The sequence below is a fragment of the Pseudomonas sp. FP2338 genome (genome assembly GCF_030687515.1).
In the GTDB taxonomy this organism is placed as follows: Bacteria; Pseudomonadota; Gammaproteobacteria; order Pseudomonadales; family Pseudomonadaceae; genus Aquipseudomonas; species Aquipseudomonas salomonii.
The window spans coordinates 3,504,525-4,424,948 of the sequence record NZ_CP117436.1 but is presented as its reverse complement, the minus strand read 5'-3'; the positions used below and the strand labels follow the sequence as shown (position 1 = coordinate 4,424,948).

813 protein-coding genes, 15 tRNA genes, 8 pseudogenes and 1 riboswitch (2 of these 837 running past the window's edge) are annotated in these 920,424 nt (G+C 60.3%); of the genes and pseudogenes, 462 read left to right on the top strand and 374 right to left on the bottom strand.

Annotated features, from left to right (window positions below; all coding sequences use genetic code 11):
* Positions 1-205, top strand: the final stretch of a protein-coding gene (locus PSH96_RS19955; protein WP_305454543.1) for an acyclic terpene utilization AtuA family protein. It extends 1,118 nt beyond the left edge of the window; only the last 205 of its 1,323 coding nucleotides appear in the window; the start codon falls outside the window, past its left edge; it ends in the stop codon at positions 203-205.
* Positions 202-522: a hypothetical protein gene (locus PSH96_RS19950; protein ID WP_305454541.1), complete on the top strand. Its 321-nt coding sequence runs from the start codon at positions 202-204 to the stop codon at positions 520-522. Before PSH96_RS19955 ends, PSH96_RS19950 begins: the two co-directional genes overlap by 4 nt.
* Before the next feature lie 106 nt (positions 523-628).
* On the opposite strand, the gene PSH96_RS19945 is transcribed toward PSH96_RS19950, so the two are convergent.
* The 5 genes from PSH96_RS19945 to PSH96_RS19925 form a co-directional block, all read right to left on the bottom strand.
* Entirely contained in the window at positions 629-1,000 is a 372-nt protein-coding gene (locus PSH96_RS19945; protein ID WP_305454538.1) for a glutathione S-transferase N-terminal domain-containing protein, read from the bottom strand.
* A gap of 101 nt (positions 1,001-1,101) precedes the next feature.
* Positions 1,102-1,647: a GTP cyclohydrolase I FolE gene (gene folE, locus PSH96_RS19940; protein ID WP_003442011.1), complete on the bottom strand. Its 546-nt coding sequence runs from the start codon at positions 1,645-1,647 to the stop codon at positions 1,102-1,104.
* A 78-nt stretch (positions 1,648-1,725) separates the two neighbouring features.
* Entirely contained in the window at positions 1,726-2,283 is a 558-nt protein-coding gene (locus PSH96_RS19935) for a Smr/MutS family protein (RefSeq protein WP_305454536.1), read from the bottom strand.
* 75 nt (positions 2,284-2,358) lie between these two features.
* Positions 2,359-2,679 carry a hypothetical protein gene (locus PSH96_RS19930; RefSeq protein ID WP_056861118.1) on the bottom strand — a complete coding sequence of 107 codons (321 nt, stop codon included), beginning with the start codon at positions 2,677-2,679 and terminating at the stop codon, positions 2,359-2,361.
* A 136-nt stretch (positions 2,680-2,815) separates the two neighbouring features.
* Positions 2,816-3,406: a cysteine hydrolase family protein gene (locus tag PSH96_RS19925; protein ID WP_305454533.1), complete on the bottom strand. Its 591-nt coding sequence runs from the start codon at positions 3,404-3,406 to the stop codon at positions 2,816-2,818.
* 240 nt (positions 3,407-3,646) lie between these two features.
* Here PSH96_RS19925 and prmB point away from each other — a divergent pair, with 240 nt between their 5' ends.
* Positions 3,647-4,555, top strand: coding sequence for a 50S ribosomal protein L3 N(5)-glutamine methyltransferase (gene prmB, locus PSH96_RS19920; RefSeq protein WP_058420625.1), 909 nt, complete (start codon positions 3,647-3,649; stop codon positions 4,553-4,555).
* A gap of 151 nt (positions 4,556-4,706) precedes the next feature.
* On the opposite strand, the gene PSH96_RS19915 is transcribed toward prmB, so the two are convergent.
* Together PSH96_RS19915 and PSH96_RS19910 are read right to left on the bottom strand one after the other, a co-directional pair.
* Positions 4,707-5,513, bottom strand: a complete 807-nt coding sequence (locus PSH96_RS19915; RefSeq protein ID WP_305454530.1) for a hypothetical protein — start codon at positions 5,511-5,513, stop codon at positions 4,707-4,709.
* A 99-nt stretch (positions 5,514-5,612) separates the two neighbouring features.
* Complete coding sequence (locus PSH96_RS19910; protein WP_305454527.1) at positions 5,613-6,575, bottom strand: alpha/beta hydrolase; 963 nt, start codon at positions 6,573-6,575, stop codon at positions 5,613-5,615.
* A gap of 143 nt (positions 6,576-6,718) precedes the next feature.
* On the opposite strand from PSH96_RS19910, the gene aroC reads away from it, so the two are divergent.
* The 4 genes from aroC (at position 6,719) to PSH96_RS19890 (ending at position 10,067) form a co-directional block, all read left to right on the top strand.
* Positions 6,719-7,810, top strand: coding sequence for a chorismate synthase (gene aroC / locus PSH96_RS19905; protein ID WP_305454526.1), 1,092 nt, complete (start codon positions 6,719-6,721; stop codon positions 7,808-7,810).
* A gap of 88 nt (positions 7,811-7,898) precedes the next feature.
* The gene (locus PSH96_RS19900) at positions 7,899-9,062 is read left to right on the top strand and encodes an MFS transporter (protein WP_305454524.1); all 1,164 of its coding nucleotides are present in this window, start codon (positions 7,899-7,901) and stop codon (positions 9,060-9,062) included.
* Positions 9,059-9,589 (top strand): acireductone dioxygenase, encoded by a 531-nt coding sequence (locus PSH96_RS19895; RefSeq protein WP_305454522.1) that lies wholly within the window; start codon positions 9,059-9,061, stop codon positions 9,587-9,589. Before PSH96_RS19900 ends, PSH96_RS19895 begins: the two co-directional genes overlap by 4 nt.
* A 208-nt stretch (positions 9,590-9,797) precedes the next feature.
* Positions 9,798-10,067 carry a response regulator transcription factor gene (locus tag PSH96_RS19890; RefSeq protein ID WP_017137824.1) on the top strand — a complete coding sequence of 90 codons (270 nt, stop codon included), beginning with the start codon at positions 9,798-9,800 and terminating at the stop codon, positions 10,065-10,067.
* 62 nt (positions 10,068-10,129) lie between these two features.
* Here the strand turns inward: PSH96_RS19890 and PSH96_RS19885 are convergent, their stop codons facing one another.
* Positions 10,130-10,408, bottom strand: a complete 279-nt coding sequence (locus PSH96_RS19885) for a DUF3509 domain-containing protein (RefSeq protein WP_016970113.1) — start codon at positions 10,406-10,408, stop codon at positions 10,130-10,132.
* 393 nt (positions 10,409-10,801) lie between these two features.
* Here PSH96_RS19885 and PSH96_RS19880 point away from each other — a divergent pair, with 393 nt between their 5' ends.
* From PSH96_RS19880 to PSH96_RS19860, 5 genes are all read left to right on the top strand, one after another.
* Complete coding sequence (locus tag PSH96_RS19880) at positions 10,802-12,628, top strand: long-chain-acyl-CoA synthetase (protein WP_305454521.1); 1,827 nt, start codon at positions 10,802-10,804, stop codon at positions 12,626-12,628.
* A gap of 100 nt (positions 12,629-12,728) precedes the next feature.
* A complete protein-coding gene (locus PSH96_RS19875; protein WP_305454519.1) occupies positions 12,729-13,244 on the top strand; it encodes an ankyrin repeat domain-containing protein in 516 nt (171 codons plus the stop codon).
* A 40-nt stretch (positions 13,245-13,284) separates the two neighbouring features.
* The gene (locus PSH96_RS19870) at positions 13,285-13,815 is read left to right on the top strand and encodes a hypothetical protein (protein WP_305454517.1); all 531 of its coding nucleotides are present in this window, start codon (positions 13,285-13,287) and stop codon (positions 13,813-13,815) included.
* 67 nt (positions 13,816-13,882) lie between these two features.
* Positions 13,883-14,074 carry a PLDc N-terminal domain-containing protein gene (locus PSH96_RS19865; protein ID WP_003172956.1) on the top strand — a complete coding sequence of 64 codons (192 nt, stop codon included), beginning with the start codon at positions 13,883-13,885 and terminating at the stop codon, positions 14,072-14,074.
* A gap of 408 nt (positions 14,075-14,482) precedes the next feature.
* A complete protein-coding gene (locus PSH96_RS19860) occupies positions 14,483-16,570 on the top strand; it encodes an LTA synthase family protein (RefSeq protein ID WP_305454515.1) in 2,088 nt (695 codons plus the stop codon).
* A gap of 55 nt (positions 16,571-16,625) precedes the next feature.
* On the opposite strand, the gene PSH96_RS19855 is transcribed toward PSH96_RS19860, so the two are convergent.
* Positions 16,626-16,778, bottom strand: a complete 153-nt coding sequence (locus PSH96_RS19855) for a DUF3309 family protein (RefSeq protein ID WP_003236711.1) — start codon at positions 16,776-16,778, stop codon at positions 16,626-16,628.
* Positions 16,779-17,106: 328 nt separating this feature from the next.
* Between PSH96_RS19855 and PSH96_RS19850 the strand changes: the two genes are divergently transcribed.
* Positions 17,107-17,922, top strand: a complete 816-nt coding sequence (locus tag PSH96_RS19850) for an SDR family oxidoreductase (RefSeq protein WP_305454512.1) — start codon at positions 17,107-17,109, stop codon at positions 17,920-17,922.
* A 148-nt stretch (positions 17,923-18,070) separates the two neighbouring features.
* On the top strand, positions 18,071-18,268 hold the full coding sequence (gene csrA, locus PSH96_RS19845; RefSeq protein WP_056861131.1) for a carbon storage regulator CsrA: 198 nt from the start codon (positions 18,071-18,073) through the stop codon (positions 18,266-18,268).
* A gap of 7 nt (positions 18,269-18,275) precedes the next feature.
* On the opposite strand, the gene PSH96_RS19840 is transcribed toward csrA (PSH96_RS19845), so the two are convergent.
* The 5 genes from PSH96_RS19840 to mnmC all read right to left on the bottom strand — a co-directional run bounded on the left by PSH96_RS19840 (position 18,276) and on the right by mnmC (position 25,620).
* On the bottom strand, positions 18,276-18,503 hold the full coding sequence (locus PSH96_RS19840) for a YheU family protein (protein WP_056861132.1): 228 nt from the start codon (positions 18,501-18,503) through the stop codon (positions 18,276-18,278).
* Positions 18,504-18,593: 90 nt separating this feature from the next.
* Positions 18,594-19,778 (bottom strand): osmoprotectant NAGGN system M42 family peptidase, encoded by a 1,185-nt coding sequence (locus tag PSH96_RS19835; protein ID WP_056861133.1) that lies wholly within the window; start codon positions 19,776-19,778, stop codon positions 18,594-18,596.
* A 167-nt stretch (positions 19,779-19,945) separates the two neighbouring features.
* Complete coding sequence (ngg, locus tag PSH96_RS19830; protein ID WP_305454506.1) at positions 19,946-21,691, bottom strand: N-acetylglutaminylglutamine synthetase; 1,746 nt, start codon at positions 21,689-21,691, stop codon at positions 19,946-19,948.
* A gap of 3 nt (positions 21,692-21,694) precedes the next feature.
* Entirely contained in the window at positions 21,695-23,467 is a 1,773-nt protein-coding gene (locus PSH96_RS19825; protein WP_305454503.1) for an N-acetylglutaminylglutamine amidotransferase, read from the bottom strand.
* 164 nt (positions 23,468-23,631) lie between these two features.
* Complete coding sequence (gene mnmC, locus PSH96_RS19820; protein WP_305454500.1) at positions 23,632-25,620, bottom strand: bifunctional tRNA (5-methylaminomethyl-2-thiouridine)(34)-methyltransferase MnmD/FAD-dependent 5-carboxymethylaminomethyl-2-thiouridine(34) oxidoreductase MnmC; 1,989 nt, start codon at positions 25,618-25,620, stop codon at positions 23,632-23,634.
* A gap of 210 nt (positions 25,621-25,830) precedes the next feature.
* On the opposite strand from mnmC, the gene PSH96_RS19815 reads away from it, so the two are divergent.
* The 14 genes from PSH96_RS19815 to PSH96_RS19750 all read left to right on the top strand — a co-directional run bounded on the left by PSH96_RS19815 (position 25,831) and on the right by PSH96_RS19750 (position 44,209).
* A complete protein-coding gene (locus PSH96_RS19815; RefSeq protein WP_305454498.1) occupies positions 25,831-30,675 on the top strand; it encodes an NEL-type E3 ubiquitin ligase domain-containing protein in 4,845 nt (1,614 codons plus the stop codon).
* A 102-nt stretch (positions 30,676-30,777) separates the two neighbouring features.
* Entirely contained in the window at positions 30,778-32,292 is a 1,515-nt protein-coding gene (gene pap, locus PSH96_RS19810) for a polyphosphate:AMP phosphotransferase (RefSeq protein WP_305454496.1), read from the top strand.
* A 461-nt stretch (positions 32,293-32,753) separates the two neighbouring features.
* Positions 32,754-33,938, top strand: a complete 1,185-nt coding sequence (locus tag PSH96_RS19805; protein ID WP_305454495.1) for a thiolase family protein — start codon at positions 32,754-32,756, stop codon at positions 33,936-33,938.
* Positions 33,939-34,432: 494 nt separating this feature from the next.
* Positions 34,433-34,954 (top strand): fimbrial protein, encoded by a 522-nt coding sequence (locus PSH96_RS19800; RefSeq protein WP_305454493.1) that lies wholly within the window; start codon positions 34,433-34,435, stop codon positions 34,952-34,954.
* Positions 34,955-35,006: 52 nt separating this feature from the next.
* Positions 35,007-35,567, top strand: coding sequence for a fimbrial protein (locus PSH96_RS19795; RefSeq protein WP_305454491.1), 561 nt, complete (start codon positions 35,007-35,009; stop codon positions 35,565-35,567).
* Positions 35,568-35,587: 20 nt separating this feature from the next.
* Positions 35,588-38,191 carry an outer membrane usher protein gene (locus tag PSH96_RS19790; RefSeq protein WP_305454488.1) on the top strand — a complete coding sequence of 868 codons (2,604 nt, stop codon included), beginning with the start codon at positions 35,588-35,590 and terminating at the stop codon, positions 38,189-38,191.
* Entirely contained in the window at positions 38,188-38,946 is a 759-nt protein-coding gene (locus PSH96_RS19785; protein ID WP_305454485.1) for a fimbria/pilus periplasmic chaperone, read from the top strand. Before PSH96_RS19790 ends, PSH96_RS19785 begins: the two co-directional genes overlap by 4 nt.
* A 25-nt stretch (positions 38,947-38,971) precedes the next feature.
* Positions 38,972-39,556, top strand: a complete 585-nt coding sequence (locus PSH96_RS19780) for a fimbrial protein (protein WP_305454483.1) — start codon at positions 38,972-38,974, stop codon at positions 39,554-39,556.
* A gap of 10 nt (positions 39,557-39,566) precedes the next feature.
* Complete coding sequence (locus PSH96_RS19775; protein ID WP_305454480.1) at positions 39,567-40,061, top strand: fimbrial protein; 495 nt, start codon at positions 39,567-39,569, stop codon at positions 40,059-40,061.
* 13 nt (positions 40,062-40,074) lie between these two features.
* Positions 40,075-40,554 (top strand): fimbrial protein, encoded by a 480-nt coding sequence (locus PSH96_RS19770; RefSeq protein ID WP_305454477.1) that lies wholly within the window; start codon positions 40,075-40,077, stop codon positions 40,552-40,554.
* Between the two features lie 11 nt (positions 40,555-40,565).
* Entirely contained in the window at positions 40,566-41,102 is a 537-nt protein-coding gene (locus tag PSH96_RS19765) for a fimbrial protein (RefSeq protein WP_305454475.1), read from the top strand.
* A 38-nt stretch (positions 41,103-41,140) separates the two neighbouring features.
* Positions 41,141-42,109, top strand: a complete 969-nt coding sequence (locus PSH96_RS19760; RefSeq protein WP_305454473.1) for a fimbrial protein — start codon at positions 41,141-41,143, stop codon at positions 42,107-42,109.
* Between the two features lie 92 nt (positions 42,110-42,201).
* A complete protein-coding gene (locus PSH96_RS19755; RefSeq protein ID WP_305454471.1) occupies positions 42,202-43,173 on the top strand; it encodes a fimbrial protein in 972 nt (323 codons plus the stop codon).
* Between the two features lie 79 nt (positions 43,174-43,252).
* The gene (locus PSH96_RS19750) at positions 43,253-44,209 is read left to right on the top strand and encodes a DMT family transporter (RefSeq protein ID WP_305454469.1); all 957 of its coding nucleotides are present in this window, start codon (positions 43,253-43,255) and stop codon (positions 44,207-44,209) included.
* A 66-nt stretch (positions 44,210-44,275) separates the two neighbouring features.
* On the opposite strand, the gene PSH96_RS19745 is transcribed toward PSH96_RS19750, so the two are convergent.
* Positions 44,276-45,664: a class II fumarate hydratase gene (locus tag PSH96_RS19745; protein WP_305454467.1), complete on the bottom strand. Its 1,389-nt coding sequence runs from the start codon at positions 45,662-45,664 to the stop codon at positions 44,276-44,278.
* Positions 45,665-45,856: 192 nt separating this feature from the next.
* Here PSH96_RS19745 and PSH96_RS19740 point away from each other — a divergent pair, with 192 nt between their 5' ends.
* The 3 genes from PSH96_RS19740 (at position 45,857) to PSH96_RS19730 (ending at position 49,803) form a co-directional block, all read left to right on the top strand.
* Positions 45,857-46,375 (top strand): DUF2059 domain-containing protein, encoded by a 519-nt coding sequence (locus tag PSH96_RS19740; protein ID WP_305454466.1) that lies wholly within the window; start codon positions 45,857-45,859, stop codon positions 46,373-46,375.
* A gap of 6 nt (positions 46,376-46,381) precedes the next feature.
* Positions 46,382-46,675 (top strand): BolA family transcriptional regulator, encoded by a 294-nt coding sequence (locus tag PSH96_RS19735; RefSeq protein WP_305454465.1) that lies wholly within the window; start codon positions 46,382-46,384, stop codon positions 46,673-46,675.
* 137 nt (positions 46,676-46,812) lie between these two features.
* Positions 46,813-49,803: an RHS repeat-associated core domain-containing protein gene (locus tag PSH96_RS19730; protein WP_305454464.1), complete on the top strand. Its 2,991-nt coding sequence runs from the start codon at positions 46,813-46,815 to the stop codon at positions 49,801-49,803.
* Between the two features lie 119 nt (positions 49,804-49,922).
* Here the strand turns inward: PSH96_RS19730 and PSH96_RS19725 are convergent.
* The 3 genes and pseudogenes from PSH96_RS19725 to PSH96_RS19715 all read right to left on the bottom strand — a co-directional run bounded on the left by PSH96_RS19725 (position 49,923) and on the right by PSH96_RS19715 (position 62,210).
* A pseudogene (locus tag PSH96_RS19725) lies at positions 49,923-54,574 on the bottom strand (SpvB/TcaC N-terminal domain-containing protein).
* A complete protein-coding gene (locus PSH96_RS19720; protein ID WP_305454463.1) occupies positions 54,571-59,397 on the bottom strand; it encodes a neuraminidase-like domain-containing protein in 4,827 nt (1,608 codons plus the stop codon). Before PSH96_RS19720 ends, PSH96_RS19725 begins: the two are co-directional and overlap by 4 nt.
* 44 nt (positions 59,398-59,441) lie before the next feature.
* Positions 59,442-62,210 (bottom strand): Tc toxin subunit A, encoded by a 2,769-nt coding sequence (locus PSH96_RS19715; RefSeq protein ID WP_305454461.1) that lies wholly within the window; start codon positions 62,208-62,210, stop codon positions 59,442-59,444.
* 398 nt (positions 62,211-62,608) lie between these two features.
* Between PSH96_RS19715 and PSH96_RS19710 the strand changes: the two genes are divergently transcribed.
* The 6 genes from PSH96_RS19710 to PSH96_RS19685 all read left to right on the top strand — a co-directional run bounded on the left by PSH96_RS19710 (position 62,609) and on the right by PSH96_RS19685 (position 72,213).
* Positions 62,609-65,314: an RHS repeat domain-containing protein gene (locus tag PSH96_RS19710; RefSeq protein WP_305454459.1), complete on the top strand. Its 2,706-nt coding sequence runs from the start codon at positions 62,609-62,611 to the stop codon at positions 65,312-65,314.
* 131 nt (positions 65,315-65,445) lie between these two features.
* Positions 65,446-66,387, top strand: coding sequence for a rhodanese-related sulfurtransferase (locus PSH96_RS19705; protein WP_305454458.1), 942 nt, complete (start codon positions 65,446-65,448; stop codon positions 66,385-66,387).
* 36 nt (positions 66,388-66,423) lie between these two features.
* Positions 66,424-67,029, top strand: a complete 606-nt coding sequence (locus tag PSH96_RS19700; RefSeq protein ID WP_177034541.1) for a DsbA family protein — start codon at positions 66,424-66,426, stop codon at positions 67,027-67,029.
* Positions 67,019-68,821, top strand: coding sequence for an ABC transporter ATP-binding protein (locus tag PSH96_RS19695; protein WP_305454457.1), 1,803 nt, complete (start codon positions 67,019-67,021; stop codon positions 68,819-68,821). The genes PSH96_RS19700 and PSH96_RS19695 overlap by 11 nt, the downstream gene beginning before the upstream one ends.
* A gap of 65 nt (positions 68,822-68,886) precedes the next feature.
* The gene (locus tag PSH96_RS19690) at positions 68,887-71,361 is read left to right on the top strand and encodes an EAL domain-containing protein (protein ID WP_305454455.1); all 2,475 of its coding nucleotides are present in this window, start codon (positions 68,887-68,889) and stop codon (positions 71,359-71,361) included.
* Positions 71,362-71,439: 78 nt separating this feature from the next.
* Positions 71,440-72,213: a TenA family transcriptional regulator gene (locus tag PSH96_RS19685; protein ID WP_370694373.1), complete on the top strand. Its 774-nt coding sequence runs from the start codon at positions 71,440-71,442 to the stop codon at positions 72,211-72,213.
* Between the two features lie 21 nt (positions 72,214-72,234).
* Here the strand turns inward: PSH96_RS19685 and PSH96_RS19680 are convergent, their stop codons facing one another.
* Both PSH96_RS19680 and lldD read right to left on the bottom strand, forming a co-directional pair.
* Positions 72,235-73,161, bottom strand: coding sequence for a GGDEF domain-containing protein (locus tag PSH96_RS19680; protein ID WP_305454453.1), 927 nt, complete (start codon positions 73,159-73,161; stop codon positions 72,235-72,237).
* A gap of 281 nt (positions 73,162-73,442) precedes the next feature.
* The gene (gene lldD, locus PSH96_RS19675; RefSeq protein ID WP_305454452.1) at positions 73,443-74,585 is read right to left on the bottom strand and encodes an FMN-dependent L-lactate dehydrogenase LldD; all 1,143 of its coding nucleotides are present in this window, start codon (positions 74,583-74,585) and stop codon (positions 73,443-73,445) included.
* Positions 74,586-74,686: 101 nt separating this feature from the next.
* Between lldD and PSH96_RS19670 the strand changes: the two genes are divergently transcribed.
* The 19 genes from PSH96_RS19670 to PSH96_RS19580 all read left to right on the top strand — a co-directional run bounded on the left by PSH96_RS19670 (position 74,687) and on the right by PSH96_RS19580 (position 95,773).
* Positions 74,687-75,571, top strand: coding sequence for a LysR family transcriptional regulator (locus PSH96_RS19670; protein WP_305454451.1), 885 nt, complete (start codon positions 74,687-74,689; stop codon positions 75,569-75,571).
* 85 nt (positions 75,572-75,656) lie between these two features.
* Positions 75,657-75,732, top strand: a tRNA-Asn gene (locus tag PSH96_RS19665).
* A 288-nt stretch (positions 75,733-76,020) separates the two neighbouring features.
* Positions 76,021-77,175 (top strand): efflux RND transporter periplasmic adaptor subunit, encoded by a 1,155-nt coding sequence (locus PSH96_RS19660; protein WP_305454450.1) that lies wholly within the window; start codon positions 76,021-76,023, stop codon positions 77,173-77,175.
* Positions 77,172-80,228 (top strand): multidrug efflux RND transporter permease subunit, encoded by a 3,057-nt coding sequence (locus PSH96_RS19655; RefSeq protein ID WP_305454449.1) that lies wholly within the window; start codon positions 77,172-77,174, stop codon positions 80,226-80,228. The genes PSH96_RS19660 and PSH96_RS19655 overlap by 4 nt, the downstream gene beginning before the upstream one ends.
* A 261-nt stretch (positions 80,229-80,489) precedes the next feature.
* On the top strand, positions 80,490-80,852 hold the full coding sequence (locus PSH96_RS19650) for a hypothetical protein (RefSeq protein WP_305454448.1): 363 nt from the start codon (positions 80,490-80,492) through the stop codon (positions 80,850-80,852).
* Positions 80,845-81,987: a hypothetical protein gene (locus tag PSH96_RS19645; RefSeq protein WP_305454446.1), complete on the top strand. Its 1,143-nt coding sequence runs from the start codon at positions 80,845-80,847 to the stop codon at positions 81,985-81,987. Before PSH96_RS19650 ends, PSH96_RS19645 begins: the two co-directional genes overlap by 8 nt.
* On the top strand, positions 81,984-83,246 hold the full coding sequence (locus PSH96_RS19640; RefSeq protein ID WP_305454444.1) for a beta-ketoacyl-[acyl-carrier-protein] synthase family protein: 1,263 nt from the start codon (positions 81,984-81,986) through the stop codon (positions 83,244-83,246). The genes PSH96_RS19645 and PSH96_RS19640 overlap by 4 nt, the downstream gene beginning before the upstream one ends.
* A gap of 16 nt (positions 83,247-83,262) precedes the next feature.
* Entirely contained in the window at positions 83,263-84,504 is a 1,242-nt protein-coding gene (locus PSH96_RS19635) for a hypothetical protein (RefSeq protein ID WP_305454443.1), read from the top strand.
* Between the two features lie 18 nt (positions 84,505-84,522).
* Complete coding sequence (locus PSH96_RS19630) at positions 84,523-85,284, top strand: class I SAM-dependent methyltransferase (protein ID WP_305454442.1); 762 nt, start codon at positions 84,523-84,525, stop codon at positions 85,282-85,284.
* A 9-nt stretch (positions 85,285-85,293) separates the two neighbouring features.
* Complete coding sequence (locus PSH96_RS19625) at positions 85,294-85,821, top strand: hypothetical protein (protein WP_305454441.1); 528 nt, start codon at positions 85,294-85,296, stop codon at positions 85,819-85,821.
* 55 nt (positions 85,822-85,876) lie between these two features.
* A complete protein-coding gene (locus tag PSH96_RS19620) occupies positions 85,877-86,242 on the top strand; it encodes a hypothetical protein (RefSeq protein WP_305454439.1) in 366 nt (121 codons plus the stop codon).
* Positions 86,243-86,295: 53 nt separating this feature from the next.
* On the top strand, positions 86,296-86,844 hold the full coding sequence (locus tag PSH96_RS19615) for a hypothetical protein (RefSeq protein ID WP_065931372.1): 549 nt from the start codon (positions 86,296-86,298) through the stop codon (positions 86,842-86,844).
* Positions 86,845-87,167: 323 nt separating this feature from the next.
* Complete coding sequence (locus PSH96_RS19610; protein ID WP_305454437.1) at positions 87,168-87,890, top strand: SDR family NAD(P)-dependent oxidoreductase; 723 nt, start codon at positions 87,168-87,170, stop codon at positions 87,888-87,890.
* Positions 87,880-88,737: an arylamine N-acetyltransferase gene (locus PSH96_RS19605; protein WP_305454436.1), complete on the top strand. Its 858-nt coding sequence runs from the start codon at positions 87,880-87,882 to the stop codon at positions 88,735-88,737. The genes PSH96_RS19610 and PSH96_RS19605 overlap by 11 nt, the downstream gene beginning before the upstream one ends.
* A gap of 4 nt (positions 88,738-88,741) precedes the next feature.
* Positions 88,742-90,049 carry an ATP-grasp domain-containing protein gene (locus tag PSH96_RS19600; RefSeq protein ID WP_305454435.1) on the top strand — a complete coding sequence of 436 codons (1,308 nt, stop codon included), beginning with the start codon at positions 88,742-88,744 and terminating at the stop codon, positions 90,047-90,049.
* Between the two features lie 28 nt (positions 90,050-90,077).
* The gene (locus tag PSH96_RS19595) at positions 90,078-91,295 is read left to right on the top strand and encodes a hypothetical protein (protein ID WP_305454434.1); all 1,218 of its coding nucleotides are present in this window, start codon (positions 90,078-90,080) and stop codon (positions 91,293-91,295) included.
* 78 nt (positions 91,296-91,373) lie between these two features.
* Positions 91,374-91,880, top strand: a complete 507-nt coding sequence (locus tag PSH96_RS19590) for a sigma-70 family RNA polymerase sigma factor (RefSeq protein ID WP_305454433.1) — start codon at positions 91,374-91,376, stop codon at positions 91,878-91,880.
* Positions 91,877-92,842 (top strand): FecR domain-containing protein, encoded by a 966-nt coding sequence (locus PSH96_RS19585; RefSeq protein ID WP_305454432.1) that lies wholly within the window; start codon positions 91,877-91,879, stop codon positions 92,840-92,842. The genes PSH96_RS19590 and PSH96_RS19585 overlap by 4 nt, the downstream gene beginning before the upstream one ends.
* 96 nt (positions 92,843-92,938) lie before the next feature.
* Positions 92,939-95,773, top strand: coding sequence for a TonB-dependent receptor (locus tag PSH96_RS19580; protein ID WP_305454431.1), 2,835 nt, complete (start codon positions 92,939-92,941; stop codon positions 95,771-95,773).
* A gap of 137 nt (positions 95,774-95,910) precedes the next feature.
* Here PSH96_RS19580 and PSH96_RS19575 read toward each other — a convergent pair whose 3' ends face one another.
* Complete coding sequence (locus PSH96_RS19575; RefSeq protein WP_017137007.1) at positions 95,911-96,063, bottom strand: hypothetical protein; 153 nt, start codon at positions 96,061-96,063, stop codon at positions 95,911-95,913.
* A gap of 170 nt (positions 96,064-96,233) precedes the next feature.
* Here PSH96_RS19575 and PSH96_RS19570 point away from each other — a divergent pair, with 170 nt between their 5' ends.
* Complete coding sequence (locus PSH96_RS19570) at positions 96,234-97,289, top strand: D-isomer specific 2-hydroxyacid dehydrogenase family protein (protein ID WP_305454430.1); 1,056 nt, start codon at positions 96,234-96,236, stop codon at positions 97,287-97,289.
* A gap of 108 nt (positions 97,290-97,397) precedes the next feature.
* Complete coding sequence (locus PSH96_RS19565) at positions 97,398-98,321, top strand: LysR family transcriptional regulator (protein ID WP_305454429.1); 924 nt, start codon at positions 97,398-97,400, stop codon at positions 98,319-98,321.
* On the opposite strand, the gene PSH96_RS19560 is transcribed toward PSH96_RS19565, so the two are convergent.
* The gene (locus tag PSH96_RS19560; protein WP_305454428.1) at positions 98,224-98,928 is read right to left on the bottom strand and encodes a TetR/AcrR family transcriptional regulator; all 705 of its coding nucleotides are present in this window, start codon (positions 98,926-98,928) and stop codon (positions 98,224-98,226) included. The genes PSH96_RS19565 and PSH96_RS19560 overlap by 98 nt on opposite strands.
* Before the next feature lie 121 nt (positions 98,929-99,049).
* On the opposite strand from PSH96_RS19560, the gene PSH96_RS19555 reads away from it, so the two are divergent.
* Entirely contained in the window at positions 99,050-100,267 is a 1,218-nt protein-coding gene (locus PSH96_RS19555) for an MFS transporter (RefSeq protein WP_305454426.1), read from the top strand.
* A gap of 3 nt (positions 100,268-100,270) precedes the next feature.
* On the opposite strand, the gene PSH96_RS19550 is transcribed toward PSH96_RS19555, so the two are convergent.
* Positions 100,271-100,711, bottom strand: coding sequence for a hotdog fold domain-containing protein (locus PSH96_RS19550; RefSeq protein ID WP_305454424.1), 441 nt, complete (start codon positions 100,709-100,711; stop codon positions 100,271-100,273).
* A gap of 134 nt (positions 100,712-100,845) precedes the next feature.
* Between PSH96_RS19550 and PSH96_RS19545 the strand changes: the two genes are divergently transcribed.
* A complete protein-coding gene (locus PSH96_RS19545) occupies positions 100,846-101,469 on the top strand; it encodes a TetR/AcrR family transcriptional regulator (RefSeq protein WP_305454423.1) in 624 nt (207 codons plus the stop codon).
* Positions 101,470-101,516: 47 nt separating this feature from the next.
* The gene (locus PSH96_RS19540) at positions 101,517-102,383 is read left to right on the top strand and encodes a DNA/RNA non-specific endonuclease (protein WP_305454422.1); all 867 of its coding nucleotides are present in this window, start codon (positions 101,517-101,519) and stop codon (positions 102,381-102,383) included.
* A gap of 83 nt (positions 102,384-102,466) precedes the next feature.
* Here PSH96_RS19540 and PSH96_RS19535 read toward each other — a convergent pair whose 3' ends face one another.
* From PSH96_RS19535 to PSH96_RS19515, 5 genes are read right to left on the bottom strand one after another with little or no spacing between them, the layout of a single operon-like run.
* Positions 102,467-103,486: a branched-chain amino acid aminotransferase gene (locus PSH96_RS19535; RefSeq protein WP_056861168.1), complete on the bottom strand. Its 1,020-nt coding sequence runs from the start codon at positions 103,484-103,486 to the stop codon at positions 102,467-102,469.
* A gap of 33 nt (positions 103,487-103,519) precedes the next feature.
* Complete coding sequence (locus PSH96_RS19530; RefSeq protein ID WP_305454421.1) at positions 103,520-104,770, bottom strand: ATP-grasp domain-containing protein; 1,251 nt, start codon at positions 104,768-104,770, stop codon at positions 103,520-103,522.
* Entirely contained in the window at positions 104,767-105,714 is a 948-nt protein-coding gene (locus PSH96_RS19525) for a DMT family transporter (RefSeq protein ID WP_305454420.1), read from the bottom strand. The genes PSH96_RS19530 and PSH96_RS19525 overlap by 4 nt, the downstream gene beginning before the upstream one ends.
* A complete protein-coding gene (locus PSH96_RS19520; protein WP_305454418.1) occupies positions 105,711-106,916 on the bottom strand; it encodes a DUF6421 family protein in 1,206 nt (401 codons plus the stop codon). Before PSH96_RS19520 ends, PSH96_RS19525 begins: the two co-directional genes overlap by 4 nt.
* On the bottom strand, positions 106,903-107,451 hold the full coding sequence (locus tag PSH96_RS19515; RefSeq protein WP_305454416.1) for a hypothetical protein: 549 nt from the start codon (positions 107,449-107,451) through the stop codon (positions 106,903-106,905). Before PSH96_RS19515 ends, PSH96_RS19520 begins: the two co-directional genes overlap by 14 nt.
* A gap of 236 nt (positions 107,452-107,687) precedes the next feature.
* Between PSH96_RS19515 and PSH96_RS19510 the strand changes: the two genes are divergently transcribed.
* The 5 genes from PSH96_RS19510 (at position 107,688) to PSH96_RS19490 (ending at position 112,028) form a co-directional block, all read left to right on the top strand.
* The gene (locus PSH96_RS19510; RefSeq protein WP_305454415.1) at positions 107,688-108,899 is read left to right on the top strand and encodes a YeeE/YedE family protein; all 1,212 of its coding nucleotides are present in this window, start codon (positions 107,688-107,690) and stop codon (positions 108,897-108,899) included.
* 26 nt (positions 108,900-108,925) lie between these two features.
* On the top strand, positions 108,926-109,801 hold the full coding sequence (locus PSH96_RS19505) for a LysR family transcriptional regulator (protein WP_305454414.1): 876 nt from the start codon (positions 108,926-108,928) through the stop codon (positions 109,799-109,801).
* Between the two features lie 111 nt (positions 109,802-109,912).
* Entirely contained in the window at positions 109,913-110,338 is a 426-nt protein-coding gene (locus PSH96_RS19500; protein WP_305454413.1) for a VOC family protein, read from the top strand.
* A gap of 159 nt (positions 110,339-110,497) precedes the next feature.
* Complete coding sequence (locus PSH96_RS19495; RefSeq protein ID WP_305454412.1) at positions 110,498-111,040, top strand: cysteine hydrolase family protein; 543 nt, start codon at positions 110,498-110,500, stop codon at positions 111,038-111,040.
* 4 nt (positions 111,041-111,044) lie between these two features.
* On the top strand, positions 111,045-112,028 hold the full coding sequence (locus tag PSH96_RS19490; RefSeq protein WP_305454410.1) for a GlxA family transcriptional regulator: 984 nt from the start codon (positions 111,045-111,047) through the stop codon (positions 112,026-112,028).
* On the opposite strand, the gene PSH96_RS19485 is transcribed toward PSH96_RS19490, so the two are convergent.
* Positions 111,999-112,166 carry a DUF2986 domain-containing protein gene (locus PSH96_RS19485; RefSeq protein WP_065931392.1) on the bottom strand — a complete coding sequence of 56 codons (168 nt, stop codon included), beginning with the start codon at positions 112,164-112,166 and terminating at the stop codon, positions 111,999-112,001. The two genes, PSH96_RS19490 and PSH96_RS19485, sit on opposite strands and share 30 nt — an antisense overlap.
* 141 nt (positions 112,167-112,307) lie before the next feature.
* On the opposite strand from PSH96_RS19485, the gene panB reads away from it, so the two are divergent.
* Positions 112,308-113,123: a 3-methyl-2-oxobutanoate hydroxymethyltransferase gene (gene panB, locus PSH96_RS19480; RefSeq protein ID WP_305454408.1), complete on the top strand. Its 816-nt coding sequence runs from the start codon at positions 112,308-112,310 to the stop codon at positions 113,121-113,123.
* On the opposite strand, the gene PSH96_RS19475 is transcribed toward panB, so the two are convergent.
* The 6 genes from PSH96_RS19475 to PSH96_RS19450 all read right to left on the bottom strand — a co-directional run bounded on the left by PSH96_RS19475 (position 113,111) and on the right by PSH96_RS19450 (position 118,601).
* Positions 113,111-114,490, bottom strand: a complete 1,380-nt coding sequence (locus PSH96_RS19475) for a PLP-dependent aminotransferase family protein (RefSeq protein WP_305454407.1) — start codon at positions 114,488-114,490, stop codon at positions 113,111-113,113. The genes panB and PSH96_RS19475 overlap by 13 nt on opposite strands.
* 108 nt (positions 114,491-114,598) lie before the next feature.
* Positions 114,599-115,375 carry a sulfotransferase gene (locus PSH96_RS19470; RefSeq protein WP_305454406.1) on the bottom strand — a complete coding sequence of 259 codons (777 nt, stop codon included), beginning with the start codon at positions 115,373-115,375 and terminating at the stop codon, positions 114,599-114,601.
* Positions 115,372-116,727: an MATE family efflux transporter gene (locus PSH96_RS19465; RefSeq protein WP_305454405.1), complete on the bottom strand. Its 1,356-nt coding sequence runs from the start codon at positions 116,725-116,727 to the stop codon at positions 115,372-115,374. Before PSH96_RS19465 ends, PSH96_RS19470 begins: the two co-directional genes overlap by 4 nt.
* On the bottom strand, positions 116,724-117,428 hold the full coding sequence (locus tag PSH96_RS19460) for a JmjC domain-containing protein (RefSeq protein ID WP_305454404.1): 705 nt from the start codon (positions 117,426-117,428) through the stop codon (positions 116,724-116,726). The genes PSH96_RS19465 and PSH96_RS19460 overlap by 4 nt, the downstream gene beginning before the upstream one ends.
* A 27-nt stretch (positions 117,429-117,455) precedes the next feature.
* The gene (locus tag PSH96_RS19455; RefSeq protein ID WP_305454403.1) at positions 117,456-118,346 is read right to left on the bottom strand and encodes a nucleotidyltransferase domain-containing protein; all 891 of its coding nucleotides are present in this window, start codon (positions 118,344-118,346) and stop codon (positions 117,456-117,458) included.
* Between the two features lie 72 nt (positions 118,347-118,418).
* On the bottom strand, positions 118,419-118,601 hold the full coding sequence (locus PSH96_RS19450; RefSeq protein WP_099487348.1) for a hypothetical protein: 183 nt from the start codon (positions 118,599-118,601) through the stop codon (positions 118,419-118,421).
* 453 nt (positions 118,602-119,054) lie between these two features.
* On the opposite strand from PSH96_RS19450, the gene PSH96_RS19445 reads away from it, so the two are divergent.
* The 3 genes and pseudogenes from PSH96_RS19445 to PSH96_RS19435 all read left to right on the top strand — a co-directional run.
* Complete coding sequence (locus PSH96_RS19445; RefSeq protein ID WP_305454402.1) at positions 119,055-120,038, top strand: DUF1852 domain-containing protein; 984 nt, start codon at positions 119,055-119,057, stop codon at positions 120,036-120,038.
* A gap of 27 nt (positions 120,039-120,065) precedes the next feature.
* Positions 120,066-121,100 carry a methionine synthase gene (locus PSH96_RS19440; protein ID WP_305454401.1) on the top strand — a complete coding sequence of 345 codons (1,035 nt, stop codon included), beginning with the start codon at positions 120,066-120,068 and terminating at the stop codon, positions 121,098-121,100.
* Between the two features lie 84 nt (positions 121,101-121,184).
* Positions 121,185-121,328, top strand: a pseudogene (locus PSH96_RS19435) (2,4-dienoyl-CoA reductase); the annotation flags it as partial.
* A 7-nt stretch (positions 121,329-121,335) separates the two neighbouring features.
* On the opposite strand, the gene PSH96_RS19430 reads toward PSH96_RS19435, so the two are convergent.
* Entirely contained in the window at positions 121,336-122,763 is a 1,428-nt protein-coding gene (locus PSH96_RS19430; protein WP_305454400.1) for an MFS transporter, read from the bottom strand.
* A 95-nt stretch (positions 122,764-122,858) separates the two neighbouring features.
* On the opposite strand from PSH96_RS19430, the gene PSH96_RS19425 reads away from it, so the two are divergent.
* Positions 122,859-123,488 carry a metalloregulator ArsR/SmtB family transcription factor gene (locus PSH96_RS19425; RefSeq protein WP_305454399.1) on the top strand — a complete coding sequence of 210 codons (630 nt, stop codon included), beginning with the start codon at positions 122,859-122,861 and terminating at the stop codon, positions 123,486-123,488.
* A gap of 291 nt (positions 123,489-123,779) precedes the next feature.
* On the opposite strand, the gene cynR is transcribed toward PSH96_RS19425, so the two are convergent.
* Positions 123,780-124,676, bottom strand: a complete 897-nt coding sequence (cynR, locus tag PSH96_RS19420) for a transcriptional regulator CynR (protein ID WP_305460117.1) — start codon at positions 124,674-124,676, stop codon at positions 123,780-123,782.
* Between the two features lie 111 nt (positions 124,677-124,787).
* Here cynR and PSH96_RS19415 point away from each other — a divergent pair, with 111 nt between their 5' ends.
* The 3 genes from PSH96_RS19415 (at position 124,788) to PSH96_RS19405 (ending at position 127,222) form a co-directional block, all read left to right on the top strand.
* Entirely contained in the window at positions 124,788-125,429 is a 642-nt protein-coding gene (locus PSH96_RS19415) for a carbonic anhydrase (RefSeq protein WP_305454398.1), read from the top strand.
* Positions 125,430-125,460: 31 nt separating this feature from the next.
* Entirely contained in the window at positions 125,461-125,931 is a 471-nt protein-coding gene (gene cynS, locus PSH96_RS19410) for a cyanase (RefSeq protein ID WP_017136972.1), read from the top strand.
* Positions 125,932-125,998: 67 nt separating this feature from the next.
* On the top strand, positions 125,999-127,222 hold the full coding sequence (locus tag PSH96_RS19405) for an amidohydrolase family protein (RefSeq protein ID WP_305454397.1): 1,224 nt from the start codon (positions 125,999-126,001) through the stop codon (positions 127,220-127,222).
* On the opposite strand, the gene PSH96_RS19400 is transcribed toward PSH96_RS19405, so the two are convergent.
* Positions 127,201-128,262 (bottom strand): alpha/beta fold hydrolase, encoded by a 1,062-nt coding sequence (locus PSH96_RS19400; RefSeq protein ID WP_305454396.1) that lies wholly within the window; start codon positions 128,260-128,262, stop codon positions 127,201-127,203. The genes PSH96_RS19405 and PSH96_RS19400 overlap by 22 nt on opposite strands.
* A gap of 211 nt (positions 128,263-128,473) precedes the next feature.
* Here PSH96_RS19400 and msrA point away from each other — a divergent pair, with 211 nt between their 5' ends.
* The gene (msrA, locus tag PSH96_RS19395) at positions 128,474-128,980 is read left to right on the top strand and encodes a peptide-methionine (S)-S-oxide reductase MsrA (protein WP_305454395.1); all 507 of its coding nucleotides are present in this window, start codon (positions 128,474-128,476) and stop codon (positions 128,978-128,980) included.
* A 164-nt stretch (positions 128,981-129,144) separates the two neighbouring features.
* On the opposite strand, the gene PSH96_RS19390 is transcribed toward msrA, so the two are convergent.
* Together PSH96_RS19390 and PSH96_RS19385 are read right to left on the bottom strand one after the other, a co-directional pair.
* Entirely contained in the window at positions 129,145-129,468 is a 324-nt protein-coding gene (locus tag PSH96_RS19390; RefSeq protein WP_305460115.1) for a DUF6124 family protein, read from the bottom strand.
* A gap of 478 nt (positions 129,469-129,946) precedes the next feature.
* Entirely contained in the window at positions 129,947-131,188 is a 1,242-nt protein-coding gene (locus PSH96_RS19385; protein WP_305454394.1) for an acyl-CoA dehydrogenase family protein, read from the bottom strand.
* 272 nt (positions 131,189-131,460) lie between these two features.
* Between PSH96_RS19385 and PSH96_RS19380 the strand changes: the two genes are divergently transcribed.
* The 4 genes from PSH96_RS19380 to PSH96_RS19365 all read left to right on the top strand — a co-directional run bounded on the left by PSH96_RS19380 (position 131,461) and on the right by PSH96_RS19365 (position 134,285).
* Entirely contained in the window at positions 131,461-132,384 is a 924-nt protein-coding gene (locus PSH96_RS19380) for an ABC transporter substrate-binding protein (RefSeq protein ID WP_305454392.1), read from the top strand.
* A gap of 138 nt (positions 132,385-132,522) precedes the next feature.
* Positions 132,523-132,825: a type II toxin-antitoxin system RelE/ParE family toxin gene (locus PSH96_RS19375; RefSeq protein WP_305454391.1), complete on the top strand. Its 303-nt coding sequence runs from the start codon at positions 132,523-132,525 to the stop codon at positions 132,823-132,825.
* Between the two features lies 1 nt (position 132,826).
* A complete protein-coding gene (locus tag PSH96_RS19370; RefSeq protein ID WP_305454389.1) occupies positions 132,827-133,201 on the top strand; it encodes an addiction module antidote protein in 375 nt (124 codons plus the stop codon).
* Positions 133,202-133,334: 133 nt separating this feature from the next.
* Entirely contained in the window at positions 133,335-134,285 is a 951-nt protein-coding gene (locus tag PSH96_RS19365) for a bifunctional oligoribonuclease/PAP phosphatase NrnA (protein ID WP_305454387.1), read from the top strand.
* Here the strand turns inward: PSH96_RS19365 and gudD are convergent.
* Both gudD and PSH96_RS19355 read right to left on the bottom strand, forming a co-directional pair.
* Entirely contained in the window at positions 134,254-135,579 is a 1,326-nt protein-coding gene (gudD, locus tag PSH96_RS19360) for a glucarate dehydratase (protein ID WP_305454386.1), read from the bottom strand. The two genes, PSH96_RS19365 and gudD, sit on opposite strands and share 32 nt — an antisense overlap.
* 18 nt (positions 135,580-135,597) lie before the next feature.
* Positions 135,598-136,959 (bottom strand): MFS transporter, encoded by a 1,362-nt coding sequence (locus tag PSH96_RS19355; protein ID WP_305454384.1) that lies wholly within the window; start codon positions 136,957-136,959, stop codon positions 135,598-135,600.
* Between the two features lie 350 nt (positions 136,960-137,309).
* On the opposite strand from PSH96_RS19355, the gene PSH96_RS19350 reads away from it, so the two are divergent.
* From PSH96_RS19350 to PSH96_RS19335, 4 genes are all read left to right on the top strand, one after another.
* Positions 137,310-138,020 (top strand): FadR/GntR family transcriptional regulator, encoded by a 711-nt coding sequence (locus tag PSH96_RS19350; protein ID WP_305454382.1) that lies wholly within the window; start codon positions 137,310-137,312, stop codon positions 138,018-138,020.
* Between the two features lie 13 nt (positions 138,021-138,033).
* Positions 138,034-138,729: a tRNA (adenine(22)-N(1))-methyltransferase TrmK gene (locus tag PSH96_RS19345; RefSeq protein WP_305454380.1), complete on the top strand. Its 696-nt coding sequence runs from the start codon at positions 138,034-138,036 to the stop codon at positions 138,727-138,729.
* Positions 138,730-139,054: 325 nt separating this feature from the next.
* Positions 139,055-139,567: an ATP phosphoribosyltransferase regulatory subunit gene (locus tag PSH96_RS19340; RefSeq protein ID WP_056861201.1), complete on the top strand. Its 513-nt coding sequence runs from the start codon at positions 139,055-139,057 to the stop codon at positions 139,565-139,567.
* Between the two features lie 93 nt (positions 139,568-139,660).
* Positions 139,661-139,951: a DUF3144 domain-containing protein gene (locus PSH96_RS19335; RefSeq protein ID WP_305454378.1), complete on the top strand. Its 291-nt coding sequence runs from the start codon at positions 139,661-139,663 to the stop codon at positions 139,949-139,951.
* A 16-nt stretch (positions 139,952-139,967) separates the two neighbouring features.
* Here PSH96_RS19335 and PSH96_RS19330 read toward each other — a convergent pair whose 3' ends face one another.
* Complete coding sequence (locus tag PSH96_RS19330; RefSeq protein WP_305454376.1) at positions 139,968-140,243, bottom strand: hypothetical protein; 276 nt, start codon at positions 140,241-140,243, stop codon at positions 139,968-139,970.
* A 119-nt stretch (positions 140,244-140,362) separates the two neighbouring features.
* Between PSH96_RS19330 and PSH96_RS19325 the strand changes: the two genes are divergently transcribed.
* Complete coding sequence (locus PSH96_RS19325; RefSeq protein ID WP_065931418.1) at positions 140,363-141,238, top strand: YafY family protein; 876 nt, start codon at positions 140,363-140,365, stop codon at positions 141,236-141,238.
* A gap of 42 nt (positions 141,239-141,280) precedes the next feature.
* Here the strand turns inward: PSH96_RS19325 and PSH96_RS19320 are convergent, their stop codons facing one another.
* The 4 genes from PSH96_RS19320 to PSH96_RS19305 all read right to left on the bottom strand — a co-directional run bounded on the left by PSH96_RS19320 (position 141,281) and on the right by PSH96_RS19305 (position 145,763).
* Entirely contained in the window at positions 141,281-142,627 is a 1,347-nt protein-coding gene (locus tag PSH96_RS19320; protein WP_305454373.1) for a hypothetical protein, read from the bottom strand.
* A 43-nt stretch (positions 142,628-142,670) separates the two neighbouring features.
* The gene (locus PSH96_RS19315) at positions 142,671-142,991 is read right to left on the bottom strand and encodes a YkgJ family cysteine cluster protein (protein WP_305454371.1); all 321 of its coding nucleotides are present in this window, start codon (positions 142,989-142,991) and stop codon (positions 142,671-142,673) included.
* Positions 142,970-144,595: a hypothetical protein gene (locus PSH96_RS19310; RefSeq protein WP_305454369.1), complete on the bottom strand. Its 1,626-nt coding sequence runs from the start codon at positions 144,593-144,595 to the stop codon at positions 142,970-142,972. The genes PSH96_RS19315 and PSH96_RS19310 overlap by 22 nt, the downstream gene beginning before the upstream one ends.
* 67 nt (positions 144,596-144,662) lie before the next feature.
* A complete protein-coding gene (locus PSH96_RS19305; RefSeq protein WP_305454367.1) occupies positions 144,663-145,763 on the bottom strand; it encodes a hypothetical protein in 1,101 nt (366 codons plus the stop codon).
* A 323-nt stretch (positions 145,764-146,086) separates the two neighbouring features.
* Here PSH96_RS19305 and PSH96_RS19300 point away from each other — a divergent pair, with 323 nt between their 5' ends.
* From PSH96_RS19300 to PSH96_RS19290, 3 genes are all read left to right on the top strand, one after another.
* Positions 146,087-148,144: a methyl-accepting chemotaxis protein gene (locus PSH96_RS19300; RefSeq protein WP_305454365.1), complete on the top strand. Its 2,058-nt coding sequence runs from the start codon at positions 146,087-146,089 to the stop codon at positions 148,142-148,144.
* 90 nt (positions 148,145-148,234) lie between these two features.
* Positions 148,235-154,195 carry a membrane-targeted effector domain-containing toxin gene (locus PSH96_RS19295; protein ID WP_305454363.1) on the top strand — a complete coding sequence of 1,987 codons (5,961 nt, stop codon included), beginning with the start codon at positions 148,235-148,237 and terminating at the stop codon, positions 154,193-154,195.
* A gap of 118 nt (positions 154,196-154,313) precedes the next feature.
* Positions 154,314-154,940, top strand: a complete 627-nt coding sequence (locus tag PSH96_RS19290; RefSeq protein ID WP_305454361.1) for a glutathione S-transferase family protein — start codon at positions 154,314-154,316, stop codon at positions 154,938-154,940.
* Positions 154,941-155,008: 68 nt separating this feature from the next.
* Here the strand turns inward: PSH96_RS19290 and solA are convergent, their stop codons facing one another.
* The gene (gene solA / locus PSH96_RS19285) at positions 155,009-156,178 is read right to left on the bottom strand and encodes an N-methyl-L-tryptophan oxidase (RefSeq protein WP_305454360.1); all 1,170 of its coding nucleotides are present in this window, start codon (positions 156,176-156,178) and stop codon (positions 155,009-155,011) included.
* Positions 156,179-156,366: 188 nt separating this feature from the next.
* Between solA and PSH96_RS19280 the strand changes: the two genes are divergently transcribed.
* The 9 genes from PSH96_RS19280 (at position 156,367) to PSH96_RS19240 (ending at position 171,039) form a co-directional block, all read left to right on the top strand.
* A complete protein-coding gene (locus PSH96_RS19280) occupies positions 156,367-157,419 on the top strand; it encodes a GIY-YIG nuclease family protein (protein ID WP_305454358.1) in 1,053 nt (350 codons plus the stop codon).
* Between the two features lie 270 nt (positions 157,420-157,689).
* Positions 157,690-158,202 (top strand): sigma-70 family RNA polymerase sigma factor, encoded by a 513-nt coding sequence (locus tag PSH96_RS19275; RefSeq protein WP_058420986.1) that lies wholly within the window; start codon positions 157,690-157,692, stop codon positions 158,200-158,202.
* Positions 158,199-159,152 (top strand): FecR domain-containing protein, encoded by a 954-nt coding sequence (locus PSH96_RS19270; RefSeq protein ID WP_305454357.1) that lies wholly within the window; start codon positions 158,199-158,201, stop codon positions 159,150-159,152. The genes PSH96_RS19275 and PSH96_RS19270 overlap by 4 nt, the downstream gene beginning before the upstream one ends.
* A gap of 192 nt (positions 159,153-159,344) precedes the next feature.
* A complete protein-coding gene (locus tag PSH96_RS19265; protein ID WP_305454356.1) occupies positions 159,345-162,296 on the top strand; it encodes a TonB-dependent receptor in 2,952 nt (983 codons plus the stop codon).
* A gap of 103 nt (positions 162,297-162,399) precedes the next feature.
* A complete protein-coding gene (locus tag PSH96_RS19260; protein ID WP_305454355.1) occupies positions 162,400-165,297 on the top strand; it encodes a TonB-dependent receptor in 2,898 nt (965 codons plus the stop codon).
* 216 nt (positions 165,298-165,513) lie between these two features.
* The gene (locus PSH96_RS19255; protein ID WP_370694307.1) at positions 165,514-167,370 is read left to right on the top strand and encodes an extracellular solute-binding protein; all 1,857 of its coding nucleotides are present in this window, start codon (positions 165,514-165,516) and stop codon (positions 167,368-167,370) included.
* Complete coding sequence (locus PSH96_RS19250; protein ID WP_305454354.1) at positions 167,357-168,421, top strand: microcin C ABC transporter permease YejB; 1,065 nt, start codon at positions 167,357-167,359, stop codon at positions 168,419-168,421. Before PSH96_RS19255 ends, PSH96_RS19250 begins: the two co-directional genes overlap by 14 nt.
* Entirely contained in the window at positions 168,421-169,443 is a 1,023-nt protein-coding gene (locus tag PSH96_RS19245; RefSeq protein ID WP_305454353.1) for an ABC transporter permease, read from the top strand. Before PSH96_RS19250 ends, PSH96_RS19245 begins: the two co-directional genes overlap by 1 nt.
* Positions 169,444-169,458: 15 nt before the next feature.
* On the top strand, positions 169,459-171,039 hold the full coding sequence (locus tag PSH96_RS19240; RefSeq protein WP_305454352.1) for an ABC transporter ATP-binding protein: 1,581 nt from the start codon (positions 169,459-169,461) through the stop codon (positions 171,037-171,039).
* Between the two features lie 161 nt (positions 171,040-171,200).
* Here PSH96_RS19240 and PSH96_RS19235 read toward each other — a convergent pair whose 3' ends face one another.
* The 4 genes from PSH96_RS19235 to PSH96_RS19220 form a co-directional block, all read right to left on the bottom strand.
* Positions 171,201-171,551, bottom strand: coding sequence for a hypothetical protein (locus tag PSH96_RS19235; RefSeq protein ID WP_305454351.1), 351 nt, complete (start codon positions 171,549-171,551; stop codon positions 171,201-171,203).
* A gap of 93 nt (positions 171,552-171,644) precedes the next feature.
* Entirely contained in the window at positions 171,645-172,055 is a 411-nt protein-coding gene (locus PSH96_RS19230; RefSeq protein WP_305454350.1) for a hypothetical protein, read from the bottom strand.
* A 9-nt stretch (positions 172,056-172,064) separates the two neighbouring features.
* On the bottom strand, positions 172,065-172,691 hold the full coding sequence (locus PSH96_RS19225; RefSeq protein WP_305454349.1) for a LysE family translocator: 627 nt from the start codon (positions 172,689-172,691) through the stop codon (positions 172,065-172,067).
* Between the two features lie 67 nt (positions 172,692-172,758).
* Positions 172,759-173,214, bottom strand: a complete 456-nt coding sequence (locus PSH96_RS19220) for a VOC family protein (protein ID WP_305454348.1) — start codon at positions 173,212-173,214, stop codon at positions 172,759-172,761.
* 126 nt (positions 173,215-173,340) lie between these two features.
* Between PSH96_RS19220 and PSH96_RS19215 the strand changes: the two genes are divergently transcribed.
* Positions 173,341-174,081, top strand: a complete 741-nt coding sequence (locus PSH96_RS19215; RefSeq protein WP_305454346.1) for a BPL-N domain-containing protein — start codon at positions 173,341-173,343, stop codon at positions 174,079-174,081.
* A 518-nt stretch (positions 174,082-174,599) separates the two neighbouring features.
* Positions 174,600-174,833, top strand: coding sequence for a hypothetical protein (locus PSH96_RS19210; RefSeq protein WP_305454345.1), 234 nt, complete (start codon positions 174,600-174,602; stop codon positions 174,831-174,833).
* Between the two features lie 57 nt (positions 174,834-174,890).
* On the opposite strand, the gene PSH96_RS19205 is transcribed toward PSH96_RS19210, so the two are convergent.
* Both PSH96_RS19205 and PSH96_RS19200 read right to left on the bottom strand, forming a co-directional pair.
* Positions 174,891-175,451: a hypothetical protein gene (locus tag PSH96_RS19205; RefSeq protein WP_305454344.1), complete on the bottom strand. Its 561-nt coding sequence runs from the start codon at positions 175,449-175,451 to the stop codon at positions 174,891-174,893.
* A 50-nt stretch (positions 175,452-175,501) separates the two neighbouring features.
* A complete protein-coding gene (locus PSH96_RS19200) occupies positions 175,502-175,942 on the bottom strand; it encodes a PACE efflux transporter (protein ID WP_305454343.1) in 441 nt (146 codons plus the stop codon).
* 115 nt (positions 175,943-176,057) lie between these two features.
* Here PSH96_RS19200 and PSH96_RS19195 point away from each other — a divergent pair, with 115 nt between their 5' ends.
* The 4 genes from PSH96_RS19195 to PSH96_RS19180 all read left to right on the top strand — a co-directional run bounded on the left by PSH96_RS19195 (position 176,058) and on the right by PSH96_RS19180 (position 178,585).
* Entirely contained in the window at positions 176,058-176,948 is an 891-nt protein-coding gene (locus PSH96_RS19195; RefSeq protein ID WP_305454342.1) for a LysR substrate-binding domain-containing protein, read from the top strand.
* A 191-nt stretch (positions 176,949-177,139) separates the two neighbouring features.
* Entirely contained in the window at positions 177,140-177,856 is a 717-nt protein-coding gene (locus PSH96_RS19190; protein WP_305454341.1) for a class I SAM-dependent methyltransferase, read from the top strand.
* 120 nt (positions 177,857-177,976) lie between these two features.
* Positions 177,977-178,210 carry a hypothetical protein gene (locus PSH96_RS19185; RefSeq protein ID WP_058422485.1) on the top strand — a complete coding sequence of 78 codons (234 nt, stop codon included), beginning with the start codon at positions 177,977-177,979 and terminating at the stop codon, positions 178,208-178,210.
* Between the two features lie 75 nt (positions 178,211-178,285).
* Positions 178,286-178,585, top strand: a complete 300-nt coding sequence (locus tag PSH96_RS19180; RefSeq protein WP_017136894.1) for a hypothetical protein — start codon at positions 178,286-178,288, stop codon at positions 178,583-178,585.
* Between the two features lie 37 nt (positions 178,586-178,622).
* Here the strand turns inward: PSH96_RS19180 and PSH96_RS19175 are convergent, their stop codons facing one another.
* Complete coding sequence (locus tag PSH96_RS19175) at positions 178,623-178,862, bottom strand: DUF6124 family protein (protein WP_305454340.1); 240 nt, start codon at positions 178,860-178,862, stop codon at positions 178,623-178,625.
* Between the two features lie 442 nt (positions 178,863-179,304).
* Positions 179,305-179,910 carry a hypothetical protein gene (locus PSH96_RS19170; RefSeq protein ID WP_305454339.1) on the bottom strand — a complete coding sequence of 202 codons (606 nt, stop codon included), beginning with the start codon at positions 179,908-179,910 and terminating at the stop codon, positions 179,305-179,307.
* A gap of 124 nt (positions 179,911-180,034) precedes the next feature.
* Here PSH96_RS19170 and PSH96_RS19165 point away from each other — a divergent pair, with 124 nt between their 5' ends.
* The 6 genes from PSH96_RS19165 (at position 180,035) to PSH96_RS19140 (ending at position 183,456) form a co-directional block, all read left to right on the top strand.
* Positions 180,035-180,604, top strand: a complete 570-nt coding sequence (locus PSH96_RS19165; RefSeq protein WP_305454338.1) for a nucleotidyltransferase family protein — start codon at positions 180,035-180,037, stop codon at positions 180,602-180,604.
* 58 nt (positions 180,605-180,662) lie between these two features.
* Positions 180,663-181,103 (top strand): TspO/MBR family protein, encoded by a 441-nt coding sequence (locus PSH96_RS19160; RefSeq protein ID WP_058422481.1) that lies wholly within the window; start codon positions 180,663-180,665, stop codon positions 181,101-181,103.
* Positions 181,103-182,047 (top strand): alpha/beta hydrolase, encoded by a 945-nt coding sequence (locus tag PSH96_RS19155; RefSeq protein WP_305454336.1) that lies wholly within the window; start codon positions 181,103-181,105, stop codon positions 182,045-182,047. The genes PSH96_RS19160 and PSH96_RS19155 overlap by 1 nt, the downstream gene beginning before the upstream one ends.
* Positions 182,048-182,112: 65 nt before the next feature.
* The gene (locus PSH96_RS19150) at positions 182,113-182,652 is read left to right on the top strand and encodes a hypothetical protein (protein WP_305454335.1); all 540 of its coding nucleotides are present in this window, start codon (positions 182,113-182,115) and stop codon (positions 182,650-182,652) included.
* A gap of 85 nt (positions 182,653-182,737) precedes the next feature.
* Positions 182,738-182,962 carry a hypothetical protein gene (locus PSH96_RS19145; RefSeq protein ID WP_305454333.1) on the top strand — a complete coding sequence of 75 codons (225 nt, stop codon included), beginning with the start codon at positions 182,738-182,740 and terminating at the stop codon, positions 182,960-182,962.
* Positions 182,959-183,456, top strand: a complete 498-nt coding sequence (locus PSH96_RS19140) for a GNAT family N-acetyltransferase (RefSeq protein ID WP_305454332.1) — start codon at positions 182,959-182,961, stop codon at positions 183,454-183,456. Before PSH96_RS19145 ends, PSH96_RS19140 begins: the two co-directional genes overlap by 4 nt.
* 113 nt (positions 183,457-183,569) lie before the next feature.
* Here the strand turns inward: PSH96_RS19140 and PSH96_RS19135 are convergent, their stop codons facing one another.
* Genes PSH96_RS19135 through PSH96_RS19125 form a run of 3 tightly spaced genes read right to left on the bottom strand, consistent with a single transcriptional unit; the run spans position 183,570 to position 186,342 of the window.
* The gene (locus tag PSH96_RS19135) at positions 183,570-184,334 is read right to left on the bottom strand and encodes an ABC transporter ATP-binding protein (RefSeq protein ID WP_305454330.1); all 765 of its coding nucleotides are present in this window, start codon (positions 184,332-184,334) and stop codon (positions 183,570-183,572) included.
* Positions 184,331-185,335, bottom strand: a complete 1,005-nt coding sequence (locus tag PSH96_RS19130) for an iron ABC transporter permease (protein WP_305454329.1) — start codon at positions 185,333-185,335, stop codon at positions 184,331-184,333. Before PSH96_RS19130 ends, PSH96_RS19135 begins: the two co-directional genes overlap by 4 nt.
* Positions 185,332-186,342: an ABC transporter substrate-binding protein gene (locus tag PSH96_RS19125; protein ID WP_305454327.1), complete on the bottom strand. Its 1,011-nt coding sequence runs from the start codon at positions 186,340-186,342 to the stop codon at positions 185,332-185,334. Before PSH96_RS19125 ends, PSH96_RS19130 begins: the two co-directional genes overlap by 4 nt.
* 115 nt (positions 186,343-186,457) lie before the next feature.
* Positions 186,458-186,652, bottom strand: a riboswitch (cobalamin riboswitch).
* Between the two features lie 60 nt (positions 186,653-186,712).
* Here PSH96_RS19125 and PSH96_RS19120 point away from each other — a divergent pair.
* Both PSH96_RS19120 and PSH96_RS19115 read left to right on the top strand, forming a co-directional pair.
* Complete coding sequence (locus PSH96_RS19120) at positions 186,713-187,576, top strand: M24 family metallopeptidase (RefSeq protein WP_305454325.1); 864 nt, start codon at positions 186,713-186,715, stop codon at positions 187,574-187,576.
* 108 nt (positions 187,577-187,684) lie between these two features.
* On the top strand, positions 187,685-188,314 hold the full coding sequence (locus PSH96_RS19115) for a hypothetical protein (protein WP_305454324.1): 630 nt from the start codon (positions 187,685-187,687) through the stop codon (positions 188,312-188,314).
* A gap of 181 nt (positions 188,315-188,495) precedes the next feature.
* On the opposite strand, the gene PSH96_RS19110 is transcribed toward PSH96_RS19115, so the two are convergent.
* Positions 188,496-189,887, bottom strand: coding sequence for an aldehyde dehydrogenase family protein (locus tag PSH96_RS19110; RefSeq protein ID WP_305454322.1), 1,392 nt, complete (start codon positions 189,885-189,887; stop codon positions 188,496-188,498).
* Between the two features lie 103 nt (positions 189,888-189,990).
* Here PSH96_RS19110 and PSH96_RS19105 point away from each other — a divergent pair, with 103 nt between their 5' ends.
* On the top strand, positions 189,991-190,863 hold the full coding sequence (locus PSH96_RS19105) for a LysR family transcriptional regulator (protein WP_305454321.1): 873 nt from the start codon (positions 189,991-189,993) through the stop codon (positions 190,861-190,863).
* A gap of 106 nt (positions 190,864-190,969) precedes the next feature.
* Here PSH96_RS19105 and PSH96_RS19100 read toward each other — a convergent pair whose 3' ends face one another.
* Together PSH96_RS19100 and PSH96_RS19095 are read right to left on the bottom strand one after the other, a co-directional pair.
* Positions 190,970-191,179 (bottom strand): hypothetical protein, encoded by a 210-nt coding sequence (locus tag PSH96_RS19100; RefSeq protein ID WP_005789784.1) that lies wholly within the window; start codon positions 191,177-191,179, stop codon positions 190,970-190,972.
* Between the two features lie 101 nt (positions 191,180-191,280).
* Entirely contained in the window at positions 191,281-192,477 is a 1,197-nt protein-coding gene (locus PSH96_RS19095; RefSeq protein WP_017138725.1) for an amino acid aminotransferase, read from the bottom strand.
* A gap of 343 nt (positions 192,478-192,820) precedes the next feature.
* Between PSH96_RS19095 and uvrB the strand changes: the two genes are divergently transcribed.
* A complete protein-coding gene (gene uvrB / locus PSH96_RS19090; RefSeq protein WP_056861227.1) occupies positions 192,821-194,836 on the top strand; it encodes an excinuclease ABC subunit UvrB in 2,016 nt (671 codons plus the stop codon).
* Positions 194,837-194,898: 62 nt separating this feature from the next.
* Here uvrB and PSH96_RS19085 read toward each other — a convergent pair whose 3' ends face one another.
* Positions 194,899-195,459 carry an ecotin family protein gene (locus tag PSH96_RS19085; RefSeq protein WP_305454319.1) on the bottom strand — a complete coding sequence of 187 codons (561 nt, stop codon included), beginning with the start codon at positions 195,457-195,459 and terminating at the stop codon, positions 194,899-194,901.
* A gap of 309 nt (positions 195,460-195,768) precedes the next feature.
* Between PSH96_RS19085 and gltX the strand changes: the two genes are divergently transcribed.
* The 12 genes from gltX (at position 195,769) to PSH96_RS19025 (ending at position 205,885) form a co-directional block, all read left to right on the top strand.
* Positions 195,769-197,250: a glutamate--tRNA ligase gene (gene gltX, locus PSH96_RS19080; RefSeq protein WP_305454317.1), complete on the top strand. Its 1,482-nt coding sequence runs from the start codon at positions 195,769-195,771 to the stop codon at positions 197,248-197,250.
* Positions 197,251-197,397: 147 nt separating this feature from the next.
* A tRNA-Ala gene (locus PSH96_RS19075) sits at positions 197,398-197,473 on the top strand.
* 78 nt (positions 197,474-197,551) lie between these two features.
* A tRNA-Glu gene (locus PSH96_RS19070) sits at positions 197,552-197,627 on the top strand.
* A 50-nt stretch (positions 197,628-197,677) separates the two neighbouring features.
* Positions 197,678-197,753 (top strand) — tRNA-Ala (locus PSH96_RS19065).
* A gap of 80 nt (positions 197,754-197,833) precedes the next feature.
* Positions 197,834-197,909: transfer RNA gene (locus PSH96_RS19060), tRNA-Glu, on the top strand.
* 184 nt (positions 197,910-198,093) lie between these two features.
* Positions 198,094-198,633, top strand: coding sequence for a TetR/AcrR family transcriptional regulator (locus PSH96_RS19055; RefSeq protein ID WP_017138728.1), 540 nt, complete (start codon positions 198,094-198,096; stop codon positions 198,631-198,633).
* A 13-nt stretch (positions 198,634-198,646) separates the two neighbouring features.
* Positions 198,647-199,480: an alpha/beta hydrolase gene (locus tag PSH96_RS19050; protein WP_305454315.1), complete on the top strand. Its 834-nt coding sequence runs from the start codon at positions 198,647-198,649 to the stop codon at positions 199,478-199,480.
* Between the two features lie 37 nt (positions 199,481-199,517).
* Positions 199,518-199,952 carry a thioesterase family protein gene (locus tag PSH96_RS19045; protein ID WP_305454314.1) on the top strand — a complete coding sequence of 145 codons (435 nt, stop codon included), beginning with the start codon at positions 199,518-199,520 and terminating at the stop codon, positions 199,950-199,952.
* A gap of 55 nt (positions 199,953-200,007) precedes the next feature.
* Positions 200,008-200,967 (top strand): tRNA-dihydrouridine synthase, encoded by a 960-nt coding sequence (locus PSH96_RS19040; RefSeq protein ID WP_305454313.1) that lies wholly within the window; start codon positions 200,008-200,010, stop codon positions 200,965-200,967.
* A gap of 575 nt (positions 200,968-201,542) precedes the next feature.
* The gene (locus tag PSH96_RS19035) at positions 201,543-202,739 is read left to right on the top strand and encodes a hypothetical protein (RefSeq protein ID WP_305454312.1); all 1,197 of its coding nucleotides are present in this window, start codon (positions 201,543-201,545) and stop codon (positions 202,737-202,739) included.
* Positions 202,740-203,299: 560 nt separating this feature from the next.
* Positions 203,300-203,839: a hypothetical protein gene (locus PSH96_RS29635; protein ID WP_370694306.1), complete on the top strand. Its 540-nt coding sequence runs from the start codon at positions 203,300-203,302 to the stop codon at positions 203,837-203,839.
* A gap of 96 nt (positions 203,840-203,935) precedes the next feature.
* Positions 203,936-205,885 carry a hypothetical protein gene (locus PSH96_RS19025; protein ID WP_305454311.1) on the top strand — a complete coding sequence of 650 codons (1,950 nt, stop codon included), beginning with the start codon at positions 203,936-203,938 and terminating at the stop codon, positions 205,883-205,885.
* On the opposite strand, the gene PSH96_RS19020 is transcribed toward PSH96_RS19025, so the two are convergent.
* Entirely contained in the window at positions 205,871-209,179 is a 3,309-nt protein-coding gene (locus PSH96_RS19020) for an EAL domain-containing protein (protein ID WP_305454309.1), read from the bottom strand. The two genes, PSH96_RS19025 and PSH96_RS19020, sit on opposite strands and share 15 nt — an antisense overlap.
* A 67-nt stretch (positions 209,180-209,246) precedes the next feature.
* Positions 209,247-210,137, bottom strand: coding sequence for a LysR family transcriptional regulator (locus PSH96_RS19015; protein WP_058419748.1), 891 nt, complete (start codon positions 210,135-210,137; stop codon positions 209,247-209,249).
* Between the two features lie 140 nt (positions 210,138-210,277).
* Here PSH96_RS19015 and leuC point away from each other — a divergent pair, with 140 nt between their 5' ends.
* The 19 genes from leuC (at position 210,278) to PSH96_RS18920 (ending at position 229,289) form a co-directional block, all read left to right on the top strand.
* Positions 210,278-211,696, top strand: a complete 1,419-nt coding sequence (gene leuC, locus PSH96_RS19010; RefSeq protein WP_305454308.1) for a 3-isopropylmalate dehydratase large subunit — start codon at positions 210,278-210,280, stop codon at positions 211,694-211,696.
* Between the two features lie 10 nt (positions 211,697-211,706).
* Positions 211,707-212,351: a 3-isopropylmalate dehydratase small subunit gene (gene leuD, locus PSH96_RS19005; RefSeq protein WP_003234333.1), complete on the top strand. Its 645-nt coding sequence runs from the start codon at positions 211,707-211,709 to the stop codon at positions 212,349-212,351.
* 145 nt (positions 212,352-212,496) lie between these two features.
* A complete protein-coding gene (locus PSH96_RS19000) occupies positions 212,497-213,261 on the top strand; it encodes a class I SAM-dependent methyltransferase (protein ID WP_305454307.1) in 765 nt (254 codons plus the stop codon).
* A 53-nt stretch (positions 213,262-213,314) separates the two neighbouring features.
* Positions 213,315-214,397 carry a 3-isopropylmalate dehydrogenase gene (gene leuB, locus PSH96_RS18995; RefSeq protein ID WP_056861237.1) on the top strand — a complete coding sequence of 361 codons (1,083 nt, stop codon included), beginning with the start codon at positions 213,315-213,317 and terminating at the stop codon, positions 214,395-214,397.
* A gap of 64 nt (positions 214,398-214,461) precedes the next feature.
* Positions 214,462-215,574, top strand: coding sequence for an aspartate-semialdehyde dehydrogenase (gene asd, locus PSH96_RS18990; RefSeq protein WP_005789767.1), 1,113 nt, complete (start codon positions 214,462-214,464; stop codon positions 215,572-215,574).
* 239 nt (positions 215,575-215,813) lie between these two features.
* Entirely contained in the window at positions 215,814-216,824 is a 1,011-nt protein-coding gene (locus tag PSH96_RS18985; RefSeq protein ID WP_305454306.1) for an aspartate-semialdehyde dehydrogenase, read from the top strand.
* A gap of 161 nt (positions 216,825-216,985) precedes the next feature.
* Positions 216,986-219,559: a FimV/HubP family polar landmark protein gene (locus tag PSH96_RS18980; RefSeq protein WP_305454304.1), complete on the top strand. Its 2,574-nt coding sequence runs from the start codon at positions 216,986-216,988 to the stop codon at positions 219,557-219,559.
* Positions 219,560-219,801: 242 nt separating this feature from the next.
* Positions 219,802-220,626 (top strand): tRNA pseudouridine(38-40) synthase TruA, encoded by an 825-nt coding sequence (gene truA, locus PSH96_RS18975; protein ID WP_056861241.1) that lies wholly within the window; start codon positions 219,802-219,804, stop codon positions 220,624-220,626.
* A 64-nt stretch (positions 220,627-220,690) separates the two neighbouring features.
* On the top strand, positions 220,691-221,323 hold the full coding sequence (locus tag PSH96_RS18970; RefSeq protein ID WP_058419753.1) for a phosphoribosylanthranilate isomerase: 633 nt from the start codon (positions 220,691-220,693) through the stop codon (positions 221,321-221,323).
* A gap of 245 nt (positions 221,324-221,568) precedes the next feature.
* Entirely contained in the window at positions 221,569-222,489 is a 921-nt protein-coding gene (gene accD / locus PSH96_RS18965; protein ID WP_003234319.1) for an acetyl-CoA carboxylase, carboxyltransferase subunit beta, read from the top strand.
* Positions 222,486-223,793, top strand: a complete 1,308-nt coding sequence (folC, locus tag PSH96_RS18960; RefSeq protein ID WP_305454303.1) for a bifunctional tetrahydrofolate synthase/dihydrofolate synthase — start codon at positions 222,486-222,488, stop codon at positions 223,791-223,793. Before accD ends, folC begins: the two co-directional genes overlap by 4 nt.
* Positions 223,777-224,451, top strand: coding sequence for an SPOR domain-containing protein (locus tag PSH96_RS18955; RefSeq protein WP_305454302.1), 675 nt, complete (start codon positions 223,777-223,779; stop codon positions 224,449-224,451). The genes folC and PSH96_RS18955 overlap by 17 nt, the downstream gene beginning before the upstream one ends.
* A 183-nt stretch (positions 224,452-224,634) precedes the next feature.
* Positions 224,635-225,192 (top strand): CvpA family protein, encoded by a 558-nt coding sequence (locus PSH96_RS18950; RefSeq protein WP_003212681.1) that lies wholly within the window; start codon positions 224,635-224,637, stop codon positions 225,190-225,192.
* Positions 225,193-225,233: 41 nt separating this feature from the next.
* Complete coding sequence (gene purF / locus PSH96_RS18945; RefSeq protein ID WP_017138746.1) at positions 225,234-226,739, top strand: amidophosphoribosyltransferase; 1,506 nt, start codon at positions 225,234-225,236, stop codon at positions 226,737-226,739.
* Between the two features lie 65 nt (positions 226,740-226,804).
* Entirely contained in the window at positions 226,805-228,016 is a 1,212-nt protein-coding gene (locus PSH96_RS18940) for an O-succinylhomoserine sulfhydrylase (RefSeq protein ID WP_017138747.1), read from the top strand.
* Positions 228,017-228,027: 11 nt separating this feature from the next.
* Positions 228,028-228,792 (top strand): SDR family oxidoreductase, encoded by a 765-nt coding sequence (locus tag PSH96_RS18935; protein ID WP_058419757.1) that lies wholly within the window; start codon positions 228,028-228,030, stop codon positions 228,790-228,792.
* 107 nt (positions 228,793-228,899) lie between these two features.
* Positions 228,900-228,975: transfer RNA gene (locus PSH96_RS18930), tRNA-Val, on the top strand.
* A 55-nt stretch (positions 228,976-229,030) separates the two neighbouring features.
* A tRNA-Asp gene (locus tag PSH96_RS18925) sits at positions 229,031-229,107 on the top strand.
* A 105-nt stretch (positions 229,108-229,212) separates the two neighbouring features.
* A tRNA-Asp gene (locus tag PSH96_RS18920) sits at positions 229,213-229,289 on the top strand.
* Positions 229,290-229,509: 220 nt separating this feature from the next.
* Here the strand turns inward: PSH96_RS18920 and PSH96_RS18915 are convergent.
* Positions 229,510-230,793, bottom strand: a complete 1,284-nt coding sequence (locus PSH96_RS18915) for an FAD-binding oxidoreductase (RefSeq protein WP_305454301.1) — start codon at positions 230,791-230,793, stop codon at positions 229,510-229,512.
* A 184-nt stretch (positions 230,794-230,977) separates the two neighbouring features.
* Between PSH96_RS18915 and PSH96_RS18910 the strand changes: the two genes are divergently transcribed.
* Positions 230,978-231,054, top strand: a tRNA-Val gene (locus PSH96_RS18910).
* Positions 231,055-231,182: 128 nt separating this feature from the next.
* Here PSH96_RS18910 and PSH96_RS18905 read toward each other — a convergent pair.
* Positions 231,183-231,587 (bottom strand): helix-turn-helix domain-containing protein, encoded by a 405-nt coding sequence (locus PSH96_RS18905; RefSeq protein WP_305454300.1) that lies wholly within the window; start codon positions 231,585-231,587, stop codon positions 231,183-231,185.
* Positions 231,588-231,687: 100 nt separating this feature from the next.
* Between PSH96_RS18905 and PSH96_RS18900 the strand changes: the two genes are divergently transcribed.
* From PSH96_RS18900 to pcp, 5 genes are all read left to right on the top strand, one after another.
* Positions 231,688-232,809 carry an NADH:flavin oxidoreductase gene (locus PSH96_RS18900; RefSeq protein WP_305460108.1) on the top strand — a complete coding sequence of 374 codons (1,122 nt, stop codon included), beginning with the start codon at positions 231,688-231,690 and terminating at the stop codon, positions 232,807-232,809.
* Positions 232,810-233,256: 447 nt separating this feature from the next.
* On the top strand, positions 233,257-233,682 hold the full coding sequence (locus tag PSH96_RS18895) for an N-acetyltransferase (protein WP_305454299.1): 426 nt from the start codon (positions 233,257-233,259) through the stop codon (positions 233,680-233,682).
* Between the two features lie 242 nt (positions 233,683-233,924).
* Positions 233,925-234,641 carry a DUF969 domain-containing protein gene (locus PSH96_RS18890; protein WP_305454298.1) on the top strand — a complete coding sequence of 239 codons (717 nt, stop codon included), beginning with the start codon at positions 233,925-233,927 and terminating at the stop codon, positions 234,639-234,641.
* On the top strand, positions 234,638-235,588 hold the full coding sequence (locus PSH96_RS18885; RefSeq protein WP_138451949.1) for a DUF979 domain-containing protein: 951 nt from the start codon (positions 234,638-234,640) through the stop codon (positions 235,586-235,588). Before PSH96_RS18890 ends, PSH96_RS18885 begins: the two co-directional genes overlap by 4 nt.
* A gap of 7 nt (positions 235,589-235,595) precedes the next feature.
* Positions 235,596-236,237 (top strand): pyroglutamyl-peptidase I, encoded by a 642-nt coding sequence (gene pcp / locus PSH96_RS18880; RefSeq protein WP_305454297.1) that lies wholly within the window; start codon positions 235,596-235,598, stop codon positions 236,235-236,237.
* A 15-nt stretch (positions 236,238-236,252) separates the two neighbouring features.
* Here the strand turns inward: pcp and PSH96_RS18875 are convergent, their stop codons facing one another.
* The 4 genes from PSH96_RS18875 to PSH96_RS18860 all read right to left on the bottom strand — a co-directional run bounded on the left by PSH96_RS18875 (position 236,253) and on the right by PSH96_RS18860 (position 239,505).
* Entirely contained in the window at positions 236,253-237,653 is a 1,401-nt protein-coding gene (locus tag PSH96_RS18875) for a heavy metal sensor histidine kinase (RefSeq protein ID WP_305454296.1), read from the bottom strand.
* The gene (locus tag PSH96_RS18870) at positions 237,650-238,321 is read right to left on the bottom strand and encodes a heavy metal response regulator transcription factor (RefSeq protein ID WP_065911817.1); all 672 of its coding nucleotides are present in this window, start codon (positions 238,319-238,321) and stop codon (positions 237,650-237,652) included. The genes PSH96_RS18875 and PSH96_RS18870 overlap by 4 nt, the downstream gene beginning before the upstream one ends.
* Before the next feature lie 42 nt (positions 238,322-238,363).
* Complete coding sequence (locus PSH96_RS18865) at positions 238,364-238,624, bottom strand: DUF2790 domain-containing protein (protein WP_305454295.1); 261 nt, start codon at positions 238,622-238,624, stop codon at positions 238,364-238,366.
* Positions 238,625-238,734: 110 nt separating this feature from the next.
* Positions 238,735-239,505 (bottom strand): alpha/beta fold hydrolase, encoded by a 771-nt coding sequence (locus PSH96_RS18860; RefSeq protein ID WP_138814692.1) that lies wholly within the window; start codon positions 239,503-239,505, stop codon positions 238,735-238,737.
* A gap of 221 nt (positions 239,506-239,726) precedes the next feature.
* Here PSH96_RS18860 and PSH96_RS18855 point away from each other — a divergent pair, with 221 nt between their 5' ends.
* Complete coding sequence (locus PSH96_RS18855; protein WP_305454294.1) at positions 239,727-240,404, top strand: HAD family hydrolase; 678 nt, start codon at positions 239,727-239,729, stop codon at positions 240,402-240,404.
* Between the two features lie 19 nt (positions 240,405-240,423).
* On the opposite strand, the gene PSH96_RS18850 is transcribed toward PSH96_RS18855, so the two are convergent.
* From PSH96_RS18850 to csrA (PSH96_RS18840), 3 genes are all read right to left on the bottom strand, one after another.
* Positions 240,424-240,720 carry a hypothetical protein gene (locus PSH96_RS18850; protein WP_305454293.1) on the bottom strand — a complete coding sequence of 99 codons (297 nt, stop codon included), beginning with the start codon at positions 240,718-240,720 and terminating at the stop codon, positions 240,424-240,426.
* 94 nt (positions 240,721-240,814) lie between these two features.
* Positions 240,815-241,078, bottom strand: a complete 264-nt coding sequence (locus tag PSH96_RS18845) for a hypothetical protein (RefSeq protein ID WP_305454292.1) — start codon at positions 241,076-241,078, stop codon at positions 240,815-240,817.
* Positions 241,079-241,287: 209 nt separating this feature from the next.
* The gene (gene csrA / locus PSH96_RS18840) at positions 241,288-241,482 is read right to left on the bottom strand and encodes a carbon storage regulator CsrA (RefSeq protein WP_003192511.1); all 195 of its coding nucleotides are present in this window, start codon (positions 241,480-241,482) and stop codon (positions 241,288-241,290) included.
* A 262-nt stretch (positions 241,483-241,744) separates the two neighbouring features.
* Here csrA (PSH96_RS18840) and PSH96_RS18835 point away from each other — a divergent pair, with 262 nt between their 5' ends.
* Complete coding sequence (locus PSH96_RS18835; RefSeq protein ID WP_069786629.1) at positions 241,745-242,110, top strand: SPOR domain-containing protein; 366 nt, start codon at positions 241,745-241,747, stop codon at positions 242,108-242,110.
* A 31-nt stretch (positions 242,111-242,141) separates the two neighbouring features.
* Here PSH96_RS18835 and PSH96_RS18830 read toward each other — a convergent pair whose 3' ends face one another.
* The 3 genes from PSH96_RS18830 to PSH96_RS18820 form a co-directional block, all read right to left on the bottom strand.
* Complete coding sequence (locus PSH96_RS18830) at positions 242,142-242,831, bottom strand: endonuclease (protein ID WP_200432885.1); 690 nt, start codon at positions 242,829-242,831, stop codon at positions 242,142-242,144.
* A 4-nt stretch (positions 242,832-242,835) separates the two neighbouring features.
* Complete coding sequence (locus PSH96_RS18825; protein ID WP_017138765.1) at positions 242,836-243,084, bottom strand: DUF1654 domain-containing protein; 249 nt, start codon at positions 243,082-243,084, stop codon at positions 242,836-242,838.
* A 186-nt stretch (positions 243,085-243,270) separates the two neighbouring features.
* Positions 243,271-244,359, bottom strand: coding sequence for an asparaginase (locus PSH96_RS18820; RefSeq protein WP_305454291.1), 1,089 nt, complete (start codon positions 244,357-244,359; stop codon positions 243,271-243,273).
* A gap of 494 nt (positions 244,360-244,853) precedes the next feature.
* Between PSH96_RS18820 and PSH96_RS18815 the strand changes: the two genes are divergently transcribed.
* Genes PSH96_RS18815 through PSH96_RS18785 form a run of 7 tightly spaced genes read left to right on the top strand, consistent with a single transcriptional unit; the run spans position 244,854 to position 251,821 of the window.
* Positions 244,854-245,813 (top strand): sugar ABC transporter substrate-binding protein, encoded by a 960-nt coding sequence (locus tag PSH96_RS18815; RefSeq protein ID WP_305454290.1) that lies wholly within the window; start codon positions 244,854-244,856, stop codon positions 245,811-245,813.
* A 57-nt stretch (positions 245,814-245,870) separates the two neighbouring features.
* Positions 245,871-247,424: a sugar ABC transporter ATP-binding protein gene (locus PSH96_RS18810; protein WP_065911833.1), complete on the top strand. Its 1,554-nt coding sequence runs from the start codon at positions 245,871-245,873 to the stop codon at positions 247,422-247,424.
* A complete protein-coding gene (locus tag PSH96_RS18805; RefSeq protein ID WP_017138769.1) occupies positions 247,421-248,398 on the top strand; it encodes an ABC transporter permease in 978 nt (325 codons plus the stop codon). The genes PSH96_RS18810 and PSH96_RS18805 overlap by 4 nt, the downstream gene beginning before the upstream one ends.
* A gap of 3 nt (positions 248,399-248,401) precedes the next feature.
* Positions 248,402-249,424 carry a LacI family DNA-binding transcriptional regulator gene (locus PSH96_RS18800; protein WP_099487414.1) on the top strand — a complete coding sequence of 341 codons (1,023 nt, stop codon included), beginning with the start codon at positions 248,402-248,404 and terminating at the stop codon, positions 249,422-249,424.
* A 23-nt stretch (positions 249,425-249,447) separates the two neighbouring features.
* A complete protein-coding gene (gene rbsK, locus PSH96_RS18795; protein WP_305454288.1) occupies positions 249,448-250,365 on the top strand; it encodes a ribokinase in 918 nt (305 codons plus the stop codon).
* On the top strand, positions 250,362-250,766 hold the full coding sequence (rbsD, locus tag PSH96_RS18790; RefSeq protein WP_056861276.1) for a D-ribose pyranase: 405 nt from the start codon (positions 250,362-250,364) through the stop codon (positions 250,764-250,766). The genes rbsK and rbsD overlap by 4 nt, the downstream gene beginning before the upstream one ends.
* Positions 250,767-250,792: 26 nt before the next feature.
* The gene (locus tag PSH96_RS18785) at positions 250,793-251,821 is read left to right on the top strand and encodes a nucleoside hydrolase (protein WP_305454287.1); all 1,029 of its coding nucleotides are present in this window, start codon (positions 250,793-250,795) and stop codon (positions 251,819-251,821) included.
* 33 nt (positions 251,822-251,854) lie between these two features.
* On the opposite strand, the gene PSH96_RS18780 is transcribed toward PSH96_RS18785, so the two are convergent.
* Complete coding sequence (locus PSH96_RS18780; RefSeq protein ID WP_056861277.1) at positions 251,855-252,067, bottom strand: hypothetical protein; 213 nt, start codon at positions 252,065-252,067, stop codon at positions 251,855-251,857.
* A gap of 172 nt (positions 252,068-252,239) precedes the next feature.
* Between PSH96_RS18780 and PSH96_RS18775 the strand changes: the two genes are divergently transcribed.
* Complete coding sequence (locus tag PSH96_RS18775) at positions 252,240-252,548, top strand: hypothetical protein (protein WP_305454286.1); 309 nt, start codon at positions 252,240-252,242, stop codon at positions 252,546-252,548.
* Positions 252,549-252,691: 143 nt separating this feature from the next.
* Entirely contained in the window at positions 252,692-253,012 is a 321-nt protein-coding gene (locus PSH96_RS18770; protein ID WP_017138776.1) for an I78 family peptidase inhibitor, read from the top strand.
* Positions 253,013-253,085: 73 nt separating this feature from the next.
* Here the strand turns inward: PSH96_RS18770 and PSH96_RS18765 are convergent, their stop codons facing one another.
* Positions 253,086-253,298 (bottom strand): cold-shock protein, encoded by a 213-nt coding sequence (locus tag PSH96_RS18765; RefSeq protein ID WP_003234260.1) that lies wholly within the window; start codon positions 253,296-253,298, stop codon positions 253,086-253,088.
* A 289-nt stretch (positions 253,299-253,587) separates the two neighbouring features.
* Positions 253,588-253,902, bottom strand: coding sequence for a hypothetical protein (locus PSH96_RS18760; protein WP_099487418.1), 315 nt, complete (start codon positions 253,900-253,902; stop codon positions 253,588-253,590).
* 365 nt (positions 253,903-254,267) lie between these two features.
* On the opposite strand from PSH96_RS18760, the gene thrS reads away from it, so the two are divergent.
* The 15 genes and pseudogenes from thrS to PSH96_RS18685 all read left to right on the top strand — a co-directional run.
* Entirely contained in the window at positions 254,268-256,190 is a 1,923-nt protein-coding gene (gene thrS, locus PSH96_RS18755; protein ID WP_056861278.1) for a threonine--tRNA ligase, read from the top strand.
* Entirely contained in the window at positions 256,190-256,741 is a 552-nt protein-coding gene (infC, locus tag PSH96_RS18750; protein ID WP_015884933.1) for a translation initiation factor IF-3, read from the top strand. The genes thrS and infC overlap by 1 nt, the downstream gene beginning before the upstream one ends.
* A 59-nt stretch (positions 256,742-256,800) precedes the next feature.
* Complete coding sequence (gene rpmI / locus PSH96_RS18745) at positions 256,801-256,995, top strand: 50S ribosomal protein L35 (RefSeq protein WP_002553160.1); 195 nt, start codon at positions 256,801-256,803, stop codon at positions 256,993-256,995.
* Between the two features lie 27 nt (positions 256,996-257,022).
* A complete protein-coding gene (rplT, locus tag PSH96_RS18740; RefSeq protein ID WP_003174975.1) occupies positions 257,023-257,379 on the top strand; it encodes a 50S ribosomal protein L20 in 357 nt (118 codons plus the stop codon).
* Positions 257,380-257,488: 109 nt separating this feature from the next.
* Positions 257,489-258,505, top strand: a complete 1,017-nt coding sequence (gene pheS, locus PSH96_RS18735) for a phenylalanine--tRNA ligase subunit alpha (RefSeq protein WP_034117607.1) — start codon at positions 257,489-257,491, stop codon at positions 258,503-258,505.
* A gap of 26 nt (positions 258,506-258,531) precedes the next feature.
* A complete protein-coding gene (gene pheT, locus PSH96_RS18730; RefSeq protein ID WP_305454283.1) occupies positions 258,532-260,910 on the top strand; it encodes a phenylalanine--tRNA ligase subunit beta in 2,379 nt (792 codons plus the stop codon).
* Between the two features lie 3 nt (positions 260,911-260,913).
* On the top strand, positions 260,914-261,216 hold the full coding sequence (gene ihfA / locus PSH96_RS18725) for an integration host factor subunit alpha (protein WP_002553164.1): 303 nt from the start codon (positions 260,914-260,916) through the stop codon (positions 261,214-261,216).
* Positions 261,197-261,553 carry a MerR family transcriptional regulator gene (locus PSH96_RS18720; protein WP_003174972.1) on the top strand — a complete coding sequence of 119 codons (357 nt, stop codon included), beginning with the start codon at positions 261,197-261,199 and terminating at the stop codon, positions 261,551-261,553. Before ihfA ends, PSH96_RS18720 begins: the two co-directional genes overlap by 20 nt.
* A 90-nt stretch (positions 261,554-261,643) precedes the next feature.
* Positions 261,644-261,720, top strand: a tRNA-Pro gene (locus PSH96_RS18715).
* Positions 261,721-262,159: 439 nt separating this feature from the next.
* Complete coding sequence (locus PSH96_RS18710) at positions 262,160-262,957, top strand: hypothetical protein (protein WP_305454282.1); 798 nt, start codon at positions 262,160-262,162, stop codon at positions 262,955-262,957.
* Complete coding sequence (locus PSH96_RS18705; RefSeq protein WP_305454281.1) at positions 262,950-266,249, top strand: DEAD/DEAH box helicase; 3,300 nt, start codon at positions 262,950-262,952, stop codon at positions 266,247-266,249. Before PSH96_RS18710 ends, PSH96_RS18705 begins: the two co-directional genes overlap by 8 nt.
* 319 nt (positions 266,250-266,568) lie before the next feature.
* Positions 266,569-267,750 (top strand): AVAST type 1 anti-phage system MBL fold metallo-hydrolase Avs1a, encoded by a 1,182-nt coding sequence (gene avs1a / locus PSH96_RS18700; RefSeq protein WP_305454279.1) that lies wholly within the window; start codon positions 266,569-266,571, stop codon positions 267,748-267,750.
* Positions 267,747-273,551, top strand: coding sequence for an AVAST type 1 anti-phage system protease Avs1b (gene avs1b, locus PSH96_RS18695; protein WP_305454278.1), 5,805 nt, complete (start codon positions 267,747-267,749; stop codon positions 273,549-273,551). Before avs1a ends, avs1b begins: the two co-directional genes overlap by 4 nt.
* Positions 273,552-273,557: 6 nt before the next feature.
* Complete coding sequence (avs1c, locus tag PSH96_RS18690) at positions 273,558-273,830, top strand: AVAST type 1 anti-phage system protein Avs1c (protein ID WP_305454277.1); 273 nt, start codon at positions 273,558-273,560, stop codon at positions 273,828-273,830.
* Between the two features lie 159 nt (positions 273,831-273,989).
* A pseudogene (locus tag PSH96_RS18685) lies at positions 273,990-274,144 on the top strand (hydrolase); the annotation flags it as partial.
* Between the two features lie 323 nt (positions 274,145-274,467).
* Here PSH96_RS18685 and PSH96_RS18680 read toward each other — a convergent pair.
* Positions 274,468-275,409, bottom strand: coding sequence for a hypothetical protein (locus PSH96_RS18680; RefSeq protein WP_305454276.1), 942 nt, complete (start codon positions 275,407-275,409; stop codon positions 274,468-274,470).
* A gap of 492 nt (positions 275,410-275,901) precedes the next feature.
* Between PSH96_RS18680 and PSH96_RS18675 the strand changes: the two genes are divergently transcribed.
* A complete protein-coding gene (locus PSH96_RS18675) occupies positions 275,902-277,689 on the top strand; it encodes an ATP-dependent endonuclease (protein ID WP_305454275.1) in 1,788 nt (595 codons plus the stop codon).
* Between the two features lie 245 nt (positions 277,690-277,934).
* Complete coding sequence (locus PSH96_RS18670) at positions 277,935-278,954, top strand: ATP-binding domain-containing protein (RefSeq protein WP_370694305.1); 1,020 nt, start codon at positions 277,935-277,937, stop codon at positions 278,952-278,954.
* Between the two features lie 637 nt (positions 278,955-279,591).
* On the opposite strand, the gene PSH96_RS18665 is transcribed toward PSH96_RS18670, so the two are convergent.
* From PSH96_RS18665 to PSH96_RS18655, 3 genes are all read right to left on the bottom strand, one after another.
* Positions 279,592-281,022, bottom strand: a complete 1,431-nt coding sequence (locus PSH96_RS18665) for a site-specific integrase (RefSeq protein ID WP_305454273.1) — start codon at positions 281,020-281,022, stop codon at positions 279,592-279,594.
* Between the two features lie 534 nt (positions 281,023-281,556).
* Positions 281,557-281,844 carry a type II toxin-antitoxin system RelE/ParE family toxin gene (locus PSH96_RS18660; RefSeq protein WP_370694304.1) on the bottom strand — a complete coding sequence of 96 codons (288 nt, stop codon included), beginning with the start codon at positions 281,842-281,844 and terminating at the stop codon, positions 281,557-281,559.
* The gene (locus PSH96_RS18655; protein ID WP_305454272.1) at positions 281,834-282,121 is read right to left on the bottom strand and encodes a type II toxin-antitoxin system Phd/YefM family antitoxin; all 288 of its coding nucleotides are present in this window, start codon (positions 282,119-282,121) and stop codon (positions 281,834-281,836) included. The genes PSH96_RS18660 and PSH96_RS18655 overlap by 11 nt, the downstream gene beginning before the upstream one ends.
* A gap of 315 nt (positions 282,122-282,436) precedes the next feature.
* Here PSH96_RS18655 and PSH96_RS18650 point away from each other — a divergent pair, with 315 nt between their 5' ends.
* Entirely contained in the window at positions 282,437-283,078 is a 642-nt protein-coding gene (locus PSH96_RS18650; protein ID WP_305454270.1) for a glycoside hydrolase family 25 protein, read from the top strand.
* 59 nt (positions 283,079-283,137) lie between these two features.
* Here the strand turns inward: PSH96_RS18650 and PSH96_RS18645 are convergent, their stop codons facing one another.
* Positions 283,138-283,767: a CatB-related O-acetyltransferase gene (locus PSH96_RS18645; RefSeq protein WP_305454269.1), complete on the bottom strand. Its 630-nt coding sequence runs from the start codon at positions 283,765-283,767 to the stop codon at positions 283,138-283,140.
* A 166-nt stretch (positions 283,768-283,933) separates the two neighbouring features.
* Here PSH96_RS18645 and PSH96_RS18640 point away from each other — a divergent pair, with 166 nt between their 5' ends.
* The 12 genes from PSH96_RS18640 (at position 283,934) to PSH96_RS18585 (ending at position 299,324) form a co-directional block, all read left to right on the top strand.
* Positions 283,934-286,339 (top strand): TonB-dependent receptor, encoded by a 2,406-nt coding sequence (locus PSH96_RS18640; RefSeq protein WP_305454268.1) that lies wholly within the window; start codon positions 283,934-283,936, stop codon positions 286,337-286,339.
* Positions 286,340-286,679: 340 nt separating this feature from the next.
* Positions 286,680-287,594 carry a Fe(3+) dicitrate ABC transporter substrate-binding protein gene (locus PSH96_RS18635; RefSeq protein WP_370694372.1) on the top strand — a complete coding sequence of 305 codons (915 nt, stop codon included), beginning with the start codon at positions 286,680-286,682 and terminating at the stop codon, positions 287,592-287,594.
* 2 nt (positions 287,595-287,596) lie between these two features.
* A complete protein-coding gene (gene fecC / locus PSH96_RS18630) occupies positions 287,597-288,586 on the top strand; it encodes an iron-dicitrate ABC transporter permease FecC (protein WP_305454266.1) in 990 nt (329 codons plus the stop codon).
* Positions 288,583-289,551 carry an iron ABC transporter permease gene (locus tag PSH96_RS18625; RefSeq protein ID WP_200432870.1) on the top strand — a complete coding sequence of 323 codons (969 nt, stop codon included), beginning with the start codon at positions 288,583-288,585 and terminating at the stop codon, positions 289,549-289,551. The genes fecC and PSH96_RS18625 overlap by 4 nt, the downstream gene beginning before the upstream one ends.
* A 4-nt stretch (positions 289,552-289,555) precedes the next feature.
* Entirely contained in the window at positions 289,556-290,347 is a 792-nt protein-coding gene (gene fecE, locus PSH96_RS18620; RefSeq protein WP_305454265.1) for a Fe(3+) dicitrate ABC transporter ATP-binding protein FecE, read from the top strand.
* A 351-nt stretch (positions 290,348-290,698) separates the two neighbouring features.
* Positions 290,699-293,092 carry a TonB-dependent siderophore receptor gene (locus tag PSH96_RS18615; RefSeq protein WP_305454264.1) on the top strand — a complete coding sequence of 798 codons (2,394 nt, stop codon included), beginning with the start codon at positions 290,699-290,701 and terminating at the stop codon, positions 293,090-293,092.
* 25 nt (positions 293,093-293,117) lie between these two features.
* Positions 293,118-294,083, top strand: coding sequence for an amino acid ABC transporter permease (locus tag PSH96_RS18610; protein ID WP_056861288.1), 966 nt, complete (start codon positions 293,118-293,120; stop codon positions 294,081-294,083).
* Positions 294,076-294,849: an amino acid ABC transporter ATP-binding protein gene (locus PSH96_RS18605; RefSeq protein ID WP_305454263.1), complete on the top strand. Its 774-nt coding sequence runs from the start codon at positions 294,076-294,078 to the stop codon at positions 294,847-294,849. The genes PSH96_RS18610 and PSH96_RS18605 overlap by 8 nt, the downstream gene beginning before the upstream one ends.
* Positions 294,850-294,867: 18 nt before the next feature.
* On the top strand, positions 294,868-295,791 hold the full coding sequence (locus PSH96_RS18600) for an ABC transporter substrate-binding protein (RefSeq protein ID WP_305454262.1): 924 nt from the start codon (positions 294,868-294,870) through the stop codon (positions 295,789-295,791).
* A gap of 10 nt (positions 295,792-295,801) precedes the next feature.
* The gene (locus PSH96_RS18595; protein ID WP_305454261.1) at positions 295,802-297,385 is read left to right on the top strand and encodes an FAD-dependent oxidoreductase; all 1,584 of its coding nucleotides are present in this window, start codon (positions 295,802-295,804) and stop codon (positions 297,383-297,385) included.
* Positions 297,386-297,396: 11 nt separating this feature from the next.
* Complete coding sequence (locus tag PSH96_RS18590; RefSeq protein ID WP_305454260.1) at positions 297,397-297,819, top strand: RidA family protein; 423 nt, start codon at positions 297,397-297,399, stop codon at positions 297,817-297,819.
* Positions 297,820-298,142: 323 nt separating this feature from the next.
* Positions 298,143-299,324 (top strand): EAL domain-containing protein, encoded by a 1,182-nt coding sequence (locus PSH96_RS18585; RefSeq protein ID WP_305454259.1) that lies wholly within the window; start codon positions 298,143-298,145, stop codon positions 299,322-299,324.
* A gap of 32 nt (positions 299,325-299,356) precedes the next feature.
* Here the strand turns inward: PSH96_RS18585 and PSH96_RS18580 are convergent, their stop codons facing one another.
* Complete coding sequence (locus tag PSH96_RS18580; protein WP_305454258.1) at positions 299,357-299,863, bottom strand: hypothetical protein; 507 nt, start codon at positions 299,861-299,863, stop codon at positions 299,357-299,359.
* A complete protein-coding gene (locus PSH96_RS18575) occupies positions 299,860-300,774 on the bottom strand; it encodes an NAD synthetase (protein ID WP_305454257.1) in 915 nt (304 codons plus the stop codon). The genes PSH96_RS18580 and PSH96_RS18575 overlap by 4 nt, the downstream gene beginning before the upstream one ends.
* A 186-nt stretch (positions 300,775-300,960) precedes the next feature.
* On the opposite strand from PSH96_RS18575, the gene PSH96_RS18570 reads away from it, so the two are divergent.
* A complete protein-coding gene (locus tag PSH96_RS18570; protein WP_305454256.1) occupies positions 300,961-301,449 on the top strand; it encodes a type VI secretion system tube protein Hcp in 489 nt (162 codons plus the stop codon).
* A 15-nt stretch (positions 301,450-301,464) separates the two neighbouring features.
* On the opposite strand, the gene PSH96_RS18565 is transcribed toward PSH96_RS18570, so the two are convergent.
* The 10 genes from PSH96_RS18565 to PSH96_RS18520 all read right to left on the bottom strand — a co-directional run bounded on the left by PSH96_RS18565 (position 301,465) and on the right by PSH96_RS18520 (position 316,754).
* Positions 301,465-302,355 carry a 5'-nucleotidase, lipoprotein e(P4) family gene (locus tag PSH96_RS18565; RefSeq protein WP_305454255.1) on the bottom strand — a complete coding sequence of 297 codons (891 nt, stop codon included), beginning with the start codon at positions 302,353-302,355 and terminating at the stop codon, positions 301,465-301,467.
* Positions 302,356-302,888: 533 nt separating this feature from the next.
* Positions 302,889-305,399 carry a fimbria/pilus outer membrane usher protein gene (locus tag PSH96_RS18560; RefSeq protein WP_305454254.1) on the bottom strand — a complete coding sequence of 837 codons (2,511 nt, stop codon included), beginning with the start codon at positions 305,397-305,399 and terminating at the stop codon, positions 302,889-302,891.
* Between the two features lie 85 nt (positions 305,400-305,484).
* Complete coding sequence (locus PSH96_RS18555) at positions 305,485-306,225, bottom strand: molecular chaperone (RefSeq protein WP_305454252.1); 741 nt, start codon at positions 306,223-306,225, stop codon at positions 305,485-305,487.
* A 75-nt stretch (positions 306,226-306,300) separates the two neighbouring features.
* On the bottom strand, positions 306,301-306,903 hold the full coding sequence (locus PSH96_RS18550; protein ID WP_138814730.1) for a fimbrial protein: 603 nt from the start codon (positions 306,901-306,903) through the stop codon (positions 306,301-306,303).
* Between the two features lie 194 nt (positions 306,904-307,097).
* Complete coding sequence (locus tag PSH96_RS18545; protein ID WP_056861299.1) at positions 307,098-307,745, bottom strand: response regulator; 648 nt, start codon at positions 307,743-307,745, stop codon at positions 307,098-307,100.
* A 23-nt stretch (positions 307,746-307,768) separates the two neighbouring features.
* On the bottom strand, positions 307,769-310,942 hold the full coding sequence (locus tag PSH96_RS18540; protein WP_305454249.1) for a hybrid sensor histidine kinase/response regulator: 3,174 nt from the start codon (positions 310,940-310,942) through the stop codon (positions 307,769-307,771).
* Between the two features lie 83 nt (positions 310,943-311,025).
* Complete coding sequence (locus tag PSH96_RS18535; protein ID WP_305454248.1) at positions 311,026-312,219, bottom strand: EAL domain-containing protein; 1,194 nt, start codon at positions 312,217-312,219, stop codon at positions 311,026-311,028.
* A complete protein-coding gene (locus PSH96_RS18530; protein WP_305460105.1) occupies positions 312,206-315,004 on the bottom strand; it encodes an ATP-binding protein in 2,799 nt (932 codons plus the stop codon). The genes PSH96_RS18535 and PSH96_RS18530 overlap by 14 nt, the downstream gene beginning before the upstream one ends.
* A gap of 59 nt (positions 315,005-315,063) precedes the next feature.
* Positions 315,064-316,047: a fimbrial protein gene (locus PSH96_RS18525; protein WP_305454247.1), complete on the bottom strand. Its 984-nt coding sequence runs from the start codon at positions 316,045-316,047 to the stop codon at positions 315,064-315,066.
* Positions 316,048-316,070: 23 nt separating this feature from the next.
* Positions 316,071-316,754, bottom strand: coding sequence for a molecular chaperone (locus PSH96_RS18520; RefSeq protein ID WP_305454246.1), 684 nt, complete (start codon positions 316,752-316,754; stop codon positions 316,071-316,073).
* Between the two features lie 194 nt (positions 316,755-316,948).
* Here PSH96_RS18520 and PSH96_RS18515 point away from each other — a divergent pair, with 194 nt between their 5' ends.
* Positions 316,949-317,470, top strand: coding sequence for a hypothetical protein (locus tag PSH96_RS18515; RefSeq protein WP_065911901.1), 522 nt, complete (start codon positions 316,949-316,951; stop codon positions 317,468-317,470).
* A gap of 7 nt (positions 317,471-317,477) precedes the next feature.
* On the opposite strand, the gene PSH96_RS18510 is transcribed toward PSH96_RS18515, so the two are convergent.
* Complete coding sequence (locus PSH96_RS18510) at positions 317,478-318,683, bottom strand: DUF1835 domain-containing protein (RefSeq protein WP_305454245.1); 1,206 nt, start codon at positions 318,681-318,683, stop codon at positions 317,478-317,480.
* A 174-nt stretch (positions 318,684-318,857) separates the two neighbouring features.
* Between PSH96_RS18510 and PSH96_RS18505 the strand changes: the two genes are divergently transcribed.
* On the top strand, positions 318,858-319,541 hold the full coding sequence (locus PSH96_RS18505; RefSeq protein ID WP_305460103.1) for an ATP-binding cassette domain-containing protein: 684 nt from the start codon (positions 318,858-318,860) through the stop codon (positions 319,539-319,541).
* Positions 319,538-320,332, top strand: coding sequence for an iron export ABC transporter permease subunit FetB (gene fetB, locus PSH96_RS18500; RefSeq protein WP_305454244.1), 795 nt, complete (start codon positions 319,538-319,540; stop codon positions 320,330-320,332). The genes PSH96_RS18505 and fetB overlap by 4 nt, the downstream gene beginning before the upstream one ends.
* Positions 320,333-320,335: 3 nt before the next feature.
* On the opposite strand, the pseudogene PSH96_RS18495 reads toward fetB, so the two are convergent.
* The 3 genes and pseudogenes from PSH96_RS18495 to PSH96_RS18485 all read right to left on the bottom strand — a co-directional run.
* A pseudogene (locus tag PSH96_RS18495) lies at positions 320,336-320,416 on the bottom strand (DUF2599 domain-containing protein); the annotation flags it as partial.
* 170 nt (positions 320,417-320,586) lie between these two features.
* Positions 320,587-321,444 (bottom strand): IS3 family transposase, encoded by an 858-nt coding sequence (locus tag PSH96_RS18490; RefSeq protein WP_305460074.1) that lies wholly within the window; start codon positions 321,442-321,444, stop codon positions 320,587-320,589.
* Entirely contained in the window at positions 321,441-321,734 is a 294-nt protein-coding gene (locus tag PSH96_RS18485) for a transposase (protein WP_305453582.1), read from the bottom strand. The genes PSH96_RS18490 and PSH96_RS18485 overlap by 4 nt, the downstream gene beginning before the upstream one ends.
* A gap of 170 nt (positions 321,735-321,904) precedes the next feature.
* Here PSH96_RS18485 and PSH96_RS18480 point away from each other — a divergent pair, with 170 nt between their 5' ends.
* Positions 321,905-323,083, top strand: coding sequence for an IS481 family transposase (locus PSH96_RS18480; RefSeq protein ID WP_305454243.1), 1,179 nt, complete (start codon positions 321,905-321,907; stop codon positions 323,081-323,083).
* Between the two features lie 508 nt (positions 323,084-323,591).
* Here PSH96_RS18480 and PSH96_RS18475 read toward each other — a convergent pair.
* Positions 323,592-324,638, bottom strand: coding sequence for an L-idonate 5-dehydrogenase (locus tag PSH96_RS18475; RefSeq protein WP_122528584.1), 1,047 nt, complete (start codon positions 324,636-324,638; stop codon positions 323,592-323,594).
* Positions 324,639-324,651: 13 nt separating this feature from the next.
* On the bottom strand, positions 324,652-325,425 hold the full coding sequence (locus tag PSH96_RS18470; RefSeq protein ID WP_305454242.1) for a glucose 1-dehydrogenase: 774 nt from the start codon (positions 325,423-325,425) through the stop codon (positions 324,652-324,654).
* 293 nt (positions 325,426-325,718) lie between these two features.
* Here PSH96_RS18470 and PSH96_RS18465 point away from each other — a divergent pair, with 293 nt between their 5' ends.
* From PSH96_RS18465 to PSH96_RS18425, 9 genes are all read left to right on the top strand, one after another.
* On the top strand, positions 325,719-326,591 hold the full coding sequence (locus tag PSH96_RS18465; protein WP_305454241.1) for a LysR family transcriptional regulator: 873 nt from the start codon (positions 325,719-325,721) through the stop codon (positions 326,589-326,591).
* A gap of 103 nt (positions 326,592-326,694) precedes the next feature.
* On the top strand, positions 326,695-327,327 hold the full coding sequence (locus PSH96_RS18460) for a glutathione S-transferase family protein (protein ID WP_305454240.1): 633 nt from the start codon (positions 326,695-326,697) through the stop codon (positions 327,325-327,327).
* Positions 327,328-327,505: 178 nt separating this feature from the next.
* Positions 327,506-328,426, top strand: coding sequence for a LysR family transcriptional regulator (locus tag PSH96_RS18455; protein WP_056861310.1), 921 nt, complete (start codon positions 327,506-327,508; stop codon positions 328,424-328,426).
* Complete coding sequence (locus PSH96_RS18450) at positions 328,426-329,313, top strand: LysR family transcriptional regulator (protein WP_305454239.1); 888 nt, start codon at positions 328,426-328,428, stop codon at positions 329,311-329,313. Before PSH96_RS18455 ends, PSH96_RS18450 begins: the two co-directional genes overlap by 1 nt.
* A 76-nt stretch (positions 329,314-329,389) precedes the next feature.
* Entirely contained in the window at positions 329,390-330,283 is an 894-nt protein-coding gene (locus PSH96_RS18445) for a pyridoxamine 5'-phosphate oxidase family protein (RefSeq protein WP_305454238.1), read from the top strand.
* A 119-nt stretch (positions 330,284-330,402) separates the two neighbouring features.
* Positions 330,403-330,798 (top strand): Rid family hydrolase, encoded by a 396-nt coding sequence (locus PSH96_RS18440; RefSeq protein ID WP_305454237.1) that lies wholly within the window; start codon positions 330,403-330,405, stop codon positions 330,796-330,798.
* Between the two features lie 208 nt (positions 330,799-331,006).
* Complete coding sequence (locus tag PSH96_RS18435) at positions 331,007-331,633, top strand: hypothetical protein (protein ID WP_305454236.1); 627 nt, start codon at positions 331,007-331,009, stop codon at positions 331,631-331,633.
* On the top strand, positions 331,630-332,148 hold the full coding sequence (locus PSH96_RS18430) for a hypothetical protein (RefSeq protein ID WP_305454235.1): 519 nt from the start codon (positions 331,630-331,632) through the stop codon (positions 332,146-332,148). Before PSH96_RS18435 ends, PSH96_RS18430 begins: the two co-directional genes overlap by 4 nt.
* On the top strand, positions 332,145-332,651 hold the full coding sequence (locus PSH96_RS18425) for a hypothetical protein (protein ID WP_305454234.1): 507 nt from the start codon (positions 332,145-332,147) through the stop codon (positions 332,649-332,651). Before PSH96_RS18430 ends, PSH96_RS18425 begins: the two co-directional genes overlap by 4 nt.
* Positions 332,652-332,694: 43 nt before the next feature.
* On the opposite strand, the gene adeC is transcribed toward PSH96_RS18425, so the two are convergent.
* Together adeC and PSH96_RS18415 are read right to left on the bottom strand one after the other, a co-directional pair.
* Complete coding sequence (adeC, locus tag PSH96_RS18420) at positions 332,695-334,164, bottom strand: AdeC/AdeK/OprM family multidrug efflux complex outer membrane factor (RefSeq protein ID WP_305454233.1); 1,470 nt, start codon at positions 334,162-334,164, stop codon at positions 332,695-332,697.
* On the bottom strand, positions 334,164-334,958 hold the full coding sequence (locus PSH96_RS18415; RefSeq protein ID WP_305454232.1) for a helix-turn-helix transcriptional regulator: 795 nt from the start codon (positions 334,956-334,958) through the stop codon (positions 334,164-334,166). Before PSH96_RS18415 ends, adeC begins: the two co-directional genes overlap by 1 nt.
* 504 nt (positions 334,959-335,462) lie before the next feature.
* Between PSH96_RS18415 and PSH96_RS18410 the strand changes: the two genes are divergently transcribed.
* Positions 335,463-341,720, top strand: coding sequence for a non-ribosomal peptide synthetase (locus tag PSH96_RS18410; RefSeq protein ID WP_305454231.1), 6,258 nt, complete (start codon positions 335,463-335,465; stop codon positions 341,718-341,720).
* 206 nt (positions 341,721-341,926) lie between these two features.
* Here the strand turns inward: PSH96_RS18410 and PSH96_RS18405 are convergent.
* Positions 341,927-342,230: pseudogene (locus tag PSH96_RS18405) on the bottom strand (hypothetical protein).
* A gap of 484 nt (positions 342,231-342,714) precedes the next feature.
* On the opposite strand from PSH96_RS18405, the gene PSH96_RS18400 reads away from it, so the two are divergent.
* Positions 342,715-343,566 (top strand): hypothetical protein, encoded by an 852-nt coding sequence (locus PSH96_RS18400; RefSeq protein ID WP_305454230.1) that lies wholly within the window; start codon positions 342,715-342,717, stop codon positions 343,564-343,566.
* Between the two features lie 34 nt (positions 343,567-343,600).
* On the opposite strand, the gene PSH96_RS18395 is transcribed toward PSH96_RS18400, so the two are convergent.
* The 3 genes from PSH96_RS18395 to PSH96_RS18385 form a co-directional block, all read right to left on the bottom strand.
* Positions 343,601-345,118, bottom strand: a complete 1,518-nt coding sequence (locus tag PSH96_RS18395; protein WP_305454229.1) for a glycosyltransferase family 39 protein — start codon at positions 345,116-345,118, stop codon at positions 343,601-343,603.
* Positions 345,119-345,144: 26 nt separating this feature from the next.
* Positions 345,145-346,803 carry a lipid IV(A) 4-amino-4-deoxy-L-arabinosyltransferase gene (gene arnT / locus PSH96_RS18390; RefSeq protein WP_305454228.1) on the bottom strand — a complete coding sequence of 553 codons (1,659 nt, stop codon included), beginning with the start codon at positions 346,801-346,803 and terminating at the stop codon, positions 345,145-345,147.
* 187 nt (positions 346,804-346,990) lie between these two features.
* Positions 346,991-347,665 (bottom strand): histidine phosphatase family protein, encoded by a 675-nt coding sequence (locus PSH96_RS18385; RefSeq protein ID WP_305454227.1) that lies wholly within the window; start codon positions 347,663-347,665, stop codon positions 346,991-346,993.
* 274 nt (positions 347,666-347,939) lie between these two features.
* Here PSH96_RS18385 and PSH96_RS18380 point away from each other — a divergent pair, with 274 nt between their 5' ends.
* The 4 genes from PSH96_RS18380 to PSH96_RS18365 all read left to right on the top strand — a co-directional run bounded on the left by PSH96_RS18380 (position 347,940) and on the right by PSH96_RS18365 (position 353,774).
* On the top strand, positions 347,940-348,596 hold the full coding sequence (locus tag PSH96_RS18380) for an ABC transporter ATP-binding protein (RefSeq protein WP_065931168.1): 657 nt from the start codon (positions 347,940-347,942) through the stop codon (positions 348,594-348,596).
* Between the two features lies 1 nt (position 348,597).
* The gene (locus PSH96_RS18375) at positions 348,598-351,060 is read left to right on the top strand and encodes an FtsX-like permease family protein (RefSeq protein ID WP_305460100.1); all 2,463 of its coding nucleotides are present in this window, start codon (positions 348,598-348,600) and stop codon (positions 351,058-351,060) included.
* Complete coding sequence (locus PSH96_RS18370) at positions 351,050-352,114, top strand: lipocalin-like domain-containing protein (RefSeq protein ID WP_305454226.1); 1,065 nt, start codon at positions 351,050-351,052, stop codon at positions 352,112-352,114. The genes PSH96_RS18375 and PSH96_RS18370 overlap by 11 nt, the downstream gene beginning before the upstream one ends.
* A gap of 217 nt (positions 352,115-352,331) precedes the next feature.
* Positions 352,332-353,774, top strand: a complete 1,443-nt coding sequence (locus PSH96_RS18365; protein WP_305454225.1) for a hypothetical protein — start codon at positions 352,332-352,334, stop codon at positions 353,772-353,774.
* Between the two features lie 50 nt (positions 353,775-353,824).
* Here the strand turns inward: PSH96_RS18365 and PSH96_RS18360 are convergent, their stop codons facing one another.
* Complete coding sequence (locus tag PSH96_RS18360; RefSeq protein ID WP_305454224.1) at positions 353,825-354,925, bottom strand: SMP-30/gluconolactonase/LRE family protein; 1,101 nt, start codon at positions 354,923-354,925, stop codon at positions 353,825-353,827.
* Between the two features lie 2 nt (positions 354,926-354,927).
* On the bottom strand, positions 354,928-355,599 hold the full coding sequence (locus PSH96_RS18355; protein WP_305454223.1) for a sterol desaturase family protein: 672 nt from the start codon (positions 355,597-355,599) through the stop codon (positions 354,928-354,930).
* A 950-nt stretch (positions 355,600-356,549) separates the two neighbouring features.
* Here PSH96_RS18355 and PSH96_RS18350 point away from each other — a divergent pair.
* The 6 genes from PSH96_RS18350 to PSH96_RS18325 all read left to right on the top strand — a co-directional run bounded on the left by PSH96_RS18350 (position 356,550) and on the right by PSH96_RS18325 (position 363,508).
* Positions 356,550-357,473 (top strand): substrate-binding domain-containing protein, encoded by a 924-nt coding sequence (locus PSH96_RS18350; RefSeq protein WP_099549975.1) that lies wholly within the window; start codon positions 356,550-356,552, stop codon positions 357,471-357,473.
* Positions 357,474-357,536: 63 nt separating this feature from the next.
* On the top strand, positions 357,537-359,045 hold the full coding sequence (locus PSH96_RS18345; RefSeq protein WP_305454222.1) for a sugar ABC transporter ATP-binding protein: 1,509 nt from the start codon (positions 357,537-357,539) through the stop codon (positions 359,043-359,045).
* Positions 359,011-360,003, top strand: coding sequence for an ABC transporter permease (locus PSH96_RS18340; protein ID WP_305454221.1), 993 nt, complete (start codon positions 359,011-359,013; stop codon positions 360,001-360,003). The genes PSH96_RS18345 and PSH96_RS18340 overlap by 35 nt, the downstream gene beginning before the upstream one ends.
* A 26-nt stretch (positions 360,004-360,029) precedes the next feature.
* Entirely contained in the window at positions 360,030-361,109 is a 1,080-nt protein-coding gene (locus tag PSH96_RS18335; RefSeq protein WP_056861332.1) for an alcohol dehydrogenase catalytic domain-containing protein, read from the top strand.
* 3 nt (positions 361,110-361,112) lie between these two features.
* On the top strand, positions 361,113-362,645 hold the full coding sequence (locus PSH96_RS18330) for an FGGY-family carbohydrate kinase (RefSeq protein ID WP_305454219.1): 1,533 nt from the start codon (positions 361,113-361,115) through the stop codon (positions 362,643-362,645).
* Positions 362,646-362,782: 137 nt separating this feature from the next.
* Positions 362,783-363,508 carry an SDR family oxidoreductase gene (locus PSH96_RS18325; RefSeq protein WP_305454218.1) on the top strand — a complete coding sequence of 242 codons (726 nt, stop codon included), beginning with the start codon at positions 362,783-362,785 and terminating at the stop codon, positions 363,506-363,508.
* On the opposite strand, the gene PSH96_RS18320 is transcribed toward PSH96_RS18325, so the two are convergent.
* A complete protein-coding gene (locus tag PSH96_RS18320; RefSeq protein WP_305454216.1) occupies positions 363,505-364,509 on the bottom strand; it encodes a LacI family DNA-binding transcriptional regulator in 1,005 nt (334 codons plus the stop codon). The two genes, PSH96_RS18325 and PSH96_RS18320, sit on opposite strands and share 4 nt — an antisense overlap.
* 58 nt (positions 364,510-364,567) lie before the next feature.
* The gene (locus PSH96_RS18315; RefSeq protein ID WP_305454215.1) at positions 364,568-365,431 is read right to left on the bottom strand and encodes a LysR family transcriptional regulator; all 864 of its coding nucleotides are present in this window, start codon (positions 365,429-365,431) and stop codon (positions 364,568-364,570) included.
* Between the two features lie 222 nt (positions 365,432-365,653).
* Between PSH96_RS18315 and PSH96_RS18310 the strand changes: the two genes are divergently transcribed.
* Both PSH96_RS18310 and PSH96_RS18305 read left to right on the top strand, forming a co-directional pair.
* Positions 365,654-365,947 carry a transposase gene (locus PSH96_RS18310; protein WP_305453582.1) on the top strand — a complete coding sequence of 98 codons (294 nt, stop codon included), beginning with the start codon at positions 365,654-365,656 and terminating at the stop codon, positions 365,945-365,947.
* Complete coding sequence (locus PSH96_RS18305) at positions 365,944-366,801, top strand: IS3 family transposase (RefSeq protein ID WP_305460074.1); 858 nt, start codon at positions 365,944-365,946, stop codon at positions 366,799-366,801. Before PSH96_RS18310 ends, PSH96_RS18305 begins: the two co-directional genes overlap by 4 nt.
* 1,048 nt (positions 366,802-367,849) lie before the next feature.
* Here the strand turns inward: PSH96_RS18305 and PSH96_RS18300 are convergent.
* The 13 genes from PSH96_RS18300 to PSH96_RS18240 form a co-directional block, all read right to left on the bottom strand.
* Positions 367,850-368,092 (bottom strand): hypothetical protein, encoded by a 243-nt coding sequence (locus PSH96_RS18300; RefSeq protein ID WP_305454213.1) that lies wholly within the window; start codon positions 368,090-368,092, stop codon positions 367,850-367,852.
* A gap of 101 nt (positions 368,093-368,193) precedes the next feature.
* Entirely contained in the window at positions 368,194-369,594 is a 1,401-nt protein-coding gene (locus PSH96_RS18295) for an amidase (protein ID WP_305454212.1), read from the bottom strand.
* A complete protein-coding gene (locus tag PSH96_RS18290) occupies positions 369,591-370,859 on the bottom strand; it encodes a Zn-dependent hydrolase (RefSeq protein WP_305454211.1) in 1,269 nt (422 codons plus the stop codon). The genes PSH96_RS18295 and PSH96_RS18290 overlap by 4 nt, the downstream gene beginning before the upstream one ends.
* Before the next feature lie 14 nt (positions 370,860-370,873).
* A complete protein-coding gene (locus PSH96_RS18285; protein ID WP_138814770.1) occupies positions 370,874-371,569 on the bottom strand; it encodes an ABC transporter ATP-binding protein in 696 nt (231 codons plus the stop codon).
* A complete protein-coding gene (locus tag PSH96_RS18280) occupies positions 371,569-372,318 on the bottom strand; it encodes an ABC transporter ATP-binding protein (protein ID WP_058422317.1) in 750 nt (249 codons plus the stop codon). The genes PSH96_RS18285 and PSH96_RS18280 overlap by 1 nt, the downstream gene beginning before the upstream one ends.
* A complete protein-coding gene (locus tag PSH96_RS18275; protein ID WP_305454209.1) occupies positions 372,315-373,325 on the bottom strand; it encodes a branched-chain amino acid ABC transporter permease in 1,011 nt (336 codons plus the stop codon). Before PSH96_RS18275 ends, PSH96_RS18280 begins: the two co-directional genes overlap by 4 nt.
* A gap of 1 nt (position 373,326) precedes the next feature.
* Positions 373,327-374,187 (bottom strand): branched-chain amino acid ABC transporter permease, encoded by an 861-nt coding sequence (locus tag PSH96_RS18270; protein ID WP_056861341.1) that lies wholly within the window; start codon positions 374,185-374,187, stop codon positions 373,327-373,329.
* Positions 374,188-374,244: 57 nt separating this feature from the next.
* Positions 374,245-375,447 carry an ABC transporter substrate-binding protein gene (locus PSH96_RS18265; protein WP_058422319.1) on the bottom strand — a complete coding sequence of 401 codons (1,203 nt, stop codon included), beginning with the start codon at positions 375,445-375,447 and terminating at the stop codon, positions 374,245-374,247.
* Positions 375,448-375,691: 244 nt separating this feature from the next.
* A complete protein-coding gene (locus PSH96_RS18260) occupies positions 375,692-376,459 on the bottom strand; it encodes a FadR/GntR family transcriptional regulator (protein WP_017136273.1) in 768 nt (255 codons plus the stop codon).
* Between the two features lie 109 nt (positions 376,460-376,568).
* The gene (locus tag PSH96_RS18255) at positions 376,569-377,327 is read right to left on the bottom strand and encodes an alpha/beta fold hydrolase (protein WP_305454208.1); all 759 of its coding nucleotides are present in this window, start codon (positions 377,325-377,327) and stop codon (positions 376,569-376,571) included.
* A 100-nt stretch (positions 377,328-377,427) separates the two neighbouring features.
* On the bottom strand, positions 377,428-378,831 hold the full coding sequence (locus PSH96_RS18250; RefSeq protein ID WP_305454206.1) for an efflux transporter outer membrane subunit: 1,404 nt from the start codon (positions 378,829-378,831) through the stop codon (positions 377,428-377,430).
* Complete coding sequence (locus tag PSH96_RS18245) at positions 378,824-380,815, bottom strand: MacB family efflux pump subunit (RefSeq protein WP_305454205.1); 1,992 nt, start codon at positions 380,813-380,815, stop codon at positions 378,824-378,826. The genes PSH96_RS18250 and PSH96_RS18245 overlap by 8 nt, the downstream gene beginning before the upstream one ends.
* Positions 380,799-381,971, bottom strand: coding sequence for an efflux RND transporter periplasmic adaptor subunit (locus PSH96_RS18240; protein WP_305454203.1), 1,173 nt, complete (start codon positions 381,969-381,971; stop codon positions 380,799-380,801). The genes PSH96_RS18245 and PSH96_RS18240 overlap by 17 nt, the downstream gene beginning before the upstream one ends.
* A 257-nt stretch (positions 381,972-382,228) precedes the next feature.
* On the opposite strand from PSH96_RS18240, the gene PSH96_RS18235 reads away from it, so the two are divergent.
* The 4 genes from PSH96_RS18235 (at position 382,229) to PSH96_RS18220 (ending at position 386,398) form a co-directional block, all read left to right on the top strand.
* Positions 382,229-382,711 carry a sigma-70 family RNA polymerase sigma factor gene (locus PSH96_RS18235; protein ID WP_056861347.1) on the top strand — a complete coding sequence of 161 codons (483 nt, stop codon included), beginning with the start codon at positions 382,229-382,231 and terminating at the stop codon, positions 382,709-382,711.
* 119 nt (positions 382,712-382,830) lie between these two features.
* Entirely contained in the window at positions 382,831-384,168 is a 1,338-nt protein-coding gene (locus PSH96_RS18230; RefSeq protein WP_305454202.1) for a lysine N(6)-hydroxylase/L-ornithine N(5)-oxygenase family protein, read from the top strand.
* A 179-nt stretch (positions 384,169-384,347) separates the two neighbouring features.
* On the top strand, positions 384,348-385,568 hold the full coding sequence (locus PSH96_RS18225) for a putative DNA modification/repair radical SAM protein (RefSeq protein WP_056861349.1): 1,221 nt from the start codon (positions 384,348-384,350) through the stop codon (positions 385,566-385,568).
* A complete protein-coding gene (locus PSH96_RS18220) occupies positions 385,565-386,398 on the top strand; it encodes a TIGR03915 family putative DNA repair protein (RefSeq protein WP_305454201.1) in 834 nt (277 codons plus the stop codon). Before PSH96_RS18225 ends, PSH96_RS18220 begins: the two co-directional genes overlap by 4 nt.
* A 123-nt stretch (positions 386,399-386,521) precedes the next feature.
* Here PSH96_RS18220 and PSH96_RS18215 read toward each other — a convergent pair whose 3' ends face one another.
* The 7 genes from PSH96_RS18215 to ctlX form a co-directional block, all read right to left on the bottom strand.
* On the bottom strand, positions 386,522-387,019 hold the full coding sequence (locus PSH96_RS18215; RefSeq protein WP_056861351.1) for an Lrp/AsnC family transcriptional regulator: 498 nt from the start codon (positions 387,017-387,019) through the stop codon (positions 386,522-386,524).
* Between the two features lie 4 nt (positions 387,020-387,023).
* Positions 387,024-387,854, bottom strand: a complete 831-nt coding sequence (locus tag PSH96_RS18210; protein WP_305454199.1) for an ABC transporter ATP-binding protein — start codon at positions 387,852-387,854, stop codon at positions 387,024-387,026.
* Positions 387,855-387,857: 3 nt separating this feature from the next.
* A complete protein-coding gene (locus PSH96_RS18205; protein WP_236371562.1) occupies positions 387,858-388,571 on the bottom strand; it encodes an ABC transporter permease in 714 nt (237 codons plus the stop codon).
* Positions 388,568-389,269: an ABC transporter permease gene (locus PSH96_RS18200; RefSeq protein ID WP_305454197.1), complete on the bottom strand. Its 702-nt coding sequence runs from the start codon at positions 389,267-389,269 to the stop codon at positions 388,568-388,570. Before PSH96_RS18200 ends, PSH96_RS18205 begins: the two co-directional genes overlap by 4 nt.
* Before the next feature lie 176 nt (positions 389,270-389,445).
* Positions 389,446-390,225, bottom strand: coding sequence for an ABC transporter substrate-binding protein (locus PSH96_RS18195; protein ID WP_305454196.1), 780 nt, complete (start codon positions 390,223-390,225; stop codon positions 389,446-389,448).
* Positions 390,226-390,451: 226 nt separating this feature from the next.
* Entirely contained in the window at positions 390,452-391,498 is a 1,047-nt protein-coding gene (locus PSH96_RS18190) for an ornithine cyclodeaminase (RefSeq protein ID WP_056861356.1), read from the bottom strand.
* Positions 391,499-391,509: 11 nt separating this feature from the next.
* Complete coding sequence (gene ctlX, locus PSH96_RS18185; RefSeq protein ID WP_305454194.1) at positions 391,510-392,436, bottom strand: citrulline utilization hydrolase CtlX; 927 nt, start codon at positions 392,434-392,436, stop codon at positions 391,510-391,512.
* Positions 392,437-392,720: 284 nt separating this feature from the next.
* Between ctlX and PSH96_RS18180 the strand changes: the two genes are divergently transcribed.
* A complete protein-coding gene (locus PSH96_RS18180; RefSeq protein WP_305454193.1) occupies positions 392,721-393,614 on the top strand; it encodes a GNAT family acetyltransferase in 894 nt (297 codons plus the stop codon).
* A gap of 140 nt (positions 393,615-393,754) precedes the next feature.
* Here the strand turns inward: PSH96_RS18180 and PSH96_RS18175 are convergent, their stop codons facing one another.
* The 5 genes from PSH96_RS18175 to PSH96_RS18155 form a co-directional block, all read right to left on the bottom strand.
* On the bottom strand, positions 393,755-394,774 hold the full coding sequence (locus PSH96_RS18175; RefSeq protein ID WP_200432463.1) for a branched-chain amino acid aminotransferase: 1,020 nt from the start codon (positions 394,772-394,774) through the stop codon (positions 393,755-393,757).
* A gap of 225 nt (positions 394,775-394,999) precedes the next feature.
* On the bottom strand, positions 395,000-396,379 hold the full coding sequence (lpdA, locus tag PSH96_RS18170; RefSeq protein ID WP_305454192.1) for a dihydrolipoyl dehydrogenase: 1,380 nt from the start codon (positions 396,377-396,379) through the stop codon (positions 395,000-395,002).
* Positions 396,380-396,382: 3 nt separating this feature from the next.
* Positions 396,383-397,648, bottom strand: a complete 1,266-nt coding sequence (locus PSH96_RS18165) for a dihydrolipoamide acetyltransferase family protein (protein ID WP_305454191.1) — start codon at positions 397,646-397,648, stop codon at positions 396,383-396,385.
* Positions 397,649-398,707, bottom strand: coding sequence for an alpha-ketoacid dehydrogenase subunit beta (locus PSH96_RS18160; protein WP_017136257.1), 1,059 nt, complete (start codon positions 398,705-398,707; stop codon positions 397,649-397,651).
* A gap of 1 nt (position 398,708) precedes the next feature.
* Positions 398,709-399,944, bottom strand: a complete 1,236-nt coding sequence (locus PSH96_RS18155; protein WP_017136256.1) for a 3-methyl-2-oxobutanoate dehydrogenase (2-methylpropanoyl-transferring) subunit alpha — start codon at positions 399,942-399,944, stop codon at positions 398,709-398,711.
* A 195-nt stretch (positions 399,945-400,139) separates the two neighbouring features.
* Here PSH96_RS18155 and bkdR point away from each other — a divergent pair, with 195 nt between their 5' ends.
* Positions 400,140-400,628: a Bkd operon transcriptional regulator BkdR gene (bkdR, locus tag PSH96_RS18150; protein WP_056861361.1), complete on the top strand. Its 489-nt coding sequence runs from the start codon at positions 400,140-400,142 to the stop codon at positions 400,626-400,628.
* A gap of 119 nt (positions 400,629-400,747) precedes the next feature.
* On the opposite strand, the gene PSH96_RS18145 is transcribed toward bkdR, so the two are convergent.
* Positions 400,748-401,611 carry an MBL fold metallo-hydrolase gene (locus PSH96_RS18145; protein WP_058422517.1) on the bottom strand — a complete coding sequence of 288 codons (864 nt, stop codon included), beginning with the start codon at positions 401,609-401,611 and terminating at the stop codon, positions 400,748-400,750.
* Positions 401,612-401,705: 94 nt separating this feature from the next.
* On the opposite strand from PSH96_RS18145, the gene PSH96_RS18140 reads away from it, so the two are divergent.
* From PSH96_RS18140 to PSH96_RS18120, 5 genes are all read left to right on the top strand, one after another.
* Entirely contained in the window at positions 401,706-402,041 is a 336-nt protein-coding gene (locus PSH96_RS18140; protein ID WP_017136253.1) for a helix-turn-helix transcriptional regulator, read from the top strand.
* Between the two features lie 51 nt (positions 402,042-402,092).
* On the top strand, positions 402,093-403,337 hold the full coding sequence (locus tag PSH96_RS18135; protein ID WP_305454190.1) for an FAD/NAD(P)-binding oxidoreductase: 1,245 nt from the start codon (positions 402,093-402,095) through the stop codon (positions 403,335-403,337).
* Complete coding sequence (locus PSH96_RS18130; protein WP_305454189.1) at positions 403,338-404,144, top strand: sulfite exporter TauE/SafE family protein; 807 nt, start codon at positions 403,338-403,340, stop codon at positions 404,142-404,144. It abuts the gene before it with no gap.
* Positions 404,145-404,665: 521 nt separating this feature from the next.
* A complete protein-coding gene (locus PSH96_RS18125; RefSeq protein ID WP_017136435.1) occupies positions 404,666-406,312 on the top strand; it encodes an MFS transporter in 1,647 nt (548 codons plus the stop codon).
* Positions 406,309-407,457 (top strand): HlyD family secretion protein, encoded by a 1,149-nt coding sequence (locus PSH96_RS18120; protein ID WP_305454188.1) that lies wholly within the window; start codon positions 406,309-406,311, stop codon positions 407,455-407,457. Before PSH96_RS18125 ends, PSH96_RS18120 begins: the two co-directional genes overlap by 4 nt.
* 122 nt (positions 407,458-407,579) lie before the next feature.
* On the opposite strand, the gene PSH96_RS18115 is transcribed toward PSH96_RS18120, so the two are convergent.
* From PSH96_RS18115 to PSH96_RS18065, 11 genes are all read right to left on the bottom strand, one after another.
* A complete protein-coding gene (locus tag PSH96_RS18115; protein ID WP_305454187.1) occupies positions 407,580-408,437 on the bottom strand; it encodes an aldose 1-epimerase in 858 nt (285 codons plus the stop codon).
* Positions 408,437-409,717 (bottom strand): TRAP transporter large permease, encoded by a 1,281-nt coding sequence (locus tag PSH96_RS18110; protein WP_305454186.1) that lies wholly within the window; start codon positions 409,715-409,717, stop codon positions 408,437-408,439. Before PSH96_RS18110 ends, PSH96_RS18115 begins: the two co-directional genes overlap by 1 nt.
* Complete coding sequence (locus tag PSH96_RS18105; protein ID WP_305454185.1) at positions 409,717-410,244, bottom strand: TRAP transporter small permease; 528 nt, start codon at positions 410,242-410,244, stop codon at positions 409,717-409,719. The genes PSH96_RS18110 and PSH96_RS18105 overlap by 1 nt, the downstream gene beginning before the upstream one ends.
* Positions 410,245-410,308: 64 nt before the next feature.
* Entirely contained in the window at positions 410,309-411,271 is a 963-nt protein-coding gene (locus PSH96_RS18100; protein ID WP_305454184.1) for a TRAP transporter substrate-binding protein, read from the bottom strand.
* Positions 411,272-411,322: 51 nt separating this feature from the next.
* Complete coding sequence (locus PSH96_RS18095; protein WP_305454183.1) at positions 411,323-412,198, bottom strand: SMP-30/gluconolactonase/LRE family protein; 876 nt, start codon at positions 412,196-412,198, stop codon at positions 411,323-411,325.
* 30 nt (positions 412,199-412,228) lie between these two features.
* On the bottom strand, positions 412,229-413,047 hold the full coding sequence (locus PSH96_RS18090; RefSeq protein ID WP_305454182.1) for an NAD(P)-dependent oxidoreductase: 819 nt from the start codon (positions 413,045-413,047) through the stop codon (positions 412,229-412,231).
* A 231-nt stretch (positions 413,048-413,278) separates the two neighbouring features.
* Complete coding sequence (locus PSH96_RS18085) at positions 413,279-414,541, bottom strand: OprD family porin (protein ID WP_305454181.1); 1,263 nt, start codon at positions 414,539-414,541, stop codon at positions 413,279-413,281.
* A 272-nt stretch (positions 414,542-414,813) separates the two neighbouring features.
* Positions 414,814-415,665, bottom strand: a complete 852-nt coding sequence (gene copD / locus PSH96_RS18080) for a copper homeostasis membrane protein CopD (protein WP_305454180.1) — start codon at positions 415,663-415,665, stop codon at positions 414,814-414,816.
* A gap of 3 nt (positions 415,666-415,668) precedes the next feature.
* On the bottom strand, positions 415,669-416,034 hold the full coding sequence (gene copC, locus PSH96_RS18075; RefSeq protein ID WP_305454179.1) for a copper homeostasis periplasmic binding protein CopC: 366 nt from the start codon (positions 416,032-416,034) through the stop codon (positions 415,669-415,671).
* Between the two features lie 17 nt (positions 416,035-416,051).
* Positions 416,052-416,495 (bottom strand): GNAT family N-acetyltransferase, encoded by a 444-nt coding sequence (locus PSH96_RS18070; protein ID WP_305454178.1) that lies wholly within the window; start codon positions 416,493-416,495, stop codon positions 416,052-416,054.
* A gap of 75 nt (positions 416,496-416,570) precedes the next feature.
* Entirely contained in the window at positions 416,571-417,434 is an 864-nt protein-coding gene (locus PSH96_RS18065; protein ID WP_305454176.1) for a sensor domain-containing diguanylate cyclase, read from the bottom strand.
* Between the two features lie 188 nt (positions 417,435-417,622).
* Here PSH96_RS18065 and PSH96_RS18060 point away from each other — a divergent pair, with 188 nt between their 5' ends.
* On the top strand, positions 417,623-418,243 hold the full coding sequence (locus PSH96_RS18060; RefSeq protein WP_065931121.1) for a TetR/AcrR family transcriptional regulator: 621 nt from the start codon (positions 417,623-417,625) through the stop codon (positions 418,241-418,243).
* A 157-nt stretch (positions 418,244-418,400) separates the two neighbouring features.
* Here the strand turns inward: PSH96_RS18060 and preA are convergent, their stop codons facing one another.
* From preA to hydA, 3 genes are all read right to left on the bottom strand, one after another.
* Positions 418,401-419,675 (bottom strand): NAD-dependent dihydropyrimidine dehydrogenase subunit PreA, encoded by a 1,275-nt coding sequence (gene preA / locus PSH96_RS18055; RefSeq protein ID WP_305454174.1) that lies wholly within the window; start codon positions 419,673-419,675, stop codon positions 418,401-418,403.
* The gene (locus tag PSH96_RS18050) at positions 419,675-421,042 is read right to left on the bottom strand and encodes an NAD(P)-dependent oxidoreductase (RefSeq protein WP_305454172.1); all 1,368 of its coding nucleotides are present in this window, start codon (positions 421,040-421,042) and stop codon (positions 419,675-419,677) included. The genes preA and PSH96_RS18050 overlap by 1 nt, the downstream gene beginning before the upstream one ends.
* Before the next feature lie 145 nt (positions 421,043-421,187).
* The gene (hydA, locus tag PSH96_RS18045) at positions 421,188-422,627 is read right to left on the bottom strand and encodes a dihydropyrimidinase (RefSeq protein WP_305454171.1); all 1,440 of its coding nucleotides are present in this window, start codon (positions 422,625-422,627) and stop codon (positions 421,188-421,190) included.
* Between the two features lie 592 nt (positions 422,628-423,219).
* On the opposite strand from hydA, the gene PSH96_RS18040 reads away from it, so the two are divergent.
* Together PSH96_RS18040 and PSH96_RS18035 are read left to right on the top strand one after the other, a co-directional pair.
* On the top strand, positions 423,220-424,707 hold the full coding sequence (locus PSH96_RS18040) for an NCS1 family nucleobase:cation symporter-1 (RefSeq protein ID WP_305454170.1): 1,488 nt from the start codon (positions 423,220-423,222) through the stop codon (positions 424,705-424,707).
* A gap of 157 nt (positions 424,708-424,864) precedes the next feature.
* Entirely contained in the window at positions 424,865-426,148 is a 1,284-nt protein-coding gene (locus tag PSH96_RS18035; protein ID WP_305454168.1) for a Zn-dependent hydrolase, read from the top strand.
* 103 nt (positions 426,149-426,251) lie between these two features.
* Here PSH96_RS18035 and PSH96_RS18030 read toward each other — a convergent pair whose 3' ends face one another.
* Genes PSH96_RS18030 through PSH96_RS18020 form a run of 3 tightly spaced genes read right to left on the bottom strand, consistent with a single transcriptional unit; the run spans position 426,252 to position 432,031 of the window.
* A complete protein-coding gene (locus PSH96_RS18030) occupies positions 426,252-427,670 on the bottom strand; it encodes an efflux transporter outer membrane subunit (RefSeq protein ID WP_305454167.1) in 1,419 nt (472 codons plus the stop codon).
* Positions 427,654-428,820, bottom strand: coding sequence for an efflux RND transporter periplasmic adaptor subunit (locus PSH96_RS18025; protein ID WP_305454166.1), 1,167 nt, complete (start codon positions 428,818-428,820; stop codon positions 427,654-427,656). The genes PSH96_RS18030 and PSH96_RS18025 overlap by 17 nt, the downstream gene beginning before the upstream one ends.
* The gene (locus tag PSH96_RS18020; protein WP_305454165.1) at positions 428,810-432,031 is read right to left on the bottom strand and encodes an efflux RND transporter permease subunit; all 3,222 of its coding nucleotides are present in this window, start codon (positions 432,029-432,031) and stop codon (positions 428,810-428,812) included. The genes PSH96_RS18025 and PSH96_RS18020 overlap by 11 nt, the downstream gene beginning before the upstream one ends.
* A gap of 225 nt (positions 432,032-432,256) precedes the next feature.
* Here PSH96_RS18020 and PSH96_RS18015 point away from each other — a divergent pair, with 225 nt between their 5' ends.
* Entirely contained in the window at positions 432,257-432,667 is a 411-nt protein-coding gene (locus tag PSH96_RS18015; RefSeq protein ID WP_305454164.1) for a hypothetical protein, read from the top strand.
* Here PSH96_RS18015 and PSH96_RS18010 read toward each other — a convergent pair.
* Positions 432,664-432,825, bottom strand: coding sequence for a hypothetical protein (locus tag PSH96_RS18010; protein ID WP_305454162.1), 162 nt, complete (start codon positions 432,823-432,825; stop codon positions 432,664-432,666). The two genes, PSH96_RS18015 and PSH96_RS18010, sit on opposite strands and share 4 nt — an antisense overlap.
* Before the next feature lie 197 nt (positions 432,826-433,022).
* Between PSH96_RS18010 and PSH96_RS18005 the strand changes: the two genes are divergently transcribed.
* Entirely contained in the window at positions 433,023-433,685 is a 663-nt protein-coding gene (locus PSH96_RS18005) for a peptidase C39 family protein (RefSeq protein ID WP_069788300.1), read from the top strand.
* 166 nt (positions 433,686-433,851) lie between these two features.
* Here the strand turns inward: PSH96_RS18005 and pbpG are convergent, their stop codons facing one another.
* The gene (pbpG, locus tag PSH96_RS18000) at positions 433,852-434,775 is read right to left on the bottom strand and encodes a D-alanyl-D-alanine endopeptidase (RefSeq protein ID WP_065931109.1); all 924 of its coding nucleotides are present in this window, start codon (positions 434,773-434,775) and stop codon (positions 433,852-433,854) included.
* 209 nt (positions 434,776-434,984) lie between these two features.
* A complete protein-coding gene (folD, locus tag PSH96_RS17995; protein ID WP_305454160.1) occupies positions 434,985-435,839 on the bottom strand; it encodes a bifunctional methylenetetrahydrofolate dehydrogenase/methenyltetrahydrofolate cyclohydrolase FolD in 855 nt (284 codons plus the stop codon).
* 276 nt (positions 435,840-436,115) lie between these two features.
* Here folD and PSH96_RS17990 point away from each other — a divergent pair.
* The 4 genes from PSH96_RS17990 to PSH96_RS17975 all read left to right on the top strand — a co-directional run bounded on the left by PSH96_RS17990 (position 436,116) and on the right by PSH96_RS17975 (position 436,592).
* A tRNA-Arg gene (locus tag PSH96_RS17990) sits at positions 436,116-436,192 on the top strand.
* 32 nt (positions 436,193-436,224) lie between these two features.
* Positions 436,225-436,300, top strand: a tRNA-His gene (locus tag PSH96_RS17985).
* A 55-nt stretch (positions 436,301-436,355) separates the two neighbouring features.
* Positions 436,356-436,440, top strand: a tRNA-Leu gene (locus PSH96_RS17980).
* 76 nt (positions 436,441-436,516) lie between these two features.
* Positions 436,517-436,592: transfer RNA gene (locus PSH96_RS17975), tRNA-His, on the top strand.
* Between the two features lie 227 nt (positions 436,593-436,819).
* Here the strand turns inward: PSH96_RS17975 and PSH96_RS17965 are convergent.
* On the bottom strand, positions 436,820-437,080 hold the full coding sequence (locus PSH96_RS17965; protein ID WP_305454159.1) for a hypothetical protein: 261 nt from the start codon (positions 437,078-437,080) through the stop codon (positions 436,820-436,822).
* A gap of 222 nt (positions 437,081-437,302) precedes the next feature.
* On the opposite strand from PSH96_RS17965, the gene tig reads away from it, so the two are divergent.
* From tig to PSH96_RS17935, 6 genes are all read left to right on the top strand, one after another.
* Positions 437,303-438,613 carry a trigger factor gene (gene tig, locus PSH96_RS17960; protein WP_056861394.1) on the top strand — a complete coding sequence of 437 codons (1,311 nt, stop codon included), beginning with the start codon at positions 437,303-437,305 and terminating at the stop codon, positions 438,611-438,613.
* A gap of 91 nt (positions 438,614-438,704) precedes the next feature.
* On the top strand, positions 438,705-439,340 hold the full coding sequence (clpP, locus tag PSH96_RS17955; RefSeq protein ID WP_003174822.1) for an ATP-dependent Clp endopeptidase proteolytic subunit ClpP: 636 nt from the start codon (positions 438,705-438,707) through the stop codon (positions 439,338-439,340).
* Between the two features lie 112 nt (positions 439,341-439,452).
* Positions 439,453-440,736, top strand: a complete 1,284-nt coding sequence (clpX, locus tag PSH96_RS17950) for an ATP-dependent Clp protease ATP-binding subunit ClpX (protein WP_017136464.1) — start codon at positions 439,453-439,455, stop codon at positions 440,734-440,736.
* A 199-nt stretch (positions 440,737-440,935) separates the two neighbouring features.
* The gene (gene lon / locus PSH96_RS17945; protein WP_017136465.1) at positions 440,936-443,332 is read left to right on the top strand and encodes an endopeptidase La; all 2,397 of its coding nucleotides are present in this window, start codon (positions 440,936-440,938) and stop codon (positions 443,330-443,332) included.
* A 148-nt stretch (positions 443,333-443,480) separates the two neighbouring features.
* Entirely contained in the window at positions 443,481-443,753 is a 273-nt protein-coding gene (locus PSH96_RS17940; protein WP_003174819.1) for an HU family DNA-binding protein, read from the top strand.
* 231 nt (positions 443,754-443,984) lie between these two features.
* Positions 443,985-445,859 carry a SurA N-terminal domain-containing protein gene (locus PSH96_RS17935; RefSeq protein WP_305454158.1) on the top strand — a complete coding sequence of 625 codons (1,875 nt, stop codon included), beginning with the start codon at positions 443,985-443,987 and terminating at the stop codon, positions 445,857-445,859.
* Between the two features lie 160 nt (positions 445,860-446,019).
* Here the strand turns inward: PSH96_RS17935 and nhaA are convergent, their stop codons facing one another.
* From nhaA to PSH96_RS17920, 3 genes and pseudogenes are all read right to left on the bottom strand, one after another.
* Complete coding sequence (gene nhaA / locus PSH96_RS17930) at positions 446,020-447,348, bottom strand: Na+/H+ antiporter NhaA (RefSeq protein ID WP_305454157.1); 1,329 nt, start codon at positions 447,346-447,348, stop codon at positions 446,020-446,022.
* A 116-nt stretch (positions 447,349-447,464) separates the two neighbouring features.
* Positions 447,465-447,669: pseudogene (locus PSH96_RS17925) on the bottom strand (chloride channel protein); the annotation flags it as partial.
* A gap of 139 nt (positions 447,670-447,808) precedes the next feature.
* Positions 447,809-449,023, bottom strand: coding sequence for an MFS transporter (locus tag PSH96_RS17920; protein WP_305454155.1), 1,215 nt, complete (start codon positions 449,021-449,023; stop codon positions 447,809-447,811).
* A gap of 116 nt (positions 449,024-449,139) precedes the next feature.
* Here PSH96_RS17920 and PSH96_RS17915 point away from each other — a divergent pair, with 116 nt between their 5' ends.
* Both PSH96_RS17915 and PSH96_RS17910 read left to right on the top strand, forming a co-directional pair.
* Positions 449,140-450,036 carry a LysR family transcriptional regulator gene (locus PSH96_RS17915; RefSeq protein WP_305454154.1) on the top strand — a complete coding sequence of 299 codons (897 nt, stop codon included), beginning with the start codon at positions 449,140-449,142 and terminating at the stop codon, positions 450,034-450,036.
* Positions 450,037-450,128: 92 nt separating this feature from the next.
* Complete coding sequence (locus PSH96_RS17910) at positions 450,129-451,007, top strand: DUF2242 domain-containing protein (RefSeq protein ID WP_305454153.1); 879 nt, start codon at positions 450,129-450,131, stop codon at positions 451,005-451,007.
* A gap of 1 nt (position 451,008) precedes the next feature.
* On the opposite strand, the gene aceE is transcribed toward PSH96_RS17910, so the two are convergent.
* On the bottom strand, positions 451,009-453,669 hold the full coding sequence (gene aceE / locus PSH96_RS17905; RefSeq protein WP_305454152.1) for a pyruvate dehydrogenase (acetyl-transferring), homodimeric type: 2,661 nt from the start codon (positions 453,667-453,669) through the stop codon (positions 451,009-451,011).
* A 145-nt stretch (positions 453,670-453,814) separates the two neighbouring features.
* On the opposite strand from aceE, the gene PSH96_RS17900 reads away from it, so the two are divergent.
* A complete protein-coding gene (locus PSH96_RS17900; RefSeq protein WP_305454151.1) occupies positions 453,815-454,285 on the top strand; it encodes a MarR family winged helix-turn-helix transcriptional regulator in 471 nt (156 codons plus the stop codon).
* Positions 454,286-454,414: 129 nt separating this feature from the next.
* On the opposite strand, the gene PSH96_RS17895 is transcribed toward PSH96_RS17900, so the two are convergent.
* The 3 genes from PSH96_RS17895 to PSH96_RS17885 all read right to left on the bottom strand — a co-directional run bounded on the left by PSH96_RS17895 (position 454,415) and on the right by PSH96_RS17885 (position 457,917).
* Positions 454,415-455,416 carry a pyruvate dehydrogenase gene (locus tag PSH96_RS17895; RefSeq protein ID WP_305454150.1) on the bottom strand — a complete coding sequence of 334 codons (1,002 nt, stop codon included), beginning with the start codon at positions 455,414-455,416 and terminating at the stop codon, positions 454,415-454,417.
* 331 nt (positions 455,417-455,747) lie between these two features.
* A complete protein-coding gene (locus PSH96_RS17890) occupies positions 455,748-456,782 on the bottom strand; it encodes an AraC family transcriptional regulator (protein ID WP_305454149.1) in 1,035 nt (344 codons plus the stop codon).
* Positions 456,783-456,786: 4 nt separating this feature from the next.
* Positions 456,787-457,917: a carbon-nitrogen hydrolase family protein gene (locus PSH96_RS17885; protein WP_305454148.1), complete on the bottom strand. Its 1,131-nt coding sequence runs from the start codon at positions 457,915-457,917 to the stop codon at positions 456,787-456,789.
* 211 nt (positions 457,918-458,128) lie between these two features.
* Here PSH96_RS17885 and PSH96_RS17880 point away from each other — a divergent pair, with 211 nt between their 5' ends.
* A complete protein-coding gene (locus PSH96_RS17880) occupies positions 458,129-460,168 on the top strand; it encodes an NADPH-dependent 2,4-dienoyl-CoA reductase (protein WP_305454147.1) in 2,040 nt (679 codons plus the stop codon).
* Between the two features lie 57 nt (positions 460,169-460,225).
* Positions 460,226-461,116, top strand: a complete 891-nt coding sequence (locus tag PSH96_RS17875; protein ID WP_305454146.1) for a 1-aminocyclopropane-1-carboxylate deaminase/D-cysteine desulfhydrase — start codon at positions 460,226-460,228, stop codon at positions 461,114-461,116.
* Here PSH96_RS17875 and PSH96_RS17870 read toward each other — a convergent pair.
* The 3 genes from PSH96_RS17870 to PSH96_RS17860 form a co-directional block, all read right to left on the bottom strand.
* The gene (locus PSH96_RS17870; protein WP_305454145.1) at positions 461,106-461,663 is read right to left on the bottom strand and encodes a cytochrome b; all 558 of its coding nucleotides are present in this window, start codon (positions 461,661-461,663) and stop codon (positions 461,106-461,108) included. The genes PSH96_RS17875 and PSH96_RS17870 overlap by 11 nt on opposite strands.
* 212 nt (positions 461,664-461,875) lie before the next feature.
* A complete protein-coding gene (gene phnX / locus PSH96_RS17865; RefSeq protein ID WP_305454143.1) occupies positions 461,876-462,703 on the bottom strand; it encodes a phosphonoacetaldehyde hydrolase in 828 nt (275 codons plus the stop codon).
* A gap of 29 nt (positions 462,704-462,732) precedes the next feature.
* On the bottom strand, positions 462,733-463,842 hold the full coding sequence (locus PSH96_RS17860) for a 2-aminoethylphosphonate--pyruvate transaminase (RefSeq protein WP_305454142.1): 1,110 nt from the start codon (positions 463,840-463,842) through the stop codon (positions 462,733-462,735).
* A gap of 114 nt (positions 463,843-463,956) precedes the next feature.
* On the opposite strand from PSH96_RS17860, the gene PSH96_RS17855 reads away from it, so the two are divergent.
* The gene (locus tag PSH96_RS17855; RefSeq protein WP_305454141.1) at positions 463,957-464,814 is read left to right on the top strand and encodes a LysR substrate-binding domain-containing protein; all 858 of its coding nucleotides are present in this window, start codon (positions 463,957-463,959) and stop codon (positions 464,812-464,814) included.
* A 41-nt stretch (positions 464,815-464,855) separates the two neighbouring features.
* On the opposite strand, the gene PSH96_RS17850 is transcribed toward PSH96_RS17855, so the two are convergent.
* Complete coding sequence (locus PSH96_RS17850; protein WP_305454140.1) at positions 464,856-465,728, bottom strand: LysR substrate-binding domain-containing protein; 873 nt, start codon at positions 465,726-465,728, stop codon at positions 464,856-464,858.
* Between the two features lie 257 nt (positions 465,729-465,985).
* Here PSH96_RS17850 and PSH96_RS17845 point away from each other — a divergent pair, with 257 nt between their 5' ends.
* The 5 genes from PSH96_RS17845 to PSH96_RS17830 all read left to right on the top strand — a co-directional run bounded on the left by PSH96_RS17845 (position 465,986) and on the right by PSH96_RS17830 (position 470,194).
* On the top strand, positions 465,986-467,299 hold the full coding sequence (locus tag PSH96_RS17845; RefSeq protein ID WP_058420915.1) for an MFS transporter: 1,314 nt from the start codon (positions 465,986-465,988) through the stop codon (positions 467,297-467,299).
* Between the two features lie 110 nt (positions 467,300-467,409).
* A complete protein-coding gene (locus tag PSH96_RS17840; protein WP_083357900.1) occupies positions 467,410-468,117 on the top strand; it encodes a YebC/PmpR family DNA-binding transcriptional regulator in 708 nt (235 codons plus the stop codon).
* Between the two features lie 931 nt (positions 468,118-469,048).
* Positions 469,049-469,342 (top strand): transposase, encoded by a 294-nt coding sequence (locus PSH96_RS17835; RefSeq protein WP_305453582.1) that lies wholly within the window; start codon positions 469,049-469,051, stop codon positions 469,340-469,342.
* Between the two features lie 59 nt (positions 469,343-469,401).
* Positions 469,402-469,860 carry an IS3 family transposase gene (locus tag PSH96_RS29630; protein WP_370694371.1) on the top strand — a complete coding sequence of 153 codons (459 nt, stop codon included), beginning with the start codon at positions 469,402-469,404 and terminating at the stop codon, positions 469,858-469,860.
* Positions 469,861-469,945: 85 nt separating this feature from the next.
* Complete coding sequence (locus PSH96_RS17830) at positions 469,946-470,194, top strand: integrase core domain-containing protein (RefSeq protein WP_305454139.1); 249 nt, start codon at positions 469,946-469,948, stop codon at positions 470,192-470,194.
* Positions 470,195-470,377: 183 nt separating this feature from the next.
* Here the strand turns inward: PSH96_RS17830 and PSH96_RS17825 are convergent, their stop codons facing one another.
* The gene (locus PSH96_RS17825; protein WP_305454138.1) at positions 470,378-471,682 is read right to left on the bottom strand and encodes a protein kinase; all 1,305 of its coding nucleotides are present in this window, start codon (positions 471,680-471,682) and stop codon (positions 470,378-470,380) included.
* Between the two features lie 40 nt (positions 471,683-471,722).
* Positions 471,723-472,817, bottom strand: coding sequence for a cell division protein ZapE (zapE, locus tag PSH96_RS17820; RefSeq protein ID WP_305454137.1), 1,095 nt, complete (start codon positions 472,815-472,817; stop codon positions 471,723-471,725).
* A 224-nt stretch (positions 472,818-473,041) separates the two neighbouring features.
* On the opposite strand from zapE (PSH96_RS17820), the gene PSH96_RS17815 reads away from it, so the two are divergent.
* The 7 genes from PSH96_RS17815 to PSH96_RS17785 are packed head-to-tail and all read left to right on the top strand — an operon-like array spanning position 473,042 to position 479,394.
* Positions 473,042-473,533 carry a spore coat U domain-containing protein gene (locus PSH96_RS17815; RefSeq protein ID WP_170875857.1) on the top strand — a complete coding sequence of 164 codons (492 nt, stop codon included), beginning with the start codon at positions 473,042-473,044 and terminating at the stop codon, positions 473,531-473,533.
* A complete protein-coding gene (locus tag PSH96_RS17810; RefSeq protein WP_305454136.1) occupies positions 473,527-474,069 on the top strand; it encodes a spore coat U domain-containing protein in 543 nt (180 codons plus the stop codon). The genes PSH96_RS17815 and PSH96_RS17810 overlap by 7 nt, the downstream gene beginning before the upstream one ends.
* A gap of 18 nt (positions 474,070-474,087) precedes the next feature.
* Positions 474,088-474,621 (top strand): spore coat U domain-containing protein, encoded by a 534-nt coding sequence (locus PSH96_RS17805; RefSeq protein ID WP_056858544.1) that lies wholly within the window; start codon positions 474,088-474,090, stop codon positions 474,619-474,621.
* 5 nt (positions 474,622-474,626) lie between these two features.
* Complete coding sequence (locus PSH96_RS17800; protein WP_065931087.1) at positions 474,627-475,127, top strand: spore coat U domain-containing protein; 501 nt, start codon at positions 474,627-474,629, stop codon at positions 475,125-475,127.
* A 26-nt stretch (positions 475,128-475,153) separates the two neighbouring features.
* Positions 475,154-475,939, top strand: coding sequence for a molecular chaperone (locus PSH96_RS17795; protein ID WP_305454134.1), 786 nt, complete (start codon positions 475,154-475,156; stop codon positions 475,937-475,939).
* Between the two features lie 43 nt (positions 475,940-475,982).
* A complete protein-coding gene (locus PSH96_RS17790; protein WP_305454133.1) occupies positions 475,983-478,388 on the top strand; it encodes a fimbria/pilus outer membrane usher protein in 2,406 nt (801 codons plus the stop codon).
* Between the two features lie 10 nt (positions 478,389-478,398).
* Entirely contained in the window at positions 478,399-479,394 is a 996-nt protein-coding gene (locus PSH96_RS17785) for a spore coat protein U domain-containing protein (RefSeq protein WP_370694303.1), read from the top strand.
* A gap of 140 nt (positions 479,395-479,534) precedes the next feature.
* Here PSH96_RS17785 and PSH96_RS17780 read toward each other — a convergent pair whose 3' ends face one another.
* A complete protein-coding gene (locus PSH96_RS17780; protein WP_305454131.1) occupies positions 479,535-480,272 on the bottom strand; it encodes an anti-sigma factor in 738 nt (245 codons plus the stop codon).
* Entirely contained in the window at positions 480,269-480,775 is a 507-nt protein-coding gene (locus PSH96_RS17775; RefSeq protein WP_058420922.1) for a sigma-70 family RNA polymerase sigma factor, read from the bottom strand. The genes PSH96_RS17780 and PSH96_RS17775 overlap by 4 nt, the downstream gene beginning before the upstream one ends.
* A gap of 401 nt (positions 480,776-481,176) precedes the next feature.
* Here PSH96_RS17775 and PSH96_RS17770 point away from each other — a divergent pair.
* The 3 genes and pseudogenes from PSH96_RS17770 to PSH96_RS17760 all read left to right on the top strand — a co-directional run.
* Positions 481,177-481,722, top strand: a pseudogene (locus tag PSH96_RS17770) (AMP-binding protein); the annotation flags it as partial.
* Between the two features lie 182 nt (positions 481,723-481,904).
* The gene (locus PSH96_RS17765; protein WP_305454129.1) at positions 481,905-482,987 is read left to right on the top strand and encodes a catalase family peroxidase; all 1,083 of its coding nucleotides are present in this window, start codon (positions 481,905-481,907) and stop codon (positions 482,985-482,987) included.
* Positions 482,984-483,523: a cytochrome b gene (locus PSH96_RS17760; RefSeq protein WP_065931077.1), complete on the top strand. Its 540-nt coding sequence runs from the start codon at positions 482,984-482,986 to the stop codon at positions 483,521-483,523. The genes PSH96_RS17765 and PSH96_RS17760 overlap by 4 nt, the downstream gene beginning before the upstream one ends.
* A gap of 18 nt (positions 483,524-483,541) precedes the next feature.
* On the opposite strand, the gene PSH96_RS17755 is transcribed toward PSH96_RS17760, so the two are convergent.
* Positions 483,542-484,693: a M14-type cytosolic carboxypeptidase gene (locus tag PSH96_RS17755; RefSeq protein ID WP_305454128.1), complete on the bottom strand. Its 1,152-nt coding sequence runs from the start codon at positions 484,691-484,693 to the stop codon at positions 483,542-483,544.
* Positions 484,694-485,160: 467 nt separating this feature from the next.
* The gene (locus PSH96_RS17750) at positions 485,161-485,511 is read right to left on the bottom strand and encodes a DUF3077 domain-containing protein (RefSeq protein WP_305454127.1); all 351 of its coding nucleotides are present in this window, start codon (positions 485,509-485,511) and stop codon (positions 485,161-485,163) included.
* A gap of 130 nt (positions 485,512-485,641) precedes the next feature.
* Here PSH96_RS17750 and PSH96_RS17745 point away from each other — a divergent pair, with 130 nt between their 5' ends.
* Positions 485,642-486,277, top strand: coding sequence for a LexA family transcriptional regulator (locus tag PSH96_RS17745; protein WP_305454125.1), 636 nt, complete (start codon positions 485,642-485,644; stop codon positions 486,275-486,277).
* On the opposite strand, the gene PSH96_RS17740 is transcribed toward PSH96_RS17745, so the two are convergent.
* From PSH96_RS17740 to PSH96_RS17725, 4 genes are read right to left on the bottom strand one after another with little or no spacing between them, the layout of a single operon-like run.
* Positions 486,274-488,199, bottom strand: a complete 1,926-nt coding sequence (locus PSH96_RS17740) for an acetyl/propionyl/methylcrotonyl-CoA carboxylase subunit alpha (RefSeq protein ID WP_305454124.1) — start codon at positions 488,197-488,199, stop codon at positions 486,274-486,276. The genes PSH96_RS17745 and PSH96_RS17740 overlap by 4 nt on opposite strands.
* Positions 488,196-489,002 (bottom strand): gamma-carboxygeranoyl-CoA hydratase, encoded by an 807-nt coding sequence (locus PSH96_RS17735; protein ID WP_305454123.1) that lies wholly within the window; start codon positions 489,000-489,002, stop codon positions 488,196-488,198. Before PSH96_RS17735 ends, PSH96_RS17740 begins: the two co-directional genes overlap by 4 nt.
* Before the next feature lie 15 nt (positions 489,003-489,017).
* A complete protein-coding gene (locus tag PSH96_RS17730) occupies positions 489,018-490,625 on the bottom strand; it encodes a carboxyl transferase domain-containing protein (protein WP_305454122.1) in 1,608 nt (535 codons plus the stop codon).
* 11 nt (positions 490,626-490,636) lie between these two features.
* Positions 490,637-491,800, bottom strand: coding sequence for an isovaleryl-CoA dehydrogenase (locus PSH96_RS17725; RefSeq protein WP_065931071.1), 1,164 nt, complete (start codon positions 491,798-491,800; stop codon positions 490,637-490,639).
* Between the two features lie 149 nt (positions 491,801-491,949).
* Here PSH96_RS17725 and PSH96_RS17720 point away from each other — a divergent pair, with 149 nt between their 5' ends.
* Positions 491,950-493,587, top strand: coding sequence for an AMP-binding protein (locus PSH96_RS17720; RefSeq protein WP_305454121.1), 1,638 nt, complete (start codon positions 491,950-491,952; stop codon positions 493,585-493,587).
* Between the two features lie 686 nt (positions 493,588-494,273).
* Here PSH96_RS17720 and PSH96_RS17715 read toward each other — a convergent pair.
* From PSH96_RS17715 to PSH96_RS17705, 3 genes are all read right to left on the bottom strand, one after another.
* On the bottom strand, positions 494,274-495,173 hold the full coding sequence (locus tag PSH96_RS17715) for a hydroxymethylglutaryl-CoA lyase (protein ID WP_305454120.1): 900 nt from the start codon (positions 495,171-495,173) through the stop codon (positions 494,274-494,276).
* A gap of 17 nt (positions 495,174-495,190) precedes the next feature.
* Complete coding sequence (locus PSH96_RS17710; protein ID WP_058420934.1) at positions 495,191-495,583, bottom strand: MerR family DNA-binding transcriptional regulator; 393 nt, start codon at positions 495,581-495,583, stop codon at positions 495,191-495,193.
* A gap of 184 nt (positions 495,584-495,767) precedes the next feature.
* A complete protein-coding gene (locus tag PSH96_RS17705; protein WP_017136514.1) occupies positions 495,768-496,703 on the bottom strand; it encodes a LysR family transcriptional regulator in 936 nt (311 codons plus the stop codon).
* 166 nt (positions 496,704-496,869) lie between these two features.
* Here PSH96_RS17705 and PSH96_RS17700 point away from each other — a divergent pair, with 166 nt between their 5' ends.
* Positions 496,870-498,099, top strand: a complete 1,230-nt coding sequence (locus PSH96_RS17700) for an acyl-CoA dehydrogenase (protein WP_285679391.1) — start codon at positions 496,870-496,872, stop codon at positions 498,097-498,099.
* A gap of 114 nt (positions 498,100-498,213) precedes the next feature.
* Here PSH96_RS17700 and PSH96_RS17695 read toward each other — a convergent pair whose 3' ends face one another.
* Positions 498,214-499,542: a phosphate ABC transporter substrate-binding/OmpA family protein gene (locus PSH96_RS17695; protein ID WP_305454119.1), complete on the bottom strand. Its 1,329-nt coding sequence runs from the start codon at positions 499,540-499,542 to the stop codon at positions 498,214-498,216.
* Between the two features lie 136 nt (positions 499,543-499,678).
* Positions 499,679-500,491, bottom strand: coding sequence for an exodeoxyribonuclease III (xthA, locus tag PSH96_RS17690; RefSeq protein WP_069788271.1), 813 nt, complete (start codon positions 500,489-500,491; stop codon positions 499,679-499,681).
* Between the two features lie 168 nt (positions 500,492-500,659).
* Here xthA and PSH96_RS17685 point away from each other — a divergent pair, with 168 nt between their 5' ends.
* The 7 genes from PSH96_RS17685 (at position 500,660) to PSH96_RS17655 (ending at position 512,552) form a co-directional block, all read left to right on the top strand.
* Complete coding sequence (locus tag PSH96_RS17685; RefSeq protein ID WP_138814865.1) at positions 500,660-501,310, top strand: N-acetyltransferase; 651 nt, start codon at positions 500,660-500,662, stop codon at positions 501,308-501,310.
* A 63-nt stretch (positions 501,311-501,373) separates the two neighbouring features.
* Complete coding sequence (locus tag PSH96_RS17680; RefSeq protein ID WP_305454115.1) at positions 501,374-503,101, top strand: autotransporter assembly complex family protein; 1,728 nt, start codon at positions 501,374-501,376, stop codon at positions 503,099-503,101.
* On the top strand, positions 503,101-506,784 hold the full coding sequence (locus PSH96_RS17675; protein WP_305454114.1) for a translocation/assembly module TamB domain-containing protein: 3,684 nt from the start codon (positions 503,101-503,103) through the stop codon (positions 506,782-506,784). The genes PSH96_RS17680 and PSH96_RS17675 overlap by 1 nt, the downstream gene beginning before the upstream one ends.
* Positions 506,785-507,877: 1,093 nt before the next feature.
* A complete protein-coding gene (locus tag PSH96_RS17670; RefSeq protein ID WP_058421761.1) occupies positions 507,878-508,351 on the top strand; it encodes a MarR family winged helix-turn-helix transcriptional regulator in 474 nt (157 codons plus the stop codon).
* A complete protein-coding gene (locus PSH96_RS17665; protein ID WP_305454113.1) occupies positions 508,348-509,805 on the top strand; it encodes an efflux transporter outer membrane subunit in 1,458 nt (485 codons plus the stop codon). The genes PSH96_RS17670 and PSH96_RS17665 overlap by 4 nt, the downstream gene beginning before the upstream one ends.
* 15 nt (positions 509,806-509,820) lie before the next feature.
* Positions 509,821-511,017: an HlyD family efflux transporter periplasmic adaptor subunit gene (locus PSH96_RS17660; RefSeq protein WP_305454112.1), complete on the top strand. Its 1,197-nt coding sequence runs from the start codon at positions 509,821-509,823 to the stop codon at positions 511,015-511,017.
* Positions 511,017-512,552: a DHA2 family efflux MFS transporter permease subunit gene (locus PSH96_RS17655; RefSeq protein ID WP_305454111.1), complete on the top strand. Its 1,536-nt coding sequence runs from the start codon at positions 511,017-511,019 to the stop codon at positions 512,550-512,552. Before PSH96_RS17660 ends, PSH96_RS17655 begins: the two co-directional genes overlap by 1 nt.
* A gap of 146 nt (positions 512,553-512,698) precedes the next feature.
* On the opposite strand, the gene lpxH is transcribed toward PSH96_RS17655, so the two are convergent.
* Together lpxH and PSH96_RS17645 are read right to left on the bottom strand one after the other, a co-directional pair.
* Positions 512,699-513,448 carry a UDP-2,3-diacylglucosamine diphosphatase gene (lpxH, locus tag PSH96_RS17650; protein ID WP_305454110.1) on the bottom strand — a complete coding sequence of 250 codons (750 nt, stop codon included), beginning with the start codon at positions 513,446-513,448 and terminating at the stop codon, positions 512,699-512,701.
* Entirely contained in the window at positions 513,445-513,948 is a 504-nt protein-coding gene (locus PSH96_RS17645; protein ID WP_305454109.1) for a peptidylprolyl isomerase, read from the bottom strand. Before PSH96_RS17645 ends, lpxH begins: the two co-directional genes overlap by 4 nt.
* A gap of 249 nt (positions 513,949-514,197) precedes the next feature.
* Here PSH96_RS17645 and PSH96_RS17640 point away from each other — a divergent pair, with 249 nt between their 5' ends.
* The 3 genes from PSH96_RS17640 to PSH96_RS17630 all read left to right on the top strand — a co-directional run bounded on the left by PSH96_RS17640 (position 514,198) and on the right by PSH96_RS17630 (position 518,776).
* Positions 514,198-515,898, top strand: coding sequence for a glutamine--tRNA ligase/YqeY domain fusion protein (locus PSH96_RS17640; protein ID WP_058421795.1), 1,701 nt, complete (start codon positions 514,198-514,200; stop codon positions 515,896-515,898).
* Between the two features lie 21 nt (positions 515,899-515,919).
* Complete coding sequence (gene cysS, locus PSH96_RS17635; protein WP_305454107.1) at positions 515,920-517,308, top strand: cysteine--tRNA ligase; 1,389 nt, start codon at positions 515,920-515,922, stop codon at positions 517,306-517,308.
* A 556-nt stretch (positions 517,309-517,864) separates the two neighbouring features.
* Complete coding sequence (locus PSH96_RS17630; RefSeq protein WP_305454105.1) at positions 517,865-518,776, top strand: hypothetical protein; 912 nt, start codon at positions 517,865-517,867, stop codon at positions 518,774-518,776.
* A gap of 60 nt (positions 518,777-518,836) precedes the next feature.
* Here the strand turns inward: PSH96_RS17630 and PSH96_RS17625 are convergent, their stop codons facing one another.
* Positions 518,837-519,388, bottom strand: a complete 552-nt coding sequence (locus PSH96_RS17625; protein WP_305454104.1) for a dihydrofolate reductase family protein — start codon at positions 519,386-519,388, stop codon at positions 518,837-518,839.
* A gap of 148 nt (positions 519,389-519,536) precedes the next feature.
* On the opposite strand from PSH96_RS17625, the gene lepB reads away from it, so the two are divergent.
* Complete coding sequence (lepB, locus tag PSH96_RS17620) at positions 519,537-520,205, top strand: signal peptidase I (RefSeq protein WP_305454103.1); 669 nt, start codon at positions 519,537-519,539, stop codon at positions 520,203-520,205.
* Here lepB and PSH96_RS17615 read toward each other — a convergent pair whose 3' ends face one another.
* Positions 520,206-520,355 (bottom strand): hypothetical protein, encoded by a 150-nt coding sequence (locus PSH96_RS17615; RefSeq protein ID WP_244160719.1) that lies wholly within the window; start codon positions 520,353-520,355, stop codon positions 520,206-520,208. It abuts the gene before it with no gap.
* A 534-nt stretch (positions 520,356-520,889) separates the two neighbouring features.
* Here PSH96_RS17615 and PSH96_RS17610 point away from each other — a divergent pair.
* On the top strand, positions 520,890-524,465 hold the full coding sequence (locus tag PSH96_RS17610; protein ID WP_305454101.1) for a hypothetical protein: 3,576 nt from the start codon (positions 520,890-520,892) through the stop codon (positions 524,463-524,465).
* 22 nt (positions 524,466-524,487) lie between these two features.
* Here the strand turns inward: PSH96_RS17610 and PSH96_RS17605 are convergent, their stop codons facing one another.
* The 7 genes from PSH96_RS17605 to PSH96_RS17575 form a co-directional block, all read right to left on the bottom strand.
* Entirely contained in the window at positions 524,488-524,850 is a 363-nt protein-coding gene (locus PSH96_RS17605) for a Na+/H+ antiporter subunit G (RefSeq protein ID WP_305454099.1), read from the bottom strand.
* Positions 524,847-525,125, bottom strand: coding sequence for a K+/H+ antiporter subunit F (locus PSH96_RS17600; RefSeq protein WP_056858502.1), 279 nt, complete (start codon positions 525,123-525,125; stop codon positions 524,847-524,849). Before PSH96_RS17600 ends, PSH96_RS17605 begins: the two co-directional genes overlap by 4 nt.
* Positions 525,122-525,610, bottom strand: coding sequence for a Na+/H+ antiporter subunit E (locus PSH96_RS17595; RefSeq protein WP_236373070.1), 489 nt, complete (start codon positions 525,608-525,610; stop codon positions 525,122-525,124). The genes PSH96_RS17600 and PSH96_RS17595 overlap by 4 nt, the downstream gene beginning before the upstream one ends.
* A complete protein-coding gene (locus PSH96_RS17590; protein ID WP_305454097.1) occupies positions 525,607-527,289 on the bottom strand; it encodes a monovalent cation/H+ antiporter subunit D in 1,683 nt (560 codons plus the stop codon). The genes PSH96_RS17595 and PSH96_RS17590 overlap by 4 nt, the downstream gene beginning before the upstream one ends.
* Positions 527,286-527,630 (bottom strand): Na+/H+ antiporter subunit C, encoded by a 345-nt coding sequence (locus tag PSH96_RS17585; RefSeq protein WP_003192163.1) that lies wholly within the window; start codon positions 527,628-527,630, stop codon positions 527,286-527,288. Before PSH96_RS17585 ends, PSH96_RS17590 begins: the two co-directional genes overlap by 4 nt.
* Positions 527,630-530,551, bottom strand: a complete 2,922-nt coding sequence (locus tag PSH96_RS17580) for a monovalent cation/H+ antiporter subunit A (RefSeq protein WP_305454096.1) — start codon at positions 530,549-530,551, stop codon at positions 527,630-527,632. The genes PSH96_RS17585 and PSH96_RS17580 overlap by 1 nt, the downstream gene beginning before the upstream one ends.
* Before the next feature lie 244 nt (positions 530,552-530,795).
* Entirely contained in the window at positions 530,796-531,725 is a 930-nt protein-coding gene (locus PSH96_RS17575) for a DMT family transporter (RefSeq protein WP_305454094.1), read from the bottom strand.
* A 92-nt stretch (positions 531,726-531,817) separates the two neighbouring features.
* Here PSH96_RS17575 and PSH96_RS17570 point away from each other — a divergent pair, with 92 nt between their 5' ends.
* From PSH96_RS17570 to PSH96_RS17520, 11 genes are all read left to right on the top strand, one after another.
* Positions 531,818-532,381 carry a helix-turn-helix domain-containing protein gene (locus PSH96_RS17570; RefSeq protein ID WP_017137542.1) on the top strand — a complete coding sequence of 188 codons (564 nt, stop codon included), beginning with the start codon at positions 531,818-531,820 and terminating at the stop codon, positions 532,379-532,381.
* Positions 532,382-532,535: 154 nt separating this feature from the next.
* Positions 532,536-533,732, top strand: a complete 1,197-nt coding sequence (locus PSH96_RS17565; protein WP_305454092.1) for an SfnB family sulfur acquisition oxidoreductase — start codon at positions 532,536-532,538, stop codon at positions 533,730-533,732.
* Between the two features lie 12 nt (positions 533,733-533,744).
* Positions 533,745-534,071, top strand: a complete 327-nt coding sequence (locus PSH96_RS17560; protein WP_305454091.1) for an acyl-CoA dehydrogenase — start codon at positions 533,745-533,747, stop codon at positions 534,069-534,071.
* Positions 534,071-535,450 carry an LLM class flavin-dependent oxidoreductase gene (locus PSH96_RS17555; protein WP_305454090.1) on the top strand — a complete coding sequence of 460 codons (1,380 nt, stop codon included), beginning with the start codon at positions 534,071-534,073 and terminating at the stop codon, positions 535,448-535,450. Before PSH96_RS17560 ends, PSH96_RS17555 begins: the two co-directional genes overlap by 1 nt.
* 340 nt (positions 535,451-535,790) lie before the next feature.
* Positions 535,791-536,702 (top strand): AMP-binding protein, encoded by a 912-nt coding sequence (locus PSH96_RS17550; protein WP_305454089.1) that lies wholly within the window; start codon positions 535,791-535,793, stop codon positions 536,700-536,702.
* Complete coding sequence (locus PSH96_RS17545; protein ID WP_305454088.1) at positions 536,699-537,469, top strand: ABC transporter ATP-binding protein; 771 nt, start codon at positions 536,699-536,701, stop codon at positions 537,467-537,469. The genes PSH96_RS17550 and PSH96_RS17545 overlap by 4 nt, the downstream gene beginning before the upstream one ends.
* Complete coding sequence (locus tag PSH96_RS17540) at positions 537,469-538,350, top strand: branched-chain amino acid ABC transporter permease (protein ID WP_058421775.1); 882 nt, start codon at positions 537,469-537,471, stop codon at positions 538,348-538,350. Before PSH96_RS17545 ends, PSH96_RS17540 begins: the two co-directional genes overlap by 1 nt.
* Before the next feature lie 4 nt (positions 538,351-538,354).
* Positions 538,355-539,404: a branched-chain amino acid ABC transporter permease gene (locus PSH96_RS17535; RefSeq protein ID WP_099550531.1), complete on the top strand. Its 1,050-nt coding sequence runs from the start codon at positions 538,355-538,357 to the stop codon at positions 539,402-539,404.
* Positions 539,405-539,426: 22 nt separating this feature from the next.
* Entirely contained in the window at positions 539,427-540,767 is a 1,341-nt protein-coding gene (locus PSH96_RS17530) for an ABC transporter substrate-binding protein (RefSeq protein ID WP_305454086.1), read from the top strand.
* A 3-nt stretch (positions 540,768-540,770) separates the two neighbouring features.
* Positions 540,771-541,538 (top strand): ABC transporter ATP-binding protein, encoded by a 768-nt coding sequence (locus PSH96_RS17525; RefSeq protein WP_305454084.1) that lies wholly within the window; start codon positions 540,771-540,773, stop codon positions 541,536-541,538.
* A gap of 12 nt (positions 541,539-541,550) precedes the next feature.
* Complete coding sequence (locus tag PSH96_RS17520; protein ID WP_305454082.1) at positions 541,551-542,945, top strand: FAD/NAD(P)-binding protein; 1,395 nt, start codon at positions 541,551-541,553, stop codon at positions 542,943-542,945.
* A gap of 103 nt (positions 542,946-543,048) precedes the next feature.
* Here the strand turns inward: PSH96_RS17520 and PSH96_RS17515 are convergent, their stop codons facing one another.
* Genes PSH96_RS17515 through PSH96_RS17500 form a run of 4 tightly spaced genes read right to left on the bottom strand, consistent with a single transcriptional unit; the run spans position 543,049 to position 547,663 of the window.
* Complete coding sequence (locus PSH96_RS17515; RefSeq protein ID WP_305454081.1) at positions 543,049-544,296, bottom strand: efflux RND transporter periplasmic adaptor subunit; 1,248 nt, start codon at positions 544,294-544,296, stop codon at positions 543,049-543,051.
* The gene (locus PSH96_RS17510) at positions 544,286-545,767 is read right to left on the bottom strand and encodes a TolC family protein (protein WP_305454080.1); all 1,482 of its coding nucleotides are present in this window, start codon (positions 545,765-545,767) and stop codon (positions 544,286-544,288) included. The genes PSH96_RS17515 and PSH96_RS17510 overlap by 11 nt, the downstream gene beginning before the upstream one ends.
* Positions 545,760-546,959 carry an ABC transporter permease gene (locus PSH96_RS17505; protein WP_305454078.1) on the bottom strand — a complete coding sequence of 400 codons (1,200 nt, stop codon included), beginning with the start codon at positions 546,957-546,959 and terminating at the stop codon, positions 545,760-545,762. The genes PSH96_RS17510 and PSH96_RS17505 overlap by 8 nt, the downstream gene beginning before the upstream one ends.
* Positions 546,956-547,663: an ABC transporter ATP-binding protein gene (locus PSH96_RS17500; protein ID WP_305454077.1), complete on the bottom strand. Its 708-nt coding sequence runs from the start codon at positions 547,661-547,663 to the stop codon at positions 546,956-546,958. Before PSH96_RS17500 ends, PSH96_RS17505 begins: the two co-directional genes overlap by 4 nt.
* 359 nt (positions 547,664-548,022) lie before the next feature.
* On the opposite strand from PSH96_RS17500, the gene PSH96_RS17495 reads away from it, so the two are divergent.
* The 3 genes from PSH96_RS17495 to PSH96_RS17485 all read left to right on the top strand — a co-directional run bounded on the left by PSH96_RS17495 (position 548,023) and on the right by PSH96_RS17485 (position 551,440).
* Positions 548,023-548,775: a TetR/AcrR family transcriptional regulator gene (locus tag PSH96_RS17495; RefSeq protein ID WP_099550527.1), complete on the top strand. Its 753-nt coding sequence runs from the start codon at positions 548,023-548,025 to the stop codon at positions 548,773-548,775.
* A 295-nt stretch (positions 548,776-549,070) separates the two neighbouring features.
* Positions 549,071-549,991: a hypothetical protein gene (locus PSH96_RS17490; protein WP_305454075.1), complete on the top strand. Its 921-nt coding sequence runs from the start codon at positions 549,071-549,073 to the stop codon at positions 549,989-549,991.
* A gap of 45 nt (positions 549,992-550,036) precedes the next feature.
* Positions 550,037-551,440, top strand: a complete 1,404-nt coding sequence (locus tag PSH96_RS17485; protein ID WP_305454074.1) for a YncE family protein — start codon at positions 550,037-550,039, stop codon at positions 551,438-551,440.
* An 818-nt stretch (positions 551,441-552,258) separates the two neighbouring features.
* Here PSH96_RS17485 and PSH96_RS17480 read toward each other — a convergent pair.
* The 3 genes from PSH96_RS17480 to PSH96_RS17470 all read right to left on the bottom strand — a co-directional run bounded on the left by PSH96_RS17480 (position 552,259) and on the right by PSH96_RS17470 (position 556,234).
* Positions 552,259-553,320 carry an FUSC family protein gene (locus PSH96_RS17480; RefSeq protein WP_305454073.1) on the bottom strand — a complete coding sequence of 354 codons (1,062 nt, stop codon included), beginning with the start codon at positions 553,318-553,320 and terminating at the stop codon, positions 552,259-552,261.
* A gap of 148 nt (positions 553,321-553,468) precedes the next feature.
* Entirely contained in the window at positions 553,469-555,085 is a 1,617-nt protein-coding gene (locus tag PSH96_RS17475) for an NADP-dependent glyceraldehyde-3-phosphate dehydrogenase (protein ID WP_305454072.1), read from the bottom strand.
* Positions 555,086-555,163: 78 nt separating this feature from the next.
* A complete protein-coding gene (locus PSH96_RS17470) occupies positions 555,164-556,234 on the bottom strand; it encodes an MFS transporter (protein WP_305454071.1) in 1,071 nt (356 codons plus the stop codon).
* A 128-nt stretch (positions 556,235-556,362) separates the two neighbouring features.
* Here PSH96_RS17470 and PSH96_RS17465 point away from each other — a divergent pair, with 128 nt between their 5' ends.
* Complete coding sequence (locus PSH96_RS17465; protein WP_305454070.1) at positions 556,363-557,121, top strand: helix-turn-helix transcriptional regulator; 759 nt, start codon at positions 556,363-556,365, stop codon at positions 557,119-557,121.
* Positions 557,118-557,978: a Dyp-type peroxidase gene (locus PSH96_RS17460; protein ID WP_305454069.1), complete on the top strand. Its 861-nt coding sequence runs from the start codon at positions 557,118-557,120 to the stop codon at positions 557,976-557,978. Before PSH96_RS17465 ends, PSH96_RS17460 begins: the two co-directional genes overlap by 4 nt.
* Before the next feature lie 162 nt (positions 557,979-558,140).
* Here the strand turns inward: PSH96_RS17460 and PSH96_RS17455 are convergent.
* Positions 558,141-558,236 (bottom strand): annotated as a pseudogene (locus PSH96_RS17455) (superoxide dismutase [Cu-Zn] SodC2); the annotation flags it as partial.
* 303 nt (positions 558,237-558,539) lie between these two features.
* On the opposite strand from PSH96_RS17455, the gene PSH96_RS17450 reads away from it, so the two are divergent.
* The 8 genes from PSH96_RS17450 (at position 558,540) to PSH96_RS17415 (ending at position 565,085) form a co-directional block, all read left to right on the top strand.
* Entirely contained in the window at positions 558,540-558,812 is a 273-nt protein-coding gene (locus PSH96_RS17450) for a DUF2282 domain-containing protein (protein ID WP_305454068.1), read from the top strand.
* Complete coding sequence (locus PSH96_RS17445) at positions 558,809-559,213, top strand: DoxX family protein (protein ID WP_305454067.1); 405 nt, start codon at positions 558,809-558,811, stop codon at positions 559,211-559,213. Before PSH96_RS17450 ends, PSH96_RS17445 begins: the two co-directional genes overlap by 4 nt.
* 21 nt (positions 559,214-559,234) lie before the next feature.
* On the top strand, positions 559,235-559,996 hold the full coding sequence (locus tag PSH96_RS17440) for an alpha/beta fold hydrolase (protein WP_305454065.1): 762 nt from the start codon (positions 559,235-559,237) through the stop codon (positions 559,994-559,996).
* Positions 559,997-560,035: 39 nt separating this feature from the next.
* Positions 560,036-560,308: a hypothetical protein gene (locus PSH96_RS17435; RefSeq protein ID WP_305454064.1), complete on the top strand. Its 273-nt coding sequence runs from the start codon at positions 560,036-560,038 to the stop codon at positions 560,306-560,308.
* A gap of 114 nt (positions 560,309-560,422) precedes the next feature.
* A complete protein-coding gene (locus tag PSH96_RS17430; RefSeq protein WP_305460096.1) occupies positions 560,423-561,247 on the top strand; it encodes a DUF692 domain-containing protein in 825 nt (274 codons plus the stop codon).
* A complete protein-coding gene (locus PSH96_RS17425; protein ID WP_305454062.1) occupies positions 561,244-561,996 on the top strand; it encodes a DNA-binding domain-containing protein in 753 nt (250 codons plus the stop codon). The genes PSH96_RS17430 and PSH96_RS17425 overlap by 4 nt, the downstream gene beginning before the upstream one ends.
* Positions 561,997-562,526: 530 nt before the next feature.
* Positions 562,527-563,891, top strand: coding sequence for an MFS transporter (locus PSH96_RS17420; RefSeq protein ID WP_305454060.1), 1,365 nt, complete (start codon positions 562,527-562,529; stop codon positions 563,889-563,891).
* A 66-nt stretch (positions 563,892-563,957) separates the two neighbouring features.
* Positions 563,958-565,085, top strand: coding sequence for an MFS transporter (locus PSH96_RS17415; protein ID WP_305454059.1), 1,128 nt, complete (start codon positions 563,958-563,960; stop codon positions 565,083-565,085).
* Here PSH96_RS17415 and PSH96_RS17410 read toward each other — a convergent pair whose 3' ends face one another.
* On the bottom strand, positions 565,086-565,607 hold the full coding sequence (locus tag PSH96_RS17410; protein WP_305454058.1) for a DUF3087 domain-containing protein: 522 nt from the start codon (positions 565,605-565,607) through the stop codon (positions 565,086-565,088).
* 117 nt (positions 565,608-565,724) lie between these two features.
* On the opposite strand from PSH96_RS17410, the gene PSH96_RS17405 reads away from it, so the two are divergent.
* Positions 565,725-565,901, top strand: coding sequence for a hypothetical protein (locus tag PSH96_RS17405; protein WP_305454057.1), 177 nt, complete (start codon positions 565,725-565,727; stop codon positions 565,899-565,901).
* Between the two features lie 15 nt (positions 565,902-565,916).
* Positions 565,917-566,117: a DUF6021 family protein gene (locus tag PSH96_RS17400; protein ID WP_305454056.1), complete on the top strand. Its 201-nt coding sequence runs from the start codon at positions 565,917-565,919 to the stop codon at positions 566,115-566,117.
* A gap of 1,104 nt (positions 566,118-567,221) precedes the next feature.
* Here the strand turns inward: PSH96_RS17400 and PSH96_RS17395 are convergent.
* Positions 567,222-567,458: a DUF6555 family protein gene (locus PSH96_RS17395; RefSeq protein WP_017137532.1), complete on the bottom strand. Its 237-nt coding sequence runs from the start codon at positions 567,456-567,458 to the stop codon at positions 567,222-567,224.
* Between the two features lie 120 nt (positions 567,459-567,578).
* Here PSH96_RS17395 and PSH96_RS17390 point away from each other — a divergent pair, with 120 nt between their 5' ends.
* Both PSH96_RS17390 and PSH96_RS17385 read left to right on the top strand, forming a co-directional pair.
* Positions 567,579-568,412 (top strand): arylamine N-acetyltransferase, encoded by an 834-nt coding sequence (locus tag PSH96_RS17390; protein WP_305454054.1) that lies wholly within the window; start codon positions 567,579-567,581, stop codon positions 568,410-568,412.
* A gap of 124 nt (positions 568,413-568,536) precedes the next feature.
* The gene (locus PSH96_RS17385; protein WP_056861692.1) at positions 568,537-569,289 is read left to right on the top strand and encodes an outer membrane beta-barrel protein; all 753 of its coding nucleotides are present in this window, start codon (positions 568,537-568,539) and stop codon (positions 569,287-569,289) included.
* Positions 569,290-569,624: 335 nt separating this feature from the next.
* Here the strand turns inward: PSH96_RS17385 and PSH96_RS17380 are convergent, their stop codons facing one another.
* From PSH96_RS17380 to PSH96_RS17260, 25 genes are all read right to left on the bottom strand, one after another.
* Positions 569,625-569,939 (bottom strand): DNA-binding transcriptional regulator, encoded by a 315-nt coding sequence (locus tag PSH96_RS17380; protein ID WP_017137525.1) that lies wholly within the window; start codon positions 569,937-569,939, stop codon positions 569,625-569,627.
* Positions 569,929-570,279: a toxin gene (locus PSH96_RS17375; protein WP_305454053.1), complete on the bottom strand. Its 351-nt coding sequence runs from the start codon at positions 570,277-570,279 to the stop codon at positions 569,929-569,931. The genes PSH96_RS17380 and PSH96_RS17375 overlap by 11 nt, the downstream gene beginning before the upstream one ends.
* Before the next feature lie 238 nt (positions 570,280-570,517).
* Complete coding sequence (gene nuoN / locus PSH96_RS17370; protein WP_017137523.1) at positions 570,518-571,981, bottom strand: NADH-quinone oxidoreductase subunit NuoN; 1,464 nt, start codon at positions 571,979-571,981, stop codon at positions 570,518-570,520.
* A 7-nt stretch (positions 571,982-571,988) separates the two neighbouring features.
* On the bottom strand, positions 571,989-573,521 hold the full coding sequence (gene nuoM, locus PSH96_RS17365) for an NADH-quinone oxidoreductase subunit M (protein WP_017137522.1): 1,533 nt from the start codon (positions 573,519-573,521) through the stop codon (positions 571,989-571,991).
* Between the two features lie 46 nt (positions 573,522-573,567).
* A complete protein-coding gene (gene nuoL / locus PSH96_RS17360) occupies positions 573,568-575,421 on the bottom strand; it encodes an NADH-quinone oxidoreductase subunit L (protein WP_305454052.1) in 1,854 nt (617 codons plus the stop codon).
* Positions 575,418-575,726: an NADH-quinone oxidoreductase subunit NuoK gene (nuoK, locus tag PSH96_RS17355; RefSeq protein WP_017137520.1), complete on the bottom strand. Its 309-nt coding sequence runs from the start codon at positions 575,724-575,726 to the stop codon at positions 575,418-575,420. The genes nuoL and nuoK overlap by 4 nt, the downstream gene beginning before the upstream one ends.
* Before the next feature lie 2 nt (positions 575,727-575,728).
* On the bottom strand, positions 575,729-576,232 hold the full coding sequence (nuoJ, locus tag PSH96_RS17350; RefSeq protein WP_017137519.1) for an NADH-quinone oxidoreductase subunit J: 504 nt from the start codon (positions 576,230-576,232) through the stop codon (positions 575,729-575,731).
* Between the two features lie 9 nt (positions 576,233-576,241).
* Positions 576,242-576,790 (bottom strand): NADH-quinone oxidoreductase subunit NuoI, encoded by a 549-nt coding sequence (nuoI, locus tag PSH96_RS17345; protein WP_003174725.1) that lies wholly within the window; start codon positions 576,788-576,790, stop codon positions 576,242-576,244.
* 11 nt (positions 576,791-576,801) lie between these two features.
* Positions 576,802-577,809 (bottom strand): NADH-quinone oxidoreductase subunit NuoH, encoded by a 1,008-nt coding sequence (gene nuoH, locus PSH96_RS17340; RefSeq protein WP_017137518.1) that lies wholly within the window; start codon positions 577,807-577,809, stop codon positions 576,802-576,804.
* Positions 577,806-580,520, bottom strand: coding sequence for an NADH-quinone oxidoreductase subunit NuoG (nuoG, locus tag PSH96_RS17335; protein ID WP_305454051.1), 2,715 nt, complete (start codon positions 580,518-580,520; stop codon positions 577,806-577,808). The genes nuoH and nuoG overlap by 4 nt, the downstream gene beginning before the upstream one ends.
* Positions 580,521-580,655: 135 nt before the next feature.
* A complete protein-coding gene (nuoF, locus tag PSH96_RS17330) occupies positions 580,656-582,011 on the bottom strand; it encodes an NADH-quinone oxidoreductase subunit NuoF (protein ID WP_305454050.1) in 1,356 nt (451 codons plus the stop codon).
* Entirely contained in the window at positions 582,008-582,505 is a 498-nt protein-coding gene (nuoE, locus tag PSH96_RS17325; RefSeq protein ID WP_305454049.1) for an NADH-quinone oxidoreductase subunit NuoE, read from the bottom strand. Before nuoE ends, nuoF begins: the two co-directional genes overlap by 4 nt.
* A gap of 2 nt (positions 582,506-582,507) precedes the next feature.
* A complete protein-coding gene (nuoC, locus tag PSH96_RS17320; RefSeq protein WP_017137515.1) occupies positions 582,508-584,292 on the bottom strand; it encodes an NADH-quinone oxidoreductase subunit C/D in 1,785 nt (594 codons plus the stop codon).
* A gap of 71 nt (positions 584,293-584,363) precedes the next feature.
* A complete protein-coding gene (locus tag PSH96_RS17315) occupies positions 584,364-585,038 on the bottom strand; it encodes an NADH-quinone oxidoreductase subunit B family protein (protein ID WP_012724951.1) in 675 nt (224 codons plus the stop codon).
* 10 nt (positions 585,039-585,048) lie between these two features.
* A complete protein-coding gene (locus PSH96_RS17310; protein WP_003219575.1) occupies positions 585,049-585,462 on the bottom strand; it encodes an NADH-quinone oxidoreductase subunit A in 414 nt (137 codons plus the stop codon).
* A gap of 226 nt (positions 585,463-585,688) precedes the next feature.
* A complete protein-coding gene (locus PSH96_RS17305) occupies positions 585,689-585,949 on the bottom strand; it encodes a hypothetical protein (protein WP_305454048.1) in 261 nt (86 codons plus the stop codon).
* Positions 585,950-586,102: 153 nt separating this feature from the next.
* Positions 586,103-587,428 carry an isocitrate lyase gene (aceA, locus tag PSH96_RS17300; protein ID WP_003219577.1) on the bottom strand — a complete coding sequence of 442 codons (1,326 nt, stop codon included), beginning with the start codon at positions 587,426-587,428 and terminating at the stop codon, positions 586,103-586,105.
* A gap of 495 nt (positions 587,429-587,923) precedes the next feature.
* Positions 587,924-588,661: a secretin N-terminal domain-containing protein gene (locus PSH96_RS17295; protein WP_305454047.1), complete on the bottom strand. Its 738-nt coding sequence runs from the start codon at positions 588,659-588,661 to the stop codon at positions 587,924-587,926.
* Between the two features lie 213 nt (positions 588,662-588,874).
* Positions 588,875-589,297 carry a GNAT family N-acetyltransferase gene (locus tag PSH96_RS17290; RefSeq protein ID WP_056861697.1) on the bottom strand — a complete coding sequence of 141 codons (423 nt, stop codon included), beginning with the start codon at positions 589,295-589,297 and terminating at the stop codon, positions 588,875-588,877.
* Positions 589,290-590,456, bottom strand: coding sequence for a cupin domain-containing protein (locus PSH96_RS17285; RefSeq protein ID WP_305454046.1), 1,167 nt, complete (start codon positions 590,454-590,456; stop codon positions 589,290-589,292). The genes PSH96_RS17290 and PSH96_RS17285 overlap by 8 nt, the downstream gene beginning before the upstream one ends.
* 84 nt (positions 590,457-590,540) lie before the next feature.
* Positions 590,541-591,911 (bottom strand): adenylosuccinate lyase, encoded by a 1,371-nt coding sequence (gene purB, locus PSH96_RS17280; RefSeq protein WP_017737156.1) that lies wholly within the window; start codon positions 591,909-591,911, stop codon positions 590,541-590,543.
* A gap of 125 nt (positions 591,912-592,036) precedes the next feature.
* Positions 592,037-592,660: a high frequency lysogenization protein HflD gene (gene hflD / locus PSH96_RS17275; protein WP_003192101.1), complete on the bottom strand. Its 624-nt coding sequence runs from the start codon at positions 592,658-592,660 to the stop codon at positions 592,037-592,039.
* Positions 592,657-593,781, bottom strand: coding sequence for a tRNA 2-thiouridine(34) synthase MnmA (gene mnmA / locus PSH96_RS17270; RefSeq protein WP_056861699.1), 1,125 nt, complete (start codon positions 593,779-593,781; stop codon positions 592,657-592,659). Before mnmA ends, hflD begins: the two co-directional genes overlap by 4 nt.
* 59 nt (positions 593,782-593,840) lie before the next feature.
* A complete protein-coding gene (locus PSH96_RS17265) occupies positions 593,841-594,287 on the bottom strand; it encodes an NUDIX hydrolase (RefSeq protein WP_056861700.1) in 447 nt (148 codons plus the stop codon).
* A 210-nt stretch (positions 594,288-594,497) separates the two neighbouring features.
* A complete protein-coding gene (locus tag PSH96_RS17260; protein WP_305454045.1) occupies positions 594,498-596,723 on the bottom strand; it encodes an NADP-dependent isocitrate dehydrogenase in 2,226 nt (741 codons plus the stop codon).
* A 508-nt stretch (positions 596,724-597,231) separates the two neighbouring features.
* Between PSH96_RS17260 and icd the strand changes: the two genes are divergently transcribed.
* Positions 597,232-598,488 carry an NADP-dependent isocitrate dehydrogenase gene (gene icd / locus PSH96_RS17255; RefSeq protein WP_056861702.1) on the top strand — a complete coding sequence of 419 codons (1,257 nt, stop codon included), beginning with the start codon at positions 597,232-597,234 and terminating at the stop codon, positions 598,486-598,488.
* Positions 598,489-598,566: 78 nt separating this feature from the next.
* On the opposite strand, the gene cspD is transcribed toward icd, so the two are convergent.
* Positions 598,567-598,878 (bottom strand): cold shock domain-containing protein CspD, encoded by a 312-nt coding sequence (cspD, locus tag PSH96_RS17250; protein WP_305454043.1) that lies wholly within the window; start codon positions 598,876-598,878, stop codon positions 598,567-598,569.
* A 225-nt stretch (positions 598,879-599,103) separates the two neighbouring features.
* On the opposite strand from cspD, the gene clpS reads away from it, so the two are divergent.
* Both clpS and clpA read left to right on the top strand, forming a co-directional pair.
* Positions 599,104-599,472 carry an ATP-dependent Clp protease adapter ClpS gene (clpS, locus tag PSH96_RS17245; RefSeq protein WP_005789091.1) on the top strand — a complete coding sequence of 123 codons (369 nt, stop codon included), beginning with the start codon at positions 599,104-599,106 and terminating at the stop codon, positions 599,470-599,472.
* Positions 599,473-599,501: 29 nt separating this feature from the next.
* On the top strand, positions 599,502-601,772 hold the full coding sequence (clpA, locus tag PSH96_RS17240) for an ATP-dependent Clp protease ATP-binding subunit ClpA (RefSeq protein WP_305454042.1): 2,271 nt from the start codon (positions 599,502-599,504) through the stop codon (positions 601,770-601,772).
* 136 nt (positions 601,773-601,908) lie between these two features.
* Here clpA and infA read toward each other — a convergent pair whose 3' ends face one another.
* From infA to aat, 3 genes are all read right to left on the bottom strand, one after another.
* The gene (gene infA, locus PSH96_RS17235) at positions 601,909-602,127 is read right to left on the bottom strand and encodes a translation initiation factor IF-1 (protein ID WP_002553999.1); all 219 of its coding nucleotides are present in this window, start codon (positions 602,125-602,127) and stop codon (positions 601,909-601,911) included.
* A gap of 100 nt (positions 602,128-602,227) precedes the next feature.
* Positions 602,228-602,935: an arginyltransferase gene (locus tag PSH96_RS17230; protein WP_305454041.1), complete on the bottom strand. Its 708-nt coding sequence runs from the start codon at positions 602,933-602,935 to the stop codon at positions 602,228-602,230.
* Positions 602,936-602,991: 56 nt separating this feature from the next.
* Positions 602,992-603,672, bottom strand: a complete 681-nt coding sequence (aat, locus tag PSH96_RS17225; protein WP_069788234.1) for a leucyl/phenylalanyl-tRNA--protein transferase — start codon at positions 603,670-603,672, stop codon at positions 602,992-602,994.
* Between the two features lie 495 nt (positions 603,673-604,167).
* Here aat and PSH96_RS17220 point away from each other — a divergent pair, with 495 nt between their 5' ends.
* From PSH96_RS17220 to cysG, 6 genes are read left to right on the top strand one after another with little or no spacing between them, the layout of a single operon-like run.
* Positions 604,168-606,573, top strand: coding sequence for a DNA translocase FtsK (locus tag PSH96_RS17220; protein WP_056861706.1), 2,406 nt, complete (start codon positions 604,168-604,170; stop codon positions 606,571-606,573).
* 54 nt (positions 606,574-606,627) lie between these two features.
* Positions 606,628-607,251 carry an outer membrane lipoprotein chaperone LolA gene (lolA, locus tag PSH96_RS17215; protein WP_017137501.1) on the top strand — a complete coding sequence of 208 codons (624 nt, stop codon included), beginning with the start codon at positions 606,628-606,630 and terminating at the stop codon, positions 607,249-607,251.
* A gap of 23 nt (positions 607,252-607,274) precedes the next feature.
* Entirely contained in the window at positions 607,275-608,597 is a 1,323-nt protein-coding gene (locus PSH96_RS17210; protein WP_305454040.1) for a replication-associated recombination protein A, read from the top strand.
* Positions 608,597-608,971, top strand: coding sequence for a fluoride efflux transporter CrcB (gene crcB / locus PSH96_RS17205; protein ID WP_305454039.1), 375 nt, complete (start codon positions 608,597-608,599; stop codon positions 608,969-608,971). The genes PSH96_RS17210 and crcB overlap by 1 nt, the downstream gene beginning before the upstream one ends.
* Before the next feature lie 16 nt (positions 608,972-608,987).
* Positions 608,988-610,268 carry a serine--tRNA ligase gene (gene serS / locus PSH96_RS17200; protein WP_236372606.1) on the top strand — a complete coding sequence of 427 codons (1,281 nt, stop codon included), beginning with the start codon at positions 608,988-608,990 and terminating at the stop codon, positions 610,266-610,268.
* Positions 610,269-611,663: a siroheme synthase CysG gene (gene cysG, locus PSH96_RS17195; RefSeq protein WP_017137497.1), complete on the top strand. Its 1,395-nt coding sequence runs from the start codon at positions 610,269-610,271 to the stop codon at positions 611,661-611,663. It begins immediately after the preceding gene.
* A 167-nt stretch (positions 611,664-611,830) separates the two neighbouring features.
* Here cysG and PSH96_RS17190 read toward each other — a convergent pair whose 3' ends face one another.
* The 6 genes from PSH96_RS17190 to tusD form a co-directional block, all read right to left on the bottom strand.
* Positions 611,831-612,826, bottom strand: a complete 996-nt coding sequence (locus PSH96_RS17190) for a glutathione S-transferase family protein (protein ID WP_305454038.1) — start codon at positions 612,824-612,826, stop codon at positions 611,831-611,833.
* 88 nt (positions 612,827-612,914) lie between these two features.
* The gene (locus PSH96_RS17185; RefSeq protein ID WP_305454037.1) at positions 612,915-613,916 is read right to left on the bottom strand and encodes a glycosyl transferase family protein; all 1,002 of its coding nucleotides are present in this window, start codon (positions 613,914-613,916) and stop codon (positions 612,915-612,917) included.
* Positions 613,913-614,248: a TusE/DsrC/DsvC family sulfur relay protein gene (locus PSH96_RS17180; RefSeq protein WP_305454036.1), complete on the bottom strand. Its 336-nt coding sequence runs from the start codon at positions 614,246-614,248 to the stop codon at positions 613,913-613,915. Before PSH96_RS17180 ends, PSH96_RS17185 begins: the two co-directional genes overlap by 4 nt.
* On the bottom strand, positions 614,245-614,523 hold the full coding sequence (tusB, locus tag PSH96_RS17175) for a sulfurtransferase complex subunit TusB (RefSeq protein ID WP_065931003.1): 279 nt from the start codon (positions 614,521-614,523) through the stop codon (positions 614,245-614,247). Before tusB ends, PSH96_RS17180 begins: the two co-directional genes overlap by 4 nt.
* Positions 614,523-614,873 carry a sulfurtransferase complex subunit TusC gene (gene tusC / locus PSH96_RS17170; protein WP_305454035.1) on the bottom strand — a complete coding sequence of 117 codons (351 nt, stop codon included), beginning with the start codon at positions 614,871-614,873 and terminating at the stop codon, positions 614,523-614,525. The genes tusB and tusC overlap by 1 nt, the downstream gene beginning before the upstream one ends.
* A gap of 1 nt (position 614,874) precedes the next feature.
* Complete coding sequence (gene tusD, locus PSH96_RS17165; RefSeq protein WP_305454034.1) at positions 614,875-615,267, bottom strand: sulfurtransferase complex subunit TusD; 393 nt, start codon at positions 615,265-615,267, stop codon at positions 614,875-614,877.
* 157 nt (positions 615,268-615,424) lie between these two features.
* Here tusD and PSH96_RS17160 point away from each other — a divergent pair, with 157 nt between their 5' ends.
* Positions 615,425-616,600 carry a CaiB/BaiF CoA-transferase family protein gene (locus tag PSH96_RS17160; protein WP_305454033.1) on the top strand — a complete coding sequence of 392 codons (1,176 nt, stop codon included), beginning with the start codon at positions 615,425-615,427 and terminating at the stop codon, positions 616,598-616,600.
* A gap of 100 nt (positions 616,601-616,700) precedes the next feature.
* On the opposite strand, the gene PSH96_RS17155 is transcribed toward PSH96_RS17160, so the two are convergent.
* Both PSH96_RS17155 and PSH96_RS17150 read right to left on the bottom strand, forming a co-directional pair.
* Positions 616,701-617,195: a SprT family zinc-dependent metalloprotease gene (locus tag PSH96_RS17155; RefSeq protein WP_056861886.1), complete on the bottom strand. Its 495-nt coding sequence runs from the start codon at positions 617,193-617,195 to the stop codon at positions 616,701-616,703.
* A gap of 127 nt (positions 617,196-617,322) precedes the next feature.
* Positions 617,323-617,925 (bottom strand): Yip1 family protein, encoded by a 603-nt coding sequence (locus PSH96_RS17150; protein ID WP_305454032.1) that lies wholly within the window; start codon positions 617,923-617,925, stop codon positions 617,323-617,325.
* 373 nt (positions 617,926-618,298) lie between these two features.
* Between PSH96_RS17150 and ttcA the strand changes: the two genes are divergently transcribed.
* Positions 618,299-619,123 carry a tRNA 2-thiocytidine(32) synthetase TtcA gene (gene ttcA, locus PSH96_RS17145; RefSeq protein WP_305454031.1) on the top strand — a complete coding sequence of 275 codons (825 nt, stop codon included), beginning with the start codon at positions 618,299-618,301 and terminating at the stop codon, positions 619,121-619,123.
* Between the two features lie 67 nt (positions 619,124-619,190).
* Entirely contained in the window at positions 619,191-619,862 is a 672-nt protein-coding gene (locus PSH96_RS17140) for a DNA-3-methyladenine glycosylase I (protein ID WP_305454029.1), read from the top strand.
* Between the two features lie 124 nt (positions 619,863-619,986).
* On the opposite strand, the gene PSH96_RS17135 is transcribed toward PSH96_RS17140, so the two are convergent.
* From PSH96_RS17135 to arsC, 3 genes are read right to left on the bottom strand one after another with little or no spacing between them, the layout of a single operon-like run.
* Positions 619,987-620,394, bottom strand: a complete 408-nt coding sequence (locus PSH96_RS17135) for a DUF2069 domain-containing protein (protein WP_169988276.1) — start codon at positions 620,392-620,394, stop codon at positions 619,987-619,989.
* On the bottom strand, positions 620,378-620,992 hold the full coding sequence (wrbA, locus tag PSH96_RS17130; protein ID WP_305454028.1) for an NAD(P)H:quinone oxidoreductase: 615 nt from the start codon (positions 620,990-620,992) through the stop codon (positions 620,378-620,380). The genes PSH96_RS17135 and wrbA overlap by 17 nt, the downstream gene beginning before the upstream one ends.
* The gene (gene arsC, locus PSH96_RS17125; RefSeq protein WP_305454027.1) at positions 620,989-621,342 is read right to left on the bottom strand and encodes an arsenate reductase (glutaredoxin); all 354 of its coding nucleotides are present in this window, start codon (positions 621,340-621,342) and stop codon (positions 620,989-620,991) included. The genes wrbA and arsC overlap by 4 nt, the downstream gene beginning before the upstream one ends.
* A gap of 116 nt (positions 621,343-621,458) precedes the next feature.
* Here arsC and PSH96_RS17120 point away from each other — a divergent pair, with 116 nt between their 5' ends.
* Positions 621,459-621,920 carry a TlpA disulfide reductase family protein gene (locus PSH96_RS17120; RefSeq protein ID WP_058419872.1) on the top strand — a complete coding sequence of 154 codons (462 nt, stop codon included), beginning with the start codon at positions 621,459-621,461 and terminating at the stop codon, positions 621,918-621,920.
* A gap of 141 nt (positions 621,921-622,061) precedes the next feature.
* Here PSH96_RS17120 and PSH96_RS17115 read toward each other — a convergent pair whose 3' ends face one another.
* The 4 genes from PSH96_RS17115 to PSH96_RS17100 form a co-directional block, all read right to left on the bottom strand.
* Positions 622,062-622,463, bottom strand: coding sequence for an META domain-containing protein (locus PSH96_RS17115; RefSeq protein WP_056861720.1), 402 nt, complete (start codon positions 622,461-622,463; stop codon positions 622,062-622,064).
* Complete coding sequence (locus PSH96_RS17110) at positions 622,460-622,900, bottom strand: hypothetical protein (protein ID WP_305454025.1); 441 nt, start codon at positions 622,898-622,900, stop codon at positions 622,460-622,462. The genes PSH96_RS17115 and PSH96_RS17110 overlap by 4 nt, the downstream gene beginning before the upstream one ends.
* Before the next feature lie 71 nt (positions 622,901-622,971).
* The gene (locus PSH96_RS17105) at positions 622,972-623,961 is read right to left on the bottom strand and encodes a 2-hydroxyacid dehydrogenase (RefSeq protein ID WP_305454024.1); all 990 of its coding nucleotides are present in this window, start codon (positions 623,959-623,961) and stop codon (positions 622,972-622,974) included.
* A gap of 176 nt (positions 623,962-624,137) precedes the next feature.
* The gene (locus PSH96_RS17100) at positions 624,138-626,891 is read right to left on the bottom strand and encodes a response regulator (RefSeq protein WP_138814974.1); all 2,754 of its coding nucleotides are present in this window, start codon (positions 626,889-626,891) and stop codon (positions 624,138-624,140) included.
* Positions 626,892-627,122: 231 nt separating this feature from the next.
* Between PSH96_RS17100 and PSH96_RS17095 the strand changes: the two genes are divergently transcribed.
* Both PSH96_RS17095 and PSH96_RS17090 read left to right on the top strand, forming a co-directional pair.
* Entirely contained in the window at positions 627,123-627,848 is a 726-nt protein-coding gene (locus tag PSH96_RS17095; RefSeq protein WP_305454023.1) for a response regulator transcription factor, read from the top strand.
* Positions 627,835-629,193, top strand: coding sequence for a sensor histidine kinase (locus PSH96_RS17090; RefSeq protein ID WP_305460094.1), 1,359 nt, complete (start codon positions 627,835-627,837; stop codon positions 629,191-629,193). Before PSH96_RS17095 ends, PSH96_RS17090 begins: the two co-directional genes overlap by 14 nt.
* A 3-nt stretch (positions 629,194-629,196) precedes the next feature.
* Here the strand turns inward: PSH96_RS17090 and PSH96_RS17085 are convergent, their stop codons facing one another.
* The gene (locus PSH96_RS17085; RefSeq protein ID WP_056861726.1) at positions 629,197-629,712 is read right to left on the bottom strand and encodes a DUF2062 domain-containing protein; all 516 of its coding nucleotides are present in this window, start codon (positions 629,710-629,712) and stop codon (positions 629,197-629,199) included.
* Positions 629,713-629,846: 134 nt separating this feature from the next.
* On the opposite strand from PSH96_RS17085, the gene PSH96_RS17080 reads away from it, so the two are divergent.
* From PSH96_RS17080 to murB, 8 genes are all read left to right on the top strand, one after another.
* The gene (locus PSH96_RS17080) at positions 629,847-632,072 is read left to right on the top strand and encodes a DNA internalization-related competence protein ComEC/Rec2 (RefSeq protein ID WP_305454022.1); all 2,226 of its coding nucleotides are present in this window, start codon (positions 629,847-629,849) and stop codon (positions 632,070-632,072) included.
* 109 nt (positions 632,073-632,181) lie between these two features.
* Positions 632,182-632,817, top strand: a complete 636-nt coding sequence (locus PSH96_RS17075) for a MotA/TolQ/ExbB proton channel family protein (protein WP_016969293.1) — start codon at positions 632,182-632,184, stop codon at positions 632,815-632,817.
* The gene (locus PSH96_RS17070; RefSeq protein ID WP_305454021.1) at positions 632,814-633,242 is read left to right on the top strand and encodes a biopolymer transporter ExbD; all 429 of its coding nucleotides are present in this window, start codon (positions 632,814-632,816) and stop codon (positions 633,240-633,242) included. Before PSH96_RS17075 ends, PSH96_RS17070 begins: the two co-directional genes overlap by 4 nt.
* On the top strand, positions 633,242-634,252 hold the full coding sequence (gene lpxK, locus PSH96_RS17065; protein WP_305454020.1) for a tetraacyldisaccharide 4'-kinase: 1,011 nt from the start codon (positions 633,242-633,244) through the stop codon (positions 634,250-634,252). Before PSH96_RS17070 ends, lpxK begins: the two co-directional genes overlap by 1 nt.
* A gap of 23 nt (positions 634,253-634,275) precedes the next feature.
* Positions 634,276-634,461, top strand: a complete 186-nt coding sequence (locus PSH96_RS17060; RefSeq protein ID WP_003174668.1) for a Trm112 family protein — start codon at positions 634,276-634,278, stop codon at positions 634,459-634,461.
* Positions 634,458-635,222 carry a 3-deoxy-manno-octulosonate cytidylyltransferase gene (gene kdsB, locus PSH96_RS17055; protein WP_058419882.1) on the top strand — a complete coding sequence of 255 codons (765 nt, stop codon included), beginning with the start codon at positions 634,458-634,460 and terminating at the stop codon, positions 635,220-635,222. Before PSH96_RS17060 ends, kdsB begins: the two co-directional genes overlap by 4 nt.
* Positions 635,222-635,686, top strand: coding sequence for a low molecular weight protein-tyrosine-phosphatase (locus PSH96_RS17050; RefSeq protein WP_305454019.1), 465 nt, complete (start codon positions 635,222-635,224; stop codon positions 635,684-635,686). The genes kdsB and PSH96_RS17050 overlap by 1 nt, the downstream gene beginning before the upstream one ends.
* On the top strand, positions 635,683-636,702 hold the full coding sequence (gene murB, locus PSH96_RS17045; RefSeq protein WP_305454018.1) for a UDP-N-acetylmuramate dehydrogenase: 1,020 nt from the start codon (positions 635,683-635,685) through the stop codon (positions 636,700-636,702). The genes PSH96_RS17050 and murB overlap by 4 nt, the downstream gene beginning before the upstream one ends.
* Positions 636,703-636,774: 72 nt before the next feature.
* On the opposite strand, the gene PSH96_RS17040 is transcribed toward murB, so the two are convergent.
* Positions 636,775-637,446 carry a Bax inhibitor-1/YccA family protein gene (locus tag PSH96_RS17040; protein ID WP_305454017.1) on the bottom strand — a complete coding sequence of 224 codons (672 nt, stop codon included), beginning with the start codon at positions 637,444-637,446 and terminating at the stop codon, positions 636,775-636,777.
* Between the two features lie 152 nt (positions 637,447-637,598).
* Here PSH96_RS17040 and PSH96_RS17035 point away from each other — a divergent pair.
* Positions 637,599-637,689 (top strand) — tRNA-Ser (locus PSH96_RS17035).
* A gap of 127 nt (positions 637,690-637,816) precedes the next feature.
* Here PSH96_RS17035 and PSH96_RS17030 read toward each other — a convergent pair.
* The 9 genes from PSH96_RS17030 to PSH96_RS16985 all read right to left on the bottom strand — a co-directional run bounded on the left by PSH96_RS17030 (position 637,817) and on the right by PSH96_RS16985 (position 644,013).
* Positions 637,817-638,881 carry a tyrosine-type recombinase/integrase gene (locus tag PSH96_RS17030; RefSeq protein ID WP_305454016.1) on the bottom strand — a complete coding sequence of 355 codons (1,065 nt, stop codon included), beginning with the start codon at positions 638,879-638,881 and terminating at the stop codon, positions 637,817-637,819.
* Positions 638,882-638,885: 4 nt separating this feature from the next.
* Complete coding sequence (locus PSH96_RS17025; protein ID WP_305454015.1) at positions 638,886-639,122, bottom strand: DUF4224 domain-containing protein; 237 nt, start codon at positions 639,120-639,122, stop codon at positions 638,886-638,888.
* Between the two features lie 11 nt (positions 639,123-639,133).
* Positions 639,134-639,364: a hypothetical protein gene (locus PSH96_RS17020; RefSeq protein ID WP_305454014.1), complete on the bottom strand. Its 231-nt coding sequence runs from the start codon at positions 639,362-639,364 to the stop codon at positions 639,134-639,136.
* 36 nt (positions 639,365-639,400) lie between these two features.
* Positions 639,401-640,126 carry a hypothetical protein gene (locus PSH96_RS17015; protein WP_305454012.1) on the bottom strand — a complete coding sequence of 242 codons (726 nt, stop codon included), beginning with the start codon at positions 640,124-640,126 and terminating at the stop codon, positions 639,401-639,403.
* Positions 640,123-640,374, bottom strand: a complete 252-nt coding sequence (locus PSH96_RS17010) for a hypothetical protein (RefSeq protein ID WP_305454011.1) — start codon at positions 640,372-640,374, stop codon at positions 640,123-640,125. The genes PSH96_RS17015 and PSH96_RS17010 overlap by 4 nt, the downstream gene beginning before the upstream one ends.
* 43 nt (positions 640,375-640,417) lie before the next feature.
* Positions 640,418-640,729 carry a hypothetical protein gene (locus tag PSH96_RS17005; protein ID WP_152609432.1) on the bottom strand — a complete coding sequence of 104 codons (312 nt, stop codon included), beginning with the start codon at positions 640,727-640,729 and terminating at the stop codon, positions 640,418-640,420.
* A gap of 52 nt (positions 640,730-640,781) precedes the next feature.
* Positions 640,782-641,228, bottom strand: a complete 447-nt coding sequence (locus tag PSH96_RS17000; protein ID WP_305454009.1) for a hypothetical protein — start codon at positions 641,226-641,228, stop codon at positions 640,782-640,784.
* 517 nt (positions 641,229-641,745) lie between these two features.
* Entirely contained in the window at positions 641,746-642,216 is a 471-nt protein-coding gene (locus tag PSH96_RS16990) for a hypothetical protein (protein WP_305454006.1), read from the bottom strand.
* A gap of 576 nt (positions 642,217-642,792) precedes the next feature.
* Positions 642,793-644,013, bottom strand: a complete 1,221-nt coding sequence (locus tag PSH96_RS16985; protein ID WP_305454005.1) for a DNA cytosine methyltransferase — start codon at positions 644,011-644,013, stop codon at positions 642,793-642,795.
* Positions 644,014-644,085: 72 nt separating this feature from the next.
* On the opposite strand from PSH96_RS16985, the gene PSH96_RS16980 reads away from it, so the two are divergent.
* On the top strand, positions 644,086-644,652 hold the full coding sequence (locus tag PSH96_RS16980) for a hypothetical protein (protein ID WP_305454004.1): 567 nt from the start codon (positions 644,086-644,088) through the stop codon (positions 644,650-644,652).
* Positions 644,653-644,663: 11 nt separating this feature from the next.
* On the opposite strand, the gene PSH96_RS16975 is transcribed toward PSH96_RS16980, so the two are convergent.
* Positions 644,664-645,065, bottom strand: coding sequence for a hypothetical protein (locus PSH96_RS16975; protein ID WP_305454003.1), 402 nt, complete (start codon positions 645,063-645,065; stop codon positions 644,664-644,666).
* Between the two features lie 166 nt (positions 645,066-645,231).
* On the opposite strand from PSH96_RS16975, the gene PSH96_RS16970 reads away from it, so the two are divergent.
* Complete coding sequence (locus tag PSH96_RS16970) at positions 645,232-645,591, top strand: hypothetical protein (protein WP_305454002.1); 360 nt, start codon at positions 645,232-645,234, stop codon at positions 645,589-645,591.
* Here the strand turns inward: PSH96_RS16970 and PSH96_RS16965 are convergent.
* The 4 genes from PSH96_RS16965 to bet form a co-directional block, all read right to left on the bottom strand.
* On the bottom strand, positions 645,588-646,079 hold the full coding sequence (locus tag PSH96_RS16965; protein WP_305454001.1) for a hypothetical protein: 492 nt from the start codon (positions 646,077-646,079) through the stop codon (positions 645,588-645,590). The two genes, PSH96_RS16970 and PSH96_RS16965, sit on opposite strands and share 4 nt — an antisense overlap.
* Before the next feature lie 69 nt (positions 646,080-646,148).
* Positions 646,149-646,742, bottom strand: coding sequence for a hypothetical protein (locus PSH96_RS16960; RefSeq protein ID WP_305454000.1), 594 nt, complete (start codon positions 646,740-646,742; stop codon positions 646,149-646,151).
* The gene (locus tag PSH96_RS16955; RefSeq protein ID WP_305453999.1) at positions 646,739-648,367 is read right to left on the bottom strand and encodes a YqaJ viral recombinase family protein; all 1,629 of its coding nucleotides are present in this window, start codon (positions 648,365-648,367) and stop codon (positions 646,739-646,741) included. The genes PSH96_RS16960 and PSH96_RS16955 overlap by 4 nt, the downstream gene beginning before the upstream one ends.
* Positions 648,364-649,170, bottom strand: a complete 807-nt coding sequence (bet, locus tag PSH96_RS16950) for a phage recombination protein Bet (protein WP_305460092.1) — start codon at positions 649,168-649,170, stop codon at positions 648,364-648,366. The genes PSH96_RS16955 and bet overlap by 4 nt, the downstream gene beginning before the upstream one ends.
* A gap of 135 nt (positions 649,171-649,305) precedes the next feature.
* Between bet and ykgO the strand changes: the two genes are divergently transcribed.
* Positions 649,306-649,461 (top strand): type B 50S ribosomal protein L36, encoded by a 156-nt coding sequence (gene ykgO, locus PSH96_RS16945; RefSeq protein ID WP_017255737.1) that lies wholly within the window; start codon positions 649,306-649,308, stop codon positions 649,459-649,461.
* On the opposite strand, the gene PSH96_RS16940 is transcribed toward ykgO, so the two are convergent.
* The 6 genes from PSH96_RS16940 to PSH96_RS16915 all read right to left on the bottom strand — a co-directional run bounded on the left by PSH96_RS16940 (position 649,462) and on the right by PSH96_RS16915 (position 652,650).
* Positions 649,462-649,653, bottom strand: coding sequence for a hypothetical protein (locus tag PSH96_RS16940; protein WP_305453998.1), 192 nt, complete (start codon positions 649,651-649,653; stop codon positions 649,462-649,464).
* A gap of 357 nt (positions 649,654-650,010) precedes the next feature.
* Complete coding sequence (locus PSH96_RS16935) at positions 650,011-650,226, bottom strand: hypothetical protein (RefSeq protein WP_305453997.1); 216 nt, start codon at positions 650,224-650,226, stop codon at positions 650,011-650,013.
* On the bottom strand, positions 650,223-650,660 hold the full coding sequence (locus tag PSH96_RS16930; RefSeq protein ID WP_305453996.1) for a hypothetical protein: 438 nt from the start codon (positions 650,658-650,660) through the stop codon (positions 650,223-650,225). Before PSH96_RS16930 ends, PSH96_RS16935 begins: the two co-directional genes overlap by 4 nt.
* Before the next feature lie 564 nt (positions 650,661-651,224).
* Positions 651,225-651,698 (bottom strand): methyltransferase, encoded by a 474-nt coding sequence (locus PSH96_RS16925; RefSeq protein ID WP_305453995.1) that lies wholly within the window; start codon positions 651,696-651,698, stop codon positions 651,225-651,227.
* A gap of 15 nt (positions 651,699-651,713) precedes the next feature.
* Entirely contained in the window at positions 651,714-651,986 is a 273-nt protein-coding gene (locus PSH96_RS16920; RefSeq protein ID WP_305453994.1) for a hypothetical protein, read from the bottom strand.
* A 412-nt stretch (positions 651,987-652,398) separates the two neighbouring features.
* The gene (locus PSH96_RS16915; protein ID WP_236375422.1) at positions 652,399-652,650 is read right to left on the bottom strand and encodes a DUF1654 domain-containing protein; all 252 of its coding nucleotides are present in this window, start codon (positions 652,648-652,650) and stop codon (positions 652,399-652,401) included.
* 294 nt (positions 652,651-652,944) lie between these two features.
* On the opposite strand from PSH96_RS16915, the gene PSH96_RS16910 reads away from it, so the two are divergent.
* Entirely contained in the window at positions 652,945-653,355 is a 411-nt protein-coding gene (locus PSH96_RS16910; RefSeq protein WP_236375420.1) for a hypothetical protein, read from the top strand.
* Between the two features lie 41 nt (positions 653,356-653,396).
* Here the strand turns inward: PSH96_RS16910 and PSH96_RS16905 are convergent, their stop codons facing one another.
* The 3 genes from PSH96_RS16905 to PSH96_RS16895 all read right to left on the bottom strand — a co-directional run bounded on the left by PSH96_RS16905 (position 653,397) and on the right by PSH96_RS16895 (position 655,563).
* On the bottom strand, positions 653,397-654,362 hold the full coding sequence (locus tag PSH96_RS16905) for a hypothetical protein (protein ID WP_236375417.1): 966 nt from the start codon (positions 654,360-654,362) through the stop codon (positions 653,397-653,399).
* On the bottom strand, positions 654,347-654,814 hold the full coding sequence (locus PSH96_RS16900; RefSeq protein ID WP_236375414.1) for a hypothetical protein: 468 nt from the start codon (positions 654,812-654,814) through the stop codon (positions 654,347-654,349). The genes PSH96_RS16905 and PSH96_RS16900 overlap by 16 nt, the downstream gene beginning before the upstream one ends.
* An 80-nt stretch (positions 654,815-654,894) precedes the next feature.
* Positions 654,895-655,563: a LexA family transcriptional regulator gene (locus PSH96_RS16895; RefSeq protein WP_305453992.1), complete on the bottom strand. Its 669-nt coding sequence runs from the start codon at positions 655,561-655,563 to the stop codon at positions 654,895-654,897.
* Positions 655,564-655,650: 87 nt separating this feature from the next.
* On the opposite strand from PSH96_RS16895, the gene PSH96_RS16890 reads away from it, so the two are divergent.
* The 14 genes from PSH96_RS16890 to PSH96_RS16825 all read left to right on the top strand — a co-directional run bounded on the left by PSH96_RS16890 (position 655,651) and on the right by PSH96_RS16825 (position 663,501).
* The gene (locus tag PSH96_RS16890; RefSeq protein WP_305453991.1) at positions 655,651-655,866 is read left to right on the top strand and encodes a YdaS family helix-turn-helix protein; all 216 of its coding nucleotides are present in this window, start codon (positions 655,651-655,653) and stop codon (positions 655,864-655,866) included.
* 54 nt (positions 655,867-655,920) lie between these two features.
* Entirely contained in the window at positions 655,921-656,535 is a 615-nt protein-coding gene (locus tag PSH96_RS16885) for a hypothetical protein (protein WP_305453990.1), read from the top strand.
* 110 nt (positions 656,536-656,645) lie between these two features.
* Positions 656,646-657,446 carry a replication protein gene (locus PSH96_RS16880; protein ID WP_305453989.1) on the top strand — a complete coding sequence of 267 codons (801 nt, stop codon included), beginning with the start codon at positions 656,646-656,648 and terminating at the stop codon, positions 657,444-657,446.
* Positions 657,436-658,242, top strand: coding sequence for an ATP-binding protein (locus PSH96_RS16875; protein WP_305453988.1), 807 nt, complete (start codon positions 657,436-657,438; stop codon positions 658,240-658,242). The genes PSH96_RS16880 and PSH96_RS16875 overlap by 11 nt, the downstream gene beginning before the upstream one ends.
* Positions 658,242-658,712 carry a hypothetical protein gene (locus PSH96_RS16870; RefSeq protein WP_056861768.1) on the top strand — a complete coding sequence of 157 codons (471 nt, stop codon included), beginning with the start codon at positions 658,242-658,244 and terminating at the stop codon, positions 658,710-658,712. The genes PSH96_RS16875 and PSH96_RS16870 overlap by 1 nt, the downstream gene beginning before the upstream one ends.
* Complete coding sequence (locus PSH96_RS16865; protein WP_305453987.1) at positions 658,709-659,314, top strand: recombination protein NinG; 606 nt, start codon at positions 658,709-658,711, stop codon at positions 659,312-659,314. Before PSH96_RS16870 ends, PSH96_RS16865 begins: the two co-directional genes overlap by 4 nt.
* 95 nt (positions 659,315-659,409) lie before the next feature.
* The gene (locus PSH96_RS16860; RefSeq protein WP_305453986.1) at positions 659,410-659,931 is read left to right on the top strand and encodes a hypothetical protein; all 522 of its coding nucleotides are present in this window, start codon (positions 659,410-659,412) and stop codon (positions 659,929-659,931) included.
* Positions 659,932-660,006: 75 nt separating this feature from the next.
* Positions 660,007-660,552 (top strand): hypothetical protein, encoded by a 546-nt coding sequence (locus PSH96_RS16855; protein WP_305453984.1) that lies wholly within the window; start codon positions 660,007-660,009, stop codon positions 660,550-660,552.
* Between the two features lie 170 nt (positions 660,553-660,722).
* Entirely contained in the window at positions 660,723-660,956 is a 234-nt protein-coding gene (locus tag PSH96_RS16850) for a hypothetical protein (protein ID WP_044288146.1), read from the top strand.
* A gap of 77 nt (positions 660,957-661,033) precedes the next feature.
* Positions 661,034-661,219, top strand: coding sequence for a Com family DNA-binding transcriptional regulator (locus tag PSH96_RS16845; RefSeq protein WP_081585403.1), 186 nt, complete (start codon positions 661,034-661,036; stop codon positions 661,217-661,219).
* Positions 661,220-661,230: 11 nt separating this feature from the next.
* Positions 661,231-662,193 carry a hypothetical protein gene (locus PSH96_RS16840; protein ID WP_305453982.1) on the top strand — a complete coding sequence of 321 codons (963 nt, stop codon included), beginning with the start codon at positions 661,231-661,233 and terminating at the stop codon, positions 662,191-662,193.
* Positions 662,194-662,330: 137 nt separating this feature from the next.
* Complete coding sequence (locus PSH96_RS16835; RefSeq protein ID WP_003218335.1) at positions 662,331-662,669, top strand: hypothetical protein; 339 nt, start codon at positions 662,331-662,333, stop codon at positions 662,667-662,669.
* The gene (locus PSH96_RS16830) at positions 662,666-663,010 is read left to right on the top strand and encodes a hypothetical protein (protein WP_305453981.1); all 345 of its coding nucleotides are present in this window, start codon (positions 662,666-662,668) and stop codon (positions 663,008-663,010) included. Before PSH96_RS16835 ends, PSH96_RS16830 begins: the two co-directional genes overlap by 4 nt.
* A gap of 56 nt (positions 663,011-663,066) precedes the next feature.
* A complete protein-coding gene (locus tag PSH96_RS16825) occupies positions 663,067-663,501 on the top strand; it encodes a proteasome subunit beta (protein WP_305453980.1) in 435 nt (144 codons plus the stop codon).
* A 33-nt stretch (positions 663,502-663,534) separates the two neighbouring features.
* Here PSH96_RS16825 and PSH96_RS16820 read toward each other — a convergent pair whose 3' ends face one another.
* A complete protein-coding gene (locus PSH96_RS16820) occupies positions 663,535-663,972 on the bottom strand; it encodes a hypothetical protein (protein ID WP_305453979.1) in 438 nt (145 codons plus the stop codon).
* 75 nt (positions 663,973-664,047) lie between these two features.
* Here PSH96_RS16820 and PSH96_RS16815 point away from each other — a divergent pair, with 75 nt between their 5' ends.
* Genes PSH96_RS16815 through PSH96_RS16790 form a run of 6 tightly spaced genes read left to right on the top strand, consistent with a single transcriptional unit; the run spans position 664,048 to position 669,461 of the window.
* Complete coding sequence (locus tag PSH96_RS16815) at positions 664,048-664,671, top strand: putative metallopeptidase (RefSeq protein WP_305453978.1); 624 nt, start codon at positions 664,048-664,050, stop codon at positions 664,669-664,671.
* A gap of 30 nt (positions 664,672-664,701) precedes the next feature.
* The gene (locus PSH96_RS16810; protein WP_305453977.1) at positions 664,702-665,178 is read left to right on the top strand and encodes a DUF2280 domain-containing protein; all 477 of its coding nucleotides are present in this window, start codon (positions 664,702-664,704) and stop codon (positions 665,176-665,178) included.
* Entirely contained in the window at positions 665,153-666,478 is a 1,326-nt protein-coding gene (locus tag PSH96_RS16805; RefSeq protein WP_305453976.1) for a terminase, read from the top strand. The genes PSH96_RS16810 and PSH96_RS16805 overlap by 26 nt, the downstream gene beginning before the upstream one ends.
* Positions 666,478-667,938: a DUF4055 domain-containing protein gene (locus PSH96_RS16800; protein WP_305453975.1), complete on the top strand. Its 1,461-nt coding sequence runs from the start codon at positions 666,478-666,480 to the stop codon at positions 667,936-667,938. The genes PSH96_RS16805 and PSH96_RS16800 overlap by 1 nt, the downstream gene beginning before the upstream one ends.
* The gene (locus PSH96_RS16795) at positions 667,856-668,968 is read left to right on the top strand and encodes a minor capsid protein (RefSeq protein ID WP_370694302.1); all 1,113 of its coding nucleotides are present in this window, start codon (positions 667,856-667,858) and stop codon (positions 668,966-668,968) included. The genes PSH96_RS16800 and PSH96_RS16795 overlap by 83 nt, the downstream gene beginning before the upstream one ends.
* Positions 668,969-668,975: 7 nt before the next feature.
* Entirely contained in the window at positions 668,976-669,461 is a 486-nt protein-coding gene (locus tag PSH96_RS16790; RefSeq protein ID WP_305453974.1) for a DnaT-like ssDNA-binding protein, read from the top strand.
* 4 nt (positions 669,462-669,465) lie between these two features.
* Here the strand turns inward: PSH96_RS16790 and PSH96_RS29625 are convergent, their stop codons facing one another.
* On the bottom strand, positions 669,466-669,759 hold the full coding sequence (locus tag PSH96_RS29625) for a helix-turn-helix domain-containing protein (protein WP_370694370.1): 294 nt from the start codon (positions 669,757-669,759) through the stop codon (positions 669,466-669,468).
* Between the two features lie 187 nt (positions 669,760-669,946).
* Between PSH96_RS29625 and PSH96_RS16785 the strand changes: the two genes are divergently transcribed.
* Genes PSH96_RS16785 through PSH96_RS16765 form a run of 5 tightly spaced genes read left to right on the top strand, consistent with a single transcriptional unit; the run spans position 669,947 to position 672,808 of the window.
* Positions 669,947-670,684 carry a hypothetical protein gene (locus PSH96_RS16785; RefSeq protein ID WP_178964912.1) on the top strand — a complete coding sequence of 246 codons (738 nt, stop codon included), beginning with the start codon at positions 669,947-669,949 and terminating at the stop codon, positions 670,682-670,684.
* A gap of 3 nt (positions 670,685-670,687) precedes the next feature.
* Positions 670,688-671,665 carry a major capsid protein gene (locus tag PSH96_RS16780; RefSeq protein ID WP_012724055.1) on the top strand — a complete coding sequence of 326 codons (978 nt, stop codon included), beginning with the start codon at positions 670,688-670,690 and terminating at the stop codon, positions 671,663-671,665.
* A 54-nt stretch (positions 671,666-671,719) separates the two neighbouring features.
* Positions 671,720-672,025 carry a HeH/LEM domain-containing protein gene (locus PSH96_RS16775; protein ID WP_305453973.1) on the top strand — a complete coding sequence of 102 codons (306 nt, stop codon included), beginning with the start codon at positions 671,720-671,722 and terminating at the stop codon, positions 672,023-672,025.
* Positions 672,026-672,035: 10 nt separating this feature from the next.
* Complete coding sequence (locus tag PSH96_RS16770) at positions 672,036-672,413, top strand: hypothetical protein (protein ID WP_305453972.1); 378 nt, start codon at positions 672,036-672,038, stop codon at positions 672,411-672,413.
* 2 nt (positions 672,414-672,415) lie between these two features.
* The gene (locus PSH96_RS16765; protein ID WP_305453971.1) at positions 672,416-672,808 is read left to right on the top strand and encodes a hypothetical protein; all 393 of its coding nucleotides are present in this window, start codon (positions 672,416-672,418) and stop codon (positions 672,806-672,808) included.
* A gap of 64 nt (positions 672,809-672,872) precedes the next feature.
* Here the strand turns inward: PSH96_RS16765 and PSH96_RS16760 are convergent, their stop codons facing one another.
* Positions 672,873-673,229, bottom strand: coding sequence for a hypothetical protein (locus tag PSH96_RS16760; RefSeq protein WP_305453970.1), 357 nt, complete (start codon positions 673,227-673,229; stop codon positions 672,873-672,875).
* Between the two features lie 129 nt (positions 673,230-673,358).
* Between PSH96_RS16760 and PSH96_RS16755 the strand changes: the two genes are divergently transcribed.
* The 18 genes from PSH96_RS16755 to PSH96_RS16670 all read left to right on the top strand — a co-directional run bounded on the left by PSH96_RS16755 (position 673,359) and on the right by PSH96_RS16670 (position 689,720).
* Positions 673,359-673,955: a hypothetical protein gene (locus PSH96_RS16755; protein ID WP_305453969.1), complete on the top strand. Its 597-nt coding sequence runs from the start codon at positions 673,359-673,361 to the stop codon at positions 673,953-673,955.
* Positions 673,952-674,368, top strand: coding sequence for a phage tail terminator-like protein (locus tag PSH96_RS16750; RefSeq protein WP_305453968.1), 417 nt, complete (start codon positions 673,952-673,954; stop codon positions 674,366-674,368). Before PSH96_RS16755 ends, PSH96_RS16750 begins: the two co-directional genes overlap by 4 nt.
* Before the next feature lie 70 nt (positions 674,369-674,438).
* Positions 674,439-675,086, top strand: coding sequence for a phage tail protein (locus PSH96_RS16745; protein WP_305453967.1), 648 nt, complete (start codon positions 674,439-674,441; stop codon positions 675,084-675,086).
* 9 nt (positions 675,087-675,095) lie between these two features.
* A complete protein-coding gene (locus PSH96_RS16740) occupies positions 675,096-675,479 on the top strand; it encodes a phage tail assembly chaperone (protein WP_305453966.1) in 384 nt (127 codons plus the stop codon).
* Positions 675,480-675,526: 47 nt separating this feature from the next.
* The gene (locus tag PSH96_RS16735; protein ID WP_305453965.1) at positions 675,527-675,799 is read left to right on the top strand and encodes a DUF1799 domain-containing protein; all 273 of its coding nucleotides are present in this window, start codon (positions 675,527-675,529) and stop codon (positions 675,797-675,799) included.
* A gap of 27 nt (positions 675,800-675,826) precedes the next feature.
* Entirely contained in the window at positions 675,827-678,880 is a 3,054-nt protein-coding gene (locus PSH96_RS16730; protein WP_305453964.1) for a phage tail tape measure protein, read from the top strand.
* Entirely contained in the window at positions 678,880-679,218 is a 339-nt protein-coding gene (locus PSH96_RS16725) for a phage tail protein (RefSeq protein WP_305453963.1), read from the top strand. Before PSH96_RS16730 ends, PSH96_RS16725 begins: the two co-directional genes overlap by 1 nt.
* Positions 679,219-679,229: 11 nt before the next feature.
* Entirely contained in the window at positions 679,230-679,982 is a 753-nt protein-coding gene (locus tag PSH96_RS16720; RefSeq protein ID WP_305453962.1) for a phage minor tail protein L, read from the top strand.
* 2 nt (positions 679,983-679,984) lie between these two features.
* Entirely contained in the window at positions 679,985-680,740 is a 756-nt protein-coding gene (locus tag PSH96_RS16715; RefSeq protein WP_305453961.1) for a C40 family peptidase, read from the top strand.
* 91 nt (positions 680,741-680,831) lie between these two features.
* Positions 680,832-681,638: a DUF6694 family lipoprotein gene (locus PSH96_RS16710; protein ID WP_305453960.1), complete on the top strand. Its 807-nt coding sequence runs from the start codon at positions 680,832-680,834 to the stop codon at positions 681,636-681,638.
* A 78-nt stretch (positions 681,639-681,716) separates the two neighbouring features.
* Positions 681,717-682,007, top strand: a complete 291-nt coding sequence (locus PSH96_RS16705) for a hypothetical protein (RefSeq protein WP_305453959.1) — start codon at positions 681,717-681,719, stop codon at positions 682,005-682,007.
* Positions 682,008-682,069: 62 nt separating this feature from the next.
* Positions 682,070-682,681, top strand: coding sequence for a tail assembly protein (locus PSH96_RS16700; RefSeq protein WP_305453958.1), 612 nt, complete (start codon positions 682,070-682,072; stop codon positions 682,679-682,681).
* Positions 682,682-682,741: 60 nt separating this feature from the next.
* Positions 682,742-686,671: a phage tail protein gene (locus PSH96_RS16695; protein WP_305453957.1), complete on the top strand. Its 3,930-nt coding sequence runs from the start codon at positions 682,742-682,744 to the stop codon at positions 686,669-686,671.
* A gap of 349 nt (positions 686,672-687,020) precedes the next feature.
* A complete protein-coding gene (locus tag PSH96_RS16690) occupies positions 687,021-687,659 on the top strand; it encodes a hypothetical protein (RefSeq protein ID WP_305453956.1) in 639 nt (212 codons plus the stop codon).
* Between the two features lie 79 nt (positions 687,660-687,738).
* Positions 687,739-688,224: a pyocin knob domain-containing protein gene (locus PSH96_RS16685; RefSeq protein WP_305453955.1), complete on the top strand. Its 486-nt coding sequence runs from the start codon at positions 687,739-687,741 to the stop codon at positions 688,222-688,224.
* Positions 688,225-688,226: 2 nt separating this feature from the next.
* Entirely contained in the window at positions 688,227-688,613 is a 387-nt protein-coding gene (locus tag PSH96_RS16680) for a phage tail protein (RefSeq protein WP_305453954.1), read from the top strand.
* Between the two features lie 58 nt (positions 688,614-688,671).
* Complete coding sequence (locus tag PSH96_RS16675; protein WP_305453953.1) at positions 688,672-689,205, top strand: glycoside hydrolase family 19 protein; 534 nt, start codon at positions 688,672-688,674, stop codon at positions 689,203-689,205.
* Positions 689,202-689,720: a lysis system i-spanin subunit Rz gene (locus tag PSH96_RS16670; protein WP_305453952.1), complete on the top strand. Its 519-nt coding sequence runs from the start codon at positions 689,202-689,204 to the stop codon at positions 689,718-689,720. The genes PSH96_RS16675 and PSH96_RS16670 overlap by 4 nt, the downstream gene beginning before the upstream one ends.
* An 89-nt stretch (positions 689,721-689,809) precedes the next feature.
* Here PSH96_RS16670 and PSH96_RS16665 read toward each other — a convergent pair whose 3' ends face one another.
* Positions 689,810-690,559 (bottom strand): SOS response-associated peptidase family protein, encoded by a 750-nt coding sequence (locus PSH96_RS16665; protein ID WP_305453951.1) that lies wholly within the window; start codon positions 690,557-690,559, stop codon positions 689,810-689,812.
* A 100-nt stretch (positions 690,560-690,659) separates the two neighbouring features.
* On the opposite strand from PSH96_RS16665, the gene PSH96_RS16660 reads away from it, so the two are divergent.
* Together PSH96_RS16660 and umuC are read left to right on the top strand one after the other, a co-directional pair.
* A complete protein-coding gene (locus tag PSH96_RS16660; protein ID WP_305453950.1) occupies positions 690,660-691,085 on the top strand; it encodes a LexA family transcriptional regulator in 426 nt (141 codons plus the stop codon).
* A complete protein-coding gene (gene umuC / locus PSH96_RS16655) occupies positions 691,078-692,352 on the top strand; it encodes a translesion error-prone DNA polymerase V subunit UmuC (RefSeq protein WP_305453949.1) in 1,275 nt (424 codons plus the stop codon). Before PSH96_RS16660 ends, umuC begins: the two co-directional genes overlap by 8 nt.
* A gap of 3 nt (positions 692,353-692,355) precedes the next feature.
* Here umuC and PSH96_RS16650 read toward each other — a convergent pair whose 3' ends face one another.
* The 7 genes from PSH96_RS16650 to PSH96_RS16620 form a co-directional block, all read right to left on the bottom strand.
* Positions 692,356-692,565, bottom strand: coding sequence for a hypothetical protein (locus PSH96_RS16650; protein ID WP_305453948.1), 210 nt, complete (start codon positions 692,563-692,565; stop codon positions 692,356-692,358).
* Positions 692,566-692,691: 126 nt separating this feature from the next.
* Positions 692,692-693,339, bottom strand: a complete 648-nt coding sequence (locus tag PSH96_RS16645; RefSeq protein ID WP_305453947.1) for a TetR/AcrR family transcriptional regulator — start codon at positions 693,337-693,339, stop codon at positions 692,692-692,694.
* Between the two features lie 17 nt (positions 693,340-693,356).
* The gene (locus PSH96_RS16640) at positions 693,357-694,883 is read right to left on the bottom strand and encodes an FAD-dependent oxidoreductase (protein ID WP_305453946.1); all 1,527 of its coding nucleotides are present in this window, start codon (positions 694,881-694,883) and stop codon (positions 693,357-693,359) included.
* Positions 694,884-695,650: 767 nt separating this feature from the next.
* Complete coding sequence (locus PSH96_RS16635; protein ID WP_305453945.1) at positions 695,651-696,061, bottom strand: VOC family protein; 411 nt, start codon at positions 696,059-696,061, stop codon at positions 695,651-695,653.
* A 214-nt stretch (positions 696,062-696,275) separates the two neighbouring features.
* Positions 696,276-696,602, bottom strand: coding sequence for a DUF2388 domain-containing protein (locus PSH96_RS16630; RefSeq protein ID WP_305453944.1), 327 nt, complete (start codon positions 696,600-696,602; stop codon positions 696,276-696,278).
* 110 nt (positions 696,603-696,712) lie between these two features.
* The gene (locus PSH96_RS16625) at positions 696,713-697,144 is read right to left on the bottom strand and encodes a hypothetical protein (RefSeq protein ID WP_305453943.1); all 432 of its coding nucleotides are present in this window, start codon (positions 697,142-697,144) and stop codon (positions 696,713-696,715) included.
* 144 nt (positions 697,145-697,288) lie between these two features.
* Positions 697,289-697,507 carry a hypothetical protein gene (locus PSH96_RS16620; RefSeq protein WP_305453942.1) on the bottom strand — a complete coding sequence of 73 codons (219 nt, stop codon included), beginning with the start codon at positions 697,505-697,507 and terminating at the stop codon, positions 697,289-697,291.
* 288 nt (positions 697,508-697,795) lie between these two features.
* Here PSH96_RS16620 and PSH96_RS16615 point away from each other — a divergent pair, with 288 nt between their 5' ends.
* The gene (locus PSH96_RS16615) at positions 697,796-698,128 is read left to right on the top strand and encodes an RDD family protein (protein ID WP_305453941.1); all 333 of its coding nucleotides are present in this window, start codon (positions 697,796-697,798) and stop codon (positions 698,126-698,128) included.
* A gap of 783 nt (positions 698,129-698,911) precedes the next feature.
* On the opposite strand, the gene PSH96_RS16610 is transcribed toward PSH96_RS16615, so the two are convergent.
* From PSH96_RS16610 to PSH96_RS16595, 4 genes are all read right to left on the bottom strand, one after another.
* The gene (locus tag PSH96_RS16610) at positions 698,912-700,357 is read right to left on the bottom strand and encodes a serralysin family metalloprotease (protein ID WP_305453940.1); all 1,446 of its coding nucleotides are present in this window, start codon (positions 700,355-700,357) and stop codon (positions 698,912-698,914) included.
* Between the two features lie 350 nt (positions 700,358-700,707).
* The gene (locus PSH96_RS16605; RefSeq protein WP_236372001.1) at positions 700,708-701,073 is read right to left on the bottom strand and encodes a hypothetical protein; all 366 of its coding nucleotides are present in this window, start codon (positions 701,071-701,073) and stop codon (positions 700,708-700,710) included.
* Positions 701,074-701,129: 56 nt separating this feature from the next.
* Positions 701,130-701,693: a hypothetical protein gene (locus tag PSH96_RS16600; RefSeq protein ID WP_305453939.1), complete on the bottom strand. Its 564-nt coding sequence runs from the start codon at positions 701,691-701,693 to the stop codon at positions 701,130-701,132.
* 135 nt (positions 701,694-701,828) lie between these two features.
* Positions 701,829-702,209, bottom strand: coding sequence for a DUF1090 family protein (locus PSH96_RS16595; RefSeq protein WP_017136550.1), 381 nt, complete (start codon positions 702,207-702,209; stop codon positions 701,829-701,831).
* Positions 702,210-702,611: 402 nt separating this feature from the next.
* On the opposite strand from PSH96_RS16595, the gene PSH96_RS16590 reads away from it, so the two are divergent.
* Positions 702,612-702,908, top strand: a complete 297-nt coding sequence (locus tag PSH96_RS16590; protein ID WP_305453938.1) for a putative quinol monooxygenase — start codon at positions 702,612-702,614, stop codon at positions 702,906-702,908.
* 8 nt (positions 702,909-702,916) lie between these two features.
* Here PSH96_RS16590 and PSH96_RS16585 read toward each other — a convergent pair whose 3' ends face one another.
* The 14 genes from PSH96_RS16585 to PSH96_RS16520 all read right to left on the bottom strand — a co-directional run bounded on the left by PSH96_RS16585 (position 702,917) and on the right by PSH96_RS16520 (position 720,824).
* Positions 702,917-703,966 (bottom strand): hypothetical protein, encoded by a 1,050-nt coding sequence (locus PSH96_RS16585; protein ID WP_305453937.1) that lies wholly within the window; start codon positions 703,964-703,966, stop codon positions 702,917-702,919.
* Positions 703,967-703,977: 11 nt separating this feature from the next.
* On the bottom strand, positions 703,978-705,786 hold the full coding sequence (locus PSH96_RS16580; protein ID WP_305453936.1) for a hypothetical protein: 1,809 nt from the start codon (positions 705,784-705,786) through the stop codon (positions 703,978-703,980).
* 3 nt (positions 705,787-705,789) lie between these two features.
* A complete protein-coding gene (locus PSH96_RS16575) occupies positions 705,790-707,076 on the bottom strand; it encodes a hypothetical protein (RefSeq protein WP_305453935.1) in 1,287 nt (428 codons plus the stop codon).
* 11 nt (positions 707,077-707,087) lie between these two features.
* On the bottom strand, positions 707,088-708,011 hold the full coding sequence (locus PSH96_RS16570; RefSeq protein ID WP_305453934.1) for a hypothetical protein: 924 nt from the start codon (positions 708,009-708,011) through the stop codon (positions 707,088-707,090).
* A gap of 59 nt (positions 708,012-708,070) precedes the next feature.
* Complete coding sequence (locus PSH96_RS16565; protein WP_305453933.1) at positions 708,071-710,434, bottom strand: hypothetical protein; 2,364 nt, start codon at positions 710,432-710,434, stop codon at positions 708,071-708,073.
* A gap of 10 nt (positions 710,435-710,444) precedes the next feature.
* Positions 710,445-711,584 (bottom strand): hypothetical protein, encoded by a 1,140-nt coding sequence (locus PSH96_RS16560; RefSeq protein WP_305453932.1) that lies wholly within the window; start codon positions 711,582-711,584, stop codon positions 710,445-710,447.
* Positions 711,563-712,999 (bottom strand): alkaline phosphatase family protein, encoded by a 1,437-nt coding sequence (locus tag PSH96_RS16555; protein ID WP_236372011.1) that lies wholly within the window; start codon positions 712,997-712,999, stop codon positions 711,563-711,565. The genes PSH96_RS16560 and PSH96_RS16555 overlap by 22 nt, the downstream gene beginning before the upstream one ends.
* Positions 712,989-714,209 carry a metabolite traffic protein EboE gene (eboE, locus tag PSH96_RS16550; RefSeq protein ID WP_305453931.1) on the bottom strand — a complete coding sequence of 407 codons (1,221 nt, stop codon included), beginning with the start codon at positions 714,207-714,209 and terminating at the stop codon, positions 712,989-712,991. Before eboE ends, PSH96_RS16555 begins: the two co-directional genes overlap by 11 nt.
* Positions 714,206-715,090, bottom strand: coding sequence for a TatD family hydrolase (locus PSH96_RS16545; RefSeq protein ID WP_305453930.1), 885 nt, complete (start codon positions 715,088-715,090; stop codon positions 714,206-714,208). The genes eboE and PSH96_RS16545 overlap by 4 nt, the downstream gene beginning before the upstream one ends.
* A 32-nt stretch (positions 715,091-715,122) precedes the next feature.
* Positions 715,123-715,806 carry an EboA domain-containing protein gene (locus tag PSH96_RS16540; protein WP_305453929.1) on the bottom strand — a complete coding sequence of 228 codons (684 nt, stop codon included), beginning with the start codon at positions 715,804-715,806 and terminating at the stop codon, positions 715,123-715,125.
* Positions 715,803-716,672: a UbiA family prenyltransferase gene (locus tag PSH96_RS16535; RefSeq protein WP_305460088.1), complete on the bottom strand. Its 870-nt coding sequence runs from the start codon at positions 716,670-716,672 to the stop codon at positions 715,803-715,805. The genes PSH96_RS16540 and PSH96_RS16535 overlap by 4 nt, the downstream gene beginning before the upstream one ends.
* Before the next feature lie 5 nt (positions 716,673-716,677).
* The gene (locus PSH96_RS16530; protein WP_305453928.1) at positions 716,678-718,543 is read right to left on the bottom strand and encodes a 3-dehydroquinate synthase; all 1,866 of its coding nucleotides are present in this window, start codon (positions 718,541-718,543) and stop codon (positions 716,678-716,680) included.
* 511 nt (positions 718,544-719,054) lie between these two features.
* Positions 719,055-719,363 carry a hypothetical protein gene (locus tag PSH96_RS16525; protein WP_305453927.1) on the bottom strand — a complete coding sequence of 103 codons (309 nt, stop codon included), beginning with the start codon at positions 719,361-719,363 and terminating at the stop codon, positions 719,055-719,057.
* A gap of 522 nt (positions 719,364-719,885) precedes the next feature.
* Positions 719,886-720,824 (bottom strand): LysR family transcriptional regulator, encoded by a 939-nt coding sequence (locus PSH96_RS16520; RefSeq protein WP_305453926.1) that lies wholly within the window; start codon positions 720,822-720,824, stop codon positions 719,886-719,888.
* A 109-nt stretch (positions 720,825-720,933) separates the two neighbouring features.
* On the opposite strand from PSH96_RS16520, the gene PSH96_RS16515 reads away from it, so the two are divergent.
* The gene (locus tag PSH96_RS16515; RefSeq protein WP_305453924.1) at positions 720,934-722,433 is read left to right on the top strand and encodes a CoA-acylating methylmalonate-semialdehyde dehydrogenase; all 1,500 of its coding nucleotides are present in this window, start codon (positions 720,934-720,936) and stop codon (positions 722,431-722,433) included.
* A 62-nt stretch (positions 722,434-722,495) separates the two neighbouring features.
* Here PSH96_RS16515 and PSH96_RS16510 read toward each other — a convergent pair whose 3' ends face one another.
* Complete coding sequence (locus PSH96_RS16510) at positions 722,496-724,040, bottom strand: hypothetical protein (protein WP_305453923.1); 1,545 nt, start codon at positions 724,038-724,040, stop codon at positions 722,496-722,498.
* Between the two features lie 246 nt (positions 724,041-724,286).
* Between PSH96_RS16510 and PSH96_RS16505 the strand changes: the two genes are divergently transcribed.
* Positions 724,287-726,362, top strand: coding sequence for a hypothetical protein (locus tag PSH96_RS16505; protein ID WP_305453922.1), 2,076 nt, complete (start codon positions 724,287-724,289; stop codon positions 726,360-726,362).
* 125 nt (positions 726,363-726,487) lie between these two features.
* Here the strand turns inward: PSH96_RS16505 and PSH96_RS16500 are convergent, their stop codons facing one another.
* The 4 genes from PSH96_RS16500 to xylA all read right to left on the bottom strand — a co-directional run bounded on the left by PSH96_RS16500 (position 726,488) and on the right by xylA (position 731,567).
* Positions 726,488-727,624, bottom strand: coding sequence for a sugar ABC transporter permease (locus PSH96_RS16500; RefSeq protein WP_305453921.1), 1,137 nt, complete (start codon positions 727,622-727,624; stop codon positions 726,488-726,490).
* Positions 727,625-729,169 (bottom strand): D-xylose ABC transporter ATP-binding protein, encoded by a 1,545-nt coding sequence (gene xylG, locus PSH96_RS16495; protein WP_305453920.1) that lies wholly within the window; start codon positions 729,167-729,169, stop codon positions 727,625-727,627. It abuts the gene before it with no gap.
* Between the two features lie 5 nt (positions 729,170-729,174).
* Positions 729,175-730,176, bottom strand: coding sequence for a D-xylose ABC transporter substrate-binding protein (gene xylF / locus PSH96_RS16490; protein WP_017136530.1), 1,002 nt, complete (start codon positions 730,174-730,176; stop codon positions 729,175-729,177).
* A gap of 74 nt (positions 730,177-730,250) precedes the next feature.
* Positions 730,251-731,567, bottom strand: a complete 1,317-nt coding sequence (gene xylA, locus PSH96_RS16485; protein ID WP_305453919.1) for a xylose isomerase — start codon at positions 731,565-731,567, stop codon at positions 730,251-730,253.
* A 139-nt stretch (positions 731,568-731,706) separates the two neighbouring features.
* On the opposite strand from xylA, the gene PSH96_RS16480 reads away from it, so the two are divergent.
* On the top strand, positions 731,707-732,888 hold the full coding sequence (locus PSH96_RS16480; protein ID WP_305453918.1) for a XylR family transcriptional regulator: 1,182 nt from the start codon (positions 731,707-731,709) through the stop codon (positions 732,886-732,888).
* A 116-nt stretch (positions 732,889-733,004) separates the two neighbouring features.
* On the opposite strand, the gene PSH96_RS16475 is transcribed toward PSH96_RS16480, so the two are convergent.
* The 4 genes from PSH96_RS16475 to PSH96_RS16460 all read right to left on the bottom strand — a co-directional run bounded on the left by PSH96_RS16475 (position 733,005) and on the right by PSH96_RS16460 (position 738,972).
* Positions 733,005-734,270, bottom strand: coding sequence for a carbohydrate porin (locus tag PSH96_RS16475; RefSeq protein WP_305453917.1), 1,266 nt, complete (start codon positions 734,268-734,270; stop codon positions 733,005-733,007).
* Positions 734,271-734,341: 71 nt separating this feature from the next.
* Positions 734,342-736,750, bottom strand: a complete 2,409-nt coding sequence (locus PSH96_RS16470) for a glucose/quinate/shikimate family membrane-bound PQQ-dependent dehydrogenase (protein WP_305453916.1) — start codon at positions 736,748-736,750, stop codon at positions 734,342-734,344.
* 354 nt (positions 736,751-737,104) lie between these two features.
* Complete coding sequence (locus PSH96_RS16465; protein WP_305453915.1) at positions 737,105-737,995, bottom strand: proline iminopeptidase-family hydrolase; 891 nt, start codon at positions 737,993-737,995, stop codon at positions 737,105-737,107.
* 101 nt (positions 737,996-738,096) lie between these two features.
* Positions 738,097-738,972, bottom strand: a complete 876-nt coding sequence (locus PSH96_RS16460) for a bestrophin family protein (protein WP_305453914.1) — start codon at positions 738,970-738,972, stop codon at positions 738,097-738,099.
* A gap of 351 nt (positions 738,973-739,323) precedes the next feature.
* Here PSH96_RS16460 and PSH96_RS16455 point away from each other — a divergent pair, with 351 nt between their 5' ends.
* Both PSH96_RS16455 and PSH96_RS16450 read left to right on the top strand, forming a co-directional pair.
* Positions 739,324-740,187 (top strand): hypothetical protein, encoded by an 864-nt coding sequence (locus PSH96_RS16455; protein WP_305453913.1) that lies wholly within the window; start codon positions 739,324-739,326, stop codon positions 740,185-740,187.
* A complete protein-coding gene (locus tag PSH96_RS16450) occupies positions 740,177-741,217 on the top strand; it encodes a GGDEF domain-containing protein (protein ID WP_305453912.1) in 1,041 nt (346 codons plus the stop codon). Before PSH96_RS16455 ends, PSH96_RS16450 begins: the two co-directional genes overlap by 11 nt.
* 4 nt (positions 741,218-741,221) lie before the next feature.
* On the opposite strand, the gene PSH96_RS16445 is transcribed toward PSH96_RS16450, so the two are convergent.
* From PSH96_RS16445 to PSH96_RS16435, 3 genes are read right to left on the bottom strand one after another with little or no spacing between them, the layout of a single operon-like run.
* Positions 741,222-741,899, bottom strand: a complete 678-nt coding sequence (locus PSH96_RS16445; protein WP_236373742.1) for an SOS response-associated peptidase family protein — start codon at positions 741,897-741,899, stop codon at positions 741,222-741,224.
* Positions 741,900-741,941: 42 nt separating this feature from the next.
* Positions 741,942-742,664 carry a FadR/GntR family transcriptional regulator gene (locus PSH96_RS16440; protein WP_065932152.1) on the bottom strand — a complete coding sequence of 241 codons (723 nt, stop codon included), beginning with the start codon at positions 742,662-742,664 and terminating at the stop codon, positions 741,942-741,944.
* A gap of 48 nt (positions 742,665-742,712) precedes the next feature.
* Entirely contained in the window at positions 742,713-744,449 is a 1,737-nt protein-coding gene (locus tag PSH96_RS16435) for an IlvD/Edd family dehydratase (protein WP_177023980.1), read from the bottom strand.
* A gap of 192 nt (positions 744,450-744,641) precedes the next feature.
* On the opposite strand from PSH96_RS16435, the gene PSH96_RS16430 reads away from it, so the two are divergent.
* The 5 genes from PSH96_RS16430 to PSH96_RS16410 are packed head-to-tail and all read left to right on the top strand — an operon-like array spanning position 744,642 to position 750,480.
* Positions 744,642-745,964 carry an MFS transporter gene (locus PSH96_RS16430; protein ID WP_305453911.1) on the top strand — a complete coding sequence of 441 codons (1,323 nt, stop codon included), beginning with the start codon at positions 744,642-744,644 and terminating at the stop codon, positions 745,962-745,964.
* Between the two features lie 15 nt (positions 745,965-745,979).
* Complete coding sequence (gene araD1, locus PSH96_RS16425) at positions 745,980-746,969, top strand: AraD1 family protein (RefSeq protein ID WP_305453910.1); 990 nt, start codon at positions 745,980-745,982, stop codon at positions 746,967-746,969.
* A gap of 10 nt (positions 746,970-746,979) precedes the next feature.
* A complete protein-coding gene (locus tag PSH96_RS16420; protein ID WP_305453909.1) occupies positions 746,980-748,560 on the top strand; it encodes an aldehyde dehydrogenase (NADP(+)) in 1,581 nt (526 codons plus the stop codon).
* Positions 748,561-748,574: 14 nt separating this feature from the next.
* The gene (locus PSH96_RS16415; RefSeq protein WP_305453908.1) at positions 748,575-749,438 is read left to right on the top strand and encodes an SMP-30/gluconolactonase/LRE family protein; all 864 of its coding nucleotides are present in this window, start codon (positions 748,575-748,577) and stop codon (positions 749,436-749,438) included.
* Between the two features lie 37 nt (positions 749,439-749,475).
* A complete protein-coding gene (locus tag PSH96_RS16410; protein ID WP_017136516.1) occupies positions 749,476-750,480 on the top strand; it encodes a substrate-binding domain-containing protein in 1,005 nt (334 codons plus the stop codon).
* A gap of 1,095 nt (positions 750,481-751,575) precedes the next feature.
* On the opposite strand, the gene PSH96_RS16405 is transcribed toward PSH96_RS16410, so the two are convergent.
* Positions 751,576-752,724 carry an aldose epimerase family protein gene (locus tag PSH96_RS16405; RefSeq protein ID WP_305453906.1) on the bottom strand — a complete coding sequence of 383 codons (1,149 nt, stop codon included), beginning with the start codon at positions 752,722-752,724 and terminating at the stop codon, positions 751,576-751,578.
* A gap of 139 nt (positions 752,725-752,863) precedes the next feature.
* Between PSH96_RS16405 and PSH96_RS16400 the strand changes: the two genes are divergently transcribed.
* Positions 752,864-753,631, top strand: a complete 768-nt coding sequence (locus tag PSH96_RS16400) for an SDR family NAD(P)-dependent oxidoreductase (protein WP_305453905.1) — start codon at positions 752,864-752,866, stop codon at positions 753,629-753,631.
* A gap of 5 nt (positions 753,632-753,636) precedes the next feature.
* On the opposite strand, the gene PSH96_RS16395 is transcribed toward PSH96_RS16400, so the two are convergent.
* The 3 genes from PSH96_RS16395 to PSH96_RS16385 form a co-directional block, all read right to left on the bottom strand.
* Positions 753,637-754,239 carry a glutathione S-transferase family protein gene (locus PSH96_RS16395; protein WP_305453904.1) on the bottom strand — a complete coding sequence of 201 codons (603 nt, stop codon included), beginning with the start codon at positions 754,237-754,239 and terminating at the stop codon, positions 753,637-753,639.
* 43 nt (positions 754,240-754,282) lie between these two features.
* Positions 754,283-754,816, bottom strand: coding sequence for a G/U mismatch-specific DNA glycosylase (gene mug, locus PSH96_RS16390; RefSeq protein WP_305453903.1), 534 nt, complete (start codon positions 754,814-754,816; stop codon positions 754,283-754,285).
* 83 nt (positions 754,817-754,899) lie between these two features.
* The gene (locus tag PSH96_RS16385; RefSeq protein ID WP_235593120.1) at positions 754,900-755,370 is read right to left on the bottom strand and encodes a MarR family winged helix-turn-helix transcriptional regulator; all 471 of its coding nucleotides are present in this window, start codon (positions 755,368-755,370) and stop codon (positions 754,900-754,902) included.
* Positions 755,371-755,645: 275 nt separating this feature from the next.
* Here PSH96_RS16385 and PSH96_RS16380 point away from each other — a divergent pair, with 275 nt between their 5' ends.
* The 4 genes from PSH96_RS16380 to yghU are packed head-to-tail and all read left to right on the top strand — an operon-like array spanning position 755,646 to position 762,273.
* A complete protein-coding gene (locus PSH96_RS16380; RefSeq protein WP_305453902.1) occupies positions 755,646-758,825 on the top strand; it encodes an efflux RND transporter permease subunit in 3,180 nt (1,059 codons plus the stop codon).
* A 1-nt stretch (position 758,826) separates the two neighbouring features.
* Positions 758,827-759,996: an efflux RND transporter periplasmic adaptor subunit gene (locus tag PSH96_RS16375; protein ID WP_305453900.1), complete on the top strand. Its 1,170-nt coding sequence runs from the start codon at positions 758,827-758,829 to the stop codon at positions 759,994-759,996.
* On the top strand, positions 759,989-761,434 hold the full coding sequence (locus tag PSH96_RS16370) for an efflux transporter outer membrane subunit (protein WP_305453899.1): 1,446 nt from the start codon (positions 759,989-759,991) through the stop codon (positions 761,432-761,434). Before PSH96_RS16375 ends, PSH96_RS16370 begins: the two co-directional genes overlap by 8 nt.
* A 2-nt stretch (positions 761,435-761,436) precedes the next feature.
* Complete coding sequence (gene yghU / locus PSH96_RS16365) at positions 761,437-762,273, top strand: glutathione-dependent disulfide-bond oxidoreductase (protein ID WP_305453898.1); 837 nt, start codon at positions 761,437-761,439, stop codon at positions 762,271-762,273.
* A gap of 297 nt (positions 762,274-762,570) precedes the next feature.
* On the opposite strand, the gene PSH96_RS16360 is transcribed toward yghU, so the two are convergent.
* Complete coding sequence (locus tag PSH96_RS16360; protein ID WP_305453897.1) at positions 762,571-763,620, bottom strand: LacI family DNA-binding transcriptional regulator; 1,050 nt, start codon at positions 763,618-763,620, stop codon at positions 762,571-762,573.
* A 161-nt stretch (positions 763,621-763,781) separates the two neighbouring features.
* Here PSH96_RS16360 and PSH96_RS16355 point away from each other — a divergent pair, with 161 nt between their 5' ends.
* The 5 genes from PSH96_RS16355 to PSH96_RS16335 all read left to right on the top strand — a co-directional run bounded on the left by PSH96_RS16355 (position 763,782) and on the right by PSH96_RS16335 (position 768,338).
* A complete protein-coding gene (locus tag PSH96_RS16355; RefSeq protein ID WP_305453896.1) occupies positions 763,782-764,867 on the top strand; it encodes a fatty acid desaturase family protein in 1,086 nt (361 codons plus the stop codon).
* 115 nt (positions 764,868-764,982) lie between these two features.
* Positions 764,983-765,303 (top strand): MocE family 2Fe-2S type ferredoxin, encoded by a 321-nt coding sequence (locus tag PSH96_RS16350; protein ID WP_305453895.1) that lies wholly within the window; start codon positions 764,983-764,985, stop codon positions 765,301-765,303.
* Between the two features lie 2 nt (positions 765,304-765,305).
* Entirely contained in the window at positions 765,306-766,505 is a 1,200-nt protein-coding gene (locus tag PSH96_RS16345; RefSeq protein ID WP_305453894.1) for an NAD(P)/FAD-dependent oxidoreductase, read from the top strand.
* A 1-nt stretch (position 766,506) separates the two neighbouring features.
* The gene (locus tag PSH96_RS16340; RefSeq protein WP_305453893.1) at positions 766,507-767,325 is read left to right on the top strand and encodes a sugar phosphate isomerase/epimerase; all 819 of its coding nucleotides are present in this window, start codon (positions 766,507-766,509) and stop codon (positions 767,323-767,325) included.
* 50 nt (positions 767,326-767,375) lie between these two features.
* Positions 767,376-768,338, top strand: a complete 963-nt coding sequence (locus tag PSH96_RS16335) for a Dyp-type peroxidase (RefSeq protein ID WP_305453892.1) — start codon at positions 767,376-767,378, stop codon at positions 768,336-768,338.
* On the opposite strand, the gene PSH96_RS16330 is transcribed toward PSH96_RS16335, so the two are convergent.
* Complete coding sequence (locus PSH96_RS16330) at positions 768,335-769,207, bottom strand: undecaprenyl-diphosphate phosphatase (protein ID WP_065932133.1); 873 nt, start codon at positions 769,205-769,207, stop codon at positions 768,335-768,337. The genes PSH96_RS16335 and PSH96_RS16330 overlap by 4 nt on opposite strands.
* A 179-nt stretch (positions 769,208-769,386) precedes the next feature.
* Here PSH96_RS16330 and PSH96_RS16325 point away from each other — a divergent pair, with 179 nt between their 5' ends.
* Entirely contained in the window at positions 769,387-769,893 is a 507-nt protein-coding gene (locus PSH96_RS16325; RefSeq protein WP_099549190.1) for a GNAT family N-acetyltransferase, read from the top strand.
* Here PSH96_RS16325 and PSH96_RS16320 read toward each other — a convergent pair.
* Entirely contained in the window at positions 769,871-770,815 is a 945-nt protein-coding gene (locus PSH96_RS16320) for a GlxA family transcriptional regulator (RefSeq protein WP_305453891.1), read from the bottom strand. The genes PSH96_RS16325 and PSH96_RS16320 overlap by 23 nt on opposite strands.
* Before the next feature lie 185 nt (positions 770,816-771,000).
* Between PSH96_RS16320 and PSH96_RS16315 the strand changes: the two genes are divergently transcribed.
* The 3 genes from PSH96_RS16315 (at position 771,001) to PSH96_RS16305 (ending at position 773,496) form a co-directional block, all read left to right on the top strand.
* Positions 771,001-771,609, top strand: coding sequence for a TetR/AcrR family transcriptional regulator (locus PSH96_RS16315; protein WP_305453890.1), 609 nt, complete (start codon positions 771,001-771,003; stop codon positions 771,607-771,609).
* Positions 771,606-772,283, top strand: coding sequence for a type 1 glutamine amidotransferase domain-containing protein (locus tag PSH96_RS16310; protein ID WP_305453889.1), 678 nt, complete (start codon positions 771,606-771,608; stop codon positions 772,281-772,283). The genes PSH96_RS16315 and PSH96_RS16310 overlap by 4 nt, the downstream gene beginning before the upstream one ends.
* A gap of 79 nt (positions 772,284-772,362) precedes the next feature.
* The gene (locus PSH96_RS16305) at positions 772,363-773,496 is read left to right on the top strand and encodes an alkene reductase (protein ID WP_305453888.1); all 1,134 of its coding nucleotides are present in this window, start codon (positions 772,363-772,365) and stop codon (positions 773,494-773,496) included.
* Between the two features lie 646 nt (positions 773,497-774,142).
* Here the strand turns inward: PSH96_RS16305 and PSH96_RS16300 are convergent.
* Positions 774,143-775,141: an NAD(P)H-quinone oxidoreductase gene (locus PSH96_RS16300; RefSeq protein ID WP_305453887.1), complete on the bottom strand. Its 999-nt coding sequence runs from the start codon at positions 775,139-775,141 to the stop codon at positions 774,143-774,145.
* Positions 775,142-775,327: 186 nt separating this feature from the next.
* On the opposite strand from PSH96_RS16300, the gene PSH96_RS16295 reads away from it, so the two are divergent.
* Positions 775,328-775,708, top strand: coding sequence for a DoxX family protein (locus PSH96_RS16295; RefSeq protein WP_056859411.1), 381 nt, complete (start codon positions 775,328-775,330; stop codon positions 775,706-775,708).
* 61 nt (positions 775,709-775,769) lie between these two features.
* On the opposite strand, the gene PSH96_RS16290 is transcribed toward PSH96_RS16295, so the two are convergent.
* From PSH96_RS16290 to PSH96_RS16275, 4 genes are all read right to left on the bottom strand, one after another.
* Positions 775,770-776,588 (bottom strand): alpha/beta fold hydrolase, encoded by an 819-nt coding sequence (locus tag PSH96_RS16290; protein WP_305453886.1) that lies wholly within the window; start codon positions 776,586-776,588, stop codon positions 775,770-775,772.
* A gap of 87 nt (positions 776,589-776,675) precedes the next feature.
* Positions 776,676-778,067 (bottom strand): alginate export family protein, encoded by a 1,392-nt coding sequence (locus tag PSH96_RS16285; protein WP_305453885.1) that lies wholly within the window; start codon positions 778,065-778,067, stop codon positions 776,676-776,678.
* Positions 778,064-778,957: a VOC family protein gene (locus PSH96_RS16280; protein ID WP_305453884.1), complete on the bottom strand. Its 894-nt coding sequence runs from the start codon at positions 778,955-778,957 to the stop codon at positions 778,064-778,066. Before PSH96_RS16280 ends, PSH96_RS16285 begins: the two co-directional genes overlap by 4 nt.
* Positions 778,958-779,142: 185 nt before the next feature.
* Positions 779,143-779,715 carry a LuxR C-terminal-related transcriptional regulator gene (locus PSH96_RS16275; protein WP_056859407.1) on the bottom strand — a complete coding sequence of 191 codons (573 nt, stop codon included), beginning with the start codon at positions 779,713-779,715 and terminating at the stop codon, positions 779,143-779,145.
* Between the two features lie 130 nt (positions 779,716-779,845).
* Here PSH96_RS16275 and PSH96_RS16270 point away from each other — a divergent pair, with 130 nt between their 5' ends.
* The 6 genes from PSH96_RS16270 (at position 779,846) to PSH96_RS16245 (ending at position 786,122) form a co-directional block, all read left to right on the top strand.
* Positions 779,846-781,024 (top strand): acetyl-CoA acetyltransferase, encoded by a 1,179-nt coding sequence (locus tag PSH96_RS16270; RefSeq protein WP_305453883.1) that lies wholly within the window; start codon positions 779,846-779,848, stop codon positions 781,022-781,024.
* Positions 781,025-781,027: 3 nt separating this feature from the next.
* Complete coding sequence (locus PSH96_RS16265) at positions 781,028-782,563, top strand: class I adenylate-forming enzyme family protein (RefSeq protein WP_305453882.1); 1,536 nt, start codon at positions 781,028-781,030, stop codon at positions 782,561-782,563.
* A gap of 38 nt (positions 782,564-782,601) precedes the next feature.
* On the top strand, positions 782,602-783,924 hold the full coding sequence (locus tag PSH96_RS16260; RefSeq protein ID WP_305453881.1) for an MFS transporter: 1,323 nt from the start codon (positions 782,602-782,604) through the stop codon (positions 783,922-783,924).
* A 111-nt stretch (positions 783,925-784,035) separates the two neighbouring features.
* Entirely contained in the window at positions 784,036-784,590 is a 555-nt protein-coding gene (locus PSH96_RS16255; RefSeq protein WP_305453880.1) for a histidine phosphatase family protein, read from the top strand.
* Between the two features lie 45 nt (positions 784,591-784,635).
* Positions 784,636-785,391 (top strand): precorrin-6A synthase (deacetylating), encoded by a 756-nt coding sequence (cobF, locus tag PSH96_RS16250; RefSeq protein WP_305453878.1) that lies wholly within the window; start codon positions 784,636-784,638, stop codon positions 785,389-785,391.
* Positions 785,392-785,402: 11 nt separating this feature from the next.
* On the top strand, positions 785,403-786,122 hold the full coding sequence (locus PSH96_RS16245; RefSeq protein ID WP_305453877.1) for an alpha/beta hydrolase: 720 nt from the start codon (positions 785,403-785,405) through the stop codon (positions 786,120-786,122).
* Between the two features lie 134 nt (positions 786,123-786,256).
* Here the strand turns inward: PSH96_RS16245 and PSH96_RS16240 are convergent, their stop codons facing one another.
* Complete coding sequence (locus PSH96_RS16240; RefSeq protein ID WP_056859400.1) at positions 786,257-786,814, bottom strand: hypothetical protein; 558 nt, start codon at positions 786,812-786,814, stop codon at positions 786,257-786,259.
* Between the two features lie 72 nt (positions 786,815-786,886).
* A complete protein-coding gene (locus PSH96_RS16235; protein WP_305453875.1) occupies positions 786,887-788,695 on the bottom strand; it encodes a monovalent cation:proton antiporter-2 (CPA2) family protein in 1,809 nt (602 codons plus the stop codon).
* Positions 788,696-788,998: 303 nt separating this feature from the next.
* On the opposite strand from PSH96_RS16235, the gene PSH96_RS16230 reads away from it, so the two are divergent.
* Positions 788,999-800,374 (top strand): autotransporter-associated beta strand repeat-containing protein, encoded by an 11,376-nt coding sequence (locus tag PSH96_RS16230; RefSeq protein WP_305453874.1) that lies wholly within the window; start codon positions 788,999-789,001, stop codon positions 800,372-800,374.
* A gap of 163 nt (positions 800,375-800,537) precedes the next feature.
* Positions 800,538-800,810 carry an XRE family transcriptional regulator gene (locus PSH96_RS16225; protein ID WP_305453873.1) on the top strand — a complete coding sequence of 91 codons (273 nt, stop codon included), beginning with the start codon at positions 800,538-800,540 and terminating at the stop codon, positions 800,808-800,810.
* Here the strand turns inward: PSH96_RS16225 and PSH96_RS16220 are convergent.
* A complete protein-coding gene (locus PSH96_RS16220; protein ID WP_305453872.1) occupies positions 800,785-801,681 on the bottom strand; it encodes an EamA family transporter in 897 nt (298 codons plus the stop codon). The two genes, PSH96_RS16225 and PSH96_RS16220, sit on opposite strands and share 26 nt — an antisense overlap.
* Before the next feature lie 99 nt (positions 801,682-801,780).
* On the opposite strand from PSH96_RS16220, the gene PSH96_RS16215 reads away from it, so the two are divergent.
* The 3 genes from PSH96_RS16215 to PSH96_RS16205 all read left to right on the top strand — a co-directional run bounded on the left by PSH96_RS16215 (position 801,781) and on the right by PSH96_RS16205 (position 805,565).
* Positions 801,781-802,563 carry a helix-turn-helix domain-containing protein gene (locus PSH96_RS16215; protein ID WP_305453870.1) on the top strand — a complete coding sequence of 261 codons (783 nt, stop codon included), beginning with the start codon at positions 801,781-801,783 and terminating at the stop codon, positions 802,561-802,563.
* Between the two features lie 87 nt (positions 802,564-802,650).
* Positions 802,651-804,204: a DUF726 domain-containing protein gene (locus tag PSH96_RS16210; RefSeq protein WP_305453868.1), complete on the top strand. Its 1,554-nt coding sequence runs from the start codon at positions 802,651-802,653 to the stop codon at positions 804,202-804,204.
* Between the two features lie 41 nt (positions 804,205-804,245).
* Entirely contained in the window at positions 804,246-805,565 is a 1,320-nt protein-coding gene (locus PSH96_RS16205) for an Nramp family divalent metal transporter (protein WP_017139624.1), read from the top strand.
* Between the two features lie 8 nt (positions 805,566-805,573).
* Here PSH96_RS16205 and PSH96_RS16200 read toward each other — a convergent pair whose 3' ends face one another.
* Entirely contained in the window at positions 805,574-805,831 is a 258-nt protein-coding gene (locus tag PSH96_RS16200; RefSeq protein WP_305453866.1) for a type II toxin-antitoxin system Phd/YefM family antitoxin, read from the bottom strand.
* Between the two features lie 142 nt (positions 805,832-805,973).
* The gene (locus PSH96_RS16195; protein WP_056859392.1) at positions 805,974-806,906 is read right to left on the bottom strand and encodes a LysR family transcriptional regulator; all 933 of its coding nucleotides are present in this window, start codon (positions 806,904-806,906) and stop codon (positions 805,974-805,976) included.
* A gap of 117 nt (positions 806,907-807,023) precedes the next feature.
* Between PSH96_RS16195 and PSH96_RS16190 the strand changes: the two genes are divergently transcribed.
* The 7 genes from PSH96_RS16190 to PSH96_RS16160 all read left to right on the top strand — a co-directional run bounded on the left by PSH96_RS16190 (position 807,024) and on the right by PSH96_RS16160 (position 811,092).
* Positions 807,024-807,512 carry a DMT family transporter gene (locus PSH96_RS16190; RefSeq protein WP_305453865.1) on the top strand — a complete coding sequence of 163 codons (489 nt, stop codon included), beginning with the start codon at positions 807,024-807,026 and terminating at the stop codon, positions 807,510-807,512.
* Positions 807,513-807,516: 4 nt separating this feature from the next.
* Positions 807,517-807,972 carry a DMT family transporter gene (locus PSH96_RS16185; RefSeq protein WP_305453864.1) on the top strand — a complete coding sequence of 152 codons (456 nt, stop codon included), beginning with the start codon at positions 807,517-807,519 and terminating at the stop codon, positions 807,970-807,972.
* Positions 807,973-808,061: 89 nt separating this feature from the next.
* The gene (locus PSH96_RS16180; protein ID WP_305453863.1) at positions 808,062-808,232 is read left to right on the top strand and encodes a metallothionein; all 171 of its coding nucleotides are present in this window, start codon (positions 808,062-808,064) and stop codon (positions 808,230-808,232) included.
* Positions 808,233-808,299: 67 nt separating this feature from the next.
* Entirely contained in the window at positions 808,300-809,064 is a 765-nt protein-coding gene (locus tag PSH96_RS16175) for a helix-turn-helix transcriptional regulator (protein ID WP_305460086.1), read from the top strand.
* A gap of 89 nt (positions 809,065-809,153) precedes the next feature.
* Positions 809,154-809,327 (top strand): DUF1427 family protein, encoded by a 174-nt coding sequence (locus PSH96_RS16170; RefSeq protein WP_074854484.1) that lies wholly within the window; start codon positions 809,154-809,156, stop codon positions 809,325-809,327.
* A gap of 30 nt (positions 809,328-809,357) precedes the next feature.
* Positions 809,358-810,317, top strand: a complete 960-nt coding sequence (locus PSH96_RS16165) for a zinc-binding alcohol dehydrogenase family protein (RefSeq protein WP_305453862.1) — start codon at positions 809,358-809,360, stop codon at positions 810,315-810,317.
* A gap of 439 nt (positions 810,318-810,756) precedes the next feature.
* Positions 810,757-811,092 carry a DUF6124 family protein gene (locus PSH96_RS16160; RefSeq protein ID WP_305453861.1) on the top strand — a complete coding sequence of 112 codons (336 nt, stop codon included), beginning with the start codon at positions 810,757-810,759 and terminating at the stop codon, positions 811,090-811,092.
* Between the two features lie 134 nt (positions 811,093-811,226).
* Here the strand turns inward: PSH96_RS16160 and PSH96_RS16155 are convergent, their stop codons facing one another.
* From PSH96_RS16155 to PSH96_RS16145, 3 genes are all read right to left on the bottom strand, one after another.
* Complete coding sequence (locus PSH96_RS16155; protein WP_017139613.1) at positions 811,227-812,255, bottom strand: purine nucleoside permease; 1,029 nt, start codon at positions 812,253-812,255, stop codon at positions 811,227-811,229.
* 14 nt (positions 812,256-812,269) lie between these two features.
* The gene (locus PSH96_RS16150; RefSeq protein WP_305453860.1) at positions 812,270-813,232 is read right to left on the bottom strand and encodes a nucleoside-specific channel-forming protein Tsx; all 963 of its coding nucleotides are present in this window, start codon (positions 813,230-813,232) and stop codon (positions 812,270-812,272) included.
* Positions 813,233-813,387: 155 nt separating this feature from the next.
* Complete coding sequence (locus PSH96_RS16145; protein ID WP_305453859.1) at positions 813,388-814,326, bottom strand: AraC family transcriptional regulator; 939 nt, start codon at positions 814,324-814,326, stop codon at positions 813,388-813,390.
* A 259-nt stretch (positions 814,327-814,585) separates the two neighbouring features.
* On the opposite strand from PSH96_RS16145, the gene PSH96_RS16140 reads away from it, so the two are divergent.
* The 4 genes from PSH96_RS16140 to PSH96_RS16125 all read left to right on the top strand — a co-directional run bounded on the left by PSH96_RS16140 (position 814,586) and on the right by PSH96_RS16125 (position 818,074).
* On the top strand, positions 814,586-815,845 hold the full coding sequence (locus tag PSH96_RS16140) for a sugar ABC transporter substrate-binding protein (RefSeq protein ID WP_370694369.1): 1,260 nt from the start codon (positions 814,586-814,588) through the stop codon (positions 815,843-815,845).
* A gap of 13 nt (positions 815,846-815,858) precedes the next feature.
* Positions 815,859-816,632 carry an L-iditol 2-dehydrogenase gene (locus PSH96_RS16135; protein ID WP_305453856.1) on the top strand — a complete coding sequence of 258 codons (774 nt, stop codon included), beginning with the start codon at positions 815,859-815,861 and terminating at the stop codon, positions 816,630-816,632.
* Between the two features lie 210 nt (positions 816,633-816,842).
* Positions 816,843-817,490: a nicotinamidase gene (locus PSH96_RS16130; protein ID WP_305453855.1), complete on the top strand. Its 648-nt coding sequence runs from the start codon at positions 816,843-816,845 to the stop codon at positions 817,488-817,490.
* 227 nt (positions 817,491-817,717) lie between these two features.
* Positions 817,718-818,074 carry a hypothetical protein gene (locus PSH96_RS16125; protein ID WP_305453854.1) on the top strand — a complete coding sequence of 119 codons (357 nt, stop codon included), beginning with the start codon at positions 817,718-817,720 and terminating at the stop codon, positions 818,072-818,074.
* A 39-nt stretch (positions 818,075-818,113) separates the two neighbouring features.
* On the opposite strand, the gene PSH96_RS16120 is transcribed toward PSH96_RS16125, so the two are convergent.
* Genes PSH96_RS16120 through PSH96_RS16090 form a run of 7 tightly spaced genes read right to left on the bottom strand, consistent with a single transcriptional unit; the run spans position 818,114 to position 824,553 of the window.
* The gene (locus tag PSH96_RS16120) at positions 818,114-819,145 is read right to left on the bottom strand and encodes an ABC transporter substrate-binding protein (RefSeq protein WP_305453853.1); all 1,032 of its coding nucleotides are present in this window, start codon (positions 819,143-819,145) and stop codon (positions 818,114-818,116) included.
* 14 nt (positions 819,146-819,159) lie between these two features.
* Entirely contained in the window at positions 819,160-820,257 is a 1,098-nt protein-coding gene (locus tag PSH96_RS16115) for an FAD-binding oxidoreductase (protein ID WP_305453852.1), read from the bottom strand.
* Entirely contained in the window at positions 820,254-821,597 is a 1,344-nt protein-coding gene (locus tag PSH96_RS16110) for an NAD(P)/FAD-dependent oxidoreductase (protein ID WP_305453850.1), read from the bottom strand. Before PSH96_RS16110 ends, PSH96_RS16115 begins: the two co-directional genes overlap by 4 nt.
* Positions 821,594-821,884, bottom strand: coding sequence for a (2Fe-2S)-binding protein (locus PSH96_RS16105; protein WP_305453849.1), 291 nt, complete (start codon positions 821,882-821,884; stop codon positions 821,594-821,596). The genes PSH96_RS16110 and PSH96_RS16105 overlap by 4 nt, the downstream gene beginning before the upstream one ends.
* A complete protein-coding gene (locus PSH96_RS16100) occupies positions 821,884-822,678 on the bottom strand; it encodes an ABC transporter permease (protein WP_305453848.1) in 795 nt (264 codons plus the stop codon). The genes PSH96_RS16105 and PSH96_RS16100 overlap by 1 nt, the downstream gene beginning before the upstream one ends.
* A 4-nt stretch (positions 822,679-822,682) precedes the next feature.
* Positions 822,683-823,528 carry an ABC transporter permease gene (locus PSH96_RS16095; RefSeq protein ID WP_305453847.1) on the bottom strand — a complete coding sequence of 282 codons (846 nt, stop codon included), beginning with the start codon at positions 823,526-823,528 and terminating at the stop codon, positions 822,683-822,685.
* On the bottom strand, positions 823,525-824,553 hold the full coding sequence (locus tag PSH96_RS16090; RefSeq protein WP_305453846.1) for an ABC transporter ATP-binding protein: 1,029 nt from the start codon (positions 824,551-824,553) through the stop codon (positions 823,525-823,527). Before PSH96_RS16090 ends, PSH96_RS16095 begins: the two co-directional genes overlap by 4 nt.
* Before the next feature lie 241 nt (positions 824,554-824,794).
* Here PSH96_RS16090 and PSH96_RS16085 point away from each other — a divergent pair, with 241 nt between their 5' ends.
* The 3 genes from PSH96_RS16085 (at position 824,795) to PSH96_RS16075 (ending at position 827,824) form a co-directional block, all read left to right on the top strand.
* A complete protein-coding gene (locus PSH96_RS16085) occupies positions 824,795-825,625 on the top strand; it encodes an IclR family transcriptional regulator (RefSeq protein ID WP_305453845.1) in 831 nt (276 codons plus the stop codon).
* A 245-nt stretch (positions 825,626-825,870) separates the two neighbouring features.
* Positions 825,871-826,443, top strand: a complete 573-nt coding sequence (locus PSH96_RS16080) for a DUF2239 family protein (protein WP_305453844.1) — start codon at positions 825,871-825,873, stop codon at positions 826,441-826,443.
* A gap of 25 nt (positions 826,444-826,468) precedes the next feature.
* Positions 826,469-827,824 (top strand): MATE family efflux transporter, encoded by a 1,356-nt coding sequence (locus PSH96_RS16075; protein WP_305453843.1) that lies wholly within the window; start codon positions 826,469-826,471, stop codon positions 827,822-827,824.
* Here PSH96_RS16075 and PSH96_RS16070 read toward each other — a convergent pair.
* Positions 827,808-828,401 (bottom strand): TetR/AcrR family transcriptional regulator, encoded by a 594-nt coding sequence (locus PSH96_RS16070; RefSeq protein WP_305453842.1) that lies wholly within the window; start codon positions 828,399-828,401, stop codon positions 827,808-827,810. The genes PSH96_RS16075 and PSH96_RS16070 overlap by 17 nt on opposite strands.
* Positions 828,402-828,542: 141 nt before the next feature.
* Here PSH96_RS16070 and PSH96_RS16065 point away from each other — a divergent pair, with 141 nt between their 5' ends.
* Complete coding sequence (locus PSH96_RS16065; protein WP_305453840.1) at positions 828,543-829,748, top strand: MFS transporter; 1,206 nt, start codon at positions 828,543-828,545, stop codon at positions 829,746-829,748.
* Here the strand turns inward: PSH96_RS16065 and PSH96_RS16060 are convergent.
* Positions 829,715-830,080, bottom strand: coding sequence for a type II toxin-antitoxin system HicB family antitoxin (locus PSH96_RS16060; RefSeq protein WP_056859316.1), 366 nt, complete (start codon positions 830,078-830,080; stop codon positions 829,715-829,717). The genes PSH96_RS16065 and PSH96_RS16060 overlap by 34 nt on opposite strands.
* Positions 830,065-830,328, bottom strand: a complete 264-nt coding sequence (locus PSH96_RS16055) for a type II toxin-antitoxin system HicA family toxin (protein ID WP_017139593.1) — start codon at positions 830,326-830,328, stop codon at positions 830,065-830,067. The genes PSH96_RS16060 and PSH96_RS16055 overlap by 16 nt, the downstream gene beginning before the upstream one ends.
* A 209-nt stretch (positions 830,329-830,537) precedes the next feature.
* Between PSH96_RS16055 and PSH96_RS16050 the strand changes: the two genes are divergently transcribed.
* The 3 genes from PSH96_RS16050 to PSH96_RS16040 are packed head-to-tail and all read left to right on the top strand — an operon-like array spanning position 830,538 to position 859,755.
* Positions 830,538-841,553: a non-ribosomal peptide synthetase gene (locus PSH96_RS16050; RefSeq protein WP_305453838.1), complete on the top strand. Its 11,016-nt coding sequence runs from the start codon at positions 830,538-830,540 to the stop codon at positions 841,551-841,553.
* Positions 841,554-841,556: 3 nt separating this feature from the next.
* On the top strand, positions 841,557-849,338 hold the full coding sequence (locus PSH96_RS16045; protein WP_370694301.1) for an amino acid adenylation domain-containing protein: 7,782 nt from the start codon (positions 841,557-841,559) through the stop codon (positions 849,336-849,338).
* Between the two features lie 10 nt (positions 849,339-849,348).
* Entirely contained in the window at positions 849,349-859,755 is a 10,407-nt protein-coding gene (locus PSH96_RS16040) for an amino acid adenylation domain-containing protein (RefSeq protein WP_370694300.1), read from the top strand.
* Positions 859,756-859,890: 135 nt separating this feature from the next.
* On the opposite strand, the gene PSH96_RS16035 is transcribed toward PSH96_RS16040, so the two are convergent.
* Positions 859,891-862,269: a TonB-dependent siderophore receptor gene (locus PSH96_RS16035; RefSeq protein ID WP_305453837.1), complete on the bottom strand. Its 2,379-nt coding sequence runs from the start codon at positions 862,267-862,269 to the stop codon at positions 859,891-859,893.
* 154 nt (positions 862,270-862,423) lie between these two features.
* A complete protein-coding gene (locus tag PSH96_RS16030; RefSeq protein ID WP_305453836.1) occupies positions 862,424-864,076 on the bottom strand; it encodes a cyclic peptide export ABC transporter in 1,653 nt (550 codons plus the stop codon).
* Between the two features lie 200 nt (positions 864,077-864,276).
* On the opposite strand from PSH96_RS16030, the gene PSH96_RS16025 reads away from it, so the two are divergent.
* Entirely contained in the window at positions 864,277-865,104 is an 828-nt protein-coding gene (locus PSH96_RS16025) for a formyltransferase family protein (protein WP_305453835.1), read from the top strand.
* 117 nt (positions 865,105-865,221) lie between these two features.
* On the opposite strand, the gene PSH96_RS16020 is transcribed toward PSH96_RS16025, so the two are convergent.
* The 3 genes from PSH96_RS16020 to pvdM are packed head-to-tail and all read right to left on the bottom strand — an operon-like array spanning position 865,222 to position 868,776.
* Positions 865,222-866,094 carry a formylglycine-generating enzyme family protein gene (locus PSH96_RS16020; RefSeq protein WP_305453834.1) on the bottom strand — a complete coding sequence of 291 codons (873 nt, stop codon included), beginning with the start codon at positions 866,092-866,094 and terminating at the stop codon, positions 865,222-865,224.
* Positions 866,095-866,127: 33 nt separating this feature from the next.
* Positions 866,128-867,408, bottom strand: a complete 1,281-nt coding sequence (locus tag PSH96_RS16015) for an aminotransferase class V-fold PLP-dependent enzyme (protein WP_305453833.1) — start codon at positions 867,406-867,408, stop codon at positions 866,128-866,130.
* 18 nt (positions 867,409-867,426) lie between these two features.
* Positions 867,427-868,776: a pyoverdine-tailoring dipeptidase-like protein PvdM gene (gene pvdM / locus PSH96_RS16010; protein WP_099488807.1), complete on the bottom strand. Its 1,350-nt coding sequence runs from the start codon at positions 868,774-868,776 to the stop codon at positions 867,427-867,429.
* 142 nt (positions 868,777-868,918) lie between these two features.
* Here pvdM and PSH96_RS16005 point away from each other — a divergent pair, with 142 nt between their 5' ends.
* Positions 868,919-870,532 (top strand): PvdJ/PvdD/PvdP-like protein, encoded by a 1,614-nt coding sequence (locus PSH96_RS16005; RefSeq protein ID WP_305453832.1) that lies wholly within the window; start codon positions 868,919-868,921, stop codon positions 870,530-870,532.
* Here the strand turns inward: PSH96_RS16005 and PSH96_RS16000 are convergent.
* Positions 870,525-871,472: a DUF1853 family protein gene (locus PSH96_RS16000; protein ID WP_305453831.1), complete on the bottom strand. Its 948-nt coding sequence runs from the start codon at positions 871,470-871,472 to the stop codon at positions 870,525-870,527. The genes PSH96_RS16005 and PSH96_RS16000 overlap by 8 nt on opposite strands.
* Before the next feature lie 144 nt (positions 871,473-871,616).
* Between PSH96_RS16000 and PSH96_RS15995 the strand changes: the two genes are divergently transcribed.
* The 8 genes from PSH96_RS15995 (at position 871,617) to pepN (ending at position 880,113) form a co-directional block, all read left to right on the top strand.
* On the top strand, positions 871,617-872,507 hold the full coding sequence (locus PSH96_RS15995; RefSeq protein WP_010210870.1) for an NAD(+) kinase: 891 nt from the start codon (positions 871,617-871,619) through the stop codon (positions 872,505-872,507).
* Complete coding sequence (locus tag PSH96_RS15990; protein WP_305453830.1) at positions 872,507-873,478, top strand: metallophosphoesterase; 972 nt, start codon at positions 872,507-872,509, stop codon at positions 873,476-873,478. The genes PSH96_RS15995 and PSH96_RS15990 overlap by 1 nt, the downstream gene beginning before the upstream one ends.
* A gap of 38 nt (positions 873,479-873,516) precedes the next feature.
* The gene (locus PSH96_RS15985) at positions 873,517-874,866 is read left to right on the top strand and encodes an ATP-binding protein (RefSeq protein WP_305453829.1); all 1,350 of its coding nucleotides are present in this window, start codon (positions 873,517-873,519) and stop codon (positions 874,864-874,866) included.
* Positions 874,866-875,351, top strand: a complete 486-nt coding sequence (locus tag PSH96_RS15980; protein ID WP_305453828.1) for a hypothetical protein — start codon at positions 874,866-874,868, stop codon at positions 875,349-875,351. Before PSH96_RS15985 ends, PSH96_RS15980 begins: the two co-directional genes overlap by 1 nt.
* On the top strand, positions 875,351-876,274 hold the full coding sequence (locus PSH96_RS15975) for a lipopolysaccharide assembly protein LapB (RefSeq protein ID WP_305453827.1): 924 nt from the start codon (positions 875,351-875,353) through the stop codon (positions 876,272-876,274). The genes PSH96_RS15980 and PSH96_RS15975 overlap by 1 nt, the downstream gene beginning before the upstream one ends.
* 79 nt (positions 876,275-876,353) lie before the next feature.
* Positions 876,354-876,614: a YeaC family protein gene (locus tag PSH96_RS15970; RefSeq protein WP_017138108.1), complete on the top strand. Its 261-nt coding sequence runs from the start codon at positions 876,354-876,356 to the stop codon at positions 876,612-876,614.
* Positions 876,611-877,441 carry a DUF2797 domain-containing protein gene (locus PSH96_RS15965; protein ID WP_056860307.1) on the top strand — a complete coding sequence of 277 codons (831 nt, stop codon included), beginning with the start codon at positions 876,611-876,613 and terminating at the stop codon, positions 877,439-877,441. Before PSH96_RS15970 ends, PSH96_RS15965 begins: the two co-directional genes overlap by 4 nt.
* A 14-nt stretch (positions 877,442-877,455) precedes the next feature.
* A complete protein-coding gene (pepN, locus tag PSH96_RS15960; protein ID WP_305453825.1) occupies positions 877,456-880,113 on the top strand; it encodes an aminopeptidase N in 2,658 nt (885 codons plus the stop codon).
* Between the two features lie 236 nt (positions 880,114-880,349).
* On the opposite strand, the gene PSH96_RS15955 is transcribed toward pepN, so the two are convergent.
* Entirely contained in the window at positions 880,350-881,396 is a 1,047-nt protein-coding gene (locus PSH96_RS15955; RefSeq protein WP_305453824.1) for an aldo/keto reductase, read from the bottom strand.
* A 159-nt stretch (positions 881,397-881,555) separates the two neighbouring features.
* Between PSH96_RS15955 and PSH96_RS15950 the strand changes: the two genes are divergently transcribed.
* From PSH96_RS15950 to PSH96_RS15935, 4 genes are all read left to right on the top strand, one after another.
* The gene (locus tag PSH96_RS15950; RefSeq protein WP_305453822.1) at positions 881,556-882,272 is read left to right on the top strand and encodes a YafY family protein; all 717 of its coding nucleotides are present in this window, start codon (positions 881,556-881,558) and stop codon (positions 882,270-882,272) included.
* A 51-nt stretch (positions 882,273-882,323) separates the two neighbouring features.
* A complete protein-coding gene (locus tag PSH96_RS15945; RefSeq protein WP_305453821.1) occupies positions 882,324-882,659 on the top strand; it encodes a nuclear transport factor 2 family protein in 336 nt (111 codons plus the stop codon).
* A 15-nt stretch (positions 882,660-882,674) separates the two neighbouring features.
* Positions 882,675-883,781 carry a cell division protein ZapE gene (gene zapE / locus PSH96_RS15940; RefSeq protein ID WP_305453820.1) on the top strand — a complete coding sequence of 369 codons (1,107 nt, stop codon included), beginning with the start codon at positions 882,675-882,677 and terminating at the stop codon, positions 883,779-883,781.
* Between the two features lie 158 nt (positions 883,782-883,939).
* Positions 883,940-884,431 (top strand): GNAT family N-acetyltransferase, encoded by a 492-nt coding sequence (locus PSH96_RS15935; RefSeq protein WP_200433755.1) that lies wholly within the window; start codon positions 883,940-883,942, stop codon positions 884,429-884,431.
* Positions 884,432-884,542: 111 nt separating this feature from the next.
* Here the strand turns inward: PSH96_RS15935 and PSH96_RS15930 are convergent, their stop codons facing one another.
* From PSH96_RS15930 to PSH96_RS15915, 4 genes are all read right to left on the bottom strand, one after another.
* Complete coding sequence (locus tag PSH96_RS15930) at positions 884,543-884,755, bottom strand: hypothetical protein (protein ID WP_305453818.1); 213 nt, start codon at positions 884,753-884,755, stop codon at positions 884,543-884,545.
* Positions 884,756-884,897: 142 nt separating this feature from the next.
* Positions 884,898-887,135: a TonB-dependent siderophore receptor gene (locus tag PSH96_RS15925; RefSeq protein ID WP_305453817.1), complete on the bottom strand. Its 2,238-nt coding sequence runs from the start codon at positions 887,133-887,135 to the stop codon at positions 884,898-884,900.
* Positions 887,136-887,263: 128 nt separating this feature from the next.
* Positions 887,264-889,006, bottom strand: coding sequence for a phosphoethanolamine transferase CptA (locus tag PSH96_RS15920; RefSeq protein ID WP_305453816.1), 1,743 nt, complete (start codon positions 889,004-889,006; stop codon positions 887,264-887,266).
* A gap of 152 nt (positions 889,007-889,158) precedes the next feature.
* Positions 889,159-889,320 carry a DUF6026 family protein gene (locus PSH96_RS15915; RefSeq protein ID WP_305453815.1) on the bottom strand — a complete coding sequence of 54 codons (162 nt, stop codon included), beginning with the start codon at positions 889,318-889,320 and terminating at the stop codon, positions 889,159-889,161.
* Between the two features lie 285 nt (positions 889,321-889,605).
* Between PSH96_RS15915 and gnd the strand changes: the two genes are divergently transcribed.
* The 3 genes from gnd to PSH96_RS15900 are packed head-to-tail and all read left to right on the top strand — an operon-like array spanning position 889,606 to position 892,930.
* A complete protein-coding gene (gene gnd, locus PSH96_RS15910) occupies positions 889,606-890,589 on the top strand; it encodes a phosphogluconate dehydrogenase (NAD(+)-dependent, decarboxylating) (protein WP_017138121.1) in 984 nt (327 codons plus the stop codon).
* On the top strand, positions 890,586-892,109 hold the full coding sequence (gene zwf / locus PSH96_RS15905) for a glucose-6-phosphate dehydrogenase (protein WP_305453814.1): 1,524 nt from the start codon (positions 890,586-890,588) through the stop codon (positions 892,107-892,109). Before gnd ends, zwf begins: the two co-directional genes overlap by 4 nt.
* Positions 892,106-892,930: a Cof-type HAD-IIB family hydrolase gene (locus PSH96_RS15900; protein ID WP_056860296.1), complete on the top strand. Its 825-nt coding sequence runs from the start codon at positions 892,106-892,108 to the stop codon at positions 892,928-892,930. Before zwf ends, PSH96_RS15900 begins: the two co-directional genes overlap by 4 nt.
* Positions 892,931-892,997: 67 nt before the next feature.
* On the opposite strand, the gene PSH96_RS15895 is transcribed toward PSH96_RS15900, so the two are convergent.
* Complete coding sequence (locus tag PSH96_RS15895; protein WP_056860295.1) at positions 892,998-893,258, bottom strand: hypothetical protein; 261 nt, start codon at positions 893,256-893,258, stop codon at positions 892,998-893,000.
* Positions 893,259-893,602: 344 nt separating this feature from the next.
* Here PSH96_RS15895 and PSH96_RS15890 point away from each other — a divergent pair, with 344 nt between their 5' ends.
* Positions 893,603-894,928, top strand: a complete 1,326-nt coding sequence (locus PSH96_RS15890; protein ID WP_305453813.1) for a sigma-54 dependent transcriptional regulator — start codon at positions 893,603-893,605, stop codon at positions 894,926-894,928.
* Between the two features lie 112 nt (positions 894,929-895,040).
* Here the strand turns inward: PSH96_RS15890 and PSH96_RS15885 are convergent, their stop codons facing one another.
* From PSH96_RS15885 to PSH96_RS15855, 7 genes are all read right to left on the bottom strand, one after another.
* Positions 895,041-896,339 (bottom strand): hypothetical protein, encoded by a 1,299-nt coding sequence (locus tag PSH96_RS15885; protein WP_305453812.1) that lies wholly within the window; start codon positions 896,337-896,339, stop codon positions 895,041-895,043.
* 49 nt (positions 896,340-896,388) lie between these two features.
* Complete coding sequence (locus PSH96_RS15880; RefSeq protein ID WP_236373223.1) at positions 896,389-897,138, bottom strand: hypothetical protein; 750 nt, start codon at positions 897,136-897,138, stop codon at positions 896,389-896,391.
* 37 nt (positions 897,139-897,175) lie between these two features.
* Entirely contained in the window at positions 897,176-897,853 is a 678-nt protein-coding gene (locus PSH96_RS15875; RefSeq protein ID WP_305453811.1) for a C39 family peptidase, read from the bottom strand.
* 62 nt (positions 897,854-897,915) lie between these two features.
* Positions 897,916-898,599, bottom strand: a complete 684-nt coding sequence (locus PSH96_RS15870) for a hypothetical protein (RefSeq protein ID WP_056860290.1) — start codon at positions 898,597-898,599, stop codon at positions 897,916-897,918.
* 67 nt (positions 898,600-898,666) lie between these two features.
* Positions 898,667-899,230, bottom strand: coding sequence for an adhesin (locus PSH96_RS15865; RefSeq protein ID WP_305453809.1), 564 nt, complete (start codon positions 899,228-899,230; stop codon positions 898,667-898,669).
* On the bottom strand, positions 899,227-899,685 hold the full coding sequence (locus PSH96_RS15860) for a hypothetical protein (protein ID WP_305453808.1): 459 nt from the start codon (positions 899,683-899,685) through the stop codon (positions 899,227-899,229). Before PSH96_RS15860 ends, PSH96_RS15865 begins: the two co-directional genes overlap by 4 nt.
* Positions 899,686-900,000: 315 nt before the next feature.
* Positions 900,001-900,996: a FecR family protein gene (locus PSH96_RS15855; RefSeq protein WP_305453807.1), complete on the bottom strand. Its 996-nt coding sequence runs from the start codon at positions 900,994-900,996 to the stop codon at positions 900,001-900,003.
* A 152-nt stretch (positions 900,997-901,148) separates the two neighbouring features.
* Between PSH96_RS15855 and PSH96_RS15850 the strand changes: the two genes are divergently transcribed.
* A complete protein-coding gene (locus PSH96_RS15850) occupies positions 901,149-901,418 on the top strand; it encodes a PepSY domain-containing protein (RefSeq protein ID WP_138815173.1) in 270 nt (89 codons plus the stop codon).
* 17 nt (positions 901,419-901,435) lie between these two features.
* Here PSH96_RS15850 and PSH96_RS15845 read toward each other — a convergent pair whose 3' ends face one another.
* Entirely contained in the window at positions 901,436-906,583 is a 5,148-nt protein-coding gene (locus tag PSH96_RS15845) for a dermonecrotic toxin domain-containing protein (RefSeq protein WP_305453806.1), read from the bottom strand.
* A 169-nt stretch (positions 906,584-906,752) separates the two neighbouring features.
* Here PSH96_RS15845 and PSH96_RS15840 point away from each other — a divergent pair, with 169 nt between their 5' ends.
* A complete protein-coding gene (locus PSH96_RS15840; protein ID WP_305453805.1) occupies positions 906,753-907,790 on the top strand; it encodes an Ldh family oxidoreductase in 1,038 nt (345 codons plus the stop codon).
* 78 nt (positions 907,791-907,868) lie between these two features.
* Here the strand turns inward: PSH96_RS15840 and PSH96_RS15835 are convergent, their stop codons facing one another.
* Positions 907,869-908,189, bottom strand: a complete 321-nt coding sequence (locus tag PSH96_RS15835; RefSeq protein WP_056860283.1) for a YqjD family protein — start codon at positions 908,187-908,189, stop codon at positions 907,869-907,871.
* A 163-nt stretch (positions 908,190-908,352) separates the two neighbouring features.
* Between PSH96_RS15835 and PSH96_RS15830 the strand changes: the two genes are divergently transcribed.
* A complete protein-coding gene (locus tag PSH96_RS15830; RefSeq protein ID WP_003190904.1) occupies positions 908,353-908,607 on the top strand; it encodes a hypothetical protein in 255 nt (84 codons plus the stop codon).
* Here PSH96_RS15830 and PSH96_RS15825 read toward each other — a convergent pair.
* Complete coding sequence (locus PSH96_RS15825) at positions 908,600-909,499, bottom strand: LysR family transcriptional regulator (protein ID WP_305453804.1); 900 nt, start codon at positions 909,497-909,499, stop codon at positions 908,600-908,602. The genes PSH96_RS15830 and PSH96_RS15825 overlap by 8 nt on opposite strands.
* A 91-nt stretch (positions 909,500-909,590) precedes the next feature.
* Here PSH96_RS15825 and PSH96_RS15820 point away from each other — a divergent pair, with 91 nt between their 5' ends.
* A complete protein-coding gene (locus tag PSH96_RS15820) occupies positions 909,591-910,517 on the top strand; it encodes a carbon-nitrogen hydrolase family protein (RefSeq protein WP_305453803.1) in 927 nt (308 codons plus the stop codon).
* A gap of 110 nt (positions 910,518-910,627) precedes the next feature.
* Here PSH96_RS15820 and PSH96_RS15815 read toward each other — a convergent pair whose 3' ends face one another.
* Genes PSH96_RS15815 through PSH96_RS15805 form a run of 3 tightly spaced genes read right to left on the bottom strand, consistent with a single transcriptional unit; the run spans position 910,628 to position 913,087 of the window.
* Positions 910,628-911,179 (bottom strand): GNAT family N-acetyltransferase, encoded by a 552-nt coding sequence (locus PSH96_RS15815; protein ID WP_305453802.1) that lies wholly within the window; start codon positions 911,177-911,179, stop codon positions 910,628-910,630.
* Positions 911,180-911,184: 5 nt separating this feature from the next.
* Positions 911,185-911,646 carry an LEA type 2 family protein gene (locus tag PSH96_RS15810; RefSeq protein WP_056860279.1) on the bottom strand — a complete coding sequence of 154 codons (462 nt, stop codon included), beginning with the start codon at positions 911,644-911,646 and terminating at the stop codon, positions 911,185-911,187.
* A gap of 13 nt (positions 911,647-911,659) precedes the next feature.
* Entirely contained in the window at positions 911,660-913,087 is a 1,428-nt protein-coding gene (locus tag PSH96_RS15805) for a nucleobase:cation symporter-2 family protein (RefSeq protein WP_056860278.1), read from the bottom strand.
* A 235-nt stretch (positions 913,088-913,322) separates the two neighbouring features.
* Between PSH96_RS15805 and PSH96_RS15800 the strand changes: the two genes are divergently transcribed.
* On the top strand, positions 913,323-914,948 hold the full coding sequence (locus PSH96_RS15800) for a methyl-accepting chemotaxis protein (RefSeq protein WP_305453801.1): 1,626 nt from the start codon (positions 913,323-913,325) through the stop codon (positions 914,946-914,948).
* Positions 914,949-915,002: 54 nt separating this feature from the next.
* Here PSH96_RS15800 and PSH96_RS15795 read toward each other — a convergent pair whose 3' ends face one another.
* Together PSH96_RS15795 and PSH96_RS15790 are read right to left on the bottom strand one after the other, a co-directional pair.
* Entirely contained in the window at positions 915,003-916,979 is a 1,977-nt protein-coding gene (locus PSH96_RS15795; RefSeq protein WP_305453800.1) for a M10 family metallopeptidase C-terminal domain-containing protein, read from the bottom strand.
* Positions 916,980-917,477: 498 nt separating this feature from the next.
* Positions 917,478-918,593, bottom strand: coding sequence for a Gfo/Idh/MocA family protein (locus PSH96_RS15790; protein WP_305453799.1), 1,116 nt, complete (start codon positions 918,591-918,593; stop codon positions 917,478-917,480).
* A 317-nt stretch (positions 918,594-918,910) separates the two neighbouring features.
* On the opposite strand from PSH96_RS15790, the gene PSH96_RS15785 reads away from it, so the two are divergent.
* Positions 918,911-919,963, top strand: coding sequence for a YCF48-related protein (locus PSH96_RS15785; RefSeq protein ID WP_305453798.1), 1,053 nt, complete (start codon positions 918,911-918,913; stop codon positions 919,961-919,963).
* 15 nt (positions 919,964-919,978) lie between these two features.
* Positions 919,979-920,424: the 5' end (the start) of an RND family transporter gene (locus PSH96_RS15780; protein WP_305453797.1), read on the top strand. The gene runs 1,930 nt beyond the window's last position; only the first 446 of its 2,376 coding nucleotides appear in the window; it begins with the start codon at positions 919,979-919,981; its stop codon lies beyond the right edge, outside the window.

Sequence of the window (920,424 nt, the reverse complement as noted above, 5' to 3'; positions counted from 1 at the left end):
CGTCGAACCCTGGGAAGTGCGCTTGCGCGTGGCCGCCCGGTGTGAAGATCGCAGCGAAGCCGTGCGGGTTGGCAATGAAGTGGAAACCCTCTACACCAATGGCCCGTCGGGCGGCGGCGGGGCGAGTAAAAGCGTGCGCCAGGTGGTGGCAGTGGCCTCCTTGCTGCTGCCGCGTAGCGCGGTCAACCCGAGGATCGAAGCATGAAACTGCACACACTGGCCCATTCCCGTACCGGCGATAAGGGCGACACCTCGAACATCTCGATCATCGCCTACCGCGCAGAGGATTATCCGCTGCTGTGCGAGCAGCTCACGCCCGAGCGCGTCGCTGAGTTTTTTGCCGGCTTGCGTGAGCCGGATGCGGCGCCGGTGCGGCGTTATGAATTGCCCAACGTGCAGGCGCTGAATTTTGTACTGCCGGGGATCCTGCGCGGCGGCGTCACTCGTTCACTGGCGCTGGACGCCCATGGCAAGTGCCTGGGCTCGGCCTTATTGGATCTGGACTTGGTAATACACAAATAAATGTGGGAGCTGGCTTGCCTGCGATAGCATCAACTCGGGCTCATAGATAAACCGAGGTGTCTGCATCGCAGGCAAGCCAGCTCCCACATTGGATTTCCTATCGCCGTCAGACCGCGGCAAACCGCTTGTCCAAATAATCAATGATCACCTTGGAATCGTACATCCAGGTGGTCTGGCCATTCTCTTCAATACGCAGGCACGGCACTTTGATCTTGCCGCCTTGCTCCAGCAGAGTCTGGCGGTCCTGTTCGTTGTTTTTCGCGTCCTTGAGCGCCACCGGCACATTCAGGCGGTGCAGGGTGCGGCGAGTCTTCACGCAAAACGGGCAGGCGTGGAACTGGTACAGCGTCAGCTCCTTGGCCGCCGCATTCACCTGAGCCTGTTGCTCGGCGCAACGCTGCTTTTTGCGTGGGCGAGTCAGGAAGTCACCCGCGATGATGATTTGGCCGAGACCCACTCGAAGTGCTTTGACGAACATGGCTGAAACCTCTTGCCCATGAAGAAGGGGCCGCAGCTTACCTGAATTTCGCAGGCGAAAAAAAACCGGCGATGAACGCCGGCTTTTCCTTACACAGCCTGTTACTTGATCAGGCTGAGGAATTCGCTGCGGGTGGCCGCGTTTTCGCGGAACTCACCCAGCATCACCGAAGTGATCATCGACGAATTCTGTTTCTCCACACCGCGCATCATCATGCACATGTGCTTGGCTTCGATCACCACCGCCACGCCCAGGGCGCCAGTCACTTGCATCACCGCATCGGCGATCTGGCGGCTGAGGTTTTCCTGGATCTGCAGGCGGCGCGCATACATGTCGACAATCCGCGCAACCTTCGACAGGCCCAGCACTTTGCCGCTTGGGATATACGCCACATGCGCCTTGCCGATAAACGGCAGCAGGTGGTGTTCGCACAGCGAGTACAACTCGATGTCCTTGACCAACACCATTTCGCTGTTGTCGGAGCTGAACAAGGCACCGTTGGTGACTTCTTCCAGCGTCTGTTCATAGCCGCGGCAAAGGTACTGCATCGCCTTGGCGGCACGCTTTGGCGTGTCGAGCAGGCCCTCGCGGGAAACGTCCTCGCCGAGCTGGCCGAGGATCGCCGTGTAATTCTGTTCCAGGGACATGAAACTACCTGTGGGATTTTCGCAAAGCGCAAGGTTACGGTGGCGGACACATCGCTGCAAGCCTGACGATGGCACTTGTTATTCGTCACGCCCTTCCATCATGTTGCGCTTGAGCATCACATACACCGCACCGGCGCCGCCGTGGCGGGCCTGGCAGGAGGTAAAACCGAGTACCTGGGCATGCTGGCGCAGCCAGGTATTGACGTGGCTCTTGATCATGGGGCGCTTGCCGTCCAGGCGCACGGCCTTGCCGTGGGTGACGCGCACGCAGCGGATTTCGAATTTGGTCGCTTCGGCCAGGAAGGCCCAGAGGGTTTCGCGGGCTTTTTCCACGTTCATGCCGTGCAGGTCGAGGCTGCCTTCGAACGGGATCTGGCCGATCTTGAGCTTGCGCATCTGGCTTTCCTGCACGCCGTCGCGGGCCCACATCAGCTCATCTTCCGGGCCTACATCGATCACGAACTGGTCCGACAGGCCGTCCACGGTGGTGGCGTCGGTGCGTACGGTCGCGGCCTGGCGCAGCTTGGCGATCTGCGCCCGGTCGGCCTTGGGTTTGCCGGTGTCGGCACGATCATGCTTGATCGGCTTGACGCCGCGCAGCTCGTTTTTGAACAGGGAAAAATCGTCGTCTTGCATGTCAGCCTCCGCGAAGGGCGGGCAGTTTACCTAAATCGCGGCGGCCAGGGCGCAGGAAACGCTATCCAAGCGCCATCAGTCGTGCTTTTTCATCAGGTGCGAAGCGATGTTCAATGACAGTGGCTGACGCATTTTCCGACGGCTGCGACGCCACAACCACACGCCCAACCACAGCACCAGCAGCCCGATCACCAACAGGATAGCTGAGCCACCGGGGCTGGCATTCAACTCGCCAAGGGCCGGCGAGTGACCAAACAGGCCGGCGCCACCAGCGCCGGCCAACAGCAAACCTACAATGGCCAGCAACGCGGCAAAGCCGGCTACCAGGCGCAGACGCCAATTGCTCGGGCCCTTGGGGCGCAAGCGACGAGCGTCAAAACCATCGGATATCTTCATTCCGACCTTTCCTCCAGGGTATCGGCCCTTCGACCGGAAGATACACAGGTTGTTCCGACAGCAGCGGTAAATGCGCCAAATGAGAGGGCTTTGCGGATGAGCGGGGCAATAAATGCGCCGCTCATCTCAAGGGCGATCAGATCAGATCTTTGGTCAACGCGAGGGTGGCGAAGTTGTCAGCCATGATGGCCATCTCGGTGTGCTGCACGTGTTCGGCGCTCAGGATCCCACCTTTGTAAGGCAGGTCACGGGTGGCGCAGGCGTCTTCCACCAGGGTGCAGCGAAAGCCCAGGTTCTTGGCGGCACGCACCGTGGTGCTGACGCTGGAGTGGCTCATGAAACCGCAGACGATCAAGTCCAGGGAGCCGAGGTCTTGCAGGTGTTTCTCCAGGCCCGTGCCGTGGAACGCGCTCGGCAGCAATTTGCCGATGATGGTTTCATCGCCTTGGGGTTCCAGGCCAGGAATGAACTCACCGCGCTCGCCTTGCGGGTCGAACAGGCCACCGACGGTGCCAAGGTGACGCACATGCACGATCGGTCGCCCGGCGTTGCGTGCTGCCGCGACCAACTGCTTGATATTGTCGACTGCCGCGCCCATGCCGGACAGGGCGAGTGGGCCGCTGAGGTATTCCTTCTGGGCGTCGATGATCACGAGGGTCGCATGGTTCAGGTTGGCTGCTGCGTAACCGCGACCGCTGAGTTGAAACATCGTCTTTGGAACGGACATTCTGGGGGCTCCTGTGAGTGGGGCTTTTGTCACATTGTCCACTGGCTGAGCGGTTCTGTGAATCGCTACCATCGTAAGGTACGCCGTTGTTGACGTGCAGCCATGTCAAGAGGTGGGCTTGTTTAGCGCAATGATGGCAATTTGAATGAAATCCGACGGATGGTGAAGGGGTTTCGTACATCGTCGGTACAGGCGAAGGCTGTTAGAATCGCCAGTCGTTTTTTCCAGGAGCTTGCCCCCGTGATTACCTCTCGCCTGCGCACGTTGCGCGACCACATCCGTTGGGCTGTCAGCCGTTTCCATGGGGAAGACCTGTTTTTCGGGCATGGCACCGACAACGCCTGGGACGAAGCCCGGCAATTGGTGCTCGGCGCCTTGCATCTGCCATGGGAAATTGCCGACAGCTACCTGGACTGCAACCTGGAAGAAGAGGAAGTCGCCCACGTGCAGCGCTTGCTGCACAAGCGTATCCACGAGCGTGTTCCGACTGCCTACCTGTTGAAGGAAGCCTGGTTCTGCGGCATGTCGTTTATCGTCGACGAGCGCGTGTTGATCCCGCGTTCACCGATCGGCGAGTTGATCGAAAACCGCTTCGAGCCGTGGCTGGCCCAACCGCCGGCGCGCATTCTCGACCTGTGCACCGGCTCCGGTTGCATCGGCATCGCCTGTGCCTACGAGTTCCAGGACGCTGAAGTGGTGCTGGGCGACTTGTCCTTCGAAGCGCTGGAAGTGGCTAATCAGAACATTGAGCGTCATGGTGTTGATGAGCGCGTCTACACCGTGCAGGGCGACGGTTTCGACGGTCTGCCGGGCCAGCGTTTTGACTTGATCGTGTCTAACCCGCCGTATGTAGACGCTGAAGACTTCGCCGACATGCCGGACGAATACCAGCACGAACCGGAACTGGGCCTGGCCTGCGGCGACGATGGTTTGAACCTGGTGCGGCGCATGCTGGCCGAGGCCGCCGACCACCTGACCGAGAAGGGCTTGCTGATTGTTGAAGTCGGCAACAGCCAGGTGCACGTCGAAGCGCTGTACCCGGAAGTCGACTTTGCCTGGCTGGACTTCCAGCGCGGCGGGCATGGTGTGTTCATGCTGACGGCTGAGCAGTGCCGGGCGCATCAGGCGGTGTTTGCGGCGCGGGTTTAACTTCATTCCACAATAGGAACGCGGTCAGTGTGGGAGCTGGCTTGCCTGCGATGCAGACACCTCGGTACATCAGGCACACCGAGTTGATGCCATCGCAGCGGTGCGACGATTCGACAAGCCAGCTCCCACATTTTGAATACATTCCAATCTTTCAGCGGTGGGTGGCAATCCAGATCAACAACCCGGCCTGAAACACCGTAAACGCCACCAGGCAGGTAATGGTAAAGCGCAACCCACTGTCCTCGCGCTTGAACTTGGTGACCTTTTCTTCTTCCTTGCGCAGCTTCACTTCCTGCTCGGCCAGATTATGCTCGGCCTGTTGCAGCATTTGCGCCGCCTCAAGGATTTCTACGTACTGCACCTTCTCGGTGTTCCAGCTGTCCAGCACTTCACTGACTTTGCCAGGCTGCACGTTGCCTTTGAGGTGCTGCACATCGGCGTAGGCCACATCAAAACCCTGGATGCGCAGGAAGTGATCGCGGCGCAGGCGCGTGGCTTCATTGAGTGCATCCTTGTTGGCGAGGTCCACGCCGTCGACGCGGTAATGTGACCACTTCTTTTTTGCCCACGCGGCGCCCTGTGCGACCAGAAAGCGTCCCAGGCCCCGGTTGGCCGGTTCGATTTCCAGGCTGTTGCCCGGGCCGAAGTGCACACGGTGCGTTTCGTGGTCGACCCAGATATCCAGGTGATTCTGCTCGCGGCGCACACGCTGGCCCGGCAGCTGGATCACCATGCGCAACAGGCTGTGCTTCTTGTCATGGCGCTCGGTATAGCCGAACTGCACAAACCGCAGCGGCCGGGCGCCGGTGGCGCGATCGGTGGCCAGGGGCGCCAGGCGCAGCATCTTGAAGTGTTCGGCCTGGACGTCCGCCCACGGCAGTGGCGCGGCCTCGACAGCCTCGGTTTTTTCAGCCGGGTTGTCGGCAGTAGAGTCGGGTGTTGCTTCGGTGGTAGTCATGCGGCGCGATCCTGTCCAAGCCCTGCGAGTCGACAGTCTTTTTACTGTCGACTCTGGGCTTATCGGCCGTTTTATTCAGGACTGGAGGCAAATAGTCGCTTAACGGGGTTGAAGTCCGTCGATAAAGCGCACGATACGTTGGCCCAGTTCGGCGGCGAGGGGCAGTTTCGGGTCGTTGTACGACTCCAGCTGTTCCTTCACGCCCTTGGGCACGATGCGCATCACGTGGTTCATGCCTTGAATCACGCTCAGTTGTGCGTCCGGCTTGGCCGCTTGCAACTGCTGGGCATCCGCTACGCCCACCTGGATATCGTTGGTGCCCTGGATGATCAACGCCGGCATCGTCAGTTTGGCGAAGGCGGCCGATGGGTCGGCGCGAAACAGGCTGATCAGGTAAGGCTGCACGCTGGGGCGGAAGATCCCTTCAAGCGGTCGCGGCACATCGGCGTCCACCTGGCCGGCCTTGAGGTGGTCGAGGATTTCATTACTGCGCAACAACAGGGCCGGCGGCAGGTGATCGGCCAGTTGCTGGCGGATCACCTGGTCCACTGGCCGGGCACTGCCGGACAGCGAAATAACCCCGGCCGGGTCGAGTTGCGGCGCGGCCAGGGCGGCCACCAGCGCACCTTCGCTATGGCCCAGCACGATCAACCGGCCCATGCGGCGGTCGGCCTTGAGCAGCTTGCCCCAGGCTACGGCATCGGCCACATAGGCATCCAGGCTGAGGTTGCGTTCGTCGGGTGTGGCGGCCAGGCTCGCGGCCACGCCGCGTTTGTCGTAGCGCACACTGGCGATGTTGTTGCGCGCCAGCACCCAGGCCAGGCGCTTGAGGCTGTCGTTGCGCGCGCCATCGGCGCTGTTGCCATTGCGATCGGTAGGGCCGGAGCCGGCGATGATCAGCACCACGGGCACGGGTTTGTCGGATTTGGGCAGCAGGAGCGAACCAAACAACTCGCCGCTGCCGGTGTCCAGGCTGATCGGCCGTTGCAGCACAACAGGGGAGGCGGCGAAGCCAAGGCTGGAAAACAGGGTAAGGGTCAAAAGCAAAACTCGCAGCATCATCGCGCCATCATCAGGAAGGTGCCGGTTGGACCAACGTCTACCGGTAAGGTTTCGAGGATGAACTAGTCGGTTAGCCTGCGTATACTGGCCGCCTTAAGTTATTACGGTTGAGTTGATTCAACTGATTTCACGGAGCGCCCTGCATGTCCGGCAATACCTTCGGCAAGCTGTTCACTGTCACCACCGCGGGCGAAAGCCATGGCCCGGCGTTGGTCGCCATTGTCGACGGCTGCCCGCCAGGCCTCGAGTTGTCTCTGGAAGACCTGCAGCGTGACCTCGACCGCCGCAAGCCCGGCACCAGCCGCCACACCACCCAGCGCCAGGAGCCCGACGAAGTCGAGATCCTTTCCGGCGTGTTTGAAGGCCGCACCACCGGCTGCGCCATCGGCCTGTTGATTCGCAACACCGACCAGAAGTCCAAGGACTACTCGGCGATCAAGGACCTGTTTCGTCCGGCCCACGCCGACTACACCTACCACCACAAATACGGTGAGCGCGACTACCGTGGCGGTGGCCGCAGCTCGGCGCGCGAAACCGCCATGCGCGTGGCCGCAGGTGCCATCGCCAAGAAATACCTGGCCACCCAGGGCATCGTGATCCGCGGCTACATGAGCCAGTTGGGCCCGATTGAAATCCCGTTCAAGACCTGGGACAGCGTCGACGACAACGCCTTCTTCAGCCCCGACCCGGACAAGGTGCCGGAACTGGAAGCCTACATGGACCAGTTGCGCCGCGATCAGGACTCGGTGGGTGCCAGGATCACCGTGGTCGCCGAAGGCGTCAAACCCGGCCTGGGCGAGCCGATCTTCGACCGCCTCGACGCCGAACTGGCCCACGCGCTGATGAGCATCAATGCGGTCAAGGGCGTGGAAATCGGCGCCGGTTTCGCCTGTGTCGCCCAGCGCGGCACCGAGCATCGCGATGAGATGACCCCGCAAGGTTTCCTCAGCAACAACGCGGGCGGCATTCTCGGCGGCATCTCCTCCGGCCAGCCGATTGTTGCGCACCTGGCGCTCAAGGCCACGTCGAGCATTACCACGCCGGGTCGTTCGATCGATGTGCACGGCAACCCGGTGGACGTGATCACCAAGGGCCGCCACGACCCATGCGTGGGCATCCGCGCCACACCGATTGCCGAGGCAATGATGGCCATCGTGCTGATGGACCACCTGCTGCGCAACCGTGGGCAAAATGCCGATGTGCAGGTGACTACGCCGGTGTTGGGCCAGCTGTGACGGTGTGTGGCGAGCGAGCTTGCTGTGGCGAGGGAGCTTGTCGAATCGTCGCACCGTCCCGCTGGGCTGCGCAGCAGCCCCCCACAATATGACGCAAAGCCTCCCATACTGGCGCCTCTCCAGCTTCTACCTCTTCTACTTCGCCCTGCTCGGGGCGACGGCGCCGTTCCTGGCGCTGTACTTCGACCACCTGGGGTTCTCCAGCGCGCGTATCGGCGAGCTGGTGGCCATCCCCATGCTGATGCGCTGCGTGGCGCCCAACCTGTGGGGCTGGCTCGGCGACTACACCGGTCGGCGCCTGGCCATCGTGCGCTTTGGCGCGGTGTGCACCCTGGCGAGTTTCTCGCTGATCTTCTTCAGCAAAACCTACGCCTGGCTGGCCCTGGTGATGGCGTTGCATGCGTTCTTCTGGCACGCAGTGTTGCCGCAGTTTGAAGTGATCACCCTTGCGCACCTGCAAAAGCAGGCCGCACGTTACAGCCAGATCCGCCTGTGGGGCTCCATCGGTTTTATCCTCACCGTGGTGATCATGGGCCGCCTGTTCGACGGGCTGAGCCTGGACATTTACCCGGTGGTGGTCGTGGTGATCATGGCCGGCATTATTGGCGCCAGCCTGTGGGTGCCGAACGCGCAGCCCGCCGTGCAGGGCAACCGCCTGGCCGGTGACGGTTTTTTCAAGCAACTGCGCAGCCCCGGCGTACTGGCGTTTTATGCCTGCGTGGCCTTGATGCAAATGAGCCATGGCCCGTATTACACCTTCCTGACCCTGCACCTTGAACATTTGGGTTATAGCCGTGGCGTGATCGGCCTGCTGTGGGCGCTGGGCGTGGTCGCGGAGGTGCTGATGTTCCTGGCCATGAGCCGCATCCTCACGCGTTTTTCGGTGCGACGGGTGCTGCTGGCCAGTTTTGTGTTGGCGGCTATCCGCTGGTTGCTGCTGGGGTCATTCGCCGAAATCTTCTGGGTATTGCTGCTGGCGCAGGTGCTGCACGCCGCTACGTTCGCCAGCTTTCATGCGGCCGCCATTGCCTTTGTGCAACGCAGCTTCGGCGCCAGACAACAAGGCCAGGGCCAGGCGCTGTATGCCGCGCTGGCCGGCACCGGGGGCGCGTTGGGCGCCCTCTACGCCGGTTACAGCTGGAACCTGTTGGGCCCGACTCTGACCTTCAGCATCGCCAGCGTCGCCGCCCTGGCCGCTGCCATTATCATTGGCCTTCGATTGCAAGAACCGACTACAGGAACCGAGCAATGAGTTATGTCGCTGTTTACGCTGCCGCCACACCGGATACCCCGAACAAGGTCCTGACCCATTTCGACGATATCGTCTCGACGCTGGCCGACCACGGTGTGCGCTTTGCGCGCTGGCAGCCGGTGCCGATTGAGAAGGGCGCCAGTGACGCAGCTATCATCGCCGCGTACCAAGCGCAGATTGATGCCCTTGGCTACGCCGCCGTGCAAGTGCTCAGGGTGGCGGGCGACCCTCTACAGAACGCTGCACTGCGCGCACAGTTCCTCGATGAGTGCCGTTACAGCGAAGACGAGGTGCGTTTCTTCGTCGCAGGCCAGGGCCTGTTCAACCTGCACGTGGGCGACTACGTATATGCCGTGCGTTGTGAGAAAAATGACCTGCTGGTGATTCCGGCCGGCATGCCCCATTGGTTCGACATGGGCGAGAACCCGCACTTTGTCACCTTGCATTTGTTCAATACAGCTAAAGGCTGTGAGCCTCAACTCACCGGCGATGCTATTGCCGATGGTTTCCCGGGCTTGGACGACTAAGCACAGATAGTTAAATGTTCAACCCAGGCAAGTTGGAAGTTGTTGTGGGAATAAGCCTGATTATCTGTAGGGCGTAGCTGTTTCTGCTGCGCCCTGTGCCTTCAATCCATTCGTTATGTAACTCTCTGTGGACTCGATGTTTATATCACCTGTCAATAGCAGGAATCCGAAAGGTGATAGGGCATCCACTACAAAAGGAGAGAGCACAATGAGTGGCCCAGAACAGTCGTGTCGCACGCCGGTGGACGCGCCGATGACCGTTAGAAGACGTCTGAGCCTGGGCGGCAAGCCCCTCACCCCGACAGAGCTGGAAATTTTGCGCTGGGCCTCGGAAGGCAAGACCGTCTGGGAAATCAGTCAGATCCGGGCAACCTCTGAAGCCACGGTGAAATTCCATCTGCGCAATATCTACGGCAAGCTGGAAGTCACCAACCGCGTACAGGCGATGAATGAGGCCAGCCGACAAGGCTTGTGCTGAAGCCACACAAAAAAGGGCCGCGACGCCTATCAGCGTCGCGGCCCTTTTTGGTTATCGGTGGTTTATGCCGAATGGTAGGTCGGCAGGGCAAAGCGGTTCTGGCTTTGCAGCATCGAAATCTGTGGCAGTTCACTGGCTTGTTCGGCCAGGTCGCGGCGGATCGCGCTGATCACCCAGGTCAGTTGGTCAGCGGTGTGCAGCTGTTGATACGAGATCGAACGCTTGACCTGTTTGCCTTCGCTGTTGCGCAGGGTCAGCAGGATACCGCCGTCTGGACGTGGCTGAGTGGTGACGTCGTATTGGGAGAATACAGAAGCGAATTTATCTTGGATCAGGCTCATGTCTATCAGCTCCGTTGGCTCAAGTTGGCAAGCATGGAGAGATAGGTGCAGTGATTGTGCCAGTATTGGATATCTGAAAAAATCGTTATAAATCAATCAGTTAAAAATTTTACAGATTTTCGGTTTCGTGCAATTTGCATGAATGGCCATCGTGCATCCTGCATTTTGCGTTATTCGCGCCAGCTGTTTCAGGTCAGCCTCGAGGATAAAGACCGCCTCGGCTGGGCAAAATTCCTTTTCGGTGGAGGCCGACTCGGGATACAAAACTTTTCAAATCCCGCATGTACAGTCAAAGAATGGCAGGCGTATTTTCCTGCATGGCATTCGGCATCTGCCTACTGGGCTGCCGCTGTCCCTGGATCATACGAAGAATAAGAAAAAGGATGTTGCGCCATGAGCCATCAACAAGACGACATGATCACGTGGGGCAAGCTCTTGCGTAAGGTGCCTGCGATTGTTCGCGCCCTGCCACGCGTGGTGCGCGGCATGCGCGCCGCGAATGTCACCGACCCCGCGCAGCCTTGCGGCCTCGGTTGGCACTTTGAACAGGCTGCGTTGCGCAACCCCGACGGCGCGGCGTTGTTGTATGGCGACAGCGTGCTCAGCTACCGCGAAGCCAACCAGCGCGCCAATCGTATCGCGCATTACCTGCACGAGCAGGGCATCGGCAAGGGTGATGTGGTCGCGCTGTTTATTGAAAATCGCCCGGAGCTGCTCCTCAGCGTGCTGGCCGTGGCCAAGCTGGGGGGCATCTGCGCCATGCTCAACACCGCGCAAACCCAGGCGGCGCTGGTGCACAGCCTGAACCTGGTGAACCCGGTGGCGATCGTGGCAGGCGCGGAATTGCTCGACGCCTATGCGGCGGTGCGCGATCAAGTGTCGATTGCGGCTGAACGCAGCTGGTGTGTGGCGGATCAATCCTCAACCGTGGTGCCGCAAGGCTACACCGACCTGCTGGCCGCCAGCGCCGACAGCCCACTGGACAACCCTGCCAGCAGCAGGCACATCTTCTTCAACGACCCGTGCTTCTATATCTACACCTCCGGCACCACCGGTTTGCCCAAGGCCGGCATCATGAAACACGGGCGCTGGACCAAGACCGCGGTGAGTTTCGGCAGCATCGCCCTGGACATGGGGCCGCAAGACGTCCTGTATTGCACCTTGCCGCTGTACCACGCCACCGGCCTGTGTGTGTGCTGGGGCTCGGCGATTATCGGCGCGTCGGGCTTCGCCATCCGGCGTAAATTCAGCGCCAGCCAGTTCTGGGACGATGCGCGCAAATTCAACGCAACCACCCTGGGGTACGTCGGTGAACTGTGCCGCTACCTGCTGGATCAGCCGGCCAGTGCGCAGGATCGCGACAATAAAGTCACCAAGATGGTCGGCAATGGCCTGCGCCCCGGTGTCTGGGCGCAGTTCAAGCAGCGTTATGGCGTGGAGCACATCTGCGAGCTGTATGCGGCCAGCGACGGCAACATCGGGTTTACCAATGTGCTGAACTTCGACAACACCATCGGCTTTTGCCTGCAGCATTGGGCGCTGGTGGAGTACTCCCACGAAACCGGCGAGCCGTTGCGGGGCAGCGACGGTTTCCTGCGCAAGGTGCAAACCGGCGGGCAGGGCTTGCTGCTGGCGAGGATCGATGAAAAGTCGCCGTTCGATGGCTACACCGACCCGGAAAAGAACCGCAAGGTGGTGCTCACGGACGTGTTCGAGAAGGGCGACCGCTACTTCAATACCGGCGACCTGTTGCGCAGTATTGGCTTTGGCCATGCGCAATTTGTCGACAGGCTGGGCGATACCTACCGTTGGAAGGGCGAAAACGTCTCCACCACCGAAGTGGAAAACGTGCTGTTGCAGCACCCGCAGATCGCCGAAGTGGTGGCCTATGGCGTCGAGATCGAAAACACCAATGGCCGCGCCGGCATGGTTGCCATCACCCCCAGCGAATCCTTGGCAGCCCTGGACATGCGCGAGCTGCTGCAGTTTGCCCACGGCCAGTTGCCGCACTATGCGGTGCCGTTGTTTTTGCGCATCAAGGTCAAGATGGAAACCACCGGCACCTTCAAATACCAGAAGGTCAAGCTCAAGGAGGAAGCCTTCGACCCGGACAAGGCCGGTAACGACCCGGTGTTCGCGTGGCTGCCGGGTTCCGACAGTTATGTACCGGTCACCGGGCAATTGCTGGCGCAGATTCAGGGCGGGCAGTTCCGTTATTGATTCTGGCTATGAATGCTTTTGACAAAAAAGCCATGACAGCGGGGAACTCCCTCGCGACACTGGGCGCCTTATACACATTCCCAGACAAGGAGTTCCCTGCATGTCAGACCAGCCCAAACAAATGACCGACGATGAAGCCGCCGAATTCGCCGAACAGGTTTTCGACGTGGCCCGCAAGGGCGATGCGGCGATGCTGGCTGCGCTGCTGGCCAAAGGTTTGCCGGCCAATTTTCGTAATCACAATGGTGACACCTTGCTGATGCTCGCGGCCTATCACGGCCATGTCGAGGCGGTAAAAGTGTTGCTCGAGTTCAAGGCCGATCCGCTGATTGCCAACGATAAGAACCAACTGCCGATTGCCGGCGCCGCGTTCAAAGGCGACTTGGCGGTGGTTAAGGCGCTGATCGAAGGCGGCGTGCCGGTGGATGCCTCATCTTCGGACGGGCGTACGGCGCTGATGCTGGCCGCGATGTTCAACCGCGTTGAAATGGTCGACTACCTGCTCGCTCAAGGCGCCAATCCCAAGGCCACCGATGCCCAGGGCGCGACTGCGCTGGCGGCGGCGCACACCATGGGCGCGGCGGATACGGCGGCGCAGTTGCAGAAACTGGTGTAGGCTACGCGCCCTCAAAAACCAGCTGCCACAGGACCTTCCCATGTACACCGCCCTCGTCGAACTTATCAGTAAAATCAGCGCCGGCGTCATGGGCGAGGAAGAGGTGGTACGCATCGCCACAGAAGCCGCCCAGGCCTACGCGGACCCGGCGGCGTTTCTGACGGCGAACCCGGATATCAACTACGACGATACTTTCCCTATCCCTTTGGGTGAGTGGGTAGTCGTTGGCAGCCTGCCGGACACGGTGCTGTTCCAGGCCGACACCTATGGCGATTTGTTCGCACAGATCGTCGCCTCGTTCGGCCCCGGCGTGGCGTTCAACCTCAAGCCCAAGCAGTTGGCCAAGACCGAGGATCTCGTCGCGCTGAATCGCATTCAGATCCAGATGAGCGCGTTGAGCCCAGAGGATGGTGGCTATGTGCTGCTTAACTTCAGCCAATTGCTTGATGACGAGATCCAGGCGGTGCTGGTGTATGGCAATGACCTGCCGCGCGTGCTGCAGCTGTGCGCCGAAGTCGGGATCAAGGCCGAGCCGTCGCTGGAAGCCTTGAAAGTCGCCGTCCACGTCTGAAATAAAACGGAACCCCTGCCAGGGCTGACTATCCTACAAGTGCATGCCCTCACTTAGGAGCGACACCATGGGTTCCACTTTCAACGGTCTTATCGGCCTGATCATCCTGGCGCTGGATATCTGGGCGATCATCAACGTGTTCAAAAGTGGCGCCAGCACCGGCGCTAAAGTGCTGTGGATCCTGCTGATCCTGTTGCTGCCGGTACTGGGCCTGATCATCTGGGCGATTGCCGGGCCGCGCGGTAACGTGCGGATCTGATCGTTCACTTAATTTGTGGTGAGCACCATCCCTGTGGGAGCGGGCTTGCCCGCGATGGCGGTGTATCAGTATCAGATGTTTTGACTGACACACTGCAATCGCGGGCAAGCCCGCTCCCACATTGGTTTTCAGCGTACTCAAGATTTTGTGTGTCGAAACTATTCGCTGCACACAATTTTCACATCTTTTCCAAGACAATTCGGCGGTTTTACGGCTCTGCCACGGCTCTAACTCGGGTGCCATTAAAGGCAGGTCCCGGGCGCACGTTCAGTAATTAATAGCGTTGATGCCGTTGATCGGGCACCATTTGCGCCACCGCGTTAACCGCCTACCCCAGCCAGCCTGGGCGAGGGTCGGACGCCACTGCATTATTTCGAAACTTAAACTTCCAATGGGTCCTAGAACGACATGGCAAACCCGGACGCCCTGAGTCAGCAGCGAGCTTCTAATCGCTTGCTGCAACCGACCGTCAAATCCCATCTGGCATACACGCTGCTTTGCGCGCTGGTCATGATGGTGATGTTCTCCCTGCTGCGCCTGGCGCTGCTGGTCTACAACCGCGAGATGATCCTCGACACGCCGGCCTCGACCTTCCTCGAAGCCTTCCTCAACGGCACGCGCTTCGACATCCGCTTTGTGATGTATGCGCTGGTTCCGCTGCTGCTGGCGTTGTTCAGCGTACGGGCCATGGCAGCGCGCGGGTTCTTCCGTTTTTGGCTGACCGTGGTGTCCAGCATTGCCCTGTTCCTGGGCCTGATGGAGATGGACTTCTACCGCGAATTCCACCAACGCCTCAACGGCCTGGTGTTCCAGTACGTGAAGGAAGACCCGAAAACCGTGATGAGCATGCTCTGGTACGGTTTCCCGGTGGTGCGCTACCTGCTGGCCTGGGCCGTGGGCACGCTGATCCTGAGCATCGCTTTCAAGGGTGCCGACCGCGCGACGCGCCCACGTGGCCCGTTCAGCGGCGGCACCGTCGGCACGCGCCAGGTGGCGCCGTGGTACAGCCGCATTGCGGTGTTTGTGGTGTGCCTGCTGATCGCCGTGGTCGCCATTCGTGGCACCTTGCGCCAGGGCCCACCGCTGCGCTGGGGTGACGTCTACACCACCGACTCCAACTTCGCCAACCAGTTGGGCTTGAACGGCACGCTGTCGTTGATCGCTGCGGCCAAGTCGCGTTTCTCCGAAGAGCGCTCGAATATCTGGAAAGCCACGCTGGACCAACCGCTGGCTACCCAGACCGTGCGCGACATGCTGGTGTTGCCGCAAGAGAAACTGGTGGATACCGACACCGCCGCCGTGCGCCGTGACTACACGCCACCGGCCGAGAAAACCCTGCCGATCAAGAACGTCGTGGTGATCCTGATGGAAAGCTTCGCCGGTCACTCGGTCGGCGCACTGGGTCGCCCGGGCAACATCACGCCGTACTTTGACAAACTGTCCAAGGAAGGTTTGCTGTTCGACCGTTTCTTCTCCAACGGCACCCACACCCACCAGGGCATGTTCGCCACCATGGCGTGCTTCCCGAACCTGCCGGGCTTCGAATACCTGATGCAGACCCCGGAAGGCAGCCACAAGCTGTCGGGCCTGCCGCAGTTGCTCAGCGCGCGCAAATTTGACGACGTGTATGTCTACAACGGCGATTTCGCCTGGGACAACCAGTCGGGTTTCTTCAGCAACCAGGGCATGACCAACTTTATCGGGCGCAACGACTTCGTTAACCCGGTGTTCTCCGACCCGACGTGGGGCGTGTCCGACCAGGACATGTTCAACCGTGGCCTGGAAGAGTTGAAGGCCCGCGAAGGCGGCAAGCCGTTCTACGCCCTGCTGCAAACCCTGTCCAACCACACGCCGTATGCGTTGCCGACGCCATTGCCGGTCGAAAAAGTCACCGACCGTGGCAGCCTCAACGAGCATTTGACGGCCATGCGTTACTCCGACTGGGCCCTGGGCCAGTTCTTTGAAAAGGCGCGTAAAGAGCCGTACTTCAAGGAAACCCTGTTCGTGATCGTGGGTGACCACGGTTTTGGTAATGAACAGCAGATCACCGAGATGGACCTGGGCCGCTTCAACGTACCGATGCTGATGATTGCACCGGGCATGCAGGAAAAGTTCGGCGAGCGTGACCACACCGTGGGCACCCAGATCGACATCGTGCCGACCATCATGGGCCGCCTCGGTGGCGACACCTTGCACCAGTGCTGGGGCCGCGACTTGTTGAACCTGCCGGAAGGCGACAAGGGCTTTGGCGTGATCAAGCCGTCGGGTAGCGACCAGACCGTCGCCCTGGTCACTGCGGACCGCATCCTGGTACTGCCTAAAGAGATGCCGCCGAAACTGTGGGAATACGAGCTGGGCGCTAACCCGACCGGTAAGGTGATTCCTGAATCGGCGGACGAAGCCGCGCTGAAGCAGAAACTTGAGTCGTTCCTGCAGACCGCCACCAAGAGCCTGTTGGATAACACCGCCGGTGTGATCGACGGCAAGCCGGACTAATAATCCGGGCATAAAAAAAGAGGCCTTCTAAAAGGCCTCTTTTTTTGTCCGGATTTTATATCCGGCCGAGCAACAACAGCACTACCAGCACCACCAGCACCACACCGAGAATACCCGACGGGCCATAGCCCCAGTTTCGTGAGTGCGGGAACACCGGCAGGCCGCCGACCAGCAGCAGGATCAGGATAATGATCAGAATCAGGCTCATGTTTTTTTCCTTGTGGGCCTTCTGAAAAGACCGGTTGTTTATCGACAGGCCCGTGGGTTTATTTACGGACGCCTTAATAACTCCGACTGCGCTGTTGTGCAGAAAATTCCATAGTTTCTTAAAGCATTTCGCAAACAGGCTTATTTCTTTTAATACGTTCGCAATGCCGTGCACTTAGTTGAAAAAGATTGAACTTACGCTATAAGCCGCGCTGCTACCCGGCCGGCGGTTTGCCTGAGGCATTCATCAATTGGATGGTGCGTGGTTGCAGGAAAAACCTTCGCTACACTGCCGATCACTTCTTCCGTGAACTACAAGGCTACTACCTATGCAAAATCGCATGATGATCACTGGCGCCGGGTCCGGCCTGGGTCGCGAAATCGCGCTGCGCTGGGCGCGCGAGGGTTGGCAGTTGGCCTTGTCGGACGTCAGCGAGCCCGGCTTGCAGGAAACCCTCAAGCGGGTACGCGAGGCCGGTGGCGATGGTTTTATCCAGCGCTGCGACGTGCGTGACTACAGCCAGCTCACCGCCTTTGCCCAGGCATGCGAAGTGAAGCTGGGCGGCATTGATGTGATCGTCAACAATGCGGGTGTCGCCTCGGGTGGGTTCTTTGCCGAGTTGTCCCTGGAAGATTGGGACTGGCAAATTGCGATCAACTTGATGGGCGTGGTCAAGGGCTGCAAGGCGTTCCTGCCGCTGCTGGAAAAGAGCAAGGGCCGGATTATCAACATCGCCTCGATGGCTGCGCTGATGCAGGGGCCGGCGATGAGCAACTACAACGTGGCCAAGGCCGGCGTGGTGGCGTTGTCGGAGAGTTTGCTGGTGGAACTCAAGCAGCAGGAAGTCGGTGTGCATGTGGTGTGCCCGTCGTTTTTCCAGACCAACCTGCTGGATTCATTCCGTGGGCCAACGCCTGCGATGAAGGCGCAGGTCGGCAAGTTGCTGGAGAGTTCACCGATTTCGGCGGCGGATATTGCCGATTACATTTATCAGCGGGTGGCAGAAGGGGAGTTCATGATTTTGCCCCACGAGCAGGGGCGGATGGCGTGGGCGTTGAAGCAAAAGAACCCGCAGTTGCTGTATGACGAGATGACGCTGATGGCCGACAAGATGCGCGCCAAGGCGCAGGCGGTAAAAGGATAAGCCAGGGCTGGTGCTGTCACTGTAGGGGCTTGTCTGTCAGTAAAATTACCGGGCTGAGTAGGCCTTGCCTGATTTTGCCGCAAGCCATTGCTGCGCCAAATCCAATCACGCATGGTCAAGGTCCTGTCACTCCAAAAGGACAACCGCCATGCTGGTTTTAAGCCGCGCTGTAGGCGAAATCATCTCCATCGGCGATGACATCGCCCTGCACATTCTCGAACTCAACGGTACTCAAGTGAAATTCGGCATCGCCGCCCCGGCGGGTGTGAATGTCCATCGGGCCGAGGTGTATCAGAAGATCCTCGAACGCCAGGCCGCAGAAACCCACGCCGTACCCAACCGCTGAAACCTGCTCAGTCAAACAGATGCTTGGGCACGTCGTGCTTGAGCATCAACTGACATTGCTCGCTTTCCGGGTCGAACACAATCAGGGCCTGGCCCTTGGTCAAGGCATGGCGCACGCGCAGTACCCGGGTTTCCAGGGGCGTGTCGTCGCCGTTGTCGGTGCCGTCGCGGGTGACGAAGTCTTCGATGAGGCGGGTCAGGGTGTCGACTTCAAGTGCGTCGTAGGGAATCAGCATACAAGCCTCGGAGGTAGGAACCCGGCGATGCTACTGCGCCGGGGGCCCTTGTTACCAGCAGTTACCATCAGTTACCAGTAGTTGCCAACGTCAGGACTTCTGACCGACCAGGCTGTCCACCGACGGCACGCGGGTGTCGCTCTCCATTTGCGTTTCGTGCTCGATCTGATGACTGAACCGGTCCAGCGAACCCTGGGCCGGTTGTGCGTCGCTGGCGAATACCGGCGGGCTGAGGATGTACGCGCTCAACAAGCGGCTGAGCGCGGCCAGGCTGTCAATGTGCGTGCGCTCATAGCCATGGGTTGCATCGCAGCCAAACGCCAGCAGCGCCGTGCGAATGTCATGGCCGGCGGTGACCGCCGAGTGGGCGTCGCTGAAGTAATAGCGAAACAGATCGCGGCGCACCGGCAATTCATTCTCCGAGGCCAGGCGCAGCAGGTGACGGGACAGGTGATAGTCATATGGCCCGCCGGAATCCTGCATGGCCACACTCACCGCGTGTTCGCTGGAATGCTGGCCGGGCGCGACCGGGGCGATGTCGATGCCGACAAATTCACTGACATCCCAGGGCAGGGCGGCCGCCGCGCCACTGCCGGTTTCTTCGGTGATGGTGAACAGCGGGTGACAGTCGATCAATAACGGTTCGCCGCTGTCGACAATGGCCTTGAGTGCGGCGAGCAGGGCGGCCACACCGGCTTTATCGTCCAGGTGGCGGGCGCTGATATGCCCACTCTCGGTGAACTCGGGCAGTGGGTCGAACGCTACATAGTCGCCGATGCTGATGCCTAACGAGTCGCAATCGGCGCGGGTCGCGCAGTAGGCGTCCAAGCGTAATTCCACGTGGTCCCAGCTCACCGGCATTTCATCCACGGCGGTATTGAACGCATGCCCGGAGGCCATCAGCGGCAACACGCTGCCACGAATCACGCCGTTGTCGGTAAACAGGCTGACGCGGCTGCCTTCGGCAAAACGGCTGGACCAGCAGCCCACCGGCGCGAGCGTCAGGCGGCCGTTGTCCTTGATCGCACGTACGGCGGCGCCGATGGTGTCCAGGTGCGCGGAGACGGCGCGGTCGGGGCTGTTTTTCTGGCCCTTGAGGGTGGCGCGGATGGTGCCGCGCCGGGTCATTTCAAAGGGAATGCCAAGTTCTTCCAGGCGCTCGGCGACATAGCGCACGATGGTGTCGGTAAACCCGGTGGGGCTGGGAATGGCGAGCATTTCCAGCAGCACTTTTTGCAGGTAGTTGAGATCCGGTTCGGGGATGGTTCGGGTCATGGAAACTCCTGATGAGTTGAGGGCGCTTTTTGTGGCGAGGGAGCTTGCTCCCGCTGGGCTGCGCAGCAGCCCCAGTCAATTCACCCTGTTCTTTAAGTTAAAGCGCAATGGCAGGTTTCAGGGCTGCTTCGCAGCCCAGCGGGAGCAAGCTCCCTCGCCACGGGTGGTCAGGCAGTTGGCTGACTGTGCGGAAACAACAAATCCACAAACTTCTCCGCTGTCGGTTGCGGTTCGTGATTAGCCAGCCCGGCGCGTTCGTTGGCTTCGATAAACACGTACTCGGGTTGGTCGGCGGCGGGCACCATCAGGTCCAGGCCGACCATGGGAATGTCCAGTGCACGGGCGGCACGCACGGCGGCGTCCACCAGTGTCGGGTGCAGAATCGCGGTGACATCTTCCAGGCAGCCGCCGGTATGCAGGTTGGCGGTACGGCGCACGGCCAAGGTTTGGCCACGCGGCAAAATGCTGCTGTAGTCATAACCGGCGGCGTGCAGCGTGCGTTGGGTTTCGGCGTCCAGCGGGATTTTGCTTTCGCCGTCGGTGGCCGCCTGGCGGCGACGGCTCTGGGCTTCGATCAAGGCGCCGATGGAATGTTGGCCATCACCGGTGACCTCGGCAGGCCGCCGAATCGCAGCGGCAACCACCTCAAAACCGATCACCAGGATGCGCAGGTCAAGGCCTTCGTGGAAGCTTTCGAGCAGCACACGGCTGTCAAATTGACGCGCGGTCTCGATGGCTTTTTGCACCTCCTCGATGGTCTGCAGATCCACCGCCACGCCTTGGCCTTGCTCGCCATCCAGCGGCTTGACCACGATGCGCTGATGCTCGTCGAGAAACTCCAGGTTGTCGTCGGCGCTGCCGGCCAATTGTTGTGACGGCAACTTCAAACCTGCCGCACTGAGCGCCTTGTGGGTCAGGCTCTTGTCCTGGCACAGGGTCATGCTGATGGCGCTGGTCAGGTCGCTCAACGACTCGCGGCAACGTACACGGCGCCCGCCGTGGCTGAGGGTGAACAGGCCCGCGTCGGCGTCATCCACTTGCACATCAATGCCACGTCGATGGGCTTCTTCGACAATGATGCGCGCGTAGGGATTGAAACCCGCTTGCGGGCCGGGGCCGAGAAACAGCGGCTGGTTGATGCCGTTCTTGCGCTTGATCGCAAAGGTGGTCAGCGCCCGGAAACCGAGTTTGGCGTAGAGGCTCTTGGCCTGACGGTTATCGTGCAGCACCGACAGGTCAAGGTAGCTCAGGCCACGGCTCATAAAGTGTTCCACCAAGTGGCGCACCAGTACCTCGCCCACGCCTGGGCGCGTGCATTGCGGGTCGACCGCCAGGCACCACAGGCTGCAACCGTTTTCCGGGTCGTGGAAGGCTTTTTGATGGTTCAGGCCCATCACGCTGCCGATCACCGCGCCGCTGTCTTCATCCTCGGCCAGCCAATACACCGGGCCGCCTTGGTGGCGTGGTGTCAGGCGCTCGGCGTCGACGGGCAGCATGCCGCGGCCTTGATACAGCTGGTTGACCGCCTGCCAATCGGCCTCGCTCTGCACCCGGCGAATGCGAAAGCCGCGAAATACCCGCGTAGCGGGGCGGTAATCGCTGAACCACAGGCGCAAGGTGTCGGAGGGGTCGAGGAACAATTGCTGCGGGTCAATCCCAAGGATCTGCTGGGGCGCTGCCACGTACAGCGCAATGTCGCGCTCGCCCGCCTGCTCATTGAGCAGTTCCTGCGCCAGGCTGGCCGGGTCCGGGAAGGTGTGCCCGATCAACAATCGGCCCCAGCCGCAATGCACGGCGATCGGCTCGGCGGCCAGTGGGCTGCCGTCTTCGGCCAGGCGCGCCTGCAGGCGTTCGTAAGTCGGCGCCTGGCCCTTGAGCAAGCGTTGGCTGTAAGCCGCTGCAAGAGGTTTCATCAATCAGATTCCTTGTTCGCTGAGCCACAGGTTCAGCGCCGCCAGTTGCCACAGTTTGGAGCCGCGCAGCGGCGTCAGTTGGCCTTGCGGGTCGGTCAGCAGGCGGTCGAGCATGGCCGGGTTGAACAGGCCGCGATCCTGGCTTGGGTCCATCAGCAAATCGCGCACCCAGTTCAAGGTGTCGCCTTGCAAATGCTTGAGGCCCGGCACCGGGAAGTAGCCTTTTTTGCGGTCGATGACTTCGCTGGGGATGACTCGCCGCGCGGCTTCTTTGAGCACCTGCTTGCCGCCATCGGGCAATTTGAATTTGCCCGGCACGCGGGCCGACAGTTCCACCAGGCGGTAGTCCAGGAACGGCGTGCGCGCCTCCAGGCCCCAGGCCATGGTCATGTTGTCGACACGTTTGACCGGGTCGTCCACCAGCATAACGGTGCTGTCCAGACGCAAGGCCTTGTCCACGGCAGCATCGGCGCCGGGCATGGCAAAATGCTCGCGCACAAAGTCGCCGGCGGCGTCATTGGCGGTCAGCCATTTGGGCGCGACGGTGGCGGCGTAGTCGTCGTAGCTGCGGTCAAAAAAAGCGTCGCGGTAGGCGGCATACGGGTCGCTGGCGCCGTCCACCTGCGGGTACCAGTGGTAGCCGGCGAACAACTCGTCGGCGCCCTGGCCGCTTTGTACCACCTTGCAGTGCTTGGCCACTTCCCGCGACAGCAGGTAGAAGGCGATGCAGTCATGGCTGACCATCGGCTCGCTCATGGCGCGGAACGCTGCCGGCAGTTGCTCGATGATTTCGCTTTCGGCGATGCGCAATTGGTGGTGACGGGTGCCGTAGTGCTTGGCGATCAGGTCCGAGTATTGAAACTCGTTGCCAGCCTCGCCGCCGGCATCTTCAAAGCCGATGGAGAAGGTCGACAAGTCCTGCACGCCGACTTCACGCAGCAGGCCCACGAGCATGCTCGAATCGACACCGCCGGAGAGCAGCACGCCGACATCCACGGCGGCACGTTGGCGGATCGCCACGGCTTCGCGGGTGCTGTCGAGCACGCGGTCGGTCCAGTCTTCGAGGCTGAGGTTTTTTTCATCCTCGTGCGGGCCGTAAGGCAGGGTCCACCAGGTTTTCTGCTCGGTGTTGCCGTTGGCGTCGATGCGCATCCAGCTTGCCGGCGGCAGTTTTTCAATACCCGCCAGCAAGGTGCGCGGCGCAGGCACCACGGCGTGGAAATTCAAATAATGATTAAGCGCAACCGGATCCAGGATCGGATTGATATCGCCGCCCTTGAGCAGTGCTGGCAGCGCTGAAGCAAAACGCAGGCGCTGGCCGGTGCGCGACAGGTACAGCGGCTTCACACCCAGACGGTCACGGGCGATAAACAGGCGCTGGGCGTCACGCTCCCAGATGGCAAAGGCAAACATGCCATTGAGCTTGGGCAGCAAGGCTTCGCCCCAGGCGTGATAGCCCTTGAGCAGCACTTCGGTGTCACCACCGGAATAGAAGGCGTAGCCCAAGGCTTCCAGCTCTTCACGCAGTTCGGGGAAATTGTAGATCGCGCCATTGAACGCCAGAGACAGCCCCAACTGGGCGTCGACCATCGGTTGGGCGGAGCCGTCCGACAGGTCCATGATTTTCAGGCGGCGGTGGCCCAGGGCAATCGGCCCTTGGGCATGGAAGCCCCAGGCGTCGGGACCTCGGGGCGCAAGGTGATGGGTGATGCGTTCTACGGCTGCCAGGTCGGCAGGTTGATGATCAAAGCGTAACTCGCCAGCTAATCCACACATAAATTCCTTACCGGTTTTTCCGTTGGGGAGGGCAATACTCAATACGCCCGACAGGGCGCGTACCCAGAAACTGACCCAGTGCTATGCGTGGAGTTTTAGACCGATAAGTTATAAGGCAAATAGCCGTGATGTTCGCAACGGCGTCGTTTCATCCTTCTTGGTGATCAGCGTGTCGCGGGTTTTCCTCGCACCAGCGTGCGCAACGCAAACCGGTTCGGATGGCAGGCTTGCGCCACGCTGGCCGGCACCGGCAGCGGTTCGTCGCTCAGCCAGGCGGCCAGCAGTTCGCCGCACAGTGGCGCGGTTATCAGGCCGCGTGAACCGTGGCCGCTGTTGATATACAGGCCCGGCAACCACGGGCAGGGCGTATCCGGGACTTGCCGGGCGTCTTTGCGCAGTACGGCGTAAGCCGCTTGGAACGCAGCGCTATCGGCCAAGGGGCCGACGATTGGCAGGTAGTCAGGGCTGGTGCAACGAAAGGCGGCGCGGCCTTGCAAGTGTTCGGCGTTCAGTGAATCGGCGCCAAGACGCAGCAGCAGGTCTTCGGAAATCTCGCGCAGCATCTCGAGGTTGCCGGTGTGCTCGGCGAGGGTGGGCGTGAGGTCTTCATTGTTGAAATCAAAACTGGCGCCCAAGGTGTGTTCGCCAAGGCGCGCCGGTGCCACATAACCTTCTGCGCACACCACGGTGGCCAATGCCGCACTCGCCGGGGTTTGCGCCAAACGCGTGATCTGCCCGCGAATACGCTTGAGCGGCAAATCCGCACTGAGCGGGAAGCGCTTGATTTCGGCTGCACCGGCCAGCACTACCACGCTGGCGCTGGCCAGTACGTCGTCGCCGTCACGGGCTTGCCACTGGTCGTCGACGCGGTGCAGCTCCAGCGCCTCGTGATGGGTGAGCACCTTGATCAGCGGATGCGCCGCTTGCCATTGGCACAGCGCCGGTGGATGCACCCAGCCACCTTCCGGGAAGAACAGCCCGCCCTGGGCCAATGCTATGCCGGCCTGTTGTTGGGCCTGATCCTGGTTCAGTACGTGCAACAGCTCCGGTGCAAAGGCCTCGGTCAGTTGCGCCTGGCGTTGGGCTTCCTTGGCGTCAAACGCCAGTTGCAGGACGCCGCAACCGTCCCAGTCAACGCCTCGCTGCAAGTGCTCCAGCAGGCGCCGGGTATGGCCGAAACCGCTGAGTATCAGTTGCGACAGCGCTGTGCCATGCGCCGACAGCTTGAGGTACAGCACGCCCTGCGGGTTGCCCGAGGCTTCCTGGGCCAAGGCGCCGTGACGTTCCAGCAGGCTGACGCGCCAACCCCGGGCGGCCAGGCTGGCGGCAGTGGCGCAACCGGCCAGGCCGCCGCCGATGACCATGGCATGGCGCTCGCCGTCGACGGCTGCCGGGCGCGCAAACCAGGGTTTGGGTGCGGCCGGCGGTGGCGTATCGTCGGGCCAACCGAGAAACTCGCCGCGCAGGATCTCCCACTTGTGGCCGATGCCGGGTGTGCGTTTCATCTTGAACCCGGCGGCGTTGATCAGCCGGCGTACCCAGCCGGTGCTGGTGAAGGTGCTGATGGTCGAGCCCGGCGCCGCCAGGCGCGCCAGTTGGGCGAACAGCTCGGCGGTCCACATGTCGGGGTTTTTCGCCGGGGCAAAGCCGTCGAGAAACCACGCATCCACTTGCGCATCCAGCTGCGGCAATTGCTCCAGCGCATCGCCGATCAGCAGCGTGAGGGTCACGCGGCCGTTATCCAGCACCAGGCGCTGGAAGCCTGGGTGGATGGCGATGTACTGCGCCAGCAGTTGTTCTGCAAAAGGCTGCAGTTCGGGCCAGAGGGCGAGGGCGCGCTGCAGGTCGGTGTGGCTCAGCGGGTATTTCTCTACGCTGACAAAATGCAGGCGTGCCCCGGGCACCGCGTGTTGTTCGAACAGTTGCCAGGCGCACAGGAAATTCAGCCCCGTACCAAAGCCGGTTTCACCAATCACCAACCGCCCATTCACCGGCAACGCGGCAAAGCGCTCCTGCAGGCGGTTCTGTTCAAGGAACACATAACGGGTTTCTTCAAGGCCCGACTTGTCGGAAAAATACACGTCGTCGAACACCCGCGAGTGCGGGCGGCCTTGGTCATCCCAATCGAGCTGGGCGTGGGTGATGGGGGTCATGGGTGGCTCATAAAAAAAGCAGACAAAGGCAAGGCAGCCATTCTAGCCGATCACGGGGCAGAGGGCTGATTGCGGGTGGTAACCCAATAGATTTTGCATGGAAAAAACTGCTGTGCGCAGCCTCCAAGCCATCAACAATCAGCGCTAATCCTGGGCAGATTGCGGCGGTATCGTCATTCCTTGATTGATAGGCAATAAAGGATATTGCTGATGCGCACCCAAGATGATTTGAACAAAAAACTGAGCCAGTTGACCCAGAGACAACTGCAAGCGGCCTTGCTGGAAATGACGGGCGATCTGGACAAAGCTCAGGTGCTGCAAAAGCAACTGCCTGGCTGGATGGTCAACGCGCCGTCTGGCGTGCTGGATGCATTGACTAAAGATGCCCTACAGGTTGCAGATGCCCAGGCAGCCGTCGCCGAGCGATTGAAGCCATTGCAGGCGCTGGATGAGTTTTGCAGTGAGCGGCTCAAGCAATACTGCTCTACGCGATGGAAACGGGTTGTGGACCCCAAAAAAGATCTTTTTATTCGAGCGGTAAACGAATACGAGAAAGAGGTCTTGCCATTGAAATATGTGAAGACGGTGAGGTTGGTGCAGGACAGCCTGCTGCATGTGGCGATGCAGAATTTCTCAGAGGATGAAGCCCGGGCGCAGCACTTTCCCGTCGGGTCGCTGTTGCAGTCGGGGTCTGCTGATCGTGAAGTCATTGGCATTACACCCCTCGAGTTTGCGCAGGGGTGTCGCGCCCTGGATCTTGGCCGCTTGTATCAGCAGCACATCAGTGACGTGCTTGAACTTGACAGCGACCCGGCAGGTGATAAGCCTTACCTCAATCATGTAGCGACCGATATCGGCCGGATGAAAATTCTGGACGTAAAAGTCGACGCCCATATTGCCTTGATGCGAGGAGACATTACCCAAGGCACCTATGCGATGTTGTGCACATTGCTGGACCGCCAATTGACGCCGTCCCAGGCCCAGGCCGAAGGGGTGCTGTACGACGGGCGCCCGGTCATTTGGCAAGGGCTCAATACCCAGGGCGGATGCCTGTGGAGCATTCTGGTGTTTTCCGCTCGCTCGATTGCGCAATACCCGCAAGCGCCTTGTGTGGTGTACATGCCCAATGAACCGGAACGGCCATTCTTTGAGTATGCCTCGCTTGACGACTTTCAGGTCTACCTCAAGCGCAAGCTTGCACTGGCCGCGTACCGTGCCTTCTTTACGCGTTACCTGAGCCAGGGGGACCGGGTTGGGTTCTTCACCCGTTTCGATCAAGCCCAGAGCCTGGGGGCGCTGGACGCCAACCCCATTACGGTCAGCCTGGCGCGGCACTTTTTCGACACTTACGCCGCAAAGCTGCAAGCCGATGCACGGGCCCTGGCGGTGCCGGTGGCCGAGGTCGATGAGGACGTCCGTGAGCAGCGCTTGCAGACGTATCTGGACGCCGGTTTGACGGTGCTCAACCTCGCAGGGTTTGTCGTCCCGGAGCTGGGGTTATTGATGACAGCCGTGGCGGTGGGCCAGATACTCGGCGAACTCTATGAGGGCATTGAAGACTGGCGCCGTGGTGATAAGAATGAGGCGTTCCAGCAGTTGGCAGTGATCGCGCAAAACATCACGTCGATGGTGTTGTTCGCGGCAGGGAGCAAGGTTGTCGGTTCGGCCATGCAGCGTACCGGCCTTAATCTGAATGGTTTTTTCCGTAAATTCGAGGTGATAAATCCCGCTGTGGGCAACCAGCGGTTGTGGCGTCCGGATATCACGCAATACGTCCATGATCAGCGCCTCGGCGACGAGCAGGTTGCCGACGCGTCGGGAATCTACAAGGTGGAGGGGCATTCGTACGTCAAGGTCAATGACTGTATCCACCGGATCGCGTTCGACACGAGACTGGATCAATGGCGGGCCAGCCACCCGGTGCGGCAGACGGCTTATCGCCCGAAATTGCTGCATAACGGTGAAGGTAGCTGGCGTTTTGCGTTCGAGAAGCCCGACGAGTGGGAGAGCCCGGAGTATCTCTTTTCGCGGTTGAAACCGACAGGTCCCGGCTCTTCGCTCCCTGCTCGCAAACTTCTACAGATCAAGGCCATTATGGATATGCCCGATGATTGGGGCGTTTACCAGGCCCAAGAGTGTTTGCCGTTTCCCGCACGCTTTCGCGATCTGTACGAACGTTTCAGGCTCGATCAGTCTATTCGCGATTTGAGCTGGCAGTTGGAAAGCGGTGCTTCCCCCAACGTTGAAAACTCGACCTTGCAGATGCACGCATTGCCCCTGTTACCGGGGTGGCCCGCGGGGCGCTATTTTGAGGTGCTGGATGCAAGGCGCAGTGTCAAGGCTCGTTACCCTGCCTGCGAACCTTACGATGCAGGCCTGCGTTTGACGATCACCGAGCCGATGCTCAGTGAGGGGAAAGTGTTTGAAGTGCTGTTATCCGGGCTGGATGACGCACAAAAGACCGGCTTGTTGGGAGAGGGCATAACCGCCGATCAGGCGCACACCGTGCTGGCGCGTCAGTTGCTCGCGCATCTGAAGGCTGATCGCAAGCCGCTGTTTGAGCAGTTGTATCAGACCTATGATGGGCCCGTACCGCCGGAATGGGCGTTGCTCAGGCGCACCTACCCGCAATTGCCTTGCACGCTGATGCGCGAATTGATGGCCGAAACAACCACCGTGCAGCGTGAATCCCTGCGCGATAATCAACGGGTTCCCATGGCATTGGCCGAGTCAGTGCAACGTGCTCTTGAGGCACAACGCCTGGACCGTGCCTTGATGGGGTTTGAGCAGCCGGAGTTGGCCAGCCTGGATACCGCGCTCATCGCGGTTCGGACAATGCCGCGCGTGGCGGGGTGGGGTGCAGAGCTGCGGCTTGAGTTGCGCCAGGACTCGCCTCAAGGCGACTTGTTGGCCTTGGGTGCGTTCAAAGACGCTGGTGTGCGGCGGGTAGTGGTCAGGTCGAACGCAGGGTATGAAGCGTTCAACGACAACGGCCGCAGTATCGGTGGACCTTATGCCGGGCCGGACGGCCTGTTCGAGGCGATCGATGCAACGCTGATGGATAGCCAGCGAGTGGCACTGGGATTGCCGCTGAAGGACGCCAGTAACATTTGGCGTTTGCGATACATGAGTGCCTCGCAAGCGAAAGGCGATCGGGAACTGGCTGCCGAGGCTTTTTCCAGCCAGGTCAGCGAACCGGCGTCGGAGGGGGTTAGCTGTGAAATGGCCGATTTGCCGACGGGGCCGTTGGTTCATCCAGCCGCGCTGGTGCGTAAGGTAAAGCGTTTGTACCCGTTTTTCAGTGAGGCTCAAGTGTCTTCGCTATTGATGACGTTGGGCGCTGACCATCTGGCCCGAGCCAAGGCGGTCAAACGTTTGAAGGCAGAACTCGGTCATTTGCGCGCGCTGCTCAAGCATTGGAAAACCGATATCCAGGGCATGGAGACACAACCGGGCCTGAGTGATGTTCGTACTAGCCGCCAGCAGGTGGCTGAGCGCATTGAAGCGTGTTGGCGGCGTCAAAGCTTTGCTCTGGATGAGCATCAGACGTCCGTTGCCAGTTTAAACCTGGATGGGATGCGCGTTGGCTCACTGCCGACACTGCCTGCCGACATACGTTTCGACCATGTTCGGCAGTTGTCACTCAGGAACATGCAACTGGGCGATGACGTCGCCTATTTCCTGAAGTGCTTTAAAGGCGTGCAGCAACTGAACCTGGGGCGTAACCGCCTGACCCGCTTACCGGAAGTGTTCTCGCGAATGCTCGACCTGGAAAGTTTGTCGATGCCCCACAACCGTCTTGTGCTCACCGAATACACCCGACTGAAATTGGCAGACCTGAATACGTTGCGCCTGCTGGATCTGAGCCACAACCCGCTGGACAAGTTGGTGGATGTCAGCCAGATGCGTGACTTGCACACCCTGTTGTTGCAGGACACCAAAATCGTCGATTTACCCGCAGGGCTTGGGCGCCTGGCTCACCTGGAGCAAGTGGACCTGCGCGATAACGTGATAACCGTGTTGCCTGAGTGGTTGTTCACGGTGTCGCGTACTTTCAGCCAGTCGATTGACCTGGGCGGTAACCCGCTCTCCAGCACCACGGTAACCGCGCTGACACGTTACCGCGACGAAGTGGGAATTGGCATGGGGTATGTAGAGGACGATCAGCCACGCATGACCGAACTGAAGGCCAGGGCATTGTGGCTGCCGGACGAGGTGGCCGCCCGAGAGGCCCACAAGTCTACCGTGTGGGCCAACCTGCGGGATGACCCGGACTCGACGCCGTTGTTCCACTTGCTGGCTGAGCTGTCCGGTACTGCCGACAATCGTCATGTGCGCGAGGACTTGACCCGGCGGGTCTGGGACGTGTTGCAGTCGACCCACGACAGTACCGATCTGCGCGAGCAAGTCTTTCAACTGGCGGCTCATCCGGCGAACTGCGCAGACGATGCCGCGCAGATTTTCAGTCAGATGGAGGTGCTCAAGGAGGTCGAGAAGGCAACGCAGCAGGCCGGTCGTGTGAAAGGCAATTCCGGGGCGCTGTTGAACTTGGGCCGAGGGTTGTTTCGCCTCAGCGAGCTGGAGAAAATTGCGGCCACCTACGCTGTCGAAAACGCGTCCGTGGACCCCCTGGAAGTCAGCCTGGCATTCCGGGTAGGGTTGGCCAAAACCCTGCAGCTACCGGGGCAGCCCAAGCACATTCAATATGGAGAATTTGCCAATGTGACCAGCGACAGTCTGGAGGTGGCGCACTCCCAAGTGCGCACGGCAGAGCTGTCCCCCACGTTCTTGCGTTTTATTTCACAGTTAGCGTTCTGGAAAACCCACCTCAAGCAGCAGTTTTCCGGTGCGTTCGAGTCGGCGACAGAGCCCTTTGATACGCAGCAGCAAGCACTTTTTGAGAACAGCCAGAATCTCACCGACGCGCAGTACCTCGAGCAAATGGAGGCCCTGCGCTCGCCTCGTCGGCAGGCCATTACCGAAGTGGTAGAGCGGCTCACACAGCAGATGTTGAGGCAGCATGACCTTGGCATTTGCCATGTGCCAGGGAACTAGCCATAGGGGACGGCGATTGATCCATGGCAGCTGTTTTGGAATTCTTTGAGTGGCGTGGTGCCCAATCCGCTAGTCTTGAGCCATCTTGAAATGGAGCTGCCCATGTTCGAATCCGCCGAAATCGGTCACGCCATCGACAAAGACACCTATGAGGCCGAAGTGCCGGCCCTGCGTGAAGCCTTGCTGGAAGTGCAGTACGAACTGCAACAGCAGAAGCGCTTTCCGGTGATCATCCTGATCAACGGCGTCGAGGGCGCGGGCAAGGGCGAAACCGTCAAGCTGCTCAATGAATGGATGGACCCGCGCCTGATCGAGGTGCGCACCTTCGACCAGCAGACTGACGAAGAACTGGCACGGCCACCGGCGTGGCGCTATTGGCGTCAGCTGCCGGCCAAGGGCCGCATGGGCATCTTTTTCGGCAACTGGTACAGCCAGATGCTGCAAAGCCGCGTGCATGGCCAGATCAAGGACGCGCGCCTGGACCAGGCCATCGCCGGTGCCGAGCGCCTGGAAAAGATGCTCTGTGATGAAGGCGCGCTGATCTTCAAGTTCTGGTTTCACTTGTCGAAAAAACAGATGAAGGCACGCCTCAAGGCGCTGGCCGACGACCCGCTGCACAGCTGGCGCATCAGCCCGCTGGACTGGCAGCAGTCCGAAACCTACGACAAGTTTGTGCATTTCGGCGAGCGTATCCTGCGCCGCACCAGCCGCGATTACGCGCCGTGGCATGTGATCGAAGGTGTGGATGCGCATTACCGCAGCCTCACGGTGGGCAAGATTCTGCTCGAAAGCCTGCAAAACGCCTTGAAGCTGCCCAAGGGCAAGGCCAGCGGCATGAACCCGGCGCCGTTGATTGCCTCGGTGGACAAAAAGAGCCTGCTCGACAGCCTTGACTTGACCCTGCGCCTGGAAAAAGACGATTACGAAGAACAGCTGATTACCGAGCAGGCGCGTTTCTCCGGCCTGATGCGCGACAAGCGCATGCGCAAGCACGCCTTGATCACCGTGTTTGAAGGCAACGATGCGGCGGGCAAGGGCGGGGCGATCCGTCGCGTGGCGGCAGCGCTGGACCCGCGCCAGTACCATATCGTGCCGATTGCCGCGCCGAGTGAAGACGAGCGCGCCCAGCCGTATCTGTGGCGCTTTTGGCAGAAGATTCCGGCACGCGGGATGTTCACCGTGTTCGACCGCTCGTGGTACGGCCGTGTGTTGGTGGAGCGCATCGAAGGCTTCTGCACCCCGGCGGACTGGATGCGCGCCTATGGCGAGATCAATGATTTCGAAGAGCAACTGCGCGATGCGGGCGTGATCGTGGTCAAGTTCTGGCTGGCCATCGACAAAGACACGCAGCTGGAGCGCTTCCAGGCCCGTGAGGAAATCCCCTTCAAGCGCTTCAAAATCACCGAAGACGACTGGCGCAACCGCGACAAGTGGGACGATTATCGGGCGGCAGTGGGTGACATGGTCGACCGCACCAGTACCGAAGTGTCGCCCTGGACTCTGGTGGAAGCCAACGACAAACGCTGGGCGCGGGTCAAGGTGCTGCGCACCATCAACCGCGCGCTGGAAGAGGCGTTCGAGAAGACCGACAAGCACGATAAGAAGAAAAAGAAATAAAGCTGGCGGCACTTCCTGTGGTGAATGAGGCTCCTGTGGTGAACAGAGGCTTCTGTGGCGAGCAGGCTTGCCCTGCGTTGGGCTGCGCAGCAGCCCCCGGCCCAGGCAACGCGTTCTTTCTGGCAGACCTTATCGGCGGGTTTTGGGGCCGCTTCGCAGCCCAGCGCGAGCAAGCTCGCTCGCCACAGTCTGCGTCGTCTTCAAGGCCTGTGGTAAGCGAGGCTTCTGTGGCGAGCAGGCTTGCCCTGCGTTGGGCTGCGCAGCAGCCCCCGACCCAGGCAGCGCATTCTTTCAGGCAAACCTAATCGGCAGGTTTTGGGGCCGCTTCGCAGCCCAGCGCGAGCAAGCTCGCTCGCCACAGGCGGTCATGCTTTTGTATATGCCAGGTGAATGATCATCGCCGTTGGGCAGGCCCGGATCTATGCTCGGTCCATCTCCCAACAACAAGATCGAGGTAGCCCATGCGTGAAGTAGTGATCGTCGACAGCGTGCGAACCGGCCTGGCCAAGTCTTTTCGTGGCAAGTTCAACCAGACGCGCCCGGATGACATGGCGGCCCATTGCGTCAACGCGCTGCTGGCGCGCAATGGCATCGACCCGGCGACGGTTGAGGATTGCATCGTCGGCGCCGGCTCCAACGAAGGCGCCCAGGGCTACAACATCGGGCGTAACGTGGCGGTGCTCTCACAACTGGGTACCGGGACGGCGGGCATGACCCTCAACCGGTTCTGTTCCTCGGGCTTGCAGGCCATTGCAATTGCGGCCAACCAGATTGCCTCGGGTTGCAGCGATATCATCGTTGCCGGTGGCGTCGAGTCCATCAGCCTGACCATGAAAAGCGTCAACACTGACAACCTGATCAACCCGCTGCTCAAGGAACAGGTGCCGGGCATTTACTTCCCCATGGGCCAGACGGCCGAGATCGTCGCACGCCGCTATAACGTCAGTCGCGAAGACCAGGACCTGTATGCCCTGCAAAGCCAGCAGCGTACCGCACAGGCCCAGGCCGACGGCTTGTTCAACGATGAAATCGTGCCGATGGCGGTCCAGTACAAGGTCGAAGACAAAAATACCGGCCAGGTGCAGGTACTCGATGGCGTGGTCGACCGCGACGATTGCAACCGCCCTGACACCACGCTGGCCAGCCTCAATGGCCTCAAGCCGGTGTTTGCCGAAGACGGTTCGGTGACAGCGGGCAACTCCTCGCAGTTGTCCGATGGCGCTTCGATGACCTTGGTGATGAGCCTGGAAAAAGCCCTGCAACTGGGGCTCAAGCCCAAGGCGTTTTTCCGTGGTTTTACCGTGGCCGGTTGCGAGCCGGACGAAATGGGCATCGGCCCGGTGTTCTCGGTGCCCAAACTGCTCAAGGCCAAGGGCTTGCAGGTGGCGGATATCGACCTGTGGGAGCTTAACGAAGCGTTTGCTTCCCAGTGCCTCTACGCACGCAACCGCCTGCAAATCGACAACGCCAGGTACAACGTCAACGGCGGCTCCATCTCCATCGGCCATCCGTTCGGCATGACCGGGTCGCGGCAGGTGGGGCACCTGGTGCGCGAGTTGCAGCGCCGTAACCTGCGCTACGGCATCGTCACCATGTGCGTGGGCGGAGGCATGGGCGCGACCGGATTGTTTGAGGCGGTGCGTTAGTCAATCGACAGTTCGCACCTTATCCAAATAAAGGGGGAGCATGCTCCCCCTTTGCACATTCGCTGTTTGGTAATACTCAGGTACGCCTTTGCTTGTTTGTTTAGTTGATCTAATGGCGTAAATACGGTTATTTTTTAATATATGTAATCCTCATCTTACAGATGCGGTCTGGTTTGAATTATTCTCATTAGTCCGCATGTAGTCCTTTTCCTTCAGCTGTTTTTAAAGTTTTGGCAAATTGCCATGTTTTTCCTGCGCGTCGTGGCGTATCACGGCTACTTGGTTTGCGGAAATAGATGGCTTACTTGCTCAAGTGTGAAGTGGAGAATTGCCTGGCGTTGAGCTGATCCCTGAATTGCAATACAACTAATTGGAAAACAACTCAGGAATCATCGGCTTAACCGCACGGGTTATAACCGCTCGTTTAATCAGCCCTGCACCGACCTGTGGCCGGGCTTCTTTAATGACACTTGTGAATAAGTGGGAATCTGTACATGAAAACCAAAATGAAAGCTGCGCTGTTGTCTATCGGTCTGATGGCCGGCTCAATCTCTGTTGCGCAGGCAGCGGATGGGACGGTTACGTTTCTGGGGTCGGTGCACTCGGGTGCTTGCTCTATCAAGCCTGACTCTGTGGACCAGACCGTTCGCCTGGGGGCGATTGCCAAACACCAACTGGAATCGGGCGGCAAGTCTGAGGCGCGCCGTGTGCTGATTGAACTGGAAGGCTGCGACCTGTCCGGCCTGACCGATAACACCGTGACCACCACCTTTACCGCCGCGCCTTCCAGCGCTGTGCCTGGTGCGATCGGTACGGTCGGCGGTGCAGGCGGCGTGGGCATCATGATGACCCACGGTGGTGACCTCATTAAGCTGGGTACGCCGACTACCCCGCAGGCCATCGCCACCGGTAATAACACCCTGGAGTTCGGTGCCTACGTGCAAGGCGCCGCCACCGCCCCGATCATTCCCGGCGATTTCAGCGCCGTCACCAACTTCACCTTGGCTTATCAGTAAGTTTTGCTCCCCGCCACCTTGTGTGGCGGGGGGACGCTGACGGGAGATCCAGGTGAATACATTCATACGCCTCGCATTCGCCTCTTCATTGACGACATTCATCGGTCCTTGCGTATTTGCCCAGGCGACTTCGCAAGGTGATGGCGTCGTCCTGCTCGGAGGAGAAGTCGTTGACTCAGCCTGTGGGCTGGAACTGGGCAGTATCGATCAGACCATCGAGATGCCACCGGAGCCGGTAGGCCGGCTGCTACGCAATACGCGCGGCGAAGACCATCCCTTCCAGCTGCGCCTGGTCAATTGCACGCTGACTCGCCCGGACCCGTCGCGCCCAGGGGCAACCCTGCCTGACTGGGAGCATATGCGGGTGACGTTTGACGGCGCAACCGACCGGGCCGGGCTTTCCTTCGCGGTGTCGGGTGCCTCGCAGGGGGTTGCGCTGCACATCATTGACGCTGCCGGCGAAGAGAGTATTCCCGGGCAGCGAATGTCACCCACGCCTCTATCGGTGGGCGATATGACCCTCAACTACAGGTTTTATCTGGTCGGTAATGGACTGCCGCTGGTCGTGGGTGCTCACACCGCCGCAGTGCGGTTCAAGTTGGAATACTTTTGAATAGTGATGGACAGGCGTTCATGTTGAATACAGCGAAGTTCAAAAATACGCTGCGCCCTAGCCTGTTTGGCGGGTTGATGTCTCTGGCAGGAACAGCACTGGGCGCCAGCGATGTCGAGTTTAATACGGATGTGCTCGACCTGATGGATCGCAGCAATATTGACTTGTCTCAATTTGCCCGCAGCGGGTTTATTTTGCCGGGTACTTACACGATGGTCGTGCAAGTCAATGGCCAGCCTATTCCTGAACAGGCAGTGGCGTTCTACCCACCGGATAAAGATCCCAAAGGCAGTCAGGCGTGTTTGTCGCGCAGCCTGGTAGAACAGTTGAGCCTGAAAGTCTCCGAGGCCGACAAGCTGGCATGGTGGAAGGGCGGCGAGTGTCTGGATATTCAAAGTTTGCCAGGCATGGAAGTCAGTGGTGATCTGGCCACCTCCACGCTGAGTATCAACTTGCCCCAGGCGTACCTGGAGTACAACGCCATTAACTGGGACCCGCCTTCGCGCTGGGATGAAGGTGTACCGGGGTTGCTGGTCGACTATAGCCTTACGGCGCAGTCCAACTATCAGCGCGGCGATGGCAACCGCAATAACCTCAGTGGTAACGGCACCGTTGGGGCTAACGCTGGCGCCTGGCGCTTGCGGGCCGACTGGCAGGGGCGCGTCGAGCGTGGCCCGCAGGAAGCGGCCGGGCCGCAAAAGCTGGAGTGGAGTCGCTACTACGCGTACCGCGCCATTCCTGCACTGAACGCACGTTTGGTGGTGGGCGAGAACTACCTGTATTCGGACCTGTTCGACAGCTTCCGCTTCACCGGTGCCGCGCTCAACTCGGATGAAAGCCAGTTGCCACCCAACTTGCGTGGCTACGCGCCGGAAGTGGTCGGGGTGGCCAAGACCAATGCCAAAGTCATCATCAGCCAGCAGGGCCGCGTGCTCTACGAAACCCTGGTCGCAGCCGGCCCCTTTCGCATCCAGGATCTGCAGGACGCGGTCACGGGCAAGCTGGATGTGCGGGTGGAAGAACAGGATGGTTCGGTGCACAGCTTTCAGATAGACACGGCGGGCGTGCCTTACCTGACACGCCCAGGGCAGGTTCGCTACAAGCTGGCGACGGGTCGGCCGTCCAATCTTCAGAACGGCTCGGATGGCAACGTTTTCGGCACCGGCGAGTTTTCCTGGGGCATCAGCAATGGCTGGTCGTTGTTCGGCGGCGGTATGAGCGATAACAACTATCGGGCGTTATCGGTCGGGGCCGGCCGGGACTTGCTGGCGTTCGGTGCCGTCTCGCTGGATGTGACGCAGTCGCACGCCGAGGTGTGGAACGAGACGCTCTCGGGCAAATCCTATCGCCTTCAGTATTCCAAGAACTTTGAAGAGTACGACAGCCAGGTGACTTTCGCCGGTTACCGGTTTTCCGAGAAAAACTTCTTGAGCATGAGCGAATACCTGGACGCCCGCTATTACGGGCTGAACGGCGAACTCGGCGGGCGGGGTGGTTATCGCGACCCCAATGAAGGCTGGAAGCCGATTGGCGGCAGCAAGGCGCTGTATACGGTCACCGTCAACAAGCAGTTTCGTGACCTGGGCGCCACCGTCTACGCCAGCTACAACAAGCAAACCTATTGGGATCGGCCGGACACCCAGCGCTGGAACCTGTCGCTGTCACGCTACTTCAATGTGGGCACGGTCAAGAACATGAGCCTGTCCCTGAACATGTACCGCACCGAGGAATACAACTACAAAGACAACGGCATGGCGCTGACGGTCAGCCTGCCATTGGGGCGCACCGGCACACTGTCGATGGACGCCAACCGGACTGCCGGAAAGAACAACTTTGCGACGCGCTACAGCGATCGCCTGGATGAGCGCAACAGCTACCAGCTCAGTGCCAGCGATTCGTCCGCCAGTGGTTACTTGAGCCATATGGGCGACCAGGCCGATATCGACCTGAGCGCCAGTACCCAGGAGGGTGGCTACAGCAGCGTCGGCCTGTCGGCACGTGGCGGCGGCACGCTCACACCCTACGGTGGCGCACTCCATCGTACGACCAGCACCGGCGGCACCCGCCTGATGATCGACACCGGTGGCGTACCCGACGTGCCTGTGCGCGGTTATGGCTCACCGACCCGCAGTAACGTATTCGGCAAGGCGGTGATCTCCGACATCAGCAGCTACCAGCGCACAGCGGCCAGTGTTGATCTGGAGCGCTTGCCCAGCAACGTCGAAGCCACTCAATCGGTCACGCAATTGACCCTCACCGAAGGCGCGATCGGCTACCGCTCGCTGGATGTGATCGCGGGTGAAAAGGCCATGGCCGTTGTGCGCCTGCCGGATGGCAGCCTGCCGCCTTTCGGCGCGACGGTGAAGAACCTCAAGCAACAGGACACCGGGATTGTGAACGACGGCGGCAACGTCTACCTGAGCGGTATTCAGGCCGGCGAGCAGATGGTCGTCAGTTGGGGCGGTGACGAACGCTGCCTGCTCACGCTGCCGGCCACGTTGCCTGCGGATGGGTTGACCGACGCCCTGCAACTGCACTGCCAACTGGTAGCCACAGACCCATCCTTGGCTGAACCCGCCGTACTGACCGGCCAGCCCACTGATACGGAGAACACATCCTCATGAAGCTCAACACACGACTCACCTCCCAGGCCTTGGCACTGCTGGTCCTGGCCCTGAGCCAGAGCGCCAACGCCGCAGTCGGCCTGGACCGTACCCGCGTGATTTTTGATGGCGGCAAAGACGCCACCAGCGTGAATATCACCAACAACAACACCCAGTTGCCGTATCTGGCCCAGGGCTGGATCGAGGACGAGGCGGGTAAAAAAATCACCTCGCCGCTGATCGTGCTGCCACCGGTTCAACGCTTGGAGCCTGGCAAACAAAGCCAAGTGAAAGTCCAGGCGCTGCCGGCGGCCAAGTCGCTGCCGCAGGACCGGGAGACGGTCTACTACTTCAACCTGCGGGAAATTCCGCCGCGCAGCGACAAGTCCAACACCCTGCAAATTGCCTTGCAGACCCGCATCAAACTGTTCTACCGGCCGCAAGCCATTACGCCGAGCCAGCAGGACCTCTCCAACCCCTGGCAGCAGAAACTCACCCTGACCCGCCAAGGTGACCAATACCGGGTCAACAACCCGACGCCTTACTACGTGACCCTCGTGGACGCGCGCAGCAGCAAGGAGGGCAAAACCCTGGAGGGCTTTGCGCCCCTGATGATCCCGCCCAAGGAGGGCTTGACCTTGGGCCCCTCTGCCAAGGCGCTGGGTACGGCGCCTTATCTGGCCTATGTGAATGACTACGGTGGTCGCCCGCTCCTGGCGTTCACCTGCACGGGTGACACGTGCAGCGTGAACGTGCAGGCCTCATCGCCTAATTGAGTAATGCCAGCTGCTGGAGAACATCATGAAGTCGCAACGTGTGAAGGTCTTGGGCGGCCTGTTATGGGTCTTGGCGGCGGGCGTTCACGCCGCCGAGGACGACGAAGATATCGAAGGAATGAGTGGGTTGTTGAATGTGCTCGGCTCTATGCATGAGTCGCCCTGCAGCCTGGATATGACCTCACTGCATCAGACGGTTGACCTGGACGACGTGTCGACCAGCCAATTGCAACGGCCCGGCGACCAGGCGACGGCCAAGGCATTTCAGCTGCGGTTTACCGATTGCCTGCGCACTGCCGGCCGTGTGCGCAACGAACGCACGGGAAACCTGACATGGAGTGCCTACCAACCCGTGCTGTCGGTAACGTTTGATGCGCCGGCCGATGCCGATGACCCACGGCTGGTCAAAGTGCAAGGCATCACCGGGATGGGCCTGCAATTGACCGACGCTTTGGGCCGGGACGTACAGTTGGGTTCAAGGGGCCAGCCGTTGTTTTTGCCCGTAGGCCGCAACACCCAGACCTGGCGTGTTCGACCTACGCGCACCTCGGCGCCGTTGACCAGCGGGGCATTCAAGGCCGTGGTGCAATTCAGGCTCAACTATGAGTAAGGGCAGAGCGATGGCTAAATCATTCGGCCCGTGGGCCATTCTTTTCGGTGGCGGCTTGCTGTGGGCTGCCGGCCAAGGTGTGCAGGCCGATACCAGCCTGATCATCCGCGCGGTCATCATCGCGCCGCCGCCTTGCGTGATTAACAGTGGCGTAACCCTGGACGTGCCGTTTGGCAATGACCTGCAGACGTCACGGGTAGACGGGGTTAATTACCGTCGTGACGTGCCCTATACCGTCACCTGTGACTCGCCGTTCAGCAACGCTCTGACCCTGGAACTTAAGGGCACCGGCGCCGGGTTTGACAGCCGCGTGCTGTCGACCCGCAAGGCCGACCTTGGGGTCAAGCTGTTCGTCAATGGTGCTGACTGGCCGTTGAATACGGCCGTGAATTTTACCTATCCCAACTTCCCGGCAGTACAGGCGGTGCCTGTCAAACGCGTGGGCAGCAAGCTGACCGGCGGGGCATTTGATGCCGCTGCCACCCTGGTGGTCGATTACCAATGACGAGGAATGCTCAATGACATTTTGGCAGCAACGGGTGTTGCTCACCGTGTGTTCCATCGGCCTTTGCAGTGGTGCGTCGGCCAACCTGACGTTCAGCGGCACGCTGAATGAACCGCCGCCGTGCACGATCGACAGCGGCAATACCATTGAGGTGGATTTTGGCGATGTGGGGGTAAAACGCGTCGACGGTGTGAAATACCGCCGGGGCGTCGGTTATGCCATTAACTGTGGCACCGACACATTGCCCTGGGAGCTCAAATTGAGCGTCAACGGCACAGCCACCTCGTTTGACGGTGCAGCGGTGCAGACCAGCGTGCCGGCGCTGGGCATTCGGGTTTTCCAGAATAACCTGCCATTTCCACTCAATACGCCGCTGGACATCATCCTGTCGTCACCGCCGACATTGGAGGTGGTGCCCGTGCAACAGCCAGGCGCCACATTGACCCCCGCGCGGTTCACGGCCGTGGCCACATTGTTGGCTGAATACCAGTAGGAGCTGAGTTGATGCGAGACCAAATTGTGCATAAGGGCGGGCTGGCGCTGCTGCTCACCTTCGGCCTGATTCCTGTGGGGCATGGCGCGGACAACCTCGTGTTCAAGGGCAACCTGGTGGAGGAGGCCTGCACCATCCGCCCAGGCGATGAGGCCATCACGCTGGAACTCTGGGATGTCACCAGCAAGCACCTCTATATCAACACGCGAACCGTAGGCAAGCGCTTCCAACTGCACCTTGAGGAGTGTGACACCACCATTGGCAACACCGTGACCATCACCTTCGGCGGTGCTGAAAATTCCGAGTTGCCCGGTTTGTTCGCGCTGGACGGTGGCAGTGGCGCTTCGGGAGTTGGCGTGGGCATCGAGACCTTGAGCGACAAACCGTTGCCGGTGAATGCCGTCAGCGATGAACAGGTATTGAGCGATGGCAGCAATGTGATCGAACTCAAGGCCTATGTGCAAGGCGAGCCGAAGGCTATCCGCGATCAAACCATTGGGAACGGTGCGTACACGGTGACTTCGACCTTTACGTTGGACTATCCCTGATGCCTGGTTTGGGCGGAGCAGGGCAGAGAGAGATAAAAATGAAGCGACTATTGGGAGCCGCCGTGCTTCTTTCCTTGCTCGGTACTAGTGTGAGCGTGAAAGCAGCCGATTGCCGAGTCAATGGAGGTGGATGGGTACACGTGGGCGCAGGTGGCACCCTGAACCTGCAGGTGCCTGTGACGGTACGACTGGACTCGGACCGCTCCCGTATTCTCCTCGAAGGGGCAAGGTTGGAGTGCCGATTCACGCCGGGCCAACCGTATCCTGCCTTTGTCGACCTGTGGAGAACCTCGGCATTGGCTGGCGCCCCCTGGACGCCCGGACCAAAATTTGCCACTCAAGGCACAGGCTTGCGGATTAACGGGGCGCATCTGAACACCCCGGTTCCGTATGACATTCACTTGGCGACCATGCCCAACAACGGTATAGGTGTCCCAATCGATGCAACACCCTATATCTTGATACGCAACAACCCGTCGAACCCGATTGACGTTCGCATCGGCGATACCCTCGGCGTGTTACGCCTGCGTCAGACCAATAATTACAACACCACTAGTACGCTGCTTTCGCTCACCTACACAGCCGCCAACAACTTCTCGATTTCTCCATCAACCTGCACGATCAACAACAATAACCCGATCGAAATCAACTTCGGCACCGTACACCAGCGCGCCATCGGCACCGACCCGCTGACCTCTTCCGTCGTCAGCAACCGCAGGCTCACCTACTCGTGCCCGGACGGCGGCATCACCACGCCGATCACCATTACCTACAAAGGCACCCGCTCGGCGTTCGACGCACGCTTGCTGACGATGACTAATCCGGATGTGGGCACGGCCATGGTGCATGCCGGTAGTGCCGTGCCGGTGAACGGTTCGTTCTTGACCCGTATCACCAACAGTGTGGGCGGTGACGATGTGACGTTTTCGCTGGTGCGCCGCAATGGCTCCTTACCGGCCGCAGGCGCCATAAGCGGCAGCGGTGTGCTGGTGATGGGTGTGCCATAAGGCCCAAGCCCGCCGAAAGCCAACCCTACAAACCCCGATACTCCTGACTGTTTCTCGGTCGGCGCCTAGGTACAAGAATAAAGAGAAATAAAATGAAACGACTCTATGGCGCCCTGGCGCTGCTCGCCCTACTGGGTGTGACTACAACGGTGAAAGCCGCTCAATGCCGCGTCAATGGTGGGCCGTGGGTACAAGTGGACAACGGCGGGACGCTGAACCTGCAGGTTCCCGTGACGGTTCGGCCGGACGCGGGCGCAACCCGTATCCTCCTGGAAGGGGCGAGGCTGGAGTGCCGATTTACGCCTTATGCCGGTTCGCCAGGTTGGTGGACGGACTACTGGGGAACTGCCCTGCAGGCGGGTGCAGCCTGGACGCCCGGCCCCAAATTCCTCAACCAGGGCACGGGTTTGCGTATCGGCGGGGCGCACCATAACACTCCGGTTCCGTATGGTATTCGCATAGCAAACATGCCCAACAACAGTGTGGGCGTCCCGGTTGATGCAACTCCGTATATCTTGATACGCAACAACCCGACGAACCCTATCGACGTTCGAATAGGCGACATCCTTGGCGTGCTGCGTCTTCACCAGACGAACAACTACAACACCGCTTCGACGGCACTCGCGTTGACCTACACCGCGGCCAACAACTTCTCGATTTCTCCATCAACCTGCACGATCAACAACAATAACCCGATCGAAATCAACTTCGGCACCGTACACCAGCGCGCCATCGGCACCGACCCGCTGACCTCTTCCGTCGTCAGCAACCGCAGGCTCACCTACTCGTGCCCGGACGGCGGCATCACCACGCCGATCACGATCACCTACAAAGGCACCCGAACAGGATTCGACACGCGCCTGCTGATGATGACTAATCCGGACGTGGGCACGGCCATGGTGCATGCCGGCACGGCGGTACCGGTAAATGGCTCGTTCCTCACCCGCATCACCAACAGCGTGGGCGGCGACGATGTGACGTTTTCGCTGGTACGGCGCAATGGCTCCCTGCCGACTGCAGGGGCTATAAGTGGCAGCGGTGTACTGGTGATGGGCGTGCCCTGACACACAATCATCGATACCCAAAGCACCGTGCATCGCCCTAGAATGCCCGCTCCTCCACCTCTGGTTTTTTGGGGCACTCATGCACATTTCTTCGGGCCGCTGGGTCTATGGTTTTCTCCTGACCCTGCTGACCGCGCTGCTCTGGGGCATTCTGCCGATCAAGCTCAAGCAAGTGTTGCAGGTGATGGACCCGGTCACCGTCACCTGGTTTCGGCTGGTGGTGGCCGGCAGTTGCCTGTTTATCTACCTGGCGCTGAGCAAACGCTTGCCGAGTCGCAAGGTGCTGGGCCCCAAGGGTGGCTGGCTGGTGGCGATGGCCGTCTGCGGGCTGGTGGGCAACTACGTGTTGTACCTGGTGGGCCTGAAAATGCTCAGCCCCGGCACCGCACAACTGGTGGTGCAGATGGGGCCGATCTTTTTGATGATTGCCAGTGTGTTCGTGTTCAAGGAGCGTTTCAGCCTGGGGCAGGGCATGGGGCTGGTGGTGCTGATCCTGGGCTTTGGTCTGTTTTTCAACCAGCGCCTGGCCGAGCTGCTGACCTCCATGGGCACCTACACGGCCGGCGTGCTGACGATCCTGCTGGCGACCACCATCTGGGTGTTCTACGCCCTGGGCCAGAAGCAACTGCTGACCGTGTGGAATTCGTTGCAGGTAATGATGGTGATCTACCTGTCGTGCGCCCTGTTGCTCACGCCGTGGGCGCATCCGCTGGAAGCTTTGCAATTGAGCCCGTTGCAAGGCTGGTTGCTGTTGGCCTGCTGCATGAACACGTTGGTGGCGTATGGCGCGTTTGCCGAAGCGCTGGCGCATTGGGAGGCGTCGCGGGTCAGTGCGACACTGGCGCTGACGCCGTTGGTGACGTTTGTGGCGGTGGCGTTGGCGGCGTGGTTGTGGCCGGACTATGTGCAGGCTGAAGAGATAAACGCCGTAGGCTATTTCGGGGCATTTGTAGTGGTGCTGGGCTCGGCAACCGTGGCGCTGGCACCGTCGCTGCTCGCCGGGCTCAAGGCCCGGCGGCTGCGTATGGCGTCTTAATACCCTTAAAGGACGAACACGCCACAGAAACTGCGTTCACCACAGGATGCTTTTTCGCCCGTTCTCCTAGTGCCCGGCTTCCAGCATGTTTTCCGGGCGCACCCACTGATCGAACTCTTCATCAGTCAGGTAACCCAGATCCAGCGCGGCCTGGCGCAGCGTCAAGCCTTCGGCGTAGGCCTTCTTGGCAATCTGCGCCGACTTGTCGTAGCCGATATGCGGGTTGAGCGCCGTTACCAGCATCAAGCCGCGTTCCAGGTGCTCGGCCATTTGTTCGGCATCCGGCTCAAGGCCGGCGATGCAGTGCTCCTGGAAGTTGTTGCAGCCGTCGGCCAGCAGGCGGATCGATTCGAGCAGGTTGTGGATGATCACCGGCTTGTACACGTTCAGCTGCAAGTGCCCTTGGCTGGCGGCGATGCCGATGGTCACGTCATTGCCCAGTACCTGGCAGGCCAGCATCGACAGCGCTTCGCACTGGGTGGGGTTGACCTTGCCCGGCATGATCGAGCTGCCTGGCTCATTGGCCGGCAACTTGACCTCGGCCAGCCCGGCGCGTGGGCCGGAACCGAGCAGGCGCAGGTCGTTGGCGAGTTTCATCAGCGCCACCGCCAGGGTTTTCAGTGCGCCGTGCAAGGTCACCAGTGGCTCGTGGCCGGAGAGGGCGGCGAACTTGTTGGGGGCGGTCACGAACGGCAAGCCGGACAGCGCCGCCAGTTCGGCGGCAATCGCCTCGCCAAAACCATGCGGCGAATTGAGCCCGGTGCCCACGGCGGTACCGCCCTGGGCCAGCTCGCACACGGCGGGCAGGGCGCTGCGGATGGCGCGCTCGGCGTAGTCGAGTTGGGCGATAAAGGCCGAGACTTCCTGGCCGAAAGTGATCGGCGTGGCATCCATCATATGGGTGCGGCCGGTCTTCACCAGTTTCATATGGCGGGCGGCCAGCTCGGCCAAACCGCCAGAAAGCGTGGCGAGCGCCGGTAACAGGCGTTGATGAACCGCTTGTACCGCCGCAATGCTCATGGCCGTGGGAAAGCAGTCGTTGGAGCTTTGCGAGCGGTTCACATGGTCATTGGGGTGCACCGGGCTTTTGCCGCCACGGGCCTTGCCCGACAGCTCGTTGGCGCGGCCGGCGATCACTTCATTGGCGTTCATATTGCTTTGGGTGCCGCTGCCGGTCTGCCATACCACCAGCGGGAACTGGTCGTCGTGCTGGCCATCGAGCACTTCATCGGCAGCCTGTTCGATCAGACGGGCGATGTCGGCGGGCAAGTCGCCATTGCGGTCGTTGACCCGTGCTGCGGCTTTCTTGATCAGGGCCAACGCGTGCAACACCGCCAGCGGCATGCGTTGCTCGCCGATGGCGAAGTTCACCAGCGAGCGTTGGGTCTGCGCGCCCCAGTAAGCGTCATCCGGGACTTGGACGTCTCCCAGGCTGTCGGTTTCGATACGGCTCATCGGGCACACTCCTTCAGGTTCGTTTGCGCAGTTTAGGCTGTGATCCGTTGGTGGGGTTCCATAAAAGACTTTTCATCGGATTAATCCACCGCGAATGCAGGCGCGAAGAGCTCCGGGGTTGAGACATGGCGTTTTTTAGGCGCAGAATGGTCGCCCTTGGGGTCTTACCTCGCCTGCTAGAAAGGAAACTCGATGACTCGTCTTCGTGCCATCTGTACCGCGGTTGCTCTGGTTTGCGCCAGCGGCCAGGTTTTTGCCGATACCGCCAGCCATAACGCCAGTGCCGAAGCCTTCCTGACCCTGGCCCACGCTGACAAGCTGGGTACCCCGGTGTACATGCAAGTGCAGCAAATGTTCGCCCAGCGTTTCGAACAGACCAAGGCGCCTGCCGCCAAGCAGTCCGTACTGGACAGCTACCAGGCCAAGGCCAATGCTGCGCTGGACCAGGCCATCGGCTGGCCGAAGCTGAAACCGGACATGGTCAAGCTCTACACCACCAACTTCAGCGAATCCGAGCTCAAGGACCTGGTTGCGTTCTACCAGTCGCCGCTAGGCAAGAAAGTCCTGGAAAAAATGCCGCAATTGACTCAACAATCGGCGCAAATGACCCAGGCCAAGCTGGAAAGCGCCGTGCCGGTGGTGAACAAGCTGTTGGAAGACATGACCAACGAGCTGACACCTAAAGCCCCCGCACCGGCCAAGAAGAAGTAAGCAGGAATGACCATGCAACAGCGTATCGAAACGGCGCTCGCCGCCCTGAGCCCGCAACACGTGAGCGTGCTGGATGAAAGCCACATGCACAGCCGTGGGTTGCAGACCCACTTCAAGGCCGTGCTGGTCTGCCAGCAGTTCGAGGGGCTCAACCGCGTCAAGCGCCACCAGACGGTCTACGCCACCCTGGGTGACCTGATGAGCGAATTTCATGCGTTGGCGCTGCATACCTACACGCCTGAAGAATGGGCGAAAATCGACGCAGCGCCGGCCTCGCCGACCTGCGCCGGCGGGCATTGAGCGCAGCCTCGGCCCGCGCGAGCGGGTCGAGGCGCTGCCAGCACCCGGATACATAAAACATCTTCCAGCACCACCTTGCTCTCCCCACCCTCCCTAGGCTTTCAAGATTACTTAACCAGAAATGGGATCTTGAAGTCATGTCGAGTTCTATCCATCGAAATACGCCGTCCCTGGCCGCTGTCGACCCGCGTGGGTTGATTGTTCGTAACATCGAGTACCACCGCTCAAATGCAAAGGTTGAACCGCAAGCGCGCATTCATCGTCAGGTGTTTGGCAGTTCCGGTTTTATGATTGAACAGTGGGATCCGCGCCTGTGGCAATTGTCGCGTTCACAGGCTGGCACTCAGGCCAATCAACGCACGGTCTACAGCCTTGGCGGGCATGCGTTGCGTATTGACAGCGTGGATGCCGGCCGGCAGCTCACGTTGCCGGGTGAGGCCGGGCAGTTACTGGAAGAGTGGGATGGGCGGGGCGCCCATCAGGCTCATCACTACGATCAATACGTGCGGCCCGTCGCCGTCTTCGAGCAAGCGGCCAATGACGAGCAACCGCTGTGTGTGGAGCGTATTGCCTATGCTCCCCACTCGCTTGAGGAGGTCGCACGCAACCGCTGTGGCCAGGTGATTCGCCATGATGACGGCGGCGGTTCGTTGTTCCACGAGTTTTATGGGCTGCACGGAGAAGTTGTCCAGCAGACTCGACGCTTCCGGCAGGCGACGGCGGCTCTGGATTGGCCGCTGACCGATGCGCAACGCGACGTCCGCCTGGAGCCCGAGCGTTTCCAGGCAACAACGGGTTTCAACGCGCTGGGTGAGCGCCTGCATCACACAGATGCCAAGGGCAATCGTCTCGAGTATGCCTATGGCATTGACGGCCAGCCGGCGAGCATCTTTGTCTCGCCCACGGGCGGCGTGCGCACGCAGTTGATGGGCCTGCGCAGCTACAACGCGGCGGGCCAAGTGATCAGCGAACGCGCCGGGAATGGCGTGGTGCGTACCCTGCGCTACGGTGAAGTCGATGGTCGCTTGCGGCAGATGAGTGCCCGTGGGCCAGGGTCGACGGGTACAGCGCTGCAAGATCTGACTTACGATTATGATTGCGTCGGCAACATTGTGCGGATCGACGATCTTGCCCAGCCGACACAATGGTCGAGCAACACCCGGATCAGTTCGGCCAGCGTCTATGAGTACGACACGTTATCGCAATTGACCAAGGCCACCGGGCGCGAAACCGCCGGCAATAAGGGTGGCCCTGCGTTACCGGCAAGGGTGGCGTTCGGCTCGACTGACGACAGCGTCTGGCGTAGCTACACCCAGCAGTTCAGCTATGACGAGGCCGGCAATGTGCTTGAGTTGCAGCATGTGCCCAGCAGCGGCACGGGGTTCACGCGTCGGATGAGCGTGGCGGCGCGCAGCAATCATTTCGTGCCGCAGGCCGATGGCAGGAGCGTTCCGGGGTTGGGGCAGGGCTTTGACCGCAACGGCAATCTGCAAGCACTGGAGGGCGAGCATGGGATGGGCTGGGATGTGCGCAATCAACTGGTGCGCATCACGCAGGTGCTGCGCGAGGGCGGAAACGACGATGAGGAACGCTACGCATACGATGCGACCGGTCGACGCATCCTCAAGCGCCGGGTAACCCAAGCCAGGGGCGTGGTGCATACGGCGCAGGTGCGCTACTTGCCAGGGTTGGAGATTCGCCATGACAGTGCAACGGGTGAGCAACTGAATGTACTTAACATCAATGTCGGTACTTTCACCGTGCGGGTACTGTCCTGGGATCGTCACCCTTCGGGGGGCAGTCAGGATGCGCAGATCCGTTACGGCTTGTCGGATCACTTGGGCAGCAGCACCCTGGAGCTGGGCGAGCAGGCGCAACTGCTCAGCCAGGAAAGCTATTATCCCTACGGCGGTACCGCGTGGTGGGCGGCGAAAAACGCCAGTGAGGCGAGCTATAAATTCATTCGTTATTCGGGCAAGGAGCGCGACGCCAGTGGGCTGTCCTACTACGGCTTCAGGTACTACGCGCCGTGGCTGTGTCGCTGGATCAGCCCGGACCCGACCGGCGATGCCGATGGCTTGAATCTGTACGCCATGGTCGGCGGTAACCCTGTCACCCAGGTCGATGAGCAGGGGCTGGCGGGGGTACCGGCTTTGGAGCAGCCCCGCCAGACACAACTGCGCAGGCTTTCCATCAGCCGCAGGCTTGCGCATTTGGCGCGTATTGCTCGACCCAGGGCACAGGCGGGTGCATCGGCCGCGATTCGCGATGGTTTATCCACCTATATCGGCAATGCCATTTCGACGGGCGTCGATCTGGCGGTCTTCAGCAACATCCAGCCCACGGCGCAACGCAACCAGATCTTGCGCATTACCGTCGCGGTGCTGGATGCAGTGTCCACGGCACATATGAGCACCGGTATCGCCGGTAACTGGATGCACTCTGCGCCACAGCTCGGTGCTATTTTTGCAACTGCTGCGGGTATGGGGTATGCCGTTTCTGGCGACTCGGTAGGTGATCAAGCCGAGCATAGCTGGGACCCGGTGGCGGTTCAGCGGTTGGGCGGGCATGTACGCTCGCTCTCCAGGGAGCTCGTGCAGCAGATCCTCCGTGGGCACGGTACCGGCGTCTCCTGGGGCAGCACGCCCCTGCGCGGCAGGGTCACGCGCACCGCCGGAGCGACGGCGGCCTATGGCCTTGTAACCGTGGCCAACGCGGTATACGGCGGGGAAGTGCCTGCGCTGATGCTGCCCAATGTCACACCTGCAATAGAAGCCTACGATGCAGCGACGGGAACGATAATTCGTGGCGGCCACCCTACGGCCGCCTACGATCCTCATGGCCAAACCCTGCAGATGCCGGACCCTGTTGCGACGGCGCACGGTGGGCTGAGCAGAATGTTCAATCAGGTGTGGACGTACTGGGCCTCGTCCGGTGTCGAGGCGTTGGCCGTTGCGCTGACGGGCTTGCCCATGGCCGCCCAAGGTCGGGTGACTCGCAACCTTGTGATGGCGACCCGCGGCGTGATTTCCGCGCTGACCGAATGGCGTGGCTTTTTCGTAGAGGCGGCCAGGCGCGGGTATTCGACCTTGGCGACGAGCTGGCGCCGAGGCACGCGGTCCTCGTAGGAGGATGAATGGGCCGCCGTCCCTGGCCCAGAACGGCTAACCCGGCGTCCTGCCGGGTTGCCATGGATTCAAGCCTGCGTTGATCGCTCCCACGCTCTGACGATCCGATCAGCCGGGCCCTATCGTTCTTCAGTCAGTGCTTTGGAGGGGGCAGCTTGCAGCTCTTCGTAGGTATCGTTTTCATCCTCATTGACGGTGTACCAGGCCCAATAGTGGTACGCCGCATGAATCCTCCTGCGGTCAGTGTCTTTGTCGGGCGCCCGAGAGGGTCGTAGAACTGTCGGTCGCTGTGGCCCAGCTCGCGCATGGATTGATCATTGACGTAGGCGTGCTTGTCGGCGAAGTAGGGGCGGTAGACACGAATGACCAGGCCCTTGTTGTTGTATTCGACACGCTCGCTGACGCGCCAGCGGGGGTCGGCATGCACTTGGCGCAGCTGTTTCTTCAAGGGGCCGGGTGGTGTATCGGGTTTGTCGTCGACCGCATTGGTCGGGGCTTGCTGTGTCTTTTGCTTGGTCTTTGTTGTATCGGGTATCTCATCGACCAGTAGGTTGCCCTTGTCGTCGACCGCATTGGCCGGGCCAGGCTCAGTCTTTTGCTTGGTCTGCAAAGTACGGCTAAAGCCATCCCAACAGGTCAAGGTCATACGGATCTGTAGTTCGTCATCGTCCGGGTAGCGGTCAGCTTGCAACACCAGCCCATGTACCGGTGTCTGGCTGGCATTGTCGATCAACGCCTTGAGTTGTTTTTCGCTGTCGCTGAGTGTCGGGCGACCGGCTAGACGCGCCCGCGCGCTCCTGCGGATATGCCCGCTGGGGAGCAGATAGGCTTTGGCGATCCACTCTCGCTTGACCAGAGCCGAGTCGATCGCGCCCATCCAACTGAACGGGGCGTAGCAGTGTGCGCTGGCCATTTTCTGCAACACGCTTTGCGCATTCGCTACGGCAAACTCGGGCGTTACATCCTTGAGTGGGCGGTAGCTTTCCAAGGCGTCGAAACCCACTTTGCGTTTTTGCTCGTGACCGTGAAAGGTGTTGACGAGCATTTGCCCGAAACCGTCATAAAGCGCTTCTTGAATATTGCCATTGGGGTCGACAATTTTTGTCGGCAGCAGCAAGCGATAGTCGTATTCGGCTTTGGTCACACAACCGTCGGGCATTTTCACACGCACGGTTTGCAACGTGTAGGGGTCATAGTTGAGCGTTGTTTCGCCATGAGCCTCGGTGGCCCGCAGCGTCCTTAACCGATAAAACTGGGTGGCCTTGCCATAGCGGGGAAAGTTGCGGCGAATCGACCACAGGCGATTTTCCTTGGGCGGCACCTCGCCGTCGAATAGAAAAAACAGCTCCATGGTGTGATAGCCGCTGTCGCTGAGCTTTTTTACCAGATCAACTTCAGGTTGGTTGGGCATCACCGGTATGTCCTTGTAGACATTCAGGGCGTTGTCATCCAGCTCTGCGGTTTCCAGGTAATCGGTCAAGGCCTGGGCAGTGGCGACGCCGGGCTCGAGGGTTTTACCGAGGCTACCGGCTTGCCGATAGCGTTGCACCGACAAGCCGCTCAGCTCGCGTTCGGCACCTGCGACCAATGGCCCGTCGCTGCTGTCGATGAACCCCTCATAGTCGATACGCCCAAGGTCTAACCCGTCGGCTGCGGGGGCTTTGCCCAGCACCAGGGCATTGTTTCGTTGGCGGTACGGCAAGCCCAGGCGCCACTGCGCTGCGTCGTCCAGATGAATGTGTTGTGCCAGCGTTTCGCTCAGGTAATGGAGCTGTTGTGCGCTGTCATGGGTATCGCGCCACCAGCGCTTGTGATGCTTATCGACCAGCACGGCGGGCGGTGAGCTGGAGGCGCTTGTACGGCGGGCATAATTGAGGGTGACGCCATGCACCAGGTAACCATAGGCATCCCAGCGCAGGTTGATCTGGTGCCGGCAAACGGGATCGTCTTCCACCCCTTCATATTGATAGCTGATCGACTCCAGGGCTAATGGCAGTAGCCGGGCATAGGGCGTATGGGCACTGGCCGGCGCCAGTTCGCGGATCAGATAACGCTGTTGCGTGACGGCATAGGGCACGGCGCCTTGCGCTGGGTCCGCCGCTGCCACCTCCACCCGTAGCACACTGCCGCTGAGTGCGCGTGCCACTTCGCGTGCCAGCGGTGGCGCAGGATCGCTGACCAAGTCGTCGTGATGATCCAGCGGCTGCGCCCCGGCCGCCGCCCTGTATCGGCTGACCAGCATGCGGCCCATGGCCTTGGCCTGTGGGTCGTGAGTACTATGGCCGAGGGTGGGGATGTCGATAGATTGCCCGGTATGAAACCAGGTCTTGGTGCACACCGGCGCGCTGAAACCCTGCGTGTACTGTGTGTCCTCGTTGCTTTCGGCGTCGGTTTGCAGCACAAGCCCGAAGCCACGAAATTCGCGGTCTGTGCGGTCGTAATAAGCCTGGCGATAGCGCCAGCGTTGGGTCAGTTGGTTGCCGCTAATTTCGTCTTGTTGGGTGTGTTGGCTGACCAGCAGTAGGGCAAAGGGTAACTGGCTGATAGCAGGCTGGCGGTTGGCAGGGCGCTCATGTTTTTCATCCAGCCATTCCTGGGCACTGCTGCGATACTTGATCGAAGCCTGAGCGCCCATGTTGTTGTAGGTTCGCCCGAGCAACCAGGGCTTTTGGTTGAAAAAGTCGTAGCGCCAGTGAATGAGGGTCTGGTGGGCGGCGGTCAGGATCAGGCTAGGGTAGCCCAGGCCGTTCACGTCGACGACGTTGACCTGACAGTGGTCGTCATAGCGCACGCCCTCTGGCCACGGGACTTTGATCGCATCTGCTTCGAAGCCGTTGCCGCCTTTGTTAAGGAAAATACACAGGTGAGCGGTGCTCAAATACAGCAAGTCCGTAGCGCCACCTCCATTCAGGTCGACGAGCAGTACATTGGCCGCCTTGAATGTTTCATAACGCAGCGGCAACGTGGCCAGCACAAACCCTCGGGCAAAACGTCCTCGACCCAGGTTCGGCCAACATTTCACTTCGTTATGACGGATGCGCACCAGATGCTGTTGGCCCGTGGCGAGCACATCGCTGAACGCCACCAGTTCGTTGGGGGAGGCGGAAACGATCGGCAAGGCGTCGTCGAGCGTATGAGGCTCCTCAATGGCGGGCGCGAAGCCGGTGTTTCGGCGATTGGCATACAGGCGCACGCTTCGGGGGCCGATCATGGCAACGTCATGACGCCCCGTCCCCATCAAGTCGGCGAGCATTCCCTGGGAATGGAAGAACTCTGACGGGAACGCATCGAACGGTGTGAAGGTTGACCAGTTGCGCTGTTCGTCCAGGCTGAAAAAGCCGCTCATCCCTGGGTGGGCAACCAGCCAGTCCAGGCGGCCATCGCCGTTGATATCGGCCAGCGCCTGGTGGATGGGCCGGGTGCTGTCGGCGACCGGCACCCGCGCCAACTCCTGAGCCGCGCCGTAAATCACCTCGTCGCCGGTTTTCGTGTGCTGCGGTCTGAGCGGTTCACGGTAGTACCAATTCTTGTCAGCGCGATACAACACACCGGGGATGCCTTCGCCATACAGATCGACCAGTTGATAACGATCGCTGTTATGCAGCCCGGGCAGCGAACTGAAGGGCTGATAGCGGCTCTGGTCCACCTTGAGCTGGCTCGAGTGGTAAAAACACTCCAGTGGCGGGCGGCTCACGCTATTGCCCGAGCTGTCGAACGCCTGCTCATGCACCCCAATCAACAGGCTGATATGGCTGGCGGTGCGGTATTCCAGCAGCAGACGTTTGACCAGCACCGGGTCGGAGCCCATTTGCGCTTCCTTGGGGAAGTGGTGATACATCAGAATCTGGTTGCAACAGCGCAGGGTGCGTAACTCGAAGCCAAACGAAAAATCCGAGCAGGGGTCGGGTCGTGCTGGCCATTCCCGAGTGGCCTGGTACGTCGGCCGCCGATCCAGTTCAAGGGCACGTTCGCCATAGTCAAAGAGCAACTGAAAGTGCCAGCCCATGTCCGGCTTATCGTCGGTCTGCCAGAGGTAGAGCTGTTCCTGCTCCTTGGTGGTGAAGTTGCCGTAGCAGACGCGCTCCAGGTAATGCTGGGCTCGACAGTCCCTCGGGTAGCGCGAGCGATCGGTTTCTTTTTTGTAGTGATAATAAATGTGCTCGCCGTGGGCATTCAGGCTTTCCTGCAACAACCACTGCGCCACATGGTGCGGGTGGTCCGGATCGGCAATCCGCGCCAACGGAGTTTTCCCGTAAAAGTGCTGACTGCCATCGGCACTTTGTATCAACCAGAAGCCTGCCGTATCGGTTGCCGAGTGCCAGTGCTCGATACGGTCGAAGCGGCTCTCGAGCCTGGGAAAGTGCCGGGTGACCGAGTATGCGATGGGCAGTGCCAACCCATTGAAAGCGGTCAGGCGGCGGCTGACGATCGCACCCTTGGCGTCGCGTTCGGGTAGCCATATTTGCGCGTCGGGGCCCACCAACACGTCATGCACCGTGTAGGCAGGCACGCCATGGGAGGTACGCCGGCTGACGGCCGGCAGGGGCACCCCCCAACCCAACCCGAAGGGACCGTTACCGGCGCTGCTGTGGTAGCTCAGCGACATGGCCGGTGCATAGCTGCGTGCGGGAGAAACCGGCAAGGGAATTTCAAAGCTGGCCATACCGCTGGCGCCAACAGTGCCCCAGCCTTTGCCGGTACCTTGAATGGCACCGCCACCTTTGGGCAGGGCCGGGGTATTGACTTGCAAGTTGGGAGTATCGTCGTTCATGCCTGGCCCCCGCCGGCAGCCGGCACCCTGGCGGTGTAGCGCAGGTGAATGACAATATCGTTGATCGATTCGAGTACGGTTTTTTGCTGGACAGGATTAGGGAACTCCAGGGTCCAGTTGGAAATGGCCCCGGTGTATTCAAAGGGCAAGTAGCGATCGTTGCCCTCGAAGTTGAGGGTGAACAGGCCGTTGTCATCCAGGCCAGTGGACAGTGCGATTTGCTGATGGGCACGCATGTCGCTGCGCCGTTCACCTGTGGGCAGTACGGTTTCGTTGTGGGTTTGGGTCAGTATCGCCTTGATGTCCTCATAGGGGCCTAGCGTCGCGGGTAACGACACGCTGATGCCTTTGATTCGCCGTAGGATGTGCTTGGGGTAATCCTCTTCAAACAGAGCCTCGGTCAATTTGAAGCACAGCGTGCCCTTATCGACCAGTTGTTGTTTATGCTCGGCCCACTTGTCTTGCGTACTCGATGGTTGAGTACCGGTTGTGCCGGTTTTGGGCGTGGCGACATTGCAATCGATCAGGCGATGACGCAGGGAGATGGTCTTGACGATCTCCAGGTCTCGGACGTTATGGTTCAAATAGGCCGTATTCATGTTCAACAGCGACAGCTTCAGGGCCTCACCCGCCAGGTAACCGCGGTAGTTGTTGTTCCAGGCACTGGGTTGGATAAACGTGCGCTCATAGTCTGCGACTTCGTACTGCCAGCACGCTTGCGCGGTGCGGCACAGGGAAAGGCTAAGGTCATAGACTTGGTAGTAGAACTTGCTCAGTTGTGCATTGAGCCAGTCATACAGTTGTGTCTTGGTAAAGCGCTTGGCCAGTAATTGGTAGTTCGACCAGGCCTGGGCCAGGGAGGTCTCGGCCAGGCGTAATTGTAGGCGTGTGGCTTTTTCCTGCTCGGCATAGGCGTGTAACTGGGCATCGACCTGGGCCAGTTCGAGTTGGGCCTGATCCTGGGCATGCGCCCATTCTTGCGCTCGACGGTTGAATTGCTCGGTACGGTCCAGGTCTGCGGCGGTGCCGCGCAAGTCCGTCGCGGCGCCTTGGGCCAAGGCTTGGGCGGCATAAAACAGGCCTTCCCAGCGCGATCCGCCGGTACTGGTGCCGAAGATGTTCGGTGCGATCATCGCGATGCCGGCCCCTGCGGCGGCGACGGAACCTGCGGTCTCGAATCCGGTACTGATCAGGTAGAGCAGGCCTGCTTGCGCTTCTGCGGGGCTGATGCCTTCGGTGAGCAGGTGTTTGTAGTGGCGCTGCCGGGACTCGATAATGCTTCGACTGGCGCCGAGTGCCTGGCGGTTTTTTTCGTCGATCAACAACGCTTGGTGTTGTTGGGTTACGACGATATTGGCCAGGTCCCAGGCATGTTGTTGCTGCAACTCCAGGAATTCAGCCTGTTCCTTGCGCTCAATCAGGCTCAGCACCGTGTTGCCGAATTGAATCACGGCTTCGGCCGCCGTGAGTGCGTGGCCCAGCATGATCTGGAAGCGATAATGGCCGACTTGCGCGTCAATGAACGGCGCCGCGCCTCCTTCGCCGAAGGCGCCTTTGTTCCGGCTAGCCAACAGTTTGAGCGGTGAAAGCGGGGTTGCGTACAGCGACAGGCGCAAGGGTTTGCCGGTGATGTCGAGATTATGCCGCAGGTTATGCAGGCGACTTTCGAGCTTGTCCCAGCGCGCTACCAGGTCGGTGTTGAAGGGTAGGCACAGATTATCGGTGTCGGTGAGCGAAGCCAGTGCGGTGCCTTCGGTCGCAGGGTTGACGTTGATCGGCGGGTGCTCTTGTTCTAGTTTTCCCAGGGCTTTGGAGCGCTCTGTCGTCAACTTTCCGAGGGTGATCTGATCCCACGGTTCAGTGGTGGTGACGCGGGGGCGTGGCCCGAGAAAATGATTGGCTCGCGTGTACCAGAGTTTGGCTTGGGTCAGGCTGTCGGGGGTGAGCTGCCGATAGGCTGCATCGCCACGATTGAGCAGTATATCGAGATAAAACAGGTAGATCGCTTTGCGAAAATGTACCGGTGCGCGAATCGCCAGTTTGTGTGGGTCGTTGGTGACGGAACCGAAGAGCGGTTCTGTACGAACAAGCTCCTTGAACCCCCAAAATGCAGGACGCCCGCTGGACTCATTGGCTATCCGCCCGGGGTCGAAGATGTATTTGAGCCAGGCTTGGGCTTCGACATACTGCTGCTCCTGATTCAGGCGATGGGCAACCAGCCAGGGTACGTACAGGAACAGCTCCCAGAAGTACTTGCCGTGAGCCCCGTTAAAGTCAATGCCCTCTGCTGCTCCACCAGGTGTGAGTGGCGGCTCTTGCCACGTTTTGGGCGTTAACGAAAACAAATTTTCAAGGCTGATATTGGCCTCCTTGACCAGCTTGCCGGCAAAACAGGTATTCATGCGAAGGCGGGGGGGCGTGTCGGCAGGCGGGGTTGAGGTGCTCGTTGGGAAATCAATAAATTCGGCGGTGCCGAGTTTTTCCGACGTCTGTCTTTTGATCGTCGGCGCCAGTTGTTGATTGAGCGTTGTGTCAGAGCTGGAAGGGGCCAGCTTCAAGGTGGTCGCTTTCAGGGTATAGCCGAGAATTGTCGAGTCGTCTTCTTTGGCAGGCTCAAGCGTCACCACCCCGTGTATCAGGGTGATGCCCGACGTTATTTCCTCCGTGGTCACTGGAATCCGCGCCGTGACCCGATGCCCGCTGGGTAATTCGGGATTTGATCCGGTGAGGCTTTCGTGGGTAGTGTCCTGATAGTTGATGATTTGATGTGAGTTGGCATTGATTTTTTCGGTGAATGGATAGTCTGTAAAATTGGCTCTCATAATGATGTGCTTATAGGCACGTAAATTAGATGTGCGCACGTTGGGCCTTTTGATGGTCAACGTATTTTGTGCGTGCAGCGACGTCTTTTTGTTTGCGTCTGGGTATTTGCTGTAGCGGTCAAGGGCGACCTGGATGGAGTTTTTTGTACTTGTGTATAAACTGATGAACGCATTCTTGTCGATATAATGATCTTCGAGTGAGACGGTGTTCCCGTCGTTGGATTTAGCGTTAATGAGTAACCCGTTTTTGATATGTACAGCGTTGGGGAACTCGTCATGCGTGGCCGTGTTTTTAAAATAAAGAGCGTAAAAATCAGTTTTTAACGCGTCTGTTGGGCCGGTAATTTTAGAATCACTGGTCAGTTTGAGCTGAGTGGCTTTCGGATCATCCAGTGCGTCGTCTACTATCAGTATGATGCTAATATCCTTAGGGGCTTCTTTTGTTAATGTGACGCTGTACAATTGCCGGAAATTTTCATTGAGGGTGGAAGTAAATACGAGTTCATTGGTATTTGAATCAAAAGAAACGTCACTTGTTTCTGGGTTTTTTATTTTTTCTCGATTTTTTCCAAAGTTCCAATGGTTGTTGTTTTCGGTAATCGTTTCCTCCCTGGGGGAAATCGAGTGGTTGTTTGGGGGGGTCACCTTGAACTGCAAGTTACCTTGGTTCTTATGAGCAAAGAACGTGAGGTATTGCCGGGCAGTGTCAGGCAGCAACTCACTGTAGTACCCACTCACGCTTTGATCTTTGCCTTGAACGACAGCCTGCACTTTTGTCTTCTGCGATGGATCGAAGTGTTCCAGGAGTCGGTTTATCTCTTCGTCCACCAGTGAGCCGGGCAGCACGCTGTAGCGCTCGGGGCTGCCGCCATCGGCGATGGTGGTGATGTTGAAGGACTGGTCGACGTGGACAGCCTGGAAAAATTTGCCAATAAAGTTCTCCTGCTGTTTGGGGTCTTTACGGCCGGTAGCCAGCACACTTAAAAACAGTACCGGGGGGCCGTTACTGTCGACGATAGCTACCGTCTGCGTAATGGTTTTCAGAAAGGCAGAGGTCAATGCGTTGACGTCTTCGGTGGCGCAGTGCTCCTCGATGCAGGCTTTGGGTGCGCTCCAACTACCATCGTGCTTTTTATAAGAAAAATTGAGGCGAAACTTGACGTAGCGGCTGTTGATCCATTCGGTCAGCTGTTTTTTTTCCTCTGAATCTGTTTGCGTCGGTGGGACGGAACTGGTGGGCGCGGGTTTGATGCATTCGGCCCAGATGAAAAATAGCCGGTTATTGAAATACACCGGCCGGATACTTTGCTCGGCGGTGGCGTCGGAGACCGACAAGTTGATTTTTTCCCAGTTTGACCAGGCGTCCTGAAAAAGTACTGAGCCTGTGCGCTTGGACAGGTCGAGGGAGCGCCAGTAATAGGTGTGTTCGGAACTCGATTTACCGACGAAGTAATAGATGCCGCTGTACAGGTTGCTCAAGTCGGCGTCGATATAACCGTTGATCGTGCGTATGTTGGCGGTTTCCTCGAACCTGGCCAGGTAATTTTGAACCGCCGTGGTGACGGTATCTGCTTGGATTCGATACTGGCTCAGGTCGTTTTCCAACTGCTCAAAGCTGTCGGTCTTATCACGCCGTAATGTCGGGTCCAAGTAGTTGGCGGGGTGATACTGCAACTGCTGGTTGGCGTTCCAGAGTGGGTAGGTGTGCAACGCTTCGCGCCATGCCTTGTCCTGTTGCGCGCTCATGGCCTGCGTTTCATAGCCCGGTTCCAGGCCCATTTGGATGCGCGTGATGTACTGCTGCAGGCTGGAGATGGCACAGGCTACCGGGCTGGTCGGTACGGCTTGGCTGACTTGTACGTCGAGCAGCCAGTATTCGTAAAGGTCGTCGGCATGGGTGATCTTTTCCTTTAAGGCAGGAGGTACCTTGTGGGTCAGGTAGTACGCGAGCATGGCGTCGCGTAGGCTTTCATTGAGCTGTTGATTAAGCGAGTGAGACATGATCAGTCCTTGAGCCGGTCGAAAGTGGGTAGGGTGTTAATGGGTTATGGATGCGCACTTGTGACCGCCTCACCGACGACCTTCCATTGAGCAAATGTCGAGTGGGTATTCAGTTGGCTGGCTTTAATCAGCATGTTGGCAGGCAGGCCAGTGTCGAGACTGGCTTGGCGGCAGCGCAGCACCCAGTCCAGGCGGCTCATTGAGGTAATACGTGGAGGGTTCAGTTGGCTGCTGAAGGCATCGATTTCACTGGCACTCCAACCTAAAAGTTGAGCGAGGTGCTCGTTCGTTTCTTCGCTGGTGTTCTGCGCTGCCCCGTTGGGCCGGGTATTGGCTTGTTCGAAGTAGTTGAGAAGCTGCTCTTCTGTTACGCCGCTGCGGTCGATGCAATGTTTGAACTGCTGCATGAGGTAGAGGTTGTGCGGGGTTAGTTCAAGCAGTGAAAACGCCTTGTACCCATTTGCTAGCCAGTGCGGATTGATCAGGAACTGGTGAAGTGCATGTGAACTGAGGGGCAGTTGCAGAACATTGGCGGCGTGAGGTAGCAGCAGTATCAAGTAGGCGAGGGTTTGCAGCGGCGGGTCATCGGGGGCATGTAAGCGCACGAAATGGTGGTGCTGGTCGTATTTTTGATAGCCATTGGCATTGCCTGGCGCATGGGGGACGTCTTGGATAATTTTTTTAAGGCGTAGATACAAAGTCCACAAATCATTACGCACCGTGTTCAGCACGGTGTTGAGTTCAGGCCTCGCTATGTCGATTATGCTTTTTGTACGTGTAGCATCAATGCTGATTTTAACGGTAGAGAGCACTTCATCGAGCGCCACCTCGATGGTTGTGTCGGGACGCATCCGTTGCAGCGCTGTATAGGCCAAGGCTTCCCAGTCAACGACGGGCAAGCGATTTTGTTCGTCATCGGGTTGCTGAGTAAGAGTGCGCCGTTGCAACTGTTTGGAAAGAGATGCTTGGTCATAGCTGGCGAACTCCTTCAATAGCAGGTTGATGGCCGGGTCCTGGACTTGCTGATCCAGCAATAGCTGGTGCCTGAACAGCGCCAGGCTGCTGCCGTTTTCCTTGAACCAACGGCTAGCCCATTCCAGGTGCATGAGCATATCGAGAAAGTCAGACACGCCTTTCGGCTTGTGTCGTAACGTTGGGTTGCGCAACTGCGTGAGAAAGTTTGCCTTCCCGAGCATCTGCACCAATTGTCGGCATTCCATGACCGACACGCCAAACAGGCGGGCGATTCGCGCTTGCCGATAGATCTCGCTGACCGTCTCGATCGTACGGGTTGCAGGCTTGTTGGGGCTGATCAGTAGTTGCAGCGACTCTTGAGTGTCTTGCAGGCCCAACCCGGCGCAGAGTTGTTGCCGGGTGGTAGCGTCGAACGTAACGCCGTCCAGATATAGGGGGGGCAGGGCAGAGCCCGTGCGATTGAATACCTGGTCGAACAACGACACGCGTTCGCCTGAGGCATGAACGGGCAACTGATGGAGCCAGGCGGCAAATTCTTCGGCTTGCAACCCGTAGCGCTTGCTTAGATAGCAAAAGACCCCCAGCGCCCGGAGGGTGTTATGGGTGATCCGCAATTCGCTGTTTTTTTTGCCTTCGCAGCGCATGGCGCTGACTATCAGGGTGTCCAATTGCGCGAAAGGCAGGCCGAGCCGGCGCTGTAGGCGAATCATGCGTTGCAGTCTGTCGAAGCGCTCAAGGTTAACGTGGGTCAGCTTGGCGTTGTCCAGGCTGATAGCGGGCGTGGTCGTGCCGTTGATGTAGCACGCACCGTAAGTGAGGGCGGTATCTTGCGTGCAGTAAAGCGATTTGCGTGGTGATTGAGTCTGCTGTGCAAGCAGCGCCTGAAGTTGTTCGGCATCCAGTTGTGTATGGCTCAGAAAGTCAGTGAGCGTCTCCGGTCCGATCCGCTCATTCTCCCAGCCGTAATAATCGAGATAGAATTTTTTCGCGTCCGCGGCGGTTACCCATTCTTTTTTCAGCATTGTCTGTTGTTCAGGGCTCAACCCCGATAACTGACATTGGACCTCGTTGTTCTGTTCGCCGACCTGCCCGTAATTGCTGGTTTCTCCCGCCAGGGGCAGTTGGCGACTGATGCGATAGTTCAACTCCCCCAACGTCGGCTTGTCTCCTACCAGGCCCCGTTGGCATTGCTGATGGTGGAAGTGATAGGGCAGTGAAAACGGATACCAGGTTTTTCTCAGCACCTCATAGGTATCTTCGTCTTTGGCCGACGCGATATTTTTGAGCAAGATCTGGTTGACGATTGACAACATGGGGACCTGGCCCGACACGCTGTGTTGGTTGATCATCAATGCTTCGAGGTCCGGGCGTCGCTGCGACAGCTTGACCGCGTTGGCGCCCTTGGCATTTTGTTCCAGTTGCAGGGCGAACAGATAGAGCGCCCGTAGGTAGGCAGCCGGCGAATCGACCGCGGCGATGGATGAACTGGCGCAGAACTGATGCCAGTTTTCGTTGAATAAGGCCTGGTAGGTGGCGCTGGTTTCGGGGGCGACACTGCGTTTATTACGCGAAGGAGAGGGGGATGAGACTTGTTGTTCGCGAAATAGCGTTTCCAGTTGCGCGGCGGCGCTCTGGGCCTTGAGGTACACCGTGTGGGCATCGTCATCGTTGTAGGTTGCCAGTTGCTCTGCGAAGGCTTTTTCGCTGAGTCGCACAATGTCGAATACCGAATGAATGTTGAGGCGCTGCAGCGCGGTTTTGAAATCCGCCCGGCCTGAGGCGGGAGGGCGTGCGTGATCAATCAGTTGAGCGAGCAAGGAGCTGCTGTCGGCTTGCATATTCATACGTTCCTTCACGCCCACCGATGGGTCCGGCGGGCAATGAAAAACGCTATCACGCAGGTTGAGGGGGGCAGGCATAGCTATTTACAGGCATCGACCCGGCGAGGTTGAGACGTCCATACATCGATACCACCTCTGTCCAGAACAGGAACCCTAGGCTTTTCCGACCATCGTGCAATTCAGGCCATCTGATCATGTCTGCTTCACTTCATCGAAATACGCCTTCGCTTGCGGCATTCGACCCCCGTGGGTTGACCGTGCGTAGCGTCGCTTACCTGCGCGCCACCCCCCAGGCTGCGCCAACGGCCCGTGTCCGGCGCCAGGTCTATGGGGCCAGCGGCCTGCTACTGCAGCAGTGGGACCCGCGACTGTATGCCCTTAAATTGAGCAAACCCTTGACCGAAGCGAACCAGGTGTCGGTGTACAGCCTGTCCGGCACGCTGGTCCGCCGCAACGATGTGGATGCCGGCATGCGGCTGATGCTGTCGGCGCCCTCCGGGCAACTGATGCATGCCTGGGACGGGCGGGGGGCGTATCAGCGCCACGACTACGATGCTTTGCAGCGCCCGGTGGCGGTGTTCGAACAAGCTGCCGACCAAGCGCAACCCTACTGTGTCGAACGCCTGGTGTATGCCTCGCCAACCCCCGAGCATAGCGCGCTTAACAGCAGCGGCCGTCTGGTACGCCATGCCGACCCGGCGGGCACGCAGGTGTTCGACGAGTATGCGATTACCGGGCAAGTGCAGCTGCAAACGCGGCGGTTTCGCGAGGCTCCCGGCGAGGTTGACTGGCCGCTTGCCCAGGCCGATCAGAACCAGCAATTGGAAAGCGTGCGTTACACCACACGTTGGAAGTTCGATGCCGTTGGCGGCACCTTGGAACAGGTCGACGCCAAGGATAATGGCCGGCACTTTGCCTATGGGCTGGACGGACAGGCGAAACATATTCACCTCACCTTGAAAGGTGGCGCGCGCAAGACCGTCATAGAACGCTACGACTACAATGCCGCCGGTCAGGTGGAAGCGGCCCTGTTGGGCAATGGCGTGAGCAGCCAGGCCGCCTATCGGGCCGAGGATGGCCGTAGGCATCGGCTGATGGCGTACCGTAAAAATGAGCTGGCGGCGCCGTTACAGGATTTGAATTACGACTATGACCCGGTGGGAAATGTTTCAGCCCTGCGAGATCAGGCGCAACCGACGAAATGGAGCCACAACACGCAAGTGGATGCTTCATACCGCTATGAATACGACTCGCTGTACCAACTGACTCAGGCGACGGGCCGGGAAAGTGCGGCCGCCGCCCTCGGCCCGGCGCTGCCCGCGCGTATTTCGTTCGGTTCGACCGATGCCGGTTTATGGCGCAACTACACCCAGCACTATGCCTATGACGAGGGGGGCAACCTGACCCGGCTGCGTCATGTGCCGTCCAGTGGCGTCGGCTACACCCGCGATATGCAGGTGGCGACGGGCAGCAACCGGGCGTTGTCGAGCGAGCATCCGGTGGCCGAGTTGGCGCAGGGCTTCGATGCCAATGGCAATCAGCAACAACTGGGGCGCGGCCTGCCGATGGCGTGGAATGTGCGTAATCAATTGGCCGGGGTCACGTCAATTGTGCGCGAGGACGGGGCCTCGGATGAGGAGGCTTATGTGTATGCAGGCGACGGCCAGCGTGCGCTCAAGCTCACTCACCAGCAGGTGGCCGGCAGCCGGCAAACGGCTCGTGTGTATTACTTGCCTGGCCTGGAGCTGCGCCATCGGCCGTTGCGTCGGTTGAATGTAGTGCGCCTTGAAGTGGCGTGTTGCACGGTTGAGGTCTTGCAATGGGAGCTGGGACTCGATGAGGGGGCCCCCGATGAAACCCTGCGTTTTTGCCTGACGGACCCGCAATCGAGTCATGCGCTGGAGTTGGGCGAGCAGGCCGAGTTATTGAGCCAGGAGAGTTATTTTCCCTATGGGGGCACGGCGTGGTGGGCATCGCGCAATGCGGTGGACGGTAGCTACAAAACCCGCCGATATTCGGGCAAGGAGCGGGACGGCAGCGGTTTGTATTACTACGGTTTGCGCTATTACGCCCCGTGGTTGCAGCGATGGATAAGCCCCGACCCAGCAGGGGATGATGGGCAGCTCAATCCTTACCTCATGGCGTTCAACAACCCGATCACGTTCGTTGATTCGATGGGGCTGCAGCCGGCGGCCGTGGAAAATACCCGGATACAGGGCGGTATTATTATTTTGTTGTTTTTAGTCTTGCTGGGCCTGGGGGCGGGAGCGCTGCTGGGTAATGCAAATTTGGGGGGGGCTGTGGGCGCTCTGGTGGGAGGCGTACTCTTTGGCGCCAGCCGCCTCGGCTCCTATAGAAACATGCAGCCGCAGGCCCCGGCCAGCTCAGCGCATCAACTGGAAGAAGAGTTCGCCAGGAATATTTCGGAGGTGGCGATCAATTTGGTGCAGCAGGGGCAGTTGAGTCACGATGAAACGGAGCGGCTGGTGAATTTTGCCTATGCGCGCCGCCCTGCCGAAGGCGGTATGTCCCTTTACATCTATAAACGTCAGGGGGCCATCTATGGTTATGCTGGTCCTGAGGACCAACCGGGAGACTTCGAAAGCCTACTGGAGGGGAATCGTAACCCGCTGCCCGAGTTGAAACGCATGGGCTATAGCGCACTAGTGTTGCGAAGCCCCGGGAGTGAGTCCGCTGCCGCGAGCGGTCAGCAGGCGGGGCCAAGCGCCTTCGAGGTTGGGGCGACGACACTGGTGGCTGGCTCAGGTCGCGCACGCGGTGGTCGGCAAGCACAGGCGCAGGTGCCGTTGGTGGCGCCGGCGGCAGCGAGAGCCGCTGCCCCGCAGATGGAGATCGATACCGCGAGGCTTGTAGATACCCAACTATCGGGCCGTGAGCGCCGCAGTATTGCCCTTACCCTCAGCCACTTGCGTGAAGGGCGTTTCGGCGCGGTACATTGGCATGTTCACAGAGACCAACTGTGGTCCGCTGATTTGCACGGCTACGCCGCTGCTCGTGGACGCGGTGCCTATCGTTTGATGTTCAGCCATCTCGGGGGGCAGCGGTACCGAGTGGAGGGGGTACGTAACCCACACCGCTGAGCACATGTCAGCGGTTGCGTGTCGATGCGGTGGCGGCGTGGTTTTGCTAGAATACGCGCCGCGTCGCCTGGCCGGCGTCATTTTGCATCCGGTTCACCCCTTACGAGGGTAGCCACCTGGAGAGATTACCCATGACTCAACCTATCGTCGTGGCGGCACTGTATAAGTTCGTCACCCTCGAAGATTACGTCGCCCTGCGCGAGCCACTGCTGCAGGCAATGGTCGACAACGGCATCAAAGGCACCTTGCTGATCGCCGAAGAAGGCATCAACGGCACCGTTTCCGGCAGCCGCGAAGGCATTGACGGCCTGATGGCCTGGCTCAAGAAAGACCCGCGCATGGACGACATCGACCACAAAGAGTCGTACTGCGACGATCAGCCGTTCTACCGCACCAAGGTCAAGCTCAAGAAAGAGATCGTGACCCTGGGCGTCGAAGGCGTCGACCCGAACAAAAAAGTCGGCACCTACGTTGAGCCGCAAGACTGGAACGCGTTGATCAGCGACCCTGAAGTTCTGTTGATCGACACCCGCAACGACTACGAAGTGTCGATCGGCACCTTTGAAGGCGCAATCGACCCGAAAACCACCAGTTTTCGCGAATTTCCCGACTACATCAAAGCCAACTTCGACCCGGCCAAGCACAAGAAAGTCGCGATGTTCTGCACCGGCGGCATTCGTTGCGAAAAAGCCTCCAGCTATATGCTGAGCGAAGGTTTCGACGAGGTTTACCACCTTAAAGGCGGGATCCTGAAGTACCTCGAAGAGGTGCCGCAGGCAGAAACCAAATGGCAGGGCGACTGTTTTGTCTTCGACAATCGCGTCACCGTACGCCACGACCTCAGCGAAGGCGACTACGATCAATGTCATGCCTGTCGCACACCGGTCAGCGTAGAAGACCGCGCGTCCGAGCATTATGTGGCTGGCATCAGTTGCCCGCATTGCTGGGATAAGCTGCCGGAGAAGACCCGTCGCAGCGCCATCGATCGGCAAAAGCAGATCGAGCTGGCCAAGGCCCGCAACATGCCGCACCCGATTGGCTTCAACTACAAGCAAACCCCTTCCGAGGCCTGACCCATGCCCGCGCGCCTGCTCTATGTGATGGACCCGATGTGTTCCTGGTGCTGGGGCTTTGCCCCGGTGGCGCAGGCGCTGGTTGAGCAGGCCCAGGCGGCCGGCGTGGATGTGCACCTGGTGGTGGGCGGTTTGCGCACCGGCAGCGGCGCGGCGCTGGAGCCGACTACGCGGCGCTATATCCTTGAGCACTGGCAGGCCGTCACCGATGCCACCGGCCAGCCGTTCAAGCGCGAAGGCGCGTTGCCCGACGGCTTTGTCTATGACACCGAGCCTGCATGCCGCGCCATCGTCACCGCGCGCAGCCTGGCGCCGGATTGCGCCTGGACACTGCTGGGGCTGATCCAGCGTGCGTTTTATGTCGAGGGCCGCGATGTGACCCTCGCCAGCGTGCTGGTGGAACTGGCCGAGCAGGCGGGCATTCCGCGCATCGAGTTTGCCGGCGCCTTCGACCGCGCCGAGCAACATGCGGCGACGGCGGCTGATTTTACCTGGGTGCAGGACTTGGGCATTGCCGGTTTCCCGACGCTGTTGGCCGAGCGTAATGGCCAGCTGGCGTTGCTGACCAACGGCTATCAGCCGTTGTCCGAGCTGTCGCCCTTGCTCGCCCGATGGCTGGAGCGTGCCACCTGTGCAGGATGAGCCCAAACGCACCGACCGACTGACCTGGGCGGAAATTCGCCGCCTGGCCCTGCGTCACAAGAAATCCCTGTGGATCGCCAATGGTGTTGCCGTGCTGGCGACCCTGTGCAGCGTGCCTATTCCTTTGCTGTTGCCGCTGCTGGTGGACGAAGTGCTGCTGGGCCACGGCGATGCAGCGCTCAAGGTGATGAACCACGCGTTGCCACTGGGCTGGCAAAAGGCCGCTGGGTATATCGGCCTGATGCTGTTGGTGACCCTATGCCTGCGCTGCGGCGCACTGGTGTTCAACGTGGTGCAGGCGCGGCTGTTTGCGCGGCTGGCCAAGGATATTGTGTACCGCATCCGCGTGCGCCTGATCGAACGGCTCAAGCGGATTTCCCTGGGCGAATACGAAAGCCTGGGCAGTGGCACGGTGACCACGCATCTGGTCACCGACCTGGACACGCTGGACAAGTTTGTCGGTGAAACCCTCAGCCGCTTTCTGGTGGCCATGCTCACGCTGGTCGGCACCTCGGCGATTCTGGTGTGGATGCACTGGCAACTGGCGCTGTTGATCCTGCTGTTCAACCCCTTGGTGATCTACGCCACGGTGCAGTTGGGCAAACGCGTCAAACACCTGAAGAAGCTGGAGAACGACAGCACGTCGCGCTTTACCCAAGCGCTGACCGAAACCCTCGACGCCATCCAGGAAGTGCGTGCCGGCAATCGCCAGGGGTTTTTCCTCGGGCGCCTGGGCCAGCGCGCCCAGGAAGTGCGCGACTACGCGATCCACTCGCAATGGAAAACCGACGCCTCCAGCCGCGCCAGTGGCTTGTTGTTCCAGTTCGGTATCGACATCTTTCGCGCGGCGGCGATGCTCACCGTGTTGTTTTCCGACCTGTCCATCGGCCAGATGCTCGCGGTGTTCAGCTACCTGTGGTTCATGATCGGCCCCGTGGAGCAACTGCTGAACCTGCAATATGCCTACTACGCCGCAGGTGGTGCGCTGACGCGGATCAACGAGCTGCTGGCACGCGCCGACGAGCCGCAATATGCCGGCGGCGAAGACCCGTTCACCGGGCGTGAGACTGTCGGCATCGAGGTGCGCGGCCTCAACTTCGGCTATGGCGAAGAGTTGGTACTCAACCAGTTGAACCTGACCATCGCACCCGGCGAGAAGGTCGCGATTGTCGGCGCCAGCGGCGGCGGCAAAAGTACCCTGGTGCAACTGCTTTTGGGGCTCTATACGCCACAGGCCGGCAGTATTCGTTTCGGCGGTGCCACCCAGCAGGAAATCGGCCTGGCGACCATCCGCGAGAACGTCGCAGTGGTGCTGCAACACCCGGCGCTGTTCAACGACACCGTGCGCGCCAACCTGACCATGGGCCGCGCCCGCAGCGACCAAGCCTGCTGGCAGGCACTGGAAATCGCCCAGTTGGATGCTACCGTCAAGGCACTGCCCTTGGGCCTGGACAGTGTGGTGGGGCGTTCGGGTGTGCGTTTTTCAGGCGGGCAGCGCCAACGCCTGGCGATCGCGCGCATGGTGCTGGCCGAGCCGAAAGTGGTGATACTGGACGAGGCCACCTCGGCCCTGGACGCCGCCACCGAGTACAACCTGCACCAGGCGCTGGCGCGGTTTCTCAGTGGGCGTACTACACTGATCATCGCCCACAGGCTTTCTGCGGTGAAGCAGGCCGACCGGGTACTGGTGTTTGATGGCGGGCATATCGCCGAAGATGGCGACCATCAGCAGTTGATTGCCGATGGAGGGCTGTACGCCAAGCTCTACGGGCATCTGCAACAAGTTCGTTGATTTAGCTGAGCTATCGAGAGCGGATTTTCGCGTGCGTATCAAGCAGTGCATGTGCAAGGGACCTCATGAAGCAAAAGCGTACTCTCGCAGCGACGTTAAGCAAGCCTCGGTTGCTGGGCATTGTCTGGCCCTTTATCGCCGTCGTGCTGTTCCAGGCGTTGCTGGGTTGCGTCAGCCTCTACATGCTGTCAGCGGTGCGCGGCTATGTAGCAGGCGAGAGCTTGTGGTCCAAGGGCCAGAAAGATGCCATCTACTACCTGACCCTTTACGCCGATAACCGCGACGAAGCGACCTTCCTCAAATACCAGCAGGCCATCGCCGTGCCCCAGGGCGGCCACGAGTTGCGTGTGGCGCTGGATCAACCCACGCCCGATCTTGCGGCCGCGCGCCTGAGCATCCTCAAGGGCGGCAACCACCCCGATGACGTGTCCAGCCTGATCTGGCTGTACCTCAATTTTCGTCATTTCAGCTACCTGGAAAAAGCCATCGAACTGTGGACCGTCGGCGATGGTTACCTGGTGCAACTCGATGACCTGGCCCAGGCGATGCACCGGGCGATCCACAGCGATCAAGTCAACTCTGGCGACATTGCCGACTGGAAGACGCGCATCATCGCCATCAACGAAGGCGTGACGCCGGCCGCCAAGGCCTTCAGCGATGCCTTGGGCGAAGGCTCGCGGATGATCCTGCGCCTGCTGCTGATCACCAACCTGGCCACTGCCCTGGGTTTGATCGTGCTGGCGCTGCTGCGTACCCACAAGCTGCTGACTCAGCGCCATGCCTTTGCCACCGCGCTGCAAGCCGAGAAGGAGCGGGCGCAGATCACCCTGGAGTCGATTGGTGACGGCGTGATCACCACGGATGTCGACGGCGCCATTGCCTACATGAACCCGGCGGCCGAGGCGCTGACCCATTGGAAAAACGCGCAGGCCCAAGGGTTGCCGTTGGCGGCGTTATTCAACCTGCTCGATGAGAATGCCGAGCCCGATGGGTTCGCACTGATCGAACACATTATCAAGGGCGAACTCAGTGGCAGCAGCGGGCATTCCAAGCTGATCCAGCGCGTGGACGGCAGCACGGTGTCAGTCACCCTGGTAGGCGCGCCGATCCGCAGTGCCGGCAAGGTCAGCGGCGCGGTGCTGGTGCTGCACGACATGACTCAGGAGCGCCAATACATCGCCAACCTGTCGTGGCAGGCGACCCACGATGCGTTGACGGGCCTGGCCAACCGCCGCGAATTCGAGTTCCGCCTGGAGCAGGTGTTGCAACAGGTGTCGCGCCAGCAGAGCGGGCGGCATGCCTTGATGTTCCTCGACCTCGACCAGTTCAAGCTGGTCAACGACACTTGCGGGCATGCGGCGGGTGATGAGCTGTTGCGGCATATCTGTGCGTTGCTGCAATCGGACCTGCGCGAAGGCGACACCCTGGCGCGCCTGGGCGGCGACGAGTTCGGCATCCTGTTGGAGAACTGCCCGGCAGCGGTGGCGGAAAAGATCGCCGAAAGCCTGCGTCATACCGTGCAAAGCCTGCACTTTGTGTGGAAAGGCCGGCCGTTCATGACCACCGTGAGCATTGGCCTGGTGCATATCTCGCAATCGCCGACCACCCTGGAAACCTCGCTGCGCGCCGCTGATATGGCCTGTTATATGGCCAAGGAAAAGGGCCGCAACCGGGTGCAGGTCTACCATGCCGATGATTCGGAATTGTCCCTGCGCTTTGGCGAAATGGCCTGGGTGCAGCGTCTGCACATGGCCTTGGAAGAAGATCGCTTTTGCCTCTATTCCCAGGAAATCTCACCCCTGGGTCACACCGATGGCGGTAATGGTCATATTGAGATTCTCCTGCGCCTGCATGACGAGGCGGGTCGGATCATCCTGCCGGACAGTTTTATTCCGGCTGCCGAACGTTACGGTTTGATGACTTCGCTGGACCGTTGGGTGGTGGAAAACGTATTTAAGATTATCGCCCGTTGTATGCAAGAGCGTGCAGGCCGTCCTATGGCTATGTGTGCGATTAATCTGTCAGGCATAACTATTGGAGATGATGATTTTCTCGGATTTTTACGTGAGAAATTCGAGGCTTACAGCATTCCGCCGGAAATGATTTGTTTTGAAATAACCGAGACCAGTGCTATTGCCAATTTGGGCAGTGCAATCCGCTTTATTAATGAACTCAAGGCCTTAGGTTGCCATTTTTCACTTGATGACTTTTGTGCCGGAATGTCTTCATTCGCCTATCTTAAACATTTGCCTGTAGACTTCCTGAAGATCGACGGGAGTTTCGTAAAGGATATGCTGGACGACCCGATTAACCGTGCCATGGTCGAAGTGATCAACCACATCGGCCACGTCATGGGTAAGCGCACAATTGCCGAATTTGTTGAAACACCGCTGATCGAGCAGGCTTTACTTGAGATCGGTGTGGATTATGCTCAGGGCTACCTGATCGAACGTCCGCAATTGTTTACCTTTGATAGTCTGCAATGCCGACCTGTGCGGCCGCAGCCACTGTTGCTAAAGGCGCCCGGCACTTTCCGCTGAAGCATTCGACGGTCTGTACAATCACACTAGAAAAGGAGCCCTACAGTGATCGACACCTTCAACCGAACCGGCCCGCTTATGGACGCCTCGAGTTACCCAACCTGGGCGCAACAACTGATCCAGGACTGTAGTGAGAGCAAGCGCCGGGTTGTCGAACACGAACTGTACCAGCGCATGCGTGACAACACGCTTAGCGCCAAGACCATGCGCCACTACCTGATCGGTGGCTGGCCAGTGGTTGAACAGTTTGCCTTGTACATGGCACAGAACCTCACCAAGACCAAGTTTGCCCGTCATCCTGGGGAGGATATGGCGCGCCGGTGGCTGATGCGTAATATTCGCGTGGAACTCAACCACGCCGACTATTGGGTGCACTGGGCGCGCGCCCACGGGGTAAGCCTGGAAGAGTTGCAAGCGCAGAACGTACCACCGGAGCTGCACGCACTGAGTCACTGGTGCTGGCACACCAGCTCGGCCGATTCATTGATCGTCGCGATTGCCGCGACCAACTACGCGATCGAGGGGGCGACTGGGGAGTGGTCCGCCGTGGTGTGCTCGACCGGAGTGTATGCGGCTGCCTTCCCTGAAGAAGACCGCAAGCGCGCCATGAAGTGGTTGAAGATGCACGCGCAATACGACGACGCCCACCCTTGGGAAGCGCTGGAAATCATCTGCACATTGGCGGGGATGAACCCGAGCAAAGCCTTGCAGGTAGAACTGCGCCAGGCGGTGTGCAAGAGCTACGACTATATGTACCTGTTTTTGGAAAGTTGCATGCGGTTGGAGAACGAAAAAGCAAAGGCGCCAGCAGCCGTTCGCGAACGTCAGGTTCGCGTCGCCAGCGAGGCGTGATGTAAGCGTGATGGCGGGGTTTTACCCCGCCATTGCCAAGCGGTTGCGACCTTCGCGCTTGGCCACGTACAGGGCGTTATCAGCCCGCCGCAACAGGCTTTCTGCCGACTCGGCCGCCAACAGCGTCGAGCAACCCAGGCTCACCGTCAGTTCAATCCGCTTGCCATCGGCCCAATAGTCCTGAGCCTCTGCCGCCCGCCGCAGGCGTTCGCCGACCATTCCTGCCGCGTCCCGCCCGGTGTTCGACAGCAGGATCAAAAACTCTTCCCCGCCAAACCGAAACACCATGTCCACATTGCGTAACTGGCTTTTGATCGAGTCAGCGACCGCGCGCAATACGATGTCGCCCGCCGCATGGCCGTGGGTGTCGTTGATTTTCTTGAAGTGGTCAATGTCCAGCATCAATAAAGACAGCGGGCTCAGGTGCCGCCGGGCCATGTCAATTTCCCGTTGCAGCGTCTGGTCCATCGCAATGCGGTTGCCGGTTTCGGTCAGCGGGTCACGCAGGGCGCTGCGGGTGGCGGCGCGGTAGAGCAGGGCGTTACGCATCGGGTACAGCAAGGTCGACAGCAACGACTCCAGTTGCGCCAACTCGTCGTCCAGCAAACGTTGGTTGCGCCGGAATATCAACTCGCCCAGATGCTCGCCTTCATGGCTCAAGGTGTAGCTCACCGAGTGATGGCCTCGATGGCCAAACTCCAGGCGCAAGTCGCTGGCCTCATGGCGATATTGCAGTGCGTCCAACGGCACCAGCCGCTGAACTTCGCGAAAGAACAGCGCCAGGATGCGTTCCGGCTCAAGGCTGGTTTGCAATTGCTGGCTCAGTTGCTGACGAAGTTGCGCAAGTGTGGTGGGGCGACGTGGGAGCAGGGCAGGCTGACCAAACCCCAGGCGTTGCAATTTGGCACTGTCGAAGTCAATTGCGTTGGTCTGGGTAGGTGATTTCATAAGCTGACGGCCTCTAAGCACTTAACTGTCTTACAGGCTGCACGAGAGTGGCAAATGCCAAGCGTCTTACTGTTCCTTCAGTTCCGTAAAACATTGGAAACAGTTTAAACCGCTTTGCCATGGGTTATAACCCCTGGGCCCTGCCACACGTCTTGTTATTGCTTAACCTGCTTGAAAGGGGTTAGAGCGAGATTCATGCCACTTTGTATAACTTAAAAAAACACCTTATAAATCAACGACTGTTTAAAAAGCTCACCCCAGTCGTTGCGCCCTGACGTCAGTTATTTGGCTGTTCGAACCAAGGTGGTGTGGTCAATCTGATCAATCGAGGTCACGCCGGTCAAGGTCATGGCCACGCGCATCTCCTTGGCGAAGATATCCAGCAGGTTTTCCACCCCGGACTGGCCGGCGGCGGCCAGCGCATACACAGTCGAGCGCCCCAGCAGGCAGCCCTTGGCGCCCAGGGCGAGCATGCGTACCACGTCGAGCCCCGAACGAATGCCCGAGTCCACCAGCACGGTCAGGTCATCGCCGACGGCTTCGGCAATCGGCGGCAGGGCTTTGGCGGTTGACAGCACGCCATCAAGCTGGCGCCCGCCGTGGTTGGAAACCACGATGCCGTCGGCGCCGAAACTCACTGCGTCCTTGGCGTCCTGGGGGTCGAGGATGCCCTTGATAATCATCGGGCCTTTCCAGAACTCACGGATCCACTCCAGGTCTTTCCAGCTGATCGATGGGTCGAAATTGTTCGCCAGCCAGCCAATGTAGTCTTCCAGGTGGGTGGGCTTGCCGAGGTATTTGGAGATATTGCCCAGGTCGTGCGGGCGGCCCATCAAGCCCACATCAAAGGCCCATTGCGGCTTGCACACGGCCTGTAGCATCCGGCGCTGCGCCGCATAGGGCCCGGACATGCCCGAATGCGCATCACGGTAACGCGCGCCGGGTGTGGGCATATCGACGGTGAACACCAGCGTGGTCACCCCCGCTGCCTGGGCGCGCTCCAGCGCATTGCGCATAAAGCCGCGGTCCTTGAGCACATAGAGCTGGAACCAGATCGACTGCGGGCTTTGCGACGCCACTTCTTCAATCGGGCACACCGACACCGTCGACAGGCAAAACGGGATGCCCTTGTTGGCTGCCGCCTTGGCTGCCTGCACTTCGCCACGTCGCGCATACATGCCGGTCAGGCCCACAGGGCTGAGAATCACCGGCATGACCAGTTCCTGGCCGAACAAGCGGGTCTTGAGGCTCAGGTTGTCGACATTGCGCAGGATGCGCTGGCGCAGGCTGATCTCGGCCAGGTCCGAACTGTTGGCGCGCAGGGTGTGCTCGGCGTAGGCGCCGCCGTCGATGTAATCGAACAGAAAACGCGGCAGCTTGCGTTTGGCGGCTGCACGGTAGTCGGAGGCGGACGAGATGATCATGAACGGGTTCTCCACAGAGCTGGGTCGCACCACCATAAGCAAAAAGCTGGCATGATAAAAACAACTTTTATTACTAGTATCCAGTCGCTATAGGAATACCGATGAACCTGAGAACTGTGCGGGCGTTTGTCGAAGTGGTGCGCCAGGGCGGTTTCTCCCAGGCGGCTGAAGTGGTGGCCCTGACCCAATCCACCGTGAGCAAGGCGGTCAAGACCCTCGAAGACGAGCTCGGCACGCCGCTGCTCAACCGCCTGGGCCACCGTAACGAGCTGACGGCGGCTGGCGAAATCGCCTACCGCCGCGCCCTGGTGTTGCTCGCCGAACACAATGACTTGGTGGCCGAGATCAACGACCTGCGCGGCCTCAAACGCGGCGTACTGCGCATCGGCCTGCCACCGGTAGGCTGCGGCGTGCTGTTTGCGGCGATGTTCGCGGCATACCGCAGCCGCTACCCTGAGATCGAAATCGAACTCACCGAATACGGCAGCAAAAAACTGCGCGAATGCCTGGAAGCCGGGGAGGTCGACCTTGCCGCGCTGCTGTTGCCGGTGGACCAAGCCTTCGACTACCAGCCGGTGCGCAATGAACCACTGATGGCGGTACTGCCCATCAGCCACCCACTGGCCAAGCGCAAACGCATCGACTTCACCGACCTGGCCGATTCACCGTTCATCTTGTTCGAAGCCGGCTTCGCCCTGAACGCCAAGATCCTCGCCGCCTGTGAACGCAAAGGCGTCACGCCCCGAGTGACTGCGCGCAGCGGGCAGATCGATTTTATCGTTGACTTGGTGGCGGCCGGGCTGGGCGTCGCCTTCCTGCCACGTATGCTCGCGCTCAAACATCAACACGCGGGTATTGCCTTGATTGCGTTGGACGAACCCCACACCGACTGGCACATCGCCCTGGCCTGGCGCGCCAGCGCACACCTGCCACCGGCGGCGCGTGCGTGGCTGGATCTGGCCAAGGAAATGGCCAGCCCGGTATAGCGGGCGGCAGCCATGATTTGCGGTTTTCGTCCAAATGCACCTCAGTGCTTGACTTCTTCTTTTTAATCAGTAACATACGGCGCATTCCGCGATAGCTCAGTTGGTAGAGCAAATGACTGTTAATCATTGGGTCCCTGGTTCGAGTCCAGGTCGTGGAGCCAGATAGAGAAAAGCCTGCAGCGATGCAGGCTTTTTTTTGCCTTGGATTTGGTGCGCCAATCGGCACCTACGCAGCTGCTTTTGCAGCCACCCACGGCATTTTCTTACCGATCCGCGACAGAAACCGTCGAACGCCAGGCCCTCGAATGACGCGCAGGGCTCTAGCACAATGATTTGCCTTCCTCGTGCGAAAAACTGTCAAAAATCCCTCTTGGAAACATCTTGATACTCGGAGTAATGTGCTCGCTGATTCATCTTCGCGTGTTCAAATTTTTCCAAGGATTAGGAATATGTTGCGCCGTCGCATGCTGATCATGTTGGGTGTTTCTCTGGTTGTGGTGTTGCTGTTGGCGGCCTATAAAGCGTTTGCCATCTATCAACAGATTCAGGGTTTTACCAAGCCTCAACCGCCCGTCAGCGTGGCAGTGGTGACCGCGGTTGAGCAGCCCTGGCAGCAGCGCCTGCCGGCCGTGGGGGCGTTCAAGGCGTTGCGCGGTGTGAGCCTGAGCCTGGAGACCGCCGGGACGGTCAAGGACGTGCAGTTCGAGTCGGGGCAAAAGGTTCAGGTCGGGCAACCCCTGGTCCGGTTGGACAGTGCGGTAGAGCAGGCGCAATTGGAAACCGCCCAGTCAGATCTTGGACTGGCACAGCTGGATTATGGGCGCGGCAGCCAACTCGTTGGTGATCACGCCATCTCCAAGGGTGAGTTCGACCGCCTTTCAGCCCAGTTGCAAAAAAACAAGGCCACGGTGAACCAGCTCAAGGCCTCCCTCGCCAAGAAGCATATTCTTGCGCCATTCAGCGGCGTCATTGGTATTCGCCAGGTGGACGTTGGGGATTATCTGGCCAGCGGGACAGTGATTGCCACGTTGCAGGACCTCAGCAGTCTTTACGTCGACTTCTATATCCCAGAGCAATCGGTGCCGAAGATTGCGATCGGCCAAGGCGTGCAGGTAGAAGTCTCGGCCTATCCGAAACAGATGTTTCCTGGCACCGTCAGTGCGATCAACCCCAAGGTCGAGACCACCACACGTAATGTGTTGGTGCGCGCTACCCTGGCGAACCCGGATAACAAACTGCTCCCGGGCATGTTCGCCAATCTACAGGTGCTGCTGCCCAATCCGACGGTTCATATCGTGGTACCGGAAAGCGCGATTACCTACACCCTTTACGGTAATTCGGTGTACGCGGTCGCGCAAAAGAAGGCCGAGGACGGCAGCGTGGAGAAAGATGCGGACGGCCAGCCCCTGCTGATTGCCGAGCGGCGCTTTGTTGAAACCGGAGAGCGGCGGGGTGGCCTTGTGTTGGTGACCCGCGGGTTGCAGCAGGGCGAGCAAGTCGTCAGCGCTGGCCAGCTGAAGCTGGATACGGGAACGCCTATCACCATCAGCCCTGACAAGAACCAGTCGGCCGATCGACAGGCTCGTGTTGAAGGTGCGCTATGAAGTTCACCGACATCTTCATCCGTCGGCCGGTGCTGGCCCTGGTGGTCAGCCTGCTCATCGTGCTGCTGGGGTTTCAGGCCTACAGCAAGTTGGCGCTGCGCCAGTTTCCGAAAATGGAAAACGCCCTGATCACCGTCACCACTGCCTACCCTGGCGCCAATGCCGAGACGATTCAGGGCTACATCACTCAGCCTTTGCAGCAAAGCCTGGCGAGTGCCGAGGGGATTGACTACATGACGTCGGTCAGTCGCCAGAATTTTTCGGTGATTTCGATCTACGCGCGCATTGGTGCCAACAGCGACCGTTTGTTTACCGAGTTGTTGGCCAAGGCCAACGAGGTCAAGAACAAGTTACCTGCGGATGCTGAAGATCCTGTGCTGAGTAAGGAGTCCGCCGAAGCCTCCGCGCTGATGTATATCAGCTTCTCCAGCGAGCAACTGAATAACTCGCAGATTACCGACTACCTCTCGCGGGTCATTCAACCCAAGCTCGCCACACTGCCCGGCATGGCCGAAGCCGAAATCCTCGGCAGTCAGGTATTTGCCATGCGTATCTGGCTGGACCCTGTGAAGCTTGCCGGCTTCGGCCTGACTGCCAATGACGTCACGGCAGCGGTGCGCCGATACAACTATCTGTCGGCCGCAGGCGAGGTGAAGGGCGAGTATGTGGTTACCAGTATCAACGCCACTACCGAACTGAAGTCCGCCGAAAACTTCGCGGCTATCACGCTCAAAACCGACGGTGACAGCCGGGTGCTGCTGCGCGATGTAGCACGGGTGGAGATGGGCGCGGAAAACTACAACGCGATCAGTTCCTTTGGTGGCACGCCCTCTGTGTACATCGCAATCAAAGCCGCGCCGAGCGCCAACCCACTGGAGGTGATCAAGGAAGTGCGCAAAATCATGCCTGAGCTGGAGGCCCAGTTGCCGCCCAGCCTCAAGGTCGATATTGCCTACGACGCCACCTTGTTCATCCAGGCGTCCATCAACGAGGTGGTGAAAACGCTGTTTGAAGCCGTGCTGATTGTCATCGTGGTGGTGTTCTTGTTTCTGGGGGCGCTTCGTTCGGTGGTGATACCGGTGATCACCATTCCGCTGTCGATGATCGGCGTGCTGTTTTTCATGCAGATGATGGGTTACTCCATCAATTTGTTGACGCTGCTGGCGATGGTGCTTGCCATCGGCCTGGTCGTGGATGATGCGATCGTGGTGGTCGAAAATATTCACCGGCATATCGAGGACGGCAAGCGTCCATTGGACGCAGCATTGGAGGGCGCGCGGGAAATTGCCCTGCCGGTTGTCTCAATGACCATCACCTTGGCGGCGGTCTATGCCCCGATCGGTTTTCTCGACGGGCTGACCGGAGCACTGTTCAAAGAGTTTGCTTTGACCTTGGCCGGTGCCGTGGTGATTTCCGGCGTTGTCGCGCTGACACTTTCGCCAATGATGTGTGTCCTGCTGCTGCGCCATGACAAAAACGCTTCCGGGCTGGCGAGCCGGTTGGACCGGGTATTCGACCGGCTCAAACGACGTTATCAACGCATGCTTCACGGTACGTTGAACACGCGGCCGGTGGTGGTGGTCTTCGCGCTGATCGTGCTGTGCCTGATTCCGGTGTTTCTCACATTCACCAAGGCGGAATTGGCGCCTTCCGAAGACCAGGGCATCATTTTCATGATGGCCAGCGCACCTCAGCCCACCAACCTGAATTACATGAATACCTACACTGATGAATTCATCAAGATCTTCAAGACATTCCCAGAGTACTACTCGTCGTTCCAGATCAACGGCTACAACGGGGTGCAGTCAGGAATAGGCGGTTTTCTGCTCAAACCGTGGAATGAGCGCAGTCGCACTCAGATGGAGATCCTGCCTGAATTGCAGGCGCACTTGGCGCAGATCCCAGGTTTGCAAATATTTGGTATCAACCTGCCTTCTCTGCCCGGTACTGGCGAAGGCCTGCCCTTTGGTTTCGTCATCAATACTGCCCAGGACTATGAGTCACTGCTGAAAGTGGCCGAGCGCGTAAAAAATCGCGCGATGCAATCGGGCAAGTTCGGTTTTGTCGATATCGACCTGGCGTTTGATAAGCCGGAAGTGGTGGTGGAGATCGATCGCGCCAAGGCATCGCAGATGGGCGTGTCGATGCAGGACCTCGGCAGCACGCTGGCGACGCTGTTGGGTGAGGCGGAAATAAACCGGTTCACCCTCGAAGGGCGCAGCTATAAGGTAATTGCACAGGTTGAGCGCGCCTACCGTGACAACCCCGAATGGCTGAACAGCTACTACGTCAGAAATACCCAAGGTGAATTATTGCCGCTGTCGACCTTGATCAGCATTACAGACCGCGCGAGGCCACGGCAGTTGAACCAGTTCCAGCAGCTCAATTCTGCATTGATCTCGGGTTTTCCACTGGTCAGCATGGAGGAGGCCATTGAGACGGTGAAGCAGATTGCCATTGAAGAGGCGCCGCCGGGGTATGCGTTCGACTACAGCGGGGAATCGCGCCAGTTCGTGCAGGAAGGCAAGGCGCTATGGGTGACGTTTGGCTTGGCGCTGGCGATTATTTTCCTGGTACTGGCGGCGCAGTTTGAGAGCTTCCGCGACCCGCTGGTGATTCTGGTGACAGTGCCGTTATCCATTTGCGGGGCGTTGATTCCGCTGTTCCTTGGGTGGTCGAGTCTTAACATCTATACCCAGGTAGGGTTGGTGACGCTGATCGGGTTGATCAGCAAGCATGGGATTCTGATCGTCGAGTTTGCCAACCAGCTGCGCAGAGACAAGGGGCTATCGCCGCGGGAGGCGGTGGAGCAAGCAGCGGCGATTCGCCTGAGGCCGGTGTTGATGACGACGGCTGCCATGGTATTTGGCATGGTGCCGCTGATTTTTGCGACGGGGGCTGGGGCAGTGAGTCGATATGACATCGGCATGGTGATTGCCACCGGGATGTCGATCGGAACTTTATTCACCTTATTTGTTTTGCCCTGCGTCTACACGTTGTTGGCCAAACGTGACAGGGACGTGACAAGTGAAGTTGCCATGGCTCCCATCTAACCGGTTTATTAGTGGCTGTAGCGTCAACTAAACAGCAAGTGAGTGACCGTCCAGTGCCCGTGTAAGCGCTGCGATATTTATCATCTGTTAATTACGGCCAACCGTTCATCCGTGTCTTGTTTTTTTCCGTAAAAAATATTTTGACAAGCTTATAGCTATTTGTTTAGCATCTATTGGATCCAATTATAAGAACAATAAAGTCGACTGACTTTTATGCCGCTCTCGTTTTTTACAAAACATGGAAGAAGGGGTGTGATCGCTATGTATCTGATCAAAGTAAAACAAATTGCAGCAGATATTCTGTTTCTCGAAGGTCCCGACGCAATACCCAGCGATAAGTCATTTGACCAAATCGGATTTACATCCATTGACTTCATTGATTTCTGTTTTGAAGTTAAGTCGCAGATAAACCCCCACATTGAGCCCGAACACTTATGGCCGTTCCATAAGATGCAGGCTGATCCGGCACTCTGTGTGGATCGCCAGTGGACAGCCAAGGGTTGGGAAGTGGCCAGCGAAATACTTCAAGTTCCTGACAGTACTGTTATTCAGCCGGATAAGATCGGTAGTTTCTGGACGCCGGAGTTTTGCTCTCGGCGCCTAGAGGCGCTTGCCCATGGCTAGTGTCTTCATCACCGGCCTCGCCGTACGACAATCAGGGTTCGACCTGGCGGATATTGGGCGGCAAGACATCCTCCCCATAGCCGCCAAGCAACGGGCCAAGGTGCCGGCGGTGCTCTCTGCACAGATAGCTAAACATATTGCCCGCGAAGACCGGGCGATCTTGTCCGATGCAGCCATACACAGTCTATTGGTCTCAGGCGCCGCCTGTGCCATGGCAGAACAAGGCGGCGCGTTTGATCAAGCGGCGCGGGCAGAGATCAATGTCTATACAACCGCAGAAATCGTCCGCGACTTTTATGAGATTCTCTACGACTACCGAATGAAACACCCGGAACTGTCTGCAGAATCTATACACGCTGAATTAGGTCGGGTGGCAGGCGCTGTCCACCCACTGAGGCTGTTCCGCAAGTTACCGACTAATAACCTGTACCACATTGCCAAATATTTTGGCTTTACCGGTGGTGGGTATCCCTTACGCAGTATGTCGTTGGGCGGGCTGTCTTTATTGGAACAGGCGTTGTTCAAGCTGCAACATGCCGAGCAGGGCGGTGCCTTGTTGTGTGCGGTCGGCGATATGACCAAAGCCGATAACCTGGAGGCTTTTCGGAAGATGGGGCTGGTTGAAACAGACCCCACCCTCGCCACTGCCGATAAGGTCAGCGTGACTTACGGGGCGGTGGCGTTGATGCTTGAAAATACCACCCTGCTGCAACATTCCGGTCATGTTGCGCTGGCTGAAATCGTTGCGGTTTATAGCCGATTTGACGCACAGATATATTCAAAACAAGCGGATTGGGAGGCCCTGCTGCAATGCCTGCCGGCTGCGGTTATTGACACGCACCCTGTGGTCGTCATGTATGACAATGGCGCACCCAACTTGCGCCAGGTAGAGGACGCTGCGGTCTTCAAGATCATGCCTGAGGCCGACGTTCGCCGTTACAAGCCTTACACAGGCTACGCCGGTAGCACCAGCGGCTTGGTGGATCTGGCGTGTGCCTTGGCAGATGAAAGCATCGAGGTCGGGCGCACACTATTGGTGAACGGGATGGGAATTGGGATTGGTTGTGCCTGTGCGGTAGTCAAAAAGCTACGGCATTTAACTCCTGATCAAGCATCGTCGGGAGAACTATCATGAGAGAACGTGTAGTGATCACCGCTCTCGGCTGTTGCACGCCCTTGGGTGATACTTACGATTCAGTAAGAGCGGCACTCAGCGAAGGAACGTCGGGGATTCGCGAAATCCACAAGTTTGACACGGGTACATTCAAGAGCCATTTCGCGGGTATTCCACAAGTGGGTAATACACCCGCGTCGGCCTCCAGGCGCAGCCGCTCATGGGATGAGCTTTATATCAGCAACGCTATCAAGGGTTTGTTGGCCTGGCCGGGCACGGATTTAAGTCATCTCGCGCCAGAGCGTATCGGTTGCTTTCTCGGGGTGGATGAGCCTGTTCCTGATATTCATCAGACTGTGGACTTCATTTACGACTTGGAACGAAACGCGGATAACACCTTTACAAACATGGCCGCGGTAATGGAGAAGCACTATCGAATCAGTGACTTTTCCCGTATGGACCCGACTCAGTTGTTACGTCAGGTCCATGCGCACGTTCCGTTCCACGGCCCGACCATGGTGCACGTCGGTCTTTGCTCTGCATCGTTACAAGCTATTGGCACCGGCTTTGAACAGGTGGCGAGCGGTCGAGTCGACGCGGCAATAGTGGGTGGCGCCAGTGCCAAGGTCACGCCTGAACATTATGTTGGCCTGGAATCGGTTGATGTGATCTGTACCGATGCCTCTTTACCGCCTGATGGATTGTCGCGCCCCTTTGATACGCGCCGCTCAGGCTATGTGCCGGCGGAAGGGGCGGTACTGTTCTTGTTGGAAACATACACCAGCGCGCTCAAGAGAGGGGCGGTGCCGTTACTGGAAGTCGTGGGGTATGGCGCGAGCATGAATGCGAGTCATATTGTGAAACCTGACCCTGACAGCCGGGAAATGAAACTCTCAATGACGCGCGCACTGGCAAGTGCCCAGTTGAATGCAAGCCAAATAGGCTTGGTGAATGCGCACGGCACGTCGACGGTGTTGAACGACTTGCATGAGTCCGCCGCGATTTGTTCGGTGTTGTCCGAGGCTGTGCCGGTCACCGCGAACAAGTCGTTGCATGGGCATATGATCGCTGCCGCCGGGGCCATGGAAACGCTTAATACCTTGATTGCGTTGAGAGAAGGCTTTATTCCCGGCACGCGTAATCTTGATGTGAAAGACCCGCAGTGTTCAGCCAATGTCATAGGCGAAACGCGCAGCGCTCATATTGAATATTGCCTCAAGAACTCTTTTGGCATGGGCGGTCTTGCCGCATCCATGATTTTTCGCCGAGTCGATGCTTAATTATAAGGATTGCACAATGAAAACAATCCAGCGCCGCACAGCTTTTCCAGTCGATAAGTTTAATCAAATGGTGATGGGGTATATCAGTGAGGATTACCCGGGTTCGCTGCAAACGGTAACGGACTATCAGGGGTTTATCGACGCCTACCCCGTCATGGATAAAAGCGCCTTGGCAGCGTCGGGTCGGCAATTGCTGGCGGCCGGCAAAATGCAGGGCTGTTATGTCGTTTCGACCTCGGGCACTACCCGCAGCCCTGTCATTCTGGCGAATAAGTTCCTGCAGGGTGTTACCGAAAGCAGCTACCCCTACCAAGTACGCCAGGCCATGGCCGAGCACGTATTCAGTGCCAATGACGTTGTGGCAAACCTGCTCACGGCTGGCGGCCTGGGTAACAGCTACGAGGGCATGTGCCGGTTGCTTGAGAATATTGGGGTGACCATCCTGCCTGTGGGCCGGCCGGATACCCTGTCCAATAACGCACTCTTGCTCGATTTGCTGGAGCGTTTTTCTGCTGATGTCCTGGTGGGGTCACCCAGTGGGATTGTGCAAGTTGCTCAGGCCGCACTGAGTGCTGGCGTGTCGTTGCCCATACGCAAGATTGTGTTTGTCGGCGAAGCCTTCCACCTGTCCAAGCGCAAGTTCGTCAGTGAGCTGTGGCCGCAGGCGTCTTTCTATAGCATTTATGGTGCGACGGAATTGGGGTTTGCCGCGATCAATACCCCACAGATGAGTGCGGGCCACCACCTAGTGCTTTCCGACTGGTTTTTCGTGGAGGTCAGCGAGCAAGGTGAACTGTTGGTCACCGATCTCAAAGCGCCTGTGGTGCCGCTTATTCGCTATCGCATTGGCGACTACGGCGAGCTCTTTTCAGTCTCGGGTGACGCGGCCTATTACTTGAGCATCGGCGACAGAGTAGAAGAAGAATTCAGTCTGGGAGGGCACAAGATTCGATTGGACCTTGTGCGCAAGCAACTGACCGCCGCGGGCGTGGATGCAACCTATTGCCAGGTCACACTCAAGTCGGTCGAGTTGGGTCGGGACCGCGTGGAAGTGGCCTTGGATCTACCCGATAGCGAGGTGGGCCAAAGTCTGCAGGCGCACGTTGCGTCAGTACTCAGCCAGATCCCCAAACTGAGTGAAGCCTTGCGGCGTGGCGTCGCCGAGTTGTCGGTTGTAGGCCGCGAGCACTTTCAGTTCAACGCCCGGCAAAAGCTACCGTCTCTGCGAGATGAGCGCCAGCGTGTGGGAGTTGCGTGAATGGGCGCAGAGCTATCAATGCGTATCGACAGATTGCTGGCCATTCCCACAGAGCAGCGTTGGCAGGGTGAACTCTTTCAAGCGTATTCGGATTTATTGATTGTATTGAACAACTACCCGCTGAACTTTTCGGATGAGACCGCGCACAGTAGCGAGCGCAGTCGAATGCAAGACTGCCAGCGAAAAGTGCTTGAGATAGAGCAGTTGTTCGAGTCGACGTTGAGCGAGCAGTGGGCAAACTTGTTGAGTGAAGGCAGCCCACTCAGCCGTTTTTTCTACCGGATTTATCAACGCATGGTCAGCGGTGAACTCAAGAGTCTTGACGGTAGCCAGGGGCGGATGTGCCAGGTCGGTGTGGGGGCGATGCCGCTGAGTATTTTACTTTACCTGCAGAAAACATCCTTTGTGGTGACGGGTATTGATAGTGATCACAGCGCGATTGTGAAAGCCCAGCAAGGGCTCCACGGCGCGCTGAGCGCCTTGGATATCCCGGCTGAACGTTTGAACCTGGTCGAGGCGGACGGCGTAGATTTTGATTACGGCAGTTATGACGTCGTGGTGGTGTCCATGACCGTTTCCCCGCGGTCCCGCGTGGTGCAACGTATTCTGGATACCTGTCGGCAGCCACAACTTCGTATCGTGTTGCGTGACACCGAAGGCTGGAAGCAGTTTATTTATCGCCCCGTCGGGCTGCCGGGTCAGGACGCTTTGGAGTTAGTGGCTCACCATGTTGGCTGCCCGATTAGCAGTGCTGTTTATTCCGTACGATCTCATCATTGAGGGATACCCATGCTTGTTATATTGCGTGAAACGCCACTGTGGGTGTATGCCGTTTTTTTCATGCTGCTCTATTACGGCGTGATGGCATGTTTTAGAAGTACTGAAACACGTCGTTCCCTCTTGATCAGCCCGGTCATCTTCGTGGTGTGGTCATTGGCGGCGATGGACTATGCCACGCATCCACTGCTTTCAATGGGCACCTGGGTGGCAGGGTTATTAGTCGGCTGGGCAATCGCAGCGTTGTGGTTTGACTATCAGGGTATTACCCAAGGGGAGGCCCGGCACTCCATTTCAGTGCCAGGTTCATTAAAGCTGTTGATACTCTCGATGTTTTTTTTCGGCATTAAATATTTCATCGGTTATGAGCAGGCGACAGATCGAGTGTTTGCCAGTTCACTGCCGATGGTGGTCTTGATCGGCGTGGCTTCGGGTTTGACGATCGGGCTGTTGTGCGGACGCGCGTGGAAGATGCTGTCGATTCTGAATCGGTATTCGCGAGACGGCATTGCCGAGGCCACGTGTGTAAACAAGACATGAGGGGCGCCGGGTGCCAGGACGGTCAGCTGGCTGACAAGACGCCGTGGGGGGCTTCATGAATTATCTAGAACTGTGTCCTGAGTTGGAACGGCATGGTGACCTGTTCCGTGTTCGGTTGGATCCTGATGTGCTGGAGATGTTTATTGCTCGCTACGACGCCAGCCTGGTCACCGTTGAGCTGTGTCACCAGTTCGCGGTGAGGTGTGTGAGGGCAAGCGCCAGTGCGGTGTCAGTGGCCGAGCGGTTTTTGCCGGTGTCGTTGCGTAATCTGAGTGCAGGAGACCTGCGCCAGGCGCGTTATTTATTTGGCCAGGTCTCCCATGAGCCCCGTGGCGGCACGGTGCAGGTTTTCTCGTCGAGCGACCCCACTCAATACGATGACGTGTTTTGTTTGGTGACGGTCATGGCCACGCAGCCATGAATTAAATCGGCCGGGATGCCTTTTGCGTTCTGCTCCTCAGGGGTGTGCATGTCATGATCAATCTTATTATTCCTCCGTTGTTGTTTCCTTACTTTCTGACCTGGCGATCGGGGAGTTATACCGAAGCGGCATTACTGTCATTAGTGGTCTTGATTGTGCTGTGCTACAAGGGCTTGAAGCACAAGTTTGTTATTGATTGGAGTGTTGCGTGCGGCTTTGTTCTGGTCGCTTGTATTTCGTATGCTGAACCCGGATTTTTCAGCTTGTCATACACTAAGCCGCTGATCTACGCTTTGTTGGCCGTGGCCGGATGGGGCTCTTATTGTATTGGCAAGCCCTTCACGCTGCAGTATGCAAAGTTAGAAGCTCCGGAGGAGGTCTGGCACACGCCGGCGTTCTTTTTCATCAATAAACATATCACCTTGATGTGGAATGCCGTGTTCAGTCTTAATTTTGGGCTTGCTGTATTGAGCCTGATGTTTAACGACTACTGGCCGATTTACTTATTGATGTCTTACTTCACGATCTTGTGCGCCGTGGTGTTTACTCAAAAATACCCGGATTACTATTTGGCTCAGGGAGAAAGAAACCGTGCGGTATGAAGTGTTTACCACGTCACTGGAGTCAATAGACGAAAACCACTCCGTGTTGGTCCAGGTGGACGCGGTCGCTTCCATCTTTGATGAGCATTTTCCAGGGCGTCCGATTGTTCCAGGTGCGTTTACCGTGGGTTTTGTGCTGAGTTGTTGCCGGCACCTGCTGCCGGGTGCGTCCCTGCGTGTAAAACGAGTGGTCTTTATGGCGCCGATCACACCAGGGGAGTGTCTGGATTTACAGTTTTCAGGGTTCGACCGGCCGGGCGCCAAGGAGGTCGGCTTTGTCCTGAAGACTTCACGTTCTGTACATTGTCGAGGGAGCGTCATGTATGACTAAGACCGCTATTGTAACGGGAGGAACGCGTGGAATAGGCCGCGCGATTGCAGGCAAGTTAATCGCGGAGGGATTTACCGTTTTCGCGACCTATTTCAAGGATGAAGCCGCTGCAGATCGCCTCACGTGCGAGTTCGGCCCGCGTGCAATCACGGCGCGCGTTGACGGTAGCGACAGGCGTCAGGTTGAACAGTTCTGTGCGCAACTTCAGGACCATCCTCTGCCTTCAGTGTTAGTCAACAATGCTGGCATCGCGCGCGATGGTTTGTTCTTGAGTCAAGAGCCGTCCACGTTTGAACAAGTGATGGCAAACAATTTTGGCGGCACGCTGAATTTTTGTGAGGTGTTTGCCCCGCTGATGGCAAAGGCACGCCACGGCAATATTATTAATATCGGTTCGGTTGCCGCGCAAAAAATAAAGCTGGGTAATACAGCCTATGGCTGCGCCAAAGCCGCGATTGAACGCCTGAGCATGGGCCTGTCGATCGAACTGGCGCGCTTTGATGTGCGAGTGAACTGCGTTTCTCCGGGCTTTGTGGATACGGACATGTTTCAGGCTTTCGCCGGTGATCAGGTCAGGGAGATTCTCAAGTCGATTCCCGCAAGACGGGTAATGACGGCTGAAGAAGTCGCCGAGGCCGTGTGTCTGCTGGCAACCCGGCGCCTTTCAACCACTGGCAGTTTACTGCGTGTGGGGAATGGCGAAAATGTTGGATGAACCCTTAGCGGTTTGCCCCACGGCGCAACAGAACAGCCCGCCATGGTTGGGCGCGTATCTTCAGCGCGTAGGCAATCCTGACGCAAGCCAACCGGATCTTGCCAGCCTGGCCCGCTTGCACGAAGCGCACGTCACCCATATTCCATTTGATATGGCAGATGGTTTTCTGGACGTAGAGGTGCCTTTTGCATTGAACCTCGTCGCTCAAAAAATCGTATACGGGCAACGGGGCGGTGGTTGTACGCACATGAATGGCATTTTTGCGCAGGCCCTGGAAAGCCTTGGGTTTTCGGTGCAGCGCACCTTGGCCAAGACATTCGCGCACGGCGTATGCCGTGAGTTGTCCACGCACATGGCGCTGGTGGTCAGTGCGCAGGGAAAACGCTGGCTATGCGATGTCGGGTTTGGTCTGCGCGGTCCCATAAGGCCGCTTTCGCTTGATGAGCGTGATGATCGGGTGACGCAAGTGCAGGGGTGCCACCGCTACCGCGTCACGCGGCTGGGCAATCGTGACTGGTTGGTGGAGTACCTGCGCGGCGAGTGTTGGCAGGGCCTGCTGGTTGTCCGTGATGCAGACTACAACTATGAAGAGTTTCGCGTGACTCACTTTTACAACACCCATGCCCCCACCTCCCTGTTTGCCAGTCATTTCATTTGTGCCCGTCCTCATTCCGAAGGGGGCGATATCCTGCAAAACGGCACGCTGGTGTGTGTCCAGGGCAAGCGTCGTTCCAGCTACAACGTTCGAACGATTGACGAACTGGTTCGCCTGGTGAAGTCGCATTTCAACATCGTTCTTTGTGCGCAAAGATTTCGTCAACTACCGCCAGGCATCAGCAGGGATTAATACGATGACTAAGCGCTGTCTGATCACCAACCCCGTCTCCAATGCGAATCTGTTAGTGGGGTACCTGAAGGAGCAGGGTGTTGACTGCTACGCCGTCATGGAGATGGATAAAGTCAGCAAAATGCCGACCTTGAGCGAGAAAAAGAAAGGCGAATTCAATGCCGAACTCTACCAAGGGATTTTTATCTCTGCCGAACAGGTACCGGGGCCTGATGAACTGCCTTTCGATATCATCCTCGCCGGCAGCGAGAACGGTGTATTCATCGCCGATATCTTGAGCGAGCGTCATGGGTTGCCTGGCAATGACCCCGCTTACTCTCGGTTACGTCGCCATAAAGATGCGATGCAGCGCGCGCTGGCAGAGGCGGGTCTGGCGTGTATATCGACACACGTGCTGGAAGGGAAGGCCGCTGCGCAGTCGGTTCTGGAGCACTGGGATGCGTACCCCTGTGTGCTCAAACCACAGTCTTCGGCAGGCGGTGAAGGCGTGGTTTTTTGCAGGAACCGCGCTGAGTTGCAGAGCGCGATTCTTGCCGCGGATTGGGGAGGCTTTTCTTCAACATGGTCGGACAATGACTGTTTTGTGCTGCAACCCTTTGTCACCGGCAAAGAGTACGTTGTCGATATGGTCGCGCAGCAGGGCACCTATGTGGTTGCGTCCGTCTGTCGCTATATCCGCTGTGATGAACTGGGTATCGAAGGCTGCCCGTTCGTGAAGAAATTCACCTTCCTGCTGGACCCGAGCTCCGACGCGGTGCGGGCCTTGGTCGACTATGCCAAACACGCGGCTTCAGCCATGGGGATTGAAAACGGAGCAATCCATATGGAGTTGCTGGACAGCCCCAATGGCCCTGTGATGATCGAAGTGGGCGCGCGATTGCACGGCACCATCACCCCGGTGCTATTCGCGCACTGCTACGCCCCTCACTTACTGGAACAATTGTACTTTTCCAGTTTCGCGCCGGCCGCTGAGCTGTCTGATGCGAGGCTGATCAAGCCTGGCATTATCAGTGACGTTATCAGCACCTCACCGGGTGTTTTCGGTGGGACGCCTGAGGGTTTGCCGGCAGCGGTAAGTCAGCTCAGCAGCGTGATAGGGGTTCAATTGAATGTCGAAGAAGGGCAGCCCTTCAAGAAAACCAGTGACCTGTTTTCGTCTTCGATGAATGCAGCTTTTTCCCATGCTGACGATGCTGTTCTGTGGGCAGACGTGCAGGTGTTTGAGCAATTGACCGCGTCAGCGCTGAACGGGGCGCAGTTGAGTCCCGAGAACTGGCGGTTTCTTAAGGACGAGTACCTCGCCTATTTTTAAGCCAGGTTCTGCAGGGAAGGCGGCTTGCATGATAAATCACTCTTTTTTTGATGCGCAGTCTTTTGACCGCATGGTTGAGCACTATCGTGAGGCGGGTTACTCGGGTTACCCACGGGCGTTGAGCTATGAACAGTTTGACCGTCTGTACCCTGTATCTTCCAAGTCCACACTTCAGGGTGTGGTGGAGAAGCTACGTGATGAGGGCCATTTGCGTCATTGTTATTTGGTCAGTTCGTCGGGTACAACCGCCTCTCCGCTGGTCGTGGCCAATGATTTTTGGCCCAGTGTCTCGCGAGACGCCTACGCAGTGGAGCTGCGTCGCTTTTTAGGGCAGCGTGTGTTTTCCAGTCAGGACGTCGTGGCCAACTTACTGGTGCCTGGCGGATTTGGCTGCTTGTACGAGGGGCTGTCGCGATTGTTGGAGCCGATTGGCTGCACCATTTTGCCTGTCGGGCGTCTCGACGCGCAGGACTGCCCCGAGGGGTGCCTGCAGATCTGCCGTGAAGTGGGAGTCAGCGCCTTGCTGGCGACACCGGGCGGTATTATTCAGGCCGCTCACATGGCGTTGAAAGCCAATGTAGTGCTGGATATCAGAAAAGTGATTTATATCGGCGAAGCGTTCTCCACCGCTAAACAAGATTACATAAGAACGGTTTGGCCGAAGGCCGAGTTCTATGGCCTTTATGGAAATACCGAGATAGGCCTGGTGGGCGTTTCAACTCCTGGACACCCGCCGGGTCATTATGATTTCCTGAGCAAATGGGTACTGGCCGAGGTCGATGCGCAGGGCAAGTTGTATCTCAGCGATTTGAAGGCGCCGATTGTTCCGGTCATCCGGTATGACACGGGGGACATCGCTACGCTGCTGCCCACCTCGCAACATCGGGTCGGCACGTTGATCCTGCAGGGGCGCAGTGATACGAGCTTTAATTTTTGCGGCAATTTACTCAGCCTCTCGAATGTCTGCCAGACCCTATGGCGCCAGTGTGGCCAGTCATTTGCTTTGCAGCTGACCCTGTCCACAGGAGATGCAGGCACAGACCACTTGAGCGTCAATTGCGATTTGACGTCGTTCGCTGATCCTGACGGCGCCTGTCACGCTATTGAACTCGCCTTGATGAGCATGGCTGGCTTGGAGGAGGCGCTGCGACGCGGTGTCGCTACTCTCGGCATAGAGCGTGACGTTGAATTTTGGCGAAGTGCCCGTGAAAAAGAGCCGGTGTTGCGGGATGTGCGGCAGCGGTAAGTGTCGGTTGTGGCAAGCCTATACAATCCGACCTCTAAAACATAAGATGAGAAGCATTATCATTAGTGCGGATCTGAAATGCAGCATGACAGCCCTCCCTCGCCCGTCGCCCAGCTGTACGCCAATCACCACAGCTGGCTCCGAGGCTGGTTGCATCGGCGGCTGGGGCATACGGCCGATGCCGAAGACCTCGCGCACGACACCTTTGTCCGCGTGCTGCGCTCCCAAGAGGACGTGCGTGAATTACGTCAGCCCATGGCATTTCTGGCCACCATCGCCAATGGCTTGCTGATCAACCGTTGGCGTCGCCAAGCCATCGAGCGGGCTTATCTGCAAGCACTGGCGGCGCGCCCGGTGGCCGAGGAGCCTTCGCCGCAAGAGCGGCATCTGATGATCGAAACGCTGTTGCAGCTGGATTCGCTGCTGGTCGGTTTGTCGGGGCGGGTGCGGCAGATTTTCTTCTTGTCCCAGCTTGATGGCCTGACCTATCCGCAAATCGCCAAACAATTAAGCCTGACGGTGGCCCAGGTGCAGCGCGCCATGGGTAAGGCGTTCAGTGTCTGCTATGCGAGCCGGTTTGAATGAGCGGTGTGGCGGTTGACCCGCAGGTGCGCGACAGTGCCATCGATTGGCTGGTGCGTCTGCAGTCCGGCTTGATGAGTGCAGGTGACCATCAGGCTTTGCAGCAATGGCGTCACGCCAACCCCGCGCATGAGTACGCTTGGCAACGGGTCAGCAGCTTGCCGCTGTTGTTGCAACCAGGCGCCAATGTGCTGGCCGATGCCACGGCACGCCGGGCCTTGCAGGCGGCCGGGACCGATCCTCAACGCCGTCGTCAGGTGCTCAAGTGCCTGTTGGCGCTGGGGCTGCTCGGCGGCATTGCCTGGCAAGGGGCGGATTCCACGCGGGTACGCGCAGCGCTGGCGAGTTATCGCACCCGCACAGGCGAACGCCGGCACTGGGCCCTGGCGGACGGCAGTTCGCTGTGGCTGAACACCGCCAGTGCGGTCAACCTGGACGTGAGCGCAGGCCAACGCAGCGTGCAGTTGGTCGAGGGCGAGCTGGCACTCGACACGCCAGCGGGGTCGGCCTCGCTGCAACTGCAAACCCCGAACGCGCTGCTGTACAGCCAGGGCGCCAACCTGTTGGTGCGCCACGCTCATCAGGGCACCTTGGTGACTGTTTTACGCGGGCGGGTGCAGGTGAGCGCGCGGCATCAGCCTACGCCCGTGCCTTTGCAGGCCGGCTGGCAGATAAAAGTTGAAGACTACGCAATCGGGCGTCCAAGCCCGGTTGACGTGTTGCTGGCCCAGGCCTGGATGCACGGCATTCTGCCTGCCGAACGCATGCGCCTGGATCAATTGCTGGCCGAACTCTCGCGCTATCGCCCGGGCTTGCTGCGTTGCAGTGAGGCGGTGGCGGCGCTGCGCATCACCGGCAGTTTCCAGCTGGACGACACCGATGCCGCGCTGGCCCTGGTGGCCAAGACCTTGCCGGTGCGCATCGAGCGAAGAAGCCGTTATTGGGTGACGGTGGTGCCGGCGTGAAGTTTTTTTTCTCCGACGCGATAGTTTTTTCGATCTGGCTTGGCCTTTAGGTATTACCCACCGGCACAGGTGGGTTTCGATCCCTAGGAGCCTTGCATGATTTCCCCCGTTCGTGTTTTGCGTCGTCATACGTTCAGCGTGTTATTTCTCGGCCTGCAACCGTTGTGCGGTGAGCTGGTATTGGCCGCCGGTGAACGCCCGTACAGCATCAGTGCCGGGCCTTTGGACCAAGTGCTGTCGCGCTTTGGTGCCGAAGCCGGGATCAGCATGGCGGGCAGTTCGCTGCTCACGGCGGGCAGGAAAAGCCAGGGGCTGCAGGGCGAATTCAACTCGGAGAACGGCCTGGCCCAGGTGCTCTCGGGCACCGGCCTGGACTATCAGCGCCAGGCCGATGGCGGCTATGTGTTGCGTCTGCGCCAGGAGGCCGTGCAGCTGCCGACGCAAAAAGTGACGGGCGAAAATCTCGACGAAGAGGAGGTCTACCGCGCGCCGCGTTCGTCGGTGTATATCTCCGGCGAAGACATGCAACGTTTTGGCGTGGTGTCGGTGGGTGATGTGCTCAAGGGCCAGCCCGGCGTGCAGGTGGGCGACAGCCGCAATGGCGGCGGTTTGGATGTGAATATTCGTGGCATCCAGGGCCAGAGCCGGGTGTCGGTCACGGTGGACGGCTCGCAGCAGGCATTGGATGTGTATCGCGGTTATGCCGGTACTCAGCAGCGCAGTTACATCGACCCGGATTTGATCAGCGACATCACCATCGACAAAGGCCCCAGCCTGACCTCCAGCGCCATTGGCGGCACAGTAAAAATGCGCACCCTGGGCGTTGGCGACATTCTCAAGGACGGCCAGAACATCGGCCTGCGCCTCAAGGGCGATTTTTGGAACAACGGCGTTGCCCCGGCTTCCCGCGACCCGCACTCCAATACCCAGGACCTGTATGCTGAGCCGCACCAGAGCCGCGGCGGGGTATTCGGCTCGCAGGCCGAAGCCGGCAGCGCCGCGTTTGCCTACACCCATGAATTTTTCGACGTGGTGGCGGCTTACGCCAAGCGCAATCAGGGCAATTATTTTGCCGGTAAAAAAGGCCAGGACCGCTACCGCACCTACGACCGTTGGGGTGATGAAGACACCAGCGTAGCCACCACCTACAACGCCGGCGAAGAGGTGCTCAACTCCTCGGCGAAGACCGAATCGTTCCTGCTCAAGACCACCCTGCGCCCGGCGGACGGCCATACCTTCGACCTCGGCTATCGTCGTTATGACGGGCGCATTGGCGAGATCATGCCGTCGGATATCTTCCGCTTCGGCACCGGCGGTATCTATCAATACCCACTGGGCCATACCAGGATCGACACCTACACCGCTCGCTACAACTACCTGCCCTCGGGCAACCCGCTGGTGGACCTGACCGCCGACCTGTGGATGACCGACGCTCAAACCAGCCAGCTCACCTCGGTGGCCGCACCTGCGTCCCAGGCATATCGCTCGGACCGCGCCTGGAGCCGCCAGGCAAACCAGCGCATCGGCGGCGGCCTGGCCAACACCTCACGCTGGGCGACCGACCACGGCGATCTGAAGCTCGACCTGGGCAGCTCGTTCCAGCTCGAAGAACTGCGCCCGCAAAAAGGCGTCGCCACCACCCAGCACGATATCAACGCCAACCGCATGCTGCGCGAAGGCTCGCGGCAGGAGTACAGCTTCAATGGCAAACTCGAATACAAACCGGTGGACCGCCTGACCTTATGGGGCGGCGGCCGTTATACCCACTATCGCAGTAAAGACCACATTGCCAGATCCACCGCACGCCGCGAGGAGCGTGACCTGCGCTACCTGCGGGTCTACAACGGCAACAATTCCGGCAACATGATGTGGTTCCCGGACCAGAACGGCGAGTACACCAACGCCACCGATCCGCGCCTGAACAACGGCATCGTGTTCCAGAACACCAACTTCCCCTTCGAGGGCGTGCGCTACAACGACTTTGGCGTGATCGATTCGACGGTTTACCCGTCCCAGGTCAGTGACGTGGTGAGCGGCTATGACTATTCCGGCAAGGCCAGCAACAGCGGCGGGGCTTTTTCACCGGCGCTGGGCATCAATGTCGAAGTGCTGCCGGACACTTTTGTGTATGCCTCCTACACCCAGGGGTTTCGCATGCCCTCGCTGTTTGAAACCAGCCAGGGCGTGCTGCAAACCCTGCCCGGCAAGGGCTTGAAACCCGAGCGCTCAAGCAACTGGGAGGTCGGCGCCAGCACGTTGCGCAAAGGGCTGTTGGTCGAGGATGACGCGGCGGCGATCAAGCTCGCCTACTTCAACAACACCATCAAGAACTACATCACCCGCTACTACGACCCAAGCCCAGGCTCGTGGGGCCAGATGCGTTTCAGCAACACCGACAGCTACAAGACCAGCGGCCTGGAACTGCAAGCGCGCTACGATGCCGGGCGCGTGTTCGCCGACCTGTCGTCCACCTATTACCTGAAAACCGAAACCTGCGATGCGGCCTTCGCCGCCACACTGCGCGCTACCAGCAACAGTTACCAGAAAACCGCCGACACCCCGAACTGCACACCGGGCAGCTTCATGGGTTCCTACACCAACACCCAGAACCCGCCCCGGCTTGCGGGTAACCTGACCACCGGCCTGCGCTTCTTTGACCAAAGCCTCACACTCGGCACACGTATTACCTACACCAGCGGCCCCACCGTCACTGCCGACAAGCCTTGGCAGACCGGCGCCACCACGCCGCAACTGAACTACCGCGAAGTGGCACTGGTGGATCTGTTCCTCAACTACAAGTTGCAGGAGGATGCGAGCCTGAACGTATCGCTGCAGAACGTCACCGACCGCTACTACCTGGACCCGCTGGCGCAGAGCTTCATGCCGGCGCCGGGGCGCACGTTGCGGGTGGGCGTGCAGGCGAAGTTCTAAGGGCCAGGCAACGCCCATCAGTCAAGGACGGATACCTTCAATGTGGCAAGCCTGCTCGCCACAAGTGACGGTGTTCGTCGTTGAATGGAGGGCGCTCGCCCACTGGCAGGCAGCGCCCGGTCATAGCTCTCAGAAGGTTACATCGCCTGCACAATGATCTGGCTTTTCAAATCATTGACCATGCCTTCAATCGCCGGCTTCATCGCCGCGAACTCTTGCGGGGAGCACAGGGCGTCCGGCTTGGTGAAGGTATAGTGGCGCGTGATCAGCACCGTGTTGGCTTTTTTCACAGTGATCGTACCCACGCTCTGCGTGGGAATGCATCCCGTGACGCTCCGCGTCACGCCTTCAAGCGCTGGACGCAGAGCGTCCGGGGCGGCATTCCACGCGGAGCGTGGGAACGATCAAAATCCCGCAACCTGGGTATCGGCAGGCGCTACCCTCCAAGAGGATCAACGGCATGGCATTTACCACCCTGATACTGGATGCCCCCGGGCCGCCGTTACTGTTTGAGGAAGTCGATCGCTTTCTTGAACTGGGCCTGGGCGTCACCCTTAACCTGCATTATTTCGCGGACAAAGAGCGCATTCGGCAGCACTACGGCACGCGCATTCACTATGCCGAGATCAACTGCCATGACGAGCCTGGCTTTATTGCCGCCGTGAGTCAGGCCGGGGGCTACAGCGTGTTCAAGACGCGCCTGAACATCCCCTTGGGCGCCGGCCTGATCCGCGCTGCCACTTCGCCGGCGTTGGCCATGCCACTGCGCGCCATTGCCCAGGCTGGCGCAGGGGTCAATCATATTGATCGGCTGGCGTGCGAGCAGTGTGGCGTGGCGATCCTCAACACGCCGGGTTCCAACGCGGCCGCTGTTGCCGAATACGTCGTGGCCCAGGCGCTGTATCTGTCGCGCGATCTGGATGACTACAACGCCGAAACGCACAAAGGCCATTGGGCAAAAGGCACCTTGGCACCTGCCTGCGAATTCGCCGAACTGACGCTTGGGCTGGTGGGCACCGGCAGCATTGCCCGGCAGGTGGCGCGCAAGGCTGCGGCGCTGGGCATCAAGGTGATCGCTACCGGGTCCGAACGCTTTACCGAGGCGGTGGCGCGCAGCCTTGGGCTTGAGCGACGGGCGGGTCTTGAGCCATTACTGGCCGAGGCGGACATCGTCTCGATCCACGTACCGCTCACCCCGCAGACCCGGGGCTTGTTCGGCACTGCCGAGTTCCGGCAGATGCGCCAGGGCTCAATCCTGATCAATACCGCGCGCGGCGGGATCGTCGACGAACACCAGTTGGCCGCCTTCATGGGCGAGTTTCCCAGGCATATCAAAGCGGTGGCCATCGATACCTTTGCCCTGGAGAAAGACCGCTTCGACTCGCCATTGACTGCGATTGCCAACGCGCAATTGACGCCGCACATTGCCGGCAATACCACCACGGCAATCCGGACGGCATCACGCCAGATCGTCGACAAGATTCACGCATTCAGTGCCGCCGCCATCGTGCGTTAACCTGCCGGACACAAAGAAGGCCGATAACTCATTCTCGCCCGGCGCGCTGTATTAAAGGGCAAGAGGCTGGTAAGTATGACGTCGGATAGTGAGCCGACGAAATCAATCATGAAACGCCATTTCGAAGATTTGCAGCTGGGCAGCATCGAGCTGTTCTGCCTCGCTGCCGAAGCCGGCAGCTTTACCGCGGCTGCGCAGGCCGCAGGTGTTACCCCGGCCGCCGTGAGCCGCAGTATCTCGCGCCTGGAAGAACGCCTGGGCGCACGCTTGTTTGTGCGTACCACGCGCAGCATTCGCCTCACCGACAGCGGCCGCACATTTTTCGAGCAGTGCCGCGAGGCGCTGACGCAACTGGTGGAGGCCCAGCAACAGGTGATGGGCGCGCAGGCGGTGCCGTCCGGGCGCTTGCGCATCAGTGTGCCGACCACTTACGCGCATCACCGCTTGCTGCCGCTGCTGCCCAGGTTTCGTGCGCAGTACCCGCAAGTCACCGTGGATATCCATATCAGCAACCGCAATATCGACTTCGTTGCCGAAGGCTATGACCTGGCCATTCGCGTGCGCGCCCAGCCGGATTCGTCGCTGATCGCGCGGCTGCTGGAAGATGCCGAGCTGGTGGTTATCGCCGCACCGGCTTACTTGCAGCGCGTCGGCACGCCGCAGGCGCTGAAGGACTTGCCTGCGCATGAATGCATTCAGTTTGAGTTGCCCAGCAACGGCCGGCGCATCCCCTGGTTGTTCCAGGTGCAAGGCCGGGAGCAGGAGTTCGCCGGGGCGGCGGGCTACAGCATTGCCCATGACGTGCTGGGCGGCGTAACCCTGGCCAAATACGGCGCGGGGTTGTTTCAGACCTACAAGTTTATCGTTGAGCGTGAATTGGCCGATGGCAGCCTGGTTGAAGTGCTGAGGCCGTTTGGCGGGCGCTCGCGGCCCTTCACCTTGCTGTATCCCCATGGGCGCTATGTGCCGCATCGGGTGCGGGCGTTTGTGGACTTTTTACTGGCGTGTCGGGACGAATGGGCGGCGCGGTAGCGGCGGCAATGTCCCATGTCAGCAGGAGTTGGCTGATCGCCGCGTCGATATCCTTAAACCGCACGTTATCGCGCGCCAGGATTGAAACGCCCTGCAAGAAACTGTCAAACACCGTCGCCATCGACGCCGCTTGCGTGGTGCCTGGCAATTGCCCAAGACGTATCCCGCGCTCAACACAGGCCACAATGCCCGCCCGGGTGCGCACGCGCGATTGCGTCAGTGCGTCCGCGACCCGCGCATTCTCAGGGCTGGGTGCGCTCATCACGCCCAGCGCCACCATGCAGCCCTTGGGGTGCCCGTCTTCACACTGCATGCGCGCCGACTGGCGCAGCGCGGTTTCGATGGCCTTGCGGGGTGGCAAAGCCTCGTCCCACAGGCATTCGGTGACCTGGGCATAGGTGGCCAGATAACGCTGCACGCACTCATCGAACAGCGCTTCTTTGGAGCCGAATGCCGCATAAAAACTCGGCGCGGAGATACCGCCACCCAGCCCGGCCTTGAGCTGGGCGAGGGAGGTGGCGTCATAACCATGCTGCCAGAACAGGTGCATGGCCTGTTCCACGGCCTGGTCTCGGTCGAAATTACGCGGGCGGCCCATTTGTGCCATGTGGGGAATCCTCTGGGTAAGCGAGATAAATACTAGTCGATACATAAGTCGTTGACAACGCACGGTGTGCGCACGCAACATTTATATCGATCAGTATTTAAGTCGTCCCAAGGAGTCTCCCGTGACACCCTCACTCAGCTTATCCGCGTCATCTGACCGTCTGCCCATTGGCGCTTTGCTCGCCCTGGCCATGACGGGCTTTATCTGCATCGTCACCGAAACCCTGCCCGCCGGGCTGTTGCCGTTGATCAGCGACGGCCTGGCGATTTCGCCGTCGATGGCCGGGCAGATGGTCACGGCCTACGCGCTGGGTTCGGTGCTGGCGGTGATCCCCATGACCATCGCCACCCGGGGCTGGCGGCGGCGCAATGTGTTGCTGCTGACCATCGTCGGCTTTCTGCTGTTTAACTCCATCACCGCGCTGTCGTCCCATTACGGCGTAACCCTGGTGGCGCGGTTCTTTGCCGGCGTGGCGGCGGGGCTGGCCTGGAGCCTGCTGGCCGGTTATGCCCGGCGCATGGTTGCGCCGCATCAACAGGGCCGGGCGCTGGCACTGGCCATGGTGGGTACGCCGATTGCGCTGTCGCTGGGTGTGCCGCTGGGCACGTGGCTGGGCGGCCTGGTGGGTTGGCGTACCACCTTTGGATTGATGTCGGCGCTGACGCTGCTGCTGATCGTGTGGGTACTGGCGAAAGTCCCGGACTATCCGCCGCAGCCTGCGCACCAACATCTGTCCCTGGGCCAAGTGCTGACTACGCCCGGTGTGCGGCCGGTGCTGGCGGTGGTGATCAGTTGGATGCTGGCGCACAACATTCTGTACACCTACATTGCCCCGTTTGTGGCGCGTGCAGGCTTGGCTGAGCGTGTGGATTTAGTCTTGCTGGTGTTCGGCATTGCCGCGCTGCTGGGGATCTGGTTGACGGCCAAACTGGTCGAACCGCTGTTGCGCAAGACCGTGCTGGCAAGCCTGGTGACGTTTGCGGCGGTCACCCTGGTGTTCGGCTTTTTGGGCAGCGTGCCGCAGGTTGTCTACCTTGGCGTGGCCGTGTGGGGCCTGAGTTTTGGTGGCGCCGCGACACTGCTGCAAACCGCATTGGCCGATGCCGCTGGGGAGGGCGCCGATGTGGCGCTGTCGCTGAACGTGGTGGCGTGGAACAGCGCTATTGCGGCCAGCGGCGTAGTCGGTGGCGTGTTGCTTGAGACATGGGGCGTTGCCTCGTTTCCATGGGCGATGGCGCTGTTGCTGCTGGTGGCGTTGGTGATTGCCTGCACGGCGCATGCCCATGGCTTCAAACCGGGACGGCGGTCAGCCGATGGGCCTGCGGTGGCGGGGCAGTAGGCGCTAAGCGAGCTTCACGTTCATGGTGATGCGGGCGGTAAATACCTTGATATCGCCCTCATCGAAAATATCCACCGGCACGATCTTGTCGCCGGCGGTTTGCCAGTCAACCGCGCTGCCATCAGCCACGGCACGGATATTCGATTTCGCCTTGGCCAGGTATTCCACGGTCATGCCTTTGGGAATCCAGCGCGCGCCGGCCGGGATCGACACGTCGGTCATGGTGCCGCCCGCCAGTTCGGCTGCGTTGCACAGCGCGATGGCATGCACAGAGGCCAGGTGGTTGGTGATTTCCTTGCAAAACGGCACGTTGACCACCGCACGGTTGGGGCTCAGTTCGGCGAATTCGGGGGTGATGGTGCTGAAATAGGGCGCCATCTGGCAGACCATTTTGCTGAAAGCGGCGGGGCCTGCGCTGTTGAACATGCTGAGTACTTGGCTCATTGGGTATTCCTTTTTTTGTTTGCGGAATAATTTTCCGTAACAGAACAATATTCTGTAAATTCCATTCGCGTCAACCCACGCTTTCTCTGGCGGTCGATGAACCTATAAACTGTTTTTATTTGGCGCCTCTTCGCATGCACTCCATCGACCTTATCGAGCGTACGTTCCCCGGCAGGCGCAGCGACCTCAAGCGCAGCATCCTGCGTGAAGCGCTGGCGTGTTTTAACGAGGTGGGGATCGAGGCGACCAATATCGAAACCATTCGCGCACGCTGCGACACCAGCGTGGGTGCCATCTACCATCACTTCGGCAGTAAAGAGGGGCTGGTGGCCGCATTGTTTTTTGCCGCACTTGAAGACCAGGCCAGCCTGCGCGAGCGTTATTTGCAGGACGCGCAAACCGCGCAGGCTGGCGTCGTGGCGCTGGTGTACAGCTACGTTGAGTGGGTGCATGCACAACCGGAGTGGGCGCGGTTCGTGTTCCAAAGCCGCTTTGCGGTGTCCAACGGCCCATTCAAGGACGAACTGATTGCACGCAATAAACGGCGTAACCATCAGTTGAAAGACTGGATGAATGCAGAAGGGCGCAAGGAACATTTCAGTCCGCTGCCCGCCGAACTCATTCCTTCGCTGATCATCGGCGCGGCCGAAAACTACTCGCGTGCCTGGCTGTCAGCCAAGGTCAAAAAAAGCCCCTGGGAGTATCGCGAGTTGCTGGCGCAGGCGGCCTGGAATTCGATCCGTCAGGCGTCGCACTAAAGTTTAAAGTGAGGGTCCATTAGGCTCCTCACTTTAAGATATAAAACATGCACTTACGCATTATTGCAGTTGGCCTGTCGGCGTTTGTTCTGCTCTCGCCCGGCGCACAGGCCCGCAGCCTGCTGGACCTGATCAAACCACCCGCCCATGAACACACTTCGCGCTCAAGCTCCATCTGCCAAAGCGCGGCCCTTGGTCTCTATTCCCGTCAAGAAAAACAGCTCTCTTTCGACGGCTGCGCGGACCTGTTTCCCGGTGCCAAGCCGATCAACACGGCCACCGTACCCGCCTCGATGAAACCCATGGCGCTGTGTTCGGATCACTTTGCGGTGCTCTACTCGCAAACCAGCAAGACGCCTTTGGTGGTGGTCGAGCGTTTGAATGCCGCACAGTTGAAAGACGCCAAGGGTGAAGAGCGCACCAACCAGTTTTATCCCGACCCGCGCATTCCCAAAGGCGCCCGCGCCGAGTTGAGCGACTACCGCAGCCAGCACCCGGCGGTGGACCGCGGCCATCAATCCCCGGCCGCCGATGCGCCAAGCGCAAATGCCATGGCGCAGTCCTTCGCCTTGTCGAACATGGTGCCGCAAGACCCCACCAACAACCGCAAGATCTGGAGCAAGGTCGAGGCCGACGTGCGCAAGTTCGCCCTGCGGGCCGGCGGCAATGTGTTTGTGTTCACCGGCCCCTTGTTTGATGCTGGCTACAGCACCGTCGGCGACAACAAGGTGTGGGTGCCGACGCGCCTGTTCAAGCTGGTGTACGACGCCTCGTCCCAACGCGCCTGGGCCTATGTGCTGCCCAACGCCGAAACCCGTATCCAGAAGCCGATGGATTACGACACCTTTGTGAAAAGCACCGGGCTCAAGTTGCTCGGCAATTTGCCGGTTACCGGCTCGGTGGGTCGGACATAACCACTTTCAGCCGGTCTGACTGACGCTGGATCGGCCCGCTGTACTGACACCCACGGGATGTCGGCACGGCGGGCGTCAGGGCTTTAGACTTTTTCGATCCAGCCTGCCGGCGCTTCAACGTCGCCGTTCTGGATGCCCGTCAGCTCATTGAACAAACGTTGGGTCAGCGGGCCGGCCTCATGCTCGCTGTGGAATACATGCAGGTGATCGTTGTAGCGGATACCGCCGATCGGTGTGATAACCGCTGCGGTGCCGCATGCACCGGCTTCCTTGTAAGCCGCGAGGTTGTCGATATACACATCCTCTTCCACCGCCTTGAGCCCCAGACGGCTTTGCGCAAGCTCGATCAACGAGGCGCGGGTGATGCCAGGCAATACTGAAGGTGAACGCGGGGTCACAAAGGTGTTGTCATGGGTGATGGCAAAGAAATTCGCCGAGCCGACTTCTTCGATTTTTTTATGGGTCAGCGGGTCGAGGTAAATGCAGTCGGCGAAACCTGCCTGCCGTGCCTCGGTACCGGGTAGCAGGCTGGCCGCGTAGTTCCCGCCGACCTTGGCGGCGCCCGTGCCATTGGGGGCGGCGCGGTCGTAGTCCGAAATGATGAAGTTGCTCGGTTGCAACACGCCTTTGAACAACGCGCCGACCGGGATGCAAAACACGCAGAAGATAAACTCCGGCGCGGTACGCACACCGATGTTATCGCCCACACCGATGACGAAAGGTCGCAGATACAGCGAGCTGCCTGTTCCGTAGGGCGGCAGGAAGCGTTCGTTGGCCTTGATCACCTGCTTGCAGGCATCGATGAATTGCGCGGTCGAGACGGGCGGCATCAGCAGCCGTGAGCAACTGCGCTGCATGCGGGCAGCATTCTGATCGGGGCGAAACAGGTTGATCGAACCATCCTTGCAACGGTAGGCCTTCATCCCCTCAAAACACTGCTGGCCATAATGCAGCGCGGTTGAGCCTTCGCTGATATGCAGTTGGTTATCTTCGGTCAGCGCACCTTCCTGCCACTGACCGTCACGCCAGTGTGCGATGTAACGAAGGTCGGTTTTCCTGTAGCTGAAGCCCAGGTTGTTCCAATCCAGTTGCGGATGTTCCATATCACGACTCCCGAACCCGGCTACGGGTGGTATTTATTGGTTCCAGTTGATGCTCAATGCAGCATCAAGCCATTGGTGGTATGCGTTCGCCGCCTCATCCGAGGCATGTACCGAGAAGATGAACCCTGGGTAGCCGCCAAACGCGGGAGGGGGTGGTGAAAGGTGTCCGGCCTCGAAAAAGGTCACGATCCGTGCGGTTTCTGGGTGCTCCTCGACCTTTTCCAGCCCGCTGAAACCGTTGAAACGGCCATCGCCGCGCAGAGGAATGATGTAGTTTGCTGCCACTTTGGCGGCCGGCAGCACATCGGGCAGTGCCGGGGTCGGCAGCCCCAGGGCCGCCTGCATGCACAGTGCGGCGAACGACACGCCGGTGCTCTGTTCCACCACAAAGTGCGAGACCCCCGAGCCCCCTATGCGTGCGCCGATTTCAATCACATACGCTTGCTGCTTGGCATCCAGGCGCAGCTCCACATGGGCGGCGCCCATGGTAATGCCCAACGCCTTGACCCCGGCGCGCGCGGTTTCGCACAGCGCCATGATCAAGGGGTCGTCGATATCTCGACGCTGGCGGTAGATCGTTTCTTCAAACCAGGGCCCTTCGGGTTGACCCTTGTCGCCCACGGCCAGGACATGCACCCCTTCGATGTCGACAAAGCACTCCACAACGAATTCTTTACCCGGCAAATACTGTTCAACAACCAGGCCTGCGGCTTTGTCCTGGTCATAGAAACGTGCCAGGTCCTTGCTCTGCACCTCCCAGACAGCGTTGACCAGGCCGGGAAGCGCTTCGGCCGTCTTGGCCAGCATCACGCCGGTGCTCGACCAGCCGGAGAGCGGCTTGATCACCAGGGGCAAGCCCAGGGCGCGGGTTAGCGACAGGTCGTGGGGGTTATCAATGTAGCAAAAGCCCGGTGACCTCAAGCCTGCCTCGGCAAAGGCCTGGCGCATCAGGTACTTGTTGCGGGCCAGTGCCGCCACATGGGGATCGATGCCAGGTGTACCGATTTTTTGCGCCGCCAGCGCCGTCCAGATGATCGCTTCTTCGCGAACCGTCATGACCCCGCCAATCCCCCTCTCTTGCGCGCCGGCCGCGAACGCTTCCAATGCCACCTGCGGCTCGTCGAACACCGGCAGCTGCCAGGTCGACGTGACCGCCGGCAAGTGAGCGGGGGCGCTTTCGGTCGTGTCGTAAATCAGTACCAGTTCAATACCTGCCGCTTCTGCGGCCTCAAATACAAAGGACAACTTGGCACTGCGGTGGCAAACCAACGCCAGCTTTTTCATTGTATTTCCTCACTAACCGGTGGGTTTGGGGCGCGACGCTTGAACGTCCAGCCCGAGGCGCCTGATGCATCCATGAATAGCAGGGTGATCCCCACCATGACCGCAATCATCGCGACGATTTTTACTGCACCCAAGGTCGTGCCGGAGCCGATTAACCACTCACCGGTGACCACGGCGAATGGCGCCAGCAAGCCAATCGCATTGGCATACAGCACACCGCCCTCGGCCAAAACCTTCTGGTACAACACATACACCGGCGCCGAGCAGGCAGCCCCCAGGATCAGCACTTTGAGCGCGTCCTCAAGGTTCAGGAGCAACAAGGGCGCGGGGTCGAGAATGAACAGCGGCACAAAGCACGCCGCGGCGATCAGCGTGACCCAGGCCAGCGAGTTGATCAGTGGCAGATCCTTGAGGTAACGCTTGGACAGCAGGCCATAAACGGCGTAGGAAAGCGCCGCGACCAAGGCCAGCGCAATGCCTGACGGGCTGACTGCGCCAACGTCGCCGGTGTGGGTATTGAACGCCAGCGCCGCGACACTGACGATCACCACACCCGCCAGCTTGAGCCAGGAAAAACCCAGGCTGCGTGTCAGCAGACCCAGCAGGTAGGTAATGCCCGGAATCGTCGCCAGGACCATGGTCAGGTCACTGGCTTTCAGCGTTTTCAAGGCGCCGAAGCTGCAGACAAAGTAGAGCGAGAACCCCAGGATCGACAGGATGAAAAACCCCGGCATCCTTGCGAGCAGGGGCTTGGAAGCCTGCGGCGGCCGTGTGCTGAACGCCACGATCAGCCATAAGGCGGCCGTTGTGGCCCATAGCCTGAGCCCAACGGCATGCATCACCGCAAGGCTACCGAGCAGGCTTTTCGACAGCAGCCAACTGATCGAGAACAACGCGAGAATGGCCACGGTGAACAGCAGCAGGCGGACCTTCAATGCATTCATTGGGGGCACTCGGCCAGCACGCGGCGTGCGTAGTGCGTGGCCGGGAAATTAAAGCGTGCCAGTGGGGTTTGCGGTGCGCCCAGATGCTGCTGCACATAAGCTTTGGCACCCGCCAGATAGGCCTCGTCGTCGAGTGCTTCGAGGGCCTCGATATCGGCGATCATCGACACCAGCTTTTGGCCAAGACGTTCGCTGTCGAAGGTGAGGTGACCGTGCTCGGTTTCGACTAATGCCTTGGCATTGATCAGCATCTCGAACAGCAAAATCCCGGTGCCGGCATCGAACGTCATGTGCTGGTCCGAGCCTTTGGGGTAGCGGAACATGCGCTCGAGCAGGATGAACTCGGCGATTTCACGCCAAAAGTCCGGACGGTGTTCCAGCACCAGGCGCACCGTAATCAGGTCACACTTGGTTTCTTCCAGCAGACCGGTAAACCAATTCAGCTTTATGTACAGGTTTTTGTCCAACGGGCGTGGCCCGGTGTGGTGCGCATAGTCGTGGTAATAACCCCACAAGCAACGCGCGTCGTACATGTCTGACTCAGACATCTGGCGGCTGCTCAATTGGCCGAACAGGAACGGGCTCTGGCGCCCGAACAAGCGGTCTGCCTCGACGAGTGTCTGCTCGTTGTAGATACGCAGAAACTTGCTGAAGAAGAACAGCGCGAAGGTCTGTTTATCGACCTTGGCTGCCGTCGCCACGGACTCTGGAAACAGCACAATGCAATTGCCTTGCAGGAACCCCTTCGAGGCCGCTCCCAGCTTGATGCATTGAAACGGTGCCACGTAGTGCTCGGTGTACTGCGCGGCCTTTGCCAGGTAAGGGGTTTCACTGCGGTAGCCGGTGACCAGCTCCAGCCGAAAGCCTTCGGGGTCAGGGCCGTTGGTCGCGCGCATGGGGGCCAGTAGAAACAAGGCGTCGCCGGGTGCAGGGGTGTTGAAACTGGCGAGTGTCTTATCGAACAAAGGCCGTTGATCCAGGCCATTCTTCAGCCAGTTGCCCAGGTCTTCCAGCGTCGCCGTCAGCAGCGGCGCAGACAGCCCGTCGATCATTGCGGCGTGCCGGTCGAGCTCGGCGATCAAGCGATTGATGAGGGCCTGGTCGGCCAGGTCCGGCGCCTTGATGCTGCCATCCAGTTCCTGGCGGGCGCGCACTTCATTGACGATATTGACCAGGGTCGACAGCGGCTCAGGCTTTTGCATGGTCGGCTCGCTTCAGCGAATGGACCAGAAAGGCCATTGGCACCTGGCCGAAATCCTCAATGATGTTCAGCTCATGCAGGTCTGCCGCGACCACGGTGGTCACGCACGCATCTGCTTTGCCGGTGCTGCACAGCACGGCGGCATCGGCATTGCTGTTGGCAAACACCTTGCGGTAATGGCTGGCCACCAGGGATTGGGGCGCGGGATGGGTTGCCACACTCTTTATCTGGTCGGCGCTGGTACGACTGGCAAGCACCATGGAGTGGGTCGGCATGATGAAGCTGTCGCACAACTCCATATCACCCAGGCGGGTAAAAATCAGCGTATGCAAATCGGGATACGCGGCGCAGCTTAAAAGATAGCCGTCCTGTTTTCCGGACAACTCATCAAAGGCTTGCTCAAGCGTCTCATGCAGAACAATTCGTTGGGTGCTATTGCGCTCTTCACGAGAGTCAAGCCACCACTGCGCGGCGGTGGCGCAATTGGTACCCTCGGGGCCAAGCGTATAGATAGTCGGACTGATAGCCGTGTGCATGCTTTAACTTCCTTGTCAGAGCCCACCGAACAGCGGGCCAGAATCCATTCTTACCACCTGAAGGTGGTTGCCTTGGCGCAGGTTACTGTAGGTTTTTTGTTCAAGCAATACACCCGGCGAAACTAAACTTTGCCACCTTTGCGGCCTTACCTGGCCGTCTGAATTCCTGCAAAGGCCGACCCTGTCAGGGTTTATACTCACCGCCAATCTTCCCCCGATCACACCCGAGAAAGCCCATGAGCACCTCCCTTTCCCTGACCCCCGCGCGCAAGCCTATCGCGCCTTTGGTGGCTTTTATCATCCTGGTGGCCGGCGCCGTATTCCTGCAAAACAGCGTCGGCTCGCGCCAGGTGCTGTTGCTGGTGGTCGGCGCCGCATTGGGCTTGACCCTGTACCACGCCGCTTTCGGGTTCACGTCGGCCTGGCGCGTATTTATCAACGATCGGCGCGGCGCCGGCTTGCGCGCACAGATGGTCATGCTGGCAGTGGCGGTGTTGCTGTTCTTCCCGGCGCTGGGCGCGGGCACGTTGTTCGGGCAGCCGGTGGTCGGGCTGGTAGCACCGGCTGGTGTGTCGGTGGTATTCGGGGCGTTTATTTTTGGTATCGGCATGCAGTTGGGCGGCGGTTGTGCGTCCGGCACGCTGTTCACCGTGGGCGGCGGCAATGCGCGCATGCTGGTGACGCTGCTGTTCTTTATCTGCGGTTCATTGATTGCCACACACCATGTGGATTGGTGGTTCGCGTTGCCGGCGTTCCCGGCGGTGTCCATCGTCAAGAGCTTCGGCGTGTTGCCGGCCATGGTTCTGAGCCTGGCCGTGTTTGCGCTCATTGCGCTGGTCACCGTGCGCTTGGAGAAGGGCCGTCATGGCCAGCTTGAACCAGGCGTGAGCAGCGAGCACATCGGTCTGCGCCGTTTCCTGCGCGGGCCTTGGCCGTTGGTGTGGGGTGCGATCGGCCTGGCGCTGCTTAACTATGCGACGCTGGCGCTGGCCGGGCGGCCATGGGGCATTACCTCGGCGTTCGCGTTGTGGGGCGCCAAAGTGGCCAGCGGCTTGGGTGTGGATGTGGCCAGTTGGGCGTTCTGGCAAATGCCGGGCAATGCCAAAGCCCTGGCAGCACCCGTGTGGGAAGACATCACCAGCGTGATGGACATCGGCATCGTCCTCGGCGCGCTGTTGGCTGCGGGCCTGGCCGGGCGTTTTGCCCCAAGCCTGAAAATCCCGGCGCGCTCGCTGGTGGCCGCAGTGATCGGTGGTTTGATGCTGGGCTATGGTTCGCGCCTGGCCTACGGCTGCAACATCGGCGCGTACTTCAGCGGCATCGCCTCCGGCAGCCTGCATGGCTGGGTGTGGTTGGTGGCAGCGTTTATCGGTAACAGCGTGGGCGTGCGCCTGCGCCCGTTCTTCTTCGCAGGCGAACGACCGCAGGTAGCCTTGAGCGGTTGCTGAACCCCAACGAGCGATAGGGCTGGCCCATGATCAGAGAGTTGAGAACCTTTGTAAGCGCCGCCCGCCGTGGCACCTTTGCCGCCGCCGGGCAGCAGGTGGGGCTGACGCAGTCGGCGGTGAGTGCGCAGATCAAACACCTCGAGGACGCCCTGGGCGTCAAGCTGTTCGACCGCACCGGTCGCTCCGCCACGCTCAATGCGGCCGGGCAGCGCGCGGTGCCGCTGGCGGAGGAGATCCTCGATATTTTCTCGCGCATGGGCGCGCCCGACAGCGCCAACAACTTTCACGGTTCGCTGCGCATCGGCGCCATCGGCAGTGTGCAAACCGGCCTCCTGCCCCAGGCGCTGGTCGCGCTTAAACACCGTGCGCCGTTTATCGAGGTCAGCCTGGTGCCCGGCGTTTCCCTCAACCTGCTCAGTCAGGTGGATGCCGGTGAACTGGACCTGGCGATCATGATTCACCCGCCGTTCAACCTGCCCAAAGACCTGAATATCGAGGTCATCGCCCGCGAACCCTTTGTGCTGATTACCGCCAAGGACGTGCAGGGCGACGACCCGCTGCAGATCCTGCGTGAGCAACCCTTCGTGCGGTACGACCGTGGCTCGTTCGGCGGGCGCCAGGTCACGCAGTTTCTCAAGGCACACAAGATCCAGACCCGGCAGGCGCTGGAACTCGACGAACTGGACGCCATCGTCAAGATGGTGCGCAGTGGCCTCGGCGTGTCGCTGGTGCCCTTGGCTGGCCTGTGGCTGGAACATGGCAGCGACGTGCGGGTTTTGCGATTGGACAAGCTCACGTTCTACCGTGAAATCGTGCTGCTGACCAAGTACACCCAGCGCCAATTGCCGCTCTTCGAATTATTCAGGGCGTGCGTCATCGAAGTGCTGGGTGCGCCGAAGTAGGGCGCGAGCATCAAAATTATTGAGGCTCAGGGCGAAGGATATCCGCTTTATCCATGGGGCTTTGTGGTGAAGAATCGGGTTCTAACCCAACAGAACCTGCAGGTAGCCACCGTGAGCCTTTCTCCCTTTCATCTAGCGATTCCCGTCTACGACCTGGCCGCCGCGCGTCACTTCTACGGCGATGTGTTTGGCCTTTCGCAAGGGCGCTCCAGTGCGCAATGGGTCGATTTCGACTTCTACGGCCACCAACTGGTGATCCACGAGCACCCCAAAACCGAATCCCAGCAATCAGTGCACTCCAACCCCGTGGATGGCCACGATGTGCCGGTGCCGCATTTCGGCATCATCCTGCAGTGGGACCAGTGGGAAGCCTTGGCCGATCGGCTGCGCGCGCGGGAGACCCGGTTTGTGATCGAGCCCTACATCCGCTTTAAGGGTGAGGTGGGCGAGCAGGCCACCATGTTCCTGTTCGACCCGTGCGGCAACGCCCTGGAGTTCAAGGCGTTCAAGGACATGAGCCAGCTGTTCGCCAAGTAATTGCTCACCGTGCGGGAAACGTCCCAGGGTGATTTGCGCCGTTGAGCCTGAATGTCCTAATCGGTCCTGAAGTGGTCCGGCATCAGCCTGTCGCGCATCGGCAGGTGTGCTTACCATGGCTTGCATCAACCACTGTGATGCAAGCCACAAGGACCCGTCATGAGCCGCAAAGCCCTTATCGTTATCGATGTGCAGCAGTCATTCCGTCATTCTGCTTACTGGTCCGAAAATGACCTGCCACAGTTCCTGAGAAAACAGCAAGCGCTGATCGATGGGTGTGTTCAACAGGGCATCCCGGTGGTACAAGTCTTCCATGTTGAAGACCAAGGGCACTTTTCGATGGCATCGGGCAATGTCAAAACCTTGAGCGAGTTGTCGATCAACCCCGACCTGATCATTCACAAGCGCTTTCACAGTGCTTTCGCCGGCACGCCTTTGGCTGCACGGCTTACGGAGATGGGCGTGAGCGCGCTGATCATCAGTGGCATCCGCACCGAACAGTGCTGCGAAACCACCACCCGGCAGGCGTCGGACAGCGGTTTTGCGGTGGATTTTGTCAGCGAGGCAACGCTGACCTTCCCGATGACCCACGCACGCAGTGGCCGCGAGTACAGCGCCGCCGAGATTCGTGAGCGTACCGAACTGGTGCTGGAAGAGCGCTTTGCGCGCATCGTCACCGTCGCCCAGGCCTTGGAGAGTTGAACCCGTGAGCGTGCCGGTGCTGTTCGTGCTGTTGCCCAACGTGCTGATGCTGGACCTGGCCGGCCCCGCCGAGGTGCTGCGCCTGGCCGCGCAAAGCGAGGACCCGGCAGCCATTGACTTCGACTTGCAGTACGTCAGCCCGGTGCCTGAGTTGCAAACCTCAATCGGCTTGCCGCTGGCCGGCTTGGCGCCATTGCCGCCAAGCCTGGCGCCCGGCACGCTGGTGGTGTTGGTCGGCTCCACATCGAAGGTGAGCAAGGCGCAGCGCCAAGCGTTTGAGTCGGCCAGCGACACGCTGACGCAATGGCTGCAAAGCGTGTTTGCGCCGTCGGGCCAGCGGTTGGTGTGCGTGTGCGCCGGGGCATTGAGTGCCGCCCGCGCCGGGTTGCTCGATGGCCGTCAGTGCACCACCCACCACGCGCTGTGCGCGGCATTGCAGGCCCTGGCCCCCAAGGCCCGGGTGCTGGAAAACCGGCTGTATGTCACGGACGGCCCGGTCAGTTGCAGCGCCGGTGTCACGGCAGGTATCGACCTGATGCTGCACCTGCTCGCCGAGTTGGCCGGGCCACGCCTGGCCTGCAGCGTGGCGCGCGACATGGTGGTGTACATGCGCCGCAGCGGCGCCGACCCGCAGCTCTCAGCCTGGATCACCGGTCGCAACCACCTGCACCCCGCCGTGCACCGTGTGCAGGACGCCATCACCGCGGCGCCCTGTGAAGCCTGGACCGTCACACGCATGGCCGACCTGGCCTGCACCAGCAGCCGACACCTGGCGCGGCTGTTCCACGAACACGTCGGCATCAGCCCGCTGGATTACCTGCACACGCTGCGTATCACCGTGGCCCGTGAATTGCTCATGGCGTCGAGCCTGGACATGGAAACCGTCGCCGAACGCGCAGGCTTTGGTTCAGCCCGGCACCTGCGGCGTATCTGGAACAAGTATGAGGTGGGCACGCCCTCAAGCGGGCGTGTCGGCAGCGCTGGTTGAGGCTTGATCGGCCTCGGCTTCGAGTTTGGCGCGGTCTGCCTTGCTGATGTATTTATCTTTGCTCTTGGGCGCCAGTTTGGCGCTGGCCTTCTTGGCTTTGGCCTTGAAGAGCTGCTTGAGTTTTTTCTGGCGGTTCATGTCTCGGTGCCTTTTGGGTGAAGGCCCGGATGATATCAGGTTAAAAACCTGGGTCGCTTTTTAGCGTCAATCTGTGCATTGAACGCCCTCGGGTTTTACCAATAATCGGGCCGTGAATTCAGCACAAACGGAAAAAACCCGATGAGCCTCCACACCCGCAGCAAACGCTTGACCGTCCCGCAACTGGTCGCCATGAAGGGCCAGCAGAAAATCGTCTCCCTCACCGCGTACTCCAGCGCCATCGCCAAGCTGATCGACCCGCTGGTCGATTTCATTCTGGTGGGGGATTCCACGGCGATGGTCGGCTATGGTCGGGCCTCGACCTTGAGCATGCAGCTGGAAGAAATCATCGGCCACACCCGCGCCGTGGTCGACAGCACGCGCCTGGCCTGCGTGATTGCCGACATGCCGTTTGGCAGCTATCAGGAATCCAATGAGCAAGCGTTTCGCAACTGTGCCCAAGTGCTGGCGCGCACCGGTTGTGATGCGGTGAAGCTGGAGGCCAACGTAGCGTTGGCGGGCACCATAGAGTTTCTGGTGGCGCGCGGCATTCCGGTGATGGCCCATGTGGGGTTGATGCCGCAGTTCGTCAACGTGATGGGCGGCTTCAAGGCCCAAGGGCTTACCGCCGAAACTGCTGCTGTGATTGCCGCGGATGCCCGTGCCAATCTGGAGGCGGGCGCCTTCAGCCTGTTGCTCGAAGGTGTGGCCGAAGGCGTCGCGCGGCAGATCACCCTGGATTCAAAGATGCCCACCATCGGCATTGGTGCGTCGCCGGCCTGCGATGGTCAAGTGTTGGTCACCGAAGATGTGCTGGGTTTGGGCGGCGAGCACCTGCCGCGCTTCGTCAAACAGTACGCAGATGTTGGCGCAGTTATCCGCGATGCCTGCGAGCGGTTTGCCGATGACGTGCGCCATGGCCGGTTCCCCGAAGCGCGGCATTGCTACGGGCTTTGATCGATCGCCGCTGCCAATAGTTTTACGGCCTGGGCGATATCCTTGCTCCAGTCGAGGGTGTAGCTCAGGCGCAGGTGCTGCGGCCAGGCGCCGTGCTGGCTGAACAGCTCGCCAGGGGCGATGACGATGCGCTGGGCCAGCAAGCGCTCAAACACCTGACGCATATCCACCGCATGCGGCGCCTGCAGCCAGAAGCTGGCGCCGCCCTGGGGCGCGATCACCTGCCAATGTTCCTCCAGCAAGGCTTTCATGCCGGTCATGCGCTCCAGCAGCAGCGCCCGCAGCGCTTTCAAATGCGCGTCGATACGCTTGGAGGTGAGCAGCTTGGCGATCGCCTTTTGCCGGATCGGTGACAGGCGAAACCCACGCTCCAGAAACACCCGCTGCAATTGCGGCCCCTGCCCGCGACACACCGCATAGCCATACGGCGCTTCCGAGCCGATGACTTTATCGAAGGTCGAAAACACCAGCAGCTTCTGCAGGTCGGCGAAGTCGCGATAACGCGGCGGCGGCGCTTCGAAATACAACTCGCCGTAGGTGTCGTTTTCAAACAGCCAGATATCCCGCGCCGCCAGCCAGCCGCAGATCTGCTGCTTGTCCTGTGCCGGCATCACGCCGCCCTGGGGGATATTCACCGTCGACGACAGCACCGCCAGGCGAATCGGCTCACGCATCAGCACGCCTTCCAGCGCCGCGAGGTCGAAACGCCCGTGGGCGTCGAGGGGCATTTCGATCACGCGAATCTTCGCCGCCTGCAACTGGCGCAGGATCGCCCACGAACACGGTGACTCCACCAGCGCCACCGTGCCGCACAGGTCCAGGGCGACCAGTGCCGCCTCCAGCACGCTGTGCAGGTCCGCGCCGATATACACCTGGTCGGCCTGCCAGTAGCGGTCGGCGGATTGGGTGTAGCGCTCGGCCAACGCGGCGCGCAACTCGGGCTCACCGAAGGGTAAGTAAAGCGGCGCGAGAGAGCGTGGGTGCTGGCGAGTCAGTTCACGCTCGAGCATCAGCAGCGGGTTTTCCAGCGACAACAGCATGGCCGGTGCATCACTGCTCAAGGCGAGCATTCCCGGCTGGCGGGCATTGGCGAACACCTGATCGAGCAGGTTGGTGTCAGCGGAGGTTGCAGTGGCAATCATGGCTCTTATGAAATAGCCCTGTTTGGGTCGGGCGTAGATCCGCCCTTCATCCTCAAGCAAGGCATAGGCATATTTGGTGGTCGACACCGACACGCCAAGGCGCTCGGCCAATTGGCGCAGGGACGGCAGTTTGCGTTCGCCTGACGACGGGCTGGCGTCGATCAACTCGACGAGGTAGCGGTAGACCGTCTGATAGGCGAAAGCGCTGTGTTGGGTGCTATTCATGCTCACTCGAACCGTTTGAATCCCCCGTGATGGGGCCGGTCCAGTATTACGCAAGGCCGTTGAATACGGAAACTGCCGGGGGCCTTCGACCAGTAGGGCAGACGCCCGCTATCCGGTTTGCGTCGGGAACTTGCGCAATAATTGTTGGTAGGTGGCGTTAAGGGCGCGGTCCAGTGGCGTGGCTTCCGCGTCCGGGCGAGGCGCGTCACAGCGTGTTCGCAAGGGGTTGATGACCAGTTGCGCCTGCGCATTGACGGTCGCGAGTGTGGGGCGCGCGACGCTGCTCGCATGGCTTTTTGATAGAACTGCCCTGTCAAACGAGCCGGACACACCGTAGTGGTTAAGCTGGGTGTTCAAGTGGTCCAGTGTCGCCAAGGGGTCGGCACACAGCGCGTCATAACTGATGCCGATCGAGGCGGGGTGTTGGCATTGCAGGATGCGGTTATTCAGGTCGCTCCAGAGCTGCGCGCGGTTATCGTCGCTCGGCCCCGCCCACTCGTAACCTTGATCCCAGGAGCGCCTCAGGCTCTGGATAACCCCTGAATAGTGGCGAAACATATAAATAAACAGTGCAGTGGGGTGCAACGCCTGCAGTTGCGTGAGTATTCGTGCATTCCACGGTGTGGAGTCGCACAGGATCGGTTTTTGCGGGTTGGCTGCCCTGATGTCGTCAAGGAAGTCCAGCGCATTGCCCATCAGGTTGGCGCGATAAGCCTCTGCATACGGCCCCGGCGTTCTCCTGAAAGCCTCCTGGCTGACTTGGGTTGAGAAATACGATACGCCCAACTCCCCGCAATAATTCACGTTAGCCAGTGACCCCAGCAACTCCCCCATCAATGTATTGCCCGAACGCGGGCAACCACAGACAAAAATCATCTCGATCATTTCAGGCTGCCCTCGCAGGAAGCGCTTCCCACGGGTGGGCCAGCGGGCAGGGACTCGTCACTTTTAAACGATTTTGAAATACGTAAGCCGATAGCGACAAGGCCAATCACGCTGCACAACAGGAAGACAGAGAACAGAAGGCTGGTTCGCTCAGCGGATGCCGGCTGGGCGTAGGCAATGTAAAAGACCAAAGGGAGTTTGATCAGCGCTGACAGTACAAATGTCAGTTTTTTGATAAAGGTCGTATCGCCTTTGGCACGCAAGACTGCCCGTTGTGCGAAGAGTGTGATGCAACTGATCAGTGTGATCAGGCTAATTAAAAAAATGACGCCGGAGGGCGGGCTGGTTGGCTGTAATGCGTGGTAGAGGTAGGCATAACAGACGCCCGCGCAAAACAGTGCCAGCGGCAGGCTGTAGAGCAGATAACCAGTCACCGTGACGCTATAGGTGCGTCTGCTTTCATTAATGGCTTGCGCGATAAACACCGAGGCGGCGGTTGCAAAACCCAGCGAAACACCTTGAAGCATCGCCGTCGTTGAAAAGTAAAAACTCATTAACGCCACGAATTGAACATCCTCAACCAGAACGTACAGGATCAGGAAGTCCACCAGCGTTGAAACACTCATTGCCATGAACAAGTTGAACGCATCGGCGCTGAAGCTGTTTTGAAAGGTGGGCTGGATGCCCGGCGCGTGATGCGCTGTCACGGTGGCGCATGCAACCAGGCGTTTGTAAGCGCGGATCATCAGCGCCAGATAGAGGAGCTGCGCCAGTGCACAGCCGGCGCCCACATACGCCAGGTCAAGTTTGAAATACAGGACACTGACGGCTGAAAAGGCGCCGCCAAGGCTCAGTGAAACAAGCAAGGCGCGGAAAATATCGTGGCCCTTTTTCTTGGCAATCAACGCCATGTAATAGGGGCTTGCCAAGGTGACGGCAATATAAGAAATCGCCATCCAACGCAAATAGGTCGGTACCGCATCGACGTCGCCATTGGGCTCTACCAGTCGGGTAATCGAGTGGGCGCCGAGGAAAAATATGACAAAGCAGGCCACCGCGCCCAGCACCGAAAAACGCACCATGCGTTTGAGCATGGCGTCGAACGCCGCGCGCTGATGGTCGCCATTCAGTCGGTTGAGCCGTATGCTGCCGGCGCCGTTCATGGCGATGATCATGGCGCCATAAATAAAATAGATTCTATTGATGTACCCGGCAGACGCCGCTGCACTCAAGCTGATAGTAGCGGCCAGGAAAATACTCAACATGTTCTGCGCGGCATTCACGCAATTGCTCAGCACCAACGGTAAAGCGGTTTTCAGTACGGGCCGCCATTCGGGCAAGGCATGTTTCACTTCACGTCACCCCATATGAATTTGTGCAGCGGTCGCGGCGTCATCCACACATTGAGGTGGCTTGAGTGCTCGTCAGTGGGCAGCGCACGATGAATCGTGCAGCGAGGCAGGTACATCACGTCACCGGCCTGCAGGGTTATTTCGTAGCTCGGCGCATGTTCCGCCACGTGCGCCCTGACCATAGGCGTATAAAAGTGCGGGGATGAAACAGCTTCGACGTCTGCAACGATTGCTGGCCACACCTGCCATTTCTTGCTCCCCTCCAACTGGATGATGAAGGCATCATGGGCGTCAAAATGTTCGTCAAAAAGAGTGCTGGCGGTGGGGGCATAAAATAGGCAGAAACTGAACGTGAACGGTGACAATTCTGCATTCAAGCGGTTGGCCAGTGTATTGAAGTTGCTGTCATATTTTTCCAGCCAGCGCAGGTAAATGGCGCACCCTTCCTGTGTGATCAACTCCCGGATATTTTCTTTGATGCACCTGCCGCCTGAGGTGTAGGCGTCACGCCGGCAATAGGTTCCATCCTTTATGATCAGCAAATCTTCATGCTCAACAGGGTTGCTCAGCAGGGAGAGAATGTAGTCAGCGCTTTGATTGCCGACCAAGGGCTTGGCTGCGGTTTTCGAGGTGATGAGGGATGTTTCCCAGCGGTGGGGAAACAACACCTGCTTGCTGATGCCAAACAGTTCTTCAAACACGGTTATCTCTCGGCTCGGTGAGGGCATTTAAAGGTGTTCTTCAAGCGCTTGGGTAAACCCTGAAAGCTGGATAAGCAGGTTGTCAGTGGCGGCAGGTGTTGCGCACTCGAAGCATTCGGAAAATGCTGAGATAACGGCGCTTGGATAAATCTCATAGCGCACGGAAAAACGTTGCAGGTGACGGTAGCCTCTGAATAATTGCCCGTTTATAGCAAAGAAAATATGACAAAAGGCGGCATATAGAATGCCGAGCATTTCATAGTAAGTGAAGAAGTCTTTGCGGATAAGATATTTGCTGAGGTTGTAGTGTTTCAGGTATCTGAGCTTGTCTGAAATAATGAGGCTCGCGTGTTCGTAAGAGAAATCTATGCGCCGTATCAGCTCGACTACTTCAGGTGTCGAGTGAAGATAAATACCCTCTTGCAGGTTGGCAAGACAGTCCTGATGGCTGGCTGAAAGGTCGGTCATCGACTGAAAGCGCTCTATCATGTTCTCAAGGCTTTCCAGGCTGATCAGGCGAACATCCAGTTTGTTGTCAGGTGGAAACTCGGTGTCGATTCGATATTCATATTGCCTATGTTCATAGGGTAAACCAAGGTGTTCCAGGCAGCCGATCAGGTGGCGCTCGGAAACGATCAGGCATACATCGGTATCGGAGAGTGTATCGGCCGTGCCTTTTGCCAGTGAGCCGCCAATGAACACCGCGTGCAGGCGTGAAATAAATTCACTTGCGCCCTGACAGGCAAGAAAGGCCTGTACATGTTGTCGACGCTCTTCAAGTAACCCGCTGTGGGTCATAGGGTGGCTGGCGGCGGGTAAAAGAGTTTGCGCCTCTAATGCATAGAGTGAAAACGGCAGTGCGCAGCGATGTTTGCCTGTGCGCTGTATATTCAACGTATCACCGTGGATTTTTAACATGCGATGAAAGGCCCGGCTTGCAAGTATCAAATAGACTGTGCGTAGTGTGTAACGGTTTTTTTGCGTAGGGCTTTACATGTAGCGGGGTTCACCGTCCATCGTGGCGACCATGCCCGATTTGAACAGTTCTTTAGTGGCCAGCAGTGCTTTTACTTCTTTGACGCTGTCAGCAGCGTCAGCGGGTTGAGCGCGGTTGATTTTAGCAGCGAGTGCAGAGAACTTAGCGCGGGAAACGGTTTTCGATTGAGCGGTCATAATCATTCCTTAATTAGTCTGCAAACCGGGATTTATAACGTAGGTGGCTAACGATCGAAAATCAATACGGCATTACAAACTTCATGTTTTTATAATTAAGGCTTAACCGGATTGACTTCAAAGCTTAATCTTTGTGCGGGCGTACCGGCCCGAAACTCAGCCGATGCACCACAGCAAAGCCGGGGTCGATGGCCAAACGCAGGTCGAAAGGTGCGAGGAGCACACCCGGCATTTTCGACGATGGTTTTGCGCGCGATTGTGCGGTGTTTAAAGCCTTGCGCTCATCATGAGCAGGGCTAAAGGGTTGGTGAAATCAATTCATTATCTCTCCCTCTATGGTCAGCATAAACTGCACCTCATTGTAGATACAGTAAAGACTTGGGCTGAGCGTCAGCGCTATAAGGCAACCCGTGAATTCAAGTCTGTCTCAACTTTTTAAGGTGCCAGGTGGTCATGAACAACGCGTTTGAGTTTACGATTAAAAGTATTTGTTTTGACGAGCACTATCGCCCCTCTGAAAATACGCGCATCACCACCAATTTCGCTAATTTGGCGAGGGGCGAGCGCCGCCAGGAGAACTTGCGCAATACCTTGAAGATGATCAATAACCGCTTCAATGCCTTAGCGCATTGGGATAATGCCAACGGTGATCGATATGCGCTCGAGCTCGAGATCGTTTCCGCTGAAATGCAGATCGGTGTTGAAGGCGATGGGCAGGCCATTCCGCTGATTGAAGTGCTGAAAACGACGATTGTGGACCGTAAAACCAATGAGCGCCTTGACGGCATCGTCGGCAATAATTTTTCTTCGTATGTACGCGACTATGACTTTAGCGTGGTGTTGCTGGGCCATAATAAGGGCCAGGCTGAATTCAGCACGCCCGATGATTTCGGCGACTTGCACGGCAAACTGTTCAAATGCTTCGTGAATTCGAGTGCGTACACGCAGAATTTCAAAAAGCTACCGGTTATCTGCCTGAGTGTTTCGAATACCAAAACCTATCATCGCACTGAAAATGTGCACCCTGTGCTGGGTGTTGAATACCAGCAGGATGAATATTCGTTAACCGATGAATACTTCAAGAAGATGGGCTTGAGCGTTCGCTATTTCATGCCGGCAAACAGTGCCGCTCCGTTGGCGTTTTATTTCTTTGGCGACTTACTCAGCGATTACACCACTCTTGAACTTATCAGCACCATCAGCACGATGGACACCTTTCAAAAAATTTACCGGCCTGAGATTTACAATGCGAACTCGGTCGCCGGTAAAGCTTATCAGCCCAGTTTGAAGCATCAGGATTATTCATTAACCCTGATTGTCTATGATCGAGAAGAGCGCAGTCAGCTGGCGATAGAGCAGGGCCGGTTTGTTGAGGAAAATTTCATCAAGCCCTATCACGCTGTTCTTGAACAGTGGTCCGCCCACTACGCGGTTTGACTCATTTAAAGCATAAGGTTGTTTACCATGAAAAAATTACTGCCCACTTCAACGGCTGGCAGCTTGCCAAAACCTGCCTGGCTTGCCGAGCCCGAGACGCTGTGGTCACCCTGGAAGTTGCAAGGTGACGAATTAATTGAAGGCAAGCAAGATGCCTTGCGCCTGGCATTGCAGGAACAGCAAAACGCCGGAATTGATATCGTCAGTGATGGTGAGCAGACTCGCCAACACTTCGTGACCACGTTTATTGAACACCTCAGTGGCGTGGATTTCGAGAAACGTGAAACCGTCCGGATTCGTGATCGCTATGACGCGAGCGTGCCGACGGTCGTGGGCGCCGTTGCGCGCCAAAAGCCGGTGTTTGTCGAAGATGCCAGGTTCTTGCGCCAGCAAACCAACCAGCCGATCAAATGGGCGCTGCCAGGCCCCATGACCATGATCGATACGCTGTATGACAACCATTATAAAAGCCGCGAAAAACTCGCGTGGGAATTTGCCAAGATCCTCAACGAAGAAGCCCGGGAACTGGAAGCGGCGGGCGTCGACATTATCCAGTTTGATGAACCGGCCTTTAACGTGTTCTTTGATGAGGTAAATGACTGGGGCGTCGCCACCCTGGAGCGGGCGATTGAAGGCCTCAAATGCGAAACGGCGGTGCATATCTGTTATGGCTATGGCATCAAGGCCAACACCGATTGGAAAAAGACCCTGGGGTCGGAGTGGCGGCAATATGAAGAAGCCTTCCCCAAGCTACAGAAGTCCAGTATCGATATCATTTCACTGGAATGTCACAACTCCCATGTCCCCATGGAACTGATTGAGTTGATTCGCGGTAAAAAAGTGATGGTCGGGGCCATTGATGTGGCAAACCACGCCATTGAAACGCCGGAGGAAGTGGCCAATACCCTGCGCAAAGCCCTTCAGTTTGTCGATGCCGACAAGCTTTATCCGTGCACCAATTGCGGCATGGCACCTCTGCCTCGCCACGTTGCAAGGGGCAAGTTGAATGCGCTGAGTGCAGGCGCAGAGATCGTTCGAAGAGAACGCCTCTACGCGCGCTGAGCCAACATTGGAAGGGGTGTACCCAGTTGCACTCCCTGTTCAGGATTTACTCTGGCACTCCCCACTACGACGGTCGAGCAACTGGTCAAGCTTCAGCTGCGCAAACTCAGCCAGCGCACGCAGCCTGATCCCGGCGTATCACCGTTACGCGCCTTGATCGAGCAACAACTGGGCAACGCTTTGCGCACGCGGCAGTATCGGCGCTGGATCGCCAAGCGTGGTGCGTAGGCGGTGGTCAGGACGGGGTCAATTGCGCCGCCGCAACCTTTACCCGCGTCGCCCGCCGCGCCATTACCCAGGCCAGCACCGGCGCCAGGGTAAACAGGGCAAACAACCAGAGTGCCGCGTTGGCGATGCCGGCATTGCCGGTTGCGTCGTTGATACCCGCCACGTTGGAAATTACCCCGGCCAGTGCCGCGCCCAGGGCCATGGCGAACAATTGCAAGGTGGTGATCGACGCGGCGGCCGTGTCCTTGTCCTGCTCCGATGCCACTTGCAGGATACGCGTCAGCAGGTGCGGCCACCCCAGGCCGATGCCGAAACCGACCAGGAACAGCCCCAGGCAGATCGGCGCCAGCCGCGTCCATTCACCCAGGCTGGCCACCGGCGTGGTGATGGCCAACAGCACCAGCCCGGCGACGATAAACAGCGGCCCCGCGAGGATCGCGCGCTTTGCGCTGCGGCCGCTCCAGCCGGAGCTGAGGATTTCCGACACGGTCCAGCCGGCCGCCATCAGCGCCGCCATGTAACCGGCAACCAGCGGTGATTGGCCATGCAGGTGTTGCAGGAAATACGGCATGAAAATCTCGCTGCTCATGCCGATCACCAGCAGGCAAGTGGTTGCATACAGCGCGCACAGCGGGGCATTGAACTTCAGTGCGTCCTTGGGCAGCAGCCGTATGGTCGCGTTGGATTCGTGGCGGATCAGCGCATACACCAGCACGGCGCACACCGCGATGCCCAGCAGGTTCCAGCTCGGCAGCGCCGAAACGCTGCCTGCGCACACGGCCAGCACGGCGGCTGCCAACAGCACCAGTTGCGGCACCGGCAAGCGGGTCGGCGTGCTCGCCGTGGCGTCGCGTGGCGGTAGCGCGCGGTGGGTGAGCACCATATAAGCAAGACTTATCGGTACCATGGCGCCGAAGGCGAAACGCCAGGCATCCATCTCGGCGAACACGCCACCGACCGCCGGGCCGACCAAGGTAGCCACGCCCCACATGCCCGATACCAGCGCCATCGCCCGCGGCCATAAGCGCTCTTCGAACACCAGTTGGATCATCGAGTAACACAAGGCCAGCAACATGCCGCCGCCCAATCCCTGAATCAAGCGCCCGACCAGCATCACCGGCATGTTCGGCGCCAAGGCGCAGATCAGCACGCCAACCATAAAGATCAGCGTGGCGAGGGTGTATGCCAGTCGTGGGCCGGTACGTTGCAGCAGCTTGGAGGTGAGGGCTGAGCCGAGGATCGAGGCCACCACGTACAGGGTGGTGCTCCACGCATACAGGGCCAGACCGCCGATTTCAGCGACCACCGACGGCAGAATGGTCGTGGCGATATAGGTGTTGGTGGCATACAGCGCAATGCCGCCGGAGAGGGCGATGGAACGGGGGGCATTCTTGCCCCGGAGCAACTCGCTCCAGCTGCTGTCTTGGGTGTGCATCGACGATTCCTTGTGCCGCTGGCAGGCTTGGGTTAATTTGCCAAGTAATTGCTTTGAATATTGCGACGAGGCTGTTTATTTTGTCAAGAAATGACTTGGAATATTCGCCGGTGTCGCCGGCGGATCGTTTGCTGCACCTGCTCAAGACCCGTGGGCCACAATTGGCCAGTGATGCCGGTGAGTTCCTCGGCACCACCGGTGAAGCGGCACGCCAGCAGTTGGTGAAGCTGGCCGCCAGTGGGTTGGTCGAGGCCCGCTCCGAAGTGCGTGGGGTAGGGCGCCCGACCCAGGTCTGGCAGCTCACGGCGGCGGGGCACGCGCGCTTCCCCGACACCCATTCCGAACTCACCGTGCAACTGTTGCAGACCGTGCGCGAGACCTTTGGTGAAGAGGCTATCGAGCGTTTGATCGACGTGCGCGAGCGCCAGACCCAGGCGTTGTATGAACGTGAGATGCAAGGCGTCAGCGGCCTCAAAGCGCGGGTCGAAAAGCTCGCGGCACTGCGCACGCGTGAAGGTTATATGGCCCAATGCAGCGAGCAGCCGGACGGCGCCCTGATCCTGGTGGAGAACCACTGCCCGATCTGCGCAGCGGCGACCGCGTGCCAAGGGTTTTGCCGCGCAGAATTGCAGGTGTTCGAGCAGGTGTTGCGTGCCAAGGTCGAGCGCGTGGAGCATATCCAGTTGGGCGCTCGGCGGTGTGCTTATCGGATTGCTCAGGTTTGAGAACAGCCGTCGATCAAAGGTGGGAGCTGGCTTGCCTGCGATAGCCATTGGTGTCTACACACCTATTGAAGGTGTCCACATTCCCCTGTGGCGAGCGGGCTTGCCCCGCGTTGGGCTGCGAAGCAGCCCTGAAATCAGGCGCTGCGTTTTTTCAGAAAGAACGCGGTGGCGTTACTGGGGCCGCTGCGCAGCCCAACGCGGGGCAAGCCCGCTCGCCACAACAGCCCGTTCAGCCTGTCGCAGCGGTGCGACGATTCGACAAGCCAGCTTCCACCTTTAATCGGCGGCGTTCTAACGTTCGCCTTCTCCTAGTGCTACCGCCACCTCCTTGGCCACCTCGATAAACGCCCGCGCCGCCGCACTCTGGTACACCCCTTTGCGCTGCATCAACACCGCCGTGCGCTGCAACCGTTGCGGCCCCAGTTCAATCGCGGCCAACTCGGGATGCGCCCGTGCAATCGCGGCCGGTAATAGCGTCGACAGTGTGGTCCGGCGCACCACCTCGATCAATGCGCCAATCACATTGGCCTCCATCACCACGCGCGGGCGGATGCCGTGTTGGTTGCAGTAGCGGTCTATCTGCTCGCGGGTGGCGAACGCCTTGCTGAGCAAGATCAGCGATTCGCCATTCAGCGCCTGCAACCCGATGGCAGCCTCGCCTGCCAGCGGGTGTTGGTTGCCGACCACCAACGCCAGGGTTTCCACCAGCAGGGGATAGCTGTCGATGTCGGGCGCGTGCACTTGATCAAAGGCGATGCCCACATCCAGTTCGTCAGCCAGCAGCTGGTTTTCCATCTGCTCCTGGGCGACTTCGCGCACGTTCAAGGTGATGTTTGGGTAGCGGCGGTGGAAGGCTTCCACCAGCGGCCCCACCAGGTAGGTGGTGAAGGTGGGCGTGACGGCAATCCTCAGCGTCCCACGGCTCAAATCACCCACGTCATGAATCGCACGCTGGCCTTCCTGCAGTTCCTGCGCCGCCCGTAACGCATAGCGCAGGTAAACCACCCCCGCGTCGGTCAGACGCGTCTTGCGCCCTGAGCGGTCAAACAACTGGGCGCCGAGGCTCTCCTCCAACTGCCGTACTTGCTGCGACAGCGCCGGCTGCGAGACATGCAGGGCCGTCGCCGCCTTGGTAAAGCCCTGATGCTCTGCGACAGCAAGGAAGTAGTGGATATGGCGCGCCAGCATGCTTGTACTCATAAGATTATCTGATGTGCTTGATCATATATGAGACTTTTACCTTATTTAAGTGGCTGCGTAACCTTTGCTTCATCGCATCGCGAACCAAAGGAGTCACCCATGCAAGACATCATCGACGGTTTCCTGAAGTTTCAACGTAACGCCTTCCCCGAGCGTGCCGGCCTGTTCAAAGACCTGGCCAACCAGCAGAGCCCACGGGCACTGTTCATCTCCTGCTCCGACAGCCGCCTGGTGCCGGAACTGGTCACGCAGCGCGAGCCGGGCGACCTGTTCGTGATCCGTAACGCCGGCAATATCGTGCCGTCCTATGGCCCCGAGCCGGGCGGTGTGTCGGCCTCGGTGGAATACGCCGTCGCCGCCCTGCAAGTCAGCGACATCGTGATCTGCGGCCATTCCGATTGCGGCGCCATGACCGCCATCGCCACCTGCAAATGCCTGGACCACATGCCCGCCGTGGCCGGCTGGTTGCGCTACGCCGACTCCGGCCGGGTGGTCAACGAGGCCCGCCAGCATGTCGACCAGCACGCCAAAGTCGCCTCCATGGTGCGCGAAAACGTCATCGCGCAATTGGCCAATATCCAGACGCACCCTTCAGTGCGCCTGGCTCTCGAAGAAAAACGCGTAACCCTGCATGGCTGGGTCTACGACATCGAAAGTGGCTGCATCCAGGCCTTCGATGGCCTCACTGGCCAGTTCGTAGCCCTTGCCGACAACCCGACCGCGCGCGCCGTTTCCTACTAACACCCGACTTTTTACCCACGGAGATAACCCCATGATCCAGTCGCAAATCAGCCAGACCACTCGCCTTGCCCTGACCGACGTCATCCTCTTGGCCAAAGCCCGCAAAGACCTGTCGTTCGCCCAGATTGCCGAAGGCACCGGCCTGCACGAAGCCTTCGTCACCGCCGCCTTGCTCGGCCAGCACCCACTGCCGGCCAGCGCCGCTCAAGCCGTTGCCGACACCCTGGGCCTGGATGCGGATGCCGTGCTCCTGCTGCAAACCATCCCGGTGCGCGGCAGCATCGGCAACGGCGTGCCGACCGACCCGACCATCTACCGCTTCTACGAAATGATCCAGGTCTATGGCACCACGCTCAAGGCGCTGGTCCACGAGAAGTTTGGCGACGGCATCATCAGCGCGATCAACTTCAAGCTGGACGTCAAAAAGGTTGAAGACCCGGACGGTGGCTCCCGCGCCGTGATCACCCTGGATGGCAAATACCTGCCGACCAAACCGTTCTGATCAGCTGAGTAACGGCCCGGCGCTGCAAGGCGCTCGGGCCACGGCAGCAATATTGAGGGTCGCAGTTATGGATTTGATCTTTCGTCATGTACGCATCGACGATGCACAGCCGCTGATGGATGTGGCAGTCAATAACGGCAAGATCATCGAGATCGCGCCGAACATTTCAGCCCACGCCCGGCAGGAAATCCAGGGCCACGGCAACGTGCTGATACCGGCTTTTGTCGAAGGGCACCTGCACCTGGAAAAAGCCCATGTCATGCACCGCAAGGCCAACCGTTCGGGCACGCTGAAAGAGGCGATTGCCGTCACGGCCGGCCTCAAACCCACCTTGACCCGCGACGACATCCTCGAGCGCTCCACTCAAGTACTGCGCGACCTGGTGCAAGCCGGCACTACCCACGTGCGCGCCCACGCCGAGTTCGACCCCGAGCAAGGGTTTACCGGCTTTGATGTGGTGCTGGAGTTGCGCGACAAACTACGCGACGTGATCGATATCCAGGTGGTCGCCTTTCCACAGGAAGGCATTCTGAAGCTACCGGGCATGCAGGCCATGATGGTCGAGGCCATGGAGAAGGGCGCCGACGTGGTGGGTGGCATTCCCTACAACGACAGCTCGGCGCACGCACACATCGACTATGTGTTCAGCCTGGCCCAGCGTTACGACAAGGATATCGACTTCCACCAGGATTTTGCCGACAACGCCGAGCACATGAGCATTGAATACCTGGCTCGCAAGACCATTGAACACGGCTATCAAGGCCGTGTGTGTGTCGGGCACCTGACCAGCCTGGGCGCCGTACCTGTGCACAAACAGCACGAAATCATCGCGCTGATCCGCGAGGCCGGCATCAGCGTAATGTGCCTGCCCGCCACCGACCTGCACCTTGGCGCACGCAACGATGGTCACAACGTGCGCCGCACCCTGACGCCGGTGCGAGCCCTGCGTGATGGCGGCGTGAATGTGTGCCTGGCCACCAACAATATCCGCAACGCGTTCACCCCGTTTGGCACCGGCGACTTGCTCAATATTGCGCAGTTGGCCATTCCCGCCTGCCACTTGGGCGGAGCGGATGATCAGGCCACGGTGTTGCCGATGCTCACGAGCAACCCGGCTAAAGCCTTGGGGCTTAAGCACTATGGGTTGGCACCGGGCAAGGCGGCGGATCTGGTGTTGTTGGATACGCAAGCGGTGGGGGATGTGATTCTTGATCTGCCCGCGCGTCTGATGGTGCTTAAGCGCGGGAAGAGTGTGGCGACGTCGGTGTGTCAGCGGTCGGTGATTTTCTGATCCTGCGTACTCAGCCTGCCCAGAAACCCAGTAATCAACCCCACCACCTGCTGCTGAATCAGCGCCCGTGGGCGCCCACCCTCGCCATCGCGGCAGATCATGCCATCGCCCGGCGAGCTTTCCTCAATCAACACGATCGCTCCCGGTTTGCAGATCGACATAAAGCTGAAGTGCGTGGCGTCGCTGATTTCCACGTACTGCGTCGAGGCTTTTGGCAGGCGCTTGACCAGGTTGGCGGATTCCAGGTTGGGGTCCATATCCTCGGTTGGCACGCCACCTGCGATAACCAGCGCAGGCACCTTGAATGCCGCCAGGCTGGCGTCGGTCATGCCGCGTGACAGGCCCAGGTCCAAAGACACGATGGCAGTGACGCGCTTGTCGCTCAAGTCCGCGGCCAGCCGGGCTTTGCCTTCAGCCGTCGCGGCGGGGTTCATCTCATGGTAGCCGATGCAACCGCCCAGTTTTGGGTGCGCTGCGCAGTCACGGGCGAACAGGTCAGGATCGAAGCGCGCGCCGGCGATTTCCAGTGCGGTCCAGCCGCCGAGGGAATGGCCGACGGCGACAATCTGTTGGTTCGCCACTGCGCCAAACTGCTTGGGTTGAGCCAGCACGGCGTCGATAGCGCGGCTCAGGTCTGCCGGTCGCTGCCATAGCTGCGCGGCGGCTTGCGGGTTGCGGTCCTTGGTGGTGGTGCCGGGGTGGTTCACCGCCGCGACGATATAGCCTTTGTGCGCCAATGCGCTGGCCAGCCACACCTGCTTGCCCCAGTTGCCGCCGTAACCGTGGGACAGCACCACCAGCGGATGCTCGCCCGCAGCCGGTGTTGCGTCGGGCACAGCGAGGGCGCCGATGAAGACCGCGTTGTCGGCGATCAGCGTGGGTTTGGCCGTGGTGGTAGCGGGGTACCACACCACCAGCTCCAGTGGGCGGTTGTTGTGCGCATCGGGCAGGGTGGTGGTTTTGAAACCGACCGAGCTTTCGTCGGCGAAAGCGGGGGCGGCCAGGCAGAGCAGGAACAGCGCGCGTAGAGCGGTTTTCATTGTTGTTATCGTCCTTGATTTAGGTGGCGAATCATCACCTGAAACACTGTGGTCTGCACATCCCCTGTTTGCAGTTAATAGCCGACCCGTTGGGGATCGTTTCGCTAGCCCGTTCGTCTGTCGGCCTTGCCCGAGATTAATCGCCTGTCCCACCTTGGTATTGGCCAACCCAGCCCCATAACTACCCTCGTATCCACTGAGGGCGCAGACCATGACCAACCCAACCGAAACCGCCATCCTTGCCGGCGGCTGCTTCTGGGGCATGCAAGACCTGTTGCGGCGCTACCCTGGCGTGCTGCAAACGCGCGTCGGCTACACCGGCGGCGATGTGCCGAATGCCACGTACCGCAACCACGGCAACCACGCCGAAGCCATCGAGATCGTGTTTGACCCGGCGGTGATCAGTTATCGGCAGATACTGGAGTTCTTTTTCCAGATCCATGACCCGAGCACGCCTAACCGCCAGGGCAATGACACTGGGCCAAGCTATCGCTCGGCGATTTATTATTTGAGTGAACAGCAGCGCGATATTGCCGAAGATACGGCGGCCGACGTGGACGCGTCGAAGCTGTGGCCCGGTCGAGTGGTCACCGAGATAGAGCCGGCAGGGCCGTTCTGGGAGGCGGAGCCTGAGCACCAGGATTATCTGGAGCGGATACCGAATGGGTACACCTGCCATTTTATTCGGCCGAACTGGACGTTGCCGAAGCGGGCTTGAGGGTTCGTAAGGCGTGAGCCCTGCGCCAATCCAAACTGTGGGAGCTGGCTTGCCTGCGATTACGGTGTGTCAGTCAATAAATGAGTTAACTGATCCTCCGCCATCGCGGGCAAGCCCGCTCCCACATTAGCCTTGTGTTGCCTGGTGCTCAGCGATCATCACCGTTAGCTGGCGGCCTCGCGCTCCAGCAGCGTGTCCATCAGCAACACCCCCAACTCACTCAACTGGTGAATCGCCAGCGCCACGTCGCGCTGTTTTCCGGTCAAGTCTTCTGACAGGTCGAGCAGCAAGGCGGTGACCGAGGAAAAGGTTTCGTAGCTGTTGGTGATCAGGGTTTCGCTGCTGGCGTCGGCGGCGACGTTGAACAGCGCAGGCGGTGACAAGGCCGGGTCGGCTTTTGGATTGAGGTAGTGATCTATCGCGCGATGTGCGGCCTGATTGAGTTTCAGGTCCGGTTCGCTTGGAGGGTTCGGCGTTATTTTGAACATCATGTAATTCCTGAATGGGGCCGACACCCTTTCGCTACTACACAAAGAGGGTGGCAGCTGTACGCAGGTTAGTAGACCGGGGAATTACACAAAGCCGGCGCGCCCGAAGGCGCCCTACGCACAGCCACCATCAGGCACAGACAGGAACGTCTGATAGATGAAGCTCATGCACCAAGTGTAATTAACCCCAGGGCTACTAAACCCGATCACTGAATTGTCAGCGACCGAGCAACCTTAGAGACGCCCACCACAGCGCACAAGCCGGCGGATTCTGACGCAAGCGTAGGCAAGGGAGCAAGGCGCTGTGGCTTCGGACTTTCCTGTTTCAGGCTTCGTTGTAGGACATGAGCCTTACGCCGAACAAAATGTGGGAGCTGGCTTGCCTGCGATTACGGTGTGTCAGTCAATAAATGAGTTAACTGATCCTCCGCCATCGCGGGCAAGCCCGCTCCCACAGGGTTCTGGGTTGGTGGGTTGATCAGGCTTTGGCTACGCCCACACGCCACTGCGCGGGCGGCAGCAACCCATTCACCAGGTAATTACCGACGATCCGCGACTTGTACACCCGCGGGTTATGGTTCGCCAATGTGCGCGCATTGCGCCACAGCCGGTCCAGCGCCTTGTCGCTGGCCGTGGCACTGGCGCCCAGTGCGTCAAACAACCCGGTGGTCGCCGCCAGTGTTGCATCCACCACCGGATTGACCGCCAGGCACACCTCCAACTCCGCCAACGCAACCTGCGAGTCGTCATCCTGCAGCGGCTGGTCTTGCGCAATCACATACTGCGCCGTCTGATCCAGGCGCTGCGCCGCGTGCTGGGTGATGGCCTGGGCGGCGTAGGCTTGGCTGGCGACTTCGCCAATCACTTGCAGCAACTGCACATCCTGGGCGGCGGTGTCGGCGTTGCCGGTGGTGAAGGTGCGGGCGCGCTGGCTGAGTTCTGCGGCGCCACTGAGTGCGGCGCGGCGGGCGATGCCGGCCAGGGTAGCAAGGTGGTAGATCTGGTAGAACGATTGGCCATAGGCGAAGCGTTGGGTGGTGGGGCGCACATCGTCATCCACCACCGGCGCGTTGTCGAAGAGGCAGGTGCCGCTGGCGGTGAGGCGTTGGCCGAAGCCGTTCCAGTCGTCGATGATCTGCACGCCGGGCGCCTTGAGGTCGACCACCAGGCTGTACACCACGCCGTCCTCGCCGGTGGCCACGGTGTTGATCAGGTCACTGTAGAGCGCGCCGGTGGTGTAGAACTTTTTGCCGCTGATGCGCAGTGTGCCGTCGCTGTGGCGGTGCAGGCGCGTGCCGAAATCGCCACGGGCCTGGTTGCCGACTTCGGTGCTGCCTGGGGAAAGCAGAGCGCCCTGGCCGAGGCGGTCGAGCCATTGGGCGCGCCAGTCGCGGTCTTTGGCGCACAGCACGTCTTCGCAAAATCCAAAATGCCCGCGCAGGGCCTGGGTGATGTTGGAGTCGGCAGCGGAAAGCTCTGTCAGCAGCGCCAGCAGTTCAGCGAAGCTCGCACCTTGCCCGCCGCAACTGGCGGGCAATCGCCAGCGTGGCAAACCCAGTGCGTTGAGTTGTTGGATGACCGCCGCCAGGCTGGCGCGTGTCTGGTCCGCCTCGGCAGCTTGCGCAAGTATCTGCGCAAACAACGGGCGAAAGGGCGCGGCCAGTTGTTCGTAACGGGCGGAGGGCGCAGTGCCCCAGGTATTCAAAATGGGTGTCGACATGCAATGGACCTTGCAGAAAGGGTTTCAGGCGCGGGGTCCAGTGGTCTGGTGGCGTCACCCTAACTCAGTGGGCAGCAAATTTTTAATACGAAAAATAGCTAACCCACTGTGCTGCGGTTCTATCGATAGTGCACAACAGTATTAAACCCGGCGCTTTTATTGCGTTAGCTTCTACGGGCGCCACGCTCGGCGACCGCCAAAACCCTTCTCTCATTGCCAGACTGCACGCCCACAGATGGTTGAGTCAGCCATTAACTGTGTGGATTCCTTCTATGATCAATCGTTGTAACTTGCTCGCCGTGCTGGGCCTGGCCTCGCTGACACTGCACGGCCCATCGGCGTGGGCGGCAGAACCGCAGACCCTGACGGTGGGCGATCAGTTCTTCTCCAATCGCATCGTCCTGGAGCTGTCCGGCGAGCTGAAAGACTTGCCGTATAAAATCGACTTCAAGCGCTTCAACACGGGCTCCCCGGTGGCCTCGGCGGTCGCCAGCGGCGCGCTGGACGTGGGCATTGTCGGCGACACCCCGGTGATCAGCCTCGCCGCCAATGGCGCGCCGGTCAAAGTGGTTGCCAGCACCCAGACCAGCCTCGATGGCGTGGGCATTGTGGCGCGCAAAGGCATCCATTCGGTTGCCGAGCTAAAGGGCAAAACGGTGGCGATCTGGAACGGTTCGTGGAGCCAGCAACTGGCCTACAAAGCCTTGGACGAGGCCGGTGTGCCGCGCACCAGCGTGACCTTCAAATACTTGCTGCCGGCCGAAGCCAGCCTGGCGCTGAGTCAGGGCGACATTGATGCCTTCGGCACCTGGGAACCCTACGTGTCGTTGCAGGAGAAAGAGGGCAGCACCCTGATCCGCAATGCCAAGGGCCTGATGAGCGCGCCGACCTACATTGTTGCGTATGAGCCGGCGCTGGCGCAGAAACGCGCGATTATCAAAGATTTTGTGGCGCGTCTCACCCGTGCGCGGGTGTGGAGCAGCAGCCACGTTGATGAGTATGCCCAGGCGTGGTCGAAGGCCAACCAATCCGCACCGGAGATTGCCAAGGTGTGGTTCAAGCGTGATGCGATCAAGGTGCTGCCGATCTCCCCGACCATTGTCGGCGAAGCCCAGGCCACGGCGGATTTCCTGGTGGATGCGCAGATGCTCAAACAGCATTACGACGTGACGCCGTTGTTTGATCAGGCCCTTTAAACGCGGACGAAACACGCGCTAATAGTCTCGAACGCCTGTTGATACGGGGCTGAGCTAGGTTTTTTTATTCCGGTTGGGGCCGGAATAAAAAATTCACTAGCATCAGTATGGAGTAGCCAGTAGGCTACAGGTGAGACCTTGATTAATTTAATCGGCAGGACGCCGGAGTTTGATACATGGCTCGACGGTATGAAGGACCTATGGGGCAAAACGGCGGTGCTGACTCGCCTGGACCGCGCCGAAGAAAACAATTTCGGCGATTGCGAGCCGGCCGGTGACGGCCTGAGTGAAATGCGTGTATTCGTCGGGCCTGGCTACAGAATTTACTTTGTACGCACAGGCATCACGGCCTACCTGATGCTATGGGGCAGTGATAAAACCGACCAAAAAAGAGGCATACAGCGGGCAAAAGAGATTCTCGATGCCCTGAGAGGTAGATGAAATGAGCAACTCGACATTCAAACCCGAGGACATGCCGATCCTCGATCTGGATACATCCGGCACCAGCGTCTACGAAGCGTCGCGCTTCCTCGACAACCCGGAAATTATCAGTGCTTATCTGGCGCAAAGCATGAAGTCCCAGGACCCGCAGATCCTCATGAAGGCGCTGGCTGAAGTTACCAAGGCCCAGGGTGTGAATAAAGTGGCCGAGGCGGCGGGGGTCAATCGCGAGAGCCTGTATAAAACCCTGAAGGGCGGCTCCAAAACACGTTTTGAAACGATCAAGAAGCTGATGCTGGCGTTAGGCGTTGAGCTGACGGTGCAGCCCGTTGCGGCGAGCGCGAGCAAAAAAATGCCACGGCACAACGGGCAATAATCATCAACTGTCAGTTTTCACAGTATCTTTCTCCTTGCAGTCATGGTCTTGTCATACGCTGATGCGAATTCGCCTCAGCCAATAATCAATTGGCACCTGACTAGCCTGGGTTTTACTTCAAGGAGATTGAATCATGAGGGTAGTGACCTCAGGCTCTGCTTACCTGGATATTGACGCGTACGCCTGCTGCATTGCCTACGCCGAGCTGCTCAATCACCAAGGTATACATGCGCGGGCGGTCAGCAGTGCGCCGCTCAATTTCAGCATCTGCGCCAGTGTGCTTGGCTGGAAGGCTTCGCTGGACGATTACCGGCCCGGGGCCGACGATGAGTTCGTGTTGGTGGATGTTTCCGACCCCCATCATTTCGACCCGATCGTAGTACTCGATCAGGTACGCGAAGTGATTGACCACCATCCAGGCTTTGAAATCCACTGGGCGCAAAAGCTGGGTGCGGATGCCGAAATCCGCCCAATTGGTGCCGCGGCAACGCTGGTCTTCCAGCGCTGGGAAAGGTCCGGCCTGCTGCCGAAGATGAGCCGGCACAGCGCTGCGTTGTTGGCCACGGCGATTCTGGACAATACCCTGAATTTCACCGGTAAAATGATCGCATCCCTGGATATCTGGGCCTACGAGGTGCTGGCGCGGCGGGCGGGGCTGACGGCGGATTGGCCGCAGCGTTATTTCAGCGAATGCCAGGCTGCGATCGAAGCCGACCTTGAGGTCGCCCTGGCGGCTGATATGAAACACATGACGGCCACGCGCAACTTGCCGCAACTGATCGCGCAAATGACGGTGTGGGATGCGCAGGGGTTGCTCCAGCGGCATCACGCAGCCATTGAGCTATGGCTGGCGGCGCAAGGTGAGGACTGGCTGTTGAACGCCATCAGCATCCGCGAGCGCAAGAGCTATTGGCTGGCGGGGCCTTTGCCCAGCCAGCAAAAGCTGAGCCTTTTGCTGGCGGTCCACTGGCAAGGTGCACACGCAGTGCTGGGGCGTGCGATGCAGCGCAAGGAGCTGCTGAAGCTGGCCCTGGCTGCCGCAAGCCCGGATCTCAACGTACGAGGCAAGGCCGTTTGTTGTTGAAGGCCCAGCCTGGAATCAAAAACTGCATCGCCACGCTGTCGTCCCGCGCCCCGAGGCCCATGCCTTTGTACAGCTCGTGGGCCTTGGCCACGGCGTCCATGTCGATCTCCACGCCCAGGCCCGGTTTGCTGGGCACCTTCACGTAGCCACCCTCGATTTTCAGCGGTTCCCTGGTCAAACGTTGGCCGTCCTGCCAGATCCAGTGGGTGTCGATCGCGGTGATGTCGCCCGGTGCGGCGGCGGCCACCTGGGTGAACATCGCCAGGGAAATATCAAAGTGGTTATTGGAGTGCGAACCCCAGGTCAGGCCCCACTCATTGCACATCTGTGCCACGCGAACGGAGCCTTGCATCGTCCAGAAGTGCGGGTCGGCCAGGGGAATATCCACCGATTGCAGCTGGATCGCGTGGCCCATTTCACGCCAGTCGGTGGCGATCATGTTGGTCGCGGTTTTAAGCCCGGTGGCACGGCGGAATTCAGCCATGACTTCGCGGCCCGAGTAGCCGTTTTCTGCGCCACAGGGGTCTTCGGCGTAGGCCAGCACGTGGTGCTGGTCGCGGCACAGGCGGATGGCTTCTTTCAATGACCATGCGCCGTTCGGGTCGAGGGTGATGCGTGCATCCGGGAAGCGCTCGGCCAAGGCCGTCACCGCTTCGATTTCTTCATCGCCACTCAATACGCCGCCTTTGAGTTTGAAGTCGTTGAAGCCGTATTTGGCTTTGGCGGCTTCGGCCAGGCGCACCACGGCCTCGCTGGTCAGGGCCTTTTCATGGCGCAGGCGGAACCACTCGTCATCGGCGTCCGCCTCGTTGCGGTAGGCCAGGTCAGTGGCCGTGCGATCACCCACGTAGAACAGGTAGCCGAGCATTTTTACCGCGTCACGCTGTTGGCCTTCGCCCAGCAGGGCGGCGATGGGCACTTCGAGGAATTGACCGAGCAGGTCGAGCAGGGCGGCTTCCATGGCGGTGACGGCGTGGATGGTGATGCGCAGGTCGAAGGTTTGCAGGCCACGGCCGGCGGCGTCCCTTGATGCAAAAGAGGTGCGCATCTGGTTGAGGATGCGCTGGTACTGGCCGATGGGTTGGCCGATCACCAGGCTGCGGGCGTCTTCCAGGGTCTGGCGGATACGTTCGCCGCCGGGCACTTCACCCACACCGGTGTTGCCCGAACTGTCCTTGAGGATGACGATATTGCGAGTAAAAAATGGCCCATGGGCGCCGCTCAGGTTCAGCAGCATGCTGTCGTGGCCGGCGACGGGAATGACGTGGAAATGGGTGACGACGGGCGTGGTCATGGCAGGATCCTAATAAGCTTAAAGAGGTTTGCTGATAGCGGTGCCTGTTGCTGCAACGCTCGGCGGCGCCAGCACGGCAGAAGGCGAAGTCTTGGCAAAAAACACCAGGATCGCCGCCAGCACCGAGGTGCCGGCCAGGCCATACAGGCCGCCCTGGATGGAACCGGTGGTCTGCTCCAGAAAGCCGAAGGTGGTGGGGGCCACGAAGCCGCCCAGGTTGCCGATGGAATTGATCAGCGCGATCACGGCAGCAGCAATGCGCACATCCAGGTAACCCTGTGGGATTGGCCAGAACAGCGAGGATGCGGACTTGAACCCGATGGCCGCAAAGCAGATCGCGACAAAGGCGAAGACTGGCCCGCCGGTGGTGGACATGAACATGCCGGCGGCGGCAATCAGCAAAGCGGCGGCAACCCAGGCTTGCTGGAACTTGAACTTGCCCGACAGCGCGGCGAAGGCGTACATGGCGATGATCGAGATCAGCCACGGGATCGAGTTGAAGAAGCCGACCTGCACGTCGCTTAAATCGCCCATCTTCTTGATGATGCTCGGCAGCCAGAAGGTCGCGGCGTAGATCGTCAGCTGGATGCAGAAGTACAAGGCGCAGAACAGCAGGATCTGCCGGTCTTTCAGCAGCTTGGCAATGGTCGGTTTGACCGTGGTCAGCGCCTCACGCTCGCGCTGTTCCTGGTCGATGGCGCCCACCAGCGCGTCCTGTTCTTCACGGGTGAGCCATTGGGCGTCGTGGGGTTTGGAGTCGAGCCAGAACCACACGAAGAAGCCCAGTGCCACGGAGGCCAGGCCTTCGATGGCAAACATCCATTGCCAGCCGTGAAACCCGAACCCTTCTATTTGCAACAGCGCCCCCGACAGCGGGCCGGAGATCAGCGACGCAACCGCCGAGCCACTGAGGAAGATGGCGATGGCTTTACCGCGTTCCACGCCGGGCAGCCAGCGGGTGAAGTAGTAGATCACCCCTGGGAAAAACCCCGCCTCGGCCACGCCCAGCAGAAAGCGCAGGATGTAGAACTGGGTTTCGTTCTGGATAAACGCCATCAGCGTGGCGACGATGCCCCAGGTGAACATGATGCGAGTCAGCCAGATACGCGCACCGACCTTTTGCAGCAGCATGTTGGAGGGCACTTCAAAGAGCGCGTAGCCAATGAAAAACAGCCCGGCGCCCAGGCCATAGGCGGCCGCGCCGATGCCCAGGTCATGCTCCATGTGCGTGCGCACAAAGCCGATATTGACCCGGTCGATGTAGTTGAGGATGAACATGATCACGAACAGTGGGAGCACGTGGCCCTTCACTTTGCTCACGGCGCGCGTGAGGACCGAATCACTGTCTGGAGCGGCAGATGCGTGGCTTGAATTGTTCACAATTGAAAAACTCCCCCTGATTTATTTTTATGCGGGTTTGCGTGTTTTGTTGCCAGACATCATACAAGTGGTTTTCTTGGGTTCGCAATGTGGCTGCCACTGTTTTTGTTCTTATAAGGCGGCTGATCGGGTGTGTATTTTGGTTATTTGGCTAGCGTTTGCTGGATATTTTGATCGTGCGTCGATGGGGTTAACGTACATTTCACCTCGACGCACGGCTCGTGAAGACTGGCGATTCAAGCACCGTTAAGATTGGTTGTCATACAAGTTGGGGGTTTTATGAATCAAGCCTGCGCGTACTCGGGGCAGGGTGTTAAGCTCCCCGCAGCCAACCCCGTGGACCCATAGTGATGCCCATTGAAAGCGCAAACCCTGTGCGTAAACGTTCCAATAACCTCGCCCAAGGCGTGGTCGAGGCGCTGACCCAGCGCATCCTGCTGGGCCAGCTCAAGCCCGGTGAGAAGTTGCCGTCCGAGTCCAGCATCGTGCTGGAACATGGCGTGAGCCGCACAGTGGTGCGCGAGGCGATCTCCAAGCTGCAGGCGTCGGGGCTGGTGGAGACGCGTCACGGCATCGGCACCTTTGTGCTGGTGCAACACGGCCAGCAAGGTTTGCGCTTGCATGTGGACACGGTCGCCAGCGTGCGTAACATGCTCGAGCTGCGCCTGGGCCTGGAGGTGCAAGCCGTGGCGTTGGCCGCGCTGCGCAGGAGCGACGAACAGCTCGCCCACATGCGCCAGGCGCTGGACGATTACCAGGCTTCGCTGGCCAGCAACGACAGCTGTGTGGACGAGGACAAACGCTTTCATCAACTGATTGCCGAGGCCACCGGCAATACCTTTTTTACCGAAATCATGCTGCACCTGGGCAATGCGATGATCCCGCGCACCCAGGTCAAGGGCGTCGAACGCGGCGGCGCCGACTTCGCCAAGCTGGGGCAGTTGGCGAACCTGGAGCATGAGGCGATCTTCAATGCCATCAAACGCCAGGACCCGGACGCGGCGCGTGCCGCCATGGTGCTGCACCTGACCAACAGCCGGGACCGGTTTTCCGGGGAATGACAAGGAACCACCGTTGAACGAACACACATTGTCCATGCGCCTGGAGCGCGTGGCCGCCAACGTGCCCGTCGGCGCGCACCTGGCCGACATCGGCTCGGACCACGGCTACCTGCCGGTGGCCTTGATGCGCCGTGGCGTGATCACGGCCGCAGTGGCGGGGGAAGTGGCGACCACGCCCTTTCACGCAGCCCAACGCACCGTGCGCGATAATGGCCTGGAGCAGCACATCAGCGTGCGCCTGGCCGATGGCTTGGCGGCGATTGAAGCGGGCGACGGGATCACCGCGATCAGCGTCTGTGGCATGGGCGGCGAAACGATCTGCGACATCCTCGACAACGGCAAGATGCACCTCAGCGGCCAGGAACGCCTGATCCTGCAGCCTAATGGTGGCGAGCAACCCCTGCGCCAATGGCTGATGGACAATGGGTATCGCATCCTTTGCGAAGAGTTGCTGCGGGAAAACCGCTTTTACTATGAAATCATCGTGGCCGAGCGCGCAGGGCCAGTGGCCTACACCGATGAGCAGTTGTACTTTGGCCCGCTGCAAATGCAAGCCCGCAGCCCGGAGTTCCTGGCCAAGTGGCAGCGGATGCTGCGCCAGAAGCACAAGACCCTGGCCAGTTTTGAGCAGGCACGCCAAGCAGTGCCGGAGCAAAAACTGCAAGAGATTGCCCGGCAGGCGCGCTGGATTACTGCGCTGCTGGCGTGAAGTGACTTGTAACTTTTCCTACGGGTGTGCAAGGATCTGCCCATGACTCAATTTTCGCACAGCAACCGCCATCATCCCCACGGACCTTCCTTCAGGTGCCGTGGTTGCTTGCGCTCACTGATTGACCAGCCCCGCTGATCACTCAATGAACCCCACCCAAGGCGCCTATGGCGCCTTTTTTATTGCCTGCAAACACTGGAGATTCAACCCATGACAATGCTACGTGGAACCCGAATGGTCACCGGCAAAGAAGCCGCAACGATGCGTGAAGTAGAAGGCCGTTTCCGGAGCTACCTTCATCGAAGCGGGCGCTGAAGAAGTCATCGTGCCGGCCCTGTGGGGCCAGGACACGTTTATCGAAAAAGCCGGCGGCAGCGAAATCATTGGGCAGATGTGGGCCTTTGATGACAAGGCGGGCCGCCAGTGTTGCCTGATCCCGGAAGCCACCGCGTTGTTCCAGGAGCGCAACGCTGCGTTGCTCGACGGCCGCGAGGCGGCGATGTTTTTCTACGTGGCGCGGTGTTACCGGTATGAGCGACCGCAAGCCGGTCGTTATCGTGAGTTTACCCAGTTGGGGCTGGAGATTCTCAGCCCTGACCCCGGGTTGGCGTTGCAGCGCAGCCAAGCCCTATGCACCGGGTTTCTCGACACACTGGGGCTCGACTATGCGCTGAACCTGGCCGTGAAACGTGGGCTGAGTTACTACCTTGAGGGCAACGGTTTCGAGGTGCGCTGCCCGACATTGGGTGCGCAACAGCAAGTGGTGGGTGGCGGGGCGTACCGTGAAGGTGCGGGCTTCGGTATCGGGCTTGAACGGTTGGTGCTGGCGTTGGCGTGAAGCGCCCGGCGCCTCCCAGTGGGAGGCGCCTGCTTTGCTGCGCTCGAATATGCTCCAATAGCCGCCTTCTTTTGCTGACCCAGGAACCCTGCCATGGCCGAGACCACCGACCAAGCCTTCTACGACCGCGCAGACGCGCATATCGAACTGTCCAACGAGCAGCTCAAAACCTGCGAAAACCTCGGTGAGGTCAGCGCCTCGATGATGTTCGGCACCACGCGCTTCAATGCCTGGGCCAGCGCCCGCAACTTCAAGTCCGGCGCCGAGATGGCCGAGGCCCGTGAGGCGATGCTGAAGTATTTCTGTGACCAGTACAGGATGATGCTTGAGGATAACCTGGATGATCACATCAATAATTTCAGTCAGTACATGCGGGTCTTGTAGGTCCTGCGGGTCGGCCTCAAGGGCAGGGGGTGGTGTTTGAATCCGCCGGTGTTGGCGGCTGAATCAGCCCCACTTTTCTTTGCAGTTGGTCGACCTGTTCTTTCTCTGCGCGCAGAGCCGAGCGCAGTTCCTTGTTTTCCATTTCCCAGATCTTTGCCCAGCGGGTGGCTGTCTTGCAGTCGATGATCATCTGCCAGATGTCCTGGAGTTTCAGGTACTGAACCAGCATCAACACTGCTACTGCCGTCATCACCAGCAGGGCGCCTGTCGCTACAACGTCCGACGTTGTCATTTCACTGTCCTTTTGCTTATTGCGTGGGGGTCTAACACCCGGCAAGGATATGTAGTGAATTGCGACACGTATAGAATGTAGACTTATACAGGTAAACAATTCATGCAGATGGAGAGGCCATGAAACGTGAACAAAAGCTCCAGCAGGTACGCTGGGACCTGGCACTTCGCTATCGTTTGATCGAGACCGTTGCCTGGTGGGAAGGCCGTCTGACCACGGGGCACTTGATCCAGAGCTTCGGTATCAGCAGGCAACAGGCGTCAAAGGACATCAACACCTACATCAATGAACATGCGCCTAAAAATCTTACATATGACAAGCAGATCAAGGGCTACGTCCCCAGCAAACACTTTGCCCCGCTGTTCATTGAAGACAGTGCGTCTGCCTACCTGCACCTGCTGAACCAGACTCACACACGTATGCCCCACGTCGAAGGCCTGGCCCTGGCGTATGCACACACCAAGGTGTTGCAGGTGCCGGACCGCTCAATCAAACCCGAAATCCTGCGGCCCTTGCTCAAAGCGTGTCGCGAGCGCTTGCGGCTGGATATCGACTACGTATCACTCAACGCCCCGGAGCCGGAAGGGCGCACGATTGCCCCGCATACGCTGATCTACACCGGCATGCGTTGGCATGTTCGGGCGTACTGCGAGAAGAACCGCAGTTACCGCGATTTTGTCTTGAGCCGCCTGCGTGGTGTGCCGGAGCTGCATGACCACGAGTCGGACAACGGCATTGCCGACGACGATGACTGGAACAATACAATTGCGGTGATCATCAAGCCCGATGAGCGCCTGAGCCCGGCGCAGAAGGACATCATCCAGACTGATTTCGGCATGGTCGATGGAAAGCTCGAGATTCACAGCCGCCAGGCCCTGGTGAAGTACGTGTTGCACCGCTTTCAGATTGATCCGAAGAACCTCAACCCCAAGCCGGAGGCGCAGCAAATCGTGGTCGCCAACCTTAAAGAGTTGAAGCCTTGGTTGTATGACTGAGGGCAGGCGCGAGCGTGTGGGGTGACGCGCTCGCAGCCGGGTTCAGAGCAGGTCGTTCTGGCCGATTTCGTGCTGGATCAGTGCGCTGATATCCAGGGCGGTTCCGTCAGGCGTGCGGGCCAATTGGCTGATGTTGATCGACCAGTTGTCCGGCCCTTGCGGCGTCCAGGACAAGGCGCCTATCTCATGCAAGGCGGCAGCCAGCGCGCTGGTATCGGGTGGGTTGCCTTTGCGTTCGGTTATTTCGAAATAGGCCGCGCCGATACCGTAGGGCACCTCGTCATTACGCACCTTGGTGGCGCTGTTCGCCAGGGGAAAAGACTGATCGCCGAAAGCTTTCCACAGCGCCGTCAGCAGGCTGTTTATTTGCCCGATGGAATGGCGGCGGCCTTTGCCCATTCGAATGCCATTTTGATCAATCGCATAGAAAAAACGTTTCTGGTTAGCAATCGTAAAACACTCGTTCAGGTCGGTGGGTAAATCCTGGATGGGCGTGCCCGTTTGCGCGCTCGACGTGCCAGGGTGGGGAAGGTCATAGCCGATCATGAACAAGGCGGCTTCAAGTCGGCGCAAGGGCGCAATTGATCCCGCATCGGTGAACGCGCCAGCGCCGGCGTTTGCCAGCACTTCGGCCAGAATCCAGCTGGCCTTGAGGTTCCAGTGGGCGTGTTGTGCCGCGCCATTCAGGCCAGGGAACTGCAGATTGCCTTTAGCCGGGTTACGGTTTTTGCGCCACTTTGCGGCAGGTCCCTCCTTGGCAGGCGCCCAGGGGAACGCCAGCTCGGCGGGCACCGTTGTCAGCTGACGGCCTTGGCAATATTTCACCACGATCCAGCCCAGTGCAGCGGCGACGCGGCTGTCGTAGATGATGAAGTCGTTGACCAGCAACGAGTACACCTTGGTCATGCCGGCATTGAAGCGCAGCTGCGTATTCAATAACACCGGATCAGCCAGGCTGTTGCCGGAAAAGGCGGCTGCCGTTGTCGCAAGCAACTGGGACAGGCCGCTGCTGTTGTTGGTCAGCCAGCGCACATTGCCCGCTGAAACGCCGCCCCACTTCATGATGCCTGAGGCCGCTATTAGCGTGCAGGGATCGCTCTTTCGAGCGAGGGCGCTTTTCAACGCATTCCCCAACGCCTTCAGCGTTACATCACTGCTGGTGAGACAGACGCCAGCAGGGGTGCCCAGCGCGCCTTGGTGTGGCCAGTGATAGTTCTTGCAGGCGTCGTACAGTCCGCTGAATGAGCGAATGCGCTGGCTGCGACGATCGGTGTATTGGTGCGCAAACAACGAGGTGTCATACAGGTGAGTCGCTAGCCAATCGACAAAATCCTGAACGACAGAGCTGTTAACAGGCGCGCTTTTGCCCAGGTATTGATCGCGATGCATGTCCCGTTCCTTGATGCCGGTAATAGGGGAAAGTGTGAGGTGGCTACAGAGGCGTCGCTTCGGCGGCCCACCGAACGGGCTGCGCCTGCTCTTGCAGCAAACGGCAAACCTGAAGGTTCAGCGCCACGAATTCATCCCAGGTATGCAGGCCGGCATAATTGAGCTCATATTGGCGGTCGACCCGGCAGATATCGGGCCGCTCGGCATACACCGAACAGCCCTTGTCCGCCTCGCGGTAGTGCTTGCAGGCGCCGTCACCGCGATCGAGATAGCGGGTTTCGGGCGCCAGGTGCACATTGCGGCAACACAGCCCGCATTGGGTACAGGGAAAGGCCTGCATATTCAAATCAACGATGCCAGCCATTGGCGCGTACTGTCGGCATTTCCCATTTCAAAGGGCACATCGACATTGCGCCTGGCCAGTTCGTGGCTGAGCACGACGTTGCGTTGCAACTCGTTGTTACAGGCCATCAGTTCTTCGGCGAACTCTGCCAGTTCATCGGCGTCCAGGTTGAATTCCAGCTGGCTCAACTCGGCCAGGTAGCGGTCGAGCTCAAGGTTGATCGCCTGGAAGTCCCGGACCAGGCCGGCATGTGGCATGACCGACTCGATAAACGCCCAGAGCTTTTTCGCCACGCTACTGTGCAGCATGAAATAGTTGAGCCCCAGGGTCACCACGCCTGTGACCAGCGCACTGGCAAAGGCCGCCAGTTCACTGCCAAACGGGAAATTGCACAGTGGCAGCAGTTGCGCATAGGCCAGTGAACCGACCACGGTGGCGGAGCCCAGCGACATCAATGAAATCACCGCTTGGCAAAGATCAACAAACGCCAGTTGGTCAGGGTTGAAAATCAGCAACTTGATGGCTTTGACCAACTGGCCCCAGACCTCGCGAATGATCTTGATCGCCATTAACTGCGTGGTTGCCAGGATGTTGAACAGCGTCGTTGTGAGGCTGCCCAGAATGCCTGCGAACACACCGTCCTTGAAGGCAATCAGAAACTCATTGAAGCGCGCTTGCACCCGTTGCCAGATCCCTTGGAGCGTGCGGCTGATGCTGTCGATGAAACTTTCGAAGCTGAAGTTGTGCTTGATCTTGTCGAGCAGGGTAGGCAGTTGGTCGCGCAGTTCAAACCAGACCTCTGCCATCACCAGGCCGAGCATTTGGCGCGTGCCCATGTTCAGCCCGGCTACGCCGGATGCGGCGGCCGTCTGGTGCAGGAATTTGCTGCTGGTGTAATACGTGTAGTTGATTTGTTGCTCGTAGGGCGCGCGGGCGGCGTTGTCGCGTTTACGCATTTCATCGGGGTCGATGGCTTTGAGCTCGCGGATCTTGTCTTCGCTCTTGCGGATGTTATCCGCGAGTACGCGTGCCTTGTGTTGTTGCTCAGGCGTACTGCGTGGCATGGTTTCAAGGCGTTTGCGGTCTCTGGCCAGGTCTTTTTCATGGCCGGTGATGAGGTTCGGCAAATGGTTCAGGTAGTCATTGATGGATGACTGTTTCTTCGACTTGTTGACCGTTTCCTGGGTCGATTGCAGGTTGCTGCTTTGGTTGGCCATTGCCACACCATCAAGCCCGGCGAGGATGCGCCCTGCATCGCCGTGGATCTCATTGGCGCTGATGACGTGGTCAAGGTTTCTCGACTCGCCCTTGCCCATGACGACATTACGGTAGGGGTCATGCAGCGTGCCTGCCTGCTGACTGAGCTTGTCTTTCAGGCCAGTCGCTTTGTAATTTGGGTCTGAGTGATAAAGCGTCGAGTCGTAGTGTTTTTTTTCCTGCTCGTACCGCTGCTGTTCGGCCTCTGTGGCCCAAATACCTGCGCGAACATTGTGCACGGTGTCGACTTCACCCCCGCGCTTGTCCTTGAAAAGAAGAAAGTCCAGGCCAAAGCTGGTAACCAGACTGGTGACAACGGTGTTCTCGAGCTCTTCGGCCCAAGGGAAATCCTGCGCGGCGGCGTGCATGATGGCATCCATGAAAAACCAGGGGGGAGTGATGAAAGGGGAGCGCTATGCGCTCCCCTTGAACGCATCAAGCCTTCTTGACGTTTTGCGCTTGGGCGTCGGCGTTGCTCAGTACCTCGTCCAGTTGGGTGCTGTTCAACATCATGGAACCGTGGGCGTCCGTCTCCATCTCTGGCACGCCTTGCTCGTTCAGCACGGCCTTGCCGTCGACCTTTTTGACTTTGAAGATCGGCGTGGTGATTACGTTGACCAGGATGGACGCCAAGGCGAAGCCATTCTGGATGGTCAGCATGATGGTTTCGCCAAAGCGCTTTAACTCAGCCTGGCCGTCGGCGTTGCGGCTTTTTGCATCCTCAATGACGCTGTTGATGCTTTTGAGGCTTTCGAAGTACTGGTTGAACTGTTCGAACAGCGCGATCAGCGTGGTCCAGATGCTGTGGACATAGGTTTCGGTAGCATCAAGGTGCTCGATTGCCTTGACCAGTTTTTCAATGGCTTGATCCACTTCGCGGCTGGCCTTGCGTGCGTTTTTGAGGGCCTCTTCACCGTGGCTGTCGTAAGCCCATCCGGCAATGGCCAGTACCGGCCCGGCAACGGCGGCACCGAGAATCGCGGTGCCGCCCGCCATGCCCAGGCCGCCGGTTGCCAGCGAGCCGCCGCCAATGGCCGCCAACGTCGCGTTGGTGGCTGCAACGCCCGCCAGCGACGAGATCGCCGTACCGGTAGAGGCTGCGCCCAGCGCCATCACCCCGCCGTACACCGCGAAACCCGCAGCCGCCCCGGCAGCCCCGGCGCCGGCAGCAGAGCCCAGCACGCCGATCGCGGTGTAGCTGTAGTTGGAGATGGTTTGCAGCTTGTGCTTGGGAATGTTGATTTCCAGCTTGTTCTGGCGACCGGCGTTCAACTGCTGCAAAAGCGAGTCAGCCAGGGTTTTGAACTCGTTAAAGCTTTTACCGATTTGCAGCTCTTTTTCGCCCAGTACGCTCAATGCCGACGTGGTGGCGGTTTCTTGCGCGTCAAACGCACGCTTTTTGACGTCATAGCGCTGTTTGGCGCTGTTGACGATTTCGTCGGCTTCGGAATGCTTCTGGTAACCGTCATAGCCTTTCTTGGCGCCATAGGCGGCGCTGACCAGGGCGGCTGCACCGAGGATGAGAGGAAGCGGCATATCAATATCCCTTTGATTATTTTGAAATTAACGACTTGGGTAAGGCAATGGAAGGCGTGATCTTAGAAGCGATATCGGCAAAGTGCCATCATGCTTTAGGTGGGTGTTGAACTTTTTTTACTCGAGAGGCGCACGGTGACAATTGTGTGCCCGGCAGTGAGTGTTTTTGCCCCATTTTTGTGCGCGCGCCATCGCCGGTTTATCGCCAAGGCGCCTATCTCCAGCACAGCGGTAACGGCCCGTATCTTGCTTGGGCCTTCTCAATCAATGACATGGCATTTTGCTTCTAGTCATTTCCAGCGTGTTTTCGGGAGCGGTCGGCCATGCACACTCTTCTATCACCCGGTATCCACTTGCTCGGCCGTTTCGGTTTTGCGCGCAAGTTCCAGGTGCTGTTTTTCCTGTTCATGCTGCCCCTGGCGGGGAGCCTCTGGATGATTGGCTCGGACTATCGCGGCAAATTGAACGTGATCAGCAGCGAGCAGTCCGGTGTGCACCAACTGTTGGCCCTGGACACACTCGATGGCCAATTGAGCGCGCAACGCAACCTGGCCGCGCGCTGGAAAGCGCTGGATATCCTCCACGCGCCAACCCCGGCCGCCCAGGCTGCCATGGACAAAGTGGATGCCGGCAACCCGATGATTGTGCAAAGCCTGCAAGCCCTGGGGGAGGTGCTCAAAGCCCGCAATGCCAGCGCCGACACCCTTGCGCGTTTCGAGGCGTTGCAGGCGGCGGTCAAGGGCATGGACACCCAGTCCCTGCGCACCGTGGGCTGGTGGCCGGACGGCTACGACCGTTTCACCGCCGCGTTGACGGCGCTGCAAACCCTGCGCGAGCAAATCACCCTGGACACCGGCCTGATCCTCGACCCGTGGCTGGAGACCTACCTGCTGATGCAGATCTCCACCCAGCACACCCCGGACCTGATCGAGCGCATCGGTCGCACCGCCAGCGTTGGCCAGTCGTCTATCGCCTCGGGGCAGTTCACCTTGCAAAGCCGCTTGCAGATGCGCGACCTGCGCGGCCGTATCGGCGATGCGCGCGACCAGTTGGTCAAGGCCGCCGCTTCGCTCAAAGCCAAGCCATTTCCCGGGATCGAGCCGTGGACAGCGCAATATGACAGCAGCCTGCAACTGCTGGATAACGAGCTTAAAACCCTGGACGACGGCGTGTTCGGCGGCACCATCAAATTGGACAGCGTCGCCTTCGACCGCAGCGTCGACAGCATGTTGGGCGCGTTGGGGGCGTTGCGCAGCCAGTCGCTTAACTCACTGGATGCGCGCCTGAGTGACTACCGCGAGCGTTCGCTCCAGCACTTTATTCCGGTGGCGGCGACGTTCAGCCTGCTGGCCCTGGCCGCGTTGTACTTGTTTATCTGTCTGCAAGCCTCGATCCGCCGCAGCGCCAGTGGCATCACCACACTGGCCGAGTCGTTGCGCGACGGTAACCTGTGCGTCGAAGTGGCGGTAGAAGGGCGTGATGAATTGGCCGCGATCAGCCGGGCACTCAACGTTGCGGTGATGCAACTGCGCACCAGCCTGCTGGGCGTCAATCACGAAACCCAGCAACTCGGTTCAGCCGTGCTCACCCTGAATGCGCAGGCGGGCAGCACCCTTACCGAGGTTGAAGACCAGCAACACCAAATCAGCCAGATTGCGGCCGCTGCGACCCAATTGGCCGCCACCTCCATGGGCGTGGCCAAGAGTTGCGAACAGGCCTCGGGCAGCGCGCAGCACACCAGGCGCATCGCCGAAGACAGCAGCCGCGACAGCCAGCGCACCACGGCAAGTATCCAGCAACTCAACCAGCGCCTGACCGACACGGCCAACGCCCTGGAGCAGGTCAGCCAGCAGGGCCAGCAGATTCAGTCGGTGGTCGACACCATTCGTGGCATCGCCGAACAGACCAACCTGCTGGCGCTCAACGCGGCCATCGAGGCTGCGCGTGCGGGCGAGCAGGGCCGTGGGTTTGCCGTGGTGGCCGATGAAGTGCGCAGCCTGTCGCAACGCACCCAGGCGTCCACCGCACAAATCGCCGGCACCGTGGACAGCCTGCGCGCGACCGTCAGCCAAGCCGTCAGCCTGATGGGCGCGGCGTGCGACCAGGCACTGACCGACGCCGAATCCGTGACGGGCCTGGGCACCCGCCTGGGCGAAATTGCCGGTGCGGTGCAGCACGTCACCGACACCCTGGCGCAAATCGCGGCAGCGGTGGAAGAACAGGCCGCCACCGCCGATGAAGTCAGCGGCAATATCCAGCAGGTCGACCAGGCGGCAGGGCGCTTGCTGGACGGCGCACGGGCGGTCAATTCGGCGGCGGATACCTTGAGTAAGGGCAGTCGCGCATTGAGTGACAACACCGCGCGGTTCCGGCTGGTCTGAGGCGCCGGCCGCTGAACAATATGTACCGCCGATACACCCAGGCTCGCTCTCATGCTGAGGGTTCATTCCATCAGCATGAGGACCGTGCCCATGAGCACGCCAAGCCCTACATCCGCGTCACCGACGTTTCAGGAAAATCGTACACACCTGCTTGAGATCGACCCGGGCCTGCGCACGCAAACCCTGGAGCCTGTGGTATTACCACCCGAACTGCTTGCGCTGGAAGCGGTGAACACCAACCTGATCGACGCCAACAAAGTCTTGCTGGCGAGGTCACGCAGCTTGTTTGAGGCATTGACGGGGGCAGATCTCACCCAAGAGGCCGGCAAGACGTTGCTTACCCAACTCAAAACCGACTTGAACAAGCACCTGCTAGGCCTTGACGAAGTCAGCACGGTGGGCATTCTAGGCCGCAAGAGCTACCTCACCCAGGCGGCCGGTCTTGGCGCGTTGGAGCAGCAGGCCAAGCTGGATGTGCGCGATTACCTGCTAAGCCCTGCCGAACAGCTCATGGTTGAAGACTGCTCCCGAGGCCCGACCTTTCGTCCTGGCATGTACGCGCTCAATTTCAGCTATCAGGACAAAACTGTGGAATTTGCCGGGGCCTTCGTTCTTACGAGAAAGTCCAGCCCAGTCGTGGACAACCTGACGTCGGTAGAAAACCTCGGCCAGGTCTTGTTGTTCACGCCAAACCGGGGGCTGGAGGCCTTCGACTCTCTGGTGCAGCTCGACCAGAGCCTCAAGGCGACTTTGGCGCTACCGGCGGGTCGAGCGGAGTTCTGCCGACACTTGCCTGTACGTTATCAAACGCTGGATGTCGGCGATATCTGGCCTTTGCAATTGCTGCCCATTGACGGCGAGCCACTGTTCGAACACACCTACAACGCGATTATCGACAAGCGCAGCCAGGACATCGAACTGGCATTGAGCCTGGTAGACAACCCATTGCACGAGGCAACGCAGCTCAAGTCAGCATTGGACAACGCGGTGACAGCAGCGCTGCCAGACTTGTCGTCACGCTTGGCGTTCAGGCGCCAACAGCTACTCGAGCGCAGCGTCTATAACAGCCTGCCGGATTGGTATCGCAACGCGGCTACGGCGGACCAGGACACCCTGAGTCGTTACATGCAGGATTACAATCAGGCCCGGGCAACCTATATCGAGTTACTGGGACCTGCCGCTTCGCCTCAAGCGCTGGCCAATTTCCAGTTGACCGAGTATCTGGACGAAGCGCTGGAAATCCACGACCTGGACCCGCTCCACTTGCACATCACGACCCGGCGCAACGTCGCCAATGTCGGCACCTATGAGCAGACCCGCAATCTGGTGCAATTAAGCTATGACGGGCTGCACACCGGCGACGAGTTGCCCGGTTCTGACTTCCTGACCAATACCACCCTCACCTATGCGAACGCGCCACTGCAAGGTGATCATGCCGTTCTGAGTGCGCAAAGCCTGCTCGACATACTCCGCGAACCTGCCCTGCAACCGCGCCTGGATTTTGCCGCGCTACAAAAAGAAATGCAGACCGAGGTCAGATTCAAAAACGCGTCTCGCGACCTGTTTGATCATCGCCTGGTGTTGCTTGCCTTTGTCGCCCGGTTGCGAGGCGACCTGAGCCCGGCAGACCACAGGTTGTTCGAAACGTTGCGGGCCGGTACGAACCCGCTCCTGTGCGCACGCACCGTGCTGCTGCATGGCGCGCAACTCAAAGACCTGTGGTTATTGCGCGAGGAAGATGCCACCGGCCAAATCCGGCGTTTGCTGTTGTGCACCCCGGATTCGCCGCGCGAGCGACAGTTCCTGGCGTTCGCCACCGAGCTCGAATGCCAGGCGCATATCATCGGTTGGGCCGATGACAAAACGCAGTTAAAGGGTCGCACCATGAGCGACTACCTGTTGGAGCAATGCCCGCTGCGTTTTCGCCCGAAGATGCGCACGTTCCTCACAGGGTTGGGCTTCAAGCCCGACGCAAAGGAACATGAGGAGGTGACATTCGGCCCTGTGTGCTCCCACACGGTCTGCCTGGACGCCATGGTCCTGCATGGGCAACGCGCAGCGCAGGACGACTACGAATACAGCACCCCGCCATGGTATCGCTCAGCCCAGGCGGCGGACCGAACCCGGTTGACCAGCCTTGCCGAAGATGCCGCAGGTGCCTTGCGCACCTATAACGCCCTGCCTGATTCGGAAGCCAGTTTCATTACCTTCAATGCCTATCTGCACGACAAGGCCAAACTCAGCCTGAATACGCTGCTGGGCCGCCCTCAGAATGATGTTGACCCGGACACCGTATACGTTTCGGCGCCGTGGCCGCTGTTGGGTGGACTGCCCAAGCCCATCACCTATACCCGGCTGTACAGAGACGGTTACACGGATAACATCGGGTTCATCGACGCAAAATTCTCCACCTCGGCCACGTTCAGCGGGCCGGCGGGCATCGACCTGAGTCGCCTGACCCCGCAGAACGTATCAAGGTCGGTGACCGGTGTATGGATAGGTCAACGCTACATCGACGAAGTGCGCGGCAAATTGCAAAGCGCAAGCAGCCCCGGTTACGCCAAACGCCGCGACGCCACCTTGGCGATTACACAACTGCAGATGAAATACGCGGCGCTCGATTGCTGCCTGCGCGGTCATATCGCCCGGGTCGACTTGACCTGGCTGGAGCGTGCCATCGACAGCCTTGGCAGCACGGTGGCGGCGACCCGCACCACTTATCAGGTACATCGCCTGACGATTGACGGCGACTGGGTGATGGGCAACTACCTGTTCAGCCATGCAAACAACCCGGTTTTGCTCTACACCCCCAACGCCCCCGATGGCGTCAGCTTTCGTGAGGCGAAGTTGTTCAACTACTGGCTGAAAATAGTCGACGGCGTGTCGGATTACCTGCAGGGTCGGGTGCCGGTCCAATCTCAGGTACGGATCGGAGCGTTTCTGAAGACTGCCCGCAATGGCTTACCCGAGACGATTGACCGTACGACCTCCAGCCCGGCGCGCTATGACCGAACAACCCCCGCCACCACCCTGACCGACCTTCGCAATGACCTCTACAACATGGTGTTGCAGCGAAAAATTGATGATGTGATTGCCACCACGGTCAATCGCACGGAGATGATCACGGGGATTTTGTGGACATGCGTCGAATTGGTCACTGCCATCGCCACTATCCCTTTTCCCGTATTGAGCCTGGGCCTGGGTGGTTTGCTGGCGTTCAAGGACGCGATGCTCGCTATCAGTGCCTACCAACAGGGTGACACGGGCGAAGCCTTGAAACACTACATTGGCTTCCTGGCCAATATAGGCGGCGCTGTGCTGTTTGACTTTCGCCCGGCCCTCAAAGCACTGCGCGCCCGGGCGGTGACCAAGGCGCTGAAGCAGGCCGCGCTGGTCAACGATATCGACCCTGGCATTACTGCCGGAATGAAACAGGTGCTGTTCGATGGCCATCCGTTCTGGGTCAAGCACGCACCGGATTCCCTGGGGCGGCATCTGCTGTTTCGCCAAGACCCAGTCACTGGGCAACTGCAGTCAACTGCACGCCTGGTCAACCAGAATAGCGATGGCCATTGGGTTCGTTCCGGGGTTGCGGGAGGTGGCCGCAAAAAGACGTATGACGTACTCCCGGAGGAGACGGACCAATCTTTGGCGCGCTACGAGATTGCATCCGAGCAAGGCAAGGACTTCAGATCCGCGCTCGACCCCAAGTTCAGGGAAAACCTCACCCAGTATTCGGACGACGTCACTGCGCCTGTCGCACTTGACGAGGCCTATCTTCAATTGAAGCCTCTACGCGACAGCTATCCCAATCAGGTGAAACAGCTGACTGAAGATGCGCAGGCGCTTTACGCCTCGCCTCCAGCACGCCCAGACCGCACCGGTTTTCCGGTACTGGCATCGGATTCCAGCCCGTCTACCGTACTTGCCACCCTTTTCCCACTCAAGAAGGCGCTGATCATTGGCGCATCCAACACCAGCGTTGCCAGTAAGCAGTTACTGATCGAAAACCTGCCGGCCTTGGCAGCACAAGGACTCAAGCGCGTGCACATCGAAAACCTGCCGGCCGATGTGTTCCGGAACAAACTTAAAATAATCAACGGCGAAACCAAGGGCAATCTTGCGCATGCCTTGAAACAGGTCGAAGACCATTTGGCGCGAGTCGACGCAGGCTTGGGCTGGGCTGCGGACGCGCCTTTTACCTACCGTAAACTGATGCTTGAAGCCCACAAGCACAAAGTCGCGATCGATGGCGTGGACGCCTCGAGCTCATATCATATGGAGCATGTGCTGGCGCTGTCTGAACAAGAGCGGTTTATCCCGCGCAACAGCCAAATCAGGAACTTCTATTCCCACAAAGCCCTTTCAAAAAACGACCCCGATGAGGGGTGGATTGCCCTGGTTGACCATAACCGCATAGGAAGCACCGAAGAGGTGCCGGGCCTGGCCGACTTGCAGAATGTCATCGCCCTGCGTGTGGAGGATGTTACCCAAGGCCAGGCGGTGGGCATCTCGCCTGATACTGCCTCCGCCGCGCTGTCCCGGGGTGATTACCGGATGACTATGGCGCCGGCATCACAAGCGCTGCCGACGGCGGGTCCTTCAAGGGCGGTGCCGGCGCCCGCTGCACCGTCCCATTACACTGAGTTCGATCTGCCCGCGTCGTTGAAAGCGCACCTGGATGAGATGGTGCATTCGCATCGTGACTTGGATGCTCGCTACGGCTTTGGGAGTGGGCACCCGTATGAGGCAGCATTCAATGGGTTCAAGAACACCCGTAATCGTTTGGAAAAGTCCGCCAAAGCCGCCTTTGCCACTTACACGCCCCCGGCACGGTCCACCTTCGTCGAGCTAGGTACGGCGACCAGTGAAGAGGCGTTCGTCAAGCAACTGTACAAACTCAAGCGCGGACTGATTATTGCTGAAGCGCATGCGGATCAGTCGAGTAAACAGTTCCTGATCAAATACATGAAGCTATTGAAAGAGCAGGGTGTAAAAACCTTGTATCTCGAACACCTGCTGACCGATCTGCACCAGCTTGAACTGGACGTTTTTTATAACACGCTGAAAATGCCAGAAAATCTCAAGCGCTATCTGAGGGCGCAGGACCTCGGTCATATGAGAGGTTACACGGGGGAAAACACCTACACCAACGTCGTCAAAGCGGCGAACAAGGCGGGCATCCGCGTCCGGGCTCTCGACTGCACCGCCAGCTACCACGTCAAAGGCATGCGCGACTTGAACGCCCGCGAGAGCCTGTTCAGTTACTTTGCCAATGAGGTGATCAAGGCTGATCAGGCGGCACTGGGGCCGCATAATTGGGTAGCGCTTATGGGCAGCGCCCACGCCGACATCTATCAGGGGGTGCCAGGCATTGCGCAATTGCAGGATGCTGTCAGCTTGACGGTACGCGATGTTGCGCCCGACCTTGCACTGCCTCTGCACCGTGGGGCCTGGGAAATCCTGGAAGGCGGGGTCAAGACGCCGCCGGGCACGGCCCTTCGCAGTGACTTCAAGGTGCATGTCGGTATAGCCGGTACGCCGGCGCCGCGCCCGATGGTTGCAGCGGATCGTACATGGATCAGAAGTGTCGGCGATTTCCTGATCGAGCGGCCTTCAATGACCCAAGCCAATGTGCTCCATCGTTCTAACACTGGAGATATTATTTCCACGCCTGTTCAAATTGACGATAAGGGGCAGTTCTTTATTGAGCGGTGGCCACAGTTGCAAGCAAAGCGTTACCCAAATTTGGATTTTTTGATTCATGCACTCAAGACGGATGTGCAGTTGACGGCGGTTTCCGCTTCGACCCTGCCGAGCGTGCGCCTGAAAAACATCGGTGACTTCCTGATCGAGTACGCTTCATCCACACAAGCCCGTCTGCTTCACCGTTCCAGGACTGGAGAGATTATTACCACCCCGATAAAAAGTGACGAGTTGGGGCAGTTGTCTATCGAGCGCTGGCCGCAGTTGCAAGGCAAGCGGTATGCAACGATGGAGGACTTGGTGGATGCGCTCAAGAAAGAAGTGCTTTTGACCGCCGTCGCCTGATCACGGCCTCTTGAGGGGCAGCCTCTCGTGAAGGGGCTGCCACAATAAATCATGGGCACTCCTCAGTGCTGGCATAGTCTCATACCCTGATACTCACCCTTGCCCTGCGGAGTTGCCCATGATCACCGTTCACCACCTTAACAACTCGCGCTCACAGCGCATCCTCTGGCTACTGGAGGAACTCGGCCTGCCTTACGAAATCAAGCGCTACCAGCGCGACCCGAAAACCAACCTGGCACCACCGGAACTCAAGGCCATCAACCCACTGGGCAAATCCCCGGTCATCGAAGATGGCAGCCTGGTGTTGATCGAATCCGCCGCGATCATCGACTACCTGATCCGCCGCCATGGTCAAGGCCGCCTGCAACCTGATCCTGCCTCTGCGACCTACGACAAATATGTGCAATGGCTGCATTTTGCCGAAGGCTCGGCCATGCTGCCGCTGATGCTCAACCTCTACGTCGGTCGTCTGGGTGAAGCCGGCGCGCCGTTGCACCCGCGTATCGAGTCGGAAGTGGCCAACTACCTGGGCTATCTGAATGACGTGCTGGCGGATACGCCGTATCTGCTCGGTGACGAATTGAGCGGCGCGGACATCCAGATGAGCTTTATCGGCGAGATCGCCAAGGCCCAGGGCAAGTTGCAGGCATATCCAAACCTGGCGGCCTGGGTGCAACGCTTCCAGGCGCGACCTGCGTACCGCAAGGCGGTGGAGCAGGGCGGGGAATACGCGTTCGCCAAATAGGTCGGGCCAGAAGGCACAATTGCCCCTTGTGGCGAGCCCGCTCGCCACGGGTTCGTGTCTGCATTTTCTTAAACGCTTTTGCCGTCGAAGCGCTTCAACGAAAACGCCGACAGGTCCAGCTCACTCGACCCACGCATGCACCACTGCGCAAACGCCTCACCCAGCGCCGCTGAATGCTTGAAGCCATGCCCCGAGCATGGCGACACCACCAGGGTGTGCTGCAGCGTGGGGTGTTTGTCGATAATGAAATCGTGGTCCGGCGTCACGGTGTAGGCACACACCGCCGACTTGACCACCTTGGCCGACACGCCGGTGATACGGCCCTGAACATGCTGTTCGTACATCTCCTGCGCTTGCGCTGCCGAGACCGTGCGGTCCAGCGTTTGCGGAGTGGAAGTGGTGTGATATTGCGCCGTAGCCAGCTTCAGGCTGCCTTCGCCGGGCAACGCCGGGAAACCATAGTGGGTCTGGCCTTGGTCGTGCGTGAGGATATAGGTGGGGGATTTGCCCACCAGGTCGGCCCCAGGCTCCAGCGCGAACCAGAACAGCTGTTGCCGGTAAACACTCAGCAACCGGTCAAACGGCGCGCCGAGTAATTCGCCGGCCCAGTTGCCCGCACTCACCACCAGCTTGTCGGCCTGTAGCGTGCGCTGGTCGGTGGTCACCGTGACGCCGTGAGCATCCGAACCGATGTGAGTCACCGTCTCGCCCTTGTACAGCGTGGCGCCGTGTTGTTCGGCCAAAGTGAGCTGCACATCAATGCACCGCTCTGGGCGCACGAAGCCGCCGCCAGGTTCGTAATAGCCGATGGCGCTCTGCGCCACTTGGGCAAATTGCGGGAAACGCTGGCGAATCTGCGCAGCGTCCAGCAGCTCATGTTCAATGCCGTAGGTTTGCGCCAGGCCAATGGTGCGCAGGGTGAAATCGGTTGCATCGCTGGGATCAAAGTCATCACGAGAGGTGAGCACCAGCAACCCCGACTGCTCAAACAGCGCCTCCCCCGACAACGCCTCCAGCTCGCGCCAGATAGCGTGGGAACGACGCACAATGGGCACGTATTGCGCGCCTTCCCCCACCGACAGCCGCGTGATACGCGTGTCGCCATGGCTGGAGCCCAGCGTGTGGGGCGGGTGATGACGGTCGATACCGGCGACGTTCACACCGGCTTTCGCCAGTTGATACACCGTGGCGGCGCCCATGGCACCCAGGCCGATGACCAGCGATTCATAGCGTTCCAAGGTTGATACTCGTGTGTGAGGGTGAGGCTGTAGTTGAGGGCAAGACGCGAGAAAAAACAACTGCGCAGTGCCCTCTGGCACAAGGGTGCAAGTGGTCACTGCTGATCCCGCTCAGTCTTCATCGTCCTATTGGCGACTTCGTTATTTTATCGGATGATGGAAGTTAATCAGCACCTGCGAGAGCTCTAATGTTTGGAAGACACTTTTTATATATCCTCGTCAGAGAGAACGGTATATGCCATAAAATGGGGGTGAGCAGCGATATTCGCCGCAGGGTAAACGATTTAAACAGGCAGTTTGGTCCCTTTTGTCTCAAACGCTCATTGGTACTGCGCACCGATAGCAGACCTGAAGCGTGTATGTTGGAGGCCGCGTTAAAGATTTCTTACTTAGCCTACAATACGCCTCTGCCCGAGGAGTACTACACCGACGGGGAAACAGAGTGGTTCGCAGAGGCCTGTTACGAAACGATGTGCACTTCCCTGGAGGCTTTTGCCAATGACAGAATGGGCGAGGGGTATAGTATTTCGCCGATTAACCCTGGGTTGTTTAAATCGCTCACGCCAAAAACAATGTTAAAACAAGCCAGGTTTCAGACGTTTTTAGAGGGGCGTCAGGCGCAAATTGAGGTGCTGTGTGAAAATACGCAAAACGTAAGAAGCTTTAGAAGCGCTATGAAGCTGATGTTGCCCAACCTCATCGGGGTTGCCAGGCTTGAACCCAATGACTTCAGTCATAATTACGAAGTGTTTTTAGACGCGGGCACTGCTGCAGAAGTACTTGACGAATTGTTTCAGGTTTCACAATTAAGTGCGGATAACGATGATGTTTGGGCGGGTGCCAATTTTTGTGTCACAACACACAGTTCGTCAATGTACAAAAAGGCGTCTTTCTCGATTCCCCATCAGGCGGACCACTTTGAGCGTGGGTGGGAATCGAAAGGAAAAATCTTGACCTACAGTTCAGTACTTGAAGATTTAGTTGAAGAGTACCCTGTGCCCCCGGCTTACCTGAAATATGTTGGTCAATCCTTTTGGGATCAGCTTTCGCCTGAGGATGTTCAGGTGTACCAAGAGGCATTCCTGCGAGCACTGTTTGGCCATACGTTTGATGATCACGTTGAAGAGGTATTAAAAGCCCCACCGCGTACAAAGAAGACGTCGAGTGCGACCCGTGGGAAAAAGCGCAGCGCGGTTAAGGATGAAACGCCTCATGCTCAAATGGGCTTCGATTTTTGCTGATGCCTTTTGTTGTATATCAAGGGTTGGATGTTGAGTGCTTATGAAGGTTTGCCTAATACAAGCACTCTAAATTTCATCGCCAGCGCCTTGTATATTCGCCCACATCAGGCCGTATATCTCATTTTTTCATATGCTTTTTTTGCAGCCCTTTGCAATTTTTTATTCTTTCCTAACCTATACCCCCTTCATGCAAAGTCCGCCCTTCCTGCGATGACTTTCCATCGCTCTTCACAGCAAGGCCCGATGGCCGCTATCCGCATGGAGCATGCAATGGGTGTGAATCAGAACCTGCACTTCGGTCTGATTGGCCAGATGTTCAAGAGTGACTACAGCTGGCTTTGCGCGCGCGTTGGCCGCGCGATGGGGTGCCCGCATGGGGCGCAGGACATCGCGTCGGAGACCTTTTTACGGGTGCTGGCGTTGCCGGACCCTGCGGCCATTCGCGAGCCGCGAGCGTTGTTGACCACCATTGCGCGGCGCTTGATGTACGAGGGCTGGCGCCGCCAGGATCTGGAGCGCGCCTACCTGGAAGCGTTGGCGCTGGCGCCGCAGTTGGCGCATCCGTCGCCGGAGGAGCGCTTGGTGTTGATCGAGACGCTGCTTGAGGTCGACCGTTTGCTCGACGGGTTATCGGCCAAGGCCAAGGCGGCGTTTTTGTATCACCAGCTGGATGGTTTGACCTATGCGCAAATCGGCGAGCGGCTGGACGTTTCGGTCAGCCGGGTGCAGCAGTACATGGCGGATGCGTTCAAGCGTTGCTACCTGGCGATGGCGCAGCCATGAGCACCACCGTATCCGATGAGGCCATGATCGACGAAGCCGCGCAGTGGATGGCGTTACTGCAATCCGGGCATGCCAGTGCCCAGGAGCACAGTGCCTTCCGCCGCTGGCGCGAGGGCGACCCACGCCGTGCCGAGATCTTCAATAGGATGGGCAGCGGCGTGCCGGTACTGGGCAACGAAGACCTGCGGCGCATGCCCCGCGACAGCTTGTTGCACACCTTGAATGCACCCTCTGGCCGCCGCAGTTTTTTGCGCAATACGTTGGCGTTGGCGGGGGTTGCCTCCTTTGCGAGCATCGTCATGCGCTTGTACGACAGCGGGTTGCCGGCGGACACTTTGCGCACCGGCACCGGCGAGCGTTTGAACCTCACCCTGGAAGACGGCAGCGCGTTGAGCCTGGATGCGCGCAGCAAGGTGGTGAAGCAGTTCAACCCGCAGCAACGGCTGTTGCAGCTACTCGATGGCAAGCTGCTGGTGGACGTGGCCAAGGACAGGCTGCGCCCGTTTATTGTCGAAACTGAACAAGGCCGCATGCGGGCGTTGGGTACGCGGTTTTTGGTGCAGCAGGGCGAAGGCCAAACGCAGATCACGATGCTGCACTCTCAGGTGCAGATCACCACACGCAGCGGCGCCGTGCAGGTCATCAACGCCGGCCAGAAGGCCACGTTCGACACACAAGGCATCCTCAAGCTCGAAGCCGCCAGTGGCGGCGAGGCGGCCTGGACGCGAGGCCTGCTGGAGGTGCGCGACCGTTCATTGGGTGACGTGGTGGAGGCGCTGCGTGACTACCGGCGCGGCATCATCCGCGTCAGCCCTGAGGCGGCGAGCCTGCGTTTGAGTGGGATCTTCCCGCTGGACGACAGCCAAAGCGCCCTGCAACTACTGGCCAAATCCTTGCCGGTGCAGATCGATTACCACAGCCCTTATTGGGTCAGCATCGAGCGTCGATAAAATAATTTGCCGGCGCCCTATAAAAACTTGAAGGCTGTTGCACACCCCAATGCAGGCAGAGGTTTATCCACCTGCAAGCGCGCTGGCGCAGCGTTATAAGCCCATGCTTTTTTAGCCTAACGGCCGCCTATAAAAACCGCTGATTGGTTGTTCAACCCATCAACTGCATAACACTGGTGGGGACGCTCAACCATGCAATTCACACACCTCAGCCGCTCATCACTGGCGGCGCTGTCACTGGCCATTGGCGTGGCCTTGACGGGCCATGGCGCGGTGGCCTTCGGGCAACCGTCGTCGGCCGTGGCCACGCATACCCAGGCTTTCGATTTTGATATCGCCAGCGGCCCGCTTGACCAGGCGCTGCTCAACCTGTCGCGCCGCAGCGGCCAGACCATCTCCTTTCAGCAAGACTTGGTGCAGGGCCTCACCAGCGCGCCGGTGCGCGGCAGTTTTACCACCGAGCAGGCGTTGCAGCAGGCGCTGCGCGGGTCGGCCCTGGATGCCGTGCCAAGCGGCGACGGTGGTTGGGTACTGCGCCGGGCTGCCAAGGCGCCCGCCGCCAGCATCAAGCCGGTCCCCGTGGCGGCCCCCGTAGCGGCCAAAGTACCCGGCGATGTGGCCCTGGAAAAAGTCGTGGTCACCGGCTCGCGTATCGCCCGCGCGCAGGTCGAAGGGCCGTCGCCGGTCACGGTGATCAGCAGCGAAGAGATCACCAGCCGGGGCTACAAAAACGTCTACGACGCCATCGCCTCGCAAACCCAGAACACCGGCATGACCCAGGGCGAAGACTACGGCAACACCTTCCAGCCAGCCGCCAGCGCCCTCAACCTGCGTGGGCTGGGGCCCAACCACACGCTGGTGCTGATCAACGGCCGACGCGTGGCCGACTACCCCACGGCCTACGATGGCATGGTCAACTTCACCAACCTTGCGAACATCCCGGCGGTGATGATCGAGCGCATCGAAATCCTCAGCAGCGGGGCCTCGGCGGTGTATGGCTCGGATGCGATTGCAGGCGTGGTCAACATCATCCTCAAGGACAAGATCAGCGGCGTGGACGTCAACGTGCGCGGTGGTTACGCCGAGCGTGGCGGCGGTGACAACCAGCGCCTGCAAATCAGCGGTGGCGACAGTTGGGGCGATTTTGACGGCGTGTTCGGCCTGGAGCTGACCAACCGCCAGCCGATCTGGAGCAACCAGCGCGGGTTTATGACCGATGGCCCGGCGGTCAACGTCGGCTACCGGCGCAACCTCGACACCGGCGCGTACCTGGGCCCCGGTTGCGGTGCCTACGGTGGTATCTACAACGGCAAGCTGGGCAATACCGGCAACCGCTGCACCACCAACCAGTACTACAACGACTACTCGACCCTGCAAGCCGAAAAGGAAAACTACGACGGCTACACCCGGGGCACCTGGCACTTCAGCGAAAGCGGCAAGGTGTTTGCCGACTTGATGTTCGGCTTCGATCACACCCAGAACAACACGCGTGGACCCAGCTTCACCTCGCCGGACTTTATCAACCAGACCACCGGCAACCTGGAGCGCTGGTCGCGCAATTTCGCCGCGGAAGAAATCGGCGGCAAGACCAGCAACAACAGCAAATGGCGCGAACTGTCCTGGACCGGCACCCTGGGCCTTGAAGACAAGTTCGCCAACAGCGACTGGGGTTATCAGCTCGCGGCCAACCGCTCCGAGTACACCAGCGACCGCACCACCCGTTACACGCCGCTGAGCGGCATCCGCGACTACTTCCTGGGGCCGCAACTGGGCACGCAGGATGGCCACCCGGTGTTTGCCCCGGACCCTTCGCGGCTCGACCAGCCGCTGACCGAAGAGCAGTGGCGGCAGTTTCGCGGCAACCTGGTGCAAAAGAGCAAGTCGGTGTCCCAGACCTTCAGCGCCAACATCAACGGCGACCTGTTCGAGCTGCCGGCCGGGCCGGTGGGGTTTGCCGGTGTGACCGAAGTGGGGCGCCAGTCCTACAGCGTGCATGTGGATGACCAACTTAACGACGGCACCTTCTACAACACCACACCGGCCTCCAATTCCGGCGGTTCGCGCGACCGTTATGCGGCGGGCGGCGAGTTCAGCATTCCCGTCACCGACACGCTGCTGGCCTCGGCTGCCGGGCGTTGGGACCAGTACAAATTCAGTGGCCGCTCCGAGCAACAGAAAACCTACAACCTGGGCCTTGAGTGGCGGCCGATCACCAGCCTGCTGTTGCGTGGCAGCTATGGCACCAGCTTCCGAGCGCCGGACCTCAACTACATCTACCAGGCCGATACCCGGGGCTACAAACCCGACCAGATCGACTACTACGGTTGCAGCAAGGGCATCGACAGCGCGTGCAACCGCGGGCGCGTCGACTACACCCAAAGCGGCACGCCGGACCTTGCGCCTGAGCGTGGTAAATCCTGGACCTATGGCGTGGTCTGGTCGCCGTCGCGCCAGTTCGATGTGTCGGCCGACTTCTGGCGCGTGCAGATCAAGGATTTGCTGACCACCGTCGACATCAACCGCCTGCTGCAACAGGAAGACCAATGCCGCAACGGCCTGCTCGACGCCACCACCTGCGCCGACGTGCTGGCACGTGTGCAACGTAATGCCGGCAACGCCGCCGTCGACCCGAACCAGCTGCAACAGGTGCACATCAATGCCATCAACGCTGCCAGCGAGCGGGCCAGCGGCCTGGACCTCAAGAGCAATATCCGCTGGGGCGCGGGCGAGTACGGCGCGTTCAGCTCGGTGATCGGCTACAGCCTGGTGCTGTCCCACTACCTCAAGGATTCGGACCAGGCGCAAACCCAGAACGTGCGCAGCAGCACCAACTTCTATGACTGGCGCAGCAAGGTCAACGCCAGCCTCACCTGGGATTACCAGCGTTTCACCACCACCCTGACCGGCTTGCGGTATGGCAGCGTCACCAACGCCGCAGGCACCGGGCGCCTGTCGCCGTGGGCCACCTTCAACGCCAGTGCGCGCTACCAGGTGACGGATGAAGCCAGCGTCGGCCTGACCGTCAACAACCTGTTCAACACCTACAAGCATGATGACTCCGCGTGGCCGTACTACCCGGTCGGCAACTACGACCCTTACGGCCGACAAGTCTGGTTGGACGTGAGTTACCACTTCGGCAAATGAGTGCATAAGGACATGCGTTAACGGTCTAACCGGCGCCCTATAAAAACCTCGGCGCCGCCGCACAACCCTGCATAACCAGACAAAGGACAGGGAGCCCCGACGCATGCCTACGCCACGACACACACGCTTTTTACTCAGCCTCGCCGCCACGGTCGCCACCGGCACCGTGGCCGCCACGCCGCTGGATATTCCGGCCGGTTCGCTGGACAAAACCCTGCTGAGCATTTCCCAGCAAAGCGGCAAGCCGATTTCGTTTGAGCAACACTTGGTCAGCGGGCTGAATGCGCCGGCGATCAAGGGCGATTTGAGCGCCGGCGAGGCCCTGCAAATCGCCTTGCAGGGCACCGATTTGCAGGACAGCGAAAGCGCCAGCGGCATCGTCTTGAGCGCCGCACCGCCGCCAGCCGCCCCTGCTTCAGCTGCGACCGGCGTGGAAAGCCCCTCGGTCATTCCACAATTGCAACGCATCGAAGTCACCGGCAGCGCCATCCGCCGGGTCGATGCGGAAACTGCTGTGCCGGTGACCATCCTGCGCACCGAAGAACTGAAAAAACAGGGCGTCACCAGCACCGAGCAACTGATCAGCCGCATTTCCGCCAACCAGTCCTCGGTCGGCTCCGGTCGCTCGATCGGCTCCAGTAGCGGTGGGGCGGCCTTTGCCGATTTGCGCGGTATCGGCCCGAACAAAACCCTGGTGCTGCTCAACGGCCGCCGCCTGGCCAACAACGCCACCAATGCGATCAATGGTTCGGGGGTCGACCTCAACACCATCCCGTTTGCCGCCATCGACCGCGTGGAAGTGCTGCGCGACGGCGCCTCGGCGCTGTATGGCACGGATGCCATCGGCGGGGTGATCAACTTCATCACCAAAAAAAGCGTGACCGACGGCCAACTGACCCTGGGCGGCAGCACGCCAACCCGCGCAGGCGGCGGTGAAACCAATAACTTCAGCGGCAGCTGGGGTTTTGGCGACCTGGACGAAGACCGCTTCAACGTGTTTGGCGTGGTCAGCCACGACAAACAGCAAAGCCTCAAGGCCAAGGACCGCGACTACACCTACAACTACCAGCCGGGCCGTGGCCTGGATTATTCCTCGGGCATCGCCTCGCCGGCCAACTACAGCCAGGGTGCGAATGCGAGCAACCCGTTGGCGGCGTCCGGCTGTAATGCCCCCGGCTTGATTTCGCGCAGCGGCATCTGCCGGCAATCGCTGTGGAGCTACCTGGACCTGGTGCCGGAAACCGAAAAGACCTCGTTTTTCGGCAAGGCCAGCGGCAAGTTGGCCGATGACCACACTGTGAGCCTCGAATACTTCTGGGCGCGCAACCTTAACCGCACCCAAATCGGCCCCGGCTTGCTGCAAGGCCTGCAAGTGCAACCCGGCACGCCGTACTACCCTGGCAACGGCATCACCCCAGGCCCGAGCCAATTTGCGCTGGACCCCACGCAACCGGTCGACGTGAACTGGCGCGAAAGCGAAGTAGGGCCGCGCAAGCATGAAGACGACAACGTCGGCCAGCGCCTGCTGCTGACCTTCGAAGGCACCCTGGCGGGCTGGGATTACAACGTCGGCGCGGCCTACAACCAGAACAAAGTCACCAACGCGATCCAGAGCGGCTATGTGGATGATCGCGCGGTGGCCAATGGCATCAACACCGGTGTGATCAACCCGTTCGGCCCGCAGTCAGCCGCTGGCCGCGCCTTGCTGGATGCCAGTGGCGTGGATGGCGATTACGGCACGGCCGTGGGCCGGGTCAAAAGCATCGATGGGCGCATCAGTCGCGACATTGGCGACTGGTTTGGTGCGGGGCCGTCGGCGCTGGCGCTGGGCGGTGAGTACCGCAAGGAAGACTTCCACCAGGACTTCGCCGCCTTTGCCGCCAATGTGCAAAGCCTGGGCGTCGACCCGGCCGCCACCGTGGCGGGTGACCGCACTGTGTCGGCGCAATACGCCGAGGTGAATGTGCCGGTGCTCGACAGCCTGGAACTTTCGGCGGCGCTGCGTCACGACAAATACAGTGATTTTGGCAACACCACCAACCCCAAATACTCGTTCCGCTTCCAGCCGTTCCGCGAGCTGGTGGTGCGTGGCGCCTACAGCGAAGGCTTCCGGGCACCGTCCTTGTATGAGTTGTACAACCCGAACTTCACCACCTTCACCGTGGCCAACTACAACGACCCGCGCCTGTGCGCCGGTGGCCGGCCGAGCAACGGCGGCCTGGCCAACCGCGACTGTGCGCAGCAGTTCTTCAGCCGCAATGGCGGCAACCAGAGCCTGAGCCCCGAAACCGCACGCAACGTAACCTTAGGCTTCGTGTACCAGCCGGTCACCAACCTGTCCGTGGGCCTGGATTTCTGGTGGATCAAAATCGCCAACCAGATCGCTGAATTCCCGGAGTCGGCGGTGTTTGAACAACCGGACCTGTACGCCGACCGTATCGTGCGCAAGGCCGATGGCTCCATCGACCATATCGTCACCGGGCTCGCCAACCTGGGCAAGGTCAAGACCAATGGTGTCGACGTGAGCCTCGACTACCGCTTTGCCGAATCAAAATTCGGCCAGTTCGGCGCCAACCTGCAAGGCACTTACGTTGATCGTTATGTGTACCAGCAGCAGCTCAAGGGCGACTACATCGACAAGGCCGGTGACTTTCGCGGCGGTGATTTTTCCTCGGCCGGCGCCGTCGCGCGCTGGCGTCACAGCCTGACCGGCACCTGGAACCAGGGCCCGCTCGGCGCCTCGCTGACCAACCGCTACACCAGCGGCTACAACGACTACAACCGCGCCTACCACGACAAAGTCGGCGCCTGGAGCGTGTGGGACGTGGCCGGCACTTATACCTGGCGTGATACCGCGCAGATCACCGTGGGCGTGCAGAACCTGTTCGACCGCGAGCCACCGTTCAGCAACCAGACCTCGACGTTCCAGAGTGGCTACGACCCGCGTTATTCCGACCCGTTTGGGCGCACGTTGTATAGCCGGGTTTCCTACAACTTCTGAGCCTGAAGTACTGGCTCAAGAACAAAGCCATTCAACTGTGGGAGCTGGCTTTGTGGCGAGGGAGCTTGCTCCCGCTGGGGTGCGAAGCGCCCCCAAAAAAGCCGGCTCCAGCTGCGCTGTCGAACGGGACGGTTGAACGATTCGACAGGCTCCCTCGCCACAGCAAGCCAGTTTCCATACTTGATCTTCAGTGTGTTCAAAAAAGGAGCCACCGTTGTGACCCTGTTTCGTTTAATCCTGGGTACGTTGCTGACAGGACTGTGGGCGCCGTTTCTACTCGCTCAACCCACGCACGCGCTGACGGTATACGGGGAGGCGCCAAAATACCCGGCGGGCTTCCAGCACCTGGATTACGTCAACCCGAACGCCCCCAAGGGCGGCAGTTTTCGCCGCTCGTCCATGGAAGGCGGCCCGTTTGATCACCTGATCCCCTATGTGGACAAAGGCACCGGCATCACCCAGATCCAGGGCTGGCTGTACAGTCCGCTGGCTTACCGCGCGCAAGATGAACCGTACACGGTGTACGGCTTGGTGGCCCAGCGCCTGGAACTGGCGGACGACCACACCTGGATACGTTTCTACCTCAACCCCAAGGCACGCTTTGCCGATGGCACGCCCATCACCGCCCAAGACGTGGCCTACACCTTCAAGCTGTTCACCACCCAGGGCAGCCTGGCCTACCGCCAAAGCTTTGCCGATGTGGACGAGGTGCTGGTGGAGTCACCGACCCAGGTACGCTTTACCTTCAAAAACGCCGACAACCGCACCTTGCCGCTGGACATCGCCTCGTTGCCGGTGTTGCCGGAGCATTGGTGGCGCGGGCGTAATTTCGCCAACGGCGGTGGGTTTGAACCGCCGCTGGGCAGCGGCCCTTATCGCATCAGCGCAGTGGACAACGGCCGCAGCGTCACCTTCGAGCGGGTCAAGAACTGGTGGGGGCAAGACCTGCCGGTGAGCAAAGGGCAGTACAACTTCGACACCCTGCGCCTGGAGTTTTTTGCCGACACCGATGTGTCGCGCCAGATCCTGCAAGCCCAGGGCTATGACTTCAATCGTGAGTTCTCTGCCACCAGCTACTCGGTGGGCTACGACGGCGCAGCCCTGCGCGACGGCCGCCTGCAACGTGAGCAACTGGCACCGAACGCGGTGCAGGGCACCCAGGGGTTTGTATTCAATCTGCAAAAGCCGCAGTTCCAGGACCGCCGCGTGCGTGAGGCATTGAGCCTGTTGTGGGATTTCGACTGGAGCAATCGGCAGATGATGCACGGCATGTACTTGCGCCAGCGCAGCTTCTTTTCCCGCAGCCCATTGGCGGCCAGTGAGCTGCCCGATGCCCAGGAGCGGGCGCTACTTGAACCCTGGCGCGGCCAGGTGCCGGAGGCGGTGTTCGATGAGGTCTATCAACCGCCGCACACCGACGGCAGCGGGCGCATTCGGCCCCAGCAGGCGCAAGCCTTGAAGTTGCTCGAAGCGGCGGGCTGGACACCCAAGGGCGACCAATTGGTGAATGCCGAGGGCACGCCGTTGCAGTTCACCTTCCTCAACAGCCAGAAGGGGTTCGAACGTTTGCTGCTGCCGTACAAGCGCAACCTGGCGCAGATCGGCATCGGCTTCAACATTCGCATGATCGACTCGGCCCAGTACACCAACCGCGTGCGCGCGCGGGACTACGACATGATCGTTGTGGGCTACCCGGTCAGCCCATCGCCGGGCCGCGAGTTGATCAACTACTTTGGCTCCGAAAGCGCCGACGACCCGGGCTCCAACAATTACATGGCGCTGCGCAACCCGGCGGTGGACGCGTTGATCGATGGCCTGGTGCGCGCCAACGACCGCCCGACCATGATGCGCTACGCCCACGCCCTCGATCGTGTTTTGCAGTGGGGCTTCTACTGGATTCCCAACTACTACCCGCCGGGCTCGTCGTCGCTGTGGTGGAACCGTTTCGGCCGCCCGCGCACCTCGCCGCTCAACGAGGTGGGCATCGACACCTGGTGGGAACTGAGCCCCACGCCGTTGACCACTGCCCAAATGCGCGAACTGACCGAGGTGAGCCAACATGCTGGCCTATAGCGCACGCCGTTTATTGCTGATCGTGCCGACCTTGCTGTGCATTTTGCTGGTCAATTTTTTCATTGTGCAGGCCGCACCCGGTGGCCCGGTGGAGCAAGCCATCGCGCGCCTGCAAGGCATCGGCACCCAGGCCTCCGCCGCCGGCACCCGCGTGGAAGCCGGCAGCAATGAGGCGCGCACCACCCGTGGCCTGGACCCGGCGCTGGTGGCCGATATCGAACGCCAGTACGGCTTTGACAAACCCTTGGGCGCACGCCTGTGGCTGATGCTCAGCAGCTACGCGCGGCTGGATTTTGGCGACAGCTTCTTTCGCGGCGCCAAGGTCACCGACCTGATCCTGCAAAAACTGCCGGTCACCTTATCCCTGGGTTTTTGGGCCACGCTGATCAGCTACCTGGTGTCGATCCCGCTGGGCATCCGCAAAGCCGTGCGCCATGGCAGCCGCTTTGACGTGTGGAGCAGCGCGGCGGTGATCATCGGCCATGCCATGCCAGCGTTTCTGTTTGCGTTGTTGCTGATCGTGGTGTTTGGCGGTGGCAGCCTGTTGAACTGGTTCCCGGTGCGCGGGCTGGTCTCGGAAAACTTCGCCAGCCTGTCGTGGGCGGGCAAGGTCGTGGATTATTTCTGGCACCTGGTGCTGCCGGTGTCGGCGCTGGTGATCGGTGGTTTTGCCACCCTGACCATCCTGACTAAAAACAGCTTTCTCGATGAAATCAGCCGCCAGTACGTGGTGACCGCACGGGCCAAGGGCTTCAGCGAAAAACAGGTGCTGTACAAGCATGTGTTTCGCAACGCCATGCTGTTGATTGTAGTGGGGCTGCCCCAGGCGCTTACCGCCATGCTGTTCGGCGGCTCGCTGCTGATTGAGGTGATCTTCTCCCTCGACGGCCTCGGCCGCCTGAGCTACGAAGCGGCGGTGGCGCGGGACTACCCCGTGGTGTTCGGCACGCTGTTTATCTTCACCCTGGTGGGGCTGGTGATCAAATTGCTCGGTGACCTGTGCTACCGGCTGCTGGACCCGCGTCTGGATTTTTCTGCGAGGGCGCATTGATGCAGGCTTTTTCCCCGACCACACGCCGCCGCTGGCTGCACTTCAAACGCAATCGCCGGGGCTGGTGGTCGTTGTGGCTGTTTCTGGCGCTGTTTGTCGCTTGCCTGGGCGGTGAGCTGCTGGCCAATGACAAACCTTTGCTGGTGTCTTACCAGGGCGCGCTGTATTTGCCGGCGTTCGAGCGCTATACCGAACAGGACTTCGGCGGCACCCTGCCGTTTCAACCGGACTACCGCGACCCTTATGTGCGCGAGCTGATCGAAGGGCAGGGCGGCTGGATGCTGTTTGCGCCCATCCCGTTCAGTTATGACACGGTCAACTACGACCTCACCGCGCCTTCGCCCACGCCGCCCAGCACGCAGAACTGGCTGGGCACCGACGACCAGGCGCGGGACGTACTGGCGCGAGTGATTTTCGGCACCCGTGTATCGCTGTTGTTTGCCTTGGCCTTGACCCTGGTGAGCGCTTTGATCGGTATCGCCGCCGGCGCGCTGCAAGGTTATTACGCCGGGTGGATCGACTTGCTGGGCCAGCGCCTGATCGAGATTTGGTCCGGGCTGCCGGTGCTGTACCTGCTGATCATCCTTTCCGGGTTTGTCGAGCCGAGCTTCTGGTGGCTGCTGGGGATCATGGCGCTGTTTTCCTGGCTGACCCTGGTGGACGTGGTGCGCGCCGAGTTCCTGCGCGGGCGCAACCTGGAATACGTCAAAGCCGCTCGCGCCCTCGGCGTAGGCGATTTCGCGGTGATGCTGCGACACATTTTGCCGAATGCGGTGACCGCCACCTTGACCTACCTGCCGTTCATTCTGACCGGCGCGATTTCCACACTCACGGCCCTGGATTTCCTCGGCTTCGGCATGCCCACCGGCAGCGCCTCGCTGGGTGAGTTGATCGGGCAGGGCAAAAACAACCTGCAAGCCCCATGGCTGGCGCTGACAGCGTTTTTTGCGCTGGCGCTGATCCTGTCCCTGTTGGTGTTTATCGGCGAAGCCTGCCGTGACGCCTTTGACCCTCGATCCTGAAAAGCGAGCTGTGCCGTGACTGATGCGTTGATTGAAATCCGTAACCTGCAGGTGGCGTTCGAAGGGCATAAGGCGGTACGGGGTATTGACCTGGATATTCGCGCCGGCGAATGCCTGGCGCTGGTGGGCGAGTCGGGCTCCGGCAAGTCGGTGACCGCGCATTCGATCCTGCAATTGCTGCCGGCGCACACCACGCGCACCCGAGGCAGCATTCGTTACCTGGGCGAAGAACTGCTCGGCGCGCCGCCTGCGCGCCTGCGCCAGATTCGCGGCGACCGCATCGCCATGATCTTTCAAGAGCCGATGACCTCGCTCAACCCGCTGTACAGCATCGAGCGCCAGCTGTCCGAAACCTTGCTGCTGCACAAAGGCCTGGGCGGCGCCGCCGCACGCGAACGGGTGCTGGAACTGCTCGAACTGGTGGGCATCCAGCAGCCGCGCCAACGCCTGAATGCCTACCCGCATCAACTCTCCGGCGGCCAGCGCCAGCGGGTGATGATCGCCATGGCGCTGGCCTGTGAGCCGCTGCTATTGATCGCCGATGAGCCCACTACTGCGCTGGATGTGACCGTGCAGCGGCGCATCCTCGCGCTGCTCAAAGACCTGCAACAACGCCTGGGCATGGCGCTGCTGTTGATCAGCCACGACCTCAACGTAGTGCGCAGCATCGCCCAGCGCGTGGCGGTGATGCGGGCGGGGCAGATCGTCGAACAGGCTGACTGCCAGGCGCTGTTCGGCGCGCCGCAACATGCCTATAGCCGTCAGTTGCTGGAAGCCGAGCCCGAAGGGCGTGCGCTTGAACGTGAACCGGCAGGTAACCTGCTGGAGGTCGACGACCTTCGGGTCTGGTTCGCCCAAGGCGGCCTGTTGCGGCGCAAACCGCCGATCAAGGCGGTGGACGGCATCGACCTGCGCTTACAGCGCGGCAAGACCCTGGGGATTGTCGGCGAGTCCGGCTCGGGCAAGTCCACACTCGGCCAGGCGATCCTGCGGCTTATCGACGCCCAGGGCAGCATCCGCTTTCAAGGCCAGGCCCTGGACGCGCTCAAAGGCAAGGCGCTGCGGCCGTGGCGGCGCAAGCTGCAAGTGGTGTTCCAGGACCCGTTCGGCAGCCTCAGCCCACGCATGAGCGTGCAGCAAATCATCGAAGAAGGCCTGCGTGTACACACCGACCTCACTGCCGCCCAGCGTGAAGCCGAAGTGATCAGCGCACTGCGCGACGTCGGCCTCGACCCCGACACCCGCCACCGCTTCCCCCACGAGTTTTCCGGCGGCCAGCGCCAACGCATCGCCATCGCCCGCGCACTGGTGATCAAGCCGGACCTGATCCTGCTCGACGAACCCACCTCGGCGCTGGACCGCACCGTGCAAAAACAAGTGGTGAGCCTGCTGCGCCGCTTGCAGGAGGAGCACGGCCTGACCTACCTGTTTATCAGCCATGACCTGGCCGTGGTACGCGCGTTGGCGCACGACTTGATGGTGGTCAAGGACGGTGTGGTGGTGGAGGCGGGGAGTACGCAGCAACTGTTTGAGGCGCCGCAGCATGCGTATACGCGGGATTTGCTGGTGGCGTCGTCATTGCGGCCACTGGAATGATCAGCCTACCGCCAGGATGCAAGCCCCTCGGTGCTTCAGGTACAACCAGTCGATGCCTTCGCAGGCAAGCCAGCTCCCACAATCACTGTGGGAGCTGGCTTGCCTGCGAAGGCATCAACACGGTCGACCTGCCGAACCGAAACATCTGCATCGCCGCAGTATCAGGCCAGGCGCGCCCGCCAATCGCCGCCATGCTGGGTGTTGCAGGCTTCTTCGCAATCAAAGCGCACACAGCGCTCGATTTTCACCGAGGCTACCTCGGCGTCGTGCAGCGCCGCAGCCGTCAGTTCGCGCATACGTTGGTCCGCGCCGTTTGCCAGGGCCGACTCCTTATTGGCCCGCGTATCGAACACCCAAATCACCCGCAGGCTTTGCGGGAACGCGGCGTAATCAACCGTGTGAGTCAGCCACTCGAAGCCCGGGATTTCGGTTTTGGCGGTTTCGCAGGCTTCGGTGAGGGTGGCGACCAGGCGGCGTTCGAGGCGGGCGGTATCGCGTTTGGTTAGGGGCATCAAAAGTCCTGATATTCAATAAAAGTCATCACATCATCCGGCCCATATTCACGGATTAGCCAGTTGTTCCCCATCGGTTCGAAGTGCAACGCCTTAGACCTGAATGTCACACCGCGCCTCAACAGCGTGCAGCCGCAAGGTCAGACCCGATGCGAAGCACACCACCACGTGATGGTCGGCGGGGAAGGTATCGCTGAGGTAGAACGTATCCGTCTCGGCGTCGGCCGCTACAACGCCGATGGCGTGAAGCACCCTGTCATCCTCAATCGGGCTGTCATGGCGCCCTTCGGCCGCAAAGTAACTCACGCCATGGAAGGTCACAGTGATCTCCCGTGGCTCTTCGGGCGGCACCCAGTCCTCGGTCCGTCGGGTAAACCTGAGCGACAGCGTGCGCTCAGACAACGCGTAATGGATGTCGCTGGCGACATAGAAATTGTGCAGGTCACAGGCGCGTCCTTCGACCTCAACTTCTATATGCCCGAGTACAAAACCGTGGAACTTCATCGCGCCTGCCTATCGCTGTTGAAACGCTACTTTCAGCCCCAGCCCCATAAACAGCGTGCCGATGATCTTGCCTTCCCACCGACGCAGCCTGGACAGCCCCTTGATCCCGCGACTTAACGGGCGAATCGAGAGCGCCAGCAAACTCGTATAAATCGCGCTGAGCGCCGAAAAGATCAAGCCCAGCAGCGCAAACTGCACCAGCGACGAACCCGATTCCGGGTGTACGAATTGCGGCAGGAACGCCAGGAAGAAGATCGCCGTTTTCGGGTTCAACACCTCAGCCCCAATCGCCTGGAAAAACGCCTGGCGCGGCGTCACCGCAGGCAACTCAAGCCGCGCATGCGTGCCGGTTTTGGCCATGAACGCGCGCACGCCCAGGTAGATCAGATACGCCGCGCCGGCCCACTTCACCGCATTAAACGCCGCCGCCGAAGTCATCAGAATCGCCGACAGCCCCAGTGCCGCACACAGGGTATGAATCAGGTCGCCGCACGCCACACCCAGCCCGGTCGCAACACCGACCTTGCGCCCGCCTTGAATCGTGCGCGTGAGCACCAGCAGCACGGAAGGGCCGGGGATCAGGAAAAGGCCGAGCACCACGGCGATGTAGGTGACGAGGGCGGTGAATTCAAACATGGCGGGTTATCTCGCAGATGGGCGCGGCCTACAGTAATCCTCATCTAGGCAACCAATGCAACGCCGTTCAAGCAAACGCGGCGACCATAAACGCCTCCAAGCCTTTCTCCTCCAGAATCTCGATAGAGAAATGCCCAAAACGCTTGGGCAACCAAATGATGCGCGTGCCGGACGGCGACTGCAGATCCGCCAGACTCAAGGGCCGGCCGTTTTCATCCTGCGGCTGCACGCCCTCGGCCATCAATTCGGCATAGGCCACCTCGATATCCGCCGTGGTGTAGCAATGCCGATAAATCATCCCCTCACCGTGCGCGTCCAACAGCTCGCGCAAGTTGCCCGCCAACGGCTGCACCAGCATAAAACGCTCCTGGCCCATCAGCACCACCGCATACCGCACATGAAAGCCGCCGCGATTCCAGACCTGAGTGCTGGATATTTTGGCCTTGAGGATTTTGGCGTAATAAGCGCAGGTTTCTTCAAGGTTCTCGACCAGTACGTCGACGTGGCTGAATTTCAGCTCCATTACAGGCCCTCTTGGCGAATGTGGTTTCAGGCGACAGTAGCCGATTTACAACTGTTAACGAATTCAAAGTCGCGTTCGATATAGGCTCTGAACAGTCCCGACCTCCTGTTCGCTGAGCCCACCACCATGAAACTGCCCGCCATCGCTGCCGCATTTTTTGCACTCGCCACCGTGCAATCACCCTGGGCACAGGCCGCAACGCCCATCACCCACGTCGCCATCTACCGAGGCCCGGCGGGCTGTGATGACTGTTCCGAGAACGTCAAAAACGCCTTGCTGCGGCTCAGCCCCAACTACCAGATCGACTTTGTGGGCGCGGATGAAGCCATCGACATCACCCCGCAAAACCTCGCGCGCTACGACCTCTATGTTCAGCCGGGCGGTGGGCAGGACATTCCGGCTGCGCTGGACAGCTTCGGTGATGCACGCGTGGGCGCCATTCGCGACTACGTGGCCAAGGGCGGGCGCTACCTGGGGTTGTGCATGGGCGCTTATCTTGCCGATAACAGCAACTTCGGGTTGATACCCCAGGACCTCGACTCCGAAGCCGGGCGACCGGGGTTTGAAGTGCGCGGGATTGAAGACGCGGCGGTGCGAGTGGTGTGGGATGGCAAGCCGGACAGTGTGTTCTATCAGGACGGGCCGTATTTCCCCAAGGTTGATGGACACGCGCCGTATACGGTGATTGCGACTTATCGCAATGGCGATGTGGCGGCGGCGCGGTATCGGTATGAGAAAGGCGTGGTGGTGCTGAGCGGGCCGCATCCGGAGGCGGGGAAGGAGTGGTTTGAGAATGCGGGGATTGCGCTGAGTGAGATGCCGCGGGGGGAGTTGTTTGGGGTGTTGGTGGGGAAGGTTGGGGAATGATGAATGTGTCTGCGTTTGTTCGGTAGATGGTTGTAGAGAAGGTCAGCTTACGGCCAGGAGTGGTCACTCCGCATCACATCCCCGGCCTGAAAGCCTGGATAGCCGAGTTGACCGTTCACGATGCAGTGCAGCAGCATGTGATCAATCATTAAGTGCTTCCAGGAAACCTATGCATAGCCCTGTAGATCTTCATGAGTTGTTGGCGCACGTCAGAGATGAACCGCCGTTCATACGATTTATCGAAGCCCTCGGTGTAGATTTCGCCAGCGGGCGTTTAATTGAAAAGACATCGCCTTCATCGGCCTATGGGCCAAGTGCTCTAGGCTGGGAAAATGTGTCCGTTGACGCGTTTTTCGATGCGGCAGCTTCGTGGGCAGACGCCAGTTCCCGACTTGCCCAAGAGGATAGGTCGATACCCAATGTTTGGCATCGCTGTGCGGCCATTTTGCTGGCTGGGAAGTATTATGAGTGACTCGGGGACGACATCCGCAACTTGGAAGGGAACCGTGGACGGGAGGTTGCCAAAGAACCAACGCAATAAGCTTTTGGTTGAAGCCGAAGCCTACGGTTTAACGTTGAATGATCTTGCTGCCGCCTGCGAGGAATTCGGCGTGGCCCCCCGCAATCTGCTGAACGAGCTATCCATAGCGGTTGCTGAAGGCTACTTGGCAGGGGCTTTGACTTACGAGTTCTGCGATGGCGTCATGAACGGGCTCATCGCTGCCATCGTGGAAAATAGGGTCAGACCCTGAGGGATCCCTATTTTCGCTCGTTTGAGTGATATATTAAAAAAAGGGGCGGATTTATATTCAGGTAAATAAATCCATCCCCTTTTTCGGCGATGCAGCAATGTAGACAAGAACGGGCTGGAGGCAACTGAGCGGCGGTGCCGAACCCAGCATGTCGGTAGATTCACACCATGGATAGCGGCGACCTTGAAGCCAATCCATTATTTTGCGCATATGTTGGGGAGGGCACTCCAACATGTGTTCGATAACAATGGAGAGTTGAATGGCCAGGCCGCTTTGCGGTGAAAACACCCAGTGATATTCCCCGCAACCTACGCGTAACTCTCCAGTCGCTTTTGTTGACATGCCAACCAACCATTTGCACCTATGAACATTTGCTACGGGCTTTGGAGGGGCACCGAGGCAGAATGTATAAATGTTCTCATATTGCAGGCTAAAGCCGCGTACCAGTACTTCAGCAATATTTTCTCGTCCTTGGACGTTGGGAGGAAATCGGATACTACTCGTCTGCACTGACACGTTAAGAGTTGCGTCTAGACTGAAAGCATTCCGTAACAAGTCGGGCCGATTTCCGTCCTTCCCGAAGATGTAGTTCTCAATCGCTTTGGTGGTATTTTTCACGTACATATCCTAGTGTTGCTACAGGCAGGCTAATCGGGATTTTGGGCGGATTATGGGTTAACCGATAACTCCCCCTTCGCGGAATTTGGTACATCAAACACCCTGTCGAAGACCCACTGAAACGCCAGCGCGTAAAAAAAGAAGAAAACGAAAAGCCCCAGATCGGTGACCAGTGCAGCCCACCAAGAAATCTCCAGCCACCATGCCACCAGTGGCACCAACAGCAGAACCAGCCCACCCTCAAAACCCAGTGAGTGGAGCAAGCGCCTGCCCAACGTGCGAGCACGCTGCTGCTGATGCGCTTCCCAGCGTTCAAAAACATAGTTGAACAGCACGTTCCACAGCAGCGCGCATACAGACAACATCAACGACAGTGCACCTGCATGGGCCAAACCTTCGTCGTATATCAACGAGATGCTGGGCGACAGCACCGCAATAGCGATTGATTCATAGAGGATGGCTTGAAGAATTTTTCGCGAAGGTCCTTGCATGGTGTTTTCCGAAGGTTGAGTAGATCGAATACCCGCGACGGTATCGCTGCGTACACACCAGGAAAAATGAGATAAATTGAAGACTCATTAATTCAATTCATCCAGGGAACGATGCGTGTTTTCGACTCTTCCGCTTAACGCGTTGCGCACCTTCGAGGCCGCTGCGCGACTGGGTAGCTTTAAAGCGGCGGCAGAGGAGCTCTCTGTTACCCCCGCGGCCATTTCCCACCAGGTCAAGACATTGGAAACCCACCTCGCGGCGTTGCTGTTCAAACGGTCTGGACAAGGTGTGGCATTGACCGAAGAGGGCGAGTTGCTATATCGCCAGGCTCATTGCGCATTATTAGACATTCGCAGCAGCCTGGAGGCCTTCTACCCGAACACTGTTCCCCAAACCCTGACCATTTCCACTACGCCGGGCTTGGCCGCAGCCTGGCTGATTCCACGGCTGGGTGGTTTCTATCGCAGCTTTGCGCACTTCAATGTGCGGGTTGATACACGCAACGAACTCGTCGATCTGCTGCGTGACTCCAGTGTTGATCTTGCTATTCGTTCGGTCAGCCGCGATGACCCGAAGTTGTTCTGTCAGGCGCTAATGAACGAGCAGTTCTCGGTGTACGGCGCCCCCGGTCTGGTGGCCTCGCTGAACGTAAATCAGATCGAATTGATCAACCTGCGCTGGAAAATTCCAGGAGCATTCTCAATAGACTGGGAGAGCTGGTGCGCGGCCGCAGAATGCCCTGCCTGGCTTGAAACCGCGCAGATGCGTGAGTTCGACGATGAGCATTTTGCTTTGAGTGCTGCAATCGCGGGTCATGGGCTGGTGCTGGCAAGCAATGTACTGGTAGCCGACAGCCTCAGGCAGGGAGAATTAGTGGCTTATAGACCAGAAGTAAGCCTTCCGGGTCCGCGTTACATTGCGGTGTGCGTGCCGGGGCGGGAGCGGCAGGTACATGTGAGCGCGTTTCTGACGTGGCTGGCCGGTGCAGCTCTACAGGATGGATGACGAGACTCGTTTGGGTCCCTAACGACGGCAGCAATCGACCCAAAGGTGACTGTCGACAAGAGGCTGAATCAGCTCAAGTAACAGCAATTTTTGAGCTGTGCATTCCTTGTAGGAATACGCTACATAAACTTAATGAATTTTTATTATTGCTGTGTCTGGCGTAGCTTGATTTCAGGACATGGAGAACCGCATTGAAATCATCCCCTCTCGACTCAGCTGAAAAATTTGATACCTCACGAGCTAATGAGTACGCACGACAGAGCCGTATTGCGCTAGCTGGATATGACGCCTGCCAAGACTTGGCTGCATGCATGCTGGCGGCAAGCCTGGGCAATGCAAGTTCGGCAAAAATACTGGTCGTTGGCGCTGGCGGTACGGCGCAGGAGATTATTGCGATGGCCAAGCTTGAACCGAGTTGGCGCTTCTCGGCCGTTGATCCATCCGAGCCGATGTTGGAGGCAGCGAAGCAGCAGTTGGAGGCAAACAACTTGCTTGAAAGAACGGCCATGCATCTTGGGCAAGTTGAAGACCTGGCAGCAGACGAGTCATACGACGCAGCGACCTTGATCGGTGTACTCCATCATCTCGATGGAGATGACGCCAAGCGACAAATTTTACGATCCATTCGGGCTCATATAAAACCCGGTGCGCCGCTGATTGTCGCGGGGAATCAATACGCTTACGCCAGCCAGCCGCTACTGCTTGCGGCCTGGGGGCAGCGGTGGCGGCAGCATGGGGCCAGCGCGGATGAAGTGAAGGTCAAGCTTGGGAAAATCCTTCAAGGCGCTGATCCTCCACATTCCGAGGCGGCGGTTCAGAAACTCTTGCATGACGCCGGATTTGGAGACGCTACCCGTTTCTTCAGCAGCCTTTTCTGGGGGGCGTGGTTGACTTGCAAAGTGGTCTGAACATGGCCGCGAATGACTGCTTCTGGCAGAAACCAGCCCCTTTCACCGCTAACCGGTCTACCATGGCATCCCCCGGCAGTGGTCCATGCGCTCCCGATCATTTTTTCTCAAGGTATCGCCATGTCCATCGACCAAATCTCCCTCCCAAAAGGCGTCGGCCCTCACGCCACCAAGCTCCTTGACGCCATCACCGGCGCCTCCACCCACGAAGAACTCAACCGCGCTGGCGGCAAGGCCGAAGGGTTTGTGCTGGGGTTGGAATCCGCCAAAGCCATTAAAAGCCAGATCGCCGAATCCTTGTATGTGGCTTATGACGATGCGGCGAGTAACCGCGCGGGTGAGTTGAAGGGTTAAGAGCCTGGCAATGCAGGACGCTGCGCGCGCAGGGCGTTAGACTGGACGCCTTTTATTGCTCAGGATGAGGCTGTCATGTTCAAAGTTGCTCTCGCGTCGCTGCTGCTGGCGTGTGCCTTCGGCGCTCAAGCTGATACGACTGTTGATGTGTCGAAGATTTACGGCAATATCAAGTTCGTCAGTAGCTTCCCGGACTATAAGGTCAAGGTAGTAAACAGTTTCCCTGACCTTAAGGTAAAACAGGTGAGCAGTTTTCCCGACTCGGCCGGCAAGTGGAAAACAGTCGAGAGCTTCCCTGACTACAAGATCCAGATTGTTGACTCCTTTCCTGACTTCACCATTCAGTACGTTGATTCGTTCCCTGGGGTTAATTGAAGGCAGCGCCTTCTGCGGCGCTGCCTTGGGCTGTTTATCAGCCAGGGCAAGGCGCTTCACGGTCGAGCAATTTGGCTGTGAGCAGCACGCCCAGTTCGCTCAGTTGGTGGATGGCCAGGGCGATGTCGCGGTGTTTGCCGCACAGGTCTTCGGACAGGTCGAGCAGCAGTGTGCTGACGCTGGTGAAGGTTTCGTAGCTGTTGGTGATGAGGGTTTCGGTGTTGACGTCGGGGACGACGGTGAAGAGGGTGGTTGAGTCAGTTTTTGCTTGAGTCATAACGATATCCTGGTTTTGGCCGCCATCTTTTCGCTACTAAACGAAAAGGTGGCAGCTGTGCGCAGGTTAGTAGACCGGTGGATATCAAAGCCGGCGCGCCCGAGGACGCCCTACGCACAGCCACCATCAAGCACAGACGCAATGTCTGATTGATGAAGCTCATGCACTTTTCGATACCCAACTCAGGCTACTAAACCCGATCACTGAACATTCAGCGACCGAGCCACCTTAGAGACGGCCACCTCAGCGCACAAGCCGGCGGATTCTGACGCACGCGTAGGCAATGGAGCAAGGTGGTGCAGGGCATTACATTCTCTGTGGCGAGGGAACTTGCTCCCACTGGACCGGGCTGCTACTCCAGTGCGAGGCGCTCTCACTATTTTTGGGGCCGCTGCGCAGCCCAGCGGGAGCAAGCTCCCTCGCCACAGGTGAACGGTGCTGGTCAGTAGGCCTGGTTCACCCCAACCCCACGCATGATCGAAAACCGTGGGTCGATCAGCTTCAGCGTTTGCTCACCCTTCAAGCGGCCCACCACCACGGTGTAGGTCTTGGGCACTTCGGAGAGGTTTTCCGGGTTACGGGCCAGTTTTTCAATCGCCGGGGTGTTGGCCCAGTCGGCGATGGTTTTCTGGCGGATGTCCACGGTTACCACCCAGGATTTATCCACGGCGGCGCCCATCGGGTTGGGGTTGGCGGCGATGTTCTGGATCTTGGCGATTTCATAGCCCTGGGCGTAGCAAAAACCGGACTCTTGCTGCACGTAGGCGGCGCGGCCGTTGTCGGTGAGGCTGTAGGTGTTGGCGCTTTTGGCCAGCATGCCGGCGTCGGTCAGCGCATCGAAGGCCGGCTGGTTGGCGCTGGAGGTGCCGCTCATGACGCTGTCGCTCAAGGTCACCGGGAAGCGGTTGAACATCGCCGCCTTCACGCAGGACGGGCCTTCCAGCCTGGGTTGCAGCGCGGCTTGTATGTCGGCGTCCGACGGGCTGTCGCTGCAGGCGGTGAGCAGCAAAGCGGCGGCGGTGATGAGGGCCATTTCTCTGATTCGCATCGTTTTATCCTTGACGATTGGTGGCGGGCGGGCAAAGTGTATAGAAACATTGCTGTCACGAAACCCTCCCCGCCGTCGTGTAGGTTCGGTGACTTGAGCCACCCTGAACACACAAGGATTAAACATGACATTGACCGTCAACACCCTGCTCGACCTGGCCATGGCCAACCCCATCAACGCCGAAATCACCGCACGCCTGCCCGACCTCGGTGTGGCGCAGTGCATGCTCACGGCGGGCTGCCTGTTCCAGGCCGTTTGGAACCATCAGTCAAACTTGCCTGCGGCTCATAACGTAAAGGACTACGACGTCTTTTACTTCGACACGGACCTGTCCTACGAAGCGGAGGACAAAGTGATCCGCGCCGCCGCGCGGTTGTTTGAGGATTTGGGCGTTAACGTCGAGGTCAAGAACCAGGCGCGGGTGCACCTTTGGTACGGCGAGCGCTTTGGTCGGCCTTACCCACAGCTGCACTCGGCTAAACAGGGCGTGGACCGTTACCTGGTGGCCGGCACCTGCATCGGGCTGGAGATCGACACCGGCGAAGTGTATGCGCCCTATGGGTTGGCGGATGTGGAGCAGGGCGTGTTGCGCATTAACCCGCTGCACCGCGAGCCTGAGTTGTTCGCCGCCAAGGCCAGGAGTTATCAGGCGCGCTGGCCGTGGCTCAAGATCGTTTCGCCGGATGATTTGTGAACTTTTACCGGTTGCCCGTACGTCCTATCTTCAAATGAACCCTGAGAGTGGACAGCCCATGATCTTCCTGATTTTCCTCATCGCCTGCGGCGCGGCCGCCAGTACCGGCATCATTTTCAAGCCCGGCCAGTGGTACGAAACCCTGGTCAAACCCAGCTTCACTCCACCCAATTGGCTGTTTCCGGTGGCCTGGACGGTCATCTACCTGCTGCTCGCCTGGGCGGGCTATCGCCTGACGATGATTCCTGGCAGCCAATTGGCCCTGGGCCTGTGGGCGGCGCAGATTGCGCTGAACACGCTGTGGACGCCGGTATTTTTTGGGGCTCACAACCTCTTCGCCGGGATGGTGGTGATCGTGCTGCTGTGGCTGGTGGTGGCGGCGTTGGTGGTGATGGCGTTGCGGCTGGACTTGATCACCGGCTTGATCCTGTTCCCGTACCTGGCGTGGCTGAGTGTGGCGGCGGCGTTGAATTTCTCGATTCTGCGTAATAATCGCTGATGGCTCACAAACTTTGGCCCGCGAGCAAGGCTGAGTTGGCGCAGATGCGCCAGTTCAATAAAAAGCTCGCGTGGCTGCCGCGTTTCAAAATCCGCAACCGCGTCACGCCGCGTTTGATTCAGGCGTTGCTGCGAGTCAGTCAAAAGGTCAAGAAAGCGCCTGCGGCTGAAACCCGCCGAGTGGCCGGCGTGCCCGTGCGTATCCTGCGGCCCGAGGGGAAAACCCAAGGCGTGGTGCTGGATATCCACGGTGGCGGCTGGGTGATCGGCAATGCGCAGATGAACGACGACCTCAACCTGGGCATGGTGCAGGCGTGCGGCGTGGCGGTGGTGTCGGTGGACTATCGGCTGGCGGTGCACACGCCGGTTGAGGGGCTGATGGAGGACTGCCTGAATGCAGCGCGCTGGCTGCTCGGCAGTGATGAGTTTGCCGACTTGCCGGTGTTCGTCGTGGGTGAGTCTGCCGGTGGGCATCTGGCGGCCGCAACCCTGCTGGCGCTCAAGCAATGGCCTGAGTTACTCAAGCGTGTGCGCGGTGTGGTGTTGTACTACGGCGTATACGACTTGACCGGCACACCGAGCGTGCGCACGGCGGGGCCCGAGACGTTGTTGCTGGATGGGCCGGGTATGGTGGAGGCGCTGCGTATGCTGACGCCGGGCTTGAGTGATGAAGAACGTCGGCAGCCGCCGTTGTCACCGTTGTATGGCGACTTCACAGGGCTGCCGCACGCACTGATGTTTGTGGGGGAATTGGACCCGTTGCTGGATGACACGCTACAGATGGCCGAACGCTGGGGTGCGGCCGCGCAGGTTGAGGCGCACTTGTTGCCGGAGTCGGCCCATGGGTTTATTCATTTTCCGGTGGCGATGGCGGATGGCGTACTTGCTTACAGCCGGAGGTGGATATCGGGGAAAATCCAGGCGGTACTCGCTTGTAGTGATTAGCCATTCACCTACACCCCGCGTAACCTCTGACACCCTGATTTTCAGATTCCCGCAAGGACGCACACGTGACCATTTCCCATGCAGTCGTAGGGCTATCGGCATTTTTGCTGGTGGCAGGTGTTCAAGCCGCCGAATACAACTTCTCGTTTGATGTGCCCTACGGGCAGTACGAGCGGCAATTCAAAATGAAGACCCCAGGTGACGGCACGTTGAGCTGCACGGTGTTCATCGAAAAAGAGTACCGGGGCGAGAAGTGGGTGCCGGCAGTGATTCTGGCGGCTGCCGAAGACGATGCCGAGGACGACACGCTGTTTCTGTCCAGTTCTACCGAGCCAAACGGCGGGCCGCGCACGTTCCACCTGCGCACGTTCAACCAGGCGAAGCCGATCATCGACAAGGCGCTGTGGGAGGCCCCGGATGAGAAGGGCGTGTATAAGATGGCCGTGTCGTGGTATGCCAATGGCGCCATCGGTTATCAGTACGGCATCTACGCGAGTTGGCAAGAGAAGCAGTTCGTCGAGAAGCCAGGCTTTTCGACTCGCCATGTCAGCGTCCATGCGTCGGGCGTGAAGGGCTCTGCTTTGTGCTACGTGCATAGCAAATGATATTGAGCGGGTGGGTTGGGAACTTAAAAGCTGATCGATAAGTCAGGTTAATCAGTTGCTCCTCTCCCCTCATCAGGACTTCACCATGCGCGAATACACCCTGAACTACCTGTTCAACGCCGAGCCCCGCAGCCACGTGTTCGACCTCAAACAGCCGGAGTTGCCCGTGCACGAGGCCGCGATGCACCTGTTGCAGCTGCATTTTGGTGATGCGGAGAATGGCTTGATCCTGCCTGCTGTGGATGCGACGCCAGAGGAGATTCTGAAGCAGGCGCAGGTGATGGGTATTACCCAGATTGAGGTTGTATGACACAAAGCCCGACCATTCGAACGGTCACTGCCGCCGACCTCCCGCAAGTGCTGGCCTTTGTGTTGCAGGCCCGCGCCGAGCTTTTCCCCAAGCTCAGCGCCACGGGTATGCCGGATGACCTGGCTCGATTTGAGGCCGTTTACCTTGAGGGTGACGGCCAGTTTCTGCTGGCTTGTGTTGAAGATCAAATCGTGGCTGCCGTCGGCTATCTGCCGTATGACGGGCGTTTCCCGCAGTTGAATTACCAGGGCCGCAAAGTCGTCGAGGTGGTGCGCCTGTTTGTGCTGCCGGCGTTTCGCCGTTTTGGTTTGGCAGGGGAGTTGTATCGCGCATTGGAGGCAATGGCACAGGCAGATGGGGCGGCGGTGGTTTACCTGCACACCCATCCGTTCTTGCCGGGCGCGATTGATTTTTGGCGGCGGCAGGGGTTTGAGGTGATCGACGTCGAAGCCGACCCGGTGTGGCAAACGACGCATATGCAACGGGCGCTATAAATCAAGGTGGGAGCTGGCTTGCCTGCGATGGCGGCGGATCAGTGACATAGCGTGCGCTGACACACCGCCATCGCAGGCAAGCCAGCTCCCACATTTTAACGGTGTGCAGTCCGTTAAATGGGGCGTAATCGCAGGATTTGCGCACCATCAAACGGGTCCGTCAGGTAATGCGCCTGCACCCCGAATGTCTCCTGTAGCCGCTGCGGCGTCAGCACCTCCAGCGGTTTGCCCAATGCCACCAGGCAGCCGTGATCCAGCACCGCCAAGCGGTCACAGGTCAGTGCCTGGTTCAGGTCGTGCAGCGCAATCAAGGTGGTCACGGGCAGTGCCTGCACGCCTTTCAAAATCGCCAATTGATGCTGGATATCCAAGTGGTTGGTCGGCTCATCCAGCAACAAGATCTGCGGTCGTTGCGCCAACGCCCGAGCGATGTGCACGCGTTGGCGCTCGCCGCCAGAAAGGCTGCGCCAGGCGCGTTGGCTCAGGTGAGTGGCGTCCACATCATGCAACGCCTGGCGCACGATGGCATCGTCTTCGCCAGACCACGGGCTCAGCGCCGATAACCAGGGCGTGCGGCCCAGGGCCACGGCGTCGAAGACGCGGATGGCGTCGTCGGTGTCGGCCTGCTGTTCCACCACGGCTAATTGCTGTGCGATAGCACGGCGCGACAGGCTGCCCAGGCGCTGGCCGCCCAGCAACACCTCGCCGGACGCAGGCACACGCAAACCGGCGAGCAATTTGAGCAGGGTGGATTTGCCCGAACCGTTCGGCCCGACAATCCCCAGGGTTTCCCCTTGCTGAACCTCCAAGTGGATATCGCGCAGCAACTCGGCGTCGCGTACCTTGAAGCCCAGGCCGGTGCAACTGAGTACGGTCATCGCGCATTTCTCCGGCCAATCAGGATCAATGCAAACACTGGCGCGCCGACCAAGGCTGTGACCACGCCCACCGGAATCACCTGGCCCTTGATCAAGGTGCGCGAGAGCACATCCGCCGCGATCAAAAACAGCGCGCCGCCCAGCGCACTGGCCGGCAGCAACCGCGAGTGCCCGGTGCCCAGCAGCAAGCGCACGGCGTGGGGAATCACCAGCCCGACAAAACCGATGGAGCCGACAATCGACACCATCACCGCCGTCACCAGCGCCGCGCAACCCACCAGCACAAACTGCACACGGCGCACCGGAATGCCCAGCGAGGCGGCCGAGTCGGTGCCGAAGGTGAACGCATCCAGCGCACGCCGATGCCACAAGCACACCGCCAGGCCGGCGACCGCCACCGGAACTGCCAGCCACACCGACGGCCAGCGCACGCCGCTGAGGTTGCCCAACAGCCAGAACATGATGCCGCGTGCCTGCTCGGAACTGGCGGACTTGGTGATCAGGAACGCGGTGAGGGCATTGAACAGCTGCGAACCGGCGATGCCGGCGAGGATGATCTGGCCGGTGCCGCTGGCTGAGCCGCTGGCCCGCGCCAATAGAATCACCAACGCAAATGCTGCCATGGCACCGACGAACGCGCCGGCCGACAGCGAAATCAAACCGCCGCCCACGCCCATCAATGCCACCAATACTGCGCCGGTCGAGGCGCCTGCGCTGATGCCCAGCAGGTATGGATCGGCCAACGGGTTACGCAGCAGCGACTGCAAAATCACCCCACAAGTTGCCAGCCCGGCACCACAGGCGGCGGCGACCAGCGCCCGTGTCAGGCGGTAGTTCCACACCACGCCTTCGTCGATCGGGTCGAGCACGTAACCGGCGGCCCACAGTTTGTTCGCCAGCACCTGCAACACCACCTGCGGTTCGATGGCGGTTTCGCCGATGGCGGTGCCGGCGAGTACGGCCATCAGCAACACGGTGAGGGCGAGTAGGGTACGGGTCATTTGGGCAGGTCGTAGCCGTCGATGGCGCCGGCCAGTTGTTCCAGGCCGTCGAACATGCGCAGGCTTGCCTGCAACGCCAGGGCGTCAATAATGATGATGCGGTTGTTTTTTACCGCGTCCATGTTGCGGGTCACCGGGTCGCTGCGCAGGAAGGCGAGTTTCTTTTCATGGTCGTCGGCGGGGTAGCGACGGCGGTCCATGCGCGCAATCACCAGGAAGGTCGGGTTGGCCTTGGCGATGGTTTCCCAACCGACGGCAGGCCATTCTTCGTCCGATTGCACCACGTTGCGCAGTCCCAGGGTTTGCAGCATGAATTCGGGAATGCCCTTGTGGCCGGCCACATACGGGTCGGCGGCCATTTCGCTGCTGGAGAACCACACCAGTGCGCTGGCGTGCTTGAGGCCTTTGCCTTGAGCAGTGGCGACCGACTTGGCCAGGCGTGCCTTGAGTGCGTCGTTCAACTGTTGGCCATGGGCTTGCACGTCGAAGATCTCGGCCAACTGGCTGATGCTTTTATAGATCGTGTCGATGCGAAACGGCTCCAGCCGCGTGCCGTCGGCACCCACCAGGTTGTCCTTGCCGTCGCAGTCGGAGGGCAGCACGTAGGTGGGAATCTTCAATTCATGGAATTGTTCGCGAGTGCCGACCACGCCTTGCGGGCCGACCACCCATTCCAGCTCGGCGGCCACCAGTTGCGGGCGCTTGGCGATCACGGCTTCGAAGCTCGGCTCGTTGTCGGCCAGGCGCTCGATCTTGTCGTTCTGCGCCTTGAACTGCGGCAATACGCTGTTGAACCACAGCGAGGTGCCGACGACTTTATCCGCCACGCCCAGGGCGTAAAGCATCTCGGTGGCGGCCTGGCCAATGGTCACGCTGCGTGCCGGGGCTTGCTGGAAGGTGACGCTGCTGCCGCAGTTTTCGACCGTCAGCGGGTAGTGAGCAGGCGTGGCGTGGGCGAGGGCACAAAAGCCCAGGCTGGTGATCAGGGCGCAAACGCGTAGCGGCATGGGGCAATCTCCGTGTGAACCGTACATGAAAACAGGGCAGGTACGGCTCGGAAACACACCTTTGAACGCTGCAGGTTTGCAGGGCGCGGATGTCCTTCCCGGACACCCCGCCGGTGAGTGATAACGCTTGGCCGGCAGGTCTCCTGACTGATGCGTCGTCGCCTCGCTCCGGCCTTCCCGGACGTGGTCCAGTGGCAGTGGGGAGCAGGCTCGGCACCTACAGTTGCGGGGGCAGTTTCGATTGGCGCGATGGGCCGCGCTTCGAATTCCCTATTAGTCCCGTTTGGGAACCGGCGCGGTATGGTAGTCCATCTTGGGCGCTGGGTGGAGGTACAATCCGGACCTGTCCATAACCACCCCAAGGAAGGCCATGCTGATACGTCTGGGAATAGTGCCACTGCTGTTTTGCATGAGCGCACACGCCGCTGACCCTGCGCTCGCCCGCTACACCGACGCGATCGGCGACAGATCCCGCGCCATCGCCCAGTTGGATGACGCCACCATTCTTGCCGAGGAAGCCAAACTGGCGCCCATCGCCAGTGACCTGTTGCTCCAGGTCGCGCCGCTGATCCGCAAGGGCGGTACCGGCACTGCGGTGCAGGGGTTTTTACTCGACCAGTACGCGCAACACGGCTGGTTGCCGATGATGTTCGGCTTTCGCGGTTACCCGGCAGCGGTAGCGGTGTCGGTAAATAACCAGGTGAGCGCCGCGCCGCCCAACGACGTGCCGTTCCCGGACGCGGCGCTGGTAAAAGTGGAGTTGATCGCGGCATCGGCCCAGGCCCATGTTGCTCAGGTCTGGACGTTCGCCACGCCCAATGCAACGCCGGCGCAGCGCCAATTGCTGGCGACGGCGCGCCGTGCGCTGGCCAACGGGGTCGCTCACGTTCAGGGTGGCCAGCGCTTGGCCAATGTGGGGGCGGCGATACAACAGGAACTGGACGCGGGCCAGGCCGTTGCGGTGCGCGAGTTTGCGGGGTACGCCATGGGCCAGGCGCGCATACAAAAGCCGCAGGTGCTCGGTTACAAGGTCGAGGGTGACAGCCCGTTGATGCAACCCGGGCAGGTGCTCAATGTGTATGTGATCGCCAAGGCGGGCACCGTGGGTGTGAGGTACCAGCCGCCAGATTTCTGGAGCCTGCTTTCCTCAGACGGTGCCGACGGCGTGATGCTGTCGGCGATGGTCGAGGTGACGGCAGATGGGCGCCGACTGCTTAGCCGGATGCTGGATTGATGCGTTGTACCGCCCTGCGAAAGTTCGGGCGATGGGCTGACACGCAGTGATGGCTCAATGATATTATTTTCCGCGCCCTTTCGATTTGCCTTAGTTCATGGAGAACTTATGCCTTTTCGCAACGTCCTCGCCTTGACCCAGTTGTGCACCGTGTTACTGCTCGGTGGTTGCGCCCAGTCGGTGTCGTCACCCCCACCAGCTGCGCCTGTGCCGCTTGAACCGTTAGGCCAGGTTTTGCCCTCGAACCCTTCACGGGTGGGCTGGATCGACCAGATCATCGCTCAAGACCCCGTCGTGATTTCGTCGCACAAGCCCGTCCTCCAACCGACTCCGGATAACGACGCGCGCATTGCCAAATTGCGTAAACAAGACGGTGGTGTGCTGCCCGAGGGCTATTGGGCGCTCTACAAGCAAAACCTGGAAGCGATGCAGTACGATTTGAACCACCAGCATGACGCGGCCCGTGCCGAATACGTAGACACCTACCGCGATGAGTTGAGCCGCCTCAGCGACCTGACACTTCAAACCATGGCCACCGCGCCCCAGGCGCTGGATGCCCATACCCGCGGCCAGTTAAGCGCACGCCTGAGTGATCGCACCGCGGCTTATATCACGACCAGCAATCAGTCGTTCCGGGCGGCCACGGACGCCCACATCAACCGCATGGCCTTGATGGATCGCCAATACGATGTCTGCGCACGCCAGCCGGACTGCTGGGATGCGCCGGTCAAGCACTAGCCTCGATAGGTCATACACAGGAAGCAAGTGGGGAACGTGACGGTGGATTAATCGATAAGCACCGCAGATCAAAGGTGGGAGCTGGCTTGCCTGCGATTGCAGTGTGTCAGCTAAGGAGTTGTCACTGATGCACCGCTATCGCAGGCAAGCCAGCTCCCACAGTTGAAGGGTGTTGCCTGTTTTACTTGCGATCCAGCCACACTGTCTGCGCGTTGCAGAATTCACGCACGCCGAAGTGCGACAATTCCCGCCCGAACCCACTCTTTTTCACACCGCCGAACGCTACCCGCGGGTCGGATACGCTGAAAGAATTGACGAAGATACCGCCGGTTTCCAGTTGGTTGGCAATCTCCCGTGCTTTTGCCGAGTCGGTGGTGAAGATGCTCGCCGTCAAACCAAACTCGCTGTCGTTGGCCAGCGCTACCGCGTGGTCGGCATCGCGGGCGGTGATGATCGAGGCCACGGGGCCGAACAGTTCCTGTTTGAACGAGGTCATCTGGTCGGTCACGCCTGCCAGCACGGTCGGCTCGTAATAGTTACCGGCGCCAGCGACTTTATTGCCACCGAGCAGCAGGGTCGCGCCTTCTTCGAGGGTGGCCTGGACTTGGTCATGCAGCTCGTCGCGCAGGTCGAAACGGGCCATCGGGCCGACGTAGGTGTCGGTCGACGTCGGGTCGCCCATCACCAGTTTGCGGCTGGCTTCGAGGAATTTGGCGGTGAAGGCTTCCACCACACCCGCTTCGATAATCAGGCGCTTGGCAGCAGCGCAGACCTGGCCGCTGTTCTGGAAACGCCCGATCACGGCGGCCTGCACGGCGGCATCCAGGTCGGCGTCGTTAAGCACGATAAACGGGTCGGAGCCGCCCAATTCCAGCACGCATTTTTTCAGCGCAGCACCGGCCTGGGAGCCGATGGCGATACCGGCGCGCACGCTGCCGGTGAGGGTGACGGCGGCGATGCGTGGGTCGGCGATGGCCTGGGACACGCCGTCGTTGGTCACGTTGACCACCTCAAAAATACCTTCGGCAAAACCGGCTTTCTGGAACGCCTGCTGGATCAGGTAGGCGCTGCCCATCACATTCGGTGCGTGTTTGAGCACGTAGGTATTACCGGCCAGCAAGGTCGGCACGGCGCCACGCAGTACTTGCCACACCGGGAAGTTCCATGGCATCACGGCGAAGATCGGGCCCAGCGGGCGATATTCGATCTGCGCGCTGCCGTTATCCACCAGAGTCGGTTCCGGCGCGAGCATGGCTGGGCCTTGGGCGGCGTACCACTCGCTGAGCTGTGCACATTTTTCGATTTCGGCGCGGGCCTGGGCGATGGGTTTGCCCATTTCCAGGGTGATCATCTGGGCCATGTCTTCGGCTTGTTCGCGCAATGCACCGGCCAGGGCCAGCAGCAGCTCAGCGCGTTGGCTCACCGGCTGGCGGCGCCAGCTGCGGAAAGCGTCAGTGGCGCGGTTGAGGGCGGCGTCCAGTTGCGCCGCGGTTTCGTAGGGGTAGCTGGCGACCGTTTCGCCGTTGGCAGGGTTGATCGACAAAGCGTGGGTCTGGTGAGTAATAGCGTTCATGGCACCGTCCGGCTGAATGAGTGGAATGGGGTCAGCCTACGGGGATGCATGTTTTCTGGAAACTGAATAATATTAAGTGATACGTTCACGATTGGAGAATGACTTGGATCTGGTGCAGCTGGAAATCTTCAAGGCCGTTGCCGAGCAAGGCAGCATCAGCGCCGCCGCGCAGTTGATTCATCGCGTGCCGTCGAACCTGACCACACGCATCAAGCAACTGGAGCAGGATTTGGGCGTGGAGTTGTTTATCCGTGAGAAAAGCCGCTTGCGCCTGTCGCCAGCCGGCTGGAATTTCCTCGGTTATGCTCGGCGCATTCTTGATTTGGTGCAGGAAGCACGCGCAACCGTAGCGGGGGAGGAGCCTCAGGGCGCGTTTGCGCTTGGTTCGCTGGAGAGTACGGCGGCAGTGCGCATCCCGGCGCTATTGGCGGCGTATAACCAGAAACACACCAAGGTCGAGCTGGACCTGAGCACCGGGCCGTCGGGCACGATGATCGAGGGCGTGTTGTCGGGGCGCTTGGCGGCGGCGTTTGTCGATGGGCCGGTGCTGCATGCCACGCTGGAGGGCGTGGCGGTGTTTGAAGAGGAGATGGTGGTGATCGCGCCGCTGCACCATGCGCCGATCACGCGGGGCCAGGATGTGGCGGGGGAGAACATCTACACCTTTCGCTCCAATTGCTCCTATCGCCATCACTTCGAACGCTGGTTTTCACAGGATGGCGCGGTGCCGGGCAAGATCTTCGAGATGGAGTCCTATCACGGCATGCTCGCCTGCGTCAGCGCCGGGGCCGGCCTGGCGCTGATGCCGCGCAGCATGCTGGAGAGCATGCCGGGGTTTACGACGGTGAGTGTGTGGCCGTTGACCGACGCGTTCCGCCTCCTCAATACCTGGCTGATCTGGCGCCGGGGTACGGTGTCGCAGAGTTTGAACAGCTTTGTGAAATTGCTGGAGGAACGTGGTTTGCAGGCGAAGTAGAACCAGTGTGGGAGCTGGCTTGCCTGCGATAGCGGTGTATCAGTTAAGGATGTATCGGCTGGCCTGACGCCATCGCAGGCAAGCCAGCTCCCACATGAGATCTGTGTCAGCCGCCAAATTGCAGGGTGCCCATGGCCAGCTTGGCCATTATCGCCGTGGCGCCCAACTGCACCAGCCACAAGGCCAACCCACCCAGGAACACGCCCAGCGCCACTTGCAGCACCAGACTTTTCTGGCGCTTGGCTTGCGGGGCGCGGGGTGCGTAGTCATGCAGTTCGTCGCGGTCGGCGCGCAGGTCCAGGTCGTCGTTTCTCATAAGGCTCTCACAGCAAAGGGGCGTTCGGTGTTCAGTCTAGTGGCTTGGCCAACAAAAAGGGGGAAGCCATTGGCTTCCCCCTTCGTATGGCGCTGGCCGGGTTATAGAACCTGAACAATCGCTTTTGTTACCGCACCAATGTTCGACTGGTTCAACGCGGCCACGCAGATACGGCCGGTGTCGAGCGCGTAGATGCCAAACTCGGTGCGCAGGCGGGTGACTTGCTCAACGGTCAGGCCGGAGTAGGAGAACATCCCACGCTGGCGGCCGACGAAGCTGAAGTCGTGGCCCGGTGCAGCCTTGGCCAGTTCGGCGACCATCTGCTCACGCATGCCGCGGATGCGCAGGCGCATTTCGGCCAGTTCCGCTTCCCATTGGGCGCGCAGCTCAGGGTTGTTCAGCACTGCCGCCACGATCGCCGCGCCGTGGGTCGGCGGGTTGGAGTAGTTGGTGCGGATAACGCGCTTGACCTGGGACAGGATGCGCGCGCTTTCTTCCTTGGATTCGCTGACGATCGACAGCGCGCCCACGCGTTCGCCGTACAGCGAGAACGACTTGGAGAACGAGCTGGAGACAAAGAAGGTCAGGCCCGATTCAGCAAACAGGCGCACGGCCGCGGCGTCTTCGTGGATGCCGTCGCCAAAGCCCTGGTAGGCCATGTCGAGGAACGGCACCAGGTTCTTGGCCTTGATCACGTCCAGCACGTTTTGCCAGTCGGCCGGGCTCAGGTCGACACCGGTCGGGTTGTGGCAGCAGGCGTGCAGCACCACGATGGACTGTGGCGGCAGGGCGTTGAGGTCTTCGAGCAGGCCGGCACGGTTGACGTCGTGGGTGGCGGCGTCGTAATAGCGGTAGGTCTGCACCGGGAAGCCGGCTTTTTCGAACAGCGCCTGGTGGTTTTCCCAGCTCGGGTCGCTGATCGCGACGACGGCGTTGGGCAGCAGTTGCTTGAGGAAGTCCGCGCCGATTTTAAGCGCGCCGGTGCCGCCGACCGCTTGGGCAGTGATCACGCGGCCGGCGCTCAGCAATGGCGACTCAGCGCCGAACAGCAGCTTTTGCACGGCCTGGTCGTACGCCACGATACCGTCGATCGGCAGGTAGCCACGGGCGGCGTGTTGCGCCACACGAATGGCTTCCGCTTCGGCAACGGCACGCAAGAGTGGAATCTTCCCCTCCTCGTTGCAGTAAACGCCTACGCCAAGGTTGACCTTGGTGGTTCGTGTGTCGGCGTTGAATGCTTCGTTGAGGCCCAGGATTGGATCGCGTGGTGCCATTTCGACAGCGGAGAACAGGCTCATTTTTGCGGCAGCTCTATGGGGGATAGGAGGGACGTGTCGCGCTCCAGCCGAATGCACTAGAGCGGTGCACAAACGGGGAGCTAGTATAGAGGCCATCCAGGCTCAGGGCGACAGCCGAAACGGCTTTTCGGCCAAGTTTTTCGGTTTATTTGCCCACCGTTAGTCTTATTGCACAATTGATCATCGACGGCTGGTAGGACGATTGCCTTGAAACCCGTCACATTCGCCACCACTTCTACAGCTATCATGGTTTTTTCCTGCAACCTGCGAAGACTTTTCGCGGGTTGCTGAGCTATTTCGTCCCTGGCGGTGTTGAGTCTGGGGTGACTTCACGAGGTACGTTATGTCGGATTTCCAGCTCGTCACCCGTTTTGAACCCGCCGGCGACCAACCCGAAGCCATTCGCCAGATGGTCGAAGGCATCGAAGCCGGCCTGGCGCACCAGACGCTGCTCGGGGTGACCGGTTCAGGCAAGACCTTCAGCATCGCCAACGTGATCGCGCAGATCAACCGCCCGACCCTGGTGCTGGCGCCGAACAAAACCCTGGCCGCGCAGTTGTACGGTGAGTTCAAGGCGTTCTTCCCGAACAACGCGGTGGAGTACTTCGTTTCTTACTACGACTACTACCAGCCCGAAGCCTATGTGCCGTCGTCCGACACCTTTATCGAGAAGGACGCGTCGATCAACGACCATATCGAGCAGATGCGGTTGTCGGCGACCAAGGCGTTGCTGGAGCGCAAGGACGCGATCATCGTCACCACGGTGTCATGCATCTACGGCCTGGGCAGCCCGGAAACCTATTTGAAGATGGTGCTGCACGTCGACCGCGGCGACAAACTCGACCAGCGCGAGCTGCTGCGCCGCCTGACGAGCCTGCAGTACACCCGCAACGACATGGATTTTGCCCGTGCCACCTTCCGTGTGCGTGGCGATGTGATCGACATTTACCCGGCCGAATCGGACCTCGAAGCCATCCGCATCGAACTGTTCGACGATGAGGTCGAGAGCCTGTCGGCCTTCGACCCGTTGACCGGCGAGGTGATCCGCAAACTGCCGCGCTTCACCTTCTATCCGAAAAGCCACTACGTGACGCCGCGTGAAACCCTGATGGGGGCGATCGAGGGCATCAAGGCCGAACTGGTTGAGCGCCTGGAGTACCTGCGCGCCAACAACAAACTGGTGGAAGCCCAACGCCTGGAGCAGCGCACCCGGTTTGACCTGGAGATGATCCTGGAGCTGGGCTACTGCAACGGCATCGAAAACTACTCGCGCTACCTCTCGGGCCGCGAATCCGGGGCGCCGCCGCCGACCCTTTACGACTACTTGCCGGACGACGCGCTGCTGGTGATCGACGAATCCCACGTCAGCGTGCCGCAGGTCGGCGCCATGTATAAGGGCGACCGTTCGCGTAAAGAAACCCTGGTGGAATATGGTTTCCGCCTGCCCTCGGCGCTGGATAACCGACCGATGCGTTTTGACGAGTGGGAAGCCATCAGCCCGCAGACCATTTTCGTGTCTGCCACGCCAGGCAACTACGAAGCCGAGCATGCCGGACGTGTGATTGAGCAGCTCGTGCGCCCGACCGGCCTGGTGGACCCGCAAATCGAGATCCGCCCGGCGCTGACCCAGGTGGATGACTTGCTCTCGGAAATCACCAAGCGCGTGGCCCTGGAAGAGCGGGTGCTGGTCACCACGCTAACCAAGCGCATGTCCGAAGACTTGACTGATTACCTGGCCGATCACGGCGTGCGCGTGCGTTATTTGCACTCGGACATCGACACCGTGGAGCGCGTAGAGATCATCCGCGACCTGCGCCTGGGTGTGTTTGATGTGCTGGTGGGCATCAATTTGCTGCGCGAAGGCCTGGACATGCCGGAGGTTTCGCTGGTGGCGATTCTGGATGCGGACAAGGAAGGCTTCCTGCGTTCCGAGCGCTCGTTGATCCAGACCATTGGCCGGGCGGCGCGTAACCTCAATGGTCGCGCGATTCTGTATGCCGACCGCATCACCGGTTCCATGGAGCGGGCGATTGGCGAGACCGAACGCCGTCGGGACAAGCAGATCGCCTTCAACCTGGAGCATGGCATTACCCCGAAGGGCGTGTTCAAGGACGTCGCCGACATCATGGAGGGCGCCACCGTGCCGGGCTCGCGCAGCAAGAAGCGCAAGGGCATGGCCAAGGCGGCCGAGGAGAGCGCCAAGTACGAGAACGAACTGCGCTCGCCGAGTGAGATCACCAAACGGATTCGGCAGTTGGAAGAGAAGATGTACCAGTTGGCGCGCGATCTTGAGTTTGAGGCGGCGGCGCAGACGCGCGATGAGATTGGCAAGTTGCGTGAGCGCCTGTTGGCTGTTTGATTTTGCGGTGAGTGGTGGGTGCCCGGGCTCACCACACATGGGAGGGCCCTGGCCCCGGGTTATTAGATGATTGCCTCAGTAGGGTCAACAACTTTCGAAGCAGCCCACAAGCGATACGTCAATTGGATATCGCACCTTTCCTGGCTGGTATCCAGGCTTTCACCGTAAACAGTGTGATGCTGCGGGCCGGCAATGAAGTGGCTTTCATCGGGTACGTAAATGACCAGTGGTTGCCCGCTGTCGTAGTTGACCATGAAGTGTTTGCCCTGCAGGACTTTTTCGTAGGCATTTTGTGTAGAGTCTTGGCAGTTCATTTTTCTACTTGGACCTTGAGACAGTTCGTAATAAACACGCCCTGTGCCTGGGATTTGTTGCCATTGAAGAAAGCCATTGTGCCAGCCCCCATTGCAGTCCAGACGCTCGAAAGAGTAGGTGGTGATTTTGATGATTATCTCGACCTTGAGTTGAGCTTCCTGTGGGAGTCTGGGGAGCCGGAAAACTTTGCGGGTATATCCCGCTCGGGCCTGTGGATAGTGCGCAAGGTCGTCATCGGTTGAGTCGATGACGTGGGCAGTGATATCTGCAAGTTGTGAAAGCAGATCGGCAGAAAATAAACTAAGCATTTCGAGGTTTTCCTGAGTAAGGAGTGATATGGCAATAGAGCCCAGGGCAAGCGGCTCGCTCCGGGACAATCCACCTTAGAAGCTGCTTCGAATGGAGAGTAGCCCCTGGAATCAACGGCCCAAGTAGGGGAACAGCGAAAAGTCATTCGGAATGTGATGGCTCAGTTCTCTGGTTTTTAAGGGTTGACGGTAGGATGCTGTGTCACATGTGCTTTGTTGGCCGGCTCGCGCTGGAGCCCAGGTGCCCCAGGCTGTTACCATTCGCCCCTTGTTTCAATTTTCAGTTTTATCGCCCATTCGAGACCAGCCATGACCACCGTCCGCACGCGCATTGCGCCATCGCCTACTGGGGATCCCCACGTCGGCACTGCTTACATCGCCTTGTTCAACTACTGCTTTGCCAAGCAGCACGGCGGTGAATTCATCCTGCGGATCGAAGACACCGATCAACTGCGCTCGACCCGCGAGTCGGAGCAGCAGATTTTTGATGCCTTGCGCTGGTTGGGCATTACCTGGGCCGAAGGCCCGGACGTTGGCGGCCCGCACGGCCCGTATCGCCAGAGCGAGCGCAGCGACATCTACAAGCAGTACACCCAGCAACTGGTGGACATGGGCCATGCGTTCCCGTGCTTTTGCACCGCCGAAGAGTTGGACCAGATGCGCGCCGAGCAACAGGCCCGTGGCGAAACACCGCGCTACGATGGCCGTGCACTGCTGTTGTCCAAGGAAGAAGTGGCCGCGCGCCTGGCCGCCGGCGAGCCCCATGTGATCCGCATGAAAGTGCCAAGCGAAGGCGTATGCGTGGTGCCGGACATGCTGCGCGGTGATGTCGAGATTCCGTGGGACCGCATGGACATGCAGGTACTGATGAAGACCGACGGCCTGCCGACGTACTTCCTGGCCAACGTGGTCGACGACCATCTGATGGGCATCACCCATGTGCTGCGTGGCGAAGAATGGCTGCCATCGGCGCCCAAGCTGATCCTGCTCTACGAATACTTCGGCTGGGAACAGCCGCAGCTGTGCTACATGCCGCTGCTGCGTAACCCGGACAAGAGCAAACTGTCCAAGCGCAAGAATCCGACCTCGGTGACCTTCTACGAGCGCATGGGCTTTATGCCCGAGGCGATGCTCAACTACCTGGGCCGCATGGGCTGGTCGATGCCGGACGAGCGCGAGAAGTTCTCGCTGCAGGAAATGGTCGATCACTTTGATTTGTCGCGCGTGTCCCTTGGCGGGCCGATCTTCGACATCGAGAAGCTGTCGTGGCTCAACGGCCAGTGGCTGCGTGATTTGCCGGTGGGCGAGTTCGCCAGCCGCGTGCAGCAGTGGGCGCTCAACCCCGAATACATGATGAAGATCGCGCCGCTGGTGCAGGGCAGGGTAGAGACGTTCAGCCAGGTCGCACCATTGGCCAGCTTCTTCTTCGCCGGTGGCGTGAATCCGGATGCCAAGCTGTTTGAGTCCAAGAAGCTCTCCGGCGATCAGGTTCGCCAGTTGATGCAGTTGATCCTGTGGAAGCTCGAAAGCCTGCGCCAGTGGGAGAAAGATGCGATCACCGCGACGATCCAGGCAGTGGTGGAATCGCTGGAGCTGAAATTGCGCGATGCCATGCCGCTGATGTTTGCTGCGATCACCGGGCAGGCCAGTTCGGTGTCGGTGCTCGATGCGATGGAAATTCTCGGCCCGGACCTCACGCGTTTCCGTCTGCGCCAAGCCCTTGATTTGCTTGGGGGTGTGTCGAAGAAAGAAAACAAAGAGTGGGAAAAGCTGCTGGGCGCTATCGCTTAAGCAGGCTGTTGTTACGACGAAACCCCGGTTTTCCGGGGTTTCGCCGGTAAGTGATTGTTATCCCGGCAAAAAAGTTTGGAAATTGTTGAAAATAAATTTGACACACTTCCAAACCGCCATTAAGATTCGCCCCGTCCTCACCGATGAGGGGCTATAGCTCAGCTGGGAGAGCGCTTGCATGGCATGCAAGAGGTCAACGGTTCGATCCCGTTTAGCTCCACCAATTTACAGATTCAAGGTCTGGCCACACCGTCCTTGAATTGATCAGAACTCAGCTCTGATCGGTTGTACAGAAGGTTTTGTCCCCTTCGTCTAGTGGCCTAGGACACCGCCCTTTCACGGCGGTAACAGGGGTTCGAGTCCCCTAGGGGACGCCAGTTTCAACAAGCAGTTCGAAAGGTCTGCTGCGTCGCGAGACGAAAAATCCGGGGCTATAGCTCAGCTGGGAGAGCGCTTGCATGGCATGCAAGAGGTCAACGGTTCGATCCCGTTTAGCTCCACCAATTTTACAGGTTCAAGGTTCCGGCCACACCGTCCTTGAATCGATCAGTTCTCAGCGCTGATCAGTGTATAGAAGGTTTGTGTCCCCTTCGTCTAGTGGCCTAGGACACCGCCCTTTCACGGCGGTAACAGGGGTTCGAGTCCCCTAGGGGACGCCACGATTACCCGCTCTGCGGGATTTTTAAGGGTCATTCAATTATTGAATGGCCCTTTTGTTTGTCTGGCGTTTGGCCAATCCTCTCCCTCAATACCCTTTATTCTGTCCTGACCAGCGGTCATGCCTGTCGCTTGCTAAATATTATTATGGTAATAATATTCAACCCATGAGAGACGGAGGCTTCGATGAGCGATAAAAAAGCGCAAACCCGCGAACGCATTTTGCAGGCTGCCAGCGCGGCGTTGATCCAGCGTGGCCCGGCCGAACCGAGTGTCGGAGAAGTCATGGGCGCTGCCGGGCTGACGGTCGGCGGTTTCTACGCGCACTTTGAAAGCAAAGACGCACTGATGCTGGAGGCCTTCACCCAGTTGCTGGCTCGGCGGCGTGCGTCGATCGACGACATGGATGCGCAACTGACCGGTGAGGAGCGCAGAAGCCTGGTGGCGGCGTTCTACCTGTCGCGCAAGCACCGCGACTCCACCGACCACGCCTGCCCGATCCCGGCCACCGTGGGCGAGATGAGCCGCCTGCCGGATGAGTTTCGCCTGGCGCTCAACGAGCACACCGAGTTGATGGCTGCCCAGTTGGCTGCCAGCCCCGAAGACACCGACAAGGCCTTGGCCGACATGGCCTTGATGATCGGCGGCCTGGCCCTGGCCCGTGCGCTTGGCCCGGGTGAGTTGTCCGACCGCGTGTTGCGCGCTGCCAAGTCGGCGGTGCGTTAAAAGGAGTCGTGTGATGGGCGCATTAACCTGGATTCGTGGTTTCCATGGCACCGTCGGCCGCCTCGCGCCGCACACGGTGGCCAGCAAGTTGCGCCGCACCTTCATGACACCGCGCAACCTGCCACCGCGAGATTGGGAGCTGCCGCTGCTGGCGCAATCGGAGCGCATCACCTTGCGTTTCGGCTTGTCGGCGTTGCGCTGGGGCCAAGGGCCTGCGGTGTTGTTGATGCACGGCTGGGAAGGGCGCCCTACGCAGTTTGCCAGCCTGATCACCGCTCTGGTGGCTGACGGTTATTCAGTGATTGCCCTGGACGGCCCGGCCCATGGTCGCTCGCCGGGGCGTGAAGCGCATGTGTTGCTGTTTGCCCGCGCCATGCTCGATGCTGCCGCTGAATTGCCGCCGCTGCATGCGGTGGTCGGGCATTCCATGGGCGGCGCCAGTGCGATGCTGGCGGTGCAATTGGGGTTGCGCACGCAAGCACTGGTGAGCATTGCCGCGCCCTCGCGCTTCCTGGATGTGCTGCGTGGTTTTACCCGCATGATGGGCTTGCCGCCGCGTGCGCGCTCGGCGTTTATCCAGGAGGTCGAACAGACTTTCGGCATGCCGCTCAAGCACCTGGATGTGGCCCACTACAAGATGAACCTGCCGGGGTTGATCGTGCACGCTGAAGACGACACCTTTGTTCCGGTCAAAGCCTCGCAAGCCATCCATGAGGCGTGGTTCGACAGCTGCCTGCTGCGCCTGGAGCAGGGCGGCCACCAGCGCGTGCTGGCCGACCCCCGGGTGATCGAGGCCGTGCTGACGCTGCTGGCCGGCCGTCGTTTACAGGAGCGGCAAACCGCCTGATACACTGCCCGGCGACATTCATCGACTGGAGCAAGGCATGGGCTGGGATCTGGCAGCGCCGTTTATCATCGACCTGCAGGTCGCCGCGCAAGACATCGATGGTCTTGGGCACGCCAATAACGCGGTGTACGTCTCATGGCTGGAGCGTTGTGCGTGGCGCCACTCCCAGCGTCTGGGGCTGGACCTCACCGCGTATCGCCGGCTGGACCGCGCCATGGCCGTGGTGCGCCATGAGATCGACTACCTGGCGGCCGGCTACGAAGGTGACGAGCTGCAATTGGCCACCTGGATCGTCGACTGGGACCAGCGCCTGAAGATGACCCGGCGTTTCCAGCTGGTGCGCCCCAGCGATGGCGCGACCCTGCTGCGTGCGCAAACCACTTTTGTGTGCATCGAGCTGTCCAGCGGCAAACCCAAGCGCATGCCCGCCGAGTTTCTCGACGGCTATGGCCCGGCCCTGACAGGGGGTTAACGGTTGCTGCGGGAAACCCAGTAAACTGCGCCACGATTTTTGTTGAGTGTTTCCCATGCAAATTGCTTTGGCGCCCATGGAGGGGTTGGTCGACAACATCCTGCGGGACGTGTTGACCCGCGTGGGCGGTATTGACTGGTGCGTGACCGAGTTCATTCGCGTCAACGACCGCCTGCTCACCCCGGCCTATTTCCACAAACTCGCCCCCGAGCTGCTGCACGGTGCCCACACCGCAGCGGGCGTGCCATTGCGTGTGCAGTTGCTGGGTTCGGACCCGGTGTGCCTGGCGGAGAACGCTGCGCTGGCGTGTGAGCTGGGTTCGCAGGTCATCGACTTGAACTTTGGCTGCCCGGCCAAGACTGTCAATAAGTCCCGTGGCGGTGCGGTATTGCTCAAGGAGCCCGAACTGCTCAACCAGATCGTCGAGCACGTGCGCCGCGCCGTGCCGGCGCATATCCCGGTCACTGCGAAGATGCGCCTGGGCTTCGACAGCCCCGACGGCGCGCTGGTGTGCGCAACGGCCCTGGCCGAAGGCGGTGCGGCGCACATCGTGGTGCATGCGCGCACCAAGACCGATGGCTACAAACCGCCAGCCCACTGGGAGTGGATCCCCCGGGTGCAGGACGTGGTCAAGGTGCCGGTGTTTGCCAATGGCGATATCTGGAGCGTCGAAGACTGGAAGCGCTGTCGCGAAGTCAGCGGTGCCGAAGACATCATGCTTGGCCGTGGCCTGGTGGCCCGTCCGGATCTGGCGCGGCAGATCGTAGCGGCGAAGGCAGGTGAAGAAGTCGTGGAAATGACCTGGGCGCAGATGCAGCCGATGCTCCGCGAGTTCTGGCGCCAATCGATGGCGCAACTCACCGAAAAGCAGGCGCCGGGCCGTTTGAAGCAATGGCTGGCGATGCTGACGCGCAACTATCCTGAAGCGGTCGAGCTGTTTACCGCGCTACGCCGTGAAACCGGGCTGGAGCAGGTCAGTCGCTTATTGGGTATGAAGCATCCCGACCCTGCGTAGTGGAGTGATCACAGCAGCCTTTGTTGCAAAAATGCTCCGTATTGAAAGATACGGAGCATTTTTGCATTTAGAGGTATTACCGGGGAGGATTACCAGGCTTGAGAGGTGGCGTTTTTTTGCCGGCTGAGACTTTTTAGCATTGGAAAGTAACAAAAAACGTCGACCAGTGTTCAGTCGTTACTACGGGGTTGTTCTGAACAGTTAGTTACATTTTTAAAATCACGCAATGGGTGTTACGAAAGGTGTTTCACTGAGTGCGGAATATCATAGGTTGTCGTTTCGCTGGTCGGTTAATTATGTCGCTTAATTGCAGCCTTGGCAGTTTATAAGTGCGTGTGTCCGTGCTCACGCCGGTAGGGTCTTGCGACGTCTGGACTTTTCGTGAATAGCAACGGGGAAAAGTCTTAAAGGTTGATTTGGTTTCCTTATGTGAAGCGCGATTTCTGGAACTCAATCATCTCGCGCTCCACCAAAGTGGGGGCTGTGAAGCGACTCGGTTGCTTGCAGCACTTGAAATAACTATCGCTGTTCTGGGCGTTTAATTGCCAAAGCAGCGCTTAATTAGGAAATTGTTAATGCCTTTTTCGATCAATAACGCGCCTTTTATCAAAAATGATGCGTTGCCCCTTGACTCGAAACCGTCAAAAGGTCCCGATGTCGGCACGACGCTTAGCATGTCCGGGGCTGGTTTTGGGCACACTCCATCCGCCCCCAAAACTGAATTTTCCGCAACGCTGCAGCGTGACGGGTTTAGTAATGCCGGCGTGCTCACGAAACTGTTTGATATGTTTGATCAACTTATCAGTGCCATGCGTGAGATGTTTTCGGGCAAGGCTGAAATCGCTAATCAAAGGTCTCCCGCCGGTAGCTCGGTCCTCGCCAAGCCGGATGCAGGCGTTCCGATCGGCGCGCCTGCGCACACTAAATTGCAGGTGAAGGACTCCTCCTTCTCCGAGGCTCAATCGAAAAGCAAGCTGGAAGAAGGCTCGCAGCAAAAGGACGCAGCTGTTGCAGGCGCCCAATCCAAAGCGACATTGCAAACAGGCCAGTCGCTTAAGGACACCACGGCTGTAGAAACTCAAGCGAATAGCACGCTGGAAGAAAGTTCGCAGCACAAGGACGTACACGTTGCAGGCGTGCATACCAAAGAGAGGCTGCCAGTCGGTGTGTTGTCCAAGGTTATATCGGATGTTGCGAATCAACTGAAAAAGAAGTCGAGTGAGGATTCGCATCAAGCAGAAACGCGTGCCCCCGGGCTCCGTGTTTTACCTCAGGCACGTGAACCCGGCATTTATGTGACAACTGAAGCAAACCCACAGATCAAAGTGGAGATTAATGTCAACCACTGCCACTGCCACTGCCCTGAAACCTCGGGTGAGGCCGGCAAGGAATCGCGTGCCATCGCCGGTGTGGCGTCCAGGACTAATGCGCCTTTGCCGCCTGAAAAGCGAGTACTGACTGATAGTGTGGAAGGGCACTTAAAGTCAGTCATCACTGAGGGCAAGGACAGTAAGCTCGTTACTGAAGCTAAGGACAGTCATGTCGAGTCGACCAAGACTGATGACAAGGACGGTGAGCACGATTCCGATCACCTTACCGGTCCGCGCCGCAGCGGTGATGAAGTCGCCGAGTCTGACACCTCTGGCTCGCGCGAGACGACCTCGCAGGTAACCCCCCGGACCAAGGTTGGCGTGACCAGTCCAGGTCCTGCTGAAAATGAGAGTGATCGTTGGAACCAAGGTTTCTCCAACCGCTCCCGGCTGAGGAGTTGACACCCGGCAGGGTGTTTTAACTTCGCCGATAACGTCACGTTTCCCCGGCCCCAAGGTTCGGGGACACGTTAGAAAACGTGGAGCAAGTCATGATGTATTACCGAATTGATAACGTCGCTTACCCAGGTGTGCGTCAGCTGCCAGGCATGGATTTGCGAGACGGGCCCCAAGAGCGCACGCCCTTTAACGCGCCAAGGCATGCCGGTTCGCAGTCGAGCCCGGTGCTGGTGCTCAGTACCAGGCCTGGGCACCCAAGAGCTGACAGCCTGGAGGGCAGGGTTGCCGCATTCTTGGCGCGGTTGGCCAGTGTTCCCTCGCAGCAAAAGGTCAAGGCCTCTGCCGATGTGCCCCCGCAACCCCAAGTGAACGCCCCGCAGGTGACGCGGGCTGCGACAGCTGTCTCGCCACCCTTGGCGGCTTCCGAGCCTGCAGGGTCGCGCAGAGGGTATATCCCGGGCCTGTCCAATAAGCGTAATGGCGCAAAGCCTTTGAATATTTGGAGTGGTTTCCGTCAGGGGCCAGGCGGTAACTGTGCCACGGTAGCGACTGTCAAGGCGGCCATGCACAAGTTCGGTCAAAGCCCGACAGGCATTTACCGCGCAGTCAGGCGGCTGGACGGCGGTTATCGAGTAACGATGCGCGACAATTACACGCTCACATTAACCGACCGGGAGTTGGCAGTCGCCTCGCGCGCTTCGCAGTTTATCGGGCCCGATAAGGGCATGCTCAAGGATGCGCACTTTTTGTTCGCCGTCAGTGCCAAGCGTGCACAGGAGGAAAACAATGACTCAACCGCGGGTGAAAGCTTTGAAGCGGGTGTGGAGAGTTTGAATGATGGTGAGGACGAGGAAAAGCCTGGCGAGGGTTTTCTGCGGTTAGGGTTGAGCCACTATATGGAAAACGTCAGCGTGCGTGAACTTGCAGAAGGTCGCTTGGGTGTGAGTAATCGAGGGGGGCACTCGGTGGCGGTCATCAATGGCCGTGAAGAGATCTGGGGGCGGCCAGGGGCTGCGCCTCGGCGAGGGGAGGCTGTGGCACTCAAGCGCACTCCTTGCTGTCAACGGCTGGCTAATGCTCGGCGCCAAATGGTCGGGCAATAAAAGATCAGTGTTGTCGGCAACGTTCTATCTATATCAACTCATTACTCAATGCTCTTTTTAAAGTGTATTGATTGACTGGCTGCAGGAGTCATCTGTGTGGACATCGCCAAACGCAATCTCTCAACTCTTACAGCACGCGTACCTGTCCTGCCTTTTACAGGGCCGATAGCCAACTCGGCAGACGTAAAATGGCTGGATGTTGTCAACGCATTCAATGCCCCTCCAAGACGCTTTGGTGAGGATTATGATGCCAGTGCTCACGCGGCGGTTATCAAAATGATAATGGTCACGTTTGGTCAACGCCCTGCGGACGTGTTTGTGCAGGTCAAGCGTTCCGGGCAGGGGTATGAGGTCACGCTTAGAGATGGCAATACAGTGCAAGTCTCTGAGCTCGAGTTACGACAAACAGCCGCCCACTCAAAGTTTGTAGGCAATGACATGGCCGTGATCAGTGATGCGAACTTTGCATTGGCTGTTTTTATTAAACGTAAACAACTTTTGGGTGCGCAGGCGGGCAACAGCCAGGGGTTTGAGCGTGTGTTGTCGAACTCTTTGCGTGGTGAGACGACCTACAATCTACTCAAAGGCTTGGGTATGGCCGGTTTTTTACGCCAGGTACCCTCGGCGCAGTTAGTAAGCAGCGGCGGCGTCGGAGTCATGCAAACCCATACATTTGGCGCAGGCTTGGTGTATGAGGGCGTTAGCCATGAATATGGGCGCAAGCGACCTGTTGATCGTCCCTATGTTTACGTACTGGTTAACGACAAGGCATCCGGCCCTGGCGTGCAGCCAGTGATCGATTCGACTTCCGACATCGATGCTTGGGCAAAGGGTCAGGCACCTGTCGATATAGTAAGAAGTTTTGACGTCGCAGAACGACGGTTCGGTGAGGGCGACACCCGTCGGCATGCGTCCGTGATCAAAATGATGATGATGAGGTTTGGCCAGCGTCCTTTGGATGTGTTCGACAAGGTCGTGGCAGCCGCAGATGGCTATGACATCACGATGAAGGACGGTTTTTCTTTACATCTTTCCAAAGAAGAATTGCGTCGCACGGCCGGGGTCTCGCGGTTTTCCGGAAGTGACAGCGGTGCGGTGATGGACGCCAATTTCATGTTGGCGGCCTATGTGAAACGTGTGCAGCTGACCAGTACGGACGCTGATACCCCTGGGCACTTTGAGGCCGCGCTATCCGGGGTCATGCTTAATGACACGGTCTACCGGATATTGAAAGGCATGGGGATGATCGGTTTCTTGCGCATTGTCGAGCCCGAAAAGATGCAGAAAAAAGGCACCGTTGCGGTCGTGGACAGTTTCGCCGGTGAGCTCGTACTGGATGGCATCAAGCACCCATTCGGCAAGCAACAGCCTGTTGTCAAAGACTATGGCTATATGCTTGCCATGCAGGCGCCGCACACCGCCTCGGCAGAACGGGACAGTACCCTTTCCAACCTCTCCAATCGCCCGGTGGGCGTCAAGCCCGACAATATCTGGAGTGGGTTCTACCAAGGTTCCGAACTCAATTGCGTCACGGTCTCGGCGATCAAGGCCGCGATGATGAAGTACGGTCAAAATCCCCAGGGCATTTATAAACGCATTACCGAAACACCTGAAGGTTATACCGTGACCATGCGTGATTCATGCACCGTGCAGCTGACCCACGATGAGTTGAAACAGGCGCAAAAAGGTTCGCACTTCTTCGGTGAAGATAAAGGCCTTTTGGCCGATGCGGTTTTCTTGTTCGCCGTGAGCGCCAAGCGCGCGCAAATGGAAAATCATGAGTTTCGGGCCGAAGCGAGTTTTGAGGCCGCTATGGGCACGCTCAACGATAAGGAAACCGCCGGCGAAGCGCTTCGGCGCCTTGGCTTGTATGCCTTCACGCGTGGCAGCACTGCCGAGGAACTGGCCAGTGGCGTTCCGGGCACCCTCGCCAATCATGGCCACTCCGTAGGCGTATTTGATGGGGTTATCGATTTTTATGGCTCAAAAATGAAATTGGCCGGTTCGGATTGGGTGCAAGGCGCTCATGCGTTAAAGCTTGTGTGAACCGCGTGAGGGCGGTTGGACCAGTAACTGCCTGAACGCCTCGATCGGCAACGGCCGGCTGTGCAAATACCCCTGAAACAAATGGCACCCCAGCTTTTGCAGGAACGCCAGTTGTTCCGGGGTCTCAACGCCCTCGGCGATCACGTCCAGATTGAGGCTGCGCGCCATGGCCACAATGGCGCGGATGATTTCCGCATCGTTGGGGTCATGGGTGGCATCACGCACAAAGGACTGGTCGATCTTCAGCGCGTCCACCGGCAAGCGCTTGAGGTAGGTCAACGACGAATAGCCGGTGCCGAAGTCATCCATGGCAAAGCTCACGCCGAGTTTTTTCAGGCGGCGCATCTTCGCTACGGTGTCATCCAGGTTCTGGATGACGATGCCTTCGGTGATCTCCAGCTTTAACAGGCTGCAGGGCAGATGATGCTGTTTGAGGCTGTGTTCTACCCGCTCCACAAAGTCGTTCTGGCGAAACTGCCGGGGGCTGATATTCACGCACAGGCTGAAATCAAGCGGGTCTACCAGGCCCTCGGCGATCAGCTGCGCAAAGGCGCCGCAAGCTTCATCGAGGATCCAGGTGCCGACCTCCAGGATCAGGCCGCTGTCTTCCAGGACCTTGATAAATTCGGTGGGTGACTGCGCGCCCAATTGTGGGTGCTCCCAGCGCACCAGTGCCTCGGCGCCGACAATTTTGTTGCCGCGTGCATCCACTTGAGGCTGGTAGTGCACGCTGAACTCACCGCGTGACAGCGCCAGGCGCAAGTCGGTCTCCATGCGCAGGCGCTCGCTGGCGGTTTTCTGCATGCTGTTGTGGAACATTTGCGTGGTGTTGCGCCCCGAGTCTTTGGCGCGATACAGCGCGATGTCGGCGCGCTTGAGCAGGTCGGCGGGCGTGGAACCATGATCGGGAATCAGCGCCACCCCAATGCTCGGCGTGACTTGCAGGCGGTGGCCATCGAGGAACATCGGCTCCGACAGCAGTTCGCGCAGCGTGTCGGCCAATAGGTGCACTTGGCTGCCGACCTCTGCACGTGTGCCCTCCAGTCCACTGAGCAACACCACGAACTCATCACCGCCCAGGCGCGCCACGGTGTCTTCCAGGCGCACGCTGGCTTCCAGTCGCGCAGTGACTATTTTTAGCACGGTGTCGCCCACCGGGTGGCCGAGGGAGTCGTTGATGTGTTTGAAGTGGTCAAGGTCGAGGAACAGCAACGCGCCACGCAGGTTATGGCGTTTGAGCAAGGCGATCTGCTGGCTCAAACGGTCCATCAGCAGCGCACGATTAGGCAGGTTGGTCAGTGGGTCGTGATAGGCCAGGTGACGAATCTGCGCCTGGGCGTTTTTCAGCAGGCTCACATCCCGAGCAGTCAACAGCAGGCACGGGGTTTCATTGAGGGTGATGGGTTCCACCGAGACTTCCACCGCCAACACGTCGCCGTGCTTGTTGTGCCAGAGCATTTCCAGGTGATGAATGCGGCCCTTGATCTGCAGCTCGGCCAACAACGCCGCGCGCTGGTTTTCATCGGCCCAGATGCCGATCTGGTAGAGCGTGAGGCCGATGGCCTCTTCGGCGCGGTAGCCGGTCAGGCGGCAAAAGCCGTCGTTGACCTCGACATAACGGCCGGTGTCGCGTTCGGTGATGGAAATCGCATCGGGGCTGGAGTGAAAAGCCTTGGCGAATTTTTCCTCACTGGCTTTGAGCGCAGCCTCCGAGCGCTGTTGCTGGGTGATATCGCGCAGTGTGGTGACGATGCACGGCTGATCGCCGACCTTGATCAACCGGCTGGAAATCACGCAGGTCAGGCTTTGGCCGTTCTGGTGATGTACCACCAGAGCCACATTGCTCAACAACTGTTCGCGAATCACCTGCTCAATGCGTTGCAGGCGCTGGCTTGAATCATCCCACAGGCCGATCTGCTCGGCGCTGTTGCCGATGACGTCGGCGGCGGTCCAGCCGAAGGTCTGAGTAAAGGCCGGGTTGATCTCGATAAACACGCCGCTGTCCAGGCAGGTTACGCAGATCGGGTCAGGGCTGGCCTGGAACAGGCTGGCGAATTTCTCTTCGGAGGCGGTCAGGCGTTGTTCGCGTTCAACCTGGTCGGTGATATCGAGCAAGGTGCCGGCCATGCGCAGCGGCTTGCCGGCGTCATCGCGATACAGGCGTGCGCGGCTTTCCAGGTAGCGCGGGCTGCCATCTTCCATTTCCACACGGTAGGTCAACTGGTAGTTACCGTCCGGGCCTTCGCGCAGGCTGCGGTAGGCGTTGCGCATGCCCTCGCGGTCGGCATCGGACATGCCTTCAAAAAACGCGTCGAAGGCTTCGTGGAAAGGTTCGGGCGGCAGGCCGTGCAACTGGGCGGCGCGGGCCGAGCCGTAGAGCATGCCGGTGGGGATGTGCCAGTCCCAGGTACCCAGTTGCGCCGAATCCAGGGCCAGGTCGAGGCGCTCCTGGCTGTCCTTGAGCGCCTGTTCGGCGTTCTTGCGGTCGGTGGTGTCGAGGAAGGTGCTGATCAGGTAAGCCTCGCCTTCAAGCTCGACCTTTTGTGCACTCAGGGTGCCATCGTGGATCTGACCGTTGCTGGCGCAGAACTGCACGTCCATGGTGATCGGCTCGCCCTTGCGCTGGGTGGCCCTGACCAGCAGCGCGCGCTCCTCGGGGTGGCGCCACAGGCCCAGTTCCAGGGTGGTGCGGCCGATGGCCTCGGCCACGGGCCAGCCAAAGTGAATCTCGAAATATTGGTTGGCTTCGCTGATGCGGCCGTCGGACTGGCGGGTGAGCAACACCATGTTGGGGCACAGGTGAAACAGCGTGGCAAAGCGTTTTTCCGATTGCATGAGGGCGTGTTCGCGCTCGCGCTGGCGGGTGGTTTCGCGGATCACCCCGATCATACGGCGTCGGCCGGCTTTGTCCGGCGCCAGGCTGCCGTTGATTTCCAGCCAGTGATGGCTGCCATCCGGCCATTGGATATGGTGGTGCATGGCCTGCTCGAACGGCTCGCCGGCCAGCACCGCATGAAACGCGCGCACCACTCGGGCGCGGTCCTGAGGCGCCAGCAGGTCCAGGTAGTCCAGGTCTTTGGGCAGTGGTTGCCGAGGGTCGTAGCCGAACAGCGCCTGGGTGCCGCGTGACCAACTGATCCTGCCGGTGTCGATTTCCCAGCACCACGCGCCAAGGCGGGCAGCATTGAGGGCCGCCAGCAATTGCGGTGCACTTTCCCAGCTTTGTTCCGCCTCTTGAGGGTCCAAGGCGTAAATGCGCGGCAGGGGCGGCACGGAATCGAGGGGGTTGCGCATTATCAAAGGGCCTTGGCTCAATGGGCGTTCGGCGCGGTTCTATTCAGGCTTTATGGGCCGCACAGCTTCATGCCGGTGTCCCTGGCAGATCGACCTGTGCATCCAATAGGCTCATGAAAGCCCGCGCAGCGTTCGACAGCGTCCTTTCGGTGTGCACGATATAGCCTAGCTGGCGACTGAGCTGTATGCCCGGCAAAGCGATGCTTGCCACCTGATCATCGAGCATGGTGCGCGGCAACACGCTCCAGGCCAGGCCGATGGAGACCATCATCTTGATGGTTTCCAGGTAGTTGGTGCTCATCGCAATGTTGGGCGTAAGGCCCTGCGCTTCGAACAGCCGGCTGACGATATGGTGGGTGAAGGTGTTGCCGCCGGGGAAAACCGCCGGGTGTTTGGCAATGTCGGCCAGGCTGACCGTGCCGTTGCCGGTCAAGCTGTGTTCCGGCGCCACCACAAAATCCAGCGGGTCGTCCCACACCGGCGTGGCGCGCACCAGGTTGTGCGGTTCAGGCGCCAGGGTGATGACCGCCACTTCGGCGCGGCCGTGGAGGATTTCTTCGTAGGCCACTTCCGAATCAAGGAACTGAATATCCAGTGCCACATTGGGATATTGCCGGGTAAAGGTGCGCAGGATCGGCGGCAGGCGGTGCAGGCCGATGTGATGGCTGGTGGCCAATGTCAGCCGTCCGCTGACTTCGCCGGTCAGGTTGGTCAGCGCGCGGCGCGTATCGTCCAGCACATTCAGAATCTGATAAGCGCGCGGCAGCAGGGCGCGTCCGGCCTCGGTCAGGCCGACTTCACGGCCCAGGCGATCGAACAGGCGCACCTTTAATTGCTGCTCCAGCCCGGCGATGCGTTTGCTGATCGCCGGCTGAGTCAGGTGCAGGCGTTCACCGGCGCCGGAGAAGCTGCCGGTCTCGGCGATGGCAATAAAGGCGTTGAGGTTGGCCAAGTCCATGGTGGTATTCCAGTTGGTAATCCAAAGCATAAAAAATATGAATTTGAGTTATTTAATGTAGCGCCATACCATCAGCCTCACAAGCCAAAGGGTTATTGAAAAGCCCGGCGTTTAGATGCACCTGTGATGAGGACCGACTGATGGCCGGCAAAACGCTTTACGACAAGCTTTGGGATTCCCATGAAGTGAAACGGCGCGACGATGGCTCGTCGCTGATCTATATCGACCGTCACATCATCCATGAAGTGACCTCGCCCCAAGCGTTCGAAGGCCTGCGACTGGCCGGGCGCAAGCCTTGGCGCGTCGACTCGATCATCGCCACCCCGGACCACAACGTGCCGACCACCCCGGAACGCAAGGGCGGCATCGAAGCCATTGCCGACCAGGTGTCGCGCCTTCAGGTGCAGACCCTCGACGACTACTGCGACGAATATGGCATCACCGAATTCAAGATGAATGACGTGCGCCAAGGCATCGTTCACGTGATCGGCCCGGAGCAGGGCGCCACCTTGCCAGGCATGACCGTGGTCTGCGGCGACTCCCACACCTCTACCCACGGTGCATTCGGCGCCCTGGCCCATGGCATCGGCACCTCCGAGGTCGAACATGTGTTCGCCACCCAGTGCCTGGTCGCCAAAAAGATGAAGAATATGTTGGTCAAAGTCGAAGGCACCTTGCCCTTCGGCGTGACCGCCAAAGACATCGTGCTGGCCGTGATCGGCAAGATCGGCACCGCCGGCGGTAACGGCCACGCCATCGAGTTTGCCGGCAGCGCGATTCGCGACCTGTCCATCGAAGGCCGCATGACCATCTGCAACATGTCCATCGAAGCCGGTGCCCGCGTGGGCATGGTGGCGGCGGACGAAAAAACCGTTGAATACGTCAAAGGTCGCCCATTTGCACCGGCGGGCGCCGATTGGGACGCTGCGGTCGAGGCCTGGAAAGACCTGGTCTCCGACGCCGACGCGGTGTTCGACACCGTGGTCGAGCTCGACGCGGCCCAGATCAAGCCGCAAGTCAGCTGGGGCACCTCGCCGGAAATGGTCTTGGCGGTTGACCAGAACGTGCCGGACCCGGCTAAAGAAACCGACTTGGTCAAGCGTGGCTCCATCGAACGCGCCCTGAAGTACATGGGCTTGAAGGCCAACCAGGCGATCACCGACATCCAGTTGGACCGCGTGTTTATCGGTTCCTGCACCAACTCGCGGATCGAAGACCTGCGCGCTGCGGCGGTGATCGCCAAAGGCCGTAAAGTGGCTTCGACCATCAAGCAAGCCATCGTGGTGCCGGGTTCGGGCCTGGTGAAGGCTCAAGCTGAAGCCGAAGGCCTGGACAAGATCTTCCTCGAAGCCGGTTTTGAATGGCGTGAGCCGGGCTGCTCGATGTGCCTGGCGATGAACCCGGACCGTTTGGAGTCGGGCGAGCATTGCGCGTCCACTTCCAACCGTAACTTCGAAGGGCGTCAGGGCGCTGGTGGCCGTACCCACCTGGTCAGCCCGGCCATGGCCGCTGCGGCTGCCGTCAACGGTCGTTTCATCGACGTTCGCGAATTGATCTGAGGAATACCCGATGAGAGCTTTTACCCAACACACCGGCCTTGTCGCCCCTTTGGATCGCGCCAACGTCGACACCGACCAGATCATCCCCAAGCAGTTCTTGAAGTCGATCAAGCGCACCGGTTTTGGCCCTAACCTGTTCGACGAGTGGCGCTACCTGGACGTGGGCTACGCCTACCAGGACAACTCCAAGCGCCCGCTGAACAAGGATTTCGTGCTCAACGCCGAGCGCTACCAAGGCGCCAGTGTATTGCTGGCGCGGGAAAACTTCGGCTGCGGCTCCAGCCGTGAACACGCGCCGTGGGCCCTGGAAGAATATGGCTTTCGCAGCATCATCGCGCCGAGCTACGCCGACATCTTCTTCAACAACAGCTTCAAGAACGGCTTGCTGCCGATCATCTTGAGCGATGCCGAAGTGGATGAGTTGTTCAAGCAGGTGGAAGCGGATGTGGGCTACCAACTGACTGTTGACCTGGCCGCGCAGACCGTGACCCGCCCGGACGGCAAGGTGTATCACTTTGAGGTGGATGCGTTCCGCAAGCATTGCCTGATCAATGGCCTGGACGACATCGGTCTGACCTTGCAGGACGGCGATGCGATTGCCGCGTTTGAAGCCAAGCACCGGGCGAGCCAGCCCTGGCTGTTTCGCGATGCCTGATTCTATGTAGACCGGACTGGCCTCTTCGCGAGCAAGCCCGCTCCCACATTCGACCGAGTTTCTTCAGTTGAAATGCAATCAAATGTGGGAGCGGGCTTGCTCGCGAAAGGGCCAGTAGCAACAACACAAAGCTAGGGATATCACCATGACCACCACCGCCCACACCCAAGTCGTGCAAAAACAATTCGGCGAGCAAGCCGCCGCCTACCTGAGCAGTGCCGTGCACGCCCAAGGCACCGAATTCGCGCTGCTCCAGGCCGAACTGGCTGGGCAGGGCGCTGCACGCCTGCTGGATTTGGGGTGTGGTGCGGGGCATGTGAGTTTCCAGGTGGCGCCACTGGTCAACGAGGTAGTGGCCTACGACCTGTCCAAACAGATGCTCGACGTGGTTGCCGCAGCTGCTATAGATCGCAACCTGGCCAACATCCGCACCGTACACGGCGCCGCCGAGCGCCTGCCGTTCGCCGATGGCGAGTTCGATTTCGTGTTCAGCCGCTACTCGGCCCACCACTGGAGCGACCTGGGCCTGGCGCTGCGCGAAGTGCGCCGAGTGCTCAAGCCGGGTGGCGTGGCGGCCTTCGTCGATGTCTTGTCACCGGGCAGCCCGCTGTTGGACACTTACCTGCAAACCGTCGAAGTGCTGCGCGACACCAGCCACGTGCGCGATTACTGCGCCGCCGAATGGATGCAACAGCTCAGCGAATCCGGCTTGCATGTGCGCACCAGCCGCCGTCAGCGCCTGCGCCTGGAATACACCTCGTGGGTCGAGCGCATGCGCACACCAGAGGTATTGCGCGCCGCGATCCTTGCGCTGCAACAGGCAATGGGCCAGGAAGTGCGCGATTACTACGAGATTCAAGCCGACGGCACCTTCAGCACCGACGTGCTGGTGGTTTTCGCTGAACGCTGATTGATTTTTCCCGACCTGCCCACGGGCGGGTCGCTTGATGAAATGAGGAACGCATGAGCAAGCAGATTCTGATTCTCCCTGGCGACGGTATTGGTCCGGAAATCATGGCCGAAGCGGTCAAGGTCCTGGAACTCGCCAACAGCAAGTACAACCTGGGCTTTGAGCTGAGCCACGACGTGATCGGCGGCGCGGCCATCGACAAGCACGGCGTGCCGCTGGCCGACGAAACCCTGGACCGCGCCCGTGCGGCCGATGCTGTGCTGCTCGGCGCCGTGGGTGGCCCGAAGTGGGACAAGATCGAGCGTGATATCCGCCCGGAACGCGGCCTGCTGAAAATCCGCGCGCAACTGGGCCTGTTCGGCAACCTGCGCCCGGCCATCCTCTACCCGCAGCTGGCCGACGCGTCGAGCCTCAAGCCGGAAGTGGTGGCGGGCCTGGACATCCTGATCGTGCGTGAACTGACCGGCGGTATCTATTTCGGCTCGCCACGCGGCGTGCGCGAGTTGGAAAATGGCGAGCGTCAGGCCTACGACACCCTGCCGTACAGCGAGAGCGAAATCCGCCGTATCGCCCGTGTCGGTTTCGACATGGCCCGTGTGCGCGGCAAAAAGGTCTGCTCGGTGGATAAAGCCAACGTACTGGCCTCCAGCCAACTGTGGCGCGAAATCGTCGAAGAAGTCGCCAAGGACTACCCGGACGTCGAGCTGAGCCACATGTACGTCGACAACGCTGCCATGCAACTGGTGCGTGCGCCCAAGCAGTTTGACGTGATCGTTACCGACAACCTGTTCGGCGACATCCTGTCAGACCAGGCCTCGATGCTCACCGGCTCCATCGGCATGCTGCCGTCGGCGTCCCTGGACACCAACAACAAGGGCATGTACGAGCCGTGCCACGGTTCGGCGCCGGACATCGCAGGCCAGGGTATTGCCAACCCGCTGGCGACCATTTTGTCGGTGTCGATGATGCTGCGTTACAGCTTCAACTTGAGCGAAGCGGCGGATGCCATCGAGAAGGCGGTCAGCCTGGTGCTGGATCAAGGTTTGCGCACCGGTGACATTTGGTCACAGGGTTGCAGCAAAATCGGCACGCAAGAAATGGGCGATGCAGTAGTCGCCGCGCTGCGGAATCTGTAATCTCTCCGGCCCGCTTGCAGTTGTTGCTGCAAGACGGCCCACTTTTTAACAAGGTGTAGTTGCGATGAAACGTGTAGGTCTGATCGGTTGGCGCGGTATGGTCGGTTCCGTGCTCATGCAGCGGATGCTGGAAGAGCAGGATTTCGATCTTATTGAGCCGGTGTTTTTCACCACTTCGAACGTAGGTGGCCAAGGGCCGTCCGTGGGCAAGGATATCGCCCCGCTCAAGGACGCCTACAGCATTGAAGAGCTGAAAACCCTCGACGTGATTCTGACCTGCCAGGGTGGCGACTACACCAGCGAAGTCTTCCCCAAGCTGCGTGAAGCCGGCTGGCAGGGTTACTGGATCGACGCCGCCTCGAGCCTGCGCATGCAGGATGACGCGGTGATCATCCTCGACCCGGTGAACCGCAAGGTCATCGACCAGCAGCTGGATGCCGGCACCAAGAACTACGTCGGCGGCAACTGCACCGTCAGCCTGATGCTGATGGGCCTGGGCGGCTTGTTCGAAGCCGGCCTGGTTGAGTGGATGAGCGCCATGACGTATCAGGCGGCGTCCGGCGCCGGCGCGCAGAACATGCGCGAACTGATCAAGCAGATGGGCGCGACCCATGCCGCTGTCGCCGATCAATTGGCCGACCCTGCCAGCGCGATCCTCGACATCGACCGCCGTGTGGCCGAAGCCATGCGCAGCGACGCTTACCCGACCGAAAACTTCGGTGTGCCATTGGCCGGCAGCCTGATTCCGTGGATCGACAAGGAGCTGCCAAACGGCCAGAGCCGCGAAGAGTGGAAGGCCCAGGCCGAGACCAACAAGATTCTGGGTCGTTTCAAGAACCCGATTCCGGTAGACGGCATCTGCGTGCGCATCGGCGCCATGCGCTGCCACAGCCAGGCGCTGACCATCAAACTGAACAAAGACGTGCCGATCGCCGATATCGAAGGGCTGATCAGCCAGCACAACCCATGGGTCAAGCTGGTGCCGAACAACCGCGACATCAGCATGCAGGAGCTGAGCCCGACCAAGGTCACCGGCACCCTGAATGTACCGGTGGGCCGTCTGCGCAAGCTGAACATGGGCAGCCAGTTCCTCGGCGCGTTCACGGTAGGCGACCAGCTGCTGTGGGGCGCGGCCGAGCCGCTGCGTCGCATGCTGCGGATCTTGCTCGAGCGTTGATCGCTTGAAGCCGTAAGAGAAACCCGCGCTCTGGTGACAGGCGCGGGTTTTTTGTTGCCCTTGAGGCCGCCATCGCAGGCAAGCCAGCTCCCACATTGTGTTTTGTGAACACATTCAAGGGTGGGAGCTGGCTTGCCTGCGATGAGACCATCAGTCTCACCACAAAGGCCAGCTTAATTGCCTCACCCCGAACCACCCGGTAAAGTGCCGCTCCCCCCGCAATGCCCGAGGCAGCCCCCATGACCCAGACCTTTGAAATCGCCGTGATCGGCGCCACCGGTACCGTCGGTGAAACCCTGGTGCAGATTCTCGAAGAGCTGGATTTTCCGGTGGGCACCCTCTACCTGCTGGCCGGCAGCAATTCGGCCGGCGCCTCCGTGCCGTTTCGCGGCAAGAACGTGCGGGTCAAGGAAGTCGATGAGTTCGATTTCAAAAAAGCGCAGCTTGCCTTCTTTGCGGCCGGCCCGGCCGTTACCTTGAGCTTCGCCCCGCGCGCCACCGCTGCTGGCTGTGCGGTCATCGACCTGTCTGGCGCGTTACCCGCTGAACAGGCGCCTCACGTGGTACCGGAAGCCAATGCCCATGTCCTGGACAGCTTGAAAAAGCCCTTCCAACTGAGCAGCCCAAGCCCATCGGCGACCAACCTGGCCGTGGTGCTGGCGCCGTTGCGTGAATTGTTGGAGATCCAGCGTGTCAGCGTCACCGCCAACCTGGCGGTATCGGCCCAGGGCCGTGAAGCCGTCAGCGAGCTGGCGCGACAGACCGCCGAACTGCTGAACGTGCGCCCGCTGGAACCCCAGTTCTTTGATCGGCAGATGGCCTTCAACCTGTTGGCACAAGTAGGTACTCCAGATGCGAAAGGCCATACAGCTCTGGAGAAACGTCTCGTATACGAACTGCGCGCGGTGCTGGAAACTCCATGGCTGAAGATTTCTGCAACCTGCGTTCAAGCCCCGGTGTTTTTTGGCGATAGCCTGACGGTGTCGCTGCAATTGGGTGCGCCGGTCGACCTGGCAGCGGTGAACCGTGTATTGGAAGCGGCGCCTGGCATTGAACTGGTTGAAGAGGGCGATTACCCCACGGCTGTGGGCGATGCGGTCGGCCAGGATGTGGTCTACGTCGGCCGTGTGCGGGCGGGTGTGGATGACCCGGCGGAACTAAATCTGTGGCTGACGTCAGATAACGTACGCAAGGGCGCGGCACTCAACGCCGTACAGCTGGCGCAGTTGTTGATAAAAGGCCTTGTGTAAAAGATACTTGGCGGCAATTTGTAGATTGATTCTAGCCAAGCGCTATGCTTGGCCCCAAGCGGTAAAGAAGCGCGTCGGTAACCTATCGGCTCGCCATGCCTTATGGCAGCGGTTACCAACCTTCTCGCAGGCCGGGGAGTGTTCAGACAAAGGATGAGGCTATGGTTCAAGTTCGCAAACTGGTGTTAGCAATAGCGGCCGCCTCGGCGCTGTCCTCCGGTATGGCGCAGGCGCTGCAACTTGGGGAGATGACCCTCAAGTCGAAGCTGAACCAGCCGTTGTCGGTGGAAATCGAATTGCTCGACGTGGGCGGCCTCACGGCTGCCGAGATCACCCCGAGCCTGGCCTCCGACCAGGCGTTTGTCGATGCAGGCGTAGACCGCCAGGCGTTCCTCAATGACCTGACGTTTACCCCGGTGGTCAACCCCAGCGGCCGCAGTGTGGTGCGCGTCACCTCCAGCAAACCGCTGCCCGATTCCTACGTACGTTTCCTGCTGCAGGTGCAGTGGCCCAATGGCCGCCTGATGCGCGATTACAGCGTTTTGCTCGACCCGGCCAAATTTGAGCAATCGGCGCCCGCCACCAGCGCGCCCACGCCGCGTTTGAGCGCACCGACCACCACTGCGCCCGCCACCACAGCGACGACCGCCAGCAAATCCGCTCAACACACCACGACTTCTCACGACACCTTGTGGGAAATTGCCGAAAAGAACCGCAACGGTGCGTCGGTGCAGCAAACCATGCTGGCCATTCAGGCGCTTAATCCTGATGCCTTCGTCGACGGCAACATCAACCGCCTGAAAACCGGCCAGGTCCTGCGCCTGCCGGACCGCCAGCAAGCCAGCAGCTTGCCGCAGCCCGAGGCGATTGCCGAAGTGACTGCGCAAAATGCTGCCTGGCGCGCAGGTCGTCGCGCAGCCAGTAACCCGGTGGCGGGCAAGCAACAGCTGGACGCGACCAAGCGCACCCAGGCGGGCAATGCGCCGTCGAGCACCACGGCCAAAGACAACTTGAGCCTGGTGTCGGCGGAGTCGGCCAAAAAAGGCGCGAAGGGCAAGGCCGGTGATAGCCGAGCGGTGAGCGACAAACTGGCGATGACCCAGGAGCAGTTGGACACCACCCGACGCGACAATGAAGAGCTCAAAAGCCGCGCGGCGGACCTGCAAAGCCAACTGGACAAGCTGCAAAAACTCATTCAACTGAAAAACGATCAACTCGCCAGGTTGCAGGCCGGCAACCCTGAGCCGGCACCGCAGGCGACAGCGGCGATGCCGGCTCAATTGGCAACTGAACCTGCGTCAGCGCCAGCACCCGCACCCGCTGAGGCTGCGCCCGTTGCCGCAGCACCCGCGCCCGAGCCAATCAAGGCGCAGGACGCGCCAGCCACCAACGAAGGCAAGTTCAACGAGCTGCTGACCAATCCGATCGTCCTTGGTGTAATCGGTGGCGCGGCTGGCTTGCTGGTGTTGTTGCTTCTGCTGCTGTGGGCGCGCCATCGCAATGCGCGCCTCGAAGAGGAAAAGCACCTGCGCATGGCACGCGCGCTGGCCGAAGAGCCGACATTTACGCCAAATGTGGATCACGATCTGCCTGCGGACAGCTTCGAAGGCCTTGAAGTGGCAGCACCGAACGTTAAATTGGCCGCCACTCCCGCGCCGGCGGCTGTTGCTGAGCCCGTGGTGGTGCCATCGGTCGCTTCCGTACTGGCGCCGTTGGCCGTTGCCGTCGCCCCGGAAAACTCCAGTGATGCACTGGCGCAAGCGCAATCCCATATCGACCGTGGCCACCTGAACCAGGCCGCCGATGTGCTGGAGCAGGCGATCAAGCGCGAACCCAAGCGCAGCGACCTGCGCCTGAAGTTGATGGAAGTCTATGGCCTGCAAGGCGACAAGGACGGTTTCGTCACCCAGGAGCGTCAACTGGTGGCCAATGGTGAAAACCATGCCCAGGTCGAGCAACTGAAAAACCGCTTTCCGGCCATGGCCGTGTTGGCGGCGGGCGTCAGTGCTGCGGTGGCAGCGGCGGCCCTGGATGCTCAATACGTCAAGGACTTGCTCGAAGACAAACCCGCCGCGCCAGCCCCGGAGCCTGAGGCGTTCGACACGGATTTCGACCTGAGTCTGGATGACCTGGAAGCGGCGTCACCCACCGTCGTCAGCCCGAAAGACGCGCCGAGCTTTGAGTCGGTGCTGCAACAGCAGACCGAAGCCAAGGCCAACCCGGATGACCTGTCGGATTTCGACCTGGATTTGCAGCTCGAGGCACCGTCTTCGCTGGCAGATGATGACTTTCTGTCGGGCCTGGAAGATCAAATGAAGGACGTGCCGGCCGTCGAGCCGCCGACCCTGGCGCCCACTGCGCTGGACGATTTTGACCTGCCGGAGGACTTCGATCTGTCCCTGGCCGATGAGCCGCAAGCCCCGGCCGCAGCCAAGCCTGATGCCTTCGCCTCGGAACTTGATGACGTCAACGCAGAACTCGATCGCTTGTCCCAGAGCCTCGAGCATCCGCCGATCGAGCCTTCCTTCACCGCTGAAGATGCGGCGTTGGGTGCTGATGAGCCGGAATTCGACTTCCTTTCCGGTACCGATGAGGTCGCCACCAAGCTGGACTTGGCCCAGGCCTACATCGACATGGGTGATACGGATGGTGCAAAGGAGATCCTGGAGGAAGTGCTGACCGGTGGCACCGCAGAACAGCGCGATGAAGCCAAGGAAATGCTCGGCAAAATCTAAAGAGCGCTGCAAAACCCCTCTGGGAGCGGGTTTGTGTGGGAGCTGGCTTGCCTGCGATGGTGTCGACCGGGTCTCAACTGTAGACCGAGGTGCCTGAATCGCAGGCAAGCCAGCTCCCACACAAGCCAGCTCCCACACAACAAAAGCGCCCCGCATACGTTCTACCGCCTTTATAATGGCTCTCTTCGCGCAACTCATCGGGCTCTCAGTTCTTGGCAAATATAGATAACGCGGCCGCCGAAATGGCGGCCGCAGGCTTTAATCGCATCGCCTTGGGCGTGGAATACAAAGGTTCGCGCTATCGCGGCTGGCAGCGCCAGGCTTCAGGTGTGCTGACCGTGCAGGAAACCCTCGAAAACGCGTTGTCGAAGGTGGCGGATTCGCCGGTCTCGCTGATGTGTGCCGGGCGTACCGATGCTGGTGTGCACGCCTGTGGCCAGGTGGTGCACTTTGACACCCAGGCCGAGCGCACGCTGAAAGCCTGGGTGATGGGCGCCAATATCAATTTGCCCCATGACGTCAGCGTGACCTGGGCCAAGGTCATGCCTGCGCATTTTCATGCGCGCTTCAAGGCCATTGCCCGGCGCTACCGCTATGTGATCTACAACGATCAGATCCGCCCGGCGCACCTGAATCAGGAAATCACCTGGAACCACCGCCCGCTGGATGCCGAGCGCATGGCCGAGGCCGCCCGGCATCTGGTCGGCGTGCATGATTTCAGCGCCTTCCGTGCAGGCCAGTGCCAGGCCAAGTCGCCCATCAAGGAAGTCCACCACCTGCGCGTGACCCGTCACGGCAAGATGATCGTGCTGGATATCCGTGCCGGCGCCTTCCTGCACCATATGGTGCGCAATATTGCCGGTGTGCTGATGACCATCGGCACTGGCGAGCGCCCGGTGGAGTGGGCGCGCGAAGTGCTGGAAAGCCGCGTTCGCCGCACCGGCGGTGTCACGGCGCACCCGTTCGGCCTGTACCTGGTGGATGTGGAGTACCGCGACGAGTTTGAATTGCCGCAACGCTTTATCGGTCCACATTTCCTCACAGGTTTCAGCGAACTTGACGGCTGACGCCTGCAAGCGCTTTTGTTACCATCCGGGACTTTCTCGGCCCAACCCCTGAGGTTTCCACGCCATGCCAGCCGTTCGCAGCAAGATTTGCGGGATTACCCGCATAGAAGACGCGCTGGCGGCAGTCGAAGCGGGGGCGGATGCCATCGGTTTCGTGTTCTATGCCAAGAGCCCGCGGGCGGTGAATGTGTTGCAGGCGCGGGCGATCATCGCTGCGCTGCCGCCATTCGTGACCACCGTGGGACTGTTCGTCAACGCCAGCCGTTGCGAACTCAACGAAACCCTGGATGCCGTGCCGCTGGATATGCTGCAATTTCACGGTGACGAAAGCCCCGATGAATGCGAAAGCTATCAGCGCCCGTACATCAAGGCGCTGCGCGTCAAGGCCGGGGATGACATTGCTGCTGCGTGCGCCGCCTATACTGGCGCTCGCGGCATTTTGCTGGATACCTATGTCGAAGGCGTGCCCGGCGGCACGGGTGAGGCCTTCGACTGGACGCTGATTCCCGAAGGCTTGAGCACGCCGATCATCCTCGCTGGTGGGCTCAACCCCGCGAATGTCGCGGCGGCCATCGAGCAGGTCCGGCCTTATGCGGTGGACGTCAGCGGCGGAGTGGAGCAGGGCAAGGGCATCAAGGATCACCACAAGATTCGCGCATTCATGCAGGCCGTGCGCAACAGCAGTGGCGCGATGTGACGGCTGGCAGTCTGCCGCCGTCCATAACTACCACTGTGTAGAACAGCACCGGCGCCGCCTGCGGGAGGCCCGGAAATGAAGTGGCAACCCTGCGTTGGCAGGTTGTCTGGAAGGCTGAGGATACAGGCGGGAAATGGCCGGTCGAACGTCTGACCCCGTCCAGCCTGTGTCATCGCCACATATGAATTTAGCTCAAGGGCATACGCGGGGCTGTGTTCAAGCCACCGGTACTGGAGAAAGAAAGCATGAGCAACTGGTTAGTAGACAAACTGATCCCTTCGATCATGCGTTCCGAGGTGAAGAAAAGCTCGGTTCCTGAAGGTCTGTGGCACAAGTGCCCATCCTGCGACGCGGTGCTGTATCGCCCGGAGCTGGAAAAGACCCTGGACGTTTGCCCCAAGTGCAACCACCACATGCGTATCGGCGCCCGCGCGCGCATCGACATCTTCCTTGATGCCGACGGCCGTAACGAGCTGGGCGCAGACCTGGAGCCGGTAGACCGTCTCAAGTTCCGCGACGGCAAGAAGTACAAGGACCGCCTGACCGCTGCGCAGAAGCAGACCGGCGAAAAAGACGCGCTGATTTCGGTCAGCGGCAAGCTGCTGGGCATGCCGGTGGTAGTGTCCGCGTTCGAGTTCTCCTTCATGGGCGGCTCCATGGGTGCCATCGTTGGTGAGCGTTTTGTACGTGCCGCCAACTACGCGCTGGAAAACCGTTGCCCGATGATCTGCTTTGCCGCCTCCGGTGGTGCGCGCATGCAGGAAGCGCTGATCTCCCTGATGCAAATGGCCAAGACCTCTGCGGTGCTGGCGCGTCTGCGTGAAGAAGGCATCCCGTTCATCTCGGTACTGACCGACCCGGTTTACGGCGGCGTTTCCGCCAGCCTGGCGATGCTGGGCGACGTGATCGTCGGCGAGCCCAAAGCGCTGATCGGCTTTGCCGGCCCACGCGTGATCGAGCAAACCGTGCGTGAAAAACTGCCGGAAGGCTTCCAGCGCAGCGAGTTCCTGCTGGAGCATGGCGCGATCGACCTGATCATCCCGCGCGGTGAACTGCGTCCACGCCTGGGTAACCTGCTGGCGCAAATGATGGGCTTGCCGACGCCTGTGTATGTCGCACCAAAAATCGAACCTATCGTTGTTCCGCCGGTGCCAGCAAACCTATGACCCAACGTACCCTGGGCGAATGGCTCGCCTACCTTGAGCAGTTGCATCCGTCAGCCATCGACATGGGCCTGGAGCGCTCGCAACAGGTAGCGGCCCGCCTCGGGTTGGGCCGGCCGGCGCCGCGTGTGATCACGGTGACCGGCACCAACGGCAAAGGCTCTACCTGTGCCTTTGTCGCGGCGCTGCTGCAAGCCCAAGGGCTTAAAGTAGGCGTCTACAATTCTCCGCACCTGCTGCGTTATAACGAGCGGGTGCAGCTCAATGGCGTCGAAGCCACTGACGCGCAGCTCTGCGAAGCCTTCGCCGCACTGGATGCCGGGCGTGGCGAAATTTCCCTGACCTACTTCGAAATGGGCACCTTGGCGGCGTTCTGGCTGTTCGAGCGTGCGCAGTTGGATGTGGTCGTGCTGGAAGTCGGGCTTGGCGGGCGCCTGGATACCGTCAACGTGGTGGACGCCGATATTGCGCTGGTAACCAGCATTGGTGTCGACCATGCGGACTATCTGGGCAACACCCGCGAGTCAGTGTCTTATGAAAAGGCCGGGATCTTCCGCCAGGGCAAGCCGGCGCTGTGTGGTGACCTGGACCCGCCGCAGCCTTTGCTGGACAAGGTGCGCGAGCTGGATTGCCCGTTTTACCTGCGCGGCCGCGAATTCAATCTCGAAGTTGGCGACCAGCATTGGCAGTGGCGCGGGCGTGATGCGCGCGGTCAGGTGGTAGAGCTGCGGGACTTGCCGCTGCTGAACCTGCCGATGGAAAACGCCGCCCTCGCGCTGCAAGCCTACCTGTTGATGGACCTGCCGTGGAATCCCGAGCAGATCGCTGCCACGTTGCTGGCTACCCGTGTAGTGGGGCGCCTGGATCGCCGCACATTCGAGTGGAAAGGCAAGCGCCTGAACGTGTTGCTGGATGTGGGGCACAACCCGCACGCCGCCGAGTACCTGGCGCAACGCCTGGCGCGCACGCCGCCGGTGGGTCGGCGCCTGGCGGTGTTCGGCTTGTTGGCCGACAAGGATCTGGAGGGTGTGGTTGCGCCGTTACTCGGCAATGTCCAGGCTTGGGCGGTAGCGCCGCTGGACACGCCGCGCAGTCGCCCGGCTGCCGAACTGCAAGTGGCCTTGCAGAACCTTGGCGCGCCGGTGGCGTCGTATACAAGCGTCACTGCAGCGCTTGAAGCGCAATGTGCGGTGGCGACGGCCGAGGACGAGATTCTGTTGTTCGGATCATTTTATTGTGTTGCCGAGGCGCTTGAGTGGTTGGCCCGGCGCTCCACGGAGGAAGCTGCACATGGCATTACTGGATAGCGCATACAAGCAGCGAATGGTCGGAGCGCTGGTATTGGTGGCATTGGCGGTGATTTTCCTGCCGATGCTGTTTTCGCGCCAGGACGAACAGCGTCAGGTCGTGGTCGAGGCACCGGCAGCGCCACAGGCGCCAGCGATGCCGCAGGTTCAGGTGGAACCGGTGGTGGTGCCTGAGCCGCAGGCGCTGCCTGAAGAGCCTGTGCCGAGCGATGATGAGGTGGCTGCGCAAACGGCTCCAGCGGCGCCAGCAGCGCCGGTGCAACAGAGCGTGCCGGTGGTCAAGCCGGCGCCCGCTCCAGCGGCTCCTGTGGTGGCTGCCAAGCCTGCAGCGCCAGCCCCTGCACCCAAGCCGGTAGCGCCACAACCTGCCGCACCGGGTAAGCCGGATGTCGGTCAAAGCCGTATCGACCCGAATGGCCTGCCGATCAGTTGGTCGATCCAGCTCGCCAGTCTGGCCAACCGTGAAAGCGCCGATGCCTTGCAGAAAAAACTGCGTGCCCAGGGCTATAACGCCTATATCCGCAGTGCCGACGGCAAAAATCGCGTATTTATCGGGCCGCTGATCGAGCGCGCCGAGGCGGATCGCCTGCGTGACCTGCTGGGGCGTCAGCAGAACCTGAATGGGTTTGTGGTGCGGTTCCAGCCTGAGCGTGGCTGAGTAAAGGGTTAGAATGCAGGCCAAATGTGGGAGCCAGCTCCCACACAAGCTCGACTCCCACATTGTTCTGGGTGGTGTTGAGATTGCTCAACCCATTGATTTGCAAAGCACCCACAATCACAGCTTACCGATAGCCCAGCGCTCTGCTAAAATGCGCCGCCTTATCCGTACGTAGGCTGCACTGTGCCATTTACCTGGGTTGATTGGGCGATCGTAGCAATCGTCGCCATCTCCGCTTTGATCAGTCTAAGCCGCGGCTTCGTAAAAGAAGCACTGTCGTTGCTGACCTGGATCATCGCAGGAGTTGTAGCCTGGATGTTCGGTGGTTCACTGTCGGTTTACCTGGCCGGGTATATCGAAACACCTTCGGCTCGCGTCATTGCGGGCTGCGCCATCATGTTCATCGCCACGCTGTTGGTGGGGGCAATGGTCAATTATCTTATTGGCGAGTTGATACGTGTCACCGGCCTATCCGGGACCGATCGATTTCTCGGCATGGCCTTCGGCGCCGCACGTGGCGGCTTGCTGGTGGTTGTGGCGGTCGGGCTGTTGAGCCTGGGGCCGGTACAGCAGGATTCGTGGTGGCAGGAGTCGGTACTCGTGCCAAAATTTCTATTGGTTGCAGATTGGTCCAAGAACCTCATATTGGGGTGGAGCAGTCAGTGGCTGGCCAGCGGAATCAGCGTACCCGCTGATCTTCCGTTCAAGGAACACCTCTTGCCGGCCAAAACGCCTCAGTAAGTAGTGTTCAGTCAAGATTCATTAAGTAGGGGTTGCGTCGCATGTGTGGCATCGTCGGTATCGTCGGTAAGTCGAACGTCAATCAGGCGCTGTATGACGCGCTAACCGTCCTCCAGCACCGCGGCCAGGACGCTGCCGGTATTGTGACCAGCCACGACGGCCGGTTATTCCTGCGCAAGGACAATGGCCTGGTGCGTGACGTGTTCCATCAGCGTCACATGCAGCGCCTCGTCGGGCACATGGGCATTGGCCATGTGCGTTACCCGACTGCCGGTAGCTCGACCTCGGCCGAAGCTCAACCGTTTTACGTCAACTCGCCTTACGGCATCACCTTGGCGCACAACGGTAACCTGACTAACGTTGAACAGCTGGCCAAGGAGATTTACGAATCTGACCTGCGCCACGTCAACACCAACTCCGACTCGGAAGTGCTGCTCAACGTGTTCGCCCACGAGCTGGCCCAGCGCGGCAAGCTGCAGCCGACCGAAGAAGATGTGTTCGCTGCCGTGACCGACGTGCACAACCGTTGTGTCGGTGGCTATGCCGTCGTCGCAATGATCACCGGTTATGGCATCGTCGGTTTCCGTGACCCGCACGGCATTCGCCCAATCGTGTTCGGCCAGCGTCACACCGACGAAGGCGTCGAGTACATGATCGCCTCCGAAAGCGTGTCCCTGGATGTGCTGGGCTTCACCCTGATCCGCGACCTCGCGCCGGGCGAAGCGGTGTACATCACCGAAGACGGCAAGCTGCACACCCGTCAGTGCGCGATTGCGCCGAAACTCACCCCGTGCATCTTCGAACACGTCTACCTGGCGCGTCCGGATTCGATCATCGACGGTGTTTCGGTGTACAAGGCGCGCCTGCGCATGGGCGAGAAGCTGGCCGAGAAGATCCTGCGCGAGCGTCCCGAGCACGATATCGACGTGGTGATCCCGATCCCGGACACCAGCCGTACCGCTGCGCTGGAGCTGGCCAACCACTTGGGCGTCAAGTTCCGCGAAGGCTTCGTCAAGAACCGTTACATCGGCCGTACCTTCATCATGCCTGGCCAGGCAGCCCGCAAGAAGTCGGTGCGCCAGAAGCTCAACGCCATCGAGCTGGAGTTCCGCGGCAAGAACGTGATGCTGGTCGACGATTCCATCGTGCGCGGCACCACCTGCAAGCAGATCATCCAGATGGCCCGCGAAGCCGGTGCGAAGAACGTGTACTTCTGTTCCGCCGCACCTGCCGTGCGTTATCCGAACGTTTACGGTATCGACATGCCGAGCGCCCACGAGTTGATCGCTCACAACCGTTCGACCCAGGATGTGGCCGACCTGATCGGTGCTGACTGGTTGATCTATCAGGACCTGCCGGACCTGATCGAGGCGGTCGGTGGTGGCAAGATCAAGATCGCCGAGTTCGACTGCGCCGTGTTCGACGGCAAGTATGTGACGGGCGATGTCGATGAGGCCTACCTGAACAAGATCGAGCAGGCGCGTAACGATTCATCCAAGATCAAGACCCAGGCGGTCAGCGCGATCATCGATCTGTACAACAACTGAGTAAACACCGGCCCTGAGGGGCCGGTTTTGTATCTTAAACAGCGTATTGAGTAAGGAGTCGCAGCATGAGTCAGGAATGGGATGCCGGTCGGTTGGACAGCGACCTCGATGGCGTAGCTTTCGATACCCTGGCTGTGCGCGCCGGTCAGCACCGCACCCCGGAAGGTGAGCACGGTGACCCGATGTTCTTCACTTCCAGCTATGTGTTCCGCACCGCTGCCGACGCGGCTGCGCGCTTTGCCGGCGAAGTGCCGGGCAATGTCTATTCGCGTTACACCAACCCGACCGTGCGTGCGTTCGAAGAGCGTATCGCCGCCCTGGAAGGTGCCGAGCAAGCAGTGGCTACGGCGACCGGCATGGCCGCGATCCTGGCCGTGGTGATGAGCCTGTGCAGTGCTGGCGACCATGTGTTGGTGTCGCGCAGTGTGTTTGGCTCCACCATCAGCCTGTTCGAGAAGTACTTCAAGCGCTTCGGCATCGAAGTGGACTACGTGCCCCTGGCGGATCTGTCCGGCTGGGACGCGGCGATCAAGGCCAACACCAAGTTGTTGTTCGTCGAGTCGCCTTCCAACCCGCTGGCCGAGTTGGTGGATATCGCCGCGTTGTCCGAAGTGGCCCACGCCAAGGGCGCGATGCTGGTGGTCGATAACTGCTTCTGCACGCCGGCGCTGCAACAGCCGTTGAAGCTGGGCGCGGACATTGTTGTGCACTCGGCCACCAAGTTCATCGACGGCCAGGGTCGTTGCATGGGCGGCGTAGTCGCCGGCCGTAGCGAGCAGATGAAGGAAGTGGTGGGTTTCTTGCGCACCGCCGGGCCGACCCTGAGCCCGTTTAACGCCTGGATCTTCCTCAAAGGCCTGGAGACTCTCAGCCTGCGTATGAAGGCCCACTGTGCCAACGCCCAGGCCCTGGCCGAGTGGCTGGAGCAGCAGGACGGGATTGAGAAAGTCCATTACGCCGGTCTCAAGAGCCACCCGCAACACGCGTTGGCCCAGCGCCAGCAGCGTGGTTTCGGCGCGGTGGTGAGCTTTGAAGTAAAAGGCGGCAAAGACGGCGCCTGGCGCTTTATCGATGCGACGCGCCTGATCTCCATCACGGCCAACCTGGGTGACAGCAAAACTACCATCACCCACCCGAGCACCACCTCCCACGGGCGCCTGGCGCCACAGGAACGTGAAGCAGCGGGCATCCGTGACAGCCTGATCCGCATTGCAGTGGGCCTGGAAGACGTAGCTGACCTGCAAGCTGACCTGGCTCGCGGGCTGGCGGCCTTGTGATCGAGTGGTCCATGGAAACGGCAGCGGCCGGTAACGGCCGTGTTGCGCTGGTGACGGGCGCCGCCCGGGGCATTGGTCTCGGGATCGCGGCGTGGCTGATCAGCGAAGGCTGGCAGGTGGTATTGACCGACCTGGACCGCGAGCGCGGTTCGAAGGTGTCCAGGGTGCTGGGTGACAACGCCTGGTTTATCACCATGGACGTGGCCGACGAGAAGCAGGTCGCCCAGGGCGTTGCCGAAGTGCTCGGCCAGTTCGGGCGCCTGGATGCGTTGGTGTGCAACGCAGCGGTGGCCGACCCGCGCAATATCACCCTGGAAAGCCTCGACCTGGCGTACTGGAATCGCGTGCTGGCGGTGAACCTCAGCGGGCCGATGTTGCTGGCCAAGCACTGTGCGCCGTACCTGCGTGCCCATGGCGGCGCGATCGTCAACCTGGCCTCGACCCGTGCGCGTCAATCGGAGCCCGACACCGAGGCCTACGCGGCGAGCAAGGGCGGGCTGCTGGCCCTGACGCACGCCTTGGCCATGAGTCTTGGGCCGGAGGTGCGGGTCAATGCCGTCAGCCCTGGCTGGATCGATGCGCGTGACCCTGCGGCGCGGCGTGCCGAGCCTTTGACCGATGCCGATCATGCCCAGCATCCGGCGGGCAGGGTGGGCACGGTTGAGGACGTGGCGGCGATGGTGGCGTGGCTGCTGTCGCGTCAGGCGGGGTTTGTCACAGGGCAAGAGTTTGTGGTCGACGGCGGTATGAGCAAGAAGATGATTTACAGTGAGTAGGGCGGGTAGCCGTCTTGAAGCAATTTTGTCTTTTTCAGAAAAACTTCAAGCAGGCTATTGACTTAGGTCCGCTACCTGCGTAAATTTCGCGGCCTCAACGAAGCAAAGGGTGATTAGCTCAGCTGGGAGAGCATCTGCCTTACAAGCAGAGGGTCGGCGGTTCGATCCCGTCATCACCCACCACTTCTTGAGAGTTTTGCCTTCGGGCAAGACGCAACGTTAAAGGTTGCACCGACGCGCAGCGGTAGTTCAGTCGGTTAGAATACCGGCCTGTCACGCCGGGGGTCGCGGGTTCGAGTCCCGTCCGCTGCGCCATATTTTCCAGATTCGATTTATCGGGTTTGAGATTGAACAGCTTGGGCTGATCAGTCAGATGTTTAAAGACGGTTGAGCGTTTAGGCTCAACTGGTCAAGCGATACGCAGCGGTAGTTCAGTCGGTTAGAATACCGGCCTGTCACGCCGGGGGTCGCGGGTTCGAGTCCCGTCCGCTGCGCCATATCTGTTTCAAGGCCCACTGAACGCCTTGGAACACAAAGCAAGCGTTAAGCTGCTTTGACCCGATAGCAAACACCCTGGTCGAAAGACCGGGGTTTTTTGTGTCTGCGATTTGGCTTTATGTGGGAACGGGCTTGCTCGCGAATGCGGTGGTTCAGTGAAAAGTGCTCTCGCTGACACACCGCATTCGCGAGCAAGCCCGCTCTCACAGTTATATTGCCTCAGAAACCCAACTTATCCCGCAGCCCGTAATACCACGCGCCCAGCGCCGCAAACGGTGTGCGCAACAGTTGCCCACCGGGGAATGGGTAATGCGGCAGGTCGGCAAACGCGTCAAAACGCTCTGCCTGGCCTCTCAACGCCTCTGCCAGCACCTTGCCAGCCAAGTGCGTGTACGTCACGCCATGGCCACTGCAGCCCTGTGAGTAATAAATGTTGTCGCCCAGGCGACCCACCTGTGGCAGGCGCGACAGGGTCAGCAGGAAATTGCCGGTCCAGGCGTAGTCAATCTTCACATCCTTGAGCTGCGGGAAGGCCTTGAGCATCTTCGGGCGGATGATCGCTTCGATGTTGGCCGGGTCGCGTGCGCCATACACCACGCCGCCGCCGAAAATCAGGCGCTTGTCACTGGTGAGACGGTAGTAGTCCAGCAAGTAGTTGCAGTCCTCGACGCAGTAATCCTGTGGCAGCAAGGTCTTGGCCAGTTCATCGCCCAGCGGCGCGGTGGTGATGACCTGGGTGCCGCACGGCATCGACTTGGCCGCCAGCTCCGGCACCAGATTGCCCAGGTAGGCATTGCCCGCCACGATGATGAACTTGGCCCTGACCTTGCCCTCGGCGGTGTGCACCACCGGGTTGGCGCCGCGCTCGATGCGCACCGCCGCCGATTGCTCGTAAATCGTGCCGCCCAGGGATTCCACCGCCGCGGCTTCGCCCAGTGCCAGGTTGAGCGGGTGAATATGCCCGCCGCTCATGTCCAGCAGGCCGCCGACATAGTTGTCACAGGCCACCACTTCGCGGATACGGCGCTCATCCAGCAACTCAAGTTGCGTATGGCCGTAGCGCTCCCACAGGCGCTGCTGCGACTCCAGGTGGCCCATATGCTTGCTGTTGAGTGCAGCGAACACGCCGCCGTCCTTCAAGTCACACTGGATCTGGTACTTGGCCACGCGCTCGCGAATGATCCTGCCGCCCTCAAACGCCATCTGCCCCAACAGTTGCGCCTGCTTGGGGCCGACGCTGCGTTCGATCACGTCGATGTCGCGGCTATAACTGTTGACGATCTGCCCGCCATTACGGCCCGAGGCGCCAAACCCGACCTTGGCGGCTTCCAGTACCGTCACGCGAAAACCGTTCTCCAGCAGAAACAGCGCGCTGGACAGGCCGGTGTAGCCGGCGCCGATTACGCAGACATCGGTTTCGACTTCACCTTGCAGCGCCGGGCGTGGCGCAACCGCATTCGCGGACGCGGCGTAATACGACTGGGGGTAGGGGGTGTTCGCCATCCTGGAACCTCTGTTTTATATTTTTTACGAGTGCGCCGATCCTACCTGAGTTGAAAATTGCCTGCCAGCCACCCAAAAATCCCAGGCATGCCTTTCACAAATAAAAAATTCGCATATTCATAGGGTTAGCTGCAAAAAAGATGTTGACACACCTTCGGAATTCCGTAGAATGCCGCCTCACAGCAGGCACGTAGCTCAGTTGGTTAGAGCACCACCTTGACATGGTGGGGGTCGTTGGTTCGAGTCCAATCGCGCCTACCAAACAAAATCCGCTCTGCTGGGCGGTCTAGAAGGGCTCACCGAAAGGTGGGCCCTTTTTTGTTGTCTTGGATTTGTAACACTCCCTTCTCAACACTCCCGCCGTTATCGTTAAGCTTTTACCCGTCGTGTTACTGCTCTTCTGCACGCTTATCAAAGGCCTCTTGGGCGTTCTTGACCGCGTCAGAATATTGGAGCGTCCACCTGTATAACGCACGAAATGGCTCTTCCAGCGTATGCCCCAAGTCGGTAACGCTGTATTCGACGGCGACTTGAGAAGAGGGAATGACGCGGCGCGCCAAAATGCCGTTACGCTCCAGGCGACGCAGGCTTTGCGTGAGCGCTTTTTGCGTTATGCCATCGAGTCGACGTTTGATTTCGTTGAAGCGCAGCGGGCTTTTACACAGCGTTGCCAGTATCAATACGGACCACTTGTCCGCGATCTGATCGAGCAATACCCGGCTTGAGCAATCAGCGGCGTAGACGACTGGAGGGCTCTGGTTTTGTTCCAGCGCCTGAATACCTTGTTCCTGCATGTGGTTTCCTCGCGTAAACCTGAGCACTTATAAGTGCCTTATTGATATTAGGTATACATCTTATACCATGAGGTCTCCTTTTTGCTCGGAGCATCTTTCCATGAGTTCTACCCAGCTCGACTCTCTGTTTCAGCCGTTCACGATCAAGTCTTTGAGCCTGAAGAATCGAATTGTAATGGCCCCTATGACACGCGCTTTCGCCAAGGGCGGTGTGCCTGACGAGCAAATTGCCGCCTATTACCGCAAGCGCGCGGAAAACCAGGTCGGGTTGATTCTGTCTGAGGGGACTGTGGTGGATCGTCCTGGCGCGCGTAATATGTCGGGGATTCCGTTTTTCCATGGCGATGAATCACTCGCAGGCTGGAAGGCAGTCATCGACGGTGTTCACAGTGCCGGTGGCAAAATGGGGCCGCAGATTTGGCACGTAGGGGCCGCGCCCAGTTTCCAGGAGGACTGGGCACCCGCCGGTGGGTTTGAGAGCCCGTCCGGGCTTGCCGGCCCGCAGAAACCACTGGGGCAGGCCATGAATGATGAGGCGATTGCCGACACCATCGCAGCATTCGCCAAGGCCGCCGCTGATTCCCAGCGACTGGGTTTTGATACGGTCGAAATACACGGGGCCCACGGATACCTGCTGGACCAGTTTTTCTGGCCGGGTACGAATGAGCGCGCCGACCGTTTCAATGGTGCAACAATCAAGGAGCGCTCACGGTTCGCAGCGGAAGTGGTCAAGGCCATACGCGCAGCCGTAGGTCCGGATTTCCCGGTGATTCTGCGTCTGAGTCAGTGGAAGCAGCAGGATTACAGCGCCCGTTTGGCGACAACCCCTGAAAGCATGTCCGATTGGCTGGTGCCTCTGGTGGAAGCCGGCGTGGACGTTTTGCATTGCTCTCAACGGCGCTTCTGGGAGGCCGAGTTCCCGGAGCTGGACGGCGAACAGGGTCTGAATTTTGCCGGCTGGGCCAAAAAGCTGACGGGCGCTGCGACTATCAGTGTCGGCTCTGTGGGCTTGTCCGGCGACTTCCTCGGCGCCTTCAGTGGCGAAAGCTCCCAACCGGCAGCGATTGACAATTTGGTCAAGCGATTGGAGAACGAGGAGTTTGACTTGATCGCTGTCGGGCGGGCACTGCTGAGTGACGCGCAGTGGGTAAGGAAAATCCAATCGGGTAACTCGGCCGACTTGAAGCCTTTTAATGTAAAAGACTTGGCCGAGTTGGCCTGAGTTTCGCACCTGCGGCACGTGCAAAACCTTGAGTGTTGAAGGGCTCACCGAACGGTGGGCTCTTTTTTTTGGCTGGAATTTTGGCAATACCTGCCCAGACCGCTTGGCGGGTTACTGCGTTGAAAAGTGGATTAGCAGAAAAGCGTCGCCACCGATAACAGGCAAATAATCTGTGCAAACATCTGGCAGCGTATCTCACCATTTGTTGTCGCCATACTCTTTTGTCCGGCGTACATAGCGTTTGCCTCCGTCGGCAATACTGCGCTGAGCGCTGCGCAGTATCGCGCAGCACTATGCTGAGTATAGGTATGGAACGAGATCCATGCTGTCGAGCCGACTTAAGGTTATTGAGTGCCGCTGGGTTAATGAACCTGGCGCATATCCACCCAGGTTTGCCGCGCCCAAGGCATACTAAGCGGCGATTGAATTCAACCCAGGGAGTCTGTGATGGCATTGGCAATGGAAGTATCGTTCCACGTGACGGCGCAGGAGCGTGAGGCCATCCTCAAGCCGCTGAGGGCTTACAACCGCAGCCACACCGGCAAGATGCCGTCCGAAACGGTCGGCATTCTGCTGCGTGATCCCGCTTCTCAAGAGGTGGTCGGCGGTCTTTACGGCGAGATTGCCTTTGGATGGTTGTTCATTGAGCTCTTGAGCATCCCCGACCAGATGCGCACCCAAGGCACGGGCACACGATTGATGCGTGCGGCTGAAGACTTGGCCCGTGAGCGCGGATGCGAGGGCATCTGGCTGGACACTTTCAGCTTCCAGGCGCCCGGGTTTTATCGCAAGCAGGGCTTCACTGAATTTGGCCACATTGCTGATTTCCCGCCGGGCCATAAACGCCATTTTTTCCACAAGCGTTTGAGCTGAACGCCCGCAAAGCGCCGGGCCATCCGGCGCTAATCACCGACAAGATTTATTGGTTTGCAGCAACAATTTTTCTTGTTGGACACCTCCCGCCCCCAAGCAGCACAGTTGCCGCCACTGACGCTCGACCTTCCAGGTCAACAATAAAAAACCACGTCGGGCTGCACGCCACTTTCATGCTGTGAACCCTTTGTTCACATCCTGCCGTCATGGCGCCGCAGCGCGCATTCTAGGACTTCATCGTCATGCAAACTGTTGTGAACCTATGGCCGTTGATCGGCGTACTTGTCATCGTGGTTGGCTTCGTCCTGCGCTTCAATCCATTGCTGGTGGTGACCGCCGCAGCCATCGCCACCGGGCTTGCCGCCCACTTCCCGCTGGAAAAAATCCTCGCCAGCATGGGTGAAGGCTTCCTTCAGACCCGCGCCCTGCAATTGATCCTGTTGCTGCCCCTGGCCGTCATTGGTCTGCTGGAGCGCCATGGCCTGCGCCTGCATGCGCAGAACTGGATCGCCCGCTTCGAGCGCGCCACTGTCGGGCGCTTATTGATCATCTACCTGTTCGTGCGCGAGTCCACGGCGGCCATGGGCCTCACCAGCCTGGGCGGGCATCCGCAGATGGTGCGCCCGTTGTTGGCACCGATGGCCGAGGGCGCAGCGGAAAAACGCTACGGCAAGCTGCCGGACAAGGTGCGCCACAAGGTGCTAGCGATGTGTGCGGCGACCGACAACGTCGGGCTGTTTTTCGGCGAAGATATTTTTGTCGCCTTTGGTGCGATTGCGCTGATGCACACCTTCCTGCTCGGTTCGGGAATTGATGTGGAGCCGTTGCACATCGCGGTGTGGGGCATCCCGACGGCGATTTGTGCGTTTATCATCCACGCGATTCGCCTGCATCGGTTCGACCGAAGGCTTACCCGGGAGATGACGCCCGTCGCCACCCCGGTGGAGTCTGCGCAATGATCATCTCAATCGAGTACCTGTACTGGCTGGCCGGCATTCTGCTGTTGATTACCGCCGGCATGATCCTGCTGGATCGAACTCACCCCAAACGCTGGTCCAGCGCGGTGTTCTGGCTGTTATTCGCCATTCCGTTCCTGGTCGGGGAGCGCTTGCCACCGGTGGTTATCGGCGTGGGCGTGGTGATCATGGCCTTGATCGCAGGTTTGGGCGGCGTGGGGCGTGGCGCGCATGCCCAGTTGCATGACAAGTCTGCCCGCGCCAGTGCCGGTCGGCTTGGCCACAAGCTGTTTATCCCGGCGTTAGCCATTCCGCTGACCACCGTGATTGGCTCGGTATTGCTCAAGCACACCGAAATCGGCGGTGTGCCGCTGCTGGATCCGAAAAACACTACGTTTGTCTCCTTGGGCATCGGTTGCCTGATCGCCCTCGGCCTGGCCTGCTGGCTGACCCGCGATACACCGGTACAAGCCTTGCGCGAGTCCCGGCGCCTGACCGAAGCCCTGGGCTGGGCCATGGTGCTCCCGCAAATGCTCGCCATGCTCGGCTTGCTGTTCAATGAAGCCGGGGTCGGCACCGCGGTTGCCCATGTCACCACCACCTATATCAACCTGGATTTCAAGCTGGTGGCGGTGATGGTGTATGTATTGGGCATGGCGTTGTTTACGGTGATCATGGGCAATGGTTTTGCCGCGTTCCCGGTGATGACTGGTGGTGTCGGCGTGCCGGTGCTGGTGGGCATCTATGGCGGCAACCCGGCGGTGATGGCGGCGATTGGCATGTTCTCCGGCTATTGCGGCACGTTGATGACGCCGATGGCAGCCAACTTCAATATTGTCCCGGCGGCCTTGCTGGAGTTGCCCGACAAGAACGCGGTTATCAAGGCGCAGCTGCCGACGGCACTGATGATGCTGGTGGTCAATATTGTGCTGCTCTACCTGTTGATGTGAGGCGAGGATGCAAACGTTACTGTTGATGGGCTTCGAGCCCTTTGATCAAGACCCGGTCAACCCGTCCTGGGAGGCCGTGCGCCAGTTGGATGGGATGCTATTGGGTGAGGATGTGCAGATTGTTGCGCGCCGACTGCCCTGTGCATTTGCCTTGGTGGGGGAGTGCCTGGCTGAGTGGATCACCCAATTGCGCCCGGCGATGGTGATCGCTACGGGGCTCGGGCCTGGGCGCGACAGCATTTCCATGGAGCGGGTGGCGATCAACGTTAACGACGCGCGCATCCCAGACAACTTGGGTGCGCAACCCGTTGATACGCCGGTGGTGGTCGATGGGCCGGCCGCGTACTTCAGCACACTGCCGATCAAGGCCATGGTCAAGGCGCTGCGCGAGGCCGGGGTGCCTGCGGCGGTTTCGCAGACGGCGGGCACTTTTGTGTGCAATCAGGTTTTTTACCTGTTGCAGCATGCGCTGGCCGGTACGGGGGTTCGCAGTGGCTTCATCCATGTGCCGAACCTGCCGGAGCAGGTGGTGGGAACCGGGCTGGCATCGATGCCATTGGTGACAACCATTGAAGGCCTGCGCCTGGCGGTGCAGGTGGCATGGAGCACACAGGTTGATGTGGTGCAGGCCGGTGGCCAGGTCAGTTGACCCGGCTCGCGGTGTTCAGGCTTCGCGCCTGGGGAAAAACAACTCAAAACAGGTCACTCCGGCCTCACTGGTGACGCTGTAGCGACCGTTGTGCAGCTGCATGATGGTCGCCACGATCGACAGCCCCAGCCCGTTCGATTGGGCAGAACGTTCCCGCGACTCATCCACCCGGTAAAAACGCTCGAACAGGCGCGGCAAATGCTCGGCGGGAATGGTCTGCCCCTGGTTGCTGACGCGCAGGTGGATACCCTCGGCGTCTGGAATGGCCTGAATCAGCAACTGCGAACTGGGTGCGCCGTACTTGATGGCGTTTGCACATAAATTTGCCAGTGCGCGGCGCAACAGCATCGGTTCGGCCCAGATCAGGCCTTCGCCTTCGGCCTGAATGTGAATATCCACATCGCTCGCCAACCCTTCGAAGTAGTCCGCTATACGCTCCACTTCATCCGCCGCATTCAGTTCCTGGCGTTGGCGCAGTGCGCTGGCCGGGTCGGTGCGGGCGAGGAACAGCATGTTGTCGAGCATTCGCGCCAGGCGTTCGAGTTCTTCGACATTGGACGCCAGCAGTTGCTGGTAGCTCTCGACGTTACGGCTCTGTTGCAGGGCGACCTGGGTTTCTCCCAGCAAGTTGTTGATCGGCGTGCGCAGCTCGTGGGCCATATCGGTGGACACCTGGCCCAGTTGTACAAAGCCCTTGGCCAACCGTTCAAGCATGGTGTTGAAGGCGTCGATCATCGGCAGCAGCTCTTTGGGCGCGCCGTGGCTGTCAAGGCGTTCGGCCAGGTTGCCCACGCCGATGCCCTGGGTGTGCACGGCCAGGCGCCGCAGCGGCACCAGCCCGCGGTGCACCAGCAGGTAGCTGACGATGGCGAGGATGACTGCAGCGATGCTGGCGAGGATAAACACACTCAAGCGATAGCTGGCGAGCATCGCCGTGCGTTCGGTCATCAGGCGCCCGGTGGTGACTTGCAGGCTGCCCAGGTCGCCCGAGGCGATGGACGCGGCCACGGTGGCGAAGGGCACGCCATTGATACCGGGTAAATGGTGCACGTCGGCAAAGCCCAGTTCACGGTTGGTGGGCACAGGCGGCACATCCGGCATTGCAATATTGCCCGGGTTTACCAGTAGCAACGGCTTTTGCCCCGGCGCCGCGATGCTCAGCACCGACTCGCTGTTGCCCAGCATGTTCTGGAACAGCTCCGGCTTGGTCTTGATCAGGTCCAGGGTGTTGCTGTCGTTGAGCAGGTTGCGCAACTGGTCGGCGCGATAGATCAGCGCGGCGTCGTCACGCTTGATCAACTCACGCTCAAGCTCGCGGTACAACGCAACGCCCAAGGTGGCGAGCAGGGCGAAGGCGAGCAGGGCGAAGATCAACGCCAGGCGCAGGGTCAGCGAATAATGGCGGCGGCGGTTCATGGCTGGGTGTCGAAGCGGTAGCCGATGCCCCGCACGCTGTGGATCAACTTGAGCTGGAACGGGTCGTCGATTTTCAGGCGCAGGCGCCGCACGGCGACGTCGACCACATTGGTGTCGCTGTCAAAGTTCATGTCCCAGACCCGCGAAGCAATCATCGAGCGTGATAACACCTGGTCCTGGTGCGTGGCGAACAGGTGCAACAGGGCGAACTCCTTGTTGGTCAGCGTTATGCGCGTGCCGCTGCGGGTGACGCGGCGCTTGAGCACGTCGATCTGCAGGTCGGCGATGTGCAGTTGTTCTTCTTCGCGACTCGGGCCGCGACGCGTTAGGGTACGCAAGCGCGCGACCAGCTCGGCGAAGGAGAAGGGCTTGATCAGGTAGTCGTCGGCGCCCAGTTCCAGGCCTTTGATACGGTCGGCGATGTCATCGCGAGCGGTGAGGAACAGCACCGGCGTGTCGGCCTCTTTGCGCAGGCGGCGCAGCACTTCCCAGCCGTCCATTTTCGGCATCATCACATCCAGCACGATCACGTCGAAGGGCGTTTCCAGCGCCTGGTGCAAGCCGTCTACGCCGTCGCGGGCGAGGCTCACCGAGTACCCCAGTTCCTGCAGGCCATTGAGCAGGTAATTGCCGGCCTTGGGTTCGTCTTCGACTACGAGGATGTTCATGGGAAATGCCCTGGTTCGTTGCGTTGCGCAAGTGTAGCCGGATCAATTGTCACTGGCGCAACCGATGCCTTGTACCTGGTAGTCCAGCACGTGTTCGCGGTCCTGGGAGTCGAGGTATTTGAGTTGCGCCGGGACGATCCCGCACTGGCCGTAGGTGTCGGTGCTCGACAGCACTTTGGCCACGTCCAGGTGCACGAAGAAGCCGGTTTTGTCGTGGATCACGTTAGCGTCGGGGACGGTGTCGGCAGCGAACGCGGTACCGGTGGCAAGCAAAGCGGCAAAGCCGAAAATAAACAGTTTCATGGCAGTAGCTCTCTTTAAGGGTTGGCTGCCGGGGCTGGCAGTGAGTTCACAGTAACCAGGCACCCCAAACAGCCAACCAACAGGATGATGACAAGTTTGTAATGCGTGGCTTAAGGCTGGCGGCCGGACGCTTCAAGGATCAGGTCGGTGATTTCCTTGGCGTGGGACACCAGCGACAAGTGGCTCGACGGCAGTTCGATGGTGGTGGCGTTCATGCGCTTGGCCAGAAAACGCTCCAGGTCCGGGTTGATGGTCTGGTCATTGCTCGACACCGCGTACCACGACGGTTTGGTGTGCCAGGCGGCATTCACCGTGCGGCCGCTGAACAGGGTCTTGGCGATCGGCTGTTGTACGGCGAACAGCTCCAGGGCTTTGGCGCGCGGCACGTCGGCGGCGAAGTACTTGAGGAAGGCGTCCTGGTTCAGCGTCAGGTAACCGTCGTGCTCGACGACACCGGCGCGCACCGGCGTGCTGGGGTACTTGGCAGACAGGGCGACGAAGTCTTCGTTGGCGTCCGGTGCGCGGGCGGCCACATACACCAGTGAGCTGACCTTGGGGTTCGCCCCGGCATCGCTGACCACGGTGCCGGCGTAGGAGTGACCGACCAGCACGGTAGGACCGTCCTGTTGGTCCAGCACGCGGTTGGTGGCAGCGACGTCATCGGCCACCGAAGTCAGCGGGTTCTGGACGGCGGTCACATGCAGCCCGGCGGCCTGCAGGCGCGTAATCACCTCGGACCAGCTTGAGCCGTCAGCCCAGGAGCCGTGCACCAGTACCACGTTGTTGGCCTTGACCGGCGCGACAGTGCCGGCCATGGCGGTGCCGGTGCCCAGCATCAACAGGCTGGCGGCGATCAGGCAGAGTTTGCTAGCAGGTTTCATCGTGCGGCCCTTCATCATCTGTGGGAAGTTGTGCCACCCGATGTGGGTGACTGACGACGCCACTGTATGAAGCGAGGGTGCTGACAAGGCTTACAGGTTCATTACAAACCTGTAATCCAAACGCCAGGTCCGCCAGGTGCTACTGGCGTTTACAAGCGAGAAGGTGACCCGTAGATTGCATCGGGCGAATTATTTGTTACCGCCTATGAGGAAGCCACGCAGTGTCCATCCGAGGTTCAGTTGTGTTTAACCAGCGTTACCGCGCCTTCCTGTTCGATATGGACGGTACCTTGCTCAACTCCATTGCCGCCGCCGAGCGTGTGTGGAGCATCTGGGCTGAACGCCACGGTCTGGAGGCGGCGGCGTTCCTGGCCACCATTCATGGCGCACGCGCCATTGACACCATTACCCGTCAGGCGCTGCCAGGTGTGGATCCCGACGTTGAAGCGCAGTGGGTTACCGAGGCGGAAATCAACGATGTCGAGGGCGTGGTGGCGATTCCCGGTGCTGTCGAGTTTCTGAATAGCGTGCCCGGTGATCAATGGGCACTGGTCACGTCTGCGCCCAAGGAACTGGCGTTACGTCGCCTGGCAGCGGCAGGTATCGCGCCCCCCGCTGTGCTGGTAACGGCCGAGGACGTTGCCAGCGGCAAGCCGGATCCCGCCTGTTACGTGTTGGGCGCCCAGCGTCTGGGTGTGCCGGTGCAGGATTGCCTGGTGTTCGAAGACGCTTCGGTGGGGATTCGTGCCGGGGAGGCGGCCGGCGCGGATGTGCTGGTCGTCACCGCTACACACCTGACGCCGATCGCCACGGCGCATGCCTGCATTAACGACTATCAGCGGCTGCAGGTTCAGCGCGACGCAGAGGGCACGTTGCGCTTGCAGCGCCTGGAAGGCTGAAACGAAAAAGCCGAGCCCGTTATCGGTCTCGGCTTTGTGCGCAGGAAGGGGAATCGGGTGGCGCCTGCAGTCGGCTGTTCTTGATGCCTTGGCGCGATAGCACCATTTCCCTGAGGATTTCATTGGCAAGCCGGGCAATCGCCTCGGGGCCACGGTAGTGCGCGCGCACGATGCCGGTAATCGCGAAATGGTCGGTTTCCGGGCCACTAAGGATGGCGGAAAGGGTGCCGTCAGTGTGTAACGTACAGGTGATCATATAGCTGGGCAAACGCGCCGCCAGGGCCGCTTCGATTTGAGATTTGCTGAGGGTATCCATCTGCGTCAACGCCTTTCAGAAATCGTGCAAGCCCAAGCATAGATTCTGCCGCCGACCTGTAAATACCGGCAGTCTGATAGCAGATTAGCGGCCATCAACGTGCGGTTTTCGGATGCTCACGTTGCGCGGCACGCTGGCATAATTTGCGCAAAATGGCTTTCTGAATAGGCTTCAGGCAGAACACGAACAGATAGCCGCACAAGAACAGTGTCAGGTCCAGCGACGAACGTTTGCCGGGATCGCTGACCGTTTCGATCTCGAACTTCACGCCATATCCCAGCACCACGAAGGCCAGCCCTATCAGCAGGGCGATCCCCCAGGACTTGGATACAAGCGGCTGTTTTGCAATCGGCCTCATCGACGTGCTCCTGAACGCACACTGATGGCAGGGTAATAGTCAGGGAATTCGGCTGCGAATTACGCAACAAGTTCCAGTCGCCAAGACAGTTTCATCTTGCAGCGTAGCTGAAAGTACAGAGCACGCCGGTCATACAGGAACCGCGAGCGTGAGGAAGGGTCTTCGCCAGCCATCACAGTGAACGAAAAGGCTGGCTACTGAGTGAAGCGTCAAGGAGTCTGGTTTTTGTCCGGAGCGGTCAGGCCAGCCTGAATGCGCTGGTAGATCTCCTCGCGATGCACGGCAACGTCCTTGGGGGCGTTGATGCCGATTCGTACTTGCTGGCCGCTGACGCCCAGGATGGTGATCGTGATGTCATCACCGATGTTTATGCTTTCACCAACTTTGCGGGTGAGTATCAGCATGGACTTCTCCTTGATTACTTTTAAGGACACATGTTTCAGACAGGGCAGGTGTCGGATGTGTGTAGCTTACTGCTAAGCGCTTCCCTGTGACTGCCTCTTTTAGGACGCATAGAGGCGACATTAATTCCCATGGCGGCATCATACAGGTCTGCGATACATCATTCGCATTGTTTAAGCCAACGTTTATGACGGCCAGAATAGACAGTGAATGATAAAGTTGCCTCTTTATCCTTAAAGGAGCAGGGCAGTGCGTAAAGTAGCGATGGCAATTGCGGTGTTGGCGTTGGCCGGTTGCGGTGAAGGTAAACCGGTTGACGCCCCCAAGGCCAAGCCTGCCGTGACCGAAAGCCAGCCACAAACCGGGGCGATTGCCGCTCAGGAATGGGACGTGTGGGTAGGCCCGCCCGGCCATAAGCTGCAAGCAATCACCGACCTGACTGCCTGGCTGCTCGAACATGGTTTCAATTTTTATATCGTCAAAACAGACGGCAAGGACGAGGTGTATCTAGGCCCGTTCGCGAGCAAGGCCGAGGCTGAAGCCAAGCAGGCGCTGCTGACCGAAAAGCTCGCACGTGCCAAGAAAAACGATACCGAATCCGAGGTTATCGAGCACAAGGCTGCGCAATAACCGGCAGAGTGGGCGGCAACCCCGCCCACGCTTAACCGCAGGTCTTAAGGTTCACCGGGCCGACAAATTCGTTACCGCGCCCCATCACGCACGCCACAGTCTGGTTGCGCTGGCGCTCCCAGGGTTGCACCGGATAGGTCTTGTTCCAGGCTTCATACAACTGGCGGTCCTGTTTTGACAGGCGCAAGCCGTATTGTTTGCTCATGTAAAAATACGTTCGGGCGATCATTCCGCGAATAGACGGGCGTGGCATGACTTTTTTGGCCTTGAAATCTACCTGGGTCAGGCATGAGCCGTACTGCCCACGTTGCGCCGGCAGCCAACCGAAACTGAAGTTGTTACGGTCGCCATTGACCTCGCCAATGCTTGGCACCAGGTTGTGCAGGTCGGCCTCGGCGCGTTTGAACACATCATCATGGCGCGTGCAGTTTTTGCGCCCGCCGGTTTGCCAGCACTGGCGTTGATGCCCGATCTGCCAGGCCGGGACGATATGTTCCCATTCGATGCGCGCGGCACGGTTGGCGTTTTTACGCGGTACGTAACCGCAGGCTTTCAAATCCACCCGGTTGCCGGTGTATTTACAGCCACAGTAGAACTCCGTGGATTGCGGGGCGTAGAGCTTCCAGGCGACTTTCTTCGCCTCGCTGAAGGTTCGAGGCGCCTGGGCGTGGGCTGTAACGGCAAAAAACAGGCAAAAAACAGCGATAAAACGGCCACTCATTGAATCAATCTTCCTTCGGCACAACCCAGAAAATCTGCACGCCGCCGTCATCCCGGTAGGCGAGGGTGACGTTGTCGTTCTCCGCAATCTCCTCCAGCAAACGCGCCCATTCCTCCTCAGGCTCATCCGGCAAGCGGAAGATCAAGGCAGCCTTGGCTTTTTGGGCATTGGTCGAATTGATGATTTTTTGCACGCGAACGGCAAGGCGTGCGTACGCGTCAGGGGTTGGCGCTGCAGAAGAGGACGTTGCCACGGAGTATTCCTTAGTGTGCTGTACGGGCATACAGTATTTAACTGTTACGATTTTCGCAACTGCTTAAAATTCAGGAGGTTTGTCTGGCAGCGTTTTCAGCGAGGTCATGCAGCGTGGGGAGTTGTATCGAGGTGTAAGAGGAGAGGTAGAAGCGGGTGAACCCGCCTCTACCCGTGTTACCGGGGATCAGTATTCCCAGAACATCCGTTGCAGCTCTTTGCTGTCCTGGGTCTTGGTCAGGGCAACCATCGCCAGAATCCGGGCTTTTTGTGGGTTCAGGTCATGTGCGGCGACCCAGTCGTACTTGTCGTCAGGCTGTTCGGCATTGCGCAGAACGAAACCGCCGGCATTCACGTGAGAAGAACGAATGATCTGCACGCCTTGCTTGCGCAGTTCCTGCAGGGCTGGCACTACCTTGGAAGACACCGAACCATTGCCGGTACCGGCGTGGATGATGGCTTTGGCGCCGGCCTGGGCCAGGGCTTTGACCGCAGTGTCGCTCACGTTGCCGTAACCGTAGGCGATTTCAACGTCCGGCAGGCTCTTGATGGTCTTGATGTCGAATTCGGAATCCATGGTGTGACGCTTGGCAGGCAAGCGGAACCAGTAGGATTTGCCTTCAACCACCATGCCCAACGGGCCCCATGGGCTCTTGAACGCTTCAGTCTTGATGTTGATCATTTTGCTGACGTCGCGACCCGATTGGATCTCGTCGTTCATGGTCACCAGCACGCCCTTGCCGCGCGCGTCTTTGCTGCCGGCAACGGCTACGGCGTTGTACAGGTTGAGCATGCCGTCCGCCGACATGGCGGTGCCTGGGCGCATGGAACCGACTACCACGATTGGCTTGTCGGTTTTTTCCACCAGGTTGAGGAAGTAAGCGGTTTCTTCCAGGGTGTCGGTGCCGTGGGTGATCACGATACCGTCCACGTCCTTGCTGTCGGCCAACTCGGCAACACGGCGGCCCAGTTGCAGCAGGTTTTCGTTGTTGATGCTTTCGGACGCAATTTGCATCACTTGTTCGCCGCGTACGTTGGCGATCTGACTAAGCTCAGGCACGCCGGCGATCAGTTGTTCGATGCCGACTTTGGCCGCCTGGTACGTGGCACTGTTGGCCGCACTGGCGCCGGCGCCAGCAATGGTGCCGCCGGTGGCGAGGATCACCACGTTGGACAGTTTGGTCTTGCTTTCAACTTCCTTTGCCTGGGCGGCAACGGGGAACAGCAGCAGAAGGGCGAGGGCGCCCGGAACAAAAGTCTTCAGTGCAGATTTCATTATTTTTCTCTCTGGTTTTTGATGAGTGCTGTAGCAGGTTCATCGAGAACACCCGGGCCGTTCTGAATGCCGCGAGGTGCATGGAAAGAGCAGGATTTGTACCAAGCCCAGGATGTTCGCAGTCATAAATTAACGTGTTGATTTAAAACAACTTATATTGAATTTCAAGATGAGTGGGCAGCGTGCTCGTCCGGCATTCCGAACAGCAAGGTGGTATTGCGTTCGGTTGTCCGGAAACCATGATGGAATATCAATGGTGGGTGTGTGACTTGGGCGCCATAGCCTGTCGTTTTAGACAACGACGGGGAGAAGCTGAGGTTTAATCCTGCGACCTGCAGAGTGTAAGGGAAGGTAACGGAGCGCCTGGATGAAAGACGCTTTTCACCCGTTGACAAATCTCGACAAGGTTCTCATAGTTTGAACAACGCAAACGTTTGCGAGATGTTTCACAGTGCAAGCGTTGCTCACAATAATCATAAGATCGGAGTGAACCCATGAAGCTGCCATTTGCTGGACGTCTTCTTGCTGTCGCTGTGCTTGCCGCCGCATCCGCTGCTCTGCCCCTTTCCTCTGCCTTTGCCGATGACGCCGCCGCCAAACCCAAGGTCGGCCTGGTGATGAAGTCCCTGGCCAACGAATTTTTCGTGACCATGCAGGACGGCGCCAAGACTTATCAGAAAGAACACGCTGCCGATTTCGACATGATCACCAACGGGATCAAGAACGAAACCGACACCAGCGCACAGATCGATATCGTCAACCAGATGATCCTCGCCAAGGTAAACGCCATCGTGATCGCTCCGGCTGATTCCAAGGCGCTGGTCACCGTGTTGAAAAAGGCCTCCGATAAAGGCATCAAAATCGTCAACATCGATAACCGCCTGGATGTGGACGTGCTGAAAAGCAAATCCCTGAATATCCCCTTCGTAGGCCCTGACAACCGCAAGGGCGCGCGCCTGGTCGGTGAAGAACTGGCCAAGCACCTCACCAAGGGTGATGAAGTTGCCATCATCGAAGGTGTATCCACCACCACCAACGCCCAGCAACGCACCGCGGGCTTCAAGGATGCGATGGATGCCGCTGGCATGAAAATCGTGTCTACCCAGTCCGGTGAGTGGGAAATCGACAAGGGCAACTCGATTGCCGCGGCGATGCTCCAGGCAAACCCGAACATCAAGGCACTGCTGGCCGGTAACGACAACATGGCACTGGGCGCCGTCTCCGCCGTGCGTGGCGCAGGCAAGGCAGGCAAAGTACTGGTTGTTGGCTACGACAATATCGAAGCTATCAAGCCGATGCTGCAAGACGGCCGTGTACTCGCAACGGCCGACCAGGCTGCTGCCCAGCAAGCGGTGTTCGGTATCCAGAACGCGCTGAAGCTGGTCAAGGGTGAAAAAGTCGACGCGGTTGACGGCATGATCGAAACCCCGGTCGAACTCGTCCTCAAGAAGTAATCCTGGCAGCACCCAACAGCGCCCGCTCGTCCTGAGCGGGCGCCTGGAGATTTTCCTATGTCATCTTCCGCCCCGAACGCTGTCCTCTCGGTCAGCGGTATCGGCAAGACCTATGCCCAACCGGTGCTGTCCGACATCACCCTGACGCTCAATCGCGGGGAAGTGCTGGCGCTGACCGGTGAGAACGGCGCAGGTAAAAGCACCTTGTCGAAAATCATCGGCGGGCTGGTCACGCCGACCACCGGGCACATGCAGTTCAATGGCCAGGATTACCGGCCCGGCAGCCGCACCCAGGCTGAAGAGCTGGGCGTGCGCATGGTCATGCAGGAACTCAACCTGTTGCCGACCCTGACCGTGGCCGAAAACCTGTTCCTGGACAACCTGCCCCGCAACTGTGGCTGGATCAACCGCAAACAACTGCGTAAAGCCGCAATTGAAGCCATGGCCCAGGTTGGCCTGGATGCGATCGACCCGGACACCCTGGTGGGGACGCTGGGCATTGGCCATCAGCAGATGGTCGAGATCGCCCGTAACCTGATCGGCGACTGCCATGTACTGATCCTCGACGAGCCCACGGCCATGCTCACCGCCCGTGAAGTCGAGATGCTTTTTGAACAAATCACCCGTCTGCAGGCTCGGGGCGTGGCGATCATTTATATTTCCCATCGGCTTGAAGAGCTCGCCCGTGTTGCCCAGCGCATCGCAGTACTGCGCGACGGCAAGCTGGTGTGCGTCGAGCCGATGGCCAACTACAACAGCGAGCAGTTGGTGACCTTGATGGTCGGCCGCGAGCTGGGTGAGCACATCGACCTGGGGCCGCGCACCATCGGCGGCCCGGCGCTGACGGTCAAAGGCTTGACCCGTTCGGACAAGGTTCGCGATGTATCCTTTGAGGTGCGTGCCGGCGAGATCTATGGCATTTCCGGCCTGATCGGCGCCGGCCGCACTGAATTGCTGCGTCTTATCTTCGGTGCCGACCTGGCCGACAGCGGCACCGTGGCCCTGGGTTCGCCAGCCCAGGTGGTGAGCATTCGCTCGCCGGTGGACGCAGTGGGCCATGGCATCGCGCTGATCACCGAAGACCGCAAGGGCGAAGGCCTGCTGCTGACCCAATCCATCAGCGCCAACATTGCCTTGGGCAACATGCCGGAAATCTCCGGTGGCGGCGTGGTCAACAGCCGCGACGAAACCGCCCTGGCCAAGCGCCAGATCGACGCCATGCGCATCCGCAGTTCCAGCCCGGCGCAGTTGGTGTCCGAGTTGTCGGGCGGCAACCAGCAGAAGGTCGTGATTGGCCGCTGGCTGGAGCGCGACTGCGCGGTAATGCTGTTCGATGAGCCAACCCGTGGCATCGACGTCGGCGCCAAGTTCGACATTTATGCCTTGCTCGGCGAATTGACGCGCCAGGGCAAAGCGCTGGTGGTGGTATCGAGTGACCTGCGCGAATTGATGCTGATCTGTGATCGCATCGGTGTGCTGTCCGCCGGGCGTCTGATCGAGACCTTCGAGCGCGACAGCTGGACCCAGGACGAATTGCTCGCCGCCGCCTTTGCCGGCTATCAGAAACGTGACGCGCTGCTCAACGACGCAGTGCTTAGGGAAACCCCATGAAAACCACCTCTTCCCCGGGCAAAACCGGCGGCAACTTCTACGGCCTGGGCACCTACCTGGGGCTGGCCGGCGCCTTGCTCGCGATGATTGCGCTGTTCTCGGTGCTCAGCGACCACTTCCTGTCCTATGACACCTTCAGCACCCTGGCCAACCAGATCCCGGACCTGATGGTGCTGGCCGTGGGCATGACGTTCATCCTGATCATCGGCGGCATCGACCTGTCGGTGGGCTCGGTGCTGGCATTGGCTGCCTCGGCGGTCAGCGTGGCGATTCTCGGCTGGGGCTGGAGTGTGTTGCCGGCCGCGTTGCTGGGGATGGGCTGCGCCGCACTGGCAGGCACCATCACCGGTTCGATTACCGTGGCCTGGCGCATTCCGTCGTTTATCGTGTCCCTTGGCGTGCTGGAAATGGCGCGTGGCGTGGCCTACCAGATGACTGGCTCGCGCACCGCCTATATCGGTGACTCCTATGCCTGGCTGTCGAACCCGGTGGCTTTCGGGATTTCGCCGTCGTTCATTATTGCTCTGTTGGTGATCATCGCGGCTCAGTTGGTGTTGACCCGTACCGTGTTCGGCCGCTACCTGATCGGCATCGGCACCAACGAAGAAGCCGTGCGCCTGGCCGGTATCAACCCCAAGCCCTATAAGATCCTGGTGTTCAGCCTGATGGGCCTGTTGGCCGGTGTGGCGGCGCTGTTCCAGATTTCCCGCCTGGAAGCGGCGGACCCGAATGCCGGCTCCGGCCTGGAGCTGCAAGTGATCGCCGCCGTGGTGATCGGCGGCACCAGCCTGATGGGTGGACGTGGTTCGGTTATCAGCACCTTCTTCGGTGTGCTGATTATTTCGGTGCTGGCCGCCGGCCTTGCGCAGATCGGTGCCACGGAGCCCACCAAACGCATCATTACCGGCGCCGTAATCGTGATTGCCGTGGTCCTCGACACCTACCGCAGCCAGCGCGCCAGTCGGCGGGGCTGAACCATGGCAACGATCAAGGATGTGGCCGCGCTTGCAGGTATTTCCTACACCACCGTGTCCCATGTGGTGAACAAGACGCGGCCGGTCAGCGAGCCTGTGCGCATCAAGGTGGAAGCGGCGATCAAGCAACTGGACTACGTGCCGAGTGCTGTCGCGCGCTCGCTCAAGGCCAAGACCACTGCGACCATCGGCCTGCTGGTGCCCAACAGCCTTAACCCGTATTTTGCCGAGCTGGCGCGGGGTATCGAGGATTACTGCGAGCGTAATGGCTATTGCGTGATCCTCTGCAACTCCGACGACAACGCCGAAAAGCAGCGCAGCTATTTGCGCGTGTTGCTGGAAAAGCGCATCGACGGCCTGATCGTAACCTCGGTGGGCGGCGACGACAGTGGCCTTGCCGCAGGCTTGAGCGCGGTGCGCACGCCCATGGTGATTGTCGACCGCGCACTGGATGGCATTGATGTCGACCTGGTGCGCATCGACCATGAGCAGGGAGCCTACCTGGCGACCCGGCATTTGCTGGAGCTTGGTCACCGCGATATCGCCTGCATTGGTGGCCCCAGTCATACCCGCGTAGCGCAGATGCGTCTGGCCGGCTATCACCGCGCGCTGCGTGAGGCGGGGGTGGAAGTGGCAGCCAATCGCACCCAGGAAAGCGACTTCACCAGCACCGGTGGTTATGCCGCGGCGGTACAGCTGCTGTCGGAAAACCCGCCCAGTGCGATTTTCGCCAGTAACGATATGATTGGTTTCGGCGTGTTGCGTGCGGCAGCCGAACGCAATATTCGCGTGCCAGGCGAGCTGTCGGTGATTGGTTTTGACGATATTCAAATGGGCCGTTACGTGTACCCGGCGCTGACGACGGTCGGGCAGTCGATTGTGCAACTGGGCGAGACGGCGGCCGAGCTTTTACTGCGACGAATTGCAACACCCCAACTGCCGATCGATCAGCGCATCGTGACGCCGAGCATTGTTTTGCGTGAGTCGACGGCGCCATTCGCCGGTGTGTTCGCCCAATACCGCTGAACCGAATTGATGAGTACTGATGTATGCCAGCAAAAGTAGTGGTAATAGGCAGCTTGAACATGGACCTGGTGACCCGCGCCAGTCGCTTGCCGCGCGCCGGTGAAACCCTGATCGGCCAGACGTTCTCCACCGTTCCGGGCGGCAAGGGCGCCAACCAGGCGGTGGCCTCCGCGCGCCTTGGCGCTGAGGTGGCGATGATCGGCTGTGTGGGCACGGATGCCTACGGCGCGCAATTGCGTGACGCGCTGCTGGTGGAGGGTATCGATTGCCAGGCCGTCAGCACGGTGGATGGCTCCAGCGGCGTGGCGTTGATCGTGGTGGATGACAGCAGCCAGAACGCGATTGTGATCGTGGCCGGCAGCAACGGTGAGCTCACGCCTGCGTCGTTGCAGGCAGCTGATGCGGTGGTGCAGGCGGCAGACGTCATCGTCTGTCAACTGGAAGTGCCGATGGACACGGTTGGCCATGCGCTCAAGCGCGGTCGTGACTTGGGCAAGACCGTAATCCTCAACCCGGCACCGGCCAGCGGCCCGCTGCCAGGGGAATGGTATGCCTCGATCGATTACCTGATCCCCAACGAAAGCGAAGCCAGCGCCCTGAGTGGTGTGACGGTCGATTCCCTCGACAGCGCCAAGGTGGCTGCGACGCAGCTGCTCAAGGCGGGTGCCGGCAAAGTCATCATCACCCTGGGTGCCCAGGGCGCGTTGTTTGCCGATGGCCATGGCTTCGAGCATTTGCAGGCGCCCAAGGTCAAGGCGGTGGACACCACGGCTGCCGGTGACACCTTTGTCGGTGGTTTTGCCGCGGCGCTGGCCAATGGCAAAAGCGAAGCCGAGGCCATCCGGTTTGGCCAGGTGGCTGCCGCGCTGTCGGTTACGCGGGCGGGTGCGCAACCCTCTATTCCTACGCTGCAGGACATACAAGGTTTTATGCCCTCATGAAAAAGACACCATTGCTCAATATCGCGCTGTCGCGCGTGATCGCATCCCTTGGCCACGGTGACATCCTGGTGATCGGTGATGCCGGTTTGCCGGTGCCGCCAGGTGTCGAGTTGATCGACCTGGCGCTGACCCAGGGCATTCCGGATTTCATCAGCACCCTGCGCATTGTGCTCAGCGAGATGCAGGTAGAAAGCCACGTGCTGGCCGAGGAAATCCTGCTCAAGCAGCCACCTGCGCTGACGCCACTCAATGTGTTGACCGAACAGGCTGCTCTGGGCGAGCGCCGTTTGGTCAGCCATGAAGACTTCAAGCAGCTCAGCCGCAAGGCCCGCGCGGTGGTGCGCACGGGCGAGTGCCAGCCGTATTGCAATATCGCGCTGGTGTCCGGCGTTACCTTCTAGAGTTTCCCTACGACAAGGAGTGTTTCATGCAACGTGGTCTTCCAACCCTCAAGAATCTATTTCGGAGTGTCCTGCTTTTGTCCGCACTCACCGCAGCCAGCGCCCACGCGGCGGAAAAAATCGACCTGATCATCGACACTGACCCAGGCGCCGATGACGTCGTGGCGTTGCTGTTTGCCATGGCGTCCCCGCAGGAGCTGAGCATTCGTGCGCTGACCACCGTCGCCGGTAACGTGCGCCTCGACAAGACCTCCCGCAACGCGCGCCTGGCCCGCGAGTGGGCAGGGCGCGAGGACATCCCGGTATACGCCGGCGCGCCAACACCCATGCTGCGCACGCCGATCTATGCGGAGAACATCCACGGCAAGGAAGGTATTTCCGGGGTCGCCGTGCATGAGCCGAAAAAAGGCCTGGCCGAAGGCAATGCCGTTGACTACCTGATCAAGACCCTGAGCACCGCCAAGCCTCACAGCATCACTATCGCCATGCTCGGCCCACAGACCAACCTGGCACTGGCGTTGACCCAGGCGCCGGAGATCACCCAAGGCATCAAGGAAGTGGTGGTGATGGGCGGGGCGCATTTTAATGGTGGCAATATCACCCCGGTGGCTGAGTTCAACCTGTTCGCAGACCCTGTTGCGGCTGAAATCGTGCTCAAGAGTGGCGTCAAGCTGACTTACCTGCCGCTGGACGTGACCCACAAGGTGCTGACCAGTGACGCGCGGCTGAAACAGATTGCCGACATCAAGAACAATGCGAGCAAGGTGGTGGGCGATATTCTCAATGAATACGTCAAGGGCGACATGGAGCACTACGGCATCCCGGGTGGCCCGGTGCATGACGCTACCGTGATTGCCTACCTGCTCAAGCCTTCCCTGTTCAGCGGCCGTGAAGTCAACGTGGTGATCGACAGCCGCGAAGGCCCGACCTTCGGCCAGACCGTCGTCGACTGGTATGACGGCCTCAAGCAGCCGAAGAACGCATTCTGGGTTGAGAACGGTGATGCCCAAGGCTTCTTCGATCTGCTGACCGAGCGCCTGGCACGTCTGAAGTAAGCTGTTTGCCGGTCGGCGCCCGCCGGCCGGGTCTTATTCGCGCTCGGGGTTGTGGGCGCCCATGTGGTCGGCCGGGTATTTCTCGAATACCTGGCCGATGAAGGCCTGTGCGGCCTGCGTGCCGAGTTCCTTGACCAGCAGGTCGATTCCGATGATGGCCAACTCCTCCGTGCTTCCGGGGCTGTAGGAGCTTTGTCCTTGAGGCCACTTGGCTTTGATGTCGGCTTGGAGGGTTACGGTACTCATGGTCGGGGCTCACGGGGCTGGAATGCTGGGCAGTGCGCTGGAGCGCGCTTCTAACCGGGGCAGTTAACCATTTTTGCGCGGCGTTTGGCAGTGCTACTTAGGCATGAGACGTTTCGGGATGAGGCCGATGCTGTGCGACACTGTTGCCCTATTCAACTACCGGGGACACCAGGTGCAGATCGATTTGAACAACCCCGAGAACCTCACGCTGGACGCCGTGCGCCAATTGCTCGCCAGCGCCAGTGACGACGAACATACCCAGCTGCGCGTGACCAAGGGCGGAATCGCCTATATCTCGTCCGGGAAGGCCGTAGGCGGAGTCGACATCGATGGCCTGCTGTTTCGCCTCGAGACCTGGGCCAAAGGTTCGGGTTATGTCGGTAACGTCGCCGCCAGTGATGAGGTCTGGGTCCGGCAGATTTTCAATGCGCTCCAGCAGAACTGGCCAAAGCCACCGTTTGACTACATCGACATCTACTGAATTCGTTCATATCTGGTGACGATTGATCGAGCGAATGCTCACCGTGAGTCAGGCAGACTTACCCTTCGGCGATTTGCGTCTTGAAACCAAACCGCCAGATCGCTGTCGCACGATCTCTGTCCATTTTTTTCATAGGAGGCTTCATGCCTTGGAAGCTCGCATCATTCGGTACTTTGTTGGCAGCACTCGCGTTGGCGGGTTGCAGCACCCCGGGTGCCCCTGAGCCAGGCAAAGATGCCGCCGTTGCCGATGCAGGTCACACCCGCTGCGAATCGAAGGCCGCCGAATTCGCCATCGGCCAGAAAGCCTCGCCTCAATTGCTGGAGCAGGCGCGTACCCGTGCCGGCGCGCAGAACGCACGGATCCTCAAGCCTAACGACATGATCACCCTGGAATACCGCTCCGACCGTCTGAACCTGAATACCGACGACAACCTGGTGATCACGCGGGTCAACTGCGGCTGATCGCCTTGCGGCTTTTGCAGCGCCCATAAAAAACCCCGTCACATGGACGGGGTTTTTTTAGCTCAGCGGAGAATTACTCGCCGCGAACCTGTGCAGCTTGCATACCCTTTTGGCCTTTCTCAGCCACGAAGGAAACGGTTTGGCCTTCTTTCAGGCTTTTGAAACCGTCGCTTTCGATAGCTTTGAAGTGTACGAACAGGTCGTCACCGCCACCTTGAGGAGTGATGAAGCCGAAGCCTTTTTCATCGTTGAACCATTTAACGGTGCCGGTTTGGCGATTAGACATGGTGTATCTCCAAGAAACATATATTTTCAGTAGTGCTGTGCTGCTCAGGCCAACTGGGCACACCGGGGTATCATAGTCGAAATGTTCAGCTTGTAAGCCCCCCCAAGGCATTGTTTGCTAATCAATAGCGTTGCGTTTAGTGCCTTGGTCGGCTGAAAGCCCCGATCTACGGGGCTTTGCGGCGAAATATCAGCTGTTAAAAAAAGCCGTAAAAGCTGCGTAATTTGTGCGAAATGGCAGTTTTCAGGCTGTTTTTTCAGTCAAATGGCCGTCTGATCAGGGGTCGTAGTTATTTTTTCTTCACGACTTTGCAGGACGAAATCGCCGCGACAGCTTTGTTTTTCAACTCCGGCTTGGCGTTCTGGTTGGTCATGAGTTCCTTGATTTCGGCAGTGCTCAATTCGGCGTTGATCTTGTCGGCGCCACATTCGCAATGGTCTTTGGCGGTTTTGGCATCAACGCTTTGGCTGGCGGCGGCACTGCAATCTGCAATGAAGCTGTCGCGGGCACCGGCTGGCCAGTTCGACGGGGCGGCAGCCTGCGCGCCGAGGGAAAGGAGGGTCAGGGAAGCGGCGAGAGCGAGGGTCGAGGTAAAGCGCATCATGAAGTGCTCCTTTGATTCGTGGGCAAACAGCGATTCTCAGCGGGTTTGAGGGCTTTCGTACAGCCCAAGTTCACTTTTGCAGGCATCAAACACGGGATTTTATGTTTCATCAGGCGCGGCAGGCGCGATGACCGTTCATCTGTGCTAGCATCCTCCGCTTGGCTATTTCCTGGCGCGCCCATTGCCGCCTTGCCATGTTTTTTGAGTTCACTCCAGTCACTCTGGTTCGATTATCGGTTGGCCGAAAGGCTCCTGCCGCTGTAAGGCAGGCGTTCATCACTGAACGGCCTGGTGTTGGATCTTGTACTGGCTCATCCCAACCCACGTGACCTTTGGTAGGGGTCACCACTAGGAGAGGAGGCGCCATGCCAACTATTACTCTTCCCGACGGCAGTCAACGTTCATTCGATCATTCGGTTTCCGTAGCCGAGGTCGCCGCATCCATTGGTGCAGGTCTTGCCAAGGCCACCGTGGCCGGCAAGGTCGACGGCAAGCTGGTGGACGCCAGCGACCTGATCACCGCTGATGCCAGCCTGCAAATCATCACGCCCAAGGATCAAGAGGGGCTGGAGATCATTCGCCACTCTTGCGCGCACCTGATCGGCCATGCGGTCAAGCAGCTGTACCCGACGGCAAAAATGGTGATCGGCCCCGTCATTGACGAAGGCTTCTATTACGATATCGCCTATGAGCGTCCTTTCACTCCGGACGACCTGGCGGCTATTGAAGCGCGCATGCACGCGCTGATCGAAAAAGATTACGACGTGATCAAGAAGGTCACGCCGCGCGCCGAAGTCATCGACGTGTTTACCGCCCGCGGCGAAGACTACAAGCTGCGTCTGGTGGAAGACATGCCGGACGAGCAGGCCATGGGCCTGTATTACCACGAAGAATATGTCGACATGTGCCGTGGCCCGCACGTGCCGAACACACGCTTTCTCAAGTCGTTCAAGCTGACCAAGCTGTCGGGTGCCTACTGGCGCGGTGACGCGAAGAACGAACAATTGCAGCGGATCTACGGCACGGCCTGGGCTGACAAGAAGCAGCTGGCGGCCTACATCCAGCGCATCGAAGAAGCTGAAAAGCGCGACCACCGCAAGATCGGCAAGCGCCTGAACCTGTTCCACCTCCAGGAAGAAGCGCCGGGCATGGTGTTTTGGCACCCGAACGGCTGGACCCTGTACCAGGTGCTCGAGCAGTACATGCGCAAGGTTCAGCGTGACAACGGCTACCTGGAGATCAAGACGCCTCAGGTTGTTGACCGTAGCCTGTGGGAGAAATCCGGGCACTGGGCCAACTACGCCGATAACATGTTCACCACTCAGTCGGAAAACCGCGACTACGCCATCAAGCCGATGAACTGCCCGTGCCACGTGCAGGTGTTCAATCAGGGCCTGAAGAGCTACCGCGAGTTGCCGATGCGCCTGGCCGAGTTCGGTGCCTGCCACCGTAACGAGCCGTCGGGTGCGCTGCACGGCATCATGCGTGTGCGTGGCTTCACCCAGGACGACGCCCACATCTTCTGCACTGAAGAGCAGATGCAGGCCGAATCCGCCGCGTTCATCAAGCTGACCATGGACGTTTACCGCGATTTCGGCTTCACCGAAGTCGAAATGAAGCTATCCACTCGTCCGGAAAAACGTGTTGGCTCCGACGAACTCTGGGATCGCGCTGAATCTGCACTGGCCGCTGCGCTGGACAGCGCGGGCCTTGCGTACGATCTGCAGCCGGGTGAGGGCGCCTTCTACGGTCCGAAGATCGAGTTCTCGCTGAAAGATTGCCTTGGCCGCGTCTGGCAGTGTGGTACCCTGCAGCTCGATTTTAACCTGCCGATCCGTTTGGGAGCCGAATACGTCTCCGAAGATAACAGCCGTAAGCACCCGGTTATGCTGCACCGGGCGATCCTCGGCTCGTTCGAACGGTTCGTCGGTATCCTGATCGAGCACTACGAGGGTGCATTCCCTGCGTGGCTGGCTCCGACCCAGGCAGTGATCATGAATATCACTGATAAACAGGCCGATTTTGCCGCTGAAGTTGAAAAAACTCTCAACGAAAGCGGATTTCGTGCCAAGTCCGACTTGAGAAATGAAAAGATCGGCTTTAAAATCCGTGAGCATACTTTGCTCAAGGTTCCCTATCTTTTGGTTATCGGAGATCGGGAAGTCGAGATGCAGACTGTCGCTGTGCGTACTCGTGAAGGTGCTGACCTGGGCTCGATGCCCGTCGCCCAGTTCGCTGAGTTCCTCGCGCAAGCGGTTTCCCGGCGTGGTCGCCCAGATTCGGAGTAATTATTATTAAGCGTGAAATGAGACAAGATAAACGAGCTGCACCGAAAGCCCCGATCAACGAGAATATCTCGGCACGCGAGGTTCGGTTAATTGGCGCTGACGGCGAGCAGATTGGCATCGTCTCGATTGATGAAGCGCTTCGTATTGCTGAAGAGTCCAAATTGGACCTGGTGGAAATCTCCGCCGATGCAATCCCACCTGTTTGTCGGGTGATGGACTACGGCAAATCGATCTTCGAGAAGAAGAAACAGGTTGCCGCAGCGAAGAAGAACCAGAAGCAGATTCAAGTAAAAGAAATCAAGTTTCGTCCAGGGACGGAGGAAGGGGATTACCAGGTAAAACTGCGCAACCTGGTACGTTTCCTGAGTGATGGGGACAGGGCCAAGGTATCCTTGCGATTCCGCGGCCGTGAGATGGCCCACCAGGAGCTGGGGATGGAACTCCTCAAGCGGGTTGAAGCTGACCTGCTCGAGTACGGTTCGGTCGAACAGCATCCTAAGATGGAAGGACGCCAGCTTATTATGGTCATCGCCCCGAAAAAGAAGAAGTAATCAACAGGGCACGGCAGGCCTTCTGATTATGTTTATCAACTGAATGCGGAGTACCGAACATGCCAAAGATGAAAACTAAAAGTGGTGCTGCTAAGCGGTTTCTGAAAACTGCTAACGGTATCAAGCACAAGCACGCTTTCAAGAGCCACATTCTGACCAAAATGTCGACCAAGCGTAAACGTCAACTGCGCGGTAGCAGCTTGCTGCATCCGTCTGACGTGGCAAAAGTCGAGCGCATGCTGCGCCTTCGTTAATTTTAGTCAAGAATAGAGGAATAACTCATGGCTCGTGTAAAGCGTGGCGTCATTGCCCGTAAGCGTCACAAAAAAATTCTGAAACTTGCTAAAGGCTACTACGGCGCGCGTTCACGCGTATTCCGTGTTGCCAAGCAAGCGGTAATCAAGGCAGGCCAATACGCCTACCGCGACCGTCGTCAGAAAAAACGTCAGTTCCGCGCTCTGTGGATCGCTCGTATCAATGCTGGTGCACGTGTTAACGGTCTGTCCTACAGCCGTTTCATCGCTGGCCTGAAAAAAGCGTCCATCGAAATCGACCGTAAGGTTCTGGCTGAACTGGCCGTGAACGAAAAAGCGGTGTTTGCTGCGATTGTCGAGAAAGCTAAAGCCACTTTGGCTTAAGTACCCCCGACAGTCACCTTGGGCTGCTCCTGTAGCCCAAGGTGGTAAACGTCATAAATAGGGGAAGAGCCTTCAAGCTCTTCCCCTATTTTGTATCTGGAGTCTGTACATGGAAAACCTGGATGCGCTCGTTGCCCAAGCTCTTGAGGCTGTGCATAGCGCTGAAGATGTAAATGCCCTGGAGCAAATCCGGGTTCACTACCTTGGCAAAAAAGGTGAATTGACTCAGGTGATGAAGACCCTGGGGAATTTGCCGGCTGAAGAGCGTCCGCAAGTCGGCGCGCTGATCAACGTTGCCAAGGAGCGTGTCACCGAGGTGCTCAATGCGCGCAAGGCGTCGCTCGAGGAGGCCGATCTTGCGGCCAAGCTCGCCGCCGAGTCCATTGACGTCACCTTGCCTGGTCGTGGCCAGGCCTCGGGCGGTCTGCATCCGATCACCCGGACTCTGGAACGTATCGAGCAGTTCTTCACCCACATCGGCTACGGCATTGCCGAAGGCCCCGAGGTCGAAGACGATTATCACAACTTCGAGGCGCTCAACATCCCAGGCCATCACCCGGCCCGGTCGATGCACGACACCTTCTATTTCAACGCGAACATGCTGTTGCGCACCCATACCTCGCCGGTACAGGTGCGCACCATGGAAGCGAACAAGCCGCCGATCCGCATTGTCTGCCCAGGCCGTGTGTACCGCAGCGACTCGGATATCACCCACTCGCCGATGTTCCACCAGGTCGAAGGCCTGCTGGTCGATCGCGACATCAATTTTGCCGACCTCAAAGGCACCATCGAAGAGTTCCTGCGGGTGTTCTTCGAGAAAGAGCTGGCGGTGCGTTTCCGTCCATCGTTCTTCCCGTTCACCGAGCCATCCGCTGAAGTCGACATGGAATGCGTGATGTGCAGCGGCAAAGGCTGCCGCGTCTGCAAGCAGACCGGCTGGCTGGAAGTGATGGGCTGCGGCATGGTTCACCCTAACGTGCTGCGCATGTCCGGGATCGACCCGGAAGAGTTCTCGGGCTTTGCCTTCGGCATGGGCGTTGAGCGCCTGGCCATGCTGCGTTACGGCGTGAACGACTTGCGTCTGTTCTTCGACAACGACTTGCGGTTCCTCGCGCAATTTCGCTAGTCGTAACGAATCTTTAGGAGAGCAGGATGAAATTCAGTGAACAATGGCTGCGTGGCTGGGTAAGCCCGCAGGTAGATCGCGACGAGCTGGTTGCTCGTCTGTCGATGGCCGGCCTTGAGGTCGATAGCGTCACGCCGGCCGCCGGTGTTTTCAGCGGTGTGGTAGTGGGTGAAGTGCTGAGCACCGAACAGCACCCCGATGCCGACAAGCTGCGCGTGTGCCAGGTCAGCAATGGCGTGGAAACCTTCCAGGTCGTGTGCGGAGCGCCCAACGTGCGCCCGGGCCTGAAGATTCCGTTTGCCATGATCGGCGCCGAACTGCCGGGCGACTTCAAGATCAAGAAAGCCAAGCTGCGTGGCGTTGAGTCCAACGGCATGCTGTGCTCCCAGGCCGAGCTGCAAGTCGGCGAGGGCAACGATGGCCTGATGGAACTGCCGGCCGATGCGCCAGTGGGCCAGGACATTCGCGTTTACCTGGAACTGGAAGATGCCAGCATCGAGGTCGACCTGACCCCGAACCGGGGTGACTGCCTGTCCCTCGCCGGTCTGGCCCGTGAAGTGGGCGCGCTGTACAACGCCCCGGTCACCCGCCCAGTGGTTGCCGCAGTCGCTGCAGTGCATGACGAAGTGCGCCCTATCGACGTACTGGCGCCAAACGCCTGCCCACGTTACCTGGGTCGTGTCATCCGTAACGTCGACCTGTCCAAGCCAACCCCGCTGTGGATGGTTGAGCGCCTGCGTCGCGCCGACGTGCGCAGCATCGATGCTGCCGTGGACATCACCAACTATGTGATGCTGGAGCTGGGCCAACCGCTGCACGCCTTCGATCTCGCCGAAATCAATGGCGGCATTCGCGTGCGCATGGCCGAAGAAGGCGAGAAGCTGGTATTGCTCGACGGCCAGGAAGTCAGCCTGCGCGCCGACACCCTGGTAATTGCCGACCATTCCCGCGCCCTGGCGATTGCCGGCGTGATGGGTGGCGAGCACAGCGGCGTGTCCGAAACCACCCGCGATATTTTCCTTGAGAGCGCGTTCTTCGACCAGATCGCCATCGCTGGCAAGGCCCGCTCCTACGGCCTGCACACCGACGCGTCGCACCGCTACGAGCGCGGTGTGGACTGGAAGCTGGCCCGTGAAGCCATGGAGCGCGCCACTGGCCTGCTGCTGGAAATCACCGGCGGCGAAGCCGGCCCGATCACCGAGACCGTCAACGAGCAGTTCCTGCCGTCGATTGCACCGATTACCCTGCGCGCAAAAAGCGTCGAGCAAATGCTTGGCCTGGTGATTGAACCTGCGCAGATCGAACAGCTGTTGTCTGCACTCGGCCTGGGTATTTCCGCCGGTGGGGAAGGGCAGTGGCACGTAGAAGTGCCAAGCCATCGTTTCGACATCAGCCTGGAAGTCGACCTGATCGAAGAGCTGGCCCGCCTGTACGGCTACAACCGCCTGCCAGTTCGTTACCCGCAAGCGCGCCTGGCGCCGCAACCCAAGGCCGAAGCGCGTGCGCACCTGCCAGAGTTGCGTCGCCTGCTGGTTGCCCGTGGCTACCAGGAAGCGGTGACTTATAGCTTCATCGATCCAAAGCAGTTTGAGCTGTTCAACCCAGGTGTTGAGCCGTTGCTGTTGGCTAACCCGATCTCCAATGACATGGCGGCCATGCGTTCGTCGCTGTGGCCGGGTCTGGTTAAGGCACTTTCCCATAACCTGAACCGTCAGCAGGACCGCGTGCGCATGTTCGAAAGCGGCCTGCGTTTTGTCGGCCAACTCGACGGCCTCAAGCAAGAGCCGATGCTGGCCGGTGTTGTCTGCGGTAGCCGCCTGCCTGAAGGCTGGGCACAGGGCCGCGATGGCGTGGACTTCTTCGACGTTAAAGCCGATGTGGAAGCGGTGCTGGGCTTTGCCGGTGCACTGGATGACTTCACCTTTGTGCCTGGTAGCCACCCGGCATTGCACCCGGGCCAGACTGCACGTATCGAGCGCGAAGGGCGTTTGGTGGGTTTTGTCGGTGCCATCCACCCGGAGCTGTCGAAAACCCTGGGTCTGGACCGTCCGGTATTCGTTTTTGAGCTGGTTCTGGCTGAAGTGGCGTCGGGCAAAATGCCTAAATTCAGCGAGTTGTCGCGCTTCCCTGAAGTGCGTCGTGACCTCGCGCTGATCGCTGACCGTGAAGTGGCCGCCACTGCCGTTCTGGACGTAATCCGTGAAAATGCAGGGGAATGGCTGACAGACCTCAGGCTATTTGACGTCTATCAGGGTAAAGGCATTGATCCGCATAGAAAAAGCCTTGCAGTTGGCTTGACCTGGCAGCATCCATCGCGCACTCTTAATGACGATGAGGTGAATACCACGACACAAAATATCCTCACCTCGCTCGAACAAAGGTTGAACGCCACGTTAAGGAAGTGACGTATGGGGGCTTTGACGAAAGCTGAGATGGCGGAACGTCTGTACGAAGAGTTGGGTCTGAACAAACGCGAAGCCAAGGAATTGGTCGAGCTGTTCTTTGAAGAAATTCGGCACGCTCTGGAAGACAACGAACAGGTCAAATTGTCCGGTTTCGGCAATTTTGACCTGCGGGACAAACGCCAGCGGCCTGGCCGCAATCCAAAAACGGGAGAAGAAATCCCGATCACGGCTCGCCGTGTGGTCACCTTTCGTCCAGGGCAGAAGTTGAAGGCCCGAGTTGAGGCTTATGCTGGAACCAAGTCATAACGACGAGCTACCCGTCATCCCAGGCAAACGCTACTTCACCATTGGTGAAGTCAGCGAGCTCTGTGCGGTCAAGCCGCACGTGCTGCGCTATTGGGAGCAGGAGTTTCCTCAACTCAACCCCGTCAAACGCACCGGGAACCGTCGGTATTATCAGCGCCAGGATGTGCTGATGATCCGACAGATCCGTGCGTTGCTGTACGACCAGGGGTTCACCATCAGCGGCGCGCGCCAGCGTATGTCCGGTGATGAAGCCAAAGACGACACCACCCAATACAAACAACTGATCCGCCAGATGATCTCCGAACTTGAAGATGTGCTGGTGGTGTTGAAGAAGTGATACAAGCTTTTAAAATACTTCCACATTTCAAAAGCTTGCGGTATATTCCGGATCGCTTCGTTACGAAGCAAACCCAGTAACACGCCTAGTCGGGGCGTAGCGCAGTCCGGTAGCGCACTAGCATGGGGTGCTAGGGGTCGAGTGTTCGAATCACTCCGTCCCGACCATATAATTCAAGGGGTTGCGAGATTTTATCTCGCGACCCTTTTTTATTTTTGTTCGTTTTTACCCCTACAAAACGACTGGCTCTTGGTGGAATTTTAGGTCGCGCGTAGTTTCTGGAAAGGCTGAAAAAGGGTGTGTAGGAAATTCCAATCGAGGTTCGCCTCAGCTTCGAACGTTATGCTGTAAGTCGATCAAACGCTCAAAGAACAGGTGGCCGACGTACCGAGTAGCACTTCGGATAAGATATGTTTTACACAACTCACAGTTCACCGAACTGTAGCGAGGAGGGTAGCTAGCCCTCGTTCGGGCACGGGCAGGCATTGCTAAAGATCGTTTCGCAAATAGGGGCGTTTCTTTTCACTAGCTGCTTGCAAAGAGGATGCGTGGCAGGCATTTTGCCGGCAATGGATGCGTGCCTTAATTGGCCAAGGATGAAATAAGATGCCGTTGACACTTACACCGGTCGAACATGGCATGTTGTGCCATGGTTCCCGTTGGGTTATCGATGATGAGGGCGATCTTGCTCGTAAGGTCGGATACCTAGCTCTCGGCCAGTCGCGTCATGTCGCCGCGATTCTCGCGTGTATCGACAAAAAAGCTCCCACCACCCGGGCCGACGCCGCCGAGGGCGCGATCAAGCTTCTCACTGTGCCGAAGGGCCTAGACGCCTATCACCGCGATGGGTGGATTTTTCAATCAATCTCTTGGATTGCCGCTCATCGGTATGAAGCCGGAGCCGTTGTACGCGCGCCGCACACCATTGCTGCTCATAAGGGATTCGATGGCATGCAACTCCGTATGGATGGCAAAAAGCAGATTACTGCCGTTGTGATCTTCGAAGACAAAGCCACAGTTAATCCTCGGTCGAAAATCACGGGGGATGTATGGACGGGGATCAAGGCGCTGGAGCGGGGTGAACGAATGCCAGAACTCATCCAAGAGACCGGCGCGCTTTTGGAGGCGCATCAGCAGCGCTTCCCGGAGTTAGACATTGATGCGGCAATAGAAACTACATCTTGGGAAGAGGTCCGGCATTATCGTGTGGCCGTAACAGCCAGGGATATCCACGATAATGATGTCTCGCGACAGGCCCTTTTCAAAGGCTTTGATAAGGTTGCTCCTGGTAAGCGCGAGCGGCGGCAGGCGGAAACCTTATTCATCCCAGACCTTCGGGATTGGATGAATCAGTTCGCGAAGAAAACGATCAGGCAAATCGAAGCATGGAGAGACAATGTTTGATCCGGTTACGATCGACCTGATTAGCGCAGCGCCACCCCTCAGTTCGCTGGATTTGGAAGAGCTCCCGCGCCGCTTCACCAATGCGTTTGCGGAGATTGTCGCTGCACGTGTTCGGTTGCGTGGTGCAGCCGATGCAGAGGGGCGAAGCGAGATTCTGGTCGAGCTTCTCGACCAGATGCGCCGACTGGCGGCGGCCCAGGAACTGTTGGTTGCCACTGCGCCTGAGCGCATCGACCGCGTCGCTGCGGCATTCGTAGCTGGGACCGCGCATCAGCTTTGCTTGATGGCCGAGGTTGAATCAGAGGAGCGCGCGTCATACATCGACGCCATTCGCGCGGCACCTGAGATTTGCAGCACTTTACTTTTTTTGATCGCGGATTCTCAAAGCGATGCTGCTGAGATGGCGAAGCGGCTAGTCTCTAAGGCTGACGACATGTCGGCTGAATCGCAGTTGATCAAGGCAATTGGCGATCTTGCTGCTGGGCGGCTCGGAACAATCGTTGAGCAGGCAGATGAGCCAAAATATGCTCGTCCTGCTGACCTAAACGGGCCGGGATTAGCTGTGGATGCTTTGCTGAGGCGGCTGCATAAAGGCGTGATTCAGCTCGCGCGCGAAGTGCTCAGCCGGCCGGTATATGATCCAAAAATGGGTGAGCACTCCCCAGCCCAAGAAATCTTTGCCGAAGTGGTGGGACTTTGTATTGCGCCGATCGACAATGTTTTTGATGCTGACGGACCGAGTGCCGTAAGTATTTTTCCTGGCCCCCTCCACGTCGGAAAGCTTTTGCTTGCCGCTTCAGGAAATCTTGCTGCTGCTGGACTGTGCCGGGTTCTTGCGCCTTCCGGGATTGATGAGAACCAATGGTGGCACGTTATTCGTCGAGCTGCTGGAAAGCGTCCTTATCTATGGCGCAATCATCGCGAAGCGCTCGAAAAAGGTTTTCTCTCTAAGGGACTTTCCGCAGCGGTCAGCTTTCCAACGGGGGGTGGCAAATCCACACTCGCTGAGCTAAAAATCGCTGCTGCCCTTCTACGTGGCGGTAAGGCTGTGGTGCTTGCGCCGACCTTAGCGCTTGTCGATCAAACTGCGTTCGCGCTCCAGAATGCGTTCCGCGATTTCAGTGTGATAGGTGATCTCGATGAAGAGATAGCTTTCTCTGATGTCCTCGAATTGCCCGAGATCATAGTCACCACACCTGAGCGATGTCTCATGCTGCAATCTTTGCAGCCGGAGGCGTTTAAGGATGTCGGCCTGGTGATGTTCGACGAATGTCACCTTTTACATCCTAGGGAGGCTGATCGGAGCCGTCGCAGCATCGATTCTATGCTTTGCATTCTCAACTTAACCCATTCGGCACCCCACGCCGACCTACTGCTGATCTCGGCGATGATGCAGAACGCGGAAGAGATTGCGGGCTGGGTTGCCGAGCTGACGGGCCGGCCCTGCTTACCACTCGATTTGGCATGGAAACCTACTCGGCAGGCGCGTGGGTGTGTTGCCTACAGCGCTGATCGAATTGCGGAGTTAGAGGAGTTGCTTCGCAGCGAGCAGGCAATCGCTACCACAGCAGGGGTCCCGACAAAGTTGAAGCCGAAGCTAAATGCACAACCACTCGCTTTCTTCTGTCTTCGGCAAACCTGGGCAACCCGAAATCGCAGCGACTACTCGTTAATGGCTCTACTTGATGAACCTGTGGCGTTTGCGACGGGTACTAACAAATGGACTAAGGAATGGTACCTTACGCCAAACGGCAATAAGGTAGCCGGCACAATTGCCGCGGCGGCCGCTGAGGACGGTCTGAAGACTCTGACGTTTGTACAGAGCACCATTGCTGCTGAGGCCACGGTTCGGCACTTTCGATCACTGCTGCCCGACCGTCGAGTCTCGCTAACAGATGATGAGCAAGCGTTGCGTACGCTCGTTGAGGAGGAGCTCGGCGGGCCGCAGCATTGCTACCTAGAGCTCGACGCCAAAGGTCGGGTCAAAGGTGGTGCCGCAAGCCACCATGCCCAGCTTCTGAAACACGAGCGTCTTCTGCATGAATCGCTGTTCAAGCGGCGCGATGGTATTGATGCGCTTTTCGCCACTTCGACCCTCGCGCAAGGCATGAATCTTCCGAGTGATATTGTCTTAATTGCGGGCGACAGCCGATGGGACGTCGCTGGCGATAGGATGAAGCAACTCGATGCCCATGAGTTGCTAAACGCCGCTGGAAGGGCGGGTCGGGCAGGTGAGGGAGGCCAAGGATTCGTGCTAATCATCCCTAGCAAGATCATCAATATCAACGACGCGAAGAACAACATCGCTAGCCATTGGATGACGTTGCAGGGGATCTTTTCTCAATCGGATCAGTGCCTGAAAATTGATGATCCGCTAATGGGTTTGCTCGACCACATCCATTTCGGAATGCTTGAGGGCAACGAGGAGTACCTCCTCGCTCGGCTTCCCGTCGGTGAAGAAGATGCCCCGGACGAGCCGGCGAAAGCGATGATCCGTAGGACTTTCGCTGCGTACCGTAAGCGCCAAGCGAACGATGTAGAGTGGATTGAAAGTCGCGCGGCGTCAGCTATGCAGCGGCGTGCCGATCTTGCTCCAAAGCAAGAGCTCTCGTGGCTTGAGCGCGTGGCGGCCTCATCCGGACTTCCATACGAAATCGTGGCGAGCCTGAAAGGGCTCATAGAGACCGGTGCGTTTTCCGGAAAATCTACCGACTGCATTCAGTCATTATTCTGCTGGATTGAAACGCGCCCAGAATGGTTGCTTCAGCTAATCAGGCCGAATGACATCGAAGGGCTTTTTGGTGGCCAATACCGGGCTATTCAAGACGATGGGGAGAAGGCGGTAATGGCACTCCCGATCATAAAAACGTTACTGGACGAGTGGATGGCGGGCAAGCCGCTCTGCGATCTTGAGCGCGCTATCGGGACTGCTGAGAAACATATCAAGACCTGCGAGACGGCGAGACATTTTGCTGTGCGCTTGGCGGCTGATCTTGCTTTCGTGGCTGGCTTACCTGCCCGAATCCTGGCGGCCGAGGCAATAGCGTCCGGCGAGGAGCCAGTCATCTCAACGACACTGCTTACTTTGAGTGGAGTTGTACGGAGAGGATGCGCCAGTCCTGAGCTACTCGCGAACGCAGTCCACCTTAATGAGTCTTCGCGTCCAATGGCTCGAGCCACATTCGCGCAAATTCAGCCACACCTTCAGCCGGGGACGGAATACGACAGTTTCGAACAAGTGCTTGCACGAGTGCGTCAGGCATACGTTGTGGCGTTACTCGACGATTTTTAGGGAAGAGCCGAGGGGTTAAGGTGACCGGAACCTTGTTATTGCTTCTTGTTGGCTGTGGAGCGCAGAGCAGCCAATGGAGCCCCTTCAAAACCGTCGACAGTTTTATCACTTCGAACACTTATCCTTTGCGTGAATCGTCCCGCGCAGCGTATATGAGTTGTAGTGATAGTCCGGGTAGCGGGCATCGCATCTCCTAGCCTGCGCATTCGCAATGATGATCTAATCATCACGTTATGGCGTTTTGCTAGCCTCACAGCTTTTTGCCTGGGATGGTTATCGATACCCCGCAGTGGTCCACGTTACCCCGGGCTTTACAGGCATGCTAAAAATAAAGATGTATCCCGCCAAGAATGGCGACGCTTTTCTAATTAATGCCAATGACACGCACATACTCATTGACGCTGGCTACGCAAGTACTTTCAAGACGTACATTGCTCAAGACCTAGCGTTACTTTCCCAAATGGGAAGGCAGCTTGACTTGGTTGTGGCCACTCATATAGATGCAGACCACATTGGTGGGATCATCGAATTCGTGTCATCGAATGGTATGCCGGGATCCAGAAACATCATCGAGATCAAAGAGATCTGGCATAACAGTCTTCGCTCGCTTTCATTGCTCGCCGCCAGCCCTGACAGCACACGAAACCGGTCACTGCTGAGTTCTATCCAGCGGCAAGGGTTCCCGAAAGATAGCAGTCAGGGCGCCAACCCTATCAGCGCAAAACAAGGAAGTTCTTTGGCGAGGCTACTCCGGGAATACGGCTATCTTTGGAACGCTGGTGACGGATCGGATTGCATCACCACTGACCTACCATGCCGAAACCTGCCAAACGACATTCACATACGGGTGATTGGTCCGACTGTTCCCCGCCTAGAAGCATTGCGCGCATGGTGGATTAAAGAGTTACGTCGCCTCGGCTACAAGGGTAATCCCGCTGTCGAAGATCTCACTGACGATGCCTACGAAATATGGTGTGCCTCTGCCCCTCCGTCCATAGCACCTGCTGCCGTCCCCATTGGGACCAATCATGCTCACCGCTTGAGTGATGTTTATGTAGCCGATACGTCGCTCACCAACGGAAGCTCCATTGCACTCATACTTTGCGTAGATGGAATCCGTGCGCTTTTCCTGGGCGATGCTTGGGCTGAGGACGTAACTACAGAGCTGGAGCACATGGCAGAACAAGGGAGCTCTCTACAGTTCGACGTCATTAAGGTCTCTCATCATGGAAGCCTTCGTAGCACCAGCGTTAAGCTTCTTTCGCTCATTGATGCGCCCACTTACCTAATCTCATCAGACGGTACGCATCATGGTCATCCAGACTTTGAAGTGCTGGCAGAAATCGTCGACCGGCCAGCGGATTTTGAACGCCGGCTGTACTTCAGTCACAAGTCTCCAGCCTCCGAACGTCTTCAAACACACATATCGAGATCAGGTGCGAGGTTCAGCGTCCACACCGCTGCGCTTGACTGGATCAGCATCAAGGAAAAGAACAAATGACCGAAGAAGAAGTGAAACTCGCCACCTGCCAGGTTCTCGCTGCTGGCGAAGCCGGAACGGGGTGGCTGATTTCGCCAGACCGGGTGCTGACCGCGTATCACTGTGTCGATGTGGAAGGCGAAACTGAGGATGATAAAGTCATCACGGTTCGCTTCGGCGTAGGGGATTCAGTCACTGAGCAGCGGGTGTCAATTGTCTCCTTCGATGAAGATCACGATGTCTGCCTTCTGAAGTTAGAGTCACCGTCAGCTTTCCTTCCGATTCCCATAGAACTGGGCCAGCCACAGCTCGGGGTGAGTTGGTATGCATTTGGATATCCGGTGGCTAAGCTCGAACTTGGGAGTGTGTTACAGGGTGTTGTTCAGCAGACGTTGGCGGAAAAGGTACTTGGCGTTGATCTTGACCTATCAGTCAATGCCGACAATGCACTTTCCGATTATTCCGGGTTATCTGGCTCAGCCATGATGGTGGGGCCACGTTGCCAGGGGATGCTGCGAGTAAATGTCCACAGATCGCTTGGAGCGGTTAGCTTCGCAGAGCTTGAAGCTTTCCTGCGTGCCAATGACTTGGTTCCGGACGATGTGCCCCAGTCCGAGGAACCGTATATCGCCTTGCGACCTGCCTTCAATGAGTTGTTGGAAACTCGCGTTACCAGCCAAGGCAGGGGCTACGTGCTGCTGGAGGGGGCCCATGGTATCGGCAAGTCCACATATTGTAGGAATTTCACCCCAGACACGGATAGTGTCGTCGTACTTGGTGTGTATGCGTTCTCTGATGGGAGTCGTGGATCGACCCCTGCACACCAGGCCCAGCCCGAAGTATTTGTCGGCTGGCTGGAATCCTTGTGGTCATTGCAAGCTACCGGTAAGCCCGCGCGGCTGACCGAGCGCTCTTACGCTCAGCTTATACAAAGCACCAGCGACATTTTTCAGGCATTTGCAAGTCGTTGTGAAAGTGCTGGAAAAGTGGGCGTACTGTTCATTGACGGTATTAACGAGGCGGCGGGTGTTAGCGGGGATGGTCTACAGCGCTTTCTAGAGCTGCTTCCGCAGTCACTTCCAGGGGGGCTTGTAGTCGTAATCACCGGGGCAGGGCTGGATGCACTCGGAGACAAACTTGGCAGGATCTCCAACGGTGCCGATCGACTCGCGCTTCCCGTCTTGAATCAAGATGCTCAACGGGAGTTCTGCTACGCCTCGCTCGAACAACATCGGGCTAACCCGCAAATAGTCACTTTTCTCTGTGATCGAGCAAAGGGCCATCCGCTTTACCTTCGATATCTCATCGACATGGTCAACGCTGGTGCGAGTGCAGAAGACCTTACAGCCATACCGTTATTCAGCGGCTCCATTCAGGATTACTACGAGACAATCTGGTCGCAATTGTTGCCCGACGATGCAGCAGTAAACTTGCTCGGGATTATCGCCCGACTCCGCTGGGGGATTTCGATATCAGACCTCACGGCAATGTTGACACCGTCCGAATCTGAGGCCTTCGTTCCTACTCTGGCGCGAATCCGACACCTGTTAAGCACCCCTGAGAAAACGGAAATTTATCACTCTTCGTTTTCTGAGTTTGTCGTCGAGAAAACATCGACCCTCGGAGAGCGGATTCAAAGTCGACTAGCGGAATTTTGCTTGCTTGAATCAAGCGGTGACTATGGAGCGCTGAACCGGATCTACCACGGTTTGCTAGCAGACCTTGGAAGGCAATCGAGGACATTGGAAGAGTGTCAGCAGGAATGGGTCGACCAGTCCGTTCTCTTAGGAGCCGAACCTGACATACTGTTGGGAGATGTTGACGATGTCCTCAATACAGCTACGCGCATCGGAACTGCGACAGATATTATACGTTTGTTGCTTTTATCGCAGAGACTTAGCTTCCGCTACAACACACTATTTGCGCAGTCAGCCGGACTTGTCGCTCAAGCTTTGGTATCGCTTGGTAATACCCAGCAAGCGCTTCGGCATATCCTCCGATACGGGCATCTAATCGTCAGCCCAGAAGACGCCTTCACCATAGTCGTCAAGCTGGTCCAAGCGAATCAGCTAGACGCAGCGTTGACGGTTCTTGAGAAAATTTATGGCGCTCTAGCGTTTCAGGCGAGCCGAGAGCAGTCCAAGAACGATTTTCTATATGTCACTTCCCTTCGAATGCATACCCTGGCGCTCATAAAATTTGCTGGGGGGGCGGTCAGTTTTTCGCCGTTCCTTATGAGTGTCATAGAAATTATTCGCGACCCTCGGAATAGTTTCCCCGTAGATGTGCAGCAAGAAATTGTTCAGGATCTCTTAGGGAATATGTTGGGTTCCGCACTTTGTCTCGAAAGTCTCTACACCTCTATTTCTTCAATCCCCTTGCCTGCTGATGCAGATCCTCGTCAAAAAATGCTGGCCTTACGCAGCACGTTGATGCATGCCAATTCCTATGCTCATCACTACGGAATACGACTAGACAACAACAAAGTCCGCTTACTCTTATCGGATATTGAAAGTCTGACCGCTGCTCCGTTGCAGCCTGTAGACATGAGCCTTGATACTATCGATCTGCTCATCATGGCCGGGGCCAGCCAGTCGCAGGTAAACGCCCATGCAAGTGGGTTCGACTTAGCTCCAGAACGCATGTCGTTGTACACGAACAATAGGGCAATGCCTGATCAGTCCGTGTTCGGAGAATCATTCCAACAATTCCGCGCTGCTTTCTTCTTAAATAATGACTGCACCCGACCGGATCCATTCCTTCCCAGCACTGCGACTTGGGAGGATGCACTTCAATCGATTGGACAAGCAATTGCTTGGTGTGATGGGGCAGCGCGCAGAGCCAGAGCAGCTAACGATCTAGCGGAGTTGGATCAAGTGCGCTGCTTTTTAGTGAGTAAGGTCTTGCCATGCCTTACGTTCTCATTATCGTCACGCATTCAATGGGCAGACAGCTACTCCATCCCCGAAACGATTGTGCCGTTCCTGTACGACCAGTTGAGCAGGCTTTGTTTGGACTGTCTCCCAGACGCTACAAGTGTGATGCTCGATCATATTGACGAAGCATTCGACGTCCAGCTAGGCGTCTACAACGAGGGTTTCCGACAGACTCTGCAAACGCTTATCAACAATTTCACGAATGGGGAAATTGAAGAGGACTTGGCGGATAAGGTGTTGGGTCTTTTGTTCCGTTGGAAGGAATACGTTCAAGGCAACGTCGAAAACAGGCACGAGTTGATCCCGGATCTTCTCCAAATGATCCCTCTGTTCGCAAACATGGGCGCTACTGAGGAGGCAATGAGAATCTACCACCGTGTACTCGCGGTTTCGATGGGACCGAGCTGGTACAAGGAAGATCAACTTTCGCTCATGTCCGGAGTTCTCGAAGCGCTACCAAAGGACGCCAACGTATCCGCTGCCGCGCTTCAAAAAATTGCTACCTACTTGGAACGCGCTAGTGGTGAGATGACCTTCCAACGCTATGTCCGCGCAGACAAGGGAAACTACATTGGTCAGTTGTGCCGCCGTGGGATGTATGAGGATGCGGTGAGGTATTTCAAGCACCAATCGTGTGGATCGTTGAAGCAACTGTACGGCCAGGCATCCGAGGGGGATCTTGACCGAATATCTCCGCTGGTAGGAATGCGCTTCCCAGGCGGGTTGTTGGAGGAGCAGGCATCAGTGCTTCAACTGTTGGAGCATTTGCACGCTCACGCTGAATGGCGACTGCGTTGGGCACTTCTGGAAATCTACCAGCACGGAGACGAACGTCACCTTGGGGATTGGGGGCGAGAATACGCAAGAATTATCCTTGAGTTAGTCGATAACCCGACCGACCTTGCATGGGTCACGTCCAGGACACGCGTGATAGCTCATTCTATGAATTTTGAAAGGGCGTGCCTCTTGCTACGTGGGTTAGTGCACACCCTTCCCGATCTACACGGGGCTCCGTTTACTGACTTGCTCAGAAACATCGAAAAAAGTCTTTCTAGGCGCACCCTTGAGCAACTGGCATCCGGGCTCGGTGGACAGTACAAAGCGAAGCCGGATGAAGATAAGGAACGCGGCACTGATTCGCAGGAATCCAGTGAAGATCTTGATCGGATGGATGCGTTGTACCTGCCAGGAACATTTGGGAAGCAATCCGCGATTAGGGAGTCTGAACGTGCGGTTGAAGAAGCCCGAAAGCAGCTCAAGCTGCGCAATGACTCGGCAGCTATTAATGCATGCATTGAGTCGTTGAAAGTGTTGCAGGCCGGGGGATGGCCGATTTGGACGGCTGGGCACTCCAGTCGAGAGGCTGAGGTGCTGCTTAGGGATAAAGTCGCAAACGCTGACGATTTGGTAAAACTCTACGGCCCAATGGCCCTTCAAGAACGCTACGCAGAACGCTGGCGGATTGCATCACGCCTTATCGAGTTGACGGCAGAAAAGCTCAGTTCGGAACAGCAATCTGCGGTTGTGTCGACTGCGATCGAACACATCGCTCAAATCATCGGCGATGTGCCTTCAGACGCGTTTTCTTACATTGGCGCAGGAAACCAAGGTAATGCGTCGGGAGCTGTACTCGAACTTATACTTTCGACGCTCGACCATCCCCAATGGGAGCGCCGTGACGGTGCCGCCGCTATGGTGCTTTGGCTCCTGCGCTCGGGGGATAGCTACATTGAGGACTTAGTTCAGCTTGCGTTTTCAATGACCCCCGATAACCGCGCCGATATTACGTTAGCGGCACTAGATATACTCTCCGAAGAAAAGCCTGTCGCTTTATGGCAGCGGATCTGTCCATACCTTAACGCCAATAAATTGGTGGAGAGCTGCCAGCATGTCGGCAGATATGTGGTGCTCATGCGAATCGCAGAGCGTGCAGGAAAACGAGAGGATGAATCCGCAGCTACCTTCGCGACTTTCCTGCGCGAAAAATTCACCAAAATTTCATCGCCTAATGCGCCTGACAAAAAAATAGCTAGGCCGGCCTACTGGCCATTGACCCTGAACCCGACTTGGGAGCACCTCGGAAGTATTGGCGTCTTAGACGACGCAGCAATTCAAAGGTTTGAGTCTGAGCTCGCACAGATATGTACTCCATTGAGTATCACTATCGCCGCGGAGCTTGAAGAAAAACTGGCTCAAGGCTTTCGCGAAGCGGATGCTTTCCCTCTAGGGCGTTGGGCGATGAAGCTTCGCTACGCCCTGCAAATCGCGTTGTTTGCCTACTCATCATCTGTGGAGAAGTTATCCCAGATCGAGGCTGCGCTTAGAACCTATAACCCTTCGTCTCTCCTCGAGCCAGGAAATGGGCGGGAGATTATTGCGAGTTTAACGCAAGCGATTTTGAAGGGGCGAGTGCAGGCTTATAAACCTTCTGACAATAACTTTATCTACCTCGACTTTCAGTGCTGGATTGAGCTGGGGAAGGAGGTAAGGCGCGTCGAGCTAATATCTTTCCTTATACCGCCCATGCCTCAGGCGATGCGATCGCCTTTGACAACATCTTTCACCTCCACAGAACTACCTCATTCCGGGCGAGACGAGCGGCTTGCGATCTGTGATCGCGTTCAACCAGTCGTTGCGCATTTCGGCTCTTTCACTCCAGCGGTTGCAACGCCTCAGTTCCTACAGCTGATTGGTGTGGGCCAGTCAGCTACCGGCAGATTCCACTGGAGGGACGGAGGTACGGTTAGCTCTCGACCTCAGAGCCGTCGATACGAAGCTTCAATGCTAGCGGTACGCCGCGAAGCGTTTATTCTTCCAGCGGGCTGGAGCGTTAATTGGGCATTACGTGTAGATGGGGAAACTTTGGCGATTCTAGACAGGTACTAAGAACTTATGATCCCTAAAATGTCCACAATGCAAACGCCGAACACCCGAGAAGAGTTTGAGATCCGGGTGAACCTCACTTTGGAGCAGATGCGCTTAGGGCTGGTACATGCTGCCGATGGGGTCCGGGGTCAAGACAGCTTGGCGAACATCAGACACCTACCTAATGGTCGAGTCGATTTACTCAGTATTGACGAGATGGCAAGGGTGCAATTGAACACGGCATACCAAATGCAATCAGTAGATTTTTCCGATCTGATCAAAGGCGGCGATGTTGATTAGCGATACATCTAACGGAGTGGCAGCTGTGAGCTTTAAGGACAATCTGTAGTTTTCAAGTGATCGCGAGGGCGGTGATTCTGGTAGTGAAAAGGTTTTTTTGGGGGGGGCGGTGGCTTGGCTTGCGTTTTTGCGGTCACAGGCGCTCTCACAGCATCCTTGACCCAAGTCGGTGTCCAGATGATGAACTGGTTCTCGGTTGCCTGTGAGTTGCACTACGACTGGTGCAACGACATTGAAGGCTGGGCAACCTGCTGTCCCAACGCAATCCTAACTACCGCAACCTAATAAACAGCTACGCGGCTCTGACTGCCAAATCATCAGCCCCCGTAACGCAAAAAGCCTGCTGTGGTGCAGGCTTTGTGTTGCAAAATCGTTATGAAGGCGCGGTTCTCGATGTCGGGTTTGGCAGCAGATGAACAGGCGTCCGGCAAGGTGGCCAAGCACATCGCGTATCAAAGCTAAGCAGGCGCTGTCCAGTCCTCCGTGCCGATTTTAGGCCTGTCGCTTGCGGTGCATACCTGCCTGGATCACGTAAAGTGACCGGGGCAGACGTTGGTATGCTTCCGGCAAACTCTCCTAACAGGCTTCCGACTCCTTGCGGTTACACGGTGGGGGGCGGTCGGTGTTTTGCCAGCCATCAGTTTGAAGCTTTCGCGTCTGCAGCCAGGTCCCGTAGACATTGTTGGGTGAACTCAAGCTTCTCCGGTGTGATGATGCCCGGGTTCGCCTTCAACATGCTCCAGTATGTCGCTTTTATCCAGCCGTCATAGCAATGCGCGGTCTGGCCAGCCTGCATGCCCACTGCATACATTTTGGAAAGCGTGATCGTCAGAACGAAAAATACGGGTGCTATTAGCAGAATGCTCAGACCGGCCCTGTAGTAGGGCTTCAGGTACTTGGTGTACTCGCGCATCAGGAAGTAGATGTTCTCCTGGTGCTGCGTATATTGGGTATCCAGCGTGCGGATGGCGTCAAAGTCTGAAGCAGGAACCAGCACTTCGCGCTCGGGAGAAAACGGTGCTTTGCGCGTAGCCGCCAATCGTTGTAACTCGGCAAGTGAATCTCGCAATACGCGTACGCTGCCTTCACGGTCGATCAGGTCGCGATACGAAGCGTACTTGAAGACTGTTGGTGCCGTTGCCTTGTACACCAGGATGAAGGCAAAAAACGATAGGCCGCTCACCCAATACAAGTAGAGTTCGAAGGGGAGCAGATCTTGTTTGTTAGCGGCCTGAGAAACAGACAGTGCTAGAGGCACGATAGTCAATGCCACAGATATGAGCACCAAGGCCTTGCTGTTGGCGACCATAGACAGTATTTGCCAATCATGAGTCAAGGCCAGCTCCTTGACGTTGTAGACCCGGGCAATAAATATCACCGTGAGCAAAAGGCCGGGGATTATATAGTACTGCCAGGGGATTCCCTGCCCTAGGGAGTACTCGATCAGCAGTTTCGGGAGGACGGTAACGATTATTCCGATAACCAGCCCCAAGACTATTCGTACCCAGGGATGGTTCCACTTGTCGAGGCGTTTCTGGGTGGGATTTGGGTTAGTTTGCTGGTCGCAGGAGACTGACATTACTTCTTCCTTTTTGAATGGCTAAGCAACCGAGCATCTTGGGGGAGCTGGGTTATTTGCGGGCGGGGCCTTTCTTTACACTTAGGGTAGAGCGATTCCTAGATGGCATTGTGCCATTGAATGACGCCGGATGTGGTGCACCTGACATGGCGCAGTTGAACTGTGGGATTAACCAGTGGGTTCTAAGGTGGTGGTTCAGGCAGCGGAAAGGCTTCGGCTTGGCGATGATTTGCCTGGCGTCTTCGCGGCCACTGGCCGCTTCTACAGGGGTACTCAAGTACGACACAGCCCTCTGTGGGAATGGGCTCTACGCAGAGGCCCCTTCGTCTGGTGGAACTACAAAGATGCGAAGTCCTAGAGCGCTACAGAGTGCTACTTGTGCTTGATGCGATGCTTGTTCCAGATTCAGCTATAGTCGTTCTTCGGCCAGATCGGGGGCGATGTTCCTGAACAGGATGCACAGCTTCGATAGCGCAAACCAAAGGAGTTGGAATGAGAGTTGCGAGTCTGGAGATTCGAAATTTTCGGGGCATTCGCTACGGACATATTTTTTTCAAGCAGCACTCGGTGTTGATTGGCGCCAATAACACTGGGAAAACCACTGTAATCGAAGCGCTTACCCTGCTGTTCGGTCGTGAGCGTATGGTGCGTGAGCTGACCGAACACGATTTTTACCGTTCGGACCCTCAACCTGAGGACAGGATCAAGCTTGTAGCGACTGTTACAGGGTTCGAGTCTCAGGATCCGAGTGATCACTTGGACTGGTTTCGAGATGGCCGTGGAATCCCAAAATGGATTGATGAGGCCACTGGCATCGTTACTGCAGTTCAGACTGCACAGGCAAACATGCTGTGTTGCCAGATCGGCGCGCAGGCCTATTTCGATCAAGACTCCTTAACGGTCGAAATGGTCAGGTACTTCCATGATCATGACAATCCAATAGATCCATTTGCAGACGACACGCCTGTAGGCGTACCGCCGAAGCTAATCAAGGAGATGGGTTTTTACCTTGTGCGGGCTAGTCGAACTTGGGACAAGGTTTTCTCATGGGGGAGCGAATTATTCCGCCGAACCTTGCAGGCTGCAGCTGCTCAACCTTCGTCCGCAATACTTGCCGAGCGGGATCGATTGCGACGACCGGGAGCACCGATTGAGCAGGATCAGCAAATTGCTGCGCTAATCAGTAACGTAAATACTGAGCTCTCAAAATGCATACCCAACGCACCTTCTGTTCAGTTAAGGGTAACCAGCACAGACAGTCGCTCACTGCTGGACTCAGTTGCAGCGCATTTCGCGGTAGGCGAAGGTTTGGGCGTACCAGCTGCACGACAGGGAAGTGGGCTGATATCACTCCAAGGCCTGCTTTTGCTATTAGAGCTTGGTAGAGGCCGTGCGGAGGCCGGTGAGGGTTTCCTTATGGCACTCGAGGAACCTGAACTACACCTCCCACCTGCAGGCCAACAGCAATTAGTTCAACGTGTTCAAGCGCTATCCACTCAGACGTTCGTTACCACTCACTCACCGCTTATTGCGGCAGTGTCCGATCCGACTTCTGTCTTAATACTGCGTAATGTAGACGGACAGCTATCAGCGTTGCCATTCCTTCCTGAAAAACTTCCGCCTGAAGCACAAAACTGGCAGCGCAGATTTTTTCAGCAAAGCCGGGTGGATGTGCTGTCAGCGCTCATGCACCCATGTGTGCTAGTTCCAGAGGGGCGAGCTGATTTTCAATTATTGAAAACCGTCCTTCGCCCTTTGATGCTGAGCGAGGGCTGGTCTACTAGTATGGAAGCAATGTTCGGTCTTCAGGTAGGGGTAGTGCCTACGGAAGATGCGAAGGTTCTTGAAATTTACGAGCTTTTATCCAATGCGCACCAACGCGTGTGTTGTCTTGTGGATGGCGATGCAGATGGTCATCGTTACACTAGGGGATTACAAGCAACCCAAACCCCTCCACCGGTGATAATCCGGTGGAAAGATGGCGAAATGATTGAGGATGTCATCGGGTGGATTCTTCAGGCCGATGAAGAGCAAATGCTGTATGCCTTAAATGACGTACCAGCGGTGCCGCCCACTTCGGTCGCGGATATCGTGGCACACCTGAAGCAGAAGAAAATGGATGTGATTTGCTATGAAGCAGTAGCAGATGCGATCGTAAATTCTGCGCAATGTCGTGGCAGGGCTGCCGATCTGTTTAGTGCTTTGGCCCAGACCTGTGCAGCTCTTCCGAACCGCCATTTTGCCCAAAGCGAGGATGGTGCCTGGGTTTTCTACGAATGACGGTCAGATCCTTTTCAGGGCCCGCAGGCTGCGGCAAGACCTTTCAACTAATGGCCTCACTCACGACGCAGTTGGCAGACCAACCGTTGCTTGATGGCCAAAAGGTGCTCGCCCTCACATTTATGCACGGTTCACGGCGTAGGCTGGATGATCGCCTAGCCGGAGTCGTTGGGTTAAATCGTCGCTACGAATGTAGCACCCTCGACAGCTTCGCATGGCGGATAGTGAGTCGGTGGAGAGCTCTTTTGACCCATCTGGGCATGGAGTTTCCTCAAGTAGGAGCCTACGAGCAGATCTGCGCATTAGCCTCAGAGTTGATGGCTCGTGATGAGGTGGTTCGTTGGGTAGCCGGATCATTTCCCATCGTCGTCGTTGATGAAGCGCAAGACCTGACTCCAAGTCGACTCGCTATCGTCCAGTCACTCGCAGCCCATGTGGACTTACTCGTTGCGTCCGATGAATTTCAATGTCTTTTGGAGGAGCTTCGCCCGAATTTAGCGTGTGAATGGCTAGCTGCTGCCGGGAACGAGATCGCTCTGAATGTACCCCGAAGGACGAATGACCAAGATCTACTTGCTGCCGCAGGAGCGGTGAGATCTGGTCAAGCACCTCAAAGCGCCGGGCGCTTCAAGGTGGTTGCAACTGCCAATGCTGGATTGGCGGGTACGTGGATATCCAATGCGATTAGCTGGAACAGGGCGGGTAATAGAATCGCGATCATTACTCCTACGATGGGCACATTCGCCCATCAGGTTCGCGCATGGATAGAGACTCGTACGACCAATAGAGGGAATGGCCCGCATCGCGTTATCCTGGAACAGTCAGAGGCGGTTCGCTCTCGGGAGTTCATTGACACATTGGCGTTGCCTGATCATGCGAGCGCAGCGGAAGCCAGAGCACTGATGAGTGGGCAACCACGGAGTATCAACGAGGATTTTATTCGTTGGCTGGATAGACAGCGCAGAACCAAAGGGCGGAACACGTTTTCACGTCAAGAAATGGAAGAAACAATTCTCCAATCATTTTCGAGTCAACGACGGCTTGCCGGGAATGATGGTGCCGGGATCCGAATGATGACGGTGCACGCCGCAAAAAATCGGGAGTTCGATTTGGTTCTAGCGCTGTGGCCGGCTGCGATTGGAGGGGACGAGATCCAGAAACGTCGACTGCTTTACAATGCGATTACTCGTGCCAAAGGCCAGTGCCTAGTCTTGGTGCAAAGCACGAGAGCTATGGTGGCGCCACCATTTACCTACCGCCCTTAAGCCCTTCTAGTCTGGCGAAAAATAGGTATGTTGGCGGACGCTTACGAATAAGGTATAGGGAATTATAGAGCGATGCCCGGAGACCGGCGCATGGTTGGCAAACATCTCCGTTTACCGAAATAAAGTGAAGCACCGGGACCGCTCCAGCGGGATGTCTCAGTGCTATCGCTGTGGCGGCTTAGGCTGCATCGATACCCTGATGGATGAGCTTCTGGTTGGGCTTCTCATATATGAACTGGGACTGATGAGGCTCCCGGCTCGTATGGCTGGGGTGGGTAGAACACTTCGCCGGACGCATACAGCCTCGCTATTGGTAGATCATCGAGCCGAGGCAGCTACCAGACCCCAACCACAGTCCCATCCTTGAGCTTCACCGTTCTAATCTTCCCTTTCATCACCCTACCGTGATTGATGATGAAATGGGTTTCGGAGGCCTCTTGTACCAGTCAACGCAAGCCTTCACGACTTCGCGCTGGAAGCGGCTGTGTGAGAATCGCCTCCTGCTTTCGTAGACAGACACTACTGGCCGCTCTTGGTTGATTTCAGTCGATCACGACGGTTTGGAATCGACCCGATATAGCATTAACCAATGCCTACGCAACGATGAATCAGGCCTATGAAGACGGCAGTGATTCAGTCATGGCGTAGTTTGGAAGAACATCATCGATTCGTTCGACGTGTGCTCATAGGTTGAAGACAGCACGGCACTGAGCCGATCGCCCAACAGGTTCCAGGCACACTTCTTCTCTTCGGCATAGTCGTGATGCAGGTAGTGGCGTCTCACCCGAGAACCAGCCAGCACATGGTTTTGGCAACGGTCGATGATGTCCAGGCTAACCCCCAGGGCCTGCATCATGGTCGCGCCCGTACGGCGCAGGTCATGCGGCGTCCAGTCGCCGTTTTGGCCGTCGGCAAGGACCAGCGTGTCGTCGTGACGCCTTCTTGAGAGGGCCTTGCGGTTTTTGAACCGGGCCTGGCGATCGCCGACCTGTTTACTCACCACCTTTACGTCCACATGCCCGTCGTCCTGCTTGTTCGGAAAGCACCACTGGGAGTCTCCCGTCAGTGTCTTGAGCTCCTGAAAGAAATGCAGGGCGAAGGGGGAGAGGAAGACGTGGTGGTCCTGTTTCTTGCCCCGAGTGCCTTTGACGTTTTCGCTGGGGAGAAACCAGGTCTGCTGGTCCAGATCGATATTTTTCCATTCCGCCTGGAGCAATTCACCAATCCGGCACAGCGTGCCCAGGCTAATCCAGAGCGCGAGCTGCGTTTCCTTCTTTAGCGGTCGAATGCCGTCGTACTTTTGGCCCGCGGGGAGGGCGTTGTAATCGGCGGTCATTTGTTGGAAGCGGTTGTGCAGTTCCAACAGCTCAGTTGGGGAAAGGATGCGGCTTCTTTCGGCTTCGTAGTCGGCAGGGATCAATGGGGAGATGTCGACCAGCTCCGTCGGATCGCCCTCGACCAATAAGGCTCGCCAAGGTTGACGCTTTCTGGCCCAGCTGAACATCTGAGTGAGGTCGGCGAAGGAACTGATGGCTTGCCGGTGAGCACCACGGCTGACCACGGTGCGGATCAGCGCCCGAACATCGTGTTCGGAGACGCTGCTCACTGCGGTCTTGCCGAGTGCTGGCAAAAGGTCCTTGCTAAAGCGTCGTTGCAACTCGGCATTGCCGTCTTTACGCGCGACGCCATCCAACAGCCAGGCCTTGACCAGATCCTGGACAGTCAGCGTTTGTACCTTCGTCGTTTTTAGTTGTTCGGCCTCTACGTTAGCCGCGGCGTATGCCTGTGCTTTGGCGGTTTTCTTTTGCTCGTTGGGATTGATCTGCTCATCAATGAGCGCCCTGGCCTGGTTACGCGCCTTGCGGATGTCCGTCAGGGATTTGCGCGGCCAGGTTCCGCAGGCGTACTCTTTGTTCTGGTCGCCCCAGCGATAACGATAGAAAAAGCTGACCGATACACCGTCCTTGCGGGCTGAGATTCGACCGGCCAGATTGCCATCCTCCCGGAGGATTCGGCCGGCATCGTTGGGAGTCAGCGACTCGAGTTCTTTGATGGTGATTTTGGCCATAAAACGGACTCCCCCTACTTTTACCCCCACAAAAGCGTCGGCTCTTGATGGACGTTACTGGACTCTCGTAGAGCAGAACACCGCCGGAGCTCAAGTAAATACTAGCTTAGAAAAATCCAGAGTAAAATTTTGGAAGCTTTCAAGAAGTATGAAAAAGGAGATGGGGTGCTAGGGGTCGAGTGTTCGAATCACTCCGTCCCGACCATATTGTTCAATGACTTAGCCCAATCTGAAAAGGTTGGGCTTTTTCATGCGTGCTGCTTTTAGGTAACTGATTCAGGAATCTAAGCTTGAAGAGGTCTCTCGACAGTCCTACGACTCCAAAACAGAAATACTCAAAGGGTTTGCCACTGCTAATGAGGCAGCAGTGTCAGGATCACTACGACCGGTGAAGAAGCGCAAAAACTCGTGGTAAACGTACGACGTAAACTGCCGAGCGGCGCCTTGATGGCTTTTGCCGAGTGCTGAGGGTTGCTTTCAAGGTCAAGATCCGCAAAGCATAGCCGGGCCCAGCGCCGGGCTTCTTGATTCTGCCTACCGCTTCCCTGCTTGCTCATACACCGAACTGCGCTCTCGCTTGCCTACGGCCAGCACCAGAATAACAATCCTCTCATCCTCTACGCGATACACCAGCCGGTACCCGGCTCCGCGCAATTTGATCTTGTAGCAATCCTTCATGCCCTGAAGCGCATCACCTGGTACTCGCGGGCCTTCCTGCCGCTCCTGGAGCTTTTTCAGAAACTGGAGGCGTATAGTGCCGTCGAGCTTACGCAATTCCTTCAGCGCTTTCGGATCCCACTCGACTTCGTACTCAATGGCCATTGGCGATATCTGCCTGCGCCTCGCCAATCAGATCGTCGAGGGATACTCGAACGGGTGTTTCGTTGGCGTCGAGCCGAGCCTTGACCAGTTGCACCAGCTCCAGTTCGTCCAGGCGCTCTACCATCGCTTCGTAGACATTTGCCGGAACCATGTAGCCCATGACGCGGTTGTGGTTCAGTACGGCTACGGGCTGGCCGTTGGCGCCGCTCAAGACGGAGGAGGGATTCTTCTTGAGTTCGGAAACGCTCACCGCCACATCAGCCAGAATATTTTGCATAAACAAGACCCCTATATAGGTCTTTATTCTGGTCTTTTTGTTCGCTGGTTACAAGTGCATAGCAAATCTGCTCGAGCTTCTTGGTCGGTTACTTTCAGTGATTGTATTTTCTAAGTGGAGCCGGCTGAGTACGGAGATGTTTCTCGTCCCGCTCAGTGGGTCACTGCGCTGGGCGCTTGGATAAACAGGACGGGGAACTGGTGCACCCGAGACATCCCGGCGCAGGTAGTATTCATATACGGTTTTTCCGCGTCTAAGGATGAAAGTATCCGAGATGAAGGGTTGCATAACGCACCCAGCGTCTTGGAGAAACTCATGAGTTGTGAACAGCAAACCCCTACCCCCCATGCACGTGGCATTGATGTATCGCGCTGGCAAGGAGAGATCGACTGGCGTCGCGTCGCGTCAGCCGGTGTCACCCATGCCATCGTGAAGATGACCGAAGGGGGCACCTACACTGACCCTCGTTTTGCGGCTAATTTTGCCGGGATGCTGGCCAATGGTTTGACTGCGGGGGTTTACCACTACTTTCGTGCACTGAGCAGTACCCCTGGCGAACAACTGGCCAATATTCGGCAGCGGCTTTGCGAGGCCAACTTCGAGGTTGGGAAGCACATCCTGGCCATTGACGTAGAAACTTCGCGCAACGAAGAGGCGAGCCCGGATCAGATGGCCGATGCCTTGCACGAACTGGTAACGCTGCTCAGCACGCAAGTACTCGATGGTGCCCATCCCCACATTTACACGTCACCCAGCATCTGGGCTGACCGCGTGGCGTGGCGAAAGTACGATTTCAGCCCGTGCCCGTTGTGGATCGCCAACTGGGATGCCAAGCAGCCGACGGTGCCCGAAACCTGGAGTAGCCACGGCAAGAGCTGGCACTGGTGGCAGCACAGCAGCAAAGGCCAAGTCGATGGCATCCAGGGTGCAGTGGATCTGGATTGGGTCAAGCGCTGAAGGCATGAAAAAGCCCAACTTGAGACGGTTGGGCTTTTTGATGCGTAAGCGTTCAGGCTTCAGCCAGCCGACCGCGGTCGCTGGCTGAGGTACTCCACAAACGGCCCAATATCCGTACTGCACAGCAAATGCGCCACCTCACGCACCTCAGCCTCCGGCCAGTCCCACCAGGCGGATTGCTCGAGGATCAGCCGAGTCGGTTCATCAAAACGCCAGCGGATATGTTTGGCCGGGTTGCCGCCCACAATGGCGTAAGGCGCCACATCCTTGGTCACAATCGCGCCTGCAGCCACGACTGCGCCATTGCCTATCGTCACGCCCGACAGAATCTTTGCGTGAGAGCTGATCCAGCAATCATTGCCAATGATCACGTCGCCTTTGCTGCCACCAAAGTCGGTAATGTGCGCGAGGCTTTTCATCTTGGCGGGGAAGGGGTAGCAACTGAGCCAGTCGGTGCGGTGGTGACCACCCAAATACACTTCCACATTGCCGGCAATCGAGGTGTAGGCGCCGACACGCAGGGTCGTGCCTTCATGCCAGTCGTGCACCTTCAAGTCGCCGTAGGTACCTATCCCAAAGCTGTAGTTTGGATAGCGGTTGCGCAGTTTTTGCGTAGAGCGCTCCAACGGGGAGAGCGCGCGTATTGCCTTGCGCGCTTTTTTTTCGCGCCATTTACGCAATAGCTTCATGCGGTAAGCCTTTATGCAGAGATTGAAAACAGGCGACATCGTGAGCAATGGTTGCCCTCTATGCAAGACGAAGGCTTTATCTTCTGAAAAAATCGCCACCCCCTGTCCCTTTTTTGCGCCTCGCCTGTCATTCCAGGCAAGTGAACAAAATCGAGAGCTTCTCCCCATGCCCGCAGTCCGACCCATGCGCTTGCGCCCGTTGCTGAACCTGAGCCTGATGCTGAGCCTCAGTGCCAGCCCGTTATTTGTCCCGCTCAGCTATGCCGAAGACAGCACCGCCCGCCGCAGTTACCAGGTGCCGGCCGGTAGCCTGAGCGCTGCATTGACGCGCTTCGCCGGGCTCGCCGGGGTCAACCTGTCGGTGGACCCGGCGCTGGTCAGCGGTCGCAGCAGCGCTGGTTTGTCGGGTGAATACGGCGTGGAGGAGGGCTTTGCCCAGTTGCTGACGGGCTCGGGCCTGCAATTGCAACCGATGGGCGCGCAGGCCTACAGGCTGATGCCGGTGCCGGAAAACGGCAGCCTGCAATTGGCACCCACGTCCATCGTCGGCACTACTGGGTTGGCCGATGGCGATACCTACGCCGGTGGGCAGGTGGCGCGGCGTGGCTCGCAAGGCCTGCTCGGCTCGCGGGACTTTATGGAAACCCCGTTCAGCATGACCACCTACACCGCCGAGGCGGCCAAGAACCAACAGGCGCGTACCCTCGGCGACCTGGTCGCCAGCGACCCGTCGGTGCGCGCCACCAACCCGGCGGGCGGGCGCTACGAGCAGTTCACCATTCGCGGGTTCAGCCTGTTCAACAGTGATGTGGCCTACAACGGCCTCTATGGCGTACTGCCGACGTACACCATCGACATGGAAATGGCCGAGCGCGTCGACATCCTCAAAGGCCCGAGCCAGTTAATCAACGGCATCTCGCCGCGCGGCAGTGTGGGCGGCGGGATCAACGTGGTGCCCAAGCGCGCCACCGACAAGGACATTTCCTCGCTGACCGGCACCTGGGCGTCCGGCAGCCAGGCCGGTGGCGCGGTGGACGTGGGGCGGCGCTTTGGTGAGGAGAACAAATTCGGCATCCGTTTCAACGGCGTGAAGCAGTCCGGCGATACCGAATGGGATCACCAGAGCGTCGACCGTGAAATGGCCGTGCTGGGCCTGGATTTTCGCGGCGAGCGCCTGCGCCTTTCCACGGATGTCGGCCACACCGAGCGCGACACCGACGCGCCGCAAGAGCGTGTACAAGTCGGCGCCAATGCCAAGGTGCCGAGCGCCAACGACGTACGGCATAACTACGCACAGCCCTGGAGCAAAGCTCGTACCGATGACACCTTCGGCACCGTTAACGGCGAGTTCGACCTCAGCGATAGCGTCATGCTGTATGGCGGCGTCGGCGCACGTAAAAGCAACCACGACTTCTTGCGTCACGCGGTGTCCGTCACCAACAACGCCGGGGATTTCAGCGTATTGCCACGGGATTTCACCCGCGATGAAAACGTGCGCACCGCCACCGCCGGCGTGCGCAGTTGGTTGCATACCGGGCCGGTCAGCCATGAGATCAACCTGGCGGCCAGCTACTTCTACATGGACTTTGAAAACGGCGGCGCCCGTTACGCGGCGGCGCCGAGCAACCTGTACAACCCGGTAGAAACCCCAACCCCTTCACGGCCAACACGCCTGGATTCCAAGGTCTACACCGAGAACCGCTTCAGTGGCGTGGCGCTGTCCGATACCCTGGGCTTTTTCGACGAGCGTTTATTGCTGACCCTCGGCGCGCGCTGGCAGCGGGTCAAGGTCGATGACTGGACCGACAACGTCAAAGGCGCTACGGCCTACGATGAGGAAAAAGTCTCGCCCTCCGGCGGCATCCTGTTTAAAGCCACCGACAAACTGTCGCTGTACGCCAACTACATGGAAGGCCTGAGCCAAGGCAAAATCGCGCCGTCGACTTCGATCAACGAAGATGAAATCTTCCCGCCGTTTGTCAGCCGCCAGGTTGAAGTAGGCGCCAAATACGACGCCGGCGCGTTTGCCGTGACGGCAGCGGTGTTCCGTATCAAGCAGCCGGCCTACGAAACCAACGCCACTACACGGGTGTTCGGCCCCAATGGTAAACGCCAGAACGATGGCGTGGAGCTGAGCGTGTTCGGCGAGCCGCTCAAGGGCGTACGCCTGCTGGGTGGCGTGATGGTGATCGACAGCGAACTGACCCACACCACTAACGGTACTTTCGACGGCAACCGCGCGCCGGCCACGCCCAAGTACAACGTCAACCTGGGCGCCGAATGGGATGTGCCGACGGTGGAAGGCCTGACCCTGACCAGCCGGGGTATCTACTCAAGCTCCCAATACCTGGACCAATCCAACGTCAAGGAGATCGATGCCTGGACTCGCCTTGACGTCGGTGCGCGCTATGCCTTCAAGGTCGACGATAAGCACATCACCTTGCGGGCGAATGTCGAGAACGTCGCCGATAAACGCTACTGGAGTTCGGCTGGTGCTTCGGATGACAGTGAACCGGGCCTGACCCTGTCCACGCCGCGCACCTATTTGCTGTCGGCCACCGTCGACTTCTAAACGCAGGGGTTATGTGGGGAGGGCGAATAGGGGAGGTGCTCTGTGGGAAGCCCTATGTTGGAGGGCCAATGTGGGAGCTGGCTTGCCTGCGATACAGGCACCTCGGTCTGTCAGTAAGACCCGGTCGATGCTATCGCAGGCAAGCCAGCTCCCACACAAGCCAGCTCCACACAAATCAGCTTCAATTAGGCCTGCTCCCAAATAGCCCCGGCCACACCCCGGACTCACCACGTTAATAAGAATGTTTTTTGATTGCATCGCCTCAATATGGAATAGTACCCGCCGTTTTCCCCAGCCCGTCCAGCCGGGGTGTTTTAACGCCGAGGTCCTTGTCATGCGAATGCTGCGCTCCATCCCGACTCTTGCCGCCTGCCTCCTGGCGTTGTCTTCCAGCGTGTTGAACGCCGCGCCCATCGATCTTAATGACGGCCAGCACGCGGTGCACCTGCCGGATGCGCCCAAGCGCGTGGTGGTGCTGGAGTTTTCCTTTCTCGACAGCCTCGCCGCCGTCGACGTCACGCCGGTCGGTGCTGCGGACGATGGCGATGCCAACCGCGTCATGCCACGTGTGCGCCAGGCCATCGGCCAATGGAAGTCGGTGGGCCTGCGTTCGCAACCGAGCATCGAAGAAATCGCCCGGCTCAAGCCGGACTTGATCGTTGCCGACCTCAATCGTCATCAGGCGTTGTACAGCGACTTGGCGAGCATCGCGCCGACCTTGTTGTTGCCATCACGTGGGGAAGATTACGAAGGCAGCCTTCAATCCGCCGAGCTGATCGGTACGGCCCTGGGCAAAAGCCCGCAGATGCACACGCGCATCACCCAAAACCGTGAGCACTTGCAGGCGATTGCCAAGCAGATTCCGGCAGGTGCCAGTGTGTTGTTCGGGGTTGCCCGTGAAGACAGTTTTTCCGTGCACGGGCCCGACTCTTACGCCGGCAGCGTGCTGCAAGCCATCGGCCTGAAAGTGCCTTTGGTACGCGAAAAGGCTGCGCCGACTGAATTTGTCAGCCTGGAACAATTGCTCGCGCTTGACCCTGGCTGGTTGCTGGTCGGTCACTATCGCCGCCCAAGCATCGTCGACACCTGGAGCAAGCAGCCGTTGTGGCAAGTGCTCGGTGCGGTGCGCAATCATCAAGTGGCCGAGGTCGATGGCGACAGTTGGGCGCGTAACCGAGGTGTATTGGCATCGGAGCAAATCGCTGAAGACACCCTGGCGATTCTCAAGGGCGGCAAAGCCGCATTGAGCCAATAACCGTGCAGCGCAGTCTCGCGGCGGCAGGCATTGTGCTGCTGGGTGCCGTGTTGTTCTGGTACTCGCTGTACAGCTGGTCGCCGTTCACTATCACCGCGACGGATGCCTGGAACGGCCTGGTTCACCAGGGCAGCGTGGGCGGCAATATGGCCTATATCGTGGCGCAGCTGCGCGTGCCGCGTGCGGTGTGCGCGGCGTTGGTCGGTGCCTGCCTGGGGCTGGCCGGTGCACTGATGCAAGGCATCACCCGCAACCGTCTGGCGTCGCCGTCGTTGTTCGGCGTGACGGCCGGCGCGGCATTGGGATTGGCCTTGTTTTCCACCGGGTTGGTCGCGCCGCCCTTTGCCGGTGGCGCCCTGTTGATGACCTGCCTGGGCGGTGCGCTGGCCTGGGTCACGGTGTTCAGTCTCGGCGGCGCGTGGTCGCCGACCACCGCGCAAGGTCGGTTGGTGTTGGCCGGTGTGGCGGTTGCGGCGCTGTGCGCGGCCTTGACCCGGCTCACGGTGATTCTGGTCGAGGCCCAGGCCCAAAGCGTGCTGAACTGGCTGGCCGGGTCGCTGGCCAATGTCGGTGCGGCCCAGGTGCAACTGCTCTGGCCATGCACGCTGATCGGCGGCGTGTGGGCGCTGTGGTGTGCGCCGCGCCTGAACCTGATCAACCTGGGCGAAGACGCCGCGCGCTCGTTGGGCGTCGGTATCGCCAGCCTGCGCTTGCAGGTGTTTGTCGCCAGCTTGCTGCTGGTGGGCGCCAGCGTGTGCGCGGTCGGCCCCATTGGCTTTGTCGGGCTGATCGCGCCGAATATCATTCGCCAGTTTCTCGGTAACGACTACCGCTGGCTGATCCCGCTCAGCGCGGCATTGGGCGCGGTGATCGTGTTGGGCGCCGACTTGCTCAGTCGCGCGGTGGCCTTTCCAGTGGAAACCCCGGCGGGCGTCGTCACTGCATTGATCGGCGCACCGTTCTTCCTGTTTCTTGCCAGGCGCACCCTATGATTCGGCCACGATTGCGCTTATGGCTGCTGCTGGGCTTGCTGCTGGTGGCGCTGCTGGCGAGCCTCAGCGCCGGCACGGTGTGGCTTAAACCCGCCACTGTGCTGGAGCGCCTGCTGGCCCATGACGCCCTTGATTTTGAAGTGTGGAACCACCGCCTGCCGCGCAGCCTGATCGCCATCCTGGCCGGCTGCGCCTTCGGCCTGGCCGGCGCGATTGTGCAGGGCGTGATCCGCAACCCGCTGGCCTCGCCGGAGATTCTCGGCGTGACCCAGGGCGCTGGGCTGGCGCTGACCGTGGCGATCATCAGCTGGCCACACTTGCCGATTGCCTGGCTGCCACTGGTGGCCTGCCTGGGCGGCGCCGGTGGGGCCTTGCTGCTGGCGCTGTACAACACCGGCGTGAGTTTTTCCGGGGTGCGTTTTGCGCTGTCGGGGGTGGCGATTGCGGTGACCTTGTCCAGCGTCACCGAGTTTTTGATCCTGTCCCATCCGTTGGATATCAACACCGCGTTGCTCGCGCTGACGGGCAGTTTGTGGAGCCGTAATTGGCACCATGTGGCGCTGGTGCTGCCGTTCCTGCTGTTGATCCCGTTGGGCCTGTGCCTGGCCAAACCCTTGAACCTGATCGCGCTGGGCGATGAGGCCGCCCACAGCCTGGGCACCGCGCTTGGCCGCACTCGCTGGTGGGCGATGGCCTGTGCGGTGCTGCTCACCAGCCTGGGTGTCGGCGTGATCGGGCCGATTGGTTTTATCGGCCTGGTCGCACCGCACATGGCGCGGCGTCTGGTGGGTGGGCATCACCAGTACCTGCTGCCGGCTGCAATGTTGATTGGCGCGTTATTGCTGGTGCTGGCCGACACGCTTGGACGCACGTTGATCGCGCCCAGCGAGATCCCGGCGGGCGTGCTTACGGCGGTGATTGGTGCGCCGTATTTTCTTTGGTTGCTGGCACGGTTCAAGGGTTGATGACATGAGTATTTTGCAGGCACACCAACTCGATATCGGCTACGGCGCCACGCGCATTGTGCAGGGCCTTTCCTTCGCACCGCCGACAGGTCGCGTCACCGCGCTGATCGGCCCCAACGGCTGCGGCAAGTCAACTTTGCTCAAGGCGTTTGCGCGCATCCTCAAGCCGACCCAGGGCGAGTTGACCCTGGATGGCCACGCCTACGCCAGCTTGTCCGCGCGCCAGCTGGCGCGGCAGATCGCATTTTTACCGCAGGTATTGCCGGTGCCGGAAGGAGTCAGCGTGCGCCAGTTGGTCGCCTACGGCCGCAGCCCGCATAACTCGTTGTGGGGGCGCCTGAGTGGCAACGATCAAGCCCAGGTGACACAAGCCATGCAGCGCCTGGAGCTGGACAACCTCGCCGACCGCGCGTTGGCGGACTTGTCCGGCGGCCAGCGCCAGCGCGCCTGGCTGGCCATGGTGCTGGCGCAGAACGCGCCGGTGGTGCTGCTCGACGAGCCCACCACTTACCTCGACATCAGCCATCAGGTCGAACTGCTCGACCTGATGGGCGAACTGGCCGCCGAGGGCAAAACCGTGATCACCGTACTGCACGATATCAACCAGGCCTGCCGCTACGCCGACCATCTGGCGGTGATGCACGCCGGCAAGTTGGTCGCCGATGGCGCGCCCGCCCAGGTGATCAGTGCCGAGCTGATGCGCCAGGTGTTCGACGTGCAAGTGCAGATCCTGCAGGAGCCGGTTGCCGGTACGCCAATGTGCCTGGTGGAAAAAAGCACCCGCAGTCACGCCTGACGCAGTTAAAACATTATTTATATGAATAAAGTTATTCGTAAATAATGAAATTAGAGAATATTAGCTTATGCCCAAATAGCATTATATTTTTGAAATCCATTCCGTTATGTTTGATCGCAACAGCCTACCCCTGACCTCGGATGGTACCCAGCGTGATTCAGATTCTGCGCGCCATAACCGGGTAAAGACCCCGCGGCAGAATCGTTGGAAGGGAGTTCAACGTATGTTGCCAATTCAAAACCCTCGCTCACTCCACACCTAGTTCCCCATCGCAGCTGCACCCTGAAAAACGAGCACCGCGCCCGCCCGCGCGATTGCCCGACTTCGCGATTCGGAAAGCCTGGAGTGGTCATGAAGCAAGTTTTACACCCCACCGCCGCACTCACGCTGGCCCTGTTGGCCGGCACTGCATCCGCCCAGGACGACAGCACCCTGTCCACCGTGGTGGTCACCGGCAACCGTGGCGCCGAGCAGCGCACCGTCACCAGCAGCCCGGTGCCGATCGACGTGGTCAGCGCCAAGCAACTGCAAAGCACCGGCAAGCCGGGCTTGATGGAAGCCTTGAGCGCGGTGATCCCGTCACTGACCCTGCCGGAAAAAACCGGCTGGGATGCCAGCGGCATTGCCCGTGCGCCCAACCTGCGCGGCTTGAGTGCTGCCGAAGTGTTGGTGCTGGTCAACGGCAAACGCCGCCACACCAGCGCCACGCTGAACATCAACGGCATCAACACCGGCGCGGCACCGGCTGACCTGGATCTGATCCCCATCAGCGCCATCGACCATGTGGAAGTGTTGCGCGACGGCGCTGCCGCCCAGTACGGCTCGGATGCCATCGCCGGGGTCATCAATGTGATCCTCAAGGCCGATACCAGCGGCACCGCCGTCACCAACGTCGGCCAGGGCTATGACGGCAAGAAGCAAACTGTGCAACAAAGCCTCAACAAGGGGTTTGAAATCGGCAACGGCGGCGTCGTGCAATTGGCCCTGGATGCCCGCAGCCAGAATGACGACAACAAAGCCAGCGCCAACGGCTACACCTATGAGCAAGCCTACAACCAGGCCGGCAGATCGACCTACGGCGGTTACGGCACGCCCAAGACCAACCTGCTGACCCTGGGTTACAACGCCGAGCTGCCGATTGATGACAGCCTCAGCCTGTATTCCTTCACCACCTACTCGCGACGCAAGGCCGAGCAGGGGCAGAACTACCGCCTGCCGACCATCACCAACACCATCACCACCGGGCCGAATGGCTATCCGGCCGGGTACACGCCGACCTGGTACATCGACGAGGACGATTTCCAGGCCGCGTTCGGCGGCAAAGGCACCGTCGGCGCGTGGGACTGGGACTTGTCCACCACCTACGGGCGCAACGAGGCGGAGCAGGGCACCACCCACAACCAGAACCCGTCGCTGGGCGAGTACACGCCCAACAGTTTCACCTCCGGCACCTGGATTTCCACCGAGCTGACCACCAACCTCGACTTCAAACGTGGCTTTGATGTGGGCCTGCAAAAACCGTTGGACCTGTCCTACGGTTTCGAGCATCGGCGCGACACCTATGAGGTGCAGGCCGGTGACTACGCGTCCTATGCCAATGGCGGCTACTGCGTGGCGCCGGGCAATTGCGCGTCATCCGGGGCGCAAGTCACCAACGGCATTTCGCCGGATGAAGAAAGCAGCGCCTCGCGCAACAGCCTCGCCAGTTACGTCGATGTGGGCTTCAACCCGCTGCCGGACTGGTACATCGGCACGGCCTTTCGCTACGAGCATTACAACGAAGGCGTCGGCGCCACCCGCAGCGGCAAGCTGACCACGCGCTATGATTTCACCCCGCAATTTGCCGTGCGCGCCACCGTCAGCAATGGCTTCCGTGCGCCGTCCCTGGCCAACAGCCTGTTCAGTGCGCGTTCCACCACCTACGGCGTGGTCGACGGCGTGTATCAGTCGATCAACTACGGCGTATTGCCGGTAGGCTCGGCAGCGGCCAAGGCCCTCGGTGCCCAGGAGTTGAAACCCGAGCGCTCGACCAACTTCAGCCTGGGCTTCACCCTCACGCCCACCGACCGCCTGAACTTCACCGCCGATGCCTACGTGATCAACCTGCGCGACCGCATCACCCTGACCGGCACCTTGCTCGGCCCCGAAGTCACCCAGGTACTGCAAAGCAACGGCATCAACTCCACCTCCGGCGGCCAGTACTTTATCAACGGTGCCGACACCCGCACCAAGGGCGTGGATCTGGTCAGCAACTACAACCAGGACCTCGGCCAGTTCGGCGCATTGAAGTGGACCGCAGCGTTCAACTGGAACCAGACCAAGATCCTCAACTACAAGGCCTCCACCGACATCCTCGGCACGCCCTATGACCTGATGGACCGCCAGGCCCGTGGCCTGATCACCGATGTGCAGCCCAAGACCAAACTCATCCTCGGCGGCGACTGGAGCATCGACCGCTTCAACCTCAACCTGGCCCTGACCCGCTACGGTTCTTACAAAGAGGTCAACGTCTCTGCCGACCGCAGCCTCGACCGCGTCTACAGCGCCAAATGGATCACCGACCTCGACCTTGGCTACAACCTCACCAAAGCCCTCAACATCGCCGTCGGCGCCAAGAACCTGTTCGACCTTTACCCCAAGAAACAAGGCGTGCCGAGCAGCACCATGCTCGCCAGCTACGGCACTTATTCGCCCTACGGTTTTACCGGCGGGTACTACTACACCCGGCTGACTTACGCCTTCTAAGGCCGCAACCCGCGAGGAATAGAACATGCCCATTGTCGCCAAATCCTATGACCTGATCGACGAGGTCAGCCCGGTTCGCCAGCGCCGCGTCGCAACGCCGATCAAGGCCCTGCAAGTGGTTCCCGCCCGCCACCCGTGGCGCTGGGCCGGGTCGATCTTTGCCGCGCTGGTGCTGCTCGCCATCGTGCATTCACTGGCCACCAACCCGCGTTGGGAGTGGGGCGTGTTCGGCCAGTGGTTCTTTTCTGCCTCGGTGCTGCGCGGCCTCGGCCAGACGCTGCTGCTGACGCTGCTCAGCACCGTGTTCAGCATCCTCTTCGGCACTGCATTGGCGCTGGCACGGCTGTCGGGCTCGCCATTGCTGGCGGCGTTGGCCTGGGGCTATATCTGGTTTTTCCGCTCGATGCCGGCGCTGCTGGTGCTGATCATCCTCTACAACTTTGCCTACCTGTATGACCACATTGTGCTCGGCGTACCGTTCACCAGCGTGGTGTTCGCCGAGTGGTCGACCGTGGATGTGCTCAGCCAATTCACCGTGGCGGTGTTGGGCCTGAGCCTGATGCAGGCCGCCTACGCGGCGGAGATCATTCGCGGCGGTTTGATCGGCGTGGACGCCGGCCAGCACGAAGCGGCGGCGGCCCTTGGTTTGCCGGCTTCGCGACGGATTTTTCGCATCATCCTGCCCCAGGCGCTGCGCTCGATTTTGCCGTCGGGTTTCAACGAAATCATCGGCCTGGTGAAGGGCACGTCCATCGTCTACGTGCTGGCCTTGCCGGAGCTGTTCTACACCGTGCAGGTCATCTACAACCGCACCCAGGCGGTGATCCCGCTGCTGGTGGTGGCGACCGTGTGGTACCTGATCATCACCACGGTGCTGACCAGCGCCCAGTACTACGTCGAGCGCCACTTTGCGCGCGGTACGGCGCGGGTGCTGCCGCCCACACCGCTGCAACGCCTGCGCGGCTGGCTCAAGGAGAAAACCCATGGCTGAAGCACGCGCCGGGCGCATTCAGATCCAGGGCGTGGGCAAACGCTTTGGCAACCAGCAGGTGTTGAAAGACATCGACCTGACCATCGACCCAGGCAAGGTCACGGTGATTCTCGGGCCGTCCGGCTCGGGCAAATCCACCTTGCTGCGCACCATCAACCACCTGGAAAAAATCGACAGCGGGCACATCACCATCGACGGTGAATACGTCGGCTATCGGCGCAAGGGTGACCTGCTCTACGAATTAAAAGAGCGCGAGATCCTGAAGCGTCGCATCGACGTGGGTTTTGTGTTCCAGAACTTCAACCTGTTCCCGCACCTCACCGCCTGGGAAAACGTCGCCGAAGCACCGCTGGCCCACAAGCGCTGGAGCAAGGCCCAAGCGCAGGCCAAGGCCTGCGAGCTGCTGGCCAAGGTCGGCCTGGCCGACAAAGTCGATGCCTACCCACGCCAGCTCTCCGGTGGCCAGCAACAGCGTGTGGCTATCGCCCGCGCCCTGGCGCTGGACCCCAAAGTGCTGCTGTTCGATGAACCCACCTCAGCCCTCGACCCGGAACTGGTGGGCGAAGTACTCGACGTGATCAAGGGCCTGACCCAGTTGGGCGTGACCCTGGTGATCGTCACCCACGAAATCGGGTTTGCCCGTGAGGTGGCCGACCACGTGGTGTTCCTGTGTGACGGCCAATTGATCGAAGAAGGCCCGCCCGAACAGATTTTCCGCCAACCCCGACATCCCCGCACCGTGGCCTTTCTGGGCAAGGTGCTTTAGTTCAAGGAGTGACTGCCCATGTTCATCAATACTGCCCGCGTGGCCTTGCTGACGCTTGCCGTGAGTACCGCGCAACAGGCTTTTGCCGTGCAACAGGTGGATTTCAGCCCTGACCGCGTGCGCATCCATGTGCCGCGCAATGAAGCGGCGATCGCGCAGATCCCGCCGGGCTTCAAGTTCGCCCAGCCTGGCAAATTCACCGTCGCCGTGTCCGGGGTGGCCGGGCCGCCGCTGGCGCTGTTGGCCAACGACGACAAGACCACCATCGGCAGCGAAGCCGATACCGCGCAGCTGGTGGCCGACAGCCTCGGCCTGCAACTCAATGTGGTGCAGACCAGTTGGGAAGACTGGCCGCTGGGCGTCAGCTCCGGCAAGTACGACGCGGTGATCAGCAACGTCACCGTGACCGAGGCGCGCAAGAAGCGTTTTGACTTCGCCACCTATCGCCAGGATGTGCTCGGCTTTTACGTCAAAAGCACCAACAAAATCACCGAGATCAAACAGGCCGCCGACATTGCCGGGCTGAAGATCATCGTCGGCTCCGGCACCAACCAGGAGAAGGTCCTGCTGGCCTGGAACGAGGCCAATGAAAAGGCCGGTATCAAACCCGCGCTTTTGCAATACATCGACGACCAGGCCGCCGCGCAACTGGCGGTGCAGTCCGGTCGCAGCGATGCGCTGTTCGGGCCCAACTCGGTGTATGCCTACTCGGCGGCGGTCACCGGTGGCATCAAGCGGGTGGGCACGGTGAACGGCGGCTGGCCGTTGAAGGCCGATATTGCCGTGACCACCCGCAAGGACAACGGCCTGATCCAACCGATTCACACCGCCCTGCAAGGCGCGATTGCCGGCGGCCAATACGAACAGGTGCTGCAACGCTGGGGCCTGGACATCGAGCGCGTCGACACATCGCTGATCAACCCACCGGGCCTGCCGGACTAGGAGAATCGACATGGGACTGACACGCCGTGAAGCGCTGTCGAGCATCGCCGCTGTAGGCGGTGAAACGGCCGTCAAGGATGCACTGGCCGTATTGGGATTGGGGCCGTCGTCACATCGACGCCCGCAGCCGCTGAAACTCAAGCCTGGTCTGGGGCAGGGCACTCGCGTGCTGGTGCTGGGCGCCGGGATTGCCGGGTTGGTGACGGCACTGGAATTGAGTCGCGCCGGCTTCAGCGTGCAAGTACTGGAGGCCCGCAACCGTGTGGGCGGGCGCACCTGGACCCTGCGTAATGGCGACCGCGTGGACTACAAGGACGGCCGCACGCAAACCGTAGCGTTTGATAAAGGCCTGTATTTCAACGCCGGCCCCGCCAGGATTCCGAGCCAGCACCGCACGATTCTCGACTATTGCAGCGAACTGGGTGTGCCGCTGGAAGTGCTGGTCAACAGCAGCCACGGCGCCCAGGTGCGGCCCGATCTGCAACAGTCGGCGTTTACCGTCGGCCAGGCGATCAATGACACGCGCGGGCATCTGTCCGGCTTGCTGGCCAAAGCCGTGCAGCGCGATGCCCTCGATGATGTGTTGAGCGGTGAAGAGCGCACGCGTTTGCTGGCGTTCCTGCAGGTGTATGGCGACCTGTCCCAGGAATTGGCCTATGAAGGCAGCCTGCGCTCCGGCCACCTGGAGTCGCCTGCCCACCCCGGCGCGCTGCCCGCCAGCCGTAGCCCGCTGGCGCTGGACCGGCTGCTGCATCCGGAGTTGTGGGGCGCGTTATTGCACACCGAATTCCCGGAATTTTCCGCCACCATGTTCCAACCCGTCGGCGGCATGGACCGCATCACCGACGCCTTCTACCAACGCGTGCGCGAGCACGTGCAACTGGGCGCCCAGGTGCGGCAGATCCGCCAGCTTGAAGACGGCGTGGCGGTGACCTACCACGACCAGCTCAGCGGCCGCGAACAGGTGGTGCGTGCCGATTACCTGGTCTCGACCTTGCCGTTGCCGCTGCTGGCCAAACTCGACACCGACTTCAGCGACCCGGTCAAAGCCGCCTTGCTCAGCACCCGCAGCGATCAGGCGACCAAAGTGGCGTGGCAATCGCCGCGCTTCTGGGAAACCGACTACCGCACCTATGGCGGCCTGTCATGGATCGAACACCCGGCGCGCCTGCTGTGGTACCCCAGCAACGACCTCAACACCCGCGACGGCTTGCTGGTGGCCGGCTACGTGACCGGGGAGGGCGCCGACGTGTTTGGCGCCAAGCCGTTTGACCAGCAGTACGCCACGTCCAAAGAAGCCGTGGAGCTGCTGCATCCGGGTTATTCAAAACACCTGCGCCACCCGCTGGCGGTGTCCTGGGAACAGATCCCCTACAGCGAAGGCCCATGGCTGCAACGCGAACACTTCCCGGCCGATGCCAGTGCCTTGCTCGAGCAGGCCCACGGCCGCGTGTACTTCGCCGGCGACGGCCTGGTGCAAAGCGGCGTAGGCATCTGGCAGGAATCGGCGGCCAACTCGGCGCGCCATGTGATTGCGCAACTGGCTGAGCGCGTTACCCAACAACAACAGCGTGCGGCACTCGCCGCCTCCTGAGGAGCATCACCATGAGCGACAGCATTCAACGCACCAGCGTCGGCGATTTTCCCATCTCGCAAACCGTCACCGTACCGGCCTCGGCCAGCCTGATTTTCGTCAGCGGCACCTTGCCCGATCTGGTCGACCCGAACGTGCCTGGGGTTTACGGCAACACCGAAGTGCAGACGGTGTCGGTGTTCAACAAACTGCGCAAGATCCTTCAGCAGCAAGACCTGGACCTGGGCGATATCGTGCAATTGCGCGTGTTTCTGGTGGGTACCGAAGAGACCGACGGCAAGCTCGACTTTGCCGGGTTGCAACGTGGCTACACGCAGTTCTTCGCCACGCCCGAGCAACCGAACAAGCCCACGCGCACGGCGTTGCAGGTGGTGGCATTGCCGTTGCCGGGGGCGCTGGTGGAAGTGGAGGCGATTGCGGCCAGAACAGCCTGATCCGTTATCCAGGATGAGTGAGCGTGTGGTGGCCAGTAGGCTTGTGAACAGAGTATCTGAACACATCCAGCCTCGGTGACGATTGGCCGCTGCCCTTACACCCATCAACGGCCATGGCTGCTTGAGATTGCTGGCCACAGCTCGTAGCAACGCACGTTCTCCCGCCAGCCGAGCGGCGGATGTCGTTCAACAGATCTGCTGCCTTTGGCCTGTTGCTGATATTTTGAGAAATATCCTACATCCATAGAGGATTAGTCATTCTCGTTTTTGCAAGGTGTTTTTAGACAATCGTTGACTCCACCGTCAACGAGCCCACGGCAATGATGAGCCAGCCTTTACGCGTCCTGATCCTTGAGGAACACGCCTCTCAGCGCGCCGTCGTCGTGAGCCAGTTCAAACGGTTGGGGCATGCGGTGATTGAGGCGATGCATGCCATTGAAGCCTTGGCCCTCCTGGAAAGCGTGGGTGGGGTGGATGTCGTGCTGTGCGACTTGTCCATGTCCGGCATGGATGGTCTGGAGTTTTTGCAACATGCTGCGCAACGAAGGTGGCTGCACGGCGTGATTGTCAGCGGCCACCAGCCGCCCGGAATCAACCAGTCCCTGCAACAGTTCACCCGCTTGCTCGGCGTGCGTTTGCTGGGCCATGTCGACAAGCTGGCGACCCTCAATCAGCTCGAAGAGGTCGTGCATCGTCATCAGCCTGTTGGGGAAGTAGCGCCTGCGATTTCGCCTGAGCTGCCATTGTTTACTCAAACGCAAGTGTGCGACGCATTAGCGGCCGGCCAGCTGCACGCGTACTACCAACCCAAATTCAGTCTGTGGACCAACGAGATGACCGGTGTGGAAGTGTTGAGCCGCTGGCAGCACCCGCTCTATGGTCTGTTACCCGCAATGGCCTTCATGCCGGTGCTGGAGCGTGGCGGGCTGCTCGACGACTTGTTGTTTGCGCAGATGCACCAGGCCTTGACCCTGCAACAACACGTCAGGGCAAGCGGCATGGCCTTGAACCTGGCGTTCAACGTGCATGCTCAGCAACTGGCTCAGGGCGGGTTGAGCCGGAAGATCGAAGACGTCATGGCCCCGTTCCAGGCACCGCGTTCCAGCGTGACGTTCGAGCTGACCGAAAGCGGCCTGCTGGAAACCTCAGCGAGCAGCCTGGCGTGCCTGATGCGTTTGCGCTTGCTCGGTTGCAATCTGTCCCTGGATGACTTCGGCGCCGGGTATTCATCCTTGCAACGCCTGTGTCAGCTGCCGTTCAACGAGATCAAGCTGGATGCCGAGTTTGTGCGCGGCATGACCGCCGACCCACGTTGCCGCGCGGTGATCCACAGCACCCTGGCGCTGGGCGACAGCCTGGGCATGACCGTGGTGGTGGAAGGCATCGAAACCCGGGAGCAGCAGCGGCAATTGCTGGCGATGGGCTGCAGGGTGGGCCAGGGTTATGTGTATGCGCAGGCGATGAGTGGCGAGCAGTTGTTGTGGCGGTTGCAGAACGTGGCTTGATGGGTGTTGAGCGAATGTAGCTGGCAGGGCGCTCACCACCATTTCCAGCGGCCTTGTTTTTTCAGGGTGGCGATGATGCCTTCGCGCTTGCGGCGGATTTCTACCATCTTGTGGCGCAGTTCGCGGCAGCGGTTGCTGTTGAGGATCAGCAGGCCGGTCAGTGGGCCAAGAAGGGTCATGGAGTAGAGGTGGAAGTTGGGGCGGTACGCGATGGCGGGAAGTGATACCAGCAGACATATGAGGTATATCGCGACGTTTAGCCAGACCCAGTGTATGCGGCCGTACAGCACTTGGTATTTGGCAATGGCATATACAGCGCCAAGCCCGGTCGCGCTGAAAAAAAATGTCTTGGTCGCAAAGCTTATGGGGTACGACGAAAGGTAAGTGAGCATTGTCAGGGTAGCCGTCAATGCTATCGAGGCGCATGCGACGAGAAGGTCGGCACTGATTACCGGCGTGTACCGTTTGATGATTTGCCAAGGGTTTTCAATGAAAACAGTTGAGCAATACTCGTTTTTTACTTCGCCCTTTTCGCTCACGGGTTGACCTCCTCGTAGACGCCGACTGCCAACGTCTTGAGATTTCCGTTGGTTGCACTGCTGGTAAAGCTGAGCGATGCAGCCAACACATCCATGATGTGGGTAGCCGTTGCATGCTGCATTTGCGTAGCGCTGATACGTTTGGAAAGTTTGCCGTTAGCTTTTTCCAACTTAAGCAGTCTGCTCGTTAACCTTGGGTCATGGATCTTGAGCAACTCATTATTCAACTTTGCCCGCTCTTGCCGAGTCAGGCCTTTGAGCACCTGGCGAATGGATTTCCCTGTTACCTGGGTAGTTGTAATGATGGCTTTCACGGTGACCAACATCGAAGTTGCAACGCCCAGTAGCGCTACACCATCCAGTACTGCCGTCGCGTCTTGATACCAGGGTTCGCTATCTAAATAGTCATTAAACTCGGGGAATGCAGCTTCTGACGCAATTCGCAGAGCGCCGGCGATACACTGAACCGTACCCGCTGCCGTTGCAGCCTGGCCGATAACCGTGATCACCGCACTCGTCCCCGCCGTAAAGGGCATCAACATCACGCCACTGGTAACGACTATCCAACTCAGTATCGCCCCCGTGCAGGTCACCGCCGTGCCAAGCGCTTCAGCCACCCATTCCGACTCGCGAGGCTCATGCTCCAACATCCGCTTGAACTCCGCCGGCCCCACATACTTCGGCGCCTCACGCAGCACGACCTTGATCGGTCGCACACTGCAAACCGTCTGAAACTCGCGCAGTACCACCACGTTGAACATGTCATCGATATACACCACCCCCGCGCCAATCAGCGCCGGGTCGCTATCAATGGCAAAGAACAACTTACGCAGATCAATGCTGCTTTCAATCCGCTGACGCGTGGTGCGGTGGGCCGAAGGGAATCCATCTTTGAGCAGGGAAGCCGTCATCCTTAACTCCTGTTTTTTGCGGGAGTCGAGAGCGTAAAGATGAGGAGGTGGCGCTGAATGTCGGAAGGTTCGCCATTTCACGTCGGGTGCGTCTCTAACCGGCGTTAGCGTCTTGCGTGCACCGCGGCGGCTGAGGAAAAGTGCGCCCCACGTCACTACCGACGTCTACCAAGGCAGGGAGCAAACATGGCAGTCGATATGTTTTTGAAGCTGGGTGATATCAAGGGCGAATCAAGGGACCAGGCCCATCGCGACGAGATTGACATCACCCAATGGGCGTGGGGCATGACGCAGTCGGGTTCGATGCACAGCGGTACGGGCGGCGGTGCGGGCAAGGTCAATATTGCCAACCTGAACCTGACCAAACCGCTGGATAAATCCAGCCCCAACCTGATGATGGCCTGCGCCAGTGGCAAGCATTACCCCGAGGCCAGGTTGGTGGTACGCAAGGCCGGCGGTGCCAGCCCGGTGGAGTATCTGGTGATTACCCTGAAGGAAGTCATGGTGGTGTCCTACAGCACGAATGCTGAAAGCAACACCGACGTCGTGCATGACCGCTTCGCCCTCAATTTCGCCAGCGTCGACGTCAGCTACCAGCCGCAGAAAGCCGACGGCGCCAAGGACGGCGGGCCGGTGAAGTTTGGCTGGAACATTCGGCAGAACATCAAAGCCTGAACCCCAGCCAACCCTTCATTGTTCCAGCTGCAACGCCTGCTGCTTAAGCTTGCGTTTCTGCGCAAACGGCAGCTTTTCATCATCCCCATACGGCGCGCTGTACCAGTTGCCGTAACTCGGGTTCGGCAGCAAAAACCAGCGCTGCCCCAGCCAGCTCACATAGGGTTCCACCGCTTTGCGTTGGGCGGCGAGGGTGTTGTGTTCGGCCTGGACGAAATCACCCAGCGAGTCACCGGCCATCAGCAACACGCGGGCATGGCTGGCGACCCACTGACGGCGACACGTCTTGCCGTAGCCGGCGCTTTCGCAATGGCCGGTAGGGGTGCTGGCGGCCAGGACCTGCGTGTCGCTGGCCACCGGAAAACCGCGCAGGCGCAGGTTGGCGACGGTGGCCGCGACCTGGCTGTGTTCGCGGTTGGTGAGGTAGTAAACCTTGATGCCTTTTTGCTCGGCGGCGTGCAGGAAAGCCACTGCGCCCGGCAATGCCTGGGCCTTGGCCTGTTCGACCCAGGTGTTCCAGCGATCGTAGGAATAGACTTGATTATTGATGATGTCGCGCGCGTTCAGCGGCACGTTGTCCAACAGGGTTTCGTCGATATCCACCACCACCGCTGGAGGCAAGCCGTTCAGGTTGCGGGGTGGAAAGGGCAGGGCATCCCAGGTCGGATCGGCCAGGGCCACGTCGAGTTGGCGGGTGGCGTTGGCGAACAGCTGGCGGTAGATCAACTCGTGTTCGATGGAGGTCTGGGTCCAGAGCACGGCGTCAAGTTGGTCGTTGGCCGGCGGGGTCTGCTGGCAGCCGGTCAGGGCGGTGGTCAGCAGGCAGGCACTGGCGAAAGGTGGCGCATGGGATGTCTCGGCGGTGGAAGCGTGTGGGCAGCACCTTAGCCTAATCAGGCTATACATCAATCCCGAATGTTTGGGGGTGGTTTGTAGGTGTACATATCCGTTGCTGCGGTAACGGCGGCCTATGGTTCCGCTCTTACAGCGGCTCACTTTTTGAGGGACCAAAAAGTAAGCAAAAAGTCCTCGCCCCAACACTCGGTGCCTCGCTATGGCTCGGCATGCCCGCAATCCGACAGTGATTTGGGGGGCCGCCGCGATGGGCCATCCTTGGCCCAGCGCGGCTAAACCGGCATCCCTGCCGGTTTACCCCCCAAATCACTGTCGAATTCCGGCCATCGTGTTTGACGGGGCGATTTGAGATCAAGATCAAGAGCGCAGATCAAAAGACCGCTGACTTCGTCATCGAAAAGGATGTAAGGGCCGGAGCAACAGCAACAGCAACAGCAACAGCAACAGCAACAGCAGAGCCATACTCGGTCTAATGTGGGAGCTGGCTTGCCTGCGATACAGGCACCTCGGTCTATCAGGCATACCGAGTTGATCCAATCGCAGGCAAGCCAGCTCCCACAGAAAAGCAGACGAGCCACGACCCCTCAAGGCTCACACACCAACGCCTGACGCTCATAGTTCAGCGCCTTGTTCTGCGGCGCCAACGCATAGCTTGCACTGCAACGCTGCTCGCCCCACTTGATGATCAGCGTGCCCTGATCCTGTTCCACCAGCGCCAGCGCATTCCCGTTCGGGTCCGCGATCGCCAGTTGCTTACCCGCCGAGTCCTCCAGCGAAGCCCCGAACGACAACGGCTTGTGCTGCGCATCAAACAACTCGAACAACACCCGTCGCCCGGTGGTGCCGCTGTACCGCGCCACCACGATAGCGCCACGGCGTGGCACCAGTTGCTGGGTGGCGTTGGTGATTTCCACATCGCCGCCCAGGTCGCGGGTGTCCAGGCTGATCCAGTTCACGCGGTAAGGTTGCGCCGTGGGGATCACCGCATAGCCGTTGTAGCCGGTCTCGACGCCGCTGTAGCTGCCGATTTTTGCCCCCGAGATACCCGGCACTTCGGCCAGCGCGAAGGTTTCGCTGACGGTCTGCCCCAGGTTGATGCCACCTGCGTGGGCAACCACCGAACCTGCGAGGTTAAGGTTCTGCGAAGTGTAGCCCTGGCCCTGGCTGTAGCCCAGGCTCACATCCGCCATGGAGGTGCGGCTGTTGATATTCACCGAGCCGGAGTCGCCACTCGTATCGCTATGGCCCGCCTGCACCGAATAGAAGGTGTCGCTGGTATCGGCGACGTAACCGTTGATACCGGCTTGCGTGGTGGTGTCGCCACGCTGATGGCTGGTGGTGACAAAGGCTCGCGGCGCACGGGCCTGGCTGCCGAGTGGGAAGGAGACGGACAGGTTCACCTGGGTGTCGCTGCTGGGCTCGCCATAGGTGACGATTTGCTGGGTGCGCGTCACGCCAAGGTTGTAGCTCAGGTCGCCCCAGTTGCCGGTGTAACCGGCAGACAAACTGCGCGAACCGCCACGGTTCCAGTAGCGCTGGTCACTGGCATTGACGTACAGGCTGCCGAACTGGCTGTTACGCCCCAGGCTCTGGTTGATGGTCAGGTCGGTACGGGTTTTCGAGTGGCCGGTGCGCACGCGCACGTCTTCACTGTTGTCTTCCACGTGGTCGGTGAGGGTGCGGTAGCCCTCGGTGGAATAGCGGTAGGCGGCCAGCGTGAAGTTGGTGTCAGTGCCGGCAAAGGTCTTCGCGTACAACGCTCGCACGCTGCTGCCCTGGTGGGTTTGCCCGCGGGCCTTGCTGGACGAGTGCGTGGTGTCCAGGGAGAAGGCGCCGAACGCGGTGTTTCTGCCGGCGCCGATCGACAGCGCACTGTAGTCCTCGCTGGCTTGCAGGCCGACGATGCCGCTGAGGTTGCTGGTCAAGCCATACGCCAGCGTGCCGCTGAGAAAACGCGGGCTTCCCAGGCCGTCGGCATTGCTTTTGAACGTGCCCGCCGAGAGGCTGTACTTGACCTGACCTTCACGCACCATGATCGGCAAACTGGAGAATGCCTGCATCGTCACTCGCCGGCTGCCGTCAGCTTCGATCACGGTGATTTGCAAGTCGCCGTTGGAGCCGCTGGGGTAGATGTCGTTGATCTCGAACGGGCCGGGCGCGACGTTGGCGGTGTAAAGGATGTAGTCGTTCTGGCGGATCTCTACGGTCGCGTTGGTCTGCGCCACGCCACGAATCACCGGCGCGTAGCCGCGCTCGCTGTCGGCGCGCATGCCGTCGTCGGAGGCCAGTTTGAGGCCGCGATAACGCACGCTGTCGAACAGATCGGTATCGGAGAAAATCTCGCCGGCGCTGAATTGGCCTTTGATCGCCGTCATGTCGTGCTGCACGTAGGTGCGGTTACTGGTGAAGGTGTTCGAACGGTCGGTGCCGCTGCTCATGTTCGATTCGTTGCGCAGGCGCCAGGCGCCCAGGTTGATGCCGTTGCGCAGCCCGAGGTTATTGGCGATACGGGTTTTATAGTCGCCGGCGGTGCGGCTACTGTTGAGCTGGTAGTTGATGAACGCGGCCGGCACGCCGTCGTCCCACAACTGCGGGTCGACATACCCGCGCAGGCCGCGCTGCATGGCCACTTGCGGAATGCTCGCCAACAGGCGCAGGCGGCTGCTGTCGTAACGCACGCTGGCGTCTTCGATCATGTCCGCGAGGGCATAACACTCTTGCGGCTGTTGCGGGTCGAGTTTGCCTTCGGCCTGCAAACGGCCCATGTCGACGCCCAGTTGCTTGAGCAGGTCGAGGGTCAGGCAGGCTTCGACCCGGCCGTTTTTCGGGTTGCGCTTGAAGTCGATATCACGTCGGCCCACCAGCACTTCGTTGCTGTACAGGTCGACCCGGTAATTGCCCGGCAGCACGCTGTTGGCCGAGAGCAGTTGCTGCAAATCGACCGGCGACTGCGAGCCCTGCAGGAACGTGGTGTTGAAGCTTTGCGCTGCGTCATCGGCCACGGCCCAGGCCGGCAGGCTGGCAGCCATCGCGAGCGACAGCGTCTTCAACTTCAGTACGCCACGTGCGGGCCTGTTGCTGGAAAGAAAAGACATGCGAGGACCTATGACATCCCTGATTGACGGACAGCCGGGCACGCAAACACGCACGCGAAGTGAGCTTGTAAGTAGGCGAAAGTGCTTAGGGTTTCAGGCGCGATTCAGTCGCGTGCGCAGGTACCGCAGCGCCGCTCGACAGGGGCGCGCTGTAGTGGTTTTGCGCGCCATAGTCATTGATGCTGGAAAACGACAGTTGCACCGGGCCGTTGGCAATTGCCGCGCTCAGCGGGAACTGTTTTTGCTCGCCAGGCGCGATCATGGTGGAATCGCTGGCAAGCACCGACTGCACTTTTATGTCGGCCATGGACACGTGGTACAGCGTCGGGTTTTTCACCTGCAACAGGGTCTGGCCGGCGTGCTTGGCCAGTGTCCACTCAAGTTGCGCAGGGGCCTGCAGCGCGCTGCCGGTGAGGCCGGCAGGGCGGTAAAAAATCTTGATGCGCTGGCGGATTGCCAACTGCAAGGTGTTCTCGGCGGCGCTGGCCTTGGGGATTTCCTGCACGTTAAGCCACACCACCGACTCGCGGTCCGTGGGCATGCCTTTGCCTTCGTACAGAATGCGCAGCAATTGCTGTTCCTTGGCGAATACCCGCGCCAAGGGCGGTGTGACGGCAAACGGCGCGCGGCTGGCGCTGGCGTCGTTCATGTCGACCCAGGATTGAATCAGCACATCCTGGTTGCCGTTGCGCACGGTGATATTGGCTTCCTTGTGGTCGCCATCAAACACGATGCGGGTGGCATTCAATGAAATGCTGGCGGCGGCCTGGGCAGCCATAAGCAAGCCCAACAGCCCCAGGCATGCGGCGATAGAACGAGGCGGCATGAGGGTTATCCGGTGTAATCAAAAGACAATGGCGAGGCCGCAGGGCCTCGCGCGTTCGGTGCCGGGGGCGCCGAGTTATTCGTATTGCAGGATGAACGGCAGGGTGGCATCACCGCGACCGGCGGTGGACGAACCGGCGGCTGCGGTGGTGACGTAGGCGGCCGCGAAGCTCAGGGTGGCGTCGCCGCCAGCGGTGCCGGCGCCGTGCATGGTGCTTTCGATGCGCGCGGTGCTGGAAGAGCTGAGGTCGATCAGGCTGCCTTTGCTGTCGAGCAGGGCGATACCGACGTTTTGTGCAGTGGCCGAACCCGGGTTCAGGGCCAGGACTTTTTTGCCGGTGACCAGGCCCGAACCGCCGTTGTTGGCGTCAAAGATCATCGCGACTTTGGTGCCCTGGTTGCAGTTGACGTTCAGGTTGAAGTCTTTGGCGGTGACACGGCCTGCGGTTGGGTTTTCGGCGGTGCCCATGTCCTTGATCGACACGTTGCCCATGTCCACCGAAATGGTGCGGTCGGAGTTGGCGCCGTCGACGGAGCAGGCGTCGTTGTTGATCACGCCGGTGAAGGTGATTTTGCCGCTGCCGCCCAGGGTCGGCGTCGGTGCCGGGTCGACGGCAAACGCACTGCCGGAAGCGGCGATAATGGCCGAGGCGATAACAGCCAGGGAAAACTTCTTCATGGTGATGTCCGTTAGTGTTAGTTGGAAAGTGCTGTTGTTGAACTGCGAGAGGAGAATAAGCGGCGAGGGCCAGAGAGCGAATAAGACGATTCTTATAAGCCAGGAAGCAGTCGGTTTAGAGCGGCGGGAAGGCGCGGGAAGACTCGGAAAACAAAGGGCGAAGCCATTGTTTTAAATGGCTTGCTAGTGGTGGGTTAGTTGAAGATATTACGCGCCAGGCAATAAGCGAGCAGGTCCTGGTCGCTGCTCACTTCAAGTTTGCGCATGGCCGATATTTTTTGCGCGCTGATGGTCTTTGAACTGCGGTTCTGACGGCGAGCTATATCACTGACGCTCATGCCGGAAATAAATAAACGCAGGATCTCGAACTCTTTGGGCGACAAACTGGTAAAGCGCTCGTCAATAGCCGTAAGGGTCTCGACCACCGAGGTTTTTGGCGGTTCCAGGCTGCGATAGGCGCTCTGCTGGGCGATCGCCTTGAGCGCCAGTTGAATCTCGGTGTGCAACTGGCTTTTCTGGATGATGCCGACCACACCCAGCTCTTGCAGGCGGGTGAGGATCAGGTGATTGGAAATCATCGTCAGGATCAGGATCTGCACCTGCGGAAAATGCCGCTTCAGGTACTCCACCAATTTGAGGCCATCGCCGTAGGGCGAGTCGCCCGGCATGTTGTAGTCGGTGATCACGATGTCGGCACCCTGGTGCTGCAACAGCGCGATCAGGCCGGCCGAACACACGGCCTCGCCGACCACCTGGAAGCGTGTGTCGCGCTCCACCAACTCGCGAACACCCAGCAATACGATCGGGTGATCGTCCGCGATTACCACGTTGAATTTTTTCATAGAGGGCCGTCCGTAGTGCCAGTTCAAGTGAGTGAAGAGTGCCCGGGCTGGAGAGTCTCCAGAACGGCCGACAGACGCTGCATCACAGCCTTCACCTTGAGTTCAAGCGTTGTGTCGAGGCTGCCGCGGTTAAGTGCGCTTTCCAGTTCGATGCATGCTTGGGCCAGGCTGAGCGCCTGGACTGCGCCCAGGGCGCCGGCGACCGAATGCAGCAATTGGCCCAGGCCGTGGGCATCACGTTGCACCAGCGCGGCATCGATACGCTGCAAGTCCTGCTGCACGCTGCTGATGAACAGCGGGCGCATCTTGTCCGACAGCTGCACGCTGTCGTCGCAGGCCGCAGTGGCAGGCTCCGGCGCCGGCTTGACCTTGCACAGCTTGATCAGCTGGCCACGCAGGGTTTGCAGGCTTAACGGCTTGACGATCCAGGCATTCATGCCCACCGCCAGGCAGCGCACGCCTTCCTCGCGCATGGCATTGGCGGTCACGCCGATAATCGGCAGGTGCGGGTCATGCTCGCGCAGCGTCCTGGCCAGTTCATAGCCATTCATCAACGGCATATTCACGTCGGTCAGCACCAGGTCAAAGGCCTGTGGTTGCCACAGTTGCAGCGCCTGCTCGCCGTTGGCGGCCAGGCTCACCGAACAGCCGAGGGCTTCGAGCTGTTCCTTGATAATCGCCTGGTTGACCGGGTTATCCTCGGCCACCAGGATGCGCAACCCCAGCTGCCCGGCGCTTTGTGGCCGGGCCGCTGCGGGTTGCTCATGCTTGCCGTGCTGCGCCAGGGACACGGTGCTGGCGATGCTGCGCACATCGTGCAGGTCGACCACCCAGCCTTGCGCCGTGTGCAGCGGCGGGCTGTGCGCGCCCGGCAGGCACAGCACGCGCTGGCCGGCCCATGGCTTGGCGGGCTCGCTGGGCAGCAGGTCCACCAGTACCGCGTGGCGGCTGTCGGGTTCCTGAGTGGAAGCTGCCAGCGCGGCCTCGATGCCCAGGCGATTGAGCCAGTCACTCATCGACTGCGCCAGTTCGCGCACCGGCGCCTGCACATACACCGGCGTCGGGCTGGGCTCGATCAACGGCACGTTGGTCAGTGCGCCGCAGCACAGCGGCAGGCGCATTTTCAGGGTAAAGCTGCTGCCCAGCCCCGGCTCGCTGACTACGCGGATTTCGCCGTCCATCATCTGCGCCAGCCAGCGGCAAATCGGCAACCCCAGCCCGGCGCCGCCCTCGCTGGCGGTGTCCGGCGCCTGGTAGAACAGGTCGAACAGCTTGGCCTGCTGCGCTTCGGGTATGCCGACGCCGGAGTCGGTGACTTGCCATTCCAGGTCGACATGCTCGGCATCCAGCGCCATGACCCGAGCACGGATTACCACGCGCCCGATGTCGGTGAACTTGATCGCGTTGCTCACCAGGTTATTGAGGATCTGGCGAATGCGCATCGGGTCGCCCATCAGGCAGTTCGGTAAGCGCGGATCGATGCAGCTGTAGAGCTGCAAACCCTTGCGCTGGGCGAAAGCGGCGTAGGTGTGCAGGGTGTCTTCGAGCATGTCCAGCGGGCAGAAGTCCACGGCTTCTATCGCCATTTGCCCGGACTCGATCTTCGACACATCCAGCACATCGCTGATCAGCTGGAACAGCGTGGCGGACGAGCGCTGGATGGTGTGCAGGTAGGTTTTCTGAGGCGCGTCCAGGTCGGTCAGGCCAAGCAGCTCCAGGGTGCCGAGCACGCCATACAGCGGCGTGCGGATCTCGTGGCTCATGGTCGCCAGGAACAACGTCTTGGCCTCGTTGGCGGTATCGGCGGCGTGACGTGCCTCTTCCAGCGCCTGGGCGTCTTCGATGTGCCGGGTAATGTCGTTGAAGGCATACAGGCGCACGTTTTCGGCCTGATAGCGTGTCGACACAAAACCGATTTGCAGGTGCCGGCCTTCGATCTCCAAGTGGCTTTCGCCGCTCTCGGCGCTGTCATGTTGACCGGCCATGGCCGCCACCAGGCGTGCGGTGCCCGGCCATTGCTGGGCGCGCTGGTTTTCGATCAGTACCTTGCCGTCGCTGCGGCGCACCACGCACAAGCCGGTGGGCGCGGTGTCGATGATCACGCGGCTGAACGCCACGCTTTCGGCGATGCGCTCGTGGGCCAGGCGCGCCGGGGTGATCACTTGGCGCCGATACCAGCGGCTGCCGGCCCAGCCCAGGGTGACCAGGCTGACCAGCAGCAGCGCGAGGGTGCTCAGCGGCCACAAAGCCGAGTGGAAGAAGTGCGAGTAGTTCAGGCCATAGACCGCGCTCCAGGGCTGGTCGCCGGTCTGGGTAATCTTGAATTCAAAGCCATTGGCCGTGAAGTGTACGCCATCGCTGAGCGACGCCTCGGTGGCTGGCCCGACCAAACGGGTGCCGTCGGGCGCAAACAAGGTGAAGCGATCAAAGGCCGAGTGATCCAGCGCGCGCTGCACATCGTCCACCTGCGACAGGTCGAGCAAGGTGCCGATCACCGACTGGCCCTGGCCGTCGAGTGACAGGCCGATGTAGGCCAGCAAATGTTCGGGCTCCGGCCCCGCTTTCCAGTACACCCAATCCTGCTCCAGCGGCTGCGGCGTCTGCGCGAGGGTTTGCTGCACAGCGTTGACCAGCGCCACCTGGTTGCCGGTCTCTTCAGTGTTTTCGCGACGCTGATAGCCCACGGAGGGAATGGTGATGGTGTAGTTCGTCTGACGATTGAACAGATACGTTTGCGGTGCCTCGTACGGTGACGAGGACCAGAAGGCGCTGTAGTAACTGGTCAGGTGCGCGCCCAGGGCAAAAATCGGTGGCCGCACAGCAACGCCGACCTGCTGCTCATCGAACTTGACGTCAAACGGCACCGAAAACGAGTACTTCTGACCTTCGTATAACGTGCGGCGGTTCTCGACCATGCGGCTCTTGAGGCTGACCTGCACGTTGGTGGCCCGCAGCAATTCGGCCTGGATGCCTGGGTGTGTCAGGCTCTTGAGATAGGTCTGCTGCTCGCTGAGGTTTTCCATCAGCCGCGCAAAATGAAAGCGCGTGGCGCCATAACGGGTTTCGATCCCGCGTTGCAGTGACCAGTAGTTGGTGAGGAGCAGCAGCAACGCGATTCCAATCAGCACCATCAGGCCTTTGTTCAGGCGTACGGAACTGCGGGTAAAGGCTTCGAGTATCGCGTTGTTGTGCTTCATCAGGGGTTTCCGCAGGCGCAGGACAAATCGGCACTGGATGCAGCTTGCGCTTCATAAAAGAGCAAATAATCCGGGGCCTCCAGCTAGTGAGATGTCGCGGGGCCATCATTGTTCAGTAGCTGCTGAAATTGGTCCGAAGAGACCGCGTGGGAAATCAGGAAGCCTTGCACCTGATTGCAGTCTATTTTGCGCAGCAACGCCAATTGTTGAGGCGTTTCCACGCCTTCGGCGACCACCGTGAGGCCGAGCTTGCGGCCCAGCGCGATGATGCTCGCCAACGCCTGGGCGATGCCTTCGTTGTCGTGGCTGCCCTGCACCAGCGCCTGGTCGATCTTCAGTTCGGTAAACGGTGTGGAGACCAGATTGAGGTACGAGCTGTAGCCCTTGCCAAAATCATCCTGGGACAAGCCGAAGCCTTTGATGCGCAAGCGACAGGCGCCGGCGTAGAAGTTGCTGATGTCTTGGGGCACCGAGCATTCCATCAACTCGAAGCAGATCATCCCCGGGATGCCGTCGTGGTGCAGCACGAACTCCAGCAAGCGGTCCGCCAGGTCATGGCTGTTGAGCAGGTGGGTGGGCAAGTTGATCGCCACCGGGATTTCATAGCCGCGCTGGCGCCACTGCTCCTGGGCGTGAATCGCCTGTTTGAGCACCAGCCACAACAGCCGTTCTTCCAGCTCGAAGGCCTTGATCGCCGGCAGGAACGCGGCCGGCAGCATCACGCCTTGCTCGGGGTGCAACCAGCGCACCAGGGCTTCGGCGGCGACGATACGCCCGTTGGCGAGGGATTTTTTTGGCTGGAACCAGGCTTGCAACTGGCCACTGCTCATGGCCTGCACCAGCGTCTGGCGGTCGATGTCCATGTGTTCGGGCAGTTCGGGGGAGGGCTTGCGCACTGTGTTCCTGAGCTGATCGACCAGGTTGCGTAACGCGTCGGCGTTAACCGGCTTGGAGATCAGCCCGATCACTTGCACATCGAGGTTTTTCGCCACCAGGCTGGCGGCCATCAGCATGCGCCGCGAGGCGGCGCTCATGATCGCCAGGGCCGGCTTGCAGCGCAGGTTGGCCAGGCACTGGATAAATTGCACGCCGTCCATGCCGGGCATCAGCAGGTCGGTCAGTACCAGGTCGAAATCGCGCTGGCGCAAACGCTCCAGCGCTTGCTTGCCGTCCTCGGCGGTTTCCAGCCTGAAATCCCCCAACTCACTGAGCAAGTGCTGCAGGTAGATGTGCTGCAGGGGATGGTCCTCAACAATCAAAATACTAAGGGGCTTCATGGGTGATCCGTGCATAAGGCGCCAGGGAGTTGAATAGAGCCCGCAACGCAAAGGGTTTGACCAGGCAATGGTTCATGCCGGCGGCCAGGCACAGGTCGGCCTCGCCGCGCATGGCGTTGGCGGTGGCCCCGATAATCGGCAACGGGCAGCCTTGGCGGCGCAGTTCGCGCGCCAGTTCATAGCCGTTGATGTGGGGCATGTTCACGTCCGTCAACACCACGTCGAAGTTACCGGCGGTGTACAGCTGCAACGCTTCCTGACCATCGGCCGCCAGCTCCACGGTGCAGCCGAGTTCTTCGAGTTGGTCACGCAAAATCAGCTGGTTGATGATGTTGTCTTCGGCCACCAGCAGGTGCAGGTTGAGTTTGTTCAGGTCACGCTGGCGCGTTTGCTCATCGGCGCGGGCCACCCACAGCCCTTGCGCCTGGCTCACGGCCTGATGAATTGCACCCAGGTGGTTGAGGTTGACATGCCAGGCACCGCCTTCGGCTTCCACGGTGGTACAGGCATTGCTGCTCACGTGAATCACCGGCCCCGGCCATTCGGGCGCCAGCAGCGGGTCGACACTGCCGGGGTGCACTTGCAGCAGCAGATGGGTGTCCGGCAATGTCGGCAGGCCGGCCTGGGCCCTGGCGCCCCAGCGGCGCAGCCAGCCGCTGACCGAGTTGGCCAGTTCCGGGATCGGCGACGCCACGTAGATGGTCTCGGGCAACAGCGCGGTCATCGGCGTGGTCGGCGCTTCTTCCAGCGGCAGGATCAGGCTGAAACTGCTGCCCAGGCCCAGTTCGCTGACCATGCGGATGTTGCCGTTCATCAATTCGGTCAGGCGCTGACAGATCGGCAGGCCCAGGCCGGTGCCGGCGACCACATTGGTGTTGCCTTCACTCTGGTAGAACGGCTCGAAAATCATCGCCTGGTCTTCCTGGGCGATGCCTTTGCCAGTGTCCGAGACCTGCCACAACAGGCTGGAGCGTTCACCGTCACGGCCCAGCACCTTGACCCGCAAAACCACGCGGCCGTAGTCGGTGAACTTCACCGCATTATTGAGCAGGTTATTCAGAATCTGGCGAATGCGCGTCACGTCGCCGATCAGCCGTTCGGGCAGCTTCGGGTCGAAGCAGGCATACAGCTGCAAGCCTTTGCCTTGGGCGGCTGCGGCATAGCCCTGAATGATTTCATGAACCAGCTCCAGCGGTGAAAACTCACTCATTTCCAACGCCAGCTGCCCGGCTTCGATCTTCGACACATCGAGCACGTCGCAGATCAGCTGCAACAAGGTCGACGACGAGCCTTCGATGGCGTGCAGGTAGTCCCTTTGCTGCGCATCCAGCTGTGTGCGCGCCAGCAGTTCGAGGGTGCCGAGCACGCCATACAACGGCGTGCGGATTTCATGGCTCATGGTCGCCAGAAACAGGGTCTTGGCGGCGTTGGCGGCGTCCGCCGACTGGCGTGCTTCTTCCAGCGCCGCTTCGACCTGCTTGCGCGCACTGATATCGCTGAACGCGCAAAACAGCACGTCTTCGCCTTTATAGCGGGTGGGCGCACTGCTCAGGTACAGGTGGCGGCCATCGATGGTTTCAAAATAATCACTGCGTTCACACGGGCCTTGGGCGAACGCTTGCTCGATCCAGCCGGCCCGCAATGCCTCGCGCTCGGGGCCGTTGCCGAGCCATTGCTGGGCCAGGGTGTTTTCCAGCACCACCTGGCCGTCGGTGCGGCGCAGCACGCAAAGGGCCACGGGCGCGATCTGGATCACGTCGCGGCCAAAGGCTTCGCTTTCGATCAACGCCTGGATGCGATGAATCGACGGAATAATGAAACGCTGGTCGACGCGGCGCATCACCAGCCAGATCAACGTGAGGCTGAACAGGCAGAACAACAACGAGCCGAGCAGCTGTTTCCACAGGCCGGTGACCACCGCACGCAGGTCGATGGAATACATCAACTGCCATTCCGAGGACTTCAAGTGTTTGCGGATCACCAGGTGGTCGGGCAGCAAGCCGTTGCCGACAAAGCCGAAAAAGCTTTCTTCGCCGGGCCGCAAATGTTGCTGTTTGAGTTGCGTGTCGGTGCTGTTGGTGAACACCAGCATGCCTTGGGAGTTGAGCATCATGAACTCACCGGCACTCTGGTCGCTGAGGGTGATGGACACTTCACGGCTCTCCATCTCCAAGCCCAGCCAGCCGGAGTCGGGGTCGTGTTGGTCGAGGCGGCTGAAGAGGTACAGGTGCGAATGGCTTTCGGTGTTGTCGCTCAGCCACAACTCGTTGAGCGTGGCCGTGTCGTTGTGCTGCAAGGCCTTGAGGCGGTTGAGCATGCACTTGGAAATCGGCAGTACCTGTGGGGTGGCGTCATACAGCCGCGTCACTTGTGGGCTGGGGCCGGCGTTCACATACAGCAGGTTGAGCTGCTTGGCTTTGAGGTAGTCGCGCATGCGTGCGGTCAGCCAGATGCTCCACTGGTTGCCGGGTGTGCTGCCCAGCTCCAGGTGTTGTTCTTCCGCGGAGGAGGGGTAGGCCCTGGACTGCTTGCGCACCGCCGACAGGCTCAGGCTTTGCAGCAGGGCCTCGCGGTTAGTGAAAAAAGTGTGGGCTTCGGCGATCGCGCTGCTCATGTAGCCGCGGCGCTGGGAGATGTCGTTGTTGAAGGTCGACAGCAGAAAGGTATAGACCCCGCTCAAGATGCCCACCAGCAGCACGCTCGCAAAAATACGAAGCAGCCTTCTGGCTGCTTCGGGTCGGGAGAGGACGGGGTTGATCTGGAGCAGGTAACTTTTCAATCGCATCGGCGCAGAGTAGTGGCATATCGATGCCAACGGCATAAGACGATCCTTAAAGTCGTCGGCTACTTGTAAAACATGTCCACCACCACTGCGGCTTCGAAGGCCCCCGGAATCGGCAGGGTGCGCCAGCTCAGGTCGGCGCGAAAATCATTGCGTGCCTGGCCGGAGCCCATCAGTGTCTGCAACGTAAACCAGTCATTGAAGGGCAGGCGCTGATCGCTGTCGGCGCGAGACAATGAGATGCCCACCGAGCTGTTGTTGGCCGGCACCAGCAAGCCGTTGATGACACTGCCGCCCCCCGGGGTAGTGGCGAAGCGTGCATTGACGGTGTAGGGCGTATCACAGACTTTGCGCAGGCTGAGGTTGAAGTTCGCGGTGCTGGCCACGGCGCCGACCTGCGCCTTGCGTGATGGCGTGGGGAAGTTGACGACACTGGGGGTAATGGTCAGTTCGGGGGCGCAGGGCACGAAGCGGATGTCGTTCATGCCGGTGACGATGTAGTTGAGGTTGCTGTTGGGGTTGGTGTTGAGCCCGCGTACGCCGTCGAGCTGGAACACGCGATATTGAGCCAGGGTGCTGGCTTGACCGCTGGGCGGTGTCTTGCCGTATTTTTCGATGAATACGCTGAAGTTCAGGGTAAAGCGTGCCTTGTCCCAGCCTGTGCAATTGGACCAGGTGCAACCGCGGTCCGAGTAAAAACCGGTGCCGACCTTGCCGGTGCTTTGGGTGATGGGCGCGTTGTTGTAGCGGATGCCTACGCGGATGCCTTGGCCGATGCTGACGTTGGCCGGGTTGACGTAGAAATACACTTCTTCGCGGCCGTGGTTGCGGTCGTCCTTGCACAACACATTCGTGGAGCGTGGGCCCGACTCCCAGATGATCGTGCCGTCCGGTGCATCAGCCGCAACCGCCAATGAGGTGCCAAGCGGGTTGATATCGACATAGGCGCCGCTGCCATCTTCGACGCACGACAGCGCATAGCTTGTGGCAGGGAGGGCCGCGCAGCCGCACAGCAGCAGGGGCAGTAAACGTTTGGTGAGAGACATAAATGCAAGTTTCCCGCGATTGATCACTTGAGCACCGCGCTATGGCGGGCCTGTAAACCGATATCGTTGATGTCGGTGAAGTGAAGGGTGGACCCGGTAGGCAAAGCGGTCGCTGTACTCAGGCGCTTGCTCTCATGGGGTTTGAGCAGCAGGTAGTCGCTGAGCGGCTGGGTGTCCGTTTGCACATTGATCAACGACAGGTGGAATGCGCTTGGGTTGTGGGCAATGACGCTGTGATCATCGCGGCTCCACACCAGCTGCTGCAGCGCCTCGGCCGACCCCCCCTTGAGCGCGGGTGGCCGATAGAACAGCTTGAGCCGTTGGCGTATCGCAAACTGCACGCTGTTGGGGTCGGCGGATTTGAGCGGAATCTCCATGATATTGAGCCAGAACAGCGATTCGCGATCGGCGGGCAAGCCTTCACCGGCATACAGGATGCGCAGCATGTGATGCTCGCCGGCGCCCAGTTGCACCAACGGTTCGGTGGCAACAAACGGCACAGGGCTGCCAGGCGATTCGTCTTCAGCGGTGATCCAGGTTTGCACCACCACTTGCTGTGAGGCCGGGTTGACCACGCTGATGCCGGCGGCCTTGTCCTGGCCGTAATAAATCAGGCGTGTACCTTCGATCTTCAGCGCCGCGCTGGCCGGCGGTGGCGCGAGCACCAGCAGCCCGCCGGCCAGCAGCATCATTCTGAGTAAAAACATGAACACAAAAATTCCATGGCAGCGTGTGGGAACGCAGCCATGGTAGGGGCGAGTGAGTGCGAGGGCTTTGAGGCGATTCTTAAAAGTGCACAGTGCCCGTTTCAGAATCGCCTTAAAGTCATGTTCGAGCCCCGACAGTTACCGTGTTCGACGTTGAATGATCGACGCTGATGCCCAACTGTCAGGTTTACCCTATGTCCAATAAAGCCTTACGCCTTTTGATTGCCGATGCAGACCTGCTGCAGCGGATCAAGCTGGAGAAAATGCTCAACCAGCTGGGCTACCACCGCATCGCCCCCTTGAGTTCGTTCGACGAATTGCAGGCGTTGACGCGCTCCGGTTGCGTGGCGTTCGACCTGTTGATCATCAATACGGCGCTGGTGCGTTCGCGGCAGGTCAACCTGTTGAAGTACTGCCATGACAACCCATTGATTCGCCATACGCTGATCTACGACGGGCAATGCGCGCAGAGCTCGGTGGTGTCGGTGTCGGTGAGCCAGACCTTGCACCTGTCGCTGTCGCAATCGCCGGACTTCAACTCCCTGCGCCGCTGCATGGAGATTGTCGACCCCCAGCACAGCCTGCCGACGGTTGAGCGACCGATGTTGCGCGCCGTCGACAGTCGGGTCGCTGCACCCACGACGGCTGCGCGTAGCGTTTATCTGGGCGACCCGGCAGTGATGGCGTGCGCCGTCGGGTTATCGCCCAAGCGCTGAGCCGGCCTCAGTTGCGCCAGACCGGCAGGTTGTCGTGGGCCAGTGCCCAATGCGGTTGGCCAGGCTTGAGGCACACGCCGCCGACCCAGCGCTCATGCCCGGCGTGGTCCAACCAATAAGCCTCGCCGCCCAGCACTCGATGCCCCAATGGCGTCAGCGCCAATTCGCGGCGCGGCCAGTCGCGCTCGTTTGCGGTTTCGACCAGCAATGGTCCAGGGCCGTCGATCAATGGCCGCAGCAGTGCATGGAACATCATGTCGCCCAGGAACGGCAGCGGCTCACGCTTGGCCATCAATTCAGCGAACACCCGGCCGAACGGCACCGGCCCGGCCTCGGCGATGTAGCGCAGCGACAAGCGTTCAGTCAGTGACAGGCCATCTTCAATGCCCGGCAATTCCTGTAGCTGACGCAATAGCGCCGGGGCGAGAAGGGGCAGGGCCGGGTGGTTGCCGTGGGCCAGTTGCGCAAGTTTGACCGGCGAGCTGTCGCAGTAAGCCGACCAGGCCTGTCGGGCCAGTTGCACCGCTGCGTCGTCGATCAAGCGACGCTGCGGCCACAACCATGCCAATACATCGGGCGCCAGTTGGCCGATGCCGATGAAACGTTCGACACCTGGAATACGGTCGACCTCAATCAGTTCGAGCTTTTTCGGCGCGCGCTCAAGACCGGCCAGCGCGCGGACCAGAAACAGCTGATCATAGGCGTCCGCTTCGCACCACAACACGCTGTGATCGGCGCTGGCCAGGGCGTGCAGGTGGTCGTACTCGGTGTTGACGCGGTGCGCGACTTCAGCAGCGTCCAGCGCAAAGGCCTGGCTGATAAAGGCACTGCGCATCGCACGGAAATCTTCACTGGGCAGGTCGCGCACCGGGCCCATGCATAACGGATCGGTGAGCATGCGGAACTGCCCCTTGAACCCGGCCAGTTGCAGGCTGTGGGCAATGTCGCTGCCGCAGCGCCAGTGGGTGGTGCGGGCTTCATCGCTGGCAGCAAAGTCAGGGTGGCGGGCGGCGAAGTCGATGGCGTCGACATGCGTCTTGAGCTTGGGCCAACTGCTGAAGCCCAGCTGTTTAGCGACCTGCCATTGGGCCTGGGACAAGGTGGCGAGCGGGTCGAGGGTTTTCAGCTGCGACAACAGTTCCTTGGCGCGCTTGCGCTGCTGCTCAAGGTTGAGGCGGCCGTCGGTAGTCGAGGATGAGAGGCGTGGCGACATACGATCTCCTTGCACAAACCTTTTCCGCTTTCAGGTTGGGAGTCGTAGAAATGTGATATTCAGTCAGGATCCTGGGCGCAGCCCTTTCCGCGGAAGGTGGCGTGGAGTGCGCCAGGCATGAAATATAGGCAGTGGAGTTGTGGATTGCAAGCCGTCGAGCCGAGTACCGAGTTGATGACAGACACCGTATTGATTGAAACCTGCGCCCTCACGCGCAGGGACGAGCGGCGCCAAGTGGCGTTGCTGCAACCCACGGATTTCAGCCTGAAGCGCGCCGACCGCGTGTCCATCACCGGCTCCTCCGGCTCCGGTAAAAGTGTGTTCCTGCGTGCGCTGGCGTTGCTGGATGCGCCCACTTCGGGGCAGATTCTGTGGAACAATCAGCCGATTGCGAATGCGCAGATTCCCCACTATCGCAGCCACATCAGCTACCTGTCGCAACGCCCGGCGCTGCTGGAGGCCACGGTGGAAGACAACCTGCGCTTCCCATTCAGTCTCAAGACCCTGCGCACGCGCCGCTTCGACCTGCAAGCGGTGACCAAGCTGCTGGAGCATGCTGGTAAAAGCCCGGACTTCCTGGGCAAAAACGCCGGCGACCTGTCCGGCGGAGAGTCCCAGGTGGTGTCATTGATCCGCACCTTGCAACTGAACCCCGAAGTGCTGTTGCTGGATGAACCGACGGCCGCCCTCGACCCCACGTCCTCGCGCGATGTCGAGGCACTGATCAGCGCCTGGTATGCCGTCGACAACGCCCGCGCCTATATCTGGGTGTCCCACGACCTCGACCAGGCCCGGCGCATGAGCGATATCCACCTGCACATGAGCGCCGGTGTTTTGAGCGCAGCGGCCCAGCCATGAATTATCAAAACCTCACCGCGCTCGACATGGGCATCGCCGCCTCGCTGATCCTTATCAACGGTGCGTTGTCGCTGTTGCTGCGTCTGGGCCTGGGCCGCCAATTGTTGTGGGCGGCCGTGCGTACCGTGGTGCAGTTGCTGGCCATCGGTTACCTGCTGGGCTGGGTGTTCGAGTTCGCCTACTGGTATGTGGTGCTGCCGCTGATGTGTGCGATGACCCTGATCGCCGGGCTCTCGGCGGCGGGGCGCGGGCGTCGCACTTACCGTGGGCAACGGGTCGACAGCATTCTGTCGGTGTGGGGCAGTTCGTGGCTGGTCACGGCGGTGGGGTTGTTTGCGGTGATCCGTATCCATCCGTGGTACGAGCCGCAGTATGCGATTCCGATCCTCGGCATGATCCTCGGCAATACCCTCACCGGTGTGTCCTTGGGCATTGAGCGCATGACCCAGGAACTGACCTCGGGGCGCACTACTATCGAGATGATCCTGGCACTGGGCGGTTCACGCTGGGAAGCCGCCCAGGAGGCAATCCGCCAGGCCGTGCGCGCCGGGATGATCCCGACGCTGAACCAGATGACCGTGGTCGGCATCGTCAGTCTGCCCGGCATGATGACCGGCCAGGTGCTGGCCGGCGAAAGCCCGGTGGACGCGGTGCGTTACCAGATCGTGATCATGTTTCTGATCGCCGCCTCCTCGGCCTTGGGCACGGTAGGTGCGGTGCTGCTTACCTACCGTCGGTTGTTTTCCAACAGCCACCGGTTCTTGCGCGATCGGCTTGAAGAGCGCGCTTGAACCTCAGGTGTTGTTGCAACCCTTGGCAATCGAGTCTTCATTGGAGGTGTACGGCCGCGACGGCTCCAGGTTCCACTCCAGCTTTCATCGAGGTAGTGATCGCTGGCTTACCTGCGATGGCGATTTGTCGGGGTGCATATCCGTTGCTGCGGTAACGGCCACTTAGGGTTCCGCCCTTACGACGGGTTACTTTTGTAAAGACACAAAAGTAACCATGGACTTGTTCCCTCAAAACGTACGCCATGAAGCGAGTGTTAAGCAGTTTGCTTCAGTTGCTTTGCGTAGTCATTAGGTGAGCTGTATCCCAGCGCCGAGTGCAGCCGTGCCGCGTTGTAAAACCCATGGATGTAGCTTGCGATTGATGCATGGGCCTGTGCTTTGCTGGGATACACACCGATGGCTTCCTCCTTCTTGAGTGTGGCAAAAAAGCTCTCTGCCACGGCGTTATCCCAGCAATTCCCCTTACGGCTCATGCTTTGCACGAAGCCTCTTTCCGCGATCATGCTACGAAAACCGCTACCGGTGTATTGTCGGCCTCGATCAGAGTGAAAAATTACACCGTGATCAACTGGCGCTCTGGTCCAGGCGTTCATGAACGCCTGTTGTACCAAACCCTCGGGCATACGATCCGACAGGCTGTAACCCAGCACCTGCCGGGTCTGGATACTCAACACCACAGCCAAGTACAACCAACCCTGGCGAGTCGAAATATATGTGATATCCCCCACCCAGGCGGGTGCCGGGCTTGTCACGGAAAAACGTCGTTTCAACACGTTGTCAGAAATGGGTTGGATATACCGGTTATCCATCGAGTGTTTGAACCGGGCTTTGATTTTTCCTCGCAGCATCTCCTCTCTCATCAGACGAGCTACTCGCTTGTGCCCTATCGCGTACGAACGGTTATGAAGCGCCTTAACCATGCGTGGGCGCCCATAAGTGCCTCGGCTTGCCCGATGAATCGCACGAATTTCCAAGCGAATCGCCGCATCTGGATCAGGACGTTTCTGACGCTTCAAATAGCCGTGAAAGCCCGACACCGAGACCTCCATCACTCGACATAACAGCCTGACTGGAAAGTGAGTCCGTTCACGGGCGACGAAGGCGTATCTCAGTTGGACTCTCTGGCAAAGAACGCCGTCGCTTTTTTTAGGATTTCTCGCTCCATTTTGAGCGTGGCATTTTCAGCTCGAAGCCGAGCCAGCTCACTTTCCAGGTCAGAGACCGGATGCCGGGCAGGAGAACTGAGAGGACGCCCGTTGCGTGCGGCGTCCAGCCAATTACCTAAGGTTTTGACCGAGATATCCAACTGTCGGGCAGCTTCTCCTCGACCAATGCTTTCAGCGAGTGTCACTGCCTGAGCTTTGAAGTCATCGGTGTAACGGCGGCGAGTTTGCTGTGCCATAAGTGCCTCCAAGATTGCGATTAAAATATCGCTTCTTGGCGTCCGCTGCGAGGGAACAAGTCCACCAAAAAGTCTTCGCCGGTATGACTCACCCACATGGGTTACAAATCAGTTCACGCACATAGGTAACAGTTTTTAACTGGCAGGGTCGATTTCGTGAGGATCTGACCATGCCCTGGAAAGAGCTGAAACCTATGGACCTCAAAGTGATGTTTGTCGCTGAATACCTGACTGGAAAACACAGCCTTAGCCAGCTATGTCGAGACTATGAAATCAGCCGAAAGACCGGCTACAAGTGGATCGAGCGATACAAAGCAGAAGGCCCCAGTGGGCTTGATGAGCGTAGTCGCCGTCGGCACCACCAGACTTATGTGGTGCCTTTGGCGGTAAAGCAGGCGATTATCGAACTTCGTTCTATAGGCGAGACAATCCCTGGTCCGAAAAAGATCCAGAGTGATCTGATAAAGCGCTTTCCGGGCCAGGATCCGCCCTCGAAAACGACTATTTATAACATCCTCAAAGCAGCTGATCTGATCACGCAGCGACCCTTGCGGCCAAGAGTTGCGGTCTATCCAAAACCTTTACGTAAGGCAGATGTGCCCAATCAGCTTTTTAGTGCCGACTACAAAGGCCAGTACCTGACAGGTGCGGGCGTATGGTGTTATCCGCTAACAATCATGGACCATGCCAGTCGCTTCTTGCTTGCCTGTCAGAGCATGCCCAGCACCAATTTCAAGGAGACCCAAGAGACGTTCGAACGGGTGTTTCGCGAGTATGGTTTGCCTGAGCGGATCCGTACTGACAACGGAGTGCCGTTTGCCAGCACAGGGCGCGGAGGGCTGTCACAGTTGTCGATCTGGTGGCTACGGCTGGGGATCATTCCTGAGCGTATCGAGCCTGGTCGGCCAGACCAAAATGGCAGGCACGAGCGTATGCACCGAACACTGAAAAGCACTTTGCCCAATCCACCTGCGGTTGCTTGGGAGTCTCAGCAGAAACATTTTGATCGTTTCATACAGCACTACAATTACGAGCGAGGGCATGAAGCGCTGAGCCAGAAAACACCGGCTTCATGCTATTCACCTTCACCTCGAGCCTATCCTGAGAAACTGCCGGAGATGGGTTATGCAAGTCATATTGAGTGTTACCGGACTGACTCAAACGGGATGATTTATCGGTCAGGTCTGCGGATTTATGTGGGGCATTTACTGAAATACCAGACTATTGGAATGGAGATGCTGAGCGACGATGTGTGGGCTGTTATTTTCGGCCCAGTGATCCTCGGACAAGTGGATGCGAGGAATGCAGACAAGGACGGCTATATTTCACTCAAAGTGTTACCTATGTGAATGCACTTTTGTGTAACCCATGTGGTTGTTCCATACACGCCCCAACACTCGGTGCCTCGCTATGGCTCGGCATGCCCGCAATCCGACACTGATTTGGGGGGCCGCCGCCACGCGCCATCCATGGCGCGGGGCGGCTAAACCGGCATCCCTGCCGGTTTACCCCCCAAATCACTGTCAGATTCCGGCCATCGTGTTTAACGGGGCGATTTCAGATCAAGATCAAGATCACAAGCGCAGATCAAAAGACCGCTGACTTCGTCATCGAAAAGGATGTAAGGGCCAGAGCAACAGCAACAGCAACAGCAACAGCAACAGCAACAGCAAAGCCATACTCGGTCAACTGTGGGAGCTGGCTTGCCTGCGAAGGCATCAACTCGGTGTGCCTGATATACCGAGGTGTCCGCATCGCAGGCAAGCCAGCTCCCACATTTAACCGAGTAAGACCAGGGCGATGGAGGTTGCTCCACGACCTCACCCTGCCCAAACGCCGCCACAACTGCGGCCAAGCTCAGTCAGTCACACCAAAATCCAGCACCACTTTCATCGCCTGGGTCTTGTCCGCCGCCAGTTCAAACGCCTGCACCGCCTGCTCAAACGGCACGGTGTGGGAGATCACCGGTTTCACATCGATGATCCCGCGATTGAGCAAATCCACCGCCTGGGCAAACTCGCTGTGAAAGCGGAAGGTGCCGCGCAAATCGATCTCGCGACTGACCAGCAGGTTCAACGGCAACGACACATCGCCGCCGAGTCCGACCGTCACCAACACACCCCGTGGCGCGATGCATTCCAGGCCATTGCGCAAGGCCTGGGCACTGCCGGAGACTTCGAACATCACCTCGAAATAGCCCTTCTCGGCGGTGTAGCGCTTGAGCGCATCCGCGCCGTCGGCAATGTTGTGGGTGCGCGTGGCGCCCATTTTTTCGGCGCAGGCGAGGGCGCTGGCAGACAGGTCCACGGCGACGATTTCACCGGCACCGGCGGCGCGCAGGCTGCCGATCAACAGGTTGCCGATGGGGCCGCAACCGGTCACCAACACGCGTTTGCCGAACACCGCGCCGGCGCGTTGAATCGCGTGCAAACCCACCGACAGCGGCTCGGCCAGCGCACCTTCGGCCAGGCTCACGTGGTCGGCCAGCCGATGTGCCTGATGTGTCTCGATCACCAGGCTCTGGCGAAACGCGCCCTGGATATGCGGAAACGGCATCGCACTGCCGTAGAAACGCATGTTCAGGCAATGATTCGGCAGGCCTTGATGGCAGTAACGGCAACCGCCGCACGGGCGCGACGGCGATACGCTGATGCGCTGGCCAACCTTGAACAACCCGGCGTCCGCACCCACGGCATCGATCACCGCTGACACTTCATGGCCGAGCACCATCGGCTCGCGCAGGCGCACGGTGCCGAAGCCGCCGTGCTGGTAGTAATGCAGGTCCGAACCGCAGATGCCGCCACGGGCGATGCGCACACGCAGTTGATCGGGGGCGAGGGGTTGCGGTTCGTCCTGGGGGTCGACCCGCAGGTCTTTGGAGGCGTGACAAACGATAGCGTGCATACAGTTCTCCGGTTTACAGCGACGCGGTGATACCACCGTCGACGTACAGAATATGGCCGTTGACGAAGCTGGCAGCGTCACTGGCAAGGAACACGGCGGCACCGGCCAGTTCGGCCACGTCGCCCCAACGACGACTCGGCGTGCGTTGCACCAGCCAGTCGCTGAACTCGGGATTGGCCACCAGGTTGGCGTTCAGCTCCGTCTTGAAATAGCCGGGGCCGATGCCATTGACCGTCAACCCATGGGGGCCCCAATCGATGGCCATGCCCTTGGTGAGCATCTTCAACGCGCCTTTGCTGGCCGCATACGGCGCGATGCCGGGGCGGCCCAGCTCACTTTGCACCGAACAGATATTGATAATGCGCCCGCGCTTGCGCGGGATCATCGCCCGCGCCACGGCCTGGCCAACCAGAAAAGCACTGTCCAGGTTCGTGCTGATCAACTCGCGCCAGTGTTGTTCGCTGTAGTCCTCCAGCGGCCCACGCCGTTGCATGCCGGCGTTGTTCACCAGGATCTCCAACGGGCCGAGGCGCGCTTCGATGTCCGCCACGGCGGCCTTGATCGCCGCGCTGTCGGTTACATCAAACGCCAGGGTGTGCACCGTCAACCCTTCGGCCGCCAGCAGCGCCGCCGCATCGCGCAAGTTGCTGCGGTTGCGCCCGTTGAGCACCACCTGCGCCCCGGCCTGGGCCAGGCCGCGGGCAATCGCCAGGCCGATACCGGTACTGGAGCCAGTGACCAGCGCCAGCCGGCCATCAAGGCGGAAGTTGTCTAGAACGCTTTGCATGAGTTACCTCTCCTGACGCTTCACACTACCAACGACAGCAGCATGATGAACTCCAAGGCAACAAAGGGATGGACCTTGGAGTGGGTGATCAACAATATCTATCCGATAATCGTGACCCGCGCGACCAGCAGCAGATGCGTGGGGTCCTTGCTCGGATTGTTATAGGCCACGGCCCGTCATATCGTGTATGGATTGGGCTTACTTCACCGCAGGCGTGGGGCAGCGTCCAATTTTCATTTGTGATCGGGTGATCACTGTTTGTGATAACCGTTGCTGATAGCTGAGAGAATTTAATGGAGTTAAAGCACTTGCGCGCCTTCGTGGTGCTCGCCCAGGAGCTGCATTTCGGCCGGGCGGCGGCGCAGTTGTCGATCGTGCAGCCGGCGTTGAGCATGCAAATCAAGGTGCTGGAAAGCGGCCTGGGCGTGCGCCTGTTGGACCGTAACCGCCACTCGGTCACACTGACCGACGCGGGCCGTGCGTTCCTGCCTGAAGCCCAGGCCACCTTGCACCAGGCCGCTCGGGCGGCAGAGGCGGCGCGGGCGTCCAACCGTGGTGAAATCGGCCGGGTGCGCCTGGGGTTTGTGTCATCGGTGCTCCCGCAATTGCTGCCGCAACTGATCCGTGCCGTGCACCAGCGTTACCCGCGTATCGAACTGGAACTCAAGGACATGCCCGGCCCCGACCAAGCCGCGGCGTTAAAAAATGGCCAGCTGGATTTCGGCCTGATGCGCCTGCCGGCCGCCTACCCCGGCGTGCAGACCCGGGCGGTATTGCGTGAAAGTTTTTGCGTGGCGCTGCCGATGGATCACCCTTTGGCGGCCCTGGAATCCATCCAGCCTGCCGACCTGCTCGCGTTGCCGGTGTATATCCTCGCCAGGCGTTACGCGCCGGGGTTCTACGATGAGTTTATCCAGGCAGTCGGCATGCCCTTGGACATCGCCAGCGAACTGGGCGAGTTCACCACCATGCTCGCGCTGGTCTGCGCCGGGTTGGGTATTGGCGTATTGCCGCAGCAGGCGGCGCGGGCGTTGCCGGTCAATTGCGTGTCGCGGCCTTTGCAATTGGGCGGGTTTGAGGCCAGCACCGGGCTGGCCTGGACCGACTTGGACAGTGCGGTGAAGACCACCTTGTTCAACCTGATCGTGGAATTGTTTGGCGAGTGATTGTTTCATTGGGTGAAATGCTCGATTGTAAAGTCTGGTGATTCCATCGATCCGGGCAGCGGTGGAGTATGCGTGGCGTCAACCCCCCACTTTGGAGCCTCTCATGTCCCAGCCTGCGATCAAGCTTTATGGTTTCCCCTTGTCCGGCCATTCCCACCGGGTCGAGCTGATGTTGTCGCTGCTGGGTTTGCCCAGTGAATTTATCCTGGTCGACCTCAAGCAGGGCGCGCAGAAAGCGCCGGACTTTATTGCCAACCTCAACCGCTTCGGCCAGGTGCCGGTGATAGACGATAACGGCACGGTGTTGGCCGACTCCAACGCGATCCTGCTGTACCTCGCCAACCAATATGGCCACGGCCAATGGCTGCCGAGCGACCCCGTCGGCCAGGCTCGCGTGCAGCGCTGGCTGTCGGCGGCTGCCGGCCCACTGCACGCCGGGCCCGCTGCTGCGCGGCTGGCGCTGGTGTTTGGTGCCGAAGTCGATACCGTCACGGCCATCAGCCGTTCCCATGCGCTGCTCAAGCGGGTGGAGGAACAACTGAGCCAAAGCCGCTTTTTGGTCGGCGAGCGGCCGAGCATTGCCGATGTGGCGTTCTACACCTACGTGGCCCATGCACCGGAAGGCAATGTGTCGCTGGCCGACTACCCTCATGTACGTGCCTGGCTTGCCAGCATCGAGGCATTGCCGGGGTTTATCGGCATGCCGCGCAGTGCAGTAGGCCTGCAAGCAAAGTAACGTCAACCCCCTGTGGCGAGGGAGCTTGCTCCCGCTGGGCTGCGCAGCAGCCCCATCAAGGGCAGCACATTGATTCAGGCAATACGCGGTGAGTTTTTTTGGGGCCGCTGCGCGCCCCAGCGGGAGTAAGCTCCCTCGCCACAGGTGAGTGGTTTTCAGCGAATGAGAAGGCATGCTGATGGATCGATTTCATGAGATGCAAGTGTTCCTGGCGGTGGCCGAGGAGGAGGGGTTCGCCGCAGCTGCGCGGCGCCTGAACACCTCGCCGCCCAGCGTGACCCGAGCGATTGCCGCCATGGAACAACGTATTGGCACGCAGTTGCTGGCACGCACCACCCGCAGCCTGCACCTGACCGAGGCCGGCCAGCGTTACCTGGAAGATTGCCGCCGTATCCTCGCCGAGCTCGATGAGGCCGAGGAAGCAGCGGCGGGCAGCTACGCCATCCCCGGTGGTCACCTCACAGTGACCGCGCCGGTGCTGTTCGGCGAGCTGTATGTGGCGCCGGTGCTGGGGGATTACCTGGACCGCTTTCCCTTGGTGAATATCAACGCCTTGCTGGTCGACCGCGTGGTCAACATGACCGACGAAGGCGTCGATGTGGCCGTGCGCATCGGCCATCTGCAGGCGCCGGGGCAGCAGGCGATAAAGGTCGGGGAAGTGCGCCGAGTGGTGTGTGCATCGCCCGGTTACCTCGACCAGCACGGTCGGCCGCAGCGGCCCGAGCAATTACGTGAAGCCAGGATCGTCACATCTTCATCCAGCCAACTGGTGAGTGAATGGGCCTTCGTCGACGCCGGGCGGCCATTGACGGTGCCTATCGAACCGCGTTTGGTGGTCACGGCGAATAATGCGGCGATCAACCTGGCGCGCCTCGGCTGGGGCATGACGCGGGTGCTGTCTTATCAGGTGGCGGCCGCGGTGGCGGCGGGAGAGTTGGAGGTTGTGCTGGAGGCTTTTGAAGCGCCTCCGCTGCCGATCCAGGTGGTGTTCCAGAAAAGCGCCCGTGTGCCGGCCAAGGTCCACACCTTTGTGGACTTCCTCACCCATCGCCTCGGGCAGGACGCCGCCCTGAACCCGGCGATGAAGCGGCGCGGCTGATGCAACGCTATCGCGACATGCAGCTGTTTGCCGCGCTGGCCGATCAGCCCAGCCTGGCTTCGGCGGCGCGCCAGGCCCAAGTCTCCGGGCCGACCCTGATCCGCGCGGTCGCGCGCCTGGAAGCCCGCCTGCGGGTGCCGTTACTGCAACGCAGCACGCGCGGCGTGAGCCTGACCGCAGCGGGCAGCGCCTATCTGGCTGACTGTGTGCGGTTGCTGGCAGCCGTCGATACCGCCGAGGCATCGGCCAAAGGCTTGCACGTGCAGGCCCAGGGCAACTTGCAGGTGTTCTTGCCGTTTCTGTTCAGCCGTTATGTGATGGCGCCGATATTGGCCAGCTACATGGACAGTTACCCCGACGTGCGCCTGGTGGCGCGCTACCACGACGACTACCCGAACCTGCACGAAGAAGGCCTGGATGTGGCAATCCTGGTCGGCGAATTGCCCAATTCATCGCTGATCGCCCGGCCGGTGGGGCAGGTGCGGCATATCCTGTGTGCCAGCCCCGATTACCTCGCCGCCCATGGCGAACCCCGGCATCCGGGTGAGCTTAAACAGCATCGGCTGATTGCCGGTGCCGACCCGGTGGCCTGGGATTTTCAAGGCTTCCAGCTCAAGGCCCGTGCGCGCTTGAGCTGCACCACCGCGCAAGGGGAAATCAACGCGGCGGTGCAGGGTGCTGGGGTGATTCGTTGCCTGAGTTACCCGGTTCACCAGCACCTGCTGGGCGGCGAGTTGCGCCGTGTGTTGCGTGACTTTGAACCGCCGCCGTTGCCGGTGCATGTGGTGTACCGCGAGGGCCGCAACGCACCGATGCGTGTGCGCAGTTTCGTCGACCACTGTGTGACCGCGCTGCGTGAGCATCCGGCATTTCAGTCGGTGAAATAGTGGATTGCCCAGTGTGGGCATTCTCACCTTGGCAGGCAGGGCGCAGCATGCGCGTATCCAACCTGAGGTGCTCACCATGAACCCAGTCGAACAATCTCCCTGGCACGCCGGCGAACGGCACCTGCAAGCAAGCGTCGGCGCGGCTGAGCGTATGGCCGTGGTCGGGCTCAAGGTGATTCGCGATCACTTGCCGGAGCAGCATCGGGACTTTTACCCGCTATTGCCCTACCTGATACTCGGCGTGGTGGATGCCCAGGGCATTCCCTGGGCGACGATGCTTGAAGGCGCGCCGGGCTTTGCACATTCACCCGACCCACACACCTTGCAGGTCGACAGCTTGCCGTCCAAAAGCGACCCGGCGCTTGCCGCCTTGCACACCGGCGCCAGCGTAGGCTTGCTCGGCATTGACCTGAATACCCGGCGCCGTAACCGCATGAACGGCCGCATCGGTGGTTTGGACCACGAAGGTTTTTCGGTCGACGTGGTGCACACCTATGGCAACTGCCCCAAATACATCCAGCTGCGCCCCGTCGACGGCATTGCTCGCAAGCCCGGCACCACGGTCGAGCGCCTCAACGGCCTGGACGCTGCGGCCCAAACGCTGATCCGCAAGGCCGACACCTTCTTCGTCGCCAGCTACGCCGACGTGGACGGCGCACGCTCGGTGGACGTTTCACACAGAGGCGGCAATACCGGGTTTGTGCGGGTTGAAGGCAACGTGCTGACCATCCCGGATTTTGCCGGCAACCTGTTCTTCAATACCTTGGGCAATTTGCAGCTCAACCCGGTGGCGGGTTTGCTGTTTATCGATTTCGAGTCGGGCGATGTGTTGCAGGTTGCCGGGCGTACTTCGCTGATGCTTGATGGTCCCGAGGTCGCCCGTTTCGAGGGGGCGCAGCGCTTGTGGACGGTGACGGTGGAGCAGGTCATACGCCGCCCGGCAGCATTGGCGTTGCGCTGGCAGAACTGATCGTTCCCGCGCTCTGCGTGGGAACGATCAGCCGCCAAAATGTTGCTGGATGTTGAACTACCAGATTGAGCAGCATCCTTGGGTTAGCCTTGTTTGCCTACCGACAACAAGGACATGTCATGCAACGCAAAGTCATCAATCCCACCTGCGTGTTCAACTCCCTGCAATACGGCTTCAGCCAGGCCCTCGAAGTGCCGCCAGGCCGGCGCATCATGCTCTCCGGGCAAGTGGGGGTGGACGCCGAGGAGCGTACCGTCGGCCCTGGCATCGCCGAGCAGACCACCACCGCCTTGGACAATATCGAAAAGGTGCTGGCCGAGGTCGGCGGCAATCTGGCCGATGTGATCATGCTGCGTCTGTACATCGTCGAGTCCGCCCGTGAGCAGCAGGAGCCCATAGCCCAGGCGCTGCGTGAGCGCTTCCCGCACAACCCGCCGCCGTCTTCGTGGATTATCGTCAGCGGGCTGTCGTTGCCTGAGTGGTTGATCGAGATCGAGGCGGAGGCGGTGATCTGACCACGGTTTTTCGAATGGCGAGCGGTGTTGCTCGTCAGCAGTAGTCAAACCACGAATGCCCCCGTACCATTCGCCCCTTCGCAGTGACGCGAGGTGCAGCGCCAGGAAGGCTCATCCCATGTTTGCCCTGACCGCCTGCAATTATTTTTTTTGCCCGTGTTCAGGATCCGACATGTTTTGTTTCCCCAGGCCTCAGGCCTTGTTCTTAATGGCATTAGCCTTGACGGGGTGCGGCACTCAGTCCGCGTCGCTGGTCAGTCAACCGTTGCAACCTGGCCCTCAGGAACCGGTGGCTTATCTGGTCGGGTCAATCGGCCCACAGAACTTCAACGCTTCCCCCGCACCTAACCAGCGCCTGCTGTTTCGCAAGCGCGGTTCTGCGTTCGGCGCTGCGGCGGTATGGGTCGGTATGGGGCAGCAAACGCCTCAGGATGTGAAAGACGCAGCCGGTGCCGCCAGCGTGTTCGTGCTGGCGCTCAAACCTGGAGATTATGAATTTTACGATTTTCAGTTCTTCTCCAGTAGCTATTCCCCCACCCTTGGCACCACCTACACCTCGGTCCAGGCGCGAGAAAAGTTCAACCTGCCGCTGCGCTTGCAGGCCGGCAAGGCCTATTACCTCGGAGAGTTTCGTTCGCTGTGCCTCGGTGCTTCCCTGTGCGCCTTTCGCTGGCGCGATCAACACGGCCGCGATGAACCCCTCGCGCGCCAGTACGTTCCGGGCTTGCCGAGCCTGGAGGTACTGACCCTGGATTATCGCAGCGCCGCCCCTTATATCATCGCGCCGTTACCTGTCGGCGCGGGCCAGAACACCCTGCACGAGACTCGTCCATGAACCGCCTTGTTACCCTCAGCGCCGTGGCGCTGCTGACGGGGTGTGCAACCACCCACACGCTGCCTGAGCGGGCTTTGCCTGATGGCAAGGAATACCTCAAGCCGATCCACGTCATGATCGATGACCCGCTCAATGCTGCGCAATTTCGTAACCAACTGCGTGAAACCGGGGTGTTTCGCACTGTCGAAAGTGGCCGGGGCAACCCCGAGGACTATTCGGTGTGGGTCCGGTTCAATGTTCAGCGCGACATGCCGCCTTTTCCTCTGGTACTGCTGAGCGCGGCAACCCTGTTCCTGCTGCCCTTGTCGGTTAGCATCGACACCACCACCGAGTTTTCCCTGCAACATAATGGCAAGCAGCTCAAGCAATACAGTTACCGCAACGTCACCCATAAATACTCTTGGCTGCTGGACGGCCCCGGCGCAATGGAGCAGCAAAACGTCCACCGCGTCGCACGCGCCTTTGCCGAAGATGTACAGCGCGACGGCCTGCTGCCTGAGGAGCATGCACAATGATCAGAGCTTCTGTGTTGGCTGTCGTGCTAGGGCTTGGCGGTTGCAGCACCGCCCTCAAACCATTGGATTACAAGGCCGAGCGCGCCTATGTACCGATGAGCGTCACTATGCCATCGCCCGGGTCGCGGTTTGAACAGCAACAGCAGCGCGAAGTCATACAGCTCTTGCGTGATACCGGTGCCTTCAGCTTCCTTGATGGCGGCTTCAGCAAGACCGGCTACAGCCTGTTGGTGGATCAGGGCGGCGGTAAAGGGGCCGGCGTGCTACCGGCACTGCTCGGTGCGTTAACGCTGCTGACCGTGCCTGTGCCTTACACCTACGAGCGTCAGTTGCACGGCTCGTTGTACAAGGACGGTCAGCTGTTGAAGACCTACGCCTACAAGCGTGGTGGTTGGACGGCTACGACCTGGTACATCCCCATGACCGAGCCGCGCAGCGAAAGTGAAATGCTCAGTGAAATGATGCGCGACCTGGATCGGGATCACCTTATTCCCTATCAGTAATAACCGTTCGCTCGCACCCAAACCCGAAGAACGGCGGCGTATTTCAGCCGGCTTTTCCTTCGTTAAGCGCAGGTTCTACCGGAGGAATATCGGCTGCGGCAGTCGGGCGTGGGTTGACGCTCCAGGCGCCGCCCAGTGCCGTGTACAGGTTGACCTCCGCGACCAGTTGCGCCAGCCGATCGACGATCAGCGCCTGCTGCGAACTGAATAACGAACGCTGTGCATCGAGAAACGTCAGGTTGCTGTCCACGCCGCTGCGGTAACGGTGCTGGGCCAGGTCGTAATAGGCCTGGTTGGCGGCGACGAAATCCCGTTGCGCGTCCAGCTGGTCGTTAAAGGTTTGCCGGGCGGCGAGGCCGTCGGCGACCTCCTGAAACGCCGTCTGGATCGATTTTTCGTACTGCGCCACCGTAATGTCTTTCTGCAGCTTGGCGTAGTCGAGGCTGGCGCGCAGGCTGCCGGCGTTGAAAATCGGCAGGTTGATTTGCGGCTGGAAGGTCCAGGTGCCTGCGCCGCCCTTGAACAAGCCCGACAACTCCTTGCTGGTGCTGCCGGCGTTGGCGGTGAGCGTCACCGACGGGAAAAACGCCGCCCGCGCCGCGCCGATATTGGCGTTGGCGGCTTGCAGCTGGTATTCGGCCTGGAGGATATCCGGGCGCCGTTGCAGCAGGTCGGAGGGCAAGCCCGCAGGCACGCGTGCCACCAGGTCATCGGCCAGAGGGCGCGACGGCAGATTTTCATCCACCGGGCCGCCCACCAGCAGGGCGAGGTTGTTGACGTCCTGGGCGACCTGGCGCTCATAGCGTGCCACGCTGGCGCGAGTGCTTTCTACCGCCGTGCGGGCTTGCACCACGTCCAGTGCCGAGGCCTTGCCTGCGGTTTTGCTGCGGCGGGTGAGCTGCCAGCTGTGGTCGTTGGCGGCCAGGGTCTGCTGCGCCAGGGTCAGCAGCTCCTGGTCGGCGCGCCAGGTCAGGTAGGCATTGGCGACGTTGGCCACCAGGCTCAGTTGCGCGCTACGCCGCGCCTCTTCGGTGCCCAGATACGTGAGCATCGCCTGCTCGCTGAGGCTGCGCACGCGCCCGAACAGGTCCAGCTCATAGGCGCTCAGGCCCAAGGTGGCCGAATAGTTGGAGGTGATTGCCGACTTGCCGGTGCCGGTCAGGTCGCCCGGTACTTTCTGGCGCTTACCGGCGCCGCTGGCCGATATCGCCGGGAACAGGTCCGCCCTCTGGATGCGGTATTGCGCCTGAAACGCCTGCACATTCAGCGCCGCGACCCGCAAGTCGCGGTTATTGGCCAGCGCTGCGCCAATCAGCTGTTGCAGCGCCGGGTCGTGAAACAGCTGCTGCCAGTCCGGTTTAACCGCCACAGTGCCGGCCTGTGCCAGGCTGTAGACCCCGCCCTGTGGGTACTGCACCGGCACGGGCGCGGCGGGCCGCTGGTACTCGGGGATCAGCGAGCAACCGCCGAGCATCCAGGCCATGCCAACGGTGGTGAGGGTGAGTTTTTTCATCAGGCGCCAACCATCCATTTGGCCAGGCCATGGCGCCCACTCACGCCGAGCTTGGCGGCGGCGCGCTTGAGGTAGGTTTCGATCGAGCTGTTTTTTACACTGAGTTTTTCCGCCATTTGCGGCACGGTGCCGCCGGTCAAGAGGCCCAGGCACACCTCCTGCTCACGCGCCGAGAGGGTGATATCGCTGAGGGACAGACGTTTGTAGAACTCGCGCTGCAAGTGTGACTGTTCCAGCTGGCTGTGGGCCGGCTCTGCCTGGCTGTGGGGCGCCTGGCGCAAAATCTGCGCATGCCGTTCCATCAACGGCAACAGGGTGTCGGACAAGCACTTGAGAAACGACAGTTCTGCCAGGGAAAAGCCTTGTTGGGTCGGCGGGCGGTAGAACGAAATCACGCAGCGTCGGTTGCCCTGGCGCGACACCAGGTTGCACTGGTGCGAGGTGCCGCGCGGGTGAGCGCTGTTGGCCTTGGCCTTCATCTGGATCAGCAACGGGTCTTGCATGCGCAGCATTTCCCGCAGCAGCGGGTGGTCATTCAGCGCATGCACGGGCTGGGGCGCCGGCAGGTGTTTTTTCAACCCGGCGCTGCCCAGCAGCTGGATATCGACCGCACTGTCACGCAGTTCGTCGAGGGTCCATTCACTCAGGTCGACCAAATGGATCGGTACCCATTTATCCACCAGATGCAGCATGTTGGCGGCGAAAGTTTCCTGGCCGCTGTTTGAAATCAATTCACCCATTTCGGCGTAAAACTGCGGGCTGTGGGTGCCGTCAATACTAGAAGTCAGACTCATAGCCATCTCATCCTTGATGTCGAAAACCGTCAACGGGCGACCTGGGTCTGTGTGGGGCGGCCCGTAATCCTTGAACGTGACGTTTCTTTAACGTCATTCGGCGTTCGAGATTTTATTTAGCCATAGCGATTTATCCTACGTATGTAGCGGAAACGAGGGACACAAGCTGCCATAAAAACCACGTCACTAATTCGACGTTTCACACAAGGTTTTCCGCCTACGAAAAGCCGGTGCTAAACATTAGATCTATTTAACTAACTGATATTTAAAGTAAAAATAAATTATCCGCACCTGTCCGAAAAAACTGACTACGACCAGATGTAGCCAATTTCCTACAGCGCTTTAATCGTTTCAGCCGTCAACCATCAGCCAAGCCCGTTTCCACTCATTTGAATGTCCGGGTTTCGGGTGACAGACACCCTCGGACCTGCATGCTCAAATCCGGCAATTTTGGCGAAATGGGCCCGTGCGCGGCCGTGCCTGACTCCTATTGAGAAGGATCTTATGAAGCACTCCCCAAGCTTCCCCCTGACTGCCGCCCAGCAGGACATCTGGCTCGACCAACTGCGAACGGGCAACTCACCGTTGTACAACATTGGCGGCTATGTCGATTTTGCCGGCCCCTTGGTGCCGGAACTGGTCCAGCGCGCCGTCGAGTTGCTGGTGGCCAAGCACGATGCCTTGCGCACCCAACTGCACAGTGATGCCGACGGCTTGCCGCGACAGACCTTCGACGCTGCGCTGACGGTGCAGGTACAACGGCACGACTTCTGTGCGCTGCAAGACCCACAGGCGGCAAGCTACGCGCTGATGCAGGCGCAAATGGCCCGGCCCTATGCAATGAGTGGCGAACCGCTGTTCCGGTTTTTCCTGGTCAAACTCGATGACGATCACTACCGCCTCGGCACCCAGGCCCATCACCTGATCCTCGACGGCTGGGGTTTTGGCCAGATGCTGCAATCCCTGGCCCGCCTGTACACCGACCTTGAGCAGGGGCGGCAACCGGATTCGTGCGCACCGTCGTATATCGACTTTATCGACACCGACCAGCGTTACCAGGAGTCGGCCCGTTACGCCCGTGACCGCGCTTACTGGCTGGACAAATACCAGGTGTTGCCCGAGCCGTTACTGACGCCGCGCCACAACGCCACAGCGCCGAGCAACACCTGGGTGGAGCCGTTTCCTGTGACGCTGCTCAATCGCATGGAACAAGTCGCCAACCGTGACCAGGCCTCGGCTTTCCATGTGCTGCTGGCGGCGCTTTACGTGTATTTCACCCGCACCAGCCAGCGTGATGAATGGGTGGTGGGGCTGCCGATCCTCAACCGTTCCAACGCACATTTTCGTTCCACCGTGGGCTTGTTCACCCAGGTCAGCGCGGTGCGCTTTCAGTTCGCCGCGCACTTGCCGTTCAGCGCGCTGGTGCGCGGTGTGCGTGACCAGCTCAAGCAGGATTTTCGCCACCAGCGTTTTCCCCTGAGCGAGATGAACCGTGAGCTGGGCCTGCGCCGTACCGATCGCGGCCAGTTGTTTGATTTGTCGGTGTCCTTTGAGCAGGACGATCACGACCTGCGCTTCGGCCAGGTCCAGGCCCGTGCGATCAAGGTCTCCAACCACCACGAGCCACTGCCGATAGCCTTTCACCTGCGCAGCAACCGTTACCAGGACACCGCTTGCCTGCACTGCGTGTACAACGAGGCCTGGTTCCGTCACGACGAGGTGCAGGCGCTGGCGCAGCGCTTTACCTGGCTGTTGGAGCAGGGGTTGGCCAATACCGCGTTGACGCTGGCTGAATTCACTTTGGTGACGCCGGCCGAGCAGGCCCGGTTGCAGCAATGGAATGCCACCGCACACGCGCATGCCAGCCCACAAACCCTGCATCGGCGCATCGAGGCGCAAGCGGTGCGCACGCCCGACGCCATCGCGGTGGCGCATCTGGGCCGGCAATTGACCTACGCCCAGCTCGATCAACAGGCCAATGCCCTGGCCCACCAACTGCTCGAACATGGCGTGCAGCCGGATGACCGCGTGGCGATTGTGGCGCGGCGCGGGCTCGAAACCGTGGCCGGGTTGTTGGCGATCCTCAAGTCCGGCGCCTGCTACGTGCCGGTGGACCCGGCCCATCCGGCCGAGCGCCTGAACTACCTGCTGCACGACAGTTCACCGGTGGCGGTGCTGACCCAGCACGACTTGCTGGCGCGCCTGCCGATGCTCGACGTGCCGATAATCCGCCTGGACCTGCCGACCCATGGCCGCAGCGACAGCCCACCGGTGGCGGTCACGCCGTCGAACCTTGCGTATGTGATCTACACCTCAGGCTCCACCGGTTTGCCCAAAGGCGTGATGGTCGAGCACCACACCGTGTCGAACCTGGTGGACTGGCACTGCCGCGCCTTCAACCTGCACGCGGGCAGCCATACAGCCAGCGTGGCCGGCTTCGGTTTTGACGCGATGGCCTGGGAAGTCTGGCCGGCGTTGTGCGTGGGCGCGACCTTGCACCTGGCGCCGGCACAGGACGACGCCCAGGACATTGATGCGCTGCTCAGCTGGTGGCGTGCGCAGCCGTTGGACGTGTGCTTTTTGCCGACCCCGGTGGCCGAGTATGCCTTCAGCCAGCGCCTGCAACACCCGACCTTGCATACCCTGCTGATCGGCGGCGACCGCCTGCGCAGCTTCAGTCGCGCGCAAACCTATGACGTGATCAACAACTACGGCCCCACCGAAGCCACGGTGGTCGCCACTTCCGGGCGTGTCGCGGCGGGCCAGGCGCTGCACATCGGCGCGCCGATCGACAATGCTACGGTGTACTTGCTCGATGAACACCAGCGCCCGGTGCCGATTGGCGTGCCGGGCGAGCTGTATATCGGCGGCAAAGGTGTGGCGCGGGGTTACCTGAACCAGCCTGAACTGAGCGCCGAGCGCTTTGTGGATGACCCGTTCAACGCGGGCCGGATGTACCGCACCGGCGATTTGGCGCGCTGGCTGCCCGAGGGCAACCTTGAGTACCTGGGCCGCAATGACGACCAGGTGAAAATCCGTGGCGTGCGCATTGAACTGGGGGAAATCGAATCCGCGCTGGCCAGCCATCCGGCGGTCCAGGAAGCCGTGGTGCAGTGTCGCGAAGGCCAACTGCTGGCCTGGTTTGTCGCCCGGCATAGCGTCGAAATCGAAGTGTTGCGCGCCCATCTGCACGCTTCGCTACCCGATTACATGTTGCCCGCGGCCTATGTGCAGTTGCACGCGATGCCGCTGACTGCCAACGGCAAGCTCGACCGCAAGGCGCTTCCCGCGCCCACGCAGCAAGCCTTTGTCACGCGTCAGTTCGAGGCACCGTACGAAGGCGCGGAAACCCTTCTGGCGCGGATCTGGGCTGAGTTATTGCAGGTGCAGCAAGTGGGGCGTCATGACCATTTCTTCGAACTGGGCGGCCACTCGCTGTTGGCGGTGCAGTTGGTGCAGCGCATGCGCCAGGTTGGCTTGCATGCCGATGTGCAGGTGTTGTTCGGCCAGCCGACGCTCGCCGCGCTGGCGGCGGTCAGTGGCGGCAGCGACGTCCAGGTGCCGGGCAATCGTATTGCGCCAGGTTGCAGCCACATCACGCCGGACATGCTCGCACTCGCCGAACTCGACCAGTCGAGCCTGGATCGTATCGTCGCCGGCATCCCCGGAGGCGCGGCCAATGTGCAGGAAGTCTACCCGCTGGCGCCGTTGCAGGAGGGCTTGCTGTACCACCACCTCACGGATGAGCGCGACCCCTACCAGCAACATGCGCTGTTCAGTTTTGCCCGTCGCGAACAGTTGGAGGCGTTTGCCCAGGCGTTGCAGCAGGTGATCAACCGTCACGACATCCTGCGCACCAGCCTGGTGTGGGATGCGCTGGAACAGCCGATGCAAGTGGTGTGGCGCCAAGCGCAGTTGCGCGTTGGGCCGCTGCAGGATCAGCACGCACCGCTGGATTTGCGCCAGGCGCCGTTGATGGCGCTGGATTACGCCGAGGAGCCGCACAACCAGCGCTGGGTCGCCAAGTTGCGCTTCCATCACCTGGTCAATGACGCCACCTCGACCACCGTACTGGTGGATGAGATTCGCGCCCACCTGCTGGGCCAACAGGCGCAATTGCCGGTGCCGGTGCCTTACCGCAATGTGGTCGCGCAGACCCGTTCGGCAGCGCGCCAGGCGGCCCATGAGGCGTTCTTCCGTGAACGCCTGGCCGACGTCGACGAGCCGACCCTGGCGTTCGGCTTGCAGGAGCGCCAAGCCAATCGCGCCGACATCGAAGCGGCCGAACGGCCCGTGACCGACGCCCTCAACCTGCGCCTGCGCGCCCAGGCGCGAGCGCTGGGGGTCAGTGCCGCAAGCCTGTTTCACCTGGCCTGGGCCCAGGTACTCAGCCGGGTGGCGGGCCGCGATGATGTGGTGTTCGGCACCGTGTTGCTCGGCCGTTTGCAAGCCGGCGAGGGCGCCGACCGGGCCTTGGGCATGTTCATCAATACCTTGCCGCTGCGCGTGCGCCTGGCCGGGCAAAGCGTGGTCGCTGCGCTGGCAGACACCCATGCGCAACTGAGCGCGCTGGTCGCCCATGAGCAGGCATCCCTGGCTCTGGCCCAGCGTTGCAGCGGGGCATCGCCGCTGTTCAACAGCCTGCTCAACTATCGGCACACGGCGGCCGATCGCGATTTGAACCTGGTGCCGGGCATTGCCCTGCTCAGCAGCGAAGACATCCTCAGCTACCCGCTGATGCTCACGGTCGACGATGTCGCCAGTGGCTTTCGCCTCACGGCCAAGGCGCCGCGCAAGGTCGGTGCCGAGCGGTTGCTGGATTATCTCGAGACGGTGTTGCATGGCCTGGCGGAGGCCCTTGAACAGGCGCCGACCACACCGCTGCGCGAGGTACAGGTGCTGCCGGCCAGTGAACTGAAAACGCTGTTGCTGGACTTTAATGCGACCCACACCGACTACCCCGACACCCTCACCGTCCAAGCCCTGTTCGAAGCCCATGCGCGGCAGATTCCCAATGCCATTGCGGTGCAGGCTGGCGAACGGCAGTTGACCTACCGCGAACTCAACGAGCGTGCCAACCAGTTGGCCTTTTACCTGCGCGAGCGCGGCGTCCAGCCGGATTCCCGTGTGGCGCTGTGCGTCGAGCGCGGGCTGGAGCTGGTGGTGGGTTTGCTGGCGATCCTCAAGGCGGGTGGCGCTTATGTGCCGCTGGACCCGGGCTATCCGCGCGAACGCCTGGCCTACATGCTCAGCGACAGCCAGCCCGTGGCGTTACTGGTGCACGCGGCCACCCGTGACTTGCCCGGCGAGGTGTCGATACCCGTGATCGACTTCGACCGCTGCGCCTGGGGCCAGGCGCCTAGCGGCAACCCGTTGGTGCCCGGTTTGAGCGTCGCCAACCTGGCCTACGTGATGTACACCTCCGGCTCCACCGGCACGCCCAAAGGCGTGATGATCGAGCATCGCGGCTTAAGCAACCTCATGCACTGGGGCTCCCGGCTGTGCCCGCATGCCCAGGGCGGCGCCTTGTTGCAACGTGCGCCGTTCAGCTTCGATGGCTCGGTGTGGGAGCTGTTCTGGCCGCTGACCAATGGCATGCGCCTGGTGCTCGCACGGCCCGATGGGCACCGTGAACCGGCGTACCTGGCCCAGGTGATCCGCGAGCAACAGATCAGCGTGATCAAGTTTGTGCCGGCGATGTTGCAGCAGTTTCTGGAGCTGGAAGAATCGGCGCTGTGCACCAGCCTCACCGACGTGCTGTGTGGCGGCGGCGAACTCACGGAAGCCCTGGCCCGAGGCGTGCAGGCGCGGCTGCCCAACGTGCGCTTGCATAACGTCTACGGCCCCACCGAAGCCACGGTGGACAGCAGCGCCTGGACCCTGGAACCCGGCGCCGCCGTGCCGGCCGTGCAACTGCCGATTGGTCGGGCGATCCACAACACCCGCCTGTATGTGCTGGATGAACATGACGCGCCGGTGCCCATGGGCGTCAGCGGCCAACTGCACATCGGCGGCGTCGGCGTTGCGCGGGGTTATCTGGGCCTGGAACAGATGACCGCCGAGCGCTTTATCGACAGCCCGTTTGTGGCCGGTGATCGGCTGTACCGCAGCGGTGATCTGGTGCGTTACTTGCCCGACGGCAACCTTGAGTTCCTGGGGCGCAATGACTTCCAGGTCAAGCTGCGGGGCGTGCGCCTGGAGCTGGGCGAAATCGAATCGCGCCTGGCCGCGCACCCGGCGCTGCGGGACGTGGCGGTGCTGATTCGTGATGAGCGGTTGGTGGCGTACTTTACCTTGCGTGGGCAAGCGCCGGGCCTGGAAGCCTTGCGTGCGTATGTGCTGGAGCAGTTGCCTGAGTACATGGTGCCGGCGGCGTTTGTGCAGCTAGATGAATGGCCGCTTAACCCGGCTGGCAAACTCGACCGCAAAGCTTTGCCGGAGCCTGGCTTGGAGGCGGTGGTGAGTCGCGCGTATGAGGCGCCGCGGGGTGAGGTGGAAACCCTGATGGCGGGCATCTGGGCCGACGTGTTGAAGCTTGAGCGGGTAGGGCGTCACGACCACTTCTTCGAGCTGGGCGGGCATTCATTGCTGGCGGTGACCCTGGTGGCGCGGATGCGCAAGGCTGGGTTGGAAGTGGATGCGCGCACCCTGTTCAGCCAGCCGACATTGGAGCAATTGGCCGCCTGCACCTCCGCCCAGGTACAGCGCGTGGAAGTACCGCAAACCGCGATCCCCCAACTCAACCGCCGCCGCCGGATCTGAAGCCTGGAGGCGGGCCATGTGGGAGCCGGGCTTGCCCGCGATAGCGGTATTTCGGGCAACGCCTCTGTTGCTGATACACCGCTATCGCAGCATGGGTATCTACACAACGTTTGAAGGCAGCCAATTTCGCCACAACAGCCCTAACCGGTTGTGTAGATACCTATGGCTATCGCAGGCAAGCCAGCTCCCATACTTTCAGATCACAGTCAGGCAGTTGGTTTTGAAGGGTTCAGGCATTCGATAGAGCGGTCCACCGTGGTCTTGGCCACCTCCAGCAAATGCCACACCGCCAGAATCTTCGCCCGCTGGGGACTGGCCAGCAGATCACCGCAATTGAGCGCGGTCGCTGAAGCGCTGTCGAGCAAGCTGGCGGTGTAGAGCAGGGCGTCTTCGAAGCTCAGGTCTTCGATTTGAACACCCTTGGAGGGCAGGTAATGGTCCAATGGCGCGATTGAAGGCGGCGCGGTCGTTGTCGGCGTTGAGGGGTGGGTCGGGGACGACTTTTTTCATGGTGTAACTCCGTGATGATTAGGAGTCGACACCCGTCGCGACTAAGCGAATGGGGGGCGGCTGTGCGCAGGTTAGTCGACCGGTCATCACGAAACCCGGCGCACCCAAAGGCGCCCCACGCACAGCCACCATAAAAATCGGTGGAAGACCGTGCGCGTGATGTTAGCGGGCGACTAAACCCGATCACTGATGAGCAGTGACGGATCGCAGACTAGCCATCGATTCCAACAGGCACAAGGCGGCAGGGATTGTCTAGGAAACGTCCTGCAATTAAAAGGGACACGCCTTGCTGGCCCTTTACAAACCATGACCAAACGCCATCAACCGCAGGTTCCGATGGAACCTTTTGTGCCGTCACCACCAACACACTGTGCAGTTTCGCCTGAAACGTCGGTGTCAGCGTTTCGACGCCGTTGGATTTTGATGGACAACGTGGCTCATGACCCAAACGTTTGGATACTTTCAGCCTTTCATGCAGGCGTGCATGCCGACGTTGCCAGCCCCCCGTACTGAGGCCGACACCTGCAGCCTGCCGACGCGCGCGCAGACACGGCCGGCGGATGATCAACGCTCCGCGACGCAGATCTACAAGGACAACCCCATGCTGGGCACGGGCATCATGTCACGCGCCTTTGGCTGGAACCCGCAAAGGCGTGAGCGCCAAACCCGATTGATCACCCACTTAAAGCGACAGGTGGGCGACTTTACCGCCGCCAACCCGGACCCGATGTCACGTGCCAACGCCATGTATCGCCTGGCGCGGGTGATCCACCACATTGACAACGACCCCTGCCTGCGCCGGGTCAAAGGCAGTTACCCAGGTGATGGGCGCCTGGACGTGCAGGGTGTAAAGGGTTTTGCGTCCGAGGTGGACCGCCTGACTCAATTCGCCGAGCAAGGTTACCGCGTGCTCGGGGAGGGCGGTCGCGGGGGCATCTGGCCAAAGCCTGCCCCCCACGGTCGCGCAACAGGTGACCGACGCTCGGTGCAGGCAATCACGGTGAATCCCTTGTTCAAGGCACTTGATAACGTGCTCGACGCGAACGAACGGCTCACCTTCAAAGTGCTCGTAGGCGGTGACTGGAACGACCCCCGGTTACCCGCCGATGTTCGCGCAGCCAGTGCCGCGAATGCTGAACACGTCCTTGAATTCATTGACCAGCAAGGCGGCGCCCATTCCACAGCCAGTAACGGCGAAATAGACGGAAAGGTGGAAGACGTTCCTGATCTTCCAGCGCCTTACCTGACGCGTGAGCATTTCACGTACCCCGGTTCCGAAGCACGGCGGTTGTCGGATTTTGCTTATGTCGGTTATGCCGTGTTTGAGAAGCGCTAGCGGCATTCCAGGCGGGGTGAAGCCGATAATGCTGTCAGCGGGGCGTTGGAACAAACGCCACACTGCCCCCCGAGCGCTTCTGGAACAACCGCTCGCCATTGTCCGGCTGCGTGGTGATCACCGTGTGATCCGCGCCCAGGTAGGCCAGCGGCGTCGGGTCTTCCTTGGAATACTGCGCGACGATAATGGTGTGTTGCGGGTCGAAGCCCTGGCCGCTGGTTTTTTCCAGCCAGGCCATCAAGGCAGCGCTGTCGCCCTGGCGCGGGAAGTCCTGGGTCTCGCTGACGTAGTAGAACGGTTTGCCGCCATTTTGCAGGTACATGGGCACCTTGTTGTCGACTTCTACCATCACCATCTGCCAGTGATTCCACGGTGCGCTTTTGGTCGCTTCGGCCTGTACATCGTCGGCGAAGCGGGTCACGCCGCCATTGCCGCTGACCCAGGGATAGATGCCCCCGAGCACCAGCAAGAGCAAGCCTGCAGTGAAACCGAAGCCTTTTTGCCAACGCGGCCAGTGGGCGGTTTTTTGCTCCAGGCGTTCACTCAACCACCAGGCGGCCAAAAGTTGGGCAAAGGGCACCAGCGGCAGTACGTAGTAACTGCGCCGGCTGCCACTGGCGGTGAAGAACACGAACAGCAGGCCCAGGCCCCACACCAGCCAGCGCACGTTCGGCGGCGTTTGGCGCCAGTTGCGCAGTGCCAGCCACAGGCCCAGCAACCAGCACGGTGCCCAGGGCAAGGTGTAGGCGGGCAGGTAGATCAGGTAGGTGTAGATCGGCCCCATGTGGTCGAACGGGTCGAAGAAGCGCACCACGTTTTCCTTGAACACCAGTTCAAGGCCACTCTCGCCGTAAGTCGGCGCGCCGTAGAGGTGGGACAGTACGAAGGGAATCGCATAAAACGCCGCTGCAATCAGCATGGCCAGCAGCAGGCGCACATTGAGGTGGCGCTTGTAGCGCTGCTCGCTGAGCAGGTGCGGCAGCAGCACCAGGCCCGGCAGCACAAAACCGATCAAGCCTTTGAACAGCGAGGTGGCCGCCAGCAGCAGGAAAAACACCGTGTAACGCCCCAGCCGCGTGTCGTCCGGCCCGCGCCAATACCACCACACCGCCGCCAGCACGCCGCATACGGTGAGGATGTCGGCCGTGGCCACGCGCGCCCAGAACAGAAAGTAGAAGGTGGTGGCGAGCATCCAGCCGGCAATCAGCCCGGTGCCTTTGCGAAACAGGCGTTCGCCGATCAGGTAGACCAGCCAGATGCTCAACCACGCCGCAATCACCGACGACAAGCGCAGCGACCAGGGGCCAAGCCCGCCCATCAGATTGGCAAAGCCGGTGATCAGCCAGTAGGAGGGCAGGGGTTTGTCGTAGTAGGGCGCGCCCTTGAGGTAGGGGTCGAAGTAATCACCGCTTTGCAGCATCTGCAACGCGATGTTGGCCCAGCGGGTTTCCGGCCCCCACAAGTCACGACTGCCCAGGCCCAGCAGCAGGAGCAGCGCCGAGACGCCCAGCAGCAGCACCAGGGCGCCGCGTTCGGTTTTGAAGACACTCATGGGCGGCTCTCAGGGCAGACGTAACGTTAGGGAAGCTGCGGATAAATAATCAAGAGCAGGGCGCCTTTGCGATAGCGTTTGCCACCCGGTGGCAGTTGCCCTTCTTCGCGGTGTTCGCTGGTGCTGCGCACGCGCATCAGCACGCCGACCGAACCTTGCTGACGCGCCTGCGCAAGCCAGGTTTGCACGCTGTCCAGGTCGACCTTGCGGTGCACCGAGTCGGCGTACTGGAGGCCATAACGCAGCTCGCCTACGGTGTCGTAAAACGCCACTTCCGGGCGGCCCAGGCGCCAGGACAAGGCCGACGCCGAGCCCAGCTCGTTGCTGATCAAAGCATGGGTTTGTTGCAATTCATCCAGATGCTCAAGCACGAATTGGTCGGGCATTTCGGTATCGGTGATCATCGCCGGCATGCCCGCCGGCAGTAACGCCACCAGCAAGCCGATGCCCAGCGCCGGCATTGCCCACAGGGTCAGCGGGCGCAGCGCTTGCAGCAGGTTGGCGAGGATCCAGGCCAGCAATACGATAAACGCCAGGGACAGGCTGAACATCTCCGCGTGGCTGTTGCCGTACATCGGGTTGCTGATTTGCAGGTAGATCAACGCCACCATCGCGGCCAGACCAATCACGGCGTTGACCAGCCCGTTGATCAGGATCGCGCGGGCCTTGCCTTGCTCGATCAGGTCGATCAGCGCATGGCCCATCAACAAGGCCAGCGGCAGCAGGCACGGCATGATGTAGGTCGGTAATTTGCCGCGGCTCATGCTGAAGAAGGCCAGGGGCAACAGCAACCACAGGGCCAGGAACACGATGGCCGGCTGGGCTTTGTCTTTCCAGGTCTTGATCAGTGTGGTCGGCAGCAACGCCGCCCATGGCAGGCAGGCAACCACCATGATCGGCAGGAAGAACCACCAGGCGCGCGCATGCTGGGCATTGGCGGAAGAGAAGCGACGGATATGCTCGTGCCAGAAGAAGAAGCGCCAGTAATCGGGCTCCTGCACGTGAATGGCCAAGGCCCACGGCACACACACGATGGCGGCGACCACAATCGCCAACGGGCCGTAGCGCAGCAGTTCACCCAGGCGGCGCTGCCAGAGGATGTAGGGCACGGCGATCAGCACGGGCAACAGCCAGGCCAGAAAGCCCTTGGTCATAAAGCCCATGCCGCAGGCCACGCCCAGCACTGCCCAGGCACCCAGACGAGCACGCGACGTGCGGCTGTCGAGGGCAAACCACAGCGCCACCAGGCTGAGGTTGACCCAGAAGGTGAATTGCGGATCGAGGTTGGAATACCCCGCTTGCCCGGCCACCAGCCCGAAGCTCATGTAGAGCAGGGCGCAGGCGAAACTTTTGCGCGGGTCGTTCCACAAGCGGCGGGCGATGAGGTAGGCCAGCACCACGCTCAGGCCGGTGGTCAAGGCCGAAGCCACACGCACGCCGAACAGGTTTTCGCCGAACACCGCTTGCCCTAGGGCGATCAGCCAATAGCCGGCGGCGGGTTTTTCGAAATAGCGCACACCCATGAAGTGCGGTGCGACCCAATTGCCGCTCTGCAGCATTTCCTGGCTGATCTGGGCATAGCGGGTTTCATCCGGGGTCCATAGACCGTGCAGGCCCATGGGCAGTAGATAAAACACCGCGAAGGCCAGTAGCAATAAAGGCAAAGGTTTAAGCAGACGTGTCATGAAAACGTCACTCCTTGACGTTTAATGGCGAAGTAAGCAGATATGTAAAAGTTTGTAGGAAGAATCACAAAGTTCACTAAGTCGATGAAAAAAATCATGACGTCCAATAGTTGCGGGCGCAGTTGAACATGCCAGAAGAGGGCTGTCGTTTTGCTGAACATGAAGAAAGTTATAGGTAAAAAAGTGTCTATAGCTTTTTAAGTACGGCGGACCAGGCGGGGCCTTTCATGATGCCAAGCGTCTCGAATTTGCCATTGCCCAGTACGCGCACGAACAGGGCACTGCCGTACTCGGCAAACGTTGCGCGGGGGTAGCCCAAGGCGCTTTCGAAGTCGGCAATACAGCCACTGTGGGTGACAAAAACGAGGTTGCGACCAGCTCGTTTGCGGCTGAGCAGTTCTTCATCGATGTCCTCGCCGCAGATGGTCTTTTCCCCTGGGGTCAGCTCGGCTTTGCCGAACATGAAGTGCGAGGTCTGTACCGTGCGCAAGGCCGGGCTGGCAACGATGTCGGTGTTTTCCAGGCCCAGTAGTTTGAAGGCCTTGCCCACTTCTTCGGCGCGCTGGGTGCCGACGGTCGTCAGGCCTTCAGGTGCGCCGAAGCAGGCATTGGCCGAGCGGTCGCAGCGCTCTTCGTGACGTACCAGCACGATCAGGTCGCCATCGCGCCAGGCCGGCAGCACTTGCGAGGTCAGCAGGCGATTATCGACGCTAAGGTCGCGCGGCGAGAACGGCCATAACAGGAAACCGGCGAGCAGCAAGCCGATAACGGCAAGGCCCGCCCACCACTTTCGCAGGCGCTTGAGATAGCCCCGGCGTGAGCGCGGTTTGGTCAGGGTAAGGTCAACCACATCATTCACCATGGGCACTGTCTTCAGTGTTTTATTCAAATAGGCGCAACGCACTGACGGATGCCCGTAGTTGAAGCGGAGCGTGTCATAGCGCTGCTGTCTTTTGGCTGAACATCCAGCAGTTAGAAGTTGCCGTGGGCGGCAACTAACAAGTTGCCGACTATCGATATTGGGGGGCAATTTAGAGGGGCGAGGGTGGGCAAGCAGTGAAATCGATGTGAAAAATTTGCATGGGGTCGTCAACCAGCCGTTATGCTCGTTTGCAGTCCTTTAAACGAGCGTGTTTATGTTGCAGGTGCAAGGTGTTGTTAAAAGCTACGCCACCCCGCAAGGTCCGCTGCCGGTGCTGGCGGGTGTCGACCTGTACCTGGGGGAACGTAGCAGCCTGGCGCTGATGGGCGAGTCGGGCAGTGGCAAAAGCACGTTGTTGCATCTGGTCGCCGGGCTCGACCGCGTGGACAGTGGCACTGTCCAGGTGGGCGAGCAGCGCCTGGACCAACTGAGCGAGGCGCAACTGGCCCATTGGCGGCGTACCCAAATCGGCCTGGTGTTCCAGCAGTTCAACCTGATCGGCAGCTTGCGTGTCGACGACAACCTGGCGTTCCAGGCCCGTCTGGCCGGGCGCTTCGACCCGCAATGGCAGGCGCAACTGGTGGAGCGCCTGGGCCTGGGCGACTTGCTCAAGCGTTATCCCGAACAACTCTCCGGCGGCCAACAGCAACGGGTTGCGGTGGGCCGTGCGTTGGCCTCGCGCCCCGGCTTGTTGCTGGCGGATGAACCCACCGGCAACCTCGACGAGGCCACCAGCGATGACGTGCTGCAATTGCTGCTGGACCTGCTGCGAGACAGCCCCACCAGCCTGTTGATGGTTACCCACAGCCCGCGCATCGCCGCGCGCCTGGACCGCCAGGTGGTGTTGCGGCATGGCCGTGTGGTCGCGTGAGATGAGGGTATTTTATTGGGCACTGCGCGCACTGTTGAGCCATTGGCGGCGGCACCCGGTGCAGTTTTTCAGCGTGCTCACCGGCTTGTGGCTGGCCACCGCACTGTTGACCGGCGTGCAAGCCCTTAACAGTCAGGCGCGCGACAGCTATGCACGTGCCAGCCAATTGATCGGCGGTGAGCCCCAAGCCAGCCTGAGTGCGCCGGACGGTGCGAGTTTCCCGCAAGCGCTGTTTGCCGAACTGCGCCGTGCCGGCTGGCCGGTGTCGCCGGTGGTGCAGGGGCGGCTGCTGCTCAAGGGGCATGAAGATCTGCGCCTGCAATTGATGGGCATCGAGCCGTTGTCCTTGCCCGGTGGCGGCGCGGTGGCGGGGCAGCGCTTGAGCCAGGCGCAGATGCTCGGGTTTTTCAACCCGCCCGGGCAAACCTGGATCGCTGCGCAAACCTTGCAGGCGTTGGGCTTGCAGGCCGGTGAGCAGCCATGGACGGTAAGCGGGCAACGGTTACCACCTTTACAGGTTCAGCCTGACATGGCTCCTGGCCTGTTGCTGACCGATATCGGCTTCGCCCAGCCACTGTTGGACATGCCGGGGCGCCTGTCGCGCCTGCTGGTGGACAAGGCCTTTGCCGCCACCCATCCGACGCCGCCCGCCGCGCTGCAACTCAAGCAAGGCGAGGACAACAACCTCTCGCGCCTCACCGAAAGTTTTCACCTGAACCTCGATGCCTTGGGCTTTTTATCCTTTGTGGTCGGCCTGTTCATTGTCCACGCCGCCATCGGCCTGGCCCTGGAGCAACGCCGTGGTTTGCTGCGCACCTTGCGTGCCTGCGGGGTCAGCGCGCGCCTGCTGATCGTCAGCCTGGCGGTTGAGCTGGGCGTGTTGTCGTTGCTGGGCGGCGTGCTGGGTGTGATCAGTGGTTACCTGCTGGCCAGTCTGTTGCTGCCGGACGTGGCCGCCAGCCTGCGCGGGCTGTATGTCGCCGAGGTGGCGGGCCAGTTGAACCTCAGCCCGTGGTGGTGGCTGGCCGGCTTGGGCTTGAGCCTGCTCGGCGCCCTGCTTGCCGGTGCCAGCAGCCTGTGGCGTGCGGCACGTTTGCCCTTGCTGGCCCTGGCCAATGCCCAGGCCTGGCACGAGGCGCATGGGCGCTGGCTGCGACGTCAGGGTGGGGTGGCGGCTACCGCGCTGGCGATTGCATTGCTGGCGTTGTGGTGGGGCAACAGCCTCGCCGCCGGATTTGTGCTGATGGCCGCCTTGCTGCTGGGCGCGGCGCTCGGCCTGCCGGTGCTGCTCAATGGCCTGTTGACGGCGGTGCTTGGACGCAGCCGTTCGGTATTGGGCCAGTGGTTCCTTGCCGACTGCCGCCAACAGTTGCCGGCCTTGAGCCTGGCGTTGATGGCGCTGCTGTTGGCCCTGGCGGCGAACATCGGCGCGGGATCCATGACTTCGGGGTTTCGCCAGACGTTCAATAACTGGCTGGAACAACGCCTTACCGCCGAGCTGTACCTCAACCCGCAGAGTCCGGCCCAGGCCGAGCAGCTTTCCAGCTGGTTGGCGCAGCAACCGCTGGTGCAGGCGGTGCTGCCGACCTGGCAGGTGGCGGTGCAATTGCAGGGCTGGCCGGCGGATGTGTTCGGTGTGGTCGATGACCCGACCTATCGCCAGCACTGGCCGTTGCTGCAAGCGGCGAGTGCGCCTTGGGACCAACTGCTGCAGGGCGATAGCGTGATGCTCAGCGAGCAATTGGCACGCCGTCTGAATGTGGGGCTGGGCGATGCCATCCAGTTCCCCACGCCGCAAGGCGTCTGGTCGCCAAAAGTGGTGGGGGTTTACGCCGACTACGGCAACCCCAAGGGCCATCTGCTGGTCAATTCGCAACACCTGCTGGCGCACTGGCCAGGCCTGGCACCGGCACGCTTCAACCTGCGGGTACTGCCCGGCAATGTGCCGGCACTGGTGCAGGAGGTGCGGCGCGCCTTTGCCCTGGAGGACAGCCGCATCGTCGATCAGCAGCAGCTCAAAGGCTGGTCGAGCCAGGTGTTCGAACGCACTTTCGCCGCCACCGCCGCACTCAACAGCCTGACTTTGGGGGTCGCCGGTGTGGCGCTGTTTATCAGCCTGCTGACCCAGAGCCAAAGTCGCCTCGGCCAACTCGCACCGCTGTGGGCGCTGGGCGTGACGCGCCGGCAACTGATGCTGCTCAACCTCGGCCAAACCTGGCTGCTGGCGGTGTTGACGCTGGTACTCGCCTTGCCCTTGGGCCTGCTGCTGGCGTGGTGCCTGGACGCGGTGATCAATGTGCAGGCGTTCGGCTGGCGCCTGCCCTTGCAAGTGTTTCCGTGGCAGCTGGCGCAATTGTTGGGGCTGGCCATGCTTGCCACGCTGCTCGCCTCGGCCTGGCCGCTGTGGCAGTTGTACCGCAGTCGCCCGGCGGATTTGCTGAGGACCTTTGCCCATGAAGATTAAACCCTGGTGCTGGGCCGCCGTATTGCTGTTGACCGCCTGCGACAAAGCCCCCGCGCCGCCGGAAAGCTTCGCCGGCCTTGGCAGCGAGGCGGCGGATTTTGCCCAGGTGGTGCCTGGCAAGGTCTTCAGCTTTCCCCAAGACCACGGCCCGCATCCAGGTTTTCGCATCGAATGGTGGTACGTCACCGCCAACCTCAAGGACGAGCAAGGCCGTGTGTTCGGCGTGCAATGGACGCTGTTTCGCAACGCGCTGAAGGCCGGGCCGGTACAGGCGGGCTGGCGCGACTCGACGATCTGGTTGGGCCATGCCGCCGTCACGTCTGCCACCCGTCATTACGCTGCTGAGCGCTACGCCCGTGGCGGCGTTGGCCAGGCCGGCGCCCAGGCAGAGCCGTTCACGGCCTGGCTCGACGACTGGAGTTTCGCCACACGGCCCGGTGCCGCCAGCGCCTTGGCCGATATGCAACTCAAGGCCACCGGCCCGCAGTTTGCCTACGATTTGCACCTGACCTCCAGTCGCCCATTGGTGTTGCAGGGTGATAACGGCTACAGCCGCAAATCCGATCAAGGCCAGGCGTCCTACTACTACAGCCAGCCGTTTTTTACCGCAGCAGGCAATGTCACCCTCGACGGCACCACCTACCAGGTCAGCGGCCCGGCCTGGCTCGACCGCGAGTGGAGCAGTCAACCGCTGGCCGCCAGCCAGACCGGCTGGGACTGGTTCTCCCTGCACCTGGACCGTGGCGAGCAGTTGATGCTGTTTCGCGTGCGGCAAAAGGGCGGCGCGGGTTATCTGACCGGCACCTGGATCGACCGCGAAGGGCATACCCAGACCCTGCATAACGCCGATATTCAGCTCACACCGCTGGCCACCACCGACATTGACGGGCGCTCTGTGCCCACGCGCTGGTCATTGAAAATACCCGGCAAACAACTGGACATTACGCCCCAGGCCGTCAATCCAAAGGCATGGATGAACCTCAGTATTCCGTACTGGGAAGGGCCGGTGCAGTTTGACGGTGGTGTGGGGTATCTGGAGATGACCGGGTATTGATCGCGGGTTTTTGTAGGCGATTTTTCTCTGCCGAGTAGGCAACTTCCCAAATGTGATTTCCCGCGCCTGGCATGTGTTCGGGCGCGCTGGCGCGTGCGTGCAAATTTTTTAGCAAAAGTACTGGTCATATATACAGTATTGTTCTACATTCCATCCCAGGTGACCGGATGTCACCGCTCACCTGAGCATCAATTTTTTAACTATGGATGGATAAAAAATGAAACCAACCAAAGCCTTTATGCTGGGCGCGGCCATGATGGCCTCCTGCTTTATCTCGGCCTCTGCCCTGGCCGACCTGACCCTTCCCAAACTCACCCCCGGCACAGTCAGCCAAAGCGAGATTGACGCGCTCAAGCCTGGCGGCACGCTCACTGCGGTGCCGATTTCGGAGGCGCTGCGGCAAAAGCTCCTGGAGGCGCGGGACGGCAAGACCAAGACAGTCACTAAAGCGGCCAGGTCCGCACCGTTCAACACCGTTATCGGCACGTTGAAAAAGCCGAATCAGAGCGAGCTGAAAAGTGCAGCGGTCGCCGACTTTGTTCCACTGTTTCCGACCCTGGATATCAACACCCTCTACACCATCAGCGAAGTGCAAACGGGCCAGGATTTCCCTTACCACTTCAACCTGCCAAAAAGCGCGCGGGTGCTGGTGCAGTTGATCAACCAGAGTGCCGGCGCCGACATGTCGCTGAGCCTGTTCCGCGATGACGGCCAAGGTAATCCGCAACTGCTGGCGACCTCCGACAACGCCGGCAATGCCGATGAATACATCGACGGTGTACTGCCGGCCGGTGACTACTACTGGTACATGGTGGCCAAGACCGCAACCAATGCGCAGTTCAGTTTTGGCGTAGCGGCAGACACCAACATCGATGCCTTCGAGCCCAACGACACGCCGCAAGACGCCTTTGCGCTGCCGGACACCATGAACAAGGTGAGCGGCAACCTCGACAACGCCAACGACGTTGATTACTTCGACTTCAAGGCCGTGCGTGGCCAGGCCGTGAGCATGTACCTGGCAGGCGATGACAGTGGCAGCCGTAACCAGTGGATCTTCGAGCGCTTTGATGGCGTCAACTGGATCGTCGTGCCAGCCGGTTCTACGTCCACCTACCCGAGTGTCACGCCGGGTACGACCGTCAAGGTGCGTGTGCGCGCCAACCCGGCCGTGACGCAGGACCCGAGCAAGTACTACCAGTTGAGCCTCGGCTCTGCGCCACGGCTGAACAGCTCGCAAGTAACTGGCGACAACATCGTGCGGGTGCCGGCATCGATATTCTGGATGGCGACTCAGGCGGGGCGCACGTTGAACTGGACCACCAACTGGTCCGACTCCACGGGCGCGCCGCTGCTGGGCGTCACACCTGTGCTGCGTGTCGACAAGCGCTTTGAGGGCACCGAGTTCCATTGGACCGACTTCAAGGCCACCACCAACAGTGCCGGCACATCCCAGGCCAGTGCCGCGCTCGGTACCTGCTTTGGCGATAACCGCGTGCAGTACCCGGACAGCAGCACCGGCGTTCAGTACACCTGGGACACCACCTTCAACTTCGGCGGCTGGCGTATCGAGTTGGACGAGTTCCCGGGCGTGGGTGTCGGCGGTGACAATGTGCAATATGTGACCTTTGGGCACATCTGCACCCAAGACATCATCCATTGATACCTTGATGTAAATCAGAAGGGGCGGCCTGAACAGGCTGCCCCTTTTTTTTATTCGCCAGCCAGCGCCAACTTTAACGGCAGGCGCGCCATGCTGGTGCTCGTGAGCGAGCCCAGGTACAACCAGTCGCCGTATTCGCGCGCGGTAGTGACCGGCGAGTAATTGCCCGCACTGCCATCCTGCAAGTTGGCGATGACCTTGCCATCGGTGTCCAGCCCCAGCACGAAGGCTTTGCGCTCGATGGGCTTGGGCACCACCATCAGTGCGCGCACCATCACCTTGCGCAACAGTGGGTAGCCGGCGAAACCGTCCAGCAACGGGTTGCGTGGCGAATACAGGGCCACCCAGAAGCGGTCGCGCCCGTTGAAACTGAGGTTGTCCGGCAGGCCCGGCAGGTTGTCGATAAACAGGTCATGGGTGCCGCTGCGCTCGCCCTTGAGCCAGTAGCGACTGATGCGGTAGGCGCCGGTTTCGTTCACCAATACGTAGTTTTCATCCGGGCCCAGAGTCACGCCATTGGCAAATTGCAGCCGGTCCAGTAACACTTCGGTGCTGCCGGTGCTGAAGTCATAGCGCAGCAACCGGCCGTCGCCGCCATGCTCGATCACCGCTGTGCCGTCCTGGCCGTAGCCCCAGCGGCTCGATGCATCACTGAAGTAGGCATAGCGTCCGCTGGCATCGACGGTCACATCGTCGGTGAGACCAAAGGGTACGCCGTCAGCGCTGCTGCTCAACAGTTTGAGTTGACGGTTGGCATCCAAGGCAAGCAACCCCTTGACTCCATCGGCAATGATCAATCGCCCATCCGGGTGTAACGCCAGGCCGAGCGGGCGTCCGCCGGTGTTGGCGAGCACTTCCAGGGTGTGGCTGTTTGGCGAGGTGCGGATAATGCGCCCGTCCTGAAGGCCGCTGATCAGAAAACCCTGGGGGTCGAGCAGCAAGGCTTCGGGGCCGGCGATGTCCTGGGCGCCGATTTTTTCAATGCCCTTGAGCCGCTGGTTCTCGGCGTAGGCGCCGTCTTTCAGCGAGGGCGCTTTGGGCGGCGACCAGTTCACCGGTTGCACTTTGGTGGGCATCAGCAGCAGAAAAGCGATGACTGCAAGCAGCAGTACGAAGAGCAAATGGCGCAGTTTTTTTGGGCGGGTACTCATGACTATTCCTGGTTGTCGTGGGCGTTCGGCTCCCAGTGCAGGGTGCCGAACAGGTAATCCATCAGGGGGAGGACGATATTGAAATTGCGCCCCTGCATCAGCTCACGGCGGTGGTGCAGGGCATGCAACTGGTGCATCTGGCGAATCCAGGGCAGGCGTGCCACCGGGTGCCCGGCGGGCAGGTGCTCGCAGGCGTGAAACACTTCGTAAAGTAAATACCCAAGGATCATGCACCCGGCAAACAACCCGGCGACGTTGGGGTTCAATTGTTTGAGCAGCCACCAGGCGGGCAGGGTGATCGCCAGGCTGTGCAGCACGATCAACCAGGCCGGGAACAGAATCACACGCCAGTCTCGCGGGCTGTCGTAGGTCATGTGGCCGGGGGTAAAAAAGCTGTGGTGGTCACCCGTGTGCCGCGCATAGAACAGCCGGGCCAGGCTGTGTTTGTGATGGCCCAGGTGGCGGTGCACGAGGTAGATGCACAGGTTGAAGAACACCAGCGTCAGCGGCACGGTGAGCCACTGGAGCGCGGTGATGTGCGCGGTGGAGGACCAGGCCAGGGCGATGCAGACGATGCCGTAGCCGAGCACGAAACCGGCGTGCAGCCAGGGGTTGTAACGGGCGCTCACGGCGGCGCGGTAGCCGGCGCGGAAGGTCTCGGTGGGATGGGCCATGGTGGCACGCTCGGGTTTTTTTGTTGGAGCCTGAGCTTAGTTGGTACGCGAGATAGTGCGAGTTTTTGCGCAGTCCGCGGTTTGAGTGGGGGAGTTGGGTTGGCTGAGATGGTGGTCTTTTGGTGGTGTACATATCCGTTGCTGCGGTAACGGCCACTTAGGGTTCCGCCCTTACGGCGGGTCACTTTTGCAAGGACGCAAAAGTAACCAAAAGGTCCTCGCCCCAACACTCGGTGCCTCGCTGTGGCTCGGCATGCCCGCAATCCGACAGTGATTTGGGGGGCCGCCGCGATGGGCCATCCTTGGCCCAGCGCGGCTAAACCGGCATCCCTGCCGGTTTACCCCCCAAATCCCTGTCAGATTCCGGCCATCGTGTTTGACGGGGCGATTTCAGATCAAGATCAAAAGCGCAGATCAAAAGACCGCTGACTTCGTCATCGAAAAGGATGTAAGGGCCAGAGCAACAGCAACAGCAACAGCAACAGCAACAGCAACAGCAACAGCAACAGCAGAGCCATACTCGGTCAAAGGTGGGAGCTGGCTTGCCTGCGATGGCATCAACTCGGTGTGCCTGATGTACCGAGGTGTCTGCATCGCAGGCAAGCCAGCTCCCACAGAAAAGCAGCTCGTCAGCGCATGCAAATCCGCCAAAACTGCATGCGGTCAACTGTGGGAGCGGGCTTGCTCGCGAATGCGGTGGGTCAGTGACAGATGAATAGGCTGACCCACCGCCAAAAGTGACCCCTTGTAAGAGCGGAACCCTAAGCGGCCGTTACCGCAGCAACGGATATGTACACCGCCCAACCGCCACAGCAGACAAGCCCACTCCCACCTTTCGACCGCGACCGACCAATGGCCTCTTGCACAGCCCCCATTTACTTGCTAGCTTCTCGCAAAATGTTAACGATAACATTTGCTCTAAAAATAAAAACAAAACAGAGAACCACGCCATGAAAATGCTCCCGAAAACCCTGTGTTTACTGGCTGTCAGCATCACCCTCGGCGCCACCAGCGCAGCGTTTGCCGACGCCGCCAAACCGATCCGCATCGGCGCCTCCTTCCAGGAAATCAACAACCCCTATTTCGTCACCATGAAAAACGCCCTGGAAGAAGCCGGCGCGACCATCGGTGCGAAGCTGATCATCACCGACGCCCGCCACGACGTGTCCAAGCAGGTCAGCGATGTCGAAGACATGCTACAAAAAGGCATCGATATCCTGCTGATCAACCCCACCGACTCGGTCGGCGTGCAATCGGCGGTCAAATCTGCGCACGCTGCGGGTGTGGTCGTGGTCGCGGTGGACGCCCAGGCCGACGGTCCGTTGGACTCCTTCGTCGGTTCGAAAAACTTCGACGCCGGCTTCCAGGCCTGTGAATACCTGGCCAAGAACATCGGCGACAAAGGCAACATCGCGATCCTCGACGGCATCGCCGTGGTGCCGATCCTTGAGCGTGTACGCGGCTGCAAAGAGGCGGTGGCCAAGCACCCGGACATCAAGATTGTCAGCATCCAGAACGGCAAGCAGGAACGTGACCAGGCGCTGACCGTCACCGAAAACATGCTGCAGGCCCAGCCGGGCCTCAAGGGTATTTTCAGCGTGAATGACAACGGCTCCCTCGGCGCCCTGTCGGCCATCGAGGCCAGCGGCCTGGACGTGAAACTGGTCAGCGTCGACGGTGCACCGGAAGCCATCAAGGCGATCCAGAAGCCCGGCAGCAAGTTCATCGCCACCTCGGCGCAATACCCGCGCGATCAGATTCGCCTGGCCCTGGGCATCGCCCTGGCCAAAAAGTGGGGCTCGCAAGTGCCGGCCACCATTCCCGTCGATATCACTTTGATCGACCAGGCCAAGGCCAAGGACTTCAGCTGGTAAATCGCCCCGGCCCCACGTGAACCGTGGGGCTTGAGGTCTCCTTCTGAATACGAGGTCGGCGGTATGAGCAGTCTTCTGAAGCTGGAAAATATCTGTAAGCGCTACCCGGGCGTACAGGCCCTCAAGTCCATCAACCTGCAGGTCGAGCGCGGCGAAATCCATGCGTTGCTGGGTGAAAATGGCGCGGGCAAATCGACCCTGATGAAGATCCTCGGCGGTGTCGAGCATCAGGACGAAGGGCAGATTTTGATCGATGGCCAGGTGCAAAAATTTGCCACTTACCGCGACGCAATCGCCGCCGGTATTGGCATCGTGTTCCAGGAATTCAGCCTGATTCCCTACCTTACGGCGGTGGAAAACATCTTCCTCGGCCATGAGCTCAGCAACCGCTTCGGCCTGCTGCGCAAACGCGAAATGGTCGAGGCCAGCCAGGCGTTATTCAAGCGCCTCGGTGTGAGTATCAACCTGCAATGTGCGGTCAAGCACCTGAGTGTGGCCGAGCAGCAATTCGTTGAGATCGCCAAGGCGCTGGCCCTGGATGCGCGCCTGTTGGTACTCGATGAACCGACCGCCACCCTCACGCCCAGCGAAGCCGAGCTGTTGTTCGAGATCATGCGCGAACTCAAGCGCCAGGGCGTGGCGGTGATCTTTATCTCTCACCACTTGGAGGAGATTTTCCAGGTGTGCGACCGCATCAGCGTGCTGCGCGATGGCGGTAACGTGGGCGTGACCGACGTGGCCGACAGTGATATCGATCGGCTGGTCGAGATGATGGTCGGCCGGCGCCTGGAAAACAGCTTTCCACCCAAACCCACGAAAGACCGTGGCCCGCTGTTGCTGGAGGTCAAGGACATCCAGTTGGTGCGTAACGGCCCGCGCAACAGCTTTCAGCTGCACAAGGGCGAGATCCTCGGCTTTGCCGGGCTGGTCGGCTCCGGTCGTACCGAGCTGGCGCTGGGCATGATGGGTGCGCTGCCGTCAGTGAGCAAAGACGTGTGGTTGCGCGGCGAGAAAGTCACCCTCGATGACCCGGCGCAGGCTCTGGCCCACGGCATTGGCCTGCTGCCGGAAAGCCGCAAGAGCGAAGGGCTGATCACCGATTTCAGCATTCGCGAAAACATCTCCCTGAACAACCTGCCCAAGTACCAGAACGCCTCGGGCCTGATCGACAAAGCCAAGGAATGCGCCAGCGTCGACGCGTTGATGCGTCAGCTGTCGATCAAGGCGCCCAGCGGCGAAAGCCGGGTGTTCAACCTCAGCGGCGGCAACCAGCAAAAGGTTGTGATTGCACGCTGGATCAACCACCACTGCGACGTGCTGGTGTTCGATGAACCCACACGTGGCATCGACGTTGGCGCCAAGGCGCAGATCTACGCCCTGATGCGCAGCCTCACCGAACAAGGCTACGCGATCATCATGATTTCTTCCGAACTGCCCGAAGTCATCGGCATGTGCGACCGCGTCGCCGTGTTCCACAAGGGCGCCATCGTCAAGCTGCTGGAAGCGGCCGCCGTCAACCCACAAGAGGTCATGCGCCATGCAACAGGGGGCTCAAGTGAACAGGTCCATTAATACCGGCGACACCCGTCGATTGCGCCTGAACCTGGCGCGGCTGGTGCGCTCGCCGGCGTTTTATCCCTTCGTAGGGTTGGTGGTGGTGACCCTGGTGATGATCTTCGCCAGCGATAACTTCCTCACCACCAGCAACCTGTCGAACATTGCGCGCCAGGTGTCGATCAACGCGATTATCGCGGTGGGCATGACCTGCGTGATTCTCACCGGTGGCATCGACCTGTCGGTGGGGCCGGTGATGGCGCTGTCGGGCACCTTGACCGCCGGGCTGATGGTCGCGGGCCTGCCGCCGGGCCTGGCGATTGGCGCCGGCATGCTGATCGGCGTGGCCTTCGGTATCGGCAATGGCTTGTTCGTCGCCTACCTGCACATGCCGCCGATCATCGTCACCCTGGCGACCATGGGCATCGCCCGAGGCCTGGGCCTGATGTACACAGACGGCTACCCGATTTCGGGGTTGCCGGAGTGGTTCGGTTTCTTCGGCCGCCAGAGCCTGTTCGGCGTCGACGTGCCGATCCTGATCATGCTGGTCACCTACTTTGCCGCCTATGTGTTGCTGCAACACACACGCATCGGCCGCTACATCTACGCCATCGGCGGCAATGAAGAAGCGGTGCGTTTGTCGGGCGTGCGGGCGGCGCGCTTCAAGTTGCTGGTGTACGGCATCAGCGGCCTGACCGCAGCGATTGCCGGTCTGGTGCTCACCTCGCGCCTGATGAGCGGCCAGCCGAACGCCGGCGTGTCGTTCGAGCTGGATGCGATTGCGGCGGTGGTACTCGGCGGTGCGTCGATTGCCGGCGGGCGCGGGGTCATTGTTGGCACCTTGCTCGGCGCCATGCTGCTGGGCGTACTCAATAACGGTTTGAACATGCTCGGGGTCTCGCCCTACGTCCAGAGCGTGATCAAGGGCGGGATCATTTTGCTGGCGATTTTTATCAGCCGTCAGCGCCATAAATAAACACCTGACAAGAAAGGACCGAACACATGGACAAGCACACCGAGATGCAAGCCGTCGTCTGCCACGGCCCCAAAGACTACCGCCTGGAACGCATCGGCAAACCCAAGGCGCGCCCCAATGAACTGGTGATCCGCATTGCCGCCTGCGGCATCTGCGCCAGTGACTGCAAATGCCACTCCGGCGCGGCGATGTTCTGGGGTGGCGACAACCCGTGGGTCAAGGCGCCGGTGGTGCCGGGCCATGAGTTTTTCGGCTACGTGGAAGAAGTGGGCGAGGGCGCCGGCGAGCACTTTGAAGTGGCGGTGGGCGACAAGGTGATCGCCGAGCAGATCGTGCCGTGCGGCAAGTGCCGCTTCTGCAAGTCGGGCAAGTACTGGATGTGCGAAGTGCACAATATCTTCGGCTTCCAGCGTGAAGTCGCCGAAGGCGGCATGGCCCAGTACATGCGCATTCCCAAGACCGCCATCGTGCACAAGATTCCCGAGTCGGTGTCGCTGGAAGACTCGGCGCTGGTGGAGCCGATGGCGTGCTCGATCCACACCGTCAACCGTGGCGAAATCCAGCTTGACGACGTGGTGGTGATCGCCGGGGCCGGGACGCTGGGGCTGTGCATGGTTCAGGTCGCCGCGCTGAAAACCCCGAAAAAACTGGTGGTGATCGACATGGTCGACGAGCGTTTGGAACTGGCCAAGCAGTTTGGTGCCGATGTGGTGATCAACCCGTCCCGCGACAATGCCCGCGAGATCATCAACGGCCTCACCGATAACTATGGTTGCGACGTGTACATTGAAACCACAGGCGTGCCGGCGGGCGTGACCCAGGGTCTGGACCTGATCCGCAAGCTCGGGCGTTTTGTCGAGTTCAGTGTGTTTGGCGCCGAAACCAGCGTCGACTGGTCGATCATCGGCGACCGCAAGGAGCTGGACGTACGCGGCGCGCACCTGGGCCCGTATTGCTACCCGATCGCTATCGACCTGTTCGAGCGTGGCCTGGTGACGTCCAAGGGCATCGTTACCCATGACTTCCCGCTGGATGATTTTGCCGAGGCCTTTGCGTTGGCTAACTCGACCAAATCGATCAAGGTGCTGTTGAAGCCGGTGATTTGATCTATGAACTATGTAATGGGTGTCGATATAGGAACCCAGAGCACCAAGGCGCTGCTGGTGGATGGTCAAGGTACGATCATCGCCCAGCACAGCCAGGGGTATCGCGTCGATACCCCGAAAGTGCGCTGGGCCGAGCAATGGCCGCAGGTCTGGCTGTCGGCGGTCGAGGCGTGTGTGGCGCAGTGCATGGCCACATCCGGCGTGGCGGCCGGGCAGGTCAAGGCGCTGTGCATCAGCAGCCTGTACGGCGGTTCGGGAATTGCCGTTGACACGCAGATCACGCCGCTGCACCCGTGCCTGATCTGGATGGACCGCCGCGCCGGCGAGCAGGTGGCGTGGGTGCGTGAACACCTGGACCAGGAACGCTTGTTCGAAATCACCGGCAACTCGGTGGACAGCTACTACGGTTTCACCAAGATACTCTGGCTCAAGCAGCATCAGCCGCAGGTGTGGGCTGACACGCGCTACCTGCTGCCACCCAACAGCTATATCAACTGGTGCCTTACCGGCGAATTGGCGGTGGACCATAGCAGCGCCGGCAATATTGGCGGGGTTTACGACGTGAAGGCGCGCGGCTGGTCCGCCGAGATGCTCGATGCACTGGGCATTCCACAGGCCATGATGCCCGAGCGGTTGGTGTATTCCGGTGAGGTGGTGGGCGGCTTGCTTGAAAGCTGGGCCACGCGCCTGGGCTTGCAGGCCGGCACGCCGATCCTGGCCGGCGGTGTGGATGCGGCGATGGCCACGCTGGCGGCGGGTGTTACGCAGCCGGGCAACCATGTGGCTATGATCGGCACCAGCATGTGCTGGGGTTATCTGAACCAGCACGTGGACGCACACCATGGCTTGGTGAGCATGCCGCATGTCTACAACGGCCATCGGGACCTGTACATCTTTGGCGGCGCGATCACCGCCGGGGCGTCGGTCAGCTGGTTTCGCGAGCAGTTCTGCCAGGCCGAAGAACAACAGGCCCAGGCCAGCGGCCAGGACAGCCTGGTGTTGCTGGAGCAGAGCGCCACCCAGGTTCCGGCGGGCAGCGAAGGTTTGTTGTTTTTGCCGTACCTGATGGGTGAACGCAGCCCGGTGTGGGATGACCGCGCCAGTGGCAGTTTCGTCGGGCTGAACCTGTATCACAGCCGTATTCACCTGTACCGCGCAGTGCTTGAAGGCGTGAGTTTTGCCCTGCGCCACAACATTGAAGCCGGTACCCAGGGCGCACATTCGCTGGACCCACGCTTGATTGTGGTGGGCGGCGCGAGCCATTCGGATTTGTGGATGCAGATTATTGCCGATGTTACGCGTTACCCGGTTTACACCATCGTGCAGGAGGTGGAAGCGGCCTTGGGCGCGGCGTTGCTGGCGGCGCATACGGTGGGGTTGGTGAGTGATGGCGAGATGGATAAAGGCTGGGTGCAGTTGGAGTTGCGGGCACAGCCCAAGCGCGAAAATGTCATGACCTATGACCGGGCGTTTGCTGAGTACCTGAAGCTGTATCCCGCCCTCAAACCGATCATGCACAACCTGCAAACCAACTGACCCAACACAGATCAAAAATGTGGGAGCTGGCTTGCCTGCGATAGCGGTGTATCAGTGCCAAATGTGCTGGCTGACACTCTGTTATCGCAGGCAAGCCAGCTCCCACAGGGATCTTCATTGTTTATCGAGAAGTGACCATGACCACCACCTTCAACTTCACCCGCCAGCGCATCCTAGTCACGGGCGCCAGCAGCGGCATCGGTCGCGAAATCGCCCAACAGCTGATTGCCGCCGGTGCCGAAGTGTTCGCCCTCGGCCGCGACGCGCAAGCCTTGTCACAGTTGGGCTGCAACAGCTTATGCGTGGATATCGCCGACAGCATCGCCCTGGATAAAGCCCTGGCCGACTTGCCGCCACTGCATGGCCTGGTCAACTGCGCCGGCATCTCACGCCTGGAACCCGCCGCCGCCATCAGCGCGGAGGCGTTCGATCAGGTCATGCAGGTCAACGCCCGCGCCGCCGCACAGGTCGCCAGCCGAGTGGCGGCAAAAATGATCGAAGCCAACATCCCCGGCAGCATCGTCAATGTCTCAAGCCAAGCCTCGCTGGTGGCGCTGGACGATCACCTCGGCTACTGCGCCTCGAAGGCCGCACTGGACGCGATTACCCGCGTGCAGTGCGCCGAGTGGGGGCGCTTTGGCATTCGGGTGAACAGCGTCAACCCCACGGTCACACTCACGCCCATGGCAACCAAGGCCTGGTCTGACCCGGCCAAACGCGATCCGGCGCTGGCGGCCATTCCGCTGGGGCGTTTCGCGCAATCCGTGGAAGTCGCGCTGCCGGTGCTGTTCCTGCTCAGCGATGCCGCCAGCATGATCAGCGGCGTGAGCCTGCCGATCGATGGTGGCTACACCAGCCGCTAGCCGTTTTCCAGCACGCCGGCGATCACCACTTTGTCCCGTGGCTTGTGCGGGTCCTGCAAGCGGTCAAGCAGCAGGCGTACCGCGCTGCTGCCGGCCAGTGAGGCGTCGTGGGCCACGCAGGCGATCGGCACGCCGAAGATATCGGCGAAGGGCAGGCGGTCGATGCCGCAGATGGTCAGGCTGTCGTGGGCGATGTTGTGCATGCGCAATGCACGCAGGGCGCCGAGGGTGATCAACTGGTTGAAACCCATGATCGCATCGGGCGCGGAGTGCTCGGCCAGGTAGTCGAGGGTGTGCAGGTAAGACGGCATCAGCGTGTAGTCACCGGCCTGCACTTCGACCTGAATATGAGGGTGCTCAGCCAGCACTTCGCGCAGCCCCTTGAGGCGCTCCACAGTGATACGTGAATGCTCCGGGCCGGTCAGTACCAGCAGGCGCTTGAGCTCGGGTGTCTGGCGCAACAGGTAGTGCGCGGCCTGGATGCCGCTGTGGTAGTTGTCGAGCACCACGCGGCTGAACGGGCTGTCGTGGAGCGTGCGGTCGAGCAACACCACCGGGGTTTTGCCGTTGCCCAGGCGCTCCAGATAGTCGGGTTGGTAGCTGGGCTCGTCGGAGACCGGCGACAAGATGATGCCCGCCACGCGATAGCCCAGCAGTGTATCGACGGCCTTGCTTTCGAGTTCTTCCAGCTCATCGGTGTCCACCAGCATGATGGTGTAGCCGTGCTGCTTCGCCTCGCGGGAAATCGCCTTGATCATCTCACTGTAGAACGGGTTGTCGACCGAGGCGGTGATCACGCCGATGATCAGGCTCTCACTGCGCTTGAGCCCGCGTGCGAAGGCATTGGGCACGTAGTCCAGCTCACGCGCCACCTCGAGAATGCGCGCCAGGGTGGCGGGCTTGACCAGGTCGGGTTTGCTCAGTGCGCGGGACACCGTGATGGTGGTCATGCCCACCCGTTTGGCGATGTCGCTGATGGTGACGGACTTTTTCTTGTTCATCGGTAAGGCTGCGCTGGGAAACATCCGCAGGCTAGCATGCGCGCGGGCGTAGGGTGATTCAAATCAGCGGGTCCCAGCGTTGGGACCAGTCGCTTTCGGCCTTGACCACTTCGCGCAGCAGCCCCAGCGCCTGCTGCAAGACCGCCGAATCCCGCGCCCGTGAGTAGACCAGATAGGTCGGGAAGCTGAATTCCGGCGCTTTCGGCACGCGCTGCATGACGCCGCTGTCCAGGTAGCTTTGCACCACCCGCGTGCGGAAGTACCCGGCGCCGCCGTTCTCCAGGATGTACTGCAAGGCCAGTGGCCCGAGGTTGAAACTCAGCGCGGCACGGGCCTTTTCGGGCAGCGCGGCGTCGTGTTGCTGGCGAAAGCCCTGGCCCCAGTCGATATACACGTAAGGGGCGGGTTTGCTGGTTAACTGCACCAGGATCAGTTTTTCTTCCAGCACTTGTTCGACCTGTAGGCCTGGCCAGTATTGCGGCTGGAATACCAGCGCGGCATCCAGCACGCCCAGTTCCAGTTGGCGTAACAGGTATTCACCTTCACGCACTTCGGTGCGCAGCGCATGGCCGGGGATCTGTTCGCGCAAGGCCTTGGCCCAGCCGAGCATCAACGGGTTGCACAGGCTGACCTCGCCGCCGATGTGCAGCACATTGCGGTAGCCATCGGGCAGCGGCAGGTCGCGCTTGGCGGCTTCCCAGGTTTGCAGCAGTTGGTTGGCGTACACCACAAACGCCTCGCCATCGGCGGTCAGCCTGGCGCCGGCGCGGTTGCGCACAAACAGCGTGCTGCCCAACTGGCTTTCCAGGCTTTTGACCCGCGCGGTGATGGCGGTCTGGGTGACGTGCAGTTTCTCGGCGGCCGCGGCCAGGCTGCCGCAGCGGGTGATTTCGAGGAAAGTGCGTGCCAGTTCGATGTCCATGAAGCCCCCGGGGATGAATGGGGGACAGTGTAATGGAATGTGCTCGAAGCTGGCGTGTGTGTGGGGTTGTTGGGTGTATATCCGTTATTTAGGTAACGGCGGCTTAGGGTTCCGCTCTTACAGCGGGTCACTTTTGGCAAACGCCCCAAAAGTAACCATGGACTTGTTCCCTCGCAGCGGACGCCAAGAAGCGATATTTTAATCGCAATCTTGGAGGCACTTATGGCACAGCAAACTCGCCGCCGTTACACCGATGACTTCAAAGCTCAGGCAGTGACACTCGCTGAAAGCATTGGTCGAGGAGAAGCTGCCCGACAGTTGGATATCTCGGTCAAAACCTTAGGTAATTGGCTGGACGCCGCACGCAACGGGCGTCCTCTCAGTTCTCCTGCCCGGCATCCGGTCTCTGACCTGGAAAGTGAGCTGGCTCGGCTTCGAGCTGAAAATGCCACGCTCAAAATGGAGCGAGAAATCCTAAAAAAAGCGACGGCGTTCTTTGCCAGAGAGTCCAACTGAGATACGCCTTCGTCGCCCGTGAACGGACTCACTTTCCAGTCAGGCTGTTATGTCGAGTGATGGAGGTCTCGGTGTCGGGCTTTCACGGCTATTTGAAGCGTCAGAAACGTCCTGATCCAGATGCGGCGATTCGCTTGGAAATTCGTGCGATTCATCGGGCAAGCCGAGGCACTTATGGGCGCCCACGCATGGTTAAGGCGCTTCATAACCGTTCGTACGCGATAGGGCACAAGCGAGTAGCTCGTCTGATGAGAGAGGAGATGCTGCGAGGAAAAATCAAAGCCCGGTTCAAACACTCGATGGATAACCGGTATATCCAACCCATTTCTGACAACGTGTTGAAACGACGTTTTTCCGTGACAAGCCCGGCACCCGCCTGGGTGGGGGATATCACATATATTTCGACTCGCCAGGGTTGGTTGTACTTGGCTGTGGTGTTGAGTATCCAGACCCGGCAGGTGCTGGGTTACAGCCTGTCGGATCGTATGCCCGAGGGTTTGGTACAACAGGCGTTCATGAACGCCTGGACCAGAGCGCCAGTTGATCACGGTGTAATTTTTCACTCTGATCGAGGCCGACAATACACCGGTAGCGGTTTTCGTAGCATGATCGCGGAAAGAGGCTTCGTGCAAAGCATGAGCCGTAAGGGGAATTGCTGGGATAACGCCGTGGCAGAGAGCTTTTTTGCCACACTCAAGAAGGAGGAAGCCATCGGTGTGTATCCCAGCAAAGCACAGGCCCATGCATCAATCGCAAGCTACATCCATGGGTTTTACAACGCGGCACGGCTGCACTCGGCGCTGGGATACAGCTCACCTAATGACTACGCAAAGCAACTGAAGCAAACTGCTTAACACTCGCTTCATGGCGTACGTTTTGAGGGAACAAGTCCACCAAAAGGTCTGTGCCCCACCACTCGGCACCTCGCCTAGGCTCGGTGTGCCCGCACTCCGGCTTGAGTCCGTGGGCCGCCGCGATGGGCCATCCTTGGCCCAGCGCGGCTAACCCGGCGTCCTGCCGGGTTACCCACGGATTCAAGCCTGCGTTCGGCCATCGTGGTTAACGGGGCGCCTCAGATCAAAATCAAGATCAAGATCTACAGCACGGCGGCCTGAAAGCCGACCTGAGTGGTTGAAGCAAAAGCCAGATCAAGTGCAAAGCAACAGCCTATCTACCTGATGCAACTCGGTTTAAATGTGGGAGCGGGCTTGCTCGCGAATGCGGTGGGTCAGTCAATTCATCTATAACTGACATACCGCATTCGCGAGCAAGCCCGCTCCCACAGTTGACCGCATGCAGTTTTGAATATGAGGTCGACTGCGGATTTGCATACACTGAAGAACTGCTTTTCTGTGGGAGCTGGCTTGCCTGCGATGCAGACACCTCGGTACATCAGGCACACCGAGTTGATGCCATCGCAGGCAAGCCAGCTCCCACCTTTGACCGAGTATGGCTTTGCTGTTGCTGTTGCTGTTGCTGTTGCTGTTGCTGTTGCTCTGGCCCTTACATCCTTTTCGATGACGAAGTCAGCGGTCTTTTGATCTACGCTTTTGATCTTGATCTGAAATCGCCCCGTCAAACACGATGGCCGGAATCTGACAGTGATTTGGGGGGTAAACCGGCAGGGATGCCGGTTTAGCCGCCCCGCGCCATGGATGGCGCGTGGCGGCGGCCCCCCAAATCACTGGCGGATTGCGGGCATGCCGAGCCACAGCGAGGCACCGAGTGTTGGGCGAGGACTTTTTGCTTACTTTTTGGTCCTTCAAAAAGTGAGCCGCTGTAAGAGCGGAACCATAGGCCGCCGTTACCGCAGCAACGGATATGTACACCACCCAAAGACCGCCATCGCAAACTACCCACATCCCACAGTTGATTACATTTCAGCTCAAGGCAGGCCGAACCCTAGTGAATCCCGATGGACCAACTTTGCGTGGTCTGATCTTCGTGCCGCTGCTCCAGGTCATCCTCATACTGACAACGCGGCCCCTTGCACTTGTACTCGAACGTCACCGGCGCCTGGGTCTGAACCGGGAACAGCGATTTGGCCGTCGCCGGTGCATCGTGTGGCACCGCCTCAAGCACAGGCGCTTCGTAGCTCAAGTCCAACGCTGTGGCATGGACCATGGCCGGCAAGAGGGCGAGCACTGCACTCGCCAGAAAAGTCCTCGTGAATAGCATCTGAAACAATCCGCGCAACAAAAAATGAAGCGCGGATTATAAGCCGGATGCCACCGCACATGCACGGTTCAGAGCCCGCGCGGCGCCTCAAGGTGTTCGGTAGGGAAGGCTTTGGCATAGGCCTGACACACCCTCAATACCTGCTCATCCGCAAACCGCGCACCCACCACATGCAAGCCCACCGGCAAGCCATTCGCCGCGAACCCGCAGGGCACCGACGCCGCCGGTTGTTGGGTCAAATTGAACGGATAAGTAAACGGCGTCCACTCCATCCATTCTTTCATCGACGAACCCGGCGGCACATTGTGCCCAGCCGCGAAGGCGGTAATCGGCATCATCGGCGAGACCAATATGTCGTAGTGCTCATGAAACGCCGCCATCCTCGCCACCAACGCCGCACGTGCTTCAAGGGCGTCGTTGAAAGCGCCGAGGCTCAACTGCTGGCCGTGTTGGGCGATGCGCAGCAAACCGGGGTCGAGCAATTGTTTTTGCGCATCACTCATGGAGCCCGTCAGGCGCGCCGCGCCGGCTGCCCACAAGGTGCTGAACACCTCCAGCGGGTCGCTGAAGCCTGGGTCGATCTGCTCGACATGAGCCCCCAGTTGCACAAGGCCCTCAACCGCCTGGGCAACCACTTTGGCCACTTGCGGGTCCACGTCCACATAGCCGAACGTGGGGCTGTAGGCCACACGCAACCCCGTCAAATCCGTTGCGCCCGACAACCACGGTGTGCTGCGCGGCGCCCCGATCAGGCCATCGCGCGCATCCGGTTGGGCCACGGTTTGCAGCATCAGCACGGTGTCTTCCACGGTGCGCGTCATCGGCCCCAGGTGCGACAGAATCGTCATGGAACTGGCCGGCCACTGCGGCACATAGCCGAAGGTTGGCTTGATGCCGAAGGTGCCGGTGAACGCACAGGGAATGCGGATTGAACCCCCGGCATCGCTGCCCTGGTGCAATACGCCCAGGTTCAGCGCCGCCGCCGCACCGGCGCCACCCGACGAACCGCCCGCTGTGGTGCGTATGTCCCACGGGTTGCGGGTGATGCCGTACAGCGGGTTATCGGTGACGCCTTTCCAGCCGAATTCCGGCGTGGTGGTTTTACCCAGCAACACCGCGCCGGCCTTGCGCATCAAGGCTGAGAAGGGCGCATCCACATCCCACGGGCCTTCGGCAGATGTGGTGCGCGAACCCTTGCGCGTCGGCATGCCAATGGTCAGCGTCAAGTCTTTGATCGACGCAGGCACGCCGTCCAGGGCGCCGCAGGGTTCACCTTTCAACCAGCGTTGTTCCGAGGCCCGCGCAGCGTTCAATGCGCCTTCGGGGTCTACGTGACAATAGGCGTTCACCACCGGGTTATAGCGCTCAATCCGCAGCAGAGCGTCTTCAGTGACGTCTACCGGTGACAAGGTCTTGTCGCGAAAATGCTGCAGCAGTTGCACCGCCGTCAGTTGGCCAATCTCACTCATGCCACTTCTCCCTGCGCCGCGTTGACCATGGCGCGCAGCAACACCGCGCAGCCCGCTGCCAGGTCATCCGGCGCGGCGTTTTCGATTTCGTTATGGCTGATGCCACCTTCGCACGGCACAAAGATCATCCCGGCCGGGCCGAGTTCGGCGACAAAAATCGCGTCATGCCCGGCGCCGCTGACAATGTCCATATGGCTCAAGCCCAGCGCTTGGGCGCCATCACGCACCGCGTTGACGCAGGCCGGGTTGAAGTCCAGCGGCGGGAAGTCGGCGGTGGGTGTCAGTTCAAAGGTCAGGCCGTGCCGGGCACAGGTGGCTTGGATCACGCCGCGTACTTCATCGACCATCGCTTGCAACTTGTCGGCATGCAGGTGACGCAGGTCGATGGTCATGTGCACCTGGCCGGGAATCACATTGCGCGAGCCGGGGTGCAGGTTCAGGCAACCAACCGTGCCGCAGGCGTGGGGTTGCTGTTGATGGGCGATGCGGTTGACCGCGCTGACCACTTCGGCGGCGCCCACCAGGGCGTCCTTGCGCAGGTGCATGGGCGTCGGACCGGCGTGGGCTTCGACGCCGGTGAGGGTCAGGTCGAACCACTTCTGGCCGAGGCAGCCCATGACCACGCCGATGGTGGTGGCGCGGTCTTCCAGCACCGGGCCTTGCTCGATATGCGCCTCGAAATACGCGCCGACCGGGTGGCCGAGTACCGCGCGCGAACCGGCGTAGCCGATGCGCTGCAATTCGGCGCCTACCGACAGGCCTTGGTCATCGAGTTTGTCGAGGGTGTCCTGCAAGTCGAACTTGCCGGCAAACACCCCGGAACCCATCATGCACGGCGGGAAGCGTGAGCCTTCTTCGTTGGTCCACACCACCACCTCGATGGGGGCTTGGGTCTGGATATTCAGGTCATTCAAGGTGCGGATCACTTCCAGCCCGGCCATCACGCCGTAGCAGCCATCGAACTTGCCGCCGGTGGGCTGCGTGTCGATATGGCTGCCGGTCATCACCGGGGGCAGGGCGGGATTGCGACCGGCACGGCGCGCAAAAATGTTGCCAATGGCATCGACACTGACGCTGCACCCGGCGGCCTCGCACCATTGCACAAACAGGTCTCGGGCCTGGCGGTCGAGGTCGGTAAGGGCCAGGCGGCACACGCCGCCTTTGACCGTAGCGCCAAGCTGAGCCAGGTCCATCAACGATTGCCACAAGCGGTCGCGGTTGATCAGTGGGGAATTGCTCTTGAGCGGTTGCGCAAAACTATTCATGTGCAAATCTCCGGTCAGGCACTCAGGGCCAGGTAGCGGTTCTTGATGCTCGGGTCGGCGCGGAAGGCTGCGGCGCTGCCCTCGTATACGACGCGGCCCTGTTCGAGCACGTAATGGCGGTCGGCGAGCTTGTCGCAGACCATCAGGTTCTGTTCCACCAGCAACACCGGCAGGCCGTCGTCCTTGACCTTGCGCAGGATCTTCACCAACTCGTCGACAATTACTGGGGCCAGGCCTTCGGTGGGCTCGTCAAGGATCAGCAGCTTGGGGTCGTTGAGCAGCGCGCGGGCGATGGCGAGCATCTGTTGCTCGCCGCCGGACAGCGCGTGGCCGGCGTTTTTACGCCGCTCCTTGAGGCGCGGGAACATGCCGTAGACGTCTTCAAGCTGCCAGCGGCTGGTCTTGCGCACGGCGATACGCAGGTTTTCCTCGACGGTCAGCAGGCGGAAAATCCCGCGGTTCTCCGGCACCAGCGCTAAACCCTGACGGGCGATTTCAAAGATCTTCTGGCCCACCAGCGCCTGGCCGTTGAAGTGAATCTGGCCCTGGCGCGGGCAGATAATCCCGAGGATGCTGCGCAGCGTGGTGGTCTTGCCCGCGCCGTTGCGGCCGAGCAGCGTCACCAGTTCGCCGGGATTGACCGTGAGCGACACGCCTTCGAGCACATGGCTCTTGTCATAGTAGGAATGGATATTCTCGACAATCAGCATCAGGCAGCCTCCCCAAGATACGCCGTACGCACACGCTCATCGGCACGCACAAACTCCGGCGTGCCCTCCACCAGGATCTGCCCGTGACTCATCACGGTGATGCGTTGGCTGATGGACATGACAATGCTCATGTTGTGTTCGATCAACAGCACCGTGTGGTCGCGACCGAGGTCGCTGATCAACTGGGTCATGATCGGAATGTCATCGATGCCCATGCCCGACGTGGGTTCGTCGAGCATCAGCAGTTTGGGTTTGGAACAGATCGACATGCCGACTTCCAGCACGCGTTGCTGGCCGTGGGACAACTCGCCCGCCAGGGTATCGGCGCGACGGGTGAGTTGCAGGCGCTCCAACACTTGATCGGCCATCTCCAGATGCTCGCGCTTGCTGTCGACGCGGCGCCAGAAGTTCAGCGCCCGCGCGCCGTCGCGGCCTTGGGCGGCCAGGCGCAGGTTTTCGCGCACGCTGAGGTTCTGGAACAGGCTGGTGAGCTGGAACGAGCGCGCCATGCCCAGGCCGACGCGGCCGTGGGCCGGTTTGCGCATCAGGTTCTTGCCGTCAAAATGAATCGCTCCGGCGGTGGCCTGGCGCTCGCCGGTGAGGCAGTGAAACAGGCTGGTCTTGCCCGCGCCGTTGGGGCCGATAATGGTGTGAATGGTGCCGGCTTCGACCTTGAGGTTGACGCCGTTGACCGCATGGAACGCGCCGTAGGCCAGTTCCAGGTCTTTGGTTTCCAACAGGATGCTCATAGCCCTTCCTCCTTGGCGACGGCGGCGGTCTTGCGGCTGCCGCGTACCCGTTCGAACAGCGACGCGAGGCCGCCCCACAAACCGCCGCGCATAAAGATCACCACGAAGATCAGGATCACGCCCAGCAGCATCAGCCAGCGCGGCCACAGGTCGGAGAGGAAGTCCCCCAGCAGCACGATAGAGCCTGCGCCCAGCAATGAGCCGAACAGCGAGCCGGTGCCGCCGACGATGGTCATGATCAGGATGTTCTCGGACATCGCCAGGTCGATGTTCGACAGCGGCACAAAGTGCAGCAGCATGGCGTACAGCGCGCCGGCAATGCCGGTGACCGCGCCGGACAGCACGAACACCAGGATCTTGAAATGCCGCGTGTCATAACCGATGGCCGAGGCGCGGGTTTCGTTTTCGCGGATCGCCATCAAGGTGCTGCCGAACGGCGAGGCGATCACGCGGCGCGCGCCGATAAAGATCAGCAGGAACAGCACCGCGACAAAGCCATAGAACACTCGGGCGTCGGCCAGCGACAGCAGCACGGTGTCACCGATACGGATCTCCGGGCGCGGCACGCTGAGCAGGCCGTTGTCGCCGCCGGTCCAGTCGCTCAAGGTGTAGGCGACAAAGTAGGCCATCTGGCTGAACGCCAACGTGAGCATCACGAAGTAAATGCCGGTGCGCCGGATCGCCAGCGCACCGACCAGAAACGCCAGGAAACCGCCGGCAAGGGCGGCGCCGAGCAATGCGCTGAACAAGCCCAGTTGCAAGTGGATCATCAGCAGCGCAGCGCAATACGCACCGGCCCCGAAGAAGATGCCTTGGCCGAACGACAACAGCCCGGTGTAGCCCAGCAACAGGTTGCAGGCCAGCGCGGCGAGGGCAAAGATCAGGATCTCGGTGGCCAGGGTCGCCGAGGGCAGGATCAACGGCAAGCCGATCAGCACCGCCAGCACCCACAGCAACATGGCCTTGGATTGGGTCTTGGCAAACGGCAGGGGGTTTTTCTCGCTCATGTCAGGCTCTCCCGAACAGGCCGTAAGGGCGTACCAGAATCACCACGGCCATCGCGCCGTAGATCATCAGGCTCGCGCCTTGGGGCCAGAGTGTGGTCATCAGGCTTTGCACCACGCCCACCAGTAAACCGCCGACCAGCGCACCGCTGAACGAGCCCATGCCGCCGATCACCACCACCACGAAGGCCACGCCGAGGATCTCCGGGCCGACAAAGGGCTGCGCGCCGCGCAAGGGCGCAAACAGCACACCCGCAACACCGGCCAGGGCCACGCCGAGGGCAAAGGTCATGGAAAACAGACGGAAGATATTGGTGCCCAGCAGCGACACGGTTTCGGTGCTTTCACTGCCGGCGCGCACCAGGGCGCCGAAGCGCGTGCGCTCCAGCAGCAGCCACAAGGCCAGGCCGATCAGCGCGGAAAACACGATGAGGAACAGGCGGTAGTAGGGGTAGACGAAGTCACCCACCACCAGCACGCCGCGCAGCAGTTCCGGCACGGCGACGCTTTTGCCCACCGGGCCCCAGATCATCACGCTGGCTTCCTGGATGATCAGCGCGATCCCCAGGGTCACCAGGATCTGGAACATGTGCGGCAAGTGGTAAATCCGCTGGATCAATAGTCGCTCGATCACCCACGCCAGCGCGGCCACCACCAGCGGTGCAATGAGCAGCGCCAGCCAGAAGTTGCCGGTGAGGCTTACGGCGGTGTAGCAGATGTACGCTCCCAGCAGAAAGAACGCGCCGTGGGCGAAGTTGACGAAGTTGAGCAGGCCGAAAATGATCGTCAGCCCGACCGCGATCAGGAAGTAGATCATCCCCAACCCTAGGCCGTTGAGGATCTGGAACAGGTAAAGATTAAGCATGCAGAAACCCTCGGCAGGCAGCCGCTTACGCGGCCCTGCGCTAAGCAATTCAGAGGATCAGGCGAGCGTGCAGCCCGTCGCCTCGACCGGCGGGAACGATTGCCCGGCGCTGAGCACCTTGGCCAGGTCGTCCTTGTCGGCCATGTCGCCGGCGGCTTTGCCGATCAGCAGGTAGTAATCCTTGATCACCTGATGGTCGCCGGCGCGGATCGACTCCTTGCCGGTCGGGCCTTCGTAGCTCAACCCTTGCAGGGCTTTGGCCACGGTCGGGCCGTCGAAGCTGCCGGTGCTGATGATGGTTTCCAGCATCACTTTGGTGCTGATGTAATCAGCCGCCAGCGGGTAGGTGGGGTTGATGCCGTATTTGGCCTGGGTGAGCTTGACCAGTTCACGGTTGAGCGGGGTGTCGACCTGGTGCCAATACTGGGCGCCGAGGTACACGCCTTCGAGCACGTCGCTGCCCAGTTCCTGGAACTGGTCGAGCCCGGCGGACCATACCAGCAGCACTTTCATGCGCTCCTTGATCCCGAAGTTCACCGCCTGGCGCAGGGTGTTGGACGACTGGCTGCCGAAGTTGAGCAGCACCAGTACATCGGGCCTGGCGGCGATGGCGTTGGTCAGGTAGCCGGAGAATTCCTGTTCCTGCAACGAGTGGTAGCTATTGCCGACGTGCTCCAGGCCATTGTCCTTGAGCACGGTTTTTGCGCCTTCGAGCAAGGCTTCGCCAAACACGTATTGCGGGGTGATGGTGTACCAGCGCTTGGCGTCGGGCAGCAGCTTGATCAGCGGCAGCATGGTTTCGCGGATCGCGCCGTAGGTGGGCACCGACCAGCGGAAGGTCGCCTTGTTGCAGTCTTTGCCGGTGACTTCATCGGCGCCCACCGGGGTCATGAACACGCCGCCGACCTTATCGACTTCCTTGGCCACCGCCAGCGCCGAGGACGACAGCGTGCAGCCCTGGAAGAACCGTGCGCCGTCCTGCTGGATAGCCTCCTGGACCTTGCGCACGGCTTTGCCGGCATTGCCTTCGGTGTCGATGACCTTGTAGTTGAGCGGGCGGCCGAGAATCTCGGGGTGCTGTTCCACCGCCAGGCGCGAACCCATGTCGGCAAATTTGCCATAGCTGGCAAACGCGCCGGACATGGACTTGAGGCCGTAAAAGGTAAAAGGCTCGGCGGCGAATGCAGAGCGCACACTCAGTGGAAGGCTGAGCGCGGCGGCGGCGGTGAGACTGGCTTTCAACAACGTACGACGCTGCATGGGGTGACTCCCTGGTTTAGTTATTGGCAGGAGCGGCAAGGGCGATACGGTGGAGCAAGGGCCTGTGGTCAGGCCTGTTATTGAATTGAGTGAAGCGGTCTAACGGTTGGAACCGGGTCGAGTGTGGGAGCTGGCTTGCCTGCGATGGCATCGACCCGGATTGACAGAAACACCGAGGTGTCTGCATCGCAGGCAAGCCAACTCCCACATTGAATAGGTTTGCAGTTTGGGATCCTGGGTGTGCTTAAGAGTGATCAAACTCCAACAGAAAGTGCGGGCTGACCTCGCCTTCCAGCGCCGTCATGTGGTGTTCGGCATCGCACATATGTTCATGCATCAGGTTGCGCACGGCGGTTTCATCCCCGGCGCGAAAGGCCAGCAGCAACTGCTTGTGGTAATCGAGGTTGGCCGCGTCGAACTGTTTGCGCTTGGGTTTGTAGGCTTTTTTCAGCACCACCAGGTCGCGCAGCAGGTCGTTGAGAAACTGCGCCATAAAACTCAGCAGCGGGTTGGGGCAGGCCTTGGCCAGCAGGTTGTGAAATTCCAACTCGGCCAGGCGCTGTTCGCGTTGGCCGGCTTCGCTGTCTTCGGGGGCGCTGCAAAAATCCACGTTGTCTTGCAGGGCTTGATAGTCGTCTTCGCTCAAGCGCCCCAGCACCGACACTGCCAGTTCTACCTCGATGACCTTGCGCAGCTGGTACACCTGCTCGCCATCCAGGTGCTGGAAGTGCAGGTAGTTACGCAACGCGCGGCTGGCCGGTTCAGTGCCGGCCTGGTTCAGGTACGCGCCACCACTGGGGCCGGTGCGTGTGCTCACCAAGCCTTCCACTTCCAGGGCCTTGAGTGCTTCACGGGCCGAGCCTTTGGAGCATTGGAAACTTTCCATCAACTCGCGCTCGGTAGGCAGGCGGTCGCCGGGCTTGAGCGCGTCGGTGACGATCGAGCGTTTGACCGACTCGACAATCACATCGGAAAGCTTCTGGCGTTTGCGTCGTAGCGGGCGGCTGAGCATGCTGTTCTATTGATCCTATTAATGCGGATTAATAGCACTTAATAACGATTGAACCGGAGCGTCAACGCAAGGTGTCGTTTTCGGCCTGAAGTGGTCGCAAATACGCGGGTTATTCCCAGCTGCCGAGGTCGAGGCAGCGTGTGGACGCAGGCGGCTGTTTCCCGAATACGAGAAAATCGCCGACCCAGCGGTTGATGCACCCGGCGCCGGTGCCAGGGCGGGCCGGCTCCTTGAGCAGCAATTGCTCGATGCCCGCGGCGACCGGCTCGGCCTGCTCGGCATTGACCAGCACCATGCGTGCGACGCGCTTGGGAAACAGCGCGGCATAACGACTGCCAAGGCGGGTGGCCTGGGCGTTGCCCAGGTAATTGAGTTGGGCCTCGCCGAGTTGGGCACGCACATACTCCATGTCGCGCGCCGCTTGCTCAACGCCATTGGCTTGGCTCAGGTCACGGGGGCTCAGTTCGATCACGTCATAGCGGTTGGTCAAGGTGCGATAGGCCTGGGTGGCATAGGACTCCCAACGGCTGGTCAGGTGCAGGGCGAAGGTCGCGCCCTGGCCCTTTGGCGGCTCGCCACCCTGGATAAACACCACACCTTCACGGTTGAGCGGTTGGCGGGCGCCCACGCGGGTCAGGGCCAGGCGCAGGCTGCCGCGTTTGGGCGCGGCATGGTCGCGTGGCACGCTCACACTGGCGCATTGGGTGCGTTCCAGCACCTCGGGGTCCGGCCGCTCCTGGGCGGGGAAGGGGCAATCCAGCAGCCAGTCGATCGCGGTGGGCGCGATCAGCGGCTCGGCCAACGCCTGGCCCGCGATCAGCCAGAGGCCGATACACGCCAGGTTTTTTACCAGAACGCTGGGTTTCATCAAGAGGGTCCGGGCTGCCGTGTGAGGGCGGCTTTTTTACCAAGGACCCAGGGTCAAAGAATGTAGGGCGAATAAACGCTTCGTGTAGGACTTTACAGTTTTATTGTCGGATATCCGTATTCCAGCCGCCGCCCAGCGCTTTGTACAAGGCAATGCTGGCTTGCAGCCGTGACAGCCGCAGCTGCACGTTCAAGTCCTGGGCGGCGTACAAGGTGCGTTGGGTTTCCAGCACCGTCAGCAAGTCCTCGGCGCCTGCCTGGTAGCGGCTCTCGGAGATCTGGAAGGCGGCCTGGGCCTGTTGCAGTTCTTCGGCCTGCCATTGGCGCTGCTGGTCCAGGCGCGTGATGCTGCTGAGGGCTTTCTCCACATCGGCAAAGCCGTTGATGATGGCGCCGCGATAGGTCTGCAGCAGCTCGTCCTGGCGGGCGCGGGCCTTGTCGCGCTCAGCGCTTAATCGGCCATTGTTGAAGATCGGTGCCACCAGCCCCGAGGTCAGGTTGTAGAACGGGCTGCGCAGGATATCTTCAGCTTTATAGGCGCCGGAGCCGACTGTCGCGCCCAAGGTCACGCTGGGCAGCATCGCCGCGCGTGCCACGGTGACGTCGGCACTGGCCGCCGCCAGTTGCGCCTCGGCGCGGGCCAGGTCGGGGCGGCGACTGAGCAATTGGCTCGGCACGCCGGGGCCAATGGTTGGCCAGGCCAGCGCCTGGAACGGCTCGGTGCCCAGGTCCAGGGCTTGTACCGGCTGACCGAGCAGGGCGGCGAGGGTGATCCGCGATTCTTCGGCCACCTGCGCAATCAGCGGCAATTGCCGTTGCTGGCCGGCCACCAGGCTTTTCTGTTGGGCCAGCTCCAGGGCGGTGGCTGCGCCTGCGTCGTAGCGGGTTTGCACCAGGTTCAGCACACTGCGCGCATTCGCCAGGTTCAGCTCGGCGATCTGCTGGCGTTGCTGCGCGGCGAGGGTTTGCGCGTAGCGGTCGGCGACGTTGCTGAGCAGGGTCAGTTCCACGGTGGCCTGGTCAAACTCACTGGCGCGCAGGCTTTGCAGGGCGCTGTCGCGGGCGGCAACGCGGCCGCCCCAGAAGTCCAGTTCATAGCTGGCGGTGAGGTTGGCACCGAAACTGTCGACGGTCTTGTTGCTGTCGGTGGCGTCCAACGAGGCGTTGCCACTGCCGCGCAGCAGCTTTTCACGGCTGGCGGTAAGGTTGAACTTGACCTCGGGCAGCAACGGCGCACCGGCAATCACCGCACTCGCCTGGGCCTGGCGCACCCGTGCCATGGCGGCGGCCACGTCATAACTGTCGCGTCGCGCCTGGTCGATCAGGCGGTTGAGCGTCGGGCTGGCGAAGTGTGTCCACCAGCGTTGGTTGGTCGCCTGGGTGGCATCGCGTTCGGCGTACTGCCAGGCGGGCGGCGGCGCGAGGCCGCTGTCGACACTCGGCGGGTTGCCAGTACAGGCGTTGAGCAACAGGCACACGCCCAGCAGGGAAGATCGTTTATTCACTGGTCAACGCCTTAACCGGATCGAGCCGGGCAGCTTTACGGGCCGGCATAAAGCCGAATACGACACCGGTGACCAGCGCACAGCCAAACGCGCCAAACACCGCCACCAGGGAAAATTGCACCGCCACCTCGGCCAGTATCAGCACGCCGCCCACCAGCAGCGCGAGGGCGATGCCGAACAGGCCGCCGACCACCGAGAGCATCACCGCCTCGGTGAGGAACTGGCGCAGGATGTCGCGCTGGCGCGCACCGGTGGCCATGCGAATACCGATTTCGCGGGTGCGTTCACGCACCGTCATCAGCATGATGTTCATCACACCGATCCCGCCCACCAGCAGGGAAATCGCCGCAATCGAACCGAGCATCAGCGACAGCGTGTTGGCCGTGCGGGCTTCGGCCTGGATCATCGCGGCGTTGTTGGTCAACTGGTAGTCACGCTTACCGTTGTGCAGCTTGAGCATCAGTTGATCAATGGCCATTTCAGCCTCATGGACCTTGCGTGCATCGGCGGCGGCGATCGCCACGTATTCGGGGTTGTACGTGCCGAACAGGCGCACGCTGGCGGCGGTGTAGGGGATCGCTACGCGGTCATCGCTGTCTTTATTGCCGGAGGCGGAGCCTTTTTCGGCGAGGACGCCGATGACCTGGAAGGGCACGTTTTCGATCAGGATGTATTGGCCGATCGGGCTGGCGACGTTTTTGAACAGCTTTTCGCGGATACGGTGGCCGATCACCGCGACTGTCGCGCCGGCGCGCTCGTCTTCCTGAGTGAAATAACTGCCTTCGACCACCGGCCAATTGAAAATTTCGGGGAAGTTGACGTCGTTGCCACCCACATAGGCCAGGTAGTCCAGGTTGCCGAAACGAACCCCGGCGTCGTTGCCGTTGACCGGCATGATGCGCTTGACCTGGGGCAACATCGCCAGTGCCGCGACATCGTTGAGGGTTACGATACCCGGCGGCGTGCGCGGGTTGGGCGATGAGCCGCTGAGGTAAATGATATTGGAGCCGAACGCGCCCATCTGCGCCATCACCTGGCGCTTGCTGCCTTCGCCGACGGCCAGCATCACCACCACGGACGCCACGCCAATCACGATCCCCAGCAGCGTCAGTGCGGTGCGAAAGCGATTGATCCACATCACCCGCCAGGCTGCGCGTATGGCATCGAGCAGTTCGGCTTTCCAGGCACCATTGTGCTCGGCCCCGTCGGCCAGGCGCTGGCGCAGGTCGACGGCTTGCAGCGCGTCGCTGTTGGCGGTGACCGGCACATGGGTGTCACTGTGCGTCGAGTCACTGATGATCAGCCCGTCGCGGATCTCGATGATGCGGTTGGCCCGCGCCGCCACTTCGCGGTCGTGGGTAATCAGGATCACCACATGGCCCTGGTTCGCCAGTTCGTCCAGCAGGGTCATCACCTCGGCGCCGCTGTGGCTGTCGAGGGCACCGGTGGGTTCGTCGGCGAGGATGATATGGCCGCCGTTCATCAGGGCGCGCGCGATCGACACCCGTTGCTGCTGGCCGCCGGAGAGTTGGTGCGGGCGGTTGGCGGTGCGGTCGGCCAGGCCCAGGCGCGTGAGCAGGGCTTTGGCGCGGGCATGCCGCTCGGTGGCGCTGATACCGGCATAGATCGCCGGCATCTCGACGTTTTCCTGGGCCGAACCGGACGGAATCAGGTGGTAGCCCTGGAACACAAAACCAAAGGCTTCGCGGCGCAGCCAGGCCAGTTCGTCGCTGCCCAGGTGCGCGACGTTTTCGCCGGCGAACAGATAGTCGCCCTCGGAAGGGCGGTCGAGGCAGCCGAGGATGTTCATCAGCGTGGATTTGCCGGAGCCGGAGGCGCCAACGATGGCGACGAATTCCCCGGCATGGATCGACAGGTCGATCCCGCGCAGCACATCGACCTGCGGGCTGTCGCCGCCGCCGTAGGATTTGCGGATGTTTTTGAGTTCGATCAGCGGCGTGGTCAACTCAACCCCCGTTGTCATCGGCTGGGCCGATCAACACGTGATCGCCCTCGCTGAGGCCGTCCAGCACTTCGACGCGCAAACGGTCACTGATGCCCAGGCGCACGTCACGCTTTTCGATCGAGCCGTTTTTTGCCACCACGCGGGCGGTTTGCTTGTCGGTGCCGTGGCTGCCGAGCAAGGCCGCGACCGGCACGGTGAGCACATCCTTGACCTGACTTGCGACAAAAAACACCTGGGTGGTCATTTCGGCCATCAGGGCATTGTCGGCGTTGTCCACATCCAGCAGCACCGTGTACAGCACCACACGGCCGCTGCCGCTTTTGCTGGTGCTGCTGGGGCTGCCGTTGCCCTGGCTGGTTTCATTCAGGGGTTTGGGCGGGATCGGCAGGATCTGGCGCACGGTGCTGGTCCAGCGCCGGCCGCCGCCGCTGAGCGTGGTGAAATAGGCCGTCATGCCGGGTTTGACGTGGCCGATGTCGGCTTCGGAAACCTCGGCCCATACCGTCATCGGCGACAACTTGGCGATGCGCAGGATCAGCGGGGTTTGCTGCTGGGCGTTGAGGGTCTGGCCGACGCGCGCGTCTACCGCCACCACCGTGCCGCTCATAGGCGCGAAGATGCGGGTATAGCCCAATTCGGCCTCGTCGCTGCGCAGGCTGGCCTGGGCCTGGCGGATCTGCGCCTGGTACATGTCGACCCGTGCCTGGGTGGCGCTCAGCTCGGCCTTGGCGGTTTGCACGTCTTCTTCGCGGGTGGCGTTACCGGCCACCAGGCGTTGCTGGCGCTGGTATTTCTGGCGCGCGAGTTGGTGCTGGGCGTTCTGCTCCTGCAACTGGGCCTTGAGGTTGTCGATGGCGTAGCGGCTGGCGTCGAGCTTGGCCTGTTGCGTGGCGGGGTCGATTTCTACCAGCAACTGGCCTTCTTTGACCTGGTCACCGGCCTCGACATGGATCTTGCGGATTTGCCCGGATGCTTGTGCGCCCACGTCGACATAGCGGCGTGGTTGCAGGGTGCCCAATGCCGTGACGCTGTTTTCAATGTTGCCGCGTGTGACGGTGACGGTGGCGAGGCCATCGCGGCCCGGCGGCAGTATCTGCCAGGCCGCCAGTGCGACGATGGGAATCAGGCACGCGACAACCAGCAGGGCGCGTCGGGCGGGGCGAGGGCGTTTCATGCGTTGTTTCCAGCCGGGAATAGGGGCCGCAGTTGCGGAGGGCTGACAGTTATACGATGAAATTGCCCGAAAATTTAGCTGCTTACATACGTGGTAACAGCTGTGTCTCGTAAAAAAACTCGACTGTTGGTGTAAGACTTCTTTAAAAGTAGATGAGAATTACTATAAATTGCACACACTCAAACTGCCATCATCCATGGCCTGTCGTCGTTAGCACTCAAGGAACTGATGCCGTCCCCCCAGGACGGTCGGGAGTCATGTTGGAAAACTACTATCGCGAGCTGGTGTGTTTCCTCAACGCCAAGCTGGGCAACCGTCAGGTGGCCGAAGATGTGGTGCATGACGCCTATGTGCGGGTGCTGGAGCGCGCCAGCGATACGCCGATCGAACAGCCGCGCGCATTTTTGTACCGTACCGCGCTGAACCTGGTGATCGACGGCCATCGGCGTAATGCCTTGCGCCAGTCCGAGCCCCTGGAGGTGCTGGACAGTGAAGAGCGCTTCGCCACCTGTTCGCCCCACGCCAGTCACGACCAGGCCCAGCGCCTGGCCCTGCTCGAAAGAGCCCTGGCCGAGCTGCCCAGCGCCTGCCGCGACAGCTTCCTGCTGCGCAAGCTCGACGGCCTTTCTCACCTGCAAATCGCCGAACGCCTGAGCATTTCCCGCAGCCTGGTGGAAAAACATATCGTTAATGCCATGAAGCACTGCCGGGTGCGCATGCGCGAGTGGGACGCGCACTGATCGCAGATTAGTTAAATTTTATTTCATTGTCCTCGTTTCCTATCAACACATGGCCTGTTGTTCAGGCTTTGCAGGTATTCCCGCCCCACCGCCAAGGGGCTTATCCAGAGGACACTGGAATGACACAGGCAATTGCTTCGCCCGCGGTTCACGACCTGATCGGGATCGGTTTCGGCCCTTCGAACCTGGCGCTGGCCATCGCCCTGCAGGAGCGTGAAAAAGCCCAGGGCAAACTGGACGTGGTGTTTCTCGACAAGCAGGCCGACTACCGCTGGCACGGCAATACCCTGGTGACCCAGAGCGAACTGCAGATTTCGTTCCTCAAGGATCTGGTGACGCTGCGCAACCCCACCAGCCCGTACTCGTTCGTCAATTACCTGAAGGCCCACGACCGCCTGGTGGATTTCATCAACCTGGGCACCTTTTACCCGTGCCGCATGGAGTACAACGACTACCTGCGCTGGGTCGCCGGGCAGTTCCAGGCACAGGCGCGGTATGGCGAGGAAGTGCTGGCCATTGAGCCGATCCTGAACCAGCAGCAGGTTGAAGCGCTGCGCGTGATCTCCCGTGATGCCCAGGGCGAACAGCATGTGCGCACCACCCGCTCGGTGGTGGTCAGCGCCGGCGGCACGCCACGTGTGCCGGAGGCGTTCAACGCGCTCAGGGATGACGGCCGAGTGTTCCACCATTCCCAATACCTCGAGCGCATGGCCCAGCAGCCGTGCGTGGAGGGTAAGCCGATGCGCATTGCGATCATCGGCGGCGGGCAGAGCGCGGCCGAAGCCTTTATCGACCTCAACGACAGCTTCCCGTCGGTGCAGGTGGACATGATCCTGCGCGGTTCGGCGCTTAAACCGGCGGATGACAGCCCGTTCGTCAACGAAGTGTTCTCGCCGGCGTTTACCGACCTGGTGTTCCAGCAAGTCGGCGCCGAGCGTGAGCGCCTGGTGGCCGAGTACCAGAACACCAACTATTCGGTGGTCGACCTGGACCTGATCGAGCGCATCTACGGGATTTTCTACCGCCAGAAAGTCTCTGGCATCAACCGCCAGGCCTTCCGCACCATGACCGTGGTCGAGAAAGCCACAGCCGGACCGTTGGGCATCGAACTGGTACTGCGCAACAACGCCAACGGCGACACCAGCGTGAGCCATTACGACGCGGTGATCCTGGCCACCGGCTACGAGCGCCAGATGCACCGCGAGCTGCTGGCGCCACTGCAAGCCTATATGGGCGACTTCGAAGTGGCCCGCGACTATCGGATCGTCACCGACGAGCGCTGCAAGGCCGGTATCTATATCCAGGGCTTCAGCCAGGCCAGCCATGGGTTGAGCGACACCTTGCTGTCGGTACTGCCGATTCGGGCCGATGAGATTGCCGCCTCGCTGTATGAAAACGATCGTCACCGTGGCAAGGCACGTTCGGTGCAGGATTTGCTGCTGGCCACTGCCAGCTGATTACTGTGGCGAGGGAGCTTGCTCCCGCTCGGGTGCGTAGCGCCCGCACGGTTTTGGGGCCGCTTCGCAGCCCAGCGGGAGCAAGCTCCCTCGCCACAAAAGGCGCGCTCCTACAGACGGCACTTGTGACAACGTCGGGCTATTGGTACTGTACAAAAAACCAGTATCGGTAGCCCTTCATGCAGTTGATCGAAAAACTCAGCATCCTCGCCGACGCCGCCAAGTACGACGCCTCCTGCGCCAGCAGTGGTGCGCCCAAGCGCAGCTCCGAGGGCAAGGCCGGGCTGGGTTCTACCGATGGCATGGGCATTTGCCACAGCTACACGCCGGACGGGCGTTGTGTGTCGTTGCTCAAGGTATTGCTTACCAACTTCTGCCTGTACGACTGCCAATACTGCGTCAACCGCCGCTCCAGCGACGTGCCCCGTGCGCGTTTCAGCCCGGAGGAGGTGGTCACCCTGACCCTGGACTTTTACAAGCGCAATTGCGTCAGCGGGCTGTTTCTCAGCTCCGGCATCATTCGTTCGGCCGACTACACCATGGAGCAGTTGGTTCGGGTCGCCAAATTGTTGCGCGAAGAGCATGACTTTCGCGGTTACATCCACCTCAAGACCATTCCCGAAGCCGACCCTGCGCTGATCGCCGAAGCCGGGCGTTATGCCGACCGCCTCAGCGTGAACATCGAGCTGCCCACCGACGCCAGCCTGCAAACCCTGGCGCCGGAGAAGCAGATCGGCTCGATCAAGCAAGCCATGCAGACCATCTACACCGGCGAGCAGACGGTGTTCAACGAGCCGCGCGCACCGCGTTTTGCACCGGCGGGGCAGAGCACGCAGATGATCGTCGGCGCCGATGACACCGACGACAGCACCATCCTGCACGGTGCCGAGGCGCTGTATGGCAACTACAAGCTGCGGCGCGTGTATTACTCGGCGTTCAGCCCCATTCCCAACAGCCCCAAAAGTGTGCCGCTGGCCGCGCCGCCGCTGATGCGTGAACACCGCCTGTACCAGGCCGACTTTCTACTGCGCAGTTACGGTTTCAGCGCCAATGAACTGTTCGAAGGCCCCGGCCATCTGGCCCTGGATATCGACCCCAAGCTGGCCTGGGCGCTGGAGCACCGCGAGGTGTTCCCATTGGACCTGAACCGCGCCGAGCCCACGCTGATCGCGCGTATCCCCGGCATTGGCCTGCGCACTACCCAGCGCCTGGTCGACCTGCGCCGCGAACGCAAGATCCGTTTCGAAGACCTGGCCCGCATGCGCTGCGTGCTGGCCAAGGCCAAGCCGTTTTTCATCACCAGCGACTACCACCCGCAACAGGCGGACAGCACCAGCGTGCTGCTGCGCGAGCAACTGCGCGACCGCCCGCAGCCGCAACAGATGGGGCTGTGGGGATGATCAGCCTGGAATGCGACAACCTCTTCAGCACCTGGCGCGAGCAGGCGCGCTGGCTGCTCAGCCATCAGGTCGACCCCAGCCAGGTGAGCTGGGGCGAGGCCGAAGTGGCGGACCTGTTTGCCACGGACGAGCCTGTACCTGAGCAGCTCGGGCCGTTTCAGGCACGAATCCCCAAGGCGTTGCTGGAGTTGTTGGAATCGGCTGCCTGTTACCACGGTGATCAGCGCTGGAGCCTGTTGTACGAGGTGTTGTGGCGTGTCAGCCACGGCGACCGCACAGCGATGCTGGCCGGGGACAAGCTGGGCAGTGAGTTGCAACGGCGCATCAAGCAGGTCAGCCGCGAGGCCCATCACCTGCATGCGTTTGTGCGGTTTATTGCTCTACCTGCGCAGGCTGGGCCACAGCTGCCGGAGTATGTGGCGTGGCATGAGCCGGCCCATGACATCTTGAAGTCCGCCAGCCAGCATTTTGTCGGACGCATGGGCCGCCATCGCTGGATGATCGCAACACCCCTGGACGGCGTGTATTACGACGGTGAACAGTTGATTCATCAACGCCAGTGCCCTGAGGCCTGGCAACAATTGGCCCAGAATGTCGAAGACCCCCACAGCGCGATGTGGCTGACCTACTACAGCCATATCTTCAACCCGGCGCGGTTGAACCCCAAGGTGATGGAAGGGCATCTGCCCAGCCGGTTCTGGAAGAATTTGCCGGAGGGCAAGTTGATACCGGGGTTGATCAGCGAGGCGCGCACGGGCAAGCAGAAGGATGGGCAGGCGAAGCTGATCGGCGCCAGGCCCGGCAAGAAAATCTCAAGCGGGCACGGTTGAAAAATGTGGGAGCTGGCTTGCCTGCGATAGCGGTGTATCAGTTAGCCTTGAGTTGCCTGGCCCACCGCTATCGCAGGCAAGCCAGCTCCCACAGTGGATCTTCGGTGTTTGGGAGGGTGGGTGTCAGGCCAGTTCGGTCGCGGTGTTTTTGACCACCGCCAACTCCGGGTGCGCCACCAACTTATCGATGTGCAACTCATCATTATTCAGCCAGGTTTCCGTCAGCACCCGGTAATGCTCCATATCCCGGCAACGCATGCGCAGGCTGTAATCGAACGGCCCGCTGATCAGTTGGCACTCGAACACCTGGGGGCAGGCTTTGACGCAGGCCTCAAAGGCCTTCTGCGCCGAGCGCCCGCTCTGATTGGACAAGGCCACCAGCACCAGCAGCGACAGCCCCGGCGAGACCATCTGCACATCGATGATCGCCCCATAACCACGGATCACCCCGCGTCGCTCCAGCTTGCGCACCCGCTCCAGGCACGGCCTGGGTGTCAGGTGCACCAGAGATGAAAGCTTTTCGTAGGTGATACGCCCCTGGTGACGCAACACGTCGATGATGGCCTCATCGATGCGGTCCAGCGAGGGGGAAGAATGGGGTCCGTGGGCCTTGGTATCCATGAGTTCACTTCAAACGGTTGGAAAGAAATTGCTGCAAGCGTTCGCTGTTGGGGTGGTCGAGAATCTCGGCGCCGCCTTGTTCCTCGACCCGGCCCTGATGCAAAAACAGCACTTGGCTGGACACCTGGCGGGCAAAGCCCATTTCGTGGGTGACCATCAGCATGGTACGACCTTCCTCGGCCAACGTCTGTATGACTTTGAGGACTTCTCCTACAAGTTCCGGGTCCAGCGCTGAGGTCGGTTCATCGAACAGAATAATTTCCGGCTCCATCGCCAATGCCCGTGCGATGGCCACACGCTGTTGCTGGCCGCCGGACAGAAACGCCGGGTATTGATCGGCCACGCGGCCGGGCAGGCCAACTTTGTCCAGGTACAGGCGTGCGCGTTTTTCCGCTTCGGCCGCGCTGACGCCCAACACCCGGCGCGGCGCCATGGTGATGTTTTCCAGCACGGTCATGTGGCTCCACAGGTTGAAGTGCTGGAACACCATGGCCAGGCGCGTGCGTAGGTTTTGCAGCTGCTCTTGATGAGGGGCACGGACACCGGCGCGGCCTTGGCGCATTTCGATGCTGATGCCGTCCAGGGTGATTACCCCGGCATCCGGCTGTTCGAGAAAGTTGATGCAGCGCAGCATCGTGCTTTTGCCCGAGCCGCTGGCGCCGATCAGGCTGATGACGTCGCCGTTGCGTGCGTTAAGGGACACGCCCTTGAGCACTTCGTGCTCGCCGTAACGTTTGTGGATGCCTTCGACTTGAAGCTTGATCGCAGCGGTTGCCGGTTGGGCAACGGGTTCGTCAACAGGGTAAGCGGCCAGGGCCTGCGCGGACTGATTCATGGGTTAGCCTCGGGTAGGAACAAGAAAGCGCATCCAGCGACGTTCGGCCAGTCGGAACAGGCCCACCAGTGCAAAGGACAGCAGCATGTAGAGCAGGGCGGCGATGCCAAAAGCCTGGAACGTGAGGAACGTTTCGGCGTTGGCGTCACGGGCCACTTTGAGGATATCGGCGACGGTGGCGGTAAACGCCAGCGAGGTGGCGTGCAACATCAGGATCATTTCATTGCTGTAGGCCGGCAGCGCACGACGCAGCGCGGCGGGCACCACCACAAACAGGTTGAGGCGCCAGCCGTGCAGGCCATAGGCACGCGCGGCTTCGATTTCGCCGTGGGGAATGTTGCGGATCGCCCCGGCGAAGATTTCCACGGTGTAGGCGCAGGTGTTGAGCACAAACGCCAGCAGCGTGCAGTTGAGCGCATTACGGAAAAACTGGTTGAGCAGCGCGTTGTCCTGCACCACTTCCAGGCTGTACAGCCCGGTGTAGCAAATCAGCAACTGGATATACAGCGGCGTGCCACGAAACAGGTAGGTGTAGGCCTCCACCGGCCAGCGCAGCCAGACGTGCTGCGAGACGCGCGCCAGCGCCAGTGGGATTGACAGCACAAAGCCTGCGACCACCGAGATGATAAACAGCCACAACGTCATGGCGACCCCGGACAACCCTGTGCCATCGCTGAACAGGTAGGCCAGGCCGTATTGCTGGAACAGTTCGATCATCGCGCCATCCCCTTGATGCCGAGGTTGTAGCGCCGTTCGAGGCGCTTGAAGATGCGGTTGGAGAGGGTGGTGATCAGCAGGTACACCAGGCCCGCGAGGATCAGGAAGTACAGTGGCTCATTGGTGGTCTTGCCGGCGTTTTGCGCGGCCTTGACCAGGTCCGACAGGCCGATGATCGACACCAGCGCCGTGGATTTGAGCAGCACCAGCCAGTTGTTGCCCAGGCCCGGCAGGGCAAAGCGCATCAGTTGCGGGAACAGCACCAGGTGAAAGCGCTGCCAGCGGCTCAGGCCGTAGGCGGTGGCGGCTTCCAGTTGCCCGGCCGGCACACTGAGAATGGCGCCGCGAAAGTTCTCGGTGAAATACGCGCCGTAGATAAACCCCAGGGTGATCACCCCAGCGGTAAACGGGTCGATTTCAAAGTAATCCCAGCCGAACACTTCGCTCAGGTCGTTGAGCCACAGTTGCAGGCTGTAGAAGATCAACAGGATCAGCACCAGGTCCGGCACGCTGCGGATCAGTGTGGTGTAGAGGGTGGCGGGCACGCGCAGCCATTTGACGCTCGACAGCTTGGCACCGGCGGCGATCAGGCCCAGGGAGAGGCTCAATGCCAGCGCCAGCAACGCCAGCTTGAGCGTCATCCAGGCACCCTGGGCCAGCATCGGGCCGTAGCCTTGCAGGTTGAGGAGTTCGTTCATTGAGAGGATCTCAAAAGGGCGTAGATATACCCCTGTGGGAGCGGGCTTTTGTGGCGAGGGAGCTTGCTCCCGTTCGACAGCGCAGCTGGCGCCGGCTTTTTTTGGAGCGCTTCGCACTCCAGCGCAAGCAAGCTTGCTCGCCACAAAAGCCAGCTCCCACAGGGGCCGGGGTGGGCCTATTCGTTGTAGATATCCTGATCGCCGAAGTACTTCTTCTGGATCTGCGCGTAGGTGCCATCGGCCTGCACGGCGGCGATGCCTTTATTGATCAGCGCACGCAGTTCGGCGTCGTTCTTGCGCAGCCCCATGGCGATATCCAGCGGCAAGGTCGGGTCCTTGAAGGCCGGGCCGCTCTTGTAGTCGGCGCCTTCAGGCTTGGACAGAAAGTTGAGCTGGGCTTCGAGCTTGTCGGTCAGGGTGGCGTCGAGGCGACCGTTTTGCAGGTCGGCGTAGTTCTGCTCCTGGGACTGGTACGCCTTGATCTGCGCGCCAAGCCTGGCCAGGTGGGCACGTGCATAGGCTTCCTGCAGTGAACCTTGCAGCACGCCCACCTGCTTGCCTTTGAGCGACTCCGGCGTGTCGCCGAAGTCGGCGTTTTTACGGGTGATCACCGAGGTGGGGCTGAGGAACAGGCGGTCGCTGAAGTCGATGACTTTCTCACGCGCCGGGGTTACGGCCATGGAGGACATGATCGCGTCGAACTTGCGCGCGCGCAGGGCCGGGATCATGCCGTCGAATTCGTTGTGCACCCAGGTGCATTTGACGTCGAGCTTGGCGCAGATGGCGTTGCCCAGCTCGATATCAAAGCCTTGCAGGCTGCCGTCGGCGGCGACGGACTCAAAGGGTGGGTATTCGGGGAATACGCCGAAGCGGATTTCTTTCCAGTCCTGGGCGTGGGCAGCGCTGGCACACAGTGGCAACAGCAACGCGGCGAAGAGTGATCGCAATGGAGTCATGTGACAGTCCCTATATTTTGTAATTGATGTCAGGGCGGTGAATCGCTGGGAGCAGAGAATGCTTCATGGTGGTGCGTTTTTTGTGTCGTTTACCCCGTGCATAAAGCGCAAATTGCGCTGTTAAAAAGCGCAATGCAGCGGATTCGGCTGCTTGACCCGCGAAATCGGCTTTTCAGTGATGAAAGTCTGGCCCGCCCTGAGCGCAAAGCGGCAGGCCAGAGCGGTTTCAAGCGCGCTTTTTGTGCTGCGCGCGGGGCTGTTGGGCCAGGCGCGCAAACAGGTCTTTCGGGTCGGCGAGGTCCGGCACCAGTTCAAGTGTGCTGCCCACATCCAGCGCCTTGGCCACGTCCAGCACGTAGCGCAGAGCCGAGTAGTCTTCGATGGCAAAGCCCACCGAGTCGAACAGCGTGACTTGGCGCGCGTTCTCGCGGCCGGGCTGCTGGCCATTGATGACTTGCCACAGCTCGGTCACCGGCGAATCGTGCGGCATGTGCTGGATTTCACCTTCGATGCGGCTTTGCGGTTCGTACTCGACGATCACTCGGGCGCGCTCGACGATGCGGCGGTCCAGTTCGGTTTTACCGGGGCAGTCGCCACCCACGGCATTGAGGTGCATGCCCGGTTCGATCATGTCGTCGGTGAGGATGGTGGCGTACGCCTTGTCGGCCGTCACGGTGGTGACAATGTCCGCGCCTTTGACCGCTTCGGCCACGCTGGCGGCCAGGATCACCTTGATCGCCGGGAACGCCTTGAGGTTGGCCGCCAGCTTGGCGGTAGCCTTGGCGTCGATATCGAACAGGCGAATTTCGGTGATACCGAGCATGGCGTGGAAGGCCAGGGCCTGGAACTCGCTTTGTGAGCCGTTGCCGATCAACGCCATGCTGCGGCTGTTGTCGCGCGCCAGGTAGCGGGCCACCAGGGCGGAGGTGGCGGCGGTACGGATCGCGGTGGTCAGGGTCATTTCTGCCAGCAGCACCGGCTTGCCCGTGTCGACATCGCCCAGGGCGCCGAAAGCCATCACCGTGAGCATGCCGGCCAGGGTGTTTTTCGGGTGGCCGTTAACGTATTTGAAGGCGTACAGCGAGGCATCCGACACCGGCATCAACTCGATCACGCCGTCGGGCGAATGGTTGGCCAGGCGCGCGCATTTTTCGAAGTCCTGCCAGCGCAGGTAGTCGGCGCGGATGTATTCGGCCATCTCGCTGATGCAGGTTTGCAGGCCCTTTTGTGAAACCAGGTAGCTGAGGTCGTTGACGTCGATATAACGGGTCATGGCAAGACTCCTTATTGAAATGAGGCGCGGGCGGGCAGGTGCACTTCCGCCAGCATGCAGCGGGCACTGCCGCCGCCGATGCGTTCGATGTTGTCGATGTTCACCACCACCGGGCGGGTGTGGCGTTCTACATGCGTGCGCTGGGCCGGGTGCAGGGCGCTCCAGGCGCTGGCCGACATCACCAGCAGCGGTTGGCCGTCACGGTCGTGGACTTCGAGCATGTTGCCGGCGAAGGCTTCGAGCTGGTCGAAGTCGAGGGCGAGGATGTCTTTGCCGGTGTCGCGCAGCGAGCGTTCCAGGGCCTGGCGTTCGCTGGCATCGGGCAGGGCTTGCAGGCACACCACCGAGAGGTCGCGGCCGACACTCATCATCACGTTGCTGTGGTAGATCGGCGCGTGGTGGCGGTCGACGGCGTGGAAGACGCAGAGTTGGTAGTCGAGGCGTTCGGCAAACTGACGCAAGGCGTCTTGGTGGGTACGCCCGGAGTGGCAGGCATAGCTGATACGGTGCTGGCGGTCGAGCACCATGCTGCCGGTGCCTTCGAGGAAGATGTTCTGTTGTTCGAGGTGGCTCAGGTCGATGGTGCTATGGATCGCGAAACGCTGCTCCAGCACTTGCAGCACGCCTTTGTTGCGCTCCAGTCGTCGGTTCTGGCCTTCCATCGGGTACAGCACCAGGCTGCCATCGGCGTGGCTGCTCCACCAGTTGTTGGGGAAGATCGAGTCGGGCGTGTGCGGGGCCGGAGTGTCCTGTACCACCAGCACTTCCACGCCATGTTGGCGCAGGGTGTCGACATAGCCGTCGAACTCTTGCAGCGCTTTTTGCTGCGCGCTCAGTGGATCAAGTGGCGGGCGTTGGAAGCGGTTGTTGATCGCGGTGTCCGGGTTGAAGGCAAAGCGCGCCGGGCGAATCATCAAGACGGTGTTGGTGGTTTGCATGGGTGCACGAATCCATGGGGTGAGCTGTGGGGCTATTTTGTGCGTTGTGGTGGGTCAATCCCGGCTGATATGGCGGGGCGGCTCAGCCGGGAAAGCTGAAAAGTGAGGTAGTGCAGCCGAATCGGCTGGCAAGTTGAAATGCAATCAAACTGTGGGAGCTGGCTTGCCTGCGATAGCGGTCTATCCGTGCCAGATGCGCTGACTGACAGACCGCTATCGCAGGCAAGCCAGCTCCCACATTAGTATGGTGGCGGTCGTGAAACCCGAGCCAGGAAGGAGAATGCATGTCTACCGCTGTTCGTCTTGCCCAACCCACCGATGCCGAGGGCATCAGCCAGGTTATCCTGGCGGCCTTGCACAGCAGCAATGCGCGGGACTACCCGGCGGAGGTGATCGCTCGGGTTGCCAGCAACTTCACGCCCGACGCCGTGCTGGCGTTGCTGCAGCGCCGGGTGGTGCTGGTGGCGATTCAGGATCAGGTGATCGTCGCCACCGCCGCCCTCGATGGCAATGTGGTGCGCTCGGTGTTCGTCAACCCGGCGTTACAAGGGCAGGGCATTGGCCGGCTGCTGATGATCGAGGTTGAACTGCGTGCCGTTGAAGCCGGTGTGACGGTCCTGAGCGTGCCGTCCTCGCTGACGGCCGAGCCGTTTTATACCAAGCTGGGTTTTCACACGGTGCGCGACGTTTACCATGGCAATGAGCGCACGCTGGTGATGGAAAAGGCCTTGTTATCGCGCCATCCCATTGGGCCGTATCGCGATCGTCCGCACCGATCCCAGGTGGTAGCGTTGTGGCAGCAGGCGTTTGGCTATGACACTGCGCATAACCTGCCGAGCCTGGCAATTGACAAAAAACTCGCGGTCAACGATGGGCTGTTCTTCGTGGCGACGGATAAAAAGGCCGTGATCGGCACCATTCTGGCCGGCTATGACGGGCATCGCGGCTGGTTGTATTCAGTGGCGGTGCACAGCGATTATCGTCGGCAGGGCCTGGGTGCTTCGCTGGTGCGTTATGCCGAGCAGGCGTTGACTGCGTTGGGTTGTATGAAGATCAACCTGCAGATTACGGGCGGCAATGACGCGGTGGTGGGGTTCTACGAGGCGCTGGGGTATGGGGTGGAGCCGAGGATCAGCATGGGCAAGAAGATTGCGGTGAATATTCCCAAGGACTTGTGAGCACACCGAAATCAAATGTGGGAGCTGGCTTGCCTGCGATACTGCCACCTCGGTGTGTCAGACACACCTGGGTGATGCTATCGCAGGCAAGCCAGCTCCCACACAAGCCAGCTCCCACATTGGGTTTTGCGTTTTCTGAGTCAGACCTTGACGATCCAACCCGCTGGCGCTTCAACGTCGCCGGTCTGCACACCGGTCAGCTCTTTGTAGAGCGCCTGGGTGATCGGGCCCACTTCGGTTTCGCTGTGGAACACGTGCAGCTTGCCGTCGTACTGGATGCCGCCGATTGGCGAGATCACGGCAGCGGTGCCGCAGGCGCCGGCTTCCTTGAACTGGTCCAGTTTGTCGATGAACACGTCACCCTCGACCACTTTCAGGCCCAGGCGGGTCTCGGCCAGTTCGATCAGCGACAGGCGGGTGATGCCTGGCAGCACCGAAGGCGACTTCGGCGTGATGAACTGGTTGTCGCGGGTGATACCAAAGAAGTTGGCCGAACCGACTTCCTCGATTTTCGAGTGGGTCATCGGGTCCAGGTAGATCGCGTCGGCGAAACCGGATTTCCGTGCTTCAGCGCCCGGCATCAGGCTGGCGGCATAGTTGCCACCGACCTTGGCGGCGCCGGTGCCTTGTGGCGCGGCGCGGTCGAACGTGGAGATCTGGAAATTGTGTGGCACCAGGCCGCCCTTGAAGTAGGCGCCGACCGGGATGGCGAATACCGAGAAGATAAACTCCGGTGCGCTACGCACGCCGATGTTCTCACCGGTGCCGATCACGAACGGGCGCAGGTACAGCGCGCCGCCGCTGCCGTACGGCGGGATGAACCGCTCGTTGGCCTTGACCACTTGTTTGCAGGCTTCGATGAAGTCTTCGGTGGTCACATGCGGCATCAGCAAGCGTGCGCAGCTGCGTTGCATACGGGCGGCGTTCTGGTCCGGACGGAACAGGTTGATCGAGCCGTCCTTGCAGCGGTAGGCCTTGAGGCCTTCAAAGCACTGCTGGCCGTAGTGCAGGGCGGTCGAGCCCTCGCTGATGTGCAGCACGTTGTCGTCGGTCAGGGTGCCCGCTTGCCACTCGCCGTTTTTCCAGGTTTGGAGAAACCGTTTGTCGGTCTTGATGTAGTCAAAACCCAGCTTGTCCCAATTGATGCTTTCGTTACCCATGACACCCTCTATCTCTGGTCAACCGCCTGGTCGAAGGCAGGCTCGTCGGTTTTTTACTGGATGGGCGCAACAATACTTCATTCTTGGCCGGTGTGGGAGCAGGTGGGCGGACCATTAAGCGTGTGTATTGGCTGATACACCGCTATCGCAGGCAAGCCAGCTCCCACATTTGCAATGCATTTCCCCTGTGGGAGCTGGCTTGCCTGCGATGGCCTCACCGCGATCTTAAAGGTGCAGCGCGTGGCCCAATGCTCTTAAAGCCGCTTCCTGTACCGCTTCGCCGAGGGTCGGATGCGCATGAATGGTGCCCGCCACATCTTCCAGGCGCGAACCCATTTCCAGGCTCAGGCCAAAGGCCGTAGACAACTCAGACACACCAGCGCCCACCGCCTGCCAGCCGACAATCAGGTGGTTGTCACGCCGTGCTACCACGCGCACAAAGCCGGTTTTCGACTCCAGCGTCATCGCCCGGCCATTGGCCGCGAACGGGAAGCTCGACACGATGCAGTCCAGGCCGGCCGCCTTGGCTTCGTCCGGGGTCTTGCCGACCACCACCAGTTCCGGGTCGGTGAAGCAAACCGCCGGGATGGCGGCCGGGTTGAATTCGCGGTGTTTGCCGCTGATCAGTTCGGCGACCATCTCGCCCTGGGCCATGGCCCGGTGCGCGAGCATCGGCTCGCCGCTCAGGTCGCCGATGGCGTACACATTGCGCATGCTGGTTTGGCAACGGTTGTCGATCTTGATCGCCGCACCGTTCATCGCCAGGTTCAGCGCTTCGAGGTTCCAGCCCTGGGTGTTGGGTTTGCGGCCCACGGCCACCAGCACCTGATCGGTTTCCAGCGACAGCGTCTCCCCATTCGGGTCACGTACCTGCAGGCGGTTGTTTTCGAAACCGGTGACGCTGTGGCTGAGGTACAGCTTGACCCCCAGCTGCTTGAGCGATTCGGCCACCGGCAGCGTCAGTTCGCCATCGTAGGCGGGCAGGATACGCTCCTGCGCCTCGACCACACTGACCTCGGCGCCGAGCTTGCGGTAGGCAATGCCCAGCTCCAGGCCGATGTAACCGCCACCCACCACAATCAGGCGCTTGGTCACGCGGGTCGGCGCCAGTGCTTCGGTTGACGAGATGATCGGCCCGCCAATCGGCAGCATTGGCAGGTTGACGCTTTTCGAGCCGGTGGCCAGCAGCAGGTGCTCGCACTGAATGCGCTGGTCGCCGACGTCGACGGTCTTGCCGTCGACCACCCTGGCCCAGCCGTGGATCACCTGCACTTTGTGCTTTTTGAGCAAGGCGGCCACGCCGGTGGTCAGGCGGTCAACAATGCCGTCTTTCCATTCCACGCTCTTGCGGATGTCCAGGGTCGGCACATCCACTTCAATGCCCAGTTGCGACCCTTGGCTGTGGTGCACGGTTTGCTGGAACTGCTCGGCCACGTGGATCAAGGCTTTGGAGGGAATGCAGCCGATGTTCAGGCAGGTGCCGCCCAGCGCCTGGCCCTCGACCAGAATGGTCGGGATGCCCAGTTGGCCGGCACGGATCGCCGCCACATAACCGCCAGGGCCGCCGCCGATAATCAGCAGCGTGGTGTTCAATGTCTGAGGCATGCCTTACTCCAAAAACAGGCTGGCGGGTTGTTCGAGCAAGCCACGAATGGCCTGGATGAATTGCGCCGCGTCCATGCCGTCGACCACACGGTGATCGAAGGAGCTGGAGAGGTTCATCATTTTGCGCACCACAATCTGGCCTTTGATCACCATCGGCCGTTCAACGATGCGGTTGACGCCGACAATCGCGACTTCCGGCAGGTTCAGCACCGGCGTGCTGACGATGCCGCCCAAGGCACCGAGGCTGGTAAGGGTGATGGTCGAGCCCGACAGCTCATCACGACTGGCCTTGCCATTGCGCGCGGCGCTGGCCAAACGTGCGATTTCCTCGGCGTTGCCCCACAGGCTGCGGGCTTCGGCGTGACGTACCACCGGCACCATCAGGCCCACATCGCTCTGGGTGGCGACACCCACATGCACCGCGCCCAGGCGGGTGATGACTTGGGCTTCGTCGTCGTAGCGTGCGTTGATCTGCGGGAAGTCGCGCAACGCCACGACCATGGCGCGCACGATAAACGGCAGCAAGGTCAGCTTGCCGCGGGTGGCGCCGTGCTTTTCATTGAGGTGCACGCGCAACTCGTCCAGCGCCGTGACGTCGATTTCTTCCACGTAGCTGAAATGCGCAGCGCGGCGGGTGGCGTCCTGCATGCGCTGGGCGATCTTGCGGCGCATGCCGATCACCGGGATCTGTTCTTCGCTGTTGCGTTCGGCGTAAGGGTTGGCGGTTGCCGAAGACTTGGTCGCACCTTGTTGCAGGTAAGCGTCCAGATCTTCGTGCAGCACCCGACCCGCCGGGCCGCTGCCCTGTACCAGGCGCAGCTGAATCCCGGCATCCAGCGCGTGCTTGCGCACGGCAGGCGAAGCCAACGGGCGTTCGTTTGCGTCACGCGCAACCGGTGCCGCAGCAGGTTTGGCAACTGGCTTTGCTTCAGCCACAGGCGCAGGCGCTGGCTTGGCTTCAACCACCGGCGCTGGCGCAGCTTTCACCGGCTCAGCCACCACCGGCGCATCCTTGGCATTCCCCGCGCCTTCGACTTCAATGCTGATCAAGATACTGCCCACCGCCATGACTTCGCCGGGCTCGCCGCCCAGAGAAATCACTTTGCCGTGCACCGGCGAGGGAATGTCCACCATCGCCTTGTCGGTCATCACGTCCGCCAGCACCTGGTCTTCAACCACCAGGTCGCCGACCTTGACATGCCATACCGACAGTTCAACTTCTGCGATGCCTTCGCCAATGTCCGGCATCTTGATAACGTGCGTGCCCATTCAGACCTCCATGACCCGTTTCAACGCCGCGCCCACACGGGACGGCCCTGGGAAATACGCCCACTCTTGCGCGTGCGGGTAGGGTGTGTCCCAACCGGTGACGCGTTCGATCGGCGCTTCCAGGTGATGGAAGCAATGCTCTTGCACCAGCGACACCAGCTCGGCACCAAAGCCGCAGGTGCGGGTGGCTTCGTGCACCACCACGCAACGGCCGGTCTTTTTCACGGAGTTGACGATGGTTTCCAGGTCCAGCGGCCACAGGCTGCGCAGGTCGATGACCTCGGCGTCGATGCCGGTTTCTTCGGCGGCAACTTGCGACACGTACACGGTGGTGCCGTAGGTCAGCACCGTCACGGCCGAGCCCGGGCGCACGATGGCGGCCACGTCCAGCGGCACGGTGTAGTAACCGTCCGGCACTTGCGCTTGCGGGTGTTTGGACCAGGGTGTGACCGGGCGATCGTGGTGGCCATCGAACGGGCCGTTGTACAGGCGTTTAGGCTCGAGGAAGATCACCGGGTCGTCGTTTTCGATCGAGGCGATCAACAGACCCTTGGCGTCATACGGGTTGGACGGCATCACCGTGCGCAGGCCGCAGACCTGGGTGAACACCGCTTCAATACTCTGGCTGTGGGTCTGGCCGCCGTAGATGCCGCCGCCGCACGGCATGCGCATGGTCAAGGGTGCGGTGAACTGGCCGGCGGAGCGATAACGCAGGCGGGCGGCTTCGGAGATGATCTGGTCGGTGGCCGGGTACACGTAGTCGGCGAATTGAATCTCGGCGACCGGGCGCAGGCCATACGCGCCCATGCCCACGGCAACGCCGACGATGCCGCTTTCGGAGATCGGCGCGTCAAACACCCGCGAGCTGCCGTACTTGGTCTGCAGCCCTTCGGTGCAACGGAACACGCCGCCGAAGTAGCCGACGTCCTGGCCGAACACCACCACGTTATCGTCACGCTCAAGCATCACATCCATGGCCGAGCGCAGGGCCTGGATCATGGTCATGGTGGTGGTGGTCATGGCGGTTTCCAATTCGATGCTGTTGTTGTGATCGTTCATGTCAGACCCCCAACTCTTGACGCTGGCGCTTCAAGTGCTCCGGCATCTCTTTGTAAACGTCTTCGAACATGGTCGCGGCGCTTGGAATCTGGCCGCCGGCCAGGGTGCCGTACTGTTCGGCTTCTTTCTGCGCCTTGACCACTTCGGCCTCAAGTTCGGCACTGACCGCTGTGTGCTCCTCTTCGGACCACTGGCCAATTTTGATCAGGTGCTGTTTGAGGCGTGCGATAGGGTCGCCGAGCGGGAAGTGGCTCCAGTCATCGGCCGGGCGGTATTTGGACGGATCGTCCGAGGTGGAGTGCGGGCCGGCGCGGTAGGTGACCCACTCGATCAGGGTTGGCCCAAGGTTACGGCGCGCACGCTCGGCGGCCCAGGCAGACGCTGCATACACGGCGATAAAGTCGTTGCCGTCCACACGCAGGGAAGCGATGCCGCAACCCACGCCGCGTCCGGCGAAGGTAGTGGCTTCACCGCCGGCGATGGCCTGGAAGGTGGAGATGGCCCATTGGTTGTTGACCACGTTGAGAATGACCGGCGCGCGGTACACGTGGGCGAAGGTGAGGGCGGTGTGGAAATCCGATTCGGCGGTGGCGCCGTCGCCGATCCAGGCCGAGGCAATCTTGGTGTCGCCCTTGATCGCCGAGGCCATGCCCCAGCCCACGCCTTGCACGAATTGAGTGGCGAGGTTGCCGGAAATGGTGAAGAAGCCAGCGTCCTTGACCGAGTACATGATTGGCAACTGACGGCCCTTGAGCGGGTCGCGCTCGTTGGACAGCAGTTGGCAGATCAGGTCCACCAGCGGCACTTCGCGGGCCATCAGGATGCTTTGCTGGCGGTAGGTGGGGAAGCACATGTCGTCAATGTTCAAGGCCAGGGCCTGGGCGCTGCCGATGGCTTCTTCGCCAAGGCTTTGCATGTAGAACGACATTTTTTTCTGACGCTGGGCGACCACCATGCGGTTGTCGAAGATGCGCGTCTTGAGCATGGCGCGCATGCCTTTGCGCATGATCTCGGCGGATACGCCTTCAGCCCACGGGCCGAGGGCCTGGCCCTGGTCATCGAGCACGCGGATCAGGCCTTTGGCGAGGTCGGCGGTGTCGGCGGGTTCTACGTCGATGGCGGGTTTGCGCACCGTACCTGCGTCAGTCAGGCGCAGGTAGGTAAAGTCGGTCTTGCAGCCTGGGCGGCCCGAGGGTTCGGGAACGTGCAGGCGCAGTGGTGCATACGGCTGGTTCATGGCTTTCTACGCTCGATCTTGTGAATTTCTTGTAGTGGGCGCGCTAGCTGACAGTCACTCTCCGGATAGGAGAAATCTTGTCCTACAAACATCATAGGCGTGGCGTAGAAGAATATTTATCTGTGTTTCATTGCGCTCAAGACCATTTGCGGATAAAAAAACTGCATAAACATAAAAAACAGGTGATTTTGTCTCATGCGCAAACTGGACCGTACCGATATCGGCATTCTCAACGCCCTGCAGGAGAACGCCCGTATCACCAACGCCGACCTGGCCCGCTCGGTCAATCTGTCGCCCACGCCGTGCTTCAACCGGGTCAAGGCCATGGAGGAATTGGGGCTTATTCGCGATCAGGTCACCTTGCTGGACGCCGACCTGCTGGGGCTGCACGTGAATGTGTTCATCCATGTGAGCCTGGAAAAGCAGAACGAGCTGGCATTGCAGCAGTTCGAGGGCGCGATCTCGGACCGGCCGGAAGTGATGGAGTGTTACTTGATGGCGGGCGACCCGGATTATCTGATTCGGGTGCTGGTGCCGACGATCCAGTCGCTGGAGCGTTTCATGATGGACTTTCTGACCAAGGTGCCGGGCGTGGCCAATATTCGCTCAAGCTTTGCGCTCAAGCAGGTGCGCTACAAGACCGCGCTGCCGTTGCCGGCCAATGGCATCAGCCTGGGCAACTGAATCACACCAACCCATGTGGGAGCTGGCTTGCCTGCGATAGCGGTGTGCCAGTTGACACATGGGTTACTGATACACCGCTATCGCAGGCAAGCCAGCTCCCACAAGGGAATCGGCGTTTTTTACAGTTGATTGAGTGGGATCTTCAGGTAAACCACACCATTGTCTTCCGCCGGCGGCATATTCCCCGCCCGCACATTCACCTGAATCGCCGGCAGCAACAGCGTCGGCATCCCTAGCCCGGCATCACGTTGGGTGCGCATCTGCACAAACGCCGCCTCATCCACACCGTCATGCACATGAATATTCCCCGCACGCTGCTCGGCGACCGTGGTCAGGCATTTGGCTTCGCGACCTTCAGGCGGGTAGTCATGGCACACGTACAGTTCCGTCTCCAATGGAAAGGCCAGCAGCTTGCGCATCGAGGCATACAACTGCCGCGCATCGCCGCCAGGGAAATCGCAACGCGCGGTACCCACATCCGGCATGAACAGCGTGTCGCCCACCAGGATCAAGCGACCGTCGATCAGGTACGCCATGTCGGCGGGAGTGTGGCCGGGCACGTGCAGCGCCTGGGCCTTCAAATTGCCGATGTGAAAGATTTCATCCGGCGCAAACAGGTGATCGAACTGCGAGCCATCGACGCGAAATTCCGGTTCCAGGTTGAACAGGCGCTTGAACACATCCTGCACCTTACTGATGGAGTGGCCGATGGCGATTTTGCCGCCGAGCGTGCGGCGCAGGTAAGGCGCAGCGGACAGGTGATCGGCATGCGCATGGGTTTCCAGCAGCCACTGCACCTGCAAGCCGTGTTCACGCACGAACGCGATGACTTTATCGGCTTGGGTGGTTTCAGTGCGTCCGGACGCGGGATCGTAATTGAGTACCGAATCGACGATGGCGCACGGGCCGCCATCGTGTTCATAGATGACGTAGGTGAAGGTCGACGATGCCTCGTCCAGAAAGGCTTGAATCAACGCTGGCATGGCGGCGGTCCCCGGAAGCGAAAAAAGTGGTTACAATCAGTTTACGTTTACACATAATGTTTTGAGCTTAAGTGACATAAAGGACCCGAGGCAAATGGAATCTACTCTGAGTGAGGGCGAAGTCGCCCAGTTGCGTGCATCGGCGTCCAAGGCCTGCTCCTTGCTCAAGGCACTGGCCAATGAGGATCGCCTGTTGATCCTGTGCCAGTTGACCCAGGGCGAGCGTAACGTCGGCGAGCTGGAAACCATGACCGGCGTGCGTCAGCCCACCCTGTCACAACAGTTGGGCATTTTGCGTGACGAAGGGTTGGTCGCCACCCGTCGGGAAGGTAAGTACATTTTCTACGGGCTGGCCAGCCACGAAGTGATTCAAGTGATGAAGACCTTGTCCGGCCTGTACTGCGGCGCGGTCATAAAAAGCTGGGCGTGACGCCATACGGCAGCGACCCTTGTGTGCATTGACCTTAAAAGGCAAAAGACCATGACTGAGCAACACTGTGGACCGACCATCAGTGGCGACATCGTAGTCATCGGCGGCGGCTCGGCAGGCATCGGCCTGCTGGCCAGCCTGCTCAAACGCGACCCGCAGCTGAACATCACCCTGATCGAACCTTACGACTACCACTGCTATCAGCCGGCCTGGACGCTGGTCGGTGGCGGCGCCTACGACCTGAAAAAGACCCGACGGCCGTTGGCCGACGTACTGCCCAATGGTGTCGCCTGGGTGCAGGCCGCTGTCGCCGAGTTGCTGCCCGACGAGCAAACCCTGGTGCTCGACAACGGCCAGCGCGTGACTTGGAACAACCTGATCGTGTGCCCTGGCCTGCGCCTGGCCTGGGAAAAAATCGACGGCCTGGAACAGACCCTTGGGCAGAACGGCGTCACCTCCAATTACAGCTACGAGCACGCGGCCTACACCTGGCAGCTTGTTCAACAGTTGAAGAGCGGCAAGGCGATCTTTACCCAGCCAGCCATGCCGATCAAATGCGCAGGCGCACCGCTAAAGGCCATGTACCTGTCCTGCGATCACTGGCTCAAGCAGGGCAACCTGAAAAATATCGACGTCGAATTCAACCTGGCCGGTGCCGCGCTGTTTGGCGTCGCGACCTTTGTGCCGCCGTTGATGAAGTACGTAGAGAAATACAACGCCCGCCTGGCGTTCAATGCCAACCTGGTCAAGGTCGATGGCCCGGCGCGCAAAGCCTGGTTTGAAGTCAAAGACGCCGAAGGCAAGGCCACCGTCGAAGAAAAGTCCTTCGACCTGTTGCACGTGGTTCCGCCGCAAGTGGCCCCGGATTTTATCCGCCAGAGCCCGTTGGCAGACCCCGCCGGTTGGTGCGAGGTGAACCCGCACAGCCTGCAACACCTGCGCTACCCGCATATCTTCGGCCTCGGCGATGTGTGCGGCACCACCAACGCCAAGACCGCTGCCGCCGTGCGCAAGCAGATCGTGGTGGTGGCCGAAAACCTGCTGGCCCTGCGCAAACAGGCGCCGCTGCCGCTCAAGTACGACGGCTATGGTTCCTGCCCGTTGACGGTGGAGAAGGGCAAGGTGGTGCTGGCTGAGTTCGGTTATGGCGGCAAGCTGCTGCCGACTTTCCCGCTGGACCCGACCCAGGCACGCCGCTCGATGTGGTTCCTCAAGGCCACGCTGCTGCCGTGGTTCTACTGGAACGGCATGCTCAAGGGCCGCGAGTGGCTGACCCGCCTGAGCAAGGTGGATTAAATGCTGCTGGCAAGTCTGTTGGGTTTATTGATGGGCCTGGTCATGGGCCTGACCGGTGCGGGTGGCGGCATTCTCGGAGTGCCGGCGTTGGTGTTGGGGCTGGGCTTGACCATGACCCAGGCGGCTCCGGTGTCGTTGCTCGCCGTGGGCGCAGCGGCGGCGGTCGGCGCCATTGACGGGTTGCGCCATGGCCTGGTGCGCTACCGCGCCGCGCTATTGATCGCGTTGCTCGGTGCGCTGTTCTCGCCGCTGGGCGTGTTTATTGCGCACCAGCTGCCCGAACACCTGCTGATGGGCCTGTTCAGCGCCTTGATGGTGCTGGTGGCCTGGCGCATGTTGCAACGCGAAAAGGTCGAGGCCGGGCCCAGCGACCATGGCGCCGCGTCCTGGGGCCAGAAAAACTGCATGCTCAACCAGCAGACCGGGCGCCTGGCCTGGACCGCCAAATGCAGTGCTACGTTGGCGGCTTTGGGGGCCGTGACTGGCGCGGTGTCGGGCTTGCTCGGCGTGGGCGGTGGTTTCTTGATCGTGCCGGCGTTCAAGCAACTGACCGATGTGCAGATGCGCGGGATCGTCGCCACCTCGTTGATGGTGATCAGCCTGATTTCGCTGATCGGCGTGGCTGGGGCGATGCAGGCCGGTGTGAGTATTGAGCCCATGGGCTGGGTGTTTATCGGTGCGAGTATTGTCGGTATGTTGGCCGGTCGGCGTTTGTGTTCGGTGATCCCGGCGCGGGCGTTGCAGGTGGGCTTTGCCAGCCTGTGTGTATTGGTGGCCGCTGGCATGCTGATAAAGGCTGCGCTTTGATCTGAATGTGCAATACATTCCAACTGTGGGAGCTGGCTTGCCTGCGATAGCATCAACCGGTTGTACCTGATGTACCGAGGTGTCTGTATCGCAGGCAAGCCAGCTCCCACAGAAAAGCAGTTCTTCAGTGTATGCAAATCCGCTTAAGGTTGGATGCGGTCAACTGTGGGAGCGGGCTTGCTCGCGAATGCGGTGGGTCAGTGACAGATGTATTGACTGACACACCGTCTTCGCGAGCAAGCCCGCTCCCACATTTAGACCCCATCGCGGCAGCCCACGGATTCAAGCCTACGTTCTGGCACACCGAGCCTAGGCGAGGTGCCCGCTGTAAGAGCGGAACCAATAGAAGCCGTGACCGCAGCACGGATATTTACACCAACAAACCGCCACAGCAGGCCACCCAGCTCCCACAGTTTTGACCGTGCCCGCACGAGACATGGCAAGATGAACGCCTCTCAGGTTTACTGGTCCCTGAGTAACGGATTTACCGACCTTGCACGTCGGCTCATCAAGGTCATGCGATGGATAAATACACCCCCCACACCTGGCAACCCCACGAGCGGCCGAGCCTGCCTGGCTCGCCGTCAACGCCGTTGCACCCTACGCACAAGCGCTGGCTGTTCGCGTTGGTCGGGATCCTGGTGGCAATTACCGGCGGGCTCGGCAACGCCCTGGTGATCGCCAACCTGCAATACCTGCAAGGCGCACTGGGCGCCACCACCGCAGAAATGGCCTGGCTGCCGGCCGCCTATGTGATGACCAACGTGTGCATGAACCTGCTGCTGGTGAAGTTTCGCCAGCAGTTCGGCCTGCGGGCGTTTACCGAGGTGTTCCTGGTGCTGTATGCGCTGGTGACCTTCGGCCATTTGTTCGTCAATGACTTGAGTTCGGCGATTGCAGTACGGGCGGCGCATGGCATGGTTGGCGCGGCGCTGAGTTCGTTGGGCTTGTACTACATGATCCAGGCGTTCCCGGCCAAGTGGCGGCTCAAAGCCTTGGTGCTGGGCTTGGGCACCGCGCAATTGGCGCTGCCGCTCGCGCGCTTGTTCTCCGAAGACTTGCTGCAAATTGCCGAATGGCGCGGGCTGTACCTGTTCGAACTGGGCATGGCGCTGATCTGCCTGGGCTGCGTATTCATGCTCAAACTGCCGCCCGGCGACCGCTTCAAAACCTTTGAAAAACTCGACTTCCTCACCTTTGCCATTCTCGCCAGCGGCGTGGCGTTGCTCTGTGCGGTGCTGTCGTTGGGGCGTATCGACTGGTGGCTGGAAGCGCCCTGGATCGGCGTGGCCTCGGCCTGTTCGCTGGTGTTGATCATGGCCGGCCTGGCCATTGAGCATAACCGCGCCAACCCGATGTTGATGACGCGCTGGCTCGGCAGCGGGGCGATGATTCGCCTGGCGCTGGCAGTGGTGCTGATTCGCATGGTGCTGTCCGAGCAGTCCACCGGCGCGGTGGGCTTTATGCAGATGCTGAACATGAGCTACCAGCAGATGCACACCCTTTACGTGGTGATGCTGGCCGGGGCGATTGCCGGGCTGGTGGTCAGCGCGCTGACGATCAACCCGGCGCACCTGCTGATGCCGTTGATCATCTCCCTGGCGCTGATGGCCACAGGCTCAGTGATGGACAGTTTCTCCAGCAATCTCACCCGCCCGCAAAACCTGTATATCAGCCAGTTCCTGCTAGGCTTTGGCGGCACCTTCTTCCTGGGGCCGACCATGGTGCTGGGCACTAAAAACGTACTGACCAACCCGCGCAACCTGGTGAGCTTCTCGGTGATGTTCGGCATCTGCCAGAACCTCGGCGGCCTGATTGGTGCGGCGTTGCTGGGCACGTTTCAGATCGTGCGGGAGAAATACCACTCCAGCATGATCGTCGAACACCTGACCTTGCTCGACCCACGCGTGGCGGCGCGGGTGCAGAGCGGCGGCTCGGCCTACGGCGGTGTGATTGCCGACCCGGAACTGCGCAACCTCATGGGCATTCGCAGCCTGGCCACGGCGGCCACGCGCGAGGCGAATGTGATGGCCTACAACGATGTGTTCATGCTGATCGCGATAATCGCGATCCTTACCATGCTCTGGATCTTCACCCGCAGCCTGTGGCTGATGAGTACCACCAAAGCAGCAGCCCCTCCCGTTCAACCCAGCGGCGTTACTTCATGACCGAAACCACCACCACTACCACGACCAACGCCATCGCCTCCACCCCGGAAGGCACGCCACCACCGGGCTCGACCGTCACTGAGCCGCGCTCGCTGCGGGTGCGCATCGTCTCGTCGCTGGGCTTTGCCGCGATTGCCATCGTCGGTGTGTTGATCGTGCTGTATGCCTGGCAATTGCCGCCGTTCAGCAGCGCGGTGGAAACCACCGAGAACGCACTGGTGCGTGGCCAGGTGACGATTATCGGCCCGCAACTGAGCGGCTATGTGTATGAAGTGCCGGTGCAGGACTTCCAGTACGTCAAGGCCGGCGACCTGCTGGTGCGCCTGGATGACCGCATCTACAAGCAGCGGCTTGACCAGGCGCTGGCGCAATTGGCGGTGCAGAAAGCCTCCTTGGCCAATGTGGTGCAGCAGCGCAACAGCGCCGAAGCCACCATCAAACTGCGCCAGGCCGCGCTGGTGGACAGCCAGGCCCAGGCACGCAAAAGCACTGCGGACCTGCGCCGTAATGAAGCGTTGATCAGCGATGGCTCGGTGTCCAAGCGCGAGCTGGACGTGACCCGCGCCGCAAACGCGCAGACCATCGCAGCGGTGGCCCAGGCCCAGGCCAACCTGGAAATCGCCCGCCAGGACCTGCAAACCGTGATCGTCAATCGCGGCTCCCTCGAAGCAGCGGTGGCCAGTGCCGATGCGGCCGTGGAGCTGGCGCGTATCGACCTGTCCAACACCCGCATCATTGCGCCGCGTGACGGCCAGCTGGGGCAGATCGGCGTGCGCCTGGGCGCCTACGTCAACTCCGGCGCGCAGTTGATGGCGCTGGTGCCGCCGCAGTTGTGGGTGATCGCCAATATGAAAGAAACCCAGATGGACAATGTGCAGGTCGGCCAGCCGGTGACGTTCACCGTGGACGCGCTCAACCACCGCAAGTTTCACGGCACGGTGCAGCATATTTCCCCGGCGACCGGCTCGGAGTTCAGCCTGCTGCAGGCGGATAACGCCACCGGCAACTTTGTGAAGATTGCCCAGCGGGTGCCGGTGCGAATTACGGTGGACCCGGATCAGGCCGAGAGCGAGCGCCTGCGGCCGGGGTTGTCGGTGGTGGTGAGCATCGACACGGCGGGCCGCCTGAAAAACAGCCCACCTTGACACGCCGAGGATCAAAAAATGTGGGAGCTGGCTTGCCCGCGATAGCGGTTTATCAGGTCCAGGTGTGCAGGCTGACACACCGCCATCGCGGGCAAGCCCGGCTCCCACAGGGTTTTGTGGGATTACAAAGGTTGGTATTTCAGGGTGAAATTGAGGTGAGTTGACTGGCCGTTTTCCAGCAGCTTCAGCCCCGGCCGCCCAGGCAGGTGATGCGCATTCACCGGATGACTCACCGGCTCGATGCAAAAGAACCCCAACCCCGGCGGGCAGAACAGCAGGAAGTAATCGGCGCCGCTGGCCTGGCATTCCAGGGCATAGCCCAGCTCCGGCTGTTCGATGCGGCAACGCCCATCCCACGGGCAAAACCCATTGTCCACCAGGCCTTGCGGCAACCCTTTGAGCTGAGTGAAATCCCATTCGGCAGGCACCGGCGCCAACCCGGTCGGCAGCTTGGACGCATCACTCATCCACACCTGGGACGCCTTGGCCTGCAACCGCGTGCCCGGCCTGCGCGGCAAATACGGATGCAACCCCAGGCCGTGCCACGCGGCGTCTTCGGCCAGGTGCGTCACGCGCAATTCGAGACTCAGTTCGCCGCCACGTAAGCGAAACCGCTGCTCGGCGCGATAGGCGAACGGCGTCTCGCACGCCACCTCCAGCACCACTTCATCCGCCGTCTGGCTTACCACCTGCCACGCCTGTTGCCAGGCCGAACCGTGAATCGGCAGCGGGTCGAGCGGGCTGTTGGGCGTGAGTGCCAGCCAGCCGCCGGGGTTATCGAAACCGCCTTGGGCCACTCGATTGGACCACGGCGCCAGCGGGTAACACGCCAGCTTGCCCGGCAGCCCTGTGTTCAGCGCCGCTTCGTCGCTAGGGCGCAACAGCGGCTGCCCGGTGGCGCGCACCGTCCAGTTGACGATGCTGCCACCCACGGCCGGGGCGAGGGTAAGACGGGTCAGGTTGTCTTCCAGTTCTATCATCAGAGCACCAGCCCGGGAAGCCACAGGGACAACGCGGGAATGTAGGTGACCGCCATCAAGACCAGGAACAGTACCGCATAAAACGGCAGCAACGCCGCCACGGTTTTCTCGATACTGACCTTGCCCACCGCCGCGCCCACGAACAGCACCGCGCCGACTGGCGGCGTGATCAGGCCGATGCCGAGGTTCACCAGCATGATCATGCCGAAGTGCACCGGGTCGACACCGATACCGAGAATCACCGGCAGCAGGATCGGCGTGAGGATCAAAATCAGCGGCGCCATGTCCATCACCGTGCCGAGCATCAGCAGCATGACGTTGATGCACATCAGGATCACGTAGCGGTTGTCCGACAGGGTCAGGAACAGCGTGGTGATCTTCGCCGGGATCTGCATCAGGGTCATGATGTAGCCGAAGCTGGCGGCAAACGCGATCAGGATCATCACAATGGAAATGGTGCGCACCGTGCGGTGCATCAGCTTGGGCAGCTCGCGCCATTTGTAGTCGCGGTAGATGAACATGGTCACGAAAAATGCCCATAGCACGGCAATCGCGGCCGACTCGGTGGCAGTGAAAATGCCCGAGAGGATGCCGCCGAGAATGATCACCATGGCCATCAAGCCCCAGAGTGCATCGGCGCAGATTTTCAGCGCCTGTTTCAGCGGGATGACCTCGCCCTTGGGGTAATTGCGCTTTTTCGCGAAGATCAGGCACAGCACCATCAGGCACGCGCTCATCAACAGCCCAGGCACCACGCCGGCCATGAACAACGAGGCAATCGAGACCGTGCCACCGGCCGCCAGGGAGTAGAGCACCGAGTTATGGCTGGGCGGCGTCAGCAAGGCCTGCACCGAGCCGCTGACCGTGACGGCGGTGGAGAACTCGCGTGGATAACCCTGGCGCTCCATTTCCGGGATCAGCACCGAGCCGACCGAGGCGGTGTCGGCCACCGACGATCCGGAAATCGCGCCAAAAAAAGTCGACGCCACGATGTTCACCAACGACAGGCCACCGCGCACAAACCCCACCAGCACCCCGGCAAACGCCACCAGGCGCCGCGACATGCCGCCCTCGGCCATGATCGCCCCGGCCAGCACAAAAAACGGAATCGCCATCAGCGAAAACTTGTTCACCCCGCCCGCAACCTGAATCATCAAGGCCTGGAACGGGATGTCGATCCACCACGCGCCGATCAGCGCCGACAGCCCGAGGGCGTAGGCCACCGGCATGCCGATCAGGATCAAGGCGATAAAACTGCCCAGCAGTATCAATGCGTCCATCAGGCAGCCCCTTCGTTTTCTTCAACCAGGTCGAAGCGCACCACGCGGCGCTGGCTCTGGTCACCGAGCAAGAGTTTTTCCAGTACGAATACCAGCGTCAGCAGCCCGCCAATCGGGATTGGCATGTAGGTGATGCCCACACGCAGGGTGGGGATCGCGCTCATGAACTGGTTCCAGGTAGACAGGCACAGCTTGCTGCCCCAGACGGTCATGAACAGGCAGATGGTGGCCATCAGCAGTTGCGTGATAACGCTGACGATTTGCCGTTGGCGCGCGGGCAGGCGGTCGGTGACCACGGCCACCGACATATGTGCGCCGGCACGGTAACTGGCCGCCGCGCCGACAAACGTGAACACCAGCATCAGCAGAATGGCGGTGGGCTCCGGCCAGCTTGCACCGGTGCCGAGGATGTAGCGGGCGAAGATGCCCCAGGGGATGATCAGCGCGACCCCGAGCACCGAGAGGCCGGCGACCCAGATGCAGGTCATGTAAATGCGGTCGTTGATGCGCAGCACTGAATTCTTCATGGCGTTCACCGTAACCGGGCGCGTCGATGCCGACCGCGCCGGGCCTGACTAAAGGGAAGGGTGATTACTCGACCGCGTCGATGCGCTTGATGATGTCGGCGTAAGCCGCACCGTACTTGGCGCGAACCGCTGCGGTGGCGTCATAGAAGGGTTTTTTGTCGACAGTGATGAACTCGACGCCGGCAGCCTTAAGCTTGGTTTCGCTGCTGGCGGACTTGGCGTCCCACAGCGCGCGCTCATCTTGCTGGGCGACCTTGGCGGCTTTTTTCACCAGGTCTTGCTGGGCAGGCGTGAGTTTGTTCCAGGTGATTTTTGACATCACGATGGGTTCGGGCAGGATCAAGTGTTCGGTGAGCGTGTAGAACTTGGCGTTCTGGAAGTGATTGTGTTCGAGCAGGGTGGGCGGGTTGTTTTCCGCGCCGTCGATGACGCCGGTCTGCAAGGCGCTGAAGATTTCGCCGGTGTCCATGGCAATGCCGTTGGCGCCCATCGCGTTGAAGGCTTCGATGAAGATCGGGTTGCCCTGAACACGAATTTTCATGCCCTTGAGGTCTTCGATCTTGCGCACCGGCTTCTTGGTGTAAAGGTTGCGCGTGCCCCCGTCCATCCAGGCCAGAGCCACCAGGCCGAACTCGGAGTCGGTGATCTTGGCGAGGATTTCATCGCCGATCTCGCCGTCGATGATTTTGCGCATATGCGCCTGGTCGCGGAACACGAACGGCAAGTTGAACACGTTCACGTCCGGCACCACCGGCCCGACGATGCCGAGGCTGACGCGGGTCATTTGCACCGCGCCGACCTGGGCCTGTTCAACCACTTCTTTTTCGGAACCCAGGACACCGCCCGGGAAGTATTTGAAGGTCAGTTCGCCGTTGCTGGCTTTGGTCAGGGCCTTGCCCATGTTCTCTTCGGCAACGACAGTGGGGTAGCCGGCGGGGTGGATGTCGGCGAATTTGATTTCCAGCGCGTGGGCGGCGGTGCTGAGGGTAAAGAATGCAGCGGCGAGCAAAGTGCGTTTGAAGTCCATGGGGTGTCACTCCTGTCTTATTGTTGTTGTATTCAAGGCACAGCGATGCAGCTAGAGGGTGAACGTGGGCTCCGGCAATCCGCTGACGCCGGGGTTGAGGGCAAACACGCCGCCGGCGACCGATTGCTCACTGTGGTCATCACGGATCGAGGTGACGAACAAGGTGTCCAGCCGGCTGCCGCCGAAGGCGCACATGGTGGGTTTTTTGACGGGCACGTTGAGGGAACGGTCCAGGCGGCCATCCGGGGTGAAGCGGTGAATCATCCCGGCGTCGTTGGCGCAGATCCAGTAGCAGCCGTCAGCGTCGACCGCCGCGCCATCGGGGCGCCCGAGGAATTGATGCATGTCGACAAATACCCGGCGGTTGGACGGCGTGCCGGTGTCGATGTCGTAATCGAAAGCCCAGATTTGCTGCACCAGCGGGTGTGAATCCGAGGCGTACATCGTGCGGCCGTCCGGGCTGAAGGCCAGGCCGTTGAGGGTGATGAACCCATTCAGTTGCGCATGGGGCGCGGCGCCTGACGCATAGCGGTAAAGGGTGCCTTCGGCCGCATTCAAGCCCATGTTCAGCACCATGCTGCCGGCCCAGAAGCGGCCCTGGCGATCACAGCGGCCATCGTTGAGGCGCATGTCCGGGCGCGGGTGCTCGACACTCGCCAGAGGCGTGGTGTCGAGGCTGCCGTCGTTATGCGGGGTGAGTTGGAAAAACCCGCTTTCCATGCCTGCGAGCCAATTGCCCGCGTCGGTGCGGGCAATACACGCGAGCATCTGCGGGGCTTTCCAGACGGCGACGCGGCCGGTGGCGGCGTTCCAGCGTTGCAGGCCGCCGTTGGGGATGTCCACCCAGTACAGCGCGTTTTCCTGCGGCACCCACACCGGGCATTCGCCCACGGCATTGCGGGCATCGACGATCAGTTCAGCGGTCATGGCAACTCATTCCCTTGGGTTGATGTGCGTTCAGTCACCAAACGGCCCCGCCGCGCAGAACGCGCCGCCCTGGTAGACCGCGGCCGGGTCGTCGGCGGCCACTGGCGGCTGGGCCTCGACCTTGGCGCGGAACACTTCGGAGCTGTCCTTGGGCGCAAAACCCAGGTGCGCGGCGTAACGGTTGTCCCACCAGGTATCGAGGTTATCCGACATGCCGTAGACCACGGTATGGCCGACATTCGGCGTGTACAGCGCGCGCTCGAGCAGTTGGGTCAGGTCATCGAAACTCAGCCAGGTGTGCATCATTCGGCGGTTCTGGGGTTCCGGGAACGAGGAGCCGATACGGATGCTCACGGTCTCGATGCCGTAGCGGTCGAAGTAGAAGCTGGCCATGTCTTCGCCGTAAGACTTGGACAGGCCGTAGTAGCTGTCCGGGCGACGTGGGGAGTGGGCGTCGATGTGTTCGTCCTGCTTATAGAAGCCGATCACATGGTTGGAACTGGCGAAGATCACGCGTTTCACGCCATGGCGGCGGGCGGCTTCGTAGATATGGAAAATGCCGCTGATGTTAGCGCCCAGCACCTCTTCGAAAGAGCGCTCCACCGAGACACCACCGAAATGCAGGATGGCATCGACGCCTTCCACCAAGTGGTGCACGGCTTGTTTGTCGGCCAGGTCACAGGGTCGCACTTCTTCGAACTCGTCGGCCGCCGGGGCCATGTTGGCGATGTCCGACAGGCGCAATACCTGGGCATAAGGGCGCATGCGTTCGCGCAAGACTTTGCCCAGGCCGCCGGCAGCACCGGTGAGCAGCAGGCGGTTGAAGGGAGCAGGCGTGGTGGTGGTCATGGGAATTCCATTGTTGTTGTAGGTTGTCGTATGACTTGGTGGAAGTATCGTTTTGGACTCCCTGGATTGTCAACGCCCTTGCAGGCAAGTGGCGCTCAAAAGGTGGGAGCTGGCTTGCCTGCGATTGCGGTCCGCTAACTGACATTTCTTTTGCTGATACTCCGCTATCGCAGGCAAGCCAGCTCCCACACAAGCGGGCTGCCACAAATGCCGGTTCCTGCAGGGGGCGCGTTACAGCAACGAGATCGGGTAGCTGACAAAAATCCGATTCTCATCAAACTCGTTGTTGCTGAAATCCCGACGCATGGTCGAGTTGCGCCAGCGCACATTCAAATCCTTCAGTGTGCCGCTCTGCACCGTGTAGGCCAGCTCCGACTCGCGGCCCCATTCCTTGCCATCGGTGATGGCGCCGGTGTGCACGTTATTGCCGCTGATGTATCGGTTCATCATGGTCAGCCCCGGAATGCCGAGCACCACGAAGTTGAAGTCATGGCGTATCTGCCAGGATTTTTCCTTGGCATTGTCGTAGCTGGCGTTGTAGCTGTCGTTGGCCAGGGTGCCGCCGCTGGTGCCGTTGACCCGCATCCATACGCTGTCGCCGGTGAGTTTTTGCAGGCCCACATAGAAGGCGTTACCTTTGTATTTGGCCGAGAGCAGAGCGGAATAGGTTTTGTTGTCGAGGTTACCGGCCAGGGCGCTGCCGTCTTCCTTGCCATTGAAGAACCCGAGGTTGGCGCCAAAGGTCCAGTCGCCGACCGGCTGGCTGTGGGTCAGGTTCAGGTACTGCTGCTGGTAGATGTCGGTGAGTTCGGCGTACCACACGCCGACCTGGGTGCGTTTGTCGTTGAAGGTGTATTCGCCGCCGCCGAAGTTGAAACGGTCGGAGGTGAACGCCGCTTTGCCGTTCATGAACATGTCTTCCATGCTCGCATCGTTGCGCGGGCTGTTGCCGCGAAACTGGCCGCCGTAGAGCGTCAGCCCGGCGATTTCATTGGAGGTGACCTGGCCGCCACGGAAGGTTTGCGGCAAGGAGCGGCCGTCGTCCGAGCGCAGGATCGGCAGCACCGGCATCCATTCGCCGACCTTCAGTTCGGTTTTTGACAGCCGGGTTTTCAGCGCCACGCCCAGGCGTCCGAAATTGTCGGCAGGGCGGCCGTCGCTATGGATCGGCAATAGCTGCGTACCACCGGTGCCCTTGCCGCCGTCGAGCTTCTGCGAATACAGGCCCAGCACGTCAATCCCGAAGCCCACAGTGCCTTGGGTAAAGCCGGATTTGGCGTCGAGAATGAAGTTCTGTGTCCATTCCTCGGCCTTGGCCTGTGGGTACGTGGGGTTGGTGAAGTTGCGATTGAAGTAGGCGTTGCGCAGGTTGAGCGTGGCTTTGGCATCATCGAGAAAACCCTCGGCCTGGGCGCTGAGGGGCAGGGCGAGTGCCAGGCTGCTGAAGCTGATAAGACCGAGACGTGAGGAGGAATTACGGGCGAATTGAGGCACAGTGAAGCTCCCTTTCGTTTTGTTGTTTTTATTATTTGTTATACGTTGTCGTACAACATTGCGAGGGATATTTGCGGGGTTTTGGTGGGCTGTCAAGCAGAAGTTATACGATGACTAGGCCGGCATCGATAAAAAGTGGGCAAGGTCCATGTGGGAGCGGGCTTGCTCGCGAATGCGGTGTGTCAGTTACAGATGAATTGACTGACACACCGCATTCGCGAGCAAGCCCGCTCCCACATTTTGACCGAGTTCGACTTGAGCTTTGCGTGGGGTCAGCCAGCCATCACCATTGGCGGCAAGGTACCCAGCAGGGACACCGCCGCTACTGCTGAAATACCCAACACCCATTCGAGCATCACACTGGCCTTCAAACTGCCCACTCGCTCCTCACAGCGCTCGATACGCAACCGGTTCAACAACGCCAGCGCCAGCATGCCCAGCACCAGCAGCACCTTGATCAACAGAATCAGTGCAAACCCGTTGAACAGCGGGGTGGGCCACAGCTGCCCGGTCAGCACCCGAACATTGATCAAGCCCGTCACCAGCAAACCGGCAACCAGGCCATAACCCACACCGCTGAAGCGCTTGAGGATCGGCTCCAGCCCAGGCTTTGGCGACAGCCGCAGGATCAGCACCAGCAACAACAACCCGCCCAGCCAGGCGCCGACGCACACCAGGTGCACCACCTGATTGAGGATCAGCAATTGCCCGCTCAGCCCGTTAAGCATCGCGCCATGGCCGACCGGGGCCAAGGTCGCCAATAGCAGTGCGGTCAACGGCAGGCGCAAAGCCGGCCAGGGTTTGATCAACACCACCACCAGCAGCAGGTTCAGCAACAAATGCCAAACCCATACCTGGCCGAAAAAGGTTTTGCCCAGCACCAACTGCACGGTGGCCGGTTGCAGCGCCGCATCCCAACTGCCCGCCATGCTGGCCGTGATCAACAGCAACCAGGCCACGCTGGAGAGCAACCCCAGCCAGGCCAGCGCGCGGGTGATGCGCAGCAGTTGTCGGTCCAGTGCCGGTTGCGGCCCGAGCAGCCAGGGCCTGAAGGCACAGGCCCCGAACATCAACAGCACGACGATGAAATGCACGAAGCGGCACAGCACCAGCAGGGTTGCCATCGGTTATTGGCCGACCTTGAAGCTGTATTCACCGTTGCTCTTGTGGGTGTCGACCGAGACGGCGTTCCACACCACCTTGTAGTTGCCGGCCGCCAGCGGCGCGGCAGGTGTGACGACCAGGGTTTTCTTGTCGGCGTCCGGGGTTTCCAGGCCTTTGATGGCGACTTCGGTGCCGTCTTTGCTCAGGGACACTTTGGTGAAGGTGGCTTCGACGCCTTCGCTGAAGGTCAGGCGCAGGTCGGCAGGCGCGGTAACCGTGCTGTCGGCCGCCGGTGTGGAACTTTTAAGGTGGGCGTGGGCGAATGCTGCCGAGGCACCCAGCAGGGAGGCGAGCAGGGTGACGGTGGTCAGGGCTTTCTTGATCAACATTGTTCAGTACCTTCAAGTCAGGGAGTAGGTAACGCCATGTGCAACAAGGGAAAGGGTTTGCCTTCGCCATCCAGCGGCGAGCGCGCGACCTGGATAAAACCATAATGCCGGTAGAAACCCACGGCCTGCGGGTTTTGTTCGTTGACGTCCACGGTCAGCGTGTCGTGACGGGCGCGGGCGTGGTCGAGCAATTGGCGGCCGACGCCCTGGCCACGGCGCTCGGGGTCGATAAACAGCATTTCGACGTTATGCCCGCCAGTACCGATAAAACCGGCGATGCCGTGGTGGTCTTCATACACCCACACGTCGAGGGCCGGCATTGGCAGGTAGGTGTCGCGCACCAGTGGCAGCAAACGCTGAATGTCATCCTCGGGGAGGAAGTCATGGGTGGCCCGCACCGAGCGCTCCCACAGTGCTCCCAGCACCGGGTCGTCGGCGGCCACGCGAGGTCGAATAGTCATTGCAATGATCCTTCAAGTGGACCGCGATCCTAACCAATCCGTTTTTGGCGGGAAAGGTTCACGTAGGAAGTTTCATCACTTGGCGGCCAACCGCAGCCTTTTTATCCGGTACATATCGCTGTCTGCGTGGCTGAGCAGGGTATCGGCGTCTGCGCCGTCGGCCGGGTAAAACGCCACGCCCACACTGCACGACGGCATCTTGACCGGGCCAAACTCAGCGCCCAACGGCTCGGCCATGGCCGCGAGTATCTGCGCCACTTTGCTGCTAACCGCTTCGTGTGACTGCACGTCGGTCAGCAACACCGTGAATTCATCACCGCCCATGCGCGCCACCAGGTCGCTTTCCCGCACGCAGCGTTCCAGCCGCCGTGCAATCACGCAGAGCACGCGGTCGCCCACGGCGTGGCCATGCACATCGTTGATGCCCTTGAAGTCATTGACGTCCAGAAACAGCAATGCCAGCCGGGTGTTATCACGCTGTGCGGTGTGCAGGGCCGACGCCAGGCCATCGTTGAACAACGAGCGGTTGGTGAGGGCCGTCAATGGGTCATGGTGGGCGAGGAAGCGCAGTTCCTCCTCGGCCTGGGTGAGGGCCGTCACGTCCCGCGCCACGCCGATGCGCGCGCCGACCTCTTCGGACCAGAAGGCTGCCCACAGAATGTGCACCACGCTGCCATCCTTGCGCAGATAGCGGTTGCGAAAGTCCACATGGGGCCGGCCATTCATGACCCGCACAATCGAGGCCCGCGTGCGCGCCAGGTCTTCGGGGTGCATGTAGTCGGTAATGGGCGTGCCGGTCAGTTCATCGGCGCGGTAACCGAGCAGGGTTTCGCAGGCATCGCTGACAAACACGATCAGGTTGTCACTGTCGACCACGAAGACCGTGTCCAGCATCAGGTGGATCAATTTCGGGTAGAGGGCGTGCAGGTCAACGGCCATAGGTCTGGGGCGTCCGGTTCAGATGCGCCGATCATAGCCCGATCACGCAGGCTGACGCCTTGGAATACTGCGGGCTTTGCGGCGCAGGCGCTGATCACGCGATCAACGGCGTGTAGCCTAATGAAGCGGTTCATGATGTGATGCTTGAAAATGAATTGTATTTAAAAGTGACTGGGGCTCCACCATCCATGGGCAATCACAAGATCGGCATCCGGCGCAGCAACGTCGAGAAAATCCTGTTGGCGGCGGAGAAAGTCTTCGCCGAGAAGGGCTATGGCAGCACCGCCATGGCCGACATTGCCGAAGAAGTGCAATTGCCGCGCTCCAACCTGCATTACTACTTCAGCACCAAAAGCGAATTGTACAGCGCCGTGCTGTTCGACCTGCTGGACCTGTGGAAGCAGGATGCGTTGAGCTTTGAAACCTTCGACGACCCACGGGTGGTGCTCAGCAGTTATATCCGCGCCAAGATGCAGCGCTCACGCACGCGGCCCTATGGTTCGAAAGTCTGGGCGAATGAAATCATCCACGGCGCGCCGACACTCGGTGAGGCGCTGGATGAAAGCCTGTACGACTGGGCCAAGATGAAGGAGGCGAAAATTCGGCAGTGGGTGGAAGACAAACGCATCCTGCCGGTGGAGCCGTCGAGCCTGCTGTATATGATTTGGGCCTCGACCCAGCACTATGCGGATTTTGATCATCAGGTGAAGATCTTGAATGATCACCAGCCGTTGTCGGACAGGCAGTTCGAGAAGGCGATTCAGACGGTGACCAGTGTGATTTTGCGTGGGATTGGCTTGGAGCCGTAGAAGTCTTATCGGGCTTTGTGGCGAGGGAGCTTGCTCCCGTTGGGCTGCGCAGCAGCCCCAATACAGTCAACCGAGATTATTCAGATACAGCTCAGTTGCTGATTTGGGAGTGCTTCGCACTCCAGCGGGAGCAAGCTCCCTCGCCACAAAAGGTAACTTACACAGCTTCGCGGTAAGGATTGCGCGGATCCTGCGTCCAGTTCAAAAACGGCTTGCCCGTTTCTATTGGCACCATCTCGATGCAATCGGCCACCGGGCAGGTGATCTGGCACAAATTGCAGCCGACGCACTCATCATCGATCACCTCGTATTTATGCGTGCCATCCGCCTGTTTCAAGCTGGCAATCGCCTGGTGTGAGGTGTCCTCACAGGCAATATGGCAACGCCCACAGCCAATGCAGGCCTCCTGATCAATATTGGCAATCACCTGATAGTTGATGTCCAGGTACTTCCAATCCGTGGTATTGCCCACCGCCCGCCCGGAAAAGGCCTGCAGGTTGGCGTAACCCTGGCTGTCCATCCACCGCGACAGCCCGTCCTTCATCTCTTCCACAATCCGAAACCCATGCAGCATCGCCGCCGTGCACACCTGCACCGCGCCGCAGCCCAGGGCGACAAATTCCGCCGCATCACGCCAATTGCCGATGCCGCCGATGCCGCAGATCGGCAGCCCTTGGGTCTGCGGGTCGCGGGCGATTTCGGCGACCATGTTCAACGCAATCGGCTTGACCGCCGAGCCGCAATAACCGCCATGGGTACTTTGCGTGCCGACCACCGGCAGGGCGACCATGCGTTCCAGGTCCACACTGGTGATGGAGTTGATGGTGTTGATCAACGACACCGCATCCGCGCCGCCGCGGTACGCCGCCCGTGCCGCCACGCGAATGTCGGTGATATTCGGCGTGAGTTTGACGATCACCGGCAGCGAGCAGTACGTCTTGCACCAGCGCGTCACCTGTTCCACGTACTCCGGCACCTGGCCGACCGCTGCGCCCATGCCGCGCTCGGGCATGCCGTGGGGGCAGCCGAAGTTCAGCTCGATACCATCGCAGCCGGTGGCCTCCACCAACGGCAGGATGTTTTTCCAGGACTCTTCAACACACGGCACCATCAGCGACACGATCAGTGCGCGGTCGGGCCAGTCCTTTTTCACCTGGGTGATTTCCTTGAGATTGATCTCCAGGGATCGGTCGGTGATCAGTTCGATATTGTTGATACCCAGTACTTCACGGTTGGCACCGTAGTGCGCTGAGTAACGTGACGAGACGTTGACCGCCGCCGGGTCTTCCCCGAGGGTTTTCCAGACCACGCCGCCCCAGCCGGCTTCGAAGGCGCGGACCACGTTGTAGGCTTTGTCGGTGGGCGGCGCGGAGGCCAGCCAGAACGGGTTGGGGGCTTTGATACCGGCGAATACAATCGAGAGATCGGCCATTACGCAGCCTCCACGTTCAGCATGAGTTGGGCGTGCATGGCCTCGGCGGCCAGCTTGCCGTGTTGCACCGCCTGCACGGTGAGGTCCTGGCCGAGGCTGACGCAATCGCCACCGGCATAGATGCCCGGGATGCTGGTTTGCAGCTGTTCGTCGACGAAGATGCGTTCGCCCACGCGGTGCAGTTGCTGGGCCAACGGATCGTGCAGCGCCTCGTTGTCAAAACCCTGGCCGATGGCTTTGAAGATGGCGTCGCAGGCCAGTTCAAAGGTCTCGCCAGTGGGGTGCAGGCGACCGTTTTCCATGTGCGTGCGCAAAAAGCGCATGCCGCGCACACGGCCTTGATCATCCAGCAACACTTCATCCGGTTGAGCCCAGGTCAGCAGCCGCACCTGATTGGCCTTGGCGATCTCTTGTTCATGGTGCGTGGCGCCCATATCGGCCAGGCCACGGCGGTACACCAGGTTGACATCGCGGGCGCCCAGGCGGGCCATTTGCACGGCCATGTCGATGGCGGTATTGCCGGCACCGAGCACGATGCAGCGGTCGGCCAAGGGCAGTTGACTGAGGTCATCGGCCTGGCGCAGTTCGCGTATATAGTCGGTGGCGGCGAGCAGGCCGGGCGCGTCTTCATGGGGCAAGCCCAGCTGTTTGCTGGCGTCGAGGCCCAGGCCTAAAAATACCGAGTCGAATTGCTGGTGCAGTTCGCTCAACGTCAGGTTGCCACCCAGGCGCTGGCCATGGCGGATCTCGATGCCGCCGATCTGCAGGAGGAAATCCAGCTCCTTCTGGGCAAAATCATCCACCAGCTTGTACTTGGCGATCCCGTATTCATTCAGGCCGCCGGCTTTTTCCCGAGCTTCGAAAATCACCACGTCATGGCCATGCAGGGCGGCGCGGTGGGCGCAGGCCAAGCCCGCAGGCCCGGCGCCGACCACGGCGATACGTTTACCCGTGGGTGCCGCGCGCTGGAACGGGTGTTCGCGAAAGTGCGCGTTGTCGATGGCGTAGCGCTGCAACAGGCCGATCAGCACCGGCGCGCATTCTTCGGCGTTGTTACGCACGCAGGCTTGCTGGCACAGGATCTCGGTGGGGCACACGCGAGCGCAGCTGCCGCCGAGGATATTGGCCGAGAGGATTTTCTGCGCGGCGCCTTGCACGTTCTCGGTGTGGATATTGCGGATGAACGACGGGATATCGATTTCGCTGGGGCACGCATTCACGCACGGCGCGTCGTAGCAATACAGGCAGCGCGAGGCTTCCAGTTGGGCCTGGCGGGCGTTGAGAGGCGGCGCCAGGTCGGTGAAGTGGCTGGCGAGTGTCGGCCCATCTTCATGGGGATGGGGGAGGTGGGTCAGGGTCTGGATCACGGTTTTGGCCTCACGGTTTTTTTGGGATTGCCTCTGGCGGGCATTTTTGTTGCTTGTACCGGCCTCATCGCAGGCAAGCCAGCTCCCACATTTGAATGTGTTCGCACATCAACATGTGGGAGCTGGCTTGCCTGCGATAGCGGTCTCAGCGCTTTACGGCAGTGGGCCTGGAATGCTCGGCCCGCTTGCTCAACTGCTCAAACACCGCCGGATACGCGGGCCGTTCCACATACCGCCCGGCACCGCGCTCGGCGCGCAAATCACCGTCGGCCCACACCAGCTTGCCCTGGCTGATGGTGTGGCTCGGCACGCCGCGCACGGTCTTGCCTTCGAAGATGTTGAAGTCGACTTTCTGATGGTGGGTCTTGGCCGAGATCGTGCGCGTGCCCTCGGGGTCCCACAGCACCAGGTCTGCATCGGCACCCACGCGGATCGCGCCTTTGCGCGGGTAGAGATTGAAGATCTTCGCGGTGTTGGTCGACGTCAGCGCAACGAACTCCTGCATCGACAAGCGCCCGGTGTTCACGCCTTCGTGCCACAGCAGCGCCATGCGGTCTTCGATACCGGCGGTGCCGTTGGGGATCTTGCTGAAGTCGTCACGGCCGGCGGCTTTTTGCTCGGCGCAGAAGCAGCAGTGGTCGGTGGCGGTGGTGTGCAGGTTGCCGGACTGCAAGCCGTGCCAGAGTGCTTCCTGATGCCCACGTGGGCGGAACGGCGGGCTCATCACGTAACCGGCGGCGGTTTGCCAGTCGGGGTGCTGGTACACGCTGTCATCCAGCAACAGGTGCCCGGCCAGCACTTCGCCGTAGACCGGCTGGCCTTTGCCACGGGCGTAGGTGATTTCATCCAGTGCTTCCTTTGTTGACACATGCACCAGATACAACGGCGTGCCGATGGTCTCGGCGATGCGAATGGCGCGGCTGGCTGCCTCACCTTCCACCTGGGACGGACGCGACAGCGGATGCGCTTCCGGCCCGGTAATGCCCTGGGCCATCAGCTTGCGTTGCAGGTGATACACCAGCTCGCCGTTTTCTGCGTGCACCGTCGGCACCGCGCCCAGTTCCAGGCAGCGTTCGAAGCTGGCGACCAGGGTGTCATCCGCTGCCATGATCGCGTTTTTGTAAGCCATGAAGTGCTTGAAGCTGTTGATGCCATGGTGGCTGACCAGCTCGGCCATCTCCTCGCGCACCTGCTCGCTCCACCAGGTGATCGCCACGTGAAAACCGTAATCCGAGGCGGATTTTTCCGCCCAGCCGCGCCACTGATGAAAGGCCTCCATCAGCGATTGCTGCGGGTTGGGAATCACAAAGTCGATGATCGAGGTGGTACCACCTGCCAGACCCGCCGCCGTGCCACTGAAAAAGTCTTCACTGGCCACGGTGCCCATGAAGGGCAGTTGCATATGCGTATGCGGGTCGATGCCGCCGGGCATCAAGTATTGGCCACTGCCATCGAGTGTTTCAGTGCCGGCGGGAACCTCCAGATTCGTGCCAATAGCGCGAATTAGACCGCCTGCGCATAACACATCGGCGCGGTAACTTTCATCATGGGTAATTACGGTGGCGCCACGGATCAACAGCGACATGTCGAGTTCCTCACAGGCTTGACCGGCTTGTGCCAGTTCTAAGTGTTGTAATGCTGCTTGCCGATGCAAGGTTTAATCCTGTCATCGGTGACAGGAATAGAAACTAGCCCGAGTTTTTCGAATGAGCAAGAAGATTTTTCCTAAGCTTATATCGATTTTATCTTTATGATTTTAAAAGGAAAAAACAAAATATCACCAAAATGTAGCGCCCATTCACCATTTTGACGCACTTGACAGGTTCTTAAATTGAGCAACATTTCTTATTGCAAATCAGACGCTTGAGACATGCCACTTGACGGCATGGGTAAATAAAAATAATTGTGTTGCACCAGATTGAGTCCTGACAGTTCGGGCAACTTTCGCGTTATTTAGCCTGAGTAAGGCGACACGTACCGGGGGCACAATCGGAAAGCTGATAAACATCAGCGAGTTATATAAGCGGTGCGGGTTCAGATGCGGTTGTCGGCACGGATTTTGAGTGCAGTGGCGGCTGGCCGAGCCCGTGATGTCATGTTGTTTACGAGGTACTCCGGCCATCCGGCGCCACGCGCTGGATGAGCAACAATAATTTTAAAAAAACCGTGGAGCGGCCATGCAACAGAACAGATCGCAAGTCATTGAACGCAACGGCCTGTATGAACTCGACGCCGGCCCCGACGTCCTCGACAGCCCGCGCTACAACCACGACATGGCACCGACCAAGGTGCATGAACGCACCTGGAACAAGTGGCACATCACTGCGCTGTGGGTCGGTATGTCGATCTGCGTGCCGACCTACACCTTGGGCGGCGTGCTCACCGCCTATTTCGGGCTGTCGGTGGGCGAGGCGCTGATGGCGATTTTGCTGGCCAATATCGTGGTGCTGATCCCGCTGACCCTTAACGCCTTCCCGGGCACCAAGTACGGCATTCCGTTTCCGGTGTTGTTGCGTTCGTCCTTCGGCATCCTCGGTTCCAACGTGCCGTGCCTGATCCGGGCGCTGGTGGCCTGTGGCTGGTTTGGTATCCAGACGATGTTCGGCGGGCTGGCGATTCACCTGTTCCTGGGCTCGATTTTCGAAGGTTGGAAATCCCTCGGCGGCACCGGTGAAGTGATCGGTTTCATGATTTTCTGGACCTTGAACCTGTGGGTGGTGCTGCGCGGCGCCGAGTCGATCAAGCGCCTGGAAACCTTGTCGGCACCGCTGCTGGTGGCGGTGGGGATTGGCTTGCTGGTGTGGGCGATGCCGAATGTGTCCCTCAGCGAATTGATGGCAATTCCACCCAAGCGCCCTGAAGGCGCGAGCCTCACCGGTTACTTTATGGCCGGGCTGACGGCCATGGTCGGCTTCTGGGCCACCTTGTCGCTGAATATTCCCGACTTCAGCCGCTACGCCAAAAGCCAGAAGGACCAGATTCTCGGGCAGATTTTCGGCCTGCCGCTGACCATGTTCCTGTTCGCTGCCCTTGGCGTGATCATGACGGCCGCCTCGGTGAAACTGGTGGGTGTCAGCGTTTCCGACCCCGTCACCTTGATCGGGCATATCCAGAGCCCGGTGTGGGTCGCCATCGCCATGGCGCTGATCATCATCGCCACCTTGTCCACCAACACCGCGGCGAACATCGTCTCGCCCACCAACGACTTCCAGAACATCGCGCCCAAGCTGATCAACCGCACCACGGCGGTGATCCTCACCGGCCTGGTCGGGCTGGCATTGATGGCCCACGAACTGCTGAAAAAGCTTGGGTTGATCGTCTCGGATGTAAGCCTGGAAACCGTGTATTCCAACTGGTTGCTGGGCTACTCAAGCCTGCTCGGCCCGATTGCCGGGATCATGGTGGTGGACTATTTCATCACGCGCAAACAGCAGCTGGACCTGGCCGGTTTGTACCGCGATGACGTGTACCCGGCGTGGAATTGGAGCGGCTTTGTGGCCTTTGGCGTGCCGGTGGTGTTGACCTTGTTGTCGCTGGGCAGTGATGCGTTCAGCTGGTTTTACAGCTACGGCTGGTTCACCGGCTCGGCGTTGGGTGGGTTGTTGTATTACGGCCTGAATGCCAAGCGCAGGATCAGACCGGTCGCCGCCAAATCACCTGTGTAAATACGGCTACTGTGGGAGCTGGCTTGCCTGCGATACAGGCGACTCGGTATTCCCGCCGAACCGAGGTGATGCAATCGCAGGCAAGCCAGCTCCCACACAAGCTCGGTTCACATTGGATCGAGTTAAATCATAAGAACCACAGCCTGAGGAGATCCCCATGAACGCTGCCCTGGACGTTCTGCAATCGACCCATCAGCACATCAACCGCGACCGCCTGTGGCAGTCGCTGATGGACCTGGCCAAACTTGGTGCCACGCCCAAGGGCGGCGTGTGCCGCCTGGCCCTCACCGACCTCGACCGCAAGGCCCGCGACCTGTTTGTGCAGTGGTGTGAAGACGCGGGTTGCACCGTGACCATCGACGGCATCGGCAATATTTTCGCCCGGCGCCCTGGCCGCAACCCCAAGCTGCCACCGGTGATGACCGGCAGCCATATCGACACCCAGCCCACCGGCGGCAAGTTCGACGGCTGCTTTGGCGTGCTGGCGGGCGTGGAAGTGCTGCGCACCCTCAACGACCTCAAGATCGAAACCGAAGCGCCGCTGGAAGTGGTGGTGTGGACCAACGAAGAAGGCTCGCGCTTCCCGCCGTGCATGATGGGCTCGGGTGTGTTTGCCGAGAAGTTCACCCTGGCCGATACCCTGGCCAAGGTCGATGTGGATGGCGTCAGCGTGGGCGATGCGTTGAATGCGATTGGCTACGCGGGCACGCGGCCGGTCAGTGGTCACAAGGTGGGCGCATATTTCGAAGCACATATCGAACAAGGCCCGATTCTTGAGGACGAGAAGAAAACCATCGGCGTAGTGCTGGGGGCATTGGGGCAGAAGTGGTTTGACCTGAAACTGCGTGGCGTTGAAGCGCATGCGGGGCCGACGCCGATGCACCTGCGCAAGGATGCTCTGGTGGGCGCGGCCGCCGTGGTGGCTGCGGTCAATGCCGCGGCGTTGGGGCATCAACCGCATGCGTGCGGCACTGTCGGTTGCCTGCAAGCCTACCCAGGCTCACGCAACGTGATCCCCGGTGAAGTGCGCATGACGTTGGACTTGCGCCACCTGGAACCGGCGCGGCTGGATTCGATGATTGCCCAGGTGCGCAAGGTGATCGACGAGACCTGTGCCAAGCATGGGCTGACGTTTGAGCTGGAACCCACTGCTGACTTTCCGCCGTTGTACTTCGACAAAGGTTGCGTGGACGCGGTGCGCGATGCGGCGAATGGGCTGGGTTTGTCGAACATGGATATTGTCAGCGGGGCAGGGCACGACGCGATCTTTGTCGCTGAACTGGGTCCGGCCGGGATGATCTTCGTGCCGTGTGAAGGCGGCATCAGCCATAACGAAATCGAGAATGCTGCACCGGATGATTTGGCGGCGGGGTGTGCGGTGTTGTTGCGGGCGATGGTGGTGGCGTCGGCGGCGATTGCCAGCGGGAAACTGGCTGCCTGATAGCGTGCTATCGCAGCGATGCGGCGCCCCGACAAGCCAGCTCCCACATTTTGGTCTGTGAATACATTCCAAATGTGGGAGCTGGCTGTGCTGACGAGCGCTGTCAGGCACCGGGTTGCCAGCCGCCGCCGAGCGCCGTGACTAACCCCACACTCGCCTGCAACTGCCGCGTCTGCACGGCCTGCAAGGTTCGCTGTGCCTGCAACGCTGCCGTCTGCGCGGTGACCACATCCAGATAACTCACAGCCCCGGCCTGATAGCTGTTCATCGCCAACGACTGCGTATGTTCTGCCGCGTCCGCTGCCGCTTGCTCATCCTGGGCTTCCTGTTGCAAATCCCGCAGTTGCGCCAGGTTATCTTCCACCTCGCGCACAGCTTTGAGCACATGGCTACGGTACTGCGCCGACGCCTCTTCAAACTCGGCCTTGGCTTGGCGCTCATTGGCGCTCAGCCGCCCACCATCAAAGATCGGCAGATTCACCAACGGCCCCAGCGCCCAGTAGCGGTTACCGGCAGACAGCAGGTTGCCAACCCCTTGAGTCTGCCCGCCGATCAACCCGGTGAGACTGAAATCCGGATACCACGCCGCCTTGGCCACGCCAATATTGGCATTGGCCGCAAACACCCGCCGTTCCGCCGCCGCAATGTCCGGGCGACGTTGCAGCAGGTGACTCGGCAGCTGCGATGGAATGCCCGGCAAGGCAATCAATTGCTGGCTCGGCGGCAGCGTGAAGTTGCTGGCCGCCACACCCACCAATTCACCAATGGCATGCTCGGTGAGGTTGCGTTGCCCGCGCACTTCATCCAGCTGAGCCTTGGCTTCGGCCAGTTGGTTTTGCGCACGGGTGAGGTCCAGCTCCGAAGCAATCTGGCCTTCGTATCGGCTGCGGGTCAGTTGCAGCGCCTGGCTGAAATCCTCCAGCGAGCTATTGAGGATCCGACTCTGCGCATCCAGGCCGTTGAGCTGCACATACAAGGTCGCCAGCTGATGCTGCAGGCTCAGGCGCGCCACCGCCAGGTCATCCCCGGAGGCTTGCGCCTGGGCATCACCGGCCGCGACCTGGTTGCGGATCTTGCCCCACAGGTCCAGGTCGTAGCTCAGCGAAAACGCAGCGGTATTGCTGTTGTACACCGACGGCTGCGTATCGCCGCGCAGCGGCCGCGAATCCGATTGCCGCTGGCGCAATGGCTGCGCGCTGGCGGTGATCTGCGGGAATAGCCCAGCGTGCAATTGGCTGGCATACGCCTGGGATGCATCAAAGTGCGCCAGCGCCGCCGCCAGGTCAGGGTTGGCCTTGAGCAGTTGCTGTTGCAGGTCATTGAGGTGCGGGTCGTTGTAGAGCTTCCACCATTGGGGTGCCAGTTGGTCGGACGGTTGCGCGCTGTGCCACGGGCCATCGCTGGTCTGTTCGCGGTAGCCGGCCGGCAGGTCAACTGCGGGCACCTTGTAGGTGGGCGCCATCGAGCAGCCCTGCAAGGCCAGCAGCACCAACGCCGCGAGGGGGTTAAACCTTATGCGCATGCGCACCTCCGGCTTGGGCCAGTTGTACCGGATCGCCTTCGCGCAGGGCGTCGGGCGGGTTGTCGACCACGCGGTCGGCGGGTTTAAGGCCTTGGTCGATCACCAAGCGTTCGCCCAGGTCCAGGCCGATGTGGATGTCTTGCAGGTGCACGTGGTTCTGCGCGTCCAGCACCGCCACCTGGGTGCCTTGGGCGCGGAAGATCAAGGCGCTGGCCGGGATGCTCACGCCGTGGGTGTCGGCCGGGATTGGCAGGGTGGCTTCGGCGTAGTCACCGGGCAGCAGTTCGCCGTTGGGGTTGTCGGCGACGAATTGCGCAAGCAGGGTGCCGGAACGGCGGTCGATGGCGGTTGAGTCGCCGATCAGGCGCGCCTTGAAGTGTTCGCCAGGGTGTTCGGGCACGGTCAGTTCGGCTACCAGTCCTGGGTGGATCACCGACGCGTAGTTCTGTGGCACCGGCACGTACAGGCGCAGTTGGTGAGTGTCGGCGATGTTGAACAGTTCCGGGTCGCTGTCGGTATCGGCCTTGATCAACTGGCCGATATCGGTGTTGCGCGCGGTGATGGTACCGGCGAACGGCGCGCGGATGGTTTTGTAGCTTTCCAGTGCCGACAGCCGCGCATAGTCGGCAGCAGCGGCCTCGGCGTTGGCTTTGGCCGCGGCGGCGTTGGAGGTTTTTTCATCCGCCTCCTGACGCGACACCGAATGGCTGGCGAGCAGGTTCTGCCAGCGTGTGGCGGTGGTTGCGGCCAGGCGTGCATTGGCCTGTTCCTGGAGCAGGCGGGCGTGGGTTTGTGCCAGCTGTTGGTCGAGGTCCGGGCTGTCGATTTCGGCGAGGATCTGCCCGGCTTTTACCTGGCTGCCGATGTCGACTTTCCAGTCCTTGAGGTAGCCGCTCACCCGCGCATGAATCGGCGCCTTGCTCCAGGCGTCGAGGTGCGCGGGCAGGCGCAGGGTATCGCCAGCTGCGTTGAGCTTGGGCTGGAACACCATCACCTGGGGGATGGCGGCGGTTTCGGTCCAGGCCGTCACCGCTTCTTCGTGGGTGGTGCGGGCGTGCAGGCCGTTGGCGACCAACAGGGCGGCCAATGTCAGGCCGCCGACACCCAGGAGCATCAGACGCTTGCGCGAGGGTTTGTGATCAGACGACATGTGGGGTTTCTCCAGCAACTTCGCGAGTAGGGTGACGACCGTGGACCAGGCTGAAGACCACGGGTACAAACAACAACGTGGCGATGGTGGCGAAGATCAAGCCACCGATGACGGCGCGGCCGAGCGGGGCGTTCTGCTCTTCGGAAATCGCCAGCGGCAACATGCCGATGATCATCGCCAGGGCGGTCATGCACACCGGGCGGAAGCGCGTGTAACCGGCTTCCATGGCGGCCTTCAACGCATCGCCATGTTCGGCCAGGCGTTCACGGCAGAAGCTCACCACCAGGATCGAGTTGGCGGTGGCCACGCCCATACAGAGGATCGCGCCGGTGAGTGCCGGCACCGACAACGAGGTGCCGCTGAGGAACAGCATCCACACAATCCCTGCCAGTGCGGCCGGCAGTGCAGTGATGATCACAAACGGGTCAGCCCACGACTGGAAGTTGACCACGATCAGCAGGTAGATCAGCACCACGGCGCCGAGCAGGCCGAAGCTCAGACCGCTGAAGGCTTCATGCAGCGCATCGATCTGCCCGTGCAGGCTGATCACCGCGCCTTTGGGACGCATGGAGGCGGTGTCATCCAGCACTTTTTGCACGTCACGGGCCACGCCGCCGAGGTCGCGGCCTTGCACGTTGGCGTACAGGTCCAGGGTCGGTTCGATGTTGTAGTGGGTCACCACCGCCGGGCTTTGTACGCGGGAGATGCTCGCCACGCCGCCGAGGATTTGCGATTGCCCATCGGCACCGGTCACCGGCAGGGCTTCCAGTGACGGCAAGCTGTCGAGGCGGTATTGCGGGGTGGCGGCGACGATGGAGTAGGACACGCCGTTGGCCGGGTTAAGCCAGAACGTCGGCGCCACCTGGGAGCTGCCGGCCAGCGAGGCGACCATGCTGTTGGTCACGTCACGCTCGGTGATGCCCAGGCCATTGGCGCGCATACGGTCGACGTTTACTTGCAACGACGGGTAGCCCGTGGACTGCTGGATGCGCAGGTCGGCAATGCCCGGAATATGTTGCAGGCGGCGCTCCAGTTCGATGGCGTAGGCGCGGTTTTCAGCATCGCTGCGCCCGGAGATTTTCACGTCCAGCGGCGCCGGGGCACCGAAGTTGAGAATCTGGCTGCTGATGTCGGCAGGCAGGAACGCAAAGTGGCTGCCGGGGAAGCTTTGCGGCAAGGCTTCACGCAGTTTTTTCACGTAGTCGGCGGTCGGCGCGTGGTCTTTTTTCAAGCTGACCTGGATGTCGCCATCCTGCGGGCCGATGGTGCCGCTGCTGCTGTAGGCCATGTCGATGCCGCTGAGCGGGATGCCGATGTTGTCGACGATGGTGTCGAGCTCTGCGGCGGGGATCACTTTACGAATCCGCGCTTCGATGCGGTCGAACGCCGCCGCGCTTTCTTCGATACGCGTGCCCAATGGCAAGCGTACGTGCAGGGCCAGGGCACCGGCGTCGGTGGCCGGGAAGAAATCCTGGCCCAGGCTTGGCAACAGCAGGAACGAGGCCAGCACGCAGGCCAGGAAGCCGACGATAAAGCGCTTGCGTGCGCCCAGCGCCAGCGTCAGCAGGCCGTGGTAGGTGTCGCGGATATTCGAGAAGTGCCGCTCGAAACCCTGCTGGAAATTCAGCACCGATTGCAGCACGCGATTGCGCGGCTTCTTGTGCTGTTCACCTTCGTGGTGGTTGATGAACTCATCTTCCGGGTGATGCCCAGGCCCTTGCTCGGGCACGTGCGGCTTGAGCAAAAACATCGCCAGGGTCGGCACCAGGGTGCGCGAGAGAATGAACGAACTGGCCATGGCGAAAATCACCGCCAGCGCCATCGGCCGGAACAGGTAACCGGCGATGCCTTGCAGCAGGAACATCGGCACAAACACGATGCAAATACACAGCAGCGACACAAACGCCGGGCCGACGATCTGCGCGGCGCCGTCGAGGATCGCGGTCTTCACCGCCTTGCCTTGTTCCAGGTGCCAATTGATGTTTTCGATGGTCACCGTGGCATCGTCCACCAGAATCCCCACCGCCAACGCGAGCCCGCCGAGGGTCATCACGTTGAGGGTTTGCCCGGTGGCCGCGAGCAATGCAATGGCCGACAACACCGCCAGAGGAATCGAGGCGGCGATGATCAAGGTGGAGCGCCAGCTGCCGAGGAACAGCAGGATCATCGCACTGGTCAGCAATGCGGCAATGATGCCTTCCTGGGCCACGCTGCCCACCGATTGTTTAACGAACACCGAGGCGTCGCCCAGCAGTGAGGTCTTCAGCGACGGCGGCAGGGTTTCGTTGATGCGCGGCAGCATCTGGCGGATGCCGTCGATGATCGACAGGGTAGAGATGCTGCCGTTTTTCAACGCCGGCATCAGCACCGCACGGTGGCCGTCGACGCGCACGATGTTGGTCTGCGGCGGCGAGCCGTCACGCACGTGGGCCACCTGGCCGATGGTGATGATTGCGCCGTCGACCGTCTTGATCGGCAGGTCGTTGAGCTCATCAATCGCCTTGGGGCTGTTGTTAAGCAGGATCGTGTATTCGTTGGGGCCGAGTTTGGCGGTACCCACTGGGATGATCTGGTTTTGCAGTGCCAGCGCGTTGCCCACGTCCTGTGCCGACAAGCCTTTGGCGGCCAGCGCCTGGGGGTCGAGGTCGAGGGTGATCTGGCGTTGCTTGCCGCCCATTGGCGTGGGCATGGCCAGGCCGGGCAGGGCGCTCAGGGGCAGGCGGATATTGTTCTGCACCAGGTCGCGGATCTTGGCTTCCGAGAGGCTGGGGCTGGAAAACGCCAGTTGCAGGATCGGCACCGTGGAGGCGCTGTAGTTGAGGATCAGCGGCGGCGTGATGCCCGGTGGCATCTGCTTGAGCACGGTTTGTGACACGGCCGTCACTTGGGCGTTGGCGGTGCGGATATCCACGCCGGGCTGGAAGAAGATCTTGACGATGCCCATGCCGGGCAGCGATTGCGATTCGATGTGTTCGATGTCGTTAACGGTGGTGCTCAAGGAGCGTTCGTAGGTGTAGATCACCCGACCGGCCATGGCGTCCGGCGACAGGCCGTTGTACTGCCAGACCACAGCGACGACGGGGATGCCGATATCGGGAAAAACATCCGTGGGGGTTCGCAGGGCCGCCATCGGCCCGATGATGCAGATGAATATGGCCAACACGATAAACGTGTAGGGCTTTTGCAGTGCGGTCTTTACCAGCCCGAGCATGCGTGAACCTCCGAGGGAGCAGGATTGCAAACCCCGGCAGTCTTGCCCGACCCACCTAACACGCACCTTTCAGCCAGGTGAAGGAACATTTAGTTAACGGCTGAAGATCGTTTCATATGTATTCATTTGTTCTACATAAGGCCGCTCTCCAAGCTTGTAACCCATCGGCGGCGATACAGTTGAATCGCTTCCAACCTTTTAACTGAAGCCCTTTGGAGCCCTGCCATGTCACTCAAACCTTTGTTGTTGATCCCCGCACTGGGTGTTGTTTTGTTGTTGTCGGCCTGCGCCGGCCCCCTCCCTAAAGCCGACCCGAGCGAAGCGTGGATCGGTCTGAAGGAAGAAGCGCCAAATGACCTGATGGCCGAGCGCGTCGACGGCCACCGCGTGGACGACGGCCGCTATTTTGAAGTGACGCCGGGGGACCATCGTTTGGATGTGACACTGTTTGAAGAAGAGCCGGGCGACGACAACCAGCAAGACTGCCAGGGCCGGGTCGAATACAAGAATTTCAAGGCGGGTGAGCACTACACGCTGGTGGAATCCAGCCTGGGTACTACCGTGCGTGCCGTGCTCAAGGACGGTCACGGCAAGGAAGTGGCCGCGACTCAAGACTTCAGTTGCATGCCTGGCTAGGCGTGATGCACCGCGGCCTTGTGCGGCTTGGCCGGTGCAACAGGTGTGACATGGGGGTGGTGATGCCGACGCGTTACGCGCATCACGCCCCACAACATGGCGGCGGCTACTGCCAGCCAACCACAGACCAACATGAAAATCGTTGTTGCAAGGCTCATTCCGGCCTCCTTTCGCCCCGCTGGGGGCACACACAGTCTTCTCAATGGACAGTCTAGTCAGCTGGCGGTTGCGTGCTATTGACCAATGGTCGAATCGGTCCAACTTGTTGGCTATATCAGCGCGCTGTCACTGCTCCCTGAATGCGATTGGGCTATGATCTGGACCCTTACCGGCCGTTGATCAAGAGAGTAAAAAATTGCGCTTACGCTCGAACGTTAAAACCTCCTTGTTGCTGGCGTGCGCCCTCGGGCTGGCGGCGTGTTCCGGGCACCCGTCGAAACTGGCGGGGTTGCCGGAGCGCGTTGAACTCACGGGCGTGCCGGCGTATCGCAGCGAGGCCTATCAGAGCGGTCCTTCAGCATTAGCCAGCATGCTGTCGCAACAAGGCATTGTCATGACACCCGGTTTACTCGACAAACCGCTGCACTTGCCGGGCGGCGAGGCGAACCTTGAGCGCAACATGCAGGTGCTGGCGCGTGAATACGGGCTGATGGTGTACCCGCTGGACAGCCAGTTGACGGCCGTGCTGGCGCAAGTGGCGGCGGGTTATCCGGTGATGGCGCGGATCAACCCGAGCATGTGGTCGGGTACGCGTTATGTGGTTGTGGTGGGGTTCAACCAGCAGAAGAGCACGGTGTTGCTGCGTTCGGGCATGGACCGGCGGTTGTTGATGAGCTTCAGTGATTTTGAATCGGCGTGGAAGAGCGCAGGGCACTGGGCGATTTTGACCCAGCGCCCGAGCCAGTTGCCGGCGAATGTGGATGTGCAGCGCTGGAGAGATTCTGCCAATGCCACGGCGCAGGCCGGGCAGGAACAGGCGGCGGCGCAGGCGCTCAAGGTGTTGGCTGAGAGAAAGTAAAAGGCACTGAAGGCCAAGGCCTGTGAGTAAGGCTATAGCCTGTGGGAGCTGGCTTGCCTGCGATGCAGGCAACTCGGTTTATCTGTTACACCGCGTTGATGCTGTCGCAGGCAAGCCAGCTCCCACACAAGCCAGCTCCCACACAAGCCAGCTCCCACATTATTATTTAGCGGCGTACTTCAGCCGCGTTCGGGCGACTCTTCAGGTTCTTGTCAGCCTTGTAGCGCAAGGCCACGTCCGGCACCGAACCGCTGCGGCCAGTCTCGACCCAGTTGCGGATACGCGTGGCGTCGGCAAAATGGGTGAACTTGCCGAACGCATCAAGGATCACCAGCGACACCGGGCGGTTGCCCATGCTGGTCACCAGCACCAGGCAATGGCCGGCCTGGTTGGTGAAGCCGGTCTTGGTCAGCTTGATATCCCAGTTGGCGCGGTTGATCAGGTGGTCGGTGTTGGAGAAACCCAAGGTGTAGTTGGGCTTGCGGAACGCCACGGTCTTTTCCTTGGTGGTGCTCAGTTGGCTCAGCATCGGGTATTTACGCGCGGCGGCCAGCAGTTTGCTCAGGTCGCGGGCGGTGGACACGTTGTGAATCGACAGGCCGGTAGGTTCCACGTAGTGCGTGCTGGTCATGCCCAGCGCCTTGGCCTTGGCGTTCATCGCTGCAATAAACGCCGGGTAGCCGCCTGGGTAGTGGTGAGCCAGGCTCGCGGCGGCGCGGTTTTCCGAGGACATCAAAGCAATCAGCAGCATTTCCTTGCGCGGCATTTCGCTGCCGATTTTCACCCGGGAGAACACGCCTTTCATTTCTGGCGTGTCCTTGATGTTGATGTCGATGTACTCATCCATGTTCTGTTTGGCTTCGAGCACGATCAGGCCGGTCATCAGCTTGCTGACGGAGGCAATCGGCACCACCACGTCGGGGTTGCTGGCGTAGATGACTTTATTGGTCTGCAGGTCGACCAGGATGGCGCTGCCGGAAGCGATCTGCAGTTTGGAGGTATCACGCGGGGCGATTGTGGTTTCGCTGGCGTGCGCGAAGGTGCCTGTAAATGCAAACAATAGGCTGACAAGAGAGAGACGAATTTTCACGCGGGTGAACTCGCTAAAAAAGTAAGGAAAATGCCGTTCGAAAACGGTTTTTTGATAAATGCCGTTACATTTTAGGAGTATGGACGAAGAACTGTCGAATGTTCTTCTAGAACCAGACGAAAGTACTTAAAAACTAAGAAAAAAAGGGTTTTTAGCCGCGCAATAAAAAGCCCTGCGATAAGGCAGGGCTTTTTCAGTACCACTGGTTATTAGTCGTGCAGGGTTTCTGCCGCGTACAGGGTATTTTCCAGCAGGCACGCACGGGTCATCGGGCCGACACCGCCGGGTACCGGGGTGATCCAGCCGGCACGGGGCAGGGCGGTTTCGTACACCACGTCGCCGACCAGCTTGCCGTCATCCTGACGGTTGATGCCCACATCGATCACGATGGCGCCTTCCTTGATCCACTCGCCCTTGACCAGGCCCGGCTTGCCGGCGGCAACCACCACCAGGTCGGCGCGGCCAACGTGGCCGGCGAGGTCCTTGGTGAAACGGTGGGTCACAGTCACGGTGCAGCCGGCCAGCAGCAGTTCCATGGCCATCGGGCGACCGACGATGTTGGAGGCACCGACCACTACCGCATCGAGGCCGTACAGATCGACGCCGGTGCTTTCCAGCAGGGTCATGATGCCCTTCGGGGTGCACGGGCGCAGCAGCGGAATACGCTGGGCCAGGCGGCCGACGTTATACGGGTGGAAGCCGTCGACGTCTTTGTCCGGGCGGATGCGCTCCAGCAGTCTGGAGGCGTCCAGGTGCTCGGGCAGCGGCAGTTGCAGCAGGATGCCGTCGATGGCCGGGTCGTCGTTGAGGCCGTCGATCAGGTCGGTAAGCGCCTGCTGGGTGGTCTCGGAAGGCAAGTCGTAGGCCTTGGAAATAAAGCCGACCTCTTCACAGTCTTTACGCTTGTGCGAGACATAAACCTGAGAGGCAGGATCGCTGCCGACCAGGATCACCGCGAGGCCAGGCGTGCGCAGGCCTTGCAGGCGGCGCTCGGTGACTCGTTTGGCGATCTGCTGGCGCAGGCTGGCGGCGATTGATTTGCCGTCGATAAGTTGTGCAGTCATTACGCGTGATTAACCATCGAGAGGGGGAAGAAAAGTGCGCGCATTCTCGCACGCCATGACGTGAGGGCAAAGGCGCTTGGTCTGCAAATTGCCCTAACCCCTTAAATAAAATCAGTTTTTTTCAAAAAAGATTTGACGGGTATCAAGGCCGTCTATACTATTCGTCGCACTTGTCGGGCACAGCCTAGCACTGGTTAAGAAGGTCGAGCAGATAGAGCTGTTCTGCAAGGCTGGAAGCACTTAGTTTGTAATCTTCAACGAGTACAGATTAATAAGGCGCCCGTAGCTCAGCTGGATAGAGCATCCGCCTTCTAAGCGGATGGTCGCAGGTTCGAGTCCTGCCGGGTGCGCCATTAGGCAGCTTTGGCACAAGTAGCGCTAGATGGTGGGCGTAGCTCAGTTGGTAGAGCACGGGATTGTGACTCCCGTTGTCGAGGGTTCGATCCCCTTCGTCCACCCCATATTTAAAAGGCGCCAGATTAATCGTCTGGCGCCTTTGCTTTAAGAGCTTCAAGCGCGGATGTGGTGGAATTGGTAGACACACTGGATTTAGGTTCCAGCGCCGCGAGGCGTAAGAGTTCGAGTCTCTTCATCCGCACCAATTAAGCGTCATCCAGCCGTCAGGCAGGGTGAGGCCAGACAAGGAAGGTGTTCGAGTTCCTTGTTGATGCAATATGGTGGGCGTAGCTCAGTTGGTAGAGCACGGGATTGTGACTCCCGTTGTCGAGGGTTCGATCCCCTTCGTCCACCCCATATTCTAAAAAGCGCCAGATCAATGATCTGGCGCTTTTTTTTTTGCGTCCAAAAAATACCCGGCCGCGTATGCGTTGATGAGGCGCATTTGTTGTAGGGCTCGAGCTTGAGGAGATTGCCGAGTGGCTGGGCGTCAGTCTGTGCAACGCGCGGGCGCTGCTGCATCGGGCGCGCAGCCGGGTTTTTGCCGCCATCGATCGGTGCCAGGCCTGCGGCATTGATTGGCGTCAAGAAAAAACAAGCATTCTCAATGCCTTGGCGTTAGAATCGTTGCCGGTTTTGAGCGTGTAGAACTGATCCGCGGCTATATAAGGGTCAGTACAGCTATTTAATAGCGAATAACGGCGCAGTACCTGAAAAAGGGCTGTGCCGTTTTTGTTTAAGTGTTTTGAGTTTCCGGGGTAGGGCGTTTCATCGTATTTGTGTTTCTCGATGCTGCCGCCACACCCTTCGACCTTGCTTGCGGGGTCGCTCGTCGGGGTGTGCATCCGGCTCTTCTATATATAGAAGGGCTGGCCTAGAGCCCTGGCGTGATGCGCTGTATTTGCTAACGGGATGAGGTGCATGCGTGCACTTGAACCTATAAATGGCCTGCTGTTTTTCCACCCGTTTTCAGTAGGGTGACTTCTTGAGTTTGACCCACTAGAATGCATGCCCTTGATTCTGGGGTCGGAAACGGCCGGCTAACGTCTGTGCAACGAGGAATATCCATGCAAGTTTCTGTTGAAAATACTACTGCCATCGAGCGCCGCCTGAGCATCACCGTTCCGGCAGAGCGTATTGAGACTGCGGTCAACAAGCGTCTGCAGCAGACTGCCCAAAAGGCCAAGATCGCTGGTTTCCGTCCAGGCAAAGTGCCAATGAGCGAAATCAAGCGTCGTTTTGGTGCCGATGCGCGTCAGGAAGCTGTTGGTGACGTGATCCAGGCTTCCTTCTACGAAGCTGTTGTCGAGCACAAGCTGAACCCGGCGGGTTCGCCTTCGATCGAGCCTAAATCCCTGGAAGCCGGTAAAGACCTGGAATACGTTGCCGTATTCGAAGTGTTCCCGGAATTCACCGTTGCCGGTTTCGAAGACATCGCCGTTGAGCGCCTGAGCGCTGACGTGGCGGATGCCGACCTGGACAACATGCTGGAAATCCTGCGCAAGCAGAACACTCGTTTCGAAGTGGCCGAGCGTGCCGCCCAGAACGAAGACCAGCTGAACATCGATTTTGTTGGCAAGGTTGACGGCGAAGCATTCGCTGGCGGCTCCGCCAAGGGCACCCAGCTGGTGCTGGGTTCCAACCGCATGATCCCGGGTTTCGAAGACGGCCTGGTTGGCGCCAAGGCCGGTGAAGAACGCGTTCTGAGCCTGACTTTCCCGGCTGACTACCAGAACCTGGACCTGGCCGGCAAAGCCGCCGAGTTCACCGTGACCGTCAACAGCGTTTCCGAGCCTAAGCTGCCTGAGCTGAACGAAGAGTTCTTCGCCCAGTTCGGTATCAAGGAAACCGGCATCGACGGATTCCGCACCGAAGTTCGCAAGAACATGGAGCGTGAACTGCGTCAGGCCATCAAGTCCAAGGTCAAGAACCAGGTAATGGATGGTCTGCTGGCCGCCAACCCGATCGAAGTGCCCAAGGCCCTGCTGTCCAACGAAGTGGATCGCCTGCGCGTTCAAGCGGTTCAGCAGTTCGGTGGCAACATCAAGCCTGACCAACTGCCGGCCGAGCTGTTCGAAGAGCAAGCCAAGCGCCGCGTTGTACTGGGTCTGGTCGTGGCTGAAGTGGTCAAGCAATTCGACCTCAAGCCTGACGAAGATCGCGTTCGCGAAATGATCCAGGAAATGGCTTCGGCCTACCAGGAGCCTGAGCAGGTCGTGGCTTGGTACTACAAGAACGACCAGCAACTGAACGAAGTACGTTCGGTTGTGCTGGAAGAACAAGTTGTGGATACTGTTCTGCAGAAGGCTAAGGTGACCGACAAAGCGGTCTCTTACGAAGAAGCAGTCAAACCGGCGGAAGCAGCACAAGCCGACTGATTGTCCAACTCGTTCGAAATATAACCATAAGCCAGCCTCGCGCTGGCTTATGCGTTTTCAAGACATGACTATTTGGGAGTAACTGCAGAGCATGTTCCGTAATTCCTATATTCAGCAGAACTCTGATATCCAGGCCGCTGGCGGCCTGGTCCCGATGGTTGTCGAGCAATCTGCTCGTGGCGAACGCGCCTATGACATCTACTCGCGCCTGCTCAAGGAACGAGTGATTTTTCTGGTCGGCCCGGTAGAGGACTACATGGCCAACCTGATCTGCGCGCAACTGCTGTTCCTTGAAGCGGAAAACCCGGACAAGGACATCCATCTTTACATCAACTCCCCGGGCGGCTCGGTCACTGCAGGCATGTCGATCTACGACACCATGCAGTTCATCAAGCCAAACGTGTCGACCACGTGCATCGGCCAGGCCTGCAGCATGGGCGCGTTCCTGCTGACCGCAGGTGCCGAGGGCAAGCGTTACTGCCTGCCGAACTCGCGTGTGATGATTCACCAGCCGTTGGGCGGTTTCCAGGGCCAGGCATCGGACATCGAAATCCACGCCAAGGAAATCCTGTTTATTCGTGAGCGTCTGAACACGCTGATGGCCAAACACAGCGGGCACACCCTGGAAGAAATCGAGCGTGATACCAACCGCGACAATTTCATGAGCGCTGAAGCTGCTCGTGAATACGGGTTGATCGACGCAGTGATCGAAAAGCGCCCCGCTTAATATAAGCACCTCAAAATAAGGCTGGTCGGCATGTCCGACCACCGGCGGGCTTGAAAAAGCCCGCATAAGCCTTCATCTTGTGTTGCAAGCCTATCGGATTTGGATCGAACGAATGACTGACACCCGCAACGGCGAGGACAACGGCAAGCTGCTCTATTGCTCCTTCTGCGGCAAAAGCCAGCATGAAGTGCGCAAATTGATTGCCGGCCCCTCGGTGTTTATCTGCGACGAGTGCGTCGACCTGTGCAATGACATCATCCGCGAGGAGGTGCAGGAAGCCCAGGCCGAGAGCAGCGCGCATAAATTGCCTTCGCCTAAAGAAATCAGCGGCATCCTTGACCAGTATGTGATTGGTCAAGAGCGTGCAAAAAAGGTTTTGGCGGTAGCGGTGTACAACCACTACAAGCGCTTGAACCAGCGTGACAAGAAAGGCGACGAAGTCGAACTCGGCAAGAGCAACATCTTGCTGATTGGTCCTACAGGTTCGGGTAAAACCCTGCTTGCAGAAACCCTCGCTCGCCTGCTGAACGTTCCGTTCACCATCGCCGACGCCACCACCCTCACCGAGGCTGGCTACGTGGGTGAAGATGTCGAGAACATCATTCAGAAGCTGCTGCAGAAGTGCGACTACGACGTAGAGAAGGCCCAGATGGGTATTGTCTACATCGACGAAATCGACAAGATTTCGCGCAAGTCCGACAACCCGTCGATCACCCGGGACGTTTCCGGTGAAGGCGTGCAGCAAGCCCTGTTGAAACTGATCGAAGGCACGGTTGCTTCCGTACCGCCACAAGGCGGCCGCAAGCACCCGCAGCAGGAATTCCTTCAGGTTGATACGCGCAACATCCTGTTCATCTGTGGCGGTGCATTCTCGGGGCTGGAAAAGGTTATTCAGCAACGTTCCACCCGTGGCGGCATTGGTTTCGGTGCAGAAGTGCGCAGCAAGGAAGAAGGCAAGAAGGTGGGCGAGTCCCTGCGTGAAGTCGAGCCTGACGATTTGGTCAAGTTCGGTCTGATCCCGGAATTCGTTGGCCGTCTGCCGGTCCTGGCCACGTTGGACGAACTGGATGAGGCTGCTCTGATTCAGATCCTCACCGAGCCGAAAAACGCCCTGACCAAGCAATACGCCAAGCTGTTCGAGATGGAAGGTGTAGACCTCGAGTTCCGTACCGACGCGCTCAAATCAGTGGCCAAGCGGGCACTGGAGCGCAAGACCGGTGCACGTGGCCTGCGTTCGATCCTCGAAGGCGTGTTGCTCGACACCATGTACGAAATCCCCTCGCAATCCGAGGTGAGCAAGGTGGTGATCGACGAAAGCGTTATCGAAGGCAAGTCCAAGCCACTGTATATCTACGAAAACAGTGAGCCGGCTGCCAAGGCTGCACCTGACGCGTAAGCGTCAAGCCGTCGCAGTACAAGCAAGGGCCTTTCGAGGCCCTTTCTTTTTATGTGGCGGTTTTTCGGGGCGGTTTGTGTTTTGCGGTTAAATTCGCGTTTATTCATGCGTTTAACTGCTGGCATTGAGCTTGTTTTTTTTGCGTACAGCCCCCATCTTGGTTTCAAGCTAATTTTTCAACTGTCATAGAGGCGAAATCATGAAGACAACCATTGAATTGCCTCTCCTGCCGTTGCGTGATGTCGTCGTCTATCCGCACATGGTTATCCCGCTGTTCGTGGGGCGCGAGAAGTCTATCGAAGCCCTCGAGGCTGCGATGACGGGCGACAAGCAAATCCTGCTGTTGGCCCAGAAGAATCCTGCTGATGATGATCCAGGCGAAGACGCCCTGTATCGCGTCGGCACCGTTGCGACTGTTCTGCAATTGCTCAAGTTGCCCGATGGCACCGTCAAGGTGCTGGTCGAAGGCGAGCAGCGTGGTGCGGTCGAGCGCTTCATGGAGGTGGACGGTCATCTGCGCGCCGAAGTGGCGCTGATCGACGAAGTCGAAGCCCCCGAGCGCGAATCCGAAGTGTTTGTGCGCAGCCTGCTCTCGCAGTTCGAGCAGTATGTGCAGCTGGGCAAGAAAGTCCCGGCTGAAGTGCTGTCTTCCCTCAACAGCATCGATGAGCCAAGCCGCCTGGTCGACACCATGGCCGCGCACATGGCGCTCAAGATCGAGCAGAAGCAGGACATCCTCGAAATCATCGATCTGCCGGCCCGTGTCGAACACGTGCTGGCGCTGCTGGATGGCGAAATCGACCTGCTGCAGGTTGAGAAGCGCATCCGTGGTCGCGTGAAGAAACAAATGGAGCGCAGCCAGCGCGAGTACTACCTGAATGAGCAGATGAAGGCCATTCAGAAAGAGCTCGGCGACAGCGAAGAAGGCCACAACGAAGTCGAAGAGCTGAAAAAGCGCATCGACGCCGCCGGCCTGCCTAAAGACGCCCTGACCAAGGCCATGGCTGAGCTGAACAAGCTCAAGCAAATGTCGCCAATGTCGGCCGAAGCCACCGTGGTGCGCTCCTACATCGACTGGCTGGTGCAGGTGCCGTGGAAGGCTCAGACCAAAGTGCGCCTGGACCTGGCCCGTGCCGAAGAGATCCTTGACGCCGACCACTACGGTCTCGAAGAAGTCAAAGAACGCATCCTCGAATACCTCGCCGTGCAAAAGCGCGTGAAGAAAATTCGTGGCCCGGTGTTGTGCCTGGTCGGGCCTCCGGGTGTAGGTAAAACCTCCCTGGCCGAGTCGATTGCCAGTGCCACCAACCGTAAATTTGTGCGCATGGCCCTTGGCGGTGTGCGTGATGAAGCGGAAATTCGTGGCCATCGCCGTACTTACATCGGTTCGATGCCGGGAAGATTGATTCAAAAAATGACAAAGGTGGGTGTGCGCAACCCGCTGTTCCTGCTCGATGAAATCGACAAAATGGGCAGCGACATGCGTGGCGATCCGGCCTCGGCGTTGCTCGAAGTGCTCGACCCCGAGCAGAACCACAATTTCAACGACCATTACCTGGAAGTCGACTACGACTTGTCCGACGTAATGTTCCTGTGCACCTCCAACTCCATGAACATCCCGCCAGCCCTGCTGGACCGGATGGAGGTGATTCGTCTGCCGGGTTACACCGAAGACGAGAAGATCAACATCGCCGTCAAATACCTCGCGCCCAAGCAGATTTCGGCCAATGGCCTGAAAAAAGGCGAGATCGAATTTGACGTCGAAGCGATCCGCGACATCGTGCGTTACTACACCCGCGAAGCCGGCGTGCGTGGCCTTGAGCGTCAGATTGCGAAGATCTGCCGTAAAGCGGTCAAGGAACACTCGCTGGAAAAACGCTTCTCGGTGAAGGTGGTTGCCGATTCCCTGGAGCACTTCCTGGGCGTGAAGAAATTCCGTTACGGCCTGGCTGAGCAGCAGGATCAGGTAGGGCAGGTAACGGGCCTGGCGTGGACCCAGGTGGGCGGCGAACTGCTGACCATCGAAGCTGCGGTGATCCCGGGCAAAGGCCAGCTTATCAAGACGGGTTCGCTGGGTGATGTGATGGTCGAATCGATCACCGCCGCGCAGACCGTGGTGCGCAGCCGCGCCAAGAGCCTGGGGATCCCCCTGGACTTCCACGAGAAGCACGACACCCACATCCACATGCCGGAAGGGGCGACCCCCAAAGACGGCCCTAGCGCGGGTGTAGGCATGTGCACGGCACTGGTGTCGGCACTGACTGGCATTCCTGTGCGTGCCGATGTGGCGATGACCGGGGAAATTACCCTGCGTGGTCAGGTATTGGCCATCGGTGGTCTGAAAGAGAAATTGCTCGCTGCACATCGGGGTGGTATCAAGACCGTGATCATTCCGGAAGAGAATGTTCGCGACTTGAAGGAAATTCCTGACAATATCAAGCAGGATCTTCAGATTAAACCGGTTAAATGGATTGACGAGGTCCTGCAAATTGCGCTGCAATACGCGCCGGAGCCCTTGCCGGATGTGGCTCCGGAGATTGTCGCAAAGGACGAAAAACGCGAGTCCGATTCCAAGGAAAGAATTAGCACGCATTAATGCGATTAAGCCTGGGGGCTTCCTTGACAGCTTTTTAGAGCCCTTGTTATAAAGCGGCTCTTAAGTGTCTGTAGGCCATTCAGCACTGGTTTTTGCTTTCACCAAAAAACTTAGAATCATACTCAATAGATATATAAGGGGACTTAGAGTGAACAAGTCGGAACTGATTGATGCTATCGCCGCATCCGCTGATATCCCGAAAGCTGCTGCTGGCCGTGCGCTGGACGCAGTAATCGAATCCGTCACTGGCGCTCTGAAGGCCGGCGACTCCGTGGTACTGGTAGGCTTCGGTACTTTCTCTGTGACTGACCGCCCAGCTCGCACTGGCCGTAACCCACAGACTGGCAAAGCACTGCAAATCGCTGCTGCCAAAAAACCAGGTTTCAAAGCCGGTAAAGCCCTGAAAGAAGCGGTTAACTAAGCTTCGTTCAAGCCTTGCCTACCCGGGTCAGACGCAGGTCTGACCTGGCAGCGGAGCGGCAGCTGACCCACGTATCCATCGGGTCGCCAGGGCCTGGGGTGTGGTTCAAAACCCCGTCCGCTCCGCCAGTTACGAGAAGGCGCATCCTCGGATGCGCCTTTCTTCTATCCGGACTCTACCCACGCTCCACGGTTGCCTAATTTTTGAAGATCAACCGTTTCTGGGGGACGCATGCTGCAAAATATCAGGGACAATTCACAAGGCTGGATTGCCAAGACCATTATCGGGATCATCGTCGCATTGATGGCGTTCACCGGTATCGAGGCCATTTTCCAGGCTTCGGGTAACAACAAGCAGGACGTGGCCAAGGTCAACGGTGAAGAAATCACCCAGACCGAACTGGGCCAGGCCGTCGATATGCAACGTCGCCAGCTGATGCAACAGCTGGGCAAGGATTTCGATGCTTCGCTGCTGGACGAAAAACTGCTGCGCGAAGCGGCTCTGAAGGGCCTGATCGATCGCAAGCTGTTGCTGCAAGGCGCCGCGGATTCCAAGTTCGGCTTCTCTGAAGCTGCGCTGGACCAAGTGATCCTGCAGACGCCGGAATTTCAGGTGGACGGCAAGTTCAGTGCCGAACGCTTTGACCAGGTGATCCGTCAGCTGGGCTACACCCGTATGCAATTCCGTCAGATGCTGACCCAGGAAATGCTGATCGGCCAGGTTCGCGCAGGCATCGCCGGCAGCGGTTTTGTCACCGACGCCGAAGTGCTGGCTTTCGCCCGTCTGGAAAAACAGACCCGCGATTTTGCCACCGTCAAGATCAAGACCGACCCTGCGGCGGTGAAGCTTACCGACGATGAGGTCAAGGCTTACTACGACCAGCACGCCAAAGAGTTCATGACCCCGGATCAAGTGGTCATCGATTACCTGGAGCTGAAGAAGTCGTCCTTCTTCGACCAGGTCACCGTCAAGGACGAAGAGCTGCAGGCGGCCTATCAGAAAGAAACCGCCAACCTCGCTGAACAGCGTCGTGCCGCGCATATTCTGATTGAAGTCAACGACAAGACCACCGACGCGCAAGCCAAGGCCAAGATCGAAGACATCCAGGCACGCCTGGCCAAAGGTGAGAAGTTCGAAGCCCTGGCCAAGGAGTTCTCCCAGGATCCAGGTTCGGCCAACAATGGCGGTGACTTGGGCTTTGCCGGCCCTGGCGTCTACGACCCGGACTTCGAAACCGCCCTGTATGCCTTGAACAAGGACCAGGTGTCGGCGCCGGTGCGTACCACCTTCGGTTGGCACTTGATCAAGCTGTTGGGCGTTGAAGCACCAGAAGTGCCCTCGTTTGCCAGCCTGAAAGACAAGCTGACCCGTGAACTCAAGACCCAGCAGGTCGAGCAGCGTTATGTCGAGGCGACCAAGCAATTGGAAGACGCGGCATTCGAAGCCTCCGACCTGGCTCAGCCGGCGTCCGACCTGAAGCTGACCGTGCATACGTCCGCGCCGTTTGGCCGTGAAGGTGGCGAAGGTGTTGCGGCCAACCGTGCCGTGGTCACTGCTGCGTTCAGCCCGGAAGTGCTGGATGAAGGTGCCAACAGCAGCGCTATCGAGCTGGACCCGGAAACCATCATCGTGCTGCGTGCCAAAGAGCATCTGAAGCCAACGCAACTGCCGCTGGAAAGCGTGTCGGCTGCGATCCGCACCCAGATGACCAAAGAGCGCGCCATCGCGGCTGCCAAAACCCATGCCGACGAGTTGATCGCCAGCCTGCGTGATGGCAAGACTCCGTTGAACCAGTCGATCGACGGCCAGGCCTGGAAGGTGACTGAAGCGGCGACCCGTAATGCTGAGGCAATCGAGCCGGCCGTGCTGCAAGCCCTGTTCCGCATGCCTAAGCCTGCGGCCAAGGACAAGCCGACCTTCACCACCGTGACCCTGGCTGACGGTAGCCTGGTGATCGTGCGCTTGAACGGCGTCAACGAAGCTGCAGCCCCTACCGACGAAGAAAAGGCGCAATACCGCCGCTTCCTCGCCTCGCGTATTGGCCAGCAGGACTTTGCTGCCTACCGCAAGCAGTTGGAAACCAAGGCTGACATCAAGAAGTTCTGATGTTGGTTTGAATAGAAAAGCCCCCGGTCCGAAAGACCGGGGGCTTTTTTTTGCGCAATGAGTGGCTCAGAACTGATCGTTCCCACGCGCTGCGTGGTAAGCATCCCGTGACGCGTGTCACCCGTACGCAAGTGCAGAAAGCGGGACGCGGGGAGCTGGCTCAGAACTTTAGTTTGCCCCAGCTCAACCCAATCACCGCTGCCACGGTCGACGCCGTCAGCACACTCAGTTTGGCCGCTGCCAACAGTTCGGGGTCGGAGAAGGCCAGGGACGAGATAAAGATCGACATGGTAAAACCAATCCCCGCCAGCAGGCCGACCAGGCCGACACCGCTCCAGGTGACACCGTCGGGCAGCTTGCAGATATTGAGTTTGACCAGCGTGACACTCGCCAGCATCACGCCCAACGGCTTGCCGATCACCAAGGCGACGATCACGCCCATGAACACGCCGTGGGGCAGCGGGTGCTCAAGGTTCAAGCCCTGTAGGCTCACACCGGCATTGGCCAGGGCGAACAATGGCATCACGCCGAAGGCGACCCACGGGTGCAACGCCGATTGCACGCGCTGCACTGGCGGCATCAGCTCGCGCTGGGCTTCGCGCAGTTGTTTGAGCGGCTTGGCGACCTGGTGCGCGTCGTCGGCCGGTTGCGAAAGGCGATCCATCAGCTCGTTGAAGGTACGTCCGATGGTGTCCAGTGGGCGTTCGGTGGTCGGTTTGGAACTCACCGGCGTCATCAGGCCCAGGATCACCCCGGCGAGGGTCGGGTGCACGCCGGTCTTGAGCAGGCCGAACCAGACAATCGCGCCCGGCAGCAGATAGATCGCCGCCTTGCTGATGCCCATCCGCTGGAATACCAGCACTATGGCCAAACCACCTGCGGCCACCACCAGGCCCATGTAGTCCAGGCTGGCAGTGAAGAACACGGCAATGATCAGGATCGCCACGATGTCATCGATGATGGCCAGTGCCAGCAGCAATACACGCACACCGCTGGGGATCGATTTGCCCAACAGCGCCAGCACGCCGACAGCAAAGGCGATGTCGGTGGCGGTGGGCACGGCCCAGCCACTCGCGGCGGCGGTGCCATGATTGAGCGCGGTGTAGAGGATGGCGGGCATCAATACGCCACCCAGTGCGGCGCCCAGCGGCAGGGTTGCAAGTTTCAGGTTGGCGAGTGCGCCGTCCTTTATTTCCTGGCGTATCTCGGCGCCAACCACCAGGAAGAAGATGGTCATCAGGCCGTCATTGACCAGAAAGTGCAGTGAGCGCGACACACTGAAGTCGCCCAGCCCGAGGGTGATCGGGGTGTTCCAGAAGTGTTCGTAGGACGCGGCGGCGGGGCTGTTGGCCCAGATCAGCGCAGCAATGGCCGCCAGCAGCAGGACGATGCCGCTGACCGCCTCGATGCGTGAAAACCGCTCAAGGGCCGACAGTGCGCCCTCAGTCAATGCCTGGGGACGAGGGATGGCAGGGTGTTTTTTGGGCACGACAAGTCTCCATTGGCGGCCCGACCAATGCTTTGCTTTAACCTGCGTTGTGCCCTATGCAGTCACGCACCCAGGGCGATGATAGGAAGTTGATGAAGAAGTTGTAAACAATGTTGTCAGGGTTGCGGGCTTTTTGTCGGCGGGTGCAGAAAGCCGCGCGCCAATTGCTGGTACAACTCCGGCCCCAATTCGCGAACTGACGGCCTTGGCAATCAGCGCCACCGCCATCAGGCTGATCACCATCCCGTGGCTGTCGATCATCTCCATCACGATGATCGCCGAGGTGATCGGCGATTGGGTCACGGCCGCCAGAAAGCCCAGGCGCGCAAACATCACCACCATCAGCCCGGCGATGGTGGCGCCGGCCCACAGGGTGATCCGGGTGCGCCAGCGCAGTGAGGTAAAACGGCGGCGCAGTGAAATGAACGGTTTTATCACCCAGGTGAATTCCGAATAAGTTTCAGGGTGTTTCAAAGTTAACCCTATATCCAGCGCTTGTCCTCGTGATGCGCCGTGTCGCCGCCAATGCCAGCAGCACCAGTCCGACCACCGCCCAGGGGAACAACCCAACCCCGGATGTTTGCAGCAACAGGCCGCCCGCCAAGCCGCCGCCGGCAATTCCCAGGTTCCACACCGTCACCAGCATCGATTGCGCGGCATCGGCCGAATCACCGGCAGACTTGGCCAACGCCGTCTGCAGCAGCGCCGGCAAGCCACCAAAGGCCAGGCCCCACAGCGCCACGCTGGCATACACCGCACGGGTGGAGGTCATCCACACGCCCAGTGCCAGGGCCGATAGCGCGAACATCACGCAACTGATGATCAGCAGGCGCTGCAAGTGTTGATCAATCAGCACGCCCGTCAGCCAGATGCTCAGCAAGGCCGCGAGACCAAACACCAGCAAGATCCGGTCGATGTCCGCGACTAACCCGGCAGGCACCAGCAGTGGCGCGATATAGGTGTACAGAATGTTGTGCGCCAGTACGTAGGTAAACGTCACCCACAGCACCGGACGAATGCCTGGCAGGTTAAACACTTGGCGCAAACCCAAGCGCTTTTGCGCCGCTTGCCCGGCGAAGTCCGGCAGTTGCCAGCGTGCCCACACCAGCAGCAACAGCGTCAGCCCGGTCATGATGGCAAAGCTCAGGCGCCAGCCCACCGCGGTGCCGAGGAAAGTGCCGGCGGGTACGCCCAGCGACAGCGCCAGCGGTGCGCCGAGCATGGCCACAGCAATCGCCCGGCCTTGCAGGCGCGGGGCCACCATCCGGCTGGCATACCCGGCCAGCAACGCCCAAAGCAACCCGGCGAATACGCCGGCAAAAAACCGCGCAACCAGGGTCAGCCCATAATGGGTGGAGAGTGCCGTGACGCTGTTGACCAGGGCAAAGCCGGCGATGGCAATCAGCAGCAAAGGACGCCGCCGCCAGCCTTGGGTCAATAAAGTCAGGGGAATGGCCGCGAGCAGTGAACCGAGGGCATACAGGGTCACCAGTTGGCCGACCAACGCCTGTGAAACGTGCAGCCCTTCGCTCATTTGCGGCAGCAGCCCGGCCGGCATGGCCTCGGTCAGAATCGTGATAAACCCGGCACACGCCAAGGCCAGCAAGCCGCCGAGGGGCAGTGCGTCCTTTTCGGTCGTGACGTCCGGGTTGGCAATCGAGGGGCAGTCGCTCATGTTCCGTCTCCATGCAAAAGTCAGGGAGGCAGAGTAGGGGGCTGTGGGTTGCGGAAAAACAGGCTAAGGTTCCGAACTTATCGGACATCAAAGTCCGCAATCGATAAAGGTGGGCGATGGATAGTCTGAGTAGCCTTGCGGTGTTCGTACAGGTTGCGGAAACCCGCAGCTTTACCGCTGCGGGCCGCGTGCTGGGGGTATCGTCTTCGGCCGTGGGCAAAAGCATCGCGCGCATGGAAGAACGCCTGGGCGTGCGATTGTTTCATCGCAGCACGCGCAGCGTCACCCTGACCGGCGAAGGCGCGCTGTTCCTGGAGCGCTCGCGACGGATCCTGGCCGAGGTGGAAGCGGCCGAGCAGGAATTGACCGACGCCGGCGCCACGCCCCGGGGAACATTGCGCATCAGCTTGCCGCAAGTGCGTGGCCTGTTGATGCCGGTGCTCAGCGACTTTATGCGCGCCTACCCGGACATCGAACTGGATGTGGACTTCTCCGACCGCATGGTGGACGTGATCGAGGAGGGTTTTGATGCGGTGATTCGCACCGGCAAGCCGGAAGATTCACGCTTGATGGCGCGTCATCTGGGCCACTACCAACTGGTCCTGGTGGCCACGCCGGGTTACCTGGCCCAGCATGGCACGCCGCAACAGCCGCAGGATTTGAGCGGCCATGCCTGCCTGCGCCACAAGTTCTGCGCCATTGGCAAGCTGGAGCCCTGGCCACTGCGCCCTGTGCCGGGCGTGGCGGAGCCGGTGCTGCGTGCGCCGCTGGTCAGCACCACCATCGAGTCCCTCAACTATGTGGTGCACGAAGGGTTGGGCATCGCGTGCCTGCCGGACTTCATGGTCAAGGAGGCGGTGCGCCAGGGGCGTCTGCAACGGGTGCTGGATGAGCATCTGGTCCACCGTGGCAGTTTCTGGATGCTGTGGCCCTCGAGTCGCTTCGCCTCGGCCAAGCTGCGGGTGTTTATCGACCATATGTGTGCCGGGCTTTTCCCTGCGCAGGCGGTGTAATAACGCTGTGACGTTTTACCGACAGGAATGTGCGCGCCAACCCTGCGTTCTGTTGCACAATAGCGCCCTGACTGTTTTCCTCAGGATTTTCGATGTCGACATCATTTCACTTGCGTAGCCTCGGGTTGGCGCTGGTGCTGGCGGGCGCTGCGGGCTGCTCGTCACCCAAGACCGCTATTTATGAACATGAGAATTTCGACGACTCCGGCACGTTCTCCCGTGATTACCCGGTCAGCGATGTGGCGGCCTGTGAAGCGGCGCGACGTGCGCTGTTGAGCCAGGGTTACATCATCACCAGCAGCGACCCCAAGCTGGTGGTGGGTAACAAGAGTTTCCAGCAAACCGGCGAAACCCATCTGCAAATCAGCTTCAACGTGGTGTGTGCCGATGATGGCAAAGGCGCCAAGCATTCGACCATGTTCGCCAACGCCTTGCAGGACCGCTACGCGCTGAAGAAGGTCAACAACTCCGCCAGCCTCGGCGTGGGTGTGTTGGGCTCGGTGTCGATGCCGATTGGCTCCACCGATGATTCGATGGTCAAGGTGGCCAGCGAGACAGTGACGGCGCCGAAGTTTTACGACCGCTACTTCTCGCTGGTGGATGTGTTCCTGCCCCAGGAAGTGAAGGCGGCCGAGCATATTCCAGAGAAGCCCAAGGCTGAGTTGGGCGTGCCGGAGCCGAAAGCGGCTGCGCCTGCCGATAAGCCTGCGCCTGCCGATAAGGTTGCGCCAGCCGATAAGGCTGCGCCAGCCGATAAGGTCGACGCGCCCAAGGACGCACCGGGAGCGCCCGCCGTGTCGGAACCGCTGGCACCGCCGCCAGAGGCGGCACCGATTGCGCCACAGGCCGAGCCTGCGCCGACCACTGCGCCAACGCCTGCACCGGCTGCGGAACCAGCGCCTGCGCCGACCAACCCGAACCTGCCGGCGCCGACAGAGGCGATCCCACCGCTGCCAACGCCAACCCAGTAACTCAGACCGCTACGGGGTTCGTCTTGTCGACGTTGATCCCGTAGCGGCTGATGGCCTCGCTCACCTTGTCACGCCCGATCACGCCGTCATCGGCCAGCGCCTTCAGCGCCGCCAGCACGATGAAGTGGCGGTCCACCTCAAAGAATTCGCGCAGGGTTTCGCGGGTGTCCGATTGCCCAAAGCCGTCGGTCCCCAGCGCCACAAAACGGCGGCCGTGTACAAACGGGCGGATCTGGTCGGCGAATAACTTCATATAGTCCGTCGCCACCACCACCGGCCCGCTGTGTCCGGCCAGGCTGGTTTCCACGTAGCTCGCGCGCGGTTCATCCTGTGGATGCAGCAGGTTCCAGCGCTCCACCGCGTGCCCGTCACGGCGCAATTCGGTCAGGCTGGTGGCGCTCCAGACATTACTGGCCACGCCAAAGTCCTTGTCGAGCAGGTGCGCTGCGGCAATCACCTCGCGCAGGATCGAGCCGCTGCCCATCAATTGCACCTGCGCCTGCGGATGCGTGCTCAGCGGATACAAGCCTTTGAGAATCGCGTCTTCCACGCCTTCGGGCATGGCCGGGTGCGGGTAGTTTTCGTTGAGCAGGGTGATGTAGTAGTAAATGTCCTCCTGTTCGACGTACATGCGCCGCATGCCTTCGCGAATGATCACCGCCAGCTCGTAGGCAAAGGTCGGGTCATAGGCGACGCAGCAGGGGATCACCGACGCGAGGATGTGGCTGTGGCCGTCGTCATGCTGCAAGCCTTCGCCCATCAGCGTGGTGCGGCCAGCTGTGGCGCCCAGCAGAAAGCCGCGAGCGCGGGCATCGCCGGCGGCCCAGGCCAGGTCGCCGACGCGCTGGAAACCGAACATCGAATAGAAAATGTAGAACGGCACGGTCATCAGGCCGTGATTGCTGTAGGACGTACTCGCCGCAATCCACGAAGAAATGGCCCCGGATTCATTCAGGCCTTCCTGCATGATCTGGCCGTCTTTGCTCTCTTTGTAGTAGCTCAATTGCCCGGCGTCTTGTGGGGTATAGAGCTGGCCGACGGCGGAGTGAATGCCGATCTGGCGGAACAGGCTCTCCATGCCGAAGGTGCGCGACTCGTCCGGCACGATGGGTACGATCAGCTTGCCCAGGTGCGGGTCTTTGAGCAGGGTGCCGAGGATGCGCACAAACGCCATGGTGGTGGAGATGGCACGCTCGCCGGTGTCTTTGAGTTGGGTGGCAAACGCGCTCAGTTCAGGAATCTGCAAGGCTTCGACCGCAGTGTGTCGTGCTGGCACATAGCCGCCCAACGCCTGGCGACGGGCAGCGAAGTAGCGGGCTTCTTCGCTGTCGGCGGCGGGCTTGAGGTAAGGGATTTCGTCGAGCTGGTCATCGGCCACTTCCAGGCCGAAGCGGTCGCGAAAGGCTTTTACGGCATCAGCGCCCATCTTCTTCAACTGGTGATTGATGTTCTGGCCTTCGCCCGCTTCGCCCATGCCAAAGCCCTTGACGGTTTTGGCCAGGATCACCGTCGGTTGGCCCTTGTGGCGCACGGCAGCAGCGTAGGCGTTGTAGACCTTGTCCGGGTCGTGGCCACCGCGTGAGAGTTTCCAGATATCGTCGTCGGACATGTCGGCAACCAGTGCCAGTAATTGCGGGTATTTACCGAAGAAGTGTTCGCGCACATAGGCGCCGTTCTGGGATTTGTAGTTCTGATAATCGCCGTCCACGCATTCCATCATGCGTTGGCGCAACAGGCCGCTCTGGTCCTTTTCCAGCAGCGCATCCCAGCCGCCGCCCCAGATCACCTTGATCACATTCCAGCCGGCGGCGCGGTACAGGCTTTCGAACTCCTGGATCACCTTGGCATTGCCACGCACCGGGCCGTCCAGGCGCTGCAGGTTGCAGTTGACCACAAAGATCAGGTTGTCGAGCTTCTCGCGGCCGGCCAGGGAGATGGCCGCCAGGGATTCCGGCTGGTCCATTTCGCCGTCGCCCAGGAATGCCCAGACCTTGCGGCCTTGGTGTTGCTTGAGAGCACGGAACTCCAGGTAGCGCATAAAGCGCGCCTGGTAGGCGGCGGTAATCGGGCCCAGGCCCATCGATACTGTCGGGAACTGCCAGAAGTCCGGCATCAGCCGTGGGTGCGGGTAGGAGGACAAGCCCTCGCCACCGGCCTCGCGGCGGAAGTTGTCCAGCTGCGCTTCGCTGATGCGGCCTTCGAGGTAGGCGCGGCCGTAAATGCCCGGGGAAGAGTGGCCCTGGATGTACACCAGGTCGCCGTCGAAGGTATCGGTTCGGCCACGGAAGAAGTGGTCGAAGCCTACGTCGTACAGCACGGCCGCTGACGCGTAGGTCGCAATATGCCCACCAACACCCGAGTGTTTACCCGCACGCAGCACCATCGCCATGGCATTCCAGCGAATAAACGCATTGGTGCGCCGCTCGATGGCCAGGTTGCCGGGGTAGGGCAATTGGCGGTCAACCGCGATGGTGTTGACGTAAGGCGTGGTCACCCGCCCGTAGAAGTCACCATGGCGCGCAACGTCGAAATCCAGCAACTGATCAATCAGGTAGTGGGCACGCGGGCGGCCTTCGGTGGACAGCACCGATTCGATGGACTCCAGCCACTCGCGGGTTTCCTGTGGATCGTCGTCCAGTCTTACTGCGTTATTGGGGGTCATGTGAGGCTCCAGGGTAGGCGGATTTCAAGCAGCGGGCTCCTTGTGGGAGTTGCGCGAATGTAATTGCAATTGCAACTACATGACTGAATCTAGCGCGGGATGAGCTACTATTGCAACCTTCTTGAAATTCCCCGGATGGTGTTGCATGTCGTCGAAAGAGCCCAATGTATGGTTCCGTTTTGTCAGGGCCCACAGGACGGTCATCCGAGAAATCGAACGCCGCCTGGCTGCAGCAGACCTGCCGCCCTATGCCTGGTATGACGCGTTGTGGGGCTTGGAAAGCGGCCCCGACGGCACACGGCGCATGCACGAATTGGCCGATGTGCTGGCGATTGAGCGCTACAACCTCACACGCCTGGTAGACCGCCTGGAAAAGGACGGACTGGTAGTGCGTTCACGCTCCGACGGCGACGGCCGCGCAGCGTTTGCCTCGATCACCGAGGCCGGCCGGGTGTTGCGTAAAAAGATGTGGAAAATCTACGAAAGCACGGTGGATGAGCTGTTCCTGTCGCAAATCGAGCCTGAGCAGCGCCAGCTGTTTGCCGATACCTTGGAGCGCACGGCGGGGTTGGCGGTGGAGGCCGGGGCGCAAACCCGAAGCCGACGCAAGATCTAATAGGCGTTGGAGGTCCAATGTGGGAGCGGGCTTGCTCGCGAATGCGATCTGTCAGACACCTAGAGGCTGACTGACCCACCGCTTTCGCGAGCAAGCCAGCTCCCACAATTTTGACCGTGTGCCCATGCATCACAGTGGATACCGACGCATCGCCGCTTCGACCTGCTCAACACCAATACGGCCTTCATCGGCCAATGCCCGCAGCGCACACACCACAATCCAATAGCGACTGGGCGCAGACGCCTGCACCGACCCCGCCCCCAACCCGACAAACCGCGCGGGCACATAGGCCGCCAACTGATCGACAATCACCTGCGGATAACCGGTCACGGCAATCACCGGCGCGGTGCTCCCGGCCAGGCACTCATGCAGATGGCAGCTTTGCCTGGCAGCCATCGGGTGCAAGCGATTCCAGCGCTCGGCCGCCGCTGCCTCACGGGCCAGCCGCGTGTAGCTTGGGCAGCTCCATACCTTTGCCGTTACTCCCCAATCCTGTTCGAGCAATTGCGCCGCGTGGGTCACGTCCTCGAGCGCTCGGCCCGCACCCAGCAAGCGCACCTCCCCAGTGTGAGTACGCTGGAGCGGGTACATGCCCTTGAGCGCGTCTTCACGATCCTGCTTATCCAGCCTCGCTGCGCGCTGTTGATCATGCAGCGCGAGGTAATAAAACCCCGGCTTGCCGTCGACATACAGCGCGTGAATCCCGGCCAGCACAATCGCCCGGGCTTCTTCGCCGGACGACGGGTCATAGGGCGTGCAGTGCGGGTTGGTCGCCAGCCACAATGGCAGCGACGGTTGCGCGCCTCTGGGCCAGGCAGAGGGCTGGTTCTCGACGTCGTTGCAGAGGATGCCGCGCTGCGTGGCGGCCTGCGACAGCCCACATAACTGCGCCGACGATGCTGCACGGTGCAGGTACAGCATGGGTTTTTCGCCGGTATTGCGCGCAAACCAACTGGGCCAGTTGCCCACACGGCGGCTGCGTGACTGGCCACGAATCACCCAGGCCTGTCGGCTGAACTCCAGGGTATTGGCCATGTTCATGACCGTGTACAGCGGCGAGCCGGGCGGCGGCGCGGCACTGCTCAGCGCATCGATACAGCGCTGCGCGGCTTGGGCGGTAGAGACAGGCATGGTCGAGGCTCCTTGCTACGAAGGCTCGTACCCTAATGGAAATCTGTTATTGATTGCAAATGCAATGATTGCAATCGCACCTCGCACCCGAAATGCTAAATCGACTCAACCCTGCTACGTTTTATCTTGAAGTGCAGGAACGTCATGGCGCCGACATTTTTTCGTCATCACGGCACTTTAGGCTGGGTGTGCAGGTCATTTATTTGCAACCGCTTTTAACCAACAAGGAGTCCACCATGGACGAATACCAGGAAGAACTGCTGGAGTACCACGCGTTTGAACTGGATCCGCTGGATCCGGCCGATGACGCCACCGAGCTGTAACACCGACTTCAGGCGGAATGCCGCTGACTGCGGCGAAATTCCCCTGGGGTCTGGTTGTTCCACCGCCTGAAAGCCCGTTGAAAGGCTTGGGCTGAGGCAAAACCGAGCAAGTAGGCGATCTCGCCGAACGCCAGTTCCGTGTCGCGAATGTAGGTCATGGCCAGATCGCGGCGGGTATCGTTGAGAATTGCGCGAAACTGCGTGCCTTCGTCGGCCAGTTTGCGCCGCAGTGTCCAGGTTGGCAGCTTCAAGCGTGCCGCCACTTCTTCCAGGTCGGGTTCCCGGCCACCATTAAGCATCGGCCCGAGCAACCTTGTAATGCGCTCGCGCAGGCTGCGGGTGCGGGTGAGCTGCTCCAACTCCTGTTCACATAATTTCAACAGCAACTGCCAGGTGCTGGGGCAATGCTGCGGGTTACGCAGGCCCAGGGTTGGCTGGTTGAGGCGCAACTGGTTGGCGTCGGCACCGAAATGCACCGGGCTGTCACCCAGCACGCTGTACTGTTCGCTGTACTCCGGGGCTTCAAACTCGATGTCGATGCGCTGCGCCTGCACCGGTTGTTGGGCCAGGCTCGACAATTGCTGCAACCAGCCGGCGATAATCGAGTCCACCACAAAGCGGTTGTAGGTGTTGTACGGGCTGATGGAATAGAAGCGCAGCCAGGCGCCTTCGGCGTCCTCATGAAAGCTCGACTGCCCGCGATAGTTGGAGCCGTACAGCGCTTCAAACCGCGTCAGTGCCCGCGCCGCTTCGCGTACGTTCGGCGCCTGTGCGGCGGTGACGCCGGCCAATCCCGCCTGGCTCAGACGGCTCAATTGCCCCATGCGCAAGCCCAGGCCGGGGTCGCCGGTCAGCTGGATGGCGGCGTGCCCCAGGCGCATATAGCGCGGGATCGACAGCCGCGCCCCGGCTTCGGCAAGGCGCGCCGGGTCCAGGCCGTATTGCAGCAGCAGCGGTTGCGGGTCCAGGCCATGGCTGTGGACGGCGTCGGCCAGGGACTGCACAAAGCCCACCGACAAATCCCCAAGGCGCACCGGCTTCACGGCGTTACAGCCAGATATTCAGCAGGCGCGCGCCGCGAGCGTCATTGCCTGCGGTGACGTGCCCGTTGTTGCTGAGGAAGCTGTGCCCGGCGGTGCCCAAGTCCCAGAACTGCCCACGCAGGAACACACTCATGCCGGCGCTGGCCTGACTGATCGGCTGTTGGCTGATCAGGGTGAGGCGGCGCCAGGCTTCGCCTTCGCTGAGTTCTTCGGGCTTGAGGCTGATTTCGGGCGGCGTGGACACGCTTTTAAAACCGCGCCATGGGCGGTCCCAGGTATCGCGGCCGGTGACGAAGGCCGGCACGGCCACCAGTTGCGCACCTTGCTCGTTAAGCTTGCGGTAGTTGTCCGGGTACCAGCTGTCGCTGCCGATCAGGATGCCCAGGCGCCCGGCCGGCGTGTCGACCACGCTGACGATATTTTCGTCACCCGGTGCAATAAACCCGCGCTCATCGTAAATCGGGTAAAGCTGGCGTTGTGGGTCGCCGATGGGCAGGCCATCCGCCGCAAACACCACGCTGGCGTTGTACAGCGCACCGTGGCCGATGTGCAGTTGGCCCTGGCTGACACTGGGGTTCGGCAACGCAATGGAGCCGGCCACCAGGGTCACGCCGAATTCTTTGGCCAGGCCGCCGAACAGCACTTGATAGTCACGGGCCATGGCTGGCGCCTTCATGCGCAGGTAGGCGTCGTCCATGCGGTTATCGCCTTTGGCACTGATCCAGGCGCGGGCAAACTGCAACGGGTTGCTGGCCGACAGCCAATTCATGGCGTCCTTGAGGTGGGTGGCCTGGTACAGCTCGTTCTTTTCGCCGCTGAGCATCAACCAGGTGCCGATATGTTCCGGCAGCACGACGACGGTCTTGGGGTTGATCAAACCTTGGTCGCGGGCCTTTTGCAGGTAGGCCGAGAGTTTCAAGTGCAGGCGTTCCAGGCTCTGGTAATCGGCCGGATACAGCTCGGGCTGGATGCCCAGCAGATTGCCACGGTCGGCGGGCTCGCCTTCGTTGACGGCGAGGGTGATACGCAGGTCCGACAGGTAATGCGCCACAGGGCGCTCCTGGGTCCAGACCAGATACGCGGCGACGGCGGCAACCAGGGCCATGGAGACGGTGAACGCTAGAAGTTTACGCATGGGGCAACAGACAACAGACCGTGTGCAGGGTTCGCGACTAGGGTAGGGCCCATGCAGCGGCCTGCCAAGGGGCACTGTGCATTTGGATCAATAACTTGTCAGTTACGGTCATTGAGCGGTAGTCCGCTGCCTCTTAGTCTGTGGGACATAAACCGATGGCGCGCCATTCGAGCCTGCCACGTCCCGTGATGATCCGTTGTGGAGCTGTACCATGACCGCTGCTGCCTACCCGCACCTGCTGGCCCCGTTGGACCTGGGTTTTACCACCTTGCGCAACCGCACCCTGATGGGCTCGATGCACACCGGCCTGGAAGAAAAGCCCGGCGGTTTCGAACGCATGGCCGCCTATTTTGCCGAGCGCGCCCGTGGCGGCGTTGGCCTGATGGTCACCGGTGGCATCGGCCCGAACGATGAAGGCGGCGTGTACGCCGGTGCCGCCAAGCTGACCACCGACGCAGAAGCGCAAAAGCACAAGATCGTGACCCAGGCCGTGCACGAAGCGGGCGGCAAAATCTGCATGCAGATCCTCCACGCCGGTCGTTACGCCTACAGCCCCAAACAGGTAGCACCGAGCGCGATCCAGGCGCCGATCAACCCGTTCAAGCCCAAGGAGCTGGACGAGGAGGGCATCGAGAAGCAGATTCAGGATTTTGTCACCTGCTCGCTGCTGGCCCAGGTGGCCGAGTACGACGGCGTGGAAATCATGGGTTCCGAAGGCTACTTCATCAACCAGTTCCTCGCCGCCCACACCAACCACCGCACCGACCGTTGGGGTGGCAGCTACGAAAACCGCATGCGCTTGGCGGTGGAAATCGTACGCCGGGTGCGCGAGGCTGTCGGCCCGAATTTCATCATTATCTTCCGCCTGTCGATGCTCGACCTGGTGGAAGGCGGCAGCACCTGGGAAGAGATCGTGCAGTTGGCCAAGGCCATCGAAGGCGCCGGTGCGAGCATTATCAACACCGGTATCGGCTGGCACGAAGCGCGTATCCCCACCATCGCCACCAAGGTGCCGCGTGGTGCGTTCAGCAAGGTCACCGCCAAGCTGCGTGGCGCGGTGCAGATTCCGTTGATCACCACCAACCGCATCAATACCCCGGAAATTGCCGAGCAGATTCTGGCCGAAGGCGATGCGGACATGGTCTCGATGGCGCGGCCCTTCCTGGCCGACCCGGAGTTCGTCAACAAGGCCGCGGCCGGCCGCGCGGATGAAATCAACACCTGCATCGGCTGCAACCAGGCCTGCCTGGACCACACCTTTGGCGGCAAACTGACCACCTGCCTGGTCAACCCGCGTGCCTGCTACGAGACCGAGCTGAACTACCTGCCGGTCAAGCAGATCAAGAAAATCGCGGTGGTCGGCGCCGGGCCTGCGGGCCTGGCGGCGGCCACCGTGGCGGCAGAGCGCGGCCACCAAGTGACCCTGTTTGATTCGGCCAGCGAGATCGGCGGCCAGTTCAATATCGCCAAGCGCGTGCCGGGCAAAGAGGAGTTCTTCGAAACCCTGCGCTACTTCAAGCGCAAATTGCAGACCACCCACGTCGAGCTGTGCCTCAACACCCGCGTGGACGTGGCGCAACTGGCGGCGGGCGGTTATGACGAGATCATCCTGGCCACCGGCATTGCGCCGCGCACCCCGGCGATTCCGGGCGTCGACAACGCCAAGGTGCTGAGCTACCTGGACGTGATTCTGGAGCGCAAGCCGGTGGGCAAGACCGTGGCGGTGATCGGCGCCGGCGGCATCGGCTTTGACGTCTGCGAGTTCCTCGTGCACGCGAGCGTGTCCACCAGCCTGGACCGCGAGGCGTTCTGGAAAGAGTGGGGCATCGACACCCAGCTGCAAGCCCGTGGTGGCGTGGCCGGCATCAAGCCGCAACCCCATGCACCGGCACGTGAAGTGTTCCTGCTGCAACGCAAGACCTCCAAGGTCGGCGACGGTCTGGGCAAGACCACCGGCTGGATCCACCGCACCGGTTTGAAGAACAAGCAGGTGCAGATGCTCAACAGCGTTGAGTACCTGAAGATTGATGACGAAGGCCTGCATATCCGCATCGGCGCCGAGGGCGAACCGCAGGTGCTGGCCGTCGACAACATCGTCATCTGCGCCGGGCAAGACCCGCTGCGCGAACTGCAGGACGGCCTGGTTGCCGCCGGCCAGAACGTGCACTTGATCGGCGGCGCCGATGTGGCAGCCGAGCTGGATGCCAAGCGCGCCATCAACCAGGGTTCGCGCCTGGCTGCCGAGTTGTAAAACGACGACAGGGGCGGTGTTAGACTACCGCCCCTTTTTTCATGCAGATACCGCTCGATGGGCCCCTTCGACTGGCTTCCCCAGGCACCGCTTGAACCGTTGCAGCTCGACTGGCTGAACGGCGTCGAGTTGGCCGTGCTGCGCCTGGACCGCATCGACCCGCTGATCAGCGGCAACAAGTGGTTCAAGCTCACCGAGCACCTGGCCCACGCGCAAACCGCCGGCGCGCGCGGCATCATCAGCCTCGGTGGCGCCCACTCCAACCACTTGCACGCGCTGGCGGCCGCCGGCAAACGCTTTGGTTTCGCCACCGTCGGCCTGTTGCGCGGCCATCCTCAAGACACACCCACTGTGCTGGACCTCAAAGCCTTCGGCATGCAGCTGCATTGGCTGGGTTATGGCGGCTATCGTGCACGGCATGAGCCAGGTTTTTGGTTGCAGTGGCGCGAACAGTACCCCGATCTGTATCCCGTGCCCGAGGGTGGCGGCGGGTTGGCGGGTGCCGTGGGTTGCGGGGTGTTGGTCGAGCACGTGCGGGCACAATTGAACCGCCTGGGCTGGGATGATTACCACGGGTGGTGGCTGGCGGCAGGTACGGGCACCACACTGGCCGGGTTGGCGCTGGCCGAGGCGGGCGCACATCCGGTGTATGGCGCAATGGCCGTGCCGGATGATCATGGGGTTGCACAGAATGTGCAGGCGATTGTGCCGGGCGGTTATGCGTTGCTGGAGGCGAGCCGAGGGGGTTTTGCCAAGGTCGATCCGCTATTGCTCGACTTTATCCAAACCACTGAACAAGCCTGTGGCGTGCCGCTTGAACCGCTCTATACCGGCAAGGCACTCCTGGCGTTGAAGCAACAGATCGAGGCCGGGCGCTTCACCCCCGGCACCCGCCTGATCTTTGTGCACACCGGCGGCCTGCAAGGCCGCCGAGGGTTTATGGGTTAGCCCGCTTGCCCGGCATCATGCGCAATGCGGTGTTGTCGCGCAGGATGTAGTGGTGAATGATCCCCGCCAACGCATGCAGCCCGATCAGCCAATACCCGATCTTGCCAAACAGCACATGCCAACTCTCAATCTCTTTGGCCAGCGCCTTGTTCTGCGCAATCAACGGCGGCAACTCAATCCCATAGAACATCACTGAATGCCCTTCGGCACTGACGATCAACCAGCCGGCAATCGGCATGCCTATCATCAACGCGTACAACGCAACGTGCATCAGTGTGGCCAACAACGTCTGCCATTGCGGCGGTGTGGGCACGATCTTCGGCGCAACCCCCAGGCTGCGCGCAAACAGGCGCAGCCACACCAGCACAAACACGGTAAGGCCGAACATAAAGTGCATTTCGACAATCAGGGTTCGCGCACCACTGCCTTTAGGGAACTGGCCGCGTAACTCTATGCAGGCGTAAACCACCGCCAGCAGCACCACCATCAACCAGTGCAGCGCAATTGACATGGTGCTGTAGCGGGTATCGGCGTTTTTCCACGGCATCGCTGTGTTCCTCACTCATCAGGGCATACCCGTGGCGAGGGAGCTTGCTCCCGCTGGACTGCGCAGCAGTCCTCTGTTGAGGGCCCAAGCTCCCTCGCCACAGGTAAAGCTTCTTCACTTAACAACATTGCGTTCTTCGTTGACGCAGTGCTTTAACTGTATGCCGGTTTTGAGTGGTTCGCCTGGCGTAAATGCCGTTGTTTTGACCTCGATCAGTGGCTTTGCGGCATTTCACCCCGCGCCAGCCGCTGGTTGATATCGGTGATCACCGCCGGCAGGTCGTTGATGGTGTCGATCAGGTAGTGCGGGCGCGAGCCTTCGAACAGCTTCTCGATGCGTGTGCGCTCGCTGGCCAGGGCGGCGGCGTCCAGGTCACGAAATTGCGCGTAGGTCAGGCCCAGCGCATTGCCGGAGCAGGTCAGTGCCACGGTCCACATGCCGGCGCGACGGCCTTCGAGGATGCCCGGCACGGTGTCGTCGACCTTCACGCACGCCGCCACATCGTCAATGCCCAGCGCGATCACGTTGGCCAGCGCCTGGGCCGGCCAAGGGCGGCCGTTGGGTACTTCGTCGGTGGCGACCACATGGTCGGCGACGTAGCCGTTGGTGGCGGCCAGGGCGACCACCTTGTCCATCACCTGCTTGGGGTAGCCGGAGCAGGAGCCGATCTTGATGCCTTGCACACGCAAGCGCGCGATGGTGTCGAGGGCGCCGGGGATCAGGGCCGAGTGCTCGGCGATTTTCTCGATCTGCAAGGGCATGAAGCGCTGGTAGATCGAGGTCACGTCGTCATCGGTCGGCGTGCGGCCAAAGGCCTGGCGGTAACGTTCGGCGACCTGCGGTTGGTCGCAGAGGGTGCGGATATGGTCCCACTTGCCCATGCCCATCGGGCCACGGGCTTCTTCGATGGAGACTTGCACGTCGAACTCGGCAAACGCCTCGACAAAGATCTGCGTGGGCGCGAAAGAGCCGAAGTCGACCACGGTGCCGGCCCAGTCGAGGATCACGGCCTGGAGGGTGTTGGGGTTTTGATAGTTCATGGTTCAAATCCTGTGGGTAATGGGGGCAATCAGATGTCCAGCACTTCCATTTCTTGCAGCACCTGGCCGATCGCCTCGACTGCCGCCTGCATGCCCTGCGCGTCGACGTGGCCGATGCAGCCGACGCGGAAGGTTTCCACTTGGGTCAATTTGCCGGGGTAGAGAATGAAACCCTTGGCCTTGACCCGTTCGTAGAAGTCCTTGAACTGGTAGCGCGGGTCCTTTGGTGCATGGAAGGTGACGATGATCGGCGCCTGGATGGCGGCTGGCAGGAAGCTGCGCAAGCCGAGTGCGGCCATGCCGTCGAGCAGCGTCTGGCAGTTGTCCGCGTAGCGTTGATGACGTGCGGGCAGGCCGCCTTCTTCCTGGTATTGCAGCAAAGCTTCGTGCAGCGCGGCGACCACGTGGGTCGGCGGGGTGAAGCGCCATTGGCCGGTCTTGGCCATGTAGCTGTGCTGGTCGAACAGGTCCATCGCCAGGGAATGGCAGTTGCCTTGGGCGCCCGCCAGTGCCTGTTTGTCGGCGAAGACAAAGCCCATGCCCGGCACGCCTTCCAGGCATTTGCCCGAGGCGGCGATCAGCACGTCAAACGGCACTTCGCGGGCGTCGATCGGCAGCGCGCCGAAGGAGCTCATGGCGTCGATGATCAGGCGTTTATCGTGCTGTTTAACCACCTGCGCGATGTCCGGCAGCGGGTTGAGAATGCCGGTGCTGGTTTCACAGTGGATCAACGCGACGTGAGTGATCGCCGGGTCGGCGCGCAGCAGGCGGTCGACATCGGCGGCGGTGGTGGGCTCGTCTTCAGCGGTTTCGAAGGTACTGAAATCGCGGCCGAGCACCTCGCAGATCTTCGCCAGGCGCTTGCCATAGGCGCCGTTGATCAGCACCAGCACCTTGCCGTTGCGCGCCACCAGGGTGCCAATGGCCGCTTCGACGGCAAAGGTGCCGCTGCCTTGCAGGGGCACGCAGTGATGGCTGTCGGTGGCGTGCAGGATCGCCAGCAACTGCGTGCAGACACTCGCGGTCAGTTGGTTGAAACGGTCATCCCATGACCCCCAATCCACCATCATTGCCTGACGGGTGCGGTTCGAAGTGGTCAAGGGGCCAGGGGTCAGCAGGATCGGCGCGGCAGTGCTCATCTCAAGTCCTCGCAAGGTCATTGGGGGGTGAAGCTACGGCGCCTAAATTGCAGTTTGGCTTGTCATCAATCAAATTGTTTGTTGTTATGCGAGCTATCAGTGAGGCCGATAGCTATGAATTTGTTTCAACTGCGTGCATTCGATGCCGTGGCCCGCGAGGGCAGCTTTACCCGTGCCGCCGCACGGTTGTTCATCAGCCAGCCGGCGGTGACCGGGCATATCAAAGCCCTGGAAGAGCACTACCAGATCGCGCTGTTGCGCCGCACGGCCAGGCGGGTGGAGTTGACCGAGGAGGGCACGCGCCTGGCGGCGATCACCCGGGCGATTTTCGGCCTGGTGGACGAGGCGCAGCTGCTGCTTGAAGCCAATCGACAGTTGCTCACTGGGCGCCTGGAAGTAGCGGCAGACGGCCCGCACCTGGTGATGCCGATGATCGCCAGCCTGCGTGCCCGTTACCCCGGCATCACCGTGAACCTGCGCCTGGGCAATGCCCAGGAAACCCTGGCGGCACTGCTCTCCGAGCACGCGGATGTGGCGGTGCTGACGGAGGTGGAACCGCGCAATGGCTTGCACCTGCAGCCGTTGAGTGAGTCGCAGATTTGCGCACTGGTCCCGGCCAGCCACCCGTGGGCGGCCTTGCCCAAGGGCATTTGTCTGGAACAGCTGAACGAGGTGATCATGGTGCTGCGCGAGCCCAGCTCTATCACGCGGCGTACCTTCGATGAGGCGTGTGAGGTCGCGGGTGTGCAGCCCAAGGTGCTGCTGGAACTGGACAGCCGCGAGGCGGTGACCGAGGCCGTGGCGGCCGAGTTGGGCGTGGGCGTGGTGTCGTCGATGGAGGTCAGCCAGGACCCGCGCGTGCAGGCGGTGGCGATTCAGGGCGATGGGTTGTTGAACCGGCATATGCTCGGCTGCATGGAGCGGCGCCGCTCGTTGCGGCTGATTCAGGCGTTCTTTGAGTTGGCGTCTTGAGGTATCCGAGGCAAGCCTGCTCGCCACAATAGCTTGCAAATTCAGCGCAAACTGTCCCGGACGATATCCAGAAACGTCGCCACCACCCGCCGCGAACTCTGCTCCTTGAGGCACACCAGCGTTTCCTTCATGCGCTGGCTGCAATCGCGGATCGGCATGGCATACACCCTCGAGTCGGCGCCGAGTTCCGCCGCCGACACCACGCCCACACCAATCCCCACCACCACCGCCTCCCGCGCGGCTTCGCGGCCTTCGACCTGGATCGCCGGGCGGATGCGCAGCCCGGCCTGGCGCATTTCCTGCTCCAGGGTCTGACGGGTGACCGAGCCGATTTCCCGCAGCACCAGCGGTGTGTTGTCCAGGTCGGCGAGGCAGATGGATTCCCGCCCGGCCCATGGGTGGTTGCGCGCCACAAAGGCGAGCAGCTGTTCATCGGGCAGCGGCAACGACAGCAGGCGTTCATCGTCGACATCGCGCCCCAGCAGGGCCAGGTCGGCCTGGTAGTTGTACAGGCGAAACAGCGACTCGTCGGTGTTGCCGGTTTCGATCTTCACGCTGATCCCCGGATACAACTGGCAGAAGCGTGCGATCTGCGGCAACACGTGTACGGGCGCGTCCACGGCCAGGGTGAGGGTGCCGGTGAGCAGGGCGCGGGAGTCTTGCAGCAGCTCTTCGGCTTCGGCCTCGATCACAAACAGGCGCTGGGTGATGCCGAGCAGGCGTTCGCCCAGGTCGGTAAGGCGCACCGCACGTTTGTTGCGGTGAAACAGCAGCACGCCGAAACGTTCTTCGAGCTTGCGCACCTGGTCGGAAATCGCCGGCTGCGTGAGGAACAGGCGTTCAGCGGCCTGAGTGAAGCTGCCGTGTACGGCCACGGCGTGGAAGGCTTTTAGCTGGGCGTGGGAAACCGACATCGCAGATCCTCTTACAAGCTGAGCTTATAGTTGAAATACGATAAATCGATTTTACCTATTAGTCAGCCATTGCTTTGATACGCCCCAGTCGCCGAAGGTTGAGTCCTACAACCTCGGTGGCCATGGGTTCTGCCAAGCCGGACCCATCTGACCAATGTCGCGCCCTCCAGGGCCTGGCATTGCAGTGCTCAACCATAAAAACAACAGGCATTTGCTTCTCGATCCTGCCGGCACACTCACCTGAGGTCAGAACCACCATGAATATCCAAACGGGTAGCATCAAACGTTGGCGCGTGCAGATTTTCGCCATCACCTGGCTGGCGTATGCCGCGTTCTATTTCACTCGCAAAGCGTTTTCGGTGGCCAAGCTGGGCATCGTCGATGATCCCAGTTTCCCCCTCGACAAAATGATGATGGCCAACCTCGATGGCCTGTACCTGGCGGCCTACGCCGTAGGGCAGTTCACTTGGGGCATGCTCGCCGACCGCTTCGGGCCACGGGTGGTGGTGCTGGGCGGGTTGTTGATTTCCGCTGCGGCGGCGTTGGTGATGGGCACCTTTGCCACCTTGCCGATCTTTATCAGTTGCATGTTGATCCAAGGCCTGGCGCAGTCCACCGGCTGGTCGGGGCTGTGCAAGAACCTCGGCAGTTTCTTCCCGTCGCAGCAACGCGGGCGGGTGCTGGGGTTGTGGAGTTCGTGCTACGCCTTTGGTGGCCTGGTGGCATCGCCCTTCGCCGGCTGGTGGGCCTATACGCTGATCGGCACTTGGCATGCGGCCTTTATTTCCAGTGCGGCGGTGGTGGCGGTGGTGGCCGTGCTGTTCTTTATCTTCCAGCGCAATACACCGCAGGATGTCGGCTTGCCGGCGGTTGAGCCGGAGCCGGTCGTGGCGGGCGACGCACAGCGCGTCAGCGTGCTGGAACCGCTGCGCGCGATCCTGCGTAACCGCACGGTGCTCACCTTGGGCCTGGCGTACTTTCTGTTGAAGCCGGCGCGTTACGCGATCCTGTTGTGGGGGCCGGTGATCGTTTATGAGCAAATGCCCTCGGTGGGCAAGGTCGGCGCGGCCATCGTGCCCACGGCGTTCGAGTTGGCCGGGTTGTTGGGGCCGATCATGATCGGGCTGGCGTCCGACAAACTTTTCGGCGCCCGGCGCATGCCAGCCTGTGTGCTCAGCTTGCTGGCGCTGACCGTGGCCCTGGCGTTGTTCATGGGCGCGCTGCACACCGGCAGCGTGATGCTGGTGATGGCCTTGCTGTTTGTGATGGGCCTGACCCTGTACGGGCCGGACTCAATGATCAGCAGCACGGCGGCCATTGACTTCGGCACCGCCAAGGCCGGCGCCACGGCGGCAGGCTTTGTGAACGGCTGCGGTTCGGTGGGGGCGATTCTTGGCGGCCTGCTGCCGGGCTACTTCGATACGGTCACGGTGTTTATCGTATTTGCCGGCGCGGCGTTGTTTTCTTCGCTGGTGCTGATGCCTTACTGGAACGCCAGGCCCGCGGTGCTGGCCCAGGTCGGCGACTTTGTGCCAGAGCGTAACGTCACCATCAAACCCTTGCGCACCTGAGGCACCTGGCCGGTTTTTTGGTGGATTAGAGTGTTTTTGCGCTATAAACTCTGCCCCCAAAGCGCCGGCCAGTAGACGTTTCGGCGCGATGGACGAAAAGAGAGTGAGTCATGGGCGCACAGTGGAAAGTCAAACATAAAGAAGCGGCATCCAATGCCAAGGGCAAGATCTTCGGCAAGTTGGTGAAAGAAATCACCATCGCCGCCCGCAACGGCGCTGACACCGCGACCAACGCCCACCTGCGTTTGGTGGTCGAGCAGGCTAAAAAAGCCTCGATGCCCAAGGAAACCCTGGAACGCGCGATCAAGAAAGGCGCCGGTCTGCTCGGTGAAACCGTGCAGTACCACCGCGTGACCTACGAAGGTTTTGCCCCGCACCAGGTGCCGCTGATCGTCGAGTGCGTAACCGACAACATCAACCGTACCGTGGCGGAAATCCGCGTGGCGTTCCGTAAGGGCCAATTGGGCGCTTCCGGTTCCGTGGCGTGGGACTTCAACCACGTCGGCCTGATCGAAGCCTCGCCGGACAGCCCGGACGCCGACCCGGAAATGGCCGCCATTGAAGCCGGCGCGCAGGATTTTGAAGACGGCGAAGAAGAAGGCAGCACCTTGTTCATCACCGAAACCACCGACCTCGATGCGGTGCAAAAAGCCCTGCCGGAGCAGGGTTTCACCGTGTTGTCGGCCAAGCTGGGCTACCTCTCGAAGAACCCGGTAAGCGGTTTGACCGATGAGCAGATGGCTGAAGTCGAAGCCTTCCTGGAAGGGTTGGACAACCATGATGACGTGCAGGATATGTTTGTTGGGTTGGCTGGCTGATTTATAGCTGAATAAATGCCGGCAAAAATGTGGGAGCGGGCTTGCCTGCGATGGCGGTTTGTCGGTGTACATATCCGTTGCTGCGGTAATGGCTGATTATGGTTCCGCTCTTACAGCGGGTCACTTTTGGCAAACGCCCCAAAAGTAACCAAAAGGTCTTCGCCCCACCACTCGGTGCCTCGCTGTGGCTCGGCATGCCCTCACTCCGGCTTGAATCCGTGGGCCGCCGCGATGGGCCATCCTTGGCCCAGCGCGGCTAACCCGGCGTCCTGCCGGGTTACCCACGGATTCAAGCCTGCGTTCGGCCATCGTGGTTGACGGGGCGCCTCAGATCAAAAGCAGAGCACGGCGGCCTGAAAGCCGACCTGAGTGGTTGAAGCAAGAGCCAGATCAAGTGCGAAGCAAAAGCCTCTCTACCTGATGCAACGCGGTCTAAATGTGGGAGCGGGCTTGCTCGCGAATGCGGTATGTCAGTTATAGATGAATTGACTGACCCACCGCATTCGCGAGCAAGCCAGCTCCCACCTTTGACCGAGTATGGCCCTGCTGTTGCTGTTGCTGTTGCTGTTGCTGTTGCTGTTGCTGTTGCTGTTGCTGTTGCTGTTGCTCCGGCTCTTACATCCTTTTCGATGACGAAGTCAGCGGTCTTTTGATCTGCGCTATTGATCTTGATCTTGATCTGAAATCGCCCCGTCAAACACGATGGCCGCAATTCGACAGTGATTTGGGGGGGTAAACCGGCAGGGATGCCGGTTTAGCCGCCCCGCGCCATGGATGGCGCGTGGCGGCGGCCCCCCAAATCAGTGTCGGAGTGCGGGCACACCGAGCCACAGCGAGGTGCCAAGTGGTGGGGCGAAGACCTTTTGGTGGACTTGTTCCCTCGCAGCGGACGCCAAGAAGCGATATTTTAATCGCAATCTTGGAGGCACTTATGGCACAGCAAACTCGCCGCCGTTACACCGATGACTTCAAAGCTCAGGCAGTGACACTCGCTGAAAGCATTGGTCGAGGAGAAGCTGCCCGACAGTTGGATATCTCGGTCAAAACCTTAGGTAATTGGCTGGACGCCGCACGCAACGGGCGTCCTCTCAGTTCTCCTGCCCGGCATCCGGTCTCTGACCTGGAAAGTGAGCTGGCTCGGCTTCGAGCTGAAAATGCCACGCTCAAAATGGAGCGAGAAATCCTAAAAAAAGCGACGGCGTTCTTTGCCAGAGAGTCCAACTGAGATACGCCTTCGTCGCCCGTGAACGGACTCACTTTCCAGTCAGGCTGTTATGTCGAGTGATGGAGGTCTCGGTGTCGGGCTTTCACGGCTATTTGAAGCGTCAGAAACGTCCTGATCCAGATGCGGCGATTCGCTTGGAAATTCGTGCGATTCATCGGGCAAGCCGAGGCACTTATGGGCGCCCACGCATGGTTAAGGCGCTTCATAACCGTTCGTACGCGATAGGGCACAAGCGAGTAGCTCGTCTGATGAGAGAGGAGATGCTGCGAGGAAAAATCAAAGCCCGGTTCAAACACTCGATGGATAACCGGTATATCCAACCCATTTCTGACAACGTGTTGAAACGACGTTTTTCCGTGACAAGCCCGGCACCCGCCTGGGTGGGGGATATCACATATATTTCGACTCGCCAGGGTTGGTTGTACTTGGCTGTGGTGTTGAGTATCCAGACCGGCAGGTGCTGGGTTACAGCCTGTCGGATCGTATGCCCGAGGGTTTGGTACAACAGGCGTTCATGAACGCCTGGACCAGAGCGCCAGTTGATCACGGTGTAATTTTTCACTCTGATCGAGGCCGACAATACACCGGTAGCGGTTTCGTAGCATGATCGCGGAAAGAGGCTTCGTGCAAAGCATGAGCCGTAAGGGGAATTGCTGGGATAACGCCGTGGCAGAGAGCTTTTTTGCCACACTCAAGAAGGAGGAAGCCATCGGTGTGTATCCCAGCAAAGCACAGGCCCATGCATCAATCGCAAGCTACATCCATGGGTTTTACAACGCGGCACGGCTGCACTCGGCGCTGGGATACAGCTCACCTAATGACTACGCAAAGCAACTGAAGCAAACTGCTTAACACTCGCTTCATGGCGTACGTTTTGAGGGAACAAGTCCATGGTTACTTTTGACTGGGCCGGCATTCCGGTCCTTGCAAAAGTGACCCGCCGTAAGGGCGGAACCCTAAGTGGCCGTTACCGCAGCAACGGATATGTACACCACCAAAAGCCCACTATCGCAGGCGAGCCAGCTCCCACATTGTTTAGTGGTGTGCCAGAGGTTGCAGCAACGCTTCGATCTCTTCAAAGCTTGGGCGCGCCAATACATCGGGCTGGCAGCAGCTTTGTTGCAGTGCCACCAGCGCTTCACTGTCGAAGCCTTCGTCTACCCGCTCCAGCAACTCCCCCAGCAACACCCCGAACGCACGCACTTCAATGCGCCGCAACGCCCTGGTTTCCAGGGTGTCCGCCGGCGCATGGAACGACGCCCCGCCAAAGTCCCCGAGCAAACAGTCACCCGCGGCATTCCACAGGATATTGTGGCCGTACAGGTCGCCGTGGGTGATGCCGTGCCGGTGCAGATGCGCCGCCACCGAGGCGATGCCGCGTGCCATGCGCAAGGCCACTTCGGCGCTGAAGCGCGTGCCCGACGCGTAGATGTCGCGGGTGCATGACGCCAGGCTCGGCAAGGCTGCGAGGTTGCGGTAACTCGGGTCGATCAGGTCCATCACCAGGGCCGCCTGGTCTTCCGGGTGGCCGATCACGCGCCCCTCCACCTTGATCAGGTTCGGGTGCAGCCCGGCGGCGATGCAGGCCTGCATTTCATGCAGCGGCGAGCCGTCGCTGGTGATTGTGCCTTTGTAGAGTTTGACCGCGACCGGCAACGCTTGCGGCTTCCACAACGCCTTGCGGATGATCCCCGAAGCGCCTTCGCCCAACACCTCGCCCAGTTCCAGTTCAGACCAGGGGATATTCGGCGTTGCATCGTCGTTCGCCACTTCAACGGCCATTTCCACCGGGTTACCGGCATAGGCCAGCCAGGTCAGGCTCGGCAGCGTCAGCAGCCATGGCGGCAGTTGGGTAAAGCGGTTGGAGGCGATGCGCAGCAGTTCGAGGTTTTTGCAGTTGACCAGGCTAGGCGGCAGGTCCGTCAGGTGGTTGCCGGCCAGCATCAGCTTTTGCAGCAGTGGCCGCTCGCCCAGCTCGCTGGGCAACTGGCCGATGCAGTTGTCGGTGAGGATCAGCCAGCGTAACTGTGGCGGCAACGCGGCGGCGGGTACATGGCTGATCTGGTTGGCCTTGAAGCCGATCATGCTCAGGTTGGCGCACTGGCCCAGGCAGGCGGGCAGCTCAGTGAAGGCGTTGTCCGAGCAGAACAGCACGCGCAGGCGCGACAGCCGATGCAGGTCGTCGGGCAGGCGGCTCAGGGCGTTGCCGGTGAGGTTGAGGATTTCCAGGCTGTCGGCCAGCGCGAAGATTTCCGGCGGGAATTCGGTCAGCCCGCAAGACAGGTCCAGGCGTGTAATACCGGCCAATTGGCCAGCCTTGAGTTGGGCGAGGGTATTCATGAACGGCGCGGTCACTCGGCAAGATGGGCGTAAAAGGCGCTCATGATACCGGGTCGGGCGCGGGTTGCGGGCACACCGTGTGTAATTGGTTCAGCCGGCTGGCGGTGCGGGCGAGGTCGATGGCCTGGCCTTCCAGGGCGCGGGCCAAGGGTTGCGGGCCGATCAGGGTCAGGCGCTTGTCCTGGTCGTAGAGCACGTCCACCAGGTTGATAAAGCGCTGTTGCACGGCGATCGGGCAGTCGGCCAAGGGTGGCAGGCCGTCGACGATCCAGTGGTCGAAATCCTCGCACAGCAACAGGTAATCCATCACGGCGGTGAGCTGTTCACACAGGTCGTTGAAGGTGAACAGGATGCTGCGCGCCTGATGGCTGCGGCAGAGCAATTGGCGGTTGCCGACCTTCAGGGTTTGCGCCGGGCCAGGCGTGGCGGGCAGCCCGAGGGCTTCGCGTTGGGCGGCGTTACCCGGCCATACATACTGGCCGCCGGTGAAGCGCTGCTCGGCATGGGCCTGGGGCAAGCTGCGAAAATCCTCGGGGGCGCTGACTTCCAGCACCTGCATGCGCGTGGCGATCAAGTCGATCACCGGCTTGAAGCGCTCATGGTACAGCGGGTTGGGCAGCAGGCCCTCGGGGGCATAATTGGAGGTCACCAGCACCAGCACGCCACGCTGGAACAAGGCCTGGAACAGGCGGCTGATGAGCATGGCATCGCCGATATCGTGGACGTGAAATTCGTCGAAACACAGCACTCGGCAATCGGCCAGCAGCGCGTCCAGCGTCACGCCCAAGGCGTCATGCTGTTCACGGTGCTGGAACATGCCCTGGTGCAGGCGGGTGAAAAATGTGTGGAAGTGCACGCGTTGCTTTTGCGCAATCGGCAGCGCCTGGAAAAAACCATCGAGCAGCCAGCTTTTGCCACGCCCCACCGGGCCGTGCAGGTACAGGCTGCGCGTGGGCTGGTCGGCGAGCAGGCGGCGGGTTTCGCGGGCGAGCGCGGCAATCGCCTGGGTTTGGCCGGCGCTGAGGGTATAGCCCTGGTCTCGGGCCTTGTTTTCAAAGAACGCCGGGATAGGCGAGGCCCCCGCCAGCGCGGTTTTTTTGCCCAGCAGACGTTGAATCAGGGAAAGCACAGCCAATGCACGTCACTCTGTATTTCGGTGGTTGCCCACTTTAGGGCGCACACGTCGATTTGACCAATACAGAACGGCGCCCCCAGCTATCTCGAAAAGGCATGTTACGCCTGCCACCCGGCCCAGACTGGCAGTTTCACCCTTTGTGGCTAATCTCTTACAGAGCAGTCACCCCTGTACAAGGATTTGGGGCAGTGAAGGGACGAGGCGTTTTGGCAGTCATGGGCACGATGCTCTGCAGCACGATTTACGCTGCGCAACTCCAGGTGGAGGTGCGCATCGACGTGCAGCGGGGCTGCCAGTTGGTGGGCACCACCCGCAGTGCGGGCATCGAGCAACTTGGCGTACTGGATTTCGGCAGCGGCCCGCGTCTGGATGACCCGGCCGGGCCCTTGAGTGCGGCGCTGATCAGCCAGCGCCAGCCGCGCCTGGAGTGCAACCCCGACACCCCTTATCAACTGCGCGTTGACGGAGGCCTGCATGGCGGCACTGGCGAAGTGCGCTACCTGAGTGCCGCAACCCCTTCGAGCAAACCGATTCCCTACCGTATTTATGCCGACGCTGCGCGGCGTATTGCCTTGCCGGTCAACGAGCCGCTGAGCGGGCGTGTGCCGGACTCCGGCAGTGTCGACCTGCCGCTGTATGGGCGCATTGAGCCGCTCAAGGATATTCCGGCGGTCGGTCGCTACACCGACCTGCTCAAGGTCACCGTCACATGGTAAGCCGCAGCTTGGCCCTGGCGGCCATGGGCGGGCTGTTGCTGCTGGCCGATGACGCCCGGGCGGCCGTTGCCGGGCAGATCCACGCACGGCTGGTGATCACCGCCAGTTGCCAGGTCAGCAAAGACATCGAGAGCGCACCGGTGAGCCCCGCAGGCGGCAGCGCGCTGCTGGATTTCGGCACCCAGGGCCCGACATGGAGCAACCCCTTGGGCGCGGGCGTTACCGATGGCAGCAAGGCGCCGCTGTCGGTGTCCTGCAACCCCTCGGTGGTCAGTAGCTTCACCGTGACCATTGACGGCGGCGCCCATGGTGACGGCACTACAAGACGCCTGAGTAACGGGCGCCAGACCATTCCCTATCAACTCTCGGCTGACCCGCTTGGCCGACGCAGCTACAGCATTGGCGAGCAACGTAATTTCGTCGTGACCAAGGGCACACAAGTACCGATCCCGGTATTCGGCTCGGTGGTGGCGAATACCAGGGCCTTACCGGCCGGCATCTACACAGACACCCTGACGGTGACTCTGGATTGGTAAACCATGAGGATGGACATCATGCATGCATGTATAGCGAAGGCGGTTTTTCCATTGATGGCGTTGGCGTGGGTGTCGGGCGCACAGGCGGCGACGGTGGCCGGTACGGTCAGCGCCACCCTGGTGCTCACCAGCAGCTGCCAGGTCAACGGCGCCGTAGCCACCGGCGGTATGAGCTTCGGTAACTTGAACTTCGGTACCGCCAACAGCCTGTTCACCGAAGCCGACGGCCAGGTGCTGGGCGGCGGTGGCGGGGCGTTGTCGATTCTGTGTTCGGCGGGTACGTCACCGACGTTAACGGTGTCTGCCGGTGCCCACGATGGCCAGTCCGTGGGCGGTGGCCGCGCGTTGTATGACGGGGTGGCCAACTACGTGCCGTATGACCTGTACACCGACAGCGGCCACTCGACGCTGCTGGCCATCGGCGGGGTGATCAACCTGGCGCCGAGCACCGGCGTGGCCCAGGCCGTGAATATCTACGGCAAGGCCAATGGCAAGGCGGGCTTACCGGCCGGTACTTACACCGACACGGTTAACGTGACCCTGACGTTCTAAGGGCCATGGGGCGTTCAGGATGGGCGGCGTTGGCGGTGTGCATCGGCTGGGGAGCGCCGCTGTCGCTGTTGGCGGTGACCAGCCAGTCGTTCCAGGTCAGCGCGACGATCACGCCAGGGTGCCTGGTGGTCGGCGGCGGCAGCAATTACGGCAGCCTGGCGTTCGGCACCTATTCGGCGTTGGCCACCAGTACGGCGTCTGTCGCGTTGGCGGGCGGCGTGACCCTGCAATGCACACCGGGGGTGGCGCTGAGCATGAGTGTCGATGGCGGGTTGCATAACAACAGCGGGAGGCGGATGCAGCTCAATAGCGGCACTGCCCAAGTGGCTTATCAATTGTTTCGGGACGCGGCGTTCAGCCAGAGCCTGGGCATCAGCCAAAGCGTGAGCGTGGCCTACAGCAACGCCAACAACATCAGCTTGCCGATTTATGGGCGAGTGCAATTACCGGGTAACCAGCCTGGGGGCACGTACAGCGACACGTTGCAGGTGCAGCTGTCGTGGTAAGGCGATCGGTATAAGGAGTGAGATCTATGTGTGCAGCTTCCCGGTACGGGTGGGCAGCGGGTTTGAGCGGGTTGTTGCTGTTGGCGGCGGGGCAGGTCCAGGCGGCCAGCTCGGTGCTGATCTGGCCGATCGACCCGGTGCTGGAGGCCGACCAACAGGCCAGCGCGCTGTGGCTGGAGAACCGCGGCACCGAGACCGCCAACCTGCAGATCCGCGTGTTTGCCTGGACCCAGAGTGGTTTTGACGAGCAATACCAGAACCAGCGCGATGTGATTGGCAGCCCGCCGGTGGCGAAAATCGAGCCTGGGCAAAAGCAATTGGTGCGCCTGACCCGAACCAAAGACGTGCCGCCCGGCCAGGAGCTGGCGTACCGCATCATCATCGATGAGATCCCTTCGGCCACGCCGCCACCGGCGCCGGCGGATGGCAAGACGGCCGCCGCGATCCGCTTCCAGATGCGCTATTCGGTGCCGTTGTTTGCCTACGGCCCGGGCCTGTGGAGCAAGGTTGACGGCACCCGAGACCGCGACCCGAAAACCGCCGGCAAACCGGATTTAAGCTGGAAAAAAGTCACCGTGGGCGGGCGCAACTACGTCGAGATGCGCAATCAGGGCGCCGTGCATGCGCGCCTCACCGATGCCACGTTCAAGCAGGGCGGCCAGCCGCGGCCCTTGGTGGAGGGTTTGATGGGCTATGTGCTGCCGGGCGCGACCATGCGTTGGCCGGTGCCGGACGGTTTGCCGGCCGATCAGCCGTTGCAGGTGCGCATCAATGGCGCAACGAACGTGGAAAACCTCGCACCGAGACGCTGACTCAGTGTGGCAGGGCATGGAGTAGGCCCTGTGTTAACAACGGATGGAGATGTCCATTGATGGACACAAAGCCTTGGTGAGCCAGGATCGGGCTCGATGTCTATGGCGATCGGTATGGGTGGTAGGCGGCTTGTCTGGCTTGGTGCCGGCGCCGCCGGGCTTCGCTGCGCCGTTGCCGCCCCCGCCCAGCAGTATGGAGGCTGTTGCCGATGCGCAGTTGTTCCTGGAGCTGGTGGTCAACCAGATGGACACCGGCCGTGTGGTCGCCGTCAATCAGCGTGCCGGGCAGTTGTTTTTGCCGGCGTCGGTGTTGCAGGAAGTCGGCGTGAAGTTGCCTGGGGATGTGCCTGGCGACATGCCTGGCGAGGTAGCGCTGGAAAGCTATCCCGGCCTGCACACCGATTACGACAGCCAGGGCCAGCGCCTGATACTGAGCGTGCCGCCGGCCTGGCTGCCGGAGCAATTTATCGGCAGCCGCAACAACTACCCACGCACCCAGGCGCTGACCAGTTTCGGCGCGTTGCTTAACTATGACGCCTACCTGAACGACACCGACGATGCGGGCACCTACCTCGGTATCTTCAACGAAGTGCGGCTATTCGATACCTGGGGCACGTTGTCCAATACCGGCCAATACCGCACCACCATTGGCCGGGAAACCGCCGGCAGCAACCCGTACAACGGCTATCGGCGGTATGACACCACCTGGCGATTCTCCGACGATGAACGCCTGTTGACCTATGAAGCGGGCGACGTGATCAGCGGCGCCTTGCCCTGGAGCACTTCAGTGCGCCTGGGCGGTGTGCAGGTGTCGCGGGACTTTGGGGTGCGCCCGGATCTGGTCACCTACCCGCTGCCGCAGTTCGCCGGCGAGGCGGCGGTGCCGTCTTCGGTGGACCTGTTTATCAATGGCTATAAATCCAGCAGCGCCGACCTGCAGCCGGGGCCGTACACCCTGACCAACGTGCCGTTTATTAACGGCGCCGGCGAGGCGGTGGTGGTCACCACCGATGCGCTGGGCCGGCAGGTGTCGACCACGGTGCCGTTCTATGTCACCAGTACTTTGCTGCAAAAGGGGTTGTCGGACTTCTCGGTGGCGGCGGGTAATTTGCGTCGCGACTACACCTTGCGCGATTTCGGCTATGGCCCTGGCGTGGCCAGCGGCACCTTTCGTTATGGGATTTCCGACGCGTTTACCCTGGAAAGCCATGCCGAAGCCGCCAATGACCTGACCCTGGGCGGTGTCGGCGGCAACCTGCGGGTCGGTCACTTCGGCGTACTCAATACCGCCGTCAGCCAAAGCCAGTACGACGGCCGGACCGGTCAGCAACTGAGCCTGGGCTACCAATACAGCAACCAGCGCTACAGCCTGTCGTATCAACGGGTGGAGCGCCGTGAGCAATACGCCGACTTGAGCCTGATCGACACGCCTTACGCCAGCCTCAGCAAGCGCAGCCAGCAGGCGACCTTGAGCCTGAACCTGAATAATTTCGGCAGCCTGGGCGTCGGCTATTTCGATGTGCAGGCGGCGGATGATTCGCGCACCCGTCTGGTGAACCTGACCTGGAGCAAGCCGCTGTGGCGCAACAGCAGTTTTTACCTGTCGGCCAACCATGAAGTGGGTGATAGCAACTGGGCGGTGCAAGCGCAGGTGGTGGTGCCGTTCGACGTGTACGGCAGCCTCAGCGTGGGCACCGAGCGCAGTAAAACCGGCGAGAGCCTGCAGCGGGTCAACTATAGCCGAGCGGTGCCGGCCGAGGGCGGCGTGGGCTTCAACCTGGGTTATGCCAGTGGTGACGGGCCAGCTTATCGCCAGGCCGACCTGACCTGGCGCCTGCAGTCGGTGCAGTTGCAGGCCGGCGTGTACGGCAGCAGCGACGCCGAAACCCGTTGGGCCGATGCCAGTGGCTCGCTGGTGTGGATGGACAATCAAGTGTTCGCCGCCAACCGCGTCAACGATGCGTTTGTGGTGGTGAGCACCGATGGGGTCAGTGGTGTGCCGGTGCGCTACGAGAACCAGGTGGTGGGCGAAACCGACCGCAACGGGCACTTGCTGGTGCCGTGGACCAGTGCTTACTACCGCGCCAAATACGAGATCGACCCACTGAACCTGCCATCGAACGTGCAGGTGCCCAACGTTGAGCAACGGGTGGCCGTGCGCCGTGGCAGTGGCTACTTGCTGGAGTTCCCGGTGCGCCAGGTGAGCGCGGCGAGCATCACCTTGGTCGACGCCCAGCACCAGGATTTGCCCCTGGGCAGCCAGGTGCGACACGAGCAAAGCGGCGCGCAGGCGGTGGTGGGATGGGACGGCCTGGTGTACCTGGAAAACCTGGCGGCCCATAACACCTTGCAAGTCACCTTGGGCAACGGCCAGACCTGCCAGGCAAGGTTCGAACTCGATACCACCCAGGCCCAGGTGCCACTGATCGGGCCACTGGTGTGCCAATGACATAAGGAGTGTGCGTGTGCGGGTCAAGGAATGGCTGTTGCGGGGCGTGTTGCTGGCAAGCCTGGGCGTGTCGGCGCAGGTGCAGGCCGTGTGTTCGGTGGTGGCCAGCGTACCGGCCAGCTTTGGCACGACGGTGAGTTCGATGACTGTGCGCACCACCTCCCAGCCCAGTTCGACCACCAATGCCGGCTTCAGCTGCACGCCGGCGGTATTGTCGGTGTTGACCTCCAATGACCATTTTTACGCGACCGTCAGTGGTTCGCCTCAAGGTGGCCTGGTGGGGCCGACCGGTGATGTGATCAACTATACGATCTATGCCAACAACACCACGGCGTTCCCGATGACACGCGGTACTGCCTTCGATTTTGGCGGCAGCGGCGGCATTGCCGCCTCCCTTGGCCTGGTGTTCGGGCCGGGCACCAAAGTCGTGCCGCTGTACTTCGCCACCACCCTTGGCAGCAACGTGGCGTCAGGGGTGTACAGCGAAACCCTGAGTATTTTCTGGAACTGGAACTATTGTTCGGGCATCGGCATTGGCGGGATTTGCCTGGGCCGTGAGATCAACAACGGCACCACCACCGTGAACGTCAGCATGACGGTGGTCAACGACTGCCAGATCACCACGCCGCCGATTGCCTTTGGCAGTGCGCCGGTGGTCAGCGCCTTCGCCACCGTCAACGGCCAGGCCAGCGTGGCTTGCACCAAGGGCAGCGCCTATACCGTCGGCCTCAGCGATGGGCAGAACCCGGTGAGCGTGGGTGGGCGGCGGCGGATGATTTCCGGCAGCAACTTCCTCGCCTACGACATCTTCATGAGTGCCGGTACTACGCGCTGGGGCAGTGTGGGCGCCGCGCGACGGGCCAGTTCCTCGGCCGAGATCAACCCCGGCAACGGCTTGGGCACCGGCAGCCAGGTGTTCAACTACAACGCCAAGATCTACACCGACCAAACCACGCCGCCGGGCGGCACCTACATTGATAATGTGGTGCTGGATGTGGGCTTCTAGTACAGCGTCCGTTGAAGGCCCACGCGATCAAAATGTGGGAGCGGGCTTGCCCGCGAATACGGTGTATCAGTGACAGATGAATTGACTGACCCACCGCATTCGCGAGCAAGCCCGCTCCCACAAAAACCGGTCTGGATCTTCTAGAACTTGAGCAAGTGCGTCGCCGCCTGATCCACCGGGCTGACCATCGCATAGTTGTATCCGCCATCGGACCAGTAATCGGCCTGCAGCCCATCGGCGCTGCGGCTGCCACGCGGCAGGAAGCCGTTTTCCGGTCCCGGCGGGCGGATGTAGAAGCTGATGCGATGGCCTTGCTGATCCTCATACAACACCATCGCCGCCGCACCTTGCTCAGTGGTGAGCAGACGCCCGCTCACCGGCTTGAAACCGGCGTGGCTCAGATCGGGCAGACGATGGGCCTGGTTGAAATAGCGATCCAGCCAGGCTTGCATAGTGCCGCCGTCTTCGGTGTTGAAGTCGGCGGGCATGATGCCGTCCTGGGCAAACAGGCGAAATGCCTGCATGGCATCGGCCATCGGCAACATTGGCGGTTGGGTCGCTTCGCGGGCGTGCCAACCGCCAAGGCCGCCGAGGCCGACCGCGATCAGCAGCACGGCGGCGCTGGCCAGGTGGCGGCGCGATTGATGCCGAATGCGTTGGCGAATCAGCGCCGGGTCGAGGTCGGGGTTGGCCGGTTGCTGCAAGGTCCCGCTCAAGGCCGCGCGCAGGGCGTGTGCATCCTGTTGCCAGGCGTGCACCTGGGCGGCCATTTCAGGGTGGGCGGCCAGCCAGGTTTCAAGCACGCGGCGGTCGCTCTCCGGCAGTTGGTGATCGACGTAGGCATGCAAATCGCGTTCGCTGGGGGGCAGGCTGATCATTTGAGTATCCGCAGGGCAGGGCTGGTAATTTCGCCTTCGCTGAGTTGACGCAAGGCCTGGCGCGCACGGGACAGGCGCGACATCACGGTGCCCACCGGCACCGCCAGGATCTCGGCGACTTCCTTGTAACTTAAACCCTCGACCGACACCCACAGCAGCAGTGCACGTTGCTCGGTGTTGAGTTGGTCGAAGGCGTGCAGGGTCGATTGGGCCATCACCGTGCGCTCCACTGAAGGCTGCGCATCGTCACGGCCGGTGAAGAATTCGAGCATGCGTGCATAACGCCGGCTGCGCCGGTGGGCGTCGAGGAACTGGCGGTAGAGGATCGAGAACAGCCAGGCACGCAGGTCGCCTTCCAGGCGTTTGTCGGCCCAACTGATGATCGCCCGTTCCAGCGTGGACTGCACCAGGTCGTCGGCGCTGCTGGCGTTACGCGTCAGCGACACGGCAAAGCGCCGCAGCCTGGGGATGAGTTCACGTAACGGTTCGTCGAGCTCGTGCATGGGCGTGAATTCTGGTCGGTTGTGCAGAGGAAGACGCCAGCCAACGTAGCTTATTCCATCAGGGGCTGTAAGAAAAATGGGCCTTATTGTGGGGGCTATCTGCTCTGTATGCGGACCTGTAATACCGATCCCACCGCTCAATCAATCCTCGTAACCGCTGCGAACAATTTCGCGCAGTTCATTGATGAGGGTGTGTGCATGACATTTTCTCCAACCGACCAACAGTTCTTCTCCCGAGCCGCTTTGGCTCATTTGCCTGCTGCTCAACGCGTGGTGTTTGAGCAATGGGGCTGTGGCCCTTGGGCCAAGCCTGCCTATGGCAGTGTGCACCATGCAGTCGAAATGCAAGCGGCGTTGACGCCCCAGGCAATCGCTGCAGTGTGGGCAGGCCAATCGACTGGCCCTGCTCCCAGGTACTGGCCGACCGCTGGGCCGGGCATTGCACCTTCTACAATGGCTGCGGGCCGACCGAAACTACCATCGTCAACACGTTGCACCGGCATGTGCCTGGCACGTTGTTGACCATCGGCAAACCGACGCCGAATAACACCGTGTATGTGCTCGACGAGCACGGCCGTGCCTGTGAGCTGGGTGAAACCGGTGAAATGTGGGCCGGTGGCGTCGGAGTCACGAGCGGTTACTTGAACAACACTGCGATGACCCAGGCGCGTTATCGCCCGGACCCCTTTATGGGCGGGGACGCCATGATGTTTCGCACGCGGGACTTGGGGCGCTGGACAGCTGATGGTCAGTTGGAGCACTTGGGGCGCGTCGATGATCAGGTGAAGGTGCGTGGCTTCCGCGTGGAACTGGACGCGGTGTCCACGGCGCTGGAGGCTGGTGATGGCTGCATGCGGGCGGTCACATTGAAGTTGGACAGCCGCACCCTGGTGGCTTTTGTCTCGCCCGCCAATGCGGATATTTTCACCAGTTGTTCGCGACGCCTGATCAGCAGGAGGGCATGCAGGCGTTTCTGAACAAACGCCCGGCAGTGTTCAACGCGGTGTAAAAGAGCGCTCGGTTCGTGGCGCATCTGCTCTGAAAAAAACTACAGTGAAAAGGGAATAGACCTAGGTGGGACTCGTCTCATAGTTCACTTTCCTTGCGGCCCCGTGCCCTGGAGTTTTTCATGGTAGATCACTCATCGCCGCCACGTGCGCCCCTCAGCACCCTCAGTTTGCTCATCAGGCTGGCGTGTATTGGTGCGGTCGTGGCGGTTGCTGCCGGGGCATTTGCCTACGTCAATGGCACGCTAGACCCACAGCGCCTGCGCCCCAAAACCCTGGTCAATGCCCTGGAAACCAATAACGGCGTGCACCCAGGGTTTCGGCGTAACCATGCCAAAGGCGTGTGTGTGGCCGGTTACTTCGAGAGCAGCCCCGAGGCGCGCACGTACTCGAATGCCCAAGTGTTCAGCGAAGCGAAGACCCCGGTGATCGGCCGGTTCGCCTTGCCCAGCGGCAACCCCTACGCGCCGGACAGCAGTGTGCCGATCCGCAGTTTCGCCTTGCAGTTCAGCCAGGCCAACGGCCAGCAATGGCGCACAGGGATGAACAGCATGCCGGTGTTCCCGGTGGGCACGCCTGAGGCGTTTTACCAGATGCTCAAGGCCGGTGCGCCCGACCCGGCCACCGGCAAACCGAACCCGGCCAGCATGCCGGCGTTTTTTGCCGCGCACCCGGAGACAGCGCCGTTCCTGGCCTGGGTCAAGACTGCCAAGCCATCGGCCAGTTACGCGACTGAAACCTACAACGGCATCAATGCCTTTTACCTGGTAACCGCCGATGGCCAGCGCCAAGCGGTACGTTGGGGCGTGGTGCCACAGAGCCAGGATGCGGCGGGTGACACCGCGCCATCCGGCGCTGATTTTCTCGAAAAAGACCTGGTGCAGCGCCTGGCTTCCGGGCCGTTGCGTTGGCAGCTGAACATCACCCTGGCCAACCCGGGTGATCCGCTGGACGATGCCAGCAAAGCCTGGACCGGCGAACACAAAGTGCTCAACGCCGGCACGTTGGTGCTGCAAAGCAGCCAACCGCAGGCTGACGGTGATTGCCGCGATATCAACTATGACCCGCTGATTTTGCCCAGCGGTATCCAGGCCTCCAACGACCCGCTGCTGGCTGCACGTTCGGCAGCCTATGCCAGTTCCTACGTACGCCGCGCCGGCGAAGTCAGCCCGCTGCACAGTGCCCCTCAGGAGTCGAAACCATGAATGCCCAACCACGGTTTTTTGCGCCTCTGGCTCGCCTGCTGCATTGGCTGATGGCGCTGATGATCATCGCCATGTTGTTCATCGGCGCGGGCATGGCGGCGTCGGTGTCGGAGCGTCACGAGTGGCTGATTCATCTGCACAAACCACTGGGTATCGCGATTCTGGCGTTGGTGATCGTGCGACTGGTGGTGCGCTTTTGCACCCGGCAACCGCCGTTGCCTGCTGACCTGCCACTGTGGCAAGTGCTGGCCGCCAAGGCGTCCCATGTTGTGTTATATGCGTTGATGCTGGTGCTGCCGCTGCTTGGCTGGGCCATGATTTCGGCGGCCGGTGACCCGGTGATGCTCAGCAGTTCGGTGCAATTGCCAGCACTGGTCGCGGCCAATGCACCGTTGTTTGCAGTGCTGCGCAAGGCCCATGGCTACCTGGCCTACCTGTTGTTCCTGACGGTGCTGTTGCACCTGGCGGCGGCGCTGTTCCACGGGCTGATTCGGCGCGACGGTGTGCTGCAAAGCATGACCGGCACCAAAGGCTGATGCCGGGGGCAGGGCGGGTCAGCGCAGGGTGGTGACGATATCGGCCACGCTGCTCAACACGTCCTTGCCCAGTTGTTTGGAGCGCTCACCGGACCAACCGGTTTTCGGGTTGGGTGCGTCGTCGTTGTCCTTGAAGGGCATCTCCAGGGTCAACGACAGGCAGTCGTACTGCTGGCCAACGGCATTGCAGGCCAGGGTCATGTTGGCTTCGCCCGGCAGGTCGCGGGTGTAGCCGTGGGTGGTCTGGAAGTCGCGGGTCAGGGCGCTCAAGTGCCTGCGGAAGTGTTTTTCCAGCGCTTCGATACGCGGGGTGTAACCGGGGTTGCCTTCGCAGCCGGCAGTGAAGACGTAGGGGATTTCTTCGTCGCCATGGATGTCGAGAAACAGGTCGACGCCGTATTTTTCCATCTGTTGCTGGGCGAACAGCACTTCCGGGCTGAGCGCCTCGCTGGCGTTCTGCCAGGCACGGTTGAGGTCCTGGCCCATGGCGTTGGTGCGCAGGTGCCCGTGAAAGGCGCCATCGGGGTTCATGTTGGGGATCAGGTACAGGTCGGCGACGGCCAGGAGTTTTTTCAGCTCAGCATCACCGTCCTGTTGCAAGCGCTCGATGACGCCTTCCATAAACCATTCAGCCATGTGTTCGCCGGGATGCTGCTGGGCGATGATCCACACCTTGCGCTGGCCTTCGCCCCCATTGCCACGGCGCAGCAGCTGGATATCACGGCCCTCGGCGCTTTTGCCGGTGGCGAGCAGCTGGGTGCCGGCGCGGCTCAAGGCCTGTTCGATCAGCCAGTCGTGACGCTTACGGCTGTAGGGTTCAAAGTAGGCGAACCAGGCTTGCTTCTCGCGGGTCTCCAGGCTGATATGCAATGTATCGCCATCAAAGCGCGTGGGCACACGGAACCAGTTGACGTGGTCGTAGGACGCCACGGCGTTGTAGCCGCTCCAAGCGTTTTTGTACGACGAATGGCCAGCGTTGCTTAGCCTAAAGGTGTGGGTGTGGCCCACATGCATGCCTTCGGCCTTGAAATGAAACCATTGGAAATGTGCGCTGCGGGTATCGGGTTTGATCGCCAGCAACAACTGGTAAGCGTCGCTGGCATCCAGGACCTGGATGTTGCCGCTGTCGAAATCGGTGCTGATCTTGATGGAGGTCAAGGCCACTGTCATGGTCTGGCTGCCTGCGTATGATTGTTGTGGCGGATATCTTACACAGGAGTGAGGCAAAATCTTGCTGCAAAATTGTTGCACGGGGGGAGGGGGCGTCGTCCTTGACGCAGCAGCAGCTTAGGATCTATGAGATTGATTCTCAAGCGCTATTTCGCAAAGATCCGGGCTAGAGCGTTCTATCGGCTTTCTTTTGGCGATGCTCTTTTGCTACCATGCGCGCCATCAAGCAACACACAGTCTTCATTAGCCTGAAGCCACGCCAGAAAAAACTGGCAAAAAAAAGACCCGGCCAAAGAGCCGGGTCAAAAACCGTGATTAGCCTGATGAGGAGATATTCCAAGAGTCCGACCTAAGGTCCCTTGGTCTATCGACTGATCTCGCGATCAGCTGGGTCCAATAATAATCATTATCATTTGCAAGTCAAATGTTTTTATCCGTGGGATAGAAATATTTTTCTTGCGTGCCTGTCAGGCGTTTGCCTGCGCAACGGGCACCTGCAATGCCTGCTCCACCATCGCCTTGGCCATGTCAATCAAATACACCACCGAAAATGCCAGGTCCCGCTGGTTGCCTTGCCGGCTGCTTGCCGATTCATAGGCGGCGGCCGCCGCACTGCGCAGCAGGTCCGATGCGTGGACCAGGGCGTCTTCCTGGCTGATGCCGGGCCTGATGTCGAAAAAAGCGACGTCAGGCGTGGGCGCCGACACATCTTCTTTCAAGTAATAGTCGAGTGCCCGTTGTGCGGCGCCGCTGCTGCGCAGGGTCAGCAGTTCGTCGGTTTCGGGCGTGCAAGGCAGGTGATTCGGGAGCGTCATCATGAGGGCGATTACTCTGGCTGGACGTTGAAAACCTGCACCCGATAGTAATACGAATCGTATTTATGTCATTTGATGGATTACTACAAACTGTTTATTGTCGTGACCACTGCGCACCGTATGGTCAGGCCCCATGGATAACTGGATAGCGTTGGTCAAAGCCAACATGAAAGACCGCAAGGTCACGCAGGATGAACTGGCCGAACGCTTGGGCATGTCCCAGGGCGGCGTCGGTCATTGGCTCAACAAGCGCCGCGTGCCAAGCCTGGCGGACATGAACCGAGTGCTGGCCGAGCTGGGGCTGGGCTACCTGGAAGTCGCCCTGGAGATTCGCGAAAAAGCCGGCGAAGTACCGGCCCTGGAACAACACTACAACCCCTACTTCCGCTACCCGGTCAACGACTGGAAAAGCCTCTGCGAAACCCGCGAAGAGCGCGCCACCTACGGCGCGCCACGTTTTGAACTGACCGATTACCACGCCCAGGGTGACGCCTTCTGGCTGCCCGTGACGGGCGATGCCATGACCGCCCCCAGTGGCTTGAGCATCGGTGCGGGCATGATGATCCTGGTGGACCCGGCCATCGAGCCCGAACCGGGCAAGTTGGTGGTCGCCCAGTGGGCCGACAGCCCCCAGGCAACCTTTCGCCAATTGATGGAAGAGAGCGGCCAGCGTTACCTGGTACCGCTCAATCCCACGTATCCCAAGCAGCTGTTCACCGCCGCTTGCCGAATCCTCGGGGTCGTGGTGCAAGCCACGGCGAAGTTTTAGTCCGTGGTTTCAAGCTCCACCAGGGCGCTGCCTTCGGCGGCCATTTCGCCTTCCTGACAAAACAGTGCCTTGACCACCCCGGCGTGGGGCGCGCGGATACTGTGCTCCATCTTCATGGCCTCCAGCACCACCAGCTGCGTGCCAGCCTCCACGTGTTGACCGACTTCCACCAGCACCCGCACGATGCTGCCGTTCATCGGCGCTGTGAGGCCACCCTGATGAGCCTGGTTGGCCTCGACTGCAGCAATCGGGTCATACAAGCTGACGGCCTGTATCTGGCCGTCCCAGCGCAGATACAGGATGCCTTCGTTGCGTATCGCCAGATGAGCGCGGCGCACGCCATGGTGTTCAAGCAGCAATTGTTCGCCACGCAACTGCGCGACGCCGTCCTGCAATGTCACCAGCCGGTCCTGCCCGGCGCAGCTTAAATGCAACGATATTTGCGCGGGCAACCCGGCACGAAAACCTCGGGTATCCGCCCACGGGCCATCACCGGCGGGCAGGCTCTGCATAAACGCCGCCCCGGCCGCCTGCCAGAACTCATCGCTCAAAGCACCCGGTGCGGGCAGCAGCTCATCCTGATAGCGCGGAATAAACCCGGTATCGAGTTCGGCCGCCGCAAACGCCGGATGGCCGATGATGCGCCGCAAAAAGCCGAGGTTGGTCTTGAGCCCGCCGATTGCAAACTCGTCCAGCATGCTCACTAAGCGCAGGCGCGCCTGTTCGCGGTCTTCGCCCCAGGCAATCAGCTTGCCGAGCATCGGGTCATAGAAGGGCGAAACGTTGTCGCCTTGTGCGACCCCGCTGTCGACCCGACGGCCCGGCCCCGGTGCAGACTCGCGGTACAGCGCCAGGTGCCCGGTGGCCGGCAGGAAATCATTGGCCGGGTCTTCGGCATACAAGCGCACTTCAATCGCATGCCCCACCAACGGCACCTGGTCCTGAGTGAGCGGCAGGGGCTCACCCTGAGCCACACGAATCTGCCAGGCCACCAGATCAAGGCCGGTAATCGCCTCGGTCACCGGATGCTCCACCTGCAGCCGCGTGTTCATCTCCATGAAGAAGAACTCGCCACGCGCGTCCAGCAAAAACTCCACGGTGCCGGCGCCCACATAGCCGATCGCCTGGGCCGCACGCACGGCCGCCTCACCCATGGCCTTACGCTGCTCGGCGCTCAAGCCCGGTGCGGGGGCTTCTTCCACCACCTTTTGATGGCGACGTTGAATGGAGCAGTCGCGCTCATTGAGGTACAGGCAATGGCCGTGCTGGTCGGCAAACACCTGAATCTCCACGTGGCGCGGCTTGAGCAGGTATTTCTCCACCAGCATTTGCCCATTGCCGAAGGACGACAACGCTTCACGCTGGGCCGAGGCCAGGGCATCGGCCAACTGGCTGACGTCCTCGACCACTTTCATGCCCTTGCCGCCGCCGCCTGCCGTAGCCTTGAGCAGCACCGGGTAACCGATACGTTCGCAGGCATCGCGAAAGGTTTCCAGGTCCTGGGCCGCGCCGTGATAACCCGGCACCAGCGGCACCCCAGCCGTTTCCATCAACGCCTTGGCCGCTGATTTGCTGCCCATGGCATCGATGGCCGAGGCGGGCGGGCCGAGGAAGATCAAGCCGGCGGCTTCGATTGCGCGGGCGAAGCCGGCGTTCTCCGACAGAAAGCCGTAACCCGGATGAATCGCCTGGGCGCCACTGGCGTGGGCGGCGGCGATCAGTTTGTCGATTTGCAGGTAACTGTCGGTGGCCTTGCTGCCACCCAGGTCGACCCGAATATCCGCCTCGCGGCTATGGCGTGCATCGCGGTCGGTGGCGCTGTGGACTGCCACGGTGGTCAACCCCATGGCTTTGGCGGTGCGCATCACCCGGCAGGCGATTTCGCCGCGGTTGGCCACCAGCACAGTGGTCAGTGTGCTCATGAACGTGGCTCCTGCACTTGCCAGCTGGGCGGGCGTTTTTGCAGGAACGCGCGCAAGCCTTCCTGGCCCTCGGCGCTCACGCGAATCCGCGCAATGGCATTTTCGCAATACCGACGCAGCGCCGGGGTGAGGGCACCGTTGCCGACTTCGCGCAGCAAATCCTTGCTGGCGCGCATGGCTGCCGGGCTGTTTTGCAACAGGTTGGCGATCCACAGTTGCACTTGCGTATCCAATTCGGTGGCCGGGTAACTTTCCGCCAGCAGGCCGATGTCGCGCGCACGCTGGCCGCCAAAACGCTCGGCCGTCAGCGCATAACGCCGCGCGGCACGCTCGCCGATGGCCTGCACCACGAATGGGCTGATCACCGCCGGTGCCAGGCCGATGCGCACTTCCGACAGGCAGAACTGCGCGTCATCCGCGCCAATCGCCATGTCGCAGCAGCTGATCAAGCCCAGCGCGCCGCCGTACGCCGCGCCTTGTACCACCGCCAGGGTGGGGATTTTCAGCTTGGCCAGGTTGTACATCAACTCGGCCAGTTCGCGGGCGTCGTCCAGGTTGGTGTGGTAATCCAGCTCGGCCGATTGCTGCATCCAGGCCAGGTCCGCGCCGGCGCTGAAGTGCTTGCCACGTGCGCGCAGCACTAAAAAACGTAGGGACGCATCGGCCTGCACCTGGTCGAGGGCGATGATCAATTCGCGGATCATCTGCGCATTGAACGCGTTGTTCTTGGCTTCACGACTGAGCCACAGCGTGGCAAAACCACGGCTGTCGGTAACCAGTTCGAGGGTGTTGAAATCGCTCATGGGGTACGGCTCCATTTACATGCGGAACACGCCGAAGCGGCTCGGCTCGATGGGGGCATTCAGCGCGGCGGACACCGCCAGCGCCAGCACGTCACGGGTCTGCTGCGGGTCAATCACACCGTCGTCCCACAAGCGTGCGCTGGAGTAGTAGGGGTGGCCCTGGGTTTCGTACTGGTCGAGAATCGGCTGCTTGATCGCGGCTTCTTCTTCAGCGCTGAACGCATTGCCCGCGCGCTCGGCCTGTTCACGCTTGACCTGCACCAGCACGCCGGCGGCCTGTTCGGCACCCATCACGCCGATGCGTGCATTCGGCCACATCCACAAAAAGCGCGGGTCATAGGCGCGGCCGCACATGCCGTAGTTACCGGCACCAAAGCTGCCGCCGATGATCACCGTGAACTTGGGTACCTTGGCGCAAGCCACCGCCGTGACCAGCTTGGCGCCGTGCTTGGCGATGCCACCGGCTTCGTACTTCTGGCCGACCATGAAACCGGTGATGTTCTGCAAAAACAGCAACGGAATGCCGCGCTGGCAGGCCAGTTCGATAAAGTGCGCGCCTTTTTGCGCGGCTTCTGCGAACAGAATGCCGTTGTTGGCCAGGATCGCGATCGGGTAGCCGTGCAAGTGTGCGAATCCACACACCAGCGTGGTGCCGAACAGCGCCTTGAACTCATCGAACACCGAGCCATCCACCAGCCGCGCGATGACTTCGCGCACATCAAATGGCTGCTTGGCATCAGCCGGGATTACGCCGTACAACTCTTCGCTGCTGTACAACGGCGCCACGGGCGGGCGTTGCACTAACTCACCCTGCTTGCGCCAATTGAGGTTGGCCACGCTGCGTCGGGCCAGGGCCAGCGCATGTTCGTCGCTGTCGGCATAGTGGTCGGCCACGCCGGAGATCTTGCAATGCACATCGGCACCGCCCAGGTCTTCGGCACTGACCACTTCACCGGTCGCAGCTTTTACCAGCGGCGGCCCGGCGAGGAAGATGGTGGCTTGCTGGCGCACCATGATCGCTTCGTCGGCCATGGCGGGTACGTAGGCGCCACCGGCGGTGCAAGAGCCCATCACCACGGCGATTTGCGGGATGCCCTGGGCGCTCATGTTGGCCTGGTTGAAGAAGATCCGCCCGAAATGCTCGCGGTCAGGGAATACTTCGTCCTGACGCGGCAGGTTGGCGCCACCGGAGTCCACCAGGTAAATGCACGGCAGACGGTTTTGCTCGGCAATGGTCTGGGCACGCAGGTGTTTTTTTACCGTGAGCGGGTAGTACGAGCCGCCTTTGACCGTGGCGTCGTTGGCGACGATCATGCATTCCACGCCTTCCACACGGCCGATCCCGGCGATCACGCCGGCCGCCGGCACGTCTTCGCCGTACACCTGATGTGCCGCCAACTGGCTGAGTTCCAGGAACGGTGAGCCAGGGTCGAGCAAGCGGTTGATACGCTCACGGGGCAGCAGTTTGCCGCGCGAGGTGTGCCGCTCCTGAGCCTTGGCGCCGCCGCCTTGCTGCACATGGGCGAGCAAGGTGTGCAGGGCGTCGACCTGTTGGCGCATCGCCGCGCTGTTGTCGGCGAACTCCGCTGAACGCGGGTTGAGTTGGGTGTGCAAGATGGCCATGGGGCGCTCCTTCAGCGGGTTTCGTTGAAGAGTTCGCGACCGATCAGCATCCGGCGAATCTCACTGGTGCCGGCGCCGATTTCGTACAGTTTGGCGTCACGCAGCAGGCGCCCGGCGGGGAATTCATTGATGTAGCCATTGCCGCCGAGAATCTGGATCGCGTCCAGGGCCATTTGCGTGGCGCGCTCGGCACTGTAGAGGATCACGCCGGCGGCGTCCTTGCGCGTGGTTTCGCCGCGCTCGCAAGCCTGGGCCACCGCATAGAGGTAGGCGCGGCTGGCGTTGAGCTGGGTGTACATGTCGGCGACCTTGCCCTGGATCAGCTGGAATTCGCCGATGCTCTGGCCGAACTGCTTGCGGTCGTGGATGTAGGGCACGATCAGGTCCATGCACGCTTGCATGATCCCGGTCGGGCCGCCCGAGAGCACCACGCGCTCGTAGTCCAGGCCGCTCATCAGCACTTTGACGCCGCCATTGAGCACACCGAGGATGTTTTCTTCGGGCACCTCGACGTCATCGAAAAACAGTTCGCAGGTGTTGGAGCCGCGCATGCCCAGCTTGTCGAACTTGTTGCTGCGGCTGAAGCCTTTCGAGTCGCGTTCGACGATAAACGCGGTAATGCCGTGGGGACCTTTTTCCAGGTCGGTCTTGGCGTAGATCACGTAGGTGTTGGCGTCGGGGCCGTTGGTGATCCAGGTCTTGCTGCCGTTGAGCACGTAGTGGTCGCCGCGCTTGTCGGCGCGCAGTTTCATCGAGACCACGTCGGAGCCGGCATTCGGCTCGCTCATGGCCAGGGCGCCGATGTGCTCGCCGCTGATCAGCTTGGGCAGGTACTTGAGTTTTTGCTCGTGATTGCCGTTGCGGTTGATCTGGTTCACGCACAGGTTGGAGTGCGCGCCGTAGGACAGTGCCACCGACGCCGAACCACGGCTGATTTCTTCCATGCTCACCACGTGCGCCAGGTAACCCAGGCCGGCGCCGCCGTACTCTTCCGGCACGGTGATGCCCAAGAGGCCCATGTCCCCGAACTTGCGCCACAGGTCGGCGGGGAACAGGTTGTCGATGTCGATCTGGGCCGCGCGCGGCGCGATCTCCTTGGCCACGAACGACTGCACCTGGTCGCGCAGCATGTCGATGGTTTCACCGAGGGCGAAGTTCAGGGACGGGTAACTCATGGACAGGCACCTTAATGTGAGCTTTGTTGTTGTGTGGGCGAGGCGCGGGGGAGGGCGCTCACCTTTACGTTAACGTAAGCTTGCGTTACGACGCTGTCAATCGTAGTTTACGTTTACGTCAACCTACAAAAAAGACAACAGGGGTCGTTATGGATCAAGCGCATCCGAGCTACAGCCGTGGCTCTCAGGACAAGACCTTGCTGGCCATGACCATCGGCCAGGCTTTCGATCACACCGTCGCGCACTACCCCGATGGCGAAGCCTTGGTGGTGAGCCATCAGCAGCGCCGCTACACCTGGCGGGCGTTGGCCGAGACGGTGGATTTGCACGCCCGCGCATTCATGGCTTTGGGCATGCAAACCGGCGATCGCCTGGGCATCTGGGCGCCGAATTGTGCCGAGTGGTGCATCACCCAAATCGCCAGCGCCAAGCTCGGAGTGATCCTGGTCAATATCAACCCGGCCTACCGCAGCAGCGAATTGGACTACGTACTCAAACAGTCCGGGTGCGCATGGGTGGTGTGTGCCGGTTCGTTCAAAAGCTCCGATTACCACGCCATGTTGCAGGAACTGCAGCCCGACGTGCGCGGCCTCATCAGCCTGGACCCCAGCCCGCCCACGGGATTTATGCCCTGGTCGCAGCTGGCGGCCCTCGGCGCCGGCATCCCGCCCGAGCAGCTTGATAGTCGCCAGGCGAGCCTGCACTTCGATCAAGCCGTCAACATCCAGTACACCTCCGGCACCACCGGCTTCCCCAAGGGCGCGACCCTCAGTCACCACAACATCCTCAATAACGGTTACATGGTCGGCGAAAGCCTGGGCCTTACCGCACAGGACCGCCTGGTAATCCCGGTGCCGCTGTATCACTGCTTCGGCATGGTCATGGGCAATCTCGGCTGCATCACCCACGGCACCACCATGATTTACCCCAATGACGGTTTCGACCCGCTGCTGACGCTCACAGCTGTCGCGCAAGAACGCGCCACCGGCCTGTACGGCGTACCGACCATGTTTATTGCGCTGCTGGATCACCCGCGCCGAGGCGAGTTCGACCTGGCCACCCTGCGCACCGGCATCATGGCCGGCGCCACGTGCCCCATCGAAGTGATGCGCCGGGTCATCAGCGAGTTGCACATGGGCGAAGTGCAGATTGCCTACGGCATGACCGAAACCAGCCCGGTGTCGTTGCAGACCGGCGCCGATGACGACCTGGAGCGGCGCGTCACCACCGTTGGCCGCACCCAGCCCCAGCTTGAAAACAAAATCATCGATGAGGCCGGCAACACCGTGCCCCGTGGCCAGATCGGCGAACTCTGCACCCGTGGCTACAGCGTGATGCTGGGCTACTGGAACAACCCCGAAGGCACCCGCGACGCCATCGACGATGCCGGCTGGATGCACACCGGTGACCTTGCGACCATGGATGAGCACGGCTACGTGTGTATCGCCGGGCGCAACAAGGACATGATCATTCGCGGCGGCGAGAACGTGTACCCGCGTGAACTGGAGGAGTTTTTCTTCACCCACCCGGCGGTGGCCGATGTGCAGATCATTGGCATCCCGGATGCGCGTTATGGCGAAGAGATTGTCGCCTGGGTCAAATTCCACCCCGGCCATGTCGCTAACGAGCTGGAATTGCAAACCTGGTGCAAGGGCCGTATTGCGCACTTCAAGACGCCCAAGCACTTCAAGTTCGTGGATGAGTTTCCGATGACGGTGACGGGCAAGATCCAGAAGTTTCGCATGCGCGAAATTTCGATCGAGGAGTTGCGAACCCAATCCAACTGACAGCACAGACTCATGTGGGAGCTGGCTTGCCTGCGATGCAAACACCTCGGTGTGTAAGGCACACCGAGTGGATGCCATCGCAGCGGTGCGACGATTCGACAAGCCAGCTCCCACAGTTTGAATAGTGAACGTCAGGTAAATAGCTGAAACACAGAAAGCACAAAGGGGACCCGAAGGTCCCCTTTAATTTGTCGTTGCGTGCTCTTTTTTTATTATTGAGGGGCGGTCTATTGTTGTTTTTGGCAACCGTTACCCTTTACCGCTGTTTTTTGCGACCCCCATCCGGGATCAAGAGCAAACGTATTTTTTTGAACGCTGATCTGCTTCTTCGTATTGATCCAACCAGTGGCAGCTACCTGAGGTAGTTTTATTTTTCTCTAACCGGTTGCGGGTTGCGGCAAGCCGTCCCTGCGAAGCACATCTTCTTCAAAAAAATCTGTTAGCTGCGTCTCTGCCGTGTTGTTTTTGTTATGTCAGAGTCGTTTCGTCTTATTTTTATTAGGTTTGGCGCTTTTTATTCTTGTTATGCCATAGAGATAGCAGGAGCCGTGCCAACTTTTAAAAGTCATTTAAAATCAATGGTTTGATTTTTGTGTAGGGTTTTTCCTACGGCAAATACGGCGAAATATGTTCCCGTGTTACTCGATGTGTAGCCGTGCGGTAACACATTGTCACGGCTAAGCTACTCAACCGGCGTAACGTGCCTTGGCGACTCGTGAGCCCGTCGCTCGACCCAGCACGTTACTGATCTGCTGGCCCGCACCAATCAACGCTTCCAGGTCGATACCGGTGTCGATACCCAGGCCATTGAGCAGGTACACCACGTCTTCGGTAGCGACGTTACCGCTGGCGCCCTTGGCGTAAGGGCAGCCGCCGAGGCCCGCAATAGAGCTGTCGAATACATGGATGCCTTCGAGCAGGCTGGCGTAGATATTCGCGATCGCCTGGCCATAGGTGTCATGGAAATGCCCGGCCAGGTTGTCCCGTGGCACCTGCGCCCCGACCACTTCGAACAACCGTCGTGTGGCGCCTGCCGTACCGGTGCCGATGGTGTCGCCCAGCGACACTTCATAACAGCCCATGGCATACAACTCGCGTGCTACTGCCGCCACTTGTTCAGGCGCAATCTGACCTTCGTAAGGGCAACCCAACACACACGACACATAGCCGCGCACGCTGATGCCGTGCTGCCTGGCAGCGGCCATGATCGGTGCAAAGCGCTCCAGGCTGTCGCTGATGGAGCAGTTGATATTGCGCTGGGAAAACGCCTCGGATGCCGCCGCAAACACCGCGACCTCCTTCACGCCGGCCGCCAGCGCATCTTCAAAGCCACGCAGGTTGGGCGCCAGCGCGCCGTAGGTCACGCCGGGCTTGCGCTGGATCTGCGCAAACACCTCGGCGGAACCGGCCATCTGCGGCACCCATTTGGGCGAGACAAAACTGCCGACTTCGATATAGCTCAAGCCGGCTGCGCTGAGCGCGTCCACCAGTTGAACCTTGTCGGCCACGCTGATCGGTTGGGCTTCGTTCTGCAAACCGTCGCGCGGGCCGACTTCCACCAGGCGCACAAAAGAGGGGAGAGACATGGGCAGCTACCTTGTGTTTATGGGCCAACCGGGTTCATGGTCTGCGCCAGCGCCTGGGTGCAGCGCTCTTCGGCGGTGTCCAGTTCCAGCTTCATCTGTTCGATATCGAGCATCTGTTGCTCAAGCTGCTCACGGCGCTCGGCGATTTTCGCCAGCATGCTGTTGAGCTGGATGTGGTTGCCGCTGCTGGGGTCGTAGAGTTCGATCAGCTCACGGCATTCAGCCAGGGAGAAGCCGATGCGCTTGCCACGCAGGATCAACTTGAGACTGACCTTGTCGCGCGCCGAGTAGATGCGCTCCTGGCCCCGGCGCTCCGGGGCCAGCAGGCCTTGCTCTTCGTAGAAACGAATGGCGCGGGTGGTGATGTCGAGCTCGCGGGCGAGGTCGGAGATGCTGTAGGTCGTGCTCATGGCGGCGCTCAAGAAGGTCTTGGCGCTAAGCTAAAGGCAGGTTGACGTTTACGTCAAGCAAATAGCCTGCATGGACTCACACCCTGTGGCGAGGGAGCTTGCTCCCGCTGGGCCGCGAAGCGGCCCCAAAAGCTGGGCCTGCTGCGCAGGCCAACGGGAGCAAGCGCCCTCGCCACAGGGGCGGTCAGGCTTGCTTGCCATCCAGCTTCTTTTCGTGCGCAGTGACTTGCTGGCACAGCTCGATCATCTGCTCGCGCATCCAGCGGTTCGCCGGGTCCTGGTCGGTGCTTTCGTGCCAGTACAGGTGGGTTTCCACCGGCGGCACATCGTTGACCGGCAGGTTGAACCAATGCAGCTCATGGCGTCGGGCAAAGCGTTCGGGCACGGTCATTACCATGTCGGTCTGCTGCAACACTTGCGAGGCCATCAGGTAATGCTGGGAACGCAGGGCGATCTTGCGCTGGATGCCCATCTTGCCCAGTGCCAGGTCAACGTGGCCCAGGCCGTTGCGACGGCTGGAGATATGGATGTGGGTCAGCGACAAGTAGTCATCCAGTGTGAACTTGTCCTTGCCCGCCATCGGATGGCCCTTGCGCATCGCGCACACGTAGCGGTCTTCCATCAGCTTGACGTGGCGCACTTGCGGGTCGGTGTTGAGCGGTGCATCGACGGCAAAGTCCAGGCGCCCGGCGGCCAGTTCCTTGGTGGTTTCGCGGCGCTTGGACAAGAAACTTTCGATCACCACGGTCGGCGCCAGGCGGCGCAGGCGCTGGAACAACAGCGGCAGAATCACCGCTTCGGTGAGGTCGGTCATGCTGATGCGATAAGTCTTGGCCGCCTGCTGAGGGTTGAAAATCCGGCTTTCCTGCACCGACACCCGCAGCAACGACAACGCGTTGCGTACCGGCCCGATGATGTTCTGCGCCATCGGCGTGGGCACCATGCCCTGGGCGGTACGCACGAACAGCGGGTCGTTGAAGGTCTCGCGCAGGCGGGCCAGGGCGTTGGACACCGCCGGCTGGGTGATGCCGACGATCTGCCCGGCGCGGGTCAGGTTGGCTTCGGTGTAGATCGCGTCGAAGACGATAAACAGGTTGAGGTCGACCTTGCTCAGATTCATGTCGTTGCGCTCTTATTTTCAGGTGGCGATTTATCAGGTGTTCATGCGCCGATCATATATCGGTGATGAATGTTAATACACGCCGAGAATAGGCTAGGTAAATTATCAGCGCTGTTCTAGCATCGATTGCATGACCTAAACAACCTCTCAGAGAAGGGAGCTGCTCATGGATTTCGCCTATTCGCCCAAGGTTCAGGAACTGCGTGAACGCGTCACCGCGTTCATGGACGCTTACGTTTACCCGGCCGAGCCGGTGTTCGAACGCCAGGTCAGCGAAGGCGACCGCTGGCAGCCCACCGCGATCATGGAAGAGCTCAAGGCCCGGGCCAAAGCCGAAGGCCTGTGGAACCTGTTCCTGCCCGAATCCGAGCTGGGTGCCGGCCTGACCAACCTCGAATATGCGCCACTGGCCGAAATCATGGGCCGCTCGCTGTTAGGCCCGGAGCCGTTCAACTGCTCCGCCCCTGACACCGGCAACATGGAAGTGCTGGTGCGCTACGCCAACGAAGAACAGAAGCAACGCTGGCTCGAACCACTGCTGCGCGGCGAGATCCGCTCGGCGTTCGCCATGACCGAACCGGACGTGGCCTCATCCGACGCCACCAACATGGCCGCCCGCGCCGAGCGTCAAGGCGATGAATGGGTGATCAATGGCAAGAAGTGGTGGACCTCCGGCGCCTGCGACCCGCGCTGCAAGATCCTGATCTTCATGGGCCTGAGCAACCCGGATGCACCGCGCCACCAGCAGCACTCGATGATCCTGGTGCCGGTAGACACCCCAGGGGTAAAAATCGTGCGCCCGCTGCCGGTGTTCGGCTATGACGACGCCCCCCACGGCCACGCCGAAGTACTGTTCGACAACGTGCGTGTGCCGTATGAAAACGTACTCTTGGGTGAAGGCCGCGGCTTCGAAATCGCCCAGGGCCGCCTTGGCCCAGGCCGCATCCACCACTGCATGCGCTCCGTCGGCATGGCCGAGCGCGCGCTGGAACTGATGTGCAAACGCTCCGTCAGCCGCACCGCGTTCGGCAAGCCATTGGCGCGCCTGGGTGGCAATATCGACAAGATCGCCGACTCACGCATGGAAATCGACATGGCGCGCCTGCTGACCCTGAAAGCGGCGTACATGATGGACACCGTGGGTAACAAAGTCGCGAAAAGCGAAATCGCGCAGATCAAGGTCGTTGCGCCGAACGTGGCCTTGAAGGTGATTGACCGTGCGATCCAGATCCATGGTGGCGCGGGGGTTTCCAACGACTTCCCGCTGGCCTATATGTACGCCATGCAACGCACCCTGCGCCTGGCCGATGGCCCGGATGAAGTGCACCGCGCGGCGATTGGCAAGTTTGAGATCGGCAAATATGTGCCTAAAGAGCTGATGCGCGGCGGGCAGTAACACCGAGGCGCCTGCATCGCAGGCAAGCCAGCTCCCACACTGGAATGCATTCCAAAGGTGGGAGCCGGGCTTGCCCGCGATGAGGTCAGTGTTTACAACAAAAAACCCGAGGGGTCAGTACACCCAAACCTCCACCCGCCGATTCTTGATCCGCCCCTCATCCGCCGTATTCGCCGCCACCGGCATCTGCGCGCCAAAACCGCGAATGTCCCGCAGCACCACGCCGCTCTTGACCAACTCCCGGCGCACCGCCATCGCCCGCAACTTCGACAACAGCGCCGCCCGCTGCGGGTCATTCTTGGCATCGCCAAACCCCACCAGCGTCACCTGCTTGTCGAGCTTGCCGTGGCTTTTTATATACGCCACCACCCGCTGCAAGTCCTGGCGCGCCTTGTTGTCCAGGCTGGCGCTGCCTTCCTCGAAGCGAAAATTCACACTCAAACGCTGGGCTTCACGCACGATGGTTTGATAGTCCTCGGGCATCGACGCCCGTGGCTCCACGGCAATCGCCTGCACCTGCTGGGCGATAAAGCCATTGGTAGCCACAATCGCCTGGCCTTTGCCACTCTGGGTAAAGTCCACCAGGGCTTTGGCCCACGGGTTGCGGTTCGAGGGCGGCAGGTAAAAATACAAGCGGCGTGACAGCGGGTAATCCTCGGTGGCAATCAGGCTGGTCACCGGCAACATCGGCTGTGAGTCACCGTCGACAATCGCCAGCGCCTTGGCCTGGCGCACATACGGCAGGCCGATAAAACCAATGCCTTGCGGATCATGGCTCACCGCATCGGACAACGCCTCGCTGGACTCGAAACGCGTTGCCGTCGCGGCCAGCGGTTTGCCGCGCCGGTTCAGTACCAGTTCTTTAAAGGTGTCATAGGTGCCGGACTGATCATCCCGGGCGTACAGATGAATGGCGCCGCCGACGCCGCCGACATCCTCCCAGTGGCTGATTTCACCGTTGAAAATCTGCGCCAGCTGCTCGGTGTTCAAGGTATTGAGCGGGTTGTGCGGGTTGAGAATAATGGCCAGGCCGTCGATGGCGATTACCTGTTCGGCTTCCGGGCTTTTCAGGTCGCCCAGGGGTTCAAGGTCCACCAGCTCGCTGTCCTTGATCGGACGTGAGGAGGCCGCAAGGTCCGCGTAGGTTTTTTTCAATGCGCTGAAGCCGGTGCTGGAGCCGTGGGCCGCGACTTCGACCGTGACGGTTTTGCCCTGACGCGTCTTGCCGATCACCCGTTGTTCATTGGCGCCATCGCCGGGCTTGCTGTGCACTGCCTGCAAGCCCTGGTGCTCCAGCATGCCCTTGACCAACGCAGGCCCCAGCGCCGCACCAATGGTATTGGAACCCTGGATGCGCAGGGCGGGGCCTTGGTCGGGAACGGGGAGGGCAGCGGCGACAGCGTAGAGCGGCAGTATCAACAGGAACAGAACGCGCAGCATCATGCCGGCACCTTCTTAAGCCAAAGGGAGTGCCGCCAGATTAAGTCAGTGGGGTTTCAAAAATATGACTGGCACACAGCAAGTCAAAATGTGGGAGCTGGCAAGCCAGCTCCCACATTGAAGTACACAAACCTTGAAGTCAGCTCAACTCAAGCCAGATCGGCGCATGGTCCGACGGTTTTTCCAGCCCACGCAAGTCGTAATCCACGCCAGCATCCTTGACCCGCGGCACCAGGCCGTTTGACGCCAGGATCACGTCAATGCGCAGCCCACGCTTGGGCTCATCTTCAAACCCACGGCTGCGGTAGTCGAACCAGCTGAAGCGGTCGGCCACGTCCGGGTTCAAGTGGCGGAAGCTGTCGACCAGGCCCCAGTTCTTCAAACGGGCCATCCACTCACGCTCTTCCGGCAGGAAGCTGCACTTGCCGGTTTTGAGCCAGCGCTTGGCATTGTCGGCGCCGATGCCGATGTCGATATCTTCCGGGGAAATATTGATGTCGCCCATCACCACCAGCGGCTGGTCATTGCTGAACTGGCTTTCCAGCAGTTGCTGCAAATCTTCGTAGAAGCGTTGTTTGGCCGGGAACTTGGTCGGGTGGTCGCGGCTTTCGCCCTGGGGGAAATAGCCGTTCATCACGGTGATCGACTGGCCATGCTCGTCGGCAAAAGTGCCCCAGATAAAGCGCCGCTGGGCGTCTTCTTCGTCGCTGGCAAACCCTTTGTGCAGGCTCAACGCCGGCTTGCGCGACAGCAGGGCCACGCCGTAATGGCCTTTTTGCCCGTGGTAGTACACGTGATAGCCAAGGGCCTGCACTTCGGCCAGCGGAAACTGGTCATCGTGCACCTTGGTTTCCTGCAGGCCGATCACGTCGGGTTGATGCTTTTCAATCAGCGCCGCCAGCTGATGGGGGCGGGCGCGCAGCCCGTTGATATTGAAGGAGACGATTTTCATGGTCGGCAGTCCAGTCTGGCAAAAGGGCGATGCTAGCCGACAAGTCCGGCGGGGGCCAGCGTGGCGGTAGGGCGCATGCACTGCTAATGTCTGGGAACGACTGGTGCTGCACAGGTTCGTACCCATAAGAACGCCATCGTTTGAGTGGCGCCCAGGGAGATTGACTGTATGCCGGACACTGCCACTGCCATTGCCGAAATTCGCCTGCTCAACAGCGGCTATTCCCGCGAGGCCCGTTCCTTGTTGTATCAGGCTTATCGGCATGAACCGACCTTTGCCTACATCTTCGAAGCTGAGCGCTCGGGGTACGAACAGCGCGTGCGTGCCACGGTGCGTGAGCTGGTCAAGCAGCATTTTTTCCAGAAGCTGCCCGCCATCGGCCTGTTCGTCAACGACCGGCTGATCGGCATCGCCCTGATTGCGCCACCGCAACGGCGCCTGGGGATCACCGAGAGCTGGGCCTGGCAGTTGCGTATGTGGTTGAGCACCGGCGTACGCGGCACTCGGCGTTACCTGGATTACCATTACGCGGTGCTGGCGTGCCTGCCGAACGAGTCGGTGCATGTGTTGCCGCTGCTGGGTATTCACCCGCAGTTCCAGGGCAAACACTACGGCGAACAACTGTTGCAGGCGGTGCACAACTGGTGCGCCGAGGACCCGCATTCATCGGGTGTGGTGCTCGATACCGGCAACTCGCGTTATCTGGATTTCTACAAGCGCCAGGGCTATGAAGAAATCGGTGAGGTCGCCGTAGGACCTGTCCTGGAACATGTGTTTTTTCATCCCAACCCCCAGGCGTTACATGCTGCAACGGCTTAAGACAGAATTATTCAGACAATTCCGGGTTCAAAGTGTCTCCCCAGCTGTGTAGCATCCGCGCCTATGAAGCTCCCAGGAAGATTTACCAGCGGCTTGGTTCTGCTGTTCACAAGCTGTGGCGTATTTGCGCAAAGCGAATTGGACGTGCGCATCAAGCCATCAAACGACGCGTTGAAAACCAACATCGAAGGCTATATCGGCGGGGTTGGCGATCGTGATGAAGAAGCCTTGCTGCGGTTCAGCCGTGGCGCCGAGGAGCAGGCCCGCAAGGCGGCCCAGGCGCTGGGCTTTTATCAGCCGCAGATCTCCAGTGAGGTGAAGGGCGGCAAGAACCCGCGCCTGACCCTCACCATCGACCCCGGCGAGCCGGTGCATTTGCGCAACGTGACCATTCGGGTCGACGGCCAGGCCGCGAGCCTCAAGGCATTTCGCGTGCCCGCCAGCGACGACCTCAAATCCGGCGCCGTGCTCAACCACGGCAACTACGAAGACGCCAAGCGTCTGATCCAGAACCAGGCGTCACGCTACGGCTTTTTCAATGGGCGTTTCAGCAGCCAGAAGCTGCTGGTGGACCCGCAAGCCGGTGTCGCCGATATCGAACTCATCTACGACAGCGGCCCGCGCTACACCTTGGGCAAGGTCGGTTTTACCGGCGACACGCCATTCGATGAAGACTTGCTGCAGCGCATGGTGCCGTTCAAAAGCGGCACGCCGTATGACTCCGAATTGATCGCCGAACTCAATCAGAACCTGCAATCGAGCGGCTTCTTCGAAGGCGTGCGCGTGGACGCCAGCCCAACCGCCTCCACCAACGATGTGATCCCGGTGGCGGTCCAGCTCGATACCCGCAAGCCACGCACCATGGGCCTGGGCCTCGGTTACTCGACCGACGTCGGCCCGCGCGGCAAAGCCAACTGGACCCGCCATTGGGTCAACCCGCAGGGCCACAGCTATGGCTGGGAGGCCGAACTGTCGGCGCCACGCCAGAACGTCGGCCTGTGGTACGACATTCCCCTCGACCCGCCGCTGACCGACAAGCTGCGCTTCGCCGGCGGTTACCAGAACGAAGAAATCGCCAACACCGACAGCCTGAGTAAATTGCTCACCCTCGGCCCGGAATGGCACAGCAAGCTGCCCAGCGGCTGGACGCGGGTCATCTCGCTCAAGTACCAGCGTGAAGAATACCGCCTGGGCAATGACTCGGGCTTGAGCAACCTGGTGATGCCGGGCATCAACTATTCCTACCTGCGCAGCGATAACCGCATCGACCCGCACAATGGCTATCGCCTGATGTTCGACGCCAAGGTCGCCAAGGAAGGGCTCGGCTCCGACACCAACTTGCTTTACGGCACCGCCACCATCAAGGGCCTGACCACCTTGTGGGACAACCACCGTTTCCTCGGCCGTGCGCAGTTCGGCGGCAGTGCCACCAACGGCTACAAGTCGGTGCCGCCGTCGCTGCGCTTCTTTGCCGGTGGTGACCAGAGCGTGCGCGGCTACGAGTACCAGACGCTGTCGCCCGAGAACGATCGCGGTGACCGCATCGGCGGGCGTTACATGGTGGCCTTGAGCGCCGAATATCAATATTCCATCGCCGAAAAATGGCGCATCGCGACCTTTATCGACCAAGGCAACTCCTTCAACACCCTGGAAATGCCCAGCCTGAAAACCGGCGTGGGCGTGGGTGTGCGCTGGGTGTCGCCTGTGGGGCCGATTCGCCTTGACCTGGCCCATGCCCTCGAAGATCCGGGCGGCATTCGTTTGCACTTTTCCATGGGGCCTGAGCTGTGATGCGTGGTTTGAAAATAGCGGGGCTGGCCATTGTGGCGATCCTCATGCTGGTGCTGTTGGCGCTGTGGACGGTGCTCGGTACTCAAGCAGGCAGCCGTTGGGCCTTGAGCCAGGTGCCGGGGTTGAGCGTGGAGAACTTCCAGGGACGCCTGGGCGGCCAATGGAGCGCCGATCATCTGCTATGGCAGCAGGACGCGAGTCGGGTAGAACTTAATGCGCCGAAGCTTGATTGGTCACCGGGCTGCCTGTTGCGCATGACCCTGTGTATCAACCAACTGGACGTGGAGCAGGTCAGCCTGCAATTCCCGCCAAGCAACGAACCGAGCAGTGGCCCGATCACGTTGCCGGATCTCAAGTTGCCGGTTGCCATCCAGTTGGGCGACGTTCGCGTCGGCAGCCTGCTGTTTAACGGCAGCGAAGAGCTCAAGGGCCTGCAACTGGCGGCGCACTGGACGGCCGCCGGTATGCAGATCGACTCGGTGCACCTGCAACGCGATGACCTGGTGCTGGACCTCAACGGCCTGCTGCAACCCAGCGGCGACTGGCCACTGAGCGCCACCGGCAGCCTGAGCCTGCCCTATGCGCCCGGCGGCGCGCCGTGGAAAGTTGCGATCAAGGTGGACGGCGACCTGCTCAAGACCCTCAAGCTCGATGCTGACAGCAGCGGCTACTTGCCCGCCAAGCTCAGCGGCGAGCTGCAACCTTTGGTGGAGAACCTGCCCGCGCAGTTGCACATCACGGCGGATGGCTTCAAACCCAGCGCCGATTTGCCCGACACCTTGCAGCTCAATCAGTTGGACCTGACCGCCCAGGGCGACCTGAGCAGTGGCTACCAGCTGCTCGGCCGGGCCGTACTGCCCGCAGAAAAAGGCCCGGTGGCCTTGCTGCTACAGGGCAAGGTCGACGCCAAGGGCGCACAGATCGCCGGCCTCGACCTGACTGCCGGCGACCAGCAAAGCCTCAAGCTCAGCGCCAACCTGGACTGGCAGCAAGGCTTCAGTGCCGACGCGAAAATCAACTGGCTGGATTTCCCCTGGCATCGTCTCTATCCGTTAATCGACGAGCCGCAGGTCGCCTTGCGTACGTTCAACGGTGAAGTTTCCTATAAAGACGGCAACTACCTCGGCAATCTAAAAGCTGACCTCGACGGGCCAGCGGGTAAATTCAATCTGGTCACGCCGTTCAGCGGCGACCTCAAGCAAGTCTTCCTGCCCGAGCTGAAACTGACCGCCGGGCAAGGCAAGGCCGAAGGCCACCTGAACCTGCAATTTGCCGACGGCATTGCCTGGGACACGGCGCTGGACTTGTCGGCGTTGAACCCTGCGTACTGGGTTGCTGAGTTGCCGGGCACCTTGGCCGGGCCGTTGCGCAGCAAAGGCGAGTTCAAAAACGAGCAGCTTAAACTCAATGCCGACCTCGACCTCAAGGGCCATTTGCGCGGCCAGACCGCCGTGCTGGCGGCCAAGGCCGAAGGCGCGGGCGAGCAGTGGACCCTGGCCAACCTGGATATCCGCCTGGGCGACAACCGCATCAATGGCAGTGGCAGTTTGCAGCAACGCTTGGCCGGGCAAATCGACATCAAACTGGCGCGCCTGGCCCAACTGTGGCCGCAGTTGCGCGGGCAGATCAACGGCCGCATGGAGGTGGCCGGTACGCTGAAGGCGCCGCAAGGCAAGCTCGACCTCAAAGGCCAGCAACTGGCGTTTGCGGATAATAAACTGCAAAGCCTCACCCTCGATGCGGCCCTCGACAACGCCCAGCGCGCGAAGATCGACCTCAAGGGCAGCGGCATTCAAGCCGGTGAAACCCAGGTCGGCACCCTGACCGCCAGCGCCCAGGGCGACATCAAGAGCCAGAAGGTGCAACTCGACCTGGCTGGGCCGCTGGTCAAACTTGCCCTGGCCCTGGATGGCAACCTCGACAAAGGCAATTGGCGTGGGCGCCTGGCCAGTGGTGATGTGCAGGCCGGCGGCCAGGATTGGAAGCTGCAAGCTCCGGCGAAAATCGAACGCCTGGCCGACGGCAAGCTGACCTTTGCCGCGCATTGCTGGGTGTCTGGCGGTTCCAGTTTGTGCGGTGAAGACCAGCGTCTGATGCCCGAGCCCAAGCTGCGCTACCACCTCAAGCAATTCCCGATCGACAGCCTGGCGGCCTTCTTGCCCAAGGATTTCGCCTGGCAGGGCAAGCTCAACGCCGATGTGCAACTCGACCTGCCCAGCAGTGGCCCTAAAGGCGTGGTCGCGGTGGATGCCAGCGGCGGAACCTTGCGCGTGAAGGACAAGAACCAATGGGTGGATTTCCCCTACGACACCCTGAAACTGGAAACCACCCTCAACCCCAAGCGTATCGACACGCAGCTGAATTTTCGCGGTGGCAAGCTCGGCGAGTTGCTGTTGCAGGCGCAGATCAACCCGTTGCCCAAGGACAAGCCGATCACCGGCACGTTCAGCCTCACCGGCCTGGACCTCGCCGTGGCGCGACCCTTTGTACCAATGGTGGAAACCCTCAATGGCAAGCTCAACGGTAACGGCCGTATCTCGGGCGGGTTGTTGGCACCACAGGTCAACGGCAATGTGAACCTGGTCGACGGCGAAATTTCCGGGCCTGAGCTGCCGATGAGCCTCGAGGGCTTGAACGTGCAGGCGCTGATCGCCGGCGAAAGTGTGCAGCTCAACGGTGGCTGGCGCAGCGGCAAAGACGGGCAGGGCAGCCTCAAGGGCCATGTCGGCTGGGGCCAGGCCCTGGCGGTGGACCTGAGCCTGCAAGGCTCGAAATTGCCGGTCACGGTTGAGCCCTATGCCAAGCTGGAAGTGGCGCCGGATCTTAAGATCAGCCTCAAGAACGACAAGTTGGCGATTGCCGGCAAGGTGCACATCCCGCGCGGTGATATCACCGTGCGCGAACTGCCGCCGTCGACGGTCAAGGTCTCCGATGACACGGTGATCGTCGGCAGCCAGACCGAGGAGGGCAAGCCCCCGATGGCGATGGCCATGGACATCGACGTCGAGGTGGGTGAAGACCAGCTTAACTTTGCCGGCTTTGGGCTGACTGCCAAGGTTCAGGGGCATGTGCATATTGGCGACAACATGGACACCCGTGGCGAGCTGTGGCTCAACGACGGGCGTTACCGTGCCTACGGCCAGCGCCTCAATGTGCGGCGTGCGCGGCTGTTGTTTGCCGGTCCCTTGGATCAGCCGTTCCTGGATATCGAAGCGACACGGGTTGTCGTTGAGGACTCAAGGACTGTGACTGCCGGTATTCGGCTGAGCGGCAGCGCCGAGCAGCCGACGACGCAGATTTTCTCCGAGCCGTCGATGCCTCAGGAAGATGCGTTGTCGTACCTGGTACTGGGGCGTTCGCGCAACAACACGGGTGAAGACAACAATATGCTCGCTGAGGCTGCCTTGGGCCTGGGGCTTATGGGCAGTGCGGGGGTGACTTCGGATATTGCCAACAAGCTGGGGATTCAGGATTTCGACCTTGATACCCAGGGCACCGGGAACAAGACCGCAGTGGTGGCCAGCGGCAAAATTACCGAGAAACTCAGTCTGCGTTATGGGGTTGGGGTGTTTGAGCCGGCTAATACCATTGCTTTGCGTTACTTGCTGAGCAAGAAGGTGTATCTGGAAGTGGCCAGTGGCGTGGCGAGTTCGTTGGATATCTTCTACAAGCGGGATTTCTAAAGCCCGGACGCGTTAACCATGTGGGAGCTGGGTTGCCTGCTGTGGCGGTCTTTTGGTGGTGTACATATCCGTTGCTGCGGTAACGGCTGATTATGGTTCCGCCCTTACGGCGGGTCACTTTTGGCAAACGCCCCAAAAGTAACCAAAAGGTCTGTGCCCCACCACTCGGCACCTCGCCTAGGCTCGGTGTGCCCTCACTCCGGCTTGAATCCGTGGGCCGCCGCGATGGGCCATCCTTGGCCCAGCGCAGCTAACCCGGCGTCCTGCCGGGTTACCCACGGATTCAAGCCTGCGTTCGGCCAGCGTGGTTGACGGGGCGCCTGAGATCAAAATCAAGATCAAGATCTACAGCACGGCGGCCTGAAAGCCGACCTGAGTGGTTGAAGCAAAAGCCAGATCAAGTGCAAAGCAACAGCCTATCTACCTGATGCAACGCGGTCTAAATGTGGGAGCGGGCTTGCTCGCGAATGCAGTATGTCAGTTATAGATGAATTGACTGACCCACCGCATTCGCGAGCAAGCCCGCTCCCACCTTTGACCGAGTATGGCTCTGCTGTTGCTGTTGCTGTTGCTCCGGCCCTTATATCCTTTTCGATGACGAAGTCAGCGGTCTTTTGATCTGCGCTTGTGATCTTGATCTTGATCTGAAATCGCCCCGTCAAACACGATGGCCGGAATCTGACAGTGATTTGGGGGGTAAACCGGCAGGGATGCCGGTTTAGCCGCCCCGCGCCATGGATGGCGCGTGGCGGCGGCCCCCCAAATCAGTGTCGGATTGCGGGCATGCCGAGCCACAGCGAGGCACCGAGTGTTGGGGCGAGGACCTTTTGGTTACTTTTGCGTCCTTGCAAAAGTGACCCGCTGTAAGAGCGGAACCATACTCAGCCGTTACCCAAATAATGGATATGTACCCCGACCGAACACCCCCGCCAAACCGCCATCGCAGCCAACCCAGCTCCCACAGTTGTTTGCATCTGAAGCCCACCTGTCGCCAAACTACCAAGCAAGCTAATAATTCCATTTGACATTCGCTGCCTAAGCAGTAACATCTTGTCATACATTCACTGCCTAGGCAGTAATAAGGTGACTTTCGATGACCCACTACACCCCTGACAGCTTTCGCAACTGCCACCTCGGCCTATTGCTGGGCCGGGCGGCGCTGCTCAAGGACCGCATTATCGACACCCATATGGAACCCCACGGCGTCACCGCCGCGCAGTTCAAGGTGTTGATCATCATTGCCCAGTTCGATGTCGACACCCCGGCGGAGCTGTGCCGCAACCTGTCCCTGGACAGCGGCTCCATGACCCGCATGCTCGACCGTCTGGAGCAAAAGGGCCTGCTGGCGCGCAAGCGTTCCGAGCAGGACCGGCGCCAGGTGCAGTTGGTGCTCACCGAAGACGGCCAGCGCCTGGCCGACATGTTGCCGCATATCGGCGCGCAGTCGATGAATGAACTGGCCGGGGCGCTGGAGCCTGGTGAGTTGGAAACCCTGGAAAGAATCCTCAAGAAAATTCTGGTAGCTGCCGGTGACGCCATCGTCATCCAGCGGGTAGGTAATCAATGAAAACGTGTGCACTCAGCCTGGTGCTGGTGGCGATGAGTATGGCCGGTTGTGCCAACTTCAGCGGCCTCGACACCCAGGGCCAACGTCTCGACGCCAACACGTTGCAAACCGGCAAATCCTTGAGCGGCGTGACCCTGTCCACGGCCGCCTGGCCGACGGCCGACTGGTGGAAAAGCCTCGGCGATCCGCAGCTCGATGGCCTGATCCATGAAGCCCTGCAAAACAGCCCCGACATGCAAGTCGCCAGCGCCCGTGCCCACCAGGCCGAAGCCGCTGCTTATGCTGCCGATGCTGAACGCATGCCCACCCTGGATGCCAGCGCCGGCGTGAGCCGTTCGCGCCTGGCCAAGGACCAGGACCCGCGCGGGCAGGGCGATGCCTATGCCACCGTGCGCAACATCGGCGCCAGCTTCAACTACAACTTCGACCTCTGGGGTGGCCAGCGCGCCGCCTGGGAAGCCGCGTTGGGCCAGGCGCGTGCCGCCGAAGTCGACCAACAAGCCGCACGCCTGACCCTGGCTGCCAACGTGGCCAAGGCTTACAGCGACTTGGGCCAGGCGCATATCGTGCGTGACCTGGCCAACGATGACCTCAAGCGCACCCGCCAGATGCTCGACCTGAGCAAACGTCGCCTCAGTTCCGGCATCGACAGCGAGTACCAGTACCAGCAGACCGAAAGCCTGGAAGCCAGCTCCCAGTCGCAATTGATCGACGCCGAAAAACAGCTGCAAAGCGCCAAGATCGCCCTGGCGGTATTGCTCGGCAAAGGCCCGGACCGTGGCGGCGAGCTGAGCCGCCCGAATGTGCTGAAACCCAGCGCCGTCGCCGTGCCTTCCGTTCTGCCCGCCGAACTGCTGGGCCGCCGCCCGGACCTGATCGCCGCACGCTGGCGCGTCGAGGCCGCGAGCAAAAACGTGGCCGCGAGCAAAACCCGCTTCTACCCCAACCTCAATCTCAGTGCGAGCGCCGGGGCCGAGTCGTTGCTCGGTGATGCGATGTTTGGCTCCGCCAGCCGGTTCTTCAGCATTGCGCCGACGATTTCGTTGCCGATCTTCGATGGCGGCCGTTTGCGTGCCGACCTCGATGCCCGCGACGCCGATTACGACCTGGCCGTGGCCCAGTACAACAAAACCCTGGTGCAAGCCTTGGGCGATATCGGCAACACCCTGATGCAACTGCGTGAAACCGGCCGGCAGATCCAGGCGCAGCAACACGCCGCGGACATTGCCCAGCAGTCTTACGACACCGGCGTGCAGCGTTACAGCTCCGGCATCGGTAACTACCTGGATGTGCTCAGCATCGAGCAGCAATTGCTGCAGGCCCAGCGTCAGCTGGCGACCCTGAATGCGGCGCAGATCGACCTGTCGATTCAATTGATGCAAGCCCTGGGTGGCGGATTCAACGCCAATAACGTGGCCGCGACCACGACCAGCCCCGCCACCCGTACGGAATAATTTGAGGTATTTGTCATGGCCACTGCCGAAAACAGCAACGCAACTGAAAAACCCGATAACAACCCGCGCAAACGCAAAGTCATGCTGATCGGCCTGGCGCTGATCGTCATTCTTGGCGTGGTCGGCGTGTGGGGCTGGTATGAGTTCTACGGGCGCTTCAATGAAAGCACCGACGACGCCTATGTGAACGGCAACGTGGTGGAAATCACCCCGTTGGTCACCGGCACTGTGGTCAGCATCGGCGCCGACGACGGCGACCTGGTGCACGAAGGCCAGGTACTGATCAACTTCGACCCGAATGACGCCGCCGTCGGCCTGCAAAGTGCCCAGGCCAACCTGGCGCGCACCGTGCGCCAGGTGCGTGGTTTGTACAGCAATGTCGATGGCATGAAAGCCCAGGTCAACGCACAGAAAGCTGACGTGCAAACCGCCCAGGACAACTTCAACCGCCGCAAGACGTTGGCCCAGGGCGGGGCGATCTCCCAGGAAGAGTTGTCTCATGCGCGTGACAGCCTGACCGCCGCCAAGAACGCCCTGACCAACCTTGAGCAGCAACTGAAAACCACCAATGCCTTGGTGGATGACACGGTGATTTCGTCCCACCCGGACGTGCAAGCCGCCGCCGCCCAGTTGCGTCAGGCCTACCTGACCAACGCGCGCAGCACCTTGATCGCACCGGTCACCGGCTATGTGGCCAAGCGCACCGTGCAACTGGGCCAGCGCGTACAGCCTGGCACCGCGTTGATGGCGGTGATCCCGCTGGACCAGCTGTGGATCGACGCCAACTTCAAGGAAACCCAGCTGCGTGATATGCGCATCGGCCAGCCGGTGGACATCGAAGCGGACATCTACGGCAGTGACGTGAAATATACCGGCACCGTCGACAGCCTCGGCGCCGGCACCGGCAGTGCCTTTGCCCTGCTGCCTGCGCAGAATGCGACCGGTAACTGGATCAAGATCGTGCAACGGGTGCCGGTGCGTATCCATATCAACGCCGAGGAGTTGGCCAAGAACCCGCTGCGGGTGGGCTTGAGCACTGTGGTCAACGTCAACCTGCACGACCAAAGCGGCCCGGTGCTGGCGCAACAGGCACCGCAAAAGGCCTCGTTCACCACCAACGTGTATGACCGCCAACTGGCCGAAGCCGATGCCATGATCAGCCAATTGATCCATGACAACAGCCTCGCCGCACCCAAGGCTGTGCAACGCTGATGAGCGCTAACGCCCCCGCGTCCTTTACGCCGCCAAGCTTGCTGATGGCCACTATCGGCCTGTCGCTGGCGACCTTTATGCAGGTGCTCGACACCACCATCGCCAACGTGGCGTTGCCGACCATTTCCGGCAACCTGGGCGTGAGTTCGGAGCAGGGCACCTGGGTGATCACCTCGTTTGCGGTGAGCAACGCCATTGCCTTGCCGCTCACTGGCTGGCTGAGCCGCCGCTTTGGCGAGGTGAAGCTGTTTTTGTGGGCGACCATCCTGTTTGTATTGGCGTCGTTTCTCTGCGGTATCTCCACCTCGATGCCCGAGCTGATTGGCTTTCGGGTGCTGCAAGGCCTGGTCGCCGGGCCGTTGTACCCGATGACCCAGACGTTGCTGATCGCAGTTTACCCACCCGCCAGGCGCGGCATGGCCCTGGCGTTACTGGCGATGGTCACGGTGGTTGCGCCAATTGCCGGGCCGATCCTCGGCGGCTGGATCACCGACAGCTACAGCTGGCCGTGGATCTTCTTTATCAACGTACCCATCGGCATCTTTGCGGTGATGGTGGTGCGTTCGCAATTGAAGAAACGCCCGGTGGTCACCAGTTACCAGCCGATGGATTACGTCGGCTTGCTGAGCTTGATCGTCGGTGTCGGTGCCTTGCAGATCATCCTCGACAAGGGCAATGACCTGGATTGGTTCGAGTCCAACTTCATCATCATCGGCGCGGCGATTTCGGTGGTTGCCCTGGCGGTGTTCATCATCTGGGAGCTCACTGACAAGCACCCAGTGGTCAACCTGCGGTTGTTTGCCTACCGCAACTTCCGTATCGGCACCATCGTGTTGATTTTGGGTTACGCGGGTTTCTTCGGGATCAACCTGATCCTGCCGCAATGGCTGCAAACCCAGATGGGCTACACCGCCACCTGGGCGGGTCTGGCGGTCGCGCCGATCGGTATATTGCCGGTGCTGATGTCGCCCTTTGTGGGCAAGTATGCGCACAAGTTCGACCTGCGCCTGCTGGCGGGCCTGGCGTTCCTGGCGATTGGCTTGAGCTGCTTTATGCGCGCAGGCTTTACCAATCAGGTGGACTTCACCCACATCGCTTTGGTGCAGTTGTTCATGGGGATCGGCGTGGCGCTGTTCTTTATGCCGACCTTGAGCATCCTGATGTCCGACTTGCCGCCGGCGCAAATCGCCGACGGCGCGGGTCTGGCGACCTTCCTGCGGACCCTGGGCGGCAGCTTCGCGGCGTCGCTGACCACCTGGATCTGGATTCGCCGCGCGGACCAGCACCATGCGTACATGAGCGAGAACATGACCACCTACGACTCGGCCACCCGCGATGCCTTGCAGGCGCTCGGCGGGGCAGGGCACAAGGCCTATGCGCAGCTCGACCAGATCCTCACCAGCCAGGCATACATGATGTCCACCGTGGATTACTTCACGTTGCTGGGGTGGATGTTCATGGGCTTGATGTTGCTGGTGTGGCTGGCCAAGCCGCCGTTTGGCGCGAAGGCCGGGCCGGAGGCTTCGGGGCACTGACCGACTGGACTCAGTCAATGTGGGAGCTGGCTTGCCTGCGATAGCATCACTTGGGTATGCCTGATGTACCGAGGTGCCTGCATCGCAGGCAAGCCAGCTCCCACACAAGCCAAACCCCACACAAGCCAGCGTTCTGTGTGTCAGGGTTATGCGCCGGGCAGCGCCAACTGCGGGTTCACGAAGTCAAACGCCGCCAGCGCAAACCCTTGTTCATCCACCTGCAACGCCCAACCCTGCTTGTCCCAATCCCCCAGCACAATACGCTTGGCCGCCTGGTCACCAATCTGCAGTTTATGAATGGCGGGGCGGTGCGTATGGCCGTGGACCAGGGTGCGCACGCCGAACTGCTGCATCACCCGTGGCACTTCCTCGGGCGTCACATCGACAATGTCGTTGGCCTTCATGCGCGTTTGCGCACGGCTCTCGCTGCGCAGCTTGCGCGCCAGCTTGTGGCGGGTGCGCAACGGCAAGTGCCGCAGGATAAACAGCACAATCGGGTTGCGCAGAATGCGCCGCAGCTTCATATAGCCGACGTCGCGGGTGCAAAGGCTGTCGCCGTGCATCAACAGCACGGGCTCGCCGTAAAACTGCACGACACTCGGGTCCTTGAGCAAGGTAGCGCCTGCGGCTTTGCAGAACGCCTTGCCGATCAGGAAATCGCGGTTGCCATGCATGATAAAAATCGGGGTGCCACTGTCGCTCAGCTCGCGCAACGCCTCGCAGATGGAACGCTGGAAGGCGGTCATCCCATCGTCGCCAAGCCAGGCTTCAAAGAAGTCGCCCAGAATGTACAACGCCTGGGCGCCACGGGCGCGGCCGTGGAGCAGATCCAGAAACGCCCGGGTGATGTCCGGGCGCTCCTCTTCCAGATGCAAATCTGAAATCAGCAATATCACCCAACGATCTCGGCTTTCTCGACGATTACGTCTTCTGCTGGAACGTCCTGGTGACCGGCCTTGGAGGTGGTGGAAACGCCTTTGATCTTGTCAACGACGTCCTGGCCTTCGGTGACTTTACCGAATACCGCGTAGCCCCAGCCCTGCACGTTCTTGCCGCTGTGGTTGAGGAAAGCGTTGTCGGCCACGTTGATGAAGAACTGCGCGGAGGCCGAATGCGGCTCCATGGTACGGGCCATGGCGACGGTGTACTTGTCGTTGGAAAGGCCGTTGTCCGCTTCGTTCTGGATGCTTGGACGCTTGTCTTTCTTTTCTTTCATGCCCGGCTCGAAACCGCCGCCCTGGATCATGAAGTTGCCGATGACACGGTGAAAAACGGTGTTTTCGTAGTGGCCGGCGTTCACGTACTCGATGAAGTTGGCGACGGTGATCGGCGCTTTCTCGGCGTTCAGCTCGATGACGATGTCACCGTGGTTGGTGATCAGTTTGACTTTAGTCATGTTCACTACTCTTTTCAGGGAATTCGTGGGTTTGGACGCCAAGGCGCCGCTACCGGTTTGGCCAAATGTGTGCCAAGGCGCGCAGTTTAGCGTGCTCTGCAGGAATTTCGAGGTGGTTTTTTACCGCCGGTGCATTAAATGCAGCAGTTTTCGGTGCTGCTCTGTCAGGTACTTGACAGCATCGGCTATGATATCGCCTTTGTTTTATCTGGCCCCAACCGGCCACGAACCTGTCTGTTCAAGGATCCTATGAGCAAGCCCACTGTCGACCCTACCTCGAATTCCAAGGCCGGACCTGCCGTCCCGGTCAACTTCCTGCGCCCGATCATCCAGGCGGACCTGGATTCGGGCAAGCACACGCAGATCGTCACCCGCTTCCCGCCAGAGCCCAACGGCTACCTGCACATCGGTCACGCCAAGTCGATCTGTGTGAACTTCGGCCTGGCCCAGGAGTTCGGTGGCGTCACGCACCTGCGTTTCGACGACACCAATCCGGCCAAGGAAGACCAGGAATACATCGACGCCATCGAAAGCGACATCAAGTGGCTGGGCTTCGAATGGTCCGGTGAAGTGCGCTACGCGTCCAAGTATTTCGACCAGTTGTTCGATTGGGCCGTTGAGCTGATCAAGGCCGGCAAGGCCTACGTCGACGACCTGACCCCGGAGCAGGCCAAGGAATACCGTGGCACGCTGACCGAGCCGGGCAAGAACAGCCCGTTCCGCGACCGTTCGGTAGAAGAGAACCTCGACTGGTTCAACCGCATGCGCGCCGGTGAATTCCCCGACGGCGCCCGTGTACTGCGTGCCAAGATCGACATGGCCTCGCCGAACATGAACCTGCGCGACCCGATCATGTACCGCATCCGCCACGCCCATCACCACCAGACCGGTGACAAGTGGTGCATCTACCCGAACTACGACTTCACCCATGGTCAGTCGGATGCCATCGAAGGCATCACCCACTCCATCTGCACGCTGGAGTTTGAAAGCCATCGCCCGCTGTATGAATGGTTCCTCGACAGCTTGCCGGTTCCGGCGCATCCGCGTCAGTACGAGTTCAGCCGCCTGAACCTGAACTACACCATCACCAGCAAGCGCAAACTCAAGCAACTGGTGGATGAAAAGCACGTGCACGGCTGGGATGACCCGCGCATGTCCACCCTGTCGGGCTTCCGCCGTCGCGGCTATACCCCGGCGTCGATCCGCAGCTTCTGCGACATGGTCGGCACCAACCGTTCCGACGGCGTGGTCGATTACGGCATGCTCGAGTTCAGCATCCGTCAGGACCTGGACGCCAACGCGCCGCGCGCCATGTGCGTGTTGCGCCCGTTGAAAGTCGTGATCACCAACTACCCGGAAGACAAGGTCGATAACCTCGAACTGCCGCGTCACCCGCAAAAAGAAGAACTCGGCGTGCGCAAGCTGCCGTTCGCGCGTGAAATCTACATCGACCGTGATGACTTCATGGAAGAGCCGCCAAAAGGCTACAAGCGCCTGGAACCTAACGGCGAAGTGCGCCTGCGCGGCAGCTACGTGATCCGTGCCGACGAAGCGATCAAGGACGCCGATGGCAACATCGTCGAACTGCGTTGCTCGTATGACCCCGAAACCCTGGGCAAGAACCCTGAAGGCCGCAAGGTCAAAGGCGTGGTTCATTGGGTGCCGGCTGCTGCCAGCATCGAGTGCGAAGTGCGCCTGTACGATCGCCTGTTCCGTTCGCCGAACCCTGAGAAGGCTGAAGACAGCGCCAGCTTCCTGGACAACATCAACCCTGACTCCCTGCAAGTCCTCACGGGTTGTCGTGCCGAGCCATCGCTGGGCGACGCACAGCCGGAAGACCGTTTCCAGTTCGAGCGCGAAGGTTACTTCTGCGCGGATATCAAGGACTCGAAACCTGGTGCACCGGTATTCAACCGTACCGTGACCTTGCGTGATTCGTGGGGCCAGTGATTCTGTCTTAAGGGAAATGTCGTGCTAACGATCTACAACACACTCAGCAAGACCAAAGAAGTCTTCAAGCCGCTGGATGGCAACAAGGTGCGCATGTACGTGTGCGGCATGACCGTGTACGACTACTGCCACATCGGCCACGGCCGCAGCATGGTTGCCTTCGACCTGGTGACCCGCTGGTTGCGTTTCAGCGGCTATGACTTGACCTATGTGCGCAACATCACCGACATCGAAGACAAGATCATCAACCGGGCGCGGGAGAACGGCGAACCGTTCGATGTGCTGACCGAGCGCATGATCACCGCGATGCACGAGGATGAAGCGCGTCTGAACATCCTCAAACCGGACATGGAGCCGCGCGCCACGGATCACATTCCGGGCATGCTGAGCATGATCCAGACCCTGATCGACAAGGGTTACGCCTACGCCCCAGGCAATGGCGACGTGTACTACCGCGTCGCCAAGTTCATGGGTTATGGCAAGCTGTCGCGCAAGAAAATCGAAGACCTGCGCATCGGCGCACGTATCGAAGTCGACGAAGCCAAACAGGATCCACTGGACTTCGTGCTGTGGAAAGGCACCAAGCCCGGCGAGCCGAGCTGGGAGTCGCCATGGGGCGCCGGGCGTCCGGGCTGGCACATCGAATGCTCGGTGATGTCCACCTGCTGCCTGGGCGAGACCTTCGACATTCATGGCGGCGGCAGCGACCTTGAGTTCCCGCACCACGAAAACGAAATCGCCCAAAGCGAAGCCGCCACGGGCAAGACCTACGCCAACGCCTGGATGCATTGCGGCATGATCCGCATCAATGGCGAGAAGATGTCCAAGTCCTTGAACAACTTCTTCACCATCCGCGACGTGCTGGAAAAGTACCACCCGGAAGTGGTGCGTTACCTGCTGGTGTCGAGCCACTACCGCAGCGCCATCAACTACTCGGAAGACAACCTCAAGGACGCCAAAGGCGCCCTGGAACGTTTCTACCACGCGTTGAAAGGCCTGCCGACCGTGGCACCGGCCGGCGGCGAAGCGTTCGTGGCACGCTTTACCGAAGTCATGAACGACGACTTCGGCACCCCGGAAGCCTGCGCGGTGCTGTTCGAGATGGTGCGTGAGATCAACCGTCTGCGTGAGAGTGATCTTGATGCCGCCGCTGGTCTTGCTGCACGCCTGAAAGAGCTGGCCAGCGTGCTCGGTGTGCTGCAGATGGAAGCCGACGACTTCCTGCAAGCCGGCGCCGAAGGGCGAGTGGATGCGGCTGAGGTTGATGCGCTGATTCAAGCGCGTCTGGCTGCCCGTGCAGGCAAAGACTGGGCGGAGTCCGACCGTATCCGCGACCAATTGACCGCGATGGGGGTGGTGTTGGAAGACGGCAAGGGCGGGACGACGTGGCGGTTGGCTGATCAGGCTTGATCGGTAAACCCTGAATAAAAAACGCCCCGACTGGTTCGGGGCGTTTTTTTGCAGGGTGTTATTTCAGCGACCTGCTCAAGCCAGTGTGGGAGCGGGCTTGCTCGCGAATGCGGTGGATCAGTTAAGGGTGTATCAACTGACACTCCGCCTTCGCGAGCAAGCCCGCTCCCACATTTTACCGTGCCCGCTCTGCATACCTGCTGTTGTTGGATTTATCCCTGCGTTGGGCTGGAAACGAGCCAGCGCCTGCTCCAATTGCCGGAGAATGGTGTGTGATGGCGGGGCAGCAAGCCTTTAAAACATGGAACTTTCGGTGTCCGACTAACCAATGAGAGGTTGCAGCCTTATGGGCTTTTTAATCCATTAGTCGGGAGAGTCGTAGATGTGGAATCCAGGGGTAACAGGGCCAGTGGGTGGGAGCGGCCTTTATGCTCAGAATGGCGTGCTACCGAATTCAGTATCTACCGCGTCTGCGGCTGATGTTGCTGCGGTGAGACAACAGGTTGATGAGTGGCTTAGAGCGGCGCCAGGGTCCAAGGCCCAAACGGCCTCGAGTTTGAATGACCGGTTGAAGCTGATCCGGGAAAGGACGGGTGACGTCGCCTTCAAGAACAATCTCAACAAGCTGATCCAGACCCTTGACCACTACGCAGAGGCCAAGGTTGCTGTTGGTCAGTCTATGCAGCAAAAGTTTCCAGAGGCGGGTGATTCCTCGTTGCCCAACACAAGGCTTTCCCCGCGTGATACCCAATCTGGCAACAGAGCTGCACTTCGCAATCAGCAGCGCGTGAACAACCAGACACCCAATCAGAGTAGGGAGTCTTATGACTATTACACCTCCAAGAGTCATCCGGGAAGAAAGCCCAGCGCAGGCAGTGGACCCGGTAATATCTGGAGTGGTTTCAGCCAAGGGAAGGACGGGAACTGCATCACGGTTGCGGCCATAAAAGCGGCGATGATGAGGTTTGGTCAGAAACCCACCGATATTTTCAACCAAGTGAAACTAGCGGGGGATGGCTATGACGTGGTGATGCGCGATGGCTTCAGGCTCCACCTGTCCAAGAGCGAGTTAGCAACGGCAGCCCAAAGATCGGATTTTAAAGGCACTGACTCGGCGATGCTGGCCGATGCTTGCTTTTTGTATGCCGCGAGTGCCAAACGAGCACAATTGGAAAACAACGATGGTTACGCCAGCAGGAGTTTTGAAGCCGCGCTATACAGCATTAATGATGGTGATAGCGATCGTAGAGATGGGTTGCGGCGTCTGGGCTTGTCCGCTCACATCCGAGAAACAGATGTCAGGACCTTGGGGCGTGGGCAGCTGGGTGTTGTCACACACGGCGTTCTAATCAATGGTGTGATGACAGGTCACTCCATGGCAGTGATTAATGGTAGGGAGGAAAAGTGGGGGGCGCAAGGTGGCCATCCGCCCACTCATATTTATGCTAATGCAGTGGCTTTGGTCTGATAGGTGATTGGGCCGGATCAACACGCCTGCCGAAAATTGCCGAGCGTGGGCACTTGAATCTCAATGCTCGGCGGTGACCTGATACCGACTCTGAACAAAGCCGTTTTCAGACGTACACGTACTGACATGGCTTAGTTCATGTCCACTGCCGAGCTGGCTGAACAACGCAATGCCCTGTCCCAGCAAAACCGGAATGCGCGTGATGATGAGCTCGTTAATCAAGCCTGCTTCAAGAAACGCCTGGATCGTTTGGCCGCCATCGATGTAAAGATGCAGCATGCCACGCTCGGCTAGCTGGGCTACCAGTGTGGTCGGGTCTACCGCCATCACCTCAAGCTTGCCGTGCAAATGCGCGGGCACCTCCATCGGCTGGTGAGACAGTGCTATGACCGGCGTACCCTCATACGGCCACTCGGGAAACGACAAGACTTTTTCCAGGGTTTTGCGACCCATCACCAACGTATCAACTGTGGCAATGAAGCTTTCATAGGTCACGCCGTTCAGTTCGGCGGCTTCGTATTCGGGCCGGTGCAGCCATTCGATATCGCCGTCTGCTCGGGCAATAAAGCCGTCGACGCTGGCCGCGATAAAGACCGAGCATTTGATTTCCATGGGGGGCGACTCTCCTTTTTGAATACCTTGAATTGCAGGCCGTAACGCTAATGTTAATTTAATCCTCCGGTGTAATAAGCGAGTATTGCCAAATGTTACCTTGGATTTTCCGGCGGCTGTCTGCGCCGCTTTTTTAGTGCGAGGCTGTATGCGAAGTTGGTTGAGCCGCTACCGTTACGTCATCCTTTTCTGGCTGTGCTTCGGCGTGTTCCGCACCTCCCTGGCCGACTGGAACCCCATCCCGTCCGGGTCGATGCGCCCGACGTTGCTTGAGGGCGATGTGGTGCTGGTCAACCGCGTGGCGTATGACCTCAAGTTGCCGCTCACGGATATTTCCCTGGCCAAGCTGGATGACCCCAAACGGGGTGATGTGGTGACGTTCTCGTCACCCAAGGACGGCATGCGTTTAATCAAACGCATCGTCGGCATTCCCGGCGATACCCTGGAAATGAAAGATGAAGTGCTGTGGGTTAACGGCACGCCCGCCACCTACAGTGATGGCCAGGACATCAGTGAACCGATCGTGCCAGGCCAGACAGTGCCGGGTATCAAGCTGACCGAGCTGGCGAGCAACAGTAAACGCACCATTCAGTTCATGCCCACAGTTCGGGCATTGCGAAATTTCGGCCCGGTCACCGTGCCGGCCGACAGCTATTTCATGCTCGGAGACAACCGCGATAACAGCGATGATTCGCGCTACATCGGCTTTGTGCCACGCCGCTTGTTGATTGGGCACGCGCATCATGTGCTGGCGTCAGCTGAGATACTCGATCATTGGATGCCGCGCTTGAACCGGTTCGGCGCGCCGATCCTGTAATTAGACTTTCGCGCCGAGTGCCCGAATGGCAAACACCGCGATGCTCGCCAACTGCTCGACCGTTGCGCCGCCTTTGCCGGCGATTTTCATGCCGCTGAGGGTGGCCATCAGAAAGTCGCAGGCGCCCGACAGGTCAATGTCAGCGGCCAATTCCTCTTGGTCCTGTGCGTGCCATGGCCTGCAGGTACAACTGGCGTTTGTCGCCAAAAGTGTCGTATTCGATCGTTTGGCTGATGCCTTCGTTTAGGGCCAAGGCGCGTTTTAATTAAAGTGCCCATTGTCAAGCCAGTATAGGAGGTCTGGTTTTTTCAATGGGCGGATCGGAATATTCTTATAGAGGACGCAGTTTTTTTCTCCTAGCTTGGCTGCAACGGTTCTTAGGACGAGAACACTATTAAGTGGCTCTGTTGCGGAGAATTTAGTATGCCAATTTCCCTGGCGACGCACGTCAATTCTCAAAGTGGGTATTTATCGCCCGCCGATAATCCTTATTCCACAATCGTTCCATCTTCCGAGTCTTACCACCCATCAAGCCAAAGCCTGAGTGGTCTCGCGCCGCTTGCAGCGGTAGACGCTCAACAACGATTGCCTGTGCTCCCGCCCATCCAAACACGTGGAAGCCTGGTATCACCCGGTCGATTCGGGGGCCCTTCCGATGACGCCAATCCTATCGCCAAGAGGCGCGTGAAACGCGAACTTGTGCAGACGCCTGACAAACCTGCACACAACACGCTGGGCCCGTTGGCTGGCCCCCACTCTCACTCCGCTGATGCAGATCAAACCCTTCAGGCGCAGTTGATTACGAAGATGGGCAGTGTGTCGGATTCGTTAGTGACCGTGCCCGAACGGTCTCTGATTTCTCAGCCGTTCGAAATCTACAAGCGTGTGGTGAATCAGCCCGAGGTTTTAGCTTGGCTGAGGAGTAAAGGTTTTTCCTTGGACTCGGTGACTATTGGCAAAAATAGCGTATCGGGATTGGTTACCCGCGATGGAGTGACCTCTCGTCAGACATACACTCTACAAGACACGTCTGGCTGGTGGCAGGTATCGGCGCATGTGATGCGCGCGCTTGAGGCGCTAGACCCCACGCACCAAGGTGTGCCTTATGTCTCTATGGACAGCCGGCAAGTTTCGCGGAATGTGGCGAGCTTGTTTTATGGCGTTATGACGCCCGATACCTGGGAGCAAGTGGCTGCGCTTGTGACAAGCCTGAAGGCGGGCTGGCCTGCGCTGTCTGCAGCAGAGACACGCAATCACCTGCTCCGGCTTGAATGGTCAAAGCGCAGTATCAACGAGCTTGATGACCGTGAAAACCTTGCCGACGCTTTGGAGCGTGCGGCCGACGGCGTTGCGGACAGCGCGCCTTTGTCGTTGTCAGGTAGTGAGTTCAAGGTCTCTGTCACCAACCCGTTAAGAAACGACCAGGAGGCTCGCAGGCGCCTGGCCGAGCTGATTGCACTTCCTGAGATGCAAGGTGTTCTGGCGGATCTTGGGCAAACAGCGCCGGATCAGGCGTACCGTATCAGTGAAGGCCGTCTGCAAGTGCTGCAACCGATCCTCAACCAGTGGTTGGATGTCCCTGTCAGTGGCAGTTGGAGCCAGTCGCTCAAAGACGCATTTGCGGCGGTTGTAGTGTTGAGTGAGCAGTCGGGTCACGCGCTCTACTCAGACGATCGCCACGATCTGCGTCAGGTCACGAGGTCGATGGGCATGGATGCGATCGACACAGCAGGGCAGGCTCGCGCCGCTGCCAAATGGTTGCGCAACCGCTTCGCACCGACTACCCCTGTCGGCAACTATGCGAAATTACTCCCTCAGCAGTGGGCTGCGGGAACCTTGTCGGCGAGTGAGAAAAGTCAGCTGGTTTCGTTGGCGACGGATCAGAAGTATGGCGCCAACACGATAGGGTTCGCATTGGGTCGTCAGATAGTCACGCAAGCCCTGCCACAGGAAACGGCCGCCAAGGCAGATCAGATTTGGGACGAGCTACTCAACACGCCACAGGCCGAGCAGTGGGGGCGGGAACTTGCCCAGACGTTGGGTTGGTATAAGGGGGAGGGTGATGACGATATCGATGCTGCGCAACGGAAAAGTTTGCTGACCGCCGCCATCATGCTCAGTGTCGATCCTGATGTTCCCGCCGCCCCTGGAAGCGCCGCCGGTTATCAGTTTTACACCCCGGCCAATATGGGGCGTGAGATGGGGGCTGTACGCAAAGACTTTGAAAAACACTTGGTCGAGAAAAAGGGCGTGAGCGTGCGGGCTGCACCGTTGGTGGCTCATCTGTTCCTGGCACATGCCGCACCGGAGTTTCTGGTGAAACCGGACCAACAGGAGTCGACAAAGCTCCCTGAACTGCTCCGCCAGTCGCCTGACAAAATACGTATAGGCAGCCCGGCGTGGATGACACTTAGCCTGGGCAGTGCATTGGCCGAAGTATGGGGCGGAGCTGGAGCCAGTCGCGGCATGAGCATGAATGAGCTTGGCGCACTGACCACGCTGGAGGCCGTCCAGCCGCAACAGCAAGTACTGGCTATGGCGCTTGGCGCCAGGCGGGTAATCGATGTAGGGGTCATGACGGGTACCGTGCCACGAAGAAGTGACGGTCTCTATACGCCCGACGATTACCAGGCGGCGTCTGACGGCATTACGCGTCGTTCCGAGGCGATCGAGCAATCGGTAGTCACCTTGGGGACAGCCCCGCCCACCCGTAGCAGCCTGGCGATCAAGGCGCTGAAACAGGCATTTCCTGAGTTGACCGACAGTGAAATAGAAACTATCACATTGAGGAAGCCTGCAACCAAACACAGCCTCTCCGGTGTCGGCACAAATACGAAATGGCCCACATTGGTTGAGGCGTATGCCACGGGGGATCTGCATGAGAATTGGTTTGCCTTCAGTCATCCACGGATCACACAAGCGGAATTTGAATCCCGGATAAAGACACTCCCTCGTGTTGCCGATCAGGTCGCGGGCGCAGTTGATCAATACCTGAGTGACGTCAAGGGTGCGATGCCCTCGCTGATGAAGATGAGTCTTGCAAACTTGCCCCTCGACGTTCGCCAGGCTATGGAGTGGGGGGATGTCCAAGTCTATAGGCTACGTCGAGAAACCGGTGAGACGCAGGAGGAAGATGCTAACAAGGGCAATAAAGTGGCTCGGAATCGGGGGTGGCACGGGGTGCTGCTGCGCATTAAATATGAGGGCAAAACTCGCTATCTCGAATTTTTCCCCACGTCCGGGACGATTATTGATCGCACGACCAGTCTGGCCGGCAAAAAATTGAACCTGAACGAGGGCATTATTGAAGAAGAGACCGTGCCCAGATGGCGAAGTGGCACGAAGAAACTTCGGTATCTGCGGGGCACTCAACAGCCCTTTGATTTCAACGCATACCTCACGGGTGAGGCCCCTCGTGACAATGCAACGTCGAAGGTGATCATTTCCAAAGTAGGGGCTTCGGTGCCAGGTTCTGCTTCGAAAGGGGCAGGTGACAACCGCGATGAGTGGGTGCCTGACACCTTTGGTTCTGCCAAAACCCAGGCGATTATTGACGTTATACTTTCGGGTAATTACATCGGCAACTATAGCGGGCATCGTCAGCAACTCATTGATGATGCCAATGCAGTGCTGCCCAGTGAAGATAACGTTCGGGGCTATGTCAATCGTCTAATGAACAAAGAAAATGGTCGCGCGCTGGTGTCGATGATTTCGTTTATCGGCCCGCTGGTTGACATCTACGAGGGTAACGTTAAGGACGGTTTGAAAGGCTTGGCAATCGATACATTACTGTTATTAGGTGCGGGAGGAGCACAGGCCGCCCGTAAAGCATGGAAGGCGATCAAGTTTGCATCACGCCTGAACAAGCAGGCACTTCGTACCTCTGTTCTCAAGGAAGGCACTGCATTGCTGCGTGGGATATTTAATCCGGGGGAGGGCTTCTTTGGTCTTCCGAGCCAGCCGAGTCGACTTGGAGATTTTCTAAGACGTTCGCACAAAGGCGTTTCCGTCAAGATCGGGATGGGGGTGTATGTACCTACTGATGTTTACGCAAAATTGCGCTTTGTCAGGGACAGCGCTCCCACCTTATCCGAGATGCTCAAAAAGGCGAACGCCGCTCCCGTTACGCCCGTACAGGGCACGGTTAATCAGGTAACGCTGAAGGCCGTCAAGGTGCAGGAAAAATGGTTTGCGTTCGATCCCGACAGCGGTGTGCCTTTTGGCTCGCCCCTTCAAGGCTTCATCCCGCAAACCCCTTGATGCCAACGGGCTGTTTGAGTCGCTAGGCTGATTTTGATACGTTTTCAGCCCGGCGACTACTCACCTCGGCGGGTATATCATCACCGGCCATGCGCTTGCGAAACAGCGCCGTGCGCGCTAACAGCAGCGTGGTAACAGGCACCGTGATCGCCAACAAAATCGGAATCAACCAGCCGTGCAGCACCGGCCCGGACTTGAGCACCGAAAAATAGATAATCGACGCCAGAGCCACGCACCACGCGCCCAGTGTGGAGGCCAGTGCCGGTGGGTGCATGCGCTGGAAGAAATCCTTCATCCGCAACAACCCGATCGCGCCAATCAGCGCAAACAGGCTGCTGAGCACCAGCAACACGGCCACGATTACTTCAACCCATAGCGGCATCATTCAATCACCTCGCCACGCAGCAGGAATTTCGCCAAAGCGAATGATCCGACAAAGCCAAACAGCGCAATCAGCAGCGCCGCTTCAAAGTAGGTGTCACTGGCATAACGAATGCCGAGCACCAGCATCATCAGCATCGCCAGGATGTACAGGTAGTCCAGCGCCAGAACCCGGTCTTGCGCGGACGGGCCTTTGAACAGGCGCACCAGGGTCAGCACCATCGCCAGCGAGAACAGGAACAGGCTGACCAGGATTGCATTGGAGAGCAGGGCGCTCATTCGAAGATCTCCATCAGGGGCCGCTCGTAGACGCGTTTGAAGTGCTCGATAAACGGCGCTTCTTCGTCCAGATCAAACACGTGCAGCAACAGGATGCTGCGGTCCAGGGCCAGTTCCGACCAGACTGTGCCAGGCGTCACGCTGGTGATCATCGACAGTACGGCCAGGCCGTTGGGGTCACGCAGGTCGAGCGGGATTTTGATAAAGCGTGAACGCGGCGGGCGGGATCCGCACGTCAGTACGCCCCAGGCCACGTGCAGGTTGGACACGATCACGTCGCGACCCACCACGAAGAACAAGCGAATGATGATGCCGGGACGACGAATGCGCACCGGCAGCGGGCGCAGCGGCGCCATCAGCAGCGGCGCGAGAAAGCCCAGCACCGCGCCCAGCAACAGGTTGCCAGGGCTGACCGACAGGTTCAGCACCAGCCACAGCACCCACAATGCCAACGACAGCCACGGAGCAGGGAACAGGCGCTTCATGGCTGCACCTCCAGCGCGGCGGCTTTGGATTCAGGGCTCAGCACCGGGCGCGTGGCCATCACCGCCATCACGTAATGCTCCGGGTTATTCAGGCTCTCGGCCGTGGCCTGGGTGTAGCGCATCAACGGTTCGGCCTTGAAGGTCAGGAGAATGCTCAGGCCCAGCAGGAAGAAGATCGGCACACATTCGTAGCGACGCAGCAGCGGCGATGGGCGCTCCTCCGGCGTCCAGAAGCGCTGGATACCCAGGCGGGCGAAGGCGATCAGCGAAGCCAGGCCCGACAAGATCAACAGCGTCACCAAACCCCAGGCCGCCGGGCGGATCGGCTCATCCACCGCGTTGCCCAGGCCCATTGGGTTGACCAGCGCGCTCAACAGGCTGAGCTTGCCGATAAACCCGGACAACGGCGGCATGCCAATAATCAGCAGTGCGCAGGCGATAAAGCTCAAGCCCAGAAAGGCCATGGTCCAGGGAATCACCTGGCCGACCACGGCTTTCTGCTCGTCATCCAGGTTGACGCCGGGGCGTGGGTGCAACGATTCCATGGCCTTGGGCAGCGCGTCGATTTCTTCATCCAGCGGCAGATCATTGGCTGAGCGCGAACGCTCGATCAACTCGGCCAGCAGGAACAGGGCGCTCAGCGCCAGGGTCGAGCTGACCAGATAGAACAATGCCCCGGCGGTCAGGCTTGGCTGGGCAAAGCCCACCGACGACAGCAGGATCCCGGCCGATACCAGGATGCTCAGGCTGGCCATCCGCTCCAGGCGTTGCGCCGCGACCATCGCCAGCGCCGCGCAGACGATGGTCGCCATACCGCCGTATACCAGCCAGTCGCCGCCAAACAGCGCCGACGCACCGGCTTGGCCCGAGAACAGCAAGGTCCACAACCGCAGCACGGTGTACACGCCGACCTTGGTCATGATCGCAAACATTGCGGCCACCGGCGCGCTGGCCGAGGAGTAGGCGGGTGCCAGCCAGAAATTCAATGGCCACATGCCGGCCTTGGCCAGGAATGCAGTGGCGAGGATCGCCGCGCCAGCATGCAACAGGCCGCGATCGGCTTGCGGTACCAGCGGGATTTTCAGCGCCAGGTCAGCAAAGTTCAGCGTGCCGGTGACCCCGTAGATCATCGCCGCGCCAATCAGGAACAGCGACGACGCCAGCAGGTTGATCGCAATGTAATGCAGCCCCGACGACACCCGCGCGCGGCCGGAGCCGTGCAGCATCAAGCCGTAGGAGGCCGCCAGCAGCACCTCGAAGAACACGAACAGGTTGAACAGGTCCGCCGTCAGGAATGCCCCATACAAACCCATCAGCTGGATCTGGAACAGTGCATGAAAGCTGGTGCCGGCGCGGTCCCAGCGGGCCATGGCGAACAGCAGCGCGCTCACGCCGATAATGCCGGTGAGCACCAGCATCATCGCCGACAGTTGGTCCACCACCAGCACAATGCCGAAAGGCACCTGCCAGTTGCCCGGCAGGTACACGCCAATCGAGCCGGGCCCGCCTTTTTGTGTCCAGTACAGCAACAGGATGGCGATGCCCAGGCCGATGACGCTGGAGAACAGGTTGATCCTGGCTTTCAACGGGCGGCGTTTTTCGCCGAGCATCAGCATCAGCGCGGCGGTCAGCAGCGGCAGCAGGATCGGCGCGACGATCATTTGATTCATCCACGTCATTCCTTGGGCTCCCGGCCGTCCACATGGTCAGTGCCGGTCAGCCCACGGGAGGCCAGCAGCACCACAAGGAACAAGGCGGTCATGGCGAAGCTGATCACGATCGCCGTGAGTACCAAAGCCTGGGGCAGCGGATCGGTGTAATTGAGCAGGTCTTGCGGCACGCCGTCCTTGATGATCGGCTCTTTACCGATAAACAGGCTGCCCATGCTGAAAATGAACAGGTTGACCCCATACGACAGCAGGCACAGGCCCATGACGACCTGGAACGTTCGTGGGCGCAGGATCAGCCAGACGCCGGAGGCCGCCAGCACTCCAATGGCTATTGCGATGACTTCTTCCATCAGGCGGCTCCTTCGGTTGCGGCAACGGCTTTGGCCTGGTTGCTCGGTTTATGCGCTCGCACCGACTGGTGACCGAGGGCGGTGAGCATCAACAGCGTGGAGCCGACGACCATGGCGTACACGCCGACGTCGAAGAATAACGCGCTGGCGATATGAATATCGCCCAGCAGCGGCAGGCTGAAGTGCCAGGTGTGGGTAGTGAGGAACGGGTACCCGACGAACAGGGCGCCGAGCCCGGTCAAGGTGGCCGAGAGCAGGCCGAAGCCCATCCAGCGCATCGGCCGCAGGCTCATCTGCGCTTCGACCCACTGGGTGCCGGCGACCATGTATTGCAGGATAAACGCCACCGACATCACCAACCCCGCGACAAAACCGCCGCCCGGCTGGTTGTGGCCACGCATGAACAGGTAGAACGACACCACCAGCGCAATCGGCAGCAGCAGGCGCACCAGCACCGCCGGCACCATCATAAAGCCCAGGGCGGTGTCGCTGGCCTGGCGCGGGTTGACCAGGTCGGTGGCCACGTCCGGCGCCAATTGGCGCTGTTGTGGCGGCAACTCCATGCTTTCTTTGGACGGGCGGAAGCGGCGCAGCAGAGCGTAGACGGTCAGCGCCACGGCGCCGAGCACGGTGATTTCGCCCAAGGTATCAAAGCCCCGGAAGTCCACCAGCATCACGTTCACCACATTGCTGCCGCCGCCTTCGGGCAAGGCGCGGCTCAGGTAAAACGAGGAGATATCGTTGGGTGTCTGGCGGGTCAGCATCGCGTAGGAGAGCAGCGCCATGCCGCCACCGACCACGGTGGAGAGCAGGAAATCGCGCAGGCGGCGGATGCGCGCCTTGCGCAGCGAACTCGGGAGTGGCGAGACTTCTTCGATCCGCCGTGGCAACCAGCGCAGGCCCAGCAAAATAAGCACGGTGGTGACCACTTCGACCACCAGTTGCGTCAGGGCCAGGTCCGGCGCCGAGAACCATACGAAGGTCACGCAGGTGACCATGCCGCATACGCTGACCATGGTCAGGGCTGCCAGCCGGTGGTACTTGGCTTGCCAGGCGGCGCCCAGCGCACAGGCGATGGCCAGCACCCACAGGGTCACGAACACGATGGAGCCAGGGATCTTCGGCCGGTCGCCCCAGCTGAGGCCGCTGTTGAGCATCGGGATCAACCCGGCAACCACCGCCGCCAGCACCAGCAGGAACAATTGGGTTTGCAGGCGCTTGGTGCTGATGCGTCTTTCGATACGGCGCACGCCGCGCATCATCACCACCAGGCTGCGCTCGAACATGCGCTTGCCGTTGAAGTAACTGATGATCGGCGGGTATTTGAAACGGCCACGCTTGAGCTGTTTGCGCAGCAGCAGGTACAGCACGATGCCGCCGGACATGGCCACCAGGCTCATGATCATCGGCGCATTCCAGCCGTGCCAGATGGCCAGGCTGTATTCGGGCAGTACCCCGCCGACCACCGGCAGTGCGGCAGCAGCAAGGATCGAACCGACCACCTGGGCCGGGAAGATGCCCACCAGCAGGCAGGTAAACACCAGCAGTTCGACCGGCGCGCGCATCCAGCGCGGTGGCTCGTGCGGCGTGTGGGGCAGGTCGGTCGCCGGCGGGCCGAAGAACACATCGACGGTAAAGCGCAGGGCATAGGCCACGCTGAAGGTACCGGCAATGGTCGCGATCATCGGCAGGGCGATTTCCACCCATTTTGTCGCCGAGATAAACACCGTTTCGGCGAAGAACATCTCTTTGGACAGAAAACCATTGAGCAACGGCACGCCGGCCATGGACGCACTGGCCACCATGGCCAGGGTCGCGGTAAACGGGATCAGCCGCACCAGGCCACTGAGCTTGCGGATATCCCGCGTGCCGCTTTCGTGGTCGATGATGCCGGCGGCCATGAACAGCGAAGCCTTGAACGTGGCGTGGTTGAGGATATGGAACACCGCAGCGACGGCGGCCAGCGGGCTGTTGAGGCCCAGCAGCAGGGTGATCAGCCCGAGGTGGCTGATGGTGGAATAGGCCAGCAGGCCCTTGAGGTCATTCTGAAACATGGCGCAATAAGCGCCGAGGAGGAGGGTGAGTGCGCCGGCACCGCCGACGATCCAGAACCATTCTTCGCTGCCGGACAGCGACGGCCACAGGCGGGCCAGCAGGAACACGCCGGCCTTCACCATCGTCGCCGAGTGCAGGTAGGCCGACACCGGCGTCGGTGCCGCCATGGCGTGAGGCAGCCAGAAGTGGAAAGGGAACTGCGCGCTCTTGCTCAAGGCGCCGATCAGCACCAGCGCGAGCATCACCGGGTACAGCGAATGCGCGCGAATCTGATCGCCCGCCGCCAGCACCCGATCCAGGTCATAGCTGCCGACGATATGCCCCAGCAGCATCACACCCGCCAGCAGGCACAAACCGCCGGCGCCGGTGACCATCAGCGCCATATAGGCGCCGCGCCTGGCATCGGCGCGGTGGTGCCAATAGCCGATCAGCAGGAACGAGAACAGGCTGGTCAGTTCCCAGAAGAACACGATCTGGATCAGGTTGCCGGAGATCACCAGCCCGAGCATGGCACCCATGAAGGCCAGGAAAAACGCAAAGAAGCGCGGCACCGGGTCATCCGGCGACATGTAATAACGCGCATACAGCGCCACCAGCGTGCCGATGCCCAGCACCAGCATCGAGAACAGCCAGGCAAACCCGTCCATGCGCAGCACGAAGTTGAGCCCGAGGCTGGGCAACCACATGAATTCTTCGCGGATCACGCCACCGTGGGCGATCTGAGGGTAGAGCAAAGCGACTTGAATGGTGCCGACCAGAGCCACAAGGCCGGCCAACAGGGATTCGGTGTTACGTGCATTATGCGGCAGCAAGGCCGCCAGACAGCTGCCGATAAAAGGCAGAAGCAGTAGAACTATCAGGGACATAGGCTTCTAATCTGCGGGAGTTTGGGATGCATCATACGTGCCGCTTTCTCGATCACCAAACGGCAAGATGTGGCAGGATCCTACAAGGTAGGCTGAAACCTCCCATTTGGCCTTGTTTACAGACATCTGCGTCCAATGTGGGAGCGGGCTTGCTCGCGAAGACGGACTGACCTTCAACATTGATGGTGGCTGACCCAACGCTTTCGCGAGCAAGCCCGCTCCCACTTTTTGGCCGAGCCCGGCTTTATCCCTGCTGTTCCTGTTCTCGCTTATCGGTCAATTCGATGGCCTTCTGCCCCTTCGTCTTCATCTCACTCACAATCACCGCCGCCACAATCAACGCCGCGCCGACCATCGCTATCGGCGCAAAACGCTCCCCGGCAATCCGCCCGATCACCCCGGCCCACACCGGCTCACCGGCATAGATCAACGTGGCCCGGGTGGGCGAAACACTCTGCTGCGCCCAGTTCATCGCCACCTGGATCACCGCGCTGGTCAAGCCCAGGCCCACCGCGCTGAACAACAGCAACCACGAGAACCCCGGCAAGGCTTCACCCATCGGCACCACCATCAGGAACGACAACAACGACGCCGTGGCCAGTTGCACCACGGTCACTCGCCGTACATCCACCTGGCCGGCATAGGCACCAATGAGGATAATTTCGGCCGCCACCGCAATTGCGCAGATCAGCGTGGCAATCTCTCCGGGGCTGAAGTTGAGGGCGGCACCGGTCGGGCCCGTGAGCAGCATCAACCCGGTAAACGCCAGCATGATGCCAATGCTCGGCATCAGGCCTGGGCGGCGCCCCAGCACCAGCCACTGCAATAGGGGGACGCAAGGTACATACAGCGCTGTGATGAACGCCGATTGGCTGCTTGGGATGGTCTGCAAACCGATCGTCTGCATGCCGTAACCGAGCATGATCGAGGTGCCGATGAAGGCGCCGGCCTTCAGTTCAAACAAGGTCAGGCCACGCAAGGTGCGCAACGAAAAGAACCCCACCACAATTGCCGCCGCCGCAAACCGCAGGCCCACGAAAAACATCGGCCCGCTGACGGTCAGGGCGTGTTGCACCAGCAAAAACGTGCCGCCCCAGATCATGGTGATCACCAGCAGGATGCATTCGGCTTTGCTGAAACGGTTGAAACGTGAGGAGGCGTTCGGGGCGTTCATGGCGGCTCGGTCTTGCAAGGGAAAGGCACGGACCGCACAATGCGCCGCACGCTGGGCAGTATACTGCGCACACCCACCCATTGAGCAATATAGTGCACAAAGAAAATCCACAACGGGCCTCGGTCCTCCAACACGTCAGCCAGAACGTCCGTCGCCTGCGGCACGCTGCTGATCTGAGCCAGACCGCACTTTCGGAAAAGTCCGGGGTCAGCCGGCGCATGCTGGTGGCCATCGAGGCGGGCGAGAAGAATGTTAGCCTGTCTACGCTGGACCGCGTCGCCGAAGCCTTGGACGTGGCCTTCAGCGACCTTATCCAGGCCCCGGATGCCGGTGATCACAGCCGCATCAACGAGCTGGCCTGGGCCGGTGATATTCCCGGCAGTAAAGCCGTGTTGCTGGCCAAGGCCACGGCGCGGCGTGAAGTCGAGTTGTGGGAGATGCACCTGGAACCGGGTGATCGCTACAGCCCCGATCCCGACCCGGACGGCTGGAGCGTGCAGCTGTTCGTGTTCGAAGGCTGCCTGACCTTGCTGGTGGGCGAGGAAGAAAAACACGTGGCTGCCGGTGAGTTCTACATGTTCGCCAGCCGCAACGTGCACGGCTATCGCAATGACGGCGACGTGGCCGTGCGGTTTGTGCGTAACGTGGTGATCTAACTGTTGGCCCGGCAACAGTGGATGCACACTTTGCTGGTTTGAAACCCGCTCAACAGCCTCTTGAAACCAGCAACCGCCTGATTTTGTTGCTGATTAAATTCAGGCACGACTCCTGCAATTGCTCCGTTATCCCATCGGAGCCTGGAGTCGGCCCATGTCAGCCCACCCTCAACAACCTGCCCATATCATCCGTTCGGATGCCGAAGCCATTGAAGTCGCCACGCGTTTGGCCGCGCGGTTTGCCGTCGACGCCAGCGTGCGCGACCGCGAGCGGCGCCTGCCGGTAGCCGAACTCGATGAATTCTCGGCCAGTGGCCTCTGGGGTATCACTGTTCCCAAAGCCTACGGCGGCGCCGAGGTGTCTTATGTAACGGTGGCCGAGGTGATCAAGTTGATCTCCGCCGCCGACCCGTCGCTGGGGCAAATCCCGCAAAACCATTTGGGCGTGGTGGACATCCTGCTGCAAACGGCCAGCGAGGAACAAAAGCGTCACTATTTCGGCAAGGTCCTGGCCGGCTATCGTTTCGGTAACGCCTTTTCTGAAGCCAAGAGCAAAAACGCCGGCACCTTCGACACTCAGATTCGTTTTGATGGCGATACCGCCTCTATCAACGGCGAGAAGTTCTATTGCACCGGCGCGTTGTTCGCCCACCTTGTGCCCACGGTCGGCAATAACGAGAACGGCCAGGCGTTTATTGCCTTTGTCGAACGTGATGCGCAGGGTCTCAGCGTGATTGATAGCTGGGATGGCTTCGGCCAGCGCACCACCGCCAGTGGCGGCGTGACTCTCGACGGCGTCAGCGTGCCGCGCAACGCGGTGATCCCGGCCCATCAGGCTTTCGACCAGCCCACCGCCAACGGCCCGATCTCGCAGATTATCCAGGCCGCCGTCGACACAGGCATCGCTTTGGGGGCCCTCGAACAGGCAAAAATCTACGCCCGTCAGGCGCGCCCCTGGATCGACAGCCAGCAGGAGCACGGCTGGCAAGACCCGTTCACCATCGCCGCCATCGGCGACCTGCAATGGCGCGTGCACGGCACCGAAGCGATCCTCGCCAAGGCCGGCAAGGCCGTCGACCTGGCCCTGGCCGAGCCCAACGAAGACACCGTCGCCCACGCCTCGCTGGTGGTCGCCCAGGCCAAAGTGCTGTCGGCCGAAATCGCCTTGCTCGCCAGCAGCAAATTGTTCGAACTGGCCGGTACCCGCTCGGTCACCGGCAAGCACAACCTCGACCGCTTCTGGCGTAACGCGCGCACCCACACCCTGCACGACCCGGCCCGCTGGAAATACCACCTGATCGGTAACTTCGTGCTCAACGGCGTAAAACCTGCGCGCCACGCCTGGAACTGAGGATATTTATTCATGACCGCCCTGAATCAAGCGCGCCAACTGCTGGAAAGCACCCGGCGTTTTGTACAAGCCAGCGATGACCCTTACGTGATCAGCCGCTTTGGCGATTTGCAGATCCGCGTCGACGTGGCCGCTGCCTTGTTTGAGCGCGCCGAAACCCACCCAAGCCCGGTGGCGTTGACCGAAGCGCAAATCGCCGCCGCCGAAGCCCTGATTGCCGCCAGCAATGCCGAATTTGAACTCACCGGCCAACGCACTGCCCTGGCGTCGAGCCTCGAAGACCCACTGCGCCACAAATACCAGATCGTCGGCAACTACCACCTCAACGGAGTGCTTTGATGTCCCGTGAAATCCGCTTGAATGCCTTCGACATGAACTGTGTCGGCCACCAATCTCCCGGCCTGTGGGCGCACCCGCGGGACCGTTCGTGGCAGTACAAGGACCTGGAATACTGGACGGACCTGGCGAAAATTCTTGAGCGTGGCAAGTTTGACGGCCTGTTTATCGCCGACGTGCTGGGCATCTACGACGTGTACAACGGCAACGGCGACGCGGCGATTCGCCAGGCTACACAGGTGCCGGTCAACGACCCGCTGTCGCTGATTGCGCCGATGGCGTTGGTTACCGAACACCTGGGCTTTGGCCTGACGGCTTCGTTGTCGTTTGAACATCCGTATCCGTTCGCCCGCAGGCTCTCAACCCTCGACCACCTGACCAAGGGCCGGGTCGGCTGGAACATCGTCACTTCCTATCTGGAAAGCGGCGCCAAGAACCTCGGCCAGAAAGCCCAGACAGAACACGATGCGCGCTACGACTACGCCGAGGAATACCTGCAGGTTTGCTACAAACTCTGGGAAGGCAGCTGGGAAGAGGGCGCCGTGCTGCGTGATCGCGAGCGCCGCATTTTCAGCGACCCGAGCAAAATCCACGAGATTCGCCACGTCGGCAAACACTTCCAGGTGCCCGGCATTCACCTGTGCGAGCCATCGCCACAGCGCACGCCGGTGCTGTACCAGGCCGGGGCCTCCAGCCGTGGCAAGCAGTTCGCCGCCGAACAGGCCGAGTGCGTGTTCGTGGCCGCACCGTCCAAGGTGCTGCTCAAAAAAACCGTGGCCGACATCCGCCGCCGCGCCGCCGAGGCCGGGCGTGATCCGAACAAAATCCTGATCTTCAACCTGCAGACGGTGATCGTCGGCGAGACCGATGCCAAGGCAAAAGCCAAGTTTGACGAATACAAGTCCTACGTCAGCTACGAGGGCGCAATGGCGCTGATCTCCGGCTGGACCGGCATCGACTTCAGCCAGTTCAAGCCCGATGAGCCGCTCAAGCATGTACACACCAACGCGATTCAATCAGCGGTGGAAGCCTTCTCCACGGCGGACCCGAACAAGGTCTGGACGCCGAATGAACTGGCCGACTGGGTCGGCATCGGCGGCTTTGGCCCGTTGTTTGTCGGCGGCCCGGAAACCGTGGCCGACCTGTTGCAGGAGTGGGTCGAAGAGACCGACGTGGACGGCTTCAACCTGGCCTACGCGCTGACCCACGAAACCTTCATCGATGCCGTGGACCTGCTGGTGCCGGAGCTGCAAAAGCGCGGCGTGTACAAGACCGAGTACGCCCAGGGCACCTTGCGCGAAAAGCTGTTCGGCGACGGTGCGCGACTGGCGCCAAACCATCCGGGTGCGGGTTACCGCGACCTCAAAGCCAGCGCAATCTAACTGAAGCACCTCGGTCAATGTGGGAGCTGGCTTGCCTGCGAAAGCGGTGGTTCAGCTGGAAATGAGCCAACTGACACGCCGCCATCGCAGGCAAGCCGGCCCCCACAGTTATCGGTGTTGATTCACATAACCTGGCCAGCGGACCACCGCACCTTTAACTGAAGCACCTCGGTCAATGTGGGAGCTGGCTTGCCTGCGAAAGCGGTGGTTCAGCTGGAAATGAGTCAACTGACACGCCGCCATCGCAGGCAAGCCAGCTCCCACAGTTATCGGTGTTGATTCACATAACCTGGCCAGCGGACCACCGCACGCACACCCCTTGAATAGGAGCATTACCCCTATGAGCGTGCACGAACTCAAACGTCCGCAGGCTGTGGAGTGGCCCGCCGAGCTGCTCGGCAACCTGCCCAAAGCCCTGGAGCAATTGCAGCACTGGGCGCAGCTCACCCCGCTGCATATCGCCCTGCGCCACAAGCGCCAGGGCCGTTGGTATGCCTGGCGCTGGATCGACGTGTTGCGCGATGTCGAGCGTCTGGCCGACGGTTTGCGCCAGCAGGGTTTCAGCGCGCAGTCACGCTTGGCCTTGAGCGGCACGTTCGAGCCTGACCTGCTGCTGTTGGCGCTGGCCGCGCAGTCTGTCGGCGGGCAGGTATTGACCCTGGCCGATGACCTGGAGCCAGAAGCCCTGTACCAACAGCTATGGCGCATTCACCCCAGCCATTCGTATGCCCAGGGGCGGCGGCAGGTGCGGCACTGGCAGTCCGCCAACCCGTTGGATTTCACCCAGTTGCTCGGCCCGGTGGACCCGGCGCAGCACCTGCAGCGCTGGTGGCAACCGAGCGGTGAAACCGTGTTGTGGAGCGAGGAGGGCACCCACTGGCAAGGCGGCCTGGCGGTGGTGCTGGAGCAATGGCTGAACAGCGGCCACGGCCTGGCATTTCCGGAAAACCTGGCCTCGGCCCGGCGCGATCGCAATGAGGTCGCGCCCACCGGCCTGTTGCTTTCGCCCGAGCGTTTACAGCACCTGGCCGACGATATCGAAAGCCGCCTGGCGCCCCACGGCACCTGGCGCCGACGCCTGTGTGACTGGGCCATCGCTCACCCACAAAGCGGCCTGCGGCGCCTGCTGAAAAATCGTGTGCGCAGGCTGCTGGGGTTTCAACGGCTGACCTATATCTGGCAGCCAGCCAGCACACCAAAAAACAGCAGCGATCCAGTGTGGCTGGCTGAATTCAAACGGGACATCGCATGAGCCAGACCATTCTCCAGGTGCGCGATATCTCGCTGTCATTCAAAGGCGTCAAGGCCATCAATGCCTTGTCCTTTGAGGTGCAGCGCGGCGAAATCTGCGCGCTGATCGGCCCCAACGGCGCCGGCAAAAGTTCGCTGCTCAATGTGCTCAATGGCGTGTACCGCTTCGATGCCGGTGAGATTGTGTTCGAGCAACAACACTTCCACCGCATCGACCCTTTGGGCGCGGCGCGTCGAGGTATTGGGCGAACTTTTCAGAACAACGCACTGTTCAAGAAAATGAGCGTGCTCGACAACATCCTCACCGGCCTGTCGCGGCATATGCGCACCAACTTTATCGAGCAAGCCCTGGGCTTGCCCCGCGCCCGCCGTGAGGCCGAAGCCTTTCGCCTGCGCGGCCAAGGCATCCTCGAGTTTCTCGAACTGCAAGCGCACCGCGATGTGCTGGTGGGCAACCTCTCCTACGGCTTGCAAAAGCGCGTAGAGCTGGGCCGCGCGCTGATCGCCAGCCCCAGCCTGTTGCTGCTGGACGAGCCCATGGCCGGCATGAACGCCGAGGAAAAACAGGAAATGGCGCGCTTCGTCGCCGACGTCAACCGCGACCTCGGCACCACCGTGGTGTTGATCGAACACGACATCGGCGTGGTGATGGGCCTGTCCCACCACGTGGTGGTGCTCGACTACGGCCGCAAAGTCGGCGACGGCACACCTGCGCAGGTGCAGGCCGACCCCGAGGTGATCGCGGCGTACCTGGGAGTCGCACACTGATGACGTTCTTCTTTGAAACCCTGCTCGGTGGCCTGCTCGCCGGCACCATGTACTCGCTGGTCGCCATCGGTTTCGTGCTGATCTACAAGGCCAGCGGCGTGTTCAATTTCGCCCAGGGCTCGATGCTGCTGTTTGCCGCGCTGACCTTTGTCAGCCTGCATGACCAGGGCGTGCCCTTTGCCTTGGCGTTGCTGCTGACGGTGGTGGTGATGATTGTCGGCGCCTTGCTCATCGAGCGGCTGGTACTGCGGCCGTTGGTGAACCGCTCGCAGATCACCCTGTTCATGGCCACCTTGGGCCTGTCATTCATTATCGAAGGCCTGGCCCAAGGGCTGATGGGCTCGCAGGTGCGTGCGCTGGACTTGGGCATCGACGACGTGCCGCTGTTTGTCGGGCCGCTGATGCTCAGCCAGTTTGATCTGATCGCCGCGGCGGCGGCGGTGGTGCTGGTAACCGTGCTGGCGCTGCTGTTCAACAAGACCCGTATCGGTGTGTCGTTGCGCGCCGTGGCGGATGACACCACGGCGGCGCTGTCCATCGGCATCAACCTCAACCGCATCTGGCAGATCGTCTGGGCCGTGGCCGGCATTGTCGGGCTGGTGGCCGGGTTGCTGTGGGGCGCGCGCCAGGGCGTGCAGTTTTCCCTTTCGCTGGTGGTGCTCAAGGCCTTGCCGGTGTTGATCATCGGCGGCTTTACCTCGATTGGCGGAGCGATTGTCGGCGGGCTGATTGTCGGCGCGGCGGAGAACCTCGCCGAGGTGTATATCGGCCCGCTGATCGGCGGCGGCATCACGCCGTGGTTCGCTTATGTATTGGCCCTGGCCTTCCTGTATATCCGCCCCGCCGGCCTGTTCGGCGAGCGCGCCATCGAGCGAGTCTGAAACCATGTCGATACCCGTTGTTCAAGAAACCGCGCCGTTATTACTGATTCAGCGGCGCTTGCCCTGGGGCCTGATCGGCTTATTGGCAGTGGCCTTTATCGGGGTGCCGCTGTGGGGCAATGACTATTGGCTCAACGCGATCCTGATCCCGTTTTTGGTGCTGTCGCTGGCCGGTCTGGGCCTGAACCTGCTCACCGGCTATACCGGCCAAACCTCAGTGGGCGCCGCGGGTTTTATGGCCGTTGGCGCGTTTGCCACCTACGGTTTTCTGCTGCGTCTGCCTGAGTTGGGCCTGCCGGTGGCGCTGCTCGGCGGTGGGGTTATCAGCGCGCTGGTTGGGCTGTTATTTGGTTTGCCCAGCTCGCGGATCAAGGGTTTTTACTTGATGGTCACCACCCTTGCGGCGCAGTTCTTTCTGGAGTGGCTGTTCGTCAAATTCCCCTGGTTCTACAACTACGGCTCCTCCGGGACCATTTCCGCGCCGAAGCTTTCGCTGTTCGGCCATGACCTCAATACGCCGCTGGGCCGTTACTGGCTGACGTTGGTCACGGTGCTGCTGTTGACCTGGACCGCCATCAACCTGGTGCGCAGCCAGGTGGGGCGTAACTGGATGGCGATCCGCGACATGGACACCGCCGCCGCCGTGGTCGGCATCCCGGTGGTGCGCTACAAGCGCCTGGCCTTCGCGGTCAGCTCGTTCTACTTAGGCATCGCCGGTGCGTTGTGGGCCTTTGCCTACCTGGGCACGGCCAGCGCCAGCAGCTTCGATATCAACCGCTCGTTCCAGATCCTGTTCATCATCATTATCGGTGGCATGGGCAGCATTGCCGGCAACTTTGTCGGTGCGGCATTTATCAGTTTGCTGCCGATTTTTCTCAGCCACGCCGGGCAGGCGCTGTTCGGTGGCTCGGTGGATGCGGGGCAGTTGCAGAATCTGCAAAAAATCATTTTTGGCGTGTTGATCATCGTGTTCCTGATCAAGGAACCCGAAGGCTTGATACGCCTGTTGCACAACCTGCGTGACCGTCTGCGGCAATGGCCGCTGCGTTTCTAACATTCCCTCAAGAGAATCCAACATGCGTGCAACCTTGAAACGTTCCCTGCTCGGCGCCGCCTTCGCGCTGGCAGCCTTGTCCGGTGCTGTGCCCCAGGCAATGGCCGCGCCCGACCAGCAATTTATCCCGCTGGCCACCTACCGCGTCGGCGCCTATGCCTCCAGCGGCGTGCAGGTGTGGGCCGGGATGATCGACTACCTGCGTTATATCAACGAGGTCGAAGGCGGCATCAATGGCGTCAAACTGGTGTGGCAGGAATGCGAAACCGAATGGACGGCGGAGAAGGGCATTGAGTGCTACGAGCGCTTCAAGAATGGCCTGGATGGCGCGCCGGTCGCGGTCTACCAGCCTAACGGCGCACCGGCGGCCTATGCGCTGAGCGAGCGCGCGGAGGTCGACAAGATCCCGTTGATTACCCTCGGTTATGGCCGCACCGAAGCCACCGACGGCACGGTGTTCCCGTATAACTTCCCGGTGATGCTGACCTTCTACAGCGAAGCGTCCACGCTGGTGAATTACATTGCCCAGCGCGAAGGCGGCTTCGACAAACTCAGGGGCAAGAAGATTGCCACGGTCTATCACGACTCGGCCTACGGTCGCGAAACCCTCGGCCCGTTGAAGTTGTTGGCCGAGAAATACGGCTTTGAAAATATCCAGATTCCCGTGGCCGACCCGGGCAACGAGCAGTCGGCGCAATGGCGCCAGGTGCGTCAGGCCAACCCGGACTGGGTGTTTTTGCGCACCTGGGGTGTGTCCACGCCGGTGGCGGTGAAGACCGCTGCGCGCTTTGGCTTCCCGGTTGACCATATCATCGGCGATACCTGGGCCAGTTCCAGCGAAGACGTGCTGCCCGCAGGCGCCGCCGCCAAAGGTTACCTGGCGCTCACGCCTTACCCGGCCGGCGCTGATTTCGAGATCCATAAACGCCTCAAACAGTCCATCCTCGACAAAGGCCACAGCGACCTCAAGGACCTGAAAAACTTCGGCAGCGTCTACTACAACTCGGGCCTGGTGAACGCCGCCGTGGCGGTGGAAGCGATCCGTACCGCCCAGGCCAAGTTCGGTAAGCGCCCGCTCAACGGAGAAGAAGGCCGTTGGGGCCTGGAGCATCTTAATATCGATGACACACGCCTCAAAGCCATGGGTTACTTTGGCCTGATGCAGAACCTCAAACTGTCGTGCCGCGACCATGAAGGCGGTGGCTCGGCGCGTGTGCAGCAGTGGGACGGCGCCAACTGGACGCTGATCAGCGACTGGATCGCCGCCGACCGTGCGCTGCTGCGCCCGCTGATCGACGAAAAGTCCGCTGCGTTCGCCAAGGAAAAAGGCCTGACGCCGCGTACCTGCACCGGGGATGAATAAGCCATGAGCCAGCCCGCCGCTGAACCTGCGAGCCCGTCACTGTTAAACGTCAATGACATCGAAGTAATCTACGACGGCGCCATACTGGCGGTGGCCGGGGTCTCGCTCCACGTGCCCAAGGGCGCCATCGTGGCGTTGCTGGGTGCCAACGGCGCCGGCAAAAGCACCACGCTCAAGGCCATTTCGGGGCTGGTACGCGCCGAACGTGCCGAGGTCAGCCGCGGCGTGATCGAGTATGCCGGGCGCGACCTGGCCGGTATCGATCCCAGCCAACGGGTGCGCCAGGGCATGGTCCATGTGCTGGAAGGCCGCCATGTGTTCGGCCAACTGAGCGTGGAAGACAACCTGCGCAGCGGCGGCTTTGTGCGGCGCCTGAGCCGCAAAGACATGGAGCACGACCTGGAGCGTATCTACGCCTGGTTCCCACGCCTCAAGACCAAGCGCCACACCCGCGCCGGGCTGACCTCGGGCGGCGAGCAGCAAATGGTTGCCATCGGCCGTGCCTTGATGACCCGGCCGACATTGGTGTTGCTCGACGAGCCCTCCATGGGCCTGGCGCCGATGATCGTGCAAGAGATTTTCGCGATCATCGCCCAGCTTAACCGCGAGCAGCAGGTGAGCTTCCTGATCGCCGAGCAGAACATCAATGTCGCGCTCAACTATGCCTCCCACGGCTATGTGCTCGATACTGGGCGCGTGGTCTTGAGCGGCAGTGCGGCTGAACTGCTGGCGCGCGGCGACTTGCATGATATTTATCTGGGCAAACAGTAAGGGCGAATGTGCATGACTGAATCCATCCGCAACGCTGATGTGCTGATCATCGGCGGCGGCTTGAGCGGCACGATGCTGGCGGTGCAACTGCTGCGCCAGCCTGGCAAGCGGCAGATCCTGGTGATTGAGCCGCGCAAGGAACTTGGCCGTGGCGAGGCCTACAGTGCCGTCGAACTGGGGCACACCCTGAACGGCAATGCGGCGCGCATGAGTGTCGACCCGGACAACGCCGATGACCTGACCCAATGGCTCACCGACTACATCGGCGCGGGGGGCTGGCCGGAGTCGGACCAGCAGCCTGTACCCATCAGCGAATTGTTCCCGCCGCGCGGGATTTTTGGCGTGTATGCGCAACAACGTTTGGCTGAAGCCAAGGCGCTTTCGGATTCCTCGGTCGAGCATATTCGTGCCGAGGTGGTCGACCTGCAAGTGGATGCCGACTCAACGTTGTTGACGCTGGATAACGGCCAACAATTGCGCGGTGCTCAGGCCGTATTGGCCACCGGCATGTTCCCGGCGGCGCGCACGCCGCAGACCGAGTCCAGTGGTTTGAATGCAGCAGCAGTCGACCCGTGGGACGTCAGGGCCATGCGCCAGATCGAGCCGCAGTCGACGGTGCTGATCATCGGTTCCGGGTTGACCATGGTGGATGCCGTGGTGTCCCTGGAACAGGCCGGCCATCGTGGGCCGATCGAGATATTTTCGCGCCACGGCCTGCTGCCCCACGTGCGTCGGCAACCGCCGAGCTGGGTGGATTTCCTGGCCGAAGATCACCGCCTGCGCAGCCCTCGGCAATTGTTGCGCGAGGTGCGTCGCCAATGCCGACTGGCGTTGGCGCAAGGCATCGACTGGCAGGCGCCACTGGATACGGTACGCGCGCATATCGGCCGTTTGTGGAGCCAGGCCAGTGAGCGCGAGAAACGCCAGTTCGTGCGCCATGTACGGCCGTGGTGGGAGAGCCATCACCATCGCTCACCGCCGTTGAGCGCGCAGTTGGTGGCGCGGTTGCATGAAGCAGGACGGCTACGGATTCAGGCGGCGTCGTTCAAGGGGTTGGTGGCGTCGCACAGCGGCGTGACGATCAAGCTGCGGCGGCGTGGCGAACAAGCCGTCACTCAGGTGTCCGGCGCGGCGTTGATCAACTCCAGCGGTATTGAGTACGACTGGCGGCGAGTGGCCAAGCCGCTGCCGCAGCAGTTGCTCAAGCGTGGGTTGATCAAGCCTGGGCCGTTGGCGTTGGGGATTGCGGCGGATGTGTCGGGGGCTGTGGTGGATGCTCAAGGCCAGGTCAGCCAGCGACTGTTTGCCATGGGGCCGCCGTTGCGCGGGATGTGGTGGGAGAGCACGGCCGTCACCGATGTGGCGCTCCAGGCCAAGGCCCTGGCCGCCAAACTCACCTCACTCTGAATGTGGGAGCTGGCTTGCCTGCGATGGCAGTGGGTCAGGCACAACTGTTTTAACTGACAGTCCGCTATCGCAGGCAAGCCAGCTCCCACCTTTGGATCTCCCTCTATTTTGAGGTTTTTACAAAGCCTGGCTTGAGGCCGAATACCTCAACACCTTCGGCGGTTGACTGTCCTGTGGTGACTTTAACCCGCTCCACCGGCTTATCCATCGCGGCTCGATATTCCACGGTCATGTCCGCCTGGATCGCCTGGCTCGGTACCACAATCGCTTGCGCATTGTTGTAGGTCACAATGGTCAACCGCGCACTCATCCCCAGCCGCACCCGCTGCAATTGCTGCGCGGTGAGTTTGGGGATCGACAAGGTGACCGGAAACTGCGCGCTGCCCTGGCTGTCGCTGGCAATCGCCAGGCCGCTGACCACGCTAACGGAGCCGGTCAGGCGCTCGCCGTCAAAGCCATCACCCATCACTTCCACGGCCTGGCCCTGATGCAACTGGTTGATGTCCAGCTCCGACACCTTGGCGACGATCTTCAGCCGTTCGATATTGGCCAGCCCGAATAGCACCTGCCCCTGGCTGACCTTGCTGCCGGCCTGCACCGGTACGTTGTTATTGGCTCCGCCAGGCGAGGAATTATTGCTGCCCGGCGCCGGGACGACGATGCCGGAGAAGGGCGCCTTGACCTCTTTACCTTCCAGCAGCTTATGCAAGGCGTCGTATTTCACCGTGGCGTTGGTCAACTCCATCTCGGCGATCTGGCGGTATTCGCCTTTGCCCTGATCCTGCGCCTGCCGCAGTTCGCTGCGGGCCGCGGCCAGGTCCAGTTGTTGCTGCTGGGTCTGCTGCTTGAGATCGTCCAGCTCGTTGCGTGGGATGATGCCGCGCTTGAACAGGTTTTCGCTCTCGGTGAGTTTGCGTTGGGTGTTGCCGGCGGTCATTTCTGCAGTGCGCAGGCTGCGGCGTGCGCGGCTGACGGCGGGGCTGCTGTCCCAGTCTTGCATTTCTTGCACGGTGCGCCGGGCCTTGAGCTGGGCGGAGAGGGCATCGCGCAGTTGCACTTCGAGGGTGGCCGGGTCCATGCGCAGCAGCACCTGGCCAGCTTCGACGCGTTGGCCTTGCTCGACCAGATTGGCGAGCACATTGCCGTCGAACGGCGCGGTGAGGGTGATGGTGGTGTCGGGTTCGATCTTGCCCACCAGGCCGATCTGGTGCACCAACGGGTCGGGCTTGACCGCCAGCCATTGCTCGGTCGCGGCGGGCTGGCTGGTGGCCGGGCTGCGCAGGGCAATGCCTGCGCCCGCCAACAGCACGATGATCAGGGCACCCAGCAGGTATTTTTTATTAGTAGTCATTGAGGGCGATTTCCCAACTTTCCAGCGTCATGCCCAGGGTCAAATCGAGCTGGGTCTGGGCGTTCAGATAAGCGATCAGTGCATTGAGCCGCGCGTTTTCGGCATTGCGCAGGTCAGTCTCGTAACTCAGCACCTGGAAGTTGGTGGAGCGCCCGGCGCTGAGTTTTTCCCGCTCGATTTCGATCTTGCGCCGCGACAGCTCGACGGCGCGCTGAGAGATTTCATATTGGCGCCAACGCGTGCCCAGGTCGCGCACCACGTCGTTGACACTGCGCTCCAGCTCCTGGCGCGCGTCGGTGATGCGGATCTCCTGATCTTCGACATTCACCCGCGCGCGCACCTCGGCCTGGCGGGTGCTGATGTCGCCGATGGGAATCTGCACCTGCACCCCGGCGTAGCTGTTCCACGTGCGGTTATTGTTGTTGCCGCTGTCATTGTTGCTGTAGGCATCGCGTAACTGGTTGGCGCCCGCCACCAAGTCTACTTGCCAGCGCCCGGAGTCCTTGGCGATCACCAGGTTGAGGTCGGCCTGTTGGCTGCCGAGCAGGGCCGCGAGGTACTCCGGCTGCTGGGTCTGCGCCAGGTTGAACGCTTGGCGTTTGTCGATGCTCATCGGCTTGGCTTCCAGGGCTTCGCTGGCGCGGATCGGCGTCGACAGGTCCAGCGCCAGCAGGCGTAGCAGGGCCAGGCGGCTGGTGTCGAGTTGGTTCTGGGCCTCTTCCACGCCCAGTTGCTGGGTGGCGATATCGGCTTCGGTCTGCACGATTTCGAACTCGGCCATGCGCCCTGCGCTGATCAACGCCTTGTTCACGTCCAGCAAGGTGTTGGAGCGTTTGAGCGCGTCCTGGACGATGCTCAACTGCTCTTGGGCGCGCAGCAGCTCACGGTAGGTGGCGATGATCTGGCTGATGGTCTGCGCTACGGTGGCCTTGAGGTTCAGGCGGTTGGCCTGCTCCGACAGGCGCGACAGGCGCAACGGCGCGGTGGTGGCGTCCCAGCCAGCGCCGCGCATCAGCGGTTGGATCAGCGCCAGGTCGAGGCCGTCGCTGCGGTAGCGGCCGGCGCGGTCAGCGTTGTTCAGTTGCTGGGTCCAGGCCATGCTCAACTGGGTGCCGTACTCACCGAGCAAGGTGGCTCTGGGCGCCAGGTTGGCATTGCGCGCGTTGTCGGCCGAGCCGCGACTTTGGCGGTAATAACTGTTGAGGGAGAGCTTGGGGTTGAAGGTGTCTTCGGCCACCCGCAAGTCGAACTTTTGCGCCACGCGTTGCAGGTACGCGCTGCGGATCGCCGGGTTTTTGCGCAGGCCCAGGTACACCGCGTCACCCAGGGTCATGGTAGTGACCTGGTTATTGAGCGATACACTGCGGTCATACCCACTGCGGGTGGTGCTCGGCGCCGACGGGTTGATCACCACGTCGGTGGCCATGGCCGGCAGGCTTGCCAGGGCGAGTAACCACAGCCATTTATTCATCGCGCAGGGCCTCCACCGGCTGCAGTCGCGAGGCCGAGACCGCCGGGTAGATGCCGAAGAACAAGCCCACCAGCAAGGTGCTGCCCACCCCCAGTGGCAGGGCGGCGGCGGCCAGGGCAAATTCCCAGCCCGACAGCCAGGCGTAGAGCCACGCGGCGGTCATGCCCAGCACTGCACCGCACAGCGCACCCACTGCCGTCAGCGTGACCGCTTCGAGCAAAAACAGATTGCGGATGTCACGCTGGCGCGCGCCCAGGGCCATGCGGATGCCGATTTCGCGGCGGCGCTCCGAGACATTCATCAGCATCACGTTCATCACGCCGACACCACCGCCGACCAGGGAAATCGCGCCCAGCGCCAGCAGCAAGTAGGCGAACGTGCGGCTTTGCCGGGTCATGCCATCGATCATTTGCTGGGGCACCTGAATGTCGACATCGTGGTCGGTGAGCTGGCGTTTCAGGGCAACGGCGGCCTCACGTGCGATGCGCTCCATGTCCTGGCCGGGCGCGGCGCGGATGATCACATTGCCGATCTGCGGCGTCGGGTAGATGCGTCGCATGCCTTCGGCGGGGATAAACAGCGATTCGTTGGCCTGCACCGGCATCAGCATCGCGCGGGGTTGGTTGTGCAATATGCCCACCACCAGGAACAGGTAATCGTTGATACGCACGCGGTCGCCCAGCTTCAGCGGGTTGCCCGGCGTGCCCAAGGCCTGGGCGACTTGATCGCCAATCACACCGTAGGTTTCGTTGGCGTCGAAGGCGGACAGAAATCGCCCCTCGCGCAGGGCCAGGCGCATGGCGTCCTTGATATCCGCGGTGCTGCCGACAAAGTTGGCGTTGGCCGTGCGGCCTTGGAACACCAGCGGCCCGCTGAACAGGCTGAGCGCGCCGATATGGGCAATGCCCGGCACGGCCTGGCGCACCGCGTCCAGGTCGAGGCTGGCGCGCATCGGTGCATTGCTGTTGCCTTTGGGCGGGAACTGGGCGATCAGGGTGTCGGTGCCCATGTCCTTGAAAATCATCGCCGCGTCCACCGCGGCGTTATGGCCGATATTGATCAGGGCCACCACCGATGAGCTGCCGATCACGATGCCCAGCAACGCCAGGATCGAACGTTTGCCCAGGGTGCGCAGGCTCACAAAGGCTTCATGCAGCAGTTGGCTCAGGCTCTGTTCGACCCGCTGGCTCATGGGCGCCCAGCCTCATGCACCACGCCATTGCGCACCAGGATCTTGCGCTCCAGGCGCTCGGCAATGTGTGCATCGTGGGTGACGATAATCAGCGTCACCTGCTGCTCGCGGTTCAGGGCCAGGAGCAGGTCCATGATCTCCTGGGCGGTGGTGCTGTCGAGGTTGCCGGTGGGTTCGTCGGCGAGGATCACCGACGGCTTGCCGACCAGCGCGCGGGCAATCGCCACGCGTTGGCGCTGGCCACCGGACAGGTCGGCGGGGCGGTGGTGGGCGCGCTCTGCCAGGCCGACTTGCTCAAGCATGCGCAGCGCCTGTTCCACCGACTCATGGCGCGACACGCCACGGTAACTGAGGGGCAGGGCGACGTTGTCCAGGGCGCTGAGGCGTGGCAGCAGGTTGAAACTCTGGAACACAAAGCCGATCTGCTGGTTGCGGATCGCCGCCAGCTCATCCGGCGTGGCGCGGAAGATATCGTGGCCGGCAAAGTGGTACTGGCCGCCGTCGGGCAAGTCCAGCAGGCCAAGGATATTGAGCAGGGTACTTTTGCCGGAGCCGGAGGCACCGAGAATGCCGCAACTGTCGCCGCGGGCGATGGACAGGCACACGTCATTGAGAATCGACAGGTGTTGCCCGGCGAGCTGATAGCTCTTGCCGATGCCTTGCAGGGAGATCAAGCCTGGGTGCGCGGGGGTCTCTGTCATCATGACTACGCCTGCAGTCTCGACGGTATCGCCACGCCCCCGGCAAAGCCTTGTAACAAGTTCGGGAACTGCCTGATACGCGCCACGGACTGGTTTTATTTCTTGTTTTTAAAATATTGTTTGAATAGTAACCGCGTTCAACGCGCTTCGCCAGCCATGGATGTAGAGCGGTTTCACCCCTTGTAACGATTTGCCAGTCGCTTGGCGGCGGCGCTTGAAAATCCCTTCGGCTAGCCTCGACAGGCCCGTTTATACAGGCTTTTCATAGCATGGCGCAGTGTCACTACTTGCTTTCGAAGGGCTGCCCCGGTATAAAAAATCAAATTATTTTTTAAAACAATATTTCCCACGTGGAACCTTTCATGGTCGCGAAGAAACTCAGCGCTCCAAACGTTACCAAGACTCGACTGCTGGATGCGACAGAGGCTCTTTTCATCAAATACGGCTATGACGCCGTGTTGCTCCGGCAGATTACCGAGCGCGCCCAGGTGAACCTGGCCGCCGTGAACTACCACTTCGGGGACAAGGATTCCCTGATGAAAACCCTGCTGATGCAACGCCTGGAGCCGCTCAACGAGCAGCGCCTGGAATTGCTCGCGCGCTGCGAAGCCGAGGCCGATGGCCCGCTCGACTGCGACACCTTGCTCGGCGTGTTGTTCGCCCCGGCCATGGGCCTGGAGCGCAGCGACCCGGCCAGCGGGGAAGGGCGTTCATTTATTCGGTTCCTGGGTCGGGTGTACAGCGACACCTCGCCGTTTATCCAGGAATACCTCAAGGTGCATTACCAGCCGGTGTTCCAGCGCTTCTTCGAAGCTTTCGCCCTGGCCTTGCCGGATCTACCGCGCAATGAGCTGGGCGTGCGCCTGCAATTTGCCCTCAAGGCGATTTCCGGGGTCATGGCCGGCACTGAACTGCGCCTGCTGATGAACTCCATGAGCCTGGGTCGCCCGGCCACGGACGCCGAGGTCATGGCCAAGCTGATCACCCTGGTCTCGGCCGCGATTCGCGTACCGCAACAAAGCCCCGAAGCCGAAACCGCGTTGGCCAAGGTGTTGGATACTCAGCGCGCCATTCGTGAACAAGCGGCTGCGCCCGCCACCAAGGCAGCGCGATAAGCCTTTATCCAAAGCAAAAAAAAGCCCGCTGGGGCGGCGGGCTTGATGTGCAACGTTTGTAACGGATGAGGCTTCACCCTACGTCTGCGGATGTGAATAAATCGTGAAAAATATGTAAGAAAATGAGTGGGTAACAACAGATGTTCGATCCCGCGTGTGTCTGTCGGATTTTTCCTGTAAGCCGACCATTCGTCGCCACTGTCATTTCTGACAGTAGATTCGATTAGAGCCCCAAGCGCCTCATTCACCTTGCCCGTCGCGCCGTTTCAGCGCGATAAACCAGCAAGGTATAGCCATGACCACTCCCACTGAAGAACTCTCTCCATCCCCTTATTCGGTCTACCCAGCTGTCCGATTGGCTGAGGCGCGTTACCCGGAAACCGCGACGTGGGGCCTGGGCCAGCGTGAAACCGACCCCAACGCGCTCTTTGCCTTCGAGAACTGGGCCGCGGCCACCGTCAACGATCTTTATGCGCTCTATGGGCCCGATTCGAGTATGCCGCTGGCTTCAAATGTCGTTACCAAGGTGGCTAATCGCTACAACCTGACCATCCCCAAGACCAAGATTCCGGAGGGCGAATTCCCGGTGTTCGGGGAGGTCAACCGTGCTGGCAGCGGTCAATTGGTGCGCTCGCTTCCTGAAACCTACCTGGTAAAAACCAAGCGTCCCGGAGGCCTCACGTTCTGGGCGTCCGAACAATTCCACAGAGGCCTGATCCTGTCGGTTGAGGGGTTCCCGGAGGGTGCGTTCCTTAATCCGAGCAACAGTACCGGCGGGTTGTGGTGCCTGATTAACAAGTACGAAAACGCCCGCAAGAACGACATCATCACCGTCGCCTACGGCGCCACGACCATTGAGCATGTTGTTAGCCCCGACGAGGCTGCCAGGCCGGGACCGATCCGGGTGTTTATCAGCCCGACGATTATCCAGACGGGCAACCTGTACGGTCCGGTGGGCGTGGCGTTTATGGTGCGCGATGTGGTGAACAACACCTCCGGGGAGAAGTACGCCTATTCCCGGCCATACATCCTCAACAGCGAACTGGACCCCAACCTGCTTGATCCGCCGATCTTTACGGTGGACGGGGTCGAGGCCTCTATCGTCGATCTTGATCTGTCCAGTGCGGCACATTTTGCGGCGCTGGTCACCTTGCCACGCAAGATGCCGACGCCGATCCCCAGCAACCGGGTTGTGCTGATAATGGTGATTACCTAGGTTACCGAGTATGGGGAGTCAACCCGAACGCTTCGTTTGCCGGCGGTGAACGACAGAAACCTGCGGGGCGAGAGCATTCCCATCGACAACGGCGTATTCAGCTCGTTGATGGATGCCAAGATCAGCCTGAGCTTTGAGTGGCAAACCGCTGGGGGGGTGGTGAACAATCGCTCGGGCACCACTGTGGTTCAAGTGGTCGGTACGCCCGCGTTGCGGCTCCTGGCGCCTTCCTTCGATAACAAAGCGGGCCCCCAGGTTGTCCTCGCCAGCAACTATCCGAGTGGCGCCGTTGTGGCCGTGGCGTTCCAGCGCATGAATGTGGCGCAGATCATCAGGCTCATATGGACCTTTGCCGATGGCACTGTCGCCAGTATTCCCGTGCAGGCCGGGGTGAGCAGCGGCCTGGTGCTGTTTTCCATCAGCGCCCAAATCATTGCGAAAAGCCCAGGCCAGCTCATCAAGTTGTCTTATGAGGTGACGACGGGGACCAAGACACAATCCTCGGCTATTCAAGAGCTGACGTTTCAAGCCCAGGGCGGCGGGTTGACCGGGTTGACCGACACTGTTGATGTCGGGACGGCTCCTCACTCGATCACTATCACCAACGATGGGCTGCGGGCTTTTGTAACCTGTCTGAATAGCCATGCGGTTTCGGTAATTGATATCAGGGCACGTAAAGTCATTCACACCCTCTTCAATGTGAACACGGCGTTCCTGTCGGTGCTCAGTCCAGACAACCGGCGTCTGTATGTGAGCAATTTTGAGGGGTCAAGTTACACCGTCATCGACACCTCCACGTACAAGATCCTTTCGACGGTTCCGATCGCGGGCGGCAACAACCCTGCGGGGCTCGCCATTACGGCGGATGGCTCGCGATTGTTTGTTGCCTGCACCAAAAATGGCTTTGTGTCCGTCCATGATACCGTCTCGGGCAACGTTCTCGGTCGCGTCGCCGTTGGGGTGAACCCATTCGGTGTGGCGGTCAACCCGGAACAAACACAGGTGCTCGTCGCTTCAACCTCGGGGTTGGATATCATCAGCGCCGGTACCCACAACGCGCTCGTGGCGAGAATCAATGGTGCCAATCGGCCCGCACAGATTGCCTTCGGTGCCGGTACCCCGGCGCGTTACGCCTATGTCACTGACGTTGATAACGTTCTGGTTGTTGACCTTATGAGTAACGCCATCATCCAAAAAATCGCGGGTATCAATTTGGCTTGGGGCATCACACGAAACCCGAATGCTCCGGAACTCTGGGTGAGCGGTGTCGGCCCTGGAGGGGTTGGGGGCCAGCGCGATTCGGTGTACATCATTAACACCAACACAAACCAGATTACTAAACGCCTCACCGGGTTCAGAAACACTGCAAACATAGCCTTCTCGCCCGCCGCCGGCGTAGCCCTGGTCGTCGATAATGCCGCGAACAGTGTGAGTTTCGTTCCGCTTTAAGGTCCTTCGGTTCCCCACGCAAAACGCACAAAACGTGCAATGGGACAGCACTGCGCCAGTGCAGGCTGTCCCTTTTTCGTTAACGCTGGCAATGACTCGCCGGCCTGGCCTCCCGCTGATGCCGCAAAACGGTCTCTACCATTTGTCGCTGCTGTCATTTCTGACAGTAGATTCGATGATTGCCTCAAGCGCTTCATTGACCTTGCCCGTCGCGCCAGTTGCGCGCGTCCTAACCCAGCAAGGTGATGGCCATGACCACCCTCACTGAAGAACTCTCACCGCCGCCCTATTCGGTCTATCCGTCTGTTTCGTTGGCTCAGGCCCTGTACCCAGAAACCGCGAACTGGACCCCAGCCTGCTTGAACCGCCGATCTTCACGGTCAACGATGTCGAAGCCTGCGTCCTCGATCTGGATCAGTGCAGCGCGGCACGTTTTGCGGCGCTGGTCGCGTTGCCGCGCAAGACGCCGACGCCGAACCCGAGCAACCGCGTTGTGCTGATATTGATGATCACCCAGGTTACCGAGTATGGCGAGTCAACCCGTACGCTTCGTTTGCCTGCGGTACCGATAGAAACCTACGGGGGGAGTCCATTCCTATCGGCAACGGGGTGCTCAGCTCGCTGACGGATGCCACGATCAGTCTAAGGTTCGAGTGGCAAACTGGCACTGGTTCGCCACTGGGGCGTTCGGGCACCAGTGTGGTCAGGGTAGTAGGCACACCGATTCCCGATGTGTTGCCCTACCCAATGCTTAACGGCGCTTCAAACACCGTCGGGACAGCGCTACTTAACCGTACGCTGTCCCTTTTGCATGCCCGTCAAATCTTCCAGTGACTCGCTGTCTTGGCCAGCCGCTGGCGCATGGCATCCATATGCGCCGCCAGTTGCAACGTCAACAACCGATACCCGTCCAGCGCATTCTGTACCGGCGCTTCCAGCGCCTCGTCATCCGTTGTGTGCGTGGCAGGCCGTTCCAGCCGCTCGGTAAACCCCAGCTTCAATGCCCGCGCCATGCCCACCCACTGCACCCGAATCTGCCGGTGCTCCGCCTTCAACATCACCTGCATCCGTGCCGTCGCCTGTTCATCGCGTGGATCGGGCCGGGTATTGCCGAGAATCTCCAGGGTGCTGATGCACATGCGCAGATGCCGTTGGATCGCATCCAGTTCGGTCATGGAGATGCGCACTTCCTTGGACACTGACGGCATCAACGAGCGCAACTGCAGCATGGCCGCATTCAATCGGTTGAGCAGTTTCAAGTGTTCATCATCCGTGACCGACTGGCCACTGATGATTCGGCTATAGATTTGCGCGCAGTCGCGCAAGGCGCTGGCCAGGTTGTAGCGCCACGAATACACCGCGTACAGCGGCAGGGCGAAGGAAAACGCCAGCGCCAGCACAATGCCGATAAGGATATCGACGGTGCGCCACAAGCCATCGGAGATCGGGTTGTCGCCGTGGCCGGCAACGATAAACACCGTGATCGCCGACAGCAGCGCGATGTAACCGCCCTTGCCGATGGCGTGATAGGAAAAGAACCCGCACACCACCGACATCAGCAGGTAGGTCAGCAGCGGTATGCCGAAATAGGCCTGTTGCACCACCAGCAGCAGGCCGACGCTGGCACCGATCAGGGTGCCGTAGGCACGCTCCACGGCTTTTTTGCCGATATTGCCGTGGTGCTGCAAGCCGCCGATCACGATCAGCATGGTCACCGAGGCCCACTCACCGTGGGGCAGGTTGATGCCGGTGGTGAGCAGGATGGTTGCCAGCAGGCCGATGGACACGCGCACGGCGTGGATCAGCTTGGCATGGCGGTAACGGCGGTACGGGTCGAGCAAAGGGCGCAACAGGCGCCGGGCGAAGAAGGGCAGGTTCATCGGTATTAAAGTGGCCTCGGTAGTCGGGGTAAACCGGATCGAATGTGGGAGTCGGGCTTGCCCGCGATGCAGGCACCTCGGTCTTTCAGCCAGACCGCAGTGATGCTATCGCAGGCAAGCCAGCTCCCACATAGAGCTGTTTATGTCTTTAGAAAATGTAATCCGTGGTCAGGAAACTCGAATCACGGTTGCGCAAAATATCGCTGACCAGCGCCTTGTTGCTCTCCTGGAACTTGGTCGCCACCAAGGTGCGGATCGAGAACACGCGCAGCGCGTCGTGCACCGACAGCGTGCCCTCGGCCGAGTTCTTGCGCCCGTTGAACGGGAAGGTGTCCGGCCCGCGCTGGCACTGGGCGTTGATGTTGATACGCCCGACCTGGTTGGCAAACGTGTCCACCAGCCGGCCGACTTCCACCGCATTGGTGCCGAAAATGCTCAACTGCTGGCCGAAGTCCGAGTCCAATACGTACTCGATCACGGTTTCCAGGTCACGGTACGGCACGATCGGCACAACGGGGCCGAACTGTTCCTCGTTATACACACGCATCTGCGGGTTCACCGGGTACAAAACGGCGGGGTAGAAGAACGAACCGCGACTTTCGCCGCCATTGGGGTTCACCACTTTGGCGCCGTGCTGCTCGGCATCGGCCACCAGTGTATTGAGGTAGTCGACCTTGCCGACTTCCGGCAGCGGTGTCAGCGATACGCCGTCTTCCCAGGGCATGCCGGGTTTGAGCGTGGCCAGTTTGCTGTTGAATTTCTGGATGAAGCTGTCGACCACATCTTCATGCACAAACAGGATCTTCAGCGCGGTGCAGCGTTGGCCGTTGAACGACAAGGAGCCTGTGACCGCTTCGCTCACGGCATTGTCCAGGTCGACCTCGGGCAGCACGATGCCGGGGTTTTTTGCGTCCAGGCCCAGGGCTGCGCGCAAACGGTGTGGCTTGGGGTGCAGTTTTTTCAGGTCGCTGGCGGCCTTGTTGGTGCCGATAAACGCAAAAATGTCGATTTTGCCGCTGGCCATCAGCGCGCTGACGGTTTCGCGGCCGCTGCCGTAGATCACGTTGATCACGCCGGCCGGGAAGCTGTCACGGAACGCTTCCAGCAACGGGCGAATCAGCAGCACGCCGAGCTTGGCCGGCTTGAACACCACGGTGTTGCCCATGATCAGTGCCGGGATCAACGTGGTGAAGGTCTCGTTGAGCGGGTAGTTGTAAGGGCCCATGCACAGCGCCACGCCCAGTGGCACGCGGCGGATCTGGCCGAGGGTGTCCTGTTCCAGCTCGAAGCGGCTGGAGCGGCGGTCGAGTTCCTTGAGGGCGTTGATGGTGTCGGTGATGTAGTCGCAGGTGCGGTCGAATTCCTTCTGCGAGTCCTTGAGGTTCTTGCCGATTTCCCACATCAGCAGCTTGACCACCGCGTCGCGTTGTTCGCGCATGCGCCGCAAAAAAGCTTCGACATGCTGGATACGTTCGGCCACGCGCATCGTCGGCCATTCACCCTGGCCGCGGTCGTAGGCGCGCACGGCGGCGTCCAGGGCGGTGAGGGCGGTGTCGGCGTCCAGCAGCGGCGTGCTGCCGATGTGCACGCGCTCATCGCCCAGTTGCACCGGGCTCTGCACCTTGGCCAGTGGGCCGTTCCACACCTGCAGCTGGCCGTCGACCAGGTAATCACGCTGTTCGATGGGCGCTGCCAGGCGGAATTGCTCGGGAATGTCGCTGGCGGCGGTGGGAAACAGCTGGGCGAGCAGGTTACTGGTGGTCATGTCGCTACCCCTGGAATAGTTGCAAAACATGACTAGAGAGTCACCCATCCAAGGGCTGTGTGGCAAGCGCCAGACGCGTTACAGCAGCGCGCCGGCCAGTGCCACGCCCAATGCTGCGCCGATCTGTCGCGCCGTATTGAGGATGCCGGCGGCGATTCCGGCCCGCCCCTGCGGCACCGCATTCATCAACGCGGCCGTGGCGGCAGGGGTGATCAGCCCGGCAGCCAGGCCAATCAGCGGCATGGGCACCACGATCAAGGCGTAGTCGGGCGTTGCGCCGCCCATCAGCAACAGGCCAAAACCGGCCACGTAGAGCATCAGGGCGCCACCGATCAGCCTGCGGCTGCCAAAGGCGCGCATGAACTCGCCGGCCATCAGGCTGCCGATGCTCACCAACACTGTCAGCGGCAGGAACGCCACGCCGGTGCGCAGCGGCGAGAAGCCCAGGGTCCGCTGGAAATACAGGCTGAGTACAAACATCAGCCCATACAGCAGCAGCGCCGACAGCAGTGACACGGCCACACACAGGCTGAACACGCGGCTGCCAAACAGCTGCACGCTGAGGCGCAGCCAGCCTGCGGCGCGGGGCTGTCTGGCACTGGCGGCAAGGCGCGCGCTGAGGCCGACGGCGATCAGCCCCAACGGCAGGTTGACCAGAAAGATACTGCGCCAGCCCAGCGTCTGGATCAGCACGCCACCCACCAACGGCCCGGCTGCCATGGCAATGCCGCCGCACCCGGCCCACAGGCTGATGGCTGTCGCGCGGCCTGCGGGGTTGCCTGCATACGCCTGATTGATCAGCGCCAGGGACGCCGGCACCAGCAACGCTGCGCCGACACCTTGCAGCACCCGCGCGGCCACCAGCAGGTTGATGTCGCTGGCCACGCCACACAGCAGCGAGGCCAGGGTAAACACCAGCAAGCCGGTCATATACAGCCTGCGCGCCCCAAAGCGATCCGCCATCGCACCGCCGGCCAGCAGTAGGCAACCAAAGGTCAAGGTGTAGGCGCTGACCACCCATTGCAGTGCGCCGGTGTTGCTGTGCAGCGCTATCGCGATGGGGTCCAGCGCCACATTGACGATGGACGTATCGAGGATCACCAGTACATAGCTGAGGCTGGTCGCGGCCAGCACCTTTCGTTGTGGCATGCACATCTTCCTTGAAAAGACACAGGCGGCGAATCTAGCGCGCGGCACGCTGCAGATGCTTCGACGCCGATCGAAGCATGCTTGCCTGCGTCACGCTTATACTGCGCAGGTCCCGTTGGAGAGCCGCCATGTCGAACCCATCCACCTTTACCGAGGTTGCCGCGCTGCTCGCCGAGCCCGCCCGCGCCGCGATGCTGTTGGCGTTGTTCGACGGGCGCGCGTTGCCTGCGGGTGAACTGGCCTTTGCTGCCGGCATCACCGCGCAGACCGCCAGCACCCACCTGGCCAAATTGGTCGCCGGTGGTTTGCTCGCTTGCCAAACCCAGGGCCGGCATCGCTATTACCGCCTGGCCGGGGAGCATGTGGCCCAGGCGATCGAGTTTCTCAGTGCGATTGCGCCGTTGTCGGCGATCGTGCTCAAACCCCAAAGCCGCGAGGCCCAAGGGCTACGGTTTGCGCGCTGCTGCTACAACCATCTGGCCGGGCAGTTGGGCGTCGCGGTGACCCAGGCGCTGGAAAAACGCCATTACCTGCGCGCCGTCGGCGATAAACACTATAAAGTGCTGCCCGCAGGCGCAGCCTGGTTGCAGACCCTGGGCATCGACTCAAGCGCCTTGAAACCTGCGCGCCAATGCCTGGACTGGACCGAGCGCACCCATCACGTGGCCGGCCCGCTCGGCGTGCAATTGTTCAGTGCCTGGTGCGATGCCGGTTGGTTGCGCCGCGCCAAGGATTCACGTGCGGTGCGGGTCACGCCCAAAGGCTGGGCGCAGTTCAAGGCGCAATTGGGCCTGGAACCGCGTGATCTGGAAAACCTTGAGCACAAGCCCGCGTGTGCCCTGCCTGTTGGGGTAAACTGCGCGGCTTTTCAGAAGGAGTTCACATGAGTCACTACCAGCCGGGCATTCTTGCCGCACCGGTGCCGTTGCAGGCACGCCATCTGTTTTTTGCCGTTGACGTATTGGCAGCCGTACCCGCCGCGTTGGACGCGCTGGTGCAGTTGGCGGACGCGGGCGCAGTGGTCGGTTTTGGCGAGCCGCTGGTGACTTCGCTCGGCGCGCACATTGAAGGGCTGCGCGCATTCCCCGCCGTCACGGGCCCCGGCGCGCATAACCCGTCTACTCAGCAGGCGTTGTGGGTGTGGCTGCACGGTGTGGATCGCGGTGAACTGCTGCTGCGCAGCCGCGCATTTGAAAAAGCCCTGGCCCCGGCATTCCGGCTGGTGCAGATGACCGAAGGCTTCCGCTACAAAACCGGCTTCGATCTGACCGATTACGAAGACGGCACCGAAAACCCCCACGACGACGCCGCCGTCGAAGCCGCCCTCACCGACAGCGGCGCCAGCTTTGCCGCGATCCAGCAATGGCAACACGACCTCGACGGTTTTGCCGCGTTGCCCGGCCAGGAGCGTGACCACATCATCGGCCGCCGCCATGGCGATAACGAAGAGCTGGACGACGCCCCCGAATCTGCTCACACCAAGCGCACCGCCCAGGAAAGTTTTACCCCGCAAGCCTTTGTAGTGCGCCGCTCGATGCCGTGGGCCGAGAACGGCCAGGCGGGGTTGATGTTCCTGGCGTTTGGGCATTCCTTCGATGCGTTTGAAGCGCAATTGCGGCGCATGAGCGGGTTGGAAGACGGGATTGTGGATGGGTTGTACCGGATCAGTACGCCGTTGACCGGTGGGTATTACTGGTGCCCGCCGGTGAAGGATGGGCATTTGGACCTGAGCGCATTCGTCTGATCCCCCAGATCTGAAACGGTGTGGGGGTCTGTGGCGAGGGAGCTTGCTCCCGTTCGACTGCGCAGCAGTCGCAGCTATCCTGGGGGCGCTTCGCACCCCAGCGGGAGCAAGCTCCCTCGCCACACAAGCCAGCTCCCACCGTTTGATTTGTGTGGGTGCTTGGATCACGCCCCACACTCCGCGCTCACCGCCACCACCCCGCAGCTTGGGCATGTCCGAATGGTTGTCGCCATCGGCATGGATCATCAGCGCCCGGCCTTAAATTCAGGGTGATCTTTGTGCTCGTTGGCGACCTGGGGATGCCTTCGTTCGCGAACACCAATAGTTCTAATGGTGCCGTTCGAGGTGCCGAATAAAACGCTGGGGATTTGGCGGTGCTCTAGTGGCTTTGTATTACAAAGTATCCCCGCGCCACCTTGATACATCGGCATGACGTTCTGGCGTGTCGGCGACACAGACCGGATACACGCCTGGCTTTAACTCTGCTCACCAGCTGGCGCAGGCGGTCACTCACCGCCACACGCGCCCTGGCCACACTCAGTCAAGCCAGGAGATACACCGATGAAGCGACCCTATGCGGCCCTTGCGGCCACTTTCGCCCTGTCCCTCAGCGCCCTTGCGGCGATGGCCCATGCCGACGACGCCAAGCCCCAGGAAAAATGCTTCGGCGTGGCCCTCGCCGGTGCCAACGACTGCGCCGCCGGCAAAGGCACCTCGTGCGCCGGCACCGCCACCGCCGATTACCAGGGCAACGCCTGGGTATTGGTCGACAAGGGCACCTGCACCCAGATCAAGACGCCCAAAGGCTTCGGCAGCCTGACGGAACAGCCGTGATCCAGCGCCTGTTGCCCCAGGCGCTGCTGTTGCTGGTGGCCCGGCTGGGCATCGCGGCGGTGTTCTTTTTGTCCGGGCGTACCAAGGTCAGCGGATTTCTGAGCCTCAAGCCGTCGACCTACACCCTGTTCCGTTCGGAGTACGCCTTGCCGCTGATCCCGCCGGACTGGGCCGCGTACCTGGCGACCTACGCCGAACACCTGTTTGCGCTCTTGCTGGTGCTGGGCCTGCTGACGCGCCCGGCGGCCGCCGCGCTGCTGGGCATGACCCTGGTGATCGAGGTGTTCGTGTACCCCGAGGCCTGGCCGACGCACCTGACCTGGGCCGGCCTGTTGCTGCCACTGCTGGCCTATGGCGGCGGAGCGTGGTCGCTGGATCGCCAGCTGTTCGGCAAACCTTGACAACCCTGATGGAGATACCCGATGCGCATGCTTTCTTGTTTGACCATGGCCGTGGCCCTGACGGTCCCCGTACTGGCCCAGGCGGCCGATACACCGCAGCCCGGCACCGGTAAAAGTGTGGTGATCGTGCCCGGTTCATTTGTCGACGGTTCCGGTTGGCGTGTGGTGCACGACATCCTGATTCACAAGGGCTACAAGGTCACCGTGGTGCACCAGGGCCACGAAAACCTCGCGGCGGATGTGGCCGAGGCACGTGAAGTGCTGGAGCAGCAAGTCGGCCCGGTGGTCTTGGTGGGCCACAGTTCCGGTGGCGCGGTGATCTCGATTGCCGGCGACCGCGACAAGGTCAAGTCGATGGTCTACGTCTCGGCGCTGCAGCCGGAGGTGGGCGAGAACATGGCCCAGTTGATCGGCTCGATGCCGGCGCCCAGCGATGACATCAAGCAGAGCCGCGACGGCCATTTGTTCTTCGATCGCAACAAATACAACGCCGATTTTGCCGCTGACCTGACCCCCAACCGCACCGACTTCATGGCCGCCTCCCAAGTGCCGGCCACCACCGCCTTGTTCGGCGGCACCGTGTGGGCGGCGGCGTGGCACAAAAAGCCGACGTATGCCGTGGTGTCCACCGAAGACCGCGCGCTGAGCCCCGCGCTGCAGCGCTGGATGTACCAGCGCGCCGGTTCCAAGGTCACCGAAATCAAGGCGAGCCACTCGGTGTACATCTCCCAGCCTGAGGCGGTGGCGAAGGTCATCGAAGACGCTGCTTCCGTTATCAAATAATTGCTCTCACCCCACACAGCACTCAAAAAGGAAATACCCATGAACACTGCACTCAAATCCCGTCTGAGCCTCGCCGCTGCCGCCGCCCTGATTGCCATGGCGTCGGGGTCATTCGCCGGTGCCGCCAGCGCCGCCGACCAGCAGGAAAAACCCGGCCGTTGCTACGGCGTCAACAGCTGCAAGGGCGAAAGCCTGTGTGCCACCGCCAAGCACGACTGCAAGGGCCTTAACAGTTGCAAGGGCGAGGGTGTGATCGTCAAGACGCCGTCTGAGTGCCTTAAGGCCGGCGGCACGTTGACTGAGCCGAAATAACGCCTTCCTGTGGCGAGCAAGCTTGCTTGTGCAGCGCCTCCAGAAACGGGCGACTGCTGCGCAGCCGAGCGGGAGCAAGCTCCCTCGCCACAGTTTTTTGCTGGAGTACCGATGATGCCGACATTTAACCCGCGCTTTTCCGGCTATGGCCTGGGGCTGCGCAAGGAGCACTACGGCGATTTCCTGGAAACCTCGGTGCCGGTGGATTTTGTTGAAGTGATCTCTGAGAATTTTATGGTCGCAGGTGGGCAACCACGGCACATCCTGCGCCAGATCCGCGAGCGTTACCCGGTGGCGCTGCACGGGGTGTCGATGTCGATCGGCACCGCCGAAGGGCTGGACCAAGCGTACCTGCGGCGCCTCAAGTCGCTGGTCGATGAGGTGCAGCCGCTGTTTGTCTCCGATCACCTGAGTTGGTCGCGCAGCGGGGGTTTCAATGCCCACGACTTGTTGCCGGTGCCCTATACGGACGAGGCTCTGGACCGCGTGTGCGCCAATATTCATCAGGCCCAGGATGTGCTGGGCCGCACGCTGCTGGTGGAAAACCCATCCAGTTACCTGGCGTTTGACGGGGCCTGCATGAGCGAATGGGCATTTATTACCGCCATGGCCGAGCGCACAGGCTGCGAGTTGCTATTGGACGTCAACAATGTGTTTGTCAGCGCCAGCAACCATGGCTTTGATGCCCTGGCGTTTCTCGACGGTATTCCCGCCGAGCGCGTGCGCCAGATTCACTTGGCCGGCCATAGCCAGGGCCGTGAGCTGTTGATCGACAGCCACGACAGCCCGGTGTGTGCCGGGGTCTGGGATTTGTATGCCAAGGCCATTGCGCTGCTGGGGCCGGTGGCCACGATGATCGAGCGCGATGATGCCATCCCGCCGCTGGCCGAGTTGCTTGAGGAGCTGTCGAAGGCACGGGCTTTGGGGCGGGCACGATGAACCTGGCGCAGTGGCAGCAGGCATTTCGCACCTGGCTGGTGAGTGGGTCGGATGATTCGGCCCGGCTGCTGGGCGACCGGCACGCAGGCCTGGCCGTGTACCAGAACAACTATCGCGCGCAGTTGGTGGGTTGCCTGCAACAGGCGTTTCCCCTTGTGCGACGTTGGCTGGGAGAGGAGGCGTTTCTGGTGGCCAGCATTACCCATATCGACCAGCAACCCCCGCATGCCTGGACCCTGGATGCGTATCCCGAAGGGTTTTACGCAACCTTGAAGGCCGTGTTGCCGAATAACCCGGATGTGCACGAACTGGCTTGGATCGAGTCGGCGCTCAATGAGGCGTTTGTCGCCGCCGATGCGTCGCCCTTGCCGTTGCAAGCCCTGGCCGAGTTGGATTGGGACAGCGCCGTTTTACGCCTGACGCCGTCGTTGCGCTGCCATGCACTGACCACTAATGCCGAGGCTATCTGGTCGGCACTGTGGCAAGACACGGCTGCGCCGCAGGCGATGATGCTGGCAGAGGCCGGTGGTGTGTTGGTGTGGCGGCGTCAGTACACCTCACGTTTACGCCAGGTCAGTGCGTTGGAATTTGAGGCCGTGTTGCACCTGCAGGCCGACGGCAGCTTTGCCGGGCTGTGCGAGTTTCTGGTGGCGCGCCTGGGTGAAGAGGCGGGTGTGGCCCAGGCCGGTGAGTACTTGGCCGGGTGGTTGGGCAGTGAGTTGATCGTTGAGCCTGTGGCGATTGAGTAATGTGTGGCGATTGGGCTTGTTGTTTGTGGCGAGCAGGCTTGTTGTTTGGGACGAGCAGGCTTGTTGTGGCGAGCGGGCTTGCCCCGCGTTGGGCTGCGAAGCGGCCCCAAAACTGGCGACCAAATCTGTCAGGAGTACCCGAGGTGGCTTTACTGGGAGTGCTTCGCACTCCAACGCGGGCAAGCCCGCTCGCCACAACAAGCCCGCTCGCCGCATTAGCCCCGTTCGCAACGCAAATGTGGCTTGCCCTAATGCCAGTCAGTTAAGCGAACGAAATGCTCAAAGCAGCGAAGATCAAATGTGGGAGCGGGCTTGCCCGCGAAGACGTCGGCCCAGCAAACATTGATGTTGACTGACCCACCGCTTTCGCGAGCAAGCCCGCTCCCACAGGGGATCTGCGCTTAACTGACTGGCATTATGGCTTGCCCCAGCCATCAAACATGAAAATTCGGACAGCCAGGCAATTGGCCACTGAAAAAAATCCGCGCAGCCCGTAATCTAATCGCCCTTGTCACCTGTGCGGATTGTTCATGTCTTCTGTTGCCGATGGGCTGCCTTCCAATAAACGCTTGCCGGCGGTGATCGCCTTGTCTTTGGGCATTGGCATGGCAACCCTGGACACCGCCATCGTCAATACGGCGCTGCCGACGCTGGCACAGGGTATTGGCACTGATTCGGCCTCGGTGATCTGGGTGGTGAACGCCTACCAGCTGGCGATTATCGCCACGGTGCTGCCGTTCGCGTCGCTCAGTGATGTGCTCGGCCACCGGCGCGTGTACCTCGGTGGTTTGCTGCTGTTTATTGTCTCGTCGCTGTTTTGCGGTTTGGCCGGTTCTTTGCTGACCCTGACCGCCGCGCGGGTGGCCCAAGGGCTGGGGGCGGCGGCGCTGATGAGTGTCAACACGGCGTTGTTGCGGCATATCTATCCGTCAAAAATGCTTGGGCGCGGCCTGGGCTATAACTCGCTGGTGGTGGGGTTGGCCTTCACGCTGGGGCCGACCGCCGCATCGGCGATTCTGTCGGTGGCGAGCTGGCATTGGCTGTACCTGATCAATGTGCCGCTGGGGCTGCTTGCCCTGGGGTTGGGCCTGCGTTCATTGCCGACACTGCCGTTGACCGGCCACGCGTTCGATCGGTTGTCGGCGCTGTTGTGTGCCGGCCTGTTCGCGCTGTTGGTACTGGGCCTGGGCACGGCGGTGCATGACGCCCAAGGCACACTGACCCTCGGTTTGATTGCGTTGGCGATGGTGTGCGGTGCATTGCTGTTGCGCCGTGAGGTCGGCCACCCGGCGCCGATGCTGGCTGTGGACTTGTTCAAGCGCCCGGTGTTTGCGCTGTCTTCCCTCACGGCCATCTGTGCGTTCAGCGCTCAGGGCCTGGCCTTTGTATCACTGCCGTTTCTGTTGCAGGCGGTGCTCGGCCATAGCCAGGTGGCAACCGGTTTTCTGATGACACCGTGGCCTGCGGTGGTGGCGGTGATGGCTTTGGTGGCGGGGCGTCTGGCGGATCGTGTGTCGCTGGGCCTGTTGTGCGGCATCGGTTTGCTGATGCTCAGCGCGGGCATGGCAGCGTTAGCGACCTTGGGCAGCGGCGCCAGCGCTTTTGATATCGGCTGGCGCATGGCTTTGTGCGGCGCCGGTTTCGGTTTTTTCCAGTCACCCAACCTCAAGGCGATCATGACCAGTGCGCCGTTGGCCCGCAGCGGTGGGGCCAGTGGCATCGTCGCGATTTCACGCTTGCTGGGGCAAACGCTGGGGGCCTCGTTGGTGGCGTTCTGTTTCCACCTGTCCCTGGGCAGCGGCCCGCAATACGCGCTGTGGCTGGGCTGTGGGTTTGCGCTGGTGGGCAGTGTGGCCAGTGGGCTGCGCCTGTTGCCGTATAAACACAAGGTTTAGCCCTTGTAAAACACGCGGCGGCAACGCTAACGTGGCGGCCTGAATATTTCGGGATGTTTCAGATTTATGTCCAGCCTGGCCCTACGCACTGCTGATACCACCTCCCGACGTGCCGCACTGACCCTCGCGTTATGCCTGCCCAGCGACGTGCTGCTCTACTTGCTGCTGCCCATGGAATCCCAGGCCTTTGGCATCACCCTGGCCCAGGCCGGGGTGTTGCTGGCAGCCAACCGCCTGGTGCGGATTTTCGGCTACCGCCATGTATTGAATTTCTACGCCCATAATGGCGACCGGCTGACCTGCATGATCGCCGCCGGTGCCGCCACGGTGTGCGCCTTGGGTAACTCGATGCTGTCTGGGTTCGCCGCATTGTTGGGGCTGCGGCTGATCTGGGGCCTGTGTTTTGCCGCGCTGAACCTGTCGACCCAAGTGTTGGCCACTTCTGAGCCAGCGGGCGCGGCGCGCAGGGCAGGGCGCTCCAGGGCGGTGATCGCCCTGGGGCCGATGCTGGCGCTGCCGCTGGGTGGCTGGCTGACCCTGTGGGCCGGGCCGCGACCTATCTTCCTGATTCTCGCCGGCTGCTGCCTGGCAGGCCTGTGGGTGGCGCGTGGTTTGCCCACCGTCGGGCATGATTTGCACAGCACCGGGCGGCGCTTCAAGTGGCCGGACAGCGTGGCGGTGTGGTCGTTTATCGAAGGCGTGGCGTTGGACGGGTTGTTTATCTTCGGCTTGTCGATCCAGGCGCAGAAGATTCTTGGCGGCGATGCGGTACTGATCGCCGGCGGCCTGATGGCCCTGCGCTATGCCTCGGAGATGCTCCTGAGCCCGCTGGGTGGGCGTGCGGCGCAGCGGTTTGGCGCCACCTCGATGCTGCTGTTGTTTTCGTTCTTGAGTGCCTTGGCGCTCACGGCATTTGGCAGTTATTGGGTGATCGTCGGCGCGGCCGCGGTGCTGGTGCTGCGCGCCTTGCAACTGCCACTGGTGACCACCTTGGTGGCCGAGCGCAACCCTGGCTCGATGCGCGTTTCCGCGCTGGCCTCCAATGCGGTCTGGCGTGACGTCGGCGCCGGCCTTGGGCCGCTGATGGCGGGGTTGCTGCTACCGGTTGCGTCGGCGCCGTGGGTGTTTGGCCTGGCGGGCGCCGCGATTGCCGTCAGCGCCGTGTTCTGCTGGCGCGCGAAGGCTTCCAGCTGATTATGGGTTTTTAAAGCCTTCCAGCCAGCTGGGGTCGAAGCGGGTTTGGTCGGTGTCGATCCCCAGTGCCTGCATTTTCGCCCTATGGGCTTCCATCTCGCCGACCAGTTGCGCCTGGGCGCTGGAGTTGGCGTCCAGCTCATGCATCTGCGTCAGCCCCAGGTGGTAAAAACGCAGGACCTTGAGGGCGGTGGGGTCGTTGGCCTGTACGCGTTCTTTGAGGGTGTGCATCACATTGGTCACGCGCATCAGGTTGCGCTTGAGCTGCCAGCCGTACACTGCAGGCGCCAGCCATGGCTGGGTCCAGAATGGGCCGCGCACCAGGGCGACGGTGATCAATACCCCGGCGAATACGCCGCCGACATTAAAACGAAAATTGTCGCCGCCGGGGTCGCCGAACAGCATCACCGCGAGGGTCGACAGCAGCATGGCCAGGGCCATGAACAGCACGGCGATGATCAGCGTGCTGCGGCGGGTTTGTTGGCGGAAGGTGGTGGGGTCGCAGGGTTTGAGCTCGAACATCCGGGTCAGGTCTCAAGAAAGGCGGGGTGGCATCTTCGCATGCTTTGGGCAAACAAGTTGAACCATGGCTTGGGGTGGTTTCTCTAAATCTGTGTAGCCCTTTTGAGGTAAGCCATCATGTCTGAGTACAAGCAACCGCCGCCGGGTACACCCATCCCTGACCGTACGCCGGGAGAGGAGGAGCGTGACAACGATGCGTTGCGGCCCAATGACCCGGCCGAGCGTCAGGACGATGATGTTGAGCGGGTTGAGGAAGACCTTGAAAACCTGCATGACAGGGCGCGCCCGCTATAGGTTCAGGAGGTGACAGTGAGTAATCATCCAAAAGGCCCGGGTTCGGGCGAGCATGCCAGCGGCGAGGATGAATTGGGGTTTGATCCGGATTCGCCTGATGTGTCGGACCCGCAGGTTGATCCCATTGGGCCGGCAATTGCGCCGTTGGATAAGGACAAGGCGCAGCGCAAAAAGGTGGATTATGATCCGTTGGGGGATCTTAAGAAGCCTGGGTGATGTTGGCGTTTATAGTGTACATATCCATTGCTGCGGTAACGGCGGCCTATGGTTCCGCTCTTACAGCGGGTCACTTTTGGCAAACGCCCCAAAAGTAACCAAAAGGTCTGTGCCCCACCACTCGGCACCTCGCCTAGGCTCGGTGTGCCCGCACTCCGGCTTGAATCCGTGGGCCGCCGCGATGGGCCATCCTTGGCCCAGCGCGGCTAACCCGGCGTCCTGCCGGGTTACCCACGGATTCAAGCCTGCGTTCGGCCATCGTGGTTGACGGGGCGCCTCAGATCAAAAGCAAGATCAAAAGCAGAGCACGGCGGCCTGAAAGCCGACCTGAGTGGTTGAAGCAAAAGCCAGATCAAGTGCAAAGCAACAGCATATCTACCTGATGCAACACAGTCTAAATGTGGGAGCGGGCTTGCTCGCGAATGCGGTATGTCTGTTATAGATGAATTGACTGACCCACCGCATTCGCGAGCAAGCCCGCTCCCACAGTTGACCGTATGCAGTTTTGAACATGAGGTCGACTGTGGATTTGCATGCACCGAAGAGCTGCTTTTCTGTGGGAGCTGGCTTGCCTGCGATGCAGACACCTCGGTACATCAGGCACACCGAGTTGATGCCATCGCAGGCAAGCCAGCTCCCACCTTTGACCGAGTATGGCTCTGCTGTTGCTGTTGCTGTTGCTGTTGCTGTTGCCCTTACATCCTTTTCGATGACGAAGTCAGCGGTCTTTTGATCTGCGCTTGTGATTTTGATCTTGATCTGAAATCGCCCCGTCAAACACGATGGCCGGAATTCGACAGTGATTTGGGGGGTAAACCGGCAGGGATGCCGGTTTAGCCGCCCCGCGCCATGGATGGCGCGTGGCGGCGGCCCCTCAAATCAGTGTCGGATTGCGGGCATGCCGAGCCACAGCGAGGCACCGAGTGTTGGGGCGAGGACTTTTTGCTTACTTTTTGCTGGGCCGGCATTCCGGTCCTTCAAAAAGTGAGCCGCTGTAAGAGCGGAACCATAAGCCGCCGTTACCTAAATAACGGATATACACCCCCCAACACCCCCAAAAACCAAACCCCGCAAAAGCGGGGCCTGATCACATCCAAACGAAACCTACTTGGGCGGCACCCAGGTAACCTCGCTGATCCCAAACTTCTCCGCCCAAGGCCGGGTAGTTTTCTTGACCTGCTCATGGCCCACGCGCCCTATGCGGCTGACATGGGCAATATCGGCGTCGACCGCCGCCCAATGCCACGCTTCAGCGTTATTCATCACCTCGGCGCGCACCACAAAGGATTTCGGTTGACCGTGCAGTTGATAGTGAATGGTGTAGATTTTTGCGGTACTCATGTTGCCTCCCTGTCTTGTTATAGATGGATAGGTGGGCTTTCAAAAAGGTTCACTCAAAATGACAAGTCGTACGCTGGCGCGGCATAGTGACGCACTCGTCACGCGCCCAAGGATCGCGCCATGTCCCGATTGACTCACAGCCAGCTCTATCTGCAGCGTCTGGGTTACGACTCGCCCCCGCCGCCCACGCTCAAAACCCTGCAGGACCTGCAGCTGCGGCACGTCTGCACCTTCGCCTTTGAGAGCCTGTCGACATTGCTGCAGGCCCCGGTGCCGATCGATCTGCCCAGCATCGAGCAAAAGGTCCTGCTGGACGGGCGTGGCGGTTACTGTTTCGAGCTTAACTACCTGTTCCTGGCGCTATTGCAGGCGCTGGGTTTCGACGCACGCGGGCTTACCGGCTGGGTGGTGATGGGCGGGCCGCCTGATGCGCGCACCGGGCGCACCCATCGTCTGAGCCTGGTGACCCTGGACGGCGTGCGTTATGTCACCGATGTCGGCTTTGGTGGCATGGTGCCCAGCAGCCCGTTGCAGCTGGACACCGAGGTGCCCCAGGCCACCGCCCATGAACCTTATCGCCTGACCTTCAACGGTGCCGATTACACCCTGTGGGCGCTGGTGGGCGAGGAATGGCGAGGCTTATATGTGTTCGACCTGCAAGTGCAGGCCGACATCGACTACACCATCGGCAATTGGTACGTGTCGACGCACCCGGCTTCCGTTTTCGTCGGGCAACTGAAAGCGGCGCGGTTGGCGCCGGGTAAACGGCATACCTTGGCCAATGCCAATTACGCGGTTCATTGCCTTGACCAGCCCAGCGAAAAACGCGCAGTCGAAAGTGCCGATGAGTTACTGGAATTGCTGCAGGGCACCTTCGGTATTTGTTTGCCGAAGCATCCGCAACTTCGCCAAGCCCTTGATGGCTTAGTAATGGCAAACTCTAGGGAACCTTGAGTTAGAGCCTTCGCTGAACCGTTTTACCTTCATGTCAATGCAAATTAATTCGAACCTTTGGCAAACGCCGAGGTTCGAACCGTTTCCTGAATAATTTGCTCACCAGACAAGGAGATGTAAAACGATGTCCAAGCTATTCGGAAAATTCCTCAAGGGTTCCTCGTTGCTGGCGCTGGTTACCGCGCCTGCTGTGGTGTTCGCCGCAGCACCCACTGGCCCGATTTCCGTCCTGGGCCTGCAGGGCAGCTATAACGACTTCAAACTCGAAGGTGGCAGCGAAAGCGACAAGGACCACATGCCCGAAGCGGGCCTGTTCTACAACTTCGGCAACAAGCTCACCGCCGAGTCCGGCTTCATTTACCAAGCCGGTATCGAAGCCAAATACGGCGAAAAAAGTAGCAATAAACTCAAGGAAGGCCAGGCTGACCTCGACCTTGGCTGGCGTGCCGCGCTGGACGCGCGCAACTTCGTCGACGTGATCGTCGGTGGTGGCTACAGCTGGACCCGTTACGAGCCGGACACCAACGATTACGACGTCAAGCTCACCAACAAATCGCCGTTTGCCAAGGCCGCGCTGGGTTACAACCACCAGTTCGATGACATGACCCTGCGCGTCGAAGCGGGTGCCCGCCGCACCATCGACGGCCGGGCCAAGCTCAAGGTCGATGGCCTGGGCAGCGACACGGTGGACCTCAAGGATCGCACCAACCCGTACGCCGAAGTCAGCCTGCTGATGAACCAGAAAGGTGACTTGCCGGTGATGGCGGGCCTGTATTACACCCGCACCGAATACAAACTCGACGACGACTCCTATGTCGCCGACAACACCAAGCTCAAGCGCGACGAGTACGGTTTTAAAGTCGGTATCGCGTTCTAAGCGCACGCCTGAATGCGGGGCGGCCAACGCCCCGCATTCGACTGTCCGCCCAAGCCCTGCTTTTTGGCGAATTAAAAAGCGCGCCGATTGCCTGGTACGCGCGTGATAACCGGCTTAGGGTTGTGCCGATCGGGTCTGGCATTACCCACGAGCGGGGTGACTTTGTGTTTTGCTGGGAGCGCTGCGCGCTCCAACGCGGGGCAAGCCCGCTCGCCACAACAAGCCCGCTCGCCAATACAAACCCACTCCACACAACGAGTCTGCTCACCGCAACAAGTCCGCTCGCCACAACCAGCCGTTCAGCACTGCAAGCCGGATCACCACGGTGTGGTTCTTTAGCCTAGTGCAGCGAGCTGCGCCACGGTTTCCGGAAAGCGCGCCACCAGCCGGATCAAGGTGGTGGCCTGGGCGTTGGGCTTGGCCCGGCCTTGTTCCCAGTTTTCCAGGGTGCGCACGTTGGTGCGCAGGTACATGGCGAACACCGAGCGCGAGAGGTTGAGTTGTTGGCGCACGGCGACCACTTCTTCGGCGCTCAGCGGGGCCAGGTTGTTGAGATGGACCTTGTGGGTCCGCAGGGTGACTTTGCCTTGGCGTTCTTCGGCCAGGGCGTCGAAGCCTTCGACCAGTTCGGAAAAGATTTCACGTTTCATGATGTGTTCTCGCTTTGATTTCCCTGTCCAGCATGTGTTTTAGGGCTTTCTTGTGGTTGGGGGTAAGGTCGTCCTGTTCGTGTTTGCCGTACAGGGTGAATAACCAGAATTGCGTGCCGCCCGACCACCAGTAGTAAATGACTCGCAAGCCCCCGCGTTTGCCTTTGTTGCGTCGCTCATCGACGAAACGGACCTTGCGCAACCCGCCGGCTCCCTCGATCACGTCGCCCGCTTGCGGGTTCTTCATCAACTCCTGTTGAAAGCCCTGGAATAGCTCGTCACTCAGATAGTCCCTGCGATGCCGTTCAAAGGCCGGCAACTCGATAAATAGAGCATCCATGTTCTGTACGTAGCCTGCGTATAGTGTGGTGGCCCACGCGCCTTGGGTCAAGTGACCGGGCTGTGGGAACTTTCCTAAAACGCAACCACCATAAGGCCGCCTTCAGCGAGTAGATGCCAGACGAATAGGTAGTAGATGAAGGAAATTTCTACAGTATGAGCAGGTAAAAAAACTGGCCCTCAGAAACGCAAAACGGCGCCCGAAGGCGCCGTTTTGTTTACTGCTTCACTCTAAGCGATCAAACGCCCAGCACCGCGTGCTGCACCAGGGTGAGCAACGGTTGTGGGTATACGCCCAGGAAGAACGCGAGCAGGGCGATGGCCAGCAGCATCACGCCACCTGCCTTCTGTTCCCAGTGCAGCTCGGCGTCTACGCGGCGCAGGTTTGGCTCGATCAGGTACAGGGTGACCATCACGCGCAGGTAGTAGAACACGCCGATGGCGCTGCCCAGTACCAATGAGGCAACCAGCCACCATTCGTGGGCTTCAACACCGGTAGCCACGATGTAGAACTTGCCGATGAAGCCTGCGGTCAGCGGGATACCGGCCAGGGACAGCATCATCACGGTAAGCACGGCGGTCAGGTACGGACGGCGCCAGAACAGGCCGCGGTATTCGTACAGCGCGTCGGCGTCACGGCCTTTGAACGGCGAGGACATCAGCGTAATTACGCCAAATGCGCCCAGGCTGGTGATCACGTAGGTGACCAGGTACACGCCCATGGCTTCCACGGCCAGGCCTTTGCTCGCCACCAGGGCGATCAGCAGGTAGCCGAAGTGCGCGATGGACGAGTAACCCAGCAGACGCTTGAGGTTGTTCTGGGTCAAGGCCAGCAGGTTACCGAACAGGATCGACGCAATGGCGATCACGGTCAGCACGGTGCTCAGCACGCCGGTGTTGGCCGCAGGCGAGATCTGGAACAAACGCACCATCACCGCAAACACAGCAACCTTCGATGCGGTGGCCAGGAACGCAGCCACTGGCGCCGGGGCGCCTTCGTACACGTCCGGGGTCCACAGGTGGAACGGCACCAGGGACAGCTTGAACGCCAGGCCGATCAACATCATCGCCAGGCCCAGTTGGGCAATCGGCGCGGGCATGTTGGTGGCCGCCAGGGCGTGACCGATACCGGTGAAGCTCAGGTTGCCGGCTTCGGCGTACAGCAGGGCCATACCGAACAACAGGAATGCGGAACCGGCAGCCGACAGCACCATGTACTTGATGCCGGCTTCCAGGGAGCGCTTGTTGAAGAAGGCGTAGGCCACCAGGCCGTAAGTCGGGATCGACAGCAGTTCCAGGCCGATGAACAAGCCGGCCAGGTGCTGAGCGCTGACCAGCACGATGCCACCGGCCGCGGCCAGCAGAATCAGCAGGTACAGCTCTTCCTTGTTGCCTGGGTAGCCAGTGCCGCCCTCGCCAAGGTAGGCGTGGGCGAGGGTGACGCAGGCCAGGGTGGCAACCAGGATCAACGCGATGTACAGCAGCGCGAAGTCATCGACCATCATCAGCGGGGTCACGGCCAATGGCGCGACCTTGAGTGCCGGGATGATCGACAGCAGGGCCAGGTTAAGCCCGGCACAAGACAGCAGGAACGTTTGCGAGTGATTGCGGCGCCAGGCGATTGCCAGCATCACCGCCACAACGGTGAGGCTGGTAATCAGCAGCGGCGCAAGCGCGATAAAGTGTTGGATCGTGAATTCCATAGCGCTCTTACCGGGCCGAAGCGAGTTGAGAGAAGGCGGTGCCGATCCACTGCTGCACGCCATGCATCGTCGCGGCAGAAGTGTCCAGGAACGGTTGCGGGTACACACCGATGTAGATCAGCAGCACCGCAAGGCCGAGCACCATGATCAGTTCGCGAGCATCCATCCCTTGCAGGACGGTGTCGGACTTGGCCGGGCCGAAGTAGGCGCGGTGGATCATGATCAGCGAGTAGACCGAACCAAACACCAGGCCCGAGGTAGCAATGGCGCTGATCCACGGCGTGTGGACGAACGAACCCATCAGGATCAGGAACTCGCCGATGAAGTTACCGGTGCCCGGCAAGCCCAGGGATGCGGCGGCGAAGAACAGGCTGATGGCCGGCAGGTACGCGATGCGCGACCACACGCCACCCATTTCACGCATGTCACGGGTGTGCAGGCGCTCGTACAGCTGACCACTGAGGATAAACAGTGCGGCGGCCGAAACACCGTGGGCCAACATCTGGATCACCGCGCCTTGCAGCGCCAGTTGGCTGCCGGAGTAGATGCCGATCAGTACGAAACCCATGTGGGAAACGGACGAGAAGGCAATCAGACGCTTGATGTCGGTTTGCGCAAAAGCCAGGAACGCACCGTAGAAGATCCCGATCAGACCCAGGGTCATGGCGATCGGCGCGAACTCGGCCGAGGCATTCGGGAACAGCGGCAGGGCGAAACGCAGCAGACCATAAGCAGCAGTCTTCAGCAGGATACCGGCGAGGTCGACGGAACCTGCGGTCGGCGCCTGGGCGTGAGCGTCAGGCAGCCAGGAGTGAAACGGCACCACCGGCAGCTTCACCGCAAAGGCGATGAAGAAGCCCAGCATCAGGATGTACTCGGTGGTCAGGGACATCTTGGTTTTCAACAGGTCGGCGTAGTTGAAGGTAATCACGCCGGTGTTGTTGAAGTTGACCAGTACCAGACCCAGGATCGCCACCAACATGATCAGGCCGGAAGCCTGGGTGAAGATGAAGAACTTGGTCGCCGCGTAGATCCGGGTTTTCTTGCCGTCCGAAGAACTGTGACCCCAGAGCGCGATGAGGAAGTACATCGGCACCAGCATCATTTCCCAGAAGAAGAAGAACATGAACAGGTCCAGCGCCAGGAACACGCCGACAACGCCGCCCAAAATCCACATCAGGTTCAGGTGGAAGAAGCCCACGTGACGCTGAATTTCTTTCCAGGAGCAGAGTACCGAGAGGATACCCAGCAAGCCGGTCAGCAGGATCATCAACAGCGACAGGCCGTCGAGGGCCAGGTGCACGTTGATGCCGAAGCGCTGGATCCACACGTGCTTGAATTCAAGCGCGAAGGTGGGATCGACACCCGGTGCCGGTGCGAATGAATAGTCACCGTGGGCCCACAGCCAGAGGCCGAGCGCGAGTTCCAGGGACATGGTCAGCAACGCAATCCAGCGGGGGAGGGTGGCGCCGAAGCGTTCACCCATCCAGCAGAGCAGGCCGCCGATAAAGGGGATCAGGATTAGCCAGGGCAGAATCATGACGGGCTCGTTTCCTTTCGCAAGTTCGCAAAGTACATAGACATAGTCAGACCGCTACCACCACGATGGCGCCGATCACCAGCACGGCACCGACGGCCATGGAAGCTGCATACCAACGCAATTGGCCCGTCTCGCTGCGGCTCAGGGCGGTGTGACCGGCCTTGGCGGCGCGCGGGATCAAGCCGATGGTCTGGTCGAGCGGGTCTTTGCGCAGAAGGTGGCTGATCGCAAGGTATGGCTTGACGAACAGTTTGTCGTAGATCCAGTCGAAGCCCCAGGCGGCGAACCACCAGGCTGACAGGAAGCGACCAATGCCACTGTTGGCCACAGCCGTCACGAAGCGACGCTTGCCCAGGAACAGCAGCGCGGCCAGCAGGATACCGGCGATGGCGATGGCGCCCGAGGCGATTTCCAGGCTGTGCTTGGCAGCGCCACCGGCATGGCCGGCGCTTTCCGGCAGTACACCGGCCAGCGGCGGGGTGATCATCGCGCCGATGAAGGTCGACAGGATGATCAGCACCGACAGTGGCAACCAGTGGGAGATGCCGTGGCCTGCGTGCGCTTCGGTCTTGGCTTCACCGTGGAAGGTGATGAAGATCAGGCGGAAGGTGTACAGCGAGGTCATGAACGCGCCCACCAGGCCTGCATACAGCAGGTTCTGGTTACCGCTGGCGAAGGCTTCCCAGAGGATTTCGTCTTTTGAGTAGAAACCTGCGGTCACCAACGGCAGGGCTGCCAGGGCGGCACCACCGACGATGAAGCTGGCATAGGCCAACGGCAGTTTCTTCCACAGGCCGCCCATCTTGAAGATGTTCTGCTCGTGGTGGCAGGCAACGATCACCGCACCGGAGGCAAGGAACAGCAGGGCCTTGAAGAAGGCGTGGGTCATCAGGTGGAAAATCGCCGCGTCCCAGGCGCCAACGCCCAGGGCCAGGAACATGTAGCCGATCTGGCTCATGGTCGAGTAGGCGAGGATACGCTTGATGTCGGTCTGCACCAGCGCGGCAAAGCCGGCCAGTACCAGGGTCACGCCGCCGACGATGCCCACCAGGTGCAGGATGTCCGGCGCCAGGGTGAACAGGCCGTGGGTACGGGCGATCAGGTAGACACCGGCGGTCACCATGGTTGCGGCGTGGATCAGCGCCGAGACCGGCGTAGGACCGGCCATCGCGTCCGCCAGCCAGGTTTGCAGCGGCAGTTGCGCCGATTTACCCACGGCGCCGCCCAGCAGCATCAGGGTCGCGAGGGTGATCCAGAAGTCGCCGACCTGGAATTTCTGCGGTGCCAGCACCAGCAGTTCCTGGATGTTCAGCGTGCCCACCTGTTGGAACAGGATAAACAGGCCGATGGCCATGAACACGTCGCCGATGCGGGTAACGATAAAGGCCTTGAGTGCCGCGTTACCGTTGTTGCGGTTGCTGTAGTAGAAACCGATCAACAGGTACGAGCACAGGCCCACGCCTTCCCAGCCGAAGTACAGGAACAACAGGTTATCGCCGAGTACCAGGAACAGCATGCTGGCGATAAACAGGTTGGTGTACGAGAAGAAGCGCGAGTAGCCCGCTTCACCGCGCATGTACCAGGACGCGAACAGGTGGATCAGGAAGCCTACACCCACCACCACGCCGAGCATGGTGATCGACAGGCCGTCGACGTAGAGGGCGAAGTTGGGCTTGAAGCCGTCCACCGACATCCACTGCCACAGCACCAGGGTGTAGTGACCGCCTTCCGGCGGCGCCACGTTGAATTGCCAGATGACGTAGGCGGCCACGATGGCCGACAGGCCAATGGAACCCACACCGATCAGGGCAGACAGGTTTTCCGACCAGCGTCCACGGGAGAACGACAGCAGCAGGAAACCGATCAGGGGAAATACGAAAGTCAGAAAGATCATGTTCATCCGCGCATCTCACTGGCAGCGTCGATATCAAGCGTGTGGAAGCGACGATACAGTTGCAGCAGGATCGCCAGGCCGATACTGGCCTCGGCGGCTGCCAGGCTGATCACCAGGATGAACATGACTTGCCCATCCGGCTGCGCCCATCGGCTACCTGCAACAACGAACGCCAGTGCGGCGGCGTTCATCATGATTTCCAGGCTCATCAACACGAACAGAATGTTACGGCGAACCATCAGGCCGACCAGGCCAAGGCAGAACAGGATGCCGGCGACCGCCAGACCATGCTCCAAAGGGATAGCAGGCATCGTCATTGCTCCTTGGCTTCGTTGCGGCCCAAGTGGAAGGCGGTGATGGCTGCGGCGAGCAGCAGCATCGAAGCCAGTTCGACCACCAGCAGGTACGGGCCGAACAGGCTGACGCCCACGGCTTTCGCGTCTACGGTGGTGTGGCCGATGGCCTGGCCGCTCTGGTGAGCGAACAGCACATACAGCAGTTCACCCAGCAGCAAGGCTGCCAGGATCACCGGGCCGAGCCAGATGCCGGGCTTGAGCCAGACGCGTTCCTGGGCGACCGAAGCCGGCCCCAGGTTGAGCATCATCACCACAAACACGAACAGCACCATGATGGCGCCGGCGTAGGCGATCACTTCCAGCACACCGGCGAACGGTGCGCCGAGGCTGAAAAACGTCATGGCCACGGCGATCAACGAAATGATCAGGTAGAGCAGGGCGTGCACAGGATTGGTGTTGGTGATCACGCGAAGCGTGGACACCACTGCAATACCGGACGCGAAATAGAAAGCGAATTCCATCTTTCTTCCTTAAGGCAGCAAGCTCTTCACGTTGATCGGCTCGGCTTCGTTTTGTGCGGCGCCTTTGGGCTTACCGGCAACGGCCATACCTGCAACACGATAGAAGTTGTAATCAGGGTTTTTACCGGGACCAGAGATCAATAGATCTTCTTTCTCGTACACCAGGTCCTGACGTTTGAACTCGGCCATCTCGAAATCCGGTGTCAGCTGGATTGCGGTGGTCGGGCAAGCTTCCTCGCAGAGGCCGCAGAAAATGCAGCGCGAGAAGTTGATGCGGAAGAAGTCCGGGTACCAGCGACCGTCTTCGGTTTCAGCTTTCTGCAGGGAGATGCAACCCACCGGGCACGCCACGGCACACAGGTTGCAGGCTACGCAACGCTCTTCGCCATCGGGGTCGCGGGTCAGTACGATACGGCCGCGATAGCGCGGCGGCAGGTACACCGCTTCTTCCGGGTATTGCAGGGTGTCGCGTTTGCGAAAGCCGTGACCGAACACCATCACCAGGCTTCGCAACTGGGTACCGGTACCCTTAACGATGTCGCCAATATATTTGAACATGGGTCAAATCCTCACTGAACCGCGCCGGCTGGCGTGTTCAACAACACAACGGCAGCCGTCACCAGCAAATTGATCAGGGTCAGCGGCAGGCAGAAGCGCCAGCTGAAATCCATCACCTGGTCGTATCGTGGACGCGGAATGGAAGCGCGCAGCAGGATAAACAACATGATGAAGAACGCGGTCTTCAGGAAGAACCAGAAGAACGCCAACTGCGGCAGGATGCCGAACGGACCGTGCCAGCCGCCGAAGAACAGCGTGACCAACAGGGCCGAGATCAAGATGATGCCGATGTATTCGCCAACGAAGAACATGCCCCATTTCATGCCGGCGTATTCAATGTGGTAACCGTCAGCCAGTTCCTGTTCCGCTTCCGGCTGGTCGAACGGGTGACGGTGAGTCACGGCGACGCCAGCGATGAAGAAGGTGCAGAAGCCAAAGAACTGCGGAATGATGAACCACAGGTTCTGCGCCTGGTACTCGACGATGTCGCGCATGTTGAACGAGCCGACCTGCACCACGATGCCCATCAGCGCCAGGCCCATGAACACTTCGTAGGACACGGTCTGGGCCGAGGCCCGCAAGCTGCCCAACAGGGCGAACTTGTTGTTACTTGACCAACCGGCGAACAGCACCGCGTAGACCGACAAACCGGCCATGGCGAAGAAGAACAGCAAGCCGATGTTCAGGTCCGCCACGCCCCAGGTCGGGGTGATCGGGATGATCGCGAAGGCGATCAGCAAGGCGCTCATGGCCACGACCGGTGCCAGGGTGAAGATCACCTTGTCGGCAAACGGTGGGGTCCAGTCTTCCTTGAAGAACATTTTCAGCATGTCGGCGGCGATCTGGAACATGCCGAATGGGCCAACGCGGTTCGGACCGTAACGGTCCTGCCACCAGCCCAGCAGGCGACGTTCGACGAAGCTGAGGAGGGCGCCCGCAACGACCACGGCCAACAGGATCACGATGGCCTTGACCACCGAAATGATCACGTCAATTACTTCCGGGGTGAACCAGGTCATTGCGCTGCCTCCTGCAGACCGTCAACGGTTTTGCCAAAGATCGCAGGCGGAATACCCGCGAGGCCTTTAGGCAGTGCAACCAGGCCAGCACCCAACTCATCGTTGATGCGCAGCGGCAGACGCAGGGTCTGGCCAGCTACGTTCAGGCTGAGCAGGGCACCGTCGTTGACGCCCAGGCGGTCGGCTTCGGACTTGGCCACCGACACGTAGGCTTCAGGAATGCGACTTTGCACCGGCGCGGCTTTGGAAGAGGTCTCTTCGCTGCCGAACAGGTGGAAGAACGGCACAACCTGCCAGGTGCCCTGGGCCGGGTTGAACGGACGCGGTACGGCAGCGAACCAGTTCAGCGCGTCACCGGTGCTTTCGATCAGGCGGGTGCCCGGGTCGCCAGCGCGGATGTGACCACCGACTTCGTCCTGGAACTTGTTCCAGGCTTGCGGCGAGTTCCAACCCGGCGACCAGGCAAATGGCACCTGCTGACGCGGCTCGACCGAACCCGAGTAACCTTCCATGGAGAAGGCGAACGCGGTGTCCGGGTCTTGCGGGGTACGCGGTTCGTGCACGCTGATGTTGGCGCGCATGGCGGTACGACCGGAGTAACGCAGCGGTTCACGGGCGAGTTTCATGCCCTTGATGCGGAACGAGGCGGACGGAGCAGCGTCGACGATACGGGCCAGCTGCGGGGCGCTTGCGGCGGCCGCTGCGGTCACGTGGTCGAGCTGGGTCCAGTCGATCGGCTGGTTCAGCAGGGTGGCGCGCAGGGCATGCAGCCAGCGCCAGCCTTCGTGCACCAGGATGCTGGCGTCCATGTATTTCGGGTCGAACACCTGGAAGAAGCGCTGGGCGCGGCCTTCCTGGCTGACCAGCGTACCGTCGCCTTCGGCGAAGGTGGCGGCTGGCAGTACCAGGTCGGCACGCTCGCTGGTGGCGGTCTTCTGGTGGTCGGCCACGATCAGTACTTTGGCGGCGTCCAGCGCCGCGTCGACCTTGGCCGAATCGGTGCGGGTGTACAGGTCGTTTTCCAGCACCACGATGGCGTCGGCATTGCCGTCGATCACCGCTTGCAGGGCCGCGTCCAGGGACTCGCCACCGAGCATCGCCAGGCCGAGGCTGTTGGCTTCCGGCACCACCAGGCTGATGGAACCGTTCTTGTCGCGCAGCTTCAAGGCCTTCGCGATATTCGCAGCAGCCTCAATCAGTGCCTTGGAACCCAACGAGGTGCCGGCAATGATCAATGGTCGCTTGGCCGCGAGCAGGGCGTCGGCGATGCGCTGGGCCAGTTCAACGGCTTCAGTGTCCAGGCCGTCGACGGCAGGCGCGCTGGCGTCGAGGGCGTGGGCCACGGCGAAACCGATGCGAGCCAGGTCATCCGGTGCGGCGTGAACGCATTCTTCGGCGATGTCGTCGAGCTTGGTTTCAGCCAGGCTTGCGATAAACAGCGGGTTCAGCGCGTGCTGGCCGATGTTTTTTACGGCGGCGTCGAGCCAAGGCTGAACACGCATGTCTTCGGCCATGTCTTCGGCCTTGCCTTTGACCGACTGACGCAGCGACAGCGCAATACGCGCGGCGGTCTGGGTCAGGTCTTCGCCGAGGACGAAGATCGCATCGTGGTCTTCGATGTCGCGCATGTTCGGCACTGGCAGCGGGCTGTCGTTCAGCACTTGCAGGACCAGGCGGATGCGCTCCAACTCACCGGCTTCGATACCGCAGTAGAAGTGCTCGGCACCGACCAGTTCGCGCAACGCGTAGTTGCTTTCGAGGCTGGCGCGCGGCGAACCGATACCGACGATGTTGCGGCCGCGCAGCAGGTCGGCGGCTTTATCCAGCGCATCGTCCAGGCTCAGCTTGGCGCCACCGGCCAACAGCGGCTGGCGTGGGCGGTCTTCGCGGTTGACGTAGCCGTAGCCGAAACGGCCACGGTCGCACAGGAAGTACTGGTTGACCGAACCGTTGAAGCGGTTTTCGATACGACGCAGTTCGCCGTAGCGCTCGCCCGGGGAAATGTTGCAACCGCTGGAGCAGCCATGGCAGATGCTCGGCGAGAACTGCATGTCCCACTTGCGGTTGTAGCGCTCGGAGTGGGTCTTGTCGGTGAACACACCGGTCGGGCAGACCTCGGTGAGGTTGCCGGAGAACTCGCTTTCGAGCACGCCGTCTTCAACGCGACCGAAGTACACGTTGTCATGGGCGCCGAAGACGCCCAGGTCGGTGCCGCCAGCGTAGTCTTTATAGAAACGCACACAACGGTAGCAGGCGATGCAGCGGTTCATCTCGTGGGAAATGAACGGGCCGAGGTCCTGGTTCTGGTGCGTGCGTTTGGTGAAGCGATAACGGCGCTCGTTGTGGCCGGTCATCACCGTCATGTCTTGCAGGTGGCAGTGACCGCCTTCCTCACAGACCGGGCAGTCGTGCGGGTGGTTGGTCATCAGCCATTCGACGACACTGGCGCGGAACGCCTTGGATTCTTCATCTTCAATGGAGATCCAGGTGTTGTCGGTGGCTGGGGTCATGCAGGACATGACAATACGACCACGGGTGTCGTTCTCGTCGGTGTATTGCTTGACCGCACACTGGCGACAGGCACCGACGCTACCAAGCGCGGGGTGCCAGCAGAAATACGGGATGTCGAGGCCTAGTGAGAGACATGCCTGTAACAGGTTGTCTGCCCCATCGACTTCGAGCGCTTTGCCGTCTACGTGGATAGTGGCCATGGTTCAAAGTTCTTCGTTGGCCCGTTGTCAGCGGGCGTGGCTAATGGAATCTTGTTATTCATGGGCATCAACACAGCCTATACGGCGTCAGCCCATGAGAAAGCGAAGGGCACGGACCCTTCGCCTTTTAAAGCGTTACGCGCCGACTACGATCGGCCTTGCCAGAGGCGGGACGGCGGCGCTGACAGGCGCGATGCCGGCTTCGAACTCCGAGCGGAAGTATTTGATTGCGCTGCCCAATGGCTCCACGGCGCCCGGTGCGTGAGCACAGAAGGTCTTGCCCGGGCCGAGGAAGCCGACCAGACCCAGCAGGGTCTCGATGTCACCTGGCTGGCCTTCACCGTTCTCGATCGCCATCAAGAGCTTGACGCTCCAGGGCAAGCCGTCACGGCACGGGGTGCAGAAGCCGCAGGATTCACGGGCAAAGAACTGCTCCATGTTGCGCAGCAACGAAACCATGTTCACGGTGTTGTCCACCGCCATCGCCAGGCCAGTGCCCATACGGGTACCGACCTTGCCGATACCGCCGGCATACATTTGTGCGTCGAGGTGCTCAGGGAGCAGGAAGCCGGTACCGGCGCCGCCTGGCTGCCAGGCTTTCAAGGTGTAGCCGTCGCGCATGCCACCGGCGTAGTCCTCGAACAGCTCGCGTGCGGTCACGCCAAACGGCAGCTCCCACAGGCCAGGGTTCTTGACCTTGCCGGAGAAGCCCATGAGCTTGGTGCCCATGTCTTCGCTGCCTTCGCGGGCCAACGATTTGTACCAGTCAACGCCGTCGGCGATGATCGCTGGCACGTTGCACAGGGTTTCAACGTTGTTCACGCAAGTCGGCTTGCCCCACACGCCGACGGCGGCAGGGAAGGGCGGCTTGGAGCGCGGGTTGGCGCGGCGGCCTTCGAGGGAGTTGATCAGTGCGGTTTCTTCACCGCAGATATAACGCCCGGCGCCGGTGTGCACGAACAGTTCGAAGTCAAAACCCGAACCGAGGATGTTCTTGCCCAACAGGCCTGCAGCCTTGGCTTCTTCCACGGCACGGTTGAGGTGCTTGGCGGCGGTGGTGTATTCGCCACGCAGGAAGATGTAGCCACGGTAGGTTTTCAGCGCGCGGGCGCTGATCAGCATGCCTTCGATCAGCAGATGGGGCAGTTGCTCCATCAGCATGCGGTCTTTCCAGGTGTTCGGCTCCATCTCGTCCGCGTTGCACAGCAGGTAGCGGATATTGATGGATTCGTCTTTAGGCATCAGCCCCCACTTCACACCCGTGGGGAAGCCTGCACCGCCGCGGCCTTTGAGGCCGGCGTCTTTGACGGTCTGGACGATATCGTCCTGGGCCATGTCGGCGAAGGCTTTGCGCGCAGCGGCGTAACCGTTCTTGGCCTGGTACTCGTCGAGCCATACCGGCTTGCCGTCGTCACGCAGGCGCCAGGTCAGCGGGTGGGTCTCAGGCGAACGCTTGATCAGGTTGGCCGGGCCGAAAGATGTAAGGGTCATGGGTAGCCCTCAAGCAATTGGGTGACGCCAGCAGGCTGCACGTCACCGAATGTGTCGTCGTCGATCATCAACGCCGGCGCCTTGTCGCAGTTGCCCAGGCAGCACACCGGCAGCAGCGTGAAGCGGCCGTCCGTAGTGGTTTGGCCGAGGCCGATGCCCAGCTTGTTCTGGATCTCGCTGACCACCGATTCGTGGCCACCGATGTAGCAGACCATGCTGTCGCACACGCGAATGATGTGGCGGCCGACCGGCTGACGGAAGATCTGGCTGTAGAACGTGGCCACCCCTTCAACGTCGCTGGCGGGAATGCCGAGGATTTCGCCGATGGCGTAGAGGGCGCCGTCCGGCACCCAGCCACGTTCCTTCTGGACGATCTTCAAGGCTTCGATCGACGCCGCGCGCGGGTCTTCGTAGTGATGCAGCTCGTGCTCGATGGCCGAGCGCTCGGTTTCACTCAAGGTGAAACGATCTGTTTGGATAAGCGTGCTGTTCATGCTTAGCGGTCCACGTCGGCCATAACGAAATCGATACTACCCAGGTACGCAATCAAGTCCGCGACCATCTCGCCTTTGATCACCGAAGGGATCTGCTGCAAGTGGGCAAAGCTTGGGGTACGAATCCGGGTGCGGTAGCTCATGGTGCCGCCATCGCTCGTCAGGTAATAACTGTTGATACCCTTGGTCGCTTCGATCATCTGGAAGGATTCGTTGGCCGGCATCACCGGGCCCCACGAAACTTGCAGGAAGTGCGTGATCAGGGTTTCGATGTGCTGCAGCGTGCGCTCTTTGGGCGGCGGCGTGGTCAGCGGGTGATCCGCCTTGTAGGGACCTGCCGGCATGTTGCGCATGCACTGCTCGATGATCTTCAGGCTCTGGCGCATTTCTTCGACGCGCACGATGCAACGGTCGTAGGCATCGCCATTGGCCGCCAGCGGTACTTCGAACTCGAAGTTCTCGTAGCCCGAGTACGGGCGTGCTTTACGCAGGTCGAAGTCGCAACCGGTCGAACGCAGGCCGGCACCGGTGACGCCCCATTCCAGCGCCTCTTTGGTGTTGTACTGCGCGACGCCGATGGTACGGCCCTTGAGGATGCTGTTGTCCAGCGCAGCCTTTTGGTACTCGTCCAGACGCTTGGGCATCCAGTCGATGAATTCCTTGACCAGGCGCTCCCAGCCGTTCGGCAGGTCATGGGCCACACCGCCGATGCGGTACCACGCCGGGTGCAGGCGGAAACCGGTGATGGCTTCGATAACCTTGTAGGCGCGTTGACGGTCGGTGAAGGTGAAGAACACCGGAGTCATGGCGCCAACGTCCTGGATATAAGTACCCAGGAACAGCAGGTGGCTGGTGATCCGGAAGAACTCGGCCATCATGATGCGGATGGTGTCGACGCGGTCCGGCACCTTGATACCGGCGAGCTTCTCGACCGACAGCACGTACGGCAGGTTGTTCATCACGCCGCCGAGGTAGTCGATACGGTCGGTGTACGGGATGAAGCTGTGCCACGACTGGCGCTCGGCCATCTTCTCGGCACCACGGTGGTGGTAGCCGATGTCCGGCACGCAGTCGACGATTTCTTCGCCGTCCAGTTGCAGGATGATCCGGAAGGCACCGTGAGCCGAAGGGTGGTTCGGGCCCAGGTTGAGGAACATGTAGTCCTCGTTGGTGCCGGAGCGTTTCATGCCCCAGTCTTCCGGACGGAAGCGTGCAGCCTCTTCTTCAAGCTGCTGCTTGGCGAGGTTGAGGCTGAACGGGTCAAATTCGGTGGCGCGCGCCGGGAAGTCCTTGCGCAGCGGGTGACCTTCCCAGGTCGGCGGCATCATGATGCGCGTCAGGTGCGGGTGGCCGGGGAAGTCGATGCCGAACATGTCCCAGACTTCACGCTCGTACCAGCTGGCGTTCGGCCAGATACCGGTGACGGTCGGGATGCTCAAGTCGCTTTCGGACAGCGCGACCTTGATCATCACGTCGCTGTTACGTTCCAGCGACATCAAGTGGTAGAACACGGTGAAATCGGCGCCGCTCGGCAAGCCTTGACGCTTGGTGCGCAGACGCTCGTCCACGCCATGCAGGTCATAGAGCATGACGTACGGCTTGGGCAGGTTGCGCAGGAAGCTCAGGACTTCGACGAGCTTGGCCCGCGCCACCCACAGCACCGGCATACCGGTGCGTGTGGCCTGGGCGGTGAAGGCGTCAGGGCCAAAACGGTTATTGAGTTCGACAACCACGTCCTGGTCGTCTGCCTTATAAGGCGGGATGTACAGAGCACTGCCTGTAGTCATGGTTTTTTATCGCTTTCGGTCAACGTAAAGAATGAAGCCAGGTTTTCGTTCTATAAAAGAAGCGGGCTGGATCAGACTTCGTCGGGGCTGCGCAGGTTGGTGACTGCGATTCGCTGTTCGCGGCGCTGTTCCTTTTGTGACGGCATCTCGGCGCGATAAACGCCTTGATCACCGACCACCCAGGAAAGCGGACGACGCTCCTTGCCAATCGACTCCTGCAACAGCATCAAGCCTTGCAGAAAAGCTTCAGGGCGGGGCGGGCAGCCAGGCACGTAGACGTCCACGGGCAGGAACTTGTCCACCCCTTGAACGACGGAGTAGATGTCGTACATGCCACCGGAGTTGGCGCACGAACCCATGGAGATAACCCACTTTGGCTCGAGCATTTGCTCGTAGAGACGCTGAATGATCGGCGCCATCTTGATAAAGCAGGTGCCGGCGATAACCATGAAATCCGCCTGGCGCGGTGATGCCCGGATAACTTCGGCACCAAAGCGCGCGATGTCGTGGGGCGCCGTGAAGGCGGTGGTCATTTCCACGTAGCAGCACGAAAGGCCGAAGTTGTACGGCCACAGGGAGTTTTTACGCCCCCAGTTGACCGCGCCACTCAGCACGTCTTCGAGTTTGCCCATGTAGATGTTTTTGTGGACTTGATCTTCTAACGGATCGGAAACGGTTTCCCGTTCGCCGATAGGGTACTGATCGTTAGGAGCATCCGGGTCGATCCTGGTGAGATTGTATTGCATCGCCAAAGCCTCATTGTTTCAGCTTCGCTTGCCGCTTACGACGAGCTTCCGGAGCCCAGTCAAGGGCGCCCACTCGGAATAGGTAGACAAGGCCTGCCAACAGAATTGCTATGAAAACGAGGGCTTCGACGAATCCGGTCCAGCCGCTTTCGCGGACGGACACAGACCAGGCAAAGAGAAAGAGGGCTTCGATATCGAAGATCACGAACAGCATCGCGACCAGATAGAATTTGGCTGAGAGCCGCAAGCGGGCGCCACCTGTAGGCAGCATGCCGGACTCGAACGGTTCATTTTTGCTGCGGCCCCAGGCTTTTGACCCAAGGAGGCTGGAGACGCCGAGCATGAAGGCGCAAAGGCCGACAACACCGAGGAGGAAAATGGCAAAGCCCCAGTTGTGGGCCATGAGTCCTGTCGCTTCGGTCATACTGGAAATCCTTAACAGAGAGCAAAGGTCTCTGAGCTCGAAAAAGTAACGATGCAGTGACGATATGTCGCAGCGCAATCAATCGCGGTGATTTTATGGCTAAACACCGGGCAAGTAAAATTCCTATAGCGAAATTATTCGATGGTATAAGCACATAGTGCACCTTCTTGGAGCTGTAGCCCTTGTGGGCCGGGGATTAGCGGGCATTTAATCAAATGTGTTTTGTTTAAGCGGTAAAGAAGTTTTCATCGGCTAAATGATAATGAATATTGTTTGCGCGGGGTTTAAGCGAATGTTTCTCGTGTGGCGCGGGAGTTATTGTTACTTGCTTGAATGCTGCTAGTTGCTGGAGGGCATCTTTTAACCGATTTGATTCAGGCAAATACCGCTCTGGGTCAATGTTTTGCGCAAAACCTTCAGGATCGACACGGTCGATGTGGGAGCTGGCTTGCCTGCGATAGCGGTGGAACAGTTGAAAATCTGCCACTGACCCACCGCTATCGCAGGCAAGCCAGCTCCCACAGGTGATAGGTGGGTTTTTCAAGCAGGCAAAAAAACGCCCCGAACCAGTCGGGGCGTCAGATCAAGCGGCAGTGCGGTTAGGTCTTCCATGGGGCCGCACTGGCCGTGTACTCGCTGCTTAGTGGAACTGCTCTTCTTCGGTCGAGCCGGTCAGCGCGGTCACGGACGAGGTGCCGCCCTGGATCACGGTGGTCATGTCGTCGAAGTAGCCGGTGCCCACTTCCTGCTGGTGCGCCACAAAGGTGTAACCCTTGGCGGCGTCAGCGAACTCTTGCTCCTGCAGTTTCACGTAGGCCGTCATGTCGTTGCGGGCGTAGTCGTGCGCCAGGTTGAACATGCTGTGCCACATGTTGTGAATGCCGGCCAGGGTGATGAACTGGTGCTTGTAGCCCATGGCCGACAGTTCGCGCTGGAACTTGGCGATGGTCGCGTCGTCCAGGTTCTTCTTCCAGTTGAAAGAAGGCGAGCAGTTGTAGGACAGCAGTTGGTCCGGGTATTCCTTTTTGATCGCCTCGGCAAAGCGACGCGCTTCGTCCAGATCCGGCTTGGCGGTTTCGCACCAGATCAGGTCAGCATACGGCGCGTAGGCCAGGCCACGGGCGATCGCCTGGTCGAGACCAGCGCGTACTTTATAGAAGCCTTCCTGGGTGCGTTCGCCCGTCACAAATGGTTGGTCGTACGGGTCGCAGTCGGAGGTCAGCAAGTCGGCCGCGTTGGCGTCGGTACGCGCCAGGATGATGGTCGGCGTGCCGGCAACGTCGGCGGCCAAGCGTGCTGCGGTCAGCTTTTGTACGGCTTCCTGGGTTGGAACCAGTACCTTGCCGCCCATGTGGCCGCATTTTTTCACCGACGCCAGTTGGTCTTCGAAGTGCACGCCGGCAGCGCCTGCCTCGATCATGCTCTTCATCAGTTCGTAGGCGTTGAGTACGCCGCCGAAACCGGCTTCTGCGTCAGCCACGATTGGCGCGAAGTAGTCGATGTAGCCTTCATCGCCCGGGCCTTTACCGGCTTTCCACTGGATCTGGTCGGCGCGGCGGAACGAGTTGTTGATGCGCTTGACCACGGTCGGCACGGAGTCCACCGGGTACAGCGATTGGTCGGGGTACATGGATTCTGCGGAGTTGTTGTCCGCAGCCACTTGCCAGCCGGACAGGTAGATCGCCTGGATACCGGCTTTTACCTGTTGAACTGCCTGGCCGCCAGTAAGGGCGCCCATGCAGTTGACGAAATCTTTTTCGGGACGGAAGGACGGCTTGGCACCCTGGGTGACCAGCTTCCACAGCTTCTCGGCGCCGAGTTTTGCAAAGGTGTGCTCAGGTTGAACCGAGCCACGCAGGCGGACGACGTCAGCAGCGGAATAAGCGCGGGTTACGCCTTTCCAGCGTGGGTTTTCAGCCCAGTCTTTTTCAAGGGCTGCAATTTGCTGTTCGCGTGTCAGTGCCATGGGGAAAAACCTCGTCGCATAGGTCTAGGTGGAAAATTCCATTTGCCAGCCACGTATCAAGTGCGTGGTTGTGGCGGCTCGCTGACCAGAAGCTTGGGCGGCCAAGTCAGGTTCGACGGGGAAGGCGACGGGATGAACGCGTTGCGAGAGGAGGAATTGAGCAGGTAAGGGCAAACTGCGAACAGTCTTCGGGCGTCGTGGGCCTTGGTACGATCCATCAGTGTGTAGCCGGGTTACCTGGTTAGCTTCCGTCCCTCGGGACAACTTCGTTCCAGTCGCAACCAACGTCAAACACACCTTGTGGGCGGTACAGACACGAATCGGCTCAGGTGGGTAGCTTAGAGCGGCGATCCGAAGGCCCTTGCCAGGGCCCCTGATTAGCGGGAGCGAGGCCATCATGCACAGGCTTTTTTGGCTCGTCAAATGTTTTGTAGTGCTTTTTTTAAGGCACTACATCTTTAGTCTAATGCGACTCGCCAGTCAGTTTTTGGTGCTTTAGTTCAGCGTATCGACCTTGACCCGCAAAGTCAGGTCATCGCGGCCCTGAGTAGAGTAACTGCGGGTTGTAGAGGATTTATCGGCCTGGGTCTCGCGGTTGATGCCCGCCAGTGGAATCCATTCACCCAGGCGCCCGCTGACCGTTGTGTCGGTACTTTGCACATTCACTACATCGGGACGTTCCTGGCTCATTCGGTCACGGTTGGTACTGATGGCCAGGTGTACGGTCTCGCCAGTGACGCTCGCAGTCACGTAAAAACCCTGGGTGACGTTGCGATACTGGGTCTGGTTTTGCGGGCGGCCGTAGGCGTCTGGCTGCGTGGTGGTCAGTGGAACGCTCTGGCCGACCTGGATCAGCGCGGGCACGCCTTCACTGGCCTGAATCTGCTGGATGCCGCCGTCGCGGCTGGCGGTGCCGTAACTGATGATGCGGGTTTGGCTGTCGCCGCTGTTTTGCTGGTTGTTTTCGTTGCTGTCGACGGTGATCAACAGGCGCTTGGCGGGTGTGTCCAGCTGTGCAAGCAAGGCACGCAGGTCCTGGATCTTGCCGGGGTCCGCTTTAACAATAAGCTGGTTGCCGTAGGCGCTGACGGTGCCGTCCTTGCCGATAAAGTTTTGCGCGACCGGCAGCAGGTCGGCGCTGGTGCGGTTGCTCAGGTTGACGACTTCGGTGTCGGCCATGGCGCAGGCGCTGGCAGTGAAGAGGAGGGCGGTGAGCAGGGTGCGTAGGGACATGTCCGTTATCTCTGCGAGTCAATTAGGCGTGATAGTGCCAGTTTGTCGGCCTGGCAGGTCGCAAGTTGAATCGTAGACGGCAAAATGCCCTGGCAGGCAGGGCATTTTGGGGTGTTGCCTACATTGCTATCGCAGGCAAGCCAGCTCCCACAGAGGAATGCATTCCAAATGTGGGAGCTGGCTTGCCTGCGATAAGGGCGACTCGGTCTCGAATCAGCCCTCGCGCACCATATCGACGTGCGGAATTCCGACTTCAAGGAACTCATCGCTGACGATCGTGAAACCCAGCCGCTCATAAAATGGCGCCGCGTACACCTGCGCACTCAGGAACTGCCTGGTCTGGCCACGTTTCTCGGCCGCGCCGATTACGGCTTCCATCAGTTTGTCGCCGACCTTCAGCCCGCGCCAGTCCTTGAGTACTGACACACGACCAATCTCGCCGCTGGGCAGCAGGCGAGCGGTGCCAATCGGAAAATCGCCTTCGAATGCAAGAAAATGCATCGCGTCGGCGTCATCCGCATCCCACTCCAGCTCCGGTGGGACCGATTGTTCAGCGATAAACACCGCCTCACGAATGCGCCGAATCTCAGCGATATCCTTTTGCCAGTCCGCGACACTTACGTGAATCTTATTCATCGGCAAATCCCAGGCTTCCTTGCTTGACCAGTTCGCACAGCAGGTCACGACCGTCTTCGTCGGCCAGCCAGGTGCCGAGGTTTTCGCTGTGCAGGGCGTCGGCCGAGCAGACCAGTTTCAACAGTTCGCGCAGTTTGCCTGGCAGGTAACGGCTCTGGCCGCTGGCAAACAGCAGTACGTCATCGTCCACTTCAGACCACGCCATACGCGCGCTCGGGTTGCGGATCAGAATCGCGCCGTTTTCCAGGCTGCTGATAAAGTCTTCTTCACCCAGCTCTTCACCGGCGACCAGTTCCGGGTAGCGCGGCTCGGTCATGAACTGGCCGAACCAGGTCAGCAGCATGCGCTCGTCGCTCATGTGCTCGGCCAGCAGGCCTTTGAGGCGGTCGAGTGCGTCCGCCTGAATCTGGTGTGGGTCGCTGACCGGTTGGGCGTCGGCGTCGGTATAGCGCTCTTCATCGGTCAGGTACTGGCTGAGGAAGTCAGTGAAGTGGGTCAGCACTTCGGCAGCGCTCGGTGCGCGGAAGCCTACCGAATAGGTCATGCAGTCATCTTCGGCGATGCCGAAGTGCGCCAGGCGCGGCGGCAGGTAAAGCATGTCGCCCGGTTCCAGCACCCATTCTTCGCTCTGTTCGAATTCCGCGAGGATGCGCAGGTCGGCGTGTTGCAGCAGCGGGCTTTCGGAATTGCACATCTGGCCGATTTTCCAGTTGCGCTTGCCTTGGGCCTGCAGCAGGAACACGTCGTAGTTGTCGAAGTGCGGACCAACACTGCCACCAGGGGCGGCGAAGCTGATCATCACATCGTCGATGCGCCAGCTGGGCAGAAAGCGGAAGTGCCCCAGCAGCTCGGCAACTTCGGGTACGAATTGGTCGACGGCCTGCACCAGCAGGGTCCACTCGCGCTCTGGCAACGTACTGAACGCATCTTCGGCGAACGGGCCGCGGCGCAGTTCCCATGGGCGCTCGCCGTGTTCGATCACCAGGCGCGATTCAACTTCTTCTTCCAGTGCCAGGCCGGCCAGTTCGTCGGCGTCGATCGGGCTTTCGAAATCAGGGATGGCCTGACGGATCAGCAGCGGTTTTTTCTGCCAGTAGTCGCGCAGGAATTCCCGTGCCGTGATGCCGCCCAGAAGTTGAAGAGGAATATCAGGATTCATGTGTAACCTATTGAAAGAAATCACTTTTAAGACAGGAATAAAAACGCCCGGCGCGGCCGGGCGTCTCAAAGGGTCGCGCGCTGATCAGATGCGCTTGGCTTGCTCTACCGCGTTGCCGATGTAGTTGGCCGGGGTGAGCAGTTTCAGCTCGGCCTTGGCAGCGGCTGGCATGTCCAGGCCATCGATGAAAGTTTGCAGCGCCTCAGGGCTGATGCCCTTGCCGCGCGTCAACTCTTTCAGCTTCTCGTACGGGTTTTCGATGTTGTAGCGGCGCATTACGGTCTGGATCGGCTCGGCCAATACTTCCCAGCACGCATCCAGGTCAGCGGCGATCTTCTGCGCGTTGAGCTCAAGCTTGCTGATGCCTTTGAGGCTGGCTTCGTAGGCGATCACGCTGTGGGCAAAGCCCACGCCGAGGTTACGCAGTACGGTGGAGTCGGTCAGGTCGCGCTGCCAGCGCGAGATCGGCAACTTGCTGGCCAGGTGCTGGAACAGGGCGTTGGCGATACCGAGGTTGCCTTCGGAGTTTTCGAAGTCGATCGGGTTGACCTTGTGCGGCATGGTCGACGAACCGATCTCGCCGGCGATGGTGCGCTGCTTGAAGTAGCCCAGGGAGATGTAACCCCAGATATCGCGATCGAAGTCGATCAGGATGGTGTTGAAGCGCGCAATCGCGTCGAACAGCTCGGCAATGTAGTCGTGCGGTTCGATCTGCGTGGTGTAGGGGTTGAAGCCCAGGCCCAGCTCGTCTTCGATGAAGGCGCGGGCGTTTTCTTCCCAGTCGATTTCCGGGTAGGCCGACAGGTGGGCGTTGTAGTTGCCCACGGCGCCGTTGATTTTGCCCAGCAGCGGCACGGCCGCGACTTGAGCGATCTGGCGCTCCAGGCGATACACCACGTTGGCCAGCTCTTTGCCCAAGGTAGTCGGCGAAGCCGGTTGGCCGTGGGTGCGCGACAGCATCGGCACGTCAGCGAAGCGGATGGCCAGCTCGCGGATAGCGTTGGCGGTCTGGCGCATCAGTGGCAGCATCACGTCATCACGGCCTTCGCGCAGCATCAGGGCGTGGGACAGGTTGTTGATGTCCTCGCTGGTGCAGGCAAAGTGGATGAACTCGCTGACCTGGGCCAGTTCCGGCAGCTTGGCCGCTTGTTCTTTGAGCAGGTATTCGATGGCTTTGACGTCGTGGTTGGTGGTGCGCTCGATCTCTTTCACACGCTCGGCGTGCTCCAGGGAGAAGTTTTCCGCCAGGGTGTTCAATACAGCGTTGGCCTCGGCGGAAAACGCCGGCACTTCGCTGATGGCAGGGTGAGCGGCCAGGCGCTGGAGCCAGCGCACTTCAACCAGAACGCGAGCACGGATCAGGCCGTATTCGCTGAAAATAGGGCGCAGGGCCTGGGTTTTGCCGGCGTAGCGGCCGTCAACAGGGGAAACCGCAGTGAGCGAAGAGAGCTGCATGGGGTGTTCTCGGACAGTCGGGCAACGAAATGGGGCGCGTATCATACATGAAAAAATTCGCCGGTCCGTCGCCAACTGACCGGCGTATTACGCGTGAGGCTATAAAAAAAGCGGGTTGCTGCGACTTATTCGTTGCGCATCAACGGGTAAAGCTCTTTGAGCAATTTGCGTCGGCTGATCACCAACTGCCAGCGATGACCGCCCAACTGACGCCACAACCGCGCCGAACGAATACCGGCCAGGAGCAGGGCGCGGATTTTCGAGGCGTTGTTCGGTTGCTGCAGGTTGCGCATGTCGCCGTGCACCTGGATGCGCTGGCGCAAGGTGCTCAACGTGTCCTGGTACAGCGCACCACAGGCGGCAATCACGTTTTCGTGGGCCGGGCCGAAGTGTTCCACCTGGGATTGAATCTGCGGCAGGCGTTTGCCGATGGTGTCGAGCAGGTCGTCGCGCTTGGCCAGTTGCCGCTCAAGGCCGAGCATCGACAGCGCATAGCGCAGCGGCTCACGTTGCAAGGTGCTTGGGTCGCGTTCCAGGGCGCCGATCAGCGCGCGGTAACCTTCACGCAGCGCCAGGTCGTCGCCACCGTAGACTTCCAGGGTGTCCTTGGGGTCGCGGATCAGCAGGCTGCCGAGCATGCAGGTCAGGCCTGCTTCGGTCACCTGGCCGGTCTTGGCGATCTTGTCGACCAGCACGGCGGCGAGGAAGACCCCGCCGAGTGCCGTCAATTGCTCCTGGGTCGGGCTCATGCCGGGTTGCTCCAGGCTTCGGCGACTTCAATCACGCCACCGCCCAGGCAAATTTCGCCGTCATAGAACACCACCGATTGGCCCGGCGTGACCGCGCGTTGCGGGTCATCGAAGGTGGCGCGGTAGCCGCTGGCGGTTTTTTCCAGGGTGCAGGGCTGGTCGCTCTGGCGATAGCGCACTTTGGCGGTCAGGCGGCGTGGCGTGCTCAGGTCGATAGGGTTGACCCAATAGATTTCCGACGCCAGCAGCGCGCCCGAGAACAGCAGTGGGTGCTCATTGCCCTGGCCGACGACCAGCACATTGTTTTCCAGGTCCTTGACCAGTACGTACCACGGCTCTTCGCCGGCGTCTTTCAGTCCGCCGATGCCCAAGCCCTGACGCTGGCCGATGGTGTGGTACATCAGGCCATGGTGGCGGCCGATCACTTCACCGTCGGTGGTTTTGATTTCGCCCGGCTGTGCCGGCAGGTATTGCTTGAGGAAGTCGCTGAAGCGGCGCTCGCCGATAAAACAGATCCCGGTGGAATCCTTTTTCTTGGCGGTGGCCAGGCCGTGTTTTTCGGCGATCTTGCGCACTTCGGGTTTTTCCAGCTCGCCGACCGGGAACAGGGTCTTGGCGATCTGTTCGCCACCGACGGCGTGCAGGAAGTAACTCTGGTCCTTGTTCGGGTCCAGGCCTTTGAGCAGTTCGGTGCGGTTGTCGACGTCGCGACGGCGCACGTAGTGGCCAGTGGCAATCAGGTCGGCGCCGAGGATCATGGCGTAGTCGAGGAACGCCTTGAACTTGATTTCGCGGTTACACAGGATGTCCGGGTTCGGCGTACGACCGGCTTTGTATTCGGCCAGGAAGTGCTCGAACACGTTGTCCCAGTACTCGGCGGCGAAGTTGGCGGTGTGCAGCTTGATGCCGATCTTGTCACACACGGCCTGGGCGTCGGCCAGGTCGTCCATGGCGGTGCAATATTCCGTTCCATCGTCTTCTTCCCAGTTCTTCATGAACAGGCCTTCCACCTCATAACCCTGCTCCATGAGCAGAACGGCGGAAACGGAAGAGTCCACGCCGCCGGACATGCCGACGATGACGCGCTTCTTTTGTGTGTCAGAAGGGGCTGGATCACGCATAGGGTTTCAACGGGTGTCTTGAAAAAGGACGCGATTCTAACAGGCTCACGCCCGCAAGGCTAAAGAGAAGGGCGGATCAATTCGAGGCTATGGCGCTGGCCGGCCAGATAATCATCGATACAGCGGATGATCAGCTCACTGCGCCAGTCGTCGCGCAGGGCCATCAGCTCCTCACGGGTCAGCCAGCGGGCGCGGACGATGCCTTCATCGAGTGTGTAGTCGGGGTGATGTTTCAAGGCTTTGGCGGTAAAGCACACGCGCTGATAAGTCACGCCATTGCTGGGAGCGGTGTACAGGTAGATGCCGACGATGCCGGTGGCCTCGACGTCCCAGCCGGTTTCTTCGAGGGTTTCGCGCACGGCCGCTTCGGTGAGGGTTTCGTGCGGGTCCAGATGGCCGGCCGGCTGGTTGAGCACGGCGCGGCCGCCCTTGAGCTCCTCGACCATCAGGAAGCGGCCGTTGTCTTCGACGATAGTGGCGACGGTGATGTGGGGTTGCCAGGTCATAGGTGCCTCAATGTGTAGTGACTGAAGAAACTCGTTCAGTGTGGGAGCTGGCTTGCCTGCGATAGCAGCCTGTCAGTTGACACAGATGCAGCTGAACCACCGCTATCGCAGGCAAGCCAGCTCCCACATTTGATCGGGGTTGTTCAGTGAAGCCAGGGTGCAAACAGAAACCCCGGCACATGGCCGGGGCTTCTTTGCATCCTTACAACCTTACTTCAACTTGGCGATCGCCGCATTGAGGGTGTTGCTTGGGCGCATGGCCTTGCTGGTCAGCTCCGGGTTCGGCGCGTAGTAGCCGCCGATGTCCACTGGCTTGCCCTGTACGGCGTTCAGCTCGGCAACGATGGTTGCCTCGTTGTCGGCCAGGGTTTTGGCCAGTTCGCCGAACTGCGCTTGCAGTGCAGCATCTTCAGTCTGGGCGGCCAGGGCTTGTGCCCAGTACAGCGCCAGGTAGAAGTGGCTGCCGCGGTTGTCGATGTTGCCGACTTTGCGCGATGGCGACTTGTTGTTGTCCAGGAACTGGCCAGTGGCCTGGTCCAGGGTCTTGGACAGCACCAGGGCTTTCGGGTTGTTGTAAGTAACACCCAAATGCTCAAGGGATGCGGCCAGGGCCAGGAACTCACCCAGGGAATCCCAGCGGAGGAAGTTCTCTTCAACCAATTGCTGCACGTGTTTCGGCGCCGAACCGCCGGCGCCGGTTTCGAACAGGCCACCACCGTTCATCAGCGGCACGATCGACAGCATCTTGGCGCTGGTGCCCAGTTCCATGATCGGGAACAGGTCGGTCAGGTAGTCGCGCAGTACGTTACCGGTCACCGAGATGGTGTCCAGGCCCTTGCGGGTGCGCTCCAGGGTGAACTTCATCGCGTCGACCGGCGACATGATGCGGATGTCCAGGCCTTCGGTGTTGTGGTCTTTCAGGTAGGCCTGAACTTTCTCGACCACCACGCCATCGTGCGCGCGCTTAGGGTCCAGCCAGAAAATGGCCGGGGTGTTGCTGGCGCGAGCGCGGTTGACGGCGAGCTTGACCCAATCCTGGATCGGCGCGTCTTTGGTCTGGCACATGCGGAAGATGTCGCCGGCGTCAACAGCCTGTTCCATCAGCAGGGCGCCCTTGCTGTCGGTGACGCGGACTACGCCGTCAGCCTTGATCTGGAAGGTCTTGTCGTGGGAACCGTACTCTTCGGCTTTCTTGGCCATCAAGCCAACGTTTGGCACGCTGCCCATGGTGGTTGGGTCGAAAGCGCCATTGGCCTTGCAGTCTTCGATGACGGCTTGGTAGATGGTGGCGTAGCAGCGATCCGGGATCACCGCCTTGGTGTCGTGCAGCTGGCCGTCGGTGCCCCACATTTTACCGGAGTCACGAATCATGGCCGGCATCGAGGCGTCGACGATGACGTCGCTCGGAACGTGCAGGTTGGTGATGCCTTTGTCGGAGTTGACCATCGCCAGGGAAGGGCGAGCGGCGTAGACCGCCTGAATGTCAGCTTCGATCTGCGCTTGTTGCTCGGCTGGCAACGCCTTGATGCGAGCGTACAGGTCGCCGATGCCGTTGTTCAGGTTGAAGCCGATCTGTTCCAGCACGGTAGCGTGCTTGGCCAGGGCGTCTTTATAGAACTCGGCAACGATCTGGCCGAACATGATCGGGTCGGAGACCTTCATCATGGTGGCTTTCAAGTGAACCGACAGCAGCACGCCTTGCTTCTTGGCGTCTTCGATTTCAGCGGCAATGAACGCGCGCAGGGCTTTTTTGCTCAGCACGGCGGTGTCGATGATTTCGCCGGCTTGTACCGAGGTCTTTTCTTTCAAGACGGTCGCAGTGCCGTCTTTGGCGATCAGTTCGATTTTTACGGCGTCAGCGGCTTCGATCTGCACGGCTTTTTCGCTGCCGTAGAAGTCGCCGGTGCTCATGTGTGCGATGTGCGACTTGGAGTCGGCAGCCCAGGCGCCCATTTTGTGCGGGTGCTTGCGCGCGTAGTTCTTGACCGACAGCGGTGCGCGGCGGTCGGAGTTGCCTTCGCGCAGTACCGGGTTCACGGCGCTGCCCTTGACCTTGTCGTAACGTGCGCGGGTTTCTTTTTCCGCGTCGGTGGTTACGGTTTCCGGGTAGTCCGGCAGGGCGTAGCCCTGGGCCTGCAGTTCCTTGATCGCCGCTTGCAGCTGCGGGGTCGAGGCGCTGATGTTAGGCAGCTTGATGATGTTGGCTTCAGGCGTAACGGCCAGGTCGCCCAGTTCGGCGAGGTGGTCCGCGATTGCCTTGGTGCCCAGTTGCTCGGGGAAGCTTGCGAGGATGCGCGCGGCCAGGGAAATGTCGCGGGTTTCCACAGCAATATCAGCGGAAGCGGTGAAGGCCTCTACGATAGGCAGCAGTGAATAGGTGGCGAGGGCTGGGGCTTCGTCGGTGAAGGTGTAGATGATCTTCGAGCGGGTGGGCATATTCGGATTAACTCTCTTCTTTGCTGAAAGCGTGCGCAGAAACTCGAGATGCGCCGGGTGGAGCGCGTTCGTTCAAAGTCATCCATGAGCGAAATGTCGAGGTTTCTTCGCGGTGATGTTGGTTTGCATCAGTCGAGCGTCAAGCGTTTGGACTATGGTAATGGTCCTGCTTTCTGGTTGAGGGCTATGCACACTGTTTACAAGTGCAGGAGCGGTCAACCGTCGTGACTCTTTGGTCAGCGGCGGCATTATACATAGGTCGCTATGCTTACGCCGAGCCTTCATACAAAAGGTGTGTCGTCCATTGGTCTAAAGGTCGCAGGGCCCAGACTGCGACCAAAGTCGCACGATGTGCTCAAGATTGGCGATTTTGTCTTTGCTTTCAGGCTTGTAGGCGACAAATTATGCTGTTTTCGATGCAAATGAGCATGGCGTGAGGTTTCAGTCGCCATTTATCTGGAGTAGGCTCGAACGCAGCCAGATGTTCAATCCATAGATGGAGTTCAGCATGGGATACAAGAAGATTCAGGTTCCGGCAGTCGGCGACAAAATCACCGTCAATGCAGACCATTCTCTCAATGTTCCTGACCAACCGATCATCCCTTATATAGAAGGCGACGGTATTGGCGTCGACATCAGCCCGGTGATGATCAAGGTGGTCGACGCAGCTGTTGAAAAGGCCTACGGCGGTAAGCGCAAAATCTCCTGGATGGAGGTGTATGCCGGTGAGAAAGCGACTCAAGTCTACGACCAGGACACCTGGCTGCCCCAGGAAACCCTGGATGCGGTCAAGGATTACGTGGTTTCCATCAAAGGCCCGCTGACCACGCCGGTTGGCGGTGGCATCCGTTCGCTGAACGTGGCCCTGCGTCAGCAGCTCGATTTGTATGTGTGCCTGCGCCCGGTGCGCTGGTTTGAAGGTGTGCCCAGCCCGGTCAAGAAGCCTGGCGATGTGGACATGACCATCTTCCGTGAAAACTCCGAAGACATTTATGCCGGTATCGAGTGGAAGGCCGGCTCGCCGGAAGCCATCAAGGTGATCAAGTTCCTGAAAGAAGAAATGGGCGTCACCAAGATCCGTTTCGATCAGGACTGCGGGATCGGCATCAAGCCAGTCTCCAAAGAAGGCACTGAGCGCCTGGCGCGCAAAGCCCTGCAATATGTAGTGGATAATGACCGCGATTCGCTGACCATTGTGCACAAAGGCAACATCATGAAGTTCACCGAGGGTGCCTTCAAAGAGTGGGCCTACGGTATTGCCGAAAAAGAATTTGGCGCGACCCTGCTCGACGGCGGCCCGTGGATGCAGTTCAAAAACCCGAAGACCGGCAAGAATGTGGTGGTCAAGGACGCGATTGCCGATGCCATGCTCCAGCAGATCCTGTTGCGTCCGGCCGAATATGACGTGATCGCCACGCTTAACCTCAACGGTGACTACCTGTCTGACGCGCTGGCGGCGGAAGTGGGTGGTATTGGTATTGCGCCGGGGGCCAATCTCTCCGACACCGTGGCGATGTTCGAGGCCACCCACGGCACTGCGCCTAAATATGCAGGCAAGGATCAAGTCAACCCAGGGTCGTTGATCCTGTCGGCGGAAATGATGCTGCGGCACATGGGTTGGACTGAAGCGGCGGATCTGATCATCAAGGGCACCAATGGTGCGATTTCGGCGAAGACCGTGACCTATGACTTTGAACGTTTGATGGACGGTGCGAAGCTGGTGTCGTCGTCAGGGTTTGGTGATGCGTTGATTTCGCATATGTAAATTGAGGTCATAAAAAAAGCCGGCCATTCTGACGAATCAGGGTGGTCGGCTTTTTACCGTATTTACCTCAAAAGCTGATCAGGCGGGTTGTTTCTTCCTTGATTGAGCAGGCTCATCTGCCATGGGCATTGTTTCATGCGTTTTGTCGTGGGCTGTGCCGGGTGCGGCCGAGCAAGCGGCGCAGATTGCGACAGCATGCATGCCTTTGGGGCCCTGAATAATCTCAAACACTACTTCCTGACCCGCTTTCAGCGTCTTGTACCCATCCATGGTAATCGCTGAAAAATGCGCGAAGAGGTCTTCTCCGGATTTTCCATCTGCATTGATGAACCCATATCCCTTGGCATTGTTAAACCATTTGACCTTGCCACTGATCTTGACGCCAGACATACCCATATCCCTCTGCACCAGACTCCATCACTGGAGTATCATCCAGTTTATCCGTCCTAACCCGAATAAATAAGGTTGACTGCGCGGACCTTTTTTACCCACTGTGGGTTCTATTGGTTGTAACACCGTTTCGCCGATAGTCAAGGCGACCAGCCGGTCAGTAGTTGAAAATCTGACAGGTCGCCCCCACCACTGTATTTGAACCACTGACGAACCTTTCTTTCCATGCATGCAAACAGCCAGATTCGACTAACATTCAATCAGGATCGCCCGGATCAGGAACACGATGACGACGGTTCTGCAGGCATTGCTGTCCAGGAGGCGAAGCCTGCTCTACAGGCGCCGCCGATGTACAAGGTGGTTTTGTTTAATGATGACTACACACCGATGGATTTCGTCGTCGAAGTGCTCGAGGTGTTTTTTAACCTGAACCGCGAGCTGGCGACCAAGGTAATGCTGGCCGTTCACACAGAAGGACGGGCAGTATGTGGAGTGTTTACCCGTGACATCGCCGAGACAAAGGCCATGCAGGTCAACCAGTACGCCAGGGAAAGCCAGCATCCGCTACTCTGTGAAATCGAGAAGGACGGTTAACGCCGACCACTTGGGTATGAGGTGAAGCTATGTTAAACCGCGAGCTCGAAGTCACCCTCAATCTTGCCTTCAAGGAGGCTCGTTCGAAGCGTCATGAATTCATGACCGTCGAACACCTGCTGCTGGCACTTTTGGATAACGAAGCTGCCGCCACCGTTCTACGTGCGTGCGGCGCCAACCTCGACAAACTCAAGCATGACCTGCAGGAGTTTATCGACTCCACCACGCCACTGATCCCCGTGCATGACGAGGACCGTGAGACCCAGCCAACCCTGGGCTTCCAGCGGGTGTTGCAGCGTGCTGTCTTCCACGTACAGAGCTCCGGTAAGCGTGAGGTCACGGGCGCCAATGTGCTGGTGGCGATTTTCAGCGAGCAGGAAAGCCAGGCAGTGTTCCTGCTCAAGCAGCAGAGCGTTGCCCGTATTGATGTCGTCAACTACATCGCCCACGGTATCTCCAAGGTGCCAGGGCACGGCGATCATTCCGAGGGTGAGCAGGATATGCAGGACGACGAGGGCGGTGAGTCTTCTTCTTCGGGCAATCCACTGGATGCCTATGCCAGCAACCTTAACGAGCTCGCGCGCCAGGGGCGGATTGACCCGCTGGTGGGGCGTGAGCTTGAGGTTGAGCGTGTAGCGCAGATCCTCGCGCGTCGTCGCAAGAACAACCCATTGCTGGTCGGTGAGGCGGGCGTGGGTAAAACCGCGATTGCCGAAGGCCTGGCCAAGCGCATCGTGGATAACCAGGTGCCGGATTTGCTGGCCAACAGCGTCGTCTACTCACTTGACCTGGGCGCGTTGCTCGCCGGGACCAAGTACCGTGGCGATTTCGAGAAACGCTTCAAGGCGCTGCTCGGCGAGCTGAAAAAGCGCCCGCAGGCGATCCTGTTTATCGATGAAATCCACACCATCATTGGCGCCGGTGCGGCGTCGGGTGGGGTGATGGACGCCTCCAACCTGCTCAAGCCGCTGCTGTCGTCGGGTGATATCCGTTGCATCGGTTCGACCACCTTCCAGGAATTTCGCGGCATCTTCGAAAAAGACCGTGCCCTGGCGCGTCGTTTTCAGAAAGTCGACGTGTCCGAGCCTTCGGTGGAAGACACCATCGGCATCCTGCGCGGCCTCAAAGGGCGCTTCGAGGCCCACCACGGCATCGAGTACACCGATGAAGCCCTGCGTGCCGCTGCTGAGCTGGCATCGCGCTACATCAATGACCGGCATATGCCGGACAAGGCTATCGACGTGATCGACGAGGCGGGTGCCTACCAGCGCCTGCAGCCGGTCGAGAAACGTGTGAAACGCATCGACGTGCCTCAAGTCGAGGACATCGTGGCGAAGATCGCGCGTATTCCGCCTAAGCACGTCAACAGTTCCGACAAGGAGCTGCTGCGTAACCTGGAGCGCGACCTCAAGCTCACGGTGTTCGGTCAGGATGCGGCTATTGACGCGCTGTCCACCGCGATCAAATTGTCGCGTGCGGGCCTCAAGTCGCCGGACAAGCCGGTAGGTTCGTTCCTGTTCGCAGGCCCGACTGGCGTCGGCAAGACCGAAGCTGCGCGCCAATTGGCCAAGGCCATGGGTATCGAGCTGGTACGCTTCGACATGTCCGAATACATGGAGCGCCACACCGTGTCGCGCCTGATCGGCGCGCCTCCGGGCTATGTCGGGTTCGACCAGGGCGGCCTGCTGACCGAAGCCATCACCAAGCAGCCGCACTGCGTGTTGCTGCTCGATGAAATCGAGAAGGCCCACCCGGAAGTCTTCAACCTGCTGCTGCAGGTCATGGACCATGGCACCCTGACCGACAACAACGGGCGCAAGGCGGACTTTCGCAATGTCATCGTGATCATGACCACCAACGCCGGTGCCGAGACTGCTGCGCGGGCCTCCATTGGCTTTACGCATCAGGATCACTCATCCGACGCGATGGAAGTGATCAAGAAGAGCTTCACGCCTGAGTTCCGCAACCGTCTGGACACCATTATCCAGTTTGGTCGCCTCAGCCATGAGGTTATCAAAAGCGTGGTGGACAAGTTCCTTACCGAGCTTCAAGCGCAGTTGGAAGACAAGCGCGTGCAGCTGGAAGTGACGGATGCGGCGCGCAACTGGCTGGCCCAAGGTGGCTACGACTCGGCAATGGGCGCTCGCCCAATGGCGCGTCTGATCCAGGACAAGATCAAGCGGCCGCTGGCCGAAGAGATCCTGTTTGGCGAGCTTTCCGACCATGGCGGCGTGGTGCATATCGACCTGAAGGATGGCGAGCTGACCTTCGAGTTCGAAACCACGGCCGAAATGGCCTGATAGCTGATCGCAACACAGCAAAAGGCGCCGAAAGGCGCCTTTTTGCTGTCCCCCCCCCTGTGGGATCCAGAGTGTTTGGCTAAATCTCGCACACACAAAAACGCCCGGCATAACCGGGCGTTTTGTATTGACTTGCTTAACGAGCGCGGTAAGTGATGCGCCCTTTGCTCAAGTCATAGGGCGTCAGCTCGACGCGCACTTTGTCACCGGTAAGAATACGAATGTAGTTCTTGCGCATCTTGCCGGAGATATGCGCGGTTACGACGTGCCCATTTTCCAACTCCACACGAAACATGGTGTTGGGCAGGGTGTCGACGACAGTGCCTTCCATTTCGAAGCTGTCTTCTTTCGACATGCAGTAAAGCCCTCGGTATCCAGTGAATGGCCCGGTGCAACTGCGCCAGGCAAAAGCGGCGTGCATTGTGCCCGAAAAAGGGTGTTTAAGCCAAGGGGTTCTAGTTAAGCGTTACCCATCTTTGATTAATCAGTAGCTCAATGGGCCGATATTGGGTCTTGTAGTTCATCTTTTTGCAGTTCTTGATCCAGTATCCGAGGTACACCGCCTCCAGTTCCAGGCGCAGGGCTTCTCCGATTTGCCACAAAATCGCAAAGCGCCCAAGGCTGCGGCGTTCCTCGGCCGGTTCATAGAAGGTGTAGACCGCCGAGAGGCCGTTGGGCAGCAGGTCGGTCACGGCCACCGCCAGCAGGCGGCCGTCCAGGCGGAACTCATAGAAGCGCGAGAAGGGCAGGTCACGCACCAGGAAGGTCGAAAACTGATCACGGCTGGGCGGGAACATGTCGCCATCCGCATGGCGTTGTTCGATGTAGCGCTGGTAAAGATCGAAATATTCTTCGCTGTAGTGCGGCTTGGTGGCCGTGACCGTCAGGTCGGCGTTGCGTTTGAGAATGCGTTTCTGGTTACGGTCCGGCAAAAACTGCGCAACCGGGATGCGCGCAGGCACGCACGCATTGCAATTCTGGCAATGGGGTCGGTACAGATGATCGCCACTGCGCCGAAAGCCCATCTCCGAAAGGTCGGCATACACATGCACGTCCATCGGCTGGCTGGGGTCGAGGAACAGTGTGGTGGCCTGCTCGTCAGGCAGATAGCTGCAAGAGTGGGCTTGAGTGGCATAAAACTTCAAGCGCGCCAGCTCGGTCATGATCAACCCTCGGGTTAAGCTTTGAAATAAGTGTAAGCCAGGTACGAGGAAGTCGCCTAGGAAACCCACGGGCCAGAGCTGGGTTGGTCCAAATGGTTGCGCAGGAAATCGGCAAATTCACTGCGTGGTATGGCGCGGGCGCCGAGGCTGTGCAGGTGGTCATTGGGCATCTGGCAGTCGATCAGTACAAAACCCCAGGCCTGCAACTGGCGGGTCAGCGTGGCAAAGCCGAACTTGGAGGCATTGTCGGCGCGGCTGAACATCGATTCGCCAAAAAACAATTGGCCCATGGCCAGGCCATACAGGCCGCCCACCAGCTTGCCGTCATCCCATACTTCAACGGAGTGCGCGTAGCCGCGCCGGTGCAGCTCCAGGTAGGCACTTTGGATGCCTTCGGTGATCCAGGTGCCGTCCGCATAAGCGCGGGGCGCGGCGCAGGCCTGGATGACGGCGGCGAAGTCTTGGTCGAAGGTCACGCTGTAGCGCTGCTGGCGCAACAGTTTGCCCAGGCTGCGTGATACGTGCAGTTCGTCGGGGAATATCACCGTGCGTGGGTCTGGAGACCACCAGAGGATCGGCTGGCCGTCGGAGAACCACGGGAAGCAGCCATGGCGATAGGCTTGGATCAGTCGTTCGGCCGACAGGTCGCCGCCGGCAGCCAGCAAGCCATTGGGTTCGCGCATGGCCTTGGCCAGCGGCGGGAAAGTCAGGGAATCGCGTTGCAACCAGGTCAGCATGGCATCCAGGCTTACGGTAGGGGAGGGGAGTGGCAGGTATGACGCCTGCCGCATGTGGGGTGATTATTGTCGACAAGGCGCTGGGGGGGCCAGCCCGAATCGGGCATCGGCGCGCAATAGCGTTAACGGGTGTTTCTGCAACTCTGCCCCACAGGCGCGGTCGTAATCGGGTCTGGGCCATGCAGGCCAATTGCCAAGCTTGCCTGCTTTGATAAAAACAGCGCATAAGCCTTTGTCAGCAAAGGCAATGCATGCTCAAATTGAACAGGCTGTGACACATCATCTGTGCAGGCCGTCGGGTGAGGGCAAGTACGTGGCATCGCCGACGCAAACCCGTACAATGCGGGCATTGTGGCGTTATCGCCCTTTCACCTGTTCATCACCCAATGTTAAAAGTAGTTTCAGCGACATTCGTTCATTTTTCAGCTGCTCGGATTGAGCAGTGTGCAGTCATTCAACAGATGGACGCGCTAAAGGCGCAGGAATAGACCCGTTTTGAAGAAATCCGCCGCAACACCTAAAGCAGCAGTCGTGCCGGCCTGGCGCCAGCACCTGCATTATCGACTCAAGGAAGGCGCGCTGATCGCTATTGGCGCCCTGTGCCTGTTCCTGATGATGGCCTTGCTCACCTATGGCAAGGACGATCCGGGCTGGAGCCACAACAGCAAGATCGAAGACGTGCAGAACTTCGGCGGCCCCGCCGGTTCCTACAGCGCCGATATCCTGTTTATGGTGCTGGGCTACTTTGCGTATATCTTCCCGCTGCTGCTGGCGATCAAGACCTGGCAGATCTTCCGCCAGCGTCACGAACCGTGGCAGTGGAGCGGCTGGCTGTTCTCCTGGCGCCTGATCGGCCTGGTGTTCCTGGTGTTGTCCGGCGCGGCGCTGGCGCACATCCACTTCCATGCACCTACCGGCCTGCCGGCGGGCGCGGGCGGGGCGTTGGGCGAAAGCCTCGGCGACCTGGCGCGCAAGACCCTGAACATCCAAGGCAGCACCTTGATGTTTATCGCGCTGTTCCTGTTCGGCCTCACCGTGTTCACCGACCTGTCGTGGTTCAAGGTGATGGACGTGACCGGCAAGATCACCCTGGACCTGCTCGAGCTGTTCCAGGGCGCGGCCAACCGTTGGTGGTCGGCCCGAGTCGATCGCAAACGCATGGTCGCGCAACTGCGCGAGGTGGACACCCGCGTTAACGAAGTGGTGGCCCCGAGTACGCCGGACCGCCGCGAGCAGGCCAAGGTCAAGGAGCGCTTGATCGAGCGCGAGCAGGCCCTGAGCAAGCACATGTCGGACCGCGAGAAGCAAGTGCCGCCGGTGATTGCCCCGGCACCGCCCAAAGCGCCCGAGCCGAGCCATCGTGTGCAGAAAGAGAAGCAGGCGCCGTTGTTTGTCGACAGCGCCGTCGAAGGCACTCTGCCGCCGATCTCGATTCTCGACCCGGCCGAAAAGAAACAACTCAATTATTCCCCGGAATCCCTGGCGGCCGTCGGTCACCTGCTGGAAATCAAGCTCAAGGAATTCGGCGTCGAAGTCTCGGTGGATTCGATCCACCCAGGCCCGGTGATTACCCGTTACGAAATCCAGCCGGCCGCCGGCGTCAAGGTCAGCCGTATCTCCAACCTGGCCAAAGACCTGGCCCGTTCCCTGGCCGTGACCAGTGTGCGTGTGGTTGAAGTGATCCCCGGCAAGACCACCGTCGGCATCGAGATTCCCAACGAAGACCGCCAGATCGTGCGGTTCTCCGAGGTGCTGTCGACCCCGGAATACGACAACTTCAAATCGCCGGTCACCCTGGCCCTCGGCCACGACATCGGCGGCAAGCCGGTGATCACCGACCTTGCGAAAATGCCGCACTTGCTGGTGGCCGGTACCACCGGTTCCGGTAAGTCGGTGGGCGTGAACGCGATGATCCTGTCGATCCTGTTCAAGTCCGGCCCGGATGACGCCAAGCTGATCATGATCGACCCGAAGATGCTCGAATTGTCGATCTACGAAGGCATCCCGCACCTGCTGTGCCCGGTGGTGACCGACATGAAGGACGCCGCCAACGCCCTGCGCTGGAGCGTCGCCGAGATGGAGCGCCGCTACAAGCTGATGGCGAAGATGGGCGTGCGTAACCTGTCGGGCTTCAATGCCAAGGTCAAGGAAGCCCAGGACGCCGGCACACCGCTGACCGACCCACTGTACAAGCGCGAAAGCATCCACGATGAAGCGCCGCTGCTGACCAAGCTGCCGACCATCGTGGTGGTGGTCGACGAGTTTGCCGACATGATGATGATCGTCGGCAAAAAGGTTGAAGAACTGATCGCGCGTATCGCCCAAAAGGCGCGTGCGGCCGGTATTCACTTGATTCTCGCGACCCAGCGGCCGTCGGTGGATGTGATCACCGGCTTGATCAAGGCCAACATTCCAACGCGGATGGCGTTCCAGGTCTCCAGCAAGATCGACTCGCGCACCATCATCGACCAGGGTGGCGCCGAGCAATTGCTCGGCCACGGTGACATGCTCTACATGCCGCCGGGCACCAGCCTGCCGATTCGCGTGCACGGTGCGTTCGTCTCCGATGACGAAGTGCATCGCGTGGTCGAAGCCTGGAAACTGCGTGGCGCGCCGGAATACAACGACGACATCCTCGCGGGCGTGGAAGAGGCCGGCAGCGGCTTCGACGGCGGCAGCGGCGGTGATGACGATGCCGAAACCGACGCGCTTTACGACGAAGCCGTGGCATTCGTACTCGAAAGCCGTCGCGCCTCGATCTCTGCGGTGCAGCGCAAGCTCAAAATCGGCTACAACCGCGCCGCCCGCATGATCGAATCCATGGAAAATGCTGGCGTCGTGACCGCCATGAACACCAACGGTTCGCGTGAAGTCATCGCCCCCGGGCAGATGCGCGACTGACCCCGTGCTGCGTGGCAACACGCGGCGCGTCCTGACGACTCAATGAGGATTCCCATGCGCTTTATCCGCATGCTGTTGTTGCCTGCACTGGCCCTGACTGCTGTTTCGGCCCACGCTGATCCGGCCTCGGTGGCCAGCCTGACCAACCTGTTGGACAAATCCAAGACCCTGACCGCGCGCTTCTCCCAACTGACCCTGGATGCCGGTGGCACCCAGTTGCAGCAAACCGAAGGCGAAATGGCCGTGCAGCGCCCTGGGCTGTTCTACTGGCACACCGAAGGCAAGGCTGAGCAGACCATCGTTTCCGATGGCCAGAAGGTCACCCTGTGGGACCCGGACCTGGAACAGGCGACCATCAAGAAGCTCGACCCGCGCCTGAACCAGACGCCGGCGCTGCTGCTGTCGGGCGATGTATCGAAGATCAACGACAGCTTCGACATCACCTCCAAGCAAACCAGCAACGTGATCGAGTTCACCCTCAAGCCCAAATCCAAGGACACGCTGTTTGACAGCCTGAACCTGTCGTTCGGCAACGGCGTGATCAACAACATGCGCCTGATCGACAGCGTTGGCCAACGCACCGATATCCTGTTCTCCGGCGTCAAGGCTAACCAGCCGGTGGATGCATCCAAGTTCAAGTTTGTCATCCCCAAGGGTGCCGACGTGATCCAGGAATAAACTAGAGGTTTCAAACGCTGCCCATGGATTTGTTTCGAAGTGACCCGATTGCTCAGCCCCTGGCGGCGCGCTTGCGTTCCACCAACCTGGACGAGTACGTCGGGCAAGAACACCTGCTCGCGCGCGGCAAGCCTCTGCGCGAAGCCCTGGAGCAGGGTGCGCTGCACTCGATGATTTTCTGGGGGCCGCCGGGCGTGGGTAAAACCACCCTGGCGCGGCTGCTGGCGAAAGTCTCGGATGCACACTTCGAAACGGTTTCGGCGGTGCTGGCCGGGGTCAAAGAGATTCGTCAGGCGGTAGAAGTCGCCAAGCAGCAGGCCGGGCAATACGGCAAGCGCACCATCCTGTTTGTCGACGAAGTGCATCGCTTCAACAAGTCGCAGCAGGATGCGTTCTTGCCTTATGTCGAAGACGGCACGTTGATATTCATTGGTGCGACCACCGAAAACCCTTCGTTCGAACTCAACAACGCCTTGCTCTCGCGAGCGCGGGTCTATGTGCTCAAGAGCCTGGACGAAGCGGCGATGCAAAAGCTGCTGCACCGGGCCCTGAGCGAAGACAAGGGCTTGGGCAAGCGCCAGCTGAGTGTCAGCGAAGAAGGCTTCAAGATTCTGCTGGCCGCCGCCGATGGCGATGGCCGGCGCTTTCTGAACCTGCTGGAGAACGCCTCGGACCTGGCCGAAGACGGCAACGAGATTGGCGTCGACCTGTTGCAAAGCCTGCTTGGCGACACGCGCCGCCGTTTCGACAAGGGCGGCGAAGCCTTCTACGACCAGATATCGGCACTGCACAAGTCCGTGCGCGGCTCCAACCCCGATGGCGCGTTGTACTGGTTTGCGCGCATGATCGACGGCGGCTGCGACCCGCTGTACCTGGCGCGCCGCGTAGTACGCATGGCCAGCGAAGACATCGGCAACGCCGACCCGCGCGCCCTGAGCCTGTGCCTGGCCGCCTGGGATGTGCAGGAGCGCCTCGGCAGCCCGGAAGGCGAGTTGGCCGTGGCCCAGGCCATCACCTACCTGGCCTGTGCGCCAAAAAGCAACGCGGTGTACATGGGCTTCAAATCCGCCCTGCGCGCCGCTGCCGAATACGGCTCCCTTGAAGTGCCGATGCACCTGCGCAATGCGCCGACCAAGCTGATGAAACAATTGGGTTATGGCGACGAGTATCGCTATGCCCACGATGAGCCGGACGCCTACGCGGCCGGCGAAGACTATTTCCCCGATGAGCTTGAGCCCTTGCCGCTTTATCAGCCGGTGCCCCGTGGCCTGGAGCTGAAAATCGGTGAAAAGCTCAATCACCTTGCCCAACTCGACCGTCTCAGTCCAAAACAGCGGAGAAAGTAGTGCTCAAGACCATTCTTGCCGTGTCCGCCGCGGGTATCGCTGGTACATTATTGCGTTTCGCCACCGGCACTTGGGTCAGCGCCAACTGGCCGAAGCATTTTTATGCGGCGACCCTGGCGGTCAACCTGGTGGGTTGCCTGATTATCGGCCTGTTGTACGGCTGGTTCCTGTTGCGTCCCGAAGTGCCGATTGAGATTCGCGCCGGCTTGATTGTCGGCTTTGTAGGCGGTCTTACGACCTTTTCATCCTTTTCACTGGATACGGTGCGCCTGCTGGAAAGTGGGCAAGCTTTGGTAGCTTTCGGTTACCTGGGCATCAGCGTGTTCGGCGGGCTGCTCGCCACCTGGGCCGGCCTGTCCTTGACCAAACTTTGATAAACGAGAGACCGACATGCTCGATTCCAAACTGTTACGTAGCAACCTTCAGGACGTAGCGGACCGCCTGGCATCCCGTGGCTTTGCCTTGGATGTTGCGCGCATCGAAGCGCTGGAAGAACAGCGCAAGACCGTCCAGACCCGCACCGAAGCACTGCAGGCTGAGCGTAATGCGCGTTCCAAATCCATCGGTCAGGCCAAGCAGCGCGGCGAAGACATCGCGCCGTTGATGGCGGATGTCGAGCGCATGGGCACCGAGCTGTCCGACGGCAAAGCCGAGCTGGAAGGCATTCAGACCGAGCTGGATTCGATCCTGTTGGGCATCCCGAATATTCCGCACGAATCGGTGCCAATTGGCGAAGACGAAGACGGCAACGTCGAAGTGCGCCGTTGGGGCACGCCAAAAGCCTTCGATTTCGAGATCAAGGATCACGTTGCGTTGGGCGAACTGACCGGCGGCCTGGATTTTGAAACCGCCGCAAAAATGTCCGGCGCACGCTTTGCTCTGTTGCGCGGCCCGATTGCGCGCATGCACCGTGCCCTGGCGCAGTTCATGATCAACCTGCACACCGCTGAACACGGCTACGAAGAAGCTTACACGCCGTATCTGGTGCAGGCGCCGGCGCTGATGGGCACCAGCCAGCTGCCGAAGTTCGAAGAAGACCTGTTCAAGATCAGCCGCGACGGCGAAGCCGACCTGTACCTGATCCCGACCGCCGAAGTGTCGCTGACCAATATCGTCGCCGGTGAAATCCTCGACGCCAAGCAACTGCCGATCAAGTTCGTGGCTCACAGCCCGTGCTTCCGTAGCGAAGCCGGTGCCTCGGGCCGTGACACGCGCGGCATGATCCGTCAGCACCAGTTCGACAAAGTTGAAATGGTGCAGGTTGTAGAACCGTCGACCTCCATGGAAGCCCTGGAAGGCCTGACCGCCAACGCCGAGCGCGTCCTGCAACTGCTGGAGCTGCCGTACCGCGTACTGGCGCTGTGCACCGGCGACATGGGTTTCAGCGCCGTGAAAACCTACGACCTCGAAGTGTGGGTGCCGAGCCAGGACAAGTACCGCGAGATTTCGTCGTGCTCCAACTGCGGTGATTTCCAGGCCCGTCGTATGCAGGCGCGTTTCCGTAACCCGGAAACCGGCAAGCCGGAACTGGTGCACACCCTCAACGGCTCGGGCCTGGCCGTAGGCCGTACCCTGGTGGCCGTGCTGGAAAACTACCAGCAGGCCGACGGTTCCATCCGCGTGCCGGAAGTGCTCAAGCCGTACATGGGCGGCGTTGAGGTCATCGGCTAAATGGAATTTCTGCCGCTGTTTCATAACCTGCGCGGCAGTCGTGTGTTGGTCGTCGGTGGCGGGGAGATTGCCTTGCGCAAATCCCGGCTGCTGGCCGACGCCGGTGCGTTGCTGCGGGTGGTTGCTCCCCAGATCGAAGACCAGTTGCGAGAACTGGTGCTGGGCAGTGGCGGGGACCTGATTTTGCGCGGTTATCAGGAGGCAGACCTTGACGGCTGCGTGCTGATTATCGCGGCCACGGACGACGAACCGTTGAACGCGCAAGTGTCCAGCGATGCCAAGCGCCGCTGTGTGCCGGTCAATGTGGTGGACGCGCCCGCCTTGTGCAGCGTGATCTTCCCGGCGATTGTCGACCGTTCACCCTTGGTGATTGCGGTGTCCAGCGGCGGCGATGCGCCGGTGCTGGCACGCTTGATCCGCGCCAAGCTGGAAACCTGGATTCCGTCGACCTATGGCCAATTGGCCGGTTTGGCGGCGCGTTTTCGCGCCCAGGTCAAAGGTTTGTACCCGGATGTGCAGCAGCGTCGGGCCTTTTGGGAAGAGGTTTTCCAAGGCCCGATCGCCGACCGTCAATTGGCCGGGCAGGGTGATGAAGCTGAGCGTCTGTTGATCGAAAAGGTCAATGGCGCGCCGCCGTATGCGCCGGGCGAGGTCTATTTGGTCGGTGCAGGCCCAGGTGACCCGGACTTGTTGACCTTCCGTGCCTTGCGCCTGATGCAGCAGGCCGATGTGGTGCTGTATGACCGCCTGGTGGCCCCGGCGATTCTTGAGCTGTGCCGCCGTGACGCCGAGCGTATCTACGTCGGCAAACGTCGCGCCGACCATGCCGTGCCGCAGGATCAGATCAACCAGCAACTGGTGGACCTGGCCAAGCAGGGCAAGCGTGTGCTGCGACTCAAAGGTGGCGATCCGTTCATCTTCGGCCGTGGCGGCGAAGAGATCGAGGAACTGGCGGCCCATGGCATCCCGTTCCAGGTAGTGCCGGGTATTACAGCGGCCAGCGGTTGCGCGGCGTATGCCGGGATTCCGCTGACGCACCGTGACTATGCGCAGTCGGTGCGTTTTATCACCGGGCATTTAAAGAACGGAACGTCGGACCTGCCTTGGCATGACCTCGTGGGGCCGTCGCAAACGTTGGTGTTCTACATGGGCCTGATTGGCTTGCCGATCATCTGTGAGCAACTGATCAAGCACGGGCGCGCGGCAGATACACCGGCGGCGTTGATCCAGCAGGGCACCACGTCCAACCAGCGCGTGTTTACCGGCACATTGGCGGATTTGCCGCGCATGGTGGCGGAGCATGAAGTGCATGCGCCGACACTGGTGATCGTCGGTGAGGTGGTGGTGTTGCGCGAGAAACTCAAGTGGTTTGAAGGCGCGCAATCCCAGGTCTGACATCGCCGCTGTGGTGAGTGATCTTAATGTGGCGAGGGAGCTTGCTCCCGCTGCGCTGCGCAGCAGCCCTAAAACCAAACACCGCGTTTTGCCTGGCAGAACGCGGTGTTTTTTATTGAGGCCCTGCGCAGCCCAGCGGGAGCAAGCTCCCTCGCCACAAGGTGTTCTCAGCCCAAGACACCTTTACCGCTCAACCGCGCCCGATCATGCTCGGCATCAAACCTCTGCAATGGCCCCTTCGGCACAATCCCGGTCGGGTTGATGGTCCGATGGCTCGCATAGTAATGCCCCTTGATATGCGCAAAGTCCACCGTCTCGGCTACGCCTGGCCACTGATACAGCTCCCTTAGCCAGTTCGACAAATTCGGATAGTCGGCAATCCGCCGCAGGTTGCATTTGAAGTGGCTGTAATACACCGCATCAAAACGAATCAGCGTGGTGAACAGCCGCACATCGGCTTCGGTCAGGTATTCACCGGCCAGGTAGCGCTGCTCAGCCAAGTGCTGTTCCAGGCGATCCAGCTCGGCAAACACATCATCAAATGCACTTTCATACGCCTGCTGCGAGGTGGCAAACCCTGCGCGGTACACGCCATTGTTCACCGCGGGGTAGATGCGCTCGTTCAGCGTATCGATTGTCGAGCGCAGGGCTTCGGGGTAGAAATCCAGAGTATTGCCGGTCAGCCCGTTAAACGCGCTGTTGAACATGCGGATGATCTCCGCTGATTCATTGCTGACGATGCGCTTGAGCTTCTTGTCCCACAGCACTGGCACGGTGACACGCCCGGTGTAATTTTCGGTGTCTGCGGTGTAACGCTGGTGCATGAAGTCGAAACCGTCGAGCTTATCGCCGGTCGAGCCGTGGGCCTTGTCGAAGGTCCAGCCATTTTCAAGCATCAGCCAACTGACCACGGACACGTCGATCAGGCTCTCCAAACCCTTGAGTTTGCGCAGGATCAGCGTGCGATGGGCCCACGGGCAGGCCAGGGACACGTACAGGTGGTAACGACCGGCTTCGGCCTTGAAACCGCCGTCGCCGCTGGGGCCAGGTTCGCCATCGGCGGTCACCCAGTGGCGGCGTTGCGCCTGCTCGCGCTGGAACGCGCCGTCTGCGCTACTTTCGTACCACTGGTCTTTCCAGTGTCCTTCGATCAGCAAACCCATGACTGGCTCCTTGGCTAATAAGCGTTGGAGCCCAGTCTAAAGGGCTGAGTTCGAACTAAAAGCGCAAAGACCGGGCGGTAATCATCGATTAAATCGATTTATCCCGCGCATCCCAGAATTGCCGGGCCAATTCGAAAGCCTGCTCCCGTGAGTGGCCGAGGCCGCGCAGGGCCAGGGCCATGGTCGCGATCAGCGCGAGTTGCGGGTAACTGTCCTCGACGTCACCGCGCCACAAGGCTTTTAAATGCTCGGGTTCCAGGCTGGCCGGTTTGACGTGGCGCTGGGCGGAGAGGGCGGGCCACTCTTCGTCCCAACTCTGCCCGCCGGTGGTGCCATACAAATGGCTGAGGGTGTCCGGGTTGATCTCGACTTCGCCGCCATCGCCTTTCACCACAATCACGTTATCGCCCAGCAGGCCGCTGGCATCGCGGTGCACGCCCTGGTAACCGGGGTGGAAAATACTTTGCAGGCCGCAACGCGCATTCAGCGGGTTGAGCAGGCGCGCCAGGGAGTGAATAGGTGAGCGCAAGCCCAAAGTGTTGCGTAAATCGATCATACGTTGCAGTTGCGGCGCCCAGTCACCCAGCGGGATAAACGCCAGGTTGCCTTGCTCGAATGCCGTCTCGACCTGTTGCCAATTGCGACACAGCGGGATTTGCAGGCCTTGCAGCAATTGCTCGGTGTACAAGCGGCCTGCCGTATGGGCGCCGCCGCCGTGCATCAGGATGCGCACGCCATTTTGCGCCAGGCACTTGGCCGCCAGCAGGTACCACGGCAGGTGGCGTTTTTTACCGGCGTAGGTCGGCCAATCGATGTCCACATTCAGCGCCGGCGCCTTCAGGCGTTCGCGCACGGCTTCGGTGAAACCGGCGAGTTCTTCCGGGCTCTCTTCCTTGTGACGCAGCAGCATCAGGAAGGCACCGAGCTGGGTGTCTTCGACTTTTTCGTCGAGCAGCATGCCCATGGCTTCGCGGGCCTCCTCACGGGTGAGGTTGCGCGCGCCGCGCTTGCCTTTGCCCAGGATGCGCACGAACTGCGCAAACGGGTGCTCGGCGGGGGTTTCAAGGGTCAGCGGGGCAAAGTCGGTCATAAGCAATTCGTCGGCCTGGGCAGGCCCGCCAGCTTGGCGGCGAGTTTGGCGGGAGTGCCGTTGAACAATGTGTTGAGGTGCAAGCTGTTGCCCTTTTGCGGGCCGAGCTTTAAGGCGGTGTACTTGATCAACGGGCGCGTGGCCGGAGACAGCTGAAATTCTGCGTAAAACCCGCGCAGCAATTCGAGGATTTCCCAATGCTCGGCGGTCAATTCCAGGGGCTCAGCGGCGGCCAGAGCAATGGCCACGTCGGTGGACCAGTCATTCAGGTCGACGAGGTAGCCGTCCTTGTCCAGCTCAAGCGTGCGTTCGCCTACGGTCAGGGTGTTCATAGCCAGGTGTTGACCTTGTCGTAGTCGATCGACAGCTGCACGAACCCTGGGTAGTCGACGCTGTCGGCCCAGTCCGGCAGGGGCAGGTTGCGTGCCTGCATGTCTTCGGCCAGTACAAACACCTTTACGCCACGGGTTTGCAGGGCTGCGTTGTGCAGGCCGTAAGCGCCGTCGCCACACAGCAGGATGGCGTCCTCGGCACCGCACACGCGCAGGCAACTGGCCAGGCGGCTATCGGTAAACGGGGAGTGAGATACCACGTGCAAAGTCGACATCAGAGGGTCATCACCTGGTCATAACGGTCAATCAATTGGGTGATCGCGGCGCTGTCCAGCGCCTGCGCGCCGGCAGGTGTCGCGAGGCTGCGCTCGGCAAGGCTGTGGCTGCAAGCAAACACCTCATCAATGCCGAACAGGCCCAGCGCCTGCAGGTTGGCGCTGAGGTCTTTTTGCTGCACGGCCTTGGCGTCCTGATGCGTTGCCAGCTGGAACACGCCATCGTCCATAAACAGCAGACCAATCGGCAGGTCAAAGGCGCCACCGGCCAATACGATATCCAGCGCTTCCCGCGCACTCGGCCCTGACCACGGTGCCTGGCGGCTGATCACCAATAAAGACTTGGCCATCTCACGGCCCTCCAAAACAGATCAGGCGGTCGGCAGCCTGGATCGCGTCATGCAATTGCCCCAGGCCTGACAACGCCCACGGCGCGTCGAGGTTCACCGCGCTGCGTTGATAACGCGTGGCTTCCTCATTATTGAGTACGCCACGGCGCAAGGCGGCGGCGATGCACACCACGCCGTCGAGCTGATGCTGGCTGACAAACTCACGCCACTTGCGGGCAATGTCTTGCTCATCCTGGGGCGCAACGATGTTATTGGCAGCGCAGTACACGCCATCCTGATAAAAAAACAGCCGCACAATCTCATGCCCACCGGCGAGCGCTGCCTGGGCGAACAGCAAGGCGCGGCGCGAGGAGGGCGCATGGGCGGCGGAAAATACTGCAATCGCAAACTTCATGGAACACTCTGCAAGCAAACGTGGGCCAATGATAAAGCCGCTGCCGCGAAAAAGCCCGCCGTGATCAAAACGGTCACTGTCGCTGATCGTTCTGACGATTGCCGCCAGGCGCAAGGCTGCCTAGGCTGTGGGCATTCGCAACCCAAATGGAGTCTTCATGTCAGGTCCCTTGGCGTCCCTCAAAGTGCTGGATTTTTCCACCTTGCTGCCTGGCCCGTTCGCGTCCCTGATGCTGGCGGACATGGGCGCCGAGGTGCTGCGTATCGAGTCGCCCACGCGCATGGACCTGTTGCGCGTGCTGCCGCCCCATGATCAGGGGACCTCGGCGAGCCATGCCTACCTCAACCGCAACAAGCGCAGCCTGGCACTGGACCTCAAGCAGGCCGAGGCGCTGCAGATCGTGCGTGAGTTGGTCAAGGACTACGACATTGTCCTCGAGCAATTCCGGCCCGGGGTGATGGGGCGCCTGGGCCTGGGTTATGAGGCGCTGAAGGCGCTCAACCCCAGGCTGATTTATGTGTCGATCACCGGTTACGGTCAGACGGGGCCTTATAAAGACCGCGCCGGGCACGATATCAACTACCTCGCGTTGGCCGGCGTGGCCAGTTATACCGGTCGCCAGGACAGCGGGCCGGTGCCGCTGGGCGTGCAATTGGCGGATGTCGGCGGTGGGTCGCTGCACGCTGTGGTGGGGTTGCTCGCCGCCGTGATTGCCCGCCAGCACAGTGGCGTCGGCCAATACCTGGATGTGAGCATGACCGACTGCTCGTTCAGCCTGAATGCCATGGCCGGAGCGGGCTACCTGGCCTGTGGTGTGGAGCCTGATTGGGAGAACCATGTGCTCAACGGCGGCAGTTTCTACGATTACTACCGCACGCGTGATGGGCGTTGGATGTCGGTGGGCAGCCTGGAACCGGCGTTTATGCGGCAATTGTGCGAAACGCTGGGAAGGCCGGAGCTGGCCATGCAAAGCCTGAAACCCGAGCAGCAAAACGCCCTGAAGCTGGCGTTGCAGGTCGAATTTGAGAAGCGCAGCTTTGATGAGCTGTGTGAGTTGTTCGCCGGGGTGGATGCGTGTGTCGAGCCGGTGCTGAGCCTGAGTGAAGCGCTGGAGCATCCACAGCTGAAGGCGCGGGAGCTGGTCAGCCAGGTGCCACGGGGTGATGGCTCGACGCAGGCGCAACTGGCCTGCCCGTTGAAGTTTTCCGAGGGGTTGCCAGCGCCTCGGCATATTGGCGTGGCGGTGGGGGCGCACAGTGATGAAGTGCTGGCCGAGTTGGGGTTTAGTGCTCAGCGGATAGCCGAGTTGCGGCGGGCCAAGGTTGTTGGGTGACTGATCTGACGCCATCGCAGCGATGCGGCGACCCTACAAGCCCGCTCCCACATTTGGAATGCATTCCCCTGTGGGAGCGGGCTTGCCCGCGATGAGGCCCTCACTCCACCCGAGTTTCCCCTGTGTACACCAGGGTATGCCGACACCGCCTGCACAAATACCGCCGCCCCTGATTTACCAGCCCATGCCTCTGGGCCGAAAACGGGAAATCGCTGTCGGCACACGGGCAGCGGTAGATATACCGGGTCACCTGGCGGCGCTTGATCTCATAGGTGTGGCAACGATCCGGCGGCAGTTCGTACACCCCGCGCATGATCAGCTGCCATTCCTCGCCATGGGGCTGGATGCGCTCGCCAAACAATTGATGGGCGATCAGGTGCGCGACCTCATGGGCCACGGTCTGCTTGAGGAAGTGTTGGCTGTTTTCGCGGTACAACTGTGGGTTGAAACGCAGCAGGTTCTCGTGCAAATGCGCGACACCGGCCTTCTGGCCCCGCAGCTTGAGGCTGACCTGGGGGCGTTTGAAGCTTCGTTTAAAAAAGGATTCGGCTTGTAGGAAACAATCTTCGACGCGGGTATTGAGTTGCTCGGGCATGCTGACCATATCTCCAGAGACGTCCAGTATGCCGCAAAAGCAGGTGTTTCCGAATCTGTCAGGCGCCGAATGGTCATGCATAACGCACAAAGCCACCTTGCGGTGGCTTTGCCTGCGGTTGATCCGCTTAGTTGGTGTAGATCGGGCCTACGCCCAGCCCCCAGACAATCACGGTAAATGCCATGATGGCCACCAGTACCACCAGGCCCACGGCCAGTACCGAGCTGGAAAACAGGAAGCCCTCGTCCGGGTCGATGTTCATAAACGTCGGCAGCCCCACATACAGCAAGTACACCGTGTAACAGATAGCCGCCGTGCCCACGACCATGCCCAGCCACATATGCGGATAGAGCGCCGCCAGCCCGCCGATAAACAGCGGGGTCGCGGTGTAGGTTGCGAACGCTATGCAGCGCGCCATACTCGGGCTGGCATCGTAGGTGCGGGCCATCCAATGGATGAAGGCGCCCATCACCGCCACGCCGCCGAGCATCGCCGCGTAGGACATGAGGGTCATCCACAGCGCACTTTCCTGGGTCAACATGACCGGGGCGCGATTGCCGATGACCCAGCCGACCTGGGTGGTGCCGATAAAGGCCGATACGGCAGGGATCGCCGCGAGAATCAAAGTGTGAGTGAGGTACATGTGGCCGATACTTTCTTCCTTATCGCCACGAATTTCCCGCCATTCCTGGTCGGGATGGGTAAACAGCCCCACGACGTGATGGATCATGCCAGTCACTCCTGTCGTTATTACCTTCGCCCCCCATCGGAGCGCCCACGGGCCAAATGGCCACATAAGGTCCTGGATAGTTGTGCGACCTTACGTCGCAGTATAGGAAGTGATGACCGGAAAAACTGTAGGGCTTTAGAGCAAATTGCGCTGTAAACATTGGCGCTAATCGCGGTGAGGTCTGTCAGGGATAACGGGTTCTACTGTGGGAGCTGGCTTGCCGGCGATAGCGGTGTGTCAGCAGCTAATACATCACTGATCCACCGCTATCGCAGGCAAGCCAGCTCCCACATTGGATCGGCGTCGCCGATTGAAGTATTTTTGCGTAAAATGCTGCGCTTTTCGTCACACACCTCTAGCGGATCCAAGCGCCATGGGCACTCTTACGGTCAACCAGAACAAACTGCAAAAACGCCTGCGTCGCCTGGCCGGGGAAGCGGTCGCCGATTTCAACATGATCGAGGACGGCGACAAGGTCATGGTCTGCCTCTCCGGCGGCAAAGACAGCTACACCATGCTCGACGTGCTGCTGCACCTGCAAAAGGTCGCGCCGATCCGGTTCGAGATCGTCGCCGTCAACATGGACCAGAAACAACCGGGCTTCCCCGAACACGTGCTGCCGGCCTATCTCAAAGAGCTGGGCGTGGAGTACCACATCGTTGAGAAAGACACCTACTCGGTGGTCAAGGAGCTGATTCCTGAGGGCAAGACCACCTGCTCGCTGTGCTCACGCCTGCGTCGTGGCACGCTTTACACCTTTGCCGATGAGATTGGCGCGACCAAGATGGCCCTGGGGCATCACCGCGATGACATCGTTGAGACCTTCTTCCTCAATATGTTCTTCAACGGCTCGCTCAAGGCCATGCCGCCCAAGCTGCGCGCCGATGACGGGCGCAACGTGGTGATCCGTCCGCTGGCGTATTGCAACGAGAAGGACATCCAGGCTTACTCCGACTTCAAGCAATTCCCGATCATCCCCTGCAACCTGTGCGGCTCCCAGGAAAACCTGCAGCGCCAGGTGGTCAAGGAGATGTTGGTGGACTGGGAGCGCAAGACCCCGGGCCGCACCGAAAGCATCTTCCGCAGCTTGCAGAATGTGCAGCCATCGCAGCTGGCCGACCGCAACCTGTTCGATTTCACCCGCCTGAAAATCGACGAAACCGCCGCGTCGCGGTTCGTCAATGTGGTGAACCTCTAAGACGTTTCAACGCTCTGAAAGACGGCGCTTACGGGCGCCGTTTTCCATTCAACTGCCAGGAGAGGGCATGCGCGATTACAAGTGGCTGCACGAATATTGTCTGAACCGCTTTGGTTCAGCGGCCGAGCTGGAAGCCCACCTGCCTGTACCCAAGACCCCGGCGCAATTGCGCAAGATCAGTGATGACCGCTACCTGTCGACCCTGGCGTTGCGCGTATTTCGCGCGGGCTTGAAGCACAGCGTGGTGGATGCCAAATGGCCGGCGTTCGAGCAGGTGTTCTTCGGCTTCGACCCGGAAAAAGTCGTGCTGATGGGCGCCGAGCACCTGGAACGCTTGATGCAGGACGCGCGCATCATCCGCCATCTGGGCAAGCTCAAAAGCGTGCCGCGTAATGCGCAGATGATCCTGGACATCGAGCAGGAAAAAGGCAGCTTCGGCGCGTTTATCGCCGACTGGCCGGTGACCGATATCGTCAGCTTGTGGAAGTACCTGAGCAAGCACGGGCACCAGTTGGGCGGGCTGTCGGCGCCGAGGTTTTTGCGCATGGTCGGCAAGGACACCTTCGTGCCAAGCGATGACGTGGTCGCGGCCTTGAATGCACAGAAGATCGTCGACAAGGCGCCGACCAGCCTGCGGGACTTGGCGACGGTGCAGGGCGCGTTTAACCAATGGCATGCCGAGAGTGGGCGGCCGATGTGCCAGCTGTCGATGATGCTGGCCTACACGGTGAATCATTGAGACCGAGGTGAGGCTATCGCAGGCAAGCCAGCTCCCACATTCGACCGCATTCCAAAGGATGTACTCGGATAAATGTGGGAGCGGGCTTGCTCGCGAAGACTGACTGTCCGGCGCCAAATTCCTATCAGACTTGCGCCAACCGCCGATTCAACTGATGCCGCCACCGCACATACAACAGCGCGGTACAAAACACCGCCAGACTCGCCAGCATCTCCAGCACCCCGAACCACTGCCGGTTCGGGTCATACGCCGCCAGTGCGCCCTTGATGAAATACAGGTTTACCACAAAGCACATCCACGAATGCCCACGCGCGCTGCCCAGCAGCATCCCTGGCGCCAGTACCAGCAGCGGCACCAGTTCGATCAGCAGGATCACCCACGGGCGCGCCCCGTGCAGGTCGGCGATGAACAGGTAATACACGCACAGCAAGCCCACCAGCCCTAGAAAAGCCAACAAGCTCAGCACGCGTGCCACCTTGACCCGTGGCTCCAGCCACGCCTGGGGCGGCAGGACCTTAGGCTTTCTGGCCACGGCCGTTCTCCAGCAGCATGGCGGTAGTGGCCAGGCGCAGGCCTAGGGCGCGGCACAGGGTGATTTCGTGCTGATCGAGCATGCGTTTGCCGTCCGGCCCCGAATGGTGGCTGGGGCCATACGGCGTGCCGCCGCCCTGGGTGTCGAGCAAGGCTTGTTCGCTGTAGGGCAGGCCGGTGATCAGCATGCCGTGGTGCAGCAGCGGCAGCAGCATCGACATCAGCGTGGTTTCCTGACCGCCGTGCAGGCTGGCGGTGGAGGTGAACACGCCAGCCGGTTTGCCCACGAGTGCGCCGGTGAGCCACAGGTTGCTGGTGCCATCGAGGAAGTACTTGAGCGGCGCGGCCATGTTGCCAAAGCGCGTCGGGCTGCCCAGGGCCAGGCCCGAGCAATTCTTCAGATCATCCAGGCTTGCATACAACGCGCCTTCGTCCGGAATGCTTGGCGCCACGGCTTCACACTCGGTGGAAATCGCCGGTACGGTGCGCAGGCGGGCTTCGAGGCCGCCTTGCTCGATGCCCCGAGCAATCTGCCGAGCCATTTCGCTGACCGAGCCATTGCGGCTGTAATACAGCACCAGCACATAGGGCGCGGTCACGGCAGCAACTCCAGCACGTTTTCCGGTGGGCGGCCGATGATGGCTTTGTCGGCGGTTGCCAGGATCGGGCGTTCCATCAGCTTCGGGTGCTCGGCAATCGCGGCAATCAACTGCGCTTCGCTGAGGCTGGCGTCGGCCAGGTTAAGGGTTTTGTAATCGTCTTCGCCGGTGCGCAGCAATTGGCGCGCGCTGATGTTCAGTTTGGCGAGCAAGGCCTTGAGTTGCGCGGCGTCCAGCGGGGTTTCGAGGTAGCGCACCACGGTCGGGTTCAGGCCGCGGGCTTCCAGCAGCTCGAGCGCACCGCGCGATTTCGAGCAGCGCGGGTTGTGATAAAGCGTCAGATCGGTCATGTGCGGGTCGCATCTTGCGTAAGGTGGCAGGTATTCTACCTGCGCGGCGACCCGTCCTTAAACCGTAAGAGGCGATAGGTCGCAGCCAACGTTCATTTTTTGCGAAGGATTACCCCATGACTAGGCGACTGATCGGTGCATTGGCGATCATCACAACCCTGCTGCTCAGCGGCTGCGGTAACGATTACGGCGTTGACCAATATGGCAAGAAAGTGGCGGCCGAACGCCTGGACAAACAATGGGTGGTGGTCAACTACTGGGCCGAATGGTGTGGCCCGTGCCGCACGGAAATTCCGGAACTGAATGCCTTGGCCGAACAGTTGAAAGGCCAGAACGTGGGCGTGTTCGGGGTCAATTTCGACAACGTACAGGGTGAAGAACTCAAGGCCGCCAGCGAGAAGCTGGGGATCAAGTTCACGGTGCTGGCGCAGAACCCGGAAGAGATTTTCGATATTCCGCGCAGCGAGGCGCTGCCGGTGACCTACATCATTGATGACAAGGGCAAGGTGCGTGAACAGCTGATGGGTGAGCAGACGGCAGAAGGCGTGTTGGCCAAGCTCAAAGCCTTGCGTGGTTAGAGAATTGCCCCCAATCCAATGTGGGAGGGGGCTTGCTCCCGAAAGCAGTGTGTCAGTCAGCATATATATTGGCTGACCCACCGCCTTCGGGAGCAAGCCCCCTCCCACATTTAGAGCTCACCCATCTTTAGGCTGTTGGTATCAGCCTTCTTCCAGCCACAGGCGAATCGGCTTGCCTTCAGCCGGCCAGAACCGGGTTTGCTCGATCGGTGAGATATCCCAGCGCTGCACACCCTGCAGGGCCTGGAAGAAGCGCTGTTCCTGTTCCATCAAGGCTTCGGCGCAGAGTTTGCGGGTGCTGCCGATCTTGCCGAAACTGAGCGTCCGGCCTTCGACGGTGTACGGCGCAAACCAGTGGTTGCAGCCGCCATTGCCGTAGGCGCGGCCATCGGCGCCGAGGGTGACGGTCAGGTGCGCGTAATCCATCAATGGCCGCTCACCAATCCACTCCACCACGTAGCTGTGGTCTTGCTGCAGCTTGACCGCGTCAGCGGCGCAGCCCGTCAGGGCCACACCGAGAGCGGCGAGCAGCAGGCCTTTCATTGCGCAGCCTGCTGGCATTTCGGGCAACGGTGCTTGTCGCCTTCGCTGGCCCAGCCCAGTTCCTTGATGCGCGCATTGGCGGCCGGTTGCAGCGGCTCTTTGGCCAGCTTGGTTTCCACGGCGAATTCAAACTCCAGCACGCTGTCGCAGCTGTCGCAGTTGACCTTCCAGGTGTGAATTTCCAGCTCGCCGAATTTCGGCCCCAGGGCCATCGCGACCCACTGGCCCGCCGGGCGGATGGAATAGCGCGCGTCACCTTCGACGGTCAGGCGCATCGACAGGGTTTTACTGCCGCGCAGGGTGACGATCAAGACGTCGCCATGCTTGATCGAACCACCGTTGCCGGTGACCTGGTACCGGCCCGGCACCAGGGCGCGGCATTCGATCAGGGTGTGTTGCGGGCTCAGCAAGCTGAAGCGGAAATCGTGTTCGGCCATGGATCCTCCAAATAGGCGCGGCATCCTATCACGGGTGCCGGCCTATCATGGGCCTGGTATGTGACCGCTGATCAACCTTGCACCAGGTTCTGCGGCTGGCCATCGGCCCACGCGGCAATGTTGGCCAGCGTGGTGGCTGCGATTGCCGCCAGCGCTTCACGGGTCAGGAACGCCTGGTGGGCGGTGATGATCACGTTAGGGAAGGTCAGCAGGCGTGCGAGTACGTCGTCTTGCAGCGGCAGGTCGGAGCGATCCTCGAAAAACAACTGGGCCTCTTCCTCATACACATCCAGGCCCAGGTAGCCGAGTTGGCCGTTCTTGAGGGCTTCGATCAGCGCAGGCGTGTCCACCAGGCCACCGCGTCCGGTGTTGATCAGCATGGCGCCAGGTTGCATCTGGGCCAGGGAACGGGCGTTGATCAGGTGTTTGCTGTCGGCGGTCAGCGGGCAGTGCAGGCTGATGATCTGTGCCTGGGCCAATAGCTCTGGCAGGTCTACATAGCGGGCACCCAGGGCCTGGACCTGCGGATTGGGGAACGGGTCGCAGGCGAGCAACTGGCAGCCGAACCCGGCCATGATCTTGGCAAAGGTGGCGCCGATCTGCCCGGTGCCGACCACGCCGACGGTTTTGCCGACCAGATCGAAACCGGTGAGCCCGTGCAGGCTGAAGTCGCCATCACGGGTGCGGTTATAGGCGCGGTGCAGGCGACGGTTGAGGGCCAGGATCAAGGCGACGGCATGCTCTGCCACCGCGTGGGGCGAGTAGGCGGGTACGCGCACGACACTCAGGCCCAGGCGCTGGGCGGCAGCCAGGTCGACATGGTTGTAACCGGCCGAGCGCAAGGCAATCAGGCGTGTGCCACCGGCGGCCAGGTGTTCCAGCACTGGCGCGCTGAGGTCATCGTTGATAAAGGCGCAGACCACTTCGTGGTGTTCGGCCAGGGCCACGGTGTCGAGGTTCAGGCGGGCCGGTTGGAATTGCAGCTCTACACCTGCCGGCAGCGGCTCGCCGAGAAAGCTGTCGCGGTCGTAGGGCTGGCTGCTGAAAAGAATGACGCGCATTAAAAATGCTCCCTGCAATCACTGAATTTTACGTTTGCCGATGTGGGCGCCGGGCTTTTTGTGGGAGCTGGCTTGCCTGCGATAGCATCAACGCGGTGAACAGGCAGACCGAGTTGCCTGCATCGCAGGCAAGCCAGCTCCCACACAAGCCAGCTCAACACAAGCCTGGAGAGGATTCAGGCGCTGACCCGCGCTTCACTGGCCAGCCGCGCAATCGCCATGTCCAGTTCATCCAGCGCAGCGATGGCCTTGGCGTCGTCTTGCTTGAGCAAGGTTTCTGCGCGTTGGCAGGCGGCGCGCAATTGCGGCACGCCGCAGTAGCGGGTGGCGCCATGCAGGCGGTGCACGCGTTCGATCAGCGCATTGTTGTCTTTGGCTTCACGGGCGGCGGTGATCGCCAGGCGATCGGCTTCCAGCGAAGCCAGCAGCATCGCAAGCATGTCGGCGGCCAGGTCGGCTTTATTGGCCGCCAGGCGCAGGCCTTCCTCATGATCGAGTACCAGCAGTTGCACGCCGGGTGCCAAACCGTCAGTCGCGCGCTCCGGCCCTTGATTGCGCAGGGCCAGGCCGGTCCACTTCAACACCACTTGGGCCAGCTGCCGCTCGCTGATGGGTTTGGTCAGGTAGTCGTCCATACCGCTTTGCAGCAGCGCGCGTTTTTCGTTGGCCATGGCGTGGGCGGTGAGCGCGACCACCGGCAGCGGCGTGCCGTGGCGCTCGCTTTCCCACTGGCGGATCGCCTCGGTGCTTTGGCGCCCGTCCATGCCGGGCATTTGTACGTCCATCAGTACAAGGTCGAAGGTTTCCTGCTTCACCGCGTCAATCGCCGCATACCCGCTTTCGACCGCATGCACCTTGGCGCCCATGTCTTCGAGCAAGGTCTGCACCAGCAACAGGTTGGCCGGGTTGTCGTCCACGCAGAGTACGCGCGGCGCCCGGCTGGACAGCGGTTCGCCGGGTTCGCTGCGCAATGGGCGCGGGCTGATCAAGTCGGCCAATGCGCGGCGCAGTTTGCGCGTGCACGCAGGTTTGGCCTGCAACTGGCTGTTGGGGTTGGGCACCGATTGGTTGAACAGCATCTGTTCGGTGGTCGGGCACAGCACCAGCACCTTGCAGCCCAGGTGTTCCAGGTCCCATAGATGCTGGTTGAGGCGTTCGGGCGGTATGTCATTGGCGGTGACGCCGAGCACCGCCAGGTCAATGGCCTGTTCGGTCTGGTGTGCGCTGGTGATGCCGTTGGTGAGGCTTTCCAGGGTATTGAACGGTGTCACTTCCAGGCCGCAATCTTCCAGTTGGTGTTGCAAGGCCTGGCGCGCCAGCTCGTGGTTTTCCAGCACGGCCACACGACGCCCGAGCAGCGGCGGGGAGGGCAGGTCTTCGGCGTCGTCGCGGGTTTTGGGCAGGCTCAGGCTGATCCAGAACTCCGAGCCTTCGCCCGGTGTGCTGTCGACGCCGATCTCGCCGCCCATCTGCTCGATCAGTCGTTTGGAAATCACCAGGCCCAGGCCGGTGCCGCCGGGTTGGCGCGACAGCGAGTTGTCGGCCTGGCTGAAGGCCTGGAACAGCGCACGCACGTCCTGGTTCGACAGGCCTATGCCGGTGTCTTGCACACTGATGCGCAGTTGCACGCTGTCTTCCTGTTCGTCCTCGACCATCGCGCGGGCAACGATAGTGCCTTCGCGGGTGAACTTGATCGCATTGCTGATCAGGTTGGTGAGGATCTGCTTGAGCCGCAACGGGTCGCCCACCAGCGCCAGCGGCGTGTCGCGGTACACCAGGCTCACCAGCTCGAGCTGTTTGGCATGGGCGGCGGGGGCGAGGATGGTCAGGGTGTCTTGCAGCAAGTCGCGCAGGTTGAAGGGCACACTGTCGAGGACCAGCTTGCCGGCTTCGATTTTCGAGAAGTCGAGGATCTCGTTGATGATGCCCAGCAGGTTGTCGGCGGATTTTTCGATGGTGCCCAGGTAATCCAGCTGGCGCGGCGACAGCTCGCTTTTTTGCAGCAGGTGAGTGAAACCCAGGATGCCGTTGAGCGGCGTGCGGATTTCATGGCTCATGTTGGCCAGGAACTCCGACTTGATCCGGCTGGCTTCCAGGGCCTCCTTGCGCGCCAGGTCCAGCTCGATGTTCTGGATCTCGATGGTTTCCAGGTTCTGGCGCACGTCTTCGGTGGCCTGATCGATGCTGTGTTGCAGTTCTTCCTGGGCATTTTGCAGGGTTTCGGCCATGCGGTTGATGCCCGAGGCCAATTGGTCCAGTTCCTGGCTGCCCAAGGGTGGCAGGCGGGTTTCGAGGTTGCCGTCCTTGAGTTGGGCCACGGCTTGCTTGATCTGGCCGATGGGCGAGTTGATCGTACGGCTGATGCGCAACGCCAGGGCGGCCGTGCAGATCAGGCCGATGGCGATCAGCAGCAGGCTGGCAAACAGGCTGCGATAACCGCGCAGCAACATGCCATTGTGCGACAGCTCCACTTCGACCCAACCCAGCAGGCGGTCGGACTCGTCAGGGATCAATTCGCCAGCGAGGTTGCGATGGCGGCCAAACACCGGCAGCAGGTAGCGCGTAGCGTCATTGCCGCTGCGCTGCAGCAGGTGCGAACTGTTGCCGACCGGCGCGAGGTTAAGCATGGTCGGGCCGGCGTGGGCCAGGGACGAGCGGTCCGGTGCGAGGAACGACACCGCGCGCACATCCGGTTGCTCCAGCGACTGAGTGGCGATGCGTTCGAGCAAGTCGGTGTTCTTGCTGCTCAACGCCGGGGCCACCAGCGGCGCCAATTGCTCGGCGATCATTTCGCCGCGTTGCAGCAATTGGGTCTGCAACTCCGACAGCTGCATCCAGGTGAAATAGCCCCCCAACAACAGGGCCATCAGGCTGGTCGGTAATAAGGTCAGCAACAGTACGCGGCCTTTTATCCCCATTCTTCTAAGCACGCCACTCTCCTGCTACCACACTGTTTTCGATGATCTGCGCGGGCATCCGGCCCACGCCACCTGCGCAGTGTAGCCATTTGCGCGGTGTGGAACCTCGCAAATTAATGATCGATGTCAATCTCCGACGTCAATCTCCGAGGGCAATCTTCGAGCCGTCGGCAGCCGGGTGGCGATTGCCTGTCACCGTTTAATCTTGAATAATCAGTCATTGAGAATGACTTGCAGACGCTAATGAATCCCGCAGTTGGCCTACCCAGTATCCTGACCATTGAAGACGACCCGGTATTGGGCGCCTATGTGCATGAGCACCTGGGCCGCTGTGGCTTTCAGGTCACCTGGTGCCAGAACGGCCAACAGGGCCTGCAGATGGCACGTGACCAGGCGTTCGACGTGGTGTTGATGGACATCCTGCTGCCGGGCATGGACGGTTTGTCGATTCTTACCCATTTGCGCCAGCACCATGCGACGCCGGTCATCCTCATGTCTGCGCTGGGCGCCGAAGCCGATCGCATCAGCGGTTTTCGCCTGGGCGCGGATGACTACCTGCCCAAGCCGTTCAGCATGATCGAACTGCGCGTGCGCATCGAAGCCATCCTGCGCCGCGTGGCCCTCGACCGGCGGCCGTTGCCGCTGCGTTTACCCGCACGCGACGAGGCACGCAGCCTGCGTTTTGACGATGAACTGTACGACGTGTTCTTTCAAGAACACTCGGCCGGGCTGACGCGCAGCGAGTATCGCCTGCTCGAGACCTTGCACCGTAGCGCCGATGAAGTGCTCAGCAAAGCCTTCCTTTACCAGCATGTGTTGCAACGTGGTTATGCACCCCACGACCGCAGCCTGGACATGCATATCAGCCAGATCCGCCGCAAGCTCAAGGCCATCGGCTACAGCGAGCGCGAAGTGCGCACGGTGTGGGGCAAGGGGTATGTGCTGAGCGGTCATGATGAAGGGCTTTGAGCGGCTGCCCGGCCGGCACTCGTTATTCTGGAAACTCGCCTGCCTGCTGATCGCCTTCTGTTTGCTGATGATCTGGCTCAGTTGGTCCTGGGGCCGCTACATGGAAGAGCAGAGCGCCTATGTGGCCGAGGAATCCCGCGAGATTTTGCGCGGCTATGCCGCAGGCGCGGAATTGGCATGGAGCACCCAGGGCAGTGCTGGCGTGGACGCCTGGCTGCAGCTGATGGCCAAGCGCGAATCCACCTGGATCGGTGTAATCGGCAACAACCTGCAGTCGCTGAGCAGCCTGCCGCTGAGCGACAAGGAAAGCCAGCGCCTGACTTTTCTGCGCGGTCTGGAGTGGCCGGTCAGCCGGCATGTCAAAGGCCTGCCCTGGGTGAAAATCCCATTTGCGGTCAACCCTGGCGCCGGCTCGCTGGTGATCGAATTGCCCCAGCGCTTTATGCCAGGGCGCTATCAGGTGTTGTGGCGCGTGGTGACCAACGGTGTGATCCCCGGCCTGTTTACCTTACTGCTGTGCGTGGGGCTTTATCGGCTACTGATCATGCCGCTGAACCAGTTGCGCGAGCAGGCCAACGCCTGGCGCGCCGATCAATTGAATACGCGCATGTCCCGCGAGGCCACCAGCCGCCAGGATGAATTGGGGGAGCTGGGCCGCGCCTTCGACCACATGTCCGAGCGCTTGCAGGGTACGGTGGAGTTGCAGCAACAGTTATTGCGGGACATGTCCCATGAATTGCGCACGCCGTTGAGCCGCTTGCGCGTGGCCTGTGACAGTGAGCAGGATCTAGCGCAGTTGCGCGAGCGCTTGGGCCGCGAGATCGACGCCATGCAGCGCCTGGTGGAAGACAGCCTGCAACTGGCCTGGCTGGACAGCGAGCGAACGCCGCTACCCGAGGAAGCCATCCAGCTTCAGGCCTTGTGGGACATGCTGCGGGAAAACGCCTGTTATGAAAGTGATTGGCCAGCAGCGCGTTTGCCGTGCCTGTTGCCCGCCGACTGCTGGGTGCGCGGCAACCTGAATGCGCTGGCCCAGGCCCTGGAAAATATCCTGCGCAATGCCATCCGGCATTCGCCCGCCCAGGGGCTGGTGACACTGGACGGCTGTCGCGAGGGCGATGAGTGGCATATCTGGCTGCAAGACCAGGGCGGCGGTATTGATGAGCAGGACTTGGAACGTATCTTTGCGCCGTTCACCCGCCTCGAAGGCTCTCGGCCGGGTGATGGCGGTTTTGGTCTGGGCTTGAGCATCGCCCGTAATGCCGTACAGCGCCAGGGCGGGACGTTGTGGGCGCAAAACACCGCGCAAGGTTTGTGCGTGCACTTGCGGCTGCCGGCGCGCTAACCGTCAGCCACGTCGTTGTTTGCGCTTCTTCCACTGATGCGCGACCCACCAGCGCCAGTAGCCCATCGTCAGGCAATAGGCCAGCGCGGCCAATACCAACCCGCACACCACGGAACCCAGCAGGAACGGCTGCCACAGCGTGCCCAGCTGGCTGCTGATCCACTCCCAGGTCAGGTTGTCGGGCAGGCTGCGCGGCGGCGTGTTCATCAGCCAGGCGCCGGTCAGGTAGGTGCAGAAGAACACCACCGGCATGGTGATTGGGTTGGTCAGCCATACCAGGCTCACGGCAATCGGCATATTCCCGCGCACGGCGATCGCCAGGACCGCCGCCAATAACATCTGCAATGGAATCGGAATAAACGCGGCGAACAGGCCCACTGCCATGGCGCGTGCGACGGAATGGCGGTTCAGGTGCCAGAGGTTGGGGTCATGCAGCAACGTGCCGAGAAATCGTAAGGACTTATGTTCCCGGATACTCGTGGGGTCGGGCATGTACCGTTTGAATAAGCGCCGGGGCATAAGGGGTCCAGGTCAGTTCGAGGGGCAAGTATGCCCGCATTCTATAAACAGAAAATTCAGACTTTGTGACAAAACATCAGAGGCCGCGGGAAGTATCCGACTAAGACTAGTGGATCACTGGAAAAGGATGATTCATGAGAACAGGGATGTTCGCGTTCGGACTTGGCTTACTTTCGCTGCGGTTTTTACCCGCACTGCCGTCCACCGCTTGGCTATTGGCCATGCTGGTAGCGGCCTTGATGTTGCTGCCGTTTCGTGCCTACCCGCTGGCATTTTTGCTGTTGGGCGTGAGCTGGGCGTGCATGAGTGCGCAATGGGCGTTGGACGACCGGCTAAGGCCGGATCTGGACGGTCAGACCCGTTGGATTGAGGGGCGCGTAATCGGGTTGCCGCAAACCACCGGCACCGGTGTGCGCTTCGAACTGGCCGACAGCCGGTCACGCAAGGCCAGGCTGCCCAAGCGTATCCGCCTGTCCTGGCATGGCGGCCCGCAGGTTAACAGCGGCGAGCGCTGGCGGCTGGCGGTCACGCTCAAGCGGCCGGCGGGCCTGCTCAATTTCCAGGGGTTTGATTACGAGGCTTGGCTGCTGGCCCAGCGCATCGGCGCCACTGGTTCGGTGAAAGACGGCCAGCGCCTGGCGCCGGCCCGCCATGCCTGGCGTGACAGCGTCCGGCAACGCCTGCTGGCGGTGGATGCTCAGGGCCGCGAGGCGGGGCTGGCGGCCTTGGTGCTGGGCGACGGCTCGGGGTTGGCAACCGAGGATTGGCGGGTGTTGCAGGACACCGGCACGGTGCACCTGCTGGTGATTTCCGGCCAGCACATTGGCTTGCTGGCCGGTTTGATCTACGCCCTGGTGGCCGGGCTGGCGCGCTACGGCTGCTGGCCCCGCGCTTTGCCCTGGCTGCCATGGGCCTGCGGCCTGGCATTTACTGCCGCGCTGGGGTATGGCCTGCTGGCGGGTTTCGGTGTGCCGGTGCAACGGGCCTGCGTGATGGTCGGGTTGGTGCTGCTGTGGCGTTTGCGGTTTCGCCACCTGGGTGTGTGGTGGCCGTTATTACTGGCGTTCAATGCCGTGCTGGTGCTGGAACCGCTGGCCAGTTTGCAACCGGGATTCTGGTTGTCGTTTGCCGCCGTGGCCGTGCTGGTGCTGGCGTTCAGCGGGCGTTTGGGCGCGTGGAGCGTCTGGCAGGCATGGACCCGTCCCCAATGGCTGATCGCCATTGGGTTGTTTCCGGTGCTGCTGGTGCTGGGGTTGCCCATCAGCCTCAGCGCGCCGGTGGCCAATCTATTTGCGGTGCCGTGGATCAGCCTGGTGGTGCTGCCGTTGGCACTGCTGGGCACCGCACTGTTGGCGGTGCCGTGGGTGGGAGAGGGCGTGTTGTGGCTGGCTGGCGGTGCGTTGGACGGCCTCTTCACAAGCTTGGCGCTGCTGGCCGGGCTGCGCGCAGCGTGGGTGCCCGCCGACGTGCCGTTGGGTTATTGGTTGATCAGCGTCGCGGGCGCGGTGCTTTTACTCTTGCCCAAAGGCGTGCCATTGCGGCTGCTCGGCTGGCCGATGCTGTTGTTGGCGGTTTTTCCACCTAAGACCTTGGTCCCGCACGGGCAGGTGGAGGTGGTGCAATTGGATATCGGCCAGGGGCTGGCGGTGATCCTGCGCACGCGCCATCACGCCATGCTCTACGACGTAGGCCCGCGCTCGGGGGCGGTTGACCTGGGCGCGCGCGTGGTGCTGCCATCCCTGCAAAAGCTCGGGGTGGCGGCGTTGGATGCGATGGTAATCAGCCACGCCCACGCTGACCATGCCGGCGGTGCTGCAGCGGTTGCCCGTGTACTGCCCGTTGGGCGGGTTATCGGCGGCGAGACCGAAGGGCTGCCGACCTTTCTCGCGGCCCAACCCTGTAACAGTGGCGAGCGCTGGGAGTGGGATGGCGTGTCATTCGAGGTGTGGCAATGGCCTGGCGCCACCAGCAGCAATCCGAAATCCTGCGTCTTGCAGGTACAGGCCCGTGGCGAGCGGTTGCTACTGACGGGCGATATTGATGAGGCGGCCGAGAAAGCCTTTCTCGCGTCGCCCTTGGCGGTGCCGACCGATTGGCTGCAAGCGCCGCACCATGGCAGCCGCAGTTCCTCATCCTTGGCGTTTTTGCAGCGGCTTGCGCCCAAGGCCGTGTTGATTTCCCGAGGCCGTGGTAATGCATTCGGGCATCCCCATCCACAGGTGACGGCGCGTTACCAGGCGCTGGGCAGCCGCGTCTACGACAGCGCCAAGCAAGGTGCGGTGCGTGTGCAACTGGGCGGTTTTAGAGCGCCGGTTGTTGCGCGCAGTCAACGGCGCTTCTGGCGCGAAGCGTTACCGTAATACAGGCTTGCCAAACACCCGGGCCTGCGACAGGCGGGCCTGGTGCCTGCGAACCACGCGGGTGAACCTATATGGTAAAGTGGCGCACTTTTTCGAGGGGACATTCACTGTGTGGGAATTGGTCAAATCCGGCGGCTGGATGATGTTGCCGATTATCTTGAGCTCCATCGCCGCACTCGGCATCGTTGCCGAACGTTTGTGGACCCTGCGCGCCAGTCGCATAACCCCCGAGCATCTGCTTGGGCAGGTGTGGGGCTGGATCAAGAACAAACAGCTGGATAAAGAAAAACTCAAGGAGTTGCGCGCCAACTCGCCGTTGGGTGAAATCCTTGCAGCGGGCCTCGCCAATTCCAAGCATGGTCGCGAGATCATGAAAGAATGCATCGAAGAGGCCGCTGCCCGCGTCATCCATGAAATGGAGCGCTATATCAATGCGCTCGGCACCATCGCGGCCATGGCGCCTTTGCTTGGCCTGTTGGGTACGGTGCTGGGCATGATCGACATTTTCAGCTCGTTCATGGGTTCAGGCATGACCACCAACGCCGCCGTCCTGGCCGGTGGTATTTCCAAGGCCTTGATCACCACGGCAGCGGGCCTGATGGTCGGTATTCCGTCGGTGTTTTTCCACCGCTTCCTGCAGCGTCGCATCGATGAACTGGTGGTCGGCATGGAACAGGAAGCCATCAAGCTGGTGGAAGTGGTGCAGGGCGATCGTGATGTCGATTTCGTTGAGGGCCGAGCGTGAAATTTCGCCGCAAGCAACGGGAGAATGTTGATATCAACCTGGCGTCGCTGATCGACGTGGTCTTTATCCTGCTGCTGTTTTTTGTCGTGACTACCACCTTCACCCGCGAAACCCAGCTGCGCGTTGACTTACCCGAAGCAGTCAGTGGCTCACCGGCCGAAGACCAGCAAACCAAGCAACTGGACATTGCCATCAGCGCCGACGGGGTGTTTTCGGTCAATAACCAATTGCTCGAAAAAAATGACCTTGCCAGCCTGATGGCGGCGCTGGAGAAAGAGTCCGGCGGCGATACCAACATGCCGCTCTCCATCAGCGCTGACGGTAAAACCCAGCATCAAGCCGTGATCACTGCGATGGACGCCGCCGGCAAGCTGGGCTTCAGCCATCTGCGCATGACCACCGTCGAGGCGGCGAGCCCGCCCTGATGGCCATGTCCGATCGTTTGCTCAAGGCGTGGTACCAGGGCCATCCGGCACTCGCGCTGCTGCGGCCGCTGGAATTTTTGTACCGTCGTGTTGTGCAGCGCAAACGCGCGCGCTTCCTGGCGGGCGAGGGTGAGATTTATCAATCGCCGGTGCCTGTGGTGGTGGTGGGCAATATAACCGTTGGGGGCACGGGCAAGACGCCCTTGATCCTGTGGCTGATCGAACACTGCCGGCGCAGCGGCCTGCGGGTCGGCGTGGTCAGCCGCGGCTACGGTGCCAAGCCGCCGCAGTTGCCGTGGCGGGTCGAGCCCAGCCATAGCGCCGAAGTGGCGGGCGATGAGCCGTTGCTGATCGTTCAGCGCTGCGGCGTACCCCTGATGATCGATCCAGACCGCAGCCGCGCCGTCAAAGCCTTGCTGGCCAGTGAACCCCTGGACCTGATCCTCTCCGACGATGGCCTGCAGCATTACCGCCTGGCCCGCGACCTGGAACTGGTGCTGATCGATGCCGCCCGTGGCCTGGGCAACCGCCGCTGCTTGCCTGCCGGGCCTTTGCGTGAGCCGGTGGAGCGCCTGCACAGTGTCGATGCGCTGTTGTACAACGGCGCCGGGGGCGATCGCGAGGATGGGTTTGCCTTTCGCCTGCAACCCACGGCGCTGATCAACCTGAAAACCGGGGAGCGCCAATCGGTCGAGCATTTTGCCGCCGGCCAGCGGGTCCATGCCGTCGCGGGTATCGGTAACCCGCAACGTTTCTTCAATACCCTCGAAACGCTACACTGGCAGACGATTCCCCATGCGTTTGCCGACCATGCGCCCTACAGCGCAGAGGTGTTGAATTTCACACCGTCATTGCCGTTGGTGATGACCGAAAAAGACGCGGTGAAGTGCCGCGCCTTTGCCCAGTCCGACTGGTGGTACCTTGCAGTAGACGCATTGCCGTCACCGGCGTTTGTAGCCTGGTTCGACACCCAATTGATGCGCCTGCTGCCCGCCCGACTTTTGCCTTAAACCGCTTTTTCCAGGAAATACTCATGGACACCAAACTGCTCGACATCCTCGCTTGCCCAATCTGCAAAGGCCCGCTCAAGCTCAGCGCCGACAAAACCGAGTTGATCAGCAAGGGTGCCGGCCTGGCTTACCCGATCCGTGATGGCATCCCGGTAATGCTGGAAAGCGAAGCTCGTACCCTGACTACCGATGAGCGCCTGGATAAATGACCACCGCCTTTACCGTTGTCATTCCTTCGCGCTACGCCTCCACGCGCCTGCCGGGCAAGCCGCTGCAACTGATCGGTAACAAGCCGATGATCCAGCTGGTGTGGGAGCAGGCTTGCAAAAGCAGCGCCGAGCGCGTGGTGGTTGCCACCGATGACCCGCGCATCATCGAGGCCTGCAAAGGTTTCGGCGCTGAAGCGGTGCTGACCCGTGAAGACCACAATTCCGGCACCGACCGCCTGGCTGAAGTCGCCACGCAACTGGGGCTGGCGCCCGATGCGATTGTGGTCAATGTGCAAGGTGACGAACCCCTGATCCCGCCGTGCGTGATCGATCAGGTCGCCGCCAACCTGGCCGCCCATGGCGAGGCGCGCATGGCCACCCTGGCCGAACCCATCGAAGACATCGATACCCTGTTCAACCCGAACGTGGTCAAAGTGGTCAGCGATATCAATGGCCTTGCGCTGACCTTCAGCCGCTCGACCCTGCCGTGGGCGCGTGATGCGTTCGCCAAACAGCCCGACGTCTTGCCCGAGGGCGTACCGTACCGTCGCCATATCGGCATCTATGCCTATCGCGCCGGTTTCCTGCATGACTTCGTCAGTTGGGGGCCGTGCTGGCTGGAAAACACCGAGTCCCTGGAACAGTTGCGTGCCCTGTGGCACGGCGTGCGCATCCATGTGGGCGACGCGCTGGAAGCGCCGCCAGCCGGTGTCGACACCCAGGAAGACCTTGAGCGCGTCCGTCGCCTGCTGGGGGCCTGATGGAGGTTCTGTTCGTCTGCCTGGGTAATATCTGCCGCTCGCCCACCGCCGAAGGTGTGTTGCGCCATAAATTGCGCGAAGCGGGGCTGGCCGGCCGGGTTGAGGTGGCGTCTGCCGGCACGGGTGACTGGCATGTCGGTAACCCGCCGGACCAGCGCAGCCAGCGCGCGGCGCTGGTACGCGGTTACGACTTGTCGGCCCAGCGTGCCCAGCAGGTTTCCCGTGCAGACTTTGCTCGATATGACCTGATCCTGGCCATGGACCACAGCAACCTGCGCAACCTCAAGGCGTTGCACCCGGGCCAAGGTAAAGCCGAGCTGGACTTGTTCCTGCGTCGCTATGACGCCGAAGTGGACGAAGTGCCAGACCCTTACTACGAAGGCGAGCAAGGCTTCGAGCGGGTCCTGGACCTGATCGAGCGGGCCTGTGATTTATTGGTGATCGAATTGAAGGGGCGGTTATGACCTTGCAAGTGCTTGCGCAGGTATCGCTCAAGCCATTCAACAGCTTCGGCATCGATGTGCGCGCCCAGTGGTTTGCCGAGGCTCGCAGCGACGCCGATGTGCGTGAAGCCCTGGCCTATGCGGCGGCGCAGTCATTACCGCTGTTGGTGATCGGCGGTGGCAGCAACCTGCTGTTGACCCAGGATATCCAGGCGTTGGTGTTGCGCATGGCCACCCAGGGCATTCGGGTGCTGCAGGATGATGGCGTGCACGTGGTGGTCGAGGCCGAAGCGGGCGAAGCCTGGCACCCGTTTGTGTTGTGGACCTTGGAACACGGCTTCTGCGGCCTGGAGAACCTCAGCCTCATCCCCGGCACCGTCGGTGCTGCGCCGATGCAGAACATCGGCGCCTACGGCGTGGAGATCAAGGACGTATTTGCCGGCCTCACCGCGCTGGATCGCCACACCGGCGAGCTGCGCGACTTCAGCCTGCAAGAGTGCAACTTCGCCTACCGCGACAGCTTGTTCAAGCACGAAACCGGGCGCTGGCTGATCCTGCGCGTGCGTTTCGCCCTGAGCCGCGCCAGCCACCTCAAGCTCGACTACGGCCCGGTGCAGCAGCGCCTGGCCGGGCAGGGCATCACTGAGGCGACGCCGAGCGATGTCAGCCGTGCCATTTGCAGCATTCGCCGCGAAAAACTGCCCGACCCGGCAGAACTGGGCAATGCCGGCAGCTTTTTCAAAAACCCACTGGTGTCCCAGGTGTTGGCGGCTGAGCTGAAGGCGCAGTACCCGGACCTGGTGGCCTACCCGCAGGCCGATGGGCAGATGAAACTCGCCGCTGGCTGGCTGATCGATAAAGCCGGCTGGAAGGGCTTTCGCGACGGCGATGCCGGCGTGCATAAACTGCAGGCGCTGGTTTTGGTCAACTATGGCGCAGCCACCGGGCATGACATTGCCAACCTGGCGCTGCGCATCCAGCGTGATATTGCCGAACGTTTCAAGGTCGATCTGGAAATGGAACCCAACCAGTACTAAGCGTCAGCAATCCTGTGAAAACAAAAATGCCCCGTATCTTTCGATACGGGGCATTTTTTATTGCGCTAGCAATCAGTCATCGCGGCTCATGATGCCGAAGATCTGCAGCAGGCTGATGAACAGGTTGTAGATCGACACATACAGGCTGATGGTCGCCATGATGTAGTTACGCTCACCGCCGTGGATGATGGCGCTCGTCTGGAACAGGATGCACACGGAGGAGAACAGCACAAAACCTGTGCTGATCGCCAGCTGCAAGCCGCTGATCTGGAAGAACATGCCGGCAACCACTGCCGCCAGCAACACGAAGAAGCCTGCGGTAATGAAGCCACCCAGGAAGCTCATGTCCTTACGGCTGATCAGCACATAGGCCGACAGGCCACCAAATACCAGGGCAGTCATGGCAAATGCCGAACTGACCACTTCCGCGCCGCCGGCCATGCCGAGGTAACGGTTGAGGATCGGGCCAAGGATAAAGCCCATGAAACCGGTCAGGGCAAACGCCGACACCAGGCCCCAGGCCGAGTCACGCAGCTTGTTGGTCAGGAAGAACAGACCGTAGAAACCGATCAACACGACAAAGATATTCGGGTAGCCGACGCGCATCTGCTGCGCCACATACGCCATTACGCCGCTGAACGCGAGGGTAAGGGCGAGCAAGCCGTAGGTGTTGCGCAACACGCGGCTGACTTCAAGCTGCTCAGCCTGCGCGTTACCATTCAGTGCGTAATTCTGTTCGCGCATGGCGACACTCCTTCAGTTTTGAAACATTCAGTCGCAAGGATCATAACAGACGCTCTGTAACAAGCCATGGCAAGAGTTTGACAGTGTGTTTCATTCGGGTATTATGGCGCCCGCTGACACGGGATGGGCTATGATAATCCTGTGAAGCAAAAGGGAAATTGGCAGAGTGGTTGAATGCACCGGTCTTGAAAACCGGCGGACGTTAATAGCGTCTCCAGGGTTCGAATCCCTGGTTTCCCGCCAAGATTTACACAAAAGCCCCGCGATTGCGGGGCTTTTGCGTTTCTGGGGTTTGGTGTCGCCGCCATCTTAACGGCTGATCGTTTCCGCATCATTTCAGGCAGTTTCCGCAACTCTTTGCAAATTGCGGTCACCGAGTTGGCTTCACGATCTCTCCGACACGTCGATAAACTGTTTCGGTTATCCGCTTGTCCGTGTGTCCTAACAGTCGGCTTGCATCACCCAGGTCGAGGATCTCGCTTGCCGCTTTCGGGCGAATATCACGGAATTGGAATTGGCGAATGCTGGCCGCCAACACCCCGTCGCCTTTCTCTTTGGCGGTTGCGATAGCCTTGTCGCGTGCGTCGTCGAAGCGAAGGCGAAGCATGTGCTTGGTAACCTGCCGGCCATCCTCGGTGATGATCAGGTATGGGTTTCGGACACTGCGTGTTCGACGCTGCTCGATGAGCCGCTCTACCAGCGCGCCGAGATCGTTTAGCACCCCAGCAGCGGTCAGGCGTATGCGCAGTTTTTTGGATGTCTTGCCTTGGGCAACCTGCAGAAACTCATTCACTGCATCAGCCTCCCGCATCGATAGCACGTCCGCTGGGCGCTGGCCGGTCAAATAGGCCAGGTCCATTGCATCACGTAGCTCCGACGCCGCGACCGCGTAGACAGCGCTCCAAATTTCTTCGGTTGCATAAAAGTCGCGAGGCGCTTCTTTGTTCTTGCGCACGCCGGCGGCAGGGTTGTTTTCGGTGAGACCCCACTCGCGCGCGATGTTGTAAATGTGTGACAGCAACGATATTTCCCGGTTGGCGCGTACCTTCGCTGTGCGGCCGTCTCGGTACTGCGCGATAATCTGCGGTGTCACCGCGTCGATGGGAGCATCGGTGAAGCCTTTACGCAGCTGCTTCAGGCTCAGCAGATTATCGCTTTGCGTCTTCGGCGCCTTGCCGGGGATGATCTCTCGCTCGTATCGGTCGAACACCTGGCCCAGAAGAGCATTCTTCTTCGGCACCGGCTTGCAATCGAGCTTTGCCCATTCAGCCTTGGCGATATCCAAGTCACCCCCGAGCGGGATTTCCACCCGCTTCCCGTCTTCATTCCTCCCGTCGTAGTAATACCCAACCCACTCTTTACCGCCTTTCAGCGTGCGCACCCGCCGAATCATTCGTGGCGGCAGGTCCCTGTTTGCCGCCTTTTTTGCTCGCATCGACTTATCCTACTTTTGATAGATCCAGCGACCAGACCTCGGCCGCGACGTTTTCTGCTGACGGTTTCACGCCCGCCAGCTTCATCCGGGCATAGACTCGGCCAACAACCGGCCGACGCGCCCGCGTCAGTACGTATTTCCAGCCGTTCCGGTTGAGCCACGCAATCTGGCCAGACGGGATCATGTAGCCTGTGATCGCCGCGAGCTCTTCCTCGGCAAGCGTTTCGCTTTGCATTTCCATGGTGTGCACCTCTATTGCTCAGGCTTGTGGAGTGATACGCCAGGCTGCGCTGTCCTGATGATTTGGATGACCAGGCTGAAGGTGATCAGCAACCAGGTGCAGGTGCCGGCGAAGGCGCCAATGAGGTCGGCCGTCTCGCCATCCATGAGCAGGCCGGGGGCGGTCCAAAAGAACCAGCAGATGCTGGCTGACACGTACAGCACCAGGCCCAGCATGATCAGGGTGAGTTTTGTTGCAAACATGGGGTGTCCTTGCCGCGCTGGGCGGCAGAAGGTGGGTTACAAGGCCATTTCGGCCTGGGTTCCTCGCTGCCAGATCGGGGAACTGTTGTGCGACTCGATGCGGTCGGCGATGACGTTGGCGCGCTGGCCGGCGGTCGGCGGGGCGTACATGCCGAAGCGACTGATGCTGCCGCCGTTTACCGCGGCGTTTGTAGAGTCGGCGGACGCGAAGGGCAGGTGCTGGAATATTGCAGGGTCGAGCATTCGCAGGCCATGGAGCCTGCAAGCCGGGCGTCCTTGGTCATCGCAGATGGCATCCATCGCGACGCCCATCCGCTTCCACCATGCTCCAGTGCCCGGTGAAGCCCATTGCCCAGAACTGCCCAGGGCGACCGTACGCCAACACCCTGCCAGCCGCTGCAACCGCTCAAGCGATTCGTGCAAGTGCCATACAGGAACTCCGCGAAGCTCTTCTGGCCACTGCCGAACAAGCTCGTCATTGGCCTCTTCATCACCGTCAATGACGTCCGGAATGAGCGCCCAAGTGAATCCGGGGTGCCGGTGCCAGTCTTCGACCCAGCGCGTGTATCCATCGACGTCTACCTGACCGCCTTTTTTCCACACTGTGAATGCGCCGTTATCGAAAACAAACGACTTGCATACATCCGCGACGATCCCGAGATCGTCCTTGCGTGGGAACGGCACCAGCGCATGCCGGCCGGCGAGGAACTTAGCGGCATCCTCTCGCTTACCGCCGACAGGCGTGCCGTGATAATGGATCATCCGCTGAGCCTCACTGTTTCGATCTCGACGCCCTGGTGCGTGGCAACGATGGTTTGATCGCCGCCCAGGGATTCGGCCAGGCTGTCGGCAATTTGTTCGTGCCAACCCTTTTTGATCAGTGCTGTCGCTGCCTTGATGTGCTCGACGTGAATCATGGCGTTCGACCGCAACTCAAGGCGGTAGATGATCGTTTCCCCGTCTGAAGGGCAGACGGCTGCGAAGGTGTGTCGATAAATATTCACGCGCATACCTCGCCCGCCGATCACCGGCAGGCATGTAGGGGGACTGGGGTTAGGGGGTCTTGCGTTCTGGCGGGGAGGGCGGGAATCCAAAGTAGTGCCGGCGCTTTCCGGTGTAGCCGCATTCGCTGCAACCCGTGGACGGGCCGCAGCTGCAACCACCCTCGCAACCGCAGCCACACCCCGAGCAATCCAAAGTGCACCAGCTTTCCTGCTCGACCTCGCCTTCCTGGTTGATCGAGTAGTTGACTCGGCGGTCGAGGCGAAAGCCTGTGATCTTCTCGGCATCCTCATAGGTCGCCGGTACCGAACGGAACCCATACTGGGCGGCAGGATCATCCACGAAACGGCGAACAACTCTCATGGCCTCTGCCCCTTGTAGATGAAGAAGTAGGCGAACCAGAGGGTGGAGATCATCAGTAGTTCTCCCAATTTAAGCCCTGGATGTATTCGTTCGGGATTGTCACTGCTGCTTCCGGTATCACGCTTTCTGCCCGGCCATCGCCGAAGTACCCGATTGCCGCTTGGGCCCGCTCCATTGACAGACGAGCGTGTCGCAGTTGCCAGGCCTTGCGTGCCTTATAAGAGCGCAGTGCCAGCGCCTTGTCGGTGTAGGCGAATCGACGGCCCCAGTTGCCACCGTCTTTCAGCACGCGCTTTCTGCGCTTCTTAATCGCCTCAGCGGTCCAGCTGTATTGCGGGCCTTTGACCAGGTCGCAGGTATGGGTATCGCCGATGTAGAAACACTGCGCGGTTTCGCCGATCACCTGATAAGTGATGCAGTGCACCTCCAGGCCTTCCGGGCCAATGGTGTCTATATAGCGGAAGTGGTCCGGCCAGGCTTCGTTGATTTCTTCAGGCATGACTTCGTCCTTGCCGCTATAGCGGCTGACTTTGGATAGGTTGGGTGTGAATAAAAATCTTTTTGGATGGGTATATCGCTGAGATTCGCCTCGGTCGCATAATCGCAGCCTTAACATCAGAGCAAACGCACATGCGAAACAGAGGCCAGGTTTACTGGGAATGGGTAAATACTGCGATCCACACACGCTCTGTGGACGAACGACTGGTTGACGGGACCTTTTTGAATGTCCAGGTCCGTATGTCTCTTTTAGGGAGAACTCAGCTTTTTATCGGTGTGTACGCGGCTAAGGGAATGATGCTTTATGAGGAAGCATTTGATTCCACCCCAGCAGAAACTATGACAAAGGCTTTGGCATGGGGTCTTGAGCAGGCGAGGATAAAAGCTCCGGCGCTCTCGTTAACTTCAAAATCCGCTGAGTCAGCTCCTCTTCCTAGGCCAGGTTCGCGCCAGGGCGAGTAGTCTGATAACCACTTTCCTTGCTGGAGTACGGATGTACTCCTGTCGGGATTCGGCGTTCAAGTGGCTGGATGCGTTGCGTTCCATTGCTCGAAAGCTTCTTGAGTGTTGGCCGCCGTGACCTTCTCGTCGCAGGTGTAGCAGTGCGCTATCCCGCCAGCGGCACCGACATCTCGATGACCTTTCTTGCATGGGTTCATGCGCCAGTCAGAATCCTTAGGGCTCAAGAACTCGCGCATTTCAGTCAGCACCTGATCATGCTCCAAGTCGTTCGGCTCAACGTCTTCGTGGCACTCAATCTCGTTATCGAAGTTGGCAACGATGCGCTGGATCAGCGACGTAGCAATGTCAGCCCGCTCATCCGCTGCGGTCAGGCGCTGTTGCAGGGCTTGCTCGCGGACGAGCGAATTGTGCAGCTGCAACTGAAGGTCGGCCACTTGCTCGGCAGTCATGCTGCCGCAGAGCTTCAGGTAGTCCTGGTTCTCTCTGGCATATCGTTGATGCAGGGTTTCGTCTTGATGGGTGGGCATGGGGAGTCCTTGCCGGGCCATGCCCGGGTATTGGAAGGAAGACAGATCGAAGATAGAGTTAAGTGATCACCGGGGAGGGTAATCATGGGCTGCTACATATGTGGGGATGAGGTTGCGCCAATCGTGCTGCCGGACGTTCAGGAATATCCTTGCCCGTCATGCGGAAGCTATCGGATTACCGACACTGCAATTGGGCTTCTCAAGGTGCATCCTTGGAAGTTCGATATCTATCTAGCGCAGCGGTGGATAGCTGATCAGCAGGGGGATGGAACCATCCCATTAATCGATTCAGATATTGTCAGCAGGCTTGTGTACGTTTAGGCCAGTTTCGATTTGGTAATGGCGCCTTTGCTTAGGTATTGGAGTCCTTGCCGGGCCATGCCCGGGCGGTGGAGTTGATTGATTTGAACTGCTGATTCCACCAGGTGCCGAAACAGCTACCACCCAGAGGACATATCGATGACTGAAGAAAAGAAGAAAGAGGCCGAGCAAGAAACCCCAGCGCATTCCACCGAGGAAGAGCGGCAGCGCCTGAAGGACTTCAACAAAGACGGCATACCGCCTGGCGCTTGCTGATCAGTCCGCCAATTGACGCAATAGCCGCCGGCCGATCCAGCGAACCACGGTGACGGCCTTGCTGTTGCCGATCGCCTTGTAGCGGTGACCGTCCGGGCATTCGCTGGCAGGCTTACCGCGCCAGGGGATCAGTGTGTAGTTGTCGGCCATGCCCTGCAGGCGTTCGCACTCGCAAGGAGTGGAGCGCCGAATCCTGGAGCCCGTGAGGATATGTGGTGTACCTCCCGGATCTGGTGCGTGGTTGCCCGCTTGGAGGGTATGGGTGAGCTCGCCAGTCAGCGCGCCGTTGCGAACATCGACGCCGTGTACGAAAAACGTCTCGCTTTCAATATCAAGTCGGCTGTCCTTGGCGGTGAGCGTTGCCGATCGCTCGATCGAGCCACCCAGGCTATGCCCGCCGAATGCCGGGATGCCGCCAAACATATCGACCGCCGGACCTTCATCGCCTTCGCAGTTCGGGCAACCGTACTGGCCTAGGGATTCAGCAAAGACGGATCCACATCCGCACTGGAGCGCAGGGCCGAAAGGAGCTGTTCCGGTAACGTCTTGCCCCTCGCCTCGGCGCGGCGCAGTATCCCGGCGCATGCCTTCGCGCTCAAAAAGTACCTCGGTGGGATCGAACCCGTCTCGAGCACTTGCGACAACGAACACACGACGGCGTCGTTGGGCCAGGCCGAAATATTGGGCGTCCAGGACCCGCCACGCGATTGTTCTTTTGGGTCCATACACACAACCAGCGTCCTGCCATTTCTTCCCTGGAGGCTGCAGCTCGCAGTCTTCCCCAGCAAGCGCGCCAAGAAAGCATCCGAAGGCGTTCCCTTTGTCACTGAGGACGCCGGGGACGTTCTCCCAGACGATGACGCTGGCGGGTTTGCCGTTGATGGCTCGAACATAGTCAGCTGCATCTGCAAGCTCCACGTATTTGATGGTGAGGGCGCCGCGCGGGTCGGTGAGACCTTCGCGCATACCGGCGACCGAAAAGGCCTGGCACGGGGTGCCGCCGACCAGCACGTCAGGCGCCGGGATCTTGCTGGCCAGCACCAGGGCGGCCAGCTTGGTCATGTCGCCGTGGTTCGGCACGTCGGGGTAGTGGTGAGCTAGCACCGCCGAAGGGAACGGCTCAATCTCGGCGAACCAGGCGGCGCGCATGCCCAGCGGGTGCCAGGCCTGTGTCGCGGCTTCGATGCCGCTGCACACAGAGCCGTAGGTGATATCGGGCATAGGGGATCCTCGCCGGCTGGCGTGATTCGTTGATATGGGGTATTACGGGTGACCGGCATGGAGCCGGCTGAGGTGATTAAATTGCTGGCTGGAATTCTTGCTGCGTTAAAAACTATTGCAGTTGGTGAAAGGCACTACGGACAACACAAAGGTGCCGTGCTGTTCGCCCAAGGCATGGAGTATCACTATCAAAACTACCTGCTTAATTACCAAGGCAGGGGTTACGAATGGCAGCATGAAGTCGTCGCGTATTTGAATCGCGCAGGTCAGATGTACTACTACCTAATATCCGCGCATGTTGGGGCGAAAACAAAGGACATACCGTCTCTGCTGGGGGCTTCGCGATTTCGAATGAAACACACTGCGCACAGGCAGATTGATGCCCCGCGAGCTGGCGATTATCTGGCTGATTTTTCTGCGCCCGGAATAACAACGATAATGCCGATAAGGCGATTCCAAGCGTTCGAGCATCGAGGGCGGGAAAATTATTTCCCAGGACTTACCATCCCATTTGGGTCAGATTCAGCCGAAGGGGCGGGCGACACTCGTTCTTTTTTTCTGCATCACGAACACGCCTTTATAATGGCGGATGTTTTGAGAGTCTTGTCACTGGTAGCTACTAAGCATTCGCAGAAATAGGCAGGAGCGGCTCAGGTACGACGTACTTTGAGGTGGAGCATCGCCTTGATGCTTTGGCAATAATCCTGCAGCCGCTCATAGGCCTTGTATTTGGCCTGACTTCGAGTTGCGGCCCAGACCCGGACGAGATCTTCGCGAGCTTCCCGGTTCCAGTCGAGATCATCCCAGTCATGCTTGAACGGCAGGACCAGCCACTCTTTCAGCGGTAGCGTCTCGGCCATTTCACCGTACTGGATTTCGTGGGTAGGGTGGTAATTGCCGATGCGCTTCTTCGGGTCTTCGTCCAGCACCACGCCGATGTAGTGGCCGCGATCGGCCAGGATTACGCCGGGCTTCCCGTAGGCAATGACGCGGCGGCCGACTTCGGCGGGCACCTGATAGTGCTGCCGGACGTATGCGAAGTTGTTGCTCATGGACTTTCTCCAGTCAGGCGCCGCCCTCCGTGACCGGTGGTGGCAATTTGGTTTGGGTTGGGGTATTACGGGTGACCGGCATGGAGCCGGATCAAGGAGCGTGTGAATGTTAAGGCGGGCAGATATTCAGGTCGGAGCGGTCGCTAACTTAGATGGCGACCAACTCATGAGTGACTCGCAGGTTTCGGGACATACCTGGTCTATCGTTGGCGAGGTTGGTGTGAGGCCTTTTCTGTGTGTAGCCGTGAAAACTACCCATTCGGAATGGTTGGAAATCACGCGCCAATGGAGCAAGTTTCGGCTTTGTCTTGATCCCTGGAAACAGCCCGGCTCGTCGAAGTGGATGAATACCAAACAATATATAATGGACGCAAGGCAGGTGCTTTCTGGCCCGTTCCAGTCCTTTATCAATGCCTCTAGTACAGAACTTGCTTATCATCCGCCAGGAAGGCCGAAGATAGATTTGGTAGGAGTCAGTAAGGTGCAACAGGAAATCGTCAAATACGATCCTAATTGGGTTCCTTAATAGATCTCCTTATCGTCTACTCCGGCGTTCATTTTTAGGGATTCGGCGAAGCCTACTTGCCGTAATTTGCGCGCCACGGTTTCGGATATTTCGTAATCGTGGCGCTTAATTTCGAAGAGTGGCGATGACGTCTCGGCGCCCAGCGAGTGGGCATGTGCGATCAGTCGCCAGATGGTTGAGCGGTCTTTCGTCTCGCCAAGTTCGGCGGTGAGCGCTGCCAGCCGGTCACGCATCCCTTGTCGGAAGTAGTGGCGGATGATGTCGGACGGCCCTTTGATCTTAGGTGGCGCCGGCGGCAGATCCTCGGCCCGGCCATTCAGCACCAGCAACTGGACCGCCTCGCTTACCTCATCGATCTCATGCCAGCGCATCAACTCGTCGAGCATCTGCCGGGTGCCGTACGGGACCGTGTGCCGCAATTCCTGCTCGCCCAGCTCCTGCCGCTTCTCGGCAAGCTTGGCCGTGCGTTCCTTCTGTTCGGCTGCCATGGCCTACCTCTTCTATTCCGCTGGCCGGCAGTGCGAGCCAGGTTTGACGTTTGCGTTGCTGGATGCGGGCTATGCGGCGCATGAAGTGCTGCCACGCTGTGCTTTGGGGTAGTCGATGCCGTGGGCGGCAATGATCCGCTCAAAGGCCTTGCTGCCGATTGCCAGCTTCCCGCAGCACTGGCGCCGGCTAATGCCCAGATCCATGAATGCCCTTATCCGCTCGGCGAACTTCGCATCCCGCTCCGTATCAATCACGTTGTGCACCAAGTTGCGTGCACCACCTCGGGTTGGTGCCTTGAACGTGATGTCGTACCGCGAGGCGTGGTTGTAGATCAGCCGTCGACTAACGCCCAAGGCTGCGGCCACTTCGGTCTGTGTGTGCGTGATGCCGAGCTGGCGTATCTGCTCAACCAGCTTGATGCGGGCCTGGGTGCGGATGTCGTCTTTGTCGAGGGGCAGGGGAGCCACCTCCACCCAGCGCCGAACAAACGGCTTCGGCGCCGGCGGCATCTGGTTGCTGTAGGTGATGGGCTTGGGCTTGTAGTTGTACGGTGGCGCTTCTTCGATCTCGCCGCCGGCCGCTACAAACTCGGCGACCTGGGCCGCCAGTTCATCCGAGGCCGGGCGCATTGCCTCGACCAGGCTGAGGTGGTTGCTGATCATGCTGCCGCCTTGGCCAGCGTCACCCCGGCCATGCTGAAGGTTGATCCTTGTTCCGCGACCATCGCGTCGAGTACTTCCCAGTTGACCAAAAGCAGCGTGACTGGCGCCTGACCATATGCCACCGCTTTGATCAGTGCCTCGAAGTCCGTCACGCTGGCCTGCAACGCTACCTGCTCGACCACGTGGCTCGTTACTGGCTTTGTAGCCTGGGCGACGGTTGCCGCTGTCTGAACTGGCGTGGCGCGGACTGGCTCGGGCGGCGCCACTTTCTCCACGACTGGCTCTGGCTTGATGGCTGCCAGTCGCTGGGCTTCCTGCTCTTCGGCGATGCGCTTCGCGTCGGCCTTTACTTGCTCCGCCTTCTGGTGTTCGGAGATTCGGAATTTGATCAGCGTCACCAGGTCATCGTTGGCTTTGGTGACCAGATGCTGCACGTCGCTGAACAGGAAGGCATGATCAACGGCGAGCTCCGCCAGACTGGTCAGGTTCAAGCGGATGCCGTCGGCTGCCTGGCTTGCATCGATCTTCGCCCGGGCCAGCTCGGTATCTACTGCGTCCTGGAGGCTGGCGATGGTGCGCTTGTTCTTCATGGCGCCGGCGAAGTCCGAAACGACATGAGGCAGCGTGACTTTGCCCAGCGTCTTGTTGATTGCGGCGATGTGATCCGCCAATGCCAGTTCGGCTTTTTGCTTGATGTTGGTCTTCACCAGCAGCTCTTGAGCCTTCACCAGCTTGTCGACTTTTAGGCGAGTCTCGCGAGCATGGGCACTGATGCGATCCAACGACGAAAAGAGCTCGTCGATGCTTTGGGTCTGCGACAGAGCCTGTTTCTTGGCGGCAGCGACAGCCTCTTCGACGTCACCACACCACTTGACGGCCTTCTTGGCGTCGGCGAAGTCCTGGTCGGTGGAGAGTGTGGTTTTCACCGAGTCGATGACAGCCAGGGCCGAGTCTTCAAATACCTTCAGGTTGCTGCCGGTAACCATGCCGGTCAGCTCGATGCGCAGCGCTGGCAGCTCATCAGGTGCCTTGCCGACGACGATTGAGGGAGCTTCGGCCATTTCGAAATTGGCCAGGTCAGCCTCGAACTGTTTCCAGCCCTCGATCAACTGGGCTGCGCGCCCGGCCACCGGCCGGTACTCCATGTGCACGAAGTTCTCCGGCGTGCCGTCCGAGCAAACAAAGATGACCCGCTCAGCGCCGCTCACCAGCAGTTGCTGTTCAAGCTGCCAGTAGTAGTGTGGCGCCAGGTCGCCAGCCTTCACCTGAGCCACGACCGACTCATTCCACAGCTTATGCTCGAACAGGGTCTCGCCGAGCATCGTGGCGCCGTCCATAGAGGCCAGCAGGTTGCCCTCTGTCGCAACGATCGGATACAGCTCTTCGCCAATCAATGCTTCAGTCAGTGGGCGGGCCAGGGCCTCAGTTGCGTGGCCTCTATCGAAGACGAACTGCTGAGAGGGCGTGACATCTGGCGTGATGCCGGTCTTCTTGGTGATCAGCAGGTCGGTGCGGGATTGATACTTCGAGGCCCCCATCATTGCCGGCGCTTCGGAGGCAGTGCGGTACTGGGCGCGGAGGGCAAGCCACTCGGCGGAGCCTTGAGCGACGTTGTGAATTTTCATGCTGCATCTCCATCGAGGGCTTTGAGGTTGGTGATTTTTTCAATCTGCGCCGGGCTCAGCGTGTACTTGCTGCTGATCGTCGCGATGAGGTGTTCAGGGCTGGTGCGGTTCGAGTCGATAAGTGGCTGCCACTTCACAATGTTCTCGGTCAGCAGTTCGTCGGAGTAGGCTGGCAGCGCTTCCGGTTCAGGCTCGGCTTGCTGTCGTGGGCTGACATCGCGCGCCGGCTCCTCGAATGCTTTGCCTTCCATCTCGTCGGCAGTTGGCGCTGATCCGACTTCAGGGAATGCTTTGCGCAGTGCCTGCGCCTCGGCGCACTTGGCCAGCTGGGCAAATGCTCGACGCTTCCACATGGCATTGGGCGCCGCGGTGTCCTTGCTCGACGTCGCGTAGTTCTCAAGCCAGCGCTCGTTGGCGGTGTACTCGGCCACTAGCCCGTTGCTCATCTGCCGCTTGACGGTCACGCGACACCATTCGGGATACGTGACTTCTACGCCGCTCAACTTGGCCGTTACCGGAGGACCATATTCCGGCTCGCTGATCCCGGCGTATTGGCCGGTGCGCGCCGCCTGGATGCGGTATAGGCCGATGCCAGGCATCACCGTGTCCTGCATCTTTTTCGTCTTCGAGTTCCAGATCGGAACGATGTGCACCGGTTTCAACATTGGGTCCAGGTGCGCGGCTTGGCAGTAAGCCAACACCATAACGACTGAGTTTTTTTCAGCGCCGGGGTAGAGGCTGCTGCTCAGCACTTCAACGAGCGCGGCCTCCGACATCGCAGGCGTGGTGTCGTCCTGCTTCATTACTGCGGACATGGGGATTCCTTGCCGCGATGCTCGCAGCGATGAAAGGGGTAGGGGAAATAAGAGTTGATAAACGTTCTTATTCGTATCTAAGATACGTAATAACGTATCAACTCAATGCAAGGAGCCTCACCTATGAAAGTGCTGTCCTCACTCAAAGAAGCTAAAAACCGTCATCGCGACTGCCAGATCGTGAAGCGCCGGGGCCGGATCTACGTGATCTGCAAATCCAATCCGAAATTCAAAGCGCGGCAGGGCAGTGCGAAGAACAAGAACAAAGGCAAAGGATGATCAGCTCTGCCGCTCAACTCGGTAGCGCAGGACCTGGAGCACTCGACCGCCGTAGCCAGGTTCTGCGTACTGCTCAACCGGTGCACCGAAGAATCCACGGCGCTCTGCCAGGCTGTACGCCTCGCGCAGGTTGTGAGCGCTGATATCCTCAAGCTGCTCGTCGATCAGTGATTGGACTGGTGCAGTAGTCATGTCCTTCTCCTTGTATATGCGCCGCTGGTTCTGATGTGCCCGCGAATGGTTTTTTCGACGAGTGACGTGTCTAGATCAATGGTTCTAAGGGCATTAGGGGTTGTCACCTCAGAATTTGGTGTTTACTCTAAAAATGTTCGAATTGTTACGAATAATTTCGGAGGCGCCTGTTTGTGAGGCGCGATACTTCAGGACGAGGAACGAAACATGTTTTCACACGAAGGTCCCGCAATAGAGCTGATGGTGTTGGTTTTTTGTCTGGCTGGGCTGCTTTTGGTTGCTTGGTTAATCCACCATCTGTACGAACGTAAAAACGGGAAAGGCGTTAAAAAACAACAAAATCGTAACGCAGGTCGTTCAACTTAGGATCGTTGCAGTTCTATCCATTTGAGCCAGCCGCTTCCGGCTGGCTTTCAGTAACCAGGCGCTGTAGTGGTGAAACTCTTCCGCTGTGAAGGTGCCGCTGGTGAAGTGACACACTATTAGTTTTTCAACCAGTGCCTCTGCAAAAACTGTGGAGTCGGGATGATCCAAAGCGAGCAGGGCGGTCGAAACTTCGACGTGCGGGCTCATAGCTCGTCATCCACGTCGTCTTCGGCTTCCTCACGCTCTGCTGCTAAGGCATCGGCGGCGTAAGGCCTTAGCAGGTCCATGGCGAACCCTTCGACTGTCTCGACTGGGCGCTCATTGCTAAGCAAGTCCGACGCATGATTGCGTGCCTCGCCCTGGCTGCCCAGGATCGCCGATAGGAAGAGGCGGGCAAACGAGTCTCGCTCATCCAGACCATCAATCTGGCGCTGATTCAGGATGCCTTGGAGGTAGGTGCAGAATCTGTCGAACGTCACCACCTGTGGCTGGCCGTGGCGGCGCTTCCACTTGATATCCATCCCGCGCACCAGTCGTTCCGCTGAGTGGTCCAGCCACTCCTGCTCCTGGCTCACTTCGCTGACCTCTGGAGGCAACTGAGCGTCGTAACGCTCCTGGCATATCTTCAATGCTGCGTTCATGTTCGCCTCCAGGTTGGCGGATATAGATCCAACAAAATTCGGCTGCACTCTTCCGCTCCGCTGACTGCCGTTGGGCGCGGAGGGGAGTGCATGCGAGTGTTGTCTGGGTAATGCAGAGGGGATGCAGCGAGGAGGTGCCAACGGCCGGCGATCGAGCCAGGCCGTCAGCAAAATGGACCTTTACTCTACTGAGCAGATCCAGCGGTGATTTTGCCGATACGGGGCACGGATGAAGTGGACATCAGAAACTAGTTTCAGACCGCGCTCCCGGAGTGCCTCTGTCAGTTGTACGAGTGTCTCTGCTTGGATAGTCATTGCTGTTACCTCGTCAGATTTACTACGTTCATAATTCTTGACCGGAGGGACAACGGGCTAATTCAAATTTTCTACAGCGCTGATTGATGCATCCGCATCGGGGTGTGAACTGCATGACGTTTGTCTGCCTTTGCTCTCGCGCTGGCTGGCGGTACTTAGTTCACACTCCGATGCAGCCTGGCTTTCTCAGGTACGGACCTCCAGCCAGGTGACCGGGCAGTTAACGACAGGCTGTCGTGGCGCTGGTTGTCAGGCTGCGGCCGGGATCACCACAAATACGGTGTTGACCATCGTTCCGGCTTGCTTGAATGAGGCTTCTGGAAGGGTTTCGATACTCCCGCCGCGCTGCTCTACGATCTCGCGAAAGTCCCGGGTCAGAGCGTCATCGCGGAAGGTCACACCGGAAGGCATGATCGCCACCAGTCGGCCGCCGGGCTTCAGGAACTTCAATGCGTGAACAACGTGGTGAATATCACTGCGCTTTTTGTCGAAGGGCGGGTTCATCAGCACTCGGTCATAGATGGGTTTAGGCTCGACCTGCAAGAAGTCGCCAGGTTCGGAAACACCCGACAGCGGCAGCTTCAGTTCGATCAGCGCTCTGTGGTTGCCCGGCAGTAATTCGTGCATGTCGACCATTACGCCTACCGCTGCAGAGTTGGCGGCCACCGCCAGTGCGCCACGCCCGGCGCTCGGCTCCAGCACCAACATCCCGTCGCTGATCATTGCGAGGTCCGCCGCCTATTTTGCAACGTGCGGCGGCGTCGGGAAAAAGCCGAAGTCCTGAGGAACAGTAACCTCGCCGGTCATCAGGATGTTTTCGATTGCGTCAGCGGCGTCACCGGCAAACAAGTGCGCTTTTGCCTTGGTGTTCCACTTGCCACCCGCAGCCTTAAGTGTTTTGTCGAGGCGCTGGTACAGACTCTTATCGAGCTGGCCGCCGGTTATGAACAGCTTGTTTTCTTCGGTGTGCGAAGCGCTGAGCAGCGCCATCACTTCGTTATCGACTTTCATGTGTGACTCCCGGTTGTTTTCCCAATGCACCCGGGTAACCAGGTGCATCAGTGAAAACTTCCGCCGGGACCCGCTACTGGCGTCGGTCACCGGCTTGAATCAAATGTTCTTCCAGCCGCGGGCCTTTCGGCTTGTTCTCCCGCTGGATAACTGTTCTTGGCGCTTTACGCTGCACGCCCGGGTCAGTTGCCAACCCTCTGAACCGTTTAGGCCGGTTCATCGCTGCCTTTGAATCTGGGCCGGTGGTGATCCGGCAAGGGGTATCGCTAAAGAGCGGCGCTGCTTTCGCTGCTGGCTATTCGCTGTGGCGTCTCGATGGATACAAATATAGGCAATCCCATATTTATCGTCAATGGGTATTCCCATATATTTTATGGGCGGCGATAAAAAGCCCGCTCACTGGCGGGCTCATTTAGGAGTCGCAGTACTCACGCCAGCCGATCCTGACGGTGCCGTCATCCAAATGCTCGATCCTTATCCCGGCGGTGTCGCCGATGTCTTGGATGACCTGGCGCCAGGCTTCAGGACTTTCGTCGTCGCGTCTGGAAACCTCGACCAACTGAATTCTCTGGACCCGGGGAGATGCGATCAAGCGTTGCAGGCGATGGCCCACAAGCTCGTAGGAATTTCTCGGTTTCGATGTGGGGTAGGGTGCCTGGATCATGCGTCGCTCCTTGCGAATGCTGTATGCATACACAGTATTGGCGCTGACATATCTTGGCAAGAGGGCGACGGGAAGTTTCATGCATAAATGCATAACTTGCACGAAATTTCATTTTTGGGGTGGTAAAAGCATTCGACAAGATAGGGGGGGCGACGGTCTTTCGTCAAAAAAGCGCTTCAGGTTGACAAATTTTCTAAGCAGTTTCACAGTGTGATGACAGTGTAATCACACTGTTGCGCTCTAAAGTTCTTCTTTGGGGCGTTCTAATCGGCGTGAAGCGCTTTGGAGATCTCGATGATCACGACGTACAAAGAAAAATACGGCAATGGGGAACTACGTCTTGGGTGGGCGTCTTGGGATGATGGGTCGATGACTCGCCGATCTGTCAAATATGCCTATACCGATTCTCTTGGAAAAGTTTCTAGAGGGTCGCCTGAGATCCCGATGGAGTTTTTGGTGGATATTCTCGAATTTGCATTGACGCAGAATGAGGTTTCTTTCGGTCGGGGAAACAAGAGCCCTGCGGTACTGCAGACCTGTTCGGGGGAAGAGTTGCTGGAGGAGTTTAAGGGCCTGAAGGCTGCATTAATGCAGCTTCAAAAGCTGATGATGGATATGCCTTGGGTCAGTTTTCAAGCGCCATACGACCAGATTGGTGGGCGTTACGAGCTTGTCAAAAATGAAATTCACAAACGTCGCGGCTAAGCGCCCATGAAAAGCCCGGCGCTATGCCGGGCTAGGAGTATTTAGAGGTCCTGCTGAATCATATCTTCGACCGTGACAACCTTTTGGGCGAACATTAATCTCGGTTTTCCCGAGGCATCAGACTCATAATCGCCTTCAATGCAGACAAGTTTTCCCAGAATGGACTTTCCAGACTCGCCGTTTGCTCCTGGGAAGACGCAACGCAGAGCGCCGATAGAGTCAATGTTTCGTAGAAGAATCCTTGAAGAGTCCAGGTCAATTGCTCTGACTTCCCCAACAAATCTTCCAAATTTTTTGGCTTTGGTCATTGGCTTAGAGAGAGCTTCTCGCAGCACAACCCGGTCTTTATTCGTCAGGGCATTTTTGTTTGCGTCTGGGGACGAAATATCGATGGTATGAATTCCAGCCCGACCGGTTGGAGATAGCTTAAACAGCGCCTCAAGACTGGCGTCCCGCAAAGCCGGATCCGGCATCAGCTCGGATATTCCAATGCTTACTCGTTCATCACCTATAAATTCTGGAATCGTAGGTAACTGGCGAATCGCATGACGGAGAATTTCGTAAATAGGTTCTGGCTCATCGCTCCCCATAATCGAATCTATCGTCGATAGCGAGAAACCAGCGTAGATACTGCCGGGAGCGAACCCTGAAAACCGCAAATCAAGGCGCTTGGCGAAAAGTTTCGAATTTATGTCCGATAGGTCAAAAATCGATTTGGCAAGAGTTCGAATCTGCTTTTCCGCGGCTCCGCACAGCCAATTGAAGGCATGTAGTCCGGGGGCGTCGGACGAGGCCGAAGGCCCTTCCGCATGAAGCACCAGATCTGAGTTGTCGAGTATTTTAGCCAACGGCATCTCTTCGGTGTACACGCTTTCGAGCATTTTTCGCAGCTGTGCAATAGCCCCTGAAATGTCGACCTTGGTCTGTTCCTGAGCTACTTGCCAGGCCAACATTTGGTCTAGAAGGACGCCAGCTCGGCCATGCACTTGCTCTACCCAAGTTCCCATTCGACGACCTCCACAACACCGCGTCCTGCGCGCTCATCAAGCCCCTTCGCTGAGGCAGTTTTTGGACCTACATACTGAAAAAAGCGAACAAAATCATTTTGTCCGGGCATTTGAATGGAAGGGAAAAAATCCACACGATGCTTTCTTTTGAATTGATCGCGGAGAGCAAACAATTCCATGACTGCTGCGAATCGATCAGGAGGTACCACCGGCAAGTATACCGTTGCCTCAATGTCTTCCGGCTGTTGCTTGTCGGAAAAGAAACTTCCGCCCAAGAAAAGCCTCAATCCCTGACCTCTCGATTTCAAGGGGCCATCAATGAACCCGCGAACGCTAGAATAAAGCGATGCTCTGTGAGTCGAATGGAGGAACATTTGCTCAATTTCAGCGAATCTGCATATGTGCTCACCTATCGGTAGCAGTCCGCGATGATCCAATGTTGGTAGTGCCAAGCTTGCCTCCTTGCGTCTCGAGTACTCAACATATGCTGCATTTCCCAGGCAGCAATACGACAAGCTTATTATTTCGCTCTTCAGTAAAACTTCTGCAGCGCCTGCACCACCACGCCCACGATCCGGCAGTTCTCGTCCACCGCCTCGATCGGATAGCTCGGGTTCAGCGGCTTCAGGAACAGCCGTCCGCCGTCGCTGACCAGCTTCTTGAATGTGGCTTCATTGCTGTCCGGGAGCTTGGCCACGACCAGCTTACCTGGTGCTACCTCAGCTTCTGTGTCCACCAGGATCAGCGTGCCCTCGGTGATGCTCTGTCCGGCAGGCGCTGTCATCGAGTCACCTTTGACAGTTAGCCAGAAGGCAGGGCCTTTGGAGTCGTACTCCGAAAACTCGTAGGTGTCCGAGATTCCAGTCGGGTAGGGCTCCACGGCTTCCGACCAGGCTCCGGCGGCGACCCAGCTGACTACCGGATAGCGGAATGATTTGGTGGGTTGGGCGGCGGGGGAGATGTTCGACTCACCTGAACCGGAGTTCGCCCCAGGCGTTAGCATTGGCCCGATCTCATCGGATAGCCATTTGGCGCTTACGCCACAGGCGTCGGCGATCTTCACAACGTGAGCGGTGGCTTTTGATTTTCCACGCTCAAGGTCAGAAATTGACGTCTGCGTGATACCTGCTTTTACGGCCAACTCGCCCTGGTTGAGCCTGGCGTGACGGCGCGCTGTCTTTAAACGGTCTTTGAATTCCATCCCGCGAGTATTACGGGTGCTCCCATATCCTTGCAAATCGGTATTCCCATAACCTACTATATGGGTATTCCCGTATGGAGGGGCAGCATGAACAGTATTTATAAGGACCTCGTTGCCTTCTTCGGCACTCAGGAGGTCACGGCTGAAAAGCTCAAGGTTGATCAAAGCACCGTTTCCGGTTGGGTTCGCGAGAAGCACGGCATGTCTTCAGTGGTTGCCAAGCGAGCGGAGGCGTTGACCGGAGGTGCTTTCAAAAAAGAATCCCTTTGTCCGTCGTTTCCATGGGCTGAGATGGCCGCCTAAGCGACATCCCTGTCCGCCGTTCCATTGAAGCCAGATTAGAAGAGAGCAATCCCCATGCAAACGTCCAGTTCCAGACACACCGTACAAACCCGTGATCAGGTGCTGGTCGCCCACGCTGCAAACCAGATCGCGCGTACCAGCCTCAGCCAAGACGACTTTGCCCAGGCGCTGAGCCGCGAACTGCATCTGTCCTGCCCAGAGAAGGCCATCGCCAAAGAGGTGCCGGACTTTGCCGCGCTGACCTTGCAGAACGACGTGTCCGACTTTGTGAAGGCGACCGGCCGCTGGCTCAAGCGTGTTCAGCGCTGGCTGTCCGGTGATCAGGAAATGCCGTCCTGGCTGGAAGAGTCGTGGGTCAACGCCCTTGAGCCTGAATTCCGCGACCACTGCGTGAACGAACTGGCGAGCCGCCACGGGCTGACCGGCGCCCGCCAGATGACCAGCGACCAATGCGCCAACAAAAGCTTCGGCGCACTGATCCGTGCCCTGGGCGATGTGATCGACACCGGCAGCGAAGTGTTCGACGACCAGGTGATGTGCGAACTGGATCTGCCGCACTTGCCAGCATTCGCCAAGCAGTGTCGTCAGGTTGAAGCGAAGGCGGGGGAGTTGGGGCGTCGTGCGGAGCAGTTGCTCGCCGGGGCGCGGCCATTGAAATCCATCGCCTGAATTCCAGGCACAAAAAAGCCGACGTACGAGGTCGGCTTCTTCAACAGCTTTATGCGAGAGAAATCATGCCAAACATTGTTCCGATACACAACCCTCGGGGGTTCACCCGAATGGACAACCAGATGATGGATGGCTTGATGGCCATCGATTTGTCGGCGCGCGAGATGAAGATAGTTCTGTACGTGGCAAAGGCCACCTTGAACTACAGCACGGGCGCCCATCGCATCCCGGCGGTCGATATCGCCAAGGCAACCCACATCCATCCTGACACCGTGTCGAAGGCTATATCCGGCCTGTTGCGCCGCCGTGTGCTGTACCGAGAGGGTGGTGCACGCGGTGACATCGGCGTTTGCGACCCAAAAGAGTGGATCTTCGTAGTAGAGCCGAAACAGACCATATCGTCTGATTCGGCCCAAGTGGTCCGAATCGGCTCAGTCGCGAAACAGACCAAAACCGACGACTCCCTTCTTTATACAAAGAAAGAACCCCTATTAACTCTTTCTTCGAAAGAGATTAATCCGCCCCAAGAGCCAACCGAACCGTCGAAGCCTGATCGCAAGGCTCCGTTCGGCATGGCCCAGTTGCTGGCCGACAACCCGCACAACGTCCCTGAGCAGCTGCTCGCCGACTGGCTGACTCAGCGCAAAGCCAAGCGTGCAGCAGTGACAGCCACTGTCTGGTCGACCGTGAACACCGAGCTGGCCAAGTGCGCCGAGGCCGGGATCACCGCAGACGACGCAATCACCGAAGCGCTGAATTCCGGCTGGCAGGGTTTCAAGGCTTCCTGGGTGATCAAGCGTCTGGCTGAATCCGCACCGGTGCCAGCGCCCCAATCGCGCCACACCGGTTTTGCTGAACGCAACTACACCGATGGCCTGATTCAGCGTGAGGACGGTTCTTATGCGATCTGAGCCCGCCCAGCGAACCCCTGAACTTCCACCGGGCACCCGCATCCAGCCCGCCGAGTGCGAGACCCACGGGCACTACGACCAGAAGATTTTTCCGGTGCTGGGCAAGGAGCTGAAAAGCGGTTGCCCTGAGTGCGGCCGGATCATTCGCGAGAAGGCTGAAGCTGCGGAGTTGGCCAACAAGGCGATGGAGTTGCGCATGTCCATGGAGCGCAAGCTCGGTGCCGCGCTGATCCCCAAGCGCTTCGCCAGCAAGACCCTGGACGGCTACGTCGCCACCACCACGGAGCAACGCAAGGCGCTGAACACCTGCCGCCGGTATGCCGCGGAGTTCGCGCAGATTGCCGAGACTGGCCGCTGCCTGTTGCTGCTGGGAAAACCCGGTACCGGCAAGACGCACCTGTCCGTGGCGATCGCCAACGAGATCATGGCCAAGTCCAGTGCAACGGCGGTGTACCGCACCATCGGCGCCGTGCTGCAGGCCATCCGTGCGACCTACGACCACTCCAGCGACCAGAGCGAAAGCCAGATCCTGGCCAGCCTGATCAGCCCCTCGCTGCTCATCTTGGACGAGATCGGCGTCAGCAAGGAGAAGCCCAGCGACTTCGAGCTGACCACGCTGTTCGCAATCATCAACGGCCGCTACGAAGAACTTCGCCCGACGGTCATCGTTTCCAACCTGGACGGCCAGTCGCTGCCGGCCGCCATCGGCGAGCGCTGCATTGATCGCCTTCGAGAGGGCGGGGTGATCGTCATTCCGTTTGAGTGGGAATCGCAGCGCGGAAAGGAGGGTTTCTGATGTCCGACAAAATCAGCGTCAACTGCCAGGCCAAGCTCTCCGAGGTCATCACCAAAATCAGCGCCATGTACAAAGACAAGAAGTTTGTCGTGGTGACACTGCGCCCGGGCAAGGACCGCACGCTTGACCAGAACCGGTTGTGGTTTGGGATGTACAAGCGCATCGCTGAAATGACCCAGATCGGCGATGCGGCCGATGCTCGCCGGTACTGCAAGCTGCACTTCGGCGTGCAGATCCTGCTGAACGAGGACGCTGGCTTTCAGGCCGAGTGGTACCGCGTCATGCGTCATCTACCCTACGAAACGAAGCTGGCAATGATGGGGGAGTGCCACTTGTTCGGGCCGGATGGCTTCCCTGTGACCAGCTTGTTCAATCGCGCCCAAGGCATCAATTACACCGACCGCATCGCCGCCTATTTCACGGGCCAAGGTGTGGTTTTCACTGATCTGCTCAGCAAGGAGGCTGCATGATCGCCAAGCAACCCAAACCGAAGAAGTGCAAGAACCCGGCGTGCGGCATCAGCTTTCCGCCGCAGCGCCTGGGCCAGGCCGTATGCAGTCCGAAGTGCGGCCTGGCCATCAAGGACGTGAATCAGGCGAAGGCGCGCAAGTCGCTTGCCCAGGTTGAGCGCCGCGAGATCAAGGTCCGCAAGGAGAAGCTGAAGAGCAGGGCGGATCATGCCAAAGAGGCCCAGGTGGTCATCAACCGGTATGTCCGCTTACGTGACGCTCATCTGGGCTGCATCAGCTGTGACAAGCCGGCGAGCTGGGGTGGTCAATGGCACTGCTCGCACTTCCGCAGCGTCGGAGCCGCCGCACATCTGCGCTTCAACCTCTGGAACATGAACAAGTCCTGCTCCCAGTGCAACGCACACTTGAGTGGAAACATCATGGTTTACCGGCCCCGACTGGTCGCAAAGATCGGCCAGGAAAAGGTTAGTTTGCTGGAGTGCAACCAAGATCTGGTCCGTCATGACATCCCCTACCTAAAGCGCCTTAAGGCTGTTTTCGCGAAGAAGGTTAGACGGGTAGAGCAGAGATATGAGAGGGGGCAGTCATGTGTAGCAATGTGATTCTTGTTCGAAAAACGCTTGTCGAAATTTCTGGATCCAGAAGGTCGATCGGAGTGTTCCGGTGCCCGGAGTGCTTGGTCGAATTCGAAACCCGAATGGAGCGTGCCAAGGTCATGACGGGGCTCTGCATTCCATGCGCAAACAAGGCGGCGGGCAGGAAGCGCTCAACCCATGGCCTCAATAACTCGAACAGCCGGCTGCATGTGACGTGGGCGAACATGAAGCGCCGCTGCCTGAAGCCTCGTGGTTCTGAAATCCAGAAGTACCACGGCGTGACGCTTTGTGAAGAGTGGATGAACTTCGAGCCCTTCATGGAATGGTCACTTGCGAATGGCTACACCGATGAGCTGACGCTTGACCGAATCGAGTCCTCGAAGGGTTATGAGCCGGGGAACTGCCGTTACACCGATTACAACGTCCAGGCGGCAAATCGTCGCCTCACGGACAAGAACACCAGCGGCCATGTCGGGGTTTCTTGGGATCGAGGCAAGTGGTCGGCAAAGGTCCAGTGGCAGAAAAAGCAAATACACCTCGGCCGCTTCAAGGACATCAAGGACGCAGTTAAAGCGCGCAACGATTACTTGGTAGCTCACGACCTGCCGCACTTGAGGGCCTAGAGACATGGAAGAGATCAAGGCCATCAAGGCCGATTACCGGGCAAAGACCAGAGAGCTGAAAAAAGGGGAAGCCGCATGACCTATCGCAACGTTGTTTCAGCAGTCGTTCGGGCGCTTGCGGCCGAGACCATCAGTTCCGCCGGCGGTTGCGACTTCGAGCCCAAGGTGCAGTGCGCCAAGCAGAAGGGGGAGATCGTCGGCAAGGAGGCGGCGTTTCTCCAGGACTGCTGGGTATTCGGTCGGTTGCATAAGGCGCTTACCCCGGCGCACTGGCGGGCACTGGTGGCCAAGTACTCCACCCACGAGGAGCGCAAGCACGGCGCGATTCTGGAGCTGCTGAATTCGGTGAAGTCGCCGGCGCCGAAACGGTTTCGTGAGTGCGCTGTGCTTACGTGGGCTATTCCGCAGGTTGCCGGTGCCGAGGGCAAACGTTCCGCAGCTGTGCTGCCGGCCGCCTGGTATGACATCACCAATTGGGACAATGACGGCAAGCCGGAATCAACGCGGTACCGGTGGCGCTCAGGGATCCGCAAGACGCTGGATGACCAGGTAAACGAGGCGCTGACGGCCGCTCAGGAACTGCTCGACGCGGAGGGATTAATCGAAAGTTGCGCTGCGTAGAAAATAGCTATTGCAACGAGTGAGAAAGTGAGAGAGTATTTACCCATCCTATCGATCTTGCGCGTTAGGAGTTAATACTGCAAAGCCCGGCTTATATGTCGGGCTTTTTATTGCGCTCAGTTTGTGCAAGGTCGAAAATAGAGCTTCCGACTATAAACTGGGAGAGCGTCATGGTTTTGCGTGGCATGGCACAGATGCATGTCGACGACTTGGCGGAACGGTTCAAGAAGTTGGTTGTAGGGCAGGCTGGCAACGCGGATATTCAGTTTGCGTGGGTTGTTTTTTATCAGGGCAGAATGTTCGGAGCTTATTCAACGGCCGAGCTTGCACTGAAGAAAATAACGGACATTGAGCACTGCATCAGCATCGACGAGGCCCCAGTCCCTCAAACCTCAAGCGACTAACGTTTTTATGAAGCCCCGCCTAGAGCGGGGTTTTTTATTGCCCATGGAAAGGGTGATTTAGCAAAAGGAATCTGCAGATGTTGAAAGAATTCAGATGCGGTAACTGCAAAAGACTTCTCGCCCGCACGGGTGGGTTTACAGAGCTCCAGATCAAATGTTCCCGATGTGGGACGCTGAATCATGTGAAGGCCACGAGCCTCGAGCAATCGCCCATGAGCGCCATACGCCCAATACAGAGGCCTGAACTTAAATCAGCTAAGTAACGGAGTTTAAAATGGAAAACGCAAATTCGGCGTCTCAAACCTTGCAAGATCTTTGGACCCAAGTGCAACCGGTGGATAACACCGGCATGCTTAGGCGCGTGGTTTTTGGGGACGGCAAGTTTTATGCGGCTGGTGGCAACGGTCTTCCCACAACCACTCAGCTTGTCAGCGGAGGCGCGACTGGTACAACTTGGACCAAGTTTAAGGACGTCGTCACCTCTGATAGCGGAAAGGTCCTCAATGACCTGTACTGGAACGGTCTTGGGACACAGCTTCAAGCCGTTTCTCAATCCGGCAATGTGGCCTACGGCAGCACAGCACGCCCTGAAAGGGATTGGACAAACATTACGGCAACTGTTCGCGCGTCCGGAGACTTGCAAGGCATTGTGTATTATCAGCCAATTTCCGGCAGCGACGCGACCTGGATACTGGTTGGGTCTAACGGTAAAGTCTTTTCCCGTTATGGCGATTGGTCAGGCCAGGTGGAGCGCACTACGACATTCACTTCTGGCGAGACTGTGCACTGCGTCAACGTCATTGGCGTTTTTGTGTTGGTTGCGGGATCGAATGGGAAGCTGCTTAGCGCTGTGAAGATGGCGACGCGTGATTCGCAATCATTCTCGACCGTAACCAGCACCTTCGGCACTAGCACCATCCTTTCCATGAAGCTTTGCAACGGGAAAATGTTTATCGTTGGTGCGGATGGCAAGATGGCATATTCACCCGATGGGCTTAACTGGACTGCTGTTGCAGATACCAGTTTCGGTGGAACCATCATCCGCGACATTGCTTACGGTAATGGCAAGTATGTAGCTGTCGGCGACGGCGGCAAGACAGCCGTTTCCGAGGATGGGATCGGCTGGGTTCAGCAAGCCAACACTTTCGCAGGAACCGATATCCGGAGCGTCGCCTACGGCAACGGCAATTTTGTAGCTGTTGGTGCAGGCGGCAAGATTGCTTACTGGACTCCATGATCTTCTATCTCCTTGCGTAATAGAGCCCAGCCATCGAGCTGGGCTTTTTCATTTTCGGCCCCGCCACACCCTTCGCTCTAAGCAGGGAGTGCCGTCGGGGCTGACCTATTTCAAACATGCCCCACGGAGTCGAGCGCATGGAGTATCTACAGCGCCTGCTCGACAAGATCGACAGGTTCGAATTACTGATTGCGGGCCTCGTTGGCGCTGTGATCGCCAGTTGGTGGCACAAGGACGACTTGAACGACTGGCGTGCCTGGATGATCTTCCTCATTACCGGCATGGCCTGCTCGATATACCTGACGAGCATGGTCAGCACCTACCTGGGTGTGACCGAGCCGAAGATCGTCGCCGGCATTGGCTTCCTTCTGGGGGCATTCGGCGGCTCGCTCCTGGCGGCCATCAATCGAGCCATTAAATCCGCTGACCTCTGGGCGCTTATCCGCCAGCGGTTCGGGGGAGGCAATCCACCATGAATCTTGAACTGATCAACTCCATCGCCTGCGGCCTTATCGCGCTGTGGGCGGCCTGGTGCGTACTGAGCGGGAAGGTGAGGGACGGCATTCTCGGGAAGCTGATCTACTCGGCTATCGCCATCAGCGGTTTCGTCGTTATGGCGCGTAGCCAGAATATCTTCTTCGGTCCGAGCAGTGCGGGACTGACGTTGCATGTGTCCCTGGCCCTGGCCGGCGCTCGCCACATCTTCATGGTCACGTACTGGCAGCCGGTAAAAGCCTGGCTGTGCCGGACGCTGAACTGCGAGCAGTGTATGAGGTGCCCGAAGGCGCCTGAAGGTATCGACCGGCGGAAGCAGTAATCCGCGCCACGTTTTCGAATGCGCCAAATCGTGGCGCGCAATCATGAGGGTTTCAGATGACGACCATTGCCTACAAAGACGGCGTCATCGCCTATGACTCCCGCTGCACCCGTGGCACCACCATCTTAGATGACGACGCCAACAAGCTGTACGCGGTCAAGGGCGTCTCCTTTCTCTGCACTGGCGCGAACTGCGACTTCTCAGCCCTGATTGGGGCCTTCTTCGGAAGCGAGGCGCCGAACGCAGTAGAAGCTTCGGCCCTGGCTTGGGATGGCGGCACGCTATGGCTGGTGGGGCACGACGACAAGACAGGCGTATGGAAAGATGCCCTTGAGCTTGATCGGCCATATGCGATTGGCAGCGGATCAGCTCACGCCTTGACTGCTATGGATATGGGCGCCACTGCATCTGATGCGATTCGCATGGCGAAGAAGCGCGACACCTGCACTGGTGGGCGAGTTCGCAAGCTGGTGATTCGCAAGGCAGGGTAGGTGTGCCGCAGGTGAGTGCGGCACGAAAGGTGTTTATTTTTTTTGAAAGACTACATCTGCGGTGATCAGGAGTTGGTCATTGACGGTCACCTTGCACCTGCGCCCGGTTTCAATTTTGGAATCAGGTGCAAGGACTGGGTCGCACTGCAAAAACACTTTCATGCCCTTGTAATCTCGCGTTACGCCGGCAGTGGTTGTGCTTGCTGGTTCTTTCATGAACTTCCGATTCCATGGACCAAAGAGTATCTCTGGTTCGCCGCCACCGAGGAAACCTGATTCATTCGTTGCGCAAATAGTACCTTCCATCCTTTTGCCGTCGATAATGTTTGCGTCTTCGTCACAAGCGATCCTCCCGTTGGCGGTGACCAGTTTCAACGTTCCTCTGTTGGTCCAGGTTGGAGGGGTCACACAGCCAGAAAGAGTTATCGCTGCAAGCGCAAGGGCGACTATAGAAATTTGCTGAATACGCATGATGTAAGCGTCCTTACTATTTGAAGCGCACACAAATACCGGCATTCTGCCACTATTTCAAGCTCAAGGTGATCCATGGGCAGGCCCAAACCTCCATCGTCACTGCTTGAGCTGTCAGAGCTATCGGACTTCGGTATCCGCTTGACCCCGGCGCCCGAGGTATGGGACTGGCTCCAGGCCGAGATCCTTGCCGACACTGGCAGCATTCGCAACGAAGACCATGCCCACTTACTGGATGCAGACATCCGGATCATGTGGGCGTCGTCGAGCTTCGAGAAGCAGGGCAGGACAGTGCTTGGCCAGGCCGAACAGGTAGCGTTCCGTGCTGGGGGTTGGCAGAAAGCCCGGATGGAGCAACAGATGCGTGATTGGTTCGGCGATGTGCCGGCCTTCATCATCACCTTGGCTGCTGACTACTGCGCCCAGTGCAGTGACCTTGAGTTCTGCGCGCTCCTGGAACATGAGCTGTATCACCTGGCTCACGCGACCGACAAGTACGGTCAACCAGCATTCACCCAAGACGGCGCACCGAAGATCAAGCTGCAGGGCCACGACGTCGAAGAGTTCGTCGGAGTCGTTCGCCGCTACGGTGCGAGCCCTGACGTTCAAGCGTTGGTGGATGCTGCAAGCAGTCCTGCTGAGGTGGGGAAATTGAACATTGCGAGGGCCTGCGGAACCTGTCTGCTCAAGTCGGCCTGACTTTGACAGTACTTTGACGGATGCCCATCTATGGCCGCACTCAGAGACGAGGTGAAAGCCTTTGTAGTACAGGCTCTAGCCTGCTTTGACACGCCATCCCAGGTGGTGACGGCTGTCAAAGTGGAATATGGCCTCGACGTTACCCGCCAGCAGTGTGAAGCATACGACCCAACCAAGTACGTCGGGCGGAACCTTCACCTCAAGTGGCGAACCCTTTTCGAAGACACCCGGACTCGTTTTCGCGAACAAACCGCTGAGATCCCGATCGCCAACCGTGCCTATCGTCTGCGCGCGCTTGGACGCATGGCTGAGAAAGCCGAGAACATGAAGAATATGGCTCTCACTGCCCAGCTACTGGAGCAGGCCGCCAAAGAGGTCGGCGACGTCTACGTGAACCGCCGCCTTGAACCTGAAAAACCACTTGGCTCCCACGCGGACCAGCAGCACGCCGTTGCTGAATACACGCTGGAGCCCGACGAGAATGTCCCGACTTCCCCGCACCTTTGATCCTCCGGTAAAGCTGACGCCCAAGCAGGCGAACATTTACTGCTGGGGGTTCCAGCCAGAGGCCCGCTTCCGTGATGCGGTGTGCGGCCGGCGGTTCGGCAAGACGTTCCTGGGCAAGGCCGAGATGCGCCGCGCGGCACGACTGGCTGCCGAGTGGGGTGTGAGCGTCGAGGACGAGATATGGTACGGCGCGCCGACCTTCAAGCAGGCCAAGCGCGTGTTCTGGCGTCGGCTGAAGCAGGCCATCCCCGAAGCTTGGCGTGCACACCGCCCGAACGAGACGGAATGCTCGATCACGCTCAAGTCCGGCCACGTCATGCGCGTGGTGGGGCTCGACAACTACGACAACCTCCGGGGCTCCGGCCTGTTCTTCGTCCTGGTGGATGAATGGGCAGATTGCCCTTGGGCCGCGTGGGAAGAAGTCCTGAGGCCGATGCTTTCTACCTGCCAATACACGATTCCGGATGTCGGAGTGCGAAAGGGCGGTCATGCGTTGCGAATCGGCACGCCCAAGGGCTTCAATCACTGCTACGACACCTATCTGGACGGTAAACCAGGCGGCGAGCCTGATCACAAGAGTTGGCAGTACACGTCATTGCAGGGTGGCAACGTTCCTCCCGAAGAGCTTGACGCTGCCCGCCGGAAGATGGATCCGCGCACCTTCCGGCAAGAGTACGAAGCCGGCTTCGAGAACTACGCTGGTGTCGTCTACTACACGTTCAACCGTGAAGATTGCCGAACCAGCGAGCGTATCAAGCCCGGCGAGGCGTTGCACATCGGTATGGACTTCAACGTCATGAAAATGGCTGCCGTCGTCTATGTCGTGCGTAACGATCTGCCAATGGCCCTGGATGAGTTTCACGGTGTTCGGGACACGCCGGAGATGATCGAGAAGATCCAGGCGCGGTTCCCTGGTCATTCGGTGGCGGTCTATCCCGACGCCAGCGGGCAGAATACCAGCAGCAAAAACGCGAGCGAGTCCGACCTGTCGCTGCTGAAGAAGGCCGGGTTCACGGTGGTCGTTGACTCAACGAATCCAGGTGTTAAGGACCGCGTCAACTCAGTGAACGCCATGTTCCTGAACACTTACGGTGAGCGCCGCCTGAAGGTCAATATTGATCAATGCCCACAGCTAATGCTGTGCCTTGAGCGACAGACCTACACCGACAAGGGTGAGCCGGACAAAGATCCGAAGAAGGGTCACGACCACATGAACGATGCCGCCGGCTACTTCATTGCCAAGCGCTACCCGATCAAAACACGCACAGGCGGAACACGCCGAATTGGAGGCTTGGCCTGATGCCAGTGCAATCGACAAACCCCGACTATGACGCGCACATCGCCGAGTGGGAGATGATGGACGACGCGCTCGAGGGTGAGTGCGCCGTGAAGCGCAACGAGCGCAACCTGCCCAAACCGAGCGGCATGGTAGAGGCTGAAAAGCTCGACGGCGGCGGCAACAAGTACCTGTACGAGAACTACACGAACCGGGCCCAGTACGAGCACTGGGTGCGCGACTCGCTGCGGTCGATGATGGGCCTGGTCTCCCGGTTGATTCCGGAGATCGACCTGCCCACCGGCCTGAAAGGGCTGGAGGATAACGCGACAGCCGACGGCTTCGGCCTGAAGCAGTTGTTCTTTCGCATGGTGCGCCAGGCCATTTCCCACGGCCGGGTGCCGCTGGTGGTGAACATCGACGACAGTGGCGAGCCGTATTTCTCGACGTACGCCACACGCAACGCCATCAACTGGGACACCGCTGATCAAGGCGGTCGGCAAGACCTGGTCCTGTCGGTATTCCGGGAATTCCGCAAAAAGGGAGGGGACCGATACAGCCATGACTGCGACACGGTGTTCCGTGAGTTCTTCATGCTCAACGAGGTCTGCTACACCGCCGTGCGGAATGAAGGCGGTGAGCTGGTCGAGGACGAAAAGCCGCTGGGCACAACGGGAACTGACAACCGTCTGGTTAAAGGCCTGCCGTACTTGCCGGTGATCTACTGCGGCTCGACCGACAACTCGCCAGACGTCGACGAGGTGCCGCTGCTGACCATGGCCCGGGCCGCGCTGAAGTCCTACCAGTTGAGCGCTGACTACTTCACATCACTGCACCAGACCAGCCACCCGCAGCCCTGGGTGTCCGGGATGGATGAATCGGTAGAACTGAGCGTCACAGGCCCATCAGCGGCTTGGGATCTTGGGCCTAGCGGGTCCTGTGGCTACCTGGAGTTCCAGGGCGCAGGTATAGAAGCCGTGCGAAAGGCCATGGATGACCAGAAGAACGCCGCGCTTGAGGCTGGCGCCAAGGTCATGGACGTGGGCGGCACCGAGTCGGGCGAGGCGCGTAAAACACGCCAGAACGATCAGCACGCCACGCTGCACAGCATTGTCATCACTGTGGCTGAGGCAGTCGAGCAGGGCCTGCGGTACGCCGCCGAGTGGAAGGGCTACGACCCCAAGCAGGTCAAGTTCAAGGTGAACCCTGAGTTCGTGACCCCGGTGGTCGACGCCCAGGTGCTAGCCGAACTGCTCAAGGGCGTGATGGCTGGAACTGTCAGCGCCGACACCTACTGGCAGTACCTGACCACCGGCAAGCTACCGGACCGCCCATATGACGAAGAGGCCGAACTGATCAGCGACGAGCGCGAGTCGGCCGGCATCAACCTGGACAAAGACGATGCCATCGACAAACCTGGTGCAGGCGGACAGCCAACTGCTGGAGCAGACGACCCGCCACTCGGTAATGCTGGAGCGGCTTAAGGCCGGCGAAGTCAAGAAGTTCGAGAAGTACTTGCGCCAGATCGACAAGCTGGTGCGGGAGCAACTCACCCGCAAGGAACTGACCACCTGCAGCCGGGACCGGCTTGAGCAGTTCCTGGCCCGGGTGGACGGCAAGCTGCTGGAGATCTACAAGGCCTACGGCGACCTGGTGCAGGCCGATCTGGTCGACATCGCGCTGTATGAGTCGGGCTTTGAGGCCAAAAGCCTGAGCAATGCACTGTCCATCGATGCGGTGGTGCCGACCAACACGGTGATCCGCGCGGCGGTGTTCTCTTATCCGCTTCAGGTAAAGGGCATCGACGGCGGCAAGCTGCTGAAGAGCTTCGTCAATGGCTGGACGCGGACCGAGACGATGCGCGTCACGAACACGATCCGGCTCGGCTTCGGCCAGGGCCAGACCAATGCCCAGATCATCCAGGCGATTCGCGGCACCGCGGCGCAGAACTTCACGGATGGCGTCCTGGCGGTGAGCAACCGCAATGCTGCTGCCGTGGTGCAGACGACAATCCAGCATGTGGCCACCACGGCGCGAATGGAGACCCTTAAGGCCAACAGCGACGTGGTGATGGGCTATCGCTGGGTGTCGACGCTCGACCGCAAGACCTCGCACCAGTGCAAGGGCCTGGATGGGATGCGCTTCGACCTGGGCAAAGGCCCGCTGCCGCCGGCGCATATCAACTGCCGGTCAACCACGGTTCCGACCACCAGGCTTTCGGAGATGTTCGCCATGGACGCCACACGCGCCTCGGTGGGCGATAACGGAGGGGCCCAGGTCGACGCAGGCCTGAATTATTACGAGTGGCTGGCAACGCAACCGGCAAGCTTCCAGGATCATGCCCTTGGGCCGGTCCGGGGCAAGTTGTTCCGCGATGGTGGGCTGACACCGGAGAAGTTCGCCAAGCTGCAGCTCGATAAGTCGTTCAAGCCGCTGACCCTGGCGCAGCTTAAGGAAGCCGAACCTGACATGTTCACCCGAGCAGGCGTTACACTCGGCGCTCAACCAGGTTGAGTAGCACATGCAGATCATCGTTGAGGACGGGAAGGGCAGGCCAGACGCGAATAGCTTCGTGCCGCTGGAGAAGCTGACCTTCTACCGCGACTACTACGGGTTCCGGATACCTGAAGCTGAGGCTGATCAGGTCGAACTGTTGCTGCGTGCTGCGGCAGACATCAACGGTCGACAGTGGAAGGGCCGCAAGGCCAAGCCTGAACAGGCAATGGCCTGGCCCCGGCGTGACTGCAAGATCGAATACCAAACGCTTTCCGAGACATTCGTGCCCTTTGAGCTTGAATGGGGCCAGGTACGGCTGGCGGTCGAGCTACACGCCGCCGAGCAAGGCTTTCAGATCGAAGAGCCGACGCATTGCACTGAGCCAGATGGCCGGCGTACGCGGCTGAACCGCGATACTCCCGGGTTTCGCATGCGTCCGCCGCCATATGCGTCGAGTAGGACGCAGTTCGCCGATTACTTGGTGATGCGAGGCTTGCAGTTGGTCAGGTAGGAATTTAGAACGATACCTGGACCGAGGTTGCTCCTCGCGCTTTCAGCTCCCGAATCATTTGCTCCACAGTTGCCTCTCCTAGCCAAATGTTTTCCGTGCTCTCGGTTCCGCTTCGTTCGAGCGGCGCACCAGTACCTGAAAAAAGCTCATTGAGTTTTTTCCAAGTAGATTCCCGGGGAACGCAAAAGCACGAATGGTCTCGATTCTCGTACCGGGACGGCATGGCCGGGTTGATGCCGATCGCATGAGCCAGCTCTGTGTACGAGAGCCCTTTAGCCTCTCGGGCTTTACGAAGCATTTCTGGGAAGGACTTATGGGATGTTGACGGGAGCATGTGGGCGGCCTCTTTAAGGTGGTAGTACCGATAATACAGTACTAATACTGTATTTCAATACTTTTGGCATTACTTAAATCTCAAGCCTCGGCCATGCCGGGGTTTTTTTATGCCTGCAAAGCGGGCCGACCAAACCCAAGGGGTGCACCAAGTGGCAGACGAAAACCAGATTGATCTTGAAGACCCGGCAGTTCAGACCGCCATTGCTGCAGCTGTAGAGGCGGCGACCCTGGGCCTTAAGAACAAAAACACGGAGCTGCTTGGCTCGCTCCGGACCACCAAAACCGAGCTGGACGGCTTCAAGTCCCAGTTTGAGGGCCTGGACATCGCCGCCGTGAAAGGGCTGCTGACCAAGGTTGGCCAGGATGAAGAGACCAAGCTGATTGCCGAGGGCAAGCTGGACGAGGTAATCACCCGCCGTACCGAGCGCCTGCGCACCGACTACGACACCAAGTTGGCCGCCGAGAAGGCTCGCGCCGACAAGGCTGAGGCCTTTGCTGACAAGTACAGCGACAAGGTGCTGGCCGATTCCATCCGTGCTGCTGCCATCAAGGCCGGCGCGCTCCCTGAGGCTGCCGAGGACATCATTCTGCGCGCCCGGGGCACTTTCAAACTCAGTGAAGACGGTGAGGCGATTGCCACCGACCGTGACGGCGAGGTCGTTTACGGGAAGGACGGGAAGACCCCGCTGTCGCCGCTCGAATGGGCGGAATCTCTGCGTGAAACAGCAACACACCTGTGGCCAAGGGCTCAGGGTGCCGGGCAGACCGGCGACAACGGTGGCAAGGCCACGAAAAAGTGGGGTGAGTACACGGAAACCGAACGCGCTGCGATCGCCCGTGACAACCCTGAGCTCTTCAAGAAAATCCAGGCCACCAAAGGAACCTAATCCATGGCAACTACCCAACTGACCGACATCTTCGTCGGCGACTACTACGCCTCCCTGGCACCGGTTAACAGCCCGGAAAAGACCGCTGTGTACGAGTCGGGCATTGTGACCCGCTCGCCTGTGCTGGATGCAATCGCCTCCGGCAGCCAGGGCACCGCCGAAATCAGCTACTGGCAGGATCTCAATGCTGATGAAGCCCCTAACATCAGCAACGATGACCCGAACGACCAGGGCGAAGTCGGCAAAGTTACCCAGGACAGCATGCGTGCCCGCGTTCTGTACCTCAACAAAGGCTATGGCGTCACTGACCTGACCGCTGAGCTGGCGAACAGCGAGCCCCAGCAGCAGATTCGCAACCGTTTCGGCACCTACTGGACCCGCCAGTGGCAGCGTTACACCTTGGGCGCGGCTCGCGGCATCATCGCCTCGAACATCGCGAACAACGGCGGTGACATGGTCATCGACGCGGGTGCGACCATCAGTGCGAACGCCTTTCAGGATGCCGCGTTTACCGCCGGCGACGCAGCTGACCAGTTCGGCGCGATCGGCGTGCACTCCGTGGTGATGAACCAGATGGTCAAGCAGGACCTTATTGAGTACCTGCGTGACTCCGACGGCAAGATCATCCTGGCCACCTACCTCGGCAAGCCAGTGTTCATGGACGATGCCCTGGTGTATGGCGCGGGTAAGTACCTGTCTGTGTTCTTCGGCCAGGGCGCTTTCGGTTACGGCGAAGGCACGCCGAAGGTGCCGGTAGAACTGGAGCGTAAGCCAGGCGGCGGTAACGGTGGCGGTGCCGAGGTGCTGTGGGAGCGCAAAACCTACATCCTCCAGCCCGCCGGCTTCAGCTGGAAGGGTTCCGAGGCTCAGAACCTCAGCCCAACCGCGACTCAGTACGCAGCTGCTGCGAACTGGCAGCGCGTGTTTAGCCGTAAGCAGGTTCCGTTCGCCGCTGTGATCAGCGGTACCACCACGCCGTAATTCGGCCCACACAGCCTGGCGCCGTATGGCGCCGGGATGCTTTTGAGGTGACTCATGAAAGTGATCTACACCGACAAACCGGGCAATGAGCGCGGCGTGTGCTACCGCCTGCTGAGCGAGTTTTTTGGAGTAATCGGCTCCGCGACCGAGGTGGTCGTTGATGGCGATGCACCGGATATCTTCGATGCCTACCAAGCGGCCGGCATCAAGGTCTCCGACGGCAAGGAGCAGGAAACACCGGAAACCGACCCTCTGAAAATGAAGGTCCCCGATCTGAAAGATTGGCTGACCGTCAAGGGCATTGCCTTCGACGCGACCGCCAAGAAAGAAGACCTGCAGGCCCTGGTGCCAGCGGAATAAGGACAAGCACATGACCGACTTCATCACCGTTGCCGATGTTGATGTCTCGCTAGGTCCTGGCTGGGCCGGCACCGGTGATCCGGTCCTTGCTGTGACCATGGCAAACGCCTGGCTCACGGCCAAGATTAAGCGGGCTGTTCCTGATCCGGTGCCGACCGAGATCAAAACAGCCGGCGCTCAGGTCGCCAAAGAGGCGGCGGCGGGCAAGCTGTACACGTCCACTCAGAAGGAAGTGCAGAGCAAGACAGTATCAGCTCAGTCCGGTACGTCCGTGAGCAAGACCTACGTGGCCGGCTCTACCGATCAGTCGGCCGGCGTCAACTTCGCCCTGGCGCTGCTGGAGCCTTGGATCAAGCGCTCCGGCGTGATGATGCTGAAAAGGATCTGATCATGGGCATGCGCGAAGAGATTCAGGCTGAATTGGCCGATGCGTTCGACGATCCTGATGGGCTGGCCGATGCGGTCAAGCCGGTGACAGGCGTGCGCAATGTCGCGGGCGAGTATGACCCCGACTTGGGTGGCGAAACGCCGGAGACCACCGTGACGTACTCGGGGCGCGGTGTTCTAGGCAGCTACCTGTCCAAGGAGATCGACGGTTCGCTCATCCAGACCACCGACAAAAAGCTGCTGGTTCTGCAAAACGAGCTATTCGTGTCGGAGGCCGGTGTGCCGACAGCAGTACCGGCTGCCCCGGCCATTGGCGATATCGTCAACGGGCTGCGGGTGATGAGCGTCTCCTCGGATTCCGCTGACGCAACGTGGGTGCTCCAGCTTAGACACTGAAAGCCTACTAGGGTGCTGATATGCCCTTTTTAACTTGTCCACTGCATTAGCGGTTCGCGCCGACTTATACAAAATCCCGATCCAAAAGCAGCCGGGCAAGCTCGTTAAGTGTTTCGATATCGACCTCTCCCGCCTTGACCTCTTTTTCTAGAGTAGTTAAGAGCGTAACAGCGGGGTCGGAAAGTTGTTTGTTCGAGGGCACTACACCTGTCCCAAATTTTATGACCCACTCGGGGTGATGTTCTCTACAGCTATTCGCAATGGCTTCGCGGAGCTTCTTTGCGCTACCGGCAAGATCTTTGCCTGCGGCCGAGTCAGCTAGCATGCGATCCGTTGCATTGGCGATATTTTGGGCCCCCTGTTCTCCATGCGTAAGTCTGGCCTTTGAATTGCTGGGCGACTTTGTGTGTGGCTTTTTCATAGAAAAGGATTTCCTTATGCGTTGGTTCTATGAGTCTGTAGCTAAAGTGGCTTCGCAGATTATCAGTAGGGGCTGCACAAAGCTCAATCTCGCCTACACGTTGATTATGTTCGAGCTGCAGGTGAGGTCGTGAGTCGGGTTGGTGCCAGTCAATCTGTCAGCTTCGCCCTGAGCCTGGCCGAGTTCGCTGCCCAGACCAGCGAAGCCATCGACGCCAGCGTCCGCGAAATCATCATTGAGGTCGGCAGCAGCCTGATCCGCATGTCTCCCGTGGGTAACCCGGAGATCTGGGCGCAGAACGCCGTGGCGACCCAGTACAACAAGGCCGTTGACGATCACAACAGCGCGCTGCGCAGTGCCCCGGCCAACCTCACGAAGGGCGGCAGGCTCAAAAAGGGCCGCAAGCTCAACGACGGCATGGCCCTCAAGGCGCCAGATGGCTACGTCGGTGGCCGGTTCCGTGCGAACTGGCACATCTCGATCGGCGTGGTCGAGAACGTCACCTTTGACGAGGTAGACCCGAGCGGAGCCGAAACCACTGCGGCGCTGGTTGCTGCGATGAGTGACTTCACCGCCGGCCAGATGGCCTACATCATCAACAACTTGCCCTATGCGATCCCGCTGGAGTTCGGCCATTCCACCCAGGCCCCTGGCGGCATGGTCCGGGTAACAGTGGCTCGCTTTCAGCAGATCGTGCTGGAGGCCATCAGGAACAACCAGGTATGAGTCACGCAATCATCGCCTCGATCTACGAGGCCAAGCTGATCGCCTGGAATGCTGCCAGGTCGGAGAAGCTTAAGATCGTTTTCGAGAACACGGCCTACACGCCGGCGGCAGGCGAGACCTACCTGCGAGCCTTCACGATCCCTGGCGACACCGCGAGCAACACGCTCGGCGGTGATCACCGGCTGTTCACCGGCGTGTTTCAAGTCAGCATCATCGCGCCTGCGGGCACGGGTAAGACCAAGACGAACCCTATAGCAGCTGAACTGACCGATCTGTTCCCGCTCTACGCCAGGGACGCTAAGGGCTCGGTCACCGTGGTGACGATGTCGCCGGTCGACCAAGGCCCCGGCATCACCGGCGATTCCACCTACACCGTCCCGGTCTCGTTCTTGTACCGAGCCGACACGAACTGAACCCGCCCATTGGGCAAACCCACGAACCCGCCATTGAGCGGGTTTTTTGTTTCTGCAAAGAGGAAACCCCATGAGCGTCAAGATTCCCAACGGCACCACTTTTGAGATAGCGGCTACATTGAGCCTCGCGAAACCCTTCACTGCCATCAGTAACGCCAAGCCGGCGGTGCTGACCGCTGCGGCCCACGGCCTGTCCGATGGTGACGTGATCGTGATCGATTCCGCCTGGGCGAAGCTGAATGGCCGACCAGCGCGCGTAGTCGATTCTGAAACCGGCGAGTTCGCGGCAGAAGGCGTAGACACCACTAGCGTGAAGAACTACCCAGCCGGTTCTGGCGCCGGCAAGGTTCGTTCTGCGTCTGGCTGGACGCAGATCGCTCAAATTACAGAGCCGGCGGCGAACGGCGGGGAACAGCAGTTCCTAACCTATGGCTTCCTTGAAGACGACGATGACCGTCAGTTGCCTACCAACAAGTCGGCCAGCAGCATGACTCTTCCCGTCGCTGATGATCCAGCCCAGGCCTATGTAGCGATCGTAGAAGCTGCGGACGAAGACAAAGAGCCTCGCTTGGTCCGTGCAAACCTGCCGGGCGGCGCGACAATTTACTACTACGCGTACGTGTCGATTACCGCGACTCCGACATTGAGCCGCAACAACATCATGACGCGAACTATCACTCTATCGTTCGCCTCCCGTCCAACTCGCTACAACGCCTAAGAGGCCCTCATGGCAAAGTTTTCGATTGCTCCAAAACCGACATTTACCGTCGATGTAGCCATCCCGCAGGTGGGCGAAAAACCAGCAATTGTCCCGTTCACCTTCAGATATCGCGACCGTACGGCCCTGGCCGAGCTATTCGATTCCTGGAAGGCAAAAGCGGAGGCCATCGGTGAGCGCTTCAATGGGACAGAGCCAACTCTCGTAGAAGTGACCGCCGCCGAAGTTGAGCAGGGGGTCGATCAGGTCAAGGATCTGGTGGTGTCCTGGGGGTTCGGCGACAAGCTGAATGACGAGTCGATAACCGCTCTAGTAAAGAGTTGCGTCGGCGTGTCAGACGCGGTTGTGAAAGCGTACAGCGAAGCCTTCGGCAAGGCTCGATTGGGAAACTGATCGCCGCTGCCCGTGCGCTATACGAGCCCGATGGATCGGCCGAACAGATGGCTTTGTTCGGTTTCTCCCCCGAGGACTATGACGACACCTTCGAAGTCTGGCCGGACAACTGGAAGGCGTTCCTCGTCATGGATTCGATGTGGACTCAGTGGCGCACCGGCGCATGCGGCGCGACTGGTCTTGATTACGGCGTGCTGCCCGACGTGATGCAGCTCGTCGGTGTCCCAGCAAAGGATCGCATGCGAGTGTTCCAAGACATCCGCGTAATGGAATCGGAAGCTCTCGCGATTATGGCCGAAACCCGCGACAACAGCCCGTAACCACGGGTACTTATTCAAGGTGAGTCGATGAACATTGCAGAACTCGGCGTCAAGATCGACTCGGCCGATGCAATCCAGGCAAAAACGAGCCTGGATGAAATGGCGAAGGCCGGCGGCCGGGCCGAGCAGTCCGCTGTTTCGCTGATGAACGAAATGCAGGCGCTGGAGAAGTCTCTTTCCACCAGCGCCAAAACCACGCAGGAGTTGGCGAAGCAGCGTGAAGCACTCACCAAGCTGACCAAGACCGGCGCCTACGGTGAGGCCGAGGCCGCGAAGATCTCCGCGCAGCTCGACAAGCAGCAGGTGGCCTTGGCCAAGTCGGCCATGGATGAGCAGAAGGCTCTGAACAGCCTGCTGGGGGCGATTGATCCAGCGCGCGCGGCACTGGCCAAGCTCGATACCCAGGTAGAGCAGCTGGGCAAGCACCTCGACGAGGGTCGGATCAGCCAGGATCAGTACAACTCCGCGCTGAGCAAGATCGACAAGGATTACGCCAAGCTCGAAAAGACCACCACCGGTTTCGACAAACTGCGCCTCGGCACCCGCCAAGCCCAGGAAAACGTCGTTCAACTGGGTAACGCGCTGTCGTCCGGCGACTGGGGTAGCGGTGTTCGCGCCGTGGCTCAGTTGGGGGCTGGCGCTGGTGCAGGGGCTGCTGGGCTCCTTGCCATACTTGCTCCGCTTGCCTTGGCCACTGCCGCCGTGGGCGGCCTTGCCTACGCATACCACAAAGGTAGTGAAGAACAAGACAGCTACAACAAGTCGCTGATCCTCACCGGAAACTATGCTGGTGTGAGTGCCGGGCAGTTGGGCGATATGGCGCGCCAGGTGAGCGCGACGGTCGGCACTACCGGGCAGGCTGCGGCGGTACTGGCGCTGCTGGCTGACAACGGCAAGATCGCTGGCGAGAGTTTCTCAGGTATCACCCACGCCGCCGTGTCGATGCAGGAGGCCACCGGCAAGGCCGTAAGCGAAACGGTCGCTGAGTTCTCCAAACTGGCTGACGATCCGGTCAAGGCATCCGCCGCGCTGAATGAGCAATACCATTACCTGACTGCCTCGGTTTATTCGCAGATTACAGCACTGGAACAACAAGGCAATCACGCGGGCGCCGTGAAGCTGGCGACGGAGACTTACGCCGATGCCATCAACGAGCGCACGCCGAAAATTCTGGCAAACCTCAGCCTCTGGGAAAAGGCATACAACGCTGTAGCTCACGCTGCAGACGGCATCAAGAATATCGGTCGGCCTGATATCGGTGCAGATATAGAGCAGGCCCGCCGCGATCTGGACGATGCCCAGAAGGGCAATATTGGTCTGTTCCAAAACCAAAAAGAGATGATCGAGTTCCGGCAGAATCGCCTTAACATGCTAGAGGACGAAAAAGCCGCTCAGGCAGATATCGCCAAGTTGGAAGGTGAGCAAGCCAAAGCGCAGACTGACGCCGTTTCGTCCATGACGAAAATCGACGCGCTGACTAAATCTGCATGGACGAATGAGCAAAAACGCACCGAGGCGATCAAGGACTACAAGCGGCAGCTCGAAAACATTCGCAAGGTTGCGCCGAATGACCCGCGCCTGAATCAGGCAACGATCGATAAGAACCTGGCGAACATCAACGACCAGTTCAAAGATTCGAAGACTGCCGGAACGCAGGTAGACCTGACCGGCTTCAACGATGCCAAGAACAACCTTGCGTCCATCGCTGCCGACTACAAAAACTACCAAAAGGAACTGGAAGCGGCACAAAAGGCCGGCCTGCTTTCCGAGGGTGACTATCTTCTGCGGCGCCAAGCTCTCATCGGCAACGAACGCGACCAGGTAACGGCAGCCTACGAGGCCGAGATCACCGCACTGGAAGCCGTCAAGGGCAAGAAGACCACATCGGCCGCGCAAAGCATCCAGCTGGACCAGAAGATCGCCGACGCACACGCAGGCATGGTCAAGGCGCAGAAGGACGCTGACAGCCAGCTGGAAGTGCTGGCGACGAACGAGACCGGGCGCCTGGCCAAACAGGAGCGTGCGATCAGCACTTACGTGCAGGCGCTTGGGCAGCAACAGCGAGCCTTGGAGCTTGCCGGGCAGCGAGCCGTACTTGGCGTGGGGCAGGGTGATCGGCAAAACGCGCTCAGCGGCGAACTGAACAGCCAGCAAGACCGGTTTGCCCAGCAGTCGCTGGAGTTGGCCAACCAGAAGTCGGACCCGTCGCGGAACATGTCGGAGGAAGAGTTCACCCGTAAATCGCAAGCGCTCGCAGACGCGAACAAGGCGGCCACCGACCAAATTCGGCAGAACTACGCGGATGTAGAGAACGCCCAGGGCGACTGGACGAAGGGGGCGACAGCCGCCTGGGATAACTACCTTGACTCGGCGCGAAACATAGCCGGCCAGACGAAAAGCCTATTCGGCAACGCTTTCAGCTCAATGGAAGACTCGCTGGTTAACTTCGCCTTATCAGGCAAAGCGTCGTTCGCTGACTTTACCAAGTCGATACTGGCGGACATGGCACGCATTGCCACACGTCAAGCCAGTTCGGCATTGCTGGGAAGTCTGGTGGGCGCAGCGGCAAGTTACTTCGGTGGAAGCGCCGCCGGTGGCAATGGATTGGCGGCCGGATCTGCCGGTGCCGCGTCGTCGAATCTTGGTGCATCTGCAGGCGGCTATTCCGGCTCGTACTTTCCGCAGGCCAAGGGTGGTGCATGGGCGGGTGGTGTGCAGATGTTCGCCGACGGCGGCGCCTTCACCAACTCCATCGTCAGCAAGCCTACGGCGTTCGGCATGGCCAACGGCAAAACCGGGGTCATGGGTGAGGCTGGGGCGGAGGCGATCATGCCTCTGACCCGTACTTCGAGCGGCAAACTTGGTGTTATGTCCATGGGAGGAGGCGGTGTTGGCTCTACACAGATCAATGTGGAAGTGCACATCGACGGCGACGGCAATGCGTCTTCCTCTGCGGATGCGCCCGGCTACGACCTGTTCGGCAAAGAACTGGCCACGTTCGTTGAGCAGAAGTATCAGCAACTGCGCAACAAGGATATGGGCCAGGGCGGCGTCATCAACAAAGCAATCAAGGGGCGCTGATGGCAATCGAACGATTCATTTGGGCGACGGAGAAGGGCGCGGAGGGCGATATTACCCAGCGCGTCCGGACCAAGCAGTTCGGCGATGGGTACGCCCAGTCGGTCGAGGACGGGATCAACAACCTGTCAGAATCTTGGCCGGTGACCTTCACCGGCATGGCATCCCGTATCCTGGAAATCAGGAAGTTCCTCGACCGACACAAGGGGGCAAGAGGCTTTCTCTGGACGCCGCCCCTTGGCGAGCTTGGCCTCTACAAGTGCAACGGCTACAAGCCGGTTCACCGAGGCGGCCAGGTCTACGCGATCACCGCCACCTTCCAGCAAACCTTTCACCCCTGAGATAACCGCCCATGGCACTGATCACGGACATCCAGAAACTGGAGCCCGGCGGCGAGATTCGCCTGTACGAAATTGACGGTACCGAGTACGGCGCGGATTACCTGCGCTTCCATGGGCACGCAATTCCGCACACGCCCGAGGAACTGCTGGCGTACGAGCATTCGGAAGAGGATCTGCCAGCCAAGTCAATTTGGTGGCAGGGCGCCGAATATGCGGCCTGGCCGGTACAGATTGAAGGAATTGGCTCCAGCAGCGACGGCACGGCCACTCGCCCAACGTTCGCCGCTGGCAATGTCAACGGACGAGTCACTGCGCTGTGCCTGGCCTTCGAGGACATGCTGCAATTCAAGTTGACGGTCCGCGAGACCCTGGCCAAGTACCTGGACGCAGCCAACTTCCCCGAAGGCAACCCCACTGCTGATCCGACCCAGGAGGCGCTGGAGATCTGGTACATAGACCAGAAAACCAGCGAAGACGGCGAGGCCGTGATGTGGGAACTGTCTTCTCCGGGTGAGATCGACAATCACGGACTGCCCGGCCGGCAGATGACAACTTTCTGCCACTGGGCCATGACCAATGGTTATCGGGGGCCAGACTGCGGCTACACCGGCGCGGCCATGTTCGACGACGAGGATAACCCCACGGATGACCCTGCCCTGGACCAGTGCAAGGGCTGCCTGTCGTCCTGCAAGCTGCGCTTCGGCGAGAACAACGAACTTTCCTTCGGTGGATTCCCCGCCGTTTCCCTGATAGCCCGGAGCTGACCATGCGCAAGCACATCATTGCGGCCATTCAGGCGCATGCGGCAGCCGAGTACCCGCGCGAGTGCTGCGGCCTGCTGCTGGCCGTGGGCCGCGCGAAGAAGTACTTTCCATGCAGAAACATTGCCACGGAGCCGAGCGAAGAGTTCCGGCTTGATCCTGAGGACTACGCTGCGGCGGAAGACCTGGGCGAGGTGATTGGCATTGTGCATTCGCACCCAGACGCCACCAGTCGCCCGTCACCGCATGACCTGGCCATGTGCGAGGCAACGTCCTTGCCCTGGCACATCCTGAGTTGGCCCGAGGGCGACCTGCGCATGATCACGCCAACCGGCAGCACGCCGCTGCTCAGGCGCCCGTTCGTCCACGGCGCCTGGGACTGCTGGCAGGTCTGCGCTGATTGGTATCAGCGGGAGTGGGGGATTGTGTTCGAAGCCTTCGAGCGCACCGACGGCTGGTGGGAGAGTGCGGAGAACGCCAGCCTGTATGAGGAGCAATACGAGGCTGCTGGCTTTGTTCGCGTGGACAGGCCACAACGTGGAGACCTGATCGTCATGCACGTTGGCCGAACTGTTCACCCGAACCATGCTGGGATCTACCTGGGTACTGATCCCGCGTTGCCCGGTGAAGAGTCGGGCGTCTTCGGCCCAGGCCCGTTCCTGTTGCACCACCTCTACGGCCGGCCATCCGAAATCATCGTCTACGGCGGGCCATGGGCTCAACGGACCAGACTGATTTTGCGTCATGGAAGAGCTCGATAGCTATCGTAGCAAATGATAAGCCTGTTGCCCGCGGAAGATTGTTGTGATGTGCTTTTGCTATCCTAGCTGGTCAAACACCAAGGAATCGATTATGAAAAGGATAGTTTTGCTCGGGGCCATCGCCGTTCTACTTGCAGGGTGCGGGGAGAAAAAAATAGACGGGGCAACTGAAGACTCGTTCAAGAAATCAATAGGCGCTGTTAGCGAGTCTCTTCCTGCGGAACAACGGGAGCAGTTCAAGCAAGATGTAATTCTCCTTTCAATGAAAGGTATCGATCTTGCGGGGGTTATGAGCGGGAAACAAACATCCCAAAGCGTTTTGGATACAGCTCGTCAAGATATGAATGGAAAGACGGCTGCTCAAATCATGGATCAGGCGTCGGCAGTTCGCCTTGAGCGTGAGAAGCGTGAAAGGGATCAAGCGCTTGCGGAAATTCAGGAGCTGATTTCCAAAAAGAGCAAAGCGGAGAGCGCAAAGGCGCAGCTTAAAGCGTTCACGGTTGACAAATCCCGATTTCACCTAGAGAGCCAAAAATATATTTCGCAGAAAAAACCGTTTATAGAGCTTTCAGTGAAAAACGGTACAGCCCAAGCAATCTCGAGGGCCTATTTCAAAGGAACAATCGCCAGCCCAGGTCGTTCTATTCCGTGGTTCTCCGATGTTTTCAACTACGAAATCCCCGGCGGTCTGGAGCCTGGAGAAACGGCTGACTGGGTACTGGGGCCGAACCCTTATAGTGACTGGGGCAAAGTCGATGCACCTGCAGACGCGGTATTCACAGTAGAGGTTTATCGCCTCGACGGGGCGGACAAAACGGCCTTATACAGTTCCGAGGGGCTTAATGAAGCGAATCAGAAGCGACTAGAAGCCTTGCAGAAGAAATATTCAGTGAACTGATTCGGGTGGGCGTTGAGTATGCGAATTTTGATAGCGACGGTAGCGGTAGCGATGCTGGCGGGGTGCATGGCGCCTACGATGAACGAGGCGCGCCAGGACGGACCGTATAAGGTATTGACCTCGAAGAAGAGCGACGCCGCTCTGGCTAAGTGCGTTCATTACGAGTGGCAGAATCAGTCGATTTTCGGTGGCACGCCCGGCGCGACGCTTCAGCCAGGGCGTGATGCTGGATACACGGTGTTCACAGAGGGATCGCAGTACTTCGTTGACATCCAACCCAATGGCTCGGGCGCTGAGGCAAAGTATTACGTGGTGGTTGGTAACTGGATCGCCAATAAACGGCTGACAGCGCTGCAAGGCTGCTTGTAGCTGCACATATAGTTGTTCAAGGCTCGCTTCGGCGGGCCTTTTTATTGTTTGGAGAAAAGCACATGGCTGCACTTGCCATCAATTATCAACCCATGACCACGATCATGCTTTATGGGCAGCTCCGGCAGTTTGGCCGCTCTTTCCGAATGGCCGTAAATACTCCGGCCGAGGCGGTCAAAGCGCTATGCGTGCAAATTCCGGGGTTCGAGCGGTTCCTGTCTAATGCCAAATCAAGGGGTATTGAGTTTGCCGTTTTTCGAGGTAAGACGAACCTGGCTGAAAAAGAACTTGGATTCACGGGTGAGGGCGATATCCGAATTGCTCCCGTCATCACGGGTAGTAAGCGCGGCGGCGCACTGCAAACCATTATTGGTGCAGTCCTGATCGTCGTAGGTCTTGTTATCACCGGCGGCACCTTCGGTGCAGGCGCTCCTTTCGGTTCCGCCTTGATCATGATGGGCGGATCGATGGTGCTTGGCGGCGTAATCCAAATGCTCAGTCCCCAGCCTGGCGGCCTAAAAAACAGCGCTGCGCCAGAGAACACCCCCGGCTATGCCTTCGGCAGCGCCAAGAACACCACGGCATCCGGCAATCCGGTACCGCTCTGCATCGGCGAGCGCCGCTGGGGTGGGGCAATCATCAGTGCCGCCATCTACGCAGAAGACCAGATGTAGCCAATACCTGAAGCACCGTAGCCGTCCCATGAGGCGGTTTTTTATTGCCTGGAGAAAAGCATGGGCGCAGCACGCAAGATTGACATCCACGGCGCCAAGGGCGGCGAAGAGAAACCAAAAACGCCAACTGAGGCCCCGGACAGCCTGCGCTCCGTTGCCATCGCCAAAATGTTGATCGCTATAGGGGAGGGTGAGTTCGAAGGTACGCCGACCGCCAAGGACATCTATCTCGACAACACCCCGCTGCAAGATCCCCAAGGCAACATGAACTTCCCGAACGTGAAGTGGGAATGGCGTACTGGCGCGGTCGATCAGACCTATATCCAGGGCATTCCGTCGATTGAAAACGAGACCACCATCGGCACCGAATTGCGCAGTGGTACTCCGTGGGTGCGGGCAATCAGCAATACACAGCTTTCCGCCGTGCGCGTCCGTTTCGGCTGGCCTGCGCTTCAGTCCGTCGATGCCAGCAACAACATCAACGGGTACCGCATTGAGTATAAAATTGAGTTGGCCACTGACGGTGGTGCCTACCAGCAGGTATTGAGCGAGGCTGTCGACGGCAAAACAACCAGCCTATACGAGCGCACTCGCCGTATTGATCTGCCCAAAGCGAACACGGGCTGGCTGATGCGAATCACGCGACTGACTGTCAACAAAAACAGCCCGGCCAAATTCTCCGACATCATGCAGATCGCCGGCTTCACCGAGGTGATCGACGCGAAGATCCGTTACCCGAACACCGCAATACTCTACATCGAGTTTTCTGCTGAACAATTTCGCAGTATTCCGGCGGTAACAGTGGGCTGCAAGGCTCGAAAATGGTCAGTACCGAGCAACTATGATCCCGCATCGCGCACATACAGCGGCGTGTGGGATGGTACCTTCAAGGAGGCCTACACCAACAATCCGACCTGGGCGACGCTCGGCATTACCACCAACGACCGCTTTGGCCTTGGCCGCCGCATAAAGCCTTGGATGGTCGACAAGTGGGAGCTTTACCGGATCTCGCAGTACTGCGATCAGTTGGTGCCGGACGGGAAGGGCGGTATGGAGCCGCGCTTCATCTGCAATCTGAACTTGCAAAGTAAGGCCGATGCCTGGTCTCTGCTGCGTGACATCTCCGCCATTTACCGGGGCATGACCTACTGGGCTCAGGGCCAAGTCTTCACCTTGGCGGACATGCCGCGTGCCACTGACTTTGACTTCGCCTATACCGGCGCGAATGTCATCACCGAGGGGCGACAGCCGTTCATTTACTCCAGCGCGTCGGAGCGCACTCGCTACACCAGGGCGTTGATTAGCTACGACAACCCGCTGAACAACTACGACACAGACGTCACTGCTGTGACCGACCAGAAGCTGCAGCGGCGCTACGGCGACAACCCGCTGGAGATCAGTGCGGTTGGCTGCACGCGCGAATCCGAGGCCCAGCGCCGGGGTAAGTGGGCGCTGCTCACAAATTCTAAGGACCGGACCGTCACCTTCAAGGTAGGCCTCGACGGTCGAATCCCGCTGCCTGGTTACGTGATCCCTATCGCTGACGAGCTGCTGGCAGGTCGGCCAGTAGGCGGTCGTATCTCGGCCGTAAACGGCAAGGTCATCACTCTGGACCGAGACACCCAGGCCAAGCCTGGCGACCGGCTCATCCTCAACCTGCCAAACGGCAAGTGTGAGGGGCGGACCGTGCAACTGGTGAGCGGTCGGAAAGTCACGGTGACCGTGGCTTATTCGGTGACGCCCGAACCTGAACTGGTGTGGGCGCTGGATGCCGACGACTTGGCCATCCCTCTTTACCGTGTGGTGAGCGTGGCCCGGCCAGAGCCTGGCGTGTTCGAGATCTCGGCCGTGCAGTACGACCCGAGCAAGTTTGCGCACATCGACACCGGCGCGCGCCTGGAAGAAAGGCCGATCAGTGTTATCCCTATCACCGTAGTTCCGGCGCCGGCCAGTGTCACGCTGACGTCGAGCTACGCCGTGAATCAGGGTATCGCCATCAGTACCATGAACATTTCGTGGCCCGCTGTCGCAGGCGCGGTCGCGTATGACGTGGAGTGGCGCAAGGATAGCGGCAACTGGATCAAGGTGCAGCGCACCGGCTCGACGAGCGTGGACGTCACCGGAATTTACTCGGGCGCCTATCTGGCCCGTATTCGTTCGGTGAGCGCCTTTGAGATTTCTTCGACCTGGAAAAGCTCCAACCTGACCAACCTGGAAGGGAAGGTAGGCTTGCCGCCGGCGGTGTCGTTCCTGACCACCAAAAGCGAGTTGTTCGGTATCAGCATCAAGTGGGGATTTCCCGCTGGTGCAGAGGACACACAGCGCACTGAGCTTTGGTATGGTCCGGCGAACAGTCTGCCGGCCTCTTCGAAGCTGGCAGACCTGGCCTATCCGCAAACTGAATACCGCATGCAGCAGTTGCTGGCGGGCGCGACACTGTTCTTCTGGGCGCGCCTGGTGGACCGTTCCGGCAACATCGGGCCGTTCTTTCCAGTGGTTAACGGCGTTATGGGCCAATCCAGCTCGGATGCGGGACCAATTCTTGAGCAGATCAAGGGGCAAATCGCTGAGACCGAACTGGGCAAGACGCTGAAAGACCGCATAAACCTCATTGACGGCATCGGACCAGGATCGGTGAATGTCCGCATTGAAGAGGTGAAGCAGGAGCTTGAAGCGCTGATCACCGATATTACAGATGCGCTGCTCTATGATCCTGCGAAGGCTTACAAGGTCAACGAGATAGTGCGTCTTGATCAGCATCTGTACCAAGCAAAAATTGCTGTACCCGCTGGCAGCTCGCCGCCCAATGCTACCTACTGGACGGACATTGGCACGATCGCGCAAACGGTGAATGCGCTTTCTACGCAGGTGCAGCAGAACAGCGCAACGATCACCCAGCACGGGAACGACATCACGGCCCAGGTCCAGCAGTTAAGCGCTGTGAGGACGACCGTAAACGATCCCGTCACCGGTGTAAGTGCGACTGCAAGCGGTCTCAGCTCGCTCAAGACCTCGGTCACAACGCTTGACGGCAAGGTAACAACGACAGCGCAACGGGTAGATGGCATCTACCTACAAGTGAACCCGCCGCTTCAGGGCGATGACAGCGCCCTGATGGGTTCCGAGTCGTCCTATGTTGGTGTCTGGTCTACGCAGTCAGCTCTCATTGAGGGTGACCTAGTTCAGGGGCAGCGCACAGAGGCTGTCGAGGTAAAAACGGCAGCCAACGCCGCCGCTGTGCTGTCCGAGCAAACCGCCAGAGTCACGGCTGACAGCGCGCTTGGATCTCGGATCGATACAGTCACCGCCGCGACTGCAACCAATGCTTCAGCAGTTCAAAGCGAAATCACTGCGCGGACCAATGCTGACCAGGCGCTTGGCCAGAGGATTGATACCGTTCAGGCTCAGAGCCAAAGCAACGCTTCCGCCGTGCAAAGCGAGATCACCGCCAGGACAACTGCTGACCAGGCTCTGGGTCAACGCATCGATACTGTCCAGTCTACGGTCGGCGGAAACACACTCGCCATCCAGACCAACGCCACTGCAATTCAAACGGTCGACGGAAAGGTCACAGGTAGCTGGTCGGTGCGCATGCAGTACGACACCGGTACCGGCCTCTACAAGTACGCCGGTATCGGGCTCGGCCTGGAGAACGGCCCGGGTGGACTGCAGTCGCAGTTCATCATTGACGCTGACCGGTTCGCCATTGGACAGGCCGGAACTGTGCCGTTCGCGGTGCTGGGGGGGCAGACCTTCATAAAATCTGCGTTCATCCAAGATGCGTCGATTACAAACGCCAAGATCGGTAGCTTTATCCAGTCCAACAACTACGACCCTGGCCTTATTGGTTGGAGGCTGAACTTCGATGGTACGTTTGAAATTAACGGCATCGTCGCCGGTCAGGGGCGTTCCGTTATGACAAACCGATCGCTGCGATTCTGGGATGTAAACGGAGTTAAGCGGGTTCAAATCGGAGATCTAACCGAATGACTAATGGCATTAGAATATGGGGGGCTAACGGATCCTTGCAGCTTGATGAGAACTCTTTCACTGTAAGGGTTGTTTATTCAGCTCTTGTAACAAGAAACGTTGAGCGGCCCAACGTGACAAGGAATGTCACAATATCGATACCCGAGGTAAATCCATCCAACTATATAGCAGTGTGCGTTCCTAATATTTCTTTCACTGGCGACCCTAGTGGTCAGGACCCCAGGAACTCGCAGTTCGATGCTCAGGTTGTGCAAGGTGGAGTTGTGGTTTGGTTTACGAATCGAAATATGCCTACAGCAACATCTTTCGGGGTTGGAACACAAAGGCTTTTGGTGATGAGGTATAGGTAATGGCCTACGGTTTAAAATTCACCAACGTTTCAGACGTTGTTACCTTGGATTCAGAGTTTTCGAGGCTAGTGATTTTGTACTCTGCTAGATACAATGCAGGTGCATTTTTCCCAGCCCCGATCACTTCTCAAGAGCCGCCTCTTATTTTTGTAAGGCCTGACAACAACTCGTCATTTCAGTATGTGAGGCTTATTGGGACTCCGGGGAACTGGACAGGGTTTTCTAATTCAAACCCAGCAAACGCGCCGGGGACATACTTCTTGGCCGCCTATGAATCAAAAGAAACAGCAAGCTATGGGTTAAGGCTATGGGATGGAGCCTCAAAACTTTTGTTTGACAACGGAACGCCATGCGCTCAATTCACATTAGTTGCCACAACATGGTCTTTATTGTCTCTTACCAATCCGTCACCCGGTACGTGGATATATGTATATACGACACCTGCTAGCTTGACTTCTGGCGATTATATGCTGATCAACAATATTGCAATGGACCTTCCAGGCCAAAGTTCTTGGTCGAAGCTATCTTGCAGTTGTGATTATACAAGTAATAGAATTTTAGCTACTCTTCATAATCTTGGCGATTTCAGAACTGACGCGCTTTTTCTGCCTATATTGTTTGCCAAGCCTCTATCATAAGTTTTATGCGGCATTTTTCAAAAGTGGGTGGGCCAGTTCGCTCATTTAAATCTAAAAAAAGTTAAGCTCGGAGAGAATCATGGCAAGACAAGATATCAATCTCGGTACCGCTCCAACCGGTGTTGGTGGTGATACAACCCGTAGTACTGGTGTCAAGATAAACGCGATGATGACAGAGCTTTATGCACGACAGGCCCTGCTTGGGACGGCTTCTAACGCAGCCTTGACGGTGGGTACCACTGACGTAACAGCAGGCAGAGTACTCAAGGTTGGAGACTATGGATTCGGCATTATGCCAGTCTTCGTTGAGTACGGCGTGGATGTACTTACAACGTTCGGATACTGCTACATCAACTCCGGCTACAGCACGCCGACCGGGCACCGTAACGGCTGGCTATTTTCGTTACCGATCAGCGCCAATTACGTCATTCAAGAGTTCAGGTCTGAAGCTGATGGCTCGCTGCACACCAGGGCCAAAATCGCTGGGACGTGGCAGGCCTGGCGGATGACCTACAACACTGGCAACACCACGCGTGCCGCTGATGGCACCTTGAAGGCGATCTGACCATGGCAAGAGCAGCAATCAACATACTCGGCGCTACTGGCGCGACCTATGACTTTGTGACCGCTGGCGCAGGCGTTATCGCGTCTTCGCGAAAATCGGCGGGGGTGTACCAGATCACTGGATGCTTGGGCATGGTGCCGTTCCCACCGATCGATGATGGATGGGGCTACACGGTGAACCAGATCGACAGCCGGGCAGACGTGGACATTCAGTTCGAGGAAGGTGTGCTGACGGTGGCGGTCACCAAGGACGACAAACCGTATGACCTAAAGCACATGATCACGCTGCACATTCTGGTGCCCGATGCGCTCGTTGTACCTATGCCACCCATTGAGGTTCCCGAATCTACGGAAGAGCCTGAGCCGCCGGTAGAGGAAGCCGAAGCCTAATTACTTCACCGCTCAAACGATGCCGCCTCGAGCGGTTTTTTTTCGCCTGGAGAAACGTATGCCGATCACCAAGCAGCAACTGCTGCAGATCCTCCCGAACGCCGGCCGCCAAGCCGGCGTTTTTGTTTCTGCGCTGAACACCGCCATGAACCGCTACGCCATCGTCGGCACGCTGCGGGTAGCCGCATTCATTGCCCAAGTCGGGCATGAGTCTGGCCAGCTGCGTTACGTGCGCGAGATCTGGGGGCCAACCGCCCAGCAACTCGGCTATGAGGGCCGCGCTGATCTGGGTAACACCGTCAAGGGTGACGGCTCTAAGTACCGTGGGCGCGGACTGATCCAGATCACCGGCCGAGCCAACTATGCCGCATGCGGTGAAGCTCTAAGCCTGGACCTGATCAACAAGCCTGAGCTGCTCGAGCTGCCCCAGCACGCGGCGATGTCTGCGGCCTGGTTCTGGTTCACGCGAGGGCTGAACACCCTGGCAGACCAGAAAGACTTCGTGAAGATCACCAAGCGCATCAATGGAGGGCTCACCGGCCAGGCCGATCGCCAGGAGCTGTACGAAGCGGCGCTAAAGGTGCTGGTGTGACGCTGGTACAGAAGCTGGCGCTGATCCTGCTGGCAATGGCCGTGAGTTTCGGCGCTGCCTGGCAGGTTCAGGACTGGCGCATGGGGAAGAAGCTCGTCGAGCAACTCGCGGAGCAGGGTGCCGAGCACCAGAAAGACCTGGACGCAATCACCGGAGAGGCCTGGCGTCAGCAGACGACGGAGCAAGACAAGCGCCTGGCCACCGAGCGCCAACTCGCTACCCTGGACCAACAACACACCAAGGAATTATCCGATGCCCAGCGCAACCAGGCTCTGCTGCGTGACCGCCTTGCTACTGCTGATGTGCGGTTGTCAGTCCTTCTCGACGCCACGGATTCAGCCAGTGGCTGCGAAGTGCCTGCCGCCCCCGGCGCCGCCGGCGTGGTTTATGCAGCCCGTCGAGCCCAACTTGACCCAGCGCATGCTCAACGAATTATCGGCATCACCGACGATGGGGATAACGCCTTAATCGCGCTGCGGGCCTGCCAGGCGTACGTAAGGGCAATTGCACAATAATTCCCTTGAACTACCATCAGTCGGGGCGTTCGTATTGCGATCATCGAGTGAATAGACAGGGCACCATGGATAAGCGGCTTGCAGGCCTTTCATTTCTGCTCACTCTTGGTTGGGTTATCACAGTTGTGTTCGTCATGTGGTTTTTCAGCTGAAGAATACGGCTCTATTAGTTCCGAACCCTGGTTCCTCACGTTCCCGACGGCCCTTCCAACAGGAAACCACTCGAACTCTTCGGTCGGCTGACACAGCTCTTTCGCAATTTCCTCGGCGCGCGCAGATGAAATATCTGGATCAAGCCATTCATTGGAGTGCTGCGCAGTAAGCACTAGCGGCCTGCGGTCATGTATATCGACCATGCCCTGATCGCTCGCGGCGGTGATGATGACGAAACCGTCACCTTCGTGCGGGTCTAGGCCCGGATGTACCTGGGCCAAGGCACCAAAGAACATTGGCTTTCTGCTTTTCAGTCGAATGAAGTAGGGCTGCTTCTTTTTCGGGTCGTTCGGGTCTTTCACCCATTCATACCAGCCTTCGCTGGGCACGATTGCTCGGCCATTTGGCCAGAGCTGCTTGAAAAATTTACCGGTAGTGACGGTCTCGACTCGAGCATTGATCGGATCAGGTCTTTTTCCTTTTGCCCAGAACGGCGCCCACCCCCAGCGCACGGCATCAATGTGCAACCCATCCTCTTTGATGTGCAGTAACTGCACACGAGTCGTAGGCGCGACGTTAAACCGATTGATCCGCTCTGCGTCGTAGCCACTGAACAATTCGATCTGAGGGCTCAACTCCTCGATGTAGATCGCCATCCCCTCGTACTGAACAAATCGGCCGCACATAGAACACCTCCGCCTGTCGCAATCCCCTACAGAGAAATTGACCGCAAGCCGCTTACAAAGTTAACTGTACATTCGTACAGTATTTGCATAAGGCATCGCCATGAGCTTCAACATCTTGGGTCCAATCGCTAACGGGGGCGTCAGACTGCCTCTGTGCTCGTTCCACGTGCCGGCTGGCTTTCCATCGCCGGCAGCGGACCACATTGAGCAGCATATTTCCCTGGATGAAGTACTCAATATAAGAGCCCCTCACGTGTACCTGGTGATGATCACGGGGGAGAGCATGCAGGGTGCCGGGATTTTTGAAGGTGATCTGGCAGTGGTAGATCGCTCGATAGAGCCCGCCCACGGGCACATAGTAGTAGCGCTGCTGAACAACGACCCCATGTGCAAGCGCCTCTGCAAGCGCGGCAAGGAAGTGATCCTGCTATCCGAAAACCCTAAGTACCCGGCGCGCTATGTTCTGGAGGGTGACGAGCTTTCCATCTGGGGTGTGATCACAAGCACAGTCCGCAGTCATGTCTAATTCGCCAGTTTTCGCACTGATCGATTGCAACAGCTTTTACGCCAGCTGTGAGCGCGTATTCCGGCCCGATTTGGCCAAGACGCCGATCGTAGTCCTCAGCAACAACGACGGCTGTGTGATCGCCCGCAGCTACGATGCAAAGCCCTTCATCAAGATGGGCGAGCCGTATTTCCAGATAAAGCACAAACTCAAACAGCACGGCATTGTCCCGTTTTCCTCAAATTACGCTCTGTATGGGGATATGAGTGAGCGAGTCATGACGTTGATCGAGAGCATGGTGCCCGCCGTCGAGATCTACAGCATCGACGAAGCCTTTGCCGACCTCACCGGCATTGTTGGGCTTGACGCACTCGGGCGGCAGATCCGTGCCCAGGTGCTTCGATGCACGGGCATCCCTGTAGGCGTCGGCATTGCCAATACTAAGACCCTGGCCAAGCTCGCGAATCACACTGCGAAGCGCCTTCAAGCGCAGACCGGCGGTGTGGTGAACATCACCGATCCCATCAAGCGTGACTGGGTACTACGCAACACCGACGTTTCTGAGGTGTGGGGCGTTGGCCGAAAAATGAAACTCCACCTCGACGCTCTGGGCATCAAGTCCGCTATGGATTTGGCCAAGGCGGATCCGTGGACGCTCCGCAAGAAGTTCAGCGTTGTTATCGAGAAAACGGCGCGGGAGCTTGCGGGTACCTCGTGCCTCGAACTGGACGAGCCAGACCTTCCGAAGCAGGAAATTTGCTGCAGCCGGATGTTCGGCAAGCGGCTGACAGAGTTGGCACCCATCCAAGAAGCAGTGGCCACCTACATGATGAGAGCCTCGGAAAAGCTTCGAGCTCAGAACTCGCTATGCAAAAAGGTCCGAGTCTGCATTCGCACCGGGATGTTCAACCCGGAGGAAGCGAAGTATGCCAATGGGGTGGTGGTGGATATGCCATATCCAACAGACGACGTGAGATTGCTAACAAAGGCGGCCGTCGATGCGCTCGACCGTATTTTTCGGCCTGGCTTCAACTACAGCAAGGCCGAAGTGATGCTGCTGAACCTTTGCCAGCCAGGTGAATACACAGACGATCTGTTCGCTATATCGCAGCCGGCAGAGGCAACAAGAGTCATGACGGTGCTGGACCAGATCAATGACCGGTGGGGAAGGGGAACGCTACGTTCGGCCAGTGTACCGACGAACCCCGATTGGGGGATGCGCCGGGAGATGATGAGCCAGAGCTACACCACCAAACTGGACCAACTCTGGTCAGTGGCCTGCAAGTAAAGATTACTCGGGTGCCATCAGTACCGCCAAGGTCAGCTTGATGAACTCTTCGTTCTCATCGATGGTGTGCAAGGCGCCGCGCACATTCTCAGCCACGTCGGCAGAGCCGCGCTGCTCTACCCAGTTTGCTATTTCCACGATGGAAGCTTCAAGGGCCAACTGGTTTTCGTAAAGTTTGGAGAGCAGTGAAGGGAGTAGGTCGGAGTTTGGCATTGGCGTTCCTCTGGTGGAGTGAACAGCGTAGCAGCAGGCATACGAAGCTGTTTCCCACTAAGCGTTAGGGGAAAACGACCGGCTGCTGTCGGAACAGCGCACGCGCAAGACATTGCATATAAGTGATTACTGACCTTCCCCATTAGAAATCAGCATTCCCCTGATGATTGTCTCGCCATGCTGCTTGGCAAGCGCCTGTAGGTCGGGAGCATAGGGACTGGATAAACCAAACATCTCTCGGAAGAGCGCTCCTGCAACCAGTGGCCCCAACACTGAAAAAGCGTAAAGAGCCGGGTCACCAGGACGAATCTCTCCGAGCTGCTGCGCATCGCTGATGATTCCCGTAATCAGCTGCAGCATCTTCGTAACGACGTTGTCGTGCCAAATCGTTGCGAGGTCAGGAAAGGTTCTGCTTTCGCTGATCACGAGCCTAGCCAGAGCTGGAACTCGACTATTTCCGATTCGACCAGCTGCGCTGTTTAGCATAAGAGGTAACAGTTCTCTCAGCTTCCCTTCAAACCCCAGAGAGATCTGCTGAATACTTTGCAGATGGAGAGAAACCGCGTGATGCACAACTGCGCGGAATAGATCCTCTTTGGTGGCAAAGTAACGATAGAGCGTGCCTTTGACCACGCCTGCCCGTTTGGCGACGTCGCCGAGCTTAGCAGCCGCGAACCCACTCTCCGCAAATACATCCAATGCCGCCTCTATGATCTCAGCGGGCCGCGCATCCTTGCGCCGTTGCCATTTGGGTTGGGTATTCGTCGAGTCCATTGCCTATCCTGACATCTTCAAACCGGCAGTATAATGCTGTGTTCGCTAAAATACCGGCTTAACGTGGCAGAGTCTCCATTGGGGTCCGCCAGGGCCACATAGGTATCAGGCCGCAACAGATAAACAGCATTTTTTGCTAATCCGGCGTTCTGGTGCTCGCGCTGCCAAGCAAAAATATGCAGGGGCATGTTCTGCTTTTTGCACCAATCCACTAGGTCCTCCTTCGGTTCACCGTAGACATGGACTTGCCATTGGATTGCAGTAAGAGAGTCGTAGTTATCAGCGCTGGATAACGGCACCCAAGGCAAACGATCACCGCCCTGCACTTTACCTGCAGTTCCCTGACTCAGAGGGCTCTCGTGGTAATTCAACGTCGTCTGGGAAACCATTTGGAACATGTATTCGCGGACGTTTTCACTCTTGTACGCGACGCTCGCGAAAATTGGAGCGATCCGTGTTCGTACGAAGTCGGCGAAGCCGCCCTGAGCGGTGGCGAACGTGAATAACTTGTCAGTTGTTTCAACAAGCCTACGGGCGAAGGCCTGGCGCTCGACCTGGTAACTATCGAGCAGAAAGTCAGATGCCGAACCTTTCACCACAGCTGCTAGCTTCCATGCCAAGTTGATTGCATCCAGGATGCCTGTGTTCATGCCTTGACCACCTGCCGGGCTATGTACGTGGGCAGCGTCTCCCAGAAGAAATGCTCTGCCACGTCGGAATTGATCCGTGACGCGATGATGAACGCGGTAGGTAGAAAACCAATTCACATCGCTGATCTTGATGTTCAGGCCATTAATGGCCTCATGACCCACATCAGCAAACGTCAGCGTTTCCGGATGTTCAGCACGTTCGTCTCGTACGATGCCAATCAGGCGGTATCGATCAGCCTCGCCATAGGACATGACCATCACAAACTCGGACTTATCAAAAGCAATATGCGCTTCCCCAGCTGGTTCAACGCCACTGGCTGTGACATCTGCGACGTAGAAAAGCTGTTTGTAAGTTCCGCCTTCGAACCCGCTGCCTATTTCATGACGAACAAGCGAGCGAGCGCCGTCGCATCCGGCGAGATAAAGCGCTGTGAAAGGTTCCCCGTGACCATCAGCATGCTTCAAGATCGCAGTGATTTGGTTGCCATTATCCTCGAAAGACAACAGTTCGGTCTGGCGCTCTACTTCGACTCCAAGTGACTGGAGTTGCTTCACGAGTAGACGCTCATGGTGATCTTGGGGGTAAACCAGCACAAACGGATAGGGTGAAATCTCTCCGCCTGCATCGATCAGTGGGATGCGTGCCTTCCGGCTGCCTCGTGCCCACATGTTCATGGCGGGTGTTTTATAGCCAGCCTCAATAACCGCATCGGCCATGCCGAGCTGGCGATAAAACTCCAGAGTGCGCGCCTGAACTGCCATGGCCCGAGAGGTTTCACCCGGGCCGCTACTTTTATCAATGATCCTGACGGCGACACCTTGCTTAGTGAGCCACAGCGCTAGAGCCAATCCCGTTGGGCCGGCTCCAACAATGAGAACGTCGGTTTGTGCCATGATCTAACCTCATAAATATTAATGACCTGGAGGTCATTAATATTCCGGAAGGGCAGTAATGTCAATGATCCATCACGATCGACGAATATTTTCTGCACATCCAAATGCCCCCGCCGGACTGCCATGCGGTATAGAGGGGAGTGTCAAGAAGGTGGTACGGAGTTTTTTGTAGCGCGCTATAAGGCATGTATTACCGGGTCTTTAGGATTAGTAGATCCAATCCATCATCGTACGCGTTGGGGAGTGTCGGCTAGACGTCCGGCACCTCATACAGGTGGGAAGAGAGAAACGCTATTACATCCGCTTCTGGCCGAACGCGGCCGTACGATATGTCTCATCAGGCGTAGGGCTGTTTGTTGGTTTGTGTTCGGTCGGCAGGACGCCGGAAGAGGGTAAATCATTTCCGCAACTGTGCATGTGCCCTTTGATCTGCGGGGCTTACAGACCAGTAAAAAGCGTTCAAGTGCGGAAACGATCCATAGCTAACGTATTGATTTGTATAGTTAACGCGGCAGTCTTGAAAACCGGCGGACGTTAATAGCGTCTCCAGGGTTCGAATCCCTGGTTTCCCGCCAAGATTTACACGAAAGCCCCGCGATTGCGGGGCTTTTGCGTTTCTGGGGTTTGGGCTGAGCGTCGGCTCAGAGACTGATCGTTTCCGCATCATTCCGGGCGGATATCACGGAGCTGGATCTGGCGAGTGCTGACTGCCAACACCCTATCGGCTTTCTCTTTGGCGGGCTTCAAGCGAGTACGATGAGCGGCGCCTATCCCGCCACATGCAAATCTCCACGATGAGCGATGTGCACCTTGTTGCCATCTGGATCACGCAGGTACGCACCGTAGTAACCGTCACCATAGTGGGGGCGTTGGCCAGGTTCACCTTCATCAGACCCACCTGCAAGAAGCCCGGCTGCATAGGCGCTATCTACCGCACTTGTAGAGGGTGCAGTGAAAGCCACCATGCTGCCATTCCCTGCTCCGGCCTCATTGCGGTCATAAGGGCTGTACACATAAAAGCGAGGGAGAGCGCTACCTGGCTTGATCCAGCATGCCGAAGGTGGCCCGCCATCAGGGGTTACAGGCCGACGACAGAGCCCCAAGGGGATCAGCACCGCGTCATAGAAGCTAGACGCCTTATCAAGATCGTTTGTCCCAACGGTTACGTGACTGAACATCCTGTATTCCTGCTTACGAAGGCAAGGCGTTATCGTGTCATTTTGAAGGTGGGCGTGTATAGCGCTCGTCGGGTAAGACGAGGGTGAGTCTCGGCTCTCCAAATCGCAGACAAAGAAAAGCCCGCGATGGGGATTAGCGGGCTTAAAGGGATGTTCTCTAGGAGCTGGGGTAACCATAAGCGCCCGAGTGTGAAAGGGATGTGAAAGGTTGCGCTCAATAGGACGTTGCGATCGCCTTGGCGAGTTGCATATCGGACATAAGGGGTGACCTGTAGCTCAATCGATAGTGTCGGGAGGCTTGCTCGAACTGTGCTCCGCGAATCTCGCCGTCCGAACCTATGAACGTCAGTGCGTCAGTCTTGGCTGACTTGAAAATCTTTGGCGGCTCGGTGGTGAGGGATGTGGTTGCCCCAATTAAAATGGTTGGCAAGGAAATGGTGATAAATATTCCTGCAGCGACAGGGTTGACGTTGTCGCCTGATACGGCCTGTGTGCTGACCGATGCCAGTAAGGCGATTGCCAAAGTCTTCCATGAATTCATTCTTCGATGCTTCCACTGCGATCAGAGCGGGCCACGATAGCAGAGCAGGGCGCCTGCCAGAAACAAGAAGCCCGGCGCTGGGCCGGGCTTCGATGTAACAGCGTCAGAACCTAACGATGCTTGTTCTTGTGTTTATGCTTGTTGTTGCCTTTGTGCTTTCTACCATCGGATCGATGATTGCTTTCATCGTCCGCCAGGTTGTTTCCCAGCGCGCCACCCGCCGCGCCGCCGAGACCTGCACCGATCGTCGAGCCGGTTGTACCGCCGAGGCGATTACCAATCAATGAGCCACCCGCGCCGCCGATTCCTCCACCCAATGCAGCTTCCGCTCTATTGCCTTTTTGAGCACCGACAGCACTGCCGGCGGCACCACCTACGCCTGCGCCTACCGCCGCGCCCGTCGAGCCGCCGAGCTGTTGACCTACGATGTTGCCAAGTGCACCACCAACGCCGCCTCCAAGGCCGGCTGTGCCATCTCCGGCAGCCATCGCTCCTTGCGAAATGAGGACGCCCAAAAATAGGACGGGCAGTGTCATTTTCATTTTGTGAACCTCTATGGGTTGTCAGCAGGCGCTCACGGTTTAAAGCACGCCTGGCATTGGGACTAGGACAAAAGTTTGAAGTTCTTTGCGGGCGGTGCCTGCAGGTGAATAGTTGTAACAAGATATAAGCGCACCGCCTTCACCTCATCTTCGCACCCCATAGAAGTGGTTCAGCACTATCAGCTCAACCACTACCACAATGGCGCACAGCACAATGAAGCCACGGCTGAAGACTCGCTTACGATTGGACGAGCCTGCGTCCAACCAGCCTGCGTCGCTAGCGCCAGGAATGACCATGAGGAGCGTCAGCCAGGCAATGACCCCGACCTTGCTCCAAAAGCTCTGATTTCGCCATGTTGTCATGCCTTAAGTGTTATCCCTGAATGCCACCGCCAGTCCACTTTGGGCGTCTACGGCTCGTGATACAAGCACATTCCCTTCTCGTTACTTTCATCGGCAGCGCTGAGCGCTCGCGCCGCCAAGGCCATCGTTTCACGGTATTGAACCTCGAGCACCGAATGGGCTTAGACCGTACTGACCTGCATGCTGTGGGCCGTGAGCGGGTTGTTTTTGTGTCGCCGTAGAGCGTATCCGCGCTAAGTTTTGGCATTTTGAACTATTTGAAATCGAACACTATTGGAGCGTTAACGCATGGAAGTGAGCACCCCTCAAAGCGAGTACCGAAAGGCAGACAACTTGGCCGGATTGGGACGGCGGTTGGGCGGTCAGTGGATTGACTCCTTAATCACCTTTGTTGTTTTATTTGCCGTGGGAAGAGCCGCAGAGTTTGTGGGTGTCTCTCCAGACGCGGTCGGGATTCTGGCTATAGGGTCCGCCGCGGCGTATTACTTGTTTTCAGACGCCATGCCCAATGGTCAAAGCGTGGGTAAAAAACTGCTGGGGATGTCAGTTATTGACGAGCGCAGCCACCTTGTTGCAATCTGTATCAATCGTTTATGCGCAATATCACTACGCCTGTTTTGAGCATTTTGGACTGGATTTTTATTTTCTTTGGCTCACGCAAACGCTTAGGCGACATGCTCGCGTCCACGATAGTGGTCCGGTTGAAATAGCGGTGACCGTTGCTGCAAAATCCGAAGCTTCTTAATATTTACGAAAAAAGAGCCCAGCCCGTGCTGGGCTTTTTGCATCCAAAAGAACGGTAGCGTTAGGCACAGCGTATGACCGAGCCAGAATAGCTGACCAGGCGCGCGAGAAGAATTACGCAGGGCTTACATACCGAGAGTCGGCATGATTACCCGGCCACACTCTATGAGTTGGCCGGCTGTTACTTGAAGTTCACCGGTTGGTTTCGCTGCATACCCGGCAAGGAAGCCGGCGGCGACAAGCGCAATGTACAGTAAGGTGTTTCTCAGGATCATGCTGGGCGCTCGCAAACGGATTGATGTAAAAGCAAGCAGCACTGATTCCAGATTTTGGAAAAGGTTCCTGATGTTCCCGCTCATTGAGCTATGGTAATCACCAGCACTGTCGACCAGGGACTGATCGCCAGGCACATGCCATTGCACACTGAGAGCACTGAACTACTCTGATTCGAGGCGTCTGATTCGAGGCGTTCGTATTGCGATCATCTGGTTTTTGATAGGGCACCATGGATAAGCGGCTCGCAGGTCTATCATTTTTGCTTACCTTCGGATGGGTTGCCACCGTGATAGCTGTAATGTGGTACTTCTACGACAATTAGTCTAAAGGCCAGAATCCACTTCTGGCTCCTCAGAACGCGGCGCCGGAGCGCCGCGCTTTACATCACGCCACGATGTCGCTGATGGCCGCCTGGCCCACGGTGGTGACGAGGAAATCGGCCACGCCGTGCCCGGAGAAGTCCACCGCCAAGGTGCCCAGGTTGGTACCCGAGGCATAGCTCAGCACCGCATCGCCGGTATGCCCGGTGAATGCATTGACGAAGCTCAAGCCTGCACCTTTGGTAATGCCCGACAGGTCGATCTTGTCCGAACCCGAGGTAAAATCAAAAATCCTGTCTGCAGCCCCTGGCCTGGAATCGGAACTGGCACCATATACAAACGTGTCGTTGCCGGCGCCGCCCCACAGTTGGTCCGCACCGCCACCGCCGTAGATGATGTCGTTGCCGGCACCGCCTTTGATGATGTTGGCCGTGTTGTTGCCAATGATCAGGTCGTTGCCCGCGCCACCAAAAGCGTTTTCGAGGGTAACGCCCTTGGCGATAGACACGTTACCCACCAGGCCGCCGATGTCGGAGAACGCGCCTTCATTGAGGTTGATCTTCTGGTTCTGGGTGAAGCCGGAGAAGTCCAGGGTGTCGTTGCCGCCACCGTCCCATACCGAGAACACCAGCTTGTCGGCATTGGAGGTGGCGCTGTAGAAATCCCGACCGGTGTTGGAGTTGAACCCGTAAGTAGTGTCGCCGGCGCGGGTGGCGTAGTTGGCGCCGTAGAGCTTCTGGATCGCAGCAATGTCGTCGATCAGCGGGCCCGCTGCATAGGCTTCGCCCCCACCTTTACTGAAGTTCTGGTTGGTGTTGCTCTCGTTCCAGTAACTCATCACGGAGTAACCGTGTGTATCTTCGGCATATTTAGCATCCGAATAGGACGGCTGACCCACGCTGGCATCGTAGGCGCCTGGGTGTTGCAGGCCAAGCGTGTGACCAATTTCATGGGTTAGCGTTTGACGGCCGTAATTGCCGTTCGCTGGCGTTAAATTTTCCTGGTAGCTTTTATTGGTATAAAACAATGCGTCACTGTTTCCGCTATTGTTTGGGTAGAACGCGAAAGCCGACCGGGCACCGCCATGCTGCAGATCATTGCTATAGTTGCCCAAGGATATATGGGCATCGCCTCCGCTTTTAGATTCACGGAATGAGATATTGGCGACGTCCGACCAGGATTGAAACGAAAGGGCTGCCTGGGACTTTTGTTGTGCGTTGAAAGCGGTGAAGCCGGAAACTTTCTCGGCGGCGTAAGATTTACTTTCTGAGGTCAGAAAGCTGTAGGTGAAATTGTATTTGCCGTTATGGTCATTGTCGCCCCAATAGTAACCGCCTCGGGTTATTTCATCAGCGGCCTGCGCAACAGTGTAAGACGGCTTGCCATTTATATAAAATCCTCCTCGATCATACGCGTGTGAAAAACTCAGGAGGCTTTGGTAGTCATCACTGGTTTGGAAGCTTGCCGAAGAGGTAGTTGGATTAACAAGATTTTTCGTTGAGACAGCCATAAGTTTACATTCCTTCGTGTCCATTGAGCGTGGAGGGCTATAGGCTTATCACGTGTTCGCTGTTTTCTTGTTGTGTTGATCTTTATAATGGAGTTAGGCGTTTAGTGTTATTTAAAAATTAAATATAATATATAACGTATTGAAATATCCTTAAATATTTTGCGGGCCTCAATTTGGCGAGAGGTCGCTGACTAGGGAGCGGGCACTCCGTTAGATAAACATGAGCGGGTGGTAATAACTCCATTCGGCCGTGCAAAGGCAGGGTGTTGGGCGTCATCAACGATCCCCGGCTTTACGGCGCAAGCAAGGGCTATCCTGTCTGAAAAATAATAGTGCAGTGATTCCAGCCCTTACTTGTAAGCCTCAGGAAACCAGCGTTGTGCCAACTTCACCTTGATTGCCAGGTCCTCTTTGGACTTCTGGCATTCGAGTGCTCGCTGCTCAGCGCTCGGGATGGCCGGCCAATTGCGTTCCCCTCGGGAGACGACTTGTTCATAGCCTTCATCGTATTCCGCGCTAGGCCCTGCAATCAGCTTGGATGCCTTTACGTAATCGGCAACAAGATCGGCGGGCAGCGTCCCGCAGGTGAATTGCGCCCGGGAGTACATCAGGCCGTCGCTTGCCCCGAGTACCTTCCCGTCACCAGGTTGGGTGGCTGCAACGGATAGGGTGGGGTGGGCAAGCAACATAACGACCAGCAAGGTGCGTCCGTTCATTTGAAATATCCTTAACAATCAACAATCACCGGTTTATAACCGCGTGGCGATTCAACTCAGCAGTTGAACACCGGCGCATAATGCTCTTCACGCTTTTTAAAGTGAATCGGCGCCATGGGGACTTTTTCTTCATTGACGAAGATGTCCGGGAAGGTCAGCGTAAAGTCGTCCATGTCACCTTTACCCAAGGGTGTGCCTTGAGTGTCGGAGCTGGATATTTGCGCGGGGTCGAACCCCGTTTTCAACTGCTCGACGCTGACCCGGTAAGTCCGCCCGGATGCCAATTGCACGCTCACTTCAGGCGATGCGGCACTTACCCAAAGCGGCGTTTTTGTGTAGCCCTGGCTCGGTTTATAGAGGCGGCCGAACAGGCGAAGTTCGGTGTCGGTTGACTTCACATTGCCTGGCCAACTGCGCGTGCCCGGTGGCGCCACATACACCAGCACGCGAACCCAGTTGAGTTTCTCTGGTTGTGCCGTAAAGCTCATGGCCGCGTGTGCACCGGGGCAGGTACGTGAGAGTACGGCATTCTGGCCCACAGAAGACTCCGGATGCAGATAAGGCCCCGTGCTGCAGCCCGCAACCAGCGCCAATAGCGAGCACAGGAGATATTTGTTCATCGGGCAATTCCTTTGCTGTGGTGATATGGCGCCCATTAAAGCATGTCTATCGTATCGGGCAGTACGCAGCAGGCAGCCAAAGAGCAGGCATAAAAAAGCCCGCAACCGCGGGCTCTTCTCACATCACTTTTCGACTTACTTGAACAAACCACCGATGGCATTAATCGCATCCGCAGCCTTGTTCACGTTCTGCTGGTGTTGTGGGTTGGTATCCACCTGCGCTTGAGTGTTGTAGCGCGCGTTACTGCAGCTTTTGTTGGTTTGCGTCAGGGCCGCCTGAAAGGCTGTCGCGCGCAAGGTGTCGCCTTTGGCGTTGGCTGCATTGATGTTGGCCTGCAGGTCGCGGATCTGCTGCTGGCAGGAGGCGTTGTTGGTAGTGGTGTTGACGGTATTGTTGCTGCTGCCACCCAGGGCGGAGGACAGGGCGCCCGTCAGGGCTGTCAGGTCGGCGGCGTGGGCGGGCAGGGTAAACAGGCTGAACAGGGCGGCGGCGGGTGCGAGTTGGGTAAGACGCATGGCAAACCTCAATGTTTGATTGCCTGCACACGTGTCAGCGCCCGAGCTGGCGCAGAGCAATATCCGTATAAGAGTGAGCGCTCGGGTGGAGGGAAATACTATTGGGGCTTTTTTTCTGCTTCAACACTGGCGTTGCAGAAGTGTGAATGCCTTCACGGTGTTGGCGGGACATGGCCTGGGCTGTCTACACCTCTAACCGCTCGGCCCGCACGTAAATCAGACAAAGAAAAGCCCACGATGGGGGCGCGGGCTTAAAAGGTGTTCACTTAGGAGCTGAGTTCAGGCTAGGCTCGCCACTGTGAAAACCGCGTGAAAACCGTGTGTGCATTATGTTTTTTGCACCCAGGCATCATGCTCACGTACTGTGCGCCTTCCTTACCCAATCTAAGCAACGGTGTGTTCATGTCCAATGAAGTGCGGCTTGTCGTGATGATCAATACCCAGCCCGGCAAGGGCTCGCAGCAGTTGGCAGCGTTCCAGGCGCTGGCGCCCAAGGTGCGGGCCGAGCACGGGTGCCTGCACTATGATTTGCATCCCGTGGTGGGCAACCCCGACAGTTTCGTCCTCATCGAAAAGTGGGCGTCAAAGGCCGCATTGGACGCCCACCATGTCGCCCCTCATATGGTCGCAGCGGCCCAGCACAATCCATCGTTTCGTGCCGGGCCTGCGACCGTTTTGCTATTGGAGGACGCGGTATAAGGTCGCTTTCAGAGCGGCACCCGCCTTATCTTGCCGCTTAATGGCACCACCGTATCGGTAGGCGTCGGGATGTGCCGACCGGTCAACCCCATGCCTTCGCTGACCAGTACGGCGCCCGGCACCACGCATAAGTTGGACGGCGTATCCAGGCCGCGCACCAGCACTTCGACCTTCCGTGTGTGCAGGTCGCAACGCAGCAGACGACCACTGAACCGAGTAAAGCCGCCGTGCAGCGGCTCGCCGTTCCAGTCCGGCAGCAGCGGTTGCTGCAGGTGGCTGCACAGCTCCAGCACCAGCAACCTGCCGCTTGGGCACAACGCCAGGCCCGTGGGCAATTGCAGGCCACGTATCACCACCTCGACTTGCCCGCTGGCCGGATACACGCGAATCACTTGGCCGGCAAAGTCGGCGAAGTCGATGCCCTTGCGCGTCGGGTCGCGGTGCAGCTCGCCGGAGAACAGGCTGATCAGCACGGCTTCTGTCTGCGGTTCGTATACCAGTGTCACGGGCACGGCGTCCTGGCCCTGATCGAGTTCCGGCAGTTGCGCCAGCACCCGTTCGTCCCGGCCTTCAGTGAATTCCACCAGTTGATTGGTATCCGGCTTTACCGCCAGCCAGCTGTGGCGGGTGGGGTGGTAGCACAGCGCATTCAAATTGCCTCGACTGTGAAACACCGGCTCAGGCGGGTTGTAGTGCAGATCGAGCAGTTGCGAGCCGCCGACATAGTCGGTCAGGCTGGCCAGGCAACGCCCCTCACCGCAGGCGATGTCCGACACGCCCATGATTTCATCGCGCAGCATGCGCGCCTGCATGTTCATGCTGCGAAAGCCGTGGGCGATGACGTCGCCGGGCAAGTATTCGCCAGGCCGTGCAGGGTCGGGTTGCAGGTGGCTGATGCGGCCGCTGAACGGCTGGTCCGCCAGGCCGGCGCCGGCTTCGGCCAGCAGCAGGCTGCCGTCGTCTTGCAGGCACAGGCCGCGCGGGTTGAGCAGGCCCTCGGCGATCAGTGTGCTGGGGCGCAGCGCCTCAATGGGTTGCGCCGGGATATGCAAGGTCATGGGCTGTGCTCCTATTGCGGCGGCTGCCATGGGCTGCCGGTGAGGTAGGCGCGCAACAATGCCCGTTGGGCCGGCGACATCGAGCGCACGACCGGCATGAACAGCGTGGTGCCTTTGTAGGCGTCCGAGGTGCGCGCCAAAATCGCGTTTTTCGCGGCCATGATCGCGTCGGGCTGGTTGAGCGGTACGTAGCGCGACATGGCGGGGAAGGCCAGGTAGTGAAAGCGCAACACGTTCGGGTAAACCTGTGCCCAGGTGATGGTGCTGCCCTTGGCTATGCCGAAATCAGTCTGGGCGTATTTGCGCAAGTTGGTGAAGAAGGCGCCATCGTCCACGCCGTTGGCTGTGCAAGTCAGCGCGACAAAACCGGCCTGGCCGGCACTGCCGCTTTTGAGCGTGACCGGGAAGCTCACCGTCTGTTGCCCGGCATTCACGGTCAGAGACGTGGGGAAGTTAAGGAAGTCAAAATACTGCTTTTGATCGTAAGCCCCCGGCGCGCTGGCTGCGAGGCTCACCTTGGTGGCGTTGGGCACCGGTCCGCCCAGGTAGCTGACGCGCAAGGTGATGGTCAAACCAGTGGGGTAGTCCTCCAGGTACACATTGCGCTGGTCGGCAGACACCCGGTACGTCGCTTCGGTGGCGTTGAGTTTTTTACCGTTCACTGCATTGGGCGCAGTGATGTTCAACGCGGTGGTTCGCACGGCTTGCTGTTGGCTGGTACTCAGGGGCAGGTCGACGATGCCGCCGTACACGTAGTAATTGACCAGCGGGCTGGCGACGGGGTTGAGCGTCGTCAGCGGCGCGGCACCGGCGGCAATGGTCACCGGCCCGTAATTGGCATTCGGCCCGATGGGGCTGGTGATGTCATCGCGCACGGCGCGGAAGGTTTGCTTGGGGATAACGTTGACCATGTCGAGGCTCAGCAAACCGTTGTTGCCCAGCGCCGCGTAGGCGGCATTGCCCGTGGCCTGGTTGATGATCTGGCGGCCCGGTTGGCAGCCCGGCAGTTCGCCGGCGAACGCCGGGGCCAGAGTGCCGATCACCCGGCCGATGCTCGGGTTCGGCGTGTATTTACCGGCGGCGTAATCAGCGTCCAACTGCGCCGTGGTCATCTGCGGGCACATCTCGAACATCACAAAACGCAAGACAATGCCCGTCGCCCCCGGCGCCTGGATGATCGCCTTGAGGCCTGCGCTGTTCTGGTTCCAACTGACGATACTGCTCAATGGGAAGGTCAGCTGGAACGTGCCACTGGCATGGAACGAGCCCGGTGCGTCCATTTTGGCCGGGTCGAGCACGCGGGTGGTCACGTCGTAACTGCTGCACACCGTATTGTTGCGGATCAGCAACTGGATATTGTCGTTGCCGCCAATTTGCAGGCCACCCACAAAAATCTGCGTGGTGGTCGAGGCGCTGGGGTCCAGGTCCACCATCATCGGGCCGGAGACCGGGCCTTGGCCGGTCACTGGGTCTACCGAACCGAGCAGGTACACCGGCTGGCCAATCATGTCGCCGGTGGTGCTGATGTTGCCTGGCACACCCTGGGAGCTGATCAAGGCATTCTGCATGTCCACCACGTGCTGGCCGTAGTGGTTCCAGCCGCCGGCCGTGTAGTAATTGCCTGCTGGCGCGTTGATCATGTTGTTCAACTGGTCATCGGTATAAGACTGCGCACCCGGCGCCAGGGTCGAGGTGGTCAGGTCAAACAGCGGCCAGTTCGGGTTGCCATTGAACGGGATGGTCGGCGAGTTGTTCGGCAAGCTCACGTCCGTGCGGATGCCGCCCCAGAAATTCAGTCGTGGTCCATTGAGGATGCTCATGGTCTATTCCTTGTCCGTGGCGTGTGGGGTGACAGGCGGGTTGGCAAATTTGAACAGGTACGAGAAGTCAGACTTGAACGGGCTCTTCACCGGCGTCGCCATGGAGTGGCAGTTCATGCAGCTGCTGTTGGGCTGGATATAGCTCTCCATGGTCACGTTGGCCGACAGCGCCGGCGTCGGCTGGCCCAGCGGGTTGCTCGGGTTGTTGGGCATCAGCGGGCGCTGGGTGGTGATGAGCTGGTAGTACTTCAAGACGCTGCGTTGCAGGCCGGGGTTGGCCTGGTAGTTGGCATTCACCCAGCCTGTGGCGTCGGCAATCGGCGTGACGCGGTTGAGCGGGTTCGGCGTCTTGAACGTGGTGCCGGGCTTGGGCACACAGACCAGTTGCGTGCCCTGGGTCTGCCAGTTGCACGGCGACTGGTTGAGCGTGGCAGCCGGGGCCATAGGGTTGTAGTAGGAGTACGCGGTACCGGACACCGGTTGATCGACCCACTGGCCATTGACCTTGGCCTTGGGCGGCACGTTTTCGATCTGCTCGAAGGTCGACCAGATCCACTGCGGGTAGCCATTGACCTTGGTGATAATGTGCAAGCCCACCAGCCCCAGATACGCCTCGGTCACGCCGGTACGTTGGCCCTGATTATTGAACGTGGCCACGCGCGCAATCTGGGTCAGGTAATGGCTGGCGTTGTCCCTGGGTGTGAGGATGCGCCAGCTCGATTTGATCTCGATCACCCCGTTGGGAAAGCTGATGTTATTGGCCTTGGACACCACATTCGCATTGTAGAAGCGGTTGCCGACAATGTAGTTATAGGACGCCTGGTTGGCCGAGATATCGTAGTAGGTCGGGTTGCCCGCCTGGTCGATCAGCCAGCCGCCGACCGCCTGGTCGATGGAGTTGACCAGCGAACTGTTCTTCAACGCGGCAATATTGATAATGCCCAGGCTGCGCGCCGTCAGCGGGCTGTTCCACGGCCCAGGGTTGGCGGCGCCCGGCAGGAAGATCTCACTGACGGTCTTGTAGGTTTGCCACACGGTGTAGCCCGAATCCCCCGGTTGTTTGTTGCAGTTGGGCGTGCCGCGCTGCCCATCCTGGGCCGGCCAGTTCAGGGCCACAAACATCTGCCAGCTGTATTGATCGAACTGTTCCTGCGGCGCATTGGCGGCGGGGGCGCTGGTGGGCGGCTGGCAGTTGAGCTGTGTGGCCAGCATCGACGGCTGCGGTTCTTCGCGCGCCAGGGTCGGCAGGCTGACCAGCCCCAGCAGCATCACACTCAGTAGGGTTTTCATGATGATCTTCCTCAAGGCTTACGCTGCATCAGTTGGTTCCACTGCGCGTTATGGCCGCTGCTCCGGGACGCCGGCGGCTCGAACAACTGGCACGGCGGCGGGTTCGACGGGCACATCGCGGCCACTTGGTCCCAGGTCTGCCTGGGGTCGGGTTTGGCGATACGGAAGTTGGTGTAGTTCTGGCTCACGATCGGCGCATTGGCCACGCTGGTGTCCCCGGAAAAGAAGAACGACTGCGGCGCGCGGTAGGGCGGTGCGCCGGTCTGGCGCTTGTTAAAGGCATAACCAAACAGGATCGGCCCCGACGGTGATTGCAGGTCCAGGGCGTAGGCCTGCACGCTGGCGTTGAGGGCTTTGCTGTGCTCGGCGCTGTAGGGCAGGTGCTTGATAAAGTCCTGGCGCGGCGGGTGGTTCATCGGCGAAAACATGCAGCAGGCCGGCATGTCTTTCGGGCGGTCCTGCGGGTAAGTCAAAAAGTACGCCTTGTTGCCCAGGGACACGAATGAGCAGGTGTAGTTGTTGTTCTTGATCGGGAAGATCGGCAGGCAGTATTTCTCGTAGTGCTCCATCGTCGCACCGAAGCCGTCGCCATCCGGCGGGATATAGGTGGTGTCGTAATAGCTCGTCCCGCGCGAGACCGTGTAGTCGGCAGGTGTGAGGGTTGAAGGCGGGTTGCTGTAGGGCGGCGGGTTTTTCGCGTAGTTGTTGATGACCCGGTACATGGTCCAGTCGCTGATCCATTGCGCCGGGAAAAACGGATCGGACGGCTCGCCGGGCGCGCGTTTGGCGATGCAGTTGCCGTTCTGCGCATTGCACCCTTCGCTGTTGTGCACACCATTGGTGAAGTACACGGCGCCGCTGTCGTCGGCGGCAAACGCGGCGGGGCTGAGCAGCACAAGCAGCAGCAACAGTCGGCTCAAAAGGCTGGTGTTCATGGGGCACTCCTGTGGGGTGCCGGGCAGCCGTGGGGCCACCCGGCGCTCTTGTGTGTGGCTTAGTGGTAGTCGCTCATGCTCAGTTGCACGGGTGGGTAGTTGCGTTTCACCAGGGCGTTCGCCCACAGCTCCAGCACGGCTCGACGGCTTTGCGGCATGTCCCGGGTGATGGGCATCGCCAGGGTGCTTTCTTCCTGATAGGGCTTGCTGATCAACACAATCAGCTGGTCCACCGCGCCCTCAATGCGCGGCAGGGAATTGAGCGGCATGTACTTGCTCATGATCGGGTACAGGTAATAAAACGGCTGCAGGATGAAGGGGTAGATGAAGGTCTCCCAGATCAGTTGGCCGGCATCTGCGCGCTGATAAATCAGGTTCCAGGCATCCACGAAGTTCTGCTGCATCTGCGGCTCCAGCGGCAGCACGCGCAGCGGGGCGAGGAAGTCGGTGAAGGCCGTGGGCAGCGGGAAGCTGAACGGGATTGCCGGGGCCTGCTGACCTTCCTGCACAAAGAAACGCAAGGTCGGAAAGCCCGGCGCCTGGGCGGTGACGGTCAGGTTGGCGATGCCATTGGCGTCGGTCTGGATCTTCGCCAGGCTGTATTGCACCGTACTGTTAAGCGGGTCTTGCAAGGTGCCCTGCATGGCGATCGGGTTGGCGAACGTGAGCGTCGGGCTTAAGGCGACGGCGGCAGGCGTCGGTAAAAATTCCTGGTAGGTCACCGGCGTCATTTGATCGGCCGACACCGCCAGCCGCGTGGCCATCAATTGGCGGCCGGTGCCCTCGGTCACGTGACTGCGCAGCGGGGTTGCGCCTTGGAATTGCGGCCAATTGGCGCTGTTTTTAGTCGGGTTGGCCGGGTCGTTATTAAACAGCGTGAAGTTCGCCGCATTGCTGAAGGCCAGGTAATAATCGGTGGTACACAGCATGTAGGCATTGCCGTATTCGGCCACCCACAAGGTGGTGCCGGCAGGTGCGGGCAGGCCGTCGTATTGCACCATCACTTGCAGGGTTCTGGTGTCACCCACGTCGATAAAGCTCGCGCTTTCGATGACTTCGGCGGTCCACATCTGCTGGGTCGCGGCAATCACGGGCGTGGTGCCGGGCTGTTGCAGTTCCAGGGTGCCGGTTTGCAGGAGTGCCTGGGCGTCCACGCCCAGCGGCAGGTCGAGGATGCCCGAGCGTTTGTCGAAGGCCGCCTGCTGATAATCGTCATAACCAAAACTGGCCAGCGGGCTGAATTGCGTGCCCTGGCGGATGCCAATCTGGTAATTGCCGGCCTGGAATTTGGCCGCGACCGGAATGTCGGCCGTCTTGTCGATCGGGTAGAACGGAAAGGCATTGCCCAAGTCCAGCGACAAGGTATTGTCATGGGCCTGCGCCGAGATCACCCCGAGCTGCGCCTGGGTGGCGGTGCCCGGCGAGGTCTTGTAGATGGGCACTGCGCTCGCCGGCACCAGGCGCCTGCCGGCGGGGGCGGTGGGGAACTCATCGTCGAGCCACAGGCCCAGGGTGCCGACCGTGCGGCTATAGGCCGGGTTGAAGAAAATATCGCCGACGTTATCCAGCCCCTGTTGGTACATGGCCTGCACCTGAGCCTGGGCTGCGGCGCTGGAAGAGTGAGTGTCGATGGGCGGGTAGTTGTTGAGGATGCCGTTCTTGTCGTAGCACGTCAGGTAGGTCGAAAAACGGAACATCAAACCCTTGGCATTTTGCTGCGCCATCTGGGTTTGCAGGTTTTGCAGCAAGGCTGAATTGCCGATCACCCATTCCAGGTTCTCTTTGGGGAAACAGGTTTGCCAGGTGGTGGTCACGTAGGCCAGGCCGCCGAGGTTGGCCCAGTTGAAGTTGAGGAAACGGTCGAGCATGCGGAACTGGCGATTGAGCGTCAGGCCGCACGCGGTATTGCCCAGCACCAGCTTGTCGAAGTACAGCGCGGTGAAGGTGTTCTGCCAGGGGCTCACGTCAACAAAGCGCGCCGGTGAACTGGGGGCACCACCGAAGGGGTTGCCGAGCAATTGGAAGCTCTGGTTGATCAGCGGGTCCTGGCTCACATAACCACCGCCCGGCAACTCGCCGCCGGTGATCACCGACTGCGTCTGGTTATAGCTCACGGTGCCGCAGGCATTGTCGCCAAACAGGTTCCACTCGCCGGGGATCATCGGCGTGGTCAACTGCGCGGCGTTGCCTGGCACCTGCATCACGTAATCGGGCACGCTGGCGGGCGGCAGCGGGGCGATGGTCCAGGGCAGCAAGGTGCTGGCGGCGTTCAACGGGGTAATGTCGAAGGCCTTCAAGAACGGCCAGTTCATCTGCATTTTTACCGCATCGTACAGCGGGTACATGTCGTTGTTGTTGGCGGTCGGCGGGTTCCAGAACATATGGCCGCCCAGGTAGATACGCGGGAAATTCAAGACGCTCATGTGAGGCTCCTTAGCGTTGCCACTGGGCGCGTTTGAGCGACCAGACAAAGTCCAGTTTGTGGTAGCCGACAAAGTCGGAGGCGGGCAGCGGCGCGGTGGGGTAGACGATGCCGCCGTCTTTGTTCAAGGCGAAATTGAAGTAGCCCTGCTTGGGCGAGTAAGCGGCGGTGCCATGGCAGGCGAAGCACGAAGACTGGCTCTGGAAGGCCGATTCCAGCTGGGAGTTGGCCAATAACGTTGGCGTGGTGTTGGATTGCACACCGATCAACTCGTACTGCGCCAACGCCGGGTATTGCGCCTGGAAGGTGGCGTTCACCGGCTGCGCCGCCGCTGTCGGCCCGGTGCTGTTGGTCATGGGCGCGGCGGGGGCGGCGTTGGTCACCGTGTACTGGCTGTTGTTACGGTTTTCGAAGGTGGTCCACACCCAGTCCGGGTTCAGCTTGTTGATCACATGCAAGCCGCTCAACGCCGCATAGCCGACCTGATACTGCTTGCCCTGCTGGTAGTAGGCCTGGGCAATGTAGTAACCCTGGCTGGCCAATTGTTGCTGGTAGGCCGTGTCGTTACCGATCCACAGCCACGCGGCTTTCAACTCCCAGGCGGTGGAGGGGAAGTTCAGGTCGCTGGTGAGTGCGGCCTGGCCATTCACGTTGTAAACCTTCTGCTGCAGGATGTAGTTGAAGGTGTCCTGGCCCATCAGCAGTTGGAAGCGCACTGCCTGGCCTTTTTCGGCCGCCGGCACCTGGCCGCCCATTTGCAGGATCAACCCGTCCACCTGTTGCGTGGCGTTGAGGTTATGCAAGATGCGGTTGGGGTTCATGCCCATCGCCTGGGCCTGGGTCAGCACGGCGGCGGGTGGCGGCACGCTTTGGCCATAGGGCAGCGGTTGGGCGCCGTTAGGCAGGTAGACCTGGTCCGACGGTTTCAGGGTTTCCCAGACCCGGTCGGGGCTTTGCGCGCCGGCGGGCTGGTTCAGGCAGGCGAACCAGTTCCAGGCGAGGGTGTCGGGGCCTTGGGTGAAGGCGGCCCGGGTGGCGTCGATATTGCCTCCAAACTGCAAAAAGTTGCTGCAGTCGAAGGGGTTGGTGTCCTGTGCCTGGGCCAATCCGGCCAGTGCACTCAGGACCGTTATAGATAAGGCTCGCCGCATGAAAGCTCCTTGGCATTCGCCAGTTCGAGGTGAGGGCGCCCCAGGAAGTGCTCCAGGAGCAGTTGCTTGACTGCCGTCGCCGCCAGTTGCTGCGGCAACGCCAGGTCGCAATTGGTGATCAGCAGTGGGCCGGTCTGCGCGCTGGTGGGCAGGCGGCCATGGCTGCCACGGACTAGCCCCGTGTCCAGTGGGATCAGGTCCATGTAGTAGCGAAAACCGAGCTTTTTTTGCAGCAGGCGGCGCGCCACTTTGAGCTTGGGCAAGCGAATGGCCGGGTCGATAAACAGCTCGACCGGGTCGTAGCCGGGCTTGCGGTGAATGTCCACGGTGCGCGCAAAATCCGGCGCTTTGCGCTCATCCAGCCAGTAGTAGTAATCGAACCAGAACCCGGCCGCAGCCACGGCCACCAGCTCGCCGCTGCGTGGGTGGTCGAGCTGCCAGGCGCGTTGTTCGGCCTTGTCCAGCACCTGCTCGATACCGGGCTGGCGCTGCAACAAGGCTTTGACGCGCGGAATGTCTTGCGCGTGCTTTACGTAGACATGCGCGACCTGATGGTCCGCCACCGCAAACGCCGCGCTGGCGCCGGGGTCGAGCAATTCCCAGCTCAAGGATTGGCGTACCTGCAACAGGCCTTCGGCGCGCAGCACGCGGTTGATCGACACCGACTGCGCGACGGCTTCGATGCCGTACTCAGACAGCAGCATCACCGCCGCGCCCTGCGCCTCGGCGAAGGCCAGCAAACGCCCGACTTCGTGGTCGATGGCGCGCACTTCATCAGCAATCGACGGGTGCTCAGGCCCCACGCGCTGCAAGCTGTAATCAAGGTGCGGCAGGTAGATCAATTGCAGGTGCGGCCGGCTGATCTGGAACTCGGCCATGGCGCACTCGACAATCCAGCGGCTCGACGCGATGCCCGCCGCCGGCCCCCAAAAACCATGGAAGGGGAACTCGCCAATCTGCGCCTCGATCTGCTCATGCAAACCGGGCGGCGACGAATACAGGCCAAATTGTTTGCGCCCATCGGCCGGGTAATGCGGGCGCGGTGTGATGGAGGCGTCCACATCGGCGTACATGTTGTACCACCAGAACAGCTGGCTGCAGCGAAAGCCCGGCATTTCACGCTTGAGGGTGTGCCAGACCTTTTCGCCCTGGATCAGCGCATTGGGTTGCAGCCAGAAACGCACTTCAGCCTGGTCGCGAAAGTACCAGCCATTGCCGACAATCCCATGCTGCGACGGCGGCGCGCCGGTGAGGATCGAGGCTTGCACCGTGGACGTCACGGCAGGGAACACAGGTTGCAGGCTGGCCATCTTGGCGGTCTTGAGCAGCGCGTTGATCTGCGGCGTCGCCTCACCCAGCAGCGACGGCGTCAGCCCGACCACATTGATCAGCAGCAGCGGTTGCTCAGAGCGCATCGGCATACGCCTCCTGCATCAGGGTTTGCAGCAGGTTGCGCTGGCGCAATTGGCCCTCGACCCAACGCAGCTCGGCGGCGATACCGTCCAGCTGCGCCTGTTGCGTGGTGGGCCGCAGTTGCGCGGGCAGCACGCCCCAGCTGTAGGTTTCCACCTCCAGCACCGGGCGGAACTCGGGGTGGGCGGCCAGGTAGTCGAAGGTCTCGGCCAGAGCCACCTGGCTGCCGCGCAGTTCGGGCAACAACAGGTGTTCGCTGAACAGCGGGATATGGAAGTGAATGCGCAGCTCGTTGAACCCGGCGCACGCCTGCAGGGCCGCAGGCAGGTCGGGCCAGGCCACACGGCCGCCCTGTGCGTCGAGTGCCTTGACCTGGTGCAGGTAGGTGGCTTCGGCAAAGCTTGCGAGGGTGTCGAGCACGGCTTCGCGCCGCGTGGCATCGTCGGGCGGCAAGTGGCAGATCATCGCGTTGGACAGCTGGATCTTGCCCACCGGCACGCCAGCGTTACGCAGCCGGTCCAGGGATTGATAACAATCCTCGTACATCACCGCTTGGTGGCACACATCAAAACACAGCGCCAGGTAGGCATGGTTTGGGTCCATGACCTGCCGGCGCTGGAAGAAGGCGAGGGTCTGCTCGGTGGTTTCCAGCACGCAGTCGGGCTCCATCTCCAGGCAAAACACAATTTTCTTGCCGGTTTTGCTGTGCAGCGCGGCAAGTGCCTCCGTGAGCTGGCTGAGGTGTTCATCGGCGCGCAGTTGCCGCGCTTTGCTCCAGGTCGCGGCATAGCCCAGCGGCACCGTGGAAATCACCCCTTGGTGGCAATCGTCGGGCAGGGCGTGGGCAAGGATGTGCGCCAGGTCCAGGCTGTAAGCCAGCCGCTGCGGGTCGGCCCAGCTGGGCAAATACACCTCGGCTTTCACCGCGCCTTTGTGGAAGTCGCCATAGGGAAACCCGTTCAGTGAGGTCAGGCGCACGCCGCTCTCCTTAAGCAACTGCACAAACTGCGTGCGCGCCGCGGCGTGCTGTAATTGCGCCGCCGCCTGGGCGCAGATCCACAGGCCGCTGTCTTGTTGCGCCAGCCCGCGCAAGGTGCGCACACCCTGAAAATGCTCGGTGATGGAGGCGCGCAGCGCGGCCAGGTCGCGGTCCGGGTGCACATTGCTGCAATAGCCGATCTGGCTGGCCGTCCAGCCGTTGGCGGCGCTCATTTGACCACCGGGTCCTGGCCACGCAGGGCCGAGTTTTCCTGCCATTGCTTGCGCTGGTCGATGGGCAGCGGCGTGCTCACCAGTGCCTTGTCGAGCTGGCCGCTCTGGGCAAAAAAGTCCACCGGGTTATGGAACAGCACCTGTTCCACCTGGGCTTCACTGAACCCGGCTGCGAGCATCGCCTGGCCGGTCTTGGGCACCTTGAGCGGGTCGCTGATGCCCCAGTCCGCCGCGCTGTTGACCACCATTTTTTCGGTGCCGTACTCCTGCAGCAACGCGACCATGCGCTGCTCCGACATCTTGGTGTTGGGGTAGATCGAATGGCCGCGCCAGCAGTCGCTGTCGAGCACCAGCGGCAAGGTCAGTTCGTTGAGGTGGTCGATGATCACCAGGTGTTCGGCAATCCCCACTTCGCGGATGACGGCGAGGGTGCGTTTGGTGCCGCCGATCTTGTCGCGATGCGGCGTGTGCACCAGCACCGGCAGGTTGAATTGCTTGGCCAGTTCCAGTTGCGCGGCGAGGAAGCGGTCCTCTTCGGGGGTGATGTCGTCGTAGCCGATTTCACCCACCGCCACCACGCCATCCTTGACCAGGTAACGCGGCAGAATCTCCAGCACTTCATTGGCAATCGACAGGTCATTGGCCTCCTTGGGGTTCAGGCCGATGGTGCAGAAGTGGTGGATGCCGAACATGCTCGCGCGAAAGCGTTCCCAGCCCAGCAGCGTGTCGAAATAGTCGACGAAACTGCCCAGGCTGGTGCGCGCCTGGCCTTGCCAGAACGCCGGCTCGATGACCCCGGTGATGCCGGCGGCGGCCATGTTCTGGTAGTCGTCGGTGGTGCGGCTGACCATATGGATATGCGGATCGAAGTACTTGAACATGGTGAATCCTCGTCAAGGGAAGGCGATGTGCATCAGTTCAGGTGGGCGTGCCATTCGGGCGGCAGGCTCAGGCCGCGCAGGCGCTGTAATTGCGCCGGGCTGAGCAGGTCAAAGGCGATCGCTTTGGGCAAGCCAGGGGATACGGTGCGCGAGGCGGCGAGCTGTTCGTCGAGCAGGTCGAGGGCGAGCTGGTTGAGAGTCACGCTGTGGTGTTGCGCCAGGTTCACCAGGCGCCCGATGTCGAGGCCCATGCCGAGCGCCTTGAGCACCAACTGGTGAAAGGCGCGTTCCGGGTAATGACGTGACGGGTAGGTGGTGTCGAGGGCGAGCGCGGCAAACACCTGCGGGTTGCTGGTGCGCCCGGCCTGCAACGCCAGCTCCAGGCACAGCCCGTCGCGGTCGAGCCAGTCGAGGGCGCTGAGCAGGGCGATTTTTTCCTGGTCATCGCCCCACAGGAACAGTTGGCGCAGCAGCGGCAGGTGATCGTCTGCCGACGTGTGCTCCAGCGCCTTGGCCACCACCAGTGCCCGGGCTGGCGCGACAACAGCGGCAGGCAACTGGCGTTTGCACTGCCCGCTCAACAGCGCCGCCGTGGAGGCGTTCGGTTGCGCTTCAAGCTGTGCATGTGCCTGCAACCACCAATGCAGTTGCGTGGCATCCAGCTGTTGAGTGAGGCTCAAGCGAAGGTCGGCGAGGTAATCCGGGCGCATGTTCATGTCGGCTTGATCCAGCGCTGAAAGTGGGGAAGCAGGAAAAACACCAGCACACACACCAGGCTGCCCAACGGCTGGTTGGCCACCGCCAGCACCAGTGCATCGAACAACGGCAGCGCGGCCAAACCTGCGCCGATAAACGCGCGCACCTGGCGCTGTTGCGGGTGGGCCAGGTGTTTCCAGTAATGCCAGCCCAACCAGCCCAGCCACAGCAGCAATACCGGCCAGAACCACAGGTTGCTGGAGTAGAACGCCAGGGCCAGCGGGCTGAGCATCAACAGCAGTGGCAGGCGGCTGATCAGTTGGTTGCGGTGCTCCTGGCGGGCCAGGTAGGTCAGGCCGCTGATGTACACGCCGAGTAGAATCGCGCACAGCCAGATCGGCTCCGGTGGCACCGCCAGGCTGGCGGCGGCGGTGAGGTACAGCGCCGAGCGGCAGGCGCCCATCAGCCACACGCTGTGCGCATATTTTTTATGCAGCAGGTTGTAGCCGAAGATGCAGCCCACCAGCAGCACCACGCCGCCGAGCAGCCAATGCGGCGTGTCGATCAAGCGGCTCAGGCCCAGCACCGCCGCTGCCGCGAGTACCAGCAGCAAGGCTGTGGCTACGCCGACTTGCTGGCGGCTGGCAAGTCCCAGGGTGATGGGGCGCGGGTTGTGGTGTTGCGCGTCCCAGTCGGCATCGAGCAGGTCATTCAAGAACATCCCGGCCAGGTACAGCAGCGATAAGGTGACCAGCAGCAGCCCCCACACCAGCGACGACGGCGGTGCCAGGGCCCCGGCGCTGCTGGCGAGCAGGGCGGCGGCCAGGGTGTTGGTCCACACCGTGGGCAGGTTGGACACGCGGCCGAGGGTCATCCAGGTTTTCATCGGGCTCATCGCGCGTAGCCCTCGGTGGCAGGCAGTGCCGGGTGGCTGTGGGCCGCCAGCCGTTGCAGCGCCGTGTGCATTTTTGCGCTGTCGATTGCATGCAGGTCTACCGATTGGCCGATGCCGGTGAGCATGGGGATCGACAGTTGCCCACCCAAGTGCTGGCGAAATTCCTCCAGGCCGAGCAACAGCGGCGAGCGGCCTTGGGCATCGGTCACACTCAATTCCGGCGGGCACAGGTTGAAGCCCAACGTGTGCAGCAGGCTCATCACCCGCTCAGTTTCGGTATCGCTCAACAGGCCCAGTGCGTTCGCGTAAAGCCCATCCAGCGCCATGCCTACGGCTACTGCTTCGCCATGGCGCAGCCGGTGGTGGCTGAGGTTTTCCAGTTTGTGCGCGGCCCAGTGCCCGTAATCCAGCGGGCGGCCGTTACCGCGTTCAAACGGGTCACCGGCGCCGGTGATATGCCCCAGGTGCAGCTCGGCGCAACGGCGAATCGCATAGCGGCTGGCCGCGTGGTCGAAGTGGGCGAGGGCGCTGGCGTTGGCTTCCATCCACTCGAAGAACGCGGCGTCCTTGATCAGCGCCACTTTCACCGCCTCGGCCAGCCCGGCAATCTGGTCGCGGCGGGTGAGGCTGGTGAGCAGCTGGAAGTCGTTGATCACGGCGGTGGCGGGGTAGAACGCGCCGAGCAGGTTCTTCTGGCCGAAGGCATTGATGCCGTTTTTGACGCCGATACCGGCATCGTTCTGGGCCAGCACCGTGCTGGGAATGCGGATCAGCCGGATGCCCCGATGGAAGGTCGCGCAGGCGTAACCCACCGCATCCAGCACCGCGCCGCCGCCCAGGGCCAGCACGTAGCAGTGCCGGTCCAGGCCGTGTTGCAGCATGTCGCTGTAGAGCTGCTGCAACACCTCTGAGGTTTTACTCAGTTCACCAGCGGGCACGGCGATGGGCGCGGCGAGCAACCGCAGATCGGCATGGGCTGCGAAGTAGGCGTCGATGTGGTCGCGCAACTCAGGGGCGCTGTGCAGCAGTTGCTCGTCGGTGAACACCATCACGGTCACCGGCCCGCTGTGCGCTGCGGTGAGTTGCTGGTGCAGGCATGGGTTGAGCGGGTCGAACAGATGGTCGGTGAAGATCACCGGGTAGTCATAAGCGACCGTGAACCGTCCACGCAGGGGCTGGTCTCCACTGGGCTTGCGCTTGAGCAAGCTGTAGATCGCCACAAACGCCAGCGGCAGCACCATGCTGGCCAGCACCGTGACCAGCAATGAATTCTGCTCGATCAGGAAGGTGCCGATGGCCGTGTAGGCCAGCGCCAGGCCGGCATTGGCCAGGGTGGTGATCAACAAAAAGGCGCGCAGCGGGTAGCGCTGCATCCCGGCGGCCACCACCGAGGTTTCCGCCAGCACCGGCACGCCGCGCAGGCAAATCAACGACAGCGTGCCCAAGCGGTACGCCAGCTGCCCGGGCGAGCGCTGATGCAAGCCAAGGCGGCCGGACAGCAAACGAAAGTAGCCAGCGCCCAACGCATACCCCAAGCCTGCACCCAGGCACAGCCCGATAAAAATCACCAGGTAACCGCCAATGCTGCCGAGCATGGCCACCCCCAGCAACGCCACCATGCTCGACGGCACGGGCAGCACCACGTCCAGCGCAAGCAGGGCGATTAGCAGCAGGGCCAGGTTGAACACCTGGGCAGGCGTGGACGGTTGGTAGAGGTTGAGGTGAATCAGGAAGTCTTGGATCTGTTGTTCAAACAACAGAAAGCTGGCAATCACCAGCACAGAAAAACACACCAATGACAGCCAAAAATGTTCGGCTGGGCCCTTTTTCGTGAACGCACGATACCACCGGCTGCGCTTCATCAAAGCATCCCTTTTGAGTGTTGAGACTTAAATTCCGTGTCTGTGCTTGCGCTGTTTTTAGAGCAATAAAACCCCTCACCTGGCGGGCAGGTTTTGTACGTAATGGCTGATGGCTTTCACGGTATTCATGAACTTAGCCGGTTGTGGTTGATTTGCAAGTTTGTGCGGGCGGGAGTTTGTAAAGGGCGTCTTAGAGGAGGAGGTATAGCGGTGATTATTCAATATTTACAATTAGTTGTATGGCTTTTATGGTGGCGTCAAGAAGCTGTGGGTGGTGACCGTTGCAAGTAACAAGTTGATTACAAAATCGTGGGGTTTGTTTGGTGAATTATTGCGGCTGGCTATAACAAGTTTATGAGTTTGTAGTTGTCGAGAATTATTTCGTTTAGTAGGTGTGGCGACAGTCAATTGTGGGAGCTGGCTTGCCTGCGATAGCGGTATACCTGCACCTAATTTTCTGGCTGATACACCGCCATCGCAGGCAAGCCAGCTCCCACATTTTTTACCGCGTTTAAGCCATTGCTTTTGCGGGTTTCAGGCATTCGATAGAGCGATCCACCGTGGTGCGGGCCAGCTCCAGCAAATGCCACACCGCCAGAATCTTCGCCCGTTCGGGGCTGGCGAGCATTTCACTGCAGTTGAGCGTGGTGGCGGAAGCGCTGTCGAGCAGGCTGGCGGTGTAGAGCAAGGCGTCTTCAAAGCTCAGGTCTTCGATCACGCTGTGAACGCCTGGGGTGGGCAGGTAATGGTCGAGGGCGCGGTTGAAGGCGGCGCGGTCTTTGGCGCAATTGTTGGGTGGGTCGGGGACGACTTTTTTCATGGCGTAACTCCTATTGAACCAGAGAGCTATCACCCGCGCTGCTAAACGAGGGTGGTAGCTGTACGCGGGTTAGCAGACCGGTCAATAGGAAAACCAGCGCACCCGAAGATGCCCCACGCACAGCCACCATAAACGCAACGGTGAACCGTATACCTATTGAAGTCAGGCTGCTAAACCCGATCACTGATGAGCAGTGACGGATCGCAGACTAGCCATCGATTCCAACAGGCACAAGGCGGCAGGGATTGTCTAGGAAACGTCCTGCAATTAAAAGGGACACGCCTTGCTGGCCCTTTACAAACCATGTCGAAAGGCCACTGATTGATCGGCCACATGGAGCAACAGTTACACTGTTTTCAGTCACGCCGCAGATCCAATGTGGGAGCGGGCTTGCTCGCGAAAGCGCAGTGTCAGTCAGCACATGTGTGGCTGACCCACCGCATTCGCGAGCAAGCCCGCTCCCACATTTTTTTGACCGCGTTCAAACCATCGCCTCTAAGGACGCACCTCACTGGCTCTGCCTCACCCCACAAACCGAAACCCACCCGACAGTTTCTCCTTCAGATACCCCACCAACGCACTCACCGACTTCGGCACATGGGGTGAATACGGGCGTATCAAGTAGATCTCATCGGCAAATGCGCCCTTGAGTGTCCAGCCCTTGAGCACTTGTACCAACGTGCCGCTGGCCAGCGCCGCCTGGGCGCTGAAATCCGGGAGCAGGGCGATGCCCAGGTGGTTGAGCGCCGAGTCGCGCAGGGCTTCGCTGTTGTTGGTGGAAAAGCTGCCGGCGATGGGCACGGTGGTGCGTTCGACTTTTTTGCCGCCGCGCTCGAATGTCCAGGCCGGCTGGTCGGCGCCGCGTGGGTAGTAGAGGCAGTTGTGGGCACTGAGGTCGGCAGGCTCGCGCGGTTCGCCGTGGCGTTGCAGGTAGTCCTGGGTGGCGACCAGCACCGAGCCGGTGTCGCACAACTTCCACGCCACATGGGTCTCCGGCACCTGGAAGCCATGGCGCACCGCCAGGTCGTAACCTTCGGCTGCCAGTGAGCTCAGGGCATCCGACACGTCCAGCTGTATGCGCACTTGCGGGTATAGCTGTAGAAATTCCGACAGATGCGGCACCAATTGCTGCCGCGCAAATGCCACCGGCGCAGTGAGGCGCACCAGCCCGCGAATCTCCCCAGCCGAGTCGCGCACCGACGAGAAGCTGCGAGCAATATGTTCGTAAGCACTGCGCACTTCGCGGGTCAGCGACAGCCCCGCATCGGTGAGCCGCACACTGCGCGTGGTGCGGGTGACCAGGCGGGTGCCGGTGGCCTTTTCCAGGTCCGAGATGCGCTGGCTGACCGCCGACTTGCTCACTCCCAGGCGCGCTGCGGCGGCGGTGTAGGTGCCTTGCTCTTCCAGCACCGACAACCAGTGAATATGGGTCCACAGCCCTTCGATCTCGGATTTTTCCATGATGCTATTGTTCGCTCACAAGGACAATAAGTTCAGGATTCTGCTCTGGATTGGAACAAACTGAAAGCCTATCGTGTGCCTCAACGCTACCCACCTGGGATCATCTGCCATGACCAGCACGATCGAGCACTACATCAACGACCAACGCGTGAGCCGCGATGATCGCTATCAAGACGTCTACAACCCAGCCACCGGCGAAATCACCGGTCGGGTCGCCCTGGCCAGCCGCCAGACCGTCGGTGAAGCCGTCGCCGCTGCCCAGGCCGCGTTCGCCGGTTGGGCCGACACACCGCCAATCCGCCGCGCTCGCGTGTTGTTCGAGTACCTGCACTTGCTGCGTGAACGCAAGGACGACCTGGCGCGCATCATCGTCGCCGAGCACGGTAAAGTCTTCACCGATGCCCAAGGCGAAGTCGACCGTGGCATCGATATTCTGGAATTTGCCTGCGGCATTCCCAACCTGCTCAAGGGCGAGCACTCCGACCAGGTTTCCCGTGGCATGGACAACTGGACGATGCGCCAGCCCTTGGGTGTGGTGGCGGGCGTCACGCCGTTCAACTTCCCGGTAATGGTGCCGATGTGGATGTACCCGATCGCCATTGCGGCGGGCAACACCTTCATCCTCAAGCCGAGCCCGACCGACCCGAGCGCCTCGCTGTTCATGGCCGAGCTGCTGCGTGAAGCCGGCCTGCCCAAAGGCGTGTTCAACGTGGTGCAGGGCGACAAGGAATCGGTGGATGCCCTGCTCGAACACCCGGACGTCAAGGCCATGAGCTTCGTCGGCTCCACGCCGATTGCGCAGTACATCTACGAAACCGGCGCACGCAACGGCAAGCGCGTGCAAGGCCTGGGCGGCGCGAAAAACCACATGGTGGTGATGCCCGATGCTGACATCGAAAAAACTGTGGATGCGTTGATGGGCGCCGCCTACGGCAGTGCCGGCGAGCGCTGCATGGCGATTTCCGTCGCCGTGTTGGTCGGTGATGTGGGTGACAAAGTCATCGCTTCCTTGACCGAGCGCGCCAAGCACCTGCGTATCACCGACGGGCGCGATTTGAAGGCTGAAATGGGCCCGATCGTGTCCCGCGCCGCATTGGAGCGCATCAGCGGCTACATCGAACAAGGCGTGCAAGCCGGCGCGCACCTGCTGCTCGACGGGCGTGACTATGTGCCGACCGAGGCCGGCTTGGAAAACGGCTTCTGGCTCGGCGCGACCTTGTTCGACCACGTGACAAAAGACATGAGCATCTACCGCGAAGAAATCTTCGGCCCGGTGCTGGCGTGCGTGCGCGTGAATGACTTTGCCGAGGCGATCAATCTGGTCAACGACCACGAGTTCGGCAACGGCGTCAGCTGCTTTACCCGCGACGGCAACATCGCCCGCGAATTCGCCCGGCGCATCGAAGTGGGCATGGTCGGCATCAACGTGCCGATTCCGGTGCCGATGGCCTGGCATGGTTTTGGCGGCTGGAAGAAGAGCCTGTTTGGCGACATGCATGCCTACGGTACGGAAGGCGTGCGCTTCTACACCAAGCAGAAGTCGATCATGCAGCGCTGGTCGGAGAGCATCGAGCAAGGCGCGGAGTTTGCGATGCCGGTGTCCAAGTAACCCAAGCACCCTGTAGGTCAAGAGTGGGCGCTGGCAAACCAGCCCCACTTTTTTTTGGCTGATTATTTTTCGATTTTGTAGCGCGCCTTTTGCATCAGGAGTTCTCCCTCGACCTTGTACGTCGCGATCATGTCGTAGGTGCCCACCAGGCGAGCAGGGGGCTTGACGGTGAAACAGGTGTTATTGGGTGTCGCTTTCGCCGTGTTTTTTTCGATGCTGCCTGCGGGCAATTGCTGCGGCACATTTTTAGCATCAAGGCGGTAGAAACTCGCCGACATCTCGGTAAGACGGCCAGAGTGATACACGCAGTATTCACCGTCGTTGGTGGTGGGCGTGAATACACCGGTCGCTGCCGCGAGGGGCGCAACGAAGACTACGCCTGAGCTGCTCAATACTTCGGCTTCTCGAGCCTCTTCCAGCGCTTGCCGAGCGGTTTGATAGTTCTGGCTGAAGGCCAGCGGGCCGCCGGGTAGCTTGATCATGTTCTGCACGGACGTTTCGGCCTTGGTCAGCAGTTTGCGCTTTTGCCAGAGGGTGCTATCGCCACCTTTGACGATGGACAGCGCGAGCCAGGTTTTGTCGGTGAAAGGCGTCGGCACGGTGGCTGTGTTGTTTAAATCCTTCTTGGTCAACCGATGATGGGTGTAATCCAGTTCGTCGCTGTCAAGGTCTGCCAAGGCCGGGCCATCCGGCGTGTCTGCCAGGCCGCGGCGCGCGGCAGTGGGCACCAGCATGACGATATCGCCCGCCCAGGCGAAGGGGTTGAATTTATTGTCGCCCGTGGACCACTGCCGGTAACAGTTAGCCGCCACGCAGTGTTCCTTGTTGATCAGCACATAATCGCCAATGTTCAACGGGATGAAAGACCCGTTGTTGCTGACGCTGGCCAGTTGTCCGCTGTTACCGGTGAAGTTGATGTCGATCGTCATCACCACATCATCTTTGTTCAAACTCAACAGGCTTTTTGCGATTTCCTTGGCGAACACTTGCTCTGCGGCAGTGACCGGGTTGGCCAGTGACAAGGTCTGGGTGACGGACTGGATGAAATCGAGGAAGGCAGCCGAGTTTTCGTTTTCGCCTTGGTCATACTCCAGTACCGTCAGGCGCATGTTGAGGTGGTCGGAGTCGAGGGTTTTAGGGCCGTAAAGCAGCTTGTTGAGAAAGGGCGCACCGGCTTTGTCGGACACGCCGAAATAAGGTCCCAGCACTCGGGTAACGGTATCGGACTCAACGCCGTTGATGGTTTCTGTGAACTCGGCGACCACCACCACCTCGTTGACGCCGCCCGTGTCCTTCAAATACTTGAAATAACCGTCGCTGAGGTAGATAGCAAATACATCGGCGCTGGCTTTATCGGGCCCCGCTTTGCGCACGGTCAGGGCGTTATCGGTTTTATTTAAGAACAGCGTCTTGTCAAAGCCTTGTGTGCCGACGGCGGGCGGTACGGGCGGTACGGCCGGTACGGGCGGGGTGGCAGGTTGCGCGGCATTGGCTTTGCGATAGACCTGGGTCGTGCCCGTCGGTACGGAAATACAGCTGGCCAACAGTGCACAAGTCACCAGGACCGAGAAGGCATGCCAATCATGTTTAAGACCGCATCGTTTCATCTGACACTCCTTATCGGGTTGCCTGGGGTGCCATTAAAACAGTGGCTCCTGTCATTTTTAACGAGTGTAGAGTGGGCGTTCGAAAGCGCAAGTCACTGGGCAATGCGCCGGGGGCCGGACTTGCGTTGTTGCCAAGCCTGAGCTTTGCTGGATTACAGGGTAGTGTTTGCGCGCCCGGTGCTCTGCACATGAGTGTATTGGATGGACCTCAAGCTCATCATTCTGAAATCCAGGAAGGTGTTCATCATGAGTAAGTTTGCTGCGTCCATCCTAGGCATCGCCTTCTTTGCGCTAGCTGTCACCCTCGCCATAACGGGGTGCTCAGGTGTATTCAACACGGTTGCCGACACCGTATTGGCAAACGAAGTTCGGTTTGACGACCGCGAACCGCCGCGTACTGCTTACGCTATTTCGGCCTCGGCCGACCCCGTGCAAGTGCTCGGAGGGCAGGGCAACGGCTTGAGTTGCAGCCTGCCTTGGGGCGCGCAGACGCTGGCCTTTACCCGCACCCGCGAACAAGCCCCCATTGCCCTGCAAATGCGCCAGGCCTGCGCCTTCCATGACTACTGCTATCGCCATGGGAACGCGACCTATGGCTACAGCCAGGCGGACTGTGACTTCATGCTGCAGCAGCAAGCCTTTCGTTTGTGTAAATACATCGATGCAGATGCCACCAACAGCGATTGTGAGACCAACGCGCGCAAGGTCACTCTCGGTGTTCGGCTGGGTGGTTTCGGCAGCTTCAAAAGTGCCCGTGCGCCCGAGGATGAGAAAGCCTCGACCTTTATGGAATTCGACCCTTACCCGGTACGTGCCAACTCCAATCGGGTAATACGCGTTGCCGATGCACCCGGGGAGTGGGTGCGCGATGGCCTGCTGCCCAAGGCGGCCTACCAGTTCGACATCCGGCCTTCCGGCAGCCTCGTTCATGTACTTGGTTGGAAGCGCGACGGCAGCATGGTCTGTTCAAGTTTTGAATTACCCGCCTCCTATGCCGCCCTCAACGGCCCGCCCATGGTGGTGCGTGATACGCCGCGTGGCGAGGACTGGTTTGTGTGGTGGAAGCGCGACCAACTGAGCAATACCGGCGGCAGCTTTGCCGTGCTGTCACCGGGGCGTGCCACCCGCGAGGATTGGGTGGAAGTCGCCGGTGGCATGACCAGCCACAGTCGCGCACCGGCCTGCGAGTACAAAGCCCTGTGGCGTGACAATCCCACGGCTATCGCTCCTGCATTGACAGCATTTACCAACCGAGACCGGGACTTGGGGTTTTCCGAGTTGCACCCGGTCAAGGGCGCCGATACGCCGGGGCTGCTGCGCCTGATGGGGTTGAGTACGCATTCATGTCGTGGCGGGATGGGCAAACCCTGCGTGGTCTCTGTGGTGTTTGATACGCATCTGCGCCAGGTTCGTGAGGAGCCTGCCGGGCGATATCGGTATAGCCTCCCTGAGCTCGATTGCGGTGGCAAGAATCCGAACGGCACACGTAAAGATACCTGTGACCGTTATCGCCATTACGTGGGGGCGCCTTTTGTAAACGCCCATACTACCCCGCCGTCACTGATCTGGACGCGCCGTGGCACGGGTAATGGCGAAGGCTACGAGCGCACAGCCGACGTGTTGCACTACAGCATCGGCAAGCCTGGGGAACGTGTCGCCACGGACTTGGGGGAGACGGTTTTGACGGACTTCCCGGAAGAACGGGAGCCGGCTTTTATTGCCGACGCAACGGCGGCACGTCCGGCCTTTGTGAGCGTGACGGCGGGTAAGGAAGGGGTCGAAATGCTTACGCAAACGGCAGCCTTGAAGGGCGAGCAGTCGACTCAATTCTTGTCCGAATGCATGCGCAACGCGCCGGTTTCCTGGTTGCAGCGGCCGACTTATCTGGTCGAGCACCCCGAGGACGCGCGTGTGAGTTACATGGTGTTCTCACGGGTGCGCTTGGGCGATGGGCAGAACCCTTTGCCGGTCGCAGAATTGAACATCGCAGTGGCCACCCTGACTGACGGCAAGTGCAGCGGATCGGCCGTTCGGGAATCGATGTTTACTGGTTTTTTCAAGGGATTTTCTATCCAGGAAAAGCAAGCTGACACCCAGGTAGCCCCCGCCGACAGAGACCTGGAGCCGATGCGGCGCTACGCCGAACGCGTGCGTGGAGGGCAGATGGTGTTGGCAGATATCACCGGCGATGGCATCCCGGACCTGGTGCAGGTTGCCCAGGTACCCGGCGAAAAGCAGATCCGTATCCAGGCCGGCGTGCTCGTAGGCAGTATCGATGGGGCTGGCCTGCGGTTCAGTGAATTTGCAGGCCGCTTGCCTTAGATCTCCCGTGTGGGAGCTGGCTTGCCTGCGATTGCAGTGTATCAGTGCCAAATAGTCTGGCAGACACTCCGCAATCGCAGGCAAGCCAGCTCCCACAGTGGCGCTTCAGTGTGTTTGCAACCCTGTCAGCGCCGACCCGCCCGCGTACTCACATCCACCCACACCGCCAGCACCAGAATGCTGCCCTTCACAATCATCTGCCAGTAGCTGTCCACGTCCAGCATCGACATGCCGTTATCCAAACTGGTGATCACCAGCGCCCCGAGCAACGCGCCATACACCGTGCCTGAGCCGCCACGCATGGAGGTGCCGCCGATAAAACAGGCGGCAATCGCGTCCAGTTCGCCCATATTGCCCGCCGACGGTGAGCCGGCAGCCAGGCGTGCGGTGTTGACCAGGCCGGCGAGGGCGCACATCACGCCCATGATGCCGAAGATCCACAGTTTTACCGCCTGCACGTTGATACCAGACAGGCGTGTGGCTTCCATATTGCTGCCCACCGCGTACACGCGGCGGCCGAACACGGTCTGGCTGGTGACGTAGCTGAACACGCCGAGCAGCACCAGCAACAGCAGCACCGGCACGGGGATGCCGTCGTAGCTGTTGAGGGTGGTGACGAAGCCTGCCAGCACTGCGCCGATCACAGCCACGCGCAACAGGTCACGCGCCAACGCATGCGCCGCCAGGCCATGCAGCGCGCGGTTGCGCCGTTGCTTCCAGGTCAGGAACAGGGTCAAGGCAAACAGCAACACGCCCAGCCCCACGCCGACGGCATGCGGCAAATACCCCTGGCCCACATACACCAGCGACGGCGACACCGGCGCAATGGTGGTGCCGCCGGTAATCCCCAGCAAAATCCCGCGAAACGCCAACATGCCGCCCAAACCGACAATGAACGAGGGGATGCGCAGGTAGGCGGTCATGTAGCCGTTTGCCAGGCCGATCATCAAGCCGCACAGCGCCACCAGGCTCAGGTTAGCCAGCAGCGGAATGTGGTAGACCACGTCCAGAATTGCCGCCAGCCCGCCCAATAACCCCAGCAGTGAACCCACCGACAAATCGATCTCGCCACTGATGATCACCAGCACCATGCCGCACGCCAGAATCCCGGTGATCGACATCTGCCGCAGCAGGTTGGACAGGTTGCGCGGCGTGAGAAAGCCGCCCTCGGTCTGCCAGCTGAAAAACACCCAGATGATCGCCACCGCAATCACCAGGGCGAGCATTTTGTAGCGGGTAAAAAGCAGTTTGACCTGATTCATCTACGCGGTTTTCCGGTTGTTATTGTTGTGGCTGAGCGCGGCGGCGAGCACCTGTTCCTGGGTGAGCCCTTCATTGATGAAATCGCCGCGCAACTGGCCGTCGCCAATCACCAGCACGCGGTTGGAAACCCCCAGCACTTCGGCCAGTTCCGAAGAGACCATGATGATCGACACGCCTTCGGCGGCCAGCGCGCCCATCAGTTTGTAGATCTCATACTTGGCGCCCACATCCACGCCGCGCGTGGGCTCGTCGAGGATCAGCACCCGGGGCTTGGCCATGAGCATTTTCGCCAGCACGGCCTTTTGCTGGTTGCCACCGGACAGGCTGGTGATCGGCAAAAACGGGCTGGCGGTCTTGAGGTGCAGGCGCGCGATTTGCTGGTCGATGCTGCCAAGCTCAGCTTCGGCGTCGATGCGGGTCATATGGGCGTAGCGGTCGAGCACCGCCAGGGTGATGTTCTGGCCCACGCCGAAGTCGGGGATGATGCCTTGGCGCTTGCGGTCTTCGGGCACCATGCACAGCCCGGCGCGGATCGATTTGAGCGGCGTGCGCGTGTCGATCAGTTGCCCGTCCAGCCACACCTCGGCGCTGTAGCGGCCGGGATAGGCGCCGAACAAGGCCGACACCAACTCCGTACGCCCGGCACCCACCAGCCCGGCAATGCCGAGGATTTCCCCGCGCTTGAGCACAAAGGAAACATCGTCCACGCGTTTGCGCTTGGGGTTGTCGACGTCATAGCAGGTGACGTTGCGTGCCTCGAAAATCACCTCGCCGACGGCATGGGGCTCGGTGGGGTAAAGGTTGCTCATTTCGCGGCCGACCATCTGCGTGATGATCTGCGCGATATCCATGTCGGCCATGGCCGTGGTCGCGATGTGCTTGCCATCGCGAATCACTGCGATGGTGTCGCACACGGCAGCCACCTCATCGAGCTTGTGGGAGATGTACACGCAGGCCACGCCCTTGGCCTTGAGACCTCGGATAATGTCGAGCAGCACTTCGATTTCCGAACGGGTCAGGGCCGAGGAAGGCTCATCGAGGATCAACAGGCGCGCCTGTTTGTTCAGCGCCTTGGCGATTTCCACCAGTTGCTGGTAACCGCCGCCGTATTGCGACACCGGCAGCGCCACGTTCATGTCCGGCACCTTGAGTTCGCGCATCAGCGCTTCGGCGCGCTGCAGCATGGCCGGGTAGTTCATGCGCCCGCCGGGCAAGGTCAGTTCGTGGCCCATAAAGATGTTTTCGGCCACCGACAAGTCCGGCACCAGGGTCAGTTCCTGGTGAATGATGACGATGCCGGCGGCCTCGGTCTCGCTGATGGAATGGGCTTTGAGCGGCTGCCCGTCCCAGAGGATTTCGCCCTCCCAGGTGCCATACGGGTAGACCGCCGAGAGCACCTTCATCAAGGTGGATTTACCGGCGCCGTTTTCACCGCACAGGCCGACGCATTCCCCCGGCCGTACCGTGATATCGATGCCGTTCAGGGCGTTGACACCGCCAAACGTTTTGACGATGCCGTTCATTTGCAGCAAGTAGTCGGCCATGGCGGTCACTGCCCGGCAATCTGCTCTTTGGTATAGAAACCGTCCTTCTCCAACAGGTCGATATTGGCCTTGGTCAGCGGGGTCGGCGTGAGCAGGATGGTGTCGACTTTTTTGCTGCCATTGTCGTATTGCGAGCTGTAGGTGGGTTTTTCGTTGCGCGCCAGCTGCACCGAGAGCTTGGCGGCTTCGGTGGCGATCAGCTTGAGGGGCTTGTACACGGTCATGGTCTGGGTGCCGTCGATCACACGCTTGACGGCGGCGAGGTCGGCGTCCTGGCCGGAGATTGGCACCTTGCCCGCCAGCTTCTGCGCGGCCAGGGCCTGGATCGCGCCGCCGGCGGTGGCGTCGTTGGAGGCCACAATGGCGTCAATCTTGTTGTCGTTTCGGGTCAGGGCGTTTTCGACGATGCTCAGGGCCTCGGTGGGGTTCCATTCCTTGACCCACTGCTGGCCGACAATCTTGATGTCGCCCTTGTCGATGGCCGGCTGCAGCACCTTCATCTGGCCTTCGCGCAACACCTTGGCGTTGTTGTCGGTGGGCGCGCCGCCGAGCAAAAAGTAGTTGCCCTTGGGCGCCGCTTGCAGCACGCCGTTGGCCTGCATCTCACCGACTTTTTCGTTATCGAAGGAGATGTAGGCGTCAATGTCGGCGTTGAGGATCAGACGGTCATAGGACACCACCTTGATCCCGGCCTTCTTGGCTTCGGCGACGGCGTTGGTCAGCACCGTGGCGTTGAACGGCACGATAACGATCACGTCAACGCCGCGAGAGATAAGGTTTTCGATCTGCGAGATTTGCTTCTGCTCGTTGGCATCGGCCGACTGCACAAACACCTTGGCGTCGAGCTTTTCGGCAGCGGCGACAAAGTAATCGCGGTCGCGGGACCAGCGCTCCAGGCGCAGGTCGTCAATCGAGAAGCCGATTTTCGGGTGGGCGGAGTCGGCCATCACCGGCAGGGCGAGCAGAGCCAGGGCAGTGGCGAGCAGGGTACGTTTGAATGCTTTCATGGTGGTGCGTCCTTTTATTGTTGTTGGAAAGACACTTACTTGATGAATGTACCGTACCTGTGGCGAGCGGGCGGTCAGGTGTAGATAAACCGGTTGACCACGCCTTCGAGCATTTCCTGGCGGCCACTCACCGCCTGCGGGTTCAGCTCATGGGAAAAGGCATGTTCGGCCAGCGATTCCAGGCTGAACTCACCGGCCAAAACCGCCTGGCCCAAGGGCTGCTGCCACCCGGCATAACGCTGGTCCTTGAACTGCTGCAATCGGTCGTTTTGCACCATGGCCGCCGCACGCTCCAGGGACAGGGCCAGTACGTCCATGGCGGCGACATGCCCGTGGAACAGGTCAACCTCATCCAGGCTCTGGCGGCGCACCTTGGAATCAAAATTGTAGCCGCCGTTCTTGAAGCCCCCGGCCTTGAGGATTTCATAGGTGGCCAGGGTCATTTCCTCGACACTGTTGGGGAACTGGTCGGTGTCCCAGCCGTTCTGCGGGTCGCCGCGGTTGGCGTCGATGCTGCCGAAAATCCCCAGGGACACGGCGGTGGCAATTTCATGGTGAAAACTGTGCCCGGCCAGGGTGGCGTGGTTGGCCTCGATATTCACTTTGATCTCGTGTTCCAGGCCGAACTCATGCAGGAAGCCGAACACCGTGGCGCTGTCGTAATCGTACTGGTGCTTGGTCGGCTCCTGGGGCTTGGGTTCGATCAGCAGGTCACCCTTAAAGCCGATCTTGTACTTGTGCTCTACCACCATGCGCATAAAGCGCCCGAGCTGTTCGCGCTCGCGCTTGAGGTCGGTATTGAGCAGGGTTTCATAGCCTTCACGACCGCCCCACAGCACGTAGTTGGCACCCTTGAGGCGTTGGGTGGCGTTCATCGCGCTGAACACTTGAGCGGCCGCGTAGGCGAACACCTCCGGGTCCGGGTTGCTGGCGGCGCCGGCGGCAAAGCGCGGGTGGCTGAAACAGTTGGCGGTGCCCCACAGCAACTGGATGCCGGTCTGTTCCTGATGACGCTCAAGCTGGTCGACCATCTGCGCGAAGTGGTTGCGGTATTCCTTGAGCGAGCTGCCTTCGGGCGCCACATCGGTGTCGTGAAAGCTGTAGTAATCAATGCCCAGTTTGGAGAAAAACTCGAACGCCGCTTCAGCCTTGCCGATGGCCACGTCCATCGGCTCACCGCTGCGCTGCCACGGGCGCTTGAAGGTGCCCATACCGAACATGTCCGCCCCCGGCCACACAAAGGTGTGCCAGTAGCAGGCAGCCATGCGCAGGTGTTCACGCATGGGCTTGCCGAGGATCAGTTTGTTGGCATCGTAATGACGAAAGGCGAGGGGGGCGTCGCTGCTGGGGCCTTCGAAGCGAACCTTCTCGACACCTTGGAAGTACGGCATGGCGTTTTCCTTATTGTTCTTGGCGGTGCCCCGATACTAGCAACGGCATCGGGACTGCCGATTATGAAAATCACCAAGACGTAGTGCGATTTTGACCAGCCAGGGCTAGTCTGTAGCGACCGGCCCCAGGATAAAAACAATGAAAACCCTACCGCCCGTGCACCGCATTGCCCTGTTGTTCAACGGCAGCAAAATCTACGATCGCGGCATCATTACCGGCATCGGCAATTACCTGAGCAGCACGCGTGTGTCCTGGGACTTGTTCCTGGAGGAAGACTTTTTGTGCCGTTTAAGAGGCATCGAGCGCTGGCAGGGCGACGGCATCATTGCCGACTTCGATGACCCGCTGATCGGTGAGGCGCTGGCCGATATTCATTTGCCGGTGGTGGCGGTGGGCGGCTCCTATCAGGATGCACGCGCCTACCCCAAGGGCATTCCCTATGTGGCCACCGATAACCATGCGCTGATCAAGTTGGCGTACGAACACTTGATCGAGGCGGGGCTGACCCGCTTTGCCTGTTTCAGCCTGCCCGAAGCCCAGGCCAACCGCTGGGCGCAGGAGCGCGAGAAAGCCTTTCGCCGCCTGATGCAACGCGATGGTTTGCAGGTTGAGATTTACCGTGGGCTGGGCACCAGCGCGCCGCTGTGGGACAGCGCGGTGGAGCAGCAGATTGGCTGGCTGCAAGCCTTGCCCAAGCCCATCGGCATCATCGCCGTCACCGACGCCCGCGCCCGGCAATTGCTGCAAGCCTGCCTCACCGCCGGCATCGCGGTGCCGGAAGAAGTGGCGTTGATCGGCATCGACAACGACCCGCTGACCCGTACTCTCACGCGCGTGCCGCTCAGCTCGGTAATCCAGGGTACCGAGACCATGGGCCGCACGGCCGCCGCGCTGTTGCACCAAATGCTGCACGGCAAACCCTGCGCAGGCACACAGATCCTGGTGCCGCCGGATGCAATCAATGTGCAGGCCTCCAGCTTGCACCAGCCGTTGGGTAATCCGTATGTGATGCAGGCACTGCTGTTTATCCGCCAGTACGCCTGCCAGGGCATCAAGACCGCGCAAGTGGCGGCGTATGTGGGTGTGTCGCGCTCATCTCTGGAGTCGCACTTTCGCAAGGTGCGTGGGTGCAGCGTGCATGACGAGATTCTGCGCTTCAAACTTGCGGCAGCGGCCAAGGGCCTGGAAAACCACGCGCTGGCGATTGCCGACATTGCCCAGGATTGCGGCTTCAAATCGGCGCAGTACCTGCACACGGTGTTTCGGCGAGAGTTTGGCTGTACGCCGCGCGAGTACCAGCACGGCGCAATTACACCGTAGAACAACTGTGGGAGCTGGCTTGCCTGCGATAGCGTAGTGTCAGTCAGAACACCTGGCGCTGATACACCGCAATCGCAGGCAAGCCAGCTCCCACCGTGTTGAGCGTGTTCCGGCCTTTAGAAGACGGCTTTGACCTGCAAACCCAGCACCAGCGCGTTATCGATGCTCTCACCGGAAAATGCCCCCGGCTCGATGATGTATTGCACATCCGGGCGCAGCGTCAGCCACGGCGTGGCCTGGTAGCCATAACTGAGTTCGATCAATTGCTCGGCATTGTTCAGGTTGGGGTAGTCCGTACCGGCATTGAACGCCGCCAACTCTTGCACGTCACGGCTGCGTGGGTTCGGCACCGCACGTCCATAACCCAGGGCGATTGTGTCGCGTGGGCGGCCTTCAAATGGCTTGTACAACACCACGCCTGCGCCGTACCACTTGCTGAACGGCGAGGCGGCTTCGCTGGCCGCCGAGTATTGGCCGAAAGCGTGCAGCACACGGCCTGCGGATGTGCTGGAAGCCCAGACGGCCTGGTCGATCAGCAGGTAGTGACCGCCGCGACCGTTGACGTCTTTGTTGCTGCCGATACGCTTCACATTGGAGCTGTCGTAGTAATAGCCCAGCTTGTACTCACCCGGCAGCGTGCCCGCGTGTTTGTACACCAGTTCGATCGGCACCACGGTGCCGGTGGTGTGTTTGGGGTCCAGGCGCCAGGCACGGCTGGAGTTGCCGTTGCTGTCAGGGTCGACATTGAATGCCGCCACGCGCAGCTGCCAGTTCGGCGAAAAGTCGTATTTCACCCGCGCACCCAGGCGTGCATTCGGGTAGTTGGTCCAACCGCTGCCGCCGGACATGTTCAGCGGGTGCCCGCAGAAACCGGCATTCATGAAGTTGCACAGGAGGCCGCTGTCGAGGCCGCCGAGGTCGTTGCCCATCGCCATGTAACCGAGCTTGATGTTCAGCGCGGGCGTGAACAGCGTGCGCTCGTAGCTCAGCTCGGTGAGACGGGTGTAGAGGCCGCCATAGTTTTCCTGGATCGGCAGGCGGTTGCCCACCAGGTCTTCGGAGGCGCTGTTGCCGCGCCGGTCGTTGATGGTCAGTTGAATGCGGTCGCCATTGGTCAAGCCGTAGAGCTTGCCGAGGTCGAACTGCACACCGAGCTTGATGTTTTGCGAGTAGCGCGCCGAACGGTGTTGGCCGCCGTCGGCGTTGTAGGCGGTCTCGCCGCTGTAGTCGCCGGTGAAGCGGATGCCTTGCTCGTCGAGTTCACGGCGCAGGCCGCCCCAGTCGCCGGTGAGGGTGGTGTCGTCGGCTTGAACGGGCAGGGCGGCAGCAAAGGCCAGGCCCAGCACCAGGCGGCCCAAGGGCATAGGAGAAGTGAGGGTCATGCGCGGACTTCCAAACTGCATGTATAGAAAGGCGCGCGCGGTGCGGGGAGCACCGCGCGAACAGAAGGGCGTTACGGCAGGGCGTAGGCGATGACGTAGTCGCCACGGTCAGTGGACTGACGCGCACCGCCGGCGGTGATAACGATGTATTGCTTGCCGGTTTTGGGCGACACATAGGTCATCGGGCCGCCTTGGCTGCCTACTGGCAGGCGGGCTTTCCAGACTTCATCACCGTTGCCGCTGTTGAAGGCGCGCAGGTAGAAGTCCTGGGTGCCGGCGATAAAGATCAGCCCGCCCTGGGTCGACAAGGTGCCGCCCAGCGTCGGCAGGCCGACCTTGATCGGCAGGTGCATGCGGATGCCCAGCGGGCCGGTGTCCTCAACAGTGCCGACCGGCACTTGCCAGGCGATCTGCTGAGTCTTCATGTCGATGGCGGTCAGGGTGCCGAACGGCGGCGCCTGGCACGGAATGCCGGCCACCGACAGGAAGCGGTTCTTGTTCACCGCATACGGCGTGCCCTTGAGCGGCACGGCGCCCATGCCGGTGTTCAGCGCTTCACCACCGGAGGCGGCCTGGGCCTTGTTCTGCGACGGCACCATCTGGATCCACAGGCCCAGGCGCATGTCATTGACGAAGATAAAACCGTGCACCGGGTCGGTGGAGATACTGCCCCAGTTCATGCCGCCCAAAGAGCCCGGGAAGCTCAGCGACTTGTCGGTGCCTGGCGCGGTGTACAGGCCTTCGTAGCGCATGCCCTTGAAGTCGATACGGCACAGCAGTTGGTCAAATGGTGTGGCGCCCCACATGTCCGATTCGGTCAGCGTCTGCGCACCGATCTGCGGCATGCCCACCGATTTCGGCTGGGTCAGCGAGTAAGGCTCGTTGGGGATGTTGGCGGCCTTGACCGGTACTTCCTTCACGTCGGTCAGCGGCTTGCCGGTGGCGCGGTCGAGCACATAGATCTGCCCGGCCTTGGTGCCGATCACTACCGCCGGTACGGCCTTGTCGCTGCCCGGCGGGGTGAAGTCGATCAGGCTCGGCTGCATCGGCAGGTCGAAGTCCCACAGGTCATTGTGGACGGTCTGGTACACCCACTTTTCTGCACCGGTGGAGGCGTCCAGCGCCAGCACCGAAGCGCCGTATTTGTGGTTCAGTTGGGTCCGTTCAACGCCGTAGATATCGGTGGACGAACTGCCCATCGGCAGGAAAACTGTGTTCATCAGCGGGTCATAAGACATCGGTGCCCAGCTGTTCGGCGTGCTGCGCACGTAGGTGCTGCCGGCTGCCGGGGCTTGCTTGTCTTCGGGGTTGCCCGGGTCGAAGGCCCAGCGCATCTGGCCGCTGATCACGTCGAAGCCGCGGATCACACCGCCGGGCATATCGGTTTGCACGTTATCCGCCACGCGGCCGCCGACCACCACGGTGGTGCCGGCGATCAGGGGCGCCGAGGACAGTTGGTAGTAGCTGTCGGGTACATTGCCCAGGCCGGCTTTGAGGTCCACCTGGCCGTGGGTGCCGAAGTCTTCGCAGAACTTGCCGGTGTCGGCATCCACCGCGATCAGGCGCGCATCAATGGTGTTGGTCAGCAAACGGCGCTGGCATTGCGCGCCGGGCGGGACGCTGGCGGCAATGATCGGCGAACTGTTTGGCTGGGTGGGCTGGGCAATCGGTGCGGTGGCATCGAAATACGCCATGCCACGGCAACGCTGCCAGACCGCCGATTTGGCGTTGACTTCGTTCTTCCACAGCTCTTTGCCGGTGTCGGCATCCAGGGCGATCAGGTTGTTGTGCGGCGTGCAGATAAACACTTTGTTGCCGATCTGCAGGGGCGTCAGTTGGTCTTCGGCGCCGTTGCCATCGCTGATGGCCACGTCGCCAGTGTGGTAGGTCCACGCCACTTTGAGTTTATTGACGGTGTCGCGGTTGATCTGGTCCAGCGCCGCAAAACGGCTGCCACCTTCGGTGTTGCCGTAATGCGCCCACTCTTTCTGCGCATCGGCGGCGGCCACTGGCGTGACGCCAGGGCCTTTGCCGGTGGGCGCAACGCTTGGGTGCGCCACGAACATATTGCCCGCCGCGACCGCCACGCCGACTGCCAGCACGGCGGCAACGCCATAGGCGCCGCGCGCCGGTCGGCCGGCCAGCAGCGGATACACCAGCGCCACCACCAGGCCGATCACCGCAAACATGAACAGCCGCGAGAACAGCGGCCAGTACACCAGGCCTACATCCGCAATCGCCCATACGGCCGTGCCGACCAGGAACGCGGCGAACAGCCAGGCACCTGCTGGCTTGCGTCGTGCGATCAACAAGCCGGAAACGGCCATGGCCACGCCACCGACCAGGAAGTACCAGGAACCGCCCAGGCTGACCAGCTTGGCGCCGCCCACAGCCAGCGCTACGCCGAGCAGGGCGATAACCACGCCCAGGCCCAGCAGGAGAAATCTAGAGGCGCCAGCGGCGCGCGATGCTCTTTTCATGTCGACAGGACTCGAAGGTGAGAGGGCAAAAACGCGATTTTAGCAATATAAGTAACCAGTTAGTACATTGTGCGGCGTAATAGTCTTTTACAAATGCGGGCACAACAGCAAAGCCCGGTTCGCAGGGGCATCGATGCGAACACCGATGTCCCCAGCGTCAAAAATCGAGTGGTTGAAGCAAAAGCCAGATCAAGTGCAAAGCCAAAGCCTGTCTACCTGATGCAATGCGGTCTAACTGTGGGAGCGGGCTTGCTCGCGAATACGGTGGGTCAGTCACTTCATCTGTAACTGATACACCGCCTTCGCGAGCAAGCCCGCTCCCACATAAACCCCGTTCCACATGGGGCTTGCCGGTTATGACTCCACGTGCGCCAAAAACGCCCCCACACACGCCATGCACGCCTCACGCTCCTCAACATGGGGCATATGGCTCGACTGCTCAAAAATCTGCCAGCGCACGTCGCGGATGCCATCGGCAAATGGCTGCACCGTGGCGGGGGTGGCTTCATCAAAGCGCCCGGAGATCAACAGCGTCGGCACCTGGATGCGTGGCAGGCGCTCGATGATGCTCCAGTGGCGCAGGCTGCCGATCACATGGAATTCGGTGGGGCCGTTCATGGTGTGATAGACGGTGGGGTCGTCTTCGATGGCGGCATTGGTGCGCAGCACTTCGGCGGGTTCCGGCTGGAGGCGGCAGACGTGGCGGGCGTAATACACCTGCGAGGCCGCGTGATACTCGGCGCTGTCGGTGGTGCCGGCCGCCTCATGGCGCAGCAGGGTGGCCTGTACCTCGGCGGGCAGTGCCTGGCGCAGTTCATTCGCGGCTGCGCACCACAAGTCCATGGAGGCGGGCGAATTGGCGATGATCAATGCCTTTAACCCGGCAGGTTGGCATACCGCGTGTTCAGCCCCCAGCATACCGCCCCAGGACTGGCCCAGCAGCGCGTAATCGCGGATGTGCAGGTGCTCGACCAGGTTGTTCAGTTCCGCCAGGAATAACTCCACGTTCCAGAAATCAGCGGGTGCGTCGCGCAGATGCGTGGAGCGGCCATTGCCGAGTTGGTCGTAGTGCACCACCGCGCGGCCTGTATCGGCCAGGTCCTTGAAACTGTCGACGTAGTCATGGGTGCAGCCGGGGCCGCCGTGCGCGACGATCAAGGGCAAGCGCCCGGACTTCAAGTCGCCGGTGACCCGGAACCATGTCCGGTAGCCACGGAAATCGGCATAACCTTCGTGAACCTGCATGCGGTGTACCTCCTTGGATAGATGCGCTACAGGCTAGTCAAAACCACGCGTCAGGGGCACTGGTAAAAATGATAGGTTCTTGAATTAAAAGCACCTTGAGCTTAAGCCAGCGCATCACGCTGCATCGACTGCAGGTTCTTCTCGATGGTTTCGCAGATGGTTTCCATCTGGATCTGGTGTTCGCTGGAATGAAACGGGCTTTGCAGGTCAGTGCCGATGCGTTCGATCGCCAGCAGCATAAAGCCCACCACGGTCGAGGCCAGCGGGGTGAACCAGCCCAGGGATTCCACCAGGCCCACCGGCACGATCAGGCAGAACAGCGAGATAAACAGCCGCGGGAAATACACGTAAGGGTAGGGCAGCGGCGTATTGGCGATACGCTCCATGCCGCCTTGGGCATTGGACAGGTCCACCAGTGTCGACTCCAGCCGCGCCAGGCGAATACTGTCCAGGTGCCCGGCCTTGTATTCGCGGGCCAACAACGTCGCTGAACCGGTGAGGATGTCATTGGCAAAGTTGTTGGTGGCGCCATTGCGCGCAAACTCTTCGGCGGGGATAAACGCACGCACTTCATCCGGGCACGGCCGGCCCTTGAGGTGCGCCGCCAGGCAGTTCACATAGGCCACATGGCGGCGCAACAGGGTGGCCTTGACCGGGTTTACCTCGGCCTCGGGGTCATCCAGCAGTGTCAGCACCTGGCGGGCGAAACTGCGCGAGTTATTCACCATCGCGCCCCACAACGTGCGTGCTTCCCACCAGCGGTTATAGGCGCTGCTGTTACGAAAGCTGATCAACACCACCAGCGCCGAACCCAGCAGGGTCAGCGGCATCAGCGGCAAGTTGATCTTGGTGGTCAGGAACAACATGAAATCGACCGTGACGGCCACATCCCACAACAACAGCCAGAACAAGGCCCAACCCACATAGCCCATGGTTTTGATAATCAGGCGGTACTTTTTGATGATGGCGGCTTTCAAACGAGGACCTCACAACGAGCGATGGGCAATAAACACCCTAGCTCGGACGCCCGCAGGCGGTGAAAGGTTCGCGGTCATATTTCTGACGCCATTAATTGGCGCTGCTTCACCTGCAATCTTTGCACTGCTATTTCAAGCAAGTGCATCGCTTGCGCGTTAGCAAATAGCCCAGGAAGTGCAGTTGGAACAACTTTGGTAATGATGCTGTGCCGCACGGCAATCACTGTACATTGGCCTCAAAGGCAAAGCGCCATCAAGGACCGTTTTACGACGTGATTTGTTTTGGGACCTGACTACGTGAACTTCGTAGTCTAGATCAGTGGGATGAAGTTGGTTGATCAGGACTCCTTCATGCGCGTCAGTTCGTTAAAGTTGGATATTGGTAATACTGCACAAGCGCTTGAACGTCATGAGGACTTTGAATCTTGTATTCGGGCGCATTATCAGGTGCTTCTAGGCCCTTACTCGAAACGCCCGTTTTTCTACAAAAGTGCAATGAAATACAGCCGTTTGATGGTCTCTTTTGCACTTTTTAGCGAGTACTTTTCCAAACCGACAGCCTTGCTCTGCGAGGTGAAAGCCTTCTGTGTGGCGCGCGGGTATTGCTCAAGAAACAGCCTGGAGTCGATCTTCCTGCTGTTTCGCGCGCTAGGCTTCATGGTGGTCGACGCGCACCCGGAGGACAGCCGTTTCAGGGTGTATGCGCCCTCGGACGAAGCCTGTCGGGAAGTGCGGCTGATGCTGACGTCGATTACCGACGCGCTGGCGCTGATGTGCCCTGAAAAAGACCTTTTTCGCACACTGCGCGAGATGGACGACCGCAGTTTTCTGGCCCTTTACTTCAAAGGCTTCGCTCAGATCCTGGCCGACGAAATGACCGTTGATGTGTTGCTGCCCGACTGTTATTGGCTGGTGAAAAAAGATGCAGGGCATTTGTTGATGCTGGCGATTTATAACGATGCCTTTTCACCGGAAAACGAGCACATGACCTTCAAATCGTCATCTTATCTTGCGCTCGCCCAGCAGCTGTCGGTATCGAAAACCCATATTATTCGAATGGTCCGCGAGGGCGTCGAGAAGGGCTATTTCAAAGTGCATGCGAAAAAACAGCTGGAAGTGCTGCCGGCTTTTGTTCGCCTGGTAAGACGCTTTATGGCGTTTTCATTTGCGGTTGGCCTGCACGCGGTTGAAAGAGGGAAAAGGGATGCCTGCTAACTTGAAGTTAAGGCCACGGATGCGCCGGTTACTGTCGCCAGCGGTCACTCAGGCCGAGTTAATCGGGATTATTGCCTGGCTCGGGGTGTTGTTGATTCATCCGGACATGCAGCTGGATATATATCTGGTGGCGATCAGCCTGTGCCTGATGGCGGTGTGTCGACTGCACCACATGACCCCCCACTTTTACCTGTGGCGTGCGCTCGGGGTTGTGTATGTCGTGCTGCTGTCCGTGGGGTTTGCCTATGTCATCAGCGCGCATGGGGAGTTGCGCCTGTTTGGCTTGCCGCTGGCGGTTATCCTGGTGATCAGCAGCGCCATCCTGTTTATCAGTGTGCAGGATTACCTGGTCTGCGCCACGTTGGTCTGGTTGATTTTATGGCCGTGCATCCAGGCGGACATTTACGGCGATGCCCAGGTCTATCTGTATATTTTTTGCGTCGCGTCGGTGGCCATCGGTTTTATTCTGAGTTTTTCCTATTTGAAGAACTTGCGCTCGGTGTTGCTGGTAGAAAGCGAGTTTCGCGAGCTGGCAGAGACGGACTACCTGACCTCCATTCTCAACCGGCGCGCCTTCATGCAGGGCTTTGACGCGCTGATCGCCACTGGCCACAGCGGCTATTTCATGATGTTGGATATCGACAGTTTCAAACTCAAGAATGACCGGTATGGCCACGATGTGGGCGACAGCATTCTTTGCGCCATGGCCACCTGCCTGAAAACCGCCAAGGGCAGCCACAGTTTCGGCAGGATCGGCGGCGAAGAGTTCGGCGTGCTGTTGTTGGGCGACGACCCGGCTGTCGCCTGCGCGTTCGCACGAGATTTGTTGCAGGCTATCCGGCGCAGTGTGGCGGCGCCGCACAACTACACCTGCAGCGCGGGAATGGCGCGGTTCTCGGCGGGGGACGAGATGTCGGTGGTGCTTAAGGACGCTGATCGCAACCTGTATGGCGCCAAGCAAAATGGCAAGGATCGGGCTTATCTGGAGGGCAGGCCGATTAATCCGCACGGGTGTGCAGTCGCCCAATGAGTGCTCAGCGCGGCTGGATCAACGCTGGCCCATGGTTGCGCGTGTTGCCCACGGCGCTGTCGACCTTGAACCATTCGAACACGTCTGTCGGCTCGCCCTGCAGCAGCACCATCTGCTCGGCGCGGCTTGGGGAAGTGGCCGGGTCCAGCCACTCACGGGCCAGTTCCGGGGTGAGCACCACGGGCCTGCGGTCATGGATGTCGAGCATGCCGCCGGCACTGTCGGCAGTGATGATCACGAAGCCATCGTGGGTGCCTGCGCCCTCATCGGCGTCGGGCAGTTGGCCGATGGCGGCACAGAATACCGGCGCGCCGTCGCGGCGACGAATCAGGTAAGGCTGTTTTTTCGCGCCGCCTTCATCCACCCATTCAAACCAGTTGTCCACCGGCGCAATTGCGCGATGCGGCCAGATCGCGCGAAAAAACGCGCCGTGCGCGACCTTCTCGACACGCGCGTTGATCGGCAGCAGGCGCTCCTTGCTCCAGTGCGGGCGCCAGCCCCAGCGCACCCGGTCGGCGTGCAACAGCTCGGCGTCCAGGTGCAGCACTGCTACAGGCGTGGTCGGCGCCACGTTGTACCGTTCCAGCGGCTGGTCGCCGACGCTATTGGCCAGGGCATTGGGCATGCTCAAGGCCGCCACAAAGTCGTGAATACCGCGGTACTGCGAAAGTCGTCCGCACATGGCCGGTTCCTCGAACTGACCCTGTGAGCGTAGACGATCAATTTACAGCGGCGTGAGCACGTTCATCACCGTGTCCAGCGCCACCCGCGTGTCATCCAGTTGCACCAGCGAGGCGTGCCGGGCGCCGAGGGCGTCACGGTTCTGGATGGCGGTGAGGATCGCTTTGTGGCGGGGCAGGCTCAGGCCCTGGATGTCGGGGCGGCGGTTGGTGATGTTGATCGACTCGCGCAGCGGCAACGACAGCATGTTGCACATGTAGGCGAGCAAATCGTTGCGGGTGGCATCGGCGATGGCGCGGTGGAAGTCCAGGTCGGCCTGCAGCAGGTCGTCGTGAGTCTTGGCGGTTTCCATGCCCAGGTAAGCGTGTTCGATGGTGGCGATGTCTTCAGCCGTGGCCGTGGTCGCCGCCATGGCGGCGATTTCCGGTTCGAGGATGCGTCGCACGCCGGCCAGGGTGTTGAAAAATTCGCTGTGGGGCGTGGACTGCATCAGCCAGGACAGCACATCCGGGTCAAGCAAATGCCATTTCACCCGTGGACGCACCACCGCGCCCACCCGTGGCTTGGAATACACCAGGCCCTTGGCGCTGAGCACGCGGGTCGCCTCACGCAACACCGAGCGGCTGACCTGGTATTCCTCGCACAGCGTGGCTTCCATGGGCAGGCGTTCTTCGGGCTTGAAGCGCCCGGAAACGATGTGCATGCCCAAGTCCTGAACGATCTGGGCATGCTGGCTCTTGCGCGGCTTGGGCGGCTGGTGATCCATAACGACGGGGAGGCTCTGGCTTAGGTTCGCGGCATCATAGCATCCCAATTAGTGGGAATGCCGGGGGACTTCAGCGCCACGGCAGCCCACCAGGAAGTCGAAGTCGCAGCCTTGATCGGCCTGCAGCACGTGGTCGATATACAGCTGGCGGTAGCCGCCGACGATCAGGTTTTGCGGTGGCGCCAGGTCAGCCATGCGCGCCGCCAGTTCGGCGTCGGGGATATCCAGGTGCAACCGGCCGTTGGCGCAGTCGAGCTCGATCCAGTCACCTTCCTGTACCGTGGCCAGCGGCCCACCGGCGGCGGCTTCCGGCGCCACGTGCAGCACCACCGTGCCGTAGGCGGTGCCGCTCATGCGTGCATCGGAAATCCGCACCATGTCGGTCACGCCCTGGGCCAGCAGTTTGGCGGGCAGGCCCATGTTGCCGACTTCGGCCATGCCCGGGTAACCCTTGGGCCCACAGTTTTTCATGACCAGAATCGAGTTGGCATCCACGTCCAGCTCCGGGTCATTGATGCGTGCCTTGTACATGTCGAAGTTCTCGAACACCACCGCGCGGCCACGGTGCTGCATCAACTCGGGGCTGGCGGCGGACGGCTTGAGCACAGCGCCGAGCGGCGCCAGGTTGCCGCGCAATACGCAAATACCGCCGTCGGCACGGATCGGGTTGTCGAGGGTGCGGATCACCTCGTCCTGGCCGTAGATCGGCGAGTCCTGGGTGTTCTCGCCCAACGACTTGCCATTGACCGTCAGGGCATTCGGGTGCGGGATCAGGTTGGCTTCGCCCAGGCGCCGCAGCACGGCCGGCAGGCCGCCGGCGTAGTAGAACTCTTCCATCAGGAAACGGCCTGACGGCTGCAGGTCGACGATGGTCGGCACGCCACGGCCCATGCGGGTCCAATCGTCGAGGTCGAGCTCGACACCGATACGCCCGGCGATGGCCTTAAGGTGGATTACGGCGTTGGTCGAACCGCCGATGGCCGCATTCACCCGGATCGCGTTTTCAAACGCCTCCTTGGTGAGGATCTTCGACAACTTCAAATCTTCACGCACCATCTCGACCGCGCGCATGCCGGACATATGCGCCAGCACATAGCGCCGCGCGTCCACCGCCGGAATCGCTGCGTTGTGGGGCAGGGAAGTGCCGAGTGCTTCGGCCATGCAGGCCATGGTCGATGCAGTGCCCATGGTGTTGCAGGTGCCCGCCGAGCGCGACATGCCGCCTTCAGCCGCAAGGAAATCGTCAAGGGTGATGGTGCCGGCCTTGACCTGTTCGCTCAGTTGCCACACCACCGTGCCCGAGCCAATGTCCTGGCCCTTGTGCTTGCCATTGAGCATCGGCCCGCCGGTGACCACGATGGCCGGCACGTCACAACTGGCCGCGCCCATCAGCAGCGCCGGGGTGGTTTTGTCGCAGCCGGTCAGCAGCACCACGCCGTCGATGGGGTTGCCGCGAATGGCTTCCTCGACATCCATGCTCGCCAGGTTGCGGGTGAGCATGGCGGTGGGGCGCAGGTTGGATTCGCCATTGGAGAACACCGGGAATTCCACCGGGAAACCACCGGCTTCGATCACACCGCGTTTGACGTGCTCGGCGATCTGGCGGAAATGCGCGTTGCACGGGGTCAGTTCCGACCAGGTGTTGCAGATGCCAATGATCGGTTTGCCATGGAACTGATGGTCGGCAATGCCCTGGTTCTTCATCCAGCTGCGGTACATGAAACCGTTCTTGTCGGCGGTACCAAACCACTGGGCGGAGCGGAGGGCGGGCTTTTTATCAGGCATGATCGACTCTCTTATTGTATGACTATATGTTCTATATGTGCTTAAACATAAGCGCAAAATCGCAGCTTTGGAAGTGTTGTTTTGCAAATAGTCATACTATATAGTCCTGCTTAATTGAGGTGTGACCCTGGCGGATTTTCGCGAGAGGCAGCCCCCGAGCTTCTATAAAAACAACAATCGGAGATCGACCCCATGAGCCAGGAATTGCGGCTTGTTCGGCGTATCACGCTGAAACTGATTCCCTTCCTGATCCTGCTGTACCTGATCGCCTACGTGGACCGCTCCGCGGTGGGGTTTGCCAAGCTGCACATGGGCGCCGACGTCGGCATCGGCGACGCTGCCTATGGCCTGGGGGCGGGGTTGTTCTTTATTGGCTACTTCCTGTTTGAGATCCCCAGCAACCTGATGCTCGACCGCTTCGGCGCGCGGCGCTGGTTTGCGCGGATCATGCTCACCTGGGGCGCCATCACCATTGGCATGGCCTTTGTGCAGGGGCCGCACAGCTTTTATGTGATGCGCTTTTTGCTCGGCGCGGCCGAAGCCGGGTTCTTTCCGGGCGTGCTGTACTACATCACCCAGTGGTTCCCGGTGCGCCATCGCGGCAAGATCCTGGGGCTGTTCATTCTCTCCCAGCCGATTGCCATGATGATCACCGGGCCGGTGTCCGGCGGCCTGCTGGGCATGGACGGCATCCTCGGGCTGCACGGCTGGCAATGGCTGTTTATCGTGATCGGCACACCGGCGTTGTTGCTGACCTGGCCGGTGCTGCGCTTTCTGCCGGACGGCCCCAAGCAGGTCAACTGGATGAGCGAAGACGAGAAAACCTGGCTTACGGGTGAGTTGGCCAAGGACCTGCAAGCCTACGGCCAGACGCGCCACGGCAACCCGCTGCATGCCCTCAAGGACAAGCGCGTGTTGCTGCTGGCGCTGTTCTACCTGCCGGTGACCTTGAGCATCTATGGCCTGGGCCTGTGGTTGCCGACCCTGATCAAACAGTTCGGCGGCACTGACCTGGTGACCGGCTTCATCTCGGCCGTGCCCTACATTTTCGGCATCATCGGGCTGCTGATCATCCCGCGCAGTTCCGACCGCTTGAACGATCGTTATGGCCACCTTGCCGTGCTCTATGTGCTCGGCGCCATCGGCTTGTTTTGCAGTGCCTGGCTGAGCGTGCCGGTGCTGCAAATGGCGGCGCTGAGCCTGGCGGCATTTGCCTTGTTTTCCTGCACGGCGGTGTTCTGGACCTTGCCGGGGCGGTTTTTTGCCGGTGCCAGTGCGGCGGCGGGCATTGCCTTGATTAACTCGGTGGGCAACCTGGGCGGCTATATCGGCCCGTTCGTGATCGGCGCGCTCAAGGAATACACCGGCAACCTGGCTTCGGGCCTGTATTTTTTGGCTGGAGTGATGGTGTTCGGGCTGGTCTTGACCGCTGTGGTGTACCGCGTGCTGGAGCGCAAGCATGTGCTGCCCGCCGACCAGTTTGCTGCCAGCGCCCGAGGCGCCACACGTACTTAATCCTGGAGAAGTTTGATGCGTTTAGTTCAGTTCGAATTGCGTAACGGTGAGCGTCGTGTCGGCGTGGTGCAAGGCAACACACTGCGCGAAGTGCACACCGCACGCAGCGTGCGCGAATTGGCGTTGGCCGCCATCGACGCCGGTGTGGGCCTGGCGCAACAGGTCGACAGCCTGGGCCTGGGCGACAGTCATGACTACGCTGCGCTGTTGGCAGACCTCAAAGTCCTGCCGCCGCTGGACCATCCCGACCCGGCGCACATGCTGATCAGCGGCACTGGCCTGACGCACCTGGGCAGCGCCTCGGCCCGCGATAAAATGCATCAGGCCGGTGACGACAGCGCCTTGACCGACACCATGCGTATCTTCAAATGGGGCGTGGAGGGCGGCAAGCCACCGGCCGGCCAAGCCGGCGTGCAACCGGAATGGTTCTATAAGGGCGATGGCCGTATTGTCGTGCGCCCAGGCCAGGCGTTCCCGGTGCCGCCCTTTGCCGAAGACGCCGGTGAAGAGCCGGAAATCGGCGGGCTGTACGTGATCGGCCGAGACAGCAAGCCCTATCGCCTGGGTTATGCGGTGGGCAACGAGTTCTCCGACCACGTCATGGAACGCAAGAATTACCTGTACCTGGCCCATTCCAAGTTGCGCAGTTGCAGCTATGGCCCGGAGTTGCGCGTGGGTGAGTTGCCCCAGCACTTGGCCGGCACCAGCCGCATTCTTCGAGACGGCAAAGTGCTATGGGCAAGCGAATTTCTCAGTGGCGAGGCGAACATGTGCCACAGCCTGGAAAACCTCGAATATCACCATTTCAAATACAGCCAGTTCCTGACCCCGGGCGACGTGCACATTCATTTCTTCGGCACCGCCACCTTGTCATTCGCCGACGGTATACGTACCCAGCCGGGGGATGTGTTCGAGATCAGCCAGGCCGAGTTCGGCGCACCGCTGGTCAATCGGGTCGGCAGCGCCGAGGCGGCGTTCGAACCTGGCACTGTCATCAGCCTTTAAGGAGATCAGCATGAATCCGTTACTCGGCCACAACTACATCGGTGGCCAACGCAGCGCCCAGGGCAGCATCACCCTGAAAAGCGTCGATGCCAGCACCGGCGAGGCCTTGCCTCAGGATTTCTATCAGGCCACGCCCGCTGAGGTGGATGCCGCCGCCAAGGCCGCCGCTGCCGCGTATCCCGCGTACCGGGCATTGAGTGCCTCGCGTCGCGCGCAGTTCTTGGAGGCGGTGGCCGATGAGCTGGACGCGCTGGGTGAAGATTTTATCCAGTTGGTGTGCCGCGAAACCGCATTACCTGCAGCGCGCATCAAAGGCGAGCGCGGGCGCACCAGCGGCCAGATGCGCCTGTTCGCCACGGTGCTGCGTCGCGGTGACTTTTACGGTGCGCGCATCGACAGAGCCTTGCCCGAGCGCCAACCCCTGCCGCGCCCGGACCTGCGCCAATACCGCATCGGCCTCGGCCCGGTGGCGGTGTTTGGTGCGAGCAACTTCCCCCTGGCGTTTTCCACCGCCGGCGGTGACACCGCCGCCGCGCTGGCGGCCGGCTGCCCCGTGGTGTTCAAGGCCCACAGCGGACATATGGCGACGGCCGAGCGGGTGGCCGATGCAATCATTCGGGCGGCCGAGGCCACCGAGATGCCGGCGGGCGTGTTCAACATGATCTTCGGTGGCGGCGTCGGTGAGGCGCTGGTCAAGCACCCGGCGATCCAGGCCGTAGGTTTTACCGGCTCGCTCAAGGGCGGCCGTGCCCTGTGTGATATGGCGGCGGCACGCCCGCAGCCGATCCCGGTGTTTGCCGAGATGTCGAGCATCAACCCGGTGATCGTGCTGCCCCAGGCTTTGCACGCCAGGGCCGAGACCATCGCCCGCGACCTCACTGCCTCGGTGGTGCAAGGCTGTGGCCAGTTCTGCACCAACCCTGGCCTGGTGATTGGTATTGCCTCGCCACAGTTCACTGCGTTTACCCAACAGGTGGCGCAACTGATCGGTGAACAGCCTGCGCAAATCATGCTCAATACCGGCACGCTGGGCAGTTATGGCAAAGGTTTGGAAAAACTCTTGGCGCACCCTGGCATCCAACACCTGGCGGGCAGCGCTCAAGTGGGCAGTCAGGCGCAGCCGCAGCTGTTCAAGGCTGACGTGCGCTTGCTGATCGACGGTGATGAGGTGTTGCAGGAAGAGGTGTTTGGCCCTGCCACGGTGTTTGTCGAGGTCGCCGATCAGGCCCAGCTCAGCACCGCCTTGCACGGGCTGCACGGTCAGCTCACTGCGACGCTCATTGCTGAACCGGCCGACCTGCAGCAGTTCACTGAACTGACGCCGCTGCTGGAACAGAAAGTCGGGCGCATCCTGCTCAACGGCTACCCGACCGGCGTGGAGGTCTGTGATTCGATGGTTCACGGCGGCCCGTACCCGGCCACTTCCGATGCCCGTGGCACCTCGGTCGGCACCCTGGCCATCGACCGTTTCCTGCGCCCGGTGTGCTTGCAGAATTACCCTGATAGCCTGCTGCCCGACGCGTTGAAAAACGCCAACCCGTTGCGCATCCAGCGGCTGGTGGATGGCACGCCATCGCGCGACCCGCTGTAACACCAGGAGGTTTTATGTCGTGTACCGCAGTCACTGCGCACCGTGCGCAGTTGGGGGAGGGCCCGTTCTGGGACGTGCCGACCCAGGCGCTGTATTGGGTGAATATCGCCGGCAAACAGGCGCTGCGCCTGATGGGCGGGCAGCTGCAGATCTGGCAGCTGCCCGAGCATGTCTCGGCCTTTATCCCCTGTGAAAGTGGCGGTGCGCTGGTCACGCTGAGCAGCGGCGTGTACCGGCTGAACCTGGAAACCGAAGCCCTCACGCTGCTGTGCGTGGCCGACCCGCAACCGGGTAACCGTGGCAATGAAGCGCGCTGCGATGCCCAGGGCCGCCTGTGGTTGGGTACCATGCAGAACAACATTGGTGAGCAGGGCGAAGACCTGCCGATTACACGGCGTTCCGGCGGCCTGTTTCGGATCGATGCCAATGCGCACGTCACGCCGCTGCTGCAAGGGTTGGGCATTCCCAACACCTTGGTGTGGAGCGATGACGGCGCGCACGTGCATTTTGGCGACAGCCTGGACGGCACTTTGTACCGGCATTCGGTCAAGCCAGAGGGTCAGCTCGACCCTGCCCGTGTCTGGTTCGGCCCGCATGAGCGTGGTGGCCCGGACGGCTCGGCGATGGACGCAGACGGCTATATCTGGAATGCCCGTTGGGATGGCAGTTGCCTGCTGCGCCTGACGCCGGCGGGTGAGGTCGACCGCATTATTGAGTTGCCCGTCAGCCGCCCCACCAGTTGCGTGTTCGGTGGCCCCAACCTCACTACCCTCTACATCACCAGCGCCGCCAGCCCACTCGATCACCCGCTGGATGGCGCGGTGCTGGCCATCGAGGTCGATGTGCCAGGCACCCCCTGTCACCGCTTTGCCGGATAAACCCAAGACCTGAAAACAATAACAAGGAGTCACCCGTATGAATCGTCGTCGAGGTATGCGTTCCCTGTGCTGCGCCGCTGTGGCGGTGTCGGCCCTGAGCTTGGGCGGTCTGTTGCAGGCCGCTGAAGCAGTGAAAATTGGCTTTTTGGTCAAGCAGGCAGAGGAGCCGTGGTTTCAGACCGAATGGGCGTTTGCCGAAAAAGCCGGCAAGGAGCATGGCTTTACCGTGATCAAGATCGCCGTACCCGATGGCGAGAAAACCCTCTCGGCCATCGACAGCCTGGCGGCCAACGGCGCCAAGGGCTTTGTTATCTGCCCGCCGGACGTGTCGCTGGGCCCGGCTATCGTTGCCAAGGCCAAGGCCAACGGCCTGAAAGTGATTGCGGTGGATGACCGCTTCGTTGATGCCAAGGGCAACTTCATGGAGGACGTGCCTTACCTGGGCATGGCCGCGTTTGAAGTCGGCCAGAAGCAGGGCGCGGCGATGGCGGCTGAGGCGAAAAAACGCGGTTGGGACTGGAAGGATACCTATGCGGTGATCAACACCTTTAACGAACTCGACACGGGTAAAAAACGCACTGACGGTTCGGTCAAATCCCTGGAAGATGCTGGCTTTCCCAAAGACCACATTCTGTTCACCGCTGCCAAGACCCTCGATGTACCGGGCAGTATGGACGCCACCAACTCGGCGCTGGTCAAGCTGCCCAGCGGTGCCAAGAACCTGATTATCGGCGGTATGAACGACAACACGGTGCTTGGTGGCGTGCGCGCTACCGAAACGGCCGGTTTTGCTGCGGCCAATGTGATTGGTATCGGCATCAATGGTACGGATGCCATTGGCGAACTGAAAAAGGCTGACAGTGGCTTTTTCGGTTCGATGCTGCCTAGTCCGCATATCGAGGGCTACAACACTGCGCTGATGATGTATGAGTGGGTCACCAAAGGTACTGAACCGCCCAAGTACACGGCGATGGACGAGGTGACGCTGATTACGCGGGAGAACTTCAAGCAAGAGCTGACGAAGATTGGGTTGTGGCAATGAAGTAGGCTTGGCGGGGGGGGTGGATCAGACGGAGTACATATCCATTTCTGCGGTAATGGCTTCCTATGGTTCCGCCCTTACGGCGGGTCACTTTTGGCAAACGCCCCAAAAGTAACCAAAAGGTCTGTGCCCCACCACTCGGCACCTCGCTTAGGCTCGGTGTGCCCTCACTCCGGCTTGAATCCGTGGGCCGCCGCGATGGGCCATCCTTGGCCCAGCGCGGCTAACCCGGCGTCCTGCCGGGTTACCCACGGATTCAAACCTGCGTTCGGCCATCGTGGTTGACGGGGCGCCTCAGATCAAAAGCAGATCAAGATCAAGATCTACAGCACGGCGGCCTGAAAGCCGACCTGAGTGGTTGAATCAAAAGCCAGATCAAGTGCAAAGCAAAAGCCTATCTACCTGATGCAACGCGGTTTAAGTGTGGGAGCATGCAGTTTTGAATATGAGGTCGGCTGCGGATTTGCATGCACTGAATAGCTGCTTTTCTGTGGGAGCTGGCTTGCCTGCGATGCAGACACCTCGGTACATCAGGTACACCCAGTTGATGCCATCGCAGGCAAGCCAGCTCCCACCTTTGACCGAGTATGGCTTTGCTCCTGCTCCTGCTCCTGCTCCTGCTCCTGCTGTTGCCCTTACATCCTTTTCGATGACGAAGTCAGCGGTCTTTTGATCTGCGCTTTTGATCTTGATCTTGATCTGAAATCGCCCCGTCAAACACGATGGCCGGAATTCGACAGTGATTTGGGGGGTAAACCGGCAGGGATGCCGGTTTAGCCGCCCCGCGCCATGGATGGCGCGTGGCGGCGGCCCCCCAAATCAGTGTCGGATTGCGGGCATGCCGAGCCACAGCGAGGCACCGAGTGTTGGGGCGAGGACCTTTTGGTTACTTTTGACTGGGCCGGCATTCCGGTCCTTGCAAAAGTGACCCGCTGTAAGAGCGGAACCATAGGAAGCCGTTACCGCAGCAACGGATATGTACTCAGCAACCCTGAGCCAACCCAAGACCTCAAACTGACCCGGCACTCCCTGTCACAAGGAAAAACCGAGGTGCCTGTCGCGTGGGCCGGCTCCTACACCTCGGCGCACCAACAGTCAGTCAGCAGAGAACTTGAGCACAGTATTCTGGCTATAGGTCTGCCCCGGATTCAACCGAGTCGAAGCAAACTTGGGCTGGTTGGGCGCATCGGGAAAGTGCTGGGTCTCGAGGGTAAAAGCACTCCAGTGCTGATACGTCTTGCCGCCTTTGCCCTTCACCGTGCCGTCGAGGAAGTTGCTGGTGTAGAACTGCACCCCAGGCTCACTGGTGTAGAGCTTCAAACGCCGGCCAGATGCAGGGTCGTGTACTTCGGCGGCGAGTTGCTTGATATCGCCCTGGGTGTCGAGCGCCCAGTTGAAGTCAAACCCACCTTGTTTCGGCTCGGCAAATTTGAGCTGCGGATGTTCGTCCTTGATGTGCTGGCCGATTGGCGTGGGCTTGAGAAAGTCCATCGGCGTGCCCTTGACCGGTGCGAGTTCGCCGGTCGGAATCAGGGTGGCATTCACCGGGGTGTAATGGCTGGCATGCAAGGTCGCGACCTGCTTGAGAATGTCGCCGTTGCCCGCGCCCGCCAGGTTGAAATAGCTGTGGTTGGTGAGGTTGAGCACCGTGGGTTTGTCGGTGCTGGCCTTGTAGTCGATATGCAGTTCGTTGTTATTGTTGAGGCTGTAGGTGACCTCGGTCTTCAGGTTGCCGGGAAAGCCCATTTCACCGTCCTTGGACAGGTAGCTGAGCTTGACGCCAACCGAGTCCTTGCCCTTGACGGGTTCGGCTTGCCAAACGTGTTTGTCGAACCCCTGGGCGCCGCCGTGCAGCGAATTGGGGCCGTCGTTGAGCGGTACCTGGTAGCGTTTGCCATCAAGCTCAAACGCACCGCCCGCCAGGCGGTTGCCGAAGCGCCCGATGGTCGCGCCAAAAAACGCCGTGCCGCTCTGATAGCCCTGCACGTCATCAAAACCCAGTACCACGTCATCGATCTTGCCGTTTTTATCCGGCACTTTGAGTGACTGCAACACGCCGCCGTAGGTGATCACCGTGGCTTGCATGCCGTGGCTGTTGCGCAAGATGTACTGCTCGACGGCGGTGCCGTCGTTGGTTTTACCGAAGGGTTTATGCTCGCTGGTTAGGCCCGCAGCCTGGGCGCCGCCGCTGGCGATCAGCAGGGACAAGGCGAGGACGGAAAGCAGGTGACGAGGGTGCTTCATGGTCGAACTTCCTTTTGTTGTTTTCAGTGGAATAGTTCTACTAATGTGCGATATTTTGTCGTTGCAGCAGCAGATTTATAGCCTTTTACGGCCTGTTTGCAAAATAAAATAAGACTAATTGAGTGGGGCGACCTTTTATATGATGACTTCACAGGCTGTTTACCCCGACCTTGAGGGTAAGACCGTTCTGGTTTCCGGTGGTGCCTCAGGCATTGGCGAGTTCCTGGTGCGTGCGTTCGCCGCCCAGGGGGCCAAGGTGGGTTTTGTGGACCGGGCGCAAAGCCAGGGCGAGCGCCTGGCCGCGCTGCTGCATTCCCAGGGTTACAACGTTGAGTTCGTGTGGTGCGACATTACCGATGAAATCGCCTACAAGGCGGCGATCGAGCGCTTTGAGCACTCGCTGGGGCCGATCACCGTACTGGTCAATAACGCGGCCAACGATGTGCGTCACACCCTGGAAGAAGTCGATTCGGCGATGTTCGACAGGCTGATCGCGGTCAACCTCAAGCACGCATTCTTTGCCGCCAAGGCCGTGGTGCCGATGATGAAACGCGCCGGTGGCGGGGCGATCATCAACCTGGGCTCGGTGGGGTGGATGATGGCGTCTGCTGGCTACCCGGTGTACGCCGCCAGCAAGGCGGCGGCCCATGGCATGACCCGCGCGCTGGCACGTGAGTTGGGGCCCAGCCATATCCGCGTGAACACCCTGGTGCCCGGCTGGGTCATGACCGACAAACAACTGGCGATGTGGGTCGATGATGCGGCCAAGGAGCTGATCAGCCGCAGCCAGTGCCTGCCCGGCAGCGTACTGCCGGAACACATCGCCAATATGGCGTTGTTTCTCGCCTCCGATGCCTCGGCAATGTGTTCGGCGCAGAACTTTATTGTGGATGGCGGCTGGGTCTAGGCCTGCTACTCGATGGGGTAGCGCTTGAACGCCGGGTGCTGTTCGAGCCGGTCGGCGTGACGTTGCAGGTTAGGGAATGCCTTGGGGTCGAGCACCGACGGCAGTTTGAGTTGGGTGAACGACCACGCTACTGCCGCGGTCAGCGCCGCCTGGGTCAGCGGCGCGTCGGTGGGTTGGGCAAGGTGCTTTTCCAGCAGCGAATAGGCGGCCAACAGTTGCGCGGTCACGCGGTCTACCCACGGCTCATGGCGTTTTTCTGCCGGGCGCAGATTGTCCTCATAGACGATCTGCACGGTTTTCTCGCAGGCCGCCAGGGCCAGCCCAAGCAGGTGCAGCTCGTGGGCGCGGGCGCCAGGCGCTTGCGCCAGCAGCTTCTTGTCGGTGGGGGCCTGGGCTTCGAAATAGTCCAGGATCAGGCTGGAGTCCATCAGCACGGTGCCGTCGTCCAGCACCAGGGTCGGCGCCTTGACCACCGGGTTGATCGCGTGGAACTGCTCAAAGGTGCTGAACACCGACACCGACTGATGTTCAAACGCCACGCCGTACAGGTCCAGGGAAATTGCCACGCGGCGTACGTAAGGCGAGTCCAGCATGCCTACCAGTTTCATGAAGCCTCCGTTGCTTTCAGGTGATTGCTTTCAGGTGATTCGATCAGGAGATTAAGGGCACTGGATCGTCCTGTGCAATGGCTTCGCACAGTTGCCGATAGGCGTGCACTAACTGCTCCAGGTTGAACGCCAAATTGCGCCCGCTGGGGTTGGGCAGCACCCATACCGCTGCGCCGCCCAATAACGGCGGCTGCAGCCCCCAGGCAACCTCGCGTTGGCCGGACACCGCGCTATAACCGACCTTGCCCAGAAAGGCCACGAAGCGTGGCTGGCAGCGGCGGATTTTCTGTTCAAACGCTACGGCTGCGTCGTTGAATTCATGCCGCGCCAATTCCCCCGCGCTCGCCGTCGGGCGCTCCACCAGGGTGGTCAGGCCGCAGTGGTAGTCGAGCAAGCTGCGCCCCGCTTCGGGGCGGATCTCATGGGGCGTAAAACCGGCCAGGTGCAACGTACGCCAGAAGCGGTTGCTGCGGTTGGCGAAGTGCAGGCCGAGGGCGGCGGAGCCTTTACCGGGGTTAATGCCGCAGAACACCACCTTCAAGTGCTCGGTGAGGATGTCTTCGAGGCTGTCGCTCATGTCGGGTCTACCTGCAAACGCATCAGCAACCATTGGGTAAAGCTGCGGGCCAATGGCGCATTTTCACTGTCACGGTGGGTCGCTTAGGCGTCCTTGGCCAACAGGGTGCGGGCAAATTCGTCGGAGGCGATAAAGTCCAGGGTCTGGCGCAGTTGCGCCGCAGCTTCACGGCCGAATGCCTGATCGAAGCGTTCGGCCATTTGCGTGGAAATACGCTTGGCCGCCAGGTGGGTGCGCTTGCCGTGTTCGGTCAGCAGCACGCGCCGGGTACGCCGGTCGAGTTCATCCACGCGCAGCTCCACCAGGCCGTCACGGACCAGCGGTTTGAGCGTGTGACCGAGCGCGGACAAATCCATCACCAGGGTTTGTGCCAGCTCGCCCATCTTCGGCGTGCCGGCTTTGGCGATGCGGTTGAGCAGCGCGTATTGCGTGGCTTTGAGCCCGCAGGGCGCGAACGCCTCGTCATAGATCTGGCCCAGGCGGCGCGAGGTGCGGCGCACGGCACCGTTGACGCAGGTGCTGGGGCTCTCGGAGCAAGGCGGGGCAGATTTCAAGGGCAGATACTCTCTGATACAAAACACGACGCGGCTGATTATGCCTGCGCGACCTGTCAGGACAAGGTCTTTCGGACCGAACTGACGTTCCAGATGAAAACTGAGACAGCTTGAAACAAATTAGTTGCGTATGCCACTAAATTCGATATCGTGGCATATGCCTCTTTGTGACCTGGATGTCGTTACAAAAACCCCAGGACGTGCATGGGGCGAGGCGGGAAAACGGCATGGCGAAGCCTGCTTGACCGACCAATCTCCTGTCTGGATCACCTCTTATGCTCAACCTCGTGCGCATCGCCTTGCTGCGCCCCTATACCTTTGTGGTATTGGCTATTTTCATCCTGATCGTCGGGCCGCTGGCGGCCTGGCGTACGCCGACCGACATCTTCCCGGAAATCCGCATTCCGGTAATTGCGGTGATCTGGCAGTACACCGGTTTGCCGCCTGACCAGATGGCGGGGCGCATCACCTCACCATTCGAGCGGGTGCTGACCACCACCGTGAACGACATTCGCCATATCGAAGCGCAGTCGATGAACGGCTACGGGATTGTGAAGATCTTCTTCCAGCCCGGCGTCAACATCAGTACTGCCAACGCCCAGGTGACGTCGGTGTCCCAGGCGATCCTGCGGCAATTGCCGCCCAGCACCGTGCCGCCGCTGGTGCTCAACTACAGCGCCTCCACCGTGCCGATCGTGCAGCTGGCTTTATCCGGGCCGGGCCTGAGCGAACAGCGCCTGGGCGATATCGGCCTGAACCAGGTGCGCCTGATGCTCACCAGCGTGCCCGGCGCGGCCCTGCCATATCCGTTTGGCGGCAAGAGCCGGCAGGTGCAGATCGACCTGGATTCGGCGCGCATGCAAGCCCGTGGCCTGTCGGCGCAGGACGTCGCCACCGCCCTGGCCACGCAGAACCTGATTACGCCGGTGGGCACCCAGAAGATCGGTAGCTACGAATTCAACCTGCAACTGAACAACTCGCCGTCGGATTTCCATGACCTGGAGAACCTGCCGATCAAGACCGCCGATGGCACCACCGTGCTGATCCGTGACGTGGCCACCGTGCGCGACGGCAACCCGCCGCAAACCAACATCGTGCATGTGAACGGCAACCGCTCGGTGCTGCTGCCGGTGCTCAAGACCGGTTCGGCATCGACCTTGGGCGTGATCGCCGGGATCAAGGACAAGCTTGCCGACAACAAGGCTGCCTTACCGCCCAACCTGAATATCGACCTGATCGGCGACCAGTCGCTGTTCGTGCGCTCGGCCATCAGCGGCGTGGCCCGTGAAGGCTTGATCGCGGCGGCGCTGACCAGTCTGATGATCCTGCTGTTCCTCGGCAGTTGGCGTTCGACGGTGATCATCGCCACCTCGATTCCGCTGGCGATCCTGGCTTCGATTGCCACGCTTTCGGCCCTCGGTGAAACCCTGAATATCATGACCCTCGGCGGCCTGGCGCTGGCCGTGGGCATCCTGGTGGACGATGCCACGGTGACCATCGAGAACATCAACTGGCACCTGGAGCAGGGCAAGCCGGTGCAGACGGCGATCCTCGACGGCGCGGCGCAGATCGTGACGCCGGCGTTTGTCTCGCTGCTGTGTATCTGCATCGTGTTTGTGCCGATGTTCTTCCTTGACGGTGTGGCGCGTTTCCTGTTCGTGCCGATGGCCGAAGCGGTGATCTTTGCCATGATCGCCTCGTTCCTGCTGTCGCGCACGCTGGTGCCGACATTGGCCAACTACCTGCTCAAGCCGCATGTACACGGCGAGGACGGGCATGCACCATCGCGCAACCCGCTGGTGACTTTCCAGCGCGGTTTCGAGAAGCGTTTTGAGGCCTTTCGCGAGCGTTACCACAGCGTGTTACACGGCGCCTTGCACCATCGTCGCGCGGTGGTGATCGGCCTGCTGGCGTTTGTCGCCGTGTCGTTTGCACTGGTGCCGTTCCTGGGCCGCAACTTCTTCCCCGAGGTCGATTCCGGGCTGATCCTGTTGCACGTACGCGCCCCGGTGGGCACACGGGTGGAGAGTAATGCGCACTTGATCGCCGACATCGAAAACGCGATCCGCCGCAAAGTCCCGGCCCAGGAACTCAAAGCCTTGGTCGACAACATCGGCCTGTCCATCAGCGGTATCAACGTGGTGTACAACAACACCGGCACCGTGGGTTCCCAGGACGCCGATATCCAGATCAGCCTCAACGAAGGCCATCGCCCGACCGCCGAGTACATGCGCCAACTACGCGAAACCCTGCCACGAGAATTCCCGAGCGCGGTGTTCTCGTTCCCGGCCTCGGACATTGTCGGGCAGATCCTCAACTTCGGTTCTTCGGCACCGATCGACCTGCAAATCACCGGCAATAACCTGGCGGCTAACTTCACCTATGCCAGCGCGCTGCTGCGTGATATTCGCCGGGTGCCGGGGGTGGTGGATGCGCGCATCCAGCAGTCGCGGCAATTGCCGACGTTCAATATCGACGTGGACCGCACCCGTGCGCAGTTGGTCGGCCTCACCGAACGGGATGTGACCAACAGCCTGGTGGTCAACCTTGCCGGTTCCAGCCAGGTGGCGCCGACGTTCTGGTTGAACCCGGCCAACGGCATTTCCTATCCGATCGTGATGCAAACCCCGCAATACAACCTGGAAAGCCTGGCCGCACTGCACAACTTGCCGCTGAGCGGCAGCAGTGGCGCGGCCACCGACCAGACCTTGGGCGGCCTGGCGAATATCCAGCGCAGCCACAGCAGTTCGGTGTTCAGCCAGTCGGATATCCAGCCGGTGGTTGAGGTGCTGACCGCGATCCAGGACCGCGATTTGGGTGGCGTCGCCGCCGATATCCAGAAGATCATCGCGGCCCACGCCGGTGAAGTGCCGACCGGCTCCAAGGTGATTTTGCAGGGCCAGGTGCAGACCATGAACGCGGCCTTCAGTGGCTTGCTGTTCGGCCTGTTGGGCGCGGTGGTGCTGATCTACTTGCTGATCGTGGTCAACTTCCAGTCCTGGGCCGACCCGTTTGTGATCATCACCGCGTTGCCGGCGGCCTTGGCGGGCATTGTGTGGATGCTGTTTGTCACCCATACGCCGCTGTCGGTGCCCGCCTTGACGGGAGCGATCATGTGCATGGGCGTGGCCACCGCCAACGCCATTCTGGTGGTGAGTTTCTGCCGTGAGCGCCTGGCCGTGCATGGCGATGCCGTGCAGGCCGCGCTGGAGGCCGGTTTCACGCGGCTGCGGCCGGTGTTGATGACCGCCATCTCGATGATCATCGGCATGGCACCCATGGCTTTGGGCCTGGGCGAGGGCGGCGAGCAGAACGCGCCGCTCGGGCGTGCGGTGATCGGCGGGCTGGCGTTTGCCACCATCGCCACGTTGATTTTGGTGCCGTTGATTTTCAGTCTGGTCCACGGGCGTCGGCAACACGCCACGCTGGCGACTACCGTTTCCCAAGGGGTTTGACATGTCCGTTTCCAGTTCTCAAAAAAAACCGTCCCGTGGCCTGCTGTGGCTGGTCGTGGGCGGGGTGACGGTGGTGGTCATCGTCGGTGTCGGCCTGAGTGTGCGCGCCAGTGAATCCCGTGATCTCAAGACCTGGACCGACGCCCAGGCACTGCCCAGCGTCAACCTGGTCACGCCGGTGGTGCAAGCGCAAGGCCCGGTACTCAACTTGCCGGGGCGCATGGAGGCTTATTCGCGGGCGTCGATCTTTGCCCGGGTCAATGGCTACCTGAAATCCTGGAATGTCGATATCGGCACCCGTGTCAAAGCTGGCCAGGTATTGGCCGAAATCGACACCCCGGAGCTCGACCAGCAACTGCTGCAAGCCCGCGCCACTTTGGCTTCGGCCCAGGCCGATGAACACCTGGCCGAAACCACCGCCAAGCGCTGGCAGGCGATGCTTGCGACCGACTCGGTGTCGCGCCAGGACGTCGACGAGCGCACCGGCGACCTGACCGCCAAGCAGGCCAAGGTGACGGCGGCCAAAGCCAATGTCGAGCAGTTGGTGGCGACCAAGGGCTTCCAGCATCTGGTCGCGCCGTTTGCCGGTGTGGTCACCGCGCGCAGCACCGACGTGGGTGCGTTGATCAGCGCCGGGGGCACCGCCGGCAAAGAGCTGTTTGCGGTGGCCGATGTCAGCCGCCTGCGCGTGTATGTGCAGGTGCCGCAGACCTTCTCGCCGCAGATTCGCGAAGGCACCACGGCGCGCCTGAGCGTGCCGGAGTATCGCGGCGAAACCTTCACCGGCAAGGTGATCGCCACCGCCGATGCGGTCAACGCCGCGTCCGGCAGCACCTTGGTGCAACTGCTGGTGGACAACCCCGGCGGCCGCCTGCTGCCCGGTGGCTACACCAGCGTGCAGTTTGATTTGCCGGTGCAGGCCGACGTGCTGCGCGTACCGTCCAGTGCCCTGGTGTTCGATGACAAAGGCATGCGCGTCGCCACCCTCGACAGCCAGGACCATGTGCACTTCAAGACCGTCACCATCGCCCGTGACTTTGGCGACAGTGTGGAGATCGCCAGCGGCCTGCAAGCGGCCGACCGCGTGATCGATACGCCGCCGGATGGCCTGGCCGATGATGACTCGGTGCAGTTGGCAGCCGCTTCCGCCGAGGCTAAACCCCATGGCTAAGCGCACCCTGCTGGGCCTGCTCGTCACCTTGAGCCTGGGCGCCTGCTCGTTGGCGCCGCCGCTTGAAGTGCCGCAAACCCCCATTGCCGCGCAGTTTCACACCCAAGGCCCGTGGACCGTCGGCGCCCCCGACGACCAGGCCAACCGTGACGGCTGGTGGCGCATCTACAACGACCCGCAGCTGGACGCGATGCAGCTGCAGTTGCTCAACAACAACCCGGACCTGAGCGCGGCACTCGCGCATTACCAGCAGGCCCAGGGGTTCCTGGCCCAGGACCGTTCGGGGTTGTTCCCCAAGCTCTCGGCCATCGGCAGCGGTCAGCGTATTCGTCAGTCGGACACCAGACCGCTGCGCTCGGCCACCTCGCCGGACGTCTACAACTCCGCCACGCTGGGACTTGAGGTGGACTATGAAGTCGACCTGTGGGGCCGCGTGCGCGACACGGTTGCGGCGGGCACCAGTGACTCGGAGGCGGCCAGGGCCGACCTGGCGTCGGTACGCCTGAGCCTGCAAGCGCAATTGGCTGACAGCTACATTCGCTTGCGTGGCATCGACTGGCAAAACCAACTGCTGGAGCAGACCCGCGACGCCTACACCAAAGCCCTGAGCCTGACCGAAGGTTTGCACGGCGGCGGTATTGTGTCCGGCCTGGACGTGGCGCGGGCGCGCACGCAGTTGTCGACGGTCAAGTCGCAACTCAAACAGAGCCTGGTGCAACGGGCGGTGCTGGAGCATTCGATTGCGGCGATGCTGGGAGAGTCGGCATCAACCTATACCGTCGCCGTCAATGTGGCGCCGATTGCCTTGCCCAACTTGCCCACCGGCGTGCCGTCGAGCCTGCTGCAACGCCGCCCGGATATTGCCGCTGCCGAGCGTCGCATCGCGTCGGCCAATGCGCGTATCGGCGTGGCCAAGGCCGCGTGGTTCCCGCAGATCACCTTGAGCGCCCAGGGCGGTTATCAGAGTGATGAGTTTGCGCGTTTGCTCAGCGCACCGAACCTGTTCTGGGCCATCGGCCCGTCGCTGGTCGGCACGCTCTTTGATGGTGGCGCGCGCCAGGCCCAGGTGGATATCGCCAAGGCCGCGACCGACGAAGCCGCCGCCAAATACCGCGGCGTGGTGCTGGGCGCTTTTGAGCAAGTGGAAGACAACCTGTCGCAGATCGCGGGCCTGGGCAGCGCCCTGGATGACCAGCGTGACGCGGCCGCCGCCGCGCAATACGCCGAGGACCTGTCGACCTCGCGTTATCGCCAGGGCGCCGTGGCCTATCTGGATGTGGTGACCGCCCAAGTGGCGGCGCTGGAAGCCAAGCGCAGTGTGCTGCAACTGCAAACCCAGCAATTAAGCGCTAATGTGGGCCTGATCAAGGCGCTGGGCGGCGGATGGAACGTGGCCCAACTGGCTGCATCGAACAGTACTCAAATCAAGGAGAAGTGAGCATGACCGACTACCTACCCCCGAAGGTGTGGACCTGGGACACCGAAAGTGGCGGCACTTTCGCTAGCATCAACCGACCCATTGCCGGTGCGACCCATGAGAAAGCCCTGCCGGTCGGCAAGCACCCGTTGCAGCTCTATTCCCTGGCCACGCCGAATGGGCAGAAGGTCACCATCCTGCTCGAAGAACTGCTGGCCCTGGGGCACACCGGCGCGGAATATGACGCGTGGCTGATCAAGATCGGCGATGGCGACCAGTTCGGCAGCGGCTTTGTGGCAGTCAACCCCAACTCAAAGATCCCGGCGTTGATGGACCACAGTGGTGACACGCCGATTCGCGTATTCGAGTCGGGTGCGATCCTGCACTACCTGGCCGAGAAGTTCGGTGCGTTCTTCCCCACCGAGCCTGCTGCGCGTGCCGAGTGTTTGTCGTGGCTGTTCTGGCAGATGGGCAGCGCGCCGTATCTGGGCGGCGGCTTCGGGCATTTTTACGCCTACGCGCCGAGCAAGATGGAATACCCGATCAATCGCTTCGCCATGGAAACCAAGCGTCAACTGGACGTGCTCGACCAGCGCCTGGCGGTGAGTGAGTACATTGCCGGCGATGAGTACACCATTGCCGATATTGCGATCTGGCCGTGGTATGGCGGCTTGGTCAAAGGCCGTTTGTATGGGGCGTCGGCGGAGTTTTTGTCGGTGCACGAATACAAACACGTGCTGCGCTGGGCCGAGGCAATTGAAGCCCGTCCGGCGGTGCAGCGTGGGCGGCGGGTGAACCGGGTGTCCGGGGCACCTGAAGAGCAACTGGCTGAGCGCCACAACGCCACCGATCTGGACTGAAACCCGGGCGAAAATGTGGGAGCGGGCTTGCTCGCGAATGCGCTGGGTCAGTTATGAAATGGGTGACTGACACTGCGCTTTCGCGGGCAAGCCCGCTCCCACATTTGGATCTCCATAGTTTTCCAAACTATTTGTAATGCTGCTCGAACCCCACCCACACGCTACCGACCTGGATTAAAACTCGGTCACCTGTGGGAGCGGGCTTGCCTGCGATTTGCGAAGTGTCGGTCGATAAATGTGTCACTGACCCACCGCAATCGCAGGCAAGCCCGCTCCCACATTTTTGATCGTTGTGTATCAGTTGGACAGGTTCTCCGAGGTCACGATCTGCGGTGGGATATGCACTCTGTGCCGCAGTGGGTCGAAGGCCTCGGCGGCCTGCAACTCCACCAGTAATTCGATCAGCGCGCTCGCCGTCTGCCGTGGCTGGGAGTCCATCACCACATCAATCAAACCCCGGCTCAGCGCCTCACGCGACAACGCGGTGGACTCCTGCAAAATGCAGCACAGCGCCGGTCGCTTGGGCAGTTGCGCCAGGGCATTGATCACGCCGTCACCGCCGCCGCCCACCACGCACAGGCCGCGCAAGTCGGTGTGGCGGGTGAGCAGGTCGAGGGTGGCTTCTTCAGTGATGTCGCTGTTGTCCAGGTTGATCAGCGGTTCCAGCGGCTTGAGCCCCGGCGCATGCTCGGCGAGGTAACTGTGCAAGCCTTCAACCCGTGCCTGGTGGCCGAGAAAACGATGGCCGCCCAACAGGATGCCGACGCTGCCTTTGCGTGCGCCGCAGGTGCGCGCCAGCAGCCAGCCCATGGTGCGCCCGACCACATGGTTGTCCTGGCCCACATAAGGCTCCAAGGCGTGTTCGTGGATATCCGAGAGCAGCGCAACCACAGGCACGCCGGCTTCGCGCACCTGCGCCAGCGTGGCGTTGATCAACGGATGGGCAAAGCTGACCACCGCAAGGGCGTCGCACTGCACGGCCAATTGCTCGATCTGTGCGGCGATGGCGCTGGGCGTGCGGTCGAGAATGTAGTCGAACTGGCAGGTCAGGTTGGCTGTAGCGTGATGCTGCGCGGCCGCGCTGATCGACTGCGCCAGGTTGGCGTAAAACGCTTGGGCGGTGCCCAGCAACAGGATGCCGAAGCGATAAGTGGGGCGCCGTTCGCGAATGCGCTGGCCTATCAGCCGTGCAGCAAAATAACCCACGGCTTCGGCGGCCTGGAACACCTGCTCGGCGGTCTGCGGATTCACCGGCGCTCGGGCGTTGAGTACGCGGTCGACGGTGGCCACACTCAAGCCCGCCTGGGCGGCAACGGTGGCGATGGTCGGGCGTTTATTGTTGTTCATGACAGGCCTCTCAAGCGTCTTGATAGAAAACTATCAAGCCCCGCTGGGCCTGGATGATAGCTTGATAGGGAATGGATTCAAGGCCTTGAGGCGGATTTATCCGCGCTCTATGGTTTGTTCGCAAAGCACCTGTCACCCAACGCTTGCGGAGAACAATAACAATGCCTGAACACACGCCTCACCGCGCCCGGCGCGACTACAGCCTCACCGGTCCGGAAGCTGCCCGCGCCGCAGAGAAGGGCCTGGTCTCGGCCAGTTGGTATCAATCGCCGATCTCGCGTAAACGCATGAAAGAACTGATGCAGCGCCGGGACGGCCCGGCGTTGCTCGACACGGCCCTGTGGGTGTCGGCGCTGCTGGTCACGGGGTTTGGCGGCTACTGGTTCTGGGGCTCGTGGGCGTGCGTGCCGTTCTTTATGGCTTACGGCGTGCTCTACGGCACCGCGTCCAACCCGCGTTGGCATGAGACCGGCCACGGCACCGCCTTCAAGACCCGCTGGATGAATGATGGGCTGTACCAGGTGGCAAGTTTCATGTGCATTTTCGAGCCGCACGTGTGGCGCTGGAGCCATGCGCGGCACCACACTGACACCATCGTGGTCGGGCGTGACCCGGAGATCGTCGAGCCGCGCCCGCCAAGCCTGTTGATGATGGGCCTGAGCCTGTTCAACCTGCCGCTGGCCTGGAAAACTTTCAGCGGCGTGGCGCGCCATGCGCTCGGCAAGATGAGCGCCCAGGAGCAGGACTTCATCCCCGAGTCCGAATGGCCCAAGGTGTTCCGTGCTGCGCGGATCTGGGTCGGTATTTATGCGCTGGTGATCGGCACCGCGTGGTACCTGCACAGCTGGCTGCCACTGATGCTGGTCGGCCTGCCGAGCCTGTATGGCGCCTGGCTCGGCTACCTGTTCGGCCTCACCCAGCACGTGGGCCTGGCCGAGGATGTGCTGGACCACCGCAGCAACTGCCGCACCATCTACATGAATCGCGTGCTGCGCTTTATCTACATGGACATGAACTACCACCTCGAACACCACATGTACCCGATGGTGCCGTACCACGCGTTGGCGCAATTACACGAAGAGATCCGCAGCGACTGCCCGCCGCCGTACGCGAATATTCTTGAGGCGTACAAGGAAATCCTGCCGACGATCTGGAAGCAGCGCAGCGACCCGAGTTATTTCGTGCAGCGCCCCACTCACAGTGGCGAGCGAGCTTGCTCGCGCTGGGCTGCGCAGCAGCCCCAATAAAAACCACCGTATTCTTTCAGACACCACTCGACTGCCGAACTTGGGGCCGCTTCGCAGCCCAGCGCGAGCAAGCTCGCTCGCCACAAGGAAGGCCATTCATAGAGAGAACACCACCATGAACGATCAATGGATCGACGTCTGCGCCGTGGGCGACATTGACGAAGAAGACGTGCTGCGCTTCGACCATGGGCCGCACACTTACGCGGTGTACCGCTCGGCCGAGAATGAATTTTTTGCCACTGCCGGCCTGTGCACCCACGAGAAAATCCACTTGGCCGACGGCCTGGTGATGGACCACGTGATCGAGTGCCCCAAGCACAACGGGCGCTTTGATTACCGCTCCGGCAAGGCCCTCGGCGCGCCGGTGTGCGTCAACCTCAAAACCTACCCGGTGCGGGTCGAAGCGGGGCGGGTTTTACTCGCCGTGACGGCGTGAGCATGAACGCCCCCCTGATCATCGTCGGCGCCGGCCATGCCGGTGGCCGTGCGGCGCTGACCTTGCGCGAAGAAGGCTACACCGGGCGCCTGATCCTGATCGGCGATGAACCGCACTTGCCCTACGAGCGCCCGCCGTTATCCAAGGGCTTGCTGCAAGGCAGCACGGACCTGGCGGGTTGCAGCCTGTGTGACGGCCAGCGCATGGCCGCGCTGGGCATCGAACATATCGCCGGCAACCCGGTCACGCGCCTGGAGCCGCAGCAGCAACGGCTGCAACTGGCTGACGGCCAATGGCTGGACTTTGCCGGTGTGCTGCTGGCCACCGGCGGCCGGGCGCGACGCTGGCCTGTGGAGCAGGCGAACGTGCTTTACCTGCGCACCCATGATGAGGCGCTGACCCTGCGCGACGCCTTGCGCCCCGACACGCGGCTGGTGGTGGTCGGCGGTGGTTTTATCGGCCTGGAAGTGGCGGCGACCGCGCGCGGCCTGGGCTGCCAGGTGACGGTGCTTGAAGCAGGCCCACGCTTGGCGGGCCGGGTGTTGCCGCCGGTGATCAGCCAAGCGCTGCTGAATGTGCATCGCCAGCAAGGCGTGGCGGTTCATCTGAATGTGGCACTCGAATCCATCGACGCCGACGCGGTGCAACTGGTCGATGGGCAACGCTTGCCGTGCGATCGGGTGGTGGTCGGCATTGGTATGCAACCCAATCTGGAACTGGCCGCAGCCGCAGGGCTGGAAGTAGGGCAGGGCATTCGCGTCGATGCGCAGCTGCGCACCAGTGCGCCGAACATTTATGCGGCGGGCGATGTGTGTGAGTTTCGCCTGGGTGGCCTGTATCAACGCCAGGAAACCTGGCGCAATGCCGAAGCCCAAGGCCGCCATGCTGCGCTGAATATGTTGGGGCGTGAGTTGCCGTTCGAGGCGCTGCCGGGCTTCTGGTCCGACCAGTACGACTGGGGCTTGCAGACCGTCGGCGTGATGACCCCGCTGACGGTCAGCCGGGCACTGCCGGGCGGCGGTTTGCTGTTGTTCCACCTGGATACCGACGGGCATTTGCAAGGCGCTTGCGGCTGGGCGCTCGGCAATGGTGTGGCCAAGGACATCAAGCTATGCGAACGCTTGATCAGCGCGCGCATTGCACTCAATGCGGCCGACCTGGCCGACCCGGACGTTTCCCTTAAACACGTGCTGCGAGGCTGATATGCGCGAATTTCTGGTGTTCCAATCCCTCTGGGCCATGCAGACCGAACCGGGGCCGCTGGAAGCCCAGCTCGATCGCATCGCCGACGCTGGCTTTGACGGCATCACCGACCATTATTGGAAACCCGCCGAGGCCGCGCGCCTGCACGCTGCCGCCAGCGCCAGGGGCTTGCAGATCGAAGGCCAACTGTTCCCGCAATCGGTGGATGACCTGGCCGCCGCGCTGGATGTGATCAGCCGCTATGGCTGCCACCACCTCACCCTGCAGGCCGATGTGCGCCCGCGCACGCTGGGCGAGGCGGCCCGGTTGGTCGAAGGCTGGCAGCGTCTGGCCGAACAGGTGGACTTTCCGATCCTGCTGGAAACCCATCGCTACCGCCTTACCAACGACCTGCTGTTCACCCTCGACCTGCTCGCACAGATGCCCGACCTGAAACTGCTGGCCGACCTGTCCCATTACGTCGTCGGCCGGGAGTTGCCGGAGCCTGGCGCGGTTGAGGACGACGAACACATACGCACAATATTGCGCCACAGCTGGGGCTTTCACGGCCGGGTGGCCAGCAGTGAACAGGTGCAGGTCTCTGTGGATTTCCCTCAGCACCAGGCCTGGGTCGAGCGCTTTACCGGTTGGTGGCGCTACGGGATCGAAGACTGGCTGGCCCGGCCTGACACGCCCAATAGCCTGTCATTCACCTGTGAACTGGGCCCGCCGCCCTATGCAATCACGGATGCAAACGGCGGTGAAATCAGCGACCGCTGGGCCGAGGCGCTGAAGTTGAAAGCCCTGATTCGCCAGGTGTGGGAGAGCTGCCAGCGATGATCTGCTAATCTGCGCGGGTTAAAATCGCCCTTAGCCTGTGGACTTTCATCATGAAGACTTGCCCTGTTCAGCCACCTCTTGAGCCGCAGTCCGTCTGCCATCCCATCACCAGCAGCGCGATCTTCATGGTGGCAACCGTCGCACCCGGCAGTGAAGACCAGGTGCGTGCCTGGTGCGGCGACATCGCCGGGCTGGTGCGTTCGGTGGGCAAGCGCGTGCCGGCGGGCAACCTGACCTGTGTCTGCGGGTTCGGCTCGGATGCCTGGAGCCGGCTGTTCGGCGGGCCACGCCCGGCGGCCTTGCACCCGTTTCGCGAGTTCGGCGTGCCAGGGCGCATGGCGCCGTCGACGCCCGGCGATATCCTGCTGCATATTCGCGCCGAGCAGATGGACCTGTGCTTCGAATTGGCCACGCAGCTGATGGTGGCCCTGGGCGACAGCGTCAAGGTGGTGGATGAGGTCCAGGGTTTCCGTTACTTCGATATGCGCAGCATCATCGGGTTTGTCGACGGCACCGAGAACCCGGTGGGGCGCAAGGCCGTCGGCTTTACCATCGTCGGCGATGAAGACCCGGAATTTGAAGGCGGCAGCTACGTGCTGGTGCAGAAGTACCTGCACAACATGAGCGCCTGGAACGAGCTGACGGTGGAAGCGCAGGAGAAGGTGATCGGGCGTACCAAACTGGCCGATATCGAACTGGATGAAGAGACCAAGCCGAGCAACTCTCACAGCGCCTTGACCGTGATCACCGACGCCGATGGCGAAGAAGTGAAAATCCTGCGTGACAACATGCCCTTTGGCCGCCCAGGCGCCGGCGAGTTCGGCACCTACTTTATCGGCTACGCGCGCTCGCCGCAGCCCCTGGAGTTGATGCTGGAAAACATGTTCGTCGGCCGCCCGGTCGGCAACTACGACCGCTTGCTGGACTTCAGTACCGCCGTGACCGGCGGCCTGTTTTTTGTGCCTTCGGCCGATTTGCTTGAAGAGCTGGCCGACCGTCAACCGGGGTCTTAACTGAGCAACCCGGTGCTGACCGCCACAATCAAGAAGATCCCCAGCAGCGCGCGATAAATCACAAACGGCCAGGTGGAGAACCGCTCCAGGAACTTCATCAGGCCCCAGATCGCGAAGAACGCCGAGATACTTGCCACCACCAGGCCGAAGAGCAAATGTGGCCAGGCGTGGGCCGGCATGTCGGCGTGCAGCAGCACCCACAGCTCCTTCAAGCCAGCCAGCGCAATGGCCGGCAGGCCCAGCAGGAATGAAAAGCGCGCGGCTTCTTCACGCTTGAAGTTGAGGAACAGCGCCGCGGTCAGTGTCGAGCCTGAACGCGAGACGCCGGGAATCAACGCGCCAATCTGCGCAACCCCGACAATCAGCGCGTCGCGCAGGCGCATTTGGCCCATGTCCCGGGTGTGGCGTGCGCGCACTTCGGCCACCGCCAGCAGTACCGCCATCACCACACAGGAAATGCCGATGACCATCAGGCCGCGCAACGGCGAGTTGCAGCTGTTGAGGGTCGAGGACAAGGCCAGGCCGGCAATACAGATAGGGATGGTTGCCAGCACAATCGCCACCGCCAGCTTGAACCACGGGTCGTTGTAGTCGCCCCGGCGTACCGCACCGATGCTGCCCGTGGTGACCTGGCGCACATCGCGCCAGAAATAACTGACCACCGCCGCCAGCGCCGCCAACTGCATCGCCGCCGAAAACGCCGAGCCGGGGTCTTGCCAGCCGAGCAGGGCGGGCACCACACGCATGTGGGCGGTGGACGACACCGGCAGCAGCTCGGTAATGCCCTGGATCACCCCCAGGATAAAAATCTGCAGGTAATCCAGGGAGGCAAAGCCCACATCCAGGCCGGCGGAACAGACGTTGGTCAAAATAGAGGTCCTTGAGAAAAAGGTCGAAGCTGACGAAGTTTATTCTAAATGTTTCAGGAATTTCGGTTGGACGGAGCAAATCCGCAATCGGTTCAGCAAACAGAAAGGTTATGCAATGTATTGGCCTGCGCGCGTGTTTTGTGAACAATGGCGCCCTGCGTTTTGTCACCGAGAGCCCCATGCCTGAAACCACCGTTGAACTGATCCAGACTGGCCCCGAAGCGTCCGAGCTGATCCGCAATCTCTACCAGTATTACGCCTACGAGTCCTCGGACTGGGAGCAGGAGGATGTCGAGGCGGATGGCCGCTTCTACATCCACGATGAGCACCTGACCCGCTACTGGCACGACCCGCAATGGAGCGCCAACCTGCTGCTGGTGGACGGCTATATCGCCGGCTTCCTGCTGATCGAGGGCAGCGAACTGCCGGGCATCGACGCCCTGGAACTGGCCGACCTGTTCATTCTCAAGCGCTACCGCCGCAAAGGCATTGGCCGCGCCATCGCCACCCAGGTGTTGAGCAGCGGCCAGGCCGATTGGCTGGTGCGTTTCTATGACCAGGATGAAGTGTCCCAGGCGTTCTGGCGTGCCGTGCTGGATGATTTGCCGCGCCCGGTGCAGACCCTGGAGCTTGAGGATGACCCGCAGTTGGTGAGTTACCTGATTACCCGAGCGGTCCTGCATTAAAAGCCTGCTGCATGGCCTGGGGCGGCTGCCCGAAGGCACGCAGAAACGCCTGGCGCATGCGTTCGCGATCACCAAAGCCGGTTTCGCGGGCCACCACTTCGACCGGGTGACGGCTGGTTTCCATCAGCGCCCGGGCCGCTTCCACGCGCAGTGATTCGATGGCCTTGGCCGGGGTTTGCCCGGTTTCTTCGCGAAATACCCGGCTGAACTGGCGCGGGCTCAGGCGGGCGACCTCGGCCAGGGCTTCCACCGACAGGTCGTGGGTCAGGTTTTCGCGGGCATAGGCCAGGGCCAGTTGCACGCGGTCGGATTTGGGGTCCAGTTCCAGCAGGGCCGACAACTGCGACTGCTCACTGCCGCGACGTTGCGCAATCACCAGTTTGCGCGCGATGCGCCGGGCCAGGTCGCCGCCCAGGTCGGCCTCGACCATGGCCAGTGCCAGGTCGACACCGGCGCTCATGCCGGCGCCGGTCCAGATCTGGCCGTCGACCACGAACAGTTTATCTTCCTCCAGCTGGATATGCGGGTAGCGCTTGCGAAACGCGGGCGCGTGGATCCAGTGGGTGGTGGTGCGCTTGCCGTCGAGCAAGCCGGCTTCGGCCAGTACGAAAATGCCCATGCACAATGAGGCTACACGCCGTGATTGGGCGGAGGCAGCCTTGACCAGTTCGAGCAGGTTGGCTTCCGGCAAGCGAAATTCCAGATAGCCGCTGACGATCAGCGTGTCATAACCCTGTGCGCGGATCGGCGTGGTGTTCACCGAAAACCCTTGGGACGTCATCACGGCGCCGCCGCTCTCCGACACCAGGTGAAACTCATAGGCCGGCTCGCCGCGCAGCAGGTTCGCGCATTCAAATACCGAGCCCAGGCTGAGGCTCAGGGATTGGAAATTCGGGTAAACCATCAGCGCAACGCTGTGCATCATTGTTCTCCAAAAACGCGGGCCAAGGGCACGGGAGTGGCGATTGTCGGCGGGTGCAGGGTAAACGGCAACCGGCTTTGTGGCATGTCCGGAATCCTTGCGCATATGACATTGTTGAAGGTCTGCGTGGCGCCTAACATCCCCTCAACGAACTAGACGACTGGTCTAATCGGACGGAAAATGTGATGAACAGCGAAGCTAAAAGTACTCGGCAGGCGATTCTGGACACGGCGCAAGTGATTGTCGGCCGTAAGGGATTTTCTGCGGTGGGCTTGAACGAAATATTGCAAGCCGCCGAGGTACCCAAAGGCTCGTTCTATCACTACTTCAACTCCAAGGATGCCTTCGGCGTGGTGTTGCTCGACAGCTACTTCGAGCATTACGTCAACGGCATGCAGCAATTGTTCGATCAGCCTGATCTGTCAGGTTTTGCCAAGTTGATGCGCTATTGGCACTCCTGGGTCGACAACCAGACCGGCTGCACCGACACGGGCAAATGCCTTGCCGTCAAACTCGGTGCCGAGGTGTCAGACCTTTCAGAGCCGATGCGTCTGGCCCTGCAGCGTGGCACTGCACGCACCATTGCGTTGCTGGCAGAAGCCTTGCAGCACGGCGTTGAAGACGGCTCGCTGCAGGCACAGCCACACCCCGAAAGCCTGGCCCGGCGCTTGTATGCGTTGTGGCTGGGGACCAGCGTCATGAGCAAGATCACCCGAACATCCGCGCCGTTTGATGAGGCGCTGCTACTCACACAACATCTACTGCAACCCATCGATCGAGGCACTGGAAAATGAAAGTATTAATGGTACTGACCTCTCACGACCAGCTGGGCAATACCGGTCGTAAAACCGGCTTCTGGCTCGAAGAGTTTGCCGCTCCGTATTACACCTTCAAGGACGCCGGTGCCGAACTGGTGCTGGCATCCCCGGCCGGTGGCCAGCCACCGCTGGACCCGGTCAGCGATCAGCCGGACGCGCAAACCGAAGACACCCGCCGCTTTGCCGCCGACTCGGCCGCGCAGCAGGCCCTGGCCAACACGGTCAAGCTGGACTCGGTGAATGCCGCCGATTTCGACACGGTGTTTTACCCAGGCGGTCACGGGCCATTGTGGGACCTGGCCGAATCGCAAACGTCGATCGCGTTGATCGAAGCCTTTGAGCGCGCCGGCAAGCCGATCGGTTTTGTCTGCCATGCGCCGGGTGCGCTGCGTCACGTCAAGGCGGTCAACGGTGAAGCGTTGGTGAAGGGCCGTCGTGTGACGGGCTTCTCCAACTCAGAAGAAGCTGCGGTGGGCCTGACCGATGTGGTGCCGTTTTTGATTGAAGATGATTTCAAGGCACTCGGTGGCCTGTATGAGAAGGGCGCCGACTGGCAATCCTTTGTGCTTGAAGATGGCTTGCTGGTGACGGGTCAGAACCCTGCCAGTTCCAGCGACGTGGCCAAGGCCCTGCTGAAACTCACCGCTTAAATTAACTAACCGTTGCAGGCATTGGCGGCTCTCAAGAGCCGCCAAAGCTTTTGTTCGCCCTGAATTTGGACAGTGACTCATGACTATGCGTGTTTTAAATACCCCGGTAAAACTGGGGCATCACACCTTGAATAACCGGGTTGTGCTGCCGCCCTTGACCCGTCAACGCAGTGCGCAACCGGGTGATATCGCCACCGACCTGATGGCCGAGTATTACCGCCAGCGCGCCACTGCCGGGTTCATGGTCAGTGAAGGCACGCAGATCGAACCGCGTGGCCAGGGCTATGCGTGGACGCCGGGCATTTATACCCCGGCGCAGATCGACGGCTGGCGCCAAGTCACCGAGGCGGTGCATGCCGAAGGCGGAGTGATTTTCGCCCAGTTGTGGCATGTCGGCCGTGTGTCCCACAACGCCCTGCAGCCAGAAGGGTTGGCCCCGGTCGCGCCCTCTGCGTTGCGGGCGGAGCAGGCGAAAGCCTTTATCGAAACCGGCCCCGGCGTGGGTGAATTGAAACAGCCGCCGGTGCCGCGTGCATTGAGCGTGCTGGAGATTGAGGAGTTGGTTGGGCATTACGCACAGGCTGCGCGCAATGCCTTGGACGCAGGTTTTGACGGCGTGGAAATCCATGCTGCCAATGGTTACCTGGTCAACCAGTTCATCTCTGCCCATGCCAACCAGCGCGACGACGAATACGGCGGCTCGTTGCACAATCGCCTGCGCTTTTTGCGCGAAATCGTTGAAGCAGTGACGGCCGTGGTCGGGCCGGAGCGTCTTGGCGTGCGTTTTTCGCCGCTATTCAGCGGCACTGATCAGGACCGCGTGTATATCGGCCTGGTGGAGGAAGACCCGCATCACACCTATATCGAGGCGATCAAGGTGCTGGAGGCGTCCGGCATTGCCTATGTGTCCATCGCCGAAGCCGACTGGGACAACGCGCCTGACCTGCCTGAAACCTTCCGCCAGGCGGTGCGCAGCACCTTCAGCGGGAGGATCATTTACGCCGGGCGTTACACCGCTGAGCGCGGTGCAAAGCTGTTGGAGTCGGGGCTGGCGGACTTGATCGCCTTCGGTCGCCCGTTCATTGCCAACCCGGACCTGCCACAGCGACTGTTCAACGGCTGGCCATTGAACCCGCTGCGGGCAGAAGGGATGTACGGCGGCTCGGCGCAGGGCTATACCGACTACCCGGTGTACGCCGGGTCAGTGCGCTAAGTCACTGCGATGGCGGTGGGTCAGGCAACTTGTATGTCGCCAGTGCCGCCGCCTTCGCAGCCTCGCTGGGGCTCGACAGCTCCCACATTGGATCTTTGTTGCTGGGGGGATTTGTGTATGGCGCGGCGGCCCTGCGAACTGAGGCCTGACCAACACAGCCGATCCCCTGTGGGAGCTGTCGAGCTTTAGCGAGGCTGCGAAAGCGGTGGTTCAGGCCACTTATATGTCGCCAGTGCCGCCGCCTTAGCCGCCTCGCCGAGGCTCGACAGCTCCCACATTGGATCTTTGTCGCTGGGGGGAGTTGTGTATGGCGCGATGGCCCTGCAAACCGAGGCCTGACCAACACAGCCGATCCCCTGTGGGAGCTGTCGAGCTTTAGCGAGGCTGCGAAAGCGGTGGGTCAGGCAGCTTATATGTCGCCTGTGCCGCCGCCTTCGCAGCCTCGCTGGGGCTCGACAGCTCCCACATTGGATCTTTGTCGCTGGGGGGATTTGTGTATGGCGCGGCGGCCCTGCGAACTGAGACCTGACCAACACAGCCGATCCCCTGTGGGAGCTGTCGAGCTTTAGCGAGGCTGCGAAGGCGGTGGGTCAGGCAACTTATACTTCGCCAGTGCCGCCGCCTTAGCCGCCTCGCCGAGGCTCGATTACCTCACTTGCAACACGATCTTGCCAATATGATCCCCGCCTTCCATCCGTGCATGGGCCTGGGCGGCGTCGGTGTATTCGTACACTTTGTCGATGATCGGCAGGCAGCGCCCGGCGGACAGCACCGGCCATATGGATTCGTGCAGCTGCTCAGCAATTGCGGCTTTCTCGTCCTTGGTGCGAGCGCGCAACAAGGAACCAGTGATGACTGCGCGTTTACCGAGGATAGTCAGCAGGTCGACGTCATTGGCTTTGCCGCCGCCGAGGAAGCCCAACATCACCAAGTGCCCGTCCATGCCCAGGGCCTTGAGGTTGTTGTTCAGGTAGGAGGCTCCCATGATGTCGAGGATCACGTCGACGCCTTTGTCGCCGGTCTTCTTGGCGATGACCTCGGCAAAGTCCTGCTCGCGATAATTGATCGGCTCGGCGCCCAGTTTTGCAATCGCCGCGCATTTGTCGGCACTGCCGGCGGTGGCGAACGCCTGGATGCCGAACTCCTGGCAGAGCATCAGTGCGGTGGTGCCGATGCCACTGGTGCCGCCGTGGATCAAGGCGCGTTGGCCTTTGTGCGCGCCACCCAGGCCGAACAAGTTGGCCCAGACAGTGAAAAAGGTTTCCGGCACGGCAGCGGCTTGAATCCAATCCATGCCTTCAGGCACCGGCAGGGCCTGGCTGGCGGGTACGGCGCAGAACTGTGCATAGCCGCCGCCATTGGTCAGGGCACAGACCTTGTCGCCCAGGCTGTATTCACTGACGCCGTCGCCCAGCGCAACCACTTCGCCGGCCACTTCCAGGCCCGGTATCGGGCTCATGCCGGGTTTCATCGGGTACTTGCCAGCGCGTTGCAGGGCATCGGGACGATTGACCCCGGCGGCGTGCACTTGAATCAGAATCTCGCCGGGGGCGGGTGAGGGCACTGCAACCTGACGAGGCTGAAGCACCTCAGGGCCGCCGAAGGTGGTGATTTCAATCTGGGTCATGTCGTGGGGCAGAGTCATGTTCACGATTCCTGTAGCGATGAGCGTATGAAGTGGGACCGCAGCCGGTGGTGGTTGATTCAACCGGGGTGGTTTGGGTGGCGCCCAGCATAACCGGCTCTTTGCCATAAGGTCAGCACAGGCTTGCAAGCTGGGACTCGGCTCTGCGGACACAATCGACGTCGGTTTCTTTTATGGACGTTGCAGATGAATGAATCAAAAAGTCAGGCGCTTGGGCTGCTGTTTCTGCGAGTCAGTGCATCGCTGTTCTTGCTGTGGGTGCATGGGCTGCCCAAACTGCTCCACTACAGCCAGCAATTGACGCTGATCGAAGACCCGTTTCACTTGGGCGCCAATGTCACGTTGTGCCTGGCGATTGGCGCTGAGGTTGTCTGCCCGTTGTTGATTATCGCCGGGGTCTGGGTGCGCCTGGCCTGTTTGCCGATCCTTGCAGTGCTGCTGGTGGCTTTGCTGGTCGTGCACCCGGAGTGGTCGCTGTTTGAAGGGCAGTTTGGATGGCTGCTGTTGATCCTGTTTTCCAGCATTCTGATCGCAGGGCCCGGTCGCCTGGCACTTGGTCACGCTTGAGCCTGAACAAAAAAAGGCCGGGCAAGCCCGGCCAAAGAAAGGAGAGGGTGACGCCGTTGCTTCAGCGGTTGAGGAAGGCCAACAGGTCTTCGTTCAACTGCTGGGTGTGAGTGGCGGCAAAACCATGCGGCGCGTCCTTGTACACCTTCAATTGCGCGCCTTTTATCATCTGCGCCGCCACCTTGCCGGTGGTCTCGAACGGCACGATCTGGTCGCCATCACCGTGGATCACCAGGGTCGGCACATCGACCTTGGCCATGTCCGGGCGAAAGTCGGTTTCGGAAAATGCCGTGACGCAATCAACCGTCGATTTGAGCGATGCCAGCAAGGCAATCTGCAAGGTCTGGGTGAGCACGCCCGGCGAGACCTTCTGCCCCTGGTTGATACCAAAGAACGGGGTATTGAAATCGCTGATAAATTGCGCGCGGTCCTTCAGCAGCCCGGCCTTGATACCGTCGAATACATCGGTGGGCACACCTTGCGGGTAGTCCGCTTTCTGACCGAAGATCGGCGTCACGGCACCCAGCAATACCAGGCCGGTTACGCGTGCGTTGCCATGGCGGGCGATGTAGCGAGCAACGTCGCCGCCGCCCATGGAGAAGCCCACCAGGGTCACGTCGGTGAGGTCCAGGTGTTCAATCAACTGGGCAATATCGTCGGCGAAGGTGTCGTAGTCATTGCCGGTCCATGGTTGGTCGGACCGGCCAAAACCACGGCGGTCGAAAGCGATGGTGCGAAAGCCGCGGCTGCTCAGGTATTCCATCTGGTATTCCCACATATCCGCATCCAGCGGCCAGCCGTGGCTGAACAATACGGGTTTACCGCTGCCCCAGTCCTTGAAGTAGATCTGGGTACCGTCTTTGGCAACGAATGTGCTCATGCATAACTCCTTGGTTGAGGGGGATGACTGCGCGTTACTATTGTCTTGCATTTGTCGAAGGGCTTGTACACCTGTGCTTGCCTGGGTTTACCAACTGAATTTGAGCTCGACTCCCAGGTAATTGCTGTCGTCACCACCGGCCTCGCGCAGGGTCCGGCCTACCGCGTAATGCACGGCTTCGACCGCGCCGGCAAGGTTCGGTGTGAAGGCATAGTCGGTGCGCAACTGAGCGTAGGCACCGGTCCAGCGTTCGCCTTGGCCTGCAGTGCCGGCCACGGGCAAGTTCGGTTGGGTATAGACCGCGTCTTCGGTGGTCTGTCGCCAGAGCAGGCCGATGGCAGTCTGTACGCTCAGCTTGGAAATGGGCTTGACGGTGATCGACGGTTTGACGTGGATCAGGTTGCTGTAGCCCGTATAGCCAGCCAGTGAAAAATAGTAGCCGTTGGGAAACAGCGGGTTGAACGTGCCGACGGTAGCATCACCCGCTTTGCGGTCGCCGGAGGCGATATCCAGTTGCACGCCGAGCCGTGGTTGCCATGCCAGGCTCTCAAGCGTATAGCCCGTACGGCTGCCAGCGGCCCACGCTCGAATCGACTTGCTGCCCACCGACCCCCTTTGCAGCATCGCCTCGATGTCCCAATCGAAGCCCCGGGCCGCGCCGCCCAGGCGGGCGTCGAACAGCTGGCGGGTTTCCTCGCCGTCGGCGTCCAGGTAATGCGCAGCGCTGCGTTCATACACGCCGTAGTAGGCCGACAACTCATTGCTGCCGCCCACCAATCGCTCGACCCGCAGCAGGTGAAAGCGTGCGTCGCTGTTGGAGCGGTCGTCGAAGTGTCTCTCGTCCTGATACTGCACCGGCTGGCTGGCGATCGCGATAAAACGCCAATGGGTGGTTTCCCAGTCGGCCCAGAGCGCATCGAACGACTGGCGCACATTCGGCCCATCCCGCGACGAGATAAAACGCTGCAAGTCGAAGGCAAAGTCCTGGCGGCCGATACGGCTTTTGAACGTCCCGCTGCTGAAAGTGTTCACGTACTCGGCAAACGCCAGCCGCAAGTCGACACGGTTTTGATCGGCACCACCCACCGTGGTTTTGTCGTACGCCCGAGCATCTTCGAGTTGGGTGAACACCCGCCAGTTTTCGTCCAGGTGCAGGTCCGCGTGGACCTCAAAGCGCTGGATCAGGTAGCGATCACGCTGCACATCGCGCACGCCGAACCCACTGGCATCGTTCATCTCGAAACGTTCGCGCAAGCTCGCGCCCAACGACAGGTACGTCATCGGGTTGGCGCTTGACAGCGGGATGTACTTCAAATTGTCCAACGGTTGCGTGCGCAGCGCCGGGTCTTGCAGCACCGACCAGTTTTCCTGCCAGCGGTTGGTTTTGAGCACCGGTCGGGTGGCTTGCTCCTCGGCGTGGGCGCTGGCGGTGAGCAGCGGCCACAGCACGGCCAAGCCCCAGGGGGTAAGACGATTCATTTTGCCGCGCTGAGCTGGTGAATTTCCGCGACGTATCCACCGGGAAATTCGACCATTGCGCTGCGCCGCCCTTTGCTCGCGAACGCCGGTACCAGCACAGTGGCGCCAGAGCCTGTGGCTTTGGCCAGGGTGGCCGTCAGGTCGTCGACTTGGTAACCGGTGGTCTCATGGCCGAACGGGTAGGGCAGTTGGCCATTGGTCACCAGTACGGCCATGCGTCCGAACGGCGATTGCAGGTCGACACGCCGGTAGAGGCCGCCCTGGCCGATATCGATACCCGGCGCGTGTTTGTCGTCAGCCAGGACCTTGCCATGGGAAAAGCCGAGGAACGCTTTGATAAACGCATCGGCCCGCTCGGCAGGCAGGTAGACGCGGTTTTCCGGCACCGTCTGGAACCCTGCGTAGTTAGGGGCCTGGGTGTGCCAGTAGAGCTGCATGTTCACACCGCCTGGCCACTGCACCACGGCATCGCGGCCGATAGGGTCGGGAAAGTCACTGACAATCACGGCTGCACCATTTTCTCGCGCGGCCTTGAGGGCCACGTCCATGTCCTTGACCAGGTAACCGTTGCGCTCCTGGCCAAACGGATGCGGTATAGGGGTGCTGAAGCCGAATAGTGACACTGTACCGACCGGCGTCTGCAGCAATTGCGAGGTGGTACTGCTTGGCACTGGCAGTACGTTCACCACCACCTGTGGGGTACTTTTGCCACCGAAGGTCGCCAGGAAGCTCGTGGCAAAGCGGTCCACATCAGCGGGTGCCACGTAGACGTGGCTGGTGTCGTACTGCGGCGCCACTGCCACGCTCGGCGTTGCCGCGAACGCGCTGTTCATCATGGCCCCGACCAACAGCGTCACCGCCAGGCTTACCCTATTCGCTTTTCTACCCATGCCTGCTCTCCAGCCGATTTTGGAAAGTCAGAAGCTTAGGCGGCCTGCATGGATGCGAATTGTATGGACGTGCTTGATGGCGCACTTGAGGCAGGAAAGTCCCAGGGCATGACAGGTGCGTTTTTCAGCGGGCAGCACGGCTATCGCTTCGAGTGATAGCGGAACCCGACAAAAATCTACCTCTGTCACGCCACCTTAATAATCTTCGACACCAACTCCACCACCGTCTTGGCCTGCAACTTTCTCATCAAACGCGCGCGGTGCACCTCCACCGTGCGGTGGGAGATCGCCAGGCGCAAGGCGATTTCCTTGGACTTGAGGCCATTGACGATGTGCATGGCGATTTCCCGCTCCCGTGGCGTGAGATCGCCGGTGCCCTGGTGCGTGCGGTCCAGGCGTTCGAAGTGCCAGATCATCAGCTTGAACGGGTCTTTGGGCGTGAGGGTGTAGCCGTGGGACTTGGCCCAGAACACTTCGCCGTTGTGGTGCTGCATGAAACGCTCGTCGGAGTAGAAGCCGTTTTCGCTTTCCAGCAGCCATTCATGGCTGCGCTTGCCAATGGCGTGGTAGTCCGCCTGGGAAGGGTAGATCAGCAGCGTCAGTTGGTTGACCAATGCGTCGCGCGAATAGCCGAACAACTGCAGGAAGGCCTCATTACAGTCGACCATTACGCGGTTGCGGGTGACCAGTTGCGGCGCGGGGGAGAGTTGGAACGCCAGGCGTTCTATGTCGTGGAACTGCTGTGCAAACGCGTTCATTGGGCATCCTGCCTCGTCGCTTTTCTCAACTGGGGCTACTTAGCCATGTAAGTAGTTGCACGAATTGGCGCGCGCCCAACGGTGGGTCATTGTAGGTAAATGTCCGCACCAAAAATAGAAGAAATTGATTATGCCAGCTGATTGCGTCTCCATTGTTGCTGCCGGTCATTCACGTTTCGGTCGCCTTGAAGGCACCCGCCTGGAGGATCTGATCGTACAGGTCACCCGCGAAGCCCTGAGGGACGCGGCAATTGACGCCAGCGAGATCGACGCGTTATTCCTTGGCCACTTCAATTCGGGGTTGGTGCCCGATGGGTTCCCGGCTTCGCTCCTGCTGCAGGCCGACCCTGGGCTGCGCTTCAAACCGGCGACCCGCTGTGAAAACGCCTGCGCGTCCGGTTCGGCGGCGATCCTGGCCGGGGTTCAGGCGATCCTGTCCGGCAGCGCCGAGCTGGTACTGGTGGTGGGCGCCGAAAAGATGACCCACACCACCACCGCCGAGGTGACCCAGGCCTTGGCCGGTGCCGGCTATCAGAACGACCCGGCCGAAGCAGGCTTGAGTTTCCCGCAGTTGTTCGGCCGTGCGGCGCGTCAGTATGCCGAGCGCTACCACTGCCCGTTGGGCTCGATGGCGGCCATCGCCACCAAAAACCACTCCAATGCCATGGCCAACCCGTTGGCGCAGATGCACCGGGTGATGGATTTCGAACACTGCAACAACGTGTCCCAGAGCAACCCGTTTGTGGCCGATTCGCTGCGCCTGACCGATTGCTCGCTGATCAGCGACGGCGCCGCCGCGATCATCCTGGCTTCGCCCAAGCGTGCGCGCGCGTTTCGTCGTGATGTGCAGATTCGCACACTGACCCAGGTCAACGATTGCCTGCCGATTGCCCAGCGCGACATCCTCGCCTTTGAAGGCCCGCAACGCGCGATCCACACGGCGTTGCGCGGGGCGAATATCACCCTGGCCGACCTGAGCTTCGCTGAGGTGCATGACTGCTTCACCATCGCCGAGCTGCTGATCTACGAAGCCATGGGCCTGGCGCCCAAAGGCGAGGGGCACCGTGTGCTTGACAGCGGCGTGGTGCGCGCAGGCGGGCGGTTGCCGGTGAACCTGTCCGGCGGGCTCAAGGCCAAGGGGCATCCGGTGGGCGCCACCGGCGTGTCGATGCATGCCCTGGCGTTTCGCCAATTGACCGGCGAGCCGATCGGCCTGGCAGTGCCTAACCCCGAGTTCGGTTTGGTGTTCAACATGGGCGGGATGGCCGTGGCCAACTATGCCTCGGTGCTGCACGCGCGTCGGAGCTGAGCCATGAACATTGCCAACTGGCTGCACGACACCCAGCGCCGCGATCCGCAACGCCCGGCGTTGTTTGAAGGCACGCGGCAAGTCGCCGACTACGCAACCTTCGCCGCCCATGTCCGCCAACGCGCCGCGCAACTGGTCGATCAATATGGCCTGGTGCCGGGCGATGCGGTGGCGCTGTTGATGAAAAACAGCTGCGACTACCTGGAAGTGCTCTACGCCGTCTGGTGGCTGGGCGGCGTGGTGGTGCCGATCAACGCCAAACTGCACCCGGCAGAAGCCGCGTGGATTGCCACCGATGCCGAGGCCCGCTTGATCTTTACCGACGGCGGCCGGGTCTTCGCGTCATCCCGGGACTTGCCTGCGCGCTGCAAGGAACTGGACGCCCGCACGCTGCCGCCGACCCGTGGCTGGCCGACCCTGGAGCAGCCGGTGCCGCGCCAGGATCAGGACCTGGCCTGGCTGTTCTACACCTCCGGCACCACCGGGCGCTCCAAGGGCGTGATGCTGTCCCACGGCAACCTGGTCGCCATGTCGCTGTGTTACCCCACGGATGTCGACCCGGTGAGTGCCGACGATGCAGCCGTGTATGCCGCGCCGATGTCCCACGGGGCGGGGCTGTATAACTTTATCCATGTGCGCTGCGGCGCCCGGCATGTGGTGCCGGCTTCCGGCGGTTTTGATGCCGGCGAGCTGTTTGGCCTGGCTGAGCAACTGGGCAATGTATCGCTGTTCGCCGCGCCGACCATGGTCAAGCGCATGGTCGAACAGGCGCGGCGCCAGGGTTATGGCGGCGACGGCATCAAGACCATCGTCTACGGGGGCGGGCCGATGTACCTGGCCGATCTGTGCGAGGCGCTCGACACCTTCGGCCCGCGCTTGGTGCAGATCTACGGCCAGGGTGAAAGCCCGATGACCATCAGCGTATTGCCCCGCGCCCTGATCGCGGACCGTCAGCGCTCAGGCTGGTCAACCCTGGCAGCCTCCGTCGGCCATGCGCAAGCCTGTGTTGAAATCCGTATTCTGGATGCCCGGCACCAACCGCTGCCGACCGGCGAGCGCGGTGAGATCGCCGTGCGCGGCGCCACGGTGATGCAAGGTTATTGGCGCAACCCGCAGGCCACCGCGCAAACCCTGGTCGATGGCTGGCTGCTCACCGGTGACATCGGCTTTCTCGACCCGGCCGGCTACCTGACCCTCACCGATCGTTCCAAAGACGTGATCATCAGCGGCGGCAGCAATGTGTACCCGCGTGAAGTCGAGGAAGTGCTGGTGCAGCATCCCGAGGTGTCCGAGGTGTGTGTGGTGGGCGAGCCGGACGCGCAATGGGGTGAGTCCGTGGTGGCCTTTGTGGTCACACGCAGCGGGCAGGCATTGGATGAGGCCGAACTCACCGCGTGGTTTCTGGAACGCATGGCGTCATTCAAGAAACCCAAAAAGTATGTGTTCAGAGCCGATTTGCCGAAGAACAGCTACGGCAAAACCCTCAAGACCGACTTGCGGCAGTGGTTGAAAGCAGCGAGTATCGCCGCGCTTTCCTAGCTTTTCATGGACAGAACAACCGACAAGGAGTCCCTTCGATGGGCAATACAGCGCAAGACACGCAGCGCAAGCGCCGCCGTGCATTTCTCGGTGCCACCTCGGGCCACCTGATCGAGTGGTATGACTATGGCGTCTACGGCTTTCTCGCCGTGTACATCGGCCAGGCGTTTTTCGTCTCCGATGACCCTACCACCAGCCTGCTTGCCAGTTTCGCCGCGTTCGCCCTGAGCTTCTTTATCCGGCCGTTGGGCGGGCTGTTCTTCGGCCCGCTGGCGGACAAGATCGGCCGGCGCAAAACCCTGATCATGGCACTGGTGATGATGTCCGGTTCCACTGTGCTGCTGGGCTTGCTGCCCACTTACGCAACCCTGGGCATCACCGCGCCGATCCTGCTGATTCTGGTGCGCTGCGTGCAGGGCTTTTCGGCGGGCGGCGAAATCGGCACGGTCACCAGCTTTATCTCCGAATACGCCGGCCCCGGCCGCCGCGGTTTTGCCACGTGCTGGTTGATGGTCACCGCCGTACTCGGCCTGCTGCTGGGTGGCGCCGTGGCGAATGGTATGACCTGGATTTTGGGCGCCGACACGATGCAGGAATGGGCCTGGCGTGTGCCGTTCCTGATCGCGGCGCCGCTGGGTTTTATCTCCATGTATATCCGCCTCAAGCTCGAAGACAGCCCGGAGTTTCTGGCCCTGCAACGCGCCGGGCAAACCTCCCGCGCGCCGCTGCGCGAGGTCTGGCAGTGGAAACGCGCCATCGCCCTGGTGTTTTTCATCATCACCTTGCACAGCTCGATCTTTTACCTGGTGCTGACCTTCGCCTCGACCTACATGGCCAAGATCCTCAAGTTCGACAGCGGCACCACCTTGCTCTATGTGTTTGTCGCCAGTTTCTCGGCGGCGTTCGTGATGCCGTTTGGAGGCGCCTTCACCGACAAGTACGGGCGCAAGCCGTTTCTGATGGTGATCGGCACTTTGGCTACGCTGGCGATGTTCTGGCTGTTCAAGTCGGCCCCCACCGCCACGCCCGCGTCGTTCTTCGCGCCGTTGATGGCGGTGGCGATCCTGTTCGGGCTGTACGCCTCATCCACCTACGCGCTGATGAGTGAGTTGCTGCCCACGCGCATCCGCTCCACCGGGATTGCCGTGGCCTATAACGTGCCGGTCGCGGTGTTTGGTGGCAGCGCGCCGCTGATCTCCACCTGGCTGATCAAGGTGACGGGCGACATCACTTCACCGTGGTACTTCTACGTGGCCACCGGTGTGGTGTCGCTGATTGCCCTGGTGGTGTTGCGCAAAGAGGACTTTGTTGCCAGCGGTAGCCCGGTGGTCGCGCCGCCTGCGACTGCGGCGCTGGCCTGATCGCTCAGGGGCGTTGGGGTTTGACCGACGTCCTGTTTCATGTGTGTTGTAATATATTGAGACAACTCCGCCAGTCTCCGCTGACTGCGCCACGAAACAGAGTGAATTGTGATGCAGGCCACTCGCTTGACCTTGATTTGCCATGCCGTCACGCCGCTGCAAAAGTACGGGCGTTTTCCCGATGACGAGTCTGTGGCGATGGATTGGCAAGGTGCGGCGCTATCCCTGGCCGGGCGTTTCAAGAAAACCCTGCGGTTAGTCAGCGCGCCCGAGGCCAGAACCCGTCAGACCGCGGGCCTGTTCGGTGCCGAGGCGCAGATCGAAAATGCTTTGCGTGACGCTGATTTCGGCGCCTGGAAAGGCCAGGCCATCGATCAGTTGGCCCCCGACGCGTTGGCCGCCTGGATGACCGACAGCACCGCCGCACCCCATGGCGGTGAATCAGTGGAACAGCTCTGTGTGCGGGTTGGACATTGGATCAAATCCCTTGAAACCCAACCCGGCCATGTCGTGGCCGTCACCCATCCGTTCGTGATCCGCGCCGCCCTGCTTTACGTCATGCAGTTTCCCCTCTCGAAGTTCTACCTGATCGACGTCGAGCCGCTGTCCGCCACCGAGCTGCGCTTTAACAATGTGTGGCGCCTGCGCCTGGAAACTCACGCCTGACCCTGTGAACGTGGCAAAATCCACGCCCCGCAATGAGAGCACCCCATGAAACGCATCCTGATCATCGGCATTGGCGCCGGCAACCCCGACTACATCACGATGCAGGCCGTAAAGGCGCTGAACCGCACCGACGTGTTTTTCCTGATGGACAAGGGCCAGAGCAAAGACAAGTTGATCGACCTGCGCCGCGAGATCTGCGAGACCTACATCACCGAGCCCGGTTACCGTTTCGTCGAGGCCGACTGCCCCGAGCGCGTGCGCGGTGATATCGACTACACCACCGCCGTGCAGGACTTGAACCGCGACAAACAGCAGACGTTCGAGCGCATGATCAACGAGCACATGGCCGACGGTGAAGTGGGCGCTTTCCTGGCCTGGGGCGACCCGGCGCTGTACGACAGCACCCTCCGCATTCTGCAGGCGATTCTGGCCAGCGGCCGTTGTGCGTTCGAATTCGAAGTGATCCCCGGCATCACCAGTGTGCAGGCCCTGGCGGCCCAGCATAAGGTGGCGCTCAACCGTATTGGCCGCTCCATCGAGATCACCACTGGGCGCCGGTTGGCGGCGGGGCAGGCGAGTGATGCCGATACCTTGGTGGTGATGCTCGATGCCGAGGACTCCTACCGCACTGTGGCCGACCAGGATATGGATATTTATTGGGGCGCCTACCTGGGCACGCCGGATGAAATTCTTATCAGCGGCAAAGTCAGCGAAGTGGCCGACGAAATCCAACGGGTGCGCAAGGCCGCGCGCCAGGAAAATGGCTGGATCATGGACACGTATCTGTTGCGCAAACCCTGAGGTTGATGCTCATGTTCAAACAGTTAGCCCTGGCGCTGGCGTTAGTCGCCGGTTCCGCCCACGCCGATAATGCCTTGCACACCGACTTGCCCTTGGCCTACCTGGAGCAGACGCAGAGTGATGCGCGCAACCAGCCACTGGTGATCTTTCTGCACGGGTTTGGCAGTAACGAGGAAGACTTGTTTGGTATCAAGGACGCGTTGCCGTCGACCTGGACCTATTTGTCGGCCCGCGCGCCGATGCCGGTGGACCCCAGCGGTTATCGCTGGTTTGCCAGGAAATCCGGTGAAGGCGACTACGACGGCGAGACCGCGGATTTGCAACGCAGCGCCAAGCTGATTGAGGATTTTGTCAGCAAGGCCACGGCCAAATACCACACCCAAAGTGATCGGGTGTTCCTGGTGGGGTTCAGCCAGGGCGCGATCATGGCGTATGAAGTGGGCTTGCGAAAGCCTGCCATGGTGCGCGGGATTGCGGCGTTGAGTGGCAGCGTGTTGCCGGTGCTCAAGGCTGAGCTCAAGCCTGATGAGTCATTGAATAAGCTGGCGATTTTTATCGGCCATGGCACCCTGGACCAGGCACTGCCGTATGCGTCGGCCACCCGCGCCAATGAGGTGTTGCTGGGCCTGGGGTTGAAGCCTGAGTTTCATGGGTATGTGGGCATGCCGCATACCGTGAGCGAGGCTGAGATACAGGACCTCAAGGCTTGGCTGGAAAATAGCCTGAAGTAAACACGCGGTTAAACAATGTGCGAGCTGGCTTGCCTGCGATAGCGGTGTATCAGTCACCCAATAGGTCGACTGGTAAATAGCTATCGCAGGCAAGCCAGCTCCCACAGTTGATGTGTGTTGTTTGTTAAACCAGGTTACTTGCCGCCGGTAATCTGCTTCACCAACTCGGCATGCCCCTTCACATCGTCGGCCCGCGAAATCGCCTGGATCACCAGCAGATGGTTGCCCGAACCGCCGAGGAACGTGGAGTTCAACGTCTTGCCACCGCCCTGGGTCGCCGTGCTGTCCACCTGGCGCAGGCCCAGGCCTTTGAACGTCAGCTTCTTCTCGTTTTGCTTCTTGAAGTCGGGCAGGGCAGCGCTCTGGTCCTTGACGAAGTCCGCCACGGCGCCATCGAGGAACTGCGGGTCATTGTCCTTGATGCTTGCCCCGTCGTTACGCACGGTTTCGGCGACGATCACTACACTTTTCGTGGTCGCGTTAGCGTACAGCGTGCCTTGGGTGTCGGCGGTGCCATCCTCGACCTTGCCGGTTGGCAGCGTGTCAGCGACGAACGCCTTGGGCAGGTTGAAGGTGAATTTGCCGCCCAAGGTCGAGATGGTCTGGGTGGCAGGGGACTTGCTGGCGGCGAACACGCTACCGGCGGTAAGCGCAAGGGCCAGCAGGACGGCGGTCTTGGTGAAAGTGGCCATGAAGCGCTCCAAGGATGAACGAAATTGCGGCGTATTCTGTCAGAAATTTCGCAATGTCGTTCATCCGTAAGCTCACACCTTGTCGGACTCCTCCTCAAGCCGGTCCATCTCAAACAGCCGCGCCAGTTCCGTGCGTGCTTCCTGGGCCGATTGCAATACTTTGGCCGCGTCGTCATACACCGCATGCTGAGCGGCGAGTAACTGATGGTCATGGTTTTTGAATCGATCGATGCGCGCGTCAGCCTGGGCCTGGCTCAAGCCCAGGCCGACCAAGGTGCGCCGGCTCATTTCCAGGCTGGAGTAGAAGGTCTCGCGTACCGGCGAGGCGTCCAGGTCGACCAGGCGGTGAACGTGCTGGCGGTTGCGCGCGCGGGCGATGATTTTCATGTGTGGGTAGAGGCTGCGCACCAGGGCGGCGGTCTTGATGTTGATCTCCGGGTCATCCATGGCGATCACGAAAAACTCGGCCTGGTCGACCTTGGCCGCATGCAGGATTTCCGGGCGCTGCGGGTCGCCGTAGAACACCGGCATGCCACCGAAGCTGCGGGTCAGCTCGATGGTTTCCACCGAGGTGTCGAGGGCAATAAACGAAATGTTCTGCGCGCGCAGAATCCGCGCGACGATCTGGCCCATACGGCCCATGCCGGCGATCACCACGCGGGGCGCATCGCTTTCGATGGTGCGGTATTCCTCCGGCACTTCCACCGACTTGGCCTTGGGCTTGAACAGCTTGGGGCACACCAACAGCAGCAGCGGCGTCACGGCCATGGACAGGGTGATGGTCAGCACCAGCACGTCGTAAAGGTGCGGCTCGAACAGGCCCTGGTCGCGACCGATCTTGAACACCACGAAGGCGAACTCACCGCCTGCGGCCAGTACTACACCGAGGCGCAAAGCGCTTTCGCGGTTGAGGTCACCCACCCACCGGCCCACGGCGTACAGCAGCGGCAGTTTCAGGCCGATCAGCAGCAGGGTCAGGCCGATCACCATCAGCGGCGTGCTGAGCAGCAGGCTGAGGTTGGCGCCCATGCCCACGCTGATAAAAAACAGGCCCAGCAGCAGGCCCTTGAACGGCTCGATCTGGGATTCCAGTTCGTGGCGGTACTCCGAATCGGCCAGCAACAGCCCGGCGAGGAAGGCACCGAGGGCCATGGACACGCCCACCAACTCCATCAACCAGGCGGTGCCGATCACCACCAGCAGCGCAGTGGCGGTGGACACTTCGCGCAGGCCGGTCTTGGCGACGATGCGAAACACCGGGCGCAGCAGGTAACGCCCGCCGATGATCACCACGGCGATGCTGCCCAGAATCTGCAGCACGTGTTGCACGCCCTGGGCTTCGGTCGTCGGGTGATCACTGCCGGCCAGCAGCGGCACCATGGCGATCAGCGGGATCGCCGCGATGTCCTGGAACAGCAGGATGGCAAAGGCCAGGCGCCCGTGGGGCTGGTTGAGCTCCTTGCGTTCGGCCAGGCTTTGCAGGCCAAACGCCGTGGAGGACAGCGCCAGGCCCAGGCCCAGCACGATTGCGCTGTTCCAGGGTTGGCCAAACAGCCACAACGCCACCACGGCCATCACCACGGCGGTGAGCACCACCTGAGCCAGGCCGACGCCGAACACCGCCTTGCGCATCACCCATAAACGTTTGGGCGACAGCTCCAGGCCAATGATAAACAGCAGCAACACCACGCCCAATTCAGAAAACTGCGCCACGCTCTGCGGGTTGCCTATCAGGCCCAGAACCGACGGGCCGATGATCACGCCGGCAAACAAATAGCCCAGCACGGCGCCCAGTTGCAGGCGCTTGGCCAAAGGCACGGTCAACACAGCGGCGAGCAGGAACACCACGGCTGCTTGTAACAGGTTGCCTTCATGGGGCATTGAGATCTCCCAGATCTTTTAAGCGAATCTACAGGGCGCTATTAGAGCGTTTTTTACATTTAGAAACTTGTATTTATGTCGCGACAGTCAATGGGATGCTGGCTGTAATCCCGTTCTTACGGGGCGCTTACGAAAGTATTAATACCATTTAATTCAATGACTTTTCTGTAGGTCTACTACCGTTTCGACAAATTGGATCAGTTGTCACCACGGTCAGGTATCTCGAATTCGATGCGTGTGGGTCAATAAAGTTGAGCTTCTACGCACTCATGGATGAAAGGCTTGAACCACAAGGAGTTGAGCGTGGATAGAAGACTTGCTACTGCCGTTGCACCTCGTATTTCTGCGCTTTCTCTCGCGATTCGCCTCGGCGTAGCGGGGTTGGTGATGGGGCTTGCAAGCCCCGCAGCGATGGCGGCCTGCTCGCCCGCAAGCCCCACGGCGGGTGCCACGGTGACGTGCACGGGGGTGCCCTCGTTACCGCTGTTTCTGAACACCTTTTCGAGTGCGGTGAATAACCTGACGGTCAACGTCAACCCGGGCGCGCAGCTCAATGCGACGTTGGGCGGCATTGCGTTGAACCTGACCGGTAACAACACCACATTGAACAACTCCGGCACCATCGACCCGGCGCTGCTCGGGCTTGTATCCCTGCTCAGCGGTGGTGTGGTGATGGGGAACACCGCGGCCAGTACGGTGAATTTCACCAACACGGCCACCGGGATCATCCGCGGTACCGGCGCATTGCTGGGGCTCAACCTGACTTCATTGGCGGGCGCGGCGCTGAACGTCACCAATGGCGTCGGTGGCACCACCACCCTCACCAACGCCGGCACCCTCGGCTCCAACCCCTTGCTCGGGCTTTCGTTGTTTGCCTCTGACACGCCAGTGGTCGCCGTGCAAGGTGGCGGCCAGGTCAATATGACCAACAGTGGCGCGCTCACCGGACGGGTTGCGTTCGAGGCGTCCACGTTGGGTAACACCTTCGTCAACAGCGGGATCATCTCCGGCGGCGTGTCGATGGGGGCAAGCAGCACCAACACCTTTACGGCGGTGACCGGGTCGAGCGTGTCCTCGGGCGGCGGTATCGGCCTGAGCCTCGGCGGCCTGGTGGGCGTGAACCTGACGTTTGCCCCCACCGGGCAGGTGGATGGCGGCGCAAACGGCAGTAATACCTTGATCCTGAAAAACCCCGGCGGCGTTGGCAGCAGCGGCACCGGCACGGCGTCCAGCGCCACCTACATCAATTTCAACAACCTGACCATCAACGGCGGCACCTGGACGCTGCAGGGGCCGTTGGTCAGCGGCAGCACCACGCTCAATGGCGGCATTTCGCAGTTCGATAACAGTGCGACGTTCGGTACTGGGGCAATCACCGCCAATGGCGGGATTATCGAAGCAACGGCCAATAACCTGACGCTGGCTAACTTGCTCACGCTGGGCACCGGCGGGTTGACCGTCCAGGGCGCCAATACCGGGCTGACCCTGGGCGGCGTGCTCTCGGGCACCGGCGGCTTGACCAAGGCGGGCACCGGTCAACTGATCCTCAATGCCGCCAACACCTACACCGGCGCCACCACGCTGTCCGGCGGTTCGGTGCAGTTGGGCAATGACCTGGCGCTGAGCAGCGGCGCTGTCACCGTCACGGCCGCATCGACGTTGCAGGCGCCTGGCACAGTCAGCCTTGCCAACACGTTCACCCTTAACGACAACCTGACGACCGACGTAGCCGGTACGCTGAGCCTGAACGGCGCCATTAGCGGCAACGGTGGGCTTACCCAGAGCGGCGCCGGCAGCCTGACGCTCAATGGCGCCAATACTTACACCGGCCCCACTGCGCTGAACACGGGGACGCTGGTGGTCGGCTCCGACACGGCAATCGGCACCGGCGCATTGAACGCAGCGGCCGGCACCACCTTGCAAAGTGGTGCAGCGGTGAGCCTGGGCAATAACATCAATCTGGGCGGCAATCTGACCATCGCCGGTGTGAATGCACTGACCCTGGGCGGCACGGTGGCAGGCCTCGGTGGCCTGATCAAGAACGGCGCGGGCGACCTGGTGCTCAACCACGCGAACACCTACCTGGGCACCACGGCGTTGAACACCGGCAAGCTGGTGGTGGGGGCGAGCGGCGCGTTGGGCGCCGGGACCTTGAATGCGGCAGGCGGGACTTCGCTGGATGCCAACACGGCCGCCACGTTGACCAACGCGGTCAACCTGGCCGGCAACCTGGGCATCGGCGGCACCGCCGACCTGACGCTGGCCGGTACGCTCAATGGCGCTGGCAGCCTGACTAAAAACGGCGCCGCCAATCTAGTGCTCAACGGCCCCAACAACTTCCTGGGCGGCACCACGCTCAATGCTGGCACCCTGACGGCCGGCTCCAACTCAGCCCTGGGTCTGGGTAACTTGACCGTTGGCGGCGCGTCGACGTTGGACAGCAACGGGGCATTCAGCCTGGGCAACAACGTTGTGCTCAACGCCGGGCTGACCGTAGGCGGTACCAATAACCTGACCCTGGCGGGTGTACTCAGCGGGGCAGGGCCGCTGACCAAAAGTGGCCTGGCCAACCTGACCCTCAACGGCATCAACACCTTCAGTGGCGGCACCAGCCTCAATGCCGGGACCTTGACCCTGGGCAACGCCAATGGCCTGGGCAGCGGTGCCTTGGCCGTCGGCGGCGCGGCGACCCTGGACAACAGCGCGTCCTTTGGTATCGGCAATGCGATTGCGCTGAACGCCGACCTCACCGTCGCCGGCAACAACGACCTGAGCCTGAACGGCGTGGTCAGCGGCGCCGGCAACCTGATCAAAAATGGCTTGTCCGACCTGACCCTGGCCGGCAACAACACCTTCACCGGCGCCGTGGACGTGGTCTCCGGCAGCTTGACGCTGGTCAATGCCAATGCCCTGGGCAGCACTTCCGGGGTGAACGTGAGTGCGGGCGCCGGGGTCAACCTGGCCGCCGACGTCAGCCTGGCCGGCTTGAGCGGCAGCGGTAGCGTGCAACTCAGTGGCGCCAACACCTTGACCGTTGGCGGGGTCAACACCACCAGTACGTTTGATGGTGATGTAAGTGGTACTGGCGGGCTGATCAAGGTCGGCACCGGCACCCTCAACCTTACCGGCATCAATGGCGTCACTGGCAACACGGCGATCAATGCAGGCACCTTGAACCTCAGTGGTTCCCTGGCCAGTACTCAGGTCAACGTCAACAACGGCGGTACGCTGACCGGTACCGGCTCGCTGCTGGGCGCGTTGAATGTCAACAACGGCGGCCATCTGGCGTTGAGCAGCGGCAATACCTTGTCGGCCGGTGCGCTGAACATGGTCGCGGGTGGCAACCTGGATGTTGCCCTCGGTGCGCCATCCCTGACTTCCTTGCTCAATGTCGGCGGTAACGTGGCGCTCGCCGGTAACCTGAACGTCACCGATGCCGGTGGTTTTGGCGCGGGCACTTATCGCCTGATCAACTACACCGGCGGCCTGACCGGTGGCCTGACGGTAGCCGGTGTTCCCGTGGGTTATGGCCTCGGCGATCTGCTGGTACAAACCTCGGTCGGCAACCAGGTCAACCTGGTGGTGGCGGCGCCCAATATCCGCTTCTGGGACGGCAGCCAAGCTGTCGCCAACGGCGTGGTGGATGGCGGCACTGGCACCTGGTCCGCCGGCGGCACTAACTGGACGTCCGCCGATGGCCTGACCAACTCACCTTGGGCCAGTGGCTTTGCGGTGTTCACCGGGGCTGCCGGTACGGTCACCGTGCAAGGACCGCAAGCCTTTACCGGCCTGCAGTTTGTCAGCGACGGCTACAACCTGGTCAGCGGTGCAGGCGGGCAATTGACGGCCATCAATGGCGGCAGTGGCAATGTCTCGATGCGTGTAGATCCGGGCGCAACCGCGACCGTCGGAGTCAATATCGATGGCGCCGGCACCCTGAACAAACTCGACACCGGCACCCTGGTGCTCAACGGCGCCAACACTTATACCGGTGGCACCTTGCTCAATGGCGGCACGCTTATCGTCGGCAGCAACACCGCACTGGGCGGCGGCCTGTTGACCACAGCGGCCGGGACGACACTGGACAGCAATGCGGCCATCACCCTGGGCAACACACTGCTCTTGAACGGCGACACCACTGTCGCGGGCAGCAACGCGCTGACCCTTGATGGCGGGATCAGCGGCGTTGGCGGCCTGATCAAAAACGGCGCGGCCACTTTGACCCTGGGTGCGAGTAACACTTTCCTCGGGCCGGTAGCCCTGAATACAGGCGGGCTGATCCTGGCTGCTAACAATGCCTTGGGCACTGGCGTGTTGAATGCGGCTGGCGGCACGACACTGGATGCCAGCACGGCGGTCACTGCCAATAACGCGATCAACCTGGCAGGTAACCTGGGTATCGGCGGCACGGCTGATCTGACCTTGGCCGGTGCAATCAATGGTGCCGGCAGCCTGAGCAAAAATGGCGCAGCCAACCTGATCCTCAATGGCGCCAATACCTACCTGGGCGGCATGACGCTGAACGCGGGCACCCTGACTCTGGGCAACAACCTCGCGCTGGGCCTGGGCAACCTGACGGTCGGTGGCGCATCGACGCTGGATAACAGCGGCGCGCTGAGCATCGGCAATAGCGCTGTACTGAACGCTGGCTTGACGGTGGCTGGCAACAATGACCTGACCCTGGGCGGCCTGCTCACCGGCACCGGTGCGCTGGTCAAGAATGGCGCGGCCAACCTGACCCTCAATGGCCTCAATGCCTACAGCGGCGGCACGACGCTCAATGCGGGTACCTTGACCCTTGGCACTGCGACAGCCCTCGGGACGGGTGCCTTGACGGTGGGCGGTGCGGCCAACCTTAACAATGGCACGCCACTGGTGCTGGCCAATGCGGTCAACGTCAACGCCAACCTGACGGTGGGCAGCCTGAATAACAACCTGACGCTGGCGGGTGGGGTGGGGGGTAGCGCCAATCTGATCAAAACCGGCACTGGCGACCTGGCCCTGACTGGCAACAACACCTTCTCCGGCCTGTTCGACGTGCAATCGGGCAGCCTTAGCACGCTCGGTAACGACGCGCTGGGCGCAGGCGCCGGGGTCAACCTGGGCAGCGGTACACAATTGAACCTGGGTGGCTCGGCCAGCCTGGGTGAACTCACCGGCAACGGCGTGGCCGTTGTCGGCACCGGCAGCACCTTGAGTGTCGGCGGCAATAACCTCGACAGCACGTTCGGCGGCGTACTCGCCGGGTTGGGCGGTCTCAACAAAATCGGCAGCGGTGCCTTGACCCTCGGCGGCCTCAGCGTGTTGACCGGTGACACCCAGGTCAACGCCGGCAGCCTGCTGGTCAACGGCGCGCTGGCCAGTACCAATGTGAACGTGGCAAATGGCGCCACCCTCGGCGGCACCGGCACCCTGGTGGGCGCAGTCATCATTGCCGATGGCGGCCACCTGGCGGTCAACTCGGGCAATACCCTGACGGTCGGTTCCTTGGTACTCAATACCAGCTCCAATCTCGATGCCGGGCTCGGCGCCCCGTCTACCGGCGGCACGGCGCTGATTCATGTGGGCGGTAACCTGACCCTGGACGGCACGCTGAATGTCAGCGATATCGGTGGCTTCGGCCCCGGCATCTACCGGTTGATCGACTACACCGGCGGCCTGACCAATAACGGCCTGCAACTGGGCAGCCTGCCGGTGAATATCCCGGCCACCGACCTGGACCTGCAAACAGCGATCGGCAACCAGATCAACCTGCTGGTCAACGGCAATACCACCGTGCAGTTCTGGGATGGGAGCCAGACTACCGGTAACGGCACCATTGAAGGCGGCAGCGGGACCTGGACAACCGCCGCCACCCACTGGACAGGCGTTAACGGTTCGTTCAACACCGCCTGGGCGCCAAACAGCTTTGCGGTCTTCCAGGGCACGGCAGGTACCGTCACCGTGGACGGCACCCAAGCGATTACCGGCCTGCAATTCGTCACCGACGGCTACAACGTGGTCGGCGGCACGGCGGGGGCCTTGACCTTGTTCAATGGCACCGGCGGCAACACCGCCGTGCGCGTTGACCCGAATGCCACCGCCACCCTGGGCGTCGCCCTCAATGGCGGCGGCACCCTGGCCAAGCTGGATGCGGGGACCCTGGTGCTCAATGGCGCCAACACCTACACCGGCGGCACCGCGCTCAATGGCGGTACGTTGGTGGTCGGCAATAACAGTGCGTTGGGCAGCGGTGTATTGACCACCGCCAATGGCACCAGCGTGGACAGCAATGCCGCTGTCAGCCTGGCCAATGATGTGAACGTCAACGGCACGCTGACCGTCGGCGGCAGCAACGCGCTGACTTTGGCCGGCACCGTGGCCGGCACCGGCAGCCTGATCAAGAACGGCATCGCCAGCCTGACCTTGAGTGGCAACAACACCTATGCAGGGCCGACTGCACTGAACGTGGGTGGGCTTATCCTGGCTTCCAACACGGCACTGGGCACCGGCGCGTTGAATGCGGCGGCCGGCACCACGCTGGATACCAGCAGTGCAGTCAGCCTGGCCAATGCCGTGAACCTGGCGGGCAACCTGGGCATTCTCGGCAGCGCTGACCTGACCCTCAATGGGCTGGTCAGCGGCGCCGGTGGCCTGACTAAAAGCGGGGCGGGCAACCTGACACTCAACGGCAACAATGCCTACCTCGGTGGTACGCAGTTGAACGCGGGTGGCTTGGTACTGGGCAATGGTTCGGCACTGGGCAGCGGCGGCCTGGCCGTCAATGGCGCAGCGACGCTGGATAGCAGTGCCGCAGTGGCGCTGGCCAATAACACCACGCTCAATGCTGCGCTGACCGTGGTTGGCAGCAACGACCTGGCGCTTGGCGGTGTGGTCGATGGCAGCGCGGCGCTGATCAAGAACGGCAACGCCAACCTGGCCCTCAACGGCGCCAATACCTACAGCGGCGGCACCACGCTTGCGGCCGGTACGCTGACGGTCGGCAATGCCACAGGCTTGGGTACGGGCGCTTTGACCGTCACTGGCGCAAGCACGTTAGATAACAGCGTGCCGCTGGTATTGGCCAACGCCGTCAACCTGAATGCCGACCTCAGTGTGGCCGGTAACAACAACCTGACCCTGGCCGGTGTGCTGGCGGGCAATGCGGCGCTGATCAAAAATGGCGCGGCAGACGTGCTGCTCAGCGGCAATAACACCTTCTCCGGCCCTCTCAATGTACTTGGCGGCAGTGTGACGACCGCAGGTAACGCGGCCTTGGGCAACACCTCCGGCGTCAATGTCGGCGGCGGTGCCAGCCTCAATCTGGGCGGCAACGCCAGCCTCAATACCTTGGCTGGTACCGGCGCGATTCAGGTGGCGGGCGGCAGCACGCTGGCGGTGGGTGGCAGCAACCTCGACAACACCTTCGCAGGCACGCTTAACGGTGCCGGTAACCTGGATAAAAACGGCACTGGCGTGCTCAACCTGAGTGGCGTCAATAGCATCAGCGGCGCGGCCAACGTCAATGACGGCACCTTGAATGTCAGCGGCTCGCTGGCCAGCGGCACGGTGGCGGTCAATACCGGCGCGACGCTGACCGGCCCCGGTTCGCTGGCGGGCGCGGTGACGGTGGCCGATGGCGGGCATATCGGCCTGACCTCCGGCAGCACGCTGTCGGTGGGCTCGTTGGTGCTGGGCAATAACGCCAACCTGGACGTCGGCCTCGGTGTGCCGGTGATGGGCGGTGGCAGCGGGCTGCTGAGTGTCGGCGGCGATCTGACCTTGGGCGGCAAACTCAACGTCACCGATATCGGCGGCTTTGGCAGCGGCGTCTACAACATCATCAACTATGGCGGCGCACTCACCAATAACGGCCTGGCCCTCGGCACCTTGCCGGGCAGTGTGATGCCGGGCGATGTGCAAGTGCAGACGGCCATCAGCAACAAGGTCAACCTGCTGGTCACCGCGCCCAACACCACCGTGCAGTTCTGGGACGGCGCCAACTTGATCGGCAACGGCGCCATCGACGGCGGCAACGGCACCTGGGGCCCTGGCACCACCAACTGGACCAACGTTGATGGCACCTTCAACCAGAACTGGAACAACAGCTTCGCAGTGTTCCAGGGCCCGGCGGGTAACGTGAGCGTGGAGGGCACGCAAAACCTCACCGGCCTGCAGTTCGTCACCGATGGCTACAACCTGGCCTCCGGCACGGCGGGCGTGCTCAACCTGGTGAATGGCGGCACCGGCAACACGGCGATCCGTGTCGACCCGAACGCAACCGCAACCCTGGACGTCACCCTCGGCGGCGCCGGTACCCTGGCCAAACTCGACACGGGCACCTTGGTGCTTAACGGCACCAATACCTACACCGGCGGCACCGCGCTCAATGGCGGTACGCTGGTGGTCGGCAATAACAGCGCACTGGGCAGCGCAGCGCTGACGTCGGCCGACGGCACCACCCTGGACAGCAACGCGGCCGTTACACTCGGCAACGCTGCGGTACTTAACGGCGCACTGGCCATCGGCGGCAGCAATGCGCTGACGCTTAACGGTAGTCTCAGCGGCAATGGCAGCCTGCTGAAAAAAGGCGCGGCAACCCTGACCCTCAACGGCGCCAACACCTACAGCGGCGGCACCGGCCTGAACGCCGGGCAACTGACACTGGGCAATAACGCCGCATTGGGCAGCGGCGCGCTCACCGTCGGCGGCGTTGCGGCGCTGGATGGCAGCACCGACCTGCAACTGGCCAACGCCATCAGCCTGAGTGGTCCGTTGACCCTGGCCGGCAGCAATGCGCTAGCGCTTAACGGCGTGGTCAGCGGCAGCGGCAGCCTGGTGAAAACCGGCAACGGTGCGCTGCTGTTGACCGGCGCCAACACCTACAGCGGCGGCACCACCCTTAACGGCGGCACCACCACCGGCAACACCAACAGCTTGCAAGGCGCGATTGCCAACAACGCGGCCCTGACCTTCGAGCAGGGTACCGATGGCACCTACACCGGTAACCTTACCGGCGCAGGCGTGCTGAATAAAACCGGCACCGGCGCGTTGCTGTTGACCGGCAACAACACCTTCACCGGCAACACCAACGTCAACGCCGGCAGTCTGCTGGTCAATGGCAACTTGAACAGTGCAGCGGTGCAGGTGGCCAGCGGTGCGACCCTTGGTGGCAGCGGCAACCTGGGCGGTGCTGTGACAATGGCTGATGGCTCGACCCTCAAGGCCGGGGCGGCCACGCCACTGTCGGTGGGTTCGCTGGCGTTGTCGTCGGGTACCACCCTGGACTTCGCCCTTGGCGCACCCGGCGCGTCCACCACGGCGGTGAATGTGGCGGGCAACTTGACCCTCGACGGCACCCTTAACGTGACCGATGCCGGTGGCTTTGGCCTCGGCGTTTATCAACTGTTCCGCTACGGCGGCGCCTTGACCGACAACGGCCTGACCCTCGGCTCGCTGCCGGTCGGCGTGGGTAATCTGAGCCTGCAAACGGCGCTGGCCAACCAACTGAACCTGCTGGTGCAAACCACGCCGGGGCAAATCCAGTTCTGGAACGGCGGCACCACCAACCCGGATGGCACCATCACCGGCGGTAGCGGCACCTGGGGCCCAGGCACCAACTGGACCGATCCAACCGGCACCCAGGGCGAGGTGTCGAACAACCAGTTTGCCGTGTTCGGCGGGCAGGGCGGTACTGTCACGGTGGTCGGCAATCAGGGCTTCACTGGCCTGCAATTCCTTGACCCTGGCTACACGTTGACGGCAGGCGCGGGTGGGACCTTGTCGCCAACCGGTACCGCAGTGGTGCGTGTCAATTCGGGCGTCACCACCGAAGTGGCCGCGCCAATCGTGGGTGCCGGGGCGATCAACAAACTTGACGCCGGCACCTTGCTGTTAACCGGCGCCAACACCTACACCGGCGGCACCACCGTCAGTGGCGGTACGCTGGCCGGTAACGCGCTGAGCTTGCAGGGTCGCATCCTCAACAACGCGCGGCTGCTGTTTGTCCAAGCCACGAACGGCACCTTCAATGGCACGTTGACCGGCACCGGTAACATCGCCAAGCAAGGCGCAGGGGCATTGTTGCTCACGGGCAACCAGCCGTTCAGCGGCACCGTGGCCGTGGACGAAGGCGTGCTGCAAGTCGGCAACGCAGCCAACCCAGGCGCGGTGTTCGGTGGGCAGGTGACCGTCGCCAACGGTGCAGGCCTGACCGGCAACGGCAGCGTCGGCGCGTTGGTCAACAACGGCAGCGTCACACCTGATAACGGTAAGCTGACGGTGGCCGGTAACTTCACTAATGGCAATACCGGCGCGTTGAACCTGCTCATCACCCCATCGTCGACCGGCTCCCTGGCCGTCGGGGGTACGGCGAACCTGGGCGGCACGTTGAATGTGGTCAACCTGGCGCCGTACGCCGGCCCGGCCACTTACACGCTGCTCACGGCGGGTGCGGTGAACGGCACCTTCGGCACCACCAACCTGGAGAACCTGGCATTCCTCAATACGGCGTTGAACTACAGCCCGACACAAGTGGCGCTGGCGGTCAGCCGCAACAACGTCAGCTACGCCAGCGTGGCTGCTACCGGTAACCAACGTGGCGTGGCCGCCGCGTTGGACAGCGGTGCTGCGGTGGGCGGTGCAGCGGTGCAAAACGCGCTGCTCAACGCCGATGCCGCCGGGGCGCGTGCCGCCTTCGACAGCTTGTCCGGGGAGATTCACGCCAGCACCGCCAGCGCCATGCTCGAAGATTCGCGTTACGTGCGTGACGCCGTCAACGAGCGCCTGCGCCAGCCCGGCTGCTACCGCGAAGACGACCCACGCAACAGCCTCGCGCCAAGCGAAAACCGCCTGAGCAGCGCCGGTTGCCACGGCGAGATGGTCGGCTGGATGCGCGTGCTGGGCACCTGGGGCCATATGGGCGGCGACAGCAACACCGCCAAACTGGACCGCAACCTCGGCGGCTTCCTGCTGGGCACCGACAAGCAAGTGGATGACGCCTGGCGCGTCGGTGTGGCCGCCGGCTATACCCGCAGCGACCTGGACGCCAAGCGCCGCAGCTCCAGCGCCGACGTCGACAGCTACCACTTGATGGCCTACACCGCGTACCAGCAGGAAGCCTTCGCCGCTCGCCTGGGCGTGGCGTACAGCTGGCACGACATCGAAAGCAAACGTGACGTGGCCGTAGGCGGCGTGGGCCAACGCCTCAAAGCCGACTACAAGGCGCGCAGCGCACAAGTGTTCGGTGAAGTGGGCTACACCATTGAAACCGGCAAGGTGGTGGTAGAACCGTTCGCCGGCCTGGCCTACGTCAACTACGACAGCGACACCCTCAAGGAAAAAGGTGGCTCGGCGGCCCTGCGCGGCGATGCCGATCAGGACGTGACCTTCTCGACCCTGGGCGTACGTATCGGCCAGACCATCACTTTGGGCAACGGCTCGAAAATCACCCCACGGGGCAGCATCGGCTGGCGTCATGCCTTTGGCGACACCCAGCCGGATGCCGACCTGAGCTTTGTCAACGGCGGTGCATCGTTCAGCACCCAAGGTGTGCCGATCGCCAAAGACAGCGCGGTGGTGGAAGCGGGCCTGGACTATCAGATCAGTCAAAACGGCAAGTTGGGCCTGGGCTATTCCGGCCAACTGTCGCGCAACGATAAGGACCATGCGATGACGGTCAGTTTCTCCCTCGGTTTCTGATCAAAGCCGAGTACTTTTAACCGCCCGAAAGGGCGGTTTTTTTTGGGAAATATTTCTTAACGCTATTCGATTTGTTGCGCAGGTGGCGGGGTTGTTGCCCGGCGTCTGGTCAGAAGGATGTACAAACAATTTCGCCAGGAACCCGGCTGGCAATCAAGCGCGCATGACCCCGCAGTCGCGTGCCGAGGCCGAGCAACTGTTCCGCCAGCATCTCAAGGAAATGCCTTTGCATGAACTGCGCAAGGCTCAACAGCTGAGCCAGGAAAGCCTGGCCAAAGCGTTGAATATCAACCAGGCGGCGGTTTCCAAGATGGAGCGGCGTACCGACATGTACATCAGCACGCTGCGGGACTATATCCGGGCGATGGGCGGCGAGCTGGAGATCATCGCGACCTTCCCGGATGGCCAGGTCAAGATCGACAACTTCGCTCACTAAGATCAGCCCGGTGAACAGTCGGTCTGCGATACAGCCCGACTGCCAGGCCGATGATAATCACGCCGATAAAAACCAGATTGGCGGTGCCAACGCGCTCGCCCAGTATCAACATCGAACTGGCAATCCCGAACACCGGAATCAGCAGCGACAGCGGCGCTACCGTGGAAACCGGGTACGCCTTGAGCAATGAATTCCAGCCCCAGTAGGCAAAATGCGTGGCCAGGTACACCTGAAACAGCAGCGACCACACGGCCGTGAGGTCGAGGTTGGCGGGCAAGCTTACAAACGCCGCGTCGCCGTGTACCCACCAGGCCATCAGGAACAACGGTATTGGCGGAAACAGGCTGGCCCACACCATGAAGGAAAAGATTTCTTTGACCCCGGACGTCTTGATGATGACGTTGCCGATGCTCCACGCCAGTGCGCTGAACACAATCATCAGCACGCCGAGCACGGCGTGTTCGCCTTGCTGGTTGGCGATGATCCCGGCTAATCCAATCAAGGCCAAAAAAGCCCCGGCCCACTGCGCGCCGCGAATTTTCTCCTTGAACAACACACAGCCCCAACCCAGGGTGAAAAACACGCTGAGCTGGATGAGCAAGGAGGCAATCCCCGGGCTCACCCCAAGCTGGATGCCATAGTTGATCACCCCCCACATACCCAGCCCGAAGATCACGCCATAGGCCGCCACATAACCGAATGGCACGGCGGGTCGCTTGATAAAGAACACCAAGGGCAAGGCGGCGAGAGCAAAGCGCAGGCCGGTGAGTACAAACGGGTCGATGGCCCGCAGGCCCAGTTTGGTGATGGGAAAATTCAGCCCCCAGGCCAGCGTGACCAACAGGGCAAGTGCCAGGTGTTTCTTGTGCATGGACGTTCCTTCGAACCGGTAGCTTCAAAGGGGTGGATGCTAGAGAGCGGGCTGATGGCCCGCTTGCTATGTCAGGTCATACTTTGACAAGATCGGGCCATGATTCCGACCTTTGACGACAACGACCCCGAAGCGCTGGTGACCCTGCGTGAATACCCGTCCGGCAGCGTGTTTGCCAGGCATACGCACCCGCGCGGCCAGTTTGCCTATGCCTCCACCGGCGCGTTAAGAATGTTCACCGACCTGGGCAATTGGGTGGTGCCGCCGCAGCGGGCCGTCTGGGTGCCCGGTGGCATTGCCCATGAAATGCACATGCGCGGCGATGTGGTGATGCTCAATACCTACCTCGATGCGCAAGCGGCCGAGCGCGCAGGGTTGCAGGGGCACTGCCAGGTGTTCGAGGTATCGCCGTTGCTCAGGCATCTTTTGGAAGCGGCGTTGACGTGCGGGGCATCGGCAACGTCCGAGGTGCGGCGGCACTGCGTATTGACGCTGTTGATCGACGAAATCGGTACGCTGCCGGCCTTGCCCCTGAGTGCACCGTTGCCCTCCGAACCGCGCTTGGCACGGGCTTGCCAGCGCTTTCTGGACGCGCCTGCGCAAACCGTGTCTCTCGATCAAATGGCGGATTGGTCGAGCATGAGTCGGCGGACCTTTACCCGTCATTTCCAGGACAGCACCGGCATGACCTTCGTGGCCTGGCGCCAGCAAGTCTGCCTGCTGGAGGCGACTGCGCAGCTCAGCCATGGCGCCTCGATCACCGAGGTCGCGTTCGCATTGGGCTTCAGCAGCCCCAGCGCCTTCACCGCGGTGTTTCGCCGGCACCTGGGCGATTCCCCGGCGCGCTACTTGGCGAAGTCCAAGGCCGTGTCGTTGTTCTGAAAAACTCACACGCTGGTCAGGATTCACCTTGCAGGCGGCCCTGCTTTGTTACTATCGCCGCCCACCGTCACCAGGAGTCACCGGCCCATGCAGCACCAGTGGGATGAAATGCACCGCACCCGCAAGACCACGTTCCTGTTGTGCGGCGAGCCTCAAGGGGATGTGCTCAATCTCTATGTTCACGGTTACTCGGCCTTCTTCAACCGCCAGCAACTGGGCAACTTCACGCAACAACTGGCAAGCATCGAAGGCTCGACCAACCTGATGCTGTTCTGGCCGGCGGGGCATTTTCTGGAAAACCTGTTTGCACCGGTCAAGGATGTGATCACCGCGCTGCTGGGCGGTGGCGGCCTGGGCGCGGCAACCGTGGGTGTGGGCCGTGCAATTGCCTACTTTCTCGACCATTACAAAAGTGTCGAGGCGCGTGTCGATGAAGTGGCCAAGACGTTATTGCCAGAGCTTGCCCATTACCTGCACGGCGAAGCGCTGCCCGTGCGGCGCATCAACCTGATCGGGCATTCCCTCGGCGCGCGTATCCTGGTCAAGAGCCTGCTGGCCAGCCCCGAGGTCGCCCGCCAGTTGCCGCTCAATAATGTGTTGCTGATGGGTGGCGCCATCAGTACGTCCAGCCCCTGGGATCAAGTGACGGCACCGCTCAAGGGCCGCGTGATCAACTGCTACTCCAGCAAGGACTGGGCGCTTGCCATCAAGCCGGACACCGAGCGCTGTATCGGCCGGTATGCGATCGACGTCACCCCCGCGCTCAAGGCCAAGGTCACCAACGTGCACCTGGCCACCTTCGACCACGCCGCCTACTGGCCGCAGCTGAAAACGGTGGTGCAGTACACCGACCTGCTGCAGGAACGGCGTGGCCTGATCCGCGCCGACCTGCGTAGCAGCGAAGTGCGTTTTGCCGAGGAGGACGTAGAACTGTTTCCGGCCTTGGTGCAGGCACGCCCGGAGGAGCTTAAGTTTCTGGCTGAGTTGATGGCACAAAAACGCAGTGCCTCGATCGACGCCGACGTGCGTGAACCGCTGAAACTGGCCATCGAACTGCAACGCATGGGCGGTGACAGCTTTATGAACCTCGCCCGTGGCCATGGCGTGAGTTATCGTCAGATCGCCGAAGATGTCGCACAGCGGCTGGGCATCAAGTTCGATGGGCCGCTTGAAACCGTGGTGCTGGCGGACATCGAGGCACAGGTCGCGGAAACACTCATTGAGCAGTACAAGGACAAACTCAGTCGCGCCGACCGCCAGGCCTTCGACGCTGAGCTGAAGGCGGCCGCGCAAAAAGAGCAGGGCCTGTTCAATCGCATTGATATCGGCCGTTCAGCCACCACCGCCCTGAGCGGCACGGCGTTGGCGGGGCTTACCGGGTTTATGCTGCGGCGCGGCGCGGCCACGGCGATTCCGGTGGTGGGCCAGGCGCTGGCGGCGGCGATGTTGCTGGTAACAGGCGTGCGTGCGTTTTCCGGCCCGGCCTATTCGATCACCACCCTGGCGGTATTGGTGATTGGCGTGATTCGCCAGCGCATGGAGCGCGAGGCGCTGAACCAGGAGATGGACCTGGTGGTGCAAGTCGTCGAAGCGTTCGACTTGCCCCGGGAAACGGTGATGCGCACGGTCGCGTCGGACTGATAAGCTGCGGCTCTGACTTGTGTGTTTGCCTGGGATACCGCGTGAAATTCAGCCTGCCGAAAATTGCCACTGCCCCGTTCTGCCCGCCGGAAGTGGCCGGCTCCGTTATCGTCGACCCCAAGGCCTCGTTTTTCAAACGGGCGCTGATGTTCGCCGGCCCCGGCCTGCTGATCTCCATCGGCTACATGGACCCCGGCAATTGGGCCACGGCCATCGAGGCCGGTTCACGTTATGGCTACAGCCTGTTATTCGTGGTGCTGCTGGCCAGCCTGGCCGGGATGGCGGTGCAATGCCTGTGTTCGCGCCTGGGCATCGCCACGGGCAAAGACCTCGCGCAACTGTGCCGGGAGCGCTACAGCAAACGCTCCGCGCGCACGCAGTGGGTGTTGGCGGAAATCTCCATTATCGCTACCGACCTTGCTGAAGTACTCGGCTGCGCTCTGGCCTTTCACTTGCTTCTAGGTGTGTCGCTGACCACCGGCATCGTCATTACTGCCTTCGACACACTATTGATCCTGGCCCTGCAAAACCGCGGTTTCCGGCGCCTGGAAGCGATCATGCTGGCGCTGGTGGCAACCATTGGCGTGTGTTTCTTTATTGAACTGGTGCTGATCAAACCTTACTGGCCGGACGTACTCAGTGGCTTTACTCCGTCACTGGCGGCCATCAGCGATGCTGCGCCGTTGTACCTGGCCATCGGCATTCTCGGCGCCACGGTGATGCCGCATAACCTCTACCTGCACACCTCCATTGTGCAGACCCGCCTGATTGGTAAGGACCTCGCCAGCAAGCAGGACGCGGTCAAGCTGGCGCGTATCGACACCATCGGTTCCCTGGCGCTGGCGTTGCTGGTTAACGCCGCGATCCTGGTGCTGGCCGCCGCCGCGTTCTACAAGACCGGCCACACCGAGGTGGTCGAAATCCAGGACGCCTATCACCTGCTCGACCCCTTGGTGGGTGGTGCCTTCGCCAGCATCCTGTTCGGCATCGCCTTGTTGGCTTCGGGGCAGAGCTCGACCTTTACCGGCACCATCGCCGGGCAAGTGATCATGGAGGGTTACCTCAACCTGCGCATCCCGTGCTGGCAGCGGCGCCTGATCACGCGCGGGCTGGCGCTGATCCCGGCGTTCCTGGGGGTGTGGCTGATGGGCGACGATGCCATCGGCAAACTGCTGATTCTGAGCCAGGTGGTGCTCAGCCTGCAGCTGCCTTTCGCGTTGTACCCGCTGATCCGCATGACTGACGACAAGCAACTGATGGGGCCATTCGTTAACCGCTTGCCCACGCGGTTACTGGCGTGGTTTCTGTTTGCGCTGATCAGTGGGGCGAATGCGTGGTTGATTGGGCAGTGGTTGTTTTGATCGAAGTTTCAGATCAAACCCTTCTGGAACGTATCTAGCATCTCGTCAGGCAATGGCGCATCTAAGTCGTCCGGGACAGTCAGTTTGCCTTTCATTAAGCCAATTCTTTGCCTCCGGTATTGCCCAGCCGTTATGAGCTGGGCAAGCGCACATCCGTTCTTGATGATAATGATTATTTGGCCGGTACTGGCCTGATGAGCCAGCTTGAAGAAGTGAGCTTTCGCTGGGTCTATTGGAACCGTTATGACGTAGCGCTGCGCATTCATGGCGTCTCTCCTGTGCGGAAGTAGCCTGAGTTTGGCGTAGCACACCGTGGCCGGAAATAGTGGCCCGAAAAATCAGAACGAGCCTACTTTTCCCACGAGGAATTTTTACCTTCCAAGGCTTATCCAGTGTGATGTAGAGGGCTCACCGATCCCAATACGGCACCGCTCCAAAACACTCCACAAAATAATCAATCACCGTGCGCACCTTCAGCGACAGCCGCCGGCTGCCTGGCCACAACGCCGCAATCTGTTGCGGTTCCAGGGTGGTGGCCACGTCGTATTCCGTGAGTACCGCCTGCAAAGTGCCGGCGCGCAAGCCTTCGCCGATCAGCCAGGACGGAAACACCACCAACCCCAGGCCTTGCTCCGCCGCGTGGGTGAGGGTGTCGGCGTGGTTGCCGGTGATGGGCCCTTTGACGCTGTACGGCGTCCAGTCGCCCTGGCCGCGACGGAAGAACCAGCGTTGCTGGCCGGTGATGCCTTTGTAGGCCAGGCATTGATGGTTGGCCAGTTCATCGGGATGACGCGGCGTGCCATATCGGGCCAGGTACGCCGGGCTGGCGGCGAGGCGAAAACGCTGGGGCGCGAAGATGCGTGCCTGCATGCTGGAGTCGTTAAGCACGCCGATGCGAAACAGCAGGTCGGTGCCGTCTTGCAACGGGTCGACGTAGGTGTCGGTTTGCTGGATATCCAGTTGCAGCTTGGGGTAGCGGCGGCACAATTCGCCCAGCCACGGTGACAGGTGACGCTGGCCAAACACCATCGGCGCATTGATGCGCACCAGCCCGCTGGGTTCGCTTTCCTGCTCCTGCAAGGCCTGGCCGGCGGCCTCCAACTGTTCCAGCATCAAGCGTGCGTGGCGCCCGAGCAGACGCCCGGCTTCGGTGGGGCTGACCGCTCGTGTGTGGCGGTAGAGCAATTGCTGGCCGAGCGCCTGTTCCATCAATTGGATTTGCCGCGAGATGGAGGAGGGCGCCAGCCCTTCACGGCGCGCCACTTCAGAAAAGCTGCCGTGATCCAGCACGGCTACAAACAGGCGCAATGCCTTGAAACTCAGTTCATTCAAACCCTGCATCGTGGCTCCGTGCTGTGCGCAATGCGCAAAGGTGTTATTTGCATGCTCCCATTTATCGCACAAGACGGCCACCGGATAATGCGCGCCATGTTTCCTTTCTTGACGCGCAGGTGATGTATGCAGGCAAGTTCCATCGAGGGCGTGGCGCAGGCCAGGCCGAAAAAAAACCTTTTGCGCTTGCTCTTGCTGCCGCTGGTGATTCTGGCGGGCATGGGCCTGTCGGTTGAGGCCGGCTTGCTCGGGCCATTGGGTGCACAGGTCGGGCATTTGTGGGCGACGTTGAGCATCTTTGGCGTCGGTACGGCGATTCTGTTTTTGCTGCTGTTGTTCAGCGGCCCGAAAAAAGGCCCGGCACTCACCGACCTGCCGCGCTGGCAGTTGATCGGCGGTTTTTTGGGGCCGATGTACGTGGTGGTGCTGACTTTGGCCACGCCGCATATCGGCATCGCCATGACCATGATCGCGATTCTGTCGGGCCAGGTCGGCAAGAGCGTGCTGATCGACCATTTCGGTTGGTTCGGCACCACGCGCAAACGGGTCAATGGCGAGCGCTGGATTGCCCTGGCGTTGATTGTGGCGGCACTTGTTCTGATTGCACGAGGTTAAGGCGATGAATCTGATTCTGTTATTACTACTGGTGATTGCCGCCGGTGCGGTGCTGAGTGTGCAAGCCGCGATCAACGGCCGCCTGGGCCAGACGGTAGGCGTGTTGCGCAGCAGTTTGCTGACCTTTGCGGTGGGCGCAATCACCACGGCACTGTTGATTTTCTTCTTCGAACCCGCACAGGCCGTGAGCTTGCTGGACGTGCCCAAGTGGCAGTTGACCGGCGCCCTGTTCGGCGTGGTGTACATGATGGTCATGGTCGGCGCGGTGCCCGTGGTGGGTACGGCGGTGGCCACGGTGGCGGTGATCGTCGGGCAATTGGGCATGGGCATGCTGATCGACAACTTCGGCTGGCTGGGCAACCCGGCCATCGAGCTGTCGGGCAGCCGTATCGTGGCGATGCTGCTGTTGGCGCTGGCGCTGGTGTTCATGTACCGCAGCAACAGCCGCCTGGCCGATTAACGGCGGTGAACCTTGAAACCTTGCCTGTAGTCACTGCTTAAGGTGCAGCGCCCGTTGCACCTGGACGACCATGCAAAAGGAGTCTGAACATGGCTGATGAAAACTGTGCGTGCCCACATTGCAATTGCTTACTGGGCACCCATGCGGTGATGAAAGACGGCAAGGGTTATTGCTGCCAAGGCTGCGCCGAGCACCATGCGCATGGCGAACCGTGTGACTCGTCGACCGGTTGCGAGTGCGCCAAGTCCGCAAAAGGCTAAAAATCCCCTCGGCTTATCGGGCAGCGGTCATTACCATGGCCGCTCACCCTTGATTGATGGGTTTTTCATGGCCCTGGCCGCGCCTCCCGACCTCACTGATCATGCTGTCCCCGTGCAACCGCTGGCGCGCACCTATCCGCGTGGGTTGTATGTGGAGCCCCATAGCCACGACTGGGGCCAGTTGCTCTACGCCATGAGCGGGGTGATGTGGGTTGAAACACCGCGCGAAGCGTTGGTCGTTCCGCCGCAACGCGCCGTGTGGCTGCCACCGGGTGTGGAACACGGCATTCGTGTGGTCTCGGACCTGCAGATGCGCAATATCTACCTGCGCCCGACGTTGGCGGCGACACTGGACAGCCAGGTGCAGGTGATTGAAGTCGGTGGGCTGCTGCGTGAACTGATCGTCACCCTGGTTGATCAAGGCGATAACGCTGATACAGCCTATTACGACGCCGTGGTCGGCCTGGCGTTGTTGGAGCTGCAACGCGCGCGCCGCTCGCAGATCCGCATTGCCATGCCGCTGGAGGCCGATCGTCGGTTGATCAATGCCTGCCAGGCGGTGATGGCGGCGCCGTCACTGGCAATCCCTTTTGAGCAACACGCCGAAGCGGCGGGCGCCAGCGTGCGCACCCTGGCGCGGTTGTTCCAGAACCACCTCGGCATGGGCTTTGCCGAATGGCGCCGTCAGGTGCAACTCGCCACGGCGGTGGCGGAGCTGATCCAAGGCCAGTCGGTGAGCGGCATTGCCCGCTCGTTGGGCTATTCGCCGAGCAGCTTCAGCGACATGTTCCGCCGTGAACTCGGTGTGGCGCCTTCGCAATACGTCGGTTGAGGCTTTGGCCGAAATCCTGAAGCACTTGGCCGATGCTTCGGGATTGGGCTCACTACACTGGGCGCATCAACCCACCCGGCGTAAACCCTATGAACTACCTCATTTCCCTCGCCATCGGCCTGTTTGTCGGCGTGATCTACGGCGCCCTGGACTTTCGCTCGCCCGCGCCGCCCGCCATTGCCCTTGTGGGGCTGATGGGCATGTTGCTCGGTGAAAAGCTCTGGCCCATGGGGCGTGAGCTGGTCAGCGGTTGGTTGTCCTGATTTTTTCTTTTATTTGGAGGGATGTTGGTTATGAAAGCACTGCAATTTTCCGCCACCGGCGACCTTGCCGCCCTGAGTGTTGTCGACGTCGCCAAACCGGTGCCGGCTGCGGGTGAAGTGTTGGTGCAGATCAAGGCTGCAGGCCTGAACCCCAGCGATGTTAAAAACGTGCTTGGGCGTTTTCCCTACACAACGTTGCCGCGTATTCCCGGCCGGGACTTTGCCGGTGTGGTGGTGGAAGGCCCGCAGGAGCTGGTTGGTCAGGCAGTGTGGGGCACCGGCCGTGACCTCGGTTTTTTTGCCGACGGCTCCCACGCCCAATACCTCACGGTGTCGGCGAAGGGCGTGGCGCATAAACCGACGCATCTGAGCTTTGCCCAGGCCGCCAGCCTCGGCGTGCCATACACCACCGCCTGGGATGCACTGGAGCGTAGCGGTGTTGGCAAAGGCACGCGGCTGCTGGTGATTGGCGCCAATGGTGCGGTAGGCAGCGCGGCGTTGGCGCTGGCGAAAATTCGCGGTGCGCAGGTGTTAGCGGCGGTGCGCAAGGCGGATCAGGTCGAGGCGTTGCAGACGCAGGGCTTCGACGCGATTGCCCTGGGCCAGCCGGACGCCTTGGGCGGGCAGGTGAGTGCGGTGTTCAAGGGCGGTGCCGATGTGATCTTCGACACCACCGGTTTCTGGCTGCCGGCGGCTGTCGCAGGGTTGGCCCCGTTCGGCCGCATCGCGATCATCGCCGCGCCGGCCGATGGGCATGTGCAACTGCCGGCCCTGGCGTTGTACCGCAAGGGCGGTTCGGTGGTGGGCATCAATTCGTTGCTCTACAACTGTGAGCAGTGCGCGGTGATGCTGGAGCAGTTTGGGCGGTTTTTTGATGAGGGTTCGCTGCCGTTGCCGACAGGGTTGCGTGAGGTGGCGTTGGCGGATGGAGTGCAGTGCTACGAGGAAGTGAACAAGGGCAGTGCGGACAAAATCATCCTCCTGCCTTAATGCGGTTAAAAAGTATGGGAGCTGGCTTGCCTGCGATGGCGGTCTGTCAGTCAGAGAGTTATTGACTGATCCACCGCTATCGCAGGCAAGCCAGCTCCCACATTTTGATCTTCACTGGGCTTGAGGGCTGTTCTCGATCGGACGTTTCCCACAAAGGTTTCAGGTTGTCGCTCGGAAGCGGGCTGACTAACCTCCCTGCCGTCGCTGCCAATTCAGCGGCCGGATTTGACCGTCCGACCTGTTAACGAATCGCTACGCCCTGTACCAACCTCAGGCGTTTTTTTTATGCCTGAGGTATTGTGTCGCGGCAGTTGTGCGCGGGATACCTTTGGGTATGCCGGGTTCGTTGACAACCGGTCGGTCAACCCGCGTACAGCTGCCACCTTATCCTTGCTTGACCGCGAGCGTTGGCAGCTTCACTTGTCGACGGAGCTCCACCATGATCAAAGACACCCCCAATCCCCCAGCCCATCAAGACTACGACACCAGCACCCTGCACGAAGTCGCCTACCGCGCGATCAACCACTATCTCAACCCCGGCAAACCCATTCCTGAATCCAACGAAGGCATCTTCACCGTGCGCGCAGACTTGGGTACGGAAACCTTACTGGTCAATGCTTCCCAGGATCTGGCTTCCATCAGTGATATGGCCAACCACCTGGCATTTGAAGTCGAGGGTTCGCAACGCAATGTCGCGCTGGGTATCTGCCGAATGCTGGAAGGTGTGCAGCTGCTGGTCGACAAGGCGCTGAATGTAGCCCACCCCGTGACTTAAAAGTGTGGGAGCTGGCTTGTCGGGTCGCCGCATCGCTGCGATGGCGGTCTGTCAGTCAGAGAATGATTGACTGAAACACCGCTATCGCAGCGATGCGGCGACCCGACAAGCCAGCTCCCACATTTTGATTTTTACTAGGCTTCTGGGACGCCTTTTTCCCACGCCGACCAGTTCTTCAGGATCGCCTGTACCAGCGGATTGCCCGTGCGGTACAGGTTCTCCAGCGCCGGTACAAACCCGCCCTGATCCGCATATTTCAGCAAGTTGTCCACCTCGCTGTAGCCCGGATACGGCCGGTCGAAATCAGACCCGGCGCGCACCACGGCCAAGCGCTGAATATCCACCAACCCTTCACGGCTGGCGCGCAGCAAGGCTTCATAGGTGGAGTTGTCTTCCTGCTGGGTGGTGCAATACTCGCCTTTGTTATCGGTGAGCAACTTGGTCCAGACTTCGGCGCGTTCGCTCAGGCGTGTGCCGGAGAACCAGGTGTTGCCTGCCAGTGTGTCGCAACGTGTGACTTGCGGCGGCTGGTTGGCCGGCGCGGCCGGGTAGTGTTTACGCCAGGCGCTGGATTCCTTGCTTTCGCTCAGCTCAACCTTTTGCGACAGGGCAAACGCCTTGGCCTGCAACTTGGGGTTCAGCTCGAATACTTCGGTCTTGTAGTCCAACGGAGGTTTTTCGTTGGGGCCTTTGGTGTTGATGCCGATGTAACCGGTTGGCCAATCTTTGGGCGCATCGCGCGAATCCAGCTCCCACTGAGTACCGAACTCCACCAGGTAATGCGCCCAGGCTGCGGTGCCGATGGTCCCGTGTTTAGGGCTGATGCCGGCGATCCCGGCAATCAGGAAGTAGCTCTGGCGCAGGTCAAACTTGGGCGACAACGCCAGGGCCAACGTGGACGCGGCGGCGTTGGTCTGGCCCATGCCGGTCACCAGCAGGCACACGTCCTGGGTGTTGCAGCGGATCACCGGGTATTCGGCCGACAGGCCTGGCACGCGGACCTCCTGCTTGAGTTCCAGGCGGTCGATCCAGGTTTGCGCCTCGGGGGCGAACATGGTGATCAGCATCACTTTGGGTTTGATCGGCGCCGCAGCATCCGCCAGCACCACGTGGGGCAAAAAGGCCAGGCCGATGGCCATCGAGAGACGGGTAAGCATGTTCATCTAAAGCTCCTTGATCAGAATTGGTAACCGACACCGGCGTAGTAGCCCCAGCCATCCGAGCGGGCGCGGAAGTTACCCTCGCCAAAATTCAGCTCGCTGCCATCCTCCCAGTTGCCGCCGTTGTGGAAGTAACGGCCGACCAGGGTGAAGCGCAAGTGAGTAAACGAGTACAGCAGCACGTTGGTCGCCACTAATGAGTTGGCGGTGCGCGCCGGGTTGTCCTTGTGCAAATCCGAGCCGAAATCGTAGTTGGTAAAGCCGATATAGGTCAGCGATGCGCCGTTATCGAAACTGCTGATGGGCACGATGTACTTCATTTGCGCACGGTAGCCGTCCCACGAATACTCATTGCTCGCGCCGTAGTTTTCCCACTGGTAGCGCCCATAGAAGTTGGCCGACAGGTTGACCCGCGAATGGGTGTCGATGTCGGTGCCCAGGCCGCTGTACAGGGTGTTGGCGCGGTTGGACTTGTTGCTGCCGTGGTCGTAGATCCAGTCAAAGGCTACATACCATTCCTTGAATGGGCCGATGGCCAAACTGCGGCCGGCCAGGTAGTCGATGGAGATACGCGGCTCATGCTCCATAAATACCGGCGAGCCATGGTCCCACGCGCCCTTGTCATTACTGTTACCGATGCCGAGGATTTTCGGCACGTCTATGTAGCCATACAACTCGAACGGGCCTTTGCGGCCGAAGTATTCATATTCCAGGTACACATCATCCTGCGGCTTGGGGCCGAAGCTGATGTCTTTGCTGCCGATCAGGGTCAGGTCCTGGTTGAACCAGTCCGACATATACACGCCTTTTTTTGTCGGGCTGGCTTCCGGGCTTTTGGTTTCAGGGCTGAGGGTTTCGCCCTGTGCTGAGTCATCCACGGGTTTTTGCTGCGCCAAAATGGGCGCGCTGAGTACTCCCGTAACGGCGGCCAGTAGCAAGGAAACACCAAAACAAGCGGGACGCCTTGAGGTGAGGTGCATTGAAAATCCCTATTCTTACGCGGTTTGAACCCGTTTCTGCGGGTAGTGATGAACCTGGTGGCCAAGTTCGTTCCGCAAACGTTTGCACGTGGCGTACCAACTTTGCTCAAAGGGTTGAGCAGTATGGAAAAAACAGGGATTAGTCGACCTTTTGGTCAAAATTGGCTGGGTGTCAATTTCTCGCTGCGGTTGAATAAATGCATCGCGGTTTCGCGCCGATACTCGCTCGGCGTCTGGTTCATTTCGATGCGAAAGTGCCGGTTGAAGTTGGACAGGTTGGCGTAGCCCACTTCAAAGCAGATGTCTGCCACCGACATGTCGCTTTGCAGCAACAGGCGGCAGGCGCGTTGCACGCGGAACTTGCGCATCAGGTCGATAAAACCGTGGCCGGTGTTGCGCTTGAAGAAGCGTGAGAAGCCCGGTTCGCTCATCTGCAGTTGCTGGGCGATGACCGACAGGCGCAAGTCGCCGGTCAGCTCGCGCATCAGGTAATCGAAGGCTTTGTTGATGCGCTCGGCGCTGCGCGCATCTAGGGTGGGCGCATAGCAGGGGCTGGCCAGCGCCTTTACCTGGGCTTGCGGTGCATTGTTAAGCGTGTCGAGCAGTTGCAGAAACAGGATCAACCGCTGCAGGCCATGGGCGTTGCCGATGGCTTCCATCAACCCGGCTGCCTGCACGGCGGTCTCGCCGGTGAATTCCAGGCCGCGTCGGGCCTGTTCGAACAGCGGCTGCAAGTCGCCGAGTTCCGGCAGGGTTTTGCGCAGGGCGAGCAGGGCGGCGCCGTCGAATTGCAGCACCACGTCGCGGCCATTCAGGTATTCGCCGGGGGCGAGGTCGCCGATCCAGTCGTGGGGCAGGTCCGGGCCGATCAGCGCCACATGCCCGGCGCTGAACGCACCGATATAGTCGCCCGCCACCAACTTGCCGCTGCCTTGGCGGATCAGGTGAATCTCAAATTCCGGATGGTGGTTCCAGCGCGCCAGATCATAGGGGTAGTCATGTTCGAACCAGCGAAAGCAGTGGTCCGGCTCGGGCAGGATCACTTCGAGTTCGGCGGGGCGGTGTTCGAACAATTGAGCGCGGCTGACGGGCATGGTGATGCCTCTTATGCGTTGGATAACGCCAAAATACGCGCACCGGCAATCAGTGCGCTACCCCCGGTTTCGCCTGGCACTGATACTTTTTTGACTTTCACGCCTGGGTTAAAAAAGTACCAGCCACGCATTCGTCATTCGTTTGTGAGGCCTTGACCAAGCTGCTGTAATCGCTGCTCAACAACAAAAACAACAGGTGGATACCGCCATGCTCAAGCTCCCACACGCGCTGTTCCTGCTGACTGGCCTGGCGCTGGCCATGCCCAGCTACGCCGCCGACACCGTGACCATCGCCACGGTCAACAACAGTGACATGATCCGCATGCAACGCCTGTCCAAGGTGTTCGAGCAGCAGCACCCGGGCATCAAGCTCAATTGGGTGGTGCTTGAAGAAAACGTGCTGCGCCAACGCCTCACTACGGATATCGCCACCCAGGGCGGGCAGTTCGACGTGCTGACCATCGGCACCTACGAGACGCCATTGTGGGGCGCCAAACACTGGCTGGAGCCACTGACCCAACTGCCGGCCGACTACGATGCCGAGGATATTTTCCCCTCCGTGCGCCAGGGCTTGTCGGTTAACGACACCCTGTATGCGCTGCCGTTTTATGGTGAAAGTACTGTCACCTACTACCGCACCGACCTGTTCAAGCAAGCCGGCCTGAGCATGCCCGCGCACCCGACCTGGACTCAGCTCGGTGAGTTCGCGGCCAAACTCACGGTAAAAGACAAAGACCAATATGGCATGTGCCTGCGTGGCAAAGCCGGTTGGGGCGAGAACATCGCCTTGCTGAGCACCATGGCCAACGCCTTTGGCGCCCGCTGGTTCGACCAACAGTGGACGCCGCAACTGACCAGCCCCGAGTGGACGGCCGCCGCCAACTATTACGTCAACACCCTGAAGAACTACGGCCCGCCGGGCGTCTCCAGCAACGGCTTCAACGAAACCCTGGCGCTGTTCAACAGTGGCAAGTGCGCAATCTGGGTGGATGCCAGCGTCGCCGGCTCGTTCACCACCGACAAAACCCAGAGCAAAGTGGCCGACAGTGTAGGGTTTGCCGCTGCACCGACCGAAGTCACCGACAAAGGCTCATCCTGGCTGTATGCCTGGTCTCTGGCCATCCCGGCCACGTCCAAGCATAAAGACGCCGCCAAGGCCTTTATTGCCTGGGCCACCTCCAAGGACTACATCCAGCTGGTCGCTGATAAAGAAGGCATCACCAACGTACCGCCGGGCACCCGCCAGTCCACCTACAGCGAGGCTTACCTGAAGGCCGCGCCGTTTGCCCAGGTGACGCTGGAGATGATGAAGCACGCTGACCCTGCGCACCCGTCAGCCCAACCGGTGCCATATGTGGGCATCCAGTACGTGACCATCCCGGAGTTCCAGGCCATCGGCACCTCGGTGGGCAAGTTGTTCTCGGCGGCGCTTACCGGCGGCATGACGGTCGACCAGGCGCTGCTTGCGGCTCAGTCCACTACCGAGCGCGAAATGAAACGCGCCGGTTACCCTAAGTAAACAGGACTTCTTTATGAACCGACTCGAAGGTAAAAGCGCGCTGATCACCGGATCGGCGCGCGGTATCGGCCGCGCCTTTGCCCAGGCCTATATCGCTGAAGGCGCAACGGTCGCCATTGCCGATATCAACCTGCAACGCGCCCAGGCCACAGCCGCCGAGCTGGGGCCACAGGCTTACGCGGTCGCGATGGATGTCACGGAGCAAGCCTCTATCGACGCCGCGATTACGGCCGTGGTGGCCCATGCCGGCAAGCTCGATATCCTGATCAACAATGCCGCATTGTTCGACTTGGCGCCCATCGTCGACATCACCCGCGACAGCTTTGAGCGGCTGTTCTCGATCAACGTCGCCGGCACGTTGTTCACCTTGCAGGCCGCGGCCCGCCAGATGATCAGCCAGGGCCACGGTGGCAAGATCATTAACATGGCCAGCCAGGCCGGGCGGCGCGGCGAGCCATTGGTGGCGGTGTATTGCGCGACCAAGGCGGCGGTGATCAGCCTTACGCAGTCGGCGGGTTTGAACCTGATCAAGCAGGGCATCAACGTCAACGCGATCGCACCGGGCGTGGTCGACGGCGAGCATTGGGATGGTGTGGATGCGCTGTTTGCCAGGCATGAAGGGCTGGCACCTGGCGAGAAGAAGCAACGGGTTGGCGCCGAGGTGCCGTTCGGGCGAATGGGCACGGCTGAGGATCTGACCGGCATGGCGATTTTTCTGGCTTCGAAAGACGCCGACTATGTGGTGGCACAGACCTACAATGTCGATGGCGGCAACTGGATGAACTAGATCCAGTGTGGGAGCTGGCTTGCCTGCGATGGCGGTCTAACAGGTGCAGTCTTGTTGCCTGACCCACCGCTTTCGCAGGCAAGCCAGCTCCCACCTTTGATCTTTGAGCTTCTTGGACGGCAACGCTGTGCTCAAAAAAGTAAACAAAGTGTTTGTGGAGGTAGCCGTACCTCATGTCTACTTTTACCCGCACCTCACAGGAGTGCCGCCATGACCCTTTTGAAAACCGCCATTGCCTCATTCGACGTCGACCCTCAAAAGAGCTTCACGCCGTTGTGCCCCAATGAACTGCCGGTGGCCGGCGGCGATCAAATCGGTGCCGAACTCAACTACATGGCCAGTCTTGCCGGTTATCGTGTCGGCAGCAAAGACGCCCATACCCCGCACGCCCCTTGGGTGGTCACGCAGCCCGGCGACATGTTGAAACCCACCGGCCTTGAGCATGCCGACCTCACCTGGCTCAGTCATTGTGTGCCGGGCACTGAAGGCTTCACCTTGCTCGACGAATTACCCACGCCGTATGACTACGACTACTTCATCTGGAAGGGCGTCGAACCCGACCTGCATCCTTATGGCGCCTGTTACCACGACCTGCACGACAAGCTGTCCACCGGGGTTATCGAGTACCTCAAGGCTCAGGGCGTGCGCCGTGTGATCGTGGGGGGCCTCGCCCTGGACTTCTGCGTCAAGACCACGGCCATGCAATTGCTCAGGGCTGGCCTGGAAGTGGTTCTGCACCTGCCGGCATGCCGAGGCATCAGCGAGGCGGGCGGTGCGGCGGCGGTAACGGACTTGCGTAATGCCGGTGCAGCGATCAGCCGTAGCCGCGAAGAACTCGCCGCGATGGCGACGCGTTAAGGCGCATAGCTATCACCCAATATGTGCTTTCCTGTGGGAGCCGATGATTCGCGGCTAGACCGGTAACGTTGCCCGCAAAAAAACGAGAAGCGTCCTACATCACTCATTGGGCGTTACTGATTACCCTCACGCTTTTGCACGAGCGGCCTTGACTGGCCGGGGAGCGCTGTCGCGTGAGGGAGTCAACTGCAAACCGTCTTGCCCGGTGCCTGCCTGAATTTCTGCTCATGGTCGTTGTAAGCCTGCTTTCAGGCGGGGCCGCTGGCTTCCTGGCGAGCACCACCTATTTGCGCCGCCTTGGCCCGGCGATGCAAACCGGATGTAGCGTTGCGCTGGTGCTGGGCTTGATGATTTTATCCGGCCTTGGCCATTGGATGCTGGCACGCGGGCGCGTTGCTTCCACTGGATGGCAGACGGGTTATTTTGTCCTCTGCTTGATAGTGGTGACCCCGACCATTCAATACCGGCCCCACGCGCTGGCTTATCTGTTGGGGGTTGCATTTCCACTGCTGGGAATACTTCTGTTAAACACTTACCGCTATCACGACATGCGACTGAAACTGGCGAACATTCGGCGCCAGTAGCTCCCGCGCAGTCGCGCGGGAGCACGCCACGCCTGCCCGTTAACGCTCGATCGAGCGGCTCCAACGCGCATTCCACTCCGGCCGCGCCTGGTTGACCTGGTCCCAATCAATCGAAATCGCTGTCTGCAAGTAGCCTTGCATGGCCTCCACCCGTGCGCGGGTTTTGTCGGTGGTCGGCGTGGTCGGGTTCGACGGGATCTGGTCACCTTCTTCCAGCGCCGGCGCCTGGGCTTGGGCGGTCAACAAGAAGGCCGCAAGTTTCTGCGCCAGTTCCGGCTGGTCATTACGCGCAATTACACACTCGGCCACGTTTAGCACCACTGCGCCTTCCTTGGGCTGGGCGTATTCCATCGGGATGCCGAGCAATTGCTGAGTGGTCACTTGAGTTGGGGTGAGCGGGAATATCGCCGCTTCGTCGGTCTGCACCATCTCGGAGATTTTCGCGGAGCTGGCGATGTATTCCAGCACGTTGGGGCCGATAGTTTTTGGCCAGGCCTTGAAGCCCGGCTCCACGTTGGTTTCGGAGCCGCCCTGGATGCGGTTGAACATCAAGAAGCCGTGCAGGCCGAAGGTGGAGGAGGCCAGGGACTGGAACACCACTTTGTCTTTGAATCGCGGATCGGCCAGGTCCATCCATGAGGTGGGCGCCGCCCAGCCTTTTTCCTTGAACATCTTGGCGTTGTAGCCCAGGCCTGTGACGCCCAGGGTTACGGCGACCGCTTCTTCCTTGATTTTCGCCTTGGCCGGGATCTGGTCCAGGGTCGGGTTGGGTGTGAGCTTGTCGCACAGGCCCATGGAAATGGCGCGGTACATGATGCCGTCGTCGAGGAACATCACGTGCATCTGCGGGTTGTCTTTGTTGGCCTGGACCTTGGCGAGGATGTCCGACGAGGTGCCGGGCACGATCACCACCTTGACGTTATTGGCTTTCTCGAACGCGGGCAGCACCTTGTCGGCGTACACCCGTTCCATGGTGCCGCCGTTCATGCCCAGGTACAGCGTCGGTGCGGCATGGGCGGTGGCGGTGAGCAAGGCGAAGGGCAAGCAGGACAGCGCGATACGTGGGTTCATGGGTGTTTTTCCTCTCAGGCTTGGAAACGACGAATGGAAAACGCTTCGATGGGTTGGCGGCTGGCGCCTGTGCAGACGATCTCTGCCAGGGCTTCACCGACGGCGGGGCCGAGCTGGAACCCGGCGCCGGCAAAGCCGAAACCGTGGAGCAGGCCAGGTTGGGTGCTGCTGGGGCCGATCACCGGTTCATGATCGGGTAAGTAACCTTCGGTGCCGCTCCAGGTACGAATCGCCTGGGCACCCTTGAGAAACGGGTAAAGCTCGCCGGCATTGCGCAGAATCTCCAATACCGCCGCTTGCCCAGGGCGCGCCGTCAGCGGGCCAAGGGCAAAACCACGGCCGCCGCCGAGGATGCAATTGCCACGGGCGACTTGGCGCGCATAAATCCCGCCGCCTTCAACGCCGGTGCTCACGTTCATCACCACCGGCAGCGGCTCGGTGACCAGCATCGCCGGGTGCGCCGAGGTGATCGGCACCGGCTCGCCAAATTGCGCGGCGAGCGTCCCGGCCCAGGCCCCCGCGCAGTTCAGCAACCACGGCGCTTGCAGGTGCAGGCCATTGGCGCAGCGCACCTGGAAGCACTGGCCGTCATGTTCGATCTGAGTCACTTCGGCCTGTTCGTGCACCGCCGCGCCAAGACGCTGCGCCGCACGGGCGAAAGCAGGCGACACCAAACGCGGGTTGGCATGCCCGTCTTCGGGGCACAGCGAAGCGCCCACCGCAATGTCGCCCACCCACGGGAAGCGTGCGCGCAACTCGGTGTAGTCCAGCAATTGCAAGCCCAGGCCAAACCCACGGGTCTGTTCGGCATAGGCTTGCAGCGCGGCGAAATCCCCATGGCTGCGCGCCAGTTTCAAATGCCCGGAGCGCACGTACTCGCCGTCGATGCCGATCAACCCCGGCAGGTCGGCCCACAGTTCATGAGCACGTTGTGAGAGTGGCAGTTGGTGCAAGGGGCGGCCTTGGCGGCGCACACCGCCGTAATTCACGCCGCTGGAGTGCGAGCCACAAAAGTCTCGCTCCACCAAGACCACACGCTGGCCTTTGTGCGCGAGCATCAAGGCCGCCGATGCGCCGACGATGCCGCCGCCCAACACGATCACATCGATCATGGCTGCACCTCCACACCAAACGGCAGCGGCTTGATCGGCGCCTGGCCGCGCAGGCGGCCAACGTCGTGTATGGCGCGACCGCTGCGCTCGGCCACAACCTCTGCTGCCGCCAGCCCACACATGCGGCCCTGGCAGCGGCCCATGCCGACCCGGCAATGGGCTTTGACCCGGTTGATTTCCCAGTGGCCTTCATCGACGACGGCGCGCACGTCGCCGACGCTGACTTCTTCGCAGCGGCACAGGATTAACTCATCCGGCGCCTGTGCGGCCCATTGCTCAGGGAAAGGGAACGCGGTTTCCAGGCCATGGCGAAAGCGCTGGATACCCGCCAGTTGCTGCTCAAGCAGCGCTGGGCGAAGCGGATCGATGGCGACGCCTGAATCTTCCAGTACCGCCAACGCCGCACGTTCACCGGCCATCTGCGCAGCATCGGCGCCCATTATCCCGGCCCCGTCACCCGCCAGGTACACGCCGCTGACGCTGCTGCGCCCGGCACTGTCGCGTTGTGGCAGCCAGGCGCGGTTCAAAGGGTTCCAGGCAAACTCACAGCCGAGCAAATCCGCCAGTTGCGTCTCGCTGCGCAGCGCATGGGCGAACGCCACGGCATCGCATTCCAGCACCCGCTTGCCCCAGCGAATGCCACGCACCCGTTGCTCGCCGTCGATCTGCTGGAGCGTCGCACCCTGATGCACGGGAACCCCATGGGCGGTGAGCCAGGCACGGTAATAAATGCCTTTGGCCAGGGTCGCCGGTTGCCCCAGCAGCGCCGGCAAAGCACGGCACTGGGCGCTGAATGGCGCGCTGTCGAGCACCGCCACCACCTTGGCCCCGGCCTTGGCGTATTGGTAGGCGACCAGATACAGCAACGGCCCACTGCCACACAACGCTACGCGCTCACCAATGGCACAGCCCTGATATTTCAACGCGATTTGCGCAGCGCCAAGGCTGTAGACGCCGGGCAAGGTCCAGCCCGGCACCGGCAGAATGCGGTCGGTGGCGCCGGTGGCGACGATAATCCGGGCGAACTCCACGCTTTCGGCGTGGCCGTTATTCAACATGTCCAGGCGACCGTCCTCGGCATTCCACACCAGGGTTTCGGGCCGGTAGTCGATCAGTGGCGCCAACTCATCCAGTGTGCGGTGCATGGCCGTCGCCTTGCCCGCCTCAAAGCCATACAGTTGCTTGGGCGAGCGCCGAAAATTAGCCGGTTGGCGCCGGTAAATCTGCCCGCCGCCGCGCAGGCTTTCATCCACCAGGCAAGGCTTGACGCCATGGTCGAGCAAGGTGCGCGCCGCGCTGATGCCCGCCGGGCCTGCGCCAACAATCACGATCGGTTTCATGCCTGACGCCCCGGATCGCGGCTGATCGCCTGGCCCTCTTGCAGCAGCGTCGAGCAAGCCCGCACACGGCGCCCATCCTCCAGCCGCACCCAGCAGTCCTGGCACGCGCCCATCAGGCAGAAACCGGCGCGGGGTTCGGCGCTGAAATCGCTGCCGCGCAGGTGCTCGGCGCAGGTCAATATGGCGGTGAGCAACGTGTCGCCCAGCAAGCCGCTGGCCGGTTGACCATCAAGGGTGAAGGCCAGGGCAGGGCGGCGGGTTTCGGCCAAGCGTTTGAACAAGGCCATCAATGTTTCCCCACCAGTACGCGGTCCAGGCCATACACCCGGTCGAGCAGGATCATGGTGGCTGCGGTGAGTGCAATGACCAGCGCCGACACCGCCGCCATCATCGGGTCGATGGATTCGGTGGCGTACACATACATGCGCACCGGCAGGGTTTGCGTGGCCGGCGAGCTGACAAAAATAGACAGTGTCACTTCATCGAAACTGTTGATGAACGCCAGCAACCAGCCGCCGGCCACACCCGGCAGAATCATCGGTAAGGTGATTTGACGGAACAGCGTAAAACGCCCGGCCCCCAGCGATTCGGCGGCTTGCTCGGCACTGCGATCAATACCAATGGCCGCCGCCAACACCAGGCGCAGCACATACGGCGTAATGATCACCACATGCGCCAGCATCAGCCAGGTGAAGCTGCCATTGACGCCCATCAGCGCAAACAGACGCAGCATCGCCACGCCCAGCACCAGGTGCGGGATGATGATCGGCGACAGGAACAACGCGCTGAAAAAGTTGCGCCCCGGGAACTGATAGCGGCTGATCGCCAAGGCGGCGGGCACTGCAATCAGGGTCGCCAGGGTGGCGGCGGTAAACGCCAGGATCAGGCTGTTGTAGAACGCCCGGATAAAGTCGGCACGCTCGAACACTGCACGAAACCAGCGTAGCGAGAAGCCCGAGGTGGGCAGGCTCAGCGTGTTTTCCGGGGTGAAGGCCACCAGGCACACCACCACCAGCGGCGCCATCATGAACAGCACCACCAAACCATGGAAACCGAGGGCCAAAGGACCGTTTCTGGACATGCGCTTAAACCCCCAGGGACTTTTTGTAGCGGCCTTCGACCATGCGGTTCCAGCTCAGCATGATCAGCAAGTTGACCAACAGCAGCACCACCGCAATGGTCGCGCCCATGGGCCAGTTGAGTTCCGAGAGGTACTGGTCGTAGACCACGGTGGCGACCATTTTCAGGCGGCGCCCGCCGAGCAGGCCGGGGATCGCAAAGGAGCTGGCGGCCAGGCCGAACACGATCAAGGTGCCGGACAGCACGCCGGGCATCACTTGCGGCAACACGATCTTGCGCATCACCGTGGCCTGGCTTGCACCCAGCGACAGCGCCGCCTGTTCCGCCGACGGGTCGAGCTTTTGCAGCGAGGTCCACACCGGGATGATCATGAACGGCAGCATCACGTGCACCAGGGCGATCACCACCGCGAACGGCGTGTACAGCAGCTTCACCGGGCGCCCGCCGAGGAATTGGATGACCTGGTTGACCAACCCATCGGCACCCAGCAACAAGCTCCAGCCGAAGGCGCGCACCACCACCGAAATCAGCAGCGGCGTGAGGATCAAAATCAAAAAGATCGAGCGCCACGGCGTGTCCATGCGGCTGAGGATGTAGGCTTCCGGTACGCCGATCACTACACACAGCAGAGTCACCAGGGCGCTGATCCAGAAGGTGCGCCAGAAGATCTCGTAGAAGTACGCATCGCTGAACAGCGACAGGTAATGGGCGAAGGTCCACTCATCGGCCTTCACGCCCACCTGGTAGTCGAACACGTTGAACGACAGCACCAGGGTCATGAACAGCGGCAGGATCAGCAGGCCGGTAAACAGCAGCAGGGCCGGCAGCGACAACAGATAACCACGGCTCATGCGCGCACCTCATCGGCTGCCAGTACGCGCAGCAATTCGGCATGCCAGTCCAGGCCCACCGCCGCGCCGCGACCGAGCGGCGCGCTGCCGTCATTGCTGCGTACCACCGTGATTTCGCCCAGAGACGTTTGGACGCGGTAGAGCCATTGGCTGCCGAAGAAATAACGGTCGAGGACCTTGCCTTGCAGGCGGCCTGCACCTGCATCCAACAGCTGGATTTTTTCCGGGCGCAGGCTCAGTACCAGTGTGCCGTCGCCGCCGGTATGACGCACTTGGGGAGTGCCGAGTTCGTCGTAGTCACCGGCCAGCAGGTTGGCCTTGCCGACAAAGTCCGAGATAAACCGCGTACGTGGGTGTTCGTAGAGCTTGTAGGGCGCGTCGATCTGGGTCACGCGCCCGGCCTGCATCACCACCACGCGGTCGCTGATCGACAGGGCTTCGGCCTGATCGTGGGTGACCATCAAGGTGGTGATGCCCACGGCGCACTGAATACGGCGGATTTCAAACTGCATCTCTTCGCGCAGGTTGGCATCGAGGTTGGACAGCGGCTCATCCAGCAGCAGCACAGGCGGCTCGATCACCAGCGCACGCGCCAAGGCCACCCGTTGGCGCTGGCCGCCGGACAATTCACGCGGGTAGCGTTCGGCGTGTGGGGCCAGGCGCACCAGTTCCAACACGGTTTTGACTTTGCTGGCGATCTCGGCCGCCGGCACTTTGCGCATCTTCAAGCCGAAGGCGACGTTGTCGCGCACGCTCATGTGCGGGAACAGCGCGTAACTCTGGAACACCACGCCCAAGCCACGGCTGGCGGGTTTGGCGTGGGTGATGTCGCGGCCGTCGAGCAGGATCTGCCCGCCGCTCACGTCCACAAAGCCTGCGATCATTTGCAGGGTGGTGGTCTTGCCGCAGCCTGATGGGCCGAGCAGGGAAACGAACTCGCCCTTTTCCACCGCAAGGTCGGTGGCGACCACTGCGTCGACGGCGCCGTAGCGTTTGCTCAAGGCGTTGAGTTGGAGAAAAGCCATGTCTGCGTTCCACCTTTTTGAGTCGCGTCGAAACGCGCTTTTTTGTTTTGGGCAGATGCGAAAAGAGTGTTGCGGGTGCGTTGGCGCTCGATCTCAAGTCGGCTGCCGGTTGTTGTTCATTTCGCCCCTGTGGACGCAGATTAGGACGAAGACTAGGATGGGCGGAAGATGGAATTTCACTGAACGGACTATTATTTTCACATTTATTCATTCACCAGAATTTAAGCCGAGATTACCTGTTATGGATTCCATTGAGCGGAATGAAAACAGTAAGGAAGTTGGCGCGGGCAGCGTGTCTCGTCTGTTTGCGTTATTGCGCACGTTGGGCGAAGTGCCCGAAGGCGGCGAGCGCGTGACCCAGCTCGCGCAGCAAGTCGGCCTGTCGCAGCCCACGACGCACCGCTTGCTGCGCAGCCTGATGGACGAAGGCATGGTTGAGCAGGATGCGCGCAGCAAGCGCTACCGCCTGAGCCTGGAGTTCTTCGCCCTGGCGGCCAACGCCGGCAAGACCGGCAACCTGCGCGACCTGGTGCGCCCGAGCATGTTGCGCCTGAGTGCGTCATTGGGCGATTCGCTGTTTCTGCTGGCGCGCAGCGGCTTTGATGCGATCTGCCTGGACCGCAGCGAAGGGCCGTATCCGATTCGCACCTTCACTGGCGATATTGGCGGGCGTGTGGCGCTCGGCGTGGGGCAGGGCAGCCTGGCGATTCTGGCGTTCTTGCCGGAGGAAGAGCGTGAGACGGTGATCCGCTACAACCTGCCACGGCTCAAGGATTTTCACCTGTATGACGAAGTGCTGCTGCGCTCCGAGGTCGAGAATGTGCGGCGCCTGGGTTATGCGGCGCGCAATACCGGTGTGCTCGAAGGCATGGCCGGGTTGGCGGTGCCGATTCTGAATCGGGATGGGCATGCGGTGGCGGCGTTGAGTGTGGCGACCATCAGTGACCGCTTGGGGCCAAGCCGGTTGCCGACGGTGGTGGAGTTGCTCAAGCGCGAAGCGGCAGCGATCGGGCCACGGATCAATCCGTTTGATCCGACGTTGCGTCGGCCGTCGCAGACCTTTGGCGGCTAGCTCATTCAACCCAATGAAGATCCGCTTTTGTGTGGGAGCTGGCTTGCCTGCGATAGCGGTAAACCAGTCGCCGAAGATGCAAGCTGCCAATCGCAATCGCAGGCAAGCCAGCTTCCACAGGTTCAGGTTGCAGCTAACGCGACAAGTGTGTGGCCGCGGCGACGGTTTTACCGCATCGGCTTGCGGATTATTAAAATACAGTTAATATAATCCGGGTAAAACAAATAACGTCCGGGTAATAATCGATGCCTATTCAAAATACGGCAGTCTGCACTGCCTTTGTCCGTCACCAACGTGTGGCGGCCGGCTCCTATTCCCAGGTGGCCGAAGCGCTGGCGAGCCTTGACCTGTCCACCGGCAGCTTCCTGGTCTTCGATGATGCCACCGGCACCCAGGTCGACTATCCCTGGCCTGCAGGCTACGCGCCGGATCAACCGGTGCCGATCAAGCTCGATGAAGACCCACCCGCAGCGCCTACGGTCGGGCGCCCCAAGTTGGGCGTGGTCGCGCGGGAAGTCACCCTGCTGCCGCGCCACTGGGAATGGCTGGCCCAACAACGTGGCGGCGCGTCGGCGGCGTTACGCCGGTTGGTGGATGAAGCGCGCAATGTTCATGCTGCCCGTGATCAAATGCGCCAGGCCAAAGAAGCCAGCTATCGTTTCATGAGCGCCCTTGGCGGCGACCTGCCAGGGTTTGAACACGCGTCACGGGCGCTGTTTGCCGAGGACGGTGCCGAGTTTTTCCTAAAAATCGCGCATTGGCCGGTGGACGTGCAGACGTACCTGGCCTGGCTGTCACGCAATGCCTTTGCTGCATAACAATAATCCAGAGATTCAAACCAGTATGGACGTCACCCCAAAGCGGCCGTTGTGGCAGATCTACCTGATGTTTCTGGCACCCATGGTGCTGTCCAACTTCCTGCAAAGCTTTTCCGGCACCCTTAACGGCATCTATGTCGGGCAGATGCTCGGCACCCAGGCGCTGGCGGCCGTGTCGGGGATGTTCCCCATCGTGTTTTTCTTTATTGCGTTGGTGATCGGCCTGGGGGCGGGCGCTTCGGTGTTGATCGGGCAAGCCTGGGGCGCGCAGGAAACCGCGATGGTCAAGGTGATTACCGGCGCCACCCTGACGCTTGGCGCGCTGGTGGGCTTGATCGCGGCAGTGCTGGGCAGCCTGTTTGCGCGCCCGGCGTTGCAGGCGTTGGGTACGCCGATCGATGTACTCGATGATGCGGTGGGTTATGCCCAGATGATGATGTTGATCATGCCGCTGCTGCTGGTGTTTATCCTCTACACCCAGCTGTTACGGGGTGTGAGCGATACGGTTTCGCCGTTGCTGGCGCTGATGGTCTCGACGCTGGTCGGTCTGCTGCTGACCCCGGCGCTGATTCGCGGCTGGATCGGCTTGCCACCCATGGGCATTCAGAGTGCGGTGTATGCGGGCTTGGTGGGCAACGCGGCGGCCATGCTGTTTCTGATTTTGCGCCTGCGCCATAAAAACCATGTGATGGCGCCGGACCGTGAACTGCTCGCGGCCTTGCGCCTGGACCGGGCGATCCTCGGCAAGGTCCTGCGTATCGGCTTGCCAACCGGTTTGCAGATGGTGGTGTTGTCGCTGTCGGAGCTGGTGATTCTGGCGCTGGTCAACGGTCATGGCTCACACGCTACGGCGGCCTATTGCGCGGTGACGCAGATCGTCAACTACGTGCAGTTCCCGGCGCTGTCGATTGCGATCACGGCCTCGATCCTCGGTGCCCAGGCAATCGGTGCCGGGCGCCTGGAGCGTATCGGGCCGATCCTGCGCACCGGGCTTGTGATCAACCTGTGCCTGACCGGTGGCTTGATCCTGTTGGGTTACCTGTTGTCCCACTGGTTGCTGGGCTTGTTTATCACCGACGACGCGGCACGGCTCAATGCCGAGCACCTGCTGCATATCATGCTGTGGAGCATCCTGGTGTTCGGGTTCCAGGCGGTGATCGGCGGGATCATGCGCGCCAGTGGCGTGGTGTTGATGCCGGTGGCGATTTCGATCTTCTGTGTGCTGTGCGTTGAGCTGCCGATGGCGTACCTGTTCAACGCGCACTTCGGCCTGGAGGGCGTGTGGATGGCATTTCCGGTGACCTACCTGGCGATGCTGGTGTTGCAGACCGCCTATTACCGGTTGGTGTGGCGCCACAAGCAGATCAAACGGCTGGTGTGACGGGTTGCTTCAAGCCTTGCAGTAACAGTTCCAGCGCCTGCAAACCTTCTTGCAGGCGCAGGTTTGGTTGCTCGTCACGGGCGATCCACAGGGCCGTGTTGACCAGGCTGCCATTGATCAACTGGGCCAGTGCGACGCTGGGGGCTTGCTGGATGACACCGGCCTGCATCATCGCCTCCAGCAGCTGGCGCAGGGATTCCACGCACTGTTGCTGAGAGCCGGTATCACCGAGTACGGCAGGCGCATCCTGCAATACGATGCGTTGGATCTCGCCATCCTGGGCCATGCGCAAATAGGCGCGGCAGCGTTCACAAAAGCCGCTCCAGGGGTCCTGCGCCTGGTCGCTGATGCCCTGCAGGCGCGCGTCCATCTCCGCGTCGAGCTCGGCGACCACCGCCGCCAATAAGCCTTTCTTGTCGCCGAAGTGGTGGTACAACGCACCGCGGGTGAGGCCGGCGCGGGCGGTAAAATCATCCATCGAGGTGTTGGCGTAGCCTTGGGTGGCGAAGGCTTGGCGAGCGCTGGCGATCAGCCGGGCGCGGGTGGCGTCGATCATTTCGGTACGGGCTCGGCTCATGGGTAAGGCTCGCATTAGCTCAGTGAGTGATTGACATACGCTGCGTATGTTACGCATGATTTGTCACATACGCACCGTATGTATTTTGCCTTGATACCTGCAAATCGCAAGTTTCAAGGGTTGAGGAAGAGGTTAAGCAGGATGGCAAATCCCTACGCCGAGTTATTCCAGGCCCCAGGCAGCCGGGCGTTTGTACTGGCGGGCATGCTTGCGCGTATGCCGATTTCGATGACCGGTATCGGCCTGATCACCATGCTCTCGCAAGTGCATGGCGGTTATGGCCTGGCAGGCTCGGTGGCGGCGGTGTTTGCCTTGGCGACGGCAGTCTGTGCGCCGCAGGTGTCCCGCCTGGTGGACCGCTATGGCCAAGGTCGGGTGCTGCCGATTGCGGCGTTGATCGGCGGCGGAGCGTTGTTGCTGTTGTTGCTGTGCACTCGTTTGCAGGCGCCAGCCTGGACGCTGTTCGTGTTCGCCGCACTGGCCGGTTGCATGCCGAATATGTCGGCCATGGTACGGGCCCGCTGGACCGAGCTGTACCGTGGCCAGCCCAGGCTGCAAACCGCTTTCGCCCTGGAGTCGGTGCTTGATGAGGTGTGTTTCATTATCGGCCCGCCGATCTCGGTAGGCCTGAGCGTGGTGCTGTTCCCGGAAGCGGGGCCCTTGGTGGCGGCGTTGCTGTTGGCGGTTGGCGTTACCACCTTTGTGCTGCAGCGCGCGACAGAGCCGCCGGTGCATGCGCAGCAAGACCACCACGGCCGCTGGTTGATCGCTTCACCGTCGGTATTGATCCTGATGATCCTGCTGCTTGCCATGGGCGTAATCGTGGGTGTGGTGGATGTGGTCAGCGTGGCCTTCGCCCAACACCAGGGCCAACCGGCGGCGGCCAGTATCGTGCTGTCGGTGTATGCCATCGGGTCGTGCCTGGCGGGTTTGGCCTTTGGCATGCTCAAGCTCAAGGCGCCGTTGCCTCGGCAATTTCTGTTCTGCGGCGTGGCCACGGCGTTGACCACATTACCGCTACTGCTGGTGACCAATATCCCCGGTCTGGCGGCGGCGATCTTTATCTCCGGGCTGTTCTTTGCCCCAACGCTGATCGTATCCATGGCCCTGGTGGAGCAGGTGGTGCCGCCCAGCCGCCTGACTGAAGGCATGACCTGGCTGATCACCGGCCTGAGTATCGGCGTGGCCATTGGTGCCGCCAGCTCCGGTTGGATGATCGACCACTTCGGTGCTGCCAGCGGGTTCTGGGTGGCATTGGTGGCGGGCGCGGTGGTATTGGGCTCGGCGGTGTTTGGGTATCGGTCCTTGGGCGCTCAGCCGAGCGTCGGTACAGGTTCTGCGCAGTGATGCTGCAAAAACTCATTCAACGCCTGTCGCGTCAGGTCATTGAGCGTGACTTTTTTGCGCGTCGCTGCCAGGGCCGCCGCCAAATGCAAGTCGTGGCCGACGCGCACGTTGAATGAACCCTTGCAAGGTTTCTCCGGGGTTTGCCCCAGTGCCTGGCAGGTCACGAGGTAGTCATCCACCGCCTCGCGGAACGCCGCGTCCAGCTCGGCGACGGTTTTGCCTTCATAGCTCACCAGTGCCTTGATGAACAGCACCTTGCCGAACAGGCAATTGTCTTCGAGGCTGGCTTCGATAGAGCCGATGTAGCCTTGGTGTTTCAGTTGGTTGTCCACTGAATCAGTTCTCCTGATTTCAATTGTTCGATGATCTGGCGCCGAATGTAGTGTTTCAGTTCGTTGCCGGGGTGAGGCCTGTGCAAGGTGATCATTGCACTGGGGTTGCCGATATCGAATTTTACGCGGCTTCCAGCCCCTTCAATCTGTCTGTAGCCGAGTTGGTGCAGCAGCGTTACCAGCTCAGGCCAGGTAAAAGCCATGTGCTCATTGAGCAGTTTGGCGAGCAGCTTTTCATTTTTGGACACGGCGTTCCCTGCGTGTAACTAAATGTAGTTGCAAAAAGTGGTGTTCGTCAATGCTAGCCCGAGTTGGCGAGCCTTGGCTGAGATTGATGTAACCCTTGATGACACCGCACTTCACGCCGCTTACGCCCCGCTAATTTTTCCTTGTCCGGTTCGTTTTATAGGGACGACGTGCCTTTGTGCTTCCCGCCTATTGTTCCGGACTCCAAGAAATGAATGCTGAAGACTCCTTGAAACTTGCTCGCCGGTTTATCGGGTTGCCCCTGGAGAAACGCCAGGTTTTCCTGCAAGCCCTACAGAAAGAAGGCGTGGATTTTTCCCGGTTTCCGATTCCGGCAGGAGTGGAGGTGGAGGATCGCCAGGCGCTGTCCTACGCGCAGCAGCGCATGTGGTTTCTGTGGCAACTGGACCCGGCCAGTGGCGCCTACAACTTGCCTGGCGCCGTGCGGTTAAAAGGCGCCCTCAGCCTGCGCGCACTGGAGCAGGCATTCGCAAGCCTGGTGGCACGTCATGAAACACTGCGCACGGTCTTCCAGCGCCAGGCCGACGATCGCTTGCTGCAAGTTGCCATCGAGCCGTCGGTTGCCGTCGAGCATCTGGACTTCAGTGCGCTGGCCTTTGACGCACGCGAGCAGGCTGTCAACGACGCTGCGACCCGGCAGTCACTGCTGCCGTTCGATCTGGAAAATGGCCCGCTGCTGCGCGTGCAATTGCTCAAGCTGGATGTGCAAGAGCATGTGCTGCTGCTGACCCTGCACCACATCGTCTCCGATGGCTGGTCGATGAATGTGCTGATCGACGAGTTCATCCGCTGCTACGACGCCCACGAACGCCACGAAACGCCGCAATTGCCGGCGCTGCCGATCCAGTACAGCGACTACGCCCTGTGGCAGCGGCGTTGGCTGGAAGCGGGGGAGCAGGCGCGCCAGCTTGAATACTGGCAGGCCCGTTTGGGTGATGAGCATCCGGTCCTGGAGCTGCCCACCGATCGCCCGCGTCCGGCCATGCCCAGCTACCAGGGCACCCGGAATAATTTCGCCATCGATTCAGGCCTCGCGTCGCAGCTGCGCGGTTGTGCGCAAAAGCACAACGTCACCCTGTTCATGTTGCTGCTGGGCGCTTTCAACATGTTGTTGCATCGCTACACGGGGCAGGGCGATATCCGCGTCGGTGTGCCGATTGCCAATCGCAATCGCAGCGAAGTCGAAGGGCTGATCGGTTTCTTCGTCAACACCCAGGTGCTACGCACCGAGTTGACCGGGCAAACCCGTGTCGCCGAGTTGCTGCAAGGCATCAAGGAGCATGCGTTGGGCGCCCAGGCCCATCAGGAGCTGCCGTTCGAGCGCCTGGTGGAAGCCCTCAAGGTCGAGCGCAGCCTGAGCCATACGCCGCTGTTTCAGGTGATGTACAACCACCAGCCAGTGGTGGCGGACATTGCCTCGATCAACACCGCTTCCGGCCTGGAATTGGCGCTGGTGGAGTGGCAAGGCCGTACCACCCAGTTCGACCTGACCCTGGACACCTATGAAAAGTCCGGCACCTTGCATGCCGCGTTGACCTACGCCAACGACCTGTTTGACGCGCCCTCTATTACACGCATGGCCGAGCACTGGGTCAGCCTGTTGCACGCCATGGTGGCCGGCGACCAACACCGCATCGGTGAGTTGCCGATGCTGGCCGCCGATGAGCAGCAGGTGCTGGTCCAGGCATGGAACCAGACGGCCCAGGCGTACCCGACCGAGCAAGGTGTGCATCGGCTCATTGAAGAGCAGGTGCAGCGCACCCCGGAGGCACCGGCGCTGGTGTTTGGTGCGACCACCTTGAGCTATGCCCAGCTCGACGCCCGCGCCAACCAGTTGGCCCATGCCCTGCGCGAGCAGGGCGTTGGCCCCGACGTGCTGGTGGGTATCTGCGTGGAGCGCTCGGTCGAGATGGTGGTGGGCTTGCTGGCGATTCTCAAGGCTGGCGGTGCCTATGTGCCGTTGGACCCGGAATACCCCCAGGAACGCCTCGCCTACATGATCGAAGACAGCGGCATCAAGCTGTTGCTCAGCCAGCAGAGCCTGCAGGCTTTGCTGCCGATTAATGGCGTGCAAGTGATCGTTCTGGACCAGGCGCCGGGTTGGCTGGACGGCTATAGCAGCGAATCACCGGCCGTGGCCATCCAGGCGCTCAACCTGGCTTATGTGATCTACACCTCCGGTTCCACCGGCAAACCCAAGGGCGCCGGCAACAGCCATCGGGCGTTGGTCAACCGCTTGTGCTGGATGCAGCAGGCTTACGGCCTGGACGCCAGCGATGCGGTCTTGCAGAAAACCCCGTTCAGCTTCGACGTGTCGGTGTGGGAGTTTTTCTGGCCATTGATGACCGGCGCACGGCTGGTGGTCGCTGCCCCTGGCGAGCATCGCGAGCCGGCGCGGCTGATCGAGACCATCGGCCACCACGCCATCACTACCTTGCACTTCGTGCCGTCGATGCTCCAGGCGTTTATTCATGAGCCGGGCGTGCAGGCTTGTACGAGCCTCAAGCGCATTGTGTGCAGCGGCGAAGCCTTGCCATTGGATGCGCAGCTGCAGGTGTTCGCCAAGCTGCCAACGGTAGGCTTGTTCAATCTCTATGGCCCCACCGAAGCCGCCATCGACGTCACCCACTGGACATGCATCGACGAAGGCGCCGACAGCGTGCCTATTGGCCGCCCGATTGCCAACCTGGCCACCTATGTGCTCGACGCCCAGCTCAACCCGGTGCCCGCCGGTGTCTCTGGCGAGTTGTACCTGGGCGGTGTCGGCCTGGCGCGCAGTTATCACCGTCGCCCCGGCTTGACCGCCGAACGCTTTGTGCCCAGCCCATTTATTCGCGGCGAGCGCCTGTATCGCACCGGCGACCGCGTGCGCCAGCGTACCGATGGTGTGATCGAATACCTCGGCCGTCTCGACCATCAGGTCAAGCTGCGCGGTTTGCGTATCGAGCTGGGCGAAATCGAAACCCGGCTGATGCAACACCCGCAGGTGCGCGAAGCCGTGGTACTGGTGCAGGGCGGCAAACAGCTGGTTGCCTACCTGGTTAACGAAGGTGAAGAACCGACCGACCTCAAGGCCTGGTTGCTCAGCAGCCTGCCGGAATACATGGTGCCCACGCACTTCGTCACCCTGGCCAAATTGCCGGTCACCGCCAATGGCAAGCTCGACCGCAAGGCGCTGCCGTTGCCGGATGCCGCGCCGCAACAAGCCTTTGTCGCGCCCGAAAGCGAACTGCAAAAGGCCCTGGCAGCGATCTGGAGCGATGTGCTCGGCGCCGCGCAAGTGGGTCTGGACGACAACTTCTTCGAGCTGGGTGGCGACTCGATTATTTCCATCCAAGTGGTCAGCCGCGCGCGTCAGGCGGGGATTCGCCTCATCCCGCGTGACCTGTTCCAGTACCAGAGCGTGCGCAGCCTGGCGCTGGTGGCGAGCTTTGAACAGGCGACGGTGATCGATCAAGGCCCGGTCAGCGGCGAGGTGATCCTCACGCCCGTGCAACACAGTTTTTTCGAGCAGGTGATCCCGGCGCGTCAGCATTGGAACCAGTCGCTGCTGTTGGCCCCGCGCGAAACCCTGGAGTCCGCGTGCCTGGACGTGGCCTTGACCCGCTTGATCAACCAGCATGACGCCCTGCGCCTGCGTTTTGTGCAACAGGCAGACGGTTGGCAGCAAGCCCACGCCGAGCCGGTTGCAAGCGCTTCAGTGTGGCAGGCCCAGGTCGCTGACGAGGCTGAGCTGGCCGCACTTTGCGACGAAGCGCACCGCAGCCTCGACCTTGAACAGGGGCCGCTGCTGCGCGCGGTACTGGTTTCGATGGCAGACGGCGCCCAGCGCCTGCTGCTGGTGGTGCATCACCTGGTGGTCGATGGCGTGTCGTGGCGCATCCTGCTCGAAGACCTGCAACAGGCTTACCGCAACGCGGCGTTGCCGGCCAAGACCAGTGCCTACCAAGACTGGGCGCAGCAGTTGCAGGCCCATGCGCTGACGCTGGGCAACCAACTGCCGTATTGGCAGGCCCAGACCGCGAGCGCCGATCTGCCCTGCGACAACCCCCAGGGCGGCCTGCAGAATCGCCTGGGCAGCAAGCTCGAAATCCGCTTGAGCGCCGAACACACCCGTCAACTGCTGCAAGACGCCCCGGCGGCCTACCGCACCCAGGTCAATGACCTGCTGCTCACCGCGCTGGCGCGCGTGGTCAGCCGCTGGAGCGAGCAGGCTGCCGCACTGATCCAGCTGGAAGGCCATGGCCGTGAAGACCTGTTCGACACGCTTGACTTGAGCCGCACCGTGGGCTGGTTCACCAGCCTGTTCCCGGTGCGCCTGCAAGCCGGTGGCGAGCTGTCGGCGGCCATCAAGTCGGTGAAGGAACAACTGCGCGCCGTGCCGCACAAAGGCATTGGCTACGGCCTGCTGCGCTACCTCGGCACGCCTGACGCCCGTGAAGCGCTCTCGAACCTGGCCGCGCCACGCATCACGTTCAACTACCTGGGGCAGTTCGACCGCCAGTTCAACGAGTCGGCGTTGTTCGTGCCTGCCACCCAGGGCAGTGGGCAAGCCCAGGACCCGCAGGCGCCGCTGGCCAACTGGCTGACGGTGGAAGGGCAGGTGTACGGCGGTGAATTGGCCCTGCAGTGGGGGTTCAGCCGTGAGATGTTCGAGGTGGCGACTGTCCAGCACCTGGCGGATGATTTCCAGCAGGAACTGCTGGCCCTTATCGCGCATTGCGTCGATCCGAAACAGGGCGGCCTGACACCGGCCGACGTGACCCTGGCGCAATTGACCCAACCCCAGCTTGACGAGCTGGCACTGCCAGCAAGGGACGTGCAGGACCTGTACCCGTTGTCGCCGATGCAACAGGGCATGCTGTTTCACAGCCTCTACCAACAGGGCGAGGATGACATTTACGTCAGCCAGTTGCGCGCCGATGTGCACGGCCTGGACGTGGCAGTCTTCCTGCGCGCCTGGACGCAAGTGCTGGCACGGCATGACATGTTACGTACCGGGTTTGTCTGGCAGGACGACCAGGGTCAAGCCCTGCAAGTGGTGTATCGCCAGGTCAGCTTGCCGTTCACCGAGTTCGACTGGCGCGGGCATCAGGACCTTCCCGCCGCCCTGGATCGCCTGGCCGCCGAGCACCATCGCGAAGGCTTCGAGCTGGCGCGTCCGCCGTTGCTGCGGGTGGCGTTGGTACGTACGGCTGAAGACCGCTGGCACTTGATCTACACCAGTCATCACATCCTGATGGACGGCTGGAGCAATGCATTGGTGCTCAATGAAGTGCTGCAGGCCTGCAAGGGCCTGGCATTGGCGCCGGTGGGCGCGGGGTTTTCCCAGCATATCGCCTGGTTGCAACGGCAGGATCCGGCGTTGGGCGAGGCCTTTTGGCGCCAGCGCCTGGCGCAGTTGGACGAGCCGACGCATCTGGCGCGCAGTGTGCCCAAAAGCCCGGCGCAGAGTGCGGGTGAATACGGTGAAGTCTTTTGTGAGTGGGATGCTATCCAGACTCAGCGCCTTTCGGCCTTCGCCCGTGCGCACCAAGTGACCCTCAACACCCTGGTGCAATCGGCGTGGCTGTTGCTGCTGCAACGCTACACCGGCCAGTCCAGCGTCGCCTGTGGGGTGACGGTGTCCGGGCGCCCGGCGCAGCTGGCGAATGTCGAGCAGCAAGTCGGCCTGTTTATCAACACCTTGCCGCTGATTGCTGCCGCCAGTCCGGCGCAAAGCGTCAGCGATTGGGTGCGATGCGTACAGGCACTGAACCTGGAAATGCGCGAGCATGAACACACGCCGCTGTTTGATATCCAGCGCTGGGCCGGTTCGGCCGGTGAGGCGTTATTCGACACGCTGGTGGTGTTCGAAAACTTCCCGGTGGCCAAGACGTTGGAGCAGTCGGGTGAGGGCGGTTTGCGCTTCAGTGGCGTCAGTCATCAGGAGCGCACCAACTACCCGTTGACACTGACCGTGCACGGCGGCGAGCGCCTGAGCCTGCACCTGGAATACCTGCGTGCGGAGTTTGCGACCGACACCGTGCAGCACATTGGCACCTACTTGCAGGGCTTGCTGCAGCAATTTATCCAGGCGCCGGAGCAAGCCGTGGGCGCCATCCCCTTGCTGTTGGATTCTGAATACACCCGCGTGCTGCAAGACTGGAACCCGTGCAGTGTCGCTCAACCGGCCAAGGCAAGCGTATTGCAGCGCTTCGAACAACACGCCGCGTTGCACCCGCAAAACATCGCGCTGATCCTGGATCAGCAACGTATGACCTACGCCGACCTCAACCTGCGCGCCAACCGCCTGGCCCATCGCCTGATCGCGTTGGGCGTCAGCGCCGACACGCTGGTGGGCGTTGCGGTCGACCGTTCCCTGGAAATGATCGTCGGCTTGCTGGCGGTGCTCAAGTCCGGTGGCGCTTATGTGCCGCTGGACCCGAAATATCCGGCCGACCGCCTGCAATGCATGATCGAGGACAGCGGTCTGCAATTACTGCTGACTCAGCAGCCATTGGTGGCGCATCTGCCGATCAGCGCGAACCTGACGCTTGTGTGCCTGGAGTCCGGCGCAGACTGGTTGGCCGACTACAGCGCTGAAAACCCCGAGTCGAGGGCGCAGCCGGCCAACCTGGCCTACGTGATGTTCACGTCCGGCTCGACCGGCAGGCCAAAAGGTGTGGGCATCGACCTCGCGTCCCTGGCCCGGCATGTGGAGGTCTTCACTGAACTGTTTGCGCTGCAAGCCCATGACCGAGTGCTGCAATTTGGCACCTTCAATTTCGACGGCTTTGTCGAGCAGCTCTACCCGGCGCTGTGCTGCGGTGCAGCGGTGGTGGTACGCGGTGGCGAACTGTGGGACAGCGACACCTTCTACCAGCAACTGATTGAACACGATATTTCCGTGGTCGACCTGACCACGGCCTATTGGCTGGCTCTGGTGCGCGATTTTGCAGACCTGGGCCCACGTGATTACGGGCGCTTGCGCCAACTGCACATTGGCGGCGAAGCCATGCCGCCTGAAGGGCTGAATGCCTGGCGCGCAGCGGGCTTGCAGCATGTGCGGTTGCTCAATACCTACGGGCCTACCGAAGCCACGGTGACCGCCACTGCCCTGGACTGCGCCGCGTATGTCGAGGGCCGTGAAGCCTTGCCGTCGATGATGCCGATTGGCCGCGTGCTGGATGGCCGTGCCATTTACCTGCTGGATGCCAACCTCAACCCGGTGCCGGTCGGTGTCGCGGGCGAGTTGGTGATCGGCGGGCCGCTGCTGGCGCGGGGTTATTTCAAGCGTGCGGACCTGACGGCCCACCGCTTCATTCCCGATCCCTTTTGCGCTGACGGCGTCGGCCGTTTGTACCGCACCGGTGACCTGGCGCGCTATCGCGCCGATGGGATGATCGAGTACGTGGGGCGAATCGACCATCAGGTCAAGGTGCGAGGTTTCCGTATCGAGTTGGGTGAAATCGAAGCGCGCCTGCTGGCCCAGGCCAGTGTGCGCGAGGCGCTGGTGATCGCGGCGGACAACCAGTTGGTCGGCTATATCGTGGCCAGCCAGTCTTTGTCCGACACCGAGCAGGCTCAATTGCGCACGCAACTCAAGGCCGCGTTGCGCCAAGAGCTGCCGGACTACATGGTTCCGGCGCATCTGCTGGTGCTGGAGCGCTTGCCACTGAGCCCCAACGGCAAGCTGGACCGTGCCGCGCTGCCCAAGCCGGATATCAGCCAAGCCCTGGTCGATTGGGTTGCACCGGTCACCGAGACCCAGCAACGTGTCGCGGCTATCTGGGCCCAGGTGCTGGGCGCCGAACGGGTCGGGCTCAACGATCACTTCTTCGAAATGGGCGGGCATTCGCTGCTCGCCACGCAGGTGGTGTCCCGCTTGCGCCATGGCCTGGGTATCGAAGTTGCACTGCGCACGCTGTTTGAGCAGCCCGTGCTGGGCGATTTTGTTAACACTCTGGCTGGGGTCAACACTCTGGCCGCGGTCAGCGCTTCGGCGCCGGCGATGGTGGCGGCGGACCGCGATCAGCCATTGTTGCTGTCCTACGCCCAGGAACGGCAGTGGTTCCTCTGGCAACTGGACCCGCACAGTTCGGCCTATCACGTGCCGAGTGCGCTGCGCTTGAAAGGTCCGCTGGACCGCAGCGCCCTGCAACGTGCCTTCGATACCCTGGTAGCGCGCCACGACAGCCTGCGCACGCATTTGCAGCAAGAAAGCGACCGCACGGTGCAAGTGGTCAGCCCACAGGCGCGGATCGAACTCGTGTCGCAGCTCACCGATCAAGCACAGCTTAAATCCACGGTGGAAGCGCTGGTGGCGCAACCGTTCGATCTGCGCCAGGGGCCGCTGATGCGTGTGAGCCTCTTGCGCCTGGCGCAAGACGAGCATGTGCTGGTCCTGGTGCAACATCACATCATCTCCGACGGCTGGTCGATGCAAGTGTTGGTCGACGAACTGGTGCAGTTGTATACGGCCTACAGCCAAGGCCAGGCCCTGCAATTGCCGGCGATGCCGATCCAGTACGCCGACTACGCAAAATGGCAGCGCGACTGGATGGAAGCCGGTGAAAAGACGCGCCAGCTCGACTACTGGCGTGAACTGCTCGGTGGCGAGCAACCGGTGCTGGAGTTGCCTTTTGATCACCAGCGCCCTGCGGTACCGTCCCATCGCGGCGCGCGTCTGTATATGGCGCTGCCGACCCCGCTGCTCGATAACCTCAAGTTGTTGGCCCAGCGCGAAGGTGTGACCCTGTTCATGCTGCTACTGGCCTCCTACCACGCGTTGTTGCATCGCTACAGCGGCCAGCGGGACATCCGTGTCGGCGTGCCGATCGCCAACCGCAACCGTGTTGAAACCGAACGGCTGATCGGCTTCTTCGTCAACACCCAGGTGCTCAAGGCCGAGATCGACGCGCAAACCACCGTTGCCCAGTTGCTGCAGCAGGTCAAACACCGCGCCCTGGAGGCCCAGGCCCATCAGGACCTGCCGTTCGAGCAACTAGTCGAGGCCCTGCAACCTGAGCGCAGCCTGAGCTTGAGCCCGTTGTTCCAGGTGGCGTTCAACCACCACATCAGCCAGGCCGGCGAGCATTTACAGCGCCTGGCGCAGTTGGACATGAGCCCGGTGACTTGGGACGAAACGGCTGCGCATTTCGACCTTACCCTGGATATCGAAGAATCCCGTGACCAGTTGAGTGCGTCCCTGAGCTATGCGACCGACCTGTTCGAAGCGTCGACCATTGAACGCATGGCCCGTCACTGGCAAAACCTGTTGCAGGCGATGGTCGCCGACCAGCAGCAGCCCATCAGCCAGTTGAACCTGCTCAGCCAGGATGAGCAACAGCACATCCTGCAGCTGTGGAACCAGACCGACGCCGGCTTCTCGGCCAAACGCCTGGTGTACGAGCTGTTCGCCGATCGCGCGCGGGAAAACCCGGATGCGGTGGCGGTCAAGTTCGATACGCAAACCCTGACTTATGGCGAGCTGGACAGCCAGGCCAACCGCCTGGCCCATGCGCTGATCGCCCGTGGCGTCGGCCCGGAAGTGCGGGTGGCGATTGCCATGCCACGCAGTGCGGAAATCATGGTGGCCTTCCTCGCAGTGATGAAGGCTGGCGGCGTGTATGTGCCGCTGGACATCGAATACCCGCGTGACCGTCTGCTGTACATGATGCAAGACAGCCGCGCGAAATTGCTGCTGAGCCACACCAGTGCCTTGGCGCAATTGCCGCTCGCCGAGGGTCTGGACACCCTGGCCATTGACCGCACCGAAGACTGGACCGGCTATAGGGATACCGCGCCGCAGGTCGATCTGGACGGCGACAACCTCGCCTACGTGATCTACACCTCCGGCTCCACCGGCATGCCCAAGGGCGTGGCCGTTTCCCACGGCCCGTTGGTGGCGCACATCATCGCCACGGGCGAGCGCTACGAAACCAGCCCGGCCGACTGCGAATTGCATTTCATGTCCTTCGCCTTCGACGGTTCCCACGAAGGCTGGATGCACCCGCTGATCAACGGCGCCAGCGTGCTGATCCGTGATGACAGCCTGTGGCTGCCGGAATACACCTACGCGCAAATGCACCGCCACAACGTGACCATGGCGGTGTTCCCGCCGGTGTACCTGCAACAGCTGGCCGAGCATGCAGAGCGCGACGGCAACCCGCCTAACGTGCGCGTGTACTGCTTTGGTGGCGATGCGGTGGCGCAGGCCAGCTACGACCTGGCGTGGCGCGCACTGAAACCGACGTACCTGTTCAACGGTTACGGCCCGACCGAAACTGTGGTCACGCCGCTGCTGTGGAAAGCCCGCCGAGGCGATCCCTGCGGCGCGGTCTATGCGCCGATCGGCACGCTGTTGGGCAACCGCAGCGGCTACGTGCTGGACTCGCAGCTCAACCTGCAACCCATCGGCGTGGCCGGTGAGCTGTACCTGGGCGGCGAAGGTGTGGCCCGCGGTTATCTGGAGCGCCCGGCACTGACTGCCGAACGTTTTGTGCCGGACCCGTTCGGCAAATCCGGCAGCCGCGTATACCGCAGCGGCGACCTGACCCGAGGGCGTGCGGACGGCGTGGTGGATTACCTCGGGCGTGTCGATCACCAAGTGAAAATCCGTGGTTTCCGTATTGAGCTGGGTGAAATCGAGGCGCGCCTGCGTGAGCAGGACAGCGTTGGCGAAACCGTTGTCGTGGCCCAGGAAGGCCCGAACGGCAAACAACTGGTGGCTTATGTGGTTCCAGCAACCGCGCAGCCAAATGAAACCGAGTTCCGCGACAGCCTGCGCCGTGCGCTGAAAACCCGCTTGCCGGATTACATGGTGCCCACGCACTTCATGTTCCTGGCGCAGATGCCACTCACGCCTAACGGCAAGCTCGACCGCAAGGGCCTGCCCGAGCCGGATGCGAGCCAGATGCAACAGCACTACGTCGCCCCGCAAACCGAGCTGGAGCAGCAAATCGCCGCGATCTGGGCCGAGATTCTGCACCTGCCTCGCGTGGGCCTGGACGATAACTTCTTCGAAGTGGGCGGCCACTCCCTGCTGGCGATCCAGATCACTTCGCGGGTGCAGGCCGAACTGGGGCTGGAAGTGCCGCTGGTGGAAGTGTTCCAGACCGAAACGTTGCGCGCCTATGTGCAGGCCGCTGCCACCTTCCGCGCCGGCAGCGCGGAAGATTTTGATGACCTTCGTGACTTTTTGAGCGAACTAGAGGCGATTTGAACCATGCTTTCCAACCCTAATATCGATCTGGTTTCGCGCTTTCTTCGCCTGCCTCTGGAACAGCGTCAGCAGTTTTACCAACGCCTGCAAAGCCGCGGCATGAGTTTCGCGCAACTGCCGATCGCCTCGATTCGCGAGGAGGGCCAACACGCGCCGCTGTCGTATGCCCAGGAGCGCCAGTGGTTTCTCTGGCAACTGGACCCGGACAGCGCGGCCTATCACGTCCCCGGCGCCTTGCGCCTGAGCGGGTGCCTGGACAAGGCCGCACTGCAACGCAGCTTCGACACGCTGGTGGCACGCCATGAGAGCCTGCGCACCCGTTTGCACCTGGAGGGCGAGCAGCGTGCCCAGCAAGTATTGGCCCATGCGGTGATCGAGATTGCTGAACGCCCAGTCGACGAGACCCAGCTCAAGGCAAGCGTCGAAGCTGAAATCGCCCGACCTTTCGATTTGCAGCAAGGTCCGTTATTGCGCGTCAGCTTGCTCGGCCTAAGCGCAGAAGAGCATGTATTGGTGCTGGTGCAGCACCATATCGTCTCTGACGGCTGGTCGATGGGCGTGATGGTGCAAGAGTTGATGCAGCTGTATGCCGCCTACCGCCAGGGCCAGGACTGCACGTTGGCGCCGCTGCCGATCCAGTACGCCGACTACGCAGTGTGGCAACGCCGCTGGATGGAAGCAGGGGAGAAGGCCCGCCAACTGGATTACTGGCGTGAGTTGCTCAGCGGCACACAGCCGGTGCTGGAACTGCCGCTTGATTACTCGCGCCCAGCGCAGCAGAGTTTCCTTGGCGCACGCCAGGACATGGCCCTGGAACCCGCCCTGGTCGCCGGTCTCAAGGCGTTGGCGCAGCGCGAAGGGGTGACGTTGTTCATGCTGCTGTTGGCGGCGTTCCAGGCATTTCTGTACCGCTACAGCGGGCAGTCGGACATTCGCGTCGGCGTGCCGATCGCCAACCGCAACCGCGTCGAGACCGAATCGCTGATCGGCTTTTTCGTCAACACCCAGGTGCTCAAGGCCGATCTCGACGGCCAGATGACGTTCACCCAGCTGGTGCAACACACCAAGCGCCGCGCGCTCGAAGCCCAGGCCCATCAGGATTTGCCCTTCGAACAACTGGTCGAAGCACTGCAACCCGAGCGCAGCCTGAGCCATAACCCGCTGTTTCAGGTGATGTTCAACCACCAGGCCAAGACCCAAGCCGCAGAGCAGCAATTGCCGGGCCTGCGTGTGGCCAGCCTGGAACTGGAGACTCAGAGCGCCCAGTTTGACCTGAGCCTGGATACCCAGGAGAGCGGCGACGGCATCTGGGCCTCCTTGACCTACGCCACCGACTTGTTCGGCGCCGCCACCGCCGCACGCATGCTGGGCCATTGGTTGAGCCTGTTACGCGCCGCCGTGGCCAACCCTGCATTGGCCCTGCAGGACCTGGCCATGCTGGATACCACGGAGCGCCAACAACTCCTCTACCAGTGGAATGCCACCGAGCGCGCTTACCCGCAGGGCCAATGGGTGCATCAGTTGATAGAAGCGCAGGTGCTCAAGCAGCCGGATGCAGCGGCGTTGCGCTTTAATGATGTGTCGCTGAGTTATACCGAACTGAACCACCGCGCCAATCGCCTGGCTCATCGTTTGATCGAAGCTGGCGTTGGCCCGGATTCGCTGGTGGGGCTGGCCGTGGAGCGCTCCATCGAGATGGTGGTGGGGCTGCTGGCGGTGCTCAAGGCCGGTGGCGCCTATGTGCCGCTGGACCCGCAATACCCGCGTGAACGCCTGGCCTACATGCTTGAAGACAGCGGCGTGAAGCTGCTGCTGACTCAAGCGCATCTGCTCGAACAATTGCCGATCCCGCCAGGATTGGAAACCCTGGTGCTGGGCGAGTCCGGTTTCGACAGCTACAGCGACGCGAACCCGGATATCGTGCTGGATGGCGAAAATCTCGCCTACGTGATCTACACCTCCGGTTCCACCGGCCAACCCAAAGGCGCCGGCAACCGCCATTCAGCGTTGCTCAATCGCCTGCAATGGATGCAGGAGGCCTATGGCCTGGGCGTCAGCGACAGCGTGCTGCAAAAGACCCCGTTCAGTTTCGACGTGTCGGTGTGGGAGTTCTTCTGGCCACTGATGACCGGCGCGCGCCTGGTCGTTGCAGCACCGGGCGATCACCGTGATCCGGCCCGGCTGATCAGCCTGATCACGGCCGAGCAGATCACCACGCTGCACTTTGTGCCCTCGATGTTGCAGGCATTCCTGCAAGACCCGGCAGTTTCGACCTGCCACAGCGTGCAGCGCATCGTGTGCAGCGGCGAGGCGCTGCCGGTGGATGCGCAACAGCAAGTCCTGGCCAAACTGCCGCACGCCGGGCTGTATAACCTCTACGGTCCGACCGAAGCCGCCATCGACGTGACCCACTGGACCTGCGTCGATGAAGGGCGTGACGCCGTGCCGATTGGTCGTCCGATTGCCAATCTGGGCTGCTACATCCTCGACAGCCATTTCGAACCGGTACCGATTGGCGTGCTGGGCGAGCTTTACCTGGGCGGCGTTGGCCTGGCCCGTGGTTATCACCGCCGTCCGGCTTTGACCGCCGAGCGCTTTATCGCCCATCCCTTTGTCAGCGGTGAGCGCCTGTACCGCAGCGGCGACCTGGCGCGCTATCGCGCAGACGGCGTGATCGAATACGCCGGGCGGGCCGATCATCAGGTCAAGTTGCGTGGCTTGCGTATCGAATTGGGTGAAATCGAAGCACGTTTGCTGGCGCACGATTGCGTCCGCGAAGCTGCGGTGTTGGCGCCGGACAGTCAATACCTGGTGGGCTACCTGGTGCTGCAAAACGCCGCTGACGATTGGCGCGATGTACTCAGTGCTCATCTGGCCGAAACCCTGCCGGATTACATGGTGCCCGCACAATGGATGCTGCTGGAGCAGATGCCCCTGAGCCCCAACGGCAAGCTTGACCGCAAGGCGCTGCCAAAGCCCGAAGCCACGCAGCAATATGAAGCCCCGCAAAGCGCGCTGGAGCAGCAAATCGCCGCCATCTGGGCCGATGTGCTGGGCATCGAGCAGGTGGGATTGAACGACAACTTCTTCGAGCGCGGTGGCGACTCGATCATTTCGATCCAGGTGGTCAGCCGCGCGCGTGCCGCCGGTATTCACTTCACCGCCAAGGCGTTGTTCCAGCATCAAACCGTGCGCAGCCTCGCGCGGGTGGCGCAGTTGCAAACCGCGCGGGTGATCGACCAAGGCCCGGTACAAGGTCAGACCCCGTTGCTGCCGTTCCAGCAGTTGTTCTTCGACATGCAACTGCCGGACTCGCATCACTGGAACCAGTCCTTCTTGCTGACGCCGCGCCAAACGCTTGAGGGCGATCGTCTGGAAGCCGCGTTGCAGGGCCTGATCGCCCATCACGATGTGCTGCGTTTGAACTTCATCCAGCACCCTGAGGGTTGGAAAGCCGAGCATGCTGCGGCCGGCACACAGGTGCTGTGGCAAGCCACGGTGGCGGATGCCAGCGAATTGACCGCGCTCTGCGAAAAAGCCCAGCGCAGCCTCGACCTGCAACACGGGCCATTGCTGCGTGCGGTACTGGTCGAGCTGGCAGACGGTTCCCAGCGCCTGTTGCTGGTGATGCACCACTTGGTGGTGGACGGCGTGTCCTGGCGGGTGTTCCTCGAAGACCTGCAAGCGCTGTATCGCGAACAAACACTGCCGGCCAAAACCTCGTCGTTCAAAGCCTGGGCCGAGCGCTTGCAAGCCCACGCCCGCAGCGCGGCGATGGCGTCCGAGCAAGCCTTTTGGCTGCACCAGCTGCAAGGTGCGGCCACCGATTTGCCGTGCCGCGACCCGCAAGGCGCGCGTCCCGGCCGCCTGGCCCAGACCGTGGTCAGCCAACTGGATGCCGAACGCACGCGGCAATTGCTGCAACAAGCGCCCACGGCCTACCGTACCCAGATCAACGACCTGCTGCTAACGGCCCTGGCGCGGGTGATCTGCCAGTGGACGGGCCACGCCTCCAGCCTGATCCAGCTGGAAGGTCATGGCCGTGAGGACCTGTTTGACGACATCGACCTGACGCGCACCCTGGGCTGGTTCACCAGCCTGTTCCCGGTGCGCCTGACCCCTGACGCATCCCTGGCGGTATCGATCAAACAGATCAAGGAACAACTGCGCAGCGTGCCGCATAAAGGCCTGGGTTTTGGCGCTTTGCGTTACCTGGGCGATGACGCCACACGTGAGGCGTTCAGTGCCTTGCCGGCGCCGCGCATCACCTTCAACTACCTGGGCCAGGTCGACGGCAGTTTCGACCAGCCGGACACGCTGTTCGCGCCCGCCGCAGAAAGCGCCGGCGCCGAACAAAGCCCGGACGCGCCGCTGGGCAACTGGCTGACGCTCAACGGCCAGGTCTATGGCGGCGAACTGCAACTGGGCTGGACGTTCAGCCCACTGATGTTCGACCCCGCGGTGATCGAAACGCTGAGCGCGGCTTACACCCGCGAACTCAACGCGCTGATCGAACATTGCTGCACGCCCGGCAATGCCGGTGTTACCGCCTCCGATTTCCCGTTGTCGCGCTTGAACCAATCGCAACTGGAGTCGTTGCCGCTGGCCTTCGATGCCGTAGAAGACCTCTACACCTTGTCGCCCATGCAGCAGGGCATGCTCTTTCACACGCTCTATGAGCAGACGGCGGGCGACTACATCAACCAGATCCGCGTGACGGCGCAGGGCCTGGACGTGGCGCGCTTCCAGCACGCCTGGGATGCCACGGTGCAGGCCCATGATGTGCTGCGCAGCGGGTTCTTCTGGGAAGGCCAGCTGGAGTGGCCGTGCCAGGTGGTGTACCGCCAGGCGCGGCTGCCGATTCAGGTACTGGACTGGCGCGCCATGCCGGAGCGCGAACCGGAACTGCGCAACCTGCAACAGGCCCAGCGCCGCCAGGGTTTTGACCTGGCCAAGGCACCGCTGGTGCGGCTGGTGCTGGTGCGCACCGATGAGCAGCGCTACGAATTGATCTACACCAGCCATCACATCCTGATGGACGGCTGGAGCAATTCGCGGCTGTTCGGCGAAGTGCTGCAACGCTATGCCGGCGTGGCGGTGCCGGAAGCGGCCGGGCGCTATCGCGATTACATTGGCTGGCTGCAACAGCGTGACGCCGCTGCGACCGAAGCCTTCTGGCGCGAACAATTGAGTGCATTGCAAACCCCGACACGGCTGGGCAGCAGCCAACCGACGGCGGAGCAAGGGCATGGCGAGCATCAACTGGCGCTTGATCGCACACTCACGGCTCAACTTGAGTCGTTCGCCCGAAGCCACAAGGTTACGCTTAACACCCTGATCCAGGCGGCGTGGCTGATCCTGTTGCAGCGTCACAGCGGCCAGGCGGTGGTGGCGTTCGGCGCTACCGTGGCCGGGCGCCCGGCGGAGCTTGCGGGCGTTGAGCAGCAGATCGGTCTGTTCATCAATACCTTGCCGGTGATCTGCGCGGTGGAGGCGCAGGTGTCGGTGGCCGACTGGTTGCAAGCGGTGCAGGCGCAGAACCTGGCCTTGCGTGAGCATGAGCACACCGGCCTGTATGACATTCAGCGCTGGGCCGGGCAGGGCGGTGAAGCCTTGTTCGACAATATCCTGGTGTTCGAAAACTACCCGGTGTCCAAAGCCCTGGCGCAAAGCGGCGGCAGCGGCATTCGGTTTGGCGAGCCCCACGCCCATGAACAAACCAACTTCCCGCTGACGGTGCTGGTGGATCTGGGCGAAACGCTGTCGGTGCAGTTCAGCTTTGCCCGCGCGCATTTCCATGAAGACAGGGTGCAAGGCTACGGCCGGCATTTGGTCAATCTGCTGCAAGCCATGCTTGAGGGCGGGCAGCAACGCCTGGGTGAGCTGGCGATGCTCGACGTCACTGAGCGCCAGCAGGTGATTCAAGACTGGAACGCCACATCCCGCGATTACCCGTTGCAGCAAACGGTGCATCAACTGATTGAAGCGCAGGTTGCGCTCACGCCAGCGGCACCGGCGCTGGTGTTTGCCGAGCAACGTTTGAATTACGCCGAGCTCAACCGCCGCGCCAATCGCCTGGCCCATCGCCTGATCGAGGCGGGCGTGGGGCCGGACACGCTGGTGGGGCTGGCGGTGGAGCGTTCCATCGAGATGGTGGTCGGCCTGCTGGCGGTGCTCAAGGCCGGTGGCGCGTATGTGCCGCTGGACCCGGACTACCCGCGTGAGCGCCTGGCCTACATGCTTGAGGACAGCGGCGTGAAGCTGCTGCTGACTCAAGCGCATCTGCGCGAGCAGTTGCCGATTCCACACGGGCTGGAAACGCTGGTACTTGGCGAGACGGGGTTCGACAGCTATAGCGCAGAGAATCCGGGTATTGCTGTGGACGGCGAAAACCTCGCCTACGTGATCTACACCTCCGGTTCCACCGGCCAGCCAAAAGGCGCCGGCAACCGTCATGCGGCCCTGACCAACCGCCTGCACTGGATGCAGGAAGCCTACGGCCTGGATGTCAGCGACAGCGTGCTGCAAAAGACCCCGTTCAGCTTTGACGTGTCGGTGTGGGAGTTCTTCTGGCCACTGATGACCGGCGCACGCCTGGTCGTTGCTGCGCCCGGTGATCACCGCGATCCGGCCAGGCTGGTCAGCCTGATCAATGCCGAACAGGTCACCACGCTGCACTTTGTACCCTCGATGTTGCAGGCCTTTGTGCAAGACCCGACCGTTGCGACGTGCCACACCTTGCACCGCATCGTGTGCAGCGGCGAGGCGCTGCCGGTGGATGCGCAACAGCAAGTCTTCGCCAAGCTGCCGCAAGCGCGGCTGTATAACCTGTACGGCCCGACCGAAGCCGCCATCGATGTGACCCACTGGACCTGCATTGATGAAGGTCGCGATGCGGTGCCGATTGGTCGCCCGATTGCCAACCTGGGCTGCTACATCCTCGACGGCAACTTTGAGCCGGCGCCGGTGGGCGTGTTGGGCGAGCTGTATCTGGGCGGTGTCGGCCTGGCCCGTGGTTACCATCGCCGCCCGGCATTGACCGCCGAGCGCTTTATTGCCAACCCCTTTGTCAACGGTGAGCGCCTGTACCGCACCGGCGACCTGGCGCGTTATCGCGACGACGGCGTGATCGAGTATGCCGGGCGTATCGACCATCAAGTCAAGTTGCGTGGCCTGCGTATCGAGTTGGGCGAAATCGAAGCGCGCCTGCTCGAACACGAATGGGTGCGTGAAGCCGCGGTGCTGGCCGTCGACGGCAAATACCTGGTGGGCTACCTGGTGCTGCAACACGCCGCCGATGACTGGCGCGACGTAGTGAGCGCGCACTTGGCCCAACACCTGCCGGACTACATGGTGCCAGCGCTATGGATGCTGCTGGAACAGATGCCCTTGAGCCCCAACGGCAAGCTCGACCGCAAGGCGTTGCCCAAAGCGGACGCCAACCTGCAGACGCGCGAATACGTGGCGCCGGGCAGCGACCTGGAACAACAGATCGCCGCAATCTGGGCCGAAGTGCTCGACGTGCAACGGGTGGGCTTGAACGACAACTTCTTCGAGTTGGGCGGGCATTCCCTGTTGGCCACCCAAGTGGTGGTGCGCCTGCGCGAGCAGTTGCACGCCGAGTTCGACGTCAAATCGATCTTCACCACCCCGACCCTGGCGGATTTCAGTGCCTACGTAGCCACCCGGCAAACAAATAATTCACCGGTGCAGGACGCATTGGCTAAATCCTTGGAGGCCCTCAAACGTCTATCAACAGAAGATTTGGATAAATTGATTTCCTGAGGGGCGTGGCGTGCAAGCATTAATCGAGTCGGTAGGTTCACTGTCTGCGCAACAAAAGAAAGCGTTGGCGGTAATGCTCAAGCAGCAAGGCATCAACCTGTTTGAGATTGCCCCGGTTTTCAAGCGTCAGGAAGGCGAGCCGCTGCGACTCTCTTATGCTCAGGAGCGGCAGTGGTTTTTGTGGCAGTTGGAGCCGCAGAGCCCTGCCTACCATTTGCCACGTGCGTTGCGGTTGAAAGGCCGACTTGATCGGTCGGCCTTGCAACGCAGCTTTGACGCCTTGATTGCCCGTCACGAGAGTTTGCGCACCTGCCTGCATCAAGACGTCGATCAGGTATTACAGGTGGTGAAGCCGGACATGCACCTTGAGATCGCTGAGGGTGTGGGTGATCGCACGCAACTCGAAGCTCAAGTACAAGCCGAAGTCGCCAAACCCTTTGACCTGCAACAAGGCCCGTTGCTGCGGGTGAAGTTACTGCAGCTGGCACCGGATGAGCATGTGCTGGTGCTGGTGTTGCACCACATTGTCTCCGACGGTTGGTCGATGCAGGTCATGGTCGATGAACTGGTGCAGTTATACGTGGGCTACAGCCAGGGCCAGGATGTGCGTTTGCCAGAGCTGCCGGTTCAATACCCCGACTATGCCTTGTGGCAGCGCAGTTGGATGGAAGCCGGCGAAAAAGAGCGCCAGCTGGGTTATTGGCGTGAGCGGTTGGGCGGTGAGCAACCGGTATTGGAGTTGCCTCTGGATCATCCGCGCCCGCCGCTACAAAGTTATCGCGGCGCGCGTCTGGACATGGACCTGGACGCGGTGTTGGTCAACAGTCTCAAGGCGCTGGCTCAACGCGAAGGTGTGACGTTGTTCATGTTATTGCTGGCGTCCTTCCAAACGCTGTTGTATCGCTACAGCGGGCAGTCGGATATCCGCGTCGGTGTGCCGATCGCCAACCGTAATCGCGCAGAAACCGAGCGCCTTATCGGCTTCTTCGTCAATACCCAGGTGTTCAAGGCTGATATCGACGGGCAGATGCCCTTCAGTCAGTTGCTGGCCCAGGTCAAGCAGCGCGCACTCGAAGCCCAGAGCCATCAGGATTTGCCGTTCGAGCAGCTTGTCGAGGCACTGCAACCGGAGCGCAGCCTGAGCCATAACCCGTTGTTCCAAGTGATGTTCAACCACCAGACTGAAGCGCATAAATCCCGTGGCGAGCTGCAATTGCCGGGCCTGGCCGTTGAGGCGCTGGAGTGGGGCAGCCAGAGTGCACAGTTCGACCTAAGCCTGGATACTCAAGAGTCCCCGCAAGGTATCTGGGCGTCGCTGACCTACGCCACTGACCTGTTCGAAGCGCCCACCGTGCAGCGCATGGCCGAGCATTGGCAGCGCTTGCTGCGCGCGATTGTCGGGCGTGCGGACACCCGTGTGGCGCAGCTGGCCATGCTGATCGATGAAGAACAGCGCGATGTGCTGTACGCCTGGAACCAGGGTGGCCCCGTGTTCGAAGCGGCGGCAGGTGTTCACGGGTTGTTCGAGGCCCAGGTGCAACAGCGCCCGCAGGCAGTTGCCCTGTGCCTGGACGAACACACCATCAGCTATGCCGAGTTGAATCGCCAGGCCAATCGCCTGGCGCATGCGCTGATCGCGCGCGGTGTTGGCCCGGAAGTGCGGGTGGGTGTGGCGGTCGAGCGTTCGTTCGAGATGGTGGTTGGCTTGTTGGCCGTACTCAAGGCTGGCGGCGCCTATGTGCCGCTGGACCCGCAATACCCGCGCGAACGCTTGCTGCACATGCTGGAGGACAGCGGTGTGCGTGTGGTGCTGACGCAAGCCCATGTGCCGATGCCGCTGCCCGAAGGCATGGCGACGCTGGACGTGGCGGATTCGGGGCTGGCCCACTACGGCGAGAGCAACCCGCAGGTCAAGGTCGACAAGCACAACCTGGCCTACGTGATTTACACCTCCGGTTCCACCGGCAAGCCCAAAGGCGTGGCCATCGATCATGCGGCGTTGACCGAGTTTTCGCGGATGGCCGCCGACTATTCGCGCCTGACCCAGGATGACCGCGTACTGCAATTTGCTACCTTAAATTTCGACGGTTTCGTCGAGCAGCTCTACCCGGCACTGACCCACGGCGCGACGGTGGTATTGCGAGGGCCGCAGCTGTGGGATAGCGCTCGGCTGTACGACGAAATCATCGCCCGACGCATTACGTTGGCCGACTTGCCCACCGCTTACTGGAATCTGTTCCTGCTCGATTGCCTCGCGGCGGGGCCTCGATCCTATGGCGCGCTTCGACAAGTTCACATCGGTGGCGAAGCCATGCCGCTGGACGGCCCGGCGCAGTGGGTGAAAGCCGGTCTCGGCCATGTGCGCTTGCTCAACACCTATGGCCCTACGGAAGCGACCGTGGTGTCGAGTGTGCTGGACTGCACAGCCGACGCTGAAATCGTCGGTGCCACCGCCAGTCCGATTGGCCGTTCCTTGCCGGGCCGCGCCCTTTACGTGCTGGACCGCGACCTGAACTTGGCGCCGTTGGGAGCGGTGGGCGAGCTGTACATCGGCAGCCGCTGTGGTTTGGCGCGCGCCTATTTGAACCGCGCGCTGCTCACGGCCGAGCGCTTTGTGCCGGACCCGTTCGGCGAAACCGGTGAGCGCTTGTATCGCACCGGCGACCTGGCACGCTACCGCGCCGATGGTGTCATCGAGTATGTCGGGCGGGTCGATCATCAGGTCAAGATTCGCGGTTTTCGTATTGAACTGGGTGAAATCGAGGCGCTGTTGTTGGCCCAACCCTGCGTACGCGAAACGCTGGTGCTGGCCGTCGACAATCAATTGGTCGCCTATCTGGTTGCCGAGCAGCAAGACGCTGCAACCCTCAAGCTGACGCTGCGCGAACAACTGCCGGATTATATGGTACCGGCCCACCTCATCTTCCTTGACCGCATGCCGCTGAACCCCAACGGCAAGCTGGATCGTCACGCGCTGCCCCAACCCGACGCCAGCCAATCGCAGCAGGCATGGGTGGCACCGGTGACTGAGCTGGAGCAGCAGGTCGCCGCCGTATGGGCGCAAATCCTGGGCGTTGAGCGCGTAGGGTTGACCGACCATTTCTTTGAGATGGGCGGGCATTCGCTGCTGGCCATGCAGGTGGTTTCACGCCTGCGGCATACGCTGGGGCGCGAAGTACCGCTCAAACTGGTGTTCGAGCAGCCGCGTCTGGAAGGGTTCGCTGGCGCTTTGCACGCCCTGGAAAGTGGCCTGGGTGAGCAGGCGCCGGCACTAGTGCCGGTCGGCCGTGGCCAGCCGTTGCCACTGTCCTATGCCCAGGAGCGTCAGTGGTTCCTTTGGCAACTGGCCCCGGACAGCGCCGCCTACCATATCCCCAGTGCCTTGCGCCTCAAGGGGCGGCTGGATACCGCGGCGTTGCAGCGCAGTTTCGATGAGTTGGTCGCTCGCCATGAAAGCCTGCGCACCTGCGTCGAACAGCACGCGGACGGTGCGCGGCAAGTTATCCATGCGCAGGCGGTGCTGCCTGTCCAGTGCATTGACGTGCAAGAAGCAGATCTGCAAGCGCACGTAGAAGCCGAAATCGCACAGCCGTTCAACCTGCAAAGCGGGCCGTTGCTGCGTGTGACCTTAATGCGTGTGGCGCAGGACGATCATGTGTTGGTGCTGGTGCAGCATCATATCGTCTCTGACGGTTGGTCGATGCACGTCATGATCGACGAGCTGGTGCAACTTTATGCTGCATTCAGCCAGGGCCAGACAGTGCAGTTGCCGGTGATGCCGATCCAGTACGCCGACTTTGCCGTATGGCAGCGTACGTGGATGGAAGCCGGTGAGCAGGCCCGGCAACTGGACTACTGGCGCGACGTGCTCGGTGGCGAGCAGCCCGTGTTGGAGTTGCCGTTCGACCATCAACGCCCAGCGCAGCAAAGCCATCGTGGCGTGCGCCTGGATGTGCCGCTGCCTGCCGAGCTGGCGCAAGGTCTTAAAGCCCTGGCCCAGGCGCAGGGCGTGACGATGTTCATGTTACTGCTGGCCTCGTTCCAGACGTTGCTGTACCGCTACAGCGGCCAGCAGGACATCCGTGTCGGTGTGCCGATCGCCAATCGCAATCGTGTGGAAACCGAACGTCTGATCGGCTTTTTCGTCAACACTCAGGTGCTCAAGGCCGATATCGACGGGCACATGACGGTTGCCGAGTTGCTGGCCCAGGTCAAGCAGCGTGCGCTGGAGGCCCAGGCCCATCAGGACCTGCCGTTCGAGCAATTGGTCGAAGCCCTGCAACCCGAACGTAGCCTGAGCCTGAACCCGTTGTTTCAGGTGATGTTCAACTATCAGAGCGAAGGTCAGTTGGGTGTGCAAGCGCTGACGGACTTGCGCGTCGAAGGCCTGGAGTGGGAGCGCCGTACCGCGCATTTTGACCTCGACTTGGACGTGCATGAAAGTACAGAAGGGCTGTGGGCCTCGCTGGGTTATGCCACCGATCTGTTTGAAGCCGCTACCATCGAACGCATGGCCCGCCATTGGCAGAATTTATTGCAGGCGATGGTTGCCGACCAGCAGCAGAACATCGGCCAGTTGCACCTGCTCGACAGCGACGAGCAGCAGCACATCCTGCAACTGTGGAACCGCACCGACTCCGGTTTCTCGGCCAAACGCCTGGTGCACGAGCTGTTCGCCGATCGCGCGCGGGAAAACCCGGATGCGGTGGCGGTCAAATTCGATGCGCAAACCCTGACTTATGGCGAGCTGAACAGCCAGGCCAACCGCCTGGCCCATGCGCTGATCGCCCGTGGCGTCGGCCCGGAAGTGCGGGTGGCGATTGCCATGCCACGCGGTGCGGAAATCATGGTGGCCTTCCTCGCGGTGCTCAAGGCCGGCGGCGTGTATGTGCCGCTGGACATCGAATACCCGCGTGACCGTCTGCTGTACATGATGCAAGACAGCCGCGCCAAGTTGCTGCTGAGCCACAGCAGTGCCCTGGCGCAATTGCCGCTCGCCGCTGGCCTGGACACCTTGGCCATCGACCGCACTGAGGACTGGACGGGCTACAGCGACACGGCGCCAAGCGTCAATTTGGACGGCGACAACCTTGCCTACGTGATCTACACCTCCGGCTCCACCGGCATGCCCAAGGGCGTGGCCGTTTCCCACGGCCCGTTGGTGGCGCACATCATCGCCACGGGCGAACGCTACGAAACCGGCCCCGCCGACTGCGAATTGCACTTCATGTCTTTTGCCTTCGACGGTTCCCACGAAGGCTGGATGCACCCGCTGATCAACGGCGCCAGCGTGCTGATCCGTGATGACAGCCTGTGGCTGCCGGAATACACCTACCAGCAAATGCACCGCCACAACGTGACCATGGCGGTGTTCCCGCCGGTGTACCTGCAACAGCTGGCCGAGCATGCAGAGCGCGATGGCAACCCGCCTAACGTGCGCGTGTACTGCTTTGGTGGCGATGCGGTGGCGCAGGCCAGCTACGACCTGGCGTGGCGCGCACTGAAACCGACGTACCTGTTCAACGGTTACGGCCCGACCGAAACCGTGGTCACGCCGCTGCTGTGGAAAGCCCGCCGAGGCGATCCCTGCGGCGCGGTCTATGCGCCGATCGGCACGCTGTTGGGCAACCGCAGCGGCTACGTGCTGGACTCACAACTCAACCTGCAACCCATCGGCGTGGCCGGTGAGCTGTACCTGGGCGGCGAAGGTGTGGCCCGCGGTTATCTGGAACGCCCGGCACTGACTGCCGAACGTTTTGTGCCGGACCCGTTCGGCAAACCTGGCAGCCGCGTGTACCGCAGCGGCGACCTGACCCGTGGGCGTGCGGACGGCGTGGTGGATTACCTCGGGCGTGTCGATCACCAAGTGAAAATCCGTGGTTTCCGTATTGAGCTGGGTGAAATCGAGGCGCGCCTGCGTGAGCAGCAGGCGGTGGGTGAAACGGTCGTCGTGGCCCAGGAAAGCCCGAGCGGCAAGCAGTTGGTGGCGTACGTCGTGCCCGCTGAGCCCGTGACCGACCCGGTGGCATTTCGCGAAGCCTTGCGTCGCGCCCTGAAAACCCGCCTGCCTGACTATATGGTGCCTGCGCACTTCATGTTCCTGGACCAGATGCCGCTGACGCCCAACGGCAAGCTTGACCGTAAGGGCTTGCCTCAGCCGGACGCGGCGCAGTCGCAAGGCGTGTGGGTTGAGCCGGTTACGCCATTGCAACAGCAGGTCGCGGCGATTTGGGCCCAGGTGCTGGGCGCTGCGCGCATTGGCCTGACGGACCACTTCTTCGAGTTGGGCGGCCACTCATTGCTGGCCATGCAGGTGATTTCCCGTGTGCGCCAGTTGCTTGAACGCGACGTGCCACTGCGCACCTTGTTTGAGCAGCCGCAACTGCAGGGTTTTGTGCTGGCACTGCACGCCGCTGAAGAGGATTTGGCACCGCCAATGCGAGCGATAGGGCGGGATCAGCCGTTAGCGTTGTCCTTTGCCCAGGAGCGCCAATGGTTTCTTTGGCAGCTGGATCCGCAAAGCGCCGCTTACCATATCCCGAGCATTCTGCGCCTGAGTGGTCGCCTTGATCAGCGTGCCTTGCAGTGCAGTTTTGACAGCCTGGTGGCGCGACATGAAAGCTTGCGCACCCGCATTGATCAGCAGGATGAGCGCGCAGTGCAGGTAGTTTTGCCCGCCGAACCGTTGTCAATCATGCGAGGCGATGCCACTGAGCAGACACTGCAGCAGCAGGTAGAAGCCGAAATCGCCAAGCCTTTCAACCTGCAGCACGGTCCGCTGCTGCGCGTCACCTTGTTACGCCTGGCCGAAGATGAGCATGTACTGGTGCTGGTGCAGCACCATATCGTTTCCGATGGCTGGTCGATGCAGGTGATGGTTGACGAACTGGTGCAGTTGTATAGCGCCTACAGCCAGGGCGAGGTTGCGCAGTTACCCGCGCTGGCGTTGCAGTATGCCGATTACGCGCACTGGCAACGCGAGTGGATGGCGGCGGGTGAGCGCGAGCGTCAATTGGCTTACTGGAGCGAGCTGCTGGGCGGTGAGCAACCGGTGTTGGAGCTGCCCACCGCGCATGCGCGCCCGGCGCTGCAAAGCTATCGCGGGGCCAGCCTGGAGCTTGAGTTGCCGACGCAACTGGCCGAAGGGCTCAACGCATTGGCGCAGCGCGAGGGCGTGACATTGTTCATGCTGTTGTTGGCGTCCTTTCAGGGTTTGTTGTACCGCTACAGTGGCCAGCAGGACATCCGTGTCGGGGTGCCGATCGCCAACCGCAACCGGGTTGAAGTCGAGCGGTTGGTCGGTTTCTTTGTCAACACTCAGGTGCTGAAGGCCGACCTGGACGAGCAGATCACTGTGACCCAACTGTTGCAGCAGGCCAAACGCCGCAGCCTGGATGCGCAGAGCCATCAGGACCTGCCCTTCGAGCAACTGGTCGAAGCCCTGCAGCCGGAACGCAGCCTGAGCCATAACCCGTTGTTCCAGGTGTTGTTCAACCATCAGAGCGATGCGGGGTTGGCTACCCGTGGCCGTCAGTTGCCCGACTTGCGCGTGGAGGGCCTGGATTGGGGCAGCCAGACCGCGCAGTTCGACCTGAGCCTGGACACCCAGGCCACCGCGCAGGGTATCTGGGCCACCTTGACCTATGCGACCGACCTGTTCGAGCCGGCCATGCTCACGCGCATGCTGGTGCACTGGCAAAATCTGTTGCAAGGCATGCTCGACGACCCGCAGCAGCGCGTCAGCCAGTTGCCGCTGTTGGACGACACCGAGCAACGTAGTGCGCTGCAAGACTGGAACGCCACTGCTCGCGACTACACGCAGCAGCCTGTGCATCAGTTGATCGAAGCCCAGGTCGAACTCACGCCGGATGCCGAGGCGCTGGTGTTTGCCGGGCAGCGCCTGACCTACGCCCAGCTTAATCGGCGGGCCAACCGCCTGGCCCATCGCCTGATGGCCGCCGGTGTCGGCCCCGATGTGTTGGTGGGGCTGGCCGTGGAACGCTCGGTGGAAATGGTCGTCGGCCTGCTGGCGGTACTCAAGGCCGGTGGCGCGTATGTGCCGCTCGACCCGGAATACCCCCGCGAGCGACTGGCCTACATGCAGGAAGACAGCGGCGTGAAGTTGCTGCTGACTCAGGCGCATCTGCTCGAACAGTTGCCGATCCCGGAAGGTCTGGAAACTTTGGTGCTGGGTGAATCCGGTTTTGACGGCTCCAGCGAAGCGAACCCAGGTATTGTGCTGGAGGGCGAAAACCTCGCCTATGTGATCTACACCTCCGGCTCCACCGGCCAGCCCAAAGGCGCGGGCAACCGCCACTGCGCGCTGACCAACCGCCTGTGCTGGATGCAGGAAGCCTACGGGTTGAGCGCCCGTGACACGGTGCTGCAAAAGACCCCTTTCAGCTTTGACGTGTCGGTGTGGGAGTTCTTCTGGCCACTGATGACGGGTGCGCGCCTGGTAGTGGCTGCGCCGGGTGATCACCGCGACCCGGCCAGGCTGGTAGAGCTGATCAACGCCGAACAGGTCACCACGCTGCACTTTGTGCCGTCGATGCTGCAGGCTTTCCTGCAAGACCCGGACGTTGGCTCCTGCCACGCCTTGCAACGCATTGTGTGCAGCGGCGAAGCATTGCCGGTAGACGCCCAACAACAGGTCTTGCGCAAACTGCCGCAAACCGCGTTGTACAACCTGTATGGCCCGACCGAAGCCGCCATCGACGTGACCCACTGGACCTGCGTCGACGAAGGGCGAGACACGGTGCCTATCGGCCAGCCGATCGCCAACCTGTGCACCTATGTGCTGGACGCACAACTGCAAGCCACTGCCGTGGGGGTGGCGGGCGAGTTGTACCTGGGCGGTCTCGGCTTGGCACGCGGCTATCACCGACGCCCGGGGCTCACAGCCGAGCGGTTTGTCGCTTCGCCGTTCGCGCCGGGAGAGCGCCTGTATCGTACCGGCGACCGCGTGCGTCAGCGTGCCGACGGGGTTATCGAGTACCTAGGGCGCCTGGATCACCAGGTCAAATTGCGAGGCCTGCGGATCGAATTGGGTGAAATTGAAGCGCGGGTTCTTGAACATCCCCAGGTACAGGAAGCCTCGGTCCAGGTGGTCGATGGCAAGCATCTGGTGGGCTATCTGGTGTTGCAGGCGCCGAGCGAAACCTGGCGTGAGTCCTTGGGCGCACACCTGTTGGCGCACTTGCCGGACTATATGGTGCCGGCGCAATGGGTACTGCTGGCGCATATGCCCCTGAGCCCGAATGGCAAGCTGGACCGCAAGGCGCTGCCCAAGGCTGATGCGCACTTGCAAGAACGCGTCTATCAGGCGCCGCAGACCGAATTGGAGCAGCGCCTCGCAACCATTTGGAGCGAAGTGCTTGAGGTTGAACGCGTCGGCTTGAATGACAATTTCTTTGAACTGGGTGGGCATTCGCTGTTGGTGCTGATGCTCAAGGAGCGCATCCGCAAGGCGACCGGCACAGCGCTGTCGGTCAGCCAATTGATGCTTAACCCGACCATTGCGGGGCAGGTGGCTTGCCTGGGCGGCGAGACCCGCCACTCGCTGATCGTCAAACTCAACAGCCAGACCCAAGGCACGCCACTTTTCCTGTTCCACCCCAGCTACGGTTCGGTGCATTGCTACAAGGCCATTGGCTTGGCGCTGCGTGAACAACGGCCGGTGCTGGGGGTGATCAGTCGGGCGTTGGTGGAGGAGGGCAGTGACGTGCCCAGCTGGCAATCAATGGTCGATGATTACACCGCGCAACTGCTCGATGCCGTGCCCGAAGGCCCTTATCGCCTGGCCGGTTGGTCCCTGGGGGGTAACCTGGCCATGGAGGTCGCGTATGCGTTGGAACAGGCGGGGCGTGTGGTCGAGGTTGTCGGTTGGATCGACGCATCGCCGCCGCACTGGCTCAAGGCCTATTGGGACACAGCGGTGATCGCCGATGACAGTGAGGTGCCGGTCAATCAGCGGCGTGTCGAGCTGTTGCAGGTGATGTTTGCGCCATCGAGCGCGTTGATCCAGGCCGCGTGGCTGCAAAGCCAGGCGCTCTCTGACGACGAAGTGCAGCAATGGCAGGCGTTCAGCGCGTGGGCCGAAGATGTACTCGGTGAGACTTATCTGGAGGTCAAGGCCAGCTTGCTTGAGGGCGACGAAGCGCAGATCTCCTGGGAACTCGACCGTGCTCTTGGCCAGAGTCTCAAGGACGCCGACTTCAAGCCGATCCAGGCACCGATCCGTTGCTGGTGGGCCGCTGCGAGCCGGGCAGGGCAGCATCGTCAGTTGATTGAGGCAAGCATGGCGCAGGTTATGGGCCGGCCGTGTATTGAGCAGTCAGTACTGATCGATTCTACCCATGATCGAATCATCGACAACGCCGCGTTCGTACAGAGCTTTGCTGATGCGATGAAGTAACCGCCGGTATAAAAGAAACGCCCCTGGACCGATGGCCAGGGGCGTTTTTTTATCGGTGTTATTCGCCAAGCGTCACGTTTTAGCGGGCAACAAAAAGCCCCTGACCATCAGCGATGACCAGGGGCTTGGGCTGGATCAGAAGTTCCAGCGGGTGCTGAGCATGACGTTACGCGGGTCGCCGTAGTAAGCCGAGTTGTAGAAGCCGATGTTGGTGTAGTACTTCTTGTCGAAGATGTTGTTGACGTTGAGGGTCGCCGATACGTTCTCGGTCACCTGGTAACGGGCCATCGCGTCGACGATCCATAGTGGGTCCTGGGAGAAGTTTTCCTCAGTGCCTTTGGCATAGTTGTTCAGCAGTTTCCAGCCAGTGCCCTGCCAGCGCACGCCGGTGCCCAGGGTCAGTTTGTCCAGTGGGCCGGTCAGCTTGTAGCTGGTGTAGATATTGACCTGATCTTCCGGTTCCCAGGTGGAGAGTTTCTCACCCTGTTTGTCGCGTATGATTTTGTGGGTATAGCCCGCCTGCAACTGCCAGCCCGGCGCCAGCTCGCCGGAGATTTCCGCTTCATAGCCTTTGGTCTTGGCCTCGGTGCCCTTGGAGGCGTAATCCAGCCCAGGGTGGCTGTTGGGGATGTAATCGGTGTCGTCGATGGGGCGGTTTTTCTCGTGAACCTCGAAGTAGGCCAGGCTCGAGTTCAGGCGGCCATCGAAGAATTCGCCTTTGAGGCCGATCTCGTAGTTCTTGCCTTCATCCGGTTCCAGCGGTTTGTCGTTGCGGTCGCGGTAGTCGTCCTGTGGCAGGTAGATTTCGGTGAAGCTGGCATAGGCCGAGAAGTTGTCGTTGAGGTCATAGGTGATGCCGGCATAAGGCACTACCTTACCGGTGTCCTTGACCTGGCTGGTGCCGCTGACTTCGTAGTTGTTGACTCGAGTGCCGAGGATCAGGTGCAAGTCATCCGCGAGGCTGAAGCGGCCGGTGACGTAGCTGGCGCTCTGGCGGGTCAGCTCATCGTTCTTTTTGGTTCGAGGACCACGGTCCGGCTTGGGGGCGTCGCCGTCCCAGTTGAAGTAGTCGTGGCTGTTGTCGTAGTTGGTGGCGTTGGTGTAGTCGCTGCCCAGCCAGCGCGAGCGCGAGACCGAGGTGCCGACCACCAGTTCATGCTCACGCCCGAACAGGCTGAATGGCCCGGTGGCGTAGAGATCACCCGTGTCGCTGGTGGTTTCACCATTGTAGGTACGGGTCAGCAGCGATGCCTTGCCCGTTTCGGCATTGGGTGACAGCAGGGCCGACAACGGGGCTTTGTAGCCGTTGATCTGGTGGTTGTACTGCGCCTTGCCGACCCAGCCATTGTCGAACGTGTGTTCCAGGGTGGCGAAGGCGGTACGGGTGTACTGTTTCCACTTGCTGTACTTGGCGCCGTTGTTGAAGGAGCGTGGTGTACTGATGCGGTTACCGGCCGAGTCAAAGAGTGAGGCCGAACCGGACCAGCTGGAGCCCTGCGGGTCGCTGTCCTGATAGTCGCCACCGACGGTCAGCAACGTATCCGGTGCCAGGTCGAACTCGAGAATGCCGTAGTAGACGTTGGTCTGGCGTTGGTAGTGATCGAGGAACGAATGTTTGTCCTGGTACGCCGCAACAGCACGGCCACGCACGTTGCCCGTCTCGGTCAGCGGGCCGCTGACGTCGATTTCGGAGCGGTAGTTGTCCCAGGAACCCGCGCCCAGGTCGACATAGCCTTTGAATTCCGAGGTGGGTTTTTTACGCACCATATTGATGGTGCCGCCCGGGCCGCCAGCGCCGGTCAGCAGGCCGGTGGCGCCCTTGAGAATCTCGACGCGGTCGTAGATGACGGTGTCGGTCAACGTGTGGCCCGACGAGTACTGGGCATCCTGCAGGATCGGAATACCGTCGTACTGGAAGTTCTGAATGGCGAAACCGCGAGAGAAGTAGCTGGTGCGCTCGCTGTCGTAGGCGGCAACGGTAATGCCCGGTGTGTGACGCATCACGTCGTCGATCGACTTGAGGCTGAAGTCGTCCATGGCCTGGCGGGTCACCACCGAAATCGACTGCGGCGTTTCGCGTGGGCTAAGTACCAGGCGGGTTGCGGTGGCAATCGTGCCGGGGGTGTAGGAGCCGGAGCCTTCGGTGATGGTGCCCAACTGGTTGGCGGTCACCTGGGTTGCGCCCAGCTCCAGTGCCGACGTTTTCGCCGCGCTGATGGTGAATGAGCTGCCCTGCAGGTCATAGCTGATGCCCGTCCCGGACAGCAAGGTGGTCATGGCCTGGCCAGGTTGCAATTTGCCTTTGATCGCGTGGCTGCGTTTGCCTTCAACGTCGGTCGGGCTGTAGAGCACCTGCAAGTTGGTCTGGCGACCGAATTCCTGAAGCGCGCTCCCCAGCGGTTGTGCAGGCACATTCAGTTCGACCTCCTGCGCCTGCACATAACCTGCGACCGGCAGTGCCAGTGCCAGGGCAATCGCGCTTGGCAGCAGAGGGGTATTCAAGAGGCGGCGCATGGAGAGTGCCTTGCTCAAGGGACTCAGACCGAACGTTGCTGGCATGGATGCATTCTCTTCTATGTTTTAAGTGGGCAGCTTTTAGTGTTTATTGAGGTCAATTCTCATTACCACTAGTGAGACGTTCCTATCCGTAAAAACCGGAAAAAAAACTTCAGGCCGGTTCCATCTCGTGCACCACCTTGCCCGCTCGCAGGCGCACCAGTTGGTCGGCGATGTCGAAATAGCGGTCGTCATGACTGATCACGATGATGGTTTTGCCCAGGCGCTTGAGGTCGGGCAGCAGCTCGGTGTAGAACACGCGGCGGAAGGCCGGGTCCTGGTCGGCGGCCCATTCGTCGAACACCAGCACTGGGCGTTCTTCGAGCCAGGCATTGACCAGCGCCAGGCGCTTGCGCTGCCCGGTGGAGAGGTCGGTGGTACTGAACACGCCGTCCTTGACGCTGACTTTGTGCGCGATTTCCAGGCGCTCCAGGTACTTGGCGGCGCTGTCCAGCGATTGCGTTGCGCTGCCCTGGACCAGGTCGTCGAACAGGTAATAGTCGGCGAACACCGTGGTGAACAATTGGCGGTAGTCATCGCGCACCGGGTCGGTCACGGTTTCGCCGTTCAGGCGGATTTCCCCGGCGTCGGGTTGATACAGGCCCAGTAATAGTTTGATCAGCGTGGTCTTGCCGCAGCCGTTCTCGCCGACGATAAACACGATATCGCCCTGCTTGATGCTCAGGTTGATCGGCCCCAGATGAAACGGCTCGCTGCCCTCAACCGGCGGCGGGCTGTAGGTGACGCCACGCAGTTCAAGGCTGTTGACCACCGGTGTGGGGGCTTCGCTGCCGTCCATCAACAAATGCGGCTCGGGGGACGAGAAGCGATCCGACAGCTCGGTGATGCGCGCAAAGGCAATGCCGGCCTTGCCGATGATCGGCAGGTAACCGATCACATGTTCGAGCGGGCCTTTCATGTACAGCAGCACCAACACGAAACCGGTGATCACCGCTGGGTCCGGGTTGGGGCTGTAGGCCTGCATGGCCAGGGCCAGGCCGATGACCACAAAGAACAGCATCGAGCCAAAGGTTTTGGCCACGATGTAGATGTTGACCGAGCGCACCTGAATATCGCTGATCCGGTCAGCGGTTTCCTGGATGCGGTGGGTGTTCATCCGGTAGCGCCGTGGCCGATGGATGCGCAGCTCCTTGGCGCCGGAGGCAATCGCCGAATAGTAGCGCTGCAGTTCGTCTTCCAGGTCACGGGCGGCGTCGAAGCCGCGAATGCCTTTGTGGCCGGCGATGAACTGCACGCTGCTGCCGATCACAATGGCGACGATCATCATCAGGAACATCGGCACTGACAGGTAGGCCAGGTAACCCAGGCAACCCAGGGTCACCGTGCTGGCGATGGCCAATGGGGTAAACGCGAAGGAGAAATCGCTGATGGTGTCGACGTCGTGAGTCAGCACCGGGATCAGGCGGTGTGAGCGGTAGCGTTCAATCTGCTCGATGGGCGCCGACAGCACTTTTTCGCCGAGATCCTTGCGCAGGGCGGCAATGATTCGTTGGCCCACATAGTTGGTGCCGATATCCGAGACGATCGAACTGGTCAGCGCCAGCAGGCACAGCGCGGCGAAGGTCAAGACCACGCCCTGGGTCATGCCGGTGGAAGAGTGCAGGGCGTTATTGATAGTCGCCAGCAGCAACGTGATGGCCAGGCCGCCGGCCATGCCCAGCGCGACAGAGACGCTCACGATGGTGCGAAAAGGCCTGAGCAATGCGAGCAAACCGTTAAAGGCGCCGCGCTTGGGGTCGGTCATAAATACTTCCCGGAAAGTGAAAAAGAGGGGGCTGGGCACACAGACCCTTACCCATGACAAACGAAGTGCCGGGGCGACTATTTAGCGCGGCATGCCGGGCGGTGGAGCGGGTCGATAAATTGCCAACAGGCTGGTTCGTTCTTGTTGTGTAGGCGCACGCGTATTGGCGCGTGCCTGATCTATCCAGCGAGAGCGAAACAATGACGAAAAAGAATCTGGTGTATGTCTGGTCCCTGAGAAACGCTGCCGCCGACAAGGCCGGCCAGCCAGTGGCCTACAAGGACCACGAGCGTTATATGAAGTCGGTGCTGGAGTTTCTGGTGGGGTCGCTGAACGACACACCGTTGGGCCAGGCCTACAACCTGGTCGGCGTGGTGTACGACGATGACGAGCACAACCCACGGGACCAGCAGCTGGTCGCTGACTATGGCTTTGCCTACCAGCCGGGTCGCCAGTGGCTCTACCCGGCAGACCTGACGGTGCAGGGCAACCTGGTCAATGACCTGCTGCTGAGCGTGCCGTCCACCTATCGCCGCCTGCCGCGTGGCAGCGCGGAACACATCGCCGGCAAACAGGATTTCGAACGTCGCCTGCACGACACCCTGGTGGAGTTGAAGGCTGACATCGTGGTGCTGGACGGCCTGCTGGTGATCCTCGATGAGCTGGTGCGGCCCGGTGCGCCGTTTGCGCGTCGGATCATGAACATCCACCCAGGCATTACCCGCCTTGAATCGCCTTACGAGCGCCGTGGCGCCTATGCCACCTGGAATGCCCTGTACGGCGCGCGCGGGCAGACGGTGGTGGATTGGGCGACCAAAGCCACCAAGGCCAGCGAACCGCTGTACCTTACCGGCGCGTCGTTCCATTACGTGGACAATGGCATTGATTCGGGCGAAGTGTTCCACGACGTGCTGAAAACCGAGATTTCGCCTGAGGACACTATTCTCGAATTGCGCTGGAACAACTTCAACAACAGCCTGTTCCCGGCGTTGCATGAAGGGTTGGAGTTGTTGGCCAAGCAGGCCTAAGGCGATCCAAGTGTGGGAGCTGGCTTGCTCGCGAAAGCGGTGTGTCAGTGTCAGGTGTATCGCCTGACACTGCGCCTTCGCGAGCAAGCCCGCTCCCACATGAGGAAAGTGTCGATTTTAGAGGTCGCGCACTACCCGGAATCCAATCCAGTCCCCACGGGTTTGCGGGTAGATGGTGTTGCGGTTGCCCGAGCGTGAGAACACCGGCGCTTCGCCCCAGTCATTGCCGCGAATCTGGTAGCCCTCGCAGTGGGGCTCCATCCAGGCGCTGCCGTCGGTAGGGGCGCCGATGTAGTTGGGATGCTCGCAGTCGGCCACCCGCTCATACACATTACCGTGCATGTCGTACATGCCAAATGCATTCGGCGGGTAGCTGCCCACCGGCGAGGAATAACTGTAGCCATCTGCCGGGCCGTAGGTGTTGGCGTGCTGGGCGATGCTGTAGCCCTTGCCCTCGTCGAACGGGAAGGGGAACGGCCCGGTGGTGCCGGCGCGGGCGGCGTATTCGCGTTGGGCTTCGCTGACCATGTGGTACTTCTGCCCGGTTTTTTTCGACAGCCAGGCGACATAATTTTTGATGTCGTCCATGTCCATGCACACCGCCGGCTGGCGTGGGCCTTGCGGGTAGCGGGGCTTGCTGGCTATGCACTCGCGGCCGGGGCGGGTGTCGCCGTCGGCGATCTTGACGCCGGTCTGGCGGATATAACTGTCCCATTCGCCGGCGGTGATGTGGAAGCGGCTCATGGCAAAGGGTTTGGCGAAGGTCACGTCGTGCATCGGGCCTTCATCGGGCTCGCGGCCGACTTCGTCTTCCGGTGTGCCCATGGTGAAAGTGCCGGCGGGCAGCACCACCATTTCCGGGCAGTCCTTGCAGTCCTTGAACACTTTGCCGGGTTGCGGCGTGGCGGCCTGCGCCAGGTTGGGCAGCCATGCCGCGCAAAGAGCAGTCAGCGCCAGGGCGGTCAGGGGTTTGAGTCGGGATGGATTCATGTGGGCATCTCGTTCAAAGGAAAAAAGGGCGCATCACAGGCGTTGGCTCAAAAGGGCCATGAACTGCTGGATTTCATCCGAGTTGTTAAGCAAACCGGGGGACGTGCGGATCACCGGGCCAACGTCACGGTCGACGGCATCGATCACCACGCGGTTTTTCAGCATATGGGCGACGACCGCTTCGCTGTCCTGGTCCTTGACCCGAAAGAAGGTAAAGCCGGCCGACAGGTCGCTGCGGCGCGGCGTCACCAGTTCAATCTGCGGATGCGCCAGCAACTGGGTTTTGAGTTCGCTGTTGAGCGCGTGGATGCGCGCCTCAACCTGTGCCTTGCCCAGTTGCAGGTGCAGCTTGAAGGCCTCGTCCGCCGCCCAGCGATGCTCAAAGGCGTGGTAGCCGCCGGGCGTCATGGTGGTGGCAAAGTTGGTGTCTTCGGAGAAGGTCGGCACCATGGGCGTGACGTATTTGTTTTCGGCATCGCGGGCGCAGACCAGCCCGGTGCCGCGTGGGCCGAACATCCATTTGTGCGTGCCGGCGATAAAGAAGTCGCAGTGCATGGCCGGGAAATCGAGGTTTTCCACGCCAAAACCGTGTACGCCGTCGACCACATACAGGATGCGGTCATTGTCGTCACGGTTGCGATTGAGTTCCTCCACCAGCGTGCCGATTTCGCCGATCGGCAGCTTCACGCCGCTGCCGGACTGCACCCAGGTCATGCCCAGCACGCGGGTAGTGGGGCGAATCGCGCGCTTGATATTACCCAGCACTTCGTCACTGGAGACTTGGCTGGCCCGCTCGAACAAGCGGATGCGACGCACCTGGGTGCCTTGGCGGGCGACGCGAAAATCCAGCACGTTCTGGGTGGCGTAATGCTCGTGTTCGGTGGTGAGAATCTCTTGGTCGGGGCGCAGCTTGATCCCGCCGTAGATCATCGCCAGGCCTTCCGACGTGCTGCCGGTGAGCGCGATCTGCGCGGGCTGGGCGTTCAGGTAGCGTCCGGCCCATTCGCGCACCTGGCCTTCACGTTTCCAGGTTTCTTCCAGGCCCCAGTCCATGGCCAGGCCGGGGTTGCGGTCGATCTGCTGGCGGTAGCGCTCAATGGCTTCGCGCACGGGGCGTGGGTGGGAGGTCACCAGGAAGTTGGAAAAATGCAGGTAGTCCGGGTCTTGGGTGAACAGCTGTTTGAAACCCGTCCATGGGTCGTTGGTGGCGGGCGCCTGCGGGGCTGCCTGGGCGTGCGCGAGCAATGCGCTGCCCAAAGGCAGGCTGGCGGCGAGTACCCCAGCCTGCTTGAGGAATGTACGGCGGTCGGTCATGGACTGGCTTCTAAGTAATTAGCGGTTGGCCAACGGCTTGGCGGCTTTTTGTACCTGGTCCCACACGCGCAGGAAGTTGCCTCCCCACAGCTTGGCGATGTCGGCCTCGGAGTAGCCGCGCTGGATCAGTTCGGCGGTGACATTGCGCACGTCGCCGACGTTCTCCCAGCCCTGGATGCCGCCGCCGTCGTTGAAGTCCGAGGCGATGCCGACGTGGTCGATGCCGATCTTGCGCACGGTGTAGTCGATGGCATCGCCCCAGTCCTTGAGGGTGGCCTTGGGTTCTTCCTCAAGAATGGCGTACAGCCCCTGGGCGTACTGGCCGAACTTCTGCTCGGACCAGGCGGCGATGATGGCGTCACCGGGCATCAAGGCCATGGCCAGGTTGGGCAGCGGCGGTAAATCGAAACGCGCACGCAAGGTATTGAGCTTGTCCTGGGTGGGTTGGCTCAATGGGCGCAAATAGGCCGGGAAGCCCACCACCTGCACCACGCCGCCGCTGTTTTTGATCAGTTGCAGCTCTTTGTCGCTGAGGTTGCGCGGGATATCCACTGAGGCACGCGGCGCCGAGTGCGAGGCAATCATGGGTGTACGGCTCAATTGCGCGACTTGCTCCAGCGCCTTGGTCGACATCTGCGACACATCGATGATCACACCCAAGTCATTGAGGCGGTGCACGGCTTGTTGGCCGATGGGTGACAGCCCTTCAAGCGCATCGGTGGTGTCATTGAAAAACGGCAACGGACGCGACGAGTCGGACCAGGCGTTGTTGCCGATATAGCTGAAACCGAACATGCGCATGCCGCGTGCCGCCCACAGGTCCAGCTGGTTGAGGTCGTCGCCCAGCGGGTAGGCGTTGAGCATGCTGATGAAGATCGCAAACTTGCCTTCGCCATGCAGGCGCCGCATATCGTCCGGGGTGTAGGCGATGCCGACCTGGTTGGGGAAGTCGCGCACCATGCCGGAGATGATCTTGTAGCGCACCTCCTGCTCGTGGCGGGCCTCCTCGACAAAGCCGTCGGTGGGTTTGTGCGGCGCGTTGGGGCCATTCCAGATTTCCGGCCAGCCGAAAATCGTCAGGGCCGCGCCCGACAAGCGCCCGCGTGCCGCCTTGGCCAGGTCAAACTGGCCGCTGCCATCCTTGTCGGCTTCGTTGCCGGCCGTGCCGAAATCCATGGGCACGGTGATATGGCTGTCGAACGACAACAAGCGGTCCTGCATTTCGTTGGCCTGCTTGATCACCTCCAGCGGGTAGCCGGCATTGCCTTTGAACCAGTGATCCCAGACCAGGAAACCAGCCCCGGCGCCGATGGCCAGTGCCAGCGGCAGGCCGATATACAGCGCCTTTTTCGAACGTGGTTTTGTCATTGCCATCTCAGTCAGTTGAGGCCTTTGCTATCAGGGAAGAACGAGCCATGGCCGGGGAAATTTAGGCGCGGGCGCGGCACCGGTAAATTTCTCGCGGCCGTCAACGTTCTAGCTCTGATCAAGCTGTTTCCTAAGGTAGACAATGACCCTCTCTCGACGTGGCTTCATCGCCGGCCTGGCGCTGACCGGCGCTGCCGTGCCAGCGGCCCTTTATGCCCACCGCGAGCTGACGCGTGAAGAATTTCCGATCACGCCGGGCGAGGCCACGGTGGACCTGGCCGACACCGCCGGCCAACACTTGGCCAATACCTTGCGCGGTGTGTGGAGCCTGCGCCTGGAAGGTCGCGATGCAGGCCTTGAAGGTTTGCCGCTGCAGGGCCTGGAGCTGTTGCTCGACATCGCCCCACGCGGCCGTGGCTTGCGCGGCTACCTGGACACCGCTGCAAACCTGCGTGCCGAGGGCGAGCCGCGCTACCGCGTGCTCGGTGATCTGCTGACGGGCGAGGGCGCCGTGCTCTACTGGCGGCTGATCGACCGCGACGCCGCGCAGGGCGCACCGGCCTATGAGTTCAAGATGACCCTCGATGAAGTCTGGGCCGACTTCGCCAATGCCGGCAGCAGCACGTTAAGCGGGCAGATTCTCGACCTTGAGCGCCCCCTGGCCTTGACTGAGCGCGACAACCGTTTTATCGCCCACAAGCAACTGTTCCCCGAAGCGCGCCAGCGTATCGGCCTTAACCCGACCTTGTTGGCCTGGCTGATTGCGCCTGAGCACCGCCTGTTCCACCAGCTGTGGCACGCCACCCGTGACCAATGGCACAAGCTGTCCGAGGAAAAGCGCGATGCCCTGCGCGGTATCGGCTGGCAACCAGGCCCGCGCGGCCAGGAGCGCGATGCGCGCGGCAAACGCAAAGACCGCAACGGTTCGGGTATCGATTTCTTTTTCATGCACCGGCATATGCTCGGCACTGCGCGCTCCCTGCAAGACCTGCCTTCCTGGCCGCAATTCCCGGAGCCACAGCCGGCGCTGGAGCGCGATCGCCTGGGGTTTTTGCGCTATTTCGACAACCACGACGGCTTTGCGCTGCCGCCTTGCTGGTCGGCACCCGATGACAGCGAGTACACCCAGTGGGTCAGCGATATCAAGGCGGCCGAGACCTACCACAGCAACTTCCAGGTGTGGGAGTCGCAGTACCGTGACCCGCGTTACCTGGCCAAGCTGACCTTGGGCCAGTTGGGGTCCGAGATGGAGCTGGGCCTGCACGACTGGCTGCACATGCGCTGGGCCTCGGTGCCCCGCGACCCGTCCAACGGTGCCCCGGTGCCGTTCGCCCGTGACCCGGCGGACTTTGCCGCGCGTTGGTACGCGCCAGAGAACGACTTCCTGGGCGACCCGTTCTCATCGCATGTAAACCCGGTGTTCTGGCACTTTCACGGCTGGATCGATGATCGCATCGAGGACTGGTTTCGCGCCCATGAGCGGTTCAATCCGGGCGAGGTCAGCCGGCTTGAAGTCAACGGGGTCAAGTGGTTTGCCCAGGGCCGCTGGGTGGAAGTCGCTGACCCCTGGCTGGGGCCGGACACCCATGGTTGCAGCACCACGCCGGGGCTGCAGATGGGGCGGTCGATGGAGATGGACCCGGAAACCATGAAGCTGGCCCTGCGCATCACCTTCGCCGAAGAGGAAGGATTGCAGGCCTTGTTCAAGCGCGTGCCGAAACGGCCCTGGTATGCACGCCACTTGAAACTCAAGTAATCCCCGGGACGTTTGGCCACAGGTCTGCAACGAGGAACAAACGTTCGGCTTCTTCCCAGTCTTCTCCGGTCTGCACCAGTCGCACCAGCAACTGGGCCGGTGCCATCGGGTCCAGGTCTGCCAGCCAGGCGTGCATCTGGTCCGCACACCACACCTGATCCGCCGGGTAATGCGCCGGCGCCAGCCAGGCATGCCGAGGCAGGGGCTGCCAGCGCCCTGGCGGGCTCTGGCTGACGAAATCGCGCCAGTCACGCTGATGCAACCAGCGACCGCGCAGGTGCTGTGGATCGACGCCTTGCGGGGATTCGGCGGTGCCGGGCCACGGATAGAGCAAATACCCGCCCAGCCACAAATGTGCATCGAACTGCGCAATATCCAGTGCCGCCAGGGCTTCGCGGCTTTCCGGGCGGGCCGAAATCGGCAATTGATGCTGGGCCAGGTGCGCGAGCTTGCGGTCCAGCCGGTCATGACAGCCGGGGCCGAGCCATTGCGCGGCGTCCTGGCCGTTGCCGTCCTGCGGCCCTAAATAGAGCTTGATCGCCAGTTCCAGGTGGTGCACGCCGTCGCGGTCGCGTATCAGCATATCCAGCTCACCCAGCGTATGCCCGGCGCGGCGGATCGGCAGGTTGGCGGCCAGCAACTCCACACCCGGCGCATGCTGCACCGCAAATTGCCACAGGCGTTCGTAGTACAGGCCCAGGCGCCGCGTGCGCGACAGGCTGAGCCAGTGCTGCAAGGCGCTGCTGTCCTGGTCGAGGGTGCGCAGCCACTGTTCGAGCCGGTGCGGTGCCTGCACCCAGTCGCTGCCGGCCAGTGGGTGGCGTTGCGGCCAGGGCGTTTGCGCGAGCATCGGCGGGGCGAGCATCACCCACGCCAGGTCGCGCACCTCGGGGTGGCGCAATTGGCGGGGCAGGTTGAGCAGGTCTGGGAACACAGTCATGGTCCGAGCATAGCCTTTTAGAACACTTACGGGTGGCTGAGAACCATTGTCATCAAGGCCCTGCGGCGACAAAGGGTTTTGCCTGACGCGGCCTTTCGCCCATAATCGTTCTTTTTGCCAGACCCCACATCCCGCAGGAGCCCCATGGAGCAATTTCGCAATATCGGCATTATCGGTCGCCTGGGCAGTACCCAAGTGCTGGACACCGTCCGCCGACTGAAAAAGTTCCTGCTGGAACGCCACCTGCATGTGATCCTCGAAGACACCATCGCCGAAATCCTCCCTGGCCATGGCCTGCAAACTTCCTCGCGCAAGATGCTCGGCGAAGTGTGTGACATGGTCATTGTGGTCGGCGGTGATGGCAGCCTGCTGGGGGCCGCCCGTGCCCTGGCGCGGCACAACGTGCCGGTGCTGGGGATCAACCGTGGCAGTTTGGGGTTTCTTACCGACATTCGCCCGGATGACCTCGAAGTCGAAGTCGCCAAGGTGCTCGACGGCCATTACCTGGTGGAAAACCGCTTCCTGCTGCAAGCCGAAGTGCGCCGCCACGGCGAGGCCATCGGCCAGGGCGACGCGCTCAATGACGTGGTGCTGCACCCCGGCAAATCCACGCGCATGATCGAGTTCGAGCTGTATATCGACGGCCAGTTCGTGTGCAGCCAGAAGGCCGACGGCCTGATCGTGGCCACGCCGACCGGCTCCACTGCGTACGCGCTGTCGGCCGGTGGCCCGATCATGCACCCCAAGCTCGACGCCATTGTGATCGTGCCGATGTACCCCCATATGTTGTCCAGCCGGCCCATTGTGGTCGATGGCAACAGTGAGCTGAAAATCGTGGTATCCAAAGACATGCAAATCTACCCGCAAGTCTCCTGCGACGGGCAGAACCATTTCACCTGCGCCCCCGGTGACACCATTACCGTGAGCAAAAAGGCACAGAAGTTGCGGTTGATCCACCCGCTGGACCACAACTACTACGAAGTGTGCCGCACCAAGCTGGGCTGGGGCAGCCGCTTGGGGGGTGGAGGCGACTGATGCTCGATCCCGCGCGTAGCTATGACCTGATCGGTGACGTGCACGGTTGCGCTCATACCCTTGAGCACTTGCTCGACCGGCTGGGCTACCACAAACAGGCTGGAACCTGGCGCCATCCGACGCGTATGGCGGTGTTCCTCGGCGATATCATCGACCGTGGGCCACGCATCCGCGAGGCGCTGCATATCGTCCACGATATGACCGAGGCCGGCCAGGCGCTGTGCATCATGGGCAACCACGAGTTTAATGCGCTGGGCTGGACCACACCGGCGCCGCCGGGCAGTGGCAAGCAATTCGTGCGCGAGCACAACCCACGCCATGCGCGGTTGATCCACGAAACCCTGACCCAGTTCGAGCATCACCCGGCCGACTGGCACGACTTCCTCGGTTGGTTCTACGACATGCCGCTGTTTGTCGACGCCGGGCGGTTTCGTGTGGTGCATGCGTGCTGGGACGAAGGCTTTATCCAGCCGCTGCGCGCCACTTTCCCGGATGGCTGCATCGACCAGCACTTTTTGCAGGCCGCCGCCGTGCCGGGCAGCTTTGCCTGCAACGCCTTCGACCGCCTGCTGCGCGGCACCGACATGCGCCTGCCGGACGGCTTGACGCTCACGGGGGGCGATGGCCTGACGCGCTCATTTTTCCGCACCAAGTTCTGGGAAGACGACCCGAAAACCTACGGCGACATCGTGTTCCAACCCGATGCACTGCCGGAGCCGGTGGCGCGAACGCCGTTGTCGTCGAGCGAAAAAAATTCCCTGCTGCGTTATGGCGTCGACGAACCGTTGTTGTTCGTCGGGCATTACTGGCGCAGCGGCAAGCCGGCGCCGATCCGCGACAACCTGGCCTGCCTGGACTACAGCGCGGTGCTGTACGGCAAGCTGGTGGCCTACCGGCTGGATCAGGAAACCCAACTGGACCCGCGCAAGTTTGTGTGGGTCGATGTTGAACGGCCGGAGGTGATCACATGAGCCTGCGCGTACCGTCACTGAACTTTTAAGGAAGCACCATGGATGATTCGACGTTCGACCAGCTGGAGGCCGCGTTGTCTGCGGCGCCCGGCAATGTCGCGCTGCTGACCCTGCTGCTCGGCGCCAGCCTTGAGCGCGGCGAGCATGAGCGCGGGCTTAAATTGCTGCCGGCCGACCTTGAACAGTGGCCCGACGCCGCCGCCCTGAAGCTGGCTGCAGCGCAGCTGTGCCTGGCTGCCGGCCAGGCGCCGCGTGCCTTGCAACTGATTGAAGGCGACGACCCTGCCGCGCGCCTGCTCAAGGCGCGTGTGCTGGCGGCGTTGGAGCGGCTCAAGGAAGCCCAGGTGGAATACCGCGCGGCGGTCGCTGCCAACCCGGCGTTGGAAGACATAGCGCTGTGGCGCCGGTTGAATGTGTCGGTGCTGGATTTTCCTGCAGCCGAAGGGCGCCCGCGTCTGCGCGTGATTTCCAATGACGACACCGACCAGAGCGAAGTGGTACGCCTGCTGGTGCCGGAAAACGAAACCCTGACCTTTGATGATATCGGTGGCCTGGATGAGCTGAAAAAGACCATCCACAAAAAGATCATCCTGCCGTATCAAAAACCTGGCTTGTTCCAGCGTTTTCGCAAGAAGGTCGGCGGCGGCGTGTTGCTGTACGGCCCACCGGGCTGCGGCAAGACATTGCTGGCACGCGCCACGGCCGGGGAGTGCAAGGCGACGTTTTTCAATGTGGCGATTTCCGATGTGCTGGACATGTACATCGGCGAGTCCGAGCGCAAGTTGCACGCGCTGTTCGAACAGGCTCGAGCCCAGGCGCCTGCGGTGATGTTCTTCGATGAAGTCGAGGCGCTGGGGGGCAAACGCTCCAACACTCGTGAGTCGACCTCGTCAAAACTGGTCAGCCAGTTCCTGTCGGAGATGGACGGGTTTACCAATGACAACCACGGGGTGCTGATCCTCGCCGCGACCAACGTGCCGTGGTCGGTGGATTCGGCATTCCGTCGCCCCGGTCGCTTTGACCGAGTGCTGTTCGTGCCGCCACCGGATCGCGCAGCGCGCGAAAGCATGCTCAAGGTGATGATGAAAGGTCGGCCGATGGCCGATGACATCGACTTTGCCTTCCTGGCCAAGAACACCTCGGGTTTCTCCGGTGCCGACCTCAGCGAGCTGGTGGAAACCGCCGCCGATGAGGCGATTGAAGCGTCTATCGAGAGTGGCGCCGAGCAGTCGATTTGCGACCGTCATTTCAAGACAGCGTTGAAAGAGGTGCGTGCTACCACCTTGGAGTGGTTGACCACGGCGCGCAATTACGCGCGCTATGCCAATGAAGGCAATCAATATGACGAGGTGCTGGCCTTCCTCGATAAGCACGGGAAGGGTCGCTGATGGCGCAGTACGGTGGTTACCGCATCGAAGATGAACCGCGCCCCGGCGCCTTGGCCAAGTGGGCGGTTTCACCGCTCTGGCCACTGCTGGGCCTGATGCTGGGCGGCGCCTGGCTCGGCTTGCCATGGTTTGTGTTCAACTCGATTGCCGTGGGCAGCCCCACGCGTGTGCGTGAGTGGGTGCTGGCCGGCGTAGCGCTGGTGGGCAGCGTAGTGATCGGCTTCGGCCTGCTGCAACTGGTGGGGTTTGGCTACATCAAGAGCCAGGCCCAGATCCAATATGCCTTGCTGGTGCTGGTGGTGTGGAAGTTGAGCCTGGGTTACCTGCTGTATATCCAGCAGAACGAGACCATTGAGATCTACCAGTACTACGGCGGCGTCCTCAACCGTTTTGGTCTTCCCTTGGCGTTGATTGGCGGCTTTGTGCTCAAGAGCATGGTGGTCAATTGGGTGCCCAGCACCCTTTGGTATCTGGTGGTGAGCTGATGAATACCGATTACCTGCTGCAATTGGCCTATCAGCGCCTGCAGGCTGACCATAATGACGGCGCCATCGATGCGTTGCGCCAGCTGCTGGCCAGCGACCCGCATTCGGCCGAAGCCCACGCGTTGCTGGCGATCTGCCTGATGAATATGCGCCGCGTGCACGCGGCCAAGCGTGAAGTGCAACTGGCCCTGGCGGCCGATGCGCAGATGCCGTTGGCCCACTACGCGGCTGCCCAGGTAGCGATTGCCCTGCGCAAATTCAGCCTGGCCCAGGAGCATCTGACTCAACTGCTGGATATGGAACCGCTCAACCCGATCAATTACCGCTGCTTGGCCGAGCTGTATCAATTGACCGGCCGCCTGGCGCAGAGCCGCGAGCCGTTGGAAAAAGCCCTGGAACTGGCCCCCGACGACGCTTCCAACCTGGTTGCGATGGCGCAGTTCCACCGTGCCAGCGGCCATTGGGACCAGGCGCATCAGTTCGCGCGCCAGGCGTTGCAGGCCGACCCGAGCAATGCCGGCGCAGTGGTGGTGCTGGGCCATTTGCTGCTGCGCGAGGGCGATATCAATGGCGCTCGTGAGCATGCGATCTGGGCCTTGCAGGAAAACGCCACGAATGTCGCGGCACTGCACCTGCTAACGGCGGTAAAAGCCCGCAGCAATGTGTTCCTCGGGGCCTGGTGGCGCTTCAACAGCTGGATGAACGAGCGCAGCGCCACCCGCGCGATTGTCCTGCTGCTGTTTATGTTCGTGGTCTATCGTGTGGTGGTTATCACCCTGGCGACCCAGGGTTACCCGCAAGTGGCCCAGATGATTGATTGGGCGTGGCTGGCGTTTGCGGCCTATACCTTCGCGGCGCCGCAGATCTTCCGGCGCCTGCTGGAAAAGGAGCTGGTCCAGGTCAAGTTGTCCAAGGAATTCTGACGCGCCGGTATCGAGCCCGGCCGTTAATTGTCATAAGTGTATTCGCTGAACCAGCGACCGTTATCAAGAGGTTGTGTACATGTCGTCTTTTGCTGAAATGATCGAAAACATCACCCCGGACATCTACGAGAGCCTCAAGCTGGCCGTGGAAATCGGCAAGTGGTCCGATGGCCGCAAGCTCACCGCCGAGCAGCGCGAGCTGTCGTTGCAAGCGGTGATCGCCTGGGAAATCCAGAACCTGCCCGAAGAGCAGCGCACCGGCTACATGGGCCCGCAGGAATGCGCGTCGAAGTCGGCGCCGGTGCCGAACATTCTGTTCAAGTCGGATGCGATCCATTGATTGAAATTGGTCGCGGTGCAGTCAGCAAAATGTCGGCGCAACTCGGTGAGCCGACTGTTCAATATGCGTTTCGCCTGGGCGACACCGAGGTGCCGGTCAACCCGTTGATCGGTACCCACGTGCGCCTGGAGTATCTCGGTGCCATCCATTGCAGCCATTGCGGCCGCAAGACCAAGACCAGTTTCAGCCAGGGTTATTGCTACCCGTGCATGACCAAACTGGCCCAGTGTGACCTGTGCATCATGAGCCCCGAGCGTTGCCATTACGACGCAGGCACCTGCCGTGATCCGGGCTGGGGCGAACAATTTTGCATGACCGACCACGTGGTGTACCTGGCCAACTCGTCGGGCATCAAGGTCGGCATCACCCGTGCCACCCAGTTGCCGACCCGCTGGCTCGACCAGGGTGCCAGCCAGGCGCTGCCGATCATGCGCGTGGCGACCCGTCAGCAATCCGGTTTCGTTGAAGACCTGTTTCGCAGCCAAGTGGCCGATAAAACCAACTGGCGTGCTTTACTCAAGGGCGATGCGCAATCGGTGGACCTCAAGCAGGTACGCGATGAACTGTTCGCCACCTGCGCCGACGGCCTGCTGGGGTTGCAGGAACGCTTTGGCTTGCAGGCCATCCAACCGGTGACCGACATCGAGCCGATCGAAATCCGTTACCCGGTCGAGCAATACCCGGCCAAGATCGTCAGCTTCAACCTGGACAAGAACCCGATTGCCGAAGGCACGTTGCTGGGGATCAAGGGCCAATACCTGATCTTCGACACCGGCGTTATCAACATTCGTAAGTACACGGCCTACCAGCTCGCCGTGCATCAGTAAAAAGGATGCTATCCATGCGCACCGAACAACCGAAGATGATTTACCTGAAGGACTATCAGGCGCCGGACTACCTGATCGAAGAGACGCACCTGACCTTCGAGTTGTTCGAGGACCATAGCCTGGTCCATGCGCAGCTGGTGATGCGCCGCAACCCCGAGCGCGGCGCCGGCCTGCCGCCGCTGGTGCTCGATGGCCAACAGTTGGAGCTGTTGACCGTCAACCTGGGTGACAAGGAACTGAGCGAGGCCGACTACCAGTTGAGCGACAGCCACCTGACCCTGCACCCGACCCGCGAAACCTTCACGGTCGACACCAGCGTGCGTATCCACCCGGAAACCAACACCGCCCTCGAAGGCCTGTACAAATCCGGCGGCATGTTCTGCACCCAGTGCGAGGCCGAAGGTTTCCGCAAGATCACCTACTACCTCGACCGCCCGGACGTGATGAGCACCTTCACCACCACGGTGATCGCCGAGCAACACCGCTACCCGGTGCTGCTGTCCAACGGCAACCCGATTGCCAGCGGCCCTGGCGAAGACGGCCGCCACTGGGCGACCTGGGAAGACCCGTTCAAGAAACCGGCCTACCTGTTTGCGTTGGTGGCCGGTGATTTGTGGTGTGTTGAAGACACCTTCACCACCATGACCAACCGCGAAGTGGCGCTGCGCATCTACGTCGAGCCGGAAAACATCGACAAGTGCCAGCACGCCATGACCAGCCTGAAAAAATCCATGCGCTGGGATGAAGAAACCTATGGCCGCGAGTATGACCTCGATATCTTCATGATCGTCGCCGTGAATGACTTCAACATGGGCGCCATGGAGAACAAGGGCCTCAATATCTTCAACTCCAGCGCCGTGCTGGCCCGCGCCGAAACCGCCACCGACGCCGCGCACCAGCGCGTCGAGGCGATTGTTGCCCACGAATACTTCCACAACTGGTCGGGCAACCGCGTCACCTGCCGCGACTGGTTCCAGCTGTCGCTCAAGGAAGGTTTCACCGTGTTCCGGGACTCGGGCTTCTCCGCCGACATGAACTCGGCCACGGTCAAGCGCATCCAGGATGTGGCGTACCTGCGCACCCATCAGTTCGCTGAAGACGCCGGCCCCATGGCCCACGCGGTACGCCCGGACAGCTTTATCGAGATCTCCAACTTCTACACCCTGACCGTGTACGAAAAGGGCTCGGAAGTGGTCGGCATGATCCACACCTTGCTCGGCGCTGAAGGTTTCCGTAAAGGCAGCGACCTGTACTTCGAGCGCCACGACGGCCAAGCCGTGACCTGCGACGACTTCATCAAGGCCATGGAAGACGCCAACGGCGCCGACCTCAGCCAGTTCAAACGCTGGTACAGCCAGGCCGGTACGCCGCGTCTGGCGGTGAGCGAGTCCTTTGATGCCGCCGCCAAAACCTACAGCCTGACGTTCCGTCAAAGCTGCCCGGAAACGCCGGACAAGGTTGAGAAACTGCCGTTCGTGATTCCGGTGGAGTTGGGCTTGTTGGACGGGCAGGGCGCCGCTATCGCCTTGCGCCTGGCCGGTGAAGCGGCAGCTGGCGGCACGTCACGGGTGATTTCGGTGACTGAGGCCGAGCAGACCTTCACCTTCGTCGGTATCGCCGAAAAGCCGTTGCCTTCGCTGCTGCGCGGCTTCTCGGCGCCGGTGAAACTGAGTTTCCCGTACAACCGCGACCAACTGATGTTCCTGATGCAGCATGACAGCGATGGTTTCAACCGCTGGGATGCCGGCCAGCAATTGTCGGTGCAAGTGTTGCAGGAGCTGATCGTCCAGCATCAGGCGGGGCAGGCGTTGAAGCTCGATCAGCGCCTGATCGACGCACTGCGCACGGTCTTGAGCGACGAAAGCCTGGACCAGGCCATGGTCGCCGAAATGCTCTCGCTGCCAAGCGAAGCCTACCTCACGGAAATCAGCGAAGTCGCGGATGTGGAGGCTATTCACGCCGCCCGTGAGTACGCCCGCAAGCAACTGGCCGACAACCTGTTCGAAGCGCTGTGGCTGCGTTACCAGGCCAATCGCGAGCTGTCCAAGCAGACGCCTTATGTGGCGGCGGCCGAGCACTTTGCGCGGCGAGCCTTGCAGAACATCGCGCTGTCGTACCTGATGCTCAGCGGCAAGCCCGAAGTGTTGGCCGCAACCCTGGATCAGTTCGACACCAGCGATAACATGACCGAGCGCCTCACGGCATTGGCGGTGTTGGTGAACTCGCCGTTCGAGGCGGAAAAAAACCAGGCGTTGGCGGTGTTTGCCGAGAACTTCAAGGACAACCCGTTGGTGATGGACCAGTGGTTCAGCGTGCAGGCGGGCAGCACGTTGCCGGGCGGGTTGGCGCGGGTCAAGGCGCTGATGGAGCACTCTGCGTTCAACATCAAGAACCCGAACAAAGTGCGTGCACTGGTGGGTGCCTTTGCCGGGCAGAACCTGATCAACTTCCATGCGGCGGACGGCTCGGGTTATCGCTTCCTGGCGGACCTGGTGATCCAGCTCAATGGCTTCAACCCGCAAATCGCTTCGCGCCAGTTGGCGCCGTTGACCCGCTGGCGTAAATACGACAGCGCCCGTCAGGCGCTGATGAAGGCGCAGCTGGAGCGCATTCGTGCCTCGGGCGAGCTGTCGAGCGATGTGTTCGAGGTGGTCAGCAAGAGCCTTGCGTAAGCTGGGCGCATAAAAAACGGCCTGAACAGGCTAATGCCAGTCAGTTAAGACATAGCCGGTAATTGTGGCGAGGGAGCTTGCTCCCGTTGGACTGCGTAGCAGTCCCATGCTTTTAAAGCAAAGAGCAGGGGCCGCTTCGCGCCCAGCGGGAGCAAGCTCCCTCGCCACAGGTTACCGGCTGTCAGTTCTAGCTCTTAACTGGCTGGCATTAGTCTGAACAGGCCGTTTTTTTCGTCTCAAATAATCGGTGGTCGCGGTGTGTCTGCGCCATGGTCGAGCGCGAAGCGCTCCGCGATAATCCCGTGGGGAACGCCCAAAGGGATTGCGCCGGCAGTGTCCAGGCGGGTGACTTGCTCGGTCGACAGCTGCACGTTTAGCGCGCCTAACGTGGCATCCAGCTGCGCACGGGTACGTGAGCCGAGGATCGGGATCAGCGCGGTCGTCGAACGCCGGGCCTTTTCCCGTAGCCAGGCGATGGCGACGTGGGTGGGGCTTGCCTCTAATTCGCCGGCAACCGCCAGCAAGGTATCGAGCACGGCCGTTTCACGCGCGCTTTGTTCGGAATGGATCAGTATGCCCAGCTTGTTGGCGCGATTGTCGTCCAGGCTTTCGCGGTATTTGCCGGTGAGAAAGCCGCCGCCCAACGGCGACCACAGCGTGGCGGCCAGGCCCAGGGCCTCGGCCATCGGCAGCACTTCACGTTCGGCACTTCGCTCGACCAGGCTGTATTCCACCTGTACACCAATGATCGGCGCGAAATTGCGTACTTCGGCCAGCAGGTCGGCGCGGGCGATGCGCCAGGCCGGGAAGTTCGACAGGCCGGCATAGTGGATCTTGCCGGCGCGCACCAGGTCATCGAAACCGCGCAGGATCTCTTCCATCGGCGTGACGTTGTCGCTCATATGCGCCCAGAGCAGGTCGATGTGCTCGGTGTTCAAGCGTTTGAGGCTTTCTTCGACGGCCCGCACCATGTTCTTGCGGTTGTTGCCGAGTTTTATCGTGCCTTCATCGGAAGGCTGGGTGCGCAGGCTGTACTTGGTGGCAACCACCAGGTTGTGGCGCTCGGTGGCGATAAATTCCCCCAGCAGCTTTTCGGCCTGGCCAAACTGGTAACCGTTGGCGGTATCGAGGAAATTGCCGCCCGCTTCGAGGTAGCCGTCGAATATCTGTTTGGCTTCTTCGCGCTCGGCGCCATGCCCCCAGCCCGTGCCGAAATTGCCGGTGCCCAAGGCCAGTTCGGATACTTGCAGACCGCTGCGGCGGCCAAAGACTTTATTGCGCATACAGAGACTCCAGAAAGGCTGAGGTTTATACATGTCTTCAAACATGTATTTAATATGATCTCGGTAATTTATTCGGTCAAGAGACTTTTTACTGCTGACGTTTTCTGACAGGGCGCTCTGCTAAGCTGCGGCACTTTTGGCTGTTTCGGCGGGGTCCACGTGTCGCGCACTACTCGTTTACTCACCTTGTTGCAGGCCCTGCGGGGCAAGAAGCGCCCGGTGACCGCGGCCGTACTGGCTGCGCAACTGGAAGTGTCCGAGCGCACGCTGTACCGCGATATCGCCGAGCTGACGGCACTCGGCGCGCCGATTTTTGGTGAGGCGGGGGTGGGTTATGTGTTGCGTAGCGGACTGTTTTTGCCGCCATTGATGCTCAACGCCGAGGAAACTGAAGCCATCGTGCTGGGCTTGCGCTATGTGGACCAGCGCGGCGATGACGTGCTCAGCCGTGCGGCGGCCAATGCCTTGGCGAAAATTGCCGATGTGCTCGACCCGGCGGCGCAGGAAGCCTTGCGTAACCCCACGCTGCTGCCAGGGCCGCCGGGGTTTGGTTACCCGGAAAACCGCGTGCCGCTGAATGTGTTTCGTGAGGCGATTCGCAACCAGGCCAAGCTGCATATCGATTACGCCGACGCCAGCCAAACCCAGAGCCAGCGGCTGATTTGGCCGCTGGCATTGGGGTTTCTCAATGAGGTTCGTGTGATCGTGGCCTGGTGCGAGTTGCGTGGCGCTTATCGTACGTTTCGCACCGACCGGGTGGCCGCAGCTGACGCCCACGGTGAGCGTTACCCTGGCCGGCGCAGCGACCTGCTGCGCGGCTGGCGCAAGTTGATGGAACACAATGATTCAGGACCGTTTACTCCTGACAAAAACTGACACAGGGCTGGCTTAGCATGGCGCCATAAATCACTAAAAAGGAGCTGTGCCATGTCTTTTCCAGCGTTGGCCCCCGCCATTGCAGCCTACCTGGCCGCGACCAATACCGGCGACACCTCAGCAATTGCCCAGTGTTTTGCCGACGATGCCAATGTGTTTGATGAAGGCGAGCATCAGGTCGGTCCGACAGCCATTGCCCGCTGGGTCGAAGACACCGGGCGGCGCTATCAGCCCCGTGTAGAAGTGATCAACGTGCAGCATCGCACCGGCAAGGTATTGGTCAGCAACCGGGTCTCGGGCAATTTCCCCGGTAGCCCACTGGAGTTGCGCTATACCTTCCGCCTGAACGAGCAAGGCAAGATTTCACGGCTGGATATCTCGCTGTAAGTCATACTGGCACGCATGACTTTCGACTCGCCGCTCGCCGCCTACCAACACGCCATCGCCCAGCAAGGCTTCGTGCCCGACGACGCCCAGCGCCGGGCGGTACAAGCCCTGCAAACCTGCTTTGAGGCCTTGCACCAAGGCCGCTCGCCGATTCCCGGGGTATACCTGTGGGGGCCGGTGGGCCGGGGCAAGACCTGGCTGATGGACCAGTTCTATCAGAGCCTGCGCGTTCCCGCGCGGCGCCAGCATTTTCATCACTTCATGGGCTGGGTGCATCAGCGTTCTTTCCAGCTCAGCGGCATCCAGGACCCCTTGCAGGCTTTGGCGCGCGAACTCAGCCAGGAGGTGCGCGTGCTGTGTTTCGACGAGCTGTTCGTCAACGACATTGGTGATGCGATCATTCTCGGTCGACTGTTCCAGGTGATGTTCGAGGAGGGCGTGGTCATGGTCTGCACCTCCAACCAACCGCCGGATGAACTGTATGCGGGCGGCTTCAACCGCGAGCGATTCCTGCCGGGCATCGAGGCCATCAAGCGGCATATGCACGTGGTGGCGGTAGACGGCGCTGAAGATCACCGTTTGCATCCGGGTGTGGGGCTGCAGCGCTATTGGGTCAATCAGCCGCAAGCGCTTGCCATACTGTTCAAACAGTTAAGTGAAGACCAAGTGACCAGCAGCGGCGCGGTCAGCGTCGGGTACCGTTCGATAGTGGCGGTGCAGTCCAGCGATACGGTGCTCTGGTGCCGGTACGCCGATTTGTGCGAGCAGCCCTTGGCCGCAATGGATTTCATGCTGCTGTGTGACCGCTACAAGGCGATCCTGCTGGGTGAAGTGCCCAACCTGAGCGCACAAAAGCGCCCAGGCCGAATTGCCCGTGGCACCGAAGACGGCGTTCAGCGAGTCGTGGCCGGTGACCGTGAGTTGCCCGAGTTGTCGGTGCACGATGACAGTGTGCGGCGTTTCATCGCACTGGTGGATGAGTGCTACGACCGCAAGGTGCCGTTGTTTATCGAAGCCCAGGTGCCGTTGGCAAGCCTTTACACCGAGGGTTATCTGGAGTTTGCGTTCCGGCGCACCCTGAGCCGTTTACAAGAAATGCAACTGCAGCGGTTCGGCGCCTAGGAAATATCCCAGGCCAGAAGTGCTTGTTGGGCGGCACAAGCCTCGTCATTTCCGTCAGGTATTTGTAGCTAATCTCCTTCATCTGCGACTGGCTCCCCGCTTACAATCGTCCGCTCAAAAGGGAACCGATTCCCTTGTTGTCGTGATTGAGGAAGGAAATGGACACCCCAGACATCCTGGTGCTGCAAGCCAGCTACACCAACCCCGTGCATGCCGAAGCCATTGGCCAGGTGCTCAACCATTACGCTGAAGACCCGATGGGCGGCGGTCACACGCTGCCAGCCGATCTGCTGCAGCAACTGCCAGCCGAACTGGCCAAGCGCCCCCACGCTTTCAGCGTACTGGCATTTGTCGGCGGTGAGCCGGCGGGTCTGGTCAATTGTTTTGAAGGGTTTTCGACGTTTGCCTGCCGCCCGTTGATCAACGTGCACGATGTGGTGGTGATGAATCAGTTTCGTGGCCTGGGGCTGAGCCAGAAAATGCTGCTCAAGGTCGAGGAGATCGCCCGTCAGCGCGGTTGCTGCAAGATCACCCTGGAAGTGCTCGAAGGCAATGACGTGGCGCAAGCGGCCTACCGCAAGTTCGGTTTTGATGACTCGATTTTTGATCCCGCCCATGGCCGCATGCTGTTTTGGAGCAAGCCGCTTTAATCACGATGTTAATATAAACAGCATAAAAAAGGCGCCATTAAATGGCGCCAAATTAACCTTTGCCAAAGGAGCGGATTGGCACAGGAGCATGCGGATTAACTAAAGATTAAATCAGCTGTTAGGCTGTTGCTCAGCGCGGGACTGTTCGGTCTTTACATTCTTGCCGTCGGCCAGTGCGGTTTTATCCGTGGTGCCGTGCATTTGCTGCTGGTCGAAGGCGAAGTTGTTGTAAAACTCCTTCGAGCGCTCTGAACCGCCCTCTGCGAAGGCAGCTACGGAGGTCAGGCTCATCAGGCCGGCAAGCATCAAGGTCGAGAGTTTCATGGCAGTGTTCCCATTAAGAGTGATTGGTGTGTGATCGCTCCGTGATCCGATTCATGGCGCGACTATGGGGCTGTCTTATTAAGTGGGAATTAACATGGAACTGCCCCGAAGTTAACGTTTTTGTTAACTTCGGGGCAGCGATTTATAGCCGCCAATCCACTGCCAGTGTGATGGAGCGTGGGTCTCCCCAATACACGCCATTATAAAAGCCGACGCGCTCGTAATATTTTTTATCAAATAGATTGTTGACGTTAACTGACGCAGAAACATGCTCGTCGAATTGGTAGCGCGACATCAGGTTGACCACGGTGTAGGCCTGCTGCGTAATCTTGGTGCTTTCGGTGACCAGGCGGCCGTCGCTGTCCCGGGCACCGGTAGGGCGTGGGGCAAACTTGTAGAAATCGCTCTGCCAGTTGACCGCGCCACCTACCGTCAACCCGCGCCATTGGCCCGGCAGGCGATACGCCGTGGACAGTTTCAACAGGTTGAGTGGCTGGTCGGTGTTGTTGCGCTGTTTATCGCCATTGACCGAGTGGGTGTAGGTGTAGCCGGCCGTGAGGTTCCAATCCGGCATGACTTCGCCCGATGCCTCCACCTCAAAGCCCTGGACCTTGTTGCCTTTGCCGCCGGACTTGTAGAACTGCTCGCGCGTGACCGGGTCCGGTGGTGCGCTGTTATCGAGTTCGGCGACGTTATCCTGGGTGCTCCAAAAGTACGCGGTGGCCAGGTTCAGGCGCTCATTGAGCAGGCTGCCCTTGAGCCCGACTTCGTAGTTGCTGCCCACCACCGGCTCCAGGTACTTCTTGCTGGAATCGCGCTCATCCTGAGGGTTGAAGATATCCGTGTAGCTGGCATACACGGTGTACTCGGGGGTGATGTCGTAGAGCAGCCCCGCATACGGCGTCCACATATCGTTGTGGGTCTGGCGGGTCTTGGTCGATTGGGTCAGCTGGTTATTGGCGTTGTACTGCGGCGAGACGCTTTCGATTTCCCAACTGCCATAGCGGCCGCCGAGAACCGCGTGCAGTTTGTCGGTGAGGCTCAGGCGCGTCGCCAGGTAACCGGCTTTCTGTTTTTTGCTGCTGTGTTCGCCTTTGAGGCCGGTAGTGCGGTCGGGGAACTTGGGGATATCACCCATGTGCTGCCAGTCTTTGATGTCTTCATAGCCATCGGGGGTGCTGTAGCGCTGGAACGGCGATGAGTCGCGCTGCTCGGATTCACCATACCCCGCCATCAACTCATGCTCACGGCCAAACAATGAATAGGCCCCGGCAAGGTTGAAATCCGCCACGTCCATTTTCGATGTGCCGACCATCTGGTTGGTCCAGGCGTTCATGCCGCTGCCATCCGGGTTGGGGTAGCCGGCGCCGCCGTAGTAGACCTTGCCGTCAGTGTCACTCTGGCGATGCGTATAGGCCGCCTTGAGGCGCCAGTCAGCGGACAGCTTATGGTCGATAGAGGCGAAGGTGGTCTTGTCTTTGAGCGGCCAGGAACTCCAGTCAGCTGCCATGTTGGCCGAGCGCGACAGCCGCGCCTTGCTGCCATCACTGTTCCAGTAGGGCAGAGTGCCCCAGGAGGTGCCTTGCACATGCTTGTTCTGATAGTCCAAGCCGACGGCGACCACGGTGTCGTCGGTCAGGTCGCCTTCGAGGATGCCGTAGCCGACCTCCCGTTGCATGGCGTAATTGTCGCGATAGGACTGGCTGTCGCGATAGGCCAGCACCGTGCGCCCACGCAGTCGCCCATCAAACGCCAGGGGGCCGCCCACATCAACGTAGCTGTAGTAGTTATCATGGCTGGCGCCGCTGACGCCGGTCTTGGCTTGCCAGTCTGAGGTCGGGCGCTTGCGGATCATGTTGACCGTGGCCGACGGGTCGCCCGCGCCGGTGGTCAGGCCGGTGGCACCGCGCACCACCTCGATGCGGTCATAGATGATGGTGTCGGCATCCGGCTTCATGCGCCCGTAGGTGCTGAGCATGCCGTCGACCTGGTAGTTGCTGATGGAGTAGCCACGTGAAGAGTAACCGACCCGATCCGAGTCCAGGTGCTGCACCGTTATGCCTGTGGTCTGGCGCAGTACGTCAGTCAGCGTATTGAGGTTGAAGTCATCCATTTGCTGACGGGTAATCACCGAAACCGATTGCGGGGTTTCCTTGATGGACATGTTCAGCTTGGTGGCCGTGTTCATCGAGCCGGTGGTGTAGGCGCCGGTGTGTTCGGTGGTCGCGCCCAGGCCTTCGGCGGTGATGCTGGTGGCACCCAGCTCAAGAGCGCGTGGCGGGGCATGTTCGGGGTCAGTTTCGGCCAGCAGGTCCGGGCTCAGCGCGACGCTGCACAGGCCAAGGGTGAAGGTCATGGAACGGGTAAAAGGCGCGAACATCGCGGCAGACTCCTTGTCGTCTTTGCGGCCTGCTCAGTAAGAGAAGGCCTTGGCTCAAAGACGAAAGGGCGCGCGAAACTTTAGGCTTAAACGAGAATGATTGTTATCTTTCTGTTAAAAGGCTCACGCTATTTAGCAACCACTTCAGAGGCGTCCGGCTTCTTTGGCTTGATCAGGCTGAAATCAATCAAGCCCTTTTTCTGGCCGATGTAAGGGTCACCAATCAGCAACGGGCGTGGCTTGAAGCTGTCGTTCACCAGGCTCTTGCTGCGGTCCCACTCATCGAAGCTCAGCCCGGCCAGGTCGGCCCAGGTGTGGATCAGCTGTGAACTGCTATAAGGGCGCTGCAAATCGCCGGCAAAGCTCCAGTCGTGGGTTTCACGCCACTTCGGCGAGGCGTAGGCCATGAACGGGATGGTATACATCGGCGCCGTCGGCTTGCCTTCGTTACGGCCCAAGGTGCTGTGGCCGGCCGAGTCGAACACGTCTTCGCCGTGGTCCGAGAGGTACAGCAGAAAGCCGTTCGGGTCGGTCTTGGCGTAATCCTTGATCAGGCTCGACACCACGAAATCGTTGTACAGCACCGCGTTGTCGTAGCTGTTGTAGGTTGGCAACTGATCGTCGCTGACACCGGCGGGTACGCCCTGGCGATCGGTGAACTTGTCGAAGGTCGGTGGGTAGCGGTACTGGTAGCTCATGTGAGTGCCCAGCAGGTGCACCACGATGAACTTGCGCTCGGCAGGTTCGGCCAGCGCCTTGGCGAACGGTGCCAGCACGTCGCCGTCGTATTGGCGGGCGTTCTGGTTGCGGTTGTTGTTGAGGTACACCTGCTCGTCAGCCTGCTCGGAAAAGGTGGTGAGCATGGTGTTGCGCTTGGTCATGGTCTGCTGGTTGGTGATCCAGTAGGTCTTGTAGCCGGCCTGTTTCATCACGCTGACGATCGACGGCGTCTTCAAGTACAGGTCCGGGTTTTCTTCGTCGGCAAACGTCAGCACCTGTTGCAGCGCTTCGATGGTGTAGGGGCGCGGGGTGATGACGTTGTCGAACACCGCCAACTGGTCGCGCAGCTTGTCCAGTTCCGGCGTGGTGTTACGCGGGTAGCCGTAGAGGCTCATGCGCTGACGGTTGGTGGATTCGCCGATCACCAGCACCAGGGTCGACGGTTGGTCGGCCATGGTGTCCTTGAGGTTCTTCAAGGGGGGAATCTTGCTGGCGCTGGTGAGCATGCCCTGCATGCTGTTGAGCTGTTCGGTGTAGCGGCGGTAGGCAACGATCATCTGCCATGGCACGGCAGGTTCGACGCGGCTTTCGAAACCGTCGATGGCCAGTTCCATGGTCGGGTTGGTCGCAATCTGCTTGACCAGCGGGTAACCGACCACCGCCAGCACAATCGCGGTGGCTGCCAGCAGCGCCTGGCCACGCGGCAGGTAAACCGGGCGCAGGCGGGTCCACAGGAAAATCGCCACGGCGGTATGGGCGATGAACGCCAGCACGATCCACCACGCGAAGTACTGGGTCGCGTATTCGCCCGCTTCAGAGATGTTCGACTCGAACATAATGAAGATGACGCTTTGTGAAAATTCTTGCTGGTAGATGAAGAAATAACCCAGGCTGGCCATCGAACAGGCCCACAGCACCACGCCGATCAAGCCCGCGAGCAAGCGCGTACGCTTTGGGAACAGCAGCATCGGCGCGAGCCAGAACGCACTCAGGAAGAAGGCTTGGCGAAAGCCACTGAAACCGGAGGTGCCGGTCAGTTGGATCAGGAGTTGGGTAATACCCGAGAAATACCAGAAAAACAGGAACAACCAGCCAAGACCGGCCCAATCAAAGCCTTTCGCAGACTTGGTGCTGCGTTTGAACATCGCCATCCAGTACTCCAACCCGATAATTGCTCAGTCGCTGCGCAGGAATGCACGCGACAGTGGGCCGCCGCGTGTGCGTGGCCCTATTCGGCGGGAGTATCGGGATGAGGATGTGAAAACTTTGTGAGTTATTTCTGAAGGCTTTGTTCAGCTTAGGTTCAGCAAAGTGCGGGCTGGGCGCCGGATGCCTGATTGAGCTGCGCTTGAAGGTGTGTGCGCAGGCGCAGGACTTCCTGCTGCAGTTGATCGCGCTCTTCTTTTAATTGGCGCAATTCATCACGACGGACGCTGACGTAGAGGGTCTGTGGCGGTCGGGTCATCTGTGCTGTGCTCATTGCTTACCTCGCAAATAGCCGGTAGATCGCGGTGCCGGAACGCTTCAGTCGAGGTTCTCGGCAACAGTCGGAAGCAATTCTGAATTCTTTTTTCGGTCAATGGAACTTTTTTATTTTTGGTGGTCGCTGTGACTTTTTCGGCGGTGATGCTGAAACGATGGCATTTTTTTGTCATGAAACTACACGGATCCGCTCTGGACTAACCCTCATTAGCCTCATTGCGCTATAAACTATGTCACACATTTATTGAGTAGTTAGGAGCATCAGCACATGCAACTGGGGATTATCGGACTAGGCCGCATGGGCGGTAACATTGCGCGGCGCCTGATGCTCAATGGGCATACCACCGTTGTATACGACCGTAACGAAGCATTCGTCAAAGGCTTGAGCGAGGAGGGCGCCACCGGCGTCGCCGACCTCAAGGCCCTGGTAGCCGGCCTGCAAAAGCCGCGCGCTGTTTGGGTGATGTTGCCGGCAGGCGCGCCCACCGAAGACACCATCAATACGCTCAGTGAGTTGCTCGAAGACGGTGACGTGATCATCGACGGCGGCAACACTATGTACAAAGATGACATCCGTCGTGCCAAGGCTCTGTCGGAAAAAGGCCTGCACTACGTCGACGTCGGCACCTCCGGCGGCGTCTGGGGTTTGGAGCGCGGCTACTGCATGATGATCGGCGGCGACGTCGAGACCGTGCAGCGCCTCGACCCGATTTTCGCCAGCCTGGCACCGGGCCTGGGCAGCATCCCGCGCACCAAGGACCGTTCGGCCTCTGCCGACAGCCGCGCCGAACACGGTTACATCCACGCAGGCCCAGCCGGTTCCGGGCACTTTGTGAAGATGATCCACAACGGCATCGAGTACGGGATGATGCAGGCCTTTGCTGAAGGCTTCGACATCCTCAAGACTAAAAACTCGGAGAACCTGCCGGAGCACGAGCGCTTCGATCTCAATGTTGCCGATATTGCCGAAGTCTGGCGCCGTGGCAGCGTGGTCTCGTCCTGGTTGCTGGACCTGACCGCCGACGCATTGGCCACCGACCCGAAACTGGACGGTTACTCCGGCTCCGTCGCCGACAGTGGCGAAGGTCGCTGGACCATCGAAGCTGCCATGGAGCAAGCCGTGCCGGTACCGGTGCTGTCCACCTCGTTGTTCGCCCGCTTCCGTTCCCGTCAGCAGAGCACCTACGGTGACAAAATGCTGTCTGCCATGCGCTTCGGCTTTGGTGGCCACGTGGAGACTTCCAAAAAATGACCGCTAACGGCAAGAAACCCAAGGCCGAACCCGCTCCACCCACTACCTTGTTTCTGTTTGGCGCCCATGGCGACCTGGTCAAGCGCCTGCTCATGCCGGCGCTGTACAACCTGAGTCGTGACGGGCTTTTGGGCGACGGCCTGCGCATTGTCGGCGTTGACCACAACGCCATCAGTGACGCCGATTTCGCCAAGAAACTCGAGGACTTCATTCGCACCGAGGCCGCCAGCAAGGTCCGGGGCAATGCCGAAAATGCCCTGGACCCCGAGCTGTGGGCGCAGTTGGCCAAAGGCATCAGCTACGTCGAGGGCGATTTCCTCGACGACAGCACCTACGCCGACATCGGCAAGAAGATCGCCGACAGCGGCACCGGTAACGCCGTGTTCTATTTGGCCACGGCACCGCGTTTCTTCGGTGAAGTGGCGCAGCGCCTGGGCAGTGCCGGTTTGCTTAACGAAACCGATGAAGGTTTCCGTCGTGTGGTGATCGAGAAACCGTTCGGGTCGGACCTTGCCACCGCTGAAGCGCTGAACGCGTGCCTGCTCAAGGTGATGAGCGAGAAGCAGATCTATCGCATCGACCATTACCTGGGTAAGGAGACGGTGCAGAACATCCTGATCAGCCGATTCTCCAACGTGCTCTTCGAAGCGTTCTGGAACAACCATTACATCGACCACGTGCAAATCACTGCGGCGGAAACCGTCGGTGTCGAGACTCGGGGTAATTTCTTCGAGAAAACCGGCACCCTGCGCGACATGGTCCCCAACCACCTGTTCCAGCTCCTGGCGATGGTAGCCATGGAGCCGCCGGCGGCGTTTGGCGCCGATGCAGTGCGCGGTGAAAAGGCCAAGGTCGTGGGGGCTATCCGCCCGTGGTCGTTGGAAGATGCACGCGCCAACTCGGTACGCGGCCAGTACAGCGCTGGCGAAATCGGCGGCAAGTCGTTGCCCGGTTATCGTGAAGAAGCCAACGTTGCGCCCGACAGCAGCACCGAGACGTTTGTCGCCCTCAAGGTGATGATCGACAACTGGCGTTGGGTCGGCGTGCCGTTCTACCTGCGTACTGGCAAGCGCATGAGCATCCGCGACACCGAAATCGTGATCTGCTTCAAGCACGCGCCGTATGCGCAGTTCCGCGACACGGACGTGGATGAGCTAAAGCCCACTTATCTAAAAATCCAGATCCAGCCAAACGAAGGCATGTGGTTCGACCTGTTGGCCAAAAAGCCCGGGCCGGCCCTGGAAATGGCCAATATCGAATTGGGTTTCGACTACAAGGACTTCTTCGAAATGCAGCCGTCGACCGGGTATGAAACCCTGATCTACGACTGCATGACCGGTGACCAGACCTTGTTCCAACGCGCCGACAACATTGAAAATGGCTGGCGTGCGGTGCAGCCGTTCCTGGATGCCTGGAAGCAGGATGACGCGATCCAGACCTACAAGGCCGGTGAAGACGGCCCGGCGGCCGCCGACGAGTTGCTGGCCCGCGATGGCCGCAGCTGGCATAGCCTCGGATGAGTGATGCAGCGATTCATCCCATCCAGTTGGTGCTCAGTGATGTAGACGGGACCTTGTTGCATCCTGACCACAGTCTTAGCCAGCGCACCGCCGATACGGTCCGAGCGTTGCGTGACGCCGGGGTGTTTTTCAGCCTGGCCAGCGGGCGCCCGCCCAAGGCCATGCTGCACCTTATCGAAACCTTCGGCATTGATGTGCCGGTCGCAGGTTTTAATGGCGGTACGTTGATCAACCCGGATGGCAGCATCCTGGTTGCCCATCATCTGCCGGCAGAAGCCGCGCTGGTGACCCTGGCGCTGTTTTCGGCCGAGCCGGACGTGGAAGTCTGGGTGTTCGCCGATGGCGATTGGCTGCGCCGTGACCCGCCTGGGCCGATGATGCAGCGCGAAGCCGATGGCCTGGGCTACGGGCCAGTGGTGGTGGAGAGTTTTGAGCCGTACCTGGACCGGGTCGACAAGATTGTCGCGGCGAGCAACAACACGCAGTTGTTGATCGAGCTGGAAGCGCAGTTGCAGCCCAAGGTGCAAGGGCTCGCACAGGTATCGCGGTCGCAGCCGGTGTACCTGGACGTCACGGCCATGCTCGCCAACAAAGGCGAGGCCTTGAAAACCCTGGCTGCGCACCTCGGCGTGCCGATGCAGCAAACGGCAGCTATCGGTGATGGCGGCAATGACCCGGCGATGTTTGCCGTGGCGGGTTTGTCGATCGCGATGGGGCAGGCGGAAGAAACCGTCAAGCGCCAAGCCAGTGTGGTCACCGGCAGCAATGTCGAGGACGGCGCAGCCGAAGCGATCGAGCGCTTTATTCTTGCGCCGCGATAAGTCGCTTAAGGTGTGATGCTCAACTTCCGATCATTGTCAGGCAATGATCGGAAGTGAGTGCCGCGTCTTACTTGGGCATGGCCCACGACAACAACTGATGGCCATCTTTGTCGAGTTCGGCACGCGCCTGCAACAACAAATCTTCCAGTTGAGCCGGATCGGTATAGGTACTCGATGACAGCTGTTTGCTGCCGATACGGGTATTGGTACGGTCGATGACGCTCAGGCTCAGGGCGCCATTGCCATCGTGCCAGGCCACGCACTGAAAGGGCTGGAAGGCACGGTCTGCAATCAAAAGAGCTTCGTTGATGCGCAGCGGGGCGTTCATGTGGGTCTTCTCTCTAAATGCCCAGTCAGTTAAGTCCCGTCGGTTGGGCGAGCCAGACGGTGAGTTACTTGTACTGATGCGCGATGGCAGGGTACGGGTCACATCTTAGAGCAAGAAATTTCAACTTTTCGTGATTGGCGTCATGTAAGCGGCTGTTTTGAAAGCGCATTGAGTGTGAGGTTGGTTGCTGATTTTTTTATCTGCAGCGACGCCGAGGTGGCTTTGTGCCCAGACTTATAGCGAAACGGTACAAAGGCCGCGTCAATAACTTGATAGTGTTAGTGACAGGCCGCACAAACCGTTGTTTATAAATAACTTTAACAATTTGGCGCCAAGGAATAGTTATGGTTGTTACACCTGTCCAGCGACGCTTGCTCGTAGTCGACCCGTGCGACGACTGCCACCAGCTATTGCCCGGTCTGCACGGTGCAGGGTGGGAAGTGGACAGCTGTGCGCTCGCCGCCGTAGGCGACAGGTCCTGTGATGTGGGGTTGTTGCGCCTGCAGCCGTATCACCTGGAGCGCCCTGAAGCGGTCAAGGAGTTGATCAGCCGCAGCGGCACCGAATGGATCGCCGTGCTCAGCCAGGACGTTTTACGCCTGCAAAATGTCGGCGATTTTGTCTGTGAATGGTTTTTTGACTTCCACACCCTGCCGTTTGATGTAGCCCGCGTGCAGGTCACGCTAGGGCGTGCATTCGGCATGGCGCGCTTGCGCGGCAAAGGCAACGCACTGATCGACGCCCAGGAACATGAACTGCTGGGCGACAGCCGGCCCATTCGTGAGCTGCGCAAATTACTCGCCAAGCTGGCCCCTACAGAGTCGCCCGTGCTGATTCGCGGCGACAGCGGCACCGGCAAAGAACTGGTGGCCAAGACCCTGCATCGCCAATCCCAGCGCCATGCCAAGCCCTTTGTCGCGATCAACTGCGGCGCGATTCCCGAGCACCTGATCCAGTCCGAACTGTTCGGCCATGAAAAAGGTGCGTTCACTGGCGCTCATCAGCGCAAGGTCGGGCGTATCGAGGCGGCCCACGGTGGCACGCTGTTTCTCGATGAGATTGGCGACCTGCCCATGGAACTGCAAGCCAACTTGCTGCGTTTCCTGCAGGAAAAGCAGATCGAGCGCGTCGGTGGCAGCCAGCCCATTCCGGTGGATGTGCGGGTGCTGGCGGCCACACACGTGGACCTGGAAGCGGCGGTTGAGAAGGGCACGTTTCGCGAAGACTTGTATTACCGGCTGAATGTCTTGCAGGTCATCACCGCGCCACTGCGCGAGCGGCATGGCGACGTGGCGATGCTGGCCAACCATTTCTCGCGCTTCTACAGCCAGGAAACCGGGCGCAGGCCGCGCAGCTTCAGCGAGGATGCACTGGTTGCCCTGGGCCAACACCCGTGGCCGGGCAATGTGCGCGAATTGGCGAACCGTGTGCGCCGTGGCCTGGTGCTGGCAGAAGGGCGCCAAATCGAAGCCGGTGACCTGGGGTTGCAGGGGCAGCAGGCAATTGCGCCGCCAATGGCTACACTGGAAGATTACAAGCACCGCGCTGAACGCCAGGCGTTGTGCGATGTGCTCAACCGGCACAGCGATAACCTGAGTATCGCGGCCCGCGTGCTCGGCGTGTCCCGGCCGACCTTCTACCGGTTGCTGCACAAACACCAGATCCGCTAGGGCGGGTAACCGAAAAGCCCCGCAACGACCCTTATCGTTGCGGGGCTTTTCCTTGATCGTTCCCCCGCTCAGCGTGGGAATGCCGCCAGGGACGCTCCGCGTCCCACTACCGCTAAAAGTAATACGGGAATTTCAGGCTGAACGTAAAGTCCGGCGCATCATCCGTCATCCCAATCGACAGGTTCGGCACGATGGTAAGGTTATCCGACGCCGCAATCGTCATGCCCACGTTGAAATACCCGGCGTTGGCATCGCTGGATACCACCGATTGCCAGTCCTGGCCGCTCTGCTTGACCTTGCTTTTGCGTTGCACCAGATCGGACACCGAGAACGACATGCTCATCTTCTCGTTGAGCGCGAAGGCCACCCCGACACCAAGCTGGAAGCTGTCACCCAGGCTGACTTTGCCAGGGATCTTCTGATTGAGGTTGGGGCTGATATCGCTGAACGAGTCTTCGAAGTTGTGGGTGTAGGAGAGCGAGCCGAACAGCACCGCCGGGTCGAAGGTCTTGACCAGGGAAATACCTGGCGTGACCGACCACACCCCGTTGCCGGTCGGCAGGCTTTCCGGCACGGCGAGGTTGTTGTTGCTCGCTTGCTCGATCAGCTTGATGCCATAGGGTTCCTTGCCGGTGGGTGCCTTGACCCGCAGCGACACCACCGCATCCGGCAGGCTGGCGCTCTCATCAAGGAACTTGTAGGCGATGCCGAAGTTGACATCACCAATGGTGGGGTCGCGGCTGACGGAGGCTTGCGACGTATTCTTGGCATCGCCGCCGGCACCACCGGATTGGTACGTCGCTTCGCGATACACCACCGGCACGTTGAGGTCGAACTGCCAACGGTTGTCCAGGTTGTAGCGGCCGGTGAGGTCCAGGGTCCAGCTGTCCGACTTGATCCGGTCCAGGTTGATATTGCCGAGGAAGATCGAGTCCAGTGCCAAAAAGCCGTTGAGAGACAATTGCCGCGCGTCGTAGCGGGCATAGGTGAGGCCGGTTTCAAAGCTGAACTTGCCATTGCCGAAAAAGCCGCTGGCCTCGTTGTACAAGTTGCTCACACTTTGGGCCGGGGCGGAATCGTCCTTCAGGCTTTGCCCGTAGGAACTGCTGCCGGCCGCACCACCGGACGCGGCGGCCGCGCCGACGCCAGCCACTGTCGTACCGCCTTTTTGGAAGTCGGCAGGTGATTTGGCCAGGCGTTTGGGCGCCGGTGTTGCGGGCTGATCTTCTACTTGTCTTACGCGTTGCTCCAGGACGGCCAGTGCTTTTTGCTGCACTTCATAACGTTGCTTGAGTTCCAGCAGTTCCTGTTTCAGTGTTTCGATATCGGCATCCGGCGCGGCATACAGCACTGATGCGGGCAGGAGCGTACTCAAACAAATCACGGCACGTAACGATAAAGATCGATGCATGAAATAAGCCGTCCCTTTCTAATGCGTAAGTGTCGAGGCTCAGCGTAGTTCAATAACCGGAGGGGCGTAGGCCTTTGAGTTGATCCAGGTTCAGGTTCTGCGTGATGTTGTTCAAACCGTTGTTGCCCATGACCACATTAAGTTGGGTCATGTTGTTCACGAAGTTGCTGTTGCCTTGAATAACCGTGCCTTGCAGCACATTGCCGGCACCGATTTGTTGCACCACATTGCCTTGATTGTTATTGGCCTGGAGGGCCATTTGCAGCCCGCCGTTTTTAGCCGTGACCGTGACCTGGCCGGCAGCTGTGCCACCAGTGATCGGCTGGCCGGCAATCAGTGCCTGGCCGGACTGCACGTAATTGGCCGGCGCCAGGCCGTTTTTCGTCACGTTGATATCCACGCCGTTGTTGGCCGTGTTGCCATCGCCGGCTGCGCGCACGCTTTGCGTCACACCCTGGCCGGTGCCAAGGCCGGCGCCACCGACGACGGTGCCCTTGCCGTCAGGCTGTTTGATCACCCCAGTGCCGTCGTTGCCGGTAATTTGCACGTAAAACTGCGGGGTGACGGTGGAGGCATTGACTTGCATGTTCGCGGTGCCGGTCACCGTCGCGCCGGCGGCGTTGGTCCAGGTGCTGCTCATCACAATGCCGAAGCTGATAATGCGCCCGGGCATCACATAGCGCCCGCGCAACTCGGCCATTTCCGCGTCCTTGAGCTCGATCGGCTTGAATGCCGAAGAAGCATAGGCAGGTGCTGCGGCTGCCAGGCACATGACCGTCAGCCAGCGTCGAGTGTTCATCGTTTGCTCCTGGAGCGTCCTGCTCCTTATTGCGCTTCTAGAAGAAGTCGCTCTGGATAAAACCGAAGTCCATCAATTCACTGTCGCGCACCGGACTGAACTCGTTGAACTGGTTCTTGGCCGTCAGCGGCGTGCGGGGCGTGAGCAGGGCGTTGGTCTTGTCGTAACCTTCACCGATCACCGCGAACACGATGCCGTTCCAGCCCTTGACGAAATCGTCCTTGGCATAGCGCTTGTTGCCCAGCACGGGGTCGCCGATATACACCCAGTCGTTGTCGGCCCGTTGCAGCACCACAAAGTGCTTGTAGCCGCGAATGTCCAGCAGCACCACCACCGGCACTTTCACGGTGACCAGCACTTCAGGCGTAATCCGGTAGCCCTTGGCGCGCATGTGGATGCTTTCCAGGTAGCGCTTCATGTCGAGCATCGAAAAGCCTTGGGTGCGCACCAGGTCCTGGTCGGCGTTGACCAGCATGCCCTTGATCACGTGGTCTTCATCCACGTCCATCCAATAGGCTTGGCGCAGGATGGTCGCCAGCGCGGCGGCGCCGCAGCTGAAATCGGTTTTCTGTTCCACCAGGTTGGCGAATTTGCGTTCGCGGATGCTTTCGACCTTCTTGTAGACCACTGCACCGTTAGGCATGACCACTGCCATTTGCGCTGCCCAGGTCGGGCTGGTGAGTGCAAGCACAAGCAAAGCAGCTGTGAGGCGCATGATCGTATGACCTGCTGGACACTGGAAATAAAAAGGGCCTTGTTGCCAAGGCCCGATCTGGATCAGAAGCGAGTGATTGCGACGTTGTTCTGACCTTGGTTGTTGCTGCCCGACAGAACGTTGGAGTTCGAGACCCCGGAGCTGTAGTTCATCGAGTTGTTCACGCTGGCGTTGTTAACCACCGGTTTGGTGCTGCCCCAGCCGTGGCCGCTGGCCAGGTTGAGGGTCAGGTTGCCCGACACATCCTGCACGCCAGTGACGGCTGCAGCACCGCTGTCGCCATTCCCCGAAGCAATTGCAACGCTGTTGCTGCCTTGGTTGGAGGTGCCCGATGCGGCGTTCAACTGAATCACGCCTGAAGCGTGGTTGCCGCTGTCGTTAAGGGATGCGTTGTTTTTAGTGCCGCTGTTGGCCACAAAGTTACCGGTGTTCGATTGGGCGGTGCCGGTGGTGGCGAACACGAAATCCGCATCCCCGGAAACGATGGCAACGTCGTTTTTGCCTTGGTTGTTGTCGCCGCTCAGCACGTTGCCGTTGGCCACGCCACTGATGTTGTTGTAGGAGTCATTAGCCGAGGCGTTGTTTTTGGTTTTGTCATTGAGCACCGCGTTGCCATGGTTGCTTTGACCGTCCAGTGTGGTCGCGGCAGCGGTGGTAGGCGCGTGATAACCGCCCGCTTGAGCAGCAACAGCCATGAGCGCAGCCAGAGCAAAAGCCAGTGGTTTAAGAGCCATTGAAGTTTTCATGGTGTATCTCCTTGCTTCTAATTAGTTGGTTAAGTGTTGGTACGGTCTAGCTATGGACTCAGCTCCATCAGTTGAGTCGTAAGTTCAGGGTGTTAGCCACTCGGTTCCCCACCCCGGCGCTCTGGTTGACCTGAACCACTCCACGGCTGCCGGTGAAGGCCTGGTCGCTGGTAACGACCTGGCGGCTGCCAGTGGTAGGGGTCAATCCTGAGTCGGTTGCAAGCGCAACGTTCTGTTGCGACATGACGCTGTCGTCGATGCTTTGCGGGCCAGCATTCACGCTGATGCGCACGGCATTGATCATCTGGTTCTGGGCCCCGGCGGACTGGTTGACACTCAGTGCACCGTTGCCATTACTGAAGGAGTTGCCCTGGATCGCCGCGTTGGCGTTCAGGGAGCGGTCGGCGGGCACGCCGCTGATTTTTTGCGTGACGGCGATGTTCGCCTGGGCGTTGTGGCCCACTGCGATGGCAACGTTGTTGCTCAGTTGCTGCTGGTCACCGGCAGCCTGGTTGATCGTCACCACACCGTTGTATTGCTGGCCCGAGTTATCAAGGGTTGCGTTGTTGCTGCTGTCGGCCATTGCGGCGGTGCAACCGAGGGCCGCAAGAAGCATCCATGAGCGGTTCATTTCATTGCCCCCCCGACCATGCCGCTGATGTTGTTCAGCGGCGCGAGGCCGCTGGAGATCGCGCCGTTGACCGTGCCAGCGATACTGCTGCCGCTGCTGCCGTGGCCGGCTGCACCCGCTGCGCCGAGGTTGTTGGCGCCACCGAGATTGTTCAGCCCGGGGATGCCGCCATTGGGCATGATGCTGCGCGTAATGCTTAAGCCACTGCTGATACCGGCGATGTCGTTGTCGCTGAGCTCATGGTTCATGGCGCGGTTGACTTGAGCCGACGGGTTGGCATTCACGGTGGTGGGGTAGGGATCCTGGCCGCGTGGGCGACCTATTGCATAAGGTTGAACCTGGCGTTCAACCACGATTACGCCATCACCTGCCGCGAGCACCGGAACGCTCACGCTGGCACTCAGTGCACAGCCGATCAGCAGGAGGCTCAGTGAGCCTGGATTGTGTGTGTCCATGGCAGTGTTCCTTATTCTCAACGCTGACCCTAAACAGCGTTGTCAGGAACAGAGCAGAACGTGTGCCGCTTTTTATTTATTGTTTGTATTCAGAGGGTTGAAGTTAAATCGAGGCAAAGTGCTGACGATGCTGTTTCATCGTTGAAACAGTCCCGCCATCAAGGGGCATGCCCGGCCCCGCCTCAAGGCTGTCTCAGCGATGAAACACTGCGCATGACAAACTCATGAATGCGCACCCGGCGGGCGATTCAGGCGAGGGAGGTGTTTCAAAAATGGACACTTTGGGCGCGAGCGAACCCACTGTTGCAGGCAGGCTCAGCCCTTGGGCGTTTTACGCGGGATGGAATTGAGTACCGGGTTGCCGTCCTGGTTCTGGGTCAGGTAGACCGGCAGCACCTTGGGCAGGGAAGGCACGAGGTTGTTGACCTCATTGATGTTGTAGATGCCGCCGATGCGAATCGCGCCGGTGCTGGCATCTGCCAGCATCACCGGTTTGCTCAGGTAGCGGTTGATCAACGGCAACGCGTCGGTCAAGGCCAGGTTGTCGAGTACCAGTTTGCCCTGGCGCCAGGCCAGGGCCGAGTCATTGGGGTTAATCGCAGCGACTTGCGGGGTGGCATCGCCCAGGTTGTAACTGGCCTGCATGCCTGGGGTCAGGGGCACGCTGGCGTGCTGCTTGTCGCTGGAAATCTGCACCGAGCCTTCCAGCAACATCACCCGCACCTGGTCTTCGTATTTCCAGACGTTGAACTGAGTGCCGGTGACCCGAACCTGGCCTTCGCCCGCCATGACGATAAACGGGTGAAGGCTGTCATGGCTGACCTTGAAAAACGCTTCGCCCTTGTTCAAGGTCACGCGGCGTTGGTCCTTGTAACGGCTGTAGACCAACTCGGTGCCCAGGTTCAATTCAACCTGGCTGCCGTCGCCGAGGGTGACCTTGCGCAAGCCAGTACCGGCTTCGAAATGCTCATAGGAGCTGGGCAACCAGCCCGCTTCCCAGCCGGTAAAGGCGGCCAGCGGCAGGGCGGCGAGGCATATCGCGGCGGCCACCGCGTAAGTGCGCAAGCGGTTGCGCGGTTTGAACGGCAGCACCACCGCAACAGGCTCACTGCGCGGCAGGTGGTCGGCCACGTCCCAGATTTCCAGCATGGCCGCATACTCAAAGGCATGCAGCGGATGGGCGTCGTGCCATTGTTCAAAAGCCCGACGTTCGCCCGCCGTGCAATCACTGGCGTGCAGGCGCATGCACCAATGCGCGGCGGCATCGGTGATCGCGTCATATTCGTCTTCTGAAAGGGGCTGTTGAGTCATTAAACCGTCCTGATTTCCAACATTCTAACCTCCCGAGGCGGATGACGAGAACAGCCGTCATGGCGATTGCACATCAATTGGAACTTATTCTCGTTTGTAAACATCAGAAAACACAGGACACGAGTCCGTCATTCCCACAATGGAGAACGAATATGTTGAAGAAAACCTTAGTCGCCCTGTGTGCAACCACCGCGCTGCTCAGCGCCGGCGCCGCCCTGGCCGATAAGCCGGGTGCGGGCTGGATCACCATCGAAAAGGCCATTGAAACCGCCAAGACCAAGGCCGGCTATATCGAGGTCTACAGCGCCGAAGCCGATGACAACGGTTACTGGGAAGTCAAAGGGCGCAAGTCCGATGGCATCGTGTATGAAGCGCGTATCGATGGCGCTTCCGGCAACGTTTTGCGCGACCAGAAAGACTGACCCTCCCCGCCGGGGGCTTACGCCCCCGCATCCAGCATGCGACCCAGTTCCATAATCAGGTAAGTCAAGGAGTCGGCATTGGTCAGGATGGTGTTGAAACGCTTGTCGGCATCGCTCATGAATGCCGCACGGGCGTCTGCGAGAGTCTTGGCCCCAGTGAGGTTGAGGGTTTTTTTCCGAAGATCTTCAGTTGAGGTGCCAGGCCCGTAGTCCTCCCATGTCGCCGTGTAATCATCCCAGGCTTTGAACAGCATGTCGGCAGGCGTCAGCGTGGACAGTGCGTACTTGCGCAAGTCTTCCAGCTCGGTTTTCAGCGCTTGAGAGCCGCGTTTGGCCGTATCAATCAGGTCGGCGAAGGGGCGAACGGTGTCAAGGTAGGCGATGTCTTCGGTGTCGAGCTTCACGTGCGTCAATTCGTGGATCAGAACGCTGGCCCTCGCATGGGCCGAGATGTCGAACGGAGAATTCAAGCGGCCACGGTAGGCATTCATGTTCGGATAGAAAAACCGCTCGAGCAAATAAATCCTGCGTTCTGGGTCACCGACAATAGTAAAAGCGTATTGAGTGTCCATATCTGCTCGGCTGATACCACTGACAAACCGCGTTGAATCGCAGCGGGTCAAGCTCGAATCGCACAGCTCCTCCAGCATCCCATGGACAACGCTCGTGAGCCTGTCCACTTGAACAGCGCTCAAGCTGAAGACGCCGAACATCTCGCCCAAAAACACGCCTATACGGCTATTGGGGTCGCGTTGTGCTGAGAACAGCACAAGGTTGCGATGACAATTGTTGGCGTAATAAGTCGCAATATTCAACGCTTCATTGATCACTTGGGCTTGCCAGCTCGACAGTCCGGCAATTTCCAAAATACCTCTTGCTTCGATATTGATCGCGTTCTGTTCGTCGCTGCGTGTCCTCATGCGCGACAGGGTTTTGCCGAAACGTGGAGTGTGGTGGTTGAGGTCCAATACCCATTTGCCCTGTTGGTTTGGGCCTGCAAAAGGGCCTTTCAGGTGATCTTTTTCCAAACGCCAATGTTTTGCGGTTTTCTTGACCGCATACACTTTGCCTGCAAGGGGTACATAGTTTTTCAATGTTGTCTTGTCCGTGTAAACATGGCTGGAAGCGTTAAGCTCCAAGTCGGTCAATGCAACATCGTGATCCTCCAAAGGCTGCAGCCGCGTGCGTGAAGGGGCAGTGACGCGCAGAGAGGACAATTGCGTGGCGGTGGGCAGGGTTTCATCTGACAAGTCGGCTTCGGACACTTCTGTCTCGTTGGGCGGCGGCGCTTCGGTGCCCTCAAGCTCGCCGCGCAGCGCAGCCATTTGCGCCACGCCTTTGATGAAGTCCTTCAGAGCGGCTTTCCATTGGTGCAACTGCAATGCGTCGGCTGAGCGCTTGAACAGCACGTAGCTGCGCCACACCATCAGCGGGTACGAGAGCTTTCCGGCCATGAACTGCACAGCCTGAGGAATGCCCTCGCCCAGCAGGTGCGTGATTCGGTCCCAGAGTGACTTGGCGCCTTCCTCGAACTGGCTGGCCAGCATCTTGAGCAATATCAAGGTGTTGTCATTGAACAGGAGGTGCAGGGCGTTGCCGGTGACCGCGGTGAAGGCCAGCCGGATGTCGAGGGGACGATGCCGGTTGTTTTGCAACAAGTTTCGGTACGTAGCCTGATGAGGCGCCTCCAGGTGCCGGATGATTGAATCCTGAAGCTCTCCCGGCCTGCCCACCTCATCCAGCAAGGCTTGCTCGCTCTCGTACTCCTTAAGCACATGGCTGTCGGTATAAGGCGCAAACATCACCACCGGGCCAGCACTGCCGGCTGCTGGGCCCAGCAGGTACATGCCCAGCACCTTGGCAGGCGTAGCCCCTTCGGTTGCAATCAGCTCCAAGGGCCGAAACGTGGCCGCTGCACTGTCCAGCGCCGCTCGCGCCACGGCGTCGGGCATGTCGAACACCTGTTGCACGCTACTCAGCGCCTGCGCTGTCAGCCGTTCTTGTAGCCTTTGCTCATGGGCGTACTGCAACGTCTGCCAGGGCAATTGTTGGCAAAACAAGCGCCGACGTTTGCGCCCCTCATCCGTTTTGGGGGCCAGCCGGCTTTGCAGCAGCTTCTGGTAGACGCTTTTCAGATCGAGTTGGCGGACCATTTGCACCACGGCGCTGGCATCCAGTGAAGCGGGCAGGGCAGTGGCGGTCCGTGAGCGGGGGCGAATGTTTTCGGCGTCCAGGTTCGGCCAATGGCGCAAGGCAAAATCGGTCAGGCTGTCGACATGCACGTCGAGGGCCTGGTGCACCGGAATCAGCACGTTATCGGGGTCCAGAGTCTGTCCGGGAAAGCGCGCCTTAAGCAAGGCCAGTAGGGCCGTTTGCGTATGCGTGCGCAGTGAGGTGATGCCGTGCAGGTAGTCTTCTGCGTCCGGGGCGCTGTTGTGATACTGCTCGAGCAGTTCGGCCTGATGGATCTGATCCTTGGCAGTCGCCGTGCCCAACCAGACCGGCAGGGCCTGTTGATGGGCCATGGCACTCGCCACCGCCAGGGCCCGCGTAAGGTTGGTGGGTGCAGATTGCTCCAAGGCCGCGTCAATACAGTCTTGCAGGGCGGGAGCGGGCAACTTCATCGAAATCAATTGATCGATACTGTGCATGACATGGTCGCCGTAGGTTTTCAGGCGGTTGTCCAGCACGTTGTCGTCAATGCGTTGCAACTGGCCCAACTGATAAACCTGGTGTGGCGTACGGAATGAAAGCGTCAGGTTTTCCAGCAGAGGCAAGCACTTGATCGGGTGCTGCAGGCGCTGTGTTATCTCCTCGCGCAAAGCTTGCACCGAAGCGAACACTTCATACCCGCGCCGGGGCGTCCAGAGCACGGCCTGGCCCGAGCGCTGCGGGTCGATACCACCGCGCTCGGTCAGTACAAACAGGTTGGCCAGGGTGTGGGCGGTATCGGATGTGCCCAGGTTCAGTGTCAAGGCGTAGGCATCTGGCAGGAATCCGTTCAGCGCGTGTCGGGTCAAGCGTACAAGGCTGTCGGTGCGTAGCAGAGTATCAACCACCGCCTCGCTGTCAGGTGACAGTGTTTTACCCAACAGCCTCAGTTTGGCCTCACTGCGCAAGCCAAGCAACATCACGTGCGCGTGTTTTTTACTCATATTGCTGAGGAATAGAAGTGGAAGCTGGCGCATTTCGTGGTTGGCAAATACCTTCAACACTTGTTCATTGATCATGTTGAAGGCGCTCAGGGTCATGCTGGGCAACTTCAGGGCCAGATGGGGTTCGAGCTGCTGGTAAAACCCGGTGGTGCTAATGTCGGGGACGTTCGAAGTTTCACCGCTCAGGCGCTTGATGAAGTGGTCAACCATGCTCACGGACGTCAATGACGGGCGTTCTTCGCGCTCCTGGGCACGGGTTGGGTAGGTGTTGATATAGACCTCCTCTGCCTTGAGCGGCAGGCGCTGTGCTTGCAGTTCTGCATTCAAGGCGAGGGCGGCCATTGAGCGTAAAGTCGGGTGTTGTTTACGCTCGGTTGCCAGTGCTTCTTCGGCGGCGCGCAGGCGCTGCAGGTGCAGTTTTGCGCGTTCGGCCTGTACCGTCGACGGCCGATCGTTACCGCTGGAGACGGGGTGCATCGTCCAGCGCCCGGCGGTTTCCAGTGCCGCCAGGCGACTGTCCAGCATCGTGCGAATATCCAAGGCGCAATCGAGCAACGCCTCCAGGTTTACCTGGCCATCACTGCGCCGGAAGAGGTCCAGTGCGTGGTTCATATTGCTGATCTGCTTGGTGGCCGCAATGTCTTCGAGCATGCCGGAAAAAACGTTGCCCTGAACCGGCTGGGCGGCGATGTCTATCCGGTTCAGGCCAATAAAGGTGTCGCGCTCATCCAGCGACAGAAAATTGAGCAACTCATCCTCGTAGCCTGCGGCCTTGAGCATGCTCTGTAACGTATCTTTGAGCGCCTGCATGTCCTGGAGTACCTGCACCCCACGCGACTGCGTGTACAGATAGGCGTGGGTCTCGCTGATCAACAGCGTGCTGGCCAGCTCAACATAGTGCTGATAAGGCGCATGCAGGCGTACTTTTTCCACGCTTAGTTTCCTGGCGTGAGCATTACGGGCGCGCTGGTCTGGCAGGAACAGGGCCTGAAGGGTGTGGCTTTCGTCGGCGCTGAGGATTTGCTCCTGGCGCTTGAGCAAGACGTCCAGACGAAATTTATCCGCCATCACCTGGCTAAAGAGTTCCAGGCGTGAGGTTTCATTGCCGATGTCTTCGTTCCAATAGGTTTTCAGCAGGCTGTCCAGCAGTTTCGAGAGGCTACCGGAGGTTTCCTTGATCAGGGTTTCCCAATACTGCTGATCGTGTTCAAGATCGGCCGGGGCCAAGGTGTGGGTGATGTGTTTGGGGTTGAAGTATTCACGGATCTGATCCTTGGGCCAGGCATGATTCACATAAAACTGCAGCAACGCCTCGCTCAGCGGAAGGGAATTGGCCCAGCGTCGCTGACCGCCCGCCGGGTCCTGGATAAAGAAATCTACCCGTGTATCGCGTTGATCCAGGTTGGGGAAATTCGAGCGCGCCATGATGCCGAGCAGCGTGTCGAGCATGCCGTACAACGTGGGGGTCTTTTGCAGGTGCTCAAGTACGGCGCGCACGTTGTCTTGCTGGCAGGCCTCAAGGGCTTGCTCCTGGTCTTGCATGACGGCGCCTTCGACAACCGTGGTGGTCAGTGTCAGGGGCGTGCCGACGGGTAAGGCGTTGCGCTGCGCAATCGACAGAAAGCTCATCAGTTCGACACGCTGCACCGTATCCGCCAATTGCTCGGCGAAATCGACAAGCAGGCTGGCATGGTCGTCAAACACCTGAATACCGCCATAAGGCGTGTAGAGCAGTGCTTTGCCGGCGTCCGGGGTGGGGCTCATCACAAAGGCGCCGGCCAGTGGAAAGGGCGCCTGGCCCGACACATTGATCATCAGCCTTTCGACACTCATGGGGTAGGTTTGCCGTTCGGGGTCCTTACGCGCGGCATCGCTGGCTTGATACACCGTATGCAGCCAATCAAGGTCTTTGACGGTCAGCCCCAGCGCACGCTCGCGTGCGCTCGGCGAGTTTCTTTTAATCGGCAGTAAAAATTCGTCAAAAAAATACGCCGGGGTAACACCAGTCATGGGCTTGCTCCAATGGGCAGGGGAATGACAGGCTAAGGACACATGAGGTGCGGGCGGGGGTAACTATTGAGGCCCGTCGCAAGTTGACAGCAGGCACAGTGCGTGGTGTTTAATCGGGCACTTGAATGTCCATTCGTTGCCCCTCCTAATCATAAAAACGGAGCTTCAAATGTCTGCGCAGTCTCCGACAGTTGCCAAGGCTTCAACCGCAATCGGCTTCACCGAGTTAGTCGCTCTGCTGCAACAGGTCTTTGTGCGGCACGGCACATCCGCGCAGGTGGCGGCGATCCTTGCGCACAACTGCGCCAGCGCCGAACGTGACGGCGCCCATAGTCACGGCGTGTTCCGCATTCCGGGGTATGTATCGACGCTCAACAGCGGCTGGGTCAATGGCAAGGCTGTGCCGGTGGTCGAGGATGTGGCCGCAGGCTTTGTACGTGTGGATGCCGATAACGGGTTTGCCCAACCGGCACTCGACGCCGCGCGCTCGCTGTTGGTAGAGAAGGCGCGCAGCGCCGGGATCGCGTTACTGGCGATTCGCAATTCTCATCACTTTGCGGCGTTATGGCCCGATGTCGAGCCCTTTGCCGAAGAAGGCCTGGTGGCCTTGAGCGTGGTCAACAGCATGACCTGCGTGGTGCCCCACGGTGCGGATCGCCCCTTGTTCGGCACCAACCCCATTGCCTTTGCCGCGCCGCGTGCCGATGGGCCGCCCATCGTATTTGACCTGGCTACCAGCGCGATTGCCCATGGCGACGTGCAAATCGCGGCGCGCAAGGGCGAGCGCCTGCCACCGGGAATGGGCGTGGACAGCCTGGGCCAACCGACCCAGGACCCCAAAGCCATTCTTGAGGGCGGCGCGCTGTTGCCGTTTGGCGGCCATAAAGGCTCGGCGCTGTCGATGATGGTCGAGTTGCTCGCGGCGGCGCTCACGGGCGGTAATTTTTCGTTCGAGTTCAATTGGGCCGATCATCCCGGTGCGCGAACACCCTGGACCGGCCAATTGCTGATCGTGATTGACCCGAGCAAAACCGCCGGGCAAGGCTTTGCCGAGCGCAGCCAGGAACTGGTGCGGCAGATGCATGCGGCGGGGTTGCGACGGTTGCCGGGGGATCGGCGCCATCGCACGCGGGCAAAGTCGCAGGAAACCGGCATCGAGATCGATACGCAGGAACTCAAACAGTTACAGGCATTGGCCGAAGGGTAAAAGAAAAGGCTGCGCCAGTGGCGCAGCCTTTATCACGCAGCCTCGATGGCTTAATCTCGATGGCGTAGTCTCGATGGTTTAGTTACGACGACCCAGCAACAGGCCGACCACCAGGCCAAAACCTGCAGAAATCGCCACGGTCTGCCATGGGTGGCCGCCGATATAGTTTTCGGTGGCATCCACCACCGGCTTGCTGCGTTCACGCACGTTGGACACCGAGTCCAGCGCTTGCTTGAGCTTGATGGCAACCTGCTCGCGCAGCGTCTCACCTTCTTCGCCTACCAGCGAAGCGCTGCTTTTGAGCAGCTTGTCCGACTCTTCGATCAAGGCCGTCAGTTCACTGAAAGCTTGATCCTTGATTTGATCTTCGACAGCTTGGGCGGCAGTTTTGCGGGCCATTGTGTGACTCCTTGCGAGTGAATGTGACAGTGAACAATGGAGTGTCGGGCTTGGCTAAAAGTTGCAGTTTTTTTGCCGTGAGCGGTTTGCGGGTAAAATCCGGATCAGAATCGTTCGACCTACAGTGTAAGATGTCACCTATTTGTGCAGCAGGTAATTCAACATGAGCTTCAATCTGGCCAACAAAACCCTCGCCGAGCGCGCCGAGCTGGAAGATGAAAAGTCCCGCCTCTACGACCTGTGGCAAACCAACCTGGGTAAGGCCAAGGGCGAAGCGGCGCGTTTGTTCGGCGAGCGTGCCAAGCGCAAAGGCAAGTGGGCTGAGTGGGTACGTGCCGAGCTTGATGGCATGTCGCCGCCAGAGTTTTCCAACATGGTGCGCAGCGAAGTCAACAAACTGATGGCCGCTGCTAAGTAAAGCTGGCCACAATTGCTTCGCGTACTTTGAGCAACAGCGGATCCAGTTGCGCCTGGGTGCGCCAGCCCAGCTCCACCGGGTAGCGCGGCAGCGCCAGTGGGCAGGGCAGCACACGCAAGCCGGTCATCTGCGCAATCGCTTCGGCGGCATGCCCGGGGATCGTCGCCACCGCCGCGCTGCCCTTGAGCAAAAACGGCAGCCCGGCAAAGTGGCTGGTGGATGCACACACTTGGCGGCTCAACCCGTGCGCCGCCAACCCTTCATCGGTAATCCCGATAAACCCGCCCGACGACACCAGCACATGCTCGCGTGCCACGAACTGCGCAAGGGTGATGCCGTGTTGGCCCGGCGCCAGGCTGTGCGGGTCCACCAGGCAGCGGTAGTCGCCTTCGCCCAGCACATGCCGGCTCAACCTGCGCTCGGCAAAGCCGCCAGCGGTGATCGCCAGGTCCAGGCTGCGCTCAAGCAGGGCGCCTGCCACGATCTGGCTGTGGGTCTGGCGGAAGATCACCCGCAGTTTCGGCGCGCGCCGGGCAATTTCTGCCATCAGCCGCCGACCATGGGCAATCTCGAAGTCATCGGACAAGCCCAGCACCACCGAGCGTCCCTGATAGTTCGGGTTGGCCGGGTTGATCATTTCCAGGCTCTGCCGACAACGGTCCAGCGCCTCGCTGATCACCGGCTTCAACTGATTGGCGCGCAAGGTCGGCGCCAGCCCACGCCCGGTGCGCACAAACAGCGGGTCACCATACACGTCACGTAAACGTCGCAGGCCGGCGCTGATCGCCGATTGCGTGACGCCCAGGCGCAAGGCTGCGCGGCTGGCGCTGGACTCGTCGTGCAAGGCTTCGAAGGTTTTCAGCAGGTTCAGGTCAACCTGGGCGATATTCATTTGGTTCATATCATTTAGCACTGAAGCGGGCTTTATTCATGATTGCCCCTCGCCGGAGAATGGGCAACCCCCTTTAACTGGAGTGAACCTGATGCCCATTTCTACTGTGGCGGCGTTGCAGATCGGAGCCTTGCCGGAAGGCAAGGCTGACACCCTGGCCCAGATTCTCACCTACGAGGACGCGATTGTGCGCAGTGGCGCGCAATTGGTGGTGATGCCCGAAGCGTTGCTCGGCGGTTATCCGAAGGGCGAAACCTTCGGCACGCAGTTGGGCTACCGCTTGCCGGAAGGCCGTGAAGCCTTTGCGCGCTATTTTGCCAATGCCATCGATGTGCCGGGCGCCGAGACCGAGGCACTGGCGGGGTTATCCGCACGCAGCGGTGCCAGCCTGGTGCTCGGCGTGATCGAGCGCAGTGGCAGCACGCTGTATTGCACCGTGTTGTATTTCGAACCCACCGGCGGCCTGGTGGCCAAGCACCGCAAACTGATGCCCACCGGCACTGAACGACTTATATGGGGCACGGGCGATGGCTCGACCTTGCCGGTGATCGACGCTGCCGTCGGGCGCTTGGGCGGCGCGGTGTGCTGGGAAAACATGATGCCGCTGCTGCGCACGGCGATGTACGCCAAAGGTGTGCAAGTGTGGTGCGCGCCGACGGTCGATGAGCGCGAGATGTGGCAAGTGAGCATGCGCCACATCGCCCATGAAGGCCGCTGCTTTGTGGTGAGCGCCTGCCAGGTGCAGGCTTCGCCGGCGGCGTTGGGCACGCAGGTTGCCAATTGGCCGTCAGAGCGCCCGTTGATCGCCGGCGGCAGCGTGATTGTCGGGCCGATGGGCGACATCCTGGCCGGGCCGCTGGTGGGTGAAGAAGGGTTGCTGACTGCGCAGATCAACACCGATGATCTGGTGCGGGCGCGCTATGACTATGATGTGGTGGGGCATTACGCGCGGCCGGACATATTTGAGTTGGTGGTGGATGAACGCGCCAAACCGGGCGTGCGCTACGTCACTGACTGAATGCGTTAAAAACTGTGGGAGCTGGCTTGCCTGCGATAGCGTCGGCTCACCAGCACATAGGTCGCCTGACACACCGCCATCGCAGGCAAGCCAGCTCCCACATTCGATCTTCAGCGTTTTGGGGATTTAAATGCCAACCACTCTTGGCGGGTAATCTCCCAAATGTCGCGTGGGAAGGTACCTTCTACAAACTCACCCATCTGCGTGCGGATCAGGCGCATCCCCGTGCGCTCGGAGATCCGCCGCGATGCCAGATTAGGCGCAGCCTTGGGCACGCGCATCCGCGGGCGCTTGAGCACTTCGAACCAGTACTGCGTCACCGCCGCACAGGCTTCGCTCATAAAGCCCTGGCCTTGCCATTGCGGGCCCAGCCAGAAGCCTCGGTTGTCGTCTTCCTCGTCCGTGAGGTTGATATTGCCGATCATCGGTTGCGGCGCACTTTTAAGGCGGATCGACCAATGCCATTGGTCGCCACGGGCCATGCCTGGCAAGGCTACCTGTTCCAGGTAGCGGCGCGCGCCATCGGCCGGGTACGGCCAGGGCACCTCGGCAGTCAGGTAACGCACCACGTCCCAATGCGCGAATTGCGCCTGGATGTCCTCGGCATCTTCCAGGGTCAGCGGGCGCAGGATCAGTCTTTGGGTAAACAACGTCGGTTGCATGGCGGTTACCAGGTCGCGGTGTTGGGCAGGTCCAGGGTGCCGCGTTCGACAAAGCGCATAGTGCCGAACAGGCCGCCCGCCAGTTTGCCGCGCAGTGTGTAAGGCAGGTTGTTCAGGCTTTGGGTCTGGCTCAGCCCCAAGGTCTGGCGCAACACGGAGAACGCCGAAACACTCACCGGCACCATCAGCACTGTCTCGGAAAAGCGTGGGATGCTGCCGGCCTGGTCGCTCACGCCGGACGCCAAGGGGCGCCCATTGACGTCCAGGTCCAGGGCCACACCGTTGTAGTCGATCGCCGTTTCATTGGGGTTTTGTACCCGCAGCTTCACGGCAAAACGCACTTCCAGGTCCTGGCTTTGCAGCGGTTCGATGCCCACCACAGTGATATTGACCGGGTCGCGATTGGGGAACAGCGCGCAGGCGCTCAAGGTCAGCAACAGTAGCGATAGAACCATGAGCTTGCGCATACCAAAGGTGCTCCTATTTCGTGACGTCCGGATCCTGCATGACCTTGAGGGTAGAGGACTCCGGATCAAATTCATCCTCTTCCAGCTCTAAGAACTCCTCGGGCAGGAAAATGTTCAGCAGGATTGCACAGAACGCGCCCACGGTGATCGGCGATTCAAAGATGTTGTGCAGCGCCTTGGGCAGGTCGCGCAGCACTTCCGGCACGGCGGCCACACCCAGGCCCATGCCTAAGGAGATCGCCACGATCAGCACATTGCGGCGGTGCAGCCCGGCTTCGGCGAGGATCTTGATCCCGGCCACGGCCACGGTGCCGAACATGATCAGCGTGGCACCGCCCAGTACCGGCTTGGGCATCAGTTGCAGCACTGCGCCAATCATCGGGAACAGCCCCAGCAGCACCAGCAGGCCGGCGATAAAGTACGCGACGTAGCGGCTGGCCACGCCGGTCAGCTGGATCACGCCGTTGTTTTGAGCGAAGGTCACCATGGGCAGGCTGTTGAACGTCGCCGCCATCGCCGAGTTGAGGCCGTCGGCCAGCAGGCCGGACTTGATGCGCTTGATGTACAGCGGGCCCTTGACCGGTTGCTGGGAAATCATCGAGTTGGCCGTCAGGTCACCGGCGGCTTCCAGCGGTGAAATCAGGAAGATCACCGCCACCGGGATAAACGCCACCCAGTCGAACGAAAAACCATACTTGAACGGCACCGGCACACTGATCAGCGGCACCTGGGGCAGCGCGGCCATGTCGACGCGGCCCATCCACCAGGCCACCACAAAACCCAGGGTCAGGCCGATCACGATCGAACCCAGGCGCACGAACGGGTTACTGAAGCGGTTGAGCACCACGATGGTCAACAGCACCAGGGCGGCCAGCCCCATGTTGCCCGCGGCGCCCAGGTCGCTGGCCCCGAAGCCGCCGGCCATGTCGGTGACCGCCACCTTGATCAGCGACAACCCCATCAAGGTAATGATGGTGCCGGTGACCACCGGAGTAATCAGCTTGCGCAGCTTGCCGATGAACTGGCTGAGCACCACCTCGATAAACGCGGCGAAAAAGCAGATGCCGAAAATCGTCGAGAGGATCTCATCGGTACCGCCGCCCCGGGCCTTGACCATGAACCCGGCGCTGAGGATCACGCTGATAAACGAAAAGCTCGTCCCCTGCAGGCACAACAGTCCGGAACCGATCGGGCCGAAGGTACGCGCCTGCACAAAGGTGCCAAGCCCGGACACGAACAGCGCCATGCTCACCAGGTACGGCACCTCGCTTTCCAGGCCGAGCACGCCGCCGACGATCAGCGTGGGCGTGATGATGCCGACGAAGCTGGCAAGCACATGTTGCAGCGCGGCAAAGATCGCTGCGGTGAAGTGCGGGCGGTCTTCCAGGCCATAGATCAGGTCGGATTTATAGCGGGGGCGGGGGGCTTGAGCGTCAGACAAAGTGCGGGCTCGGGTCAGAAAATGGAGGCGCAGGATGCCAGAAAGTGCCGGCCCTCAGAAGTGTAAAAAAATATTTATAAAAACCCTGCGCAAAACCTCAGGATCTGCCGATATCTCGTATAGGCCCACATTCCAACCATAACAGTGGTGACCAACGATCAGAGCAGTGCGTTGACGCTGGCTGATTGTTTCGCGGCAGGGACGCTCGCAAACACTCCTTCTGAGAGCAACCTCTATGTCCCTACGTCATTTGAATATTGCCCCTCGCGCGTTTCTCGGTTTCGCATTCATTGCGTTGTTAGTGGTGTTGTTGGGGGTGTTTGCGGTCAACCGCATGACGCAGGTACGTCAGTCGTCGGTGGAGATGACCTCCACGCAACTGCCCAGCGTCACGTACCTGGGCAACATCACCGAAAACGTGCTGCGCTTGCGCATCCTCTCTTTTCGCGTGCTGGTTAACCGCGAGCCTGCCGGCCTGCAGGAGGCAGAAACCCGCATGGGTGTGCTGGTTGATAAGGTGAAAACCGCCCAGGCCGGCTATGCGCCGCTGCCGGCCGGGCCGGAAGAAGCCGCGTTGTACAAGACCTTTGTCAGCACGTTGGACAACTACCTCAAGGCCCAGGCCGACATGCTGGCCTTGTCCAAACAAAACAAAGTCGAGGAGATGCGTGCGTTAATTAACACGCGTATCAAGGACGGTACTGACCAGATGGGCGAGCAACTCAACAAGCTGATCGCCATCAATGCAGCCGATGCCAGGGATGCCGACACCTTAGCCGGGTCGAGTTATCAAGGCGCGATTACCGGCGTTATTGTTTTCTCGGTCGCTGCCGCCGTGCTGACCGTACTGCTCGCCTGGCTGCTGACCCGCAGCATCGTCACGCCGCTGCGCAAAGCAGTGGAAGTGGCCCAGACCATTGCCGGCGGCAACCTGACCACCGTTATCGAAGACGCCGGCAAGGATGAGCCTGCGCGCCTGCTGGGCGCCTTGTCGGCGATGCAAACCAACCTGCGCCAGACCATCCAGCACATCGCCGGCTCTGCCACGCAACTGGCCTCGGCCGCCGAAGAATTGAGCGCGGTGACCGAAGAAGCCTCCAAAGGCCTGCAACAGCAGAACAACGAAATCGACCAGGCCGCCACGGCCGTCAACGAGATGACCGCCGCCGTCGAAGAAGTGGCGCGTAATGCGGTGTCTACCTCAGAAGCTTCCAGCCAGTCCAACCAGGCGGCGCGGGAAGGGCGTGACCGCGTGGTGGAAACCGTCGGCGCAATCCAGACCATGACCCAGGATGTGCAAAACACCGCCCTGATGATTGAAGGCCTGGCGACCCAGGGGCGTGATATCGGCAAGGTGCTTGATGTGATCCGCGCGATTGCCGAACAGACCAACCTGCTGGCACTTAATGCTGCGATTGAAGCCGCACGCGCCGGTGAAGCCGGGCGTGGGTTTGCCGTGGTGGCCGATGAAGTACGCGCCTTGGCGCACCGCACCGCGCAATCGACCCAGGAAATTGAAAAAATGGTCGCCGGCATCCAGAGTGGCACTGGCGACGCCGTGCAGTCGATGCAGCAGAGCAACCAGCGCACCCAGACCACTCTGGAACTGGCGCGCGCTGCCGGTGTGGCCCTGGAACAGATCACCGAATCGATCAGCCTGATCAACGAGCGCAACCTGGTGATCGCCAGCGCCTCGGAAGAACAGGCCCAGGTCTCCCGTGAAGTGGATCGCAACCTGGTCAATATCCGCGACTTGGCGACTCAATCGGCGGCAGGCGCCAACCAGACCAGCGCGGCCAGCCATGAACTGTCGCGCCTGGCGGTGGATTTGAATGGGATGGTCGCGCGGTTCGTTATCTGATCGACCGGTGTGGGCCGCCCTCACTCCGCCCACTTTTAAAGCCCTTCGAGACGGTCAGCAATGGCCGTCGTTGATACGGTTAAGGCCAATCACATCCTGGCTGTTGATCGGCTTGAAACTTTTGATCAAAAAGTCAGACTGGCGATTTCCCGTCATATCGACACCCAAGTAGTACTTTTTGGTGGCCGGGTAATAGTCAATAATGGTATCGCCGATTTGGCCAGTGTAATACTTGACTTGGTTGAGGGGCACTTGGGCGTTTTTACTCATAGCGGTTAAGTCGATTTTGTCTTTGCCGGTTTTGAAATCCATCAGCATGTCAGCATTGTGGTAAGGCGAGTCAGTGACGGCTTCATAGTTGAAAGTGTTGGCCCCTGCGTTGCCTGTCAGTTTGTCTGCACCGGCTCCGCCCGTCAGAACGTTATTGGCCGCGTTTCCGGTTATATGGTCATGGCCTCGGCCACCCCTGGCATTTTCAATAACCGTATTGTTGTTGATATGCACATTGTCGACCAGGCCGCCAACGCTGGAGCGTGAGCCCGGCATAAGGTTGATGCGTTGGTTGTGGCCGAAACCTGAAAAGTCCAAGGTGTCATTACCTTTAGGGTCTGTCACGGTGAAAGCGGGTTTATCGGTGGAAGAGGTCAGCCGCATGCCAGGCTTGGTGGTCGTGGCGTTGAACCCGTAGACGGTATCACCAGTATCAACGGTATCGCGTAATACGAGTGGGAGTAGGGTCAGTGTAGGCGCTGGCTTTTTATTAATGGGCCAAGGCGCCGGGTTGGGCGTTGGCTGAGGGGAGGGTGATGCCGTCGGTGATTGTGAACCCGCGTTAATCAAAATGTCAGTGGGCTTTATTGGGTTTTTGCTCATAATCAACAGCACGGACTTACCGTTACCACTTACATCAAGAATCAACCTGTGCATCTTGACGTTTTTATCATAGTCCAGCAGCAGTTCGCCTTTGCGCCCGCTCAGCTCGCCGGCTTGATCAGTGAGAACGCTGGTGAAGATGGGGTTTGATATACCCGCGTCTTTCAGGACCTTGGAAAGATCAATTTTGTCGACACCACTGACGAAGTCGTTAAGCATGTCCGGGTTTTGTGGCGGCGAGTCACTGGCGCGTTTGTAGACAAATGTATCAGCGCCGCCGCCGCCGTACAGCGTGTCGCCGCCGGCCTTGCCGGTGATGCGGTTGCCGACCTGATTGCCGATCAGCACATCATGCCCTGAGCCACCGATGGCGTTTTCTATCACAACGCCCTTGGCGATAGACACATTACCTTTCCTGTCGCCGACGTCTGAAAGAGACTCGGCATTCAGATTGATCTTCTGGTCTTGTGCGTAACCGGAAAAATCCAGGGTGTCGTTACCCCCGTTGTCCCAGACGCAAAAGGCCGCCAGGTCGCGGGAGGAGGCCAGACTATAGTAGTCACGCTCGGCGTTGGCGTTGAACCCATAAGTCGTATTACCCCTTCGGGTATTGTTATTGGCGCCGTAGAGTTTTTGAGTACCTGCAATGTCGCCCATCATTGGGGTGGAGGTGCTTTCCGACCATCTAAAGCCTTTTTCGTCAGGGCGCGCCCACCAATTAGTCGTGTAAGACATGGCAGTATGGGTTTTATTGTTCTCGGGATACTGGCCCTGCGGATGCTCCAACCCCAGGCTATGACCGATTTCGTGAATCATTGACGAGTTTATAGGTAAGCCTTTTTCACCCACTCCGATCGCGATGCTCATGCTGCTGGTATCACCAACCGGCAGGTTGGCGAGACCGCCCACCCCGGGGCTGCCTTGAACTAGTATGGAGGCGTCCGCGCCTTTGCCGTTCTCGATAAAGGTAACCTTGGCGACATCTTCCCACGCGCGAATTGAATCTCTGAAGGCTTTTTTTCTGCCCTCGCTGAGCTCCATTGCTCCAGAATTTTTGCGCCAGGCATGTTCTGAATTGGACAAGTCAATAAACTTATAGGCGACTGTTATCTTGCCGTCGCCGTTTGTATCGACGATTTTAAATCTATTACGGGTCAAATCTTTTGCAACTTTATCTGAGTTTGAAGGAGGGGCAGGATTGTTAACTGTCGACGCGCTCGTATGATCGGGTGCAGACAGGAATGCGCTAAGATTTAACAGAGCAGGTGGGCAGGATCGAATATTCAATAGGTTAACGCTCGATAAGTTTATAAGTGGCCAAGGTAATAATTAATTTGAAAAGGTCGGGCAATAAAATGAGGGGTTTTCGCAGAGGGGGCAAGCAGGTAAATATTTCGCTGTGTGAATTATTTGTTTAGGGTATTTCGAGGTGTAAGGGAGGGGTTGAATGTTGACGTTATTGAACGCGAAAGTTAATAAGTGAGGGGGCGAATAGAGGAACGTAGCTGGGCGAAAAGTGACTGGATTAGCCAATCATGTTTACCCATCACTGCGTGATGGTTTCGTCCGCTTAAACTCAAGGTGTCAGTAGCTGAGTTTGATAATGGGTGGGCATGCATGGTGCACACCCACCAGGTTGGCTAGGACTGGCGTAGTTTAAAGCGCCCCTACGTTGACCCAGCGTTCTTCTTGAGCCGCCAGGCGAATCGCGGTGGCCAGCCGCTCGACCGCCCACGCTGCTTCAAAGTCAGTACCCGCTGCGCCTTGCCCCGCCAGCGCCATGATCAGCTCCTGCACTTCCAGGGTCTTGAGCTCGTTGTAACCCAACTGATGCCCGGCCGCCGGGCTGAACGCGGCATAGCCGGGCAGCGCAGGGCCAGCGAGTAAACGCTGGAAGCCGTCCTGGCCGGCGCGGCATACGCGTAGTTCATTCAAACGTTCCTGATCGAACGCCAAGGTGCCTTGAGTGCCGCTGATTTCAAAACTCAGGTGGTTCTTGTAACCCTGCTTGAGCCAACTGCTGCTCACCGTACCGCGTGCGCCATTGGCGAAGCGCAGCAGGGCATGCACTTGGTCATCCACTGCGATCGATTTCAGGTCGCTGCTGCCTTTGACGGCAGGGCGTTGGGCATGCACGGTGTGCGTGTCGGCACACACGCTTACCACGTCGCCCACCAGATAACCCGCCATCGACAACAGGTGGCTGCCCAGGTCTGCCAGCGCGCCACCGGCATGTTCCACTTCACAACGCCACGACCAGGGCGAGGCCGGGTCGGCCATGAAGTCTTCGCTGAACTCACCCTGGAAGCTGATGATCTCGCCCAGTTCGCCGTCGACGATCATCTGTCTGGCCAGGCCAATCATCGGGTTGTGCTGGTAGTTGTAACCGACCCGCGTGACCACGCCGGCCGCACGTGCGGCACGGCGCATGGCGTCGGCCTGTTCCAGGCTGACGGCCAGGGGTTTCTCGCAGTACACCGCCTTGCCCGCCGCAATGGCCGCCATGGCCATGGGGTAGTGCAAATGATTGGGCGTGGTGATTGCCACTACGTCGACGTTCGGGTCATTGACCAGCGCCTGCCAGTCACCGTGGGCCTGGGCAAAGCCCCAGGCCGCGGCGCAACGCTGGGCGCGTTCGGTGTCGGCATCGGCCAGCGCCGCCAGCTTGAGGTGCACCGGCAGTTCGAATACCGCGCGGGCATTGTTGAACGCCAACGCATGGGCGCGGCCCATGAAGCCTGTGCCGATCAAGCCGATTCCGAGTTCACGCATCGCCGTGGTCCTTTGGATTATTGTTGTCAGGAGGGTTATTAATGGAATAAAAATTCCCATAATTCAATAGATAGAATAAAAATTCATTATGCTCGACAGCTCACTCCGCCAGGGAACGAGCATCAGCCTGGGTAATGCAGGCATATTCAGGCCAACGCCAAACACCCTCAGTTAACAAAAGATAACGTAGCGCCGATTGTCAGACGATTCCAAAGCCCGATAGGATGGCCCCTGCTTCCTCCAGGCGCTCTAGATTGCAGGTTTCAGAGCCCGGGAAGGCGAGACCACCTAACAATAATAAACGGGGAGAAAGGTCTATGAGTGAGCCTGTCATGGGTTGGGCTGTTTGCCGCCCGCGCGCCGCACGCAGGGTTGCGATGCTGGCCACAGCGCTCTCGCTGCTTGGGGTGTTGTCCACCCCCGCGCTGGCAACCGGCGACACCAGCAGCGCACAGCCGGTATTTGCAATTGAGTCCCCCAAGGCCGCCAAAGGCCTGATGATCGACGTGGTGCATGCCGGCAAGCGCCTGGTGGCGGTCGGCGATCGCGGGCACATCCTGTATTCCGATGACCAGGGCAGTACCTGGAACCAAGCCAAAGTGCCAACCCGACAATTGCTCACGGCGGTGTATTTCGTCGATGACAAACACGGTTGGGCGGTGGGCCATGACGCGCAGATCCTCGCCAGCACCGACGGTGGCGCCACCTGGGCTCAGCAATACCAGGACCTCAAGCGCGAAGCGCCGCTACTCGATGTGTGGTTCAAGGATGCCGAGCATGGCCTGGCCGTGGGCGCCTACGGTGCGCTGATCGAAACCACCGACGGCGGCAAAACCTGGGACGACGTGAGCGATCGCCTCGACAACGAAGACCAGTTCCACCTCAATGCCATCGCCGCTATCAAGGGTGCCGGCCTGTTTATCGTCGGCGAGCAGGGCAGCATGTTCCGCTCCGGCGACGACGGCCAGACCTGGGAAAAACTCGAAGGCCCGTATGAAGGCTCGCTGTTCGGTGTGATCGGCACCGCCCAGCCGCAGACCCTGCTGGCTTATGGCCTGCGCGGCAATCTGTACCGCTCAACCGATTTTGGCAGCACCTGGGAACAGGTCGAGTTGAATGCGGCGCGTGGTGCCCTGGAGTTTGGCTTGTCGGGTGCGACGTTGCTCGATGACGGCGCCATTGTGGTGGTCGGCAACGGCGGCAGCGTGGTGATCAGCCACGACGACGGCCAGACCTTCAGCGTGTTCAACCGCCCGGACCGCATCTCACTGTCGTCGGTCACGGCGGCGGGCAATGGCAACTTGATTCTGGCGGGGCAGGGCGGCGTTCGTGTTGCCCAGCCAACCGGCGCTGAACTCGAAAAACAATAAGAAGGCGGGGAAAGAATGAGCAGTCATCACAACGATAAAGCGACCTTTCTTGAGCGCCTGATCTTCAACAACCGCCCGGCAGTGATCGTCATCTGCCTGCTGGTGAGTATTTTCCTGTTCTGGCAGGCGACCTTGATTCGCCCGTCCACCAGCTTTGAAAAGATGATCCCCCTCAAGCACCCCTTCATCGAAAAGATGATGGAGCACCGTAACGACCTGGCCAACCTGGGCAACACCGTGCGTATCTCGGTGGAGGCCAAGGATGGCGACATCTTCACGAAGGAATACATGGAGACCCTGCGTCAGATCAATGACGAGGTGTTCTACATCTCCGGCGTTGACCGCTCGGGCCTCAAGTCGCTGTGGAGCCCCAGCGTGCGCTGGACCGAAGTCACCGAAGAAGGCTTTGCCGGCGGTGAAGTGATCCCGCAAAGCTACAACGGCTCGCCGCAAAGCCTCGA

Excerpts from the sequence above, each read along its gene's own strand:
- PSH96_RS19610 (WP_305454437.1), top strand. The coding sequence starts at position 87,168 with ATGACTAAGACCGCTATTGTAACGGGAGGAACGCGTGGAATAGGCCGC.
- PSH96_RS16150 (WP_305453860.1), bottom strand. The coding sequence starts at position 813,232 with ATGCACCTCACCTCAAGGCGTCCCGCTTGTTTTGGTGTTTCCTTGCTA.
- PSH96_RS19680 (WP_305454453.1), bottom strand. The coding sequence starts at position 73,161 with ATGAAATCACCTACCCAGACCAACGCAATTGACTTCGACAGTGCCAAA.
- nuoE (WP_305454049.1), bottom strand. The coding sequence starts at position 582,505 with ATGAACAGCACGCTTATCCAAACAGATCGTTTCACCTTGAGTGAAACC.
- PSH96_RS18820 (WP_305454291.1), bottom strand. The coding sequence starts at position 244,359 with ATGAAATCTGCACTGAAGACTTTTGTTCCGGGCGCCCTCGCCCTTCTG.
- PSH96_RS18035 (WP_305454168.1), top strand. The coding sequence starts at position 424,865 with ATGAACGCTGCCCTGGACGTTCTGCAATCGACCCATCAGCACATCAAC.
- PSH96_RS17750 (WP_305454127.1), bottom strand. The coding sequence starts at position 485,511 with ATGATGACGCTCCCGAATCACCTGCCTTGCACGCCCGAAACCGACGAA.
- PSH96_RS18330 (WP_305454219.1), top strand. The coding sequence starts at position 361,113 with ATGAACTATGTAATGGGTGTCGATATAGGAACCCAGAGCACCAAGGCG.
- PSH96_RS17030 (WP_305454016.1), bottom strand. The coding sequence starts at position 638,881 with ATGCGAGCAAAAAAGGCGGCAAACAGGGACCTGCCGCCACGAATGATT.
- PSH96_RS18400 (WP_305454230.1), top strand. The coding sequence starts at position 342,715 with ATGCCGACGTTGCCAGCCCCCCGTACTGAGGCCGACACCTGCAGCCTG.
- PSH96_RS19520 (WP_305454418.1), bottom strand. The coding sequence starts at position 106,916 with ATGCAAAAGCCTGAGCCGCTGTCGACCCTGGTCAATATCGTCAATGAA.
- PSH96_RS19535 (WP_056861168.1), bottom strand. The coding sequence starts at position 103,486 with ATGGAACATCCGCAACTGGATTGGAACAACCTGGGCTTCAGCTACAGG.
- PSH96_RS19275 (WP_058420986.1), top strand. The coding sequence starts at position 157,690 with ATGGGTGTGAATCAGAACCTGCACTTCGGTCTGATTGGCCAGATGTTC.
- PSH96_RS19540 (WP_305454422.1), top strand. The coding sequence starts at position 101,517 with ATGCACTTACGCATTATTGCAGTTGGCCTGTCGGCGTTTGTTCTGCTC.
- PSH96_RS16285 (WP_305453885.1), bottom strand. The coding sequence starts at position 778,067 with ATGAATCGTCTTACCCCCTGGGGCTTGGCCGTGCTGTGGCCGCTGCTC.
- PSH96_RS17460 (WP_305454069.1), top strand. The coding sequence starts at position 557,118 with ATGAGTCACTACCAGCCGGGCATTCTTGCCGCACCGGTGCCGTTGCAG.
- PSH96_RS16085 (WP_305453845.1), top strand. The coding sequence starts at position 824,795 with ATGGATTCCATTGAGCGGAATGAAAACAGTAAGGAAGTTGGCGCGGGC.
- PSH96_RS16275 (WP_056859407.1), bottom strand. The coding sequence starts at position 779,715 with ATGAACGCGTTTGCACAGCAGTTCCACGACATAGAACGCCTGGCGTTC.
- PSH96_RS16260 (WP_305453881.1), top strand. The coding sequence starts at position 782,602 with ATGGGCAATACAGCGCAAGACACGCAGCGCAAGCGCCGCCGTGCATTT.
- PSH96_RS18395 (WP_305454229.1), bottom strand. The coding sequence starts at position 345,118 with ATGAGTGTCTTCAAAACCGAACGCGGCGCCCTGGTGCTGCTGCTGGGC.
- PSH96_RS16895 (WP_305453992.1), bottom strand. The coding sequence starts at position 655,563 with ATGGAATTCAAAGACCGTTTAAAGACAGCGCGCCGTCACGCCAGGCTC.
- PSH96_RS16960 (WP_305454000.1), bottom strand. The coding sequence starts at position 646,742 with ATGATCAGCAACCACCTCAGCCTGGTCGAGGCAATGCGCCCGGCCTCG.
- PSH96_RS17295 (WP_305454047.1), bottom strand. The coding sequence starts at position 588,661 with ATGTCCCTACGCACCCTGCTCACCGCCCTCCTCTTCACTGCCAGCGCC.
- PSH96_RS16445 (WP_236373742.1), bottom strand. The coding sequence starts at position 741,899 with ATGTGCGGACGACTTTCGCAGTACCGCGGTATTCACGACTTTGTGGCG.
- PSH96_RS16190 (WP_305453865.1), top strand. The coding sequence starts at position 807,024 with ATGCAGGCAAGTTCCATCGAGGGCGTGGCGCAGGCCAGGCCGAAAAAA.
- PSH96_RS18125 (WP_017136435.1), top strand. The coding sequence starts at position 404,666 with ATGGATAAATACACCCCCCACACCTGGCAACCCCACGAGCGGCCGAGC.
- PSH96_RS16795 (WP_370694302.1), top strand. The coding sequence starts at position 667,856 with ATGCCATCGACAAACCTGGTGCAGGCGGACAGCCAACTGCTGGAGCAG.
- PSH96_RS17845 (WP_058420915.1), top strand. The coding sequence starts at position 465,986 with ATGAATATCCAAACGGGTAGCATCAAACGTTGGCGCGTGCAGATTTTC.
- csrA (WP_003192511.1), bottom strand. The coding sequence starts at position 241,482 with ATGCTGATACTCACCCGCAAAGTTGGTGAAAGCATAAACATCGGTGAT.
- cspD (WP_305454043.1), bottom strand. The coding sequence starts at position 598,878 with ATGTCTGGCGTCAAGATCAGTGGCAAGGTCAAATGGTTTAACAATGCC.
- PSH96_RS16720 (WP_305453962.1), top strand. The coding sequence starts at position 679,230 with ATGGCACTGATCACGGACATCCAGAAACTGGAGCCCGGCGGCGAGATT.
- PSH96_RS19475 (WP_305454407.1), bottom strand. The coding sequence starts at position 114,490 with ATGAATAGCACCCAACACAGCGCTTTCGCCTATCAGACGGTCTACCGC.
- PSH96_RS17475 (WP_305454072.1), bottom strand. The coding sequence starts at position 555,085 with ATGACCACCAGTAACCTGCTCGCCCAGCTGTTTCCCACCGCCGCCAGC.
- xylA (WP_305453919.1), bottom strand. The coding sequence starts at position 731,567 with ATGCCGTACTTCCAAGGTGTCGAGAAGGTTCGCTTCGAAGGCCCCAGC.
- nuoG (WP_305454051.1), bottom strand. The coding sequence starts at position 580,520 with ATGGCCACTATCCACGTAGACGGCAAAGCGCTCGAAGTCGATGGGGCA.
- nuoF (WP_305454050.1), bottom strand. The coding sequence starts at position 582,011 with ATGACCCTTACATCTTTCGGCCCGGCCAACCTGATCAAGCGTTCGCCT.
- PSH96_RS18145 (WP_058422517.1), bottom strand. The coding sequence starts at position 401,611 with ATGCCAGCGTTGATTCAAGCCTTTCTGGACGAGGCATCGTCGACCTTC.
- PSH96_RS16185 (WP_305453864.1), top strand. The coding sequence starts at position 807,517 with ATGAATCTGATTCTGTTATTACTACTGGTGATTGCCGCCGGTGCGGTG.
- PSH96_RS19925 (WP_305454533.1), bottom strand. The coding sequence starts at position 3,406 with ATGTCCGTTCCAAAGACGATGTTTCAACTCAGCGGTCGCGGTTACGCA.
- PSH96_RS18040 (WP_305454170.1), top strand. The coding sequence starts at position 423,220 with ATGCAACAGAACAGATCGCAAGTCATTGAACGCAACGGCCTGTATGAA.
- PSH96_RS19095 (WP_017138725.1), bottom strand. The coding sequence starts at position 192,477 with ATGAGCCTGTTCTCCGCTGTCGAAATGGCACCACGCGATCCAATCCTG.
- PSH96_RS16520 (WP_305453926.1), bottom strand. The coding sequence starts at position 720,824 with ATGGAAAAATCCGAGATCGAAGGGCTGTGGACCCATATTCACTGGTTG.
- PSH96_RS16240 (WP_056859400.1), bottom strand. The coding sequence starts at position 786,814 with ATGGCCACTTTCACCAAGACCGCCGTCCTGCTGGCCCTTGCGCTTACC.
- PSH96_RS18610 (WP_056861288.1), top strand. The coding sequence starts at position 293,118 with ATGCCCATTGTCGCCAAATCCTATGACCTGATCGACGAGGTCAGCCCG.
- PSH96_RS16465 (WP_305453915.1), bottom strand. The coding sequence starts at position 737,995 with ATGCAGGTTCACGAAGGTTATGCCGATTTCCGTGGCTACCGGACATGG.
- PSH96_RS16505 (WP_305453922.1), top strand. The coding sequence starts at position 724,287 with ATGAGTAAGTTTGCTGCGTCCATCCTAGGCATCGCCTTCTTTGCGCTA.
- PSH96_RS17580 (WP_305454096.1), bottom strand. The coding sequence starts at position 530,551 with ATGTCCCTGATAGTTCTACTGCTTCTGCCTTTTATCGGCAGCTGTCTG.
- PSH96_RS17870 (WP_305454145.1), bottom strand. The coding sequence starts at position 461,663 with ATGCCGTGGAAAAACGCCGATACCCGCTACAGCACCATGTCAATTGCG.
- PSH96_RS19750 (WP_305454469.1), top strand. The coding sequence starts at position 43,253 with ATGCACATTTCTTCGGGCCGCTGGGTCTATGGTTTTCTCCTGACCCTG.
- PSH96_RS18605 (WP_305454263.1), top strand. The coding sequence starts at position 294,076 with ATGGCTGAAGCACGCGCCGGGCGCATTCAGATCCAGGGCGTGGGCAAA.
- PSH96_RS19145 (WP_305454333.1), top strand. The coding sequence starts at position 182,738 with ATGCGCGAATACACCCTGAACTACCTGTTCAACGCCGAGCCCCGCAGC.
- PSH96_RS19560 (WP_305454428.1), bottom strand. The coding sequence starts at position 98,928 with ATGGCACAAATGGGCCGCCCGCGTAATTTCGACCGAGACCAGGCCGTG.
- PSH96_RS16270 (WP_305453883.1), top strand. The coding sequence starts at position 779,846 with ATGCCAGCTGATTGCGTCTCCATTGTTGCTGCCGGTCATTCACGTTTC.
- PSH96_RS19365 (WP_305454387.1), top strand. The coding sequence starts at position 133,335 with ATGAGGGTAGTGACCTCAGGCTCTGCTTACCTGGATATTGACGCGTAC.
- PSH96_RS17290 (WP_056861697.1), bottom strand. The coding sequence starts at position 589,297 with ATGAATAAGATTCACGTAAGTGTCGCGGACTGGCAAAAGGATATCGCT.
- PSH96_RS15990 (WP_305453830.1), top strand. The coding sequence starts at position 872,507 with ATGCTCGATCCCGCGCGTAGCTATGACCTGATCGGTGACGTGCACGGT.
- PSH96_RS16615 (WP_305453941.1), top strand. The coding sequence starts at position 697,796 with ATGGAAGTGAGCACCCCTCAAAGCGAGTACCGAAAGGCAGACAACTTG.
- PSH96_RS18340 (WP_305454221.1), top strand. The coding sequence starts at position 359,011 with ATGCAACAGGGGGCTCAAGTGAACAGGTCCATTAATACCGGCGACACC.
- PSH96_RS19155 (WP_305454336.1), top strand. The coding sequence starts at position 181,103 with ATGGCTCACAAACTTTGGCCCGCGAGCAAGGCTGAGTTGGCGCAGATG.
- PSH96_RS16705 (WP_305453959.1), top strand. The coding sequence starts at position 681,717 with ATGAACGAGGCGCGCCAGGACGGACCGTATAAGGTATTGACCTCGAAG.
- PSH96_RS16835 (WP_003218335.1), top strand. The coding sequence starts at position 662,331 with ATGGAGTATCTACAGCGCCTGCTCGACAAGATCGACAGGTTCGAATTA.
- PSH96_RS19385 (WP_305454394.1), bottom strand. The coding sequence starts at position 131,188 with ATGTCGACACCCATTTTGAATACCTGGGGCACTGCGCCCTCCGCCCGT.
- PSH96_RS19300 (WP_305454365.1), top strand. The coding sequence starts at position 146,087 with ATGCACACTCTTCTATCACCCGGTATCCACTTGCTCGGCCGTTTCGGT.
- PSH96_RS19315 (WP_305454371.1), bottom strand. The coding sequence starts at position 142,991 with ATGGCTGGCATCGTTGATTTGAATATGCAGGCCTTTCCCTGTACCCAA.
- PSH96_RS18015 (WP_305454164.1), top strand. The coding sequence starts at position 432,257 with ATGTCACTCAAACCTTTGTTGTTGATCCCCGCACTGGGTGTTGTTTTG.
- PSH96_RS16370 (WP_305453899.1), top strand. The coding sequence starts at position 759,989 with ATGGCTAAGCGCACCCTGCTGGGCCTGCTCGTCACCTTGAGCCTGGGC.
- PSH96_RS16380 (WP_305453902.1), top strand. The coding sequence starts at position 755,646 with ATGCTCAACCTCGTGCGCATCGCCTTGCTGCGCCCCTATACCTTTGTG.
- PSH96_RS16510 (WP_305453923.1), bottom strand. The coding sequence starts at position 724,040 with ATGAAACGATGCGGTCTTAAACATGATTGGCATGCCTTCTCGGTCCTG.
- PSH96_RS16480 (WP_305453918.1), top strand. The coding sequence starts at position 731,707 with ATGAAAACCCTACCGCCCGTGCACCGCATTGCCCTGTTGTTCAACGGC.
- PSH96_RS16830 (WP_305453981.1), top strand. The coding sequence starts at position 662,666 with ATGAATCTTGAACTGATCAACTCCATCGCCTGCGGCCTTATCGCGCTG.
- PSH96_RS17465 (WP_305454070.1), top strand. The coding sequence starts at position 556,363 with ATGTCGAACCCATCCACCTTTACCGAGGTTGCCGCGCTGCTCGCCGAG.
- PSH96_RS19590 (WP_305454433.1), top strand. The coding sequence starts at position 91,374 with ATGCAGCATGACAGCCCTCCCTCGCCCGTCGCCCAGCTGTACGCCAAT.
- PSH96_RS16540 (WP_305453929.1), bottom strand. The coding sequence starts at position 715,806 with ATGAACATGCGCCCGGATTACCTCGCCGACCTTCGCTTGAGCCTCACT.
- PSH96_RS18655 (WP_305454272.1), bottom strand. The coding sequence starts at position 282,121 with ATGCAAAATATTCTGGCTGATGTGGCGGTGAGCGTTTCCGAACTCAAG.
- PSH96_RS17420 (WP_305454060.1), top strand. The coding sequence starts at position 562,527 with ATGTCTTCTGTTGCCGATGGGCTGCCTTCCAATAAACGCTTGCCGGCG.
- PSH96_RS16215 (WP_305453870.1), top strand. The coding sequence starts at position 801,781 with ATGATTCCGACCTTTGACGACAACGACCCCGAAGCGCTGGTGACCCTG.
- tusB (WP_065931003.1), bottom strand. The coding sequence starts at position 614,523 with ATGTCGACTTTGCACGTGGTATCTCACTCCCCGTTTACCGATAGCCGC.
- PSH96_RS16695 (WP_305453957.1), top strand. The coding sequence starts at position 682,742 with ATGGGCGCAGCACGCAAGATTGACATCCACGGCGCCAAGGGCGGCGAA.
- PSH96_RS19790 (WP_305454488.1), top strand. The coding sequence starts at position 35,588 with ATGTTGAATACAGCGAAGTTCAAAAATACGCTGCGCCCTAGCCTGTTT.
- PSH96_RS17525 (WP_305454084.1), top strand. The coding sequence starts at position 540,771 with ATGAGCCAGCCCGCCGCTGAACCTGCGAGCCCGTCACTGTTAAACGTC.
- PSH96_RS18155 (WP_017136256.1), bottom strand. The coding sequence starts at position 399,944 with ATGAACCAGCCGTATGCACCACTGCGCCTGCACGTTCCCGAACCCTCG.
- PSH96_RS16430 (WP_305453911.1), top strand. The coding sequence starts at position 744,642 with ATGAGCCAGGAATTGCGGCTTGTTCGGCGTATCACGCTGAAACTGATT.
- clpP (WP_003174822.1), top strand. The coding sequence starts at position 438,705 with ATGTTCCGTAATTCCTATATTCAGCAGAACTCTGATATCCAGGCCGCT.
- PSH96_RS19110 (WP_305454322.1), bottom strand. The coding sequence starts at position 189,887 with ATGAACGCTATTACTCACCAGACCCACGCTTTGTCGATCAACCCTGCC.
- panB (WP_305454408.1), top strand. The coding sequence starts at position 112,308 with ATGAGCCTCCACACCCGCAGCAAACGCTTGACCGTCCCGCAACTGGTC.
- PSH96_RS17520 (WP_305454082.1), top strand. The coding sequence starts at position 541,551 with ATGACTGAATCCATCCGCAACGCTGATGTGCTGATCATCGGCGGCGGC.
- PSH96_RS16595 (WP_017136550.1), bottom strand. The coding sequence starts at position 702,209 with ATGCGTCTTACCCAACTCGCACCCGCCGCCGCCCTGTTCAGCCTGTTT.
- PSH96_RS18425 (WP_305454234.1), top strand. The coding sequence starts at position 332,145 with ATGATCAGAGCTTCTGTGTTGGCTGTCGTGCTAGGGCTTGGCGGTTGC.
- PSH96_RS18345 (WP_305454222.1), top strand. The coding sequence starts at position 357,537 with ATGAGCAGTCTTCTGAAGCTGGAAAATATCTGTAAGCGCTACCCGGGC.
- PSH96_RS17695 (WP_305454119.1), bottom strand. The coding sequence starts at position 499,542 with ATGATGCTGCGCGTTCTGTTCCTGTTGATACTGCCGCTCTACGCTGTC.
- PSH96_RS16955 (WP_305453999.1), bottom strand. The coding sequence starts at position 648,367 with ATGAAAATTCACAACGTCGCTCAAGGCTCCGCCGAGTGGCTTGCCCTC.
- PSH96_RS16585 (WP_305453937.1), bottom strand. The coding sequence starts at position 703,966 with ATGACCTTGCATATCCCGGCGCAACCCATTGAGGCGCTGCGCCCCAGC.
- PSH96_RS17850 (WP_305454140.1), bottom strand. The coding sequence starts at position 465,728 with ATGTCGGTTTCCCACGCCCAGCTAAAAGCCTTCCACGCCGTGGCCGTA.
- PSH96_RS15925 (WP_305453817.1), bottom strand. The coding sequence starts at position 887,135 with ATGTTCGCGCCTTTTACCCGTTCCATGACCTTCACCCTTGGCCTGTGC.
- PSH96_RS19620 (WP_305454439.1), top strand. The coding sequence starts at position 85,877 with ATGAATTATCTAGAACTGTGTCCTGAGTTGGAACGGCATGGTGACCTG.
- PSH96_RS18530 (WP_305460105.1), bottom strand. The coding sequence starts at position 315,004 with ATGCGATTGAAAAGTTACCTGCTCCAGATCAACCCCGTCCTCTCCCGA.
- zwf (WP_305453814.1), top strand. The coding sequence starts at position 890,586 with ATGACCGCTAACGGCAAGAAACCCAAGGCCGAACCCGCTCCACCCACT.
- PSH96_RS15880 (WP_236373223.1), bottom strand. The coding sequence starts at position 897,138 with ATGAACACTCGACGCTGGCTGACGGTCATGTGCCTGGCAGCCGCAGCA.
- PSH96_RS16070 (WP_305453842.1), bottom strand. The coding sequence starts at position 828,401 with ATGAGCCGAGCCCGTACCGAAATGATCGACGCCACCCGCGCCCGGCTG.
- nuoJ (WP_017137519.1), bottom strand. The coding sequence starts at position 576,232 with ATGGAATTCGCTTTCTATTTCGCGTCCGGTATTGCAGTGGTGTCCACG.
- PSH96_RS18060 (WP_065931121.1), top strand. The coding sequence starts at position 417,623 with ATGGGCAATCACAAGATCGGCATCCGGCGCAGCAACGTCGAGAAAATC.
- PSH96_RS16985 (WP_305454005.1), bottom strand. The coding sequence starts at position 644,013 with ATGCCCGATATCACCTACGGCTCTGTGTGCAGCGGCATCGAAGCCGCG.
- PSH96_RS15800 (WP_305453801.1), top strand. The coding sequence starts at position 913,323 with ATGTCCCTACGTCATTTGAATATTGCCCCTCGCGCGTTTCTCGGTTTC.
- PSH96_RS16145 (WP_305453859.1), bottom strand. The coding sequence starts at position 814,326 with ATGCCCGTCAGCCGCGCTCAATTGTTCGAACACCGCCCCGCCGAACTC.
- PSH96_RS17595 (WP_236373070.1), bottom strand. The coding sequence starts at position 525,610 with ATGAAGCGCCTGTTCCCTGCTCCGTGGCTGTCGTTGGCATTGTGGGTG.
- PSH96_RS19335 (WP_305454378.1), top strand. The coding sequence starts at position 139,661 with ATGGCCGAGACCACCGACCAAGCCTTCTACGACCGCGCAGACGCGCAT.
- PSH96_RS18450 (WP_305454239.1), top strand. The coding sequence starts at position 328,426 with ATGCAACGCTATCGCGACATGCAGCTGTTTGCCGCGCTGGCCGATCAG.
- PSH96_RS19310 (WP_305454369.1), bottom strand. The coding sequence starts at position 144,595 with ATGCACGCCGCCGCGCAGGATTTCCCTTGGGCCGAAGAGCTCGAGAAC.
- PSH96_RS16650 (WP_305453948.1), bottom strand. The coding sequence starts at position 692,565 with ATGCCAAACTCCGACCTACTCCCTTCACTGCTCTCCAAACTTTACGAA.
- PSH96_RS16420 (WP_305453909.1), top strand. The coding sequence starts at position 746,980 with ATGAATCCGTTACTCGGCCACAACTACATCGGTGGCCAACGCAGCGCC.
- PSH96_RS18200 (WP_305454197.1), bottom strand. The coding sequence starts at position 389,269 with ATGAACGAACTCCTCAACCTGCAAGGCTACGGCCCGATGCTGGCCCAG.
- PSH96_RS19605 (WP_305454436.1), top strand. The coding sequence starts at position 87,880 with ATGTTGGATGAACCCTTAGCGGTTTGCCCCACGGCGCAACAGAACAGC.
- PSH96_RS18020 (WP_305454165.1), bottom strand. The coding sequence starts at position 432,031 with ATGCTCGGGCTGGTAAAGACCGCACTGCAAAAGCCCTACACGTTTATC.
- PSH96_RS16805 (WP_305453976.1), top strand. The coding sequence starts at position 665,153 with ATGTCCCGACTTCCCCGCACCTTTGATCCTCCGGTAAAGCTGACGCCC.
- nuoI (WP_003174725.1), bottom strand. The coding sequence starts at position 576,790 with ATGTTCAAATATATTGGCGACATCGTTAAGGGTACCGGTACCCAGTTG.
- PSH96_RS19230 (WP_305454350.1), bottom strand. The coding sequence starts at position 172,055 with ATGAAGTTCCACGGTTTTGTACTCGGGCATATAGAAGTTGAGGTCGAA.
- PSH96_RS19325 (WP_065931418.1), top strand. The coding sequence starts at position 140,363 with ATGAAACGTGAACAAAAGCTCCAGCAGGTACGCTGGGACCTGGCACTT.
- PSH96_RS18215 (WP_056861351.1), bottom strand. The coding sequence starts at position 387,019 with ATGGATACCAAGGCCCACGGACCCCATTCTTCCCCCTCGCTGGACCGC.
- PSH96_RS15820 (WP_305453803.1), top strand. The coding sequence starts at position 909,591 with ATGCCCATTTCTACTGTGGCGGCGTTGCAGATCGGAGCCTTGCCGGAA.
- PSH96_RS18765 (WP_003234260.1), bottom strand. The coding sequence starts at position 253,298 with ATGTCTAATCGCCAAACCGGCACCGTTAAATGGTTCAACGATGAAAAA.
- PSH96_RS16110 (WP_305453850.1), bottom strand. The coding sequence starts at position 821,597 with ATGAAACCGATCGTGATTGTTGGCGCAGGCCCGGCGGGCATCAGCGCG.
- PSH96_RS18865 (WP_305454295.1), bottom strand. The coding sequence starts at position 238,624 with ATGAAACTGTTTATTTTCGGCTTTGCCGCTTTGCTTGCCACCGGTACC.
- PSH96_RS17805 (WP_056858544.1), top strand. The coding sequence starts at position 474,088 with ATGCATGCATGTATAGCGAAGGCGGTTTTTCCATTGATGGCGTTGGCG.
- kdsB (WP_058419882.1), top strand. The coding sequence starts at position 634,458 with ATGACCACCGCCTTTACCGTTGTCATTCCTTCGCGCTACGCCTCCACG.
- PSH96_RS18190 (WP_056861356.1), bottom strand. The coding sequence starts at position 391,498 with ATGACCCGTTATATCGACGTCAACGACCTCAGCTACCTGGTTTCACAA.
- PSH96_RS17825 (WP_305454138.1), bottom strand. The coding sequence starts at position 471,682 with ATGAATACCCTCGCCCAACTCAAGGCTGGCCAATTGGCCGGTATTACA.
- PSH96_RS16290 (WP_305453886.1), bottom strand. The coding sequence starts at position 776,588 with ATGAGCACATTCGTTGCCAAAGACGGTACCCAGATCTACTTCAAGGAC.
- PSH96_RS19655 (WP_305454449.1), top strand. The coding sequence starts at position 77,172 with ATGAAGTTCACCGACATCTTCATCCGTCGGCCGGTGCTGGCCCTGGTG.
- PSH96_RS18375 (WP_305460100.1), top strand. The coding sequence starts at position 348,598 with ATGAGGGTATTTTATTGGGCACTGCGCGCACTGTTGAGCCATTGGCGG.
- PSH96_RS19860 (WP_305454515.1), top strand. The coding sequence starts at position 14,483 with ATGGCAAACCCGGACGCCCTGAGTCAGCAGCGAGCTTCTAATCGCTTG.
- PSH96_RS15855 (WP_305453807.1), bottom strand. The coding sequence starts at position 900,996 with ATGACTCAACAGCCCCTTTCAGAAGACGAATATGACGCGATCACCGAT.
- PSH96_RS16725 (WP_305453963.1), top strand. The coding sequence starts at position 678,880 with ATGGCAATCGAACGATTCATTTGGGCGACGGAGAAGGGCGCGGAGGGC.
- rpmI (WP_002553160.1), top strand. The coding sequence starts at position 256,801 with ATGCCAAAGATGAAAACTAAAAGTGGTGCTGCTAAGCGGTTTCTGAAA.
- PSH96_RS19485 (WP_065931392.1), bottom strand. The coding sequence starts at position 112,166 with ATGAACCGCCAGAAAAAACTCAAGCAGCTCTTCAAGGCCAAAGCCAAG.
- PSH96_RS19445 (WP_305454402.1), top strand. The coding sequence starts at position 119,055 with ATGAACAACGCGTTTGAGTTTACGATTAAAAGTATTTGTTTTGACGAG.
- tusC (WP_305454035.1), bottom strand. The coding sequence starts at position 614,873 with ATGGCCAAGTCTTTATTGGTGATCAGCCGCCAGGCACCGTGGTCAGGG.
- PSH96_RS16565 (WP_305453933.1), bottom strand. The coding sequence starts at position 710,434 with ATGAGCGTCTTGAATTTCCCGCGTATCTACCTGGGCGGCCATATGTTC.
- PSH96_RS16975 (WP_305454003.1), bottom strand. The coding sequence starts at position 645,065 with ATGAGCAACAACTTCGCATACGTCCGGCAGCACTATCAGGTGCCCGCC.
- mnmC (WP_305454500.1), bottom strand. The coding sequence starts at position 25,620 with ATGACCCCCATCACCCACGCCCAGCTCGATTGGGATGACCAAGGCCGC.
- PSH96_RS16065 (WP_305453840.1), top strand. The coding sequence starts at position 828,543 with ATGGCAAATCCCTACGCCGAGTTATTCCAGGCCCCAGGCAGCCGGGCG.
- clpA (WP_305454042.1), top strand. The coding sequence starts at position 599,502 with ATGTTAAACCGCGAGCTCGAAGTCACCCTCAATCTTGCCTTCAAGGAG.
- PSH96_RS19705 (WP_305454458.1), top strand. The coding sequence starts at position 65,446 with ATGACTCAACCTATCGTCGTGGCGGCACTGTATAAGTTCGTCACCCTC.
- PSH96_RS19550 (WP_305454424.1), bottom strand. The coding sequence starts at position 100,711 with ATGAGCCAAGTACTCAGCATGTTCAACAGCGCAGGCCCCGCCGCTTTC.
- PSH96_RS18025 (WP_305454166.1), bottom strand. The coding sequence starts at position 428,820 with ATGTCGTCTGATCACAAACCCTCGCGCAAGCGTCTGATGCTCCTGGGT.
- PSH96_RS18100 (WP_305454184.1), bottom strand. The coding sequence starts at position 411,271 with ATGGACTTCAAACGCACTTTGCTCGCCGCTGCATTCTTTACCCTCAGC.
- PSH96_RS17550 (WP_305454089.1), top strand. The coding sequence starts at position 535,791 with ATGAGCGTGCACGAACTCAAACGTCCGCAGGCTGTGGAGTGGCCCGCC.
- PSH96_RS19865 (WP_003172956.1), top strand. The coding sequence starts at position 13,883 with ATGGGTTCCACTTTCAACGGTCTTATCGGCCTGATCATCCTGGCGCTG.
- PSH96_RS18780 (WP_056861277.1), bottom strand. The coding sequence starts at position 252,067 with ATGAGTACCGTAACCCTCCAAGCCGACATCAAAGCCAAGTGGCCTCAA.
- lolA (WP_017137501.1), top strand. The coding sequence starts at position 606,628 with ATGCGCTTTATCCGCATGCTGTTGTTGCCTGCACTGGCCCTGACTGCT.
- phnX (WP_305454143.1), bottom strand. The coding sequence starts at position 462,703 with ATGAACTATCAAAACCCCAACACCCTCCAGGCCGTGATCCTCGACTGG.
- msrA (WP_305454395.1), top strand. The coding sequence starts at position 128,474 with ATGACCAACCCAACCGAAACCGCCATCCTTGCCGGCGGCTGCTTCTGG.
- PSH96_RS16775 (WP_305453973.1), top strand. The coding sequence starts at position 671,720 with ATGAAAGTGATCTACACCGACAAACCGGGCAATGAGCGCGGCGTGTGC.
- PSH96_RS18210 (WP_305454199.1), bottom strand. The coding sequence starts at position 387,854 with ATGAATCAGTCCGCGCAGGCCCTGGCCGCTTACCCTGTTGACGAACCC.
- PSH96_RS17660 (WP_305454112.1), top strand. The coding sequence starts at position 509,821 with ATGGCCACTGCCGAAAACAGCAACGCAACTGAAAAACCCGATAACAAC.
- lldD (WP_305454452.1), bottom strand. The coding sequence starts at position 74,585 with ATGATCATCTCGTCCGCCTCCGACTACCGTGCAGCCGCCAAACGCAAG.
- ctlX (WP_305454194.1), bottom strand. The coding sequence starts at position 392,436 with ATGCAAACCACCAACACCGTCTTGATGATTCGCCCGGCGCGCTTTGCC.
- PSH96_RS19785 (WP_305454485.1), top strand. The coding sequence starts at position 38,188 with ATGAAGCTCAACACACGACTCACCTCCCAGGCCTTGGCACTGCTGGTC.
- fecE (WP_305454265.1), top strand. The coding sequence starts at position 289,556 with ATGAGTATTTTGCAGGCACACCAACTCGATATCGGCTACGGCGCCACG.
- PSH96_RS16560 (WP_305453932.1), bottom strand. The coding sequence starts at position 711,584 with ATGCGGCGAGCCTTATCTATAACGGTCCTGAGTGCACTGGCCGGATTG.
- PSH96_RS18265 (WP_058422319.1), bottom strand. The coding sequence starts at position 375,447 with ATGCAGCGTCGTACGTTGTTGAAAGCCAGTCTCACCGCCGCCGCCGCG.
- PSH96_RS18805 (WP_017138769.1), top strand. The coding sequence starts at position 247,421 with ATGAAAACCACCTCTTCCCCGGGCAAAACCGGCGGCAACTTCTACGGC.
- PSH96_RS19100 (WP_005789784.1), bottom strand. The coding sequence starts at position 191,179 with ATGAGAAACGACGACCTGGACCTGCGCGCCGACCGCGACGAACTGCAT.
- PSH96_RS18770 (WP_017138776.1), top strand. The coding sequence starts at position 252,692 with ATGCCTTGGAAGCTCGCATCATTCGGTACTTTGTTGGCAGCACTCGCG.
- PSH96_RS19730 (WP_305454464.1), top strand. The coding sequence starts at position 46,813 with ATGTCGAGTTCTATCCATCGAAATACGCCGTCCCTGGCCGCTGTCGAC.
- PSH96_RS17665 (WP_305454113.1), top strand. The coding sequence starts at position 508,348 with ATGAAAACGTGTGCACTCAGCCTGGTGCTGGTGGCGATGAGTATGGCC.
- PSH96_RS15860 (WP_305453808.1), bottom strand. The coding sequence starts at position 899,685 with ATGGACACACACAATCCAGGCTCACTGAGCCTCCTGCTGATCGGCTGT.
- PSH96_RS19175 (WP_305454340.1), bottom strand. The coding sequence starts at position 178,862 with ATGACTCAAGCAAAAACTGACTCAACCACCCTCTTCACCGTCGTCCCC.
- PSH96_RS19640 (WP_305454444.1), top strand. The coding sequence starts at position 81,984 with ATGAGAGAACGTGTAGTGATCACCGCTCTCGGCTGTTGCACGCCCTTG.
- PSH96_RS19020 (WP_305454309.1), bottom strand. The coding sequence starts at position 209,179 with ATGCGCAACCCCCTCGATTCCGTGCCGCCCCTGCCGCGCATTTACGCC.
- PSH96_RS16000 (WP_305453831.1), bottom strand. The coding sequence starts at position 871,472 with ATGACTGTGTTCCCAGACCTGCTCAACCTGCCCCGCCAATTGCGCCAC.
- PSH96_RS17185 (WP_305454037.1), bottom strand. The coding sequence starts at position 613,916 with ATGACCGACTTTGCCCCGCTGACCCTTGAAACCCCCGCCGAGCACCCG.
- PSH96_RS16435 (WP_177023980.1), bottom strand. The coding sequence starts at position 744,449 with ATGCCTGATAAAAAGCCCGCCCTCCGCTCCGCCCAGTGGTTTGGTACC.
- PSH96_RS16770 (WP_305453972.1), top strand. The coding sequence starts at position 672,036 with ATGACCGACTTCATCACCGTTGCCGATGTTGATGTCTCGCTAGGTCCT.
- PSH96_RS18535 (WP_305454248.1), bottom strand. The coding sequence starts at position 312,219 with ATGAAGCCCCTTAGTATTTTGATTGTTGAGGACCATCCCCTGCAGCAC.
- PSH96_RS17285 (WP_305454046.1), bottom strand. The coding sequence starts at position 590,456 with ATGAATCCTGATATTCCTCTTCAACTTCTGGGCGGCATCACGGCACGG.
- PSH96_RS19715 (WP_305454461.1), bottom strand. The coding sequence starts at position 62,210 with ATGCAAGCCGACAGCAGCTCCTTGCTCGCTCAACTGATTGATCACGCA.
- PSH96_RS18870 (WP_065911817.1), bottom strand. The coding sequence starts at position 238,321 with ATGAACATCCTCGTAGTCGAAGACGAACCCAAGGCCGGCAATTACCTG.
- PSH96_RS19525 (WP_305454420.1), bottom strand. The coding sequence starts at position 105,714 with ATGAATGCATTGAAGGTCCGCCTGCTGCTGTTCACCGTGGCCATTCTC.
- PSH96_RS16745 (WP_305453967.1), top strand. The coding sequence starts at position 674,439 with ATGAGCGTCAAGATTCCCAACGGCACCACTTTTGAGATAGCGGCTACA.
- PSH96_RS17670 (WP_058421761.1), top strand. The coding sequence starts at position 507,878 with ATGACCCACTACACCCCTGACAGCTTTCGCAACTGCCACCTCGGCCTA.
- cysG (WP_017137497.1), top strand. The coding sequence starts at position 610,269 with ATGGAATTTCTGCCGCTGTTTCATAACCTGCGCGGCAGTCGTGTGTTG.
- PSH96_RS19260 (WP_305454355.1), top strand. The coding sequence starts at position 162,400 with ATGCCTACGCCACGACACACACGCTTTTTACTCAGCCTCGCCGCCACG.
- bkdR (WP_056861361.1), top strand. The coding sequence starts at position 400,140 with ATGCGCAAACTGGACCGTACCGATATCGGCATTCTCAACGCCCTGCAG.
- PSH96_RS19630 (WP_305454442.1), top strand. The coding sequence starts at position 84,523 with ATGCGTATCGACAGATTGCTGGCCATTCCCACAGAGCAGCGTTGGCAG.
- PSH96_RS15980 (WP_305453828.1), top strand. The coding sequence starts at position 874,866 with ATGGCGCAGTACGGTGGTTACCGCATCGAAGATGAACCGCGCCCCGGC.
- PSH96_RS18220 (WP_305454201.1), top strand. The coding sequence starts at position 385,565 with ATGATCAGCCTGGAATGCGACAACCTCTTCAGCACCTGGCGCGAGCAG.
- pvdM (WP_099488807.1), bottom strand. The coding sequence starts at position 868,776 with ATGACAAAACCACGTTCGAAAAAGGCGCTGTATATCGGCCTGCCGCTG.
- PSH96_RS18160 (WP_017136257.1), bottom strand. The coding sequence starts at position 398,707 with ATGAACGATCACAACAACAGCATCGAATTGGAAACCGCCATGACCACC.
- PSH96_RS19690 (WP_305454455.1), top strand. The coding sequence starts at position 68,887 with ATGAAGCAAAAGCGTACTCTCGCAGCGACGTTAAGCAAGCCTCGGTTG.
- PSH96_RS17440 (WP_305454065.1), top strand. The coding sequence starts at position 559,235 with ATGCGCATGCTTTCTTGTTTGACCATGGCCGTGGCCCTGACGGTCCCC.
- asd (WP_005789767.1), top strand. The coding sequence starts at position 214,462 with ATGAAACGTGTAGGTCTGATCGGTTGGCGCGGTATGGTCGGTTCCGTG.
- PSH96_RS16320 (WP_305453891.1), bottom strand. The coding sequence starts at position 770,815 with ATGCACAGCGTTGCGCTGATGGTTTACCCGAATTTCCAATCCCTGAGC.
- PSH96_RS15850 (WP_138815173.1), top strand. The coding sequence starts at position 901,149 with ATGTTGAAGAAAACCTTAGTCGCCCTGTGTGCAACCACCGCGCTGCTC.
- PSH96_RS19720 (WP_305454463.1), bottom strand. The coding sequence starts at position 59,397 with ATGTCTCACTCGCTTAATCAACAGCTCAATGAAAGCCTACGCGACGCC.
- ykgO (WP_017255737.1), top strand. The coding sequence starts at position 649,306 with ATGAAAGTGCTGTCCTCACTCAAAGAAGCTAAAAACCGTCATCGCGAC.
- PSH96_RS17740 (WP_305454124.1), bottom strand. The coding sequence starts at position 488,199 with ATGAGCACACTGACCACTGTGCTGGTGGCCAACCGCGGCGAAATCGCC.
- PSH96_RS19900 (WP_305454524.1), top strand. The coding sequence starts at position 7,899 with ATGACGCAAAGCCTCCCATACTGGCGCCTCTCCAGCTTCTACCTCTTC.
- PSH96_RS19890 (WP_017137824.1), top strand. The coding sequence starts at position 9,798 with ATGAGTGGCCCAGAACAGTCGTGTCGCACGCCGGTGGACGCGCCGATG.
- PSH96_RS17875 (WP_305454146.1), top strand. The coding sequence starts at position 460,226 with ATGGGCCCCTTCGACTGGCTTCCCCAGGCACCGCTTGAACCGTTGCAG.
- PSH96_RS17410 (WP_305454058.1), bottom strand. The coding sequence starts at position 565,607 with ATGTTCGAGCTCAAACCCTGCGACCCCACCACCTTCCGCCAACAAACC.
- arnT (WP_305454228.1), bottom strand. The coding sequence starts at position 346,803 with ATGACACGTCTGCTTAAACCTTTGCCTTTATTGCTACTGGCCTTCGCG.
- PSH96_RS19760 (WP_305454473.1), top strand. The coding sequence starts at position 41,141 with ATGAAGCGACTATTGGGAGCCGCCGTGCTTCTTTCCTTGCTCGGTACT.
- pcp (WP_305454297.1), top strand. The coding sequence starts at position 235,596 with ATGCAAACGTTACTGTTGATGGGCTTCGAGCCCTTTGATCAAGACCCG.
- PSH96_RS18915 (WP_305454301.1), bottom strand. The coding sequence starts at position 230,793 with ATGGCGAACACCCCCTACCCCCAGTCGTATTACGCCGCGTCCGCGAAT.
- PSH96_RS15885 (WP_305453812.1), bottom strand. The coding sequence starts at position 896,339 with ATGCATCGATCTTTATCGTTACGTGCCGTGATTTGTTTGAGTACGCTC.
- PSH96_RS16715 (WP_305453961.1), top strand. The coding sequence starts at position 679,985 with ATGCGCAAGCACATCATTGCGGCCATTCAGGCGCATGCGGCAGCCGAG.
- PSH96_RS17540 (WP_058421775.1), top strand. The coding sequence starts at position 537,469 with ATGACGTTCTTCTTTGAAACCCTGCTCGGTGGCCTGCTCGCCGGCACC.
- bet (WP_305460092.1), bottom strand. The coding sequence starts at position 649,170 with ATGAAGCAGGACGACACCACGCCTGCGATGTCGGAGGCCGCGCTCGTT.
- PSH96_RS15870 (WP_056860290.1), bottom strand. The coding sequence starts at position 898,599 with ATGAAAACTTCAATGGCTCTTAAACCACTGGCTTTTGCTCTGGCTGCG.
- PSH96_RS18560 (WP_305454254.1), bottom strand. The coding sequence starts at position 305,399 with ATGTCTTTTCTTTCCAGCAACAGGCCCGCACGTGGCGTACTGAAGTTG.
- leuD (WP_003234333.1), top strand. The coding sequence starts at position 211,707 with ATGAGAGCTTTTACCCAACACACCGGCCTTGTCGCCCCTTTGGATCGC.
- PSH96_RS18980 (WP_305454304.1), top strand. The coding sequence starts at position 216,986 with ATGGTTCAAGTTCGCAAACTGGTGTTAGCAATAGCGGCCGCCTCGGCG.
- nuoH (WP_017137518.1), bottom strand. The coding sequence starts at position 577,809 with ATGACCTGGTTCACCCCGGAAGTAATTGACGTGATCATTTCGGTGGTC.
- folE (WP_003442011.1), bottom strand. The coding sequence starts at position 1,647 with ATGTCCCTGGAACAGAATTACACGGCGATCCTCGGCCAGCTCGGCGAG.
- PSH96_RS18110 (WP_305454186.1), bottom strand. The coding sequence starts at position 409,717 with ATGGACGCATTGATACTGCTGGGCAGTTTTATCGCCTTGATCCTGATC.
- PSH96_RS19880 (WP_305454521.1), top strand. The coding sequence starts at position 10,802 with ATGAGCCATCAACAAGACGACATGATCACGTGGGGCAAGCTCTTGCGT.
- PSH96_RS16075 (WP_305453843.1), top strand. The coding sequence starts at position 826,469 with ATGGACGTCACCCCAAAGCGGCCGTTGTGGCAGATCTACCTGATGTTT.
- PSH96_RS16415 (WP_305453908.1), top strand. The coding sequence starts at position 748,575 with ATGTCGTGTACCGCAGTCACTGCGCACCGTGCGCAGTTGGGGGAGGGC.
- PSH96_RS16105 (WP_305453849.1), bottom strand. The coding sequence starts at position 821,884 with ATGGCCTTGTTCAAACGCTTGGCCGAAACCCGCCGCCCTGCCCTGGCC.
- PSH96_RS18515 (WP_065911901.1), top strand. The coding sequence starts at position 316,949 with ATGTCCAATAAAGCCTTACGCCTTTTGATTGCCGATGCAGACCTGCTG.
- PSH96_RS16860 (WP_305453986.1), top strand. The coding sequence starts at position 659,410 with ATGGAGCGTGCCAAGGTCATGACGGGGCTCTGCATTCCATGCGCAAAC.
- PSH96_RS19840 (WP_056861132.1), bottom strand. The coding sequence starts at position 18,503 with ATGCTGATTCCCTACGACGCACTTGAAGTCGACACCCTGACCCGCCTC.
- PSH96_RS17090 (WP_305460094.1), top strand. The coding sequence starts at position 627,835 with ATGAAGGGCTTTGAGCGGCTGCCCGGCCGGCACTCGTTATTCTGGAAA.
- PSH96_RS18810 (WP_065911833.1), top strand. The coding sequence starts at position 245,871 with ATGTCATCTTCCGCCCCGAACGCTGTCCTCTCGGTCAGCGGTATCGGC.
- PSH96_RS18835 (WP_069786629.1), top strand. The coding sequence starts at position 241,745 with ATGGCAATTGCGGTGTTGGCGTTGGCCGGTTGCGGTGAAGGTAAACCG.
- PSH96_RS19870 (WP_305454517.1), top strand. The coding sequence starts at position 13,285 with ATGTACACCGCCCTCGTCGAACTTATCAGTAAAATCAGCGCCGGCGTC.
- PSH96_RS16735 (WP_305453965.1), top strand. The coding sequence starts at position 675,527 with ATGGCTTTGTTCGGTTTCTCCCCCGAGGACTATGACGACACCTTCGAA.
- PSH96_RS16195 (WP_056859392.1), bottom strand. The coding sequence starts at position 806,906 with ATGCAGGGTTTGAATGAACTGAGTTTCAAGGCATTGCGCCTGTTTGTA.
- PSH96_RS18225 (WP_056861349.1), top strand. The coding sequence starts at position 384,348 with ATGCAGTTGATCGAAAAACTCAGCATCCTCGCCGACGCCGCCAAGTAC.
- PSH96_RS15845 (WP_305453806.1), bottom strand. The coding sequence starts at position 906,583 with ATGACTGGTGTTACCCCGGCGTATTTTTTTGACGAATTTTTACTGCCG.
- PSH96_RS15920 (WP_305453816.1), bottom strand. The coding sequence starts at position 889,006 with ATGGCGATGTTCAAACGCAGCACCAAGTCTGCGAAAGGCTTTGATTGG.
- nuoL (WP_305454052.1), bottom strand. The coding sequence starts at position 575,421 with ATGAACATGATCTTTCTGACTTTCGTATTTCCCCTGATCGGTTTCCTG.
- PSH96_RS19000 (WP_305454307.1), top strand. The coding sequence starts at position 212,497 with ATGACCACCACCGCCCACACCCAAGTCGTGCAAAAACAATTCGGCGAG.
- PSH96_RS16160 (WP_305453861.1), top strand. The coding sequence starts at position 810,757 with ATGATCAAAGACACCCCCAATCCCCCAGCCCATCAAGACTACGACACC.
- PSH96_RS17795 (WP_305454134.1), top strand. The coding sequence starts at position 475,154 with ATGTGTGCAGCTTCCCGGTACGGGTGGGCAGCGGGTTTGAGCGGGTTG.
- PSH96_RS16165 (WP_305453862.1), top strand. The coding sequence starts at position 809,358 with ATGAAAGCACTGCAATTTTCCGCCACCGGCGACCTTGCCGCCCTGAGT.
- PSH96_RS18895 (WP_305454299.1), top strand. The coding sequence starts at position 233,257 with ATGGCATTGGCAATGGAAGTATCGTTCCACGTGACGGCGCAGGAGCGT.
- avs1b (WP_305454278.1), top strand. The coding sequence starts at position 267,747 with ATGACCGAAGAAGAAGTGAAACTCGCCACCTGCCAGGTTCTCGCTGCT.
- PSH96_RS16875 (WP_305453988.1), top strand. The coding sequence starts at position 657,436 with ATGCGATCTGAGCCCGCCCAGCGAACCCCTGAACTTCCACCGGGCACC.
- folD (WP_305454160.1), bottom strand. The coding sequence starts at position 435,839 with ATGACTGCACAACTTATCGACGGCAAATCAATCGCCGCCAGCCTGCGC.
- PSH96_RS18430 (WP_305454235.1), top strand. The coding sequence starts at position 331,630 with ATGAACCGCCTTGTTACCCTCAGCGCCGTGGCGCTGCTGACGGGGTGT.
- PSH96_RS17575 (WP_305454094.1), bottom strand. The coding sequence starts at position 531,725 with ATGAACGCCCCGAACGCCTCCTCACGTTTCAACCGTTTCAGCAAAGCC.
- PSH96_RS16140 (WP_370694369.1), top strand. The coding sequence starts at position 814,586 with ATGCCCAGCTACGCCGCCGACACCGTGACCATCGCCACGGTCAACAAC.
- PSH96_RS17720 (WP_305454121.1), top strand. The coding sequence starts at position 491,950 with ATGGATCAAGCGCATCCGAGCTACAGCCGTGGCTCTCAGGACAAGACC.
- PSH96_RS16475 (WP_305453917.1), bottom strand. The coding sequence starts at position 734,270 with ATGACCCTCACTTCTCCTATGCCCTTGGGCCGCCTGGTGCTGGGCCTG.
- PSH96_RS18360 (WP_305454224.1), bottom strand. The coding sequence starts at position 354,925 with ATGAGTACCCGCCCAAAAAAACTGCGCCATTTGCTCTTCGTACTGCTG.
- xthA (WP_069788271.1), bottom strand. The coding sequence starts at position 500,491 with ATGAAAATCGTCTCCTTCAATATCAACGGGCTGCGCGCCCGCCCCCAT.
- PSH96_RS16700 (WP_305453958.1), top strand. The coding sequence starts at position 682,070 with ATGGCTGCACTTGCCATCAATTATCAACCCATGACCACGATCATGCTT.
- PSH96_RS16125 (WP_305453854.1), top strand. The coding sequence starts at position 817,718 with ATGGTCGTTGTAAGCCTGCTTTCAGGCGGGGCCGCTGGCTTCCTGGCG.
- PSH96_RS17230 (WP_305454041.1), bottom strand. The coding sequence starts at position 602,935 with ATGACCGAGCTGGCGCGCTTGAAGTTTTATGCCACTCAAGCCCACTCT.
- PSH96_RS18900 (WP_305460108.1), top strand. The coding sequence starts at position 231,688 with ATGAGTTCTACCCAGCTCGACTCTCTGTTTCAGCCGTTCACGATCAAG.
- PSH96_RS17910 (WP_305454153.1), top strand. The coding sequence starts at position 450,129 with ATGTCGACATCATTTCACTTGCGTAGCCTCGGGTTGGCGCTGGTGCTG.
- PSH96_RS16225 (WP_305453873.1), top strand. The coding sequence starts at position 800,538 with ATGACCCCGCAGTCGCGTGCCGAGGCCGAGCAACTGTTCCGCCAGCAT.
- PSH96_RS16750 (WP_305453968.1), top strand. The coding sequence starts at position 673,952 with ATGAGTCACGCAATCATCGCCTCGATCTACGAGGCCAAGCTGATCGCC.
- PSH96_RS17640 (WP_058421795.1), top strand. The coding sequence starts at position 514,198 with ATGAGCAAGCCCACTGTCGACCCTACCTCGAATTCCAAGGCCGGACCT.
- PSH96_RS17835 (WP_305453582.1), top strand. The coding sequence starts at position 469,049 with ATGGCACAGCAAACTCGCCGCCGTTACACCGATGACTTCAAAGCTCAG.
- PSH96_RS16625 (WP_305453943.1), bottom strand. The coding sequence starts at position 697,144 with ATGAAAATGACACTGCCCGTCCTATTTTTGGGCGTCCTCATTTCGCAA.
- PSH96_RS17535 (WP_099550531.1), top strand. The coding sequence starts at position 538,355 with ATGTCGATACCCGTTGTTCAAGAAACCGCGCCGTTATTACTGATTCAG.
- PSH96_RS16685 (WP_305453955.1), top strand. The coding sequence starts at position 687,739 with ATGGCAAGACAAGATATCAATCTCGGTACCGCTCCAACCGGTGTTGGT.
- PSH96_RS18260 (WP_017136273.1), bottom strand. The coding sequence starts at position 376,459 with ATGCTCAGCCGCCCGCTACGACGCAAACGCCAGAAGCTTTCCGATGTG.
- PSH96_RS16690 (WP_305453956.1), top strand. The coding sequence starts at position 687,021 with ATGGCCTACGGTTTAAAATTCACCAACGTTTCAGACGTTGTTACCTTG.
- PSH96_RS16355 (WP_305453896.1), top strand. The coding sequence starts at position 763,782 with ATGCCTGAACACACGCCTCACCGCGCCCGGCGCGACTACAGCCTCACC.
- PSH96_RS19505 (WP_305454414.1), top strand. The coding sequence starts at position 108,926 with ATGATCAGAGAGTTGAGAACCTTTGTAAGCGCCGCCCGCCGTGGCACC.
- PSH96_RS17060 (WP_003174668.1), top strand. The coding sequence starts at position 634,276 with ATGGACACCAAACTGCTCGACATCCTCGCTTGCCCAATCTGCAAAGGC.
- PSH96_RS18860 (WP_138814692.1), bottom strand. The coding sequence starts at position 239,505 with ATGAAACCTGCTAGCAAACTCTGCCTGATCGCCGCCAGCCTGTTGATG.
- PSH96_RS19330 (WP_305454376.1), bottom strand. The coding sequence starts at position 140,243 with ATGACAACGTCGGACGTTGTAGCGACAGGCGCCCTGCTGGTGATGACG.
- PSH96_RS16970 (WP_305454002.1), top strand. The coding sequence starts at position 645,232 with ATGAGTGACTCGCAGGTTTCGGGACATACCTGGTCTATCGTTGGCGAG.
- PSH96_RS18105 (WP_305454185.1), bottom strand. The coding sequence starts at position 410,244 with ATGAAGAATTCAGTGCTGCGCATCAACGACCGCATTTACATGACCTGC.
- PSH96_RS17020 (WP_305454014.1), bottom strand. The coding sequence starts at position 639,364 with ATGTTTGCAACAAAACTCACCCTGATCATGCTGGGCCTGGTGCTGTAC.
- PSH96_RS17530 (WP_305454086.1), top strand. The coding sequence starts at position 539,427 with ATGCGTGCAACCTTGAAACGTTCCCTGCTCGGCGCCGCCTTCGCGCTG.
- PSH96_RS19370 (WP_305454389.1), top strand. The coding sequence starts at position 132,827 with ATGAGCAACTCGACATTCAAACCCGAGGACATGCCGATCCTCGATCTG.
- PSH96_RS19935 (WP_305454536.1), bottom strand. The coding sequence starts at position 2,283 with ATGCAAGACGACGATTTTTCCCTGTTCAAAAACGAGCTGCGCGGCGTC.
- PSH96_RS18905 (WP_305454300.1), bottom strand. The coding sequence starts at position 231,587 with ATGCAGGAACAAGGTATTCAGGCGCTGGAACAAAACCAGAGCCCTCCA.
- PSH96_RS15890 (WP_305453813.1), top strand. The coding sequence starts at position 893,603 with ATGGTTGTTACACCTGTCCAGCGACGCTTGCTCGTAGTCGACCCGTGC.
- PSH96_RS19495 (WP_305454412.1), top strand. The coding sequence starts at position 110,498 with ATGAGCCGCAAAGCCCTTATCGTTATCGATGTGCAGCAGTCATTCCGT.
- PSH96_RS17150 (WP_305454032.1), bottom strand. The coding sequence starts at position 617,925 with ATGATCCATCACGTCGTGGGGCTGTTTACCCATCCCGACCAGGAATGG.
- rplT (WP_003174975.1), top strand. The coding sequence starts at position 257,023 with ATGGCTCGTGTAAAGCGTGGCGTCATTGCCCGTAAGCGTCACAAAAAA.
- PSH96_RS17310 (WP_003219575.1), bottom strand. The coding sequence starts at position 585,462 with ATGACCGAAGCGACAGGACTCATGGCCCACAACTGGGGCTTTGCCATT.
- PSH96_RS16635 (WP_305453945.1), bottom strand. The coding sequence starts at position 696,061 with ATGTTCAGTCACGTAACCGTTGGGACAAACGATCTTGATAAGGCGTCT.
- PSH96_RS16940 (WP_305453998.1), bottom strand. The coding sequence starts at position 649,653 with ATGACTACTGCACCAGTCCAATCACTGATCGACGAGCAGCTTGAGGAT.
- PSH96_RS18850 (WP_305454293.1), bottom strand. The coding sequence starts at position 240,720 with ATGGATACCCTCAGCAAATCTCAAATCGAAGCGGCCCTGGCGGCGCGT.
- PSH96_RS19040 (WP_305454313.1), top strand. The coding sequence starts at position 200,008 with ATGCAAATTGCTTTGGCGCCCATGGAGGGGTTGGTCGACAACATCCTG.
- PSH96_RS18385 (WP_305454227.1), bottom strand. The coding sequence starts at position 347,665 with ATGGTGAATGATGTGGTTGACCTTACCCTGACCAAACCGCGCTCACGC.
- PSH96_RS17080 (WP_305454022.1), top strand. The coding sequence starts at position 629,847 with ATGAGAACAGGGATGTTCGCGTTCGGACTTGGCTTACTTTCGCTGCGG.
- PSH96_RS19470 (WP_305454406.1), bottom strand. The coding sequence starts at position 115,375 with ATGATCGAGATGATTTTTGTCTGTGGTTGCCCGCGTTCGGGCAATACA.
- PSH96_RS18625 (WP_200432870.1), top strand. The coding sequence starts at position 288,583 with ATGATTCGGCCACGATTGCGCTTATGGCTGCTGCTGGGCTTGCTGCTG.
- PSH96_RS18335 (WP_056861332.1), top strand. The coding sequence starts at position 360,030 with ATGGACAAGCACACCGAGATGCAAGCCGTCGTCTGCCACGGCCCCAAA.
- PSH96_RS16015 (WP_305453833.1), bottom strand. The coding sequence starts at position 867,408 with ATGACCGACCGCCGTACATTCCTCAAGCAGGCTGGGGTACTCGCCGCC.
- rbsD (WP_056861276.1), top strand. The coding sequence starts at position 250,362 with ATGAAAAAGACACCATTGCTCAATATCGCGCTGTCGCGCGTGATCGCA.
- PSH96_RS29635 (WP_370694306.1), top strand. The coding sequence starts at position 203,300 with ATGCACAAGTTCGGTCAAAGCCCGACAGGCATTTACCGCGCAGTCAGG.
- PSH96_RS18705 (WP_305454281.1), top strand. The coding sequence starts at position 262,950 with ATGTTTGATCCGGTTACGATCGACCTGATTAGCGCAGCGCCACCCCTC.
- PSH96_RS16530 (WP_305453928.1), bottom strand. The coding sequence starts at position 718,543 with ATGAAGCGCAGCCGGTGGTATCGTGCGTTCACGAAAAAGGGCCCAGCC.
- PSH96_RS17645 (WP_305454109.1), bottom strand. The coding sequence starts at position 513,948 with ATGACTAAAGTCAAACTGATCACCAACCACGGTGACATCGTCATCGAG.
- PSH96_RS16005 (WP_305453832.1), top strand. The coding sequence starts at position 868,919 with ATGACCCTCTCTCGACGTGGCTTCATCGCCGGCCTGGCGCTGACCGGC.
- PSH96_RS19055 (WP_017138728.1), top strand. The coding sequence starts at position 198,094 with ATGAGCGATAAAAAAGCGCAAACCCGCGAACGCATTTTGCAGGCTGCC.
- PSH96_RS19530 (WP_305454421.1), bottom strand. The coding sequence starts at position 104,770 with ATGAAAAAGCTGGCGTTGGTTTGCCACCGCAGTGCCAAGTTGTCCTTT.
- PSH96_RS19225 (WP_305454349.1), bottom strand. The coding sequence starts at position 172,691 with ATGTTTGAATTCACCGCCCTCGTCACCTACATCGCCGTGGTGCTCGGC.
- PSH96_RS16345 (WP_305453894.1), top strand. The coding sequence starts at position 765,306 with ATGAACGCCCCCCTGATCATCGTCGGCGCCGGCCATGCCGGTGGCCGT.
- xylG (WP_305453920.1), bottom strand. The coding sequence starts at position 729,169 with ATGGCCGACTACTTGCTGCAAATGAACGGCATCGTCAAAACGTTTGGC.
- PSH96_RS18590 (WP_305454260.1), top strand. The coding sequence starts at position 297,397 with ATGAGCGACAGCATTCAACGCACCAGCGTCGGCGATTTTCCCATCTCG.
- PSH96_RS19685 (WP_370694373.1), top strand. The coding sequence starts at position 71,440 with ATGGACGCCTCGAGTTACCCAACCTGGGCGCAACAACTGATCCAGGAC.
- PSH96_RS19585 (WP_305454432.1), top strand. The coding sequence starts at position 91,877 with ATGAGCGGTGTGGCGGTTGACCCGCAGGTGCGCGACAGTGCCATCGAT.
- PSH96_RS18505 (WP_305460103.1), top strand. The coding sequence starts at position 318,858 with ATGACAGACACCGTATTGATTGAAACCTGCGCCCTCACGCGCAGGGAC.
- PSH96_RS19815 (WP_305454498.1), top strand. The coding sequence starts at position 25,831 with ATGCGCACCCAAGATGATTTGAACAAAAAACTGAGCCAGTTGACCCAG.
- PSH96_RS16175 (WP_305460086.1), top strand. The coding sequence starts at position 808,300 with ATGGCCCTGGCCGCGCCTCCCGACCTCACTGATCATGCTGTCCCCGTG.
- folC (WP_305454303.1), top strand. The coding sequence starts at position 222,486 with ATGACCCAACGTACCCTGGGCGAATGGCTCGCCTACCTTGAGCAGTTG.
- PSH96_RS19945 (WP_305454538.1), bottom strand. The coding sequence starts at position 1,000 with ATGTTCGTCAAAGCACTTCGAGTGGGTCTCGGCCAAATCATCATCGCG.
- PSH96_RS18115 (WP_305454187.1), bottom strand. The coding sequence starts at position 408,437 with ATGATAGAACTGGAAGACAACCTGACCCGTCTTACCCTCGCCCCGGCC.
- PSH96_RS16845 (WP_081585403.1), top strand. The coding sequence starts at position 661,034 with ATGTTGAAAGAATTCAGATGCGGTAACTGCAAAAGACTTCTCGCCCGC.
- PSH96_RS19045 (WP_305454314.1), top strand. The coding sequence starts at position 199,518 with ATGGGCTGGGATCTGGCAGCGCCGTTTATCATCGACCTGCAGGTCGCC.
- PSH96_RS18525 (WP_305454247.1), bottom strand. The coding sequence starts at position 316,047 with ATGTCTCTCACCAAACGTTTACTGCCCCTGCTGCTGTGCGGCTGCGCG.
- PSH96_RS17655 (WP_305454111.1), top strand. The coding sequence starts at position 511,017 with ATGAGCGCTAACGCCCCCGCGTCCTTTACGCCGCCAAGCTTGCTGATG.
- PSH96_RS18845 (WP_305454292.1), bottom strand. The coding sequence starts at position 241,078 with ATGAGGCCGATTGCAAAACAGCCGCTTGTATCCAAGTCCTGGGGGATC.
- PSH96_RS16905 (WP_236375417.1), bottom strand. The coding sequence starts at position 654,362 with ATGGGAACTTGGGTAGAGCAAGTGCATGGCCGAGCTGGCGTCCTTCTA.
- pheS (WP_034117607.1), top strand. The coding sequence starts at position 257,489 with ATGGAAAACCTGGATGCGCTCGTTGCCCAAGCTCTTGAGGCTGTGCAT.
- PSH96_RS17565 (WP_305454092.1), top strand. The coding sequence starts at position 532,536 with ATGTCAGCCCACCCTCAACAACCTGCCCATATCATCCGTTCGGATGCC.
- PSH96_RS16645 (WP_305453947.1), bottom strand. The coding sequence starts at position 693,339 with ATGGACTCGACGAATACCCAACCCAAATGGCAACGGCGCAAGGATGCG.
- tusD (WP_305454034.1), bottom strand. The coding sequence starts at position 615,267 with ATGAAGTTTGCGATTGCAGTATTTTCCGCCGCCCATGCGCCCTCCTCG.
- PSH96_RS18890 (WP_305454298.1), top strand. The coding sequence starts at position 233,925 with ATGCAAACTGTTGTGAACCTATGGCCGTTGATCGGCGTACTTGTCATC.
- PSH96_RS17855 (WP_305454141.1), top strand. The coding sequence starts at position 463,957 with ATGAATTTGTTTCAACTGCGTGCATTCGATGCCGTGGCCCGCGAGGGC.
- PSH96_RS17800 (WP_065931087.1), top strand. The coding sequence starts at position 474,627 with ATGGGGCGTTCAGGATGGGCGGCGTTGGCGGTGTGCATCGGCTGGGGA.
- PSH96_RS17110 (WP_305454025.1), bottom strand. The coding sequence starts at position 622,900 with ATGGCCGAACACGATTTCCGCTTCAGCTTGCTGAGCCCGCAACACACC.
- PSH96_RS18235 (WP_056861347.1), top strand. The coding sequence starts at position 382,229 with ATGTTGGAAAACTACTATCGCGAGCTGGTGTGTTTCCTCAACGCCAAG.
- PSH96_RS19780 (WP_305454483.1), top strand. The coding sequence starts at position 38,972 with ATGAAGTCGCAACGTGTGAAGGTCTTGGGCGGCCTGTTATGGGTCTTG.
- hflD (WP_003192101.1), bottom strand. The coding sequence starts at position 592,660 with ATGAGCCCGACCCAGGAGCAATTGACGGCACTCGGCGGGGTCTTCCTC.
- PSH96_RS17965 (WP_305454159.1), bottom strand. The coding sequence starts at position 437,080 with ATGCACACCCCGACGAGCGACCCCGCAAGCAAGGTCGAAGGGTGTGGC.
- PSH96_RS16170 (WP_074854484.1), top strand. The coding sequence starts at position 809,154 with ATGAACTACCTCATTTCCCTCGCCATCGGCCTGTTTGTCGGCGTGATC.
- PSH96_RS16280 (WP_305453884.1), bottom strand. The coding sequence starts at position 778,957 with ATGGGTAGAAAAGCGAATAGGGTAAGCCTGGCGGTGACGCTGTTGGTC.
- PSH96_RS18645 (WP_305454269.1), bottom strand. The coding sequence starts at position 283,767 with ATGAAGCTATTGCGTAAATGGCGCGAAAAAAAAGCGCGCAAGGCAATA.
- PSH96_RS16325 (WP_099549190.1), top strand. The coding sequence starts at position 769,387 with ATGCCTGAAACCACCGTTGAACTGATCCAGACTGGCCCCGAAGCGTCC.
- lon (WP_017136465.1), top strand. The coding sequence starts at position 440,936 with ATGAAGACAACCATTGAATTGCCTCTCCTGCCGTTGCGTGATGTCGTC.
- gnd (WP_017138121.1), top strand. The coding sequence starts at position 889,606 with ATGCAACTGGGGATTATCGGACTAGGCCGCATGGGCGGTAACATTGCG.
- PSH96_RS16450 (WP_305453912.1), top strand. The coding sequence starts at position 740,177 with ATGCCTGCTAACTTGAAGTTAAGGCCACGGATGCGCCGGTTACTGTCG.
- aroC (WP_305454526.1), top strand. The coding sequence starts at position 6,719 with ATGTCCGGCAATACCTTCGGCAAGCTGTTCACTGTCACCACCGCGGGC.
- PSH96_RS16740 (WP_305453966.1), top strand. The coding sequence starts at position 675,096 with ATGGCAAAGTTTTCGATTGCTCCAAAACCGACATTTACCGTCGATGTA.
- PSH96_RS17405 (WP_305454057.1), top strand. The coding sequence starts at position 565,725 with ATGTCTGAGTACAAGCAACCGCCGCCGGGTACACCCATCCCTGACCGT.
- PSH96_RS18680 (WP_305454276.1), bottom strand. The coding sequence starts at position 275,409 with ATGTCAGTCTCCTGCGACCAGCAAACTAACCCAAATCCCACCCAGAAA.
- PSH96_RS19755 (WP_305454471.1), top strand. The coding sequence starts at position 42,202 with ATGAAACGACTCTATGGCGCCCTGGCGCTGCTCGCCCTACTGGGTGTG.
- pepN (WP_305453825.1), top strand. The coding sequence starts at position 877,456 with ATGCGCACCGAACAACCGAAGATGATTTACCTGAAGGACTATCAGGCG.
- PSH96_RS18130 (WP_305454189.1), top strand. The coding sequence starts at position 403,338 with ATGCTGCTGGCAAGTCTGTTGGGTTTATTGATGGGCCTGGTCATGGGC.
- preA (WP_305454174.1), bottom strand. The coding sequence starts at position 419,675 with ATGGCCGATCTCTCGATTGTATTCGCCGGTATCAAAGCCCCCAACCCG.
- PSH96_RS18660 (WP_370694304.1), bottom strand. The coding sequence starts at position 281,844 with ATGGCCATTGAGTACGAAGTCGAGTGGGATCCGAAAGCGCTGAAGGAA.
- PSH96_RS18520 (WP_305454246.1), bottom strand. The coding sequence starts at position 316,754 with ATGTTTTTACTCAGAATGATGCTGCTGGCCGGCGGGCTGCTGGTGCTC.
- PSH96_RS16030 (WP_305453836.1), bottom strand. The coding sequence starts at position 864,076 with ATGACCGACCCCAAGCGCGGCGCCTTTAACGGTTTGCTCGCATTGCTC.
- PSH96_RS18255 (WP_305454208.1), bottom strand. The coding sequence starts at position 377,327 with ATGAAACCCAGCGTTCTGGTAAAAAACCTGGCGTGTATCGGCCTCTGG.
- PSH96_RS15790 (WP_305453799.1), bottom strand. The coding sequence starts at position 918,593 with ATGCGTGAACTCGGAATCGGCTTGATCGGCACAGGCTTCATGGGCCGC.
- mnmA (WP_056861699.1), bottom strand. The coding sequence starts at position 593,781 with ATGCGTGATCCAGCCCCTTCTGACACACAAAAGAAGCGCGTCATCGTC.
- PSH96_RS16545 (WP_305453930.1), bottom strand. The coding sequence starts at position 715,090 with ATGTTCAAGTACTTCGATCCGCATATCCATATGGTCAGCCGCACCACC.
- PSH96_RS29625 (WP_370694370.1), bottom strand. The coding sequence starts at position 669,759 with ATGCTTCGTAAAGCCCGAGAGGCTAAAGGGCTCTCGTACACAGAGCTG.
- PSH96_RS16095 (WP_305453847.1), bottom strand. The coding sequence starts at position 823,528 with ATGAGCCGTGGTTATCTGTTGTCGCTGCCGGCCCTGCTGCTGTTTACC.
- PSH96_RS19735 (WP_305454465.1), top strand. The coding sequence starts at position 46,382 with ATGACCATGCAACAGCGTATCGAAACGGCGCTCGCCGCCCTGAGCCCG.
- PSH96_RS15865 (WP_305453809.1), bottom strand. The coding sequence starts at position 899,230 with ATGAACCGCTCATGGATGCTTCTTGCGGCCCTCGGTTGCACCGCCGCA.
- PSH96_RS18135 (WP_305454190.1), top strand. The coding sequence starts at position 402,093 with ATGACTGAGCAACACTGTGGACCGACCATCAGTGGCGACATCGTAGTC.
- PSH96_RS19510 (WP_305454415.1), top strand. The coding sequence starts at position 107,688 with ATGAGCACCTCCCTTTCCCTGACCCCCGCGCGCAAGCCTATCGCGCCT.
- PSH96_RS17680 (WP_305454115.1), top strand. The coding sequence starts at position 501,374 with ATGAAGCTCCCAGGAAGATTTACCAGCGGCTTGGTTCTGCTGTTCACA.
- PSH96_RS17510 (WP_305454080.1), bottom strand. The coding sequence starts at position 545,767 with ATGAATAAATGGCTGTGGTTACTCGCCCTGGCAAGCCTGCCGGCCATG.
- PSH96_RS17010 (WP_305454011.1), bottom strand. The coding sequence starts at position 640,374 with ATGCGCGTGAATATTTATCGACACACCTTCGCAGCCGTCTGCCCTTCA.
- PSH96_RS19625 (WP_305454441.1), top strand. The coding sequence starts at position 85,294 with ATGCTTGTTATATTGCGTGAAACGCCACTGTGGGTGTATGCCGTTTTT.
- PSH96_RS16180 (WP_305453863.1), top strand. The coding sequence starts at position 808,062 with ATGGCTGATGAAAACTGTGCGTGCCCACATTGCAATTGCTTACTGGGC.
- PSH96_RS15895 (WP_056860295.1), bottom strand. The coding sequence starts at position 893,258 with ATGAACGCCCCGCTGCGCATCAACGAAGCTCTTTTGATTGCAGACCGT.
- PSH96_RS19350 (WP_305454382.1), top strand. The coding sequence starts at position 137,310 with ATGCCCATTGAAAGCGCAAACCCTGTGCGTAAACGTTCCAATAACCTC.
- PSH96_RS18545 (WP_056861299.1), bottom strand. The coding sequence starts at position 307,745 with ATGAAAAAATTCAACGTGGTAATCGCGGACGATCACCCGATCGTATTG.
- PSH96_RS17725 (WP_065931071.1), bottom strand. The coding sequence starts at position 491,800 with ATGAGTTACCCGTCCCTGAACTTCGCCCTCGGTGAAACCATCGACATG.
- PSH96_RS18985 (WP_305454306.1), top strand. The coding sequence starts at position 215,814 with ATGACCCAGACCTTTGAAATCGCCGTGATCGGCGCCACCGGTACCGTC.
- PSH96_RS19600 (WP_305454435.1), top strand. The coding sequence starts at position 88,742 with ATGACTAAGCGCTGTCTGATCACCAACCCCGTCTCCAATGCGAATCTG.
- PSH96_RS18065 (WP_305454176.1), bottom strand. The coding sequence starts at position 417,434 with ATGGCCGTTGACCTGCACGCCCTCTACCCGAAATTGATCCACCTGATG.
- PSH96_RS18240 (WP_305454203.1), bottom strand. The coding sequence starts at position 381,971 with ATGAAACGCCCTCGCCCCGCCCGACGCGCCCTGCTGGTTGTCGCGTGC.
- PSH96_RS19120 (WP_305454325.1), top strand. The coding sequence starts at position 186,713 with ATGCTGATACGTCTGGGAATAGTGCCACTGCTGTTTTGCATGAGCGCA.
- PSH96_RS17050 (WP_305454019.1), top strand. The coding sequence starts at position 635,222 with ATGGAGGTTCTGTTCGTCTGCCTGGGTAATATCTGCCGCTCGCCCACC.
- tig (WP_056861394.1), top strand. The coding sequence starts at position 437,303 with ATGCAAGTTTCTGTTGAAAATACTACTGCCATCGAGCGCCGCCTGAGC.
- PSH96_RS16660 (WP_305453950.1), top strand. The coding sequence starts at position 690,660 with ATGAGCTTCAACATCTTGGGTCCAATCGCTAACGGGGGCGTCAGACTG.
- PSH96_RS16580 (WP_305453936.1), bottom strand. The coding sequence starts at position 705,786 with ATGAGCATCCTCAATGGACCACGACTGAATTTCTGGGGCGGCATCCGC.
- PSH96_RS19320 (WP_305454373.1), bottom strand. The coding sequence starts at position 142,627 with ATGCATCGCGATCAATACCTGGGCAAAAGCGCGCCTGTTAACAGCTCT.
- PSH96_RS18350 (WP_099549975.1), top strand. The coding sequence starts at position 356,550 with ATGAAAATGCTCCCGAAAACCCTGTGTTTACTGGCTGTCAGCATCACC.
- PSH96_RS18480 (WP_305454243.1), top strand. The coding sequence starts at position 321,905 with ATGCCCTGGAAAGAGCTGAAACCTATGGACCTCAAAGTGATGTTTGTC.
- lpxK (WP_305454020.1), top strand. The coding sequence starts at position 633,242 with ATGGCCATGTCCGATCGTTTGCTCAAGGCGTGGTACCAGGGCCATCCG.
- PSH96_RS16335 (WP_305453892.1), top strand. The coding sequence starts at position 767,376 with ATGAAGACTTGCCCTGTTCAGCCACCTCTTGAGCCGCAGTCCGTCTGC.
- PSH96_RS18830 (WP_200432885.1), bottom strand. The coding sequence starts at position 242,831 with ATGAGTGGCCGTTTTATCGCTGTTTTTTGCCTGTTTTTTGCCGTTACA.
- PSH96_RS18875 (WP_305454296.1), bottom strand. The coding sequence starts at position 237,653 with ATGAACCGCCGCCGCCATTATTCGCTGACCCTGCGCCTGGCGTTGATC.
- PSH96_RS18565 (WP_305454255.1), bottom strand. The coding sequence starts at position 302,355 with ATGTATAGCCTGATTAGGCTAAGGTGCTGCCCACACGCTTCCACCGCC.
- PSH96_RS19130 (WP_305454329.1), bottom strand. The coding sequence starts at position 185,335 with ATGACCCGTACCCTACTCGCCCTCACCGTGTTGCTGATGGCCGTACTC.
- PSH96_RS19220 (WP_305454348.1), bottom strand. The coding sequence starts at position 173,214 with ATGGAGCTGAAATTCAGCCACGTCGACGTACTGGTCGAGAACCTTGAA.
- PSH96_RS16050 (WP_305453838.1), top strand. The coding sequence starts at position 830,538 with ATGAATGCTGAAGACTCCTTGAAACTTGCTCGCCGGTTTATCGGGTTG.
- PSH96_RS17380 (WP_017137525.1), bottom strand. The coding sequence starts at position 569,939 with ATGAAACGTGAAATCTTTTCCGAACTGGTCGAAGGCTTCGACGCCCTG.
- PSH96_RS18275 (WP_305454209.1), bottom strand. The coding sequence starts at position 373,325 with ATGAGCGAGAAAAACCCCCTGCCGTTTGCCAAGACCCAATCCAAGGCC.
- PSH96_RS16200 (WP_305453866.1), bottom strand. The coding sequence starts at position 805,831 with ATGAATGCGCAGCGCTACGTCATAACGGTTCCAATAGACCCAGCGAAA.
- PSH96_RS17860 (WP_305454142.1), bottom strand. The coding sequence starts at position 463,842 with ATGAGCACTGCCGCGCCGATCCTGCTGACCCCTGGCCCCTTGACCACT.
- PSH96_RS18320 (WP_305454216.1), bottom strand. The coding sequence starts at position 364,509 with ATGAACAAGAAAAAGTCCGTCACCATCAGCGACATCGCCAAACGGGTG.
- PSH96_RS18315 (WP_305454215.1), bottom strand. The coding sequence starts at position 365,431 with ATGGACATCGAACTGGCACGCACTTTCCTCGAAATCACCCGCTGCGGC.
- PSH96_RS18460 (WP_305454240.1), top strand. The coding sequence starts at position 326,695 with ATGTCCCAGCCTGCGATCAAGCTTTATGGTTTCCCCTTGTCCGGCCAT.
- PSH96_RS17375 (WP_305454053.1), bottom strand. The coding sequence starts at position 570,279 with ATGGATGCTCTATTTATCGAGTTGCCGGCCTTTGAACGGCATCGCAGG.
- PSH96_RS16100 (WP_305453848.1), bottom strand. The coding sequence starts at position 822,678 with ATGTCCAGAAACGGTCCTTTGGCCCTCGGTTTCCATGGTTTGGTGGTG.
- PSH96_RS18205 (WP_236371562.1), bottom strand. The coding sequence starts at position 388,571 with ATGATCGAACTGTTCCAGCAATACGGCCTGGCCTACCTGTTCAGCGAT.
- PSH96_RS17490 (WP_305454075.1), top strand. The coding sequence starts at position 549,071 with ATGACCACTCCCACTGAAGAACTCTCTCCATCCCCTTATTCGGTCTAC.
- PSH96_RS17745 (WP_305454125.1), top strand. The coding sequence starts at position 485,642 with ATGGATAACTGGATAGCGTTGGTCAAAGCCAACATGAAAGACCGCAAG.
- PSH96_RS18280 (WP_058422317.1), bottom strand. The coding sequence starts at position 372,318 with ATGAGCATCCTGTTGGAAACCAAAGACCTGGAACTGGCCTACGGCGCG.
- PSH96_RS18285 (WP_138814770.1), bottom strand. The coding sequence starts at position 371,569 with ATGCTGATTGTCGAGAATATCCATTCCTACTATGACAAGAGCCATGTG.
- PSH96_RS15970 (WP_017138108.1), top strand. The coding sequence starts at position 876,354 with ATGTCGTCTTTTGCTGAAATGATCGAAAACATCACCCCGGACATCTAC.
- PSH96_RS18615 (WP_305454264.1), top strand. The coding sequence starts at position 290,699 with ATGAAGCAAGTTTTACACCCCACCGCCGCACTCACGCTGGCCCTGTTG.
- PSH96_RS19570 (WP_305454430.1), top strand. The coding sequence starts at position 96,234 with ATGGCATTTACCACCCTGATACTGGATGCCCCCGGGCCGCCGTTACTG.
- PSH96_RS17430 (WP_305460096.1), top strand. The coding sequence starts at position 560,423 with ATGCCGACATTTAACCCGCGCTTTTCCGGCTATGGCCTGGGGCTGCGC.
- PSH96_RS18245 (WP_305454205.1), bottom strand. The coding sequence starts at position 380,815 with ATGACAACGGGGGTTGAGTTGACCACGCCGCTGATCGAACTCAAAAAC.
- PSH96_RS16455 (WP_305453913.1), top strand. The coding sequence starts at position 739,324 with ATGCGCGTCAGTTCGTTAAAGTTGGATATTGGTAATACTGCACAAGCG.
- PSH96_RS17545 (WP_305454088.1), top strand. The coding sequence starts at position 536,699 with ATGAGCCAGACCATTCTCCAGGTGCGCGATATCTCGCTGTCATTCAAA.
- cynR (WP_305460117.1), bottom strand. The coding sequence starts at position 124,676 with ATGCTGGCGCGCCATATCCACTACTTCCTTGCTGTCGCAGAGCATCAG.
- PSH96_RS19390 (WP_305460115.1), bottom strand. The coding sequence starts at position 129,468 with ATGTTCAAAATAACGCCGAACCCTCCAAGCGAACCGGACCTGAAACTC.
- adeC (WP_305454233.1), bottom strand. The coding sequence starts at position 334,164 with ATGAAAAAACTCACCCTCACCACCGTTGGCATGGCCTGGATGCTCGGC.
- PSH96_RS17025 (WP_305454015.1), bottom strand. The coding sequence starts at position 639,122 with ATGGAAATGCAAAGCGAAACGCTTGCCGAGGAAGAGCTCGCGGCGATC.
- PSH96_RS17120 (WP_058419872.1), top strand. The coding sequence starts at position 621,459 with ATGACTAGGCGACTGATCGGTGCATTGGCGATCATCACAACCCTGCTG.
- PSH96_RS17555 (WP_305454090.1), top strand. The coding sequence starts at position 534,071 with ATGTCCCGTGAAATCCGCTTGAATGCCTTCGACATGAACTGTGTCGGC.
- PSH96_RS15815 (WP_305453802.1), bottom strand. The coding sequence starts at position 911,179 with ATGCAACCGACGTTGTTTACCCAAAGACTGATCCTGCGCCCGCTGACC.
- PSH96_RS16340 (WP_305453893.1), top strand. The coding sequence starts at position 766,507 with ATGCGCGAATTTCTGGTGTTCCAATCCCTCTGGGCCATGCAGACCGAA.
- PSH96_RS19440 (WP_305454401.1), top strand. The coding sequence starts at position 120,066 with ATGAAAAAATTACTGCCCACTTCAACGGCTGGCAGCTTGCCAAAACCT.
- PSH96_RS16525 (WP_305453927.1), bottom strand. The coding sequence starts at position 719,363 with ATGAAAAAAGTCGTCCCCGACCCACCCAACAATTGCGCCAAAGACCGC.
- PSH96_RS17755 (WP_305454128.1), bottom strand. The coding sequence starts at position 484,693 with ATGACAGTGGCCTTGACCTCCATCAAGATCAGCACCGATTTCGACAGC.
- PSH96_RS19885 (WP_016970113.1), bottom strand. The coding sequence starts at position 10,408 with ATGAGCCTGATCCAAGATAAATTCGCTTCTGTATTCTCCCAATACGAC.
- PSH96_RS16870 (WP_056861768.1), top strand. The coding sequence starts at position 658,242 with ATGTCCGACAAAATCAGCGTCAACTGCCAGGCCAAGCTCTCCGAGGTC.
- PSH96_RS18070 (WP_305454178.1), bottom strand. The coding sequence starts at position 416,495 with ATGACTATTCGACCTCGCGTGGCCGCCGACGACCCGGTGCTGGGAGCA.
- PSH96_RS19950 (WP_305454541.1), top strand. The coding sequence starts at position 202 with ATGAAACTGCACACACTGGCCCATTCCCGTACCGGCGATAAGGGCGAC.
- PSH96_RS16815 (WP_305453978.1), top strand. The coding sequence starts at position 664,048 with ATGGGCAGGCCCAAACCTCCATCGTCACTGCTTGAGCTGTCAGAGCTA.
- accD (WP_003234319.1), top strand. The coding sequence starts at position 221,569 with ATGAGCAACTGGTTAGTAGACAAACTGATCCCTTCGATCATGCGTTCC.
- PSH96_RS19245 (WP_305454353.1), top strand. The coding sequence starts at position 168,421 with ATGCAGGCTTTTTCCCCGACCACACGCCGCCGCTGGCTGCACTTCAAA.
- rbsK (WP_305454288.1), top strand. The coding sequence starts at position 249,448 with ATGCCAGCAAAAGTAGTGGTAATAGGCAGCTTGAACATGGACCTGGTG.
- PSH96_RS16930 (WP_305453996.1), bottom strand. The coding sequence starts at position 650,660 with ATGAACGCAGCATTGAAGATATGCCAGGAGCGTTACGACGCTCAGTTG.
- PSH96_RS17085 (WP_056861726.1), bottom strand. The coding sequence starts at position 629,712 with ATGCCCCGGCGCTTATTCAAACGGTACATGCCCGACCCCACGAGTATC.
- PSH96_RS15955 (WP_305453824.1), bottom strand. The coding sequence starts at position 881,396 with ATGCGCAATAAAGTCTTTGGCCGCCGCAGCGGTCTGCAAGTATCCGAA.
- PSH96_RS19125 (WP_305454327.1), bottom strand. The coding sequence starts at position 186,342 with ATGCCGCTACGCGTTTGCGCCCTGATCACCAGCCTGGGCTTTTGTGCC.
- PSH96_RS16555 (WP_236372011.1), bottom strand. The coding sequence starts at position 712,999 with ATGCGCTCTGAGCAACCGCTGCTGCTGATCAATGTGGTCGGGCTGACG.
- PSH96_RS18570 (WP_305454256.1), top strand. The coding sequence starts at position 300,961 with ATGGCAGTCGATATGTTTTTGAAGCTGGGTGATATCAAGGGCGAATCA.
- PSH96_RS16990 (WP_305454006.1), bottom strand. The coding sequence starts at position 642,216 with ATGCCCACCCATCAAGACGAAACCCTGCATCAACGATATGCCAGAGAG.
- PSH96_RS18800 (WP_099487414.1), top strand. The coding sequence starts at position 248,402 with ATGGCAACGATCAAGGATGTGGCCGCGCTTGCAGGTATTTCCTACACC.
- clpS (WP_005789091.1), top strand. The coding sequence starts at position 599,104 with ATGCATGCAAACAGCCAGATTCGACTAACATTCAATCAGGATCGCCCG.
- PSH96_RS18030 (WP_305454167.1), bottom strand. The coding sequence starts at position 427,670 with ATGCGCATAAGGTTTAACCCCCTCGCGGCGTTGGTGCTGCTGGCCTTG.
- PSH96_RS19265 (WP_305454356.1), top strand. The coding sequence starts at position 159,345 with ATGCAATTCACACACCTCAGCCGCTCATCACTGGCGGCGCTGTCACTG.
- PSH96_RS16295 (WP_056859411.1), top strand. The coding sequence starts at position 775,328 with ATGAATGAATCAAAAAGTCAGGCGCTTGGGCTGCTGTTTCTGCGAGTC.
- PSH96_RS17605 (WP_305454099.1), bottom strand. The coding sequence starts at position 524,850 with ATGATGCCGCTATGGGTTGAAGTAATCGTGGCCGTGTTGCTGGTGCTC.
- PSH96_RS18510 (WP_305454245.1), bottom strand. The coding sequence starts at position 318,683 with ATGTCGCCACGCCTCTCATCCTCGACTACCGACGGCCGCCTCAACCTT.
- PSH96_RS19135 (WP_305454330.1), bottom strand. The coding sequence starts at position 184,334 with ATGACCGTACTCAGTTGCACCGGCCTGGGCTTCAAGGTACGCGACGCC.
- PSH96_RS16130 (WP_305453855.1), top strand. The coding sequence starts at position 816,843 with ATGACCCTTTTGAAAACCGCCATTGCCTCATTCGACGTCGACCCTCAA.
- PSH96_RS18090 (WP_305454182.1), bottom strand. The coding sequence starts at position 413,047 with ATGACCACCACCACGCCTGCTCCCTTCAACCGCCTGCTGCTCACCGGT.
- PSH96_RS18445 (WP_305454238.1), top strand. The coding sequence starts at position 329,390 with ATGAACCCAGTCGAACAATCTCCCTGGCACGCCGGCGAACGGCACCTG.
- mug (WP_305453903.1), bottom strand. The coding sequence starts at position 754,816 with ATGAGCGACAGCCTCGAAGACATCCTCACCGAGCACTTGAAGGTGGTG.
- PSH96_RS19850 (WP_305454512.1), top strand. The coding sequence starts at position 17,107 with ATGCAAAATCGCATGATGATCACTGGCGCCGGGTCCGGCCTGGGTCGC.
- PSH96_RS19700 (WP_177034541.1), top strand. The coding sequence starts at position 66,424 with ATGTGTTCCTGGTGCTGGGGCTTTGCCCCGGTGGCGCAGGCGCTGGTT.
- PSH96_RS17210 (WP_305454040.1), top strand. The coding sequence starts at position 607,275 with ATGGATTTGTTTCGAAGTGACCCGATTGCTCAGCCCCTGGCGGCGCGC.
- PSH96_RS17810 (WP_305454136.1), top strand. The coding sequence starts at position 473,527 with ATGGTAAGCCGCAGCTTGGCCCTGGCGGCCATGGGCGGGCTGTTGCTG.
- ihfA (WP_002553164.1), top strand. The coding sequence starts at position 260,914 with ATGGGGGCTTTGACGAAAGCTGAGATGGCGGAACGTCTGTACGAAGAG.
- PSH96_RS17885 (WP_305454148.1), bottom strand. The coding sequence starts at position 457,917 with ATGCGTAAACTTCTAGCGTTCACCGTCTCCATGGCCCTGGTTGCCGCC.
- PSH96_RS17315 (WP_012724951.1), bottom strand. The coding sequence starts at position 585,038 with ATGCAATACAATCTCACCAGGATCGACCCGGATGCTCCTAACGATCAG.
- PSH96_RS16045 (WP_370694301.1), top strand. The coding sequence starts at position 841,557 with ATGCTTTCCAACCCTAATATCGATCTGGTTTCGCGCTTTCTTCGCCTG.
- PSH96_RS19770 (WP_305454477.1), top strand. The coding sequence starts at position 40,075 with ATGACATTTTGGCAGCAACGGGTGTTGCTCACCGTGTGTTCCATCGGC.
- umuC (WP_305453949.1), top strand. The coding sequence starts at position 691,078 with ATGTCTAATTCGCCAGTTTTCGCACTGATCGATTGCAACAGCTTTTAC.
- lepB (WP_305454103.1), top strand. The coding sequence starts at position 519,537 with ATGCGAAGTTGGTTGAGCCGCTACCGTTACGTCATCCTTTTCTGGCTG.
- PSH96_RS19875 (WP_305454519.1), top strand. The coding sequence starts at position 12,729 with ATGTCAGACCAGCCCAAACAAATGACCGACGATGAAGCCGCCGAATTC.
- PSH96_RS16135 (WP_305453856.1), top strand. The coding sequence starts at position 815,859 with ATGAACCGACTCGAAGGTAAAAGCGCGCTGATCACCGGATCGGCGCGC.
- PSH96_RS17730 (WP_305454122.1), bottom strand. The coding sequence starts at position 490,625 with ATGGCCATCTTGCACACCCAACTCAACCCGCGTTCAGCGGAGTTCGCC.
- PSH96_RS15995 (WP_010210870.1), top strand. The coding sequence starts at position 871,617 with ATGGAGCAATTTCGCAATATCGGCATTATCGGTCGCCTGGGCAGTACC.
- PSH96_RS16760 (WP_305453970.1), bottom strand. The coding sequence starts at position 673,229 with ATGAAAAAGCCACACACAAAGTCGCCCAGCAATTCAAAGGCCAGACTT.
- PSH96_RS16500 (WP_305453921.1), bottom strand. The coding sequence starts at position 727,624 with ATGAATCAGGTCAAACTGCTTTTTACCCGCTACAAAATGCTCGCCCTG.
- PSH96_RS19855 (WP_003236711.1), bottom strand. The coding sequence starts at position 16,778 with ATGAGCCTGATTCTGATCATTATCCTGATCCTGCTGCTGGTCGGCGGC.
- PSH96_RS17190 (WP_305454038.1), bottom strand. The coding sequence starts at position 612,826 with ATGGGTTTGCTGATCGAAGGACACTGGAAAGACCAGTGGTACGAAAGT.
- PSH96_RS19580 (WP_305454431.1), top strand. The coding sequence starts at position 92,939 with ATGATTTCCCCCGTTCGTGTTTTGCGTCGTCATACGTTCAGCGTGTTA.
- PSH96_RS17505 (WP_305454078.1), bottom strand. The coding sequence starts at position 546,959 with ATGAGCCAGCGGGTCGAACAGAGCCTGAGCCAACTGCTGCATGAAGCC.
- PSH96_RS17790 (WP_305454133.1), top strand. The coding sequence starts at position 475,983 with ATGGAGATGTCCATTGATGGACACAAAGCCTTGGTGAGCCAGGATCGG.
- PSH96_RS17675 (WP_305454114.1), top strand. The coding sequence starts at position 503,101 with ATGCGTGGTTTGAAAATAGCGGGGCTGGCCATTGTGGCGATCCTCATG.
- PSH96_RS18435 (WP_305454236.1), top strand. The coding sequence starts at position 331,007 with ATGGCATTAGCCTTGACGGGGTGCGGCACTCAGTCCGCGTCGCTGGTC.
- PSH96_RS19805 (WP_305454495.1), top strand. The coding sequence starts at position 32,754 with ATGCGTGAAGTAGTGATCGTCGACAGCGTGCGAACCGGCCTGGCCAAG.
- PSH96_RS17005 (WP_152609432.1), bottom strand. The coding sequence starts at position 640,729 with ATGAGAGTTGTTCGCCGTTTCGTGGATGATCCTGCCGCCCAGTATGGG.
- PSH96_RS16605 (WP_236372001.1), bottom strand. The coding sequence starts at position 701,073 with ATGAACGGACGCACCTTGCTGGTCGTTATGTTGCTTGCCCACCCCACC.
- PSH96_RS18175 (WP_200432463.1), bottom strand. The coding sequence starts at position 394,774 with ATGGGTAACGAAAGCATCAATTGGGACAAGCTGGGTTTTGACTACATC.
- PSH96_RS16965 (WP_305454001.1), bottom strand. The coding sequence starts at position 646,079 with ATGGCAGCCGAACAGAAGGAACGCACGGCCAAGCTTGCCGAGAAGCGG.
- nuoC (WP_017137515.1), bottom strand. The coding sequence starts at position 584,292 with ATGACTACAGGCAGTGCTCTGTACATCCCGCCTTATAAGGCAGACGAC.
- PSH96_RS19400 (WP_305454396.1), bottom strand. The coding sequence starts at position 128,262 with ATGAAAACCGCTCTACGCGCGCTGTTCCTGCTCTGCCTGGCCGCCCCC.
- PSH96_RS17700 (WP_285679391.1), top strand. The coding sequence starts at position 496,870 with ATGGATTTCGCCTATTCGCCCAAGGTTCAGGAACTGCGTGAACGCGTC.
- PSH96_RS19545 (WP_305454423.1), top strand. The coding sequence starts at position 100,846 with ATGCACTCCATCGACCTTATCGAGCGTACGTTCCCCGGCAGGCGCAGC.
- PSH96_RS18940 (WP_017138747.1), top strand. The coding sequence starts at position 226,805 with ATGAGTCAGGAATGGGATGCCGGTCGGTTGGACAGCGACCTCGATGGC.
- PSH96_RS18885 (WP_138451949.1), top strand. The coding sequence starts at position 234,638 with ATGATCATCTCAATCGAGTACCTGTACTGGCTGGCCGGCATTCTGCTG.
- PSH96_RS15935 (WP_200433755.1), top strand. The coding sequence starts at position 883,940 with ATGGACACCCCAGACATCCTGGTGCTGCAAGCCAGCTACACCAACCCC.
- PSH96_RS19185 (WP_058422485.1), top strand. The coding sequence starts at position 177,977 with ATGTCCATCGACCAAATCTCCCTCCCAAAAGGCGTCGGCCCTCACGCC.
- pheT (WP_305454283.1), top strand. The coding sequence starts at position 258,532 with ATGAAATTCAGTGAACAATGGCTGCGTGGCTGGGTAAGCCCGCAGGTA.
- PSH96_RS18760 (WP_099487418.1), bottom strand. The coding sequence starts at position 253,902 with ATGATGCGCTTTACCTCGACCCTCGCTCTCGCCGCTTCCCTGACCCTC.
- PSH96_RS16880 (WP_305453989.1), top strand. The coding sequence starts at position 656,646 with ATGGACAACCAGATGATGGATGGCTTGATGGCCATCGATTTGTCGGCG.
- ngg (WP_305454506.1), bottom strand. The coding sequence starts at position 21,691 with ATGAAACCTCTTGCAGCGGCTTACAGCCAACGCTTGCTCAAGGGCCAG.
- PSH96_RS17760 (WP_065931077.1), top strand. The coding sequence starts at position 482,984 with ATGAATGCCCAACCACGGTTTTTTGCGCCTCTGGCTCGCCTGCTGCAT.
- nuoM (WP_017137522.1), bottom strand. The coding sequence starts at position 573,521 with ATGATTCTGCCCTGGCTAATCCTGATCCCCTTTATCGGCGGCCTGCTC.
- PSH96_RS16440 (WP_065932152.1), bottom strand. The coding sequence starts at position 742,664 with ATGGATCACCAGCCGCCCAAGCCGCGCAAGAGCCAGCATGCCCAGATC.
- PSH96_RS17105 (WP_305454024.1), bottom strand. The coding sequence starts at position 623,961 with ATGCGCGTCATTCTTTTCAGCAGCCAGCCCTACGACCGCGACAGCTTT.
- PSH96_RS16730 (WP_305453964.1), top strand. The coding sequence starts at position 675,827 with ATGAACATTGCAGAACTCGGCGTCAAGATCGACTCGGCCGATGCAATC.
- PSH96_RS15930 (WP_305453818.1), bottom strand. The coding sequence starts at position 884,755 with ATGAAACTCTCGACCTTGATGCTTGCCGGCCTGATGAGCCTGACCTCC.
- PSH96_RS18640 (WP_305454268.1), top strand. The coding sequence starts at position 283,934 with ATGCCCGCAGTCCGACCCATGCGCTTGCGCCCGTTGCTGAACCTGAGC.
- nuoN (WP_017137523.1), bottom strand. The coding sequence starts at position 571,981 with ATGGAATTCACGATCCAACACTTTATCGCGCTTGCGCCGCTGCTGATT.
- PSH96_RS17140 (WP_305454029.1), top strand. The coding sequence starts at position 619,191 with ATGCGCGATTACAAGTGGCTGCACGAATATTGTCTGAACCGCTTTGGT.
- PSH96_RS17775 (WP_058420922.1), bottom strand. The coding sequence starts at position 480,775 with ATGCACGAGCTCGACGAACCGTTACGTGAACTCATCCCCAGGCTGCGG.
- PSH96_RS19615 (WP_065931372.1), top strand. The coding sequence starts at position 86,296 with ATGATCAATCTTATTATTCCTCCGTTGTTGTTTCCTTACTTTCTGACC.
- PSH96_RS16680 (WP_305453954.1), top strand. The coding sequence starts at position 688,227 with ATGGCAAGAGCAGCAATCAACATACTCGGCGCTACTGGCGCGACCTAT.
- PSH96_RS16620 (WP_305453942.1), bottom strand. The coding sequence starts at position 697,507 with ATGACAACATGGCGAAATCAGAGCTTTTGGAGCAAGGTCGGGGTCATT.
- PSH96_RS16935 (WP_305453997.1), bottom strand. The coding sequence starts at position 650,226 with ATGAGCCCGCACGTCGAAGTTTCGACCGCCCTGCTCGCTTTGGATCAT.
- PSH96_RS16375 (WP_305453900.1), top strand. The coding sequence starts at position 758,827 with ATGTCCGTTTCCAGTTCTCAAAAAAAACCGTCCCGTGGCCTGCTGTGG.
- PSH96_RS16360 (WP_305453897.1), bottom strand. The coding sequence starts at position 763,620 with ATGAACAACAATAAACGCCCGACCATCGCCACCGTTGCCGCCCAGGCG.
- PSH96_RS18180 (WP_305454193.1), top strand. The coding sequence starts at position 392,721 with ATGTCTACCGCTGTTCGTCTTGCCCAACCCACCGATGCCGAGGGCATC.
- PSH96_RS17920 (WP_305454155.1), bottom strand. The coding sequence starts at position 449,023 with ATGAGCGACTGCCCCTCGATTGCCAACCCGGACGTCACGACCGAAAAG.
- copD (WP_305454180.1), bottom strand. The coding sequence starts at position 415,665 with ATGGCAACCCTGCTGGTGCTGTGCCGCTTCGTGCATTTCATCGTCGTG.
- uvrB (WP_056861227.1), top strand. The coding sequence starts at position 192,821 with ATGTCGGATTTCCAGCTCGTCACCCGTTTTGAACCCGCCGGCGACCAA.
- PSH96_RS19295 (WP_305454363.1), top strand. The coding sequence starts at position 148,235 with ATGAGCACGCCAAGCCCTACATCCGCGTCACCGACGTTTCAGGAAAAT.
- PSH96_RS18935 (WP_058419757.1), top strand. The coding sequence starts at position 228,028 with ATGGAAACGGCAGCGGCCGGTAACGGCCGTGTTGCGCTGGTGACGGGC.
- PSH96_RS16665 (WP_305453951.1), bottom strand. The coding sequence starts at position 690,559 with ATGTGCGGCCGATTTGTTCAGTACGAGGGGATGGCGATCTACATCGAG.
- PSH96_RS19450 (WP_099487348.1), bottom strand. The coding sequence starts at position 118,601 with ATGACCGCTCAATCGAAAACCGTTTCCCGCGCTAAGTTCTCTGCACTC.
- PSH96_RS16090 (WP_305453846.1), bottom strand. The coding sequence starts at position 824,553 with ATGGCTTTTCTCCAACTCAACGCCTTGAGCAAACGCTACGGCGCCGTC.
- PSH96_RS18365 (WP_305454225.1), top strand. The coding sequence starts at position 352,332 with ATGAAACCAACCAAAGCCTTTATGCTGGGCGCGGCCATGATGGCCTCC.
- PSH96_RS19895 (WP_305454522.1), top strand. The coding sequence starts at position 9,059 with ATGAGTTATGTCGCTGTTTACGCTGCCGCCACACCGGATACCCCGAAC.
- PSH96_RS16610 (WP_305453940.1), bottom strand. The coding sequence starts at position 700,357 with ATGGCTGTCTCAACGAAAAATCTTGTTAATCCAACTACCTCTTCGGCA.
- PSH96_RS16350 (WP_305453895.1), top strand. The coding sequence starts at position 764,983 with ATGAACGATCAATGGATCGACGTCTGCGCCGTGGGCGACATTGACGAA.
- infA (WP_002553999.1), bottom strand. The coding sequence starts at position 602,127 with ATGTCGAAAGAAGACAGCTTCGAAATGGAAGGCACTGTCGTCGACACC.
- xylF (WP_017136530.1), bottom strand. The coding sequence starts at position 730,176 with ATGAAAGCATTCAAACGTACCCTGCTCGCCACTGCCCTGGCTCTGCTC.
- PSH96_RS17880 (WP_305454147.1), top strand. The coding sequence starts at position 458,129 with ATGACCGCTGCTGCCTACCCGCACCTGCTGGCCCCGTTGGACCTGGGT.
- eboE (WP_305453931.1), bottom strand. The coding sequence starts at position 714,209 with ATGAGCGCCGCCAACGGCTGGACGGCCAGCCAGATCGGCTATTGCAGC.
- PSH96_RS19015 (WP_058419748.1), bottom strand. The coding sequence starts at position 210,137 with ATGGACTTGGCCAACCTCAACGCCTTTATTGCCATCGCCGAGACCGGC.
- PSH96_RS29630 (WP_370694371.1), top strand. The coding sequence starts at position 469,402 with ATGGAGGTCTCGGTGTCGGGCTTTCACGGCTATTTGAAGCGTCAGAAA.
- PSH96_RS19930 (WP_056861118.1), bottom strand. The coding sequence starts at position 2,679 with ATGAAGATATCCGATGGTTTTGACGCTCGTCGCTTGCGCCCCAAGGGC.
- PSH96_RS16885 (WP_305453990.1), top strand. The coding sequence starts at position 655,921 with ATGCAAACGTCCAGTTCCAGACACACCGTACAAACCCGTGATCAGGTG.
- PSH96_RS18785 (WP_305454287.1), top strand. The coding sequence starts at position 250,793 with ATGCAACGTGGTCTTCCAACCCTCAAGAATCTATTTCGGAGTGTCCTG.
- PSH96_RS17415 (WP_305454059.1), top strand. The coding sequence starts at position 563,958 with ATGTCCAGCCTGGCCCTACGCACTGCTGATACCACCTCCCGACGTGCC.
- copC (WP_305454179.1), bottom strand. The coding sequence starts at position 416,034 with ATGTTGATCAAGAAAGCCCTGACCACCGTCACCCTGCTCGCCTCCCTG.
- PSH96_RS19170 (WP_305454339.1), bottom strand. The coding sequence starts at position 179,910 with ATGCGAATCAGAGAAATGGCCCTCATCACCGCCGCCGCTTTGCTGCTC.
- PSH96_RS17715 (WP_305454120.1), bottom strand. The coding sequence starts at position 495,173 with ATGTCTCTCCCCTCTTTTGTGCGCCTGGTGGAAGTCGGCCCGCGCGAC.
- PSH96_RS16265 (WP_305453882.1), top strand. The coding sequence starts at position 781,028 with ATGAACATTGCCAACTGGCTGCACGACACCCAGCGCCGCGATCCGCAA.
- PSH96_RS17710 (WP_058420934.1), bottom strand. The coding sequence starts at position 495,583 with ATGAGCACGACCTACAGCATCTCCGACCTCGCCCGCGAGCTCGACATC.
- PSH96_RS19660 (WP_305454450.1), top strand. The coding sequence starts at position 76,021 with ATGTTGCGCCGTCGCATGCTGATCATGTTGGGTGTTTCTCTGGTTGTG.
- serS (WP_236372606.1), top strand. The coding sequence starts at position 608,988 with ATGCTCGATTCCAAACTGTTACGTAGCAACCTTCAGGACGTAGCGGAC.
- PSH96_RS19115 (WP_305454324.1), top strand. The coding sequence starts at position 187,685 with ATGCCTTTTCGCAACGTCCTCGCCTTGACCCAGTTGTGCACCGTGTTA.
- PSH96_RS19825 (WP_305454503.1), bottom strand. The coding sequence starts at position 23,467 with ATGTGTGGATTAGCTGGCGAGTTACGCTTTGATCATCAACCTGCCGAC.
- PSH96_RS16910 (WP_236375420.1), top strand. The coding sequence starts at position 652,945 with ATGATCACGACGTACAAAGAAAAATACGGCAATGGGGAACTACGTCTT.
- aat (WP_069788234.1), bottom strand. The coding sequence starts at position 603,672 with ATGCTGACCTGGTTGCAACGCGATTCCCTGACTTTCCCGCCGCTGGCC.
- PSH96_RS17395 (WP_017137532.1), bottom strand. The coding sequence starts at position 567,458 with ATGAGTACCGCAAAAATCTACACCATTCACTATCAACTGCACGGTCAA.
- PSH96_RS19415 (WP_305454398.1), top strand. The coding sequence starts at position 124,788 with ATGCAAGACATCATCGACGGTTTCCTGAAGTTTCAACGTAACGCCTTC.
- cobF (WP_305453878.1), top strand. The coding sequence starts at position 784,636 with ATGAAACGCATCCTGATCATCGGCATTGGCGCCGGCAACCCCGACTAC.
- PSH96_RS18165 (WP_305454191.1), bottom strand. The coding sequence starts at position 397,648 with ATGGGCACGCACGTTATCAAGATGCCGGACATTGGCGAAGGCATCGCA.
- truA (WP_056861241.1), top strand. The coding sequence starts at position 219,802 with ATGGCGGCCGCAGGCTTTAATCGCATCGCCTTGGGCGTGGAATACAAA.
- yghU (WP_305453898.1), top strand. The coding sequence starts at position 761,437 with ATGACCGACTACCTACCCCCGAAGGTGTGGACCTGGGACACCGAAAGT.
- PSH96_RS16710 (WP_305453960.1), top strand. The coding sequence starts at position 680,832 with ATGAAAAGGATAGTTTTGCTCGGGGCCATCGCCGTTCTACTTGCAGGG.
- PSH96_RS19290 (WP_305454361.1), top strand. The coding sequence starts at position 154,314 with ATGATCACCGTTCACCACCTTAACAACTCGCGCTCACAGCGCATCCTC.
- PSH96_RS18290 (WP_305454211.1), bottom strand. The coding sequence starts at position 370,859 with ATGAATAGTTTTGCGCAACCGCTCAAGAGCAATTCCCCACTGATCAAC.
- PSH96_RS17915 (WP_305454154.1), top strand. The coding sequence starts at position 449,140 with ATGGATAGTCTGAGTAGCCTTGCGGTGTTCGTACAGGTTGCGGAAACC.
- PSH96_RS18955 (WP_305454302.1), top strand. The coding sequence starts at position 223,777 with ATGGCATTACTGGATAGCGCATACAAGCAGCGAATGGTCGGAGCGCTG.
- PSH96_RS16220 (WP_305453872.1), bottom strand. The coding sequence starts at position 801,681 with ATGCACAAGAAACACCTGGCACTTGCCCTGTTGGTCACGCTGGCCTGG.
- PSH96_RS19740 (WP_305454466.1), top strand. The coding sequence starts at position 45,857 with ATGACTCGTCTTCGTGCCATCTGTACCGCGGTTGCTCTGGTTTGCGCC.
- PSH96_RS19910 (WP_305454527.1), bottom strand. The coding sequence starts at position 6,575 with ATGATGCTGCGAGTTTTGCTTTTGACCCTTACCCTGTTTTCCAGCCTT.
- PSH96_RS17480 (WP_305454073.1), bottom strand. The coding sequence starts at position 553,320 with ATGAACCTGCCCTTCTTCGCCCGGCGCCTGTTGCGCCCTTTGCTCGAC.
- PSH96_RS19835 (WP_056861133.1), bottom strand. The coding sequence starts at position 19,778 with ATGACCCGAACCATCCCCGAACCGGATCTCAACTACCTGCAAAAAGTG.
- PSH96_RS16235 (WP_305453875.1), bottom strand. The coding sequence starts at position 788,695 with ATGCCCCATGAAGGCAACCTGTTACAAGCAGCCGTGGTGTTCCTGCTC.
- PSH96_RS16300 (WP_305453887.1), bottom strand. The coding sequence starts at position 775,141 with ATGACTCTGCCCCACGACATGACCCAGATTGAAATCACCACCTTCGGC.
- PSH96_RS17590 (WP_305454097.1), bottom strand. The coding sequence starts at position 527,289 with ATGACGTGGATGAATCAAATGATCGTCGCGCCGATCCTGCTGCCGCTG.
- PSH96_RS19565 (WP_305454429.1), top strand. The coding sequence starts at position 97,398 with ATGAAACGCCATTTCGAAGATTTGCAGCTGGGCAGCATCGAGCTGTTC.
- PSH96_RS17095 (WP_305454023.1), top strand. The coding sequence starts at position 627,123 with ATGAATCCCGCAGTTGGCCTACCCAGTATCCTGACCATTGAAGACGAC.
- PSH96_RS16255 (WP_305453880.1), top strand. The coding sequence starts at position 784,036 with ATGCAGGCCACTCGCTTGACCTTGATTTGCCATGCCGTCACGCCGCTG.
- PSH96_RS17435 (WP_305454064.1), top strand. The coding sequence starts at position 560,036 with ATGAACACTGCACTCAAATCCCGTCTGAGCCTCGCCGCTGCCGCCGCC.
- PSH96_RS17585 (WP_003192163.1), bottom strand. The coding sequence starts at position 527,630 with ATGGAAGAAGTCATCGCAATAGCCATTGGAGTGCTGGCGGCCTCCGGC.
- PSH96_RS18195 (WP_305454196.1), bottom strand. The coding sequence starts at position 390,225 with ATGACTCCATTGCGATCACTCTTCGCCGCGTTGCTGTTGCCACTGTGT.
- PSH96_RS16395 (WP_305453904.1), bottom strand. The coding sequence starts at position 754,239 with ATGAAACTGGTAGGCATGCTGGACTCGCCTTACGTACGCCGCGTGGCA.
- PSH96_RS19455 (WP_305454403.1), bottom strand. The coding sequence starts at position 118,346 with ATGTTAAAAATCCACGGTGATACGTTGAATATACAGCGCACAGGCAAA.
- PSH96_RS17735 (WP_305454123.1), bottom strand. The coding sequence starts at position 489,002 with ATGAGCGATTTCAACACCCTCGAACTGGTTACCGACAGCCGTGGTTTT.
- PSH96_RS17425 (WP_305454062.1), top strand. The coding sequence starts at position 561,244 with ATGAACCTGGCGCAGTGGCAGCAGGCATTTCGCACCTGGCTGGTGAGT.
- thrS (WP_056861278.1), top strand. The coding sequence starts at position 254,268 with ATGCCAACTATTACTCTTCCCGACGGCAGTCAACGTTCATTCGATCAT.
- PSH96_RS19745 (WP_305454467.1), bottom strand. The coding sequence starts at position 45,664 with ATGAGCCGTATCGAAACCGACAGCCTGGGAGACGTCCAAGTCCCGGAT.
- PSH96_RS18355 (WP_305454223.1), bottom strand. The coding sequence starts at position 355,599 with ATGGCCCATCCCACCGAGACCTTCCGCGCCGGCTACCGCGCCGCCGTG.
- PSH96_RS18455 (WP_056861310.1), top strand. The coding sequence starts at position 327,506 with ATGGATCGATTTCATGAGATGCAAGTGTTCCTGGCGGTGGCCGAGGAG.
- PSH96_RS18440 (WP_305454237.1), top strand. The coding sequence starts at position 330,403 with ATGCAACGCAAAGTCATCAATCCCACCTGCGTGTTCAACTCCCTGCAA.
- PSH96_RS17500 (WP_305454077.1), bottom strand. The coding sequence starts at position 547,663 with ATGATGACAGAGACCCCCGCGCACCCAGGCTTGATCTCCCTGCAAGGC.
- PSH96_RS16675 (WP_305453953.1), top strand. The coding sequence starts at position 688,672 with ATGCCGATCACCAAGCAGCAACTGCTGCAGATCCTCCCGAACGCCGGC.
- PSH96_RS19270 (WP_305454357.1), top strand. The coding sequence starts at position 158,199 with ATGAGCACCACCGTATCCGATGAGGCCATGATCGACGAAGCCGCGCAG.
- PSH96_RS15875 (WP_305453811.1), bottom strand. The coding sequence starts at position 897,853 with ATGCGCCTCACAGCTGCTTTGCTTGTGCTTGCACTCACCAGCCCGACC.
- PSH96_RS16210 (WP_305453868.1), top strand. The coding sequence starts at position 802,651 with ATGCAGCACCAGTGGGATGAAATGCACCGCACCCGCAAGACCACGTTC.
- PSH96_RS17515 (WP_305454081.1), bottom strand. The coding sequence starts at position 544,296 with ATGACTACTAATAAAAAATACCTGCTGGGTGCCCTGATCATCGTGCTG.
- PSH96_RS19775 (WP_305454480.1), top strand. The coding sequence starts at position 39,567 with ATGGCTAAATCATTCGGCCCGTGGGCCATTCTTTTCGGTGGCGGCTTG.
- PSH96_RS16640 (WP_305453946.1), bottom strand. The coding sequence starts at position 694,883 with ATGGCACAAACCGACGTTCTCATTGTTGGAGCCGGCCCAACGGGATTG.
- PSH96_RS18595 (WP_305454261.1), top strand. The coding sequence starts at position 295,802 with ATGGGACTGACACGCCGTGAAGCGCTGTCGAGCATCGCCGCTGTAGGC.
- PSH96_RS16405 (WP_305453906.1), bottom strand. The coding sequence starts at position 752,724 with ATGAAGCACCCTCGTCACCTGCTTTCCGTCCTCGCCTTGTCCCTGCTG.
- PSH96_RS16820 (WP_305453979.1), bottom strand. The coding sequence starts at position 663,972 with ATGCGTATTCAGCAAATTTCTATAGTCGCCCTTGCGCTTGCAGCGATA.
- PSH96_RS16630 (WP_305453944.1), bottom strand. The coding sequence starts at position 696,602 with ATGAATTCATGGAAGACTTTGGCAATCGCCTTACTGGCATCGGTCAGC.
- PSH96_RS16535 (WP_305460088.1), bottom strand. The coding sequence starts at position 716,672 with ATGAAAACCTGGATGACCCTCGGCCGCGTGTCCAACCTGCCCACGGTG.
- ttcA (WP_305454031.1), top strand. The coding sequence starts at position 618,299 with ATGGGCACTCTTACGGTCAACCAGAACAAACTGCAAAAACGCCTGCGT.
- PSH96_RS19050 (WP_305454315.1), top strand. The coding sequence starts at position 198,647 with ATGGGCGCATTAACCTGGATTCGTGGTTTCCATGGCACCGTCGGCCGC.
- PSH96_RS18270 (WP_056861341.1), bottom strand. The coding sequence starts at position 374,187 with ATGCTTAATCTTTACCTGTTCCAGATCCTCAACGGCCTAGGGTTGGGG.
- lpdA (WP_305454192.1), bottom strand. The coding sequence starts at position 396,379 with ATGCCTCAGACATTGAACACCACGCTGCTGATTATCGGCGGCGGCCCT.
- PSH96_RS15985 (WP_305453829.1), top strand. The coding sequence starts at position 873,517 with ATGGATGATTCGACGTTCGACCAGCTGGAGGCCGCGTTGTCTGCGGCG.
- PSH96_RS19235 (WP_305454351.1), bottom strand. The coding sequence starts at position 171,551 with ATGCCCCTAACCAAACGCGATACCGCCCGCCTCGAACGCCGCCTGGTC.
- PSH96_RS18230 (WP_305454202.1), top strand. The coding sequence starts at position 382,831 with ATGACACAGGCAATTGCTTCGCCCGCGGTTCACGACCTGATCGGGATC.
- PSH96_RS19515 (WP_305454416.1), bottom strand. The coding sequence starts at position 107,451 with ATGCACACGGCTATCAGTCCGACTATCTATACGCTTGGCCCCGAGGGT.
- PSH96_RS17830 (WP_305454139.1), top strand. The coding sequence starts at position 469,946 with ATGATCGCGGAAAGAGGCTTCGTGCAAAGCATGAGCCGTAAGGGGAAT.
- PSH96_RS16600 (WP_305453939.1), bottom strand. The coding sequence starts at position 701,693 with ATGAACAAATATCTCCTGTGCTCGCTATTGGCGCTGGTTGCGGGCTGC.
- PSH96_RS18295 (WP_305454212.1), bottom strand. The coding sequence starts at position 369,594 with ATGAGTGAGATTGGCCAACTGACGGCGGTGCAACTGCTGCAGCATTTT.
- aceE (WP_305454152.1), bottom strand. The coding sequence starts at position 453,669 with ATGACCCCCAATAACGCAGTAAGACTGGACGACGATCCACAGGAAACC.
- PSH96_RS15810 (WP_056860279.1), bottom strand. The coding sequence starts at position 911,646 with ATGCGCAAGCTCATGGTTCTATCGCTACTGTTGCTGACCTTGAGCGCC.
- PSH96_RS16865 (WP_305453987.1), top strand. The coding sequence starts at position 658,709 with ATGATCGCCAAGCAACCCAAACCGAAGAAGTGCAAGAACCCGGCGTGC.
- PSH96_RS17600 (WP_056858502.1), bottom strand. The coding sequence starts at position 525,125 with ATGAGCGCCCTGCTCTCCAATGCAATCCTGGTCAGCCTGTTCCTGTTC.
- PSH96_RS16410 (WP_017136516.1), top strand. The coding sequence starts at position 749,476 with ATGAATCGTCGTCGAGGTATGCGTTCCCTGTGCTGCGCCGCTGTGGCG.
- PSH96_RS17895 (WP_305454150.1), bottom strand. The coding sequence starts at position 455,416 with ATGCCTGTCTCTACCGCCCAAGCCGCGCAGCGCTGTATCGATGCGCTG.
- PSH96_RS19215 (WP_305454346.1), top strand. The coding sequence starts at position 173,341 with ATGAAACTGCCCGCCATCGCTGCCGCATTTTTTGCACTCGCCACCGTG.
- PSH96_RS16025 (WP_305453835.1), top strand. The coding sequence starts at position 864,277 with ATGACGAAAAAGAATCTGGTGTATGTCTGGTCCCTGAGAAACGCTGCC.
- gudD (WP_305454386.1), bottom strand. The coding sequence starts at position 135,579 with ATGACCACGCCCGTCGTCACCCATTTCCACGTCATTCCCGTCGCCGGC.
- PSH96_RS16315 (WP_305453890.1), top strand. The coding sequence starts at position 771,001 with ATGAACAGCGAAGCTAAAAGTACTCGGCAGGCGATTCTGGACACGGCG.
- purB (WP_017737156.1), bottom strand. The coding sequence starts at position 591,911 with ATGCAGCTCTCTTCGCTCACTGCGGTTTCCCCTGTTGACGGCCGCTAC.
- PSH96_RS16890 (WP_305453991.1), top strand. The coding sequence starts at position 655,651 with ATGAACAGTATTTATAAGGACCTCGTTGCCTTCTTCGGCACTCAGGAG.
- PSH96_RS16400 (WP_305453905.1), top strand. The coding sequence starts at position 752,864 with ATGATGACTTCACAGGCTGTTTACCCCGACCTTGAGGGTAAGACCGTT.
- PSH96_RS17765 (WP_305454129.1), top strand. The coding sequence starts at position 481,905 with ATGGTAGATCACTCATCGCCGCCACGTGCGCCCCTCAGCACCCTCAGT.
- PSH96_RS17495 (WP_099550527.1), top strand. The coding sequence starts at position 548,023 with ATGGTCGCGAAGAAACTCAGCGCTCCAAACGTTACCAAGACTCGACTG.
- PSH96_RS19160 (WP_058422481.1), top strand. The coding sequence starts at position 180,663 with ATGATCTTCCTGATTTTCCTCATCGCCTGCGGCGCGGCCGCCAGTACC.
- PSH96_RS16855 (WP_305453984.1), top strand. The coding sequence starts at position 660,007 with ATGACCTATCGCAACGTTGTTTCAGCAGTCGTTCGGGCGCTTGCGGCC.
- PSH96_RS18720 (WP_003174972.1), top strand. The coding sequence starts at position 261,197 with ATGCTGGAACCAAGTCATAACGACGAGCTACCCGTCATCCCAGGCAAA.
- PSH96_RS18380 (WP_065931168.1), top strand. The coding sequence starts at position 347,940 with ATGTTGCAGGTGCAAGGTGTTGTTAAAAGCTACGCCACCCCGCAAGGT.
- PSH96_RS15785 (WP_305453798.1), top strand. The coding sequence starts at position 918,911 with ATGAGTGAGCCTGTCATGGGTTGGGCTGTTTGCCGCCCGCGCGCCGCA.
- PSH96_RS18140 (WP_017136253.1), top strand. The coding sequence starts at position 401,706 with ATGGAATCTACTCTGAGTGAGGGCGAAGTCGCCCAGTTGCGTGCATCG.
- PSH96_RS17780 (WP_305454131.1), bottom strand. The coding sequence starts at position 480,272 with ATGATCAGCCTGCCCCCCAGCGAACGCGATTTGCATGCCTACGTCGAT.
- PSH96_RS18970 (WP_058419753.1), top strand. The coding sequence starts at position 220,691 with ATGCCAGCCGTTCGCAGCAAGATTTGCGGGATTACCCGCATAGAAGAC.
- cynS (WP_017136972.1), top strand. The coding sequence starts at position 125,461 with ATGATCCAGTCGCAAATCAGCCAGACCACTCGCCTTGCCCTGACCGAC.
- PSH96_RS16515 (WP_305453924.1), top strand. The coding sequence starts at position 720,934 with ATGACCAGCACGATCGAGCACTACATCAACGACCAACGCGTGAGCCGC.
- araD1 (WP_305453910.1), top strand. The coding sequence starts at position 745,980 with ATGCGTTTAGTTCAGTTCGAATTGCGTAACGGTGAGCGTCGTGTCGGC.
- PSH96_RS19670 (WP_305454451.1), top strand. The coding sequence starts at position 74,687 with ATGAACCTGAGAACTGTGCGGGCGTTTGTCGAAGTGGTGCGCCAGGGC.
- icd (WP_056861702.1), top strand. The coding sequence starts at position 597,232 with ATGGGATACAAGAAGATTCAGGTTCCGGCAGTCGGCGACAAAATCACC.
- PSH96_RS18370 (WP_305454226.1), top strand. The coding sequence starts at position 351,050 with ATGAAGATTAAACCCTGGTGCTGGGCCGCCGTATTGCTGTTGACCGCC.
- fetB (WP_305454244.1), top strand. The coding sequence starts at position 319,538 with ATGAATTATCAAAACCTCACCGCGCTCGACATGGGCATCGCCGCCTCG.
- PSH96_RS19140 (WP_305454332.1), top strand. The coding sequence starts at position 182,959 with ATGACACAAAGCCCGACCATTCGAACGGTCACTGCCGCCGACCTCCCG.
- PSH96_RS18475 (WP_122528584.1), bottom strand. The coding sequence starts at position 324,638 with ATGCACGCTATCGTTTGTCACGCCTCCAAAGACCTGCGGGTCGACCCC.
- csrA (WP_056861131.1), top strand. The coding sequence starts at position 18,071 with ATGCTGGTTTTAAGCCGCGCTGTAGGCGAAATCATCTCCATCGGCGAT.
- PSH96_RS19915 (WP_305454530.1), bottom strand. The coding sequence starts at position 5,513 with ATGACTACCACCGAAGCAACACCCGACTCTACTGCCGACAACCCGGCT.
- PSH96_RS18325 (WP_305454218.1), top strand. The coding sequence starts at position 362,783 with ATGACCACCACCTTCAACTTCACCCGCCAGCGCATCCTAGTCACGGGC.
- PSH96_RS15945 (WP_305453821.1), top strand. The coding sequence starts at position 882,324 with ATGTCTTTTCCAGCGTTGGCCCCCGCCATTGCAGCCTACCTGGCCGCG.
- PSH96_RS17840 (WP_083357900.1), top strand. The coding sequence starts at position 467,410 with ATGGGCGCACAGTGGAAAGTCAAACATAAAGAAGCGGCATCCAATGCC.
- PSH96_RS18665 (WP_305454273.1), bottom strand. The coding sequence starts at position 281,022 with ATGGCCAAAATCACCATCAAAGAACTCGAGTCGCTGACTCCCAACGAT.
- PSH96_RS17180 (WP_305454036.1), bottom strand. The coding sequence starts at position 614,248 with ATGAACACCCTGACCGTAGGCGAACGCACGCTTGAGCTGGACAAGGAC.
- PSH96_RS16920 (WP_305453994.1), bottom strand. The coding sequence starts at position 651,986 with ATGAAAGTCGATAACGAAGTGATGGCGCTGCTCAGCGCTTCGCACACC.
- clpX (WP_017136464.1), top strand. The coding sequence starts at position 439,453 with ATGACTGACACCCGCAACGGCGAGGACAACGGCAAGCTGCTCTATTGC.
- PSH96_RS18470 (WP_305454242.1), bottom strand. The coding sequence starts at position 325,425 with ATGCAAAGCGTTCTAGACAACTTCCGCCTTGATGGCCGGCTGGCGCTG.
- PSH96_RS16800 (WP_305453975.1), top strand. The coding sequence starts at position 666,478 with ATGCCAGTGCAATCGACAAACCCCGACTATGACGCGCACATCGCCGAG.
- PSH96_RS16850 (WP_044288146.1), top strand. The coding sequence starts at position 660,723 with ATGGTTTTGCGTGGCATGGCACAGATGCATGTCGACGACTTGGCGGAA.
- PSH96_RS16570 (WP_305453934.1), bottom strand. The coding sequence starts at position 708,011 with ATGAACACCAGCCTTTTGAGCCGACTGTTGCTGCTGCTTGTGCTGCTC.
- PSH96_RS19765 (WP_305454475.1), top strand. The coding sequence starts at position 40,566 with ATGCGAGACCAAATTGTGCATAAGGGCGGGCTGGCGCTGCTGCTCACC.
- PSH96_RS18650 (WP_305454270.1), top strand. The coding sequence starts at position 282,437 with ATGAGTTGTGAACAGCAAACCCCTACCCCCCATGCACGTGGCATTGAT.
- PSH96_RS16115 (WP_305453852.1), bottom strand. The coding sequence starts at position 820,257 with ATGATCGATGTGATCGTGTTGGGCGGCGGCATCGTCGGCGCATCGGCG.
- PSH96_RS17000 (WP_305454009.1), bottom strand. The coding sequence starts at position 641,228 with ATGCCTGAAGAAATCAACGAAGCCTGGCCGGACCACTTCCGCTATATA.
- PSH96_RS17685 (WP_138814865.1), top strand. The coding sequence starts at position 500,660 with ATGCCGGACACTGCCACTGCCATTGCCGAAATTCGCCTGCTCAACAGC.
- PSH96_RS17260 (WP_305454045.1), bottom strand. The coding sequence starts at position 596,723 with ATGCCCACCCGCTCGAAGATCATCTACACCTTCACCGACGAAGCCCCA.
- PSH96_RS17155 (WP_056861886.1), bottom strand. The coding sequence starts at position 617,195 with ATGCCCGAGCAACTCAATACCCGCGTCGAAGATTGTTTCCTACAAGCC.
- PSH96_RS18415 (WP_305454232.1), bottom strand. The coding sequence starts at position 334,958 with ATGAGTCTGACTTCTAGTATTGACGGCACCCACAGCCCGCAGTTTTAC.
- PSH96_RS19380 (WP_305454392.1), top strand. The coding sequence starts at position 131,461 with ATGATCAATCGTTGTAACTTGCTCGCCGTGCTGGGCCTGGCCTCGCTG.
- arsC (WP_305454027.1), bottom strand. The coding sequence starts at position 621,342 with ATGACCGATCTGACGCTTTATCACAACCCGCGCTGCTCGAAATCGCGC.
- PSH96_RS17625 (WP_305454104.1), bottom strand. The coding sequence starts at position 519,388 with ATGGAAATCAAATGCTCGGTCTTTATCGCGGCCAGCGTCGACGGCTTT.
- PSH96_RS15830 (WP_003190904.1), top strand. The coding sequence starts at position 908,353 with ATGAGCTTCAATCTGGCCAACAAAACCCTCGCCGAGCGCGCCGAGCTG.
- PSH96_RS18815 (WP_305454290.1), top strand. The coding sequence starts at position 244,854 with ATGAAGCTGCCATTTGCTGGACGTCTTCTTGCTGTCGCTGTGCTTGCC.
- PSH96_RS15835 (WP_056860283.1), bottom strand. The coding sequence starts at position 908,189 with ATGGCCCGCAAAACTGCCGCCCAAGCTGTCGAAGATCAAATCAAGGAT.
- PSH96_RS18310 (WP_305453582.1), top strand. The coding sequence starts at position 365,654 with ATGGCACAGCAAACTCGCCGCCGTTACACCGATGACTTCAAAGCTCAG.
- PSH96_RS17705 (WP_017136514.1), bottom strand. The coding sequence starts at position 496,703 with ATGAATCTGAGCAAGGTCGACCTCAACCTGTTTATCGTCTTCGACGCG.
- PSH96_RS18575 (WP_305454257.1), bottom strand. The coding sequence starts at position 300,774 with ATGACGGCTTCCCTGCTCAAAGATGGATTCCCTTCGGCCCACCGCACC.
- PSH96_RS16915 (WP_236375422.1), bottom strand. The coding sequence starts at position 652,650 with ATGATCCAGGCACCCTACCCCACATCGAAACCGAGAAATTCCTACGAG.
- PSH96_RS17815 (WP_170875857.1), top strand. The coding sequence starts at position 473,042 with ATGCTCTGCAGCACGATTTACGCTGCGCAACTCCAGGTGGAGGTGCGC.
- zapE (WP_305453820.1), top strand. The coding sequence starts at position 882,675 with ATGACTTTCGACTCGCCGCTCGCCGCCTACCAACACGCCATCGCCCAG.
- PSH96_RS16925 (WP_305453995.1), bottom strand. The coding sequence starts at position 651,698 with ATGATCAGCGACGGGATGTTGGTGCTGGAGCCGAGCGCCGGGCGTGGC.
- PSH96_RS18710 (WP_305454282.1), top strand. The coding sequence starts at position 262,160 with ATGCCGTTGACACTTACACCGGTCGAACATGGCATGTTGTGCCATGGT.
- PSH96_RS19800 (WP_305454493.1), top strand. The coding sequence starts at position 34,433 with ATGAAAACCAAAATGAAAGCTGCGCTGTTGTCTATCGGTCTGATGGCC.
- PSH96_RS19280 (WP_305454358.1), top strand. The coding sequence starts at position 156,367 with ATGTTTGGAAGACACTTTTTATATATCCTCGTCAGAGAGAACGGTATA.
- PSH96_RS19180 (WP_017136894.1), top strand. The coding sequence starts at position 178,286 with ATGTTCAAAGTTGCTCTCGCGTCGCTGCTGCTGGCGTGTGCCTTCGGC.
- PSH96_RS15975 (WP_305453827.1), top strand. The coding sequence starts at position 875,351 with ATGAATACCGATTACCTGCTGCAATTGGCCTATCAGCGCCTGCAGGCT.
- PSH96_RS19635 (WP_305454443.1), top strand. The coding sequence starts at position 83,263 with ATGAAAACAATCCAGCGCCGCACAGCTTTTCCAGTCGATAAGTTTAAT.
- PSH96_RS17115 (WP_056861720.1), bottom strand. The coding sequence starts at position 622,463 with ATGAAAGGCCTGCTGCTCGCCGCTCTCGGTGTGGCCCTGACGGGCTGC.
- leuB (WP_056861237.1), top strand. The coding sequence starts at position 213,315 with ATGAGCAAGCAGATTCTGATTCTCCCTGGCGACGGTATTGGTCCGGAA.
- murB (WP_305454018.1), top strand. The coding sequence starts at position 635,683 with ATGACCTTGCAAGTGCTTGCGCAGGTATCGCTCAAGCCATTCAACAGC.
- PSH96_RS15900 (WP_056860296.1), top strand. The coding sequence starts at position 892,106 with ATGAGTGATGCAGCGATTCATCCCATCCAGTTGGTGCTCAGTGATGTA.
- PSH96_RS19085 (WP_305454319.1), bottom strand. The coding sequence starts at position 195,459 with ATGCTTAGTTTATTTTCTGCCGATCTGCTTTCACAACTTGCAGATATC.
- pap (WP_305454496.1), top strand. The coding sequence starts at position 30,778 with ATGTTCGAATCCGCCGAAATCGGTCACGCCATCGACAAAGACACCTAT.
- PSH96_RS19595 (WP_305454434.1), top strand. The coding sequence starts at position 90,078 with ATGATAAATCACTCTTTTTTTGATGCGCAGTCTTTTGACCGCATGGTT.
- PSH96_RS15915 (WP_305453815.1), bottom strand. The coding sequence starts at position 889,320 with ATGACCCGACCGCCACAGACCCTCTACGTCAGCGTCCGTCGTGATGAA.
- PSH96_RS19165 (WP_305454338.1), top strand. The coding sequence starts at position 180,035 with ATGACATTGACCGTCAACACCCTGCTCGACCTGGCCATGGCCAACCCC.
- PSH96_RS16245 (WP_305453877.1), top strand. The coding sequence starts at position 785,403 with ATGTTCAAACAGTTAGCCCTGGCGCTGGCGTTAGTCGCCGGTTCCGCC.
- PSH96_RS18465 (WP_305454241.1), top strand. The coding sequence starts at position 325,719 with ATGGAGTTAAAGCACTTGCGCGCCTTCGTGGTGCTCGCCCAGGAGCTG.
- PSH96_RS15825 (WP_305453804.1), bottom strand. The coding sequence starts at position 909,499 with ATGAATATCGCCCAGGTTGACCTGAACCTGCTGAAAACCTTCGAAGCC.
- PSH96_RS17560 (WP_305454091.1), top strand. The coding sequence starts at position 533,745 with ATGACCGCCCTGAATCAAGCGCGCCAACTGCTGGAAAGCACCCGGCGT.
- avs1a (WP_305454279.1), top strand. The coding sequence starts at position 266,569 with ATGCTAAAAATAAAGATGTATCCCGCCAAGAATGGCGACGCTTTTCTA.
- PSH96_RS17160 (WP_305454033.1), top strand. The coding sequence starts at position 615,425 with ATGTCAGGTCCCTTGGCGTCCCTCAAAGTGCTGGATTTTTCCACCTTG.
- PSH96_RS16080 (WP_305453844.1), top strand. The coding sequence starts at position 825,871 with ATGCCTATTCAAAATACGGCAGTCTGCACTGCCTTTGTCCGTCACCAA.
- PSH96_RS16765 (WP_305453971.1), top strand. The coding sequence starts at position 672,416 with ATGGGCATGCGCGAAGAGATTCAGGCTGAATTGGCCGATGCGTTCGAC.
- PSH96_RS19650 (WP_305454448.1), top strand. The coding sequence starts at position 80,490 with ATGTATCTGATCAAAGTAAAACAAATTGCAGCAGATATTCTGTTTCTC.
- PSH96_RS16840 (WP_305453982.1), top strand. The coding sequence starts at position 661,231 with ATGGAAAACGCAAATTCGGCGTCTCAAACCTTGCAAGATCTTTGGACC.
- purF (WP_017138746.1), top strand. The coding sequence starts at position 225,234 with ATGTGTGGCATCGTCGGTATCGTCGGTAAGTCGAACGTCAATCAGGCG.
- PSH96_RS16155 (WP_017139613.1), bottom strand. The coding sequence starts at position 812,255 with ATGAACATGCTTACCCGTCTCTCGATGGCCATCGGCCTGGCCTTTTTG.
- PSH96_RS18010 (WP_305454162.1), bottom strand. The coding sequence starts at position 432,825 with ATGAGCCTTGCAACAACGATTTTCATGTTGGTCTGTGGTTGGCTGGCA.
- PSH96_RS16590 (WP_305453938.1), top strand. The coding sequence starts at position 702,612 with ATGTCCAATGAAGTGCGGCTTGTCGTGATGATCAATACCCAGCCCGGC.
- PSH96_RS19305 (WP_305454367.1), bottom strand. The coding sequence starts at position 145,763 with ATGCCGCTTCCTCTCATCCTCGGTGCAGCCGCCCTGGTCAGCGCCGCC.
- leuC (WP_305454308.1), top strand. The coding sequence starts at position 210,278 with ATGGCCGGCAAAACGCTTTACGACAAGCTTTGGGATTCCCATGAAGTG.
- PSH96_RS19430 (WP_305454400.1), bottom strand. The coding sequence starts at position 122,763 with ATGCACACCCAAGACAGCAGCTGGAGCGAGTTGCTCCGGGGCAAGAAT.
- PSH96_RS16575 (WP_305453935.1), bottom strand. The coding sequence starts at position 707,076 with ATGAAAACCCTACTGAGTGTGATGCTGCTGGGGCTGGTCAGCCTGCCG.
- PSH96_RS18095 (WP_305454183.1), bottom strand. The coding sequence starts at position 412,198 with ATGACCGCTGAACTGATCGTCGATGCCCGCAATGCCGTGGGCGAATGC.
- PSH96_RS19645 (WP_305454446.1), top strand. The coding sequence starts at position 80,845 with ATGGCTAGTGTCTTCATCACCGGCCTCGCCGTACGACAATCAGGGTTC.
- PSH96_RS17265 (WP_056861700.1), bottom strand. The coding sequence starts at position 594,287 with ATGACCTGGCAACCCCACATCACCGTCGCCACTATCGTCGAAGACAAC.
- PSH96_RS19250 (WP_305454354.1), top strand. The coding sequence starts at position 167,357 with ATGCTGGCCTATAGCGCACGCCGTTTATTGCTGATCGTGCCGACCTTG.
- PSH96_RS18555 (WP_305454252.1), bottom strand. The coding sequence starts at position 306,225 with ATGCCGCCTCGTTCTATCGCCGCATGCCTGGGGCTGTTGGGCTTGCTT.
- aceA (WP_003219577.1), bottom strand. The coding sequence starts at position 587,428 with ATGGCACTGACACGCGAACAGCAAATTGCAGCCCTTGAAAAAGACTGG.
- PSH96_RS16020 (WP_305453834.1), bottom strand. The coding sequence starts at position 866,094 with ATGAATCCATCCCGACTCAAACCCCTGACCGCCCTGGCGCTGACTGCT.
- PSH96_RS17040 (WP_305454017.1), bottom strand. The coding sequence starts at position 637,446 with ATGCGCGAACAGAATTACGCACTGAATGGTAACGCGCAGGCTGAGCAG.
- PSH96_RS18635 (WP_370694372.1), top strand. The coding sequence starts at position 286,680 with ATGCTGCGCTCCATCCCGACTCTTGCCGCCTGCCTCCTGGCGTTGTCT.
- nuoK (WP_017137520.1), bottom strand. The coding sequence starts at position 575,726 with ATGCCTGCTATCCCTTTGGAGCATGGTCTGGCGGTCGCCGGCATCCTG.
- PSH96_RS18675 (WP_305454275.1), top strand. The coding sequence starts at position 275,902 with ATGAGAGTTGCGAGTCTGGAGATTCGAAATTTTCGGGGCATTCGCTAC.
- PSH96_RS19035 (WP_305454312.1), top strand. The coding sequence starts at position 201,543 with ATGCCTTTTTCGATCAATAACGCGCCTTTTATCAAAAATGATGCGTTG.
- PSH96_RS16470 (WP_305453916.1), bottom strand. The coding sequence starts at position 736,750 with ATGAAAAGAGCATCGCGCGCCGCTGGCGCCTCTAGATTTCTCCTGCTG.
- PSH96_RS16310 (WP_305453889.1), top strand. The coding sequence starts at position 771,606 with ATGAAAGTATTAATGGTACTGACCTCTCACGACCAGCTGGGCAATACC.
- PSH96_RS18410 (WP_305454231.1), top strand. The coding sequence starts at position 335,463 with ATGAAGCACTCCCCAAGCTTCCCCCTGACTGCCGCCCAGCAGGACATC.
- PSH96_RS16825 (WP_305453980.1), top strand. The coding sequence starts at position 663,067 with ATGACGACCATTGCCTACAAAGACGGCGTCATCGCCTATGACTCCCGC.
- PSH96_RS15840 (WP_305453805.1), top strand. The coding sequence starts at position 906,753 with ATGTCTGCGCAGTCTCCGACAGTTGCCAAGGCTTCAACCGCAATCGGC.
- PSH96_RS19200 (WP_305454343.1), bottom strand. The coding sequence starts at position 175,942 with ATGCAAGGACCTTCGCGAAAAATTCTTCAAGCCATCCTCTATGAATCA.
- PSH96_RS16780 (WP_012724055.1), top strand. The coding sequence starts at position 670,688 with ATGGCAACTACCCAACTGACCGACATCTTCGTCGGCGACTACTACGCC.
- PSH96_RS17385 (WP_056861692.1), top strand. The coding sequence starts at position 568,537 with ATGTCCAAGCTATTCGGAAAATTCCTCAAGGGTTCCTCGTTGCTGGCG.
- PSH96_RS17390 (WP_305454054.1), top strand. The coding sequence starts at position 567,579 with ATGTCCCGATTGACTCACAGCCAGCTCTATCTGCAGCGTCTGGGTTAC.
- PSH96_RS16035 (WP_305453837.1), bottom strand. The coding sequence starts at position 862,269 with ATGCGCCGCCTCTTGAATACCCCTCTGCTGCCAAGCGCGATTGCCCTG.
- PSH96_RS16810 (WP_305453977.1), top strand. The coding sequence starts at position 664,702 with ATGGCCGCACTCAGAGACGAGGTGAAAGCCTTTGTAGTACAGGCTCTA.
- PSH96_RS18540 (WP_305454249.1), bottom strand. The coding sequence starts at position 310,942 with ATGAAGCACAACAACGCGATACTCGAAGCCTTTACCCGCAGTTCCGTA.
- avs1c (WP_305454277.1), top strand. The coding sequence starts at position 273,558 with ATGATCCCTAAAATGTCCACAATGCAAACGCCGAACACCCGAGAAGAG.
- PSH96_RS18550 (WP_138814730.1), bottom strand. The coding sequence starts at position 306,903 with ATGAAGAAGTTTTCCCTGGCTGTTATCGCCTCGGCCATTATCGCCGCT.
- PSH96_RS16790 (WP_305453974.1), top strand. The coding sequence starts at position 668,976 with ATGCAGATCATCGTTGAGGACGGGAAGGGCAGGCCAGACGCGAATAGC.
- PSH96_RS16120 (WP_305453853.1), bottom strand. The coding sequence starts at position 819,145 with ATGAACCCACGTATCGCGCTGTCCTGCTTGCCCTTCGCCTTGCTCACC.
- hydA (WP_305454171.1), bottom strand. The coding sequence starts at position 422,627 with ATGTCGCTGTTGATCCGTGGCGCCACCGTAATTACCCATGATGAAAGT.
- PSH96_RS17935 (WP_305454158.1), top strand. The coding sequence starts at position 443,985 with ATGCTGCAAAATATCAGGGACAATTCACAAGGCTGGATTGCCAAGACC.
- PSH96_RS19405 (WP_305454397.1), top strand. The coding sequence starts at position 125,999 with ATGGATTTGATCTTTCGTCATGTACGCATCGACGATGCACAGCCGCTG.
- PSH96_RS17450 (WP_305454068.1), top strand. The coding sequence starts at position 558,540 with ATGAAGCGACCCTATGCGGCCCTTGCGGCCACTTTCGCCCTGTCCCTC.
- PSH96_RS17470 (WP_305454071.1), bottom strand. The coding sequence starts at position 556,234 with ATGCCACAACGAAAGGTGCTGGCCGCGACCAGCCTCAGCTATGTACTG.
- PSH96_RS18600 (WP_305454262.1), top strand. The coding sequence starts at position 294,868 with ATGTTCATCAATACTGCCCGCGTGGCCTTGCTGACGCTTGCCGTGAGT.
- PSH96_RS18485 (WP_305453582.1), bottom strand. The coding sequence starts at position 321,734 with ATGGCACAGCAAACTCGCCGCCGTTACACCGATGACTTCAAAGCTCAG.
- PSH96_RS16305 (WP_305453888.1), top strand. The coding sequence starts at position 772,363 with ATGACTATGCGTGTTTTAAATACCCCGGTAAAACTGGGGCATCACACC.
- gltX (WP_305454317.1), top strand. The coding sequence starts at position 195,769 with ATGACCACCGTCCGCACGCGCATTGCGCCATCGCCTACTGGGGATCCC.
- PSH96_RS17015 (WP_305454012.1), bottom strand. The coding sequence starts at position 640,126 with ATGATCCATTATCACGGCACGCCTGTCGGCGGTAAGCGAGAGGATGCC.
- PSH96_RS18585 (WP_305454259.1), top strand. The coding sequence starts at position 298,143 with ATGAGCCAGCCTTTACGCGTCCTGATCCTTGAGGAACACGCCTCTCAG.
- PSH96_RS17900 (WP_305454151.1), top strand. The coding sequence starts at position 453,815 with ATGTCGTCGAAAGAGCCCAATGTATGGTTCCGTTTTGTCAGGGCCCAC.
- PSH96_RS18120 (WP_305454188.1), top strand. The coding sequence starts at position 406,309 with ATGACCGAAACCACCACCACTACCACGACCAACGCCATCGCCTCCACC.